General features: G+C 70.5%; 748 protein-coding genes, 2 tRNA genes and 8 pseudogenes (1 of these 758 running past the window's edge). 390 read left to right on the forward strand and 368 right to left on the reverse strand.

Annotated elements, in window-relative coordinates; genetic code table 11:
- Positions 1-211: 211 nt before the first annotated feature.
- Positions 212-3,022: a DNA gyrase subunit A gene (gyrA, locus tag ACX114_RS03370; protein WP_459294639.1), complete on the forward strand. Its 2,811-nt coding sequence runs from the start codon at positions 212-214 to the stop codon at positions 3,020-3,022.
- 66 nt (positions 3,023-3,088) lie between these two features.
- Here gyrA and ACX114_RS03375 read toward each other — a convergent pair whose 3' ends face one another.
- Positions 3,089-3,349: a hypothetical protein gene (locus tag ACX114_RS03375; RefSeq protein WP_459294641.1), complete on the reverse strand. Its 261-nt coding sequence runs from the start codon at positions 3,347-3,349 to the stop codon at positions 3,089-3,091.
- On the reverse strand, positions 3,346-3,711 hold the full coding sequence (locus tag ACX114_RS03380; protein ID WP_459294643.1) for a hypothetical protein: 366 nt from the start codon (positions 3,709-3,711) through the stop codon (positions 3,346-3,348). Before ACX114_RS03380 ends, ACX114_RS03375 begins: the two co-directional genes overlap by 4 nt.
- 125 nt (positions 3,712-3,836) lie before the next feature.
- Between ACX114_RS03380 and ACX114_RS03385 the strand changes: the two genes are divergently transcribed.
- The 3 genes from ACX114_RS03385 to ACX114_RS03395 all read left to right on the forward strand — a co-directional run bounded on the left by ACX114_RS03385 (position 3,837) and on the right by ACX114_RS03395 (position 5,708).
- A complete protein-coding gene (locus ACX114_RS03385; protein WP_459294645.1) occupies positions 3,837-4,178 on the forward strand; it encodes a hypothetical protein in 342 nt (113 codons plus the stop codon).
- A gap of 87 nt (positions 4,179-4,265) precedes the next feature.
- Entirely contained in the window at positions 4,266-5,321 is a 1,056-nt protein-coding gene (locus tag ACX114_RS03390) for an ABC transporter ATP-binding protein (protein ID WP_459294647.1), read from the forward strand.
- Positions 5,322-5,414: 93 nt separating this feature from the next.
- Positions 5,415-5,708, forward strand: coding sequence for a YkvA family protein (locus ACX114_RS03395; protein WP_459294649.1), 294 nt, complete (start codon positions 5,415-5,417; stop codon positions 5,706-5,708).
- Between the two features lie 3 nt (positions 5,709-5,711).
- Here ACX114_RS03395 and ACX114_RS03400 read toward each other — a convergent pair whose 3' ends face one another.
- The 4 genes from ACX114_RS03400 to ACX114_RS03415 form a co-directional block, all read right to left on the reverse strand.
- Complete coding sequence (locus ACX114_RS03400) at positions 5,712-6,350, reverse strand: phospholipid scramblase-related protein (RefSeq protein WP_459294651.1); 639 nt, start codon at positions 6,348-6,350, stop codon at positions 5,712-5,714.
- Positions 6,351-6,392: 42 nt separating this feature from the next.
- Positions 6,393-7,541 carry a hypothetical protein gene (locus ACX114_RS03405; protein ID WP_459294653.1) on the reverse strand — a complete coding sequence of 383 codons (1,149 nt, stop codon included), beginning with the start codon at positions 7,539-7,541 and terminating at the stop codon, positions 6,393-6,395.
- Positions 7,542-7,643: 102 nt separating this feature from the next.
- The gene (locus ACX114_RS03410) at positions 7,644-10,343 is read right to left on the reverse strand and encodes a VIT domain-containing protein (protein WP_459294655.1); all 2,700 of its coding nucleotides are present in this window, start codon (positions 10,341-10,343) and stop codon (positions 7,644-7,646) included.
- Entirely contained in the window at positions 10,340-10,828 is a 489-nt protein-coding gene (locus tag ACX114_RS03415; RefSeq protein ID WP_459294657.1) for a MerR family transcriptional regulator, read from the reverse strand. The genes ACX114_RS03410 and ACX114_RS03415 overlap by 4 nt, the downstream gene beginning before the upstream one ends.
- A gap of 115 nt (positions 10,829-10,943) precedes the next feature.
- Here ACX114_RS03415 and ACX114_RS03420 point away from each other — a divergent pair, with 115 nt between their 5' ends.
- On the forward strand, positions 10,944-11,435 hold the full coding sequence (locus tag ACX114_RS03420) for a DUF2721 domain-containing protein (RefSeq protein WP_459294659.1): 492 nt from the start codon (positions 10,944-10,946) through the stop codon (positions 11,433-11,435).
- Between the two features lie 97 nt (positions 11,436-11,532).
- Entirely contained in the window at positions 11,533-12,048 is a 516-nt protein-coding gene (locus ACX114_RS03425; protein WP_459294661.1) for a peptidylprolyl isomerase, read from the forward strand.
- 65 nt (positions 12,049-12,113) lie between these two features.
- Here the strand turns inward: ACX114_RS03425 and ACX114_RS03430 are convergent, their stop codons facing one another.
- Together ACX114_RS03430 and ACX114_RS03435 are read right to left on the reverse strand one after the other, a co-directional pair.
- Positions 12,114-12,935: a slipin family protein gene (locus tag ACX114_RS03430; RefSeq protein ID WP_459294663.1), complete on the reverse strand. Its 822-nt coding sequence runs from the start codon at positions 12,933-12,935 to the stop codon at positions 12,114-12,116.
- On the reverse strand, positions 12,932-14,266 hold the full coding sequence (locus ACX114_RS03435) for an NfeD family protein (RefSeq protein ID WP_459294665.1): 1,335 nt from the start codon (positions 14,264-14,266) through the stop codon (positions 12,932-12,934). The genes ACX114_RS03430 and ACX114_RS03435 overlap by 4 nt, the downstream gene beginning before the upstream one ends.
- A gap of 247 nt (positions 14,267-14,513) precedes the next feature.
- On the opposite strand from ACX114_RS03435, the gene ACX114_RS03440 reads away from it, so the two are divergent.
- Both ACX114_RS03440 and ACX114_RS03445 read left to right on the forward strand, forming a co-directional pair.
- Positions 14,514-14,735, forward strand: coding sequence for a hypothetical protein (locus ACX114_RS03440; RefSeq protein WP_459294667.1), 222 nt, complete (start codon positions 14,514-14,516; stop codon positions 14,733-14,735).
- 11 nt (positions 14,736-14,746) lie between these two features.
- On the forward strand, positions 14,747-16,345 hold the full coding sequence (locus ACX114_RS03445) for an amidohydrolase (protein WP_459294669.1): 1,599 nt from the start codon (positions 14,747-14,749) through the stop codon (positions 16,343-16,345).
- Positions 16,346-16,351: 6 nt separating this feature from the next.
- Here ACX114_RS03445 and nhaR read toward each other — a convergent pair whose 3' ends face one another.
- Complete coding sequence (gene nhaR / locus ACX114_RS03450) at positions 16,352-17,251, reverse strand: transcriptional activator NhaR (RefSeq protein WP_120551277.1); 900 nt, start codon at positions 17,249-17,251, stop codon at positions 16,352-16,354.
- Positions 17,252-17,375: 124 nt separating this feature from the next.
- Here nhaR and ACX114_RS03455 point away from each other — a divergent pair, with 124 nt between their 5' ends.
- Positions 17,376-18,176: a sigma-70 family RNA polymerase sigma factor gene (locus tag ACX114_RS03455; RefSeq protein WP_459294672.1), complete on the forward strand. Its 801-nt coding sequence runs from the start codon at positions 17,376-17,378 to the stop codon at positions 18,174-18,176.
- Between the two features lie 90 nt (positions 18,177-18,266).
- Positions 18,267-18,339: transfer RNA gene (locus ACX114_RS03460), tRNA-Phe, on the forward strand.
- 674 nt (positions 18,340-19,013) lie between these two features.
- Here the strand turns inward: ACX114_RS03460 and ACX114_RS03465 are convergent.
- Positions 19,014-19,157 (reverse strand): hypothetical protein, encoded by a 144-nt coding sequence (locus tag ACX114_RS03465; protein WP_459294674.1) that lies wholly within the window; start codon positions 19,155-19,157, stop codon positions 19,014-19,016.
- Between the two features lie 229 nt (positions 19,158-19,386).
- On the opposite strand from ACX114_RS03465, the gene ACX114_RS03470 reads away from it, so the two are divergent.
- The 5 genes from ACX114_RS03470 to ACX114_RS03490 all read left to right on the forward strand — a co-directional run bounded on the left by ACX114_RS03470 (position 19,387) and on the right by ACX114_RS03490 (position 25,708).
- Complete coding sequence (locus tag ACX114_RS03470; protein ID WP_459294676.1) at positions 19,387-20,346, forward strand: beta propeller repeat protein; 960 nt, start codon at positions 19,387-19,389, stop codon at positions 20,344-20,346.
- Between the two features lie 28 nt (positions 20,347-20,374).
- Positions 20,375-20,917, forward strand: coding sequence for a hypothetical protein (locus ACX114_RS03475; protein WP_459294678.1), 543 nt, complete (start codon positions 20,375-20,377; stop codon positions 20,915-20,917).
- A gap of 92 nt (positions 20,918-21,009) precedes the next feature.
- Entirely contained in the window at positions 21,010-22,416 is a 1,407-nt protein-coding gene (locus ACX114_RS03480) for a M16 family metallopeptidase (protein ID WP_459294680.1), read from the forward strand.
- Entirely contained in the window at positions 22,413-23,930 is a 1,518-nt protein-coding gene (locus tag ACX114_RS03485) for a M16 family metallopeptidase (RefSeq protein WP_459294682.1), read from the forward strand. The genes ACX114_RS03480 and ACX114_RS03485 overlap by 4 nt, the downstream gene beginning before the upstream one ends.
- Positions 23,931-24,091: 161 nt before the next feature.
- Positions 24,092-25,708, forward strand: coding sequence for a fibronectin type III domain-containing protein (locus tag ACX114_RS03490; RefSeq protein ID WP_459294684.1), 1,617 nt, complete (start codon positions 24,092-24,094; stop codon positions 25,706-25,708).
- 18 nt (positions 25,709-25,726) lie between these two features.
- On the opposite strand, the gene ACX114_RS03495 is transcribed toward ACX114_RS03490, so the two are convergent.
- Complete coding sequence (locus ACX114_RS03495; RefSeq protein WP_459294686.1) at positions 25,727-26,923, reverse strand: DUF1615 domain-containing protein; 1,197 nt, start codon at positions 26,921-26,923, stop codon at positions 25,727-25,729.
- Positions 26,924-27,181: 258 nt separating this feature from the next.
- Between ACX114_RS03495 and ACX114_RS03500 the strand changes: the two genes are divergently transcribed.
- The gene (locus ACX114_RS03500) at positions 27,182-29,398 is read left to right on the forward strand and encodes a M4 family metallopeptidase (RefSeq protein WP_459294688.1); all 2,217 of its coding nucleotides are present in this window, start codon (positions 27,182-27,184) and stop codon (positions 29,396-29,398) included.
- Positions 29,399-29,520: 122 nt separating this feature from the next.
- Here the strand turns inward: ACX114_RS03500 and ACX114_RS03505 are convergent, their stop codons facing one another.
- The 4 genes from ACX114_RS03505 to ACX114_RS03520 all read right to left on the reverse strand — a co-directional run bounded on the left by ACX114_RS03505 (position 29,521) and on the right by ACX114_RS03520 (position 33,265).
- On the reverse strand, positions 29,521-30,372 hold the full coding sequence (locus tag ACX114_RS03505) for a hypothetical protein (protein WP_459294690.1): 852 nt from the start codon (positions 30,370-30,372) through the stop codon (positions 29,521-29,523).
- Positions 30,373-30,466: 94 nt separating this feature from the next.
- Positions 30,467-31,276 carry a hypothetical protein gene (locus ACX114_RS03510; RefSeq protein ID WP_459294692.1) on the reverse strand — a complete coding sequence of 270 codons (810 nt, stop codon included), beginning with the start codon at positions 31,274-31,276 and terminating at the stop codon, positions 30,467-30,469.
- A 1-nt stretch (position 31,277) separates the two neighbouring features.
- Positions 31,278-33,089: an acyl-CoA dehydrogenase gene (locus ACX114_RS03515; protein WP_459294694.1), complete on the reverse strand. Its 1,812-nt coding sequence runs from the start codon at positions 33,087-33,089 to the stop codon at positions 31,278-31,280.
- An 11-nt stretch (positions 33,090-33,100) separates the two neighbouring features.
- Positions 33,101-33,265 carry a hypothetical protein gene (locus tag ACX114_RS03520; RefSeq protein WP_459294696.1) on the reverse strand — a complete coding sequence of 55 codons (165 nt, stop codon included), beginning with the start codon at positions 33,263-33,265 and terminating at the stop codon, positions 33,101-33,103.
- A 194-nt stretch (positions 33,266-33,459) separates the two neighbouring features.
- Here ACX114_RS03520 and ACX114_RS03525 point away from each other — a divergent pair, with 194 nt between their 5' ends.
- Genes ACX114_RS03525 through ACX114_RS03535 form a run of 3 tightly spaced genes read left to right on the forward strand, consistent with a single transcriptional unit; the run spans position 33,460 to position 34,970 of the window.
- The gene (locus tag ACX114_RS03525; protein ID WP_459294698.1) at positions 33,460-33,630 is read left to right on the forward strand and encodes a hypothetical protein; all 171 of its coding nucleotides are present in this window, start codon (positions 33,460-33,462) and stop codon (positions 33,628-33,630) included.
- 44 nt (positions 33,631-33,674) lie between these two features.
- Complete coding sequence (locus ACX114_RS03530) at positions 33,675-34,424, forward strand: hypothetical protein (protein ID WP_459294700.1); 750 nt, start codon at positions 33,675-33,677, stop codon at positions 34,422-34,424.
- Between the two features lie 45 nt (positions 34,425-34,469).
- Positions 34,470-34,970, forward strand: a complete 501-nt coding sequence (locus ACX114_RS03535) for a hypothetical protein (RefSeq protein WP_459294702.1) — start codon at positions 34,470-34,472, stop codon at positions 34,968-34,970.
- Here the strand turns inward: ACX114_RS03535 and ACX114_RS03540 are convergent.
- The gene (locus tag ACX114_RS03540; protein WP_459294704.1) at positions 34,927-35,718 is read right to left on the reverse strand and encodes an FRG domain-containing protein; all 792 of its coding nucleotides are present in this window, start codon (positions 35,716-35,718) and stop codon (positions 34,927-34,929) included. The two genes, ACX114_RS03535 and ACX114_RS03540, sit on opposite strands and share 44 nt — an antisense overlap.
- A gap of 109 nt (positions 35,719-35,827) precedes the next feature.
- Entirely contained in the window at positions 35,828-36,064 is a 237-nt protein-coding gene (locus tag ACX114_RS03545; RefSeq protein ID WP_014393541.1) for a hypothetical protein, read from the reverse strand.
- 275 nt (positions 36,065-36,339) lie between these two features.
- On the opposite strand from ACX114_RS03545, the gene traC reads away from it, so the two are divergent.
- On the forward strand, positions 36,340-38,154 hold the full coding sequence (gene traC / locus ACX114_RS03550) for an outer membrane exchange accessory lipoprotein TraC (protein ID WP_459294706.1): 1,815 nt from the start codon (positions 36,340-36,342) through the stop codon (positions 38,152-38,154).
- A gap of 76 nt (positions 38,155-38,230) precedes the next feature.
- On the opposite strand, the gene ACX114_RS03555 is transcribed toward traC, so the two are convergent.
- Positions 38,231-39,484, reverse strand: a complete 1,254-nt coding sequence (locus ACX114_RS03555; protein WP_459294708.1) for an MDR family MFS transporter — start codon at positions 39,482-39,484, stop codon at positions 38,231-38,233.
- Between the two features lie 240 nt (positions 39,485-39,724).
- Here ACX114_RS03555 and ACX114_RS03560 point away from each other — a divergent pair, with 240 nt between their 5' ends.
- Positions 39,725-40,630, forward strand: a complete 906-nt coding sequence (locus ACX114_RS03560) for an AEC family transporter (RefSeq protein WP_459294710.1) — start codon at positions 39,725-39,727, stop codon at positions 40,628-40,630.
- Positions 40,631-40,666: 36 nt separating this feature from the next.
- Here ACX114_RS03560 and ACX114_RS03565 read toward each other — a convergent pair whose 3' ends face one another.
- Complete coding sequence (locus ACX114_RS03565; RefSeq protein WP_120550221.1) at positions 40,667-40,876, reverse strand: hypothetical protein; 210 nt, start codon at positions 40,874-40,876, stop codon at positions 40,667-40,669.
- A gap of 272 nt (positions 40,877-41,148) precedes the next feature.
- Between ACX114_RS03565 and ACX114_RS03570 the strand changes: the two genes are divergently transcribed.
- Together ACX114_RS03570 and ACX114_RS03575 are read left to right on the forward strand one after the other, a co-directional pair.
- Positions 41,149-41,364, forward strand: coding sequence for a hypothetical protein (locus ACX114_RS03570; protein ID WP_459294713.1), 216 nt, complete (start codon positions 41,149-41,151; stop codon positions 41,362-41,364).
- Positions 41,357-41,647 carry a hypothetical protein gene (locus ACX114_RS03575; protein ID WP_120562321.1) on the forward strand — a complete coding sequence of 97 codons (291 nt, stop codon included), beginning with the start codon at positions 41,357-41,359 and terminating at the stop codon, positions 41,645-41,647. The genes ACX114_RS03570 and ACX114_RS03575 overlap by 8 nt, the downstream gene beginning before the upstream one ends.
- A gap of 73 nt (positions 41,648-41,720) precedes the next feature.
- On the opposite strand, the gene ACX114_RS03580 is transcribed toward ACX114_RS03575, so the two are convergent.
- Entirely contained in the window at positions 41,721-42,908 is a 1,188-nt protein-coding gene (locus ACX114_RS03580) for a hypothetical protein (RefSeq protein ID WP_459294715.1), read from the reverse strand.
- Positions 42,909-43,012: 104 nt separating this feature from the next.
- On the opposite strand from ACX114_RS03580, the gene ACX114_RS03585 reads away from it, so the two are divergent.
- From ACX114_RS03585 to ACX114_RS03600, 4 genes are all read left to right on the forward strand, one after another.
- Positions 43,013-46,129, forward strand: coding sequence for an MG2 domain-containing protein (locus ACX114_RS03585; RefSeq protein ID WP_459294717.1), 3,117 nt, complete (start codon positions 43,013-43,015; stop codon positions 46,127-46,129).
- Complete coding sequence (locus tag ACX114_RS03590; protein ID WP_459294719.1) at positions 46,126-48,489, forward strand: alpha-2-macroglobulin family protein; 2,364 nt, start codon at positions 46,126-46,128, stop codon at positions 48,487-48,489. The genes ACX114_RS03585 and ACX114_RS03590 overlap by 4 nt, the downstream gene beginning before the upstream one ends.
- A gap of 208 nt (positions 48,490-48,697) precedes the next feature.
- A complete protein-coding gene (locus tag ACX114_RS03595) occupies positions 48,698-49,735 on the forward strand; it encodes a trypsin-like peptidase domain-containing protein (protein WP_459294721.1) in 1,038 nt (345 codons plus the stop codon).
- Between the two features lie 198 nt (positions 49,736-49,933).
- A complete protein-coding gene (locus ACX114_RS03600; RefSeq protein WP_459294723.1) occupies positions 49,934-52,297 on the forward strand; it encodes a hypothetical protein in 2,364 nt (787 codons plus the stop codon).
- Positions 52,298-52,299: 2 nt separating this feature from the next.
- Here ACX114_RS03600 and ACX114_RS03605 read toward each other — a convergent pair whose 3' ends face one another.
- Genes ACX114_RS03605 through ACX114_RS03615 form a run of 3 tightly spaced genes read right to left on the reverse strand, consistent with a single transcriptional unit; the run spans position 52,300 to position 54,682 of the window.
- Positions 52,300-53,100 carry an SDR family oxidoreductase gene (locus tag ACX114_RS03605; RefSeq protein ID WP_459294725.1) on the reverse strand — a complete coding sequence of 267 codons (801 nt, stop codon included), beginning with the start codon at positions 53,098-53,100 and terminating at the stop codon, positions 52,300-52,302.
- 23 nt (positions 53,101-53,123) lie between these two features.
- Positions 53,124-53,921: a ZIP family metal transporter gene (locus ACX114_RS03610; protein WP_459294727.1), complete on the reverse strand. Its 798-nt coding sequence runs from the start codon at positions 53,919-53,921 to the stop codon at positions 53,124-53,126.
- On the reverse strand, positions 53,903-54,682 hold the full coding sequence (locus ACX114_RS03615) for an alpha/beta fold hydrolase (protein WP_459294729.1): 780 nt from the start codon (positions 54,680-54,682) through the stop codon (positions 53,903-53,905). The genes ACX114_RS03610 and ACX114_RS03615 overlap by 19 nt, the downstream gene beginning before the upstream one ends.
- Positions 54,683-54,770: 88 nt before the next feature.
- Between ACX114_RS03615 and ACX114_RS03620 the strand changes: the two genes are divergently transcribed.
- From ACX114_RS03620 to ACX114_RS03635, 4 genes are all read left to right on the forward strand, one after another.
- On the forward strand, positions 54,771-55,310 hold the full coding sequence (locus tag ACX114_RS03620) for a nuclear transport factor 2 family protein (RefSeq protein ID WP_459294731.1): 540 nt from the start codon (positions 54,771-54,773) through the stop codon (positions 55,308-55,310).
- 131 nt (positions 55,311-55,441) lie between these two features.
- Positions 55,442-55,843, forward strand: coding sequence for a hypothetical protein (locus ACX114_RS03625; protein WP_459294733.1), 402 nt, complete (start codon positions 55,442-55,444; stop codon positions 55,841-55,843).
- Positions 55,844-55,897: 54 nt separating this feature from the next.
- Positions 55,898-56,308 (forward strand): SET domain-containing protein, encoded by a 411-nt coding sequence (locus ACX114_RS03630; RefSeq protein WP_459294735.1) that lies wholly within the window; start codon positions 55,898-55,900, stop codon positions 56,306-56,308.
- A gap of 50 nt (positions 56,309-56,358) precedes the next feature.
- Entirely contained in the window at positions 56,359-56,604 is a 246-nt protein-coding gene (locus ACX114_RS03635) for a hypothetical protein (protein WP_459294737.1), read from the forward strand.
- 39 nt (positions 56,605-56,643) lie between these two features.
- Here the strand turns inward: ACX114_RS03635 and ACX114_RS03640 are convergent, their stop codons facing one another.
- Positions 56,644-57,744, reverse strand: a complete 1,101-nt coding sequence (locus ACX114_RS03640; RefSeq protein ID WP_459294739.1) for a hypothetical protein — start codon at positions 57,742-57,744, stop codon at positions 56,644-56,646.
- A gap of 66 nt (positions 57,745-57,810) precedes the next feature.
- On the reverse strand, positions 57,811-59,487 hold the full coding sequence (locus ACX114_RS03645) for an amidase (protein WP_459294741.1): 1,677 nt from the start codon (positions 59,485-59,487) through the stop codon (positions 57,811-57,813).
- A gap of 44 nt (positions 59,488-59,531) precedes the next feature.
- Between ACX114_RS03645 and ACX114_RS03650 the strand changes: the two genes are divergently transcribed.
- Entirely contained in the window at positions 59,532-59,951 is a 420-nt protein-coding gene (locus ACX114_RS03650; protein ID WP_459294743.1) for an immunity 70 family protein, read from the forward strand.
- A gap of 3 nt (positions 59,952-59,954) precedes the next feature.
- On the opposite strand, the gene ACX114_RS03655 is transcribed toward ACX114_RS03650, so the two are convergent.
- On the reverse strand, positions 59,955-61,565 hold the full coding sequence (locus tag ACX114_RS03655; RefSeq protein ID WP_459294745.1) for a hypothetical protein: 1,611 nt from the start codon (positions 61,563-61,565) through the stop codon (positions 59,955-59,957).
- An 18-nt stretch (positions 61,566-61,583) separates the two neighbouring features.
- Here ACX114_RS03655 and ACX114_RS03660 point away from each other — a divergent pair, with 18 nt between their 5' ends.
- Together ACX114_RS03660 and ACX114_RS03665 are read left to right on the forward strand one after the other, a co-directional pair.
- Positions 61,584-62,735, forward strand: a complete 1,152-nt coding sequence (locus ACX114_RS03660) for a BMP family lipoprotein (protein WP_459294747.1) — start codon at positions 61,584-61,586, stop codon at positions 62,733-62,735.
- 105 nt (positions 62,736-62,840) lie between these two features.
- A complete protein-coding gene (locus tag ACX114_RS03665; RefSeq protein WP_459294749.1) occupies positions 62,841-63,326 on the forward strand; it encodes a VOC family protein in 486 nt (161 codons plus the stop codon).
- Between the two features lie 12 nt (positions 63,327-63,338).
- Here ACX114_RS03665 and ACX114_RS03670 read toward each other — a convergent pair whose 3' ends face one another.
- The 3 genes from ACX114_RS03670 to ACX114_RS03680 all read right to left on the reverse strand — a co-directional run bounded on the left by ACX114_RS03670 (position 63,339) and on the right by ACX114_RS03680 (position 64,897).
- On the reverse strand, positions 63,339-63,872 hold the full coding sequence (locus ACX114_RS03670; protein WP_459294751.1) for a hypothetical protein: 534 nt from the start codon (positions 63,870-63,872) through the stop codon (positions 63,339-63,341).
- Between the two features lie 30 nt (positions 63,873-63,902).
- Complete coding sequence (locus ACX114_RS03675; RefSeq protein WP_459294753.1) at positions 63,903-64,283, reverse strand: hypothetical protein; 381 nt, start codon at positions 64,281-64,283, stop codon at positions 63,903-63,905.
- A 65-nt stretch (positions 64,284-64,348) separates the two neighbouring features.
- Complete coding sequence (locus ACX114_RS03680; RefSeq protein ID WP_459294755.1) at positions 64,349-64,897, reverse strand: YkgJ family cysteine cluster protein; 549 nt, start codon at positions 64,895-64,897, stop codon at positions 64,349-64,351.
- A gap of 49 nt (positions 64,898-64,946) precedes the next feature.
- Here ACX114_RS03680 and ACX114_RS03685 point away from each other — a divergent pair, with 49 nt between their 5' ends.
- Complete coding sequence (locus ACX114_RS03685) at positions 64,947-67,088, forward strand: apiosidase-like domain-containing protein (protein WP_459294757.1); 2,142 nt, start codon at positions 64,947-64,949, stop codon at positions 67,086-67,088.
- 52 nt (positions 67,089-67,140) lie between these two features.
- On the opposite strand, the gene ACX114_RS03690 is transcribed toward ACX114_RS03685, so the two are convergent.
- Entirely contained in the window at positions 67,141-67,872 is a 732-nt protein-coding gene (locus ACX114_RS03690; RefSeq protein WP_459294759.1) for an SDR family NAD(P)-dependent oxidoreductase, read from the reverse strand.
- 82 nt (positions 67,873-67,954) lie between these two features.
- Between ACX114_RS03690 and ACX114_RS03695 the strand changes: the two genes are divergently transcribed.
- Together ACX114_RS03695 and ACX114_RS03700 are read left to right on the forward strand one after the other, a co-directional pair.
- Positions 67,955-69,907 carry a hypothetical protein gene (locus ACX114_RS03695; protein ID WP_459294761.1) on the forward strand — a complete coding sequence of 651 codons (1,953 nt, stop codon included), beginning with the start codon at positions 67,955-67,957 and terminating at the stop codon, positions 69,905-69,907.
- 50 nt (positions 69,908-69,957) lie between these two features.
- A complete protein-coding gene (locus ACX114_RS03700) occupies positions 69,958-72,507 on the forward strand; it encodes a hypothetical protein (RefSeq protein ID WP_459294763.1) in 2,550 nt (849 codons plus the stop codon).
- A gap of 34 nt (positions 72,508-72,541) precedes the next feature.
- Here the strand turns inward: ACX114_RS03700 and ACX114_RS03705 are convergent, their stop codons facing one another.
- Complete coding sequence (locus ACX114_RS03705) at positions 72,542-73,306, reverse strand: glucose 1-dehydrogenase (RefSeq protein WP_120619438.1); 765 nt, start codon at positions 73,304-73,306, stop codon at positions 72,542-72,544.
- A gap of 33 nt (positions 73,307-73,339) precedes the next feature.
- A complete protein-coding gene (locus ACX114_RS03710; protein ID WP_459294765.1) occupies positions 73,340-74,326 on the reverse strand; it encodes a zinc-dependent alcohol dehydrogenase family protein in 987 nt (328 codons plus the stop codon).
- Between the two features lie 281 nt (positions 74,327-74,607).
- Between ACX114_RS03710 and ACX114_RS03715 the strand changes: the two genes are divergently transcribed.
- On the forward strand, positions 74,608-75,684 hold the full coding sequence (locus ACX114_RS03715) for a lysylphosphatidylglycerol synthase domain-containing protein (RefSeq protein WP_459294767.1): 1,077 nt from the start codon (positions 74,608-74,610) through the stop codon (positions 75,682-75,684).
- On the opposite strand, the gene gcvA is transcribed toward ACX114_RS03715, so the two are convergent.
- The gene (gene gcvA, locus ACX114_RS03720) at positions 75,681-76,616 is read right to left on the reverse strand and encodes a transcriptional regulator GcvA (protein ID WP_459294769.1); all 936 of its coding nucleotides are present in this window, start codon (positions 76,614-76,616) and stop codon (positions 75,681-75,683) included. The two genes, ACX114_RS03715 and gcvA, sit on opposite strands and share 4 nt — an antisense overlap.
- A gap of 210 nt (positions 76,617-76,826) precedes the next feature.
- On the opposite strand from gcvA, the gene ACX114_RS03725 reads away from it, so the two are divergent.
- Both ACX114_RS03725 and ACX114_RS03730 read left to right on the forward strand, forming a co-directional pair.
- A complete protein-coding gene (locus ACX114_RS03725; RefSeq protein ID WP_459294771.1) occupies positions 76,827-77,609 on the forward strand; it encodes an SDR family NAD(P)-dependent oxidoreductase in 783 nt (260 codons plus the stop codon).
- Positions 77,610-77,712: 103 nt separating this feature from the next.
- Entirely contained in the window at positions 77,713-78,636 is a 924-nt protein-coding gene (locus ACX114_RS03730; RefSeq protein WP_459294773.1) for a homocysteine S-methyltransferase family protein, read from the forward strand.
- A 372-nt stretch (positions 78,637-79,008) separates the two neighbouring features.
- Here the strand turns inward: ACX114_RS03730 and ACX114_RS03735 are convergent, their stop codons facing one another.
- Positions 79,009-81,174, reverse strand: coding sequence for a molybdopterin oxidoreductase family protein (locus ACX114_RS03735; RefSeq protein ID WP_459294775.1), 2,166 nt, complete (start codon positions 81,172-81,174; stop codon positions 79,009-79,011).
- 25 nt (positions 81,175-81,199) lie between these two features.
- On the opposite strand from ACX114_RS03735, the gene ACX114_RS03740 reads away from it, so the two are divergent.
- From ACX114_RS03740 to ACX114_RS03765, 6 genes are all read left to right on the forward strand, one after another.
- Positions 81,200-81,844 (forward strand): hypothetical protein, encoded by a 645-nt coding sequence (locus ACX114_RS03740; RefSeq protein ID WP_459294777.1) that lies wholly within the window; start codon positions 81,200-81,202, stop codon positions 81,842-81,844.
- Positions 81,845-81,852: 8 nt separating this feature from the next.
- Positions 81,853-82,569: a hypothetical protein gene (locus ACX114_RS03745; RefSeq protein ID WP_459294779.1), complete on the forward strand. Its 717-nt coding sequence runs from the start codon at positions 81,853-81,855 to the stop codon at positions 82,567-82,569.
- 268 nt (positions 82,570-82,837) lie between these two features.
- A complete protein-coding gene (locus ACX114_RS03750) occupies positions 82,838-83,329 on the forward strand; it encodes a chalcone isomerase family protein (RefSeq protein WP_459294781.1) in 492 nt (163 codons plus the stop codon).
- Between the two features lie 120 nt (positions 83,330-83,449).
- On the forward strand, positions 83,450-84,262 hold the full coding sequence (locus ACX114_RS03755) for an OmpA/MotB family protein (protein ID WP_459294783.1): 813 nt from the start codon (positions 83,450-83,452) through the stop codon (positions 84,260-84,262).
- Positions 84,263-84,292: 30 nt separating this feature from the next.
- Complete coding sequence (locus tag ACX114_RS03760; protein ID WP_459294785.1) at positions 84,293-86,911, forward strand: TonB-dependent receptor domain-containing protein; 2,619 nt, start codon at positions 84,293-84,295, stop codon at positions 86,909-86,911.
- A 4-nt stretch (positions 86,912-86,915) separates the two neighbouring features.
- On the forward strand, positions 86,916-87,809 hold the full coding sequence (locus ACX114_RS03765) for a hypothetical protein (protein WP_459294787.1): 894 nt from the start codon (positions 86,916-86,918) through the stop codon (positions 87,807-87,809).
- Positions 87,810-88,240: 431 nt separating this feature from the next.
- Here ACX114_RS03765 and ACX114_RS03770 read toward each other — a convergent pair whose 3' ends face one another.
- Genes ACX114_RS03770 through ACX114_RS03780 form a run of 3 tightly spaced genes read right to left on the reverse strand, consistent with a single transcriptional unit; the run spans position 88,241 to position 90,583 of the window.
- Positions 88,241-88,810: a hypothetical protein gene (locus ACX114_RS03770; protein ID WP_459294789.1), complete on the reverse strand. Its 570-nt coding sequence runs from the start codon at positions 88,808-88,810 to the stop codon at positions 88,241-88,243.
- Between the two features lie 18 nt (positions 88,811-88,828).
- Positions 88,829-89,323, reverse strand: coding sequence for a hypothetical protein (locus ACX114_RS03775; RefSeq protein ID WP_459294791.1), 495 nt, complete (start codon positions 89,321-89,323; stop codon positions 88,829-88,831).
- A 3-nt stretch (positions 89,324-89,326) separates the two neighbouring features.
- Positions 89,327-90,583 (reverse strand): Hsp70 family protein, encoded by a 1,257-nt coding sequence (locus tag ACX114_RS03780; protein WP_459294793.1) that lies wholly within the window; start codon positions 90,581-90,583, stop codon positions 89,327-89,329.
- Between the two features lie 159 nt (positions 90,584-90,742).
- On the opposite strand from ACX114_RS03780, the gene ACX114_RS03785 reads away from it, so the two are divergent.
- Positions 90,743-91,597, forward strand: coding sequence for a hypothetical protein (locus tag ACX114_RS03785; protein ID WP_459294795.1), 855 nt, complete (start codon positions 90,743-90,745; stop codon positions 91,595-91,597).
- Between the two features lie 100 nt (positions 91,598-91,697).
- On the opposite strand, the gene ACX114_RS03790 is transcribed toward ACX114_RS03785, so the two are convergent.
- The 3 genes from ACX114_RS03790 to ACX114_RS03800 all read right to left on the reverse strand — a co-directional run bounded on the left by ACX114_RS03790 (position 91,698) and on the right by ACX114_RS03800 (position 96,932).
- Positions 91,698-92,585 (reverse strand): RNA polymerase factor sigma-32, encoded by an 888-nt coding sequence (locus tag ACX114_RS03790; protein WP_459294797.1) that lies wholly within the window; start codon positions 92,583-92,585, stop codon positions 91,698-91,700.
- A gap of 325 nt (positions 92,586-92,910) precedes the next feature.
- On the reverse strand, positions 92,911-95,016 hold the full coding sequence (locus ACX114_RS03795) for a DUF4114 domain-containing protein (protein WP_459294799.1): 2,106 nt from the start codon (positions 95,014-95,016) through the stop codon (positions 92,911-92,913).
- Positions 95,017-95,105: 89 nt separating this feature from the next.
- Positions 95,106-96,932 carry a DUF4114 domain-containing protein gene (locus tag ACX114_RS03800; RefSeq protein ID WP_459294801.1) on the reverse strand — a complete coding sequence of 609 codons (1,827 nt, stop codon included), beginning with the start codon at positions 96,930-96,932 and terminating at the stop codon, positions 95,106-95,108.
- 89 nt (positions 96,933-97,021) lie between these two features.
- On the opposite strand from ACX114_RS03800, the gene ACX114_RS03805 reads away from it, so the two are divergent.
- Complete coding sequence (locus ACX114_RS03805) at positions 97,022-97,351, forward strand: hypothetical protein (protein WP_459294803.1); 330 nt, start codon at positions 97,022-97,024, stop codon at positions 97,349-97,351.
- A 3-nt stretch (positions 97,352-97,354) separates the two neighbouring features.
- On the opposite strand, the gene ACX114_RS03810 is transcribed toward ACX114_RS03805, so the two are convergent.
- The 10 genes from ACX114_RS03810 to ACX114_RS03855 form a co-directional block, all read right to left on the reverse strand.
- Positions 97,355-99,496: a DUF4114 domain-containing protein gene (locus ACX114_RS03810; protein ID WP_459294805.1), complete on the reverse strand. Its 2,142-nt coding sequence runs from the start codon at positions 99,494-99,496 to the stop codon at positions 97,355-97,357.
- 78 nt (positions 99,497-99,574) lie between these two features.
- Complete coding sequence (locus ACX114_RS03815) at positions 99,575-100,462, reverse strand: CHAD domain-containing protein (protein WP_459294807.1); 888 nt, start codon at positions 100,460-100,462, stop codon at positions 99,575-99,577.
- Positions 100,463-100,468: 6 nt separating this feature from the next.
- On the reverse strand, positions 100,469-101,008 hold the full coding sequence (locus ACX114_RS03820; protein ID WP_459294809.1) for an inorganic diphosphatase: 540 nt from the start codon (positions 101,006-101,008) through the stop codon (positions 100,469-100,471).
- Between the two features lie 92 nt (positions 101,009-101,100).
- A complete protein-coding gene (locus ACX114_RS03825) occupies positions 101,101-102,054 on the reverse strand; it encodes a B-box zinc finger protein (RefSeq protein ID WP_459294811.1) in 954 nt (317 codons plus the stop codon).
- A 49-nt stretch (positions 102,055-102,103) separates the two neighbouring features.
- Positions 102,104-102,604: a hypothetical protein gene (locus ACX114_RS03830; protein ID WP_459294813.1), complete on the reverse strand. Its 501-nt coding sequence runs from the start codon at positions 102,602-102,604 to the stop codon at positions 102,104-102,106.
- 84 nt (positions 102,605-102,688) lie between these two features.
- Complete coding sequence (locus ACX114_RS03835) at positions 102,689-104,155, reverse strand: protein adenylyltransferase SelO (protein ID WP_459294815.1); 1,467 nt, start codon at positions 104,153-104,155, stop codon at positions 102,689-102,691.
- Between the two features lie 18 nt (positions 104,156-104,173).
- Positions 104,174-104,791 carry a glutathione S-transferase family protein gene (locus ACX114_RS03840; RefSeq protein WP_459294817.1) on the reverse strand — a complete coding sequence of 206 codons (618 nt, stop codon included), beginning with the start codon at positions 104,789-104,791 and terminating at the stop codon, positions 104,174-104,176.
- On the reverse strand, positions 104,788-105,663 hold the full coding sequence (locus ACX114_RS03845) for an SDR family oxidoreductase (protein WP_459294819.1): 876 nt from the start codon (positions 105,661-105,663) through the stop codon (positions 104,788-104,790). Before ACX114_RS03845 ends, ACX114_RS03840 begins: the two co-directional genes overlap by 4 nt.
- 101 nt (positions 105,664-105,764) lie before the next feature.
- Complete coding sequence (gene dps, locus ACX114_RS03850) at positions 105,765-106,328, reverse strand: DNA starvation/stationary phase protection protein Dps (RefSeq protein ID WP_459294821.1); 564 nt, start codon at positions 106,326-106,328, stop codon at positions 105,765-105,767.
- 164 nt (positions 106,329-106,492) lie between these two features.
- Positions 106,493-107,863, reverse strand: a complete 1,371-nt coding sequence (locus ACX114_RS03855) for a flavin monoamine oxidase family protein (protein ID WP_459294823.1) — start codon at positions 107,861-107,863, stop codon at positions 106,493-106,495.
- 40 nt (positions 107,864-107,903) lie between these two features.
- Between ACX114_RS03855 and ACX114_RS03860 the strand changes: the two genes are divergently transcribed.
- Both ACX114_RS03860 and ACX114_RS03865 read left to right on the forward strand, forming a co-directional pair.
- Entirely contained in the window at positions 107,904-108,434 is a 531-nt protein-coding gene (locus tag ACX114_RS03860) for a DUF4442 domain-containing protein (protein ID WP_459294825.1), read from the forward strand.
- Between the two features lie 62 nt (positions 108,435-108,496).
- Positions 108,497-110,437, forward strand: coding sequence for a DUF4365 domain-containing protein (locus ACX114_RS03865; RefSeq protein WP_459294827.1), 1,941 nt, complete (start codon positions 108,497-108,499; stop codon positions 110,435-110,437).
- On the opposite strand, the gene ACX114_RS03870 is transcribed toward ACX114_RS03865, so the two are convergent.
- Positions 110,421-111,587 carry an esterase/lipase family protein gene (locus ACX114_RS03870; RefSeq protein ID WP_459294829.1) on the reverse strand — a complete coding sequence of 389 codons (1,167 nt, stop codon included), beginning with the start codon at positions 111,585-111,587 and terminating at the stop codon, positions 110,421-110,423. The genes ACX114_RS03865 and ACX114_RS03870 overlap by 17 nt on opposite strands.
- Positions 111,588-111,717: 130 nt before the next feature.
- Here ACX114_RS03870 and ACX114_RS03875 point away from each other — a divergent pair, with 130 nt between their 5' ends.
- Positions 111,718-113,796, forward strand: a complete 2,079-nt coding sequence (locus ACX114_RS03875) for a S46 family peptidase (protein ID WP_459294831.1) — start codon at positions 111,718-111,720, stop codon at positions 113,794-113,796.
- 53 nt (positions 113,797-113,849) lie between these two features.
- Here ACX114_RS03875 and ACX114_RS03880 read toward each other — a convergent pair whose 3' ends face one another.
- Complete coding sequence (locus tag ACX114_RS03880; protein ID WP_459294833.1) at positions 113,850-114,692, reverse strand: hypothetical protein; 843 nt, start codon at positions 114,690-114,692, stop codon at positions 113,850-113,852.
- Positions 114,693-114,997: 305 nt separating this feature from the next.
- Here ACX114_RS03880 and ACX114_RS03885 point away from each other — a divergent pair, with 305 nt between their 5' ends.
- Both ACX114_RS03885 and ACX114_RS03890 read left to right on the forward strand, forming a co-directional pair.
- Entirely contained in the window at positions 114,998-115,609 is a 612-nt protein-coding gene (locus tag ACX114_RS03885; RefSeq protein ID WP_459294835.1) for an adenylate/guanylate cyclase domain-containing protein, read from the forward strand.
- A gap of 38 nt (positions 115,610-115,647) precedes the next feature.
- Positions 115,648-116,298: a glutathione S-transferase family protein gene (locus ACX114_RS03890; RefSeq protein WP_459294837.1), complete on the forward strand. Its 651-nt coding sequence runs from the start codon at positions 115,648-115,650 to the stop codon at positions 116,296-116,298.
- 1 nt (position 116,299) lies between these two features.
- On the opposite strand, the gene ACX114_RS03895 is transcribed toward ACX114_RS03890, so the two are convergent.
- From ACX114_RS03895 to ACX114_RS03905, 3 genes are all read right to left on the reverse strand, one after another.
- On the reverse strand, positions 116,300-116,908 hold the full coding sequence (locus tag ACX114_RS03895) for an HAD family hydrolase (protein ID WP_459294839.1): 609 nt from the start codon (positions 116,906-116,908) through the stop codon (positions 116,300-116,302).
- 13 nt (positions 116,909-116,921) lie between these two features.
- Positions 116,922-118,814: a methyl-accepting chemotaxis protein gene (locus ACX114_RS03900; RefSeq protein WP_459294841.1), complete on the reverse strand. Its 1,893-nt coding sequence runs from the start codon at positions 118,812-118,814 to the stop codon at positions 116,922-116,924.
- A 77-nt stretch (positions 118,815-118,891) separates the two neighbouring features.
- Entirely contained in the window at positions 118,892-119,329 is a 438-nt protein-coding gene (locus ACX114_RS03905; protein ID WP_459294843.1) for a host attachment protein, read from the reverse strand.
- A gap of 420 nt (positions 119,330-119,749) precedes the next feature.
- On the opposite strand from ACX114_RS03905, the gene ACX114_RS03910 reads away from it, so the two are divergent.
- A complete protein-coding gene (locus tag ACX114_RS03910; RefSeq protein WP_459294845.1) occupies positions 119,750-121,282 on the forward strand; it encodes a serine/threonine-protein kinase in 1,533 nt (510 codons plus the stop codon).
- Positions 121,251-121,979 carry a tetratricopeptide repeat protein gene (locus tag ACX114_RS03915; protein WP_459294847.1) on the forward strand — a complete coding sequence of 243 codons (729 nt, stop codon included), beginning with the start codon at positions 121,251-121,253 and terminating at the stop codon, positions 121,977-121,979. Before ACX114_RS03910 ends, ACX114_RS03915 begins: the two co-directional genes overlap by 32 nt.
- Before the next feature lie 201 nt (positions 121,980-122,180).
- On the opposite strand, the gene ACX114_RS03920 is transcribed toward ACX114_RS03915, so the two are convergent.
- From ACX114_RS03920 to ACX114_RS03930, 3 genes are all read right to left on the reverse strand, one after another.
- On the reverse strand, positions 122,181-122,717 hold the full coding sequence (locus tag ACX114_RS03920) for an FHA domain-containing protein (RefSeq protein ID WP_459294849.1): 537 nt from the start codon (positions 122,715-122,717) through the stop codon (positions 122,181-122,183).
- Between the two features lie 89 nt (positions 122,718-122,806).
- Positions 122,807-123,661: an ATP-grasp domain-containing protein gene (locus ACX114_RS03925; protein WP_459294851.1), complete on the reverse strand. Its 855-nt coding sequence runs from the start codon at positions 123,659-123,661 to the stop codon at positions 122,807-122,809.
- 78 nt (positions 123,662-123,739) lie between these two features.
- Entirely contained in the window at positions 123,740-125,347 is a 1,608-nt protein-coding gene (locus tag ACX114_RS03930) for a serine/threonine-protein kinase (RefSeq protein ID WP_459294853.1), read from the reverse strand.
- A gap of 238 nt (positions 125,348-125,585) precedes the next feature.
- Here ACX114_RS03930 and ACX114_RS03935 point away from each other — a divergent pair, with 238 nt between their 5' ends.
- The gene (locus ACX114_RS03935) at positions 125,586-130,190 is read left to right on the forward strand and encodes an amidohydrolase family protein (protein WP_459294855.1); all 4,605 of its coding nucleotides are present in this window, start codon (positions 125,586-125,588) and stop codon (positions 130,188-130,190) included.
- Positions 130,191-130,326: 136 nt separating this feature from the next.
- Here the strand turns inward: ACX114_RS03935 and ACX114_RS03940 are convergent, their stop codons facing one another.
- The 6 genes from ACX114_RS03940 to ACX114_RS03965 all read right to left on the reverse strand — a co-directional run bounded on the left by ACX114_RS03940 (position 130,327) and on the right by ACX114_RS03965 (position 135,762).
- The gene (locus ACX114_RS03940) at positions 130,327-130,971 is read right to left on the reverse strand and encodes a TetR/AcrR family transcriptional regulator (RefSeq protein WP_459294857.1); all 645 of its coding nucleotides are present in this window, start codon (positions 130,969-130,971) and stop codon (positions 130,327-130,329) included.
- 19 nt (positions 130,972-130,990) lie between these two features.
- A complete protein-coding gene (locus ACX114_RS03945; RefSeq protein ID WP_459294859.1) occupies positions 130,991-132,247 on the reverse strand; it encodes a metallophosphoesterase in 1,257 nt (418 codons plus the stop codon).
- 111 nt (positions 132,248-132,358) lie between these two features.
- A complete protein-coding gene (locus tag ACX114_RS03950) occupies positions 132,359-132,967 on the reverse strand; it encodes a hypothetical protein (RefSeq protein ID WP_459294861.1) in 609 nt (202 codons plus the stop codon).
- A 257-nt stretch (positions 132,968-133,224) separates the two neighbouring features.
- Positions 133,225-134,277: an alpha/beta hydrolase-fold protein gene (locus tag ACX114_RS03955; protein ID WP_459294863.1), complete on the reverse strand. Its 1,053-nt coding sequence runs from the start codon at positions 134,275-134,277 to the stop codon at positions 133,225-133,227.
- The gene (locus tag ACX114_RS03960; RefSeq protein ID WP_459294865.1) at positions 134,270-135,202 is read right to left on the reverse strand and encodes a TIGR01777 family oxidoreductase; all 933 of its coding nucleotides are present in this window, start codon (positions 135,200-135,202) and stop codon (positions 134,270-134,272) included. Before ACX114_RS03960 ends, ACX114_RS03955 begins: the two co-directional genes overlap by 8 nt.
- Complete coding sequence (locus ACX114_RS03965; protein WP_459294867.1) at positions 135,199-135,762, reverse strand: TlpA family protein disulfide reductase; 564 nt, start codon at positions 135,760-135,762, stop codon at positions 135,199-135,201. The genes ACX114_RS03960 and ACX114_RS03965 overlap by 4 nt, the downstream gene beginning before the upstream one ends.
- Positions 135,763-135,884: 122 nt before the next feature.
- On the opposite strand from ACX114_RS03965, the pseudogene ACX114_RS03970 reads away from it, so the two are divergent.
- The 11 genes and pseudogenes from ACX114_RS03970 to ACX114_RS04020 all read left to right on the forward strand — a co-directional run bounded on the left by ACX114_RS03970 (position 135,885) and on the right by ACX114_RS04020 (position 146,362).
- A pseudogene (locus ACX114_RS03970) lies at positions 135,885-136,974 on the forward strand (polyprenyl synthetase family protein).
- Between the two features lie 10 nt (positions 136,975-136,984).
- Positions 136,985-138,526 carry a phytoene desaturase family protein gene (locus ACX114_RS03975; RefSeq protein ID WP_459294869.1) on the forward strand — a complete coding sequence of 514 codons (1,542 nt, stop codon included), beginning with the start codon at positions 136,985-136,987 and terminating at the stop codon, positions 138,524-138,526.
- The gene (locus ACX114_RS03980) at positions 138,523-139,557 is read left to right on the forward strand and encodes a phytoene/squalene synthase family protein (RefSeq protein ID WP_459294871.1); all 1,035 of its coding nucleotides are present in this window, start codon (positions 138,523-138,525) and stop codon (positions 139,555-139,557) included. The genes ACX114_RS03975 and ACX114_RS03980 overlap by 4 nt, the downstream gene beginning before the upstream one ends.
- Positions 139,554-141,005 (forward strand): phytoene desaturase family protein, encoded by a 1,452-nt coding sequence (locus ACX114_RS03985; protein WP_459294873.1) that lies wholly within the window; start codon positions 139,554-139,556, stop codon positions 141,003-141,005. The genes ACX114_RS03980 and ACX114_RS03985 overlap by 4 nt, the downstream gene beginning before the upstream one ends.
- On the forward strand, positions 141,002-141,961 hold the full coding sequence (locus tag ACX114_RS03990; protein WP_459294875.1) for a carotenoid 1,2-hydratase: 960 nt from the start codon (positions 141,002-141,004) through the stop codon (positions 141,959-141,961). The genes ACX114_RS03985 and ACX114_RS03990 overlap by 4 nt, the downstream gene beginning before the upstream one ends.
- A gap of 112 nt (positions 141,962-142,073) precedes the next feature.
- Entirely contained in the window at positions 142,074-143,192 is a 1,119-nt protein-coding gene (locus ACX114_RS03995; RefSeq protein WP_459294877.1) for a glycosyltransferase, read from the forward strand.
- Positions 143,189-143,572, forward strand: coding sequence for a lycopene cyclase domain-containing protein (locus ACX114_RS04000; RefSeq protein ID WP_459294879.1), 384 nt, complete (start codon positions 143,189-143,191; stop codon positions 143,570-143,572). The genes ACX114_RS03995 and ACX114_RS04000 overlap by 4 nt, the downstream gene beginning before the upstream one ends.
- Positions 143,569-143,916 carry a lycopene cyclase domain-containing protein gene (locus ACX114_RS04005; protein ID WP_459294881.1) on the forward strand — a complete coding sequence of 116 codons (348 nt, stop codon included), beginning with the start codon at positions 143,569-143,571 and terminating at the stop codon, positions 143,914-143,916. The genes ACX114_RS04000 and ACX114_RS04005 overlap by 4 nt, the downstream gene beginning before the upstream one ends.
- The gene (locus tag ACX114_RS04010; RefSeq protein ID WP_459294883.1) at positions 143,913-144,590 is read left to right on the forward strand and encodes a lysophospholipid acyltransferase family protein; all 678 of its coding nucleotides are present in this window, start codon (positions 143,913-143,915) and stop codon (positions 144,588-144,590) included. Before ACX114_RS04005 ends, ACX114_RS04010 begins: the two co-directional genes overlap by 4 nt.
- Positions 144,587-145,447, forward strand: a complete 861-nt coding sequence (locus ACX114_RS04015; RefSeq protein WP_459294885.1) for a MerR family transcriptional regulator — start codon at positions 144,587-144,589, stop codon at positions 145,445-145,447. The genes ACX114_RS04010 and ACX114_RS04015 overlap by 4 nt, the downstream gene beginning before the upstream one ends.
- Positions 145,448-145,459: 12 nt before the next feature.
- A complete protein-coding gene (locus ACX114_RS04020) occupies positions 145,460-146,362 on the forward strand; it encodes a MerR family transcriptional regulator (protein WP_459294887.1) in 903 nt (300 codons plus the stop codon).
- A 15-nt stretch (positions 146,363-146,377) separates the two neighbouring features.
- Here ACX114_RS04020 and ACX114_RS04025 read toward each other — a convergent pair whose 3' ends face one another.
- The 10 genes from ACX114_RS04025 to ACX114_RS04070 form a co-directional block, all read right to left on the reverse strand.
- Entirely contained in the window at positions 146,378-146,854 is a 477-nt protein-coding gene (locus tag ACX114_RS04025) for a hypothetical protein (RefSeq protein ID WP_459294889.1), read from the reverse strand.
- A gap of 290 nt (positions 146,855-147,144) precedes the next feature.
- Complete coding sequence (locus tag ACX114_RS04030; RefSeq protein ID WP_459294891.1) at positions 147,145-147,519, reverse strand: DUF2019 domain-containing protein; 375 nt, start codon at positions 147,517-147,519, stop codon at positions 147,145-147,147.
- The gene (sitA5, locus tag ACX114_RS04035; protein WP_459294893.1) at positions 147,516-148,838 is read right to left on the reverse strand and encodes a SitA5 family polymorphic toxin; all 1,323 of its coding nucleotides are present in this window, start codon (positions 148,836-148,838) and stop codon (positions 147,516-147,518) included. Before sitA5 ends, ACX114_RS04030 begins: the two co-directional genes overlap by 4 nt.
- Before the next feature lie 58 nt (positions 148,839-148,896).
- The gene (locus ACX114_RS04040; protein ID WP_459294895.1) at positions 148,897-150,372 is read right to left on the reverse strand and encodes a DUF2252 domain-containing protein; all 1,476 of its coding nucleotides are present in this window, start codon (positions 150,370-150,372) and stop codon (positions 148,897-148,899) included.
- Positions 150,373-150,495: 123 nt separating this feature from the next.
- Entirely contained in the window at positions 150,496-151,371 is an 876-nt protein-coding gene (locus ACX114_RS04045) for an alpha/beta fold hydrolase (RefSeq protein WP_459294897.1), read from the reverse strand.
- A gap of 69 nt (positions 151,372-151,440) precedes the next feature.
- Complete coding sequence (locus ACX114_RS04050) at positions 151,441-152,793, reverse strand: cytochrome P450 (RefSeq protein ID WP_459294899.1); 1,353 nt, start codon at positions 152,791-152,793, stop codon at positions 151,441-151,443.
- A 59-nt stretch (positions 152,794-152,852) separates the two neighbouring features.
- Positions 152,853-156,368 carry a hypothetical protein gene (locus tag ACX114_RS04055; RefSeq protein WP_459294901.1) on the reverse strand — a complete coding sequence of 1,172 codons (3,516 nt, stop codon included), beginning with the start codon at positions 156,366-156,368 and terminating at the stop codon, positions 152,853-152,855.
- Between the two features lie 40 nt (positions 156,369-156,408).
- Positions 156,409-158,268, reverse strand: coding sequence for a hypothetical protein (locus ACX114_RS04060; RefSeq protein WP_459294903.1), 1,860 nt, complete (start codon positions 158,266-158,268; stop codon positions 156,409-156,411).
- A 174-nt stretch (positions 158,269-158,442) separates the two neighbouring features.
- A complete protein-coding gene (locus tag ACX114_RS04065) occupies positions 158,443-158,949 on the reverse strand; it encodes a hypothetical protein (protein ID WP_459294905.1) in 507 nt (168 codons plus the stop codon).
- A gap of 35 nt (positions 158,950-158,984) precedes the next feature.
- Positions 158,985-159,383, reverse strand: a complete 399-nt coding sequence (locus ACX114_RS04070; protein ID WP_459294907.1) for a hypothetical protein — start codon at positions 159,381-159,383, stop codon at positions 158,985-158,987.
- A gap of 145 nt (positions 159,384-159,528) precedes the next feature.
- On the opposite strand from ACX114_RS04070, the gene ACX114_RS04075 reads away from it, so the two are divergent.
- Positions 159,529-161,442: a propionate--CoA ligase gene (locus tag ACX114_RS04075; RefSeq protein WP_459294909.1), complete on the forward strand. Its 1,914-nt coding sequence runs from the start codon at positions 159,529-159,531 to the stop codon at positions 161,440-161,442.
- A gap of 116 nt (positions 161,443-161,558) precedes the next feature.
- Positions 161,559-163,451 (forward strand): RCC1 domain-containing protein, encoded by a 1,893-nt coding sequence (locus tag ACX114_RS04080; protein WP_459294911.1) that lies wholly within the window; start codon positions 161,559-161,561, stop codon positions 163,449-163,451.
- Between the two features lie 62 nt (positions 163,452-163,513).
- On the opposite strand, the gene ACX114_RS04085 is transcribed toward ACX114_RS04080, so the two are convergent.
- On the reverse strand, positions 163,514-165,307 hold the full coding sequence (locus ACX114_RS04085; RefSeq protein WP_459294913.1) for a M4 family metallopeptidase: 1,794 nt from the start codon (positions 165,305-165,307) through the stop codon (positions 163,514-163,516).
- Positions 165,308-165,568: 261 nt separating this feature from the next.
- Here ACX114_RS04085 and ACX114_RS04090 point away from each other — a divergent pair, with 261 nt between their 5' ends.
- On the forward strand, positions 165,569-167,413 hold the full coding sequence (locus tag ACX114_RS04090) for an RCC1 domain-containing protein (RefSeq protein WP_459294915.1): 1,845 nt from the start codon (positions 165,569-165,571) through the stop codon (positions 167,411-167,413).
- Between the two features lie 11 nt (positions 167,414-167,424).
- Here the strand turns inward: ACX114_RS04090 and ACX114_RS04095 are convergent, their stop codons facing one another.
- On the reverse strand, positions 167,425-168,063 hold the full coding sequence (locus ACX114_RS04095; RefSeq protein ID WP_459294917.1) for a TetR/AcrR family transcriptional regulator: 639 nt from the start codon (positions 168,061-168,063) through the stop codon (positions 167,425-167,427).
- Positions 168,064-168,191: 128 nt separating this feature from the next.
- Between ACX114_RS04095 and trhA the strand changes: the two genes are divergently transcribed.
- Positions 168,192-168,848, forward strand: a complete 657-nt coding sequence (trhA, locus tag ACX114_RS04100) for a PAQR family membrane homeostasis protein TrhA (protein ID WP_459294919.1) — start codon at positions 168,192-168,194, stop codon at positions 168,846-168,848.
- Between the two features lie 145 nt (positions 168,849-168,993).
- On the opposite strand, the pseudogene ACX114_RS04105 reads toward trhA, so the two are convergent.
- Positions 168,994-169,260 (reverse strand): annotated as a pseudogene (locus tag ACX114_RS04105) (winged helix-turn-helix transcriptional regulator); the annotation flags it as partial.
- 86 nt (positions 169,261-169,346) lie between these two features.
- Between ACX114_RS04105 and ACX114_RS04110 the strand changes: the two are divergent.
- Genes ACX114_RS04110 through ACX114_RS04125 form a run of 4 tightly spaced genes read left to right on the forward strand, consistent with a single transcriptional unit; the run spans position 169,347 to position 173,097 of the window.
- On the forward strand, positions 169,347-170,366 hold the full coding sequence (locus ACX114_RS04110; RefSeq protein WP_459294921.1) for a zinc-binding alcohol dehydrogenase family protein: 1,020 nt from the start codon (positions 169,347-169,349) through the stop codon (positions 170,364-170,366).
- A gap of 54 nt (positions 170,367-170,420) precedes the next feature.
- On the forward strand, positions 170,421-171,533 hold the full coding sequence (locus tag ACX114_RS04115; RefSeq protein ID WP_459294923.1) for a sensor histidine kinase: 1,113 nt from the start codon (positions 170,421-170,423) through the stop codon (positions 171,531-171,533).
- Positions 171,526-172,308 carry a LytR/AlgR family response regulator transcription factor gene (locus tag ACX114_RS04120; protein ID WP_459294925.1) on the forward strand — a complete coding sequence of 261 codons (783 nt, stop codon included), beginning with the start codon at positions 171,526-171,528 and terminating at the stop codon, positions 172,306-172,308. The genes ACX114_RS04115 and ACX114_RS04120 overlap by 8 nt, the downstream gene beginning before the upstream one ends.
- A gap of 36 nt (positions 172,309-172,344) precedes the next feature.
- Positions 172,345-173,097: a hypothetical protein gene (locus ACX114_RS04125; protein ID WP_459294927.1), complete on the forward strand. Its 753-nt coding sequence runs from the start codon at positions 172,345-172,347 to the stop codon at positions 173,095-173,097.
- 11 nt (positions 173,098-173,108) lie between these two features.
- Here ACX114_RS04125 and ACX114_RS04130 read toward each other — a convergent pair whose 3' ends face one another.
- Positions 173,109-174,623 carry an MBL fold metallo-hydrolase gene (locus tag ACX114_RS04130; RefSeq protein WP_459294929.1) on the reverse strand — a complete coding sequence of 505 codons (1,515 nt, stop codon included), beginning with the start codon at positions 174,621-174,623 and terminating at the stop codon, positions 173,109-173,111.
- Positions 174,624-174,849: 226 nt separating this feature from the next.
- Between ACX114_RS04130 and poxB the strand changes: the two genes are divergently transcribed.
- The 4 genes from poxB (at position 174,850) to ACX114_RS04150 (ending at position 178,322) form a co-directional block, all read left to right on the forward strand.
- Positions 174,850-176,586 (forward strand): ubiquinone-dependent pyruvate dehydrogenase, encoded by a 1,737-nt coding sequence (gene poxB / locus ACX114_RS04135; RefSeq protein ID WP_459294931.1) that lies wholly within the window; start codon positions 174,850-174,852, stop codon positions 176,584-176,586.
- A 126-nt stretch (positions 176,587-176,712) separates the two neighbouring features.
- Positions 176,713-177,231 (forward strand): RNA polymerase sigma factor, encoded by a 519-nt coding sequence (locus tag ACX114_RS04140; protein WP_459294933.1) that lies wholly within the window; start codon positions 176,713-176,715, stop codon positions 177,229-177,231.
- Between the two features lie 30 nt (positions 177,232-177,261).
- A complete protein-coding gene (locus ACX114_RS04145; protein WP_459294936.1) occupies positions 177,262-177,777 on the forward strand; it encodes a DUF2306 domain-containing protein in 516 nt (171 codons plus the stop codon).
- Positions 177,778-177,860: 83 nt separating this feature from the next.
- Entirely contained in the window at positions 177,861-178,322 is a 462-nt protein-coding gene (locus ACX114_RS04150) for a DoxX family membrane protein (protein WP_459294938.1), read from the forward strand.
- Here ACX114_RS04150 and ACX114_RS04155 read toward each other — a convergent pair.
- From ACX114_RS04155 to ACX114_RS04165, 3 genes are all read right to left on the reverse strand, one after another.
- Positions 178,309-178,752 carry an NADAR family protein gene (locus ACX114_RS04155; RefSeq protein WP_459294940.1) on the reverse strand — a complete coding sequence of 148 codons (444 nt, stop codon included), beginning with the start codon at positions 178,750-178,752 and terminating at the stop codon, positions 178,309-178,311. The two genes, ACX114_RS04150 and ACX114_RS04155, sit on opposite strands and share 14 nt — an antisense overlap.
- Before the next feature lie 253 nt (positions 178,753-179,005).
- A complete protein-coding gene (locus tag ACX114_RS04160) occupies positions 179,006-180,484 on the reverse strand; it encodes a S28 family serine protease (protein WP_459294942.1) in 1,479 nt (492 codons plus the stop codon).
- An 86-nt stretch (positions 180,485-180,570) separates the two neighbouring features.
- Positions 180,571-181,185: a hypothetical protein gene (locus ACX114_RS04165; protein ID WP_459294944.1), complete on the reverse strand. Its 615-nt coding sequence runs from the start codon at positions 181,183-181,185 to the stop codon at positions 180,571-180,573.
- Positions 181,186-181,232: 47 nt separating this feature from the next.
- Between ACX114_RS04165 and ACX114_RS04170 the strand changes: the two genes are divergently transcribed.
- The gene (locus tag ACX114_RS04170; RefSeq protein ID WP_459294946.1) at positions 181,233-182,246 is read left to right on the forward strand and encodes a zinc-dependent alcohol dehydrogenase family protein; all 1,014 of its coding nucleotides are present in this window, start codon (positions 181,233-181,235) and stop codon (positions 182,244-182,246) included.
- Here ACX114_RS04170 and ACX114_RS04175 read toward each other — a convergent pair.
- Complete coding sequence (locus ACX114_RS04175) at positions 182,233-182,634, reverse strand: TonB family protein (protein WP_014393665.1); 402 nt, start codon at positions 182,632-182,634, stop codon at positions 182,233-182,235. The genes ACX114_RS04170 and ACX114_RS04175 overlap by 14 nt on opposite strands.
- Before the next feature lie 20 nt (positions 182,635-182,654).
- Positions 182,655-183,275, reverse strand: a complete 621-nt coding sequence (locus tag ACX114_RS04180; RefSeq protein WP_459294949.1) for a DUF2378 family protein — start codon at positions 183,273-183,275, stop codon at positions 182,655-182,657.
- Between the two features lie 175 nt (positions 183,276-183,450).
- Between ACX114_RS04180 and ACX114_RS04185 the strand changes: the two genes are divergently transcribed.
- Positions 183,451-185,058 carry a sigma 54-interacting transcriptional regulator gene (locus tag ACX114_RS04185; RefSeq protein ID WP_459294951.1) on the forward strand — a complete coding sequence of 536 codons (1,608 nt, stop codon included), beginning with the start codon at positions 183,451-183,453 and terminating at the stop codon, positions 185,056-185,058.
- Positions 185,059-185,135: 77 nt separating this feature from the next.
- Positions 185,136-185,630, forward strand: coding sequence for a hypothetical protein (locus tag ACX114_RS04190; RefSeq protein ID WP_459294953.1), 495 nt, complete (start codon positions 185,136-185,138; stop codon positions 185,628-185,630).
- A 17-nt stretch (positions 185,631-185,647) separates the two neighbouring features.
- On the opposite strand, the gene ACX114_RS04195 is transcribed toward ACX114_RS04190, so the two are convergent.
- Positions 185,648-186,280, reverse strand: a complete 633-nt coding sequence (locus ACX114_RS04195; protein ID WP_459294955.1) for a TetR/AcrR family transcriptional regulator — start codon at positions 186,278-186,280, stop codon at positions 185,648-185,650.
- A gap of 80 nt (positions 186,281-186,360) precedes the next feature.
- Here ACX114_RS04195 and ACX114_RS04200 point away from each other — a divergent pair, with 80 nt between their 5' ends.
- The gene (locus ACX114_RS04200; RefSeq protein ID WP_459294957.1) at positions 186,361-187,263 is read left to right on the forward strand and encodes an SDR family oxidoreductase; all 903 of its coding nucleotides are present in this window, start codon (positions 186,361-186,363) and stop codon (positions 187,261-187,263) included.
- Between the two features lie 61 nt (positions 187,264-187,324).
- A complete protein-coding gene (locus ACX114_RS04205; protein WP_459294959.1) occupies positions 187,325-187,858 on the forward strand; it encodes a GrpB family protein in 534 nt (177 codons plus the stop codon).
- Positions 187,859-187,914: 56 nt separating this feature from the next.
- Here ACX114_RS04205 and ACX114_RS04210 read toward each other — a convergent pair whose 3' ends face one another.
- On the reverse strand, positions 187,915-191,604 hold the full coding sequence (locus ACX114_RS04210; RefSeq protein WP_459294961.1) for a protein kinase domain-containing protein: 3,690 nt from the start codon (positions 191,602-191,604) through the stop codon (positions 187,915-187,917).
- A gap of 90 nt (positions 191,605-191,694) precedes the next feature.
- On the opposite strand from ACX114_RS04210, the gene ACX114_RS04215 reads away from it, so the two are divergent.
- Together ACX114_RS04215 and ACX114_RS04220 are read left to right on the forward strand one after the other, a co-directional pair.
- A complete protein-coding gene (locus tag ACX114_RS04215) occupies positions 191,695-192,501 on the forward strand; it encodes an alpha/beta hydrolase family protein (protein ID WP_043322605.1) in 807 nt (268 codons plus the stop codon).
- Positions 192,502-192,628: 127 nt separating this feature from the next.
- A complete protein-coding gene (locus tag ACX114_RS04220; protein ID WP_459294963.1) occupies positions 192,629-193,477 on the forward strand; it encodes a DUF1206 domain-containing protein in 849 nt (282 codons plus the stop codon).
- On the opposite strand, the gene ACX114_RS04225 is transcribed toward ACX114_RS04220, so the two are convergent.
- Positions 193,474-194,913, reverse strand: a complete 1,440-nt coding sequence (locus ACX114_RS04225; protein ID WP_459294965.1) for a glutamine synthetase family protein — start codon at positions 194,911-194,913, stop codon at positions 193,474-193,476. The two genes, ACX114_RS04220 and ACX114_RS04225, sit on opposite strands and share 4 nt — an antisense overlap.
- 241 nt (positions 194,914-195,154) lie before the next feature.
- Positions 195,155-196,414 carry a C39 family peptidase gene (locus tag ACX114_RS04230; protein ID WP_459294967.1) on the reverse strand — a complete coding sequence of 420 codons (1,260 nt, stop codon included), beginning with the start codon at positions 196,412-196,414 and terminating at the stop codon, positions 195,155-195,157.
- 142 nt (positions 196,415-196,556) lie between these two features.
- On the opposite strand from ACX114_RS04230, the gene ACX114_RS04235 reads away from it, so the two are divergent.
- Complete coding sequence (locus ACX114_RS04235) at positions 196,557-197,462, forward strand: helix-turn-helix domain-containing protein (protein ID WP_459294969.1); 906 nt, start codon at positions 196,557-196,559, stop codon at positions 197,460-197,462.
- Between the two features lie 14 nt (positions 197,463-197,476).
- Here the strand turns inward: ACX114_RS04235 and ACX114_RS04240 are convergent, their stop codons facing one another.
- From ACX114_RS04240 to ACX114_RS04260, 5 genes are all read right to left on the reverse strand, one after another.
- Complete coding sequence (locus tag ACX114_RS04240) at positions 197,477-198,160, reverse strand: hypothetical protein (RefSeq protein ID WP_459294971.1); 684 nt, start codon at positions 198,158-198,160, stop codon at positions 197,477-197,479.
- Positions 198,157-199,488, reverse strand: coding sequence for a ferritin-like domain-containing protein (locus tag ACX114_RS04245; RefSeq protein ID WP_459294973.1), 1,332 nt, complete (start codon positions 199,486-199,488; stop codon positions 198,157-198,159). Before ACX114_RS04245 ends, ACX114_RS04240 begins: the two co-directional genes overlap by 4 nt.
- Positions 199,489-199,565: 77 nt before the next feature.
- Complete coding sequence (locus ACX114_RS04250) at positions 199,566-200,306, reverse strand: hypothetical protein (RefSeq protein ID WP_459294975.1); 741 nt, start codon at positions 200,304-200,306, stop codon at positions 199,566-199,568.
- Positions 200,307-200,373: 67 nt separating this feature from the next.
- A complete protein-coding gene (locus tag ACX114_RS04255; RefSeq protein ID WP_459294976.1) occupies positions 200,374-201,084 on the reverse strand; it encodes a hypothetical protein in 711 nt (236 codons plus the stop codon).
- Between the two features lie 132 nt (positions 201,085-201,216).
- Entirely contained in the window at positions 201,217-202,017 is an 801-nt protein-coding gene (locus ACX114_RS04260) for a TetR/AcrR family transcriptional regulator C-terminal domain-containing protein (protein ID WP_459294977.1), read from the reverse strand.
- Between the two features lie 90 nt (positions 202,018-202,107).
- Between ACX114_RS04260 and ACX114_RS04265 the strand changes: the two genes are divergently transcribed.
- From ACX114_RS04265 to ACX114_RS04300, 8 genes are all read left to right on the forward strand, one after another.
- Entirely contained in the window at positions 202,108-202,509 is a 402-nt protein-coding gene (locus ACX114_RS04265; protein ID WP_459294978.1) for a VOC family protein, read from the forward strand.
- Between the two features lie 104 nt (positions 202,510-202,613).
- The gene (locus ACX114_RS04270; RefSeq protein WP_459294980.1) at positions 202,614-203,699 is read left to right on the forward strand and encodes an ATP-binding protein; all 1,086 of its coding nucleotides are present in this window, start codon (positions 202,614-202,616) and stop codon (positions 203,697-203,699) included.
- The gene (locus tag ACX114_RS04275; protein WP_459294982.1) at positions 203,699-206,011 is read left to right on the forward strand and encodes a DUF5682 family protein; all 2,313 of its coding nucleotides are present in this window, start codon (positions 203,699-203,701) and stop codon (positions 206,009-206,011) included. The genes ACX114_RS04270 and ACX114_RS04275 overlap by 1 nt, the downstream gene beginning before the upstream one ends.
- On the forward strand, positions 206,008-207,225 hold the full coding sequence (locus tag ACX114_RS04280; protein ID WP_459294984.1) for a VWA domain-containing protein: 1,218 nt from the start codon (positions 206,008-206,010) through the stop codon (positions 207,223-207,225). The genes ACX114_RS04275 and ACX114_RS04280 overlap by 4 nt, the downstream gene beginning before the upstream one ends.
- A complete protein-coding gene (locus ACX114_RS04285; protein ID WP_459294986.1) occupies positions 207,218-210,094 on the forward strand; it encodes a HEAT repeat domain-containing protein in 2,877 nt (958 codons plus the stop codon). The genes ACX114_RS04280 and ACX114_RS04285 overlap by 8 nt, the downstream gene beginning before the upstream one ends.
- Complete coding sequence (locus ACX114_RS04290; protein WP_459294988.1) at positions 210,091-210,825, forward strand: class I SAM-dependent methyltransferase; 735 nt, start codon at positions 210,091-210,093, stop codon at positions 210,823-210,825. Before ACX114_RS04285 ends, ACX114_RS04290 begins: the two co-directional genes overlap by 4 nt.
- A 98-nt stretch (positions 210,826-210,923) precedes the next feature.
- On the forward strand, positions 210,924-211,487 hold the full coding sequence (locus ACX114_RS04295; RefSeq protein WP_459294990.1) for a TetR/AcrR family transcriptional regulator: 564 nt from the start codon (positions 210,924-210,926) through the stop codon (positions 211,485-211,487).
- 150 nt (positions 211,488-211,637) lie between these two features.
- Positions 211,638-212,621, forward strand: coding sequence for a trypsin-like serine peptidase (locus ACX114_RS04300; RefSeq protein ID WP_459294992.1), 984 nt, complete (start codon positions 211,638-211,640; stop codon positions 212,619-212,621).
- A 52-nt stretch (positions 212,622-212,673) separates the two neighbouring features.
- Here the strand turns inward: ACX114_RS04300 and ACX114_RS04305 are convergent, their stop codons facing one another.
- Complete coding sequence (locus tag ACX114_RS04305; RefSeq protein ID WP_459294994.1) at positions 212,674-214,068, reverse strand: M20/M25/M40 family metallo-hydrolase; 1,395 nt, start codon at positions 214,066-214,068, stop codon at positions 212,674-212,676.
- A 96-nt stretch (positions 214,069-214,164) separates the two neighbouring features.
- On the opposite strand from ACX114_RS04305, the gene ACX114_RS04310 reads away from it, so the two are divergent.
- Genes ACX114_RS04310 through ACX114_RS04320 form a run of 3 tightly spaced genes read left to right on the forward strand, consistent with a single transcriptional unit; the run spans position 214,165 to position 217,341 of the window.
- Complete coding sequence (locus tag ACX114_RS04310; RefSeq protein ID WP_459294996.1) at positions 214,165-215,184, forward strand: dipeptide epimerase; 1,020 nt, start codon at positions 214,165-214,167, stop codon at positions 215,182-215,184.
- Positions 215,181-216,383, forward strand: coding sequence for a DUF819 family protein (locus ACX114_RS04315; RefSeq protein WP_459294998.1), 1,203 nt, complete (start codon positions 215,181-215,183; stop codon positions 216,381-216,383). Before ACX114_RS04310 ends, ACX114_RS04315 begins: the two co-directional genes overlap by 4 nt.
- Positions 216,384-216,396: 13 nt before the next feature.
- Positions 216,397-217,341, forward strand: coding sequence for a serine hydrolase (locus ACX114_RS04320; RefSeq protein WP_459295000.1), 945 nt, complete (start codon positions 216,397-216,399; stop codon positions 217,339-217,341).
- Here the strand turns inward: ACX114_RS04320 and ACX114_RS04325 are convergent.
- Positions 217,326-217,658, reverse strand: a complete 333-nt coding sequence (locus ACX114_RS04325; RefSeq protein ID WP_459295002.1) for a hypothetical protein — start codon at positions 217,656-217,658, stop codon at positions 217,326-217,328. The genes ACX114_RS04320 and ACX114_RS04325 overlap by 16 nt on opposite strands.
- Before the next feature lie 200 nt (positions 217,659-217,858).
- Between ACX114_RS04325 and ACX114_RS04330 the strand changes: the two genes are divergently transcribed.
- Complete coding sequence (locus ACX114_RS04330; RefSeq protein ID WP_459295004.1) at positions 217,859-218,935, forward strand: NAD(P)H-dependent flavin oxidoreductase; 1,077 nt, start codon at positions 217,859-217,861, stop codon at positions 218,933-218,935.
- Between the two features lies 1 nt (position 218,936).
- Here the strand turns inward: ACX114_RS04330 and opgC are convergent, their stop codons facing one another.
- A complete protein-coding gene (gene opgC / locus ACX114_RS04335; RefSeq protein WP_459295006.1) occupies positions 218,937-220,037 on the reverse strand; it encodes an OpgC domain-containing protein in 1,101 nt (366 codons plus the stop codon).
- Positions 220,038-220,122: 85 nt separating this feature from the next.
- Here opgC and ACX114_RS04340 point away from each other — a divergent pair, with 85 nt between their 5' ends.
- The 6 genes from ACX114_RS04340 (at position 220,123) to ACX114_RS04365 (ending at position 231,719) form a co-directional block, all read left to right on the forward strand.
- Positions 220,123-221,436, forward strand: a complete 1,314-nt coding sequence (locus ACX114_RS04340) for an AHH domain-containing protein (protein ID WP_459295008.1) — start codon at positions 220,123-220,125, stop codon at positions 221,434-221,436.
- Between the two features lie 17 nt (positions 221,437-221,453).
- Positions 221,454-222,038, forward strand: a complete 585-nt coding sequence (locus tag ACX114_RS04345) for an imm11 family protein (protein WP_459295010.1) — start codon at positions 221,454-221,456, stop codon at positions 222,036-222,038.
- 366 nt (positions 222,039-222,404) lie between these two features.
- A complete protein-coding gene (gene rnk, locus ACX114_RS04350) occupies positions 222,405-222,821 on the forward strand; it encodes a nucleoside diphosphate kinase regulator (protein WP_459295012.1) in 417 nt (138 codons plus the stop codon).
- A gap of 222 nt (positions 222,822-223,043) precedes the next feature.
- Positions 223,044-224,813: an OmpA family protein gene (locus tag ACX114_RS04355; protein ID WP_459295014.1), complete on the forward strand. Its 1,770-nt coding sequence runs from the start codon at positions 223,044-223,046 to the stop codon at positions 224,811-224,813.
- A 12-nt stretch (positions 224,814-224,825) separates the two neighbouring features.
- The gene (locus ACX114_RS04360; protein ID WP_459295016.1) at positions 224,826-228,062 is read left to right on the forward strand and encodes a DUF4215 domain-containing protein; all 3,237 of its coding nucleotides are present in this window, start codon (positions 224,826-224,828) and stop codon (positions 228,060-228,062) included.
- Positions 228,063-228,209: 147 nt separating this feature from the next.
- Positions 228,210-231,719, forward strand: coding sequence for a protein kinase domain-containing protein (locus ACX114_RS04365; RefSeq protein WP_459295018.1), 3,510 nt, complete (start codon positions 228,210-228,212; stop codon positions 231,717-231,719).
- 73 nt (positions 231,720-231,792) lie between these two features.
- Here the strand turns inward: ACX114_RS04365 and ACX114_RS04370 are convergent, their stop codons facing one another.
- The 3 genes from ACX114_RS04370 to ACX114_RS04380 form a co-directional block, all read right to left on the reverse strand.
- A complete protein-coding gene (locus ACX114_RS04370) occupies positions 231,793-232,167 on the reverse strand; it encodes a hypothetical protein (protein WP_459295020.1) in 375 nt (124 codons plus the stop codon).
- A gap of 129 nt (positions 232,168-232,296) precedes the next feature.
- On the reverse strand, positions 232,297-232,650 hold the full coding sequence (locus tag ACX114_RS04375) for a hypothetical protein (RefSeq protein WP_459295022.1): 354 nt from the start codon (positions 232,648-232,650) through the stop codon (positions 232,297-232,299).
- Positions 232,651-232,684: 34 nt separating this feature from the next.
- A complete protein-coding gene (locus tag ACX114_RS04380) occupies positions 232,685-234,328 on the reverse strand; it encodes a sigma 54-interacting transcriptional regulator (RefSeq protein ID WP_459295024.1) in 1,644 nt (547 codons plus the stop codon).
- A 192-nt stretch (positions 234,329-234,520) separates the two neighbouring features.
- Here ACX114_RS04380 and ACX114_RS04385 point away from each other — a divergent pair, with 192 nt between their 5' ends.
- On the forward strand, positions 234,521-235,234 hold the full coding sequence (locus ACX114_RS04385) for an HAD family hydrolase (protein WP_459295026.1): 714 nt from the start codon (positions 234,521-234,523) through the stop codon (positions 235,232-235,234).
- On the opposite strand, the gene ACX114_RS04390 is transcribed toward ACX114_RS04385, so the two are convergent.
- The 3 genes from ACX114_RS04390 to ACX114_RS04400 all read right to left on the reverse strand — a co-directional run bounded on the left by ACX114_RS04390 (position 235,206) and on the right by ACX114_RS04400 (position 239,630).
- Complete coding sequence (locus tag ACX114_RS04390; RefSeq protein WP_459295028.1) at positions 235,206-235,958, reverse strand: hypothetical protein; 753 nt, start codon at positions 235,956-235,958, stop codon at positions 235,206-235,208. The two genes, ACX114_RS04385 and ACX114_RS04390, sit on opposite strands and share 29 nt — an antisense overlap.
- A gap of 41 nt (positions 235,959-235,999) precedes the next feature.
- Complete coding sequence (locus ACX114_RS04395) at positions 236,000-239,200, reverse strand: TonB-dependent receptor (protein WP_459295030.1); 3,201 nt, start codon at positions 239,198-239,200, stop codon at positions 236,000-236,002.
- 112 nt (positions 239,201-239,312) lie between these two features.
- Positions 239,313-239,630 carry a hypothetical protein gene (locus ACX114_RS04400; protein ID WP_459295032.1) on the reverse strand — a complete coding sequence of 106 codons (318 nt, stop codon included), beginning with the start codon at positions 239,628-239,630 and terminating at the stop codon, positions 239,313-239,315.
- An 852-nt stretch (positions 239,631-240,482) separates the two neighbouring features.
- Here ACX114_RS04400 and ACX114_RS04405 point away from each other — a divergent pair.
- Complete coding sequence (locus ACX114_RS04405; RefSeq protein ID WP_459295034.1) at positions 240,483-240,971, forward strand: hypothetical protein; 489 nt, start codon at positions 240,483-240,485, stop codon at positions 240,969-240,971.
- Here the strand turns inward: ACX114_RS04405 and ACX114_RS04410 are convergent.
- The 7 genes from ACX114_RS04410 to ACX114_RS04440 are packed head-to-tail and all read right to left on the reverse strand — an operon-like array spanning position 240,968 to position 247,762.
- Positions 240,968-241,693: an SDR family oxidoreductase gene (locus ACX114_RS04410; RefSeq protein ID WP_459295036.1), complete on the reverse strand. Its 726-nt coding sequence runs from the start codon at positions 241,691-241,693 to the stop codon at positions 240,968-240,970. The two genes, ACX114_RS04405 and ACX114_RS04410, sit on opposite strands and share 4 nt — an antisense overlap.
- Positions 241,683-243,074 carry an FAD-dependent oxidoreductase gene (locus ACX114_RS04415; protein ID WP_459295038.1) on the reverse strand — a complete coding sequence of 464 codons (1,392 nt, stop codon included), beginning with the start codon at positions 243,072-243,074 and terminating at the stop codon, positions 241,683-241,685. Before ACX114_RS04415 ends, ACX114_RS04410 begins: the two co-directional genes overlap by 11 nt.
- Entirely contained in the window at positions 243,061-244,338 is a 1,278-nt protein-coding gene (gene kynU, locus ACX114_RS04420; RefSeq protein ID WP_459295040.1) for a kynureninase, read from the reverse strand. The genes ACX114_RS04415 and kynU overlap by 14 nt, the downstream gene beginning before the upstream one ends.
- Positions 244,335-245,351, reverse strand: coding sequence for an amidohydrolase family protein (locus ACX114_RS04425; RefSeq protein WP_459295042.1), 1,017 nt, complete (start codon positions 245,349-245,351; stop codon positions 244,335-244,337). Before ACX114_RS04425 ends, kynU begins: the two co-directional genes overlap by 4 nt.
- Complete coding sequence (gene nbaC, locus ACX114_RS04430) at positions 245,348-245,872, reverse strand: 3-hydroxyanthranilate 3,4-dioxygenase (protein WP_459295044.1); 525 nt, start codon at positions 245,870-245,872, stop codon at positions 245,348-245,350. The genes ACX114_RS04425 and nbaC overlap by 4 nt, the downstream gene beginning before the upstream one ends.
- A 1-nt stretch (position 245,873) precedes the next feature.
- A complete protein-coding gene (locus ACX114_RS04435; protein WP_014393721.1) occupies positions 245,874-246,302 on the reverse strand; it encodes a RidA family protein in 429 nt (142 codons plus the stop codon).
- A 17-nt stretch (positions 246,303-246,319) separates the two neighbouring features.
- Complete coding sequence (locus ACX114_RS04440; RefSeq protein ID WP_459295046.1) at positions 246,320-247,762, reverse strand: aldehyde dehydrogenase; 1,443 nt, start codon at positions 247,760-247,762, stop codon at positions 246,320-246,322.
- Positions 247,763-247,948: 186 nt separating this feature from the next.
- On the opposite strand from ACX114_RS04440, the gene ACX114_RS04445 reads away from it, so the two are divergent.
- Positions 247,949-248,737 carry a 2-keto-4-pentenoate hydratase gene (locus ACX114_RS04445; protein ID WP_459295048.1) on the forward strand — a complete coding sequence of 263 codons (789 nt, stop codon included), beginning with the start codon at positions 247,949-247,951 and terminating at the stop codon, positions 248,735-248,737.
- Positions 248,738-248,749: 12 nt separating this feature from the next.
- Here ACX114_RS04445 and ACX114_RS04450 read toward each other — a convergent pair whose 3' ends face one another.
- The 5 genes from ACX114_RS04450 to ACX114_RS04470 form a co-directional block, all read right to left on the reverse strand.
- On the reverse strand, positions 248,750-249,895 hold the full coding sequence (locus ACX114_RS04450; RefSeq protein ID WP_459295050.1) for a bestrophin family protein: 1,146 nt from the start codon (positions 249,893-249,895) through the stop codon (positions 248,750-248,752).
- Positions 249,896-250,028: 133 nt separating this feature from the next.
- Complete coding sequence (locus ACX114_RS04455) at positions 250,029-252,260, reverse strand: hypothetical protein (RefSeq protein WP_459295052.1); 2,232 nt, start codon at positions 252,258-252,260, stop codon at positions 250,029-250,031.
- 114 nt (positions 252,261-252,374) lie between these two features.
- On the reverse strand, positions 252,375-253,661 hold the full coding sequence (locus ACX114_RS04460) for a hypothetical protein (RefSeq protein WP_459295054.1): 1,287 nt from the start codon (positions 253,659-253,661) through the stop codon (positions 252,375-252,377).
- A 131-nt stretch (positions 253,662-253,792) separates the two neighbouring features.
- On the reverse strand, positions 253,793-255,286 hold the full coding sequence (locus tag ACX114_RS04465) for an FAD/NAD(P)-binding protein (protein WP_459295056.1): 1,494 nt from the start codon (positions 255,284-255,286) through the stop codon (positions 253,793-253,795).
- 127 nt (positions 255,287-255,413) lie between these two features.
- Positions 255,414-256,253, reverse strand: a complete 840-nt coding sequence (locus tag ACX114_RS04470; protein ID WP_459295058.1) for a sterol desaturase family protein — start codon at positions 256,251-256,253, stop codon at positions 255,414-255,416.
- 140 nt (positions 256,254-256,393) lie between these two features.
- Here ACX114_RS04470 and ACX114_RS04475 point away from each other — a divergent pair, with 140 nt between their 5' ends.
- Positions 256,394-257,104 carry a TetR/AcrR family transcriptional regulator gene (locus ACX114_RS04475; RefSeq protein ID WP_459295060.1) on the forward strand — a complete coding sequence of 237 codons (711 nt, stop codon included), beginning with the start codon at positions 256,394-256,396 and terminating at the stop codon, positions 257,102-257,104.
- Between the two features lie 7 nt (positions 257,105-257,111).
- Here the strand turns inward: ACX114_RS04475 and ACX114_RS04480 are convergent, their stop codons facing one another.
- From ACX114_RS04480 to ACX114_RS04490, 3 genes are all read right to left on the reverse strand, one after another.
- A complete protein-coding gene (locus ACX114_RS04480; RefSeq protein WP_459295062.1) occupies positions 257,112-258,095 on the reverse strand; it encodes a sensor histidine kinase in 984 nt (327 codons plus the stop codon).
- A 307-nt stretch (positions 258,096-258,402) separates the two neighbouring features.
- Positions 258,403-259,233, reverse strand: coding sequence for a hypothetical protein (locus tag ACX114_RS04485; RefSeq protein ID WP_459295064.1), 831 nt, complete (start codon positions 259,231-259,233; stop codon positions 258,403-258,405).
- A gap of 391 nt (positions 259,234-259,624) precedes the next feature.
- On the reverse strand, positions 259,625-261,013 hold the full coding sequence (locus tag ACX114_RS04490) for a serine/threonine-protein kinase (RefSeq protein ID WP_459295066.1): 1,389 nt from the start codon (positions 261,011-261,013) through the stop codon (positions 259,625-259,627).
- Positions 261,014-261,274: 261 nt separating this feature from the next.
- Between ACX114_RS04490 and ACX114_RS04495 the strand changes: the two genes are divergently transcribed.
- Both ACX114_RS04495 and ACX114_RS04500 read left to right on the forward strand, forming a co-directional pair.
- Entirely contained in the window at positions 261,275-263,539 is a 2,265-nt protein-coding gene (locus tag ACX114_RS04495) for a serine histidine kinase EspA (RefSeq protein ID WP_459300057.1), read from the forward strand.
- Positions 263,536-265,356 (forward strand): OPT/YSL family transporter, encoded by a 1,821-nt coding sequence (locus tag ACX114_RS04500; RefSeq protein WP_459295068.1) that lies wholly within the window; start codon positions 263,536-263,538, stop codon positions 265,354-265,356. The genes ACX114_RS04495 and ACX114_RS04500 overlap by 4 nt, the downstream gene beginning before the upstream one ends.
- Positions 265,357-265,438: 82 nt before the next feature.
- Here ACX114_RS04500 and ACX114_RS04505 read toward each other — a convergent pair whose 3' ends face one another.
- Complete coding sequence (locus ACX114_RS04505) at positions 265,439-269,356, reverse strand: serine/threonine-protein kinase (RefSeq protein ID WP_459295070.1); 3,918 nt, start codon at positions 269,354-269,356, stop codon at positions 265,439-265,441.
- A 364-nt stretch (positions 269,357-269,720) separates the two neighbouring features.
- Between ACX114_RS04505 and ACX114_RS04510 the strand changes: the two genes are divergently transcribed.
- Positions 269,721-271,307, forward strand: a complete 1,587-nt coding sequence (locus ACX114_RS04510) for a Tox-REase-5 domain-containing protein (RefSeq protein ID WP_459295072.1) — start codon at positions 269,721-269,723, stop codon at positions 271,305-271,307.
- Positions 271,308-271,319: 12 nt separating this feature from the next.
- Positions 271,320-272,072 carry an immunity 52 family protein gene (locus ACX114_RS04515; RefSeq protein ID WP_459295074.1) on the forward strand — a complete coding sequence of 251 codons (753 nt, stop codon included), beginning with the start codon at positions 271,320-271,322 and terminating at the stop codon, positions 272,070-272,072.
- 54 nt (positions 272,073-272,126) lie between these two features.
- Here ACX114_RS04515 and ACX114_RS04520 read toward each other — a convergent pair whose 3' ends face one another.
- On the reverse strand, positions 272,127-273,638 hold the full coding sequence (locus tag ACX114_RS04520) for a Do family serine endopeptidase (protein WP_459295076.1): 1,512 nt from the start codon (positions 273,636-273,638) through the stop codon (positions 272,127-272,129).
- A gap of 371 nt (positions 273,639-274,009) precedes the next feature.
- Here ACX114_RS04520 and ACX114_RS04525 point away from each other — a divergent pair, with 371 nt between their 5' ends.
- Together ACX114_RS04525 and ACX114_RS04530 are read left to right on the forward strand one after the other, a co-directional pair.
- Positions 274,010-274,519, forward strand: a complete 510-nt coding sequence (locus tag ACX114_RS04525; RefSeq protein WP_459295078.1) for a response regulator — start codon at positions 274,010-274,012, stop codon at positions 274,517-274,519.
- Between the two features lie 59 nt (positions 274,520-274,578).
- Positions 274,579-275,385, forward strand: coding sequence for a glutaminyl-peptide cyclotransferase (locus ACX114_RS04530; RefSeq protein ID WP_459295080.1), 807 nt, complete (start codon positions 274,579-274,581; stop codon positions 275,383-275,385).
- A 9-nt stretch (positions 275,386-275,394) separates the two neighbouring features.
- Here the strand turns inward: ACX114_RS04530 and ACX114_RS04535 are convergent, their stop codons facing one another.
- Complete coding sequence (locus ACX114_RS04535) at positions 275,395-275,907, reverse strand: metal-dependent hydrolase (RefSeq protein ID WP_459295082.1); 513 nt, start codon at positions 275,905-275,907, stop codon at positions 275,395-275,397.
- 86 nt (positions 275,908-275,993) lie between these two features.
- On the opposite strand from ACX114_RS04535, the gene ACX114_RS04540 reads away from it, so the two are divergent.
- Positions 275,994-284,594 (forward strand): amino acid adenylation domain-containing protein, encoded by an 8,601-nt coding sequence (locus tag ACX114_RS04540; RefSeq protein WP_459295084.1) that lies wholly within the window; start codon positions 275,994-275,996, stop codon positions 284,592-284,594.
- Entirely contained in the window at positions 284,575-285,024 is a 450-nt protein-coding gene (locus ACX114_RS04545; protein WP_459295086.1) for a nuclear transport factor 2 family protein, read from the forward strand. Before ACX114_RS04540 ends, ACX114_RS04545 begins: the two co-directional genes overlap by 20 nt.
- Here the strand turns inward: ACX114_RS04545 and ACX114_RS04550 are convergent, their stop codons facing one another.
- Positions 285,025-285,258 carry a hypothetical protein gene (locus ACX114_RS04550; RefSeq protein ID WP_014393744.1) on the reverse strand — a complete coding sequence of 78 codons (234 nt, stop codon included), beginning with the start codon at positions 285,256-285,258 and terminating at the stop codon, positions 285,025-285,027.
- Positions 285,259-285,299: 41 nt separating this feature from the next.
- Between ACX114_RS04550 and ACX114_RS04555 the strand changes: the two genes are divergently transcribed.
- The 4 genes from ACX114_RS04555 (at position 285,300) to ACX114_RS04570 (ending at position 289,883) form a co-directional block, all read left to right on the forward strand.
- A complete protein-coding gene (locus ACX114_RS04555) occupies positions 285,300-286,358 on the forward strand; it encodes a glycerophosphodiester phosphodiesterase family protein (protein ID WP_459295088.1) in 1,059 nt (352 codons plus the stop codon).
- Between the two features lie 129 nt (positions 286,359-286,487).
- Entirely contained in the window at positions 286,488-286,994 is a 507-nt protein-coding gene (locus ACX114_RS04560; protein ID WP_459300059.1) for a MarR family winged helix-turn-helix transcriptional regulator, read from the forward strand.
- A 48-nt stretch (positions 286,995-287,042) separates the two neighbouring features.
- A complete protein-coding gene (locus ACX114_RS04565) occupies positions 287,043-288,326 on the forward strand; it encodes an HlyD family secretion protein (RefSeq protein ID WP_459295090.1) in 1,284 nt (427 codons plus the stop codon).
- A 6-nt stretch (positions 288,327-288,332) separates the two neighbouring features.
- A complete protein-coding gene (locus ACX114_RS04570; RefSeq protein ID WP_459295092.1) occupies positions 288,333-289,883 on the forward strand; it encodes a DHA2 family efflux MFS transporter permease subunit in 1,551 nt (516 codons plus the stop codon).
- A gap of 87 nt (positions 289,884-289,970) precedes the next feature.
- Here ACX114_RS04570 and ACX114_RS04575 read toward each other — a convergent pair whose 3' ends face one another.
- Positions 289,971-291,506 carry a ricin-type beta-trefoil lectin domain protein gene (locus ACX114_RS04575; protein ID WP_459295094.1) on the reverse strand — a complete coding sequence of 512 codons (1,536 nt, stop codon included), beginning with the start codon at positions 291,504-291,506 and terminating at the stop codon, positions 289,971-289,973.
- 191 nt (positions 291,507-291,697) lie between these two features.
- Positions 291,698-292,765, reverse strand: coding sequence for a polysaccharide lyase (locus ACX114_RS04580; protein ID WP_459295096.1), 1,068 nt, complete (start codon positions 292,763-292,765; stop codon positions 291,698-291,700).
- Between the two features lie 514 nt (positions 292,766-293,279).
- Between ACX114_RS04580 and ACX114_RS04585 the strand changes: the two genes are divergently transcribed.
- On the forward strand, positions 293,280-296,039 hold the full coding sequence (locus ACX114_RS04585) for a CHAT domain-containing tetratricopeptide repeat protein (protein WP_459295098.1): 2,760 nt from the start codon (positions 293,280-293,282) through the stop codon (positions 296,037-296,039).
- Positions 296,040-296,044: 5 nt separating this feature from the next.
- Here ACX114_RS04585 and ACX114_RS04590 read toward each other — a convergent pair whose 3' ends face one another.
- Positions 296,045-297,052: a cupin-like domain-containing protein gene (locus ACX114_RS04590; RefSeq protein WP_459295100.1), complete on the reverse strand. Its 1,008-nt coding sequence runs from the start codon at positions 297,050-297,052 to the stop codon at positions 296,045-296,047.
- 146 nt (positions 297,053-297,198) lie between these two features.
- On the opposite strand from ACX114_RS04590, the gene ACX114_RS04595 reads away from it, so the two are divergent.
- The 4 genes from ACX114_RS04595 to ACX114_RS04610 all read left to right on the forward strand — a co-directional run bounded on the left by ACX114_RS04595 (position 297,199) and on the right by ACX114_RS04610 (position 300,621).
- Entirely contained in the window at positions 297,199-297,369 is a 171-nt protein-coding gene (locus ACX114_RS04595; protein ID WP_459295102.1) for a hypothetical protein, read from the forward strand.
- A 111-nt stretch (positions 297,370-297,480) separates the two neighbouring features.
- Positions 297,481-298,038, forward strand: coding sequence for an RNA polymerase sigma factor (locus ACX114_RS04600; protein WP_459295104.1), 558 nt, complete (start codon positions 297,481-297,483; stop codon positions 298,036-298,038).
- The gene (locus ACX114_RS04605) at positions 298,035-298,865 is read left to right on the forward strand and encodes a zf-HC2 domain-containing protein (RefSeq protein WP_459295106.1); all 831 of its coding nucleotides are present in this window, start codon (positions 298,035-298,037) and stop codon (positions 298,863-298,865) included. The genes ACX114_RS04600 and ACX114_RS04605 overlap by 4 nt, the downstream gene beginning before the upstream one ends.
- 127 nt (positions 298,866-298,992) lie before the next feature.
- On the forward strand, positions 298,993-300,621 hold the full coding sequence (locus ACX114_RS04610; protein WP_459295108.1) for an acyl-CoA synthetase: 1,629 nt from the start codon (positions 298,993-298,995) through the stop codon (positions 300,619-300,621).
- Between the two features lie 25 nt (positions 300,622-300,646).
- On the opposite strand, the gene gndA is transcribed toward ACX114_RS04610, so the two are convergent.
- The 3 genes from gndA to zwf are packed head-to-tail and all read right to left on the reverse strand — an operon-like array spanning position 300,647 to position 304,300.
- A complete protein-coding gene (gndA, locus tag ACX114_RS04615) occupies positions 300,647-302,074 on the reverse strand; it encodes an NADP-dependent phosphogluconate dehydrogenase (protein WP_459295110.1) in 1,428 nt (475 codons plus the stop codon).
- 22 nt (positions 302,075-302,096) lie between these two features.
- Positions 302,097-302,762 (reverse strand): 6-phosphogluconolactonase, encoded by a 666-nt coding sequence (gene pgl, locus ACX114_RS04620; protein ID WP_459295112.1) that lies wholly within the window; start codon positions 302,760-302,762, stop codon positions 302,097-302,099.
- Positions 302,759-304,300: a glucose-6-phosphate dehydrogenase gene (zwf, locus tag ACX114_RS04625; protein ID WP_459295114.1), complete on the reverse strand. Its 1,542-nt coding sequence runs from the start codon at positions 304,298-304,300 to the stop codon at positions 302,759-302,761. The genes pgl and zwf overlap by 4 nt, the downstream gene beginning before the upstream one ends.
- Positions 304,301-304,553: 253 nt before the next feature.
- Here zwf and ACX114_RS04630 point away from each other — a divergent pair, with 253 nt between their 5' ends.
- A complete protein-coding gene (locus ACX114_RS04630; RefSeq protein ID WP_459295116.1) occupies positions 304,554-305,276 on the forward strand; it encodes a lysophospholipid acyltransferase family protein in 723 nt (240 codons plus the stop codon).
- Between the two features lie 10 nt (positions 305,277-305,286).
- On the opposite strand, the gene ACX114_RS04635 is transcribed toward ACX114_RS04630, so the two are convergent.
- A complete protein-coding gene (locus ACX114_RS04635; RefSeq protein WP_459295118.1) occupies positions 305,287-305,970 on the reverse strand; it encodes a hypothetical protein in 684 nt (227 codons plus the stop codon).
- A gap of 461 nt (positions 305,971-306,431) precedes the next feature.
- Between ACX114_RS04635 and ACX114_RS04640 the strand changes: the two genes are divergently transcribed.
- Both ACX114_RS04640 and ACX114_RS04645 read left to right on the forward strand, forming a co-directional pair.
- Positions 306,432-307,676, forward strand: coding sequence for an exonuclease SbcCD subunit D C-terminal domain-containing protein (locus ACX114_RS04640; protein ID WP_459295120.1), 1,245 nt, complete (start codon positions 306,432-306,434; stop codon positions 307,674-307,676).
- The gene (locus tag ACX114_RS04645; protein WP_459295122.1) at positions 307,673-311,470 is read left to right on the forward strand and encodes an AAA family ATPase; all 3,798 of its coding nucleotides are present in this window, start codon (positions 307,673-307,675) and stop codon (positions 311,468-311,470) included. Before ACX114_RS04640 ends, ACX114_RS04645 begins: the two co-directional genes overlap by 4 nt.
- A gap of 1 nt (position 311,471) precedes the next feature.
- Here the strand turns inward: ACX114_RS04645 and ACX114_RS04650 are convergent, their stop codons facing one another.
- Together ACX114_RS04650 and ACX114_RS04655 are read right to left on the reverse strand one after the other, a co-directional pair.
- Positions 311,472-312,419 carry a serine/threonine-protein kinase gene (locus tag ACX114_RS04650; RefSeq protein ID WP_459295124.1) on the reverse strand — a complete coding sequence of 316 codons (948 nt, stop codon included), beginning with the start codon at positions 312,417-312,419 and terminating at the stop codon, positions 311,472-311,474.
- Entirely contained in the window at positions 312,416-313,201 is a 786-nt protein-coding gene (locus tag ACX114_RS04655; RefSeq protein WP_459295126.1) for a TIGR02266 family protein, read from the reverse strand. The genes ACX114_RS04650 and ACX114_RS04655 overlap by 4 nt, the downstream gene beginning before the upstream one ends.
- A gap of 261 nt (positions 313,202-313,462) precedes the next feature.
- On the opposite strand from ACX114_RS04655, the gene cglD reads away from it, so the two are divergent.
- Positions 313,463-316,876 carry an adventurous gliding motility lipoprotein CglD gene (cglD, locus tag ACX114_RS04660; RefSeq protein WP_459295128.1) on the forward strand — a complete coding sequence of 1,138 codons (3,414 nt, stop codon included), beginning with the start codon at positions 313,463-313,465 and terminating at the stop codon, positions 316,874-316,876.
- Positions 316,877-316,998: 122 nt separating this feature from the next.
- On the opposite strand, the gene ACX114_RS04665 is transcribed toward cglD, so the two are convergent.
- Positions 316,999-318,765, reverse strand: coding sequence for a M14 family zinc carboxypeptidase (locus ACX114_RS04665; protein WP_459295130.1), 1,767 nt, complete (start codon positions 318,763-318,765; stop codon positions 316,999-317,001).
- Positions 318,766-318,796: 31 nt separating this feature from the next.
- Entirely contained in the window at positions 318,797-319,732 is a 936-nt protein-coding gene (locus ACX114_RS04670; RefSeq protein WP_459295132.1) for an MBL fold metallo-hydrolase, read from the reverse strand.
- 143 nt (positions 319,733-319,875) lie between these two features.
- Between ACX114_RS04670 and ACX114_RS04675 the strand changes: the two genes are divergently transcribed.
- A complete protein-coding gene (locus ACX114_RS04675) occupies positions 319,876-321,189 on the forward strand; it encodes a two-component system sensor histidine kinase NtrB (RefSeq protein ID WP_459295134.1) in 1,314 nt (437 codons plus the stop codon).
- Positions 321,186-322,592, forward strand: coding sequence for a sigma-54-dependent transcriptional regulator (locus tag ACX114_RS04680; RefSeq protein WP_459295136.1), 1,407 nt, complete (start codon positions 321,186-321,188; stop codon positions 322,590-322,592). The genes ACX114_RS04675 and ACX114_RS04680 overlap by 4 nt, the downstream gene beginning before the upstream one ends.
- Before the next feature lie 6 nt (positions 322,593-322,598).
- On the opposite strand, the gene ACX114_RS04685 is transcribed toward ACX114_RS04680, so the two are convergent.
- Complete coding sequence (locus tag ACX114_RS04685) at positions 322,599-323,063, reverse strand: tetratricopeptide repeat protein (RefSeq protein ID WP_459295138.1); 465 nt, start codon at positions 323,061-323,063, stop codon at positions 322,599-322,601.
- Positions 323,064-323,183: 120 nt separating this feature from the next.
- On the opposite strand from ACX114_RS04685, the gene ACX114_RS04690 reads away from it, so the two are divergent.
- Positions 323,184-323,762: a hypothetical protein gene (locus ACX114_RS04690; RefSeq protein WP_459295140.1), complete on the forward strand. Its 579-nt coding sequence runs from the start codon at positions 323,184-323,186 to the stop codon at positions 323,760-323,762.
- Between the two features lie 15 nt (positions 323,763-323,777).
- Complete coding sequence (locus ACX114_RS04695) at positions 323,778-324,353, forward strand: RNA polymerase sigma factor (protein ID WP_459295142.1); 576 nt, start codon at positions 323,778-323,780, stop codon at positions 324,351-324,353.
- Positions 324,354-324,365: 12 nt separating this feature from the next.
- On the opposite strand, the gene ACX114_RS04700 is transcribed toward ACX114_RS04695, so the two are convergent.
- The gene (locus ACX114_RS04700) at positions 324,366-326,414 is read right to left on the reverse strand and encodes a DUF7151 family protein (protein WP_459295144.1); all 2,049 of its coding nucleotides are present in this window, start codon (positions 326,412-326,414) and stop codon (positions 324,366-324,368) included.
- Between the two features lie 294 nt (positions 326,415-326,708).
- Between ACX114_RS04700 and ACX114_RS04705 the strand changes: the two genes are divergently transcribed.
- Genes ACX114_RS04705 through ACX114_RS04715 form a run of 3 tightly spaced genes read left to right on the forward strand, consistent with a single transcriptional unit; the run spans position 326,709 to position 330,809 of the window.
- Positions 326,709-329,249: a heavy metal translocating P-type ATPase gene (locus tag ACX114_RS04705; protein ID WP_459295146.1), complete on the forward strand. Its 2,541-nt coding sequence runs from the start codon at positions 326,709-326,711 to the stop codon at positions 329,247-329,249.
- 13 nt (positions 329,250-329,262) lie between these two features.
- Entirely contained in the window at positions 329,263-329,676 is a 414-nt protein-coding gene (locus ACX114_RS04710) for a four-helix bundle copper-binding protein (protein WP_459295148.1), read from the forward strand.
- Between the two features lie 41 nt (positions 329,677-329,717).
- Positions 329,718-330,809, forward strand: a complete 1,092-nt coding sequence (locus ACX114_RS04715) for a Rieske 2Fe-2S domain-containing protein (protein ID WP_459295150.1) — start codon at positions 329,718-329,720, stop codon at positions 330,807-330,809.
- A 6-nt stretch (positions 330,810-330,815) separates the two neighbouring features.
- Here the strand turns inward: ACX114_RS04715 and ACX114_RS04720 are convergent, their stop codons facing one another.
- The gene (locus tag ACX114_RS04720; protein WP_459295152.1) at positions 330,816-331,787 is read right to left on the reverse strand and encodes a PLP-dependent cysteine synthase family protein; all 972 of its coding nucleotides are present in this window, start codon (positions 331,785-331,787) and stop codon (positions 330,816-330,818) included.
- Positions 331,788-331,961: 174 nt separating this feature from the next.
- Here ACX114_RS04720 and ACX114_RS04725 point away from each other — a divergent pair, with 174 nt between their 5' ends.
- Both ACX114_RS04725 and ACX114_RS04730 read left to right on the forward strand, forming a co-directional pair.
- A complete protein-coding gene (locus ACX114_RS04725) occupies positions 331,962-333,422 on the forward strand; it encodes a sensor histidine kinase (protein ID WP_459295154.1) in 1,461 nt (486 codons plus the stop codon).
- A gap of 83 nt (positions 333,423-333,505) precedes the next feature.
- The gene (locus tag ACX114_RS04730; RefSeq protein WP_459295156.1) at positions 333,506-334,114 is read left to right on the forward strand and encodes a DUF2378 family protein; all 609 of its coding nucleotides are present in this window, start codon (positions 333,506-333,508) and stop codon (positions 334,112-334,114) included.
- Here the strand turns inward: ACX114_RS04730 and ACX114_RS04735 are convergent.
- Complete coding sequence (locus ACX114_RS04735) at positions 334,105-335,040, reverse strand: pirin family protein (protein ID WP_459295157.1); 936 nt, start codon at positions 335,038-335,040, stop codon at positions 334,105-334,107. The two genes, ACX114_RS04730 and ACX114_RS04735, sit on opposite strands and share 10 nt — an antisense overlap.
- A gap of 120 nt (positions 335,041-335,160) precedes the next feature.
- Between ACX114_RS04735 and ACX114_RS04740 the strand changes: the two genes are divergently transcribed.
- Positions 335,161-336,207, forward strand: coding sequence for a beta-propeller fold lactonase family protein (locus ACX114_RS04740; RefSeq protein ID WP_459295159.1), 1,047 nt, complete (start codon positions 335,161-335,163; stop codon positions 336,205-336,207).
- Positions 336,208-336,210: 3 nt separating this feature from the next.
- Here ACX114_RS04740 and ACX114_RS04745 read toward each other — a convergent pair whose 3' ends face one another.
- The 3 genes from ACX114_RS04745 to ACX114_RS04755 all read right to left on the reverse strand — a co-directional run bounded on the left by ACX114_RS04745 (position 336,211) and on the right by ACX114_RS04755 (position 337,997).
- Entirely contained in the window at positions 336,211-336,492 is a 282-nt protein-coding gene (locus ACX114_RS04745) for a PAS domain-containing protein (protein ID WP_459300061.1), read from the reverse strand.
- Positions 336,493-336,513: 21 nt separating this feature from the next.
- Positions 336,514-337,407, reverse strand: a complete 894-nt coding sequence (locus ACX114_RS04750; RefSeq protein WP_459295161.1) for a PAS domain-containing protein — start codon at positions 337,405-337,407, stop codon at positions 336,514-336,516.
- A 101-nt stretch (positions 337,408-337,508) separates the two neighbouring features.
- Positions 337,509-337,997: a hypothetical protein gene (locus ACX114_RS04755; protein ID WP_459295163.1), complete on the reverse strand. Its 489-nt coding sequence runs from the start codon at positions 337,995-337,997 to the stop codon at positions 337,509-337,511.
- Between the two features lie 920 nt (positions 337,998-338,917).
- On the opposite strand from ACX114_RS04755, the gene ACX114_RS04760 reads away from it, so the two are divergent.
- A complete protein-coding gene (locus ACX114_RS04760; RefSeq protein ID WP_459295165.1) occupies positions 338,918-343,264 on the forward strand; it encodes a DEAD/DEAH box helicase in 4,347 nt (1,448 codons plus the stop codon).
- Between the two features lie 249 nt (positions 343,265-343,513).
- Here the strand turns inward: ACX114_RS04760 and ACX114_RS04765 are convergent, their stop codons facing one another.
- Entirely contained in the window at positions 343,514-343,642 is a 129-nt protein-coding gene (locus ACX114_RS04765) for a hypothetical protein (protein WP_459295167.1), read from the reverse strand.
- On the opposite strand from ACX114_RS04765, the gene ACX114_RS04770 reads away from it, so the two are divergent.
- The 6 genes from ACX114_RS04770 to ACX114_RS04795 all read left to right on the forward strand — a co-directional run bounded on the left by ACX114_RS04770 (position 343,641) and on the right by ACX114_RS04795 (position 353,066).
- A complete protein-coding gene (locus ACX114_RS04770; RefSeq protein ID WP_459295169.1) occupies positions 343,641-343,841 on the forward strand; it encodes a hypothetical protein in 201 nt (66 codons plus the stop codon). The genes ACX114_RS04765 and ACX114_RS04770 overlap by 2 nt on opposite strands.
- Before the next feature lie 41 nt (positions 343,842-343,882).
- Positions 343,883-344,233, forward strand: coding sequence for a hypothetical protein (locus ACX114_RS04775; protein WP_459295171.1), 351 nt, complete (start codon positions 343,883-343,885; stop codon positions 344,231-344,233).
- Positions 344,234-344,435: 202 nt separating this feature from the next.
- Positions 344,436-345,830, forward strand: coding sequence for an ammonium transporter (locus ACX114_RS04780; RefSeq protein ID WP_459295173.1), 1,395 nt, complete (start codon positions 344,436-344,438; stop codon positions 345,828-345,830).
- A gap of 207 nt (positions 345,831-346,037) precedes the next feature.
- On the forward strand, positions 346,038-348,245 hold the full coding sequence (locus ACX114_RS04785) for a hypothetical protein (RefSeq protein WP_459295175.1): 2,208 nt from the start codon (positions 346,038-346,040) through the stop codon (positions 348,243-348,245).
- A gap of 204 nt (positions 348,246-348,449) precedes the next feature.
- Positions 348,450-350,648: a hypothetical protein gene (locus ACX114_RS04790; RefSeq protein ID WP_459295177.1), complete on the forward strand. Its 2,199-nt coding sequence runs from the start codon at positions 348,450-348,452 to the stop codon at positions 350,646-350,648.
- Between the two features lie 213 nt (positions 350,649-350,861).
- Positions 350,862-353,066, forward strand: a complete 2,205-nt coding sequence (locus ACX114_RS04795; RefSeq protein WP_459295179.1) for a hypothetical protein — start codon at positions 350,862-350,864, stop codon at positions 353,064-353,066.
- Positions 353,067-353,074: 8 nt separating this feature from the next.
- Here the strand turns inward: ACX114_RS04795 and ACX114_RS04800 are convergent, their stop codons facing one another.
- Entirely contained in the window at positions 353,075-354,535 is a 1,461-nt protein-coding gene (locus tag ACX114_RS04800; RefSeq protein WP_459295181.1) for a glutamate synthase subunit beta, read from the reverse strand.
- Between the two features lie 2 nt (positions 354,536-354,537).
- Positions 354,538-359,109: a glutamate synthase large subunit gene (gene gltB, locus ACX114_RS04805; protein ID WP_459295183.1), complete on the reverse strand. Its 4,572-nt coding sequence runs from the start codon at positions 359,107-359,109 to the stop codon at positions 354,538-354,540.
- Positions 359,110-359,394: 285 nt separating this feature from the next.
- On the opposite strand from gltB, the gene ACX114_RS04810 reads away from it, so the two are divergent.
- The 4 genes from ACX114_RS04810 to ACX114_RS04825 are packed head-to-tail and all read left to right on the forward strand — an operon-like array spanning position 359,395 to position 363,881.
- The gene (locus ACX114_RS04810; protein ID WP_459295185.1) at positions 359,395-359,994 is read left to right on the forward strand and encodes a biliverdin-producing heme oxygenase; all 600 of its coding nucleotides are present in this window, start codon (positions 359,395-359,397) and stop codon (positions 359,992-359,994) included.
- Positions 359,975-362,245, forward strand: coding sequence for an ATP-binding protein (locus ACX114_RS04815; protein ID WP_459295186.1), 2,271 nt, complete (start codon positions 359,975-359,977; stop codon positions 362,243-362,245). The genes ACX114_RS04810 and ACX114_RS04815 overlap by 20 nt, the downstream gene beginning before the upstream one ends.
- Positions 362,242-362,679, forward strand: coding sequence for a response regulator (locus ACX114_RS04820; RefSeq protein ID WP_459295188.1), 438 nt, complete (start codon positions 362,242-362,244; stop codon positions 362,677-362,679). The genes ACX114_RS04815 and ACX114_RS04820 overlap by 4 nt, the downstream gene beginning before the upstream one ends.
- On the forward strand, positions 362,676-363,881 hold the full coding sequence (locus ACX114_RS04825) for a sensor histidine kinase (protein WP_459295190.1): 1,206 nt from the start codon (positions 362,676-362,678) through the stop codon (positions 363,879-363,881). The genes ACX114_RS04820 and ACX114_RS04825 overlap by 4 nt, the downstream gene beginning before the upstream one ends.
- Positions 363,882-363,890: 9 nt before the next feature.
- Here ACX114_RS04825 and ACX114_RS04830 read toward each other — a convergent pair whose 3' ends face one another.
- Complete coding sequence (locus ACX114_RS04830) at positions 363,891-364,460, reverse strand: DUF420 domain-containing protein (protein ID WP_120562082.1); 570 nt, start codon at positions 364,458-364,460, stop codon at positions 363,891-363,893.
- Between the two features lie 334 nt (positions 364,461-364,794).
- Between ACX114_RS04830 and ACX114_RS04835 the strand changes: the two genes are divergently transcribed.
- Genes ACX114_RS04835 through ACX114_RS04855 form a run of 5 tightly spaced genes read left to right on the forward strand, consistent with a single transcriptional unit; the run spans position 364,795 to position 374,033 of the window.
- Positions 364,795-366,618, forward strand: coding sequence for a DUF1585 domain-containing protein (locus tag ACX114_RS04835; RefSeq protein ID WP_459295193.1), 1,824 nt, complete (start codon positions 364,795-364,797; stop codon positions 366,616-366,618).
- Positions 366,618-367,289 carry a hypothetical protein gene (locus tag ACX114_RS04840; protein ID WP_459295195.1) on the forward strand — a complete coding sequence of 224 codons (672 nt, stop codon included), beginning with the start codon at positions 366,618-366,620 and terminating at the stop codon, positions 367,287-367,289. The genes ACX114_RS04835 and ACX114_RS04840 overlap by 1 nt, the downstream gene beginning before the upstream one ends.
- A 17-nt stretch (positions 367,290-367,306) precedes the next feature.
- A complete protein-coding gene (locus ACX114_RS04845) occupies positions 367,307-368,710 on the forward strand; it encodes a DUF1501 domain-containing protein (RefSeq protein WP_459295196.1) in 1,404 nt (467 codons plus the stop codon).
- Between the two features lie 21 nt (positions 368,711-368,731).
- Complete coding sequence (locus ACX114_RS04850; RefSeq protein ID WP_459295198.1) at positions 368,732-370,279, forward strand: hypothetical protein; 1,548 nt, start codon at positions 368,732-368,734, stop codon at positions 370,277-370,279.
- A 37-nt stretch (positions 370,280-370,316) separates the two neighbouring features.
- Positions 370,317-374,033, forward strand: coding sequence for a VCBS repeat-containing protein (locus ACX114_RS04855; protein ID WP_459295200.1), 3,717 nt, complete (start codon positions 370,317-370,319; stop codon positions 374,031-374,033).
- A gap of 1 nt (position 374,034) precedes the next feature.
- Here the strand turns inward: ACX114_RS04855 and ACX114_RS04860 are convergent, their stop codons facing one another.
- A complete protein-coding gene (locus ACX114_RS04860; RefSeq protein ID WP_459295201.1) occupies positions 374,035-374,988 on the reverse strand; it encodes a DMT family transporter in 954 nt (317 codons plus the stop codon).
- A gap of 72 nt (positions 374,989-375,060) precedes the next feature.
- On the reverse strand, positions 375,061-377,604 hold the full coding sequence (gene ligD, locus ACX114_RS04865) for a DNA ligase D (RefSeq protein WP_459295203.1): 2,544 nt from the start codon (positions 377,602-377,604) through the stop codon (positions 375,061-375,063).
- A gap of 251 nt (positions 377,605-377,855) precedes the next feature.
- Between ligD and ACX114_RS04870 the strand changes: the two genes are divergently transcribed.
- The 5 genes from ACX114_RS04870 (at position 377,856) to argE (ending at position 384,067) form a co-directional block, all read left to right on the forward strand.
- Positions 377,856-378,341, forward strand: coding sequence for a DUF2383 domain-containing protein (locus ACX114_RS04870; protein ID WP_459295205.1), 486 nt, complete (start codon positions 377,856-377,858; stop codon positions 378,339-378,341).
- Positions 378,342-378,385: 44 nt separating this feature from the next.
- The gene (hutF, locus tag ACX114_RS04875; RefSeq protein ID WP_459295207.1) at positions 378,386-379,768 is read left to right on the forward strand and encodes a formimidoylglutamate deiminase; all 1,383 of its coding nucleotides are present in this window, start codon (positions 378,386-378,388) and stop codon (positions 379,766-379,768) included.
- Positions 379,769-379,831: 63 nt separating this feature from the next.
- The gene (locus ACX114_RS04880) at positions 379,832-381,289 is read left to right on the forward strand and encodes a hypothetical protein (RefSeq protein ID WP_459295208.1); all 1,458 of its coding nucleotides are present in this window, start codon (positions 379,832-379,834) and stop codon (positions 381,287-381,289) included.
- A 139-nt stretch (positions 381,290-381,428) separates the two neighbouring features.
- Positions 381,429-382,841, forward strand: a complete 1,413-nt coding sequence (locus ACX114_RS04885) for a hypothetical protein (protein ID WP_459295210.1) — start codon at positions 381,429-381,431, stop codon at positions 382,839-382,841.
- 83 nt (positions 382,842-382,924) lie between these two features.
- A complete protein-coding gene (gene argE / locus ACX114_RS04890; protein ID WP_459295212.1) occupies positions 382,925-384,067 on the forward strand; it encodes an acetylornithine deacetylase in 1,143 nt (380 codons plus the stop codon).
- Between the two features lie 12 nt (positions 384,068-384,079).
- Here argE and ACX114_RS04895 read toward each other — a convergent pair whose 3' ends face one another.
- From ACX114_RS04895 to ACX114_RS04950, 12 genes and pseudogenes are all read right to left on the reverse strand, one after another.
- Positions 384,080-384,802 (reverse strand): DUF2652 domain-containing protein, encoded by a 723-nt coding sequence (locus ACX114_RS04895; RefSeq protein WP_459295214.1) that lies wholly within the window; start codon positions 384,800-384,802, stop codon positions 384,080-384,082.
- Between the two features lie 35 nt (positions 384,803-384,837).
- Positions 384,838-388,421, reverse strand: a pseudogene (gene mfd, locus ACX114_RS04900) (transcription-repair coupling factor).
- A gap of 168 nt (positions 388,422-388,589) precedes the next feature.
- The gene (locus ACX114_RS04905; RefSeq protein WP_459295216.1) at positions 388,590-389,285 is read right to left on the reverse strand and encodes a pilus assembly FimT family protein; all 696 of its coding nucleotides are present in this window, start codon (positions 389,283-389,285) and stop codon (positions 388,590-388,592) included.
- Entirely contained in the window at positions 389,282-390,511 is a 1,230-nt protein-coding gene (locus tag ACX114_RS04910) for a PilW family protein (RefSeq protein ID WP_459295218.1), read from the reverse strand. Before ACX114_RS04910 ends, ACX114_RS04905 begins: the two co-directional genes overlap by 4 nt.
- Entirely contained in the window at positions 390,508-391,011 is a 504-nt protein-coding gene (locus ACX114_RS04915; protein WP_459295220.1) for a type IV pilus modification PilV family protein, read from the reverse strand. The genes ACX114_RS04910 and ACX114_RS04915 overlap by 4 nt, the downstream gene beginning before the upstream one ends.
- The gene (locus tag ACX114_RS04920; RefSeq protein WP_459295222.1) at positions 391,008-395,396 is read right to left on the reverse strand and encodes a DUF4114 domain-containing protein; all 4,389 of its coding nucleotides are present in this window, start codon (positions 395,394-395,396) and stop codon (positions 391,008-391,010) included. The genes ACX114_RS04915 and ACX114_RS04920 overlap by 4 nt, the downstream gene beginning before the upstream one ends.
- Positions 395,396-395,842 carry a hypothetical protein gene (locus ACX114_RS04925; RefSeq protein ID WP_459295224.1) on the reverse strand — a complete coding sequence of 149 codons (447 nt, stop codon included), beginning with the start codon at positions 395,840-395,842 and terminating at the stop codon, positions 395,396-395,398. Before ACX114_RS04925 ends, ACX114_RS04920 begins: the two co-directional genes overlap by 1 nt.
- Before the next feature lie 23 nt (positions 395,843-395,865).
- On the reverse strand, positions 395,866-396,564 hold the full coding sequence (locus ACX114_RS04930; RefSeq protein ID WP_459295226.1) for a hypothetical protein: 699 nt from the start codon (positions 396,562-396,564) through the stop codon (positions 395,866-395,868).
- Between the two features lie 191 nt (positions 396,565-396,755).
- Positions 396,756-397,076, reverse strand: a complete 321-nt coding sequence (locus ACX114_RS04935; RefSeq protein ID WP_223762773.1) for a hypothetical protein — start codon at positions 397,074-397,076, stop codon at positions 396,756-396,758.
- A 56-nt stretch (positions 397,077-397,132) separates the two neighbouring features.
- Entirely contained in the window at positions 397,133-397,465 is a 333-nt protein-coding gene (locus ACX114_RS04940) for a c-type cytochrome (protein ID WP_459295228.1), read from the reverse strand.
- Between the two features lie 42 nt (positions 397,466-397,507).
- Entirely contained in the window at positions 397,508-399,205 is a 1,698-nt protein-coding gene (locus ACX114_RS04945; protein WP_459295230.1) for a hypothetical protein, read from the reverse strand.
- 7 nt (positions 399,206-399,212) lie between these two features.
- Positions 399,213-400,544 (reverse strand): methyltransferase domain-containing protein, encoded by a 1,332-nt coding sequence (locus ACX114_RS04950; protein ID WP_459295232.1) that lies wholly within the window; start codon positions 400,542-400,544, stop codon positions 399,213-399,215.
- Between the two features lie 220 nt (positions 400,545-400,764).
- Here ACX114_RS04950 and ACX114_RS04955 point away from each other — a divergent pair, with 220 nt between their 5' ends.
- From ACX114_RS04955 to ACX114_RS04975, 5 genes are all read left to right on the forward strand, one after another.
- Positions 400,765-402,957: a GumC family protein gene (locus ACX114_RS04955; protein ID WP_459295234.1), complete on the forward strand. Its 2,193-nt coding sequence runs from the start codon at positions 400,765-400,767 to the stop codon at positions 402,955-402,957.
- Between the two features lie 59 nt (positions 402,958-403,016).
- The gene (locus tag ACX114_RS04960) at positions 403,017-404,198 is read left to right on the forward strand and encodes a glycosyltransferase (RefSeq protein WP_459300063.1); all 1,182 of its coding nucleotides are present in this window, start codon (positions 403,017-403,019) and stop codon (positions 404,196-404,198) included.
- 447 nt (positions 404,199-404,645) lie between these two features.
- Positions 404,646-405,884, forward strand: a complete 1,239-nt coding sequence (locus ACX114_RS04965) for a glycosyltransferase family 4 protein (RefSeq protein ID WP_459295236.1) — start codon at positions 404,646-404,648, stop codon at positions 405,882-405,884.
- A complete protein-coding gene (locus ACX114_RS04970; protein ID WP_459295238.1) occupies positions 405,881-407,329 on the forward strand; it encodes an O-antigen ligase family protein in 1,449 nt (482 codons plus the stop codon). Before ACX114_RS04965 ends, ACX114_RS04970 begins: the two co-directional genes overlap by 4 nt.
- Before the next feature lie 19 nt (positions 407,330-407,348).
- Positions 407,349-408,434 carry a glycosyltransferase family 4 protein gene (locus tag ACX114_RS04975; protein WP_459300065.1) on the forward strand — a complete coding sequence of 362 codons (1,086 nt, stop codon included), beginning with the start codon at positions 407,349-407,351 and terminating at the stop codon, positions 408,432-408,434.
- A 4-nt stretch (positions 408,435-408,438) separates the two neighbouring features.
- Here the strand turns inward: ACX114_RS04975 and ACX114_RS04980 are convergent, their stop codons facing one another.
- From ACX114_RS04980 to ACX114_RS05000, 5 genes are read right to left on the reverse strand one after another with little or no spacing between them, the layout of a single operon-like run.
- Positions 408,439-409,590 (reverse strand): glycosyltransferase family 4 protein, encoded by a 1,152-nt coding sequence (locus ACX114_RS04980; RefSeq protein ID WP_459295240.1) that lies wholly within the window; start codon positions 409,588-409,590, stop codon positions 408,439-408,441.
- On the reverse strand, positions 409,587-410,822 hold the full coding sequence (locus tag ACX114_RS04985) for a glycosyltransferase family 4 protein (RefSeq protein ID WP_459295242.1): 1,236 nt from the start codon (positions 410,820-410,822) through the stop codon (positions 409,587-409,589). The genes ACX114_RS04980 and ACX114_RS04985 overlap by 4 nt, the downstream gene beginning before the upstream one ends.
- Positions 410,823-410,837: 15 nt before the next feature.
- The gene (locus ACX114_RS04990) at positions 410,838-411,962 is read right to left on the reverse strand and encodes a glycosyltransferase family 4 protein (protein WP_459300067.1); all 1,125 of its coding nucleotides are present in this window, start codon (positions 411,960-411,962) and stop codon (positions 410,838-410,840) included.
- Positions 411,963-411,985: 23 nt separating this feature from the next.
- A complete protein-coding gene (locus tag ACX114_RS04995; protein ID WP_459295244.1) occupies positions 411,986-413,122 on the reverse strand; it encodes a glycosyltransferase family protein in 1,137 nt (378 codons plus the stop codon).
- On the reverse strand, positions 413,119-414,639 hold the full coding sequence (locus ACX114_RS05000) for an oligosaccharide flippase family protein (protein ID WP_459295246.1): 1,521 nt from the start codon (positions 414,637-414,639) through the stop codon (positions 413,119-413,121). The genes ACX114_RS04995 and ACX114_RS05000 overlap by 4 nt, the downstream gene beginning before the upstream one ends.
- 224 nt (positions 414,640-414,863) lie before the next feature.
- On the opposite strand from ACX114_RS05000, the gene ACX114_RS05005 reads away from it, so the two are divergent.
- The 6 genes from ACX114_RS05005 (at position 414,864) to ACX114_RS05030 (ending at position 422,215) form a co-directional block, all read left to right on the forward strand.
- A complete protein-coding gene (locus tag ACX114_RS05005; RefSeq protein ID WP_459295248.1) occupies positions 414,864-415,898 on the forward strand; it encodes an ROK family protein in 1,035 nt (344 codons plus the stop codon).
- 137 nt (positions 415,899-416,035) lie between these two features.
- Entirely contained in the window at positions 416,036-417,523 is a 1,488-nt protein-coding gene (locus tag ACX114_RS05010) for an MraY family glycosyltransferase (protein ID WP_459295250.1), read from the forward strand.
- Between the two features lie 4 nt (positions 417,524-417,527).
- Positions 417,528-418,604, forward strand: coding sequence for a nucleotidyltransferase domain-containing protein (locus ACX114_RS05015; RefSeq protein ID WP_459295252.1), 1,077 nt, complete (start codon positions 417,528-417,530; stop codon positions 418,602-418,604).
- 39 nt (positions 418,605-418,643) lie between these two features.
- Entirely contained in the window at positions 418,644-419,615 is a 972-nt protein-coding gene (locus ACX114_RS05020; RefSeq protein WP_459295254.1) for a nucleotidyltransferase domain-containing protein, read from the forward strand.
- Between the two features lie 104 nt (positions 419,616-419,719).
- The gene (locus ACX114_RS05025; protein ID WP_459295256.1) at positions 419,720-421,021 is read left to right on the forward strand and encodes a UDP-glucose dehydrogenase family protein; all 1,302 of its coding nucleotides are present in this window, start codon (positions 419,720-419,722) and stop codon (positions 421,019-421,021) included.
- Positions 421,022-422,215 (forward strand): acyltransferase family protein, encoded by a 1,194-nt coding sequence (locus ACX114_RS05030; RefSeq protein WP_459295258.1) that lies wholly within the window; start codon positions 421,022-421,024, stop codon positions 422,213-422,215.
- Positions 422,216-422,418: 203 nt separating this feature from the next.
- Here the strand turns inward: ACX114_RS05030 and ACX114_RS05035 are convergent, their stop codons facing one another.
- The gene (locus ACX114_RS05035; protein ID WP_459295260.1) at positions 422,419-422,694 is read right to left on the reverse strand and encodes a hypothetical protein; all 276 of its coding nucleotides are present in this window, start codon (positions 422,692-422,694) and stop codon (positions 422,419-422,421) included.
- A gap of 178 nt (positions 422,695-422,872) precedes the next feature.
- Here ACX114_RS05035 and ACX114_RS05040 point away from each other — a divergent pair, with 178 nt between their 5' ends.
- Entirely contained in the window at positions 422,873-425,497 is a 2,625-nt protein-coding gene (locus ACX114_RS05040; RefSeq protein ID WP_459295262.1) for an O-antigen ligase family protein, read from the forward strand.
- A 5-nt stretch (positions 425,498-425,502) separates the two neighbouring features.
- Here the strand turns inward: ACX114_RS05040 and ACX114_RS05045 are convergent, their stop codons facing one another.
- Both ACX114_RS05045 and astB read right to left on the reverse strand, forming a co-directional pair.
- A complete protein-coding gene (locus tag ACX114_RS05045) occupies positions 425,503-426,033 on the reverse strand; it encodes an aminoacyl-tRNA deacylase (RefSeq protein WP_459295264.1) in 531 nt (176 codons plus the stop codon).
- Between the two features lie 133 nt (positions 426,034-426,166).
- On the reverse strand, positions 426,167-427,489 hold the full coding sequence (astB, locus tag ACX114_RS05050; protein ID WP_459295266.1) for an N-succinylarginine dihydrolase: 1,323 nt from the start codon (positions 427,487-427,489) through the stop codon (positions 426,167-426,169).
- Positions 427,490-427,507: 18 nt separating this feature from the next.
- Here astB and ACX114_RS05055 point away from each other — a divergent pair, with 18 nt between their 5' ends.
- The 15 genes and pseudogenes from ACX114_RS05055 (at position 427,508) to ACX114_RS05125 (ending at position 440,364) form a co-directional block, all read left to right on the forward strand.
- Positions 427,508-428,461 carry a lysophospholipid acyltransferase family protein gene (locus tag ACX114_RS05055; protein ID WP_459295268.1) on the forward strand — a complete coding sequence of 318 codons (954 nt, stop codon included), beginning with the start codon at positions 427,508-427,510 and terminating at the stop codon, positions 428,459-428,461.
- 13 nt (positions 428,462-428,474) lie between these two features.
- Positions 428,475-429,014, forward strand: coding sequence for an LPS export ABC transporter periplasmic protein LptC (gene lptC, locus ACX114_RS05060; protein WP_459295270.1), 540 nt, complete (start codon positions 428,475-428,477; stop codon positions 429,012-429,014).
- Entirely contained in the window at positions 429,011-429,661 is a 651-nt protein-coding gene (locus ACX114_RS05065; protein WP_459295272.1) for an LptA/OstA family protein, read from the forward strand. Before lptC ends, ACX114_RS05065 begins: the two co-directional genes overlap by 4 nt.
- A complete protein-coding gene (lptB, locus tag ACX114_RS05070; RefSeq protein ID WP_207052316.1) occupies positions 429,658-430,398 on the forward strand; it encodes an LPS export ABC transporter ATP-binding protein in 741 nt (246 codons plus the stop codon). Before ACX114_RS05065 ends, lptB begins: the two co-directional genes overlap by 4 nt.
- 253 nt (positions 430,399-430,651) lie before the next feature.
- Positions 430,652-432,171, forward strand: a pseudogene (rpoN, locus tag ACX114_RS05075) (RNA polymerase factor sigma-54).
- A gap of 58 nt (positions 432,172-432,229) precedes the next feature.
- The gene (locus tag ACX114_RS05080; RefSeq protein ID WP_459295275.1) at positions 432,230-432,868 is read left to right on the forward strand and encodes a GNAT family N-acetyltransferase; all 639 of its coding nucleotides are present in this window, start codon (positions 432,230-432,232) and stop codon (positions 432,866-432,868) included.
- Between the two features lie 16 nt (positions 432,869-432,884).
- Positions 432,885-433,673, forward strand: coding sequence for a hypothetical protein (locus ACX114_RS05085; RefSeq protein WP_459295277.1), 789 nt, complete (start codon positions 432,885-432,887; stop codon positions 433,671-433,673).
- 87 nt (positions 433,674-433,760) lie between these two features.
- Positions 433,761-434,642, forward strand: coding sequence for an SDR family oxidoreductase (locus tag ACX114_RS05090; RefSeq protein ID WP_459295279.1), 882 nt, complete (start codon positions 433,761-433,763; stop codon positions 434,640-434,642).
- Positions 434,643-434,868: 226 nt separating this feature from the next.
- A complete protein-coding gene (gene hpf, locus ACX114_RS05095; protein WP_459295281.1) occupies positions 434,869-435,498 on the forward strand; it encodes a ribosome hibernation-promoting factor, HPF/YfiA family in 630 nt (209 codons plus the stop codon).
- Positions 435,499-435,713: 215 nt separating this feature from the next.
- Positions 435,714-436,175 (forward strand): PTS sugar transporter subunit IIA, encoded by a 462-nt coding sequence (locus tag ACX114_RS05100; RefSeq protein ID WP_459295283.1) that lies wholly within the window; start codon positions 435,714-435,716, stop codon positions 436,173-436,175.
- A 23-nt stretch (positions 436,176-436,198) separates the two neighbouring features.
- Positions 436,199-437,044, forward strand: coding sequence for a hypothetical protein (locus tag ACX114_RS05105; RefSeq protein ID WP_459295285.1), 846 nt, complete (start codon positions 436,199-436,201; stop codon positions 437,042-437,044).
- A 228-nt stretch (positions 437,045-437,272) separates the two neighbouring features.
- Positions 437,273-438,388, forward strand: coding sequence for an alpha/beta hydrolase family protein (locus ACX114_RS05110; RefSeq protein WP_459295287.1), 1,116 nt, complete (start codon positions 437,273-437,275; stop codon positions 438,386-438,388).
- Positions 438,389-438,441: 53 nt separating this feature from the next.
- Entirely contained in the window at positions 438,442-438,876 is a 435-nt protein-coding gene (locus tag ACX114_RS05115; protein WP_459295289.1) for a MarR family winged helix-turn-helix transcriptional regulator, read from the forward strand.
- A complete protein-coding gene (locus ACX114_RS05120; RefSeq protein ID WP_459295291.1) occupies positions 438,876-439,211 on the forward strand; it encodes a hypothetical protein in 336 nt (111 codons plus the stop codon). The genes ACX114_RS05115 and ACX114_RS05120 overlap by 1 nt, the downstream gene beginning before the upstream one ends.
- A gap of 79 nt (positions 439,212-439,290) precedes the next feature.
- The gene (locus ACX114_RS05125) at positions 439,291-440,364 is read left to right on the forward strand and encodes an alpha/beta hydrolase family protein (RefSeq protein ID WP_459295293.1); all 1,074 of its coding nucleotides are present in this window, start codon (positions 439,291-439,293) and stop codon (positions 440,362-440,364) included.
- Positions 440,365-440,368: 4 nt separating this feature from the next.
- Here ACX114_RS05125 and dtd read toward each other — a convergent pair whose 3' ends face one another.
- The 4 genes from dtd to ACX114_RS05145 are packed head-to-tail and all read right to left on the reverse strand — an operon-like array spanning position 440,369 to position 444,224.
- Complete coding sequence (gene dtd / locus ACX114_RS05130) at positions 440,369-440,830, reverse strand: D-aminoacyl-tRNA deacylase (RefSeq protein ID WP_459295295.1); 462 nt, start codon at positions 440,828-440,830, stop codon at positions 440,369-440,371.
- A 54-nt stretch (positions 440,831-440,884) separates the two neighbouring features.
- Complete coding sequence (locus tag ACX114_RS05135; protein ID WP_459295297.1) at positions 440,885-441,718, reverse strand: ABC transporter permease; 834 nt, start codon at positions 441,716-441,718, stop codon at positions 440,885-440,887.
- A complete protein-coding gene (locus tag ACX114_RS05140) occupies positions 441,715-442,629 on the reverse strand; it encodes an ABC transporter permease (protein WP_459295299.1) in 915 nt (304 codons plus the stop codon). Before ACX114_RS05140 ends, ACX114_RS05135 begins: the two co-directional genes overlap by 4 nt.
- Positions 442,626-444,224 carry an ABC transporter substrate-binding protein gene (locus ACX114_RS05145; RefSeq protein WP_459295301.1) on the reverse strand — a complete coding sequence of 533 codons (1,599 nt, stop codon included), beginning with the start codon at positions 444,222-444,224 and terminating at the stop codon, positions 442,626-442,628. Before ACX114_RS05145 ends, ACX114_RS05140 begins: the two co-directional genes overlap by 4 nt.
- Before the next feature lie 135 nt (positions 444,225-444,359).
- Between ACX114_RS05145 and dacB the strand changes: the two genes are divergently transcribed.
- Together dacB and ACX114_RS05155 are read left to right on the forward strand one after the other, a co-directional pair.
- On the forward strand, positions 444,360-446,597 hold the full coding sequence (dacB, locus tag ACX114_RS05150) for a D-alanyl-D-alanine carboxypeptidase/D-alanyl-D-alanine endopeptidase (protein ID WP_459295303.1): 2,238 nt from the start codon (positions 444,360-444,362) through the stop codon (positions 446,595-446,597).
- Between the two features lie 261 nt (positions 446,598-446,858).
- Positions 446,859-447,365 (forward strand): single-stranded DNA-binding protein, encoded by a 507-nt coding sequence (locus ACX114_RS05155; RefSeq protein WP_206799547.1) that lies wholly within the window; start codon positions 446,859-446,861, stop codon positions 447,363-447,365.
- A 114-nt stretch (positions 447,366-447,479) separates the two neighbouring features.
- Here ACX114_RS05155 and ACX114_RS05160 read toward each other — a convergent pair whose 3' ends face one another.
- Positions 447,480-448,163, reverse strand: a complete 684-nt coding sequence (locus ACX114_RS05160) for a succinate dehydrogenase/fumarate reductase transmembrane subunit (RefSeq protein WP_459295306.1) — start codon at positions 448,161-448,163, stop codon at positions 447,480-447,482.
- Positions 448,164-448,435: 272 nt separating this feature from the next.
- On the opposite strand from ACX114_RS05160, the gene ACX114_RS05165 reads away from it, so the two are divergent.
- The 5 genes from ACX114_RS05165 (at position 448,436) to ACX114_RS05185 (ending at position 456,079) form a co-directional block, all read left to right on the forward strand.
- Positions 448,436-449,329, forward strand: a complete 894-nt coding sequence (locus ACX114_RS05165; RefSeq protein WP_459295308.1) for an Hsp33 family molecular chaperone HslO — start codon at positions 448,436-448,438, stop codon at positions 449,327-449,329.
- A 135-nt stretch (positions 449,330-449,464) separates the two neighbouring features.
- The gene (locus ACX114_RS05170) at positions 449,465-450,160 is read left to right on the forward strand and encodes a phosphoribosyltransferase (RefSeq protein WP_459295310.1); all 696 of its coding nucleotides are present in this window, start codon (positions 449,465-449,467) and stop codon (positions 450,158-450,160) included.
- A gap of 29 nt (positions 450,161-450,189) precedes the next feature.
- On the forward strand, positions 450,190-452,118 hold the full coding sequence (gene selB / locus ACX114_RS05175; RefSeq protein ID WP_459295312.1) for a selenocysteine-specific translation elongation factor: 1,929 nt from the start codon (positions 450,190-450,192) through the stop codon (positions 452,116-452,118).
- Positions 452,115-454,625 (forward strand): ATP-binding protein, encoded by a 2,511-nt coding sequence (locus tag ACX114_RS05180; RefSeq protein ID WP_459295314.1) that lies wholly within the window; start codon positions 452,115-452,117, stop codon positions 454,623-454,625. The genes selB and ACX114_RS05180 overlap by 4 nt, the downstream gene beginning before the upstream one ends.
- The gene (locus tag ACX114_RS05185) at positions 454,622-456,079 is read left to right on the forward strand and encodes a sigma-54-dependent transcriptional regulator (protein ID WP_459295317.1); all 1,458 of its coding nucleotides are present in this window, start codon (positions 454,622-454,624) and stop codon (positions 456,077-456,079) included. The genes ACX114_RS05180 and ACX114_RS05185 overlap by 4 nt, the downstream gene beginning before the upstream one ends.
- A 520-nt stretch (positions 456,080-456,599) precedes the next feature.
- Here ACX114_RS05185 and ACX114_RS05190 read toward each other — a convergent pair.
- The 7 genes from ACX114_RS05190 to ACX114_RS05220 are packed head-to-tail and all read right to left on the reverse strand — an operon-like array spanning position 456,600 to position 464,820.
- Positions 456,600-458,159 (reverse strand): NADH-quinone oxidoreductase subunit N, encoded by a 1,560-nt coding sequence (locus tag ACX114_RS05190; protein WP_459295319.1) that lies wholly within the window; start codon positions 458,157-458,159, stop codon positions 456,600-456,602.
- Between the two features lie 15 nt (positions 458,160-458,174).
- Entirely contained in the window at positions 458,175-459,866 is a 1,692-nt protein-coding gene (locus ACX114_RS05195; RefSeq protein ID WP_459295321.1) for a complex I subunit 4 family protein, read from the reverse strand.
- The gene (nuoL, locus tag ACX114_RS05200; RefSeq protein ID WP_459295323.1) at positions 459,863-462,091 is read right to left on the reverse strand and encodes an NADH-quinone oxidoreductase subunit L; all 2,229 of its coding nucleotides are present in this window, start codon (positions 462,089-462,091) and stop codon (positions 459,863-459,865) included. Before nuoL ends, ACX114_RS05195 begins: the two co-directional genes overlap by 4 nt.
- A 25-nt stretch (positions 462,092-462,116) precedes the next feature.
- The gene (gene nuoK, locus ACX114_RS05205; RefSeq protein ID WP_120527355.1) at positions 462,117-462,419 is read right to left on the reverse strand and encodes an NADH-quinone oxidoreductase subunit NuoK; all 303 of its coding nucleotides are present in this window, start codon (positions 462,417-462,419) and stop codon (positions 462,117-462,119) included.
- A gap of 25 nt (positions 462,420-462,444) precedes the next feature.
- Positions 462,445-462,951, reverse strand: coding sequence for an NADH-quinone oxidoreductase subunit J family protein (locus ACX114_RS05210; RefSeq protein WP_459295326.1), 507 nt, complete (start codon positions 462,949-462,951; stop codon positions 462,445-462,447).
- The gene (nuoF, locus tag ACX114_RS05215; protein ID WP_459295328.1) at positions 462,948-464,291 is read right to left on the reverse strand and encodes an NADH-quinone oxidoreductase subunit NuoF; all 1,344 of its coding nucleotides are present in this window, start codon (positions 464,289-464,291) and stop codon (positions 462,948-462,950) included. Before nuoF ends, ACX114_RS05210 begins: the two co-directional genes overlap by 4 nt.
- A 40-nt stretch (positions 464,292-464,331) precedes the next feature.
- A complete protein-coding gene (locus ACX114_RS05220; protein ID WP_120527358.1) occupies positions 464,332-464,820 on the reverse strand; it encodes an NADH-quinone oxidoreductase subunit NuoE family protein in 489 nt (162 codons plus the stop codon).
- Positions 464,821-464,925: 105 nt separating this feature from the next.
- On the opposite strand from ACX114_RS05220, the gene ACX114_RS05225 reads away from it, so the two are divergent.
- From ACX114_RS05225 to serB, 3 genes are all read left to right on the forward strand, one after another.
- Positions 464,926-465,678 (forward strand): TIGR02266 family protein, encoded by a 753-nt coding sequence (locus ACX114_RS05225; protein WP_427288783.1) that lies wholly within the window; start codon positions 464,926-464,928, stop codon positions 465,676-465,678.
- Positions 465,679-465,735: 57 nt separating this feature from the next.
- Entirely contained in the window at positions 465,736-467,412 is a 1,677-nt protein-coding gene (locus tag ACX114_RS05230) for a serine/threonine-protein kinase (protein WP_459295331.1), read from the forward strand.
- Between the two features lie 76 nt (positions 467,413-467,488).
- Complete coding sequence (serB, locus tag ACX114_RS05235; protein ID WP_459295333.1) at positions 467,489-468,679, forward strand: phosphoserine phosphatase SerB; 1,191 nt, start codon at positions 467,489-467,491, stop codon at positions 468,677-468,679.
- Positions 468,680-468,694: 15 nt separating this feature from the next.
- On the opposite strand, the gene ACX114_RS05240 is transcribed toward serB, so the two are convergent.
- Positions 468,695-469,555, reverse strand: coding sequence for a GspE/PulE/PilB domain-containing protein (locus tag ACX114_RS05240; RefSeq protein WP_459295335.1), 861 nt, complete (start codon positions 469,553-469,555; stop codon positions 468,695-468,697).
- A gap of 81 nt (positions 469,556-469,636) precedes the next feature.
- On the opposite strand from ACX114_RS05240, the gene ACX114_RS05245 reads away from it, so the two are divergent.
- Positions 469,637-469,831: a CPXCG motif-containing cysteine-rich protein gene (locus tag ACX114_RS05245; RefSeq protein ID WP_206799525.1), complete on the forward strand. Its 195-nt coding sequence runs from the start codon at positions 469,637-469,639 to the stop codon at positions 469,829-469,831.
- A gap of 225 nt (positions 469,832-470,056) precedes the next feature.
- Positions 470,057-470,497 (forward strand): Hsp20/alpha crystallin family protein, encoded by a 441-nt coding sequence (locus ACX114_RS05250; protein WP_206799523.1) that lies wholly within the window; start codon positions 470,057-470,059, stop codon positions 470,495-470,497.
- 123 nt (positions 470,498-470,620) lie between these two features.
- Here the strand turns inward: ACX114_RS05250 and ACX114_RS05255 are convergent, their stop codons facing one another.
- From ACX114_RS05255 to ACX114_RS05280, 6 genes are all read right to left on the reverse strand, one after another.
- Positions 470,621-471,250, reverse strand: coding sequence for a response regulator (locus tag ACX114_RS05255; protein WP_459295338.1), 630 nt, complete (start codon positions 471,248-471,250; stop codon positions 470,621-470,623).
- Between the two features lie 44 nt (positions 471,251-471,294).
- Complete coding sequence (locus tag ACX114_RS05260; RefSeq protein WP_459295340.1) at positions 471,295-471,870, reverse strand: KdsC family phosphatase; 576 nt, start codon at positions 471,868-471,870, stop codon at positions 471,295-471,297.
- A gap of 23 nt (positions 471,871-471,893) precedes the next feature.
- A complete protein-coding gene (gene kdsA / locus ACX114_RS05265; RefSeq protein WP_459295342.1) occupies positions 471,894-472,730 on the reverse strand; it encodes a 3-deoxy-8-phosphooctulonate synthase in 837 nt (278 codons plus the stop codon).
- Entirely contained in the window at positions 472,727-474,379 is a 1,653-nt protein-coding gene (locus tag ACX114_RS05270; RefSeq protein ID WP_459295344.1) for a CTP synthase, read from the reverse strand. Before ACX114_RS05270 ends, kdsA begins: the two co-directional genes overlap by 4 nt.
- An 87-nt stretch (positions 474,380-474,466) precedes the next feature.
- Positions 474,467-474,700: a hypothetical protein gene (locus ACX114_RS05275; RefSeq protein WP_014393887.1), complete on the reverse strand. Its 234-nt coding sequence runs from the start codon at positions 474,698-474,700 to the stop codon at positions 474,467-474,469.
- A gap of 329 nt (positions 474,701-475,029) precedes the next feature.
- The gene (locus ACX114_RS05280) at positions 475,030-476,799 is read right to left on the reverse strand and encodes an ABC transporter ATP-binding protein (protein WP_459295346.1); all 1,770 of its coding nucleotides are present in this window, start codon (positions 476,797-476,799) and stop codon (positions 475,030-475,032) included.
- A 117-nt stretch (positions 476,800-476,916) separates the two neighbouring features.
- On the opposite strand from ACX114_RS05280, the gene ACX114_RS05285 reads away from it, so the two are divergent.
- Positions 476,917-477,765: an aldo/keto reductase gene (locus ACX114_RS05285; protein ID WP_459295348.1), complete on the forward strand. Its 849-nt coding sequence runs from the start codon at positions 476,917-476,919 to the stop codon at positions 477,763-477,765.
- Here ACX114_RS05285 and kdsB read toward each other — a convergent pair.
- Positions 477,758-478,504 (reverse strand): 3-deoxy-manno-octulosonate cytidylyltransferase, encoded by a 747-nt coding sequence (gene kdsB, locus ACX114_RS05290; protein ID WP_459295350.1) that lies wholly within the window; start codon positions 478,502-478,504, stop codon positions 477,758-477,760. The genes ACX114_RS05285 and kdsB overlap by 8 nt on opposite strands.
- Before the next feature lie 105 nt (positions 478,505-478,609).
- Between kdsB and wecB the strand changes: the two genes are divergently transcribed.
- From wecB to ACX114_RS05305, 3 genes are all read left to right on the forward strand, one after another.
- Positions 478,610-479,731, forward strand: a complete 1,122-nt coding sequence (wecB, locus tag ACX114_RS05295) for a non-hydrolyzing UDP-N-acetylglucosamine 2-epimerase (RefSeq protein WP_459300069.1) — start codon at positions 478,610-478,612, stop codon at positions 479,729-479,731.
- 106 nt (positions 479,732-479,837) lie between these two features.
- Entirely contained in the window at positions 479,838-480,812 is a 975-nt protein-coding gene (locus tag ACX114_RS05300; protein WP_459295352.1) for an RluA family pseudouridine synthase, read from the forward strand.
- Positions 480,813-480,848: 36 nt separating this feature from the next.
- Positions 480,849-481,376, forward strand: a complete 528-nt coding sequence (locus ACX114_RS05305) for a dihydrofolate reductase family protein (protein ID WP_459295354.1) — start codon at positions 480,849-480,851, stop codon at positions 481,374-481,376.
- A gap of 2 nt (positions 481,377-481,378) precedes the next feature.
- Here the strand turns inward: ACX114_RS05305 and ACX114_RS05310 are convergent, their stop codons facing one another.
- The 7 genes from ACX114_RS05310 to purF all read right to left on the reverse strand — a co-directional run bounded on the left by ACX114_RS05310 (position 481,379) and on the right by purF (position 492,517).
- The gene (locus ACX114_RS05310) at positions 481,379-482,173 is read right to left on the reverse strand and encodes an alpha/beta fold hydrolase (protein WP_459295356.1); all 795 of its coding nucleotides are present in this window, start codon (positions 482,171-482,173) and stop codon (positions 481,379-481,381) included.
- A 19-nt stretch (positions 482,174-482,192) separates the two neighbouring features.
- Entirely contained in the window at positions 482,193-485,327 is a 3,135-nt protein-coding gene (locus ACX114_RS05315) for an efflux RND transporter permease subunit (RefSeq protein WP_459295358.1), read from the reverse strand.
- Positions 485,328-485,355: 28 nt separating this feature from the next.
- Positions 485,356-486,549 carry an efflux RND transporter periplasmic adaptor subunit gene (locus ACX114_RS05320; protein WP_459295360.1) on the reverse strand — a complete coding sequence of 398 codons (1,194 nt, stop codon included), beginning with the start codon at positions 486,547-486,549 and terminating at the stop codon, positions 485,356-485,358.
- 102 nt (positions 486,550-486,651) lie between these two features.
- Positions 486,652-487,977 carry a TolC family protein gene (locus tag ACX114_RS05325; RefSeq protein WP_459295362.1) on the reverse strand — a complete coding sequence of 442 codons (1,326 nt, stop codon included), beginning with the start codon at positions 487,975-487,977 and terminating at the stop codon, positions 486,652-486,654.
- Positions 487,978-488,134: 157 nt separating this feature from the next.
- The gene (locus tag ACX114_RS05330; RefSeq protein ID WP_459295364.1) at positions 488,135-489,502 is read right to left on the reverse strand and encodes a sigma-54-dependent transcriptional regulator; all 1,368 of its coding nucleotides are present in this window, start codon (positions 489,500-489,502) and stop codon (positions 488,135-488,137) included.
- Entirely contained in the window at positions 489,499-491,133 is a 1,635-nt protein-coding gene (locus tag ACX114_RS05335) for an ATP-binding protein (protein WP_459295366.1), read from the reverse strand. The genes ACX114_RS05330 and ACX114_RS05335 overlap by 4 nt, the downstream gene beginning before the upstream one ends.
- A gap of 1 nt (position 491,134) precedes the next feature.
- Positions 491,135-492,517 (reverse strand): amidophosphoribosyltransferase, encoded by a 1,383-nt coding sequence (gene purF, locus ACX114_RS05340; RefSeq protein WP_014393900.1) that lies wholly within the window; start codon positions 492,515-492,517, stop codon positions 491,135-491,137.
- Between the two features lie 167 nt (positions 492,518-492,684).
- On the opposite strand from purF, the gene ACX114_RS05345 reads away from it, so the two are divergent.
- On the forward strand, positions 492,685-494,001 hold the full coding sequence (locus tag ACX114_RS05345; RefSeq protein ID WP_459295369.1) for a neutral/alkaline non-lysosomal ceramidase N-terminal domain-containing protein: 1,317 nt from the start codon (positions 492,685-492,687) through the stop codon (positions 493,999-494,001).
- Between the two features lie 129 nt (positions 494,002-494,130).
- Positions 494,131-494,988, forward strand: a complete 858-nt coding sequence (gene ypfJ, locus ACX114_RS05350; RefSeq protein ID WP_459295371.1) for a KPN_02809 family neutral zinc metallopeptidase — start codon at positions 494,131-494,133, stop codon at positions 494,986-494,988.
- A gap of 9 nt (positions 494,989-494,997) precedes the next feature.
- Here the strand turns inward: ypfJ and ACX114_RS05355 are convergent, their stop codons facing one another.
- Complete coding sequence (locus ACX114_RS05355; RefSeq protein ID WP_459295373.1) at positions 494,998-495,426, reverse strand: hypothetical protein; 429 nt, start codon at positions 495,424-495,426, stop codon at positions 494,998-495,000.
- A gap of 352 nt (positions 495,427-495,778) precedes the next feature.
- Here ACX114_RS05355 and ACX114_RS05360 point away from each other — a divergent pair, with 352 nt between their 5' ends.
- Together ACX114_RS05360 and ACX114_RS05365 are read left to right on the forward strand one after the other, a co-directional pair.
- Positions 495,779-497,335: a parallel beta-helix domain-containing protein gene (locus ACX114_RS05360; protein WP_459295375.1), complete on the forward strand. Its 1,557-nt coding sequence runs from the start codon at positions 495,779-495,781 to the stop codon at positions 497,333-497,335.
- 39 nt (positions 497,336-497,374) lie between these two features.
- Positions 497,375-498,601: an SO2930 family diheme c-type cytochrome gene (locus ACX114_RS05365; protein WP_459295377.1), complete on the forward strand. Its 1,227-nt coding sequence runs from the start codon at positions 497,375-497,377 to the stop codon at positions 498,599-498,601.
- A 3-nt stretch (positions 498,602-498,604) separates the two neighbouring features.
- Here the strand turns inward: ACX114_RS05365 and ACX114_RS05370 are convergent, their stop codons facing one another.
- Positions 498,605-499,891, reverse strand: a complete 1,287-nt coding sequence (locus tag ACX114_RS05370; RefSeq protein WP_459295379.1) for a dicarboxylate/amino acid:cation symporter — start codon at positions 499,889-499,891, stop codon at positions 498,605-498,607.
- A gap of 161 nt (positions 499,892-500,052) precedes the next feature.
- Here ACX114_RS05370 and ACX114_RS05375 point away from each other — a divergent pair, with 161 nt between their 5' ends.
- A complete protein-coding gene (locus tag ACX114_RS05375) occupies positions 500,053-500,244 on the forward strand; it encodes a hypothetical protein (protein ID WP_459295381.1) in 192 nt (63 codons plus the stop codon).
- Positions 500,245-500,268: 24 nt separating this feature from the next.
- The gene (locus ACX114_RS05380; RefSeq protein WP_459295383.1) at positions 500,269-500,985 is read left to right on the forward strand and encodes a S8/S53 family peptidase; all 717 of its coding nucleotides are present in this window, start codon (positions 500,269-500,271) and stop codon (positions 500,983-500,985) included.
- A 21-nt stretch (positions 500,986-501,006) separates the two neighbouring features.
- Here ACX114_RS05380 and ACX114_RS05385 read toward each other — a convergent pair whose 3' ends face one another.
- Positions 501,007-503,121: a catalase gene (locus tag ACX114_RS05385; RefSeq protein WP_459295385.1), complete on the reverse strand. Its 2,115-nt coding sequence runs from the start codon at positions 503,119-503,121 to the stop codon at positions 501,007-501,009.
- 141 nt (positions 503,122-503,262) lie between these two features.
- Positions 503,263-504,285, reverse strand: a complete 1,023-nt coding sequence (locus ACX114_RS05390; RefSeq protein ID WP_459295387.1) for an NADP-dependent oxidoreductase — start codon at positions 504,283-504,285, stop codon at positions 503,263-503,265.
- A gap of 197 nt (positions 504,286-504,482) precedes the next feature.
- Between ACX114_RS05390 and ACX114_RS05395 the strand changes: the two genes are divergently transcribed.
- Together ACX114_RS05395 and ACX114_RS05400 are read left to right on the forward strand one after the other, a co-directional pair.
- Positions 504,483-505,043, forward strand: a complete 561-nt coding sequence (locus ACX114_RS05395; RefSeq protein WP_459295389.1) for a Uma2 family endonuclease — start codon at positions 504,483-504,485, stop codon at positions 505,041-505,043.
- 86 nt (positions 505,044-505,129) lie between these two features.
- Entirely contained in the window at positions 505,130-506,299 is a 1,170-nt protein-coding gene (locus ACX114_RS05400; protein WP_459295391.1) for a metallophosphoesterase, read from the forward strand.
- On the opposite strand, the gene ACX114_RS05405 is transcribed toward ACX114_RS05400, so the two are convergent.
- The 7 genes from ACX114_RS05405 to ACX114_RS05435 all read right to left on the reverse strand — a co-directional run bounded on the left by ACX114_RS05405 (position 506,277) and on the right by ACX114_RS05435 (position 513,898).
- A complete protein-coding gene (locus ACX114_RS05405) occupies positions 506,277-507,398 on the reverse strand; it encodes an alpha/beta fold hydrolase (protein ID WP_459295393.1) in 1,122 nt (373 codons plus the stop codon). The genes ACX114_RS05400 and ACX114_RS05405 overlap by 23 nt on opposite strands.
- A 114-nt stretch (positions 507,399-507,512) precedes the next feature.
- A complete protein-coding gene (locus ACX114_RS05410) occupies positions 507,513-508,364 on the reverse strand; it encodes a hypothetical protein (protein WP_459295395.1) in 852 nt (283 codons plus the stop codon).
- Between the two features lie 140 nt (positions 508,365-508,504).
- Positions 508,505-509,395 carry a hypothetical protein gene (locus tag ACX114_RS05415; protein WP_459295397.1) on the reverse strand — a complete coding sequence of 297 codons (891 nt, stop codon included), beginning with the start codon at positions 509,393-509,395 and terminating at the stop codon, positions 508,505-508,507.
- Entirely contained in the window at positions 509,392-509,661 is a 270-nt protein-coding gene (locus ACX114_RS05420) for a hypothetical protein (protein ID WP_233585930.1), read from the reverse strand. The genes ACX114_RS05415 and ACX114_RS05420 overlap by 4 nt, the downstream gene beginning before the upstream one ends.
- 132 nt (positions 509,662-509,793) lie before the next feature.
- Positions 509,794-510,150, reverse strand: coding sequence for a ribosome assembly RNA-binding protein YhbY (gene yhbY / locus ACX114_RS05425; RefSeq protein ID WP_120592116.1), 357 nt, complete (start codon positions 510,148-510,150; stop codon positions 509,794-509,796).
- 30 nt (positions 510,151-510,180) lie between these two features.
- Positions 510,181-512,979 (reverse strand): J domain-containing protein, encoded by a 2,799-nt coding sequence (locus ACX114_RS05430; RefSeq protein WP_459295400.1) that lies wholly within the window; start codon positions 512,977-512,979, stop codon positions 510,181-510,183.
- A gap of 106 nt (positions 512,980-513,085) precedes the next feature.
- The gene (locus ACX114_RS05435) at positions 513,086-513,898 is read right to left on the reverse strand and encodes a hypothetical protein (protein ID WP_459295402.1); all 813 of its coding nucleotides are present in this window, start codon (positions 513,896-513,898) and stop codon (positions 513,086-513,088) included.
- Positions 513,899-513,958: 60 nt separating this feature from the next.
- On the opposite strand from ACX114_RS05435, the gene ACX114_RS05440 reads away from it, so the two are divergent.
- Positions 513,959-514,744, forward strand: a complete 786-nt coding sequence (locus ACX114_RS05440; protein WP_459295404.1) for a TSUP family transporter — start codon at positions 513,959-513,961, stop codon at positions 514,742-514,744.
- A gap of 1 nt (position 514,745) precedes the next feature.
- On the opposite strand, the gene ACX114_RS05445 is transcribed toward ACX114_RS05440, so the two are convergent.
- The 5 genes from ACX114_RS05445 to ACX114_RS05465 all read right to left on the reverse strand — a co-directional run bounded on the left by ACX114_RS05445 (position 514,746) and on the right by ACX114_RS05465 (position 519,673).
- Positions 514,746-515,270 (reverse strand): YfbM family protein, encoded by a 525-nt coding sequence (locus ACX114_RS05445; RefSeq protein ID WP_459295406.1) that lies wholly within the window; start codon positions 515,268-515,270, stop codon positions 514,746-514,748.
- Positions 515,271-515,278: 8 nt separating this feature from the next.
- Positions 515,279-515,788, reverse strand: coding sequence for a biotin/lipoyl-containing protein (locus tag ACX114_RS05450; protein ID WP_014393922.1), 510 nt, complete (start codon positions 515,786-515,788; stop codon positions 515,279-515,281).
- 28 nt (positions 515,789-515,816) lie between these two features.
- The gene (locus ACX114_RS05455; RefSeq protein WP_459295408.1) at positions 515,817-517,334 is read right to left on the reverse strand and encodes an acetyl-CoA carboxylase biotin carboxylase subunit; all 1,518 of its coding nucleotides are present in this window, start codon (positions 517,332-517,334) and stop codon (positions 515,817-515,819) included.
- A gap of 40 nt (positions 517,335-517,374) precedes the next feature.
- Positions 517,375-517,989, reverse strand: a complete 615-nt coding sequence (locus tag ACX114_RS05460; RefSeq protein WP_459295410.1) for a hypothetical protein — start codon at positions 517,987-517,989, stop codon at positions 517,375-517,377.
- Positions 517,990-518,110: 121 nt separating this feature from the next.
- Complete coding sequence (locus tag ACX114_RS05465; protein WP_120623133.1) at positions 518,111-519,673, reverse strand: acyl-CoA carboxylase subunit beta; 1,563 nt, start codon at positions 519,671-519,673, stop codon at positions 518,111-518,113.
- A 175-nt stretch (positions 519,674-519,848) separates the two neighbouring features.
- On the opposite strand from ACX114_RS05465, the gene ACX114_RS05470 reads away from it, so the two are divergent.
- The 3 genes from ACX114_RS05470 (at position 519,849) to ACX114_RS05480 (ending at position 521,880) form a co-directional block, all read left to right on the forward strand.
- The gene (locus ACX114_RS05470; protein WP_459295413.1) at positions 519,849-521,000 is read left to right on the forward strand and encodes a site-2 protease family protein; all 1,152 of its coding nucleotides are present in this window, start codon (positions 519,849-519,851) and stop codon (positions 520,998-521,000) included.
- A 76-nt stretch (positions 521,001-521,076) separates the two neighbouring features.
- Entirely contained in the window at positions 521,077-521,301 is a 225-nt protein-coding gene (locus tag ACX114_RS05475) for a hypothetical protein (RefSeq protein ID WP_459295417.1), read from the forward strand.
- A gap of 63 nt (positions 521,302-521,364) precedes the next feature.
- Positions 521,365-521,880 carry a hypothetical protein gene (locus ACX114_RS05480; protein WP_459295419.1) on the forward strand — a complete coding sequence of 172 codons (516 nt, stop codon included), beginning with the start codon at positions 521,365-521,367 and terminating at the stop codon, positions 521,878-521,880.
- Here the strand turns inward: ACX114_RS05480 and ACX114_RS05485 are convergent.
- From ACX114_RS05485 to ACX114_RS05500, 4 genes are all read right to left on the reverse strand, one after another.
- On the reverse strand, positions 521,838-522,602 hold the full coding sequence (locus tag ACX114_RS05485) for a DUF5953 family protein (RefSeq protein ID WP_459295421.1): 765 nt from the start codon (positions 522,600-522,602) through the stop codon (positions 521,838-521,840). The two genes, ACX114_RS05480 and ACX114_RS05485, sit on opposite strands and share 43 nt — an antisense overlap.
- Complete coding sequence (locus tag ACX114_RS05490) at positions 522,583-523,530, reverse strand: DUF6310 domain-containing protein (protein WP_459295423.1); 948 nt, start codon at positions 523,528-523,530, stop codon at positions 522,583-522,585. The genes ACX114_RS05485 and ACX114_RS05490 overlap by 20 nt, the downstream gene beginning before the upstream one ends.
- A gap of 9 nt (positions 523,531-523,539) precedes the next feature.
- On the reverse strand, positions 523,540-524,919 hold the full coding sequence (locus ACX114_RS05495; RefSeq protein WP_459295425.1) for a hypothetical protein: 1,380 nt from the start codon (positions 524,917-524,919) through the stop codon (positions 523,540-523,542).
- 89 nt (positions 524,920-525,008) lie between these two features.
- Positions 525,009-525,401, reverse strand: a complete 393-nt coding sequence (locus ACX114_RS05500; protein WP_459295427.1) for a hypothetical protein — start codon at positions 525,399-525,401, stop codon at positions 525,009-525,011.
- A gap of 450 nt (positions 525,402-525,851) precedes the next feature.
- Here ACX114_RS05500 and ACX114_RS05505 point away from each other — a divergent pair, with 450 nt between their 5' ends.
- From ACX114_RS05505 to ACX114_RS05515, 3 genes and pseudogenes are all read left to right on the forward strand, one after another.
- Positions 525,852-526,847: a class I SAM-dependent methyltransferase gene (locus ACX114_RS05505; protein WP_459295429.1), complete on the forward strand. Its 996-nt coding sequence runs from the start codon at positions 525,852-525,854 to the stop codon at positions 526,845-526,847.
- A gap of 94 nt (positions 526,848-526,941) precedes the next feature.
- Positions 526,942-527,745, forward strand: a complete 804-nt coding sequence (locus tag ACX114_RS05510; protein WP_459295431.1) for a hypothetical protein — start codon at positions 526,942-526,944, stop codon at positions 527,743-527,745.
- 44 nt (positions 527,746-527,789) lie between these two features.
- Positions 527,790-529,171 (forward strand): annotated as a pseudogene (locus tag ACX114_RS05515) (WS/DGAT/MGAT family O-acyltransferase).
- A gap of 3 nt (positions 529,172-529,174) precedes the next feature.
- On the opposite strand, the gene ACX114_RS05520 reads toward ACX114_RS05515, so the two are convergent.
- From ACX114_RS05520 to ACX114_RS05550, 7 genes are all read right to left on the reverse strand, one after another.
- Positions 529,175-530,512 (reverse strand): FAD-binding oxidoreductase, encoded by a 1,338-nt coding sequence (locus tag ACX114_RS05520; RefSeq protein ID WP_459295433.1) that lies wholly within the window; start codon positions 530,510-530,512, stop codon positions 529,175-529,177.
- Between the two features lie 181 nt (positions 530,513-530,693).
- Entirely contained in the window at positions 530,694-532,085 is a 1,392-nt protein-coding gene (locus ACX114_RS05525) for a sigma-54-dependent transcriptional regulator (protein WP_459295435.1), read from the reverse strand.
- Positions 532,082-533,614, reverse strand: a complete 1,533-nt coding sequence (locus ACX114_RS05530) for a sensor histidine kinase (protein WP_459295437.1) — start codon at positions 533,612-533,614, stop codon at positions 532,082-532,084. The genes ACX114_RS05525 and ACX114_RS05530 overlap by 4 nt, the downstream gene beginning before the upstream one ends.
- A gap of 16 nt (positions 533,615-533,630) precedes the next feature.
- Positions 533,631-536,771, reverse strand: a complete 3,141-nt coding sequence (locus ACX114_RS05535; protein WP_459295439.1) for a HEAT repeat domain-containing protein — start codon at positions 536,769-536,771, stop codon at positions 533,631-533,633.
- Between the two features lie 50 nt (positions 536,772-536,821).
- Positions 536,822-538,003: an RDD family protein gene (locus ACX114_RS05540; protein ID WP_459295441.1), complete on the reverse strand. Its 1,182-nt coding sequence runs from the start codon at positions 538,001-538,003 to the stop codon at positions 536,822-536,824.
- A gap of 1,073 nt (positions 538,004-539,076) precedes the next feature.
- Complete coding sequence (locus ACX114_RS05545) at positions 539,077-539,343, reverse strand: GlsB/YeaQ/YmgE family stress response membrane protein (protein WP_120622877.1); 267 nt, start codon at positions 539,341-539,343, stop codon at positions 539,077-539,079.
- A 109-nt stretch (positions 539,344-539,452) separates the two neighbouring features.
- Positions 539,453-540,187 carry a 16S rRNA (uracil(1498)-N(3))-methyltransferase gene (locus ACX114_RS05550; protein ID WP_459295444.1) on the reverse strand — a complete coding sequence of 245 codons (735 nt, stop codon included), beginning with the start codon at positions 540,185-540,187 and terminating at the stop codon, positions 539,453-539,455.
- Between the two features lie 88 nt (positions 540,188-540,275).
- Here ACX114_RS05550 and ACX114_RS05555 point away from each other — a divergent pair, with 88 nt between their 5' ends.
- On the forward strand, positions 540,276-541,271 hold the full coding sequence (locus tag ACX114_RS05555) for an asparaginase (protein WP_459295446.1): 996 nt from the start codon (positions 540,276-540,278) through the stop codon (positions 541,269-541,271).
- A 233-nt stretch (positions 541,272-541,504) separates the two neighbouring features.
- On the opposite strand, the gene ACX114_RS05560 is transcribed toward ACX114_RS05555, so the two are convergent.
- Together ACX114_RS05560 and ACX114_RS05565 are read right to left on the reverse strand one after the other, a co-directional pair.
- On the reverse strand, positions 541,505-542,371 hold the full coding sequence (locus ACX114_RS05560) for a 50S ribosomal protein L11 methyltransferase (RefSeq protein WP_459295448.1): 867 nt from the start codon (positions 542,369-542,371) through the stop codon (positions 541,505-541,507).
- Between the two features lie 76 nt (positions 542,372-542,447).
- Complete coding sequence (locus tag ACX114_RS05565) at positions 542,448-545,051, reverse strand: M16 family metallopeptidase (RefSeq protein ID WP_459295450.1); 2,604 nt, start codon at positions 545,049-545,051, stop codon at positions 542,448-542,450.
- A gap of 196 nt (positions 545,052-545,247) precedes the next feature.
- Here ACX114_RS05565 and ACX114_RS05570 point away from each other — a divergent pair, with 196 nt between their 5' ends.
- From ACX114_RS05570 to ACX114_RS05585, 4 genes are read left to right on the forward strand one after another with little or no spacing between them, the layout of a single operon-like run.
- Positions 545,248-547,692 (forward strand): coiled-coil domain-containing protein, encoded by a 2,445-nt coding sequence (locus ACX114_RS05570; protein ID WP_459295452.1) that lies wholly within the window; start codon positions 545,248-545,250, stop codon positions 547,690-547,692.
- Positions 547,693-547,705: 13 nt separating this feature from the next.
- Positions 547,706-548,911 carry a radical SAM family heme chaperone HemW gene (hemW, locus tag ACX114_RS05575; protein WP_459295454.1) on the forward strand — a complete coding sequence of 402 codons (1,206 nt, stop codon included), beginning with the start codon at positions 547,706-547,708 and terminating at the stop codon, positions 548,909-548,911.
- Between the two features lie 29 nt (positions 548,912-548,940).
- A complete protein-coding gene (locus ACX114_RS05580) occupies positions 548,941-549,759 on the forward strand; it encodes a tetratricopeptide repeat protein (protein WP_459300071.1) in 819 nt (272 codons plus the stop codon).
- Between the two features lie 14 nt (positions 549,760-549,773).
- Positions 549,774-551,327 (forward strand): DUF4388 domain-containing protein, encoded by a 1,554-nt coding sequence (locus ACX114_RS05585; RefSeq protein WP_459295456.1) that lies wholly within the window; start codon positions 549,774-549,776, stop codon positions 551,325-551,327.
- 27 nt (positions 551,328-551,354) lie between these two features.
- Here the strand turns inward: ACX114_RS05585 and ACX114_RS05590 are convergent, their stop codons facing one another.
- A complete protein-coding gene (locus ACX114_RS05590; RefSeq protein ID WP_459295458.1) occupies positions 551,355-552,041 on the reverse strand; it encodes a hypothetical protein in 687 nt (228 codons plus the stop codon).
- 227 nt (positions 552,042-552,268) lie between these two features.
- Here ACX114_RS05590 and ACX114_RS05595 point away from each other — a divergent pair, with 227 nt between their 5' ends.
- The 6 genes from ACX114_RS05595 to ACX114_RS05620 are packed head-to-tail and all read left to right on the forward strand — an operon-like array spanning position 552,269 to position 556,990.
- Complete coding sequence (locus ACX114_RS05595; protein WP_206799433.1) at positions 552,269-553,039, forward strand: TadE/TadG family type IV pilus assembly protein; 771 nt, start codon at positions 552,269-552,271, stop codon at positions 553,037-553,039.
- Complete coding sequence (locus tag ACX114_RS05600) at positions 553,036-554,574, forward strand: hypothetical protein (RefSeq protein WP_459295460.1); 1,539 nt, start codon at positions 553,036-553,038, stop codon at positions 554,572-554,574. Before ACX114_RS05595 ends, ACX114_RS05600 begins: the two co-directional genes overlap by 4 nt.
- Entirely contained in the window at positions 554,571-555,647 is a 1,077-nt protein-coding gene (locus tag ACX114_RS05605; RefSeq protein ID WP_459295462.1) for a hypothetical protein, read from the forward strand. The genes ACX114_RS05600 and ACX114_RS05605 overlap by 4 nt, the downstream gene beginning before the upstream one ends.
- Positions 555,641-556,513 carry a hypothetical protein gene (locus ACX114_RS05610; protein ID WP_459295464.1) on the forward strand — a complete coding sequence of 291 codons (873 nt, stop codon included), beginning with the start codon at positions 555,641-555,643 and terminating at the stop codon, positions 556,511-556,513. The genes ACX114_RS05605 and ACX114_RS05610 overlap by 7 nt, the downstream gene beginning before the upstream one ends.
- A gap of 26 nt (positions 556,514-556,539) precedes the next feature.
- The gene (locus tag ACX114_RS05615; RefSeq protein ID WP_459295466.1) at positions 556,540-556,821 is read left to right on the forward strand and encodes a hypothetical protein; all 282 of its coding nucleotides are present in this window, start codon (positions 556,540-556,542) and stop codon (positions 556,819-556,821) included.
- Positions 556,805-556,990 (forward strand): hypothetical protein, encoded by a 186-nt coding sequence (locus ACX114_RS05620; RefSeq protein WP_459295468.1) that lies wholly within the window; start codon positions 556,805-556,807, stop codon positions 556,988-556,990. Before ACX114_RS05615 ends, ACX114_RS05620 begins: the two co-directional genes overlap by 17 nt.
- A gap of 32 nt (positions 556,991-557,022) precedes the next feature.
- Here ACX114_RS05620 and ACX114_RS05625 read toward each other — a convergent pair.
- Positions 557,023-558,221: pseudogene (locus tag ACX114_RS05625) on the reverse strand (ABC transporter substrate-binding protein).
- Positions 558,222-558,378: 157 nt separating this feature from the next.
- On the opposite strand from ACX114_RS05625, the gene ACX114_RS05630 reads away from it, so the two are divergent.
- From ACX114_RS05630 to sufT, 7 genes are read left to right on the forward strand one after another with little or no spacing between them, the layout of a single operon-like run.
- A complete protein-coding gene (locus tag ACX114_RS05630) occupies positions 558,379-558,876 on the forward strand; it encodes an SUF system Fe-S cluster assembly regulator (protein ID WP_459295470.1) in 498 nt (165 codons plus the stop codon).
- Complete coding sequence (gene sufB, locus ACX114_RS05635; RefSeq protein ID WP_459295472.1) at positions 558,873-560,312, forward strand: Fe-S cluster assembly protein SufB; 1,440 nt, start codon at positions 558,873-558,875, stop codon at positions 560,310-560,312. The genes ACX114_RS05630 and sufB overlap by 4 nt, the downstream gene beginning before the upstream one ends.
- Positions 560,312-561,094 (forward strand): Fe-S cluster assembly ATPase SufC, encoded by a 783-nt coding sequence (sufC, locus tag ACX114_RS05640; protein WP_459295474.1) that lies wholly within the window; start codon positions 560,312-560,314, stop codon positions 561,092-561,094. Before sufB ends, sufC begins: the two co-directional genes overlap by 1 nt.
- Entirely contained in the window at positions 561,091-562,404 is a 1,314-nt protein-coding gene (gene sufD, locus ACX114_RS05645) for a Fe-S cluster assembly protein SufD (RefSeq protein ID WP_459295476.1), read from the forward strand. The genes sufC and sufD overlap by 4 nt, the downstream gene beginning before the upstream one ends.
- Positions 562,401-563,630, forward strand: a complete 1,230-nt coding sequence (locus ACX114_RS05650) for a SufS family cysteine desulfurase (protein ID WP_459295478.1) — start codon at positions 562,401-562,403, stop codon at positions 563,628-563,630. The genes sufD and ACX114_RS05650 overlap by 4 nt, the downstream gene beginning before the upstream one ends.
- Positions 563,627-564,079: a Fe-S cluster assembly sulfur transfer protein SufU gene (gene sufU / locus ACX114_RS05655; RefSeq protein WP_459295481.1), complete on the forward strand. Its 453-nt coding sequence runs from the start codon at positions 563,627-563,629 to the stop codon at positions 564,077-564,079. The genes ACX114_RS05650 and sufU overlap by 4 nt, the downstream gene beginning before the upstream one ends.
- Positions 564,080-564,088: 9 nt before the next feature.
- On the forward strand, positions 564,089-564,640 hold the full coding sequence (gene sufT, locus ACX114_RS05660) for a putative Fe-S cluster assembly protein SufT (RefSeq protein WP_459295483.1): 552 nt from the start codon (positions 564,089-564,091) through the stop codon (positions 564,638-564,640).
- Positions 564,641-564,650: 10 nt separating this feature from the next.
- Here the strand turns inward: sufT and ACX114_RS05665 are convergent, their stop codons facing one another.
- Positions 564,651-565,316, reverse strand: coding sequence for a type 1 glutamine amidotransferase domain-containing protein (locus ACX114_RS05665; protein ID WP_014393965.1), 666 nt, complete (start codon positions 565,314-565,316; stop codon positions 564,651-564,653).
- Positions 565,317-565,537: 221 nt separating this feature from the next.
- On the opposite strand from ACX114_RS05665, the gene ACX114_RS05670 reads away from it, so the two are divergent.
- Positions 565,538-566,779 carry an isoaspartyl peptidase/L-asparaginase family protein gene (locus tag ACX114_RS05670; protein WP_459295485.1) on the forward strand — a complete coding sequence of 414 codons (1,242 nt, stop codon included), beginning with the start codon at positions 565,538-565,540 and terminating at the stop codon, positions 566,777-566,779.
- Between the two features lie 84 nt (positions 566,780-566,863).
- Complete coding sequence (locus ACX114_RS05675) at positions 566,864-567,676, forward strand: SDR family NAD(P)-dependent oxidoreductase (RefSeq protein ID WP_459295487.1); 813 nt, start codon at positions 566,864-566,866, stop codon at positions 567,674-567,676.
- A 25-nt stretch (positions 567,677-567,701) separates the two neighbouring features.
- Here the strand turns inward: ACX114_RS05675 and ACX114_RS05680 are convergent, their stop codons facing one another.
- The 5 genes from ACX114_RS05680 to ACX114_RS05700 form a co-directional block, all read right to left on the reverse strand.
- Positions 567,702-571,478 (reverse strand): tetratricopeptide repeat protein, encoded by a 3,777-nt coding sequence (locus ACX114_RS05680; RefSeq protein ID WP_459295489.1) that lies wholly within the window; start codon positions 571,476-571,478, stop codon positions 567,702-567,704.
- Between the two features lie 85 nt (positions 571,479-571,563).
- The gene (locus ACX114_RS05685) at positions 571,564-573,438 is read right to left on the reverse strand and encodes a serine/threonine-protein kinase (protein ID WP_459295491.1); all 1,875 of its coding nucleotides are present in this window, start codon (positions 573,436-573,438) and stop codon (positions 571,564-571,566) included.
- A gap of 141 nt (positions 573,439-573,579) precedes the next feature.
- Complete coding sequence (locus tag ACX114_RS05690; RefSeq protein WP_206799405.1) at positions 573,580-574,164, reverse strand: GAF domain-containing protein; 585 nt, start codon at positions 574,162-574,164, stop codon at positions 573,580-573,582.
- 243 nt (positions 574,165-574,407) lie between these two features.
- Entirely contained in the window at positions 574,408-574,677 is a 270-nt protein-coding gene (locus ACX114_RS05695; RefSeq protein WP_459295493.1) for a hypothetical protein, read from the reverse strand.
- 262 nt (positions 574,678-574,939) lie between these two features.
- Positions 574,940-575,200: a hypothetical protein gene (locus ACX114_RS05700; protein ID WP_459295495.1), complete on the reverse strand. Its 261-nt coding sequence runs from the start codon at positions 575,198-575,200 to the stop codon at positions 574,940-574,942.
- A 336-nt stretch (positions 575,201-575,536) separates the two neighbouring features.
- Here ACX114_RS05700 and ACX114_RS05705 point away from each other — a divergent pair, with 336 nt between their 5' ends.
- The 4 genes from ACX114_RS05705 (at position 575,537) to ACX114_RS05720 (ending at position 580,904) form a co-directional block, all read left to right on the forward strand.
- Positions 575,537-575,998, forward strand: a complete 462-nt coding sequence (locus ACX114_RS05705; protein WP_459295497.1) for a hypothetical protein — start codon at positions 575,537-575,539, stop codon at positions 575,996-575,998.
- Between the two features lie 73 nt (positions 575,999-576,071).
- The gene (locus ACX114_RS05710; RefSeq protein ID WP_459295499.1) at positions 576,072-577,499 is read left to right on the forward strand and encodes a sensor histidine kinase; all 1,428 of its coding nucleotides are present in this window, start codon (positions 576,072-576,074) and stop codon (positions 577,497-577,499) included.
- Entirely contained in the window at positions 577,496-578,857 is a 1,362-nt protein-coding gene (locus tag ACX114_RS05715; RefSeq protein ID WP_459295501.1) for a sigma-54-dependent transcriptional regulator, read from the forward strand. The genes ACX114_RS05710 and ACX114_RS05715 overlap by 4 nt, the downstream gene beginning before the upstream one ends.
- Positions 578,858-579,035: 178 nt before the next feature.
- Positions 579,036-580,904: a L,D-transpeptidase family protein gene (locus tag ACX114_RS05720; RefSeq protein WP_459295503.1), complete on the forward strand. Its 1,869-nt coding sequence runs from the start codon at positions 579,036-579,038 to the stop codon at positions 580,902-580,904.
- Here the strand turns inward: ACX114_RS05720 and ACX114_RS05725 are convergent.
- Genes ACX114_RS05725 through ACX114_RS05735 form a run of 3 tightly spaced genes read right to left on the reverse strand, consistent with a single transcriptional unit; the run spans position 580,901 to position 582,772 of the window.
- A complete protein-coding gene (locus ACX114_RS05725; RefSeq protein WP_206880987.1) occupies positions 580,901-581,317 on the reverse strand; it encodes a secondary thiamine-phosphate synthase enzyme YjbQ in 417 nt (138 codons plus the stop codon). The genes ACX114_RS05720 and ACX114_RS05725 overlap by 4 nt on opposite strands.
- Positions 581,318-581,339: 22 nt before the next feature.
- Positions 581,340-582,074, reverse strand: a complete 735-nt coding sequence (locus tag ACX114_RS05730; protein ID WP_459295506.1) for an alpha/beta hydrolase — start codon at positions 582,072-582,074, stop codon at positions 581,340-581,342.
- On the reverse strand, positions 582,071-582,772 hold the full coding sequence (locus tag ACX114_RS05735) for a peptidylprolyl isomerase (RefSeq protein WP_459295508.1): 702 nt from the start codon (positions 582,770-582,772) through the stop codon (positions 582,071-582,073). The genes ACX114_RS05730 and ACX114_RS05735 overlap by 4 nt, the downstream gene beginning before the upstream one ends.
- A 75-nt stretch (positions 582,773-582,847) precedes the next feature.
- Here ACX114_RS05735 and speD point away from each other — a divergent pair, with 75 nt between their 5' ends.
- Genes speD through ACX114_RS05770 form a run of 7 tightly spaced genes read left to right on the forward strand, consistent with a single transcriptional unit; the run spans position 582,848 to position 589,964 of the window.
- Positions 582,848-583,198: an adenosylmethionine decarboxylase gene (speD, locus tag ACX114_RS05740; RefSeq protein WP_120525197.1), complete on the forward strand. Its 351-nt coding sequence runs from the start codon at positions 582,848-582,850 to the stop codon at positions 583,196-583,198.
- On the forward strand, positions 583,195-585,111 hold the full coding sequence (locus ACX114_RS05745) for a DUF4178 domain-containing protein (protein WP_459295510.1): 1,917 nt from the start codon (positions 583,195-583,197) through the stop codon (positions 585,109-585,111). Before speD ends, ACX114_RS05745 begins: the two co-directional genes overlap by 4 nt.
- A 19-nt stretch (positions 585,112-585,130) precedes the next feature.
- Positions 585,131-585,292, forward strand: a complete 162-nt coding sequence (locus ACX114_RS05750) for a hypothetical protein (RefSeq protein ID WP_014393983.1) — start codon at positions 585,131-585,133, stop codon at positions 585,290-585,292.
- Entirely contained in the window at positions 585,292-585,519 is a 228-nt protein-coding gene (locus ACX114_RS05755) for a DUF350 domain-containing protein (RefSeq protein WP_014393984.1), read from the forward strand. The genes ACX114_RS05750 and ACX114_RS05755 overlap by 1 nt, the downstream gene beginning before the upstream one ends.
- A 13-nt stretch (positions 585,520-585,532) precedes the next feature.
- Positions 585,533-587,029, forward strand: a complete 1,497-nt coding sequence (locus ACX114_RS05760) for a polyamine aminopropyltransferase (protein ID WP_459295513.1) — start codon at positions 585,533-585,535, stop codon at positions 587,027-587,029.
- The gene (locus ACX114_RS05765) at positions 587,020-588,651 is read left to right on the forward strand and encodes an FAD-dependent oxidoreductase (protein ID WP_459295515.1); all 1,632 of its coding nucleotides are present in this window, start codon (positions 587,020-587,022) and stop codon (positions 588,649-588,651) included. The genes ACX114_RS05760 and ACX114_RS05765 overlap by 10 nt, the downstream gene beginning before the upstream one ends.
- Positions 588,652-588,677: 26 nt before the next feature.
- On the forward strand, positions 588,678-589,964 hold the full coding sequence (locus ACX114_RS05770) for a threonine aldolase family protein (protein ID WP_459295517.1): 1,287 nt from the start codon (positions 588,678-588,680) through the stop codon (positions 589,962-589,964).
- A 76-nt stretch (positions 589,965-590,040) separates the two neighbouring features.
- On the opposite strand, the gene ACX114_RS05775 is transcribed toward ACX114_RS05770, so the two are convergent.
- Complete coding sequence (locus ACX114_RS05775) at positions 590,041-590,472, reverse strand: cupin domain-containing protein (protein WP_459295519.1); 432 nt, start codon at positions 590,470-590,472, stop codon at positions 590,041-590,043.
- Between the two features lie 253 nt (positions 590,473-590,725).
- On the opposite strand from ACX114_RS05775, the gene ACX114_RS05780 reads away from it, so the two are divergent.
- Entirely contained in the window at positions 590,726-591,868 is a 1,143-nt protein-coding gene (locus ACX114_RS05780; RefSeq protein WP_459295521.1) for a hypothetical protein, read from the forward strand.
- 13 nt (positions 591,869-591,881) lie between these two features.
- Positions 591,882-594,053: a bifunctional alpha,alpha-trehalose-phosphate synthase (UDP-forming)/trehalose-phosphatase gene (locus ACX114_RS05785; RefSeq protein ID WP_459295523.1), complete on the forward strand. Its 2,172-nt coding sequence runs from the start codon at positions 591,882-591,884 to the stop codon at positions 594,051-594,053.
- A gap of 22 nt (positions 594,054-594,075) precedes the next feature.
- Here ACX114_RS05785 and ACX114_RS05790 read toward each other — a convergent pair whose 3' ends face one another.
- The 5 genes from ACX114_RS05790 to ACX114_RS05810 all read right to left on the reverse strand — a co-directional run bounded on the left by ACX114_RS05790 (position 594,076) and on the right by ACX114_RS05810 (position 604,793).
- Positions 594,076-596,367 carry a hypothetical protein gene (locus tag ACX114_RS05790; protein WP_459295525.1) on the reverse strand — a complete coding sequence of 764 codons (2,292 nt, stop codon included), beginning with the start codon at positions 596,365-596,367 and terminating at the stop codon, positions 594,076-594,078.
- Positions 596,368-596,452: 85 nt separating this feature from the next.
- Positions 596,453-600,115 (reverse strand): DUF3857 domain-containing protein, encoded by a 3,663-nt coding sequence (locus ACX114_RS05795; RefSeq protein WP_459295527.1) that lies wholly within the window; start codon positions 600,113-600,115, stop codon positions 596,453-596,455.
- A 261-nt stretch (positions 600,116-600,376) separates the two neighbouring features.
- Positions 600,377-602,416: a glycosyl hydrolase family 18 protein gene (locus tag ACX114_RS05800; protein WP_459295529.1), complete on the reverse strand. Its 2,040-nt coding sequence runs from the start codon at positions 602,414-602,416 to the stop codon at positions 600,377-600,379.
- A gap of 57 nt (positions 602,417-602,473) precedes the next feature.
- Positions 602,474-603,652: an N-acetylglucosamine-6-phosphate deacetylase gene (nagA, locus tag ACX114_RS05805; protein WP_459295531.1), complete on the reverse strand. Its 1,179-nt coding sequence runs from the start codon at positions 603,650-603,652 to the stop codon at positions 602,474-602,476.
- Positions 603,653-603,746: 94 nt separating this feature from the next.
- Complete coding sequence (locus ACX114_RS05810) at positions 603,747-604,793, reverse strand: SIS domain-containing protein (RefSeq protein WP_459295533.1); 1,047 nt, start codon at positions 604,791-604,793, stop codon at positions 603,747-603,749.
- Between the two features lie 225 nt (positions 604,794-605,018).
- On the opposite strand from ACX114_RS05810, the gene ACX114_RS05815 reads away from it, so the two are divergent.
- Positions 605,019-605,336: a DUF3817 domain-containing protein gene (locus ACX114_RS05815; protein WP_459295535.1), complete on the forward strand. Its 318-nt coding sequence runs from the start codon at positions 605,019-605,021 to the stop codon at positions 605,334-605,336.
- Position 605,337: 1 nt separating this feature from the next.
- Here the strand turns inward: ACX114_RS05815 and ACX114_RS05820 are convergent, their stop codons facing one another.
- On the reverse strand, positions 605,338-605,724 hold the full coding sequence (locus tag ACX114_RS05820) for a hypothetical protein (protein WP_459295537.1): 387 nt from the start codon (positions 605,722-605,724) through the stop codon (positions 605,338-605,340).
- Positions 605,725-605,939: 215 nt separating this feature from the next.
- Between ACX114_RS05820 and ACX114_RS05825 the strand changes: the two genes are divergently transcribed.
- Positions 605,940-606,749 carry a Uma2 family endonuclease gene (locus ACX114_RS05825; protein WP_459295539.1) on the forward strand — a complete coding sequence of 270 codons (810 nt, stop codon included), beginning with the start codon at positions 605,940-605,942 and terminating at the stop codon, positions 606,747-606,749.
- On the opposite strand, the gene ACX114_RS05830 is transcribed toward ACX114_RS05825, so the two are convergent.
- From ACX114_RS05830 to rsfS, 4 genes are all read right to left on the reverse strand, one after another.
- On the reverse strand, positions 606,736-607,437 hold the full coding sequence (locus ACX114_RS05830; protein ID WP_459295541.1) for a double zinc ribbon domain-containing protein: 702 nt from the start codon (positions 607,435-607,437) through the stop codon (positions 606,736-606,738). The genes ACX114_RS05825 and ACX114_RS05830 overlap by 14 nt on opposite strands.
- A gap of 57 nt (positions 607,438-607,494) precedes the next feature.
- Positions 607,495-608,640, reverse strand: a complete 1,146-nt coding sequence (locus ACX114_RS05835; RefSeq protein WP_459295543.1) for an RNA ligase RtcB family protein — start codon at positions 608,638-608,640, stop codon at positions 607,495-607,497.
- Positions 608,641-608,726: 86 nt separating this feature from the next.
- The gene (locus ACX114_RS05840) at positions 608,727-609,191 is read right to left on the reverse strand and encodes a 23S rRNA (pseudouridine(1915)-N(3))-methyltransferase RlmH (protein ID WP_014394001.1); all 465 of its coding nucleotides are present in this window, start codon (positions 609,189-609,191) and stop codon (positions 608,727-608,729) included.
- Positions 609,192-609,195: 4 nt separating this feature from the next.
- A complete protein-coding gene (gene rsfS / locus ACX114_RS05845; protein ID WP_459295546.1) occupies positions 609,196-609,741 on the reverse strand; it encodes a ribosome silencing factor in 546 nt (181 codons plus the stop codon).
- 61 nt (positions 609,742-609,802) lie between these two features.
- Between rsfS and ACX114_RS05850 the strand changes: the two genes are divergently transcribed.
- Entirely contained in the window at positions 609,803-610,117 is a 315-nt protein-coding gene (locus ACX114_RS05850) for a tetratricopeptide repeat protein (RefSeq protein WP_459295548.1), read from the forward strand.
- Between the two features lie 12 nt (positions 610,118-610,129).
- Here ACX114_RS05850 and ACX114_RS05855 read toward each other — a convergent pair whose 3' ends face one another.
- Entirely contained in the window at positions 610,130-611,185 is a 1,056-nt protein-coding gene (locus ACX114_RS05855; protein ID WP_459295550.1) for a hypothetical protein, read from the reverse strand.
- A gap of 135 nt (positions 611,186-611,320) precedes the next feature.
- Between ACX114_RS05855 and ACX114_RS05860 the strand changes: the two genes are divergently transcribed.
- A complete protein-coding gene (locus ACX114_RS05860; protein WP_459295552.1) occupies positions 611,321-611,863 on the forward strand; it encodes a hypothetical protein in 543 nt (180 codons plus the stop codon).
- Between the two features lie 15 nt (positions 611,864-611,878).
- On the opposite strand, the gene ACX114_RS05865 is transcribed toward ACX114_RS05860, so the two are convergent.
- Both ACX114_RS05865 and ACX114_RS05870 read right to left on the reverse strand, forming a co-directional pair.
- Entirely contained in the window at positions 611,879-612,925 is a 1,047-nt protein-coding gene (locus tag ACX114_RS05865; protein WP_459295554.1) for a TetR family transcriptional regulator, read from the reverse strand.
- A 187-nt stretch (positions 612,926-613,112) separates the two neighbouring features.
- A complete protein-coding gene (locus tag ACX114_RS05870) occupies positions 613,113-614,522 on the reverse strand; it encodes a sigma-54-dependent transcriptional regulator (RefSeq protein ID WP_459295556.1) in 1,410 nt (469 codons plus the stop codon).
- A gap of 153 nt (positions 614,523-614,675) precedes the next feature.
- On the opposite strand from ACX114_RS05870, the gene ACX114_RS05875 reads away from it, so the two are divergent.
- The 3 genes from ACX114_RS05875 to ACX114_RS05885 all read left to right on the forward strand — a co-directional run bounded on the left by ACX114_RS05875 (position 614,676) and on the right by ACX114_RS05885 (position 618,235).
- On the forward strand, positions 614,676-615,242 hold the full coding sequence (locus ACX114_RS05875) for an NUDIX hydrolase (protein ID WP_459295558.1): 567 nt from the start codon (positions 614,676-614,678) through the stop codon (positions 615,240-615,242).
- Between the two features lie 231 nt (positions 615,243-615,473).
- Positions 615,474-616,280 carry a TenA family transcriptional regulator gene (locus tag ACX114_RS05880; protein WP_459295560.1) on the forward strand — a complete coding sequence of 269 codons (807 nt, stop codon included), beginning with the start codon at positions 615,474-615,476 and terminating at the stop codon, positions 616,278-616,280.
- A gap of 101 nt (positions 616,281-616,381) precedes the next feature.
- Entirely contained in the window at positions 616,382-618,235 is a 1,854-nt protein-coding gene (locus ACX114_RS05885; protein WP_459295562.1) for a methyl-accepting chemotaxis protein, read from the forward strand.
- Here ACX114_RS05885 and ACX114_RS05890 read toward each other — a convergent pair.
- Positions 618,180-619,661, reverse strand: coding sequence for a sensor histidine kinase (locus ACX114_RS05890; RefSeq protein ID WP_459295564.1), 1,482 nt, complete (start codon positions 619,659-619,661; stop codon positions 618,180-618,182). The two genes, ACX114_RS05885 and ACX114_RS05890, sit on opposite strands and share 56 nt — an antisense overlap.
- Before the next feature lie 208 nt (positions 619,662-619,869).
- On the opposite strand from ACX114_RS05890, the gene ACX114_RS05895 reads away from it, so the two are divergent.
- On the forward strand, positions 619,870-621,588 hold the full coding sequence (locus tag ACX114_RS05895) for a hypothetical protein (protein WP_459295566.1): 1,719 nt from the start codon (positions 619,870-619,872) through the stop codon (positions 621,586-621,588).
- A 171-nt stretch (positions 621,589-621,759) separates the two neighbouring features.
- Positions 621,760-622,377, forward strand: coding sequence for a hypothetical protein (locus ACX114_RS05900; RefSeq protein ID WP_459295568.1), 618 nt, complete (start codon positions 621,760-621,762; stop codon positions 622,375-622,377).
- Positions 622,378-622,388: 11 nt separating this feature from the next.
- Here the strand turns inward: ACX114_RS05900 and radA are convergent, their stop codons facing one another.
- Entirely contained in the window at positions 622,389-623,750 is a 1,362-nt protein-coding gene (gene radA / locus ACX114_RS05905; protein ID WP_459295570.1) for a DNA repair protein RadA, read from the reverse strand.
- 186 nt (positions 623,751-623,936) lie between these two features.
- On the opposite strand from radA, the gene ACX114_RS05910 reads away from it, so the two are divergent.
- From ACX114_RS05910 to ACX114_RS05935, 6 genes are all read left to right on the forward strand, one after another.
- Positions 623,937-624,206, forward strand: coding sequence for a GlsB/YeaQ/YmgE family stress response membrane protein (locus ACX114_RS05910; RefSeq protein ID WP_120597359.1), 270 nt, complete (start codon positions 623,937-623,939; stop codon positions 624,204-624,206).
- A 190-nt stretch (positions 624,207-624,396) separates the two neighbouring features.
- On the forward strand, positions 624,397-625,422 hold the full coding sequence (bioB, locus tag ACX114_RS05915; RefSeq protein WP_014394016.1) for a biotin synthase BioB: 1,026 nt from the start codon (positions 624,397-624,399) through the stop codon (positions 625,420-625,422).
- Positions 625,419-626,588 (forward strand): 8-amino-7-oxononanoate synthase, encoded by a 1,170-nt coding sequence (gene bioF / locus ACX114_RS05920; protein ID WP_459295573.1) that lies wholly within the window; start codon positions 625,419-625,421, stop codon positions 626,586-626,588. The genes bioB and bioF overlap by 4 nt, the downstream gene beginning before the upstream one ends.
- A complete protein-coding gene (bioD, locus tag ACX114_RS05925) occupies positions 626,578-627,273 on the forward strand; it encodes a dethiobiotin synthase (RefSeq protein ID WP_459295575.1) in 696 nt (231 codons plus the stop codon). Before bioF ends, bioD begins: the two co-directional genes overlap by 11 nt.
- Positions 627,274-627,388: 115 nt before the next feature.
- Positions 627,389-627,667 carry a hypothetical protein gene (locus tag ACX114_RS05930; RefSeq protein ID WP_459295577.1) on the forward strand — a complete coding sequence of 93 codons (279 nt, stop codon included), beginning with the start codon at positions 627,389-627,391 and terminating at the stop codon, positions 627,665-627,667.
- Complete coding sequence (locus ACX114_RS05935) at positions 627,664-628,842, forward strand: pyridoxal phosphate-dependent aminotransferase (protein ID WP_459295579.1); 1,179 nt, start codon at positions 627,664-627,666, stop codon at positions 628,840-628,842. Before ACX114_RS05930 ends, ACX114_RS05935 begins: the two co-directional genes overlap by 4 nt.
- On the opposite strand, the gene ACX114_RS05940 is transcribed toward ACX114_RS05935, so the two are convergent.
- The 3 genes from ACX114_RS05940 to ACX114_RS05950 all read right to left on the reverse strand — a co-directional run bounded on the left by ACX114_RS05940 (position 628,820) and on the right by ACX114_RS05950 (position 633,020).
- Positions 628,820-630,259, reverse strand: coding sequence for an ABC transporter substrate-binding protein (locus ACX114_RS05940; protein ID WP_459295581.1), 1,440 nt, complete (start codon positions 630,257-630,259; stop codon positions 628,820-628,822). The genes ACX114_RS05935 and ACX114_RS05940 overlap by 23 nt on opposite strands.
- Entirely contained in the window at positions 630,259-631,089 is an 831-nt protein-coding gene (locus ACX114_RS05945) for a tetratricopeptide repeat protein (RefSeq protein ID WP_459295583.1), read from the reverse strand. The genes ACX114_RS05940 and ACX114_RS05945 overlap by 1 nt, the downstream gene beginning before the upstream one ends.
- A gap of 137 nt (positions 631,090-631,226) precedes the next feature.
- Complete coding sequence (locus ACX114_RS05950) at positions 631,227-633,020, reverse strand: phosphoenolpyruvate carboxykinase (GTP) (RefSeq protein WP_459295585.1); 1,794 nt, start codon at positions 633,018-633,020, stop codon at positions 631,227-631,229.
- Between the two features lie 266 nt (positions 633,021-633,286).
- On the opposite strand from ACX114_RS05950, the gene ACX114_RS05955 reads away from it, so the two are divergent.
- Positions 633,287-635,083: an SLC13 family permease gene (locus ACX114_RS05955; RefSeq protein ID WP_459295587.1), complete on the forward strand. Its 1,797-nt coding sequence runs from the start codon at positions 633,287-633,289 to the stop codon at positions 635,081-635,083.
- Between the two features lie 18 nt (positions 635,084-635,101).
- On the opposite strand, the gene ACX114_RS05960 is transcribed toward ACX114_RS05955, so the two are convergent.
- From ACX114_RS05960 to gluQRS, 7 genes are all read right to left on the reverse strand, one after another.
- The gene (locus ACX114_RS05960) at positions 635,102-635,728 is read right to left on the reverse strand and encodes a MiaE family protein (protein WP_223740549.1); all 627 of its coding nucleotides are present in this window, start codon (positions 635,726-635,728) and stop codon (positions 635,102-635,104) included.
- 140 nt (positions 635,729-635,868) lie between these two features.
- Entirely contained in the window at positions 635,869-636,531 is a 663-nt protein-coding gene (locus ACX114_RS05965) for a hypothetical protein (RefSeq protein ID WP_459295590.1), read from the reverse strand.
- An 86-nt stretch (positions 636,532-636,617) separates the two neighbouring features.
- A complete protein-coding gene (locus ACX114_RS05970; protein ID WP_459295592.1) occupies positions 636,618-637,067 on the reverse strand; it encodes a hypothetical protein in 450 nt (149 codons plus the stop codon).
- Between the two features lie 186 nt (positions 637,068-637,253).
- Positions 637,254-638,093 carry a DUF4081 domain-containing protein gene (locus tag ACX114_RS05975; RefSeq protein WP_459295594.1) on the reverse strand — a complete coding sequence of 280 codons (840 nt, stop codon included), beginning with the start codon at positions 638,091-638,093 and terminating at the stop codon, positions 637,254-637,256.
- A gap of 43 nt (positions 638,094-638,136) precedes the next feature.
- Positions 638,137-638,784: an AgmX/PglI C-terminal domain-containing protein gene (locus tag ACX114_RS05980; RefSeq protein WP_459295596.1), complete on the reverse strand. Its 648-nt coding sequence runs from the start codon at positions 638,782-638,784 to the stop codon at positions 638,137-638,139.
- Positions 638,785-638,856: 72 nt separating this feature from the next.
- Complete coding sequence (locus ACX114_RS05985; protein ID WP_459295597.1) at positions 638,857-639,804, reverse strand: hypothetical protein; 948 nt, start codon at positions 639,802-639,804, stop codon at positions 638,857-638,859.
- Between the two features lie 158 nt (positions 639,805-639,962).
- On the reverse strand, positions 639,963-640,901 hold the full coding sequence (gluQRS, locus tag ACX114_RS05990) for a tRNA glutamyl-Q(34) synthetase GluQRS (RefSeq protein ID WP_459295598.1): 939 nt from the start codon (positions 640,899-640,901) through the stop codon (positions 639,963-639,965).
- A 92-nt stretch (positions 640,902-640,993) separates the two neighbouring features.
- Between gluQRS and ACX114_RS05995 the strand changes: the two genes are divergently transcribed.
- Together ACX114_RS05995 and ACX114_RS06000 are read left to right on the forward strand one after the other, a co-directional pair.
- Positions 640,994-641,848, forward strand: coding sequence for a metallophosphoesterase family protein (locus ACX114_RS05995; RefSeq protein WP_459295599.1), 855 nt, complete (start codon positions 640,994-640,996; stop codon positions 641,846-641,848).
- Positions 641,849-641,881: 33 nt separating this feature from the next.
- Complete coding sequence (locus tag ACX114_RS06000) at positions 641,882-643,492, forward strand: adenylate/guanylate cyclase domain-containing protein (RefSeq protein ID WP_459295601.1); 1,611 nt, start codon at positions 641,882-641,884, stop codon at positions 643,490-643,492.
- Positions 643,493-643,496: 4 nt separating this feature from the next.
- Here ACX114_RS06000 and ACX114_RS06005 read toward each other — a convergent pair whose 3' ends face one another.
- A complete protein-coding gene (locus tag ACX114_RS06005) occupies positions 643,497-643,883 on the reverse strand; it encodes a hypothetical protein (RefSeq protein ID WP_459295603.1) in 387 nt (128 codons plus the stop codon).
- 204 nt (positions 643,884-644,087) lie between these two features.
- Entirely contained in the window at positions 644,088-645,164 is a 1,077-nt protein-coding gene (gene rlmN, locus ACX114_RS06010) for a 23S rRNA (adenine(2503)-C(2))-methyltransferase RlmN (RefSeq protein ID WP_459295605.1), read from the reverse strand.
- Between the two features lie 172 nt (positions 645,165-645,336).
- On the opposite strand from rlmN, the gene ACX114_RS06015 reads away from it, so the two are divergent.
- Entirely contained in the window at positions 645,337-646,824 is a 1,488-nt protein-coding gene (locus tag ACX114_RS06015) for a glutamate--cysteine ligase (protein WP_459295607.1), read from the forward strand.
- A gap of 104 nt (positions 646,825-646,928) precedes the next feature.
- Complete coding sequence (locus ACX114_RS06020) at positions 646,929-648,395, forward strand: hypothetical protein (protein WP_459295609.1); 1,467 nt, start codon at positions 646,929-646,931, stop codon at positions 648,393-648,395.
- Positions 648,396-648,489: 94 nt separating this feature from the next.
- On the opposite strand, the gene ACX114_RS06025 is transcribed toward ACX114_RS06020, so the two are convergent.
- The 3 genes from ACX114_RS06025 to hemG all read right to left on the reverse strand — a co-directional run bounded on the left by ACX114_RS06025 (position 648,490) and on the right by hemG (position 651,974).
- Entirely contained in the window at positions 648,490-649,263 is a 774-nt protein-coding gene (locus ACX114_RS06025) for a LytR/AlgR family response regulator transcription factor (RefSeq protein WP_459295612.1), read from the reverse strand.
- Positions 649,260-650,318: a sensor histidine kinase gene (locus ACX114_RS06030; protein ID WP_459295614.1), complete on the reverse strand. Its 1,059-nt coding sequence runs from the start codon at positions 650,316-650,318 to the stop codon at positions 649,260-649,262. Before ACX114_RS06030 ends, ACX114_RS06025 begins: the two co-directional genes overlap by 4 nt.
- Before the next feature lie 255 nt (positions 650,319-650,573).
- Positions 650,574-651,974, reverse strand: coding sequence for a protoporphyrinogen oxidase (gene hemG, locus ACX114_RS06035; protein WP_459295615.1), 1,401 nt, complete (start codon positions 651,972-651,974; stop codon positions 650,574-650,576).
- Positions 651,975-652,077: 103 nt separating this feature from the next.
- On the opposite strand from hemG, the gene ACX114_RS06040 reads away from it, so the two are divergent.
- Complete coding sequence (locus ACX114_RS06040; protein ID WP_459295616.1) at positions 652,078-652,767, forward strand: SDR family oxidoreductase; 690 nt, start codon at positions 652,078-652,080, stop codon at positions 652,765-652,767.
- Between the two features lie 149 nt (positions 652,768-652,916).
- Entirely contained in the window at positions 652,917-655,334 is a 2,418-nt protein-coding gene (locus ACX114_RS06045) for a CapA family protein (protein WP_459295618.1), read from the forward strand.
- Between the two features lie 4 nt (positions 655,335-655,338).
- Here ACX114_RS06045 and pdxH read toward each other — a convergent pair whose 3' ends face one another.
- A complete protein-coding gene (gene pdxH / locus ACX114_RS06050; RefSeq protein WP_459295619.1) occupies positions 655,339-655,938 on the reverse strand; it encodes a pyridoxamine 5'-phosphate oxidase in 600 nt (199 codons plus the stop codon).
- A 71-nt stretch (positions 655,939-656,009) separates the two neighbouring features.
- Between pdxH and glgA the strand changes: the two genes are divergently transcribed.
- Genes glgA through ACX114_RS06065 form a run of 3 tightly spaced genes read left to right on the forward strand, consistent with a single transcriptional unit; the run spans position 656,010 to position 658,888 of the window.
- Complete coding sequence (gene glgA, locus ACX114_RS06055; RefSeq protein WP_459295621.1) at positions 656,010-657,443, forward strand: glycogen synthase GlgA; 1,434 nt, start codon at positions 656,010-656,012, stop codon at positions 657,441-657,443.
- Positions 657,444-657,479: 36 nt separating this feature from the next.
- Positions 657,480-658,397 (forward strand): serine/threonine protein kinase, encoded by a 918-nt coding sequence (locus ACX114_RS06060; RefSeq protein WP_223740529.1) that lies wholly within the window; start codon positions 657,480-657,482, stop codon positions 658,395-658,397.
- Positions 658,397-658,888 (forward strand): hypothetical protein, encoded by a 492-nt coding sequence (locus tag ACX114_RS06065; RefSeq protein WP_459295624.1) that lies wholly within the window; start codon positions 658,397-658,399, stop codon positions 658,886-658,888. The genes ACX114_RS06060 and ACX114_RS06065 overlap by 1 nt, the downstream gene beginning before the upstream one ends.
- A 7-nt stretch (positions 658,889-658,895) precedes the next feature.
- On the opposite strand, the gene ACX114_RS06070 is transcribed toward ACX114_RS06065, so the two are convergent.
- Positions 658,896-660,299: a hemolysin family protein gene (locus ACX114_RS06070; RefSeq protein ID WP_459295626.1), complete on the reverse strand. Its 1,404-nt coding sequence runs from the start codon at positions 660,297-660,299 to the stop codon at positions 658,896-658,898.
- A 55-nt stretch (positions 660,300-660,354) separates the two neighbouring features.
- On the opposite strand from ACX114_RS06070, the gene ACX114_RS06075 reads away from it, so the two are divergent.
- The 5 genes from ACX114_RS06075 (at position 660,355) to ACX114_RS06095 (ending at position 663,457) form a co-directional block, all read left to right on the forward strand.
- Positions 660,355-661,164, forward strand: coding sequence for a hypothetical protein (locus tag ACX114_RS06075; RefSeq protein ID WP_459295628.1), 810 nt, complete (start codon positions 660,355-660,357; stop codon positions 661,162-661,164).
- Positions 661,165-661,225: 61 nt separating this feature from the next.
- Positions 661,226-662,230 (forward strand): hypothetical protein, encoded by a 1,005-nt coding sequence (locus ACX114_RS06080; RefSeq protein ID WP_459295630.1) that lies wholly within the window; start codon positions 661,226-661,228, stop codon positions 662,228-662,230.
- Positions 662,231-662,324: 94 nt separating this feature from the next.
- Complete coding sequence (locus tag ACX114_RS06085; protein ID WP_459295632.1) at positions 662,325-662,924, forward strand: hypothetical protein; 600 nt, start codon at positions 662,325-662,327, stop codon at positions 662,922-662,924.
- Positions 662,921-663,178, forward strand: a complete 258-nt coding sequence (locus ACX114_RS06090; RefSeq protein ID WP_459295634.1) for a hypothetical protein — start codon at positions 662,921-662,923, stop codon at positions 663,176-663,178. Before ACX114_RS06085 ends, ACX114_RS06090 begins: the two co-directional genes overlap by 4 nt.
- Before the next feature lie 18 nt (positions 663,179-663,196).
- The gene (locus ACX114_RS06095; protein WP_459295636.1) at positions 663,197-663,457 is read left to right on the forward strand and encodes a hypothetical protein; all 261 of its coding nucleotides are present in this window, start codon (positions 663,197-663,199) and stop codon (positions 663,455-663,457) included.
- A 3-nt stretch (positions 663,458-663,460) separates the two neighbouring features.
- On the opposite strand, the gene aat is transcribed toward ACX114_RS06095, so the two are convergent.
- Together aat and ACX114_RS06105 are read right to left on the reverse strand one after the other, a co-directional pair.
- Positions 663,461-664,147 (reverse strand): leucyl/phenylalanyl-tRNA--protein transferase, encoded by a 687-nt coding sequence (gene aat / locus ACX114_RS06100; RefSeq protein WP_459295638.1) that lies wholly within the window; start codon positions 664,145-664,147, stop codon positions 663,461-663,463.
- Positions 664,148-664,161: 14 nt separating this feature from the next.
- Positions 664,162-665,004, reverse strand: a complete 843-nt coding sequence (locus tag ACX114_RS06105; protein ID WP_459295640.1) for an LEA/WHy family protein — start codon at positions 665,002-665,004, stop codon at positions 664,162-664,164.
- 56 nt (positions 665,005-665,060) lie between these two features.
- Between ACX114_RS06105 and ACX114_RS06110 the strand changes: the two genes are divergently transcribed.
- Both ACX114_RS06110 and ACX114_RS06115 read left to right on the forward strand, forming a co-directional pair.
- Entirely contained in the window at positions 665,061-665,705 is a 645-nt protein-coding gene (locus tag ACX114_RS06110) for a hypothetical protein (protein WP_206799298.1), read from the forward strand.
- 9 nt (positions 665,706-665,714) lie between these two features.
- Positions 665,715-666,203, forward strand: a complete 489-nt coding sequence (locus tag ACX114_RS06115; RefSeq protein WP_459295642.1) for a hemerythrin domain-containing protein — start codon at positions 665,715-665,717, stop codon at positions 666,201-666,203.
- On the opposite strand, the gene ACX114_RS06120 is transcribed toward ACX114_RS06115, so the two are convergent.
- Positions 666,184-666,870, reverse strand: a complete 687-nt coding sequence (locus tag ACX114_RS06120; RefSeq protein WP_459295644.1) for a hemerythrin domain-containing protein — start codon at positions 666,868-666,870, stop codon at positions 666,184-666,186. The two genes, ACX114_RS06115 and ACX114_RS06120, sit on opposite strands and share 20 nt — an antisense overlap.
- A gap of 120 nt (positions 666,871-666,990) precedes the next feature.
- Here ACX114_RS06120 and ACX114_RS06125 point away from each other — a divergent pair, with 120 nt between their 5' ends.
- From ACX114_RS06125 to ACX114_RS06135, 3 genes are all read left to right on the forward strand, one after another.
- Positions 666,991-667,629, forward strand: a complete 639-nt coding sequence (locus ACX114_RS06125; protein ID WP_459295646.1) for a protein phosphatase 2C domain-containing protein — start codon at positions 666,991-666,993, stop codon at positions 667,627-667,629.
- A 354-nt stretch (positions 667,630-667,983) separates the two neighbouring features.
- Positions 667,984-669,621, forward strand: coding sequence for a hypothetical protein (locus tag ACX114_RS06130; RefSeq protein ID WP_459295648.1), 1,638 nt, complete (start codon positions 667,984-667,986; stop codon positions 669,619-669,621).
- Positions 669,622-669,742: 121 nt separating this feature from the next.
- Positions 669,743-670,576 carry a hypothetical protein gene (locus ACX114_RS06135; RefSeq protein WP_459295650.1) on the forward strand — a complete coding sequence of 278 codons (834 nt, stop codon included), beginning with the start codon at positions 669,743-669,745 and terminating at the stop codon, positions 670,574-670,576.
- Between the two features lie 8 nt (positions 670,577-670,584).
- On the opposite strand, the gene ACX114_RS06140 is transcribed toward ACX114_RS06135, so the two are convergent.
- Genes ACX114_RS06140 through ACX114_RS06180 form a run of 9 tightly spaced genes read right to left on the reverse strand, consistent with a single transcriptional unit; the run spans position 670,585 to position 683,052 of the window.
- The gene (locus tag ACX114_RS06140) at positions 670,585-671,307 is read right to left on the reverse strand and encodes a laminin G domain-containing protein (protein WP_459295652.1); all 723 of its coding nucleotides are present in this window, start codon (positions 671,305-671,307) and stop codon (positions 670,585-670,587) included.
- 15 nt (positions 671,308-671,322) lie between these two features.
- A complete protein-coding gene (locus tag ACX114_RS06145) occupies positions 671,323-673,224 on the reverse strand; it encodes a tetratricopeptide repeat protein (protein ID WP_459295654.1) in 1,902 nt (633 codons plus the stop codon).
- Complete coding sequence (locus tag ACX114_RS06150; protein ID WP_014394061.1) at positions 673,224-673,862, reverse strand: hypothetical protein; 639 nt, start codon at positions 673,860-673,862, stop codon at positions 673,224-673,226. The genes ACX114_RS06145 and ACX114_RS06150 overlap by 1 nt, the downstream gene beginning before the upstream one ends.
- On the reverse strand, positions 673,859-674,362 hold the full coding sequence (locus ACX114_RS06155) for a hypothetical protein (protein WP_459295656.1): 504 nt from the start codon (positions 674,360-674,362) through the stop codon (positions 673,859-673,861). The genes ACX114_RS06150 and ACX114_RS06155 overlap by 4 nt, the downstream gene beginning before the upstream one ends.
- On the reverse strand, positions 674,353-677,625 hold the full coding sequence (locus ACX114_RS06160) for a tetratricopeptide repeat protein (protein ID WP_459295658.1): 3,273 nt from the start codon (positions 677,623-677,625) through the stop codon (positions 674,353-674,355). The genes ACX114_RS06155 and ACX114_RS06160 overlap by 10 nt, the downstream gene beginning before the upstream one ends.
- A complete protein-coding gene (locus ACX114_RS06165; RefSeq protein WP_459295660.1) occupies positions 677,622-679,238 on the reverse strand; it encodes a hypothetical protein in 1,617 nt (538 codons plus the stop codon). The genes ACX114_RS06160 and ACX114_RS06165 overlap by 4 nt, the downstream gene beginning before the upstream one ends.
- Entirely contained in the window at positions 679,235-679,870 is a 636-nt protein-coding gene (locus ACX114_RS06170) for an outer membrane beta-barrel domain-containing protein (protein WP_459295662.1), read from the reverse strand. Before ACX114_RS06170 ends, ACX114_RS06165 begins: the two co-directional genes overlap by 4 nt.
- A 59-nt stretch (positions 679,871-679,929) precedes the next feature.
- Entirely contained in the window at positions 679,930-682,602 is a 2,673-nt protein-coding gene (locus ACX114_RS06175; protein WP_459295664.1) for an AgmX/PglI C-terminal domain-containing protein, read from the reverse strand.
- Positions 682,603-682,641: 39 nt separating this feature from the next.
- Entirely contained in the window at positions 682,642-683,052 is a 411-nt protein-coding gene (locus ACX114_RS06180; protein ID WP_459295666.1) for a hypothetical protein, read from the reverse strand.
- 230 nt (positions 683,053-683,282) lie between these two features.
- Here ACX114_RS06180 and ACX114_RS06185 point away from each other — a divergent pair, with 230 nt between their 5' ends.
- On the forward strand, positions 683,283-685,634 hold the full coding sequence (locus ACX114_RS06185) for an MtsA protein (protein ID WP_459295668.1): 2,352 nt from the start codon (positions 683,283-683,285) through the stop codon (positions 685,632-685,634).
- Positions 685,635-685,637: 3 nt separating this feature from the next.
- On the opposite strand, the gene ACX114_RS06190 is transcribed toward ACX114_RS06185, so the two are convergent.
- The 3 genes from ACX114_RS06190 to ACX114_RS06200 all read right to left on the reverse strand — a co-directional run bounded on the left by ACX114_RS06190 (position 685,638) and on the right by ACX114_RS06200 (position 687,530).
- Positions 685,638-686,597 carry a hypothetical protein gene (locus ACX114_RS06190; RefSeq protein WP_459295670.1) on the reverse strand — a complete coding sequence of 320 codons (960 nt, stop codon included), beginning with the start codon at positions 686,595-686,597 and terminating at the stop codon, positions 685,638-685,640.
- Positions 686,594-687,124 (reverse strand): hypothetical protein, encoded by a 531-nt coding sequence (locus ACX114_RS06195; protein ID WP_459295672.1) that lies wholly within the window; start codon positions 687,122-687,124, stop codon positions 686,594-686,596. The genes ACX114_RS06190 and ACX114_RS06195 overlap by 4 nt, the downstream gene beginning before the upstream one ends.
- Positions 687,125-687,224: 100 nt before the next feature.
- Positions 687,225-687,530 carry a hypothetical protein gene (locus ACX114_RS06200; RefSeq protein ID WP_459295674.1) on the reverse strand — a complete coding sequence of 102 codons (306 nt, stop codon included), beginning with the start codon at positions 687,528-687,530 and terminating at the stop codon, positions 687,225-687,227.
- A 248-nt stretch (positions 687,531-687,778) separates the two neighbouring features.
- On the opposite strand from ACX114_RS06200, the gene ACX114_RS06205 reads away from it, so the two are divergent.
- From ACX114_RS06205 to ACX114_RS06225, 5 genes are all read left to right on the forward strand, one after another.
- Positions 687,779-689,416 (forward strand): calcium-binding protein, encoded by a 1,638-nt coding sequence (locus tag ACX114_RS06205; protein WP_459295676.1) that lies wholly within the window; start codon positions 687,779-687,781, stop codon positions 689,414-689,416.
- Between the two features lie 171 nt (positions 689,417-689,587).
- On the forward strand, positions 689,588-690,910 hold the full coding sequence (mtsC, locus tag ACX114_RS06210; protein ID WP_459295678.1) for a cell-cell cohesion MYXO-CTERM protein MtsC: 1,323 nt from the start codon (positions 689,588-689,590) through the stop codon (positions 690,908-690,910).
- Between the two features lie 36 nt (positions 690,911-690,946).
- A complete protein-coding gene (gene mtsD, locus ACX114_RS06215) occupies positions 690,947-692,932 on the forward strand; it encodes a cell-cell cohesion protein MtsD (protein WP_459295680.1) in 1,986 nt (661 codons plus the stop codon).
- A complete protein-coding gene (locus tag ACX114_RS06220) occupies positions 692,929-694,719 on the forward strand; it encodes a vWA domain-containing protein (RefSeq protein ID WP_459295682.1) in 1,791 nt (596 codons plus the stop codon). The genes mtsD and ACX114_RS06220 overlap by 4 nt, the downstream gene beginning before the upstream one ends.
- Positions 694,720-694,736: 17 nt before the next feature.
- Positions 694,737-697,034: a hypothetical protein gene (locus ACX114_RS06225; RefSeq protein WP_459295684.1), complete on the forward strand. Its 2,298-nt coding sequence runs from the start codon at positions 694,737-694,739 to the stop codon at positions 697,032-697,034.
- A gap of 59 nt (positions 697,035-697,093) precedes the next feature.
- On the opposite strand, the gene ACX114_RS06230 is transcribed toward ACX114_RS06225, so the two are convergent.
- Positions 697,094-697,528, reverse strand: coding sequence for a hypothetical protein (locus tag ACX114_RS06230; RefSeq protein ID WP_459295686.1), 435 nt, complete (start codon positions 697,526-697,528; stop codon positions 697,094-697,096).
- An 88-nt stretch (positions 697,529-697,616) separates the two neighbouring features.
- Here ACX114_RS06230 and ACX114_RS06235 point away from each other — a divergent pair, with 88 nt between their 5' ends.
- The gene (locus ACX114_RS06235) at positions 697,617-698,057 is read left to right on the forward strand and encodes a hypothetical protein (RefSeq protein ID WP_459295688.1); all 441 of its coding nucleotides are present in this window, start codon (positions 697,617-697,619) and stop codon (positions 698,055-698,057) included.
- Between the two features lie 19 nt (positions 698,058-698,076).
- On the opposite strand, the gene ACX114_RS06240 is transcribed toward ACX114_RS06235, so the two are convergent.
- Both ACX114_RS06240 and ACX114_RS06245 read right to left on the reverse strand, forming a co-directional pair.
- Positions 698,077-699,729 (reverse strand): GMC family oxidoreductase, encoded by a 1,653-nt coding sequence (locus ACX114_RS06240; protein ID WP_459295690.1) that lies wholly within the window; start codon positions 699,727-699,729, stop codon positions 698,077-698,079.
- Positions 699,726-700,379: a gluconate 2-dehydrogenase subunit 3 family protein gene (locus tag ACX114_RS06245; RefSeq protein WP_459295692.1), complete on the reverse strand. Its 654-nt coding sequence runs from the start codon at positions 700,377-700,379 to the stop codon at positions 699,726-699,728. Before ACX114_RS06245 ends, ACX114_RS06240 begins: the two co-directional genes overlap by 4 nt.
- 74 nt (positions 700,380-700,453) lie before the next feature.
- Between ACX114_RS06245 and ACX114_RS06250 the strand changes: the two genes are divergently transcribed.
- Together ACX114_RS06250 and ACX114_RS06255 are read left to right on the forward strand one after the other, a co-directional pair.
- Positions 700,454-701,800, forward strand: coding sequence for a hypothetical protein (locus ACX114_RS06250; RefSeq protein ID WP_459295694.1), 1,347 nt, complete (start codon positions 700,454-700,456; stop codon positions 701,798-701,800).
- Positions 701,797-702,348 carry a hypothetical protein gene (locus ACX114_RS06255; RefSeq protein WP_459295696.1) on the forward strand — a complete coding sequence of 184 codons (552 nt, stop codon included), beginning with the start codon at positions 701,797-701,799 and terminating at the stop codon, positions 702,346-702,348. The genes ACX114_RS06250 and ACX114_RS06255 overlap by 4 nt, the downstream gene beginning before the upstream one ends.
- A gap of 50 nt (positions 702,349-702,398) precedes the next feature.
- On the opposite strand, the gene ACX114_RS06260 is transcribed toward ACX114_RS06255, so the two are convergent.
- From ACX114_RS06260 to ACX114_RS06295, 8 genes are all read right to left on the reverse strand, one after another.
- Positions 702,399-703,046 (reverse strand): DUF3332 domain-containing protein, encoded by a 648-nt coding sequence (locus ACX114_RS06260; protein ID WP_459295698.1) that lies wholly within the window; start codon positions 703,044-703,046, stop codon positions 702,399-702,401.
- 59 nt (positions 703,047-703,105) lie between these two features.
- Positions 703,106-704,470 carry a sigma 54-interacting transcriptional regulator gene (locus tag ACX114_RS06265; protein ID WP_459295700.1) on the reverse strand — a complete coding sequence of 455 codons (1,365 nt, stop codon included), beginning with the start codon at positions 704,468-704,470 and terminating at the stop codon, positions 703,106-703,108.
- 116 nt (positions 704,471-704,586) lie between these two features.
- Positions 704,587-705,552, reverse strand: a complete 966-nt coding sequence (locus ACX114_RS06270) for a WD40 repeat domain-containing protein (protein WP_459295702.1) — start codon at positions 705,550-705,552, stop codon at positions 704,587-704,589.
- 62 nt (positions 705,553-705,614) lie between these two features.
- On the reverse strand, positions 705,615-708,029 hold the full coding sequence (locus ACX114_RS06275) for a zinc ribbon domain-containing protein (RefSeq protein ID WP_459295704.1): 2,415 nt from the start codon (positions 708,027-708,029) through the stop codon (positions 705,615-705,617).
- Positions 708,030-708,070: 41 nt separating this feature from the next.
- A complete protein-coding gene (locus ACX114_RS06280) occupies positions 708,071-709,615 on the reverse strand; it encodes a hypothetical protein (protein WP_459295706.1) in 1,545 nt (514 codons plus the stop codon).
- An 86-nt stretch (positions 709,616-709,701) separates the two neighbouring features.
- Positions 709,702-710,664 carry a hypothetical protein gene (locus ACX114_RS06285; protein ID WP_459295708.1) on the reverse strand — a complete coding sequence of 321 codons (963 nt, stop codon included), beginning with the start codon at positions 710,662-710,664 and terminating at the stop codon, positions 709,702-709,704.
- 94 nt (positions 710,665-710,758) lie between these two features.
- Complete coding sequence (locus tag ACX114_RS06290; RefSeq protein WP_459295709.1) at positions 710,759-711,649, reverse strand: hypothetical protein; 891 nt, start codon at positions 711,647-711,649, stop codon at positions 710,759-710,761.
- 470 nt (positions 711,650-712,119) lie between these two features.
- Positions 712,120-713,826, reverse strand: a complete 1,707-nt coding sequence (locus tag ACX114_RS06295) for a hypothetical protein (RefSeq protein ID WP_459295711.1) — start codon at positions 713,824-713,826, stop codon at positions 712,120-712,122.
- Between the two features lie 217 nt (positions 713,827-714,043).
- On the opposite strand from ACX114_RS06295, the gene ACX114_RS06300 reads away from it, so the two are divergent.
- On the forward strand, positions 714,044-714,742 hold the full coding sequence (locus ACX114_RS06300; protein WP_459295713.1) for a class I SAM-dependent methyltransferase: 699 nt from the start codon (positions 714,044-714,046) through the stop codon (positions 714,740-714,742).
- A gap of 7 nt (positions 714,743-714,749) precedes the next feature.
- On the opposite strand, the gene ACX114_RS06305 is transcribed toward ACX114_RS06300, so the two are convergent.
- Both ACX114_RS06305 and ACX114_RS06310 read right to left on the reverse strand, forming a co-directional pair.
- Positions 714,750-715,463 carry a response regulator transcription factor gene (locus tag ACX114_RS06305; protein ID WP_459295715.1) on the reverse strand — a complete coding sequence of 238 codons (714 nt, stop codon included), beginning with the start codon at positions 715,461-715,463 and terminating at the stop codon, positions 714,750-714,752.
- Positions 715,460-716,992 (reverse strand): sensor histidine kinase, encoded by a 1,533-nt coding sequence (locus ACX114_RS06310; RefSeq protein WP_459295717.1) that lies wholly within the window; start codon positions 716,990-716,992, stop codon positions 715,460-715,462. Before ACX114_RS06310 ends, ACX114_RS06305 begins: the two co-directional genes overlap by 4 nt.
- Before the next feature lie 257 nt (positions 716,993-717,249).
- Here ACX114_RS06310 and ACX114_RS06315 point away from each other — a divergent pair, with 257 nt between their 5' ends.
- Complete coding sequence (locus ACX114_RS06315; RefSeq protein WP_459295719.1) at positions 717,250-719,286, forward strand: c-type cytochrome; 2,037 nt, start codon at positions 717,250-717,252, stop codon at positions 719,284-719,286.
- A 61-nt stretch (positions 719,287-719,347) separates the two neighbouring features.
- On the opposite strand, the gene ACX114_RS06320 is transcribed toward ACX114_RS06315, so the two are convergent.
- Positions 719,348-720,064 (reverse strand): hypothetical protein, encoded by a 717-nt coding sequence (locus tag ACX114_RS06320; RefSeq protein WP_459295721.1) that lies wholly within the window; start codon positions 720,062-720,064, stop codon positions 719,348-719,350.
- A 185-nt stretch (positions 720,065-720,249) separates the two neighbouring features.
- On the opposite strand from ACX114_RS06320, the gene ACX114_RS06325 reads away from it, so the two are divergent.
- Complete coding sequence (locus tag ACX114_RS06325; protein WP_459295723.1) at positions 720,250-721,221, forward strand: hypothetical protein; 972 nt, start codon at positions 720,250-720,252, stop codon at positions 721,219-721,221.
- 35 nt (positions 721,222-721,256) lie between these two features.
- Entirely contained in the window at positions 721,257-722,264 is a 1,008-nt protein-coding gene (locus ACX114_RS06330; RefSeq protein WP_459295725.1) for an NAD(P)H-dependent glycerol-3-phosphate dehydrogenase, read from the forward strand.
- A 27-nt stretch (positions 722,265-722,291) separates the two neighbouring features.
- On the opposite strand, the gene ACX114_RS06335 is transcribed toward ACX114_RS06330, so the two are convergent.
- Complete coding sequence (locus tag ACX114_RS06335; RefSeq protein ID WP_459295726.1) at positions 722,292-722,753, reverse strand: hypothetical protein; 462 nt, start codon at positions 722,751-722,753, stop codon at positions 722,292-722,294.
- A 50-nt stretch (positions 722,754-722,803) separates the two neighbouring features.
- Positions 722,804-724,459, reverse strand: a complete 1,656-nt coding sequence (hflX, locus tag ACX114_RS06340) for a GTPase HflX (RefSeq protein ID WP_459295728.1) — start codon at positions 724,457-724,459, stop codon at positions 722,804-722,806.
- A 167-nt stretch (positions 724,460-724,626) separates the two neighbouring features.
- On the opposite strand from hflX, the gene proB reads away from it, so the two are divergent.
- The gene (gene proB, locus ACX114_RS06345; RefSeq protein WP_459295730.1) at positions 724,627-725,751 is read left to right on the forward strand and encodes a glutamate 5-kinase; all 1,125 of its coding nucleotides are present in this window, start codon (positions 724,627-724,629) and stop codon (positions 725,749-725,751) included.
- 22 nt (positions 725,752-725,773) lie between these two features.
- Here the strand turns inward: proB and ACX114_RS06350 are convergent, their stop codons facing one another.
- Positions 725,774-726,247 carry a hypothetical protein gene (locus ACX114_RS06350; RefSeq protein ID WP_121779442.1) on the reverse strand — a complete coding sequence of 158 codons (474 nt, stop codon included), beginning with the start codon at positions 726,245-726,247 and terminating at the stop codon, positions 725,774-725,776.
- A 360-nt stretch (positions 726,248-726,607) separates the two neighbouring features.
- On the opposite strand from ACX114_RS06350, the gene ACX114_RS06355 reads away from it, so the two are divergent.
- The 6 genes from ACX114_RS06355 to acnA all read left to right on the forward strand — a co-directional run bounded on the left by ACX114_RS06355 (position 726,608) and on the right by acnA (position 734,401).
- On the forward strand, positions 726,608-727,633 hold the full coding sequence (locus ACX114_RS06355; protein ID WP_120576864.1) for a helix-turn-helix transcriptional regulator: 1,026 nt from the start codon (positions 726,608-726,610) through the stop codon (positions 727,631-727,633).
- Complete coding sequence (locus ACX114_RS06360) at positions 727,630-728,559, forward strand: helix-turn-helix transcriptional regulator (protein WP_223741262.1); 930 nt, start codon at positions 727,630-727,632, stop codon at positions 728,557-728,559. The genes ACX114_RS06355 and ACX114_RS06360 overlap by 4 nt, the downstream gene beginning before the upstream one ends.
- A 6-nt stretch (positions 728,560-728,565) precedes the next feature.
- Entirely contained in the window at positions 728,566-730,176 is a 1,611-nt protein-coding gene (locus tag ACX114_RS06365; RefSeq protein WP_459295734.1) for an FHA domain-containing protein, read from the forward strand.
- A gap of 204 nt (positions 730,177-730,380) precedes the next feature.
- On the forward strand, positions 730,381-730,995 hold the full coding sequence (locus ACX114_RS06370) for a phospholipase D-like domain-containing protein (protein WP_459295736.1): 615 nt from the start codon (positions 730,381-730,383) through the stop codon (positions 730,993-730,995).
- An 8-nt stretch (positions 730,996-731,003) separates the two neighbouring features.
- Positions 731,004-731,537, forward strand: coding sequence for a phospholipase D-like domain-containing protein (locus ACX114_RS06375; protein ID WP_459295738.1), 534 nt, complete (start codon positions 731,004-731,006; stop codon positions 731,535-731,537).
- Between the two features lie 128 nt (positions 731,538-731,665).
- A complete protein-coding gene (acnA, locus tag ACX114_RS06380; RefSeq protein WP_459295740.1) occupies positions 731,666-734,401 on the forward strand; it encodes an aconitate hydratase AcnA in 2,736 nt (911 codons plus the stop codon).
- A gap of 76 nt (positions 734,402-734,477) precedes the next feature.
- Here the strand turns inward: acnA and ACX114_RS06385 are convergent, their stop codons facing one another.
- The 8 genes from ACX114_RS06385 to ACX114_RS06420 all read right to left on the reverse strand — a co-directional run bounded on the left by ACX114_RS06385 (position 734,478) and on the right by ACX114_RS06420 (position 743,896).
- Positions 734,478-734,900 (reverse strand): HD domain-containing protein, encoded by a 423-nt coding sequence (locus tag ACX114_RS06385; RefSeq protein ID WP_120576859.1) that lies wholly within the window; start codon positions 734,898-734,900, stop codon positions 734,478-734,480.
- Between the two features lie 31 nt (positions 734,901-734,931).
- Positions 734,932-735,555, reverse strand: coding sequence for a hypothetical protein (locus tag ACX114_RS06390; protein ID WP_459295742.1), 624 nt, complete (start codon positions 735,553-735,555; stop codon positions 734,932-734,934).
- Between the two features lie 26 nt (positions 735,556-735,581).
- Positions 735,582-736,685: a PilW family protein gene (locus ACX114_RS06395; RefSeq protein WP_459295744.1), complete on the reverse strand. Its 1,104-nt coding sequence runs from the start codon at positions 736,683-736,685 to the stop codon at positions 735,582-735,584.
- Positions 736,682-737,281: a type IV pilus modification PilV family protein gene (locus tag ACX114_RS06400; RefSeq protein ID WP_459295746.1), complete on the reverse strand. Its 600-nt coding sequence runs from the start codon at positions 737,279-737,281 to the stop codon at positions 736,682-736,684. Before ACX114_RS06400 ends, ACX114_RS06395 begins: the two co-directional genes overlap by 4 nt.
- Positions 737,278-741,516 carry a pilus assembly protein gene (locus ACX114_RS06405; protein ID WP_459295748.1) on the reverse strand — a complete coding sequence of 1,413 codons (4,239 nt, stop codon included), beginning with the start codon at positions 741,514-741,516 and terminating at the stop codon, positions 737,278-737,280. The genes ACX114_RS06400 and ACX114_RS06405 overlap by 4 nt, the downstream gene beginning before the upstream one ends.
- Before the next feature lie 207 nt (positions 741,517-741,723).
- Positions 741,724-742,116 carry a peptide chain release factor-like protein gene (locus ACX114_RS06410; RefSeq protein WP_459295750.1) on the reverse strand — a complete coding sequence of 131 codons (393 nt, stop codon included), beginning with the start codon at positions 742,114-742,116 and terminating at the stop codon, positions 741,724-741,726.
- 85 nt (positions 742,117-742,201) lie between these two features.
- Positions 742,202-742,912, reverse strand: a complete 711-nt coding sequence (locus ACX114_RS06415; RefSeq protein ID WP_459295752.1) for a hypothetical protein — start codon at positions 742,910-742,912, stop codon at positions 742,202-742,204.
- 84 nt (positions 742,913-742,996) lie between these two features.
- Complete coding sequence (locus ACX114_RS06420; RefSeq protein WP_459295754.1) at positions 742,997-743,896, reverse strand: histone deacetylase family protein; 900 nt, start codon at positions 743,894-743,896, stop codon at positions 742,997-742,999.
- Between the two features lie 130 nt (positions 743,897-744,026).
- Here ACX114_RS06420 and ACX114_RS06425 point away from each other — a divergent pair, with 130 nt between their 5' ends.
- Positions 744,027-745,298 (forward strand): vWA domain-containing protein, encoded by a 1,272-nt coding sequence (locus tag ACX114_RS06425; protein WP_459295756.1) that lies wholly within the window; start codon positions 744,027-744,029, stop codon positions 745,296-745,298.
- A gap of 7 nt (positions 745,299-745,305) precedes the next feature.
- Here the strand turns inward: ACX114_RS06425 and ACX114_RS06430 are convergent, their stop codons facing one another.
- The 5 genes from ACX114_RS06430 to ACX114_RS06450 all read right to left on the reverse strand — a co-directional run bounded on the left by ACX114_RS06430 (position 745,306) and on the right by ACX114_RS06450 (position 749,603).
- A complete protein-coding gene (locus ACX114_RS06430; protein ID WP_459295758.1) occupies positions 745,306-746,970 on the reverse strand; it encodes a hypothetical protein in 1,665 nt (554 codons plus the stop codon).
- The gene (locus tag ACX114_RS06435; RefSeq protein WP_459295760.1) at positions 746,967-747,800 is read right to left on the reverse strand and encodes an ABC transporter ATP-binding protein; all 834 of its coding nucleotides are present in this window, start codon (positions 747,798-747,800) and stop codon (positions 746,967-746,969) included. Before ACX114_RS06435 ends, ACX114_RS06430 begins: the two co-directional genes overlap by 4 nt.
- A gap of 85 nt (positions 747,801-747,885) precedes the next feature.
- A complete protein-coding gene (locus ACX114_RS06440; protein WP_014394116.1) occupies positions 747,886-748,266 on the reverse strand; it encodes a response regulator in 381 nt (126 codons plus the stop codon).
- Between the two features lie 102 nt (positions 748,267-748,368).
- Complete coding sequence (locus ACX114_RS06445; RefSeq protein WP_459295763.1) at positions 748,369-749,361, reverse strand: amidohydrolase family protein; 993 nt, start codon at positions 749,359-749,361, stop codon at positions 748,369-748,371.
- Entirely contained in the window at positions 749,358-749,603 is a 246-nt protein-coding gene (locus tag ACX114_RS06450) for a hypothetical protein (RefSeq protein WP_014394118.1), read from the reverse strand. The genes ACX114_RS06445 and ACX114_RS06450 overlap by 4 nt, the downstream gene beginning before the upstream one ends.
- Positions 749,604-749,927: 324 nt before the next feature.
- Between ACX114_RS06450 and ACX114_RS06455 the strand changes: the two genes are divergently transcribed.
- The gene (locus tag ACX114_RS06455; RefSeq protein ID WP_120592242.1) at positions 749,928-750,203 is read left to right on the forward strand and encodes a hypothetical protein; all 276 of its coding nucleotides are present in this window, start codon (positions 749,928-749,930) and stop codon (positions 750,201-750,203) included.
- A 147-nt stretch (positions 750,204-750,350) separates the two neighbouring features.
- On the opposite strand, the gene ACX114_RS06460 is transcribed toward ACX114_RS06455, so the two are convergent.
- Positions 750,351-751,133, reverse strand: a complete 783-nt coding sequence (locus ACX114_RS06460; RefSeq protein WP_459295765.1) for a TatD family hydrolase — start codon at positions 751,131-751,133, stop codon at positions 750,351-750,353.
- Positions 751,134-751,154: 21 nt separating this feature from the next.
- Complete coding sequence (gene ggt, locus ACX114_RS06465) at positions 751,155-752,918, reverse strand: gamma-glutamyltransferase (protein WP_459295767.1); 1,764 nt, start codon at positions 752,916-752,918, stop codon at positions 751,155-751,157.
- Positions 752,919-753,306: 388 nt separating this feature from the next.
- Here ggt and glmU point away from each other — a divergent pair, with 388 nt between their 5' ends.
- Positions 753,307-754,707 (forward strand): bifunctional UDP-N-acetylglucosamine diphosphorylase/glucosamine-1-phosphate N-acetyltransferase GlmU, encoded by a 1,401-nt coding sequence (gene glmU / locus ACX114_RS06470; RefSeq protein ID WP_459295769.1) that lies wholly within the window; start codon positions 753,307-753,309, stop codon positions 754,705-754,707.
- A gap of 114 nt (positions 754,708-754,821) precedes the next feature.
- Positions 754,822-756,657: a glutamine--fructose-6-phosphate transaminase (isomerizing) gene (glmS, locus tag ACX114_RS06475; RefSeq protein ID WP_459295771.1), complete on the forward strand. Its 1,836-nt coding sequence runs from the start codon at positions 754,822-754,824 to the stop codon at positions 756,655-756,657.
- Positions 756,658-756,736: 79 nt separating this feature from the next.
- Here glmS and ACX114_RS06480 read toward each other — a convergent pair whose 3' ends face one another.
- From ACX114_RS06480 to ACX114_RS06495, 4 genes are read right to left on the reverse strand one after another with little or no spacing between them, the layout of a single operon-like run.
- Entirely contained in the window at positions 756,737-757,012 is a 276-nt protein-coding gene (locus ACX114_RS06480) for a hypothetical protein (RefSeq protein WP_459295773.1), read from the reverse strand.
- On the reverse strand, positions 757,009-757,503 hold the full coding sequence (locus ACX114_RS06485) for a DUF3106 domain-containing protein (protein WP_459295775.1): 495 nt from the start codon (positions 757,501-757,503) through the stop codon (positions 757,009-757,011). The genes ACX114_RS06480 and ACX114_RS06485 overlap by 4 nt, the downstream gene beginning before the upstream one ends.
- Positions 757,503-757,982: an anti-sigma factor family protein gene (locus ACX114_RS06490; RefSeq protein WP_459295777.1), complete on the reverse strand. Its 480-nt coding sequence runs from the start codon at positions 757,980-757,982 to the stop codon at positions 757,503-757,505. Before ACX114_RS06490 ends, ACX114_RS06485 begins: the two co-directional genes overlap by 1 nt.
- Complete coding sequence (locus ACX114_RS06495; RefSeq protein ID WP_459295779.1) at positions 757,979-758,581, reverse strand: RNA polymerase sigma factor; 603 nt, start codon at positions 758,579-758,581, stop codon at positions 757,979-757,981. The genes ACX114_RS06490 and ACX114_RS06495 overlap by 4 nt, the downstream gene beginning before the upstream one ends.
- A 91-nt stretch (positions 758,582-758,672) precedes the next feature.
- Between ACX114_RS06495 and ACX114_RS06500 the strand changes: the two genes are divergently transcribed.
- The 5 genes from ACX114_RS06500 to ACX114_RS06520 all read left to right on the forward strand — a co-directional run bounded on the left by ACX114_RS06500 (position 758,673) and on the right by ACX114_RS06520 (position 767,605).
- Positions 758,673-759,443 carry a hypothetical protein gene (locus ACX114_RS06500; RefSeq protein ID WP_459295781.1) on the forward strand — a complete coding sequence of 257 codons (771 nt, stop codon included), beginning with the start codon at positions 758,673-758,675 and terminating at the stop codon, positions 759,441-759,443.
- A gap of 112 nt (positions 759,444-759,555) precedes the next feature.
- The gene (recA, locus tag ACX114_RS06505; protein ID WP_459295783.1) at positions 759,556-760,641 is read left to right on the forward strand and encodes a recombinase RecA; all 1,086 of its coding nucleotides are present in this window, start codon (positions 759,556-759,558) and stop codon (positions 760,639-760,641) included.
- 171 nt (positions 760,642-760,812) lie between these two features.
- Positions 760,813-763,032: an alkaline phosphatase D family protein gene (locus ACX114_RS06510; RefSeq protein ID WP_459295785.1), complete on the forward strand. Its 2,220-nt coding sequence runs from the start codon at positions 760,813-760,815 to the stop codon at positions 763,030-763,032.
- Between the two features lie 158 nt (positions 763,033-763,190).
- Positions 763,191-765,248 carry a glycosyl hydrolase family 28-related protein gene (locus tag ACX114_RS06515; protein ID WP_459295787.1) on the forward strand — a complete coding sequence of 686 codons (2,058 nt, stop codon included), beginning with the start codon at positions 763,191-763,193 and terminating at the stop codon, positions 765,246-765,248.
- A 53-nt stretch (positions 765,249-765,301) separates the two neighbouring features.
- Positions 765,302-767,605, forward strand: coding sequence for a Tex family protein (locus ACX114_RS06520; RefSeq protein WP_459295789.1), 2,304 nt, complete (start codon positions 765,302-765,304; stop codon positions 767,603-767,605).
- A gap of 244 nt (positions 767,606-767,849) precedes the next feature.
- Here the strand turns inward: ACX114_RS06520 and ACX114_RS06525 are convergent, their stop codons facing one another.
- On the reverse strand, positions 767,850-768,962 hold the full coding sequence (locus tag ACX114_RS06525) for a hypothetical protein (RefSeq protein ID WP_459300073.1): 1,113 nt from the start codon (positions 768,960-768,962) through the stop codon (positions 767,850-767,852).
- A pseudogene (locus ACX114_RS06530) lies at positions 768,959-770,814 on the reverse strand (HSP90 family protein). Before ACX114_RS06530 ends, ACX114_RS06525 begins: the two are co-directional and overlap by 4 nt.
- A gap of 210 nt (positions 770,815-771,024) precedes the next feature.
- Between ACX114_RS06530 and ACX114_RS06535 the strand changes: the two are divergent.
- Both ACX114_RS06535 and ACX114_RS06540 read left to right on the forward strand, forming a co-directional pair.
- Positions 771,025-771,885: a metal-dependent hydrolase gene (locus ACX114_RS06535; protein WP_459300075.1), complete on the forward strand. Its 861-nt coding sequence runs from the start codon at positions 771,025-771,027 to the stop codon at positions 771,883-771,885.
- 197 nt (positions 771,886-772,082) lie between these two features.
- Positions 772,083-773,474, forward strand: coding sequence for a TerB family tellurite resistance protein (locus tag ACX114_RS06540; protein ID WP_459295791.1), 1,392 nt, complete (start codon positions 772,083-772,085; stop codon positions 773,472-773,474).
- A gap of 27 nt (positions 773,475-773,501) precedes the next feature.
- On the opposite strand, the gene ACX114_RS06545 is transcribed toward ACX114_RS06540, so the two are convergent.
- Positions 773,502-774,875 (reverse strand): spondin domain-containing protein, encoded by a 1,374-nt coding sequence (locus tag ACX114_RS06545; RefSeq protein WP_459295793.1) that lies wholly within the window; start codon positions 774,873-774,875, stop codon positions 773,502-773,504.
- 55 nt (positions 774,876-774,930) lie between these two features.
- Positions 774,931-776,514, reverse strand: coding sequence for an FAD-dependent oxidoreductase (locus ACX114_RS06550; RefSeq protein WP_459295795.1), 1,584 nt, complete (start codon positions 776,512-776,514; stop codon positions 774,931-774,933).
- 94 nt (positions 776,515-776,608) lie between these two features.
- On the opposite strand from ACX114_RS06550, the gene ACX114_RS06555 reads away from it, so the two are divergent.
- Positions 776,609-777,205, forward strand: a complete 597-nt coding sequence (locus ACX114_RS06555) for a TetR family transcriptional regulator (protein WP_459295797.1) — start codon at positions 776,609-776,611, stop codon at positions 777,203-777,205.
- A gap of 10 nt (positions 777,206-777,215) precedes the next feature.
- Here ACX114_RS06555 and ACX114_RS06560 read toward each other — a convergent pair whose 3' ends face one another.
- From ACX114_RS06560 to ACX114_RS06575, 4 genes are all read right to left on the reverse strand, one after another.
- Complete coding sequence (locus tag ACX114_RS06560) at positions 777,216-778,094, reverse strand: aldo/keto reductase (RefSeq protein ID WP_459295799.1); 879 nt, start codon at positions 778,092-778,094, stop codon at positions 777,216-777,218.
- Positions 778,095-778,151: 57 nt separating this feature from the next.
- Positions 778,152-778,931, reverse strand: a complete 780-nt coding sequence (locus ACX114_RS06565) for an SDR family NAD(P)-dependent oxidoreductase (RefSeq protein ID WP_459295801.1) — start codon at positions 778,929-778,931, stop codon at positions 778,152-778,154.
- A 193-nt stretch (positions 778,932-779,124) separates the two neighbouring features.
- A complete protein-coding gene (locus tag ACX114_RS06570; protein WP_459295803.1) occupies positions 779,125-780,939 on the reverse strand; it encodes an ABC transporter ATP-binding protein in 1,815 nt (604 codons plus the stop codon).
- Positions 780,936-782,717, reverse strand: coding sequence for an ABC transporter ATP-binding protein (locus ACX114_RS06575; RefSeq protein WP_459295805.1), 1,782 nt, complete (start codon positions 782,715-782,717; stop codon positions 780,936-780,938). The genes ACX114_RS06570 and ACX114_RS06575 overlap by 4 nt, the downstream gene beginning before the upstream one ends.
- A gap of 167 nt (positions 782,718-782,884) precedes the next feature.
- On the opposite strand from ACX114_RS06575, the gene ACX114_RS06580 reads away from it, so the two are divergent.
- Together ACX114_RS06580 and ACX114_RS06585 are read left to right on the forward strand one after the other, a co-directional pair.
- Positions 782,885-783,919 carry an aldo/keto reductase gene (locus tag ACX114_RS06580; RefSeq protein WP_459295807.1) on the forward strand — a complete coding sequence of 345 codons (1,035 nt, stop codon included), beginning with the start codon at positions 782,885-782,887 and terminating at the stop codon, positions 783,917-783,919.
- 96 nt (positions 783,920-784,015) lie between these two features.
- On the forward strand, positions 784,016-786,370 hold the full coding sequence (locus ACX114_RS06585; protein ID WP_459295809.1) for an arylsulfatase: 2,355 nt from the start codon (positions 784,016-784,018) through the stop codon (positions 786,368-786,370).
- Between the two features lie 60 nt (positions 786,371-786,430).
- Here the strand turns inward: ACX114_RS06585 and ACX114_RS06590 are convergent, their stop codons facing one another.
- Positions 786,431-788,230 carry a M4 family metallopeptidase gene (locus tag ACX114_RS06590; protein WP_459295811.1) on the reverse strand — a complete coding sequence of 600 codons (1,800 nt, stop codon included), beginning with the start codon at positions 788,228-788,230 and terminating at the stop codon, positions 786,431-786,433.
- A 347-nt stretch (positions 788,231-788,577) separates the two neighbouring features.
- On the opposite strand from ACX114_RS06590, the gene rpsD reads away from it, so the two are divergent.
- Together rpsD and ACX114_RS06600 are read left to right on the forward strand one after the other, a co-directional pair.
- Positions 788,578-789,210: a 30S ribosomal protein S4 gene (gene rpsD / locus ACX114_RS06595; RefSeq protein ID WP_459295813.1), complete on the forward strand. Its 633-nt coding sequence runs from the start codon at positions 788,578-788,580 to the stop codon at positions 789,208-789,210.
- A gap of 115 nt (positions 789,211-789,325) precedes the next feature.
- Positions 789,326-791,524 carry an FUSC family protein gene (locus tag ACX114_RS06600; RefSeq protein ID WP_459295815.1) on the forward strand — a complete coding sequence of 733 codons (2,199 nt, stop codon included), beginning with the start codon at positions 789,326-789,328 and terminating at the stop codon, positions 791,522-791,524.
- 76 nt (positions 791,525-791,600) lie between these two features.
- Here the strand turns inward: ACX114_RS06600 and ACX114_RS06605 are convergent, their stop codons facing one another.
- Positions 791,601-793,196 carry a HEAT repeat domain-containing protein gene (locus tag ACX114_RS06605; protein ID WP_459295817.1) on the reverse strand — a complete coding sequence of 532 codons (1,596 nt, stop codon included), beginning with the start codon at positions 793,194-793,196 and terminating at the stop codon, positions 791,601-791,603.
- A gap of 103 nt (positions 793,197-793,299) precedes the next feature.
- Between ACX114_RS06605 and ACX114_RS06610 the strand changes: the two genes are divergently transcribed.
- From ACX114_RS06610 to rsmB, 4 genes are read left to right on the forward strand one after another with little or no spacing between them, the layout of a single operon-like run.
- A complete protein-coding gene (locus ACX114_RS06610) occupies positions 793,300-793,890 on the forward strand; it encodes a signal protein (RefSeq protein WP_459295819.1) in 591 nt (196 codons plus the stop codon).
- Between the two features lie 34 nt (positions 793,891-793,924).
- On the forward strand, positions 793,925-794,863 hold the full coding sequence (fmt, locus tag ACX114_RS06615) for a methionyl-tRNA formyltransferase (RefSeq protein WP_459295821.1): 939 nt from the start codon (positions 793,925-793,927) through the stop codon (positions 794,861-794,863).
- A 48-nt stretch (positions 794,864-794,911) separates the two neighbouring features.
- A complete protein-coding gene (locus ACX114_RS06620) occupies positions 794,912-795,871 on the forward strand; it encodes a type II 3-dehydroquinate dehydratase (protein ID WP_459295823.1) in 960 nt (319 codons plus the stop codon).
- Positions 795,868-797,184, forward strand: a complete 1,317-nt coding sequence (rsmB, locus tag ACX114_RS06625; protein ID WP_459295825.1) for a 16S rRNA (cytosine(967)-C(5))-methyltransferase RsmB — start codon at positions 795,868-795,870, stop codon at positions 797,182-797,184. The genes ACX114_RS06620 and rsmB overlap by 4 nt, the downstream gene beginning before the upstream one ends.
- Positions 797,185-797,200: 16 nt before the next feature.
- On the opposite strand, the gene ACX114_RS06630 is transcribed toward rsmB, so the two are convergent.
- Entirely contained in the window at positions 797,201-798,100 is a 900-nt protein-coding gene (locus tag ACX114_RS06630; protein WP_014394155.1) for a LysR family transcriptional regulator, read from the reverse strand.
- A 129-nt stretch (positions 798,101-798,229) separates the two neighbouring features.
- The gene (locus ACX114_RS06635; RefSeq protein ID WP_459295827.1) at positions 798,230-798,526 is read right to left on the reverse strand and encodes a hypothetical protein; all 297 of its coding nucleotides are present in this window, start codon (positions 798,524-798,526) and stop codon (positions 798,230-798,232) included.
- Positions 798,527-798,599: 73 nt separating this feature from the next.
- Between ACX114_RS06635 and ACX114_RS06640 the strand changes: the two genes are divergently transcribed.
- Entirely contained in the window at positions 798,600-799,709 is a 1,110-nt protein-coding gene (locus ACX114_RS06640) for an MJ1255/VC2487 family glycosyltransferase (RefSeq protein ID WP_459295829.1), read from the forward strand.
- 12 nt (positions 799,710-799,721) lie between these two features.
- Here ACX114_RS06640 and ACX114_RS06645 read toward each other — a convergent pair whose 3' ends face one another.
- Both ACX114_RS06645 and ACX114_RS06650 read right to left on the reverse strand, forming a co-directional pair.
- Entirely contained in the window at positions 799,722-800,762 is a 1,041-nt protein-coding gene (locus tag ACX114_RS06645; RefSeq protein WP_459295831.1) for an SDR family NAD(P)-dependent oxidoreductase, read from the reverse strand.
- A 45-nt stretch (positions 800,763-800,807) separates the two neighbouring features.
- Entirely contained in the window at positions 800,808-801,317 is a 510-nt protein-coding gene (locus tag ACX114_RS06650) for a peroxiredoxin family protein (RefSeq protein WP_120566565.1), read from the reverse strand.
- Positions 801,318-801,478: 161 nt separating this feature from the next.
- On the opposite strand from ACX114_RS06650, the gene ACX114_RS06655 reads away from it, so the two are divergent.
- The 3 genes from ACX114_RS06655 (at position 801,479) to ACX114_RS06665 (ending at position 804,986) form a co-directional block, all read left to right on the forward strand.
- Positions 801,479-802,612 (forward strand): aminotransferase class I/II-fold pyridoxal phosphate-dependent enzyme, encoded by a 1,134-nt coding sequence (locus ACX114_RS06655; RefSeq protein ID WP_459295834.1) that lies wholly within the window; start codon positions 801,479-801,481, stop codon positions 802,610-802,612.
- A 160-nt stretch (positions 802,613-802,772) separates the two neighbouring features.
- On the forward strand, positions 802,773-803,657 hold the full coding sequence (locus ACX114_RS06660; protein WP_459295836.1) for a hypothetical protein: 885 nt from the start codon (positions 802,773-802,775) through the stop codon (positions 803,655-803,657).
- Between the two features lie 39 nt (positions 803,658-803,696).
- On the forward strand, positions 803,697-804,986 hold the full coding sequence (locus ACX114_RS06665) for a hypothetical protein (RefSeq protein ID WP_459295838.1): 1,290 nt from the start codon (positions 803,697-803,699) through the stop codon (positions 804,984-804,986).
- A 3-nt stretch (positions 804,987-804,989) separates the two neighbouring features.
- Here the strand turns inward: ACX114_RS06665 and ACX114_RS06670 are convergent, their stop codons facing one another.
- Positions 804,990-806,027, reverse strand: coding sequence for a hypothetical protein (locus tag ACX114_RS06670; protein ID WP_459295840.1), 1,038 nt, complete (start codon positions 806,025-806,027; stop codon positions 804,990-804,992).
- 407 nt (positions 806,028-806,434) lie between these two features.
- On the opposite strand from ACX114_RS06670, the gene ACX114_RS06675 reads away from it, so the two are divergent.
- Entirely contained in the window at positions 806,435-807,175 is a 741-nt protein-coding gene (locus tag ACX114_RS06675; RefSeq protein ID WP_459295842.1) for a PP2C family protein-serine/threonine phosphatase, read from the forward strand.
- Positions 807,176-807,372: 197 nt separating this feature from the next.
- Positions 807,373-809,196, forward strand: coding sequence for a methyl-accepting chemotaxis protein (locus ACX114_RS06680; protein WP_459295844.1), 1,824 nt, complete (start codon positions 807,373-807,375; stop codon positions 809,194-809,196).
- A 19-nt stretch (positions 809,197-809,215) separates the two neighbouring features.
- Here the strand turns inward: ACX114_RS06680 and ACX114_RS06685 are convergent, their stop codons facing one another.
- Complete coding sequence (locus ACX114_RS06685; protein ID WP_459295846.1) at positions 809,216-809,980, reverse strand: SDR family NAD(P)-dependent oxidoreductase; 765 nt, start codon at positions 809,978-809,980, stop codon at positions 809,216-809,218.
- 118 nt (positions 809,981-810,098) lie between these two features.
- Between ACX114_RS06685 and ACX114_RS06690 the strand changes: the two genes are divergently transcribed.
- The 3 genes from ACX114_RS06690 (at position 810,099) to ACX114_RS06700 (ending at position 813,438) form a co-directional block, all read left to right on the forward strand.
- Positions 810,099-811,103 (forward strand): DUF1028 domain-containing protein, encoded by a 1,005-nt coding sequence (locus ACX114_RS06690; RefSeq protein WP_459295848.1) that lies wholly within the window; start codon positions 810,099-810,101, stop codon positions 811,101-811,103.
- A 102-nt stretch (positions 811,104-811,205) separates the two neighbouring features.
- Complete coding sequence (locus tag ACX114_RS06695; RefSeq protein ID WP_459295850.1) at positions 811,206-812,207, forward strand: DUF1028 domain-containing protein; 1,002 nt, start codon at positions 811,206-811,208, stop codon at positions 812,205-812,207.
- A gap of 49 nt (positions 812,208-812,256) precedes the next feature.
- Positions 812,257-813,438 carry an acyl-CoA dehydrogenase family protein gene (locus tag ACX114_RS06700; protein WP_459295852.1) on the forward strand — a complete coding sequence of 394 codons (1,182 nt, stop codon included), beginning with the start codon at positions 812,257-812,259 and terminating at the stop codon, positions 813,436-813,438.
- Positions 813,439-813,517: 79 nt separating this feature from the next.
- Here ACX114_RS06700 and ACX114_RS06705 read toward each other — a convergent pair whose 3' ends face one another.
- Positions 813,518-814,402, reverse strand: a complete 885-nt coding sequence (locus tag ACX114_RS06705) for a DUF2058 family protein (RefSeq protein WP_459295854.1) — start codon at positions 814,400-814,402, stop codon at positions 813,518-813,520.
- Between the two features lie 106 nt (positions 814,403-814,508).
- On the opposite strand from ACX114_RS06705, the gene ACX114_RS06710 reads away from it, so the two are divergent.
- From ACX114_RS06710 to ACX114_RS06720, 3 genes are all read left to right on the forward strand, one after another.
- On the forward strand, positions 814,509-815,546 hold the full coding sequence (locus ACX114_RS06710) for a hypothetical protein (RefSeq protein WP_459295856.1): 1,038 nt from the start codon (positions 814,509-814,511) through the stop codon (positions 815,544-815,546).
- A gap of 213 nt (positions 815,547-815,759) precedes the next feature.
- A complete protein-coding gene (locus ACX114_RS06715) occupies positions 815,760-816,305 on the forward strand; it encodes a hypothetical protein (RefSeq protein WP_459295858.1) in 546 nt (181 codons plus the stop codon).
- A 154-nt stretch (positions 816,306-816,459) separates the two neighbouring features.
- Entirely contained in the window at positions 816,460-816,801 is a 342-nt protein-coding gene (locus ACX114_RS06720) for a hypothetical protein (protein ID WP_014394173.1), read from the forward strand.
- Between the two features lie 12 nt (positions 816,802-816,813).
- On the opposite strand, the gene ACX114_RS06725 is transcribed toward ACX114_RS06720, so the two are convergent.
- Complete coding sequence (locus tag ACX114_RS06725) at positions 816,814-818,340, reverse strand: peptidase M3 (protein WP_459295860.1); 1,527 nt, start codon at positions 818,338-818,340, stop codon at positions 816,814-816,816.
- A 133-nt stretch (positions 818,341-818,473) separates the two neighbouring features.
- Between ACX114_RS06725 and ACX114_RS06730 the strand changes: the two genes are divergently transcribed.
- Positions 818,474-819,412 (forward strand): RluA family pseudouridine synthase, encoded by a 939-nt coding sequence (locus ACX114_RS06730; RefSeq protein WP_459295862.1) that lies wholly within the window; start codon positions 818,474-818,476, stop codon positions 819,410-819,412.
- Between the two features lie 77 nt (positions 819,413-819,489).
- Positions 819,490-825,369 carry a hypothetical protein gene (locus tag ACX114_RS06735; RefSeq protein WP_459295864.1) on the forward strand — a complete coding sequence of 1,960 codons (5,880 nt, stop codon included), beginning with the start codon at positions 819,490-819,492 and terminating at the stop codon, positions 825,367-825,369.
- Between the two features lie 4 nt (positions 825,370-825,373).
- Here the strand turns inward: ACX114_RS06735 and ACX114_RS06740 are convergent, their stop codons facing one another.
- Positions 825,374-826,243 (reverse strand): PorV/PorQ family protein, encoded by an 870-nt coding sequence (locus tag ACX114_RS06740; RefSeq protein ID WP_459295866.1) that lies wholly within the window; start codon positions 826,241-826,243, stop codon positions 825,374-825,376.
- Between the two features lie 60 nt (positions 826,244-826,303).
- Between ACX114_RS06740 and galU the strand changes: the two genes are divergently transcribed.
- The 6 genes from galU (at position 826,304) to def (ending at position 837,836) form a co-directional block, all read left to right on the forward strand.
- Positions 826,304-827,206, forward strand: coding sequence for a UTP--glucose-1-phosphate uridylyltransferase GalU (gene galU, locus ACX114_RS06745; RefSeq protein ID WP_014394178.1), 903 nt, complete (start codon positions 826,304-826,306; stop codon positions 827,204-827,206).
- Positions 827,203-827,955 carry a hypothetical protein gene (locus ACX114_RS06750; RefSeq protein ID WP_459295868.1) on the forward strand — a complete coding sequence of 251 codons (753 nt, stop codon included), beginning with the start codon at positions 827,203-827,205 and terminating at the stop codon, positions 827,953-827,955. Before galU ends, ACX114_RS06750 begins: the two co-directional genes overlap by 4 nt.
- A 101-nt stretch (positions 827,956-828,056) precedes the next feature.
- Positions 828,057-828,665 (forward strand): glutathione S-transferase family protein, encoded by a 609-nt coding sequence (locus ACX114_RS06755; protein ID WP_459295870.1) that lies wholly within the window; start codon positions 828,057-828,059, stop codon positions 828,663-828,665.
- 180 nt (positions 828,666-828,845) lie between these two features.
- Complete coding sequence (priA, locus tag ACX114_RS06760; protein ID WP_459295872.1) at positions 828,846-831,239, forward strand: replication restart helicase PriA; 2,394 nt, start codon at positions 828,846-828,848, stop codon at positions 831,237-831,239.
- A 16-nt stretch (positions 831,240-831,255) separates the two neighbouring features.
- Complete coding sequence (locus tag ACX114_RS06765) at positions 831,256-837,255, forward strand: response regulator receiver protein (RefSeq protein ID WP_459295874.1); 6,000 nt, start codon at positions 831,256-831,258, stop codon at positions 837,253-837,255.
- 53 nt (positions 837,256-837,308) lie between these two features.
- Positions 837,309-837,836 (forward strand): peptide deformylase, encoded by a 528-nt coding sequence (gene def / locus ACX114_RS06770; RefSeq protein ID WP_459295876.1) that lies wholly within the window; start codon positions 837,309-837,311, stop codon positions 837,834-837,836.
- On the opposite strand, the gene nth is transcribed toward def, so the two are convergent.
- On the reverse strand, positions 837,833-838,543 hold the full coding sequence (gene nth, locus ACX114_RS06775; protein WP_459295878.1) for an endonuclease III: 711 nt from the start codon (positions 838,541-838,543) through the stop codon (positions 837,833-837,835). The genes def and nth overlap by 4 nt on opposite strands.
- A 35-nt stretch (positions 838,544-838,578) precedes the next feature.
- On the opposite strand from nth, the gene ltaE reads away from it, so the two are divergent.
- Entirely contained in the window at positions 838,579-839,604 is a 1,026-nt protein-coding gene (ltaE, locus tag ACX114_RS06780) for a low-specificity L-threonine aldolase (RefSeq protein WP_459295880.1), read from the forward strand.
- A gap of 227 nt (positions 839,605-839,831) precedes the next feature.
- Positions 839,832-840,854 carry a M23 family metallopeptidase gene (locus ACX114_RS06785; RefSeq protein ID WP_459295882.1) on the forward strand — a complete coding sequence of 341 codons (1,023 nt, stop codon included), beginning with the start codon at positions 839,832-839,834 and terminating at the stop codon, positions 840,852-840,854.
- Between the two features lie 31 nt (positions 840,855-840,885).
- Here ACX114_RS06785 and ACX114_RS06790 read toward each other — a convergent pair whose 3' ends face one another.
- Positions 840,886-841,155, reverse strand: coding sequence for an HU family DNA-binding protein (locus tag ACX114_RS06790; RefSeq protein ID WP_120550461.1), 270 nt, complete (start codon positions 841,153-841,155; stop codon positions 840,886-840,888).
- Positions 841,156-841,479: 324 nt separating this feature from the next.
- On the opposite strand from ACX114_RS06790, the gene ACX114_RS06795 reads away from it, so the two are divergent.
- Positions 841,480-842,937 (forward strand): right-handed parallel beta-helix repeat-containing protein, encoded by a 1,458-nt coding sequence (locus ACX114_RS06795; protein ID WP_459295885.1) that lies wholly within the window; start codon positions 841,480-841,482, stop codon positions 842,935-842,937.
- On the opposite strand, the gene ACX114_RS06800 is transcribed toward ACX114_RS06795, so the two are convergent.
- The gene (locus tag ACX114_RS06800; RefSeq protein WP_459295887.1) at positions 842,928-844,046 is read right to left on the reverse strand and encodes an alpha/beta fold hydrolase; all 1,119 of its coding nucleotides are present in this window, start codon (positions 844,044-844,046) and stop codon (positions 842,928-842,930) included. The genes ACX114_RS06795 and ACX114_RS06800 overlap by 10 nt on opposite strands.
- Before the next feature lie 116 nt (positions 844,047-844,162).
- Here ACX114_RS06800 and pssA point away from each other — a divergent pair, with 116 nt between their 5' ends.
- From pssA to ACX114_RS06820, 4 genes are read left to right on the forward strand one after another with little or no spacing between them, the layout of a single operon-like run.
- Positions 844,163-845,017 (forward strand): CDP-diacylglycerol--serine O-phosphatidyltransferase, encoded by an 855-nt coding sequence (gene pssA, locus ACX114_RS06805; RefSeq protein WP_014394190.1) that lies wholly within the window; start codon positions 844,163-844,165, stop codon positions 845,015-845,017.
- 57 nt (positions 845,018-845,074) lie between these two features.
- Positions 845,075-846,343 (forward strand): CinA family nicotinamide mononucleotide deamidase-related protein, encoded by a 1,269-nt coding sequence (locus ACX114_RS06810; RefSeq protein WP_459295889.1) that lies wholly within the window; start codon positions 845,075-845,077, stop codon positions 846,341-846,343.
- A complete protein-coding gene (locus ACX114_RS06815; RefSeq protein WP_459295891.1) occupies positions 846,340-847,839 on the forward strand; it encodes a hypothetical protein in 1,500 nt (499 codons plus the stop codon). Before ACX114_RS06810 ends, ACX114_RS06815 begins: the two co-directional genes overlap by 4 nt.
- A gap of 57 nt (positions 847,840-847,896) precedes the next feature.
- Complete coding sequence (locus ACX114_RS06820; protein WP_459295893.1) at positions 847,897-848,406, forward strand: DUF1285 domain-containing protein; 510 nt, start codon at positions 847,897-847,899, stop codon at positions 848,404-848,406.
- Here ACX114_RS06820 and recA (ACX114_RS06825) read toward each other — a convergent pair.
- Positions 848,403-849,428: a recombinase RecA gene (gene recA, locus ACX114_RS06825; protein WP_459295895.1), complete on the reverse strand. Its 1,026-nt coding sequence runs from the start codon at positions 849,426-849,428 to the stop codon at positions 848,403-848,405. The two genes, ACX114_RS06820 and recA (ACX114_RS06825), sit on opposite strands and share 4 nt — an antisense overlap.
- A 282-nt stretch (positions 849,429-849,710) precedes the next feature.
- On the opposite strand from recA (ACX114_RS06825), the gene ACX114_RS06830 reads away from it, so the two are divergent.
- Positions 849,711-851,090 carry an NAD(P)/FAD-dependent oxidoreductase gene (locus tag ACX114_RS06830; protein ID WP_459295897.1) on the forward strand — a complete coding sequence of 460 codons (1,380 nt, stop codon included), beginning with the start codon at positions 849,711-849,713 and terminating at the stop codon, positions 851,088-851,090.
- Here the strand turns inward: ACX114_RS06830 and ACX114_RS06835 are convergent.
- The 5 genes from ACX114_RS06835 to ACX114_RS06855 form a co-directional block, all read right to left on the reverse strand.
- On the reverse strand, positions 851,043-852,650 hold the full coding sequence (locus tag ACX114_RS06835) for a YifB family Mg chelatase-like AAA ATPase (RefSeq protein ID WP_459295899.1): 1,608 nt from the start codon (positions 852,648-852,650) through the stop codon (positions 851,043-851,045). The two genes, ACX114_RS06830 and ACX114_RS06835, sit on opposite strands and share 48 nt — an antisense overlap.
- Before the next feature lie 177 nt (positions 852,651-852,827).
- Complete coding sequence (locus tag ACX114_RS06840) at positions 852,828-853,343, reverse strand: ExbD/TolR family protein (RefSeq protein ID WP_223741176.1); 516 nt, start codon at positions 853,341-853,343, stop codon at positions 852,828-852,830.
- Complete coding sequence (locus ACX114_RS06845) at positions 853,343-853,753, reverse strand: ExbD/TolR family protein (protein WP_120523783.1); 411 nt, start codon at positions 853,751-853,753, stop codon at positions 853,343-853,345. The genes ACX114_RS06840 and ACX114_RS06845 overlap by 1 nt, the downstream gene beginning before the upstream one ends.
- 100 nt (positions 853,754-853,853) lie before the next feature.
- Complete coding sequence (locus ACX114_RS06850; protein ID WP_120604774.1) at positions 853,854-854,531, reverse strand: MotA/TolQ/ExbB proton channel family protein; 678 nt, start codon at positions 854,529-854,531, stop codon at positions 853,854-853,856.
- Positions 854,532-854,606: 75 nt separating this feature from the next.
- Positions 854,607-855,353 (reverse strand): energy transducer TonB, encoded by a 747-nt coding sequence (locus ACX114_RS06855; RefSeq protein ID WP_459295902.1) that lies wholly within the window; start codon positions 855,351-855,353, stop codon positions 854,607-854,609.
- A gap of 229 nt (positions 855,354-855,582) precedes the next feature.
- On the opposite strand from ACX114_RS06855, the gene ACX114_RS06860 reads away from it, so the two are divergent.
- The 4 genes from ACX114_RS06860 (at position 855,583) to ACX114_RS06875 (ending at position 862,281) form a co-directional block, all read left to right on the forward strand.
- The gene (locus ACX114_RS06860; RefSeq protein WP_459295904.1) at positions 855,583-858,780 is read left to right on the forward strand and encodes a TonB-dependent receptor; all 3,198 of its coding nucleotides are present in this window, start codon (positions 855,583-855,585) and stop codon (positions 858,778-858,780) included.
- Positions 858,781-858,810: 30 nt separating this feature from the next.
- On the forward strand, positions 858,811-859,584 hold the full coding sequence (locus ACX114_RS06865; protein WP_459295906.1) for a hypothetical protein: 774 nt from the start codon (positions 858,811-858,813) through the stop codon (positions 859,582-859,584).
- 115 nt (positions 859,585-859,699) lie between these two features.
- Entirely contained in the window at positions 859,700-861,244 is a 1,545-nt protein-coding gene (locus tag ACX114_RS06870) for a radical SAM protein (RefSeq protein WP_459295908.1), read from the forward strand.
- 98 nt (positions 861,245-861,342) lie between these two features.
- Positions 861,343-862,281, forward strand: a complete 939-nt coding sequence (locus ACX114_RS06875; RefSeq protein ID WP_459295910.1) for a hypothetical protein — start codon at positions 861,343-861,345, stop codon at positions 862,279-862,281.
- A gap of 1 nt (position 862,282) precedes the next feature.
- Here ACX114_RS06875 and ACX114_RS06880 read toward each other — a convergent pair whose 3' ends face one another.
- The gene (locus ACX114_RS06880; RefSeq protein ID WP_459295912.1) at positions 862,283-862,897 is read right to left on the reverse strand and encodes a hypothetical protein; all 615 of its coding nucleotides are present in this window, start codon (positions 862,895-862,897) and stop codon (positions 862,283-862,285) included.
- Positions 862,898-862,923: 26 nt separating this feature from the next.
- Entirely contained in the window at positions 862,924-863,478 is a 555-nt protein-coding gene (locus tag ACX114_RS06885) for a DUF4920 domain-containing protein (RefSeq protein ID WP_459295914.1), read from the reverse strand.
- A gap of 89 nt (positions 863,479-863,567) precedes the next feature.
- Between ACX114_RS06885 and ACX114_RS06890 the strand changes: the two genes are divergently transcribed.
- Positions 863,568-863,999, forward strand: a complete 432-nt coding sequence (locus tag ACX114_RS06890; RefSeq protein WP_206799117.1) for a DUF2752 domain-containing protein — start codon at positions 863,568-863,570, stop codon at positions 863,997-863,999.
- A 23-nt stretch (positions 864,000-864,022) separates the two neighbouring features.
- Entirely contained in the window at positions 864,023-864,601 is a 579-nt protein-coding gene (gene plsY, locus ACX114_RS06895) for a glycerol-3-phosphate 1-O-acyltransferase PlsY (RefSeq protein ID WP_459295916.1), read from the forward strand.
- Here plsY and ACX114_RS06900 read toward each other — a convergent pair.
- The 3 genes from ACX114_RS06900 to ACX114_RS06910 all read right to left on the reverse strand — a co-directional run bounded on the left by ACX114_RS06900 (position 864,527) and on the right by ACX114_RS06910 (position 869,230).
- The gene (locus ACX114_RS06900) at positions 864,527-865,756 is read right to left on the reverse strand and encodes a THUMP domain-containing class I SAM-dependent RNA methyltransferase (protein WP_459295918.1); all 1,230 of its coding nucleotides are present in this window, start codon (positions 865,754-865,756) and stop codon (positions 864,527-864,529) included. The genes plsY and ACX114_RS06900 overlap by 75 nt on opposite strands.
- Positions 865,757-865,798: 42 nt before the next feature.
- A complete protein-coding gene (locus ACX114_RS06905; RefSeq protein ID WP_459295920.1) occupies positions 865,799-866,083 on the reverse strand; it encodes an antibiotic biosynthesis monooxygenase family protein in 285 nt (94 codons plus the stop codon).
- Between the two features lie 66 nt (positions 866,084-866,149).
- Positions 866,150-869,230, reverse strand: coding sequence for an FtsK/SpoIIIE family DNA translocase (locus ACX114_RS06910; RefSeq protein ID WP_459295922.1), 3,081 nt, complete (start codon positions 869,228-869,230; stop codon positions 866,150-866,152).
- Between the two features lie 201 nt (positions 869,231-869,431).
- On the opposite strand from ACX114_RS06910, the gene ACX114_RS06915 reads away from it, so the two are divergent.
- From ACX114_RS06915 to ACX114_RS06935, 5 genes are read left to right on the forward strand one after another with little or no spacing between them, the layout of a single operon-like run.
- A complete protein-coding gene (locus ACX114_RS06915; RefSeq protein ID WP_459295924.1) occupies positions 869,432-869,779 on the forward strand; it encodes a TFIIB-type zinc ribbon-containing protein in 348 nt (115 codons plus the stop codon).
- A gap of 27 nt (positions 869,780-869,806) precedes the next feature.
- On the forward strand, positions 869,807-870,094 hold the full coding sequence (gene gatC / locus ACX114_RS06920; RefSeq protein ID WP_014394213.1) for an Asp-tRNA(Asn)/Glu-tRNA(Gln) amidotransferase subunit GatC: 288 nt from the start codon (positions 869,807-869,809) through the stop codon (positions 870,092-870,094).
- A 6-nt stretch (positions 870,095-870,100) separates the two neighbouring features.
- Positions 870,101-871,564 carry an Asp-tRNA(Asn)/Glu-tRNA(Gln) amidotransferase subunit GatA gene (gatA, locus tag ACX114_RS06925; protein WP_459295926.1) on the forward strand — a complete coding sequence of 488 codons (1,464 nt, stop codon included), beginning with the start codon at positions 870,101-870,103 and terminating at the stop codon, positions 871,562-871,564.
- 27 nt (positions 871,565-871,591) lie between these two features.
- Complete coding sequence (gene gatB, locus ACX114_RS06930; RefSeq protein WP_459295928.1) at positions 871,592-873,037, forward strand: Asp-tRNA(Asn)/Glu-tRNA(Gln) amidotransferase subunit GatB; 1,446 nt, start codon at positions 871,592-871,594, stop codon at positions 873,035-873,037.
- A gap of 7 nt (positions 873,038-873,044) precedes the next feature.
- The gene (locus ACX114_RS06935) at positions 873,045-873,386 is read left to right on the forward strand and encodes a hypothetical protein (protein WP_459295930.1); all 342 of its coding nucleotides are present in this window, start codon (positions 873,045-873,047) and stop codon (positions 873,384-873,386) included.
- Here ACX114_RS06935 and ACX114_RS06940 read toward each other — a convergent pair.
- Positions 873,370-874,407 (reverse strand): carbon-nitrogen hydrolase family protein, encoded by a 1,038-nt coding sequence (locus ACX114_RS06940; RefSeq protein ID WP_459295932.1) that lies wholly within the window; start codon positions 874,405-874,407, stop codon positions 873,370-873,372. The two genes, ACX114_RS06935 and ACX114_RS06940, sit on opposite strands and share 17 nt — an antisense overlap.
- 96 nt (positions 874,408-874,503) lie before the next feature.
- Between ACX114_RS06940 and ACX114_RS06945 the strand changes: the two genes are divergently transcribed.
- On the forward strand, positions 874,504-875,415 hold the full coding sequence (locus ACX114_RS06945; protein ID WP_459295934.1) for a hypothetical protein: 912 nt from the start codon (positions 874,504-874,506) through the stop codon (positions 875,413-875,415).
- 19 nt (positions 875,416-875,434) lie between these two features.
- Here the strand turns inward: ACX114_RS06945 and ACX114_RS06950 are convergent, their stop codons facing one another.
- Positions 875,435-876,397, reverse strand: a complete 963-nt coding sequence (locus ACX114_RS06950) for an isopenicillin N synthase family dioxygenase (protein ID WP_459295936.1) — start codon at positions 876,395-876,397, stop codon at positions 875,435-875,437.
- Positions 876,398-876,573: 176 nt separating this feature from the next.
- Here ACX114_RS06950 and ACX114_RS06955 point away from each other — a divergent pair, with 176 nt between their 5' ends.
- The gene (locus tag ACX114_RS06955) at positions 876,574-878,604 is read left to right on the forward strand and encodes a serine/threonine-protein kinase (protein WP_459295938.1); all 2,031 of its coding nucleotides are present in this window, start codon (positions 876,574-876,576) and stop codon (positions 878,602-878,604) included.
- Between the two features lie 30 nt (positions 878,605-878,634).
- Here the strand turns inward: ACX114_RS06955 and ACX114_RS06960 are convergent, their stop codons facing one another.
- On the reverse strand, positions 878,635-879,015 hold the full coding sequence (locus tag ACX114_RS06960; protein WP_459295940.1) for a hypothetical protein: 381 nt from the start codon (positions 879,013-879,015) through the stop codon (positions 878,635-878,637).
- A gap of 273 nt (positions 879,016-879,288) precedes the next feature.
- Here ACX114_RS06960 and rplU point away from each other — a divergent pair, with 273 nt between their 5' ends.
- The 6 genes and pseudogenes from rplU to ACX114_RS06990 all read left to right on the forward strand — a co-directional run bounded on the left by rplU (position 879,289) and on the right by ACX114_RS06990 (position 884,379).
- On the forward strand, positions 879,289-879,597 hold the full coding sequence (rplU, locus tag ACX114_RS06965; RefSeq protein WP_014394222.1) for a 50S ribosomal protein L21: 309 nt from the start codon (positions 879,289-879,291) through the stop codon (positions 879,595-879,597).
- Positions 879,598-879,643: 46 nt separating this feature from the next.
- Positions 879,644-879,919, forward strand: coding sequence for a 50S ribosomal protein L27 (gene rpmA, locus ACX114_RS06970; protein ID WP_014394223.1), 276 nt, complete (start codon positions 879,644-879,646; stop codon positions 879,917-879,919).
- 130 nt (positions 879,920-880,049) lie between these two features.
- Positions 880,050-881,363 (forward strand): annotated as a pseudogene (gene obgE, locus ACX114_RS06975) (GTPase ObgE); the annotation flags it as partial.
- 13 nt (positions 881,364-881,376) lie between these two features.
- Positions 881,377-882,060 (forward strand): TrmH family RNA methyltransferase, encoded by a 684-nt coding sequence (locus tag ACX114_RS06980; protein ID WP_120620842.1) that lies wholly within the window; start codon positions 881,377-881,379, stop codon positions 882,058-882,060.
- Between the two features lie 81 nt (positions 882,061-882,141).
- Complete coding sequence (locus ACX114_RS06985; protein WP_459295943.1) at positions 882,142-882,945, forward strand: LolA family protein; 804 nt, start codon at positions 882,142-882,144, stop codon at positions 882,943-882,945.
- 15 nt (positions 882,946-882,960) lie between these two features.
- Complete coding sequence (locus ACX114_RS06990) at positions 882,961-884,379, forward strand: hypothetical protein (RefSeq protein ID WP_459295945.1); 1,419 nt, start codon at positions 882,961-882,963, stop codon at positions 884,377-884,379.
- Positions 884,380-884,562: 183 nt separating this feature from the next.
- Here the strand turns inward: ACX114_RS06990 and rimO are convergent, their stop codons facing one another.
- The 4 genes from rimO to ACX114_RS07010 are packed head-to-tail and all read right to left on the reverse strand — an operon-like array spanning position 884,563 to position 889,296.
- Positions 884,563-885,963: a 30S ribosomal protein S12 methylthiotransferase RimO gene (rimO, locus tag ACX114_RS06995; RefSeq protein WP_459300077.1), complete on the reverse strand. Its 1,401-nt coding sequence runs from the start codon at positions 885,961-885,963 to the stop codon at positions 884,563-884,565.
- A gap of 33 nt (positions 885,964-885,996) precedes the next feature.
- Entirely contained in the window at positions 885,997-887,112 is a 1,116-nt protein-coding gene (locus ACX114_RS07000; RefSeq protein ID WP_459295947.1) for a hypothetical protein, read from the reverse strand.
- Positions 887,113-887,127: 15 nt separating this feature from the next.
- On the reverse strand, positions 887,128-887,625 hold the full coding sequence (locus ACX114_RS07005; RefSeq protein WP_459295949.1) for a YajQ family cyclic di-GMP-binding protein: 498 nt from the start codon (positions 887,623-887,625) through the stop codon (positions 887,128-887,130).
- A 30-nt stretch (positions 887,626-887,655) separates the two neighbouring features.
- On the reverse strand, positions 887,656-889,296 hold the full coding sequence (locus ACX114_RS07010; RefSeq protein WP_459295951.1) for a ribonuclease J: 1,641 nt from the start codon (positions 889,294-889,296) through the stop codon (positions 887,656-887,658).
- A 153-nt stretch (positions 889,297-889,449) separates the two neighbouring features.
- On the opposite strand from ACX114_RS07010, the gene ACX114_RS07015 reads away from it, so the two are divergent.
- The 3 genes from ACX114_RS07015 (at position 889,450) to ACX114_RS07025 (ending at position 892,456) form a co-directional block, all read left to right on the forward strand.
- On the forward strand, positions 889,450-889,851 hold the full coding sequence (locus ACX114_RS07015) for a BlaI/MecI/CopY family transcriptional regulator (protein ID WP_459295953.1): 402 nt from the start codon (positions 889,450-889,452) through the stop codon (positions 889,849-889,851).
- The gene (locus tag ACX114_RS07020) at positions 889,848-891,440 is read left to right on the forward strand and encodes a transglycosylase SLT domain-containing protein (protein ID WP_459295955.1); all 1,593 of its coding nucleotides are present in this window, start codon (positions 889,848-889,850) and stop codon (positions 891,438-891,440) included. Before ACX114_RS07015 ends, ACX114_RS07020 begins: the two co-directional genes overlap by 4 nt.
- Before the next feature lie 215 nt (positions 891,441-891,655).
- The gene (locus ACX114_RS07025) at positions 891,656-892,456 is read left to right on the forward strand and encodes a hypothetical protein (protein WP_459295957.1); all 801 of its coding nucleotides are present in this window, start codon (positions 891,656-891,658) and stop codon (positions 892,454-892,456) included.
- A gap of 4 nt (positions 892,457-892,460) precedes the next feature.
- On the opposite strand, the gene ACX114_RS07030 is transcribed toward ACX114_RS07025, so the two are convergent.
- The 4 genes from ACX114_RS07030 to ACX114_RS07045 all read right to left on the reverse strand — a co-directional run bounded on the left by ACX114_RS07030 (position 892,461) and on the right by ACX114_RS07045 (position 896,364).
- The gene (locus tag ACX114_RS07030) at positions 892,461-895,283 is read right to left on the reverse strand and encodes an AAA family ATPase (protein WP_459295959.1); all 2,823 of its coding nucleotides are present in this window, start codon (positions 895,281-895,283) and stop codon (positions 892,461-892,463) included.
- An 89-nt stretch (positions 895,284-895,372) separates the two neighbouring features.
- Positions 895,373-895,915, reverse strand: coding sequence for an HNH endonuclease (locus ACX114_RS07035; RefSeq protein ID WP_120524460.1), 543 nt, complete (start codon positions 895,913-895,915; stop codon positions 895,373-895,375).
- Positions 895,916-896,021: 106 nt separating this feature from the next.
- Positions 896,022-896,106, reverse strand: a tRNA-Tyr gene (locus tag ACX114_RS07040).
- Positions 896,107-896,205: 99 nt separating this feature from the next.
- Entirely contained in the window at positions 896,206-896,364 is a 159-nt protein-coding gene (locus ACX114_RS07045; protein WP_158620737.1) for a hypothetical protein, read from the reverse strand.
- A gap of 83 nt (positions 896,365-896,447) precedes the next feature.
- Between ACX114_RS07045 and ACX114_RS07050 the strand changes: the two genes are divergently transcribed.
- The gene (locus tag ACX114_RS07050; RefSeq protein WP_459295962.1) at positions 896,448-897,419 is read left to right on the forward strand and encodes a quinone oxidoreductase family protein; all 972 of its coding nucleotides are present in this window, start codon (positions 896,448-896,450) and stop codon (positions 897,417-897,419) included.
- Positions 897,420-897,425: 6 nt separating this feature from the next.
- Here ACX114_RS07050 and ACX114_RS07055 read toward each other — a convergent pair whose 3' ends face one another.
- Positions 897,426-897,956 carry an MFS transporter gene (locus ACX114_RS07055; protein WP_459295964.1) on the reverse strand — a complete coding sequence of 177 codons (531 nt, stop codon included), beginning with the start codon at positions 897,954-897,956 and terminating at the stop codon, positions 897,426-897,428.
- Positions 897,941-898,702, reverse strand: coding sequence for an MFS transporter (locus ACX114_RS07060; protein WP_459295966.1), 762 nt, complete (start codon positions 898,700-898,702; stop codon positions 897,941-897,943). The genes ACX114_RS07055 and ACX114_RS07060 overlap by 16 nt, the downstream gene beginning before the upstream one ends.
- Before the next feature lie 55 nt (positions 898,703-898,757).
- On the opposite strand from ACX114_RS07060, the gene ACX114_RS07065 reads away from it, so the two are divergent.
- Positions 898,758-899,258 (forward strand): MarR family winged helix-turn-helix transcriptional regulator, encoded by a 501-nt coding sequence (locus tag ACX114_RS07065; protein WP_459295968.1) that lies wholly within the window; start codon positions 898,758-898,760, stop codon positions 899,256-899,258.
- A 15-nt stretch (positions 899,259-899,273) separates the two neighbouring features.
- Here ACX114_RS07065 and ACX114_RS07070 read toward each other — a convergent pair whose 3' ends face one another.
- Together ACX114_RS07070 and ACX114_RS07075 are read right to left on the reverse strand one after the other, a co-directional pair.
- Positions 899,274-900,392 (reverse strand): alpha/beta fold hydrolase, encoded by a 1,119-nt coding sequence (locus ACX114_RS07070; RefSeq protein ID WP_459295970.1) that lies wholly within the window; start codon positions 900,390-900,392, stop codon positions 899,274-899,276.
- A 43-nt stretch (positions 900,393-900,435) separates the two neighbouring features.
- The gene (locus ACX114_RS07075; protein WP_459295972.1) at positions 900,436-902,409 is read right to left on the reverse strand and encodes an alpha/beta hydrolase family protein; all 1,974 of its coding nucleotides are present in this window, start codon (positions 902,407-902,409) and stop codon (positions 900,436-900,438) included.
- A 145-nt stretch (positions 902,410-902,554) separates the two neighbouring features.
- Here ACX114_RS07075 and ACX114_RS07080 point away from each other — a divergent pair, with 145 nt between their 5' ends.
- On the forward strand, positions 902,555-903,004 hold the full coding sequence (locus tag ACX114_RS07080) for a GFA family protein (protein ID WP_459295974.1): 450 nt from the start codon (positions 902,555-902,557) through the stop codon (positions 903,002-903,004).
- A 3-nt stretch (positions 903,005-903,007) separates the two neighbouring features.
- On the opposite strand, the gene ACX114_RS07085 is transcribed toward ACX114_RS07080, so the two are convergent.
- The gene (locus tag ACX114_RS07085; protein WP_459295976.1) at positions 903,008-904,663 is read right to left on the reverse strand and encodes an FAD-binding dehydrogenase; all 1,656 of its coding nucleotides are present in this window, start codon (positions 904,661-904,663) and stop codon (positions 903,008-903,010) included.
- A gap of 100 nt (positions 904,664-904,763) precedes the next feature.
- Here ACX114_RS07085 and ACX114_RS07090 point away from each other — a divergent pair, with 100 nt between their 5' ends.
- The 9 genes from ACX114_RS07090 to ACX114_RS07130 all read left to right on the forward strand — a co-directional run bounded on the left by ACX114_RS07090 (position 904,764) and on the right by ACX114_RS07130 (position 910,711).
- Positions 904,764-904,907 carry a hypothetical protein gene (locus ACX114_RS07090; RefSeq protein WP_459295978.1) on the forward strand — a complete coding sequence of 48 codons (144 nt, stop codon included), beginning with the start codon at positions 904,764-904,766 and terminating at the stop codon, positions 904,905-904,907.
- A 10-nt stretch (positions 904,908-904,917) separates the two neighbouring features.
- Positions 904,918-905,622, forward strand: coding sequence for a class I SAM-dependent methyltransferase (locus tag ACX114_RS07095; RefSeq protein ID WP_459295980.1), 705 nt, complete (start codon positions 904,918-904,920; stop codon positions 905,620-905,622).
- Positions 905,623-905,700: 78 nt separating this feature from the next.
- Positions 905,701-906,267: a DNA-3-methyladenine glycosylase I gene (locus ACX114_RS07100; RefSeq protein WP_459295982.1), complete on the forward strand. Its 567-nt coding sequence runs from the start codon at positions 905,701-905,703 to the stop codon at positions 906,265-906,267.
- 55 nt (positions 906,268-906,322) lie between these two features.
- The gene (locus tag ACX114_RS07105; protein WP_459295984.1) at positions 906,323-907,783 is read left to right on the forward strand and encodes an alpha/beta fold hydrolase; all 1,461 of its coding nucleotides are present in this window, start codon (positions 906,323-906,325) and stop codon (positions 907,781-907,783) included.
- 55 nt (positions 907,784-907,838) lie between these two features.
- Complete coding sequence (locus ACX114_RS07110) at positions 907,839-908,225, forward strand: VOC family protein (RefSeq protein ID WP_459295986.1); 387 nt, start codon at positions 907,839-907,841, stop codon at positions 908,223-908,225.
- Positions 908,226-908,251: 26 nt separating this feature from the next.
- Positions 908,252-909,334, forward strand: coding sequence for a HEAT repeat domain-containing protein (locus ACX114_RS07115; protein ID WP_459295988.1), 1,083 nt, complete (start codon positions 908,252-908,254; stop codon positions 909,332-909,334).
- Between the two features lie 108 nt (positions 909,335-909,442).
- On the forward strand, positions 909,443-910,105 hold the full coding sequence (locus ACX114_RS07120) for a hypothetical protein (RefSeq protein WP_459295990.1): 663 nt from the start codon (positions 909,443-909,445) through the stop codon (positions 910,103-910,105).
- Between the two features lie 4 nt (positions 910,106-910,109).
- Positions 910,110-910,346: a hypothetical protein gene (locus ACX114_RS07125; protein WP_459295992.1), complete on the forward strand. Its 237-nt coding sequence runs from the start codon at positions 910,110-910,112 to the stop codon at positions 910,344-910,346.
- Positions 910,343-910,711: a hypothetical protein gene (locus tag ACX114_RS07130; RefSeq protein WP_459295994.1), complete on the forward strand. Its 369-nt coding sequence runs from the start codon at positions 910,343-910,345 to the stop codon at positions 910,709-910,711. Before ACX114_RS07125 ends, ACX114_RS07130 begins: the two co-directional genes overlap by 4 nt.
- A gap of 58 nt (positions 910,712-910,769) precedes the next feature.
- Here ACX114_RS07130 and ACX114_RS07135 read toward each other — a convergent pair whose 3' ends face one another.
- Complete coding sequence (locus ACX114_RS07135; RefSeq protein WP_459300079.1) at positions 910,770-911,981, reverse strand: glycoside hydrolase family 19 protein; 1,212 nt, start codon at positions 911,979-911,981, stop codon at positions 910,770-910,772.
- 249 nt (positions 911,982-912,230) lie between these two features.
- Between ACX114_RS07135 and ACX114_RS07140 the strand changes: the two genes are divergently transcribed.
- Complete coding sequence (locus ACX114_RS07140) at positions 912,231-913,112, forward strand: hypothetical protein (RefSeq protein WP_459295996.1); 882 nt, start codon at positions 912,231-912,233, stop codon at positions 913,110-913,112.
- Between the two features lie 6 nt (positions 913,113-913,118).
- Here ACX114_RS07140 and ACX114_RS07145 read toward each other — a convergent pair whose 3' ends face one another.
- The 3 genes in view from ACX114_RS07145 to ACX114_RS07155 are tightly spaced (at most 42 nt apart) and all read right to left on the reverse strand, a layout consistent with a single transcriptional unit that may run on beyond the window.
- Positions 913,119-913,865, reverse strand: a complete 747-nt coding sequence (locus ACX114_RS07145) for a type 1 glutamine amidotransferase domain-containing protein (RefSeq protein WP_459295998.1) — start codon at positions 913,863-913,865, stop codon at positions 913,119-913,121.
- 42 nt (positions 913,866-913,907) lie between these two features.
- Positions 913,908-914,279: a carboxypeptidase-like regulatory domain-containing protein gene (locus ACX114_RS07150; RefSeq protein WP_459296000.1), complete on the reverse strand. Its 372-nt coding sequence runs from the start codon at positions 914,277-914,279 to the stop codon at positions 913,908-913,910.
- A 17-nt stretch (positions 914,280-914,296) separates the two neighbouring features.
- Positions 914,297-914,886, reverse strand: partial view of a response regulator transcription factor gene (locus ACX114_RS07155; protein ID WP_206799070.1) — the 3' portion only. Its footprint extends 115 nt past the window's final position; the window shows 590 of its 705 coding nt (coding positions 116-705); the start codon falls outside the window, past its right edge; it ends in the stop codon at positions 914,297-914,299.

Raw genomic sequence — 914,886 nt, forward strand, 5'->3', positions numbered from 1 at the left:
GGCCTCCGGTGGGGCTGAAAACGCACCGCCCGGATGTTCCATCCGGGTGCCCCGGAAAGGCCCTCTCCGACCCCTGGAACCGGGCGGGCGGGCAGCCGTGGCGAATCCCCCCTGTTTCCCTTATTGACTGAGGGAAATCCGGGGGTTACGAACACTCTCCCATCGGGCGGAGCCCCCCACGCGCGGGGCCCGTCCGCACCTTCCAGAGCCCATGGCTGACGACACCACCGACACGCCGGCAACGCCCCCCGCGCCCCCTCCGTCGAGCGGCGCCGGAGAGCTCATTCCCATCAACATCGAAGACGAGATGCGCCGCTCGTATCTCGACTACTCGATGTCCGTCATCATCGGCCGCGCGCTGCCAGACGTGCGCGACGGCCTGAAGCCCGTCCACCGTCGCGTCCTCTTCGCGATGAACGACCTGGGCAACCTCCACAACCGCGCCTACAAGAAGAGCGCGCGCGTGGTGGGTGACGTCATCGGTAAGTACCACCCGCACGGCGACTCCTCCGTCTACGACGCCATGGTGCGCCTGGCCCAGGAGTGGAGCCTTCGCTACCTGCTGGTGGACGGCCAGGGCAACTTCGGCTCGGTGGACGGCGACTCGCCGGCGGCCATGCGTTACACGGAAGTGCGCATGGAGCGGCTGGCGGAGGACCTCCTGTCGGACATCGACAAGGAGACCGTCGACTTCGGCCCCAACTACGACGACTCGCTGGAAGAGCCGCTCGTCCTGCCCGCCAAGTTCCCCAACCTCCTCGTCAACGGCAGCAGCGGCATCGCGGTGGGCATGACCACCAACATCCCGCCGCACAACATGACGGAGGTCATCAGCGGCACGCTGCACCTCATCGACAATCCGGGCTGCACCGTCCTGGACCTGATGGAGTTCATCGAGGGGCCGGACTTCCCCACCGCCGCCATCATCACCGGCCGCGAGGGCATCCGCCGCGCCTACGAGACGGGCCGCGGGTCCATGACCATCCGTGCGCGCACGGAGATCGAGACCTCCAAGAAGGGCGACCGTGAGGCCATCATCGTCACGGAGATCCCCTACCAGGTGAACAAGGCCCGGCTCATCGAGAAGATCGCCGAGCTGGTGCGTGAGAAGAAGCTGGAGGGCATCAGCGACATCCGTGACGAGAGCGACCGTCAGGGCATGCGCATCGTCATCGAGCTCAAGCGCGATGCCATCTCCCAGGTGGTGCTCAACAACCTCTTCTCCATGACGCAGATGGAGACGACGTTCGGCGCGGTGATGCTGGCCATCGACGGCGGGCAGCCGCGCACGCTCAACCTGAAGGAGCTGCTGGACCGCTTCATCGCCCACCGCCGCGACGTGGTGACGCGCCGCTCGCGCTACGAATTGCGCAAGGCGCTGGCGCGCATGCACATCGTGGAAGGCCTGCTCGTCGCGCAGGACCTCATCGACCTGGTGGTCAGCCTCATCCGCGCGTCGCGCGACCCGGATGAAGCGCGCTGGGGCCTGATGAACATCCTGTCGCCGGAGCTGTACACGCGCGAGCGCTTCCAGAACCTGGAGCGCATCGACTACGCGAAGGCCAAGGCGCAGATGGAGCTCTTGGTCAGCCGCGCGCGCAACGAGGAGCCGGCCTACGGCGGCCTGGAGCACAAGTACGAGGGCGCGGGCTTCAGCGAGGACCAGGCGCAGAACATCCTGGAGATGCGCCTGCAGCGCCTCACCGGCCTGCAGCGCGAGGAGCTCTTCAAGGAGCTCATCGGCCTGGTGCGCGACATCGCGCGCCTGCGCGACATCCTCGCCAACGAGCGCAGCCTGCTCTCCGTCATCAAGGCGGAGCTGATGGAGATCCGCGAGCGCTACGGCGACAAGCGCCGCACGGAGATCACCGGCGCGGTGGATGAAATCACCAGCGAGGACCTCATCGCCGAGGAGACGATGGTGGTCACGCTGTCGCACACGGGCTACGTGAAGCGCTCGCCCCTGTCGGAGTACCGCGCGCAGAAGCGCGGCGGGCGCGGCAAGACGGGCGCGGGGACGAAGGAGGACGACTTCGTCACCAAGGTGTTCGTGGCCAGCACGCACGCGTACCTCATGCCCATCACCACCAAGGGCAAGCTGTACTCGCTGAAGGTGCACCAGATTCCGCAGGGCAGCCGCACCTCGCGCGGCAAGGCCATCGTGAACCTGGTGCAGTTCGGGGAAGGGGAGCGGCTGGCGCAGGTGCTGGTGACGCGCGACTTCCCGGAGAACCGCTACGTCTTCTTCGTCACGAAGAAGGGCGTGGTGAAGCGCACGGACCTGAGCGCGTTCGAGAGCGTCCGCGCCAGCGGCATCATCGCGCTGGGCATCGACGAGGGCGACGAGCTGGTGGGCGTGATGATCACCGACGGCACCAAGGACATCCTCCTGTCCACGGCCACGGGCATGAGCATCCGCTTCAAGGAAGAGGATGTCCGCTCCATGGGCCGCCAGGCCTACGGCGTGAAGGGCATCACGCTGGAGGACGGCGACGAGGTGGTGGGCGCGGACCTGCTGGACAAGGAGCCGGAGGAGGGCCAGGCGCCCGCGGAGCAGAGCAGCGCCATCCTCACGGTGACGGAGAACGGCTACGGCAAGCGCACCGAGGGCGCCGAGTACCGGCAGCAGGGCCGCGGCGGCAAGGGCATCATCGACATCAAGACCACCGAGCGGAACGGCCGCGTGGTGGGCGTGGTGCAGGTGAAGGACAGCGACGAGGTGATGCTCGTCACCAACGGCGGCATGCTCATCCGCATGAAGGTGAAGGAGATCTCCGTCATCGGCCGCAACACGCAGGGCGTGCGCCTCATCGCGCTGGAGAACGGCGAGGAGAAGGTGATGGCCATCTCCAAGCTGCCCGAAGGCGAGGAGTCCGAGGAGGAGACGGAGGCCACCTCGCCGGTGGAAGGGGCCGCCGCCGAGGCCTCCTCGGAGGCCGCGCCGGTGGAGGCCGCTTCGCCGGAGGCTCCCGCGGATGACGCGGGCGCTGCCCCGGAAGGTGAGCCCGGCTCGGAAGGCTAGAGGCTTGAAGTAGCAGTCACGGGAGGGCCGGGCATGTGACCCGGCCCTCTTCGTTTTTGCGGGGGACTACTTCTGGGTGAGGTCCTTGGGCACGGCGAGGCCGGCGGTCTTCTCGTCGATCCAGAAGATGTTCATCACCCACCAGCGCTGACCGTCGTTGAAGAGCTGGATGCTGTTGACGCCCTTGGCGATGAGCGGCCCGTCCTGCGTGCCGCGCGCCTCATAGGTGCTCATGACCTGCACCAGTCCGCCGAAGGCGTGCGTCTGGCGGGCGATCTCCTTCTCGAAGAAGCCGTGGGTCGCGGTGCTCTGCTGGCCCCACGTCACGTAGTCCTCCGGCGTGATGGGGCGGCCGCCAGCGTGGTCGCGCCCGGCGGCTTCGCCAGCGGGATGAGCTGGGCGCCCGGATAGAAGAGGGAGCGGAAGCGCTGCCAGTCGCGAGGCGCGCCGGCCGGCCCGCTGATGACGTCGTAGAGGGCCTTGAGGATGGCGTCCTGGGACTTCACGTCCTCGGGCTTCGCCTTGGGCAGCTGCGCGAGCGCGGCCTGGGTGCGCTCCGCCGAAGCCTTCAGTGGGTTGGGCTTCTCCGGAGCGGCCGCGGCCTTGGGTTGCGGCGGAGGGGCAGCGGGGGCCTGGGCGAAGGACGCGGTTCCCAGCAGGACGGCACAAGCGACGAGCAGGCGCGACATGGGGACTCCCGGAAGAGGGGAAGGACGCGGCGGCAGCCTAGCCTCGCGGCGGGACGCGCCGCAGCCGCTTCGGGATAGGCTGTCAGGCAATGGCTTCAGGACCGGACGGAGCGGAGGTTCCCCGCGTGAGCAGGTGGCGGGAGTCGTGGCGGTCCCCGTCCTTCACCCGCGCGCTCGTGAGCCTGGGGCTCAGCGTCGCGGCCATGAACACCTGCCGGCTCTACACCGACCTGGAATGGAAGGTGATGAATCCCGTCCTCAACAAGCCTTCCCTGATGGCGGTGGAGATGCAGGCGCCATTGGAGGGCCTCATGTCGGGGCTGGAGCGGATGGAGCGCGTCTTCGTCTATCTGGCGTTGGGGTTCATGGTCTGGGCGTTCCGCTCCGGGACGCCACGCTGGCCCGCCTGGTGCGCGCTGGTTCCGGCCGTGTGCGCCTGGATCATGTCGTGGCACATCTACGCGTAGCTGTGTCCGCCGGGCGTCCGGCAGTCTCCAGCGATGGGGCCTCGGTGCTTGGCCCGGCCGGTGCCGCACCGTAGTGTGCCCGCCGTCATGGCCTTCCTCTCGCTCGATGCCCTCACCCTGAAGTTCCTCGGTGCCGCCGCCCCCGCGGTGCGGGACGTGTCGCTGGCGCTGGAGCCGGGCGACGCGGTGGCGCTGATGGGCACCTCCGGCTCCGGGAAGACGGCGCTGCTGCGGCTGGTCGCGGGCCTGGAGCAGCCGACGTCCGGCACCCTCACGCTCGAGGGCCGCGTGGTCGCCGGGCCGGACGTGTTCGTGCCCCCGGAGCAGCGCCCCCTGCGCCGCGTCCTCCACGACGCGGAGCTCGAATCCGGCCTCACCGTGCGCGACGTGGTGATGGGCGTGCAGCCCAGGGGTGAAGGCCTGGCGCACGCGCGCGGCCTGCTGGCGATGTTCCAGTTGGAAGACCTGGAAGCGCGCGCCTGCGGAACGCTCTCCCGGGGACAGCGGCAGCGCGTCTTGCTGGCCCGCGCGCTGGCCTCGGGGACGAAGCTGCTGGTGCTGGATGAGCCCTTCGCCGGCATGGACGCCGGCCTGCGCGCCAACATCCTCGGGGAGTGGCGCCGCGTGCTCAAGGCGCGAGGCACCGCCGTGCTCTTCGCCACGCACGACGTGGGAGACGCGCTGGCCTTCGCGGACAGGCTGGTGCTGCTGCGCGCGGGCACGGTGGAGCAGCAGGGCGCGCCCGAGTCCGTCTACGAAGCGCCGCGCAGCGCCTTCGCCGCGTACTTCCTGGGTGGCACCAACCTGCTGCCCGGTTCGGCCTTCGGCCGCGTCGCGCGCACGGCGCTGGGCAACCTGCCGCTGAGCACGGACGCGCGCGGCGAGGTGATGCTCTCCCTGCGCCCGGAGGCGCTGCGGCTCGTCCCCGACACGGACGGTGTCGCGGTGGGTGGCGCCCTGCGCGCGGAAATCCTGGAGCGCGCCTTCCGGGGCGCGCACGTGGACTTCACCGTGTCCTGCGCGGGCATGGCGCTGGTGGTGCGCGCCGCCTCCTCGGCTCCGTTTCGCGAGGGCGGCCGCGCCCGCCTGGAGGTCTCGGGCCGCGCGGACGTGCTGGAGGAGACATCCGGGCTCGCCCGCTAGTGCACCGGGCGTGCAAGCTCCCGGCACGAATGGTGCAATCACCCGCGTCCCCCATGCGTAGGGAGGGGTATGAACATCGCAGGCCTTCGAGGAATGGGAACCCGCTTCTTCAGCTACGTGCGCGACCCCCAGGTGGCGACGTGGCGCAAGCTGGCCGGGCTGCTGGCCGTCCTGTACTTCGTGTCGCCCGTGGACGCGATTCCGGACTTCATCCCCGTGGTGGGCTGGCTGGACGACCTGGGCGTGCTGTCCGCCGCCGCGTTCTTCATGGTGCGCGAGGTCCAGCGCTGGCGCCCCGGCACGCCCGCCGGTGTGCCTTCGTTCGACGGACTCCCGCGCGACGAGGAGGGCCGCACGCGCGAGCCCACGCTGCGCCGGCACTCCTAGCCGTCAGTCGTTGCCGCCGCGGCGGTCCTCGAAGTGCACGAAGTCGATGAGGAACGTCGCGGCCACCACCAACGTCCGCACGTGCGGGTCGTGCAGGCCGTTGAACCGGACGCCGAAGTTGTCGGCGTCCGTGAACATCTCCTTGCCGAACCCGCTCCACCTCTTCGCGATGGTCCCCACCTCGCGCCCCTGCTGCTCCACGTTGAACGTCCAGGGCCGGAAGAACGGCCCGCTCAAGTGGGCCAGCTCCTCGTCATGGGGCCCGAGCACGTCGTAGGCGCGGGTGAAGAAGCGGAAGCGCTGCTGGATGGCGCCCAGGTGCCGCCCCTCGCCGTCCTCCACCTCCATCCGGGACAGCCAGAAGCGCCACGGGCGGCGCAGCCGCAGGAGCGTCTCCCCGCGCTCGGACTTGAGCTCCATCGTGAAGGGCCGCTTCGCCTTGAGGAAGCCGCGCAGGATGAACAGGCCCAGCCCGCTGCCCACCTCGCCCGCGAAGAAGAGCGGGCGTCCGTCGTCGCCCACCACCTCGTAGCGGTTGCGGCCCTCGAAGCCGGTGAGGATTTCGCCCCACTCCTTCACCTGCCGCACGCGCAGCGTGTGCTCGTCACGCAAGAGGGACAGCGCCTGGGACTCGACGGGCATGGGCGGCTCCGGGACGGCCGAAGGAAGGAAAGCGGCCGCAGTCTAGAACTGTCCGAGCACCGCGAGCCCCATCCCCCCATGCCGCCCCATGGCCGCGGGGACGACGGAGACAGCCGGAGTGTTGTCTGGTGCATCGAAGTCCCGCGTGAGGAACGTCGCGGTCCCCAGGCCCGCCAGCACGCCCACGGCGGTGCCCACCAGCAGGGCGTCCCCGTGGTCGTCGTCCAGCACCAGGAACAGCGCGCTCAGCCCCATCAGGCCGCCCAGGATGCCGCCCGCGTCGATGAGCAGCACCCGGCCCCGGGAGATGTCCAGGTGGCGCGACACCAGCGCGAAGGTGAGCAGGCCCGCGCCCACCACGCCCTGCTCGATGATGAAGAAGTCCTGCGTCTCGCCGGTCTGCGTGGCCATCAGCAGCCCCGCCACCACGCCCGCCCACAGGCCACCGGAGTTCGTCAGCGACACCTGTCCGGCGGTGGGCCGCGCGAACTCCGCCACCAGGAGGCCCAGGCCCGTGAAGCCCAGCGCCCCCGCCATCACCGCCCCGGTGGAGCTGTCCCCATCCAGGTCGAACGAGCCGATGGCTGACAGGCCATACCCGAAGCCCCACACCGTGCCGGAGTTGATGGCCGCCGCCTGGCCCTGCGTCAGCCCGCTCCGGGTGGCGAGCAGCGAAATCGCCGCCCCCGCGCCGCCGCCCAGCAGCGACACCGCCACGTAGGCGCGCGTGTCCTGGCAGTTGGAGATGGCGCACAGCAGGATGCCCTGGGTGATGCCGTGCAGCGTCTGCACGACGGTCAGCGACGCCCGGGCGCTCTTGGACGGTCCCTCCTTCGAGGGCGACTCGGGCTCCGCCACCACCGGCCGCGCCAGCGTGTCCTGCGCCAGCCGCGCGCCCGGCTCCAGCCGCGTCCGCGCCAGCCGCGCCAGCTCCGGCGCGTACGGATGCCCGGGGCACACCAGCATCACGCGCTCCAACAACTCCAGCGCCTGGGCATCCTGTCCGCGCACCAGCGCGTCGAAGCCCGCCGCGTAGTCGGAGTCGGCGGCGCAGGCCTCCTCGCTCGCCACGAGCGGCGGCGCGGACACGGTGCCTGGAGACGTGACGGCGGGAGGTGCCGCGGCTTCCCGGGACGAAGGACCGGGCTGCGCGGCGACGAGGACGGCCAGGACGAAGGGCGCGAGGACCATGCGAGCGCCCACCCTAGTCGACCCTCGCGAAAAGACGGGAGGCCCGGGACCCCGGTCCTCCCGGAAAGGAGGCACGGGGCCCGGGTGACGCCACGCGGCGGCCTACCGCGTCGCCAGCGTCTCCATGTGCTGACGGAGCGCGGCCATGTCCCCCAGCCGCCCGTCCAGGCCCGGAAGCGGCTTCGCGGCCTGCTCGATGCGGCCCCGCGTGCGCGGTCCCGCCGCCACCAGCCACGCCACCCCCAGCGCCAGCTCCGCCACGTCCGGCGCCTGGCCCAGCTGCGAGGCCAGCGCGAGCAGCGCGTCCACGGCCTTCTTCACCTGCGCGCCGTGCAGCGGGTGGCTGCTGGTGATGCCCTCGCGCAGGAGCACCAGCAGCACCCGCGCGGTGGCGCGGGCCTGGCGCACCGGCTCCGGCCCTTCACCCGTACCGGCCCACAGCCCGTTCGCGAGCTGCCGGCCCAGGAGGCTGCCCACGTCCTCGGTGGCCATGGGCGCTTCCGCCACGGACAGCGGCTGGATTTCCTCCTGCTCGTAGAGCACCTCCGCCTTGCCCTGGACGACGCGCTCCAGCTCCGCGGCGGTCTCCTGGACGCGAGCGGCCTTGGACGGCATGGCCGCGGACATCAGCCGGTCGAAGAAGCCGCCCTTGTCCTTCTTCGCGGCCTCCTGCTCCCTGCGCTCCATGGGCGCGGCCCTGCCACCCATGGGCCCGGCGCCATCCGCGGACTCCGCCTGGAAGGAGGACCCGGTGGTGGGCTCCGGCCCCAGGTTGCGCGCGGGCGCGGACGCGGGCGCGGCCATGCTCGGAGGCGGCGGGGGCACCGCGCCGCCCCGCGAGCGGCCGAGCCCTCCCGGCGCCGCCGCGGGCGCGGGCATCGGCTTCGAGGCCTTGCGCTTCATCACGCGCGACCGCTCCGGCGCGAGCGCGCCCTCCGGCACGGCGTCGTCCATGTCCCGCGCGGCCTGGTTGAACATGCTCCAGCCCGCGGGCGCGTTCACCGGCACCACGCGCGTCTCCGGCGTGCCGGACGCGCGGCGGTCGCCCTGGCGCTCCTCCACGACCACGAAGGACGTGTACTGCGTGGCCAACTGGTGCTCGACGGCGAGCCGCACGATGCGCTCCTTCATCGCCTCCGCGCGCCGGCCCACCAGCCCTGCGTCCATCCAGCCCCGGATGCGCTCGGCGGCCCACAACTTCTCCACCACCGGCCGGTCCGACTGCGCGGGCAGGTCCAGCCGCACCGTGAGGGAGAAGGGCTCCCGGCCCGACTTCCCCTTCAGCGTCACGCTGCCCGTGCCCGCCTGCGCATAGCGCCCGAAGAGCGTCCACGGCGTGCCGTCCACCAGCGGCGGCAGCGTGGACGGGGCCAGCTCGCTGGCCTCCACGCCGTCGAAGCGCACCTCCAGGTCGGTGACGCGCGGCGCGAGCGCCCGCGAGAACTGCGCCACCACCTTCTCGTCGATGCGCTCCCCCGGGTGGATGAACTCCACCGCGCCATCCGTGCGCCGCGCCAGGTCGCGCAGGAGCGCGTCGCTCACGTTCGTGCCGATGCCGAACGAGAACACCCGCCCCGACCCGCGCGCCGCGAGCACCGCGTCGAGGATCTCGTTCTCGTTGCCCACCTGGCCGTCCGTCAGCAGCACCACCACGCCGTCCGGCGCGGCCTTCATCGCGGTGACCATGGGCTCCAGGAGCTCCGTGCCGCCGTAGGCCTTGAGCCCCGCGACCCACGCGTCCGCCTGCTCCAGCGTGCGCTGGGTGAACGGCACCGTCTGCGGAGAGAAGGATCGGAACGCGTTCTCGAACGCGATGACGTTGAACCGGTCGCCTTCACGCAGGTGGCGCAGGCACAGCCGGAGCGCGGCCTGGGCCTGGGGCAGGCTGTCGCCAGCCATGGAGCCGGACGTGTCCACCACGAACACCACCTCCTGCCGGGGCGGCGTCGTCGCCAGGTTCAGGAGGTCCGGCACCACCGTGAGCGCGAACGTGCCCGGGCCTTCCGCCTTCCGGTGCGTGACCACGGGCGTGAGCATCACGTCCGGGTTCGCGTTGCGCATCGTGAGGACCACGTCCCGGTCCAGCGCCACCTCGTTGCCCGCGAAGTTCTTGAGGTGCGAATCACGCTGCAGGCTCACCCGCGTGCGCGTGCCCTCCTTCACGACGGTGATGCGGTGGGACGGGCTCTCCACCACCACGTCACGGCCCACGTCGATGAGCAGGTCCATGCGCAGCCCGTAGTCCACGGAGCCCGTGGGCGGGGTGATGCGGTCCGCGTCCGGCACCCGCGTCGTGGGGGCCGCGCTGCCGTGGCCGGTGCGGTCGCCGTGCACCGCGCCGGGGATGTACCTGGGCGCCACCAGCGTGGGCAGCATCCAGCGCACGCTGCCCTCCTCCGCGGTGAGCGTCTGCAGGAACTCCACCTCCACCAGCGTCTCCTCGCCCGGCAGCAGGTTGCCCACCTGCGCGGTGAAGACGTTGGCGCGCTCCTGGTCCAGGAGCGCCGCGCCGTGGCCTTCGGTGATGGCGTCGTCATAGGCGCGGAAGGCCGCCTCGCGCTCCTTCACCACGCCGGCCACGCGGCGGCCCGCGCACGTCATGGAGAAGGCGCTGAGCGTCGCGTCGGAGGGCAGGGGGAAGGTGTAGAGGGCCTCCACCGGCTTCTTCTCGTCATTGCGGTAGCGCTGCGTCACGCGCACTCGCGCGTGCCCCCCGAGCAGCTCACCGGAGACTTCCACTCCCTGCAGGGGCACCTGGGCCCCCTCACGCGTGAACAGCCCACACTTCGCCTGCTCGTTCATGACGGCGTTCCTTCCTCGGACTCCTCGATGAGGGCGCGCACCCGCTCCGCCAGCGCCCGGACCTTCGCTTCGGCCTGCTCCGACACGTGCAACTCCAACCCCGGCGCCAGGAGCCAGCGCTGGTAACGCGCCACCTCCACCGTCGGGTCTTTTCCCGGCCGCTTCGGCGGCATCCGGGGGATGTCCTCCGGCACTGGCGGCGTCCCCGGGCTCACCGGCGTCTCCGCCAGCCGGCGCAGCTCCTCCGGCGACAGCCGCAAGAGCTCCGCCTGGATGGCATCCAGCGGCAGGAACCGGGCCTGGAGCACCCGGATGGCCTTGAGCCGCGTCCGGTGCTCCTCTCCGTAGACCGTGTCCGGCCCCTTGAAGGGCGGCGCGGGCAGGAGGCCCCGCTGGACGTAGTAGCGGACGGTGCGAGGCGAGACCCCCACCTCCTCCGCCAGCGCGGCCAGCTTCCACTCCGTCTGTGTCTTGGGCGTGCTCACGAACCTGACAGTAGGTTGTGACAGTTTGACTGTCAAGACATCGGTGGCGATTCGTCAGCGGTGGTGTCGGGATGCCAGGGGTGGCGGCCGGGCGGGCGGTGGGACAGAAGGGGGCATGAACGTCGGCGTGGACGGCCTGGACCCCTCCTCCATCCAGCTCATTGGCACGGCGGTGACGCCCGCGGTGATGGTGTCCGGGTGCGGCATCCTGGCCACCGGCCTGGACAACCAGATTTCGCGCATCACCGCGCGCATGCGCGACATGGTCCGGGAATGGCGCACGCTGCCGGAGGGCCATGCGCGCCGCTCACTCCTGCGCGAGGAGGTGGCCATCATGGACCGCCGCCACGCCATCCTCGCCCGGGCCATTGGCTTCACCTACGCGGCGCTCCTGTCCTTCGTGGTGACGTCGCTGCTGTATCTGCTGCGCCGCAGCGTCGCGGTGCCGGAGGGGCTGCCGGTGATGTCCTTCTCCCTGGGCGTGGGGCTGCTGGGCTCCACGGCGGTGCTGGCCCTGGCGTCGCTGCGCTTGAGCCGCCGCGCCATCACGCTGGAGGGCGCGGAGCTGTTCCGCGACGGGCAACCGGGCGGCCCACCGAAGGCCTGAATTTGTTCCGCAGCGCACGCGAAGGTGCTAGCGGGTGCCCCGCAGGACGCGCGGGTCTGGTACGTCCCGCCCAACCCTCACCGTGGAGCACGTGAACATGGCAAACGCCAAGGTCTTCTTCGACATGTCGATTGGTGGCCAGCCCGCCGGCCGCATCGTGATGGAGCTGTTCTCCGACGACGTTCCCAAGACCGCCGACAACTTCCGCGCCCTGTGCACGGGTGAGAAGGGCATCGGCAAGAGCGGCAAGCCGCTGCACTTCAAGGGCACGCCCTTCCACCGCGTCATCCCGAACTTCATGTGCCAGGGCGGCGACATCACGCTCGGCAATGGCTACGGCGGCGAGTCCATCTACGGTGAGAAGTTCGCGGACGAGAACTTCAAGCACCGGCACACGGGCCCGGGCGTCCTCTCCATGGCGAACGCCGGTCCCAACAGCAACGGCTCGCAGTTCTTCCTCACCACGGCGACCACCTCGTGGCTCGACGGCAAGCACGTCGTCTTTGGCAAGGTCGTCGAGGGCATGGACGTGGTGAAGAAGATCGAAGCCGTGGGCAGCCAGTCCGGCGCGACGAGCAAGCCCGTGAAGATCGAGGACAGCGGCCAGCTGTAATCCCGCCGCCGCGTCTCACCCGACAGGTCCATCCGTGCCGCGCGCACGGGTGGACCTTCGTCGTTTCAGGACAGGCCGTGGGACGCGTCCTCGTCCTCCTCCTCGCGGGCTTCCTCGGATGGACGGGGCCGCGCTGGCATGGCGCCGAACGCGCGCAATATCTCCAGGGGGATGGGCAGGATGGTGTGGTTGCCGCCGCCGGTGATCTCCACCAGCGTCTGGAGATAACGCAGCTGGAGCGTGGCGGGGTTGCGGCTGAGCACGTCCGCGGCCAGGGAGAGCTTCTCCGCGGCCTGGTGCTCGCCCTCCGCGGCGATGATCTTCGCGCGGCGCTCACGTTCCGCCTCCGCCTGCCGCGCGATGGCCCGCTGCATCTCCAGCGGCAGGTCGATGTGCTTCACCTCCACGTTGGAGACCTTCACGCCCCAAGGGTCGGTGCGCGCATCCAGCACCTGCTGCAACTCGTGGTTGATGCGCTCGCGCTGGGACAACAGGTCGTCCAGCTCCACCTGGCCCAGGATGGCGCGCAGCGTGGTCTGTGCAATCTGGCTGGTGGCGTAGAGGTAGTCCTCCACCTGGAGCACGGCCTTGTCCGCCTGGATGACGCGGAAGTAGACGACGGCGTTGACCTTCACGCTGACGTTGTCCTTGGTGATGACGTCCTGCGGGGGCACGTCGCGCGCCACGGTGCGCAGGTCGATGATGACCATCCGCTCGACGAAGGGGATGAGCCAGCGGAAGCCCGCGCGCTTGAGGCCCACGTAGCGGCCCAGCCGGAAGACGACACCGTTCTGGTACTCGGTGACGATGCGCACACCGGAGATGAAGAGGAGGAACAACAGGGCCAGGGGGAGGAGCCACCCCAGCGCTCCGACCAGCTCGTTCATGGCATCTGCTCCGCGACGGTGAGGGTGAGCCCCTCCACGGCACGCACCACGACCTGGGCGCCCTCGCGGATGGGGGTGAAGGAGACGGCGCGCCAGCGCTCGCCGTGGACGAACACCTCGCCGCCCGAGGGCGTGACGGGGGCCAGCGCCGTGCCGGCCTCGCCCACGAGCCCTGCGTCGCCGCCCCGCTGCGGCAGCTTGCGCGTCTGGGCGCTGCGGTACGCGACGAAGGCCGCGGTCCCCGCGAACACGAGCGCCGTGGGCAGCATCACGCCCCACGACAGGCGGAAGGACGGCTCCACGAACCAGCCGGGTTCGAAGCGGTCCACCAGGAACACGCCGCCCAATATCAACAGCCCCACGCCCGCCGCGCCCAGCAGGCCGCTGGTGACGAACAGCTCCGCGAGGATGAGCCCCACGCCCACGAGCATCAGCACCAGCGCGCCCGAGCGCACCGGCAGCGTCGCCGAAGCCATCAACGCCAGGACCAGCGCCACGCCGCCAATGAGCCCCGGCGCCACCGCGCCCGGATGGGACAGCTCCACCACCAGGCCCAGCGCCGCCACGAGGAACAGCAGGTAGATCAGCGACGGCTGCGCGAGCGCATGCACCACCCGCTGTGACAGCCCCGGCTCCAGGGACACCACGTGGGCGTCGCGGGTGGCGAGTGTCACGGTGTCACCGCCCGCCACCTCCACGCGGCGCCCATCGACGGCGGAGAGGAACGCGGCCTCGGTGGGCGCGACGAGCTCCACCACGCGAAGCTCCACGGCGCGGTCCGCGGGAACGCTGACGCTGTCGCGCACGGCGGACGCGGCCCACTCCGGATTGCGGCCCCGCTGCCGGGCGATGCCCTCCGCGAAGGCGACCGTGTCGTTCTCCACCTTGCGGGCGAGTTCCTCGCCACCCGCCTGCTCCACGTCTTCACCGCCGAGCCCCACGGGGTGCGCCGCGCCGATGTTCGTCCCCGGCGCCATGGCGCTCACGTTCGACGCGAGCGAGATGAACACGCCCGCGCTGCCCGCACGCGAACCGGAAGGCCCCACCCATACGAGCACGGGAACGCGCGAGCCCAGGAACGCGCGTACCACGGAGCGGGTGGCCTCCAACGAACCGCCCGGCGTGTCCAACCGCACGAGCAGCGCCGAGGCTCCTCCGTCCTCCGCGCGCTTCACGCAGTCCGCGAGGTACGCGCCCGAGCCGGCATCCACCACGCCCTCCAGTTCGCACCGCGCGACGAAGGATGACGAAGCGGGAGCCGCTGGCGCGGCGAAGCCCACGAAGAGGAACGCCAGGAGCCAGCCCCAGAGGACGTGACGGCGCCAGCTCATCCTGTCGACGTGGTCCCGCATGTCCGCCCCCGAATGCGCGCCGCTTGCGCACACGCACTCGGACAACGATGTGCATCGGACCTTCGGATGACCGGATTTTGAAGCCGGGGGCCCGGAGGGCAGGCGGGCAAGAAGTGTCCGGCGCCTCGCTTGTGCATCCAGTCCTGGACGTTGCAGGGGATGCGCGTTGCTGGAGGACGACGCACCTCCTTAGGGTCGGCCTCTCGATTTTCTCCCAGGAGGATTCATGCGCCGTGCCGTGCTGCTCATCGCTGCTCTGGGCCTGTCCGCTGTTGGAGCGGTGGCTTGCAAGACCACCCAGCCCCCGGGGACGGAGGACCAGCGGCCCATCCAGGGTCCGGACACGGCCCGCGAGCCCATCCAGAACGTGCCCAATGACCGGGGCGGCCCCGCGGGTCCCATCGAAGCGCCGGGCGTGGACGGTGGCTTCCCCGAGGGCGGCGGGTAGTCTTCCGCGCCATGACGGCGGAGACCACGGTCTACAGGGCGGAGCGCGTGTGGACGCTCGATGCGGAGCGTCCGCGCGCGGAAGCATTGGCGGTGCGCGACGGAAGGTTGCTCGCGGTGGGGACGCTCGCGGAAGCGCGCGCCGCCGCGGGTCCTGGCGCGCGTGAGGTGGACCTGGGCCGCGCCACGGTGGTGCCCGGCCTGGTGGACGCGCACGCGCACATCCATGGCCTGGGCAAGAGCCTGACCACGGTGCGCCTGGAGAAGGCGCCCTCGGTGGAGGAAGTCGTCCAGCGTCTGGCGAAGGCGCCCGCGTCGAGCTTCCAGGGGGACTGGTTGCTCGGCAAGGGGTGGGACCAGAACGAGTGGCCCGGCGCCGCGTTCCCTGGCCGCGAGGACCTGGATGCGCGCTTCCCCACGACGCCGGTGTTCCTCATGAGGGTGGATCATCACGCGGCCTGGGTGAACGGCGAGGCGCTGCGCCGCGCGGGCATCACACGCGACACGCCGGATCCGCCAGGAGGCCGCATCCTCAAGGACGCGAACGGCGAGCCCACCGGCGTCCTCGTGGACAACGCGATGGACGTGGTGGAGGCCGCCATTCCCGCGCCCACGCGCGAGCAGCTGGAGACCCGGTTGCGAGCCGCCCTGGAGCGGTGCGCTCAGGTCGGGCTCACGGGCGTGCACGACGCGGGCATGGACCTGCATGCCTTCCGCACGTTGCAGGCGTGGGACGCCGCGGGGACGTTGCCCCTGCGCGTGTATGCGATGGCGGCGGGGCAGGGCGAACAGCGGCACGCCTATCTGGAGCAGGGCCCGTGGCAGGGGCGTCACCTGTCCATGCGCTCGGTGAAGTTCCTGGCGGATGGAGCGCTGGGAAGCCGGGGCGCGGCGCTGCATGACGACTACAGCGACGAGCCCGGCCAGCGCGGCCTGCTGCTCCTCTCCCCCGAGGAACTCGAAGCGCGTGCCCAGGCCTTCATGGCGCGGGGCTTCCAGGTGTGCATCCACGCCATTGGAGATCGTGCCAATACATTGGTCGTGGACGTCCTCCTGCGAGGCGCGGAGCGGACGGGCACGCAGGCCCTGCGCCACCGCGTGGAGCACGCTCAGATTCTCCGGCTGGAAGACATCCGGAGGTTGGGCGCGGCGGGCCTGGTGGCCAGCGTGCAGCCCACGCACGCCACCAGCGACATGCCCTGGGCGGAGACGCGGCTGGGGCGCGAGCGTCTCAAGGGCGCCTACGCTTGGCGCACGTTGAAGGACGCGGGCGCGCACCTGGCGCTGGGCAGTGACTTCCCCATCGAGAACCCGGACGTGCTCGCGGGGCTCTACGCGGCGCGCACGCGGCAGGACGCGAAGGGCTGGCCGGAGGGCGGCTGGTATCCGGAGGAGCGCCTGAGCGCGGCGGAGGCGCTGGAGGGCTTCACGGTGGGGCCCGCGTGGGCGTCCTTCGAGGAAGCGCGGCGCGGAAGATTGAAGCCCGGCCTGGACGCGGACTTCGTCGCGCTGTCGGAAGACCCGCTGGAGGGGCCCGCGTCAGCGCTGGTGGACGCGCGCGTGCTGGCCACGGTGGTGGCTGGCGCGGAGGTGTTCCGCGCGGCGGAGTGATGCGGCTCACCCGCCGAAGATGTGCGAGCGCGCGGCTTCGGCGATGGCGACGACGGCGGGGTGGCGCAGGCGGCGCTCCACGGTGATGGCGTAGAAGCACTGCTCGATTTCGTCGGTGTGCCCGATGGCGGTGACGTTGAACTGCCGTTGCACCTCGGCGTCGATGATGGAGGGCATGGCGAAGATGCCGTGCCCCTTCTGTCCGAAGGCCTGGAGCAGCGCGCTGTCGTCGAAGTCACCGGCGATGAGGGGCCGGATGCCGAGCCGCTCGAACCACAAATCCAGCGAGCGGCGCACCGACGACTCCTCCGACGGCAGCAGCATGGGCGCGCCGTCGAGCGAGCGCGGGAAGTCCTTGCGCAGGTGCGCGAGCGGCTGGGCGGCGAAGAACGTCACGCCGCACTTGCCCAGGAGGTGGTTGAAGGACCGGACGCTGACGGGCTCGGAGCCGGGCGCGTCCGCGAGCACCACGTCCAGCTCATGCAGCGCCAGCTGTGCGAGCAATTGGGGCAGGGGGCTCTCGCGGCAGATGATGCGCAGCGAGGGACCGGCCTCCAGCGCGGGCTTGAGCAGCTGCTCGGCGACGAGCTTGGGGATGACGTCCAGCACGCCCACGTTGAGGCGCAGCTGCTGGCCGGTGGGCAGGCCGGAGACGACGTTCTTCAGCTCGTTGCCCAGGCGGAAGATCTCGTCCGCGTAGCGCATGACCGTGCGGCCCACGTCGGACAGGACGAGCTTGCGGCCCTTGCGCTCGAAGAGCTGGTGGCCCAGCGACTCCTCCAGCAGCTTGATCTGCGCGCTGATGGTGGGCTGGGCGAGGTGCAGCTCTTCACTCGCCTTGGCGATGCTGCCCGCCCGCGCAACCGTCCAGAAATACAGGAGATGGTGGTAGTTGAGCCACGCCATGACTTAGGAATAACCGAAGGTTTTCATCCAAACTAGCTCATTTTTTTAAGTGTCGCCGCCGCTTATCTCTACGTCCGTCACCGCGCGATGGGTGCGCGGGGGACTGATTGGGGAGGTACGCGTCATGGAAGCCATCTACGAGGAGCTCGAGTCCACGGTGGAGGGTGCGGAGACCGAGGTGGACTCGGCGGAAGTAGAGATGCGGGTGCGGGGGCACCTGGAGCTGGTCCGCCGGCTGGCCTGGAAGTACCGCTGGACGGGCCTGTCGCTGGAGGAGCTGATGGCGGAGGGCAACGTCGGCCTGGTGGAGGCGGCGCGCCGCTTCGAGGAGCGGGGAGTGCCCTTCGGCGCCTACGCGCAGCAGTGGATCCGCGCACGCATCCGGGCGTACGTGTCCCGCACCTGGAGTGTGGCGGGGGGCCGCGCGCCGTGGATCGTCTTCCAGCTCCGCCGCGAGCGTGCGCGGCTGGAGGCCCGCTGGGGCGAGGGGCACCCGGAGGTGACGAAGCGGCTGGCCGAGGCGCTGGGCAAGAAGGAGGAGGACGTGGTGCGGGGGACGGACGCGCTGGCGAAGGACGTGTCCCTGAACGCGCCCCTGGGCTTGGAGGGGGACGTGACGCGGCTGGACATGCTGGAGTCGGACGAGGACTCGGCGGAGGAGCAGGCGGACCGGGGGGCCTGGGCGGAGAAGCTGCGCCAGAGTGTGGCGGCGGCCTGGCCGGAGCTGGACGCGAGGGAGCGGGCGCTGGTGAAGGAGCGGATGCTGGTGGAGGACGGGGTGAGCGCGGAGTTCCTGGCGAAGCGCTTCGGGGTGACGGCGGTGCGCATCCGGCAGATCGAGCAGGGGCTGCGCCAGAAGCTGCGCCAGCGGCTGACGGCGGGGTGCACGGCCTGGGACGGCGAAGCGCCCCGGCTGGCGGCCTGAGTGTCGGGCGAGGAGGAGGCTTGGCGGAAAGAGGTTGACGTCGCGAGCCAGGAACCGTAAATCGGCGCTGCCGCTCGCGGTCCGCGGTACGCCCAAGTAGCTCAGTCGGTAGAGCAGGGGACTGAAAATCCCCGTGTCGGTGGTTCGATTCCGCCCTTGGGCACACCAGTAAGAAGAATCTGAAGGGCGTCGGACTCCGGTCCGGCGCCCTTTTTCTTTGTCTCGGGCCATGGGTTCCTCCGTGCGGGAACCATGATGCAACGGTGATCAACGCCCGCGCGCTCACGGACGAATACTGACTCCAGGCCTGCACTTCGGCCTGGAGGCGGAGATGCGCGCGAGTCATTGGGTCGCTTGGGCGGTGTGCGGCGCGTCGCTGGGCTGTGCCGCGCCCCGGAGCGTTGCCTCCTCGTCGGTGTCCGCGGACCTGACCGTTGAAGCCATCGATGCCCGGATCCATGTCGTCGCGCCTGGCCCCGGAGGGGAGTGGTGGGCAATTGGAGAGGGGCCCTACGCATTCTCCAATGCGCCCGGCATCGAAGCCTTCCGCAGCACGGATGAAGGCAGGTCCTGGCAGCGCGCCGTGGACCTCTCCCGGGCGCTGAACGCGGCACGAGGGGAGAAGTCCTCGAGCGCCATCCGCTTCCTCACCTGGTACACACCGGAGACAGGCATCGCGGCGGGCTCACTCGGGCCCTGGGTTCTCCGCACCACGGATGCCGGTAGGACGTGGCGGTCGGTCCCCCTGTGGGATGAGCAATGGATCTACACGCTGGAGCGCGCAGGCTTTCGGACCTGGATGTGTGGCTCCACGGGCCGGCTTTTGCGCAGCGATGATCAGGGCGCGAGCTGGCGGGAATCCACCGCCACACCCTTCAACAATGATGACCGATGCAGGGACATCTCCTTCATCAGTCCGGACCAGGGATGGGCCTTGGGCTCGAAGTCCACGCTCTGGGCCACGGAGGACGGCGGCGACACCTGGACGCCCCTGACGCCTCCCTTCCAACTGCTCCGACCTTCTGTCTTCTTCTGGGGACATTCATCGTCCCCGGATCTGCATGGAGTCCTGCGACTCACTCGAGACCTGGCCTGGGTCTCGGGCTCCAACGGGCTCTACAAGACGACGGACGGTGGCCGGACCTGGCAGGGACCCTTCTCCAGTCCGCCGGACGCCCTCCGTGTCTCCGTCACACAGGATGGACGACAGGTGTTGACCCTCACGACTCCGGAACTGCCGGTTGAGCAATGGACGCCTTCCTTCTCGAAGGCCCAGGCCTTCCCAAACGACACGGTGGCTGTCCTTTCACAATCGAGCACGCTCACCACCTACGTCTCGGGCCAGTCCGTTCGGGAAGGACCAATGCTCATGCGGGGGCAGGGAAGGCTGACGCGCCTGGATGGCTCCATTCAATTGGGTGACAGACATTGGCTGGGATGGTCCGGGGACCAGGTGATGGCCACCCATGACGCGGGCCAGAACTGGTTTCGTCAAAGCAATACTTCAGGTAGGTCAATTCACACGCTGGTGTTGCTTGAGAATGGAATCCTGCTCGCGGAGCTCGACGGCGGGCGGCTGCTTCGCTCGAAGGATGATGGGTGGACCTGGGCGCCGGCGGAGGGATGGGAGGCCCATGACTTCACCGTGGCCACCGGCCGGAATCCGGGAACAGAGCATCCGCTCGCGTGTCTGCTGTCGACCTCTGACGCCATGCTTCAGCTTGAGTTCGAAAGCCGTGGATGTTTCGGAGGCTCAGCGAGCACCCTGGAGCTGCGTGTCCGGACGGAGGGCGCGCACTTGAAGGGGAGCCGGGAGGAGTACCCGGAGCCCCTCCGCGTGGACCAGCGCCTGGGCCGGACCGAGGGTGAACAATTCCTGCGCAAGCTGGTGGACGCGGCGACGCGCGCCGAGCACGGCATGCGCTGTCAGTCGACCACGGCGGCCGAGGTGCGGCTGTCCTGGTCCTGTGGCTCCAGCCTGTTCAAGACCACCCATCGGGCAAAGCTCACGGGCAGCCTGTGTTCCCCGCCGCGGCAGCGCGCCGAGGGGGCCCCTGAGCCCTACGACCGCGTCGATGGCGTCTTCGATGCCGCCTGGGACGTGCTGGAAGAGGCGGTCTCCCGACCCAGGACCGACGCACCGGGTGCACATCCGGGCGTGACGCGGTAGATCGGTGTCCCGGAGGTTCATCAACGCAATGGACGCGAACGTGGTGGCGGAGCTGGAGAAGGCGGGCGTGAAGGTGGAGGACCCCATGCGCCTGTTCATCCCCGTGGAACGGGACGAACAGGGCCAGGTGAAGCCCGTGGGCGACGAGGTGCCCGTGCGCTTCGGCGACGTCACCGCCCACGTGCGCCTGCAGCCCATCTCCGCGCTGTGGACCGGCAACAAGCAGCCCCCGGACTTCACCCGGCCTCCCTTCCCTGAGTACGAGCCGTTCTTCTTCCTCATCGAGGCCACCGCCGCCGGCTTCTGCCGCGACACCCGCCACGCGGAGGTCGACCAGGAGTTCTCCCAGCTCTACCGGCACCTCGCGCGCCGGCCGGACGGCCACCACAAGAACCCGCTCTTCTCCTACCTGCGCGCCGCCGCCCGCCTGTACCTGTCCCTGCGCGACGTCAGCCAGGCGGAGTTCGAGGCCGTGGCGCAGCGCCTCCACCAGTCCGCCAAGCTGCACTCGGGCCACATCGGCAGCACGAACTACTTCCAGGCCGTGCTGCGGCAGGTGCTGGGCGCCTGACGCTCCTCGGGGACTCCCACGCGGCGTTTCTGGAATAGGGTGCGCTTTCGCCCGTTCCCGGGCGCCGCCGTGGTCCCTCCCCAGGAGCAAGGATGTTCCGTCCGCCGTTGTCGTGGTTCGCCTGTCTGGCCCTCCTGGGTGCGCCCCAGGCCGGGGCCCAGGCCGTCTCCGAGCCTGCCGCGAAGCCCGCCGCTGCCTCCACCCCCGTCGCGAAGCTGGGCTCGGGCATCCAGGTCCGCACGCTGAAGAACGGGCTCACCGTCATCGTCTGGCCGGACCACGACATCCCCAACGTGGCGCTCGCCAACTGGTTCCGCGTGGGCAGCCGCAATGAACGCCCCGGCATCACCGGCCTGTCCCACTTCTTCGAGCACATGATGTTCAACGGCGCGAAGAAGTACGGCCCCGGTGAGTTCGACCGCGTCATGGAGGCCAACGGCGGCGCCAACAACGCCTTCACCTCCGAGGACGTCACCGTCTACCTGGACTGGTTCCCGGCCTCCGCGCTGCCCCTCATCCTCGACCTGGAACAGGACCGGCTCCAGTCGCTCTCCTTCGACCCCAAGGTCATCGAGTCCGAGCGCGGCGTCGTCTACTCCGAGCGCCGCTCGGGCGTGGACAATGACAACAACGGCGCGCTCCAGGAGCAGTTGCAGGCCACCGCCTTCGTCGCGCACCCGTACCAGATTCCCGTCATCGGCTGGCCGTCCGACATCGAGTCGTGGCGCATGGAGGACCTCCAGCGCTACTTCAAGACGTACTACGCCCCCAACAACGCCACGCTCGTCCTCGCGGGCGATTTGGATCCGGCCCGCGTCTTCGAGCAGGTGGAGGCCACGCTGGGCACCATCCCCTCGCAGCCCGCGCCGGAGCCCGTGCGCACCAAGGAGCCCGAACAGCAGGGCGAGCGCCGCATCGTCGTGAAGAAGCTGGCGCAGTCCCCGCTGCTCCAGGTCGCCTACCACGGCCTCGCCGCCAACGACCCGGACATCGAGACACTGGAGCTGCTGGGGCTCATCCTCACGCATGGCGACTCGTCGCGCCTGCACCGCAAGCTGGTGGACGAGGCGCGCGTGGCCATCCGCGTCCGGAGCACCACCGCCGGGGGATTCGATCCGTCGCTCGTCTGGTTCTCCGTGGACCTGACGCCGGGCGGTGACCTGGCCAAGACCGAGGCGCTGCTCACCGCGGAGCTGGCCCGCGTGGTGAAGGACGGCGTCACCGACGCGGAGCTGCGCAAGGCGCGCAACGTGGCCCTGTCCACCTTCTGGCGCAAGCTGGAGACCAACAGCGGCCGCGCCCGCGAGCTGGGCAACGCCGCCACCTTCCGGGGAGACTGGAAGGCCCTGTTCGACGCGCCCTCGCGCTACGAAAAGGTCACCCGCGACGGCGTGAAGGCGCTGGCCGCCCGCATCTTCAACCCCGACCACCGCACCGTGGGCTGGCTCGTCCCCACCACGGCTCCCGCCGCCCCGGCCAACAAGGAGGCCGCGCGATGAACGCTCTCTTCCGTCCCCGCCCGCTGCGCTCCGCCCTCGCCGCATTGCTGTTCACCTCCGCGTGCGCGACCACGCCCGCGCCGGCTCCCACCGCCGCGCCCACGCCGCCTCCCCAGGCGCCGGAAGCCCCGGCCACGCCCGCGCCCGCCGTCCCGCTGTCCACGAAGGGCGTGACGCTGCCGGAGACGACCTCCGTTACGCTGAAGAACGGCGTGCGGTTGCTGCTCGTGGAGAAGCACGAGCTGCCGCTGGTGTCCTTCAGCGCGTGGCTCAAGGGCGGCGCCGTCACCGACCCCGCCGGCAAGGAGGGCCTGGCCGCGCTCACCGCCGAGCTGCTCCAGAAGGGCGCGGGCTCCCGCAACGCCCAGCAGTTCGCCGACGCCGTGGACGGCGTGGGCGGCGAGCTGGAGGTCGTGCCCGCGCGTGAGGCGCTCGTCCTCAACGGCAGCTTCCAGTCCCGCGACACCGCGCTGATGGTGGAGCTGCTGTCGGACATGCTCGTGCGCCCGCGCTTCGACGCGCAGGAGCTGGAGAAAGCCCGCGCGCTGCGCGTGTCCGAAATCGCCTCTGCCAAGGACGGCGATCCGCGCGCGCTCATCGGCGTGTACTTCAATGCCTTCCACTTCCCCTCGCACCCGTACGGCGGATCCGCGGTGGGCAGTGAGGCGTCGCTGCCGGGCATCAGCCGGAGCGACGTGCTCGGCTGGGCGAAGGCGAACCTGGGCGGGGACCGGCTCATCCTCTCCGTCGTGGGCGACTTCGACGCGAAGCAGCTCGCCGCGAAGCTGGAGGCCGCGCTGGGCGGATGGACCCCGGCGGCGCAGCCGCTCGCCGCGGTGCCCGCCACCGCGCCCACGAAGGGCCGCCACGTGCTGCTGGTGGACAAGCCCGACGCCACCCAGACCTACTTCGCCATTGGCAACACCGGCATCCGCCGCACCGACCCGGACCGCGTCGTGGCGGAGCTGGGCAACACCGTGCTGGGCGGCCGCTTCACCTCGCTGCTCAACACCGAGCTGCGCGTGAAGACCGGCCTCACCTACGGTGCGCGCTCCTCGCTGGCCCCGGCCCTCCAGCCCGGCACCGTCGTCCTCACGTCCTATACCCAGACGGATTCCACGGGCCGTGCCATCGACCTGGCTCTGGACGTGCTCGCGCGCTACCGCCAGGACGGCATGGACGACGCCATGCTCGCCTCCGCCAAGGCCTACGTGCTGGGGCAGTTCCCGCCGACGCTGGAGACCGGCGAGCAGCTGGCCATGAAGCTGTCGGAGCTGGCCTTCTATGGCCTGGACGCACAGGACGTGAACGGGTTCGCGGACGCCGTGTCCTCGGCCACCCGTGACAGCGTGCACACCGTGCTCCAGCGCGTCCTGCCCGCGAAGGAGGACCTGACGTTCGTCCTCATTGGCAAGGCGGAGGCCCTGCGCGACGTGGCCCGCAAGTACGGTCCCGTCACGGAGATGAAGATCTCCGACAAGCGCTTCGCCCCGCCGGCGGCGCCGGGCCGGTAATTGCCAGACGAAGGTGGGCGCAAGCCTCGAATTGCGCCCACCGGAATTACCCCTCGAAAAGTAACTATCCAGAAAGTCAGACCCTTCGGGTATAGAGGGCGGCGTCTGGTCAGGGCCGGGACCAGGCAATCATTTGCGATTGCTTGTCACGAAGGCCCATCATGTCCTTGCGACGTCTGTCGTTGTTGCTCGTCCCCACCTGCGCGGCCTGGCTGGGCTGCGGGGATGCCGCGCCTCCCTCCGAGGAGGTGAACCCTCCCGAAATCGCCATGGACCCCCGCGAGGGGACGGCGGTCATCGCCAACGAGGACATGCTGCCGGGCTGTGGTGAGCCCGACGCGGGGACCGGCCCGGTGGACGCGGGCACGTCCGTGCTGGTGACGGCGGACACGCGGTTCCACTCCGCCGCCGGGGTGACGGTCGTTCCCCAGAACCTGGCCGGCCGTGACCTGGAGATCCTCGTTCCCAACGGCGTCTCCTTCGACCGGTACACCGGCACGCCGGTGGCGGGGGGCATGCGCTTCGACAACGTTCCGGACGGTGAGTACTTCCTGCGCTCGAGCCGGCACTACTTCCTGACGCGCGAGCGCCGCTTCGACCTGGGCGTCAACCGCATTGGCCGGCCGGACGCCGTCTACGTGCCCGTCACCGAGTCCCCCATGTCGGCGGAGCTCTTCAACCTTGCGCCCTGGCAGGACTACACGTCCCTCTCCGAGCCGGGCAGCTCCGTGCAGCTCATCAGCGCGGACGTGGACCTCTACAGCACGACGTACCTGTGGGCTCAGGCCGGTGACACGTCCGTCATCGACCCGAACGCCTACGCGTACTTCAGCACCGGCTACGGGGCGCCCGTCCTGGATGCGTCGAAGGGCGACCGCATCTACGTGAACCAGTTCAACTCCGTGCAGGCCGGCACGCTGCCGAGCGGCGGGACCCTGGCGTACCAGTCCGTGGTGAACAGCGCGCACCTGCCGTCGTTCTCGTTCACGCCGGACGGCACCACCTCGCTGCCGATCGAGGCCACGTTGTCGCCCGTGCCGCAGACGCCCTTCTCCATGGAATGGCGCCTGAACGAGTTCGCCCGTTGGCGCTCGGACGCGAACCCCAGCGGCACCCTCAACTATCCCTCGCTGTCGCTGGTGCCCGCGCCGTTCGGCTATCAGTCCGGCTGGGTGGGCTACCAGGGCGAGCTCTTCAACATGTGGCTGCCGCGCGGCGAGACGGGCGTCGTCGCGAGCCGGCTCGCCTACGGCAATCCCTATCCGTCCAACTGGGGCGTGATTGGTTCCGTCGGCTATTCGTTCCGGTCCGCGACGCCCGTCGCCGTGGGGAGCCGGCTCCACTATCCCAGCGGCAACATCTACGTCACCGACCGGCTGGACCACCTCATCGCCGGCCCCATCCAGCCGCCCGTCTCGCCGCCGCGGGATCTGCGCATCGACGGCGTGGATGCCTATGTGTCGCGCGTCGTGGGCTCCAACCAGCCGGTCATCGACTGGCGGGCCCCGGTCATGGGCACGCCCCGGCACTACACCGTGTCCGTCATCCAGCTGATCGACACCTACGCGGCCAACCCGACGTTCCGCTTCTACGTGCCCGGTGACCGGACCCAGGTCCGCCTGCCGCCGGGCCTGCTGCTGCCCGGGACGACCTACTACTTGCGCGTGGCGGCGGACAGCTCGCCGAACTACGAGCCCTCGCGCGCCCCGTACGTCACCGCGGAGCTGCTGCCCACCTTCAGCGCGGACACGTTCAGCGCCGTCTTCACCACGCCGTAGTCCCGGCGAGGAGGCCCGCTACCGCGCAGGCTGGCGGTGGCGGGTCATGCACTGCTGGTAGCGGGCGTCCACTGACTTCGCGAACCACGCGGTGGAGCGCTCCCCGCTCAGCTTCACGCTCTTGAGCGTCACCTGCGGAAGCTGGGCGTAGGCGGGCGCCTGTCCCGTCCGGTTCGCGTACACGCGCTTCACCGCCAGGTACGTGTCCGTCTTCTCGAAGTCCGCTGACTTCTCCTCCTCCACGTCCCGGCGCACCCGGCGCTCGCTCAGGTCCGGCGCGTAGCGCTCACGGAAGAGCAGCAGCGCCTTGAGGCTCTGGCTGTCCTCGCCGCGCGGCTCACCGTCCTTGTCGTACAGTTGGAGGTCGCCGTCGGTCGCCAGGGCGATGCCGGTGAGCCGGCTGACCTGGGCCTGGAGCGCCGCGTTGCGCGAGCTGTAGACGCCGCTGTTGTAGTCCGCGAAGCGGTAGAGCGGTGCGTCGTACGCGGCCTCGAAGCCCAGGAGCCGGGCGGTGCCGTAGCGCACGCCGCCCGCGCGCGTGTAGAGCGACTCGCGCACCGCCACCGGATCCGCGTCCGGGCCCGCCTTCTCCACCGCGTAGCGCACGCTGACCTGCATGGAGCCCGCGGTGGTGACGGGGTTCTGCCCCGCGAACGAGGACGGACCGAACAGCGAGCTGGCCAGGTCCGCGGCCGCGTACGCCGCCGGATACTCCTCCTCGTAGTACGCCAGCATGTCCCGGAAGAGCCGGTCCAGGTCCCGCTCCGTGCGCAGCGTGTCCAGCCGCGCCCCGAAGGTGCGCTTCGCCCCCTTCGGCTTCGCCGCCAGGACGTCCTCCAGCAGCCGCCGCCCCACGGGGTCCAGCCGTCCCGCGGTGCTGTCCAGCTTCTGACGCACCATCTTGGGCAGCCCCGGCACCGCGGGGTCCGCCTGGAAGCCGGACTCCTGTTCGATGACGGCCAGCACCTGACACACCTCTGGTGCCGCGGCGGGAATCGACTCCGCGTCCAGCGCCGCCAGCACGTCGCCCGCCCAGCCCTCGCGCTCCGCCCCCTTCACCTTCGCGGGCAGCAGCCGCGCCACCTGCGCCACCGACAACGTGGGCGGTGCTGGCACCTGTGTCACCACCGGCGCCCGGGACGCGCAGGCCGTGAGCGCCAGCAGCACCCCCACGCACAGCCCTCCTGGCCACCGGCGTCCGGCGTTCCGCGTCATGTCAGCCCCCTGATTCATCCTTCCACCCGTCTCATGAAACATTTTTTGAGACATCCCGGAGGCAGGTCCGTTCCCTCCCGAGAGCCGGTGAAGAGCCGCAATCCTGTTGAAATTTTACAGAACGGCAATTCAGGTTCTTTGGGCTTGATCGGAGGGGCTGGCGAAAGTGGCTAAACGTACTTTCTCCAAAAAGAAGTTGCTCTGATGATTTCAAGTGTGTCACGTATCATCCCGCTGTTTCTTCATGGAGGTATCGCGTTGGCTCATCGACTGTTGAAGACGATTGGCGCGGCCTGGCTGGGCGTGGCTCTGACGGCGTGCGGTACGCAGGGTTCCTCGGGGGAAGAGGTTCAGGCGCCTGAGCAGGAGAGGTCGGGCGAGGACATCCAGAGTTCGCTGAACGCGCTCGGCGGCGCCCAGGTGGTGGGCGTGCACGCGGACGGCATCCCGGACAGCATCCAGGGCGAGCTGGGCCGCGTGGCGCGGACGCTGAACACGCTGGACGCGAGCCGCCAGGCGATCGCGGGCGTGGCCCCGGCGTTCCGGCTGAACCCGGACGACATGGTGCTGCGCAAGTCGAGCACCGACGAGCAGGGCAACCAGCACCTGCGCTTCACGCAGACGAAGAACGGCCTGGAGGTCATCGGCGGTGAGCTGGTGGTGCACGTGCGCCCGGACGGCACCGTGTTCCGCGCCAACGGCTCCGCGCGCGACGGCCTGAACGTGTCGGCGCTGCCGCGCATCGCGGCCTCGTCCGCGCGTGACGCCGCGCTGAGCGCGACGGTGGGCACGGGCCTGGAGGCCCAGGGTGCTCCCCGCCTGGTGTACGTGCGCACCGAGGAAGGCGCGCTGCGCCTGGCGTACGAAGTGACGGTGACGGGTGAGAACGACCTGATGCCGCTGCGCGACCGCGTCTACGTGAGCGCCCAGGACGGCTCCATCGTGCTGCGCGCGCCGCAGATCCACTCCGCGCTCAACCGCAAGGTGTACAGCGCGAACAACGGCACCAGCACCCCGGGCACGCTCAAGCGCAGCGAGGGCGGCGCGGCCACCGGTGACTCGCATGTCGACACCAACTACGACATGCTGGGCTACACCTACGACTGCTACAAGACGCTGTTCAACCGCGACTCGCTGAACAACGCGGGCGCGACGCTCATCAGCACGGTGCACTACAGCACCAACTACGTGAACGCCTACTGGGACGGCACCCAGATGGTGTACGGCGATGGCGACGGCGTGAACTCCATCGAGCTGGGCAAGGACGCGGACGTCACCGTCCACGAGCTGACCCACGCCGTGACGGAGTACGAGTCCAACCTCACGTACTCCGGCCAGTCCGGCGGCCTCAACGAGGCGATGTCCGACACGTTCGGCGCCGTCTGCGAGAGCCGCGTGAACGGCTGGAGCACGGCCGCGGCCATCTGGATGGTGGGCGAGGACGTGTGGACGCCGGGCACGGCGAACGACGCCTTGCGCTACATGGACGACCCGGCGAAGGACGGCGTGTCCAAGGACTGGGCGCCCAACGTGACGTCCGGCACGGACGTGCACTACAGCTCCGGCGTGCCGAACCTGGCGTTCGCGCTGCTCTCCAAGGGTGGCGTGCACCCGCGCGGCCGCAGCAGCATCAACGTGCCGGCCATCGGCGTCGAGAAGGCCGCCCGCATCTGGTACAAGGCCAACACCGACCTCTTCACGGCGAGCACCACGTTCGTCCAGGCGAAGACCTGGACCGTCCAGGCCGCCGCGGACCTGGGCTACGACGCCGCCACGCAGGCTGCCGTGACGGCCGCCTGGGAAGCGGTGGGCGTGGGCGTGACGGTGCCGCCCCCGACCTCCACCCCGCTGACCAACGGCACCGCGGTGACGGTGGCGGACAGCACGGGCAACAACAAGTACTACTCGCTGGTGGTCCCCTCGGGCGCCACGGCCCTGTCGTTCACCATCTCCGGTGGCACGGGTGACGCGGACCTGTACGTGAAGTTCGGCGCGGTGCCGGACTCGTCCACCTACGACTGCCGTCCGTACCAGTCCGGCAACGCGGAGACGTGCACCATCACCAACATCCAGGCGGGCACGTACTACGTGATGCTGAACGCCTACTCCACGTACTCGGGCGTGTCGCTGAAGGGCTCCTACACCACCGGCGGTGGCGGTGGCGGCAACGTGCTGCAGAACAACGTCCCGGTGACGGGCATCTCCGGCGCCTCCGGCTCCTTCACCAACGAGTGGATCACCGTGGACGTGCCGGCGAACAAGCGGGTCACGTTCTCCACCTCGGGTGGCACGGGTGACTCGGACATGTACGTGCGCTTCGGCTCCTCGCCGACGACCTCCACGTACGACTGCCGTCCGTACACCTCCGGCAACAACGAGTCGTGCAGCATCACCAAGACGACCCAGGGCAAGTACTACGTGAAGCTGCGTGGCTACAGCGCCTACTCGGGCGTGACGCTCAAGGCGGTCTGGTAGTCGCATCCGCATCCATCCCGGCTCCCTTCGCGTGAAGGGAGCCCGGGACGAAGACAGGCACCCGGGGAGCCCTCGAGGCTTCCCGGGTGTCGTCGTTTCAGGCGTTGGAAGCAGCGAGCGGGCTAGCGCCGCACCTGCACGTCGCGCGCGACGGTGCGGCCGCCCATGAGGACGAACTGGGCGCGCACCGGGGTGCCCTCCTGGATTTCCTTGAGGGGCACGCGCTGGCCCTGGCGCAGGCCGCGGCTGCGCTGGTCGAGCTGGAGCTCGTAGACGGTGCCTTCACCGTCGCGCACGTGCAGGGTGTTCCTGCCCACGCGCGTCACCCGGCCGCTCACCGTGCTGGACGCGATGATGACCTGCTCCAGCGGCCGGTTGGCGGAGGTGTCCGTCACCGCCGCCTGCGCCGCCTTGGCCGCGCCCTCGTACCAGGACTCGTCCTCGCTGGCCTGCACGGCCTGGGCGCCAATCATCACGCGGCCCTCGGCGGGCGCTTGCGTCACGGGCGTGCCGTCCGGGTTGGCCTGGGCCTGCCGCCGGGCGTTCGCGTTCGCCTGCTGGGCGTTCGGGTTCGCCGGGGCGGCCTGCGGAGGCCGCTGCTGCGCATTCGCTTGTTGGGCGTTCGGGTTCGCCTGGGTGTTCCGACGGACCGGAGCCTGCGCCGTGGTGCCCTGCGCGGGCTCGTTGACGCGGGGGCCTGGCAGCGGCCGGGCACCGGGCGGAGGCGGCGCCGTGTCTGGAGGCACCTGCGCGTTCGCCGTGGGCAGCGCGTCGCCGCTGGGGGCGCGGTTGCCGTCCACCGTGTCTTGCGCCAGCGCGGGCGTGGCCGGCACCATCAGTCCGCCGCTCGCGGAGTCTCGGGACTGCATCGTCGCCGGTGCCGTTGGCACCGCGTCCGCGGTGTCAGCCTCCTGACAGCCGGAAGCGAGCGAGCACAGCCCCACCATCCCCAACCACATCCAACGTCCACCCATCCGCCAACCCTCCCGCAGGCGAACCTGCGGACGACCCCCTGCCGTTGCAAGCGTCCAACGTGCGGCGGGGTGTTGGCTTCTGGATGGCGGAGGCCTAAGCGGGGAACGTGGCGGCCACGTCGCGCACGTGCTCGCGCACCAGCGCCCTGGCGGCGAGCAGCTCTGTCGCATCCGAGGGCGTGTAGCCCAGGCACAGCACCACGTCGTCCTCGGGGGCGGCGCGCGTGCCCAGCGCCGCGTAGTCGAGCGAGCGCGGGGTGGGTTCGCCTTCCGTGTCGTGGGTGAAGCGGCCGAACACGGTGGCCTGCCCGTCGCGGCCGGGCGCCGTCTCCTTGAGGGCGAAGAGGCGGCGCACGGCGGCGAGCGATTCGGGGCGCTCGCGCAGGAGCTCCGGGGACGCGGGACCTCCCAGCTCCCACTCGAGGAGCTTCAGGCAGCCGCGCACGAACTCCACGTCGGTGATGACGAGCCCGTAGAGGTACCAGTCCGCGCACGCGGCCTGGACCAGCCGGGCCTGGGCGTCGGTGAGCCAGCCGAAGGACGGACAGGTGAACGTCTCGCAGATGGTGGCACGGTAGACGCCGCAGTCGCGCAGGTCCGTGCCTCCCGTCACCAGTGGGTGGCCCAGGCAACCCACGCGCTGGTGCTCCGCGTCCAGGAAGCCCAGGAGGGGACACACCCGCACGATGGGGAAGAGCGCGGGGGCGTCCCGGTTCGCGGTGAGCTCGCGCGCGGCCTCGGCGTAGGCCTCGGGCGTGTGGGGCGTGCGGGAGAGCCGCTCCGTCTGCGTGGTGAGCCTGCGGGTCAGCGCCGCGCGCGAGTGGTCCCGGAAGTTGTAGAGGCCGCAGCAGGCGCCGCATGAAGCGCCCTTCCCGGGCTGGCACAGGTGGAAGGAGACGGACATGTCAGAACCAGTCCGGACGCATGCGCGCGTAGGAGTCCTCGCCCGTGCGGCACAGGTGGGCGAGCAGCGGCACGCGCGGCACCTCCACCGCGAACCAGTACTGCGCGGCGGCGAGCTTGCCCTCGTAGAAGGCGGTGTCCTCCGGTGAGGGCGCGCGGGCGAGGCCCTCCTTCGCGGCGGCGGCCTGCGCGAGCCAGCGCCATGCCACGGCCACCACGCTGAAGAGCTCCAGGAAGTCCGTGCTGTGGCGGAGCATCACGTCCACTTCGCCCGCCATGCCTCGCGCTCCCAATTCCAGCGTGAGGGACGCGGCCTGCTGGAGCGCGTCCTCCAAGGCATCGCTCCATGCGGACTCCACGCCCGCGGCGCGGGCGCGGGCGGTGGTGGCGCGCATCTCCTCGTCGAGCGCCTGGAGCGCGGCACCGCCCTCCGCCACCGCCTTGCGGCCGAGCAGGTCCAGGCCCTGGATGCCGGTGGTGCCCTCGTGGATGCTGTTGAGCTTCTGGTCGCGCAGCCACGCTTCCGGGAGGTACTCGCTGGAGTAGCCGTAGCCGCCGTGGATCTGGAGCGCGAGCGCGTTGGACTCGAAGCCCTTCTCCGCGGGGAACGTCTTGGCGATGGGCGTGAGCAGGTCCAGGAGCAGCTGCGCGCGCTTGCGCGTGGCTTCATCCGGGGCGTGGTGGGCCAGGTCCGCCTGCGTGGAGGTGGTGAGCAGGAGCGCGAGGCCGCCCTCGACGATGGCCTTCTGGCGCAGCAGCATGCGCCGCACGTCCGCGTGCTCGATGATGGGGGACTGGGCGCGCGTGGTGTCGCGGATGCCGGCGGGGCGGCCCTGGGGGCGCTCTCGCGCGTAGGCGAGCGACTCCTGGTAGGCGACGGCGGCGGTGGAGACGCCGTTGAGGCCCACCATGATGCGCGCCTCGTTCATCATCTGGAACATGCACGCGAGCCCGCGTCCGGGCTGGCCCACGAGCCAGCCGTGACAGTCATTGGCTTCGCCGAAGTTGAGGACGAGGCTGGGCAGGCCGCGCCAGCCAATCTTGTGGATGACGCCGGCCACCTGGACGTCGTTGGGGACGAAGGTGTCCCCCTGGGGCCGCTTCGCGGGCACGGCGAAGAGGGACACGCCGCGCGTGCCGCCCTCCGCGCCCTCCATGCGGGCGAGGGTGAGGTGCACGACGTTGTCGGTGAAGTCCTGGTCGCCGCCGCTGATGAAGATTTTCGAGCCCTGGAGCCGGTAGGAGCCGTCCGGCGCGGGGGTGGCGCGCGTCTTCACGTCCGCGAGGCTGCTGCCGGCCTGGGGCTCGGTGAGGGCCATGGTGCCGGTCCACTCGCCGCGGTACAGCCGGGCCATGAAGGTGTCGCGCAGGAAGGGCGTGCCGAAGACCTCCAGCAGGTGCGCGGCGCCAATCGTGAGGCCCAGGTAGCCATAGGCGCTGAGGTTGGCGGCCATGAGGTAGGCGCTGGCCACGGCGTGCACGGTGAGCGGGAGCTGCTGGCCGCCGACGTCGGGAGGGCGGGTGGCGGTGAGCAGGCCCAGGTCGACCATGCCGGCATAGAGCGAGCGCATGGCCGGGTGGACGCGCACGCGGCCGTCTTCGAAGACGGGCGGGGCGGCGTCCATGGGCCGGTAGGTGGGGGCGAGCACCTCGCGGGCGAAGCGGCGGGTGCTGTCCAGGAGGAGCGCGAAGGTGTCGCGCGAGTGCTCCTGGAAGGCGGGCAGCGCGCAGAGGGCGGCGGTGTCCAGCGCTTCGTAGAGCTGGAAGTCCACGTCGCGGTCCGACAGCAGGGGGTTGGGGCGGGGCACGCTCATGCCCTGGTTCCCTACCAGGACGCGATGGGGTCGTCGAAGTCGTCGTGCGGTGGGCGCTCACCTCCGGACGCGGGAGGCGCCGCGTCCGGGCGCGGGGCGGGCGGGGGCAGCGAGGGCTTGGGCTTCCAGGGAGGGGTTGGGGGGCTGGGGCGTTGGATGCCGGTGGTGTCTGGCATTGGCGCACCTCCATGTGGGGTGTCGCGGCTCTCTGGCAAAGGTGCGTCCCATGTCTGTCCATTGCCAGGCGGGGGGCCCCGGGGTCGCAGACACGGGTGGGGACGGACAGGGAGACAAGGTCCCGCAGGGCGTGTCGGCTCAGGCCTGCGGGAGGGGCGGGCGCGACGCATCGTTGGAGGTGGAGGTGGTTCAGATGCTCATCGTCGGCGCGCTGGTGGTCGGAATCCTGGTGATGATGCTGGTGATAGGTGGGGTCATCGTGGGGGGAGCGCTCGCGCACAAGAACGCGCGCGAGGACGACGCGCGGTGGGCAAGGGAGGACGCGGAGCGCGCGGCGTCACGTCGCGAACCCGTGCACGCGTGAAAGCGTGAGGTGCTTTCCTCGCGTGGATGCGAGGATGCCGCACCGTGCGATTCGCGCTGTTGTCATTGCTGGGGTTGCTGGTGGGATGCGCCGCCTCGGCGCCTGCTCCCACCCCGTTCGCGGATGCGAGGACCGGTCGCGGCCCCTGGGCGGAAGTGCCCGCGGTCGAGATGCCCGCGGGGGACAACTCCATCCCCATCGGCCTGATACGGGATGTGGCGGACGCCTTCCTCAAGCGTCCAGGTGCTCGAACGTGCGACCCCGCGACGCTGCGGCCCATCCAGGGGTTGTCCACGGAGTACTGCGCGACCGTCTATGTCGCAGGCGGGCGAGAGGCCTTGTCCTGGCGCGTGTCCGAGCCGGTTCGTGGAAGCCACAGTCGCTGCTCCGCGCCTCAGCAGGTCCAGGATGCGGATAACCCGGCCTCGCAGGTCTGGGTGGTCGGGTTCATCCACAATCATCCGTGTGGCAGCCCTCCCTCGTCGGTGGACCTCATGGCCTGGCCGACGGATGCGATTGATCCACTGACGGCCATGGCGGTGGTGCGCCTCGTCCCTGGCAATCCCGCGCCCGCCCTCTTCAAGAACCTGGCAATCGAGATGGCTTCCGCCCTGGTCGCGGAGCGCATGGACGGCTCCCGGGTCTACCTGCGCTATTTTCCCACGGGCGAGGTCGAACAATGGAGTGAACGGCGGCGAAGGTGGATCCTCCTGGGCACCTGCGCGCCGACACAGAGCCACCTGGGGGCGGTGCCCCGGTGCACGAATGGGTCGTTGCGGCTGCTGCGTGAATAGGGAGCATCGATGAGGGGCAGGGTTGTGGCGGCAGGATGCATCGCGGTGCTCGCGGGATGCGCCGCGAAGCCGAAGGCGTGGGCGACGCCCATCGAGTGGCCCGACGAGACGTCCGCCACGCTCGTGGGACAGCCCATGGAGGCCGGGGCCGCGGTGGCCGCCGCTGGCGCGATACGGGAGTTCATCCGCACGAACCCCGACCCCACGTTGTTCCAGGGCTGTTCCAGCCCGGAGCAGGGCCTGACGGTCGCCGTCTTCACCGGATCCACCCAGGGCCTCTACTTCGTCGCGGTACACCAGGACTTCAGACGGTGTGGAGGGCCACGCATCCGGGTTCTTGATGCCTGGGATGCCTATGCGGTCACTCCCCAGGGAGAGGTGCTCGCGAAGGCCCCTCCTCCGGCGGGAGACGCTTCCTTCGCGGTTCCTCCGCCTGAGCCGGATGCTCAGCCGCCTCCGCTGGAGGCCCCACCGCCCGCGCCGGAGCCTCAGGTTCCTGCTCCTACCGGGGACGCGGAGCGTAGTAGCGGCGCAGCCAGCGGCTGAGGCCGTCCAGGCCGGGGAAGAGGACCCGCTCGGTGATGTTCGCCTGGTCGAGCTTGTCCCGGATCTCCCACTTGAGCTTCGCCGGCACCACCAGCCGGCGCACGCCCTGGTGCTGGTGCCCCAGGAACTCGTTCAGGCTCAGCCCCGGCCCGTTCATCACCGAGAACAGCGCGAACTGGTTCACGATGCGCGCATCCAGCGACGGCGGCTCGAAGAACAACACGAACGGGTGCTCCCCCAGCCCGTCGAACGTCGTCAGGTCTCCCGCCACCGTGGCCAGCATCTCCGCGGTGAACACGTCCGCGCCCTCCAGCCGCAACTGCTCACGCAGCGGCCGGGGCAACTGCTGGTTCGTCTGGTGATAGTCCACGCACCAGACCGCGCCGTCCTGCTCCAGCAGGTCCATGCGCTCCGTCATGAAGTGCAGCGCCACGTAGGGACTGAACGTCCAATCCAACAGCCGCGTCGGCATCCCGTGATGCTGCGCCAGCGCCAGCCAGTCCCAGATGGACGTCAGCCGCTCCGTGCCTGGCACGCCTCGCGCGTACTTGCGGAAGGCCCGCAGCAGGTCCCGCTCCAACCGCACGAACGCCCCCTGGCGGTTCAGCGTCGCCGTCAAATCCAGCGTCGCGTCCGGAACGCCCCGGAACACGAAGCTCGTGCGGAACCGGCCCAGCGGCTCGTTCCATGAGCCCGCGAACAGCAGGTCCTGCAACTCCAACCAGGATGTGACGTGCCGCTCCTGCATCCGCTGTCCCCTCGCCGCCTGACAAGGTGGGCCCGGTCCTTCTGGAGCGCAGGGGCCGGGCGTCCAGGACGCCCGGTCGGTTCAATCACAGAGCCTGAAACAAAGGCGCCTACGGCTGCCCGAAGTTCGCGGGCTGCGTGAAGGCAAACGAACTGGCGCCTGGCGCCTTGTCCTGTTGGAACAGGGGGCACTTGGCGCAGGTGAAGCTCTCCCAGTCCTGACGGACCGCCACGTCGATGCAGCCGCCGTAGAAGCGGCAGTGGACGTTGCGGTGCTCCTCGATGGAGAAGGTATCGGCCCGCAGCGGGAGGTGGAACTTGGTGGGACGCGGCTGTGGACAAGGCATTGGGTTCTCTCTAGCCCCCCTCGTGGGTGCTGATTCCCTCTACTGACTGGTGCGTCGCGTCATTCCCGGCGGTCCATCACCCGGACACTGAACGCTTGCACCCCGTCTCATCGCTGCCAGCAGAAGACCGTGTGGGTGTGACACATTCAAAAGGCACAACAGCCTAATGACGTCGGGCGTCCCTGGCCCGTCCCCCCAGGATGTCTGCCTTCACGCGGAGCAACCGGCCGGGCGGGCCGTCGGAATCTTCACGCCCGGAGCGCTTTCCCGCGAGAATGCGGCGCGTGAGCTCCCCCGCCCGACCCCCCCGCGATTCCTCCCGCTGGCTGAGCGCCCTGGCCCTGTTGTCGCTCGTGCTGCTCAGCGGCTGTTCCGCCTTCTCCCGCGCGGTGCGCGAGGGCGACGGCGCCGTGAAGGAGCGCCACTGGGCGGAAGCGGAAGCCGCCTACCTGCGCGCCCTGGCCGCGGACCCGGAGGCCTCCGAAATCACCGTGAAGCTGCGCGCGGTGCGCAGGGAGTGGGGCGAGGAGGTGTACCAGGAGGCCGGCGCCGCCCATTCCTCCGGGGACCTGCCGTCCGCCACCAAGCTGCTGGTGCGCGTGCTGGAGCTGAACCCCGACCATGAAGGGGCTCGCGCGCTGCTCGCCCAGACGCTGGAGGCGCGCGTCCAGGTGGCCCTGGGGCTGCTCAAGGAGGAGAAGCTCCAGGACGCCCGCGCGGAGCTGGACGCGGTGCTGGCCGTGTCGCCGGACCACGTGAATGCCCGCAAGGGCGTGGACGCCGTGCAGGTGGCGTGGGCGAAGCGCTTCTTCGCCAGCGCGGAGACGCTGGAGAAGTCCGGCAAGCTGGGCAACGCGCTCGTGGCCTACGTGCGCGCGGACCAGGAGCGCGTGGGCGCCACCGCCGCCCGCGAGCGCGCGGAGTCCGTGCGGCAGCGGCTGCGCGACGAGGTGGCCTTCCTGGTGGTGGCCTCGCCCGTGGAGGACAACGCCCAGGCCCCCGACGTGGCCCAGCGGCTGAGCGCGGGCCGGCTGGCGTCGGCGCTGCCCACGAAGCTGCCCCTGAAGGTCGTGACGGAGGCGCCCCCGGGCCGCGTGGGCGTGAAGCTGGACCTGGCCCTGGAGCGCGTGCTGCCGCTCAAGGCGGTGGAGGATTCCCAGAAGAGCCAGCGCTACCTCGCGGGCAATCGCTCCGTGCCCAACCCCAAGCGCGGCGACTACGAGAAGAAGCTGCTGGAGGCGGAGCGCACCCTGGAGGGCGTGGAGCGCAAGCAGGCCGCCGTGCTGCGTGAGTACCTCAAGGCCCAGGTGGAGCTGGGCACGCTGCGCGACGCCGCCGAGCGCTGCCGCGAGCGGGAGAAGCGCGAGTGCCGCGCGGCCATCCAGGAGTGCGGCGAGGAGGCCCGCGACGCGAAGAGCCCGGGCAAGGTGCCCAGCGAGTGCGACCCGGAGCGGTGCTCCGGCCAGTGCACCCAGGATGAGGGCCTGATGTCGATGAAGGCCAAGGCGGCGCGCGTGCTGGAGGTGGCGGTGCAGGTGGCCCTGGACAAGGCGGAGACCCAGCGCTCCGAGGTGCAGCGCAACCGCGACTCCGTCTTCCGCGAGCCCATCACCGTGGAGGAGCCCATGTACTCGGACTTCGTCTACGACGTGCAGCTGCACCGGCTCACCGTGACGGCCACCGTGACGTCGGTGATGCGCGACCTCCTGACGCCCCAGCAGGTGCCCGCGCCCAACACGCAGGACTACGCGGTGCTGCACGAGGACCTGGCGCACAAGGGCTATGACCGCTACGGCGTGCTCGCGGACCCGGTGCAGCTGCGCAACGAGCTGGAGCTGCGCGTGGACGCGGGCGACAAGGCCGTGGCGGACGTGGCGAAGCACGTGAAGGAGCGCTTCGACCTGTACCGCGGCAAGCGCGTGGAGGACGCCCGCCGCGGCATGGTGCGCCCCGGCGCGGAGGACGTGGTGGAGACCGCCGTGCGCGCGCTGCTGCTCACCGCGGACGCGCCGCCGCAGGACATCCTCCAGCCCGTGGCCCGCGCGCGCGGCCTCACCCGGCCCGAGGCCCTGCTCGGCGTCGGGCAGTAGCCCATCGCCCGCGCCTCGCGGCGCGAAAGCGGTCGCGGCGAGGCAGGCCGCCTCTGGCGCGGGCGGCCCACCCCCCTCAGTCCAGGCTGGCGCTCATCTCCGGGCGCTCCAGCCGCAGCGTCTCCACCCGGCGCCTGCGCGCTCCCGCGATGGTCAGGTGCCACGCGGCGGCGGCCAGGCCCACGCAGAAGCAGCCCGCCCACAGCGCGGTGGCACCCACGTGGCCCAGCATCGCGCCTCCCAGCGCGGGGGCGACGCTGGACGCCAGGCCCCACATCATGTGGTACGCGCCCTGGTAGCTGCCGCGCAGCTCCGCCGGCGCCAGGTCCGCCACCACCGACGGCGCCACCGGCGAGTGGACGATTTCGCCCAAGGTCCACACCGCCACGGCGGCCATCGCGAGCGGCACGGTGGCCGGCAGCGCGTGCAGCCCGAAGCCCACGGCGGTGAGCACGCCCGCCACGGCCAGCGCGGTGGAGCGGCGCACCCGGCCCACGCCTCGCACGACGAAGGGCTGGAGCGCGACGATGAGCACGCCGTTGACGGACATCACCAGCCCGTACTGGGCGGGCGTCAGGCCCTGCTGGGTCAGCGTCAGCGGCAGGCTCATGAAGCTCTGGTGGAAGAGCAGGGCCAGCGCGAACACCGGCAGGCAGAAGGCCAGGTACACGCTGTCGCGGAAGGGCGTCAGCACCGCCCCCAGCGGGGTGTGGGACGCGTGCGCCGCCCGCGCCTCCGGGGGCCGCGTCTCCGGCACGAACGCCCAGACGCAGCAGCCGTAGAGGAACGTGGTCACCGCGTCCGCGATGAAGAGCAGCCGGTAGCCCAGCCCCGCGAGCAGGCCCGCCAGCGGCAGCGCGATGGCGAAGCCCAGGTTGATGACCCAGTAGAGCAACCCGTACGCGCGCGCCCGGTCCCGGGGCGCCACCAGGTCCGCCACCGCCGCGGACACCGCCGGCCGGTACAAGTCCCCCAGGATGCCCAAGAGGAACGCCGCCACCGCGATGCGTCCCGGCGTCTCCGAGTGGCCGATGAGCAGCATGGCCCCCGACCCCAGCCACAGGCCCCCCGCGAGCGTCAGCCGCCGGCCCACCCGGTCCGCGAGCATGCCCCCCAGGGGCGCCGCCAGCACCGCGCCCGCGCCGTTGAGCGCCACGATGAAGCCCGCCTGCTCCACGCTGAAGCCGCGCTCGCGCGTGAGGTACAGCGCCAGGAACGGCGCGACGAAGGACCCCAGCCGGTTCACGAAGGTGCCCACCCACAGGACCCAGTACGTCCGTGGCAGGCCACCCCCGCCCAGCGCTCTCAACACCGTGGCAACGGGATTCATGGCGTTTGCCCGACGGCCGTGGGGAGGTGGGACTGACCGCGGGCGCCCGCCAGCATGCGCCCACGCCCCACTCGTTTCCATGCGCCCTCTGGCCCGCGCGGGCGGTTGGAGCCGCAGGCATTCCAGCCGCCCGCGAAACGCGACTTCCCGGGCGCACCCTCATGGCGCTGGACATCGCTGGCGGGCTCCTCCAGGTTGCCGCGCCAATCCACACCCAGGAAGGCGGGACGCAAGGCGGGCATGGGGCAGGTCATCGGTCTTTTGGGGGTGTGCCTCGTCCTGGGCGTATTGGCGCGACGCAGCGGCCGGTTCCCGGAGGGGACGGCGCCCGCGTTCAACGTCTTCCTCCTCAACGTGTCGCTGCCGGCGCTGGTGCTGCGCGCCATGCACCGGCTGGAGTTCGCGCCCGGGCTGGTGGTGGCCGCCGCGGCGCCGTGGCTGCTCTTCGCCGGAGCGGTGCTCTTCATGCGCCTGCTCGGCCCCCGGCTGGGGCTGTCGCGTCAGTCGGTGGCGGCGCTCATCCTCACCGCGGGGCTGGGCAACACGGCCTTCGTGGGCCTGCCCATGGCCGCCGCGCTGTTGGGGCCCCAAGGCGTGCCGGTGGCGGTGGTGGCGGACCAACTGGGCTCGTTCCTGGTGCTGGCGACGCTCGCCACGCTGACGGCGGCGAGGGCCAGCGCCCGGTCGGAGCTGTCCGTGCGCACGCTCTTCCGCAAGGTGCTGGGGTTCGCCCCTTTCCAGGCGCTGGTGGTGGCGCTGCTCCTGCGCCCCTTCCCCTTCCCGGACTGGCTGGAGTCCGTGCTCCAGCGGCTGGGGGACCTGCTCACGCCGCTGGCGCTGTTCGTCGTGGGCTTCCAGCTGCGGCTGAAGGGGCTGTGGCCGCGCGCGCCGGCGCTCGCGCTGGGGCTGTCCTACAAGCTGGTGCTCGCGCCGCTGGCGGTGCTGGGGCTGCTGATGCTCATGCCCGGGCTGGCGCTGGTGGTGAGGCAGGCCACGGTGCTGCAAATCGCCATGGCGCCCATGGTGACGGCGGCCATCCTCGCGGCCGAGCACGACCTGGACCCGGACCTGGCGGTGCTGATGGTGGGCGTGGGCATTCCGCTGTCATTCGCCACCGCGCCGCTGCTCTTGTCCCTGGTGCACTGACGCCCGCCCGAGCAGCACGGGCGTCAGGGGTTCGTTTCAGGCGAGCGCCGTGGTCTCGAAGGAGAGCTCGACGCCGTTGGGCTTCACGCGCATCTGCGGGCGCGACAGCACATGGCAGTGCGGGCAATAGCCGTGGGCACCGGCTGGCGTGGCCCGGATGGAGACCGCGCCGCCACACATCATGCAGCCCTCGGGAAGATCGAAGTCCGCGAACCGCTCTCCGCTCTGGGTCTCGAAGTGGGTCATGCCATTGAGTTAACGCAGGATCTGCCCGACACAAGCAGACCGGCTCCCCTCCGCGAGGACCCGGTATGGCGCCTTGCCCCACCTTTCGGGCACAGAAGACGGCCCCTCAGGGCAGCCTGCAAAGGTTACCGGCCGAGCTCCGACTGCTCACCCGCCGACACCGCAACCTGTTGGGCGGCCTTGCGGACGCTGGCACGGGGATTTCATAGAGCTCCCTCGGACAGCAACGGGACGGGGGGCGCGGGATGGGTGCAGGGAACACAGTGAAGGTCATGTGCGACCGGAAGGGCTGGCGGGTGGAAGTGGCGCACGCGGGGGGCGTGCGGCGCTACCGGTACGGCAGCGAGTCGCAGGCGCGCTACTTCGCGGCGGTGTTCGAGCTGGGGCCCAGCGTGCTGCCTCCCAAGAACCATGCGCGAAGGCGGCAGGAGCCCCGCTTGGCTCTACCCAATGAGGTCTCTTTCGGAGAGGCTTGGCTGCATGAGTGATGCTCCCAAGCCCAAGCCCTTCATCCTCCCCAACCGGCAGCACGTCACCAAGGAGCCGGATCCGGGCGGCCGTTGGTCCGCGCAGTTCCCGGAAATGATTGGTTACTCCAGCCAGGGCGGCGGCAAGGTGCCGGCCGACTTCGGGTGGAACACCAACCCCAAGCAGTGGCAGGAAGAGCTGACGCCGCAGACGCTGGCGGAGCGCTTCGAGGAGCTGCGCATCCTGCCTCCGAAGAAGGACGCCCCCGCGCTGCCCGCGCCGGCCACGCCCGCGAAGCCCTGAGGCTCCAGGGGCGTCGTCCGCTTGTCCGCTTCCAGGGCCCGGAGGCACTCGGGCCCTGTCGAAGCGTGACTCGCTAGCTGAACGGCAGACTGGCCAGCCGCTCGCGGAAGCGGGCGAGCAGGTCGCGCGCGCCGGCCTCGTTGAGCCCCGCGGAGGCCTCCTGACGCCCCTTGCGCAGGAACGCGTCGAAGGGCGCCGAGCGTCCCGAGAGCGCGCCCGCCGCCGTCACCGCCTCCTCCAGGACGCGCGCCGCGCCCGGAGAGCCCAGCTCCAGGTGCATCTCCACCTGCTCCAGCCGGGTCCCGCTCGCGGCCCACACCGCGCGGTCGTGCACGGTGAGCCACGCGCGGGTCAGCTCCTCCATCGCCTCCTCCAGCAGCGCGAGGAAGGGCTCCACGAGCCCGGGCAGTACGTCCGGCCCCAGCTCGGGCCGCGTGCCCGCTTCGCGCAGCCGGCCTCGCGCCGCGACGATTTCGCGCTTGGTGGGCGTCTTCAGCGCGAGCGACGCGGGCAGGGACACGAACGCGGCCAGGCTCTCCTCGGCCTGTCTCGCGAGCGCGGGCCTCTGCGCGTCCGTGGCCTTCGCGGCGCGCTCCAGCCGGCCCTGCAGGGAGCGGCGCAGGTCGGCTGCGGCGCCGCGCAGGGCCACGCGCGCGCCCACCTGGTTCGCGTAGCCGGGCACCACGTCCTCGCGGCGCACGTCCGCGAAGGCCGCGGCGGTGAGGTACACGAGGTCGCCGATGCGGTTGCGGAAGTCCGCGCGCGACGCGGCCAGCTCCGACATCAGCGTCCAGCGGTCGCTCACCACCTCCGGCCGGCGCATCTGCACGCCCAGCTCCTGCAAGCGCCTGGACAGGCGCTCCGCGCTGGCGTGCAGCACGGCCTCCGCCTCCTGGGACAGGCGCTCGTCGGAGCTCGCGGGCGGCGGGGCCCAGCCGCCGTCGTTGGACGAGGCGGGGCGCGCGGGCGGCGGGAAGGCGTCGCGGATGGCGGCCACCAGCTTGTTGACGTCCGTCAGCGTCTCGCCGATGGCGGGCGCCATCGTCTCCCAGAGGGACAGGTCCGCGGCGTCGTCGGGTTCGGCGGTGGTGGGCTCGTACTTCACGATGCTCAGGTGCCCCAGCCGGTCGATGGCGATGGCGGCCGCCTGGTAGACCTTGCGCAGCCGCGTCGCGAAGTCGCGGTCCATCAAGGCTTCGAGCAGCGCATCCAGGCGGGGCGGCAGGGCATCCTGCGGGGGACGGTTCTTCGACACGGCCATGGCGCGCCACCCTAGCCCAGCCACCCCACGGATACGTCAACGGGGGGAGGTGGGGACCGGCTCCCCGCTTTCCGGCGTACAGTGGACAGACGGGGAGAAAACGCATGACAGGTGGCATCCAGCGCCGGCGATGGGTGGCCGGGGGGCTCGGGCTGTTGTTCGTGGGGGGAGGCCTGGCCTTCATGTCTTCCGGGCGGTGTCTGTCCGCCTGGATGTTCCAGGGCGTGGACGTGCGCGCGTGTCCGGATGGGGCGTTCCGCCAGACGGTGAGCCTGTCCGCCAGCGGGATCGCGCGCGGGGCCTCCAGCCGCGTGAGGGTCTCGGCGCAGGCGCACGGCATGGACGCGAAGGGCCACGAGCTGATGGCCTTCGTGGGCCGCGGCTCCGCGGCGCTGTTCCTGGTGGACGCGTCCGGCAAGGAGACGCCGCTGCCGCTGGACAAGGACGGCCGCTGGGAGCGTGAAGGTGGCGGTCCCATGTCCGCGCCGGTGACGCTGCCCGCGGTGCCGGATGGCGACTATCAACTGCGCGCGCGCGTCACCACGGCGCTGGGCACCGGCACGGTGGATGTGGCGCTGCCCCTGTACGCGCCCGCGCGGGTGCGCGTGCTGACGGACCGGCCCCTCTACGAGCCCGGGCACCGGGTGCGCTTCCGCGCGGTGGCGCTGCGCGCGAAGGACCTGTCGCCGCTCGACGGACGGCCGGGGACGTGGAAGGTGATGGACCCCTCCGGCGAGGTGGTGCTGGAGGAGCGCGCGCCCGCGGGCAACTGGGGCGTGGTGGCGGGGGACTTCCCGCTGGACCGGGGCGCGCCCACGGGCACGTGGACGGTGGCGTGGACGAGCGGTGGCGCCTCCGGTGACGCGGCCTTCACGGTGGAGCCCTTCACGCTGCCGCGCCTGCGGATGGAGGCGATGAGCCCCCGGCCCTTCTGGCGCGCCAATGACACGCCGGAGGTGACGGGGCAGGTGTCGTACGCGTCCGGCGCGCCGGTGGCGGACACGGACGTGACGCTGGCGTGGAGCCACGCGGGCGCATGGCCTCCTCCGACGGAGTGGCTCCAGGGCGGGCTGCCGACGAAGGCGCGCACGGATGCCGCCGGCCGCTTCCGCGTGACGCTGCCGCGCGTGCCCCAGGACCTGCGCGGCCAGGCCACGCTGAGCGCGAGCCTGGAGGCGAAGGACCCCACGGGCGAGCCGGTGCGCGGCGGCGTGTCGCTCCTCCTGTCCGAGGACGCGCTGGCCGTGACCTCCGTGACGGAGCTGGAGGACGGGCTGGTGGCGGGCTTCAGCAACCGCGTCTACCTGCGCGCCACCACCGCGTCGGGACAGGTGCTGCCGGGCGCGGAGGTGACGGTGACGCGCGCGTGGGACCCACGCGACCCGGGCGTGAGCGCGGTGGCGGACGAGGACGGCGTGGCCGCCTTCCAGTTGGATCCAGGCCCTGCGGTGAACGTGGTGGTGCCGCCGCTGCCGGTGCGCGTGCAGCCGCGTCCGCCGCCCGTGTCGCTCGTGTCGTCGCAGGACCTGCTGGGCGCGCAGGGAGGACAGGCGTCGCTGGAGGATCAGCTCGCGCTGGAGCGGCTGCTGCCCGCGCTGCACCCCTGCGCGCGCTTCGTCTCTCCGGCCCTTGGCGCGGCCATGGCGGAGTTCGTGGTGCGGGTGGGCGCGTCCGGACAAGTGCTGGACGTGGCCGGCGCGGAGGAGGGGCTGGAGGCGTGCATGGTGTCGGCGCTGCGCGCGAAGGGACTGCCGGCGCGCGCGGAGCGGATGCTCCAGCTGCGCTTCCAGGTCCAGGACCCGGGCCTGCCCTCCTTCCGCTGGAACACGCAGGCCGCCTTCGGGGACGAGCGGGGCGTGAGCGAGGGATTGACGGTCGCCGCGCTGGATGCGCGCTCGTGCCTGCCGCCCACGCTGGACCGCGCCGTCGCGGTGCCCGGCGTGCTGACGTGGCGGCGGTGGGCGGACAAGCCGGAGCTGGCGCTGTCCTGGGTGGCGGAGCCCACGAGCGAGGCCACGCCCCCTGCCGCCGCGGCGGCGCTGGCGTGCGTGAAGGAGCGCTTCGCGCGCATCCGCGTTCCGGCCTCGACGCAGGCGGAGCTGCTGGCGGGACGGCGGCGATCGGAGGCCATGGGCGTGGTGCGCTTCACCGCGCAGCCGAACTACGGCGGCAACGGCATGCCCCGTCCGCCCCAGGCCACCACGTTCCTGGGCTACGAGTTGAAGGTCCGCGCGAAGTGGGACGGCCAGGACATGGGGGAGACGAAGTTCGTGCTGCGCCCCGCGCGCCTGCCGCCGCTGCGCCTGCGCATGACGCCGGTGCTGGCGAAGGCGGGCGAGCCCGTGAAGGTGGAGCTCCTGCGCGGCCCCGGCTTCACGGGCGAGCTGCCCAAGACGCTGGAGCTGGTGGCGGGGCCGACGCGGCTCAAGGAGAAGCTGGACCCGGCCACGCGCTCCGCGCACTTCACGCTGCCCAAGGACTTCGAGGGCTGGGCGCAGGTGGAGGGCGTGGCGGCGACCGCGCGCGTGTACGTGGCGCCCCGCGCGGCGCTGACGGTGGAGGTGTCCCCGGACAAGCCCGCGTACGCGCCCGGGGAGCTGGCGCACCTCCAGGTCCACACGCGCGTGGACGGCAAGGACGGCGAGGCGGCGGTGGGCCTCTTCGGCGTGGACGAGACGCTGTCCCAACTGGCGCCGCTGCCGGGCGCCGACGCGCTGGACGGGCTGCGGCCCGCGCCCTCGGTGGCCACGCCGGCCTTCGGTGTGCTGGACGGCCAGGCGCTGGCCATGGGGCGCATCCGGGGCGCGAACGCGGCCGCGGCGGCGCTCCTGCGCGTGACAGCGGTGCCCACGCTGGAGGACGTGGAGACGCCCCTGTCGGTGAGCAGCACGAGCCCCTTCTCCCCCGACGCGGAGCTGACGGAGCCCTTCTACGCGGTGCTGACGGAGCTGCACGCGCGCACGCGCAAGTGGGAGGAGACCGCGCCCGAGGGTGAGACGTTGGACCCCGCGGGGCTCGCGCGGCTGTGGGCGGAGTCGCTGGCCGCGTGCGAGCAGCGCGGGCAGAAGGTGACGGATGCGTTCGGCCGCAAGCTGCGCCTGTCGCGGCTGCCGGAGGACCTGCTGGCCCTCACGGATCCGCGCGCGGTGGTGGTGAATGGAACGCGGTTGCCAGAGGACGTCGTGAACTGGGGCGCGTGGGTCGCCCGGGAGGCGCCATGAAGGAGCGCTCGTGGATGTCCGGGGCCGTGGGCCTCGGGGTGGGGTTCGTGCTGGGCGGGGTGATGATCGCGGTGGTGACGGGGGACCTGGTCCGCAAGACCATGGGCCAGTCCGCCGCCGCGCTCGCGGGCGACTCCATGGAGGTCGCCATGGCGCCAGGCTCCGACGGCTTGGAGCGCAAGGCGATGAAGAGCTTCGGGTCGGAGGAGTCCTACGACGACGAGGCCGTCGGCGCGCGGGGAGGCGGCGGGCCCGAACCCATGATGGCCGCCGCCGCGCCCGTGATGGAGATGGCGGCACCTCCAGAGCCGGAGATGGAGGAGGGGGGCGTCAGCAAGGACAAGGGAGGCACCGCCGCGCCCACCCGCGCGTGGTTCCCGGAGACGTTCCTCTTCGAGCCCCTGGTGGTGACGGACGCGAGCGGCGTGGCGACGGTGCCGGTGCGCGTGCCGGACCGGCTGACGCAGTGGCGGGTGCTGGCGCTCGCGCACTCCCGCTCTGGCGCGCAGGCGGGAGCGGTGACGTCCTTCGCGGGCACGCTGCCCACGTACGTGGATCCGGTGCTGCCGCCCTTCCTCCGCGCGGGCGACACGGTGCGCTTGCCGGTGCAGGTGGTGAACACCACCGACAAGGCCGTGGAGGCCGCGCTCAAGGTGGACGTGAAGGGCGCGCAGGTGGAGGCCGGCGCGCGCACGGTGCGGGTGCCCGCGCGCGGCAGCGTGGTGGAGTGGGTGACGGTGAAGGCCCAGGGCGCGGGGCCGGTGACGCTGCGCGCCTCGCTGGGGGACACGGACGCGGTGGTGCGCGACTTCGACGTGTGGGCCACCGGCCAGCCCGTGGTCCAGACGCGCGGCGGTTCGCTGGCGGCGCCGCGCACGCTGTCCCTGGTGGGCCCCGCGGACGCGCAGACCGGCAGCGAGCGGGTGCGCCTGCAGGTGTACCCGGGCGCGCTGGGCATGGTGCGCGCGGAGCTGGCGGCGGTGGAGCGCCGGCCGGTGGACGTGGCGGGGGACGCGTACGCGCTGCTGCTCGCGGGCCAGGCGCCGGCGCTCCTGAAGTCGCTGGGCGAGACGGCGGACCCCGCGGCGCTGAAGGCGCTGTCGCTGGTGGCGACGCAGCGGGTGCTGCGCGCGGCGCGGGCGCCGTCGGTGGAGGTGGCGACGCGGCTCGCGGAGGGCGCGCTGGCCCACCCGGACAACCCCGTGCTCGCGCGGCTGGGCGAGCGGCTGGTGGCGCAGGTGGCCCAGGCGCAGCGGCCGGACGGCACCTGCCAGGGCGGTGAGGGCTGGACGCTCCAGCGCCTGCTGGTGGCGACGGCGGACTGCGCCCGCACGGTGCGCGCGGCGCAGGGGACCCCGGAGGGCAAGCAGCGCGCGGCGGCCTTCACCGTGCGCGCGTCGGGCGTCTTCGAGCGCTACCTGCCGCAGGTGAAGGATGGCTATACGGCGGCGGTGCTGCTGGCGGAGGGCGCCGCGGAGGGCAGCGTGGCGGACGCGCTGCGCACCCGCGTGCGCGAGGCGCTGAAGTCCGGCGCGGACGGCACCGCGTGGCTGCCGGTGGAGCCGGACACGGTGCGCGCGGACGGGGAGGTGCCCTCGGAGGCGGAGGCCACGGCGATGGCGGTGCTCGCCCTCCAGGGCGATGCGAAGGCGCCGCTCGCGGACCTGGGCGCCTGGCTGCTCGCGCACTACACGCCGGGCCTGGGCTGGGGGGATGGGCAGGCCAACCGCGTGGGGCTGCGCGCGGCGCTGGCCCTCTTCAAGGATCCGTTGCCGGACCGGGTGCGCGTGACGGTGGCGCGCGACGGACAGGTCGTCACCGAGGGCACCTACGACACGAAGGCCTTGCGCGAGGTGCTGGCGCTGGAGGCCGCGGCGCCGGGCTCGGCGGGCACGCACGCGTGGACCGTGCGCGCGGAGCCCGCGGTGCCGGGGCTGGGCTTCTCCCTGGCGCTGTCCGCCGCGGTGCCGTGGAAGAGCGAGGTGAAGGGCGGCCTGCAACTGGCCGTGACGGGGCCGAAGGAGGCGCGCGTGGGACAACTGACGAACGTGCGCGTCCAGGTGGGTGCGCCGTCCTCGTTGCCGCTGCGCTTCCAGCAGGAGCTGCCCGCGGGCGTGCAGGTGGACCCCGCGAGCCTGGCCGCGCTCGTGGCGTCCGGACAGGTGATCTCCTGGGATGTGCAGGATGGGGCGTTGTCCCTGGACCTTTCTCCCAGGGAGCAGGGCGCGCCGGTGCAGGTGGAGTTCCGCGTGCTGCCCACGCTCGCCGGGACGTTGCAGGCGGGCGCGGCGCGACTGGGCGTGCCTGGCCGCCCGGACATCACCGCGTCGCTGCCGCCCACCACCTGGGCGGTGCGCTGACGTCCTCCGGCGCCGTGGGGTCATTCTCCACTCACGGCGCCGGTGCAGGTCCCTTCCGTCCGGCCTCCGGGGCGAGTGGAATGCGCGCCGGAAGCGCGGCAGGGGCCCGTCCCTCCGGGCGCCCCCCGCCCGGTGCAATCGCTGCCCGCGTGCGTACACTTCAGGGTGCACGGTGGAAATGCATCGCGCGTGGCAGCGAGGAAATCGGATGGAGCTTGAAGGCTCCGAACAGGAGGAACTGACCCACGCCCTCCTGGGCGCGTTCACCTCGGTGGAGGAGCTCCACCGGATGGTCGAGGTGAAATGCGGCCGCAGCCTGGTGCCCCCCGTCGAGCGGGAGGGGGCGGCGCGGGCCCGGGCGCTCGTGCGCACCGCGGAGGCGGAGGGGTGGACGGACGTGCTGGTGCGCGGCGCGCACGCGGCGGCGCCGGGCCATCCTCGCATCCGCCGCTTCCTGCAGAGCTACCTGTCCTCCGTGCAGCGCAGCGTGTCCGGCAGCGCCCTGATGCGCATCGTCCAGCAGTCCAGGCTGGCGCTGACGCCGCAGGTCTGGCGCGACCGGTTGACCACGCTGTCGCGGCGCGTGTGCCGCGTGGAGCTGGAGGGCGGCCGCGCGCTGGGCACGGGCTTCCTGGTGGCGCCGGACATCGTCCTGACGAACTCGCACGTCATCGAGCACCGGCTATTGGAGGCGCTGCGCGTGCGCTTCGACTTGAAGGTGCTGCCGGACCGAATCGCGGTGCATCCCGGCCGGGTGTTCGCGGTGACAGCGTGCCTGGCGCAGAGCCCGCACAGCCCGGCGGACCTGATGCACCCGCGCCCGCGCGAGGCCACGCGCGACGAGCTGGACTACGCCTTCCTGCAGATTCAGGACGCCCCCGGCGAGGACCGGCTGGGCGACCGGCCGCGCGGTTTCATCCCGCTGGCCCCGTCGTCGCCCACGGCGTTCGAGACGGGCGCGTTGGCGCTCGTGGTGCAGCACCCGAAGGGCCGGCCCATGCAGGTGGCGCTGGACACGTTCCAGACGGTCAACCGCTCCCAGACGCGAGTCACCTACTGCACCAACACGCACCCGGGCTCGTCCGGTTCGCCGTGCTTCACGCCGGACCTGGAGCTGGTCGCGCTGCACCACAGCGGAGACCCGCGCCCCGGCCACGAGTCCGCCGAGGACGACGAGGGCATCCCCCTGGACACCATCCGCTCGAGCCTGTCCGGGAGCGTGCTGCGCCGCCTGGGCTGGGAGTGATGCGGCCGGGCCGCGGTCTTCCAGAACCTGTCCGACAGTCGGACAGGTTCGTGCGCCGCACCGCCGACAGCGCGCTGGGAAGCGAGGTTGCTACACCCCTGTGACGGGTCTTCGGATCCGCGCGCGTGGACGCGCATGCGAGCGCGAGGGAGGGGACTGCTATCGTCCCCGCGCATGAGCCTTCCCGCTCGAAGCCCCATGGCCGCGAAGGTCCTGCTCTCCACGGCCGTGACACTGACGTGCGCCATGCTCTGCCTGGGGCCCATGCTCGCGGGCGCGGCGCCGCGCTTCGGCCTCGCGGGCCTGTCCTCCAACAACGAGGTGCGCCTGCGCACGTCCGCCGCCCACCTGGAGACGGTGCTGCGCGTGGACCTGCTGCCCACGTCCACGGACGTGTCTCCGGACGCACCGCGCGACGCGGGCGCGGAGGCCACGCGGGTGACGGTGCTGGTGGATCCGCTGCTCGCGGCGGACGGCACGCAGGTGCCGGTGACGGTGCGCGTGAGCCCGACGGAGGGCGCGGCGGAGGTGCCCATCACAGTGGAGCGGCCGGTAACAGTGACGCTGTCCGCGGACCTGCCCGCGCCCGGTGACTTCCACGGCCGTGTGGTGCTCCTGGGTGACGGCGTGCGGGAGGTCACCCCGCTCGTCGTGCAGCGCGCGGCGGTGGCGCCCACGGTGCAGTTCTATCCGGTGGCCCCCGCGCGCGGCTGGACGCTGGGGCCCTTCTCCGGCAAGGCCACGGTGCGGCTGTCCTTCCGGGAGACGGCGGGCGTGGGCGGCGCGGTGGGGCCCGCGGCGGTGGTGCAACTGGACCGCAGGGCGGGCGGCACGGGAGACGGCGCGGCGCCCGTGCAGGCGCAGGACGCGAAGTGGTTCTTCCGTGGACCGGATGGCCAGCCACAGGGCCCGGGGAAGGAAGGCGTCCTCCAGGTGCCCGCCTACGGCACCGGCCTCTTGAGCCTGGACGTGGACGACCTGCCGGAGTCCGGCGAGTACACCGGCACGGTGCGGCTGCTCGTGCCGGAGGGCGCGGCGGTGGAGCAGGCCTTCACCGTCTGGGTGAAGACGCCCGCGATGTTTGGCGCGTTCCTCATCTTCCTGGGCGTGGTGACGTCCGCGGCGGTGCGCTTCTACGTGCAGCGCGTGCGCCCGCGCGTGAACCTGCGCAGTCGCGCGGAGGCCGCGCGCCAGAAGCTCCAGTCCCTGGTGCCCGCCCGTCCGCTGGAGCGCGAGGCCACCGTGGCCGCGTCGCTGCGCCGCCAGGTGGACGCGCTCCTCGCGGACATCCAGCGGCCGTTGAGCGGGCTCGTCGTGCAGGACTCCGTGCTCGCCCTCTTCGAGGCGCGCCTCCAGTTGTTCTCCCTCTGGTCCGTGCTCCTGCGGCAGTTGGAGGGGCTCAAGGGCGTGGCGCTGCTGGACGCGGAGCGCAAGCTCAAGGCGGTGGAGACGCTGCTCCAGAATGATCAGGCCACGTCCGCGGACTTCAGCGAGCAGGTGCAGATGCTGCGCACGCTCGACCTGGAGGCGGTGGCCCGCGCGGTGCTGGAGGCGCGGCTGTCGGAGCTGGAGCAGCAGTCGCGGACGCTGTCCTCCCAGCGCGGGGATGATCCCGTGAGCCGCCGGCTCCAGGGCGAGCTGCCCCTGTACGTGCTGCGTGCGCGTCAGCAGTTGCCAGGGCCCGACCTGGAGGCGTCGCGCCGGCTGGTGGAGACCGCGCGCGAGGCGTTCCTCGAAATCCTCCTGACGGACCTGGAGGACGCCCTCACTTCGAAGGAGCTGCCCGGCGGCTTCACGCAGGAGGAGTGGGCGGCGCTGCGCCTGCGCGTGGGCGAACAACTGGCCCGTGCGCGGGCCCGCATGTCCGCCAGCGTGGACGAGGCCTACCTCTACTACCAGTCCGCGCACGCGCTGTACCTGCGCGAGCTGGTGGACAACCTGGAGGAGGCGCTGACGCAGCTCCAGGCCCAGTCCGGTGGCGGCCTGAACACCCTGACGGACTGGCGCACGGCGGTGGACGCGCGGCTGGCAACGGCACGCGAGCACCTGGACAAGGGCGAAGCGAACCTGGCCTCGGCGGAGTACCGCGCCGCCCGCGAGGACTTCGCGCGCCACGTCACGCTCCCGCCGCCGCCGGTGTCCATGGGCGGCCGGCTGGCCCTGGAGTCCGTTCCCTCCGCCGTGACGCTGGACCCCTTCTCACAGCCGGCCTTGGAGTCACCACCACCGCCGCAGCCATCGCCGCTGCCCGGCGGACCCGCCACCGGAAACCTCTCCCCGCTGCCGCCGTCGTCCACGAAGGCGAGCACCGACGTGCTGGTGAACCTGGATTGGATTCCCCTGCCTCGCTCGCGCGACCTGTGGAAGGTGGAGCTCGCGGTGCTGGGGATGATGTCCATCATCGCGGTGCTGCTGGGGCTCCAGGTGCTGGACGTCTTCGCGCCCACGTGGGGCGGCTCCGGCGCATGGATGACCGCGTTCCTCTGGGGCTTCGGCCTGCATCAGGTGGGCAACGCCACCTTCGACGGCCTGTGGGGCATGGTGTCGCGGCTGGAGAAGTAGCGTCAGGCCTTCCTGCCACGGATGGCGCGCGCGGCCAGCTTGTCCACCAGCGCGGGCGCCACCAGCTTGAGCACCTGTCCCACGCGGCCGGTGAGCGTCATCACCAGCTCCCGGTCGCGGCGCTCCATGGCGCGCAGGATGAGGGCCACGCAGGTGTCCACGTCCATGGTGGGGCCCGCCTCGTCGCGAGGGCTCTGCCCCAGCGGCCGGCCCTCAGGGCCCAGCGCGTGCGCGCGGATGTCCGTGGCCACGAAGCCCGGCGACACCACGAGCACGTCCGTGCCGGTGCCCAACAGTTCGATGCGCAGCGAATCGAAGAAGCCCTGCATGGCGTGCTTGCTGCCGGCGTAGCCGGTGCGCATGGGCACGCCCGTCTTGCCCGTGAGCGACGACACGGCGACGAGCAGTCCCTTGCGCGCCTTGATGTACGGCAGCGCGTGGAAGGTGCAGTGCACCGCGCCCAGGTAGTTGATGCGCATGAGGCGCTCGTAGAGGCCCAGGTCCTTCACGTCCTCGAAGCGCGAGTGCATGGTGATGCCCGCGTTGTTGACGAGCACGTCCACGCCGCCGAACGCCTCCACCGTGCGCTCCACCAGCAGCCGGCATGCCTCCGGGTCACCCACGTCGGTGGGCACCCCCAGCGCCTTGCCACCCGCGGCCTCGCACTTCGCCTTCACGCGCTCCAGCGCCTGGGCGTCCCGCGCCGCCAGCGCCACGTTCGCGCCCCGGCCGGCCAGGGCCACCGCCAGCGCCTCGCCGATGCCCGCGGACGCACCCGTGACAATCACGGTCTTTCCTTGCATGGGCTGCTTCTTCCCTGGGGTGTTCATCCATGACCTCCCGCGAACCGTTCCGCGAAGTGCAATCCGCCAATGAGTAGCAGGCCACAGAGGAAGCCCACCACGCGCTGGCGTGAGTCCGGGCCCCGGCGCAGCTCCGGCAGCAGGTCCACCGCGCCGATGTAGAGGAACGAGCCCCCGGCGATGGCCAGCACCGTGCCCTGGAGCGAAGGCAGATACCGCGTGCCCAGCAGCACGCCGGCCGCGCCCACCGCGGCGGTGAGCTGCACCGCGCCCAACGCAAGCAGCGACCGTGCGCGAGTCCACCCCGCGGCGCGCAGCAGCGCGTAGTCGCCCACCTCCTGCGGCAGCTCGTGGACGATGACGGCGAACGCGGTGGCGAAGCCCGCTTGCGGCGACACGAGGAACGCCGCCGCGACCGCCGCGCCGTCGCCCACGTTGTGCATCGCATCCGACGCGAGCAGCGCGCCCGGCAGCGTGGGCGTGCCCGGGTGCGCATGATGATGGCCGTGCGCGTGTCCGGCGGCGGCCTCCGCGTCATGGTGGTGATGGCCCAGGGCCCACTCCAGGAGCGCCAGCGCGACGAAGCTGGCGAAGGCCCACGTGAAGGCGGCATGGCCCCGGGCCTCCACCGCCTCCGGCAGCACCTCCAGGAACACCGCGCTCAAGAGCGTGCCGGCGGCGAAGGCCACCAGCGCGGGCAGCCGTCGTTGCAGCCAGCGCTCGGACAGCACACCGCCCGCGAGCCCGGCCAGGCCGTCCAGCCCCACCGCGACGAAGACGAGCAGGACGGTCTGTGTATCCATCAGGGGGCCATCAGCCACGCGAGCACTTCTTGGGGATTGTCCACGTGCACGAAGTGGCCGGCATCCGGGAGGAGGGCCACGGGGCAGCCAGCTTCCTCCAGGCGGCGGGCGCTCTCCTCGGACACGTAGCGGCTGCGACCGCCGCGGATGCAGCGCAGCGGCGGGTGCACGGGGCGCTCCACCGCGGGCCACAGGTCCTGGCCGTTGACGCGGCGGTGGAGCTGGAGGAGCGCGTCGCGGTCGAAGCGCCAGCGCACGCCGTCACCGTCGGGCGTGAGGTTCATGAGCAGCCAGTCCGACAGCGCCTCCGACAGGCCGTTGCCGATGAGGTTCGCGCGCAGGTCCTTGCGGCTGTCCGCGCGCGGCGGGGCCTTCAGGAGGATGTCCAGGACATAGCCGCTGTCCGACAGGTTCAGCGGCACGGGGCCGGGCGCGATGTCGAGCATCGCCACGCTGCGCACGCGCTCGGAGGACTCCAGGCTCGCGGCCAGGGACACGCGGCCTCCCAGCGAATGGCCCACCCAGTCCACGGCGCCCTTGAAGCCCTGCGCGTCGAGCGTGTCCACCACGTCGCGCGCGAGCGTGGTCAGGTCCGCTTCCGGATGCAGGGCCGGGGACGTGCCATGGCCGGTGAGGTCGGGCAGGAGGATGCGGCGGCGCGGGTCGGCCTTGGTCCACGCGACGGCCAGCGAGCGCAGGTTGCGGCCCGTCCCGAGGAAGCCGTGCAACATCACCGTGGGCACGTCCCCCGTGCCCACCTGAAAACTTTCGAGCACCACGCCACCACCGCCTTGTGTCGCATGCCTTGACCTGGGGGCACGCCTGCCGCTTCATACCGCGAACCCCCCTTTCGTCGAGGTGAACCCGATGGCATCCGTCTCCTGGTTGTTGCTGGCGCTCGGCGCCAACCCCGTCGCTGCTCCGGCCGCGGCCCAGGCTCCGGCCGACCCCAAGGTCGCGGTGGCCACGGTGCTGGACGACTGGCACCGCGCGGCGGCGGTGGCCAACGAGCCGCGCTACTTCTCCTTCTTCACGCCGGATGCGGTCTTCATGGGCACGGACGGTGAGGAGCGTTGGACGGTGGACCAGTTCCGCGCGTGGGCGAAGCCCTACTTCTCCAAGGGCAAGGCGTGGTCCTTCAAGTCGGTGTCCCGCAACGTCTTCTTCTCCAAGGACGGCCAGGTCGCCTGGTTCGACGAGGCGCTGGACACGCCCAACCTGGGCCCCGCGCGCGGCAGCGGCGTGCTCGTGAAGGACGCGACCGGCTGGAAGATCGCCCAGTACAACCTCTCCGTCCCCATCCCCAACGACCTGATGGGAGAGGTGACGAACCGCATCGCCACGTACTCCAAGGCCAAGGCAGCCACACCGCCCGCCCCGGCAGGCAAGCCCGCGCCGAAGCCCTGACGCATGCCTGCCTGCGTCATGGTCTGGCTTCATGACAGAACCATGACAAACGCATGGAGGAGCTGAGGCCTTCGGTGACTTCCTACGCTGTACGTTGGAGTCATTCGCCGTTGCACCGGAGGCCCCAACGCATGCGTGTCATCACCCCCGACCTTCTCGTCGCGGCCGTGACGGAACTCTCCCGGGGATCGAAGCTGGTCCGACTGAAGGACGTGCAGGCGTGGTGTGAGTGGAACGGCGTGGACGCGCAGGGCGACGGCCTGCGCAACCAGGCGCTCTGGGAGGCGGAGCGCGCCGAGGCCCAGGGCCAGCGCCGGCTGCTGAAGTTCAAGAGCGGCGAGTGCAAGCAGTCCCGGCTGGGCTGGGCGCTCATCGCCCACGGGACCAAGGCGCGCGAACTGGCCACGGACCTGCGCTGGTGTGAACAGTCGTGGAACGGCATGGACTGGGAGTGGGTGGGCGGAGTCGCCCCCGTTCCCGAGCGCCGTCCCAACCGGGTGCGGAACGAGGAGCAGGCGCCCGCCTCCCCGTGATTCCGGGTCGTGCTTAAGTTCGTGCAGGCACCCTCCCGCGCGGAGGGTTTCTCCATGAACAATCCCGAGCTCGATCGCCTCGTCTCCGAGAATCAGTTCCATCCCAACGTCGAATGGCGCCTCGTTCCTGGAAAGGGACGGGGCGTCTTCGCGCGCAGGTTCCTGCCCAAGGGCACGCTCGTGGAGTGGGCGCCCATCAGCCGCTTCCCCGCGAGCGACCTGAAGCCGGTGGACCACCGCGACTGTCAGGCGCACCACCACGTCTTCACCTGGGGCAGCGAGCCCGGCCGGGAGAAGGCCTACGCGTGGGGCATGCTGGCGCTCTACAACCACTCCCAGACGCCCAACGTGGAGCTCATCGACGGGCCGGTGCCGGACTCGGGCGCCGCCGTGGCATTGCGAGACATCCAGCCCGGCGAGGAGCTCTGTCTGGACTACGGCCTCACCTGGTTCGAGCCACGCTGAAGCGCGATATCCTGGCGAGGCGGTATCAACCTCCAAACCGGGAGTGGTGCATGCGAGCTGCGATTGTTGCCGGACTGTGGGCGGTGGGGCTGCTGATGGGCTGTGGTGGCCCCGGCACGGAGGAGGGCCTGGACATCCAATCGACGGAGCAGGCGTTGGATCCCGTCGAGGCGTGTCTGGAGGCCTGTAGCGTGAACCTGAGCCGGTGCCTGCAGAACGCCACGACGCAGGCGCAGATCGACCGGTGTGAGTTGATCGGCGCCAGCTGCCCGCGGAAGTGCTCCACGGGCGAGTAGGCGTGCTTCATGCCGGGGCGCCACCGCGCCCCGGCGGCTTCAGACGGCGTCCTGGATGTTGTTCAGGTACGTGTCGATGCCGTGCTTGCCGTCCACGGCGAAGACCTCGCCATTCCCCGGCGAGTCGAAGGTGTGGATGGTCGCGCCTTCCGGGTACTGGATGGAGGGGCCGCCGTTGAGGATGCCGATGCCCGGGAAGAGGCCGGACGCGATGCCGCTGACGATGTCCGTCACCGGGTTGAACGCGTGCGTGCCCAGCCACGTGGGCACGGGGTCCTGCTTGTTCACGTAGAAGGTGTAGTTCGGCCCGTCCGGGAACGTCTTGCCCGCGCCCGCGAAGGTGGAGACGTTGATGTTGCCGAGCAGCGCCTCGCGCTTGTCGCGATTGCCGTCGCCGAAGATGGGCAGGTTCCCCCAGAAGCCGCCCATGTCGTCCTTGATGCGGTTGTCCACCTCGCGCAGCGCGCTGGACACGACGGCGCCACCCTGGCTGTAGCCGGTGACGTTGACCTTCTTGCCGGCCTGCAGGTCCCTGTAGATGGCGTCCGCCAGCGTCTGGGCCGCCTTGTTGTCGCCCAGGCCCAGCCGGTCCAGGCCCGTCTGCGTCACATCCGCGGGCAGCCCCTCCGTGGCGTTGTAGATGGGCACCAAATTGGTGCCCGTCTCATTCGCCAGCTTCTGGGCCTCGCCCGTGGCGTTCCCGTCGCCCTGCGGCTGCGTGAGGATGCCGTTGACGTGGTACGTCGTCGGCGTCGGAGAGGCCATGGGCTTCTCCGGCTTGAACGGCGGCACCTCCGAGACGGAGAACTTGTCCGGCGGATAGGCGTAGCCATCCGAGCCCAGGTACATGCCGTCGTAGGTCTTCGGATCCGCGTTCGAGTCGATCTTCAGCGCGCCGCGAGCCACCTTCGTCGCTTCATCCAGCTGCACCGTGCCGGCCTGGACCGTGCCCGTGTTGGACTGGATGGGCGGCAGGTTCGCGTTGCCCGGGGTGGAGGACTGGGCCCGCTTCGCCTCGAAGACGTCCCTGGCCGCCAGCGGACGCGCGAGCGCGTTCTTCGCCACGGGGCCGGACTGTCCTTCCACGGCGCGCGGCGTCACCTGCCGGACTCCGCCTCTTCCCACTCCGTCGATGGACATGTCCCGGACCTTCCGTGCTCGCGGTTCGAGAAGGTTATCGGGAGATGAGAAGAAGAGTTGTCCCGATCAGGGCAGAACGTTGACGTGGATGCCCGGCGTGCGCTGCTCCGCCGCGCGCTCCACCACGCGGCCCAGGCGCAGCAGCAGGTGCTCTTCATAGGGGCGCCCCATGAGGTGCACGCCCACGGGCAGGCCGGCGCGGTCGAAGCCCGCGGGCACGGAGAGGGCAGGGCAGCCGGTGAGGTTCGCCATGCGGATGAAGCGCATCAGGGCGTCCACCACCGGCAGGTTCGACTCGCCGGCCGGGAGCGTCGCCTCGGGGATGGCGGGCGCGGTGCTCGCCGTCGTCGGCGTGACGATGACGTCCACGTCCGCCATGAGCGCCAGCAGCTCGCGGGTCAGCCGGTGCCGGTGCCGCAGCGCGTGGATGAGGTCCGTGGCCCGGAAGTGACGCCCCAGCGCCAGGTTGGTGCGCGAGTCGAGCCCGAACACCGACGCGCGGGCCTTCACCTGCGGCAGCATCGCCTCCGCCATCTCGCTCAGGATGATGCAGCTGTGCGTCCAGAGAATCGTGTTCAGGTCCGGCGCGGGCAGCTCCACCACCGTGGCGCCCGCGTCGGTGAGGGCGCGCACGGCCTCTCGGCAGCGGGACACCACGTCCGGATCCGCGTCTTCGAAATAGGGCGTGCAGATTCCCAGCCGGAGGCCCTTCAGCGCGCCGTCTTCAAGGCCAGACAGGTGATGCGGAGGCTGCTGCCGGGCGACGACGTCGTGTCCGTCCGGTCCAGCGACAATCGCATACGCCGCCGCGACGTCGTCGACGGTGAGGCCCAGGGGGCCCACGTGCGCCACGTTCCAGCACAGCGGCGGCACGCCCGTCTCCGGGATGCGGCCCCAGGTAGCCTTGAGGCCAACGACGCCGCACAGCGCGGCGGGGATGCGGATGGAGCCGCCGCCGTCCGCGCCAATGCTCACCGGGCACAGGCCCGCCGCCACCACGGCCCCGGAGCCGCTGGAGCTGCCGCCGGTGATGTGGCCCCGGTTCCACGGGTTGCGCGCGGCGCCGTGGTGCGGGTTCAACCCGATGGGGTTGATGCCAATCTCCTGCATGTTGGCCTTGCCCAGGATGACCGCGCCAGCGGCCTTCAACCGGGCGGCGACGGTGGAGTCGGCTTGGGCCGGCTCTTTGCGGAACGTGGTGCCCAGCGTCGTGGGGAAGCCCGCCAGGTCCAGCTCGTCCTTGATGACGACGGGCACGCCGTCGAACACGCTCAAGGGTGCGCCTGCGCGCAGCCGCGCCGCGGACGCCTCCGCCGCCCGCAGCACCTCCTCGGGCTTGCGAGCGATGAAGAGCCCCAGGCGGTCCGCGCCGCCATCCAACCGCTCAATCGCCTCGTGGACCTTGCGCGTCACCGCCACCGGATCCGTGCTCCCGTCCCGGTACGCGCGAGCGAACGCCGCGACCGTCTCCCGCTTCGGCGTCACGGGCGACGCGGCGACGGCGCGCGCGGCCTGTTCCACCGGTGTCTGTGATTCGGACGGCGGTGCACCGGGAGGCAGCGGGTACTGGACGGGCGGAGCATCGCCAGCGGACAGCTCACGCCACTGCTCGATGCCGCTGTCCCGCATCAGCTTCTCCACCAGTGCCGGGCCCACGCCGCCCCGCTCCAGCGTGTTGACCATGGCCTTGAGGGCCATGCCAGAGAGTCGGGGAGCCTTCACCGGAGCGCGTCGGTAGGTCATGGGAGCGCAGCCTAGCGTGAGGCCTGTGATAAAGGCCGGCGGCCATGGCCATCGCGCTGATGATCGACAGCGTCGCGACGGAGCTGGGACGGAGCGACTTCGTCCACGCCTTCTTCTCCACCCTCTCCGCGCGGCTGGAGCCGGAGGGCTGGGGCACGCGCTTCCCGACCCTCCTGAACACGCTCTACCAGGGCGAGCTCCCGAAGGCGCAGGCGGCCCGCGCGGTGGAGGAGCTGCGCACCGCGCGCTTGGAGCTCTCGCGCTTTCCGCCCGCGCAGGTGGTCTGGGACATCGAGGACCGCGAAGCCCGGCCGCCCTGGGGCGAGGACATCTCGCCCGATATCACCTCACTGGCGAACTACTTCGTCACCAGCACGGGGCGCGACCTGTTCGACGCGATGATCGAAGACCTGGAGTTCCTGCGCGACCAGGGCGAAGGCCCCGCGACGCTGACGCCCCTCTGAGCGTCAGCTGCGCGTGGGGGACGGAGGCACTTCCGTGTCGAAGATCTTGTCCGACCCCGGCTTGCCAAACACCATCGTCTGATGGGCTGGCGGGAAGACGGTGCCTGGGACGTGCATGCCGGACGCCTCCCAGTAGTGGCCGGAGGCATCCGTCGGCAGCACCAGCTTGTTGCCCAGCGCGCCGGAGGCCGCCTGGAGAACTTCGTAGCAGGTCCGGCAGGGCGTCTTCACGCCGCCGATGAATGCGGGGGACCCCTCGCTCAACAGTCCCCGCGCGTCCAGGTCCATGAGGATGGGATAGAACATCTGCTCCGCGTGGATGTCCTTCTTCGTGAAGGTCCCGCGGCCCTGCTCCGGCACCACCAGGTAGACGCGGCCCGGGTTCACCGCGGGCGCCGTCCAGTCCGTGTAGTCGTCGCCGTTCTTCGTGATGGTGAGGACCTCGTGGTTCGCGCAGTTCAGCGACGCCCGCAGCTGCGTGAAGATGTACTTCCATTGATATTGGAAGTACTCCGAGTAGGCCGCCTCGGTGTTGGAGACGAAGGCCGCCTTGTAGTCCGGCAGGCGATCCGTGTGGGTCTTCTTCAGGTTGCGCTTGGAGGAGTTGATGGACCCGGCGCCCGTCTTGCCAATCTTGATCTGTCCAATCAGCGCCTTGAGCGTCCCATGCGTGCCCAGGGAGTTCTCCAGCTCCAGCCCGTAGGAGTAGTTGTTGGAGGAGATGTAGAGCGAGCCGTGCGCCCACATGGCCTGGAGCTCGACGGGGTTCATCGAGTCCCCGCCGAAGTCGATGGTGTAGAGCAGCGTGCACAGCCGCCGCATGAAGGAGTTGGGGCCCAGCTCGCGGTAATCCCAGACGGCGTCGCGGCCGACGATCTTCGCGGCGTTCACCACCGTGGGGGCGGACTGGCTCAGGCGGGGATAGGGGGTGCCGTTGACCGTCTCCCGGTGGGTCAGCTGGGCATTGTACTGGGCGAGTGACACCACCCGGCCCGGGTGCGTGGTCGTCGTCTTCGGGTTCCGCGCGTTCTGCAGCACCCCGAACTTCGCGTCGTAGTCCTGCCGCCGCTTCTTCACCTTGCGGTAGGCCCGCTCGGTGTCGATGCGCGCCTTGGCGTCGTCATCCTCCACGGGCTTCACGCTGAAGGTGGGGGCCTCGTCCTGGAAGCCATCTTCCAGTCGCCGCCGCTTGAGGTTCAGCACGGTCGCTTCGGGAGCGATGTCGAGCGAGCCGCTGACGTCGTGCCGCGCCGGGTTGAGCAATCCGGCCTTCTTGCGCTTCTGGGCCTTGTTGGCGCCCGTCGTCAGCGGGACGAAGAAGATGGAGCGGTTGTGTCCGCACGTCGGACAGTCCGGCCGGTTCGCCTTCTCCTGCGAATAGGTGCTGGGCGCGGAGTACATCCACTGGCCCTTGCAGTCAGCGCAGCCGAAGAAGAAGGCCATCGTCTCCAGCCTGTCGACCTTGCTGGTTCCGCCGTCCTTCGTGCAGTGGTTGCACGTCGGCATGTCGCCCGGCAGCTCGCTCTCCAGGAAGATGCCGCTGGTGTTCAGGCACTTCTGACATTTGAAGTAGTAGAGCATCGTCCACCCTGGAGGGAGCGCCAGAAGACGCATGATACATTACGCGGCGTGATGAGCCCGCGCCGCCGAATCCTCTCCCTGGTCCTGTGCCTGCTGGCGACCGCTACTGGCTGCAAGAAGGAGGCGCCCGCCGCGCCCTCCAAGCCCACCATTGGCCTGGTGCTGGGGCTGGGAGGCCGGGGCGACCACGCCTTCAATGACTCCGCCCTGCGCGGACTGGAGCTGTGGGCCGGGGGCGTGAAGTACGAGAAGGCGGGCTACCAGGACGCCACCGCGTCCGAGCGGAAGGACTCCCTGGCGCCGGACGTCGCCGCGCGTGGGTGGGAGATGATCCCGCTGGGCATCACGCCGGTGGTCCTCCAGAGCCGCGTGGCGGAGGACTACGAGCCGAACCTCCAACTGCTCGCGGAGCAGCGCGTGTCGCTGGCCATGGGCGTGGGCTTCATGCTGGAGAACGCGGTGGAAACGGTGGCCCGGCGCAACCCGTCGCTGCCCTTCCTGCTGGTGGACAGCCCGCTGCTGGACGCGCAGGGCCGGGTCATCACGTTGCCCAACGTGCGCACGGTGGTGTTCCGCGAGGAGGAGGGCTGCTTCCTCGCGGGCGCGCTGGCCGGGCTCGTCACGAAGACGGGCCGGGTGGGCATGGTGGGCGGGATGAAGATTCCCCTGGTGCAGCGCTACGAGGCCGGCTTCCGCGCGGGCGTGGCGGCGACGAACCCGAACGCCACGGTGCTGGTGAACTACACCGGCAGCTTCACCGACTTCGCCCTGGGCAAGCAGGTGGGGCAGGACCTGCTGCTCAAGAACACGGACGTCATCTTCGCGGCGGCCGGCGTGGATGGCCTGGGCGCCATCCAGGCCGTGAAGGAGGCGCGTGAGGCCGGCAAGCCTGTGTCTGTGATTGGCGTGGACTCGGACCCGTCCCACCTGGCGCCGGAGGCGGTGCTGTCCGCCGTGGTGAAGCACGTGGACCTGGTGGTCTACGAGGCCATCCGCGAGCAGCGCCAGGGCCGCTTCCAGGGCGGGAATGTCTCGCTTGGGTTGAAGGAGGGCGGCATGGGGCTTTCGCCTGTGCGGCTGGACTTCCCGGGCAAGGCGGAGGCGCTGCGCACCGTGGAAACCCTCAAGGCCCGCATCATCTCCGGGGAGCTGAAGGTGCCCACGCAGCCAGAGGCCGTGCAGGCGGCTGGTGCCAATCCCTGAGCACGGGCGCCTGCTCGGACGACCGGAGGGAAGGGGGACGGTCCAGCCTTGTGCCGCTGCCCGGCGCGCACTCCGCGTCCACCCTAGGGCCAGGAGGAATCCCCCATGGCCGTTGCCCAGAAGATCGTCACCAACCTGTGGTGCAACAACAACGCGGAGGAGGCCGTCGCCCTCTACACGTCTGTCTTCAAGGACTCGAAGGTCCTGAACGTCACGCACTACACGGACGCGGGGCCGCAGCCGAAGGGCAGGGTGCTGACCATCGAGTTCCAGCTCGCGGGACAGCGCTTCGTCGCGCTCAACGGCGGACCCGGTTTTCCCTTCACGGACGCCATCTCGCTGAGCGTGGACGTGGAGACGCAAGAGGAGCTGGATGAGCTGTGGGACAAGCTCCTCGCGGGCGGTGGCAAGCCGGTGCAGTGCGGGTGGCTCAAGGACCGCTTCGGACTCTCCTGGCAGATCGTCCCCACCTATATGCAACAGGTGTTACTGGATCCGGACGAGGCGAAGCGGGACCGCGTCATGCGCGCGATGATGAAGATGGTGAAGCTGGACATCGCGGAGCTGAAGCGGGCGGCGGAGGCGCGGTAGCCGCCGCTTCCGTTAGAAGATCGGTCCGCGCGTCTCCACCTTCAGCTGGCCCTCGTTGATGGCCACGCTGAGCCGGCTCAGGAGGTCCATCTGCTGTTGTTGCGTGAGCTTCGGCACGGCCGCCGACAGCTCGCGTGCCTGTTCATCTCCCCAGCGGCGGGCGTCGATGGCCTGGTTCAGCACCTCGTTGCCGCGCGCCCAGGCCTCGGCGTTCCGCTCATCCGGCACAAGGGGCTTCGGCGGTGCCGGGTCCTCCCGAGGCGCGGCGTTGGAGGCCTGGGCCTGCAACGCGCGGGTCACGGCCTGCTCGATGCGAGCGTCGAGGTCCGCGGGCAACGCGGACGTCGGGACGGGCGCACCGGACAGCGCCACGGCGGGCCCGGGGCGCTGGGTGAGGAACTGGCCGAGGCGCGCTTCCATCCGCTCCAGCCGGGTCTCGAGCTCCCGGGTGCTGTCGGAGGCGTGCTGGCTCTGCACGAAGAGGGCAAGCCCCGCGCCGAAGAACATCAGGTTGAGCACGACGAGCGTGCGGCTGAGTGGAATCATGATGCGGGGTGCCCTCGACGCAGAACGGGTTCAGGGCTGCTTGGGGTCGTAGGCGGAACCGACGCCTGCCACGATGGTCGTGCACACCCCGGAGGCGTTGTAGGTGACCGTCAGGAACCCATCCGAGTTCAGCGAACGGATCGCTGCGATCTGGGCGGGGTCGGAGGTCGAGCAGCTCACGGTGACTCCGGCGGCATCCGTTGCCACGCAAACGCCGACACCGGACGAATAGGTAAGACAATACAGACTCTGCCGGTTGTCAGGGCTGTTGCGGACCGCCCCCATGGTCCCGTTGAAAGCGCGCCCCACGGGATCGACAGAGACCTGATTGCTTCCTTTGATGCCGGCGAAGCTGACGGCGGACAGGCCCATCGCGACACACAGACCCCACATCATTCCCGTCTTCTTCATTCGGACTCCCTCCGCGGGGTTGACGGCTTTTACTGGTTGATCCAGTTGGGCTTGGTTCTATGCCATCAGGTGGAAGGATCCAGTTTTCGTGGAGCGTCGCGCTTCGTCTCCGCGAACCATTCGAAGAGCGGGCGCGTGGGGCCGCCCAGCCGCGCCACCGCGTCCTCCAGCGCGTCCTGGTTGGCCCAGACGATGTCCGCGTCGCCGTGCTTGCCCACCAGGTCCAGGATGAAGTGGCAGAAGAGGCCGCCGTCGCGCGTGGCGGCGAAGCCATATGAGCGGCATGACAGCGGCCGGTGCGCGTAGACGCGGCATGCCCCCGTGTCCCGGTCCAGCAGGGGACACGTGTACGGGCGAGCCTCCTGACGGGCCATGGCGTCGACGCGGTCGCGGATCTCCTCCAGCGCTTCGGCGGGGAGTTGCTGGAGTCCTTCCTCCAGGTAGCTCCACTCCAGCCGCGTGATGGGGAGCGGCGCGGCCAGATGGCGGCAGCAATGATCACATCCCCTGCGGCAGGGCCACCAGTCATGGGAGCCGGAGATGTCCGCGGCGCGGGCCTCCACGCGTGCGTAGACGGCCTCCAACGCTCGGCGTGCTTCGTCTGGCGTACTCATCGGAGCCCCGTGTTATGGCGCGCACCCCCCTCTTTCAAGGAGCCTCATCGTGAGACGCGCCTTGTTGTCCTTGTCATGTCTGTCCCTGCTGTGGGCGTGCGGACCGGAGCCCGTGCAGCCCGCGACGGAAGCCCCCGTCACCGCGACCGCCCCCCTGACCCTGTCGAAGCTGCGTGTGAGCAGCAACGGCCGCTTCCTGGTGAAGGCGGATGGCACGCCGTTCTTCTGGATGGCGGACACGGCGTGGCAGCTCATCCCGTACCTCAACCGTGACCAGGCGGCGACGTACCTGCAGAACCGCGCGGACCTGGGCTTCACCGTCGTGCAGGCCGTGGTGCTGGGGCCGCTGACGGGCCTGTACTCCAACGCGCAGGGCGACACGCCCTTCCTCAACAACACCTTCACGACGCCCGCGGTGACGTCGGGCAGCGACCCGGCCAACGCCACCCAGTACGACTTCTGGGACCACGTCGACTACGTCATCGACCAGGCCGAAGCGCGCGGCCTCTACGTGGCGCTCCTGCCCCTGTGGGGCACGCTCGTGCAGGACGGCTACCTCACGCTGTCCAACGCGCAGGCCTACGGCCAGTTCCTGGGCAGCCGGTACGCGGGCCGCTCCATCATCTGGGTGCTCGGCGGTGACGTGAGCCCCGTGGGCTACGAGTCCGTCTGGCGCGCGCTGGCGAAGGGCATCGCCGTCGGCACGTCCGGTTCGGAGGACTACAGCCAGGTGCTGATGACCTTCCACCCGAAGGGCGGCACGAGGTCCTCCACCTGGTTCCACAACGAGGCGTGGCTGGACTTCAACATGCAGCAGAACGGCCACTGCACGAACACGGACGTCTACAACCGCATCGCCAGTGATTACGCCCTGTCGCCGGTGAAGCCGTCGTTGGACGGCGAGCCGCTCTACGAGCAGTTCCCCATCTGCTTCAACGCGGCCAACGGCTTCTCCAACGACTACGAGGTGCGCAAGTACGCGTACTGGAGCGTGTTCGCGGGCGCGTCAGGCCACACCTATGGGCACAACGCCGTGTGGCAGATGTACGCGCCGGGCCGCTCGCCGCAGTTCAACCCGCTGGCTTACTGGAACGACGCGCTCAACCACGCGGGCGCGACGCAGATGCGCTACCTGCGAAGGCTCATCGAGTCGCGCCCCATGCTGGAGCGCACGCCCGACCAGGCACTGCTCGCCTCCAGCGCGGGGACGGGCACCCAGCGCGTCCAAGCCACGCGCTCCTCCAACGGGTATTACGCCTTCGTCTACAGCGCGTCCGGCCTGGCCTTCACGGTGAACATGAGCCGCCTCTCCGGCGGGACGGTGCGCGCCACCTGGTACAACCCGCGCACGGGCGCGGCGACCGTCGTGGGCACCTACGCCAACACGGGCACGCGGCAGTTCACGCCGCCTGGCAGCGGCGCGGGGAATGACTGGGTGCTGGTGCTGGACGACACCACGCGCAACTACCCGCCGCCGGGCGGCACGACGACCCCGCCGCCGGTGAACGAGGCCTACGTCACGCAGTCCGCGTCGGCTTCACCCTCCACGGTGGCGCCGGGGCAGACGGTGAACCTGTCCGCGTCCATCCAGGCGGCGGGCGCGGCGTCGGGCCGCAACGTGAAGCTCAACGTGCGGGACGCGGCGGGCAACTACCTGGACGGGGTGCCGTTCTCGAACCAGTCCTTCGCTCAGAATGAGTTGAAGACCTACGCGATGACCTACGCGGTGCCGTCCAACCTGTCCAACGGGACGTATTGCCTGACGTCGGGCGTGGCGGATGCGAGCTGGGCGACCTGGCTCTACTGGGACAACTGCGCGGCGTCGTTCACGGTGTCCAACGCCCCCGCGCCGCAGGTGGGCTTCACGCAGGTGTCGGCGTCCACGTCGCCCACGACGGTGGCACGGGGCGCGACGGTGCGGCTCACCAGCACCTTCCAGGCGGCGGGGGCGGTAAGCGGCGTGAACGTGAAGCTGGACGTGCGCAACGCGGCGGGCACGACCACGGTCGCCAGCCATCCGTTGTCCAACCAGGCCTTCACGCAGGGCCAGACGCGCACGTTCCAGGTGGACTACGCCGTCCCCACGACGCTGACGCCGGGCAGCTACTGCCTGGCGACGGGCGTCTCCACCGGTGACTGGGCGAGCTGGTACGTGTGGACCAGCTGCGCCGCGACGTTCACGGTGCAGTAGCGGTGGTGCCCGGTGGACGCGCCTGAGGGAGGCGCGTCCACTCGGAGTCGGCTCAGGCCCCGGCGGTCCAGCCGCCGTCGATGTCGATGACCTGACCGGTGGCGTATGCGCACGTGGCCAGGAAGTACGCCGCGTCCGCCATGTCGCGCACGGTGCCCGGCTTCTTGAGGGGCACCTTGCTCACGAGCGCGTCCAGGAACGCGCCCACCTGCTCTGGCGGGACGCCCCAGTCGATGGCGGTGTCGCGCGTGAGGCCTGGGGACAGGACGTTGACGCGGATGCCCCTGGGCGCCAGCTCCACGGACAGCGAGCGGCCCATGGCGTTGACCGCGCCGCACAGGCCCGCGCCGCCCGAGTAGTTCACCAGGGCCGTGTGGCCCGCGATGCCAGAGCACAGGATGATGGCGCTGCCCGGGGCCATCTTCGGCACGGCGTAATGGCAGGCGGAAAGCTGGCCGAAGAAGCGGTCGTTGAAGAGGGCCCGCCACGACTGCGAGGGCACGCCCTCCACCGGACCGAACACGGCCCCGCCCGCGCACGTCACCAGCAGGTCCACGCGCGGCACGGAGTCGATGAGCCGCTTCACCTGCGCGTCATCGCCCACGTCGGTGACGACGCCCCGGGCGCCCCGGCCAATCCTCGCCGCCGCGTCCTCCAGGCGCTGCTGCCGGCGTCCGGCGATGACCACCTCCGCGCCCTCGCTGGCGAAGCGCTCCGCGATGGCGAAGCCAATGCCCGTGCTTCCGCCCGTGACGACCGCGATCTTCCCGTCCAATGCGCCCATGTGTGTGTCTCCCTGGAATGGCATACGCAGTGAGCAGGTCAAGCTGGCACTCCGCCCATTCGGGAAGGCAGACTTGAACCTGATGCCTTCACATCCTGAGTCCTTTCCATCCATCCATGCCCGTTCGCTCCTTCTCGCGGGCGTGCTGGGACTGGTCGCCACGTTCGCCGCATGCGCGGACCTCGCACCCGAGACGGATTTCGCGCGGCAGGGATTGCCGCTCACGAGCAACGACGAGGTGGTCCTCTACGCCCAGGACTTCACCCGGGTGGGGACCCACTGGTCGCTCGTGGATGACCCGGGCGCTGTCGCGGGCAAGGCGCTGTCGAACGCGGGCGGGGTGTTCAGCGCGGTGAGCGCCACACCGGCCAGCCATGCCCAGGCCACGTTCCAGGCGGACGCGGGGCGGACGTACTACGTGTGGATCCGGGGGCGCGCGGCGAGCCCGGGCAACTTCAACAGCGATGCGTTCTGGGTGCAGTTCGACCAGAGCCTCACGCCCGCGGGCGTGGCCACGGTGCGCATGGGCACCACCGGCGCCGCGGCCTACAACGGCTACGCCGGGCTGACGGGCTTCAACTGGCTGGGCGGGGACGCCACCAACGACAACGAGGACGTGGCGCCGCTCGCGGTGCGCTTCGCCGCGTCAGGCACGCAGACGCTGCGCATCCAGTCCCGGCAGGCGACGGTGTTCATCGACGAGGTGTGGCTGAGCACCACCCGCTCCACGCGGCCCTCGCCCCAGAACGCGGTCCGGCTGAAGGACCCGGTCGCCACGGACCTCCAGTGGAGCCGCTTCGCCTCGCGCACGAGCCCCCAGCCGCTCGCGGGGAGCACCCTGTCCGGGGATGCCTATGTCTTCGCGGCGGAGCGCCCGGCGGTGACGAAGGTGGACTTCTACCTGGACGGCACGCTCCACCAGACGGAGGCCACCGCGCCCTATGACTTCGAGGGCGGAACGGTCACGGCCGCGCGGCCCTTCGACACGGGGGCCGTCGCGACGGGGGCGCACACGGTCCAGGCCCGCTACACGTTCACGGACGGCGGGACGCTGGACACGGAGGCGTCCTTCACCGTGGTGCGGGCTCCGCCGGATGGTGGCACCACGCCGGTGCTCACCACGCAGGGCAACCAGTTCCGGCTGGACGGCGCTCCCTTCGACATGTGGGGCATCCGCGTCGCGAGCGCCTCGCAGACGCAGGTGAACACGGACCACCTCCTCGCGCAGCTGGATGACTACCTGGAGCACGGCGTGAACACGGTGACGGTGTTCTACGCGGGCTCCAGCGGCGGCAACTCCAATCCCTTCACGAACCAGGGGCTGACGGTGGACCCGGCGAACCACGCCCGCATGGTTCAAATCCTGGAGGCCACGGCCGCGCGGAACATGGTCGTCGTCGTGGGCCTCTTCTACCAGAACGCACCCTTCGGCCTGCAGAGCCAGACGGAGGTGGAGAACGCGGTGCGCACCGTCACCCGGCTGCTGCGCCCCTATCGCCACGTCATCATCAACATCGCCAACGAGCAGAACTCCAGCGGCTGGAGTGGCGAGGCGGCCGTGTATGACTTCCGCGTGCCCGCGAACATCATCCACCTGTGCGAGGTGGTGCATGACGAGGACCCGGAGCGGCTCGTGGGAGGCGGGGGCTACGACCACGACCGGAACGAGGCGATTGGCGTGTCCTCCGAGGTGGACGTGCTGCTGTTCGACACCAGCAGCTTCAGCGAGGACTCGAGGGCCCTGCACGACCGCTTCGTGGCCGCGGGCGTGACGAACAAGCCGCTGGTGAACGTGGAGATCTTCGGCGCCGTGACGGCGACAACGGTGCCCGGCGTCTACTCCTCCAGCCAGAAGAGCCCCCACCTCCTGGAGATCCAACGCACCCTGGACCGCCCGGGGCTGTCCGTCTTCTTCCACAGCAACTCGTGGTGCCAGGGGACGCCCAACCACTACGACCTGTTGGGACAGGGCACTTCGACGGACCCGGGCATCCACTGGTACTTCGACGCGGTGCAGGCCGCCCGAGGCCTCTGAGCGAAGCCGGGGCCGTGCGCGACACCCCCGGGCCGGGGTAGACACACGGGATGTCCGCCCTGCTCGACAGCGGCGTGCGCCAGGGCGCGGAGGTTCGCTGCCCCGGGTGCATCCGCTTCATCCCTGCTGATGCCGCGTGCCCGCACTGCCTCTGTGGTGCCATCCCGCCGGAGCGCTATGGCTCCGCGCGGGCGCTGGTGAAGTCCGGCGTGGACCGCTTCGCCCTGGCGGCCCGCACCGCCGCGCTGGAGCCCGCCCAGGTGGCGGTGCTGGAGGCGCGCTACGCACGGCAGTGGGGCGCGGTGCAGCGCCTCGCGGAGGATGCCCGTCGCATCGAGCCCCTCCTCATCCAGCGCGGCTTCACGCGGGAGCTGGAGGACTCGTGGGCGGTGATACTGCCCATCGAGGATTCGGCCCTGGAGGAGATGCTCGCGCCCTTCAGCCCCATGCCGGACTCGGTGGAGTGGCTGGCGGACAAGTCCCCGGATCCGACCCTGCGCCTGCTGGGCGCGCTCGCCTGTGTGCACCAGGGAAGCGGGTCGCGGGACGCCCGCTTCACCGTGAGCAACCAGGTGCTGCACGGCGAGGGCCGCGTGGCGGTGGAGGCCATGCTCGCGATGACGCGCTGGCGCAACGGTCTCAACCCGCGGCTCAGCTCCGAGGAGCGCGAGCGCATCCGGACGCTCGCCCTGGGCGTGCTCCATGCGCCGGAGCTGTCCGCGCGCGCCGCGGTCGCCTGGACGCGGGCGTCGCATGAGCCGACACCCGCGAACGTCACCGAGGCGCTGCACCGGGGCCTGTATGGCTCCGACCCGGAGGTCCGCTTCGAGTGCGCGCTGTGCCTTCGCGACGAGATGGAGGTCTCCCAGGCGATGGACTCCTCCGACGCGGACGTCGCCGCCTTCGCTCGGCGCGCCTTGAGCCAGTGGGGTTCGCGCCGGCTGCTCGCGCGCCTCCAGCGGGACGGCGACGCGGCCTTCGCCAAGGAGGTCCTCCACGAGCTTCCCACCCCTCCGCCCGAGGGCGCCCTGGAGGCGCTGCTCACCGTGTCGCTGCGCACGGTCGGGTCGCTCGCGGACGAGTTGCTCTCCTTCGCGAAGCGGCGCCCCTTCCGCGAGTGGGGGCAGGAGGACCAGCGGCGTTGGGCCCGCTGGGCGCGCTCGGTGCTGAGCGACCTGCCCGCGGAGACCGCGCTCGACTTCTTCAGCTGGGCCGCCACGCCTCCCCGCGACGACCCCGAGCCTCCCGAGGAGGAGGAGTCCGAGTCGATGTGGGCCTTCCTGGAGGAGACCGTGCATGCCATCGACCGGGGCGCGACGAAGGACCGCACCGCGTGCTTCGGTGAATCCGAGTTCGCGCGCTTCCTCCACCATTCGGGCGTGGACGAACAGCGGCGGCTGAACGACTGGGCCCGCGACACGTACAGCGGCGAGGCCCTGCTGGAAGCGTTGATCATGTATCCCTCCAGGACCCGGCACCTGGGCCTCGCTCCGGAGAGCCGGAGCACGGAGAAGCACCCCGACCCCGGTCACGCCGGGCGTCTGCTGATGGCCGTCTGGGAGGGGCCGGGCCAGTACCTGCTGGTGACGCCGCTGTCCCGCGTGGTGCGCTCGTGGCGCTCCCTCAATGGAAGCGAGCTGTTCGTCGAAGCCGTGTGGCGGCGCTTCCAGTCCCATCCCGCCGAGCGCGAGGCCCTGCTCACCGCCTTCGCGGCCTGGCGCGACCGCCTGTGGGAGTTCCAGTGCGAGGTGGAGCCGGACGCGCTCGTGCGCTTCCAGGGCTGGTGGCGCGTGGATCCAGAAGGGCTCTACCGCCAGACGGAGCAGCTGCTGGACCGCGTCCCGGAGGGTTCTCTGCCCAGGCGGCTGCGCGCCCTCTGGGACGCGGCGGAGGAGCTGGTGGGCACGCGCCCGCGCACGGCGTCCCTCTCCGTGTCGAAGGGCGCCATGGCGCTGCGCAACGGGCTGGAGTCCCGCGACGCCAGCACCCGCGACGTCCTGGACGCGGAGCTGGAGCACTTCGAGTCGTGGCTCCCCGCCTTCGAAGAGCGCGTGCGCGCCACGCCGTCCCCGCAGGAGGAGTCCAACATCCACCGCGACTTCCTGGACGACACGCACAACGCGCTGCGGATGATGCGCGAGCGCCGCGAGCGCAGGCGTGAGGACGCGGAGCGCGAGCGGCAGCGCGAAATCGACCGTCAGGTGGCCGAGTCCCGCCGCCGCGACCAGGAGCGCCAACGGGAGGCTCAGCGCCGCGAGGCCGAGGCGCTCCAGGCCCGGCAGGCCGTGGAGCGCGAACAGCAGGAGACGCTCGCCCGCGTGAAGGCGCAGCGCCTGCTGGTGACGCTCCAGCCCCGCGTGCCGCTGAAGGACGTAGACCGCGAGGTGCTCTTCCCGGAGTCCGCCTTCCCCACGCTCGTGGACTACGCGCGGATGATCAAGGCGATGCAGCAGGGCGGGGACGTGATGAAGCTCTTCGAGACCCTGGGGCTCACCCCCGCCACCTGGGCCGCGCAGGCCACCGCCTGGGGGCAGGCGATGGTGGGGCGCATGGACCTGGGCATGCGCTTCGGGGAGCTGCTGACGGCGCCCTGGGAGTGACGTCCCCGGGCGCCGGGAGTGGGGGCCTGCCGCGCTACTGCGCGGTGGCGCCGCCGTCGAGGACCATCTCCGCGCCGGTCATCAGCTTGGACTCGTCCGACGCCAGGTAGACGACGGCGTTGGCCACGTCGTCCGGCTCACCGAAGCGGCCCGCGGGGATGCCCTTGAGCATGCGCGCGCGCGTCTTCTCCGCCTGGCCACCGGCCTGGGCCAGCGCCTCCACCATGGCGGTCTCCACGTAGCCGGGGTGGATGGAATTGCAGCGGATGCCATAGCCCTTGTACGCGCAGTGCAGCGCGATGGACTTGGACAGCATGCGCACGGCGGCCTTGCTGGAGCAGTACGCGGGGAACTGCGGCACGCCCACGAGCCCCGCGATGGAGGAGATGTTGATGATGGAGCCCTTGGACCCGCACTCCTTCATCACGCGGATGCCGTGCTTGCAGCCCAGGAACACGCCGTCCAGGTTGACCGAGTGCACGAACCTCCACTCGTCCAGGGACATCTCCTCCACGTCCTTCACGATGCCCATGCCGGCGTTGTTCACGAGCACGTCCAGCCGTCCGAACTTCTCCACCGTGCGCGCCAGCGCGCTCACCCACTGGTCCTCGCGGGTGACGTCCAGCGGGAGGAACAGGCCGGCGTCACCCAGCTCCTCCGCCACCGCGCGGGCCTCGCCCTCGCGCCGGTCGGTGACCACCACCTTCGCGCCCTCGCGCGCGAGCATCCGGGCGGACGCGGCGCCCAGTCCCCCCGCGCCACCGGTCACCAGGGCCACCTTGCCTTCGACTCGCTTCATGGTCGTCGTTCCTTCATGTGAGCGGCGGGTGCTTCACGCCGCGGGGTTGGGGGTGAGGAGAATCTTTCCGTTGCGGCCCGGCTCCAGCGCGCGCTTCACCGCGTCCTGGATGCGCTCCAGCGGATAGGTGCCGTCCACGGGCGCCTGGAGCGTGCCCACGGCCATCAGCTCCGCCAGCCGCGCGAGCGTGGCGTTCTGCTCCTCGCGCGGGGCATCGCGCAGCCAGCGCGTCAGCCAGAAGCCGCGCAGGGTGACGTCCTTGAAGATGGTGGCCGCCGCGGACAGCCTGGGGCCCTTGCCGCTCATGGCGCCGTAGTTCACCACCGTGCCGCCGGTGGCAAGACAGTCGCCCACGCGGCGCGCGGACTCACCGCCCACCGCGTCGATGCCCAGCCGCACCTTCGCGCCGCCGGTGGCCGCGCGCACCTGCTGGGGCAGCTCATCCGTGTCCAGCAGCACCACGTCCGCGCCCTGGGCCTTGAGCGGGTCGGCCAGCTCCTGGCGGCGCACGACGTTGACGGTCTTCAGGCCCATCACCTGCGCCAGGGTGATGAGGTAGCGGCCCACCGCGGAGTTGGCGGCGTTCTGCACCACCCACTCACCGGGCTGGAGCGTCACGAACTGACGCAGCATCAGATACGCGGTGGGCGGGTTGATGAGCAGCATGCTCGCCTGGAGCAGGTCCAGGCCCGGCGGCACGGGCAACAGCTGCGCGGCGGGCGCGGTGAGGTGGGTGCGCCAGGTGCCCGCGCCCAGCGGGAGGAACACGAGGTCGCCCACGGCCACGGCGTCGGAGCCGGACACCTCCACCACGCGGCCCACGCCCTCGTTGCCGGGCGTGGCGGGCAGCTTGGGCAGCACGCCGTATTCGCCAGAGAGGGTGAGCAGGTCGGACGGGTTGATGGGCGTGGCGAGCACGGCCAGCCGCGCCTCGCCGGGCTTCAGCGGCGCGGGGGATTCCTCCACCACCTGGACGACGTCGGGGGGCGGCCCGAAGGCCGAGAAGCGCACTGCTTTCATGGCATTGCTCCCGCGCTGTGAAGGCGGCGCCACCCTAATCGCCTTCCGCCCTGCTGCCGAGCGTGCGCTGTGATCCCACGCGCGGTGTGCATCCGCTGGTGGATGGATCCGCTCCGCCTGCATTCCCGCCCCGAAGCCCCGGCGCTCTGTCCACCCCCGGACGCGAGCGGAAGGAGGCTACCGGCCGTCGACGATCGGGCCTCGCCATGACGGTGGGGGCTGCACAGGTTCTGAAATGGACCCCTCGGTGGGGCGGGTGGGGACGGGCGAGGAGGGCGAGTGTGAGCAACGTGCACCACGAAGGGGCCCTGGCCGGGCCGGGGGCCGCCGCAGGGGAGGGGCTTTGTGCCTCACCGTGCGTCTGGAGACGCAGGCTGCTGACGGTCCTCAAGCCGGTGTTCGCGATGGGCGGCCTGGGGATGTTGGGGGCCCTGGTGCACAAGGCAGGCGCGGGCGAGCTGAAGACCACGCTCCTGGAAGCGCTGCCGCTGCTCCCCTGGGTGGTGCTCATCGAACTGGGACGGCAGACGTGCGACGCCACGGCGACGCGGCTGTCCTATGGCGCGCGCGCGGGCCAGGTGCCCCTGTCGGTGTTGGTGCGAGCGCAGCTGATTGGCACCGCGGTGTCGAGCATGGCGCCCGCGGGCCGGGCGGCGGCGGAGGCCACGAAGGCCACGCTGCTGACGCCCTACACGGGAGGCGCGTCCGCGACGGCGGCGGCGGCCACGTCGCAGTCGGCGTCGCTGGGAGCCGGAGGGCTCATCTCCTTTCCGTGCGCGCTGGCGGCCTATCTGATGACGGGCTGGAGCGCGTTCACGGTGGCGATGCTCGTGCACGGCGTCGTGTTGCTGCTCGCGTCGCTGGGCGTGCGCGCGGGGCTGCGGGCGAAGCGGCTGGGCGCGTGGATGCGCAAGCGGTGCGGCAAGTGGGGCGAGCACGCGGAGGCGTTCCAGGCCTCGGTCCGCGCCGGAGGGCTGTGTCCGTGGCGGCCGATGATGGCCTTCCTGGGCAGCCGGGTGTTGCAGGTGATGCAGTACGCGGTGCTGGCGCACGCGGTGGGCATCGACGCGTCGGTGGTGCAGGCGCTGTTCACGCAGGGGCTCTACCTGGTGGCGCTGGCGATGGGCTCGCTGGTGCCGGGGCAGGTGGGCGTGACGGACGGGATGTTCTCACTGGCGGCGGGAGCGATGGGGACGACGGCCGCGAAGGCGATGTCCATCGCGCTGCTCGCGCACACGGTGCAGGCGGTGTTCGTGCTGGTGGGAGCGCTCACGCCGCTGGTGTGGCGAGCGAAGGCGAAGGTGACGGCCGCCGCGCCGGTGGTGCCGCCCGTGCTGCCCGCGCCGGTGTACCGCTAGGTCCTTTTCGTCTGCGCATGGCGCTCGGACGCCTCGCGAACGAGCCAGTCGCGAAACGCCACCAGCTTCGGGAGCGTGGCGCACTCGGGCCGGTAGACGACGTAGTAGGCGAGCACAGAGGGGAACTCGACCTCCGGGAACAGGCGCACCAGCCGTCCGGCCGCGAGATCGTCGTGCGCCATGATGCTGCGGGCCAGCGCGACGCCCTGCCCATCGATGGCCGCCTGCAACACCGTGGCGGAGTTGTTGATGCGCAGGCCTCGCTTCGTCTCGACGTCCTTCGCGCCCGCCTTCTCGAGCCAGGCATCCCACGTGGCGAATCCCAGGCGCGCATCCACGGACCGGTCATGGATGAGCCGGAGCCCGCGCAGCTCCGAAGGCCGACGCGGACGGCGGTTCTGCCGGAGGAGCGCCGGTGAGCAGACGGGATAGACCTCCTCGTCGAGGAGCTTCTCGGCGGCCAGCCCGGGCCAGCGCCCGGCTCCGTAGCGCACGCCGATATCCACTCCACGCGCGGCGAAGTCGAGCAGCTCGGTGGTCGCATCGAGCCGCACGTCCAGCTCCGGCCATGCGGCCTGGAACCGCTCGAGGCGTGGCAGGAGCCACTTGGCCGCGAAGGCGGGGCTGACCGTCACGGTGAGCACCCCGGCCGACGCGCCCTCCTTCAGCCGCGCGACGCCGACGCTCAGCCGTTCGAACCCCGCCCGGATGTCCGGCAGCGCCCGCTGGGCCGCTTCGGTGAGGACGAGCCGCTTCCGTCCGCTCGTGCTCCGGTGGAACAGCGGCGTGCCGAGCGCCTCCTCGAGGCTTCGCACGAGCTGCCCGACCGCCGCCGGAGTCACATGAAGCTCAGCGGCCGCGGCGGAGAAGCTCTCGTGTCTGGCGCTCGCCTCGAAGGCGCGCAAGGCATTGAGGTGTTCGGGTGCGCTCATGGGCGGTCAAGATTTCCTTTGTCAGAAGCCAAGAACATCTCGTTTGTGACGCCAGCGGCGCGGGAGCATGAATCCTCTCGTCGACGAGATAGCTCATCTTTCACGAGGACACCCATGGTCTACCTGCAAATCACGCTTCGGATTTCTCCTGACAACCGGCCCGCCGCCGCGCCGGACGTCCGCATCTATCAGACCGCCTGAGGTGCTCCGATGACTGCGCGATTCAACCAGCAGAAGCTCATCGTCGTGGGGGGGACCAGCGGCATGGGAAAGGCCGTGGCCCGGCTCGTCCTCGAGGAGGGCGGGCGAGCCGTTGTCATCGGGCATCGGGACGACAAGCTCCAGGCCGCCCTCACGGAGTTGTCCGCGTTCGGTCCCGTGGACGGCCTCCGCGCGGACATCACCTCGGGCGCCGAGCGACAGGCGCTGGTGGCCCGACTCCAGAGGGACCACGCTGACGCGACGCTGCTGGTCAACGCAGCGGGCGTCTTCCTGCCGAAGGCCTTCCTGGAGCACGAGGAACGCGATTACGACCTGTACCTCGACCTCAACAAGGCGGTCTTCTTCATCACGCAGGCCGTCGCGAAATCCATGGTCGCGCTGGGCAAGGGCGGCGCGATCGTCAACATCGGCTCGATGTGGGCCAGGCAGGCCGTCCAGGCGACTCCCTCCTCGGCCTATTCGATGGCCAAGGCAGGACTGCACTCGCTGACGCAGCACCTGGCGATGGAGTTGGCCAGCCATGCCATCCGCGTCAACGCGGTTTCGCCCGCGGTCGTCGAGACCCCCATCTACGAAGGCTTCATCCCGAAGGAGCAGGTGCACGGTACGCTCCAGGGGTTCAACGGATTCCATCCGCTGGGCCGAGTGGGTCGTGCGGAGGAGGTCGCGCGGACCATCGCCCATCTGTTGTCGAACGAGGCGTCCTGGGTCACCGGAGCCATCTGGGATGTCGATGGCGGCGTCATGGCGGGACGCAACAAGTCCAACTGAAGGAAGAAGAGGTTCGAAGGATGCTGAAGATGACGGGGACGCGCTGATGGGTGGCCTGGCGAACCACGCATCCTTTCTTCGAGCCTTGCATGAGGCCCCACGGGTGCTCACCGAGGGTTCAGTGGTCGAGCGCCTGCGCCGCCACCCCGCGGGGCTGCTGGACCCGCACGTGGCCAACGCGGGCCTCCTCTTCCATCCAGAGGGACGCGAGGCGCTCGCCGGCATCTACCGGGACTATCGTGACATCGGCCTGCGCCACGGCCTGCCCACGCTCCTGCTCACGCCCACCTGGCGCGCGAACGAGGAACGGCTCAAGCGAGCAGGTCTCGCCGGCCGCGACGTCTTCGGCGAGGCCGTGGGGCTGCTCGCGGGCCTGCGCGATGAGGTTGGCGGCCGTGGGGAGGGCGTCTTCATCGGAGGGCTCGTCGGGTGTCGCGGAGATGCCTACCGGCCCGAGGAAGCCCTCCCACGCGAGGAGGCCGCGGCCTTCCACACACCCCACGTGGAGGCGCTAGCACGCGCCGGAGTGGACTTCCTCGTGGCCCAGGCGCTGCCGGCCCTCACGGAGGCCGAGGGCCTCGCCCAGGCGATGGCGCGCACGGGAGCACCGTTCCTGCTGAGCTTCATCCTCCGTCCCACCGGGACACTGCTAGACGGAACCCCGCTGGCCGAAGCCGTGGAGCGCATCGACGCCCGGCCCGGCGCACGTCCGGCCGCGTACATGGTGAATTGCGTCCATCCCACGGTCTTCCGAGACGGCCTGTCGCGCCAACTGGCCGCCTCGCCCTCTCTAGGGGCACGAGTGGTGGGCCTGCAGGCCAATACCTCCCGTCTCTCGCCCGAGGAACTCGAAGGGCGAGCAGAGCTCGACAGCGAGACCCCGGATGCATTCGCGCGAGAGATGATCCGCGTCCATACGGAGCTAGGCACGCGCCTGCTAGGAGGGTGTTGTGGCACCGACGAGCGGCACATCGCCGCGCTCGCCAGAGCCCTGACGGAAAGAGCGCCAGGCGAGCGGCACGAGTGACGACAAGCTCGCCGTGATGCAAGCGAGGGTCCACCGCATCCATCAGACAAGTCCCAGGCCCTCGGGTCTGGATGCTGTCTCCATGAGAAGGTGAGAACTCCCGCAGGGCCGCCCGGCGGCGGCGACCTCCAAAAACCTGTCGGACAGTCGGACAGGTTCTTGGTGAATCGCAGCCGGGGCCCTTCCTCCAGCCAAGCAGCGAAAAGCTGTCGGACAGTCGGACAGGTTTTGGAGGACCGCAGTAGGGGGCTCAGCTCCATCCAGGGAGCGAAAAGCTGTCGGACAGTCGGACAGGTTTTGGAGGACCGGGGCCGGGAGCCTCTGGTTCAACCAGGTGTCGGACCGGCGGTGTACATCCCGGATGGTAGGGGCTCAGGCCGGTCGGACCTGGACCGGTGTTCCGCTGAAGGCGGCGTTGCCGCTGACGACGTCCAGCGCTTGATCATCCGTGAGGTCGTTGATGCTGGCGCCCGCGTGCGCGCTGGCGACCTGCTGGCGGATGCCGGGGCGCTGGTGACCGTAGCCGTGCGGCAGGCTGACGACGCCGGGCATCACATCGGCGGTGACCGCGACGGGCACGGTGACCTCTCCCACGCGTGAGCGGATGGTGGCGTTGGCGCCATCCGCGAGCCCGATGCGTGAGGCGTCGTCCGGATGGACCATGAGCGTGCAGCGGGGCCGGCCCTTCACGAGCCCCGGCACGTTGTGCATCCACGAGTTGTTGTCGCGCAGGTGCCGACGGCCGATGAGCAGCAACTCGCCATCGCGAGGTGCCGCGTCGTCCGGGAACGCGGCGCGCAGACGGGCCACGTCCGCGACCAGCAACTCCGGCGCCAGTTGGATGCGCTTGGTGCGGTTGCGGAGCCGGCCGGGCAGGCTGGGCTTCATCGGTCCCAGGTCGATTCCATGCGGCGCGGCGCGAAGCTTCGCGAGCGACAGGCCGTGCTTCTTGAGCGGATGGAAGCGCGAGCCGTAGGGCCCCATGCGAAGGCCCAGGTCGAGGATGCGCTCCGGTCCCATCCGCTTGAGGGCCTGGTACTGGAGCAGCGCGCGAACGCTCCGTCCCTTGCGCAGGGTCTCCAGCCGGTGCTGGAGCTCCAAGAGGATCTCCCAGTCCTGGCGTGACTCCGGACCGGCGGGGAACACCGGCGGCGAATACTTCGCCGTGTTGCGCACGGCGAGCACGTGGAAGACGAGGTCGTAGTGTCCTCGCTCCAGCAGGGACGCGGGCGGCAGGATGTAGTGCGCGTGGCGGGTGGTCTCGTTGAGATACGGATCCACGCTCACCATGAAGTCGAGCTGCCCCAGCGCGGTGTCCAGTTGCGTGCCGTTGGGCGTGGACAGCACGGGGTTGCCGGCCAGGGTGATGAGCGCGCGAATGCGGCCCTCGCCCGGGGTGAGGATCTCCTCCGCGAGCGCGGCGACAGGAAGCTCTCCGGAGGACTCCGGCAGGCCTCGGACCCGGCTCTTCCAGCGCCCATGGCTGCCAGGGCCGACGCCGAACGCGCGAGGCCCGCCAATGAGGTCGAAGGCAGGAAGGGTGAAGAGGGCGCCACCTTCACGATCCAGGTTGCCGGTGACGATGTTGAGGACATTGATGAGCCATTGGCAGAGTGAGCCGAACGGCTGCGTGGACACACCGACGCGCCCGTAGCAGACGGCCCCATCCGCGGCGAGGAAATCCCGGGCGATGCCGCGAAGCACGTCCGGTGCGATGCCCGTGTGAGGCGCCGTGCGCTCCGGAGGGAAGTCGCGGACGAGCGGCAGCACGGTGTCCAATCCATCCACGAACGCCGCGAGCCGACCCATGCGGTGGGCGTTCCCCTCCAGCACGACGTGTAGCAGGGAGAAGAGGGCGAGCGCATCGGTGCCGGGCCGGACGAAGACGTGCTGGTCGGCGATGACCGCCGTCTCCGTGCGACGGGGATCGATGACGACGACCTTGCCGCCTCGCTCCTGGATGGCACGCAGCCGGGCGCGCACGTCCGGCGTCGTCATCAGGCTGCCATTGGACGCGAGCGGATTCGCGCCCAGCATGAGCATGTAGCGCGTGCGGTCGATGTCCGGGATGGGCACCAGCAACTGGTGGCCGAACATGAGGTGGGCCGCGAGCTGATGGGGCAACTGGTCCACGGACGTCGCGGAGAACCGGTTGCGCGTGCGCAGCGCGCGAAGGAGCTGGGGGCCGAACATCATCGCGCCCAGGTTGTGCACGTTGGGGTTGCCCAGGTACGCGCCCACACTGTTCGGCCCGTGCTCCTTCTGGAGGGCATGGAGCCGCTGCGTGATGTCGCGGAACGCGTCCTCCCACGACACACGCTCCCACCCGGAAGCGGTGCGCTTCATGGGATGGCGGAGCCGGTCCGGGTCCTCGTGCAGGTCACGGAGCGCCACGGCCTTGGGACAGATGTGGCCCCGGCTGAACGGGTCCTCCGCGTCTCCCTTGATGGACGTGATGCGCCCGTCCGCCACTTCGATGCGCACGCCACACATGGCTTCACAGAGATTGCAGGTGCGGAAGTGGACGGAAGCGCTCATGAAAGGAGAGCCTACACTGTTCCCCATGACGGCTTTCCTGAACGTGTCGGTCCACGACGCCGAGGTCACGGGCGTGCGGATGGACCGGGAGAAGATGTTCCTGCAAGTGGAGCTGATCCTGCCCACCCGCGAGACCGTCTGGTTTGACTTCCACGGTGCGGAAGAGTGGTCCCTGGAGAGACTCGGGACGCAGAACGTGCTCTTCGACATCCGCGAATGGCGGGCCGACATGGCCGGAACCGCCGAGTGCTGCGCGGAGTGGGCGTTGGATGCCGCCTGGACGCAGAGGGTCCTCGCGGGTGAGCTCGCCCTGTACGAGTTCGAGCCGTCCGTGGGGATGGGGGGCTACGTCCTGTCCCGCGCCGTGACGATGGCGCGCACCTGGGAAGAGAGCTCCCTGCAAGGCGTCGCCATCGAGATCGACTTCCTCCTCCAATGCAAACCCGGTTGGAAGCGGACGAGGGAGGACGGCGGGAACCACGTCATCACCGGCCCCGCGGGTCCTGAGTTCCGCTCGGAGATCTGGCGCATTGCCCGGTCCATCTCGTACGGCGACTCCATGAGCCTGGAGAGACTGGACGAGGCGGGGCACGTCTACCGGCTGATGTCTCGCGCACGCGAAAACATCGCGTTTCAGGTGACGTTCCGGGCGGTGCATCCGGGCCCATGAGAGGTCACATGATTTCCCACTCCAATCGATTCATTCATCTGGAGCTCGAAGCTGTCTCGCCCTACGCCCTCATGGGGTCCATCCGTGTCATGGGCGACGAAGGGCGAATCCAGGACGAACAGACATACCTCAATGCCTGGCTGTGGGCCCTGGACTCAGGCCTGGAGCGGCTCCAGCGCAAGTCACCCGCGCGGGTGAAGCTGTTCTCTGAACCCGATGCCCTGAGCTTCGTTCACGACGCAGGCGCGATGGTGATCACGTACGAGGAGCAGGAGGCGCGGATATGGGACGTCGCTGCCTTCAGGCAGGCGCTCCGCGAATCGGCTCGGCATCTGAAGGCCCTGCGCGACGAGTCAGAGCGGACGAAAATCGCGAAGACGATCCACTCGGACATCTTCAGGTTGCTGGACGGCGTTCGTCAGCGCCCGTCCATGTATGTGCCTGGCGACGAGCCTCTGGGCCTGGTGCATCTGCAAAGCCTGGAGCAGATCCTCTGGGGCTACTCATGCGCATTGCGCCACCACGGGATGCTGGAGCCAGGGCTCGATTTCTCCGTGAAGTTCGGGGCGTACCTCTTCGAAACAAGAGGGTGGAGCACCTCCTGTGGTCCCGCCGCCGCGATCCACAAGGCAGCCGGCGGCGACCCGGAGGCGTGGGCGCTGTACTGGGAGCTCGTGGATGAGTTCCGAGAATCGCTGGCCCGCGCCAGCCTGCTTCCGGAGTAAGCTCACCTCCCGGGTTTCGTGACGTCCTGCGCCATCCGTCCTGTCCGCCCGACAACCGGGGAGTCACTTGAGCCCCCAACAGCCTTGCCTTGGGCCTCCGGTTGCCGTCCAATGGTGCACAAACCAATGATCGCCGCCGGTGGCGGTTTTCTAGAGCATGCACACCGTTGCGATCACCGACTTTGGGAAGAGGGTGAAGGGGAAGGCGATGATGGGGACGGCGTGGACAAAGGGGGCGCGAGGGGTCGCGCTGGGGATGCTCCTGCTGATGGGCGCTGTGGCCCATGCGGGACAGGCGGGCGGGGTCAACATGCCGGATTCCCTCCAGGTGGAGGGCAAGACGCTGGCGCTCACCCACATGGAGCTGAAGAAGAAGCTCTTCTTCAACGTGTACGTGTGGAGCCTCTACATGGAGGAGGAGCCCACCTGCTTCAAGGAGGCCGTGGCCTCCAACAGCCTGAAGCGCCTGCACTTCCGCTTCCTGCGCACCATCACCAAGGACCAGCTCGTGGGCAGCTTCCGCGAGGACCTGCGCCAGAACCCGGCCATGCGCCAGGACGCGCTCAGCCAGTCCCTGGAGAAGCTCCTGTCGTCCCTGCATGACGTGCGCAAGGGCGACGACCTCGTCCTCACCTACCTGCCCGGCTCCGGCCTCCACGTCTCCGGTGGCGCGTCCGGCGGCGTCCACATCCCCGGCAAGTCCTTCGCCGACGCCCTCTTCAGCTCCTGGCTGGACACCCACCCCATCTTCCCCAAGTAGCCGGCCGCTCGTCCGGCTGGGAAGTTTGGCCTCAAATTGGATGCGCGTTTCTCCTAGGCTGCGGGCCCGAGAGCGGTAATCTCGGACCCACCAACATCCTTGTCAGGAGGAATCGCACCTATGCGGACACGTCTGGTTCTCGCTGCCCTCGTTGCCCTCTCCACGGGCTGCGTCTCGCAGGGGAAGTTCAACGAGAAGGCCCTGGAGGCGGAAGGGCTGACGAAGAACCTCACGGATGAGAAGGCGGGCCGCGCGGCCGCCGAGGCGAAGGTGAAGGAGCTGGAGGAGAAGCAGGCCGCGCTGGAGCAGGAGAAGGCCGCGCTGCAGACGCGCCTGGACGCCTCCGAGAACCGCCTCACCACCGCCGCGGCCGAGCGCCGCGCCCTGGAGGACAAGAACGCGCAGCTGGCCGCGCTCAACGACGAGCTGGGGCGCAACGCCAAGAAGCTCGCGCAGGCGAAGGAGGAGCTGGAGAAGAAGAGCGCCGAGTACGAGAACCTGGCCCAGTCCCTCAAGCAGGAGATTTCCGACGGCAAGATCGAGCTGTCGGAGATGAAGGGCCGGATGACCGTGCAGCTCAAGGACAAGATCCTCTTCGCGTCCGGCTCCGCGCGCGTGGGCAAGGAAGGCCAGGACGCGCTGGCGAAGATCGCGGACGCGCTCAAGACGGTGAAGGGCCGCATCGTGCGCGTGGAAGGCCACACGGACGACGTGCCCACCGGCGGCGGACAGTTCCCCACCAACTGGGAGCTGAGCCTGGCTCGCGCGATGGCGGTGGTCCGTTCGCTTCAGGACTCTGGCGTGGACCCGACCATGCTGTCCGCGGCGGGCTATGGGCAGTACCAGCCGCTCGTGCCCAACGACACGCCGGAGCACAAGAGCCAGAACCGGCGCATCGAAATCGTTCTCGCTCCCAGCCTCGGGGGGCGCTAGGAGGGGGCGCGGGAGACCCGCGCACCCTTCATGAGAACGCTCCTCTGCGTCGTCTGTGTATTGCTTGCGACCGGAGCCGTGGCACAGGCTCCGGACGCAGGAACTCTCGCTGGCGACGCAGGCGCTCCCACGGGCGTGCTGACGAAGCCGCCCGCCCTCCTGCGTCAGGTGGAGGCGGCCTACCCGCCGGAGGCCGCCGCCCAGCAGCTCGAGGGCACGGTGGTGATGTTCATCGACATCTCGGAGACGGGCGCCGTCACGAATGTCGAAATCACCCAGCCCGCGGGCCACGGCTTCGACGAGGCCGCCACGGAAGCGGTGAAGCAGTTCCAGTTCGAGCCCGCGGAGGTGGACAACGTCCCCGCGCCGGTGCGCATCCAGTACGCCTACCAGTTCGTCTTCCGCGCGCCGGAGCCGCAGCCCGAGGCCTCGCCGGACGGCGGCGTGCAGGAGCCGCAGGGGCCGGTGAACTTCAGCGGACAGGCGTTGGAGCGCGGCACCCGCAAGCCCCTGGTGGGCGCGGAGGTGGTGCTCACGGAGCTGGATCGCTCCACCGTCACGGACGAAGAGGGGCGCTTCGCCTTCCGGGGCGTCCCCGTGGGCACGCACCCGGTCGTCGTCGTGCTGGGCAACTACGACCGCTTCAAGACGCAGGAGACGATTGAAGAGGGCAAGGAGACGCAGGCGAAGTACTACGTCCAGAAGCGCATCTTCAGCCAATACGAGACGGTGGTCCGCAGCGACCGCGAGCGCAAGGAGGTGACGCGCACGACCATCACGGTGGCGGAGGTGCAGCGCGTACCGGGCACGCAGGGCGACACGCTCAAGGTGGTGCAGAACCTGCCGGGCGTGGCGCGGCCCGCGTTCAACGGCGGCGCGCTGGTCATCCGCGGCACCAGCCCGCAGGAGTCCGGCGTCTTCCTGGACGGCCTGCGCATCCCCATCCTGTACCACTTCGGTGGCCTCACCTCCGTGTACAACTCGGACCTGCTGGAGGCGGTGGACTACCTGCCCGGCAACTTCTCCGCGTACTACGGCGACATCACCGGCGGCGTCATCAACGTGCGCAGCCGCGAGCCCCGCACGGACCGCTACCACGCCACGGTGGGCATCAGCCTCATTGAGTCCAACGCGGTGATTGAAGGCCCCATCACGGACACGCTGAGCTTCGCGATTGGCGGCCGGCGTTCGTACATCGACCTGGTGCTCAAGGCGGTGCCATTCGACGACGACAGCCTCCAGGTGGCGCCGCGCTACTACGACGCGCAGGCGAAGCTGGTGTGGAAGCCGAGCGGCCGCCACACCTTCACGCTGCAAGGCCTGACCTCGCGCGACCGCCTGGCGCTGCTGTTGGACCAGCCGGCGGACGGCGACCCCACCGTCAATGGCAGCCTGGATGTGACCACGGGCTTCAACCAGTTGCGCCTGCGGCACCAGTTCCGCGAGGGCAAGCTGACGCTCGATACACACGCGCTGGTGGGCAACACCATCCTGGACTTCCAGATTGGCGAGCGCGGGCTGCGCATCGCGTCCACGGACCTGTATCTGCGGCCCACGGTGGAGTACGCGTTCAACGACAACGTGACGGTCGCGGGCGGTCTGGACGTGGTGGCGAACCTGGCCAACGTGAGGGCCAGCATCCAGCAGCCGCCTCGCGAGGGCGAGCCGCCGTCGCCGCTGGTGACGGAGGACCTCATCAACATCGACGGGAAGTTCACCCAGTACTACCCGTCCGCCTGGGCGGAGGTCCGGTGGCGGCCCATCAAGGACCTGCTGGTGGTGCCGGGCCTGCGCACGGAGAGCTACGTCTTCACGGATCAGCAGGAGGTGAAGCGCTCGGTGAACCCCCGGCTCGCGGTGCGCTACTCGCTCACGGAGACGCTGACGCTGAAGGGCGGCGCGGGCGTCTATCACAGCCCGCCGGTGCAGGATGAGCCGTCACCGGGGTTCGGCAATCCGGACCTGGGGGCGAAGCGGTCGCTCCAGTACAGCGTGGGCGCGGAGTGGCAGGCGCGGCCGGAGTGGTTCGTGGGCAGTGAGGTCTTCTACAACGACCTGGATGACCTCATCGTCCGCTCGGACGCGCGCGTGGTGCGCAACGGCGAGTCCGTGCCGGAGAACCTGAAGAACGGCGGCGTGGGGCGCATCTATGGCTTCGAGTTGCTGGTGCGCCGGGCGCTGACGGACCGGCTGTTCGGCTGGATTTCGTACACGCTCTCCCGCAGCGAGCGCCGGGACGCGCCCGGGGCGCGCTGGCGCAAGTTCGACAACGACCAGACGCACGTGCTGACGGCCATCGCCAGCTACAAGCTGCCGAAGGGCTGGGAGGTGGGCGCGCGGTTCCGCTTCGCGTCCGGCAACCCGACGACGCCGGTGCTGGGCGCCAAACGCGACGACACGACGGACGTGTTCATTCCGTACTACGGGCTGGTCAATTCGCAGCGGCTGCCGTCGTTCAACCAGCTGGACATCCGCGTGGACAAGAACCTCATCTTCGACACGTGGAACCTGGACCTCTACCTGGACCTGACGAACGCGTACAACAACCAGTCGGTCGAGGGCGTGGCCTACAACTACAACTATTCCAAGCGCGAGTTCTTCAAGGGCCTGCCCATCCTGCCCGTGCTCGGCTTGAAGGGAGCCTTCTGACGCCATGCGCACTCCCGTCCTGCTGTCTGTGATTGCGTTGCTGGGCTCAAGCGCGTGCAGCGGCCCCGATTTCGATGCCCAGAGTGAGATTCGCAGCGTGCGCGTGCTCGGCATCAAGGCGGAGCCGCCGGAGCTGGCGTTGAATCCGAACGCCTCCACGCTGCCGCCGCCGGTGACGTTCAGCGCGCTGGCGGTGACGCCGGACGCGCGTCCGGTGACGGTGACGTACGCGCTGTGCCGGCCGGACGTGAACCCCTACGGGGACGTGGCGTGTCCGGAGGACAGCGGGGTGCCGTTGAACAACGGGGTGCTGTCGTTGAGTGACCCGGCGGTGCAGGCGCTGCTCATCGAAGCGTTCCAGGCGGCCACGGGCGGCACGGGGGGAGGGCAGGGGGGAACGTTCGACTTCAACGACCCGGCGGTGCAGCAGGTGCTCCAGACGGGGCTGCCGCTGTTCGTGGGGTACGAGGCGACGGACGGCAGCGGGACGCCGGAGGGCGTGGAGCGGGGCGTGCGGCGCATCACGCTGCGTTCGACGGACACGCCGAACCAGAACCCGGTGATACAGGACGTGTTGTGGAACGACGCGCCGCTGTCCGGGCCGCTGCCGCTGGACGCGGAGGTGACGTTCACGCCGGTGCTGGGCGAGGGCAGCGAGGAGTCCTACTCCACGGCGGACGGAACGCAGACGGAGCAGGTCTTCTACAGCTGGTTCGCGACGGGCGAGGGCGAGGTTGGGTCGTTCCGTTCGCTGGAGCCGGTGGACGGCAAGCCCGGAGACCCGACGACGACCTACACGACCGCCAAGACGCCCGAGCGCATCACGGTCTGGGTGGTGGCCCGGGACGGTCGCGGCGGCACGGACTGGACGACGCGCACGGTGGACGTGGGGCCCTGAGAGCCGTTGGGGCCATCGCAGGGGCGCTACTCGTGGCGGGTTGTTTGCGAGGACAGGGGGCCCGGCCCGCCGGCTGGGAGGGAGACCGGAGCATCGCGTTTCCGCCGTTCCATGCGCAGTCCGCGGTACAGGTGGGAGGCGATGCACAGGCGTATGTGCTGGATGGCAACCTGCTCAGGGCGGTCCAGGTCGCGATGGAGGACTTCTTCCCGAAGCAGTCCAAGGAGACGCCGTGCTGGGGAAGACCGGAGGCGTATCGCTACCGTGTCATCCGTCAGGGCGACATCTTCTTCATCCTGATCCACGAAGACCCGAGTGCTTGTGGCGACGCCTTCATTGGCGTGGACACAGGAACGCGTTACGCGGTCAGACTCGACGGCCGAATCCTGCGGCGCAGCGTGGGGGTGGAACTGAACGCACCAGGTCCCCGCTTACGGGACGATGGTGGGGGCGCTGTCGAAGAGTGCGTCGAACAAGGTGGTCTGGGGTGGACGTGTCCACTCCACGGCGACAGGGACGGGAAGGGCCGCGACTTCAGGCGGGAGCGCCGTGACGTGGAAGTGGGCCTCCAGTTCCCGGGCGATGATGCGCGCGGTGTCGCTCATGGCCGCGGGCAAGGGCGGCAGGTGCAGGTGGGCCTTTCCTCGCTTGCGTCCCTCGTAGTCGAACGTGAGTCCATACACCGTGTAGACCGGCGCCAGGATGCTCATACAGCCCACGAGTACCCAGGGCACGGGCTGCATGGGGATTCCCTTCGCGGGATAGACGGCGCAGCGCAAGGAGGCCTGGGAGGTCGTGCTTGCTTCCGCCAGGGTGAAGTCTGGCAGCCGCAGGCCCAGCTGGCGCCGGAAGTCGTCCCAACGCTCGTTCTGCTGTAGCACTTGCGCCCAGCGTTCCTGGCGGCGCTTGTGTTCAGGATGGGCGTCGTCCAGGGACTCCTCGTACGAAGCAGGCCAGTAATGGCGAGCGAGGGTCAGCAGTTCGTTCGTGCTGGGAGGCATGGCGCGAGGGCTCCAGCGTCAGAGAGTCATGTGACCGAAGAGCACCGGAGGCGCCCGTTCATCGCATTGCGCCCTGAACCGGGCTCCGGCAAGGGACGCCTCGAAGGTCGTTCGAAGCTGTGCCTTCATCAACTCACAAAGCATTCCGAGCGGTGAGTCGATGGTGGCGGAGCCGAAGATTGCCTGAGAGGCCTCATTGATACGGTCCGCCGCGATGCGCTGCGCCAGCGGCAGTGAGAGGGCGCCTTCATGGGTTCGCAGGGGCGTTTCAACGCCGAACCGGCACAGCACGGACTCGCTGGTGTTGGCGCGAGTAATCCGGATGTGGATGCAGGCGGCGCGCTGACCGCCTTCTTCCCCTGGCGTTGCTTCCCTCAGAGTCACGAAGCGGATCTGCCGGGGCGAAATCCGCCCCGTGACGAAGGTCCGGTCCGTGGGCCCGACACACGCTGCGCACAGGGACAGCACGGCCGCGACTGGATGCCACCGTCGCCGTGCTGCCTGTGCCGCCATGGTTCACCCCGTCAACCACGCGGACGCGCGGCCCAGGCCCTCCGCCACGGAGGTGAAGGCGTCCGCCGTGCGCACGCGCTCCGCTCCGAAGCGCTTCACGTACAGCTCCCGCACCGCCGGAATCTGCGACGAACCTCCCGTCAGGAAGACCGCGTCAATGTCCCTGGCCTCCGGATGCTTCGCCAACAGCCCTTCCGTGCACTGCGACAGTTCATCCAACAACGTGCGGCTCGCCGCCTCGAACTCCGCCCGTGTCATCGGCTCGTGCAGGTGGATGCGCGCGTCCTCGAAGTCGATGGTCGCCACGTCCTCGCTCGACAGCTTCACCTTCGCCGCTTCAATCGCCCGGAACAGCCGGTAGCCCAGGTTGTCCATCACCAGGTCGTAGAGCGCTTGAATCTCCGCCGGGTGGTCGCTCGTGTCGAGCATCACCTCCAGGAGCTCCTGCGTGGACTTCTCCCGGATGAAGGACATCTCGTGCCAGTTGAGCAGCTTCGCCAGCACGTGCTGCGGAATGGGCAGCCGCTTGTGGCTGAAGCCCTTCACCTTGTACGTGGATCCCGCCCCGAACCTGGGCAACAGCTTGTGCCGCATGATCTCCGCGTCGAACCGGTCACCGCCGATGCGCACACCCGTGGACCCCACCACGTCCGGCTTGCGGTCCAGGTTCCCCCGCCGCGACGGCCCCAGCCGCATCAACGTCAGGTCCGTCGTGCCGGCGCCGAAGTCCGCCACCAGCACCAGTTCGTCCTTCTCCAGCCGCGCCTCGTACGCGAGCGCCGCCGCGATGGGCTCAATCAGGAACTGCACGTGCTTGAAGCCGGCGATCTCCGCCGCCTTGCGCAGCCGCTTCTCCGCCAGTGCGTCCGCCTCCGGATCCGGCGTGAAGACCGCGGGCCGGCCCAGCACCACCGCGTCCGGCGCCTCGCCCAGGTGTGCCCCGGCCGCCTCGCGCACGCGGCGCAGCAGGATGGCCACCAGGTCCTCGATGGTGAACGTGCGCCCCTTCACCTGCGTGGCCCGGAAGGACGAGCTGTGCAGGAAGGACTTCACGGACTGGATGAACCGGCCGTTGTTGTCCTCCAGGTAGCGCTGGATGGCGTCCGCGCCCGTGAAGACCTCCCGCTCCTCCTCCGCGAAGAAGAGCACGGAGCGGAACAGCCGGGGCTCCGGGGTGTGGGGCTGCAGCGGCAACACGGTGCCGTCCGGCAGGGCCAGGGCGGTGTTGCTGGTTCCGAAGTCGAGTCCGCAGGCGCGCATGGGGGGGCGCCCCTTATCGCCATTCTTCCGGACGCGGTAGCCCCAAAGTGAGCCCCCGCCGTGGGGCGTGCGGCCGGGCGAGCGCCCGGCGTGGGATGGCTTGGCGCTCCACCCGCCACCGCCATCTTTGCCCTGTCATCCCTTTGACAGGAGAACCCCATGAAATCGCGCGCAGCATGGTTGGGTGCCGGAGCCATCGCACTGGTCGTGAGCACCACCGCCTGCCAGGACGGAGACCGCTCTCGCCAGACCTCCACGGACAACACGCCCGGACAGCAGGTGGAGCAGGCACAGGCCCAATCGGAGAAGGCCTTCGACGACGCGCGCGACGCGCAGAAGGAGGCCTCCAGCCAGCAGCGCGAGGCCGCCCGCGCCCAGGAGGACGTGCAGCAGAAGCAGCAGGAGCTCCAGGAGGCCCAGGCCAAGGCCCAGAAGGAGGCCCAGGAGGCCCAGTCCAGCCAGCAGCAGGCGCAGGCTCGCACCCAGCAGGCCCAGTCCGTGGCCCAGCAGGCCCAGGCCAGCGCACTGGCCGCCCAGCGCCAGGCGCAGCAGAACTTCGCCACGCAGCAGCAGCAGGCCTCCAATGAGAGCGCCGCCGCGAACCAGCGCATCGCGGACCAGAGCGCCCAGCAGCAGCAGGCCGCGAACCAGAACGCCGCCACGCAGCAGGCCGCCATCGCCCAGAACTCGCAGCCCACCACCGCGCAGGCCCCGCGGCAGGAGCAGCAGATCTCCGGCGACGTGCTCAGCGCGAGCGCCCAGGAGGTGCTGGTGAGCCAGAGCGGTGAGCCGCAGCTGCGCCTGAAGGTGGGCCCCAGCACGCAGGTGCAGGTGGACGGCCGGGCCGCGAGCGCCGCGGACATCCAGGAGGGCGCGCAGGTCCGCGCCTCCTACCGCACGGATGAGAGCAGCGGCGAGCCGCAGGCCCTGCGCATCGACGCGACGTCCCGCGCGCAGCCGGCCGCGCCCGCGCCGGTGGAGAGCGGCGAGTCCTCGCCCGGCGTGCCCCGGTAACCGCCGACTCCAGACATGCCACGGCCCCGTGCCTTCGCGCTTCCCAACGCGAGGGTCCGGGGCCGTGCCGTGTCGCAGCCTTTGAAGAACTCCCGCGCGCTTACGCGGCCAGCTCGGCCTGGTCCAGGCCGGCCTCGGCCATCAGGTTCGCCAGCTCCGCCTTCAGCTTGTCCTTGGCGCGGATCTCCAGCTGACGGGCGCGCTCGCGGGAGAAGCCGAAGTGCTCGCCCAGCTCGCTCAGGGTCATCTCCGAGTCGCTCATCACGCGCTGCTCGATGATGAAGCGCTCACGCGGATCCAGGCGCATCAGCGCGCGCTGCACCAGGTTGCGGGTGAGGCCCGCCTGCTGACGGTCGGCGACCTCGTCCGCGTGCGAGGCGGACTCGGACTCCACGAAGTCCAGGTGCGTGGCGTCGCCGTCCTCGCCCACCGGCGCGTCCAGGGACAGGTCCCGGCCGCCCATGCGCTGCTCCATCTCACGCACTTCCGCGGGCTTCACGTTCAGCTTCTTGGCGATCTCGTCCGCGTTGACGATGTGGCCCTCGCCGGCGCCCAGCTTCTCCAGCTCGCGGCGCGTACGGGCCAGGCTGAAGAACAGCCGGCGCTGCGCCTGCGTGGTGCCCAGCTTCACCAGGCTCCAGTTGCGGAGCACGTAGTTCTGGATGTACGCGCGGATCCACCACACCGCGTAGGAGATGAGGCGGATGCCCTTCTCAGGGTCGAACTTCTGCACCGCCTTCATCAGGCCGATGTTCGCCTCCTGGATGAGGTCGGACATCTTCAGGCCGTAGGAGCGGTACTCGTACGCCACCTTCACCACGAAGCGCAGGTTGCTCGTCACCAGGCGGTGGCCCGCGGACAGGTCGCCCGCGCGGAAGGCGCGCGACAGCGTCTGCTCCTCCTGCGGGTTCAGCAGCGGGTACTGGTTGATCTCCGAGAGGTACGTGGAGAGCGAGTCGGCGGAAGAGAAGGAGTTGGAAGCCTGCATGGGGGGTCTCTCTCGGGGAAGAGGGCGGTGTGTGTGACCGCCGTTTGCTGCGACGGGGAGACCTTTAGCAACGCACGGGCCAATGCCAGCCGACGGGCAACCTCAATGATTCCGGGGCGTTGCGCGAAACAGCTTCAATGCTTAGGGCGGAACCCGGCACTTTTTACAGCGCGGGGTTCCGACACTTCTTCCGGGTGCCCCGAAGGGAGGGTTGCCTGCCCTGCGACCCGGGCACAGGGCGGATCACATCCAGCAGGGATGTGGGCACGCCCCGGCCCCCACACCAGGGGACCGGGGCGGCGGATGTCCGGAAGTGACGGACGGCTCAGGGGGCCACGGGTGTGAGCTCGTAGCCCACGTTCACCTGGACCGCCGCGGGCAGGCAGGCAGGCGGGCTACCCGGGTGGGTGACCTTCCAGCAGAGCTGATTGCCAGGTGTGCCGGAGACATCCACGGTGACGCTGTCCGTCCCGCGTTGCAGCGGCAGCGGGTGCCAGGTGGGCGTGGGGTTGGAGGCGCAGTCGGTGGCCACCGCATACGAGGGGGCGGGCTCAAAGTCACAGCCTGTCGGCACGGTGTCCGTCTTCGTGAAGCGCACGCGGGACACGGCGCAGCTCGCGTCCGGAGCGTTCAGCACCTTCGAGCGCGCGGCGCTGGGCGCCTGACCCTGGAACAGGAAGACGGCGTCGTTGAAGTCGCGGTCGCCGCCGCCATTGAGGTCCTCGAAGCCCAGCAGCCACTGGCCCGGCAGGGTCATGGGCGCCGTCAGCAGCACGTGCGGCATGTTGCCGTTGCCCGACACGGGGACGGTGGCGCCTTCCATGGGGAGGACGAGCCCCCCGTCATACGGATCGGCGAGGCGCTGCAGCACTTCCGAGTCCATCCATCCGCACAGCTTCTGGCCGCTCGGCACCGCGGTGCAGGCCTTCGAGGAGGACTGGGGCGCGGCCGGGTTGCACTGGTCGGAGAAGGCGCAGCCGATGTTCCGCTGCGCCGCTGGCATCCAGCTTCCGACGGGGTCCTGGTCCAGGTTCCACTTCGCCTTGGAGAAGAAGACGGAGACGGGCGACCTCAGGTGCAGCGTGCACTGGCCGTTGGCCGCCTTGCGCAGGCAGGGGTAGACGGTGCCGAAGTCCAGGTCGTGGCTCGCGTCGAAGGCGGTGACGAGGAAGAAGACCATCTCCTTGCCCCCCTGGATGAGCCCCAGGTCCACCGTGCGGTCATGACGGGAGATGCCGGGGTCCGGGTTGTAGGGGCGGACGTTGCCCCGCGTGTCGTACCGGGACACGTCGTAGTCCGGGATGCCGTCGGGGCCGTAGGGGTCGCCGTCCGGCACCAGGCCCAGCGCGCGGTAGGTGGTCGTGTCCCAGTCATCGTCGGTGTTGAGGAAGACCAGCGAGCCCATGCCCATGAAGTTGTTCGCCGCGTGCTTGGGCTCCAGCAGGTTGGGGACGCGCGGGAAGAGGCCCTGGTCGGAGAACCAGGGGAGCGGAACCGAGGTGGCCGTGGGCGGAGGGGGCCCCACGATGTCCACCGCGTAGATATTGGAGCCGTACCCGGGGCGGGCGTCCGGGAGCTGCTGCCGGGTGAAGGCGGAGGCGCAGTTCGCGTTGAGCGCCAGCTCGGGCTGGCGGTAGGTGAAGCCTCCGGACGTGAAGGTGTTCATGCAACGGGGCGCCGTGCCGATGTACGGGCGCGCCTGGGAGCCGGAGAGGGGCGCCAGGTTGTAGAGGTCCTCGTGCAGGTCCGCGATGCCGTTGCCATTGGCATCCACCAGGTCGCCCTGGGCGTTGACGTAGCCGCGCGCGACGAGGTCGTCGTAGTACACGTAGCCGAACGCGTGCGCGGCCTCCGAGGATTTGGCGATGAAGGTGACGCTCAGCTGCTGGTCTCTCGGGAACACGATGCGCTCCGAGGACCTGGGAGCCTCGGGCGCTGTCAGCCACAGCTCCTGCCAGGACATGGCGGTGGCGTTCTCCAGCAACTCGAAGCCCGAGTCCACGAAGGGCGGCTGACGGTTCACCGCCAGGTCCTGGACGACGCTGAAGTCGAACGGCACCGAGATGGACTGGCCGTAGCTGTTGGTGGCCGTGGCGGCCACCGGCACGGCGTCCTCCGCCAGGCACTGCGGCGCGGTCCAGGTCTGGGTGCTCGAGGTCGCGGTGTCCACCGGCGTCCCCAGCGTGCCCGCGCTGGCGTCCCAGGAGAACGTCAGCGCAAAGCCCTGGGGGTCCGTGGCCTGGATGCCCAGCTCCGCGGTGCCACCGGGAGGCAGGATCCCTGGGGACTGCCAGACATCGGTGAGTCGCGGCGGCACATGGAAGGGCTTGTTCCTCCCGGAGGGCGTGGCGTGGGCCGCGCGCGGTGAGGGAATGACAAGCAGGAGCCCCCCGGCCACGAAGGCCAGGAGTCGAAGGAGATGAGGCTGCAAGGACAGACTCCTCGGGGTGGAGACGGCCCCGAGGGTCTATCAGATGCAGATGACAGACATCTCCAGCGGGGGACAATCCCTGACAGCCGTCAAGGCACGACAGGCCCGGATTCGTAGCCGATGTCCACGTTGTTGATGGTGGCCTGGCACGGACCGCTTCCGGCGGTCAGGTCCGCCTTCCAGCAGAGCTGATGGCCGCGCGTGCTGGACACGTCGAGCACGGCGTCCCGGTTCCAGTCGAACGTCACCGGATGCCAGGTGGGGTTGGGATTGGTGACGCACGTGCCGGCGAGGCACACGCGGCAGTCGGTGGCCACCGAGTAGTTGATGGCGACCGGAGAGGCGCAGGTGGGGTCCTGGGCGTCGTCCTTGTGGATGTACACCTGCTGGATGGCGCAGCTGGGGGCCTCGGGGCTCAGCACGGTGGAGCGCACGCGGCCGGGCGTGGGCGCCCAGTTGCGCAGCATGAAGACGACGTCGTTGAAGTCCCGGTCGCCTCCACCCGGGAGATCCTCGAAGGCCAGCAGCCACCGGTCGGACGCGGGGCCCACGTTGCCCAGCACGGCGTGGGGCATGACGAGGTTGCCCGGCGCGGCGACGGTGGTGGCGACCATGGGCAGGCTCGTGTTGCCGTAGGGCATCGTCGCCAGGCGCTCGTGGGTCCAGTCATCCAACCACCCGCACATCTTCTGGGTGGTGCCGGCCAGGGTGCAGGCGTACCGGGTCGAATTCGGGGTGCAGGCTTCGTTGTAATCACACCCCATGTTCCGGGACGCGACGGGGTTCTGGCCCATGAAGTCCTGGTCCAGGTTCCACTTCGCCTTGGAGAAGAACACGTGGAGGGGCGTCCTCAGGTGCAGCGTGCACTGGAGGTTGGCGTCCCTGCGTAGGCAGGGATAGACGGTGCCGTTGTCCGTGTTGTGGGACGACTCGAAGGCGGAGACGAGGAAGAAGACCACCTCCTGTCCGCCCGGGATGACGCCCAGGTCCACCGTGCGGTCGTAGGTCGTGATGCCGGGATCCGGGTTGGAGGCCCGCGGACGGCCGTGGCTGTCATAGGCGGAGACGTCGTAGTCGGGGACGCCGTCGTTCAGGTCCGCCGCGTCAGTGACGGTGCCCAGCCCCTGGAAGGTGGCCGTGTCGGAGTCGTCGTCCGTCAGCAGGAAGGCCAGGTGGCCGATGCCCATGTTGCTGTTGGACGCGTGCGCGGGCTCCAGCAGGTTGGGGATGCGCGTGAAGAGCCCGTTGTCCGAGTAGCCGGTGCCGGCCGTTGTCGTCACGGTGCTCCCCACGACGTCGATGGTGATGTTGTAGGCGGAGGAGGTGCGGCCGGGACGGGCATCCGTCATGTCCGTGTTGGTGATGAAGGCCGAGGCGCAGCTCGAGTTGAGCGCCAGGTCCGGCTGACGGTAGGTGAAGCCCCGGGATGAGAAGGTCCGGGTACAGCGCGGGCTCACGCCGATGTACGGCCGGGCCTGGGTACCGGAGGGCGGGGCCAGGTTGTAGATGTCCTCGTGCAGGTCCGCCACGCCGTTGCCATTGGCATCCACCAGGTCGCCCTGCGCGTTGACGTAGCCGCGGGCCCGCAGGTCGCTCATGTACAGGTAGCCCAGCGCGTGGCTCGCGGCGGCGCTCTCGTACACGAAGCTGATGGTGACGTTCTGGTCCGTCGGGAACACGATGGAGTCCACCGACGTGGGCGTCCAGAACGGGTTCACCGACCGCAGCGTCTTCTGCGGGGTGAGCGTCACCTGCGTCAGCTCGTCGAACCCCGCGGCGGTGAACGCGGGCTGCACGTCCGCGTACAGGTCCCCGGGGCCGCAGGTGTCGGCCGCGTGCGCGGGACGTGGCGAGGGAATGACAAACAACGCGCTCCCGGCCACCAGGGCCAGGAGACGGGAGGGATTCGGGTGCAAGGACAGACTCCTCGGGATGAAGATGGCTCCCAGGGTCTATCAGAAATAACCAGGAAGACGGTTATGTCGGGGTGTGTCAGGCTTCACCCATGAAGACCCCCCGTCTGCCCGTGCTCCTGGCGCTGTCCCTGGTGTTTCCCCTCGCGGCCTGTTCGACGGCGAGGGCCACGTCGCTCGCGCTGCCCATGGAGCGGGCCACGGAGTGCCGGCAGTTGTGCGAGCAGATCGACATGCGGATGAGCGCGGTGGTCATCATCATGAACTCCGCCGGCTGCGTCTGTGAGCCGAAGCCGGCGGAGGGGACGAACGCGGCGCGGACCGGGGCCGCCGCGGCGTCGGGCGGTGCCATCATCCGCGCCGCGGCGGACGCGGCACAGCAGGCGAGCATCAACAACAACGCCACGACGCACAACCCGTAGCCGTCAGGGCGTGACGGGCTCGGAGACGTAGCCCACGTCGACGAAGTGGATGGTAGGCAGGCACGTGGGGTCCGTCCCCTGCGTCAGGTCCGCCTTCCAGCAGAGCTGCTGGCCCGGCGTGCTGGAGACGTCCACGGTGTCCCCGCCCGAGCCCGGAGGCAGCAACAGGGTGTGCCAGGTGGGCGTGGGGTTGGGGACGCACGTGCCCGCGCCGCACACGTTGCAGTCCGTGGCCAGCGCATAGGTGATGTAGGCGGCCGCGCCGGTGCAGACCCCGGACAGGGTGTCGAACTTGTTGAAGGACACCTGGGAGAGCTTGCAGTTCGCGTCGTCCGGGCTGAGCACGCGTGAGCGCACGCGGCCCTCGGTCACGTTGCGCAGCAGGAAGACGACGTCGTTGAAGTCGCGGTCGGCGCCGCCGGGGAGGTCCTCGAAGCCCATCAGCCACTGGCCCGGGGCCGTGAGGGTGGGGTTCAGCATGAGGTGCGGCATGGTGCCCTGGCCCTGCGCTTGGACCTGGGCGGCGGTCCTGGGCAGGACGATGTTGCCGTAGGGCGGCATCCGCAGGCGGTCGAGGGTCTCCTGGTCCAGCCACCCGCACAGCCGCTGCGACGAGTTGTCCACGGTGCACGCATACGGGGAGGACTGGGGCGCGTCCGCGTCGCACTGCTCGTCATAGACGCAGCCGGGGTTGCGCTGCGCCACGGGCATCTGTCCCACGGGGTCCTGGTCCAGGTTCCACTTCGCCTTGGAGAAGAAGACGTTGATGGGGGACTTCAGGTGCAGGAGGCACTGGCCGTTGGCCGCCTTGCGCAGGCACGGGTAGACCGTCTTCTGGTCCAGGTCGTGGAGCGCCTGGTACTGGGTCACCAGGAAGAAGACGAGCTCCTTGCCCCCCGGAAGGGTGCCCAGGTCCACGGTGCGGTCGTTCGGGGTGATGCCCGGATCCGGATTGACGGGGCGCTGGATGCCGTGGGCGTCGTAGCGGGAGACATCATAGTCCGGGATGCCGTCCGCGAGGCTGCCGGTGTCCGTGACGACGCCCAACTGGTTGAAGGTCGTCCGGTCGGAGTCGTCGTCCGCCAGCAGGAACACCAGGTGCCCCAGGCCCAGCTGGTTGTTCATCGGATGGGCGGGCTCCAGCAGGTTGGGGATGCGCGGATACAGGCCCAGGTCCGACCAGGCGTTGGCGTTGGGCGTGGTGCTCTCCGTGGGAGTGGCGCCGACGACGTCCACTGGCAGGAGCGGGTGCGTGCCGGGCCGGGCATCCGGAAGGGACTGCCGGACGAAGGCGCCGGTGCAGGCGGCGTTGAGCGCCAGGTCGGGCATGCTGAGGCTGACGCCCTGCGAGATGAAGTTGCGGGCGGGCAGACAGCGGCGGTTCGTGCCGATGTACGGACGGGCCTGGGGGCCCGAGGTGGGGGCCAGGTTGTAGAGGTCCTCGTGCAGGTCCGCGATGCCGTTGCCATTGGCATCCACCAGCGTGTCATCCGACGAGTCCTCCGGCGTGTTCTGGGTGTTCACGTAGCCGCGCGCGACGAGGTCGTCGTAGTACACGTAGCCGAGCGAATGGCTGGCACCCGCGGACTCGTGGACGAAGGTGAGCGACAGGTGCTGCTCGCTGGGGAGCATGATGCGCTCGCTGGACAGATATCCCAGGTGGGTGAGCAGGCGCAGCCCACCCCCGGCCGTGACCTCCACGTTCGTGAGCTCGTCGAAGCCCGACATCGTGAAGTCCGGTTGGTGGTCGATGCCCAGCGACTGCGTGAAGTCGAAGTCGAACAGCGCCTGCGTGGACAGGCCGTACCCGTTGGTCACGGTGCCCATCACCTGGGGCGGGCCGTTCGCCAGACATTGGGGCGCGGTCCACTCCAGGGTGCTGGAGCCCGGGTCCGACACCGGCGTGCCGGACGTGCCCGTGGTGGCGCTCCAGGAGAAGGTGAGCGGACTGCCCTGTGGGTCCGTGGCCTGGAGCTGGAGCTGGGACAGGTCGCCCGGGTGGACGGCGGTCGTGGACTGCGTGGCGCTGGTGAGCTGCGGCGGCAGGTAGACCGTTCGCGTGCCGGCCGCCTGGGCCGGAAGGGCAATGACAGACAGCGCGCTCCCGGCCACCAGGGCCCGGAGCGGGAAGCGATTCAGGTGCAAGGACAAACCCCCTCGGGATGAAGACAGCCCCGAGGGTTTAGCAGAACCGCCTGACGGAATGACTTGTGCCGGAGTGCGTCAGGTCAATGCCTTGCGCAGCCGTTTGGGAATGGCCTCCGCGTGCCAGCGCTGCACCTCGCGGGCGATTTCGGCGGAGCGCTCCGCGCGCTCGTCGCGGGCCTGGGGCAGCAGCTTGCGCGCGGCCTTGCGCTGGCCGGGCGGGGCTTCGGCCGCGGCGCGCTCGAAGAGCTCCAGGCGCACGTCCGCGTCGTGCAATTCGCCCAGGCCGTCCTGGAGCGGCACCAGGACCTCCAGCAGGGCGCCCACGGTGCGGCGGAAGGCGGGCTGGAAGATCTCCAGCTCGTAGCGCAGCTTCTTCAGGTCCTTGCGCAGGGCGTGCGCGGAGGCGGCGTCCGGCGCGTCCGCGTAGCGCTCCAGGCGCTTCTCCACGCGGCGCAGGCGCTGGCGCAGGTGGCCGCGCACGCGCTTGCCGGAGAAGCGGCGGGTGTCCTGCAGCGTGTCCACCTTCTTCAGGAGGCGCGGCACGGTGCGGTCCGTCCAGCGCTCCAGCTCCGCGCGCAGCTTCTTCTCCTTGGCCTTCAGGCCGGACAGGTGGGACTGGCGCAGGCCGGCCAGCGCCTTGCTCGCGTCCTTCTTGCCCTTGGCGGCGGTGTCCAGCCACTTGTCCTGGACGTGCAAATCCCTCACGTCGCCCAGCGCGTCCTGGAGGCGCTTCACGTCCGCCTCCAGCCGGGTGAGCTTGCCGGTGGCCTGGAACACCTGGAGCGCGGCGCGCAGGCGGCGGGTGGCCACGCGCATGTCGTGCACGCCGTCCTCGTCCAGCTCCCCGTCCAACTGGGCTTCGGGGTGGCGCACGTCCGCGAGCCGGCCGGCGAGGATGCGGCGGGCGGCGTCGCCCAGCGCGGTGTCGGGGCCCAGGCCCCGGATGGGAGTGGGAGGGGGCATGGCGGGTCAGTCCTCCTTCGTGGCGTAGTGTTGGACCATGCGCTCCGCGGCGTCCGGGCCATCCCAGCCGAGGATGCGCGCGTCCTTGTCCGCGAAGTGCACCACCGCGAGGAAGAAGTGCTCCAGCTCCTCGCGCTCGCGCTGGGACAGGTCCTGGTAGGAGTTGAGGTCGTCCGAGCGGGTGGCGTTCACCGGGACGAGCAGCAGGCGGTCATTGCGCTCGCGCTCGCCGTTCTTCGCGTCCTTCTTCTTCTGATCCACCTGGAGCACGCCGAGCGGCCGGCAGGGCAGCACGACGCCGGGCCAGGTGGGCACGTCCCAGTACACCAGCGCGTCCAGCGGGTCTCCGTCCGGGCCCTTGGTGCTGGGGATGAAGCCCCAGTCGAACGGGTAGCGGAAGCCCCGTGTCAGCGGCCGGGACAGCGTGAAGGCCTGGAGCTTCGGGTCGTATTTCAACTTCACCGTCGAACCGCGGGGCGACTCGACGACGACGTGCAACGCATCCTGGACGCCGCGCAGGGGCAGGCGGGTGAAGTCGGTGGCCATGGACCCTCAGGCTGGGGTCGGCCCTCCGCCTCCGGCAAGTGCCCCCGTGCCAGGGATTTCACTCGCCAACCCTGGCGGGGGGCTGCCGAGCGTCAGGGCCGGGAGCCCAGGGCGTAGAGCGCGACGGACAGGACCGCGCCCAGCCCCGAGAGGACGAGGCCGGCCATGGCCTTCCGCTGGTCGGGCCGGGACCCGCCTTCGCGCCGGGCCTTCACCAGGTTCACCCCGTTGAGCACCAGCGCCACGGGCTGGAGGATGAAGCAGAAGGGGATGAGCGACACGAGCGCCAACTGGAGGCCCACGTTCGGCGCCGTGAAGAAGGAGTCCGGGGGCTTCTCGACGGAGCGGATCCGCAGCTCCCAGCAGCCCGGGCACATCGGCGGCGCCTCGCGGCGGACGCGGCGCTCACAGCGCGGGCACATGAACGCGCCACAACGGGTGCACACCTGGTTCGCGACGATGTCTTCGTGCCTCGCGCAGACGGCGCGATCCGGAGCGCCGTCCGCGTCCAGGCCCGCCTCCGCATTCCCTACCGGGGCGTGCAGCCCGGACAGGAAGTGGCCCGTGATGGCATGCGCGGCGGGTCCGTTGGGGATGACGATCGAGATGTTGTCCGGGTCGATGCGCCGCACCTGGGGCCCCCGGTTGCGCAGCAAGAACACCCAGATGAGCACGGGGAGGGCCACGCTCGACGCCATCGTGACCAGGCCCTGCCACTCCGGCGCGTCGGACGCCAGCAGGGAGAAGGACAAGATGAGCAGCGCGATGGCGGCCACCACCGAGACACCCATGACGACCTGTCCGCGCCTCCACCGGCTCCAGGCCTCTTCGGTGAAGGGCAGGGTGCCCTTCACCCGCTTCGTCATCGCGGCCGCGACGATGATGGCGATGAGCAGGTTGAGGAGGGCGAGGAAGCCAATCCAGCGCGGATACCAGGAGAACTGCACCGGCTTGAAGACCACGCCCTGCCGCTCACCCGTGACGATGCAGATGGGCGGCAGGTCGAACTCGTTCATCGCCCCGGAAGGGATGTCGATGGGATGCATCGCGGGGATTTGTAATCCACCGCGCGCGATGCCTTCCAGTCACCCGGTGCTAATGCAGGGGCCGGCCCAGGGGCAGCTCCGGCTGACGGCGCGCCACCAGCCTCCGCGTGGCGCGGGCCGCGGCCAGTCCGCCCAAGGTGTACCAGGCCACGGTGAGCAGCGACGTGGACGGGCGGGCCTGTGAGGGCTTGCGGCCCAGTCCCAGCTTGGGCGGCAGCACCACCGCGCCCAGGCCGGCGAGCAGGCCCAGCGTGGCGCCGCGCAGGTAGGGCCGCTTGGGACGTCCCAGCGCCACGAGCGAGAAGAACAGCCCATTGGACAGGATGTCGCCCACCAGGGTCTGGCGATGCAGCTGGCGCCCCTTCGCGGGCTCGCCGCCGAAGAAGCGGATGCCCCTCTCCAGGGAGCGCATGCCCAGCACGTCCATGCGCGGCGGGTGCTTCAACACGCGCCGGGCGCTCTCGTGGACCAGCGTGAGCGCGGCGGCGCCCACGAGGCCGGGACCCAGGGCACGGAACACGATGCGGGGCGGAGCGGCAGGTTCGATCATGCCTTCCAAGCTAGGCACCGCGCGCAGGGGATTCCCGCTCGCGTGCGCCTGCCCGCCTGCCCGGCAGGCCGTTGTGCCCGCGCGTCAGGAGCTGCAGCTCACCACCAGGTGCCGCCCCCACGTGGGCGGCGAGGCCGCGTAGGCCTCCTGGCCGGGGTGCTCGTCGAAGGGCGCGGACACCAGCGCGAGCACGCGGTCCACCTCCGCGAAGTCCCCCTCCTGTGCCCGGGCGATGGCCTGCTGCGCCACCCAGTTGCGCAGGACGTACTTCGGGTTGACGCGGTCCATGCGCGCGTGGCGCTCGGCGTCCACGCTGCCTTCCGACTCCAGGCGCGTCCGGTAGCGCTCGGCCCACCCGTCGAAGCCCTCCGGCGGCAGGAAGTGGTCGCGAAGCGCGTCGTTGCGAGCACCGGGGCTTGCGTCGAACCGGTTCAGCGCGCGGAAGAAGCGCGTGTAGTCCACGTGCGAGCCGGCCATCAGCGCGAACAGGTCCTCCAGCAGCGAGCGGTCCTCGTCGCGGGCCTCCAGCAGGCCCAGCTTCTCGCGCATGCGCGTGAGGAAGTGCCGGGCGAACGTGGGCTGGAAGAGGGTCAGCGTGGCGCGCGCCTCATCCTCGGAGATGAGCGTGAGCAGCGCCTCTCCCAGGCAGGCCAGGTTCCACAGCGCCACGCGCGGCTGCTGGTCGAACGCGTAGCGGCCCTGGTGGTCGGAGTGGTTGCAGACGAAGCCTGGGTCGAAGTCGTCCAGGAACCCATAGGGGCCGTAGTCCAGCGTGAGCCCCAGGATGGACATGTTGTCGGTGTTCATCACGCCGTGCGCGAAGCCCACCGCCTGCCAGCGCGCCACGAGCTCGGCGGTGCGCTCCATCACCTCCGCGAAGAAGCGCGCGTGGCGGCCCTCCTGGCCCGCGAGGTGCGGGAAGTGCGCGGCGATGACGTGGTCCGCGAGCGTGGCCACGTGGCCGGGCTGCTCGGTGTGGTGGAAGTACTCGAAGGTGCCGAAGCGCACGTGCGACGGGGCCAGGCGCACCAGCATGGCGCCGGTCTCCACGTCCTCGCGGTACACCGGCGTGCGGCTGCCCAGGATGCACAGGGCCCGCGTGGTGGGGATGCCCAGCGCGTGCAGGGCTTCCGAAGCCAGGTACTCACGCACGGTGGAGCGCAGCACCGCTCTGCCGTCACCGCCGCGCGAGAAGGGCGTGGGCCCGCCGCCCTTCAGGTGCAGGTCCCACCTGCCGCCATCCGGACCGCGCGCCTCGCCCAGCAGCAGCGCGCGGCCGTCTCCCAGGCGCGGCACGTACACGCCGAACTGGTGCCCCGCGTACACCATGGCCAGGGGCTCCATGCCGGGCAGCGGCGTGGCCCCGCCGAACACGCGCGCGAACTCCGGGCGCGCGGCCTCCTCCGCGTCCAATCCCAGCAGCCGCAGGGCCGCCGGGTTCACGCTCACCACGTGCGCGTCCGGGAAGGGCGCGGGGGCCACCCGGGCGGCGAACCCGGGGGGCAGGCGGGCGTAGGTGTTGTCGAAGACGAGCTGTTCGAGCGAGGCCATGGATGGAAACAACAGACGTCAGGGAACCTGCATGCCCCGCTGGACCGCGGGACGGCTGCCCACGCGGTGCAGGTACTGGATGATGTTGGGCAGGTTCATGAAGAGCTCCGGGAAGAAGTCCCGCGAGCCCTTCAGCCACGGGTACGTGGCGATGTCCGCGATGGAGTACGTGGTGGCCAGGTAGTCCCGCGACGACAGCTGCTGCTCCACCACGCCCAGGATGCGCTTCGCCTCCGTCTGGAAGCGGTCGATGGCGTAGGGAATCTTCGTGGAGTTGAAGCGCCCGAAGTGGTTGAGCTGGCCGAGGATGGGGCCGATGCCGCTCATCTGGAACATCAGCCACTGCGTCACCTCCGCCTTGCCGCGCGGGTCGGTGGGCATCAGCGCGCCCGTCTTCTCCGCCAGGTAGAGCAGGATGGCGCCGGACTCGAAGAGCGCGAACGGACGGCCCCCCGGCGCGTCGTGGTCCACGATGGCCGGAATCTTGTTGTTGGGATTGATGGCCAGGAACTCGGGCTTGAACTGGTCTCCCTTGGAGATGTCCACCGCGTGCGTCTTGTACGGGATGCCCAGCTCTTCCAGGGCGATGGAGATCTTGCGGCCGTTGGGGGTCTTGAACGTGTACAGGTCGATCATGCCTTCACTCCCGTGAGCTCTTCGCTCACCTGCCAGAGCCGCTCCGCGAGCGCGTCGTTCCGGGCGGCGGACGACGGCTTCGCCTTGCGGCATTTGATGAAGTATTCGCCGCTGACGCCCGCCACCTCCGGCGACGACGCCAGGTAGATGGAGGTCCGCGCGCCCTTTTCGGGGGAGAGCATGAAGGGCCCGGCCAGCTTGATGAGGTGCTTGAAGAGGCCCTCGCTGTTGTGCCCGAAGCCCGTGCGCACCGCGCCGGGGTGCAGCGCGTTCGCGGTCACCTGCGTGCCGGCCAGCCGCTTCGTCAGCCCGCGCGAGAAGAGGATGTTGCTGAGCTTGGCGTTGCCGTAGACGCGGATGCCGTCGTAGCGGCGCCTCTCCGTCTGCGGGTCGTCCAGGAAGTCCGAGTACGCCAGCCGGTGCCCTTCCGAGGACACGTTGATGATGCGCGCCGGTCCGCTCGCCACCAGCAGGTCGCGCAAGAGGTGCGTGAGGAGGAAGTGGGACAGGTGGTTCGTGGCGAACGTGGCCTCGTAGCCATCCACCGTCACCTGCCGGCGGTCGATGATGAGGCCCGCGTTGTTGAGGAGCACGTCCAGCCGCGAGTGCCGGGCGCGGAACGCCTTCGCCAGGTCGCGCACGGACTGGAGCGAGGACAGGTCCGCGAGCAGCGTCTCCACCTGGGCTCCGGGGGCGGCCTCGCGCACCGCGGCGACCGTGGCCGCCGTGCGGGCCTCATCCCTGCCGGAGAGCACCAGCGTGGCCCCCTTTCGCGCCAGCGCCTTCGCCGTCTCCTGACCAATGCCACCGGTGGCCCCGGTGATGAGGCACACCTTGCCGTCGAGACGGTCTTCGGGAAGCCCTGCCGCCATGGGACGCGTCCTCCTGGAATCCGGGGACGCGTTCTATACGCTCCCCGCCGTCCCCGCGCAGGAGAACCTGCCGGGGAGGCGGAAGGCGGGTGGCGTCAGCGTCAGGTGGTGGCCTGGCTGATGTCCTCGGCCTGACGGTCCCGGCGGTTGCCGCCCTTGGGGGGCAGGGTGACGCCCGCGCGCACGTCGCCGTTGAGGTGGCTCTCCAGGAACCAGAGGTCCTCCTCGGTCTCGCCCAGGGTCTGGGTGAGGAGGTCCGCGGTGACGGGGTCGTTCACCTCGTCGGACTTGGTGATGCCGTCGCGGAGGCTGGCGGCGTAGCGGCCCACGCGCTCCACCAGCGCGCGGATGTGGGACTCGCCGTCCACGGCCTGCAGGTCGTATTCGGGCAGCTGGCTGTTGTTGGTGGCCAGGCGGATGGTGCCCTGGGCGTAGCCGCCCAGCGCGCCCGCACGCTCGGCGTACGAGTCCGCGTGCTTGCGCGCGTGCTTGGCCACTTCGTCGAAGAGCAGGTGGCGGCTGTAGAAGTGCGTGCCCCGGATGTTCCAGTGGGCCTGCTTCACCTGCCAGTGCAGGTCGATGGCGTTGGCGAGCAGCGTGTTGAGCATGTCGATGAGCTCTTCGCGCGCGTCCTGGGGAAGGTTCACGTGGCTGGTCGTGTACATGGTCCTGATCCCTCGCTGGGTGGTTTGCGCGCGGCAGGCCGTCGGCATGACGTCTCGGCGCTTCCCACAGGGTGGGGATGGGACGGGTCCTTGGCCATGGCGCGGCGTGCGCCGCCTGGCCGCCCGGCTGGCTCGGAGGGCGGGCGGCCGGGCGTATTCGCTGATCAGCCCGCGTCGGGGGCGGTCAGCCGGGCGGCGACCTCCGTGGCGGCGCGCTCTCCGGACTCCACCGCGCCGTCCAGGTAGCCACAGCCCTCGATGGCCGTCTCGGTGCCCGCCCAGTGCACGCGGCCGAACGGGGCCCGCAGCGCGTCGCCCATGGCGGTGAGGGTGCCGGGGCGGGGCAGGCCCGTGTAGCAGCCGGCGCTGAACGCCTCCTGCTTCCAGTCCAGCGCGGCGATGGCCACGGGTGACAGGGCCTGGGGGCCGAAGAAGCGCGCGAAGTCCGCGAGCGCCGCGCGGTGGAGGTCCTCCGCGGGGCGGCCGGTCCACGCGCGGGCGGTGTCGCCCAGGAAGAAGCCCACGAGCGCGGGGTGGTGGCCCTGGGGGCCGCAGTCGTCGAAGCACAGGCGCACCGGGCCCACGTCGCTGACGGCCTCGCCGGACAGGCCCGCCTCGCGCCAGAAGGGCGTGGCGTAGGTGGCCACGACCTTGATGACGCTGCCCATGGGGATGTCCGCGTGCGCGCGGCGGCGGCCCGGCGGCAGGTCCGCGCCAAGGTCGATGCGCTCCGCGAGCGCGGGCGGAGTGGCCACCACCGCGTAGCGCGCGCGGAAGGTCCGGCCGTCCTCCGTGGTGGCGGTGACGCCGCGCGCGTCCTGGAGCACGGCCTTCACGGGCGCGGAGAGGACGACGCGGCCCGCGGGCAGCGCCTCCGCCAGCCTTTGTGAGAGCGATTGCGCCCCGCCCACGAAGCGCTCCGCCTGCGCGCCGCCCTCGATTTCGGTGAGTGGCATGAGGCCGCCGTTGGAGTGCACGTAGGAGAGGAAGTGCAGGAAGGACAGCTCGGAGGGCTCCGCCGCGAACACCGCGCGGGTGGCGATGTCCAGCGCGGCGCGGGCGCCCCAGGTGGGCACGTGGCGCTGCTTCCACTCCTCCACGGTGAGGGCGTCCCACTCGGCGGCCTTCGGCGCGGCGGCGGGCTGTTCGCGGGGGACGCGCTTCGCCAGCCCATCCAGCTTCCAGATGATGCGCTGCAAATCCAGCAGCGACAGGAGGGGCAGGGACGGGACCTTGCCCTGGTACGTGCGGCGCTCGCCGCGCACCTCCAGCACCTTGGTGCCCTGGTGGTGCTGGGCAAAGCGCTGGAGGCCCAGGCCATCCGCGAGCTTGAGCACGTGGCGCTGCCGGGGGCCCACCCACTGGCCGCCCAGGTCCACGAGCCCGCCGCCCAGTTCGCGTGTGAGGGTGCGGCCCCCCACGCGGTCGCGCGCCTCCAGCACGGCGACGGTGGCGCCGGTGCGAGCGATGTCCCGGGCCGCGGTGAGTCCCGCGACGCCCGCGCCGATGACGACCACGTCCGCGCTTTCACCCATGGTGCGGCGGACTCTATGCCGGAAGCGGCGGGTGGCTAGGATGCGCGCGGCACGTCAGAAGCGAAGGGTGGAGGACCGGATGTTCGCGTTGGAGATGGTGGAGAAGGTGCGGCAGGTGTCGCCGGGCGCGGCGAACGCGCTGACGACGTTGGCGGTGAAGAACATCGTCCCGCTGGCGAAGGCCATGGGCTACCGCGTGGACGAGGTCACGGACGCGCGCGTGAAGGCCACGGTGCCGCTGGACCGCAAGACGAAGAACCACGTGGGCAGCGTGTACCTGGGCGCCCAGGTGACGGTGATGGAACTGACGATGGGCGTGATGCTCTTCCGCCGCTTCCCGCCGAGCCAGTACAAGATGCTGGTCAACCGCATGGAGGTCGCCTTCCACGCGAAGGCGAAGACGGCGGTGAGCGCGGTGTGCGAGCCGGGCGAGGAACTGCTCCAGAAGCTCGCGTCGGAGCTGCGCGCGACGGGCGACAAGGCGGAGGCGTGGATTCCGGTGCGCCTGCTGGGCACGGACGGCCAGTGTGTCGCGGAGTCGCGGTTCCTGGCCGTCTTCAAGCGCGGGTAGCTAGCGAAGTGGTTGTGTTTGCGTGGAGTGCTTAAGGTCAAGCGCCGTGTCGGGGAGTGCTAATGCCAACTAGAAACAGGCAGCATGTAATTGAAGAGGAGTCTAGGCGAGCATTCGGAAATGCCACTCCAGCCGAGTGGGTGGTCAGGCCTCAGGAGAGCGACTACGGGATCGATTTGCAGGTGCAAATTTTCGAGAATAGCAAGGCGACAAATCTGTTTTTCTTTGTTCAATTGAAGGGTTCAGACTCACTCGATGTTGATGGCGAGGTTGCTGGTTATCGGTTTAAGACGGAGCGCCTGCGTCATTATTTGGAGCTGGCAATTCCGGTTATGCTAGTGGCGTATGATGCCAAGAGTCGGCGGCTGTATTATGATTGGGTTCATGCCATCTGGGCCGGTTTGGATGCCGAGGGGGTAGGCAAGTGGCACATGCAGGAAAGTGTTGCTGTGAAGTTGGCGCATTCGCTGGGGGTTGATTGTCAAAAGACGGTTTCGTCTGAAGTGAAGCAATTTTATCGCGAGCGTGTTGGGGAAATGGCTGTTGCAGGCCCCGTTACCGTACAGATCTCCGTGAGCGGAACAGTGACGGCCGAGGAGTCTCGGAAAGTCACTGCTGATTTAGTCTCATGGGCTGCGAGGAAAGATCGCAGCGGGAAAATTAGGTTTGTGGAGCGTGATGCGGAACTGGAGCTTGCTGTTGGGGTCGAAGAGCGCTGCTTGGTATGGAGACGCCTTCGGTCTTCTGGGAAAATTGATTTCGGCTCAATGCAGACAGGGGTCGCCGGGGCAAGTTTTGCTGCTTTTGTTCGGGTCTATTTTTGCTTAATGCTATCGGCCGCCGGACTTAAGGAGCTTGCGCTGGAATTGTTGCGCGACATTCTTCTTGAGGCGGATGAGGCGTTTTCTGATCTGTTGCTGGTGGTGTTTCAGCCGCAAGTATCTTTGTTGTTTTCTAAGGCGAAGCGCTCGCATGAAGGGGTCTACCTAGCGGAGCTTTTGCTTGGCAAAGGGCATGTCGATGCTGCCATCGCGCTCGCTGGCGCTGTGACCGCGAGCGGTACTGAGTATGTTCGACAGGAGTACAGGGTCTTGCTTAAGCAAGCCTTGGCGATGGTAGCTGATGAGGCGAAGAGAGCGTCGATTCTGTATAGTTTGGCAAATAGCTTGAGGTGCTCCGGTTTCGGCAAGGAGGCTTTTGCTAATTACCTAGCAGCAGCACAATTGGATCCAGGATACTACGAGCGCCAATATTGGTGGGCCGAAGTAGGAGGGAGTTTATTTGAAGCGGGTTGCTATAGGCTGTCTAGGGTCTATTATGAGATGGCGGCTGCCCTGGCGGAAGGTGGAAATGCTGAGGGCAGAAGAGTCACTGCTCTGTTGGCAGATGTTCTTCTGATGTTGGGGGATTATCCAAAAGCCCGAGACGTGTTTGGAATGGCTCTGAAGGATGAAGAACGTCCAGTTGCTGAGTTTGTGCTGAAGAGATGGATGGCTGGCTTCCTTGCTGCGCGATTTGGTCGTCAGTTCCGACGCAAGGAAACAGCATTGAGAATGGCGCGTGATGCGTATCTGCAGCCGACTGAACGTCAGGAGGCGCTGCTTGGTGAGGTGATGCTGATTGACGCGTTGTGCGGATTTGCGTGGTTCAACTATGCAGAGGCTCTCGTGCAGCGTGGTGGGGAGGATGGAGTTGGAGCCAGACTGGTTACGGCTATACTTACATTTGATTGGGACTGCGAAGCGTCGGCGCTTGCTGTCTTGATGCTGTATTTATCTGGGACTAAAGAAGCTTGGTTCTTGATGGCTGCGCTTCTTGACGAGGCAGTGAGAAGACAGGGGGGCGGTTTCTGGCTGGCTATCGAGCGGTCTGCCAGTTTCCCGGTAGGCAAGGAGAGCCAAGTTGGCGAGTTCTTGGAACACCTGCGCGAGGTCGCGAGGATGGGGACTCTGATATTTAAACAGCCATCGGATGATGGATTTACGTTTAGGTTGCTTGCGTAGACTGCTGTCTGCTGACGTTGGCGTCTTCCATCAGGAAGTCGCCAATGGTCTTCCACATCGCCTCGAACTGGGGGCGGCGGAAGCCGGAGCCGGAGATGAGCCAGTCCACGTGCGGGGGCTGGTGCGCCGGCTGGTCGAAGTGGCCAATGGCATCCAGGTGGTCCGCGCGCACCGCCGTCAGCACGCGGCCGTACACCTGCGAGCGCGTGGGCACGATGCCGTCGCACGCGGTGGGGCCGGGCATGGCGCCGTAGGCCTGCACCAGCGCCGCCGTCTGCGCGGGCGTGTGCAGGGGCAGCTGCGTGAGCGGCATCCGCTGCGTCTGGCCGTACACGAACGCGTAGATGGTGTGCGTGAGCTGCGCGTACGGATCCAGCCCCGCCGCCAGGCGCGTGCGCAGCGACGGCGGCCGGGCCTGCGTCACCACGGAGCCGTAGCGCACGCCGGGCCGGTCATGCGTGCCGCCGTTGAACAGGTCGATGCCCTCCGGCGTGAGCTGGGGGATGAGCGACGTGTCACGGCCCACGTCCCACAGGAACTTCGTCACCGCGTCGCGCCGCTCGCTGGAGAAGTCCCCCAAGAGCTGGTCGAAGAGCTGATCCAGCAGCGTGGCCTTCCACCCCAGCTGATCATCCGCCCGCGACATCAGGTGCCCGAAGCGGAACACCACGCTCAGGGGCAGCCGGCCGAAGCGCAGCACGTACATGGTGAACAGCGACAGCAGCTTCAGGAGCTGCTGACCGAAGAGGCCCAGGAAGAACGTGGCCAGCGGCGTGCCCGCGTGGGGCGTGGACAGCGTCACCACGGAGCGCACGCGGCGTGCGAAGGGCTCCAGCTCCAGCGCCTCCGACACCTGTGCGCCGGGAGAGACGAACAGGCGGGCGTCCAGGCCTCCGGTGGAGTGGCCCACCAGGTGGATGGGGCCGTCATCCCCGGAGGCCGTCTCGCTCACGGCCTTGAGCAGGTCCGCGGTGCGCTGGCGGATGGAGGCCGTGGGGTGCGAGACGATCGTCACCACCTCCGCGTCGACTCCCCGGCGGGCGAGGTCCTGCTTCAGGAACTCGTACGCGTGGCCGAAGTAGAGGAGCTCGCCCAGGTTGGTGAAGCCGAAGAATCCGGGGACGAGGTAGACGTGGTGCTTCACGGACATGGGTCGCCCAGCATACCCCACGCTCCCGGGATGGGCTTGGAATACCCGGCGTCCCACGGGGTTGACGCGCGCCCGGCCGCGTTGACAGAACCGGCCGTCCGTTTCCCCTACCCACGAAGGAAGACTCTCCGTGTACCGCACACTGCTCGCGCTTGGCCTGCTGTCGTCCCTCCCCGCCGTGGCGGAAGAGGGCATGTGGACCTACGACGCCTTCCCCGCCGCCCAGGTGAAGAAGGCCTACGGCTTCGAGCCGACCCAGGCGTGGCTGGACAAGGTGCGCCTGGGCTCCGTGCGGCTCGCGGGCGGCTGCTCCGCCAGCTTCGTGTCGCCGGACGGCCTGGTGATGACGAACCACCACTGCGTGCGCAGCTGCATCGAAGAGCTGACGACCGCGAAGGACGACCTGCTGGCGAAGGGCTTCCAGGCGAAGTCCGCGAAGGAGGAGCGCCGCTGTCCCAAGATTGAAGCCAACCAGCTGGTGGAGATGACGGACGTCACCGAGCGGATGAACACGGCGACGAAGGGGCTGACCGGCGCGGCCTTCAACACCGCGCTCAAGAAGGAGATGGCCGCGGTGGAGGGCGCGTGCACCACCGGCACGGACGTGCGGTGCGACGTGGTGACGCTCTACAACGGCGGCAAGTACCAGCTCTACAAGTACCGCCGCTTCCAGGACGTGCGGCTCGTCTTCGCGCCGGAGTTCTCCATGGCGGCGTTCGGCGGGGACGCGGACAACTTCAACTTCCCGCGCTACGGCTACGACGTGTCCTTCGTGCGCGTGTGGCAGAACGACGCGCCGGCCAAGAGCCCGGACTACCTGCCGTGGGCGAAGGAGGGCGCGAAGGAGGGAGACCTCGTCTTCGTCTCCGGCCACCCGGGCGGCACGGAGCGCAAGAGCACGGTGGCGGAGCTGGAGTTCCAGCGTGACGTGGCGCTGCCCCAGACGCTGCTCCAGCTGTCGGAGATGCGAGGCGCGCTGCGCGAGTTCACCAGCGCGTCGCCGGAGCGCTTCCGCGTGGCGCGCTCCAGCCTGCGCGGCGTGGAGAACGGGCTGAAGGCGCTGAAGGGCCGGCAGGAGACGCTGGCGGATCCGACGGTGCTCGCGCGCAAGCGGCAGGAGGAGGCGGAGCTCAGGAAGCGCATCGACGCGAACCCCCAGGCCAGGGCGCTGACGCAGGGCATGTGGGAGGAGACGGCGCAGGCGCTGGACGTGTGGCGCCGGATGATGAACGACTACCGGATGAAGGGCGCGGGGGACGCGTTCCGCTCCGACCTGTTCTCCTACGCGCAGGCGCTGGTGCGCGCGGCGGATGAGCTGCCCAAGGCCAACGCGGAGCGCCTGCGCGAGTACACGGATGGCCAGTTGCCCGCGCTCAAGCAGCGGCTCTTGCGCGAGGCGCCCATCCCGGCGGAGCTGGAGACGCTGACGCTGACGTTCGGCTTCAACAAGCTGCGCGAGACGCTGGGCGCGGATGATCCGTTCGTGCGGCTGGTGCTGGAGAAGGAGGCCCCGGCGGACCTGGCGAAGGCGCTGGTGAAGGGCTCCAGGCTGGGCGACGTGAAGGTGCGCCAGGCGCTGCTGGAGGGCGGCAAGGCGGCGGTGGACGCGTCGAAGGATCCGATGATCGTCCTGGCGCGCAAGGTGGACGCGGAGACGCGCGCGTCGCGCAAGCGCTACGAGGACACGGTGGAGGCGGTGCTCAAGCGCAACGGCGAGCGGCTGGCGAAGGCGTACCTGCTGGTGAACGGCACGGCGGGCGCTCCGGACGCGACGTTCACGCTGCGGCTCAACTACGGGCAGGTGAAGGGCTGGGATGACAACGGCAAGGCCGTGCCCGCGCTGACCACGTTCGGCGGCGCCTACGGGCGCGACACGGGCAAGGAGCCCTTCAAGCTGCCGGCGCCGTGGGTGAAGGCGAAGGGGAAGGTGCCGGACACGACGCCGCTGGACATGGCGACGACCAACGACATCATCGGCGGCAACTCCGGCTCGCCGGTGGTGAACCGGGACGGGCAGGTGGTGGGGCTCATCTTCGACGGCAACCTGCCGTCGTTGGGCGGGCGCTACCTCTATGTGCCGGAGACGAACCGCGCGGTGGCGGTGCACGGCGACGGCATCATGGCCGCGCTGGAGCACGTGTACGGCGCCACCCGCGTGGTCAACGAGCTGAAGGGCGCGCAGGCGGCGTCCGCGGCTCCGGCTCGCTGACGACGGCGACGCGGTCCCGGACCTGTCCGACGGTCGGACAGGTTCGGGAGGATTCAGCGGTCCATTGGCTTCCGGAGCCGGGCCTTCTCGGCACGCTCAAGAAGGCCTTCCGCTTCCAGTGCCGCGCGCACGGCGGGGATCGAGCCACGGTGTTCCTTGAAGCGCTGGAGGAACAACCGCACCCAGTGCGCCGGAGGTTCTTGATGTCCCCAGGTGCGGACGGCGTTGCCCCAGGGATGCCGCGTCAGGGTGTCCAGGAAGGGAAGCACGTCATGCAGGCCCATGAGCGGCCGGTGCGGCGGAAGTCCCTTCCTGGGCCAGGCCCCCTGGTTGCGCGGCGCGGATGCCTGGGTGTGGCGTTCGCGCAGGAAGCGGTTGAAGGTGCGGTGGCCTTCGGGCTCCTGGATGAGCGCGCGCAGCAGACGCGCCTGCTCTCCTCGATCCAGCAGCGCCCCCTTTCGCTGGGCCTGCCTGTGCAACCAGTAGCGGTTGCGCCACGCCTTCTCGATGGGGTCCTCGAACGCGGTCGCGTGCTTCGCGTGACCCAGCGCGTGCTCGCCGATGACGCCCCTGGGCAGCAGGCTGCGCACGTGGCTCAGGCGATCCTCCCGGCGCATCTCGCGCGTGCGAGCGGTGGCCCAGCGGATGAACGGCATCACCTTGTCGCCGTCGCGCCGCCAGCGCACCTCCATGCTGATCTCCTTGCGCTCCCACGGCGCGAAGGAGGGCAGGTCGTCCTCCACGTCCCCGGCCTTCATCCACACCGCCAGCTCCTGGCGGGCCTCCTGGCGGGCCGCGCGGTGGATGCGCTCAAGCGCCTCGCGTGCTTGCTTCCGGTGCTTCGACGGCAGCAGCGAGCGCGCCATCTGCCGGACCTTCTCGTCTGAGTGGATCATCGCCCGCGGGCCTCCGTGGCCGGCGCGGACGTGGCGCGCACCCATCACCTGACTCGCATCGGACGTCTCCCACCGCGACGCGTCGGGTGCAGGACAACCGCGGTCCAGAACCTCCCGGGTGCTTGGTGCGTCGCGTCAGGAAGTCGCTACCGTAGGGATGCGGACCTGGATCCGCCTCTGTCTTCGCACGGTTGCGTTCCCCGGAACGTCTTCCGTCCGGGCGCCTTCCCGGGGTGGTTGGGAGCTGGCGCCCGACGTGCGGTAGCATCTCGGGTGTCTCACGCCGGGGGGAGGGAGGATGCACGATGGTGGTGGAGGCCCCGGAGCCCCGGACGATGTCGGCCATCATGTTCACGGACATGGAGGCCCCCGCAGGTCAACGTTGGCGAGATGAGTCGCTACAACAAGCGCTGCATGAGGAGCACGGCCAACTGGTGCGCGGACTGCTCGCGCGTCACGGTGGCCGCGAGGTGAAGCGCCTGGAAGAGGGCGGCTTCCTCCTGGAGTTCGAATCAGGCCCGCCCGCGGTGGCCTTCGCGCTGGAGTGGCGCGCCGCCGTGGATGCCCGCAACCGCGCCGTCCCCACCGAGCGCCGGATGTCCGTCCGCGCGGGCGCGCACCTGGGCATGGTGGTGCACCGCGACGGCGACGTGTTCGGCGAGGGCGTCAACCTGGCGGCCCGCATCGAGTCCCTGGCGCGTCCGGGCACCGTCTACGTCAGCGAGACCGTGGCCGCGCAGCTGGAGGGACGGCTGAAGGCGCCCCCCGTGAAGCTGGGCCGCAACGAATTGAAGAACATCCGGCTGCCGGTGGCGGTGTTCCGCATCGACTCGCCGGCGGAGGGCCGCGGCGAGCGGGCGCTCCTGTCTCGCGTGCGTTCACTGCTGGGCCGTAAGCGCGAGCGCGCGGACGGTTGAGGCTTGTGGCCGGACGCGCGGCGGTATGGTGCCGCGCCATGTCCGAGCTCACCCTGGTCGTTGGTTCCAAGAACTACTCCTCGTGGTCGCTGCGCCCCTACCTGGCCCTGGCCCATACCGGCCAGCCGTTCCGGGAGGTGCTGGTGCCGCTGGACACGCCGGAGACGGCGGCACTCATCGCCATGCATTCACCCAGCGGCCGGGTGCCGGTGCTCAAGCACGGCGACACGGTGGTGTGGGATTCGCTGTCCATCTGCGAGTACCTGGCGGAGGCCTTCTCGGAAGCGAAGCTGTGGCCGGAGGACCGCGCGATGCGCGCGATGGCGCGCTCGGTGACGTCGGAGATGCACTCGGGCTTCACGGCCCTGCGCACGAACCTCCCCATGGACCTCACCGCGCGCAAGACGGTGCCGGGGGTGGACGCGCCGGGCGTGCACGCGGACGTCGCGCGCATCCAGGCACTGTGGGCGGGCTGCCGCGAGCGCTACGGCAAGGGCGGGCCCTTCCTCTTCGGCGCCTTCACCATCGCGGACGCGTTCTTCGCGCCCGTCATCACCCGCTTCGTCACCTACGGCGTCCCGTTCCGTCCGGAGAACGCCGCGTACCGCGACGCGGTGCTGGGCCTGCCCGCGATGATCAAGTGGACGGAGGACGCCCGGTCCGAGCCGCCGCTCGCGCGCTACCGCTAGCTCACAGCCCCAGCGACTTCAGCTGCGCGTCGAACGCGGGCGCGTCCGTGAAGACGAACCCGCGCAGTCCCAGCGCGCGGGCCGCGTCCACGAACTCCGGCAGGTCGTCGAAGAAGACGGCCTCGTCCGGCGCGCAGCCCGCCTTCTGGAGCGCGAGCTGGTAGATGGCCGGCTCCGGCTTCACGTGCCCCACCTCGCAGCTCATCACCAGCGCGTCGAAGCGCTGGAGCACGGGCAACAGCGGCTTCAAGTAGGCCACGTGCAGCGCGTTGGTGTTGGACACCAGCACCAACTTCACGCGGCCCAAGAGCCCCTCCACGCGCGGCAGCACCGCGTCGTGCACCTTGAAGTGGCTGCTCCAGATGGGCGCGAACTCCTCCATGGGCAGCTCGACACCCAGCGCGCCGCAGACGTCCTGGCGGATGCCCTCCGCGTCCAGCAGGCCCCGGTTCGCCGCCGTCCAGCCCGCGCCGGTGAGCCGCCTGGCGGCCTCTTGCGGCTCCAGCCCCGCCCGCGCCGCGAGCCTCGCGAAGAGCAGCGCGTTGTCGTGGAACACCAGCACGTTGCCCAGGTCCAGCAACACGGCCTTCACGGCGGGGACAGCGGACACGATGGCTCCTGTTTCAGATGCGGTAGGCGCGCGCGACGCCTTCCATCTGGCTGGCGACTTCCTGCAGCCGCTTCGCCGCGCCGGTGGTGGACTTCAGGCTGGTCTGCGTCTCCGTCATCATGGAGGACAAGTCCGTCACCGCGCTGAAGATCTGCGCGATGCCCGCGTTCTGCTGGTTCACCGCGCCGGCGATCTGCCGCGCCGCCGCGGCGTTGTCCTGGACGATGGTGGCCAGCTCCTTCAGGTGCTCGCCGCTGGTGCGCACCTGCTCCAGGCCCTCCGCGACGCTGGAGTGGCTCTGCTCCGTCATCTTCGCCGTGGAGATGATGGCGTGGCCCAGGTCCCCCAGGATGTCGCGCACCTTCTCCGTGGCCTGGATGGACTGGTCCGCCAGGTTGCGGATCTCACGCGCCACCACGCTGAAGCCCTTGCCGTGCTCACCGGAGCGCACGGCTTCGATGGCCGCGTTGAGCGCGAGCATGTTGGACTGGTCCGCCAGGTCCTTCACCGTCTGGGTGATGCCGCCAATCTGCTGCGTGCGCTCGTTGAGCTGCACGATGCGCATGGCCATCTCCCCGGACTGCTCGTGCAGCCCCTGGAAGCCGCCCAGGCTGTCGCGGATGGCGACCTCGCCCGCGCGGCCCACCTCCTCCGCGCGCGAAGCCACGCCCAGCACCGTCTCCGCCTTCTCCGCGGCCAGCAGCGACGTCTGCTTGATCTCCTGCGCCGTCACCTGCGTCTCCTGGAGCGCGGCGGCCTGGCGGGCCACGTTGCGCTCCTGGACCTCGGACGCGAGGTTCAGCTCCGCCACGGTCTCGCTGAGGACGTGCGTGCCCTCCTGGAGGCTGGTGGCCGTCTCGCGCAGGTTCTTCATCATCTGCGCGAAGGCCTGGGTGAGCTCGCCCACCTCGTCCCGCCCCGCCTTGACCTCCATCTCCTGCGTGAGGTCGCCCTCCTTCACCACGCGGCGGACCACCTCACCCAGCGCGCGCAGCGGCCGGGTGATGCCGCGCGCCAGCACCCACGAGCCCAGCCCCACCGCCGCCACGAAGAGGGCGGCCAGCCCCAGCACCAGCCGGCGCATCCCGTTGAGGGGCGCGTAGGCCTCCGCGGGGTCCACCTGGGCGACGAACCTCCACCCGTCCCCCACGTCGCGCACCTCCGAGCCGTTCACCGCGACCACCGCCACGCGGCCCGAGTCGTCGTGCTCGCCCTGGCGCGTGTCGAAGAGCGTCCGGCCGTCCGCGCCTTGAATCTCCAGCGAGAAGCTGGCGTGGCCGCGCAACTGGGCGCGGGCGAGCGCGGGCTTCACCAATTCTCCCACCTGGCCCCAGTCGAACGCGGCGAGCAGCACGCCCAGCCGCTGGCCGCGCTCGTCCATCACCGGCACCGCCAGCGGCAGCACGTGCACGCTGTAGATGGGGTCCTCCGCCTCCACGCCCTCGGCGGTGGTGGCGCCGGCCTGCGCCTTCTGGAACCACTGCGCCCTGCGCACCGCCTCCGCGCTCCCGGTGTACGCCTCGCGCAGCGCGGGCGTGCTGGCGGAGACCGCCGCGCCGTCGTCGCTGAAGAGCACGATGCCGTTGAGGGTGAGGTAGCGCCGCTGCAGGAGCGACAGCATGGCGTCGCTCGCGGTGGGGTCCTTCGTGCGCAGCGCCTGGCGCAGGACGGGGTCCTCCGCCCAGCTGTGGGCGCTCGACTCGCGCTCCGCCAGGGTGGACTCCAGCAGGTCCTTGAACCCCTCCGCCTCCATGCGCAGGGAGGTGTTGATCTGCGCCTCCGTCTGCTGGCGCATCAGCTTGTCCTGGAGGCCGGTCAGTGCCAGCAGCGGCACGCACGACACCAGGGTCATGTACAGCAGCAGCCGCCCACGCAGCGTCAGGGACGGCAGTTTGAAAGAAGGCATGGCACGCCGGCGCGAAGAGAAGGACCCGGATTCCTATACCAGAACCCGGGCCCTGAACCCCCTGGCCGACTGGCTGCCTACAGCACCGGCACCCGGTCAGGCAGGTCCCTCGCGGGCAGGTTGGAATAATCCGCGTCCAGGTCCAGCCGCACCCGCTGCTTCACGCGCGTGCTCAAGAGCCCCCGGAGCAGGCCCAGGAACCCCGGCGGGGCCGCGATGACCAATTGGTCGAACGCGTGTGTGTCCACGCCCTTGTCCAGGCGGGCGGACAGCTCCCGAGCGAAGCGCTGGTGCTCCAGCTGCCGCCGGCCGTCCGGCTCGTTCTCCGGCACCGGGCCGTGCAGCGTGCCCGCGTTGGGGTTGTCCGCCTGGTTGAACAGGTCGACGGGCTTGGCTCGGCTCTCGTCATGTTGGAACTGCTCGATGAGGTCCCACTTCTCCGCCTTCGCGTCCGTGGCGAAGAGCCGGGCGCGACTCGCGTTGGCCACCAGGATCCAGAGCCTCTTGTCCGCCATCTTCACGCCTCCTTGTCTCTTGAGGGATGCGGACCCCCACCGGCCCCGGCAAGCTTCCCCCACCGAGCCGACTCCCCGCCGTGCGGTGGCCAGGCGACCTGTCCGCCGCCCCCTTCGCGGGAGCGGGAAGACGAACGGGAACACTCCGCGTGCCCCCCGGTGCTGACGACCTCCGCCCACGTTGACCCGCCGCATCCAAGCGGCGACCATCGTGCGCCGGGGGAACTGGATGGGAGTGGGCTGTATGGAGAAGTATTTCAATGTCCGTGGACTCAAGGTGCGCGGTCGCCGCACATGCCACCTGTCCATCCGGTACACGGCGGGTGAATCGTCACGTGCCGAAAGTTTTTCCGTCTCTCGAGCAATAGATGTCCTCCCCTGGGTTGCAGGGTCGACCGGGCATGGAAACCTGATCCCCCCATGGGCACCGACGACCTCCTCGCTCACACAGTCCTGTCCGAATCGGGTGACGCCGTGACCGACGGTGGCGGAGCGCCGATCGTGATGCCGCCGGCCGGACAGGAGGCGCAGGAAGGCGCCGTGCTGGGCAACTACCAGCTGGAGAAGCTCCTGGGCGAAGGGTCCATGGGCCGCGTCTTCCAGGCGCGGCACGTGCGGCTGGGGCGCCAGGTGGCGCTCAAGGTGCTCAAGCCGGAGCACGCGCGGGACAGCTCGTTCGTGCAGCGCTTCTTCCAGGAGGCGCGCACCGTCAATCAGATCAACCACGAGCACATCGTGGAGGTCTTCGACTTCGTGGACGAGTCGCCCGACGGGCACGTCTACTGCGTGATGGAGCTCTTGCGCGGCCAGAGCCTGGCGGCGCTCCTGAAGGAGGAGGGGCTGACGCTGGAGCGCGTGCAGCGCATGGGCGTGCAGGTGTGCGCGGCGCTGGGCGCGGCCCACCAGGTGGGCGTGGTGCACCGGGACATCAAGCCGGACAACCTCTTCATCACCCAGCGCTCCGGACAGCAGGACTTCGTGAAGGTGTTGGACTTCGGCGTGGCGAAGCTCATCACCACGCAGACGGGCGTGAGCCTCACCGGCACGCTGGACGGGACCATCATCGGCACGCCGGCGTACATGGCGCCGGAGCAGGCTGCGGGCCTGCCGGTGGACGCGCGCGCGGACATCTACGCGGTGGGCAACATCCTCTACGAGATGCTCTCCGGCCACCCGCCGTTCCAGGCGCCGGCCTTCGGGCAGCTGGTGGTGCAGATCATCACCCAGCCGCCGCCGCCCTTGCCCTCGCACCTGCCTTCGGGTGAGCGGGTGCCGCCGGAGCTGGCGCAGTTGGTGATGCGCTGCCTGGCGAAGGAGCCGGAGGCGCGGCCCCAGCAGCTGGCGGAGGTCACCACGGCGCTGCTGCTGATGCCCACCGCGCCGGCCGCGGAGCCGCGCACGGACGCGCTGGTGGTGGAGGAGGCGGAGCGGCCCACCCTGCGCATGCGGGTGCCGGGGCTGCTGCGCTCCCGGCGGCTCCAGGTGTCCGTGGGGCTGGCGGCGCTCGCGCTGGTGTCCGGCATCACCACGTGGACGGGGCTGCACTCGATGCGCGCCTCGCATGCGGAGCAGGCTCCGGCGGCGGTGGCGTCCACCCCGGACGCGGCCGCGCGGGGGACGCCGGTCGCGGGCGCGGCGGATCCGGTGACGCTCACGGTGCACTCGTCGCCGCCGGGCGCGAAGGTGGTGCGCGTGGACACCGGCGAGGAGCTGGGCGTCACGCCGCTGACGAAGGCGCTGAGCCGGCAGTCCGTGCCGCCACAGTTGCGTGTGGAACTCGCGGGCTATGTTCCGCTGGAGCGGACGGTGGATTTGAAGCAGGGTGCCGCCGCCGCGGAATTGTCCGTGCCGCTCGTGAAGGCGAGCCCGGGGCCGCGTCGTGCCCCCGCGCGTGCGCCGGGCCGCAAGGGAGGAAGCCGGGATGCGGTCATTGATCCGTTCGCGTCGCAGTGAGCCCAGGGCCCTGAGCCTGGCGCTCGCGCTCGCGCTGGGGGCGCCGCTCCCGGCGGTGGCGGCGGAGGATGCGACGGCCACCGCCGCGGACGACCAGGCGCGGGAGAAGTTCTCCGAGGGCAACCTGGCGTACGACCTGGGCGAGTTCGACCGGGCGCTCAAGGCCTTCAGCGAGGCGTACCGCCTCAAGCCGCTGCCCGCGTTCCTCTTCAACATCGCGCAGTGCCACCGGCAGCTGAACAACCCGTCGCGCGCGTCCTTCTTCTACCGGCGCTACCTGTCGCTGTCGCAGGGGGAGCCGGCCAACGCGGACGTGGTGCGCGAGCTCATCGCGGAGATGGACACGAAGGCGCGCGTCCAGGAGGAGCAGCGCCGGGAGCGCGAGCGCTTCGCCCGGGATCGCGAGCTCCAGAAGGCGCGCGAGCAGGCCGCGCTGGCGGAGGCGAGGGCCAACGAGGCGAAGCTCGCCGCGAATCCGTCCGCCGCCGCGCCGGAGAAGAACGGGGCCTCCCAGGCGCTGGCCATGCAGGTGCCGGACGCGTCCGTGAAGACGGAGGCGGAAGCTTCCAAGCCGTGGACGCGCCGCTGGTACGTCTGGGCGGGCGCGGGCGCGGTGGCGCTGCTTGCGGGTGGCGCGGTGTGGGTCGCCACGGCGCCCAATCCCCGGGACACGACGCTCGGCACCGTAGGGCGCTAGGCGGCGGTCCGAAGCCGCCGGATCGGCCGGGCCTTCAGCGCCGCGGCGAGGCGGCACGGCCCCGCGTCGGCCTTGGTGCGACGAGGCGGCACGGTCTCAGCGCTGCGAGGCGGCACGGCCCCGCGTCGGCCTTGGTGCGACGAGGCGGCACGGCCTCGCGCACGCTTCAGCACTGTGCGGCGGTCCGGCCTCGCACCTTCCTCAGCGCGGCGGTGGCGTTGCGGCGGCCTGCGCCAGCACCTGCGCGGCGATGCGGCCGATGCGCGCGTGGAACGATGGGGCGTCGTGGAAGGTGAGGCGCACGTCGCCCACCTTCAGCTCGTCTCCCGTGCTCAGGAGGCGTGGTTGTTCCGCCTCCAGCGCTTCACCGTTCACCGTCACCGGCCGGGACTGCGCCAGCCGCTCCACCTTCCAGCCGCCGTCCGGCGTGGGGTGCAGGGCGAACTGCTCGCGCGACACCGTGGCGTCATTCACCACGAAGGTGTTGTGCGACGCGCGCCCCAGCTTCAGGGGGCCGCGGTCCGCCACCCCCATCAGCTCGAAGCACAGCGCGTCGCCCGCGGGCAGGCAGTCGCGCAGGTCCATCATGGGCAGCCGCGTGGCCGCCACGTTCTGCTCCTCGGGGACGTTCCACGCGCCCGCCTCCCACACCAGCCACGCGTGCGGGTACTTGGCGTTGAACTTCTCCTGGAGTGCCATGTGCTGCCGGATGAGCAGCGAGAGCAACAGGGCTCGCATGGCCCAGTCATAACCCCATCCGCCGCTTCCGCGTCGCCCGGATGGCCTTCCAGGTGTCCACGAGTGGGCGAATGGGCCGGCCCGAAAGACTACAACCGGGCAACGACGGCCTTCGCCATCCGCTCCGCCGCGCCCGCGTCCATGGGCAGGAAGAGGCATGGCTCCGTCACCTCCACCTCCTGAAGCCGGGTGCGCCCTTCGTTGTCCGTGGCCACGTCCACGCGCGCGTACAACAGCCGCGCGCCCCCGGACGCCTCCATCACCTCGTGCGCCAGCCGCGCTTCCGCCGCGTTGTCCGGCGTGAAGCCGTGCGGCTCCGCGAAGCCCCGGGGCGCGGTGGTCAGCGTGGGCGGGCGGCGCACCGCGTGGCTGAAGACGCCGTTGAAGAAGATGTACGAGCGCTCCCCCTCCGTCTCGAAGGCGCGCAGGTAGGGCTGCACCATCACGTCGCCCTCCTTCGCCAGCTCCGCCACCTTCGCGCTCGCGTCGTCCCACCCCTCGCGCCGGACGATGAAGACCTTGAGCCCGCCCGCCGCCACCGCGGGCTTGAGCACCACCGCGTCCCAGCCGCGCTCGCGCGCCGTCGCCGCCACGTCCAGCGTCCCACCGGGCGGCACCCAGACGGTGGGCGTCAGGGGCAGGCCTTTCGCCTCCAGCGTCTTCAGGTAGCCCTTGTGCGTGTTCCACCGGAGCACGTCCGCCGGGTTGAACAGCCGCGTGACGCTGCCCACGCGGTCCGCCCAGGCGACGAACTCCTCGCGGCGCAGGTGGCTGTCCCAGGCGTTGCGCACCACCGCCGCGCGGACGCGGCTCCAGTCCACGGAAGGGTCGTCCCAGATGACCGGCCGCGCGTCCAGGCCCAGCGCCTGCAACGCGGGCACCAGCGGCGCGTCCAGCGGGTTCATCTGCGGCAGTCCGGCGTAGGTGATGACGGCGATGTCCAAGGGGGCGGGCTCCAGGCGACGGGAAACGCGCCGCGTTCTAACGCGCTCCCGGGTCCCGCGCAGCCTTGGCCCCGCACGTCACGCCATGCGCGCCAGGGGCTGCTTCCCCACGGCCGCCGTCTCCACGGTCTGCTGCGTCAGCTGCTCCGCCAGCGTCTTCGCCTCGCGCGCCATCCGCCCCAGCTCCGCCTGGCCGTGGGGGAAGGGCGCCGCGGGGCCCTCCAGCGCCAGGAGCTGCTGGCGCAGCGCGGCACCATTCGGCGTGCGCTTCGCCGGGTCCTTCTGGAGCAGCTGCATGACGATGAGGTCCAGCGCCAGCGGCACCGCGGGGTTGAGCTGCGAGGGCGGGACGACCTCCTGGTCCACCGCCGCGCGCAGCAGCACCTCTTCCGAATGCCCGCTCAGCGCGCGCCGGCCGGTGAGGGCCTCGTGCAGCGTGAGCCCCAGGGCGAAGAGGTCCGCGCGTCCGTCGATGTCCTGGCCCATGGCCTGCTCCGGCGCCATGTAGCCCAGCTTGCCGCGCACGCTGCCGGCCACCGTGAGGTTCGCGCGCACCGCGTCCCGCGCGATGCCGAAGTCCGACAGCTTCACCTCGCCAATGCGCGACACCAGGATGTTGGGCGGGTTCAGGTCGCGGTGGACCAGCCGCAGGGGCACGCCGTCCGCGCTGGTGCGCCGGTGCAGGTAGTCCAGCGCGCTCGCCAGCTCCGCGGCCAGGAACGTCGCGGCGGACAGGGGCAGCGGCCGGCGGTTCTGAGGCTTGAGCAGCGCGCTCAGGGGCAGCCCGTCCACGTACTCCATGGCCAGGAAGTAGGTGCCGCCGTGGCGGCCCAGGTCGAACACCTGGACGATGTTGGGATGGTAGAGCGACGAGCACAGCTCCGCCTCGCGCCGGAACATGGTCACAAAGGCCGCGTCGTCCGCGTACGACGGCAGGATGCGCTTCAGGGCCACCTGCTTCTCGAAGCCGCCCTCCGGCGAGTACGTGGCCCGGTACACCTCGGCCATGCCGCCCGCGCCCACGCGCTCGTGCAGCACGTACTTGCCCATGACCTCCTGCTCACGCAGCGCCGCCAGAGCGCTCCGCGTGCGCTCCAGGAAGTGCCGCGCCAGCGTCGCCGTCAGCGCGCCCGTGGCCACGAAGAAGAACGCGCGCACGCAGATGAACAGCGGCCCCAGCGTGACGAGCGGCTCCTCCGGCAGCAGCGGCCGCACGAAGCCGAAGTAGAGCGCCAGGTACTCCGCCGCCACCAGCGCGCCTGCGGCCAGCCCCAGGCGCGGGTTGCTGCGCAGGCCCGCCAGCGTCACCAGCGTGCCCCAGATGACCAGCGTGGGCGCGGTGAGCGCGTACACGGGGCCCTTGAAGTGCAGGTCGAACGCCAGCACCACCGCCGGGATGCTCACTTCGATGAAGACGTTCAGCCACGGGATGGCCGGGTGGAATGCGCCAGAACGCAACACCCACCACATGCAGCCGTAGTAGCCCGACAGGACCGTGGACAGCCCCATCAGCGCGAGCGTCAGATCCCAGCCCATCGCGGGCCCCAGCGCCGCGGCCACCACCACGCAGATGGCGGACAGGATGCTCATGAAGCGCGCCACTGACAGCTCGCGGGCCTGCGCGTCGCGGCGCAGGTGCGCGTCCAGGAAGCGCGACACGGTGCTCGATGGATTCCGGGTAATCATGTCCCCCCCACTCTAGAACGTGGCAGGACGCGTCATCCGCCTGCTCCCCCACACGTTGGGTGCGCTCCTACCACACCCGACAGCACACGGGAGGCCTTTGGAGCCCCACGAAGTGGACTTCAGGGGTCAGGTATCGCTGAAATGTTGCACCCCCGCCCCGGGCGGCATGCGAGGTGCGGGGGGCTTTCCTCGTCGCACCTGTTCCTTCTTCAGGCACTGCCTTCGGGCAGGAGGCTTCATGCGCAGCTCCCCCCGTCTATTGCTGGCCGCCCTGGGCGCGGTCCTTCTATTGGGCAGTGCCTGTAGTTCCGACCCAGAGGTCAATGCGGTCTGCGGTGACGGAAAGAAGGAAGGCGCCGAGCAGTGCGATGACGGCAACACCAAGGGTGGCGACGGGTGCGAAGCGAACTGCACCCTCCCGGGCGCGAAGTGTGGCGACGGCGTCAAGGCACCCACGGAGGCGTGTGACGACGGCAACACCACCGGGGGTGACGGGTGCGAGGCGGACTGTACCGTCACCACCACCCAGACGGTCCAGTGTTGGGCCACGCCTCCCGCGCCGCTCGCGAACGGCGCGACCTGTGAGGTGACGAAGGCGGGCACGGCGGGCAAGCTCTTCACGGGCATCGTGCTCAAGGACGGCCAGACGCTGATGGGCGGCCAGGTGCTGGTGGACGCCCAGGGCGTCATCACCTGCTCCGAGTGTGACTGCTCCAAGGCGGCCGGCGCCGCGGAGGCCACGGTGGTGTCGTGCCCCACGGGCGTCATCTCCCCGGGCCTCATCAACCCGCACGACCACATCACCTACCCGGGCGCGCCCCAGCCCAGCACCAGCGTGGAGCGCTACGAGCACCGCCACGACTGGCGCACGGGCAACAACAAGCACACCCGGCAGAACAACCCGTCCAACTCCAAGGCGGACGCGGTGCGCTGGCAGGAGCTGCGCCAGGTGATGGCGGGCACCACCTCCATCGCGGGCGCGGGCGGACAGGCGGGGTTGCTGCGCAACCTGGACGTGTCCGCCACCGCGCAGCAGGAGGGCCTGTCGGAGCCGTACGCGGACTCGGACACCTTCCCGCTGGGTGACAGCAGCGGCACCACGCTGACGGACTCCTGCTCGTACTCCTCGTTCCCGTCGTCCTCGACCATCACCGGGCGCACGTCCGCGTACCTGCCGCACATCGCGGAGGGCATCGCGTCCACGGCGCAGAACGAGTTCCGCTGCCTGTCCGAGGGCGCCGGCAACGTGCTGTTCCCGCGCTCGGCCGTCATCCACGGCGTGGGCCTCACCGCGGCGGAGATTTCGCAGATGGTGGCGCACGGCACGGGCCTGGTCTGGTCCCCGCGCTCCAACATCTCGCTGTACGGCGACACGGCGATGGTGACGACCTACAAGCGGATGGGCGCCTCCATCTCCCTGGGCACGGACTGGATCCGCTCCGGCTCCATGAACATCCTGCGTGAGCTGCGCTGCGCGGATCACCTCAACACCACGCGCTACGCCAAGACCTTCACGGACGAGGACCTGTGGCGCATGGTGACGTCCAACGCCGCGGACGTGGTGGACTTCTATGAGCGCGTGGGCCGCATCGCCCCGGGCAAGGTGGCGGACCTGGCCATCTTCCGCGTGGGCGCGAACGCGGCCTCGCCGTTCCGCGCGGTCATCACCGCGGAGCCGGCGGACGTGGTGCTGACGATGCGCGGCGGCAAGCCGCTGTACGGCGACCAGGCGCTGGTGGACGGCCTCAAGGGCACGGACGCCTGCGACGCGCTGGACGTGTGCGGCAGCGCGAAGGCCGCGTGCGTGAAGTCGGAGATTGGCAAGACGCTGGCGGAGTTCCAGGGCTCCACGGACACCAAGGGCCTGTACCCGCTGTTCGCGTGCGGCACCCCGGAGAACGAGCCCACCTGCGAGCCTTCGCGCAGCGCGGTGAACACCAGCTTCCCGGTGGCCGCCGTCAACGGCTCCACCGTCTACACGGGCGTGGCGAGCGCGGCGGACGCGGACGCGGACGGCATCGAGGACCCCGTCGACAACTGCCCCACCATCTTCAACCCCGTGCGCCCCATGGACAACGGGCGGCAACTGGACACGGACGGCGACGGCGTGGGTGACGCGTGCGACCCGTGCCCCCTGGAGGCGGGCACCACCGCGTGCCAGGCCTTCCGCGGCGAGGACGACGACCACGACGGCGTGGCCACCTGGAAGGACAACTGCCCCTTCGTGGCCAACGCGGACCAGAAGGACACGGACGGCGACGGCAAGGGCGACATGTGCGACGGCTGCCCGAATGACGCGGCCGCGTGCTCGGTCACGGACCCGTCCGACTTCGACTACGACGGCATCACCAGCGCCACCGACAACTGCCCGCTCGTGGCCAACCCGGACCAGAAGGACTCCGACAACGACGGCGTGGGTGACGCGTGTGACCCGTGCCCGGTGGCCAACCCCGCTGGCGCCGCGTGCGCCACCTCCGTCTACGACGTGAAGGTGACGCCGCGCTTCGGCAACCAGTCGCTGGTGGGCACCAAGGTGGCGGTGGACGACGTGGTCGTGACCGCGGTGGATGCGAAGGCGGCCAATGGCTACTGGGTGCAGGTGGCGAACTACCCGGCGGGCAAGGGCGCGGAGAACTCCGGCCTCTTCATCTACAGCCCCAAGGCCGACGTCGCGGTGGGCGACAACCTCCGCGTGGAGGGCACGCTGAAGGACTACTTCGGCCTGCTGGAGGTGATTGACGGCAAGGTGACGAAGCACAGCGCGGCCCACCCGCTGCCGGCCCCGGTGGTGGTGCGCACGGAGGACATCCGCACCAACGGCCCGAAGGCGAAGGCCCTGGAGGGCGCGCTGGTGGAGGTTCACAACGTCTTCAACACCCGCCTGGAGAACACCAACCGCGAGTTCATCGTGGACGAGAACAAGGCCGGCAACCCGGCGTCCTCGGGCCTGATGGTGGACGACCAGGCCTTCACCTATGCCCCGCAGGTGCTGGGCACGGAGTACACCACGCTGCGCGGCGTGCTCACGTTCACCTTCAGCGACCACAAGCTGCTGCCCCGGAGCGCGGCGGACATGGTCATCCCGCTGCCGCCCCTGCCGGCGCTGACGGGCTTCACGTCCGGTGGCTTCGCGCGCGTGGGCGGCGCCCAGGCGATTCCGCAGCCGCTCACCGTGACGATGGCGAATGCCTACCCGGTGGACGTCACCGTGACCATCACCTCCAGCGACGCGACGGCCCTGTCCGCGGCGGGCGGGCAGGTGGTGATTCCGGCCGGACAGACGAGCGCCACGGTGGCGCTGGAGGCGAAGGCACAGGCGGCCTCGGTGACCCTCACCGCGACGCTGGGCACGTCCTCGCAGTCGGCCGCGCTGCGCGTGCTGGGTGCGACCGAGGCGGCCAACGCCACGGGCCTCACCCCGGCGACGGTGGGCGTGGCGCCGGGCGGCACGGCGCGCTTCACCGTGACGTTCGACCGGCCGGTGCCGGCGGGCAGCACGCTGGACGTGACCGTGGCCCCCTCGGGCTTCGGCACCTTCACGGCGCAGGCCGTGACGGCGGACGCGCTGACGGCCACCTTCGACCTGCTCGTGGACGAGGCCAGCACCGGCTCCGGCACGGTGACGCTGGGCTCGCTGAACGCCACGGTGAACGTCATCACGGACGTGCCGCGGCTCTCTTCGCTCACCCCGTCCACCGCCACGGTGAACGCGGGCGCGGCCCAGGTGTTCACGGTGACGCTGGAGTCCGCTCCGACGGAAGCCGTGCAGGTGCTGCTGGCGCTGACCTCGCCGGCCACGCCCTTCGGCGCGCTGTCCGCCACGTCGGTGACGGTGGGCGCGGGCGAGATGACGGCGACGGTGACGTTCACCGCCGCCGCGGAAGGTGAGGGGACGGGCGCGGTGTCCGCCTCGCTCAACGGCATCACGCGGTCGGCGGAGCTGACCGTGCTGCCTCCTCCCGCGAAGCTCGCCAGCGTCACGCCGGGCACGGCGACGGTGACGGTGGGCACCACGCAGACGTTCACCGTCACGCTGGACCGCAAGGCCCCCGCGGGCGGCGCGGCCGTGGACGTGGCGTTCACGCCCTCGGAGCTGGGCTCGCTGTCCGCCTCGACGGTGACGGTGCCGGAAGGCCAGACGACCGCCACGGTCGTCTTCACCGCCACGGAGACCACGGGTGACGGCCAGCTCACCGCGTCCTACCAGGGCGTGACGAAGCAGGCGGCCGTGACGGTGGCCGCGGTGCAGGGCCACGTCGTCATCAGTGAGATCGCCGGCCAGGGTGTCTCCGTGAACGCGGACGACTACATCGAGCTGTACAACCCGACGGACGCCGACGTGAACATCACCGGCTGGAAGCTGCTCTACCGCACGGCGAGCACCACCAGCACCACGACGAACTTCACGGTGCTGACCACGCTGCCCGCCGCGACCATCAAGGCCCACGGCTACTACCTGGTCGCCGCCACCAGCTACTCCACGACGACCGTCCCCGCGGACCACACGTGGGGCAACACGGACATCTCCGGCTCCACGGGCAACGTCCGCCTGGGCACGGCGGAGGTGACGCTGGACCCCACGTCCCTCACGGGCGTGGTGGACACCGTGGGCTTCGGCACCGGCCGCACGGTCGTGGAAGGCGCCGCGGCCCCCGCGCCCGCGGGCAAGGGCGGCAGCATCGAGCGCAAGGCCCGGGCGTCGTCCACCGCCGCCACCATGGGCGCGGGCGGCGAGGATGAGCTCGCGGGCAACGGCCAGGACTCGGACAACAACGCGGCGGACTTCGTGCCTCGCGTGGCGCGCGATCCGCAGAACGCGTCGAGCCCCATCGAGACGCCGTAGTCACTGCCTCCCGCCCCGCTCCCCTCGCACGGGGAGCGGGGATGGGCGCTCCCTGAAATGAAGAACGCCCGGTCCCCTCACCTGGGGGACCGGGCGTCTGTTCTTCCGGGCCGCCCGGCCCGGTGGGGTCAGCGCATCAGCCCAGGGGGCCGCGCACGTGGAGGCCGCCGGAGAGGATCTGATCCAACGACGCCATCAGCGGGTCGTAGTTCACCATGCCGCGGTACAGGTTGTGGTGGAGCAGGATGCCCAGGTAGCCGCCCATCATCGTGTGGGCCATGTGCATCGGGTCCACCTCCTGACGGAACTCGTTGCGCTTCTGGCCGAAGCGGATCATCCCCGCCAGCACCGCCACGTAGAGGGAGATCTTCTCGCGCAGCGCCTCCGCCACGCGGTCGTTGGACTCGGCGGACTCGGCGGACAGCATCCCGAAGAAGATGCCGTATTCGCGGTGGTAGCGCAGGAACTGGGACGTGCGGGACACCACGAACACCAGCTGCTCCCGGCCGGACAGGATGCGGCGCTCGGCGAGCAGCGGCGCGAACTCCATCAGGTAGCGCTGGTGCAATTCCTCGATGGCCGCCAGGAGCAGGTCTTCCTTGGTGGGGAAGTGCCAGTAGAGCGCGCCCGGAGTCATCCGGATGGCTTTCGCCAGGTCCGACATCGTCGTCGACAGGTAGCCCCGCCGAGCGAACAACGTGATGGCGGCCTCCAGGATTTCGACCCGCGTTCGCGCGGCCCGCTCCTGTTTGATTTCGCGCTTCGCAGGTTCCTTGCTCATTTCCGGGTAAATCTACACCTCACGCCAGGAGCGTCACCTTAACGATTTCAGACGGAGCGGCGACGCGCAGGGGCGGGCCCCAGAAGCCGGTGCCACGGCTGACATAGAGGTGTTTGTCGCCCTCCTGGAAGAGACCGGCGTCGTGTTTCCAAATTGCTGAGACGGCGAGGGTGAACGGGAAGAACTGGCCGCCGTGGGTGTGTCCGGACAGTTGCAAGCCCATGCCCGCCTTCGCGGCCACATCCCAATTGGATGGTTGGTGCGCGAGCAGCACCGCGGCGCGGTCTGGATTTCGTCCCTGGAGGGCGGCGTCCAGGTTGTAACCCTTGGGGCCGTTACGCATGGACCAGTCGTCCACGCCCACCAGGTCGAACGCGCCGCCCGCGTCTCCAATCGTCACGTGACGGTTTCGCAGCACGGTGACGCCCAGTCCGGTGAGCGCGTCCGCCCAGGTGCTGGCGTTCCAGTAGTACTCGTGGTTGCCGGTGATGAAGTGCGTGCCCGCGCGCGCCTGGAGGTTCTGGAGCGCGGCGACGGAGTGGCGCAGGTCGGCCACGGTGCCGTCCACCAGGTCGCCGGTGATGGCGACCAGGTCCGGCTTGAGCGCGTTGGCCCGCCGCACCAGCTCGTCCATGAAGCGCCGCTGGATGATGGGGCCCACGTGGATGTCGCTCATGTGGACGATGGTGAAGCCATCCAGGGCCTTGGGCAGGCCGGGCAGCCGCACCGCGACCTCGTTGACCACGGGCGGATGGAAGGCGCTCCACATGCCGTAGCCGGTGAGGCCGCCCGCCGCGAGCACCGCGCCGCCCGCGGTGGCCCGCGAGAGGAACAGCCGGCGCGCTTCGTCCACGGGGGGCACGGCGGGAGGAGGAGCCGGCACGGTGACGGCCAGGTCCGCCAGGGACGGCGGCGCGGCGGGGTCCGGCGCGGGCGTGGCGAGCGGCGCGGCGACGCCCCGGTGGCCGCGCGTGCGCGCCACGAGCCATCTCACCGCGCCCAGGAGCGCCAGGGAGAGCAGCAGGTAGACGGCGACGCCCATCCACGTCCACGCGAACACGGCGACGATGAACGCGGAGGGGATGATGCGCGTCACCACCCAGGACAGGAGCAGCGGCACGCACAGGGCCGTCAGCAGCACCTTGCCAGCGGTGCGCCAGGAGCGGCGCGTGGACGTGTCACGGAAGAGGCGCCGGTACAGGTAGATGTGGACGTAGACCGACGCGACGCTGACGAGGAGGACGAACAGGATGATGCGCAACGGGCTTTCCACCATGGGAGGCCCATCTTTACGTCCACGCGCCACGGCGCAACCGGCATGCGCGTGAAGAAGCGTGAAGCCTCAAGGGCGCTTCCGAGCCTGGGAGCCCCCTTGCCCGGCGCCTGGCTACTTCCGGCTGGTGCCCAGCGCGGCGCCGATCTGCTGCCACTCCTGGGCGTAGGTGCCGCGGGAGAAGGCGCGCAGGTCTTCGCCGGTCACCGTGCCCCGGGAGAGCGCCGTGTCGAGCGCCTTCACGATGGCGTTCTTGTGCGGCTGCTCCACGTACGGGTTGTCCTCGCGGAAGACCTCGCCGAAGAGCGTCTCCAGGCGGCCGTCCTGCTTCAGCCGCTCCACGATGCGGTTCTGCGACACGGGCGCGTCCGCGTGCGCGTGCAGCATGGCGGAGGCGATGCCGCTCTGAGCGTCCGCGTCCGGGAACTCCGCCAGGAGCCCCAGCTCCATGTCCGCCTGGGCGATGGACTCCGCGTCCGCCGGAGAGGGCGGGGCCTTCACGGCGGGCGCCTGCGCGGGCGTGGGGCGGGAGGAAGCAGGGGCGGGGCGCGCGGGCTCGAAGTCGCTGCGGCCCTGGAAGGAGCGCACGTTGGCGTTGGCGGGCGTCCGGCCCTGGGCGGCCCCCGGCTTGCTGTCGCGCGTGACGTCGCTCCGCTCGGACCGCTCGAGCTCCGAGCGCTTCGGGGGGAGGGACGGGCGATTGCCACCATCGACGCGAGACATGAGGGGACTCCAAGCGCGGGGGAAGGCCCTTCGCGAGACTCGCTCCGGGTTGCGCACCTACATCTGTTATCGGTCCGTCCTTCCCCCGGGTTGCGTAGCTCCCCAGTCCACAGGCCCCGCACGGCTGCCCGCCTGCCGCGTCAGAGCCCCCTCCCAATCCTGGATCATCCGGCCTTGGCCGCCTTCCTTCCGGGCCAACCCCTTGATTCCAGGGGGCTTTCATCCAAGACGGAAATCCGGCGTCTCGCCGCGATGCGTCACTCGGGGGTCGAGAAGATTTCTTCGAGCCCGGCCGGGAGGCTGGTCTGCCACGCGGGGTAATTATGGCCTCCGCTGTAGGGCCGGTACGTGGCGCGGTGCCCGGCCGCCTGGAGGATGGGCAGGAGACGCTGGTTGCCGTCCTGGAGTCCCTCGAAGCGGCCGCAGTCCATCCAGACGTGAAGGGGCGGTTGGCCGGTGCGCCGGGCCAGGTCGAAGACGACCATGTCTGTGCCTTCGATGGCGAAGGCGCCGGACTGGGACAGGACGCGGCCGAAGACGTGCGGCAGGCGCTGGGCCGCGTAGAGCGCCATCAGGCCGCCCAGCGACGAGCCCAGCACGGCGTGCGCGCCCGGCGTGCGCTGTTCATCCACCAGCGACAGGTGCTCGCGGGCCAGGGGCAGCACGCGCTGGTGCAGGAAGGCCACGGTGGCCTCGCTGCACGCGTACTCGGCGGTGCGGGCCGGGCCGCCGTTGGACACGAAGGCCATGGCCACCGGGCGCATGCGGTCCGCGGCGATGAGGTTGTCCACCATCACGGGCAGTTGGACGCGCTGGAGGTAGTCGTCGCCGTCCAGCACCACCATGAGCGGCACGGGGCCCTTCACGGGCGGCGCGTAGAGGGCCACTGCTCGCTTCGCGCCCACGGCCCACTCGTGCGTCGCCACCTGGTGGCGCGTCACGCGGCCCTTGGGCACGTTCCGGATGCGCTTGCCCAGCGGTGTCGCTTCGCCCTTGGGCATCCAGAAGCAGTGGTTGAAGTCGCCGAAGCCATTGTCGGAGCGGCGCGGGTTGAAGGCGTCGCGCGCGCGGCGGCCCTTCGCGTCCAGGAGCGCGTATTCGACGTAGGCGTCCTCGGGCAGCGCCAGCGAGCGCGCCCACAGCCCCTTGCCCACGCGCTCCAGCGGAAGGGGCGTGCCTCGCCAGTCCTGGAAGTCTCCCTGGAGGAAGACCTGCCGGGGGCCCTTCCACACGAAGGTGGCGGTGTCTCCGTCGATGAGCGGCGTGCCCTCCTTGCGCGCGCGGGCCTCCAGCGTCCGGGTGTCATCCATGCGTGGCGCTCACTGAATGGGGGGACAGCAGGTCTCGCAGCGCTCCGGTCAGGTCGGGGTAGCGGAACTGGAAGCCCGCCTCCAGCGCGCGCCGGGGCATCACCCGCTGGCCCTCCAGCGCCACGCGCGCCATCTCCCCGAAGCGCGCCTTGAGGACGATGCCCGGCACCGACAGCGCCGCGGGCCGCTCCAGCACCGCGCCCAGCGTGTGCGCGAAGGTCGCGTTGGTGACGGGCTCCGGCGACGTGGCGTTCACCGGGCCGGACAGCGTGGGGTGCTCCAGCGCGAAGCGCATCAGTTGGAAGAGGTCGTCTCTGTGCACCCAACTGACGTACTGCTGGCCGTTGCCCACCTTCGCGCCCGCGCCCATGCGGAACACCGGCAGCATCCGGTGCAGCACGCCGCCCGCCGGGTGCAGCACCACGCCGATGCGCAGGCGCACCGTGCGGATGCCCGCCTCTTCCGCGCGCAGGGCCTCCGCCTCCCAGCCCTGGCACACGTGGGCGAGGAAGTCGTCGCCGGGCGCGTCCTCCTCCGTCAGCGTCTGCCCCGCCCGGGCGCCGCCGTAGAAGCCCACCGCCGACGCGCAGACGAAGTGCCGCACGCTGCCCGCCTGCTTCATGGCCTCCACCAGCACGCGCGTGCCCTCCACGCGGCTCTGGTGGATGCGGTGCTTCGCCTCATGTGTCCAACGTTGGTCCACCGGCTCCCCGGCCAGGTGCACCACGCCCTCCGCCCCCGCCAGCGCGTCCGGCGACAGCGGGGTGCTCCCATCGAAGTAGGAGCCCGTCACACCGGGGGGCAGCCGGCCGAGCGCGTGTTCCACGTTCCGGCTGAGCACGTGCACCGTGTGGCCGGCCTCCAACAAACCTTGGACAAGGCCTGGACCGAGGAAGCCGGTGGCGCCCGTGCAGGTCACCCTCAAGGGTGGACCTCCTTTTCCCGCTCGGCGGTCAGGTCCTGGCCCACCAGCTGGCTCAGGGCCGTGAAGAAGCGGGCCTGCTCCTCCGGCTTCATGCGGCCGGAGTGGCGGTAGACAGGCGTGCCCTCCGCGTCCAGCAGCATCACCGTGGACGTCTTGGTGGGCAGCTTCAGGGGCTCCTGGCCCAGGGTGCCCTTCAGGTCCACCAGGATGGGCACGCCGGCCTTCTTCTCCTCGTCACGCACGTACGACAGGGCGATCTCCCGCGCGGGAAAGAAGTCGTATTTCTCCAGATTGGCCACGGCGACGACGAACGCACTTTGGAGAAGTCCGCGCTCGCGTCCCCGGGTGAACAGCTCCGCCTTCAGAGGGGCGTTGAGTGTCGTGGAGTCCTTGTCCTCGTAGAAGAGGATGACGGGTTTCCCACGCCAGCGCGCCAGTTGGACCCGCTCTCCACTGGAGGTGCTTAACGTCGCATCCACGGGCTCCGGATCCGGGGCGGCGCCGCTCGCGCCTCCCGCCGCCAGGGCCACCGTCAACGCGCCTGCGATCCACGCCTTCATTGGGAGTCTCCGTGTACAAGGTTTTTGCAAACCTTAGACATAGCCTTGACAATCTCTGGACGCAAACGCTACCTCTAGGTGAGAAGGCTGCCGCCGTGCTCCCGACTTCGGAGATCCGCTGTATGGCCACCGTGCTTTCCAACGTGCAGCAGACCTCCGCCGGAGCAGCACACCCTGAACACGCCTGGTTGCAGCTCGTGCAGGCACAGGTGGAGGCAGCGCTCGCCCAGTTGTTCGAGCTGCCAGACGAGCAGACCCTGGACGCACGTTGGACGCACGCGGCGGCGCAGGCGCGGGCCTATGCGCTGCGGCCGGCGAAGCGGCTGGAGGCCGGCGCTGGTGCTGGCGGGGCACGGGCTGGCGCATGGGAGCACCGCGGTGCCGCCGGGGCTGTGGCGCTTCGCCGCGGGGCTGGAGCTGCTGCACACGTTCCTGCTCATCCACGACGACGTGGCGGATCAGGCGGAGCTGCGGCGGGGCGGACCGGTGCTGCACCGGATGCTCGCCCCGGGCCGTCCGGGCGAGGACCTGGCGGTGGTGATGGGAGACCACCTCTTCGCGCGCTCCCTGGAGGCGATGCTGGAGTCGGGGCTGCCAGGAGCGTCCAGCGTGGCGCGCTACTACCTGGGCGTGTGCCGTCACACGGCCGCCGGGCAGTACCTGGACCTGGACCTGGCGCGCGTGCCGCTGGCGGAGATGTCGCTCTTCCAGACGCTGCGCGTGGCGCACCTCAAGACGGCGCGCTACGGCTTCTGCGCCCCGCTGGTGTGCGGCGCGATGCTGGGCGGCGCGGACGCGGGGCTCCTGGAGGGGCTGGAGCGTGTGGGGCGCTCGGTGGGGCTCGCGTATCAGCTGCGCGATGATCTCATCGGCCTGTTCGGCGACGCGGCCGTGGCGGGCAAGGCGTCCGACGGAGACTTCATGCAGGCCAAGCGCACCTTCCCGGTGGTGGCCGCGTACGTGCGCGCCACGCCCTCGGGCCGCGAGGAACTGGAGCGGCTGTGGGCGCTGCCGGTGGAGTGCAAGGACGACGCGGCGCTCGCCCGTGCGCGGGAGCTGGTGGAACACTTCGGCGGCCGTGCGGCGTGTGAGCGCGCGGTGGAGCGCGCGTCGCGTTCCGCGCGGCGGAGCCTGGCGTCGTTGCCCAACCCCCATGGCCTGAGGGACCTGCTGGATGCCCTCATCACCCGGCTGTCGCGTCGCGCTTCCTGAGGACACCGTCATGAGCGCACAGGGCAAACGGGTGGTGGTGGTGGGCGCGGGCGTGGGCGGACTGGCCGCGGCGGCGAGGCTCGCGCGGCAGGGCTTCGACGTCCAGGTCTTCGAGAAGACGCACGGCCCGGGAGGCCGGTGCAACCAGCTCCAGGTGGATGGGTTCACCTGGGACGTGGGCCCCACCATCGTGCTGATGCCGGAGGTGTTCGAGGAGACCTTCCGCGCGCTCGGCCGCCGCATCGAGGACTACCTCACGCTGGTGCGGTGCGACCCGAACTACCGGGTGCACTTCCGCGACGGCTCGGACATCACCTTCACGTCCGAGCTGTGCACCATGGGTCGCGAGCTGGAGCGCGTGGAGCCGGGCTGCTTCCAGCGCTACCTGGCCTTCATGGCGCAGGGCCGCGAGCAGTACCGCATCAGCCTGGACCACTTCGTGGGCCGCAACTTCAACGGCGTGAGCGACTACCTCTCCCCCGGGGTGCTCGCGAAGATCTTCAAGGCCCGCGCGCACCGCCGCATGTACGCGGACGTCAGCCGCTACTTCCAGGACGACCGGCTGCGCGCGGCGATGACGTTCCAGACCATGTACCTGGGCGTGTCTCCCTTCGAGTCGCCCGCGGTGTATGGCCTGTTGCCCTTCACGGAGCTGGGCGTGGGCATCTGGTTCCCGAAGGGCGGCCTGTATGCCATCCCGCTCGCGCTGGAGCGGCTGGCGCGCGAGGAGGGCGTGACGCTGCACTACGGCCAGGCGGTGGAGCGCATCCTCACCGAGGGCGGACGCACCACGGGCGTGCGGCTCGCGGGCGGCGAGGTGGTGTCCGCGGATGCCGTCCTGTGCAACGCGGACCTGCCGTACGCGTACGAGAAGCTGTTGGATCCGAAGGACGCGCCATTCAAGCGCGGGGAGAAGCTCCGCTTCACCTCCAGCGGCTACATGCTCTACCTGGGCATGAAGAAGAAGGTGCCGGGCCTCCTGCATCACAACGTGATGTTCGGCCGGGACTACGCGGGTTCTTTCGAAGACATCTTCCAGCGGCTCCGCGTGCCGGAGGACCCCAGCTTCTACATCAACGTGCCCACGCGCACGGACCCATCGCTGGCACCGGAGGGGAAAGATTCGCTCTACGTGCTGGTGCCCGTGCCGCATCAGAACCCGGGGATCGACTGGAAGGTGGAGGGCCCGAAGGTGCGCGCGAAGGTGTTCCAGCGCATGGCGGAGCTGGGCTACCCCGACCTGGAATCGGACATCGAGGTGGAGCGCGTCTTCACCCCGGATGACTGGGCGGGCACGTACAACCTGGCGCGCGGCAGCGCGTTCGGGCTGGCGCAGAACTTCTTCCAGATTGGCCCCTTCCGTCCGGCCAACGTGGATCCCCGCGTGAAGAACCTCTTCTTCGTGGGCGCCTCCACGCAGCCGGGCACGGGCCTGCCCACGGTGCTCATCTCCGCGCGGCTCGTCACGGAGCGGCTGATGGAGTGGGCCCGGAAGCAGGGCGTGGCGCTGTCTCCTCGCGCGGGCGTCGCGGCGGTGGAGGTGGCGGCATGAGCGCGACCGCCTCTCCAGCGCTCATCGCGCAAGGCTACCGGCGCGCGCGGGTCGTCACCCGCCATCACGCCAAGAGCTTCTTCTTCGCGTCGTATCTCCTCTTCGGACAGCGGCGGAAGGCGGCCTTCGCGCTGTATGCCTTCTGCCGGCGGCTGGATGACCTGGTGGACGCGGGCGAGAGCGCGCTGCCGGGCGAGGCGCCCATGGCCCTGGCGACGCGGCTGGCCCGGGCTCGCGAGCGCGTGGCGGAGGTGTACCTGCCGCTGCCGGAGTTGGCCTCGAAGGAGCTGGGGCCGCCGTCCGCGCGTCAGCCCTCCGCGGACGCGCCGTCGCCGTGGGACCCGAGCGAATTCGCGGCGCTGCGCCACACCATCCACCACTACCGGATCCCCGAGCAGCCCTTCCAGGACCTCATCTCCGGCATGGAGATGGACCTGACGAAGGTGCGCTACGACACGTGGGAGGAGCTGGACCTGTACTGCTACCGCGTCGCGGGCGTGGTCGGGTTGATGCTGACGCCGGTGCTGGGCTGCGAGGACGCTCGCGCGGTGGAGCCGGCGGCGGACCTGGGCCGTGCGATGCAGCTCACCAACATCCTGCGCGACGTGCGCGAGGACCTGGAGCGTGGCCGGGTGTACCTGCCCGCCGAGGAACTGCGCGCCTTCGGCATCACCGAGGACGACCTGCGCGCGGGCCGGGTGGACGCGAAGTGGCGCGACTTCATGCGCTTTCAAATCCAGCGCGCGCGGGCGTACTACGCGCGGGCGGCGGCGGGCGTGCGCTACCTCACCGGCTTCGGCAGCCAGCGCATGGTGCGGCTGATGGGCGCCATCTACGGCGACATCCTGCGCGACATCGAGGCGCGGGATTACGACGTGTTCAGCGGCCGGGCCCACACGACGACGGGGCGCAAGCTGGAGCTGACGGCGACCGTGTTCTTGAGGCCCCGGGCCGCGCTGCCGGAAGCGCCCCTGGCCCTGCCGTCCGCGCCGGTGCCGCTGTTGCCCACGGGCACGGGAGGCTCGCGATGAAGGCGTCGCGCGTGGCGGTGATTGGCGGCGGCATTGGTGGGCTGACGGCCGCGGGCCTCCTGGCGAAGGAGGGCCACTCGGTGACGCTGTTCGAGGGCGGCCCGTCCCTGGGTGGCAAGGCGCAGGCGGTGACGGTGGAGGGGCTCACGCTGGACACGGGCCCCACGCTGCTCACGTTGCCGGCGCTGGTGCGCGGCACCTTCGAGCAGCTGGGCGCGGTGGATCTGCTGCCGCCGTTCACGGAGCTGGAGCCGCAGTGCACCTACCACTTCACGGACGGGTGCGGCTTCACGGCGTACAAGGACCTGGAGCGCATGGCGGACAGCGCCGCGGAGCTGCGCCCCATTGAGCGCAAGGGCGTGCACTCCTTCTACGCGGAGGCCGCGGCCATCTGGCGCGCGGCGGGTGAGCCCTACCTGGAAGCCCCCTTCGAGGGCATGGCCGGCTTCATGGCGCGCGTGGCCCGCAGGGGCATCAGCGCGATGCTGGCGGGGATGAAGCTGGACACGCTGCACGCGCTGGCGGCGAAGCACTTCCAGACGCACCACCTGCGGCAGTACGTGGGTCGCTTCGCCACCTACGCGGGCGGGTCGCCGTATGCGTCCAGCGCGGCGTTCGCGCTCATCCCGCACATCGAGCATGCGTATGGCGTGCACCACGTGCGCGGCGGCATCGGCGCGCTGGTGGAGGCGCTGGGGCAGGCGGTGCGGCGGCTGGGCGTGACGGTGCACCTGGACACACGCGCCCGCTTCGAGCGCATCACCGAGGGCTACCGCGTGGAGCCGGTCGCGGAGGTGTTCGACAGCGTGGTGGTGAACGCGGATCCGCTGGCGTCGCTGCGCCGGGAGTCGGAGCCGCTGTCGCTGTCCGGCTTCGTGCTGCTGCTGGAGGTGGAGGGGCGCACGGCGGTGCCGCACCACGCGGTGATGTTCGGCGGGGACTACCGGAAGGAGTTCGATGAGCTCTTCGCGGGCCAGCTCGCCACGGACCCCACGGTGTATGTCTGCAACCCGTCCGCCACGGATTCGAGCATGGCGCCCCTGGGCCGCACGGGGCTGTTCGTGATGGTGAACGCGCCGGCCATGCCGCTGGAGGAGGGCAGGGCGGAGCAGGCCCGGCGCGATTGGGAGTCCAGCGCGGCGCGCGTGCGCGAGCAGATGTTCGAGAAGCTCGTGAAGCACTACCCGGCGTTGAAGGGGCGCGTGCGCGTGGTGGGGCAGCGCTCGCCGGTGGACCTGGCGGCGCGCGGGGCTCCGGGGGGTTCCATCTACGGCTTCCTGCCGCATGGCCGCTTCGGTCCGTTCCGCAGGCCGCGCATCCGGGGCGGCACGCCGGGGCTGTTCTTCGCGGGCGGTGGCACGCATCCGGGCGGCGGGGTTCCGCTGGTGATGCTGTCGGGCCGGTTCGCGGCCCAGATGGCATCCGCGCACCTGCGGGAGGTCGCATGAAGTCCGTCCTCGCGCAGAACCTCCTGTCCGGCGCGGCGGAGTCGTGCGCGCTGCCCGCGCTGCCGGACATGGCGGGGGCGTACCGCTGGTTCTACGCGGACGTGACCGCCGGGCCGTACAGCGCGGTGTGCATCTTCATGCTGGGGTCGTTGTTCTCCCCGCGTTACTCCGTCGCGGCGCGGCGGGGCGGACATCCGCTGGCGTACAGCGCGGTGAACTTCGCGCTCTACCACCAGGGTGTGCGCAAGTTGTGGGTGCTGAGCGAGTACCCGTGCGTGGACCTGCAGGGGCCGGGACGGCTGCGCATCGGCCGCTCCACGTTGACGCACGCGGTGGATGGCACGGTGCGCATGGACGTGGATGACGGGACGGCGCCGTGGGGCCGTCCGGTGCGCGCCAGCCTGACGTTGCGGCCGCTGACGGGGCGGGGCACGGAGGTGCAGCTCATGCCGGGCCTGCCGCATTACTGGCAGCCCCTGGCGCCCCGGGCGGAGGCCCGGCTGGAGGTGTCCACGCTGGGCGTGACGGCGGAGGGCCTGGGCTACCACGACACGAACCACGGCCAGGAGCTGCTGGGCGCGCGGCTGTCCGGCTGGCACTGGGCGCGCACGCACCACGCGAACCACACGGTGGTGGACTACCACCTGCCGGACGGCGTGGCCCCGGTGCGCATGGTGGCGGGGGCGAACGGCGTGGTGTGCGAGCGCGGCCCGAACCCCGAGGCGCGTCCCACGAACCTGACGGGCTGGGGGCTGCGCGTCCCCGCGCATCTGCACACGGGCAACGAGGTGGTGGGCGCGCCGCGCCTGCTGGAGTCGTCGCCCTTCTACGCGCGGCTGGAGTCGAGGCGCGACACGCTGGACACGATGGGAGAGGTGGCGGACTTCCGCCGCTTCCATTCCCCGTTCATCCGCTGGATGGCGCACTTCCGTACGCGCATGGGGAGGACGGCATGAGTGCGCTCCCGCTGGCGGCCATGGGATGGCATGAGCGCGCGCGGCCTCTGAGTCGCGCCATGAACGCGCGTGCGCAGGCGCTGCACTCACGCGAGCGCAAGGGGCGGACGCCATGAACGCGCTCGGTTTCTTCACGCTCGGGTGGACGGTGATGGCCGGTGGCTTCAGCGCGGTGGCGCTGGCGCGGCTGTATCGCCGTGCCTCCGTGACGGCCGGGGGCGCGCTGCCTTCCGTGCTGCTCCTGCGCCCCGTGGACGCGCCCACGCCGCTGGAGCTGGAGAACCTGGCGCAACGCATCGACTACGCGGGGCCGCTGGAGCAGGTGGTGCTGTCTCCGTACCGGCCGCGCCTGGCCGAGGGCGTGCGCTGGCTTCCGAGCGACCCCGTGTGCCCCAACCGCAAGGTGGGCCACCTGCTCTACGCGCTGGAGACGCTGAATGTTCGCGGGCGGGTGGTGCTCGCGGTGGACGCGGACGTCGCGGTGACGGGCGCGCTGGTGGAGGGGCTCGCCGCTCCGCTGGTGGCCGGCGCCGCCTTGAGCACCGCCGCTCCCACGCCGGTGGGCGCGGTGGACGCGGCGGGCCGCGCGATGGCGGGGCTGCTTCGCTACACGCATCACAGCTTCCGCGCGCTGCACGCGATGAGCGCGGGCGCTCAGGCTGTGTGCGGCAAGGCGCTCGGGCTGTCACCGCGCGCGGCGGAGGAGCTGGCCGGACTGTCGGACCACATTGGCGAGGACCTGGAGCTGGCGAAGCGGCTTCACGCGCAGGGGTTGGACGTGGCGCTGAGCCTCGCGCCCGCCTGGGTGCCTGTCGCCAACGGGACGTCCTGGCGCGTGCCGCTGGACCGCTTCACGCGCTGGATGCAGGTGCTCGCGAGCCACCGGCCGGGTCTGTATCCCACCGTGCCGCTGCTCTTCACGCCCACCGTGCCGCTGCTGCTGCTGGCCGCGTGGCTCCATGAGCCTGCCGTGTGGCTCGCGGTGGCGGTGCTCGTCGCCGTGCGCACGTTGCTGTCGCTGCGCCTCGCCGCGCTGAGCCGCGTGCCCTCGGAAGTGGACCAGGGGCACGCGCTGACGGACTGGATTCAGGGTGAGTTGCTGCTGCTCGCGGCCTTCGCGGCCTCGCTGACGCGGCAGGGAAGGGTGACCTGGCGCGGCCATACCTACGCGCTGGAAGCTGGGGGACGCATGGTGCGGGTGGCGTCGCAGTGGAGTGGAGGCCCGGGATGACCTACGCGCGCTTCCTGGGGCTCTTCGTCGTCCTGCCCATCCTGTTCCTGCTCGTGCGCTACCGCCGCACGCTGTCATGGCGCGGGCTGGCGCCCATGGGCCTGCTGCTCATCATCGTCTACGCGGCCACGTCGCCGTGGGACAACATGGCCGTGAAGTGGGGCCTGTGGGGCTTCGACCCGGAGCGCATCTGGGGCGTGAAGCTGGGCTACCTGCCGCTGGAGGAGTACCTCTTCTTCGGACTCCAGACGCTGCTCGTGGGCCTGTGGGCGCGCGACCGGCTGGAGCGCGTGCTGGCGAAGAAGCCACAGCCCGTGCCTCCAGCGCGGAAGTCCGTCCGCGCGGAGCGGGCCCTGGAGCCTTCCGAGGTGTCGCCATGATGGAGACGCGCTGGGCGTACCTCATCCACCTGCTGGCCTGGACGCTGCCGGTGATTGCCATTCAACTGGCGGCGCTCGTGATGCACTACAAGGCCCGCTCGGGGGAGGTGCTGCGCGCGGTACTGCCCCCTGCGTTCATCATCGGCGTGTACCTGTCCATCGCGGACCACCTGGCCATCTCCACCGGCATCTGGAACTTCGGAGAGGGACGCCACGTGGGCGTGTACATCGGCGCCGTGCCGCTGGAGGAGGTCCTCTTCTTCATCATCACGAGCGTGCTGGTGTCGCTGGGGCTCGCGCTGTTCACGGCGCTCGTGCGGCTCCGGGAGGCTCGGGCGTCTTGATTCGCGCGGCCAAGGGTGGGCCCTTCGGGTGGGCGGTGGACCGGTACATCGGGTGGAAGGTCCGCTCGACGTTCCGGGGCCTGTGGGTGCGCGGAGCGCTGCCCGCCGACGGCGTGGGCCGGCTCGTCTACCTGAACCACTCCAACTGGTGGGACGGCTTCGTGCTGCACCAGCTCTGCCAGGTGGCGGGCTGGGACGGCTACTGCCTCATGGACGAGGAGAACCTCCGCCGCTACCCCTTCCACACGAAGATGGGCGCCTTCAGCATCCGCAAGCAGGACGCGATGTCGTCCCTGTCCTCGCTGCGCTACGCGAAGGAGCTCTTGCGCAAGCCGAGCGCCGCCGTGTGTGTCTTTCCGGAAGGGGAGCACCGGCCCTTCGGCGTCCACCCGCTGAAGCTGGAGCGAGGCGTGGAGCTGCTCGCCCGCGCGGCGAAGGCGGAGTGCGTGCCCATCGCCATCCGCTACGCCTTCTTCGAGCACGAGCGGCCGGACGTGTTGCTGGAGGTGGGCGAGGTCCACGAAGCCGGGCCGCTCGCGCGCTTCCAGAGCGGGCTGGAGGCGGTGGTGCGGCGCGTGTCCGAGGCCACGAGCCTGGAGGGCTTCACCCAGAAGATGTCGGGGGCGAAAGGCGTGGCGGAGCGCTGGGACCGCGCGAGAGGCCTGGGGCCATGAGCCTGCGCATCCGCACCATCGCCCGGCTCACGGGCATCCGCGAGGCCACCCTGCGCGCCTGGGAGCGCCGCCATGGCTTCCCGCGTCCGGAGCGCAGCGAGAACAACTACCGCGTCTATTCACGCGACGAGGTGGAGGCCGTCCGCCGGGTGGCGAAGCTGATGGAGGAGGGCCTCTCGGTGAGCGAGGCCATCGCCCAGGTGCGCGACGAACCCCGGACGGCCGTCCCGCCGGAGGCGCGGCACCTGGAGCGCTTCTGGGCGGCGGTGATGGTGCTGGACTCGGAAGGCGCGGACGCGGCGCTGTCCGCGGCCCAGGTGGACCTGGACGCGACCACGTATTGCGACACGGTCCTCATCCCGCTGCTGCGCGAGATGGCCTCGCGCCTGGACGTGGCGCGCGAGCACATGGCGTCCGCGCTGGTGCGGCACCGGCTGCGCATGTTGCTGGCGGGGATGGAGCGCGTGGGCGACGGGCCCCGGGCGCTCCTGGCGTGTCCGGCGAGGGACCACCACGAGGGGGGGCTGCTCGCGCTGGGCGTGCACCTGAAGGCGCGGGGCTGGCGGGTGACGCTGCTGGGGGCGGACACACCCTCGGAGGCGTTGCAGGGGGCGTGCATGCAGGTGCGCCCGGACCTGGTGGCGCTGTCGTTCATCCGCCGCCGGGATGCGGACGACTTCATCGCGGTGTTGTCCGATGCGATGCACGCGTGCGCGCCCGCTCCAGTGGTGGTAGGCGGGCCCGGGGCGAGGGAGCACCTGAAGACGCTGTTCACCCTGGGCGCGCAGTACGCGGAGTCCGCGGAGGAGCTCATCGCTGTCTGGCAGCAGGCGCGAAACGCGCAGAACCGACCGTGAAGCACGCACACCATGGCTGAGCGCACCTATCGCATCCACATCGCCGCGGAGCTGTCGGGGGTCCGCGTGGAGCTCATCCGGGCCTGGGAGCGCCGCTACGGAGTGCTCGAGCCGGAGCGCACGCCCTCGGGCTACCGCGTCTATACCGACCGCGACGTGGCGCTGCTCAAGCGGCTCAAGGCGCTGACGGACGAAGGGGTGTCCATCAGCGAGGCGGCGAAGCTGGTGCCCCAGTTGCGCGCGGAGCTGGACCTGGCGCCGCCCCCGCCCGCCGAGGGCGTCGACGCGCGGACCGGGGCGCAGCCGGAGTCGTGGCGCGCGGCGGTGATGGCCGCGGCCGAGGCGTATGATCAGCCCCGCGTCGTCCGCGTCCTGGACGAGGTGCTGGCGGCGCTGCCGCCCCTGAAGGCCTTCGAGGACGTGCTGGTGCCGGTGCAGCGCGAGGTGGGCGAGCGCTGGCATGCGGGAACCCTCACGGTGGCGCAGGAGCACCTGGTGACGCAGGTGGTGCGTGAGCGGCTGGTGAGCCTGCTGCACGGAGCCCCCCGGGGAGGACGCAAGCACGCGGTGCTGGCGTGCTTCCCGGAGGAGGAGCACGAGATTGGCCTGTTGGGCGTGGCGCTGAGGCTGCGCCACGCGGGCATGCGGGTGACGCTGCTGGGGCAGCGCGTGCCGGCGGAAGGGCTGGCCGAGACCGTGGCCCGGGCAAAGCCAGACGTGGTGGGCCTGTCGGCGGTGACGAACCGGGGCGCCACGGTGTTCGAGGACGTCCTCACGCGCATCCAGGCCGCGCTGCCCAAGAGCCTGCCCCTCTGGGTGGGAGGCCCCGCCGCCCAGGCACACGCGGACGTCTGCGAACGCCTGGGCGTGAAGCTCTTCGCTCACGAGGACGACTGGACGCGGATGGCGGGCTGAGCGCCACCCCTGACGTCACTCCCGGCAGAGCGGGGGCAGTGAGCGGGCCAGACCCACCGCCGAGTCCACCTGCCCGAGCGCCGTGGTGAAGGCCTGCTGCGCGGCCCCGGGGTTGCCGGCCAGCAGCGAATTGGTGGCATCGCGCAGGCTGCTGATGCCGGAGGTGACCGTGGCGAGCGGCGCGCGGAGGTCCGTCATCAGCGCGGAGGGAGCCAGCAGCGCCAACGCCGCTTCGGCCTGGGTGACGGCCAGGAGCGCGGAGGTGTTCTGCTGGGTGGCCGCGAGGAGGGTGAAGAGGTTCATCGTCGACAGGGCATTCGCGGTGGTGGTCGCCGCGGCCTGCGCCGCGTTCACGGCCTGGGTGACGGCCGTGATGGCCACGGCCTCCGTGGAGTCGGTGTTCACGCACTGCTGGGACTGCGCGGAAGCCGGCGCGACGTAGAGGGCCACGGTCAGGACCGCGGCGGACAGCCAGTTCGTACGAATCGTCATGGGCGGTAGGGGTGGTGGGGGTTGGAGGAGGGTGAACCGGACAGCAAGGAATAGCTGGGTCCGCCCCTCCCCTCCGTCAATCCATGGCGGACTCCGGGGCGAGCCGCTGTGTTTCCAGGGACGCGGGCGCTGAACGCTCCTCCACGCTGTCAGGAAGCCACGCCTGTTTTCTCAAGGCGTGAGCACCCCAATGGCTATTCAGGGTCTAGCGCCCAGGTGCCCTCTGCCCAGCGTTTCAAGGTCTGCCCTGCCTTGAAAGGCACGAGTGCTTTCCACCCACTGGAACGGTTCTACTCCTCAAGGGGAAGGGTTCCGTTCTTCCACGCATCAAGGGTCATGCCTGCACTGAGCCCCATCAGGTTCGACGCGGGCGTCGACAAGGCCGAGAGCGCCGCCTCTGCCTCGCTGGGGGCGAACCGCAAGGCCGCTGTCGCCGCCCAATACCTCGTCCCCTCTTCGGGGTCGGAGAGCAGACCCAGTAAGGCCGCCTCAGCCTTCGCCCCGCGCGTTCGCAGTTCTCGCCGGACGGCGGCCGCGTGCTTGTACTCCTTGTTGGCTGCGCGAGTATTGAGCGCGTTCAACAGTTGACCGTGTTTCGCTGAAACCTCGCGAAAGCGCACGATCAATTCTTCCAGCGTCAGCGCTTTGATGTCCTTTGTTTTCATGGGATGGCCCCATACCGCCTCATGGTTTTCAGTCCGAATGCCCGCTGAGCTTCATAGGGTTGCCCCCGAAGCCACTCTCGAACGACTCGGCCCCCGGCGAGGTCTTGCACGGATGAGTAGAACGCACTGAGCAATTTGTGCTTCTGCTCATCAATGGCGATGACATTTTCGGTATTGTGGATGGCCTCCGGACCGAAGCGCTGCACGTTGCCGGGCGTCTGCTCGACGATGTGGTGCCACTGTTTGCCTTGTCCCGCCGGACCCATCGCGTTTTTGAAACCACTGAAGGACTTCCACGCCCTCAAGCGAGACTTCGCCGGGCCGTTCGATGACATGGCCACGGCGCCCGGCGCGAGGCCTACCGTGAATCCGTCCGCGGCCACTGCGACGGATTCGACGCTGCCCACGGCCGCATAGACCACGCCGGCTTCCGCTTCTGCGCGTACGGCGGCCTGGGTCGCCCCGGGCAGACCCGGAAGCTTCGCCCCTAACGTCGCCCCCGTGCTTCCAATGGCCGCGGTCGCCAGCATCACGAAGGCCCGCGCCGCCTGCCGGCCCATCACCTTGCCGAAGCGCTCTCCTGCTCCGCGCAGTTCATCGAACGTCAGCGCGGCATCCGACTCGGTCATCAGGAGCCGGAAGCCCTGGATGAGCGCCCAGAACGTGTCGATGCCCACGTAGCCGATGAGCGCTGCCGTCAGCACCGCCGCCACGCCCTTCGTCGCGGGCTCCGGCACGGTCCAGAGCAGCGCATACGTGGCCGCCGTCCAGAGCGCCGCCTGCATCAGGGCCTCGGGATTCGCCATGTCCTTCACGGCGTCCCACAGTTCGTCCAACACCGCCCCCTTCGCCAGCGCGAGCGCCAGGGCGAAGCGCGCATCTCCCGTGACGACCGCGCTCTCCTGCAGCAGTCCCAGACAGTCCCCCGTCCGGCCGGTTCGTCCGCACCAGCGCAAGTAGGCGCGGGTCAGCTCCACGTCGGGCCGCGTGAGCTCGGCGGACAGTTGCTCACCGGGCCCGAGCGGTGTGATGCGGCGGCGCTGCACATCAACCAGGTACGAACCGCTCCTGGGCTCCACCTCGAAGAGGCGCCGGGCCGCATCCTGGGCCCCCGGTGACAACCGGAGCCCCGGAGCCAGCCGCGCCACGGCCTCCTTCAGCGCCCCCGCATCCAGCGGGACCGGCCGGGCCGGTCCCGCCGCGCGAGGCACATGGACGACAGGCGCACCGCGCCCCGTGTCGAGCCGGACGGCCTTCGTCGCACTGCTACACCCGACCAGTGCCCAGAACAGGGACAGCACCAGCCATGGAAGCCGCATCCAGAGCTCCAATTGCGAGCCACCATCCCGGCTCAGGCAACATGGTAGCAGCGGCCATTCAGTGCGTCAGCGCCTCCAGGGCCTTCGCCTGCGCGTCGATGAAGTGCCCGTAGTCCGAGTCCACCTGATCCGAATAGGCGCAGGCGAACTCGGTGACGGCTTCGTCGAAGTGGTCCTTGGTGCCCAGGTATCCCGCGATGAGCGCGGCGTCTCCCGTCCGTGCGTGGGCACGGGCCAGCGTCGCACCGCAGGCGTCCGCGTAGTCCTGGAACACCGGCGCGTCCATCTTCTCCGCGTCCAGCGCACCCTTCATGTCGCGCAGCTGGCGCACGTAGAACGCGCCCATGCCATCCACCTCCGTCCAACCGAGGAACAGGTCGGAGAAGGCCTGCATGCGCCGCTGGCCCACCACCACGCGCTCGCCCGCGCTGTGGAACTCGCTGGGGCCCAGGTAGGGCTCCAGCACGGAGGCCTTGGCCTCCTTGAGCTGCAACACCAGCGGGTCCTCCCCGCCGTTGCCTTCACACAGCACGACGTAGGCCTGCAGCCCCACGCTGCCCACGCCCACGACCTTGAAGCCCCACTCCTTGCGCTGGTAGCGCAGGCACAAGTCCCTCACCGCGCCGTCCAGCGACTCCAGATAGCCCACCGTGAGCCGCTTGATGCGCCGCTCCAGCTCCGCGGACGTCACGTCCATCTTCACCGCGCTGAGCGGGAACAACAGCGGCGGCTGGTAGGCCAGGTGCCTCTGTCCGTTGCGCTCCACGGTGAGCTTCTCCACCGCGTGCGCGCTGGTGTGGCGCTTCGCCTTCTCCACCGCCTCCGCGGCGAGCTTCGCGGTGTCGTCGGAGTCGGAGTGCTTCAGCTCCTTCGCGTCCACGTGGAGCGACCAGACCTCCAAGAGGCTCCGGGTCGTCAGCTCGCGCATCGTCAGCCGGTAGGACTCCACGGCCTTGCGCGCGGCCTTCTTGCCGCAGCGGGCGCCCAGGCCGTTCTGCTTCGCGGCCACGACGAAGCTCGCGGCCAGGCGCTTCACGTCCCATTCGAAGGGGCCGGGCAGCGTCTCGTCGAAGTCGTTGAGGTCGAAGATGAGGTTGCGCTCGGGCGTGCCGAAGAGGCCGAAGTTGGCCAGGTGCGCGTCGCCGCAAATCTGACTGCGCAGGCCGCTGTGCGGCGTGTGGGCCAGGTCGCGCGCCATGACGAAGGGCGTGCCGCGCAGGAAGGCGAACGGGGACTCCGACATGCGCTCGTGGCGCACGGGCACCAGCCACGGCAGCCGCGTGGCGTCGGACTCCTTGAGCTGCGCGAGCGGGTCTCGCCCCCGGAAGGGCTTCCACGTGGCGTGGCTGCTCCGGGGACAGCGCTTGCGCAGGGCGCGGCCCGCGTCCATGCGCTCCTCCACGGAGCGGAAGTCCACGGCCTGCAGCCGTGAGGGCTTCAGCTTCCGGGGCGTGCGCCGCGTGCGCTGCTGTTTCTGGTTGGATACGAGGGGAACCTTCGCGGCTCCCAGCTCGGATGTACCGTCCGCATCCATGGGGTGTGTGACTCCTCACCTCCAAAGGTGGATACGTCCCCCCGGAACCGGAAGCGTCCAGGGCCGGAATGTCCCCGGCCCCCGGGGCCATGGACGGATGCAGTGTTCACCCGTGAGCGCGCCTCAGGCCGCGGCGGCCAGCAGGTCCCGGAGGATGTCCCGTGCGCGCGTCCACAGCAGTGAGCCGCCCTCGTCCGGCAGGAAGTGGCGGACCGCGCGGGGAAAGCGCCTGGCGAGCAGCACGCCTCCATCCGGCGAGTGCACCGGACTGGTGTCGCGTCCGCCGTACCAGAGCCGCACGGGCACGGTGATGGCTTCGGGCGGGACGGGCCACGGGCCCATGGCCAGGGTGAGGTCGCGCGCGTAGCCGCTGGCGCCTTGCGCGAAGCCCTCGCGCAGCGCCTGGCGATACGCGGACGCGAAGGCGGGCTCGCGGTAGCGGGCGCGGTCCTCCGGGCCGCTCATGCCGTCGACGAGCGCCCACATGCCGTCCGCGTCCGCGCGCGCCGCGAAGCCGGCCTCGAAGCCCGCGCGGTCCGCCTCGATGGCGGCGACCATGCCCGCGACCTCCGGAGGGAGCAGGGCCCGGGTGGCGGGGTGGGCGAGCTCGTCCTGGCCCGCCACGAGCGCCATCGCGGACACCCGCCCGGCGCCCGCCAGGGCCACCGCGAACGGAGCACCCTGGGAGAAGCCCACCACGGCGGGCCGCGACAGGCCCGTGGCCTCCAGCACCGCCGCGACGTCCGCCGTCCAGCGGGAGAAGTCCTTGAGCGGATCCGGCTGGGAGAGGCCCAGCCCCGCCCGGTCCACGCAGAGCAGCCGCACGCCCAGCTCGCGCACCGCCTCCGCGCCAAAGCCCAGCGAGCTGCTCGTCGCCGCGCCGGAGCAGAAGAGGACCGGCACGCCGTCGGGCGCGCCCCACTCGGTCCACCCCACGCGCCGTCCGTGCTCACGCTCCAGATGGTGACTGCGCTCCGGTGCCGTCAGGACAAGCGTCATGGGCGCAAGCCTGGGAAACGCAGGGCATGACGTCCAGCGGATTCCCGTGATGCGTAGGCGCCTCTGGCGCTAGACCGCCCGCGGTGTGAGCGGGATGCCATCCTTCGGGCGCAGGGTGATGGCGGGGAGGACCTCCGGCGCGGGTCCTGGCGCGGCTTCGAAATGGAAGCGCTGGAGCACCGTGGCCAGCACCAGGCGGATGACCATCAGCGCGGAGCCCGCGCCGATGCAGAGCCGGGGGCCTCCTCCGAAAGGACAGTAGGCGAAGCGGGGGATGCGGCGCTCCAGCCCGTCCGCCCAGCGCTCGGGACGGAAGGACTCCGGCTCCGGGAAGTGACTCGCGTTCCGGTGCAGCGCCCACTGGGACCACGCGACCACCGTTCCGGCGGGGACATGCACGCCGTCCATCCGGTCATCCTGCTCCGCCACCCGGCTCATGCCCCACGCGGGCGGATACAGACGCAGCGACTCCTTCACCACCTGCTCGCAGTACGGCAGCGACGGCAGGTCCGCCACCGTGGGCCCGCGGCCTCCCAGCACCGTGGCCAGCTCCCGCCGCAGCGTCGCCTGCGCTTCGGGATGGCGCGCCAGCAACCACAGACTGAGCGCCAGCGCGGCGGCGGTCGTCTCATGCCCGGCGATCATCAATGTCAGACATTCGTCGCGCAGCTGCGCGTCCGTCAGGTGCTCGCCGTCCTCGGCCTGGGCCTCCAGCATCAGGCCCAGCAGATCCTCTCCCGGGCCTCCCTGCCTCCTTCGGCGCTCCACCACGTCGTCCACGACGGCGTGCAGGGCGCTCAGGCCGGCCCTGAACCGCCGCTGACCCGGCGTGGGCACCCAGGCGGGCAGCGAGATGGGCGTGTCGAAGAGGTGCTGGGCGTGCAGCATCACCGCCTCCATCGCCCGTCCCAGCTCCCGCGCCTGCGCGGAGAGGTTCGCGCCGAAGAGCGTCTCCGCCACCACGTCCAACGTCAGCGCCATCATCTCCGGGTACGCGTCGAAGGGCGCGCCCTCCCGCCGTGACGCCATCCAGGTGTTCGCGGCCTTCACCGCCACGCTCCCGTGCGCGGTCAGCAGGTTCTTGTGGAAGGCCGGCTGCATCATCCGCCGCCGCCGCATCCAGAAGTCGCCGTGGCTGGTGAACAGGCCGTGGCCCACCACCGCCTCCAGCGCGCGCCTCTGGAAGGCGTCCTTCGGGTAGTTGCGGAAGTTCTTCACCAACACGTGCTCGATGGCCTCCGACGTGTTGAGCAGGTAGATGGCCGTCCCCACGAAGCGGGTCCGCACCACCGCGCCCCGGTCCGCGTAGCGCAGGAAGAAGCCCAGCGGATCCTTCCGGTACTCCAACCCCTGACCCACCCACGGCAGCCCCGCGGGAAGCGGAGGCGGAAGGACCGCGGAGTCGGAAGGGGCGGCGTGCATGCGGCGAGTGTACCCAACCCGTCCCCCGGCATGGAGCCAGGGGACGGGGGCGTCTGGCTTCACCAGAGCTGGAAGAGCTTCTTGTCCGTGCCGTCACCGAAGTTGTTGTAGATGACGGCGTCCGCCCAGCGGACGACGTCGAGCACGAGCGCTCCCCACTCCGCGGCCGCCGAGCCCGCGAGGATGAGCGCCTTGTCGGTCTCACCCGGGATGAGGCCCGCGACGCCCTCTCCCGTCATGCCGCCGAAGCCCAGGACATTGGCGCCGAACTTCTCCGTGTCCCAGAGCTTGGAGTGGTAGGGCACGGAGGCGGGGATCTCCCCATCCAGCTCCAGGATGTAGCTGACGACCGACAGCACCAGGCTCACGAGCCCCATGAACGTGAGCAGCGTGTTGTCCGTCATCTCCAGGGCCTTCGCCAGCCCACGGGCCTTCACGTCCGCGCCGCGCGTCCAGCTCGCCAGGCACACGAGCCCGGTGACCACGGCCTCCAGGGAATAGAGCGCCCAGACCATCCGGTCCAGCTGCTGCGAGGGCACGTCCTCGTCGAAGGGGAAGCTCCCCGCCACCCCCGTCCAGGTGGAGACGGTCTGCCCGGTGGAGAACCAGCGCTGCGCGACCTCGCTCTTCGTGAGCTGCCCTCCCGACAGGAAGAGCGTGTAGAAGAACGAGGAGACGATCGACAGCGCGCCGCCGAGGACCGAGTAGTTGTGGGCGGAGTCTCCAATCACGTTGTTCCCATCGTCGTCCTTCGACTCGGGCAGTGCCATGAGCGACGTCGTCCGCCAGGGCGTCATCACCCGCATGAAGCTGGACGTCTGCTGCTCGGGGACGGGGGCCCTGCCCGTGAGCAGCTTGAAGACAATCGTGACGGGGATGGCCGCCAGCAGGCTCATGGCGCCCAGCATCGTCAGGGACTCCTCACCCGTGAGCTTCTTGTACAGCCAGCTCAACACCGGGATGTTGAACGGGCGCAGGAGCACGTCATCCAGGATGGCCTGGCTCACGTCCGCGATGATCTCGCACAGGCCCACCAGCAGGTCCCTGGCGGCGGCGAGCAGCGTCTTCGCGGCCTCGCCCGCCAGCAACGTGACGATGGAGTGCAGGCTGACGGTGCCCTGTTGCACCATCGTCTGGAGCCCCTGCCACAGCTCCTTCACCGAGTCCGCGACGTCCGACAGGATGTTCCCCACCGTCTGGAGGAAGTCGGTGACGGCCTGGGCCACCGGCGCGTCGGAGTCCTCGGCCGTGCTGTCGCCGATGCCGCCGTGGGACACCTGGTAGGTGGAGAAGGTCGCGCCGGGGCTGGTGGTGAGGCAATCCGTGGCGGACTTCTGCTCCGGCGTCTGCTCGGCTTGCGTCTGCGTCACCACCTGCTGCGTCGTCACGTCCGGCATGCCCAGCGCCTGCTGGCAGACGCCGTCCCACTTCGCGATGAGCCCGTTGAAGTACTCCGTGATGGAGGACTCCATGCCCTTCATCTTGCCCGCGAGCGCCAGGACGACGTCCTTCGTCATCGCCTCCATCACGCGCTGGGTGGCCAGGATGTCGTCCCAGGCGAACAGGAAGCCCAGCAACGCGATGATGTCTTCAATCAGCACCGCCAGCTGCTGGAACAGCCAGCTGATGAGCTGGAGCGCCTCCTTGATCGTCCGGACGACGAACGTCACCACCTGCTCGCCAATCTTCACGAAGAACTGGAGCAGCGTCTTCGTGCCGCTGACGATGGGCTGGATGACGTACTCATAGACGGCGCCCGCGGCGCTCTTGAGCGCCTGGAGCACGTCGCCCGCCGCCGTCTCGATGGCGTTCGTCACGGTGCCCAGCACCTTGAAGGATGGCTGGGTCCTCGCCATCGCCGTGGGCGCCGGAGCGGGGGCCGTGTCCAGGGGCGCCGACGAGCCGTCCGCGGGCAGGCTGCCCATGTTGTCCATCAGTTGCTGGAGCGACGCCTGCACCTGCGCCACCAGGTCCGGGTCCGCGCCGGGGGGCACCACGGGCGTGCCGTCCGGCTTCTTCCACTGGGACAGGTCCTGGCCCTTGAGCTTCGCGGCCAGGTTCGCGCGCAGCTCCGCGCTGGGGTCCGCCGTCACGTCCTGGGCGAGGAACGGCGCGCTGAAGCGGAATACGGGCGTGCCCACGTCGGACACCTTGTTGATGAGCGTCACCGTGCCGGCGGCGTCCGTCTTCACCTGCACGCGCGTGCTGGAGTCCAGGTCCGTCCAGTAGCCGTTCACCATCACGCGGGACCACTCGGAGGCGTTCACCTGCACCGTCTGGCCCACCAGGGGCTTGCCCTGCGCGTCCGTGAAGCGCACCACCGTGGTGTAGCTGGGGAACTCCTGCCCGTTGGCCAGCGTGGGCAGCACCATGTCCGTGTTCTGCCAGGCGGTGGTGTCCGGGTCCTGCCACAGGTACGTGATGAGGCTGTTGTCCGAGGAGCTCACGAACAGCTCCCCCGTGGAGCGCTTCTGGTTGCGGCGCGGTGCCAGTTGGGCCACGTGCTCGCGCTGCTGGAGCGGCGCGGACCAGCCGGTGGTGGCGCCCACCGCGTTGTTCAGGGAGAACAGCCGCTGGCTGCCGTCCACCGCCCACACGCTGACGCGCTGGGAATCCTGCTGCGCCAGCACGGAGGTGACACCGGACAGCAGGTCCGAGGAGGCGATGGCCAGCGCGGTGCTCTTCGCGTTCTTCAATCCCGTGGAGGGGAACCACGACAGCCCGTCACCGCCCACGTACAGCGCGCTCAGGCCCTGGTTCTGCCGGTCCTCCAGCGCCCACAGGCAGCGCGCGCCCGACGGCGCCGTCACCGACAGCGTATGCGTGGTGCTGGTGGCCGGGTCCAGGAGGCTGGTGAAGGTAAGGCACCGCTTGCCGGTGTTGTCGTCGTACAGCGACCAGGTGCCCCGGTAGGCGATGCCGGTGATGGACGCGCGGGCCACCACCACGTCGTGCAGCGTCGCCATGTCCTTGGGCGGCGCCCAGTTCACCCACGCGCTGGCCGTGTTGCTCGTGGACGCGTCCACGAAGTAGCGGCCGGTGGTGCCGTTCGTGTTCTTCACCTCCGCCACCAGCAGCGGCGCCTCGCTGGCGCTGACGAAGTCGCCCAGCAAGAGCCGCTGCACGGGCAGGCCGGCGGGGGCTCCGTTGCGCTGGACCCACGCGGTGTTGAGCGTGCTCCACGGGCCGCCGTCCGGCGTGGGCGTGAGGGCGGGGGAGACGAAGACGCGGCTGCCGCCCGCGCCGTCATCCATCGCCACGGCGATGATGACCTGGCCCGAGGGGACCTGGACCACCGCGTAGCCCTGCACGTCGTGGTTTGAGTCCGGGCTGAGCTCGACCTGGCGCCAGCCGGTCGTCACGGTGGTGTCGCGCAACATCACCCACAGCGTCTTGCGCGTGGTGCCCGAGGCGGACGCGCCCACGCTGAACAGCAGCGGCGAGCCGCCGGTGTCCTCCGCGGAGGCCAGGGGATAGGCCGCGTCCACGGAGGTGGCGGCCAGGTAGTTGTACATCAGGCTGGAGGAAACGGTCGCCGAGCCCGTCGCCGAGCTCGTTTCGGTGGTCTGGGACATGGATGGGTTCCTGGGATGTCTTTGCGAGGGAGGGGCCGCTTCAGCTGGGGAAGGTCACGTCCACCTGGGCGGCGCCCTCGGTGTTGAAGATGAACTGGCTGTAGGAGCGAGCGACGCCCGTGGGCAGCACGACGCAGTCCTCGATGTCCAGCTGCGTGGAGGCGTTGTCGCGGAAGGTGTTGGCCAGGTCGTTGGCGAACTTCTGCGCCTGGTCCGTGATGGCGTCCTGCGGCGACGTGGAGGACCAGTTGAACAGCTTGTCCAACGCGTTGAAGACCCAGCCATCCAGCGTCTTGTCCACGGACGGCGCCGGCGCCTGGCCCAGCACGATGCTCACGGATGTCACCAGCTTGCCGCCGTCTCCGGCCGCGATGGTGATGGTGCCCGTCCACGGCTGCACGTAGGCGGCCTTGCCCAGGACGTCCTTCATGCCCAGGCCGATGAAGTCGAGCGGATACTGGCTGACCTCGATGTTCACCTGGAACTCCCCCGACAGGGACAGCGTGCAGCGGTCGGTCTGGGTGAGGTTGGGCTGGGTGGTGAAGACGATGGCCTCCGTGCCGAACACGTACTGGTCGAAGCCGTTGTTCACCTGGACGAACTCACCGCGCCCGTCGTTCTTGCTGGAGTTGTTGCGCGAGCCGGAGGACTGGTACGTCAGCGCTCCCAGCCGGGCGCTGCTGCCGGGGATGCCGGAGGCCTTGAGGATGGCGGGCAGCACGGTGGGCTTGAGGTAGCCCTCGCCCAGCGTGTCCTGGCTGAGGAACATCCGCGCCCGCGCCTCCGCCGGGGTGCCGTCCGGGTTGGTGGTGGCGGCCAGCGGCGCGGTGAAGCCAAAGCGCGAGCCCCAGCTGGGCTCCTTCCGGCCCCGGCTCATCATGCACACGTTGAGCGTGCTGAAGTTCCCGTTGGTGCTGTAGCGGGTCGTGCGCTCCTTCGCCAGCGTGGGGACGATGCTCGCGGGGCTGCCCGGCGCCTGCGTCGTGTACGCCACGTCCATGTGGCCCACGCCGGCCAGCGTGGCCTGGAGCGCGCTCTGCGCGGCCTGGCTGAGCGCCACGGGCTGGTTGCTCGCGTTCACCACCTGGAGCGACCGGAACAGCGACGGGTTGGCCAGGTCCAGGAAGAGGCGGTAGACGGAGTAGTTGAGCGACTGGAGCCCCTGGATGTGCTGCTTCGCCTCCGTCGTGGCGGCCAGCGTGTTGGGGTCCGTCACCTGCGCCTGCGACAGGTCCAGCGACACGATGACCGTCATCCCCGTCAGGTCCTGCGTCTTCGTCGCGCCGGACTCCACGTACTGGAGGGTTGCCTTCGTGAAGGCCAGGTGCACGTCCAGGTGGGTCGTCTGGTCGTCGGGCACCGACACGGTCGGGGCGCCCATCGTCGCCACGGTGAGCTGGGCTCCGCCGCTGGCGGCCTGCGTGAAGGAGGACGGGATGAGCTGGTAGTAGAGCAGCGCGTTCAGTTGCTTGTTGATGAGCCCCACGGACAGCGCCCACACCAGGTCCCACTCATGTGGAGCACGCGGCTTGAAGTCCACCCGGTAGGTGGTCGCGTGGTGGTCCCCGTCCGTGTCCGTCTGGGTGATGACCACCGGCGCCAGGCTGTCGTTCGTGGTGGCGGTATAGGACTCGTTGTGCTGCGCGCCGCTGGAGTAGTTCCAGTAGAAGGAGAGGGGGACCTGCTCGTTCCCCGTCTCCAGCTTGTACGTCACCGTGCCTTCAGGACCTGGGGAGAGGGAGTTGTTCTGCTCGACCTTGAAGGTCGTGCTGGAGCCCGCGGCGATGCTGCTGGCGGGCGCGCTGCCGCTGAGCGAGCCGTCCTTGTAGTCGGGCCCCCCGAGGTTATCGATGGGGCAGCCAGAGTTGTTCTGGATGGTGAGGGACGTCGAGATCGTCATGGCAGGACCTGGCGGGTGAGGGGGCGTACGCCGTGAAACACAACCTGTTTCACGGACACGCTCTCTCCAACTGCAAGGCCAGGACCAGACCGCAACCTCGCGTGATCACGTCCGCGATCCACGCACGCTCGCGAAGCTGCGTGCTGCGCGGACGCATCTGCGTCGCTCCGCGTCCTAACGCTCTTCGCCCAGTACCGGACGGAGCTGTCCGCTGTTGATGGCCACGGACAGGTTGCGCTCCATCGCCTCGGCCTCTTCGCGCGGGCCGGCGCCAAGGGCCTGGTGGAAGCGCCGCTGATCATCATCCGTCCAGCGGCCACGCAGGATGGCGTCGTCCAGGACCCGCTGTCCCTGGCGGGAGGCCTCCAGCTGTTCGGGCGTGGGGGCGGGACGCGCTGGCTCCACGGGCGGTGCGGGTGGGGCCGTCACGGACTCCCTCGCCGCGAGGATGGCGAGCTGTTCGCGGATCAGCCGCAGTTCCTCGCGGTTGTCCTGCGTCCGCATCACCCCGGAGGTGGGGGCGGGGCAGGACTGCGCAAGCCCGCGAAGCTGACGGGTCTGCGCGTCCAGCATCCGCTCCACGCGGGACTCCAAGGTGGCGAAGGTCAGCGCCACGCCCCCGGTGATGCCGAGCGCGATGCCCGGGACCTGTGACAACAGTGTCTGGAGGAAGGTCTTCATCGGGAGGCTCCGGGGGCGCGGCGCAAGCAGCGGGACTACGGCGCCTTCGGTTCCAGGTGCGAGCCCTTGAGCACGTCGAGCGACTGACAGACGCCGTTCGTGTCCCAGGTGAAATAGAGGAAGGACGCGTCGCCGGCGGACTGCGCGCTGCGCACGTGCGCGGGCAGGGTGGAGAAGCAGGTCGCGGTCACGTTCGCCGCGGACGTGGCGTAGCACCGCACGGACTCATTTCCCGCCGAGTCCGCGGACGTGCGGCAGTAGATGCGCTGGACGGTGTCGCCGCTGTTGCGCGCCGTGCCCTGCGCCCCTTCCGCGTAGCGGATGGAGGTGTTGACGACCACGTTGAAGTACGACTTCGACCCCGCGTACGCCACGGGGACGGCCAGCAGGGCCAGCGCGACGGACGTTCCCAACGCCTGCGTGAAACGCTTCATGGTGTGGACTCCCCATCAGTGGAAAGGCTGATGGGGTTACGCCCGCCGCGCTGATTATTCCCGGGCATCTTCCGGAGGGCGTCCTTCCCACCTCCGCGGACCCGCCCCTATCGTCAGGAGACATCCTCTTCTCGGGAGCGTCCGCATGGGCAGCTATCTGGACTTCTACCGCCGCTCCATCGAAGCGCCGGACGCGTTCTGGGAGGAGCAGGCCCGGCTCATCGACTGGGAGCGGCCGTTCGACGCCGTGCTGGACGCCTCCCGGCCGCCCTTCGCGCGCTGGTTCGTCGGCGGGCGCACCAACCTGTGCCACAACGCCGTGGACCGGCACCTGGCCACCCGAGCGGACCAGCCGGCGCTCGTCTTCGAGTCCACCGAGACGGACCAGCGCCGCCAGTACACCTATGCGCAGTTGCACGCGGAGGTGAACCGGACGGCGGCCATGCTGCGCTCGCTGGGCGTGAAGCGCGGGGACCGCGTCATCGTCTACATGCCCATGGTGCCGGAGGCCGTCTTCGTGCTGCTCGCCTGCACGCGGCTGGGGGCCATCCACTCGGTGGTGTTCGGCGGCTTCGCGGCGCACAGCCTGGCCATGCGCATCGACGACGCGAAGCCCGTCCTGCTGGTGACGGCGGACGCGGGCATGCGCGCGGGCCGCGTCGTCCCCTACAAGCCGCTGGTGGACGAGGCCCTCTCGCTCGCGAAGCACCCGCCCGCGCGCGTGCTGGTGCTGGACCGGGGGCTCGTTCCCAACAGTCCCGTCACGCCGGAGCGCGACGTGGACTTCGCCACGCTGGGCCGCGAGCACGAAGGGGCACAGGTCCCGGTGGAGTGGATGGAGTCCTCGGAGCCCAGCTACATCCTCTACACGTCCGGCACCACCGGGAAGCCCAAGGGCGTGCAGCGCGACACGGGCGGCTACGCGGTGGCGCTGGCCGCGTCCATGCGCCACATCTACACGGGCCAGCCCGGCGAGGTGATGTTCACCGCCTCCGACATCGGCTGGGTGGTGGGCCACTCGTACATCGTCTATGGCCCGCTGCTGAACGGCATGACGACGGTGCTCTACGAAGGCCTGCCCATCCGGCCGGATGCCGCCGTCTGGTGGCGGCTCATCGAGCAGTACCGGGTGAGCGTGATGTTCACGTCGCCCACGGCCATCCGCATCCTGAAGAAGCAGGACGCGGCGTTCCTGAAGCGCCACGACACGTCCAGCCTGAGCTACCTGTTCCTCGCGGGTGAGCCGCTGGACGCGCCCACGCACGCGTGGATTTCGGATGCGCTGCCGGCCACGCAGGTATTGGACAACTACTGGCAGACGGAGACGGGCTGGCCCATCCTCGGGCCCGTCCCCGGGGTGGAGCCGCGCAAGCGCAAGCTGGGCTCACCGGGCGCGGCCATCTACGGCTACCGCGTGAAGCTGGTGGACGGGCTGAGCGGCGAGGAGGTGACGGCGGCGGACCGGAAGGGCGTGCTGGTGATCCAACCGCCGCTGCCGCCGGGCTGTCTGTCCACGGTGTGGGGCGACGACGCGCGCTTCGTCTCCACGTACTTCTCCAGCTTCGACACGCCGCTCTACAACACCTTCGACTGGGCCACGCGCGACGCGGACGGGGACTACTTCCTCCTGGGCCGCACCGACGACGTCATCAACGTGGCGGGCCACCGCCTGGGCACGCGTGAGATTGAAGAGGCCATCAGCGGCCACCCGGCCATCGCGGAGGTGGCGGTGGTGGGCGTGAAGGATGAGTTGAAAGGCCAGGTGGTGATGGCCTTCGCCGTGCCCAAGGACCCCGCGCGCCTGCACCGCGAGGAGGACCGGGAGGCCCTCTCACGCGAGGTGATGGACACGGTGGGCCGGACGCTGGGCGCGGTGGCCCGCCCCGCGGCGGTCTACGTGGTGGCGAACCTGCCCAAGACGCGCTCCGGGAAGCTGCTCCGCCGCAGCATCCAGGCCGTGGCGGAGGACCGTGAGCCGGGCGACCTCACCACCATCGAGGATCCGGGCGCGCTGGAGGGCATCCAGGCCGCGCTCAAGGCGCGATTCCCGAAGGCTTGAAAGGTTTTCGCGCTTGAGACCTGGGGGCCTGTTCAATGGACAGGCTGCTTCAGTAAGACGCGCCCCTGGAACAGTTGCTTCCGGAACCCGTCCGGAAGCTTCACAGGGGGAAATGCATGTCATTGTCCGTCAGGGGACTCGCGGTCCTTTCGGTGCTCGCCTTCGTGGCGGCCGGCTGCAAGGAATCATCCGGCCCGGCCGTGGATGTCTTCACCTCGCTCCAGCTGGAGGCTCCGGATGAGGACGTGGCCTCCGTCCAGGTCACCGTCTCCGGCCCGGACATGGATGCGCGCACCGTCACGCTGACGAAGCAGGCGGGCCGCTGGTCGGGCGTCATCGACGCGGTGCCCGTTGGGGGCGGGCACACCTTCGCGGGCGCGGCCCTGGATGGCTCGGGGGCACGGCTCCATGAAGCCACGGTGTCGGACGTGGCGCTGACGGAGGAGGCCGGATCCGCCGCCGTCTACCTGCTGCTCCCGTCGTCCCAGACGTCCTCTGACGTGCCTGTCGTCACCTCGCTCGTGGCGTCCCCCGGGACCCTGACCGGGGGCAAGCCTGTTTCGCTGAAGGCCGCCGTTCGGGGCACCGGTGCCGGGAGCGCGCCCGTCGCCGCCTGGACGTCCGCCACCGGTGGCAGCTTCTCCGACGCCGGCTCGCTCCAGACGACCTGGACGGCCTCGCGGACGGAGAATCCGGCGCTGACCCTCACGCTGACGGAAGGGAAGGGCGCGTCCCACGCGCTCACCGTGAAGCTGCCCGTCCAGAACGTCAGGCCCTTGTCGGAAGCCCTCTTCAACGTGTCGCCGCGCGTGGCTTCCGCGCAGGCCACTCCGGAGGCGAGCGTGAAGGACGGGGCGGCGCTGTCGGTGACGTCCGTGGATCCGGAGGGTGAAGCGCTGACGTACGCCTGGAAGGCCAGCTGCGTGGGCGTGTTCGAGGACCCCGCCACGGCCACGACGCGCTTCCTGCCCACGGCGCAGCTCCCGGTGGTCAACTGCAAGCCCTGTGACCTCACCGTCACGGTCACCGACCCGCATGGCGGCCAGGCGCAGGAGACGGTGTCGACGTGCGTGAAGCCCGGCCCGGCCGCGCCAACGCGGCTGGCGGAGGACAACGGGCACTCCCTGGCCATCCGCCCGGACGGCACGGTCTGGGCCTGGGGCAACAACAGCCAGGGGCAGCTGGGGACGGGCTCCACCGCCACCTCGGAGCCCGTGCCCGCGCAGGTGCCGGGCCTCACGGACATCGTCGCGGTGGCCGCGGGCTCCGTGCACTCCTTCGCGCTGCGCTCGGATGGGACGCTCTTCGGCTGGGGCGGCAACGATTACGGCCAGCTCGCGGACGAGGACCGCACGCTCGTCCGCCGCACGCCCGCCGTGGTGGAGGGCCTGCCGCGCATCGCGGCCATCACCACCCGGAACATCTACTCGCTGGCGCTGGGCATGGACGGGACGGTCTGGGGCTGGGGCAATGGCAAGGCCCGGCCCGCGGAGGTGGCCCTGCCGCCCGGCATCTCCGCCATCTCCCTGGAGATCAACGACGGCCTGGCCCTGCACCAGATGGGGACGCTCTTCACCTGGCGCCTGGGCTTCAGCGGCGCTCCCACGGAGCCCACGCGCCTCGGCACGCTCTCCGACATCCTCACCATCTCCAGCGGCTACAACAGGAGCCTGGCCCTGGGCGCGGATGGCGCGGTCTATTCCTGGGGGCTGGACCCGGCGACGAACTCCCGGACCGAGCCTCAGCGGATGGCCTCGCTGCCGCGCGCCGCGGCCATTGGCAGTGGAGGCCTGGTCGAGGACGCCTCCGCGGTCCTGCTGGAGGATGGGAGCGTCATCTGGTGGAGCCGCCTGTTCCCGGACCTCGTTCGCGTGGCCTCCCTGCCCGCGATGAGCCGCCTGGGCCAGGGCGCGTGTCTTGCCCAGCGCGCGGACGGGGCCGTCTTCTCCTGGTGCAACTCGAACGGGGGCGCCGTCCAGGTCCTCTCGCGTCCCGCGGCGGAGCGGTAGGCGCGGTCTGATGACAAGCCCGGCGCGGCCCCCAGGGCCGTGGAGGCCGCGCCGGCGGACAACTACTGCCCGGAGCTCACCGTGAAGGTGGAGCCGGAGAAGGCGCTGTAGCCGCGGATGAGCACGTAGTACGTGCCGGACTGCGCGCCGTTGATGGTGCAGGTCTCGTCGTTGCTGGCGCCCGCGGAGCGGCAGTCGTAGGTGGTGGTCGTGGGCGCGCTGCCGAACTTCACGTAGAGGTCCGCGTCACCGGTGCCGCCCGCCAGCGCGAAGCGCATCGCGGTGGCGCCGGAGGGCTTCACGTAGCTCAGGTTGGTGTTGCTGTTGCGGGCGCCGGAGACGTTGGTCAGCGTGGTGAGGGTCGTCCACACCGGCGGCGCGGCCACGCCCACGGCGCTCCAGGCCTCGTTGACGGACGTGGCGGCGCTGGAGCCGTACAGGTCCTGAGCCGCCTGCGCGGTGGCGCCGCGCGCGTCGGCGAAGGTGCTGCCCGGCGTCAGGTAGACGGTGTTCGCGCGGTAGAAGATGGCCGCGCCCTTCATGATGCTGGCGTAGGCGTTGGCGTCGAGCGCGGGCACCACGTTGCTCGTCTTGCCGCGCGGGTGCGTGCCGCCGTTGACCATCAGGTGGAACGCCAGGTTCGCGATGCCGGAGTTCCAGTGCACGCCGCCGCTGTCCGACGTGCCGGTGTAGCGCGTGGGGTAGTAGTCGTAGTCCCCCGCGATGGCCGGGTCGTTCATGTAGCGAAGCGCGTCGCCCGCGGTGGCCGGCGTCCAGCACTCCTCGCCAATCTTCCAGGTGTTGGCGGTGACGGCGCCGTCGCGGTACGCCTCGATGGCGGCGCCGAAGACGTCGGACATGGCCTCGTTCAGCGCGCCGGACTCGTTGGCGTAGATGAGCTCCGAGGACGTGTCCGTGACGGCGTGGGTCAGCTCGTGGCCCACCACGTCCAGCACCGTGAGCGCGCTGGACTGCGAGCCGTCACCGTCGCCGTAGACCATCTGCGTCCCGTTCCAGAACGCGTTCACGTAGTTCTTGCTGTAGTGGACGCTGGAGGTGAGCGCGGTGCCCAGCCCGTCGTAGCTGTCCCGGCCGAACACGTTGGCGTAGAAGTCGTACGTGAAGCCCGCGTTGTCGTGGGCCTGGTCCAGCACCGCGTCGCCGGAGGCGCCCTGGCCCTCGCTGCGCACCAGCGTGCCGGGCAGCGTGGTGCGGTTCTTCGCCGTGTAGGTCTTCCGGTTGCGGGTGGTCTGGAGGTTGTCGAAAGCCCAGACGGAGTCACCGGTGCGCGCGTCGATGAAGACGTTCGGCATGGAGGGCAGGCCGTCCACGTCCGTCGTCTCCAACTGCACGCGCCACGTCAGGCGGGTGTCCTTGCTGTCGGCGAGGATCTGCAGGTCCGCGCGGGGCGCGCCCGTGACCACACTGCCCGTGGCCTCCTGGCTGGCCACTGCGCGCTCGATGGCCTCCTGGGCCCGGAGCCTGGGCGTGGTGTCCACCTTGAGGTCGCGCACGAGCTTGTCCGTCACGCCCGCGACCGCGCCGTTCGAGTCCAGGTGGACGATGGCCGCCGCGCCAAAGACAGGCACGCCCTGGAACGTCTGCGAGAGGCGCTCATGCGCCTGGCCGCGCCCGTCCACGTGGAAGCGCCGCGAGGTCAGCTCGCCTGCTCCCTTGAGGAAGCCGGGGCGCTGCGCCTGGAGCTGGCGAAGGCCGTCGCCGCGCACGGGCTTCGCGGCCAGCGCGCGGGTCTGCTGCGCATCCGTCTGGGGAGTGTTGTCAGCGGTGTCGGTGGGACCACAGGCGCTTCCCAGCAGCAGGAAGGACGCGAGCGAGGCGTAGTGACGGATGCGCATGGGGGACTCCGGTTCGCGCGAAGGGGCGCTTTCCAGGGGGTGTGCTTTCACCCAGAAAAGAAATTTCCTGGGCAATTCAGGAGACCCGGGTTCTCGCGAAGCGGCCACGGCCGTGACCTGGAGGACCTGTTCAATGCACGGGATGTCTGGGTAAGACACGCCCCGACGCGTGTCGCATCCGGGTCCCGTCCGGAGCTCTCACAGGGGGAATGCATGTCATTGTCAGTCAGGGGCCTTGCTGTTCTCGCGGTGCTCGCCTGCATGGCGACCGGCTGTAAGGACTCATCCGTCGCCGCCGTGGATGTCTTCACCTCGCTCCAGTTGGAGACGCCGGATGAGAACGTGGCCTCCGTTCAGGTCACCGTCTCCGGCCCGGACATGCCGGCGCGGACCGTCACGCTGAAGAAGGAGGCGGGCCGCTGGTCCGGCGTCCTGCGCGCGGTACCCGTGGGCGCCGGGCACACCTTCGTGGGCGCGGCGCTGGATGGCTCGGGCGCGCGGCTCCACGAGGCCACGGTGTCGGACGTGGCGCTGACGGAAGAGGCCGGATCCGCGGCCGTCTACCTGCTGCTCCCGTCCTCCCAGCCGGACTCGGACGTGCCCGTGGTGACCTCGCTCGTGGCGTCCCCGGGGGACCTGTCCGTGGGCCAGGCCGTGTCGCTGACCGCCACCGTGCGTGGCTCCGCGACCGGGGGCGCGCCCGTCGCCGCCTGGACGTCCTCCGTCGACGGCGACTTCTCCGACTCCGGCGCGCTCAAGACCACCTGGACGGGCTCGCGGGTCGCGGACGGGGCGTTGACCCTCACGCTGACGCAGGCGCGGGGGCCGTCGGGCGTGCTCACCGTGAAGCTGCCCGTCCACAACGCGAAGCCCCTGTCGGAGGTCCTCTTCAACGTGTGGCCGTCCGTGCGCTTCGCGCAAGCCGCCCCGCAGGTGAGCGTGGGTGAAGGGGCAGCGCTGGCGGTGACGTCCGTGGATCCCGAGGGCGAAACGCTGACGTATGCCTGGACAGCCGGCTGCGTTGGCGTGTTCGAGGACAGCTCGGCGGCCAGCACGCGCTTCACGCCCACGGCGCAACCTCCGGTGGCGGACTGCAAGCCCTGCGACCTCACCGTCACCGTCACGGACCCGCATGGTGGCCGGGCGCAGGAGAAGCTGTCGACGTGCGTGAAGCCCGGGCCCGCGCTGCCGCCGGTGCTCGCGGAGGGAACCACCCACTTCCTGGCCATCCGCGCGGGCGGCACCGTCTGGGCGTGGGGCGGCAACGCCCTGGGGCAGCTGGGGACGGGTTCCACCGCCAACCTGGAGCCCGTGCCCGCGCAGGTGCCGGGCCTCACGGACATCGTCTCCGTGGCCGCGGGCACCGGGCACTCGCTGGCGCTGCGCGCGGACGGCACGCTCTTCGGCTGGGGTGACAACTCCTACGGCCAACTGGCGGATGAAGACCTCGCGACGATTCGCCGCGCGCCCGTCGTGGTGGAGGGCCTTCCCCGCATCGCATCCATCGCCGCCGTGAACGTCCATTCCCTGGTGCTGGGGGTGGATGGCACGGTCTGGAGCTGGGGCAATGGCAGCGCCATCCCCTCGCGAGTGGACCTTCCGCCCGGCATCTCCGGGGTCTCCACGGAGCTGACGCACGGCGTGGCCCTGCACGAGACGGGGGCGGTCTTCACCTGGGCCAACGGCGTCAGCCAGGAGGCCACGGCCCCCACCCGCCTCGACTCCCTCTCCGGCATCGTCGCCATCTCTTCCGCGATGAGCTCGAGCCTGGCGCTGGGCGCGGACGGGACGGTCTACACCTGGGGACCTGGTGCCCAGCAGGGGTCCCGCACGGTGCCCCTGCGCGTTCCCGGGCTGTCACGTGTGGCGGCCATCGGCGGTGGGGGCGCGTTCAACAGCCAATCCACGGCCCTGCGGGAGGACGGGAGCCTCTACACCTGGTTCTTCTACTTCCCGGAACCCACGCGAGTGGCCTCCCTGCCCGCGATGAGCCGCCTGGGCCAGAGCAGCTGTTTCGCCCAGCGCGCGGACGGGGCCGTCTTCACCTGGTGCACTCCGGCCGGGGACGTCGTCCAGGTGTTCTCCGCCTCTCCGGCCGGGCGGTAGACGCGGGCCCTTCAGCTCCGGCGCTTGGGCTCGCGCTTCGCGCCGGGGGCCGCCGGGTCCTTGGGCAGGTGCCTCAAGCCCATCCACCCGAGCGCCGCGACATGGCGGGCCACGTTCTCCGTGGAGAAGGCCTTGCCCTCCGCGGCCCACCAGTGGCCCACCTGCGTCACCATGCCCACCAGCGCGTTGGCGTAGATGGGCGCCACCTTGGGCGGGTAGCCGGCGCGCTCGAACTCGCTGCGGAAGACGTCGCTCACGCGCTGGGCCAGGTCGTCGATGACGCGCGTCAGTCCGCGCCGCGCCGCCGCCGTGGGCGAGTCCCGCGTGAGCACCGCGAAGCCCGCCGGCTCCTCCTTCACGTAGGCCATGAACGCCAGCACCGCGTCCTCGAAGCGCTGCCGGGGCGTGCCCTGCGCGATGCTCGCGGACACGCGCGCCACCAGGTTCTCCAGCTCCTGGTCCACGATGGCCGCGTACAGCCCCTCTTTCGCGCCGAAGTGCTCGTAGACGATGGGCTTGGACACGCCCGCCTGCTGGGCAACCTCTTCAATCGAGGTCGCCTCGTAGCCCTTCGAGGCGAAGACCGCCCGGCCGATCTCCATCAACTGGACCCGGCGTTCCGCGCCCGTGAGCCGCTGTTTCTTCTTCAAGTTGACCTCGAACCTACCCATCAGTAACTTACCGAGCCGAAACCTACTGTATCGTAGGTGAAACCAGGGGTCGGCACCGTCATGAAATGCTTCGTTTCAAGGTGTGTCGAGTCCACTGTGGGGCGCGGATGAGCGGGGCGGTGCTGGGCATGGAGAAGCCGAAGCTTCGGGGTGTGCTGCACCAGTGGGCGGCGGCGTTCGCGGTGGGGGCGGGGGTGGTGCTGGTGGCGATGGCACCCACGCCGCGCACGGCGGTGGCGTCCGCGCTGTACGCGCTGAGCCTGGTGGGGCTGTTCACCATCAGCGCGACGTACCACCGGGTGAACTGGTCGCCGAAGGCCCGCGCGTGGATGCGCCGGGCGGACCACGCGGCCATCTTCCTGCTCATCGCGGGGACGTACACGCCGGTCATCCTGCTGGGGCTGCCGCCCGAGGTGGGCAACACGCTGATGGCGTGGCTCTACGCGGGGGCGCTCCTGGGCATCCTGCAATCGCTGTTCTGGGTGGGCGCGCCCAAGTGGGTGACGGCGGCGCTGGCCATCGGGGTGGGGTGGACGATGATGCCGTACTTCGGCGACGTCTTCCGCGCCGTGGGCTCGGGCGCGAGCCTGCTCATCATCGCCGGAGGGCTGGCGTACACGCTGGGCGCGCTCGCGTATGCCTTCAAGCGGCCCAACCCCCGGCCCGGCGTCTTCGGCTACCACGAGGTGTTCCACGCGATGACGCTGGTGGGCGCGGCGCTGCACTTCGCGGTGGTGCTGCGGCTGGTGCGCGCGGCGGGGTAGGGCGCCGCGCTTCTTTCAGCGCCCCGCGACGGCGAGCCGGCGCTTCGGGGGCCGCGGCGGGCTCTGGCGCCTGCTTCGGAGTCTTCCGGACCAGGTAGGTCTCCCCCCAGGACTTGAGCGCGGCGATCACGCCTCGCAGCGTCTGGCCCTGCGGCGTGAGGCTGTATTCGACGCGCGGCGGGACCTCCGCGTACACCTGCCGGTGCACGAGCCCGCTCTCCTCCAGCTCGCGCAGGTGCTGCGTGAGCATCCGCTGGGTGACGTCCGGGATGCGCTTGCGCAGCTCTCCGAAGCGCAGCGTGCCTTCGAGCAGGTGGTAGAGGATGAGCCCCTTCCACTTGCCGCCAATCACATCCAGCGTCGCGGACACCGGGCATCCCGCGGAGCAGTCATAGGTCTTGTGACGGGCCATGGTTCCCTTTTCGTGCGTATGGGCGGAAATCCTGCGTACTTGTCCGTTCCAACCTTCGGGACGATGTTGCACGCAAAGGAGCCCCCATGCGAGCCGTCGCCCTCACGAAGTACCTCCCCAGTGACCATCCCGAAGCCTTCGTCGACGTGGAGCTGCCGGACCCCACGCCCGGCCCCGGAGACCTGCTGGTGCGCGTGCGCGCCGTCTCCGTGAACCCGGTGGACGTGAAGGTCCGAGCGCCCAAGGACAAGGTGGAGTCCTCGCCGCGAGTGCTCGGCTGGGACGCGGCCGGCGTGGTGGAGGCGGTGGGCAAGGACGTGAAGCGCTTCCGCCCCGGTGACGAGGTGTTCTACGCGGGCTCCATCGCGAGGCCCGGCACGGACTCCGAGCTGCATGTCGTGGACGCGCGCATCGTCGGCCGCAAGCCGAAGGGGCTGACGTTCGCCCAGGCGGCCGCGATGCCGCTCACCTCCATCACCGCGTGGGAGTTGCTGTTCGAGCGCCTGGGCGTGCCTCAGCGGAAGACGGGCACTTCCAGGGACGCGCTGCTCGTGGTGGGCGGCGCGGGCGGCGTGGGCTCCATGGCCATTCAAATCGCCAGCAAGCTGACGGACCTCACGGTCATCGCCACGGCGTCGCGGCCGGAGACGGTGGAGTGGTGCAAGTCCCTGGGCGCGCACCACGTGGTGGACCACCGTCAGCCCCTGGCCGAGCAGGTGAAGGCGCTGGTGCCGGGCGGCGTGCGCTACGTGATGGCGCTCACCGCGACGGAGCAGCACTTCGCGCAGTTGGTGGAGCTGATGGCGCCCTTCGGGCAGTTGGGCATCATCGACGACCCGCAGACGCCGCTCGATGTGAACGCGATGAAGCGCAAGAGCTTGGCGCTCCACTGGGAGCTGATGTTCACGCGCGCGCTCTACGACGCGGATCCGCTCTCCCAGCAGCGGCTGCTCGACACGGTGGCGGACCTGGTGGAGGCGGGGACGCTGCGGACGACCATGACCCAGGACTTCGGTCCGCTCACGGCCGCGAACCTCCGGCGCGCGCACGCGGCGGTGGAGACGGGCCGCACGCTGGGCAAGATCGTGCTCAGCGGCTTCCCCTGAGCCTTCGCGGAGGCGGTGAAGTCCGCGACGCCCGCCGGTAGACTCCCGGGCATCGTGGAAGACACCTCCGGAAGCGCGTGGCGTGCCTGGGCGAAGCGGGCCGCCGCGTGGTCCGCGCCCGCGCTCTTCTCCGCGCTGGAGACGTACACGTTCAGCCGGGACATGGCCGGGGCGCCCGCGCTGTGGCGGGTGTTCGCGGCGCAGATGCCCGCCTGGTACGTGTGGCTGCCCCTCACGCCATGGCTCACCCGGCTCGCGGCGCGCGAGCCCCTGAGTCCCCCGAGGCCGCGCCCCGTCCTCGTGCATCTGGCGGCGTGTCTGGGCATGGGTGCCCTGTTCGCCGCCGTGTACGCGCTGACGACGGCGCAGTTCATGCCCGGGCGGGATGCCACCTGGACCGCGCGCTGGCTGCGGGCCTGGTGGGGCTGGCTGCCGATGATGGGCATGGCCTACGCGACGGTGCTGGCGGTGGCCTCCGCCACCCGGGCCTCGCAGCGGGCGAGGGACAGCGAGCGGCAGGCCGCGGCGCTCGCGGTGCAACTGGCCGAGTCCCGGCTGCTCGCGCTCCAGACGCAGTTGCAGCCGCACTTCCTCTTCAACACGCTCAACGCCATCGTGGTGCTGGTGCGCGAGAAGGAGACGGAGGAGGCCGCGCGCATGCTGGTGCTGCTGAGCGACCTGCTCCGGCAGTTGCTCCAGCAGGGGGCCACCCAGGAGGTGTCCCTGCGCGACGAGGTGGCCGTGCTGTCGCGCTACCTGGAGCTCCAGCAGCTGCGCTTCGCGGACCGGCTGCGGGTGGAGTGGGCGGTGGAGCCGGAAGCACTGGAGGCCCGAGTGCCCCACCTGGTGCTCCAGCCGCTCGCGGAGAACGCGCTCCGCCACGGCATCGGCGTGCGCTCCGCGTCCGGAGTCCTGCGCATCGGAGCGAGGCGGTGCGGAGACGCGCTGGAGCTGACCGTGCAAGACGATGGTCCGGGACTGCCCCGGGGCTTCGACCTGGAAGCGGCAAGCGGTATCGGCCTGTCGAACACGCGCGCGCGTCTGACGCAGCTCTACGGTGAAGCAGGACGGCTGGGAGTCACCAACGCGGAAGGGCAGGGCACCGTGGCCACGGTCCTCTTGCCGTGGCGCTCCATGCCGGGTGCCGCCAGGGTGGCGCATGGCTGAGTTGCGCGTGCTGCTGGTGGACGATGAGCCGCTGGCCCGGAAGGGATTGCGGCAGGCTCTTGCGCGCCATCCGGACGCGGTGGTGTGCGGCGAGTGCCGCGACGGCCGCGAAGCGGTGGAGGCCATCCGCGCCCAGCGCCCCCACCTGGTGCTGCTGGACGTGCAGATGCCGGAGCTGGATGGCTTTGGTGTGCTGCGCGAGGTGGGCGCGGAGCAGATGCCCGCCGTCATCTTCATCACCGCGTTCGACACCTTCGCCGTGAAGGCCTTCGACGTGCACGCGGTGGACTATCTGGTGAAGCCCTTCGACGACGCGCGCTTCGACGAGGCGCTGGCCCGGGCCCGTCAGAGGCTGCGCGCGGGCGAGGCCGCCGAGCTGGGCCGGCGGCTCGCGGACCTGCTGGCGGACGCGGGTCCGGCACCCAGGCCCGCCGAGCCTCCCGCGGACCGGCTGCTGGTGCGCGTGGGGCTGCGCTCCGTGCTCGTCCCCGTCGCGGACATCGAGTGGGTGGAGGCGGACGACTACTGCGTCACGCTGCACGCGGACGGGAAGGCCCATGTCCTGCGCGAGACCCTGGCGGCGCTGGAGGCGCGGCTGGACCCGGAGCGTTTCGTGCGCATCCACCGCTCCGCCATCGTCAACGTCGCGTGCATCCAGGAAGTGCACCGGCCCTCGCCCACGGAGCAGGTGGTGGTGCTGCGAAGCGGCATGCGCCTGCGAGTCAGCCGCAGCCGCCGCGAGCACCTGGAGCGGCGCCTGGGCCGGGCCCGCTGAAGCCTCCCAGCAGCCCAGGCTGGATAGGATGCTCCCATGCTCCTTTCCAGGAACGACTTCCTGCCGCGCGCGGAGGCCACGCTCGCCCGGCTGGACGGTGCCCTCCGGGATGCGCTCTCCCATCAGGGCCCGCCCCGAGTCACGACCCTGGAGAGGGCGTTCCCCAAGGACGCGCCCCTTTCGCCCGCCGCGCTCGCGAAGGCGCTGTGTCCCGGGCCTGTGTCGCATGTCGGCCTGGCCGCCGTGGTGATGCGCGAGCTCCTTGAGCCCGTGGACGCCGTACTGGATGCGTCGCTGTCCAAGGCCACGGTCGTGACGGGCAACGCGAAGGCTCCTGGTTCGCTGCTCGTCACCTGTCCCCTCCTCGTGCTGGGCGACCTGGAGGTCGATGGCGTCCTGGACGACTGCGGACCGGATTCAACCATCGTGGTCCTGGGCCGCTGTGTCGCACAGGGGCTGCGGACGTCGGGGAACCTCCTGGTCCTGGGCGACCTGTTGGTCCGGGACGTCATCCAGGGCGTCTACAACGATGAGAGCCTCATCGTGGCGGGCAACCTGGAGACGCGCTTCCTGGATGAGAATGATCACGAGGTCGCGTGCTACGGAGAGCTCCGCACGGAACATCGCTTCGAGAACGGGCGCTCCGGCGAGGAGGCCGCATCGCAGGCCTCCGCCTTCCTGGTGCCCGGCCTCTGCGACATCGAGCTCGGTGAAATCGACCACGACGAGCTCTTCGAACGCATCCGGCGGAACGAGCCGGTCTTCACCGAGACGAAGAAGCATCCTTGAGGTGAATGGCCTCAGGGCTCGCGGACCTTGTCCACGGCGGTGGTGAGCGCGCTCCAGTCCGTGGGCTTCAGGTGCATGCCGAACACCCGGGCCACCGGGAGCTTCTCGCGTGCGGCCACTTCGACTGTTTCGTCCACCTGCTGCACGTTGAAGAACGCGCCGTCTGGCTGGGGCTGCACCAGGTCGGATGTGTAGAGCAGCCGGTGTTCCGGCAGCCATGCGAACAGCATCCGCTCGCCCGTCTCCGTGCGCACCGGGACGAGCTCCAGCCGGTTCTTTCCGGTGCCGAGCACTCGCCGTCCGTCCACGACCTGGAGCTTCGCGGCGCGTGGCTTCCTGGCCAGCGCATCCGGCACGAGCGTGCGCGGCGCCGCCACCAGCCGCTCCACCAGCGCTCGGTTGAGATCCAGCACGTGCACCGGGATGCCCCGGGCCACGTACTCGCGCAGCCCTCCGATGTGCGGCCAGGCGTCGCTGGTGGACACCACGGCCTTCACCTTCAGGTTCGGGAAGCGCTTCGCGGCCTCGTCCACCACTCGCGCCGAATAGCCGGACGCGAGCGGGCCCTCCACCACCACCACGCCGTCGTCCTGCGCCACCAGGGCCACGTTCCAGGCTCCCGGCAGTTGCACCACTCCGGGTGCCACCTCCACGGGCGGCGCTTCCGGCCGGACCACGGGGGTTTCGTCCAGCTTCCTTGCCCGGCGGGCCTCGAAGCCCTGCTTCACGTCATCCGGCACGGCGAAGTCCGCATCCTGGAGCGGCGGATCCACCGTCACCGCCGTCACCGTGACGGAGTGGTGGGGCTCGCCGTTGCGCGCCCACTCCCAGTGACGCGGATAGCGCAGGCCTCCCGGCTCCAGCGTCCACGCCTGGAAGGACAGCACCGTGCGCACGTCGCCCCAGACACTCCAGAAGGGATCCTCCGGATGCGCGTCCACTGTCTCCACCGCGGTGGGCAGACCCGTGCGGGCGTTGAGGAAGAGGCGCACGCTCGCGCGGTCCTGGTGGAAGGTGACGACGTGGTGGGGCACCTCCTGTAGCAGCGTGTCCGCCTGGGCTCGCAGGTCCTTCGCGTCCAGGGCCGCGAGCAGCACGTGCTCGGGCGCGAACGCCAGCCGCTCCTGCATGTCTTGCAGTTGCGCGGCGCCCAGGGGCCTCCACTTCCCCTGGAAGTCCGCCGCCGCCACGCCGTCGGCGAGCAGCATCGTCACGCCCTTCCACTCATCCAGCACCATCCCGCGGCTCTCGGACTTCTGGCGCAGGCGGCCCCGGCGCAGGTCGCGCACCTCTTCGAACTGCTCGTACATGACGAGGAAGGGCGGCGTGGGGCGCTCGGACTGCTCCAGCAGGTTCCAGTGGCCCACGCCGCGAAGGCGCAGACCCGTGAGCGCGCGGAGCCGGGCCTCGCCGCCCATGGCCCCGGCGGCGGCGCGGACGTGGACGAGAGCGGGGGACTCGGCGGCGGAGGCGGGCAGGGTGAGCAGCAGCGCCGCGACAGTGGACAACAGCAGGGGGCTTCGCATGGCCCCACGATGTCGCGGCCGGAACCTGCCTCCAGGGGCCATGCCGCCAGTGACCCGAATGGCGCGGCGAACGGTGCTCGGGACGCGGCGAATGGCGACGGCCCGGCTGTCCCGTCCGCACCCGGCAGCCAGCCTTGCTTGGGGCCCGGCCGCACGGCCGGTCGCAGGCCAGCGGGACGGTGCACATCTTCGCCCGGGGTGAAGGGACCCAGGCGAGAGGTGGACCATGAAGAAGACGGTGGCGGACCAGTTCGTGGAGGTCCTCGCGCTCGCGGGGGTGAAGCGCATCTATGGCGTGGTGGGCGACAGCCTGAATGCCCTCACGGAATCGCTGCGCCGCCGGGGCGACATCGAATGGGTGCCCATGCGCAACGAGGAGGCCGCCGCCTTCGCCGCGGGCGCGGAGGCGCACCTCACCGGGCAGCTCGCCGTGTGCGCGGGGAGCTGCGGCCCCGGCAACCTGCACCTCATCAACGGCCTGTATGACTGCCACCGCAGCCGGGCGCCGGTGCTGGCCATCGCCGCGCAGATTCCCTCCGTGGAGCTGGGCACCGGCTATTTCCAGGAGACCCATCCGGAGTCGCTCTTCAAGGAGTGCAGCCACTACTGCGAGCTGGTCTCCGGCCCCAACCAGATGCAGCGCACGGCGGAGATCGCCGTCCGCAGCGCGGTGGGCAAGGGCGGCGTGGCCGTGGTGGTGCTCCCCGGCGACATCGCCATGCTGAAGGCGGAGGACGCTCGCGCTCCCACGCCGGAGTCGCTGCTTGCATCGCCGTCCCAGCTCATGCCGTCCTCCGCGCAGGTGGAGCAGATGGCCGCGCTGCTCAACCGCGGCGGGCGCGTGACGCTGCTGTGCGGCGCGGGCTGCGAGGGCGCGGGCGCGCAGGTGGTGGAGTTGGCGAAGCGGCTCCAGGCGCCCGTCGTCTCCGCGCTCCGGGGCAAGGAGTTCGTGGAGAAGGACAACCCCCACTTCGTGGGGCTCACGGGGCTCATCGGCTACGCGTCCGGGTACTGGGCGATGATCGACTGCGACGTGCTCCTGATGCTGGGCACGGACTTCCCCTACCGGCAGTTCTACCCGGACAGCGCCGACACGCGGATCATCCAGGTGGACGTGCGCGCGGAGAACATCGGCAAGCGCACGCGGGTGGACCTGGGGGTGGTGGGCAGCGTGTCCGCCACCGTCCAGGCGCTCCTGCCCCGCATCGAGGCGAAGCGCGACACGAAGCACCTGGAGCGCGCGCTCGCGCACTACCGCAAGACGCGCGAGGAGCTGGACTCCCTGGGGCAGGGCACGGTGGGGAGGAAGCCCATCCACCCGCCGCAGGTGGCTCGCGCGTTCGACCTCCAGGCGTCCGACGACGCCATCTTCACCTGCGACGTGGGCCTGCCCACGGTGTGGGCCGCGCGCTACGCGACCATGAAGGGCGGCCGGCGGCTGGTGGGCTCCTTCAACCACGGCTCCATGGCGAGCGCCCTCGCGCAGGCCATTGGCGCGCAGAAGGCCTTCCCGGACCGGCAGGTCATCGCCTTCTCCGGTGACGGCGGCTTCACGATGTTGATGGGGGACTTCATCGGCCTGGTGCAGTTGGGGCTGCCCATCAAGGTCGTGGTGTTCAACAACAGCTCCCTGGGCTTCGTGGCCATGGAGCAGCAGGTGGGCGGCATGCTCGACGTGGGCACGACGCTCCAGAACCCGAACTTCGCCGCGCTGGCCGAGGCCGTGGGCATCAAGGGCATTCGCGTGGAGGACCCGGGGCAGGTGGATGAAGCCGTCCAACTGGCGCTCGCGACGCCGGGCCCCGTGCTGGTGGACGCCGTGGTCAGCAAGGCGGAGCTGGTGATGCCTCCCCGCGTCACCGCGTCCATGGCCGCGGGCTTCACCCTGTTCGGCATCAAGGCCCTGCTCAACGGCCGCACCAACGAGGTGCTGGAGCTGGCGCGCACCAACCTCTGGCGCTGAAACCCCTGGCATTTCCAGCGGTTGGACGGGGCCCGGGAAAAATCAGCAGGGCCGCGAATCCATTCGGCCCGTGGCCGCCTCTTAGTTGGCGAATGGGGATTTTCCCCGTCGCACGAGGCAGGTCCCATGGGCTCGACATCGACTCCCGACGCGCTGTTGCTCGCGGCCCATGCCGGTGACCGCGGCGCGATGGTGCACCTGCTGGAGCTCCAGCAGCCGAACCTCCGGCGCTACGCGCAGAAGCGCTGCCTCATCAGCGACGTGGACGACGCGGTCCAGGAGGCCCTGCTGGTGATGTCCCGTCACCTGACCGCCGTGCGCAAGCTGAAGTCGTTCTCCGGGTGGATGTTCCGCATCGTCCAGCGCGAGTGCCGCCGTCTGGCCCGCACGGTGCTGAAGAACGACCCCTACGAAGAAGCGCTCGTGGACCGGTGGATGTCCGCGCACACGCCGGACTCGCTGCGGCTGGACATGGCGTCCGCGCTGGAGTCGCTGCCGCCGCAGTACCTGGAGGTCGTCGTGCTGCGCGACTTCGAGTCGCTCTCCATCCGCGAGATGGCCGAGCGCCTGTCGTTGGAGCCGGCGGCGGTGAAGAGCCGCCTGCACCGCGCCCGCGTGATGATTCGCGAATACCTGCTGGCCTGAAGCCCCATCCCTCTCATCTGGAGTCCTGTCATGGCGAACCCCCTGTCCACCCTGGGCATCATCCACACGCTCGTGAGCGTGCCTCCCCTCGTCTTCGGCGTCTGGGCCTTCGTGCGCGACGGGCGCATCGACCCGGGGACGCGCGTCGGCAAGGCGTACGTCGCCAGCATGGTGACGTCGGTGGTGACGTCGTTCGGCCTGTCCAGCACGGGCGGCTTCAACCCGGGCCACGCGCTGGGGCTCGTGGCGCTGCTGCTCATGGCGGTAGGCGCGGCGGCGCCGGGCCTGGGCGTGTTCGGCCGCGCCACGGAATACGTGCGGACCCTCACGTACTCGGCCAGCTTCATGGTGCTGCTGGTGCCGGGCATCAACGAGACGCTGACCCGGCTGCCCGCGGACAAGCCCCTGGCCGACAGCCCGCAGTCCCCGGTGGTGCAGGCGGCCCTGGCGGCGCTGCTGGGCCTGTTCCTCTGCGGCGCCACGTACCAGGTGCTGCGGCTGCGCGCCCGGACGTATGGCCATGTAGGCGGGCTGCCGAATCGCTGAAAAGCGCGGGGCGTGTCGATTCGTGGGGGCCTGATTCGACGTGAGGTAGAAGGCCCGCGATTTCCACCTGAACGGAGCACGCCATGGACGCCACCCTCTCCTCCACCACCCCCGGGGTGGACGCCTCCCCGAAGAAGAAGTCGTTCACCCGCTTCCTGCCGACGGCGGCCCGCGTGTTCATGGGGCTGGTGTTCTTCGTCTTCGGGCTGAACGGGTTCCTGGAGTTCATTCCCACGCCCAAGGACCTGAACCCGGCGGACCCGGCGGTGGCCTTTGGTGTCGCGATGAAGGCGACGGGCTTCCTGTTCGCGCTGGTGAAGGGCACGGAGACGGTGGTGGGCCTGTTGCTGCTGGCCAACCGCTTCGTCCCGCTGGCGCTGGCGCTCATCGCGCCGGTCATCGTGAACATCTTCCTGACGCACGCCTTCCTGGCGCCCGCGGGCCTGGGCATGGCGGTGATGCTCCTGGCGGCCGAAATCTTCCTGGCCTGGTCCTACCGGGCGGCGTACCGCCCGATGCTGGCCATGCGCGCTAAGCCTTCCTAGCCGCCTCGCGCAGCTCCATGAGGAGGCGGCCCAGCATGTTGCCGCCGCTGCCGTCTCCTCCGTCGCCCCAGTAGTCGTCGTTCTCCGTGTGCTCCACCAGCTTCGCGTCGCCCGTGGCCTGGAGCAGGCGCGCAAGGTCCGCATGCTGGGAGAACTTCGCCTGGAGCGCCTCGCGCATCACCGCCACCTTCACGGATTCCCAGTCGCGGCGAAGCTTGCGCTTGCGGTCCCGTCCCATGCGCGCCGCCAGCATCGGGGAGTTGGCCTTGCGGATCTCCTCCTGGTCCGAGGCGTTCTCGAACTTCTGCGCCTGGAAGAAGTGCTCCGTGGTGGGCCAGGTCTTGCCCCGGACCTTGATGGGGTAGGGCGCGAAGTTCGAGCACCACCCATAGTCGTCGGTCACGCTGTAGAAGTGGATGACATCGGCCATGGCTGGAGCTTGGCGCACCGCCCGTGCTCGCGCCAGCGGTCGGGCTACTTCAGGCTCTTGAGGTCGATGACGAAGCGGTACCTCACGTCACCCTTCTCCAGGCAGGTGCTGGTGGCGATGGCGGAGGTGGGCCTGGCGCTCATGTATGCCTTTGAGCCCACCTCTCGACTTCCCCAGCCGCGCCCAGGTGTCCCCCGCGTTCCGCGCCTTCCTCGACGTGGCCCGCGAGGTGACGGCCGAACGGCCCTGAAGGTCAGTCGCGCGGCGGGCCGCGGCGGCGGTCCACCACGCCCGTGGTGACGGGCAGCTCCGCGGACTCCTCGCTCTGGGCGCGCAGGCTCATGGACCTGGCGCTCTCCGCGGGCAGCCCCGCCCAGGTCCGCAGCCGCTCCAGCGCCACGGCCTGCTCCGCTGCCGGCAGGGCCGTGATGCGGGCGCCGTGGTTTCCGCCCGGCTGGAAGAACCGGTACGAGTCATTGCGCGCGCTCACGCTGAACGCACCCGTGGACCAGGGGTCGTTCTCTCCGTAGACGAGCAGGATGCGCTCGCCGAACGCCTTCACCCAGCCCTCCACGATGGGCATCACGAACGGGTTGAAGGGATACGGCCGCATGTCGAAGGGCACGAGCGCCCGCGGGTCGTAGCCCCGGGGATAATTCAGGACGCCGCTCAGGTGGGCCTCGTCGGACGCGTAGCTGCCCAACTGCGTGCCGGCCTGGAAGTCATAGGGCGCGTAGTAGTTCAGGTCCGCGTCGCTCATGTACGAGAGGCCGACCACCTCATCCATGAAGTCCACCAGTCCCTGCGCGGTGCCTCCCCGCGGAGGAATCGTGTCACACCGCGACGCGTTGCCGTACTGCCAGAAGGCGAAGGGGAGCTCGAGGGTGCTGAACTCCAGCGCCTTGTCCACGCCCAGGAAGTCGTAGGTGCTGCCGTAATACGCCGAGGCCGTCGCCTGGAAGAGCGGCTCCACCTCCGCGCGCCGCTCCAGCACTTCCCGCTGGAAGCCGCGGATGCTCTCGCGGCACTCGGGCGTGCCCAGCTTGCTCAGGAACTTCACGTAGCGCGGGTCCTGCGTGCCGTAGCTGTTGGGCGCCACGTAGGCCACCGTGGCGTCCACGTCGCGCGGGAAGAACGCCCGGTGGTAGAGCGACGTCATGCCGCCCTTGCTGCCGCCGGTGCTGATCCACTTGCCCGGGAAGAGCGGCTTGAAGGCCTGGACGATGCGGTGGTGGTCCGCCGCCGCCTGCTCGATGCTGAGCAGCCGCCAGTTCGCGGGCTGCGGGATGGAGGGCCCGAAGAAGCGGTGCTCCACCTGCAACTGGTTGCCCTGCACCAGGAAGGCGGGCTCCGTCTGGCCGGGGATCGTGCTGATGCCGTAGCCCGTGCTGGCCAGCACCATGGGCGCCTCCGCGTTGCGGAAGACCAGCGTCATCCGCTGCTGGAAGCGCGTGCCATTCGGGTGCAGGTGGTCCGCCGGCTGGTCATAGGACAGCACGAAGGTGCGCACGCCCGACGGGGTCGGTGGCCGCTCCAGCAGCACCGTGAGGCCGGGAATCGCCTGCAATTGCGCGAGGATGTCCGGCGCCGCGTCCTGTGTCAGGGATTGCGCCTGGACCTCCGGCGCGCTCGGGGCGATGGACTCCGGGGGAAGCTCGCTGCCGCCGCAGGCCTGGAGCCCCAGCGCCAGCGCACACGCCAGCACCGCGGGACGACCGAAGAAACGTGACATGGGTAAAGCCCTCCTTGGGTGAAAGACAGAACGAACATGCCGTTCATGTATTTCCGGAAGAAGGACTTCCCAGGTGCTTCCTGCAATTACTTGCGCAGCAACGGCTGGCCCTGGCGCAGGTGTCTGGCCAACGCGGCGTAGGAACCCTCCTGGTACCGGGCCCACGCGTCGGGGTGCAGCAACGGCTCCAGCGCTCCCGCGATGACCCGGGCGTGTCCCTGGAGGTGCGTGTCCGCGTGGACCTGGTCCACGGCGTCCGCGCGGTCGTCGGCCACCACCGCGCGAGCCGTCAGCGTGTCCGCGTAGGTGGAGTAATCGTTGAAGTAGGTCCAGGCCGCGCCGCGCAGGGTGAGGCCTGCCAGCGCGACCATCTCGCCGTGGAAGAGGAGGTTGTCCGCCTGGATGGAGCCGCCCGCGAAGAGCAGGGCGTAGTCGAACCCTTCGTGGAGGATGTTGCCCTCCACCACCAGGTCCCCCGCGACCAGCAGGCGGGACTGGTCCTCCAGGAGGAGGTGGCCCTTCACGTGGACGCGGCCCTCTTCGAGGACGAGGTCCGTTCCCTCCGTCAGCGTCAGGTCTCCGTCCACCTGCTTCGTCGCGGCGGAGACCGGGAGCCCGGCCTTGAGCTGGGCCCGCTTCGCGGCCGTCCCGCAGGGCTCGTGAAGCGAGGCGTGTTCCATCAACTTCTGGAGCAGTGACATGGTGGGACCCTGTTCGGTGGAGGGCCCTGGCTCTAAGGTCCCGGGCCATGAACGTCTACGAGATTCGCGGAGCCTTCGGTCTGGACAACCTGGTGCGCGCGGAGCGCCCGGACCCCGTGCCTGGACCCTTCCAGGTGCGCGTGCGGGTGAAGGCCACGAGCCTCAACTCGCGAGACCTGATGATGGTGGAGGGCCGCTACAACCCGCGCCAGAAGCTGCCGCTGGTGCCCAACTCGGACGGCGCGGGCGTGGTGGACGCGGTGGGCCCGGGCGTCACGCGCGTGAAGCCAGGCGACCGGGTGATGACGCTGTTCGCGCAGGGCTGGCAGGCCGGTGAGCCGACGAAGGCCATCACCGCCACCACGCTGGGCGGGCCGCTGGATGGCGCGCTCGCGGACACGATGCTCCTGCACGAGGACGGCGTGGTGCCCACGCCCGCGTACCTCACCGACGAGGAGGCCGCCACGCTGCCGTGCGCGGCGGTGACGGCGTGGAGCGCGCTCGTCACGCAGGGCGGGCTCAAGGCCGGGGACACGGTGCTGGTGCAGGGCACGGGCGGCGTGTCCATCTTCGCGCTACAGATTGCCCGGCTGTTCGGCGCGCACGTCATCGCCACGTCCAGCCGCGACGACAAGCTGGAGCGGGCCCTGAAGCTGGGCGCGCACGAGGGCATCAACTACGTCACCACGCCGGACTGGGAGAAGGCGGCGCGCACGCTCACCGGCGGCGTGGGCGTGGACCACGTGGTGGAGGTGGGCGGCTCGGGCACCTTCGAGAAGTCACTCAAGGCGCTGCGCGTGGGCGGCACCGTGTCCGTCATCGGCGTGCTGTCCGGCGGGGCGGGCACCGTGTCGCTCGTCCCCATCCTGATGCAGAACCTGCGCGTGCAGGGCGTGTTCGTGGGGCACCGTCAGTCCTTCGAGGCGCTGACGCGCGCGTTCACGCTCCATGACGTCCACCCGGTGGTGGACCGCGTGTTCCCCTTCGCGGAAGCGCGCGCCGCCTTCGAGCACATGAAGCAGGGCGCGCACTTCGGGAAGATTGTCATCAAGGTGAGCTGACCCACGCGAAGTGGAAGTGGGCCTCCACCGTGGCCGTGGCCGTGCTCTTGGGCAGGGGCGGGAAGGGCGCCGCCTTCTTCACCGCGGCGAGCGCGGCGGCGTCCCAGGCCTTGGCCCCGGACTCGGTGAGGATGGCGGTGGAGACCAGCTTGCCGTCCTTGTCGAGCACGGCCTGGACGATGGTCTTCTTGCCCAGGGCCGGCGTGCCCTTGGGGCCCGGCTGCTTCCAGGCCTTCGCCACGCGCTGGAAGGCCTGCTGCTGGTAGGTGGGGCTGTCCACCGAGCCCTGGAAGTAGGTCTGGAGCTGCGGACTGCCGCTCGCGGCCAGGGCCCCGGAAGCGAGGGCCAGCGCGAGCACCACCACGGCGGTTTTCGGGATGCGGAGCATGGGCCGAATATAGGGCCCGCTCAGCTCCTCGGCTGGGGGCCTCGGGGCGGCAGGGGCTTGGTTTCCGGGGGCTTGTTGCTGGCGCCCTTCTCCGGCAGCCAGGACAGGTCGTACACGGCCGCGTCGCCCGCGGCCCGCATCAGCACCACGGAGGCGCCGTGCGCGCCGCTCATCTCCAGGCCGGCGGAGAAGAGGCCCCGGTAGAAGCCGGCCACCACCACCGGGCGGCAGGTGAGCACGTAGCGCGTGGGGCCCGTCTGCTCCAGCCTCGCCTCCAGGTAGTTGGTGCCGGTGCGCAGGTTGCGCGTCATCCGCTCCAGCATCCGGTGCGGCCCCAACAGCCGGACGCCCGCGAGGAGCGCGCTGCCGATGAGCGTGGCCCCGTAGCCCTCCAGGAAGCGCCGGCCCACCACCTCCGCGCCGTCGTCCAGCGTGGCCGCCGGCGCGAGCACGGATGCCGCCAGCTTCAGCGACTCCACCCACACGTCCAGCGGATAGGCCACCGCCAGCTTTCCGCGAGGGTCGATGCCGACGTCGCGCAGCTGCCGCGCGCAGGGCTCGTCCAGGTGGTCACCCAGGGCGCGAATCAGCCCTTCGAAGCTCTGCTGGAAGACGAGGCGTTCGGGGGTGGTCGTCGGCATGTCCTCCCACGCTACCCGTGTGAGCGGGGCCGTCTCAACCCGCCAGGTTCCCAGGCCTCAAGAACATGACGCGGAGTGTTCGAAAACGCAGTGCGGCAGAGGCGTCGACGGGTCGGCCGACGCGGCTCGACGCGTCGCAACGGGGCGCGGGGTGGGTGCGATAGGGTCCCGGGTCATGCCGCACGACCCCCTCGCCGACATCTCCACGGCCGCGATGCAGGAGCGCGGAGCTTCGCGGGGGACGCCCCGCGCCGTGCCCGCGCTGACGGTGGTGTCCCATCCGGTCCCCCGGCGCGTGGGGGAGCGGCTGCTGTTGGACGCGGTGGTGGCGGGGCGGACGTTGGCCCTGTCGCGCAACGCGCCGGACTTCGCGAAGCCGGGCAGCTCGCTGGGGCTGCCGCTGGCGGATCCGTTCGTGAGCCGCAAGCCGCTGGAGCTCTCCGCCCTGCCGGCCGGAGGCGTGCGGCTGACGGTGCCGGAGGACGGCACGCACGTGGTCGCGGCGGGCGTCCCGCTCCAGGGCTCCAGGGACTTCGGGCCGGCGGAGTTGATGGACGGCGTGGCGCTGGAGCTGTCGGGCCGGGTGGTGCTGCTGCTGCACACGGTGGAGCTGGACGGAGGGGGCGCGGCGGACACGCAGGGCATGGTGGGCGAGAGCGCGGGCCTGCGGCGGCTGCGCGGGCACATCGCGCGGGTTGCGGACCTGGACGTGTCGGTGCTCATCCGGGGCGAGACGGGCACGGGCAAGGAGCTGGTGGCGCAGGCCATCCACGGGCTGTCACCGCGCAGGGAGGGGCGCTTCGTCAGCGTCAACCTGGGGGCCATCCCCAAGGAGCTGGCGGCGGCGGAGCTGTTCGGTTCGCGCAAGGGCGCGTACTCCGGGGCCACGCAGGACCGCGAGGGCTTCTTCCGCGCCGCGCACGGGGGCACGCTGTTCCTGGATGAAGTGGGCGAGGCGCCGCCGGAGGTGCAGGTGATGCTCCTGCGCGTGCTGGAGACAGGCGAGCTGTACCCCGTGGGCGCCAGCCAGCCGGTGCGGGTGGACGTGCGGCTCATCGCCGCGACGGACGCGCACCTGGAGGAGCAGATCCGCGACGGGCGCTTCAAGGCGCCGCTGCTGCACCGGCTGGCGGGTTACGACCTGCGCGTGCCCGCGCTGCGTGAGCGGCGCGAGGACGTGGGCCGGTTGTTCTTCCACTTCGCCCGCGAGGAGCTGGCGGCGCTGGGCGAGGCGGCGCGGCTGGACTCGGAGGATCCGCACGCGGAGCCGTGGCTGCCCGCGCCGCTGGCGTCGCGGCTGGTGCGCGCGGCGTGGCCGGGGAACATCCGGCAGCTTCGCAACCTCACGCGGCAGCTCGTCATCGGGAGCAGGGGACAGGCACGCTTGCAGCTGGATCCCCAGGTGGAGGAAGCGCTGGGGACGGCGTCCGGCTCGGCGGCACCTGCCGGGGTTCCCGCGGCGACGCCCGCCGCGGCTCCGGAGGTGCCCCGTCGCAAGCCTTCGCAGGTGACGGAGGCGGAGCTGCTGGCCGCGCTGCGGGCGAGCGCGTGGGACCTGAAGGCCACGGCGGACGCGCTGGGCATTCCGCGCCCGTCCGTCTACGACCTCATCGAGCGCAGCCCGAACCTGCGCACCGCCGGGGACCTGGGCGCGGAGGAAATCACCCGCTGCTTCGAGGCCTGCGGCGGCGACCTGGACGCGATGGCGCGCACGCTGGAGGTGTCGAAGCGCGCGCTGGGGCGGCGGTTGAAGGAGCTGGGGCTGACGGCGAAGACCCATTGAGCGGAGGGCCGCGCCGCGTGGCACGCTGGATGCTGAGCCGTCGCGTCGTCTGTTCCCATCCCCCTGGAGGGTTCCCCATGCGAAGCCGCGTCCTCTTCCCCCTGTGCCTCACCGGACTGCTGCTGGCCTGTGCCAGCGGTGGTACCCGTTCCACCCCCTCCGAAGCCGCGTCGTCCGACAGCGGGCCGGTGCTGCCCTGCACGGTGAACCCGACGCCCGACGGGGGCACCCCGGTGCTCATCACCGCCGACCCGGAAGGTAAGGTGCACTTCAGCACCACGACGGTGCAGGTGAAGGCCGGTCATACGGTGAGCTTCGTGTCCCAGGTGCAGCAGGACCGGTGCATCGGCGTGTCCATCGGTGAGCTCCTCGCGCACGACTCGCAGAACCCCCTCCTGGTGCCCGCGTGTCAGGTCGCTTACTGGAAGGCGCGCTCCAAGGATGAGCCGGGATCGACCACGCTGCTGTGGTCCTGCCCGACGACGGGCGACTGCTCCCGGTGCACGCAGCCCCAGGGCATCCGGGAGACCATCAACGGCACGCTGGAGGTCACCGGGCGCGGCGAGGACTGAAGCACGCGGTGGCCACGTCAGGGCTTGCGGGCCCTGGCTGGCCGGGCGGGCTGCCGTGGCGGCGCGGCCGGAGCCACGGCGGCGCCGGTGCTCGCGGTGACGGCCTTGAGCTCTTCGAGACCGAGCTGGATGTGCCGTGAGAGGTCCTGCGCCTTCGGGTCCTCGAGCCAGCGCTCGAACGCGACCTTGAAGACCGCCATTCCTGCCTCGGCGGCCAGGCTCGCGGCGGGCTCGGTGACGCCGCGCTTTCGAAGGGTGTCCGCGGCGGCCGAGGCAAGGGAGGCCAGCTTGATCAGCTCGCGCTCCCGAAGCTCCGCGTGCGCGGCGAGGAGTGCCTGGCGCGCCCGTGCATGGTCGCGACGGTCCTTGAAGAAGGGCGTCAGCGACTCGAGGGCGGCGGCGACCGCGTCGAGCGGCGCGGCCCCCGGAGGCGCCTCCGAGATGGTGGTGACGAGGCGCTCGTGGAGCGCGTCCGAGCCTCCGAACAGGACCTCCTTCTTGTCCGCGAAGTAGCGGAAGAAGGTCCGCTCCGTGAGCCCCGCGCGCGCGGCGATCTCCTCCACCGTCGTCCGGTCGTACCCGTGCTCCTGGAACAGGGTCATGGCGGCCTGTGCAAGCCGGTCTCGTGCGTTGGGTTCCCAGCGGCCCATGGGCACCAACATAACCTGATTGCAGTCACTGACATCACTTGTTAGTAGTGATGTCAGTAGCTGACATCAAGGAGCTTTCCATGCGCGTATTCGTCACGGGTGCATCGGGTTTCATTGGCTCGGCGGTCGTCCCTGAACTCCTGGGGGCGGGGCATCAGGTGGTGGGGCTTGCCCGCTCGGATGCTTCAGCCCGGGCCCTGGAGGCGGCGGGGGCGGAGGTGCATCGCGGCTCGCTGGACGACCCGGACAGCCTGCGCGCGGGCGCGGCGAAGGCGGACGGGGTCATCCACCTGGCGTTCATCCACGACTTCTCCCGCTTCGAGGACTCGGTGCGTGCCGACGCGCGAGCCATTGAGGCGATGGGCAAGGCGCTGGAGGGGTCCAGTCGGCCGCTCGTCATCGCGGCGGGGCTGCTGTTCCTGACGCCGGGACGCGTCGCCGTGGAGACCGACGCGGCGGCTCCAACGGGGCGTGGCGCGGCGGAGGCGACGATGCTCGCGTTGGCCGAGCGAGGCGTGCGCACGTCCATCGTGCGGCTTCCGCCGTCGGTTCATGGCAAGGGGGACCACGGCTTCGTGCCGCACCTCATCGCCTCCGCGCGGCGGACGGGCGTGGCGGCCTACGTCGGGGAGGGGGCGAATCGCTGGCCCGCCGTGCACCGTTCAGACGCGGCCCGGCTCTTCCGGCTCGCGCTGGAGCGTGCCCCCGCGGGTTCAAGGCTCCACGCCGTCGCCGACGAGGGCGTGCCCACCCGGGACATCGCGGCCATCATCGGCCGCCGGGTGGGGGTGCCGGTCGCTTCGAAGACGCCAGCGGAGGCCGGCGACTTCCTCGGCTTCCTGGGGGCACTCTTCGCGATCGATGCTCCTGCGTCGAGCGCCCGCACGCGCGAGCAGCTCGGCTGGCGGCCCGAAGGGCCCGGGCTCCTGGCGGACCTGGACGACGAGCACTACTTCGCACCGGACGCCGGTACGGTTCTGTAAGCGCGATGGGCGAAGGGCGGGTGCTTGTCTCGAACGTCGCCCTCGCACGATGCTCGGAGCCATGCCTCCACCGATCAAGGTCCGCCTCGTCCCGCATGATCCGCGCTGGGCCGACGCCGCCGTCGCGCACGGTCAGGCACTCAAGGGTGCGCTGGGAGCCATCGTGCGCGAGGTGCACCACATCGGCTCGACATCCATTCCGGGCATCTCCGCGAAGCCGATTCTCGACCTCATCCCCGTCGTCGTCTCCATGGCTGCGCTCGATGAACGGCGGAGCGAGCTCGAGGCGCTTGGCTATGAATGGTGGGGCGAGCTCGGCATGGCCGGGCGGCGCTACTGCACCCGGCAGGATCCAGTGACCGGAGAGCGCGTGGTGCAGCTCCACTGCTTCGTCGAGGGGTCGCCCGAAATCAGGCGTCACCTCGCGTTTCGCGATTACCTGCGAACGCATCCGGACGTCGCGCGCGCATACGACGATGAGAAAGCGCGGTGCCAGTGCCTCCACCCCGACAACTCCCACGCGTACAGCGACTGCAAGGCAGCCTGGATCAAGCGAGTCGAAGCCGAAGCACTGGCAGCCCTCGGCGCCCCTTGAACGAAGGCCGCGCAATCAAGGTCCGCGCGGAAGCCGAGCAAGGCCTCCTCGCGTTGTCATTCCGGTGGCAGCTTCGCGAGTGCGCGACGCAGGTCCTCGCGCAAGGTGCTCGCGTCCTTCCACCGAGGGCGCGCGGTGAGCACGGTCTCGGTCAGGGATAGTCCCTGCTGGAGGTGGGCTCGTGCGTCCTTGCCGGAGGCCGTCGCGCCCCATTGGCGAAGGAACGCGCTGTAGGCCAGGCGTGGCTCCAGGTTCTCGGGATCCAGCTCCAGTGCCTTCTGGAAGTCGCTCGCGGCGGCCTGGAAGGACGCGTCTGGCCGGGCTGCCTCGCGCGCTTGCAGTGCCTTCAATTCTCCCCGCCATCGCCACGCCTGCGCGAGGGACGGGTTGAGCTTCAGAGCACGCTCCAGCGCTTCCGAGGCCTGCGCGAGCGCTGGACGTGGGTCCTTCCCGTGCTTCAGTGCGTACGCGGCCATGGTGTGGTGCACCTGGCCCAGGTTGGTCCACGGCTCCGCGAGTCCGGGCAGCAACGTGGTGGCCTGTTGGAGTTCGGCCTGTGCCTCCTTCGCGCTCGCGGTGGGATCCTGGTCGCGAAGCAGGCGCCAGGTCGCGCGCCACATGCGCACCTCGCCCAGGTTGTTGTGCGCGAAGCCCACCTTGGGCGCCATGGCGATGGCTTGGATGAAAGCCTGCTCCGCCTGGTCCAGCAGGGGCTCTGGCGAATCTCCCCGGTCCCACGCCTCGCGGGCCTGGTCGAGCAGGATGGTCCCCACGCCGTTCTGGAGCGGCGGTAGCTTCGCGTTGATGGCGACGCCCTGACGGTAGGCCTCCAGCGCGCGGGCAAGCCCCGGCCCCGCGTCGCCGCCGTGGTCTCGCAGGCGCAAGGCGAGCGTGCGATGCACCTCCGCCAGGTAGAACCACGCGACGACGTGCCCCGGGTCGAGCGTGCTCGCGCGCTCCAGCGCCGTCCGGGCCTCCTCCAGGTCCGTGTCCTTCGAAGGCGCACGCGGATGGTTGGCGCGGTTCACATAGGCAGTGCCCATGTTGATCCACGCATCCGGCCGCTTCGCATCCAGCGCCAACGCCCGCCGGTAGGACGCGATGGCCTGCTGCCGGAAGGGCAACGAGTCCCCGCCGCGCCCGTCCTCCGAATCCGCCCACACCTTGAAGACCAGTCCCAGGTCCAGGTGGAAGTCGTAGTCGCGCGCGGACTCGGGGATGGACTCGAAGGCGGCGACGGCGGCCTTCAGTTGTTCGCGCGGATCCTCGTTCCGGTCCTGACGGTAGCGGGCCCACTGCCACCAGCTCATGGCCAGCGCGTGGCGCGCCTCCACCTTCCCGGGAGCAAGCCTCAACGCCTCCTTCGCCGCGTCGAGCGTGCGCGTGAGGAGCGGCTCCACGTCGCCACCGTTGCTGAGGCTCGCCTGGGCGAGGCGCCGGTGGAGCCGGGCCTCCAGCACCCAGGTGTCTGCTTCATCCGGAGCCGCCGTGCGCGCGCGTGACACGGCCTCCATGCCGCGCGTGTACGCGGGCTGCACGTCGCCCTTGCCGGACAGTTCCAGGATGAGGGCCTCCTGCTCCAGCTCCGCCCGCGCGCGGTGCACGGCGGACACACTGCGGCCGATGTCCGCCGCCGCGTCGTAAGCCCGCCGTCCGGCCTCCAGGTCGTCCCGGGCCGCGTCGCGTTCACTCGCCAGGGCATGGCGCACGGCGCGAGCGAGCAACACATCGCCTCGGAGCAGGGGCGCCTCGTGGAACCACGGCAGCCGCGTGCCCAGCGCGTCCAGCGACTTCAGCGCGTCCTCGAAGCGTTCCTGGTGGAATGCGCGGAGGGCCTCCGCGTATTCAGGCGCGGGCACCTCCGCGCCCCGGCCCTGCTCCAGGAAGGCCAGCGCCGGGTCACGGGAGTGCGTCCAGGCTTCGCGCCGCTTCGCCTCGCGACTGGCCGCGTCCGGGATGCGGTCCGCCTCCAACCGCTCACGCTGGTAGCGGTGGCCCAGCACCAGCGCGAGCGCATACGCCACGCGAGGCTCGCGGAAGTCCTTCGCCCAGGCGGCCTCCAGATGCGTGAGCGCGGCCTCCTCGTCCCCCAACGCGAGGAACCCGCGCCCCAGCGCGTAATGGCCCGGGCCTTCCGCGACGGGACCGGCGTCGCGCATGGACGCTTCGATGTCGCGCATGTGGGCGCGCATCGCCTCACGGTCCGGCCGCGTGTCGTGCAGGGGCGCCTGGCCGGAGTAGCGGGCCTGGGCCTCGATGCGTTCGACGCCTTCGGTGAAGCGCCGGGTCAGGGCCTCGCGGCGAGACACCTCCCGCCGGGCCATCACGCCCTGACCCACGGCGCCCATCACGGCGAGCCCGGTGATGCTCGCGACGACGACGGCGACCCGGTGGCGGGCCATCCACTTCCGCACCCGGTACGCGGGGCCGGTGCGCGCGAGGACCCGGTCTCCTTCAAGGAACCGCGTGAGGTCATCCGCCAGCGCCCGCGCGGATCCGTAGCGCCGTGAGCGGTCCTTCTCCAGGCACTTGAGGACGATGGCCTCCAGGTCCACCGGAATCGCCGCGTCCAGCTCACGCGGACGGCGAGGCTCCTGCGTGGCGATGCGTCCGAGCACCTCCAATCCATTGGCACCCGTGACAGGCGGTTGGCCGGTGAGCAGGTGGTACAGCGTGGCGCCCAGGCTGTAGATGTCCGCGCGCCGGTCCAGCCGGGTGACCTCGCCGCGCGCCTGTTCAGGCGCCATGTACTGGGGCGTACCCAGCACGGTGCCAGTGGCGGTGGCGCCATCGTCGCTGCTCCAGTCACGCGCCAGTCCGAAGTCCATCACGTAGGGGCGCAGGGCGCCGTCCTCGCCGCGCTCCACGAGGATGTTGGAGGGCTTGAGGTCACGGTGCACGAGCCCGGCCAGATGGGCCGCGTGCACGCCCAGCGTGGCGTCGCGAAGCACGAGCGCCTTCTGCTCCACGGACAGCGTACCGGCGAGCGTGTGCAGCGGCGCTCCCGCGATGTACTGCATGGCGATGTACGCGCGGCCCTGGACCTCACCGACCTCGTACACGCGGCAGACGCGCTCGTGGTCCACGCGGGCCTGGGCGCGGGCCTCGGAGATGAAGCGGCGGGACAGCTCCGGGTCCTCGTCGCGCACGAACTTCAGCGCCACGTCACGGTGCAGCCGCAGGTCCCGCGCCAGGAAGACGCGGCCCATGCCGCCCTGGCCCAGGAACCGGATGGGTCGGTAGAGCGTCCAGTGCGGCACCGGGAACACGGGCCCGTCCGTCACGGATGCGGGTGCGGCGCCTGGAGGCAACGTGTCGTCCGCGGTGCCCGGCGGAGGCGCCACGCGCTCGGGCGCGGCCGCATGGGCGAGGCCGTGCGGCTCACCGTCGCTTGGATGGAGTTCGTCGCGGAGCGGCGCATGCGGAGAGCCGTCTCGCGGGCGCACTTCGTCGCGGAGCGGCGCATGCGGAGAGCCGTCTCGCGGGCGCACTTCGTCTCGGAGCGGCGCATGTGGCGCGCCGTCTCGCGGGCGCTCTCCATTGCTCACGGGGAGCGGCGTCTCCGCCTCCATGCTCCGGCGCAGCAATATGAGCGAATCCGCATTGAGCCGCCCCCTCTCCACGAGGAGCTGCAACGGGGACACGCCACGCCGCGCCGCCTCCTCGCGCAGGGTGTCCACGTCCTCGCGGGAGAGCAGCCCCTCGGCCAGGGCCATGCGCAGCTCCGCTTCATTCGTCTCACGCACGCCCGGAAGCGTACCGGAGCCCCCATCCCCCACGCACGGCGGCGCGGCGCGACTTGCGATGCCCGGCCGCCCGTTCCCAAGATGCGCGGCATGAGCTCCATGTGGGTCCTGGAAACGCCGCAGCCGCCGCCGGACGCGCGCATCGCCTATGGCGAAGCCCCGCAGCAGTTCACCGAGCTGCGCAAGCCCAAGGGCAAGGGTCCGCACCCCGTGGTCCTCTTCGTCCATGGCGGCTTCTGGCGCGCGGAGTACGGCCTGGAGCACGCGGGCCACCTGTGCGCGGACCTGACGAAGCGCGGCTTCGCGACGTGGAGCCTGGAGTACCGGCGCGTGGGCCAGGACGGCGGCGGCTTCCCCGGCACCCTGGAGGACGTGGCCTCCGCGGCGGACCACCTGATGAGCGCGGCTCCGTCGCTGGGGCTGGACCTCTCCAACGTGGTGGCCATGGGCCACTCCGCGGGCGGCCACCTGGCCATGTGGCTCGCCGCGCGGCACCGCCTCCCTCCAAAGCACCCGCTGTACCGCGACGCCCCGCTGAAGCTGAAGGGCGTGGTGTCCCTGGCCGGCGTGCTGGACCTCGCGCAGGGCGCGGCGCTGGACCTGGGCAATGGCATCGTGAAGACCTTCATGGGCGGCACCCCGGAGCAGGTCCCGGAGCGCTACGCCGTGGCCTCACCCGCCGCGCTCCAGCCCCTGAAGCTGCCGCAGGTCCTCATCCACGGCACCGAGGACGACACCGTCCCCCTGAAGGTCAGCGAGGGCTTTCACGCCCGGGGCGTCCAGCAGAAGGACCCGGTGCACCTGGTGCCCCTGAAGGGCGCGGGCCACTTCGAGCTCATCGACCCGCGCTCCAAGGAGTGGCCGCGCGTGGTCCAGGCCGTGAAGAACCTGCGCTGAGCATCCAGGCAGCCGGGCCCCCTGTTCCCTGCCCGGATGGGGAACCGGGGGGAGCACCTTGCGCCCGTTCGCGTCGCCGGATGCGCACCCTGTCCTTCGGTCCGGGAGGACGGGAGGAGCACACCTCATGGCGACGATGGACGTGATGCGTGGGCCGGGCATGGAGCGGCTGTCGCGTGGCGCGAAGGAAGCCGCGAACCACCCGTGGGCGAAGAAGCTGGGACGCATGGGCTACGCGGCCAAGGGCTGCGTCTACGCCATCATCGGCGTGCTCGCGCTGAAGCTCGCGGCGGGCGAGGGCGGACGTGCCACGGACAGTCACGGCGCTGTCGCCACCGTGGCGCACGGGCCCTTTGGCATCGCGCTCCTGTCGCTCCTGGCCGTGGGCCTGGTCGGCTACGTCATCTGGCGCTTCGCGCAGGCGTTCGCGGACACGGAGGACAAGGGCTCGGACGCGAAGGGCATTGCCGCGCGCGCCATGTACTTCATCAGCGGCGTCATCTACGGCTCGCTGGCGCTGTTCGCCGTGAAGACCGTGGTGGGGTCGTCACAGGGCAAGGGCAAGGGCACCCAGGGCTGGACGGCGACGCTGATGGAGCAGCCCTTCGGCCGCGTCCTGGTGGTGCTGGTGGGGCTGGGCATCATCGGCTTCGCGGTGAAGCAGTTCCACACGGCCTGGAAGGCGAAGTTCCGGGAGAAGCTCACGCTCACCGGCCTGGCGGCGGCGCATCAGCACCGCGTGGAGCGGGTGTGCCAGTTCGGCATCGCCGCGCGAGGCGTGGTGTTCACCGTCATCGGCGGCTTCCTGGTGCTCGCGGGTGTGGACGCGAACCCGGGTGAGGCCAAGGGCCTGGGAGAGGCCCTGGCCGTCGTCGCCCGCCAACCCGCGGGCGACGTGCTCCTGGGGGTGGTGGCGGCGGGCCTGGTGGCCTACGCCGCCTACCTGTTCCTCCAGGCGCGCTACCGCCAGCTCTAGAAGAGGTTCCAGAGGTACTGGTTGGTCACCTCGTGGTGGAACTGGATCTCCGCGTCCTTCACGCGGGTCCCCAACTGCTTGGGGCAGCGGTCCGCGGAGGCCACCTTCAGCTCCGCGTACTTGCTCTGCACCTGCTCACCCAGCGTCTGCGCGACGAACTGGCTGCCCTTGAAGAAGCGCACCGCGTCGTAGATGTTGTCCGGCAGGAAGCGCGTGCGGCTGCGCTTGGTCTCCGCGTCCTCCTGCGGCTGCGGGCCCTCCAGGCCGGTCTTCAGCAGCGTGAAGAGCACCATGTACGGGTTCGCGTCCGGCGCCACCGAACGGCACTCGACGCGCGCGCTGCGCTCGTTGCCGAACGGGATGCGCACCATGGCGCCGCGGTTGTTCGCGGAGGCCTTGATCTGGTTGGGCGCCTCGTAGTGCGGATCCAGGCGGCGGTACGAGTTCACGCTGGAGTTGAGGACGAGGCAGATGTCGTTCGCATTGGTGAGGATGCGGTCGATGAACTCCCAGCCCATGGACGACAGGCCGTCCTGGCCGGCCTTGTCGTAGAAGAGGTTCTTGCCGCCCTTGGACAGCGACATGTTGATGTGCATGCCGTTGCCGTTCACGCCCGTGACGGGCTTGGGCAGGAAGCTGGCCGTCAGCCCCTGCTGCGCGGCCACCTGACGGCAGAGCAGCTTGTAGAGCTGGATCTGGTCGGCGGCGACCAGCGCCTCGCTGTAGGAGAAGTTCATCTCGAACTGCGAGGGCGCCACCTCCGGGTGGTCCTTCTCGTTCTCGAAGCCCATGGCGCGCTGCGCTTCCGCGGCCTTGTCGATGAAGGTGCGCAGCCCGTCGCCCGGCAGCGCGTGGTAGTAGCCGCCGATGGAGATGAACTCGAACTTGCCCTCTTCGTGGTAGTGGCGCTCGGCGTCACGGTTCTTGAAGAGGAAGCCTTCGATCTCCGGCGCCGCGTGGAACACGGTTCCGTCCTTCTGGAACAGCGCTTCCGTGGCGCGCTTGAGCTGGCCGCGCATGTCCGAGTGGTACGGCGTGCCGTCGCGCTCCAGCACCTCGCAGAACGCGAGCACCTTGCCGGGGCCGAAGATGTCCGACGGCAGCCAGTAGAACGCGCTCCAGTCCACGTTCAGGCGCAGGTCGCTCTCCGCCTGCGCGGAGAAGCCGCGGATGGAGGAGCCGTCGAAGGTGAGGTTGTCCGCGCTCTTGAGGAGGAACTTCTTGTCGTAGTCCAGCATGTGCAGCCGACCTTCCAGGTCGGTGAAGCACACGGTGACGGCCTTGATGCGCTTCTCGTCGGTCAGGTACTTGATCCGCTCCTCGCGGATCTTGTCCGGCGACTCGCGCTTGATGCGCTGGCGCTTCACCTTGAGGTTGAGTTCCTCCAGCTCGTCGTAGGGAATCTCCAGGAAATCCCGCAGCGGCTTCTGCTCCATGGTCCTGCCTCCAGGCGTGTCCCCGGTTCCGGAATACCGGCGGAGACATCAAAAGCACGGGCGCAGGTATTTACATTCCGCGACGCGAAATCAAGCCTAATTTCGGAGGACTGAAGGCTAAAGGTCGTGTTGGGGCGCGCACGGACGCTCGAACGTCAAGGGACGGGGTGTCTGACGCCCCGGCCAGTGGACACTGCGCGCCGCGCTGCGTTGACCGCGTGTCTGCATTCGGACGTCCCGGCTACGGGAGGGGCACGAGCCCCTGCTCGGGCAGGGCGGTGCCGGCGGGCCAGAGCACGTACGCGGCCCCCCGGGAGTGCTGCCAGGCACGCCACAGCTCGGCGCGGGGGTAGGTGGCGCTGGTGGTTTCGTTGGAGCCGAAAGCAGGATCGTTGACGACGACGTCGCCGGTGTCGGTGAAGCCCTTCACGACGATGAGGTGGCCGTCGGTGCGGCGGGCGGCGCCGCCGGGGAGCTCGCCGGGTTCATAGGCGATGCTGATGCTGACGGGGATGCCGGCGGCGATGAGGCGCTCCACGGGAGCGAACGAGTCGAAGCGGGCGACGAGTCCGTGCAGGGCGCCGTTGGACATGCTGGAGGCGTAGGCGGTGTTGAAGGCCCAGTTGCCGGTGCCCTTGTAGACCCAGTCATAGGTGTGGGCGGCGGCGGTGGGCACGGGGTGCTCCAGGTCCGTGCGGCCCAGCTTCCGGCTCCAGTAGCCGAGCAGCATGGTGGTGGACGTGGGGGAGCACCAGACCTCGCCGCCGTCGGGGTAGATCATCTGCGAGTAGCCCGGCACGTCGAGCACGGTGCCCCACCCGGTGCGGTCCGACGTGGCGTCCTCGGGCTTGAGGCGCGTGTCGGTGACGGCGGCGGCGAGCGCGCGGACGCGGGGGCTTACGTCCGCGCGTTCGGAGAAGAGGTGGACGGTGACGCGCAGGGCGTCCGCGCGGCGCTTGAGGTTGAGGGTGTCGGTGAGGACGTTGCCGTCGGCGTCGCCCTGGCCGTCCACGCTGTGGCGCGCGACGGTGGTGGTGTCGAAGGCCCAGACGCCCAGCTCGTAGTCCTTGGTCCAGGTGCCTTCGATGCGGGCGGAGACGGTGAGCTTCACCCAGGTGCCGGGAGGCGTCTGGGCGTCGAAGGAGGGCACCACGCTGTCGAAGCCGCCGGGGACGGACTGGACCTCGGAGGTGGCGGTACCGACGCGGAAGGTGCCGCCGTTGTAGAAGCTGCCGCCGTCGAGCCAGCCGCCCGCGGGGAACGGATCGGTGCCGTCCTTCGCGGTGGAGGGGTCCAGCTCCAGCGCGCCGTCGGCGGTGACGCGAGTGCCGTCACGGGAGAAGCGCGCGAGGTCGCCCGCCACGGAAGTCTTCTGCCACAGGCGCGCGGGCGAGCCTGCTTCCGGAGACGCGTCCGGAGAGGCCGACGGCGGCGAGGAGGCGCAGGCCCAGATGCAGGTGGCCAGCAGGACGGCGGAGAGGACGCGAGCGCGGGCGTTCACGCGCTCGATTGTCGCAAACGCCTGTGAGGTGCCTCAAGTCGGATTCCTGGAAAGTCCGGCCGGGCGGACAGATGCCGGTCCAGGAGCTGGAATGTCAGACGCGGTTGTTAGAGCGCCGTGCGCGACTCCGCGGGTCGCCGCGATGAACCACGCCCCTCTCTACACGGTTGAGTTCTACGAGGAGGCGAATGGCTCCTCGCCCGTCTTCAAATGGATGACAGAGGACCTCTCTCCAGCGCAGCGGCGCGTTGTGACCGCGGCGTTGGAGCAGCTTGTCGCGCCAATGGGCCCCGACATCGTGGGCACCGAGTTTGGCAAGAACCTGGGAGGCGGCGTCATTGAGCTGCGCCTGCGGCAAGACGCGGCGCAACTCCTGAAACGCGTTGGCAAACCGTCCGGGGAACCTCATCCAGAGGACATGGGCGAGGAGATTCTCCTTCGCATCTTCTTCCATCCGCATGGACTCAAACGGGCATTGGTGCTCCACGGCTACGACAAGGGGCGCAACCCGTCCAAGCGATACCAGCAGCAGCAGATTGCTATCGCGGAGGCTCGGTTGGTCCGGTTCAAACAGCGCGAGAAGCAGCGGAACAAGGGGGCAGGGAAGCCGAAGAGCGGGAAGTACCGTTTGCTCCTTATGGGTTATAGGAATATCCTTCTGGTTGGAGGACTCGTGCGCACCCTCAAGAACCTGACTGCTTTCGTGGAGAAGGAAGCCGCGGCGGAGGGACCTGCCGCTCAAGCGGAGCTTCAGGCCCAGCGCGACCGTTTCCGCATCGCCCGGGAGCTGGCCATGCTGCGGAAGGCGCAGGGCTTGACGCAGGCGCAGCTCTCCGTGAGGTCGGGCGTGCCCCAGAGCGAGATCAGCAAGCTTGAGTCAGGAAAGGCGAATGCCACGGAGCTGACGCTGTTCAGGGTGGCGCATGCGATGGGCCATGCGTTCCGGCTGGAGCCTGTCGGGCGCAGCCCCCGCCGCTCCGTCGCCATGAAGAAGGGCCGCATCATGCGGAAGGGGGCGCCCCGGTCACGCGAGCTCAAGCCCGCGTGACGGGCGGTGCTGGCTCAGGGGGGCGCGCCGGGCGGACCGCACGTCTCCTCGCCGCCCTGGAGCACGTGGCTTTCCATCTCGCGGACCTCTCCGGACGCGGACACGTGGAAGACGTGCTGCGTGATGGGGATGTCCCCGTCGCATTGGATGCCCTGGAAGCCGATGATGTCGTAGCTGCCGTCCGCGTTCGCCTTCACGCCCCCCTGGTCCACGTCGTAGCAGAGGAAGTCGTAACCCATCGCGTAGACCATCAGGACGGCCTCCTGCTCCGTGTCGATGGTCCCCAGCACCTCCCGGACAGAGGCCGACGTGGAATGGGTCCGCACCTGGTCCCCCTGCGTCGTGAGCAGGAAGCGGAAGGAGCAGGTGTCCGCGTAACAGGAGGAGTTGAAGCCCTCGGAAGGCCGTGCCGCATCCACGGCGGCCTGACACGCGGGGACGTCGGTGGCGGTCGCGCAGGCCTGCCCCCAGGAGGCGATGCTGCCGGAGGCCGGGCCCTCCGTAGGCGCCGGCTCGCGCGTGCTGCGGACCTGGACCGCATCCAGCCCCGCCGCGGGACGAAGGATGTCGAAGAGCGGATGGCGGCTCCACCAATACGCGCAGTCGACCTGCCTGTATCCGTCCGTGTCCGCCGAGGAAGCACAGCCGGCCAGCAGCAGCGTCATGCCCACCAGCGCTCGTGAGAAGTGGCTGCTCATGCCCAGAGGTCCTGTTCCAGCGTGTCCAGCAGTGCCAGGGCCGCCTCGGGCGTGGGCATGCCCGCCATCGTGATGACGCTCGCGTCGAGCGGCACCGCGACGTCCTCGCGCAAGGCCGCCACCGCGCGCTTCTGGGCCTCGCGCAGCGTTGCGCGCTCCTCCGCGGACAGGCGCGGCCGGGCCCACTGGTCGATGTCCCATGACAGGGCCGCGTGCCGCGTCTCGTCCTCCGCGATGCGGACCATGGCCTCTCTCACCTCCAGGTCGCGCGCGTGCAGTGCCTGATGGTGCGCGAGCAGCGCGCCGTACGTCTCGCGCACGCAGCCCTCCACCGCGTTCTCCAGGGCTACGTCCGCAAGGGAGCGCGGAGGCAACTCCTCCACCACCGGACGCTGGGGCGTGCCACCGAAGCGGTGCGCGAGCCGCTCCGTCACCCGGGCGTGCTGGACCTCCTCCATGGCGCTGCGGCGTGCAGCGTCCTGGAGGCCCACGTCCGCGCCGTGCAACGCCAGCTCATCCCGCAGCCGCAGGAACGCGTGCACCGACGCCGCCTCCAGGTGCGCCGCGTTCGCGAAGTAGCGGCCCAGCGCCTCCGGGCTCTCGCAGGCCTCCGCGACCTGGAGCCCCACCGGCCGCCGGCCGATGTTGCAGTTGGGGTCTCCCTTCTCCAGCACGCGCTTCTCCTGCTCCTGGAGCTCGCCGGAAGCGGAGACCCGCACCACGTGCTGCGTCAGCTCCGTGCCCGGCCCGCAGGCGTAGCCCTTAGTCCCGATGACGTTGAAGCTGCCATCCGCGTTCTTCTTCACCGCGCCGTACTTCAGCTCGGAGCAGCTCACGTTGTAGCCCGCGGCGAAGGTCTTGAGCACCGCCTCCTGTTCCGTGTCGATGGTCCCCAGCACCTGCTGGAGCTCCTCCAGCGTCGAGTGCGTCTTCACCTCGTCGCCCCGGGTCGTCACCAGGTAGGCCGCGGAACAGAAGTCCACGCAGACGTCGTGGAAGCCGGCGGGGACGTTCGCGTTCTCCAGCGCGGCCGTGCACGCGGGGACGTCGGTGGCCGTCGCGCAGGGCTCGCCGGCGGAGCTCACGTTGACATAGGAGGTGGGCGGCTGGCCGCCGTTGGAGTTGATGTAGCGCAGCTGCACGAAGTCCGGCTCCGGCGTCAGCGTCAGGTCACTGACGGCCAGGCCCTGAACCGAGCACGGGACCGCCGAGTAGTCCTTCAGGTCCACACTGCCCTCCGTGCCGTCACAGCCCGCCAGCACCAGCGGTGTGGCGAGCGAGGCGTGCAGGGCCCGCGAGAAGAGACGGCGCAGTCGATGGATGTTCAAGGGAGGCTCGTGGAAAGGAAGTGTGCTCGGAGCCCTGAGCAATGCGGATGCCAGTGCGGCGTCCCTGGGAAGCTCCCCTAGGGAACGCCGGGAGGGGCTCGGAAAATTGAGGGGGGCAGGACCTGGACGCCGCGCTCGCGGCCGGTAGGGCAGACCGGGTCTCCCTCCTCCAGGACGCGCGTCTCCAGCTTCTGGACCGTACCGGCCGCGGTCACCTTCAGCACGTACTGCGTCAGCTTCGTGCCCGGTCCGCAAGCGTAGCCATTCGTCCCGATGACATTGAAGCTCCCATCCGCGTTCTTCTTCACCGCTCCCTGCTCCTGGGTCCCGCAGACGAAGGAGTAGTTGGATGCGAAGGCCTGGAGCACCGCCTCCTGTTCCGTGTCGATGGTGCCCAGCAACCGCTGGAGCTCTGCCTGAGACGAATATGTCTTCACCTCGTCACCCCGGGTCGTCACCAGGAAGTGCTGGCGGCATTCGCGCGTGCAGTCGTAGTGGAAGCCGGTGGTGACGGTCGCGTCCTCCAGCGCGGCCTCACACGCGGGGACGTCCGTGGCCGTCGCGCAAGGCTGGCCGGAGGAACTCACGCTGACAAAAGGGATGTGCTCCGAGTCTCCACGGGTGTCGGGGTCGAAGGAGCGCAGTTGCACGAAGTCCGGTGCCGACGTCAGCTTCAGGTCGCTGACGGAGATGCCCTGCTCCGTGCAAGCGATCTCCGAGTAACCCGTCAGGTCCACGCTGCCCTCCAGTCCCCCACAGCCCGCCAGCATCAGGGGCAGGGCGAGCGGGAAGAGACGGCGCAGTCGATGGAGGTTCAAGAGAGGCTCCTGGGTAGGACGTGTGCCGGGGCCCTGAGCAATCTGGATGCCATGGCGACCTGGAGCCCTACTGGCCGGCAGGGCAGACCGTTGCTCCCTCCTCCAGGATGCGCGTCTCCAGCTCCTCGACCTCACCGGAGGCCGTCACCTTCAGCACGTGCTGCCGCAGCTCCGTGCCCGGCCCGCAGGCATACCCATTGGTCCCGATGACATGGAAGCTGCCATCCGCGTTCTTCTTCACCGCCCCCTGCTCCTTGTTCCCGCAGACGAAGGAGTATCGGGTCGCGAAGGCCTTGAGCACCGCCTCCTGTTCGGTGTCGATGGTGCCCAGCAACTGCTGGAACTCCTCTTTCGTCGAGTGTGTCTTCACCTCGTCACCCCGGGTCGTCACCAGGAAGTGGGACTTGGTGCAGCCGCCCTTGCCCATGCAGCTGAAGTGGAAGCCGCTGTTGGGGGTGGGTCTTGCGTTCTCCAACGCGGTCTCACACGCGGGGATGTCCGTGGCCGTCGCGCAAGGCTGGCCGGAGGAACTCACGCTGAGGGGAGCGGGGGGCGCCGCGTCGTCCTCGGTGTAGGAGTCGAAGAAGCTCAGTTGCACGAAGTCAGGCTCCGGCGTCAGCGTCAGGTCGCTGACGGAGATGCTCTGACCCGTGCACGCGATCTCCGAGTAGCCCTTCAGGTCCACGCTGCCCTCGGGTCCGCCACAGCCCGCCAGCACCAGGGGCAGGGCGAGCGAGGCCGCCCGCACGAAGAGACGACGCAGTCGATGGAGGTTCATGGACAACTCCCAGGCAAGGTGTGTGTCCGGGAGGCAGAGCAATGCGGATGCCAGGGCCGCTTCCCTGTGAAGGCCCCCATCCATGCTGCTTGGAAAGCTGAGAAGGACTTGGAAAGTTGAGGGGGGCGAGGCCTAGGCGCCGCGCTTCCGGGCCCGGCCACGAGGCGTGCGCGGCTGTTCGATGAGCACGGCCAGCCCGTCCAGGATGCGCTCCAGGCCAAAGGCATACGCATGGTCCGGGTCGTACGCGGCACCATGGGCCTTGCCCGCGGCGGAGCCCACGCGGGACGCGATGGGGTAGCGCTCCGGGTCGGACATGCGCGTGAGCAGCGGCTCGTTCGCCTTCCACCAGGCCTCGTCGCTCATCTGGGACTCGAGCCGCGCGGCGCGCTGATCCAGGGCCGCCCGGGCGGAGGACTCCACGAAGCCCAGCACGAACGTCAACGCCGCGTCCTGCGCCACGTCGTCCAGGCCCACGCCTTCGAGCGCCTGGAGCTCGTACTCGTACTTGGCCATCTGGCCCGGGCCCAGGGGCGGGCGCGTGGTGGACACTTCAGCGAGCCAGGGGTGCCCGGTGAACAGGGCCCGGTTGTCGTGGGCCACGGCCTCCAGCCGCGAGCGCCAGTCCCGGCCCTTCGGCTTGCGCCGGGCCATGCCCGCGTAGAGGGTGTCGAGCATCACGTCGATGAGCTCCGCCCGCCCGGGCACATAGGTGTAGAGCGCCATGGGCGCGATGCCGAGCTTCCCCGCGAGCGCCCGCATCGTCACCGCGTCCAGCCCCTCCGCGTCCGCCAGCGCCACCGCCGCTTCGACGACGGCGGTGACGGTGAGCGCCTGCTTCGGACCCCGCTTGCCCTGGGAGGGGAGGGAGTCCCGCCACAGCAGCTCCAGCGTCCGGGTGGGGTCTCCCATGCTGCTGCGATGCGATGCCATGCGCCGGATTCTTCCAACGCCGCGACCTTGACGTGCAACTACGTACGTCGTACGTAGATTGAGCCGTGCCACTCATGGGGAGGACCGTTCATGCGAGTCACCGCTTCCGCCGTGTCCCTGAATGTCGATGACGTGGAGGCCTCCGCCTCCTTCCTGAAGCGCCACTTCGGCTTCACGGAGGCGATGGCCGCGGACGGCTTCGTGTCCCTGGCCCGGCCCGACGTGGGCTTCAACGTCATCTACCTGCGCACGGGCCTGAAGACGCTCAAGCCGGAGTCCCTGAAGACGCGCCGGGCGGATGGGCTCATCGTCGCGTTCGTCGTGGACGACATCGACGCGGAGTACGCACGCATCCAGGCGGAGGGCGTGAAGGTCCTGACGCCCATCGAGACGGAGGAATGGGGCGAGCGCTACTTCCAGGTCGCTGACGCGAACGGCGTCATCATCCAGCTTGTCCAATGGATGCACCCGCCGGGCACCACGGCATCCTGAGCTCCAGGCATCCGGGCAGGTTGTCTGCCTCTGGCTCTGGCTCCGACTTGTGAGGCAGCCGAAGCGTTTGCCGGATGTCAGACCGAGTGGATAGCGTGCAGCTCATGCCGGACATCCGCCTGCCTGCCGAAGCGAAGTACAAGAACGAGCTGGACGCACTCGCCGCGCATGACGACAAGCCCCGCCCACCGGGTTGGGCGCTGTCGCCTCGCGCCGTGGAGACGTACATCCTGGGCAGCCCCAAGCCCGTGGGGGGCGTGGCCATCACGCCCAAGTACGTGGGCGACAAGGGGCTCATCCAGGTGTGCATCGCCACGCTCGCGTCGGACCGCGCGCTGATGCTCGTGGGCGAGCCGGGCACCGCGAAGAGCTGGCTGTCGGAGCACCTCTCCGCGGCCATCAGCGGCACGTCCGCGCTCGTCGTCCAGGGCACGGCGGGGACCAGCGAGGACCACATCAAGTACTCGTGGAACTACGCGCTGCTGCTCGCGCAGGGCCCCACGCCGGAGGCGCTGGTGCCGTCGCCCATCCTGCGCGCCATGCGCACGGGCAAGTTCGCCCGCTTCGAGGAGGTCACGCGCACGTCGCCGGAGATTCAAGACTCGCTCATCTCCATCCTGTCGGAGAAGCAGGTGTCGGTGCCGGAGCTGGGTGAGGTGACGAGCGCGCAGCGCGGCTTCAACCTCATCGCCACCGCGAACACGCGCGACCGCGGCGTCAACGAGATGAGCGCCGCGCTCAAGCGCCGCTTCAACTTCGTCACCGTGCCGGTGGTGGAGGACCTGGAGCAGGAGATTCAAATCGTCACCAAGCGCGAGGCGGAGCTGCGCACGGACTACCAGGTGGGCGTGCCGCCGCCGGAGGAGCTGTCGCGCGTGCTGCTGACGCTCTTCCACGAACTGCGCAAGGGCGTGACGAAGGACGGCAAGACGAAGGTGCGCACGCCGGGCGCGGTGCTGTCCACGGCGGAGGCCATCAGCGTGCTGTTCAACAGCTCCATCCTCGCGCAGCAGTTCGGCTCCGGGACGGTGACGTCTCAGGAGCTGGCGGCGTCGCTGGTGGGCGCGGTGGTCAAGGAGCAGGAGGACGACGTGAAGGCGCTGCGCGAGTACATGGAGACGGTGGCCAAGGGCCGCACGGGCCCGTGGAAGGAGCTGTACTCCGCGAGCAAGAAGCTCTTGAGGGGCTGATGGACCTGGCACTGCTCTCCCGGGTGCAGCACTTCCCGGTCCGTCACCACTCGCCGCGCACCACCGCGGTGCTCCTGAAGTGGCTGGAGCGCGTGAAGCCCTCCGTCGTCCTGGTGGAGGGCCCCTGCGACGCGACGGCGCTGGTGGACGTGCTGTGCGACGCGCAGACGCGGCCGCCCGTGGCCATCCTGGGCTACCGCACGGACGGCACGCCGTCCTCGTCGCTGTGGCCCTTCGCGGCGTACTCGCCGGAGTACCAGGCGCTGAAGTGGGCCCGGGCGAACGGCGCGCGGGCGGAGTTCATCGACATACCGGTGGGCGTCAGCCTCGCGGTGGACCGCCACGAGCCCGGCCTGGGCGTGGAGTCGGAGGCCACGGAGGAGGGCGCGGCCATCCCCGATGAGGCGATGCCGCTCACGGAGGCGTTCGCGCGCTCGCAGGGGTTCCGCTCCTTCGAGGAGTTCTGGGAGGCGTCCTTCGAGGCGCCGGACTGGAACCCGGAGCAGTTCCGGCCGGTGCTCACCGCCTGGGCGGACGTGGTCAACGCGGGGCCCCGGCCGGGCTACCACCGCCAGCGCGACGCCTTCATGGCGCGCAAGGTGCTGGAGGTGGTGGCGGGCGGCGTGGCGCCGGAGAAGGTGGCGGTGGTGGCGGGCGCGGCGCACACCGCGGCGTTCCTCGCGGGGGACGTGGATCCGAAGGAGGAGGCGAAGCTGCCCGAGGCCGGGCCGTGCGCGGTGACGGTGATTCCGTACAGCTTCCCGCGCCTGGCGGAGCAGCTGGGGTACGGCGCGGGCAACCGGGCGCCGCACTTCTACCAGAAGGCCCACGAGGCGGACTGCGACTTCCGGCGGGCCACGCTGGAGGTGCTGCTGGACTTCGCATCCCACCTGCGGATGCGCGGCTTCTCCGCGTCGCTGTCGGACGTGCTGGAGGCGTACCGGCTGGCGGTGACGCTGTCGGATCTGCGCGAGAAGAGCGCCCCGGGCCTGGACGAACTGCGCGAGGCCACCGTGGCCACGCTGTGCCGTGGCGACGCGACGCACGTGGACAGCTTCCTGTGGAAGAGCGTCATCGGCCACGAAGTGGGGCAGGTGGCGAGCCGCATCGGGCAGAACTCGCTCCAGGCGGAGTTCTGGCGCGAGGTGGGCGAGCGGCGGCTGCCGCGCACGGACAGCCCGGAGACGTTCACGCTGCGGCTCAACAACCCGGTGGAGGTGGGCTCCTCCGTGTTCCTCCACCGGCTGCGCGTGGCGGGCATCCCGTACGCGTCGCTGTCCGGGACGGGCTCGTCGCGCAAGCAGGGCGCGGAAGGCGAGGCCGGCGGCTACGCGGCGCTCACCCGCGTGCGCGAGGCCTGGCAGGCGCAGTGGACGCCGTCCACGGACGTGGCGCTGGTGGAGAAGATTGTGTTGGGCGACTCGCTGGAGGGCGTGACGACGCGCGTGCTCCAGGAGCGGCTGACGCAGGCGAAGACGACGGCGGAGGCGGCGGACGTGCTCCTGGAGTCCGTCATCACCGGCTGCTCGCAGACGGTGGCGCAGGCGCTCAAGGCCTGTGACGCGCACGCGGCCACGGACGCGGACCTGCCGTCGCTGGCGAGCGCGGCTCGGGCGCTGTCAGGGTTGATGGCCTATGGCACCTCTCGCGCGCACTCGGACGTGGGCGACGAGGCGGTGGCGGCCCTGGGGGAGAAGACCTTCGGCAGGGCGCTCCTGCGCGTGAAAGAGGCCAGCGCCTGCGCTCCGGAAGGAGTGCCCCCGGTGCTGGAGGCGCTGCGCACGCTGCATGAAGTGGCGCTGTCCCAGCCGCGCGCGGACAAGGAGGGCTGGCTGACGGAGGCTCGCGGGTTGATGGAGAGCCACGCGGTGCACCCGGCCACTTCGGGTCTGGCCACGGGCCTGTTGTACCTGGCGCGCGAGCTGCCGGAGGCGGAGGTGGCGCTGGAGGTGGGCCGGCGGCTGTCCGCGGCGGTGGAGCCTGTGGACGCGGCGGCGTACCTGGAGGGCTTCCTCCAGGTGAACGCGCTGGTGCTGGTGAAGAGCCGCGACGTGGTGAAGGCGCTGGATGACTTCCTCACCAGCGTGGAGCCGGAGCGCTTCCGGCAGACGCTGCCGGTGCTGCGCCGGGCGCTGGGCGCGCTGGGGGCCACGGAGCGCCGCTACCTGATGGAGAACGTGATGGGCGTGCGCCAGTTGAAGGACAAGGGCCGCGCGGTGAAGGCGGTGCTGGAGGAGAAGGACAAGGCGACGCTGAAGGACCTGAGCGCGGACCTGGGCAAGGCGCTCGACGACCTGGATGACCTGCTATGAGCGTGGACCCCAAGGACCTGGACCCGAAGGACCGCGACGCGCTGTTGCGCTGGCGGCTGGCGCTGGGCCCGGAGGCGGAGAAGACGGGGTCGTGCCCGTCCCTGAGCGCGCTGGGCGCCAGCGCGGACACGGTGGACCTCAAGGGCGACGACCTGGAGGGCCTGGATGACGCGCTCTCCTTCGTCTACGGCGAGCGCTCGGCGGGGCGCGGCGGCTCCAAGCCGTACCTGCCCAAGTGGCTGGGCGCGCTGCGCGACTTCTTCCAGGACGACGTCATCGCGCTGGTGCAGAAGGACGCCATCGAGAAGAAGGGGCTCACCCAGCTGCTCTTCGAGCCGGAGACGCTGCCCTTCCTGGACAAGAACCTGGAGCTGGTGACGACGCTGGTGAGCGCGCGGGGGCTCATCCCGGAGCAGGCCAAGGACACCGCGCGCGCCATCATCCGGGAGGTGGTGGAGGACCTGCGCAAGAAGCTGGAGTCCCCGCTGCGCACGGCGGTGCTGGGGGCGCTCCGGCGCGACAGGACGAGCCCCATCCCCATCGCGCGCAACATCGACTGGCGCCGCACCATCCGCTCCAACCTCAAGGGCTGGGACGCGGAGCGCAAGCGCCTCATCCCGGAGCGCTTCTACTTCTGGCCCAACCAGCGCCGTCACCACGAGTGGGACGTGACGCTGGTGGTGGACCAGTCCGGCTCCATGGCGGAGAGCGTGGTGTACAGCTCCGTGATGGCGGCCATCTTCGCGTCGCTGGACGTGCTGCGCACCAGCCTGGTGCTGTTCGACACGGAGATCGTCGACATGACGCCCGTGCTGGCGGACCCGGTGGAGGTGCTCTTCTCCGCGCAGCTGGGCGGCGGCACGGACATCAACCGGGCGGTGGCGTACGCGCAGGAGCACTACGTGCGCCGGCCGGAGAAGACGCTCTTCATCCTCATCACCGACCTGTACGAGGGCGGCAACGCCGAGGAGCTGGTGGCCCGCTTGCGGCAGTTGGTGGACTCACGCTCCAAGGTGCTGTGCCTGCTGGCGCTGTCGGACAGCGGGCGGCCTTCGTATGACCACGCGATGGCGGAGCAGCTCACGGCGCTGGGGATTCCGTGCTTCGGGTGCACGCCGCGCAAGCTGGTGGACGTGGTGGAGCGGGTGATGCGCAACCAGGACCTGGCGCCGCTGCTCGCGTCCAACGACAAGAAGGGGGAGCGTCATGGCTGAGGTGCGGCCCGTCATCGGGATGGGCGGAATGACGGAGATCATCAGCGACAAGGCGGAGCTGGCCAAGGGCGCGGAGCTGTTCGACGGCAAGCAGCTCAGCAACCTGTCGCGCTACGAGAACCGGCTCTTCGCGGACGCGTCGGGCTCCGGGGCGACGCCGTACAAGGTGTCGCTGGTGTTTGGCGAGGCGCGCTCGGACGTGAAGGGGCGGTGCTCGTGCATGGCGGCGCGCTCGCGCCCCTTCTGCAAGCACGCGGCGGCGCTGCTGGTGGCGTGGGCCCGGGCCCCGCAGGCCTTCGTGACGGCGGAGTCGGCCCCGGCCGCGCCCGCGGGCTCCGGCGGCGCGAAGAAGAGCGTGAAGAAGGGCAAGGCCGAGACCGGCGACCTGATGAAGGCGGGCGTGGCGCAGGTGTCCACGCTGGTGCGCGAGCTGGGCCTGTCGGGCGTGGCGTCGCTGGGCGCGGAGCGGCCGGAGCAGGTGCGCGCGCTGGGCGAGGCGCTCCGGGCCAATGGCCTGCGGCGGCTGTCCGCGCGGGCGGTGGAGCTGGCGGGCCTCTTGGACGCGGCGGCGGCCCGCACGGGCACCTTCGAGGCGCCGGTGTACACGGACCTGGTGGCGGACATGCTGCTCACCGCGCGCAAGGTGGAGAAGCACCTGGGCGGCGAGGCGCTGGAGCCCCGCCATGTCGAGGAGCTCATCGGCAAGACGTGGACGAAGAAGGACCGCGCGCCTGTCGAGGGGCTCAAGCTGGTGGAGTACGCGTTCTCCTCCAAGGTGACGCCGGACCGGTTCATGGTCCGCGAGAGCCGCTTCGTGGACCTGGGGTCGGGCGGGCACTACAGCGAGAAGCAGATCCTCCCCGCGAACCTCAAGACGGTGGCGCCGAAGAACAGCCACGCGGGCGCCGTGCTCCAGGGCGCGCACGGAGGGCAGTACCCGGGCTTCGCGCCGCACCGGCTGGATTTGGAGTCGTGGAAGGACGCGCCGTCGGTGGACCGGGCGGCGCTGGAGCGGCTGGTGGAGGTGGCGCTGCCGGACGTGAGCGCGGTGATGACGGCCTTCCAGGAGCACCGCAAGGACGTGTTCGCGCCGGACCTGCTGCCGGTGTCCGTGCGGGTGGAGACGCTGCTCGCCAGCGGGACCCGCTCGCAGTTCGTGGACGGCACGGGGCGCGGCCTCTTCCTGCCGGTGGACCCGTCGCTGGAGGAGCCGCTGTCCACCGCGCTGGAGGACGCGAAGCTCGTGGCGGTGCTGGGCGACGTGGGCCTGGAGGCGGCGCTCCCCACGCTGTTCCCCTCGGCCGTGGTGGTGCGGTCGCCGGAGGGGCTGGACCTGCGCACGCTGGGGCGCGCGGAGGACGCGCCCGTGTCGCCCCGGCGTCGCGCACGCGTGCGGGCGCCCGCGGTGCCGAACGCGCTGCCCCGCAGCGGCTGGGCGGACGCGGCGCGGGCGGCGGGTGCGTCGCGGGCGGCCATCGCGCTGGCGGAGGTGCGCGACGAGCTGGCGGACGCGTTCGCCAGTGGCCTGTCCGCGGTGAGCCCTCGCTCGGTGGAGCCACTGGTGTCCCGGCTGAAGGAGCTGGGGCTGGAGAAGCCGGGCGCGCTGCTGGAGGCGCTGGCGCAGCGGGCGGATCCGGCGGAGCGGCTGGACGACTTCATCAAGGTGTACCAGGTGCTGGGCATCGCGCTGGTGCGGCTGTCGGGCGCGGTGCAGGTGGACCTGTCCCAGCTGGAGTCCGTGCCCACGCACCCGAGCATCCGCGTGCAGAAGCCGGACGAGGTGCTGACCCCGGGCGAGGCCATGGTGCGCCGGGCGCGCGGGGAGCTGACGCGCTACGAGGCGGCGGCGCACGCGGCGCGCTACTACGCGAGCCTGGGCGCGGACGTCCTGGCGCGGGAGTTCTACCCGACGTGGAGCGACGGCGCGGCGAGCGCCTTCGTGGCGCGGACGGTGGCGGCGCTGGGCGAGAGCGCGCTGGGCGCGGTGCGGAGCGCGCTGGGCGAGCACCACAGCCGCATGGTGCGCCGCACCGCCATCCGCGTGCTGGGCGCGATGGGCGGAGTGCAGGCGCGGCGCGAATTGGATGCGGTGACGCGCAAGGGCCATGACATGGGCCTGCGCCTGTTCGCGAAGGAGACGCTGGAGGACGTGCAGGCCCGCGAGACGGGCGAGGCGGCGGTGTTGGAGCTCTCGAAGCGCCGCAAGGAGAAGGCGGTGCCGCTGATGCAGGCGGCGCTGTCCGAGACGACGAAGGACTCGCGCGGGGCGGCCGTGGCCATGCTGGCGGACCTGGGCACGGTGGCCATGCCCGTGCTGCGCCAGGTGCTGCACGGAGACCCGGCGCGCGAGGTGCGGCGCGAGGCGGCGGAGGCGCTGGCCCGGATGGGGGACGCGGAGGTCCTCGACCGGTTCATCCTCATGGTGCAGGGGCGCGGCCACGACGACGTGGAGGCCAAGCACGCCGTGTACGCGCTGGGCATGCTGGGCGACGTGCGTGGCGCGGAGGCCCTGCTGCTGGCGTTCGTGGACGGGTGGAAGCCCGGCGTCGTCGCGGAGGCCATGCGCTCGCTGGGGCTGGCCCTGCTCCAGCCCGCGCTGGACCTGGCCGAGCGGCGCCCGGAGGAACTGGAGCGCAAGGCGTTCCGGGGCGTCTTCGAGAACTTCCAGCCCACCGACCTGGCCCGGGCGCTGGAGGCCCGTCTCAAGGCGTCCCTCGAGCATCCGGACCTGCTGGCCCGCGCGGCCGTGTACCTGAAGGTCGCGGCCTCCAGTCCGGCGGTGGGCAAGCATATCGCCCAGCGCCTCATGGAGCTTCCCGCCGTGGCCAACGACAAGGCCCTGGCCAAGGCGGCGAAGAAGCTCCTGTGACGCCCCCACCGCGCCGCGACGACACGCTGGAGGAGTTCGAGCTGCCGTTCTTCCAGCGGCTGTCGCTCCAGGTGCAGGGCATCGTCATCGCGTTCGTCCTGCGCGCCACCGACCTGCTGCTGCTGCTGCCGCGCCCCTGGCTCCTGAAGCCGTATCTGGGGTTGTGGTGGCAGCGCATCCTGCGGACGCCCTACCGCTGGCGGCGCACCTTCGAGATGACCCGGGCGCTCCAGACCACGGGCCAGTCCTTCCGTGAGCTGATGTACGGCGAGACGCCGCTGGTGACGGCGCTGTGGTTCCTCAAGAGGGCGGGCGTGGGGCGCGACAGCCGGGTGGTGGACCTGGGCGCGGGGCGCGGACGCGTGCTGCTCGCCGCGCGCTGGTGGGGCGCCGGGGCGCATGGCGTGGAGCTCATCGCGGACCACGTGGCGCGCGTGGCGCCGTGGCTCCATCCCGCGGGCATCACGCTCACCGTGGGCGACATGACCCGCGAGCCCCTGGGAGACGCGACCCACATCTTCTGCAACTGGGTGGCGTTCAGCCCGGAGACCAAGGCCCGGCTCGTCACCCACCTGCGCACCTGCGCGCCCGGCACGCGCATCATCACGGTCACGCGTCCCATCCAGGCGGAAGGCTTCACGGGGCACGTCAGCCACTGGATGCTCTTCACCTGGGGTCTGGAGAAGGTGTGGATCCAGGAATACCTCCCGGGTCCCATCGCCTCACCCTGACACGGGAAGGTCGGATGAGACTCCGCGCCTCTTTGACGTTACTCGTGATTAACTGGGAAAGACGGGTGGCGGCGTTCCCGTTGTGAGAGGTGGTGGCGATGACCCAGTCGAGGAACAACGAGCCTGACGTGACCCGCGAGAAGCTTCTTCGGGCGGCCGCGGACCTCATCCTGGCGCAGGGGCTTCAGGCCGTGACGCTCGATGCCATCGCCGGGCGGGCAGGCGTCTCGAAGACGGACCTCCTGGAGCACTTCCAGAGCAAGGCCATCCTGCTGGATGCGCTGTTCGACGACGTGACCCAGCGCTTCGCCGGGGCCGTCGCCGCCGAGATGGCGAAGGACCCCGACGCCAACGGCAGGGGAACCCGCGCGTATCTCCGGGTGACGGTCGCCGCTCCCGCAGATGATGACGAGGCCCACGTCATGCGCTCGCTCATCGGGCTCATGCTCTTCGACCCGGAGGTCCGGGAGCTCTGGAGCTCCATCTGGGACGAGGCGAGGGAGGAGCAACTCAGCCTCCAGGAGCAAGAGTCGCCGGAGCTCACGCTCTGCCGCCTGGCGATTGACGGGTTGTGGATGGCGGACCTGCTCGAGCACCGCACGGTCTCGAGCCAGACGCGCGCCGCGGTCATCCGCCGGATTGAAGAGCTCACGCGCAAGTGACCTGGACCCCGGCGGGGCTCGGGGACTGAAGAAAGCATGGCTTCAAGAATACCGCCCGGACGCAATCACATAACCTTGACGTGTTGATGTCAGACGCCACTTCTAGTCTGCCTGCCTTCACTCGCAGTTGGATGGGAAAGGCAGGCCGTCATGCACCTCGGGTCGAAATGCCGTAACGCCTTCGCGGCGGCGGTGGTCGCGGTCATCGTGGGTGGAGGCACGGCGCAGGCCGCGCCGGAAGCGGGTGGGGCGGCGGACCCCACGGACAACGTGGGGTCGCGGACGTTCGCGGCGCAGTCGGACATCGCCGCGGTGCTCGCGTACTGGACGCCGGAGCGCATGGCGGCGGCGATTCCGGCGGATGGGCCGACGACGTCAGGATCCTCGCCCATCAGCCTGCGGCCGACGCCCGCGGACAAGGCGTGGGGACAGGTGGACGGCGCGGAGCCCCGGGGTGGCGTGCCCATGGGCGCGGCGGACATCCACTCCATGAGCGGCCGGGTCTTCTACACGAGCGACCAGGGCGTGAACTACTCCTGTTCCGGCAGCACGGTGAACAGCAATGGCAAGCGGGTGGTCTTCACCGCGGGCCACTGCGTGCACGGCGGCGGAGCGGGGCGCGGCTGGCACTACAACTGGGTCTTCGTGCCGGCGTACCACGCGGGCTCGCCGTACGGCGTGTGGTCGTCGTACCAGCTGTGGACGAAGACCGGATGGATCAACAACGGGGACCGCGCCTATGACGTCGCGGCGGCGGTGATGAACCCGCTCAACGGCTCGCGCATCGTGGACGTGGTGGGCGGCCAGGGCATCAAGTGGGGCATCGGGTACGGCCAGTACATCTACCAGTTCGGCTATCCGGCGGGCGCGCCCTACAACGGCTCGCAGCTGTACTACTGCGCGGGCGCCACCTGGAACGAGAGCGGCTTCCCCACCATCAGCTGCTCCATGACGGGCGGGGCCAGCGGCGGTCCGTGGCTGGAGAGCTACGGGCAGACGTTCTGGGCGTATCTGTACTCGGTCAACAGCTGGCAGTTCTGGAACCCGGATCCGACCCAGGTCTACAAGTGGCAGGGCCCGTACTTCAGCTACGACACGGCGGGCAGCCTGTATGACCTCGTGAAGGACATGTAGCGCGGAGGTCCAGGAGGGAGCGGCGGATGTCCGCTCCCTCCGGGCCGGTGCGTCAGCGCGTCAGGTGCTTGAGCGTGAGATAGACGAACTCCGCGCCGGGCTGGAGTGACGCCGCCGGGACGCGCTCGTTGGGGGCGTGCGCGGTGCGCGCGTCGTCCGGAGTGAGGGCGAAGAGGTCGATGCCGTAGGCGTGGATGCCCGCGCGGCGCAGCGTGGCGGACTCGGTGGTGCCGGTGGACATGCGAGGAATCACCGGCGCCTTCGGCCACACCTTCGCCGCGGCGGCCTTCACCGCGCGGAACATGGCGTTGTCCCCCACGGGGGACATGGGCGAGTCCGGCGGCGACACGTCCATCTCCACCTGGATGTCCTGGTCGTTCACGGCCGCGACGATGCGCTCGCGCACGGCCTTCGGGTCCGCGTCCGGCAGCAGGCGGCAGTTCACGGTGGCCTCGGCGGTGGCGGGGATGACGTTGGACTTCGTGCCCGCCTTGAACACCGTGGGCACGCAGGTGGTGCGCAGCACGGCGCCCAGCGCGGGGTCCAACCGGGCCACGGTGGTCACCGCGTCCTCGGGAGGCGCGTCCGGCGAGGCGGCGATGCGGCGCAGCGCTTCGCCCAGCTCGCCGGGGGCCGCCTGTGCGCGGCCCTGCACGTGGAGCCGGGCGGCGGGCGTCAGGTGCGCGGGGAAGGTGAGGGCGCCCACGCGCGCCACCGCCGCGGCCACCCGAACCAAGGGCCCCGCGTCCACGGGCGGCGCGGAGGAGTGGCCTCCGGAACCGGTGGCCTTGAGCGTCACGTTGCGGGACACGCGCTCCGCGGCCTGGAGCGCCACGAAGCGCACCTCCTTGCGGTCCGGTGACAGCTCCGTGAGGCCGCCCTCGTTGAGCGCGAACTCCGCCTCCTTCAGCTCCGGGCGGTGCTCCATCATCCAGTCCAGGCCCTGTCCGGAGCCCACCTCCTCATCCGCGCCCAGGTACAGCAGGATGTCGCGCGAGCGCGCGCCGCCCTCCTGCTTCAGCCGGCGCAGCGCGAGGATGCTCGCCGCCGCCATGCCCTTGTTGTCCTGCACGCCGCGTCCGTAGAGCAGGCCGTCCTTCTCCGTGAGCGTCCACGGGTCGGTGGCCCACTCGGTCTTCACGGCGGGCACCGTGTCCAGGTGCGCGAGCACGAGCACCGGCCGGCCCTTGCCGCTGCCCTTCAAGCGCACCAGCAGGTTGCCGCGACCGGGCGAGGGCTCGATGAGCTCCGATTCGATGCCGGCCTCGCGCAGCCACTTCGCCGCCACCCGGGCCGCCGCCGTCTCGTTGCCGGGCGGGTTGGAGGTGTCCGCGGCGACGAGCTCCGCGAGCAACGTCCGCAGTTCATCCTTGGGAGCGGGACGGGATGACGCGGCGTGGCTTGGACCCAGCGCGAACAAGGCGATGACGAGGGGCAGGAGACGCATGGTGGAGAGGCTCGCGCCTTCCGGCCCGGGAAGGCAACGGAAGCGGTGTTTGCGAGGAGTGCCGTGTTAAGGGAAGGGCCCTGGAGGGATTCCGCCATGGCCTCGCCGTTGAGCTTTCGCACCGTGGAACTGCCGCTGCGTCACGCCTGGACCATTGCCCGGGGCACGAGCACGGTGAAGCGCAACGTGTTCGTGGAGGTGCGCTCGGAAGGACACGTGGGCTACGGCGAGGCCGCGCCCAACGTGCGCTACGGCGAGTCATGGGAGACGGTGGAGGCGGCGCTCCACAAGTTGGCCCCGGTGCTGGAGGGCCGCGACCTGCGCCACTTCCGCGACGTGTCCGCGGCCGTGGACGCGGCGCTGCCGGACAACCCCGCGGCGAAGGCGGCGGTGGACCTGGCGCTGCATGACTGGGCGGGCAAGGTGATGGGCGTGCCGCTGTACCGGATGCTGGGCGTGGACCCCGCTCGGCAGCCGGTGACGTCCATGTCCATTGGCATCGACGTGCCGGAGACGCTGGCCGTGAAGGTGCGCGAGGCGGCGGACTTCCCGGTGCTGAAGGTGAAGCTGGGCGCGGACCGCGTGCAGGAGGTGTTCGGCACGGTGCGCTCGCTCACGGGGCAGACCATCCGCGTGGACGCGAACGAGGCGTGGAAGCCGGACGAGGCGCTGGCGCACATCCAGTGGCTGTCCACGCAAGGCGTGGAGTTGGTGGAGCAGCCGCTGCCCGCGGCGGATGTGGAGGGCGCGAAGTGGCTGCGCGCTCGCTCGCCGCTGCCGCTGGTGGCGGACGAGTCGCTGACGAAGGCGTCGGACGTGCCGAAGCTGGCGGAGGGCTTCCACGGCATCAACGTGAAGCTCCAGAAGAGCGGCGGCATCCGCGAGGCATTGCGCATCATCGAGACGGCGCGAGCGTGCGGCCTGAAGGTGATGCTGGGCTGCATGGTGGAGACGGGGCTGGGCATCGCGGCGGGCGCGCACCTGGCGCCGCTGGTGGACTGGGTGGACCTGGACGGCAACCTGCTGCTCGCGGAGGACCCGTACCGCGCGCATCCGGTGGTGCAGGGCCGCATCCAGCTGGGAGCAGGCGCGGGCCTGGGCGTGGAGCCCCGGTGACGCCACCGCTCATCCAGGACCCGATGGCGGTGCTCGCCGTGCTGCTCGCGGTGCTGGCGGGGTTGTATGCGTTGCAGCGCTACCCGGCGGTGGAGCGGTTCTTCAACGTCGTGCCGCTCTTGGTGTTCGCGTACTTCGTGCCGACGCTGCTGTCGAACACGGGCGTCATCCCCACGCAGTCGGAGCTGTACCGCTTCACGCGCGTGTACCTGCTGCCCGCGAGCCTGGTGCTGCTGGTGCTGTCGGTGGACCTGCCGGCCATCGCGAGGCTGGGACGCAACGCGGTGGGCGTGTTCCTGGCGGGCTCGGTGGGCATCATGGTGGGCGGGCCGCTCGCGTATCTGGCGTTGGGGTGGCTGGTGCCGGCGGAGCTGGGAGACCAGGCTTGGAAGGGATTGGCGGCGCTCAGCGGGTCATGGATTGGCGGCAGCGCGAACTTCGTGGCCATTGGCCAGAGCGTGGGCGCGCTGGACAGCACGTTGAGCATGTTGGTGGTGGTGGACGTGGGCGTGTCCAACGTGTGGACGGCGGTGCTGTTGTCCTTCGCCGGGCGGGAGAAGGCGATGGACGCGAGCATCGGCGCGGACCGGACCGCGCTGGACCGGGTGCGTGAGGAGTCCGCGCGCATCCAGGCGGCGACCGCCCGGCCGGCGAGCCTGTCTGATTTGCTCTCGATGCTGGCGGTGGCGTTCGGCGTGACGGTGGTGTGCACGGCGCTGGCGAAGCTGCTGCCGGACCTGGGCAACGTGGTGACGGGCTTCACGTGGGTGGTGCTGCTGGTGACGACGGTGGGCGTGGTGTTGTCGTTCACGCCGGTGCGCAGGCTGGAGGGCGCGGGGGCGAGCCGGATGGGCTCGCTGTTCCTGTACCTGCTGGTGGCGACGATTGGCGCGCAGGCGGAGTTCCGGCGGCTGTGGGACGCGCCCGCGCTGGTGGCGGTGGGGGCGCTGTGGATGTGCATCCACGCGGCGGTGACGATGGGCGCGCGGCGGTGGCTGAAGGCGCCGGTGTTCTTCGCGGCGGTGGGGTCGCAGGCGAACGTGGGCGGCACGGCCTCCGCGTCCGTGGTGGCGGCGGCCTTCCATCCCGCGCTCGCGCCGGTGGGCGTGCTGCTCGCGGTGCTGGGGTATGTGCTGGGGACGTACTGCGGACTGGTGACGGCGCTGATGCTGGAGCAGGTGCACCGGATGATTCACTGAAAGGGAGTCGCGGATGCGGACGGGGCTGCTCTGGGCAGGGCTGTTGGCGATGAGCGGTTGCGCGACGAAGCCGGAGGCGGTCGCGCCGCGTGAGTCCCTGAAGGCGGTGGTGGAGTCGCTGGCGGGCGAGGCCACGCGCCTGTCGCCTGGGACGGACCTGTCGCTCGCGGTGATGGACCTGCGCACGGGGGAGACGGCGAGCGTCTCCGGCCTGGAGCCGCACATCTCCGCCAGCTCCGCGAAGGTGTTCTGGGTGGCGGCGGCGTTGGGACAGCGGGACCTGGCGACGGTGGCGCCGCTCGCGGAGAAGGTGTTCCGCACGTCGGACAATGAAGCGTCCGGCGAGGTGATCGACCTGGTGGGCGGGCCGGATGCCATCAATGTCTATCTTCGCGGCCTGGGGCTGGAGCACACGGCGCTGACGAAGTGGAACTACGGCCGGGAGCGCTGGGCGACGAACTCTCCGCGCGTGATGGGGCGGGACAACTACTTCTGCGCGGACGACATGGTGTCGTTCCTGGCGCGGTTGGACCGGCGACAGTTGTTGGAGCCGGAGCCCACGGCGCGGCTGCTCAAGTGGATGGAGTTGACGCCTCGGGAGGGCTGCGGTGGGTGGTTGGGAACGCGCCTGCCCGCGAGCGCCCGCGCGTCGCTCCAGCACAAGGGCGGGTGGCTGCCGCCGGGCTGCTGTGGGGATGACGTGCGCTACAACGTGCTCAACGAGGTGGGGCTGGTGACGCTGCCGGACGGAGGACGGTACGCGGTGGCCATCCTGGCCTCGCGAGGACCGGACTGGCCGAAGCAGGCGTTCTTCGTGGAGCGCGCGTCGTGTGTCCTGTACCGGCACCTGGCGAAGGACGCGGCGCTGGACTGCGGTGACGCGCTGGCGGAGGCCGGTGGCCCCGCGCCGGTGGTGCTGGAGCCCGGAGCGCCCGCGCCGAACTACGACTGCGAATGAGGTTCACCTGGCTTGGATGAATCGTTCCGTTGGCGGCTCCGGAACAGGGCGATGCCACGCTCCATGCAGAGGCGGACCTCCTCCATGCTCATATAGCCAGCGGCGAACTCGCCTCCAGGCCAGTCCTCGTCGTGGATCCAACCGGAGATCTCCTCGGCATAGATCAAGAGAGGGTCTTGCCCCGGCTCAGCGATGGCCAGCCACCACGTCTCCCAGCGGGCACGGAAGTAGAAGGGGCGACCATCCACCTCGCCGAAACCCTCCACGGGCGTCGGACTGTAGAAGGTTCCGCTCCAGCCTTCCCCCTTGAGTTCCATGGCTCGAATCCTTCCATCAATGCGTGGACGATGGGGCTTGGGGGCTCCATCGTGGTCCAGTTCATCATGGTGAACGCCGAGAGGGTGTCACCAGACACATGGCGCGTGAAAGCAGGACTGATGCCTTTGGGGCGCATGGCGTCCCCGCGTGAACTCGGGCTGTTAATGCTGTCCGACGTCAGTCACGGGGAGGTGTAGCCATGATGGATTCGCAGGCGTGGCGCAGGTTCTCGGAGCGGCTCGGAGTGGCGCATTCGATCATCCAGGCTCCGATGGCAGGGGGCCTGACTCCGCCGGAGTTGGTCGCGGCGGTGTCCGAAGCCGGTGGCCTGGGCTCGCTGGGTGCCGCCTATGTTCAGCCGGAGGACATCGTCCAGCAGGCCCGCGCGGTGCGCTCGCTCACGTCGCGGCCCTACGCCATCAACCTCTTCGCGCCACTGCCCGCCGTGGCTCCCGCGGATCCGGGGTCCACGCTCGCCATTCTCGCGCGCTTCCATGAGGCGCTGGGGCTGCCTCCTCCCGTGATTCCGGCGGTGGCGATGCCGGACTTCGCGAAGCAGGTGGAGGCCGTGCTCGACGCGGCGCCCACGGTGTTCAGCTTCACCTTCGGCATCCCGCCCGCTCCGGTGCTGGAGGCGTTCCGGTCTCGCGGCATCCTCGTCGTGGGCACGGCGACGAACGTGCGCGAGGCCCAGGCGCTGGAGGCCGCGGGCGTGGATGCGATCGTCGCGCAGGGCTCGGAGGCGGGAGGTCACCGGGGCTCGTTCGGCGGTTCGTTCGATGCGGGCATGGTGGGCACGATGGCGCTCGTGCCGCAGATGGTGGACGCCGTGCGGGTGCCGGTCATCGCCAGTGGCGGCATCATGGACGGACGCGGCATCGCGGCGGCCCGAATGCTGGGCGCGGCGGCCGTGCAGCTGGGCACGGCATTCCTGCGGTGTCAGGAGTCCAGCGCGGCGGCGGCCCACAAGGCGCTGCTGCGCGAGGCCCGGGATGAGTCGTCACGCATCACCCGCGCCTTCTCCGGACGTCCGGCCCGCGCGATTCCCAACGAGCTGACGACCACGCTGGAGGAGGCCGGCGCCATCCTGCCCTTCCCGCAGCAGCACGGCGCCACGCGCACGCTGAGGGCCGCGTCGTCGAAGCAGAACGACACGCGCTTCATGGCCCTGTGGGCGGGGCAGGGCATTGGCCTCTCACGTGAGGACCCGGCGGCGGACCTGGTGCGCGCCCTGGTGGCGGAGACCGACGCCGCGCTGGCCGCCGTGCGCGGCTGACTCAGGACGTCGACGGCGGGCCCATGCTCCGGCCCGCGATGCGCTGGCGCAGTGCCACGAAGTACATGCTGCAGAACGTGGCCACGAGGACCGCGACTTCATCCCAGTAATCCAGCGGGTCCTCGTTCTCGTCCAGCAGCGACAGGCTGAGCAGGCACAGCACCACGTGCACGGCGAACACGGGCAGCGATGCCTGTCCCAGCGCCTCCAGCACCTTGGGGCGCAGCCACCGGAACAGGCGGGGCGCGAGCCAGCTCGCCAGCAGCGCCACGGCCAGGAAGTTCACGAGCCGCAGCGGCGCGAGCGACCACTTGTCGAACAGCACCCCCGCCGCGCCCAGGTCCACGTCCAGGTGGCGCACGACGAAGAACCCCACGCTGACGACGATGGCGCCCGTGAGGAGCCGGCGGGACACGGGCTCGCGCTGCTCTAGCGCGGTAGCTCGGGCCACGCCCATCCACACCCCGAGCACCCAGAGGAACTGCCATGCGAACAGGTCGAACGCGCCCGACAGGTCGATGCTCAACGGCGGCCACGGCAGCACGGGAATGGCGACGAGCAGGTCATACAGGGCGCGCTTGAGGCCCACCTGCGCCCAGACCCAGATGAGGGCGCTCAGCCCCAGCACCCGGGACCAGCCCTCCTTGCGCGCACCGAGCAGCACCGCGGGGGTGAGCAACAGCAGCACGACATAGAGCGGAAGGATGTCGAGCAGTGGGGGACAGTAGAGGAGGAACAGGCTGCTCCACAGGGCGGTGAACGGATCCTGATGGAAGAAGCCGAGCAGGTTGTGGATGGCGGGCCTGCGCGCGGCGACACCCAGCGCGGCGATGATGGTGAACGCGAAGAAGAGCAGGGCGACGTGGTAGCCGTACACCTTGAGGGCGCGGCTCCAGAGGCTCTTGAACATCGCGGCCGTGCCCGCCTTCTTCGCGTGCACCACGCCCACGAGGAACGCGGAGAGGAACACGAAGCCCTCGGCGGCGGACACGAAGCCGAAGGGCTGATTGCCAAGGACACTCAGCCGGGTAGGCAGGTGCGTCAGCGTCATCAGGACGAGCAGCACTCCGCGCAGGCTGTCGAACTCAGGGCGGCGTTTCATGGCGGGTAGACTCCCTTCACCCATGCCACAGCCCCACGTCCCGGGTAAACCGCACCGGCCTCGCGGATCCAGTGTCACTATCCGGATGACGCACATGGCCGTCATCGCGTGGATGCTGCTCGTGGGGACCGGCTGCGCGGCGTCCCGGAACGTGCGGCTCAGCACGGGCCAAGGACCCACCCGTGTCCACACGCCACAGCGGGACCTCCAGCCCGTGGCGCTGGACGAAGACGCCTTCGTGGCCACGGTCGCGAAGCTCGCGCGCACAGCGCCTGTTTCCTCGCACCCCATGGAGGCCGCCCGCTGGCTGCTGTCACGCCCCTACGCCCACGTGCGTGGGCACCTGGGGCTCGTCTCCGTGCAGGAGCCCGGGCGCGGAAACCTCCGGCTCAACGATGCTCCAGGGCCGGAGCTGGCGGCGGCGTATGGCCGGTGGTGCAAGCGCAAGGCGCTCGCGGGCGACTGTCTCCACCTGCTGGAGCGCGAACCCACGCTGGATGAGGATGGCAAGCGGACACTGGCCTTCTCCATCGCGTTGGACTCGGTGTGGGATGAGACGGAGGACGCGCTGCGCGGCATGACGGATCGCGAGGCCGTGCTCTCGATGATCGTCACAACCAGCGCCTTGTATCTGGGCCTGTGGCTGTTGCCGGAGCCGGTGTCCAAGGGCGTCGCGGCGACGATGACGGCGGTGCTCATCGCCTACCTGGGCGTGGACACGGTGTGGAGCCTCATCCAGGGATGGATGCGGCTCGCGGAGGCGGTGGCGGAGGCCACGACCTTCGAAGAACTCCGGGACGCGGGAGAGCAGTACGGCGAGGTGATGGGCCAGAACGCCGCGCGGGCCTTCGTGATGCTGGCCACGGCGGCGCTGGGCAGCACGGCGGAGACACTGGCCGCGAAGGTGCCCACGCTGCCCGGTTCGGCGCAGGCGTCACTCGTGGCCGCGGCGGAGGGCGGCTTCCACCTGGGCGCGGTCGCTCGGGTGGAGTCCGTCACCGTGTCCGCGACAGGTGACATCCTCCTCACCCTGGCGCCGGGCGCGGTGGCGACCGGTGGTCCCGTGGAGGTGAAAGGGCCGAAGCATCACATCGCGTCCGACAAGTTCAGTACTTCCACCGCGAATGGAGGCCCGTGGACACCGCGCTACGAGAAGATCTTCAGGCGTGCAGGGATGTCCTTGGACGACCCCGCGAATCAGGTCGACGTGCCGGGCCACCGAGGTCCGCATCCTCGCGAGTACCATGTGCGGGTCCATCGAGCGCTTGAACTGGCAACAGAGAACTGCGAGACCATCGCTCAGTGTCGGGAGTCGCTGACGGAAGTGCTCCGGAGTCTGGCGGATGAAATCCTCCAGAAAGGGAGCCCCCTCAACAAGCTGGTGACTCGCACGGAGTGAGTCCAGGAACTCGACCCATGTCTTCGCGATATTTCGACCTCAGCGACGACGTGTACCTGGAAGGACGTTGGGAGCTGGGGCATCCACAAGATGCGCAGGGACTCGAGCTCAAACTTCCCTGGCAGCTCTTTAGAAGGGGCAGGCCGAGTTCCTGGGCAGGCCGCGTGCGCATCCCCATCGATATCCCAGGAAGGGCTCTCGACTACTCCCATGCGTCAGGAAGCATCCCCGTGGTTACCTCGCGGGTGGCCGCCATCTTCGAGCGGCTGGCTCCGAACGACATCCAGCTCTTCCCCGTGGAAATCGAAGGCCAGCCCGACGACTTCTTCATCCTGAACGCCATCCGCCGCGTGAATTGCATCGACGACGAGGCTTCGGAGGAAGCGCGGTACTGGACGCCCAAGAATGGGATCGCGGAGAAGGTAGGGACCTATATCTCCGTCGGGGGCATGCGCATTGATGCCACCCGCCTCGGCAGCGCTCGGGTCTTCCGGCCGCTGCACTGGGAAGTGGTCCTCGTCATTCCGGAGGACATCAAGCTCGCGTTGGAATCCATTGGTGCCACGGGGGTGTGGTTCCAGGACGTGTCCCCGCTCCGCTGATTTCCGCGCCTGCGTGCGTCACGGCGGCTGTTCGCCAGGCCGCTTGTTTCCGGGGGCCTGGTTGCAATCAGGGCGCACCCGGCTACATTCAGCACTTCACCGCAGCCGCAACCCCCGGGTCCCTCGTCAGATGACGGTTTCGCTCACAGCCTGCCTGCAGCGTGCTCCGCGCCGGATTTCCGTGCGCCGGACGCTGCCCGCGCACGGCCGAGCCACCGCCTGGCTTGTCACCCACGCCGCCCGTCTCGCGTAGCTCACGACGGACGGCGTCCGCTCCACCCCCACTGAACCTTCGCGCCACGCACCCCCACCTTCCTGGGAGTGCGTGTCGTTCCCACCCCCCCCTTCCCACAGGAGGCAATCGCCATGACCCACGACCATTCCCTCATCGTCACCGACACCGACCTTCAGCGTCTGGAACGCGTCGTCGAGCAATACGGCAACGCCCGCAACGCGGAGATCGTGGAGCAGCTGGAGTCCGAGCTCGCCCGCGCCGTCGTCACGTCCTCCAGCGCCGTTCCCCGCGACGTCGTCACCATGAACAGCACCGTCGTCTATGAGGACGAAGAGGCCGGCGAGACGCGCGAAGTCACGCTCGTCTATCCCAAGGATGCCAACAGCGACGCCGGCCGCATCTCCATCCTCGCCCCCGTGGGCAGCGCCCTCCTGGGCCTGTCCGTGGGCCAGACCGTGGAGTGGCCCCTCCCCCAGGGCCGCACCCGCCGCCTGCGCATCGTCGCCGTGCCCTACCAGCCGGAGGCCGCCGGGCACTTCCACCTGTAGGCCCCGCGTCCTCCCATGACGCGTCAGCCCTGTGTCCGCGTCCGGCGCTGACGCGTCATGCCCGCCCCGGGAATGCCGGCCCCCCCGCCGCATCCCCGCGCGATTGTTCGACGTTCCTTTTCTGACACCTCCTGGCCCCAGGCATGCAATTACCCGCGCACCCCTCGCCTGGCGAAGGGACGCGGGCACCTCTCATGCCCGCGTGTGCATGTGGAGGAACGCTTGTTCGCACGAAGGCATCACCTGGGGCTCGGAGGGCTGGTCGTCCTCTGCGCCTTTAGCGCCCAGGCCCAGAGCAGCATCCCGGGCATCGAACTGGAGCGCCTGCAGCTCAACCCCGGCATGCGCGACAGCCTCGTGCTGTCCACCGGTGACCTGCTCCCGGCGGGCCAGTTCCGCATCGGGTTGACGGCGCACTACGAGAACCGGCCCCTCGTCCTGGTGGAGAACGACGAGCGGCAGGCCGACATCATCTCCCACCGCGTGACGACGCACATCAGCGCGGCATACTCGCTCACGAACTGGCTGGAGCTGGGCGCGCAGGTGCCCATCGTCGCCCAGTGGGGCCCGGAGACCGCGTCGAATGGCGTGTCCCGTCCCACCACCAGCGCGCTCGGCACGCCGTGGCTCCAGGCCCGCGTGGGCTTCCTGTCGGAGAACCAGGGCGGACCGCTGGATTTGGGCCTGCACCTGGGCGCGGCCCTGCCCCTGGGCAGCAAGGCCGCCCTCACCCGCGACGAGGGCTTCACCTTCTCCCCGCGCCTGGGCGCCGGCAAGCAGCTGGGCGGCACCTTCCGCGTGGGCGCGGACCTCGGCGCGCTCGTGCGCACGAAGACGTACGCGCTGACGCCGCAGACGCAGCCCTACCTCGATGAGATGGGCGTGGAGCTCAACGGCGGCGTGAACCTGTCCGCCGGCCTCTGGGGCCTGCGTGAAGAGGTCATCGTGCGCGGCACCATCCCCACCCAGGACTCGCCCAGCTCGCTGGAAGCGCTCCTGGGCCTGCGCGTCCCCACCGCCGACGGCACCGAGGTGTACGTCATGGGCGGCCCGGGCTTTGGCCAGACGCCGGGCACGCCGCGCTTCCGCGTGCTCGCCGGTGTGTCCTTCGGCACGCCGCCCGCGCCCAAGGGCCCCGTCTGTATCGCGGGCCAGCCCCACGTGGCCGCCGAGTGTCCCGACCTGGATGCCGACGGCGACGGCGTGAAGAACAGCGACGACCAGTGCCCCACGACGGCGGGCCTGGCGCAGCTCCAGGGCTGCCCGGACAAGGACGACGACCAGGACGGCATCCCCAACCTGGCGGACAAGTGCCCGACCCAGGCGGAGAACAAGAACGGCTTCCAGGACGAGGACGGCTGCCCGGACGACCCCGACTCCGACGGGGACGGCATCGTGGACTCCAAGGACCAGTGCCCGAAGGAGCCGGAGACGTTCAACCGCTACAAGGACAAGGATGGCTGCCCGGACGTGGAGCCCGACCGCGACGGTGACAGCATCGTGGACCGCCTGGACAACTGCCCCGACGAGCCCGGCACCGAGGCCAACGGCGGCTGCAAGGAGGCGCCTGTCGCGCGCATCGACTCCGGGAGCATCCGCATCATGGAGGCCGTGTTCTTCGAGAACAACAAGGCCGTCATCCAGAAGCGCAGCAACGCGGTGCTCGACAAGGTCGCGTCCATCCTCGTGTCCCACCCGGACATCGCGAAGGTGCGCGTGGAAGGCCACACCGACAACACCGGCAAGGCCGACTACAACCTGGACCTGTCCCAGCGGCGCGCCGAGGCGGTGGTGGACTACCTCGTGAGCAAGGGCGTGCAGCGCGAGCGGCTGGAGGCGAAGGGCTACGGGCCCACGCAGCCCATCGCGGACAACACGAAGGCGGACGGCCGCGCGAAGAACCGCCGCGTCGAGTTCAAGATCGTCGGAGAGGCCGAGGGCGTGCAGACGACGCCGGCCTCCTCCTCTTCCCCCGACACCCAGACGAAGTAAGGCAGACCGTTCATGTTCACGACCTTGATGCATTCCTTCGTCCGGGGAGACGCACCCCGCACGGCCCTGCGCGCGGGCTTCCACGCCCTGGCGCTGTGTTCGCTGTTCCTCCTCGCGGGCTGCGAGCCGTCCACGCCGCAGCCCGCGGCCTCCGAACCCGTGCTCACGAGCCAGTCCTCCGCGCTCGTGGGTGACGGCCGTCTCCAGCCCGGCGAGCAGTGTGACGACGGCAACACGGCGAGCGGGGACGGCTGTTCGTCCACCGGCACCGTGGAGGCGGGCTACCTGTGCAACGTGCCCGGCAGCGCGTGTTCGCTGGCCAGCCTGTGCGGCAACAACGTGGTGAACACCGGCGAGCTGTGCGACGACGGCGACACCACCAGCGGAAGCAACGGCTGTACGGCCACGTGCGATTTGTCGCTGTGTGGCAACGGCGTGTTCAACAACCAGGCGTATCCGTCCTACGCGCAGGAGGTCTGCGACGACGGCAACCGCTTCGAGGGCGACGGGTGCAGCCGCCAGTGCGAGGTGGAGCCCGGCTTCGCCTGCGCGGGCAGCCCCAGCCGTTGCGTGAGGGCGGGTGTGGCGGTGTTCAACACCGGCGTGGACGCGCAGAACCGCCGCCTGCCCACGGGCGCGGTGGATCCGCACTGGTTCTACTCCGGCACCACCACCGGCGCGTCCACCGGCATTCGCGACGCGAACGACTGGCCGCTGGAGATGCAGACCGCGCGCTTCATGGCCGCCCAGGGCGTGGAGACGTGCGTGTACCAGGACTTCCTCATCCCCTCGCCGACGAAGATCAGCCAGTTCCGCCTGCGCCTGGCCACCTTCAACGACAACGAGTTCGCCATCGCGAGGGTGAACGGCGTGGCCATCACGCCCGTCACCGTGAACAACCCCGCGGGCCAGCCCTGGCAGAAGAACATCTTCCGCGAGTTCGGCACCAACGCGGCCTGGCGCCCGGGCCTCAACCGCATCGAGCTGTGCAACGAGAACGACGACAACCCGCCGAACGCCTTCCGCTATCTCTTCGTGGACGCCTACGACGACCGCTGCGGTGACGGCGCCATCTCCCCCCGCGAGGAGTGCGACGACGGCAACACCACGGTGGGCGATGGCTGCAACGCCACCTGCGGCATCGAGCCCGGCTACGGCTGCGCCGGCGCGCCCAGCACCTGCGCGAAGACGTGCGGCAACGGCAACCTGAACCCCGGCGAGCAGTGCGACGACGGCAACACCGCCGCCAATGACGGCTGCAACGCCAGCTGCCGCGTGGAGAGCGGTTACGCCTGCCCCACGCCGGGCCAGGCCTGCGTGGCCTCCTGCGGCAACGGAGTCATCAACGCGGGAGAGCAGTGCGACGACGGCAACGTGTTCAGCTCCGACGGCTGCTCCGCGGCGTGCCGCATCGAGACGGGCTACTCCTGCAACGGCGCCCCGTCCGTCTGCGCCCCGCTGTGCGGCAACGGCGTGCTCAACGCCGGTGAGCTGTGCGACGACGGCAACACGAACCTGAACGACGGCTGCTCCAACGCCTGCACCCTGGAGCTGGGCTATGCCTGCGCCACGCCGGGCCAGCCCTGCGCGAAGACGTGCGGCAACGGCAACGTGGATTCTGGCGAGCAGTGCGATGACGGCAACCTGAACTCCGGCGACGGCTGCGCCACCGAGTGCCGCGTGGAGGACGGCTACGCCTGCTCCACGCCCTCCAACGGCCCCTCCGTGTGCACCCAGTCGTGCGGCAACGGCACAGTGGATCCGAACGAGACCTGCGACGACGCGGACCAGGCGTCCGGCGACGGCTGCTCCAATGGCTGCCGCGTGGAGCCGGGCTGGAGCTGCTCCGGTCAGCCCAGCGCCTGCGCCACCGTCTGCGGCGACGGCATCCGCGCGGGCGCCGAGTCGTGCGACGACGGCAATGCGGTGGCGGGCGACGGCTGCAACGCCGCCTGCGCCGTGGAGCCGGGCTACAGCTGTCCCGTCCCTGGCGCCGCGTGCCTCAACACCTGCGGCAACGGCGCGGTGGACGTGGGCGAGACGTGCGACGACGGCAATACGGTGGTGGGCGACGGGTGCAACGCCACCTGCGCCGTGGAGCCGGGCTACAGCTGCAACGGCGCGCCCAGCGTCTGCGGCACCACGTGCGGCGACGGCATCCGCGCGGGCGCCGAGGTGTGCGACGACGGCAACCTGGTGGGCGGCGACACCTGCTCGCCGCGCTGCCTGCTGGAGGTGGGCCAGACGTGCACCGCGTCCAACGTCTGCGAGGCGTACTGCGACCCGGTCTCCCAGAAGTGCGTGGCGGAGGAGCCCGCGCCCGCGACGCCGACCCCGGTCATCACCGGCCCCGCGGCGAACAGCACGGTGACCACCGGCACGCCTCCCATCACCGGCACCGGTGAGCCCGGCGCGACGGTGACGGTGCGTGAGGGCACCACCGTCATCTGCACCGCCACCGTCAACGCGAGCGGCAACTGGACCTGCACGCCCACGACGCCGCTCGTGGACGGCCCGCACTCCGTGACGGCCACGGCCGAGACGCCCACGAGCAGCCCCAGCTTCCCGTCCACCGCCGTCCCCTTCGTCGTGGACACGGAGGTCCCGGCCCCGGTCATCACCGGCCCGGCGGCGAACGCCACCGTGACCACCGGCACGCCCGCCATCACCGGCACCGGCGAGCCCGGCGCGACGGTGACGGTGCGTGAGGGCACCACCGTCATCTGCACCGCCACCGTGGACGCGGCCGGCAACTGGAGCTGCATCCCCACGACGCCGCTGACGGATGGCCCGCACACGGTGACGGCCACGGCCCAGACGCCCGCGGGCGTCACCAGCCCTCCGTCCACCGCGGTCCCCTTCGTGGTGGACGGCGTGGTGCCGGACAACCAGGCCCCGGACACCTCCATCGTGAAGGGCCCGGAGCCGACCACCTCCAGCCGCACGGCGGAGTTCGAGTACGCCTCCACGGAGGAGGGCTCCACGTTCGAGTGCAGCCTCGACGGTGGCGCCTGGGGCCCGTGCCGCGACAGCTACACGGTGGGCAACGGGGACCATGTCCTGCGCGTCCGCGCGGTGGATGGCAGCGGCAACACGGATGAGACCCCGTCGGAGTACACCTGGACGGTGGTGAGCACGCGCGCCTTCGCGGGCGGCGGGTGCAGCACCGCGCCGGATGCCTCCTGGCTGGCCCTGCTGGGCCTGATGGGAGTGCCGGGGCTGCGCCGCCGTCAGCGCCGCGCCGCATAGCCTCACGGAGCCCGCCGGAGGGGCCGGCCTTCCCCCTTCCCGGGAGCGCCCCCTCGCTCCCTCCCATGGCGCCCTTCCGGCGGCGCTCCCGTGTCCCCCGGCCTTCCCCGTATGCTCCCGTCCGTGCCCGGGGCAGGTCATCAAGAGATGTACGAGGAGGAGGTCCTTCTCGCGCTGGACGAGGGGCTGCTGTCCTCCGAGGAGGCGGCCGCCCTGCGCGAGGAGGCCCTCCGCCTGCAACGCCGGCCCCTGGAGCTGCTGAAGGAGCGGGGCCGGCTGTCGGAGGACACCCTGGACCTCTTGCGGCAGGACCTGGCTCGCGGCACGGACCGGGGGGAAGTCCCCATCCAGGAGGCCGCCACGCTGTCCACGGCGGTTCCGTCCTCGCTGGCCGTGGAGGGCGTGCCCTCCTTCCCGGTGCCCGGCTGGGACCGCTACGAGCCCGTGCGCTTCCTGGGGCAGGGCGGCATGGGGCAGGTGTTCCTGGCCTACGACCCGCTCCTGCGCCGCAACGTGGCCCTCAAGTTCGTGCGCGACGGGGACCCGGAGCTGGCCCGCCGCTTCCTGTCCGAGGCCCGCGCCCAGGCCCGCGTGCGCCACGAGCGCGTGTGCGAGGTCTACGAAGTGGGCGAGGTGCGCGGGCACGCCTTCATCGCCATGCGCTACGTGGAGGGCCCGTCGCTGGGGCAGCTCTCCAATTCGCTCACGCTGGAGCAGCGCGTCTGGGTGCTGTGCCAGGCCGCGGAGGGCGTGCACGCCGCGCACCGCGTGGGGCTGGTCCACCGCGACCTGAAGCCCGGCAACATCCTGGTGGAGCGCACGGAGGACGGAGGCTTCCTCCCCTTCGTGATGGACTTCGGCCTGGCGCGGGACTGGCGCGAGGACAGCACCACCCCGAACGCGGTGCTGGGCACGCCGCACTACATGCCGCCCGAGCAGGCCCGGGGCGAGGGCCACCGCCTGGACCGGCGCGCGGACGTCTACGCGCTGGGCGCGACATTGTATGCGCTGCTCACCGGGCAGCCTCCCTTCACCGGCGGGACGGAGAAGGAGGTGCTCGCGAAGCTCCAGGCGGAGCCGCCCCCGCGTCCGCGCATGCTGGAGCCGGACATCCCGGAGGACCTGGAGGCCGTCGTCCTCAAGTGCCTGGAGAAGGAGCGGCCGCTCCGCTACGACTCCGTGCGCTCCTTCACGGACGACCTGGAGCGCTTCCTCTCCGGCGAGCCGGTGCGGGCCCGCCATGGCGCGCGCTACTGGCTGGCCAAGAAGGTCCGCAAGCATCGCGCGGCGCTGGCGCTGGGGGGCACGGTGGTGGCGGTGGTGGCCGGCGCGCTCACGCAGGCACAGCTCGCGCGCGGCGAGGTGGCCGAACGCGAGCGGCTGGCCCGCGCCTTCACCGAGCGCGTGGAGCGCATCGAGTCCTCGGCGCGCTACTCCGCCCTGTCGCGCCTGCACGACACGCGCAAGGACCGCGAGGCATTGCGCGCGAGCATGGCCGCGCTGGAGCAGGAGATTGCCCGCGCGGGTGCGCAGGCGGTGGGCCCCGGGGAGTACGCGCTGGGCCGCGCCCTGTTCGCGCTGGACGACCTGGACGGCGCGCACGCGAAGCTGGAGTCCGCGTGGGCGCACGGCTACCGCGAGCCCCGCGTGGCGTGGGCGCTGGCGCAGACGCTGGGCCACCTGTACCGCGAGCAGCTGCTGCTGGACGTGGAGCGCCGTGCCCCCGCGCAGCGCGAGGCCCGGCTCAAGGAGCTGAACGGGCGCTACCGCGACCCTGCGCTCGCGTACCTGCGCCAGGCGGAAGGGCCGGATGTCCCCGCGCCGCCGTCGTTCGTGAAGGCCCTGTTCGCCTTCTATGAGGACCGGCCGGAGGACGCGCTGGCGTTGCTGGACGCGCCGGGCACGGAGTCGCCGTGGTTCTACGAGGCGCCGCTCTTGCGTGGCGACATCCTGCTCGCGCGCGCCACGCGGCGTTGGAGCGGCGGAGACCGGGCGGGTTCGCAGGCGGACCTGGCGCTGAGCCGCGAGGCTTACACGGCCGCCGTCGCCACGGCGGAGAGTCAGCCCGTGGTGCACTCGGTGCTGGGGCGGCTGGAGCTGGCCGCGCTGGTGATGGAGCTGTACGGCGAGGGCAACGTGCTGCCGCACTACGAGCGGGGCCTGGAGGCACTGTCGCACGCGCTCGCCGCGGCGCCGGACCATGCCCGCTCGCTGGTGCTGGTGGCGCGCTTCCACCGCCGGCTCGCGCAGCAGCGCATGAACCAGGGCGGCGAAGGTGTGACTCCGCTGCTGGAGAAGTCCCTGGCCGCGCTGCGCACCGCGGAAGGAGTGGCCACGCCGAGCGACCGAATCCCGCTGGAGCGGGCCCTCACGCATCGCCAGTGGGCGCGCCATCAGCAGCTGCACGGGGAGGACCCGCGCGGACAGCTGAAGCTCGCGATCGCCTCCTTCGAACAGCTGCGCCCGGAGGACCGCGACTTCGCGTTCCACGACAACCTGGGCCTGACCTGGCTGGGACAGGCGGACGCGGAGGCCGCGAACGGCGGAGAGCCGCTGCCGCTGTTGGACAAGGCCATCGCCGAGTACCAGACGGCGCTCCAGCTGAGCGAGCAGCAGCCGTTGTCGTGGATCAACCTGGGCGTCGCGTACCGCAAGCGGGCGGACGCTCCGAACGCGCCGGATGCGACAGGTGACCTGCGCCGCGCGAACAGCGCGCTGACGCGGGCCCTGTCCCTCAACCCGGACAACTTCGTTGCGTGCTTCAACGGCGCGGAGGTGGCGGAGCAGCTCGCGCGAGCCCGCTACCTGAAGGGCGAGGACATCAGCGTGGATCTGGAGCGCGCCCTGACGCTGTACCGGCAGGGGCTGGCGCTCAACGCGAAGCAGCCCGCGCTCCACAACGCGCTGGGCTCCGCGGTGTTCTGGCAGGCGGAGCTGCGCGCGGAGGAGGGCGGCGACACGAAGGCGCTGCTCGACGAGGCGAAGGCGTCCTTCGAGAAGGCCCGCGCCCTGGCGCCCACGCAGGGCTTCGCCTTCAACAACCTGGGCGAGTGGGAGGTCTTCCGCGCGGAGCTCCAGCTCGCGAAGGGCGAAGACCCGAGCGCCGCGCTGCGCGCCGCGGTGGAGGACTACGCCGAGGCGCTGAAGCGGCTGCCGGACGACGCGGACCTGCTGGCGAACCTGGGCAAGGCCTGGGTGCGCCACGCGGAGTGGACGCTGTCACAGGCGAGAGATCCGGCGGCGGACCTCACGAAGGCGGAGACGGCGCTGAGCCGGGCCCGCGAGCAGAACCCGCGCCTGGGCAATGCCTGGCGCTACCTGGCGGAGGCCTCCGGTCTGCGGGCGCGCTGGATGGCGCGGGGCCACGGCGCGGCGGACGGCGAGTTCACGCGCGCGGCGCAGGCCTTCGAGGAGGCGATGAAGCTCGACCCGAGGCTGGAGTACCGGCTCGCGGCGGCGCGGCTCCACGGCGCGTGGGCGCGGTGGCGCATCCAGGACGGGCAGGATGCGGCGGCCGGGCTGAAGCGTGGGCTGGAGCTGGCCGACGCGGTGGTGACGGCCCGTCCCCGGTGGAGCCAGGCGCGCGAGGTGAGGGCGGGACTGCTGACCCTCCGCACCCCGTCAGCGGAACCCGTCGCGGGCTCGCCCGTGCCCTGAGGCGCGGACCGCGAACACGCAGCCCCGGACACGTCAATGACACGGCACGGTCCGGGGCTGACGGGTCCGTCGGTCAGATGGTCTCCGGCGGGTCGTTGTTCACGTCGATGCCGCCGTTCTTCCGGTCCAGCTCGATGGGACCGAGCTTGTCCTCGCTCCGGCTGCTCGACCCATCGTCGATGACGGCGTTGAACTCGTAGACCCGCTTCGGCGCCGTCATGGAGACGGGGAGCGAGGAGACCGCCAGCGCGGGGCTCCCTCCAAGCTGGTACGGGTACGGGTGCGTGGGGGAGACGACGAGGCAGTTCCCGTCGGGGAACGTGATGGTGGCGGTGTAGGAGGAAGGGTAGCTGCCCATCGAGAACGCCACCGTGTCGCCGTGCTTCACTTCGCGGCCGGGGCTGTAGCTGATGGGATTCGTGGAGAGGTCGACTGTGATGGAGGCCATAGGTCCGCACAGCATTGCAGTCCCTGTACCAACATTCATGTCTTGAAAATGCGCGCGGATGTTTCACCGCCGCGCGCTCCCGGACGCGTCAATGACACGTCCCGGTCCGGGAGCTGACGTGTCCGGCGCCTACCGGCGCGGCTCCTTCGGCGGGTCGTTGTTCACGTCGATGCCGCCGTTCTTCCGGTCCCACTCGTGGCCCTTGCGAGCCAGGGACTCCTGCCCGCTGTTGAAGTCCACGTCGAAGGCATAGACCCCGCGCGCCGCCGTCATGGCAACGGTCAGGGGCGCGGTCGCCATCGTGGGGCCCCCGAGTGTGTACGGGCCGGACGTGGTGAGGCAGGTGCCGTTGGGGAACGTGATGGTGGCGGTGGCGCTGAGCGCGTTGCCCAGCGTGAAGACCACCGTGTCGCCGTGCTTCACATCGGGGCTGGGGTCGTAGGTAACAGGGGTCGTGGAAACGTCGATGGTGGTGGTGGGCATGGTGTCCGCCGCCATTGCAGTCCCCGTACCAGCTTCAGCTCGCGTCCAGTCCCAGCTCCCGCACGCGGCGATGGAGCGCGCGGCGGGAGACCTCCAGCTTCTGCACCATGCGGTCCAGGTCGCCCTCGCACTCATGGAAGCAGCGGGTGATCTCCTCCGGGCTCAGGTCGCGCGCGGTCCGCAGCAGCGAGCTCTTGTCGATGAGCACGTACACGGAGGAGCGCGGGATGCCCAGCCAGTCCGCCGTGGCCTTCAGGTCCCACGCACAGGCGCGCAGGGCCTCCAGCACCTCCTGCTCGCTCACCTCCGAGGGCTTGCGCCGCGCGGGTGCGCGCGTCTCCGCGGGCGCGGGCGTGTCCCCCGAGGCAGGGGAGGGCGCGTGCTCGCTCAGGGGGCGCCCGGGGATGGGCAGCGCGTCGGCGTCCAGCGACTGCTCCAGCCGCGCATCCACGCGCAGCCCCGGCAGGCCCCGGCTTCCAATCACGAGCTGCCGCGCGACGTTGCGAAGCTGGCGCACATTGCCGGGCCACGCGGAGCGCACCAGCCGCGCGGCGAGCGACGCGGGCAGCCACGGCTCCGCGCGTGCGTCGGAGGAGCTCAGCCGCCCCGCCTCGCCCGTGGACTCCAACTCCTGGCGCGCGAAGTGGAGGAACAGCGGCGCGATGTCCTCGCGGCGCTCGCGCAGCGGGGGCACGGTGATTTCAAAACCCGCCAGCCGGTGCAGCAGCGGGGCCTTGAAGTGGCCGTCGTGGATGCGCGCCTCCAGGTCTGCGTCCGTGGCGGTGACGAGCCGCACGTCCACGCGCACCGGCGTCTGCGCGCCCACGGGGTACACCTCATTTGTCTCCAGCACGCGCAGGAGCGCCGCCTGGACCTCTGGAGGCGCCTCCGCCACTTCATCCAGGAAGAGCGTGCCGCCGTGGGCGGCGCGGAAGAAGCCCTCCCGGTCGCGCGCGGCGCCGGTGAACGCACCCCGCACCACGCCGAACAGCTCCGCGGCGATGAGGTCCTTCGACAGGGCGCCCAGGTTGACGCTGACGAAGGGGCCCGCGCGGCGGGGGCTTCGCGCATGGAGCGCTCGCGCCACCAGCTCCTTGCCCGTGCCCGTCTCACCCCGCACCAGCACGGGGACCTGGAGGTCGGCCACGCGCAGCACGTCCTCGCGCACGCGGACGATGCCCTCGCTGTCGCCCACCATGCCCAGCGCCGCCAGCTCCGTCTGCGGACCCGCGCCGCGCACGGTGGCCTGGTGCAGCAGCAGCGCCACGCGCCCGGCGAGCACCAGCGGCACGCCCGCCACCAGCGCCTGCGCGGGGAACTCCCGCCCGCCGCGCACCGGCTCGCTGCCCACCCACACCGGCGTCCCGCCCTCCGGCACCCGCAGCCGCACGCTCCCGTCCGTCCCCGCCTCGAAGCGCACCGGCGTGCGGCTGAGGAACGGGTCCCCCAGGGGCAGCGCCAGCACCGAGCCCGGACGGCTGAAGTCCGGCGCGTTGCGCGACAGCGCCACCGCGCGCTCTCCGGACAGCAACCCGTCCAGCAGCAGCCGCTCCCCGATGCGCTGGGGCTGGGCATGGCCAATGAGCGTCAACGCCGGCATCACCTGGGCGGCCTGGGACGGCGTGCCCTGGGTGCGGACGGCGGTCGTGGAGAAATCCGTGGGGTTCTTGGGCGGCATGGACCTCCCCGGCAGCCTACAACGGGCTGGCTGCCCCGGGGCCTGGCAGGCGTCGTTCCCTCTGAAACCGTCCCCACGGCTGCTCGCACGGTGGGCATTGGCGGTAGGGGCTTCAAGCCACGCCCGCGTCCCATCCGATGAATAGGTTTGTGACGCGTCTCGTGTGGATTTTCGAGAGAGAGCGCGACCTCCATGACTCCTTCGACCTCGAACATCACCGTCTTCGACGCCGTCCTCTTCGACCTGGATGGCGTGGTCATCGACACGACCGAGCTGCACTACCGCGTGTGGGACGAGTTCGCCCGCGAGCGGGGCTACGTGCCCACGCGCGAGCAGCTGCTCGCCACCAACGGCCGGCGGGCCGGGGAGACGCTGCGCGCGTGGTTCGGCGCGGAGCTGGATGATGAACAGGTGGCCGCGCTCACCGACGACCGGGAGCGGGCCTTCCACCGGCTGCTCGACCACGAGCCGGTGTCCCCCGTCCCCGGCGTGGGCGCCTACCTGATGTCCCTCAAGCAGGCGGGCGTGCCCTGGGCCCTGGGCACGAGCGCCCTGGCCCGGAACGCGGAGCGGGCCCTGGAGCGCGTGGGGCTGGAGCACCTGTTCCCCGTGCGTGTGACGTCCACGGACGTGACGCGGGGCAAGCCGGATCCGGAGGTGTACCTGAAGGCCTCCGCCGCGCTGGGCGTCGCGCCGCACGCGTGCGTGGTGTTCGAGGACGCGGTGGCGGGGCTGAGGGCCGCGCGGGCCGCGGGCGCGGCGTGTGTCGCCGTCGCCACGTCGTTCCCGCGCGAGGTCCTGGTTCGCGAGCGGCCGGACTGGCTGGTGAGGGACTTCCGGGACCTGCCGCAGGCGCTGCGTCCCGGAAGCCACGGCTTCACGGGGCCGACGGCACCTCACCCGTGAGCACGCAGATGAGCGCGTCCGGGTCGCACTTCACGGGGAACAGCGGGTTGATGCCGGAGCCGCGCAGCCGTCCCGCGTCGTAGTCCGCGTACGGGTCGCACAGCGCGTCGTCCGGCAGCTTCGTGGTGCTGTTCTGGCACTTCACCACCGGCCAGATGCCCTTCACGGTGTACGCGGCGCTGCAGCCGTTCTCCTCGTAGACGAGGTCCGCGGTGAACTGCGTGCCCGGGATCTCCGGCGTGTTGTAGATGCGCAGGTTGCTCCACGCGTAGCCGAAGTCCTGCGCGGCCAGCGCGCCGCCGTCAGGCGCCGTGGACGCGGGCACCACCAGCCGCGTGGGCGTCAAGGCCGGCACCGAGCAGAAGTGGTCCGCCCCCGGCGTCGCGGAAGCGAACGGGCCCACCGCCGTGGCGGTCGCCTTCGAGTCCTCTGTCAGCCGGGACGCGAAGTCCTCCAGCAGCTTGCCCAGGCGCGCGCTGCGCACGCCCACGGTGTCGGGCGCGGCCGGGTCCTCGCTGAAGAACTTCTGCAACCCCAGCGGCTCCGGCTTGAGCCGCGCGCAGACCTGGTCCGGGTTCTGCCCGGGCTTGAGCTGATACGTCGCGGCGAACGAGCCGGTGGAGCCGTCCGACACGGCGCGAGCCACGACGCACTCGGGCTCCGGTTCGCTGCCGCACGCACCCACGGCGACGGCCGCCGCCGCGAGCCCTGCACTCACTGCCATCCAACGAAGCTTCATCGCGGGAGTCCTCATGGCGTCGATGCCTAGAAGCTGAGCTTCGCGCCCAGGCGGATGGAGCGCGGGGCCTGGTAGGCGGTGGGCCGCTTGAAGTTGGGGTTGATGTCCGCCTCGCCAATGGGCTGGTTCGTGGCGGTGGAAATGACCTTGCAGTTGGGGTTGCCGGCGGTGAGGCAGGCGGTGAGGTCGTCCGGCTTGCCGCCCTGCTCGATGGCGTACACGCGCGTGGTGGTGAAGGTCTGGTCCACGTCCGTGTACTGCTGGAAGTTGAAGAGGTTGAACACGTCCAGGGACACCGTGAGGACGTAGTCCTTCACCAGCCGCTGGTTGAAGCCCAGGTGCCCGTCCACGCCGTGCACCCAGGGCAGCCGGCCCGCGCTGCCGCGCGGCAGGATGAACGTCTCCGAGCCGCTGCGGCGCGGGTGCGCGCCCAGGTAGTTGAGCGGCGTGCCGGAGCGCGCCCGGTAGTTGCCGCCCACGTTGATGCTGGTGCGAGGCCCCAGCACCAGCTCCTTCGCGGCGAACACCTTGAACGAGTGCGTGCGGTCCCCGGGCAGCTGGCCCTCGCGGTTGACGGTGAGCGACACCAGGTCGAAGTCGCGCGTGAGGTTGGGGGACAGCTGGCCGGTGTCCGCGCGGAACAGGCCGGAGTAGTTCCCGCGCAGGTTCGCCCAGGTGTAGCTGGCCTGGGCCAGCCATCCGTTGGTGAAGGCGCGCTGGAAGTAGAGGTTGACCGCGTCGTACTCGCGCCGGGCCAGCGGGAAGTCCGTGGAGTAGCCCTTGCCCGGGTTGCCCAGGAAGAAGGTGCTGCCGTCGTCGCGGCTCATGTCCTCGATGACGTCGTTGAGGTAGCGCCGGGTGTACGTGGCGCCCAGGCGGCTCGCGGCGAAGAGCTCGTACTCGCCGCCCAGCACGAACTCGTCCGCGGACTGCGCGCGAATCTGGGGATCCACCGGCACGCGGTCGCCGCCCTGCGCGTCCCACAGCTGGTTGGGGCTCTCGCGGTTGCCAATGGGCTGGCGGTTGGCGTTCTGGGTGCAGTCCCCGAGCAGCGAGTCCTCACGGGAGGGCACGCACGGGGGCGAGTCGTAGGTGGCGGAGAGCAGCTGCTGCTGCGGGAAGGACAGGTCCGCCATGTCCAGGGGGACGTTCTCGAAGAAGCGCGCGTAGTTGGCGAAGAGCTTGGCGCGGCCGCTCTGCGTCGGGTCGTAGATGACGCCCAGGCGCGGGGACCACTGGTTGGGCAGGTGCAGGCCCACCTCGCCGTCCAGGCCGTAGATGGTCTGCACGTCGTAGCGCAGGCCCACGTTGACGGTGACCTTGTCCATGACGGACCAGCTGTCCTGGAGGAAGCCGCCCACGGTGGTGGACGTGGAGGTGCCTTCCTTGCTGGGCAGGAACACCGGCAGGTCGGGGGCCGCCAGATAGCCGTACTGGTTGAGGGTGAAGAAGCAGTCGCCGCCGGTGCACTCCTGCCAGGGCGTGCCGCCGGTGCGCGCGCGGTTGTTGTAGAAGCTCATCCGCTCGATGTCCGCGCCGGCCTTGAGGATGTGGTGGCCCAGGGCCTCCAGCAGGTACGTGCCCATCACCTTGCCCTGCACGCGGTCCAGGCGCTGGACGCTGATGGTGCCGGGGCCGCCGGTGGAGTAGGCCGTCACGGGGCAGCGCAGCCGCTGCTCCTCGGGCGTGGTGCCGCAGGCGCCCGCGGGGATCTGCTCGAACTCGTTGATGGTGTGGTAGCCGGGGTTGCGGGTGCGGCGCCAGGCGATGTTGGACTTCGCGGACAGGCCCTCGCCGGAGCCCAGGTCGGAGCCGTCCGACGGGAGGATGGAGTCCGCCTGGTGGTGCCAGCCGAGCGTCGCGTCCACGAGCAGCTTCTTGTCGAAGAAGGACGACGCCTGCTTCGCGACGATGTCCATGGCGCTGTTGCTGCGCCGGGTGGCGATGGATTCATACGCGCCCTGCACGAAGCCGGTGCACGACAGGCTGGTGCACACCTCCGGCTCGCCGTCGTCGCTGAAGGCGTACTTGCCGCTGCCGCCGGAGGAGCGCGGCGTGCCGAACACGGACACGGACAGGCTGTGGTCCGGGTTGAAGTTGTAGGTGAGCTTGCCCAGGTACTGCACGCTGCGCTCGTCGGCGAAGCGGCTGGAGTTGCTGCCCGCGATGGGGGTCACCTGGGAGAAGCCGGTGGTGGGGTCCTTGCGGCGCGCGCCCACGGCGGAGCAGCCATTCTCCGGGTCCACCTCCGCGCACAGCTCGTAGCTGTTGAGCTGGCGGTTCACCTCGATGCGATTGAAGGACGGCGCGACGCCCACGTAGAACCAGAGCTTGTCCTTGAGCAGGGGGCCGCCCAGGTCGAAGCCGAAGTCGCCCAGGTTGTACGCGCTGCCCTGCGCGGAGATGACGCTGCCCTCGCGCAGGACCTCCTTGCCGGACCGCTGGAACACGCCGGGCGCGTAGTTGGCGAACACGGAGCCGTGGAACTCGTTGGAGCCGGACTTGGTGACGACGTTGAGCACGCCGCCGGTGGAGCGGCCGTACTCCGGCATGTAGCCGCCGGTGATGATGTTGACCTCCTTCACGAACTCCACGGACAGGGGCGTGCCCAGGGTGCCCACGCCGGGGTCGTTCACGGACAGGCCGTCCACGACGTACTGGCTCTCCGGAGAGGAGCTGCCGCTGATGCTCACGCCGTAGCGGTCCTCGGTGGCGCCGGGGGCGAGCTCCGCCAGGCCCTCGAAGGAGCGGGACGCGGAGCCCTTGGTGCCGGGGCGGATGACGGCGATGTTGCGGATGAAGTCCTGGTCCACGGTGACGCCGGCGGCGCTGGAGCCCACGTCCAGGGTGGGAGGGGAGCCGACGACCTCGACGTCGGAGCTCAGGTTGTCCGGCGCCAGCTCCGCGTTGAAGCGGATGGTGCGGTCGATTCTCAGCAGGATGCCGTCGCGGGCATAGGGCTGGAAGCCCTGGGCCTCGAAGCGCAGCGTGTACGTGCCCGGCGGAAGCTGGGGGATGCGGTACAGGCCGCTCTTGTCGGTGAGGACGGTGCGCTCGCCCTGCAACTGGGACGAGGTGGCGGTGACCACGACATCCACCAGGGGCTTCTTGTCGAGCGCGTTGGTCAGGGTCCCGGTGATGACCGAGTTGCCCTGGGCCCAGGCCCCGGCTCCCCACAACACGACCATGAGCCACAGCCCACGGATGAAACGGATTCGTCTGGACACGTCTGCGCCCCTCCCGGCGAAGGCGGGGAACTTTGTCGCAAAACGTGAGAAATCCACCAGCCCAAATCAAAGAGACTTGGCCGTTAGAGCGGAAAAAGGCTGGCTCGCTGCGTCAGGGGATGTTCCAGGGCTCGGAGGTGAAGAGCGCGTGGAAGAGGGTGGTCTCCGGCGGCTTCATGAAGTTGACGTAGAGGGGGACGGGCGTCTGCGCGATGTCGAGGGGCAGCGCCGTCGCGCCGTACTCGGCCTCGATGTGCCGGGCGACCGTGTCCGCGATGCCTTGCAGCTCCAGCGGGACGGGGCCGAGGAAGACCTTCGACTCCATGAGGTGCTTCCCCAGGAAGACCCGGCGAACACAGTGCACGGTGTAGAGGGGGGCCAGGATGCTGAGGTACCCGGCGACCGTCCAGGTGATCTGCGGGCGCATCATGTCCTTCTCCTGATGCGGGTAGACCAGCACGCAAAAGCTGGGGTTCGCCAGTCCCGGCGCATAGTTCCAGGCATCGCAACTGGGCAGCGCTTCTCGAAGTGCTCTGACAAAGGCACTCCAGTGGGGCCTCTCAGCATTCTTTTCCTCCCAGAGGGCTTCGTAGCGAAGGTCCTCGGGACCGGGCTCCTGGCGGAAGAGATAGGCCATGTCGGCTCCCCAGTAGAGACGGGCAATCGCGAGCAATTCTTCGGCGGAAGGTGTCATGGCTTCCTGGGCTCGGACTTGAGACGGAGGGTTGCCGGATGGCATTGCTGTCTGACACGCGAGCCAATGATGGCTCTGTCAAGCGCGGTCCCGAAGGTGGTCCTGAACTCCTGACACGCAAGCCCGAGGGCCGTCACCGGCGTGGTCGCGCTGAACACGGTCTGGGCCGCCAGGTTCGCGCAGTCCGCCGAGATGCGCTGGGCCAGCTCCAACGGAATGTCGCCGAGACGTGTGGACTGCACAGGCAACCCGACACCCAGTGTGCATCTGAAGACCTCCCCCGTGTCACGCCGGAGCGGAACATGGACACAGGCTTCTCTCCATCCTCCGAGCCCTGGCTCTGTCTGTTCAACGACCGTGACGAACCGGAAGTGACGCGGCTGGAGGCTCCCCTCCACCATCGTGCCCGTACTCGTCGCACAGCCAGTGAGCAGACACCCCAGGCCCAGGCATATCGCCCGTCTCGTCGCGTCCATGTCCTTCCCCCCGGAAGGACAGCGACGTCACCTCGAAATCCTCTCAGCGCTCCATCGCCTCAAGGGGCGGGCTGTCCGCTGAGCCACGCGGAGTCGGCATATAACCGCCGTGATGACCTCGCGCCTCGCGCTCTTCGCGGCCCTGCTGCTCGGTTCCGTCCTCTTCGGTCTGGCGATGCTGGCGACGGGGCTCAGTGGTGGCGCCGCGCTCCCGGTGGCTCTGGTGCTGGGCCTGGGCCTGCTGGCCCTCGTCATCGTCACCTTGCGCCGGGCTCCACGCTGGCGGGAGGAGGGCGCCTTCTCACTCTCCGGGACGGCCTGGAAGTGGCTGTCCCTGGCGGGGGCGTTGCTCTCGGGGCTCGGCGCGGCGGCCGTCGTCCTCGATGAGCTCTCACTGCCTCGGTCGTCCGACGAATGGTCGTACCTGCTCATGCCGCTCGCGTTCGTGCTCAGCTTCCTCGGTGGATGGCTCGTGTCCGCGGCGCTGTTGGGCGCCTACGGACTGCTGCGAGCCATCTCTCCCAAAGCCGTGTGGGGCATCGTCGTGTCCGTGCCCGTCCTCACGTTCCTGGTCGTGCTGGCGGTGTTCGCCGCGTCCTAGAAGCCCTTCAGCGCTCCACCGTCGCACGCAATGGACTGGCCGCTGATATACGCGGCCGGCTCCGACGCCAGGAACGTCACCAGCGCCGCGAACTCCTCCGGCCTTCCCAGCCGCCGCGCGGGGATGTTCGGCGCCACCTTCTCGTCGGACAGGCCCAGGTCCTTCATCCGGTCCGTCGCGTGGTAGCCCGGCAGCGCCGCGTTCACCGTGATGCCATACGGCGCCACTTCATTGCTCAGGCTCTTCACCAACCCCAGCAACCCCGCGCGCAGGCCGTTGGACACCGTGAGGTTGTTCATCGCCTCGCGCGCCGCCGTGGACGTCACCAGCACGATGCGGCCCCATCCCTGCGCCTTCATGCCCGGCAGCGCTTCTTGAATCGCATCCACCGTGGCCAGCCACAGGCTCTGGAACCCTGCCTGCCATTGCTCCACCGTGATGGCCTCGAAGCCCCCGGACGGCGGGCCTCCTGCGTTCACCACCAGCACGTCCAGCCCGCCCAGCTTCTGCGTGACCTCGCGCACCAGCCCGCGCGCGGCCCCGGCTTGAGTCAAATCACACGGCACGGCGAGCGCCGCGCCCAGCTCCTTCGCCGCCTTCTGGAGCTTCTCCCCGCCGCGCGAGGACACCGCCACCGTCGCGCGCTCCTTCACCAGCGTGTCCGCGATGGCGCGCCCCAAGCCCGAGGACGCGCCCGTCACCAGCGCCCGCCTACCCTTCAAGCCGAAATCCATCCGCGTGCTCCTCCATGAAAGGGGTCAGCCGGCCGCGAATCAGCTTCGCCGCCCGGTCCAGGTCCACGTCGTCCGGCCGCTTCAGGTCCTTCGCCAGCTCCGACACGATGCCCCCCGCGATGGAGCCCACGCCGTACGCCAGCCGGTAGGGCACGCGGCTGAAGCTCACCAGCGTGTATCGGCTGACGAACTCGCCCGGGAACGCGTTGAGCAGCACCTTCTCCACGCCCTTCTCCAGCAGGAAGCGCGGATCCGCCGTGCTGTCGCGCATCTCGATGAAGTTCTCCACCGCCATGTCCGCGATGGCGTCCGCGTTCGTCTTGCGAAGCCGCTCGAACTCATCGAACGCCGCGGCCCAGTCCGCCTGCTTCGACAACAGCGCGTCCAGCACCACGCAGTCCTCGAAGCCGCAGTTCATCCCCTGGCCGTAGAACGGCACGATGGCGTGCGCCGCGTCTCCCAGGAGCAGCGTGCGCCCACCCGCGTGCCACGGCGCGCACTTCACCGTCACCATCTGCCCGGTGGGCCGGGAGAAGAACTCCTCCGTGAGCCCCGGAATCAGCGCCTTCGCATCCGGGAACTGCTCCTGGAAGAACGCCTCCAGCGCGGCGGGCGTCTGGAGCGACGCGAAGCTCACCGGCCCCTCCCAGGGCAGGAACAGGGTGCAGGTGAAGCTGCCGTCTTCATTCGGCAGCGCGATGAGCATGTACGTGCCGCGCGGCCAGATGTGCAGCGCGTGCTTCTCCATCTGGAAGCGCCCGCCTTCACCCGGCGGAATCGTCAGCTCCTTGTAGCCATGCCCCAGCGTCTGCGAGTCCGCCTGGGAGCCCGTCTGCGATTGCAGCGCCTGCCGCACCGCCGAGCCCGAGCCGTCCGTGCCGAACACCACCGCGTCGCGCAGCTCGCGCGTCTCGCCCGTGGCCTCATCCAGCACCGTGAGCATCCCCGCCGCCGGATCCGCCTGCGTCACCCGCTGACGGAAGCGGATGGACACGCGGCCCGTCCCTTCCGCCTGCGTCATCAGGAACTTGTTCAGCCAGCCGCGCGAAATGGAGTTGATGTGCTGCGAGTCGTCCTTCCCATACGGCTGGAAGGCCAGCTCGCCCTTCACCGGGTGGATGACCCGCCCGCGCATGGGGATGGCGTGCTTCAGCGCCTCCTCCTCCAGGCCCACCTGCCGCAAGGCATGCAGGCCGCGCGTGGAGATGGCCAGGTTGATGGAGCGCCCCGCGTCCAGCGTCTCGCGGCGCATGTCCGCCCGGCGCTCCAGCACCTCCACCGTGTGGCCCCTGCGGGCCAGGTACAGCGAGAGCAGCGAACCCACCAGGTCCGCTCCCACCACCGTCAGCTTCGACTCATTCGAGGGCATGGGCCTCCAGCGCCTTCACGAAGCGGAAGACGTCCAGGTACGTGTTGTAGAGGGGCGCGGGCGCGGCGCGGATGATGTCCGGCTCGCGGAAGTCGCAGATGATGCCGGCCGCGGACAGCCGCTGGAGCAGCCGCTTCGGCTCGCCCTTGAAGCGCAGGGACAGCTGCGCCCCGCGCTGCTTCAGGTCGCGCGGCGTGGTGATGGTGACGTACCCCGCGGGCAGCCGGTCCAGCAGGAACTCCAGGTAGCCCGTCAGGTGGTCGCTCTTCGCGCGCAGGGCGGCCATCGTCGCCCGGTCGAACAGCTCCAGCGAGGAGCGCAGCGCCGCCAGCTGGAAGATGGGCGGGTTGGACAGCTGCCACCCCTCCGCGCCCGGCAGCGGGTCGAAGGTGGGGCCCATCTCGAAGCGCGTGGCCTTGTTGTGCCCCCACCAGCCCTCGAAGCGCGGCAGCTCCGGCGAGTGCGCGTGCCGCTCGTGCACGAACACGCCGCCCAGGCTGCCCGGTCCGCCGTTGAGGTACTTGTATGAGCACCACACCGCGAAGTCCGGCCCGTCGTCGTGCAGCGACAGCTTCAGGTTGCCCGCCCCGTGCGCCAGGTCGAAGCCCACCTTGCAGCCCTGCGCGTGCGCCACGCGCGTAATCTCACGCAGGTCGAACGCCTGTCCGGTGAGGTAGTTCACGCTGCCCAGCATCACCAGCGCGAGCTCCTTCCCGTGCCGCTCGATGGCCGCCAGGATGTCCTCGGAGCGCAGCGTGTCCTCGCCCTCGCGGGGCATCAGCCGGACGATGGCCTCCTTCGGGTCGTAGCCGTGGAAGCGCGCCTGCGACGCCACCGCGTACTGGTCCGACGGGAAGGCGCCGCCTTCAATCAGGATCTTGAAGCGCTCGCGCGTGGGCCGGTAGAACGACACCATCATCAGGTGCAGGTTCACCGACAGGGTGTTCATCACCACGACTTCCTGCGGCTGCGCGCCCACCACCCTCGCCACCATGTCGGTGAGCTGCTCGTGGTAGGGCAGCCACGGGTGGCGGCCGTGCACGTGGCCCTCCACGCCCAGCCGCTCCCAGTCCTCCATCTCCATCTGCACGTACTTGCGCGCCTTGCGCGGCTGAAGCCCCAGCGAATTGCCCGCCAGGTAGATGGCCGGCGCGCCAGACGGAGCAGGGGGGAAGAGGAACTCGTCGCGCAGGGGCCTCAGCGGATCCGCCGCGTCCAGGCCGTAGGCGAACACATCGGTGTTCTCGTAGACAGGGGCCGTCATGGTGCGAAGTCCTCGTGCGAGCGCCCCAGCCACTCCAGGGCATTTCGGGACAGCAGCCGCTCGCGCACGGAAGGCGTCAGGTCCGTCAGCGACTCGATGAGCGTGCCGGGCCGCTCCTCGCCCAGCGGGAAGGGGTAGTCACTGCCCAGCGCCACCTTGTCCGCGCCGAACAGCTTCACGATGCCGCGCAACGTCTCCGCGTCGTGCACCAGCGAGTCCACCCAGAACTTCCCCAGGTAGTCGCGCGGCGCGACCTTGTTGTCCACCGCCACCAGATCCGGGCGGACTTCGAAGCCGTGCTGGATGCGACCCAGCGTGCCAGGGAACGCGCCGCCGCCGTGCGCGAACGCGAGCCTCAAGCGTGGCAGCCGCTCCATCACCCCGCCGAAGATGAGCGAGCAGATGGCCAGCGACACCTCCGCGGGCATGCCCACCAGCCACGGCAGCCAGTACTTCGTCATCTTCGCCTCACCCATCATGTCCCACGGGTGAACGAAGACGGCCGCGCCCAGGTCGCTCGCCGCCTGGAAGAAGGGGAAGAGCGCGGGGTCGGACAGGTTCAGGTCGTTGACGTGGCTGCCAATCTGCACGCCCGCGAACCCCAGGTCGCGCACGCAGCGCTCCAATTCCTTGACCGCCAGGTCGGTGGATTGGAGCGGCACCGTGCCCAGACCCACGAAGCGCCTGGGCGCCGTCGCCACCGCGCCGGCCAGGTGGTCGTTGAGGAAGCGCGCCACCTCCAGGCCGTCCTGGGGCTTGGCCCAATAGCTGAACAGCACCGGCACCGTGGACAGCACCTGCACCTGGACGCCGTGCGCGTCGCACTCCGTCACGCGCTGCTTCGGGTCCCAGCAGTTGCTTTCAATCTCGCGGAAGAACTTCCCGTCATCCCGCATCATCCGCGCGCGGCAAGGCGCGTGGTGGTCCAGCGTGATGAAGCCGCCGTAGCCGAAGCGCTCCGCGAAGCGGGGGAACTCCGGGGGCAGGAGGTGCGTGTGGATGTCGACCTTCACTTGGGCGCACCACCCCGCGTCACCTTCGTGCCGCACTTCTTGCAGGTGCAGTGGTCGGGGTTGCCGTAGAAGTGCTCGAACACCGGCGGCAGCTGCGTCACCAGGTTGGTGACGTGCAGCGACTCCTCGTAGAGCTTCTCGCCGCACTTCGGGCACAGCCACAGGAACGAATCCAGCTCCTGCGGCTGGCGGCGGCGCTCCAGCACCAGGCCGATGGTGTTCGGGGGCCGCTGCGGCGAGTGCGGCACCTTGGGCGGCAGGAGGAAGATCTCGCCCTCGCGGATGGGGATGTCCTGCACCTGCCCCTCGTCGATGACGCGCAGGGTGATGTCCCCCTCCAGCTGGTAGAAGAACTCCTCGCCCTCGTTGACGTGGAAGTCCGTGCGCGAGTTGGGCCCGCCCACCACCGTGACCATGAAGTCCCGGTCCGCCCACACCTGCTGGTTGCCCACGGGCGGCTTGAGCAGGGGGCGGTGCTCGTCGATCCACTTCTTGAAGTTGATGGGGGTCAGTCGGCCCATGTCACTCGTCTCCAATGGTGGCGATGCACTTGAGTTCAATCGCGATGGGCGTGGGCAGCGCGTTGATCTCCAGCGTGGTGCGGCACGGCGGGTTGTCCTTGAAGTACTCCGCCCACAGCCGGTTGTACGTGGGGAAGTCCCGCTTCATGTCCGTGAGGTACACCGTCACGTCCACCAGCCGCTCCCACGACGAGCCCGCGTCCTCCAGGATGTAGCGCACGTTGCGGAACACGGAGTGGCACTGCGTCTCGATGTCGTACGAGACGATGTTGCCCGCCGCGTCCAGCTCCACGCCCGGGATGGCCTTGCTGCCGCGCTCGCGCGGGCCCACGCCGGAGAGGAACAAGAGGTTTCCCACGCGGCGCGCGTGGGGGTAGAGCCCCACCGGCTCCGGGGCCTTCTTCGAATCGATCCGCTCGCCAGCGCTCACGTGTGGCTCTCCAGGGCTCAAAGCTTGATGCAGACGTTCTTGGGCTCGGTGAAGAAGCGCAGCGCGTCCCAGCCGCCCTCGCGGCCCACGCCGGACTCCTTCACCCCGCCAAACGGCGTGCGCAGGTCGCGCAGCATCCAGGTGTTCACCCAGACGATGCCGCTGTGCAGCCGGGACGCGAACCGGTGCGCGCGCGTCAGGTCCTTCGTCCACACGCTGCCGGCCAGGCCGTAGCGCGTGGAGTTGGCCCACGACAGCACCTCCTCCTCGTCGTCGAAGGGCATGATCGTGGCCACCGGACCGAAGATCTCTTCCTGGTTCGTGCGGCAGGTGGGCGTCAGGCCCTCCACCAGCGTGGGCTCGATGAACCAGCCGTTCGCGCAGCGGCCGGGCACGCTCGCGCGCTGGCCGCCGGTGAGGATGTGGCCGCCCTCCTGCTTCGCGAGCGCGATGTAGCCCATCACCTTCTCGAAGTGCTCGCGCGACACCAGCGCGCCCTGGTCGGTGCCGTCCACCAGCGGGTCACCGACCTTGAGGGCCTTGGTGCGCGCGACCAGCGCCTCCTTGAAGCGCGGATACAGCGAGCGCTGCACGAAGATGCGCGGGCCGCACAGGCAGATCTGCCCTTGATTCGCGAAGGACGAGCGCAGCGTGGTGGCCAGCGCCTCGTCGAAGTCGCAGTCCGCGAAGATGACGTTGGGGTTCTTGCCGCCCATCTCCAGGGACAGCTTCTTGAACGCGGGCGCGGCCACGCGGGCGATCTCCGCGCCCGTGCGCGTGCTGCCGGTGAAGGAGATGGCGCTGACGTCCGGGTGGCGCGTGAGCGGCCCGCCGACGTGGGGCCCCAGGCCGTGCACCAGGTTGAGCACGCCCGGCGGCAGCCCCGCGTCGCGGCACACCTGCGACAGGAGGAAGGCCGTCATCGGCGTCACCTCCGACGGCTTGGCCACCACGCAGTTACCGGCCGCCAGCGCGGGGGCGATCTTCCACGTGAGCAGGTACAGCGGCAGGTTCCACGGCGAGATGCAGCCCACCACGCCCAGCGGCGAGCGCAGCGTGTAGTTGAGCGCCACGCCGTCCATGGGGTGCGCTTCGCTGGAGAACTGCGTCGCCGCGTCCGCGAAGAACTCGAAGTTGAGCACGCTGCGCGGGATGTCCACCGTGCGGGCCACCGACAGCGGCTTGCCCGTGTCGATGGACTCCGCCCGCGCGAAGGCGTCCAGGCGTTCGTGGATGAGCCCCGCGATGCGGCGCAGGTAGCGCGAGCGCTCCATCGCCGGCAGGGCCGCCCACGCGGGGAAGGCCCGGCCCGCGGCCTCCACGGCGGACTGCACGTCCACCTCGCGCGAGTCCGGCACGTGCGCGTAGAGCTGGCCCGTCGCGGGCTCCGGCTTGTCCAGCCACTGGCCGCCCGCCGCGGGCACCAACTCGCCACCGATGTAGTTGAGGACCTTTTCCAAGGCAGCGCCCTCCTGAGGGGAGACGCGGCAATGTATGTCGCGGCCGTCCGCCGCCTCCAGGATTCCGAACAGTCGGCGTCGGATGGCGTTCGCTTGCGCGGCCGTCTGGCTCCCAGCAGCGCCAGGACCCGCTCCACGGGTGAATCCTTGGTGGAATTGCGGGCCGGGCATGGAAAAGATTCGCGCATGAGCTCGACTGTGGATGTAGCAGCCCTGGCTGGAATCCTGGACGCGGCGCGGCGCGAGCGGCGAGAGGTGCCGCCCCTGTCGCACGCGCACCCGACCCTGACCGTGCCGGACGGCTACGCGGTGCAGGCGGAGGGCATCCGGCTGCGCGAGGCCCAGGGTGAGCGGGTGGTGGGCCTGAAGATGGGCTTCACGTCGGAGGCGAAGCGCCAGCAGATGAACCTGGGCTCGCCCATCTTCGGCGTGCTCACGGACCGGATGCGCGTGCAGCCGGGCGGCGTGGTGCGCGTGGGCGCGGGCATCCACCCGCGCATCGAGCCTGAAATCGCCTTCCGCACGTCGAAGGAGCTCCAGGGCACCGTGACGCGCGACGAGGTGCTGGACGCGTGCGAGGCCGTCTTCGCGGCGATGGAGGTCCTGGACTCGCGCTTCGTGGGCTTCAAGTACTTCAGCCTGCCGGACGTGGTGGCGGACAACGCGTCGTCGTCGCTGTTCGTGCCGGGCACCCTGGAGCGCGCCCCGCGCGAGCTGGACCTGACGAAGCTCCAGATGCGCATGGAGGTGAACGGCAAGGTGGAGGGCGAGGCGCGCTCGGACGCCATCTCCGGCGACCCCGTGGTGTCCATCATCCAGCTGTGCGCGCTGCTCGCGGAGCGCGGACAGGTGCTGCCCAAAGGAAGCCTGGTGCTGTCTGGAGCGGCCACCGCCGCCTACCTGATGAAGCCCGGCGACCACGTGCGCCTCACCGTGGACGGGCTGGGCACGGTGGAAGTGACGGCCGCGCCCTAGTCTGGAGACTCCTCAGTACAGCAGGCCGTCCTTCGGCTGGACGGGCGGAGGCAGCGCGGATTCGCCCAGCATCTGCCGCAGGTTGATCTCGATGGTGCGGCACAGCGCCGTCATGGGCGTGTCGCTGACGGCGTCCTCGAAGGGGTTCTCCACGTCGCGGCCCACCGCGTCCAGGGCGATGAAGAGGAACGCGATGATGGCGGTGACCAGCGGCGTGAGCAAGCCCAGGTCCGCGACGACGCCCAGGGGCAGCATGGCGAGGTAGGCGCGCACCATGGCGTGCGGGAGGATGTCGTACTGGCGGGGCAGGGGCGTGTTCTTGATGCGCTCGCACGCGCCCAGGTAGTTGGTGAGCTCCGTGAGCGTCTCGTCCATCGACACGCGCATGTAGACCTTCTCCGGATGCTCGATGTCGCTGTAGATGCGGCGCATGCGCGTGCCCATCCACAGGAGGATGGCGGAGGGCACGTTCTGCTCCACGCGCAGCGCCTCCAGCACGGACGGGCGGAAGAACGGGGTGATCTCCGGAAAGGGATCCTGCCGCCGCAGGTGGCAGCGCAGCGCGTTCACGAACCCGATCTGCGCGTAGACCAGCTCGCGCGCGTCCTCGGTGATGCCCTCGAACATGCTGGGGATGCCCCGGGGTGTCTCCACGCCCGGGTGGAGGAACGTGGCCAGGTTCGCGCGGGGCGCGCTCGGACCGCGCAGGTCGCGCGCGTGGCCGAACTGGTCGCGCACCGCGCCGTCGCCCACCTTGGACCAGGCGGGCGACAGCGCGGGCCCCTCCGGCTGCACGGCCACCTGGACCAGGCGGGACGCGGCGGAGGGCGTCTCCGGGGTGCCGTCGCTGCGCTGGGCGCGGGGCGCCGGCAGGAACGTCAGCACCTGCCGGGCGAGCGTCCGCGACGCGTTCACCAGCCCGCCCCAGATGGTGCGCGCCTCCCACCAGCGCTCGTAGGCGGAGTTGTTGCGGAAGCCGAGCAGCACGCCCAGCGCCGCGGCCAGCAGCGTCACCGGCAGCGCCGGCACCGACAGCCACCTGGCGTCCAGCGCCTCGTAGCCCAGCGAGATGGCCAGCGCGAGGGCGATGTGGACGACGACGGGGCGCCCCGTGTAGCGGAGGATGATCCGCCAGGACAGCATCCGACCGACGATCATTCCGCGGAGCTCCTCTACGAAGCGTGTGCTGCGTGAGGAGCTGGATGTAGTGCTGCCCCCGAGACGCGGCAATGCGCCGCGTCACCATGCCCGGGGAGCGTGCGGAAGCGGACGAAAGGACGCGTGCGCCCCGTCAGGCCCGGGACTTGGTGAAGACGATGCTCGCGCCCGTCGCTGGCACCGTCACAGTGAAGGTGCGCTCCACGGTGGCCAGGCCGTTGCCGCCGCGCGACGCCAGCTCCAGGAAGAACGCGCCCGTGGTCCTCAGGTGGAAGGACTGCGCCCACGACTCGGACAGCGCCTTGAACGCGCCCTTGAAGACGGAGGGCGAGCGCTGCTCGTTGTTGCGCAGGTCCAAGAGGCCCGCGCGCAGGTCGTGCCACTTGGACACGGTGCCGGGGTTCTTCTGGATGACCTCCGCGAACGTCAGCATGCCGTTGCCCAGTTGCCCTTCGATGTACGCGAAGTGCCCGACGAGCGGATTCTTCTTCAGGGTCGCGGCGGCCATGTTCGCGGCCAGGGCGGCGGTCCAGTCATGCTCCAGGTACGCCTTCCACAGGGGCGCGTAGATGGACTCGCGCACGGCGGGCCGGTCGCGGCACGGCACGCCGTACCAGGGCAGCGCCCGGGCCAGCGCGCGAGCGAAGGCGGAGTGGGCGTCCGGGTCCGCTGCGTGGGTGATGACGTCGCGCAGCGTCCGGTTGTCCAGCTTCAGCTCCACCCGCGTTTCAATCTCCTTGCCGCCGGAGGCGTCACGGATCCGCTTGAGGACCTCCTCCTCCTCGGCGTCATCCAGCGCGCCCCAGACGATGGCCTCGTCCACCGCCTGGCGCAGGTCGTGGTCCGACAGCTTGCGGGCGTCATGGGCCAGCAGCAGGTACAGGCCCAGGTCGAAGTCCGCCACGGTGGGCGACTTGCGGAACTCCGCCATGTCCGCCTTGAAGTCCGCGGTCCAGTGCATGTACGGCGTGAGCAGCGTGCCCTTGTAGCTGCGCACTCCCAGGAACGAGACGCGCTGGGGCGACTCCTTCTCCAGGCTGTTGCGCTGCACCACCTGGGTGAGCTCGCGCGTGTCGCTGCCGCCCAGCGCCCACTTGCCCAGCTTCAGGGCGAAGCCCCAGGCCTTGGACTCCTTGTTGACCTCCTTCAGCAGGCACTGCTCCAGCGCCATGCCCTCGGACTGCATCTTCTGCATCGCGCCGTCCATCCGGCCGGACACCAGCAGCGGGTGCAGCGTGCGGGCCTGGGCGTCGGTGCACACGGTGGACAGGAGCGTGGTCTGCTCGCGCAGGCGCAGGTACTCGTAGCGGAAGCCCGCCTCGAACTTGGACTCGGCCAGGGCCTGGATGCGCGCGCGCACGTCCGTGCGGAGCTTCTCCCACTGCGTGCGCAGCGCCGTGGTGTTGGCCTCCAGCTCCCCGAAGCCCAGCCGGTCCAGGATGATGCGCAGGACCTTGGTCTCGTTGTCGGACAGCTTGTGCGCTTCCAGCTTCGTCATCAGGGCGTCGAACTCGGCCAGCGGCACCGACAGGAGCCCCTCGAGCACGTGCTCCACCTGGGACACGACGGCGGCCGGGTCGGTGAGGCTCGCCTCCACGTGCAGGCTGGCCGTCACGCCCGCCTCGCGCGCCACCACCTTCTTCACCTGCACGCGCACCTGGCCGGCCGCGAGGCGGGAGAAGATGACGGCGTAGTCGTCCACCACCTTCACCTTCGCGGACACGGTGGCGCCCGCCTTGGCCTCGAAGGCGACCATGGTGCTGGCGGACAGGAGCTTCGTCAGCGTCTGGAGGTTGGACGTGTAGACGTCCGTCCAGTCCAGCGTCGCGGTGACGGACAGCTCGCCGCGCGCCTGGAAGGCGATGGCGTCACCCACGCCCAGCTTGTCCAGCGACGACGTGAGCAGGGGCAGCCGCAGCTCCGGCGCGTCCTTCTTCAGCGCGTCGCGCGCCTTCGTGTCCTGCGTGTGGCGGTGGTAGTCCGCCAGCAGCACGCGCACGTCGCCGTTGGCCGCGAGCGCCACGTAGGGCAGCGGGAAGCCCACGTCCGCCTTCACGCGCGCCTCCACGCCGTACTTGAGCCACGCCTGGTCGCCGCCGTAGACGAGCGCCGGTGCCAGTTGCGTCGTCGCGTCGCCGGAGCCTTCCCCCACCACGCCCGCCGCGTCCACGTCCGCCGGGGCATCATAGCCTTCAATGAAGCCGCGCGCCGACACGTCGAACGCGAACGTCAGCGCGCCCAGCTTCTCTCCCGCGGGCAGCGCATAGCTGGCGGTCGGCAATTCCACGCGGATGTCCGAGCCCTTGAGCGGCGCATCCGGCAGCACCTTCGACACTTCGTCCAGCAGCGCGAGCTTCCACGACATGACGGCTCCCCTCCCGACGTCCACGGAAAGACCGCATCCTACATCGTCGGTCCGACGTGGGAGGCCGGACGTGAAGCGGGCGCGAACGACCCACCAGGGAGTCGCGCCACCGGCTCAGGGCACGTCGCGGACCTGCCGGAGCACAGGCGAGCCATCCGCCTTCACCACCAGCGGGTCGGGCATCAGCCCCGGGATGCACGAGCGGATGCTGACCTGGGCGTCATCCACGGGCTCCAGCACCAGCGACGTCGTGCGCGTGGGGAGCGCGCGCGGCCACTGGCCCTTCTCCGCGCGGGCCACGTCGACCTCCACCAGGGCGATGAGGGCCTCGGAGCGCAGCGCGCGCAGCTCCAGCGCCTCCAGGTCCTCGGGCGACAGGCGCACCGACGGGGCCTCCGCCTGGCGGAAGAACTCCTCGGCCTTCCGGGCCTCCAGGGCCGCCAGCGAGCGGCGGCGCTCCTCGGCCGGTTGATCCGCCACGGCCAGGAGGCGGTCCGCGTCCTCCACCCACTGGCGCCACTGGAGCCGGCGCGACAGGGCGGAGGGCAGCTCGGGCGCGTCGAACCACGTGGGCGGCAGCGCGGCGCGGCCTTCGTCGGTGAGCAGGTCGCGGAAGGCGTGGAGCTGCGCGGCGACGGCCTCCTCGTGCAGCGTCAGGGACACCGGCGGGAAGCCTTCATGCAGCCGGGTGAGCTGCGAGACGGCCTGGCGCTTTCGGCCCAGGGAGGCCGCGTCGATGGCGTCCGCGCAGGGCCGCCACGCGCGCGCATAGCCGGCCGCGGACAGCCGCTGTCCCACGAGCCCACCGCCCAGGGCCAGCTCCCGGTTGAGCGCGAGCGTGTCCAGGCACAGGTCCACCGCCACATCCGCTTCCCCCCGCGAGACGAGCCGCCGCGTCTGAAGCGCCGCGTCCTCCACCACGTGGCGAAGCGCGTGGATCAGCGCGTCCCGCCGCGACACCTCCGGAGCGGCCAGGGGACGCAGGTCCTCCGGAAGGCCACCGGACTCCGCGTGGGTGGCGGCGAGCGCCTGCCGCATCAGCGGCAAGCCCTGCTCCAGGGCTTCAAGGCGGGAGGCGGGAAGGTCCGTCACCGGAGCGTGTCCCTCCGTCACGGCCTCCAGGGTCGCGGCCTCCGCCTGGGAGGGAGCCGGCCTTGCGCGGGCCTGCTGGAGCAGCGCGGGCAGGAGCGGAGCCATCGCGTCCCCGAAGGTGCCGGGCCGCGTGTCGGTGATGTGCGCCGGACGCGGGTGCTCCGCGTGCGTCAGCGTGTTCACCTCACGCAACAGCCGTTCCTCCAGCGCGTCGGTGCGCAGGTGCCGGTGCGCCAGCGCCCCGAGGCTCACGAGGACGGACAGGGACACGCCTCCCATGAGGGCGGGGAGGGGGCGCTTCAAGGCCATCGGGGACGGACTCCAGGAGGGGGACCTGGAATCTCGCATGAAACGCCTGGACCCCAACAGCCTCCCCCGGAGGGCGCCGTTGTCTGGCGAGCAGGACGCCCACCTTCAGGTCATGGCGCCTGTCAGGTCCTCTACCGGGCAGGCGCGCCCAGCCGGCGCAGCAGGAGGTCCGCCAGGTCGCGGGCCTGCGAGCGGATTTCCGGCACGGCCGTGGTTTCCCACAGGTCCCCGCGCCGCGTCGGGCCCAGCGTGAAGAGGTGGGCGGAGGGCTGCCCACGTGCGTCCAGCACCGCGCCGTCGGGCGCCGTCGCCAGCCCCATGCCCAGCGAGTCCGCGTGGGCATGTCCCGCCTCCAGCAGGCCGCGCAGGACGGGCTGGTCGCGAGAGGCCGGGTTCGACTCAGGGCCGGTGCAGTTGATGACGTGCTGCACGCGCAGCACCTGGGGCTCGCGCTCACCCCGGGGACGCAGGCGGACCGCCACCGCGTCCGGCTCCAGCTCGAAGCCCAGCACGCGGCCCGAGTGGACCACCAGCCGTCCGTCGCGCCGCCACGCGTCCATCACGTCGTGGATCTCCGGCGCCATGCGGTGGCGGTGCACCTCCCAGTACGCCCGCAGGTGGCGCAGGAAGCGCCGCCGCTCCTGCTCCGACAGCCGCTGCCACAGCGGCGTCGTCACCGGCCGCAGCGAGTCCACCGCCGCGCGCCAGTCCGCGCCCGCCGCCGCCTGGGCCTCGACCTCCTGGCGCATCGTGCGCAGCACGTCGCGGACGCGCAGCGTGCTGAACGGCACCACGCCCTCCGCGGAAGGATCCGCGGCCTGCGTGGCGGTCTCCGCGTCGCGACAGCGGTCCATCTCCCGGCGCACCGAGCGCAGCAGCTCGCGGATGCGCAGGGGCTCCGCCGCCGCGGGCGTCTTCGCGCCGTGCGCGCGGTGCGGATGTGGCAGCAGGCCATGGCGCGACAGCGCGTGCACCGGGCCCTGATGGCCGCGCTCGCCCAGCGACAGCACCGTGTCCACCATGGTGAGCGCCGTGCCGATGAGCAGCACCGACTCACCGGAGCCGATGCCCTCCAGCGCCCCGGGCACCCATGGCGAGCGGTGGTAGCGCGCGCTCGCGTACACCCCGCCATCCGGCACGCGCAGGTCCGCGGGCATCGCGTTGCCCAGCGCCAGCACCGCGCACCTCGCCTCCAGGCTCCGGCCGCTCGCGAGCGTCACCTTCACGCCGTCCGCGGTGGCCACCACGGCGGTCACCTCATCGCGCGGCGTCTCCAACTGGACGCCCGGCGGAGCCTTCGCGGCGGTGTCCTTCAGCACGAACTCCAGATACTGGCCGTAGCGGCGGCGCTCGGCGAACGCGGACGGCGGCGTGTCCGGCGCCTCCAGGCGCAGCCAGCGCAGGAAGTGCTCCGGGTCGTCGACCCAGGCGCTCATGCGTCCGGCCGGCACATTGAGCAGGTGCCGCGCGCTGGTGGTGGAGTACGCGACCCCCCGCCCCAGGCGCTCCCCGCGTTCCACGAGCGCCACGCGCAGGGGCGAACGGGCGCCCCGCAAGAGACAGGCCGCGAGCAGCGTTCCGCTGGCGCCCGCGCCGATGATGACCACGTCCTGCCGGGAGTTCACCGCGCGATTCTAGGGCCGGCCCCCCCGGATGCCATCCCTCCCAGGCGTCGTCACCCGCGCGGATTGTCCGTCGGCCCACGGCCGCTGGCCCCCGGGCCTGCCCTGTGACGGCGGGGCCCGGCGGACCTCAGACCGCCTGGCGCGCCTCGGGCCGCGCGGGGAGGGAAGGGGCAGGGGGCGGGACCGCCAGCCGCTCCCCGATGCGGGTCAGCCCCTCGCCATCACGGGCGCGCGCATGCACCTGCGGATAGTCCGGGAACGCGGTGCCCAGCCACCGGTCCAGCACCACGGTGTACAGGCCGTAGTGCCCCTGGTAGCGCGCATGGTGGAGCGCGTGGAACGTGGGGGTGAAGAAGACGCGGCCCACCCAGGACGTCACGAAGCGCTTCGGCAGCCACTCCGTGTTGCCATGCCCGAACGCGTTGAGGACGTAGTTCGTCAGCATGTAGGCCAGGACGCCCACCTGCGTGCCCGGGAACAGGTGCATGGCCGCGAAGTGCAGGCCCAGCCCGCCGCCCATCAGCACCACCCGCTCCGCCACGGAGAACGACAGCGCGGTGAGCGGCTCCGTCACCTGCGCCACGTGGTGCTGCGCATGGAAGCGGTAGAAGCGCGGCAGGTGCAGCAGCCGGTGCGTCACGTAGAACCACACCTCGAAGCCCACGAACATCCACGCGTACGACCACAGCGCCGTGGACAGGCTGAACGGCGCCATCAGGGGCCCGGCGAAATACCGGAACGTCCCGATGAGCACCGCGTCCGTCAGCACCACGCCCGCCGCCGCCAGAGCCTCGCTGCGCAGCTGCCCCTTCGCCAGCTCCCGCCGGTACACCCGGAAGCGCGCCGCCAGCCGCGTGCGCCACACCAGCCACCCGCCCGCCACCGTCAGCAACTTGAGCGTTCCCGAGATGACCAGGACCAGCAGGAGCACCATCGGAAGCGTCGGATTGTCGGGCAGCAGCATCATGGACCTCGCGAAGGTCAGCACACCCCCGGGCCATGGATGCCCGGACACCCCATGGATAATGCCCGTCCCCGTCTATTGTCAAATCTGACAATAGTGCGAGCGCGTTGAACGGGGGGGCCCGGTGGCTAGGATGCGCCGCGATGGCCTCCAAGCGTCCCCCGGGCCGCGCTCCGGTCCGGCGCGCCCCTGCTCCCCGTCGTCCCGCGAAGCCCGCCGCGTCCCGGAAGCGGCGCACCCCGGAGGAGGCGCGCGAGGCCATCCTCCAGGCCGCCGAGCCGCTGCTCGTGGAGCAGGGGCCGGACCGGGTGGGGCTTCAGGCGGTGGCGAAGGCGGCCGGGGTGAGCCACGCGCTCGTCACGCACTACTTCGGCACCTATGAAGCCCTGGTGCGCGAGGTGCTCCTGCGACGCAACGAGCTGCTGGCCGCGTCGTTCCGGGAGCACCTGCTCTCGGTGGACACGCCGCCCGACGCGGGAGCGCTGCTCGAGCGCTTCTTCACCGTGGTCCAGCAGGGCCAGCACAGCCGGCTGATGGCGTGGGCGCTGCTCACCGGCCGCGCCGAGCACATGCCGTTCGTGCGCGCGCAGGGCCTGCGGCTCTTGGCGGACGCGCTGGAGTTCCAGGCGGGCCGCGTGGCGGAAGGGCAGGGCACGCCGCCGCCGTCCCGCGACACGGTGGACATGACGCTGCTCGTGGCGCTGTGCGCGTCGCAGTGGTTCCTGCTCGCGCGCGAGGTGCTGCTGCCCGTGATGGGCCGCCCGGCGGACGCGGCGTCGGACGCGCGCTTCCGCGAGGTGCTCGGCGGGATGCTCCAGCGGTCGCTCGGGGTGAAGCCGCCCGGCGCAAGCTAGGAGCCGATCAGGTCCAGTCGGCCTGCGAGCGCTGCGCCTGCACGAACGCGCCCGCCACCGGCAGGGTCACGCGGAAGATGCTGCCCCGGCCGGGCGCGCTCTCCATGGTCAGCGTGCCGCCCAGCGACGTGACGATGCCATGGCACACCGCGAGCCCCAGCCCCGTGCCCACGCCCAGCGGCTTGGTGGTGAAGAAGGGGTCGAAGATGCGCTCGCGGTGCTCGGGCGCGATGCCGCAGCCGGTGTCGCGCACCTCCACCAGCACGTGGCCGGGCTCGCCGGGACGCGCCACCACGCGCACCTCGTTGCCCTCCGCGTTGCCCGGCGGGATGGACTGCGCCGCGTTGAGCAGCAGGTTCAGGAACACCTGCCCCAGCCGCGAGCCGTTGCCCTGCACCGGCGGCACGCCTTCGCACTCCACCACCAGCCGCGCGCGGTGCCGCAGCTCGTGCATGGCCATCTTCGCCGCCGTGCGCACCACCGAGGCCAGCTCCGCGGGCCCGCTGCCCACGTCCTCCGCGCGCGACAGCGTCTGAAGGTCGCGCACGATGAGCCGGATGCGCTCCGCGCCGTCGCGCGTCTCCGCCAGCGCTTCCAATATCTCCTGCCGGTCCTGCTCCGACAGGCGCTCCTTCTGCTGCAGCTCCTGGTGGATGTACTCCAGGTTGCTCAGGATGAAGGCCAGCGGGTTGTTGATTTCATGGCCCACGCCCGCCGCGATGCGCCCCAGCGCGATGAGCCGATCCGCGAAGAGCAGCTGGGCCTGCGTCGCGTGCAACTGCTCCAGGCTGCTGGACAGCTTCGCGTTGGCGGCCTCCAGCGCCGCGGTGCGCTCGCGCACCGTCTCCTCCAGGAGCCGGTTGTCCGCGCAGGGCGTCTCCTCGGGACACCGGGTCCTGGAACCGGGGCCCAGGCGCTCGAAGGCCTGGCGGAGCGTGCCCCGCCGCCGCGTCATCGCCGCCAACCGCCCCACCTTCGCTCGTAACGTCATCGCGGCCCGCTCCACCCACGTCCATCCGCGGCCGTCACCGCTCCTCGTGGCGATGGTCCCTGCCCTCGGGCACGGCCTGTGGACGACCATCCAACACCGCCGTCCCGTGCCCGGCAAGGTGTGCGCGAGTACGTGATGCCGTCGAACGGACACCGCTCGGGTTTCACGTCCCGGCTGTCATTTTCCACTGGGGATTCGGGCGCGCGGGAGGAGCACACCGCACGCCCGGAGGCAGCTGGACACGCGGCCGGGGTGGGGCCGTCCATCTCCAGCGCGCTTCACCATCAGTTCAACAGATGCGTCCGCTTCAGGCGCCGCAGTCCGCGCGGCAGCTGTCCGCCGTGGTGCCGGAGCCCGCATGCTCGGTGAACTGGCAGATGCCGTCGCCGCAGCGGAACAGCTCCGTGGGCTTCACGCGCGTGGTGATGGCCGGGTACGTCTTCCCGTTGTACGTGCACTGCGTGTAGTAGGGCTGGCTCGGGTCACCCTTGGTGCAGAACTGCGAGCAGCTGCCAATGTTGGTGATGGGCGCGCAGGTGTCCGCCTTCAGCGTCAGGCCGCACGCGCGCGTGGAGCTCTCCGCCGTGCTGAAGTCGCGATCGCGCGCCGCGAACAGGCCCTCGCTGGTGAAGAGGTTGCCGAAGAAGCACCCCTCCTTCGCGCTGAACTGCGACAGCTCCTCGGCGGAGTAGGGGACCGCCGCGCCCTCCGCCGTGCGGCCCAGCACGGACAGCGCGATGTGCAGGCCGTACTTGTTCGCGTGCGCCGCCAGGCACGCGCTCACCGCCTGCTGCTCCGTCATCGTCGCGGGCTTGCCCGCCGCCCAGCCCGGGGCCAGGCCCAGGGAGCCCTGCCACGTGTACGTCGCCCCCGTGGTCGGGGACTGGAACGTGCGCGTCTGCCCTGCCGGCACCGCGCACTTCACAATGTACGCCATCAGCGTCGGCGCCGTGTCCGCGTTCTGGTTGAACCAGTCGTTGAAGCCGTTCGTGGACAGGCCGTTCGTGGACAGGCCATTGGTGGACAGCCCGTTCGTCGACAGTCCGTTCGTGGACAGCCCGTTGGTGGACAGCCCGTTGTCCACCTGTTGCGCCTGATCCGCCGTGGCCAGGTTCGCCCCGAGTTCGTCCTCCGGCATCGCGCCGCAACCCACGAGGGCGAGCAGGCCCCCGTCATCAACGCCGCCTTCAGGGGTTGGCGTGAGGCAACTCGGTTCCACCACTCGCTGCATCCACTTCCAGGCCGAAAAGCAGGGGTGAGGCGCATGTAGGGGCTCCCGCTCGAGGGAAGTCGGAGGTCCGACTTCCAGAATGTCAGGCAGTCCAGGCTTTCAGCTAGAAAGGTGCTGAAACTGTCAGACAGGGGAATCGTGACGGATTCAGGATCGGAAATAAATACGTCTTCGTCAAAAAATTATGGTGTGGGTCCAATTCTCACGGGGCCAGACGTGTGCCGGTGAAGGGCATTGGACGACACGACTCAAGTGGGGAACGGCGGGGGAGGAGGAGTGCTGGAACGGCGGGGACGGCTCACTGCTGAGGAGGACCTTCGAGGAACTGGGCTGCGGGGCCGGTGATGGCGAAGCCACCGGGGGCCCTTACGTTCCAGGTTGCCACATGCGTGACCGGACCGCCTACCACCTCGGCCTCCCCGGAATCGCCGCGCGTCTCCGCCTCACCATGGTGGAGACAGAGGTGGACGTGGGCGTGGACGGCTTCAGCCAGGCGCTGGGCCTCGGCGTGGAGATCGCGCAGGGCGTGAAGGGTTCGGGAAGGAGCGGCGCCGGAGGACAGCGGCCGCACTCCCAAAAGCGTGGTGCCCGTCTGGAGCGCCAGGAGGAAGCCCTCGGCGCGCAGGCCCTGCTCCAGCGTGTCCAGGACGTTCGCGAGCGCGGCGTACACGGTGTCGTCGTCCTGGTCCGCGTCCGGCAGCACCACCTCCGCGTGCACCGCGAGCACCGGGTGCGCCTGTCCTTCGACCTGACCGGGCTCCTCGGCGGCCTCGCGCAGGGCGGTGATGAAGGCGTTCACGCTGGGGTAGCGGCGCGTGGAGTCCTTGTCCATGCACCGGAGCACCACCGCGTCCATGGCGGGTGACACCGGCGCGCGCACGCTGGGGCGCGGTGGCGGGGCATCCAGGTGCATCCGCTCCAGCTCCAGCCGATCATCCGACTGGAACGGATAGCGGCCGGTGAGCAACTGGTAGAGCAGCACGCCCAGCGCGTACACGTCCGTGGGCGGTCCAATGCGCCCGCCCCGGAACTGCTCGGGCGCCATCGCGTGCGCGGTGCCCAGGCGCTGGCCCGCGGTGGTGAGCCCCTCCTGGCCGGGCTCCTGCTGGATGAGCTTCGCGATGCCGAAGTCCAACAGCTTCAGCCGGGGCTTCTCCCCCTCCTCCACCACGAGGATGTTGCTGGACTTGAGGTCGCGGTGAACGACGCCCGCGCGGTGCGCCGCCTCCAGCGCGCCGCAGATGGGCTCCAGGTACGCCAACGCGCGCGACGAGGACAGCCGCCCGCGCTCCTGCACCACCTGGCTCAGCGTGCGCCCGGAGAGCAGCTCCATCACGTAGTAGGGGCTGCCGTCCGGCATCAGCCCGAAGTCGTAGACGTCCACGATGTTCGGGTGGTGGATCTGATTGACGACGCGCGCCTCGCGCACGAAGCGCTGGAGCATCTCCCCCTGGTCCGCCAGGTGCGAGTGCAGCACCTTCACCGCCGCGTGCCGCCCCAGGATGCGGTGCTCCGCCTCGTAGACGCTGCCGTGGCCGCCGGCCGCCAGCATGGACTTGAGGACGTATTCACCCGCCAGGGTCCCCGGCCCGCGCTCGGAACGGCTGGGTGTGTCGTGCCCCTTTTCCGGGGCGTTCGCGTTCGCTCGCGCCTGGATGCGGAAGGTGCTCTCGGAATCCACCGCCATGAATACCCCGCACCCTACCATCCACGGGGTGGGTCGCGAGTGCCCGTGCCGGGTTGGCCGCCCAGCTTGCCTGCCTGGCCGTTCACCAGGAGTCACGGTCCCTGTCCTGAAGGTGGTGGGACGTTCATTGGAAGCCGTTGGGGTATGGTTGCGGTCCGGGCCACCGCTTTGGGCCCACATGGAGCGCGGCGTCATGCACGACAGGCGGCGTAGACACGGCCAGCCCGAGCGCAGGGGAACGCCAGGGGGCTGTCATACATGATGACGTTGGTGGACGAGCTCACGACCTGCGCGGGCCAGTCGGTAACGGCCCCATCCTCGACGGGGGCGTGCCTCATCCTCATCAGCACCACGACGCCGGCGGCCATTGGCAAGGCGTACCGGTTGGAGCCGGGCGAGCACGTCATCGGGCGTGGATCCGAAGCGGAGGTGCGCATCGATGATCACGGGGTGTCGCGCAAGCACGCGCGCATCCTGCGCAAGTCGGACGGTTCGTGCCTCGTCACGGACCTGGAGTCCACCAACGGCACGTTCCTCAACGGCCTGCCGGTGTCCACCGCGGAGCTGCAGGAGGGCGACCGGCTCCAGGTGGGCACGGTCACGGTGTTCCGCTTCTCCCGCCGCGAGGTGCTGGAGCAGCGCGAGGAGCAGCTGCGGCAGGCGCTGTCCGCCGCGCGCGTGGGCATCTGGGACTGGAACGCGAAGACGGGGCAGGTGACCTGGAGCGAGCACGTGGACCGGCTCCTGGGCCTGGCCGTGGGCAAGCTGTCCGGCCGCGCCATGGACCTGGAGGAGGTGGTGCACCCGGCGGATCTGCCCCGCTTGCGCGCGGGGCTGGCCACGGCGCTGCAGCAGCGCTCGCAGGTGGACGTGGAGTACCGCATCGAGCCCGCGGGCAGCGGCTACCGCTGGATTTCATGCAAGGGCGACGTGCTGCTGGACGCGGCGGGGCAGCCCGCGCGCGTGACGGGCACGGTGATGGACATCACCGCGCGCAAGCAGGCGGAGCAGGAGCTGCACCGCCAGGCGCTCATCTTCGAGAGCATCTCCGACGGCGTCGTCATCACGGACCTGGCGGGCGGGGTCATCGACTGGAACACCAGCGCGGAGCGCATGTTCGGCCGCAGCCGCAAGGAGGCCATGGGGCAGACGCTCTTCAGCGTGCTGCACCCCGGTGAGCCGGACCGGCTGACGGGCGCCGTCCTCACCGCGCTGGAGGTGCACGGGCGCTGGAGCGGGGAGTTGGAGTTCAAGCGCGCGGACGGCATGGCGTGCGTCTGCGAGTCCGTGGTGGTGCCGCTGCGCGACGCGGAAGGGCGCGTCATCGCGAACATCATGGTGCACCGCGACCTGAGCGAGCGCCGTCAGCTCCAGGCGCGCCTGGTGGTGGCGGACCGCCTGGCCAGCGTGGGCACGCTGGGCGCGGGCGTGGCGCACGAAATCAACAACCCGCTGGCGTACATGCTGGTGAACCTGCACCTCATCCGCGAGGGGCTGGACAAGCTGGAGGCGCAAGGCGCGCCGTCCGAGCCGGTGGCCTCCATCCAGCAACTGGTGCGTGAGACGACCGAAGGCGCGGAGCGCATCGCGACCATCGTGCGGGACCTGAAGGTCTTCGCGCGCGGCGAGCAGGAGTCGCGCCCCATGCCGGTGGACGTGCGCCGGTCGGTGGAGCTGGCGTGCAAGATGGCGGACAACGTCATCCGCCACCGCGCGCGGCTGGTGACGGAGTTCGAACCCGTCCCCGCGGTGGAGGCGAGCGAGGCGCGGCTGTGTCAGGTGTTCCTCAACCTGCTGCTCAACGCGGCGCAGGCGATTCCGGAGGACCCGTCCTCCGTCACCGAGCATGAGATCCGCGCCATCATCCGTCCGGGCGAGCCGGGCAAGGTGGTGGTGGAGGTGCGCGACACCGGCGTGGGCATGACGCCGGAGGTGCTGGGGCGCATCTTCGATCCGTTCTTCACCACCAAGGCGGTGGGCGTGGGCACGGGGCTGGGGCTGTCCATCTGCCACGGCATCGTGGAGTCCATGGGCGGCTCCATCCACGCGGAGAGCACGCCGGGGCAGGGCAGCACCTTCCGCGTGGTGCTGCGCTCGGCGGCGCACGAGCCGGACCTCTACCCGCGGCTCTCAGCGACGGCGCCGGCGGGGGCGCGGGCGCGCATCCTGGTGGTGGATGACGAGCCCAACGTGACGGTGGCGCTGCAGCGCTCGCTGGCCTCGGAGCACGAGGTGTCCACCGCGAACAGCGCGCAGGCGGCGCTGCGGCTGGTGAACGAGGGCGGCCGCTTCGACCTCATCCTCTGCGACGTGATGATGCCGGGGATGACGGGCATGGACCTGTACTTCGAGCTGGGGCGCTCGGCGCCGGAGCAGGCGGGGCGGATGGTGTTCATGACGGGTGGCGCCTTCACGCCGCGCACGACGTCGTTCCTGCGGGACGTGCCCAACCTCAAGCTGAGCAAGCCGCTGGACCTGGCGCAGTTGCGCGAGCTGGTCGGCCGCTCGGCGGAGGCGTCTCGATGAGCGCCTCCCCCGGTCACCCCGCCGCTCCTCCTCCCGAGGTCGCGGCGGGACCGGAGGCTCCCGTGCCCGTGGCGCCAGCCGGGGTGGAGCTCGCGGGCGCGGCGGCCTCCGAGGGCCGGGAGTGGACGGCCCGGTCGCTGGGGATGGGCTTGCTCATCGGCGCGCTGCTGGCCGTCACCAACCTCTACATGGGGATGAAGACGGGCTGGTGGGACTCGGGCTCCATCACCGCCACGGTGCTGGGGTTCAGCGGCCTGGCGGCCTATGGGCGCAGGCGGGGCGTGCCGTACACGCCGCTGGAGAACAACCTCACGCAGACGGCCGCGTCGGCGGTGGGCGCGATGCCCGCGTCCGCGGGGCTCCTGGGCGCGCTGCCGGCGCTGGCGCTGCTGGGCACGGTCCTGCCGGGGTGGGGCATCGCGGCCTGGGGCGTGGTGCTCGGCGTGATGGGCGTGCTGGTGGCGGGGCTCCTGCGGCGGCGCCTGCTGGAGCAGGAGGCCCTGCCGTTTCCCACGGGCATCGCCACGGCGGAGCTCATCTCCACGCTGCACGCGGCCGCGCCCTCGGAGGCGCGGGGCACGCCGGTGGGCAGGGGCCGGACGCTGGTGGGCGCCGGCCTGGTGTCGATGGTGCTCACGTGGATGCGTGATTCGCGCGGGTGGTTGCCAGGGATGGTGGCGCTGCCGGGCCGCGTGGGCGGCGTCGGGCTGGATGCGCTGACGTGGGGCGTGGGGATGAGCCCCATGCTGCTGGCGGTGGGGATGATGACGGGCCCGCAGCTGGCGCTGAGCATGCTGCTGGGCGCGGGGCTGGCGTGGGGCGTGCTCGCGCCGGGGCTGTTGGGCACGGGCGTGGTGGCGGGCGCGGGGTATGAGCCGCTGTCCGCGTGGCTGACGTGGCCTGGCGTGGGATTGATGGTGGGCGCGGCGATCGTGTCGCTGGCGGCGCAGGCGCGGGACTTCCTGGGCGCGGCGAAGGACCTGCGCTCGGTGGGCGCGAGCCGGGGTGGGCTGCCCCGGTGGAGCCTGGGCGTGGCGGCGGTGGCGTGCGTGCTGGCAGTGGTGCTGGGCGGGACGCTGTTCGGGCTGGGCGTGCCGTCGATGCTGCTGGCGCTCGCGTTGCTGGTGCCGCTGGGCGCGGTGTGCGCGCGAGGCGCGGGGCAGACGGACGTATCGCCCGTGAGCCAGATGGGGAACCTCACGCAGGTCGCCTTCGGCGCGGTGCGGCCCGGGGAGCTGTCGCCCAACGTGGCCGCGGGCTCGGTGGTGGCGGGCGCGTCGGCGCAGGTGGGCGTGAGCCTGTGGTCGTTGAAGGCGGGGCATCTGCTGGGGGCGTCCGCATCGAGGCAGCTCGCCGCGCAGCTGGTGGGCGTGGCGGTGGGTGCGCTGGTGGCGGTGCCGGCCTACCTGCTGCTGGTGGACGCGTACGGGTTGGGAACCGCGGTGTTGCCGGTGCCGGCGGCGGCGCAGTTCCGGGCAGTGGCGGAGGTCTCCGTGCGAGGCCTGGCGGGCCTGCCTCCGCATGCGGGTGAGGGCGCGCTGATGGGCTGCGCGGTGGGCGCGCTGCTGACGCTGGCCGCGAAGGGCCGTGCGGCGCGCTGGCTGCCGTCGCCGGTGGCGATGGGCATCGGCTTCCTCACGCCCGCGTACTTCGCGGTGACGCTGTGCCTGGGCGCGGGCCTGGCGGCGCTCGCGCGCAAGTGGTCGCCCAAGGCGACGGACGCGCACGTGCCCGCCCTGGGCTCCGGTGCGCTGGTGGGCGAGTCGCTGATGGGGCTCCTCATCGCGGCGACGGCGGCGCTCTCTCGGTCGGCGTAGCGCCCGTTACGCCGTGGGCGAGTCGCTGATGGGGCTCCTCATCGCGGCGACGGCGGCGCTCTCTCGCTCGGCGTAGCGCCCGCTACGCCGCGGGCGTGAGGTCCCGCACGCGCTCCAGCGAGCGGCGGATGCGGTCCTCCATCAGGTTCGGCACGTGCGCCGCGCGGGCCAGCGCTTCTCCGAGCGCGAGCATCGCCTCCGCGAAGTCGCCCCGGCGCCACGCCGCCAGGCCCATCATCTCCAGCACCTCCAGCGGCTCCTGCTCCACGGACGCCTGGGCGGAGCGCTCGCGCAGCGCGTGCCACTCCTCCGCCGTCGCGTCCCTGGCGGACAGCTCCACCATGGAGAAGAGCACCTCCTCCGAGGGGCTCAGCGTCACGCCGTGCCGGTTGTTCGCCATCGTCTGGCGCACCTGCTCCAGCAGGTCGCGCGCCCGGTCGGGCCGGCCCGTCCACGCCATGGCGCGTGCCTGGAGCAGCAGCGCCCACGGCCGGTGCGCCACCTCCGGATGCCGGCGCTCCAACACGATGGCCCGGGCGATGTGCGGCGCCGCCGCCTCCACGTCGCCCGCCTGGTAGTACAGCTCGCCCATGTTGTGCTCGGCGAAGTACTCCCAGCCCACCACGCCCAATTCGCGCCCCAACTGCATGAAGCGCTCCTGGTCCTTCAAGGCGTGCGTCAGGTCGCGCCGGGCCACCCACAGGTTGCGGCGGTTGTTGATGGCCGAGCCCAGGTGGAAGCGGTCGCCGCGCTCCGTGCACGCGCTGATGACCTCCTCCATCACGCGCTCGGCGCCGTCGATGTCACCCAGATTGGGGAGGATGACCGCCATCAGGAGCAGCGCCACCACCAGCGTCTCGTAGCCCGCGTCACCCAGGCCCCGCGCCCGCTCCGCGGCGGCCTCCAGCGGCATCAGCGCGTCCAGCCACTCGCCCTTGCGGAACTGCGCGCGGCCCAGCGCCAGGAGCAGCCGCGCCTGCACGTAGGGCGACGACACCGTCTCCGCCAGCTGCTGCGCCTCCTGGGCCCGCGCCTCGCTGCGCGCGTAGTCGTTCACCCAGTCGAGCGCCATCGCCTCGTCGAGCAGCAGCTCCACCTCCGCGCGCGAATCCCCCAGGCCCCGCGCCCGCTCGCGCGCGATGGCGAAGTCCGTGAGCGAATCCTCGTAGCGGCCGATGCGGTAGCGCATCAGGCCCCGGCCCCGCAGCGCCGTGAGGCCGCGCAGCTCGTCCTCGGGCTCGATCAACTCCAGGGCGCGCGTGTACATGGCCTCCGCGTCGAGGAACGCGTGACGGCCGCGCGCGGACTCCGCCAGGTCGATGGTGAGCGCCGCCGCCTCGTCGCGCAGGCCCGCCGCCGCCGCGTGCAGCGCGAGCCGGGCCAGCCGCTGGCGCTCCTGCGCGCCCGCCGGGCTCAGGTAGTGGCGGTACGCGGCGCGGTGGATGCGCGCCTTCTCCTCCGCGGGCAGGCCCGCGACCACGGCCTCGCGCACCAGCTCGTTGCGGAAGCTCAGCCCCTCCAGCCGGTGCTCCACCAGGAGCCCCGAATCCAGGAGCCGCCGCGTCGCGTGTCCCACATCCAGCGGGAACTGCGCCGCGGCCCCGTCGCGCTCCAGCTCGCGCACCACGCCGTCCGCCGCCGTGGCGGTGAAGGTCGCGCCCAGCAGCGCGCACAGCCGGGCATGCGCGGCGAGCGCCGGAGGCAGCGCGCCCAACTCGCGGTCCGCCAGCCACTCCACCAGCCGCAGCTCCGGCACGCGGTCCAGCTCGTCCGTGACGAGGTACCAGTTGCCGCCCGGCGAGCGCTGCCGCACCAGGCCCTGGCGCTTGAGGCCGCGCACCAGCTCCACCAGGAACAGGGGCACGCGCTGCGCGCGCTCGACGATGCGCTCCACCGCCTGCGCGGGCACGTTCTCCACCGGCTTGAGCAGCGCGCGGCACAGGGCCTGCGCGTCGCCCGGGGACAGGCCGGACAGGGGAAGGTCCTGCTGGCGCGCGGCGCGGGTGCCCCATGCCGGGCGGCTCTGCTCGAAGCCCGGGCGCACCAGCACGCAGACCCACAGGGGCACGCGCGTCTCCGCGAGCGCCGCGTACTCCAGCGCGTCCAGCGCGGTCTCCTCCGCGAAGTGCGCGTCGTCCACGATGAGGCACAGGGGCCGTTCGCGGGCGGTCGCCGCCAGCAGCTCACCCGTGGCGCGCATGGCCAGCGAGCGCAGCGCGCCCGGGGCCGCGGCCCAGCTGTGCAGCTCCGGCCCGCCCGGCGCGTGCCACCCGAGCGTCGCGGCCACGCCCGGCCACAGCTCCATGCCCAGCCGGGGGCCCAGCCGGTCGATGATGGCGGTGCGGCCGTCCTCCTGCGTGTCGGTGTCGTCGCGGTCGAAGCCGTGCAGCGCCACGCGCAACAGCGTGCGCAGCGTGCCTTCCGGATCGCCCTGCACGGGCTCGCGCGAGCGCATGGCGTAGACGCGCGCGTGCGGCAGCGCGGCCCGCAGGCGCAGGCCCAGCGTGGAGGACAGGTGGCTCTTGCCGTGGCCCCGGTCACCGCGCACGGTGACGATGGTGGGCGCCGCCTCCGACACCGCGGACCGGGCGCTCTCCAGCAGCTGCTCCAGCTCCACGTCGCGGCCCACGAGCATCGCGCTGCCCAGTTGCAGCACGGTGACGTCCGGCCGGGGCGCGGCACCCGAGGGCGCGGGGCGCATCAGCCCGGAGCGTCCCGACACCGGCAGGCACGGCACCTCCGGCACGGCCTCCGCGGCGGCGGGGGAGAGCAGGGGCCCGCGCAGCTCCGCGAGGTGGGGGTAGCGCTCCTCGCGCGCGAAGATGGCGCCCAGGTAGCGGGGAGCGCCGTCGCGGCGGCGCTGCACGGTGACGTTGGCCACGTCCACGAGCGACACCGGGGCGAGTCCGCGCTCGGCCAGTCCTTCGGCGGCCCGCAGCGCGCGGCGCACGGGGTTCTCTCCCACGTCGGGGTCGAAGACGCCCGCGAAGTGCTCTCCGTCCGCGAAGGCCATGTGGCCTCCGTACGCGGCCAGGGCCTTCTGCATCGCCACGGGGTTGGCGCGCGAGGCGGTGAACAGCACCGCCACCGAGCGGCGTGTCTGCGCGGGGCGGACCTCGGGCAGCAGGGTGAGGCGGGGCGCGGGCTGCACGGCGGACTGGCCCGCGTGCTCCAGCGCCGCGCGCAGGGCCTGGGCCACGGCGGCGGCGTCGCGGGGACGGCGCGCGGGCTCCTTGGCCAGGCAGCGCAGCACGACCTCCTCCACGGGCGGCGCCACCGGGGCGTACTCCGACGGAGGCGGTGGCCGCAGCGACAGGTGCGCCTGGAGCACCTCCGTGAGCGGGCCGAAGAAGGGCGGCCGGCCGGCGATGAGCTCGTAGAGGATGACGCCCAGCGCGTACACGTCCGTGCGCGCGTCCAGGACCGCGTGGCCGGAGCACTGCTCGGGCGCCATGTACTCGGCGGTGCCGGCGAAGGAGGACGTGTCGCCGGGAGTGCCGTCATCCGCGGGCGCGTCGGGGGCCGGACGCTGCACCAGGCCGAAGTCGAAGACGCGGGCGCGCTGGTGGGCGTCGTCCAGGAAGACGTGCTCGGGCTTGAGGTCGCAGTGCACCAGGCCGTGCGCGTGCACCACGGCCACCGCCTCCAGGAGCGCGTTGGCGCGAGGCCCGAACTCCTGCGGCGACATGGGCCCGGACACCTGGGCCAGCCAGTCCGCCAGCGTGGGCAGCGGCACGAACTCCATGGCGACGAAGCGCTGACCGCCGGGCAGCGTGCCCACGGCATGGAGCGCGGGCACGGTGGGCGGCCCGATGACGCGCAGGGCCTCCGCCTCGCGAGCCAGCTGCGCCTCCGCGAGCGCGATGCCGGGGCGCGCCAGCTTCAGCGCGATGCGCTCACCCTCGGTGCCGTCGGCGGAGCGCTTGTGCGCGGCCAGCAGCACGCCGAAGCCACCGCGCGCGATGACCTTCTCGCAGCGGTAGCCCGGGACGTCGGGCACGACGAGCGAGGCATCGGATGGCGGAACGATGGGAGGCGAGACGCCGGGCGGGCATGGCGCATGAGAGCCCTCCCAACGCCGCCCGCATGTGAGGCATCGCGGCACGAGCGTCACTCTACGCCAGCGCCGCCGTGATTTCCGAACCGCGTGGTTGGTCATTCAACGGACGCGTGAAGCATTCGTCAGAAGTCCTCCCAGGTCCGGGGGGCTTCCAGGCGTCATGCCCTGTGAACCACGCGACACAGGACATCCAGGGCGGCCAACGGCTCAGCGGGTCGACCGCGCACCGGCCGCGTCATTTCACACCGCAACGCGCAAGGATGTCAGGACTCCCTGCTAGCCCTGTTCAACAGGAGGAACAGGCATGAAAGGGATCCAGTCACCCAGGCGCGAGTGGCTGTGCCTGGTGCTCATCGTGGCGCTGGTGGGCTGCGCGGGAGGACGTGCCGGTTCGTTGCCGGTGGGGCTGCACGGCTACGCGCGCTACCACAGCGCCTCGCCGGCACCGCTGCATGGGGACGCTGCGTCCGCAGGCGCGGGCGGCACGGTGGGGAATGCGGCTCCGGTGCGCCTGCCTCCGGGAACGGTGCTCATCGGGAGCGCGGAGGAGCGGACACGGCAGGCGGTGGAGCTGGGCCTGCTGGAGGTGGACGCGTTCGAGAAGCTCCTGCTGCGTGCCGGGCTGGAGGACCCGCCGGTCCGCCGCGATCCCTTCACGCCCGGGGACGCTGCGGAGGTGCTGAACCGGCTGATGAAGCAGCCGGTGACGTTGGGCACGTATCCGCCCCGCATGACGGCGGGCTTCGTGCTGCGCGAGGTGCTGGAGGGCGGCGCGGTGTCGCGCGAGGAGTTGTCGCGCCGGGTGGAGCGGTTCGTCCGGGAGCAGGTGGCGGTGTTGAGGCCGGATGGATACCTGGCCTGGGCGCTCGATGGGCGCACGCAGCAGAAGGTGGGGGCCGTGCAGTGGAGGGACGGGACCTTCCACGCGGGCAACTTCGAACTGGGGCGCTTCTACAGCGGCAAGGGCGGCGTCTTCCGCCACGTCGGTGCTCAGCTGCGTGCGGCGGATTGGCGTCCGCTCGCGGAGGTGTACGACGACGCGGATGTCCTCGGCCGCTCCCTGGATGGCGCGGAGGACGCGTTCGTGGAGCTGTACCACGGCATGGGGCAGCTCTTGTCCCATCCCACGGACAGCCTCGCGAGCCTGCGCCACCTGCCGCAAGGAGTGGCGGCGCTCATCGCGTCCTCGCCCGCGTACTGGGAGCGCTTCCGGTACATGACGGAGGGCGAGCAGATCCGCGAAGCAGCGAGGCTGACCACGAACGTCGTCATGCTGTGGGGAACGGCCTCGGCGACGACGCGCACGTTCGCGCGAGCGGCGGCGGGAGCAGAGGCCACGGTGCCCGTGCTCGCGGTCTCCGCGGAGGGACTGCTCAGCATCGAGCGCGTCGCGGTGCCTGTGGGACGCGCGGCAACGGTGATGAGCGGAGGACCCGGGGCGGCCATCGTCCTCCAGAAAGCGAACACGAAACCGTCTCCGTCCGAGCCAGGACAGTGGGGGCCCGCCGAGGAGTCGATGTCCGCGCGGGCCCGGCGCTACCAGGAGCAGATCTCCGGGCACTCCGCGGACGAGGCCTACTGGGTCGGGGGAGTGGGGAGGAGCAGCGGCGGCGTGAAGTTCGACGGCTTCCGGGACGGAGTGCTACGGGAGGCCAAGGGACCCGGCTACGCGAACAAGTTCCTCGACAACCTGGAGCCAAAAGGCTGGTTCGAGGAAACGGGGGCCAGGCAGCTCCGGGATCAAGCGGAGCGGCAATGGAGAAAGACGCGGAACCTGGGAGTCCGCATTGAGTGGCATGTCGCGGAGAAGAAAGCGGCGGATGCCATCCGGAGTCTTCTCAAGGGTGATGGTATTGAGGGAATCGAAGTCGTTCACACTCCGGCACGCTGATCAGAGGGCCCCTTGACCACCGAGTCCAACCCCCAGGCCTATCCGGATAGCTTCTTTGTCGGTGCCTACTGGGGGGCACGTCGGGAGTCGCCAGAGGCGTGCGCGTGTCGTGCGGCGGTCTTCCTGGAACTCCTGGCCGCGTGCGATCCGCTCCTGGCCCACTGGTACAAGTCCGTCCGGTCCCGTAAGGGCACGCAGAAGCTGTCATTGATGCCGCCCGACGTGTCAGTGCTCACGGACTTGTTCCGGCGGGGCGTCAACCGTGAGGGCCGAGGGCCCGTCATCGAGGAACTGGGTCTCCGCGTCGGCTTCCTCAACGGAGGTGCCGCCTCCGATGACGCACGCGTGAGCATCAAATGCGGAGCCTTCGACGCCCCCAGTCCCAACAACTGCCTCTTGTCCCTCCCATTCTATGGACCGACCGCGGAACGGGTGTTGACCCCCTCCGTGCTGGAGGCCGTGATGCGCGTCATGGTGGCTGCCTGGGAGCCGGAGTGGATCGCGGCCATGTCCAGAGAACATCGGGATCTGGATGATCCGGACAACAGGACCAAGCCCTGGGTCGGCTGGCTGACGTACCTCTCCAAGCAGCAAGGCACCGTGCCCCCACTGCCCGCGCCCGTGCGCATCGAACCCGTGGAGGACAAGGGCACGCTCATCGTCCTGACCCCGGAGCGCTTCACCGTGGCCAACCCGGAACACGTGGCGCTGGCCCAGCGCGTGCGCGAGCTGCTCACCCGGGCCGGGCTCATCCAGACCCGCTGAAGGAAAAACAGCGCGCTCCACCCCGGCCGGCGGAGCGCGCCAACAACGACAGCCCTACCGCTGCGGCACTTCAATCGCGCGCAGGAGCGACCCGTCCTGTCCCAGCAACCGCGCGCGCAGCAGCAGCGCGGCTCCCGGCTCCGCGGATGTCAGCGCCTGCGCCGCATCCGCGACGCCGGACACCTTCTGGTCACCCACCTGCGTCAGCACCATCCCGGGCGCCAGGCCCGCGCGCTCCGCGGGGCTGCCGGACTCCACCGCCACCACCTGCGCGCCGCCGCTGCCGTCCTGCGCCTCCGACAGCCGCAGGCCCAGGCGCTTCGACAGGGGCGCGGGCGTCGAATCCCGGGGCGTCATCTCCTCCTCGCCCCGCTGCGTGGGCCGGGTGCCCAGCTTCACCGGCACCTCCATCGCCTTGCCCTCGCGCACCAGGCTCACCTTCACCTCGCTGCCCGGCTTGAGCAGCGCCACCGCGCGCGTCAGCGACCCCGCGGAGTCCACCGCGCGCTCGCCCACGTGCGTGATGATGTCCTCCTCTCGCAGGCCCGCCTTCGCACCGGGGCCGCCCGCGCTGACGCCGGCCACCACCGCGCCCTTCGCCGTCTCCACGCGCAGCGCGCGCGCCAGCTCCGGCGTGAGGTCCTGCACCGCCAGGCCCACCCAGCCCCGGCGCACCACGCCCGTCTCCTGGAGCTGCGGCAGCAGCGCCTGGATGAGGTTCGCCGGCACCGCGAAGCCGATGCCCGTCGCGCCGCCGATGATGGCCGTGTTCATGCCCACCACCTCGCCCTTCATGTTGAAGAGCGGGCCGCCGGAGTTGCCCGGGTTGATGGCCGCGTCCGTCTGCAGGAAGTCGTCATACGGACCCGCGTGGATGTCGCGCGCCCGGGCGGACAGGATGCCCGCGCTCACGCTCGACGCGAGCCCGAACGGGTTGCCAATGGCCATCACCGGGTCGCCCACGCGCAGGCCATCCGAGTCCCCCAGCTTCACGAACGGCAGGTTCCCGGACACGCCCTTCAACTGGATGAGCGCCACGTCCGTGAGCGCGTCGCGGCCCAGCACCTCCGCCTCGAACGAGCGCCCGTCCTCCAGCTTCACCCGGACGGTGTCCGCGCCCTCCACCACGTGGTTGTTCGTGAGCACCAGGCCGGACGGGTCGATGACGAAGCCCGACCCCACCCCCTGCTTCGCGGGCGCGCCGCCCTCTCCAAAGGGATTCTGTCCGCCCTGCATGCCGAAGCGCTCGGCGAGGCCGGGGGGCAGGCCCTGCATCCCGCCCATCGCGGGGCGCGCGCGGGCCTGCACCTCCACGTTCACCACCGCGCCCTTCACCGTGTCCACGAGCGGCGCCAGCGACATGAGCGCGCCGGGCGACCCGGGCGTGGGCGAATAGACCGCCGGCTCCACCTTCGCGCCCGAGGGCGTGGTGGCCGTCTTCAGCGACAGCGTGGGGCGGGCAGGAGGAGCCACGTCCGCGGCCGGCTTGCAGGCCCCCAGGGCGACCAGGGGCATCAGCGTGAGCGCGCGGGCAAGGTGGCGGCGGGACGGAAGCGTGCGGACCATCGTGCGTTCTCCTTGGGTGTGGCGGCCGGAGGAGGGCCCTCCGGACGGAAAGGAAGTGGGAAAGAAAGAGTCGAACCGGATGCGGTGGGCACCCTGGGAAGGAGGCAGCGGTCCCGTTCCACCAGCGACACCGGGAGCCACCGGTGGCCCAGCTGCCTGAAGGGAGCTCTTAGAGGAAGCCCCGCATCCGGTCCGACGCCGGGACTTCATTGCAGTCCGCGGGCCAACCCCTCCGGGACCCCCTTCAGAGGGGAACCAGGCCCCGGAAGGCCCCAGGACGCGGGGCAAAGTGCCCCAGCCGGGGCATTTCGCCCGGGGGCGGCGTGCCCCACGCCCCATCACCGTGGCTCCCGCCGGACATGGCACGGCGGATGCTCGTGGAACCAGAGGTCCCCCCATCCCTCCAGGAGTTCACGCCCATGGTGCACGAGCAGTCAGAAGGAGTCGCGCGCGGCGCGGCCTGGGAAGACCCTCAATCGGAGACCGCGAGGCCCCCGCGCATCCTGGTGGCGGATGATCAGACGGAGATGCGCACGCTCATCCGCAAGATGCTGGTGCGGCGCGGTTACGACGTGGTGGAGGCGTCGGACGGGCCGGACCTGGTGCGCGTCCTCATTGAAGGGCTGACGGCGGAGGAGTCGCGCGCGCCCGACCTCATCATCACGGACGTGCGCATGCCGGGCTTCACGGGCCTGGAGGTGCTCGCCCGGCTGCGGCGCGAGCAGTGGAACACGCCGGTCATCCTCATCACCGCCTTTGGCGACGTGCAGCTGCACCGCGAGGCCCTGCGCCTGGGGGCCGCCTGTGTGCTCAACAAGCCGTTCGACATGGATGAGCTGCGCGGCGCGGTGGAGGTGGCCCTCGCGGTGACACGCGAGTGACGCCGCTCCGGGTGATGGCGCGCTAAGGTGGCGCGGCAATGTCTGTCGCAAGGAAGCCCATGCGCCGCCTCCCCTGGTCCCTGCCGTTGTCGCTCCTGTGCCTGGCATGCGCGCCCACGCAGCGCCAGACGCCAGACGCGGGCATTGCGGAGACAAAGCCCCAGAGGCTGGTGGCGAGCATCGTCCGCGCCTATCCGCACGACCCCACGGCCTTCACGCAGGGGCTCCAGTTCCACCAGGGGCAGCTCTACGAGAGCACCGGTGAGAAGGGCGACCTGCGCCGCATCTCGCTGGAGCAGGCGGAGCCCCTGTGGAAGCAGTCCCTGCCGGGCGTGTTCCCGGAGGGGCTCGCGAGCGACGGGCAGCGGCTGTACCAGCTCACCTGGCAGGACGAGACGCTCTTCGTGTGGAACGGCACGCCGCCCGCGCAGGAGAAGCAGGTGGAGTACGACGGCGAGGGCTGGGGCCTGTGCTACTGGCGGGGCCAGTTGGTACGCAGCGACGGCACGTCCACGCTGCGCTTCCACGACCCGAAGGACTTCAGCGTGAAGTCCCAGGTGCAGGTGACGTTGGAGGGCACGCCGCAGGAGCTGCTCAACGAGCTGGAGTGCGCGGAGGACGGCGTCTACGCCAACGTCTGGCATTCCAACAACATCCTGAAGATTGATTACGCCACGGGCCGCGTGCTGGCGGTCATCGACGCGTCGCCGCTGGCGCGAGCGGTCCAGGGTCGCGTGCACAGCTACGAGGCGGTGCTCAACGGCATCGCGCTGGAGCCCGGCACCGGCCGCCTGTTCCTCACCGGCAAGTTGTGGCCCGACCTCTTCGAGGTGACGTTCGTGGGGCCCGCCACCACCGCGCCGTAGCCCTTCGCTTCAGGCGAAGCGCCGCCGCACGGTCCGGACCACCTCCGCGTCCCAGCGCGGTGACAGCAGTTCCAGCGCGGTCCGCCGGAAGGGCAGGGCGCACGCCAGACACGCCAGGGTCGCGGCCAGTCCAATGAGCGTGTTCTGCCAGGAGGCCAGGTTCCACTGCCCGGACCACGACCACGGCTCCAGGCTCTGCGGCCACAGGTAGTGGATGGGCCAGCCCGGTCCGCTGCCGGCGAGGTCGCACAGCAGATGACCGTGAAAGGCAGCCACCGACAGCAGGGCCACGGCTGCCCTCTGTCGCGCCAACGCCGTACACACCGCCATGGTGACGAGCGCTCCCACGTAGCCATGGAAAATCACGTGGTGATAACGCGAATAAAACTCTTCACCCGCCAGCAATGACAAACCATCCAAATCCGGCGCGAGCCCCGCGCAGGTGACCAGGACGCGGTCACGCCGTTCGCGCAGACCTTGCGCCAGGAGCCAGGACACCTCGGCGTGGACGATGGGATTCATGGGTGTGCACTAGCGTACGGCATGCCGGGTCCATGATGAAGGTTCCCGGGGCAGTGCGTTGAGAAGGTGGGGGGCAATGACTCATCATGAATTTCATCTCCGCGCACCCGCGGCTGGACATCGCCACGCTCTTTGAAGCGCACGCACGAAACACACCCGAGGCCGTGGCGCTGCGCTTCGACGGAGGTGTGCTCACCTATGACACGCTCAACCGGCGCGCGAACCGGCTGGCGCGGCGGCTCCAGGCGCTGGGGGTAGGGCCTGACCAGCCGGTGGGCGTCCTCGCCGACCGCACACCGGAAACAGTGGTGGGATTGTTGGGCATCCTGAAGGCAGGAGGCGCCTATCTCCCCCTGGACCCGGGTCATCCCCCGGAGCGGCTCGCCGCGATGGTGGAGGACTCCGGGATGCGGGTCCTCGTCGGCCGGCGTGAGGCGGTCCAGGGGCTGCGCTTCCAGGGGCACGTCGTCGAGCCTCCTGCTCCGGATGAACAGGAGGCCGTGAACGTGAAGGGCGGAGCGGGGCCGGACTCGCTGGCCTATGTGCTCTACACGTCCGGCTCCACGGGCAGGCCCAAGGGTGTGTGCATCCCGCACCGGGGCGTGGCGCGGCTGGTGCTGGATGAAGGCTTCATGGGCTTCCGGCGTGAGGACCGCGTCCTCCAGGCCGCGTCGTATGCCTTCGATGCCTCGACGCTGGAGGTCTGGGGCGCGCTGCTGAACGGCGCGACGCTGTGTCTGGTTTCACGGGAGACGCTGCTGTCGCCTCCGCTCCTCGCGGAAAAGCTCCAGCGGGATGCCATCTCCGCCGCGGTGCTGAGCACGTCGCTGTTCCATCAACTGGCCGCGGTCATCCCGGATGCATTCGGTGGGCTCCGTGTCCTGATGGTGGGCGGAGACGTGCTGGACCCCAAGTGGGTGGCGCGAGTCATGGCGAGCGGAAAGCCCCAGCGGCTGCTCAACAGCTATGGCCCCACGGAGTGCACCACCTCCGCGACGGCGTATGAGCTCCTCACGCCTCCGGAGCCGGGCGTGTCCATTCCCATTGGGAGACCGCTCGCGAGGCTTCGGTTGCATGTCCTGGATGACGCGGGGAAGCCGCTGCCCGTGGGCGAAGCGGGGGAGCTGTACCTGGGCGGAGAGGGGCTCGCGCGGGGCTACCTGAACCGGCCTGTCCTCACCGGCGAGCGGTTCCTGCCGGATCCGTTCAGCGACGTGCCCGGGGCGCGGATGTACCGGACGGGTGACCGGGCGCGGTGGCTCCAGGACGGCAACCTGGAGTTCCTGGGGCGCGTGGACCACCAGGTGAAGATCCGCGGCGCGCGGGTCGAACTGGCGGAGATCGAGAGCGTCCTGCGCACCCACCCTCGGGTCGGTGACGCCGTGGTCCGCGTGCACGAGGTCTCCCCGGGCGACAAGCGGCTCGTCGCGTACGTCTCACCGCGCGAGGTGGAGGACGCGGAGCTGCGCGCGTATCTGGGGGCGAAGCTGCCGGACTTCATGCTTCCGCATGCGGTGATGGTGCTGGACCACATGCCGCTCAACTCCAGCGGCAAGGTGGACCTCTCGCGGCTTCCCGCGCCGCGCTTTGGCTCAGGGGAGGGCGAGACACCGCGCACGCTGCTGGAGCAGGAGATCGCGCGCGTCTGGTCGGAGGTCCTGGGGACGCAGCAGGCCGGGACGCAGGACCGCTTCATGGAGTCCGGCGGGGACTCGCTGCTGGCCATCCGTTTCATTGAACGGCTGGAGCAGGCGGTGTCGGTCCGCCTGCCCGTGCGGACGCTCTTCGACAGTCCGAACATCGCGGAGCTGGCGCAGTGGGTGGATGCGGCGCGGGGAACGGGGCGAAGCCTCGACGTGCCACCCATCGTCCCGATGGACCGGACTCAGCCCCTGCCCCTGTCCGATTCCCAGCGGCAGCTGTGGCTCCTGGAGCAACTGGCGCCCCGGAGCGCCGTCTACAACGAGCCCTTCACGCTGTATCTGCCCGGTGACCTCCAGCCCGATGCGCTGGAGCGGGCGTTCCGTTCACTCATCGCCCGGCATGAGGTGCTGCGGACGACCTTCGGCGCCACGCCGGACGGTCCCTTCCAGCGCGTGCAGCCGGACATGCCGTTCCACCTGCGGCGCGTGGACCTGCACGCCGTGCCCGCGGGCCTGCGGAGCGCGAAGGCGTTGCAGTTGGCCACGCAGGAGGCGCGTGAGCCCTTCGACCTGGAGCACGGGCCGCTGCTGCGTGCGACGTGGATGCGCTTGAGCAAGGCGGAGAGCCGACTCGCCCTGGTGATGCACCACCTCATCGTGGATGGCTTCACGATGGCGGCGTTCCTCCAGGAGTTGCACCGGTTCTACCTGTCGGAGGCACCTTCACTGCCGCCACTGCCGCTCCAATACGGTGACGCCGCTGTCTGGCAGCAGGGGGCCCGCTACCAGGAAGCCATCGCACCGCACCTGGAATGGTGGAAGCAGACGCTCGCGGGGGCTCCACACCTGGAACTTCCCACGCAGCATCCCCGTCCCCAGGTCCCAAGCTTCCGAGGGGCCAAGCACGTCGTGCGAATCCCCAGGGACCTCCTGGAGTCCGTGAAGGCGCTGGGACGCGGAGAGGACGCCTCGCTCTTCATGACGATGCTGTCCGTGTTCGGCGCGTTGCTGCACCGCTACTCGGGGGCGGAGGACCTCATCGTCGGCGGCGCCTTCTCCGGGCGGAGCCGCGAGGAGTCGCAGGCCATCTCTGGCCACTTCGTGAACCTGCTGCCGCTGCGGCTGCGCTTCTCCGAGGGGCTGACCGTCCGGGGGCTGGTGGAGCAGGTGCGCCGTGTCTGCATGGAGGCGCTCGACCATCAGGACGCGCCGCTCGTGCGCATCGTGGAGGCGGTGAACCCGGCGCGCATCCCCGGCGCCAATCCGCTGATCCAGGTGTGCTGCACGCTGGAGCCGCTCATCGCGGTGCCAGAGTCGGACTGGCGGGTGGAGCCCCACGACGTCGACACGGGGACGTCGAAGCTCGACCTCTCCATCGAGCTGGATGAGCGGCCCGACGGCATGTCCGTGCGGTGGGAGTACGCGCTGGACGTCTTCGAGCCCTGGATGATCCACCAACTGGGCCAGCACTTCGTGACGCTGCTGCGCGAGGCCACGCACGACCCGGAGCAGCTGGTCTCGGCGTTGCCGCTGCTCTCGGAGGCGGAGCAGACACAGGTGCTCGCCTGGGCTCACGGTCCCGTGCGGGATGTGCCCCATGCGGACTGTCTGCACCACCCGTTCGAAGCGCAGGTGGAGCGCACGCCGGACGCGCCGGCGCTCGTCTTCCACGGGCGGACCCTGAGCTACCGGGCGCTGAACGCGGAGGCGAACCGGTTGGCCCATCACCTCATCTCCCAGGGCATCCGGCCTGGGGACTTCGTGGGCGTCTGTGTCCAGCGCTCCTTCGAGCTGATCATCGCCCTGCTGGCGACGCTGAAGTCGGGCGCGGCCTACGTGCCGCTGGACCCGGCCTATCCCAGGGCCCGGCTGGAGTTCACGGCGCGGGACGCGGGGCTGAGGCTCATCCTCGCGCAGGAGAAGACGCTCGCGCTCATGGACGGTGCGGGCGTCCCGGTGGTCGCGCTGGAGCAGGTGCGCGGCGGTCCGGAGGACACGCCACGGGTCCAGGTCACCGGGGATGACCTCGCGTATGTCATCTACACCTCCGGCTCGACGGGGCAGCCCAAGGGCGTGTGCATCGGGCACCGGAGCGCGGTGCACCTGACGGAGACCGTGGCCTGGGACTTCGGCTTCGCACCGGGCCAGCGCGTGGCGCAGTGCGCGCGGTATGGCTTCGACTTCTCCGTCGCGGAGATCTTCCCGACGCTCTCCTCCGGCGCCACGCTGTACCTCATGGCCCAGGAGGACGTGGCCGCCGGTGAGGAGCTGGCGGACTTCCTGGAGAAACAGCGCATCCATACCGCGATGTTCACGCCATCAGCGCTGGCCTCCATGGCGTGGAGAGAGCTCCCGGACCTGAAGACGCTAGCGATTGGAGGCGAGGAGCTCCCCGCGCGGCTCGTGGATGTGTGGGCTCCGGGCCGCCGGTTCATCCAGGTCTATGGCCCCACCGAAGCCACGGTCTTCACGACGGCCGCGGAGTGTGTAGCGGGAGAAGGGCCGTACTCCATCGGGACACCCCTCTCCGGCTACGAGGTCTACCTGCTGGATGAGACCCTGACGCCGGTCCCCGTCGGCGTGCGCGGCGCGCTCTACATTGGAGGCAAGGGGCTGGCGCACGGCTACCTGCACCGTCCCGAACTCGACGCGGAGCGGTTCATCCCGCATCCCTTCAGCGAGGAGCCGGGAGCGCGCCTCTACAAGAGCGGAGACATCGCCAGCCGTCGCCCGGACGGCGGCATCGACTTCCACGGGCGCTCCGACCGCCAGCTCAAGCTGCGCGGCTTCCGCATCGAACTGGGCGAGATCGAGTCCGCGCTGCGCAAGCACCCCGATGTTCGTGACGCCGTGGTTGAACCCCGGCTGCTCGCGGGAGAGCGGCACCTGGTGGGCTACGTCATCCCCCGGGATGCCGCTGTGACGCCCGCGCTCAAGGAGGCGCTGAGCGAAACACTTCCTCCGCACATGGTGCCCCGGGAGTGGGTGCTGCTGGATGCGTTCCCCATGGGGCCCACAGGGAAGCTCGACCGCAGCGCGCTGCCGTTGCCTTCCGTCAAAGCCCCGGCAGCGCCCGAAGCTCCGGTGTCCACGGAGCGCGAGAAGGCCCTGGAGCGCATCTGGTGCCGGATTCTCGGCGTGGAACGCGTCGGCAGGCAGGAGGGGTTCTTCGACGCGGGCGGGAACTCGCTGCTACTCACGCGGGTCCAGTCCGCGCTGGCCTCGGAGCTGGGCATCCGCGTGAGCATGGCCACGCTGTTCCAGTTCCCGACCCTCGAATCCCTCGCGCGGCACCTGGACGCGGATTCCACCGTGCGACCGGTGACGCCGGAGCCCGCGCGAAGCCCGGTGCGCTCCTCGGACCCCATCGCCATCATCGGCACGGCCGGCCGGTTCCCGGGGGCTCCCAGCGTCGAAGCGCTGTGGACGCTGCTGGTGGAGGGCCGTGAGGGCCTGTCCCGCTTCAGCCGGGAGGCGCTGCTCGCCGCGGGCGAGGACCCCCAGCTCCTGGAGGACCCCGCCTACGTCCGCGCCTCCGGCCTGCTGGAGGACGTGGAGTCCTTCGACGCCGCCTTCTTCGGCTACAGCCCCCTGGACGCGCGGCTGATGGATCCGCAGCTCCGCGTGTTCCTGGAGTGCGCCTGGGAGGCGCTCGAAGCGGCGGGCTACGACCCGAAGCGGCTGCCCGGCAAGGCGGGGCTGTTCGCGGGCTCGGGAGTGCCGCGCTACTGGTTGGACCAGGTGATGCCGCGCTTCCGTTCGCTGTCCGTGGCCTCGGAGGCGTACCGGTCCATCCTGGGCAATCCGTGGCAGTTCCTCGCCACGGCGACGGCGCATCAACTGGACCTGCGTGGGCCCGCGCTCACGGTGCAGACCGCCTGCTCCACGTCACTGGTGGCCGTGCACCTGGCCTGTCAGAGCCTGCGGGCGGGCGAGTCCGACGTGGCCCTCGCGGGAGGCATCTCCCTCTTCGCGTCCGGGCCTGCCGGCTACCTCCATGAGGCGGGCGGCATCACCTCTCCGGATGGACACTGCCGTCCCTTCGACGCGAAGGGGCAGGGGACGGTGCCCTCCAGTGGCGTGGGCATCGTGGTGCTCAAGCGCCTGGAGGATGCGCTGCGGGATGGGGACTCCATCCACGCCGTCATCCGGGGCTCGGCCATCAACAACGACGGAGGCGCCAAGGTCGGCTTCACCGCCCCGAGCGTGGAGGGCCAGCGCGACGTCATCACGCGGGCACACGCCGACGCAGGGGTGACCCCTCACGACATCACCTACGTCGAAGCCCACGGCACGGCGACGCCGCTGGGAGACCCGCTGGAGGTCCAGGCGCTGCGGCTCGCCTTCGGAGCGCGTGAGGCGTCGGAGCCCGAGGTGGTCCTGGGGGCGCTCAAGAGCAACGTGGGGCACCTGGACTCGGCGGCCGGGGTGGCGGGGTTGATCAAGACGACGCTGGCCCTGGAGCACCGCTTCCTCCCGGGCACCGTCCACTTCGAACAGCCCCATCCGGAGTCAGGTCTGGAGCGTTCCCCGTTCGTCGTGAGCCGCGAAGGGCGGCCGTGGTCCCTGCCCGAGGGCTTCCCACGCCTCGCGGGAGTCAGCGCGTTTGGCATTGGCGGAACGAACGCGCACGTCGTCCTCGAGGAGGCACGCCCCGAGCCCGCCGTCGCCGCGAGCCCGGCGGCGCAGGTGCTGGTGCTCTCCGCGCGGAGCGGGGAGGCCTTGAACGCGGCCTCACGGCGGCTCGCGGATCATCTGGAGCGGCACCCCGGGCAGTCCCTGGCGGACATCGCGTACACGTTGCAGGAAGGACGGACGGCGTTCGGCTACCGGCGCGCCATCGCGTGCGAGACACCCGAGGAGGCCATCGAGAAGCTCCGGCGGCAGGAGCCCGTGCAACCCACTTCGTCTCCGCTGCCTGAAGTGTGCTTCCTGTTCCCAGGGACGGGCACGCAGGAGGCGGGCATGGGCGCGGCGTGGTACCGGCGCGCTCCGGCATATCGCGAAGCCTTCGATGCATGCGCCGCGCTCTTCGGCCCGGAGATGGAGCGCGAGCTCCGCGCCGCGCTGCTCACCGATGAGCGAAGCGCACAGGCGGAGGAGTCGCTGCGAATGCCCTCGCTGGGCATGGCCGCCATCTTCACGACGGAGTACGCCCTGTCGAAGCTGTTGGGCGCGTGGGGGCTCCATCCGACGAGCCTCCTGGGTCACAGCCTGGGCGAATACGCCGCCGCGTGCCTCGCTGGCGTCCTGTCGCTGGAGCAGGCCGTGGCGCTGGTCTCGCTGCGTGGCCGTCTCTGCGACGCACTGCCACCCTCCGGCATGCTGGCCGTGCCGCTGTCGGAGGGCGTGCTCACGCAGGAGCTGCCCTCCGCGTTGTCACTGGCCGCGGTCAACGGACCCGGGCAGTGCGTGGTGTCCGGAGCGCTGGAGGCGTTGGAGGACTTCGCGGCGCGCCTGCGGGAGCGCGGCGTGAGGACGAAGCGGCTGCCGAACGCGAGCGGGTTCCACTCCGCGCTCGTGGAGCCCGCGATGCAGCCGCTCACGGACCTGGCCAGGTCGATGCGCCCCAAGTCCCCGGCGATTCCCCTCATCTCCAACGTCACGGGCACCTGGCTGACCGCGGACGATGCGCACGACCGCACGTACTGGGCCCGGCACCTGAGGCAGACGGTCCGGTTCTCCCAGGGGCTGGAGCTGCTGCTGGAGGACCGTGAGCGGCTGTTCGTGGAGGTGGGGCCGGGACGAATGCTCTCGACGCTGACGCTGCTGAACCCCCGGGTGGGGCGGGAGCGGCTCGTGCTGCACACGCTCGGGCCAGGGAGTGATGCACAGACCCTGCTCCATGCCGTGGGGCAGCTCTGGTCCGCGGGCCTCCCCGTGGACTGGGGCGCGGTGCGCGGAAGCGGCCCCCGCAGACGCGTCGTGCTGCCGACGTATCCCTTCGAGCGCAAGCGATACACCCTGGCGGAGAAGGCGCCACGACCGCCGAAGCCCGAGGTCACGACCGCGCCCCGGCCGCTCAGCCGTGAAGAGGTCCGCGTCTCCATGGAAGCCCTCTGGAAGGAGCTGCTCGGCGTGGACACGCTGACGCCGGACAGCCACTTCTTCGAGCTGGGCGGCACGTCGCTCCTGGTCGTGCAGCTCAACCGCGAGCTCAAGACGCGGCTGTCGGTGACCTTGTCGCTGCACGCGGTGCTGGAGCACCCGACGCTGGGCGAGTGGGTGCGCGCGGTCCAGGATGAGCTGGAGCGGACGGGCAGGCCGTTGCTCAAGGCGGCACCGCTGCGGATGGAGCTCCAGGCGGGACGGCGCGGACGGACGCCGCTCTTCCTGGTGCAGCCCATCGGGGGCACCGTCTACACGTACCTGCCGCTGGCGAAACGGCTGGGCGCGGACATCCCGGTCCATGCGTTCCGAGCCTCGGGGCTGGAGCCCGGCGAGGTGCTCTTCCGCGACGTACCGGCGATGGCGCGCACGTATGTGGATGAGCTGCTGGCCTTCCAACCCCAGGGCCCCTTCTGGCTGGGGGGCCACTCCTCGGGCGGCGTCATCGCGTACGAGATGGCGGCCGAGCTGCTGAAGCGGGGCCACTCCGTGGCGGGCGTCATCCAGATCGACACGGTGACGGTGGACGACTCGCGCCGGCTGAACGTCCGGAGCGTGGGAGACGTGCTCCGGCTCATCGACGCGTTCCAGGAGATCTCCCCGCGCGCGGCGGAAGGGCTGCGGACGGCGATGGAGCTCGACACGCGGCTGCGCGACGTGGTGCTCGCGACCAACGAAGCCATCGCCGCGTACACGCCGGGACATCACGCGGTGCCACTCGTGTACCTGCGGGCCACGGAGCGGGACTCGGTGCTGGACTCACGCGCGGCGGCCTGGTGGACGGCGCGGACGACCGCGTCGTTCCAGATTCACGACGTGCAGGGCAACCACTTCACCATCATGGAGGAGCCCCACGTGGTGGACCTGGCGCGGCTCATCCAGGAGCAGCTGACCTCGGGAAGGGAAGGGGAGCACGATGAGCGCGACGCGGGATGAATGGAAGACGGAGCTCTCCCTGCGCTTCACCGCGTTCGTGGACGCCTACGAGCGCGGGAGCCTGGAGGCCCTGTCCGGGCTGTTCTGGCACGACGACGACATCGTGGTCGTGGGCACGCACTCCAACCTCCACTTCATCGGCTGGGCGCAGGTGGAGCACTCCTTCCGCACCCAGTTCGGGAGTCTGCGCGACATCCGCGTGACGCTGCGCTCGGAGCCGCTCTGGCACGGCGGCGCGCCGCCCTCCACGATGGCCTGCCTCACGGTGCCCAGGATGGACATCGCCCTCGTCGCGAGCGGCGGGCCCGTCACCTTCGAGGGCATTCGCGTGGCCTGCGCCTTCGAACGCCGGGGCACGGAGTGGCGGATGGTCCAGATGCACTGGTCGCTTCCGCGCACGGAGGTGCTGGTGGACCACGAGGACCGCTGATCACCCCGGAGGCAGCGGCGAGCGTCGAGGCGTGCCCAGCAGCTCCAGCGTGCGCAGCGCCACGTCCGCCAGCGTGGACGAGCACGGCATGCAGCCTCCGCCGCAGCAGGGCGCCCAGTCGCCCTCCGGGTCCCGCAGCAGCGGATACACGCAGCTCCGCAGGGACTGCGGCAGTCCCGCGTCGTCGCAAGCCTCACGCAGCGCTGCCTGCACGGTGGCATCCTTCACGTCCATCGCTTCAACTTCCTAACCGACCTCCGGGAGGAAGGCAGCCCATGCGCACGGCATCGTTCATCCGCTCCATCCTCGCGATGCTCCTGTGCGCGTGCGCCGGCCGTACTCCAGGCCCGCCCACGGACGACCCCACGGTGCGCCTGATGGACACCTTGCGTGCGCACGCACGGACGCACGCTCCCGTGTGCTCTCCCAGCGCGGCGCTGCTCCAGCCTGGAGGTGGCATCGACCTGGAGCGCCTCCGGGCCGCCGGTCACCCGGTCATCGTCTGGACCGTGAATGACGTGCCCACGATGCAGGCCCTGCTCCGGCGCGGCGTGGACGGCATCATCAGCGACCGGCCGGACCTCCTGATGCAGGCGGTGCGCGACTTCGACGCCAACGGCGACGGCACCCCTGGAGACCTGTTGGACGCGGACGGCCTCATCGACCCCAAGCGCTTCGATGCGCAGGGCCACCGGGGCGCGCGGAACCTGCGGCCGGAGAACACGCTGCCCGCCTTCGAGGCCGCGCTCGACCACCGGATGACCACGCTGGAACTGGACACCGTCCTCACCGCCGACGGCGTCCCCGTGCTCTCCCACGACCCGGACCTGTCCCCCGCGAAGTGCCGCCACGCGGATGGAAGCCCGCTGCCCGCTCCCGTCCCCATTGCGACCCTCACCGTCGAAGAGCTCCAGGCCACCTTCGTCTGCGACCGGCTCCTCGAGGACCGCCCGGACCAGGCGAACGACCGGGCCCGCTCCGCGGAGGCCGTCGCGTTCGCCACGCGCGCCGGGCTCCCGGACCCCTACACCGTCCCCACCCTGCGCCAGGTGTTCGCCTTCGCGGCGGACCAGGCGGACGCCGCCCATGAAGCCCGCGACCTGCTCCGCGCCAGGAACGCCCGCCGCGTCCGCTTCAATGTGGAACTCAAACGGACATCGGAGAAGACAGACATCGCTCCAGCCCACGGCGACGCGGTGGCCCGGGCCATCCAGGACGCAGGGCTCGCACGAAGGGTCGACGTGCAGTCCTTCGACCTGCGCGCCGTGCGCTCCATGCAGGACCGTCACCCGGAGCTGCGCATCGTTCTCCTCCTGGAGAAGGCCGCCGAGTAGCCAGACGGTCCTTTCCCCGACCGCGAAATCAAGGGTTTAGTCAGGCGACGAAATCATCTTGCGCAAAATCGTTAGGGGCCTTACTAGACGCCCGTCTTGATCCCCTCCCGTCCCAAGAACGCCACGCCGATGAAGCTCGTGCCCCGGTACGAGCGGCTGAAGCAGTTGGCCCAGCGCTTCCCCACGTTGGACCCCAGCGCCATCGAGACGTGTCTGACGATGCTGCGTCTGTCCAATGAGCTGACCGAAGCCTACGAAGCGCACTTCGCACGGCATGGCGTGTCCCACGGACGCTTCGTCGTGCTGGTGCAGTTGTTCGCGGCGGAGGACGCGGGGGAGACCTTGCGTCCCGCGGACCTCGCGGAGCTGGCGAGCTGCAGCCGCGCGACCATCACCGGCCTGTTGGACACGCTGGAGAAGGACGGCTTCATCTCCCGCATGGATCACCCCGAGGACCGGCGCATGTACTCCGTGCACCTCACCTCGAAGGGCCGCGAGTTCATCCTGGGCATGATGCCCGACCACTACCGCCGCATCGCCGCGCTCATGGCTCCCTTGAGCCTGGACGAGCGGGACACCCTTCGCGCCCTGCTCGCCAAGGTGTCCTCCGGCATCCCCGCCCTGCGGGACCCCTGAGCAGCCCCTTCCCACACCCCTTCTTCAACGCCGTACCGAGCAACAACCATGACGACCCGTACCGCTCCTTCCCTGGAAGCCGCCCCCTCCACCGAAGCCCCCGCCATCGCGAAGCCCGCGAAGCGCTCCCGCGCGAAGCAGGTGCTGCCCATCCTCGTGGGCGTGGCGGTGCTGGGCGGTGGCGCGCGCTTCCTCCTCACCCACGGTCAGGAGTCCACCGACGACGCCCAGGTGGAGGGCCGCATCGCCAACGTGTCGCCGCGCGTGGCCGGGCAGGTGGCCCGCGTGCTGGTGAAGGACAACCAGACGGTGAAGGCCGGTGACGTGGTGGTGGAGCTGGACCACGCGGACCTGGACGCGCGCCTGGAGGTCGCTCGCGCGGACGTGATGAGCGCGGAGGCCCAGCTGTCCAACGCCCAGGCCCAGCTCACCCTCACGGAGGCCAACGCGGGCGCCAACCTGCGCCAGGCCCGCGCCGGCGTCACCCAGGCCTCCAGCGGCATCAGCTCCTCCAAGGCCGCGCTGGATCAGGCCCGCGCGGACGTGACCGCATCCGAGGCGCGCTTCAAGCTGGCGGAGACGGACCTGGGCCGCATCAAGCAGCTGCGCGAGCAGGGCGCGGTGGCCCAGGCGGACCTGGACGCCCGTCAGGCTTCGTATGACCAGGCCAAGGCCGCCCTGGACCAGTCCCGCGCGCGGCTGACCTCCACCGAGGCCGGCATCCAGAGCTCCTCCGGTGGCCTGGAGGCCGCGCAGGGCAAGCTCTCCGCCGCGGAGACGGCGCCCGTGCAGGTGCAGGCCGCGCAGGCCGCGCTGAAGCTGGCGGAGGCCCGCCTCAAGCAGACGCACGGCGCGCTGACGCTCGCGGAGCTGGCCGTGTCCTACGCGCAGGTGCGCGCCCCGGTGGACGGCGTGGTCAGCCGCCGCACCGTGGAGGTGGGGCAGATGGTGGGCCCGGAGCGCCCGCTGATGGCCATCGTTCCGCAGAATGACATCTGGGTCGTGGCCAACTTCAAGGAGGACCAGGTCGGTGAGATGCGCCCGGGCCAGCCGGTGGACGTGGAGGTGGACGCGTTCGGCAGCCACTCGTTCAAGGGCCACGTGGACAGCCTCGCGGGCGCCAGCGGCGCGCGCTTCGCCCTGCTGCCGCCGGACAACGCGTCCGGCAACTTCGTGAAGGTCGTGCAGCGCATCCCCGTGCTCATCCGCTTCGACGGCGACCGCAAGGACCTGCCCATCAAGCCGGGCATGAGCGTCTACGTCACCGTGGACACCAGCGCGAAGCCGGAGCCCCAGCAGTCGGCGGCGGCGGATACGCGGAAGGCGGAGTAACCCACCGTGGACGCTCGCCGCGACGTCATCACCGGCTCCAAGGCGGGCATCACCATCGCGGCCATGGCCGCGGCGCTGATGTCCGTGCTGGACATCTCCATCGTCAACGTGGCCCTGAGCGACATCCGCGCGAGCTTCGGCACGCCGTTGGATCAGATCGCCTGGGTGTCCACCGGCTACATGATGGCCAACGTGGTGGTCATCCCGATGACGGGCTGGCTCCAGCGCCGCTTTGGCTACCGGAAGTACTTCACCTTCTCCGTCATCCTCTTCACGGTGGCCAGCGTGCTGTGCGGCCTGTCGTGGAACCTGCCCTCGCTGGTGGCCTTCCGCATCCTCCAGGGCATGGGCGGCGGCGCCATCATCCCCACCTCCCAGGCCATCCTCTTCGCCCGCTACCCGCGCGAGGAGCACGGCATGGCGGGCGCCCTCTTCGGCCTGGGCGCCGTGACGGGCCCGCTCTTGGGGCCCACCGTGGGCGGCCTCCTCATTGAAGCGGCCAGCTGGCACTGGATCTTCCTCATCAACGTGCCGGTGGGCCTCTTCGCCGCGTACATGGCGTGGCGCTACATCGAGCAGCCCCACTTCGAGCCGTCCACGGAGAAGGTGGACCGCAACGGCATCGCGCTGCTCGCCGTGGGCATGGCCTGCCTCCAGTACGTGCTGGAGGAGGGCAACCGCGAGGACTGGTTCGACAGCCGGCTCATCACGCTGCTGGCGGTCATCGCGGGCATCGCGCTCATCACCTTCGTCGTCCACGAGTTGGAGACACCCAGTCCCGTGGTGGACCTGAGGGTGTTCGGCAACCGCAGCTACTCCGCGGCCACGGGGGTGAACTTCCTCGTGGGCACGGCGCTGTTCTCCGGCTCGTTCCTCTTCAGCCTCTTCTGCGGCTCCGTGATGCGCTACGAGGCGTTGGACATCGGGCTCATCTTCCTCAAGGGCAGCGCCATTCAAATCCTGCTGATGCCGCTCATCGGCAAGTTCGGCGGCAAGGTGGATGGCCGCTTCCTGATTGGCTTCGGCATCCTGGGCATGAGCCTGTCCCTGTGGACCAACGGCCACCTGGCCACGCGCGTGGATGAAATCACCCTCATCACGCCGGTGTTCATCCGCGCCTGCTCGCTGGGCTTCATCTTCGTGCCGCTGTCGGTGATGGCGCTCAGCAACCTGCGCCCGGAGCAGCGAGGCAACGCGGCGGGCCTCTTCAACCTCACCCGCGAGCTGGGCGGCTCCATCGGCACCGCGTGGATGAGCAGCGCGCTCAGCCGCTCCACCCAGGCCAACGTCACCGCCATCACCTCGCACGTGGACGTCTACGGGCAGGTGGCCCAGGAGCAGGTCGCCTCCATGACGGGCGCCATGGCCGCCAGGGGCGTGCTCAACCCCACGGGCGCGGCCTACGGCCTCTTGAGCCAGCGCATCAGCGCGCAGGCACTGGTGCGGGCCTTCAACGCGAACTTCCTCATCCTCGCCGCGCTGTTCGTCTGCGCCCTCGTCCTGGTGTTCATGCTCCAGAAGGCGGACCCGACCGTGAAGGTGGAAGGCGCGCACTAGCAGCACGCGGCCGCTGGAAAAGACAAAGCGCGGGTCCCCGTTGCATGGGGGCCCGCGCTTCTTCGTTTCAGGCGCTATGGGAGACGACTACCGGCGCCACTTCTGCGCGGCGGTGCCGTTGCACTCCCAGAGCTGCAGCGGGGTGCCGCTGGCGGAGTTGCCGCTGGTCACGTCCACGCACTTGTTGGCCTGGGGGTTCACCAGGTCACCGGCGCCGGAGAGGATGAACTGCTGCGCGGGGTTGCCGTTGCAGCTCACCAGCTGGATGGCCGTGCCGTTGGCGCTGGAGCCCCAGGCCACGTCCATGCACTTGCCGAACGCGCGCACCGTGCCGTCCGACATGAAGGTCCACTTCTGCGCGTTGGTGCCGTTGCAGTCCCAGAGCTGCAGGCGGGTGCCGTCGTTGGTGTTGGAGTTCGGCACGTCGATGCACTTGTTCGCCAGGCCGATGATGGGGCCACCGGAGCCGCTGCTGCCCGTGGTGGTGAGCGACAGGCCATAGGCGTTCAGGATGGGGATGAGCGGCTGGTAGACGGTGTTGCCGCCGGAGGTGCAGTTGCCGCCCGCGCCGGACGTCACGCCCTGCGCCTGGTTGCCGGACAGCCACGAGCCGCCGGAGTCACCGCCCTCCGCGCACGCGCTGGACGCCGTGAGGCCGTACACCGGGCCCGCGGAGTAGTTCACCGTGACGTTCTTCCCCGTGATGACGCCGCAGCGCCAGCCCGTGGTGGAGCCCGAGCGACACACGGACGCGTTGACGCCCGCCTCCTGCGAGCCCTGCACCAGCACGTTGCCGCCCGCGTAGTTGTTCACCCACGGCTGCGACCCCCACGAGCCGTTGGTGCGCACCCAGGCGTAGTCGTTGCCGGGCCAACTGGCCGCCACCACCGTGCCCTGCGCCACGCCGTTGAAGCCGCTGGTGCCCGTGCCCGCGCCGCCGCAGTGGCCCGCCGTCACGAAGCCGCCCGCCACCGGGAAGCCGATGGAGCAGCGCGCGCCGCCCGGGTAGTACGCGTCACCGCCGCGCAGGTCGTACACCGGCTGGAACTCCTCGCGCGACGGCACCGTGCGCACCGCGGGGTGCTTCACGCCCGCCTTCGCGACGAAGTCCGTGCCGCCCGTCAGCGCGGAGTCCTGCGCCAGCACCACCACGCTGTTCGTCATCACGTCCACGTACCAGGCATGCACGGCGCGGCCCGCCATCCGGCTGTCGCGGTCCAGCTGGACCTTCACCGCCTCCAGCTCCGCCTGCGTGTACTTCACCTTCTGGGGCACCGCCCCCGCGCGGCGCACCGCGTCCGCGTCCGCGTCCGTCGTCACGCCCACCACCAGCGCGCTGCCGTCCGCGTTCATCCACGCGCCGCCAAAGCGCTCGCCCAGCGCCGCGCGCAGGTTGCCCTCCACGCGCACCGCCGCCGCCTCCGACGCCAGCCGCCGCTTCGCACCGTCCGCCGTCAGGCCCAGGTCCCGCTGCATCGCGGAGAGCAGGTCGGGCGACACGTCGTGCGCCAGCGCCGCTTCCGCCTGCGAAGGCGCCGCCATCGCCATGGAGGGAATGACGCTCAGCGTGGCGCCAGCGAACAGCGCCGTCGCGGTGGAGAACAGCCCGGAGGTCCGCTTCATCGGGTCCTGCCTTTCGTGCTGCGGGGGAGCCCGAAGCGAAACCCGACTGAGCCGCGAAGGTCAAACAATTCAAGAATTACTTAAATTCTCCGACATTTTTGTGTGGCCGAAGAAAGTCCCAGGAAACAAGAAGGCCCGGTGCGTCATGAGACGCACCGGGCCTGGGGACTTGCTTCGGTGTCGAGCGGAAGTCAGCGCTTCGCGCGCGGGGCCAGCGCGCGGGCGGGGGCCCGGCGACGGCGCAGCGCGACAGCGCCCAGCATCAGCAGGGCACCGGCGAAGGGCAGGGTGCCGGACGCGCCGGACGCGCTGCAGCCCCCCGCCATGGCGTCGGACGAGTCCGGCAGGCCATTGGGGTTGTTGGACACGGGCGTGGGGGTGGGCGTCTGGCCGCCCACGCCAGGCAGCTGGGTGGTGGGCAGCTGCGGCGTGTTCGTCACCGGGGTCTCCGCCACCGGGGTCTCCGTCACCGGCGTGGGGTCTTCCTGCGGGATGGTCGTGTCATCCGGCACGGGCGTGGGCACGGGCGTCTCCTCCACCGGCGCGGGCGCGGGCGGCATCACGTCCTCGAGCGTCGTCGCCATGGTGAAGCCGTCGTGGAAGATGGTCCCTTCGGGCTTGATGGCGTTGTCGCGGTACAGGCCCATCTTCAGGTAGTTCAGCTCCTTGCCGAACTGGTTGGCGCCGTAGGTCTTCGGCAGCACGTGCTCGCCGTTGTGCCACAGCTCCACGAAGCCGACCTTCTTGTCGGAAGACCACTTCACGTGCAGCACGAAGTCGTGCCAGTTGCCCTTGTCGATAGAGGTCTGCCACAGCACGGGCGTGGTGTTGCCGCCCACGCGCAGGTTGATCTTGTCCCCGCGCACGAAGAACTCCAGCGGCGGCGAGCCACAGCAGCTCTCCTGGTGCCACTGGGTGATGACCTGCCACGAGTCATGCACCGGGTAGTTCGAGGGAAAGAGCGTGCTCCACTTGTAGTAGTACTCCTTCCCCTGCGTCTCGTGGGTCAGGTAGAGCAGCTCGTTGCGGTTACCGCTGGCGTTGATGGGATTGTCGCCCTGCTTCACCGTGGCCTTGAGGGCGTACCTGCCGTCACGCACCACGTCGGTCACGACCTGCAAGCGGCTGTTGGCAACGGCCTGTTGGCGCGTCCACTGGGACGTGTTGCCGGTCTCGAAGTCGCCCTTCCAGAGAACGCCAGCGAAAGACAGGGCCGGCATCAGGGAGGCCGCGGCAACGAGCTTAAGGAGTCGCTTCAAACAGGGGTCCTTTCGGTCCGGGTTGGGCCAAGGGGACACGCGGCGGGAAAAAAGCCTTCCCGCCCCATCCCGCCTGCCAACCCCCTGCCGCACACGCGCCCGCCGGGCCGCCTGGTGGGGCATGAGGGGGACGGGGCCCTGCCGCCCGTCACTTCCCCAGGCATGCCGAAGCGCGTGATTCCGGGTGGATGCGGGCGCTCAAACCATCCTTCGAGAGCAGCCGTGCAGCCGAGCCCCCGGGCGTCATCCCCCCAACAGCCTGACGGCCCGGCGCCCTGTCTCCCTCTCGCGCCGGACGTGGGAAGTGGGGCCTTTTTTCAAGATCGGCGGAGCAGCCCGTCTATTGGTGCGTGTGTCACCCAAAACATCCGATGCGCCTGTTCTCCCACCGCCTTGCTGCCCACCGCGTCATGGGACGCCTGAAGGCAGGGGACGGGGCCAGGTCGGCGTTCGTCGGAGGTTGGTGTAGAACGTCCCGGAAGGGCGGCAGGGGGGAGACGCCCGAGGGGACCGCATGGTGAAGCCGGCGAAGATGAGTCTCTGGGCGCTGGCACTGGCCATCCCCCTCCTGGCGGGCGGCGTCGCGGCCCTGAAGCCCCGGGCGCAGCAGGCGCAGTCCGTGCCTGACACCTTCTGGACGGATCGCCGGGCGGCGGCCCGCATCGAGTCCCGCCTTACGCACCCGGAAGCGGACCGCTACCGCTCGCGTGCACCCGCGGGCGGCTGCCCGGTGCCCGCCGAGCCCATGCCCCTGGGGCCGCTCGCCCGCATGGAGGCCCAGCAGGACTGGGGCGGCATCGCGGCGGCCTATGCCCTGGAGGGCGAGTGGAACCAGGCGGCCTCGTTCCTGGAGCGCCTGCCGGCCTCGCCCGAGCGCGACAGCGACCTGGCGGCGGTGGCGCTCGCTCGCGGCGACCATGAGCGCGCGCTGCGCCTGCTGGACGCGGCGCTCACCGCGAAGCCGAACCTGACCCAGGCCTTGTGGAACCGCGCGCTGGTGTTCCGGGAGATGGGGCTGACGCTGCGCGCGTCGCAGCTGTTCGAAGAGGTGGCGAAGCGCAACGAGCAGGGCTGGGGACGTGAAGCCCACGCCCAGGCGCTGTCCTTGCGCGAGGCCACGCTGGAGCGCCAGCGCCAGTGGACGGCCGCGCGCGAAGCGACCCTGGCGCTGGTGGAGGATCCGAAGGCGCCCCTGCCCATGGACGCGGCCCGGCAGCTTCCGGGCGCGGTGCGCGGCGTCTTCTATGAGGCCGTGCGCGCCGCGGCGTCGAAGGAGCGCGCGCTGGCGCTCATGCCCCTGGCGAAGGAGCTGGACCGGGTGCAGGGCGGCAGCGTGCTCACGGACTACGTACAGCGCGTGGCGAAGCGCGACTTCTCCCGCCGGGCGGAGCTGGCGCGTCAGTACGCGGAGACGCTGCGCGCGGGCCATTCCGTCCCGGAGGCGCTGCTGAACCGGGCGCGCGTGTCCGGCGACGAGGACATCTACCTGGGCGCGCTCCTGCGCAGCCGCAACGGCTCCCTGACCGGCCTGCAGGACATGGTCGCGCGCGTGGGCCGCATGGGCGACCCCTGGTTCACGTACATCGCGGAGCGGGACCAGGCGCGCCAGGAGGTCGCGGAAGGGTCGTGGTGGAAGGCCGAGCAGCGGCTCTTCAACGCGCTCCAGCGCTGCCGTGAGACGACGCTGTCGGTGCGCTGCCTGGACCTGGAGCGCCGGCTGACCATCTTCTACACGGACCAGCAGCGCCTCACGGAGGCGGAAGCCCACGCGCGCGTGCTGTGGGCGGGCGCCCGGCAGCTGCGCGAGTGGGAGACGGAGTTCAACGTCCTGGAGATCCTCAGCCACGTGGCGCGCTCCCGCAACGACCTGGGCAGCGCGCGCGCGTACCTGGAGGAGTGGGCCGCGCGAGGCACCACCCGCAGCTGCTCCTGGCCCCACGTGCAGCTGGCGCACCTGTACTACCTGGACCTGCGGCCGGACGCCGCGCGGCGCGAGCTGGAAGCGGCGGAGGCGTGCTCGGACAACCCCATGGAGCTGGTGTTCGGCGCGACGGTCGCGGAGCTGTCCCGCTTCGGCTCGGGGCCCCGCGACGCGGAGTGGCTGAAGACGGTCACCACGCGGGCCCTGGAGGGCGCCTCCGTCCCGGAGAGCGACCGCATCTACACGCACTATCTGGAGGGCCGCTTCCTCCTGGACCAGGACCGGGCCCGGGGCGAGGCGCTCTTGAAGAAGGCCATCGCGGACGCGGAGGCCCTGCCCCGCGGCGACGTGCTGGGGCGTGAGACCTGGGCGCTCAGCTATTCGTCGCTCGCGGCGGACGCGGGCCGCGCCGGGGAGTTCCCCAAGGTGGTGGCGCTGATGGCCGCGCAGCTGGGCACGCCCGTCCCTTCGCGGTGCGCGCTGGCGGCCAGCATCCACGCCGAGCGCACCACCCTGGTGGCGCTGGGGCCCAAGGGCGAGGTGAAGGGCTCCTATGACGGTTCGCGCCGGGAGTCCTTCGCCCGGGTGGATTCGTCCCGGCTGGTGCCGGATGCCCTGCGCCAGACGCTCGCCGGCTGCGAGCACGTGGACGTGTTCGCTTGGACGCCGCTCTTCGGCCGCACGGACCTGCTGCCGCCGGAGATGGCCTGGAGCTTCCGCCTGGGCCGCACCCAGGGGCCGCCTCCCGCGCCCACGTCCACCGCCGCGCGCCGCCTGGTGGTGGCGGGCGTGGAGGCACCGTCGCTCCTGCAACTGCCCCGGCTCCCCTCGTGGACGCCGGAGGCGGAGCCCGGCGTCGCGCCGCCGGACGTGCTGTCCGGCGCGGACGCCACGCCCTCGCGCGTGCTGGCGCGGATGGCGGACGCCACGGAGATTGAAATCCACGCGCACGGCATCACCGACCCCAGCATCTCCGGCGCGTCGCTGGTGGTGCTGTCACCGGAGGTGAACGGCCGCTACGCGCTCACGGCGGACGTGGTGCGCGAGCAGCGGCTCACCGGCGCGCCCACCGTGTTCCTGGCCGCGTGCAGCGCGGGCCGCACGTCGTCCCTCCAGAGCACGGAGCCCTTCAGCCTGCCCGCGGCCTTCATCGACTCCGGGGCCCGCGCGGTGCTGGCCTCCACGGTGGACATCCCGGACGCCGCGGGCCGCTTCTTCGACGGGGTCCGCCGGAGCATCCACGCCGGCAAGCCCGCGGCCGTCGCGCTGCGCGACGAGCGCCAGGCGTGGCTCGCGCGCGACTCCCGCGCCGTGTGGACGCGCTCCGTGTTGCTGGTGGAGCGGGCGGACTGAACGGGTCAGAAGGGAGCGTCCAGGTGCGTGTTGCCTCCCGGAACGAGGAAGTGGTGGAAGGTGACGCTGGCGCTCACGTCCAGCGCCTTCACCCAGTGCCACCATCCCACCGGCAGGAACACCATGTCTCCGGGCTCCAGCACCGCCTCCAGCACCGTGGCCTCGGCGAACAGCGGGTGCGCGGCCAGGTCCGGCTTCGCCGCGTCCACGTGGCTGAAGGTGCCCCGGTGCGGGTACACGCGGTGGCGCTCGAAGGATGGCACCAGCCGCACGTGCTTGCGGCCCATCACCTGGCCCAACAGGATGTTCATGTTGTCGTGGTGCAGCGGGGTGACGGTGCCCGCGGGCCCCAGGAGCAGCGTCAGTTGATCCGCCCGCAGCGACGGGTCGATGAGCCCCGCGGGGGCCCGCAGGTCCTCGCGCAGCGGCGCCAGCCCCTCGCGCCCCCAGTTCTCGTTGCGCGGCACCATGTAGAAGTCGTTCGTCTCTCCGGCCGTCTCCACGCGGGTGAGGAACTCGGAGAAGGGCATCCGCGCCCGGTGCCGGTCCTGCTCGGCCGCGTGCTCCGGGTTGGCGTCGCGTCCCACCATCACCTCCACCTCCACCGTCCCGAAGCGCTCGCGGAAGTACGGCAGCGACCAGCGCTTCATCGCGGGCCAGTCCGCCATCAGCCCGCGCAGCACCACCGGCCGGTGGCCCAGGAAGTAGCGGCGGAAGAACTCCTCCGGGGACACCCCCTCGCGCACCTCCAGCTCCCGGCCCCCGTCCCGCGCGCGCAGCTCGCTGTAGACGTCCATCAGCGACTCCAGCCACCCGAAGTGCCGGGCCACCTGGAGCGCCGCCTTGAAGTACGGGTGCTGCCCCACCGCCGCGATCTCCTCCCGCGCCAGCGCCGGGTCCACCCCCGCCTGCACCAGCGTCTGTTGTACGTCCTCCGCCGACACTCCCAATGCCAGGTTCTCCGCCAGCCACTGCCGCCACGCGGGGTGCAGCGCGGACTTGTCCTCGTTCATTCGGAACTCCTTGAAATCCTTGAGGGAGTGCCCCTGGGGGGCCCTCCTGCCGGTGAGGCGAGGCGTGCTATGGACCACGCCCAACAGTCTTTTTCTACCCATCCCCGGTTTTCGCCGGACTTCCGCCGTACCAGGAGAAGCGACCCATGATCCCCGGAGACGTGTCCTCCACCGCCACTGCCTTCGAGCCGGACCGCAGCGCCCCGCACGTGAAGAATTCGTACGTCAATTGCTCGGAGCGGGGCCCCAAGCGGCGCCGTCCCCTGCCGCCGCCGTCGGTTCCCCCCCTGCTGGCGGGGCCGGAAGGGGCCCGCTGAAGCCCCTGCCGGGCAGGCTTGTCTGCCCTTCCGGGCATTTTTCTCTCAAGAAACGAACCGCTCGGCGTCTTTAGTCAGGAAAGCCCACCAGTCACTTCGGGGCCTTGTGTCATGGCCAACCTCTTCAACCGGGAAAAGCGCCACTTCGAGGCGTTCATCCAGCGACACCGGCCCAGCCTGCTGGCGGTGGCGCGGCGGTTGTGCGCTCGCGGCGTCCTGGACCCGGAAGACCTGGTCCAGGAGGCCTTCGAGCGGGCGTTGCCGGAGTTTGGCCACCTGAAGGACCGGACGGAGGCGGCGTGCGCGGCGTGGCTGTGCACGACCATGACCAACCGGTTCCTGGACCACTGCCGCCGGCAGCGCACGGAGAGCCGGGGGCTGCCGCACCTGGCGCTGGTGCAGGACCTGCCGGTGACGGGGGATGGGGACAGGGAGAACTGGGAGCTGGTGGGCAACGACGCGTTCCAGGCGGCCATCGAGCAGCTCAAGCCGCACCTGAGGGACGCGTACCGGCTTCACGCGGAAGGCCGCCGCTATCAGGCCATCGCAGAACATTTCAACGTTCCCGTGGGAACCGTGGGCAGCTGGCTGACGCTGGCGCGCCGGGACCTGAGGGAACTGCTCCTCCCGAGCGTCGCGGTGGCCCGGGAGCGGGGGGTCCAGTCATGAACGCGCATTGCACCCGGTTGCACCTCTTCATGGACGGCGAACTGTCCGAGTCCGACGCCGAAGGCTTCCGGAACCACCTGCCGCGCTGTGCCGCCTGCGAGGGCGGCCTCCGGGATCTGCTCCAGTTGGAGCTGCTGGCGGCGCGCGCCCTGGGCACGGGCGCGACGGAAGCGCCGGCCGCGAAGCCGGAGGGCAACGTGGTGTCGCTGGGCGCGTGGGTGCGCAAGAACGCGCGCGTCGTGGCGCCGCTGGCCATGGCCGCCAGCCTCTGCGCCGTCTTCGTGCCGCGCATGATGCCCGCCCAGGACGTGCCGGCGGTCGTCTTCCTGGAGAACCAGACCACCCGCGAGCTGGAGGCCCGCCTGTCTGATCCGCGCGCGGACCAGTGGCGCCGCTACAGCCCCATGCGCGGTGGCGCGGACGGCGTGGAGGCCGGAAAGGGCACGCTGCCGCTGCGTCCGCTGGCGGAGATGGAGGAGCGCAAGGACTTCCGCGGCATCGTCGCGGCCTACGTGCTGCACGGCCAGTGGCAGCAGGCGCAGGCGGTGCTGGCGCGCGAGCCCGCGTCGCTGGCGCGCGACAGCGACCTGGCGGTGGTGGCGCTGCAGGACGGCCGCTACCAGGACGCGCTGGCGCTGCTGGACCCGGTGGTGCGCGCGGATCCGCGCAACCCGCAGGCGCTGTGGAACCGCGGCCTCGCGCTGCGCGCCCTGCACCAGGAGGCCCGCGCCGCGCGTGACTTCGACCAGGTCGCCGCGCTGGGCGAGCCGGGCTGGAGCGACGAGGCGCGCAAGCTGGCGGAAGAGCTGCGGGCCGCCGCCCGCTGAAGCACGCTGGACTTCCCCCGCGCGTCACGAGCGTCCACCACCGGGCGCTCCGCGCGGGGGCCGTGACTCGTTCCTCGGGATGACGTGACAGGCTGCTGGGGTTGTCGGAACACTCCAGGAGCCGTCCATGCCCGAGTCTTCATCCGCCGACTACACGTCCACCCGCCGTGACTTCCGGTGGGAGCGGCCGGCGCACTTCAACTTCGCCACGGACGTCATCGACCGGCACGCGGCCGAGCGGCCCCAGGCCCCCGCGCTCCAGTGGTCCGACGAGTCCGGACGCTCCCAGCGCTTCAGCTTCCAGGACCTGAAGGAGCGCTCGCTGCACGCGGCGCGCTTCCTCACCGGGCTGGGCCTGAAGCGCGGCGACCGGGTCTTCATCCTGATGCCGCGCGTGCCGGAGTGGTGGTTCCTGGTGCTGGGCTGCATCCGCGCGGGCATCGTCTTCATGCCCGGCACGCCCATGCTCACCGCCAAGGACATCCGCTACCGGCTGGAGGCCGCTGGCGCGAAGGCCGTCCTCACCGACGCAAGCTGCCTGGATCGCTTCGAGGGCGTGCCAGGCCAGACCCCCGGCGTGACGACGTGGGTGTCCACTGGCGACGCGCCTGCTCCGTGGACGCGCTACACGCCGGAGGCGCTGGCGGAATCCCAGGCGACGGCGTTCCCGCCCACGCGCTCGGATGATCCGCTGCTCATCTACTTCACGTCCGGCACCACCGGCATGCCGAAGATGGTGCTGCACACCCAGTCCAGCTACGGCCAGGGGCACCTCATCACCGGCCGCTACTGGCTGGACCTGAAGCCGGAGGACCGGCACCTCACGCTCAGCGACACCGGCTGGGCGAAGTGCGCGTGGGGCAAGCTCTTCGGCCCGTGGAGCGTGGGCGCGTGCAACGTCGTCCACGACTTCCGCGGCCGGTTCGACCCCGTGGCCTTCCTGAAGGTGCTGGAGCGGGAGAAGGTCACCACCTTCTGCGCGCCGCCCACCGCGTGGCGCGCGCTGGTGCTCCAGGATTTGAAGGCGGTGGACCTGTCCGCGATGCGCCACTCGCTGAGCGCGGGCGAGCCGCTCAACCCGGAGGTCATCCAGACGTGGAAGGAGGCCACCGGGCTGCACATCCGCGAGGGCTACGGCCAGACGGAGACGGTGGTCATCGTGGGCATCTTCCCCGGCATGGAGCCGCGCGTGGGCTCCATGGGCAAGCCGTCCCCGGGCTTCAACGTGGCCGTCATCGACGAGCACGGCAATGAAGTCGCGGACGGGCAGGAGGGCGACATCGCCGTGCGCGTGAAGCCGGAGCGGCCGGTGGGCCTGTTCGCGGGCTACCTCAACGACGACGCGGCCAACGCCGCCAGCAGCCGGGGGGACTGGTACGTCACCGGTGACCGCGCGGTGCGCGACGCGGACGGCTACCTGTGGTTCGTGGGGCGCTCGGACGACGTCATCAAGACGTCCGGCTACCGCGTGGGCCCCTTCGAGGTGGAGTCCGCGCTGATTGAGCACCCGGCGGTGGCCGAGTCCGCCGTCATCGGCGTGCCGGACGACAAGCTGGGCCACCGCATCAAGGCGTACGTGCTGCTCACGCCGGGGCACACGCCGTCACCCGAGCTCGCGCAGGAGCTGCAGGACTTCGTGAAGAAGACCACGGCGCCCTACAAGTACCCGCGTGAGATTGAGTTCGTCACGGAGCTGCCCAAGACGGTGAGCGGGAAGATCCGCCGCGCCGAGCTGCGCGCCACCCAGAAGAAGTAGGCGGCGCGCAGGGGCAGGGGACGGACTACTTCAGCCAGTCCGAGTGCACGAAGCCGGCGTCGGGCTTGTCCCGGCGCTGGTACGTGTGCGCGCCGAACGCGTCGCGCTGGGCCTGGGTGAGGTTCTGCGGCAGCTCCGGGCTGCGGTAGCTGTCCAGGTACGCCAGGCTGCTGCTGAACACCGGCACGGGGATGCCCGCCTTCGTCGCGACGCCCACGAACCTGCGCCACGCCGGGGCCATCTTGTCCAGCACGGGCGCGAAGGCCTCCGACACCATGAGATTCGGCAGCGTGGGCTGCTGCTGGAAGGACTCGCGCAGCGGGGTGAGCAGCTTCGCGCGGATGATGCAGCCGCCCCGCCAGATGCGCGCCATCTCCGCCAGCGACACGCCCCACTTGTACTCGTCCGACGCCGCCTGGATGAGCCGCATGCCCTGCGCGTACGTCACCACGCGCGCCGCGTAGAGCGCGTCATGCGCCCACTGGGCCAATTCCTTCTTCTCGTCCGAGGACAGGGAGATGTCGGGGCCGTGGAGCTTCTTGCCCGCGGCCACGCGCTCGTCCTTGCGCGAGGACAGGTTGCGCGCGTCCAGCGCGGACGCGATGGAGGGCACCGGCACGCCCAGATCCAACGCCACCTGCACCGTCCACTTGCCCGTGCCCTTCTGGCCGGCCTTGTCCAGCACCAGGTCCACCAGCGGCTTGCCCGTCTCCGGGTCGCGCTTGCGCAGCACCTTGATGGTGGTCTCCAGGAGGAACGACTCGGCGATGCCCTCGTTCCACTTGGAGAACAGGTCGGCGAGCTGCGCGGTGTCCAGGCCCAGGCCGCGGCGGAGCACGTCGTACGTCTCCGCGAGCAGCTGCATGTCCGCGTACTCGATGCCGTTGTGCACCATCTTCACGAAGTGGCCCGCGCCCTCCGGGCCCACGTGGGTGACGCACAGGCCTTCTTCACTGCGCGCGGCGATGGCCTCCAGCACGGGCTGCACCAGCGCGTACGCGTCCTTGGGGCCGCCGGGCATGATGGACGGGCCGTTGCGCGCGCCCTCCTCGCCGCCGGACACGCCGATGCCCAGGAAGTGGAAGCCCTTCTCCTTGCACAGGGCCTCACGGCGGCGCGTGTCCAGGTACCAGGAGTTGCCCGCGTCCATGATGACGTCGCCGGGCGACAAGAGCGGGAACAGCCGGCCCATCATCTCGTCCACGGGGGCGCCGGCGGTGATCATCAGGAGGATGCGGCGCGGGCGCTCCAGGCCGGCGACGAACTTCTCCAGCTCCGGGAAGCCCTGCAGCGCCTGCTTGGGGTTCTCCTGCTGGACCTTCTGGATGCTCTCCGGGTGGCGGTCCCACACGGCGACGCGGAAGCCGTGGTCCGCGATGTTGAGGGCGAGGCTCGCGCCCATCACGCCCATGCCCGCCACGCCGAACTGCGCCGGCTTCGTCTGTTCGCTCATTGTTCCCTCCAGAGGATCCGCCTCACCCGTGGGCGGAGGGGTCCAACATCCACTGCGTGTTCGTCACGTGCGACGCGGGCAGGGACATATCGCCCGCGAGGATGCGCCGCATGGCGTCCCGCTTGCCCTCGCCGGCCACCAGCCCCAGCACCGCCCCCGCGCCCTGAAGCACGGGGAAGGTCAGCGTCATCCGCCACGGCGGCGGCTTGGCGCTCTGCTCCACCGCCAGCACCCGCCGCGTGCGCTCCTGGAGCGCCGGGTGGCCGGGCATGAGGCTCGCGGTGTGGCCGTCCTCGCCCACGCCGATGAGCACCACGTCCAGCTTCGCGGGCAGCGTCTTCTCGTAGTCGCGCGCGGCGGCGTCGCGGTCGGTGCGCTCGCCCTGCATGCGGAACACCTGCGCGTCCGGCAGCTTCAGCGGCTCAATGAGCGACTGCTTCACCAGCAGGTAGTTGCTGTCCTGGTGGTCGGGCGGCACGAAGCGCTCGTCCACGAAGTACACGTCCACGCGCTCCCAGGGGAGCTTGTGGTCCGCGAGCAGCCGGTACGCGGGCTTGGGCGTGTTGCCGCCCGACAGGGCCAGGCTCACGCGGACCTTCGTCGCGAGCGCCCTCTCCAGCTCGCGGGCCATCCAGTCCGCGGCCTCGCGGGCCAGCCGGTCGGAGGGGACGATGAGGGGCTGGCTCATAGCGTGGACCACCGCCGGCCGTTCTTCGCGGGCAGCGCGTCCGCGGCGTCAGGGCCCTTGCTGCCCTTGGCGTAGGTGTGGACCGTGCCGCCTTCGTCCGTCTCCAGCGCCTTCAGGATGGGCGTGATGTAGCCCCACGCCTGCTCCACGCTGTCCTGGCGCGCGAAGAGGGTGGCGTTGCCGCGCATGCAGTCCAGCAGCAGCCGCTCGTACGCCTCCGGCACGGGCTTCTTGAAGCTCTCCGCGTAGTCCATGTCCATGGTGACGCCGCCGATGTTGACGTCCTCGCCGGGGATCTTGGACTCGAAGGACAGCGCGATGCCTTCGTGCGGCTGGATGCGCAGCGTGAGCACGTTGGGCTGCAACCGCTGGCAACTGGCGCCGCTGCCGCTGAACAGGCCCAGGGGCACCGTCTTGAAGTGGATGGACACCTCCGTCAGGCGCTTCTTCAGGTTCTTGCCCGCGCGCAGGTAGAAGGGCACGCCCTGCCAGCGCCACGAGTCGATGTTCATCTTCATCGCCACGTAGGTCGGCGTGCGGGAGCCCTTCTTCACGCCCTTCTCGTCCTGGTATCCCTCGTACTGGCCCACCACCACGTGCTGGGGCACCTCGCCGCCTTCCACGGGGCGCAGCGCGCGGAAGACCTTGTTCTTCTCATCGCGGATGTCCTCCGCGCCGAAGGACACCGGGGGCTCCATGGCGCACAGGGCCAGCACCTGGAGCAGGTGGTTCTGCACCATGTCCCGGATGACGCCCGTCTCGTCGTAGAAGCCGCCGCGGCCCTCCACGCCAATGGCCTCCGCCGCGGTGATCTCCACGTGGTCGATGTGCTGGCGGTTCCAGAGCGGCTCGAAGATGGCGTTGGCGAAGCGGAACACCAGGATGTTCTGCACCGTCTCCTTGCCCAGGTAGTGGTCGATGCGGAAGATCTGCTTCTCGTCCAGCGCCGAGCCCAGCGTCTTGTTGAGGGCCTTCGCGCTCTCCAGGTCGTGGCCGAAGGGCTTCTCGATGATGAGCCGGTGCCAGGGCTTCTGACCGGGCTGCTCCTCGCGCTTGAGCAGGCCCGCGTCCGACAGGCTCTTGATGATCTGCGGGAACGTGGAGGCCGGCGTGGCCATGTAATAGAGTTGGTTGCCGTCCGTCTTGCGGCGCTTCGCGAGGTCCTGGAGCTTCTGGCCCAGGCGCTTGAAGGCCTCCGGATCGTCGTAGCCGCCGGAGGCGGTCTCGATGCTCTCCGTGAAGCGCTTCACCGCGGCTTCATCCAGGGGCTGCGTACGGGCGAACTTCTTCAGGCCCTCCTTCACGTGCTCGCGGAAGGGGCCGTCCTCCAGCTTGGAGCGGCTGTAGGCGACGATGGCGAAGTTCTCGGGGAGCAGGCCGGCGCGGGCGAGCTCGAAGAGGGCGGGGAATAGTTTGCGTTCGGCCAGGTCGCCCGTGGCACCGAAGAGGACCAGGGTGCAGGGGTCCGGGCGCCCCGCGCTGAACACCGGTTCGCCCTCACGGGGATGGGTTTCGATGTGCACTCCCTGCGCGTCCATGCGGTTCTCCCTCCGGGTTCGCCGGGCACCTTAAGGCGCTAATCTGGCGGCCCTGCAAGCGCATTGCAGGAGAATGATGCGGGCCTGACGTCTTGCCTGCCCCGGCGCTCGGGTGCTCCGCCGGTTTGCCCCGGGCTCCGTCGCAGGGCGCGCGGGCAACCGGGCCGGGCGTGGGTGGGCCGCCTGGAACGTGGTACTCCTGGCGGACCGGACGCCTCCGGCGTCGTGCTGAACGGAAGGCGCCTCCTCTCGCATGCGCTACGTCGTCTCGCTGTGGTTCTTCGCGCTGTTCCTCGTCACCGCGCCCCTCCTCTTCACGTTGGGCGCGGTGTTGTTCGTGGTGGCGTATCCGTTGGATCCGAACCGCCAGTGGCTGCACGTGCTGGTGTGCCGGTGGTGCTACGGGCTGTGGCTGCACGCGTCCCCCGGCTGGCGCGTGCGGGTGGAGGGACGGGAGCTGTTGCCCAAGGGGCCGTGCGTCTACGTCGTCAATCACCAGTCGTTCGCGGACATCCTGGCGGTGATGGGGCTGTTCACGCCGTACAAGTTCGTGGCGAAGGCGTCGCTGTTCCGCACGCCGCTGGTGGGCTGGATGATGACGCTCCTGGGCTACGTGCCCATCGTGCGCGGCAGCTCCACGTCCATGGAGCAGCTCCTGGGCCCTTGCCGCCGGTGGCTCCGCAAGGGCATCCCGGTGCTCATCTTCCCGGAGGGCACCTATTCGACCGGGGAGCTCTTGCCCTTCAAGCGCGGCGCGTTCCAGTTGGCGCTGGAGGAGCACGTGCCGGTGGTGCCGGTGCTGGTGCGCGGCACGCGGGAGCTGGTGGATGGGGACGGGCCGTGGATGAGCGCCCGCGCCACCGTCACGGTGCGGGTGATGCCGGCGCTGCCGCCGGAGACGTTCGGGCCGGATTCGGCGGCCCTGGCCACCCGCGTGCGCGAGCAGTACGTGGAGGCGCTCGCGCGGGTGGGCTGAAGCGCCGCCCTCAGGCGTGCTCGGAGCCGGGCAGCTCTTCGTCCCGCAGTGACGCCTCCGCGTGCGGCGTGGCCTCCACGGCGTTCGTCGCGGGCAGCGCGGGCGCGGCCTCGGTGACGGCGCGGGCCAGGTCGTGGGGGGCGCGGATCAACGCCTCCAGCGCGGCGGTGCTCGCGGGGACGCCGCGCTGCTCCACCTGGAGCCAGCCGCCCTTGATGCTCACGCGGCGGTGGCCCTTCAGGCCCAGCAGGCGCTGCCGAACACCCGGCTCCAGGATGACGGGGCGCGCTTCGGGGGCCAGCCCCTCCACCTGGAAGGCCGCGTCCAGCTCCGCGTCGCCAATCGTCTCCTCGCGCGGGGTGGCGGCGCCGGGAAGCTTGTCCTCGGGGCGCTCGTGCTCCAGCAGCAGGTCCGCGGGCAGCGCGCCCTCCAGGTCCAGCCGCAGCACCGTCACGGTGTGGCGCTTCTTGCCGCCCGCGCCGCGCTTGCCCGTGGCCAGCAGCAGGGGCCGTCCCTGATAGCGCCCCTGCACCTCCATCCGCCGCTCCGCGATGGTGAGGCCGTGCGCCTTCGCGAACGCCTCCCACGCGGCGCGCTGGCGGCGCTTGAGTTCGAACAGCGTGGCGAGGACCAGGGCGCCCACGACGAGCAGGGACGCGAGGATGCCGAGCGGGGAGAAGACACCGGAAAGCATGGCGGCGCATTGTGCACTGGCCTCGCGGCGCGTGAACCATCAATCCGATCGCGAATGCACCTCCGCGCGCCGGGCAGGCTTGCTGCATGAGGTGCGTGGACCTGCGGAAGGAACGCCGCGCGAGCGCAAACGTGTGGAATCTCACGGGGCTCGCGCTTCTTCGCGCGGACCCTGCGCATGCGTCGGTGAAGTGCACGCATGGCGCAGGGCTCCCATGCCACGGGTGTGCCCTCGCGGGTGGGCCCTGGCCGCGTGGCGAGGCTCCGTGGCGCGTGGGGTGGGGAGGATGGGACGCGTCGGGCAGGCCACGGATGCAAGCGCGCGGAATGACGCCCTTTTTCGACAATGTCAGAGGGGGCGGGTAAGGGAGCGAGGGCTCGCCGCTTGGAGTCGGGGATGGGACCGGGGGAGGCTGCCCGGCCCGCACCCGCCACCGGGCCACGAGGGAGGGTGAACGCCGGATGCGCCTGCTGCACACGTCGGACTGGCACCTGGGCCACACGCTGTATGACGTCTCACGGGAAGTGGAGCACGCCGCGTTCCTGACGTGGCTGTTGGACACGCTGGAGTCCCAGGAGGTGGATGCGCTCCTGGTGGCCGGGGACATCTTCGACACGGCCAACCCCAGCGCGGAAGCGCAGGCGGCCTGGTACCACTTCATCGCGCGTGCCCGGCGCACGCTGCCGAAGCTGGACGTGGTGGTGGTGGGCGGCAACCACGACTCCGCCGCGCGCCTGGACGCGCCGGATCCGCTGTTCCACGCCCTGGGCGTGCGCGTGGTGGGCGGCCTGCCGCGCCACCGGGGCGGACTGGAGATGGAGCGGCTGGTGGTGCCGGTGCATGACGCGCGCGGCAAGGTGGGCGCGTGGGTGGCGGCGGTGCCGTACCTGCGGCCCTCGGACCTGCCGTCCGTGCCGGACAGTGAAGGGGACCGGCTGGTGGAGGGCGTGCGCTCCGTCTACGCGGAGGTGCTGGAGGCGGCGCGCAGGCGGCGGCGGTCCGGGCAGGCGCTGGTGGCCATGGGCCATTGCTACATGACGGGCTCGGAGTTGTCGGAGCTGAGCGAGCGGAAGATTCTCGGCGGCAACCAGCATGCGCTGCCGGTGGACCTGTTCCCGGAGGACGTCGCGTACGCGGCGCTGGGGCATCTGCACAAGGCGCAGCGCGTGGGTGGCCGCGAGGGCGTGCGCTACAGCGGCTCTCCGCTGCCGCTGTCGCTGTCGGAGGCGCACTACCGGCACCAGGTGCTGGTGCTGGACGTGGAGGACGGAGCGCTGACGCAGGTGCGTCCGCTGTCGGTGCCTCGCACCACGGACATGATGCGGGTGCCCGCGCGGGCCGCGGCGCCGCTGTCGGAGGTGCTGGAGCTGCTGGCGGCGCTGCCCGCGTACGAAGCGGGGGCGCCGGAGTCGATGCGGCCGTACCTGGAGGTCTGCGTGTCGCTGCCCCGGCCGGAGCCGGCGCTGCGCCACAAGGTGGAGAAGGCGCTGGAGGGACGGGCGGCGCGGCTGGTGAAGCTGACGCCGTTCTACACGGGCACGGGCGGGGCGCTGGCGGACGTGCGGCCGGGGTTGTCGCTGCGGGAGCGCACGCCGGAGGACGTGTTCCTCGCCCGCTATGCGCGGGACTTCAAGGAGGCGCCCTCGCCGGGGTTGCTGGAGTCGTTCCACGCGCTGCTCACGCAGGTGCAGGAGGACGCGTCGTGAAGATTCTGGCGATTCGCGGCAGCAACCTCACGAGCTTCGCGGGAGACTTCGCGCTGGAGCTGGATCGGGCGCCGCTGGACCGGCTGGGGTTGTTCGCCATCTCCGGCGCGACGGGGGCGGGGAAGAGCACGCTGCTGGATGCGCTGTGCCTGGCGCTGTTCGACCGCACGCCCCGCCTGGGTGGGCCCAGCAAGGTGCTGGTGGGCCGAGCGGACGAGGACGAGGAGGCGCGGCTGTCCGCGTACGACGTGCGCGGCATGCTGCGGCGCGGGGCGGGCAAGGGCCACGCGGAGGTGGACTTCCTGGGCAAGGACGGGCGGCGGTACCGGGCCCGGTGGAACGTGTGGCGTGCGCGCGAGCGCGCGGAGGGGCGCTTCCGGCCGCAGGAGCTGAGCCTGACGGACGTGGCCTCGGGACAGGTGTTCGGCCGCACCAAGGGCGAGGTGCTCCACGCGATTCAAGAGCGGCTGGGGCTGTCGTTCGATCAGTTCCGGCGCTCGGCGCTGCTGGCGCAGGGGGAGTTCGCGGCGTTCCTGCGCGCGGACGCGAACGAGCGCGCGGAGCTGCTGGAGCGGATGACGGGCACGGAGGTGTACAGCCGCCTGTCCATCGCGGCGCACGAGAAGAACGCGAAGGAGCAGGAGGAGCTGAAGCGGTTGTCGCAGGGGCTCGCGGCCATCGCGCTGATGTCGGACGCGGATCGCGAGGGCGTGCGCGTCCAGTTGGGCGAGGAGGAGGCGGCGCGGATCCGCGAGGAGACGCGGTCGCGCGAGGCGGAGGCGGCCCGGTCCTGGTACGCGCAGCGCGCGGAGTTCGTGGGGCAGGAGCAGCAGGCCGAGAACGCGGTGGCCCGGGCGGAGTCGGAGCGGGAGGCGGCGGCGCCTCGCGAGGCCTTGCTGGAGTCGGTGCGCGCGGCGGAGGGGTTCCGCGCGGTGGTGTCCGCGGTGGAGGCCGCGGAGCAGGGCTGCGTGAGGGCGGAGGCCGAGCAGTTGGAGCGGGCCTCGCAGGCGGAGGCGGCGCTCGCGGCGGCGGCGGCGCAGCGGCAGGTGCGGATGCAGGCGGAGGCCGCGCGGGCGGCGGCGCTGGAGGCGGAGGCGTCGGTGCGTCCGGCGCTGGAGGAGGCCGCGACGCTGGACACGCGCCGCGCGGAGGCGGAGCGCGAGGCCCGTGAGGCCGCGGAGCTGGCGAAGCAGGCGAAGGCCGCGGAGGCGTCGGCTCGGGATGCGCTGGCGCTGGTGCAGGCGGCGGAAGCGAAGGCCCAGGTGCTGGTGGACGCGGCCGAGGCGTGGCGCGCGTCGCACGCGAGCTGGGAGTCCCTGGCCACGGAGTGGCCCCGCTGGCAGCGCGAGCTGGAGCGCTTCGCGGTGGCGCTGAAGGATGAGCAGGCGGCGGGCGCGGACGCGGACCGTCTGGGGAAGGACGCGGACCGTCTGGGCAACGAGGCCCAGGCGCGCCGTGAGGAGCACCAGGGCGCGGTCGAGTCGGAAGCGCAGGCGCAGGCCCTGGCGACGCACGCGGAGGCCGCGCTGGGCGAGGATGGCGGCGCGGCGAGGCGGGCGCTCCGGGAGGCGCTGCTGGCGCGCCAGGAGGTCCTGGGGGCGCTGACGCTCGCGGGTGAAGGCGCTCGGGCGGAGGGCACGGCGGAAGGTGACGCGGCGGCGGAGGTGAAGGCGCACCGCGAGGTCTCCCAGCGCGCGGCGGAGGAGGCGAAGGACGCGGCGGCGCGACGGGCAACGCAGGAGGCGATGCTCCACGAGGCGCGCCGTGCGCAGTCACGCGCGGAGGCAACGCAGGGCCTGGCCTCGCACCGGGCCGCGCTGCACGAAGGTGAGCCGTGTCCGCTGTGTGGCGCGCTCGAACATCCGTATGCCCGGGAGGCTTCCGCGCTGGAGGGGTTGGTCGCGGAGACCGCGGCCCGGGTGCTGGAGCTGGAGTCCGCGCGGGATGCCGCGGCGAAGCAGGAGAGCGCGGCGAGCGTGCGGCAGGCGACCGCGGACACGGCCGCGACCCAGGCCGAAGCCCGGCGCGACACGGCGGCCCGCAAGCGCACGGCGCACCGTGAAGCCTGGCGCGCGGCGCGCGAACGGTGGACCCGCGCGGCCCCCGCCGCACCGGATGCCAGTGCATCGCCTCCCGAGGACGCGGAGGCCACCACGGCTCAGACGTGGATCCGCGCCGCTCAGGAGGACGTGCGCGCGCGGCTCGCGACCCTTCGTGATGAAGAGGCTTCCGCGGAAGCTCGCGCCAGTGCTGCTCGTGAAGCCCGGGCCCTGCTGGAGACCCGGCGCACCCGGCGCGAAGGCGCGGCCGATGCCCTTCGCAAGGCCGAGGACGCCTGGACCCGCGCGGCCCAGTCCCACCGGGATGCGCTGCTTCGCCGGGACACCGCCCGCGATGCCCGCGAGCGCGCCCTCGCCGAAGTGTCCCCTCCGTTCGCCAACGAGACCGCCCCCTGGAAGGACAAGCTCGCGGAGGATCCCGTGCGCTTCCAGGGCCAGTGCCTGGCGCGCGTGACGAAGTGGCGCGAGAAGCTCGCGGAGCTGGAGGCCTCTCGCAAGCGCCTGGAGGAGCAGCAGGGCCTGCGTGCCCGTGAAGAGGTCCGCCTCCAGTCCCGGCTCGAGGACGCACAGACCGCCGTCCACCGCGCGGGCCTCAAGGACACGGCCTTCCAGGACGCGTCCAGGGCCCGCGCCCGGCTGCTCCAGGGCCGCCCCACGCAGGAGGTGCGCGCGGAGGTCCAGGCGCGCATCGACGCCGCCCAGGCCACCTACGAGCGCGCCCGCGAGGACTCCGAGTCCCTCCAGCAGGCGGAGAAGGTGGCCACCGCCCGCGCCGAGGACGCCGTGCGCCTGCGCACCGAGGCCGCCCTCGCCCTCGACCGCGCCCAGGCCGTCCTCACGGAACGCCTCGCCGGCCACGGCACCACCCTGGAGCAACTCAAGGCCCTGCTGTCTCGCGGCGCCGCCTGGTGCGACTCGGAGGCCCGCGCGCTCAACGCCCTGCGCGAGTCCGTGGCCCAGGCCCGCGCCGTCCTCGTGGAGCGTCGCGAGCGCCGCGTCCGCCATGAGGCCTCCGGGCTTCCTTCGCTCGCGGAAGCGGACGTCGCGGAGCTCTGTGAACGCCTGCGCACCGACGTGGAGGTGCGCCGCAGTGCGGAGGGCCTGCTGCGCGCGAAGCTGATCCACGACGACGACGCCCGCGCCCGCCATGGCGCGGAGGCCCGGGCCCTGGAGCAGCGCCGCGCCGACGCGGAGGTCTGGAAGACGCTGGGCGACCTCATCGGTTCGCACGACGGAAAGAAGTTCAAGGTCTTCGCCCAGAGCCTCACCCTGGACGCGCTGCTGCTGCACGCCAACGCGCACCTGCGCGAGCTGGCCCGCCGCTACCGCCTGGAGCGCGTGCCCGGCCACGACCTGGACCTCCAGGTGGTGGACGGCGACATGGGCGACGAGGTCCGCAGCGTGGCCAGCCTCTCCGGCGGCGAGAGTTTCCTCGTGTCGCTCGCGCTCGCGCTGGGCCTGGCCTCGCTGTCGTCGGAGACGACGCAGGTGGAGACCCTCTTCATCGACGAGGGCTTCGGCACGCTCGACCCGGAGACGCTGGAGGTCGCGCTCGCCACGCTCGACGCGCTCCAGGCCACCGGCCGCCAGGTGGGCATCATCTCCCACGTGAGCGGGCTCGCCGAGCGCATCGGCGTGCAGGTGCGCGTGGTGAAGCAGGGCGGCGGCCGCAGCAAGCTCGTCGTGGAAGGCGATGCGGGGAGGATCGTCCCCTCGGATCAGCAGGTGGCGTAGCTCAGCCCGTCACCGGCTCCGCGCCCATCAGGCCGCGCACCACCGCGGCCACGGCCAGCGGCGTCGCCACGCGGTCGTCGCTCAGCGCCGCCAGCGCCCGCGCGAACTGCTCCGCGGAGGAGAAGCGCTGCGACGGGTGCGGCGCGAGCGCCCGGTCCAACACCAGCGCCAGCGGATCCGACACCTCCGGCGCCACCATGCGCACGGGCGTCAGCCGCATGCCCCGGATGGAGGCCTCCACCTCCTCGGCCGTCCCTTCTTCGTAGGGCGACTCCAGGGACAGCAGCTCGTACAGCAGCACCGCCGCCGCCCACAGGTCCACCGCCACGGAGACCTCACCGGCCAGGAGCTCCGGCGAGCGGTAGTTCTGCTTGCCCACCCGCCGCAGGTCCACCTCCATCCCCGCGCGCGAGCGGGCCACGCCGAAGTCCGCCAGCTTCACCTCTCCGCCACGCGACAGGAGCACGTTGTGCGGAGACACATCGCAGTGCACCACCGCCAGCGGCAGGCCCTTGGAGTTGGTGGCCTTGTGCGCGTACGCCAGCGCCTCCAGCACGTGGCGCACCATCATCACGGAGATGTCGATGGGCAGCTCGATGCGCCGGCGCCGGCACTGCGCCAGCACGCGCCCCAGGTCCGTGCCGTCCACCAGCTCCAGCGCCAGGTAGGGCCCGTCCGCCAGCTCGCCGTACTCCCGGAAGCCCACGATGTGTGGATGATCCAGGCACCGCGCCAGCTCCCCCTCGTGCAGGAGCTGCTCGCGCGCCTCCGCGTCCCGCAGGCGCTCCGGCCGCACGCGCTTGAGGGCCACCTCCTCGCCCGCATGCGGGCCTTGAAGCATCCGCGCGCGGAACACCTCCGCGTTGCCGCCGCGCCCCAGCCGCGAAAGCAACTGGAAGCGGCCCAGGTCGCGCGGCCACTCGGGTGTCTTGCCTTCCTCCAACGTCACGCCTTCTCTCCGGCGAGGCTCGCCAGGTATCCGTCCAGCGTCGCCGCGAAGGTGGCGTCGTCGCTCAGGAAGGCCAGCCCCACGCCCCCGGTGTACTGCTCGTCCACCACATGCACCACCAGCGCCTCGCCCTGCAACCGCTGGCCGTTAGGCAGCTTCACGTCCACGGTGACGACGCTGTCCTGCGGCGGGCGGTGCGCCGTGCGCACGAACAGTCCCCCGTTGCTGATGTTCAGCGCGTGCTCGCGCACGAAGTCCAGCTCCGTGCGGAACTCCATCTCCAGCTTCACCGCGAAACGCCGGGCCCGGCGCTGGGGCTCCTCACCCGCGGGGGGCTGCGCGGGCGGATCCGACGGCGATGATCCCTCGGAGGAGCCCGTCCGCGGCGCGCCTGCGTCTCCCGTGGGAGCGGCCAGCGGCGCGGGCGGTGCTTCGGATGGCGGCGTCCTCGGCGCGGACGGGGCGGGCAGGGGACCTCGCGCGGCCAGCGCCTCCAGGTGCTGCCGCAACTCCTGCGCGGCCTGCGTGCGCTCATTGCCGTTGAAGGGCGTGCCGCCCGCCAGCGTGCGCGAGCGCAGCGCGTCCCGCTCCGCCTTGGGCAGCCGCCACAGCTCCACGAACGTGCCGCCGCTCTTGCGAACCTCTTCGCCCAGCCGCTCCACCGCCGCGCGCGGATAGCCGGGCACCTCCACCTTCACCTCCAGCGCGCCGGCCTCGTCGCGAAACGCCACCACGAGCTGCATCGACTGCGCGGACGGCAGAAGCCCGCCCAGGCCCTCCACGACAGCCGCCGCCTTCTCAGGCGAAGCCGCTTCCCCCCAGACCGCCGCAAGACCGAACACAGGCACGGGGCGGACGATAACCGAGCCCTCCTGGCCTCCGTAAAGACAGTGCAGTCGGAAACAGGCGGCAGCGGTGAACGCCGAGTTTACGAATCGTGATTCCACCTCCGTCCCAGGGCGTACCTACATCGGCATTGGGCGCGCATCCCTTTATGCTGCGGGTGTTCTCCGTAACCCCCCTTCCCGGAGTGCTGACCCGTTATGCGCAATTGGATCCGACTCTTCTCCGGCACGCTGCTCGCCGCCACGCTCATGGCGGGCTGCGGCGGCTCTGACCCGGACCCAGGCCCAGGCCCCGGCCCAGGCCCCACCAACGACGGAGGCCCGGGAGACGACGCCGGCGTCGACGCGGGCTTTGATGCCGGCTACGTCGAGGACGCGGGCGTCATCATCGACCCAGACCCCGACCCGGGTGAAGTCCCCGTCAACCCGTATGATCCGAACAACGCGACGAAGGACTCGGACTGCGACGGCCTGACGGACCAGGAGGAGTTCTCCACGGTCTACGCCGGCGGCCTGAAGACGAAAGCGGGCCTGCGCGACACGGACGGCGACGGCATCCGCGACGGCGTGGAGGTTGGCCGTACGTCCAGTGTCAGCACGGACCCGAGCTGCAACTTCCGCGCGGACCAGGACCCCACCACGCGCACCTCGCCGGTGAAGGCGGACACGGACGACGACGGCATCCCGGACGGCCTGGAGGACGCCAACCGCAACGGCAAGCGCGACCTCACGGAGACGGACCCCAACACGGCGGACTCCGACGGTGACGGCATCCCGGACGGCGTGGAGGACGCGAACAAGAACGGCTCGGTGAGCCCCGGTGAGACGGATCCCCGCCTGCGCGACACGGACGGCGACGGCCTGCCGGACGGCCTGGAGAAGTCGACGGGCACGGATCCGCTCAAGCCGGACTCGGACGGCGACACCTGCTCGGACGGCGCCGAGGACGTGAACAAGAACGGCAAGGTGGACCCGGGCGAGACGGATCCGCGCAAGGCGGACTGCGCCGCGTCCATCCCCGACGCGGACTTCGACGGCATCCCGGACTCCGTCGAGAACGCCACCGGCACCAACCCGAACAGCGCCGACACGGACGGCGACGGCGTGGCGGACGGCGTGGAGGACACGAACAAGAACGGCCGCGTGGACTCCGGTGAGACCGACCCGCGCCTGACCGACACCGACTGCGACGGGCTCCAGGACGGCGCCGGCCGCAACGGCTTCCTCGGTGAGGACCCCAACTCCAACGGCCAGGTGGACCCCGGCGAGACGGATCCCACCAACCCGGACACGGACGGCGACGGCCTGCTGGACGGCGTGGAGCGTGGCGTGGCCACGGGCGCGGCCCCGCGCAACAACTGCGGCTACGTGGGTGACGCGGATCCGGCGACGAAGACGGACGCCACCAAGGCGGACACCGACGGCGACGGCATCCCGGACGGCGCGGAGGACTCCAACCAGAACGGCAAGGTGGACCCCGGCGAGCTCAACCCGCTGGACCCCAAGGACGGCGCGGCCACCACGCCCGCGGGCAAGGCGTGCACCGTGCAGAACCTGCGCACGGTGACCTTCAAGGAGGACAGCGGCGCGGACATCCGGCTCGCGCTGCCCAACACCTTCAAGGACGCCAACCTCCTCAGCCTGAAGGCCAACGGCCAGACCGTGGGCGTGATGGGCTATGACGACACGAAGCAGGTGACGTTCATCGCGTACAAGCGCGGTCAGGTGGGCACCTCCACCACGCCCTCCACCGATGAGTCGGCCATCCGCGCCGGCACGGCGCTCCTGTCGCCGGCGGACGTGGAGTTCACGCAGACGTTCACCACCTGGGACGGCTTCCCCGCGGCGGTCTCCCGCTACGCGCTGGCCGGCACGACGGAGCTGAAGGCGTTCACCAACTCGCTGGCGCGCCAGCTGGTGCCCAACAGCACGGAGACGCTCGGCGGCACGGCGGGCATCAACGGCCCGTTCAAGATCCAGGCGCAGTACGTGCACCGCTCCAACCAGAGCGTCGTGGTGGTGCTCGCCATCACGCCGGCGGCCCGCTACAACGAGGCGGGCAGCCTCTTCACGACGGCGGACACGGCGGGCGGCTCCGCGCTGGCGCAGTTCGGTGACGCGGACGCGGTGCAGTGCGAGGTCTTCACCGGCAACACGGCCGTGGTGGACTTCCTCTTCGTGGTGGACGACTCCGGCTCCATGGCGTCGTCGCAGACGTCGCTGGCGAACGCGGGCACGGCGGTGGCCAACAAGCTGGGCAACGCGACGCTGGACTGGCGCGTGTCCATGGTGACCACCAGCTACACGGTGGGCAGCAGCGCCAACCGCAACGTCATCCGCCCCTTCACCACCAACATCAACCAGTTCAAGGCGTGGCTGACCCAGAACGCGGTGTGCAACAACAGCGTGTGCGCGGTGAAGGGTGGCACCACCCAGAACCCGACGTACACGCCGCTGCCCAACACCACCTGCACGGCCAACACCAACTGCTGGGTGGGCCTGGCCGGTGACGGCAGCGAGCGTTCGCTGGAGGCGGCGCGCAAGGCCATCAACGACATGGCCGCGTCCACGGGCGGCGCGGAGACGAAGCTGCGTCCGGGCGCCAAGGTGGTGGTGGTCATCCTCACGGACGTGAAGGACCAGTCCACGGACACGGTGGCCAACTACATCTCGTACTTCCTCAACACCGGCACCACGTCCGGCACCACGAGCAACCCCACGGGCCAGTCCATCCAGGTGCACGGCATCATCTGCCCGCCGGACGGCGGCCAGTGCTACTCGGGTGAGGACAACACGAACCCGCGCCACCTGGACGTCATCCAGGCCACGGGCGGCGTGTCCGGCAGCATCCGGGACAACACCTCCATCACCAACACCATCAACGCCATCGTGGACAGCGTCATCGCGTCGGTGGGTTACCGCACGCTCAAGCCGCCGATTGGCGCGTCGCTGAAGGTCGCGGTGGAGGCGGTGGTGGATCCGGCCGTCTGCCCCAGCATCGGGGACCTGCCGCGCAGCCGCACCAACGGCTTCGACGTGGACGGCATCAACCGCACCGTGTCCTTCTACGGCGCCTGCCGTCCGAAGGAGTCCGGCAAGACGCAGGCGGCGCTGTCGTACCGCTACTGGATCGACCGCACCGTCAAGCCGGACGGCAACCCGCCGCCCTGCGCGTCCGACACGCAGTACTACGACCCGAACGACCCGGACTTCTGCAAGGGCAAGCTCGCCTGCAACCGCACCACGGACAAGTGCGAGTGCCCGGCGGACTGCGGTGGCACGGCCCCCGCCGGCCAGGTGTGCAACACCGACCGCGCGGTCTGTGACTTCACCTGCGCGCCGGACTGCGGCGGCACGTGCGGCACCTTCGAGACGTGCAACACGGGCACCTGCTCGTGCAGCTGCGTGCAGTCCGCGTCCTGCGCGGCGGGCTACAAGTTCGACAACAACGCCTGCGGCTGCGTCTGCGACACGGCGGCCCTCAACTGCGGCAACAGCTCCGCCGCCAACGCGGAACTGTGCGCCTGCGTCTGCAAGCCGGACTGCGGCGGCTGCGCGCCGGGCTTCACCTGCAACGTCAGCGCGTGCGTCTGCGAGAAGCCCATCGGCTAGGCCGTGAATGAAAACGCGCTCCCGGTGCCTCATGGACCGGGAGCGCGGCGCTCAAATCCGAAGCCCCCGCTCCGCGACACCCCTTCAAGGGGGAAGCGGGCCGGGGGCTTCTTCTTTCCCCGCTACTTCACCGCGGCCAGATTCGGAGGCGCGCTGGCGGCGCGGTAGACGGGGTAGAGGCCCAGGCGCTCATCCCAGGTCGGGTGGCGCTCGGCGAAGAAGCGCAGCCGGGCGCGCGGGTCCTTGGCGAACGTGGGGTCCTTCAGGCGCTCCTGGAACGCGGCCTTCACGCCCGCGTCCTTCGCCAGGAGCTCGCGGGCCCAGGGCTCCAGCACGTAGTCCTCGATGTATTCCTTCTGCTCGAAGTGGGCGTTGAAGAAGCCCCACGCCAGCAGCGAGTCCGGCCCCGCGGGCTCGAAGAGGTGCGCCACCAGCTCCACGTTCTTCTGCGCCACCGGCACGTAGAGCGTCCCCACGGGCAGGTCCTGCGTGTCCGGCTTCCACTCGCCCTTCGCGGTGAGGCCCTGGTGGCTTTCGTTGGAGCGCACCTGGAGCTGGAAGTCCTTCGAGTGGAACGACTCCACCTTCGCCGCGGGCACCGCGCGGGTGAGGCGCTGGAACGCGATGCCGTGCGCGGCCAGCTTCGGCGCGATCCACGCGGCGTGCGCGGCGGACACCAGGTAGCCGCCCTCGGGCAGCTTCGCGGTGACGGCGGGCTCCACGTCCGGCAGGTACGGCACCTTCCACGTCTGGGGCTGCGTGTCGTCGTAGCGGATGTATGGCTGGCCGGAGACGTCCGACGGCAGGCGCTCGTAGGCGTAGCCCTTGAACGCGATCGCCTCGCGCTTGGACGTGTTCTTCCAGCCGAGCACCACCTCACGCACCTGTCCGGCCACGGCCTTCTGGTCCTCCGCCTTCACGGCGGCCAGCAGCGCGGCGCCGTCGCGGGACACGAGCTTCAGGAGGCCTTCCAGCACGTCGCGGGTGGCCTTCACGCGCTGGGCGTAGTTCTTCCAGGAGTGCGTCTCCACGAGCACGCCGAAGCGGTGGTGGACGGACCAGAAGGCCTGGCTGAAGCGCGGCGGGGGGACGCCGTAGGCGAAGCCGCTGGTGGGGTCGTCGTCCACGATGAAGGACGGGTAGAAGCGCAGCGGCTGGTGCCCTTCCTTGGTGAGGCCGGTGAAGAGCTCGTCCACCAGCTTCGTGCCCAGCTCCCGCATCGCGGGCGGGCCGGACTTCTGGGGCTCCAGGCTCACGGACACGTCGGGTTCGAACTTCGCGCCGTCCGTGACGTGCAGGTCCACGTAGACGAGCGGGTCCCACGCGTTGAGGTACTTGAGCAGCAGCACCATCTCCGGTGCGTCCGCCTTCACGTAGTCGCGGTTGAGGTTGAGGTTCTGGGCGGTGACGCGGAAGCCCATCTCCTCCGGGCCCACCTGGTTGGGGCGGTGGTTGGGGTTGAAGCGCTCATGGCCATCCACGTTGAAGACGGGGACGAAGACGGCGGTGACGCCCTTGAGCAGGTCCGGCACGGAGGCCCGGTTCTGGAGCGCGTCGCGCAGGAGCCAGTAGCCGGCGTCCTTGCCGTCGATTTCACCCGCGTGGATGCCGCCCTGGAAGAAGACGACGGGCCGCCCCTTCTTGCGCGCGGCGTCCGCGGTGAGCGTGCCGTCCTGGCTGACGACGAGCGCCACCATGGGCCGGCCCTCCGGCGTGGTGCCCAGCGTGTCGCAGCGGGCCTTGCCGGGGAACGCCTTGGGGAAGGCGCGGCAGAGGCTCTCTGCTTCCGCGTAGCGGCCGGTGCGCTTCCAGCCGCTCTGCTCGGAGAGGGTGGTGAGTGGGGGAGGGGCCTGCGTGAGGACCAGGGCGGCGAGGGTGGGCAGGAGCATGCCCGCTTGAGACCACAAGCCCCGCCAGCGCTCAACCGTGCCGCACGGTGTGTGTGCCGCCCACGGGCAGGACGTGCACGCGGTCGCGCGGCCAGCCCCGGCGCAGCCACTCGGCATCCAGGCGGACGGGCGGCTCGTCCAAGGGCTCGTCCGTGAGCTTGAACGTGCCCCAGTGCATGGCGAAGAAGGCCATCGCGCCCAGGTCCTCGAAGGCCTGCACCGCCTCCTCCGGGTTCATGTGCTGCAGCCGCATGAACCACGCGGGGTCGTAGGCGCCAATGGGCAGGAGCGCCGCGTCCAGCTTGGGGAAGCGCGCACCAATCTCCTTGAAGCCCTGGAAGTAGGCGGTGTCGCCGGAGTGGTAGACGCGCGCGCTGGAGCCCTCCACCACGAAGCCGCCCCAGAGCATCTGGTTGGCGTCGTTGAGGCCGCGGCGGCTCCAGTGCTGGGACGGCACGTAGTGCACGCGCACGGGCCCCACCTGCGTGGACTCCCACCAGTCCAGCTCGTGGAAGGGCAGCCCCTGGCCCTGGAACACCGGCGCGTGGCCCAGGCCGGTGACGATGCGGGCGCCCACCTGCTTGAGCGTGGGCAGGTCCAGGTGGTCGTAGTGGTTGTGGGTCACCAGGCTCGCGTCGATGCGCGGCAGCTTCTCCACGGGCACGCCGGGCGGCACGTTGCGGCGGATGATGACGTTGATGGCGTCGCGCAGCACCGGGTCGATGAGCAGCGACACGCCATCCAACTGCACCAGCCAGCTCGCGTGGCCCAGCCATGTCAGGCGGGCGCCCTCGCCCGGGGCGGGCGGGGTGGCGAGCACCGCCAGGTCCGGCTCCACGTGCGGCACGACCGCGCGCGCGGGCGCGCTGCGGCGCTTGCCCGCGAGCTTGTCCGTGACGGCCCACTTGAAGACGCGGGTGAAGGCCTGCGGTCCGCTGCCATCCAGGTTCTTGAAGCGCATCGCCATGAGTGGCTCCCGGCAACGGGTGTCTCCCAAAGGATGGGCCCTCGCCGCCTCGGGCGAGTCATGCTCGGCCGGAGGGGAGGGGCGCAAGGGGAATGCGGCTTGGGACCGCCTGGGAGGACAGGCGCCGTATAAGAGGGCTTCCCATGGGACCTGTCTCCGGCACCACGACCCGCAGGGTGTTGCTCGCGTTCGGCGCGCTGGTGGCGCTGTTCGCGGCGGCGTCGGGCTATGCGCTCGGCCGGCTGGCGGACATCCATGAGGGCACGCGCGCGCTGCGCGAGGTGGGCGGCCGCGCGCGGGAGGCGCGGGAGTTGGCCACGGCGGTGAGGGACCAGTACGCGCACCTGGCGCACACCATCATCCTGGGCAACGACAGCCACCGGCGCTTCCACACGGAGGCCCGCGCCCGCGTGGAGGAATTGACGCGGCGGCTCGCGGAGCAGGCGCGCGACGCGGACGAGCGCGCGGCGGTGGCGGACATCCAGGCGTCGGGCGACGCGCTGGACAAGCTCTACCGGGACACCTTGCTGCCCGCGGTGATGGCGAAGGACGCGGCCGCGGTGGAGGCGGCGCATGGGCGCGCGCTGGAGTGGGTGTCGCGCATCCAGGCGCGGGTGGACGCGCTGACGGCGGACTCGGACGCGTCCATGGACGCCTTCGAGGCGCAGGTGGGCGCGGTGGAGCGCGACAGCTTCCGCTGGGCGCTGCTGCTCCTGGGCGGGGCCACGCTGTTCGCGGCCGGGGTGGGCGTGTACATCGGCAACGCGGTGGCGCGGCTCGTCCAGCACGAGAAGCTGGCGGGCATTGGCCGGCTGGCGGCGGGCGTGGCGCATGAAATCAACAACCCGCTGGGCGTCATCCTCGGCTACGTGCGGCTGTTGCAGCGGCGGGCGGAGGGCCCGCTCGCGGAGGACCTGCGCGTGGTGGAGGAGGAGGCGGTGCGCTGCCAGGACATCGTGGAGGGGCTGCTGGACCTGGCGCGTCCGGGCCGCGGGCCCCGGGAGCCGGTGGCGCTGCGCGACGCGTGCGAGGAGGTCGTCTTGCGCCTGCGTGAGGCCACGCGCCTGGGCACCGTGACGGTGGACGTGCACGGCGAGGGCACCGCGTGGGCGCAGGCGCCCCGGCTGCGGCAGGTGCTGCTCAACCTGGTGAAGAACGCGGCGGAGGCCGCGGGCGAGGGAGGACGGGTGGAGGTTCGCATCGCGGTGGACGCGGACGGGAGCGCTCGCGTGGCGGTATCGGACTCGGGGCCCGGGGTGACGCCCGAGGCGCGGGCCCGGCTGTTCGAGCCCTTCTTCACCACGAAGCCCTCCGGCACGGGGCTGGGGCTCGCGGTGAGCCAGGCCATCGCGGAGGCGCACGGCGGCCGCATCGACGTGGACAGCGGGGCCCTGGGTGGCGCGCGCTTCACGCTGTCGCTGCCCGCGCCGTCACGTGAACAGGAGGCGGCGGCATGAGCGGCGCGAAGCCCTCGGTCCTGGTCGTGGACGACAAGGAGAACATGCTCAAGCTGTTCGCGCGCATCCTCGGGGACGCGTACGCGGTGACGACCGCTCCCGACGGCGTGCAGGCGCTGGCCCTGCTCTCCGCGCGCACGTTCGACGTGGTGGTCACGGACATCCAGATGCCGGGCGCGGACGGCTTCACGGTGCTGCGCGAGGTGAAGCGGCGCGCGCCGGAGACGGAGGTCATCCTCGTCACCGCCTACGCGAGCATCCCCAAGGCCGTGGAGGCCATCAAGGAAGGCGCGTACGACTATCTGTCCAAGCCCTTCGACCCGGACGAGGTGGCCCTGGTGGTCGCCCGCGCCCTGGAGCGCCAGCGCCAGCGTCGCGACGCACAGGGACTCGCTGACCGCGTGGCGCGCATGCCGGACTTCCACGGCCTGCGCGGCACCAGCCCCGCGCTCCAGAAGACGCACGCGCTGCTCGCGCAGGTGGCGGCGCGCGACCTCACCGTGGTGCTCACCGGCGAGACGGGCACCGGCAAGGAGCTGGCTGCCCGCGCGCTGCACCGCGAGAGCCCGCGCCGCGACAAGCCCTTCGTCGCGGTGAACTGCGGCGCGCTGCCGGCGGAGCTGGTGGAGAGCGAGCTCTTCGGCCACGCGAAGGGCGCCTTCACCGGCGCGACCGGCGCGAAGGCTGGCCTCTTCGAGGAGGCCCACGGCGGCACGCTCTTCCTGGATGAGGTGGGCGACCTGCCGCTGCCCGTGCAGGTGAAGCTCAACCGCGCGCTCCAGGAGAAGGAGATCCGCCGCGTGGGCACCACCACGCCGGTGACGGTGGACGTGCGCGTGGTGGCGGCGACGCACCGGGACCTGGCGCAGGAGGTGGCCCGGGGGCGCTTCCGCGAGGACCTCTACTACCGGCTGGAGGGCGTGACGGTGCGGATGCCCGCCCTGCGCGAGCGGCGCGAGGACATCCCGCTGCTCGCCATGCACTTCCTCGCGGGCGCGAACCGGCCGGAGCTGGAAGGCTTCACGCCCCAGGCACTCCAGGCGCTCACCGCCGCGCCGTGGCCCGGCAACGTGCGGCAACTGCAGAACGCGGTGGCGCGCGCGGCGGCGGTGGCGGCGGGCCCCCGCATCACGCCGGAGGACCTGCCGCCCGAGCTCACCGCGGCCCGTGCCTCCGCGGCCCCGGGGCCGCTGCCAGCGGAGGCACTGGCGAAGCAGCCCTACCGCGAGGCGGTGGACCGCGTGCGCGACGCCGTGTCGCGCGACTACCTCACCGCGCTGATGCAGGAGTTCTCCGGCAACGTCACCCACGCGGCCGAGCGCGCGGGCATGGAGCGCGAGAGCCTGCACCGCCTGCTCAAGCGCTACGGCGTCCGCACGGAGGACTTCAAGCGCGGCGACTGAAGGCCCCTAGCGGGGCTGGTGCTCCGCGAGGACCTTGTCCAGCGCCTCCGCCTGCGCGCGGACGTCCGCGTCGGTGTCCTTCGCGGCCTTGGCGACGTGCGTGCGGGCCTTGGCGGCCTCCGTCTTCGCCAGGGCCATGGCCATACACAGGTTCGCCTTGGGATGGTCGGGAGCCGCGTCCAGCGCGGGCTTGAGGACGGCCGCGGCCTGGGCATCCTCCTGCTTCTCCAGGTGGTACATGGCCAGGGCACAGGCCGGCTCCACCGCCGAGGGCTGCTGCTTCAGCGCCTCCTGCAGGAGCTCCGTGGCGAAGCCGCGCTGGTTGTGCCCGTCCATGGCGAAGGCCATGGCGGTGAGCTCCTCCACGCTGGCGTCCCCCTGCTTCTTCGCCTGCTCCACCAGACGCTGCGCGTTCTCGAAGTTGCCGGCGCGCAGTTCCTTGATTCCTTCGGAATACGGGTAGCTCTTCACAGTGTCTCCCAGTGCACCACGCGGTGCGTTGCACGCATTCTGCGCGACTTTGGTCGGGGGGCCGCAACTTTGGGACGGCGGTTTCCGAAAAATCGAGAAGACTTCTCCCCCAGGCCCCCCATGATCATCCGCAACTCGCCCGTCCGCCAGCCGCAGACCTCCGGTACGGAATCCACCGCCGCGCGTCCCGCCGCCCCCGCCGCGCGCAACGTGGTGAAGGACTCCTTCTCCTCCGGTACCACCGCCGCCCAGCGCACGGGCGCCATCGGCAAGGCGCCCCCGGGCGACCACGGCCAGCTGATGAGCGAGTACCTCACCGGCAAGCGCCCGCCCCCGGCGGACTTCGAGCAGGTGATGGGCTACAAGCCCTACGCCATCCAGACGCCGCACGGCCAGCGCATGCAGGATCCGCTCGGCTACGCCTCCGTCCCCGGCAAGATTGGCCCGGACAAGGAGTTCGACCCGGCGGCCAAGACGCACGACTACGGCTACGACCTGCTGCGTTACTACGACCGCAAGGGCACGCCGCTGAAGCCCGAGGCCCGCAAGGCCGCGGACGCGCAGTTCCGCCAGGACATGTTCGACTACGCCAACGACCAGAAGGGCACGATGGCGAAGTTCAAGTACCGTGCGTGGGCGCAGATCTACGCCACCGCGGTGGAGCTGAACTCGCGCGTGCAGGGCTACGGCCCTCCGTAGTCATCCAGGAGCCGCATGGAAGCTGAAGGGCCAGACGCAGGACTGCCCCCGGACCGCGAGGACGTGGTGGCGGCCCTCCTGGCCCATCAGCGCCGCTTCCTCGCCTTCGTGGAGCGGCGGGTGGGCAGCCGGGCCGTCGCGGAGGACCTCTTCCAGACGGCCTTCGCCCGCACCCTGGAGAAGGGCGGGGCGCTGAAGGACGGCGAGAGCGCGGTGGCGTGGTTCTACCGCCTCTTGCGCAACGCGCTCGTGGACCACCACCGCCGGCAGGCCGCGGAAGGACGCGCGCTGGAGGTGGAGGCGCGCGACGCGGACTCCGCCACCGAGGACCCGGAGCTGAAGGGCGCCGTGTGCGCGTGCCTCGGGGACCTGCTGCCCACGCTCAAGCCGGAGTACGCCCAGCTCGTGCGCCAGGTGGACCTGGAGGGGCGGGCGGTGCCGGACGTGGCGCGCGAGGTGGGCATCACCCCCAACAACGCGGGCGTGCGGCTGCACCGTGCGCGGCTCGCGCTCAAGCGTTCGCTGGAGCGCGGCTGCGGCGCGTGCGCGGCGCACGGCTGCCTGGACTGTTCCTGCAAGCCGCGCCGCTGAAGGCGGCCTCGCTCACGGGCAGGCCGCCGCGTCGTCGTTCCTCTCGATGATCAACCCCCACGGCTGGCCCTGGAACACGCTCGCCGCGAGCGCGGTGGCCCGGCACGTGGGCAGCCTCGCGTTGTCCAGGACGCCGAAGCTCTCCGCCACGCGCACCAGGTCCGTCAGGCCGAAGTCCGTGAGCGCCGCGTTGCCCTGGAGGTTGAGGTAGTCCACCTCGCGCAGGCGCGCCAGGTCGCCCAGGTTCGTCATCGCCGGGTTCCCCAGCACGTCCAGGGTGGTCAGCCGGGTCAGCCGCTGGAAGCCCTCCAGGGACGTCAGCGCCGTGTTGCCCACCAGGGCCACCGTCGTCACGCCGCGCAGGACCGGCAGGTGGTGCACGCGCTGGAGCTTCTCGTTGTACTTCACGGAGAAGGTGTCGGTGACCTGGAGCAGCAGGGGCATGTCCCCCACGCTCAAGAGCTCCTTGTTGCCCTGGATGTGGATGCGGCCCGCGTAGGCGAGCTTCTCCAGCCCCGCCGTGTCCGTCAGCCGCGGGTTGCCGGTGATGAACAGCGCACCCACGGAGGTGAGCTGGGCCAGCGGATCCAGCGTCTCCAGCATCGGGTTGTCCTGCAGCTCCAGGGAGCCCCCCACCTCCGTCAGGTGATTCAGGCCGGAGGGGGCGCCCAGGGCGGCGTTGCCCGAAAGGCGCACGTTCCCGTGGACCCGGGTCAGGTTGAAGAAGGGCGACCGGTCCAGCCGGAGGTGGTCCTCGATGATGAGCGACCCGTGGAGCTCGGTGACGTAGGGAAGCAGGCCCGGCTCCACCAGCGCGTTGTTCGCGCGCAGGGAGATGCTGTCGCCGGGCTGCACCGCCGCCAGCCCCGCCAGCGTGGGGAGCATGGGGTTGTCCTCCACCAGGAGGCTGCGCTCGACCCGCAGCATGGTGTCCGGCGCCGTGCCCAGCGTGAGCGCGTCCAGCCGGGCGTTGGAGATCACCGCCGCGGTGCCGCCCACGAAGCGCAGGGCGGGCATGGACAGCCGGCGCAGGCTGGCGTTGCCCCGCACGGTGAGGCTGCCCTCGATGATCGCCAGCGAAGGGAGGGACGCGTCGGTGAGCGTGGGCGCGGAGATGACCAGCTCGCCCCGCAGGTGGGTGACGCCCTCGAGCGCGACCAGGTCCATGGGGCCCGTCACCGCGAAGTCCCCGTCGTGCACGCGCGTGGCCTGGCACACGTACACGGCCGCCGAGGCGCCGTTGCGGTCCGGCTCGCCGTCGTGGTCCAGGTCCTGGAACGCTTCCACGCGCGTGCCACCGCGTGCGCAGTTCGGTCCCGCGGGCTCGGCCTGATGGCGGAGCTTCAGGTCGGTCAGTTCCAGGCCACAGAAATAGTGGGTGGCTTCGACCTCGGACATCGCGAGCGCCTTGTCGCCGTCCAGGTCCGGGCCCGCCTCCAGGGCCGTGCCGCCGCTGTCGTCGCCGTCGCACGGCGCGGTGAAGGCGGCCAGCGAGCGCAGGCGCAACGCGACGGGGGCTGGCTCGTCGCAGGCGTACACCTCCCGGGCGATCTCCTCGTCCTCCAGCAGCCCGTTGCCATTGGCGTCATGGCCGGCGTGCGACACCTGTCCGCCCAGGGGGCAGCGCGCGCCCGGGCTCACCGGCCGCGTGCGCAGCAGCACGTTGGTCACGGACGTGGCGCAGACGTATTCGGTGTGGGTGATCTCCACGTCCTCGAGCTGCCCGTTGAAGTCGCGGTCCAGGCCGGACAGCACCACCTGTCCCCCCAGCGCGCAGTTCGCGCCGTGGGGCTCGGCCTGGGTGCGGGTGCGGACCTTGGGGATGGGGTCGTCGCAGACGTAGTCGGTGGCGGTGACCTCCTCGTCGTCCAACGTCCCGTCGCGGTTGCGGTCCAGGCCGGACTCCACCGCGTCCCCGCCGAACTCGCAGTTCACGCCGGAAGGCTCCGGGCGCACCCGCGTCTTCGCGTCGCGCTGGGTGATGTCCGACAGGTCGATGGCGTCACAGCCGCCGGCGAGGAGGGCCAGCATCGCCCCCCAGGTCACCCACACGCGTCGCATTCGATGCCTTCTCTGGTCGGACCCCGACCTTGCTTCCCTGGCCATACGGAGCGAGCGGATTTTCCTGGCCGTTTCACGTCGGATCCACCCCGGACGGACGCGCAAGCCCCTGGAACTCCAGGCCGCCGGCGCCGCGTCCTACCGGAAAAGACCCCGCCGGGACAAACCCCCTGGCCCGCCTGGTGCCCTGCCTCCCAGTGGGGGGAGCGCGGACGGCGCGGCTCCGGGAGGCGGATGACACATGTGTAAGAGCGCGCCGGGTGCCGCGTTGGCCCGGGGAAAGGAGGCTTCTCCATGACGCATCACCATCCGCATTCCCCTGTGTCGCCTTCACCCCGGCCGCCCCCCGTGGGCGCGGAAGGGCCCGCCATCGACCCCGTGTGCGGCATGGAGGTGGACCCGCGCGCGCCCCGGGGTGGGAGCTGGGAGCACGAGGGCCACACCTGGTTCTTCTGCAACCCGAAGTGCCGCCAGCGCTTCCAGGAGGACCCCGCGCGGTACCTCCGGCCCCAGACGCCGCCACCGCCCGCCGCGCCCGGCGCCGTGTACGTGTGCCCCATGGATCCGGAGGTACGGCAGGACGCGCCAGGGCCGTGCCCGAAGTGCGGCATGGCGCTGGAGCCCGAGGCGCCGCCCGTCCTCCAGACGCGCGTCGAATACACCTGCCCCATGCACCCGGAGGTGGTGAGCGACGGGCCCGGCACCTGCCCCAAGTGCGGCATGGCGCTGGAGCCGCGCACGGTGACGGTGGAGGAGCCGCCGGATCCGGAGCTGCGTTCGATGACGCGCAGGTTCTGGGTGGGGCTGGTGCTGAGCGCGCCGCTGATGCTGCTGGGCATGTCGGACATGCTGCCGGTGCCGCATGGGCTGTCGGCCTCGGCGCTCATCTGGGCGCAGCTCGCGCTGGCGACGCCGGTGGTGCTGTGGGTGGGGGCGCCGTTCTTCCAGCGGGGCTGGGCGTCGGTGAAGAACCGGCACCTGAACATGTTCACGCTCATCGCGCTGGGCGCGGGCGCGGCGTACGCCTTCAGCGTGGGCGTCACGCTGTTCCCGCACCTGCTGCCGGAAGGCGCGCGCACGGGGCACGGCGGCACCGTGCCCGTGTACTACGAAGCCGCGGCCATCATCCTCACGCTGGTGGCGCTGGGGCAGGTGCTGGAGCTGCGCGCCCGCCACGCGACGTCCGGTGCGCTGCGGGCCCTGCTGTCATTGGCCCCCGCCACCGCGAGGCGCATCTCGGACGAGGGCCACGAGGAGGACGTGCCGCTGTCCCAGGTGCACACCGGGTGGCGCCTGCGCGTGCGCCCCGGTGAGAAGGTGCCAGTGGACGGCGAGGTGCTGGAGGGCGCGAGCGCGGTGGATGAGTCGCTCGTCACCGGAGAGCCCGTGCCGGTGGAGAAGGGGCCGGGCGCGAAGGTGACGGGCGGAACGGTGAACGGCACGGGCACGCTCGTGATGCGCGCGGAGCGCGTGGGACAGGACACGCTCCTGTCGCGCATCGTCCAGCGCGTGGCCGAAGCGCAGCGCACGCGCGCGCCCATCCAGCGGCTGGCGGACCGGGTGGCCGGCATCTTCGTGCCCGCAGTCATCGCGGTGGCGGTGGTGACGGCGGTGGTCTGGGGCGTGTGGGGACCGGAGCCGAGGCTCGCGCACGCGCTGGTGAATGCCGTCGCGGTGCTCATCATCGCCTGCCCGTGCGCGCTGGGCCTGGCCACGCCCATGTCCGTGATGGTGGGGACGGGGCAGGGCGCACGCATGGGCGTGCTCATCCGTGACGCGGCGGCGCTGGAGCGGATGGCCGCGGTGGACACGCTGGTGGTGGACAAGACGGGCACGCTGACCGAGGGCAAGCCGCGACTGGTGACGGTGGAGCCCGCGCCGGGCGTGGACGCCTCCGCGCTGCTGCGTCAGGCCGCGAGCCTGGAGCGAGGCAGCGAGCACCCGCTGGCCGCCGCCGTGGTCGCGGGCGCGAAGGAGCGAGGCGTGTCCCCCGGGGGCGTGGAGGACTTCCAGTCCGTGACGGGGCAGGGCGTCCGGGGCCGCGTGGATGGACGCGAGGTCGCGCTGGGCAACGCGGCGCTGATGCGGAGCCTGGGCGTGGAGGTGGAGGCGCTGACGGAGCGCGCGGAGGCGCTGCGCCAGGAGGGCCAGACGGTGGTGCTGGTGTCGGTGGACGGCCGGGCGGCGGGGCTCCTGGGCGTGGAGGATCCGCTGAAGCCGTCCACGCCGGAGGCCCTGGCGAGGCTGCGCGAGGAAGGCCTGCGCGTGGTGATGCTCACCGGAGACAGCCCGACGACAGCGCACGCGGTGGCGCGCAGGTTGGGCATCACGGAGGTCATCGCGGGCGTGCAGCCGGACGCGAAGGGCGACGCGGTGAAGGCCTTGCAGGCCCAGGGGCGCGTGGTGGCGATGGCGGGCGACGGCGTGAACGACGCACCGGCGCTGGCACGGGCGGACGTGGGCATCGCCATGGGGACGGGCACGGACATCGCGATGGAGAGCGCGGGCGTGACGCTGGTGAAGGGCGACCTGCGAGGCATCGCGCGGGCGCGCGGGTTGAGCCAGGCCGTGCTGCGCAACATCCGGCAGAACCTCTTCTTCGCCTTCGTCTACAACCTGCTGGGAGTGCCGCTGGCGGCGGGCGTGCTGTACCCCGTCCTCGGGTTGCTGCTGAGCCCGCTGTTCGCGAGCGCGGCGATGAGCCTCTCGTCGGTGTCCGTCATCGGCAACGCCCTGCGGCTGCGGCGGCTGAAGCTCCAGGCCGGAAGCAGCCGTCCAACCGGCCGAGCGAAGCGGGATGGTGGCGTCCTCGCGCGTGCCCACCGTGAGGCCTGAAAGGAACCCCACCATGGCCAACGCCGAAGTGAAGCGAAGCGACGATGCGATGCGGGAGTGCATCGACAACTGCACGGCCTGTCACCGCGTCTGCCTGGAGACCCTGGCGGAGTGTCTGAAGTGGGAAGGCAGGCGCGCCGAGCCGGGGCACCTCCGGCTGCTGATGGACTGCGCGGACATCTGCGAGACGAGCGCGCGCTTCATGCTGCGCGGCTCGGACCTGCACTCGCGCACCTGCTTCGCCTGCGCGGAGGTGTGCGCCGCCTGCGCGACCGCCTGCGAGGAGACAGGCAGCGAGGGGCCGATGAAGGCCTGCGCGGAGGCGTGCCGCCGCTGTGAGGAGTCCTGCCGCGGGATGAGCGGCGGGGTGATGCCCCAGCCCCTCAACCCGGAGGCCGCTCAACGCTTCGCCGACCTGCCCGCCTGAAGGGGGCGTGCACGGAGGCCCGGGCCCATTAGACTGGGCGCATGAACGCCCGCGAGGAGGGGCGCACCCCAGGTGCGTCCCCCAGTCACATCTCCGTCGTCCGGCTTCCGCACTCCTGGTTCATCCTCTGCACGTCCAGTGAGCTGGGGAGCAAGCCGCTCGCCCGCACGCTGCAGGGCACGCCCCTGGTGCTCTTCCGGGGCGAGGGCGGCAAGCCCGGGGCCCTGATGGACCGCTGCCCGCACCGCAACGTCCCCCTGTCGCTGGGGCGCGTGACGAACGGACAGTTGGAGTGCGGCTACCACGGGTGGCGCTTCGACACCGGAGGCCAGTGCCGGCTCATCCCCGGCCTGGTGGGCGAGCCCGAGGCCCGCTCCCGCTGCGCCGCGTCCTACGCGACGCGCGAGCAGGACGGCTTCGTCTGGGTCTACTCCACGCCCGGCGTGGAGCCCACGTCGGAGCCCTTCCGCTTCCCGCTGCTGGACGCGGCGGACTACACCACCGTGCGCCGGGTGCTGCGCGCGCCCGGGTCGCTGCACGCGGTGCTGGAGAACACGCTGGACGTGCCGCACACGGCCTTCCTCCACGGCGGCCTGTTCCGCACCGCGGAGAAGAAGAACGAAATCGACGTGGTGGTGCGCAGGAGCGCGGACCGCGTGGAGGCGGAGTACCTGGGCGAGCCCGCGCCCAAGGGGCTCGTGGGGCGGCTGCTCGCGCCGGGCGGCGGGGTGGTGCAGCACTTCGACCGCTTCCTGATGCCGTCCATCGCGCAGGTGGAGTACCGCATCGGGGAGAAGAGCCACATCGTGGTCAACTCCGCCATGACGCCGGTGAGTGACTGGGACACGCTCGTGTACGCGGTGGTGACGGTGAAGCTGCCCGTGCCGCGCTGGCTGCTCAAGGCCGCGGTGCCCTTCGTGCTGCCCGTGGGCCTGCACATCTTCGGGCAGGACGCGCGCATCCTGGAGCGGCAGACGGACTCCATCCGCCGCTTCGGCACGGAGGCCTACGCCTCCACCGAAATCGACGTCCTGGGGCCCAGCATCCTGCGCCTGATGCGCGCCCAGGAGCGCGAGCGCACCGCGCCGCCTCCGGACACGGTGCACGAGACGCGCGTGCGCATGCGCACGTAGCGGCCTTCAGACCGCCTTCGGTGTGGGGGCGGCCGCGGGCCGGGGCTGCACGAGCTCCGTGGAGAAGTAGCGCTCCATGCGGTCCGGGAACACCGTCACCACCTGGGCCTGCGGGCCCAGCCGCTTCGCCGCCTCCACCGCTGCCGCGTAGTTGAGGCCGGAGGACGGGCCCACCGGGAAGCCCCGGCGGATGAGCGCCCGCGCGGTGCGCATGGCCAGGTCATCCGACACGTCCAGCTCCACGCGGCCCGGCATGTCCGCCTCGCGGTACAGCCGCGACAATCCGTCCACCACGCCCGGCACGCGCGCGCTGAAGCTGCAACACTCGATGTCGCAGCCCAGCCCGGCGATGGGCCTCGCCACGAAGGGCGTCACCGGACAGCCCGCCTCCGCGAACGCCTGGTAGAGCCCCACGATGGTGCCGCCCGTGCCCACGCCGCTCACCACGCCGTGCACCAGCCCGCCCGGCACCTGCGCCAGGATCTCCTGCCCCGTCCACACGCGGTGGGCCTCCGCGTTGTCCGGGTTCTCGAACTGGCGGGGCGCGAAGCCGCCGCGCTCCTTCGCCAGCGCCTCCGCCCGCGCGATGGCGCCTCGGATGCCCTCCGAGCGCGGTACCAGCTCCACCTCGCCGCCGTAGGCGCGGATGGCGATGAGCCGCTCCTCCGTCACGCCCTCCGGCATCACCGCCGTGAAGCGGCAGCCCATCTGCGCGCTCGCCAGCGCCATGGCGATGCTGGTGGAGCCGCTGGACGCCTCCACCACGTCGCCGCCGGGGGAGAGCTCCCCCAGCCGCCACGCCTTCTCCAGCATGTACCGGGCGATGCGGTCCTTGGTGGACCCACTGGGGTTGAGGAACTCCAGTTTGCACCAGATGGTCGGACCTTCCGGGTCCAGCCGCACGGGCACGAGCGGCGTGGGCCCCACGGCCTGGAGGAAGCGGCCATCAGCGGGAAGCGGGCGGCAGGGAGGGCGCATGGGTCATCCCTATCGCGAAACGCGCTGGCAGGGGAGCCACCCTGTCGTCCAGCGAGCGGTGACGGCCGCCCGTTCCCCTGGCTGTTCCGACAGAGAAGACATTTTCCCACGTGCGACACTTGGCGCGCCCGGTGGTAGCCATTACGAAGAAGGGCCTCGGTTCCATCCGCCTGCATGCCTTCCGCACCCATCATCCTCAACGTCAACGACGACCTGGCCAGCCGCTACGTCACGTCGCGAGTGCTGTCCCTGTCGGGCTTCCAGGTGCTGGAGGCGGGCACCGGCGGCGAGACGCTGGCGCTCGCGGACGAGCATACGGACCTGGTCATCCTGGATGTCCGCCTGCCGGACATGAGCGGCCTGGAGGTGTGCCGGCGCCTGAAGGCCTCTCCGCGCACGCGCAACGCGCTGGTGCTGCACCTGTCCGCGCAGGCAGTGGGGCCGGCGGACCGGGCGCAGGGCCTGGAGCACGGCGCGGATGCGTACCTGGTGGCGCCGGTGGATCCGGAGGAGCTGGTGGCCCAGGTGCACGCGCTCCTGCGCCTGCGCCGCGCCGAGCGCGAGGTGCGCGTCCTCTCCGACCAGGTGCAGCAGCAGCGCCGCCTGCTGGAGCTGGCCATGTCCTCGGCGGCGGACCCCATCGCGCTCTATGACGGCGACGGGACGCTCATCTTCGCCAACCAGGCGGTGGCCGCGTCGCGCGGCTCGCACCACGTGCACGTGCCGGGCAGGAACATGGACGCGCTGCGCGCGATGGACCCCCAACTGGAGTCCTTCGCGCAGTCGCTGGACGCGGCGCGGCGCACGGGCCAGGTGCAGCGCGGCCGCGTCACCCTGTCCTCGGACCAGGGCCCGCGGCACTTCGAGTACACGATGTCCCCGGCCACCGGGCCCACGGGCGCGGTGGAGGCCGTCATCGCCACCGGGCAGGACGTCACGGAGGCGCGCAACGCGGAGGACTTCCGCGAGCAGTTCATTGGCATCCTGGGCCACGACCTGCGCAACCCGCTCAACGCGCTGTCCATGTCCGCGCAGCAGCTCCAGCGCCAGGGCGAGCTGTCCGACCGCCAGCGCGTCTTCACCGAGCGCATCCTCACCAGCGCCGAGCGCATGGAGCGGATGATCCGCCAGTTGCTGGACTTCGCCAGGGCTCGGCTGGGCGCGGGGCTGCCGGTGGTGCGCTCGCGCTGCGACCTGTTCGACGTGGTGCGCGGCGCGGTGGAGGAAGCGCGCGCCAGCCACCCCCAGCGCGAGGTGATGCTGGACGTGCAGGGGGACGGGCGCGGCGCATGGGACGCGGACCGGCTGGAGCAGGTGGTGGGTAACCTGGTGTCCAACGCGCTCAAGTTCAGCCCGCAGGACTCCCCCGTGCGCGTGAGCGCGGAGGGGCTGAATGGGGAGGCCGTGCTGCGGGTGCACAACCTGGGCGCGCCCATTCCGGCGGACCAGCTGCCGCACCTCTTCGCCGCGTGGCGCCGCGCTGGCCGCAGCGACCGGGAGCGCGGCGCGACCGGAGGGCTGGGCCTGGGGCTCTACATCACCGGTCAGATCGTCCGCTCCCACGGCGGCACCGTGCAGGTGGTCTCCACCGAGGCGCAGGGGACGACCTTCACGGTGCGTCTGCCGCGAGGCTGAAAAACCTACGGGTTTGACGACTCGTGGACGGATGCATTGCGTCCACCCTTCCGGATGCGCAGGGGCGACTCCACCCTGGGGGCATGGTCCCATCCGAAAAGCAAATCTTCGCCCAGAGCGTGGAAGCCCTCTTCGTGCGTGCGTTGGGGCCATACCTGACGCGTGACGGGCGCCAGAAGCTGAAGGCCGCGGGCCTGAACCTCTCGGAGCCCCTGCGCCCCCACTACTCGCTGGACCAGTGGCGCGTCTTCCTGGACGTGGCCGCGCGGGACGTCTTCCCCGGCCAGCCGCTGGAAACCGCCTACCTGGAGCTGGGCGCCCGCTACCTGAAGGGCTTCCAGCAGACGTCCGTGGGGCGGGCGAGCATGCAGCTCGTCACTCACCTGGGCCCGCGGAAGACGCTGGAGCGCGTGCCGTACAACCTGCGCGCGGGCAACAACTTCAATGAGGTCCGGGTGGAGGAGCTGACCCAGCAGGACGCCACCCTGTGGGTGAAGGACGTGCTGGCGGACAACCCCTTCTTCGCCTGCGGCTTCCTGGCGGAGACGCTGCGCGCGTCGGGCGCGGGCTCCCCGGAGGTGAAGCCCATCGCCTTCGACGGGACGGCGGCGACGTACCGGCTGACGTGGTCGCAGGCGAAGTCGCAGCGGCCCGCGGGCACCCTGGCGCCGGTGCGCCGGCTCTACGGGTAGCGCACGGGCGCGGGCGGATCATCCGGCGGCAGGGGGATGAACTCCGTCTCGGTGGGCACGGGCGCGAAGCGGCCCTCCTTCCAGTCCGCCTTGGCGGCCTCCAGGCGGTCCTTGGAGGACGACACGAAGTTCCAGAAGAGGTAGCGCGGGCCGTCCATGGGCTCGCCGCCCAGGAGCATCATCCGCGCGGAGGACTCCGCGTTGAGGATGATCTCACTGCCCGGCTTGAACACGAGCAGCTCGCCGGGCTGGAAGCGCGTGCCCTCCACCTCCACGGTGCCCTCGACGAGGTAGAGGCCGCGCTCCTCGTATTCGGTGGAGAGCTTCAGGCGGGAGCCCGCCTCCATCTTCGCGTCCGCGTAGAAGAGGTCGGAGTGGGCGCGCACGGGGGACTTGCCGCCGTGCACCTGGCCCGCGATGACGGTCAGGTGGATGCCCTCGCCGTCGATGACGGGGAGCGTGTCGGCGGGGTGGTGGACGAAGGCGGGGGCGACCTCTTCATGCTTCTTGGGGAGGGCGATCCAGGCCTGGATGCCGAAGAGGCGGCCACCGGCGGCGCGCGTGTCCGGGGCGGTGCGCTCCGAGTGGGCGATGCCCTGGCCGGCGGTCATCCAGTTCACGGCGCCGGGGCGGATGGGCTGCACGAAGCCCAGCGAGTCACGGTGGAGGATTTCACCTTGGAAGAGATAGGTGACGGTGGACAGGCCGATGTGCGGATGGGGACGCACGTCCAGGCCGCGGCCCGGGTCGAAGTCCGCGGGGCCCATCTGGTCCAGGAAGATGAAGGGGCCGACCATGCGGCGGCGCGCGGAGGGCAGGGCGCGCCGGACGTGGAAGCCATCGCCCAGGTCGCGCACGCGCGGGACGATGAGCGTCTCCAGGGAGGGCGGGGGCTCACGGCCCTGCAGGTCTTCTTCCCAGCTCATGGTGCAGCTCCTTTTCAAGGCGCTCAGTGTGCCTCGGTTCCGGCGGGAGCGCGCGGCTCACTTTCCGCGGAATGAGGGGCGCCGTTGGGTGCTTGTACGGGCCAGAATGGGAGCCGTGACATGCGACCCACCCTGAAGGCCTGGCGTGTGTTTCCCACCGTGCTGGGAGCACTGCTACTCGCCGTGTCCGCGAGCGCCGCGGAGCCCACGCCGAAGCGGGCGTTGCTGATCGTCTCGAAGACCACCCACACCCTGGCCATCGTGGACCCTGCGAGCCTGAAGGTCCTGGGGCGCGTACCGGTGGGCGAGGATCCGCACGAGGTGGTCGCGTCCCCGGACGGGAGGACGGCCTACGTGTCGAACACGGGGTTCGGCCGTCTTCACGAACTGAACGTCATCGACCTGGTGGGGCAGAAGGCGCTGCCGAACGTGGACACGGCGCCGCTGATGGGGCCGCACGGGCTTGCGTACGTGGGCGGCAAGGTGTGGTTCACGGCGCAGGGGTCGAAGGCGGTGGGGCGGTATGATCCGGCGGCGGTGCGCATCGACTGGAGCATGGGCACGGGCCAGAACCGCACCCACATGCTGCACGTCGCGCCGGACGAGAAGACGCTCTACACGACGAACGTGGACTCCGGGACGGTGAGCATCCTGGAGAACGTGCTCGTCCAGCCGACGGTGCCGCCCACGGGAGTGCTGCCGCCCACGGCGAAGGCGCAGATGGATTGGGTCCAGACGCTGGTGCCGGTGGCGGAGCTCTCCGAGGGCTTCGACGTCTCACCGGACGGCAAGGAGCTGTGGTCCGCGAGTCCGACGGGAGCGCTGTCGGTCGTGGACCTGACGGCGAAGAAGGTGAAGGCCACGGTCGACGCGAAGCTCCCGGGCGCGCACCGGCTGGAGTTCACCCCGGATGGCAAGCGGGTGCTGGCCGTGAGCGTGCGCACCGGTGAGCTGGCGGTCTTCGACACCGCCACGCGCAAGGAGGTGAAGCGGATGAGGATTGGGAGAGGCGCGGCGATGTTGATGGACGCGGAAGGCAACCGCGCGTTCGTGTCGTGCACCCCGGACAACGACGTCGCCGTCATCGACCTCAAGACGCTGGAGGTGACCGGCCACATCGACGTCGGAGGGCGGCCAGACGGCCTGGCCTTCGCGGTCCGGCGCTGAGCTTCAAGCGGCCACGTTGGACGGTGGTGCGAGGGTCCGCCGGGTCATGTCCACCAGCACGCCGATGATCCGCTGCTCCCGCGCGTCGTTGGCGTGAGCCTCACCCCATAGCGTCAGCCGCCGCACCTCGCCTCGCGCGCCCAGCACGCGGAAGTCGAGCGCCAGCTTCTCCGGAGTCCGCGTGCAGGAGGCCAACCGGAGGGCCACGCTCATCCGGTCCTCCGGGTGCAGCCGTGACAGCAACGCCGCCAGCGGCTCCTCGGCGGGCAGGGTGGAGTGGCCCAGGAGCTCCGCCGCGCCGGGGCCTCAGCGCAGGCGCCCCTCTGGCATCCGCAGGTCGAACAGCGTCACGGACGCGGCGCGGAGGGCCTGCTGGAGCCACGCCTCGTTCTGGTGCAGGGCCTCCTCCATCCGCTTGCGCTCGGTGATGTCGCGGCTGATGCCGAAGAGGCCGAACACCCGGCCCTGCTCGTCCCGCAGCACGCCCTTGGTGGACTGCCACACGCGGCCCGGCTGGCCGGACTGCGCCTCCTCGTAGGTGAGCGTCCTGCGGAAGGCCATGACCTCCCGGTCATGGGCCACGCTGGCGCGGGCCTCGGCGGGCCACAGCTCCGCGTCGGTGCGGCCCACCACCTCCTCCACCGTGCGGCCCATGAGCTGCGCGCCCGCGGCGTTGATGCGCGTGTACTGGCCCTCCAGGTTCTTCGTGTAGATGGCGTCGGGAGAGCCCTGCATCACCGCCTGGAACAAGGCGCTCGCGTGCTGGGGGGACTCGTGTTCGTGACCCGTGTTCGCCGCCACGCGCGGCTCTCCAGGCTGTTCGGCCAACCAGACATACAGCCGTCCCTCCCGGGCGCGCGCGGCCCGGACGCGCAGCGCGCGCATCCCGGATCCCGTGTCCCAGTGGATCCACTGTTCCGAGCGCAGCCCCGTGGCGAGCGTCATCCCCCACGCCGCGCGCAGGCCGCTCCAGGACCGCCGTGTGGCGAGGAACGGCGCATCCTCCAGGCCGTCCCCCAGCAACGCCTGCGCGGCGGGGTTGGCGTATTCGCAGAGGAAGTCATCGGGCGCTTCCGGCCCACCGCCTTCCGGCCTCAGGACGAGGAATCCATCGGGGTTGAGCGCTTCAGTCGCGAAGTTCGACGCCGAGGAGGAGGACATGCCGGGGGCCTGGAGCAGCGCTGGAGATGGGCGGTACATCAGGGATCATCTGGAGACATGTTGCGCGCAGGCGGTGCGGCTGGCGCCGTCCCCCGGGTCGCACGCGCTGTCGCCCACGAGACGCATCGTCCGGCGTTGGCTCAGAGGTATTGGTATTGGAGGAGCTCCCGCACGCGGGCGTCTGACTGGAGCCAGGGCGCGGGGATCTCCTCCATGTGGGTGATGCGGCTTCGGGATTGCCGCTCTTCCCAGACCAGTTGCAGCGTCTTCCATTGTCCTTCGACCAGGAAGTCGTACTCCCAGGTCTCGGTCCAGAGGGTATCTCCGTCGACCTTTTGTGATTGCTTGAAGACGCAGTCCGGATTGCCCATCTGCAGGAGGACGTCCTGGGCCCGCATGTTCTGCTTCAGTGCACGGGCCCGCTCACGCCGGTCCGGAACGGACTCGGGCACGGATCCGCGGACGCCGAGGAACCGGTAGGGCGCGAGCCCTCGAGGCTCCGCCCCGAGCAGCCGCATCGAGTGCTGGACGATGGGGCGAAAGCGCTGAGCCTCCAAGGTCGCCCCCGGAAAAGCAGTGCTCGACGTGCCGAACCCGAACAGGTCCACCGACTCCCATTGCTGGAGCATGGGCAAGCACGCCTGGATCCGGTGCACACCGACCAGATGGATGGCGGCGATTGCGCGGCGGCCTTTGGCAGCAGGCGGTGCTGTGTCGCACCGGAGGCCGTGAAGAACGCCCGGACCTCGTCCAGGTGCTCCGTCAGCTCTGACAGCAGGGCGGAGGCCTCCTGCTTCTCGGTGGCATCCATGGCGTGAACAGGTGCCTCCTGCTCCGGGATGAGTGCCGCATGGGGCAGGTCGAGCACCAGCCGCTGCCCCCAGCGCGTCCGCCAGACGAAGAAGTCCGTGCCCTCGTCGTGGAAGAAGTAGGGCCATGAAGCGCCGGACCAGAAGAGTCCCGCGGTCGTCCAGGTGAGGAGCTGTGGCCGCCAGATGAGGCCAGCTCCTTTGGCCTCCGTGGTCGGCCCCAGGATCCGCACTCGGAGCACCTCCTGGCCAGAAGGTGAGATGGCAATCACCTCCGGATCGAACCCGTGGGTCCGAAGCACGGACCAGCCCCCATCCGAGACCATCACTTCGGCTGGCGAGTTCTCCCGGCGCGTCTGTTGCCGCTCCCAGACGACGCGTGGCTCGACGCTGCCTGGAACGTGTTCGAGCAAGCGGTACTGGAACGAGTCCTGAAAGGCGGGACGCCCGAAGGGCAACTTCCTGGCGGACGGAGGCCGTCCCTCCTGGGGAGAAGCCGTCGCGTTGTCGGGCGAAAGGGCCGTGAGCACGAACCGCCCGCCAGGCGATGTCTCGCGGAGGTCATCGTAGAAGAGGGTGGTCACGGAGCGATGCTACCGCGCCGCGTTTCAGCTCCGGGACCCGGCAGGTGAGCACTCAGGGCCTCCGACATCCGCCGACCCGGGCGGTCGGAGAGGGCACCCGGCGTCCGTTGACGCCGCGCTGTACCTGTGTTCAGGCTGGCCCTCTGGGAGCCCGCCATGTCCCCTCAAATCGCCCTCGCCTTCTCGTCGGAGTCCGCGGCCCATCCGGCGCTCGCCGCCTTCCATCCGGTGGTGCGGCGCTGGTTCGCTTCACGCCTGGGCGAACCCACCCGGCCGCAGATTGAAGGCTGGCCGCTCATCCACGGCGGCCATGACGTGCTCATCGCCGCGCCCACGGGCAGCGGCAAGACGCTCACCGCGTTCCTCGCCGCGCTGGACTCGCTGTTCCGTCTGGCGCTCGATGGCACGCTGCCCGACCACACGCGCGTCCTCTACGTGTCGCCCCTGAAGGCCCTGGGCAACGACGTGCAGAAGAACCTCCTCCAGCCGCTGGAGGAGCTGATGACCCTGGCGCGCGAGGAGGGCTACGAGCCCCAGCACCTGCGCGTGCAGGTGCGCACCGGCGACACGCCCGCGGGCGAGCGCGCCCAGATGGTGCGCCGCCCACCGCACATCCTCATCACCACGCCCGAGTCCCTCTACCTCTACCTCACCGCCGAGCGCGCCCGCGCCACCCTGCGCCACGTGCGCACGGTCATCGTGGACGAGATCCACGCGCTCGCCCGCGACAAGCGCGGCAGCCACTTCGCGCTGTCCATGGAGCGCCTCAAGGCCCTCACCGACGTGCGCCCCCAGTTGCTGGGCCTGTCCGCCACGCAGAAGCCGCTGGACGCCATCGCCGGCTTCCTCACCGGCGCGTCCCTCACCGAGTGCAAGCGCGTGGAGGTCGGCCACCAGCGCCCGTGGGACCTCAAGGTCGAGATCCCGGACGCGGAGCTGTCCTCCATCGCGAGCCACGAGATGTGGGGACAGGTCTACGACCGGCTCATCCAGCTCTCCAGCGAGCACCGCACCACGCTCATCTTCGTCAACACGCGCAAGATGTCCGAGCGCGTGGCGCACGACCTGGGCGAACGCCTGGGCCAGCAGTGGGTGGCCGCGCACCACGGCAGCATGTCCCGCGAGATGCGCCTGTCCGCCGAGGAGCGCCTCAAGGCCGGCCAGCTGCGCGTGATGGTCGCCACCGCGTCGCTGGAGCTGGGCATCGACGTGGGCAACGTGGACCTGGTCGTGCAACTGGGCACCACCAAGGCCATCTCCGTGCTGCTCCAGCGCGTGGGCCGCGCGGGCCACCACAAGGCGGGCATCTCCAAGGGCATCCTCTTCGCGATGACGCGCGACGAGTTGGTGGAGTGCGTCGCGCTCCTCAACGCCGTGCGCGAGGGAGACCTGGACGCGGTCCGCATCCCCAAGAAGCCGCTGGACGTGCTGGCGCAACAGATTGTCGCCGCGTGCGCGTGCGAGGAGTGGGACGAGCGCGCCCTCTTCAGCATCTTCCAGCGCGCGTACCCGTACCAGGACCTCACCTGGGAGGAGTACCAGCAGGTGCTGGAGATGCTGTCGGAAGGCGTCTCCGAGCGCCGGGACCGGGGCAGCATCCACCTGCACCGCGACCGGGTGAACCAGCGGCTCAAGGGGCGCCGGGGCGTGCGCATCACCGCGCTCACCAACGGCGGCGCCATCCCGGACACGTTCAACTTCAGCGTCACCGCGCAGCCGGAAGGCAAGGTGGTGGGCACGCTGGACGAGGACTTCGCGGTGGAGTCCTCGCCGGGGGACATCTTCCTCCTGGGCAGCACCGCGTGGCGCATCCAGCGCGTCGTGGGCAGCACGGTGATGGTGGAGGACGCGAGGGGCGCGCCGCCCAACGTGCCCTTCTGGCGCGGCGAGGCGCCGGGCCGCACGGACGAGCTGAGCCTCCAGGTGGGCCGGCTGCGCGAGGAGCTGCTGCGCCACGATGATCCGGCGGGCTTCCTGGAGAAGCTCCTGCGCGTGCCGCCGCCCGCGGTGGACGCGCTCCTGGGCTACCTGCGGCTGGGCAAGAAGATGCTGGGCGACGTGGTGCCCAGCCACACGCAGATTGTCGCCGAGCGCTTCTTCGACGAAGCGGGCGGCATGCAGCTCATCATCCACGCGCCCTTCGGCAGCCGCATCAACCGCGCGTGGGGCATGGCGCTGCGCAAGCGCTTCTGCCGCTCGTTCGATTTCGAGCTCCAGGCGGCGGCCACGGAGGACGGCATCCTCCTGAGCCTGGGGGAGCAGCACTCGTTCCCGCTGGCGGACATCTTCGACTTCCTGCACCCGGACAACGTGGAGGAGGTGCTGGTGCAGGCCATCCTCCAGGCGCCCATCTTCGGCACGCGCTTCCGGTGGGTGGCGTCGCGGGCGCTGACGCTGCACCGGATGATGGGCGGCAAGCGCGTGGCGCCGAACCTCCAGCGCGCGCGCAGCGAGGACCTGCTGGCGGCGGTGTTCCCCGCGCAGGTGGGCTGCCAGGACAACCACGGCGGCGGGGACGTGGAGCTGCCGGACCATCCGCTGGTGAAGCAGACGATGGACGACTGTCTGCGCGAGGCGATGGACATCGACGGGCTGCGCGAGGTGCTCCGGCGCATGAAGGACGGGCGCATCCAACTGGTCGCGCGAGACGTCCCGGAGCCGAGCGTCTTCGCGCACGCGCTCATCAACAGCCAGCCCTACACCTTCCTGGACGACGCGCCGGCCGAGGAGCGCCGCGTGCGCAACGTGGCCCTGCGCCGCGCGATGCCCGCGGAGGACGCGGCGGCGTTCGGAGCGCTGGACGCGAACGCCATCCGGCAGGTGGTGGAGGACGCCGCGCAGCCGATGCGCGACGAGGACGAGCTGCACGACGCGCTGTTGCAGTTGGTGCTGGTGCGAGCGTCGGAGGTGCCGCGAGGCCTGGAGGCAGGCCTGTTCAAGCAGGGGCGCGTGGCCTGGCTGGAGCGGCAGGGCGGGCGGTTCCTGGTGTCGGCGGAGCGGGGCAACGCGGTGCGCGCGCTCTTCCCGGACGCCGTGACGCAGCCGGTGCTGCCGGTGCTGGAGTACGACCGGCCGGTGGAGCGCGACGCGGCGGTGCTCCAGGTGGTGCGCGGGCGGATGGAGCTGGTGGGGCCCACCACGGTGACGGAGCTGGCGCGGCTGACGCTGTTGGACCCGGACGACATCAACCTGGCGCTGCACAACCTGGAGAGCCAGGGCAGCGTGCTGCGAGGCCAGTTCCGCGCGCAGGAAGATGTGCCGGTGCCGCGGGACGCGGACGCAAGCCCGGTGCTGGAGTGGTGCGACCGGCGCCTGCTCCAGCGCATCCACCGGCTGACGGTGGGGCGGCTGCGCCGCGAGATTGAACCGCTCAGCCCCCAGGACTTCATGCGCTTCCTCTTCCGGTGGCACCACCTGGAGGACGTGGACGCGCTGCGGGGCAGCACGGGATTGCTCAAGGCGGTGCGGCTGCTGCAGGGGTACGAGGCGCCAGCGTCCGCGTGGGAGCGCTTCCTGTTGCCCGCGCGCATGCGGGGCTACACGCCGGACCTGATGGAGCGCGCGTGCTACGCGGGCGAGGTGGCGTGGGGGCGCGTGACGCTGAAGGACCCGCCGAAGCCCGCGGGCCCGCGCCGGGGCGCGCCGGTGTTGGAGGCGCCGGAGCCGGTGGTGGCGAAGCGGTCCTCACCGACGCGCAACGCGCCGTTGACGTTCACGGTGCGCGAGGACCTGGAGTGGATGCTCGCGGCGGCGCGTCCGCACGCGGTGCTGGCGGACGGGGGCGTGTGGACGCCGCCGGACCTGAGCGCGGCGGCGAAGGACGTGGTGGGCGTGCTGGAGCGTCGCGGTGCGTGCTTCTTCCAGGACCTGGTGACGCGAGCGAGGCGGCTGCCGGCGGAGGTGGAGGACGCGCTGTGGGAGCTGGTGGCGAAGGGGCTGGTGACGGCGGACGCGGTGCAGAACCTGCGCATCCTGCAGAGCCCGGCGCACCGCAAGCGGCAGAAGCTGCTCAACCGGGGCGGCCCGGGCCGCTGGAGCCTCCTGGCGCCGTCGGAGCCGAAGTCGCAGGAAGAGGTGACGGAGTCGCTGGCGAAGCTGTTCCTCCAGCGCTACGGCATCGTCTGGCGAGACCTGGTGATGCGCGAGTCATTGGCGCCCACGTGGCGCGAGCTGCTGTTCGTCTACCGGCGCATGGAGGCGCGAGGCGAGCTGCGAGGCGGCCGTTTCGTCTCGGGCTTCGTGGGTGAGCAGTTCGCGCTGCCAGAAGCGGTGGACATGGCGCGAGCAGTGCGGCGCGCGGCTCCGTCCGGCGTGCGCATCCAGCTGTCCGGAGTGGATCCGCTGAACCTCACGGGCGTGGTGACACCGGGCCCGCGCGTGGCCGCGCTGCCAAACAACGTCGTCACCTACGTGGACGGCATTCCGCAGGGCGTGGACGCAGTGGAGGACGCGCCGGAGACCGAGGACGCGGAAGTCGATGGAGCGCTCGCGCAGGTGAACTGACCTGCGCAGGACAGAGTGCCGTCGCGGCTTGAAGATGGTTGGGACGCAAGGGTGGAGTGACGCCCATGAGCCCTGGCATTCGACCTGGACCCTGGCCGCGAGTCGGGGGCTTCTCATTGCGATGGTGCTGGTCGTTTCCGCCTGCGGACATGCTCAGCGTCCCGCGCGGAAGATCTACGTCGTCTCGGAGGATACGCGCGCCGTGGGCACAGCGGAGGGGCCCGGCACAGGCGGCTCCGGGGCGGAGGCCTACTGCAACGAGTTGCAGAAGCAGTGCTTCCAGAAGTGCTGGAGGCGGAAACCTCCCGTCACCAGCATCCCGAAGAATTCGGCAATGCACCATGAGTACTGCACGAAGGCATGCCGAGAGGCGTTCATGAAGTGCGTCGAGGAACAGGAGGCTCTGGAGCGGCAGGATGCCAAGCGGGAGCTGCATTTTCCCAACATGGACGCAGCGCTGAAATGGTTGAGGGAGCACAAGTCCGAAGTGGCTTTGGGAGCCATCGTCATTGTCGCGGGCGTCGCATTCACGCTCGCTGTGGCACCCGCGGGTCTACTTGTACTGAGCCCTATCTGAGTGAAAGGGGAACGCCGTGAGCAAGGCCTCCAGAAGTCGATGTGGAAGGCATCCTTGAGATCCTCGATGCCGCGAGCCAACGCCACACTCGGGGCACTCGAGAGTGGAACGCATTTGAAACGGCGGCGTTCTGCCTGCTTTACGTGCAGCATCTCGGGAAGCTGAAGGAGTTTGCGGAGTACCACCGGGAGCGCCTCGACCCCGACTTCAAGATCAAGGTTGAACGCGACTTCGCGACACGGGTCGAAGCTGAGTCTTGGCTCAACAGCGGAAGTGCCGAAGATGGCATGCAGATCCGCATCGACGGCAAGGGCTTCCTCGTGGTCCGGCTCCCAGGACGGCTTACCCTGATGAACAACCCGCTGCCTGAAGAACTTGGCACCGACGACTGACGCGGTGTCCGGATGACGCATTCGGTCATGGTCGGAAATGCCGCCGAGCTTCCGCTCGGATGATTGCTCCTGAAATGTTGTGCGATGGGCTTCTCCATCATGATTTTGGCCTTAATCGACAAGGTTTTAAGCTCCAGTGGATTGAAAATAGGCCATCAAAGGCCTACACTGCGTTGCGTCAGCTCTCTGGAGAGGTGCGGCGATGCAGAAGTGGATGGCGATGGTCCTGTTGGTGGCGGTGGGGGTGGCGGGACTGCTGGTGACCCCGGCGGCGCAGGTGAAGCAGGGCGGTCCCATCAACCCGGCGGACACCGCGTGGCTGCTCACCGCCACGGCGCTGGTGCTGCTGATGACGCCCGGCCTGTCGTTCTTCTACGGCGGCATGGTGCGGCTGAAGAACGTGGTCTCCACCCTGATGCAGAGCTTCATCGCCATGGCCGTCATCAGCGTGCTGTGGGTCGTGGTGGGCTTCAGCCTCTGCTTCGGCGACAGCTTCCACGGCCTCATCGGGGACCCGCGCACCTTCTTCATGTTCAGCGGCGTGGGCGGTGAGACGCACCCGGACCTGGCGCCCACCGTGCCGCTGCTCCTCTTCGCGCTCTTCCAGCTCAAGTTCGCCATCATCACCCCGGCGCTCATCACCGGCGCGTTCGCGGAGCGCGTGCGCTTCAAGGCGTACCTGCTCTTCATGGTGCTCTTCAGCGTCTTCATCTACGCGCCGCTCGCCCACTGGACGTGGCACCCGGAGGGCTTCCTGCGCCAGTGGGGCGTGCTCGACTTCGCCGGTGGCACCGTGGTGCACATGTCCGCGGGCCTCGCCGCGCTCGCGGGTGCCATCGTCCTGGGCCGCCGCCAGGTGCACCTGACGCACGCCACGCATGCTCCCGCCAATGTGCCCTTCGTGATGCTCGGCACGGGCATGCTGTGGTTCGGCTGGTTCGGCTTCAACGCCGGCTCCGCGCTGTCCGCGTCGTCGCTGGCCACGCTCGCCTTCGCCACCACCAACACCGCCTCCGCCGCCGCGATGCTCGGGTGGATCGCCTTCGACTGGCTGCGCGGCCGCAAGCCCAGCGCCATGGGCGCCTGCGTGGGCGCGGTGGTGGGCCTGGTCGCCGTCACCCCCGCCGCCGGCTTCATCACCGTGGGGCAGAGCATCCTGGTGGGCCTGGTCGCCAGCTTCGTCAGCAACGCCGCCGTCCACTTCAAGAGCCGCACCGCGCTGGATGACACGCTCGACGTGTTCCCCTGCCACGGCCTGGGCGGCATCGTGGGCATGGTGCTCACCGGCGTGCTCGCCAAGGACGTGGGCCTGCTCTACGGCACCACGCGCACCTTCCTCATGCACCTGCTGGCGCTGGTCGTCGTCTCCGTCTTCTCCTTCGTGGGTTCGTACATCTTGTACAAGATCGTCGACCGCATCGTCCCGCTGCGCGTCACCCGCGAGCAGGAGGAGGAGGGCCTCGACCTGAGCCAGCACGGTGAGACCGTGGGCGAGGTCCCCACCGCGGCGCTCGCCGTCCCCACGCCGCCCGCGCCCGTTGCGAGCGCGCCCACCACTCCGGAGCACGCCGCTTCGTCGGAGCCCGTGCCCGCGTAGCCCAAGCGTGCGGACCCCACGAGGCGGGGATCCTGTCGGGAAGGGAATGCGTGAAGCCTCCGCTGATCATTCGCGCGGGCAGCGCCCTGTCCGGGGTCTGACGTCGACCTGCCATGCGGTAGGCGTCCCGTCATGCATGGGCGCCCTCGGCGTTGAGACAAGGACCGTCATCGAATGACGGGGCTGTCGCTTCGCGTGGGGGAGCGCATGTCGCGAAAATGCAATGAATTGAGAATCGCCGTCCTGGGAGTCGTCGTGCTCGCGGTGTGGGGTTGCTCGAATGAGCCCGCATCCTCGGAGCCCCCGCCGCAGGTGCGGGAAGCTCCAGCGGGTGTGCAGGCCGGTCCAGGAGGCACCACGAGCCTGGAGGAGTTGCCCTTCGTGGAGGGCAGCTCCGTCGCGAAGATCTTCGCCCAGAAGCTGAGCAGGCCCACGTCCCTGGGAGAGACGACCGCGGTGCACGTGAAGCTGCCGCCGCCCGCCAATCGGGGGCTCGCGGGCAGCCTGGTGCGCGTGGTCGGTGAGCCGTCCGCGCCCACCGTCCTCTTCCGCTCCGACACCCTGGTCCGGCTGGGGGTGATTCCGGAGAGCCCCGGTCCGGACTTCTTCACGCTCTTCGCGCGGCTCCCGGACTCGGAGGTGGAGCGCCGGGCGGAGCGCGAGCGACGGCTGGCCTCGGGCGAGTTCGGGATGCCCACCTGGGAGACCGTCCTGTTCAACGGCCGCCACCCGGCTGCCCGTTACGAGGGGCTCCCCATGGACGCCAACGCCTTCGCGCAGGGCGCGCTCGTGCCCCAGACGAGCTGCCCCCAGGTGCCGGCCTCCACCGAGGCCTGGTGGGAGCGGACGCAGCTGATCCGCGACCCGGCCGTGGTGCTCGACCCGGCGCGCACGTGGGACCCCTGCACCGGCGCGGGGACGAAGGGCGGCGTGTGGACCTTCGCGCACCTCATGCGGGAGATGGCCCAGGGGTCGGGCATGGGCCCGGAGGACTTCGTGCTGAACTGGTTGTCGCTCTGGCTCAATGACTTCCAGGCCAACGGCGACACGGTGCCCGCGCGCCGCAAGATGTATGACGAAGTGATTGCCCCCTGGGCCGCCGCCAGCGGCGCGTCTTCGTCCCTCGAGTTCAACGCCTCCACGAATCGCTGGGAGGTGGTGCTGCGCCAGCCGCTGGACCTGGACATCGCGCCCTTCCGGTTGCTGGCCATCGTCAACCGCATCGACCTGGCGGGCAGCGCGGAATACGGAGGCCGGTCATCCCATCCGGGGGAGCTGCGGTTCATCTTCGGGCTGACGCGCCCCTCACCCTGGGGCGGTGGAACGGAGGCGACGTGCAACCTCAAACCCTTCACCACCATCTTCGAATACGGCGTGCCGGGCGAGGGGTGCCGGGCCATCACCGGCTGGGCGCGGCAGTGGGTGGGGTTGGGGATGTACCCCACCTTCGACGCGGCCTACCGGTCGCGCTTGCAGCAGATGACGGAGAGCGTGGTCCGGCATGGTCGGGTGCCCGGGAAGGGCAACCGGAACGCGCTCAACCAGATCCGCACCAACGAGGTGGCCCTGGCGTTCCCATGGGAGCTGCGGGAGTTCCACCTGGCGGACGAGCACCCTGGCACCGACAGGGACACCCCTTCCAATGGGCCGTTGCGCGTCCACACGCTGGCGCTGACCCCGGATGACGCGACCCACGACTTCCGCACGGACCCCGACGTGGACTTCTTCGTGCGCACGCACGTCAAGAACGGCGTCGAGCAGCCGGTCGTCGTCCCCACCCACTGCACCGCCCGCTTCACGGTGCCTCCCTCCGTCAATGGGAAGCCCTTCCTGGGGGCCAACGCGCTGGTGGCGCCGCCCACCCACTGGGATGCCGTCTCCGCGGTCTCCACCAACGCCACGGAGGTCTGCGCGCGGAAGGAGTTCTCCGGCAACACCTGCAATGGCTGTCACTTCAAGGACACGGGCACCAACGACTTCACGGGCGTGGACAACCTCGCCTTCACGCACGTCAGTCCCACGTCGGGCCTCCCGGCCCGGGAGTCCAAGTTCATGACGGGTGGGGGCAACGGCTTCATGTTCGTCGTGCCGGATGCCCAGTTCGGAGCGCAGGTGACGTCGTGGTCGTTCGCGGACCTGCTGCGCCGGCATCAGCGGCTCCAGGAGCTGGCCCATTGCTCCACCTGCGGATGGTTCATCGACCTGGACGCGGGTTACCTGAGGCGGATGGAGGCGATCGCCGGGAGCGTGCCCCTGGACCTGCCCCCCGGTGCACCCGGGCCGACGTTCACGGTGGGTCCCATCCGCGACGTCGGCGTGGTGCAGCAGCTCCTGGAGCTGCGCCCCGGACTCAGGCACCGGTCGCGGGAGCTGCCGCTCGACTTCCTCGAACCGCCCGCGGCCCGCGTCCATTGACGGGCCCGTGATGCGTTGGACCTCCAAGCGTGTGGACCCCGTGAGGCCGTGAGCCTGTCGGGAAGGAAATGGGCGGAGCCCGTGCTGTTCACTCGCGCGGGCAACCCTGTCAGGGGTGTGACGTCCGTCCATGCACTTCACTCCAGCGGCGTTGAGTCAATGCCAGCCATTCCAAGCGAAGGCTGGCTTTGCCGGGGGGGATGCATGTTGTGGAAGTGCGAGGAATTGAGAATCGCCGTGGTCGGAGCCGTGCTGGTGGTCGGCGGTTGCGCGAAGGAACCGGCGCAGGATGCGGCCCTGGAGCCTTCAAAGCAGGCCGCCGCGGAGGAGTCGCGAGGGAGCAGCACGGGCCTGGGGGAGCTGCCCCTCGTGCCGGGCCTGTCCGTCGCCAGCACCTTCGCCCAGAAGCTGGCGCGGCCCACGCCCCTGGGGGAGACGACGGCGGTGCACGTGAAGCTGCCGCCCCCGGCCAACCGGCTGCTCTCGGACAGCCTGGTGCGCGTGGTGGGTGACCCGGCGCGGCCCACGGTCCTGTTCCACGCCGACACCCTGGCCCGGATGGGCGCGATTCCCTCGAGCCCCGGTCCGGACTTCTTCACGTTCTTCGCGCAGCTCCCGGACTCGGAGCTGGAGCGGCGCCAGGAGAACGAGCGCCGCCTGGCCTCGGGTGAGCTGGGGGTGACCACCCGGGAGAGCATCCTGTTCAACGGACGCCACCCGGTCGCCCGCTACGAGGGGCTCCCCCTGGATGCGGCGGCCTTCGGGTGGGGCGGGCAGGTGCCGGTCACGATCTGCCCCCTGCTGCCGGTCTCCACCCAGCCCCAATGGGAGCGGACGCTGATGATCCGCGACCCGGCCGTGGTGCTCGACCCGGCGCGCACGTGGGACCCCTGCACCGGCGCGGGGACGAAGGGGGGCGTGTGGACCTTCGCGCACCTCATGCGGGAGATGGCCCAGGGCTCCGGCGCGCGGCCGGAGGCCTTCGTGCTGAACTGGCTGTCGCTCTGGCTCAATGACTTCCAGGCCAACGGCGACACGGTGCCCGCGCGCCGCAAGATGTATGACGAAGTGATTGCCCCCTGGGCCGCCGCCAGCGGCGCGACCTCGTCCCTGGAGCTCAACGCCTCCACGAACCGCTGGGAGGTGGTGCTGAGCAAGCCGCTGGACCTGGACATCGCGCCCTTCCGGCTGCTGTCCATCGTCAACCGCATCGACCTGGCCCGCAGCTGGGACTACGCCGACCGGCAGACCGACCCGGGCGAGCTGCGCTTCCTCTTCGGGCTGACACGCCCCTCGCCCTGGGGAGGCGGCACGGAGGCGACGTGCAACCTCAAGCCCTTCACCGTCATCTTCGAGTACGGCGTGCCCGGCGAGGGATGCGCGCCGGTGGTCGCCTGGGCCCGGCAGTGGGCGCTCCTGGGGACGTATTCCTCCTTCAACGCGGCCTACAAGGCGCAGCTCACCCAGATGACCCAGAGCGTGGTCCTGCGGGGAAAGGGTCAGGGGAAGGGCAACGGGAACGCCCTCAACCAGCTCCGCACCAATGAGGCCGCCCTGGCGTTCCCGTGGGAGCTGCGGGAGTTCCGGCTGGTGGATGAGCACCCCGTTACCGGCAAGGACAAACCCTCCAACGGCTTCCTGCGCGTCCACACGATGGCGCTGACCCCGGATGACGCGACCCATGATTACAAGACGGATCCGGACATCGACTCCTTCGTGCGCACGCAGGTCAAGAACGGCGTCGAGCAGCCGGTGACCGTCCCGACCCGGTGCACCGCGCAGTTCACGGTGCCCCCAAACCTCAATGGCAGACCGTTCCGTGGCGCCAACGCGCTGGTGGCGTCGCCCACCCACTGGGAGGGCTTCAGCGTGGTGCCCACGGATGCCACGGAGGTCTGTGCGCGGAAGGAGTTCTCCGTCAACACGTGCAATGGCTGTCACTTCAAGGACACGGGCACGAACGACTTCTCAGGCGTGGACAACGTGGCCTTCACGCACGTCAGTCCCACGTCAGGCATCCCGGCGCGGCTGTCCAGGTTCCTCACGGGCGGAGGCCCGGGCTTCATGTACGTCGTGCCAGACGCCCAGTTCGGGGCCGGCGTGGCGTCGTGGTCGTTCGCGGACCTGCTGCGCCGGCATCAGCGGCTCCAGGAGCTGGCCAACTGCACCACCTGCGGCTGGGTCAGGGGCCTGGACATGGGCTACCTGGCGCGGATGGAGGCGCTCGCCGGAAGCGTGCCCCTGGACGTGCCGCCCGGCTCGCCCGAGCCGGCGCTCACGGTGGGCCCCATCCGTGACGTCGGCGTGGTGAAGCAACTGCTGGAGCTGCGTCAGGACTTCACGACGCAGTCGCGGGAGGTGCCGCTGGACTTCCTCCAGCCGCCCGAGGCCCGCGTCCACTGACGGCAATGACTGCCAGACGGGGCCCGCGGGGATGAGGGCCCTGTCTGGATTCAGACGGGTCCAGGATGGAATAACAATCAGATGGCCCTCTTTCCTGTGTGACGTCTGACTTTGACTCGGTGTGTGAGTGCGATGTCCTCTTCGCGGACATGGGCTCGTACCCAAGGTGCGCTCCGGCCATCCGGGAAGGATGGCCTCACGCCGGGGTGGGGCATGTTCGAGAAGCGCGCGGGATGGAAGGGCCGGTCGGTCTGGCTATTGGGAGCCATGCTGGCGGTCAGTGGTTGTTCCAAGGCGACAGAGGCGCCGGAAGGAAGCACCGCCCAGACGAAGGCGAAGGCGGAGCAGGGCTCCAGCCTCGGTGAGCTGCCCGTGGTGGAGGCCGCTTCCGTGGCGCGGGTCTTCGCCCAGAAGCTGGAGCAGCCCACCGCCTTGGAGGAGACGGCGGCGGTGCACGTGAAGCTGGCGGCGCCGGCCAACGCGCAGTTGTCCGAGAGCCTGGTGCGCGTCGTGGGAAGCCCGAGCGACCCGGTGGTGCTGTTCCGGTCCGATGCCCTGGTCGAGCTGGGCATCCTCCCGCAGAGCCCCGGCCCGGAGTTCTTCACCCTGTTCTCCCAGGTGACGGACGAAGCCCTGGACCAACGGACGCGGAGCGAGGAGGAGGTGCTCTCAGGCGGGTTCGGTGAGGTCACCCGGGAGACCATCCTCTTCAACGGACGCCACCCCGCCGCCCGCTTCGAGGGGCTGGAGTTCCAGGCGCAGGCCTTCCGGAACGGAGGGATGACGCTCATGGACAGCTGTCCGGCCAGGCCCGCCAGCAACCCGGCGGCCTGGGACAAGACGCTGCTCATCCGGAGTCCGCAGGTGGTGCAGGACCCCGCGCGCACCTGGGACCCCTGCACCAACCAGGGCACGCGGGGCGGCGTGTGGACCTTCGGGCACCTCATGCGGCAGATGGCCCTGGGCTCGGGCTCGACGGCGGAGGACTTCGTCCTCAAGTGGCTGTCCACCTGGCTCAATGACCAGACCATCAACAGCGACGTCGTGGCCCAGCGGCGGCAGGAGATGTTCAACCAGGTCATCCAGCCCTGGGCCAACGCCAGTGGGGAGGCCGCCACGCTCGTGCTGGTCGGGGGGCAGTGGAAGGTGTCCAGCACCGGCCCGCTGAACCTGGACATCGCGCCCTTCCGGCTGCTGTCCATCGTCAACCGCATCGACCTGGCGGGCAACACGGGCGGCTACGGCGGCACGTCCACTGCGGGCGAGCTGCGCTTCGTCTTCGGCGTGACCCAGCCCCAGTTCTGGGGCGTGCCCGGCGGCTCCCAGACGACGTGCGGCCTCAAGCGCTTCACCACCATCGTGGAGTACGGCGTGCCCCGGACCGGCTGCCAGCAGGTCATCGACTATGCCCGGCAGTGGGCGGACCTGGGCACCCACTCGAGCTTCGACGCGGCCTACCTGTCCAAGCTGGAGGCCATCACCGAGAGCGTCGTCCTGGCCGGCAAGGCGCCCGCCAAGGGCAACGGGAGCGCCCTCAACCAGCTGCGCACGAATGAGATCGCCCTGGCACCCGGCGGGCAGTGGGAGCTGCGGGAGTTCCAACTGGCGGACGAGGACCCCAACGCCGGCACCACCACGGCGAGCAACGGCCTGCTGCGCCCGCACACCGTGGCGCTGACGCCCAACGACGCGACCCACGACAGCCAGATCGACCCGGACGTGAACACCCACGTGCTGGGGCCCGTCAAGGCGGGCATCAACGTCACACCGACCTTCAACATCCCGGCCAACTGCGTGTCGTCCTTCACCGTGCCCCACAAGGTGAATGGCAATCCCTTCCTCGGTGGCAACGCGCTGGTGGCGCCGCCCACGCACTGGGAGGCCTTCGGCGTGAACCCCGGAGTTGCCCCGGAGGTCTGCGCGCGCAAGGAGTTCTCCGGCAACACCTGCAACGGCTGCCACTTCGGGGACACGGCCCTGAACGGCACCAATGGCAACAACGCCTTCACGCACATCGACCCGCTGTCGGGCATCCCGGCGACGCCGTCCAAGTTCCTCACGGGCGGAGGCGCGGGCTTGAGCTTCCCGGTGCTGGATCAGCAGTTCCCGGGGGTGGTGGCGTGGTCGTTCGCGGACCTGCACCGCCGGCACCAGCGGCTCTATGACATCGCCACGTGCAGCACGTGCGGCCTGGTCGCCGCCTTCGACCGGTCCTTCTTGTTCGAAATGGAGAGGACGGCGGGCGCGGTGCCCTTCGACCCCATCGCGGGCAGCGCGGAGGAGCCTCCGTTCAAGGTGGACCCCATCCGCGACCTGGAGACGGTGAAGCAGTTGTTCGAGTCGCGCGCCAACTTCGCCAAGGAGCCGCGCGACCTACCGCTCAACCTCCTGCGCCCGCCAGAGACCTTCGTCCACTGACGAAGGCCTCAGAACGCGCAGTCCTGGCCGCGCGTGGGTAGCACGGAGGCGGTGCCGGACAGCCAGGTGTCCAGCGAGCGCGCCGCCTCCCGTCCGTCCGCGAGCGCCCAGACGATGAGGCTCGCGCCCCGGCTGGCGTCGCCCGCGCAGTACACGCCCGCCGCGGTGGTGGCGAACTTCGCGTCCACCCGCACCGTGCCTCGCGGCGACAGCGCCACGCCCAGCTCCTCCGCCAGCCGGTCCGTGTTCGGGCCGGTGAAGCCCATGGCGAGCACGAGCAGGTCCACCTCGAACACCTGCTCGGAGCCCGGCACCTCCACCAGCTTCACGGCGCCGTTCGGCTCGCGCTGCACCTCCACGCGCACCGCGTGCAGGCGCTTGAGCTGACCGTCCTCGCCCTCCAGCCGCTTCGTCATCAGCGCGAAGGCGCGCTCGCCGCCCTCCTCCTGGCTGGTCGACGTGCGGAACACCAGCGGCCAGCGCGGCCACGGGTTCTCCTTCGCGCGCACCTGCGGCGGCGCGGGGAGCAGTTCCACCTGCATCACGCTCGCCGCGCCCTGGCGCAGCGCCGTGCCCAGGCAGTCCGAGCCCGTGTCGCCGCCGCCCAGGATGATGACCCGCTTGCCCTGCGCCTCCAGGCGCGTGTCCGGCGGCGCGCCCGCCGTCACCACGCGGTTCTGGTGCTCCAGGTAGTCCATGGCTTGCAACACGCCGGACAGCTCGCGGCCCGGCACGTCCAGTTCGCGGGCCTTGCGCGCGCCCAGGGCCAGCACCACGCCGTCATACTGTTCGCGCAGCGCGCGCCAGCCCGGGGACACCGCCACGTCCTCGCCCATGCGAAAGACGATGCCCTCCGCCTCCATCAGCGCGAGCCGGCGGTCCAGCACCGCCTTCTCCAGCTTGAAGTCCGGGATGCCGTAGCGCAGCAGGCCTCCGGCGCGGCTGTCCTTCTCGTACACCGTCACGCTGTGCCCTGCGGAATTGAGCTGCGCGGCCGCCGCCAGGCCCGCGGGGCCGGAGCCCACCACGGCCACGCGCTTGCCCGTGCGCCTCGCCGGAGGCCTCGCCTTCACCCAGCCCTCCGCGAAGGCGCGCTCCGAAATCTCCTTCTCCATCTGCTCGATGGTGACCGCGTCCCGGTCGATGGCCAGCACGCAGGCGGCCTCGCACGGCGCGGGGCACAGCCGTCCGGTGAACTCCGGGAAGGTGTTGGTGCGGCTGAGCACCTGGTACGCCTCCTTCCACTGGCCCCGGTACACCGCGTCGTTGAAGTCCGGGATGAGGTTCCCCAGGGGACACCCCTGGTGACAGAAGGGGATGCCGCAGTCCATGCAGCGCCCCGCCTGACGCTTCGCCTCGTCCGGCGCCAGCGGCAGGTGCAGCTCGCGCCAGTCCTCCAGCCGCTCCACCTTGTCCCGCTTGGGGGCGTGGACGCGCTGCCACTCCATGAAACCCGTGGGCTTGCCCATGGTCAGGCCCCCCCGCCAACGACGTGGAGCTGCTGAATACCCGCGGCCGGTGGTGGCCTGCGCGCCGCCCTGCGCGCCTGGAGCACGCGCTTGTAGTCGGACGGCATCACCTTCATGAACTGCGGCACCATCAGCTCCCAGTTGTCCAAGACCCGCCGCGCGAGCGCGCTGCCGGTGTGGTGCAGGTGGCGTTCAATCATCCCGTGCACGAGCCAGATTTCCGACTCGTCCACCAGTGACTCCAGCTCCACCATCTCCAGGTTGCAGCGCTCGCGGAAGGAGCGCTCGCGGTCCAGCACGTACGCGGTGCCGCCGCTCATGCCGGCCGCGAAGTTGCGGCCCGTCTGTCCCAGCACCACCACCACGCCGCCCGTCATGTACTCGCAGCCGTGGTCGCCCACGCCCTCCACCACCGCCTGCGCGCCGCTGTTGCGCACCGCGAAGCGCTCACCGGCCAGGCCCCGCAGGTACACCTCGCCGGCCGTGGCGCCGTAGAGCACCGTGTTGCCGACGAGCACGTTCTCCTCGGGCGTGAAGCGGCTGCCCTCCGGCGGGTAGACGATGATGCGTCCACCGGACAGCCCCTTGCCCAGGTAGTCGTTGGTATCGCCCTCCAGCTCCAGCGTCACGCCGGACGCGAGGAACGCGCCGAAGCTCTGGCCCGCGGAGCCCTTCAGCTTCACCCGCAGCTTCCCGTCCGGCAGCCCCTGCGCGCCGTGGCGGCGGGCAATCTCGCCGGACAGCATGGCGCCCACCGCGCGGTGCGTGTTCGCCACCGGCAGCGACAGCAGCAGCGGAGGCCCGCCCGCGAGCACGGACTGCGCCTTCGTCAGCAGCTCGTGGTCCAGGTGGTCCGACACGTCCTTGCGGTGCGGCGTCTGGCAGTGGCGCGGCTCGGTGGCCGGCGCGGACGGCGCGGTGAGCAGCGCGGACAGGTCCACCTTGCGCGCCTTCCAGTGGTCCACCGCCGCGCGCTGGCGCAACAGGTCCACCCGGCCCACCAACTCATCCAGCTTGCGAGCGCCCAGCTTCGCCATGTGCCGGCGCAGGTCCTCCGCCAGCAGCAGGAAGAAGCTGACCACGTTCTCCGGCGTGCCCTGGTAGCGCTCGCGCAAGTGGGGGTCCTGCGTGGCGATGCCCGCCGAGCAGGTGTTGAGGTGGCACTTGCGCAGCATGATGCAGCCCACGGACACGAGGCTCGCGGTGGCCAGGCCGAACTCCTCCGCGCCCAGCAGCGCCGCTACCAGCACGTCGCGCGCGGTGCGCAGCCCGCCGTCCACCTGCACGCGGATGCGCGAGCGCAGGCCATTGTGCACCAGCACCTGCTGCGTCTCCGCCAGCCCCAGCTCCCACGGCAGGCCCGCGTGCTGGAGGCTGGAGAGGGGCGAGGCGCCCGTGCCGCCCTCGTAGCCCGCCACCACCACGCAGCCCGCACCCGCCTTGGCCACGCCCGCGGCGATGGTGCCCACGCCCACCTCGCTCACCAGCTTCACGCTCACGCGCGCCTTCGCGTTGACGGACTGGAGGTCGTAGATGAGCTGCGCCAGGTCCTCGATGGAGTAGATGTCGTGGTGCGGCGGCGGCGAAATCAGCGTCACGCCCGGCGTGCTCCAGCGCACGCGGGCAATCCGCTCATCGACCTTGTGGCCCGGGAGCTGGCCGCCCTCGCCGGGCTTGGCGCCCTGGGCCATCTTGATTTGGAGCTCGTCCGCGTTGACCAGGTACTCGGCGGTGACGCCGAAGCGGGCGCTGGCCACCTGCTTGATGGCGCTGCGGCGCGAGTCGCCGTTGGGGTCCGGGGTGTAGCGGCGGGACTCCTCGCCGCCCTCGCCGCTGTTGGACCGGCCGCCCAACCGGTTCATCGCGATGGCCAGCGTCTCGTGCGCCTCCGCGCTGATGGAGCCGAAGGACATGGCGCCGGTGACGAACCGCCGCGCCAGCTCCAGCGCGGGCTCCACCTCCTCCAGCGGCACTGGCGTGCAGCCGTCCGTCACCACGTCCAGCAGGCCGCGCAGGTTGCTGTGCTCGCGCGTCTCGTCGTCCGCCAGCTTCGAGTACTCCTGGAATTGCGCCGCGTCGTTCGCGCGCACCGCCGCCTGGAGCTTCGCCACGGTGGCCGGGTTCCACTTGTGCCGCTCGCCCTGCCGGCGCCAGCGGAACTGCCCGCCCACCGGCAACAGGTTCTCCTCGCCGTCCGCGCCAGCGCCAAAGCCGCGCGCGTGCCGCTCCGCCACCTCGCGGCCCAGCTCCGGCAGGCCCACGCCCTCCACGCGCGACGACGTGCCGGTGAAGTGCTTCTCGATGAGGCTTCTCTGGAGGCCCACCGCCTCGAAGAGCTGCGAGCCGCGGTAGGACTGGAGCGTGGAGATGCCCATCTTGGACATCACCTTGAGCAGGCCCTCCTCCAGGCCGTGGAGGTACTGCGCCTGCGCCTTGTCCGCGTCCGCCTTGAGCTCTCCGGCGTCCGCCAGCGCGCGCAAGCTGTCCAGCGCCAGGTACGGGTTCACCGCGGACACGCCGTAGGCAAACAGGCACGCGAAGTGGTGCACCTCGCGCGCCTCCGCCGTCTCCAGCACGATGCCCGTGTACATGCGAGTGCCGTCGCGCACCAGGCGCTGGTGCACCGCGGACACGGCCAAAAGCGCGGGGATGGCCGCGTGCGCCGCGTCCACGCCCCGGTCGCTCAGCACCAGGATGCTCGCGCCCGCGTCGACGGCGTCCACCGCCGCCGTGCACAGCCGCTCCACCGCGACCTCCAGCGCCGTGGCCGCGCCGCCCGCGTGCGGGTACAGCAGGCTCAAGGGGCGCGGCTCGAAGAGGCCCGTGTCGCCGCGCAGGTTCGCCAGGCGCGCCAGTTGCCCGTTGGTGAGGATGGGGCCGGGCAAGGACAGCCGGTGGCACTGCTCCGGCGTCTCCTCGAAGGTGTTGCCCTCCGGGCCCAGCGCGGTGGCCAGCGTCATCACCAGCGCCTCGCGCAGCGGGTCGATGGGCGGGTTGGTCACCTGCGCGAAGAGCTGGTGGAAGTAGTTGAAGAGGGTGGGGGCCTGGTCGCTCAGCACGGCGAGCGGCGTGTCCGTGCCCATGGAGCCCGTGGGCTCCTTGCCCGTCTCCGCCATGGGCACCAGCGTGGTGCGCACGTCCTCGTCCGTGTAGCCGAACGCGCGTTGCAGCCGCCACAGCGTCTCGCCCTTCAGGCGCTCGGGGGCGGGGACCGAGGGCAGGTCCTCGAAGGTGAAGACGTTGCGCTGGAGCCAGCGGCGGTAGGGCCAGCGCGAGGTGATGTCATGCTTCACCTCCTCGTCCTCCAGGATGCGCCCTTCGGTGGTGTCCACCAGCAGCATGCGGCCCGGCGTCAGCCGGCCCTTGCGGCGCACCTGCGACGGAGGCACGTCGATGACGCCCGTCTCCGACGCCAGGATGATGCGGTCGTCCTCCGTCACCAGGTAGCGCGCGGGGCGCAGGCCGTTGCGGTCCAGCGTCGCGCCAATGAGCTGCCCGTCCGTGAACGCGATGGCGGCGGGGCCGTCCCACGGCTCCAGCAGGGACGCGGAGTACTCGTAGAAGGCGCGGCGCTCGTCGCCCATCTCCTTGTGGCCCTCCCACGCCTCCGGGATCATCATCATCATCGCGTGGGGCAGGGTGCGGCCGCCCAGGTAGAGCAGCTCCACCATGTTGTCGAACTGCGCGGAGTCGCTCTTGCCCGGGACGATGATGGGCCACAGCGGCTCCAGGCTCCCGCCCAGCTTCGCCGTCTGGAGCAGCCCGCGCCGCGCCGTCATCCAGTTGCGGTTGCCGCGCAGGGTGTTGATTTCACCGTTGTGCGCGATGAAGCGGAACGGCTGCGCCAGCTCCCACGTGGGGAAGGTGTTGGTGGAGAAGCGCGAGTGCACCAGCGCCAGCGCGCTGACGAACTCCGGGTGCCGCAGGTCCGCGTAGAAGCGCGGCAGCTGCCGGGGCAGCAAGAGGCCCTTGTAGATGAGCGTCTCCGACGAACAACTGGCCACGTGGAAGCGCCCCAGCGGATCCACGCCGCGCGCCAGCACGCGGTTCTCCACCAGCTTGCGGATGCGGTAGAGCTTGCGCTCGAAGGCGCTGGGCACGACGCGCCGGCGCGCGATGAAGAGCTGCCGGATGACCGGCGCGGCCTCCCGCGCGAGCGGTCCCAGCTCCTCCGGCGCCACCGGCACGTCGCGCCAGCCGAGCAGCCGCTGCCCCTCCTCCTCCACCACGTCCTCGAACAGCGCCTCGCACGCGCGGCGCGCCTCCGGCTCCCGAGGCAGGAACACCTGTGCCACGCCGTACTGGCGGCGCGGCGGCAGCTCGAAGCCCAGCCGCGGCGCTTCGTGGTTGAAGAAGCGGTGCGGCAGCTGCACCAGGATGCCGGCGCCGTCGCCCGTCTCCGGGTCCCGTCCCGCCGCGGCGCGGTGGCTCAGCCGGTTGAGCAGCTCCAGCGCGTCCTCCACGATGCCCCGCGAACGCTGTCCCCGGATGTGGGCCACGAACCCCACGCCGCAGGCGTCGTGCTCGGTCTCCGGCTCATACAGCCCGTAGCGCGGAGGGAGGGTGAACGGCATCGTCGGGACCCCTTTCCCGCATGACGCGGGAAGCCAAGCTGTGGAGCAATCAGGCTAACGCGGCGTGTCGCAGCCCGTAAAGACAGGGTGGTCCAGGGGGTCGAGTCACCGCGTGGAGTGGTGCCGGGGAAACAGGCACTCCGTGAAAGCTCACGCCGCGTGCGTCCGCCGCCGGATGCATGGCCAGGCGGACGACAGTCGCCTGCGATGAACGGCCAACATTCAGCGCAATTGGTTCTTTCCACCTGACGCGCCGCTCCCGATCCTCCGGGCACCTTGGAACTGATGCAGCGGCTGAAGACGGAGACGCGCCCCCACCATGAGCGCACGGAGGGCGTGGTGCGTCTGATGGACGCGCACCTGACGCCCGAGGGCTACCAGCGCCAGATGGAGGCCTTCTACGGGCTCTACCTGCCCCTGGAAGCGCGGCTTGCCGGACCCCTGTCGGCCCTGGAGCCGGCGCTGGATTGGGGGGCGCGTTGGAAGACGCCGCTGCTGGAGGCGGACCTGCGCGCCATGGGGCACGACACGGCCTCGCTCGCGCGGCTGCCGCGTGCCTCCTCGCTGCCGGCGCTGCCGGGGCTGGCGGAGGCGCTGGGCTGCGCGTACGTGCTGGAGGGCTCCACGCTGGGGGGCCAGCTCATCCTGCGCCACCTGACGCGCCACTTCGGTCCGGACGCGCGCGTGGGGAACTTCGCCTTCTTCCAGGCCTACGGCGACCAGGTGGGTCCCATGTGGCGCGCGTTCGGTGGCGCGCTCACCCGGGCGTCCGAACGGGCGGCCTCCGAGACCTTCGACGCGGCCGTGGTGCAGGGCGCCCGCGACACCTTCGACACCTTCGCCGCCTGGTTGATGAAAGAGCACGATGTCTCCGTCCGTCTCTGATGCCGACCTCAGCGTCTGTGACCGCGAGCCCATCCACCTGCTGGGCGGCATCCAGCCCCGGGGGGTGCTCGTCGCCTTCCACCCGGACACGGAGGCCGTCGCGGTCGTGAGCGCGAACGTCCAGGCGCTGCTCGGCGCCGGGCCGGACGCGCTCCTGGGCAAGCCCCTCTCCGGCGTGCTGCCGCACGGGCTGCTCGCGCGCGTGGAGGCGGGCACGGGGCCGGGGCCCATCACCGTGGAGGTGTCCGGTCAGCGCTGCTCCGCGCTCCTGCACGACAGCGACGGCCTGCGCGTGCTGGAGCTGGAGCCGCTGGCGGACGAGGACGTGGGCGCGGAGGAGACCGCGCTGGGCGCGGTGCAGCGGCTGGTGTCGCCGCTGGCGCGCGCGAAGGGGACGGTCGCGCTGCTTCAAGAAGCCGCGGACGCGGTGCGGGAGCTCATTGGCTACGACCGGGTGATGGTCTACCGCTTCCACGCGGACTTCCACGGCGAGGTCGTGGCGGAGAGCGTGAGCGAGGGCGTGGACTCCTTCCTGGGCCTGCACTACCCCGCGAGCGACATCCCCGCGCAGGCGCGCGCCCTCTACACGCGCAACCCCGTGCGCCTCATCGCGGACGTGGACGCGAAGGCCGTGGGCCTGGTGCCGCCGCTGCTGCCGGACACCCAGCGCCCGTTGGACCTGTCCGGCTCCGCGCTCCGCAGCGTGTCGGAAATCCATTTGGAGTACCTGCGCAACATGGGCGTGGGCGCGTCCTTCAGCGTGTCGCTCTTGAAGGACGGACAGCTCTGGGGGCTCATGGCCTGCCACCACCTTTCGCCCCGCACGGTGTCCGCCGCGCGGCGGCAGGCGTGCGAGGTGCTGGCGCGGCTGCTGTCGCTCCAACTCGCCGCGGAGGAGCGGAGCCTGGAGTCCGCCGCCCAGGCGCGCCGCGCGGCGCTGCTCAACGCGCTGGTCCTTCCGAACCTGGGCGAGCGCACCCCCGCGAAGGCGCTGGAGGCGCAGGCCCCGCTCTTGATGGAGCTGACGGGGGCCCACGGCGTGGCGCTGGTGCTGGGCGCAAGCGCGGGCCCGGAGGCGTCGCCCCTGCTGCTCGGCACCACGCCCTCCGCCGAGGAGGTGCGCGCCCTGGTGTCGTGGCTTTCGGAGCGTGAGCTGCCGGGAGAGGCCTTCCACGTGGACCGGCTGGGGGGCGTGTACCCGCCGCTGGCCTCGCGCGTGGACGTGGCCGCGGGCCTGCTGGCGGTGCGCCTGGATCCTTCCGTGCCGCACTTCGCGCTGTGGTTCCGCCCGGAGGTGGCGCGCACCGTGAGGTGGGCCGGCAACCCGAACAAGCCCGTGCGTCCGGAGCCGGGCCATGCGCGGCTGCGGCCCCGCGCGTCCTTCGACGTGTGGCGCGAGGAGATGAAGGGCGCCTCCCTCCCGTGGTCCACGCAGGACCTGGAGGCGGCGCTCGCGCTCAAGGGCGCGCTGGTGGGCGTGGTGCTGCGGCACGCGGAGGAGCTGGCCCGGCTGTCGCGGGAGCTGGCCCGCTCCAACGCGGAGCTGGACGCGTTTGGCGGCACCGTGGCGCACGACCTCAAGGAGCCCCTGCGCGGCATCCTCCAGTACAGCTCCTTCCTCCAGGAGGACTTCGGCCCCACCCTGGGCGAGGACGGGCGCCAGCAACTGGAGGCCCTGGCGTGGCTGGCGAAGCGCACGTACGGCCTCATCGACGACCTCTTCGAGTACAGCCGCCTGGGACGCCTGGAGCTGTCCTGGGCGGAGACGGACCAGCAGGCCCTGGTGGAGGACGTGCTCAGGACGTTGAGCGCGCGGCTGGAGGAGGGGAGGGTGGAGGTCCGCCTGCCCCGCCGCCTGCCCACGGTGGCGTGTGACGCCGTCCACATCCGTCAGGTGTGGGCCAACCTCATCAGCAACGCGGCCAAGTACCAGACGGCCGAGCCCCGCTGGGTGGAGGTGGGCTTCGTGGGGCCCGGGGAATCACGTCCGGCGGCGGCGCGTCAAATGGAAGCACCCTACATTTTCTACGTGAGAGACCCCGGCATCGGCATCGCGCCCCAGTTCCATGAGGCCATCTTCGAACTGTTCCGCCGCCTTCATCCGGCGCAGGCCTATGGTGGCGGCTCGGGGGCGGGTCTGGCCATCGCGCGGCGGCTGGTGTCGCTGCACGGCGGCTCGCTCTGGCTGGACTCCGCGCCGGGGCAGGGCTCGACCTTCTTCTTCACGCTGGGCGAGGAACCGCGGACATGAACCCGTTGCTGCTGGTGGAGGACAGTGATCCGGACGCGGAGGCGCTGATGCGCATCGCGAAGCGGCTGCCCCTGCCCGTGCCCGTGGTGCGTGTGCACGACGGTGAGAATGCCCTGGACTACCTCTACCGGCGTGGCGCCCACGCGGACGCGGAGCGCCCGACGCTCATCCTGCTGGACATGCACATGCCCGGCATCAGCGGGCGCGACGTGCTGGCCACGCTGAAGGCGGACCCGGACCTGCGCTCCATCCCCGTCATCATCTTCTCCTCCTCGGTGGAGAAGGGCGACGTGCAGGGCGCCTACGCGGACGGAGCAAACAGCTACCTCTTCAAGCCGGAGATTGGCCCTCAGTTGCAGGCCACCGCGGAGGCGCTCCATGCCTTCTGGTTCAAGGCCGCGCGTCTGCCCGAGCCCCAGGAGCCGGAGGCATGAGCCTGCGCGTGCTGCTGGTGGACGACGGCATGGCGGACCGCCTCGCGGTCAGCCGCGCGCTGGCGAAGGACCCGGACATGCAGTGGGAAGTGGTGCCCATGTCCAACGCGGAGGACGCGCTGGCGTATCTGTCCGGCAACCGGGTGGACGCGATGCTGCTCGACTACCACCTGCCCGGCATGAACGGCGTCACCCTGCTGCAGAAGGTCACGGAGCTGGGCCTGCCCCGCGTGCCCGCCGTGGTGGTGCTCACCGGCAGCGGCAACGAGCGCGTGGCGGTGGACGCCATGAAGGCCGGCGCCCAGGACTACCTGGTGAAGGAGGCCTTCAGCCCGGAGCGCCTGCGCCGCAGCCTGCGCAGCGCGGTGGACACGGTGCTGATGACGCGCGAGCTGGAGGAGCGCCGCCTGCGCGCCGAGCGCGCCGAGGCCGCAGCCCGCGAGGCCCTGGCCGTGCGCGACGAGCTCTTCTCGCTGGCGACGCATGACTTGAAGGGCCCGCTGCAGATCATGACGCTCAACGCCCAGGTGCTGCGCCGGCAGATTCCCGCCGCCGCGATGACGCCCTCCCTGGAGACGCGCCTGGGCCACATCGTGCGCGCGGCGCACCGCATGGGCGAGCTCATCGACCACTTCCTGGAGGTGACGCGCGGCCAGGAGCGCCCCCTCAAGCGCGAGCCCATGGACCTGCTGGCCATGGTGCGCGGCAAGGTGCGCGAGCTGGAGGCCAACGCGTCACGCCACCACTTCGTCCTGGAGGTCCCGGACGGGCGCGACTTCACCGGCGAGTGGGACGCGCACGCCCTGGAGCGCGTGCTGGAGAACCTGATGGGCAACGCGGTGAAGTACAGCGCCGCGGGCTCCACCGTCACCGTGCACCTGATGGTGGAGGAAGGAGAGTCGCAGCAGTTCGTGCTGCTCTCCGTGACGGACCAGGGCATCGGCATCCCGGCGGCGGACCTGCCCTTCGTCTTCGAGCGCTTCCACCGCGGGCGCAACGTGTCCGGGGACGTGTCCGGCAGCGGCGTGGGCCTGGCCAGCGCGCGCCGCATGGTGGAGCTGCACGGGGGCACGCTCGCCGTGCGCAGCGTGGAGGGGCAGGGCTCCACCTTCACCGCGCGCCTGCCCCGGGGCATCGCGCTCTCCGCCGGGCCCGCGCAGTCCACGCCGGTTCGTGGCGGCCCCGAGCACACCGCGCCGTAGCGCGGTGCTTCAGGACACCGCGGGCACGCCGCCGCGCAGCATGAAGAACACCACCACGCCCGTCACCGACACGTAGAGCCAGATGGGCGCCAGCCACCGCGTCACCTTGCGGTGCCGGGCGAACTGCTGCCGCCAGGAGAAGTAGAAGGCCACCAGCGCCATGGGCAGCACCGGCATGGACAGGAGCACGTGGCTGGCCAGCAGCGTCAGGTACAGCCCGCGGAAGTCGCCCACGTAGCGCGTGTCCCCGTGCACGAAGTGGTAGGCGAGGTAGCCCACCAGGAACAGCGCGGACGCGGCGAACGCGCTCACCATCAGGTTCTGGTGCACCTTCCGCGCGCCGCGCTTGATGGCCACCCAGCCGCCCAGCAGCAGCGCCGCCGCCGTCGCGTTGAGCCCCGCGTTCACCGCCGGCATGAAGCGCAGGTCCACGCCCATCCCCGCGCCTCCGCGCCGGATGAGCAGCAGCCACGCCAGCAGCGCCAGCGCGCCGGCGGACACCACGCCGATCGCGATGAAGAAGGAGCGGTCGTTGGTGGACGAGGACGACGGGGTGAGCCCGGAAGCGGCGTTGGACATGTCCCCCTTGTGGACCGCGTCCGGACGGCTTGCAACAGGGAGCCCCAGCGGAATTCCGCTGACGTCTACATGTCGGTTGAATGGAATCGGTTAGGCCAACTGGATCTCAAACCGGAAATTCCTTCATACTTCGGTTCACTGCGTCACCCCCGACCCCCCCTCTCGGAGGTTCCCCGTGTTCAGCGTGCGTTGCCTTGCCCCCCTGGCGAGCGCCGCCCTCCTGCTCGCCCTGCCCGCAGCCGCTGAGGAAGCGGTGTGCGCGCCTGTGGCAAAAGTTCCCTTGGAGCGGCACTTACGTCAGCTTTCTCTCGATTTGCTGGGACGTCCTCCGACCATGGAGGAGTACAAGGCGTTCCAGGCGAAGGGCTCCGTCACCGCGGAGGACGTCCGCGCGATGATGAAGGACGAGTCCTTCTACGCGCGGATGCGCAACTACCACCGCGCGCTCTTGCGCTCGAACATCAGCGGCAGCGTGCAGGGCAACGGCGACTACCGCGTGTCCGGCACGCCGCTGAGCTTCGCGGGCAACAACTCCAACAACCTGCGCGGTGGCCAGAGCCAGCGCTGTGACGGAGAGATTGCCCAGGACAGCTGCAAGGCGAACCCGCAGGACCCGCACCAGAGCGACTCCACGGCCCCCGCCTGCCGCGACGCGCAGGGCATCCCGCTGCCGGTCAGCTACGACTACGACACGAACTTCTACCAGTGCCGCCAGTTGGACGTGAACTCCACGGAGCCGGAGCTGAAGTTCGCGGACTGCAACGCGCTGAAGGCCAACGCGACGTACGGCAAGTACGTGAACTTCTGTGACAACCGCTACCTGGCGTCCGCGGGCAAGTCCGTGGGCTACCTCTGCCTGCCGGACCCGAACAAGAACACCACCAACGTGCTGGTGGCGGAGCCGTCCTCGGGCGTCATCACCGCCTGGGTGAACCCGGATCAGAGCGCGAACCTGAAGCGGCTGGACCGCTGCGGGTTCGACATCAAGAAGGACGCCACTGGCAATCCGCTCGCGGCCGGCAAGTGGAGGGCGCAGACGGGATGCGTGCAGCGCGAGGGCTATGTCACCACCACGGTGCAGCCCTACTGGTCCACCACCACGGAGACCGTGAAGGTGTGCGCCGTGGAGGCGCAGGACCGCGCGTTGAACCCGTACACGGGCGAGTCCTGTGAGACGGCGCGCTTCAACAGCGACCGTAGCTGTGGCTGCGGCGACAAGATGCGCCGCTGCGAAATCACCGACGTGCACACCGCGCGCGTCGCCGCCTTCAACGAGGAGCCGCTCTACATCACGGACTCCGTGGTGCGGAACGACGAGCCCTACTTCAACATCCTCACCACCCGCCGCTCCTTCGTGAACGGCACGCTGTCGGAGTTCTACAAGCAGCGCCAGGGCGCGGGCGTCTTCAGCATCAAGTCCCCCGTGGACGCGGCCACGCTGCCCGCCGTGACGTACGCGAACGCCACCCAGTGGAGCGAGTACGTCCGCGACAGCACCCACTCCGGCGTGCTCACCACGCCCGCGTTCCTCTACCGCTTCCCCACGCAGCGCGCCCGCGTCAACGAGTTCTACGAGGCGTTCCTCTGCAAGCACTTCGCCCCGGCCGCGGACGCGAACCTGCCGCCCCCGGACGACGCCTGCAACCGTGAGAACAACCTGGCCAAGCGCTGCGGCTGCAACTACTGCCACGCCACCATCGAGCCCACGGGCGCGCACTGGGGCCGCTACGCGGAGCGCTCCGCGCTGTTCCTGTCCCCGGACCAGTTCCCCCGTCTGGACGTGAAGTGCCGCGACTGCGCGCTCGCCGGCAACACCAACTGCGACAACGAGTGCAGCCAGTACGTGATGCAGGCCTTCGACGGCGACGGCGCCAACTCGCTGGGCCTCTTGAAGACCTACCTCTACCGCAGCGCGGACGAGGAGAAGAACATCGAGGGCGGTCCGCAGGCGCTGGTGAAGCGCATGATGGAGACGGGCGACCTGGAGCGCTGCACCGTCAAGCGCGTCTGGAACGAGTTCCTGGGCCGCGCCATGACGGCCGAGGAGCAGCGGATGTACCTGCAGACGCTGTCGCAGGACTTCGCCAAGAACAACCACAGCCTCAAGGGCCTCATCGAGCAGGTGGTGATGTCCGACGCGTACCGGAGGATCGACTGATGCGCCGCCTTCTGCTGACCGCGCTGCTCGCGCTCGCCACGGGCTGCACCCAGGGCTCCGTGGACGTCCCCGCCAAGCCCGTCCCGCTGGACGCCCAGCTGGACCCGGTGCCCAACCCGCACGGGAACACGGACCAGATCGACCCGCTGCCGGACCCGGAGGCCCAGGGTGGCAGCGTGGGCCGCGCGCCCCGCCGCCTCACCGTCGCGCAGCTCAAGGAGTCCATCCGCATCGCCGTGGGCATGGAGTGGGATGAGCTGGAGTCCCGCGCCCAGTCGCTGGGCCGCGCCGACTACGCGCTCATCACCTCCGAGAACACGGAGCCCAACCTCGTCTTCGCCCGCTTCCTGGACGATGGCGCGCGCAAGGTCTGCATCGCCCAGGCGCAGAAGGACATCGCGCAGACGGACGTTTCCTTGCGCACCCTGGGCCGCACCCTGCCCACGCCCATGAGCGACCTGACCAAGCTCACGGACGCGCAGGTGAATGAGACGCTCGTGTACCTCTCCACCCGGTTCTGGGGCGCGCCCCTCGCCGGTGAGGAGCTCACGCGCTACGCGACGTTCTTCCGCAAGGCCGCCGCCCGGGCCGAAACCCTCAAGAAGCGCGACCAGGCGCTGGCGGTGGTCTGCATCGCCATGCTGACGGACTCGCGCTTCATCACCTACTGACCTTGACGGTGCCTGCGATGAAGAAGACACGCCAAGACGACCTCAGCAGCCCCGAGCGCCGCACCTTCCTCAAGGCCGGAGCCGGCTTCATGGGCTCCCTCCTGTTGGGAGGCATCCCCTTCAAGGCCGTGGCCCAGGCGACGAACCTGGCCGCGCCCGACCGCTGCTTCGTGTTCGTGTATTTCAGCGGCGGGTGGGACCAGCTGCTCGCGTTCGACCCGCGTGACCCGGCGGTGTTCACCGCCGACAAGGTCAGCGAGACGCGCATCATGCCGGGCTACAGCCTGCTCACCGACTCGCGCTTCCAGCAGACGCCCATCGTCCCCAAGACGCGCGCGGGCGCGGATGCCCCGACGATGAGCTTCGGGCCCGCGGTGGGCGCGCTGGCGGACCACTACGACCTGATGACGGTGGTGCGCGGCATCAACATGAGCACGCTCACCCACGAGGTGGGCTACCGCTACTTCCTCACCGGGAAGATGCCCATTGGCAGCGCGGCGCGCGGCTCCTCCACCGCCACGGAGATCGTGGGCCAGATGAAGCCCACGGTGCCCATCCCGTCCATCGCCCAGGGCGTGGAGTCCTACAACGACCGCTACGGCGGCTACGCCAACGCGCTGCGCGTCAGCGGCCTGGCGGACCTGGTGCTCACGCTGGATCCGCCTGTCGCCGCGCGCCAGCTGGACAGCGAAATCGAGAAGAGCCTCATCGACCTCAACGGCCAGCCCATCACCTGCGAGGAGCAGGCGCTCACCGCGCGGGGCGTGGGCACGGCCTATGAGAGCAGCCGCGGTCAGATGCAGACCGTGATGGAGAACAAGCTGTCGGACTCGTTCCGCTTCCAGCTGGCGGCCAACCAGGCGGTGCGCGACTTCTACGGGCTCAACGGCCAGTCCTACCCGTACAACAGCGCCGCGGGCCGCGCCGCCATGGTGGCCACCGCCCTGAAGAAGGGCATCAGCCAGTGCGTGTCCATCAACCTGGCGGGTGGTCTGGACACCCACTTCGGCACGCAGCAGACGCACGCGACCAACCAGCGGACCGGATTCGACGCGCTGAACCTGTTGGTGAATGATCTCCGCCAGACGGCGCACCCCGGCGGCGGCAACTTCATGGACCACACCACCATCCTGGTGTTCAGCGAGTTCGCTCGCACGCCCACCATCAACGCCACGGGCGGCCGCGACCACCACCTGTCCAACAGCTGCCTGATGATGGGCGCGGGCATCAAGCACAACCTGGTGGTGGGCCGCAGCGGTGACATCGGCATGTCGCCGGGCCTGGTGGACCTGCGCACGGGCGCCAATGATCCGAACGGCTCCAACATCTTCCCCGAGCACATCATCGCGACGGTGCTGGCCTCGGCGAAGCTGGACTACAGCATCACCCGGGTGGACCCGCTGCGGTTCATCCTTGCCTGAACCTTGATGAGCACTCCCCTCATGCGTCCCCGTCCGCGCCACGGTTCCCCCGCCGTGGCGCGCTTCCTCCCCACCTCGCTCCTGCTGATGTCCGCGGTGCTGTCCGCCGCGTGCGGCGAGGACGCACCGCCGGGCAGCGACCCGGCGAAGCCCGCGGTCTTCACGGCCACCCAGGTCACCACGGCGCAGTCCCTGGCCGCGGTGCCCGGCTTCGCGGACCAGTCCGGCGGCGGCATCTTCGCCACCGCGACCGGTGAGGCCGTGCGCCTGCGCCTGGACGGCACCAAGGCCGCGCTCGCCGCGCATCCGCAGAACACGGCGGCAATGGGCGCCGTGCGCGCCACCTTCCGCCTGGGGCCGCACAGCGCCCTGGTGGAGACGGACCGCGGCCTGTTCCTCGCGGACCAGGGCTGGCTCATCGAGCCCTTGTGGCAGGAGGTGCTGGGCACCGGCATCGTCGCCACCGCGCAGACCGCGGACGGCGCCGCGTGGATTGCCCACCCCAACGGCCTGTTCCAGATTCAGGGCGGCGTGCTCGCGTCGCTGAAGCTGTCCGGGCAGCCGCTCACCGGCATCACCACCATGACGGCCGCGCCCGCGGAGGACGGCCTCGCGGGGCTGTGGTTCGCGCGCGAGGGCAAGCTGAACGTGGTGGTGGCGTCCGCGCCGGGCGTCTACCAGGTGCGCGGCACGGACGCGCCGCTTTCGGGCGGTGAGACGGTGCGCGCGCTCGCGGGGCTGGGCGCGGGCACGGGCGCGGCGGGTGAGGTCTGGGTGCTCACCAGCACGCGCCTCCTGCGCCGGAACACGGACGGCTGGAGCACGGTGTCGCTGCCGGCCCTGCCCGAGCAGCTCATGAGCGCGGGGCGCTACCTCTGGGCCCGCGCCGGGGACCGGCTCTTCACCTACGACGCGGACGCGAAGCTCTGGGGCTCCGCGGAGGGGCTGCCGTCCGGCTCGGTGACGCTGCTGGCCGCGGACGAGAGCGGCTGCGCGTGGGTGCGCGTGGGCGAGCAGTCCCTGGCCATCAGCCAGACGCCGGCGCCGCGCGTGACGGGCATGCACCAGGGCATGCTGGTGGTGGAGGACGGCCTGGTGGTCCAGGCCCGCCTGCCGCCGGGCACGCCGCCCAAGAGCGTCCACTTCCAACTGGAGGGCCAGGAGGTCCAGGCCTCCGGACCCGCGTTCAGCATGGGCGGCCTGGAGGCGGACGGCGAGACGCTCAAGGCGTTCTCCTTCTCCACGCTGACGCCAGGCGGCCACACGCTGAGCGTCGTGTCCCGCTTCGAGGACGGCTCGGAGGCGCGCCGGCAGCTGCCCTTCACCTACCAGCCGCTCACCACCGTCCCCAGCTGGGCGCGGGACATCCGCCCCGTGCACGAGGCCCGCTGCGCCAAGTGCCACACCACCAGCCCTGGCCGGCCGCTGAACACCTACGAGTTGTGGAAGTCCAACGCCCAGCTCATCAACGCGGCGGTGCGCGACCTGCGCATGCCCGCGGACGGGCCGTTGGATCAGCAGGGCATCGCCCTCATCCAGCGTTGGGTGTCTTCCGGCGCGCTGCCCTGAAGTCCCTGCTTCAAGACTGCTTCTCCGAGGCACCCCCATGAAACGTCTCCTCCGCGCGACCCCCCTGTGCGCGCTGCTGACCCTGGCCTGTGACGGCGAGCTCAAGCCCGCCGAGCAGCTTCCCTACGTGGGCCCCTGCGAGGGCCTGGCCCCGCTGACCCTGTCGGCGGAGCCCACGACGGTGCGCTCCGGCAGCGTGGCCACGCTGACGGCCGGCGGCGGCAGCGGCCACTACACCTACCGCGCGGAGGCGGGCGGCTCCTCCGGCGACATGCGCGGCAACCGCTTCGTCGCGGGCGCCACGCCCGGCGAGGACACGCTGACGGTGGTGGACGAGCAGTGCGGCGGCGCCACCAGCGTGAAGGTGAAGGTCATCGCCGGCTTCGGCGTCGCGCCCGCGCGCGCGATGCTGCGGCCGGGCACGTCCTTTCAAATCCGCATCGAGGGGCTGGTGGGCACGGCGGCCTTCACGCTCTCCACCAACGGCTCCGGCGCCACGCTCACCGACACGGGCCTCTACACGGCGGGGCAGGTGGAGGCGCAGGACGTCATCACGGTGCGCGACACGAAGTCCGGCGACACGGTGGCGCTCCAGTACACCGTGAGCAAGGCCGCGAAGCTGGTGGGCGACCCGCTGTACCTGGGCGTGCCGTCCGGCTCTTCCGCGCCGCTGGGCACGGCGGGCGGCTCGGACACCGTGACGTGGACGAAGAAGTCCGGTCCCGGCTCCGTGGTGAATGGCCGCGTCGTGGTGGAGGCAGGCGCGACGGGCACCATCGTGGTGGAGGCGAAGGACACCTTCACCGGCGACGTGGCCCCGGTGTCGGTGCGCGTGCTGGATGAGCTGACGCGGCCCCTGCTGGCGCACGGCAAGCTGTCGGACGTGGCCACGCTGGTGACCGCGGACTTCGACGGGGACGGCATCCAGGACCTGGCCGTGGGCCAGCGCGAGAGCGAGCTGGCGCGCCCCACGGGCGGCGCGGTGTTCATCTACAAGGGCAGCGCGTCCGGCCTGCCCTCGAAGCCCACCTGGGTGCTGACGGGTGAGACCGAGGGCGCGCTCTTCGGCGACATGATGGCCGCGGGGGACCTGGACGGCGACGGCATCGCGGACCTGGCGGTGTCCTCGCCGGCCGCGGACGTCACCATCGGTGACTCGGGCGCGGTGTACCTCTACACGTTCAAGCCGGGGCAGGCGCCCGCGCTGCTGAGGCCCGCGCTCACCGGCCTGGGCCGCGGCGGGTTCGGCACGGGCCTGGCCATCGCGGACGCGGATGGCGACGGGGACATGGACCTGTTCGTGGGCTCGCCCGGCGCGGACCTGTCCACCCTCTCCGGCATCAGCCGGCGCGGCGTCATCGACATCTTCATCCTCACCAAGGGACAGGCCGTTCCGGACCTGCCGGTGGTGCGCCTGGGCGGCCAGGACCTGAAGGCGAACGGCGACTTCGAGCTGAAGAGCACCACGGAGCTGGGCCGCGCGCTCGTGGTGGCGGACCTCAATGACGACGGCCGCCCGGACCTGGCGGCGCTGCACCGGCTGACGCGGTTCAACGCGGACGGCACCACCAACGGGCAGCAGATGGCCGTGGCGGTGTACTTCGCGCGTGACACGGCGCCGCGCTACCGCTCCGCGGCGGACCAGTACGTGCTGGTGTCCAACACCGCCGTGGAGACGATGGCCAACGAGGGCACCTTCCGCCTGGGCGCCATCCCCGGCGAGGGCAACCGGCCTCCGTTCCTCGTGGTGATGGCGGACAAGGCGGACGCGCCGGACCTGCGCACGTCGGGCGGCGTGGCGGCGGCGCAGGACGCGGGCGGCGCGTACCTGTTCGACCTGCGCGGCGCGACGCTGGCGGCGGACCCGGCGACGGCGAAGCCCTCGACGGTGCCGCTGGCGAGCGCGTACGCGCGCTTCTACGGCGACACGCGCAGCATGACCGCGACCCGGAGCTGGGCGGTGATGGACGTGGACGGCACGCCGGGGCCGGAGCTGCTCCTGGGCGCGCCGTACGCGTCGGTGACGGCGGGCACGGCCACGCTGGGCAACGCGGGCAAGGTGCTGGTGTATCCGCTCACCGGCCTGTCGAAGGACACGGTGATGAACAAACCGCTCGCGGCGCTGGGCGGCGCGGCGAAGGCGGAGGTGCTGGGCGCGGGCCTCGCGGCGTGGAACCTGCCGTCCGGCCCGGTGCTGGCGGGCTTCTCCGGCCGCGCGACCACTGCCGCGGGCGCCTTCACCGGCCGCGTGGATGTCTTCTCCAAGGCCGGCGCGAGCATCGCGGAGTGGTCGCGCCGCGAAATGGACGTCACGGCGAAGGCCAGCGTGGAGCGCTTCGGTGAGACCGTGGCGGTCGCGCGCCTCAACACCAAGGTGGTGGCCCTGGTGGGCTCGCCGGGCTTCTCCGGTCCGGGTCCCAACAACGACGGCGCGGACATGACCGTGGGCCGCGCGTACACCTTCGACACCGCGGAGCCGGGCAAGGCCATCGTGTCGGGGGAGGGCGCCAGCTCTCCGTGGTACGGCGGCCGCAACGTGGGCGTGGACGTGGCGTTCACGGACTTCAACGGCGACGGCCGGCCGGACATGGTGGCCGGCGCCACGGGGCTCGTCATCCCGGCCACGAACTCCGCCGCGACGGAGCGCGACCCCTACGTGCAGAACGCCTGCATGACCACGGCCACGCAGTCGCTGGGCGGACTTCTGGTGTCGCTGGGCCAGGCGGACGGCACCTTCAAGCCGGCCTACCGCGTGTTCGCGCCGTCCGTGGTCACCGACTGTGACGATGCCGCGGCTGCCCGGTGCAAGCGCACCAGCATTGGCCGGGGCGTGGTGGGCGGCTTCGACTTCAACGGCGATGGCAGGCAGGACCTGGCCGTGCTGCGCGACCGTGGCTTCGAGCTGTTCCTGGGCCGCGCGCCCGAGGACGCGTCGCTCGCGAAGATGACGCTTGCCTGCGATCCCCTCTACTCCTCCTTCTTCTCCGCCACGACCGCCGGGCAGCAGACGTCCGCGCCCGCCGCGCTGGGCGACCTGAACGGGGACAAGTGCGATGAGGTGGCGTGGCGCTACAACGACAACACCCGCTCCGGCATCGTCATCCTCTACGGATACGACCCGGGTGGCACCCGGTGCGGTGGCCGCACGAAGGCGTCCATGGTGCGCATCGCGGGAGACCCGGAGAAGGGCATCACGCTGATGAACCTGGGCGTGGCCACCACGCGCGCGGGGAAGTTCCTGGGGGACGCGCGCGACTTCATCGCGGTGACGGCCAACAACTACCTGTTCGAGGGCGTGAACCAGCCCACGGTGCTGCTCTACGACATCGCCGCCATCAACGCGAAGCGCCCGGCCGAAGGTGAGACCGTGGTGGGCGCCACCAACGACGGGCTGACCCCCATCCCCGTGACGTACCGCGCCCGCGCGGTGAGCTTCGGCACGTCGCTGTCAGGCGGCCGGGACCTCAACGGTGACGGCGTACCGGACCTGTGGGTGGGCGCGCCCAACGCGTCGGTGGCCGCGGATGGCGACGGCGCGGCGTTCCTCTTCGCCGGCGGCGCGAAGTCCACGGGCGCGCTGTCGCCCTTCCTGCTGGTGGTGGGGGACGGCGCGGAGCGCTCCTACCTGGGCCAGTCCATCGCCGTCGTCCCGGGCTCCGGAGGCTCGCCGCCGTCGGTCGTCATCGGCGCGCCGCGCAGCTACCGCACCGGCACGCAGAACGGCACGGCGTACTCGCTGCCCCTGCCGTTCTGATTCACCCCGTGGGCGGGGCTTCCGGAGGCGCCTTCGCCTCCGGGGCCTCGTCGCGGTTGGCGAGCGCCGCCGCCGTGAGGATGAGCGCGCCGCCCGCGAGCAGCGACGGCGTGAGCGGCTCGCCCAGGAGCGCCACGCCCAGCGTCACCGCCACCAGCGTGTCCAACAGCGCCATGGCGCCCAGCGCCGCCAGCGAGATGCGCGGCAGGAGCCAGTACAGGCACTGGTAGGTGAGCACCGTCCCGCCCAGCGCCAGGTACAGGAGCGCGCCAATCGCCTTCGGCGTCCAGTGCGCCGGCTGGTTCCACTCCAGCATCGCGGACGCGGAGAGCAGCAGCACCGCGCTGCTCAACGTCTGCACCAGCGTCAGCAGGTGCGGCGGCACGTGCGTCATGTGCCGGCGCACCAGCACGTTGGCCACCGCCACCACCGACGCCGCGAACAGCGTCATCGCGCAGCCCAGCACCACCTGTCCGGAGAAGCTGAGCGACACCAGCTCCTGGTGCTGGAGCGCCACCACGCCCGTCAGGCCCAGCGCCGCGGCGAAGAGCTTGCGGCCGGTGAGCGGCTGATCCGGAAACACCACGCGGCCCACCAGCAGCAGCCACACGGGGAAGGTGGAGAAGAGGAGCGCGGACCAGCTGGAGGGAATCCACTGCTGCGCCACGAAGAGCAGCCCGAAGGGCACCGCCAACTGGAGCACGCCCAGCCCCGCGATGCGCCACCCGGTGCCTCCCCCCAGCGCCGTCCCTCGCGAGCGCGCGAAGGGCAGCAGCGCCACCCCGGCCACGAGCATGCGCGTGCCCACGAAGCGCAGGGGCGGCAGGTCCTCCAGCCCCACCTTCACGGCGGCCCACGTGGAGCCCCAGAGGATGAAGCAGGTGGCGTAGGCGAGGGACACCTTCCACCGCGGCGCGGGCTGCGCGGCCGGGGTCACGACGGTCACGGACGACATGGCGGCGCCGCACTAGCACGCGCCGCCCCTTCGGGAAACATCCGTTCAGGGCGCGGCGCGTCAGCCGCCTGCTCACTCGTCCGGCAGCACCTGCTTCAGCCGGAGCACGGGCGCGAACAAATCACCCACGGCGTCCAGACGCTTCTTCAGCGTCTTCAGGCGGAAGCGGTGCGGGTCCAGGCGGCCATTCACCTCGCTCCAATCGAGCGGCGCGGAGAAGGGCGCGCCCTCCACGGCGCGCAGGGAGTAGGGCGCCACCACCGTCTTGCCGCGCGCGTTCTGTCCCGCGTCGATGTAGAGCCGCCCGCCTCGCTCGCGGATGGAGCGCTCCGTGGTGGCGATGTCGCCCAGCTCCTCCTCCAGCTCGCGTGCCCGCGCGTCCGCGAACGCCTGGGTGCGCGCGTAGGTGTGGCCCGGCGCCAGGGGCACCAGCACGTGCAGGCCGCGCTTGCCGGACGTCTTGGGGAAGGCCTTGAGCCCCAGCTCGTCCAGGCGCGCGTGCAGCAGGGTGGCCACCTTCACCACGTCCTTCCAGCCGCCCTCGCCAGGGTCCAGGTCGAACACCACGAAGTCCGGCTGCGCCAGCCGGGGCGCGTGGGACAGCCACATGTGCAGCGTGAGCGCGGACTGGTTGGCGAGCCACAGGAGCGCGGACGTGCTCTTCACGTTCACGTGGCGCAGCGTCTTGTCCTCGTGGCGCACTCGCAGCGTGGGCATCCACGTGGGGATGCCGGACAGCTCGTGCCGGAAGAAGCCCGGGGCCTGGATGCCCGCGGGCCACTGCTGGTGGGCCAGGGGCCGGTCCGCGAGCACGGGCAACAGCAGCGGCGCCACCTGCTCGTAGTACGCGAACACGTCCGCCTTCGTGAGGCCGGCCTCGGGGAACAGCACGCGGTCGCCGTGCGTGAGGGCCACCTCCGGCGCGCGTGACTTCTTCACCGCGGGCGCCTTCGCGGTGCGGGCGGCGGCCTGCACCGGCGCGCGCCGTGAGCCCCGGCTCGCGGCGCCCTCGATGGGGGCGGGGTGTTCGCGCACGACCTCCTGCGGCACCTTGTCGCTGCGCAGGCCCTGGAACACGGGGTGGCGCAGGCGGCCGTCCTTCGTCCACTCGGTGAAGTTCACCTGGGCCACGTACTTCGGCTTCACCCAGACGGTGTCCGTGTTCGTGGGCGCGTCCACGGCTGCGGGCTTCTTCACGCGCGTGGCGTCCAGCAACCAGCGCAGCTCTCGGCGGTCCTTCGTCGTGTAGCCCGTGCCCACCTTGCCCACGTCGTGGAAGCCGTTCTTGCCGCGCACGCCCACGCGCAGCGCGCCAATCTGCGATTTCGCCTTCTCGTTCTTGATGGGCAGGTAGCCCAGGATGACGACCTCCTGGCCCGCCACCACCTTCAGCTTCAGCCAGTCCCCGGAGCGCGTGCCCGTGTAGGGCGAGTCCTTGCGCTTGGCGATGAGCCCCTCCCACCCCTTGCGCCGCGCCTCCAGCAGGCCGCGCGACAGCGGCAGGTCCACCTTCTCGGAGAGCTGCAAGGGCGGACGCGCCCCGTCCATCAGCTTCTCCAGCCGCGCGCGGCGCTCCGTATAGGGAAGCTCGCGCAGGTCCTCACCGTCCAGCCACAAGAGGTCGAACACCATGAAGCGCTGCTCCGCGCCCTCTTCCGTGTTCTGCAAGACCTGGAAGCGCGAGCGGCCCTTCGCGTCGAGCGCGACAATCTCCCCATCCACGACGACGTCCTTCGCGGGCAGCTCCCGCAGCGCGGCGGTGAGCCGGGCGAAGCGGCCCGACAGGTCGTTGCCCCGGCGGCTCTGGAAGGCGAGCTTCCCGTGCGTGAGCGCGCACACGGCGCGGAAGCCGTCGTACTTCACCTCGTAGGCGTGCGTCTCGTCGTGCACCTCGTCGGACACGGCCAGCCGCGCCAGCATGGGCGGCCACACGCGCTCCAGCAGCTTCTCCGGCGTCGAGGGTGGACGGGCCGGCTTCCTCGCGGCCTTGCGCACGGGGGCCACGGGCTTCTTGTCGCGCAGCACGCCGGGCTTGCGGGGCCCTCGCGTCTTCACCTGGCCGCTCTTCACGGACTCGGGGCGCTCCACGGTGACGTCGTAGCCGGCCTTGGCGTATTCGTCCTTCGCCTTGAAGAAGAGCCACTGCGCCTTGCCGCCGCGCGGCCGCGTGCGGATGAGGTGCCAGCGCCCCTTGAGCTTCGCGCCGTGCAGCACGACCTCCAGGTGCCCGCGCTTCAGCTGCGCCTCGGCATCACCGGGAGGCGCGACCTCGAAGGTGCCGGACTCCCAGAGCAGCGAGTCACCGCCGCCGTACTGGTCATCCGGGATGTGGCCCTCGAAGTCCGCGTAGGAGCGCGGGTGGTCCTCCGTCTGGACCGCGAGCCGCTTCACGGAAGGGTCATGGCTGGGGCCCTTGGGAATGGCCCAGCTCACCAGGACGCCGCCAATCTCCAGGCGCAGGTCGTAGTGCAGCCGCGTGGCGTCGTGCTTGTGGATGACGAAGACGGGCGCGCTGGACTTCGGGGCCTTCGCGTCCGGCGACGGTTCGGGCGTGAGGTGGAAATCGCGCTTCGTCCGGTAGCGGCGCAGCCGCCTCTGGGTGTCGGAGGTCTTCACCCTCCAACGCTCTGCACAGGAAGGCGGGCGCGCAATTCCTCACATCGCCTGGAGGGCAATCAGGAGGGCAGGCGCTCCGCGCGGACCCAGGATCTGATTTTCGGCCACATCTCCCGAGTGAAATGCAGGCCGCCTGCCTGCCCTGGGTGCGGTGGAGGGATGGCACCGGGAAGGGCGGTTGGAACCGGGAAGAGGCGTCCCCACATTGTTCGGGCCCAAGCACTCGCCGTACCCGGTTGAAGGAGGCACCCATGGCCGACAAGTCCGAAGTGGCTCGCCTGCACAGCCTGGCGCAGCTCGATGCCGACGCGGTGGGCGCGTACGACGTGGCCATCTCCCGCATCGGGCCCGCGCTGGTGCGCGAGCGCCTCAACAGCTTCCGCGCGGACCACCTGCGCCACGTGCAGGACCTCAACGCGCTCATCCAGCACTTCGGCGGCGAACCGGTGGCGCTGCGCCCGGACCTGAAGGGCTCCGCGATGAAGGGCCTGACGGCCATGACGGGGCTGATGGGAACGGAGGCCACGCTGTGGGCCATGCTGGGCAACGAGGAGCTCTTCGACCGGGCCTATGAGCTGGCGCTCCAGTTCGAGTGGTCCCCGGAGGTGAAGGCCCTCATCCATCAGCATCGCGAGGACGAACGGCGCCACGGCACGTGGATCCGCGACGCGGTGCGCACCCGGCCCTGGGCGGAGCGCCGCCTGCCCTTCATGGACACGGCCGAAATGGGCGCCTGAAGCCGCTACCGCGCGCCGGAGCGAACTGGCATACGCTGCCGCGCGTGAGCGACATCACTGTCTACCAACCCGACTTCCTCTTCACGGAGGGGCGTTTCCACGAAGGCCGTGCGCTGGCGGTGAGCGCGAAGGGCCGGGTCCTCGACGCGGTGCCCGAAGGGGCGCGCGTGGAGCGGCTCGCGGGGCGGGCGCTGCTTCCGGGGCTCGTCAACGGCCACTCGCACGCGTTCCAGCGGCTCATCCGCGGACGCACCGAATACGTGGCGTCCGCCGGCGGGCAGGACGACTTCTGGTCCTGGCGCGAGGCGATGTACCGCGCCGCGGAGGCGCTCACGCCGGAGGAGATCCACGTCGCCTCCCGGCAGGTGTTCCTGGAGATGGTGCTCGCGGGCATCACCACGGTGGGCGAGTTCCACTACCTGCACCACCAGCCGGACGGGACGCCCTATGCGGACCGCAACGCGCTGGCGCACGCGGTCATCCGCGCGGCCACGGACGTGGGGCTGCGCATCTGCCTGCTGCGCGTGGGCTACGCGCGCGCGGGCTTCAACGTGCCCGCGAACCCGCGCCAGCGCCGCTTCATCGACGCGGACGTGGACACGTTCCTGTCCACCACGGAGGCGCTGGCCCACGCGACGCGCGGTGACGCGCGGGTGAACGTGGGGTTCGCGCCGCACAGCGTGCGCGCGGTGTCCAAGGACTGGCTGACGCAGGTGGCCCGCGCCGCGCCCGCCGGCATGCCCATCCACATGCACGTGGCGGAGCAGCCGAAGGAGATCGAGGCGTGCCTCGCGGAGCACGGCCGCCGTCCGGTGGAGCTGGTGTCGGACGTGGGCCTGCTGGGGCCGCGCTTCACGGCGGTGCACGGCGTGCACCTGACGGAGGGCGAGGTGGCGCTGCTGGGCCGCGCGGAGGCCACGGTGTGCGCGTGCCCGTCCACGGAGCGCAACCTGGGCGACGGCATCGTGCCGGCGGACGCGCTGGTGAATGCCGGGGCGCGCGTGAGCTTCGGCTCGGACAGCCAGACGGTGGTGGACCTGCTGGACGAGGCGCGGCAGTTGGAGCAGCACCTGCGACTGGTGCGGCTGCGCCGCGCGGTGCTGGACCCGGGGACGGGGACCCTGGACGGACTGGCGGCGCGGCTCTTCGACATGGCCACGGTGCAGGGCGCGCGGAGCCTGGGAATGGGCACCGGCACGCTGTCGCCGGGGGCGCCCGCGGACTTCTTCACGGTGGACGTGAACCACCCGTCGCTGGTGGGCGCGAGCTCCGCGTCGCTCCTGCCGGGCATCGTCTTCGGCGCGGCGCAAGGCGCGGTGCGCGAGGTGGCGGTGGCGGGCCGGCTGGTGGTCCGGGACGGCCGGCATCCGCTGACGGAGGAAAGCGGCAGGGCGTTCCAGCAGCTCGCCCGGCGCCTCTACCCGTAGGGGCGAAGACCGGTTCCGATATGGGGGGCGCCGTCGGCGCGTTGGTGGGGCAGGAGGATGCGGATGCGTTCAGGAATCGGGTTGGCGCTGGTGGTGCTGGTGGGACTGGCCGTGGGGGGCTGCGCAGGGCGGCAGGACCTGGAGACGCCGGACTACGAGGCCATCTACGACATGCCGCTGGAGGAGATGTGGCCGTCGGTCCGGGAGTACTTCACGGACGCGAACCTGCCGTACCGCGAGGACCGGGGCAGCCTGGTGCTGGAGACCGAGTGGAAGCAGGAGTTCGGTGGCTCCAAGATCGCCGGCTACTGGCACCGCTACATGGTCATCGGCAAGCGGGAGACGCCGACGAAGAGCAAGCTGTGGATCATCCGCATCACCAAGTCGGTGAACAAGGCGTTGGCCCTGCCCGGCAGGCAGCTGGATTGGGGCGCCGGCCGCAGCCTCGGCAGCGTTCCCGGTGACCGTGGAACGGGGGCTCCGGGCGATGCATCCTCGAGCGTCGCGTACGGTGTCTCCGTGGAGGACGACGCGGACCGGTTCGCCTTCCCGGTGGGAGAGAACGCCTTCTACGTGGACTCGGGGCAGGGCACGCGAGACCTGACCATGGAGTGGCGGGTGTTCCGGGGCATCATGCCCAAGCTCGCGAAGAAGCAGGCGGTGAGCGCGCAGCAGCAGGTGGCGAAGGCCCCCGGCGCGAAGGAGGCTCCGGCGTTCACCGAGTGCGGCCAGTCCATCCTCGGCCTGAAGAAGCTGGCGCAGGCGGGCGGAGTGATGCTGCTGGGCGAGCTGCACGGCACGCAGGAGGTCCCGCGCTTCATCGCGCAGTCGGTGTGCCAGCTCGTCACGGCGGGAATGCCGGTGACAGTGGGGCTGGAGCTGCCGGTGGAGAACGAGGAGCGCATCACGACCTTCCTCCAGAGCCAGGGCGGTGAGGTGGACTGGCTCAAGCTGATGGAGGCCCCTTTCTGGCGCAGCCCGTACCCGGATGGCCGTGGCAGCGAGGCCGTGGCGAACATGCTGGAGCAGCTGCGGCAGTTGCGAGCACAGGGACTGGATGTGGCGGTGTTCGTCTATGACCACCCGAAGCTCTCCGGCCAGCAGCGCGAGGATGCGCTCACGAAGACGGTGCTGGCACAGGTGAAGGCGACACCTCGGCGCTTCCACCTGGTGGTGAGCGGCAACGTCCATCCGCGCACGGCGAAGGGGTTGCCCTGGGACAAGCAGTACAAGCCCATGGGCTACCTGCTGAAGGACCAGCTCGAGGACGTCACGGCACTCGACATGGCCTACAACAGCGGCACGGCGTGGATCTGCGCGGCGGATGCGCAGGGACGCAAGCTGGACTGCGGTGTGAAGGAAGCGAAGGGCAAGGACAACGGCGACCGCTTCTTCGTGCACCGGTGGAACTCGGCGAACAAGGACGGCTACCACGGCGTCTTCTACGTGGGCCACGTGACGGCGTCCGAGCCCGCCATCAACAAGGGCCTGGGGAACCCGGACGCGGCGCCCGCGCCGTAACCCGCACCCGAGGGCGCAACACAGGGGCCGTGCGAGTCACCAGAGCCGGTGGCCCGCGCGGCCTCTGGCTTTTCACGGGACCCGATATGCCCACCGCCCCCCGACGTTGTTCAGTGCATCGAAGAGGGAGGCACTGCGGATGCGCTCGATGGTGAAAGTGGGATGGCTGGCGTTGCTCCTGGCGGTGGGCTGCGCCGGACGGCAGGACCTGGAGACGCCGGACTACGAAGCCATCTACGACGTGCCGCTGGAGGAGATGTGGCCGTCGGTCCGGGAGTACTTCACGGAAGCGAACCTGCCCTACCGGGAGGACCGGGGCAGCCTGGTGCTGGAGACCGAGTGGAAGCAGGAGTTCGGCGGCTCGAAGATCGCCGGCTACTGGCACCGCTACATGGTCATCGGCAAGCGGGAGACGCCGACCAAGAGCAAGCTGTGGATCACCCGCATCACCAAGTCGGTGAACAAGGCGCTGTCGCAGCCCGGCAAGGAGCTGGACTGGGGCATGTCCCGGGCCGTTGCCGGGGGCGATGATCCGGATGTCCTGAGCGTGGAAGACGCCGAGGACCGGCTGGCCTTCCCGGTGGGGGAGAACGCCTTCTACATGGAGTCGGGGCAGGGCACGCGCGACCTGACCATGGAGTGGCGGGTCTTCCGGGGCATCATGCCCAAGCTGGCCAAGGCGCAGTCGGCGAAGACGGAGCAGCCGGTGGCGAAGGCCACGTCGACGTTCACCGAGTGCGGTCAGTCCATCCTCGGCCTGAAGAAGCTGGCGAAGGCGGGTGGGGTGATGCTGCTGGGGGAACTGCACGGCACGCAGCAGGTGCCGCGCTTCATCGCGCAGTCGGTGTGCCAGCTCGTCACGGCGGGCGTGCCGGTGACGGTGGGCCTGGAGCTGCCGGTGGAGAACGAGGAGCGCGTCACCGCGTTCCTCCAGAGCCAGGGCGGCGACGTGGACTGGCTCAAGCTGATGGAGGCGCCCTTCTGGCGCAGCCCGTATCCGGACGGCCGTGGCAGCGAGGCCGTGGCGAACATGCTGGAGCAGTTGCGCCATCTGCGAGCGCAGGGCCTGGACGTGGCGGTCTTCGTCTACGACCACCCGAAGCTCTCCGGCCAGCAGCGCGAGGACGCGCTGACGAAGACGGTGCTGGCGCAGGTGAAGTCGAAGCCGGAGCGCTTCCACCTGGTGGTGAGCGGCAACATCCATCCGCGCACGGCGAAGGGCCTGCCCTGGGACAAGCAGTACAAGCCCATGGGCCACCTGCTGAAGGCGGAGCTCGAGGACGTCACGGCACTCGACATGGCCTACAACAGCGGCACGGCGTGGATCTGCGCGGCGAACAAGCAGAGCAGCAAGCTGGACTGCGGCGTGAAGGAAGCGAAGGGGAAGGACAACGGCGACCGCTTCTTCATGCACACCTGGAGCTCTGCCAACAAGGACGGCTACCACGGCGTCTTCTACGTGGGCCCCGTGACGGCCTCCGAGCCCGCCGTCCTCAAGGGCCTGGGGAACCCGGACGCGCCGCCCTCGCCGTCGCCCGCGTCGGGTCTGTAACCCGCGAGGCCTCCAGGGATACGGGCCCACTGGCGTCGCGGCGCGGGCGGTGGCATGGAGGTGGCCTGACTGGAGGCCATCCCATGAGCGACACGCTGCCCGCGCTGCGGGCCACCCTGGCGGAACTGGTGGCGCTGGACACCACGTCCTCGCGCCCCAACGCGCCCCTCATCGACTACGCCCAGGCGCGCCTGGAGGCCGCGGGCTTCACCGCCGAGCGCCAGCACTACACCGACGACGCGGGCGTGGCGAAGGTGAACCTCATCGCGCGCAAGGGCGACGCCGACCGCGCCGCGCTGGCCCTGGTGGGCCACTCCGACTGCGTGCCCTATGACGCCGCCTGGACGGACGCGCTGCGCCTCACGGAGCGCGACGGCAAGCTGTACGGCCGTGGCGCCTGTGACACCAAGGGCTTCATCGCGTGCGCGCTGCACACCGCCACGCGCAAGGACCTGCCGAAGCTGGACGCGCCCCTGCTCGTCATCCTCACCGCGGATGAAGAGGTCGGCCTCGTGGGCGCGAAGAAGCTGGTGTCCGCCGGCCTGGGCCGCGCGAGGCACGCCATCGTCGGTGAGCCCACGCGCCTCATCCCCGTGCGCGCCAACAAGGGCTACTGCCTGGCGGAGGTGGAGGTGCTGGGCAAGGAGGGGCACAGCGCGTACCCGGAGCTGGGTGCGTCCGCCATCTTCCGCGCCGGCCGCTTCCTCCACCGGCTGGAGACGCTGGCGAACACCGTCCTGCGCGAGGACCGCGACGAGGGCTTCCAGCCGCCCTTCACCACCGTGAACGTGGGCCTCATCCAGGGCGGCAAGGCGAAGAACGTCCTGCCCGGCTCCTGCCGCTTCACCGTGGAGTGGCGCCCCATCCCCGGCCAGGCCGCCGAGCGCGTCCCGGAGATGATGGAGCACATCCGCCAGGAGCTCACCCGCGACGAGCCCGCCTACGAGGCGCGCATCAAGGTCCTGCGCATGGACCGGGGCGTCCACACGCGCGGCGACGCGGACGTGGTGCGCTTCCTGGAGCAGGTCAGCGGCAACGCGTCCGAAACGGTGTCCTTCGGCACGGAGGCCCCGCAGCTCACGGAGCTGGGCGCGGAGGCCGTGGTGTTCGGCCCCGGCGACATCCGCGTCGCACACCAGACGGGCGAGTTCGTCCCCATGGAGGACCTGGTGCGCTGCGAGGCCGCGCTCACGCAGGCCGTCGCGCGCTTCTGCACGGGCGGCTAGCCGCGCGGCGCCTCAGGGCTTCGGCGCGTCGACGACCTCGACGTTGCGGAAGCCCTGACACGCCTCCTTGAAGCCGAGCACGTACTTCAGCGACCGCAGCTCCAGCATCAGCTTGCACCACAGCTTGCGCAGCAGGTTGGGGCGCGGCGCGGGCACGCTCGTCACCAGCGAGCCCAGGTCGATGTAGTGGGTCGCCGTGCGGCCCATGCCCTCGAAGTCGTGCTCCAGCCCCTGGCTGAGCTGACGCAGCTCCGGCTCCAGTCGCTGGTGCACCGCGTCCGTCATCAGGACGTACTCGGAGATGGGCACGTCGTTCTTCAGCATCCGGTGCAGGAGGATGACGTCCACCCCCGCCAGCTCCGTGAGGTGCTTCACCTTCTGGAAGGCGACCTCCCCCGCGTGGGCCACGAACTTGAGCGTCAGGTTGCCCACCTGCGTGCACCCGTCGCACTTGCACATGCGGTCGATGACCAGCTCTTCCCGGCGCTCCAGGAAGGCCCGGCGGATGGCCGCCACCTGCTTCGCGATGGGCGAGGTGTCCTCGCCCACGGCGTAGAAGAAGGCCGCGTCGCCCTCGAGCTTCGCCAGCTTGAACCGCCCGGACGCGTCGATGACGGCTTCCAGCAGCTGGGCCACCGTGTCCTGCGCGTGCGCGAGACCGAAGCGGTGCTGCCGCATGAAGCGGGTGTAGCCGCCGATATCCGCGATGAGCAACAGCGCCTTCTCGATCGCCATTCGGCGGCCAGCCTAGCCCAGTCCCCGCACAATCGTCAGTGCCGGGGCAGCGCGCAGGTGCCCACGTCGCGCAGCAGCTTGTGCGCCTCCGCCAGCAGGGCGTGTCCCTTCACCTCCGGAGGCACGCGGGCGATGAGCTTCATGTCCGGCGTCAGCCGGTAGAAGCCCTTGGAGCGCTGCACCAGCCCCGCCACCTTCGCGCCATCCAGCAGCGCGTCGCCACCCAGCGCCAGCGACAGCCGGGCCGGGCCGCCTCCAGCGCGCGCAGCCGCAGCTCGCGCATGTCGATCTTGAGGAGTGTCACCTCGGAGAGGGCGTCCACCTCGTCGGGCGCCTCGCCGTAGCGGTCCACCAGCTCCGCGCGCAGGTCCGTCACCTCGTCCGGGTGGCTGGCCTGGCTGAAGCGCTTGTAGAACACCAGCCGCTGGTGCACGTCCGCCACGTAGTCGTCGGGGATGAGCGCCGGCATGGGCAGGTTGATGTCCGGCTCCACATGCACCTTGGGCGGCTGGCCCTGCAGCTCCGCCACCGCCTCCTCCATCAGCTGCGCGTACAGGTCGAAGCCAATCTCCGCGATGGCGCCGGACTGCTTCTCGCCCAGCAGGTTGCCCGCGCCGCGGATCTCCAGGTCGTGGCTGGCGATGGAGAAGCCCGCGCCCAGCTCCGTGAAGTTCTGGAGCACCTCCAGGCGCCGCTGCGCGTCCTTCGTCACCGGACGGCGCGTGGGCACCAGCAGGTACGCGTACGCGCGCTCCTTGCTGCGGCCCACGCGTCCGCGCAGCTGGTAGAGCTGCGCCAGGCCGAACTGGTCCGCGCGGTTGACGATCATCGTGTTGGCGCTGGAGATGTCGATGCCACTCTCGATGATGCTGGTGCACAGCAGCACCTGGAACTTGTGCTCCGTGAACTGGAGCATCACCTTCTCCAGCTGCCCCTCGCCCATCTGGCCGTGCGCCACGCCAATGGAGACGTTGGGCAGGAGCTTCTTCAGCTCCTGCTCCATGGACGGCAGGGACTCCACGCGGTTGTGCACGAAGAAGACCTGGCCACCGCGAGCGATTTCGCGCTCCACGGCCTCCTTGATGACGGCCTCGTCGTACTTCATCACGAAGGTGCGGATGGCCCGGCGGTCCTGCGGCGGCGTGGCGATGATGCTCATGTCGCGCACGCCGGACATGCTCATGTGCAGCGTGCGGGGGATGGGCGTCGCCGTCAGCGTCAGCACGTCCACCTGCGTGCGCAGCCGCTTGAGCGCCTCCTTCTGCTTCACGCCGAAGCGCTGCTCCTCGTCCACCACCAGGAGCCCCAGGTCCTTGAAGGCCACCTCACCGGCCAGCAGCTTGTGCGTGCCGATGACGATGTCGACCTTGCCCTCCTTGGCGCGGCGGAGGATGTCGCGGATCTCCGGCGGCTTGCGGATGCCGGAAATCACCTCCACCGTGACGGGGTAGTCCTTGAAGCGCTTCTTGAAGGAGTGGAAGTGCTGCTGTGCCAGCACCGTGGTGGGCACCAGCACCGCCACCTGCTTGCGGTCCAGCGTGGCCTTGAAGGCGGCGCGCATGGCCACCTCCGTCTTGCCGTAGCCCACGTCGCCGCAGACGAGCCGGTCCATGGGCTGCGCCTTCTGCATGTCCGACAGCACGTCCTCGATGGCCTTCGCCTGGTCCGGCGTCTCGTCGAACTCGAAGTCCGCCTCGAACTGGGCGAAGTAGCGGTCCGGCGGCGCGAACGCATAGCCCGGGTGCGCCTTGCGCGCGGCGGCCATCTGCAACAGCTCCGCCGCCATCTTGAGCAGCTGCTCCTTGACGCGCTTCTTCGTCTTCTCCCAGCTCGTCGTGCCCAGCTTGTCCAGCTGGACCTTCTCCGGGTCGCCGCCGGTGAACTTCTGGATGAGCCGCATGCGGCCCACCGGCAGGTAGATCTTGTCCCGCCCCGCGTACTCCAGGACGAGGAAGTCCCCCGGCACGCCCTGCACCTCCATCTTCGTCAGGCCCGCGTAGCGCCCGATGCCGAAGTCGGTGTGGACGATGAGGTCGCCTTCCTTCAGGTCCTTGAAGCCCGCGGCGAACGCGTCCAGCTTCTTGCTGCGCTTGACGCGGCGGCGGGAGCGGACGCCGAAAATCTCTTCATCCGCGAGCACCGCCAGCCGGCCCTCGGGGTCGATGAAGCCGTGGCTCACCTCGCCGGTGAACAGGTGCGCCCACACCGCCGGCTCGTAGAGCTTCGCCGGGTCCTGCAACGCCTCCGTGTGCACCTTCACCATCACGGAGCGGTCCAACAGCAGCCGCTTCAGCCGGTCCGCCTGGCTCAAGGTGCCGCACGCCACCGCGCATGCCACGCCGGTGTCGCGCCAGCGTTGCAGCCGCTCCACCAGCGGGGTGAGCGCGCCCTCCTCGCCGTGGTGCGCGAGGATGGCTTCGCGCAGGTCCTGCGTCGTGCCGAAGGTGAAGGCCACGGGCGCTTCGGACTGCGTCAGCGACAGGCCTCCGCCCTCCACCACGCGCAGGGCCTTGAGGCCCGCGGCCACGTCCTCGCGCGTGAGGAAGTGGTGCTCCGGTGGATAGGTGAGGTCCTGGCGCGCGTCCGCCTCCGCCACGCCCTTCGCCAGCTCCGCCTGGAGCTCCTCCAGCACGCGGTCCAGGCCCACCGGGTCGTCCAGGTAGACGACGGGCTCCTTCGCCCACGCGCCCAGGTAGTCGAACACCGAGGCCAGCCCACCCTCGAAGAAGCCGGGCAAGAGGCCCTCCAGCCCGAAGCCAGGGAGCCCTTCGCGGAGCGCGTCCAGCCGCTCGCGCAGCTTGATGGTGGGCAGGTTGATGCGGTCCGCCACCGCGCGGGCGGCGGCCTCGGCGCGCGGGCGGGTGTCGTCGGTGAGCAGCAGCTCGCGCGCGGGCACCAGGTCCACCGTCTTGAGCGCGTCCACGGTGCGCTGCGACTCCGGGTCGAAGACGCGGATGGACTCGATGGTGTCCCCGAAGAACTCCAGGCGCACCGGCCGCTCGTACAGCGGGCTGAAGACGTCCAAGAGGCCGCCGCGCACGCTGAAGGTGCCCTTGTCCTCCACCAGCGGGCTGTTCTGGTAGCCCATCAGCGCCAGCTTCCGCGCCAGCGAGTCGCGGTCGAAGTCCTGGCCCACCTCCACGCGCTGGGCCAGCCCCTCCATCACGCCCAGCGGCAGCACGCGGCGGTGCAGCGCGCGCACGGACAGCACCAGCGCGGGGAAGGGCGTGCCACGCGCCAGGTGGAACAGCGCGCCCAGGCGCTCCGTGATGGGGCCCGCCTCCGGCGACAGCTCGTCGTACGGGAGCACCTCGTCCGCGGGCAGCCGCAGCACGCGGGGCTCCAGCAGGCTGCCGGTGCCGCCCAGGAAGAAGGCCAGGTCGTGCGCGAGCGCGTCCGCCGCTTCTTCGTCCACGGCCACGCACACCAGGGGCGCGCGCAGCTCGCGGTGCAGGCGGGCGAGCAGGTGGCCGCGCGCCGCGCCCTTCACACCCTGCGTCCGCGCGCGGTGCCCCACGCGCAGGGAGGCGAGGAGCCGGGCGAAGGCATCACCGGAGGGAGGGGGAGCACCGCCGGGCCAGGACGTGCCGTCGGACTTCGGAGGAAGAGAGGTATCCATTCGGGGGCCCGTGTGGGGCCCTCGGCTAATTAGGGTGCGCCCTCTCCCAAATCAACGCTGGATGCGGACACCTGTCGTGTCCATGGAAGCAGCGGGACGGCCGCCGGGCGGGGAGGCTCACGCGCGCCCGGGACACGGAAGGGTCCCCGGGCGCGCGGCCGGTTCCGCTCAGGGCGCGGTGCAGGCCGAAATCAGCCGCAGGTCCTTCTTGGTGGCGTCCCCGGTGGTGGCGGCCAGGGAGTCGCAGTCCATCACGCTGGAGAGGCCCGTCAGCGGCTCCACCATCAGCACGCTCTTGGCGCGGTTGGACGTGAACTGGAAGCGGATTTCGTGGTCCTTCGGCGCGGCGGCGGCGACGACGGCGGACTGGCCCAGCTGCCCCTGCAGGCAGTTCATCTTGTTGAACGCCGGCCGGCCGGAGCCCGGCAGGAAGCACAGGTTGTTCATGGACGCCGCGTTCATGGTGGCCGGGATGATGATGTCCGGCCCCGTGCTGCTGCAGCAGTCGGGCGCGTCGCGGCAGGTCTTGGCCAGGCAGGCCGTGCTGGGACACTTGTCCAGGGTCCACTCGTCCGGAGTGGCCAGGTCATCGCCGCACTTCAGCTGCTCCCAGCGGGCCACGGTGTACCGCTGACCATCCGGCTGCTCGACGTCGTTCTCCACCACGAAGCGCACGGGCTGGTTGGTGCTGATGGCCAGCTGCCGCGCGCGCAGCGCGGACGACCACAGCTCCCGCGTGGCGGTGTTCTCACGCTGCCCGCTGATGCGGCCCTGCATGCCGGCCACGGCGAGCGCCATGACCACGCCCACCACCGCCACGGCCGTCATGATCTCCAGCAGCGTCATGCCCCGAATGTGCTTCATTTGCTGGCTTCCTCCGTCTTCAGACGGACCAATCCCACCGAGGCGAAGTTGCGCGGCTCCACCGTGAAGGTGAAGCGCCGGCGCTTGTAGCCGTCCTGCACGTAGCCCTCTTCGTCGACGCCCGAGAGCACCGCGTCCTGGTTGGCGCGCCGGGTGCGCACGACCAGCGAGATCTCCAGCAAGCGGACCCGCTGACGCAGCTCCCGGATCAGCTCCTCGTCCGTGGCCGGCAGGGCCACGTCCGTGGTGCCATCCAGCGCCTTGCCCGGCCAGCAGGCCTTCGTGGCGTACTGGGCCTTCGTGCACTTGGAGATGGGCGGATGCTTCGTCCCCGGGTTGTAGCTGTTGTCACCGGGGTACCAGTCCAGCGTGGGCTTCCCCGCGGACGGGACCTTCGTCGGGTCGAAGTCCATCACGCCTTCGCGCACGGTCAACTGCTCCACGTCGCGGCTCAGCACGGCCCAGGTGGCCATTCCGGGCGCCTGGTACTCCAGCGTGGGGATGTTGCTCGCCCAGTTCACCCGGTAGGCCGCGCCCTCCAGTCGCAGGGCCAGCCAGTTCTCCGGCTCCGTGGTCGCCGCGCCAAACGCCCACGAACTGGCCTGCTGGCAGTAGGAACTCGTGAAGGGGTCCTTGATGGTGAGCCTGTCAGTCCCGTTGTTCACGCTGACAAGGGTCGCCGGACAGGCCCACTTGTTGCCACCGCTGACGAACACCACGGGCACTTCCCCGCCCGAGACGATGTCCGTGGAGGGGGCCGACGCCGTGCAGTAGGTGGTGTTGGTGTCGCGAAGCGAGCTGCCCCCACCACACCCTTTCAGGGTGAGCATGTTCCGCGTGTTGCCCCAGTAGACCTGGATGACGTCCGACTCCAGCTCCGGGGTGGGGGCCTTCACGAAGGCCGGATCCGCGGCCAGCGGGGTGTCCAGTCCCGTCGTCAGGTCCGGCTTGCTCCAGACCATGATGGGCGAGCTCAGGTTCGTGTCGGAGAAGGAGATGGGCGCGTTGCCCATGCCCGCTCCCGCGCGACTCAGGTCCCCGGTGAGGTGCTCCTTCACCGCCCGGCCGGTGATCTGCGCGACCATGGTCTGTTCCTCGAAGAGGGCACGCTTCTGCATCTGCGTGCCCACCACGAGTCCAGTGGCCAGGACGATGACCCCCAGCGAGCTGGCGATCATCACCTCGAGGAGCGTGAAGCCCCGGTCATTCACGAAGGTCTGTTTCATGGTGCCAACCGGGTCTGGAGGACCACGGCCTGTCTGCCCTCGCGAATGCCCTGCTCCGTCCAGCTCACTGTCACCCGCACGTTCAAGAGGGTGCCCTTCGAGACGCCCGCCAGGACGCGGCTGATGGACGGCTCACCCCACTTGGTTCCCTCCGCGGTGCCGACCTTCGCGGAGTTGTCCACGTCGACGTCCACGTCATAGGCGCGGGCCACCACCCCGGCCGGGGCCGTGGTCCGCAGGTCGCCTTCCGCCGTCTGGTACACGGTGTAGGTGTAGTTATCCAGGTTGGAGCAGTCATTGGTGCCCTCGCACCCTCGCGCGAGGATGCTCTCCAGCTCCCGCTCCGCGATGACCTGCGCCTGGTTGGCCGTCAGGGTCTGGCGGTTGGAGCGGGCGGTCTGGCTCACCACGGTCATCGCGGCCGCCACGCCCAGCAGCATGACGGCCATGGTGGCCATGACTTCCAGCAGGGTGACACCCCGTGCCGCGCGCGACTTCATTGCGGCAGCCTTCCGTCCGGCAGGGACTCCCACAGCATGATCTGCGAACGGGGGATGCTGCTCATGCCTGACTTGTTGTTCCACTTCTTGCTTCCCCTGACCTTCATCTGGCCTGTCGCGGTGAGCACGAAGAAGTGCTCGTCGTGGACCACGGGCGGCGAGATGGAGTGCCCGTCCAGCACGGACCGCTTGAGGGTGCCCGTGAGCTGGTCGGCGGTGTAGGCGCTGCCATTGCGCGTGTCGCTCAGGTTGCAGATGTCCGCCGCCGCGCCCACCGCGGTCGCCGCGTAGACGCTGTCCGCGCTGATGGTCACGCCGCCCCAGAGCTTCTCGCCCTTCTCCATCTTCTGCACCCACATCGGGTCGAGCGTCTTGCATCCGTCCTTGTTCTTGGGATCCGGGTCCTCGAAGCCGAGCAGGAAGTACTGGAACTGGGGGTTCTTCGGATCCGCTTCGGTGGGACCGTCCGTGTACTGGTCCGGGTTGTCACCCGTGCCGAAGAAGAAGCGCACCGCGGAACCCTTCTCCGTCGTGATGAGCTTCACCGCCATGTTGGAGAAGAGCTGCTGGTACTTCAGGTCCTTGTCGGGGATCTGCCCCTTCAGCGCCAGCGAGGTATTGGCCACCATGCACTTCTCCACCTTGCTGCCGCGCTTCTTGCTCTTCGTCACGTTCTGGAGGTTGACGCGCCAGATGGTCCCGTTCGTCGTGGGCACGTACATCACGTCGTAGGTACCGTCCCGGTCCAGGTCCAGCATCGCCGTCTCCGCCGCGATGCCCACGCCCTCGTCGAACGTGATGACGCCCGCGTACTTGCCCTCGCCGGTCCCATCGTAGTCGAGCGGCTTGCCCGTCTTCATGTCCAGCAGGAACACCGCGCCTGCCCGCTTGTTCGCCGGCTCGTAGTCGGTGCCTACCACCGCCACCCAGCGCCGGTCCTTCTCCGCGGCTCCGCCCCAGGCGATGCGGGCCACCGAAGGCGCGTGGCGCGAGCCGGTGTTGTCGGGCGGCACGACGCTGGTGTCCTTGGCGAACTCCGCCGCGACGGTCGAGTCCGCGAGGCTGAACTCCCACATGGGCAGCGGATACTGCGCCGGGAGGTCCGGCCGGGTGATGTCGAGCGCGAAGACCGTCGGGTTGCTCTTGCCGGACGCGGAGACGAGCACCGTCTTCGCCCCCGTGTTGCGCGACGCCGTCGTGGAGGGCTTCCACTCGAACTTGATGGTGGCGTCGGTCCAGCTCGTCTTGTTGCCCAGGTCCACGTTGGCGATGGTGGGCGAGGCATCCACCTGCGGCTTGGGCAGGGTGGCCGAGCCGCGGAAGCGCACGTACTGGTTGCGGTACTGGCTGAGCATCATGTTCGGCATGTAGGTGAAGAGCTCTTCACCGGAGCCATACTCGCGAGGCGCGGGGCTGGCCACCGTGCCGCAGGTCTTGGGCACGAAGTAGCCGCGCTGCTGGTCGAACCCGATGCAGCCGTCGCGCAGGGCGTTGCGGAACTCACCCGTGTCGAAGGCATGGAGGGCGCCCGTCATCGTGCCCACGTAGGCCACGGTGTCGCGCGTCTCCAGCGGCTTCATGAAGTTATCGGTGTAGAGCGTCCGCTCGGCCGGCTTCGCGTTCTGGTACCAGTTGTCCTGGTACGGCGGCACCGCCACCGCCACGGTGGACAGGTTGATGCCACCCATGGCCCACGGCCGGCGCTGATTGTTGGTGCCGGTGGCCTGGCGGTTCTCGTACCCGTACAGCCAGTCCACCAGGAAGTCGTTGTCGTTGACGGTGCCCGCTGGGGGCTTTTCGGCTGCCGGCAGCTTCTCGACGATGCTGGTCGTCAGGCAGCTGCCGTCGTGGTTCAGGTCGTACCTGTAGCGACCGTCGATTTCGCTGAAGTCATTGCAGAGGTTGTCGGGGAACAGGGGGCTGTTCGCGGTGTCCTTGTCCCCGGCCATGTTCTTGACCTGCGCGCGGTTGCCCGAACTGTCCGTCGTGTAGAGCTTGCGGTCCTTGAGCTCGCCGCTGGTGAGCGCCAGCGCCATGACGCGGCCGGCCTCCCACCGCTCCTTCGCGGCCGTCTTCGAGGGGTCTTCCGGGTTGTAGAGCGACTGCAGGTAGAGCCGGCCGCGGATGCCGTAGTCCTTGGTGGCGTCATAGGCGCGGATGCCCGGCCCGGGCAGGCTGCCCTTGGTGGCGCTCCAGCCCGTGCCCCAGTTCTGGCCCGGCGTCTCGTTCACACCCCAGATGGCCACGTTGCCCAGCGTGCTGGGGCTGGAGCGCGCGTAGGCGCCCGAACGCACCGCTTGGTAGCCGATGTCCACGTCGTCGATGATGGGAACGCACCGGTCGTTGGGGCTGCTGATGTCCACCTTCCAGCACAGCTGGGAACCGGTGACGCCCATGGCCAGCAGGTCCAGCTCCACCTCCTGCGTGGGCGGGGTGGTGGTGGGGAAGACGACGGGGATCCACGACGGGTTGGGGTTGGGCTGGTACTCGCCCTTGTCGTCCAGCACGCGGCAGTCCACGGCGATGGAGTAGTTGATGGTGGGCAGCACACCGCTGGCCGTGCAGGCGTTGGATCCCACCGGATCCTCGGTCCAGCAGGGCGCCTTCGAGCAACCCGCGCGGATGCCGCTGGGCGGAGGCCCCGGATTCGCGTAGGGCGCGACGTCGTCCTGACGGCGGAAGCGCACCTTGGTGATGGTGAAGTCTGGACCGAGCGAGCTGGTCATCACGTCCGAGGACACGGTGTTGGACTTGGCGCCGCCGCCGTTCTCCTTGTTGATCAGGAACACGATGTCGTTGAAGTCGCGGTCACCACCGCCGCTGAGGTCCTCGAAGCCGAGGATCCACCGGAAGGGGTCCTTCTTGGGGGCGCCCACGATGACGTGGGGCATGAAGTTCATCCGGTCCAGCGCTGCGTTGGTGACCGTCCCGTCCGCCTTCGTGCCCGGGCGGATGATCTCCACGCGCTCCTTGGGCATGCTCAGCAGGCTGTAGGCGGCCGTGTTCAGCCGGTTGAGGGTGGCGTTGTCCAGCCAGCCGCAAGCCTTGCCCGGGGTGCCGTCGTCGAAGCCGCAGCCGTTGCTCGAGGTCTTGCAGGACTCGCTGTAACCGCAGCCGATGTTGCGCTCGGCCACCACGGTGTTCGTGGTCTTGTTCTTGGCGTTGTAGACGTCCTTGAAGTTCTGGTCGAGGTTCCAGGTGGCCTTGGAGAAGAACACGTGGACGGACGTCTTCAGGTGCAGCAGGCACTTGCCGTCCTCCTTCGCGACGCCCGTGTAGGGCTTGCGCTTGAGGCACGGCGCCACCGTTCCGTTATCCAGGTTGTGGCGGGTGTCGTAGAACACGACGGCGAAGAAGATGACCTCCTTGCCACCCGGGATCATCCCCAGGTCGACCGTGCGGTCGAAGACGCTGATGCCCTCGTCCGGGTTGCTGGGGCGCTTCAGGCCGGAGTAGTCGTACGCCGACACGTCGTAGTCCGGGACACCCCCGAGAGGGCCGATGTCGTCGGAGGTGTCCGCGATAGGGCTCAGCTTGCGGAAGACGGTCTTGTCGCTGTCGTCATCCACGAGCTGGAACACCATGCGGCCCATGCCCAGGTTGCCGTTCGCGGGGGACCTGGGTTCCAGCAGGTTCGGGATGTGGCTGAAGAGGCCCTGGTCGGACGCGTCGTCGACGCTCAGGTCCTTGGGGTCGTCGATGTTGGGTTCCTTCTTGCCGTCAACCCAATGATCGCCAAGCTCCATCTGCTTGCCGACCCAGTCCACCGTGATGTTGTCGTTCCGGGGATTGAAGTCCTTGGTGACGGGGCGGGCGTCCGACGTGTCGTTGTGGGTGTAGAAGTCCTCGGCGCAGTTCTTGTCCATCGCCAGCTCGGGGTGGTTGTACGTGAACCCCCCGGAGGTGAAGGTCTTGTTGCAGCGCCGCGAAATGCCGATGTACGGGTGGTCCAGCTTGGTGTCGGAGTCCGGCGTGAGGTTGTACAGCGCCTCGTGCAGGTCGAGGATGCCGTTGCCGTTCAGGTCGACGAGCTCGCCCTGGGCGTTCGCGTATTTGCGAGCCTTCACCTCATCCATGTACATGTAGCCGAGCGCGTGGGACGCGCCCGCGGACTCGTACACGTAGCTGATGGTGACGCGCTGGTCGAAGGGGAACGTGATGTTCTCCACGTCCAGCTTCTTGAGGTTGGTCTCCAGCTGGAGCCGGCCGTCCTCACGCAGCTTGATGGTGTTGTTGTCGATGCTGAGCCCATCCGGGCCGATCTGGAAGGCGCCCTGCTTGTCGTTGCCCAGGTCGTCCTGGCACAACTGGGGCGGCGAGGCCGCGAGCACGGGCGTGGACACCGCTACCAGCAATGCCGTGAGGCCCTGAAAGAGCGTACGCATCACTTCTTCCCCTGGTTGTTCGACTGGGTCTTCGCCTTCTCTTCGGCCTTGCGCTGCAGCGTGCGTTCCTTTTCGCGCTGCTCCACCTGATCACCCAGCAGCTGCCGGCGCGGTGGAGGCGTGGGAACGGTCACGGTGGCCAGGAAGCCCATCAAGGCGTCCAGGTCCTCGGGCGCGAGCAGACGCGTGTCACAGGCCGTCCTCGGGTTGACGCGGTGGGGCGCCTTCACCCAGGTGCGCAGCTGGTCCAGGTCCATCTTCTGGCGCACCTGGGACATGGCGGGGCCCAGCGGATCGCGGTTCCCATAGATGCTGGCCTTCGGCCGCTCCGTGGGTTGCTGGGCCAGGTGGCAGCGCGAACAAGCCTGGTTGAAGACCAGCTCGCCCTGGTCCTGGGCGCTGGCCAGCACCGGGAGCAGAGGCAACAGGAAGAAGAAGCGTTTCATGGGGAACTCGTGGGGCGACGGGTTCAGAGGGTGGTGGTTTCTTCGTCCGTGGGTTCGTTCTGGTCCGTGGGATTGTCGTAGGTCATGTCCGGACCGCAGCCCTTGCTGATGCAGCCGGGCGTGAAGACGGACTGACCATCGGTGTTGGCGACCAGGGCCTGCACCACGGCGCGCGTCGGGCGGCCATGGGGGGTGGTCACCTCGCCCACGGCGATGACCCACAGCTGCTTGTTGTAGTCGGTGCCGAAGCTGGCGGAGTCGTCGTCGTCGTCATCCCGGACGAAGACGCGGTAGCGCACGTTGCGCTGCTCCGGGTAGTCGGTGATGTCGGCGCGGATCTCCGAGCCGTCCAGCGTGTCCGTGGTGATGAGGTAGTCGTTCCAGCCGTCCGCGCCGGTGCCCGGGAGCAGCTCGTACCAGGGGTAGGCATCGGAACCCATGCCGGGCAGCGTGACGCGAGACGTCCCGAGGGTCGTCCCCAGCGCCATGGGGCCCGTGCTGGTGCTCAGCAGCAGCCGCACCGCTTCGCGGCCCTCCGCGAGGCCCGCCTCGGCGGCGAAGAACGCCTGCTTCTGGCGGCGGGTATCCGCCTGGGTGTCGGCCTCGCGACCCACCACGTTGAGGCTGAGCATCACCGCCATCGTCACGACCGCGACCACGCCCAGCGCGAGCAGGAGCGTGAAGCCACGGGACTGACGGCGGGGAGTTGGGCGACGCGACATCGGGGGCTCCTTCGCGCACCCCTGGGGGGAGGTGCGGCTTGGGAGCCTCTGAACAGCAAGCTTCGTGCCGGGAATTCCGGCACTCAACCCGCCGGAATAAGGGATGTCCGTGAGGTGGGGGGGTGCCGTGTGACGTCAGGCGGCTGCGCAAACTTTGCGAGCCCCCTCATTCTTGCGAGGCTGCCCGGGTGTCAGCGCTGGCCGCCGCGCACGGCGGCGCGCAGGCGGAGCATGTCGTCCAGGACGCCGGGGTCCACCAGCTCCAGGGCGGCCTTCTGGGAGAGGGCGCGGGTCTGCCGGCGGTACTCCTCCTCATCCTCCTCGCCGCCGCCCTTGCCGCCGTCGCTGCCGCCCTTGCCACCGCCCTTGCCGTCGCCGCCCTTGGGCATCAGCGCCACCGGCTGGGAGATGCCCGGCTCCAGGCGGGGGAAGGCATTGGCGTCGGCGCGCACCGACGTGAAGAGGCTGACCATGGACAGGCAGAACACGATGGCGACGGTGAGGGTCTTCATGGCGGCTCCAATTCTCCCAATCCCCACGACGCCCGGGCGCGAAGGCTTATTCACGATCACTCCTCCTTCGCCTTGAAGGTGCGGATGTATCGCACCAGGGCATCCATCTGCTCCGGGGTGAGCCGGTCCTTGTAGGCCTTCATCTTGGGGTTGTGGGACGAGCCGTTGGCGATGACCTGGCGCAGTTCAGCGTCCGACTCCGCCTTCTGCCAAGCGGCCCGGCTCATGTCGGGGATGGACTCCTTCTGGCCCATGCGCGTCTGGGCGCGGCCGTCCGGTCCGTGGCAGTTCTTGCAGCTCTTGTCCCAGAGGGCGGCGGCGTCCTCGGCGTGGGAGAGGGCGGGAGCGCACAGCAGGAGGGTGGACAGCGGGAACCACCGCGAGGTCATGCACGGTCTCCGAAGGAGGGGGACGCCAGTATAGCCACGCGCTCAGGAGCCGGCGCGGGGCCAGAAGGGCGCGGTGGGGCGGCCGGGGGGCTGGAGCCAGACGGACTCCAGGAAGCGCACCGCGTTCTGATCCGCTTGGTCGTTCCGGGTGAACACCGCCTGCGTGCTCGCGAGCACCGCCAGCGTCGCGAGCCCCGCCACCCAGGCGGCTGGCGCGGTCGCGCGTCCGGCCTCGTCGCGGACCAGCGCCCCGAAGACGGCCGCCGCCACGGTGACGAGCGCCGCGAACAGCACCGCGCCCGCCAGGGACGTGGGCAGGCCCAGCCAGGCGAGCAGGTTGGGCGGGTGGTAGCCGTCCAGGAACAGCGGCCGGGCCAGCGCGAGCACGGGGGTGGAGACGTCGTCGGGGATGTAGTTGACGAAGGTGGCCAGGCCCGTGATGAGCACGGACGCCGCGCACAGCATGGCCGCGATGCCGGACAGCACCGGCCGGCCCGCGCCGCGCAGCCGCTCCAGCACCAGGCCCGCGGGCAGCAGCAGGAAGGGCACCAGCCCCGTGAGGTGGCGGGGCCCCGTGGTCCAGCCCCACGAGTCGTAGGTGAACGACGAGGTGAAGTACGTGTAGCCGGCGAGCGTGGCCGCGGACATCCAGAAGAGGGCGCGCCCTTCCGGGGACGTCCTGCCCAGGCGCTTGAGCAGCGCGAGCCCGGGCAGCGCGAGCAGGAGGAACGGCGACAGGGTGAAGAGGCCCCGCAGCGGGGAGAAGAACGACAGCGTGAAGGCGCGCGGATCCGGCGTGCGGATGCCCAGGAAGCCGCCCAGGTGCCACGGCTGGTAGGCCGCGTCGTTGAGGTGCTTGTAGCCCGTCTCCAGCGGGTGCCCGAAGGTGGCCTGGTGGTAGAGCCCCAGCGCCACGATGAAGGGCAGCGCGCCCACTACGGCGAGCCCCGTGGCCCGGCCCAGCTTCTTCAGCCGCGCGGCCCACGGCTCGTGCGTGCCTGGCACGGTGAGGACGGCGTAGAGGATGAGCCCCAGCACTCCGAGCGCTCCGGTGTACTCAGCGGCGACGGTGGCGCCCGCGCACGCGCCGGCCACGGCGTAGCCGCGCTCGCGCCACTCGCCGCGCGACAGCTTCCAGAGCGCGTAGAAGCCCGCGAAGAGCAGCACCGCCGTCGTCTGGTGGCTCATGAAGAGCAGCGAGTAGCTGAACGCGAGCGAGCCCAGCGCGTACGTCACCGTGACGCCATCCGCGACGATGGGCGACAGGAACGCGGAGAGGAAGCGGCGCACCAGCCACAAGAGCCCCAGCGTGGGCAGCACCGTGAGGAAGAGGCGGCTGAAGAAGACGAGCGGCACCTCCGGCACGGCGTAGCGGTGGCCGCCGCCCAGGAGTCTCAGGCCCGCGTACACGGGCACCGCGGCGAAGGACAGCAGCGGCGCCTTGGACGGGTAGTACCGCCCGTCCATCACGGACAGGTCGCCCACCGGGCCGTAGTCGCGCAGGGCGCGGTTGATCTCCAGCGTCCCGTCCTCCACCAGGGCGCGCGTCTGCCACAGGCGGCACAGCTCGTTGGGCGAGCGCAGGCCCGGGTGGTACGGGAAGAGCAGCACGTAGAGCGCCGCGACCGTGGCCCACACCGCCCTGGGCAGCCCCGCGGCGCGGGGCGCGGGCGCCACGGTGGGGGGCGCCGGGGCCGCGTCGGGGGGCCGCGGGGAGGTGGAGTGGGCTTCGGCGCTCACGCGGGCATCAGACGGCGCGGGCGACGGCGAACAGGCTCATGCCCACGGGCAGCCGCACCTGTTGTTCGGCCTGGGCGATCAGGGGGGCCAGCGCGTCGTAGAGCTTGAGCTGGAGCTTGGGCACCGCGCGGCGTCGCAGGATGCGGCTGTTGACGAACCAGCCCGGCATGCCGACGAAGTTCATCCACTCCAGCGTGTCCACGCGGAAGCCGTTCTCCTGGAGCACCGCGCGCAGGGACTCCGGCGTGTAGCGGCGGTAGTGGCCCACGGCCTCGTCGATGGCGCCGAACAGCTGCGGCAGCGCCGGCACGAGGATGAGCACGCGGCCGTCCGGCTGGAGGATTTGACGGAAGCGGCGCACCGCGGACGCGTCGTCCGGGATGTGCTCCAGCACGTTGGACAGCACGATGGTGTCCAGGTTCTCCGCCTTCAGCGACTCCCAGTCCGCGAGCGCCACGTCGGACAGGTAGGGGCGCACGTGGGGCTTGCCGCGGAAGAGGTTCTTCAGGCGGTCCACGTAGAAGCGCTCCACCTCCAGCGCGACCAGGTGCTCCGCGCCGGCCTCCAGCTCGCGGGTGATGGTGCCGATGCCGGCGCCAATCTCCAGCACGCGCCGGCCCATGTGCTCGCGGAAGCGGCGGCCCAGCCACTGGTTGTAGTGGGTGGCGCCGTCCATGCGCTCCAGGGTGGAGTAGCCCTCGTGCTGGTTGTCCGCGTCGTCGCGCACGGTGGCGTAGCGCACCAGCGTGCGCAGGCGGGCCAGGTGCGCGGAGGCCGGGCGGCGCGGCACGGCCTGCAGCGGCGGCAGGGACACCTCCGTGAGGCGGAAGAGCTGCGCGGCCAGCTTCACCACCAGCTCCGCGTCCACCGCGTCGTCGTCGCTGGTGAGCTGGATGGAGCGCAGCGCCTCCGTGCGGAAGGCGCGCAGGCCGGTGAGCGGATCCGTCAGCGCCACGTCGGTGACGAAGCGGGTGATGCCGCCCAGCGCGCGCTCGGCCACCATCTCCGGCGACATGCCGGGGCGCCGGCCGAAGACGCCGTCCGCGGTGTCGTCCCGCAGGGGCTGCACCAGGGCATCGTAGGTGTCGGGCGAGTAGGCGGCGTCCGGATCCTGGAGCACCGTGTGGGCGCCGGTGACGTGGGGGAGCGCGGCGCGGATGGCCGCCCCCTTGCCACCCTGGGCGGCGAGGACGTGGACGTTGGGACCGGGCGTGACGTCCACCGGCCCTTCACCCGCGAGCACGACCTGGGCCTGGCCGGACAGCGCGTGGGCGAAGCGGGCGGCGGCGGCGGCGGTGGCGGGGTTGAAGGGCAGGACGACCGAAAGCGCAGGAACCATTGCGCCGCTCACTACCACAGGACCCTCCAGGGTGCGCGTTCGCGGACCGGCGCGGATGGATGAGGGGCATCCAGGCGGCGTTCCGTCGGATGGACAACCCGCCCGGCCCGTTGCACGCTCCGGGCGTTATTCCCCCAGCGCGATGTGGGTGCAGGTCGGGTCCGGACGAATCCGGGCCGGTGGAGACCGCCCGCGGTAGCCACTTCCGGAGAGACGCGACGTGGAAGGAACGGTGTTGGACCCGGCCGGTGGAGCGCCCGGCGCGACGTCCGCGAGCGTGATGCACCGGCTGCGAGGCGTGTGGCGCCGGCGGTGGGTGATGCTCGGGGTGGCGTTGGCGGTCACCGCGCTCACGGCGGCCTGGACGCTCCGGCAGCCGCGCATCTACGCGGCCAGCACCTCGCTCATCATCGACGTCACCGCGCCGCGCATCCTCGACGGCGAGGTGAAGGAGGTGATGGGGGAGGAGCGCAGCAACTACTGGTTCAACAAGGAGTACTACGCCACGCAGAGCGAGATCATCACCTCGCGCGCGGTGGCCAGCCGCGTGGTGGACCGGCTGGGGCTGTCGAAGGACGCGTCCTTCCTGGGCCTGCCCGCGAACCAGGATCCGGAGGAGCGCGCGAAGGCGCTGGAGGACGCGGACGCGGTGGGGCTCTTGCGCTCGCGCATCCAGGTGGTGCCCAGCAAGGACTCGCGGGTGATGAACATCGGCGTGGAGGACGTGGACCCCGCGCGCGCGGCGCTGCTCTCCAACGAGGTGGCCGCCGCGTACATGGCGGAGAACCTGGCGCTGAAGCTGCGCACCACGGAGGAGGCGCGCACGTGGCTGGAGGGGCGCCTGGATGAATTGGGCCGCCAGTCCAAGGCCGGCGAGATGGCCGTCTACGACCTGAAGAAGGACGCGGACATGCTGTCCACGTCGCTGGAGTCGCGGCTGTCCATCGTCAGCGAGCGGATCAACTCCTACAACCTGAAGCTCACCGAGGTGCGCACGCGCATCGCGGCGCAGCAGGCGCGCGTGGACGCCATCCACCGGCTGCGCAGGGACGCGGGCAACGACGAGACGTGGGCGGAGGCCGTGCCCGGCGCGAAGGATGGGCCCATCCAGGATTTGAAGTCGCGCTACGGCGAGCAGAAGGCCGCGTGCGCGGAGCTGACCGAGCGCTACCTGCCGGAGCACCCGAAGCTGCTGGAGTGCAACCGCAAGCTGGAGGTCGTGCGCGCGGACCTGCTCAAGAGCCTGACCAACGTGGTGCGCTCGGCGGAGACGCAGCTGGCGGAGGCGCAGGGCGAGGAGAAGAACCTCAACAAGCTCCTGGACGAGACCAAGGCCGAGGCCTTCCAGGTGAACAAGAAGGCCATCGAGTACGGGCGGCTGCAGCGCGAGTCGGACAACAACCAGCGGCTCTATGAGCTGGTGCTCAAGCGGCTGAAGGACATCGAGCTGTCGGGCCTCTTGCGCACGAGCAACGTGCGCGTGCTGGACCCCGCGCGGCCGGAGCTGTTGCCGGTGCGGCCGCACACGCGGCGCAACCTGCTGGTGGGCTGGGTGATGGGGCTCTTGCTGGGGCTGGGCGTGGCGCTGTTCCTGGAGATGCTGGAGAACACCGTCGGGTCGCAGGCGGACGTGGAGGACGTGCTGGGCCTGGCGTTCCTGGGCGTGGTGCCGCGCATGGAGGCCACGAAGGCGCCGGGCGACCGCGACCTGTACGTGCACCGCGCGCCGCGCTCGGCGGTGGCGGAGTGCTGCCGCGCGGTGCGCACGAACCTCCTGTTCATGTCGCCGGATCATCCCTGCAAGACGCTGGTGGTGACGTCCAGCGGCCCGCAGGAGGGCAAGTCCACCACGTGCATCAACCTGGGCGTGGCCATGGCCCAGAGCGGCAACCGCGTGCTGCTGCTGGACACGGACATGCGCCGCCCCCGGCTGCACCGCGCGTTCGGCGTGCCCAATGACCTGGGCATCAGCTCGCTGGTGGTGGGCGAGGGCTCGCTGGACAAGGCGGTGAAGAGCACGGAGGTGCCCAACCTCTTCGTGCTGCCGTGTGGCCCGCTGCCGCCGAACCCCGCGGAGCTGCTGCACACGCGTGCCTTCAAGGAGCTCCTGCGCACGGCGGGGGAGAAGTTCGACCGCATCATCCTGGACAGCCCGCCGCTCAACGCCGTGGTGGACGCGGCGGTGCTGGCCACGCAGGCGGACGGCGTGGTGATGGTGCTCAAGGCGGGCCGGACGGACCGGAGCGCCGCGAAGCGCGCGCTGCGCTCGCTGGCGGACGTGCAGGCGAGGATGTTCGGCGCCATCCTCAACGACGTGGACCTGCGGCAGCCGCGCTACGGCGACACGTACCTGGGCTACCAGGGCTACGGCCCGACGCAGGACGAGCCCAAGGGCGGGGTGGCTCCGTCGTGAAGGGCGCGGGCCTGCGGGTGCTGCACCTGGGGAAGTTCTACCCTCCGGCCTCCGGCGGCATGGAGGCGCACCTGTGCACGCTGGCGCGAGCGCAGGCGTCGCTGGGCGCGCAGGTGGAGGTGCTGTGCGCGAACCACTCCGTGGATGGCACCGGGACGAGCCACGAGTTCCACGGGCGCAGCCCCACGCGTGAGGAGTGGGATGGGCCGGTGCGGGTGACCCGCTTGGGGCGGCTCGCGTCGGTGGCGCGCATGGACGTGATGCCGTCGCTGCCGTTCATGCTCAGGCGGGCGCTGGCGCGGGGCGTGGATGTGGTGCACCTGCACGTGCCCAACCCGAGCATGGTGCTGGCGCTGGACGCGGTGCCGCGACTGCCCGCGGTGGTGGTGACGCACCAGAGCGACATCATCCGGCAGAAGGTCGCGGGTGCGCTGTTCCGTCCCTTCGAGTGGATGCTGTACTCGCGCGCGGCGCGGCTGCTGGCCACGAGTGACGCGTATGTGCGCGGCTCCTCGCTGCTGTCGACGTTCAAGTCGAAGGTGCGGGTGCTGCCGCTGGGCATCGAGCTGGAGTCGTACCTGCGGCCTCCTTCCGCGGAGGCGCTCGAGGCCCAGGCGCGGTGGACGGCGGAGGCGGCGGGTGGGCCGCTGTGGCTGATGGTGGGGCGGCTCGTCTACTACAAGGGGTTGTTCACGGCGCTGGAGGCGCTGGCGCACGCGCCGGGGCGGCTGGTCATCGTGGGCGAGGGGCCGCTGGCGGAGGAGGGCCGCGCGCGGGCGAAGGCGCTGGGCATCGAAGACCGGGTGACGTGGGCGGGGTACCTGTCGCCGGAGGCGTTGACGGGCGCGTACCGGGCCGCGACGGCCCTGTGGTTCCCGAGCAACGCGCGCAGCGAGGCGTATGGCCTGTCGCAGGTGGAGGCGCTGGCGAGTGGACTGCCCGTGCTCAACACCGCCGTGCCGGACTCGGGCGTGGCGTGGGTGAGCCTGCACGAGCGCACCGGCCTCACGGTGCCCGTGGGAGATGCGCGGGCGCTGGCGGCGGCGGCGCGCCGGTTGGTGGACGAGCCGGGCCTGCGGGAGCGTCTGTCGCGCGGGGCGCGAGAGCGTGCACGGGCGGAGTTCGCCCATGACGTGATGGCGTCGCGCAGCCTGGACCTGTACGCGGAGGCGCTCGGACGGCAGCCGGTGACGGAGGAGCAGAGCACTGCTTCCGTCCAGCACGTCGCGGGCGGGCGCTGAAGGTCCGCGCATGCACGGGTCGCGCGCATCTCATCGTGACGGTCTCGCGGAGAGCGGAGGCACCTCTTCGCGCGTGCCGCGCTCGTCCAGTAGTGACGCCGAAGTTGGCGGCGCGGCGTCTCGCGCACCGCATCCGTCGAGTGGCGCGCTGGTCGATGACGCGGATGCTGGCGTGCATGCCTGGCGCAAACCGCATGTGCCTGGGCGCGACCTTCGGAGTGCCACCGTGGCTGTCGGCACGGCCTCTCGCGAGCCGCATGCGTCGGGGGCGCCCCCGTCGATGACACGGATGCCGGCATTGGCGACCTCAATGGCGACACCGAGGCTGACGTCATGACCTCTCGCGAGTCGCATGGCCCAGGTGGCGCGCCGGTCGATGACGCGGGTGCTGGTATCTCTGCCCCGCGCGAACCGCATGCATCGAGGAGCGACCTCGAGAGTGACACCATGGCTGTCGGCACGGCCTCGCGCGAGCCGCCTCCGTCGAGTGGCGCGCTGGTCGATGACACAGATGCTGGCATGGGTGTTTCGCGCAAGTGGGCTGCATCGGTGGGTGCATCGCTTCGCGTGTTGCATGTCTCCAGCGGCAACCTCTACGGCGGCGTCGAGACGTTGTTGCGCACGTTGGCGCTCGCGAGCGCGGACCGGGCGGGCGGCGCGGTACATGCTTTCGCGCTCTGCTTCGAGGGACGTATCGCCGAAGAGCTTCGCGCGGCGGGCGCACCGCTGACGCTGCTGGGGCCGGCGAAGGTGAGCCGGCCGTGGCGGGTCTGGGAGGCCCGTCGTGCATTGGCGGCGCTGCTTCAGCGGGAGGCGTTCGACGCGGTGGTGTGTCACGCGGCGTGGCCTCAAGCCCTCTTCGGGCCGGTGGTTCGCGCGGCCGGTGTCCCGTTGATCTTCTTCCAGCATGACGCACTGTCGGGTTCGCACTGGGTGGAGCGGTGGGCCCGCGTTACGTCGCCGGAACTGGCGCTGTGCAACAGCCGCTACACCGCGAGCACGCTTCCGAGCGTGTACCCGCGCACACCCTGGAGCGTGCTCCATCCCCCCGTCCGCGACGGTGGCCCGGGCCTCACGGCTTCCGAACGCACTTCGCTCCGGGGCGAGCTGGGCGCGGACTCGACGGATGTCGTCATCGTCCATGCCAGCCGCATGCAGGAGTGGAAGGGGCAGCGGCTGCTGCTCGAAGCGCTGGGCCGGCTGCGCCAGGTGACCCGCTGGAAGGCGTGGTTCGCTGGTGGTGCGCAGCGCCCGGAAGAGATTGCCTACGAAGAGGGCTTGAAGGCCCAGGCCCTGGCTCTGGGCCTTGGGGACCGCGTGCGGTTCCTGGGACAGCGCTCGGATGTTCCCCGTCTGCTTCGCGCGGCGGAGGTGCACTGTCAGCCCAACACCGGACCGGAGCCGTTTGGTCTGGCGTTCGTGGAGGCGCTCTACGCCGGGCTTCCCGTGGTCACCACCGCGCTGGGCGGACCGCTGGAGATCGTCGATGCGTCTTGCGGCGTGCTCGTGCCTCCCAAGCCGGAGGCCCTGGCCCAGGCGCTGCGTGGGCTCATCGAGGATGAAGCGGCTCGTCGGAAGCTGGGAAGCGGTGGCCCTTCTCGCGCGCGGGCGCTGAGTGCGCCCACGGAGTTCCTGGAGGGACTGGAAGACGCGGTGCGCTCCGTGGCCCGGGGGCCCGCTGCATGAGTGGCGCGAGTCCTCGTCCCCAGCTCCGGGGCCCCGGTGTGCTGCATCAGCGGTACGTGCGCCGCGCGCCGGAACCCGTGACACCGCAGGCCGTGCTGGCTCCGGCTCCAGCGTCTCCGGGGCTGCTCGGTTCAGGCGGCGTGGTGGTGGCGTTCATCGCGATGCTGTTCGTCTGCCAGCTCGCGTTGCTGGTGGAGGCGCTGGCGCCCGCGCGCGTGGTGTTCCGCATCCTGTCGTTCGGCACGAGCCTGGCGCTGCTGGTGCTGGTGAAGGGCCCTCGCCTCAAGCACCCGGCGATGCCCTTCCTGCTCGCGTCGGCGGGGCTCACCGCGCTGAACTTCTTCCACCCCGGCACCAACACCCCGCTGGCGGCGGCCGCGCAACTGGGCATCCAGATCTCCGTGTTCGCGCCCCTCTTCTGGGCGAGCCGCCTGCGCATCGACGCGAAGATGTTCGGACGCGTCGTCCTGCTGCTCTTCCTGTTCAACATGGCGAGCGCCTCGCTGGGCATCCTGCAGGTGACCTTCCCCGGCCGCTTCCAGCCCAACCTGTCCGCCATGGTCGAAAGCCAGGGCGAAGGCTACGTGCGCAGCCTCCAGTTCGAGACCGCGAGCGGCGCGCGCGTGTTCCGCCCCATGGGGCTGACGGACGTCCCGGGCGGAGCCGCCACCGGCGCCTTCTATTCAGTGCTGCTGGGTGGCGCGTTCCTGCTCAGCCGCCAGGGCCTGTCCCGGAAGGTGCTGGGCGCGGCGGGCATCGGCATCGGGCTCATCTGCCTCTACCTGGGGCAGGTGCGCGTCGCGGCGGTGACGCTGATCGTCTGCATGGCGGCCATGGGCCTGGTGCTCACCGTGAGCGGCCGGTGGGTGCGCCTCGTGACGTTGGCGGCGGTCGTGGGTGGCTTCGCTGTGGTGGCCTTCGGTTGGGCCGTCGCGGTCGGCGGCGACGCGGTGCTCTCTCGCTGGAGCACGCTCACGGCCGCCGACCCGTCGCAGGTGTATCACTCCAACCGGGGCCGCTTCCTCGACGAGACCTTCGACCAGGTGCTCCCGGAGTTCCCCCTGGGCGCGGGCCTCGGCCGCTACGGCATGGCCAACGCCTACTTCGGCGACAACCTCGACCGCGAGAGTCCTCCGCTGTGGGCCGAAATCCAGTGGACGGCGTGGGCGTACGACGGAGGATGGCTGGGGCTTCTCTGCTACCCGCTCGCGCTGCTGGCGACGCTGTGGTGGGGCTTCCAGGTGGCGCGGCGCCGCGATGACTCGGCGGGCGAGTTCTGGCTCTGGGGCAGCCTCCTCTTCGCGTATGACCTGGGTGCGATCGCGCAGACCTTCAGCTACCAGTTCTTCATGAGCCAGATGGGCATGGAGTTCTGGCTGCTCAACGCGGCCTTCTTCAGTGCGTACTGGAACCGGAATGCGGCCCTACACCCTCATCGCCGGTGACTTCGTCTCCACCGGCGGCATGGACCGCGCGAACCTCGCGCTGGCGGACTGGCTCGCGCGCCAGGGTGGCCCCGTGCGGCTGGTGGCACACCGGGTGGAGGATTCGCTCCTGCGCTACCCCAACGTGCACTTCGTCCGCGTGCCCAAGCCCGCGAACGCGTACCTGCTGGGCGAGCCGTTGCTCGACGCCGTGGGACGCTTCTGGGCCGCGCGCACGCTGGCGCAGGGCGGGCAGGTGGTGGCCAACGGCGGCAACTGTGAAGTGGCCGCCGCCAACTGGGTCCACTACGTCCACGCCGTGCACGCGCCCGAGCCCGCCGGCGGTCCGCTGCGCAGGCTGAAGGGCCACGTGAGTCGCCGGATGCACCTGCGCAGCGAGCAACGTGCGTTGCGCCGGGCGCGGATCATCCTGGCGAACTCGGAGCGCACGCGGCAGGACCTGCTGGCCGCCACGGGCGTGGAGGCATCCCGCGTCCACGTCGTGTACCTGGGCGGTGATCCGGCGCGCTTCCCGCCCACGACGCCCGTGCTTCGCCGTGAGGCGCACGCGTCCCTGGGGTGGCCTCAAGAGCGGCGGGTAGCGCTGTTCGTGGGCGCGCTGGGAGACCGGCGCAAGGGCTTCGACACGCTCTTCCATGCGTGGGCCCGGCTGTGCGCGCGACGCGAGTGGGACGTGGACCTGTGCGTGGTGGGAGCGGGCGCGCAGCGCGAATCCTGGGAGCGCGCGGCGCGTGAGCAGGGGCTGGGCGAGCGGATCCGCTTCCTGGGCTTCCGCGACGACGTGCCCCGCCTGATGGCCGCCGCCGACCTGCTGGTGTCCCCCACGCGCTACGAGTCCTATGGCCTGGGCGTGCATGAGGCGCTGTGCGTGGGCATCCCCGCGCTGGTGAGCCGCTCGGCGGGCGTGGCGGAGCGCTTCCCGTCCTCGCTCCACGGGCTGCTGCTGGACGACCCGGAGGACTCGGGTGAGCTGGTGCGGCGCCTGGAGGAGTGGCGGGCCCGGGGCGGGGACTGGATGCCCGCAGTGGCCACGCTGTCGTCGGAGCTGCGGGCCTGGACGTGGGACGCGATGGCCGAGGCGGTGGTGGCCCGGCTGGAGGCGTGAGGCCTCAGGCTCGGCGCTCGAGCACCTGCTCGAAGAAGTCGAGGTGCGCCTTGGCGACGACCGGCCAGGCGAAGCGGGACACGGCTCGCTCGCGGCCTCGCGCTGACAGCTCCTGACGCTGCGCGGGGCTCTCCAGCAGCTCCTCGAGCGCGGCGATCCAGGCACCGCCGTACGCCTCGGGCAGGATGCGCCCGGCATCGCCCACGGTGTGCGGAATCTCCCCGGAGTCGCTGGCGAACACGGGCACGCCACACGCGAAGGCCTCCGCGAGCATGCGGCCGAACTGCTCCTTCCACGCGGGCGTCGTCTGGCTGGGCGCGCAGAGCACGTCCATGGCGTTGAGCGCGCGAGGCACCTCCGCGTGCTTCACGCCGGTGACGATGCGCACGCGGTCTCCATGGCGCTGCGCCCACGCGCGCAGGTCCACCTCCAGGGGGCCTCCGCCGACGAAGAGGGCACGCCAGGGCGTGCGCATCGTGTTGAGCGCATCCATGAGGAGGCGCAGGCCCTTCTCCGGCACGAAGCGGCCCAGGTAGCCCACCACGGGAGGCCCTTCGGACGTCCAGCCCAGGCGCTCGCGGAAGGCGCGGCCCGCCTCCGGATCCGGACGGAAGTGCTCCACGTCCACGCCCACGGGGATGAAGCGCGACGGGCGCTGCTCATAGCCGGGCCGGGCGAGGAGGTTGTCGTGCACCGTCTGGCCCCAGGCGATCCACCCCGCGGCCCGGCGTACGACGAAGCGCTCGGCCTGCGCGAAGGGCGGGGGATAGCGCTTGGCCAGGTTCTGGAACGTGCAGAAGACGAGCGGCACGTGGGCGGGCGTCATCAGCGCCACCTCCAGGCCGGAGAGCACGTAGGGCTCCTCCCACAGGTGCACCAGGTCCGCGCCCCGCGACAGGTGCGCGTGCACCTCCGGCCCGTAGACGAAGCCGTGCAGCGAGCGGCTGAAGTACGCGGGCACGCCCTCCAGGTTCACGGCCTCGTGAGGGTCACGCTGGAGCACCAGCGGGCCCAGGTCTCCGTGGAAGGACTTCGGCGCCACCGCGGTGACGTCCCAGCGGCCGGCGCCCACGCGGGCCATCTCGTTGGCCAGCCGCCGGTTGAGGGTGACGACGTAGGAGTGCGAGACGGTGACGAGCTTCCGGGGACGCATCATGAGTGCCCTCGCGTGGGGACGAGGCTCCGGTACACGGCGAGGATGTCCCGGGCGTAGCGCTCACGGGAGAAGCGGCGCACGGCGGTGTCGCGGGCCGCGCGGGCCAGGGTGTCTCGCAAGGCTTCATCCTCCAGCAGCCGACGCAGGGCCGCCGCGAGCGTGTTCGCGTCGCCGGGCTCAATGGCCAGCACGTCCTCGCCATCCCGCAGCGCTTCGGCCGCGCCGCTCGACTTCGAGATGACGGCGGCCCGGCCGCAGGCGAGCGCCTCCGCGATGGTGAGGCCGAAGGGTTCGCGGCGGGTGCTCGCGTGCACGAAGACGTCCAGGGCCCGGTAGACGCGCTCGGGCTCGGGCTGGAAGGGCACGAAGCCCACGCGGCCCGTGAGGCCGTGACGCTCCACCTGTCCGCGCAGCTCCGCGTCGGTGAACTGCGAGCCGGCTGTGCGGTAGAGCGGCGCGCCCACGAGGTAGAAGCGCACGGGAAGGGCCGGTGCCTGACGCGTCAGCAGGGCCGCAGCCTCCAGGAAGACGTCGTGTCCCTTCCAGCGCGCGTACGTGGCCACGAGCCCCACGCGCAGCGTGCCCGGAAGCGCGGGAGGCAGTCCGGCCAGCGCATCCAGGTGCGCGCCGTCACCAGCTGCCGGAGAGAACCGCTCCACGTCCACGCCGTTGGGCACGACATGCACGGGCACCTTCCCGAGCACCGTGCGCGCGTCGTCTCCGACGGCCTGTGAGTTCGCGATGGCGGCCGAGGCCAGCGGATGCAGGCCGGAGAGCGCGCGACGCACGAGGGGCCGTTCGCCGAGGAAGTCGTGCACGTGCCACACGCGCGGAACCGGCAGCCCGGTGGTGGCCGCGCTCAGCAGGTGGGTCTTGATGCCATTGGAGTGCAGCAGGTCCGGCGCCGCGTCACGCACGGCGCGCCGCAGGTCGAGGCCGTAGCGGGTCAGCAGCAGGGGCGTGGGGGCAATCTCACCCGCGAAGCGAAGGAGCCCCGCGCGGCCCTGTTCCCGCAGGCCGCTGTCCCCGAGCGCGGACAGGCGGTCGGGCAGGGCGAGCACTCGGGCTTCCACGCCGAGCCCTCGGGCCGTCTCCACGAGAGGACCGTCCGTACCGGCGATGAGGTGCAGCGACAGCCCAGGGGCCTGCGTGCGCAGGCACGCGAGGAGATCCACGAGTGCGCGCTCGGCACCGCCCAGGATTCCCACGGGATTGAGGAACAGGATCCGCACGCGGACGCGACCGAATCAGACCCGCCCGGGGCGGTCAAGGCGATGCAGATACGCATCCAGCACGGTGCGCGCGTGGGCGCTCCAGGTGAAGCGCTCGGCCCGTGCACGCCGCGTCTCCGGTGATGGCGCGGGCATACGGCCCGTGAGCAGGGCATCCACCGTCTGCGCCCATGCGGCCACGTCGCCCACCGGGCAGTACGTGCAGGCGTCGGCGCCCACTTCGCGCAGCACCGGCAGGTCGCTGGCCACCACGGGGACACCACACGCCAGCGCTTCGATGACGGGCAGGCCGAAGCCCTCCGCGTCGCTGGGCACCAGCACCGCGCGGGCGCGCCGGTACAGTCCCGCGAGCGTGGCCCGCTCCTGCCGGGGCGGTTGCAGCAGCGCGTCCTTCAATCCGAGCCGCGCCACCTGTGCCTGTTGGGCCGCATCCAGTTCGCCGCCCTGCTGCACCAGCGTGAGGTCCGGATGCCGGGCGCGCAGCGCCGCGAAGGTGTCGAAGAGCACGTCCAGCCGCTTGCGGCGGATGGCACTGCCCACGTGCAGCAGGTACGGCCGACCCTTCAGCGGCGCGAGCACGGCCTCGCTGGTGTCTCCGGGCACGGGTTCGAGCCGGTACTCCGGTGACACTCCATAGGGCGCCCACACCAATCGCTCCGGCGGCACCACGCCGTGCGCGAGCAGTTCGTCACGGACCTGCTGCGTGCTGTGAAAGACGATGGCCGCGCGCTCCAGTCCCTTGAGCGTGGCTCGCGCCATCAGCCGGAACCACGTGGGGCGCGGTTCGCGGTGGGGCTCCAGGACGGAGCGGAACGCATCCAGGTCATGGCAGAAGACGCCGGTGCGTTCCGCGGGCAGCGCGTGCACGAGCTGCGCGTAGGTGTGGTCCACGACGTGAAATGCATCGGGGCCAACGCGCTCACGCAGCAGTCGCGCGGGATAGAGGCCGAAGCGGGTGAGCAGCCGGTCCGCGTTGAAGGCGGCCTTGCGGCTTCCCACGTGGGGCAGGGCGCGCACGGCGTGCGGAATGGATGGCCGCACGCGGGTGACGTCGACCTCGGAGGGAAACGCCGCCAGTCCGTCCACGAGCGCCTCGCCCACCAGGTCCATGCTGGGCCAGCCCTCCTCGCGCGGATCCATCAGGACCTTCAACTTCAAGGTGCTCACGCGGTGACTCCGCGCCGCAGCAGGTGCGCCACCGTGTGCTCCAGCGCGAAGTGCTCACGGTACACGCGTGCCGCGCGCTCACCCAGGGACTGGCGCTCATCGCCGTGCTCCAACAAGTGCTCCGTGAGCGCCAGCAGTGCGGCGGACGATGCGTCCTCCGCGAGCGCCACGGGCCGCAGCTCGCGCCACAGGGGTTCGCTCAGGTGCCCGGTGTTGGTGACGATGGGCAGCCCCAGCCCCAATCCGCCCATCGCGCTGCTTCGCCGGGCGCTGACGCCGTCAGGGTAGGGCTGCACCATCAACTCCGCCGCGCGCAGGTGCGCGGCCACGGCCTCCGGTGCCAGTCCGTCCCTCGCATGAAGTCTGCGGGCCAGCGCGGGATGCTTCCGTCCCAGCGACTCGCTCCAGGCCTGGCTGCCCCGGCCCAGCAGCAGCGCCTGCCGCCGCTCATCCCGCTGCAACAACGGCACGAGCACGGCCTCCAGCGGGCCCGCGATGGCCCCGCCATACGTCCCGAAGTGCGCCACCGTGGGGCCACCCCCCAGCGCATCCCGCACCGCGCGCACAGCTTCCTCCGGCACGTCCAGGGGCAGGGGGCTGGGAATGGGACACCACCGGGCCTGGGACCGCAGGGGCTCCGGCAGGTGCTCCGCCCAGGTGGGGATGGACACGTAGGCGCGCTCCACTCCCAGCGCCAGCGTGCGCAGCATCACCCGCGTGACTCCCGCGAGCAGTTGATGCTTCCACGGCGCGCCCGGACTCCACGGGTACACCGCTTCATGGAGGAACAGCTCGCGTTCGTCCCGCCGCCTCGCCGCGAACCAGGCGCAGAGCGGCACGTTCATCGCCTTCATGCCGAACGCGTGCGGCACGTACAGGAGCAGCAGCCTTCGGGGCCCGGGCGTCGCATCCAGCTCACGCGTCAGGCGCACCAGCCCCGGCGGTGTGAAGAGGCCGGGCCACCGGTGCACGGTCACGCCCTGATCATCCGTGACGCCGTCGGCCCCAGGCGTCCAGACATGCACCGTCTCCCCCGCCTTCAACAGCGCTTGGGCGATGCTCCGGGTGTGGTCGGAGACGCCGCCAGGAGCCGGCGGATACTCCCCCGTCAACAGATGCCACGTTCGGCTCACGGAGGCGCCCGCCTCGCGCGCAGGTGCTGGACCAGGGCGCGCAGCTCTCCCAGCAACGACAGTCCGCGCCGCGTGGCTTCACGCCCGAGCACCAGCGCGGTCAAGAGCCCCGCCGCCACCAGCGCCTGAACGAGCAGCCCGTCCTGTCCCATCGCGAGCCGCGAACAGCCCACCGCGAGCGCGAGCAGCGCGCCCACCGTGAGGAACGGCTCCATGACCTCGAACTCGAGCCGCGACAGGTGCGGGTTGCGGCGGGACACCAGCCGCGCCGTGAACCACAGCTCCGTCAGCGTCACGGCCGTCGCGCTCACCCCGACGCCCACGATGCCCCAGTGCATCACCGCCAGCACTCCCAGGCCGAAGCGCAAGAGGCTCCCGGTGATGGCCACGTACATCCGCTCCCGCGCGTGACCGCTGGCGTTCTGCTGCGAGGCCAGCAGGCCCTGCACCGCCAGCATCGACGCCTCGATGGTGAACCATTGCACGAGCGTGGACGCGGGGCTCCAGCGCTCACCGAAGACCACCGGGATGAAGGGCGGCAGCGCGATGACGCCGAACGGGATGGCCAGGCACAGGACCGCGCTCACGCGCCGGATGGACGTGCGCAGGTAGTCCGCCAGCGCGACCGTGTCCTCCTGCATGCGGCTGTACGCCGGATAGGCGACGCGCGTGAGGACGCTGCTCACCGCCAGCGGCACGGAGGCCAGCGCGGTTGCCCAGTTCACCAGGCCCACCCCGTCCTTGCCCTCCATGCGCCCCACCACCAGCGGAATCCAACCCTGGAGCGCCGCGGGGATGATGCCCGTGAGCTGGAACCAGATGCCGAAGGACAGGAGCCGCTTCACGATGTCCCAGCGGAACGTGCCCTGGGGCCGCCAGCGCGCCGCCCACCAGAACAGCACCATGCCCACCGCGCCCCGCACCAGTCCGCCGCCGATGAGCGACCACGCCCCGAAGTGCAGCGACGCCAGCAGGATGCTGCCCGCCGTCTGCGCCACGCTCTCGATGAGCTCGATGCGCGCGAGCGTCGGGAAGCGCAGCTGCCGCTCCAGCATCATGATGGGGATGACGCGCAGCGAGTGGAAGAACAGGCCAATCGCCATCGTGCCCACCATGGCCGCGCCCGAAGGCCCCAGCTCGTAGGTGTTCGACAGCCACGGCGCGAGCAGCGCGATGGTGCCCACGATGAAGACGGTGAACGCCTGGTGGCTCCAGAAGGCGGAGGTGATCTCGTCCTGCGTGGGTTCGTGCTGCTGGCGCACCAGGGATGCGCTGAGCCCCAGGTCCCCCAGGAACGCGCCCATCGCGGAGGTGAAGGCGACGATGGCGAACACGCCATAGTCCCCGGGGAACAGCAGATGCGATAGGGTGAGCGAGCTCACCACGCGCAAGCCCAGCGAGCCGACCGTCCGCAGGAGCAGGGCGATGATGGAGCGCTGCGCGCGGACCTTCACGTCCGACATGCCCAGGGGCGGAGCGTCGGCGGCGTCCGGCGCGGAAGGGGAACGGCTGCTCATGGGGAAACGGGGCGCTCCACGAAAGGAACTCCGGCGGAGCCTATATGCGCCCCCGCCTCCGGCGAACAGGGGCACGAGGAGGCAGGGCGTTCCCGCGTCCCGGAAGGAGGGCCCGCATGCAGCCCCGTGGGGCGGGCGGGCGGACACGGGAGTGCCCGGCACGGCGGCCCCGACCGCGTCCGCGCTGCGCAGATTGTCCCGCGAGCGAACCACGGGGGCATCACATGGCCGACGCGTCAGCGAAGAACGGGCACCGCGCGGGGAACGGGAACGGGGCGCGCAACGACAAGGCCCGCATCTGGGGGGGCATCGACCTGGGCGGCACGAAGATCGAGGCCGTCATCGTGGACGCGCGCGGCGACGTGCTGGGCCGGGCCCGCCATCCGACACCCGCGACGGGCGGCCCGGGCGAGGTGGTGAAGGAGCTCTACGGAACGCTGGGCGAGGCCGCGCAGTCCGTGGGCATCAAGCCCGCGAGGCTCGCGGGCGTGGGCGTGGGCGTGCCGGGCTCGGTGGACGCGAACAAGGGCACGCTCTCGCACACGGCCAACGTGGCGGGCGGCTGGGACGCGCCGTATCCGCTGGCGTCGGACCTGGGCGACCTGGTGGGCGGCAGCAAGGTGATGCTGGGCAACGACGTCCAGGTGGCGGTCGCGGCCGAGTACAAGCTGGGCGCGGGCCGCGGCCACCGCTCCGTGCTGGGCGTGTGGTGGGGCACGGGCGTGGGCGGGGGCTTGGTGCTCAACGGCGTGCCGTGGCGCGGGCAGGGGTCCGCCGGTGAGATTGGCCACATGGTGGTGAAGCCCAACGGCGCGCGCTGCGGCTGCGGCCGGCGCGGCTGCCTGGAGGCCTACGCGGGGCGCGCGTGCATGGAGCGCAAGGCGCGCTCGGCGGCGAAGAAGGGGGAGAAGACCCTCCTCTTCGACATCATGCGGGACAAGAAGCGCACGCGCCTGTCCAGCAGCGTCTGGGCGAGCGCGCTGAAGCAGAAGGATCCGCTGGCGACACGGCTCATCGAGCGGGCCATCGACATGATGGGCGTGGCCATCGCCTCCGTCATCAACCTGCTGGACGTGGAGGCCGTCGTCATCGGAGGCGGGCTGGGGTCCCGGCTGGGCCCCGTGTACATGGGCCACCTCCAGGACGCCATGCAGCCGCACCTGTTCATCACGGAGCGCAAGCCCGCGATGCGCATCGCCGAGTTGGGGGACCTGTCCGGCGCCATTGGCGCGGCGCTGCTCGCGGGCCCCCAGATGTGATGCGGGGAGGACTCACCTGGCCCGACATCGCCGCCCGTCCCAGCAAGGAGGCAGGCGGATCGTGACGCAACCGCGACGTCAGGACGTTGACGCGCTGCTTCGGTGGCCGTCACGATGCGGGTGGACGCTCCTCTCGCATGGTCACCTTCTTCGTCGCCTTCCTCGTATCGCTGCTCGTGGCGCTGGTGCTCACGTGGCGCGTGCGTGAGCGTGCGCTGGCGTGGGGCTGGCTGGACCAGGCGAACTCCAGCCGCAAGGTGCACGTGCGGGCCGTCCCCCGGCTGGGTGGCATTGGCATCGTGGGGGGCTTCTTCGCGCCCCTGTGCGCGCTGTTCCTCGTGGACTCGGGCGTGGGGGACCAGTTCGTCTCGCAGACGTCGCTCATCGTGGGCCTCTTCGTGGGCGGCGCCATCATCGCGGGGCTGGGCTTCTACGACGACCTCAAGGGCGCGGGCGCGAAGCTGAAGTTCTCCGTGCAGTTCGCGGTGGCGCTGGGCCTGTACGCGCTGGGCTTCCGCATCGAAGTGCTGGCCAACCCCTTTGGCGCGGAGCTGACGCTGGGGCTCCTGAGCCTGCCGCTGACGGTGGTGTGGGTGGTGGGCGTCATCAACGCGCTCAACCTCATCGACGGGTTGGACGGGCTGGCGGGCGGCGTGGCGTTCTTCGGCGTGGGCACCCACTTCCTGCTCGCGCTGATGCGCGGGGACGTGCTGCTGTGCCTGCTGATGGTGTCGCTCGCGGGCGCCATCCTCGGGTTCCTCGTCTTCAACTTCAACCCGGCCTCCATCTTCATGGGGGACACGGGCAGCATGTTCCTGGGCTTCGTGCTCGCGGCGGTGTCCATCAAGACGTCGTCGAAGAGCGGCACCGCGGTGGCGCTGCTCGTGCCGGTGATGGCGCTGGGCCTGCCCATCATGGACACGCTGCTGGCCATGGTGCGCCGCTCGCTCTTGGGCAGACCCATGTTCAGCGCGGACAAGGAGCACATCCACCACCGGCTGATGAGCCGCCTGCTCCTGTCCCACCGCACCACCGTGCTGGTGCTCTATGCGCTGTGCACGCTGTTCATGGTCACCGCGCTGGCGCTCAACTTCGCCAACAGCCTGCAGAGCGCGCTGCTGCTCTGTGGCGTCGGCGTGGTCATCATGGTGCTGATGCGCAAGCTGGGCTACCTGGACGTGCGCCGCATGGAGGCGGTCCAGCAGACGCGCCATCGCAACCTGGAGCTGCGCTCACTGGTTCGCTCCGTCACCGCCGCGGTGCGCGCGGCCGGTTCGTTCCAGGAGGTGTGGAACGCCGTCCGTCCGCTGTCCCAGGGGCTGAGCCTGTCCGCGCTGGAGCTGCGCCTGCGCCGTCCGCATGAGGACGTGAACGCGGGCGTCGTCTTCGAGTCCCAGCACCCGGACGCCGGTTCCGCGGCGGCGCTGGAGGTGCGCCTGGACGTGAAGGAGGAGGAGGACCTGCTCGGCGCGCTGCGCCTGGTCTGGCGCGACGGCCGGTCCGCCATCGACCGGGACGAGGAGCTGGCGCTGGAGGTGGTCGCGGACGCGGTGGCTGAACGCGTGGGGCAGCTCGTGGCGCTGGAGGCCGCGGAGCCCCAGCGCATCATCGCGCTCCGGCGGTGAGCCCATGACCGCCTCTCCGGCCCTGCTGACCCTGCTCCAGGCCTGGCCGGACGCGCCGGATGCTCCCGCGCCCGTGGACGCGGACGCCTGCGACGCGCTGGTGAAGGCCGCCGTGCGCCACGGGCTCGCGGGCTTCGTCGAGCACGCGCTCGCGAAGGCGGACTGGACGCTGACCCCGGACGCCGCCGCGCTGCTCACCCGCGAGGCCCGCACGAGCGCGGCGCGGGGCATGCGCGTGCGCTCGCTCCTGTCGCGCAGCCTGATGGCGCTGGCGGCGCTGGGCGTGACGCCGGTGCTGCTCAAGGGCTACGGGCTGGCGCGCAGGCTCTACCCGGAGCCGCTCCAGCGCGCGACGAACGACGTGGACCTGCTGGTGCCGCGCGCGCGGGTGCTGTGCGCCGTGCACGCGCTGGAGGGGATGGGGCTCACCACCCAGGCCGGCGACGTGGACCGGGACGACGCGCACCACGTGGAGCTCACCGGCCCGGATGGGATGGTGGAGCTGCACTACCGCGCGCTCGCGGGCTACGGCCTGTCGCTGGAGGGCGACGCGATGGTGGCGCGGGCAGTGGACGCGACGCTGGACGGCCACCCCGTGCGCTACCTGTGCCCGGAGGACGAGGCCGTGTACCTGTCCCTGCACGCGAGCAACCACCTGCTGCAGCGGCTGGCCTGGCTGTTCGACCTGAAGCTGCTGGCGCGGGCACACCCCCGGCTCGACTGGGACCGGGTGGTGACACGCGCGCGGCGCACGGGGCTGCCCCACCTGGTCTGGTACGCATGGGACGCCGCATACCGGCTGCTGGACGCGCCCGTGCCCCCCTGGGTGCTCAAGGCGCTCTCACCGCCCCGGTGGCAGCGGGCGCTGGCGACGCGGCTGTTCTCCGGGCCCCGGCTGGTGGGCGCGGAGCTGGCGGGGAACAAGCCCGCGTGGATCGCCGCGAAGCTGGCCCTGGCGCCCCGGGCCCGGCCCATGGTGCGGTACGCCCTGCGGCGGCTGCGCGTCGCCCGGCCCCCTCCCGGGACGGGAGCGGAACCAGGGGCGCCACGGCCTGTTCGCTCGCCCGCTGGAAGACGGTGATTGCGGCGGGCGGGCCCGGCCCATTAAAGGTGCCGCACCATGGCGCCCAGCCTCCTCGACACCTTCCGGGTCCTGTCCTCCTTCGAGCCCCCGCGCGGAAAGCTCCGGGGCGCACCATGGGAGGCGTACGTCGACTGGGCCATCGCGCAGGGACTGGCGCCGCTGGCGGCGTACAACCTGGAGTACCGGATGGGCGGCGGCGATGCGCCGGAGTGGGCCCGCGACCGGATGATGTCCATCTACACCGGCTCCGTGAACGACAACGTCATGAAGCTGGTCCACTTCAAGCGCATCGTGGATCAGCTGGAGGGCCGCAAGATTCTGCTCCTGGGCGGCGCGGCCTTCGCGGAGGCGCTCTACCCGCACGTGGGCTTCCGGCCCGTGCTGGACATCCAGGTGCTGGTGCGCCGCATGGACGTGGACGGCTTCGCCGGCTACCTGTCCAACCACGAGTTCGTCCCGGAGCCGGACACGACGAACAGCGGAGCGGCTCGCGTCGTGTCCGACGGCCGCACCCCCATCCACATCTACGCGGACGTGCTGGGCGCGAACCGACGTGAGCAGTTGGCCGGCATCTTCGAGCGCGCCCGACCCATGAAGGTCTACGGACAGTCCGTCTTCCGCCCGGAGCTGGAGGACGCGCTGCTCCTCACCGCGCTGGACCAGGCCCACCACGGGTATGACGTGCCATGGCTGTCCTTCGTGGACCTGCGCGAGCTCATCACCGGCGCCACCTGGATGGGCGGTGTGTACTCGCGCCCACTGGATGTGCCGGCGCTGCTCGCACGCGCGGAGGCGTTCGGCCTGGAGCGCGCCCTCTACACGTCGCTGGCCATCGTGGCGCGGCTGTTCCCGGAAGCGGAGGCGCAGGCGACCGCCGCGTTCCCGCCGCTGCGCCGCGCGACCCGTGAACTTCTGGACCGCGGCGTGGTGGGTCCGGTGAGCACCCCCGGACGTTCGTCCGCCCTGCGGGGTGTGGATCGACTGCGACGCCTCCTCACGGGGCGATAAGGCTGTCTGGTCGCTCGGCGTCCTTCGTGCCTGGGCTTTCTTTCAGTGCTCCGGTCGGCGTATGAGTTCATGACGCCACCTGTCGAAACCAGGACACTCAAAGAATGCGCATTGCCATTATCGGATCGGGTTACGTCGGACTCGTCGCGGGCACCTGCTTCGCGGACTCGGGCAACGACGTCGCGTGCGTGGACATCGATGAGCGGAAGATCCGCATGCTCCAGGATGGACAGGTTCCCATCTATGAGCCGGGTCTGGAGGAGCTCATCAAGAAGAACGTGAAGGAGAAGCGCCTCACGTTCACCACGAACCTGGCCGAAGGCGTGCAGAACGCCCAGGCCGTGTTCATCGCTGTAGGCACCCCTGAAGGGGAGAGCGGCGAGGCGGATCTCCAGTACGTGCTCGCGGCGGCGCAGGCGGTGGGCCGCGCGATGAAGCAGTACACGGTGGTGGTGGACAAGAGCACCGTGCCGGTGGGCACCGCGGACAAGGTCCGTGAGGCCATCGCCAAGGTGACGGACGTGGAGTTCGACGTCGTCTCCAACCCGGAGTTCCTGAAGGAAGGCGCCGCGCTGGACGACTTCTTCAAGCCGGACCGCGTCGTCATTGGCGCGGACACGGAGCGCGCCCGGAACATCATGGGAGAGCTGTACGCGCCGTTCGTGCGCACGGAGAACCCCATCCTGTTCATGGACACGCGCTCCGCGGAGCTGACGAAGTACGCGGCCAACGCGATGCTCGCGACGCGCATCTCGTTCATGAACGACATCTCCGCGCTCTGCGAGAAGGTGGGCGCGGACGTGGACTTCGTGCGCAAGGGCCTGGGCGCGGACAAGCGCATCGGCTACCCGTTCCTCTTCCCGGGCGTGGGCTACGGCGGCTCCTGCTTCCCCAAGGACGTGAAGGCGCTCGTCACCACGGCGCGTGAGTACGGCCTGGAGCTGGACCTGCTGCGCGCGGTGGAGCGCACCAACGAGCGCCAGAAGAAGCTGCTCGTGAGCAAGGCCGTGAAGCACTACGGGTCGCTGGAGGGCAAGAAGTTCGGCGTCTGGGGCCTGGCGTTCAAGCCGAAGACGGACGACATGCGCGAGGCGCCGTCCATCGAGGTCATCGAGGGCCTCATCGGCAAGGGCGCGACGGTGATCGCGCACGACCCGGTGGCCGCGCACGCGGCGAAGCGCGTCTTCGGCGACCGCATCCGCTACGCGGAGCTGCCGTACGACGCGCTGGAGGGTGTGGACGGCCTGTTCGTGGTGACGGAGTGGAACGAGTTCCGCCACCCGGACTTCGCGCGCATGAAGTCGCTGATGAAGACGCCGGTGGTGTTCGACGGCCGCAACATCTTCCAGCCCGCGCGCATGCGTGAGCAGGGCTTCACCTACTTCGGCATCGGTCGTAACAAGTAGATGAAGCCGCAGTCCGGAGGCTCGCTGGATGCACTGACAGGGCTGCGCTTCCTGGCGGCCCTGCACGTCGTGTTGTTCCACTTCGGCACCCCCTGCATCCAGGGCGTGGCGCCGGAGTGGATGGTGCAGGTGGTGGCCTCCGGCTATGCGTCCGTGGGGGTCTTCTTCCTCCTGTCCGGCTTCGTGCTCGCGTACAACTACGTGGACACGGCCGGCGGGATGCAGACCCCGCCCCGGGCCTTCTGGAGCGCGCGGGTGGCGCGCGTCTACCCGGTGTTCCTCCTGATGTTCCTCTTGTCGGCGGTGCCCACGGCGCAGGGCTCGCTGGCGGCGAACACCGTGCCGGTGGCGGCGGCGAAGCTGACCACGGCGGGGCTCACCACGCTGCTGCTGCTCCAGTCGTGGGTGCCGAAGCTGGCGCTGTACTGGAACCCTCCGTCCTGGTCCGTGTCGGTGGAGGCGTTCTTCTACGCGCTGTTCCCGGCGCTGGCCGGGCGGCTGGAGCGCTTCCGGGGGGCGCGCATGGTGGCGGCCCTGGTGGGCGTGTGGCTGTTGGGGCTGCTGCCGCCGGTGCTCTACCTGGTGCTGCGGCCGGACGGGCCGGGCCCGCTGAACGCGGCGTCCGGCGGCATGTGGCTGGCGGTGGTGAAGTTGAACCCGCTGGCGCGCCTGCCGGAGTTCTTGTTGGGCGTGCTGCTGGGGCTCGTCTTCGTGCGGGAGCGGGCGGCTGCGAATGCGACGACCCGGCGCTCCGGCGCGGTGATGGCGCTGGCAGGCGCGGCGCTGCTGGTCGCGGGCTTCTCGCAGGGCGCGTGGATTCCGTACCCGCTGATGCACAACGCGCTGCTGGCGCCCGCGTCAGCGCTGCTGGTGTACGGCCTGGCGCGCGGCGGCGGCCCGCTGGGGCAGGTGCTGGCGAAGCCGTGGCTGGTGCACCTGGGCGGGGCCAGCTACGCGCTGTACCTGCTGCAGTACCCCGTCAGCGAGCTGGTGCACTGGCTGGAGCGCTTCGTGGGCCTGTTGTCACCCACGGGCTTCCTGGCGGTGCTGCTGGTGTTGCTGGTGCCCGCGTCGGTGGCGGTGCACCGGTGGGTGGAGACGCCGTGGCGCACGCGGGTGCGGCGAGGGCTTCAGCCGTGGGTGGATGGTGCGTCCACGCGGCCGGCTCCGGCTCCCGTGGTGCCGGGCACCTGAGCGTTGAGGCAGCGCGCCGTCAGCGGGTGAGGCCCTGGGCTCTTCGGGGCCGCGACAGCGCGACTTCAGCGGGCGAGGTTCGGCGGTTAGCGCCTTGGGCCCTTGGGGGCCTTGAAGGCCGAGCCTTGCGGCAGCGCGTATTCAGCGGGCGAGGCCTTGGGCCCTTCGGAGCCCTGAAGGCCGAGCCTCGCGACAGCGCGACTTCAGCGGGCGAGGCCGCAGGCCTTCTTGCCCTCTTCGGTCTCGATGGCGCGGCAGTCGCAGCCGTCGAGCTTCGCCTCACAGACCATCTCGTCGTCGGCGGTGGGCTCCACGCGGCCTTCTTCGTCAGCGGCGCGCTGCTGGCAGGCCTGCTTCTCCACCGAGTTCAGGGCGCACTCGCAGAGCTTCTCGGACAACTCGCGGCATGCGCTCTTGCACGCGGTGAGTCCGGAGAGGGAGGCGCAGAGGACGGCGGCGGTGAGCAGGAAGCGACGCATGGGGTCGGGGGAAGATGCCAGATGGTTCCCCGGATGCAAGCGGTGTCCCGGGCGGGGCGTTCATTCGATGGCCCCGGAAGACCGCGCCCGGGGAGGAGGCGTCCAGGCGTCACGCCCGCTGGCCGAGGGGACAAGCCCCGGAGGTCCGCGAGGAGCGTGACATACTCCCGCGCCGCGCATGGCTCCTGGCTCCCACCGCGTCTCCCGGTACACCGTCTACGCGGAAGCAGTGCTCGCGGCGTTGGTGGTGCTGGGCCCGGTGGCGCTCGGCGGCGCCGCGCATTGGGTGTCCTGGCCGCTGTGCGTGCTGTCCGGGGCCGCGGCGGTGCTGGCCTTCGTGGGGGCCCGCAGGCAGGGAGAGACCCCGCGCGTGCCGCTCCTCGCCGCGCCGCTGGTGGGCGCCGTGGTGCTGTGCGCGTTGCAACTCGTGCCACTGCCACCCAGGCTGCTCGCGTTCGTGAGTCCGGAGGCCCAGGCGCTGCGCGAGGACGTGCTCGTTCCGCTGGGGCTCACGGGCTGGCGGCCGGTGTCGCTGGAGCCTTCCGCCACGTGGCGTGAGCTGGCGAAGCACGGGGCCTATCTCCTCACGTTCGTCGCGGCTGTGCAGGTGTGCCGCGCTCGCGCGTCGCGGCAGCGGCTGCTCGCGGTCCTTTCGTTCACGGGCGCGGCGGTGGCGACGGTGGGGTTGGGACACGCGCTGTTCGGCGTGGAGGCGCTGTTCGGGCTGCGGGCCTACGTGCATGCGCGGCCGCCGCTGGTGACGCCGTTCGGAAATCCCAACCACCTCGCGGGCTTCCTGGGGCTGTGCGCGACGGTGGCGGTGGGGCTCGCGCTTTCGAAGCAGCCGCGTTCGCGCGCGTGGCCCTTCGCGATGGCGGCGCTCGTTTCCGGCGCGGGCGTGCTGCTGTCGCTGTCTCGCGCGGGCATCGTGTTCTTCATCTTCGGGCAGGTGCTGCTCGCCGCGTGGCTGGTGAAGCAGCGTCGCGAGGCGCGCACTCCCGCCAGGCCCGCGTGGGGACGGGGCGCGGCGGTGCTGCTGGGACTGCTGGCGACGCTGTCCGTGGGCGCGTACCTGGCGGCGGATCAGCTGTGGGCGGAGGCGCGCACCGTGGACGGCGTGGAGTCCCTGCGCCGCGGCAAGATGGAGCCCTGGCCGATGATGGCCCGCGCGGCCCGCGCCTTCCCGGTGCTGGGCATGGGGCGCGGCGCGTTCGAAGCCGCCTTCCCTCGCTACCAGACCGAACCCAACCCCAACACCTTCACGCACCCGGAGAACGCGGTGTTGCAGGTGGCGGCGGAGTGGGGCGTGCCGGGACTGCTGCTGCTCGGGCTGGCCCTCTGGGCCTTCGTGAAGCGCGTGCGGCGCGAGGACCACGGGCCCGTGGAGCTGGCGGCGCTGTCCGGCGTGGCGGCGCTGGCGCTGCACAACCTCTTCGACTTCAGCCTGGAGCTGCCCGCGTGCGCGGTGGCGGTCGCGGTGGTGCTGGGCGCGGTGGCCCGGCCCCGTGAGGCCGAGCGCATGGCCGCTCGCCGCACGAAGTGGGGCACGCTGCCCGCCAGGCCCGCGCTGGCGTTGGCGGCGGGGCTCACGGCCGTGATGCTCGTCGCGCTCGTGCCCGGACAGCGGAGGATGGTGGACGCGGAGGCGCTGCTGGCGGAGCGCGTGGCGGCGCGGGTACCCGTCGCGGAGGTGCGAGCGCTGGGGCTCCAGCTCATCGACACGCACCCGGCGGACTACCTGCTGTACCGGCTGATGGCGATGGCCTCCGTGTCGAACGGCGCCGAGGGCGCGAAGGACGCGCTGACCTTCGTCAATCACACGCTGTACCTGCATCCCCTGGATGCGCCCGCGCACCGCGTGGCCGCACGGGCCCTGCTGCACCTGGGCCGGCGTGAGCAGGCCTTCCTGGAGTACCGGCTCGCGCACGAGGCCGGCGATACGCGCGTGCTGATCAGCGAGGCGATGCCCCGGGCCCGCACGGTCGATGAACTGAAGACCCTCACGTCCGAAGCGCCCGGACAGGTGGTGGAGCTGGCGGAGGCGCTGCTCGCCGGTCCCTCGCGTCGCGCGCTGGGGCTCGAGTGGCTCGCCTGGGCACGTGAACACTTCGAGGGCCGGCCCGAAGCCACCGCGCTGTGGAGGCAGGAGGCGCGCGGACGGCTGGCCCAGCGAGAGCTCCCCGAGGCGGAGGCGGCCTGCGCGGAGGTGGAGCGGCGCGCCCCGGATGCACTGGCCACGCACCTGCTGCGCGCGGACGTGTGGCGTGCACAGGGAAGGCAAGCGGAGGCACTCCAGTCGCTGGAGGCGCTCGTGAAGCGCTTTCCCCACGACGTGGAACTGGCCTTCACGCTGGCCACGCGGCAGCAGGAGGCCGGGCTCACGCGCAGGTCGCGGGACACACTGGCCGCCATGGCGCCGTACCTGACCGACCTGCGGCAGCGCGCGCGCATGCTGTCGCTGGAGGCGGACAGCTTCGAGAAGGAAGGCCTGCTGGCCCGTGCACTGGAGCAGCGCCGCTCGGTCGTGGGGCTGCTGCCCGGTCCGGAGAGCCACTTCGCGGTGGCCCGGTTGCAGGAGCTGCTGTCGCGCTACGACGCGGCGGCGCGCTCGGTGCACGAGGGCCTGCGGCTCATGCCGCTCAACGATGCACGGCGCGCGGAGGGTGAGGCCTGGGCGGCGCGGCTGGAAGAACGCGAGCGTGCGCTGCAGGACGCACACAAGGGGGCGCTGCTGGAGGACGCGAAGGGGCAGGAACTGGAAGCGCCGGGTTCACCGGCGGTCAGCGACGCTCCCCCACCCTGAGGACCTCAGGCCGACGCGCCCGAGTCCTCCGCGGACGCTCTGTACGAAGAGGCCTTCTCCTCCTCTTCACGGAGCGGCTGGATGAAGGTGGCGACCAACGGCCACTCCAGGCGCGCGAAGTCCTGGAAGCGCATCTCCAGGGCTTCCTCGTGCGAACCCGCGCGGAACAGCAACCGCTCGTTGGCGCTCAGGGACTCATCCATCGCGACGGGCAGGCCGTACAGCTCTCCAAAGGGAGGCTCGGCGCCCGTCTCGCAGTCAGGGAAGTGGTCTTTGAACTCGGACTCGGCGGCGAGCCGCGTGGTGCGGACGCCCAGCGTGTGGCGGACCTGCCTCAGGTCCACGGTCGCCATCGCGGGAACGACGACGATCCACGGCTGCCGGTCGGCCAGCACGATGACGGACTTGGCCACGCGCCAGGCAGGCACGTTGAGGGCGTCCACGAGCTCCATCGCGGTCACGGCCCGGGCGTGGGCATATCGCTCGAAGGGGACGCGATGGCGCCGCAGATAGCTTTGAATGGCACTCGGAATCATGGGGGACATCACCTCCTTCGCCTACAAGGTGTGTCCGGACGACGCGGGCGGCCATTCGCCACCCGAACGGGGCGGTCATGACGGCCTGCCCTCGTCGGGTGCGCCGGAGGGCAGGCGGGCAGGCCTGCTCACGTCACTGCTGGAAGTCGTAGACGCTGCCCAGCTTCAGCAGCCGCGTCAGCTCGTCGAGCGCGGTCATCGTCTCGCGCGCGAGCTGCGGATCGCGCACGTCCTCCGGCTTGAGCACGTCGCGGTAGTGCTTGCGCACCCAGCCCGCGAGCGACTCATGCAGGGCCGGCGAATAGAAGACGTCCGCGGTGATGGCGGCGCGCTCCGCGTCCGTGAGCGAGATGCGCTGACGCAGGCACGCCGGGCCGCCGCCGTTGTTCATGGACTGCCGGACGTCCAGGTAGTGCACCGCCTTCACCGGGTTGTCCCCGGCGACGACGCGCTCCAGGAAGGCGCGGGCGGTGGGCGTCTCGCGGCTCTCCGTGGGCGCGATGATGGCCATGGTGCCGTCCGGCAGCGACAGCACCTGCGAGTTGAACGGGTAGGCGCGCACCGCGTCCTTCACCGGCAGCTCGGCGTCCGTCGCGACCTCGAAGCGGAACGCGTCACCCAGCTTCTCGCGCAGCGTCTGGAGGAGCTTCGGGTGCTCCACGAAGGCCAGCGCGTGCAGCATGAGGAAGCGCTCGTTGCCCACCGCGAGCACGTCCGTGTGAAACGCGCCCGCGTCGATGCCATCCGGATGCTGCTGGGGAAGCACCACCTGCTCCGGCGCCAGCTGGTGCAGCCGCGCCAGGGCCTGGCTGGACTCCAGCGTCTGGCGCGCGGGGAAGCGCTGCGGCCCCTTCACGTCCTGCCACGCGCTGCGGCCCCAGGCGAGCACGTGCACGGCCTTGTGCCCCGGCGTGAAGAGGCGCGTGTGGTTGGCCGCGCCCTCGTCCGCGAAGTGCGAGCCGCCCGGCAGCGGCGCGTGCACCTGGAAGTGCTTCGCGTCCGCGAAGATGGCGCGCAGCACCGCGTGCGTGGTGTCCGCCTCGATGGCGCGGTGGAACATCTGCGTGAGGTTCGCGGGCGTCAGGTGCACCCGGCCATCCGCGGTGTCCGTTGAAGGCGCCACGGTGGCCGCGTTCGCCGTCCACATGGCGGAGGCGCTGGAGTTGAGGCGCAGGAGGTGCTCCGCGTCGCGCGCGGCGCGGGTGATGACCTCCTCGTCGGAGCCCGTGAAGCCCAGGGCCCGCAGGGTGCGCAGGGAGGGGCGCGGCTGGGGCGGCAGCACCGCCTGGCCCACGCCCAGCTCCGACACGAAGCGCATCTTCTCCAGCCCCTGGAGCGCCGCCTCCCGGGGGTGGCTGGGCTGGCCGCCGTGGTGCTGTGACGCCAGGTTGCCCGGCGAGAGGCCGGCGTAATTGTGGGTCGGGCCAATGAGGCCGTCGAAGTTGTATTCGCGCATGGGATATGGAGACGCGTCGTGGAGCGTCCCCCTTTAACAAAGCGCCTCAAGCGTTACCTGCGCTACCTGCTCATCGCCGGGATGTTGCGCCTGCTCCAGTTCCTGCCGCTGGACACGGCCCGCACCCTGGGCATGACCCTGGGCGGCTGGGCCTACGCGCTCGCGGGCGGGGAGCGCAGGAAGGCGCTCAAGTCGCTGGCCCGCGCCTTCCCGGAGAGGACCGGGGCGGAGCGTGACGCGCTCGCCCGTGACGCCTTCCGTCACCTGGCCGCCGCCGCCCTGGAGGTCGCCTCCGCGAGGGCGCTGGATGCCGGGCTGGAGTCCCTGGTGTCCTGGCCGGACGCGGACCGCCAGGTGCTGGAGGCCGCGCTGGCGAAGGGGAAGGGCGTCGTCTTCGTGTCCGGCCACGTGGGCAACTGGGAGCTGCTCGCCCGGCGTGTGGCGAAGGCGGGCTACCCCAGCCAGAGCATCGCGAAGGAGACCAGCGACCCGCGCCTCACCGCGCTGGTGGAGGACTTCCGGGCGAAGGGCGGGGTGCGCAGCATCTGGCGCGGCCAGGAGGGCGCGGCCCGGGCCATGCTCCGGGCGCTCCGGAGCGGCGAAATCCTGGGCATCCTCATCGACCAGGACACCAAGGTGCAGTCCGTCTTCGTGCCCTTCTTCGGGGAGCTGGCGGCCACCCCGCGCGCCGCGGCGGACCTGGCGCTGCGCACCGGCGCGGCGGTGGTGGTGGGCTTCTGTCAGCGCGACGGCCAGGGCTACCGGCTCACCATGGAAGAGGTGCCGCACCCGGACGCGACGGAGCGTGAAGCGGCCGTGCAGGCGCTCACCGCCGCGCTGTCGCAGCGCATCGAGGCGGCCATCCGCCGCGCCCCCGAACAGTGGGTGTGGATGCATCAGCGCTGGAAGACGCGTCCTCCCGAGGACGTTCCCCCGGCCCTCGCCGACGCACCGTCCGCCCCGGCGCGGTGATAAGGAGGGCCTCGTGCCGCGCCTGCTTGCCCTGAGCTTCCTGGGACTCCTCGCCACCGGCTGTTCGCCGCGCCGCCCGGCCCCGGGCGCGAACGAGCCGCGCCCGGACGTGGTGCTGGAGGGCGCGCACCTGCGCTCCTACGAGGGCGACACGCTCCAGGTCTCCGGCACCGCCTCGCGGGTCAACTACCGGCGCGCGGGCGGTGAAGTGCAGGCCACCGAGGTCGTCGTGCGCCTGCCTCCCGCCAAGGGCTCGCCCGCCTCCCAGCAGGAAGGCACCATCATCACCGCGCCGAATATGGACGGCAGCCTCGCGTCCAAGAGGTGGGTGGGGTCGGGCGGGGTCGTGGTGCAGACGGCGGAGGGCCTGGTGGCCAACACCCCCCGGCTGACCTACGACTCGGACGCGCGGCGGGCCCATGGCGACGAGGGCGTGACGATGAGGGGCCCGGACTACCAGATGCGCGCGGACCGCTTCACGCTGTCCGCCGCGGACCAGACGTTCACCTTCGAGGGCACGGTCCAAGCCGTGCTGGGTGGAGCGACGGAGTGATTGAGTTCCTCGTGATGGCGCTGTTCCTGGCCCAGCCCGCGTCCTCCCAGGCCGCCGCGCCCGCCGCTCCTGGCGCCCCGCTCATCGCGCAGGCCACGCCGGCCGCCAGGCCTGGTGCAGCCCCCGCCGCGAAGCCCGCGGCTCCCGACGCGGGCACCCCGGCCGCCCCGCCGCCCGCGCCGGGCGCGTCGCTGGCGCCCACGGGCCTGCGCAACCCGGTGGACCTGTCCGCGGACCACGTCACCGGCGACCGCAACCAGGCGGTGCTCACCGGCAACGTGGTGGTGAAGCACCAGACCATGGACATCCGCTGCGACAAGATGACCGGCTACTACAACGCCACCCGCCAGGTGACGCGCGTGGTGTGCGCCGGCAACGTGCGCGCCGTGGACGGCGACCGGCAGGCCCGGGGCGAGCGCGCCGACTACGACGTGCCCTCGGGCGTGCTGGTGGTGACGGGCTCCCCGGAGGCCCGCCAGGGCAACACCTACCTCACCGGCACCAAGGTGCGCCTCATCCTGGGCAACGAGCGCCTGGAGGTGGAGAACGCCCGCATCCTCGTGGACTCCCCGTCCACCACCGCCGTCCCCGGCACCCGCAAGAAGGTCCCCGCGCCCAAGCCCCCGGCCCCGGGCCCGACGCCATGAGCGGCGAGAAGCTCTTCGCCGAAGGGCTCAAGAAGTCCTTCCGCAAACGCCAGGTGGTGCGCGACGTGTCCTTCAACGTCGCCCCCGGTGAGGTCGTGGGCCTGCTGGGCCCCAACGGCGCCGGCAAGACGACGAGCTTCAACATGGTGGTGGGCCTGGTGACGCCGGACGCCGGCCGGGTGCGCGTGGGCGACGAGGACCTCACCCACCTGCCCATGCACCGCCGGGCGCGCCGCGGCGTGGGCTACCTGCCGCAGGAGGCCTCCGTCTTCCGCAAGCTCACGGTGCGCGAGAACTTCCTCGCCGTGCTGGAGCTCCAGAAGGGGCTCACCGCCCAGGACCGCAAGCAGCGCGCGGACACCCTCCTGGAGGAGTTCGGCCTCTCCCACGTCGCCGAGTCCTGGGGCGAGACCCTCTCCGGCGGCGAGCGGCGGCGCGCCGAAATCGCCCGCAGCCTCATCCCTGCCCCCCGCTTCATCCTCTTCGACGAGCCCTTCGCCGGCGTGGACCCCATCAACGTGGGCGACCTCCAGCGGCAGATCCACCTGCTGCGCGAGCGGGGCCTGGGCATCCTCATCACCGACCACAACGTCCAGGACACCCTGGGCATCTGTGACCGTGCGTACATCATCGCACAGGGGCAAATCCTCGAAGAGGGCACCCCCGCGCAGATCGCCGGCTCGGCGCGCGCGAGGGCCGTCTACCTGGGAGACCGGTTCCGTCTCCAGGCTCCGTGAAAAGCCGCGCTCCCCGTATGTCTCCAGATGCTCGGGGTGAAGTTGGCCCCACTTTTGCGTCGACGTTTGAACATCAGCCGGGCAGGCGGGGGTTGCGGCAACCTGTCGGATTTCCTGCGGTTTTTTAGACACTGCAAATCAGAAACCATGCGCTGGGCCACTGGACGTGGCCGGGGGTCCTTGTTAGGTTGGCACGGTCCTTGATTGGAACTTCCAATCAAGTGGCACGCATGCCTTCCGGAGACGCCCCCACATGGCGATGGAACTCAAACAGAGCCTGAAGCTCGCGCAGCAGCTGGTGATGACGCCCCAGCTGCAGCAGGCCATCAAGCTCCTCCAGCTCTCGCGAATGGAGCTCCTGGACCAGGTCCGCGAGGAGATGGAGCAGAACCCCCTCTTGGAGCAGCCCGAGGAGGGCATGCCCGGCGAGGTGAGCGAGAAGGAGCCTGGCGAGGCTCGCTCGAAGCGGACAACACGGAAATCGCGCGCGACGTGGATCTGCCGTCGGCGACGCCGGAGAACGCCCAGGAGTTCAAGGCGGACGGCGAGGGACCCCCGGAGATTGACTGGGAGTCCTACCTCAACAGCTACCAGTTCAACGAGCCCACCACCGCCTCCAACAAGGGCAACGTGGCCACGGACGACCTGCCGTCGTTCGAAGCCAACATGGTGAAGAAGGAGGACCTGGTCGACCACCTCCAGGAGCAGCTGGGCACGCTGCGGCTCAACGAGGCCGAGCGCCGCGTGGGCGTGCTCATCCTGGGGAACCTGGACGACGACGGCTACCTCAAGCTGCCGGAGGTGGAGGGCGATCCGCTCATCCGCCTGGCCAACGAGGCGGACGTGCCCATGCACGTGGCCGAGCGCACCCTGCGCCGCATCCAGAACCTGGAGCCCCGGGGCTGCGGCGCGCGCGACCTCCAGGAGTGCCTGCTCATCCAGTTGCAGGCGATGAAGGACCCGAACGCGGCGCTGCTGGGCCTCATCATCAAGCGCCACATGAAGTACCTGGAGAGCAAGAACCTGCCGGCCATCGCCAAGGACCTCAAGGTCACCCTGGAAGAGGTGGTCGCGGCGGCGAAGCTGCTCCCGAAGCTGGACCCGCGGCCGGGCCGCAACTTCAGCGGGGATGACGCGCAGTACATCACCCCCGACGTCTTCGTCTACAAGCTGGGGGACGACGACTACACCGTGGTCCTCAACGACGACGGCCTGTCCAAGCTGCGCATCTCCGGCATGTACCGGAACGCGCTCAAGACGGGCGCGGTGAGCCCCGGGCAGACGAAGGAGTTCATCCAGGACAAGCTGCGCAGCGCGATGTGGCTCATCCGCTCCATCCACCAGCGCCAGCGGACCATCTACAAGGTCACCGAGAGCATCGTGAAGTTCCAGCGGGACTTCCTGGACAAGGGCATCGCGCACCTGAAGCCGCTCATCCTGCGCGACGTGGCGGAGGACATCGGCATGCACGAGTCCACCGTCAGCCGCGTCACCACCAGCAAGTACGTGCACACGCCGCAGGGCATCTTCGAGCTGAAGTACTTCTTCAACTCGTCCATCGCGCGCGTGTCCGGCGAGGACACGGCCAGCGAGGCCGTGAAGCACCACATCAAGCAGCTGGTGTCGCAGGAAGACCCGCGCAACCCGTACTCGGACCAGAAGATCGTCGAGCTGCTGCGCTCGCAGGGCACCGAGATCGCCCGCCGCACGGTGGCCAAGTACCGCGAGGTGCTGGGCATCCTCCCCAGCAGCAAGCGCAAGAAGTACTTCTAGAGCCGTCCGCCATCACCGGCCCTGCACAGCAGGGCCGGTTTGGGGCATGAAGCGGTCCATGGACCCCGTGCTCCCCAGTGATGTCGGTGTTCCCCGCCGTGACCCCACGCCGCTCTCCGTCCCGTTCGTCATCCTGGAGGGGGCGGCCGTGCGGCTGGTGGCCCTGTCCCAGACGCACGTGGACGCGCTCACGGCGCTCTGCGAGCCCGAAATCTTCGCCCACTTCTCGACCGTGCTGCGCACGCGGGACGATGTGCAGAACTACGTCATCCATGCGCTGAAGGGGGCTGTCAGCGGCACCGAGCAGCCCTTCGCCATCATCGAGCGGGCGAGCGGCGCCGTGGTGGGCACCACCCGCTACCTGGACATCTCCCACTCCAACCGGACGTTGGAGATCGGCTCCACCTGGCTGGGCCGCCGGGCGTGGCGCTCGCGGGTGAACACCGAGTGCAAGTACCTGCTCCTCAAGCACGCCTTCGAGACGCTGGGCGTGATGCGCGTGCAGCTCAAGACGGACAGCCGCAACGCGCGCTCCAGGGCGGCCATCGAGCGCCTGGGTGCTTCCTTCGAGGGCATCCTGCGCAACCACATGCTGGTGCGCGGCGGCGTGGTGCGGGACAGCGCGTACTACGGGTTCATCGACACGGAGTGGCCCGGCGTGAAGGCACGGCTCGAAGGACTGCTGGCGCGGGGGTGATAGGGTGCCGGCCGCCATGACCTTCATTGCTCCGAGCCCGCGCCGAACCCTGTCCCGCTTCACCGTCCTGGGGGCGCTCGTGGCGCTCACCGGTTGCGGCGGCGGCGAGACGAAGGTGATGACGCTGGCGGAGCTGTCGGACCGCTCGCTCATCTTCGCGCTGGCGGACGTGGATGACGCGGAGACGCCGGACGCGCAGGGCGCGCACCGCTTCACGGCCAGCTACACGGTGGCGCCGGACGGCCCGTGCTCGCGCTTCGCCGACGACGTGACGGCCACCTTCAACGGCCAGCCCATGACGCTGGTGCCGGGCGGCGCGTCGGACGTGGGCGGGCGCGCGGAGGCGTGTGAGAACAGCCGCGTCTACTTCAACTTCGACCCGGCCGCCTGGGGCCGCGAGCCGGTGGAGGACATCGTCGTGCAGTTGCAGGACGCCTCCAGCACCGTGCGCCTGGTGGTGAAGAACGCCAAGGCCAAGCGCAAGTTCACGTTCCAGGGGGAAGGCACCCCGGACAAGCTGCGCGTGGGGCAGTCCTACGACTTCCTCTGGGAGCCGTCCACGGAGGTGCCCGGTCCGGTGGAGGCGCTGCTCTTGCGCGAAGGGGGCCGCGCGCCCGGCGTGCTCCCCGTCACGCAGGATGGCACCAAGGCCACCGTCACCATCGCCGAGGGCACCCCGCAGGCGAACCACATCCTGACGCTGGGCGCGGACCTGGAGGGCGTGGTGAGCGAGTGCACGGGCGTGGCGTCGTGCTCGGGCGCCATCTACCACTCGCAGGACTTCGTGCTCTCCGTGGTGCCCTGAGCCAGGCGGGCAGGCGGCCCGCGCGTGATTGCCGCTCCATGCCAGCGCCTCCACCGTGTGGAAACGCCTTTCCCACGGAGTGATGACATGGCCCGCAATCCCGACCCCCGCGACGCCGGCCCCAAGCCGCCCTTCCCGGAGCAGACGCAGCCCTCTCCCGGCCACGAGGGCCGCATGGAGCCGGAGCCTGACTACGGCGAGCAGTCGTACAAGGGCTTTGGCCGGCTGCAGGACCGCGTCGCGCTGGTGACGGGCGGGGACAGCGGCATTGGCCGCGCGGTGTGCCTGGCCTTCGCGCGCGAGGGCGCGGACGTGGCGTTCGCGTACCTCAACGAGGGTGACGACGCCAACCACACCCGCCGCGTCATTGAAGGCTCCGGACGGCAGGCGCTGGCGCTCGCGGGCGACATGGCGCTGGAGGCCACCTGCAAGCGCATCGTCGAGGACACGGTGAAGAAGTTCGGCCGCATCGACGTGCTCGTGAACAACGCGGCCTACCAGGGCAAGGCGGTGGAGAAGTTCGAGGAGCTGGAAGCGGAGCGCGTGGAGCGCGCCTTCAAGGTCAACATCCTCGCGATGTTCCACCTGGTGAAGTACGCGCTGCCGCACATGAAGCCGGGCGCGACCATCATCAACACCGCGTCCATCCAGGCGTACCAGCCCACGCCCTCCATCCTCGACTACGCGACCACGAAGGGCGCCATCGTCACCTTCACCAAGGGCCTGTCACAGGAGCTCATCGGCCGCGGCATCCGCGTCAACGCCGTGGCGCCGGGCCCCGTGTGGACGCCGCTGATTCCCCAGTCCTACGACGGGGAGAAGGTGAAGGAGTTCGGCAAGAGCTCGCCCACGGGCAGGCCCGCGCAGCCCGCGGAGCTGGCGCCCAGCTACGTGTTCCTCGCGTGTGACGAGTCGCGCTTCGTCAACGGCGACATCCTGGGTGTCACCGGAGGCATGTTGCTGGCCTGAGTGCCACGCACGCGGTGTGGGGGAGGGCTGACCGGAAAATGAGGCCTGGGTCGGAATCCCCCCGCCGTGCCATGCAGCGGACATCAGACGTGTCCTATTGCGGTCGCTTTCGCGAGCGCGAGCCGTGAACGGGAAGTTCCAACCTGGGGGGCCGGGTTGCTTTCGGCGTGGGCTCCGTTTCTGATCTGTGACGGAGCTTACCTCTCTCCCTAGGAGGCGGCCACGCATGCAGCTCAACATCACCTTCCGTCAGTTCGGATCGTCGGATTCCCTGAAGGAGTACGCCCGTGAAAAGGTCGATCGGGTGAACCGACTGCTGGACCGGGCGGGTGAAGCCCACGTGGTGCTGTCGTTGGAGCGGCACCTGCACCACGCGGACATCACCATCCACTCCGGCGCCTGGGTCCTCCGGGGGCGTGAGAAGAGCGATGACATGTACGCGTCCATCGACCTGGCGATGGACAAGATCGAACGGCAGCTGCGCCGCTACCGCGACAAGCTCAAGTCGCACCACGGCAAGGAGAAGGTCCACCACCGCCAGGACCTGGTGAAGGTCCGCCACGACGTCTTCGAGGTCCACGAGCCGGAGGAGACCGCCGAGGCTTCCGCGCCCGCCGCCCAGGCGCCGGTGGCCGAGTCGGGCGTCGCCCGCCTGGTGCGCACCACGCACCTGGCCATCCAGTCGTTGTCCGTGGACGACGCGGTGATGCAGATGAACTTGATGAACAACGACTTCTACGTGTTCCAGAACCAGCAGTCCCAGGCGCTGTCCATCGTCTACCGCCGCAAGGAGGGTGGGTTCGGCCTCATCGAGCCGCACCTGCCCGAGGCGCCGGTGGCCGCCACCGGCACCTGACGGGCAACCGTCCGTGCTTGGGGACCGGGTCCGGGGCCATCCCCCGGCCCGGGGCCCGGGACCCAGGCAGGGGTGTGTGGGGGAGCGGCCCGGGCTGACGCGCAGTGAGCGAAGCGCCTGTCACCGCCCAGGCGACCCTTGCGCGAATCCAGTGTGAGGAGTAATTGCCGGCCGAGGAATCATTGCCGGCCCGGAGCGCCAGTGCGGGAGCGCCATTGAGAATCGCCGATTTCCTCAGCCCCCAGGCGGTCGTCGCGGACATGCAGGCCCGCACGAAACCGGAGGTGCTGCGCGAGCTGAGTGCCACGTTGGCCCGGGCGCATCCGAATCTGCGCGAGGACCGGCTGGTGGCGGTGCTCCAGGAACGCGAGAAGCTGGGCAGCACGGGCATTGGCGAAGGCGTGGCCATCCCCCACGGCAAGCTGGCGGGCATGGACAGCCTCCAGGCGGCCTTCTGCGTGTCGCGCACGGGGGTGGACTTCGAATCCATCGACGGCAAGCCCACGCACCTGTTCTTCGCGCTGGTGGCGCCGGAGAACAGCGCGGGGGTGCACCTGAAGGCGCTGGCGCGCATCTCGCGCCTCTTCAAGAACCCGCGCTTCCGGGCGGCCATCCTGGAGGCGCCCTCGGCCGCGGACATCCACGCCCTCATCGTCCAGGAAGACGCGCGGCCCTGAGGGCCTGACAGGAGACGCCCCGCATGGACGTCGTCCTGCGTCCCATCAACGACCGCTTCTTCCATGAGCTGGTGCTGCCGTTCTTCACGCGCGCCATGGGGGATGCCTCCGGCGCGCTGGAGGCCCTGTCCAACCACCTGGGGGACCCGCAGGCGTTCACGCTCTGCCAGCGGCTGGCCTCGTCGGCGTTGCCGGGGGGCGTGGGGTCGGTGGACTCGGACGGGTGGATGGACCTGGTGGACCGGCTGGTGTTCCAGCCCTGGCGCGAGGCGCCCGGCGGCTGGGAGGTGGGCGGCTCCCCCGGCGGCTACGCGGACGAGTGGGACGAGGCGCTGAACCTGGCGCTGATGGTGGAGGACCCGGCCTATCCCTACTGGGACGCCAGGGCGGCGCGCGTGGTGCGGGACAACTTCCGCCGGCGTCCCCCGGGCGAGCAGGGGCTGGCGTCGCTCCTGGCCGGGCAGTGGGACCCCTTCCCGGAGTTTCCGCCGGACCGCGTCTTCGTCACGCAGGGCCGCGGGGAGTACGCGGTCCGTGAGCGGTTCGCCTTCGCGGACTGGGCGTGGCGGCCGGCGAAGACGGTGTTGCACTGGCAGGTGAACCTGCCGCGCAAGCTGGAGCGGCTGTTGTCGCGGGAGCAGGAGCGACTGAAGCTGCCGGTGCTGCCGGAGCGCGAGGAGGTGCTGGGCTACTGGACGGGCCGGTTGCCTCAGCCGCCGCCCCTGTCCGTGCTGTTCTCCGGCCTGGGCCCGAACGCGGCCACGTGGATCCGCGAGCTGGGCGCGCTCACGCTGCACCTGCGCACCGCCGCGCAGACGAAGCAGGGGCTGGCCGCGCTGGTGACGCGCGGGACCACCGTGCGGCTGTGAGCCGCGCGAATTCCTCCGCGATGGAGCGCCGTTCCGCGCCGTAGAGGGGCATCCGCCGCTCGTGGCCGTCGTTGTTCCTGCGCAATGGATCCTCCCTCCGCGCCGTAGGGACGCAAGGCGCTCGTGCCCGGCGCATCCACGGTGGTGCGAGGATGTCCGCTGTGGTTCATGCGTCGTTCGCGACCGAAATCCACTTGAGGCCCACCGAGGGCCCGGAGCCATCCACCCATGCCCCTCTCCTCGCGCTGTCCCTCCCGCGCGGTGCTCCCGTGCATGTCCGGCGCGCTGCTGATGTCCGCGGCCCTGCTGACGGGCGGCTGTGCTTCCTCGCGCGGTGCGGAGCAGGCTTCTGCATCCGCCACTGCGTCCCCCTACGGCGCGGACGCGGCCCATGCGGTGGGGCTCTCATCGCTGACGGTGGAGGACGCCGCGCGACACCGCTCGTTGAAGGCGGTGGTCTGGTATCCGGCGGCTCCCGGTACGCCGATGGAGACGCAGCCGGCTTCGCCCATCTTCGCCCCCTTCCTCGGTGCGAAGGACGCGCCGGTGTCGGACGCGCACGAGCGCTGGCCGGTGGTGCTGCTGTCACATGGCAGCGGGGGCGCGGCCATCAACATGTCCTGGCTGGGCGCGCACCTGGCGGCGCACGGCTTCCTCGTCGTGTCGGTGAACCACCCGGGCAACACCCACGGGGACGACAGCCCGGAGGGCTATGCGCGCGGCTATGAGCGGCCCCGGGACTTCTCGGTCTTGCTCGACCACCTGCTGAAGGATTCGAAGTGGGGCCCGCGCATGGACCCGGAGCGAATTGGCGCGGCGGGGCACTCCATGGGCGGCTACACGGCGCTGGCGCTGGTGGGTGCGCGCATGAACCTGCAGTGGATCGCCGAGGGCTGCACCGCGCCGGAGACCCGCGACCACGTGGGCTGCGAGGGCCTGCGCGACGTGGACTACAGCCGTATCGACATGGCCGTCGCGCGTGCGTCGTACCAGGACCCGCGCGTGAAGGCCGCGTTCGCGATGGCGCCGGGCATGGCGGGCTCCTACGAGGCGCGGGACCTGGCGGACGTCCAGAAGCCGGTGGAGCTGGTGCTCGCGAAGGGTGACGAGCTGATGCCGCACGAGCTCATGGGCATGAAGCTGGCGGGTCAACTGCCCGCGGCGAAGACGGTGGTGCTCGACGACGCGGGGCACTTCAGCTTCCTGCCCGAGTGCATGCCATTGGGCTTCGAGGTCGCGCCCCCGCTGTGCCGGGACGCGGTCGCCGGGACGCGCGCGGCCACGCATGCGCGCACGAAGGCGGAGGCGGTGGAGTTCTTCCGTCGCACGCTGGACGTCCGCTGAGCAGGCGTCCCGCCATGCCTTGAACATATCGTCCCGCACGATATGTTCGTGTCATGGGACAGAAAGCCTCCGCTGGACTGGCTCCGCTCGCGGCGGAGCTGTCGGCGACGTACGCGGCCATCTACCGGCACTGCCATCCCCGCTACACGGTGGCGCTGGGGCACCAGTCGGTCCGGGCGCTCCAGTTGGCCGGGGAGGGAGGCGTCACCGTCCAGGCCATCGCGAACCACCTGGGCTGCGCGCCCAACACGGCGTCGGAGGTCGTGCGCCGCCTCGTGGAGAAGGACCTGGTCAGCAAGGTCCGCCGTCCGGAGGACGAGCGCGTGGTCGAGGTCCGCCTCACCGCCGAGGGCAGCCGGGTGCTGGAGGAGCAGACCGGCCTGGACGCGGAGAAGCTGGCGCAAAGGCTGGCGCGATTGCCGGCGGCCCGGCGCGAGGCCATCCGCGAGGGGCTGAACCTGCTGCTCGACTGCGTGGAGGGGGAGTGATGTTCACCTTCTTCAAGGTCGTGGTCTCCGCGCTGGCGATTGGGGGCATCAACGTCGTCGCGCGGCGCAATCCGCAACTGGGAGGCTGGCTGGCCGCGCTGCCCCTGGTCAGCTTCCTGTCCGTCATCTGGCTGGCCGTGGACGGGGTTCCGAAGGCGGACATCGCGGTCTTCGTGGGCCGGGTGCTGCTCGGCCTGATTCCGACCGCCGCGTTGCTGGGCATCCTCGCGCTGGCCCTGTGGCGCGGCCTGTCCGTCCCGGTGGCCATGGCCTGCGCGCTCGGCGCGGGCGTTGCCTTCAGCCTGACGGCCAGGAGCCTGGGGCTGCTGGGCTGAGGCGGACGGCGCCTTCCGGGATTCCCTGTTCCGACGTTCCCGGCCATGCTCCGGGGCCATGTTCCGTTTGCTCTCTTCGATGGGTCCCGTCCTCCTCGTCTCCGCGCTGCTGACGGGCGGCTGTTCTTCCTCGAAGAAAGCGGAGGCTCCGCGCACGGACCACGCATCGCTCTACGGCCCGGACGCGGCCTACGCGGTGGGCGTCACGCAGTCGCTGACGTACGAGGACGCGGTCCGCCGCCGCACGCTGAAGCCGTGGGTCTGGTACCCGGTGGCCCCCGGCACGCCGATGGACAACCGCGCGCCGTCGGACGTGTTCAAGCCCTTCTATGGCGCGAAGGACGCACCGCTGTCAGACGCGCGGGAGCGCTGGCCGGTGGTGCTGCTGTCCCACGGCAGTGGGGGCTCGGTGATGGACCTGGCCTGGTTCGGTTCGAACCTGGCGGCGCACGGCTTCGTCGTGGTGGGGCTGAACCATCCGGGCAACACGTTCGGAGACACGAGCCCGGAGGGCTTCGCGCGCGCCTACGAACGCCCGCGGGACTTCACGGTCATCCTGGACCACCTGCTGAAGGACCCGAAGTGGGGCCCGCGCGTCGACCCGGAGCGCATCGGTGCATCGGGGCACTCCATGGGCGGCTACACGGCGCTGGCGCTGGTGGGGCTGAACCTGAACCTGGAGTGGATCGAGAAGCGCTGCAAGACGCCAGGAACCCAGGAGGAGATTGGTTGCGAGGGCCTGCGCGACGTGGACTACAGCCGCATCGACATGAAGCACGCGCGAGCGTCATACCTGGATCCGCGCGTGAAGGCCGCGTTCGCGATGGCGCCGGGCATGGCGGCCTCCTTCGAGGCGCGCGACACCGCTGACATCCAGAAGCCCGTGGAGCTGGTGCTCGCGAAGGGCGACGAGCTGATGCCGCACGAAGGGCACGGCATGCACCTGGCGGGGCTGCTGCCGGCCGCGACCACGACGACGGTGGTCCTGGACGACGCGGGGCACTTCAGCTTCCTGCCCGAGTGCTACCCGAAGGGCTTCGACGTCATCGCCATGCTGTGCGGCGACCCGGTGAAGGGGACGCGCCCGGCCTCGCACGCGCGCACGAACGCGGAGGGCGTGGCCTTCTTCCGCCGCACGCTGGACGTGCCCTGAGGCTTCAGGCCGGAGGCGCGGCCTTCGGAGGGCTCTCCAGGAGGATGGTGACGGGCCCGTCGTTGACGAGCGCGACCTTCATGTCCGCGGCGAAGATGCCGGTGCCCACGGTGAGGCCGCGCTGGCGCAGCGCTTCGCAGGCCCGCTCGTAGAGGGCCTTGGCGGCGACGGGCTCCATCGCTTCGATGAAGCTGGGCCGGCGGCCCTTGCGCGCGTCGCCGTAGAGCGTGAACTGGCTCACGACGATGAGCTGCTTGGAGGTGTCCTCCAGCGACAGGTTCATCTTCTCGTTGGCGTCCTCGAAGATGCGCAGCGTGGCCAGCTTCTCCACCATCCACGTCATGTCCGCGTCGGTGTCGCCCTTGCCCACGCCCAGGAGCACGAGCAGGCCCGGGCCCATCTCGCTCACACGCTGTCCGTCCACCGTCACCGATGCTTCCAGGACCCGCTGCACCACGGCCTTCATGGATTGACTCCCTTTCGTTCCTGCTTCCTGCCAGGGACGCCCGGGGCCTTCAAGTCAGCGTCCTTCGTGACGTGGATCCATCGCGTCGCGAAGCGCATCGCCCAGCAGGTTGAAGCCCAGGACCGTGACCGCCAGCGCGATGCCGGGGAAGAGGGCCACGTGCGGCGCCACCAGCAGGTACTGCGTCCCCTGGTCCACCAGCGCCCCCCAGGACGGCGTGCCCGGGGGGACGCCCAGCCCCAGGAAGCTCAGGGACGCCTCCGCGACGATGGCGCCCGGCAGCGCGAACGTCGCCAGTACGAGCAATGGCCCTGCCGCGTTGGGCAGGATGTGCCGCACGAGGATGCGGCCCGGACCGCTGCCCAGCGCCCGAGCCGCCTGCACGTAGTCACGCTCGCGAAGGGTGAGCACCTGTCCCCGCGTCAGCCGCGCGTAGCCCGTCCACCCGGTGAAGGACAGGGCGAACACCACGTTGGTGAGGCTGGGACCCAGGACGGCGGTGATGAACAGCGCCAGCAGGATGCCGGGGAACGCGAGCAGCACGTCCACCAGCCGCATCAGCGCCTCGTCCACGAGCCCGCCCGCGTAGCCCGCGATGCCGCCCAGCGTGATGCCCACCGCGGCGGACAGCACCACGGCGAAGAAGGACACCTCCAGCGACACGCGCGCGCCGTACAGCACGTGCGTGAGCACATCGATGCCGTTCTCCCCCGTGCCCAGCGGATGCCCGGGCGTCGGGGGCGACAGCTCGCGCGTGAGGTCGATGGCGTCCGGCGCGTGAGGGCTGAGCCACGGCGCGAACAGCGCGGTGAGCACCCAGACGCACGCCACGGCGAGCCCGAACCTTGCGCCCCACGAGTGCAGACGGAAGCGGTGCGCCGTACTCATGAGCGCCTCCGCACGCGCGGGTCCACCCACGCATATGTCAGGTCGGTGAGCGTGTTGACCACGACGTAGCAGAACGTGAAGAGGAGCACCGTGGCGCGCACGGTGTTGTAGTCGCGCTTCTCGATGGCGGTGAGCAGCAGCGTGCCCATGCCCGGCCACGCGAACACCTTTTCCGTCACGATGGCACCGCCCAGCAGCGCGCCGAACTCCAGGCCCAACACCGTCACCAGCGGCAGCAGCGCGTTGCGGAACGCGTGCTTCCACAGCACCACGCGGGGAGACAGGCCCTTGGCCCGGGCCACCGTGACGTAGTCCTCGCGCAGGGCCTCCAGCATTGTCGCGCGCGTCATCCGGGCGAGGAACGCGGCCAGCGCGGTGCCCAGCGTGAACGCGGGCAGCACCAGGTGCCGCCACGACTCCGCGCCCGACACGGGCAGCCAGTCCAGCTTCAGCGCGAAGAGGATGATGAGCACCGGGCCCAACCAGAAGCGGGGCAGGGCGACCCCCGCCACGGACACGCCCATCGCCGCCGCGTCCACGGGCGTCCCTCGCCGCGCCGCCGCCATCACGCCCAGGGGCAGCGCCAGCACCAGGGACACGGCCATGGCCGACACCGTGAGCAGCAGCGTGTACGGCAGCGCCGCGCCCAGGGCCGGCAGCACCTTGCGCTGGAACGGAGGCAGCGACGTGCGCAGCTCCCCGGTGGCCAGGTCGCGCGCGAACGTCCAGAGCTGCGCGTACCACGGCAGGTCCAACCCCACGGCCTGCCGCAGCGCCGCACGGTCCACCTGCGTCGCCTGCTCCCCCAGCATCACGTCCACCGGGTCCCCAGGCACGAGGTGCAGGAACAGCGACACCAGCAGCAGCGCCCCCACCATCGCGATGGCCGCGGACACCAGTCTCCGGGTCATGGCGTCACCTCCCGCGCCTTCGCCAGCGGCAGCAGCAGGCCGTGCGCGCTGGGCTCGAAGTCCGCGAGCCGCGAGGACACCACCGCGACGCTGGCCTCATGCCACAGCGGGATGACGGGCATGTCCGCGTCCAGCTCCCGCTGCGCCTCCGCGTACAGCGCCTTCCGCTCCTCGCGAGTCACCTGCGTCGCCGCGTCCAGCACGCGGTCCAGCTTCGGGTCCTTCAGCGCTCCGCGATTGAACCCGCCCCAGTGGTTCTCAGGCCCGGGGATGTTCGCGGAATGGAACGCGCCCCGCAGCAGGTCCGGCTCCATCACGGCGGCCCACTTCAACGTGAACAGCTCGAAGCGCCCCCGGCGCACGTCCTCGAAGAAGGTCCCGAACTCCAACCCCCGCACCTCCACCGCGATGCCGCCCTTCGCCAGTTGCTCCTTGAGCACCAGCGCCACCGCGCGCCGGAAGCGGTCCGTGCTCGTCTTGAAGGTGAAGGACAGGCGCGGCTGCCCCCCGGGCCCGTCCGGATCCGGATACCCCGCCGCGTCCAGCAGCCGGGCCGCCTTCTCCGGCGCGTAGCCGCAGCCCGGTGTCTCCGTGAAGGCCCAGTGCTCACGAGGCAGCATGCTGGACGCGGGCTCCGCCAGCCCGTGCAGCTTGTGCTCCACCAGCGGGCGCACGTCGATGAGGTGACACAGCGCCTGGCGCACGCGCACGTCCGCGAGCGGCCCTTCGCGCAGGTTGATTCCCAGGTACGTGAAGCCCGTGCCCGGCTTCGTCACCACGCGCAGGTGGGGCGACTCGCGCAGCGCGGGCAGCACCGCCGGGGACACGTTGTTCACCACCAGGTCCGCACGGCCCTTGAGCAGCTCCAGCACCCGCGTCGTCTCGTCCCGCACCACCCGGAACGTCAGCCTCGACACGGCGGGCCTGCCTCCATGCCAGCCCTCGAAGGGGACCAGCGTCAGGTGCTCTTCATCCGGCCACGACTCGAACCGGAACGGCCCCGCGCCCACCGGGTGCGTTCCCTGCGCCTCGATGCCTCCAGGCCCCACTCGCTCCGAGGGCAGGATGGCCGCGGACAGCTCCGCGAGCAGCGGCGCATAGGGCCGCTTCAGGTGGAAGCGCACCGTGCGGGCGTCCACCACCTCCACGCGCTCCACCGGCTCGTACCGCTCGCGCTTGGGGCTGCCCAGCTTCGGATTCATCAGGGCATCGAAGGTGGCCTTCACGTCCTCGGAGGTGAGGGCGCTCCCATCATGGAAGGTCAGCCCCGGACGCAGGACGAACTCCACCACCGTGGGCGAGACCTCGCGGAAGGACTCCGCCAACTGGGGCACGGGCCGGCTCGAGTCATCGAAGGTGAGCAGCCCCGGGCTGACGAGCTGTGCCAGCCGCTGTCCATGGGCCGTGAGGGCGAAGCGATCATCCAGGCTGTCCGGTGGGGTCTCCAACAACACCGTGATGCCCGCCGGAGGCGCCGGGTCGCGGCAGCCGGCGTCAAGCACCAGCGCCAGCGCGATGAAGAACACCCGGGCGGCGCGGGAGGGCAGGGGAGGCATGGCGTCTGTCACGAGGTGGATGTCAGGCGGGACGTCCATGCTGCGACAGCCTTCTTCCTGTTTCCAGGAAGCAGGCAGGCGGGCAGGGTAAACGGCGGACGTGGATCCACCCCCCACCCTTGCCGCCCCTTTCGTCCCTTCTTCATAATGGAACGCGACTTCCCCGGAGCGTGCGTGCAGGTTTTTCGAACCAGACCCTTCTGGGCAGCGACCGCCATTGCCTTGTGGCTTCCTTCCGCCACCCTGGCCGCGTCGCCGTCCGCCGAGAAAAAGGCTGAACGCGAGGCGCTGAAGAACGCGCTCGTGCAGGTCATGCAACGCACCGCGCTCAAGAGCAGCCGGGTCGGCGTCCACATGCAGAGCCTGGATGACGGCACCGTGGTGTTCAGCCACAACGCGGACGAGCTGCTCAACCCCGCCTCCAACGTGAAGCTGGTCTCGTCCTCCGCGGCGCTCGTCGCCCTGGGGCCGGAGTTCCGCTACGAGACGGAGTTCCTCGTCGAGCAGGAGCTGCCCGCCGACGGCAAGGTCAAGACGCTCTACGTGCGCGGCAAGGGTGACCCCACCATCACCACCGAGCGCCTCTACGGCATGACCTCCGAGCTGCTCCACGCGGGCCTCAAGGAGGTGCAGGACATCGTCGTGGACGATTCCTGGTTCGACCCCGAGCGCACCCCGCCCGGCTACGACCAGGAGGACTCCGACCGCGCGTACATGGCGCCGACCGGCGCGGTGAGCCTCAACTGGAACGCGGTCGCCGTCTACGTGCGCTCCGCTCCGGGCGGCAAGGCCGCGGTGGACATGGAGCCGCCCAGCGACTTCTTCGTCGTGGACAGCTCCGTCACCAGCGGCCCCGGCCGCGCCCGGCGCCTGTCCGTGAAGTCCGACGGCTTTGGCGACAAGCAGAAGATCGTCGTGAAGGGCCAGGTCCCCGACGAGCGCGGCGCCGTCAGCGTCTGGAAGAAGATCGACAACCCGCCCATGTACTTCGGCTACACGCTGAAGCAGCTGCTCACCTCGCGCGGCGTGAAGGTGAAGGGCAAGGTGAAGCAGGGCCTGGCGCCCTCGCGCGCGAAGGTCGTGTACGTGGCCCAGTCGGACACGTTCGACATCGTCCTCAAGCGCCTCAACAAGCTGTCCAGCAACTTCGTCGCGGAGACGCTCCTCAAGACGATGGGCGCGGAGCTGCGCGGGCAGCCGGGCTCGTTCGCCAAGGGCATCGACGTGGTGGAGGAGTTCCTGGACCGCGACGTGGGCATCCCGCGCGGCACCTACGTGATGAAGAACGGCAGCGGTCTCAACGACGCCAACCGCTTCTCCACCGCGCAGGTGGACCGGCTCCTGCGCCACATGTACGAGCGCTTCCCGCTGGCCCCGGAGTACCTGTCCTCGCTGGGCATCGCCGGCAAGGACGGCACGCTCAAGTACCGCTTCGACGGCACGGACGCCGTGGGCCGGCTGCGCGCCAAGACGGGCACCCTGGAGGGCGTCTCCGCGCTCAGCGGCTACGTGCAGTCCGCGGGCGGAGAGAAGTTCTCCTTCTCCATCATGGTCAATGACTACGCGGGCCGCGCCGGCCCCGTCGTCGCGGGCATGGACGCGCTGGGGGCCGCGGTCGCCGCCACCGGCTCCACGCTGGGTCCGGACACCGCGCTGGCCTCCCTCAACGAGGCCCAGAAGCCCCAGGGCGGTCTGCCGGACATCGCCAACCGCGTGAAGACCTACCTGGAGCTGGGCAAGCAGCGCGATCAACGCAACATCGGCTTCCTGCGCACCGCGTGGCGCAGCGAGCGCGACCCCGCCGTGCGCGCCGTGCTGGCGGAGAGCCTCTACCAGTCCAACCCGCACGACTACCTGGGCACCCGCACGCTGCTGGACAGCTACTCCGCCACGGACGAGGTCTACGGCCGCCTGCGCCAGGTGGCCCACGCCCTGTCCGTGGGCGTGCCCGGCGTGAGCAGCATGGTGGAGCTGGCCTCCGGCGGAAACACGGAGGCCCTGGCCCGCGTGATGGAGCTGTGCCGCGCGGCCGGCACCGCCCGCGACCTCGAAGCGCAGGACGAGCTGGCGGACGGCCTGGGCGAGGTGGTCCGCACGGCCCCCGATGAACTGGTGGTGGCCCTGCGCGCCGCCAGCACCGTGGAGCGCGACTCGACCGTGCCGCTCCTGGCCCAGGGGCTGGTGAAGGGCGGGGACACCAACCACCCGTTCTGGAAGTCCCTGCGCAAGCTGGGCTCCGGCGGGACGGACCCGCAGCTCGTCGCCTTCGCCAAGGGGCTGGACTCCACCCTCACCACCAAGACGGCCGAGGCCCGGACCTCCCAGCGCGCCCAGCCCGTCCAGGTGGTCGCGCCCGCGTCCGCCACGCCCAACGTGGTCCCTGCCTCCGGCATCCTCCGCCCGGGCGGGTAGGCTGCTTCCTCCGCGCCGCTCCGCCCGGACCGCGGACGTCCGGGCGGCCCTTCCTTCCGGTTCCTTCCAGCCCGCGCCAACGCCCCGGAATCCTTGAGGCTTCCTGTCCGGGGAGCAGGCGGACGTGCGTCCCCGGCACCCCTGGCCGTTTAGTGGCCCGGGGAATGTCAGTGGTGGATGCTATGGGCTGAAGGACCTGTCGGGGCGTGTGGCCCCGCGGGTTGTGCCGGGCCCTTGGTGGGCCTGGTTTCGGGAGGAAACATGGCTGGAGGCGTGAACAAGGTCATTCTCATCGGCAACCTCGGGGCGGACCCCGAAGTGCGCTTCACCCCGGGCGGTCAGGCCGTGGCGAACTTCCGCATCGCGACGAGCGAGAGCTGGAACGACAAGAACGGCCAGAAGCAGGAGCGCACCGAGTGGCACCGCATCGTCGTCTGGGGAAAGCTCGCGGAGCTGTGCGGCGAGTACCTCAAGAAGGGACGGCAGTGCTTCGTCGAAGGCCGTCTGCAGACGCGCGAGTGGATGGATAAGGAGAACAAGAAGAACTACACCACCGAGGTCGTCGCCACCTCCGTCACCTTCCTCGGCGGCCGTGACGCCGGTGAGGGCTACAGTGGCGGCAATGGCGGTGGGCGCCGGCAGCAGCAGGGCGGCAACGGCGGCTACGGGCAGGGGCGTGACGACTACGGCCAGCCTCCGCCTCCCATGGATGACGGTGGCGGCATGGGCGGCAACCACGGCGGCGCGGACGACGACATCCCGTTCTAACGCCCTGGGGCCATCCCCCTGAAAAGCGAACCGGCCGCTCCTGGATGTCAGGGGCGGCCGGTCGTGTTTTCAGCGCCGGAGCGCGAGGCTCCGGCTTCCTGCCGCCCGAAGGCTTCAGCCGACGTCCAGGTCCGCCGGGCCGTACGCCGCGCCCGCCGTGTAGAGCGCGTAGATGGCGCCCCAGGACATGGCCAGCAGGACGAGGAAGATGAGGATGGAGAAGGGCTCGAAGCGGCGCATGGAGCGGTCGCTCGCGAAGATGCCCCAGCCCATGCAGAAGGTCTGGATGCCGTTGGCCACGTGGTACGCGGTGCCCAGCGTGCCCAGCAGGTAAACCATCAGCGTGGGGCCGTGGTAGTGCATCTCCCGGGCGATGTCGGAGAAGGGCTCCGCGTGGCCCTCCACCAGGCGCGGGTGCAGGAAGGCCAGCCAGATGTGGGCGCCCAGGAACGCGAGCACGCCCAGGCCCGCCACGCGCTGCACGATGTACTTGAGGTTGCCGTAGTTGTTGTACGCGAGGTTGTTCGGCTTGAAGCTGAACATGCGCACCACGCCCCACGCGGCGTGGATGAGCAGGGGCAGCATGACGATGATGAACGTGAACGCCTGGGCGAACGGGTTCGCGTACTCCGTCACCGACTTTTCCCAGGCCGTCGCGCCGTAGAAGGCGGACAGGTTGTCCCACAGATGGTTGATGACCCAGAAGGTCAGGGGCACCACGGCGAGGAACGACCCCAGCCGCGACTTCAAGAGGGGATTCCGGTCGGTGAGGGCTTCGGCGGTGGCTTGGGTGCTCATCGAGTCTCCAGCGGGGCGCGCGGATGGGTGGGGTGAGGACCCCCGCGAGCCCAAGTCAGGGCCTGGGTGATACGGCCTTCCAGCGGTTTATAGCCGTTCCGTCACGCGGGCTGGATTTCTTCCGCACCCGCCCGTGCCAGCCGGGGAACACCGACTCATAAGCCCTGGCGATGCCAGCCCCCCGCCCTGACTGCTGGCCGCCAGGCGGGCGTCCCGCCCCAGCCCCTCTTCCGTTGGCGGGCGCGAACGGGTGGGGCACGCTAACCAGCCCTATGCCTGATGAGCTTGTCAGTGGATTGTTGAAGGCGTCGGACCTGCGCCTGGTGCTGGCCACCACCGGGGACCTGTCCCGCCAGGCCCGCGCCACGCACCAGAGCATGCCGGCCTCCGCCGCGCTCCTGTCCCAGGGCCTCACCGCCGCCGCCCTCATGGGGTCGCTGCGCAAGGGCACGGACTCCCGGATCAACCTGCAACTGGAGTGCGACGGCCCCCTGCGCGGCCTCTTCGTGGACGGCGACGCGAACGGCGTGGTGCGCGGCTACGTGAAGAACACCCTGGTGGAGTACACCGGCTCGGAGGGGCGCTATCACTGGCGCCCGGTGCTGGGGAACCAGGGCTTCCTGTCCGTGCTGCGCGACCAGGGCGGCGGCGAGTACTACCGCTCGTCCGTGGAGCTGGAGCACTTCGACCTGGTGGCGGACCTGGAGCGCTACTTCCACCAGTCGGATCAGGTGCCCTCGCACCTGATGGTGGCGCAGCTGCCCGGGCTGGTGGACGGCCAGGAGGATCCGCTCGCCACCGTGGTGGACCTGCTCGTGCAGCCCCTGCCCAACGGGGACCGGGACGCCTTCAAGGCGCTGGGGACCCGGCTCAGGGCGCAGTTCCAGACGGCCGTGCAGGCGCACGCACAGGACGGGGCGGCGACACTCCTGCGCTCATTGGTGCCGGAGGCGGACCTGGAAATCATGTCCCGCTATCCCCTGCGCTTCACCTGTTCGTGCAGCCGGGACCGCGTGAAGCTCGCGCTGCTTGCCATGGGCCGCGAGGAGCTGAAGGACCTGCTGGAGAAGGAAGGCCAGGCGGAGGCCACCTGCCAGTTCTGCACGACGCGCTATGTCATCCCCGGCGCGGAGATCCAGCAGATGCTCACCGAGGGCAGCGCCTGACGTGAAGACAGACATCCGCTTTTCGCGGCGGATGATTCAGCGCTTCACACCGTCCGGGGAGGCAGGCGCGGCGGTTGTGGCGGGGGCCCGGTGCTCGGGATATGACAGGGCCGCACCTCACCCGGAGCTTTCGCCGTGGCCATCAAGCGGGCAGCGCCGCCGAAGTCCCAGGACCAGCGCAACCCTTCCCCGAAGTCTTCCGTGCCCTCCGCCGCCCAGAAGGACGGGGCGGAGAAGCTCGTCTCCATTCCCAATGACATGGTGCTGGCGCCCCAGGTGGAGGCCCCGCGCCAACCCACCGGCCGCGACCAATCCCGGCACAAGTCCACCGGCGTGGTGGAGCTGTCGTGGGCGGAGTTCGACCGGAAGGTGCAGCAGTTGGCGCGCACCATCCGCCAGGCGTGGGAGCCGCAGGCGGTGGTCGGCGTGGCCCACGGCGGCGTGTACGTGGGCGGGGCGCTCGCGGGCGCGCTCGGCTGCAAGTTCTACCCCGTGCGCATCAGCCGCCGCAGCCGCGACAAGGCCGAGCGCACCCCGGAGCGGGGCCAGCCGCAGGTGAGCGAGGAGATGTCCCCGGAGCTCAAGGGCTGCCGCGTGCTCATCGTGGACGACATCGCCTCCAGCGGGGACACGCTGGGGCTGGCCACGGCGCTCGCGAAGAAGGTGGGCGCGAAGGAGATCCGCACCGCGTGCCTCATCGCGCGGCCGGAGGGCTTCACGCCGGACCACGTGGGGCTGTCCACGGACTCGCTCTTCGTGTTCCCGTGGGACTACCAGCCGGTGATGGGCGACGCGCACCCCGACGACGACCCGGACAAGGCCGGGGCCTAGGGGCCAGCGTAAAGGGCGTTGACGCGGCGATGATCATCGGGACGGCGGGGCACATCGACCACGGCAAGACGTCCCTCGTGAAGGCGCTGACGGGCACCGACACCGACCGGCTCCCGGAGGAGAAGCGGCGGGGCATCACCCTGGAGCTGGGCTTCGCGCACCTGCCGCTGCCGGACGGGCAGGTGGCGGGCGTGGTGGACGTGCCCGGCCATGAGCGCTTCGTGAAGGCCATGGCCGCGGGCGCGGGCGGCGTGGACCTGGCCGTGCTGGTGGTCGCGGCGGACGAGGGCGTCATGCCCCAGACGCGCGAGCACCTGGACATCTGCCGGCTGCTCGGCGTGAAGGCGGGCGTCGTCGCGCTCACCAAGGCGGACCTGCTGGAGGGCCTGGGCGAGGACTGGCGCGCGCTGGTGGAGGCGGACCTCGCCGCGCTCACCGCCGGCACCTTCCTGGAGGCCGCGCCCGTGGTGCCGGTGTCCGCGCGCACGGGGCAGGGCCTGGAGGATTTGAAGGCGGCGCTCGCCCACGCGGGCGCCTCACTGCCCCGGCGCCCCTCGGAGGGGCCCGTGTTCCTCCCGGTGGACCGGGCCTTCACCATCAAGGGCTTCGGCACGGTGGTGACGGGCACGCTGTTGTCCGGCGCGCTGGCGGTGGACGACGCGGTGGCGCTGATTCCTTCCGTGGCCGGCGCGCGTCCGGGCCCCTTTCGCGTCCGCGGCGTGCAGGTGCACGGCCAGCCGGTGGCGCGCGTGGAGGCGGGGCAGCGCGCGGCGGTGAACGTGGCGGACGTGCAGACGGAGGACGTGCACCGGGGCATGGTGCTCACGCGCGCGGGCGAGCTGCCGGAGACGTCCATGCTGGACGTGGAGCTGACGCTGCTGCCCGCCGCGGAGGCCCCGCTGCCCAGGCGGCGCAAGCTGCTCCTGCACCTGGGCACCGCGCAGGTGGAGGCCACGGTGGCGCTCCTGGACCTGGACTCGCTTTCGCCGGGAGAGACGGGGCTCGCGCAGCTGCGGCTGGAGTCTCCGGTGGGCGCGCTCGTGGGCCAGCGCTTCATCCTGCGCGGCTCGCGCGCGCTGCCGGGCCGGGGCGCCACGGTGGCCGGAGGGCGCGTGCTCTCCATCACGCCGCCGCGCCGGCGCAAGGGGGCGTCCTCGGTGGTGCGGCCGCTCCTGGAGGCGGACGCGGCCGGGCAGGTGGCGTGGCTGCTGCGGCAGGCGGGCTACGCGGGGCTCACGCAGACGGAGCTGTTCGGCCGCTCGGGGCTCTCGCCCAAGGTGCTCGCGCGCACGCTGGAGCTCGCGGGCGCGAAGGGGCAGGTGCTGCTGGTGGACCGCGACCGGCGGCTCTACGTGGCGCAGGACGTGTTCGAGGGCCTGCGCCAGCGTTCGCTCGCGCTGCTCGCCGCATTCCACGAACGCGAGCCCATGCGCGAGGGCCTGTCCCGCGAGGAGCTCCGTCAGCGGCTCTCCGCCCAACTGGACGTGCGCCTGTTCCAGCGCGTGGTGCAGGCGCTGGTGGACTCCGGCGGCGTGGAGGCGGAGAAGGACCTGGTGCGCCTCAAGGGCCGGGGCCGTACGCTCACGCTGGGCGACGAGGCCGCGCGCACGCGCCTGTCCGCGGAGCTGTCCGCGGCGGGGCTCGCGCCGCCCACCGTCACGGAGCTGTCGCAGAAGCTGGGGCTTCCGCCCGCGAAGCTGCAGGAGCTGTTGAAGGTGCTGGTGGCCTCGGGCACCGGCGTGCGGGTGAGCGAGGAGCTGTGCTTCGACGCGGGCGCGCTGGAGGACCTGCGCGGACGGCTGGTGACGTACCTGAAGGAGCAGAAGGAGATTTCCACGCAGGGCTTCAAGGAGCTGGTGGGCCAGAGCCGCAAGTTCACCATCCCCCTGTCGGAGTACTTCGACCGGGAGAAGGTGACGCTGAGGGTGGGGGACAAACGGGTGCTGCGTCGCGGATGAGTTCCAAGGCCTACAACGAGCAGGAGGTACGCGCCCTGGTGGAGCCCTTCACCCAGCCCATGCTGGTGCTGGAGGGGGAGGGGCGCGTCTGGGTGGCCAACGCCGCCTACGCGCGGCTGCTGGGCCTGCCCATCGAACAGGTGGAGGGCCGCTCCATCCTGGACTTCATCCAGCCGGAGGACCGCAGCCGGATGGGGGCTCGCTTCCAGCGGCTGGCCAGCGGCGCGCCGCTGGACGGACGTCCGCACCTCTACAAGGTGCTCAGCGTCCACGGCGGGTCGGGCGAGGTCTTCGCGCAGGCCAGCCCCCTGCGGCTGGAGGGTGGAGGCTTCGCGCTGCTGCTCAGCTGCATGGTGACGGCGGAGCGCCCCCGGGAGCTGGCGGTGGCGGAGCGGCTGGTGGACACGTCCGCGGGGCTGGTGTCCGCGCGCTCGGAGGAGGGCGTGCGGCGCGTGGCTCTGGCGGACCTGGAGGCCGCGGGCTTCCGGGCGCGCATCCTGCGCTGGGACGGCACGCGGTGGTTGGCGCGCGACGGCGTGTCCCTGCCGGCGGACACGCACCTGGCGCTGGAGGCGCTGTCGGACGGGCGGCCGGTGTTCGGCGGCGCGGACCAGGCGCAGCCCACGCACGCGTACCTGCCGGTGGGCGGGCCGCGGTCGGAGGTGCTCTGGGTCGCGGGCCCGTGGGTGGCGCCGCGGCACGGCTCGGTGCTGACGCTGTTCGCGAAGGTGGTGGGTGCGGCGCTCGCGGACGCCCACCTCCAGGCGGACGGCGCGCGCAGCCGCTGGGAGGTGGAGTCGGTGGCGGAGATGGCGCGCTTCGTGGCGCAGCCCGTGCCCCCGCCGCCGGAGACGTTCCTAGCGCGCGTGGCGGAGCTGCTCCAGGCGCGCGCGGTGGCGCTGCACGTCGTCCCCGGACCGGGGCAGGCCCCCCGCCTCTCCGCCCATGTGGGGCTGGAGGAGGGGAGTGACGCGGACGCCGTGCGCGCCACCGGCGTGCTGCTGGCCGCGACGCTGCGGGAGGACGGGGGCGTGCTGTCCTCGGAGGCGCAGGGGCGCGCGCTGGAGACGCTGTCCCAGGGCCGCCTGGGCAGCGGCACGGCGGCGCGGCTCACCCGCGGCGGTGAGAGCGTGGGCGTGGTGCAGGCGCTGCGCGCGAAGGAGCGCCCCTTCGACGAACGCGACGCGCGGCTGTTGTCCACGCTCGCGGAGCTGCTGGTGACGCTCCTGGAGCAGCGCCGCCTGCGCGCCGAGTCCGCGCGCCAGCTCACGGAGACGCGCCTGCTGCTGGACCTGGCGCGCACCACGTCCGGCGTGCTGGAGACCGCGAGCATCCTGGACGTCGCGTCCGACTTCCTGGTGCACCTCCTGGACGTGTCCAACTGCTTCATCCTGCTCTATGACGAACAGGCCAAGGTGCTGCGCGGCGCGGCGGCGTCCGCGACCCACCGCGACCTGTTCCGCACGGTGGTGGTGCCGCTCGACAGCGACGACCTGGCCGCGCGCGTGGCGCTGGAGCGCAGGCCCATCGCGGTGGAGGACCTGACGTCCGCGAGCGCCTCCGTGAGCGCGGTGCTCATCGACCGGCTGGGGGAGAAGGCGCTCTTGGGCCTGCCGCTCACCTCGCGCGAGGAGCTCATCGGCGTGGTGCTGGTGGACGACGTGCGCGGCCCGCGCCCCTTCGGCCCGGAGCTGATCGACCTGGCGGAGGCGACGTGCGGCCAGCTGGCGCTGTCCATCGCCAACGCGCGCCTCTACGAGTCGCTGTGGGCCAGCTACGCGGAGCTGGCCGCCACCCGCGCGGAGATGGTGAAGCGCGAGCGCTTCGCCGCGCTGGGCGAGCTGTCCGCCATCGTCGCCCACGAGGTGAGAAACCCCCTGGGCGTCATCTTCAACGCGGTGGCCACGCTCCGGCGCATCATGAACCCCGGGGGGGACACGGCCATGCTGCTGGACATCGTCGCGGAGGAGAGCGACCGCCTCAACCGCATGGTGGCGGACCTGCTGGACTTCACCCGCCCGCGCAACCCGGTGCTCCAGCCGGAGGACCTCCTGCGCGTGCTCCAGGACGCCTTTGACGCCGCGCGGGCGCAGGCCCCCACGGAGCGCCCGGTGTACATCTCCATCGAGGTGGAGCCCGGCCTGGCCGCGGTGCCCATGGACCGGCGGCAGATCCGCCAGGCCCTGTTCAACGTGGCCGTCAACGCCATCCAGTCCATGCCCCAGGGCGGAGAGGTCCGCGTGCGCGCGCGCCGGGACACGCATGGGGGCCGCGAGCAGCTGCGCATCGACGTGTTGGACCAGGGGCCGGGCATCCCGGCGGAGCTGCTCCACCGCGTCTTCGAACCCTTCTTCACCACCAAGGCCCAGGGCACCGGCCTGGGGCTGGCGGTGGTGAAGCGCATCCTGGAGGAGCACCGCGGCGAGATCGCCGTGGAGAGCGCCGCCGGACGCGGAACCACCTTCACCTTCTGGCTGCCGCTCACGCAGCCCCAGTCCCTCTCATGACCGACGCGACCACCCCGGTTCCCCGAGGACGCATCCTCGTGGTGGACGACCAGCGCAACATGCGCGCCACCACCGCCCTGCTCCTGCGCGCGGAGGGCTACACCGTCAAAGAAGCCGCCACCGGCGAGGAGGCCCTGGGCATGCTCGCGCAGGAGCGCGTGGACCTGCTCCTCACGGACCTGAAGATGGAGCCCATGGACGGGCTCACGCTGCTCAAGCGCGCGCTGGAGGTGGCCCCGCGCCTCCAGGTCATCATGATGACGGCCTTCGGCTCCATCGACAGCGCGGTGGAGGCCATGCGCCTGGGGGCGTACGACTACGTCACCAAGCCCTTCAAGGAGGGCGAGCTGCGCTACCGCGTGGAGCGGGCCCTGGAGCGCGCCCGGCTCCAGGCGGCGGTGGACAACCTCACCTCGGAGTTCAACGAGCGCCACGGCCTGTCCGCGCTGGTGGGCCGCAGCCAGGCCATGCGCGACCTCACCACGCGCCTGTTGCGCGTGGCCCAGAGCGACGCCACCGTCCTCATCCAGGGCGAGAGCGGCACGGGCAAGGAGCTGGTGGCCCGCGCCCTCCACGCGCACAGCCGCCGCAGCCGGCAGGCCTTCGTGCCCGTCAACTGCGCGGCCATCAGCGAGACGCTGCTGGAGAGCGAGCTCTTCGGCCACGCCAAGGGCGCCTTCACCGGCGCGGTGAAGGCGCGCCGCGGCCTCTTCGAGGAGGCGGACAACGGCACGCTCTTCATCGACGAGGTGACGGAGACGAGCCCCACCTTCCAGTCCAAGCTCCTGCGCACGCTCCAGGACGGCGAGGTGCGCCGCGTGGGTGAGTCCACCGCGCTGCGCGTGGACGTGCGGATCGCCGCGGCCACCAACCGCGACATCGAGCTGGAGGTGAAGGAGAAGCGCTTCCGCCAGGACCTCTACTACCGCCTCAACGTGGTGCTGCTGCGCGTGCCCCCGCTGCGCGAGCGCCTGGAGGACGTGCCCGCGCTGGCGGAGCACTTCCTGGCGCGCGCCAACGCCCGCAGCCCCCGGCCCCGGCGCCTGTCCGCCTCCGCCGTGGAGCACCTGATGACGTACAACTTCCCCGGCAACGTGCGCGAGCTGGAGAACCTGGTGGAGCAGGCCGCCGCGCTCGCCGAAGGCGACGAGCTGCTCCCCGAGGACTTCCCGCTGCGCCCCCAGGGCCGCGTGCTCCCCCCGGACGCCGCGCCTTCGCCGGAAGCCACGGGCCTGCCTCCCACCGACGTCGCGCGGCCTGGCGGCGCGGAGGCCACGGGCCCCACGCTGGCGGAGGTGGTGGAGGACGCGGAGCGCCGGGCCATCGTCCAGGCCCTGGAGCGCCATGGCGTGGACCTGGCCCGCGTGGCGGATGAGCTGGGCGTCTCCTCCACCACGCTGTGGCGGAAGATGAAGCGGCTCAACCTCAGGCCCCCCGCCGGCGCCCGCGAATAGCCTCCCAGCGAACTCGCACCTGCCTCCGGGTATGAGTGCAGATCCGAAATCGCCCCCGTTCAGGGATGAAAAAACCAACCTCCTGAATTCGTTGATTGTTTTCATCCCTGAAACGCGATTTCAGGGCTGCAATGGGGCGGGATTGTTGCCCGGTCGTCCAAGTGCCTGAGAACTCTAGATTTTCGTCTCGCACGGGCCCTGGCATGGCACCTGCTAAAGGGTTAGCTCGGGACGCATCGAAGCGAGGCTGAAAGTGGTTCCCCCCCACCCTTTCAGCACTTCCGGTGCGTTACCTTGAGAAGACCCGCGGCCCGACACCCTCACGGGTGCCGGGCCGCCTTCTTTTCCGCTCCCCGCATCGTCGCAGCGTTGCAACCGCCCGCATGACGCGGCGCGGATCCATTTCACTTCTGCAATGCAGGGCGGCCATGACGCCGTGTGCCACGCCCCGCAACGACAACGCCCGCCAGGGCCAGGGGCCGAGGCGGGCGTCGAGTGCCGCGAGCTGCCGGCGAGAAGGCTACTGGCCGAACAGCGTGCCGGCCTGGGCGAGCCAGTCGGTGACGTGGCCGGGGAGGATGCCCAGCAGCACCACGGCGACGGTGGCGATGACGAGCGCGGCCTCCGTGCCCCAGTTGCGCTCCAGCGGCTGCGCGCCCTCGGGGACGGGGTGCATGAACATGTAGACCACGACGCGCAGGTAGTAATACGCGCCCGCCGCGCTGCTGAGCACCGCCACCACGGTGAGGCCCACCAGGCCCACGTCGATGGCGGCCTGGAAGATGAGCAGCTTGCTCATGAAGCCCACGGTGGGGGGGATGCCGCCCAGCGACAGCATGAAGGCCGCCATGGCGAACGCCCAACCCGGACGGCGCTGCGCGAGGCCCGCGAAGCGCTCCAGGTCCCAGGCGGTTCCCTTCTCTTCATCCTCACGGCGCTCCAGCGCGGAGACCATGGCGAAGGCGCCCGCCGCGCTGAAGGTGTACGCCAGCAGGTAGTAGAGGATGCCGCGCAGCGCGTCCGAGCGCGCCACGTCCAGCGGCGTGCCACCGGACAGGGACGACGCGGACAGCAGGCGGAAGCTCTCGCCCGGCGCCGCGACGAACAGCGCCGCCACGCCCAGGAGCAGGTAGCCCGCGTGCGCGATGGAGGAGTACGCCAGCATGCGCTTCACGTTGCGCTGCGGAATCGCCATCAGGTTGCCGGCGATCATCGTGAGCAGCGCCAGCGTGGCGAAGAGCATCAGCGGCAGCTTGGGGTCCATGCCCTTGCCCACCGTGACGAACACGCGCACCAGCGACGCGAACGCCGCCGCCTTCACGCCCGCGCTCATGAGCGCCGTCACCGGGGTGGGGGCGCCCTCGTACACGTCCGGCGTCCACATGTGGAACGGCACCGCCGCCACCTTGAACGCGAAGCCCGCGGCGATGAGCACCGCGCCCACGTAGACGAGCGCCGGGGTCGTGGACAGCGCCTGCTGCAGCGGCCCCGCGATGTCGTTGAGCTTCGTGGTGCCCGTGGCGCCGTACAGCAGCGCCGTGCCGTACAGCAGGATGGCGGAGGAGAAGGCGCCCAGGATGAAGTACTTGAAGCCCGCCTCGCTGGGGCGCGTGCCGCGGCGCAGGTAGGCCGTCAGCGCGTACGTCGCGATGGAGAGCACCTCGATGTTGACGAAGATGGTGATGAACTCCGACGACATCGCCAGCAGGCTCATGCCCGCGGAGGCGAAGAGCATCAGCGCGTAGAACTCACCGCGCTCCGCGCCACGCTTGCGCAGGAAGCCCACCGCGCTCAGCGCCGCCAGCCCCAGGCCCACGCTCACCACCAGGGTGAGGAAGCTGGAGAAGGGGTCCAACACGCCGAAGCCGAGGAACACCTCCTGCGGCGGCTCGAACATCAGGCCCACGGCGACGGCGCCGCTGGCCACCGCCGCCACGACGGTGAGCACCGCCTGGTAGCCGCGGGACGCCGTCGCGGAGAGGAACACCTCCGACAACAGCAGGACGGAGGCCGCCACCACCATGATGATGGCGGGCAGCATGGGGAGGAAATCCGCCAGGGTGAGATTTGGCAGGTTCATGGAGTCTTTCGGGGCCTACTCGCGAACGGCGAGCGGCGCGGCGGGAACGGAGGGGCGGGCCGCGGCGGCGGTGGAGGGCAGCGACATCACCTCCACGCGCAGCTGGTCGTCCTTCGCCTGGGTGGCGCCCGGAGCGCCCACGCTGGCGCGCGCCACGTAGCGGTCCGTGGACGGAGCGATGCGGTCCAGGAAGGGCTGGGGCATCAGGCCCATCACCGCCACCAGCACGATGAAGGGGGCCGTGGTGAGCATCTCGCGCAGGTTCATGTCGCGCAGGTGCTGGTTCTCCCGGTGCGTGATGCTGCCGAAGAACACCTTCTGCACCATCCACAGCATGTACGCCGCGCCCAGGATGACGCCCAGCGTGGCGAACGCGCCGAAGCCCAGGGGCAGGCTGCTCTTGAACGTGCCCATCAGCACCAGGAACTCGCCGATGAAGCCGTTGGTGCCCGGCACCGCCACCGACGAGAAGGTGATGATGACGAACGCCGCGGTGAACACCGGCATCACCTTGGCGATGCCGCCGTAGTCCGACATCAGGCGCGTGTGGCGGCGCTCGTAGAGGAAGCCGAACAGGAGGAACAGCGCGCCCGTGGAGATGCCGTGGTTGAGCATCTGGTACGCGCTGCCCGTGGCGCCCTCACCGGTGACGGCGAGCAGGCCCAGCATGCAGTAGCCCAGGTGGCTGACGGACGAGTACGCGATGAGCTTCTTGATGTCCCGCTGCGCCAGGCACATCAGCGCGCCGTACACGATGCCAATCACCGCCAGCACCGCGAGGAACGGACGGGCCGCGTGGGCCGCCACCGGGAAGAGCGGGATCGCGAAGCGCCAGAAGCCGTAGGTGCCCATCTTCAGCATCACGCCGGCCAGGATCATGGAGCCCGCCACCGGCGCCTGGACGTGCGCGTCCGGCAACCAGGTGTGCACCGGCCACATGGGGACCTTGATGGCGAACGCCAGCGCGAACGCGGCGAACATCCACGGCCCGTAGGTGTGCAGCGTGGCGGCCAGACCCGACAGGCCCGCGCAAGCGCCCTCCGGACCGTTGCTGCACGCGGCCAGTTGCTGATTGGCGGCGAGCAGGTTGTTGTAGAGCGTGCCGTAGTCGAACGAGCGCACACCCGGGCCACCGCTGATGAAGTACACGGCCACGATGGCCACCAGCATCAGCAGCGAGCCGACCAGCGTGTAGAGGAAGAACTTCACCGCCGCCATGCGGCGATCCTCGGCGCCCCACACACCCACCATCAGGTACATGGGGATGAGCATGGCCTCGAAGAAGATGTAGAAGAGCAGGACGTCCATCGACGCCAGCGCGCCCAGCATCGTCGTCTGGAGCACCAGCAGCGCCAGGTGGAACTCCTTGATGCGGTGCTGGATGTACGTGGTGGAGGCGAGCACCACCAGCGGGCCCAGGAACACCGTCAGGAGCAGCAGGCTCACGGCCAGGCCGTCCACGCCCAGGTGGTAGCTCATCCCGAACTGCTGGAACCACGGGACGCGGTACTCCATCTGGAACTCGGCGCCGGACGGGTCGAAGCGGAAGTACGCCCAGACGCCGAACACCAGGTCCAGCAGCATGCCCACGAAGGTGATGGTGCGGACCTGCCCATGCTCACTGGCCGGCAGCGCGAGCACCAGCGCCGCGAAGACGAGCGGCAGGTAGATGACGACGTTCAACAGGTGGGTGTCGAAGAAGCTCATGAAAGCACCTGCACGAGGGCGTAGACCGCGCCGCCCAGGATGGCGAGCGCCATGATGGCGGCGTAGGCCTGCGCGTCACCCGTCTGGAGCCGGCGCAGCCCGAGGCCCACCTTCTCCGTGACGTACGCGGTGCCGCGCACCAGCACCGTGTCGATGACGAGCGCGTCCACCACGCGGAAGAGGATGAAGGCCACGAACTTCACCGGCCGGATGATGATGAACTCGTAGAGCTCATCCACGTAGAACTTGTTGAGCGCCGTGCGGCGGACCGCGCGGGCGAAGGCCGGCACCGGCTGGCCCACGCGCGAGGGGAAGAACTTCAGGTAGGCGAACGCCGCGGCGCCGCCGCCCAGGAGCGCCCACATCCACGCGAAGGCGTAGTCCCCGACGCCGGGCACGCTGGTGTCCAGCTTCACGGTCTCCGCCACGCGGGCCACCGTCTCCGCCGGGCGCAGCACGGGGGACAGGAAGTTCTCGAACACCGGCTGCATCCCGCCGCCCGCGCGGGGCATCAGGGGCAGGGCGTAGACGAACGTGATGAAGGCCAGGAACGCCAGGATGACCAGCGGCAGGGTCATGTGCCACGCGCTCTCATGGGCGTGCGCCAGCTTCGCCTCCGGGGACCGCTTGCCCGTGAAGGTCAGCAGGTAGACGCGCGACATGTAGAACGCCGTGGAGGCGGTGATGAGCAGGCCCAGCACGTAGACGAAGCCGGAGACCCACTCCAGGCCGTGCAGGTGGTTGTGGTGCACGCCGTGGAAGATGGCGTCCTTGGAGAAGAAGCCGGACATGATGGGGAAGATGCCCGTGATGGCCAGCGTGGAGATGAGGAACGTGGCGTGCGTCCACTTCATCTCCTTCCACAGGCCGCCCAGCTTCTTGATGTCCGTCTCGTCCCCGTTGCCGTGCATCACGCTGCCGGCGCCCAGGAAGAGGCAGGCCTTGAAGAACGCGTGCGTCATCAGGTGCATCGCGGCGGCCCAGAAGACGCCCATGCCCACGCCCATGAACATGATGCCCAGCTGGGACACCGTGGAGTAGGCGAGCACCTTCTTGATGTCGTCCTGAGCGAACGCGATGAGCGCCGCCAGGAGCGACGTGAGCGCGCCCACGATGGCGATGGTCGCCATGGCGGTGGGGGACAGCACGAGCAGCGCGCTCATGCGGCAGAACAGGTACACGCCCGCGGTCACCATCGTGGCGGCGTGGATGAGCGCGGAGACCGGCGTCGGGCCGGCCATCGCGTCCGGCAGCCAGACGTAGAGCGGCAGCTGCGCGCTCTTGCCCGCGGCGCCCAGGAGGAAGAGCAGCATGATGGACGTCATCACGCCGCCGAAGGTGTAGCCGGACAGCGGCCCGGACTCGATGGGCGTGGCCAGGGACACCGCGCCGCCCGTGCCTTCCGGCAGGGCCAGGGCCAGCTTCTCCAGGCCCTTGAAGGTGACGGGGCCCTTCTGGGAGATGCCCTGCTCGTAGCGGGCGCGCGACGTGGACGCCGCGTTGTAGTCCCGCGCGTCCGCCTGGCGGTTGAAGGCGCCCACCGTGAGGATGAGCAGGAACGTGGCGATGAGGAACGCGAAGTCACCGATGCGGTTGGTGACGAACGCCTTGCGGCCCGCCCACGCCTTCGCGCTGTCCGTGTACCAGAAGCCGATGAGCAGGTAGCTGGCCATGCCGACGCCCTCCCAGCCCACGAAGAGCAGGACCAGGTTGTCGGCCATCACCAGCGTGAGCATCGCGGCGACGAAGAGGTTCAGGTACGCGAAGAAGCGCCAGTACCCATCGTCGTGCTCCATGTAGCTGGTGGAGTACAGGTGGATGAGGAAGCCGACGCCCGTGATGATGAGCAGCAGGATGCCCGACAGGTGGTCCACCAGCAGGCCGAAGTTCACCCGGAAGTCACCGGCGGCGAACCACGTCCCGTAGTCGTGCGCGATGGCGTAGCGGATGGTGTCCCGCTCGATGCCGAACGGGTTGGCCATGCTCACCACGCGCCCGCCGGCCGCGTCGCTGGTGGCCCAGAAGGCCAGCAGGCTCAGCACGAAGGCGCCGGCGATGGCGGAGCACGCCACCAGGTGCACGTTGGCCCGGCCCAGCCACTTGCCGAACACGCCGCACACGAACGCGCCCAGAAGCGGCAGCAGGATGATCAACCCCAGCGACGGGCTGAGCACGTCGGGGGGGATGGGTGCGGTTCTGAAGAACTCGACGAGGGATCCGTCCATGGGTGTGCTCAGGGGTGACGGGGCGTTAGTGCTTCATCGTCCGGATGTCGTCGACGTTCACGGACCCGCGGCTGCGGAAGACCGCGATGACGATGGCCAGACCGATGGCCGCTTCCGCGGCCGCCACGGCGATGACGAAGAAGGCGGACACGTGACCGGTACCCTCGCCGTGCATGCGCGCGAAGGCCAGGAACGTGAGGTTGACCGCGTTGAGCATCAGCTCCACGCACATGAAGACGACCAGCGCGTTGGTGCGCACCAGCACGCCGAACATGCCCATGCAGAAGAGGGCCGCGGCCAGCAGGAGGTAATAGGTGATGGGGACCATTGGGTTGTCCGGAAGGTCGCGAGGGTCAGATGCGGGACTTGGCCACCACCACCGCGCCCACCATGGCCACCAGCAGGAGCAGGCTGACCGCTTCGAAGGGCAGCAGCCAGGTGGTGAAGATGGTCTCGCCGATGGCCGCCATGGTGCCGAACGCCGCCTGGCCCTTCGCGTCCAGCTGCGCGGGCTGCGCGTTCATCCGGCCCAGCGTCACGGCCAGCACGGCCAGCAGGCCCAGCGCGGAGGCGCCGCCCAACAGCCGCGTCGCCGTGGGCTTGCCGCGGTGGGGGGCGTCACCCAGGTTGAGCAGCATGATGACGAACAGGAAGAGCACCATGATGGCGCCCGCGTACACGAGCACCTGCACGGCGGCGACCGTGTGCGCCCAGAGCAGCACGTAGATGCCGGCCAGGAAGAAGAACGTCGACACCAGGGCCATGGCGGAGTTGATGGGGCTCCGCGCGGTGATGACCAGCCCCGCCGACAGCAGCGTCATGACGGCGAAGACGCCGAAGAGGACCAATTCGATGTTCAAGACCAGTCTCCGAAGGAACCCCAGGGGTGGTCACCGAACGGGCAGCGGTGCTCCCGTACGTGAGCCTCGAACTCGTCCCGGAACCGCATGAGGAAGGAGTGCGTGGGCAGCGCCGCCGCGTCACCCAGCGCGCAGATGGTGTTGCCCAGGCCGATGGGGGGGTAGGGCGCGATGGAGGAGGCGACGTTCGACAGCATGTCGATGTCGCTCATCTCCGCGCGGCCTTCCTCGATCTTGCGCAAGAGGCGCGTCTGCCACGGCGTGCCCTCGCGGCACGGGGTGCACTGGCCGCAGGACTCTTCCGCGTAGAAGCGGGCCACGCGCCAGAGGCTGCGCACCATGCAGGTGGCGTCGTCCATCACGATGACGCCGCCGGAGCCGGCCATCGTCTGCTTCATCTTCAGCGCCTCGAACTCCAGCGCCACGTCCAGCTCGTCCGCGCCCAGCACCGGCGCCGAGGAGCCGCCCGGGATGACCGCCTTGACCTTGCGGCCCTTGGGCATGCCCTGGCCGTACTTGTCGTCGTGGATCAGCTCCAGGATGGTGGTGTGCATCCCCACCTCGTAGACGCCGGGGCGGTTCACGGAGCCGGACAGGCAGACCAGGTGCGTGCCGCCCGACTTGTCCGTGCCCAGCTTCGCGTACCAGTCCGCGCCCTTGGCGAGGATGGGGGGCACGCTGGCGAGCGTCTCCACGTTGTTCACCACCGTGGGGCAGCCGAAGAGGCCCACCACCGCGGGGAAGGGGGGCTTCAGGCGGGGCCAGCCCTTCTTGCCCTCCAGGGACTCCAGGAGCGCCGTCTCCTCGCCGCAGATGTACGCGCCCGCGCCGCGGACCAGGAAGCAGTCGAGCGCGAAGCCCTCCTTGCCCATCAGCGACTTGCCGAAGATGCCGGCCTTGTAGGCCTCGTCGATGGCCGCCTGGGTGCGCTCCGCCTGGAACTTGAACTCGCCGCGCAGGTACACGTAGCAGGTGTGCACGCCCAGCGCGTACGACGCGATGGCGATGCCCTCCAGCATCATGTGCGGGTCGTTCTCAAGGATATAGCGGTCCTTGAAGGTGCCCGGCTCGGACTCGTCGCCGTTGACGGCCAGGTACTTGGGCTTGGGGCTGTCCTTGGGGACGAAGCTCCACTTCATGCCCGTGGGGAAGCCCGCGCCGCCGCGGCCGCGCAGGTTGGACTTCTTCACCTCGTCGATGATGGCGGCGGGCTCCATGGAGAGCGCGCGCTTGAGGCCGTCATAGCCACCGCGCGAGCGGTAGCTGTCGAGGGTCCAGGACTGGGGCTTGCCCCAGGCCGCCGAGATGACGGGTTCGACCGCCTTTGCCGTAGAGGCCATGGATGAACGTCCTAGGAAATCGAGGGGGAGGAGGAGCGACTCACGACAGCCGGGCCAGGATGGCGTCCAGCTTCGCCTGGGTCAGGCGCTCGTGGTGATCCTCGTTGATCTGCAGGCAGGGCGCCGTCCCGCAGGACGCCAGGCACTCCGTCTCGCGCAGGGTGAACTTGTCGTTCGTCTCCCCGGCGGTGAGGCCCAGCTTCTGCTCCAGGTACGCGAGCATCTTCTCCGCGCCCCAGAGGGAGCAGGAGAGGTTCGTGCAGACGTCGATGACGTACTTGCCCGGCTTCTTGAGGTGGTACATCACGTAGAAGCTGGCGACCTCGTAGGCGCGCTCCGGCGTGACCTCCAGATTCTTCGCGACCAGCCGCAGACCTTCAGGAGGCAACCACCCCTTGAGGTCCTGCAGCAGGCGCAGCGCGGGAAGCATGCCGGCGCTTTTGCGATCAGAGGGGTAGTGCGAGAGGATTTCCGCGATCCCCGCGTCGAACTTCTTCTGCTCTTCAGGAGTGAACAGGGGCTCCGCCATGGCGGGCCGGTACGTATTGCTCCAATGGCTTCGTTGTCAACATAAACCCTCGGCGGTAGACTGGGCCGCCCTCAGCAAATTACCGAGCGATTTCAACCCCTTGTTATGAGCCTGGACCCTGCGGACCAGCGGCAGCACCCTCGTATCCCCACCATCCTCCGGGTGGACTACGCCCATGGCCGGCCGCTGCGGGACGTGACGGAAAACCTCTCCGCCGGAGGGTTCTTCGTCCAGACCGAGCAGCTGTTCGCGGTGGGGGACGAGCTGCGGCTTGCTCTTTCTTTCCCGGGACTGCTGGATCCGGTAGAAGTCGCCGGGACGGTGGCGTGGGTGCGCATCGCCGCGCCGGATCAGCCGGGCGGCGTGGGCATCCGTGTGGAGAGCGAGCAGGACCGGCGGCGACTGGGTGACATCTTGAGTGCGGCGGGACCCAACGACAACGCGGTGACCCCTTCGGAGCAGGACGGGTACCGTGTGCTCATCGTCGAGGACAACCCGCACATCATCGAGATGTACAGCTACGTGCTGAAGAAGCTCGCGAGCAACGATCTGCACGGGAAGGTCCCGCTGGAGGTCCACTTCGCCCCGGACGGCCACCACGCCCTGCTGCGGCTGCGCGAGGACCGCTTCAGCCTGGTGATGCTGGACCTCTACATGCCGGTGATGGACGGCTTCGCCCTGGTGGAGCGCATCCGGGAGGAGGAGGAGCTCAAGGGCATCCCGGTCATCGCGATCTCCGCGGGTGGCAAGGAGGCCCAGGAGCGGGCGATGCAGCTGGGGGTGGACATCTACCTGCGCAAGCCCGTTCGGTTCGTGGAAGTGCTGGAGACGGTGAAGCAGCTCCTGCGCATCCGGTAGCTTCGACGCGGCAGACATTGAAGCGCCGGGCGGGTGCCGCGTAGAGTCCGCGCACCCATGACGAAGCCCGCCATCCATCGTGACACCGTCAGTGGCGAGGCGCTGCTCATCCTGCAGAATCTGCGGGAGAACGGCCGCCTGGGACGCTCGAACAAGCTGGCCGACGTGAAGGCCGCCCTCGAGCCGTCCGTCTCGCTGGAGTTCGACAGCTACTTCTTCTTCCTGCGCAAGTTCCACTACATCGCCATGGACCGCGAGGCCCAGCTGAAGCTCACCGAACAGGGTGAGCGGGTGGTGGAGGGGGACCTGCAGGACCGGTTCGCGTCGGAGGTCGACGACTTCTTCGCGGATCAGCTCCTGCCCGCGGAGGACGCCACGCACATCGGCCGTCCGCTGGACGAGGACGAACCGATGAGCGTCCCGCCGCCGCCGCCAGAGCTGCTCCTGGACGAGGCGGAGGTGGATCCGTCCTCCTCGGCCGGGGCCTCCGGCCAGTCCCAGGTGGGGCCGCCGCCGGTGCCGCCGTCGCGCACGCACCGCGTGGCCATGCCGGCGCTGGATCTGGGGCAGGTCGCGACCCAGATGCAGTCCGCCGCGCCGCCGCCCATCGCGACGCCGCAGCCCCAGCCGGCGTTCCGCCAGGAGGGCCCGGCGGAAGGACGCCGGGAGACCTTCATCGGACTGCCGCCCGCGCCCGCGCCCCAGCCCGCCGCGTCCCAGCCCGTCGTGGTGACCGCGCCGGTTCCCAGCGCGTCCCAACCGCTCATCATCACCCCTCCGCTCGCCGCCGCGCCCGCTCCGATGCCCCCTCCCGCCACGCCCTCCGCTCCCGCAGCCCCGGTTCCCCACGCCGCCGCCGCCGCGGCCGCCGCGAAGGGCTCCAGCGACCTGGACCTGCGCTACCAGAAGTTCGACCCCATTGGCACGGGGCCGCTGGGGACGGTCTTCAAGGGCCGCTACAACGCGCTGGGGCTGGACATCTGCATCAAGGAGCTGAAGGACATCTTCGGCTACTTCTCCTTCCTGCAGCGCGGTGAGGTCCTCAAGCGCCTGAAGAAGGAGCTGTGCGCGCAGGCGCAGGTGCGCCACCCGGGCGTGGTGCAGATCATCGACCAGAACGTGGACTCGGCGCGGCCCTACTTCGTGGTGGAGCTGATGCGCGGCAGCCTGAAGGAGCGGCTGGAGGCGTCCGGCGGCAAGGGCATCGACGTGCAGCACGCGCTGCGCACCTTCCTGCAGCTGGCGTACGGCCTGAAGGCCGCGCACGCGGCGGGGCTCACCCACCACAACATCAAGCCGGAGAACGTCCTCTTCGACGCGTACGGCAACGCGAAGCTCGCGGACTTCGGCATGAGCCGCGTGGTGGAAGTGGACGCGACGAAGGGCATGCCCCAGGTGTTCGTGGGCACGGGCGGCATGGTCTACATGGCGCCGGAGCTGATGAACAAGGGCGTCCAGGAGGCGGGTCCCGCCGCGGACGTGTACGCCCTGGGCATCCTGCTCTACGAGATGTTCACCGGTCAGATTCCGGGCCGCCGCTCGCCGCTGCCGTCGGAGGTGAACCCGGAGGCGCCCAGCGGGTTGGATCAGCTCTTCGACAAGGCCACGCAGGACCGGCGCGAGCAGCGCTATCCGGACGTGGACGCGATGCTGGCGGACTTCTACAAGGCCTTCCCGGAGCGCGAGTACCTGGACCGCGGCGCGCTCATCCTGTCGTCGGATCCGCAGGAGTAGTTGTAGACCGGGCAGGCGGGCCTCCTCGCGAGGCTCGCCCGTCCCAGTGGAAGACCTGTCAGACTGCGGCGCGCCCATGTCCACGCGCCCCTCTGACAGCGTCCTCCTCACCGTCACCGGAAGGGACGGCCCCGACACCACCGCCCGCCTCACCGGCCTGCTCGCGAAAGCGGGCGCGGAGCTGCTCGACGTGGAGCAGGTGGTGGTGCAGGGCCTGCTCACCCTGGCCCTCTGGGTGCGCCTGCCCGGCGGCGAGTCCCTCCAGGAGCTCCCCGAGCTGGCCCGCGAGCTGGGCGTCACGGTGGACGTGCGCGCGGTGCCTCCGGCCATCACGTCTCCAGAGCCGGAGCCGCTGCGCTACGTCGTCACCGCGGTGGGCAAGGCGCTGGGCGTGCACGACGTGCATGCGCTGACGCGGCAGCTGGTGGCGGGCAACGCGCGCGTGGAGCGCATCACCCGGCTGAGCGAGACGCCGCTCGCGTCGGTGGAGCTGCACGTCACGCTGCCGCCGGACGCGGACACGGCGGCGCTCAAGCGCGCGCTGCTGGCGCTGTCCATGGCGAGCCCCACGTTCGACGTGGCCCTCCAGCGCGAGAGCCTCTACCGGCGCGGCAAGCGGATGGTGGTGATGGACATGGACTCCACGCTCATCCGCATCGAGGTCATCGACGAGCTGGCGCGCGCGTACGGCGTCCACGCGAAGGTGGCCGCCATCACCGAGCGCGCGATGCACGGGGAGATGGACTACGACGAGTCCCTGCGCCAGCGCGTGGCGCTGCTCGCCGGGCTGGACGCGCGCGTGCTGCAGGACCTGGCCGCGAACCTGCCGCTCACCGAGGGCGCGGAGACGCTCATCCGCGTGCTGCGGCGCCTGGGCTACCGCACCGCGGTCATCAGCGGCGGCTTCTCCGTGGCGGCCGAGGCGCTGCGGAATCGGCTGGGCATCGACTTCGCGTACTCCAACGCGCTGGAGGTCCAGGACGGGAAGCTCACCGGCCGCACCGTGGGCACCATCGTCAACGCGCGCCGCAAGGCGGAGCTTTTGGAGACCCTGGCGAAGCAGGAGGGCATCCTGCTGGAGCAGGTCATCGCCGTGGGGGACGGGGCCAATGACCTGCTGATGCTGGAGAAGGCGGGGCTGGGCATCGCCTTCCGCGCCAAGCCGAAGCTGCGCGAGGCCGCAGACACGTCCATCTCCGCCGGCGGGCTGGACACCATCCTCACGCTGCTGGGGCTCACCGCGCGCGAGCTGCGCGAGGTGGGCTGACAACGACAGACAGGCTCAGACGCGCATGCGCGTGGCCAGCTCGCGCTGCTGCACGGTGCCCTTCTCGAAGACGAGTTCCAGCAGGGCGCGGAGGATTTTCGAGCTCTTCTCCTGGTTCTGCTGCACCGTCTGCAGGCGGGCCAGGTCCTCCTCCGTCCACTCGTTGGTGGGCGTGCCGCCCGCGAGGATTTCATCCAGGATGTCCGAGGCGCTGGAGCCCGCGCTCGCGGCGGGAGCGGGGGCTGCGCGCGCGGCGGGAGCGGGGGCGGCGGGGGGCGGCGGCGCGGCGTTCGGGTCGACGATGTCGCTGATGCGCTTCACGACCGTCTTGCCGCTCATGTCCACGACCTTGAACTCCTCCTCCTCCGGGAGCTCGTCCTGCGACTGCTGCTTGGCGGAGTCAGGCTTGAAGCGCTTCTTCTCCACCGGCTCCTGGCCGCGGTAGTGGCGCAGGATGGCGTGCTCGATTTCACGGTCGCCCGCCACCATGGGGACCACGCGGGCGCGGCTGCGCGCCGCGACCTGGTCCAACGTGGCCAGGTCCGTGGGGTCGGACATCGCCAGCACCAGCGTCTTCCCGTTGTCCTTGAGCTGCACGGGGAAGACGCCCTTCTGCTCGGCGAGCCCCACGTCCACGCGCGCGAGCGCCGCCGCGTCCTTCGTCAGGTTGCCCAGCTGCACGCGCGGCATTCCCAGGCCCTGGCAGATGGCCTGGGTGATGGTCTCCTCGGAGGCCAGGCCCAGGTCCGCGACGACGCGCGACACGCGTCCGCCCCACTGGTCCAGCGAGGCCAGCGCGCTGCGTAGCTGCAACTCGTCGATGACGCGCGCCTTGACGAGGATGTCCGCGATGCGATTCCGGGAAGGGGGAGCCATGGGGTGGGGATTCTAGCGTCTGATGGCGCGGACGCTCAGTCCACGTCACCGAACACGCTCTGAAGGCAAGGAGGCTGGACCATGCAGCCATTCGCGGACGCCGCCACCCAGATGTGCCCGTACTGCGGTGAAGAGGTCGAAGTCGACGTGGACTCGCTGGGCGCCTCCTCCGAGTCCTACGTGGAGGACTGCCCCGTCTGCTGCCGCCCCTGGCAGGTGCGCGTCACCCGCGATGACGACGGCGCCGCCGTCACCCTGGGCCGCGACGACGACTGAGCGCGCCCTCCCGGAAGGAGGGCAGGCGGGCAGGCACGAAGGCCTTTGGCGGGGGCTCCAGGACGTGCGGGGGCGTTGCTTGACACGTCCCGAAGCATGGTTCTCTTGAGTCTTGTGAGGCGCTGCCGGGCACCCCCGAGGAACGGGGCCCCGGACGCCGATTCAACAACGACTGTGAACCCGCACGACGTGCGTCCCAAGGGACGTCACGAACAGGAGAAGACCATGCTGACCGCTCGCTATCCCTTCAACAACGCCGCCGTCACCCACCCGCTGCTGCGCGACTTCGACTTCCTCTTCCGCGAGCTGGGCGTCCGCAACGACGCCGAGCGCACCGTCACGCCCGCGGCGGACATCCTGGAGGCCGAGTCCGGCATCACGCTGCGCGTGGACCTGCCGGGCCATGACGCCAAGGCCATCCAGGTGAAGGTGGAAGACGGCGTGCTGACCGTGCGCTCCGAGCGCAAGGCCGAGACCGTGCCGGAGGGCAGCACCCTGCGGCGCCAGGAGCGCGCCTCGGGCGTGTACGCGCGCCAGTTCCGCCTGCCGGAGACGGTGGACGCGACCCGCGTGGAGGCCCGCTACGACAATGGCGTGCTCACCCTCACCCTGCCGCGCCGCGAGGAGACCAAGCCCCGCGTCGTCGAGGTGAAGGTCCAGGGTTGATGCACGTGCATCAACACCCCATCAGGGAGGCCGCTGCCCTCGCTGACACGAGGCGCGGCGACTCCCGCAAGCATCCGTACGACCCGAGGGCTTCCGCGGTGGCCGGCGGAAGCCCCCGCCCTGTTACTTGCGAGCAGCGCTGGTGTTGAGCGCCAGCGGCACCCGGAACAGCTCCATCACCTGCGTGACGTCCAGCGGCTTGGCCAGGCACGCCACCGCGCCGGCCTGCTTGGACTGCTCCACGACGTCGGGCGAGTGATTGCTCGTCATGGTGATGAGGCGCACGCCCTCCATCTGCTTGCGCGCGCGGATGCGCTTGCAGACCTCGATGCCGTCGATGTCCGGCATGTTGAGGTCGATGATCATCCCGTGCGGCTTCTGCTCGGAGACGAGCAGCAGGGCCTCCACGCCGCTCGTGGTGGTCTGGAGCTCCACCTGGTTCGCGTGCGGCTTGAACGCGCGCTTGATGGCGTCCAGCACCGGGCGCTCGTCGTCCACGACCAGCAGGCGCACCGTGCTGCTGCCCAGCTCCTCGGGCACGGGCATCTGGTGGGTGACCAGGAAGGTGCGCAGGTCCGTCGAACGCACCCGGCGGTGGCCGCCCGGAGTCCGGAAGGCCATCAGGATGCCGCGGTCAATCCACTTGCTCACCGTCGACGGGTCCACCTGAAGCAACCGACTGATGTCGTGCGTCGTGTAGAGCTGGTCCGTCATCGCCGTACTCCCCTCGGACTGCATCGTTCCACTAGCCATGGAAATAAACACCTACCTTGAATGCGGGGTTTGATCAACCCACCCTACGACGTGCTGCGTTTATCTGTGCTTCTCATCAGACCCACGGCGTCTTCCCAACGGCCACTGGCACGGAGGCACAGCTCCACAAGCTCACGGGCGGCTCCGTGACCGCCCACGTTCGTCGTAACGAAGTCTGCTTCCTGGCGCACCTCTGGAACGGCATCCGCCGGACAGGCGGAAAGCCCCGCGAGTGACATGGGGTCCAGGTCGTTCAGGTCGTCTCCCATATACGCGCACTGATTCGCGGGTATCTGGAGTTGGTCGAGCAATTCAAGGAAGGCGGGACCCTTCTCCTTGCGGCCCTGGAAGATGGCGGCGAAGCCCAATTCTCGGCCTCGCGCTTCGACGATGCGGGACGAGCGCGCGGTGAGGATGGCGGCGGGCAGGCCCACCAGCCGGGCCATGACGAGCGCATGGCCGTCCTTCACGTTGAAGCGCTTCATCACCTCGCCGTTGTCGCCGTAGTACAGCGCGCCGTCGGTGAGGACGCCATCCACGTCGAACACGAGCAGACGCACGCGCGACGCACGGGACGTCAGCTCTTCCTTGCCCGGTTTGGAAGGCGCTTCCGTCGACATGGCCTCCTCACCTTTCGCATGCATCAACTGGCTTCGTGACCCAGCGCGCGGCGGATGCTGAGCACATCTCGTACCACGTCCTCGAACATCTGTGGATTGAGCGAGCACGGACCGTCACACAGGGCACGGTCGGGGTCTTCGTGGACTTCTGTGAATAAAGCGTCAATCCCGGCGGCAGCGGCGCTGCGGGCGAGCAGTGAGACGAACCTCCGCTCGCCGCCTGTCTTTCCGTCGCTGGAGGAGGGGAGCTGGACCGCGTGGGTCGCGTCCATGCAGACCACGAGGCCGGCCTCGCGCATCTGGGCGAAGCCGCGCATGTCCACGACGAGGTTGTTGTAGCCGAAGGACGAGCCGCGCTCGGTGACGAGCACGTTGGGGTTGCCCGCCTCCACGGCCTTTCGCGCCGAGTGGACAATGTCCTTGGGGGCGACGAACTGTCCCTTCTTCAAGTTCACCCCCTTGCCCGAGCGGGCCACCGCCTCCACGAGGTCTGTCTGCCGGCAGAGGAACGCCGGTATCTGGATGATATCCACGACTTCAGCGGCAGGCCCGACGTGGCTGGTTTCATGGACGTCCGTGAGAACGGGCACTCCCACCTCCCGCCGGACACGGTCCAGGATTCTCAGACCTTCCTTCAAACCCGGACCGCGGAAGGACTTGCCGCTGGTCCGGTTGGCTTTGTCATAGGAACATTTGAAGGCATACGGGACGCCCAGCCGCTGGGTGATGCCCTTGAGCAGGTGGGCGTGTCGCAGGGCCATCTCCTCGGACTCGATGCTGTCCGGGCCGGCGATGACGAAGAGGCGCTGGCCGGGGCCGACCTTGTGGCCGCACAGCTCGATGGAGGGGGTGTTGCTCATGAGCGCACCGGGGCGGCCGCGGGGACCTGGCTGCGGGTGGCGTCGCGCTGGGCGAGCGCCGCGCCGATGAAGCCGGAGAACAGGGGGTGGGGGGCGAAGGGCTTGCTCTTGAACTCGGGATGGAACTGGCAGCCCACGAAGTACGGGTGGTCCGCGAGCTCAATCATCTCCACCAGGTTCAGCTCCGGGTTGTGGCCGGAGATGACGAGCCCGGCCTCCTGGAGGCGGCCGCGGTAGGCGTTGTTGACCTCGTAGCGGTGGCGGTGGCGCTCCTGGATGGACTCCTGGCCGTAGAGCTTGTGCGCGACGCTGCCGGGCTTGAGCGCGCAGGCGTAGCTGCCCAGGCGCATGGTGCCGCCCTTGTCCTGCACCTTCACCTGGCTCTCCATGAGCGTCACCACGGGGTGCGCGGTGTGCTCGTCGAACTCCAGGCTGTTGGCGCCCTTGAGGCCCAGCACGGTGCGGCTGAACTCCACCACGGCCATCTGGAGGCCCAGGCAGATGCCGAAGAAGGGCAGCTTGTTCTCACGCGCGTAGCGGACCGCGGCGATCTTGCCTTCCGTGCCGCGCACGCCGAAGCCGCCGGGCACGAGCACCGCGTCCACGCCCGCGAGCGTCTTCTCCGGCCCCTGCGCCTCCACGTCCTGGCTGTCCACGAAGCGCAGCTTCACGCGCACGTCGTTGGCGATGCCGCCGTGGAGCAGGGACTCGTTGAGGCTCTTGTAGCTCTCCGTGAGGTTCACGTACTTGCCCACGATGGCGACGGTCACCTCACCGCGCGCGGGCTCGTAGATCTTCCGGACGATGGTCTCCCACTTCTCCAGGTGGGGCGCGCGGCTCCAGATGTTGAGCACCTCCGCGAGCCGCTCATCCAGGCCCTGGCGGTGCAGCTCCAGGGGCAGCTCGTAGATGCTGCGCACGTCCGGGGACGTGAACACGTTGCCGTTGTCCACGTTGCAGAACATGGCGATCTTGTCCTTCAGCTCGCGCGAGATCTCCCGGTCGGTGCGGCACAGGAGGAAGTCCGGCTGGATGCCGATCTCGCGCAGCTTCATCACCGAGTGCTGCGTGGGCTTGGTCTTCACCTCACCCGCGGCGCCGATGTACGGCAGCAGCGTCAGGTGGATGTAGACGGCGTTCTGGCTGCCCACGTCGTAGCGCATCTGGCGGATGGCCTCGAGGAAGGGCAGGGACTCGATGTCGCCCACCGTGCCGCCGACCTCCACGATGACGACGTCCACGTCCTGGGCGGCCTGGCGGATGCTGGCCTTGATCTCATCCGTGACGTGCGGAATCACCTGGACGGTCTTGCCCAGGTACTCGCCACGGCGTTCCTTGGTGATGACCGCGTTGTAGATGCGGCCGGAGGTGAAGTTGTTGAGGCGGCTCATCCGGGCGTGGGTGAACCGCTCGTAGTGGCCCAGGTCCATGTCGGTCTCGCCACCGTCCTCGGTGACGAAGACCTCGCCGTGCTGGAAGGGGCTCATCGTGCCCGGATCCACGTTGATGTAGGGATCCAGCTTGATGAGGGTGATGTCCAGCCCGCGGTTCTCGAGGAGGGCGCCAATGGATGCGGAGGCCAGTCCCTTCCCCAGCGAGCTGACCACGCCGCCCGTCACGAAGATGAACTTGGTTTTCTTGGAGCGCATGTCCCTTCCTGCCAAGAGGGCCAGGGGGCGTCAAATATTCTCTGACGCACGGACGGCCGGCTGGCCTCAACCCGCGAGGTCAGCCCTTCACTGCGCGTCCCAACCCCCCGGACGGGCCACGGCGAACTGCTGGGCGGTGGGTTGGCCGACGCGGAAGTGGCGCAGGTCGCACCCCCGGCAACTCCAGCCTTCCCAGCCTTTCTTCACGACCTGGTGCAGGCAGGCGTCGTAGTTGGGACAAAAAAGATTGCGCTGGTCATCGACCGTCTCCTCGTCACGGAGGGCGGAGGGCAGCGGGATGGGACACGGCGTGATGGACACGGAAGTTCTCCGGCAGGCGACCCCGACGGTCGTGGATGGCACTTCCCCCCGGCGGCCACGAACCGGTGGGTGGACAGGACATTCCCGGTAGGGAGGGGGGACGAAAAAAGTCGCCCCCGCCGGCAAAGGCGGGGGCGACTCGTTACCGCAGGCGTCACTTCCGCCGGGGACAACCCGCGTTAGCAGGCCACCGCGACGGAGGTGGACGCCTTGATCTTGCTGTCGTTCAAGGCATCACCTCCTTTCTTGCGGCAGCAGAGATAATGCGCGCCCCCATTTCTCGCCATGAAGAGCGGGAGGTGGGAGGAACCCGTCCGGGGAACGAGCGTTCAGGCTGCGACGACCTGGCGCTCCACGAGGCGGCGGTACAAGCCGTCTTGCGTCATGAGGGTGGAGTGGGTGCCGCTCTGCACCACGCGGCCGTGCTCCATCACCAGCACGCGCTGGGCATTGGCCACGGTGGACAGGCGGTGGGCGATGATGAGCGTGGTGCGGCCCTGCATCAGCCGGTCCAGCGCGTCCTTCACCAGGTGCTCGCTCTCCGAATCCAGGGCGGACGTGGCTTCATCCAGGATGAGGATGCGCGGGTCCTTGAGCACGGCCCGCGCGATGGCCACGCGCTGCTTCTGGCCGCCGGAGAGCTGCACGCCGCGCTCGCCCACCTCCGTGCGGTAGCCGTCCGGGAAGCGCTGGATGAAGTCGTGCGCGTTCGCGGCGCGGGCGGCCGCCTCCACCTCCGCGTCGGTGGCGTCCGGGCGGCCGTAGCGGATGTTGTCCGCGATGGAGCAGGAGAAGAGCAGGGGCTCCTGGGCGACCATGCCCACGTGGCGCCGCAGCCAACTGGGGTCCAGCGACTTCAGGGGGCGGCCGTCCAGGCGCAGCTCGCCCTGGAGCGGATCATAGAAACGGGACAGGAGGGCGGCGAGGGTGGACTTGCCGGCGCCGGAGGAGCCCACCACGGCGACGACCTCGCCCGCGTGGACGGTGAGGTCGATGCCCTGGAGCACCGGCACGTCCGGGCGCGTGGGGTAGGCGAAGTGCACGCCGCGCAGCTCCACGAGCCCCTCGACGGTGGTGGGGCGCTCGCCCTCGTTGGCGGGGATGGCGGGCGCGCGGTCCATCAATTCGAAGACGCGCTCGGCGGCGCCGGAGGCGCGCATGAAGTCCGCCCAGAGGTCCGCCAGGGAGCCCAGGGAGACGGCCACGAGCATCGTGTAGATGAGGAACGAGGTGAGGGCGCCCACGGACAGCTCGCCGTCCACCACCAGCCGGCCGCCGTACCAGAACACCACCACCGCGGCGATGTAGCCCGCGCTGGAGGCGCCTCCCATGAAGGCGGCGGACTGGCGCGCGCGGTTGCGGGCGACCTCGTAGGAGTTCTTCACGGCGTTGCCGTAGCGCGCCACCTCCGACGCCTCCGCGGCGAAGGAGCGCACGGTGCGCATGCCGGACAGGCTCTCCTCGGCGACCTCGCTGGCCTTGGCGAGCGCGTCCTGCACGTTGCGCGACAGCCCGCGCACGCGCCGGCCGTAGACCATGCCGCCCACGGCGACGACGGGCACGATGGCGAGCATGAGGAAGGTGAGCGAGGGCGAGGTGTAGAAGAGCAGCACGATGCCGCCCAGGGCCTGCACGGCGTTGCGCAGCCCCTGGGAGATGTTCGCGCTCACGGTGTTCTGAAGCACCGTGGTGTCGGAGGCGAGCCGGCTGGTGAGCTCTCCGGTGCGGCGCGTGTCGAAGAAGGCCACCTCCTGGTCCATGAGGCGCCGGAAGAAGTCATGGCGCAGGCGCATGACCACGCGCTCGCCGGCGTTGGTGAAGAGGTAGAAGCGCAGGGCGGTGGCCACGCCCTGGACCAGGAAGACGGCCAGCATGACGAGCGCGGCCTTGTCGATGAGGCCGCGGTTCTTCGCGTTGAGGGCCTCGTCGATGAGGATGCGGACGCCCTGGGGGTAGACCAGGCTGGCGCCGCTGCTGATGAACAGGAAGACGGTGGCGACGAGCAGGGTGCCCAGTTCAGGGCGGGCGAGCGCCAGCAGGCGGCGCACGGTGACCCCGGAGGAGCGGTGGGGTGTCGAAGCGGTAACGGAGGGAGGCACCGCTGGAGCCTACCGGACTGTCGGGGGACGTGCAGCCCGGACGGCGTCCGCAGGGCCGGGATGCAGGCGGGTGGCCTGGGTGGTATTCCATGACACGTTCCACGCGAGGAGGGGCCAATGGAGAAGCGCGTCTTTGGCAACACCGGGGTGGCGGTGCCCGTCATCGGACAGGGCACCTGGCAGATGGAGGACGACGACGCGGAAGCAGCCGTCCGAGCCCTGCGCGCCGGCCTGGACCTGGGGCTCACACACCTGGACACCGCGGAGCTCTACGGGCAGGGACGGGTGGAGGAGACACTGGTGGCGAAGGCCATCGAGGGCCGGCGCGAGGAGGTGTACCTCGTCTCCAAGGTGATGCCGTCCAACGCGACGCGCAGGGGCACGGTGGCCGCCTGCGAGCGCAGCCTGAAGCGGCTGCGCACGGACCACCTGGACTGCTACCTCTTGCACTGGCCCGGTTCGCACCCGCTGGAGGGCACGGTGGAGGCCTTCGAGGAGCTGATGGCGGCCGGGAAGATCCGCTCCTGGGGTGTGAGCAACTTCGGGGTGGAGGACCTGGAGGAGGTGCTGGCCCTGGCGGGCAGGGGGCGCATCGCGTGCAACCAGGTGCTGTACCACCTGGAGGAGCGCGCCATCGAGCACGCGGTCATCCCGTGGTGCGAGGCGCAGGGCGTGGCGGTGGTGGCCTACAGCCCCTTCGGCAACGGCCAGTTCCCGTCACCCACCAGCGCGGGCGGCAAGGTGCTGGCGTCCATCGCGAAGGCGCATGGCGTGACGCCCTTCCAGGTGGCGCTCCAGTTCCTGGTGCGCCGGCCGTCGGTGTTCGCCATCCCCAAGGCGAGCAACGCGGCGCACGTGCGGGACAACGCGAGCGCGGCGTCGCTGAAGCTCACGAAGGAGGAGCTCCAGCGCATCGACGAGGCCTTCCCGAAGGGCGACGAGCCGGACGCGCTGCCGGTCATTTGACGGCGGCGCGCTCGCGCATCACGGCCTCCACGCGGGCCACGTCCTCCGGCACGTCCACGGCGACGGTGCGCCAGTTCACGCTGGCGCAGCGGATGCGCAGGCCGTTCTCCAGGGCGCGCAGCTGTTCCAGCTTCTCCGTCTCCTCCAGCGGGGTGGGGCTGAAGGCGGCGAGCTGGAGCAGCGTGTCGCGCCGGTAGCCATAGAGGCCCAGGTGGGCCCAGCGGCGCACGGGTGTGCCGGGGTCGCGGGCGTGCGGCACCGCGGCGCGGCTGAAGTAGAGCGCGTCGCCGTTGAGGGCGAGCACGGCCTTCACCACGTTGGGGTTGTCCGTCTCCTCCGGGTCCAGGGGGCGCACCAGCGTGCCCATGTTCACGGCTTCGTCCTGGAAGAGGTCCGCGAGCACCTTGAGGGCGCCCGGGTCCACGAGCGGTTCATCCCCCTGCACGTTCACCCACACCCCCACGTCCGGACGGGCGCGGGCGACCTCCGCGATGCGGTCCGTGCCGGTGGGGCAGGCGGGGCTGGTCATCACCGCCTTGCCGCCGAAGCCCTCCACGACGTCGCGGATCCGCGTGTCGTCGGTGGCCACCCACACCTCGTCGAAGGCGCTGGCTTCCTGACAGCGGCGCCAGACGTGTTCGATCATCGGACGGCCGGCGATGAGGGCGAGCGGCTTGCCAGGGAAGCGGGTGCTGGCATGGCGGGCGGGGATGACGGCCACGGTGCGGGAGGCGGGCATGGGGCGGCATCTATCAGATTCAGGACGTCTCGCCGCGCCTGGGGAGGGGCTAGCCGGTTCCCACCACTGGCCAGAAATGGCGCCATGCCTAGCTTCCGGGGCGACATGAAGAAGGTCATCCACATCGTTGGCGCGCGTCCCAATTTCATGAAGGTGGCACCCATTCACCGGGCCATCTCCGCGCGTACGTCCCTGCGGCAGCTCGTCATCCACACCGGCCAGCACTACGACGCGAAGATGAGTGACGTCTTCTTCGCGGACCTGGGCTTGCCTCCGCCCGAAATCCACCTGGGCATCGGCTCCGGCAGCCATGCCGAGCAGACGGCGAAGATGATGGTGGAGATGGAGAAGGTCTTCCTGGCGGAGAAGCCGGACCTGGTCTCCGTGGTAGGCGACGTGAACAGCACCATCGCCGCGGCGCTCGTCACGTCCAAGCTGGCGATTCCGCTGTCCCACGTGGAAGCGGGCCTGCGCAGCTTCGAGCGGCACCAGCCGGAGGAGATCAACCGCGTCGTCACCGACCGGCTCTCCGACCTGCTGCTCACGCCGTCGCGCGACGCGGACGCGAACCTTCTGAAGGAGGGCATCGACCCGAAGCACATCCACCTGGTGGGCAACGTGATGATCGACTCGCTCCTGTCGTCCAAGGAGAAGGCCGACCAGTTGCCCACGCTGAAGAACCTGGGCCTGACGCCCAAGGGCTACGTGGTGGCGACGCTGCACCGTCCGTCCAACGTGGACAACCCGAAGCTGCTGGCGGGCCTCCTGGGCGTGCTGATGGACGTGGCGAAGGAGCTGCCCGTCGTGTTCCCGGTGCACCCGCGCACGCGCAAGATGATCGCCGAGCAGGGCCTGGGCCCCAAGCTGGAGCAGACGCCGGGGCTCAAGCTGGTGGACCCCATGGGCTACCTGGAGTTCCTGTCCGTCACGTCGCAGGCGAAGCTGGTGATGACGGACTCGGGGGGGCTCCAGGAGGAGACCACCGCGCTGAACGTGCCGTGCCTCACCATGCGCGAGCAGACCGAGCGCCCTATCACCGTGGAGGTCGGCTCCAACGAGGTGGTGGGCACCGACCCCGCGCGCATCCGCGAGGCCGCGAACCGCGTGCTGGCTGGCGACTTCAAGAAGGGCCGCGTGCCGGAGCTGTGGGACGGCCGCACGGGCGAGCGCATCGCGGACCTCTACGCGCGCTTCCTGGGCGTGGAGACCAAGCGCGCCTTCGGGTGAGCTGCCGCGGTTCGTGGAGCAATCAGGCCGCCGGGTGCTCGCGTCTTCGTGCGCGGGGGCCGGGCGGCCTTCGTATTTCAAAGCGTGGTAGAGCGTCGGGCTCGCCATGCGTGAAGACTCCGAGAGCGCTCCGGCCGTGCCCGACGGCTACGTGGACATCCCGTTCGTCGTGGAGCCGAACTACGCGGGATGGCGGCTGGACCGGTACCTCTGCGAGAAGATCCGCCGCATGGACCTGGAGCGCGTGCGCGGCATCATCCTGCGCGGCGTCCTGTGCGACGAGTACCGGCTCAAGCCTTCCACGCCCGTGTACCCGGGGCTCACCTTCCGCATCCGTCGCCCCGCGAGCCAGGAGCCCGTGACGCCCACGGAGCTGCCCGTCGTCTTCTCCGATGACTGGCTGCTGGTGTTGGACAAGCCGGCGGGGCTGCCCATCCACCCCACCGCGCGCTACCACAAGGGCACGCTGGTGACGCTCCTGCGCGAGCGCTTTGGTGAGCGCTTCGCGGAGCCCGCGCACCGGCTGGATCGCGAGACGAGCGGGCTGGTGGTGTGTGGCCGCACCACCGAGTCCTGCCGCGTGCTGGGCGGGCTGTTCCTGTCGCGCGATGTGCACAAGGAGTACCTGGCGCTGTGCGAGGGTCAGCCCACCGAGGACACCTTCGTCGTGGACGCGCCCATCGCGGAAGGGACAGACCTGATCCGCATCGCCGTGCGCATCGACCCTGTGGTGGGCAAGCCCAGCCGCACGCGCTTCCAGGTGCTCCAGCGCTTCACGCATGGCGGCGAGCCGTTCGCGCTGCTGCGCTGCTTTCCGGAGACGGGGCGGCAGCATCAGATCCGCGTCCACCTGCGCGAGGCGGGATTTCCTCTCGTGGGCGACAAGATGTACGGGCCGGATCCGGGGTACTTCGACCGGTTCAGCAAGCACTCGCTGGAGCCGGAGGCGTGGGCCCGGCTGCGGTTGCCGCGCCATGCGCTCCACGCGGAGCGCATCACGTTCCCGCATCCGGGCACCGGGGAGACCGTCACCTTCGCGTCACCGCTTCCCGATGACTTGAAGGACTTCATCGCCGGGTGAGTGACGATGGCCTTGGGCCGACGGTACGCTCATGGAATGCGACCTCTTCGGTATTCCATCAACATCACGTTGGACGGGTGCTGTGATCATCGTGCGGGTTTCGCGGACGAAGGGCTGCATCGTCACGCGGCCGAGACCCTCGCGCGTGCCGATGCCCTCCTCTTTGGCCGGGTCACCTACGAGATGATGGAGGCCGCGTTCCGGCAGCCGACGGGGACGGACTCCTTCGCCCGGACCATCGACGCGGCGAAGAAGTACGTCGTGTCGAGCACCCTGGACCGGGTCGACTGGAACGCGGAGCTCGTGCGCGGGGACCTGGGGCAGGCGGTTCAACAGCTCAAGAATCAGCCGGGGAAGGGCCTGTACGTGGGCGGCGTGAAGCTCCCGCTGGCATTGGCGGAACTCGGATTGATCGACGAGTACGAGTTCGTGGTGCATCCCCGGATCGCGGGCCACGGGCCGACGTTGTTCGCGGGGCTCTCGAAGTACGTCGACCTGAAGCTCGTGGGCCGGCAGGAGCTCGCCTCGGGGGCGGTGGCCCTGCGGTACGAGCCGCGAAGGTAGCTTCAGGCCAGCTCCCGCAGGAACGACGCGACCCTCTCCGCCAGGCGCTCGGGTTGGTCATACGGGAGGCCGTGGCCGGCTTCCTGGATCTCTTCGATGCGCACGCGTGGGTTGAGGCTTCGCAGCTCCGTTGCCATCTCGAACGTGACGACGGGGCCGCGGTCTCCGATGACGAGGAGGATGGGGACGTCAATCGCGCTCACCACGTCGCGATAGTCGGGGTTGGGCGGCGTGAGGACGTCGAAGGGTTCCAGGTGGGTCTTCAGTCTCGCCTCGGCGAGAAGCTCGAGGAGCTCGGGCGAGCGATGCGGCTGCCGGGCAATGGCCTGTGCAACGAGTTCGGATTTGCTCAAGCCAAGGAGCTGGCGGTGTTGTCCGGCGACGTCGCTGGCGTGCACCTCGCGTTGACGCTCGGGGCTCAAGAACGTCGGGTCGACGAGGACGAGGCCGCGGAGGTCCGTCCCGCGACTCGCCACCACGGCGGCGGTCATGCCGCCCATGGAGTGCCCCATCAGCACCGGACGCGAGAGCTTCAGGTCTTGGATGAGGCCCACGACGTCGCTTGCGTGGTCGTCGTACCGGTAGCCGTGGGGCGGCGTGCTCGAATCGCCATGCCCTCGGGCGTCGGGCATGACGACGTCGAATTCACCTTCGAGCACGCGCGCCACGGGCGTCCAGCAGGCGCCGCTTCCAATCAAGCCATGGAGCAGGATGACCGGAGGCTTGTCACCTCCGGTCCGGAGGTAGTGGAGGTTGATGCCGTTGGTTTCGCTGACTCCACTCATCCAGGTCGTCATGGGGCTCCGTGAACTTCGGTCAGCCTGCCTTGCGGAGGTTCTTCGCTCCGGGCACCACGCGCAACAGCTGCGCGGGCATCCGGTCCACGACCTGCTCCGTGAAGCGGGCGAAGATGCGGAAGAGCACCGGCAGGAGCACCAGCGTCAGCGCGCACGCGGAGAGGGTGCCGGACACGATGACGATGGCCAGGGGCTTCTGCATCTCCGAGCCGATGCCGTTACTCAAGCACGCCGGCACCAGGCCCAGGGCCGCCAGCGCGGCGGTCATCAGCACCGGACGCAGGCGTTCGCGGCTGCCGTGGAGGATGGCGTCGTCCAGTGACTCTCCGGCTTCCCTCCGCTCCGCGATGGCGCTCATCACCAGCACTCCGTTGAGCGCCGCCTGTCCGATGAGCGCGATGAAGCCCACCGCCGCCGCCACGCTCAGCGGCATGTCCGCCCAGTACAGGCCGAACACACCTCCCATCAGCGCGAAGGGCACGTTGAGCAGCGTCACCACCGCGCGGCCGAAGGAGTTGAACGCCTTGAAGAGCAAGAGCAGCGTGAGCACCAGCGCCACCGGCAGGACGGTGAGGAGCCGGTCCATCGCGCGCTCCTTGCTCTCGAACTCGCCGCCCCATTCGACGCTCATCCCCGCGGGAGGCGGGGCCTCCTTCTGGAGCAGCGCCTGCGCGTCCTTCACGAAGGAGCCCAGGTCCCGGCCTCGCACGTTCATGCGCACGCCGATGTAGCGCCGGCCGTTCTCGCGGTTGATGGAGGCGCGGCCGAAGCCGGTCTTCACCTTGGCCAGTTCGTTCAGCGGCACCAGCACGCCGCCCTCCACGGGCACCCGCAGGTGGGAGATCTTCTCCACGTCGTCGCGGCTGGACATGGGCAGGCGCATCACCACGTCGAAGCGGCGCTCGCCCTCCCAGAACTCGCTGAGCGGCCGGCCGCCCACGGCCGTCTGGAAGACGTGCTGGAAGTCTCCCAGCGACATGCCGTGGCGGGCCAGTGCCACGCGGTCCGGGGTCACCTGGATGCTGGGCACCTCACCGCTCTTCACGATGCCCAGGTCCGCGACGCCGTCCACCCTGGACAGCGTGCGCTTCACCTTCTGCGAATACTCCTGGAGCACCTGGAGGTCGTCACCGAAGAGCTTCACCGCGAGCTGGCCCTGCTGGCCGCTGATGCTCTCGTTCACGTTGTCGCCGATGGGCTGGCTGAAGCTCACCTCCATGCCCGGCACCTCCGACACGGCGCGCTGGAGGACCTCCAGCACGTCGTCCAGCTTCGGCGTGCTCTTGGGCCACTCGGCGGGTGGCTTGAGCTTCACGAAGAACTCCAGGTTGTTGGTGAGCTTCGCGTCGGTGCCGTCCTCCGGGCGGCCCAACTGGCTGAGCACTCCGTCCACCTGCGGTGCCTGGCGCAGCAGGCCTTCGATTCGCGGCACCAGCTTGCGGCCCTCCGACAGGGAGATGTTCGAGGGCATCGTGAAGGTCAGATAGAGGCTGCCTTCGTTGAGCGCCGGGAGGAACTCGCTGCCCATGCGCGGGACGAGCGCTCCCGCGAAGAGCAGGCCCGCCGTACACACCGCGACCACGGTGGCCGGGTGCTTGAGGCTCCAGGTCAGCACGGGTCCGTAGGCCTTGTCCGCGGCTCGCAGCACCGGTGATTCCTTGTGCTTCACCGGCTTGCGGTAGACGAACGAGGCCAGCACGGGGATGAGCGTGACGGAGAAGACGAGCGCGCCCAGGAGCGCCGCCACCACCGTGTTCGCCATGGGCGCGAAGATGCGGCCCTCCACCCGCTGCAACATGAAGATGGGCAGGTACGCCGCGATGATGATGAGCAGCGAGAACACCGTGGGGCGCACCACCGCCTTCGTCGCGCGCTGGATGCGTTCGAGCGGGGTTTCGCCCTCGTACTGGTGGCCGGACATGCGCGCCAGGATGCTCTCGATGATGACCACGCCTCCGTCCACGATGACGCCGAAGTCCACCGCGCCCATGGACAGGAGGTTGGCCGACATGCCGCGCATCTTCAGGTAGATGAACGACGCCAGCAGCGAGAGGGGAATCAGGACGCCCACGACGATGGCGGCCCGCAGGTCCAACAGGAAGATGAAGAGGACCAGCGTGACGAGCAGCGCGCCCTCCAGCAGGTTGTGGCCCACCGTGCGCAACGTCGTGTTCACCAGGTCCGTGCGGTCGTAGAACGGATCGATGTGCGCGTCTTCCGCCTGGAGGCGGCCGTTCACCGCGGCCACCGCGTCGCGCACGCGGGAGAGCACCACGGAGGGGTTCTCTCCGCGGCGCATCAGCACGATGCCCTGCACCACGTCACCGTCGCCGTCGCGGCTGACCACGCCCTGGCGGGGGGACCAGCCCTCGTTCACGTCCGCCACGTCCTTGAGGAACACGGGCGTGCCTTCGTGCGTGGCCACCCGCACGTCGCGGATGTCTTCCAGCGAGTGGAAGAGGCCCTCGCTGCGGATGACGAACTGTTCGGAGCCCCGCTCCAGCACTCCGCCGCTGGCGTTCTCCGAGCCGTCCTTCAGCGCGTCCTCCACGTCGTCCAGCGTGAGGCCGAACGCGGCGAGCCTCGCGGGGTCGGGCTGGATGTGGATCTCCTTGAGGAGGCCTCCGTAGCTGACGACGTCCGCGACGCCGTCCACTCGCAAGAGGCCCGGCCGCACCACCCAGTCCTGGAGGGTGCGCAGCTTCATGGGGTCGCCCTTCGCGCCCTTCAGCGTGTAGCGGTAGATCTCTCCGATGGGCGTGGCCAGCGGGCCCAGGGAGGGCGTGAGGCCTTCGGGCAGCTCCGCGTCACGCAGGCGCTCCAGCACCTGGGCCCGGGCGAAGAGCACGTCGGTGTTGTCGTTGAAGCTCAGCGTCACGAAGGACAGGCCGAACATGGAGAGGTTGCGCAGGCGCGTCAGGCCCGGGATGCCATTGAGGGCGCGCTCCAGCGGGAGGCCAATCTGACGCTCCACCTCTTCGGACGGCTGGCCCGGATAGAGGGTGATGACGTTGACCTGGGTGTCCGTGGGGTCCGGGAAGGCCTCCACGGTGAGGTCGCTGAAGCAGAACCAGCCCCAGATGGCGGTGAGCAGCGTGAGGAACACCACCGCCGCGCGGTTCTTCAGACTGAAGTCGACGAGCTTTTCGAACATGGGTGTCTTTCGTTCCGTCGAGGGGGCTTCAGTCCGCCAGTTCGATCTGGTTCTCCAGGAGCAGCGCGCCCCGGGCGACGAACCGGTCTCCGGAGGCGAGGCCCCCGCGCAGCTCCACCTCGCCGTCGCGGCGGCGGCCCGGCGTCACGGCGACGCGCTCCAGGCGGTTGGAGTCACGGGCGACGAAGACCACCGAGCGTGCTCCGTCCGTCACCACCGCGCTGTCGGGAACTCGCACGCGCTTGACGCCTTCGGGCGCGGTGGGCGTCACCTCCACGAAGGCATTGGGGCGGAAGCGGCGGTCGTTGTTGGGGACGCGCACGCGCACCTCCACGGTGCGACGTAGCGGATCCACCACTTCGGAGACGCGGTCCACCTTGCCTGCGCGGACGATGCCGTCTCGCGTGGTGACGGTGACGTCCTGGCCGGGGGACATGTCCAGCGCGTCCGCTTCCTGGAGGTCCGCGACGACCATGACCTGATCCAGGTCGGAGAGGCGCACGAGCGGCCTGTCGCGGTCGGGCGTCACCTCCTGGCTGGCCACCACGTCCAGGTCCACCACCGTGCCGGAGCGTGGGGCTGTCACCCAGAAGAGGTTCTCGCCTCGGGAGGACACGCGGAGGCTGCCTTGCTTCGCCTTGGCGGCTTCCAGGGAGAGCTCGGCCTGACGCAGCTCTGTCCGCGCTGCCAGGAGTTCTTTCTCCGGGGCGGCTCGCAGGGCGACCAGCTCCTTGAGGCGGTCCGCGTTGCGGCGCTTCTCCGCGAGCTCGGCTTCCGCTCCGCGCTGTTCACGCACGAGCTCCGCGAAGGCTCCGGAGCGCACGCTGAAGAGGTCGTCGCCCTGCTTCACGCGGTCGCCGGGGCGCACGCGGACCTCCTCCACACGGCCCGAGAGCGGGGCTCCCACGGAGGCGGTGCGCGCTTCGTCGAACTGCACTCGCGCGGGGGAGGGGAGTGGCGTGAGGGCGCTGCCCTCGGTGGCCACGGCGAGCTGCACGTAGTGCCACTGCGGTGCGTCGTCTGGCAGGTGCACCGTCTCACCCTTCACGGTGGGCCCGCGGATGGCCGTCTCGCTCTCCGCGATGGAGGCGGTGGGGGACAGCACGTAGAGCAGCACGCCGGTGCCCAGCAGGCCCGCTCCGGCGAAGGCCACCCAGACCGGGGCGCGGCGAGAAGAGGTGTGGGTGGACGCAGGGGCGGCGGAGGTGTCGGGGGTGTTCATGGACTGGGGGCTTTCGGGAGGGGGATGGACCGTCAGTGGCAGTCAGGGCGTTTGCGTGAGCCGAGGAATGGCGCGCGTGTCGGAGGACAGGGCCTGTCGTCATCAGGAGCGCGGATTGGTCAGCGTGTCCGGTGCTCGCGGGCCGGCGGCGCTGGCCCGGGCGATGGCGATGGTGAGTTGGTAGGCGGTCTGGTCCAGCTCGGCCGCGTGCAGCACCAGCTCGCCGTAGGTCCGGCGCGCGAGGAGCAGGTCCTGCAACGCCGCGCCTCCGGCCTTCACCGCCGCGTCCAGACGCTGCACCACGCCTTCAGCCAGCGGCAGCGTCTGGGTGTAGAGCTTCTGACGGCGCTCCTGCACGGCTCGCAGTTGCTGGTTCAGCAGGTCCGTCTCTCGCGAGGCCTGGGCCGTGAGCAGCTCTCGCGCGGCCTTCGCGGATTGGGCGCTCGCGCTGGCGGCGTGCGCGTCCGCCTGACCGTGGTCGAAGAGGGGGAGCGGAATCGACAGGCCCACGAAGAGGGAGTTCTTCTGGTTGCCGGAGATCATGAACTGGTCCCGCGTGTAGCCAGCTCGCACCGTCGGATCCGGAATCCAGCGGCGCTTCGCCAGCGTCAGCGAGGACCTCGCGGAGTCCTCCTGCGCGCTCAGGGCCCGCAGGTCCGGCCTTGCTTCGATGGCGGCGGGAGCGGGCGCCTGGTCGAGCCTCTTCTGGAGGAAGGACATCGCCCGCTCGTGACTTCCGAATGGTTCACAGGGGATGCCCGCGAGCCGGGCGCAGGCGAGCAGCGCGTCCGTGAGCTTCACGCGCTCCTCTCCCAGCGACGTCTCCAGCGACTGCGCCTCCAACGTGGAGCGGTCCACGTCCAGACCCGCGGCGTCGCCGTGCTGCTGCCTGGCGCGTTGCAGGTCCGTGAGCTTCCGCGCGTCATCGGTGAGCTTCGTCAGCTCCGCGATGCGCACCTCCGTGGAGGCCACCTCCGCCGCCCGCTCCAGCACGTCGTACGTGCGGGCCCTCAGCGCGGCGTGCACGTCCAGCGTGGTGGCGGACAGCGCCGCCTTCGCCGCGTCCTGACGCGGGCCCCGCTTGCCCAGCTCCACCAGCTCCGACATGCCCACGACGTAGTTGGGCACGTCGTCCAGGCGGCGCAGTCCCGGCGGGTTCGTGGCGCCAATGGGGATGGTGTTCATCGACACGTCCAGCTCCGGGTTGGGCAGCAGGTGCGTGCGCTGGTGATCCGCTCGCGACGCCGCGAGGCGGGCGCGGTCGTCCGCGAAGTCCGCGGAGTGCTCCCAGAGGAGCTCCGCCAGACCGTCGTCGTCCGGCAGGGTGGAGAGCAGCAGCGTGGCGGAGGAGGTGGGGTGCTGCTCGGCACCGGCGGTGAGACCGAGCAGGGTGCCCAGGGCGATGAGAGCGGGGAGGGAACGGCGCAAGCGGCAGGCTCCGGTGAGAATCCGGAGGAGCCCCATCGCAAGCCGTGTGCCCGGCCTGGCCTCAGCAAATCCGCGCGGATGCGGCGCCGCGCGACTTCAAAATCCTTTCAGCGCCCGCGACTTCAAAATCCTTTCATCGCGGGCACTGCAAATCGCTTCAGGTGTCGCCCAGGCGCTTGAGGAAGGTCGGATAGGACAGCCCGAGCGCCTTCGCCGCCTCCATGCGCCGTCCACCCAGCCGCTCCAGGACCCAGCGCACGTACGCCTGCTCCAGGTCCTCGATGGGCACGGGCTCCGTCACGCTGAAGGCCCCCGGCGCCACAGCGGCCGGTGCCTCCACCTTCACCGCGCTGCTCACGGAGGGCGTGCCGCCCAGCACCTCCAGCTCCAGCTCCGGTCCGGGCTCCAGCACCAGCGCCCGCTCCAGGATGTTGCGCAGCTCGCGCACGTTGCCCGGGAACGCATAGGCCCCAAGCCTCGCGCGGGCCTTCGCTCCCAGGCTGACGTCGCGCCGGCCCAGCTCGCGGCCCAGGTCCGCGAGCATCCCTTCCGCCAGCGGGAGGACGTCCTCGCGTCGCTTACGCAGCGGGGGGATGTCGATGCGGAACACGCCCAGGCGGAACCAGAGGTCCTCGCGGAAGTTGCCGCCCGACATCTGCTTGGGCAGGTCCCGGTTGGTGGCGGCCACGATGCGCGCGGTGCTCGTCTGCTCCGTGGTGCCGCCCAGCCGGCGGAAGCGCCCCGAGTCCAGGAACGTGAGCAGCTTCGCCTGGAGCGGCAGCGGCAGCTCGCCCACTTCGTCCAGGAAGAGCACGCCGCCATGGGCCACCTCCACCAGCCCGCGCCTCGCGGTGCGCGCATCCGTGAAGGCGCCCTTCTCGTGGCCGAACAGCTCGCTCTCCACCGTCTGCTCGGGCAGCGCCGCGCAGTTGATGTGCACGAAGGGCGCGCCCCCGTCCTTCGACGCGAGCGCGTGCAGGTGCCGCGCGAGCTGTTCCTTGCCCACGCCTGTCTCGCCCAGGAGCAGCACCGGGCTCCGCGGCGACGCGGCGATGCGCTCCAGCATCGCGAACACCCGCTGCATGGCGGCGGACGTGGGCGGTACCAGCCTGCGGCGGCCGGACAGCTCCGCCTCCGCCGTCTCCAGGCGGTCCCTCAAGCGGCTCGCGTCCACGGCCCGGCGCGCGCGCAGCACCAGGTCCGCCAGCTCCACGGGCTTGGCCAGGTAGTCCACCGCGCCCGCTCGCACCGCGTCCACCGCGCTGGCGATGTCCCCGTGCGCCGTCACCATCACCACCGCCACGCCGGGCGCGTGCGCCTTCAGCTCCGGCAGGAACGCGAGCCCGTCTCCATCCGGCAGCCGGCGGTCCAGCACCAACAGCACGGGCGTGGCCTTCGCCAGCGACGCGCGGGCTTCGTGCAGCGAATGCGCCACCGTGAGGCTGAAGCCCTCGCGCTGGAGCGCCACCGCCGCGATGGAGGAGAAGGCGCGGTCGTCGTCCACGAGGAGGGCGGGGAGGCTCATGACCGGGGCACTCGGGGAAGGTGGAGGAGGAAGCGGCTGCCGTCTGGGAGGCGCTCGAAGGTGAGCTGCCCGCCCTGATGCTCCAGCGCCTGGCGCGTCATGGCCAGCCCCAGGCCGATGCCCTTGGGCTTGGAGGTGTGGAAGGGCTCGAAGAGGTGGCCCTCCACGTCCGGCGGCGGCCCGCCCCCGTTGTCCTCCACCGTCACCACTGCGGCGTCCGCGTCCAGGCGGGCGCGCACGCGCACCTGGGGCTCGGCCACCCTGCCCAGGTCCTTGGCCGCCACGGTGGCCTCCATCGCGTTGCGCACCAGGTTGTCCAGCGCGGTGGTGAGGAGCAGCGGGTCGCAGGACAGGAGCGCCGCGTCCTGGGGCACGTCCACGTCCACGCGCACCTCGCCCGCCTCCGGCAGTGAGCGCAGGCCCTCCACCACGTCGCGCACGAGCCTGGACAGGTCCACGTCCACGCGGCGCACGACGGGCGGCTTGCCGAAGTGGAGCAGCGACGTGGCCAGGTGCGCCAGCCGGTCAATCTGCCCGTGCAGCGTGCGCACCACGAGCCCGCCTTCGCCTTCAGGAGAGACGAGGCCGGTGGCGGCCTTGAGGCCGTTGAGGGAGTTCTTCACCTCGTGCGCGATGAGGCTGGCGGCGCTGCCCAGCGCGGCCATCTTCTCCTGTTGGGCTGAGCGCGTTTCCACCTCGCGGAACAGGCCGTAGACGCGGCGCCAGTGGACGGTGAAGAGCACCAGCGTGCCCACCTGGAGCAGCGCCAGCACCAGCAACTGCACGAGGAAGCGGTCGCGCAGCCCGGACAGGAGCGCGGTCTCGTCCGCGGCGAGCACCAGGTGCAGCCCCGTGCCGGGCACGGGCGTGGCGGTGAGGAAGGTCTCCGGCATCGCGTCCATCGACGGAGGGCGGACGCCCTCGCGGATGAAGTCGCGCAGCTCTCCAGACGCGCGCGACACGTTGGCCCACGAGGGCGGCGCGCTCGGCAGGAAGAGGTCTCCGGAGGCGTTGAGGACGAGCAGCTCCAGGTCGTTGCTCAGGGGCCGTCCGCCGGGCAGCGCCGTGCCCGTGTCCAGCAGGCCCGCGAGCACCGCGGTCGTCTGTCCCTCGCGCACCACCGGCACCGCGACGACGAAGAGGGACGCGCCCGGCGCGATGGCGTCCACGACGGACGTCTGGCGCGCGAGCACCTGCTGGAACCAGGGACGCGTGGCGAAGCCGCCCCCGGCCTGTGCCTCGTCGAGCGGCGGGTCGCTCCAGCGCAGCTTGCCCTGCGCGTCCAGCACCATCACGCCCGCGTGGAAGAGGCCGGCGCGGGGCGTGGTGAGGTCCTGGAGGTCCTCGGTGGGCAGCTCGCGCTTCACGTCCGGGCCCACGCCCTCGGACACGCGCAACAGCTCCGTCTGGAGCAGCTTCAGGTGCAGGCCCAGCGCCTCCGCGTAGACGCGGGCCTCGCGCGTCATGCGGGACTGGAACTCCGCACGGGCTCCGGCGACGTCACCGCGGTAGGAGAGCAGCGGCCCCGCGACGGCGACCGCTCCCAACAACACCAGGCCCGCGACGACGGAGCGGACGAACTGCCGCTCCGCCTGGGCGAGCCCGGGCCGGCCCGAAGGCGCGGCTGGCATCTCAGGCGCTGAGCTTGGTGGCACCCGCGCTCTGGGACAGCTTGTCGGTGAGGTACTGCCCGGAGAAGCACGCGGTGCAGTAGGTGCTCCGCTTCGGGTCCTCCACCGCCGTGCCCAGGCCCTCCAGCGACAGGTAGCCCAGGGAGTCCGCCGTCACGTACTTGGCGATCTCCTCCGTGGTGTGGCTGGCCGCGATGAGCTCCGTGCGGCTGGGCGTGTCGATGCCGTAGTAGCAGGGCCACTGCGTGGGCGGCGACGAGATGCGCAGGTGCACCTCCACGGCGCCCGCGGCCTTGAGCATCTTCACGATCTTCCGGCTGGTGGTGCCGCGCACGATGGAGTCGTCCACCACCACCACGCGCTTGCCCTTGAGCACCTGGCGCACGGCGGACAGCTTCAGCTTCACGCCGAAGTGGCGGATGGACTGCTGCGGCTCGATGAAGGTGCGGCCCACGTAGTGGCTGCGGATGAGGCCCACGTCGTAGGGGATGCCGCTCGCCTGCGAGAAGCCGATGGCCGCGGGCACGCCGGAGTCCGGCACCGCGATGACCAGGTCCGCCTCCGCGGGCTGCTCGCGCGCCAGCTGCATGCCCAGGCGCTTGCGCACCTCGTACACGCTGCTGCCGAAGAGCACCGAGTCCGGCTTGGCGAAGTAGACGTGCTCGAAGATGCAGCGGCCCAGCCGGGGCGCGGGCTTGAAGGGCATGCTGGAGCGCAGCACGCCGTTCTCGATGACGACCAGCTCGCCCGGCTCCAGCTCGCGCACGATTTCCGCTTCGATGAGGTCCAGCGCCGTCGTCTCGCTGGCGAGCACGTACGCGCCTTCCTTCATCTTGCCCAGCACCAGCGGCCGGAAGCCGTTGGGGTCGCGCACCGCGATGAGCTTGTCCTCGGTGAGGAGCAGGATGCTGTACGCGCCCTCCACCCGGCGCAGCGCCTCCACGAGGCGCGCCTCGAAGGTGGGCTGCTTGGAGCGGGCGAGGAGGTGCATCACCACCTCCGTGTCCGCGTCCGACTGGAACAGCGCGCCCTCCGCCTCCAGCTCCGCCTTGAGCTCCACCGCGTTCACGAGGTTGCCGTTGTGCGCGATGGAGAACTGGCCGCCCGCGTAGTTCACGAACAGGGGCTGGGCATTCTTGATGCCGCTGCCGCCCGCCGTGCTGTAGCGCACGTGGCCGATGGCCGCCTTGCCGGGGAGCCCTTCAATCACCGGCGCGGTGAAGATGTCGGCGACCAGGCCCATCTGCCGGTGCGCGCGCAGGGTGTTCCCGTCGGACGCGACGATGCCGGCGGACTCCTGTCCGCGGTGCTGCAGGGCGTGCAACCCCAGGTACGTCAGGTTGGACGCCTCTCCGTGACCCACGATTCCGAAGATGCCGCACATGGCGCGCTGCCTTACCCCTTTCGACCGCGAAGCGGAACAGGAACGCACGCCTTGAAGGTGGGTATTCCACCATCAGCCGACGTCGGCCCTTGTAGGCCAGGCAAGGCACCGTTGCCCGAAAGGTAGGAGCCGCCAGGAAGCGCCGAGGGGGTACGCTGCCCCCCGGCATGTCCTCTTCCCGGCGCTCCTTCCTCCGCCCCTTGCTGCCCTTCGCCTTGCTAACGGCCGGGGCCGCCTACGCGCTCGCCTCCTGGAACTGGTGCGGGAGGTGGGAGGAGCGCACGCCCGTGGTGCTGTCACAGGTGCGTGGCGAAGGCCCCCTGCGAGCGGGCGCGGCGAAGGTGGCCCTCTCCCCACCCTATCCGGTGGTGGTGGCGGGCTACGTCCCACCCCGGCCCGAGGCGAGCCAGGCCGAGCTCCCCCTCCATGCGAGGGCCCTGGTGCTGGAGGCCGGCGGCGCGCGCGTGGGCGTGGTGTCGCTGGAGCTGCTGCTGGTGACGCCGGAAATCACGGCGAAGGTGCGCGAGCGCGCCGCGAAGGCGGGGGTGAAGGAGGTGCTGGTGGTGGCCACGCACACGCACTCCTCGTTTGGCGGCTACGACGCACGCTGGGCGGCCCAGCTCTCCGGCACGGGGCGCTACCGGGAGGCGTCCGTGAACGCGGTGGTGGAGGGCGCGAGCGAGGCGCTGGAGAAGGCCGCGGCCTCCATGAAGGACGTGACATTGGAGGTGGGCGGCGCCGCGGACGCGGGGCTCGTCTATTCCCGCTCCGGTGGGCAGGCCCCGGACGGCCAGCTCACGCGGGCGGTGCTGCGCGGGGCGGAGGGCAGCGTGGCGGAGGTGCTGGTGTTCGCCGGACACGCCACGCTCATTCCCCGGCAGCGGGCGTTCGTGGACCCGGACTACCCGGGCCGGCTGAGCGCGCTGCGCGAGGAGGCGGGCAGCGGCGTCACGCTGTTCGTGCAGGGCAGCGAAGGCAACGCGTCCGTGGCCTTCACCGAGGGCCAGGGGCCCGAGCGCGCCCTGGGCTTCGCGCGCAAGCTGTCGGCGCTGGCGGATGGGGCGACCCCGGCGTCCGTGACGGCGCCGGTGCGGCTGGCGTTCGCGCGCGTCCAGACGGCGCTGCCCCGGCCGGACTCGTCGCGGCTGGTGCCCGCCTTCACCCGCGCGGCGGGGGACAACTTCCTGTGCGGTTCGTCACCGCGGGAGGCGGAGGTGGACGCGCTGGCGCTGGGGCCCCTGGAGCTCCTGTCCATCCCGGGCGAGCCCACCGTGGACGCGGGGAGGGCGCTGGCGGACCTCACCGGAGCGACGCACGTGCTGGGGCTCGCCAACGGCTACGTGGGCTACCTGGACACGCCGGCGAAGGTCAGCGCGGGGCAGGGGGAGTCCCGGCGCCAGTACTTCGGCCCCGTCCTGCTGGAGCGCCTGGGCACCGCCGCGCGCGTGGCGTCCGACGCGGTGGGCTTCTCTCCCAGCAAGTAGGGGCTCGTCCGCCTGCCTGCCCCACGGGTCTCCTTCCATCCGGTCGCACCGGGGCCGCACCGTCGCTGAAGGAGGGCCCGCTGCCTACCTTGGTCCTCGGATCGTCTTCGCGAAACAAAGGGGCACGGGATGAGGTGGGAAGGCGGACGTCGCAGCTCGAACATCGAGGACCGGCGGGGTGGTGGCTTCGGACGCCCGCTCGCGGTGGGCGGTGGCGCCGCGTCGCTGGTGGTGGCGCTGCTGGTGATGCTGCTGGGCGGCGACCCGTCCGACGTGCAGATCGGCACGCGCACCTCGCCGTATTCGCAGCCCGGCACGGGCGGCTCCGGGAATGTGGACCCGAGGCAGGAGGAGCTGAAGGACTTCGCCTCTGTCGTGCTCGCGGACACGGAGGACACCTGGCCCGGCCTGCTGGAGCCCCAGGGCGTGCGCTACGTGCAGCCGCGCCTGGTGCTCTTCTCGGACGCGGTGCAGTCCGCGTGCGGCATGCAGGAGAGCGCGGTGGGGCCCTTCTATTGTCCGGGCGACCAGAAGGTGTACCTGGACCTGAGCTTCTTCGACGAGCTGGAGAGCCGCTTCGGCGCGCCGGGTGACTTCGGCCGCGCGTACGTCATCGCGCACGAGGTGGGGCACCACGTGCAGAACCTGCTGGGCGTCTCCCGCAAGGTGCAGTCCCTGCGCAACCGCACGAGCGAGGAGCAGGCCAACCAGCTCTCCGTGCTGACGGAGCTCCAGGCGGACTGCTTCGCCGGCATCTGGGCCCACCACGCGCAGAAGGAGCGCAACATCCTGGAGCAGGGCGACGTGGAGGAGGGCCTGGGGGCCGCCAGCGCCGTGGGCGACGACACCCTCCAGAAGCGCGCCCGGGGCTACGTCGTCCCGGAGTCCTTCACCCATGGCTCCGCCGCGCAGCGCATGACCTGGTTCAAGCGCGGCCTGGAGCAGGGGACGCTGGAGGCGTGCGACACCTTCAACGCCCGGCGGTAGCCCACGCGTTCAGCGGCGGCGCAGCGGCTGCTGCTGCGTCCCCATGAGCGGCTGCTGGAGCTGGTACGTCCCGTTCAGCGGCTGCTGGAGCTGGTAGCTGCCGATGAGCGGCTGCTGGAGCTGGTAGCTGCCAATGAGGGGCTGCTGGATCTGGTAGCTGCCGATGAGCGGCTGCTCGAGCTGATACGAGCCGGCCATCGGCTGTTCGAGCTGATACGAGCCGGCGAGGGGCTGCTGGAGCTGATACGCCCCCGCGGGCGGCTGATAATAGTAATTGTCCCAGAAGGTGTTGGCGCCGGGGTCGCTTGTCAGTGATTGCCGGTCATCCAGGTTCTGCGAGTCATTGCCCTCCGGGGCGGTCATCGCTTCGTCCTGCTGCGCCAGGGCCGGACCTGACGCGAGCGCCACCAACAGGGTCACCAGGGGTCCAGTGCGCATGGGCGTCCTCGTTCTTTCCGTCGCGGGAGAGGGGAACCGCGCCGCGACCTCCTTCTCAAGATGACCGCGTGGGTCGGCCGTGGGGAGCACGGCGCCCGCGCCCACAAGCCTGTCCGGGGGCCTGTCATGGGGCCGTGCGTCATTCGCATTCCGAACACATTGCGAACGATAGGCTTACCGCGTACGCGTGCTTTTTTGAGCGTGACTAAAGGGGCACTGCGTCAAAACACAAACGTGAAACTTGTGCTTGTCGTCAGTGTGTCTTTGCTCCGAGCATGCCGCCTTCCCGCTGCTTCGCGGGCCGCGGGCGCTTCCCCGTGGCCCATGCGGAGCGGCCTCGCGGAGGAACGACATGCCCCGTTTGCAGTGGACCCGCGCTACGCGCGCGACCGTTCTGGCCCTGGTGGGGGCCCTCTCGCTGACCGCCTGCTCGGATGACGATGACAACACGCCGGATTCGGGCGTGAAAGTGGACGCGGGTACGAACACGGACGCGGGCAGCGACGCGGGCACGAACACGGACGCGGGCAGCGACGCGGGGAGCGTGGACACGGGCATCCCCTGGGACGGCGGCAGCGCGGGCACCTTCTCCTGCGAGGGCAAGACCCAGACGACGCTGAACTTCGCGCCGGGCCAGGAGGAGGCGCTCCAGGACCAGGTGAACACGCTGGCCGAGTGCACCACCATCAACCTGGCGGCGGGCACGTACACCTTCGACAACGCCATCACCATCCGCCAGAACGGCATCACGCTGGTGGGCGCGGGCAAGGGCGCCAAGGGCGAGGGCACGGGCGGCGCGAGCAGCACGGTGCTGGTGTTCAGCAACGCCGCGGCGAACTCCAACGGCCTGGACGTGGTGGGCAACCGCTTCACGGTGAGCAACCTGGCGGTGTGGAACGCGAAGAAGGACGCCATCCGCGTGGAGTCCTCCACCGACGTCGTCATGCGCAGCGTGCGCACGGAGTGGGCGGAGGCCGACAAGGAGAGCAACGGCAAGTACGGCCTGTACCCGGTGAAGTCCAAGTACGTCCTCATCGAGGACTGCGAGGCGTACAACGCCGCGGACGCGGGCATCTACGTGGGCCAGACGGAGTACGCCGTCGTGCGCAACAGCGTGGCGAAGCAGAACGTGGCGGGCATCGAGATTGAGAACACGAAGTACGCCTACGTGCTGGGCAATACGGCCCAGGACAACACCACGGGCCTGGTGGTGTTCGACCTGCCGGGCAACCCCATCAAGGGCACCGACATCCGGGTGAAGAACAACACCATCACCGGCAACAACCGGAACAACTTCGCCTCCGTCGCGAACAGCAGCAGCACGGTGTCGCAGGTGCCGGCGGGCACGGGCACGTTCATGCTGGCGTCGCGCCGCGTGGAGCTGACGGGCAACACCTGGGGCGACAACAACACGGTGGACGTGGCGGTGCTCAGCGGTCTCACCATCGAGGATGACGTCGCGCTGTGGGAGGCGGGCGGCTTCAACTTCGCGAGCTCGGACATCTACATCCACGACAACACCTTCCAGGGTGGCAGCGGCGACAACGTGGACAACGGAAACCTGAGCCCGCAGCTGCGGCCCCTGGGCGCGGCTCTGGCGGCGCTCTACACCTATGGTGAGCAGCAGGGCGCGAAGGGCGTGGAGCACCTGGTGTGGGACGGCGTGGACCCCTACGGCCATGCCCGCACGGAGCTGAACCCCATCAACATCTGCTTCGCCAACAACACGCTGCCCTCGGGCACCGTCAACGCCATCGCGGACCTGGACCTGGTGGCGGCGGGCGCCCTCGCGGCCCAGGGCAACTTCGCGGGCGGGTGGGCCCTCACGCGGCACTACCCGGCCAACAAGGCGGAGTTCAACTGCCCGGGCTTCAGCCCCGCGCTGACGATTGGCGACTTCATCCAGTAATCGCGGTCAGGGAGCGTGACACCCATGTGGACGTCGTTCGTGAGCCCTCGTCTCTCCGTGGTGCTGCTGGCGTTGTCGCTGGCGGCCTGCGGTTCCTCCGACCCGGAAAACCCCGGGCCCACACCCGACTCGGGGACCTCCGTGCCGGATGCCGGAACGGGGGATGCGGGGGTTCCGGACGCGGGTGAACCGGACGCGGACCTGGACGCCGGAACGCTCGATTCGGGCGTTCCGGACGCGGGGCCCGAGGACGCCGGGGCTCCGCTGGCCATCCCCAACGCGCTGTCGGGCTTCGGGCTGTTCACCGGAAGCCCGGCGGACGGGGGGCTGGTGCCCGTTGAAGGCAACGTGCCCTACACCCTGTCCACGCCGCTGTTCTCCGACTACGCGGTCAAGTCACGCACCCTCTACATCCCCCCCGGCAAGACAGCGCACTACGCACCCGTGGACGCGCTGGACCTGCCGGTGGGGACGCTCATCACGAAGACGTTCGCCTTCCCGGCGGACATGCGGCAGCCGGACCAGGACGTGCGGGTCATCGAGACGCGCGTCCTGGTGCGCCAGCCCTCCGGCTGGGAGGCATGGCCGTATGTCTGGAACGCGGAGCAGACGGAGGCCACGCTGGCCACCGGCGGCCGCTCCCGCGACGTGACGTTCATCGACCTGGAGGGGGAGACCCGGTCGTTCCGGTACTCGGTGCCCTCCAAGAACCAGTGCCAGCAGTGCCACCACCTGGTGGACGGCACGGGGGCGCAGGTAATGCACCCCATTGGCGTGAAGGCGCGCTACCTGCACCGCACGAACACCTACGGCGGCGTGGAGCGCGACCAGCTGGAGTACCTGGCGTCGCTGGGCAAGCTGGACGGACTGCCCGCGCAGGCGGAGCTGCCGAAGGCGCCGGACGCGTTCGATCCGCAGGCGGCGAACCTGGACACGCGGGCGCGCACGTATCTGGACATCAACTGCGCGCATTGCCACAACCCGAAGGGCACGGCGGGCATCACCAGCCAGTTGTTCCTCAACTTCGACAACACGAGCGTGTTCAACCTGGGCGAGTGCAAGCGTCCGGGCTCCGCGGGCGCGGGCGTGGGCGGCGAGTTCGACATCGTCCCCGGCAAGCACGACGAGTCCATCCTCTGGTACCGGCTGCACACGGAGGAGTCCGGCAAGATGATGCCGCAGATCGGCCGCACGATTCACCACGCGGAGGGCGCGAAGCTCATCGCGGATTGGATCGACGCGATGCCGGTGAAGAGCTGCAAGTAACGCTCAGGCGGCCGGCGACGGGGGCTGGGGTTCCTCCTCCAGCCCCACGTTGCTGGACGCGCGGTTGTAGATGGACAGGTCCAGGAGGCCCTCTTCACGGGCCACCAGGACGGGCACCAGCATCTGGCCGGTGACGTTGGTGAGGGTGCGCATCATGTCCAGCACCCGGTCGATGGCCAGCAGGTAGCCCAGCCCCTCCAGGGGCAGCCCCGCGGCGCTGAGGACGACGGTGGTCATCACCACCGCCGTGCCGGGCACGCCCGCGGTGCCGAAGCTGCCCAATACGGACGCCAGCAGGATGATGAAGAGCTGGGGCGCGGACAGCGTCAGGCCGAAGTACTGCGCGATGAAGAGCGACGTCATGGCCGGGTAGATGGCGCCGCAGCCGTCCATCTTGATGCTGGCGCCCAGGGGCACCGCGAACGCCGCGTAGTCCCGGTCGACGCCCAGGTTGTGGGTGACGCTGCGCAGGGCCACCGGCATGGACGCGAAGCTGGAGGAGCTGACGAACGCCACCTGCATGCCCGGCGCGGCGCCCCGGAAGAAGCGCAGCGGGTTGAGCCCGTGCGCCGCGAGCAGCCCGCCGTACACGAAGACGACGTGCACCGCGCACGCGAGGTACAGCGTGAGGACGAAGGTGCCCAGGGGCAGGAGCCGCTCGAAGCCGTAGGTGCCCACCAGCGCGGCGATGAGGCCGAAGGTGCCCAGCGGCGTCAGCTCCAGCACGAAGCGGGTGACCTGAATCATGGCCTCGCTGGCCTCGCCCACGAGCTGCCGCAGACGCGCGGTGCGCTCCCCCAGCTTCACCAGCGCGAAGCCCAGCAGGCCCGCGAAGAAGATGACCTGGAGCATCTTGCCCTCCGCCAGCGCGGCGAAGGGGTTGGTGGGCACCACGTCCAGGAGCACCTGCACGGGGCCGGGGACCTGCCGGGGCTTGAAGTCGCTGGCCGCCTGGAGCGTGCCCACGCCCACGCCCGGCTTCGTGAGGGCGGCGGTGCCCAGGCCCACGCCCACGGCCAGCGCGGCGGTGACGGCGAACCAGAGGAAGGTGCGTCCGCCCAGCGCCGCCACGCTCTTCTGGCCGCGCAGCGCGGACACCGCGTGGATGACGGCGAAGAACACCAGCGGGATGGCGATCATCCGGATCAGCTGGACGTAGAGTGTGCCCAGCGGCTGGAGCCACATGCCGGCCTTGTCGCCCAGCGCCCACCCCGCGAGCGCGCCCAGCACGAAGGCGCCCAGCACGCGCTGCCAGAAGGGAATGCGGAACCAGCGGGCCCAGAGCTTCATCGCGAGACACCTCTCACTGCGTGGACCGGCAGACCCTAACCCCCTCGCGGGTCCGGCGCCGCGTTCCCCTCCGAGGAACGCCCCACATCATTGCGACCCGCTCCCCGGCCCCCTAGGCTCCTGCCTGCTTTTCCCCCCAATCCCATGTCAGGAGTGCTCCCTTGAAATTCACGAGCAAGGACGTGTCGAAGCTGCTGGAGGAAGTGAGCGGGTCCGAGAACCTCATCGGCCACGCCTGCGCCACGTCGTACCTCAACGGCCAGCACTACACCTGGAGCGGTACCCAGTGGGTGGGCACCTACTTCCCGGTGCTCAAGTATCCGGTGGGCGAGGACTCCAGCAGCTCCTGCTAGCCGGTGTTTCAAGGCCCTGCCCCCGTGAAGGTCGCCATCGTGGACAGCGGTGTGTCGGTGGGCTTCCTTCGAGGGGCGGGGCTGTCGCTTGCCGGTGCGGCGAGCTTCACGGTGGACCGGGAGGCGCGGCGCCTGGAGTCCCGAGTCCACTCGCGTGAGGAGCTGGCGGCCTGGCGCGGCGGCGACGCCGTGTTGGAGGACCTGGAGGATGCGCACGGCCACGGCACCGCGGTGCTGAGCATCCTGATGGAGCAGGGCCGCCGTCCCGGTGTCGACGTGGAGTGGTACGTCGCGCGCGTGCTGGATGGCCGGATGCGCGGTGATTCGCTGTGCCTGCTGGAAGCGCTGGAGTGGCTGACGCAGGACGTGCGGCCGGACCTCATCAACCTGAGCCTGGGGACCGTGGGCCGCGCCTTCGAGGCGCCCCTCACCGCGCTGCTGGACCGCGCGGTGGAGCAGGGCAGCCTGGTGCTCTGCGCCGCGGGCCCCGTGTCGGGCCTGCCGTCCGGGCTGCCGTCGGTGGTGACGGTGGCGGACAAGGCCATGGCCCACGCACTGCGGAAGGGCGACATCGTGGACCACGTCGAGGCCGCGGCCACGGTGCGGCTGTATGTGGACGGCGCCTGGAGCGAGCGCCCCCTCACGAGCAGCTATGCCTGTGCCCTCGCCGCGGCGCGGGTGCTGCGCGAGGGCTGCCCCGCCGGGTGGCGGCGCGTCACCGCGTCACAGCGGACGCGGTGACGGCTCCTTCCGAGTGGAGCCTCAGGCCGGGACGCGGTCGTTGTCCTTGCGGTCCCAGTGCCGGTGCTTCGCGAGCTCCTTCGCGAACGCGGTGGCCAGCGCCGCTCCGGTCCCGGCCTTGGAGCCCGCGACGACGCCGGGCGCGGCCGGGTCGATTTCACAGGCCTTGAGCAGGTCCTCGGCGTCCTTGGACGCGCCCACCGTCTTGCAGTGCAGGTAGGCCTCCTGGACGAAGTGGCGCGACTCGCCGTCCTTCTTCAGCGTGGCCACGCTCGCGGCGCCGCCGGGGATGAAGACGCCGTCGTACTCCACGGAGGCCGTGGTCATGGCGCTCTTGTCCACCGGCACGTCCTTGCCGTTGGAGGCCTTCACCGTGCCCAGGCGCTTGGCGATGACCTTCAACTGCGCGCCCCCGGCCTCCAGTTCCTTGCGCAGGGCCATCAGCTCGTCCGCGTCCACGCCGTCCGCGACGAGCACGCCAATCTTCCGCGTCTTGATGGACGGCGGCATGGCCATCTTCATCGCCTCCATGCTCAGGGCCTTGGACGCGGGGGGGCCCTTGGGCGTGACGGGCGTGGCCTTGGGCGCGGGCAGGCCCAGCCCCTCCGCCACGGCGGACACCAGCAGGGCGTCGATCTTCGCGAAGTGCTCCAGCACGCGCTCCTGGATGGCCTTCGTCTCCACCTTCCCCAGCTCGAAGCGGCACGCGTCGATGAGGTGCTGCTGCTCCGGTTCGGACAGGCTGCGGAAGAAGAGGGCGGCCTGGCTGTAGTGGTCGTTGAAGGAGGCCGCGCGCTCGCGCACCTTCTTGCCGCTCACCTGCTCCGGGTGGTGCACGTAGCCGCCCTGCTGCTGGGACGCGAGGAACGGGCAGCCGCCGCCCAGCGAGTTGGGGAAGTAGTTGGCGCGGCCCACGTTGCTCGTGTGCCGGCCGAAGCCGTCCTGCTGGTGGTTGTGGACCGGCGCCACCGGGCGGTTGATGGGGATCTCCGCGAAGTTCGGCCCGCCCAGGCGCGTCAGCTGCGTGTCCAGGTACGAGAAGAGCCGCGCCTGCATCAGCGGATCATCCGTGAAGTCGATGCCCGGCACGATGTTGGAGACGCAGAAGGCGACCTGCTCCGTCTCCGCGAAGAAGTTGGTCGGGTTGCGGTTGAGCGTGAGCTTGCCCACCGGCTGCACCGGGACGACCTCCTCCGGGATGAGCTTCGTCGCGTCCAGCAGGTCCACGCCCAGCGCCTGCGCGTCCTTCTCCTCCAGGATTTGAACGCCCAGCTCGTACTCGGGGAAGTCCCCCTGCTCGATGGCCTCGAAGAGGTCGCGGCGGTGGAAGTCCGGGTCCTTGCCGCCGAGCTTCTGCGCCTCGTCCCAGACGAGCGAGTGCGTGCCCAGCAGCGGCTTCCAGTGGAACTTCACGAAGCGCGAGGTGTTCTTCTCATCCACGAAGCGGAAGGTGTGGACGCCGAAGCCCTGCATCATCCGGAAGCTGCGCGGGATGGCGCGGTCGGACATGATCCACATGATCATGTGCATCGTCTCCGGGACGAGCGACACGAAGTCCCAGAACGAGTCATGCGCCGTCTGCGCCTGGGGAATCTCGTGGTGGGGTTCCGGCTTGGCGGCGTGGATGATGTCGGGGAACTTGATGCCGTCCTGGATGAAGAAGACGGGGATGTTGTTGCCCACCAGGTCGAAGTTGCCCTCCTCCGTGTAGAACTTCACCGCGAAGCCGCGCACGTCGCGCGCGGTGTCCGCGGAGCCGCGCGAGCCCGCGACGGTGGAGAAGCGCACGAACACGGGCGTCTTCTTGGACGGGTCCTGGAGGAACTTCGCGCGGGTGTACTTCGCCTGCGATTCGTAGACCTGGAAGTAGCCATGGGCGCCCGCGCCGCGCGCGTGGACGACGCGCTCGGGGATGCGCTCATGGTCGAAGCGGGTCATCTTCTCGCGGAAGTGGAAATCCTCCAGGAGCGTGGGGCCGCGGGCGCCAATCTTGAGCGAGTCGTCGGTGTGCTCGACGCGGATGCCCTGGTCCGTGGTGAGGAAGTTGCCCGTGGGCTCCGAACGGTCCCGCGCGAGCTGCTGGTCCTTGCTCTTCTCGTCGACGTGAACCGCGTCCGGATGCTTCTGTGAGGTCACCGCGCTGCCTCCTTCAAGGGGGCGTGCAGGGTGCCGGACGCGGCGGAGGCCGCACGTCTTGTGTCCCGCGTCTGGGAGGTGCAGGACGCAAGACGGCGGCTGTGTCCGGTGGCGTTCGTTCGGGACGTTGGCCAGCGAGCGTCAGGCGTCCTTCGTCAGGCGCACCAGCATCTTGCCGGTGTTGTCCCCGCGCAGCAGGCCGATGAAGGCGTCGGGGGCCTGGTCCAGGCCGTCCACGATGGTGGAGATGTCCTTCACCTTGCCCTCGCGCAGCCACTGGCCCATGTCGCGCAGGAAGGCGGGCCGGCGGTCCGCGTGGTCCATGATGATGTAGCCCTGGAGCGTGAGGCGCTTGCCCACGGCGAGCCCCAGGTTGCGCGGGCCGGGAGAGGGGGCGGTGGCGTTGTACACGGAGATGGAGCCGCACAGGACGATGCGGCCGTGGTTGTTCATCAGGCCGATGGCGGCCTCCAGGTGGTCGCCGCCCACGTTGTCGAAGTAGACGTCGATGCCGTCGGGGCAGGCCCTGGCCAGGGACTCGGCGATGGGCGCGGTCTTGTAGTTGAGGGCGGCGTCGAACTTCAGGTCGTCGCGGAGGTGCTTCACCTTCGCCTCCGAGCCGGCGCTGCCCACCACGCGGCAGCCCTGGATGCGGGCAATCTGTCCCACGACGCCGCCCACGGCGCCCGCGGCGGCGGACACGAAGACGGTGTCGCCGGCCTTCGGCTTGCCAATGTCGAGCAGGCCCACGTACGCGGTCATGCCCGGCATGCCGAGCACCCCGAGGTACGCGGAGAGCGGGCCCACGGACGGGTCGGCCTTCTGGTAGTGCTTCGCGGGCGCGACGGCGTATTCGCGCCAGCCGCCGGTGCCGGCGACGACGAAGTCGCCTTCCTTGAAGTCAGGCGAGCGCGAGCGGATCACCTGTCCCACGCTGCCGCCGTCCATGACCTCGCCCAGCTTGAAGGGCGGGACGTAGGACTTCGCGTCGTTCATGCGGCCGCGCATGTACGGATCCACGGACATGAAGTGGTTGCGCACGAGGACCTGGCCTTCGGCGGGTTCCGGGACGGTGACGGTGGCGAACTCGAAGTTGTCCGGAGTGGGCTCACCGTGAGGGCGGGACTTCAGGCGGATTTCACGTCCCTGGAGCGGCGTGGCCATGAGGGGGCCTTTCGTGAAGGTGGAGGGAAGCGCGGGCCTCTTAACCGCCGCGTGGAGGCGCGGCAGGGAATTGGACGGGGAATCCGTGGAAGATGTGTAGGGTAGGACGCTGGACGTGTGCCCTGTCATGTCGGACAGGCGTGCTACCCACAGCCGTCATGGATAGAGTGATGGGCGGCGAGGACTGGGGAGACGTGATGGGAAAGAAGCCTGCGACCTATGCGGACCTGGAGGCGCTTCCCGAGCATGTCGTGGGGGAGATCGTCGCGGGGGAGCTGTATGCAAGCCCACGGCCGACGATGCGGCATGCATCCGTGGCCATTCGACTCAGCAGCGAGCTTGTAGGGGCTTTCCAGCGGGGACGCGGTGGCCCTGGTGGATGGTTGTTCCTGAGCGAGCAGGAGCTGCACTTCCATCAAGATGTGCTGGTTCCGGACATCGCGGGCTGGAGGGTGGAACGGATGCCTGATGTTCCCGAAACAGCCGCGACGTCTCTCGCGCCGGACTGGGTCTGTGAGGTGCTGTCCCCGTCCACCCAGAAGCTGGACCGCGAGACGAAGCTGCCGGTGTACGCGCGCGAGGGCGTGCGGCACGTCTGGCTGATGGATCCGCGAGCGCGGACGCTTGAGGTGTTCGGGCTGCGAGACGGAAGGTACGAGGCTCTGCTCACGCACACCGGGGATGCTCCCGCGCGCGCGGAGCCATTCGACGCGGTGGAGCTGGACCTCGCGTTCATCTGGGGCCGCACGGCGAGCTGACGCAGTCGTTCGCTTCCTGGCGTGGGGCGGCCGGGCGAGCACGGATTCTGGTGCGCTCGGGCGGAAGGCGCGGGAGGCTTGGGCTCATGCCGCTGTCTCCGTTCTCGCTCCTCATCGCGCTGGGTGCCGTGCTCGGGCACCTGTATCTGTTCCGGCGGCTCGTTTGGAACCTCACGTCTCGCCGTGGAATCCGGCTCGTTGCCGCGCTGGTGCTGGGCTTCATGACGCTGGTGCTGATTGCGCGGCGGTATCTGCAGCGCACGCTTCCGGAGGCTCCTGGCGACGTCGTGGAGCTGGTGTCCTATTCGTGGATGGGCGTGGCGCTGTGTCTGGTGCTCGCGCTCGCGGGCGTCGACCTGGGACGCGCCGTGCTCGCCTTGGGACGCCGGCTTCGGCCTGCTCCTGTCGCTCCCTCCGTGGATGTCGAACGGCGGCGCTTCCTTTCGCAGGCGACCGCGGGTGGGGCGCTCGCTCTGGGTGGAGGGCTGGCGGGGTATGGGAGCTGGCGCGCGTTCACGGCTCCGGAGGTCACGGAGGTGGTGGTTCGCATTCCGAAGCTGCCCCGCTCGCTGGACGGCTTCAGCATCGTGCAGCTCACCGACCTGCACGTGGGCCCGTTCATCCAGCGGCGCTTCATGGATGAGCTCGTGCGGCGAGCGAACGCTCTCAAGCCGGACCTCGTCGCCATCACCGGGGACCTGGTGGATGGCACCGTGCCCCGGCTGGGCGGCTTCGTCGCGGCGCTCGGCAACCTCCAGGTCCGCTACGGGAGCTTCTTCGTCACCGGCAACCATGACTATTCGTCCGGCGCGCAGGAGTGGGTGGCCCACCTGGACTCGCTAGGCATTCCTTCGCTGCGCAACCGGCACGTGCGCATTGGCGACGCGGGCGGCGCGTTCGACCTGATCGGCGTGGACGACTGGCACGGCGGCCGGCGCCTGGGACAGAAGGGCTATGACCTGGACGTGGCGCTCGCGGGCCGTGACCCCGAGCGCGCCTCGGTGCTGCTCGCGCACCAGCCCGCCAACTTCAAGGTGGCCGCGGAGCGCGGCGTGGACCTCCAGATTTCCGGCCACACCCACGGCGGCCAGCTCTTCCCGATGACGGCGCTCATCGGGCTGAGCTGGGAGCACTCCGCCGGTCACTACCGGCACGGCGATTCACACATCTACGTCAGCCGGGGCTGCGGCTTCTGGGGGCCCCCCATGCGGCTGGGCAGCCCCCCGGAGCTGGTCAAGCTGGTGCTGACTTCATGAGGAACGCGTCCAGCGCGGCGTTCACCGCGTCTGGATGGTCCAGTTGAATCCAGTGGCCGGCGCCCTCCACCACCTGGTGCGCCACGCCCTCCCCCAGCCGGTGGACGCTGTGCGGCGTGTCGTTGTCCGGCGCGACGAGCGAGAACTTCGGCCCCGGGTAGCGCGCGAGCGCCGCCGTCAGGTCGAAGCGCAGGCTGGAGCGCTGCACGGCCGTCACGGCGGACAAGGGCGTCGCGTCCAGGTCCGCCAGCAGCCGCTCGCGCACGTCCGCGCGCGCCCCCGCCATCTGCGCCCAGTCCTGCCGCACCGCCTGCGCCACGTCCGGCGCATCCAGCGAGGCGATGTACGCGGCCACCTGCTCCTCGGGGTACTGGCGTGAATCCGTCATTGGATCCACCAGGAACAGGCCCGCCACCTGCCGGGGATTCTCTCCCGCGTACGCCAGCGTCACGCCTCCGCTGATGCTGTGCCCCACCAGCACGAAGCGGCGCAGCCCCAGCGCTCGCACCACGGCGGCGATGTCCCCGGCGAGCGACTCCAGCGTGTAGTCCTCCGGCTCCGGCACGGTGGAGCCTCCGTGGCCTCGCAATTCCAGCGCGATGCCCCGGCGGCCCTGACGGGCCAGGTGCTCCAACTGCGCCTGCCAGTGGGACGCGTTGCCCGCGAGCCCGTGCACGAAGACGACGGGCAGCGCCTTCCCGTCACCGCCACCGGTGTCCACCAGCCGCAGGTCGCCCGCGGGCCCCGCCACCCGGAAGTCGTCGAAGCGGATCCGCTGGGGCTCGAAGGCCTGGCCTTCCGCGAAGGGGACTTCGTAGTGCGTGACGTGCAGGTCCCGGTCGATGAGGTAGCGGTCGTCCTCCGGGAAGAAGATGGCGCGCTCCGGCGAGTCCCCCGCGAAGCGCTTCACCGCGTCCATGGACTCCCACAACGTGACGAGGAGGAACTCCGCGCGCCCGTCCGCCACCTTGCGCAGGCAGTACGCGGCCAGGTTGCCCGGCGTGCGCCGGTAGTGCGTGAGGCCCGTCTGGTGGAGATATGCGAGGTAGGCGTCGGCGTCCTCCGCCTTCGTCACCCCGCGCCAGGTGCGTGCGAGCATTCCAGGTTCCTCGTGCCCAAAAAGGGATGGAGCCGCGCATGTACCGCGCCCGGTGGGAGGACGGCCACCTCGCGGTGGCCCGGGCGTGGGCGGGACGACACCTGGCTTGGGGACTCAGCGAGGCGCGGGCGTCGCGGTGCTCGTGGCGCCGAACGCGGGCGGTGAGGCGTTCAGCGGCCCTACCGCGTAGGTTCCGTCGTAGCCGTCCGGGTCCTCCGCGTTCTTCTGGAGCGTGATGCCCGGGGCCCGCGCTTCGCCCCGGCTTCGCAGGGCCTGCTGACCACAGGTGTCCGCCGTCATGCCCCGGCAGATCCACGCGGAGCCTCCGGCGTTCACCAGGTCGAGTGACACCAGACCGGGCTCTGCTTCGAGCAACCGGTGCGTCATGAACTGGAGCTTCTCGTCCCAGGGCGCGCCCACGTCGCGGCGCGCGTGCAGGTTGCCCACGAGCACGATGAAGATGTCGCCACGCGCTTCGCTCCGCGCCTGACGAAGCTGGGCCGCCATCGTGTCATCGCGATCCTTGCCCCCCGCGTCGAAGGCCACCACCCGCAGCGGCAGCCCCGCGCGCCTCAACTCCTTCGCGCGCTCCAGCAGCTTCCGCATGGCTTCGCTGCTGCGGCCGTCCTGCACCTCGCGGCGCCAGAACGCGCTGTCGGGAGGGCCCTCGGACTCGCCCGCGACGAACGCGTCCAGGCGGGCCTGCTCCTCCACCGGGAGCTCCAACGCCAGCCGCACCGGCTGTCCCGCCGCCGCCGCGTGACACGCCAGCCGTGCCGCGAAGTCCGGAGCCTCCTGCGTGCCGTGGATCTCTCCCAGCACGACGAAGGCCGCGGGCTTGAGCACCGCCTCCATGCCGGGAATCACCGGGCCGCAGTCCGCCTTGGCCGACGGTGCTTCTCGCGCCGTCCGGCAGCCGGTCAGAAGGCAGGTGGCCAACAGCAGGGACAGGGGGGAAGGGCGCATGGGCGTGGAGCCTCCTGAGCGAAGAAGGGGAAACCCCAGTCTCCTCCAGCCCCGCGTCCCTGGAAACACGACGGCCCGCCCCGGGAGACGGAGCGGGCCGAAGGCGACCTCGTGCGTCGGGTCGACGCGGGCGGGCCGTGTCAGGCGGTGGGGATGACGACGCCCGGGCTCGACTGGCGCTGGGCCGACATGAGCGCCGAGCGCTGCAACCACCCGGCGAGCCCCAGCATCGCGAGCCCCGAGGTGCGCAGCGTGCGCAAGAGCTCCACCGCCTCCGCGGGATTGCCGGGCAGGAGCGGCGCCAGCCACTCGCGCGCGTCGTAGAAGAGCCACACCGCGCCGGACACGCCCATGGCCCACCACACCCACGCGAGCCGTCCACCGCGCAGCATGTACGCGACGCGGAGGATGGGCGCGACGAGCAGGATGGTCGTCATGTCCGCCAGCGTGGACGCCAGCGCGATGACCGCCGTGCACGTGGCCGCGAAGCCCTGGCCCAGGTGGCCCACCGCCGCGACGAGCGCCGGCCCGCCCACCGCCAGCGAGGCCACCGCCGCCACCGCCCACAGGAGCGACGCGCGGGAGCTGGGCGGCGGCTGGAGACCGGACTGCTTGTAGGTGCGCGCCAGCAGCACCAGCGCGAACGTCGTGCACACGTTCGCCAGCACCACCACGCCCATGCGCACGGGCAACAGCGGCGACTGCGTGAACGGCACGTCCGGCACCGCGTGCATCCAGTAGCTGCGCAGGGCCGTGCTGACGAGCGACAGCACCGCGCCCGCCGTCAAGAGCCCCCACACCCGGCGCAGGTAGTCCCCCGAGCCGAACGACAGCGCCGCCGCCGCAGTGCCCGCCACCGCGAGCAGGCCCACCGTCCAGCCCGCCACGTCACCCACGAGCGCCAGCCGCTGCGCGTCCTGGAACGACGTGGCCACCGCGGCCAGGTGCACCAACTGGAGCCCCACGACGGCGCCCAGCCACGGCGCCATCCGCTTGAAGGCGCGACCCGAGGAAGAACGGGGGGCGTTCATCGCAGCTTCTCCATGGCCTTCGAAAGCTCCGTGAGGGTGTTCGTCGTGCGCGCCGCGCCGATGAAGACGTTGAGCATGGGCTTGAGGCCCTCCAGCACCAGCGGCACGTCCTGCAGGCTCACCTGTTCCGGTGGACGCTTCAGGACCCGCAACGCGGCGGTGTGGATGGCCATCTTCGCGGTGAAGTCACCCAGCAGCGGCTCCAGGTGATGCATCAGCACGTCGTGCCAGCCAGGCATGGAAGGGGAGGACGGGGAAGTCTGCACGTCACCTCCGCGGGGGGAAGACCCCCAGCGTAGGGACATTTCGAACCCGGCACGAGGGCTCGCCTGCTTCCGGACCCGCAGAAAGTGCGGGGGTTGGCCTGAATTCCCCGCGACCTCTGGAAAACGGTGCGACTAACGGCGGCGCGGCTTCTTCTCTTCGTCCTGCTTGGGGGCTGGACGGGGCTCATGCGGGCCCTTGAGGATGTCCTCGAAGCGGGACTTCTGCTTGCGGCGCTTGAAGAAGAGGGCGGTGCGGCCCAGCAGCTGCGCGAGCTCCGAGCCGGTGGCCTCGGCGATGCTGTCGGCGCCTTCGTGGCGGCCTTCCGGGCCTTCGTTGATCTTGACCTTGATGAGCTCGTGGTCGTTCAGCGCCTGCTCGACGGCGGCGATGACGCCCTCGGTGACGCCGGACGAGCCGACGATGACCACCGGCTCCAGGTGGTGGCCGAGGGCCCGCAGGTGGCGGCGTTCTTTCCCGGTGAGGGGCATGGGGGGTGTCTCCTTGAAAAGGCGCGCACCCTACTTCTTTTGCGACGCCATGCGGACCTCTCGCATCGCATCGATGTGGTCCGGTTGCAGCTCGACCGTCCGCTTGAAGTGCTTGAGGGCTCCGGCGGCGTCTCCGCAGAGCTTGGCGATGACGCCCAGGAAGTAGTGAGCGGGGGCGCACCGCTCGTTGCGCTTGATGGCGGCCTGGATTTCGCGGAAGGCCTCTGGCTGGGCGGCCTTCTTGTCCGGGGCGGCGAGGAAGCGCGCGTAGCCCCGCCAGGCGAAGAACTCGGGTTCCTCGGCGTTGAGGGCGATGGCGTCGTTGAGCATCTTCACGGCTTCCGGGTACTTGCGCGCCTTCACCAGGATGCAGGCCTTCTGGAAGAGCTCCTCCGCCTGGAGGATGGCCTGGACGTCCACGCCGTCGCCGCCGCCGCTCTTGAGCTCCTCGATGTAGGCCGCGCGGCTCTTGTCGTCGGAGAGGGCCCGGTAGGCGTCACCGATGTACGCGAACACCTCCGCCTTGAGCTTCTCCAGCTCCGGCGGGGCGCCCGGGGGCAGGGTGTCCGGGTGGTAGAGCTTGGCCAGGCGGAAGTAGGCGATCTTCACCGCGCTGCCTTCGGTCTGCTCGGTGAGGCCCAGCCGCTGGAAGTGGTTCTGGCCCTTCATGGTCACGGCGAGCTGGCGCAGCGCGGGCAGTTCGTCCGAACCGGGCGCGGGACCCGAAGCGGCCGGGGCCACCGGAGCTGCGACGACGGGCGGAGCGGGCCGGGCGGCACCGGGGCCCGCCACGGGAGCGGCACCGGCGGGAGCACCCGGGGGACGTGCACCCGGGCCCGCGGCGGGGGCGGCTCCAGCGGGGGCACCCGGAGGACGGGGCGCGGCACCCGGGCCCGCAGTGGGCGCGGCACCGGCGGGACGAGGCGCGCCGGGACCCGCGACAGGGGCACCGGGGCCGGCGGCTCCTGGGCCCGTGACGGGCGCGCCGGGCCTGGCGCCAGGGCCCGCGGCAGGCGCACCCGGACCGGCGGCGACCGCGGATCCAGCGGCTCCAGGACCTGCGATGGGCGCTCCGGGCCTGGCACCAGGGCCCGCGGCAGGCGCACCCGGACCGGCGGCGACCGCGGATCCAGCGGCTCCAGGTCCCGCGATGGGCGCTCCGGGCCTGGCTCCAGGGCCCGCGGCAGGCGCACCCGGACCGGCGGCGACCGCACCGGGCGCGGCACCCGGGCCGGCGGCGGGCGCACCGGGTCTGGCTGCGGCGCTCGCGGCGGTGGACGCACCGGGCCCGGCCATCGGCGTGGCTCCAGGGCCTGCGACCGGCGCACCGGGCGCGGCACCCGGGCCGGCGGCGGGCGCACCGGCTCCGGCGACTCCAGGGCCCGCGACGGGCGCACCGGGCCTGGCTCCGGCGCTCGCGGCGACGGGAGCACCGGGTCTGGCTCCGACGCTCGCGGCGGCGGGCGCACCGGGCGCGGCACCCGGGCCGGTGGTTCCAGGCCCCACGGTGGTCCCAGCGCCCACGGTGGGCACGGCGCCGGAGGGACGGGTCGGGTTTCCGGGACCGGGGCCCGGCGGCGGTGGCGCCGTCTGCGCTCGCGATACCGCCGCGAAGGAGACGCCGTTCAGCTCCTTCAGCAGGAACGCCACGCGCATCAGGTGATCCGCGTCCTGCGGCACGTCCTGGAGCAGCTGCCCCAGCGAGCGCACCCCGTCGATGAAGGAGAGTGCACGGACCTCGTGCGGCGTCAGGCGCAGCTCGCTGGAGGCCACCCGGCCGCCGGACTTCATGATGGGCATGGGCAGCACGAAGGCCAGCCGCCGCTTGAGGTCCGCCGTCGGCATGCGCCGCACCTGGTCGCTCAGCAGCGCCCAGCGGTTGCCCAGCGGCATCGCCTTCTGCGCGGGCAGGTCCCTCCCCTCGAAGGTGAACGTCCCGGACTCCGCCCGCAGCGCCTTGCCCAGGATGCCCAGCGCCCGCTGCGACAGCTGCGTGAACGCCGTCGCCGGCTGGAGCAACCCCAACCCGAACAGCGCCGCGAGCAGGTCGCCTCCGAAGCGATCCTTGGACCCTTCGGCCTGCTGGAGCTGCTCCGCCGTCAGGAGCCTCGCGCCCATCAGCGACACGCCCAGCGCGTCCTCCGCGTGCGACGAGTCCACGTACTCCGGACTGCCCTTGCGGAAGTGGATCAGCAGCGTGCGGTCCGAGAGCCCCAGCGTCAGCAGGCCCGTCTGCTCGCCCGCGGCGATGCGCCCGTACAACTGAAGGGGCGAGCACTGCTGGAGCTGCCCCTGCGGCGGCACCGTGTTGGTCCCGTCATCCGCCAGAGGCTGCGGTGCCTGAGGAGGAGCCGCCGCGGCCGGAGGGCCCGGAGGCCGCGCGGCCGCGACAGGACGTCCCGCCGCGTCCACGGGCGGACGCGCCGCTCCGGGACCGGGACCCCGCATGGCGCCAGGGCCCGCCATGGGCGGCCGGGTGCCAGGACCCGCGACGGGTGCCGCGCCAGGGCCCGCCATGGGCACGGCGGCCGGACCCGCGACGGGCGCGGCGGCCGGGCCGGGCGGCGGCGGCGGCGCGATGACGGCGGCGGGCGTGGATTGCAGCAGCGACGCGGGCGCGCCGTCTCCCCACAGCTCCCGGGGGAACGCATCCCGCACCTCCGGGAAGCGCCACGGGAAGGCGAACTGCAGACCATCGCTGGAGACCTGGAGCTTGCCCTGGATGGAGCCGCTGTCGATGAGCAGCTCGATGGTCGCGCCCGTCAGGGGCCCCCAGGTGGTGCCCCGATCGTTCCGCACCCAGTACTGCCGGACCTCGCCCTCCGCCATGTGCCGTCCTGCTCCCACTCCCTGGACCGCCGGGAAGACGGAATTTTATCGCCGCCCGTGCCCGCGTCCAAGCAGACGACCGCACTCGGGCCACCGGGCGGGCGTTTCAGGGCGTGGCGCCCTCCATCGCCGCCAGCCCCACGCTGGCCAGACACGCCGCGTCCGCCTGCTGCTCGGCGGGCGGGTCGAAGCAGTACACCTCGCTGTCGAAGACCTTGCAGATGCCCGCCGGGGTCCCCGCGCACGCCACCTTCCCGTACGCCGTGGTGCAGTTGTACCCGCACACCGGGCCCACCTCGCTCAGCTTGCACTGGGGCGCTGGCAGGCCCTTGCCCCACGCGCAGAGCGCCGCGGGCGACGGGTCGAAGCAGGTGACGTGGCCGTTCTGCGCCTTGCACACGCCCAGGGGCGTCTTCGCGCAGCGCACCCCCTCGGAGGCGTTCACGCAGTTGAAGCCGCACGCCACCTGCAGGCCGTTGCTGACGCACTGCGCGCGAGGCATCTGCCGGCCGAACACCGCGAACACCGCGGCGGGCGGGTCGAAGCACGTCACGTTGCCGCTCTGGCTGCGGCACACGCCCGCGGGCGTCTTCGCGCACCGCACCTTGCCGAAGTCCGTGACGCACCCGTACCCGCAGCCCACCACCCCGTCGATGGTCTTGCACTCCGAGTCCGGCAGCGCGGCGCCGTAGGCCTTCACCACGTAGGCCGGCGGGTCGAAACAGGAGGCCTGTCCGTCGATGACGGTACAGCGGCCCTGGAGCGTCTGGGCGCACCGCACGCGCTGTCCATCCGACTTGCACGCGTAGCCACAGGACACGTGCCCGTCGATGGAGCGGCAGGTGGCGGTGGTCGCGTCAGGCGGCGAGGGCGGCGCGGCGAGCGTCAGCGCCAGCACGGTCATCAGGGTCGCGAGCATGACCCCATTGACCCCCAAGCTTCGACCTGGCGCAAGTAAGGGTGATAAGCGGGCGCCATCGTGGACCTGGACGTCAGCGCAGTGAAGCTGGTGCTGTTGTGTGTCGCCGCGTTGAGCGCGGGTTTCGTGGACGCCATCGCGGGAGGCGGCGGGCTCATCAGCCTGCCCGCGCTGCTGACGGCCGGCCTGCCCGCGCACGTGGCGCTGGGCACCAACAAGGGCCAGTCCGTGTTCGGCTCGGGCGCGGCGCTGGTGCGCTTCGCGAGAGCGGGGCTGGTGGATGGGAAGCTGGCCCGCGCGACGTTCCCCTTCGGCCTGATGGGCGCGTTCGGCGGCGCGGCGCTGGTGATGCTGCTCAAGCCGGAGGTGCTCAAGCCGCTGGTGCTGGTGCTGCTCATCGCGGTGGCGGTGTTCCTCGCCTTCCGCCGCGCGCCGCCGAAGAGGGACGGCGTGGAGCCCTCGCCCCGGCCGCGCGCGCAGGCCATCGGCGCGCTCATCGCGCTCTGCATCGGCACCTATGACGGCTTCTTCGGGCCGGGCACGGGCACCTTCCTCATCGTGGCGTTCTCGTCACTGCTGGGCCACGGCCTGGCGCGCGCGTCCGCGGACGCGAAGGTGGTGAACTTCGCCTCCAACCTGGCGTCGGTGACGCTGTTCACGCTGCGGGGCGTGGTGCTGTGGAAGGTGGCGCTGCCCATGGCCGCCGCGCAGTTCACCGGCGCGTGGCTGGGCGCGCACGTGGCGGTGAAGGGCGGCGACAAGGTGGTGCGCGTCGTGGTGCTCGGCGTGGTGGCCGCGCTGGTGCTGAAGCTGGGGCACGACGTGTGGCAGGGCTGGGCGGCCTGATTCAGCCGATGTGCACGAGCAGGCACAGGCCGCGCTTCGCCACGGCGGCGGTGAACTTCTGGAGCTCCACGAAGTAGGAGAGCAGCTCCTCCAGCGGATCCACGTCCTCCTCCAGCTCCTCCTCCTCGTCCCAGGTGCCGGGGTAGATGTCCTCGGCCTGGAGCTTCGCGGGGTCGAAGCGCTTGCGCAGGTCCTCCACGGAGACCTTCTTCAGCGCCTCCGCCAGCGCCTTCACGGACGGAGCGTCGAACACGCGCGCGGTGCCTTCATCCGACGGGATGTCGCCCACGTCCTCGCCGCCGCGCACGAGGAAGTCCAGGGGCGGCTTGCCCTCCCAGGCCGTGCCGGTGAGCAGGTACTGGAGGCCGTGCCACGCCTCGCCGATGTCCAGCTCCAGGAACGCCGCGCCCTTCGCGTCGCCGAAGTCCTCCTCGTCCTCCAGGAAGGGCTCCAGCGCCTCGGGCGTCTTGTGCAGGGCCTGGCGCTGCGGCTCGGTGGTGCTGCGCAGCGTGCAGAGCATCTCCATGGGGCGGGCTACTCCACGACGACGAGCTTGGCGTTGTTCTCCACGGCGGTGCCTTCCTTGGCGAACACCTCCGTGACCTTGCCGGCCTTGGGGCTCTTGAGCTCGTTCTCCATCTTCATGGCCTCCACGACCACGAGCCCCTGGCCCTCCTTCACTTCCTCACCGACCTTGACCAGCACCTTCACCACCTTGCCGGGCATGGGCGCGAGGATGACCTGCCGGCCCTCCACGGAGAAGCTGCCCGCGGCGGCGCGCATGCGCAGCTTGCGCTCGTCCGCGACGTCGGTGCGGTTCACCTGCCCGCGCACCAGCGTGCCGATCTCGTCGCCGTTCTCCTCGAACTCGACGTTGTACGACTGGCCGTCCACCAGGAGCGACAGCGTGCCCTGGTCCACGGACAGCGCGTCCACCTGGAACGTCTTGCCGTTCACCGTGAGCCGGTAGCGGTCCTGGCCCAGCGACTCCAGGTCCACCGGCACCGCTTCCTTCTGTCCCTGCTGCTTCGTGAAGTAACGCATGGAGGAAAGGTCCTTGGCGGGAGGTGGGTCAGCGGCGGCGGCTCTTCAACGCCAGGCGCCACGGGCTGATGCGGCCAGAGGTGTCACCACCACCACTGCGCGAGGGCAGCGTCTTCGCGCGCTTCTGGTCGCGCTGGAAGGCGTGCAGGGTGCTCGCGAGCAGCGCCACCTCGCTGAGCTGGGAGTCCTCCTGGCCCAGCAGCTCCGTGTGCTGGCGGGTGAGGAAGCTGGTGTCGTAGTCCCCGCCCACGAACTCCGGGTGGGACAGGATGCCGTGCAGGTAGCGGATGTTGGTGGTGATGCCCTTCACCACGTACTCGGACAGCGCGCGCTTGGCCCGCGCGATGGCCTCCTCACGCGTGGCGCCCCACACGGACAGCTTGGAGATCATGGGGTCGTAGTAGTTGGGCACCGTGAAGCCCGCGAACACGCCCGAGTCGTCGCGCACGTTCGGGCCGCTCGGCACGCGCAGCGCCTGGATCTTCCCGGGGCTGGGCATGAAGTTGCGCGCCGGGTCCTCCGCGTACACGCGCACTTCGATGGCGTGGCCGCGCGGCGTGGGGGCCTCGAAGAGGGGGAGCTTCTCGCCCTCGGCGGCCTTGATCTGCATGGCCACCAGGTCCAGGCCGGTGACCCACTCGGTGACCGGGTGCTCCACCTGGAGGCGGGTGTTCATCTCCAGGAAGTAGAAGTTGCGGTGCACGTCCACCAGGAACTCCACCGTCCCGGCGCCCACGTAGTTGACGGCCTTGGCCGCCTTCACCGCGACCTCGCCCATCTTCGCGCGCAGCTCCGGCGTGAGGATGGGGCTGGGCGTCTCCTCCACCACCTTCTGGTGGCGGCGCTGCGCGGAGCACTCGCGCTCGTTCAGGTGGATGGTGTTGCCGTACTGGTCGGCGAAGACCTGGATCTCGACGTGGTGCGGCTTCTCCAGGTACTTCTCGATGTAGACCGCGTCATTGCCGAAGGCGTTGAGCGCCTCGCTCTTGGCGGAGCGCCACGCGGAGTCGAAGTCGGCCAGGCCCTCCACGCGGCGCATGCCCTTGCCACCACCGCCGCCGGCGGCCTTGAGCATGATGGGGAAGCCGATGCCCTGGGCGTACTCGCGCGCCTCTTCAATGGTGCCGATGGGCTCGGTGGTGCCGGGGACGACGGGCACGCCCGCCTTGATCATGTTGGCGCGGGCGCGGGTCTTCTCGCCCATGGCGTCCATGGCGGCGGCCGGCGGACCGATGAAGGTGATGCCGGCCTTCTCGCAGGCGCGCACGAAGGACGCGTTCTCGGAGAGGAAGCCGTAGCCGGGGTGGATGGCGTCCGCGCCGGACTGCTTCGCGACCTCCAGGATGCGCTCCTGGACAAGGTAGCTCTCGCGCGAGGGCGGGGGGCCGACGAAATAGGCCTGGTCGGCGGTGCGCACGTGCAGCGCGGAACGGTCTGCTTCGGAGTACACCGCCACCGTGGCGATGCCGAGGTCCTTGCAGGTGCGCATCACCCGGATGGCGATCTCGCCGCGGTTGGCGACGAGCACTTTGCGGATCTTGGGCATGGGCGCCCGTCTAGCATGGGGCGCCCGGGATTGCCCGCCTCTACTTGCGCAGGTTCAGGTACTGGTCCATCAACTGTTTGGCCTGGGCGAGCTTCGCCTCCACGAAGCGGTCGTCCTCGTCCGGCTCCGGGGGAGGGGCGGGGTGCGAGGGGGCCTCCACGGCCTTGCCGTCCGGCCCGAAGTCCACCGCGGCCGCCAGCAGGTTGCGCGCGGCATTCCCGCTGAAGAGGCGGGCCAGGGCCGTCGTCTCCACGTCCAGCCAGCGCGCGGCCTGGCGCAGGACGTCCAGGTACTCGCCCTCCATGGCGCGGGGGGGGCGGCTGGGGGCGGCCATGCAGACGCGCGCGTAGCTGTGCTCCCGGTCCACGTACATGCCCATGGAGCGGTCGCGGAAGTCGCGGGAGAGCGCCTGCGTCATGGCGTCCACGTGCTCCTCGGGGGAGGAGACCTTGCCGGACGTCTTGCCGGAGACGAGGGGAATCTCCGCCACGTGCCAGCCGGTGTCGGCTAGCGACTCTGGACGGGGCTCCACCCACTTCACCTCGGGACAGGGGAGGTCCAGCCCCTCACACACGCCCTTGAGCGTCTGACGCAGGGCGGTGAGGTTACCTTCGACGTCAGAGAGGAAGAGAACGAGTCGGCGCTGCTGGGACACGGGGGTGGCTCCTTGAGTGGCCCCGTGAAAGCCCCGGCGTTACCTGAGAATTTCCGGAAGTCTCCACGCCCGCCTGCCCCCCAGGCGACGGGGGCGTGCGGGCGCGCTTCCGGGACTCCTTCTACAGCGGGATGTTGCCGTGCTTGCGCGGCGGGTTCTCCTGCCGCTTGTCCTTGAGCATCTCCAGCGCGCGGATGACCTTGGCGCGGGTCTCCTCGGGACGGATGACCTCGTCGATGTAGCCCAGCTCCGCCGCCTTGAACGGGTTGGCGAACTTCTCGCGGTAGTCGTCCGTGAGCTTCTTGCGCTCCGCGTTGGCGTCCTGGGCCTTCAGGATTTCATTGCGGAAGATGATGTTCACCGCGCCTTCGGGCCCCATCACGGCGATTTCGGCGGTGGGGTAGGCGTAGTTGATGTCCGCGCGGATGTGCTTGGACGCCATGACGTCATACGCGCCGCCGTAGGCCTTGCGCGTGATGAGCGTGATCTTGGGGACGGTGGCTTCCGCGTACGCGTAGAGCAGCTTGGCGCCGTGGGTGATGATGCCGCCCCACTCCTGGTCGGTGCCGGGGAGGAAGCCGGGCACGTCCACCAGGGTGAGCAGGGGGATGTTGAAGCAGTCGCAGAAGCGCACGAAGCGCGCGGCCTTCACGCTGGCGTCGATGTCCAGGCAGCCGGCGAGCACCGCGGGCTGGTTGGCGACGATGCCCACGCTCTTGCCGTTCATGCGCGCGAAGCCGACGACGATGTTCTTCGCGAAGTGCTCCTGCACCTCGAAGAAGTGCTTCGAGTCGACGATGGCGCGGATGATCTCCTTGATGTCGTAGGGCTTGTTCGGGTTCGCCGGGACGATGGACTTGAGCGACTCCTCGGCGCGGAACGGGTCGTCCTCGCACGGCTGGGACGGCGGGTCCTCCTGGTTGTTGGAGGGCAGGAACGAGAGCAGCTCGCGCGTCATGGCGATGGCGGCCTGCTCGTTCTCCGCGGCGAAGTGGGCCACGCCGGACTTCTGGTTGTGCGTGAGCGCGCCGCCCAGGGCCTCCTTGGAGACCTCCTCGTGCGTCACCGTCTTGATGACGTCCGGGCCGGTGATGAACATGTACGACGTGTCCTTCACCATCATGATGAAGTCCGTGATGGCGGGCGAGTACACCGCGCCGCCCGCGCACGGCCCCAGGATGAGCGAAATCTGGGGGACGACGCCGGACGCCAGCGTGTTGCGCAGGAAGATGTCCGCGTAGCCGGCCAGGCTCTCCACGCCCTCCTGGATGCGCGCGCCGCCGGAGTCGTTGAGCCCGATGACGGGCGCGCCCACGCGGGTGGCCAGGTCCATGATCTTGCAGATCTTCTGGGCGTAGGCGCCGGACAGCGAGCCGCCGAAGACGGTGAAGTCCTGGGCGAAGACGAAGACCTGGCGGCCTTCCACGGTGCCGTAGCCGGTGACGACGCCGTCACCGAGGATCTTCTTGTCGCCCATGCCGAAGTCGTGGCTGCGGTGGGTGACGAACTTGTCCAGCTCACTGAAGGAGCCGGGGTCGAGCAGCAGGTCGATGCGCTCGCGTGCCGTGAGCTTGCCGGCCTCGTGCTGCTTGGCGATGCGGTCGGCGCCGCCGCCCTGCTCGGCCTGCTGCTCCATCTGCTGGAGCCGTGCGCGCAAGGGATCGTTCTCGGGGGTCGTGGCCATGGGGGGCCGCTTAACACGATTGGACGTCGCTGGCAGCGCTTCCCTTGCTCCTGGAGGGGTGGGCGGACGGCCGGGCCCGGGGTGCACGGGGCGGGGACGGGACGGAAGTTCAGGATTTCCGACACCGCGTCTTCCCGGGCTCCGGGGCTGGGGAGGCGGGCAGGGGAGGTTGGCGATGCGTGAGAGGCCGGGGGCACTGCGGGTGGGGTCATTCCGGGGGGTGCCCATCCGGGTGCACTTCTCCCTGCTGATAGCGCTGCCGCTCCTGGCGCTGGCGTTCGGCGGGACGCTCGAGCGGGCGGCGGAGGCGGCGGACGTGCCGCCGGGGGCGCTGGGCGGGCACCCGTGGGCGTGGGGGCTGGCGGTGGCGGTGGGGCTGTTCGTGTCAGTGCTGCTGCATGAGATGGCGCACACCCTCTATGCGCTGCGGCATGGCGGCGAGGTGCACGGCATCACGCTGATGATTGTCGGAGGCGTGTCGGAGCTGGCGGAGGTGCCCAAGCGTCCCCGGGACGAGGCGCTGATGGCGCTGGTGGGGCCGCTGACGAGCCTGGGGCTGGCGGCGTTCCTGGGGGCGCTGACGTGGGTGATGCACGGCCTGGGGATGTTCCAGGTGCAGTTCGCGCTCTTCACGCTGGCGATGCTCAACGCGGTGCTGGGGGGCTTCAACCTGTTGCCGGCGTTCCCCATGGATGGGGGGCGCATCGTGCGCGCGGCGCTGACGCCCCGGCTGGGGCTGGTGCGGGCGACGCGGGTGGCGGCGGGGCTGGGGCGGCTGTTCGCGGTGCTGTTCGGCGTGTGGGGGCTGGTGACGCTGAACCCGTTCACGCTGGTGGTGGCGTTCTTCGTGCTGATGGGGGCGGAGGGGGAGTCGCGGCAGGTGCGGATGAAGGCGCTGCTGGAGCGCGTGAAGGTGGAGGCGCTGATGACGCCCCGGATGGTGGGCGTGGACCTGGACCTGTCGATGCAGGACGCGCACTGGGCGCTGCGGCACGCGCACGTGAGCATGCTGCCGGTGACGAGCGCGGGGCGGCCGGTGGGGCGGGTGACGTGGGCGGCGGCGCAGGCGGTGCCGGAGGCGCAGCGCGGAGGCTACGTGGTGCGCGACGCGATGGAGGACGGAGTGGTCGCGGACCTGCGCGAGGACGGGTGGACGGCGCTCCGGAGGATGGCGGAGGCGCGCGTGCCCATGGCCGCCGTGGTGGATGAGGATGGGCTGCTCGCGGGGACGCTGGATTGGAATGACATCCAGCGGGGGCTGGCGCGGGCGGAGGAGGCGGAGCGGAACGGGTCCCGGACGGGGTGGCCGCGAGAGCGGACGGCGTAGGGCTCGAGGCGGGACGGGGACATTGCAGGAAGGTCGGAGAATGAAGACCTTGCCCTCCAGGCATCGGAGGCAGCGCATGGCCCAGAAGAAGAACAGCCTCGTGGCGAACATCAACCGGCGCAAGAAGGCGGGGACGTCCCGGCCGAAGAGCCGCTCCAAGGTGTCCAGCAAGTCCTACAAGAACATGGAGCGCGGCTGGGGCAAGACGGCGCGCAAGAAGACCGCGACGAAGAAGACCGCGACGAAGAAGACCGCGCGCAAGAGCCCGGCCCGGAAGCGTGCGAGCCGCAAGTCCCGTTAGCGCTCTGGGTGAATAGGTCCTTCACTGGCGCGTCAGCACGGAGGTCTCCCACAAGGAACTCCGATGAAGAGCCTGCTGGTTGGAATGATGTTGGCGTCGACGCTGGGTGCCGGTCCCTCGAAGACGGTGGATCTGGTGGGCACGGTGCACAGCGAGGACATCGGCAACCAGAGCTCCAGCCGGGCCACGTGGCTGCCCACGCAGCCCAAGCGCATCGAGCAGTTCGAGTTCCACCTGAAGCGCCCCATGAAGGCCGTGCAGCTGGAGTACCAGTGCCACCTCCAGGACCTGGGTGACTCGGGGTGGCTGCCCGAGGGCACGCCGTGCGGGACGCAGGGCGAGTCACGGCGCCTGGAGGCCTTCGGCATCCGGCTGCGCGGCGAGGGGGCGCACCTGTACACCGTGCGCTACTGGTGCAAGGTGGAGGGCATGGCGCGCCCCATGGACCGCTCACGGACGGCGCGATGTGCGGCACCACGGGCGAGGGCCGCAAGCTGTTGGGCATGCAGGTGGAGCTGGTGCGCAAGTAGTCGCGCTCAGGTATTTGCTCGTCCGCCGATGGCCGGGAAGCGCTCATAGGTTCGCAGGAGCGTTTCGAGATGGGTGGGGTTGTCGAGAACGAGCGGTTCGTCGGTGAGGCGGACAATCCATCCACCCGTCGCGGTGCGCCGAGCTCGGGACAGCAGCTCCGCGTCGCGTGCCGGGTCCGGGAACCCAATGCGGCGCGCTGTAGCGGCCGACCAGTAGTTGAGCCAGCCCAGGCGATGGGGACATTCCGGCGAAGAGATTTCCCGTGCGAGGTTGAGCGCTGGCAGCCCGCGAGGCGGAGGCTTCGGATTCGCTGCCTGGTTCTTGGTCTGACGCGCGATCTCCACGCCCGCGGGAAAAGGAGTCGCGTGCCCCCAGAACGCGCGCGCGCCTTCCGCGATACCTTCCAGCAGGGCTCCTGCCGCCGCGAGGTTGCCCGCGGTCATTGGCATCTCCGCGTGGACGTCGAGCAACGGTTGGCCTCCAGGCCCGGAGTCCGCTGAGATCTCCAGTCCATAGACGGTGACAAGTTCACTCTCGTCAGGTCCATTGCAGACGAGAGGGAACCCGGGGCCATCCGGCCTGCCGCCGAGGACCCATTCGTCCCTTTGGGGCAGGGGGTAGGGACTCCCTTCGGAAGAGATCGCCCAGTCCAGGCGCAAGCCGGGGATGGCGCGCTCCATGCCGTGGACGACGGCAAGAGGGCGGCTGTCATTGCCTACGAGCGCGGGCGCGTAGGTCATCATGACCAGGTCATTCCTCTGCTTCGTCATCCTTGCACCACTCCATGAGGATGATGGTTCCCTCAAAGTCGGGATCCGCGATCTCCAATGCCTCTTGATGCGCGGCACTGCGAACGCCGACCCGGAAGTCGAATCCACACGCACGAGCGAGGTCGCGTTCGTGCCGCAATTCCATCAACTGCTTCTCCGGCACCGTCCTTCGCAGGAAGGTCGAGTACGTGTCGAAATTGTCGGTCTTCACCTCCCAGAGCGTGCGTAACGCGGACTGGAGTCCGTCGTAGGCCTTGCCGTTGACCAGGGCGTTGGCGCCGCGGAAGGTGTTGCCCGGGATTCTGTCCGCGCACTTGTTGTGAAGGGGATTGCCGCCCTTGGGCGGCACCCGCTTGGGAGTGCACTCCGGTCGGCGCTCTCGTGATTCCGTGGAGTTGGGAGGCTTTGGTGGAGGAAACCAGTCCTGCCCGGAGGACCGCCCTGCGGCTTCAGGGCGATGCTCCGCCACGGACTGTCGCGTGATGGGCTGCGTCCGGGGCGCCTCTTCATCCGGATAGGCATGCCGCAGTTCGTATGCCTCCAGCTCTTCCGCGATGGAGACCGCCACCACCACGACACCGATGACGACCACCGCTCCCACGACGAGCTCCGGCTGGGTCAGAAGGCAGACGCCCACCATCGTTTGCAGTGCCGCCGCGTCCGCCGATGCCACGGGACAGCGATGCTCGGAGTCCTTGAAACGGATCCTCCTGGCGTCGAGCGCCTGAAAGCACCGTTCGACCAGCACCTCCCATGGCTGGGAGGCTTCCTGGACAACGCATTTCCCTTCGTCCCTCCAGGGCAACATTGCTGCTCGCTGGAGGTTCTTGAGCCGTGACTCCCGCGCCGTTGGCTCCTTCACCCGTGCCGTCGCCGTGGCACAGGCAGAGAGGAGCATCAGAATCGCGGTGACGGTGATGAGGCGCATGTCTCTACTTTAGGGTTTCTCCGGCAGCGACCAGTTCATCTGGAACCGGTGCGCTCCGTTGGGCGCGCTGTCCAGCCAGCCGGTGATGCTGTCGCTCTTCGCGAGCAGGGGGCCCAGCTCCGTGCTCGCGCCGAAGAACGCGGCCAGGCGCTCGTCGCCCATCACGTCCATCAGCGACACCTGGGACAGGCCCCGCGCCAGCTTCTTTGGATCCAGCGTGAACTCCACCGCGCGCTTCAGCGGCCCGCCCTTCTCCGGCAGCGCCGCGAGCATCGTCTGCGTCACCGTGGAGTCGTTGCCGAACACCAACTGCTTGCCCTTGAGCCGCACGTAGACGTTGCCGCCCTTGGCCTCCAGCGCGTAGCCGTCCTCCAGCGCCTTGGCTCCCGGGAGCTTCGCCAGCGGGGCCAGCGCCGCCTTCACCGCCGCCGCGTCCGTCACCTCCGCCGCCAACGCCTGCTTCGCCGCGAAGAAGCGCACCTCCGGCTTGCGCAGCGAGCCGCGCACCGCCACCGAGTCCACGCCGAACAACACCTGACCCGTCAGCTGCTTCGCCAGCGCGTCCGTCACCGTCTTCACGTCCGCCGCCGGGCACGCGGGACACACCGTCCGCACCGCGTCCGCCACGGACTCCACCGCCTGCGCCACGCCTGTCGGCGCCACCTGCGCCCTGGCGAAGAGCAGGCCCGCGGGGGACATGGCGCCGTAGGGGCTGGTGCCCTTCGTCTGGAAGGGCGGCAGCGGCAGCTTCGTCGCCGTGCCCTCCACCTTCAGCCCCGCCGCCGTGCCGTCCAGCGCCACCACTCCGTCCTTCGTGGACACGAACAGCACGCCCGGCACCGCGGCCATCCTCGCGTCCGCGGCCGGCGCCTTCTGCGCCACCAGCTTCGCGGCCTCCTTGCGGAGCGCGTCGTCCGAATCCGTGCTCAGGAAGGCGCAGGCCTCCTGGCCCTTGATGACGTAGCCGCCAAAACCGCCCGTGGCGCTGGGGGCTCGCAGCGTCGTCACGCCCTTCACCGTGCCCGCCTTCACGTCGCCGTTGCGCGCGAGCACGTTCGCCGTGGCTTCCTGGAACACCTTCGCGTCCTTCACCCGCGTGCACGCGATGCGGCCGTCCTGCCGCATGGACACCGTCAGCGGCCCCGTCACGTCGATGCCCTGCGCCTCCATCACCTCCGGCTTCCCCAGGTCGAGCTGGAGGATGGGGTGCAGCTCGCCGCGCCAGGCCTCCGGGTTCAGCATCTGCGAGTACGCCCCGGCCCGCGTCAGGAACGCGTTCAACCCCTGGAGCTGATCCAACTGCGGAGCGTGGAGGACCGTCACCGTGGATGCGGCGACGCGAGGCGCGGGTGCGGCCGCCAGCGTGGCGGCGAGTGCGAGGGCGAGCATGCCCCCACCTGAAAGCGACCCACCGCCCCTGTCAAGGCACTCCCACCGGGGACGCCCACCACCAACGTCCGCGCGGTGCCCCGCCTGCCCTACGCCGGCAGCCGCCCCGTGTTGGCCCAGTCAATCATCCGCTCCGCCAGCTCCTCCGCGTTGCGGCGCAGGTAGGCCAACTGCAACACCTCGTCGTCCGTGCGCGCCAGCGCCAGGCGCACCCGCAGGCTGTCCACGAACCGCAGCACCTGCCCGATGCTCAGCGACGCCCGGTCCTCCAGCGCCCCCGCGAACCCCGCCACCTCCGCCTCCGCCGCGCAGCCCTCCGCCAGCAGCGCCGCGACGAGCACGGACCTCGCCACCCGGTGCTCGTGCGCCCTCGCGTCCTGCAACTGGAGCCGCCACGGCTGCGCCTCCCAGCGCGCCGCGCCTTCGACGTTCCCCGCCAGTTCCCGCCCGCCCTGCGTCCGCGATTCCATCGCTCGCATCATCCGTGCCCCCTCTTCCTTCAAGACCTGGGTCCATCCACGGGCGTGACCGGCAGCCTTCCTCCCGTCCGCGAGCAGGGCTCGTGAATGAGCGGCTTTCCGGAAAAGACGCATTCCACCTGCTTTCTTGCCCGCCCGGAGGGATGCTTGGACTGTCATTCGCGGACGCTCCGTGCAGGGGGAAAGCCTCTCGCCGGCGCCGTCTCCAAGTCGCCGGCGAGAGGTCACCGGGGGACCGGTGTCTTCCTGCTTTGAGGGATTGTCGCGAGGCGGTGCGAGTGGATTGCGCCCACGGTGCGGGGATGGATGTTCACGTGGGGACAGTGAGCAGCCCTTGGGACGGATTGGGGGAAAGCCGGGATTTACCGCATCCTCTGGAGTCCGGTTTCGGGGGACGGGGGCATCGGCCGCGTCTTTGTCGGGACCGTCACGGCCTTCCGGGGGGAAGCCACCATGTCGAATCTGCTCGACCTGCCGCGTCAGGCATTGATGGACCTGCGCTCGCGTCTCAGACACCTGCCGCTCGTGTCCCAGCTGCACCGCCGGCACGCGCCCAACAGCCTGGCGCTGTCCAGTCCGGCGCCGCAGGACTCGATGCTGGCGGATCCGCAACGCGTGGAGATGTGGCGCCGCGCGGTGGAGCGCTACGTGCGCCCCAACCAGGTGGTGGTGGATGTGAAGGCCGGCACCGGCCTGCGCACCTTCCTCGCCGCGCACCAGAACCCACGCAAGCTGTACGCGGTGGATGACTCGCGTCTGTTGGACACCACGCAGTGGGTGGCCCGCCGCAACGGCCTGGACCGCATCGACTTCGTGCGCGAGCCCACCTGGCACTTCCAGCCGCAGGAGAAGGCGGACGTGCTGCTGCATGAGCTCTTGGGAGATGCGCTGCTCGACGCGGGGCTCGTGCCCCGGATGCTGGATTTGCGCACGCGCCTGCTCAAGCCCGGCGGCCGCATCCTCCCCAACCGCTTCGAGGTCTACGTGGAGCCCGTGCAGCTTCGCGAGGAGGCGTGCGTCCCGTTCATCTGGACGCAGCACCTGCCCCACGTGGACTTCCGCTGCCTCCAGTCGCTGCGTGAGGCGATGAGCCCGTCGTACTTCACGCGGCTGGTGCGCTCGTACGAGGTGGACCACCTGCTGTGCGAGCCGGAGCCCGCGTTCGGGTTCGACCTGGAGACGATGCGCGCGGAGGGGCTGCCCTCGCGCGTGCGCATCCAGCGGCCGGTGGAGGAGGACGGGCGGGTGGACGGCTTCTGCCTCTTCTACAAGGTCGCCTTCGACGCGGAGCTGGCCTTCGACGTGTCTCCGATGCGCGAGCGCAACACCACGGCGATGACGCTCCTGCGCGTGGAGCCTCGCGAGTTCAGCCGCTACGACACGCTGGACTTCGAGCTGGAGCTGCCCAATCCGTCCGACCCACGCACCTGGCGGTGGCAGTTCACCTGACGGCAGTGCTGGAGGCCGGAGTGATGCCCGGTGGACAGCCATGCTGTCGCCGGGTGTCGCCGGAGGTGGGCGCACTGCCTAGCTTGCAGTCCGCATGCGACCGTTCCGACTCCTCGTCCTGCTTCTCGTTTCCGCCGCCGCGCTGCCCGCGGCGGCCCAGGCTCCGCGCACCGTGGCGGGCGTGTGTGGCCGCACCAACTGGGTCTGCGTGTCGGAGTGCATCGACGCGGAGTGCGTCGACAAGTGCATGCGCGAGGGGTGCGAGGACGCGCTCAAGCGGCTGAAGGCCTGCACCAGCAAGGCGGCCTGCGCGCCGGATGACTCGGCGTGCGCGGCGAAGTCTTGCGGGCTCACCTGCGAGAAGTCCTTCGAGCCCGCGCCCAAGAGCCCGGAGAAGCTGGTGACGGACCCGTGCGAGGGCGACAAGGCCCCCAAGGGCACGGCGGTTCCGGAAGAGCTGGTGGGCACGTGGGTGCTGTCCGCGGCGAGCATCCCGGACACGGAGCAGGGGCGGGAGGAGCGCATCGACGTGCAGCCCCGGTCCGACTACGCGCGGGCGTTGCAGATCACTCCGAGCGGGTGCTTCGTGATGCGCACGAAGCTGGATGACGCGACGCTCGGGCGCGGCAGCACGCTGGATGTTCGCGCGTGGGGCCGGCTGGAGGTGAAGGACAAGAAGCACCTGGCGCTGCGCACGCAGGACGGTCAGGCGGTGGGTCCGGTGTGCGGCAAGGAGCGCGTGGTTCCCCTGACGAAGGGCAAGTTCAAGGGCGGGGAGTTCACGTACGTCATTGAAGAGAAGGACTCGCTCGTCCTCACGGTGCCGGGCGCCACGCGGCAGACGTTCCAGTTCGAACGGGAGAAGCAGGAAGCGCCGGAGCCGCAACCCAAGCCTTGAGGAGGACCTTGCCCCCACCGGGGCGCACGGGTGAGAAGGACGCCATGGCGGGTCGCGAGCGGATGGCGAGCATGGACGCGGCGTGGCTCCAGATGGAGGAGCCCGCGAACCTGATGATGATCACAGCGGTGCTGTGGTTCGACGGCGCCGTGGACCTGGAGCGCCTGCGCGCGGTGGTGCGCGAGCGGCTGGTGGAGCGCTACCCGCGCTTCCGGCAGCGCGTGGTGCCCGGACCGCTGGGCGCGCCGCACTGGGAGGACGCGCCGGACTTCGAGCTGGAAGAACACCTGTCCACGCTGCGCGTGCCGGAGTCAGCGGGACGCGCGGGGCTGGAGGCGCTCGTCGGGGACTGGCTGGGCGTGCCGTTGGACCGCTCCCGTCCGCTGTGGCACTTCCACCTGGTGCGAGGCGCGCCGGGTGGGGACGTGCTGCTCGCGCGGCTGCACCACTGCATCGCGGATGGCATCGCGCTCGCGCGGGTGTTGCTGTCCCTCACGGATCCGGTGGACACGGGCGCCGCTCCGGAAACCTGGGATGAAAGCCCGGAAGCGGTGACGCCCTCCGAAGTGGAACGGCCAGCTCAAGCTCCGGGGTGGATGCGCTTCGCCCGGGGGGCCCGCTCCGCGCTTCGCAAGGGCGCGGAGATGGTGCGCGAGCCCATCCTCGCGGGGGACCTCGTTCGCGAGGGCGCGAAGGGGGCGGCGGCATTGGGCAAGCTGCTGGTGCTGCCTCCCGACCCCCGCTCTCCGCTGCGTGGGCCCTTGAGCCCCCGGAAGGTCGCCGCGTGGTCGGAGCCCATTGAGTTGGAGCGGGTGAAGGCCGTGGGGCGGCCCTGGGCGGCACGGTGAACGACGTGCTGCTCACGGCGGTGACGGGCGCGCTGCGGCGCTATCTGAGCTCCCGGGAGGCGCCGCTGGAGGACGTGCACGCGCTGGTGCCGGTGAACCTGCGGCCCATGGACGTGCCGGTGCCTCGCGAGCTGGGCAACCGCTTCGGCGTGGTGTTCCTGCGGCTTCCCGTGCACCTGGCGGAGCCGCACCGCCGCCTGCGCGCGGTGGCGAAGCGGATGGAGCACCTCAAGCGCTCGCCGGAGGCCGTGGTGACGTCCGGTGTGCTGGAGCTTCTGGGGCGCACGCCCGCGGCGCTGGAGCGCGCCGTCGTGGACGTGATGGGCACCAAGGCGTCGCTCGTCGCCACCAACGTGCCCGGGCCGCGCCAGCCGGTGTCGCTCGCGGGCAGCCGGATGAAGGGGCTCACGTTCTGGGTCCCCCAGGCCGGACACGTGGGCCTGGGGGTCAGCCTCTTCAGCTACTCGGGACAGGTGACCGTGGGCGTGGCCTCGGATGCGTCACGCGTGTCCGACCCGGGGGCCCTCGTCGCCGCGTTCCAGGAGGAACTGGACGCGCTGGCGACGCTGGCCCCCTGAGCGCTACTTCGCGAAGAGCTTGTGCGGGTCGTACTTGCCGCGCACTTCCTTGAGCTTCGCGCGGATGGCTTCCGGCCACGCGCTGTCGAAGTGCGCCGCGTCGCGCACCTTGCCCATGAAGTTGATGGTCATGTCCGGGGACAGCCACGGCTTCAGCTCCGCGCGCAGGCCCTCGGTGGCGCCGGGGAGCACCGTCTCGAAGAGCGGCGGGTGCATGCCCACCAGGCCGACGATGAAGTTGCCGCCACGGCCGCCCACCGCGGAGCCGCCCGCCACGTCCTTCTGGCTGGCGCCGCCCAGGTGCCGCAGCTCCAGCATGAAGTACGGCGTCTGCACGCCGGTGCCCACGTGGCGCAGCAGCGTGGTCACCAGGTCCTGGTCCACGTGGGTCAGCATCATGCCGTTCGTCCACACGGGGCTGGGCTTGTCCGGATCATTGTGGATGCGGGCGATCTGCGTCACGGGCAGCTCGCCCAGCATGTCCAGGTAGAGGGGCGCCAGCGCGCGCAGCGGCGCCGCCAGCTTCGCGCCCTCTTCCGTGGAGCCCGGGAAGGCGAAGCGCAGGTTGATGACCGTGCGGCCACGCAGCGGGGGCGGGATGAAGTCGAACGGCGGGAAGCGCATCACGGCGACGCTGGTGGACACGCGCGCGTCCGCCTCCGACGTCCACTTCGCCCAGCCGCGCAGCACGGCCTCGATGTGCTGCTCCTCGAAGAAGAGGCTGCCCGCGTAGAGCGAGCGCATCTCCACCAGCTTGAGCTTCACCTCCGTCACGATGCCGAAGCCGCCCTTGCCGCCGCGCAGGCCCCAGAACAGGTCCGGGTGCTTCTCCGCGCTCGCCTCCACCGTCTCTCCGTCACAGGTGACCAGCGTGTAGCCCACGACGTAGTCGGAGCTGATGCCGTGGCTGCGCACCAGCGGCCCGATGCCGCCGCCCAGCAGGTAGCCCACCACGCCCACGTTCGTGGACGAGCCTGCGATGGGCGTCAGGCCGTGCTTCGCCGCCTCCTCGATGACCGGCTCCCAGCGCGCGCCCGCGCCGATGGTGGCGATGCGCGTCGCGGGGTCGATGCTCACGTGGTTCAGCGCCTTCGTGGAGATGAGCACGCCGGAGGTGATGGACGCGTACGTCCCGTGCCCCGTGGCCTGCACCGACACGGGCAGCTGGTTCTCCCGGGCGAAGCGGATGGTCTCCGCCACGTCCTGCGTGGACTTCACCGCCACCACGTACTGCGGAGAGTGCGTCACCAGCACGTTGAAGCCGGCGGTCTCCGGGGCATAGCCCGCGTCGTTGGGGGTGTAGACGGGACCGCTCACGCGGCCGGCGAGGGACTGGGTCATGGGGCGTTGCTCCTTCGTGTCAGCCAGCCCTTTCGGACTGGGAGGGGGACTCGGGTGCGCTGCGGTGCCGCGTCCAGGGAGTACGAGCGCGAAGCAGCATAAACCTGGAAGTCAGGTCCGTACACGGAAGCGCCGTGTGAAAACACGGCCCGGGTTCCAGCGGGCCGGTCTCCCGGTACCCCTACAGCAGGCCGTGCTCCTCCAGCTTGTTGTAGAGCGTGCGCCGGCTCACCCCGAGCAGCCGCGCCGCCAGCGTGCGGTTGTCCCCGGAGCGCTTCAGCGCGTCCACCAGCGCCTGCTTCTCCACGTCCTTGCGCCGTGACTCCAGCGTGACGGAGTCGGACGGCGACGGAGGCAGCGGCGCGGCGACGGGCGGCGGCGCGAGTCCCGGCTGGCGGGAGAGCTCGCGCGCCACGTCCTCGCCGGTGAGCGCGGGCCCGTCGGAGAGCACCACCAGCCGCTCCAGAAAGTTCTGCAACTGGCGCACGTTGCCGGGCCACGGCTGGGCCTGGAGCGCGCGCAGGCCGTCTTCGCTCAGGGTGAACGGCGGGCGGCCGTTGGTCTTCGCGTGCACGTCCAGGAAGTGGCGGGCGAGGGCGGCGATGTCCTCCGGCCTCTCGCGCAGCGTGGGCAGCCAGAGGGGCACCACGTTGAGCCGGTAGAAGAGGTCCTCGCGGAAGGTGCCCCGGCGCACGCCGTCCTCCAGCGACTGGTGCGTGGCCGCGACGAAGCGCACGTCGACCTTCACGGTCTGGGTTCCGCCCAGCCGTTCGAACTCGCGCTCCTGGAGCACGCGCAGGAGCTTCACCTGCACGGCGGGGGACACGTCGCCAATCTCGTCGAGGAACAGCGTGCCGCCGTGCGCCAGCTCCACGCGTCCGGGCTTGCGCGTGGCCGCGCCGGTGAAGGCGCCCTTCTCGTAGCCGAACAGCTCGCTCTCCAGGAGCGTGTCCGGGAGCGCCGCGCAGTGCAGCTTCACGAACGGCCCCGCACGCCGGGGGCTGTTCTCATGCAGGGCCCGCGCGGCCAGCTCCTTGCCCGTGCCGGACTCGCCGCGCAGCAGCACCGTGGCGGTGCCCTGGGCGGCCTTCACCAGCAGGGTCTTCACCTCCTTCATCGCGCGGCTCTGGCCCATGAGCAGGCTGTCCAGTCCGTCCGGCGCCTTGCCGGTGCCTCGCGTGGGCTCCGGATCCTGGCTCGCGTGGAGCAGGGCCTTCTTCAGCGAGAAGAGGAGCTCCTCGCGGTCGAAGGGCTTGAGCACGAAGTCCGCCGCGCCCGCCTTCATCGCCTCCACCGCGAGCGGCACCGTGCCGTGCGCGGTCATCAGCAGCACGGGCACGTCCGGCCAGCCGCGCCCCACCTCCGCGAGCAGCTCCATGCCGCTCATGCCCGGCATGCGCACGTCGCTCAGCACCACGTCGATGGGGCGGCGCGCGAGCAGGGCCAGGGCGTCCTTCGCGCTGGACGCCGGATGCGGGGTGAGGCCCGCCTGGGTGAGCAGCGCGCCCAGCACCTTGAGCAGCGCGGGATCATCGTCGACCACCAGGACGTGGCCCTTCAGTGCGTCACTCACGCGGCTTCTCCCTCGGATGCCGGGGGCTGGGAAACGGGGGCCGCCGGCAGGCGCAGGCGGAGGATGGTGCCATGGCCCTCGCCGCTCGTCAGGGATGCCGTGCCTCCGTGGGCTTCCGCCACTCGCCGCACGAAGGCCAGGCCCAGCCCGCTGCCTGTCGCCTTGGTGGTGAAGAAGTCGTCGAAGGCCCGCTCGCGCGTGCGCGCGTCCATACCGCTGCCGGTGTCCTGTACCTCCACCACGACCGCGCCGCCGTCCTGCTGGGTGCGCACGGTGAGAGTGCCGCCCTCGGGCATGGCCTCGAAGGCGTTGCGGACCAGGTTCTCCAGCGCGTTGGCGAGCAGGTCTTCGTCTCCCGCGCACTCGGGCAGGTCGGGGGCGAGCTCCTTCTTGAGCTCCACCGCTCCTGGTGTCGCGAAGGCCTGGAGCGACAGCACGCCCTCCACCAGCCGGTTCAGGTCCAGTGGCCGGCGCAGGGGTTCGACTCGCGCGAGGCGCTGGTACGTGCCCGCCACCCGGTCCAGGCGCTCCACCTGCTCCAGCAGCAGGTCCAGGAAGTCCCCGTGCGCGTCCCAGGAGTGGCCTCGCGCGTGCTCCTCTTTCAGGTACTGCGCGGCGCCCTTGAGCGCGGCGATGGGGTTCTTCAGGTCGTGCGCCATCTGCGCGGAGAAGCGGCCCAGCGTGGCCAGTTGCTCCAGGCGCTCGCGCTGGGTGACGAAGGCGGTGACGCCCCGCCGCGCCGCCGCGAGCAGCGCGAAGGTGATGGCGGTGGTGCCCACGACCAGCGCTCCGGATTCGGCGGCGAAGGCGCGGAAGAGCGCGAGGTAGGCGAACACTCCCACCAGCGCGAGCACGACGGCGTGCATCGCCGCGTTGGTGGCGCGTGCGTCCTTGCCGAAGAGCTGGAAGCGCAGGGACGCGGTGGCCATCACGGGCAGACCCAGCAGCGTGCCCACGTTGCCCAGCTTCGGCACGGGCAGGGCCATGTCCGCCGCCAGGTCGGTGAGCAGCAGCGCGACGAGCAGCGTGAGCCCCAGCAGCATCAAGCCTGCTCGCGCCCGTTCATCTTGCGAGCCCGCGTGGCGCAGGTGGCGCGTGAGCAGCACGAAGCCGGTGGTGAGGATGGGGATGACGCCCACGGAGACCGCGAGCCCGAAGGCGAAGGTGTTGATGCGCTCTTCCAGCGCGGGCACGCCCATGGCGATGAGCATCGTCAGCGCGAGCGCGCCCATCACCGCGTAGGTGCCGTACAGGACCCGGGCGGAGCGGCGGCGGCGGCCCACGAACGCGAGGATGAAGTGCACCGCGCACGGCAGCGTCATCAGCGCCGCGGCGAAGCCCATCAACCGCCAGCCGGTGTCCCCCGAACGCGCCAGCCCGAAGGCGGAGAAGTTCCAGGTGGACAGGGCAATGGACAGCAGCGACAGCGGCAGCGCGAGGGGGCTTCGTCCCACGCGGGCGAGTGCGATGCCGGCGAGCGCGAGCTGCCCCGCGCACGCCAGCAGGCTGAGCCACATGGCGCCCGTCATCGCGCGCCTCCGTGGCTCAGAGCATGCCCAGCCGGCGGGCGTTGGCGGGGTCGACCGCCGCGGACTCCCAGCGCCGCACCGCGGCCTCTCGCTCCGCGTCGGGCGCGTCCGCGTAGTAGCCCAGCGTGTCGTGCAGGGCGCGGCTCAGCTCCTCGATGGCGGCGAGCCGAATGTCCAGCTCGCGGTGGCGCAGCGCGGCCACCAGCCAGTCCGCGCGACGGCGGCTGCGGTTCTCCGCCCACCACGCCGACCACTGGCGCGGCTGGAGCCCCAGCGTGGCGCGGGTGACTTCGCGCAGTGCTTCCGCCGCGGCCTGCGCGCACATGGCGTCGTCGCTGCCGGTGAGGTTGATGAGGCCTTCGATGGCGTCGCGGTCGTGCAGCGTGCCCAGCGCACGGGCCGCCAGCGAGCGGCGCAGCGCGTCCCGGCTGGCCATCTCCTGGCGCAGGTCGCGCAGGGACGCGTCCAGGCGCGGCAGATGCTTGAGCGCGGCGGCGGCGACTCGCGCGGCGCTGGAGATGTCCGGCTCCATGTCGAACAGGCCGCGCAGCACGCCGTCCACCAGCTCCGCGTAGGGCAGGTTGCCCGCGGTGAGCAGCGCCAGGTAGCGCGTGTCCGCGTCGTTCGAGTCGAGCAGCGGCGCCAGCGCGACGGCTGCGGGACGGCCCAGGCGCGACAGGGCCGCCGGGATGGGGCCCAGCTCGTCCGCTTCCGGCAGCTCCACGACGGGCAGCCGGCTCCAGGCCGTGGGGCCGGGGAAGTGCTGCGCGAGGACCCGGGCACTGGCTTCCGGCGAGCGCGCCAGCTCCGCGATGGCGCTGGAGCGCTGGGACGCGTCCGGGCCGGTGAGCCGGCGCAGGAGCGGCGTGAAGTCCGGCGGCGGGAGCTCCTCCGGCGACAGCACGCGCGGGGGCAGGGCGGCGGCGCGGCCCAGGTTCGCCACGCCTCCCCGGCCGAAGACGGGGTTCCATCCGAGCCCCGCGACCACGGCGGGCGCGGGAGCGGGCTGGACCGGGGCCGGGAAGCCGGGCACGTCCACGTCGATGCTGATGTCCTCTTCCGGCGCGCGCAGCTCGGAGACGCGCTGCTTGCGGAAGAGGATGAGCTCCTGGAAGGCGGCCGGCAGGTCCTGGCAGAACAGGATGTAGTCGCTGAGCCGGCGCTGGCTCATCGGCTTCTGGCCGCAGTCGCCGTAGAGGATGGCCACGAGGCGGCCCTTCACCTCCACCGGATACAGGAAAACGGTGCGCGGAGCCTGGCGGCCGAAGAGCTCCAGGTAGTGCCGCGTGAGCGCGTCCGGCGGCAGCGGGCCCGCGTAGCTGCCGCGCGTGACGGCGACGGTGCGGAAGACGCTGCTCGCGTCCAGGGGGATGGAGACCTGCGCGAGGGCGTTCGCGTCCCAGCCCTCGCCGCGCGAGTCCCAGCCACCGGCGGCGCCGCGCACGACGGCGAAGGCGGCCACGTAGTCGAACGTACGGCGGCCGAAGCGCAGCGCCACGTCCAAGAGGCGGTCCAGGTCCCGCGTCGATTCCCGCAGCGCGGAGCGGACCTGGGGCAGCGTCCACTCCGGCACGGCGGCATCCGGCGCGCTGGAGGCACCCGGGACGGAGGCGGGCTCCGGCACGCGAGGACGGGTCGGGCCCTGTGTGGACGCGGGGTTGCTGAAGATGATGAACGACGGCTCGCCCCGGGGCGGCGCCGGGGGAACGGGCGGCTGGGTCGGCGTGGCCGCCTGGGCCGCGCGGGCCTGCTGCTCGGGCGCGGGAGGCCACACCGCGGGGCGGGCTCCCGGGGGCTGGGCGGGGGCGCTGGTGCGATTCGCGGACGGAGGCGCGGTGGGGGAGGTGCCCTGCGCGCTCTGGACGGTGGTGCCCGGTCGAGCGGGGCCCTGTGCCGGCTGCGCGGCCGGAGGGGTGCCGCCCTGCACGGTGGTGCCCGGTCGAGCCCCCTGGCCCGTGGTCGCGGGTCCTTGGGTGCCCGCGCCCTGCGCGGTGGTGCCGGGTCCGCCGAAGCCCTGCGTCGGGGAGATGCCCTGCGCGGTGCCCGGCCCTCCGAAGCCCTGCGTCGCGGGACCCTGAGCGGTGGTGCCCGGCCCTCCGAAGCCCTGCGTCGCGGGTCCCTGCTGCACGGTGGTGGCGGGACGGCCCGCGTTCTGCGGCGGCGTGGCGAACGCACCGGGCGCGGCGGGTCGACCGCCCTGGGCGGAGCCCTGCGTCGCGGGCGCGGACGTGGCGGCCGGACCCACGGGCAACAGCACGGGCACGGGCTGCGGCGGCGGGAGAGGACGCTCTCCCGGCGGGTACAGCGTCGGCGGCGCGGCGTTCCCCGTCGCACCCCGGTTCGGGGCCTGCGCGGGCGGCGTGGCGCGCGCGGGCGTGCCCGGCATGTTCAGCCGCAGGGGCTCGCGCGTGTACGCGGGGGGCGGAATGTCCGTGGGCGTCGGCGGCGGAGTGGGGCGCTGGACCGCGCGGGCCGTCGTCACCGGGCCCGCGGAGGTGTTCAGGCGCAGCGGCTCGCGCACGTACGCGGGGGGCGGGATGTCCGCGGGCTCGGGCTCACGCGCGGCGGCGGGACGGGCCTGGGCGGGCACGGGCTCCTGGGCCACGTTGCGCGCCAGCTGCTCCACCATGTCCACCGTCATCGACTCGTCGTCGGGCGGCGGAGGCGGGGGCGGCGTGAGCGCTCCGGCCTGCTGGGCCACGGCCTCGGCCAGTTGCACGAAGCGGGGCGGCAGCGGCTGGCGGTAGATGATGGCGATCCACTCGCGCACCCGCAGCTCGATGGCGACCCACAGCTCCAGGGGCTTGCCCAGGAGGAAGCCGACTTCGTCCAGCTCCTTCTTGGGCACCGGATAGGCGCACGCCACGTGCAGCGTGTTCCCGTCCAGGGACAGGGGGACAACGCTCAGGCGCTCGGCGATTTTCGGGGGGATGAAGCTGGCGACCTCGAGGTTGGGCTCGAAGTCCACCAGGTTCACGGGCCGGAAGCCGGAGACCTCGCCCAGCATCGCGAGGACATCCGCTTCGGGGATGCCGCGCTCCAGGAGCGCGGTGTCCAGATGGCCACCCTGGGCCTGATGCTGACGCAACAACTCCCCGGCCTGCTCCTGGGACAGGAGGGCGCGCGAGACGAGGTGCTGGGCAAGACGCGAAGGCATGAAGGCCGCGGCATCTTACGGCCGCGGCCGCAAGGCACAATGAGCCGGTTTCAGCTCGGTTGGACGACGAAGGTGGACGTCAGCTTGTCATGGAGCGTCTGTCCGCGGCGGTCGAACAGCGCCATCCAGAAGCCGCCCAGGAAGAGAACAAAGGAAAGCCCGGCGAGCAGCGCCCGGAAGATGGCCCGGCCCGGGGTGGGCGCCATGCCATGGGTGTCCACCAACCGCAGGCCCAGAAGCAACCGTCCCAGGGTGCGTCCATTCCACAGGAAGGCGGCGACCGCGCAGTACACGGTGGCGAGCACCACCACCAGGACCACGCCCGGCAGCAGCACGGTGTGCAGCGCGCGCAGCCAGGCGACGAACGCGTCCAGCCCGGTCAGCCCCGGCTGCGGTCCCTTCACGCCCGCGATGGACGAGGCCAGGGTGATGTAGGCAGCCGCCACGGCGCTGATGGCCGCGGTGTCGACGGTGAAGGACAGCAGCCGGCGCCACAGCGAGGCGGGGCGCGCGTGGACCTCGCCAGCGGCCGGGACCGCCGAGGGCGCCGGGGCCTTCGACTTCGCGGGGGCTGCGGCGGGGGCAGGGGCAGGGGCGGGCGAGGCTTCCATGCGGGACACTCCCGGAGCGGGCGCGGAGGACGCCGCGAAGGCCGGCGTCTCCAGCGGGGGCAGGATGGCCGGGTCCTCCATGACGGGAAGGCCCGGAGCGGCGTCCCGGCGAGACGGACCGGATGCCTGCGCGGGAGCATCCATCAAGGGAAGGCCGGAAGACGCCGGCGATGCATCCCAGTGCTCGGCGGCGGACGGTCCGGAGGCGGGGTGGGGAAGACCGGACGCCTGGGACTGTGCGCCACCCATCCGAGGCAGGCCAGAGGCCTGGGCCCGAGGGGCTGAATCCATGTGCGGCAGGCCGGAGGCCTGGGGCTGGGCGTTGCCCCGAGGCTGGCCCGAGGCGGCCTGGGCCTGCGCGTCCATGCGAGGCAGTCCGGCGTTGCCACGAGGCTGACCCGAGGCGGCCTGGGGGCGCGGAATGTGCGGCTCCGTGCCGTAGGCCGGCGTGGGCGCGGAGCCCGGGCGGGGCTCCATCGGAGGCTGCGCGGCGCGAGGCACGGCGACGCCAGGATTCTGGAAGCCCGCCTCCGACAGGGCCGCGGTGGGCGCGGCGCGCGGAGGCACGGCGGCCACCGGCGCTACGCCCGGAGGCGGCGCGGCGGGTCGCGGAGGCAGCACGGCGCCAGCGGGTGCGTTCCCAGCGGGAGGCGTGGCGCGAGGCGGCATGGGAGCCGCCGCCCGAGGCGCCTGCTGCGCGGGAGCCCGGACCGCCTGTCCTTCCACATGCTGCGCGGGAGCCCGGACCGCCTGACCTTCCACGTGCTGCGCGGGAGCCCGGACTGCCTGGCCCTCCGCGTGCTGCGTGGGAGCGCGCTCGGCCTGCGCAGGGCGTGCCGCCGGAGCCGCCGCGCGAATTGTCGCATCGGCTTGCGACGCATCCGCATGGGGCGCGGCAGGACGCGAGGTCGGAGCCGCTGCACGAATCGTGGCATCCGCCTGGGCTGCATCCGCCTGGGGCGCAGGACGCGCCGGAGCCGCCTGGGGCGAAGCAGGACGCGCTGCCGGTGCCGCGGCGCGGATCGTCGCATCCGCGTGAGGCGCATCGGCCTGGGGCGCAGCAGGACGCGCGGTCGGAGCCGCGGCGCGAATCGTCGCATCCGCGGGGCGAGCCACAGGACCCGGCGTAGGCGCGCGAGCGGTGGGCCCATCCGTCGGAGGCATGGCGGCGCGGGGCGCGGCGGCCGGAGCCTGCGCGGGCGGCCGGGGCGCGGCGGGGGCCATTCCCGGACGGACCGTCGGCGTCATTCCCGGCGGGGTGACAGGACCGCGAGGCGGCTCCATCGCGAAGGCCGGCGTGCCGCGCAGCGTCTCCGGCTCCATCGGTTCGCTGTTCAACGTGATGGGGTCTTCGCCGCCAGCGTCCTGGGCCACACGGTCGCCGGACCTGCGGCGATCAATGTGGATGTCGCGGTCGAGCAGGCTCGGGACGGGGGCCACCGCGGGTGGGCGCGCGGCATTGGCGGCGCAAGCGGGGCAATCTCCGACCGGCGGCAGCGAGGCGCCGCACTTCAGGCACTTGGACAACGGATCCTCCCGGTGACGCGGACAACCGTCGCCATGAAAGGCCGCATTCAGGCCTGTAGCAAGAAAAGGACAAGCCCCCGCCGGTCCCTCGGCCGAGGAACCGTCAGGGGCTCGTTCGCGCCATCACCACCATCCCTCGGGGGACGGTGCGTGTGGGGCGCCTCACGCTAGGCGTGGACGCGGCGCCGTCCCGCTGCTCCCACCAGGAGAAGCACGACGATGGATCCCACGACCGACATGATGATGCCCGAGGCGTGCAGGTCGAACAGCCGGCCATCGCGCTGGAAGAGCGAACCGATGAGGCCACCCACCAGCGAACCGACCATGCCCAACAGGGTCGTGGCCACCAACCCCATGCTCTGCTTGCCCGGCAGGATGGCCCGAGCGATGAGGCCCGCGATGAGGCCGATGATGATGAATGCGATGATCCCCATGAGAGTCTCTCCCGTTTGAGGGACCCGCGAGGTCCCGAATGGCAGAAACGTAGGAATCACCACACGGATCCGTGACCCGGGATGCAGGGAGGGGCTGTCCGCCCGCCTGCTAACCGAGCGACCCGTCCAGGTGCTGCATCACCGCGAGCGCCGCGAGCGCCGCCGTCTCCGTGCGCAGGATGCGCGAGCCCAGCGTCACCGGCCGCGCGCCCAGCCCACGCAGCCCGTCCACCTCCTCGCGAGCGAGCCCGCCCTCCGGGCCAATCACCAGCGCCACCGGCGTCCCCGCGGCCACGCTCCGGAACGCTTCCCCCAGCGGCACCGCGGACTCCTCTTCATCCAGCACCAGCAGCAGCGTGCCCGGCGTCAGCGCGCGCGCCGCGTCCAGGAGCGGCCGGGGCGGATGCACCACCGGCACATCGTCGCGCCGGCACTGGCGCGCGGCCTCCTCCACAATCTTCGCCCACCGCTGGGTGCGCTCCTCGGCGCGCTTCGGCTCCAGCTTCACCACGCTGCGCGCCGTGGCCACCGGATGGAACGCGGTGGCCCCCAGCTCCGTGCCCTTCTGCAGCACCAGCTCCAGCTTGTCCCCCTTGGGCAGCCCTTGGAGCACGCTCATCTCGCGCGCGGGCGGCGTCACCCGCACGGCCCCCAGCACCAGCTTCACGGACTCCGCGTCCAGCCCGGTGACGCGCGCCTCGAAGGCGCGGCCCTTGCCGTCGAACACCTCCAGCGCGTCGCCGTCCTCCAGCCGCAGCACGTGGACGAGGTAATGGCGGCGCTCGCCCGTGAGCGTCACGTCGGCGGGGGCGGGGTCGGGCAGGGGGACGAAGAGGCGGACCACGGCGGCTTCCTTGCGGAGAGGGCGACCGGAGGATTCAGCAGGTCCCGCCCGGACACCAGCCCTCCATGCTATGGCGCGCGAAACGCCCATGGCCACCCTCGTCATCGAGTCCACCCGCTCCGGCTTCGTCGAATCCCTCCACACCGTGTCCGTCGCGGTGGTGAGCGCGGAGGGCACCCGCGTCGCGTACGCGGGCGACCCGGAGCGCGTCACCTTCTGGCGCTCGGCGGCGAAGCCCTTCCAGTCCCTGCCCATGGTCCAGGACGGCGCGGCGGACCGCTACGGCTTCGGCCCGCGCGAGCTGGCGCTCTCCTGCGCGTCCCACTCCAGCGAGCCCGTGCACCGCGCGCTCGCCATGCGGATGCTGAGCGCTTCGGGCTGCGAGGAGCGCCACCTCGCGTGCGGCCCGCACCCGCCGCTGTCGCCCGCGGTCGCGGAGGAGGCGCTCAAGGCGGGCGTGGTGCTCACGCCCCGCTGGAACAACTGCTCCGGCAAGCACGCGGGGATGCTCGCGCTGGCGAGGCACCACGGCTGGGACGTCCACGGCTACGCCAGCGACGGCCACCCGGTGCAGGAGCGCATCCAGGACGAAATCGCGAAGTGGACGGGGCTGCCGCGCGACGCGCTGGTGAAGGCCGTGGATGGCTGCCTCGCCGTCTGCTTCGGCCTGCCGCTCAGCGCCATGGCCACCGCGTGGGCCCGCTTCGGCGTGTCGGAAGCGCCCGCGGCCCAGCGCCTGCGGGAGGCCATGCTCGCGCACCCGGAGCTGGTCGCGGGAAGGGGCCGTGCGTGCACGGACCTGATGACCGCCTTCGGGGGCGAGGCCGTGGTGAAGATTGGCGCGGAGGGCGTCTACTGCGCCGCGCTACCCAAGGCCCGCCTGGGCGTGGCCATCAAGGTCGAGGATGGCGACGCCCGCTGCGCCGCGCCCGCGCTCCTCGCCGTCCTGCGCCTCGTCTCAGAACAGCAGGGGATGGTCCTGCCCATGACGGGGCTGGAGCACCACGCGGAGCCGCGCATCCTCAACACCCGGAACGAAGCCGTGGGCTCCCTGCGCGCGGCCGGGACGCTCGCGTTCACCTGAGGCCCGCTGTAGCGCGGAAGGTCACACGCGCCGGGCACCCTGTAACCCGCCCCGCTACAGCCGCGCTCGCATCCCTTGGAACTCCGAGGACTCAGCGGCGGGCACGCGGACTGCAATGTCCACCCGGCACACGGCGGGACTCGCGAGGTCCTGACGCCAAGGGGGAAAGCCTCGCGAGTCCAGATGGGGTCGGGATGGCGAACCATGCTTCGCCGCCCGACCCCCTCTCATTTCTAGCGCTTCAAGTCGATGCGCACCCACTCGCCCTGCTGCGCGCCCTCCAGCACGGTGCACCCCAGCTTGCGGTACGCGGCCTCCACGTCCGCGCGCTGGTGCGCGAGCACGCCGGCCAGCACCAGCCGGTCCTTCGCCTTGGGCACGATGAGGGGCGCCAGCTCGATCAGCGTGTTGGCCAGGATGTTCGCGAGCACCAGGTCGAAGGTGCCGGGGACTTCCGTCAGCTCGCGCCCGGAGATGTCCAGGTCGGGCGTCTGGTTGTCCGTGCAGTTCTCCTTCGCCAGCTCCACGGAGGTGGGGTCGTTGTCGGTGCCCACCACGTGGCCCGCGCCCAGCTTCTTCGCGGCGATGGCGAGCACGCCCGTGCCGGTGCCCACGTCCAGGACGCTCGCGCCCGGGTGCGTGGACATGAAGTCATCCACCGCGGCCAGGCACAGTGAGGTGGTGGGGTGGTCCCCCGTGCCGAAGGCCATCTTCGGCTCGATGACGAGCTTCACCTTGTCCGCGGGCGCGTTCGCCACGTCCCAGGGCGGGCCCACCCACAGGCGGCCCACCTGCACGGACTTGATGAGCGACTTCCACTCGTTGCTCCAGTCCTGCTGGGGCTGCTCGTCCAGGGACAGGCGCGCGGTGGGGTGGCTCTCCGCCACGGCGTCGCGGGCGCCTTCCGCGCTCTCGCGGTCCTCGAAGTAGGCGACGACAATGGACTCGCCCTTCGCGGGGGCGCGCACGCCCGGCATGGTGGGCGTCTCCGCGTCGCGGACCTCCAGGCCCAGGGCGCCGGCCTCATGGAGGAGGTCCTGGAGGATTTCGGAGGACTCCTCCGCGATATCCACGGTGAGTGACAGGTAGGTCTGGGACATGGCGCCCCTTCTACCGCACCCGGTGCGGCGTGGAAGCGCCGTCGTCGTGACGCTTCCACGCTCGCGAGGGAGTGACCTACGGACCGACGATGGACACGGCCATGCGGTCGAAGTCGATGACCCGGCGGGCCACCTCCTGCACGTCCGCCGCCGTCACCTTCGCCACGCGCTCGGAGTAGTGCAGGAAGTTGTCCAGCCCGATGCCGTAGCAGGTGTCCAGCGCCAGCAGCGTCGCGCGGGCGCTGTTGCGCTGCAGGTCGATTTCATACGCCCCGATGATGTGCTGCTTGGCGCGCTCCAGCTCCGCGGCCGGAATCGGCTCGTCGCGGATGCGCTGCAACTCGCGGCGCATGCCCTCCACCGCCGCCTCCACCTTCTCCGGGCTCGTGCCCATGTAGACGGCGAAGTAGCCGGGGTCCAACCCATCCATGGAGAAGCTGCTCACGCTGTAGGCCATGGAGCGCTTGTCGCGCAGCTCGATGAAGAGCCGCCCGCCCTGGCCCGACAGCACCGTGGACAGCACGTCCAGCACCACGCGCCACGGGTCGGTCATCCGCGCCGCCTGGAAGCCCATCACCAGGTGCGTCTGCGCACGCGCGAGCACCTTCTTCTCCGTGCGAGGCGCGGACGGAGGCGCTTCCGGCCGCACCTGCTTCGGGGCCACCGCGCCGCCGCGCGACTTGCCGAAGTACTCGTTCGCCAGCGCCCGCACCTGATCGACGTCCACGTCGCCCACCACGCTGAGCGTCATCTGCGACGGGTCCATGTGCGCGCGGTGGTAGGCGCGCAGCTGCTCGGGCCCCAGCGCCTCCACGGACGCCTTCTCGCCCAGCATCGACAGCCGGTACGGGTGCTCCTGGTAGAGCGTGCGCGAGAACAGCTCGAACGCCAGGCTCGACGGCTTGTCCTCGCGGGTGAGGATGTCCTGGAGCAGCAGCGCGCGCTCCCGCGCGACCTCCTCCTCGCGGAAGGCGGGGTTCACCAGCACGTCCGCGAACAGCCGGAAGCCGGGCTCGAAGTAGCGCGACAGGAAGTCCGCCTTCAGGCTCACGGAGTTGCGGCCGCCCTGACCGGTGACGTTGCCCGCGTACAGGTCCCCCAACTGGCTGATGTCATCCGCGCTGAGCGTGGTGGTGCCCTTGGTGAGGGTGCGGCTGAGCAGCGTGGTGATGCCGTTGTTCTCGGGCGTCTCGTAGCGCGAGCCGCCGATGAAGGCCGCGCGCATGGAGAACAGCGGCACGTGCGGTTCCACGCGGATGATGAGCGTGGCGCCGGAGGGCAGCTTCTCCTGCACGACCTCCGAACGCGCGGACGCCACGGCGCTGCGGGCCGGACGCGGCGGGATCTCCGGGGGAGGCTGCTTCGCGGAGCGCTCCGGAGGCGTGAGGCCGGGGCTCTTCGCCGCTTCATCCAGCGCGGCGTGCACGTGGGCCTCCGTCAGCTCCGCGGCGGGCGGCACCAGCGCGGTGACGACGGCGTGCTCCAGCCGCAGGTACTTCTGGGCCACGCGGCGCAGGTCCTCCGGCTTCAGGTTGCGGATGTCCTCCAGGTAGCGCGCCTCCGACTCCAGGCCGCCGGGGGACGTCTGGTACGAGCCCAGGTTCCGCGCGGTGCCCTGCACCGTCTCCTTGCGGTAGACGGACTCCGCCTCCACCACCGCCTGCACCGCGCGCAGCTCGTCCAGGGGCACGGGAGTGGTGCGCAGCGCCTCCAGCACGCGCGCCGTCTGCGTGAGCGCCTTCTGCGACTGCGCGGGCGGCAGCGTCAGCGACACGGAGAAGATGCCCGGGTCCTTGGGCGTGTACGCGGACGCGTGCACGTCGTTGACCAGGTGCTGGCGGCGCTTCACCTCGCGCACCAGCCACGACGAGTTGCCCTGGCCGGCGATCATCGCCAGCACGTCCAGCGCGGGCACGTCCGGGTGCTCCAATTCCGGGATGGCGAAGGCCAGGTGCAGGTAGGCCTCCTTCACGTCCTCCGTCTGGATGAGCACGCGGCGGCCCGTGGGGGCTGCGTCGCGCGGGCGCTCCACCGGGCCCGCGTAGGGCCGGCCCCAGTCACCGCCGAAGATTTCGTCCACCCACTGGCGCAGCTCCGCCTCGTTCAGGTCGCCCGCGACGGACAGCACCAGGTTCTTGGGCGTGTAGTGCCGGTGGTAGAACTCCAGCACCTTCTCGCGGGTGAAGCTGCGCACGCTCTCCTCGGTGCCGATGACGGGCAGCCGGTACGGGTGGGTCTGGAACGCGGCGGTGAAGAGCCCCCGGGACGCGCGGCGCGACGGCGAGTCGTAGCTGCGCTTGATCTCCTCGCAGACCACCTCGATTTCGCGCGCCAGCTCGTCCTTGTCGAACGCGGAGCGGCGGACGGCATCCCCCAGGATGTCCAGGCCCGTGCGGGCGAACTGGCTGGCGATGACGATGTGGTAGACGGTCTGGTCGAAGGACGTCCAGGCGTTGATTTCGCCGCCGTGCGCCTCGATGTCCCGGGCAATCTCACCGGGCCCCCGGCGCTCCGTGCCCTTGAAGAGCATGTGCTCGTGCAGGTGGGCGAGCCCGGCCTGGTCCGGCCTTTCGTCCGCGCTGCCGGCCTTGACCCAGACCTGGAAGGCCGCGACCTTGGCGGCGTGCTGCTCCTCGAAGACGACGGTGAGCCCGTTGGGCAGGGTGTAGCGGATGGCCATAGGAGTGGTCCGAAGCTGTCATCCCCTCCCGAGGAGAGGCAAGGCGAGGTGTGATGTTTGCTCCATTGGCTAACGTCCCGCCCCCTCCACGTCGAGCGGACCGTGCCGTCCGCCTCCCACCAGGCAGGCGAAGCGGCGCGGTTTCCATCGCGTAACTGGTGGAAACCCCCCGTGGTCGGTAACCTGGGACGCGCACATGCCGTCTCCCCCGGACGAGGCGGATCCGCTCGCGGACCTGAAGGAACTGCTGGATGAAGGCGACGCCCCCGTGGCGGCGCCCGCTCCGGCCCCCACCAGGCCGCTCTCGGTTCCCAAGCCTCCCCCCTCCGCGCCTCCTCCCCTGCCGCCCCGGCGGCCCGCCACGGGCCTGCCCGCATCCCCGGCCGCCGCGCCGGCCGCCCGGGTACCGACGACCCCCGCGCCCATTGGCGGTGGAGGGTTGCCCACGACCACGCCTCCGTCCCCGGCGGCCGCGGCGCGCAGCCCCGGCAAGGGGGACCCCTTCGCGGAGCCCGCCGAGCCCCGGCTGCCCATGGGCGGCTCGCCGGAGGACAAGCTGGAGTTCTTCCGGGGCATCCTGAAGCAGAAGACGGAGACCCTGGCCCGGGCGCGCGCGCTGTACGCCGAGCGCGAGGGCGAGGTGACGCAGCTCAAGGCCGCGCTGGAGAAGGCGCGCAAGGAGGGCGGCGGCGGTACCGCGGCGCCGTCCGCGCAGGACGAGCAGCGGCTAAAGCTGGCCCAGGCGAAGATCGCCTCGCTGGAGGCGGAGCTCGCCGCGTCGGAGGCGGACCGCAAGGACCTCACGCGCGCGCTGGCGGAGGTGGAGTCGGAGGTCCCCCGGCTGACGGAGGAGCTCCACGCCGAGCGCGAGTCGCGCGGGGCGATGGCGGAGGAGCTGGTCGGCGCGAAGGAGGCGCTGGGGCTCGCGCAGGACCGCGTGGCGGAGCTGGCCTCCGGCAAGTCCGAGGCGCAGGGCGCGCTGGAGGCGGTCCAGGAGCAGTACCAGTCCACCCTCGCGGACGTGGAGCGGCTGACCGCCGAGCGCGACGCGCAGGCCCTGGCCATCAGCCAGCTGGAGACGGCGCTCGCGGAGGCGAAGGGCGCCATGGGCGCCCTGGAGAGCGAGAGCGACTGGTCGCGCAGCTCGCTGGAGGAGGCGCACGCCCACGCGAAGGGGATGGAGGGCGAGCGGGACGCCGCGCGCCGGCAGCTCGCGGTGGTGGAGGACGGGCTCAAGACGCTCCAGACGCAGGTGACGGAGCTGGAGCGCGCGCTCGCGCTGAAGGACGCGGACGCGGTGGGCCTGCGCGCCGCGCTCACCGCGCGCACGGCCGAGGCCGCGGAGCTCCCCTCGCTCCGCAGTGCCCTGGAAGGCCGCGCCGCGGAGGCCTCCCGGGTCCAGGCGCGCGTGCGCGAGCTGGAGGCGGAGGTCGCCCAGGCGCGTGAAGCCGCTCGCGCCGAAGTGGAGGCCGCGGAGGTCCGCGCGCGCATGGCCGAGTCGGAGCTGGCCTCGCTGCGCGAAGTCCTGGAGGCCGCGGAGGTCGAGCAGGTCTCGCTGCGCGACCGGATGGAGTCGGACGCGGCGGCGCTCGGCGAGGCGGTGCACGAGGCCGAGGGCCGGGTGCACGAGGCGGAAGCCAAGGCCGCCGCGCTGGAGGCCCAACTGGCGGAGCTCACCGCCCGGATCGCGGCCACGCAGGCCGAGCGCGAAGCGCACCAGGAGCAGCTCGCCGCCGTGGAGCGCAAGCTCGCCACCACGCAGGCGGAGCGCGTGGGCTTCTCCGCGCGCGCGTCCATGCTGGAGACGGCCGCGGGCCAGCGCGAGGCGGAGGTGCAGCGCCAGCAGGCCCTGGTCGCCAAGGCCCAGGAGGAGCTGGCCCTGGAGCGCGCCCGCCGCGAGGCGGTGGAAGCCGAGATCGCGGACGCCCGGGTGCAGGCCGCCGAGGCCGAGGGCCGCGCCGAGGCGCTGAGCGCCGGACATGACGGCCAGCGCGAGGAGCTGGCCTCCCTCAACGAGCAACTGGAGGCGGCCCGCGCGGAAGCGGACAAGGTGGACCGGCTCCAGCAGCGCGTGAAGATGGTGGAGGGCGCGCTGGAGGCCTCCGAGTCCAAGCGGCGCGTCGCCGAAGCACAGGCGGCCCGCGTGAAGGACCTGGAAGCGAAGCTCGCGTCGGAGCAGGGCGCCAAGTCACTGCTGGAGGCGAAGCTCGCGCAGTCCGACGTCACGCTCCTGGAGGAGCAGGGCGTGAAGGCGGCGCTGGAGTCGCAACTGGAAGAAGCTCGCGCCGCGCTCGAAGCGGAGCAGGCGGAGAAGGCCGCGCTGGAGGCGAGGCTCGGTGAATCCAACGCGCAGGCCGGGGCCGCTGACGCCCAGCAGGCGCTGGAGGCGAAGCTCGCCCAGGTCAGCGCGTCGCTCAAGGCGGAGCAGGCCACCCGTCAGGCGCTCGAATTGAAGCTCGCGGCGGCACCCACCGGTGGCGCGGCCGTGCCCGCGGATTGGGCGGCGGAGCGCGAACAGCTCAAGGCGGACGTGGCCTCCATGAAGCGCAAGCTGATGGCGGCCGAGGCAGCGCTCGAATCGGCTGCCAGCACCAAGGCGAAGGTGGCGCGGCTGGAAGCGCAATTGAAGGCCCTGAAGTAGAGGTTGGACCTCCATGTCCTTCGCCGCGCCCACGGACCCATTGACGGGCATGCAGGCAGCCCGCTTCGGGCTGTACCTGCACTTCCCGTACTGCCTGGCCAAGTGCCCCTACTGCGACTTCGCGGTGGCGGTGGCGCGCCAGGTGCCGGAGGAGCGCTACGCGAACGCGGTGCTGGCGGAGCTGGACGCGCGCCTGTCCGCCGACCCGTCGCTGCGCACGAAGCCGCTGGAGTCCCTCTTCCTGGGCGGCGGCACGCCGTCCCTGTGGCACCCCCGCTACGTGGCGCGTGTCCTGGAGGGCATCGCCGCGCGCATGTCGCTCGCCCCCGGCCTGGAAATCTCCCTGGAGGGCAACCCGGAGCGCGCGGACGCGGAGCGCTTCGCCGGCTACCGCGCCGCGGGCATCAACCGGCTGTCCCTGGGCGTGCAGTCCTTCCAGCCGGAGACGCTGAAGGCGCTGGGCCGCGCGCATGACGCCGCCATGGTGGAGGGCGCGGTGGCCGCGGCGCGCCAGGCGGACTTCCCCGTGGTGGCGCTGGACTTCATCTACGGCGTGCACGGCCAGACGGTGGCGCAGGTGGAGGCGGACGCCCGCCGCGCGGTGGCGCTTTCGCCGGAGCACCTGTCCACCTACGCGCTGACGGTGGAGCGCGAGGTGCTGGCGGAGTCCACGCCGCTGTCCAAACAACTGGACCGAGGCGAGCTCTCCCTGCCAGAGGACGACGAGGTGGTGGCCATGGCCCGCACGGTGCGCGACGTGTACGGCGCGCACGGGCTCACCCGCTACGAGGTCTCCAACCACGCGCGCGAAGGCTTCAGCTCCCGGCACAACGCGCTCTACTGGACCGGCGGCGAGTACCTGGCGCTGGGCGTGGGCGCCACCGGCATGCTGCTGTCCCCCACGGCCCACCGCTACGTGAACCTCCGCGGCCCGGAGGCGTACCTGCGCACGGTGGAGGAGGGAAGGCTGCCGGAGGCGAGCCGCGAGGAACTGGGCCCCGAGGAGCTCTTCGCCGAGCGGCTGAGCATGGGCCTGCGCCTGGTGTCGGGGGTGGACTGGGAGGCCGTCTGTGAGCGATACGGCCAGCCCGTGGAGCCCCGGCGCGCGGAGGTGGAGCGGCTGGTGGCCCACGGCTTCGCCACGCGTCACGGCCGCAGGCTGGCCCTGACGGAGCGGGGGGCGGACGTGCACAGCGCCGTCTGCGCGCGGCTGCTGTAGCGGGTTCCAGGAAGGACGATTCGACCGTGCTGACCAAGTGGTTCTTGTGGATGGGCCTCACCATGCTGACGGGCAGCCCGCTGCTGTCCCTGGGGCTCCTGGCCGTGCTGCTGTTCGCGGCGGACCGGTTCACGTTGCAGGTGCTGCCCAGCCCCATGCGCGTCTTCAAGCGCTGGCAGCGCGCGGGGGAGCTCGCGGGCACCATCCTCACCAACACCCACGACCGCCGCGCCCGCGCGGAGCTGGCCGACATCCGCCTGGGCCAGAAGCGCTACCAGGAGGCGGTGGACCTCCTGCGCCCCAACCTGGACGCGGGCGACGACGACGTGGACACCCTCTACCTCCTGGGCGTGGCCTACCTGGGCGCGGGCGATTCTCCCCGGGGCGAACTGCTGCTCACCGAGGCCGAGCGCCTGGACGCCGACTACCGCCAGGGCGCCATCGACCTGGAGCGCGGCCGCTTCCGCCTCCAGCGCGGCGACTTCCCGGGCGCCCGCGAGGCCCTGGAGCGCTTCCTCCAGGTGCGTCAGGGCTCCGTGGAGGGGCGCGTGCTCCTGTCGCGCGTGCTGGACAAGCAGGGCCTGGACGTGGAGGCCAAGGAGGCCCGTGACGCGGCCTGGCGCGAGTACTCCGTCGCCCCGCGCTTCCAGAAGCGCCGCGACCGCTGGTGGGCCTGGCGCGCCCGTCCGTCCCGCCCGCTGACGTACGCCGCCGTGGCCCTGGTGCTGATGGGCGTGGGGGCATACCTGACCCGCTACCTGCCCACGCACGACACGTACGCCCCCTACGGCCGCTACGAGGACGCGCCCTACGCCGCGGACGACATGGGCGGCGACGACGCGGAGTAGTAGGCTTTCCGCGCATGTTCCCCCCGCCGTCCCAGGTGTTGCGCCAGCGTGAGGGACTGCTGGCGGACACGCCCTTCCCGCTGCTCCTGCACGCGCTGATGGTGGAGGAGCGCACCTGCACGCTGGAGCTCAAGGTGCGCCAGCGCGAGAAGCGCATCACCTTCGAGGACGGCGCGCCGGTGGCGTGCCACTCCAACCTCCTGCACGAGACGCTGGGCAAGTACCTGGTGGAGAAGGGCCGCCTGTCGGAGGCGGACTACCAGAAGTCCCTGGCGGAGAGCGTGTCCTCGGGCATGCAGCTGGGCGGGCTGCTCGTGCAGAAGGGGCTCATCAGCCCCTTCGACCTCTACAAGCAGCTCCAGGCGAACCTGGCGCACAAGCTGCTGGACTGCTTCCGCTGGACGGAGGCGAAGTACCGCCTCATCGCGGACGTGGAGAACCCGGACGCCACCGTGCGCGCCAACACCGCGCAGCTCATCCTCACCGGCGTCTCCACGCAGCTGCCCTTCGACACCGTCGCCACGCACTTCACCTTCACGGACGACCGCCGCTTCGGCCAGATGCCCGGCGTGGAGTCCGCCCCCAAGCTGTCCTCCAAGGACGCGCGCCTGTTCCAGGCCCTGCGCCAGCGGCCCACCTTCAACGAGCTCTTGGAGCGCACCGGCTTCGACATGGACTCCGTGCTGCGCCGGCTCTACGCGCTGTGCCTGCTGGGCGTGGCGGGCTTCGTGGAGGACGTGGACGCGAAGGCCGAGGACCTGGCCCGCAAGGCCCCCGCCACCCCCGTCCTCGCTCCAGAGCCCGTCCCCACGCCCGTGCCCGTGCCGGCCCAGCAGGCCCCGTCCGGCACGCCCTTCGCGGATGAGGACGAGGCCGCGCGCAACGCGCTCGTGGGCGCGTTCCTCAACCACCGCAGCCTGGATCCGTTCGCGCTGCTGGACGTGCCGGAGGACGTGCAGCCGGTGGCGCTGCGCAAGGCGTTCCTCGCCGCCGCGGACCGCTTCTCCCCGCTGCGCTTCCAGACCGCGGAGCTGAAGGAGAAGGCGGAAGGGATGCTCGCCGCGTACGCGCGCGCCTACGGCTCACTGTCGGAGCCGGAGCAGAACGCGCTGTGGAAGAAGCGCCGGCAGGCGCACCGGGAGAAGGCGCGCAGCAACACTGGCCGCCCCTCCACCGCGGAGCAGTTCCGCATCCGCACGGACCTGCTGGACGCCACCACCCAGTTCGACGAGGCCAAACGGCGCCTGGAGGCGCGCAACTTCGCGGGCGCCTTCGAGTACTTCGAATACGCCTGCGACATCGACCCCCGGCCGCTGTACCAGGCCCACCGCGCCTGGGCGCGCTACCTGATGAAGCCGGAGGCGCACGGCCGGCTGGTGCTCCAGGAGCTCCAGGAGCTGGTGCGCCAGGAGCCCGGCCTGGAGGAGGGTTGGGCCTTCCTGGGCGACGTGGCCCGGGGCGAGGGCCAGTGGGCGCTCGCGGAGGAGTCCCTGCGCAAGGCCTTCAAGCTGAACCCCCAGCAGCGCCGCTACGTGACGCTCATCCAGGAGATCGCCCGGCGGCGCTGAAGGCCCGCCGGACGAAGGGGCGCGGGGCTACAGGCCCTGCAGGGTGGCGCGGTCGGCGGAGGACAGCCCCTCGCCCTGGGACACGCGGTGGACCACGCTCTGGACGCGAGCGGCGTCTTCCTTCGAGAGCTGCTTGCCCGCCAGCAGCGAGAACACCTCCTGGAAGTCCTTGTGGTCGGCGACGGGGCCCAGCTCGTACCGGTCGTCACTGCCCGTCGTGGAGCGGTTCTGGTTCGCGCAGTACGCGAACATGGGGGCGAAGTAGCGCTCGCCCGGCGGCACCACGATGCTGATCGTCTGCACGATGATGCCGTTCTGCACGTCGTCGCTGGTCGCCACGAAGATGAGCCCCGGCGGCAGCGTCACGGTGATGGGCGCGTTCGTGGTGTTGTTGAAGATGAGGCACACCGTCACCTCCTCGCCGGTGCCGTTGGCCTCGTCCGCGAACTTGTCGTCGCAGTCCACCGGGTTCTCCGGCGAGTAGGCGATGATGGGGTTCTCCAGCGTCAGCCCCGGGGGCAGCGTGAAGGGCTGCCCCGCCGGCGCCGCCTTGGAGAAGCCCAGGCCGGGCCCCAGCGACTTGCTGGTGTTCGTCCCGCCGTCGGAGGTGGTGCCTCCGTCCGTCTTGCCGTCGCCATCGCCGTCGTCACTGCAGGCCGCAAGCAACGCCACCGCCAACACCACGCCCATTCGCTTCGCCACGTGCCAGTTCATGGATTCGTCTCCCTGCGCTCTGCGCGAATGCCCGTGCCAACCATGGCATACGCACAGCGTCAAGCACCCCGGACCCCGGCCAGCCCGATAATGTCCGCAAGCCCGGTGGCCGGGCCTGCATTCCCGGCCACTTGGCCGATTCCCGCCGAACCTACGGGCGGTATGGTAGCGGCACAATGGGTCGGGAAGACTCCCACCCTGGGGTATTTTCAGTACAGGGGCGAAGCATGAAGCGCGGCAACGAATCAGGCCAGGCGGCGGTGGAGACGGCCATCGTCTTGCCCCTGTTCGTGTTCATGCTGCTGGGCATCCTGCAGCTGGGGTTGATGCACCAGGCCCGGCTCCTCACGAAGTACGCGGCCTACAAGGCCGTGCGCGCCGGCTCCCTGCACAACGCGGACATCCCCACCATGGAGAAGGCCGCCCTGGCGGTGCTCCTGCCCATGGTGAGCACGGCCGCCAGCGGGGGCGCGGAGATCATCAAGCCCATCACCAGCGCCGGTGACTTCAAGTCCAAGTTCGAGTCCGGGGACATCTCCAAGAACAAGATGAACGACGCCTCCGGCCTGAAGTTCGCGGAGGTCACCATCTGCGGCCCCCTCAAGGGGAACATGGGCTCCGGCTCCCACGGCAACAAGGAGATGGACTTCGATGATCCGAAGGTCGCCTCCGGAGACGGCGGCTGGGCGGACAGCCTGCGCACCAAGCTGAGCGTGCAGGTGACGTTCAACTACCGCCTGCCCATCCCGTTCGCGGACGTCGTCATCTACAACATCGCGCGCGGTCGGGACCTGCCGTACGTCTTGCGCCTGGGCAAGGACTCGGACCGCGACGAGTTCATCGTCAAGAAGATGTCCAAGTACGACTCCGCGGCGGACAACAAGCTCTACATCCTGCCCATCCGCGCCACCTACATCATGCGGATGCACTCCAACATCTACCTCACCCAGAAGGAACTTCCGGAGGAGAACGAATGCATCTTCCCGTTCGAACCGTGAGGTCCGCCTCCCGGCCCAAGCGCCGCCACCGGGGCCAGGCCCTGGTGCTCGCGTGTCTGTCATTCCTGCTGCTCGCGCTGATGACGACGCTGAGCTTCAACCTCAGCCACGCCCTGCGGGAGAAGATGAGCCTGCAGCAGCACAGCGACGCGCTCGCCTACTCCATGGGCGTCGTGGAGGCGCGCGCGCTCAACTACTACGCGGCCAGCAACCGGGCCATCGCGTCCACCTACGTGGGCATGACGTCCGCGCACGGCTACATGGCCGCCGCCAGCGCCACCGGCGACATGATGCGCGCCGGGCAGATGAGCTTCTTCCTCGTCGCGGCCCTGGAGGTGGCGCAGTGCCCGCCCTACAACATCCAGCACTGCATCGACGCGATTGAAGCGCTGATGATCGCCATGGACTACAGCTCCAAGGCCAGCGACTACGACTCCAAGGTCAAGGACGTGGAGGAGAAGTTCAACAAGGTCATCCAGGATTTGAACAAGATGGCCAACCGCATCCACGAGTCGCAGAAGTCCGCCCACAGCGCCGCGCGCAACGCCGTGCGCGGCGGACAGTCCGCGGACCTGTCGAAGCTGACCGAGTGGAACGTCCCCGGCGCCAACTCGCTCGACTCGTCCGTGGGCGGGCTCAACGCGGAGGAGTTCGACTGCGCGGTGGATGGCATGAACTGCTCGCGCGCCAACTCCAGCAACAAGGCCCGCGCCCAGGTGATGACGGAGATCTCCAACGCCTCGCGCCCCGGCTGGGCCGCCAACCGCAGCCTGCCCGTCATCATGAACGGGCTGCCCACCTACTTCAAAAGCGACTTCATCAAGGACCTGCTCAAGGACATCCCCCAGGAAGGCACCCACGTCATCATGGGGCACCAGGGCACGGCCAAGGTCGCGCAGACCAAGAGCAACATCCACGGCCCCGGCCAGGTCACCGGCAACGAGGGCAAGGTCGTGGTCGCGGACGAGCACGGCACCCTGATGTCGCAGTGGCGCCACGGCTTCGGCGTGGGCACGTACAAGGCCGTGGTGGAGAGCAGCGAGAACGGCGGCAGCCACGAGCCCTCCGGCGCCCACAGCGGCCAGCACGACGAGTTCAAGGGCATCAACACCAAGGACCTGATGTCCTGCTCGAACAGCGGCAACTGCTTCATGAAGTTCCGCGCGGACGACAACCCCGACACGGACTGGGGCCAGCCGCACGTCTACAGCTACGTCACCAAGCAGTTCTTCGTGGGTGACCCGAAGAAGGCGCCCTGGGAGCTCAACGACAGCGGCTCCTTCACGCTCACGCACGGCGCCCAGGGCGACGGCAAGCTGCAGCTCGCGCCCGGCGAGGGCGCGGCGCTCTCCAAGGCGCTCGTCTACTACCACCGCCTGGGCCCCAACGGCTGGAAGGAGGCCCCGGGCCTCTTCAACCCCTACTGGCGCGTGAAGCTGCACCCGTTCACCGCCCAGGAGGCCGCGAAGGTGCTCAACCGCGCCGGCAACGGCGACGCGGCGGACCTCGCTGGCGCCAAGGACCTGGCCCTATGAGCGCCGTGCACCCGAAGGGCCGCCGCGTCCGGGGCGCCGCCTCCGTGGAGATGGCGCTGTCGATGATCGTCCTCATCCCCATCTTCATGTACGCGCTCTTCCTGGATGACCTCCTGCGCTACTCGCTGGACGCCCAGGAGGCCGCGGTGACGACCATCTGGGACTTCACCACGCAGGACTACACCAAGGGGCTCAAGCAGAGCGGCGGTGGCGGCACCGGCCCCCAGGGTGGCAGCTCCAACGTGCAGCACAACGCCCGCCTCACCTACTGCGACCACGAGTCCGGCATCGACCGGCCGGATGTCATGTCCGGCAGCAACTACGCGGACTGCGAGGACCTGGACCACCACCTGGCGGTCGTGGCCCACGTGTGCTGGATGAACGACAAGGCCAAGCAGGTGACGTGCGAGGCGCCGGACACCGGCGCGGCGTCGCTGGGCGGCCTGGCCGACAGCTACCAGGGCCAGTTCACCAACGGCGGCTACATCGAGTGCTCCGCCCGCGCGGTGGTGGAGAACTACCTGCTGCCCGAGCAGTTCCTTCCGGAGTTCAGCAAGAACCAGGCGCTGACCAAGAAGAACTGGAAGGGCGAGGGGGACATCCACACGAACGCACAGCAGGGCACGGAAGGTTCCGGCGGCAATGCGTACTTCCTCAAGGAACAGCGCATGAGCATCATCACCGACACCTGGGCCCTGACGGAGGACGCGGACATCTCCCCGTCGGACTCCAGCGGTGAGTTCTACGAGCGCGTGGACTTCGTGTACTCGAACGTCACCGGCGCCTCGACGATGAAGCAGAGCATGATGGACTTCCGCGATGCCCTGACGAACGACCTGCTGGACGGCACCATGCTGTACATGTTCGAGGACTCGCCCAACAACCCGTACGTCTCCATCCACCCGCACCTGGCCAACATGCAGACCCCGGCCAACACCGTGGACCAGGAGGGCAGCACCCGCTACTTCAACCAGGAGTGGCGTGACTGGGACAACGACAAGAACCAGAACACCTACAAGCACGGGCAGCGCGGCGAGTGGTACATGGGGTGCAAGGATCCGGAGTCGTGCTGAAGCAGCTCACCGCGCATCCCGCCTTCCGCACCGCGGCGGTGCTGGTGTCGGTGGCGGTGGCGGGCATCGTCATGGGCATGGGCCTGGAGGAGGCGCGCTACGGGGGCGCCCCCACGGAGCTGGAGCGCGCGGAGGCCGCGGCGGACGAGCTGGACCAGGAGGCGGCGGCGGCGCGCAATGGCCCCACGCGCACCAAGCGGGATGAAGCCATCCTGGCGCGCACGCTGTCTTACTTCCCGCCCTATCCCCGGGGCGGCCGTCCGGAGGCGCTGGCCGCGGACTACCTGGGCCCGGACACGCCCATCGCGGTGGCGTGGTTCTCCACGCAGGACTCGTCGGACCAGGTGCTGCAGCACTACCGCCAGGTCATCCTGGACGAAGGCCTGCCCGTCGTGGGCGTGCGCTTCAACGACAACGCCGGCTACGTGGGCTACTGGGTCCCGAAGGATGACGAGGTGCGGCTGATGTCCACGCTGCACCAGGGGGACGAAACGATTGTCTTCGTCTCCTCGGCGCGCATGCGCAACTACCTGGAGCGCGCCGGCCGGGTGCCCGCGGGCGTCCCGGTGCCCCGGGGCCTGCAGGACGTGGCGTCCCTGTCCCTGCGGATGGAGGGCGCCACCAGCATCACCGTGTCGGGCCGGGTGCCGGACACCACGCTCTCCGAAGCGGAGCAGGCCTACCGCGTTCAGCTGCGCGACCAGGGCTGGAGCGTGACGGGGGGGGCCTCCCAGGAAGGCTTCCAGGAGACCCAGCTGAGCCTGACGCGCACGGGGCTGCGCGGGCAGGCCACCTTGAAGCAACCTTCCGCGCAGCGGTCGGTGGACTTCCACCTGTCCCTGATGCGGGCCCAGGCCGCGCCGTGAACCCGGCGCAAAGAGAGTGACGAGCGATGAAGCGTTTCAAGAACCCGGTCCTGGCCCTGTCCCTGAGCGTGGGCGCGCTGCTGTGGGCCCCGCAGGCCTTCGCCGGCGCCAGCTGCGAGCGCCGCTGCGCGGACGACAAGGCGAAGTTCGAGAAGGTCTGCAAGGAGAAGGCGAAGAACGCCGTCCCCTACTGCGTGAAGGTCGCCGGCCAGGCGCGCGACAAGTGCATGAACCAGTGCCGCAACGGCAAGAAGGGCGGCGGTGGAGACACGACGATGGAGGCGCCCGCGGATGAGCACGCGCACTGACCTGAAGAAGGCCCTCCAGCGCGGCCAGGCCATGTCGGAGTACGGCGTCATCACGGCGGCGTTCTTCGGCTTTACGGTGATGAGCTGGCCGTTCCTCGTCCAACTGCTGCGCGCGCTCAACACCTACTTCCAGTCCATCTACTACATCATCCAGTCGCCCATCCCCTGACGTCCCGGGGACGGGCGGCCGGAAGCGCGGCCCTACGGCTTCACGGTGGTGACGAACACCGCCTTGCCGCCCTCCACCTTCATCACCACGGCCTGCTTCACCGCGTCGCGGTTGGCGTCCAGGTTGATGGTGCCCGCCACGCCCGGGAAGTCCTTCGTGGCAGCGATGGCGTCACGCAGCGCGGGGCCTGACGTGTCCGGCGCGCGCTTCATCGCATCCACCAGCAGGCGCGCGGCGTCGTACGCCAGCACCGCCACGCTGTCCGGCACCGCGCCGTACGCGGCCTTGTACTTCTTCAGGAAGTTCTGCACGACGGGGTCCGGGTTGTCCGGCGAGTAGTGGTTGGAGAAGTAGCTGCCCTCCAGCGCGGAGCCGCCCAGCTCGTACAGCTTGTCGGAGTCCCAGCCGTCACCGCCCAAGAGCGGCACGCGCAGGCCCACCTCGCGCGCCTGCCTCGCGATGATGCCCACGTCCGTGTAGTAGCCCGGGACGAACACCGCCTCCGGCTTCATGTTCTTGATGGACGTCAGCTGCGCGCGGAAGTCCGTGTCGCCCTTGGAGTAGCTCTCGTTGCCGACGATGGTGCCGCCGAACTCCTTGAACTTCTGGTTGAAGACGTCCGCCAGGCCCACGGAGAAGGCGCTCTTGTTGTCCGTGAGCACCGCCACCTTCGACAGCTTCAGGTTCTCCCGCGCGAACTTCGCCATCACCAGGCCCTGGAACGGGTCGATGAAGCAGACGCGGAAGATGTAGTCGCCCTTCTTCGTCACCTCCGGGCTGGTGGAGGTGGGGGTGATCATGGGCACCTTCGCCGCCTGCGCCTTGTCCGCCATGGCCATGGACACGGACGACGCGGCCTCGCCGAGCAGCGCCACCACCTTGTCCTGCGCGATGAGCCGCGTGGCGGCCTGGGCGCCTTCCTCCGGCCGGCCCTGGCTGTCGTAGACGCGCACCACCAGCTTCTGGCCGCGCACGCCGCCCTCGGCGTTGGCCTCCTGCAGCGCCAGGTCGATGCCGTTGCGCGCGGAGATGCCGAAGGTGGCCTCGGAGCCGGTGAGGCTGCCCACCTCGCCAATGAGGATGCTGCCCGCTGGCGGGGACCCGGAGGCGCGGTGGTGGCGCTGCCCTCTTGCGTGGCGGGCGCGGGCGCGGGGGCCGGGGCGGACTTCTTCTCACAACCCACCAGGGCCAGGGCCAGCGCGGTGAGCAGGAGGGGGAGGGGACGGCGCATCGGTAGGGCTCCTCGAGGGGGAGACGGACTCAAAAAGCGGACGGCCCCACCCTAGCCCGTTGTGGCCCGATTTGAATGTGGACTGGGGCGGTCCACATTACATAAGAGGCCGTCGCGGGCATTGGGCCCGCGGACAGCCCTGAGGAGACACCCACTCATGCTCCGGATGAGCAAGATGACCGACTACGGCATCGTGCTGATGGCCGAGCTGGCACGCGCGGACGGGGAAACCCGCACCACGCGAGAGCTGGCGGCGCGCACGCGTGTCTCGCTTCCATCCGCGAGCAAGGTCCTGAAGGGCCTGCTGCAGGCGGGGCTGGTGGTGTCGCACCGGGGCGCGAGCGGCGGCTACGGCCTGGCGCGTCCGGCGGAGGCCATCTCGCTGGCGGAGCTGGTGTCCGCGCTGGAGGGGCCGGTGTCCCTCACGGAGTGTGGCCAGCACCAGGGCAAGCCCGCCGGCCCCTGTGAGCTGGAGTCCGTCTGTCAGGTGCGGGGCCACTGGCGCCTGATCAACCAAGCCATCCAGGAAGCGCTGGGGAAGCTGACGCTCGCGGACCTGCGCGCGCCCGCGCCCCGCATGCCGGAGCGGCTGGTGGGCCTGGGCCTGCCGACGTCCGTCAGCGTTCCTCCCGCCGTCAATGGAGTCCGCTCATGAGCAGCACCGAAACCATCCAGGAGCTCACCCGCAAGGGCTACCAGGCGGGGTTCGTCACCCAGGTGGAGGCGGACACGCTGCCGCCCGGCCTGGACGAGGACGTCATCCGCGTCCTGTCCGCGAAGAAGAACGAGCCGGCCTTCATGCTGGAGTGGCGCCTGAAGGCGTACCGCCACTGGCTCACGCTGAAGGAGCCGTCGTGGCAGGCGGTGAAGTACAACCCCATCGACTACCAGGCCATCCGCTACTACTCGGCGCCGAAGCAGAAGCCGAAGAAGGACAGCCTGTCGGAGGTCGACCCCGAAATCCTCCGCACCTACGAGAAGCTGGGCATCCCGCTGGAGGAGCAGAAGCGCCTCCAGAACGTCGCGGTGGATGCCGTCTTCGACTCCGTGTCGGTGGCCACCACGTTCCGGGAGAAGCTCTACAAGGCAGGCGTCATCTTCTGCTCGTTCTCCGAGGCGGTGCGTGAGCACCCGGAGCTGGTGGAGCGCTACCTGGGCACGGTGGTGCCCTTCTCCGACAACTTCTTCGCGGCGCTCAACTCCGCGGTCTTCAGCGACGGCTCCTTCTGCTACGTGCCCAAGGGCGTGAAGTGCCCCATGGAGCTGTCCACGTACTTCCGCATCAACGCGGCGGACACGGGCCAGTTCGAGCGCACGCTGCTCATCGCGGATGAAGGCGCCTCCGTGAGCTACCTGGAGGGCTGCACCGCGCCCATGCGCGACACCAACCAGTTGCACGCGGCGGTGGTGGAGCTGGTGGCGCTGGACGGCGCGTCCATCAAGTACAGCACGGTGCAGAACTGGTACCCGGGCGACGCGGAAGGCAGGGGCGGCATCTACAACTTCGTCACCAAGCGCGGCATCGCGCACCAGCGCGCCAAGATTTCGTGGACGCAGGTGGAGACGGGCTCGGCGATCACCTGGAAGTACCCCAGCGTCATCCTCAAGGGGGATGACTCGGTGGGCGAGTTCTACTCGGTGGCGCTCACCAACCACCGGCAGCAGGCGGACACGGGCACGAAGATGGTGCACATCGGGAAGAACACCCGCTCCACCATCGTGTCCAAGGGCATCTCCGCCGGCCGGGGACAGAACACGTACCGGGGCCAGGTGAAGATGCTCAAGAGCGCGGCGAACGCACGCAACTACACGCAGTGCGATTCGCTCCTGCTGGGCGACGAGTGCGGCGCCCACACGCTGCCGTACATCGAGGTGAAGAACGCGACCGCGCAGGTGGAGCATGAAGCGTCCACGTCGAAGATTGGCGAGGACCAGCTCTTCTACTGCCGGCAGCGCGGCATCTCGCAGGAGGACGCGGTGTCGATGATCGTGAACGGCTTCTGCCGGCAGGTCTTCAAGGAGCTGCCCATGGAGTTCGCCGTGGAGGCGCAGAAGCTCTTGGGCGTGAGTCTGGAAGGGAGCGTGGGGTGATGGCGTCGTTGTTGAGCATCCAGGACCTGCATGCCCGCGTGGGCGGCAAGGACATCCTGAAGGGCATCAACCTGGAAGTCGGTGCCGGTGAAGTGCACGCCATCATGGGGCCCAACGGCTCCGGCAAGAGCACGCTCGCGGGCGTGCTGGCGGGGCGTGAGACGTACGAGGTGACGAAGGGCACCGTGCGCTTCGACGGGAAGGACCTGCTGGGCACGCCTCCGGAGGAGCGCGCCAAGGCGGGCGTGTTCCTGGGGTTCCAATACCCGGTGGAGATTCCCGGCGTGGGCAACCTGCACTTCCTGCGCACGGCGCTCAACGCGCAGCGCCGCGCCAAGGGCGAGGAGGAGCTGGACGCGATGGACTTCCTCTCCCTGGCCAAGGAGAAGGCGAAGCTCGTGCAACTGGACGCGGCGTTCATGAACCGCTCCGTGAACGAGGGCTTCTCCGGCGGAGAGAAGAAGCGCAACGAGATCTTCCAGATGGCGGTGCTCCAGCCCCGGCTGGCGCTGCTGGATGAGACGGACTCGGGCCTGGACATCGATGCGCTGCGCATCGTGGCGGGCGGGGTGAACGCGCTGCGCGCGAAGGACCGCGCCATGGTGGTGATCACCCACTACCAGCGGCTCCTGGACTACATCGTGCCGGACCACGTGCACGTGATGGCCGCGGGCCGCATCGTGCGCTCGGGTGGGCGCGAGCTGGCGCTGGAGCTGGAGGAGAAGGGCTACGGCTGGATTGGCGCGGAGGGGGCCGGCAAGGCGAAGGAGGCCCGGCCATGAGCGCGTCCCACTACGTGGAGGTGGCCCGGGCCTTCCATGCGCGCACAGAGGCCCCCGCGTGGCTCCAGGCGCTGCGTGAGGAGGGCCTGAGCCAGTTCCAGGCGCGCGGCCTGCCCACGTCCAAGGACGAGGAGTGGAAGTACACGCCCGTCTCCACGCTGTCGTCGCATCCGTTCCAGCCCGTGCGGGAGGTGCTCATGGGCGAGGACGTGGCCCAGGCGGTGGCGCGGCTGGCGCTGCCCGGCGGCCCCCGGCTCGTATTCGTGGACGGGCGCTTCGTGCCGGCGCTGTCGGTGCTCGCGGGCCTGCCGCGCGGCGTGGTGCTCAAGCCGCTGTCGCAGGCGCTGCGGGAGGACGGGGCGCTGCTCCAGGAGACGCTGGGCCAGTTCTCCCGGCCGTCGGCGCATGCCTTCACGTCGCTCAACGCGGCGCTGCTGGAAGAGGGCGCGCTGCTCACGCTCGCGCCTCGGGCCCTGAGCGAGGTTCCGGTGCAGTTGCTGTTCCTCGCGCGCGGCGGCGACGGGCCGGTGCTGGCCAGCCCGCGCATCGTCGTGGTGGCGGGCGAGGGCAGCGAGGCCACGCTGGTGGAGACGTACGCGGGGCTGGGCTCGGGCGCGACGTTCACCAACGCGGTGACGGAGGTGTCGCTGGGGGACAACGCCAGCCTGCGCCACTTCAAGCTCCAGGCGGAGGGTGACACCGCGCTGCACCTGGGCGGGCTGTACTCGCGGCAGGGGCGCGACAGCCGCTTCCAGTCCCACGCGTTCTCCTTTGGCGGGCTGCTTTCGCGCAACGAAGTGCACGCGGCCTTCGCGGGTGAGGGCGGCGAGTGCGTGCTCAACGGCCTGTTCGTGGGCCGTGGCACGCAGCACCTGGACAACCGCACGGACCTGGACCACGCGGTACCGCACTGCTCCAGCCGCGAGCTCTACAAGGGAGTGCTGGACGACCGCGCGCGCGGCACCTTCCACGGGAAGATCCGCGTGCGCGAGGACGCGCAGAAGACGGACGCGAGCCAGCAGAGCCGCAACCTGCTGCTCTCCGAGGGCGCGCAGGTGGACGCCCGGCCGCAGCTGGAGATCTTCGCGGACGACGTGAAGTGCGCCCACGGCACGGCGGTGGGCCGGTTGGATGACAACGCGCTGTTCTACCTGCGCTCGCGCGGCATCCCCAAGGTGGATGCGGAGCGGATGCTGACGCAGGCGTTCGCGAGTGAGCTGGTGCGCGCGGTGCCGGAAGGTCCGGTGCGCGCGCGGGTGGAGGCGTTGCTCGCGGAGAAGCTGCCGGGTTCGGCGGAGGTGATGGGATGAGCGGCCTTGGATTCGACCTCGCGCGGGTGCGCGCGGATTTCCCCATCCTCCGGCAGGAGGTGCGGGGCCGGCCGCTGGTGTACCTGGACAGCGCCGCCACGGGGCAGAAGCCGCAGGCGGTGCTGGACGCCATCACGCGCTACTACACGCACGACAACGCCAACGTGCACCGCGGCGTGCACATCCTCTCCGAGCGCGCCACGCAGGCCTTCGAGGACGCGCGCGAGACGGTGCGCCGCTTCATCCACGCCAGGGACGTGCGCGAGGTCATCTTCGTGCGCGGCACCACGGAGGCCATCAACCTGGTGGCCGCCACCTACGGCCGCAAGCACGTGGACCCGGGGGACGAGGTGCTCATCTCCGCCATGGAGCACCACTCCAACATCGTGCCCTGGCAGATGGTGTGCGACGCGGCGGGCGCGAAGCTGCGCGTCATCCCCGTGGACGAGCGCGGCGAGCTGCGCATGGACACCGTGGACGCGCTGCTCACGGAGAAGACGCGCCTGTTGGCGATGACCCACGTGTCCAACGCGCTGGGCTCCGTGAACCCCATCAAGGAATTGGTGGCCAAGGCGCACGCGAAGAACATCCCGGTGCTGGTGGACGGGGCGCAGTCGGTGACGCACTTCCCGGTGGACGTGCAGGACCTGGGCTGTGACTTCTACGCCTTCAGCGGGCACAAGCTCTTCGGGCCCACGGGCATCGGGGTGCTGTACGGCAAGCTGGCCATGCTGGAGTCGCTGCCGCCGTACCAGGGCGGCGGGGACATGATCCTCTCCGTGACGATGGAGAAGACCGTCTACAACCGCGTGCCGCACCGCTTCGAGGCGGGCACGCCGGACATGGCGGGCGCGGTGGGGCTGGCGGCGGCCATCCGGTACCTGGAGGCCGTGGGCATGCAGAACGTGTCCCAGCACGACCAGTGGCTGCTCGCGTACGCGACGGACGCGCTCCAGTCCGTGCCCGGGCTGAAGCTGGTGGGCACGGCGCCGCAGAAGACAGGCGTGCTGTCCTTCACGCTGGAGGACGTCCACCCGCACGACGTGGGCACCATCCTGGACCAGGAGGGCATCTGCATCCGCACCGGGCACCACTGCGCCCAGCCGCTGATGCAGCGCTTCGGAGTGGCGGCCACGGCGCGAGCGTCGCTGGCGCTCTACAACACGCGTGAGGACGTGGACGCGCTGGTGAAGGGCCTGCACAAGGTGAAGGAGGTGTTCGCGTGAGCTCGGACCTCAAGGACCTCTACCAGGAGGTCGTGCTGGAGCACTCCAAGCGCCCGCGCAACTTCCGGGTGGTGGAGGGCGCCACCTGCGCGGCGGAGGGCCACAACCCGCTGTGCGGCGACCAGCTCTCCGTGACGCTCAAGCTGGAGGACGGCGTCATCCGCGACATCGGCTTCCAGGGCCAGGGCTGCGCCATCTCCAAGGCGTCCGCGTCGCTGATGACGGGCGCGGTGAAGGACAAGACGCGGGAAGAGGCACAGGCGCTCTTCGAGCGCGTGCACACGCTGGTGACCGAAGGGCCGGACAAGGTGGATCCGGAGTCGCTGGGCAAGCTCGCGGTGCTGTCGGGCGTGAGCGAGTTCCCGGCCCGGGTGAAGTGCGCGAGCCTGGCGTGGCACACGCTGAACGCGGCGCTGGATGGCCGCTCCACGTCGGTGTCGACGGAGTAGGGAGGGGTCATGCGAGGCGCGATGACGGTCATCGAGCGCGACGTGGACGCGATGCTCATCCCCAGTGGGGACAAGGTGTTGCTGCCGGCGGGCTCGGAGTTGACGGTGGTGCAGACGCTGGGCGGCAACGTCACGGTGCAGGACCCGTACGGCCAGCTGTTCCGCATCGACGAGAAGAACGCGGAGGTCCTGGGCGAGGAGTACGCCGCCAAGGCGAAGCCGGCGGACGAGAGTGTCACGCCCGGCGAGTTTCACGAGGAGCAGGTCTGGGAGCAGCTCCGCACGGTCTACGACCCGGAGATCCCGGTGAACATCGTGGAGCTGGGGCTGGTCTACGCGTGCAAGGCCACGCCGCTGGACGAGGGCGGCCAGCGCGTGGACATCGAGATGACGCTCACGGCGCCCGGCTGCGGCATGGGCCAGGTGCTGGTGGAGGACGTGCGCTCCAAGGTGTCCGCGCTGCCCGGCGTGAAGGAGGCGAACGTGGAGCTCGTCTGGGAGCCGCAGTGGGACCAGAGCCGCATGACGGACGTCGCGCGGCTCCAGTTGGGCTGGATGTGAGCGCTCGTCGCTAGACCAGGGCCTTGCGGCCCCTTGCGACCAGGCCCAGCGTGGCCGCGGCGGCGAGCCCGCCCGCGAGCCATCGGGGCCAGCGCGGCGCGGCTTCCGCCGTGGAGCGGCGGGCGATGGCGGGCGACATGCGCTCCGCGAAGAGCTCCACCATGGCGTGCTCGAAGGCGAGCAGGTCGTGGGGCCCGCGGCTGGACACCCAGTTGCCGTCGCGCACCACGGGCTCGTCCGTCCAGTGCGCGCCCGCGTTCTCCATGTCGTTGCGGATGCCCGGCCAGGACGTCAGATGGCGGCCCTCCAAGAGCCCCGCCGACGCGAGCAGCCACGGCCCGTGGCAGATGACCGCGATGGGCTGGTCCAGGAGGTCCGCGTCCTTCACGAAGTCCAGCGCCAGGGCGCTCTGCCGGAGGAAGTCCGGGTTCATGAAGCCGCCGGGCAGGAGCAGCGCGTCGAAGTCCGCGGCCTTCACGTCGCGCAGCGTCGCGTCCACGCGCACCTTGCGGCCGGGCACCAGCAGGTTCATGCCCCGGATGCGGCCCTTGTGGAGGGAGACAATGGTGACGTGCGCGCCCTCGCGCTCCAGGCGCTTCACCGGCCGCGTCAGCTCCACCTGCTCGAAGCCATCCGCCGCCAGCACGGCCACCTTCATCCCCTTCAGCTTCTTCATTGCCCCGTCCTCCCGATGTCCTGATGTCTGGGCATGCCCTACAACCCGAACCTGCACGGTGCACATGCCCTTCCGGGAGGGGAAGCGGAGGGCAGGCGGGCGGGCAGGCGCTCGGGGTGGTGCCTTCTTGCTGTCTGGTGCGGCGCGGCACGCGGCGGCGCTGGACGCCCCTGGGGAACGGCTCTACGACATGCGTTCCCTTCTGTCTGGAGGCGCACGGCATGTCCCCCTCGTTCCCTTCCCGGATGCACCGCGGCCTGCTCGCCAGCACCGCGCTGCTCCTGGCCCCGCTGGGCTGCGCCACGTCATCGCAGGCGGGCGCCGCGCGTGACGAGGCGGCCCTGCGCACGGACGCGCCCCCGCGCGTGAAGCCGAAGTGGGGGCTGGTCATCCACGGCGGCGCGGGCGTGATTTCACGCGAGAACCTGACCCCGGAGCGCGAGGCCGCGATGCGCGCCGCGCTCACCGAGGCGCTCCAGGCGGGGCACGCGGTGCTGGCGAAGGGCGGCCGCAGCATGGACGCGGTGACGGCGGCCATCCGCGTGATGGAGGACTCGCCGTACTTCAACGCCGGCAAGGGCGCGGTGTTCAACCACGACGGCGTGAACGAACTGGACGCGGCGGTGATGGACGGCAAGACGCGCATGGCCGGCGCGGTGGCCGGTGTCCATCACATCCAGAACCCCATCGACCTGGCGCGCCTGGTGATGGAGAAGTCCCCGCACGTGATGATGGTGGGCGACGGGGCGGAGGCCTTCGCGAAGTCGCAGGGCATGCCCCTGGTGGACGCGAAGTACTTCTACACGGAGGAGCGCTGGCAGGGACTCCAGCGCGCGCTGGAGCAGGAGAAGGCGAAGGGGGCACCGCCCACGGAACAGGGCCAGCCGTCCACGCAGGGCCAGTCGCCCGCGGCGCCCACGCAGCCGCCCGCACAGGGCACGACGCCCGCGCCGCCGCAGCCCCAGGCGCCGCGGCCCGCAGCGCCCGCGCAGCCGCAGCCCGGCTCATCGCTGACGCCGGGCGTGGACCCCATCACGGGGGACCACAAGTTCGGCACGGTGGGCGCGGTGGCGTTGGACATGGACGGCAACCTCGCGGCGGGCACGTCCACGGGCGGCATGACCAACAAGCGCTTCGGCCGGGTGGGGGACGCGCCCATCATCGGCGCGGGCACCTACGCGGATGAGCGCTGCGCCGTGTCCGCCACGGGCCACGGTGAGTTCTTCATCCGCTACACGGTGGCGCGCGACATCTGCGCCCGCGTCGAGTACCAGGACCTGCCGCTCCCGGAGGCCGCCAACTACGTCATCCACGACGTGCTGGTGAAGGCCGGCGGCGAGGGCGGCGTCATCGCCATGGACCGCCAGGGCCACGTGGCCATGCCCTTCAACTCCAGCGGCATGTACCGCGGCTACATCGGCGAGGACGGCACGCCCACCGTCGCCATCTTCCAGCAGCCCTAGGCAGGCGGCCGAGCCCCGCTTGTCCGGCCGCGCGCGCCGCCAAACCTTTCCCTCCACGACTTCCCACACCCCGGAGAGAGAGCCATGGCCTCGCGCGCGTCCACGCCCACCCGTCCCCTCGCCGTCGTCACCGGCGCCTCCAGCGGCATCGGCTACGAGCTGGCGAAGCAGTTCGCGAAGAACGGCTTCGACCTCATCGTCGCCGCGGAGGACAAGGGCATCGTGGAGGTGGTGGCCGCCTTCGAGAGCCTGGGCGCCTGGGTGAAGAGCGTGCAGGTGGACCTGGCGAAAGCGGAGGGCGTCCAGCGGCTCTACGCGGACATCCAGCAGGTGGGCCGCCCGGTGGACGCCATCGCCATCAACGCGGGCGTGGGCGTGGGCGGTGACTTCGTCCGGCAGACGGACCTCCAGGCGGAGCTGAACCTCATCAACCTGAACGTCACCTCGTCGGTGCACCTGGCGAAGCTCGTGCTCAAGGACATGGTGGCGCGCAACGTGGGCCGCGTCCTCTTCACCTCGTCCATCGCGGCCACCATGCCGGGCCCCTTCGAGGCCGTGTACTCCGCGTCCAAGGCCTTCCTGCTCAACTTCTCCGAGGCCCTGCGCAACGAGCTGAAGGACACCGCCATCACCGTGACGGCCCTGATGCCGGGCCCCACGGAGACGAACTTCTTCCACCGCGCGGGCCTGGACGACACGCGCGTGGGCGCTTCGAAGAAGGACAGCGCGGAGGAGGTGGCGCGCGAGGGCTACGAGGCCCTGATGGCCGGCAAGGACAAGGTCGTCGCCGGCTCGCTCACCAACAAGCTGATGGCCGCGGCCAACAAGGCGCTGCCGCAGACGGTCAGCGCGGAGATGCACCGCAAGATGTCCGAGCCCGGCTCCGCGCACCACTGACGGGTGCGCGGAGCGCGCTCCAGGACTACTGCTTCACGAGGAACAACTCGCGCACCTGGAGCAGGTCCACGTCACCGGCGAAGCCCGAGAACTTCTCGTACTCCGCCGGCATGACGCGGGCGCGGGGCATGTTGAACGACTCCGAGATGCTCAGCGTCCGCCCGTCCTGCTTCTCCGACCGGGTGAAGTGGCCGAACTGACTGTCCACCTTCAGGCCCGCCTGCGGGTCGCTGAGCTTCCAGCCCTGGGGCAGGGTGAGCGCCACGTTCGTGCGGCTGGCCTCCGTGTCGTCGATGTAGAGCGGCGTGGTGCGCGTGGACAGCTGCACGTAGCGCCGGCCCAGCAGCGCGGGGAAGGTGAGGGGGCCCAGCGCCATGCGGCTGTCGCCCTCCATGCGCCCGAAGCGCGGCACGGTGAACGCGTAGCGCAGCACGAAGGGCGCGCCCACCACCTCCTGGCGCTCCAGCTTCACGGACGACAGCTCCGCGCCGCCGAAGTAGCGCGCCACCGCGCCTTGCAGCGCCTGGTTGCGGCTCTCCGCGGAGAGCTGCTCGAAGGCCTCCGCGATTTGAGCGGCCTCGAAGCCGGAGTAGACCTCCTCGCCCTGGCCCTTGAGGCTGCCGTCCGCGCCCAGCTCCAGCGTGAGCTTCACGTCCTTGCCCGCGCGCGGCTTGAGCGGCGGCGTCTTCACCTTCTGCAGCGGCTTGCCGGGCTCCGGCAGCAGGTACGCCTCGCGCTCGCCCATGGCGGTCTCCGGCAGCTCGCCGAAGGGGCCGTAGCGCACGGACGTGTCAATCCACACCGGCTGCTCCCCCGGCACCTCCACGCGCAGCGCCGCGTAGGGCAGCAGCGCGTCCGCCGGGAAGAGGTACGGCGCGGGGTCGGTGTTGAAGGTGCGGATGGCGGCGACGCGCGACGGGATGCCCAGCGCCTCCAGGCCCGCCTTCATCACGGTGAGCCGGCTGCCTCGGTCCTGCGCCACGGTGGAGGCCGCGGACTGCGCCAGGCTCGCGTCGCGGCCGGAGAAGCGCTTCATCACCGCCGCGTGCAGCGCCTTCACCGCCTCCAGGCCCTTCTTGCCCTCCGTGGCCTGGCGCGCGAACGCCTCCACTTCCGAGGTGCGGATCCACCGGTCCTGGAAGGCGTCGCCGTACACGCGCGCCAGCCCGTCGTTGCCCGTCTCGCCCGCGCCCACCATCACGAAGGGCAGGTACTCGTTGCCAGAGGGCGGCGCGTCCGGCTCCGGGATGAACGGCGGCACGCGGCGCGCGTCGTAGTGGAACACCTCCACGTCGCCCTTCACCTCCGGCGGCGGCGCCTTCATGCCGTGCGCGTCCACCTTCATGCCGCTGCCCTTGGGCGCGATGACGGTGTACGTGCTCCACGCGTTCGGCTGGTTGGCGATTTGAAAGTAGAACGCGGACGCGGTGAAGCCCGGCTGCGCGGGGCCGCGGTCGCTTTCGGGCAAGAGGTACTCCACCTCCACGGAGTCACCGACCTGCACGCCGGGCAGGCTCATGGTGTCCTTGCCCTCGATGTTCTCCGGCTCCAGCACGCGGCCGTCGGCCTTGAGCGTGCGCAGCGCCAGCACCTGGGCGCCGCGGGGGATGTTCACCTCCGCGATCTCCTGCACGCCGGACTGCTCCAGCGCCTTCTGGATGGTGTGGATGCGGTTGACGAGCGAGCCGTCCGGGTAGACCTGCACCGCCGCCGCGTCCAGCACGAACGCCGCCGCGCTGCCGCCCGTCACGGGCGCCGCCTCGTAGGCCTTCAGCGCCTCCTTGCCGTCGATGGCGTAGGCGGCCAGCAGCTCCTTGCCCGTCTTCGCGCGCTCCACCGCGCGGCGCAGCGCCAGGTCCGTGCCATCCAGCTTCAGCGCCTGCTCGCGCAGCTTCAGCGCCTCCGCGCCCTGGCCCGCGTACTCGCGCACGTCCGCCAGCCGCTTGAGGATCTCCGCGTTGCGCGGCCACACGGCGGCCTGCGCCTGGAGCACCTTCGCCGCGTCGTCGTAGCGGCGCTGGCTCACGTAGACGCTGGAGAGCGCCGCCGCGGTGGTGAGGTTGTCCGGATCCTGCGACAGCAGCTGCGTGTAGCCCTTCGCCGCGCCGTCCAGGTCGCCGCGCGTGCGCAGGTGGTCGACCCGCCGCGCGTCCGCGCCGGGGCAGCCCTCCTGGGCCTTCACCAACTCGTCGGTGCGGGCCACGGCGTCGCGCCGGCGCGCCAGCGAGTACTGCAACCCCAGCGCCTCGCACAGGCCCGGCTGGGCCTCCAGCGCGGAGGCGAGGGCCACCTCCGCCTGCGCGTCCACGTCCAGCGCCAGCGCGGCGCGGGCCATGAGGATGTGCACCGGGAAGCCCGCGGGCTTCACCGCGTCGCGCGCCGTCTTCAGCGTGTCCAGCGCGGTGGTCGGCTGGCCGTCATCCAGGAAGAGGTCCGCGCGCAGGAGCAGCGCGGCCACATTGGCCGGGTCCTTCGCCAGCGCCGCCTCCAGGTCTCGCGTGGCCCGGCCTCGCGCCACCTTGGACGGGATGCCCCGGTCCTGCGCGGCCTGCTCCGCGCGCAGGGTGAGCAGCGCGGGCGTCGTCGCCTCCAGCTTCGCCATCAGCCGGTGCGTGCCGTCCAGGTCGCGCGCCAGGCCGTCGCGCACCGCGAGGAAGGTGCTCAGCGTCTCGCCGGCCTCGCCCTGGAGCGCCTGGGCCACGTCCTCCGCGCCCGGGTACATGTCCGGGGCCTCCACCTCGCCCGGGGCGCTCGCGTTCCAACGCGGCGCGGGCCCGGTGGCGGCGGTGAGGCGCACGCCGGAGGGGCTGCCGTCCGCCTTCACCAGCGCGAGGGAGAGGCCGCCCTGCGTGTTGTCGCGGGACATCTTCACCACGAAGCGGTGCTTGCCGGCGGGCAGCTCCAGCGCGCGCACGCTCACCGTGGACGCGGTGCGCGCCCAGTCGCGGCGCTCCAGCACCGGGGCGCCGTCCATCATCACGCGGTGCGACGTCTGGCTCACCGTGCGCAGCACGTACACGCCGCCTTCCGCCACCTCCGCGTCGATGCCCAGCGCGTACATGTCCCCGTGGCCGGGCTCGCCGCCCAGGTCCAGCCGGCCGTCCGGCGAGCGCAGCGTGCGCACCGCCAGCGGGCCGTACGCGCCCGTGAAGGGGCCCGCGAAGGAGCCGTCCTTCTCCGGCGCGATGGGCTCGTCGATGGCCAGCACGTGGAAGGGGGAGAAGGGGCCCACCAGCGTGGCCTCGCCCGCGCCGCCCAGGTCCTTGAGCGTCTGGGCCTGGGTGGCCGTGTCCGCGCGCAGGCTCGCCACGGACAGGCGCGCGGCGCGCAGCAGGTAGGCCGTCTCACCCCGGGCGCCCGCGGCGAGTCCCGCGTCCACGCCCTTGAGGATGGTGTCGTCCTCCGCGCGCGAGGTGCCCACGCGGTCCAGCACGTAGCGCGCGGCGATGACGGCCACCGGGTGGCGGGGCGCGCGCTTCACCAGCTCCAGCGACGCGGCGAGCGCGCGGTCGGACTGGCCGTTGCGCCGGGCCAGCAGCGCCTGGCCCTGCAGGGCGTATGGGTCGCCCGGGTCCTTCTTCACGGCGGCGTCGAAGCGCTCCTGCGCGAGCTTCGCGTCGCCCGCGACGAGGTACGCGTGAAAGCCCGCGAACGCGAGCGTGCGCGCCTCCGCGTCACCCTGGCCGGCCCGCTCGGCGGCGGTTTCGAGCACGTGGGGCGCGACGACGGAGGAGGGCCGGGGGCAGCCGGTGAGGCCGGCGACGAGGGCGAGCGCGGTCAGGCCGCTGCGGAAGGTGCGCATAGGGGAGCCGAGGGATAATGCAATCCCCCCGGAGAGGCCATATTCCCCTTGAGGCACATGTCCGGGACCGGCCCGGCTCTGTCCCCTAGCGGCGCTTCGGGGCGGGCTTGGCGGGGGCCTTGGCGGCCGGGCGCTTGGGCGCGGGCGGCGGCGGGGCGGGCTTCTTGGCCACCACCGCCTTCGCCGGCACCGTGTTGGCGGCCACCGTGCGGGGCGGCTGCTGCGGGACGACGACCACCGGCGTGGCCGGGGATTCCGTCACGGGGGCGGGCTTGTCCACCGTGTAGGTGAGCCCCTCGACGGTGCACGTGCCCTCGATGCAGCCGATGGCAGGAAAAGGGGGCTCGCCGAACTGGGCCTGCCAGTCCGGGCCCAGGTTCAGTGGCTCCGCGATGGGGCGCTGGTCCTTCCCCTGGCCGGCGAAGGCCTGCATCACGCCGTCCTCGGTGACGAACAGCTCCAGCCGCACCTCGTTCTCCGTGGGAGCGAGGCCCAGCATGGCGCCGCCGCGCTCGCCCAGGGACCACTCCAGGGTCAGCGGTGCGCCCGCGCCATGGTGCACGAGCGTGACGTAGCGGCCGTCCCGGCCCATCAGCCCCAGCGAGGCCACCGGCTCCGGCGGCGGGCCGTCCCAGAGCTCCTTGAGGCGGCGCTTCCAGGTGGCCGGCGGCGCTTCGGCGCGCACGCGCGCGGTCAGCCGGGCCACGCCGCCCACCATCCCCAGCACGTCCACGCGCGCGCGGCCCACGCGCGACGCCTCGTCGTCATCCACGGGAGGGAAGACGAGGGCCTTGTTCTCGAAGTTCAGCGGCCGGCCGGCCACCAGGACCTGCGGCAGGTCCGGGCCGTCGCCGACGGTCACGCGGCGCTTGTCCGGGGTGACTTCCTCGACACGGCCCGGGCTGTTGCGGGGCGCGTCCGACAGCTCCTTGGCCATGATGGCCTTGCCGGGGAGCGGCGGCTGGACGCGCACCTGCCCGCTGCGGTTGTACGCCACGCCCAGCACGCCCACCGCGGCCAGCACCGTCACCCCGGCGGCCGTCTGTGCCGTCACCTTCGCCGCGCGGCGCATGGCCGCCTTCGCCCGCTGCCAGCGCGTCAGCCGCAGCGGCGGCATGGACAGCAGGCTTCCGGGGACTAGCGGCTCCAGGTCCGCGATGAGCGCGGTCACGGACGGATAGCGCTCGTCCGGATCCGGCTTGAGGCACCGCATCACGATGGCGTCCACGCGCGCGTCCAGGCCCGGGCGCTTGCGCGACGGCGGATCGAAGGTGCCCAGCGGCACCTCGCCGGTGAAGGTCTCGTAGAGGATGACGCCCAGGGAGAAGATGTCCGCCCGCGCGTCCGCGCTCTTCGCGTCCACGCGCTGCTCGGGCGCCATGTACGAGATGGTGCCCATGGACACGTGCGTGGACGTGAGCGCGAAGCGCGACGCCGCGGACGCGTCATCCAGGAAGGACGCCAGCCCGAAGTCGGACACCTTCGCGATGCCGCCGGCCTGCTGATCCAGCAGGATGTTCTCCGGCTTCAGGTCGCGGTGGATGACGCCCCGGCCGTGCGCGTACTCGATGGCCCGGCAGATTTCGAGCATCCGGCGCAGGAGTGCCGGCGTGTCCATGGACGGGTTGCGCATGAGCTCGCGCAGGGACGGCCCGTCCACGAACTCCATCACCAGGTAGTAGGTGTTGTCCGTCTTCCCCTTGTCGACGATGGCGACGACGTGGGGGTGGCTCAGCGTCGCCAGCGCCGCGGCTTCCTTCTGGAAGCGCGCGATGAACGACGGATCCTTGGCCAGGTCCGGATTCAGCAGCTTCACCGCGACCGTACGGCCGAGCGACAGCTGGGTGGCCTTGTGGACCTCTCCCATGCCGCCAGCGCCGACGAGCTTCTCCAGGCGGTAGCCGCTGACGAGATCAGGAGGCCGGGAACGACTGATGGCGGTGGGCTCGAACGAGGACATGGGCGGGGAACAGGGCGGCGAGGGTAGCAGAAACGGGGCGCCGCGTTACCGCTCCCCTGCTGCCCCTCCAGCCCCCTCCCGCCCGCCGGGGGGGCGGGCGGCCATGACCCGGTCGGCTCCGGTACCGGCGCCGGTGTCGGCTCAGGTGTCCCCGGCGACGGGGCGCAGCACGCTGGTGAGGTTGGTGCGCACCTGCGACAGCGAGGAGCGCATGTTCGCGTGCCGCACCGACGCGCCAATGGCCCGCGCCAGCGACTTGAGCAGCGAAATCTCCTCCGGGCGCCACAGGCGGGCCTGGTGGCAGTCCTCGAACGCCACGAACCCCCACCACTGCTTGGCCGGGACGATGGGGCACAGCAGCACGGACTGCACGCCCTGGCGCTCCAGCAGCTCGCGCATCATCGGCGGCGCTTCCTTGGTGGTGCAGGAGACCACCATCTGCGCCTCCAGCATGTCCGTCCACGCCATCGCGTAGTCGCGCATGGGCAGCGCGCGCAGCACCGGGTGCGCCAGCGGGGACACCACCCCCGGCTCCGCCCAGGCGTAGCGCAGGTCCGTCATGAACCGGCCCGCCAGGTTCGTGGTCCGGTTCTCGAAGAGGCACGCGCGGTCCACCTTCAGCGGCCGGGCCACCATGCCCAGTGCATCCGAACCGGTGGCCGGGCACAGGCCCTTGTCCAGGAGCAACCGCGACGCTTCGGACACCTTCGTGAACGCTTCCACCATGACCGTCTCGCTTGAAGGGGGGGAGGGGGGCACCCCTTCCTGTCGTGGATGAGCTGTCATCCACACATGTCCTGTTATGCGCGATTCCTCTGTTCCTGTCAAATGGTGGTTTTACTGAAAACCCAAGAAGAGGAGAGGTGCGGTGGGTCCGGGGACTGGAAACGCGAACAGGGGCGCCCTCTTGAAGAGAGCGCCCCTGCCCGGGCACCACGTACGGTGCATCCCTTGGAGGAGTGGAGCGGACTACTGCGCGGACTTCTCGGAGGCGGGGGCCTTCACGGGCTTCTTGCCGCTGGTGCCCTGCATCATCGTCTCCGTGCGGCCGGAGGGCGCGGCCTCCGTCGCCGCCTCGGTCTTGCCCTCGGTCTTCGCCGGCGCGTGGGGATCGGCCTGCACGTCGGTGGACGCGGGGGCCTTCGTCTCCGCGGCGGGCGCCTTGGCGGGGGCGGGCTTCGTCGGAGCGGCGATGGCGGCGGTGGCGGACAGCAGGGCGGCGACGATGAGGGTCTTCATGATGATGAACTCGGATTCGTGACTGACTGCCCTCGCTGGAGTGCGCCGGGCGTCGTCATCGCGGCTCTAGATGGAGACAGTGATTTGTTTATTCACGCTCCGTCACGTGGTGCCGCTCTCGCGGCAAGCCGCTGGAGTGGCAACGATTCCGCTCTCACGCGTAAACGACAACAGGGGCGCCCTCGTGAGGAGAGCGCCCCTGCTGGGGACCACGTCCTGTTCCGTCCCTTGGAGGCGGACAGGGCGCGAGTGAAGCGAGGGATCAGCCCTCGGTCTTCGTCTCGGTGGTGGTCTTCTTCTCGGTCTTGGTCTTCGTGCCCTTCTTGCCGGCCTTGCCCTCGGTCTTGGTCTCGGTCTTGGTCTCGGCCTTCATCTCACCCTGCGCCGCGGGGGCGGGAGCGGCCGCCTCGGTCTTCGCCTCGGCGGCGGGAGCCGGCTGCGCGGCGGGGGCGGCGGCGGGAGCCGGGGTGTTGGCGAACGCGGTGGTGGCGGCGAAGAGGGCGGCGACGATGACGGTCTTCATGGATGGCTCCGGGGACGACACGCCGACGCGGGATTGCATCGGTTGATGCCATGACCCTTGAGCACTCGCCGTGCCAGCACCGGTTTCAAGCAACTTCGCGGGGTTCTCCGGGTGGGAGCGGATCCGCCATGGGGAGAATCTCCTCAGTTGCGATTGAAACAATGGGTGCAAGCTCCCCAGGCAGGCGCACGTTGCTTTGACGGCAACGGCGCTCTTCTGCAAGCTGCACCGCAACCTTCCGTTCCGAGCACAGCGCGCCGGGACATGAAGGGGAGCAAGAAGCCCGGACGTCCTCGTCGTGCATGTCGCGCGGTCAGGGGTCGGGAGAGATGGCGTATGCGGCACCTGCTGGTGGCATGGAGTGTGGCGTGGCTGGGAGTGGGATGCGCCGCGACCATTCCCCCCGAGCGCCTCCAGGCCCAGGTGACGGAGACGGAGCGCTGGCAGCGCGAGTACCAGGCCGAGCGCGAGCGCACCGAGGCGCTGGCGGCGAAGCTGGCGGCGCTGGAGTCCGCGCTGGAGGAGCTGGCGCAGGAGCGCGCGGAGGCGGAGCAGGCGCGCGCGGAGGCGGAGCAGGCGCGCACGACCGCCACGGAGGAGCTGGCGCGGCTGGAGGCGGAGCGCCACACGCTGGAGGAGCACAACGCGCAGCTGTTGGCGCGGCAGCGCGAGCTGGCGGCGCTGCACGAGGAGCTGTCGGACGTCTGGTATGAGTCCGCGCTGGAGCGCGCACGGCGGCGCACCCAGCCGCCCCTGCCGGGCGCCACCTCCACCGAGGCGGCCGGGCCGGTGCCGTGAGTTTCGCGTGGGCGTCCGTGACGGGACGCCCGCGGGTTCTTCATCTGTCGATTCAAGGAGCGTCCCCGTGGCGATGAACTCGCGGACCCCCATCCGTGGATACCGCGCGGGTTTCTTCTTCGTGGTGATGCTCTTGTCGGGCGTCATCGGCTTCATGCTCTTGACGGAGGTGCGCACCGGGCGTCAGGTGGACGCGCTGGTGCTGGAGGCCCTGGAGCGCGCGAGCCTCATCGGCCGCATCCGCGTGGACGTGATGTCGCTGGAGTCCGCCATCGAGGCCCACGTGCGCTCCAGCGGCGACGCCGAGCGCAAGGAAGCCGACGCGGTGATGGAGGACATCCTGGGCAGCATCCGCCAGTCCTCGGAGGCGTACATGCGCCACCTGCCGCCCGGCGAGAAGGAGATCTGGCTGCGCTTCAACGGCGCGTGCCAGGGGCTGGCGGATCAGGTGCGCGCGGCGGCGGTGTTCTCACGGCAGCGCGACGCGGAGCGCGCCCGGCGCCACCTGGTGGAGAGCATCCGCCCCCTGGCGGCGGAGGTGGACCAGCTGGCGGGACAGTTGGCCACGGAGAACGCGTCCGACGCGCGCGTGCTGGTGGGGCGGCTGGGCACGCTCCGGGTGCGCAACACGGCCCTGGGCGCGGCCACCACGCTCCTGGCCATCCTGCTGTCCATGCTGGTGGGCTGGCACATCATCTCCCTGCTCAAGCGCCAGGACGCCACCATCCAGGGGCAGCTGGAGGAGCTGGGGCGGCACAACCAGGAGCTGGATGCGTTCACCCGGCGCGTGGCGCACGACCTGATGGGCCCGCTGTCCCCGCTCAAGGGTTACCTGACGCTCATCCGGCGCTCCGGCGCGGTGAAGGACCCGGGCGCGCTGGAGATGATTTCGCAGTGCGAGTCCAGCGCGGTGCGCATGGGCGAGCTCATTGAAGCGCTGCTGCGCTTCTGCCGCGCGGGCACCCGGGGCGACGGGACGATGGGGGAGCTGGACACGGCGGTGAGCACGCTCCTGCTGGAGGTGAGCCAGACGGCGACGGCGCTGGGCGTGTCGCTGGAGCGCGAGCTGGAGCCGGGCGTGCTGGTGGATTGTCCGGCGCAGCTGCTCCAGGTGGTGGCGCGCAACCTCTTGTCCAACGCGGTGAAGTACACGGCGGGGCGGCCGGATCCGCGCGTGAAGGTGCGGGTGGCGACGGAGGGCGCGGACGCGGTGGTGGAGGTGACGGACAACGGGCTGGGGATGAGCGCGGCGACGCAGGCGTCGCTCTTCCAGCCGTTCTTCCGGGCCGCGGAGGTGCGGGGCATTCCCGGGCACGGCCTGGGGCTGGCGACCACCCGGCGCGTGGTGGAGGCGCACGGCGGCACGCTCACGGTGCATTCAGAAGAGGGCAAGGGCACGCGGATCCGCGTGCGGTTCGCACGTGTGGCGCGCACTCCGGCGCCGCTTGTGGTGGAGTCCGGGGCGCAGCGCGACGCCCCCTCCATCCGCAAGGCCTCATGAGCTCAGCCCGAATCCTCGTCGTCGATGATGATCCGCATGCGCGCGACCTGCTCCAGCGCCTCCTGGGCGTGCTGGGCCCGGTGACGCAGGCGCCGGACCCCAGGGGCGCGGCGGAGCGGATGGGTGAGCAGTCCTTCGACCTGGTGCTCACGGACATGGCCATGCCCGACCCGGGCGACGGCCTGAAGGTGCTCCAGCTGGTGAAGCAGAACCTGCCGGACACGCCGGTGATTGTCGTGACGGCGTTCGGCAACATCGAGGGCGCGCTGGACAGCATCCAGCAGGGCGCCTTCGACTACCTGTCCAAGCCGTTCGACGTGGACGCCATCATGCGGGTGGCGAAGCGCGCGCTGGAGCAGAAGCGGCTGGTGGAGGAGAACCGCACGCTGCGCAAGCAGGTGGAGCGCACGTCGCTGGTGGGCCGCAGCCAGGCGCTGCTGGAGGTCTACAAGCAGGTGGCCCGCGCGGCGACCAGCAACGTGCCGGTGCTGATTACGGGTGAGACAGGCACGGGCAAGGAGATGGTGGCGCGGGCGCTGCACAAGCGCTCGGCGCGCACGTCCGGGCCGTTCATCCCGGTGGACTGCGGCGCCATCACCGAGTCGCTGATGGAGAGCGAGCTGTTCGGCCACGCGAAGGGCAGCTTCACGGGGGCGTCGGGCGCCCGGCGCGGCCTGTTCGAGGAGGCCAACGGCGGCACGCTGTTCCTGGACGAGATTGGCGACGTGGGGATGAAGGTCCAGTCGCAGCTCCTGCGCGTGCTCCAGGAGGGGGAGATCCGCCGCGTGGGCGAGAGCGTCCCGGTGAAGGTGGACGTGCGGGTGCTGGCGGCGACGAACAAGGACTTGAAGGCGCGGGTGGCGGAGGGGCTGTTCCGCGAGGACCTGCTGTACCGGCTGGACGTGGTGCACCTGCACCTGCCGCCGTTGCGTGAGCGGCGCGAGGACATCCCGGCGCTGGTGGAGCACTTCGCGTCGCTGCACGCGCGGGGCGGGGTGCGGCCGGTGGTGACGGCGGACGCGATGGCGCGGCTCACGGTGTACGACTGGCCGGGCAACGTGCGGCAGTTGGAGAACGTGATGGCGCGGGCGCTCGCGCTGAACGTGACGGGCGTGCTGGGGCCGCCGGACTTCCCGGAGCCCATCGGTGACGCGCCCAAGCGGCTGACGGGGCTCGCGGGGGACCTGCCGCCCCTCGCGGAGCTGTCCAGGCGTTACGCGGCGCACGTGCTCCAGCACGTGGGCGGCAACAAGAGCGAAGCCGCGCGCCTGTTGGGCGTGGACCGCAAGACGCTCTACAAGCTCCTGGAGGCGCAGGAGACGCCCGAAGGAATTCCGCCCACGGAGGGGCGGAGCTGATCCGCGGAGGCGTCTTTCCGCCGTTCGTGGCAATCGCCGTTCAGGGCGCAAGGCCTGCCCACCCACGCGCTTCCGCGCGCAGGAGATCGCACCTGGGCCGACGTTGAGGATGTCAGCGGGGACCCGTAGCGTTGCGGTCTGTATGCGCCGTCGCTGGCTCCCCCTCGGACTCCCCCTGTTGTTCTTCGCGTGCGCTCCGGTGGAGCCCCCCGTTCCCGCCGTTCCGGTGGACGCGGGCACCGTGGCGGCGCAGGCCCCCGCGCCCGGGGTGGAGGCCGTGCCGGCCGTGACGGCGCAGGCCCCCGCGCCCGAGGCCCACGTCGCGCCGGCCGTGACGGCGCAGGCCTCCGCGCTTGATGGAGCGGCCGCGCCAGAGGAGTCCGCGCAGGCGCTGCATTCCGCATGGCAGGCCACCGCGCCCGAGCCGTCTGACGGTGGCGTTACTCATGCCGCCGCTCCCGCCCTGCTGGGCGTCATGGAGGATCCGGAGGACGCGGGCAGTGCGCTCTCGGTGTCGCTGGCGCAATCCATCTCCGTCGGCGCGAACACCGAAGCCCTACCGGGCGAAGAGGAGCCCCAGGTCATCACCGAGTCCGAGGTCCCCGTGCTGGAACTGGGGCCGGACGGTGAGCCGTTGATTGACGCGGACGACGAGGTCACCGCGACAGCTCCAGATGCTCTCGAGCAGGACCTGGACGGCGGGAGCACTGTCGCCAACGCAGGGACCGATACCCCGGAGCCCACGACCATCACGGGTGCTGACGGTGACGAGGAAGCGGTCGCGGAAGCACCGCTCACGGACGTCGACGCGGGCATGGAGCCCTACGCCATCCCATACGCACCGGACGCGGGCTCGCTGCGTGTGCGTCGCTCCATCGCGGTGCGCTCCGAGCCCCGGCAGGACTCGCCCTCGCTGGGCACCGTGGCCCAGGACATGCGCGTGAAGTGGCAGGGCGCGATGCGTGGCCCGGACTGCGACTGGGTGCAACTGCAACCGCGTGGCTGGGTCTGCGAGCGCTACCTGGAACAGAATTTCCGTGAGCCCCGCGTCCGCCCGCTGCCCCGAGTAGAGGAGGGTGCGCTCACCCCCGGCGTCTACGCGCGCGTCGTGGGCCACCGCGTGCGCGCCTATCCGAGCCTCGCGCTCGCCCGCCGCAGGAAGCAGGGCGTGCTGCTCAAGGGCTCCGTCACCGTGAAGCTCCTGGGCCAGGTGAAGGTCGGCCGGCGCACCTTCTGGCGCACCTCCGACGGCCAGTACTTCGAAGCGCGCGTGCTGCGCGAACACCGCCCCTCCGACTTCAGCGGCCTGGACGCGGAGGCGCTCGCGTCCCTGCCCATGCCCTTCGGCTGGGCCCAATCCCGCACCGCTCCCCGCACCGACGTGGTGGTGCGCAAGGCCCCGGACGCGAAAGCGGAGCGAGAGACGACCCTTCCGCCGCGCACGCTCGTCTCCGTGCGTGAGCTGTCCCCCGACGGCCAGTGGGTCCGCATCGCGGAAGACCACTGGGTGGCGCGCGACGACCTGCACGTCGCGTGGTCTCTGGCCTCACCGTCCATCGTGGAGCCCGGCGCGCGCTGGCTGGACGTGGACCTGGAGGCCCAGACACTCATCGCCTACGAGGGCGACCGCCCCGTCTACGCCACGCTCATCTCCTCCGGCAAACCCGGCACCGACACGCCGGAAGGCCTCTTCCGCATCTGGGTGAAGTTCGCGGAAGCGGACATGACGGGCAGCATGGGCAAGGCCAGCTACCGCGTGGCCACCGTGCCGTGGACCATGTTCTTCGAGGGCGACTTCGCGCTGCACACCGCCTACTGGCACGACCGCTTCGGCGAGCCCGTGAGCCACGGCTGCATCAACCTGGCCCCCAAGGACGCGCGGGCCCTTTACGGGTGGACGACGCCGGAAGTGCCCACCGGCTGGTCCATGGTCCACGCGATGCCGGACGACCCCGGCACCTGGGTGCGCATCCGGGGCCAGGCCCACGAGGCGCCGAAGAAGCGCCGCAAGGGCGCCCCCGTCGTCGCCACCGTCCGCGACCTCTAGCCGCCCAGCACGGACACCGTGACGCGGCGGCGGTGCGGTGACGTGCGGTGCTCCCAGACGTAGACGCCCTGCCATGTGCCCAGGTCCGCCTCGCCGTCCTTCACCGGGATGCTCAGGGACAGCTGCGTCAGCACCGTGCGCACGTGCGCCGGCATGTCGTCCGGCCCCTCCGCGTCGTGCTGGAACAGCGGGTCCCCGTCCTTCACCAGCCGGGAGAAGAACGCCTCCAGGTCGCGCTGGACGACGGGGTCCGCGTTCTCACCAATGATCAGCGACGCGCTGGTGTGGTGCAGGAACACCGTGCACAGGCCCTCGCGGATGCCCGTGCCCTTCACTGCCCGCTGCACCTCACCGGTGATGTCCACCAGGCCCCGGCCCCGCGTGGACACCGTCAGCTCCTTCGCCTGATACACCCCAGACCTCCGTCCCGCGGCTTCAGCGCCCGTCCAGCCGCTTCACGAGGAATGCCGCCAGTTGCTCCAGCTCCTCCGTGATGATGGTGTGCCCACCGTCGAACGGCAGGAACTCCACCGGCAGCCCCGCGCCCGTCAGCAGGTCGCGCAGGCGCTCGCCCTCCTGGAAGGGCAACACCGGATCCTGCCGGCCATGTCCCTGGAACACCGGCAGGGACGGACGGCCTTGGACCTTGGGCTCCCATTCCTTCCCGGCGACCATGGCCCCGGACAACAGACACAGGCCGGCGGGGCACTCCTCCAGCCGCAGCGCCACGTCCGTGGACATCATCGCGCCCTGGCTGAAGCCACCCAGCACCACGCGGCTCAGGGGCACCTGGAGCGCCGCCACCACGCTCATCAGCGCCCGGCGCGCGGCGGGCATCCCCGGCGGCACGGTCTGGGAGTACTGCGACCAGTCCCGTCCCTGGCCCATCAGGATGGCCATGGGGATTTCAAACCACGCGCGGCCTCCGGGCATGCCCAGCGCGTCCAGCGACAGCAGGGCCTCCGGAAAGACGAACCGCACGCCCTGCGCCAGGCGGGGCGCGGCCATCATCAGCTCCGGCGCCAGCGCCACCAGGTCCGTGCCCGGCGCGCCGAAGCCGTGGCTCAACAGCACCACCAGCTCCGGCACCGCGCCCTCGGGGAGCGCGTCCACCACGTGGCAGTTCAGCTCTCCCAGCTTCGTGCGCACGTGGCGCGGGCGGAGGCTCACGGCTGCGTGTCGCTGATGGTGATGTGCTTGATGCTCACGTCCGTGAACGGCCGGTCCGCCCGGTTGCGCTCCACGCCGGCGATCTTCTGCACCACGTCGTAGCCCTTCACCGTCTCACCGAAGATGGTGTGCTTGCCCTTGAGGAACTGCGGCTTGGACGTGGTGATGAAGAACTGGCTGCCGTTGGTGCCCGGACCCGCGTTGGCCATGGCCAGCAGGCCCTCCTTGTCGAAGTCCCGGTTGCTCTGGAACTCGTCCCCGAAGCGGTAGCCCGGGTCGCCCCGGCCGGTGCCCGTGGGGTCGCCGCCCTGGATCATGAAGTCCGGGATGACGCGGTGGAAGAGGACGCCGTCGTAGAGCGGCTTGCCCTCCTCGCGCTCCCCCGTCTTGGGGTTGATCCACGGCTGCTCGCCGGTGGCCAGGCCCACGAAGTTCGCCACCGTCTTGGGCGCGTCCTTGGAGAAGAGCTTGATCACGATGGTGCCCTCGCTCGTCTCCATCGTGGCCCAGAGGTCCTGGCCCTCCAGGGCCTTCTTCTGGAAGCCCTTCGCGGAGGCCGCGTCTGTCTGCAGGCTCACCGTGCGGGTGGCCGGCGCGGAGTTGGAGGGGGCCTTCGCCGCGGGCGGCTGCTCCTTGTCCTTGGAGCACGCGGTCAGGGCGAGGCAGAGGAGTCCAGCAGTCAGGAATCGGGTGCGCATGGGGCGCGCATCCTAGCGGCTTTCGACCCGGCTCCAGCGTGTTAAAGAGGGTCTCCACTCCCGGAGGTTTCCCCTGTGACAACCGGACAGGAATGGCTGGTTGACGCGAGCGGCTGCGCGCCGGAGCGGCTCAAGGACGCGGCCGCGCTGGCGGCGCTCTTCGAGGAGCTGGTCGTCTTGATGGACCTGAAGGTCGTGGGCCAGCCGCAGTGGCACGTCTTCCCGGAGCCCGGCGGCGTCACCGGCCTGGCGCTCCTGGCCGAAAGCCACCTGGCCATCCACACCTTCCCGGAGCATGGCTTCGCGGCGCTCAACGTCTACTGCTGCCGCACCCGCGCGCGTCCGGACTTCGACGCGCTGGCGGCGAAGCACCTGGGCGCCACGTCGTGCCGTGTGCGCGAGCTGTCGAGAGGGGTGGAGGCGTGACGCAGGGGGCGTGTCCGTCGTGTGGCGCGAGCGTGGAGTTCTCCGCCGGGTCGGCGCAGGTCGTGGTGTGCGGCCACTGCCAGACGATGGTGGCCCGCGTGGGCGCGGAGCTGGAGGACCACGGCAAGGTGTCCCGCATCGTGGAGACGGACTCTCCGCTGCGCCTGGGGCTGGAGGGCCGCGTCAACGGCACCGCGTATCAAATCGTCGGGCACCTCCAGAAGGACCACGGCGCCGGCCCCTGGGACGAGTGGTACGTGGAGATGTCCGACGGGCGCACCGGCTGGCTCAGCGAGTCCGAGGGCGCCTTCCACTTGCTCTCCGACGCGGGCGTGGAGGAGGGCATCGAGCTGGAGCACCTGCACCCCGGCGACCGCCTGCGCCTGCGCAACCGCCCGCTGGTGGTGGAGGAGCGCGGCCACGGGCGCGTCGTCGCCGCGGAGGGGCAGCTCCCCAGCGACGTGGACCCGACCGCGGACAGCTACTACGTGGACGCCACCGGCCCGCGCGGCCTGTTCGTCACGCTGGACTTCGGCACGCGCGACCGCGACCCGGAGGTCTTCCTGGGGCAGCGGCTGGAGCTCAAGCAGTTGGGCATCCCCGCGGGCGAAATGCGCCCCCGCGTGCGCAAGGCCCAGCTCCAGCAGGCGCGCTGCACCAACTGCAACGGCCCGCTGGAATTGCGCGCGCCGGACCAGACGCTGCGCGTGGCGTGCCCGTACTGCGGCGCGCTGATGAGCGTGGCGCAGGGCAAGCTGGCCTTCCTCAAGCTGCTCCAGAAGCCGGAGCTGCCGGCGGCCCTCCAACTGGGCCAGAAGGGCACGCTCGACGGCACGGAGTGGCTCTGCATCGGCTACCAGGAGCGCTCGTGCGTGGTGGAGGGCACGCGCTACCCGTGGATGGAGTACCTGCTCTACAACGCGGCGCGCGGCTTCACCTGGCTGATGGAGTCCAACGGCCACTGGGTGTTCCTGACGCCCATGGCCGCCGGTGACGTCAGCGTCGTGCCGCAGGTGTCCGCCTTCTACGAGCGCCGCCGCTACAAGGCCTTCCAGTCCGTCACCGCCGTCACCGACGCGGTGGTGGGCGAGTTCTACTGGAAGGTCTTCCAGGGCGAGAAGGCGCGTGCCACGGAGTACGTCGCGCCGCCGTACTCGGTGAACGAGGACGCCACCGACAACGAGGTCACCTACACGCATGGCGAGTACCTCTCCCCGGAGACGGTGCGCGCCGCGTTCAAGCTGAAGGAGCCGCTGCCCAGGCCCCGGGGCATCGCGCCCAGCCAGCCCAACCTGCGCCGCGAGTCGATGATGCGCACGCTGCGCTGGTCCGCGGTGTGGCTGCTGGGCCTGTTCGTCCTGGCAGGCGTGCTCCATGCGCGCGCGCTCAACGCGCGGGTGCTGGACCTGCAGGTGACGCTGCCCCGGACCGCGACCTCCGGCTCCCCGGACGCCATGCACTTCAGCGAGCCCTTCGAGCTCGTGCGTGACGGCAACGTGCGGGCGGAGATCCACATGTCGCAGTCGCTCAACAACGCCTGGGTGGGCGTGCAGGGCGACCTGGTGAACCAGGACACGCAGGACGTGGTGAGCTTCTACGAAGAGGTGAGCTACTACCACGGGCGCGACAGCGATGGCTCCTGGAGCGAGGGCAGCCAGAACGGCAGCGTGTTCCTGTCATCCCTGCCCAAGGGCAAGTACGTGCTGCGGACGACCACGTCGTTCGACCCGAACCTGAAGCTCACGGGGCCCCAGTTGGGGCCGGTGCTCAGCTACCAGGTGGTGCTCACGCACGACACGCCCAACGAGAGCTGGTTCGTCATCGCGCTGGTGCTGCTGCTGGTGATTCCGGCGCTGTCGTTCTTCTTCGCCAACGGCTTCGAGACCGAGCGCTGGAAGGAAAGCAACCTGTGAGCGGGCAGGGAGGTGGACGATGAAGTACCTGGGCGGACTGGTGCTCGTGGCGTACGCGTGGGCCACCTATACGGGGTGGGCCCCATTCAGTGACGAGGAGCGCGGGCGGGTGACCGGCGACGTGAAGCGCGGTCCCGGCGGCGTGCTGCTGTGGACCGGTGGATTCATGGGAGGCAAGTGATGCTGTTGCTCGGAGTGGTGGTCACCCTGCAGGGAGTGCTGGCGAGCGTCATCTATTCGCTCATCGGCCTGGTGGTGTTCGTGGCCGGCTTCTACGTCATCCGCCTCATCCTGCCGTACGACGTGCACAAGGAGATCGAGGTCGACCAGAACACCGCGCTGGGCATCGTCATCGGCTCGTTCATCCTGGGCCTGGCCATCATCATCGCGGCGGCCATCAGCGGCTGAAACACGTGACGCTTTGAACAAGACGCTGCTCTTCCTCACCGTCCTCGTCATCGCGACGTGCGGGCTCATCTACGAGCTCATCGTCGGGACGCTCGCCAGCTACCTGCTGGGGGACAGCATCACCCAGTTCTCCACCGTCATTGGCGGCTACCTCTTCGCCATGGGCATTGGCAGCTACCTGTCGCGCTTCGTGGAGCGCGGGGTGGCCCAGCGCTTCGTGGAGATAGAGCTGGCCGTGGCCCTGGTCGGCGGCCTGTGCGCGCCGATGCTGTTCCTCACCTTCACGCTCACCAGCGTGTTCCCCGTGGTGCTGTATGGCAGCGTGCTCGTCATCGGCACGCTGGTGGGGCTGGAGATTCCCCTCCTGCTGCGCATCCTGCAGGACCAGCTCAAGTTCAAGGACCTGGTCAGCCAAGTGCTGACGTTCGACTACCTGGGCGCGCTCGCGGCCAGCGTGGCCTTCCCGCTGTTGCTGGTGCCGAAGCTGGGGCTGGTGCGCACGTCGCTGCTCTTCGGCCTGCTCAACGCGGGCGTGGGGTTGTGGAGCACGTGGTTGCTCGCGCCCGTCCTGGCCAACCCCGTGCGCCTGCGCGTCAAGGCGGTGGCGCTGTGCGCGGGGCTGCTGGTGTGCTTCGCGCTGGGGGACCGGCTCACCACGTTCTACGAGGACCAGCTCTACGCGGACGACGTCGTCCACGCCACGAGCTCCCCCTACCAGCGCATCATCGTCACGCGCGGCAAGCGGGGCTTCTCGCTGTTCCTCAATGGCAACCTCCAGTTCGCCAGCATCGACGAGTACCGCTACCACGAGTCCCTGGTGCACCCGGCCATGGTGCGCGCGCGGAAGGTGGAGCACGTGCTCATCCTGGGCGGCGGGGACGGGCTCGCGGCGCGCGAGGTGCTGAAGTATCCGGAGGTGAAGTCCGTCACGCTGGTGGACCTGGACCCGGCCATCACCGGGCTCGCCATGAACTACCCGGAGCTGGCGGCGCTCAACCACCACGCCCTGACGCACCCGAAGATGCGCGTCATCAACACGGACGCCATGCAGTTCCTGACGGAGGGCGCCAACGCCTGGGACGTCGTCATCGTGGACTTCCCGGACCCCAACAACTTCGCGCTGGGGAAGCTGTACACGACGGGCTTCTACAAGATTCTGAAGAAGCGCCTGGCGCCGGGCGGCGTGGCGGTCATCCAGAGCACCAGCCCCCTGTTCGCGCGGCGCTCGTTCTGGTGCGTGGAGACCACGCTGAAGGCGGCGGGCTTCTGGACGCAGCCGTATCACGCGCTGGTGCCGTCCTTCGGTGAGTGGGGCTACGTGCTGGTGGCGCAGGAGCCGGCCGGCCGCCACCGCGCGCTGCCGGAGGGGCTGGTGTTCCTGGACGAGGACACGCTGGAGGGGCTCACGCGCTTCTCCCCGGACATGTCCCCGCTGCCGGCGGAGGTGAACCGGCTGAACAACCAAGTGCTGGTGCACTACTACGAAGAGGAGTGGCGCCGGTGGAACTGACGCGGCGCGAGCTGGTGGCCGCGTTCCTGGGCGCCTCCGTGGCGAGCGCCTGTACGCGGCAGGCCGCTCGCGCGCCGGTGCCGGGCGCCATCGTGGACCGGGCGGTGGACACCGGCCACAAGTTGCGCACAGGGCCGCTGCCGCGCGCTCGGGACTTCGAGCCGGTGGGCGTGTTGATTGTCGGCGCGGGCGCGGCCGGGCTGTCCGCCGCGTGGCGCCTGTCCGCCGCGGGCGTGAAGGACGTGCGCGTGGTGGAGCTGGAGACGGAGGCCGGGGGCACGTCCCGTTCCGGCCGCAACGCCGTGTCCGCGTTCCCGTGGGGCGCGCACTACCTGCCATCCCCCCTGGAGGACAAAGGGCCGGTGATGCGGCTCCTGCGAGAGATGGACGCCGTCACCGGCGTGGACGCGGAAGGCCACCCGTCGTTCGCGGAGGAGCTGCTCATCCAGGAGCCCGACGAGCGCGTCTTCTACCGGGGCCACTGGTACGAAGGGCTGTACCTGCGCGCGGGCGCGAGCCCCGAGGACCTGGCGGAGCTGGAGCGCTTCGACACGAAGATGAACGCCTTCGCCGCCGCGCGCGACGCGAAGGGGCGCAAGGCGTTCGCGGTGCCGGGGGCGCTCTCCAGCGACGACGCGGAGTGGACCGCGCTGGACGCGGTGAGCATGGCGCGGTGGATGGAGGCGGAGGGCTTCCGCTCGCCCCGGCTGAAGTGGTTCGTGGACTACGCGTGCCGCGATGACTACGGCGCGACCTCCGAGCATGTCTCCGCCTGGGCGGGCATCTGGTACTTCGCCGCGCGGCAGAACGGGAAGGGGGAGCGCAGCGACGGCTTCCTCTCCTGGCCCGAGGGCAACGGCCGGCTGGTGAAGCAACTGGCGTCCTCGCTGGGGCCGCGTCAGTTGGAGACGCAGGTGCTGGTGCACACGGTGGAGCCGGGTGAGGACGGCTGCCGCGTGCACGCGCTGGATGCGCGCACCGGGGCGCCCCGGGCCTTCCATGCCCGGCAGGTGGTGCTGGCGTGCCCGCGCTTCGTCGCCGCGCACGTGGTGGCGCCCTGGCGTGAGGCGCGCCCCGCGTGGATGGACGCCTTCGTCTACAGCCCGTGGGTGGTGGCCAACCTGACGGTGTCCGCGCCTCCAGCGTCGCGGGGCTTCCCGCTGGCCTGGGACAACGTCCTCTATGAAAGCCGGAGCCTGGGCTACGTGGTGGCCACGCACCAGTCGCTGCGCCAGGACGCGCGCGGACCCACGGTGCTCACCTGGTACCTGCCCATGGCCGGCGCGGACGTGAAGGCGGAGCGCAATCAGGCCCTCTCCGCGACGTACGGGGACTGGGAGGCGCTGGTGATGGCGGACCTGTTGCCTGCGCACCCCGGGGTGGGCGCGCTCGCGCAGCGGCTGGAGGTGCAGCGCTGGGGCCACGCCATGGTGCGGCCCCAGCCCGGCTTCATCTGGGGCGAGGCTCGCCGCGCCGCGCAACAGAGCCTGGGGCGGCACCTGCACTTCGCGCACACGGACCTGGGCGGCATGGCCCTCTTCGAGGAGGCCAACTGGTTCGGCGTGCAGGCCGCGGAGCGGGCCCTGGCGGGAATGGGGCTCAAGAGCGCCAGTTGGTTGTAGCCACCGGAAGCGGGAGGGAAGGGCACATGAAGGACAGTCGCTTCAGCCGGGCGGAGTTCCTCGGACTCACCAGCCTGCTCGCGGGCTCCACGCTGTTTCCGACCCGGGGCGAGGCGGCTCCGGACGGGGGCACGCCGTCCCTGCGCACCACCAAGTCGCCGGGACTTCAAGGTGTCCCCGCGGCGAACGCGAACGCCGCGGCGCCCAAGCCGGGCGCACCGGCGCCTTCCGCGGCCGAATATGAGCAGCTGCGCAAGGGCTGCACCGCGTCGCTGCCGGTGACCTCCACGTCCGACGATGGCGCGGAGTACGTGCGCATTGGCGAGTGGATGCAGCGCCAGAAGCTGACCAGTGACTTCTACGGCAACGGCGACTTCGTGCAGGCCTTCGAGAAGAAGCTCGCGGACCTGCTGGGCTTCGAGGACGCGTGCTTCATGCCCACGGGCACCATGGCGCAGCTCATCGCGCTGCGCATCTACGCGGACTCAAGCAACGTGCGCACGGTGGGCGTGCACCCGTCGTCACACCACGTGCTGCATGAGGACGACGCCTACTCCGTGCTGCACCAACTGCGCACGGTGAACCTGGGGCCGTGGACGCGGCCGCTGCTGGCGGAGGACGTGACGAGGTCCCCCGACACACTGGGGAGCGTCAGCGTGGAGCTGCCGGTGCGCTGGCTGGGCGGGCAGCTCCAGACGTGGGAGCAGCTCCAGGAGCTCAAGCGCACCTGCCGCGACAAGAAGGTGAAGCTGCACATGGACGGCGCGCGGCTGTGGGAGAGCCAGCCCTTCTACGGCCGCTCCTACGCGGACATCTGCAAGGGCTTCGACTCCGTCTACGTGTCCTTCTACAAGATGGTGGGCGGTATCGGCGGCGCGATGCTGGTGGGCAGCCGCGACTTCATCAAGGAGTCGCGCGTGTGGCGCCACCGGCACGGCGGCAACCTGTTCCACCTGGCCCCGCTGGTGGCCTCCGCCGCCATGCGCTTCGACGCGGCGCTGACCGCCATCCCCGGCTACGTGAAGCGGGCGAAGGCCCTCACCACGCTCATCGCGGCGGACCCGCGCGTCACCGTGCTGCCGCAGCCCGTGCAGACGAACATGTTCCACGTGTTCCTGCGCGGCTCACCCCAGGCGTACAACCGCCAGCGCGACCGCATCGCGCGCGAGGACCGCGTCTGGGTGGCGGGAGGCTTCGGGCAGACGCGCGTGCCCGGCGTCGTGTCCACGGAGCTTCAGGTGAGCGAGGGGCTCCAGAACATCAGCGACGCGGACGCGGCCAGGGCCTTCCTGCGTCTGCTGGAGGCGGCCTGACGTCTGGCCGCCAACCCTGACGTCGGGTGTCAAAGTCAGACACCCGACGTATGAAACACAGCACCGCGGTCGTGCGTCAGGCGGCCTTCTTGACGCTGTACTGCGGCTCCTGCTCCTGAGCCTTCAGGAAGAACTCCGAGTCGAGCAGCATCACGATGCGGCCCTTGTCGTCGTGGAACGCGATGGGGCCGTGCGCGGTGAAGTGCACGAGCGACTCCTCCAGCGCGGTGGTGGCGGGGTGCTCGGCGCCCAGCGGCTCGAACTCGTAGTCACCCGCGCGGGTGATGCCCAGGCGGTCCTGCGTCGAGCCGGAGAGGATGAAGATCTCCGCCGGGTCCAGGTGCTTGTGCGGCGCGAAGACAGCGCCCTTCTCCATCTTCAGGATGGCGCTCCACACGCCCGTCTCCGCGCTCACGCGCAGCAGGCGGTAGGACGTTCCAGGGCCGAGCGGCTTCCACTCGAGGTCGGCGGTGTGAACCAGTCCATTCATCATCGACATTCCGGACATGAAAGCCTCCGCGGTCAGCCCTGCGTCTGTGTGTCTTCAGTCATGATAACGCCCGGAAAGGAAAACCTTGCAAGTTAGTCTCACGTGTCGGGTTGTTGTCTTTGAGCCACCCCTTTGTCTCAGGAAGATTTCACGGCGGCTGTCCGCCACCGCCGTTGTCAGCCGCATTTTCTGATCAGGCAGAAAGAGTCCGGTGCTGGCGGACCCATGTGGAAACCCGCATGGAGGTCCAACTGGTAGTCTCCCGGTCCCGATGCCCCGTCTCCTCTCGCCCGCGCAGGCCTGGCTGTTCGGCCGTGGCGTGGACCTCACCGTGTTCACCGGCAGCGCGCTCGTGTCCGTGGCCTTCGTGCTGGCCGCGCCGTGGCTGGGGGCGGTGGGGGACACGCCCGCGTGGGCGTGGCTCCTGTTCGTGGTGGGCGTGGACGTGGCGCACGTCTGGTCCACGCTGTTCCGCACGTACCTGGACGGCGAGGAGGTGTCGCGCCGCCCGGGCCTCTACGTGGGCGCGCCGCTCGCCGCGTATACGGCGGGCGTCTTCGCGTACATGGCGTCTCCCGGCGCGTTCTGGAGTCTGTTCGCGTACGTGGCGCTGTTTCATTTCATCCGCCAGCAGTACGGCTGGGTGGCGCTCTACGACCGCAAGGCGCGCGCGTCCGCCTTCGAGCGGCGCCTGGACGCCGCGGCCGTCTACGCCGCCACGCTGGGCCCCGTCGTGTGGTGGCACGCGAACCTGCCCCGCGCCTTCTGGTGGTTCGTGGAGAACGACTTCCTCTCCGGCCTCCCGCGGTGGATGGGCACCGCGGCGCTGGGCGCGCACGCGGCGGTGCTCACGCTGTGGGCGGGCTTCCAGCTCTCGCGCATCGCGCGGGGCGAGGGCGTACAGGCCGGCAAGGTGCTGCTGGTGGTGGCCACGTGGGTGGCGTGGTTCGGCGGCATCGTGCTCGCGCGGGACGACTTCGCGTTCACGGTGATGAACGTGGTGCTGCACGGCGTGCCGTACTTCGCGCTCTTGTTCCGCTATGCACGCGGGCGCCACGCGGAAGGGGGCTTCGGCGACATGGGCGTGCTCCTGCGCGCGGGGCTGCCGGGCTTCCTGCTGTTCCTCGCGGGACTGGCGCTCGTGGAGGAGGGGTTGTGGGACGTGCTGGTGTGGCACGACCGCCCGGTGTTGTTCGGCGACAGTGGACCTGTCCTGGAGACGGATGTGCTGGCGCTCGTGGTGCCGCTGCTTGCGCTGCCGCAGGCCACGCACTACGTGCTGGACGCCTTCATCTGGAAGGCGGGGCGGGAGCCCGCGTTGCTGGTCCGGCTCGGCTGGGCACGGGCGGGCCAGGGGCCCTCAAACGTCAGCCAGGCGCACAAGGTGGTAGCCATTCCCGGAGGGGGTGAATAGAGCTAGTGGGTCTATGGCTCGACTCCTGCTCGTTTCGAACCGTCTTCCCGTCACCGTCAAGGCGGAGAAGGATTCCGTCTCCGTGGTGCGCAGCGCCGGGGGGCTCGCCACCGGGCTCAGCCGCCCGCACGAGCGCTCCGGAGGCCTGTGGATCGGCTGGCCCGGGGATGTCTCCCGGCTGACGGACGCCCAGCGCGCGCAGGTGGAGAAGCAGCTGGCGGACCTGCGCTGCGTGCCGCTGTACCTGTCCGCCAGCGAGGTCAGCCGCTTCTACGAGGGCTACTCCAACCGGGTGCTCTGGCCGCTGTGTCACTACATGCTGGACCGCGTCCCCCGGCAGGACCGGGACTGGGACGCCTACCGCAAGGCGAACGAGCGCTTCGCCGACCTGGCCGCGAAGCACTACCAGCCGGGCGACACCATCTGGGTGCATGACTACCAGCTCATGCTGGTGCCCGGGATGCTGCGCCAGCGCCTGCCGCACGCGCGCATCGGCTACTTCCACCACATCCCGTTCCCGTCGTCCGAAATCTTCAGCACGCTGCCCCGGCGCGGAGAGCTGCTCAGGGGCCTCTTGGGCGCGGACCTCATCGGCTTCCACGCGGTGAGCTACGTGCGGCACTTCTCCGGCACGCTGCTGCGGCACCTGGGGCTGGACACGGACATCGACCGCGTCCTCTTCCAGGGGCGCGAGGTGCGCGTGGGCGCCTTCCCCATGGGCATCGACGCCACCGCCTTCGAGACGCTGGCGAACGAGCCCGCGGTGATGGACGAGGTGAAGACGCTGAAGGAGCGCGCCCACGGCGAGCGGCTGCTCGTGGGCATCGACCGGCTGGACTACACCAAGGGCATTCCCCGGCGCCTGCTCGCGGTGCAGCGCGTGCTGGAGCGGGAGCCGTCCCTGCGCGGGCGCCTGCGCTTCATCCAGGTGGCGGTGCCCAGCCGCACGCAGGTGCAGGCCTACGCTGAATACCGCGAGACGGTGGACGAGCTGGTGGGCCGCATCAACGGCCTCTACGGCACCGTGCACAGCACGCCCGTGCACTACCTCTACCGCTCGCTCAACGAGAAGCAGCTGGTGAGCCTCTACCGCGGCGCGGACGTGATGCTGGTGACGCCCGTGCGCGACGGCATGAACCTGGTGGCCAAGGAGTTCTGCGCGGCCCGCCCGGACGAGGACGGCGTGCTGGTGCTCAGCGAGTTCGCGGGCGCGGCGGCGGAGATGCGCGACGCGCTGCTGGTGAACCCCTACGACGTGGAGGGCATGGCGGACGCCATCGAACAGGCGCTGGAGATGCCCGGGCCCGAGCGAAAGGAGCGCATGCGCTGCCTGCGCGCGGGCGTGAAGACGCGGGACGTGCACTGGTGGGTGGCCAGCTTCCTGGACCGGCTCCAGGGGCTGCCGTCAGTGGCGGAGAAGCCGCCGCTGCCGGACGGCATGCTCGCCGTGGACAAGCTGAAGGGGCCGGGCCGCAAGGTGCTGCTCCTGGACTACGACGGCACGCTCGTGGGCTTCGCTCCCACGCCGGAGATGGCCGCGCCGGATGAAGAGTTGATGACGCTGCTGCGGGAGCTGAGCGCCCGGCCGGACCTGTCCGTGCACATCGTGAGCGGCCGCCCGCGCGAGACGTTGGACGCGTGGTTCGGCGAGCTGCCCGTGGGGCTGCACGCGGAGCACGGCCTGTGGTCGCGCATGCGGCGGGGCCAGCCGTGGCAGGCGCTGCCGGGCGTGTCCTTCGAGTGGAAGCCGAAGGTGAAGCCCGTGCTGGACGCGTTCGCGGCGCGGGTGACGGGCTCGTTCGTGGAGGAGAAGACGGCGTCGCTCGCGTGGCACTACCGCAAGGTGGACGCGGAGTTCGGCGCGCTCCAGGCGCGCGAGCTGCGCCTGCTGCTCTTCGAGAAGTTCTCCGAGGAGCCCATGAACATCCTGCCCGGAGACCGGGTGGTGGAGGTGCGGCCCAAGGGCGTCAACAAGGGCCGCGTGGTGCCGGAGGTGCTGAAGGACGAGGCGCCGGACGTGCGCGTGGTGGCCCTGGGCGACGACGTCACCGACGAGGACCTCTTCGCGGCGGTGCCCCCGGGTGGCATCACCGTGCACGCGGGCAACAAGCACACGCGCGCGGCGTACCGCCTGGAGGGGCCGCCGGAGGTGCGGCGGTTCCTGAAGGCGCTGCTCGGGAAGTAGCCGCCGGGGCGCGGCGTGGGCGTCAGAGATTGAAGCCCACGTTGCCCACGGAGATGCTGGGTCCGAAGATGAAGGACCACTTGCTGGAGGGCACCACGGTGTCGGTGGTGGGGTCTCCGTTGGTGCGCCGGGTGATGTCGCCCCGGAACTCGCGGGCAATCCACGCCTGCGCGCCCACAGCCGCGCCCGGACCGATGGGCACCCGCAGGCCCAGGCCCAGCACGGCCGCGAGCGTGGGCGGGAACTGGATGTCCCCGGACTGCGGCACCAGGCCCAGGCCCATCAGGCCCATCTCGATGCCCAGCAGGCGCTCCTGGCCCTCGTTGTTGAGCAGCGCCAGGCGCGACAGCACGCCGAAGTTGATGGCCAGCTGTCCCGTGGGCTGCGTCGCGCGGTAGAGGCCCGCGGGGATGGTGGCCATGGTGTAGAGGCGGAACATGCCGCCGCGCACGATGGCGGTCCACTGCGCGGACGGCAGGCCCGTACGGTCCACCGTGGAGAGGGCGTAGCGGGACTCGTCCGCGACGTGCGCCACCTGCACGAGGATGCGGTCGTACTGGCCCAGGTTGCCCTGCACGGGGATGACGCGCATCTCACCCTTGGGCCGCAGGAACAGGCGCTGATCCACGCTGCTCTCGCCCCGGACGGAGTTGTCGGACTTCGTCACGGTGATGCGCAGGGTGATCTCCTGGTTGCCCTCCTCCGGCGTGAGGCGCTCGCGGTGGACGACGACGCGGCAGGTGTTGCGCATGGCGTACTCCAGCCGGTGCGGACGGCTGGGGGAGAGCCTCTCGTCGTTGCCCTCCTTGTCCGCGCAGATGAGCTCCACCAGGTTCTCCACGTTGGTGGGCACGCTGGCCTCACGCACCGCGCGCTGCACGCGCTCGTCGGTGAGGAACAGGTCGGACGTGGCCAGCTCCGCCGGCAGCGTGGGCAGCCGGTAGCCGAAGCGCAGCGACACGAAGCCGCCGGAGGTCGCCTCGCCCTGGATGAGCGTGGCGGACTCGCGCACCGCCACGGTGTAGGCCCCGCCCAGCGGGCGCAGCACGAAGCGGCCCAGGCCGCCGTTGGACGCCACCGTCACCTCCGCGGGGCGGTTGGTGGGCACGAAGTCGATGGCGCCGTGGCCGGGCAGCTCCAGGGTCGCGCGGGGGACGGGCGCGGCCTGCGTGTCCGCCGTCTCGGACGCCACCACCGTGCCGTCCACGCGCGACGTGATGGCGGTGACGACGACCTGGGGCTCGTTGGTTCCGCTGGTGCGCAGGAGCACGTACGTGCCGTCCTGTGCCTTCACCACGCGCTCCACCCGCACGCGCGCGCCGTTCACCGTCCACAGCAGGCCGCGCGGGTCGTGCGCGCAGGACGCGTCCAGGCGCATCACCAGCCCGGAGTTCTCCGCGTCGCGCAGCACCGTGCCCTCCACCGCGGAGATGGGGCACGCGAGCACGGGCAGTGTCTCCGAGAAGGAGGTCTCCAGCGCGTCCCCCTTCGCGAAGAACACGCGCGGCACCAGCCGCAGGCGCAGGCTCACCGTGGGGTTCAGTCCCGGCACGTTGCGGATGGACACGGCGCCCTCGGTCACCTCGCAGCGCGCGGTGCCGCAGTCCACGGACGCGATGGCCTCCGAGTGCGTCACCGCCGCGTAGCCGGGGCCCTTGGACAGGTCCACGCCGGAGGACTGCACCAGGGGCCGCGTGAGCACGGTGCGGCCGGGGCGCAGGCGGAAGTACTCGTCGTCCAGGAAGCGCCCGTTGGCGTCGTACGTGGCCACGTCCGCGCCCCTGCGGCCGTAGGCGGGGATCCACGACAGCACCGCGTCCGTGGGCAGGCCGGGCGTCAGCGGGACGGCGCACTCGTTGGGGGCGTTGGGCTCCAGGCAGAAGTCCTGGCCGTCCAGCGAGGCCGTCTTCGGATCCACGCCCCGGGGCGTCCCGGACCAGGCGATGGCCACGTTCTTCAGGCCGGTGCCTTTGAGCTCCAGCCGTCCGTCGTCCGGGTAGAACGTGGTGGAGGCGCTGTCGATGCGCGGGAAGGGGCCGGTGGCCACCACCACCACGGTTTCCGTGGTCGTGGCGCAGGAGGCCTCGTCCGCGGCGACCTTCAGCTCCAGCGTGCGGTTGGAGTCATCCGCGCGCGTGGGGGGCTTGAGCGTGCGGCCCTCCAGCACCCAGCCGCCGCGCACGGGGCCGCACAGCACGCCCTTGGGGATGACCTCCACCGCCCGCGCGCCTTCGGGAAGCTGGACGACAGGGGAGGCGGTGGCGGCCGTCGCCACCAGCAGGCAGCCAAGGACGAGCGCGCGTACAGGGTGCATGCCTCTGCTTAAGCACGGAGGGCCGCGTCCGGGTCAAGCCCTCCGTGCTGATGCGACACCAGGCAGGCGTCGCGAGTGTCCGCGATTACCGCGAAGCCGTCTTCTGCCCCGGCCCCTGCAGCAGGATGCGGCGGCCGAAGGCGCGGTCCACCCGGCCCAGGAACTCGCGGAACTGGGGGTATTCGTCCGCCTTGATGCGGGCGACGGAGAGGGCCACTTCACCGTCCGCGACGAGCGCGCCGTTCTCCACGCGGTAGCTGAGCTTCACGCGGCCGAACTTCGTGGTCTCCTCCACCGCCTGTGGCATGTCCGCCACGGTGTAGCCGCCGGGCAGCGTGTAGCGCAGCTTGAAGGTGTTCACCCAGGGGCTCTGCATCACCAGGTCGAAGCGGCGCTCGGCGAGCGACGCGTAGGCCTGCTGGTAGGTGCGCCCCGTGCCGAAGGGCAGGAAGCGCAGGCTGCCGCCGGGCAGCACCTCCGCGTAGCGCGGGATGCCCATGTTGAAGTCCAGCGTCACGTCGTCATCCAGGCGGGTGGTGTCGCTGAGCTTCACCTCGCGCACGGTGAGGCCGGGGAAGCTCTGCGCCCAGGCGCGCTCGAAGGTGGACTTGCGCGTGGACTCCGGGCGGTAGGCGCGGCGGTAGTCCGGCGCGGACTGGCCGGACACGCTGCTCTGGCCCTTCACGTCCGCGCCGCCGTCCGGCCGCAGCGCCACGTCCATGGCCAGCGTCGTCTTGTTGTCCTCCGCCTTCGCCTCCGGCGTGGTGAGGAAGTTGCTCGTCCCGTTGGGGTCCACCACCAGCACGTTGGCCACGCGGTCCGCGGAAGGCAGCTCCTTGGCGCCGTGGAACTCCGCCGTGCCGTCCAGGTACAGGTCGAACTTCGGCACGTACGCGATGGCGTGGTTGAAGGCCGCCAGCGACGCGGGCTCCGCGTCCAGCGCGCCCAGGTTGCGCATGCGCAGGAGCACCAGCCGGCTGTCCACGCCCGCCACCTTCAGCATGGAGTGGATGAGGCTCGCCTTGTCCTTGCAGTCGCCGAAGCGGCGCGCGAGCACGCGGTCCACGCGGTACGGCTTGAAGCCGTGGATGCCGAACTCCAGCGCCACGTAGCGGGTGTTGGTGACGACGAAGGAGTAGATGGCGCGCACCACGGCCAGCTGGTCCTTGCGGTCCACGCCGGTGAGCACCTGGTCCACGGTGGTCTTCAGCTCCGCGTTGGGCTGGAGCTGGTCACGCACCAGGCCCCACCAGTAGTGGCCCACCTGGTCCCACGTCTTGTACGTGGAGATGTGCAGGTTCTGGGCGACCTCCGCCCAGCCCGGCATGCCCGGCTCCGGCACCACCTTGGAGACGTGCTTCGCGCCGAAGCGGTACACGGTGCGGCCGGACTCGGGCGACTCCTGCTGCTGGTCCACGCCGGCCAGGCGGCTCTTGTTCCAGTACAGCGGCCGCTCCTTGGGCATGTCCACGACGTACTGGAAGCGCACCTTCGGGTAGGTGCCCTGCACGCTCTCCACGTCGCCCCAGTAGTCGGACAAGAGGTTGTCCTGCGCGGTGTCGTCCAGGCGGTAGGTGAGCTCCAGCGTGTCACCGGCGGAGAGCGACGGGAACGACAGGATGCGCGCGCGGGCGTCGTAGTACATGCCCGTCCACGGCTCGTTGATGTTGCGGTCCGCGTCGCCGTAGCTGTCCACCACGGAGCCGTCCGGCTTCGTCACGCGGGCGCGCAGCACGCGCACCTCCTGGCGGTCCGGCGAGTACGTCACCGGAATGCTGCGGAACGCATCCACGCCGCGCTGGTTGTACACGCGCACCACCATCTGCTGCATGCGGCTGGACAGGCCGCTCTTCTGCACGCGCACGTAGGTGTTGTCGACGAGGTAGAGGGCGTCCTCGTTCATGTAGCCCTCGGCCTCCTTGGACAGGGGCTTCGCGTCCACCAGGTACTGGGTGCCCGCGCTCTCGGACTCACCCTTGAGCGTGCGCAGGGCCTCCTTGAGGCCGGGGTTCTGCGGGCGCAGCTGCAGCGACTTCTCGAAGGCGGCCAGGGCGGGCTCGCGCTGACCGGCGGCGAGCAGCGCGCGGCCCTCGCGCTCGTAGACCTCCGGCTCGTCCGGGGAGAGCGCCTTGGCCTCCGTGAAGAGGGCGGTGGCCTCCTCCACGGCGCCGTTGGCGGCCTTGAGCTCCGCCAGCCGCACGCGGCTGCCGTTGTCGAAGGGGTTCAGGTCGGTGAGCTTCGCGTACTCGCGCTCGGCGGCGTCCACCTTGCCCGCGTCCGCGAGCATGGAGGCCAGCTGGCGGCGGGTGTTGGCGTCGTCGTAGCGCAGCGCCAGCACCACGCGCATGCGGTCCATGGCCTCCTGCGCGCGGCCCAGCTGACGGGACGCCGCGGCGGCCACGCGCACCACGCGGGGCACGCGCGGCTGCTGGCGGAAGGCCTCTTCAATCAGCGCGTGCGCCCGGGCGCGCTCGCCCAGGGCCTCCGCCGCGCGGGCGAGCAGGAGGCGCGCGCCCGGCACGTTGCGGCCGTCCTCCACCTCCATGAGGGGGGCGAGCAGCGGCTGCACGCGCTCCGGGTGACCGCGGTCCAGCTCATGGTCCGCCAGCGCCAGGCGCGCGGGGGCGTAGGTGGGGTCCGCCTTCACGGCGGCCTCCAGGAAGCGGCGGCGCTCGTTGAGGTCGTCCGTCTGGGTGTTGGCGGCCAGGACCTGGAGGCGCGCGTCGCTGGGGGCGGTCTCCGCCGCGAGCGCGGCCTCGGCGCTGGCGGTGTGCTCGCGCTCGTCATACGCGCGGAAGAAGGACAGCACCTGGGCGTAGTCGCCGCGAAGCTGGGCGTCGTCCGGGTTCTTCTCCACCAGCGCGCGCAGCGAGGAGGTCAGCGTGGGCAGGGGCTGCGGCGCGGGCGCGGGCATGCGCTCCAGGGCGGGGGCCTTGGCGGGCAGCGAGGCGCGGGCGGACGCGGACTCCGAGCGCAGGTAGAAGCCCAGCGGGCCGGACTCCTGGCACACCTTCACCAGCACGCGGTTGAGGCCCTTCTTGAGCTTCACCGACACGCGCGTCTGGTCCGGGCGCGGCAGGTTGTAGCGGTCCTCCTTGGACGCGAGCTGCCCGTTCACCCACAGGCGGTAGCCGCCGGAGGTTCCCAAGGCCAGCGGCACGCGCGTGTCCTGCGGCACCTCCAGCCAGGTGAGCGCGTACGCCACGGACTCCTTGTTGGGGCGCACCGCGGTGGCCAGGTCCACGTAGCCATCCGCGGACGTGACGGACAGCTTGCGCCAGGTGGCCTCGTGGCCCTTGGCGCCGGGGTAGCGCGCGGTGAGGTCCAGGTTGGCGGCCTCCGGACCGAAGTCCGTGTCGCAGCCGGCCTTGCCCTCGTTCTCGAAGCCGCCCACGACGTAGTAGTCGTTGACGAAGCCCAGCCACTGGCGGACCTCGTTGGCGCGCACCATCCGGCCGCGCGAGCGCTCCGCGTCCATGAGCAAGATCTGCGCGGTGGTACGCGTGTTCGCGTCAGAAGTACGGCGCGAGGCAATCTGCTGGTAGGTGCTCACCAGCGGGGTGAGGTCCTCCACGTCATCCACCAGCGCGTGCATGCGCAGGAGCGCGGCGCCGCCGCGTGGCGAGTTGGCGGCCTTGACGGCCTCGGCCGCGTACTCGCGGGCCCGGTCGTCCGCGTTCGGCTTCGCGAGCCCCAGCACGGGGCAGGTGAGCACGACAAGTGCGGCCAGCGATGTGAAACGCGACATCCGTTCTCCTCGAAGTTCGACGGCGCCCGGGGGCAGGCAGGGGGCGATGACGCCAGTGAACAGGCGGACCCGTCACGGACTTCCCCTGCATGAGGCCCCGGACGGCGGGCAGGCAACCCATCCGCGCCCCACTCTATGCCGGACCGGTGTGGGGCGGGGTGGGCCCGTGAAGGCCAGGGCACGAAAACACACAGGGCCGGCGCGGGCGCTGGATGCCCGTGCCGGCCCCGGTGTGTGCGCGTTCCCCCCGAGGGGGAGGCGTCAGTGGAGCTTGTTGTAGAGCGCGTTGACGAGGCTGCCGTCATCGCCGCTCAGTTCCCAGAACATCGCGCCGCCCAGGCCCTTGGACAGGATGTAGTCCGACTTGGCGTTCATGCTCTGCACGTCGTCGTAGGCCACCCACACCTTCGTGGTCGGGCTGTAGACGTAGGCCTGCTTGCTCTCCGGGTGGAAGAACTTCGTGTAGCCGGAGCCCGCGCGCTCGTAGTTGGCCTTGAGGTCCTTGTAGTCGAACACGCCGGTGAGGCCGGACTGGCCGTCATCCCAGGTGCCCTTGGTGGGGACGCCGGACTGGAACAGGCCGTTGTTCACGTTGGGCACGTTGCCCCAGCCGCGGCCGTAGAAGGGCACGCCGACGACGATCTTGGAGGCGGGCACGCCCAGCTGGAGCATCCTGGCGATGGAGCCGTCCGTGTAGAAGCCGTCGTTGGCGCCCGGGTCGCCCGTCACGCGGTCCAGCGCGGAGTGGAAGTTGACCGTGCTCTCGAAGGCGCCGTGGTAGTCGTAGGACATCACGTTGATCCAATCGAGGATGCCGGCCAGCTTCACGGTCTCCTGCTTGTTGGAAAGCAGGTCCGGCGACGCGCCTGACGCGATGGTGAGCAGGTAGGACTGGCCCGTCTGCGCCGTCACGGCGGCCAGCTGGGTGCGGAACTCCTGCATGAGCAGGGTGTAGTTCACCTTGTCCGCGGGGCTGCTGATGTTGTCCGGCAGGCCGCCGCCGGTGGGGTACTCCCAGTCCACGTCGATGCCGTCGAACACGCCCACGCCGTTGGCCGGGGTGACGCCGGGGAACTGGCCCTTCACGTACAGGTCCACGCAGGACTTCACGAACGCGGTGCGCGACGCGGCGGTGGCGGCGACCTGCGAGAAGTACTTGGACCAGGACCAGCCGCCAATGGAGATGAGCAGCTTGAGGTTCGGGTTGGTCTTCTTCAGCTCCTTGAACGCGCGGAAGTTGCCGCGCAGCGCGCCCGGGTCCCACTCGCCGGGGTAGCCGAAGCCCTTGTCGATGTCCGCGAACGGATCCCCGAGGATGCACTTGCCGTCCGGGGAGATGTTGGAGAAGGCGTAGTTGATGTGCGTGAGCTTCGACGCCGGGACGTTGGAGACCTGGTAGTTGCGGCCGTAGATGCCCCACGCGGTGAAGTAGCCGACGATCTTCTTTCCGCCCGGAGGAGGCGGCGTGGTGGGCAGCTCCACCACGACGCTCACGGTCTTGGTGCCCACGTTGCCCGCGGCGTCGTACGCCTTCACGGTGTACGTGTACGTGCCGTTCTGCGCGGACGTGGAGATGGCGCGAGTGAACGACGACGCGGTGGCCACGAGCGTGCCGTTCTCCAGGATCTCAATCTTCGTCACGCCGGTGTCGTCGGTGGCGCTGGCGGAGACGGTGAAGGAGCCGGCGGCGGTGATGCGGGACGCGCTGGAGCTGGCGGTGACGACGGGGGCGGTGACGTCGCCGGTGGAGGGAATGGCGACGGTGACGGTGACGGTCTTCGAGCCCACGTTGCCCGCGGCGTCATAGGCCTTCACGGTGTACGTGTACGTGCCGTTCTGCCCGGAGCCGGAGAAGCTGCGCGTATAGGAGGACGCGGTGGCGACCAGCGTGCCGTTCTCCAGGATCTCGATCTTCGTCACGCCCGTGTCGTCGGTGGCGCTGGCGGAGACGGTGATGGAGCCCGCGGTGGTGACGCTCGTCTTGCTGCTCGACGCGGTGACGACGGGCGCGGTGGTGTCGCCGCCGCCCGTCACGGGGCCCAGGTCCAGCCACAGCGCGGCCACGGCCGTCGGCGTCCAGTCCGCCTGGGACGTGTGGGCCTGACGGCATTGATAGACGCGGCCTTCATAGGTGACGCGCGTGCCCACGGAGTAGGCGACGCCCACGGCCCACGCGGCATCCAGCGGCGCCTTCATCACGCTGCCAGGACCTTCGGCCTCGGGAGCGAAGGACTCCTGACCACAGCCAGCGACGGTCAGCGCGGACGCCACCAGGCCCACAATCCACTTGCTACGACGCATTCGTGTTCTCCTCGCCTGCGGTACACGCGGAAGGAGTCACGCACCCATTTTTCCGGGTTAATGGCTGGCGTTGGATTGTGTCTGTCCACCCACCCATGTGGTGTGGACGGAAAGGTCCGGCTTCAACAGCACGAGGTCCGCGCGATGCCCCGGCGCGATGCGGCCCCGGTGGCCATGCAGTCCCATGAAGGTGGCGGGATGGAGCGAGGCCATGCGCAGCGACTCCTCCAGGGGGACACCGAGCGAGTGGACGCAGTGGCGCACCGCAGCCGTGAGGTCGATGTCCGCGCCCGCGAGCGTGCCGTCCTCCGTCTCCAGTCGGCCGTGGCGGCGCAGGATGGTGCGTCCCTGGAGGGTGAAGGACGTGACGGGCGTGCCGACAGGCGGCATGGCGTCCGTGACGAGGAACACCTTGCCCGGCGGTTTGACCTTGAGGAGCAGGCGCAGGTTGTCCGCGTGCACGTGCACGCCGTCCGCGATGACGCCACACCACGCGTCGTCATGGGTGAGCGCGGCGACGACGGGCCCGGGCTGGCGGTTCATCACCGGAGGCATGGCGTTGAACAGGTGGGTGAAGCCGCGCACGCCTGCGTTCAGGGCCTGGGTTGTGCGCTCGCTGGTGGCGGCGGTGTGGCCCGCGCTGAGCACGACGCCAGCGTTGGCGAAGCGGCGCAGGGTGGCATCGTCCACACACTCGGGAGCGAGCGTCATCAGCACGCGGCCGCCGTGCGCGGCGAAGCGGCGGGGCAGGGCGGTGAGGTAGTCGAGGTCGCGAGGGTCGGGCGTGCGGATGAAGGACGGCACGTGAACGCCAGCGCGCTCGCGGCTGATGAAGGGGCCTTCCAGGTGGATGCCGAGCACGCCGCTGTCGGGGCGTGCGGTGGCGATGAGCGCGGCCTCGCAGGCTTCGCGCATGCGGGCGGCGTCGTCGGTGATGAAGGTGGGGAGCAGACCCGTGGTGCCGCACGCGCGCATGGCGGAGGCGATGGCGAGCGCGGCCTCCTCGGTGGGCGTGTCGTTGAAGAGCACGCCACCCGCGCCGTTGACCTGCACGTCCACGAAGCCCGGGGCCAGGAGTGTGTCCCCGGGCAGCGTGTGCACGGTGGCGCCAGTGGGGAGTCCGGCCTGGGGCACCACGGCGCGGACGGTGCCGTCCTCGACGACGACGGCGTGACCTTCGAGGACCTGGTCCCCGGTGAAGATGCGTGAGCCCTGGAGGACGGTGGTCGTGGGCATCACCGGGTCTCCGTGCGTTCGCGGAGGGCGATGGCGTGACGTTCGAGGCGCGAGGCGCGGGTGAAGATGCGCGCGCCCTGGAGACCGGTGATCATCACACGGTCTCCGTGACCTTGCGCAGGTGCGCGGGCGCATCCGGATCCAGGCCCCGTGCTGTCGCGAGCTGGTGCACCGCGAAGTAGAAGCTCTGCACCTGGCAGAGCGGAGCGATGGCCGCGGGAACGTCCGGCAGCGTGGGCAGGGTTTGCGCGCCGGGGACGGGCAGGGCGGTGTGGACGCTCGCGCCCAGCTCGACCATGCGCTGGACGACATCACGCGTGCCTTGCGCGGCGTTGTCCTCCTGCCCCAGCGCGAGCACGGGGAAGCCCGGCCGCACCAGCCCGAGCGGACCATGGAGGACCTCCGCGGTGCTGAAGGCTTCCGCGTGCAGACGGCAGGTCTCCTTGAGCTTGAGGGCCATCTCCAGCGCGGCGCCCAGGCCGCTGCCCCGGCCGACGACATAGAGGCTGCTGGCGTCCTTGAGCGTCGCGAGCGCCGGCCACCAGTCGAGCTTCCCGGCGGCCTCCAGCGCGTCCGGGAACCGCCGGGCGGCGTCATGCAGCTCCGCGGAGTCCGACCAGTGCGCGACGAGCTGGAGGAAGGCGAGCCCGGAGAGCAGATAGGACTTGGTGGCGGCCACGCTGTGCTCGGGGCCGGCGGACAGCGGGATGCGCACGTCGCACAGCGCGGTGAGCGGAGAGGTTTCGTCGTTGATGAAGCCCAGCACGACGGCGCCTCCCGCGCGGGCGGCCTCGGTCATGCGCAGCAGGTCGGGGCTCCGGCCGGACTGGGACACGGCGATGAAGAGCGCGTCGCGCAGGTCCAGGGAGCGCGTGTTGTAGACGGACGCGACGCTGGGGCCCAGCGAGGCGACCGCGCGGCCCAGCGTGGTTTCGATGAGGTACTTGCCGTAGACGGCCGCATGGTCGGAGCTGCCCCGCGCGCAGGTGACGACGAAGCGAGGAGGCGTGCGGCGCAGGCGGGCGCCCAGGTAGGCGAAGGTGTCGCGGCAGCGTTCGAGCTGGCGGCGGGCGGCGGCCGGAGCTTCAGCGGCCTCTCGCGCGAGGGCGGGGAGGGAGGGATTCTTCGGGGTGGGGTCCACGCGCAGGGGGATAACAGCCTCCGGGGCGGAAGGGGGGAGGAAGGCAGCGGGCGTGAGGCGTCCGACATCCGGTCCGTGGCTCCGAGGTCACGACGTCAGGTTGGAGCTGGAGCGGGCAGGCATTCCTGCCGGTATCACCGGGGCTCACCGCGCTGACGACGGAAGGCGATACTGCTCCGGCCGCGCGCCTTGACGGTGCGAGAGGGGCGGAGGAGAGAGGACGTCATGCTGAAGACCGCCCTGGGCCGTTTCCGCCTCGTCGCCTTCTGGGAAGGCCTGTCCTTCCTGGTGCTGCTGCTCATCGCCATGCCGCTGAAGTACGTGCTGCACATGCCGCTGGGCGTGCGCGTGGTGGGCATGGCGCACGGCCTGCTGTTCGTGGCGTACCTCTACACGCTGATGATGGCGGCCATCGAATACCGCTGGGGTGTGAAGCGGCTCGCGGTGGCCGTCCTGGCCTCGCTCGTGCCGGGCGGGACGTTCTGGCTGGACGCGCAGTTGCGCGGTGAGGCGCTCGCGCTGGAGACGGCGAAGACGCGCTGATTCACCATCTGCTGGCCATGATCGGCAGCACGACCATCAGCATTCCCCAGAGGAACGGAGGGGTGTTGAGCACGATGCCGATGATGGCGGGCACGACGACCCGGGCGCTGAGGCGGGCGTGTTCCCGGATGAGCGCCACGACGCCGCAGGCCAGGCCCAGGGTGAAGCCGACCAGGAAGATGATCAGCCACAGCGCGTGCATGTCCGTCCTGCGCGCCAGGTAGATGCCCGCGGCGGTGAGGAAGGCGATCAACCAGCTGCACTGAGCCAGGTATTCGCCCAGGCTGGAGCGGTTGCTGGGGCGGATGGCGCCCGTCGCCAGCAGGTGCTTCCGGCACGGCCGGCAATGCGCGGGCTCGATCTCCGGCGCAACGCATGCCCGGCACATGAAGGCACCACAGCGAGAGCACTCCTCCGTCGCAACCCTGGAATGCGGGCCACATCGTGGCTGTGCGTTCGGCTCGTTGCCAGGAATGGAGGCCGGTGTGGATGTCATTCGCGCGAAGCATAGACGGCGGTCCCAGAATTCCTTGGCGCGTTGCTTGCTCAAGCCCTGCACGGGGGCGATTGACCCGAGGGCCTACCCGACACAGGCTGAGGGTCATGGGACGTCATACCGACAAGGTTGGAGATGCCTTCCCCCGGGCGCCTTCTCAGGAAGAATGGGATCGGATGGGGCAGGAGGAGCGGGACCGGGTGGTGGCAACACTGCCCGGTGAGGTGACGTACGAAGAGATGGCGATGCCCGAAGGGGACGACCATCAGGAGCCCAAGTTGCTCGCACGCGAGGCGCTCCGGGGCTACTTCAAGCGCCGTGGACGCAAGGCTTACGTCGGCTCGGAATTGCCTGTGTATTACCCGGCGGAGCGACGGTTCGCGCCGGACCTGTTGGTCGTGCTGGATGTGGAGAACCACCGACGGAAGAAGTGGCTCGTCAGCCACGAGGGGCACGGGCTCGACTGGGTGATGGAGATCCACGCCGGGGGTGACCGGAAGAAGGATGCCGAGTTCAACGTGAGCCGGTATGCCCGTCTGGGAATCCCCGAGTATTTCATCTTCGATGGGGGAAGGCTCACGCTGGAGGGCTACCGGCTGGCGACGCCGGATGCGCGCGTCTACACGCGCATGGAATCCCGGAATGGTCGCTTCCTCTCGGAAGTGCTGGGACTCGAACTCCAGGTCGAAGGCGAGGACGTGCGTTTCTGGACGGGCAATGCGCCGTTGCTGGTCTCCGATGAGTTCATTGAACGCCTGGAAGACCAGACGATGATCCTGCAGCGCCGTGCCCAGGAAGAATCCCGGCGCGCGGACGAAGAATCCAGACGCGCGGATGAGGAATCCAGACGCGCGAATGAGGCCGAACGCCGTGCCAGGGAACTCGAAGCCGAGCTCGCCCGGCTCAGGCGAGGGTGAACGCCCTCGCCAAGGTCAGCACCTCCACTCGCGTGGCCCCCGCGTGTCTCAGGGCGACAGCGGCGGCCCGCGCGGTGGACCCGGTGGTGAACACGTCGTCCAGGAGCAACACCTCCTGCCCCTGCACCGCTCGCGACGCCACGAACGCTCCGGCCACGTTGCCCACGCGCTCCGCTTCACTCAGCCCCACCTGCCTCCGAGTCTCCCGCGTGCGCTCCAGCCACCCCACCGGCGCCGTCCGCCCCGTGGCCTTCGCCAGCTCCCCCGCGAGCAGGTGCGCCTGGTCGTACTGCCGCTTCCGGAAGCGCCGTAGGTGCAGCGGCAGCGCCACCACGCATTCCGGCGCGGTCCTCAGGAACCGCCGCGCCTCGTCCGCGAGCAGCGTCCCCAGTGGCGCCGCGAGGTCCGGGTGGTCCTCATACTTGAACCGGTGGATGGCCCTCGCCACCGGCCCCTCGTGCGCGAAGGGCGCCCATGCCCGGCTGAACGGCGGTGGCACCGTCCGGCAACGGGGACAGGTGTTCCCCGGGAACGCACCCGGCTCCGCGCACGTCCGGCAACACACCGGCGGCAGCCGCTCCAACGCCGTGTCACATGTCTCGCAGAACACCGCGCCCACGCCCGGCAGCACCTTCGCGCAGGCCAGACACATGGGCGGATAAACCAGGTCCAACAGGGCCTTCCACATCACCGGGCCTCACAGGGGCAGTGCATCCTCGCGCCCCTCGTGCGAGCCCCGTGCCGCTCACTCCGCCGTGCGGCCTCGCGTCTTGTACGTGAGCACCGGCGCCAGCGTCGCCACCACCCGCACCAGGCCCGCCTCCACCAGGTCCGTCACCACGCGGTCGATGGCCTTGTACGCCGGAGGCGCCTCCTCGAAGAGCAGGTCCCGGTCCTCGCACACCACGTGGCTCTTGAAGGACGTGCGCGTCAGCGACTCCGCCGTGAAGCGCTCCTTCAGCCGCTCCCGCGCCGCCGAGCGCGTCCACTTGCGTCCCGCGCCGTGCGCCAGGCTGTACGCGCTCTGCTCGCCCGTGCCCACCGGCAACACCAGATAGCTCAGCGCTCCGCGGCTGCCGGGAATCACCACCGGCCCTTCATCCCACGGCGCCGCGCCCTTGCGGTGCAACCACCCCACGCGTCCACCCGCATGCCGCGCGGTGACACTGTTGTGGCACACGTCCAACACCCGCCGCCCCGTCGCCCCAATCCCATCCAACGTCCGCTGCGCCACCAGCGCCCGGTTCGCCTTCGCCCACAACACCGCGCCGTCATGCCGCGTGAGGTATGCGCGCGCCTCCTCCGAATCCGCCGCCAGTCCGCCCGCAGCGTGCCGGTCCACGTGCGTGCGCAGGATGGCCTCCCCCAGCCCGCGCGACCCCGAGTGCACGAGCAACAGCAGCCGCTCCTCCCGCAGGCCCAGCGCCTCGAAGACGCGCGCGTCGTGCACCTCCTCCACCCGCTGCACCTCCGCGAAGTGGTTGCCGCCGCCCACCGTGCCCAGCGCCGACTCGAAGCCCGCGCCGCTCGCGCCGTGCTCCGCGAGCACCGCCTCCGTGTCCCCCACCCACGGCCCTTCCAGGTCCAGCTTCGCCGCCCACCGCTCCGCCTTCGCCTTGCGCGTCAGCAGGTCCACGTCCCACAAGCCCATGCCACAGCCGATGTCGCTGCCCACGAGATAGGGATAGAGGAAGCCCTCGGACTCGAAGGCCGCGCCCACCGGAGCGCCCTTGCCGGGATGCAGGTCCGGCAGGCCCACCGCGAGCCTCATCCCGGGCAGGCGCGACACGGCCTCCAACTGGCGGACGGCCTCGCCCTCCACCCAGGACTGGGGCGAGGCGATGATGCGCACGGTGGCGGCCGTGGAGGTTTCAGAAGAAGGCGTGTTCATGATGGCCGCTTCGACGCGGTCCCTTCACGCGCCCTGACGCCCGGGCCTCCAGGTCCCCAGCGCCTGGGGGCAGGCTGCCCGGCCGCCTACTTGTGGTAGGGCTCGCCCTTCAGGATGGTGAACGCGCGGTAGAGCTGCTCGATGAGCACCACCCGCGCCAGCCGGTGGGGCAGCGTCATCCGCGACAGCGACATCACCTGATGCGCCGCGCCACGCACCGAGTCGTCCAGGCCCTCGTCCCCGCCGATGACGAAGAGCAGGTCCTTCGAGCCCGTCTGCGCCTTGGCGACGTAGCGGGCAAGCTCCACGGAATCCAGCAGCGTGCCGCGCTCGTCCAGCGCGACGATCCAGTCCTGCGGCTTGCGCTTGCCCAGGATGGCGGCGGCCTCCGCGGACTTCGCCTCGCCGGGCTTGAGCTTGCGGCCCGACGCTTCATTCAGCTCCAGCAGCTCGAAGCGCGTGTAGTGCTCGAGCCGCCGCGCGTACTCCTGCACGGCGGGCTCGAACAACCCGGAGCGGTCCTTGCCGATGGAGAGGAGGCGGACCTTCACGGGACTAGGACAGCTTCTCCCGGGGCGCGTCCGCCCACAGCCCGTCCAGGTCGTAGAAGGCGCGCACCTCGCCGTTGAACAGGTGGGCCACGACGTCGTCGTAGTCCAGGAGCACCCACTGGCCCGTCTCCAGGCCTTCCGTGCTGATGGGGCGCAGGGGCTGCGCCTCCTGCTTGAGCTGCACCTGGACGTTCTCCGCCATGGCGCTCACCTGGCGGTCGCTCTCGCCGGAGGCGATGACGATGTAGTCCGCGTAGGACGTCATCCCGCGCATGTCGAGGATGACGACGTCCGTGGCCTTCTTGTCCAGCAGCAGGTTGCCGATGCGGCGCGCCAGCTCGCGCGCCTTCGCGTTCTCAGCCGGCTTGGGAGGCGCGGGCGGAGCGGCGACCTTCGGGGCCTTCTTGCGCGCGGCGGCGGTCTTCTTGCGCGGCGGCGGACGCACGCCCGGCTTCGCCTTCTTGGCGGCCGTCTTCTTGCGGGCCGGAGCCCGGGTCGCGCTCTTCGCCTTCGCCTTCTTGGATGCAGGGGTCTTCTTCTTCGTGGCCATGTGGCGGATACCCTAGCGCACCCTTGGCAAGCTTCCAGCGCTCCTCTAATGGGTTCCGTCCATGAGCGACGCCCGCCTGGAGCAGTTCAAGAAGATGACGGCCCAGTTCCCCGACGCCCCCATGGCCTGGTTCTCCCTGGGGAAGCTTCACCTGGAGCGCAAGGAGTACGACAGCGCCATCCAGAGTCTGGAGACCGCCGTCCGCCTGGACCCGAAGTACGCCGCGGCCCTCGTCTCCCTCGGGGATGCCTACGCGGGGGCCGGCCAGACGGACAAGGCGAAGCAGGTGCTCACCACCGCCCGGGACCACGCGCTCGCCCAGCAGCACCCCAGCCTGGCCGAGGAGATCGACGAGCGCATCGCCGACCTGGACTGACGGATTTCGCTCCTAGTCCTGGTCCCGCCAGGTGAAGCCCACGCCGAACACCTGGCGCGTGTAGCGCAAGTCATTGCGCGGCAGGCGCGTGCTCCAGATGCCCCAGGACAGCTCCAGGTCCACGCGGGTGGAGACAGGGCGGGCCAGCTTGAGGGACAGCGAGTTCTGCCCCTCGTCCTCCTCCACCAGGATGATCTCCGGCGACAGGAAGATGCCGTCCGGATAGCGCGCCAGGCCCAGCGTCCCCTGCGCCAGGAGCGTCACCCGCCACGGCAGCCGCACCCCGGCGCTGCCGACGAGCCGGTGTCTCATGGCTGTCTCACCGAAGCTGTTGGAGCTGACCTCCTGGAAGGCATAGGTGAGCGACAGCTTCACCGGCCCCCGGTACGTGTAGCCCGCCCCCGCCACCAGCGCGCCGTCCTGCCGCCGCACGGGGGCCGCGCTGACGCCCGGGAAGGGCCGGGCGAAGGGGCCGTAGCGGCGCGAACCCCATTCGCCAAACACGCTCAGTGTGTGACGCGGGCTCAGCCGGTAGCGGCCCAGGACGCCCACCTCCGGGCCGCCGAAGTCGGCCGTGTGGTCCGGGCGGTACACGAAGCGGCGGGCGCCCAGGCGAACGCGCAGGGCCAGGCGCACGTCCGGGGCGTACTCGGCGAAGAGGCTGGCGCCCAGATCCGAGTACGCGCGGCTGCCGCCCCTCCGGTCCTTGGCGTGGCCTTCCGCGCCCACGCCCCACTCGGAGCCCAGGGCGAGCGAGCCCTCCAGCGCGCCCGCCTGCACCAGGGTGTCCTCGTTGTCGTAGGACAGGTACTTGCGCGCGCCCAGCTCGTACCGGCCCACCACCTGGGACCGCTCGCCGGTGCCCCGGCCTTCCGCCACGCCCAGCACGCTCAGGGCCAGGTCCGGGTCGGGGGCGGGCGTGACGCCGTCGGTGAAGTCGCGCGGGGCGTTGCTGTCCACCAGCACCCGGCCGGTGCCCCGGAGCGAGCCCTGCCACTCGGCCGCGCGCGCACCTCCGCCCCAAAGGATGCAGAGGGCCAGGAGGAGCGGGAGAAGGCGGCGGTCCAAGACGCGCGCACCATACTCCGGCCCGCTGGCATCCCCACGCTCGCAAGTGCCCTGTGCGGCCACGTCGTCCCGGGGACACCCGGGGTGTGCCCGCGGTCGGTGACGCCGCACCCGGCCGCCCGGTACATTGCGGCCATGTCTTACGCGTCCTTCCTCGCGGCGGTGGCCGGCCTGGGGCTCGTCGCCTGTTCCCCGGCGTCCTTCACCACGGAGGTCCAGGGCGAGGCGACGGTGCCCGCGAACCCCGCCGGCACCTCCACGCTCCTCAACGCCTTTCCCTCCATCAGCAGCTTCTCCGCGCTCGACTTCAACGAGAACCAGGACTTCAAGAACCGCGACGTCACCAAGGACGAGGTGACGCGCGTGCAGGTGAAGTCGATGACGCTCAAGGTCCTGAGCCCGAACGACCAGGACTTCGGCTTCCTGGACTCGCTGGAGGCCGTGGCCCGCGCGGGCAACTCCGAGTCGCGCTTCGCCGCGCGCGACGGCATCGCGGGTCTGGGCCTGGGCCCGCCCAACCCCACGGTGGGGTTGAACGCGGACGGCAGCGTGGACCTGCGGCCCTACGTGGCCGCGCCCAGCATGTCCATCATCCTGCGCGGCACGGGGCGCCTGCCGGAGCGCGAGGTGCGCGTGCAGGCCACGGTGGTGCTGGAGGTGGAGGGCGGGCTGCTGTAGCGGCTACCCGCGGCTTCAGGGCGCCAGCGTCTTCGCGCGGCGCTCCAGCGCGCCCGCGCGCCCGTCCAGCTCGCGCGCCAGGGACTCCAGCCGCGTGGCCTCCTGCTCCAGCGAGGACAGGTCCTCCGGGCCGCCCGCGGCCAGCGCCTGGGCGCGCACCGGGTCCACCTGGGGACGGCGGTCGCTGGCGGTGGCGCCGGAGGACGACTGGTCCATGATGGGAGTGCCTCCGACCCCTGGACCCTGGGTCGGGTCGCCCGCGTAGTCCGGCGACTCCACCATCGAGTCGGTCGGAATCACCTCCGGCTGCCGGCCGCCCCGCTGGGTGGGGGCCACCTGCAGGCCCCGGTCGCCCGCCGTGCGCATGCGCAGGCGGCGGTCCTGGTCGTCGAACATGGACTCCTCGCCCAGGAAGTCGTTCATGCGGCGGTCCAGGTCGCGCTCCTCGCGCACCTCCGTGATGCGCGCCTTCAGGGCCTGGAGCCGCTGGCGCACCTTGTCCTGGGTGTCGCGCAGCGCGTCCGCCTGCGCGAGCAGGTCCTCGGGATCATCCCCGCGCGCCGCGCCATCCAGCGCCGGCACCTGGGAGGCGGGCAGCGCCGCGCGCACGGCCTCGCGTTCGCCGCGCACGGACCGCATCTGCTCCAGCAGCGCCGCGCGCTGCGTCCGGTCCGTCGTCGCGTCCCACGCCGCGCGCAGCCGCGTCAGCTCCTGGGACAGCGCGCCGTGCAGCGCCAGGTGCGCGCGCTCCACCTCGCCGTCCGCGCCGGACACCGACTGCGCCAGCCCCGTCAGCTCTCCGCTCAGCTCCTGCGAGCGGCGCAGCGCGGACTCCAGCTCGCCGCCCGCCGTGAGCTTCCCCTGGCGCTGGGCCTTGAGCGCCTCGATGCGCGCGGCCAGGCCGTTGAGCTCGTCGCGAAGCCCCTGCTGCCGGGTGCGCAGGGTGCGTGCCTCCGTGCGCGCCGCCTGGGCCTTCGCGCGCGCCTGCTCCAGGCCGGACGTCGCCCCGGCGGGAGCGGCCACGAACAGGCACAGGAGGAGGGGGAGGGCACGCAACATCATCGGGGGGATACCGTCAGCAAGGCGGATGCCAGTCCTTCCCTCCTACCCCGTTCCCAGGCCCGACGGAAAGCGCCCTGGTTCCGGGCACCTGCACGGGCAGGGTGGGTCGGGGTGGGTGGGCCGGACGGTGGAAAGTCATGGGGCCGGGGCGCGGATGACGGATTTCCGAGGCCCCAGGGCAGAGCGCCTACGGGGTCTCCTCGGGGCGCTCGCCGCGCGGCAGGAAGCCGTACTTCTCCAGCTTGTAGTACAGCGCGGAAGTCTTGATGCCCAGCAGGCGGGCGGTCTCCGTCTTCACGCCGCCGGCCTTCTCGTAGGCGCGGGCGATGAGCTGGCGCTCCAGGTCCTCCAGGATTTCCGGCAGGGGGCGGTCGCCCTGGGGCACGGGCAGCCCCGCGTCCATGCGCGGCGTCTGGCCGGCCAGGTGCGAGGGCAGATCCTGCGGCGTGAGCGAGTCGCCCTCGGCGAAGACGAGCGCCTGCTCCATCACGTTCTCCAGCTCGCGCACGTTGCCGGGCCACGCGTGGCGGGTGAGCGCGTGCAGCGTCGCGTCGTCGATGCCGGTGACGCGCCGGTTGACCCGGGGCGCGTGCTTGGCGACGAAGTGGCGGGCGAGCGCGGGCAGGTCCTCGGGGCGCTCGCGCAGGGGCGGCAGGGTGAGCGGGACGATGTGCAGCCGGTAGTAGAGGTCCTCGCGGAAGCGGCCCGCCTTCACCTCCGCCTGGAGGTCGCGGTGCGTGGCGCTCACCACGCGCACGTCCACCTTGAGCGTCTCCTCTCCGCCCACGCGCTGCAGCTCCTTCTCCTGGAGCACGCGCAACAGCTTCGTCTGCACGGAGGCGGGAATCTCTCCAATCTCGTCCAGGAAGAGGGTGCCGCCGTCGGCCAGCTCGAAGCGCCCCAGCTTGCGCTTCACCGCGCCGGTGAAGGCGCCGCGCTCGTGGCCGAACAGCTCGCTCTCCAGGAGCGTCTCCGCCAGGGCCGCGCAGTGCACGACGACGAAGGGGCCGTCCTTGCGCGGGGATCGCTGGTGGATCATCCGCGCGACCAGCTCCTTGCCGGTGCCGCTCTCGCCGCGCACCAGCACGGTGGCGTCGCTCGCGGCCACCTTGCGCACCTGGGCGAGCAGCCGCTGCATGGGCTCGCTGTCGCCCACGAGGTCGCGGTGGGTGAGGGCGGCGTCGGCGTCATGCGCGTCCGTGCGGGCGGTGAGGCGCTCCACCTGGCGGCGCGTGGCGGACAGCTCCAGGCCCTTGTCCACCTTGGCGCGCAGCACCTCCGGCGGGAAGGGCTTGGTGATGAAGTCGTAGGCGCCCTCCTGCATGGCCTGCACGGCGGTCTCGATGGTGCCGAACGCCGTCACCACCATGACGACGGCGCCAGGGTCCGCCTGCTTGAGCGCGCGCGTCACGGCGATGCCGTCCATGCCGTCCATCTTCAGGTCCGTGACGACCAGGTCGAAGGGGCCCTTCTTGTACGCGGCGAGTCCGTCCGCCCCGCTCTTCACCGCGGACACGGTGTGGCCGGAGCGGGTGAGGGTGACGGTCATGCCCTCGCGGAGGGTGTCGTGGTCGTCGATGACGAGGATGCGGGCCATGCGCCTGCTCGGGAAGGAAGGGTGGGATGCCACCGGTGGGTGGGCGGCGGAATGCACACGCCAGGCCACCCTACACCGGACCCGGCGGGGTGCAGGTGGGCCTTGCCGTGAAAGGGCTGGCGTCCCGGGCCGGGTGGGTGTCTATCCCGGCGCATGGCCTCCGTCCCTGATTCCCTCGTCGAACTGCTCGCGCGTCACGTCCCCACGGACGACAAGGAGCGCGAGGACCTTTCGCGCATGCGCCACTTCGCCACGTCGCTGAAGGAGCCCTTCTCCCGCTCGCAGGTGGAGGCGCACTTCACCGGCAGCGCGGTGGTGGTGGACGCGGCGGGCGGACGGGTGGCGATGCTGCACCACGCGAAGCTCAAGCGCTGGTTGCAGCCCGGCGGCCACGCGGAAGCGGGAGACGGCGGCGACATGGAGGCCACCGCGCTGCGCGAGGCCCGTGAGGAGACGGGCTGCCGCGTGCACCTGCATCCCACCGCGCCGCGCCCGCTGGACGTGGACGTGCACGTCATCCCCGCGCGCAAGGACGAGCCCGAGCACTGTCACCTGGATGTCCGCTACCTGGTGGTGGCGGAAGACCCGGAGGCACTTGCGCATGATCCAGCGGAGTCCTTCGGCATCCAGTGGCTGGATTGGGACGAAGCGCTGGACCGCGCGGATGAAGCCCCGCTGCGCCGCATGCTGCTCAAGGCGCGCTCGCTTGCCTGCCCATGACGTCAATGACTCTCCATTCTTGAGTGTCTATTTGGAGAATGACCAAGGGCCGGATTCCTGATTCACGCGCGGGGGGTTCGCGGGGTTTGGGACACAAGATGGCTTGAGACTGGCTTCATTTTTCGAGGGGGGCTGGATGAAACACAGACATGCCGGCAACCTGAGGACACGCTGGGTGGAGGGGGGCGGCCATGACGGCTTGTCGACCACCTGGGAGCAGGAGCAGGTTTCATGTCGTCTCCGGACGCCGTGTCGCATGGCACCGCCTTGGAAGAAGTCCCTGTTTCATCCTTGAGAAATGAGAGTGCTTCGCGGCGCTATCAGCCCGCCGCCTTGACGCTCACGCCGCATCCGCTCTGGATGGAGACGATGCTGCGCACGCTCAAGCCCGCGTGGGACGCGGCGTGCATGCCCACGCTGTTCCAGGAGACAGCGGAGGGGCGGCATCCGCCCCTCGGCGCCTGGCAGCGGTTCCTGGTGCACTGCTTCCCCATCGTCGAGAACTTCCCCAAGTACATGGGGCTGTCGCTGGCGAAGACGACCTACGGGGTGCGCCCGGGCGACGCGAGCATCCGCCGCTGGCTCCTGCAGAACCTGGGCGTGGAGGCCCGTCACGCCGAGTGGTGGATCGACTGGATGCAGGCGGTGGGCGTGGACGCCCCCGGGGCCTTCGCGTCGTCGTGGAGGCCCGAGGTCCAGGCGCTCCACCAGCACCTGCTGGCCACCTGCCTCGGCGGGTCGCTGGCGGAGGGCGTCGCCGCTTCCAACTGGGCCATCGAGGGCGTGACAGGCGTCTGGACACGCGCCGTGGTGGAGCCCTTCACCGCGTATGCCCGGGACGGTGTGCGCATGGACGCGACCGCGCTGCGCTGGCTCCGGGCGCACGCCCGCTATGACGACGCGCACCCGGACGAGGCGCTGGAGATCATCAAGCTGTCCACGGACGTGACGACGGGAGAGCCGGCGCGCGTGGAGGCCGCGGCGCGCCGGTCCCTGATGTTGCTGGCGCGCGTGTTCGAGTCCTGCCGCGAGGCATGAGCCCCAGGCGGGCTGAAACAGCCGTTTCATCGGTGGCGATGTCGCGGTCGTGATGCGTGCCGGTCCGGCTTTTCCATGGGACCGGAGGGGGGCGTACACACATGAATGAAACAGAAGACATCCGGAAGCTGGCCTGGCGTGGGATGTGGTTGTTTCTTCGGTGGGTCCTGCCCCCTTCCATCGTCTGTGCCTACCTCATCGCGATGGCGATGGGGTTGTCGAGCCAGGAGGGGCTGCGCGTCACGGCCACGGTGCTGCCATTCATCGTGCTGGTGTTCGGGCTGCTGCATCCCTACGTGACGCTGCGGTGGCTGGCGCGCCAGGCCCTGCGGCACCGCGCCGGGGAGGGCCCGGGGGACCGGCTGCGGCGAGTGCTGGAGCTGCCCTGGCGCTCCATGGTCTTCACCACCTGCGCGGCGTGGACGCTGGGCGGCTTCTTCTTCAGCCTTCCGGTGTGCCTGTGGTTCGGCAAGGACTGGTTCCGCCTGGGGCTGGGCACGCTCATCGCGTTCTGCTTCGGCGTGGTGGTGGCGTTCCCCATCGCGCTGGGGTTGGAGCGGCTGGTGCTGCCGTGGGCGCTGCGCGAGCAGGACGCGCATCCGGAGGTGGCCCCCACGGGCTCGGGCCCTTTCTGGCCGCGGCAGTCGTGGTTCCTGCCGTTCACGTTCCTGTCCACCATCTTCGCCACGGTGGTGCTGAGCGCGTGCGTGGTGGTGGTGAAGCTCCTGAACGTGCGCAACCTGCTGAAGGAGGTCCTGCTGGCGGATGGCGCGACACTGGCCGCGGCCCGGTTGGATGACGTGGGCAGCTCGCTGTTCGCGGACCTGGGCTTCGCGCTGCCGTGGGTGGGCGTGCTGGTGTTCATCCTGCCGGCCTTCACCACGTGGATGCTGGCGAGGCGGCAGGCGACGAGCGCGGGCGCGGTGCATGGCGCCATCTCCGGCCTGGCGTCCGGGCGGATCCGTTCGCCGCGCTGGGTGTCCACGGACGAGATGGGGGACCTGGCGTCGGGGATGAACAGTGCGCTGTTCCGGCTGCGGAGTTTTCCCCGGCTGCTCCAGACCTCCGCGCAGCGGCTGGGCCAGGCCGGCACCGAGCTGCGTGTGTCGAACGAGGATCAGCGGCAGGGGCTCACCCGGCAGGCGGCGGCGCTGCACGAGGCGCAGGTGACGTCGGAAGAGCTGCGGCGGGCATCGCGCATCGCCTCGGACTCCGCGGAGGAGGTCCTGCGCGTGGCCCGGCGCGCGGAGACGCTGGGACAGCAGGGCGAGGCCGCGGTGGTCTCGAGCCTGGAAGGGCTGGCGGTCATCCGGAGCGCGGTGGCTGGCGTCCAGCAGCGGCTGTCCCGCCTGGAGGAGAGCACGGTCCAGATTGGAGAAATCACCGGCGCGGTGAAGGACCTGGCGGACCAGTCCCACCTGCTCGCCGTCAACGCGGCCATCGAGGCGGCGCGCTCGGGCGAGGCGGGGCGGGGCTTCGCGGTGGTGGCGAAGGAGATGCGAGGGCTGGCGGACCAGTCCGTCCAGGCCACCCGGCGAATCCACAAAATCCTGGTGGAGATCAGCCAGGGCATCCGCGACGCGGCCTCCATGAGCGAGCAGGGCGGCCGCCAGGTGGCCGCCGGATTGGACCAGATGCGCGCCTCCGGCGAGTCCCTGCGCGCGCTGTCACACAGCTCGCAGGAGAGCTCCGAGGCGGCGCGGAAGATCGCCAACGCGGTGACGCGGCAGAACGCCGCCTTCGCGCAGATCGCCACCGCCATCGCGGACCTGTCGCAGTTGATGGACGGCACCCTGCACCGGCTGTCCTCCACGCAGGAGGCCACGCGGACGCTACAGGTCGTCTCCGGAGAGGTGGGGCAGATGGCGCTGCAGTTCGATGTCCAGGAAGCGGAGTCCGTCAGCGTGCCGGTGCCGCCCCAGCTTCGGGAGCAGGACAGGGCAGCGACAGGGTGAAGACGGTCTCGCCGGGCGTGGAGCGCAGGGAGAGCTCACCGCCGTGGGCCCGGACGATCTTCCGCGCGAGCGGCAGGCCCAGCCCGGTGCCCTGCTCACGGGTGGTGAAGAAGGGCTCGAAGATGCGCTCACGCTCGGCTTCGGGCACGCCCGGCCCGGCGTCCTGGACGTCGATGGCATAGCGCCCGTCGCGCACCTCGCCGCGGATCCGCACATGGCTCCCGGCGGGCGCGGCCTGCACGGCGTTCTTCACCAGGTTCACGAGCGCGGCGGTCAGCAGGCTGCCATCCGCCTCCAGGTGCGCGGGCGAGGCGGCCACGTCCAGGGCCACGCCCTTGTCGTGCGCCTCCGCGGAGAGCAGCTCGCACGCGTTGGAGACCAGGTCGGGCGCCTCCATGGGCGCGCGCGCCAGCGGCTGTTCGCGGGCGAAGGCGAGGAAGTCCTCGACGATGCGCTGGAGGTAGGCGACCTCGCGCTGGATGCGGTCCACGTGGCTGTTCGCGTCCGCGTGGGCGCCCGCGCGCAGGTCCTCCTGTAGAAGGCCGGAGAAGAGCGCGATGCCGCCCAGCGGGTTGCGCACCTCATGGGCCACGCCCGCGAGCATGAGCTTGAGCTGCCGGTCCCGGCTCTCCAGCGCGCCGCGCATGACCTCCAGCTCGCGCGCGAGCACGCCGATTTCGCGGGTGGGCTCCGGCGGCACGGGCGTGGCCAGGTCCCCCCGGCCGATTCGCAGCGCGGAGTCCATCAGCCGCCGCAGCGGACCGGCCAGTCCCCGGGCGGTGATGACGGCGATGATGGCGAGCACGGCGAGCGCCACGGCGCTGGCCATGACGAAGGTGCGCCACAGCCGCCGCAGCGGTCCGAAGAAGGCCGCGCTGCCCTCCACGCCGATGGCGCCCACCACCTGGCCGTCCTGGACTACGGGGGCGTAGCCCGTCTTGTAGAGCAGCCCGTCGGAGCCGGTGAAGAGCACCTGGCTGGCGGCGCGCTTGCCGGCGAGCACGCGCGTCAATTCCAGCCGGTCGCGCGCGAGGTCCGGCAGCTCGGTGCCCACGGGCAGGTTGCCGCCCGCGTCCGCGCGCACGCGGCCCCGCGCGTCCACGGCGTAGACCCGGCGCACGCCGCTCGCGGTGCGCACGCCGTCCAGCAGCCGCACGAGGGCGCGCCAGGTGCGGGTGCCGGACACATCGTCGCCGGGCTCGATGGTGAGCATGCGCTCGCCGCTGACCTGGCTGGCGGTGGCGGCGGCGAGCGCGGACAGGCTCGCGCCCAGCTCGTCCTCCAGGCTCGCGCGGGCCAGCGCGTACACGGACGCGCCCGCGAGCGACAGGAAGAGCAGGGTGGGCAGGAGGAACGCCAGCAAGAGCCGCGCGGACAGCGAGCCCAGCGCGTCCCGCAGACGGGAGGAATGAGGGCGATGCGTCATCCGGGCGGTGCTCCTCGCACCCCCGCATCAAACGGCATGCCTCCGTCCCTGGCCAGTCCTCGTTCCGCGCGCATGCCATGGAACCGGACGTTGGAACCCGTTGTCCGTGCTCCGTGAGAGGGCGTCCGCGGCCCCATGCGCGTCAGGAAGGGGCTCGCCCGAAACGTCAGACACGACTGATAGATGTGAGTGATTGAGGGGGCGAGTCATGCTGACAGGATGGCTGGGACGATTCAGCGCGGGGCTGGTGCTGGTCCTGTCGCTCACGGCCTGCGGGACGCCGGGCTCCCGGACCCTGCCGGTGGGGATGCACGGCTACGGGCGCTATCGCAGCGCTTCACCGGCGTCGTTCACGCGCGACCCCGCCTGGGGGGGCGCGGGTTCGAACGGCACCGTGGGTGGAGAGGAATTGGGCCGCTACCTCGCGTTCATCCGCGAGAAGCGAGCCGCCTTGAAGCAGCCCGCCGTGATGGAGACGGAGCGTCAGGTGGGCCATGCCGCGCTCAACGACCTGATGCTCTGGGCGTCCGCGCGGACGGAGGAGGAGCTCGCGAAGGACGAGCCGCTGGAGGTGTACCTGCGGCTGAAGGCGAAGCACGCCGAGGCCCTGCTCGAGGACGGCAAGCGGTCCGCGCGGGCGGAGGCGAAGCTGGAGGAGTTCCACCGCTGGGCGGATGCGCGCCGTCAGGTCCTGGCGGACGCGCACTTCCGCCGGCTCGGGAGTGATGGGCTGCTCACCGAGAGCGCGCTCTACGAGGAGACGCAGCTGGCGTTGGTGGATGCGGTGCTGGACTGGGCGTTCACGCACACGCAAGACCCGGACTTCCCGCGCAAGAACCCCAGCGAGGTGGCGCTCTACCTGCTGGCGCGCGACAGCCTCCTGGCCTCCGCGGTGGAGGCGGGCCGCTTCGCGCCTCCGGTCTGGGACGCGGCCCTCGCGCCCCCGGGCATTCCGCCGGAAGAGGTGGTGCTGGAGATTGCCCTGGGCCTGCTGCCCGTCACCGGTGAGGTGGCGGACGTGGGCGGCGTGGTGCTGGGGAAGAGCCTCCTGGGATACCCGCTGACGGACGGCGAGCGGCTGCTGTGCGCGGTGAGCGTGGCGCTGCCGGTGGTGTCGGGGCGCTTGCTGGCGGAAGGCTCGCAGGGGGCGGAGCGTGTCGCGCTGCTCACGGGCCGGAGTCTGCGCGAGGTGCAGGTGTTGCAGCGGGTGGTGCAGCACCTGTCGCCGCAAGAGGCACAGGAGCTTCGCCAGATGCTGCGCGCGGCGGGGCGCGGTGAGTCCGTGTCCGTGGAGGACGTGGAGAAGCTGCGGGCCCTGGCGATGCGGTTGGAAGCGCCGCTCGCGGAGGCGGGGCGTGTGCTGGCGCGGGGCAAGCGCGTGGCGCTGGTGGGTTCACGGGCGACGGCGGAGGGAGCGCGGCTGGTGCCGGGCAGCGCGGAGCACCTGGCGCAGGCGTGGGTGGACTACCAGTTCCGTCACCCGGGCAGGTATCCGCGTTTCAGCTACGCCGTGGATCCGGAGTGGGAGCGGCTCTACCAGACGGTCATCCAGAACAAGGGAGCGGGCACTGCGTTCGAACAGTCCGTGCTCCAGAACCGGAAGCTGGCGAAGAACACGGACCTCCTGTTGCCCCCTCCGGGGAGCAAGGCCCAGGGCTTCGTCCCGGATGCGGTGACGGGACACAAGGGAGACCTGGTCTGGGGGAGCCCCTACGACTTCGTGGAGGTGAAGGGCCGTAAGGAGATGGCGCTCACGGGCAACCTCAAGGCCATGATTGAGTACGTGGAGTCATATGGCGGTTCCATCGAGCTCTGGATCCGCTCCGCCAGGCACTCAGATGGTGCGACGAGGCTCACCGATCCGTTGATGCGGCGGTTGCGGTCGCTGGAACAGGACGGCAAGGCCCGCATCCAGTCTTTCCCGTGAGGACAGGTCATGGCCCGGCGGTCCCTCAACACCGAATTCCACCTGCCCCCGGGTCCTCCCGGGGAGCAAGTCGTTCGCGAACTCTTTCAGCGGATCTTCGGGGAGTACCGCTGGTTCCAGCCGAAGCGGTTCGGGCGTGCCTTGATGAATGAACGGGTCGAGCCTGGACCCGTGGATGTCGAGCCCTTCATCACCTACTACGGGGAGTTCAAGAGCATCACCATCGCAGCGGCAACGGACCGCGACTTCCTCATGCTCTCTCCCAGCAGGGAGACGAAGCATTCCTTCATCGGCAAGCTGAGCTGGACGACTTCCGTCGCGGAAGCCAGGACCGCGCGCTGGCGCGAAGCGCATCTGCGCCAGGTCGTCGAAGTCATGCGCCTGCTGGGCTCGCCGCTCGCCCAGTCCGGACTCGATGTCGACTTCGAGCGGAAGAACTGGCGGTGGGTTCCGAACGAAGACGGCTTCGGCTCCAGGCATGAGTTCAACCTGCGCGACTACAGCGAAGGGCTGGAAGGCCTCTACTGGCGCAACATCTTCGGCGCCCCCTTCGTGGACCTCTTCGGCGCGCGCCTGGACGCCGTCCCCGCGTCCCAGCGCCAGTCACTCGACGGGGGGCTCGTCCTCGTCCAGCCCTATGAGCTCCCCACCCAGGCCATGACCCCGGAGGGTGACGCCACGGAAGGCCAGCTCATCACCACCCTGGGCCGCGACGCCTTCTTCGACCTGGCCACGCTCACGAAGCCCACGCGCGTACCGGACGTGTCCTGGATGCTGCACAAGCACTGACGCACCCGGCGTCAGTCGAACATCGCCGCCAGCGCTTCGCTCAGGGTCTCCACGCCCACCACCTGGAGCTTCGTCTCCTCCACGCGCCGCGCGCTGCCCGCCGGCAGCACCACCCGCTGGAAGCCCATCTTCGCGGCCTCCGCGAGCCTCGGCTCCACCTGGCCCACCGCGCGCACCTCGCCCGCGAGCCCCACTTCTCCCAGCACCAGCGTCTTCGCGTCCAACGGCCGGTTCTGCAGGCTGCTCACCAGCGCCGCGCACACCGCCAGGTCGCACGCCGGTTCGCTCAACTGCATGCCGCCCGCCACGTTGACGAACAGGTCGCAGCCCACCAGCGGAATCTCCTCCTTCTTCTCCAGCACCGCCGCCAGCAGCGCCACGCGGTTGCCGTCCACGCCAATCGCCGTGCGCCTCGCCGTGCCGTAGCCCGTGGGTGCCACCAGCGCCTGCACCTCCACCAGCAGCGGCCTCGTGCCGTTGAGCGTGCTGGTCACCACGCTGCCGGACTTGCCCTGCGGACGCTCGGAGAGGAACAGCGCGGACGGATCCGCCACCTCCACCAGCCCCGCGCCCTTCATCTCGAAGACGCCAATCTCGTTGGTGCTGCCGAAGCGGTTCTTGTGCGCGCGCAACAGCCGGAACGGGTGGCCGCGCTCGCCCTCGAAGTAGAGGACCGTGTCCACCATGTGCTCCAGCACCCGGGGACCCGCGATGGAGCCTTCCTTCGTGACGTGGCCCACCAGGAACGTGGGCACCCCGCTGCGCTTGGCGAACGCCATCAGCCGGCCCGCCACCTCGCGCACCTGGGTGATGCTGCCCGGCGCGTTGCCCAATTCCGGCAGGTACATGGTCTGGATGGAGTCCACCACCAGCGCCTGCGGCTTCAGCGCCTCCGCCGCCTGGAGCACCCGGTCCGCGTCCGTCTCCGCGAACAGGTGGATGGCCTCACTCTCCACCCGCAGGCGCTCCGCGCGCATCTTCGTCTGCCGCAGGCTCTCTTCACCCGACACGTAGAGCACCGGCCCGTGCCGCGACAGCTTGTCCAGCGCCGCCAGCAGCAGCGTGGACTTGCCAATGCCCGGGTCGCCGCCCAGGAGCACCAGCGAGCCGCCCACCACGCCGCCGCCCAGGACGCGGTCGAACTCCGTGATGCCCGTGCGCCGGCGGACCTCCGACTCACCCGTCACGTCCTGCAGCTTCACCGGCCGCGAGGAGCCCCCGGACGCGCCCCACGCCGGGCGCTTGTCGTCCACCTTCGCTTCGGTCTCCTCCAGGAGCGAGCTCCAGGCCCCGCAGTCCGGACACTTCCCGAGCCACTTCGCCGTCTGGTAGCCGCAGGCCTGACAGGTGTAGTGCGTCTTCGCCTTCGCCATGGGTTGGAGTGTCTACCCCAGACCCCTGACGTTTCGTCGCCCCATGCGCATGCGCGCGCCATGCCAGGAGAGCAGGCAAGCATCATGTCGTGGATCAGGTAGCGAGTTGCCCTACAGGGAGGGTGCACCCAGTTTCTGGTCCACGGGCGACGCGAAACAGCGCGCCCCCCACACAGGGAGAGTGCCATGGGGATTATCGCGTTTCTGGTGATTGGTCTGGTCGCGGGTCTGATCGCCCGTGCCATCATGCCGGGCAACCAGTCGATGGGGCTCATCGCCACCACGCTGCTGGGCATCGCCGGTTCGTTCGTGGGCGGCTTCGTCGGTTCTCTGTTCTCCAGTGACGGTCGCGTGTTCGACCTCCATCCCACGGGCCTGCTGTTCTCCGTCCTGGGTGCACTGGTGGTGCTGTTCCTCGTGGGGCTCGCCGGCCGCGGCCGTCGCGTCCACGTCTAGTCAGGCAGGGCTCCTCGACCGATGAGGCGGGAGACAGCCAGGGACGTCCGTGTCACGCACGGACGTCCCTTCTGTTTTGCGGGCTTCCCAGAGGGGAAGGGGGACTCGTCAACCCCCTCTTCCAAGAGCGTTGACAATGGCCTTCGGGCCACGCACCGTCGGCCTCCTGACGCCTCCCCAAGGAGCCCGCATGTCCGACACCGCCGAGTCCTTCCACGGCCACGCCCACCACGCCGCTCCCGCCCCGGAAGGGGTGACGGTGCGGCACGACTGGTCGCTCGCGGAGGTGAAGGCGCTGTACCAGTTGCCGCTGCTGGACCTGGTGCACAAGGCGCAGACGGTGCACCGGCAGGTGTTCGTGGAGAACAAGGTGCAGCTCTGTTCGCTGCTCTCCATCAAGACGGGCGGGTGTCCGGAGGACTGCGCGTACTGCCCGCAGGCGGCGCGCTACAAGACGGGCGTGAAGGCGGAGAAGCTGATGGCGGTGCCGGACGTGCTGGCCGCCGCGTCGCAGGCCCGTCAGGCCGGGGCCACCCGCTTCTGCATGGGCGCCGCGTGGCGCGAGGTGAAGGACGGTCCGCAGTTCGACAGCGTGCTGGAGATGGTGAAGGGCGTGCGGGCCCTGGGCATGGAGGCGTGCGCCACGCTGGGCATGCTCACCGACAGCCAGGCGAAGCGCCTGCGCGAGGCGGGCCTGTCCGCGTACAACCACAACCTGGACACGTCTCCGGAGCACTACGGCGACATCATCTCCACCCGCACCTATGACGACCGGCTGAAGACGCTCAACCGGGTGCGCGACGCGGGCATCTCCGTGTGCTGCGGCGGCATCATCGGCATGGGCGAGTCCGTGGACGACCGCTGCAACCTCTTGCGCACGCTGGCCAACCAGGAGGTGCACCCGGAGTCGGTGCCCATCAACGCGCTCGTGCCCGTGGAGGGCACGCCGCTGGCCGAGCAGCACCGCGTGGAGACGGTGGACATGGTGCGCACCATCGCCACCGCGCGCCTGCTCATGCCCCAGGCCATGGTGCGCCTGTCCGCGGGCCGCATGCAGATGAATGAGGAGGCGCAGCTCCTGTGCATGATGGCGGGCGCCAACTCGCTCTTCTTCGGGGAGAAGCTGCTCACCACCGGCAACCCCGAGTACACCCAGGACATGGCGCTCCTGGAGAAGGCGGGCATCCGCCCCCTGGAGCCCCGGCAGGACCGGTGAGGCCCACGACGCAGTGGGCGCGAGAGGACCTGGAGGCCCTGTCCGCGAAGGGCCTCCGCCGCGCGCTGGAGCCGCTCGACTCTCCCCAGGGCGCGGAGGTGCGCGTGGGGGACGAGCGGCTGGTCAACTTCTCCTCCAATGACTACCTGGGGCTCGCGGCGTCTCCCGCCGTGCGCGCCGCCGCCGCGTCCGCGCTGGAGCGCTACGGCGTGGGCACCGGCGCCAGCCGCCTGGTGGTGGGGGACATGGTGCCGCACCAGCGGCTGGAGGCGCGGCTCGCCCGCTTCGAGCGCGCGGAGGCCGTGCGCCTCTTCAACTCCGGCTACGCGGCCAACACCGGCATCCTGCCCGCGCTGGTGGGCCCCGGCGACGCGGTGTTCTCCGACGCCCTCAACCACGCCTCGCTGGTGGACGGCTGCCGGCTGTCGCGCGCGCGCGTCGTCGTCTATCCGCACTCGGACGTGGCCGCGCTCACCCGTGCGCTCGCGGAGACGCCCGCGCGGCGCAAGCTGGTCGTCACGGACAGCGTGTTCTCCATGGACGGGGACGTGGCCCCGCTGCGCGAGCTGGTGGCCGCGTGCGAGGCCCACGGCGCCGCGCTGATGGTGGACGAGGCGCACGCCACCGGCGTCCTGGGCGCGCGCGGCGCGGGCCTGTGCGAGGCGCTGGGCGTGGAGGACCGCGTGGACCTGCGCATGGGCACGCTGAGCAAGGCGCTGGGCGGGCTGGGCGCGTACGTGGCCACGTCGCGCGCGGTGGCGGACCTGCTGGTCAGCCGCGCCCGGCCCTTCGTCTACTCCACCGCGCTGCCCGCCGCGCTCTGCGCCGCGGCGGAGTGCGCGGTGGACCTGGTGGAGCACGACCCCGCTCCGCGCGAGCGGCTGTGGGGGCACATCCACCGTTTCACCGAGGGTCTGCGCGCGCTGGGACTGCCCGCCGAACCCCGGAGCGCCATCTTCCCGGTCATCCTGGGCGAGCCCGCGCGCGCGTTGGACGCGGCGAAGCGCCTTCGCGAGGCGGGCCTCCTGGTGAAGGCCATCCGCCCGCCCACCGTGCCAGAGGGCACGAGCCGGCTTCGCTTCTGTCTCTCCGCGGCCCATACGACGGGCCACATCGACCTGGCGCTGGAGGCCCTGCGCCGGGTGGGAGTCTCCCGTGGCACTTGAGGCACTCCAGTTCTTCGTCACCGGCACGGACACCGGCGTGGGCAAGACGCAGGTGTCGTGCGCATTGCTGTCGCTCCTGAAGGACGCGGGCCACGCGCCCCAGGGCTTCAAGCCCTACGAGAGCGGCTGCGCGTCCCTCAAGGCCCCGTCGGACGCGCTGGCCATGCGCGAGGCCGCGGGCAGCACGCTGCCGGTGGACGCCCTCTGCCCGCACCGCTTCAAGGCGCCGCTGGCCCCGGGCATCGCGGCGTCGCGGCTGGGCACGGAGCCGGACTTCCGCGTGACGCTCGCGGCGTGGAAGCAACTGAAGGGCGGCTCCGTGGTGGTGGAGGGGGCAGGGGGGCTGTTCGTCCCGGTGGATTCGAAGCGCGACGTGGTGGACCTCATCCAGGCCTTCCGCCTGCCCGTGGTGCTGGTGGCGCGCGCGGGGCTGGGCACGCTCAACCACGTGGCGCTGTCGCTGGAGGCGCTGGCCGCGCGCAAGGTGTCCGTGCGGGCAGTGGTGCTGTCGCGCGGGGTGCCCGGACGTGACCTGGCGGAGCGGGACAACCGGCGCTACCTGGAGGCCCGCCACGGTGTGGAGGTGCTGGGCCCCGTGCCGTATGTGGAGGACGCAAGAAAGCGCCGGATGGCGTTCCGGCGAGCGCTGGCGCCGCTGGTGCCCGAACGCGCGCGGGCCCGATAAATCGGCCTCCGCCGCGTTCGGCGGAAAGGCGCGTGCTACAGGTCGCGCAAGTTTTCGCGTGGTGGTGGCCGTGATCTGGACGTGCTGTTTTTTCCGCGCGAGAAAGCCGGCACGAATGGCGGACATCATCGACATCACGCTCCTCGCGGACGTCCGGCGCTTCTTCCAGAAGCTCATCGAACAGCGCGGGCTGTCCTACTTCCTCCAGAAAGACGGTCCGCGGCTCTTCCAGATTGAGCCGACGAAGGTCGAGCTGGTTCTTCGCACCGCGATCCGCACCCGGAACCCGGAACTGCCCGCGCCTCATGAGAAGGCCGTCGAGCACTGCCGCCTGGAGCTGCGCCGCGAGCTGATCCGCCGCGTGGCCAGCGCCATGCTCCAGACGGGGCTGTGAGCCGCTTCTCGCTCCGCACCGCCTTCCCGCGCACGCCCAACCCGCTGTCCCAGGCTCTCGCCATGCGCCACGCATGCGGGCTGCCCGTGCTGGACCTGGCGGAGACCAACCCCACCCGCGTGGGCCTGCCGCCCCCGAGCGTGAAGCTCGGGGCCCACCGCGGGACCTTCGACTACGCCCCGGAGCCCTTCGGCCTGCCGTCCGCGCGCGAGGCCGTGGCCGCGCACCTGTCCCAACGGGGCGCGCCCGTGGACGCCACGCACGTCGTGCTCAGCGCCAGCACCAGCGAGGCCTATGGCTGGCTCCTGAAGCTGCTGTGCGACCCGGGGGACAACGTCCTCGTCCCCGCGCCCGGCTACCCGCTGGTGGAGGTCCTGGCGCGTCTGGAGGGCGTGCACGCGCGCCCCTATCGCCTGCCCGCCGTGCACGGCTTCGGACTGGACGCGGCCCGGGTGGAGGCCGCCATCGACGCGCGCACCCGCGCGGTGGTGGTGGTGAACCCCGGCAACCCCACCGGCCACTTCCTCCATGAAGGGGAGCTGCACGCGCTCGCGGACGTGTGCGCGCGCCACGGTCTGGCGTTGATCAGCGACGAGGTGTTCTCCGACTTCGCGTGGGATGAGGAAGCGGGACGCGTGACGTCCGTGGCGGGGCGTCCGCTGCCGTGCCTGACGTTCTCGCTCTCCGGCCTGTCCAAGGTGGCGGGCCTGCCCGGCCTCAAGCTGGCGTGGCTGCACGTGGGCGGCCCCGCGCACGCGCGCGACGAGGCCCTGGCCCGGCTGGAGGACGTGGCGGACGCGGTGCTGTCGGTAGCCACGCCCGTGCAGCTCGCGCTGCCGGCGCTCCTCGCGCACGCGCCGCGCTTCCAGAAGGCGCTGCTGGAGCGGGTGGGGCACAACCGGGAGCGGTTGCTTCGAGCGCGTCCGGCGGACGCCGCGTGGGACGTGGTGCCCTCGCACGGCGGCTGGAGCGCGGTGCTGCGCATCCCCCATCACCCCGGCGAGGAGGCCACCTGCCTGCGGCTCCTGGAGGAGGGGGTGCGCGTGCAGCCGGGCTACTTCTACGACTTCGGCGGCGGTGCGTACCTCGTGCTGTCGCTGCTGCCGAAGCCCGAGGTCTTCACCGCCGCCCTGGAGGTGCTGGTGCGCGTGCTCAGTCCGTCGGCGGATCGATGAGCTGCACGGTCTTGAAGGTGGTGCCCGTCACCTTGAACAGCTCGTAGGGGGAGGGTGCCTCGCCCGTCTCGTTGTTGAAGTTCAGCTCGCCGCTGGCGCCCCGGACGTCGATGACGGTGCCCGCGCGCAGCGCCTCGCGCGCCGCGGTGAACTGCGTGGAGCCCAGGGGGTAGCTGGTCGCCGTCTGGCCGGAAGCGGGCGTCAGCTTCGTGAGCCCCTCCGCGATGCGCGGGCCGGTCACCGGCTGCGGGTTGTTGGAGTCATTGCCCACCGCGTACGCCGAGCCCAGCGCCACCAGGTACATGGCGTCGTACGCGTGCGCGGTGAAGGAGTACTGCCCGGGGTCCGTGCTGTAGGCCGTGATGAAGCGGTCCGCGAAGAGCTTGTACGTGGCGTCGTTGGGACGCGCGGACGCGGGGGCCGTGCCGTACGTGCCCGACAGCTCCGTCTCGACCTCCTTGCGGGACGTCAGCAGCGTGCGGTCCTTGCTGGCGTCGGTGAGGAACCAGCGGTTGCCGTGGGCCGTGCCCACGCTCTTCTCCATGGCCTCCAGCAGCAGGCGCGAGTTGTCCTCGGGGAAGCCCGCCAGCACCGTCATGTCCGGGTCGAAGGACACCAGCCGGGTCACCGCGCCGCTCACGGCCTCGTTGCGGTTGTACTGCGCGCCCGCGACGTTGTCCTTGTTGGGGATGCGGTTCTGGATGGCGTCGAAGAGGCCGGTTCCGTACGAGTCACTGACGTACGCCACGCCCACCTTGGTCGGAGGGGTGAACGTCACGCCCGGGTCGTTGATGGGCGTGACGCCCTGGAGCACGTTCGCGATGACGCGGCCCTGGAGCACGTCCGAGGGCGTGGTACGCCACACCAGGCCCACGCTGCCGCCGTTCTTGTCCGACAGCGTGGTGAACGCGGAGCTCGTGGCCGTGTGGCTCATCAAGAGCACGTTCTTGGGCGTGGTGACCTCATGGATGGCGAGCGTCTGCGCGCTGCCGGCGCTGAAGAGCGCCACCGCGCCCTTGTCGTTCACCATCCAGCTGGCCTGCGTCACCGCCCGGTTGCTGTCCGCGCCGGTGTCGCAGACGTACATGACGAACTGACGGCCACCCACGCCCTGCGCCTGGTTCACTTCATCCAGCGCCAGCTTCAGGCCGTTGAAGCGCTGCTGCTCAATCTCCGCGTTGCCGCTCGCGTTGGTGAGCGGCAGCGCCGCGCCCAGCACGATGGGGTTCGCCGCGGACGTGGCGCCCACCACCTGGTTGCACCCGGCGGGCTGCGGCAGGCAGAAGCCGGAGGTGCAGACGCTGTTGCTGCCGCAGTCACTGCTCGTCGTGCATTCGGACAGGCCGCCCGCCGTGGTGAAGCTGCACCCGGACGACAGCATCGCCATGCCCAACGTCATCATTCCCAGCGCGCGCATCAGAAACGACCCTCCATGCCGACCCCGGCGCCGCGCGGCGCGAGCGTCACGCGGACCTCGCCCTGCGCGGGAGGGCCCTCTTTGGGATACAGGATGATGGCGGTGATGGCTCCCGCGAGCCCCACGCCGAAACCGATGTCCGCGAGCAGCGCCTTGCTCTTGGTGCTGTCCGACAGCCGCTGCTTGTCCGCGAGCGTGCTGGCGCTGTCGAACTGGTCGCGCTGGTCGCGCGCCTGCAATCCGAAGAGCACGCCCGCGCCCACGCCCAGCACCGCCACGCCGCCCGTGGCGAACGCCGCGATGCGCTGGTTGCGGTAGGACTTGATGGCGCGGTTCAGCTCCGCCTGCCGCTGGCGCTCGCTCTCCTCCTCCGCGCGCCGGGCCGCGGCCTGCTCGGCCTCCGCCTGCTGCCGCGCGGCGTCCGCCTCCGCCTCCAGGCGCTTCCTGTCCGCGTCCGCCGCCGCCTGCGCCTGGTCCTCGCGGTCCAGTTGCACGCGAAGCCGGTCGATGGCGCGGTTGCTGTTCTTCAGCAGGGCGGGGTCGGTGTCCTCGCTGGAGGACGTGACGTACTGCCGGTAGAAGCTCATCGCCTCGCGGGGCTCGCCCGCGTACTCCAGCGCCACGGCGATGTTGTAGACGAGCCGCGGGTGCGGCTGCGCCTCGTTGGCCTGCTTCAGCGCCTCCGCCGCCTCGCGGTACTTGCCGGCGTCGTAGAGGCGTTTGCCCTCCTTCAACAGCGCCTGCACGTTGACCTTGGAGCCACCCCGCTGCGCCAGGGCGGACCCCGGAGCCAGCGCCAGCGCCAGCGACAACACGAAAACCAGTCTCATGGGGCGGGGAGCCTAGCGCCGAACATTCCGGCCGTCGAAGCACTGACCCCCTGAAAAACGCCGGGGCCACCCCCGCCCCTGTCGAGACAGGGGAGGAAGCGGCCCCGGATGGGCCTTCAGCGGGCGTCAGACGGCGATCAGCCGTCCAGGCGCGCGATGAGCAGCTTGCGCTGGAGCATCAGGGCCTCGGGGGCCTTGGTGCCCAGCTGCTCGAAGAAGACCTCCTGGCTCTTGAGCTCGGACTTCCACTCGTCCTCCTTGATGGAGGTGGCCTCCTGGATGGCCTCCTCGGGCAGGTCCAGGCCCTTCAGGTTGAGGCCCTGGTCCTGGCGCGGCACCCAGCCCAGCAGCGTCTCCTGCGTGGGGACGCGGCCCTGCACGCGGTTCACGATCCACTCGAGGACGCGCATGTTCTCGCCGAAGCCCGGCCAGATGAACTTGCCGTTCTTGTCCTGGCGGAACCAGTTGACCTGGAAGATCTTCGGCAGCTGCGGGATGGACTTCTGCATGTCCAGCCAGTGCTGGAGGTAGTCACCCATGTGGTAGCCGCAGAAGGGCAGCATGGCCATGGGGTCGCGGCGCACGACGCCCACCTTGCCGGTGGCCGCCGCCGTCGTCTCGGAGCCCATGGTGGCGCCCAGGAACACGCCGTGGGTCCAGTTGAAGGCCTGGAGCACCAGCGGGACCGTGTTGGAGCGGCGGCCGCCGAAGATGATGGCGCTGATGGGAACGCCCTGGGGGTCGTTCGCCTTGCCGGACAGCACCGGGTTGTTGCTCATGGGCGCGGTGAAGCGGCTGTTCGGGTGCGCCGCCTTCTCCGTGCTGCCCTTCTTCCAGGGCTTGCCCTGCCAGTCGATGAGCTCCTCGGGGACCTCGCCGTCCTTGCCCTCCCACCAGACGTCGCCGTCGGGCGTGAGCGCCACGTTCGTGAAGAGCGTGTCCTTGGAGATGGTCTCCATGGCGTTGGGGTTGGTCTTGTAGTTGGTGCCCGGCACCACGCCGAAGTAGCCGGCCTCCGGGTTGATGGCGTACAGGCGGCCATCCGGACCCGGGCGCATCCATGCGATGTCGTCGCCCACGGTCTCGATCTTCCAGCCCGCGTACTCCTTGGGCGGAATCATCATGGCGAAGTTCGTCTTGCCGCACGCGGACGGGAAGGCCGCGGCGATGTACGTGGTCTCACCCTTGGGGCTGGTGACGCCCAGGATGAGCATGTGCTCGGCGAGCCAGCCCTCCTCGCGGCCCAGGTAGCTGCCGATGCGCAGCGCGAGGCATTTCTTCCCGAGCAGCACGTTGCCGCCATAGCCGGAGCCGAAGCTCCAGATGGTGTTGTCCTGGGGGAAGTGGCAGATGTAGCGGCGGTCCGGGTTCACGTCACCCGTGGAGTGCAGGCCGCGGTTGAAGTCGTCGCTGTCGCCCAGCATGTCCAGCGCGGCCTTCCCCATGCGGGTCATGATCCGCATGTTGAGGACCACGTAGTCGCTGTCCGTCAGCTCCACGCCAATCTTCGTGGAGGCGCCGCCCAGCGGGCCCATGGCGTAGGGCACCACGTACATGGTGCGGCCCTTCATGCAGCCTTCGAACAACTGGGAAAGCTTCGTGTACGCGGCCTCCGGCTCCATCCAGTTGTTGGTGGGGCCCGCGTCCGTCTTGTTGGGCGTGCAGATGAACGTGAGGTGCTCGACGCGCGCCACGTCGTTGGGGTTGGAGCGGTGCAGGTAGCAGCCCGGGCGCTTCTGGGGGTTCAGCGGGATGAGCGTCCCGTCCTTGACCGCCTGCTCGGTGAGGCGCTGCTTCTCCGCCTCGGAGCCGTCGCACCAGACGATGCGGTCCGGCTGGGTCATCGCGGCCATCTTGGCCACCCACGCCAGCAGCGTGGGGTTCTTCGTGGGCGCCTGCTCGGTGGCGGCGGCCGCTTGCGTCGAAGCCATGGAGGTCTCCTCGGGGTGTTTCATTGCGTGGGGTCTTCCCGCGTGCCCGCTTCGTGCGAGGGGGCGAAACCCTACAGCGGAAGGAACACCAAACCTTCTGGACCGGGGGCCCAAAATCAACTGACGTCCGGCAGTCAACCGGACTTTCGACCGCTTTGGCCTAATTCCACTTATCAGCGCCCGGTCGCCCATCAGAAAACGGCGCGGTGCGGCACACGCTGGCAGCGCAGCGCGCCGTGCTCAGGTTGAGGGTGCGAACGCCCTCCATGTCCATCGCCCTCGTCCTGGCCGTCATTGTCGTCGCGTTGGTCCTGTTTTCCGTGGATTCGATCCCCATCGAGTTCACCTCGCTGGTGGTGGTGTGCCTGCTGGCGCTCACCGGGGTGCTGACGCCGGCGCAGGCGTTCGAGGGTTTCAGCAACGACACGGTCATCTTCATCTTCACGCTGCTTGCCATGACGCAAGGGCTGGCCGCCACGGGCGTGGTGCAGATGGTGGGGCAGCGGATGGCGTTCTTCGCCCGCTTCGGCCACCAGGCGTTCGTGCTGGCGATGATGGGCGTGGTGGCGGTGTTCTCCTCGTTCATCTCCAACACGGTGACGACGGCGGCCTTCCTGCCGGTGGCCATTGGCGCGGCGGCGCGGGCGAAGGTGCCGCGCAGCAAGGTGCTGCTGCCGCTGGCGTACGCGTCCATGCTGGGCGGCACGGTGCTGCTCTTCGGCACGTCCACGAACCTGGTGGTGTCCGCGGCGCTGAAGCGGCAGGGGATGGCGCCCATAGGCGTGACGGAGCTGGCGCCGGTGGGGCTGCCGGTGGTGCTGATTGGCATCGCGGTGGTGGTGCTGCTGGGGCGGTGGCTGTTGCCCTCGCGCGAGGGCAAGCCGGGCACGGAGGGCTTCGCGCTGCGCGACTACCTCACGGAGGCGGTGGTGCCCGGGGACTCGCGCTACGTGGGCAAGCCCCTGGCGGAGCTCACGGAAGGGTTGGGCCTGCGCGTGATTGGCGTGGTGCGTGACGGCGAGACGCTCAACGCGAAGCCGTCCTACGTGCTGACGGGCCAGGAGCGGCTGCTGGTGGAGGGCCGGCGCGAGGACATCCTGCGCGTGAAGGACCTGCAGGGGCTCGCGCTGCGGCCGGACGTGCGGCTGTCGGACGCGGAGCTGGAGGGGCCGGAGTCGATGCTCGCGGAGGTGGGCGTGCCGCCCGGCAGCACGCTGGTGGGGCGCAGCCTGCGGGAGACGCTGTTCGTGGAGCGCTTCGGGCTGGTGGCGCTGGGGCTGCACCGCCGGCCCGGCATCCAGCGGCTCACGAAGCTGCAGTTGTTGGGGCGCGCCCGGGAGGAGCACTCGCTGTCCACGCTGCCCCTGTCCGTGGGGGACGTGCTGCTCTTGCGCGGCCCGCGTCAGAAGGTGGCGGAGCTGGCCCCGGGCCACACGCTGATGGTGCTGGAGGGCCACGAGTACGAGCCGCCGCGCTACGCGAAGGCGCTGCTCGCGGTGGTCATCTTCCTGGGCTCGCTGGCGGCGGGCTCCCTGGGCTGGGTGCCGCTGTCGCTGGCGGGGCTCACCGGCATGCTGCTGATGATCGCCACCGGCTGCGTGGACGCGCGCACCGCGTTCCGCGTGGACTGGCGGGTGGTGCTGCTCATCGGGGCCATGATGGCGCTGGGGCTGGCCATGGAGGTGAGCGGCGCGGGGAAGTTCATTGGCGACCATGTGGCCCGGCTGGGCGCGTACGGCGGGCCCCGCGCGGTGCTGGCGCTGTTGATGGTGCTGACCATCGTGCTGTCCGCGCCCATGAGCAACCAGGCCGCGGCGCTGGTGGTGCTGCCGGTGGCGCTCAACGCGGCGACGCAGCTGGGCGTGGACGTGCGCCCCTTCGCCATGGGCATCACGCTGGCGGCCAGCTGTTCGTTCATCACGCCGCTGGAGCCCAGTTGCGTGCTCGTCTACGGGCCCGGGCACTACCGCTTCACCGACTTCTTCCGGCTGGGCACGCCGCTGACCGCGGTGCTGGTGGTGTTCCTGGTCTTCGCCGTGCCCGTGGTGTGGCCCTTCCACTGAGGGCGCGTGAGCGACTCTTCAGTGGATGGCGGCGCGCAGCCCCACGTCCGCGAGCACCCGCGACTCCTGCGCGAGCAGGTACTGAAGGCGCGCGTCCACGGCGGCCTCGTCCCCGTTGGACGCGGTGACGGCCAGGCGGTGGAAGAGGGACTGGTGGCCATCTTCCGACTGGGCCAGCTCGCCGTAGAAGCGGGCGAGCGCCGGGTCGGTGAGCCCCTCCGCGAGCAGGGACAGCCGCTCGCACGAGCGCGCTTCGATGATGGCGGCGACGAGCAGGCGGTCCACGCGCCGCTCCGGGGCGGGCGTGCGCACGTGCTTCTGCAGCCCTTGCGCGTACGGGTCCCCGGCGTCCTTGGTGAGCGTGAGGCCGCGCGCGGCCATCAGGTCCAGCACGCGCGCCAGGTGGGCGCTCTCCTCGCGGGCCAGGCGCGCCATCTGCGAGGGCAGGCCCGGCAGGTCCGGGTAGGCCTGGAGCATGGACAGCGCGTTGGCGGCGGCCTTCTTCTCGCAGTGGGCGTGGTCCACCAGCACGGCGTCGAAGTTCGCGAGCGCCAGCGGCAGCCAGCCGGGGTCGGTGGGCGCGTGGAGGATGACGGGGCCCGCTCCGGAGAGGGGACGGCGGGAGGGCGTGGGGCGGCTGCTCATTTCGGCGCGGACTGTAGGGCATCCGCCGGGCGACATGCGCGGATGTCGTGAGGTGCTCGCGAGCCCGCTTCCTCCCGGGACATGCCGGCCGCCCGTCGCGGTGAGGGGCCGCTCACCGCGACGGGGGCCGGTGTCCACTGCTACAGCGGCGGGTTCGTGCCTTCCTTCGCTGCGATGAGCGTGACGACGTAGTCGGGGCCCTGCTGGACCTCGCTCGCGACGAAGGTGGAGCCCGGCCACGTGCGCAGCCCGTTCCTCAGGAAGGTTCCGTGGTCGGCCGCGGCCCGGTGCACCAACTCCACGCGGCAGAGCGTGGCGCGGCACTCCAGCGATTTCACGCGGGAGGTGCCGGGCAGGTGCGCGCGGAACGCGTCATCCAGCGTCTTCGACGCGCCGGCGCTCCAGTCTCCGTCCACCGGCTCCGCGGCAAACGCGTCGAACACGCGGGTGCGCGACTGCTCGAACGAGGCCGGGGGCGGGCGGAGGGGCGGAGGCGGGGGCACGTCGCCACCGGAGTCCTCCGCCGCGGTGGCCTCGCCGGAAGGGGCCGCTTCCGGGGGACCGGGCCGCGCGGAGGGGGCCAGGGGCGCGGCGTTGGCGGCCCACATGCGCATCGCGGTCTCAGCGGCGGCGCGGCGGCCGGCGAGGTTCGCGTCGGCGCTCGCGTGGGCGCGGCGCACCTGGGCCCGCAGTTCCTCCAGCGCTTCGTCGGAGGCGCGCTGGTGGCCGGCGAGCGTGAGCCCCACGCCCGCGATGGCGGCGGTGTTGACGATGGCGAGGACGGTCTGGAGCCTGGAGGTCATCGGGGCGCTCGCGGGGCATTCGGGGTGAGGAAGAAGGACCGCGCGAAGGGGAGGAAGATGAAGCCTTCGCGCGGCCCCGTGCTTCATCAGTCGATGGTGAAGCCGCCGAGGGCACCGCCCGACTGCACGCCGCAGCGGATGACGATGGCGTAGTCCTCCCAGACGTAGCGGTCACCCGTGTTGATGGTCTGCCACTGCATGGGGCCGGCCAGCGTGTACGTGATGGCGCCCAGGTGCGCGCCGTTACCCACGCCGTTGACCGTGGTCGACTCGCACCAGCTGTTGTTGCCGTAGATCTGCACCGTCGTCGGGTGGTAGCCGACCGTCCACATGGGCACCGTGGCGATCGCCTCACGCAGCGTCGAACAGTTGTTGACCAGCGAGGAGTAGCTGCCCACGTTGAAGCACGACACGTCGGACGCATAGGCGGCCTTGAACGCGGCGCCCGGGTGGTACTGCCACGCGGCCGCGGTCCCGGCGCTCAACGCCACCACGCCGAACGCGCACACCTTCGCCAACGTCTGGAAACCCTTCATCGGACTGCTCCCTGGGGATGCGGCGGTGATTGGGGCCGCCGGGCTCGCGAACGCGCGCCACTCCGCCTGGGAGCAAGCGCCATGCCCTCAGCCGGGATGGCGTGCTTTCTGATGCTTACGTGTCTTTATGACAATCCGTGTTGTTCCCGGAGCAACAGGCGGGTGTTGCCTGCGTTGCCCCGGGGACTACTCCACGAGCACGAGTCGCTGGGTGCGGCCGGCGTGGTAGCCCACCTTGCGCGCGATGCGGGCGGTGCTCTCGTCGCGCTCGTCCACGCGCATGGCCAGCCGGGGCAGCGAGGACAACAGGTGCCGGGAAATCTGTCCCAGGCACAGCGTGGCGTGACCCTGGCGACGGCGGGACGGGGGCGTGTACATGCCCTCCAGCTCCGCGCCGAACTGCGAGCGGCAGCCGATGTCCACCTTGAACACGAGCTCGCCGCCCTCCTCCAGCACGTAGGTGCGGCGCTGGCGCACGCGCTGGAGGACACGGGCCTCGTAGTGCGTGGGGTCCTCCGCCAGCGGATCCCGTTCGAGGATCTCTCGCACGTAGCCCTGGGCCAGGGGCAGCAGGCGGGGCACGTCCTCCTCGCGGGCCAGGCGCAGGGTGGGGTTGGTGAAGGGGCCCAGGTCGTCCGCGGAGACGCTGAACAGCTTCTGGGTGCGGGACAGGCGCGGCTTGCCTTCACAGAGGCTGCGCACCAGCGCGTCCACGGAGGCCTTGTCTCCCACGGTGGCGCGCAGCTTGAGGCTGGCGGCGAGCGCGTCCGCGATGACGCCGGTGGCGCTGGCGTCGCTGGCGCTGGGCACCACCAGCCCGCCCTCGCCGCCCACGAAGACGGCCGCGGTGAGGACGCCGCTGTCGAAGCGGCCGTGGAAGGAGAAGGCCGCCTGGCGCTCCGGCGCCGCGATGCCGAACTCCTCCAGCAACCCCAGGAGGTAGAGGTTGTGGACGGGATCCTTCGCCAGGAGCGCGCGCAGGGCGTCCGTGTGGGAAGGCGCGAGCTGTTCGACGGTGACGGGCATGCGCGGGGGACGAAGGGGCCTGAACCTTACGCGCAACCCGACCTCACGGGCCAGCGTCCCCAGGCACGGTGAAACGGAATGGGTGGAGCACGGTCGCGGACCCTCCCAGGTGGGGTGCCGGGAAGCGCGCGTCCAGGAGCGAATCCAGCACGCACGCCTGCACCATGGGGTCCGGGATGGTGCTGGAGACGAGCTCGCCCCGGTTCATCTTCCCCTCGGAGCCCTCGCCCTCCACGGTGAAGCGCAGCTTCACTTCTTGTGTGCCCCGGTTGCGTTGTGCGGCGTCCTGGAAACATTGCTGCACGAGCGGAGTCACGGACCGGATGGCCAGGCGCAGGTCCTCCGCGTCGATGCGGCCGGAGGAGGCCTCCACCACCGGCTCCACCACCTCCACGCGGCGCGGGTCGGGGGCGTCGAAGTCCTCGCGCGGAGGAAGCGCGCGGGGCGGCTCGCGCACCGGAGCCTCGGGGCGGGGGAGCGGCGCCGGGGGGGCGACGGGCCGGGCGGGCTCGGGCGCCGGTGCGCTCGCGCGCGGCGGAAGGGCCGGCGGCGGCGCGGCGGGTCCAGGCAGCTCCGGCGCGTCCGTGAAGCGCGTCACCCACGCGGCTCCCAGCGTGAACAGCAGGAACAGCCCCAGGCTCAGGCCGGGGATGAGGAGCCAGCGGACGAGGGTGCGGTTCGAGGACGCCATGGGCCGGGTGCCCGCGTGTCATACCCGCCTCACGCGAGGGCGTGAAGCGGGGATGCACGCGAGCGCCCGAGGCTACGGATACACCTCTCGGCGCGGGCCCGGCGGGGTCGTCGTCGGGGGCACCACCACCGCTCCTTCCGCGCGGATGCGCTGCTTGCGGCTGACGCCCAGCGTGGCGCCGAGCACCGCCGCGACGAGCCCCAGCAGGAGCCCCGCGAAGATGCCCCAGAAGACGCGGCCGGAGCGGTCCGCCACCGTCAGCGCGCCCTGCTGCACCTGCTGGCCCACCTGGCCAGCCTTGGCCTTGGCCTGGTCCACCTGCTGCTCCACACGGTCGGCCACGCCTTCCGCGTCCTGGCGCGACAGGTTGGTGTTCTGCGCGATGTTGCTCACCAGCAGCTCGCGGTCCATGCGGCCCTGCCGCACGCCCTCGGTGACGATGTCCTTGGTCGCGGCCTCCAACTGGTTCGCGGTGATGGTGGGCTTGCCCTCCTGCCGCAGGCGCTGGTTCACCGGCCCGAGCGCGTCGTTGGCGTCCAGGCCGAACGCCTTGGCCGCGTCACCGCCGCCCGTCACGGCGCCCACCGCTGCGCTACCGCCCGCGCCCACCGCCGCCTTGCCCACGTTGAACACCGCGCCCAGCACATTCGACAGCAGCATGCCCACCAGGAAGACGCCCAGGAGCGTCGTCAGGCCCCAGAGCACCGCGCCGTGCATGGCGCCTCCTGCCTTGTCCACGATGCCCGCGCTGCGCGCGGCCACCAGGCCGCCCACGAAGAGCGCGACCAACGGGACGAGCACGCTCCAGATGCCGGTGAAGATGCCCGCGGACTTCGCGCTCGACGCATCGGCGGGGTTCACCGACGACAGGCCCAGCGCCAGCCCCAGCGTGTAGAGCAATATCCAGACGCCCAGCGCGACGAAGGTGCCACCGAAGATGGCCCCCCAGCTCAGCTTGTACGCACTGCCCGGCACTGCTGGGATGATGCCGGCGCGTTCGCTCTCGACAATGGCTGCCATTGGACTTCACCCTCGCTTCCCGTGAATCGCCGAAGCCGCGCTCGGGGCACGGACAGGTCGGACGTGTCTGGGGTGAAGGTGTGCACCGGGGAAGCCACGTCGTTGCACTGCCTCACGGTCGCTCCGTCCCGAAGGGTGGGGCGGAAGGCCGGGTGGCCTCAGCGCAGGCCGAGCGCGTCGAGGAGCAGTGCCTCGCGCGCCACCACCGGTTCGCGAGGAAGCGCGTCCGTGCGGTAGCGCGCGACGAGCGCGGGCAGCGTCACCGGGCTGCCGTCGCCCAGGCCGCTCCATGCGGCGAGCAGGCCCAGGACATGCTCGGGAGGCCGGCCGCGTGCCCGCAGCTCCGCGAGCGCGAACGCCCCGTCGCGCTTCGCCAGCCGCTTGCCGTCCTCGCCCATCACCAGCGGCACGTGGAGGAACGCGGGCGCGCCCAGGCCCAGCGCGGCGTAGAGCTGGAGCTGCCGGGGCGTGGAGGGCAACAGGTCGTCCCCGCGCAGCACGTGCGTGATGCCGCTGGCCGCGTCGTCCACCACCACCGCCAACTGGTAGCTGGCCACGCCGTCGTTGCGGCGCACCACGAAGTCGCCCACCAGCGCCTGCACGTCCTGGGCATACGGGCCCATGAGCTCGTCCACGAAGCGCACCTCGCCTTCGCGCGCGCGGAAGCGGTACGCGGGGGCGCGCGTGCGGGCCCGTTCTGACACCTGCTCGGCGGTGAGGCGCGCGCAGGTGCCCGGGTAGCGCGGGCCTTCGTCGGACAGGCCGTGGGGCGCGCTCGCGGCGCGGGCGATCTCCGCGCGCGTGCAGAAGCACGGATAGATGAGCCCCTCGCGCGCGAGCTTCTCCTGGGCCTCGCGGTAGATGCCGTCGCGCTCGCTCTGGATGAGCGGTGTTTCGTCCCAGTCCAGGCCCAGCCAGCGCAGGTCCTCGTAGAGGTCCTGGAGGAACTGGGGGCGGCACCTGGCGCGGTCCAGGTCCTCGATGCGCAGCAGGAACGCGCCGCCCGCGGCCCGGGCCTGGAGCCAGCCCAGGAGCGCGCTTCTCACGTTGCCCAGGTGCATGCGGCCGGTGGGGCTGGGGGCGAAGCGTCCTCGCATCGTGGCGGCAACCATAACTTCCCCGCCCGTCCCGCGCGCTGGGAGAGAATGCCCCGCTGCTTCCTTCCGTTCCTTCGGGTGTGAATCCCTCCATGCGCTTCCTGCACTGCTCCGACGTCCACATCACCGAGGACTACTTCGCCCTGCCGCTGCACAAGCTGGGCTGGCGCCGCTGGGTGGCGCTCGTGGAGCTGACGGCGGGAGGCCGGGCGAAGGCCTACCGGAACGCGCAGGCCACGCTGTCCACCATCGCCCGCGAGGCGGGCACGCACGGCGTGGACCACTTCATCCTCTCCGGCGACCTCACCGCCTACGCGCTGGAGGGCGAGTTCCGCGCCGCCCGCGCCGCGCTCGCGCCCCTGGCCCCCACGCCCGCGCGCTGCACCGTCATCCCCGGCAACCACGACGTCTTCACCCCCGGCGCCGCGCGGGACGAGCGCTTCGCCCGGCACTTCGGGGACCTGCTCCACAGTGACCTGCCGGAGTACCGCCGCGAGGGCGCGTTCCCCTTCGTGCGGCTGGTGGGGGAGGGCGCCGCGGTGGTGGGCCTGTGCTCCGCGCGCCCGCTGCCCACGCCGGGCCTGTCCTACGGCACCGTGGGGCCCGCGCAGCTCGAAGGCCTGGCGGCCCTGCTGAAGGACGCCCGGCTGGACGGCCGCGCCATCCTGGTGGTCGTGCACCACGCGCCCCGGAGCTCCGCGAACCACGCGGACGGCTGGCACCATGGACTGCATGACGCGGACGCGCTCTTGAAGCTGCTGCCGGGCCCGCGCTTCGCGGTGCTCCACGGCCACATCCACCAGCGCTACCACCACCCGGCCACCCAGGACCGGCCCCACCTGTTCGGCGCGGGCTCCTCCACCCAGGCGGGGAAGGAGGGCTACTGGCTCATCGAGGTCCAGGACGGCGTCGTCGTGGGCGGGACGAAGCACGTGCCCGCGTTGTGACAGTTCCCCCGGGCGGCGGTACAAGGGGCGCACATGACCCCGGCGACCCCGTCCCCACCCGCTGAGTTGTCCCTGGAGGAGTACCGCTTCCTGCGCCAACTGGGACGCGTCACGGACGACCTCCTGGAGGAGAGCCTGCGGGAGCGCGAGACGCTCACCCAGTGCTTCCGGCGCTGCTTCCCCACGCTGCTCACGCACCTGGGCGCGCGCGCCATCGCCGTCACCACGCGCGATGAGGAGCTGGTGGAGCAGACCTGGAGCGAGGGCGACTGGGGCGGCATCTTCGCCGGAAGTCTTCTCGCCGGGCCCGTGGGCCTGAGCGTCCACGACACGGGCACGCTGCTCACCCAGACGCTGGACGTGGCGGGTTCACCGGTGGGCACGCTGGGTGTGCTCTTCGCGGGGCCGCCCGGCGACGCGAGCACCACCGCGAAGCGCGCGCGGGCGCTGGACGTGGTGGCGGAGGAGCTGGACACGGTGCTGATGCTGGTCCACACCGCGTCGGAGAAGCACCAGCTCATCCTCCAGTGCAACGAGCACCTGGCCAACCCCGTCTTCGAGGCGGGCATGGACCACGCGGTGCGCACGCTGTCGCAGCGGGTGCGGCTGCCGGGCTTCCTCCTGCTCTACCGCGACGCCGTGCAGCCGCACGTGCTGCACTACCGCACGTACCGGCACGGGCAGCTGGAGTACGAGAGCGGAGACCAGCCCGGCTCGCAGTTGGAGACGCTGCTGCACCAGCACGGCACGCGGCTGCTGCACGGGGACGCGGGCGTGCTCAAGCGCCTGTTCGACGGGCGCACCACGGAGGCGGTGCTCATCTCCGCGGCCACGCGCAGCGAGCCCCTGGGCAAGATCGTCGTCTGGAGCAACGAGGGCTTCTCCGCGTACGCGATGGACCTCATCCGCGTGCTGGCCTCCACGCTGAGCCAGCGCCTGCTGGACTACAACCGCGAGCGCATCCACCTGTCGCAGTTCTTCCCCACGGTGGCCATCGACGCGCTGTTGGAGGACCCGGACTACGCGCGGCACCTGCGCGCGCAGGAGCAGGAGGTGGGCATCCTGTTCGCGGACATCAACGGCTTCACCCGCATCTGCGAGCAGGGCTTCGACAGTCCGCGCAGCATCGGCCGCTTCGTGGACGAGTGGAGCGCGCGCGCCGTGGACTGCATCTGGGCGCGCGGCGGCGTCTTCGACAAGATGGTGGGCGACTGCGTCATCGGCCTCTTCGGTCCGCCCTTCTTCCAGACGGACCGCGTGCGCCGCGCGGAGGCCGCCGTGCGCGCGGCGCAGGACATCCAGGCCTTCACCGCGGAGCTGAGCGAGCGCGAGGAGGTGGCGGCGCTGTGCCGGCGGGTGAAGCTGCCGGGGCTGGGCGTGGCGGTGGGCGTGAACCTGGCCACCGCGAACTGCGGCCTCTTCGGGCCCAACCGCAACTATACGGCCTTCTCCAGCGGCATGAACCAGGCCGCGCGCCTGCAGTCGCTGGCGGGCTTTCGCGAGACGCTGGTGATGGAGAGCGTGCACGAAGCGCTGAAGCAGTCGCAGGAGCCCTTCGTGCGCAAGCTCCAGTTTGGCCCCCTCACGGAAACGCCGGTGAAGAACGTGGCGCAGCCGCTGCGGCACTACCGGCTGGCGCCGTAATCCGTTACGCCAGCAGGTGCGTGCCCGCGTAGCGCCGCGAGAAGTGGATCCACCGGCGCTCGTCCACCTCCACCTGCCACTCGCTGTTGGGCGTCAGCGGCAGGCGCTGCTTGAGGAAGCTCTCCAGGTGGTCCGCCGCCTTGAGCGGCGTGAGCCCCGGCGCGCGGAAGGCGATGTGGAGCGTCACGTCCAGTGACGGCGCCACGTCCACCGACGCACAGATGCGCAGCGGTCCCACGCGTCGCTGGTACTGGGTGTCCTGCGCCGGCCACGTGGAGGAGCCCTCGGGCTGCGGAGGCGCCTGCTCGAGCCAGTTGTCGGGGATCAGGATGAAGTCGAGCAGGTTGCTGCTCGCCTCTTCCACCGTGCCGTGCTCCTGGATGGAAAGCATTGCCCACCTCCGCCAGAGAAGCCGTTGGGGTTGCGTGGAAGCCGTCTTGAAGAATGTGCCCACGAGCCCATGCCATGCAAGGGCCCATGAACATCCGCTTCCCGCCCACACCTCGTTACGCACGTGCGGGCGGGGCGCACGCTAGCGCTTCAGGGTGACACGACAGGTCGGGTGGTGTTCCGAGCGACCCTGTACGTCCGTTGCTCAGGAAGCGACGGGAAGGGAGCGGCGGGGCTTGCGCTCCACGGCGGCCTTGAGCTGGCCGCAGCCCGCGTCGATGTCGATGCCGCGACGTTGGCGCACCGTGCTGGGCACGCCGTACGACGTGAGCACGTCCTGGAACGCCCGCACCGCGTCCGGGACGCTGGGGCCGCCGTCGTAGCCCACCGTGGGGTTGAGCGGGATGACGTTCACGTGCGCGTCCATCCCGTGCAGCAGTTGCCCCAGGTGGTGCGCGTGCTCCGCGGTGTCGTTGCGGCCGGAGATGAGCGTCCACTCGAAGAAGATGCGGCGCTTGCGCTTCGCCACGTAGTAGCGGCACGCGTCCATCAGCTCGTTGAGCGGCCAGCGGCGGCCCGCGGGCACCAGCGCGGCGCGCTCGGCATCCGTCGCGCCGTGGAGGCTGACCGCGAGCTGCACCGGGCGCGCCTCGTCCGCGAGTCGGAGGATGCCGGGCACCACGCCCACGGTGGACAGCGTGATGAAGCGCGGCGCCAGGGCCAGGCCCTTGGGGTCCACGAGGATGTCCACCGCGGCCATGGTGTGCTCGTAGTTGTGCAGGGGCTCGCCCATGCCCATGAGCACGATGTTGCGCAAGCTCTCCCCCTGCGCGCGCAGGATGCGCGTGACGTGGAGCACCTGGCCCACGATCTCGCCCGGCGTCAGGTGGCGCGACAGCCCCATCTGGCCCGTGGCGCAGAAGACGCAGCCCATGGCGCACCCGGCCTGCGTGCTCACGCACACGGTGGCGCGGCCCTTGAAGCGCATCAGCACCGTTTCAATGGTCTGCGCGTCGTGCAGGCGCAGGAGCAGCTTGTGGGTGAGCCCGTCGCTGCTGAAGCTCTCATGGTGCGTGGCGAGCGTGCCCAGGTGCGCTCGCTCCTGGAGCGCGGCCTGGAGGTCCGGGCGCAGCCCCGTCACGTCACCCAGCGCGGTGACGCCATCGCGGTACAGGCCCGTCCACACGCGCTCGCGGTACTGGGGACTGAAGCCCCAGCCGGCGAGCCGCGCGTCCAGCGCGGGGCGGGGCAGGTCGTGGAGGTTGACGGTGGCGTCCGGCATGACGGGACCTGGGATAACACACCCGGCGCGGGCGCACCCGGGTCCGCCGGCCTGGGGGGCAGCCAGCGGAGCGCGCGTGTGGGAGGTGGGTGGGGCTCCCGGGGCGTTGCGGCGTCCAGCGGCTGACACCCCGCGTGCCAGTGCGCCGCGTCGTGCCAATCGTGGAGGGCCTATGGGACTGGCCATCCAGCAGGAGGAGTTCACGCCGGAGGAGCACACGCGGTTCGTGGCGCGGCTCGCGGAGAGCCTGGAGGCGCTGCGGCAGGTGCTCCAACGTCCCGGCTTTGGCGTGGGGCCCGTGACGATGGGCGCGGAGCTGGAGGTGGCGCTGGTGGACGGCGCGGGCTCTCCGCTGCCGGTGAACCAGCAGGTACTGGCGAAGTCGAAGGACGACCGGCTGACGCTGGAGCTCAACCGCTTCAACATGGAGATGAACCTGCGCCCCTCGCTGCTCGCGGGCCGGCCGTTCACCGGGCTCCAGGCCCAGTTGGACGACGTGCTGTCGGAGCTGAGGCGCGCGGCGGCCACGGAGGGCGCGCGCGTGGCGGCGGTGGGCATCCTGCCCACGCTGCGGCAGGCGGACCTGGGGAAGAACGCGCTCACGCCGCAGCCGCGCTACCGGGCGCTGGCCTCGGCCATCCGCAAGCGGCGCGACGGGCCCTTCCAGGTGGCCATCGCGGGCGACGACACGCTCAACCTCACCTGGGAGGACGTGACGCTGGAGGGGGCGAACACGTCGCTCCAGTTCCACCTGCGCGTGGCCCCGGAGGACTTCGCGCGCGTGTACAACGCCGCGCAGCTGGCCACCGGGCCGGTGCTGGCCGCGTGCGGCAACTCGCCGGTGTTCCTGGGCAAGCGGCTGTGGGAGGAGACGCGCGTGGCGCTCTTCCAGCAGGCCACCGACGACCGCAGCGACAGCGACGAGGCCGCGCACCTGCACCCGCGCGTGACGTTCGGGCACGGCTGGGTGCGCGAGGACCTGCACGAGCTGTTCGCGGAGGCCGTGGCGCTCTACCCGGCGCTCCTGCCGGTGATGGGGCAGGAGTCCCCGCTGGAGGTGGTGGCCGCCGGAGGGCTGCCGAAGCTGGAGGAGCTGCGGCTGCACCAGGGCACGGTCTGGTCGTGGAACCGGGCCATCTATGATCCGCACGGCGAGGGCCACGTGCGCATCGAGTTCCGAGCGCTGCCGTCCGGCCCCACGCCGGTGGACATGGTGGCCAACGGCGCGTTCCTGCTGGGACTGACACTGGGGCTCGCGGAGCGGGTGGACGCGCTGCTGCCGGCGCTGCCCTTCTGGCAGGCGCGGCGCAACTTCAAGCAGGCGGCGCACCACGGCCTGGGCGCGACGCTGCTGTGGCCGGCGGAGACCGCGCCCAGCCCCCGGGTGCTGCCGGCGGTGGAGCTGGTGAAGCAGCTGTTGCCCGTGGCGAGGCGCGGGCTGCTGGGGGCCGGGGTGGACGCGGCGGAGGCGGACGGCCTCCTGGACATCATCGCCCGGCGCGTGGCGCTCCAGCGGACCGGAGCGCGCTGGCAGCGGGCGGTGTTGGAGCGGCTGGAGGCCCACATGCCCCGGCAGGACGCGCTGGCGGCGATGCTGGAGCGCTACCTGGAACTGTCGGAGGAGGGGCTGCCGGTGCACACCTGGCCGGTGGAGCGCTGACGGGTGGGGGCCTTGTCGGGACGGGGCGGTCGCGGTGAATAATCCGGCCATCCTGAAGGTCAGCCGGCGGGGCCTCGTGCCTCGTGCTGAAGGGTGCCGTTCCCGTGATTGCCTCGCTCCTTGCTTCGTTCCGCTCCGGCGCCCGCCGGAGGTCCTTCCTCGTGCCGGCGCTCCTGTGCGCGGGCGTCCTGTCCGCGTGCTCGACCACCCGGGGCAAAGCCAACGACCTGGCGGAGAAGGGCCGCTTCGTCGAGGCGGCCGAGGTCTACGTGAAGCTCGTCCAGGACGAGCCCAACAACCCGGAGTATCGCGCGTCGCTGGACGACCTGCGCTGGCGCGGCCTGTCGCAGCTGCTCACCCAGGCGCGTCAGGCGCGGGTGGAGGGGCGGGAAGAGGACGCGGAGGTGAACCTGGAGCAGTTCCTTGGCTACAAGGTGAAGTGGAACTCCAAGCTGGATGGCGGCATGGAGAGCTCGCTCCTGGAGGAGATGGCGGGCACGCACCGGCACCTTCGCCAGCTCATCATCGAACCGGCGAAGCGGGGCCACGCGCTGACGGCGGAGTCGCACCTGGAGCGCAAGCGCTCACTGCTGGCCCACCCGGAGATGGCGCCCATCCGCCGCGACGTGGAGGAGGCGGTGGCGCAGGGCGGCGCGGCGACGTGCGCGAACCTGAAGCAGTCGCTGTCCGGCGGCGCGCAGCACTGGGCGGAGCTGGTGAATCGCTACTGCGGGCACTACCAGCAGCCCGCGCCCCGCGCCGGGATGTTCCCGGAGGCGCTGGGCGTGCCCACGTGGCAGGTGTCCGTGGATGGCATCAGCAATGACGTCGTGCAGTACCTGATGACGCGGCTGTCGGGCGCGTTCGAGGCCTCGCCCTGGTACTCGGAGGCGTCCCAGCGCCACGCGCCGATGACCATCGCGGGGAGCATGAGCGAGCGGCGCATGAGCGAGCCGGTGACGCTGACGGCGCCGTGGACGGAGCGCGTGCCGTACACGGACCACGAGGACCGCACTGCGACGGCGGAGGTGCCGTACACGGTGGAGGAGTCCTACGAGGACAAGGGCGTGATGAAGAAGCGCCTGGTCCAGCAGAAGAAGACGGTCGAGTACAAGACGACGGTGGAGGTGACGAAGTACCGCGACGTGTCGCGCTCGTTCGACTACCACGCGCAGCGGCGGGGCGTGGAGTACCACTTCGCGGTGGTGGCCCAGGGCATCCTCCAGGAGCGGCACGCGCCGCTGGCGGTGAAGGCGGAGAACTCCATCGAGGCCTCCGGCTACGAGCACAACATCACCTTCGAGCCCGGCGGCGTGCGGCCGCAGAAGTTCGAGCGGCCCGACAAGGAGAACTGGCTCGACGCGCAGCTGCGCGGCTACGAGCAGACCTTCTTCGCCTCGCTCATGTCGCGCTGGCAGGACTCGTTCTGCAACGCGCCCGCCTTCGCCGTGGAAGAGGCGGCCCGCTGCGCGCGAGGCGGACAGGAGCTGCCCGGCCCCGCGAAGCAGGCCCTGACGGACGCGCTGGGCGACGACGCGGCGCAGGTGCACCGGCTGTTCGTCTGGAACTGAGGCGCACGGCGCCGGGAGCCGGGCACATCGCGGTGCCCGCTCCGACGTTGCTGGCACCAGTCGGCGACGGATGGCGCGGACTGGCGGCTTTACTTCAGCCTTCGTCCTCCGCGCCCTTGCGCAGGCCCAGCATGCGGCGCAGCTCGCGCGCGGACTGACGGCTCACCTCCACCGAGTGGCCCCGCGCCGTGCGCGCCAGGTAGCCGCCCGTCTCCAGTGGCTCCAGCCGCGTCACGTGGGCCAGGTTGAGCAGCGCGCGGCGGTGCACCCGGTGGAAGTGCTCCGGGGGCAGCTTGTCCGCCAGCTCGTTGAGCGTGAAGTCGGTGAGGTAGTCGCCCTGCGCGGTGAACACCGTCACCAGCTCGTCCTCCAGCGACGCGTGGGAGATGGCGTCCGGTGACACCAGCACCAGCCCCTGCCGCGTCGGGATGGGCAGCCGCGTCAGTGCCGGCTTCTCCGCCGCCGCCGTTGGCGCCGTCGCGCCAGGTGCCTTCACCCGCGCCGGCAGCCGTGCCCGCGCGCGCTCCAGCGCCTTCTGCAACCGCGCCGCCTCCACGGGCTTGAGGACGTAGTCCACCGCGCCGTGCTCGAAGGCGTTCACCGCGTGCTCCGCGTGGGCGGTGCAGAAGATGACGTGGGGCCCGCCTTCCGGCAGCAGCGCCATCGCGTCCAGCCCGCTCAGGCCCGGCATGTGGATGTCCAGCAGCACCACGTCCACGCCGCCCGCGCGCACCGCCGCGAGCACCGAATCCCCATCCACCGCCTCGCCGCAGACGCTCACGTCCGGCAGCGCGGCCAGCAGGCGGGACAGGCGCTTCCTGGCCAGCAGTTCATCGTCGGCGATGAGGACGCGCAGGGGCTCTCTCACGTGAGGACTCCGGGTTGGGGGCCCTGGCGGGGCAGGGTGACGGTGACACGGGTGCGCCCGTCGGCGCTCTCCAGGGACAGCAGCGCATGGCCTCCGTAGGCCAGCGCCAGCCGCCGCTCCACGGTGGGCAGGCCCACGCTGCCCTCGCGTGGGCCCTTGGACGCGCCCGGGTTGTCGATGGTGACCACCACCGCCCCCTCGCGCGCGGCCACCTCCACGCTCAGGGGGCCCCGGTGGCCGGCCGCCGGTCCGTGCTTCACCGCGTTCTCCGCCAGGGGCAGCAGCAACAGCGGCGGCACGGGCACGTCCGCAAGCCCGTCCGCCACGTCCATGCGCAGTTGGAACAGGTCCGGATCGCGCAAGAGGTGCAGGTCGAAGAGCGTGCGCATCAGCTCCAGCTCCTGCGACAGCGGCCAGGTGACGCTGCGCACGCCCGCGAGCACCGAGCGGAGCATCGTGGACAGCCGCAGCACCGCGGCCTCCGCGACGGCGCCGTCCTCGCGGCACCACTCCGCGATGGCGTTCAACGTGTTGAAGAGGAAGTGCGGATCCAGGTGGCTGCGCAGCGCCAGCAACTGCGCCTGCTCCGCCTCCCAGGCGAAGCGCGTGGCGCGGGCGCGCTCACGGGCCAGCGTCTCCTCGAAGCCGATGTCCCGCCCCAACCCCCAGCCCGCGACGAGGAACAGGCCGCCGCAGATGGCCAGGTTGTACGGCTCAGACAGGAACATGTCCTGCATCAGCGTGACGCGCGGCAGGGCGTAGCCCACCGACAGCACCACGCCGCTGCCCACCGCCGCGTAGAGCAGCAGGCGGATGCCGCCGTGGCTCAGGTCCAGCCCTTCCGGGAACAACACCCGGTACGACACGGGCGCCACCGCGACGCACAGCAGGCACAGCAAGAGGCCAATCCAGAATGCGCGAGGGTCCACGCTCCAGCGCACCTGGGCCACCAGCAGCGGAATGGACACCAGGACGATGGGGGCCAGCCGCCACGGCGCGACGAGCGCGCGCAGCGTGGCGCGAACGATGGAGCCTTCCGACGACGTCTCCGGCATGCGGAAGCGGAAGGCTACACCGTCCCGCGTCCTAGCGCTGGGGGACGGTCGCGGGGACGAGCTCCAGGACGAACGTCCCGGCGAGGACCGCGGGGAAGAAGAGGACGGCGAGCATGGACAGGAGCGGCGATCGCAGTGAGAACATGGGGGGCTTCTCCAGTGTCCATGAAACATGCCCACGGACTCTGGCATCGACCCAGGGCCCTTCCAGGGAGGGTTGCCCCCGGCCGTCGCTGTCCCAGGGTGAGCGGTCGCTCAGGCGCTCCGGGCGGCACCCGCCGCTGTCCCCCCCAGCGCCTCCGCCAGCCGCGCCGCTTCCTTGAGGCAGTCGTTGACGCCCACGCCCCGGTACGCGTTGCCGGTGAGGTGCAGGCCAGGCCAGCGCTTCAGCCGCTCCTCCATCGCCGCCAGTCGCTCCAGGTGGCCCACGGTGTACTGCGGAATGCCGCGCGGCCAGCGGAACACCTCCGTCAGCTCCGGCGTCGCGGTGAGCCCCGCCATCGTCTTCAGCTCCTCGCGCGCCAGCGCCACCAGCGCGTCCTCGTCGCGCGAGACGACCTCCGGCCGGCGAGCGCCGCCCATCAGGCACGTCAGCAGCACGCGCCCGCCCTCCACGCGGAAGGGGAACGTGGTGGAGACATGGATGGTGCCCAGCATCGCCGTGCCCTCCACCGCCGGAATCAGGAACCCGAACCCGTCCGGCTTCGGCACCGTCCCCGGCGCGAAGCCCAGGTGCACCACGGCGATGGGCGCGTACGGGATGGCGTCCGCCTTCTGCGCCAGCTCCGCGTCCAGCGGACGCACGAGAGACGCCGCCACGTGCGCGGGCACCGCCAGCACCACGTCCGACGCGCGCAGCTCCGCCGGCTGGCCCCGGTGCTGGTAGCGCACCTTCCAGCCGTCCGCCGCGCGCTCCAGCCCCTCCACCTTCGCGTCCGTGCGCACGCGGTCGCCCAGCGCCTTCGCCAGCGCGTCCACCAGCACGCCCAGGCCGCCGTCGAACGTGCTCATCTGCCCGGTGAGCCGGGGGCCTGGCTCCACCGCGCCCGCGCCCTTCGCCTGTCGCGCCGCGCGCTGCGCACGGATGGCGCCCAGGATGAGGCTGCGGTGCTCCCGCTCGAACTTCACCAACTGCGGGAAGGTGGCCTCCGCGCTGAGTTGCTCCGGGTCGCCCGCGTAGGTGCCCGTCTGCATCGCGTCCAGCAGCACCGCCGTCGCCTCACGTCCCAGGTGGCGCCGCCCCAGTTGCGCCAGGGACTCGTCCGCACCCGTGGGGTTGCGCCCGCTGAACAGCTCCCCCACCACCCGCAGGCGGGACGCAAGGGGGAGGATGTCGGATTTCAGGAAGGCCGGGGGCGATGTGGGCAGGGCTCTCAGGGCACCACGGGTGAATACGTAACGGTTTTTCGCCGCCGCATCCGCCGGACGAATCCGGGATGACACTCCCAGCGCTTCCGCCAGTTCACGCGTCGTGGGTTCCCGGTCCAGGAAGCTGTTGGGCCCCGCCTCCAACAGGTAGCCCCCGCGGGTGTGGGTCTGCACGTTTCCACCCACGCGTGACGTCGACTCCAGCACCACGGCATCAGTACCGCGAGCCCGCAATTGATAGGCCAGCGCCAGTCCGGTGATGCCTCCCCCAATGACCGCGACCGTCATGTCGTCCTACTCCCGAGCTTGTCGTGAGGTGAGCAACCCCGGGCGCCTTAGTGCGAAGGCAAGAGCTTTGCCAAGGAGAGCCACCCGGCGCGTTAATAAAGGCATGCGCTATGTCATCACGGGAGCAAGCCGTGGCATCGGTTTCGAATTCGTGCAGCAACTGCTGCGGCGGGGAGAAACCGTGGATGCGGGTGTGCGTGCTCCGGAGCTGGCGCGCAGGCTGGAGCCGCTGCTCTTGGAGGCGGGCAGCCGCCTGAGGATCCACCCGTTGGACGTCACCCGCGCGGACAGCGTGCACGCGTTCGCGGAGCGCGTCTGCCGCGAGCCGGTGGACGTGCTCATCAACAACGCGGGCGTGTCCGGCCAGTGGGTGGGGCTGCATGAGCTGGACTACGAGGACCTGGCGCGCACCATCGAGGTGAACGCGCTCGGGCCGCTGCGCATCACCTCCGCGCTCCTGCCCGCGCTGCGGCACGGCGCGGGGCGCAAGGTGGCGCACGTCACGTCGCGCATGGGGTCGCTCTCCAGCAACACGGAGGGCGGCGCGTACGCCTACCGCATGTCCAAGGCCGCGCTGAACATGGGCGTGCGCTCCATGTCCAACGACCTGCGCCGCGAAGGCCTGGCGTGCGTGCTGCTGCATCCGGGTTGGGTGCAGACGGACATGGGCGGGCAGGACGCGCCGCTGCCGGCGGAGGAGTCGGTGCGCGGGATGCTGCGGGTCATCGACAGCGTCTCGCTGGAGCACTCCGGCCGGTTCTTCGACTACGAAGGCGCGGAAGTGCCCTGGTAGTGGACCCAGGTGACAGGGGCGTTGTTCTTCGCTGAACACGCCCCGGCCCCCAGGGGCAGGCAAGCAGCCCCCGGGTCCGAGGCCGTCGCTGGCGCCTGCCTGCCGTCGTCCCCATCTCGTCGCGAGGTGGTCCGCGGTGGAGGGGTGGGATGGCGTGGCGGCGATGGTCCGTGGCGTGGGTGGCGGCGTGTCTGGTGGCGTGCGGTCCTGGCGCGTCCACGCCGAAGCAGGGGCAGGAGGCCGTGACGCCGGGCGATGAGCCCGTGACGCCGGTGACGCCTCCGGACGACCCACCCGGCAAGGAAGAGCCTCCGCCTCCCCAGCCACCGCCGGACGAGGAGCCGCCTCCCGACGAGACAGCGGAGGAGCCGCCCCCACCAGAAGAGGATCCGGTGCTGACGGCCTGCGCGCCGGAGCCCGCGGCGGACGCCACCGTGCCCGAAGCCGAGCGGACCGCGCGCCATGACTACGCCTGCACCGGCATCGCGCTGGAGGGCTCGCTGGTCTCCACGGCGGGCACGCCGGTCGCGGACGTCGTGGTGAAGGTGGGGGACGTGCAGGCGCGCACGAACGCGGCCGGCCACTTCCGCTTCCCCGCGCTGCCCCGGCACAACCGGCTGCTCACGGTGGAGGCGGAGGGCTTCCGCCCGGCGGTGGTGGCGGTGGAGCTGCGCCGGGGACTCACGGAGAAGCGCGTGACGCTGCCGCCAGTGCGCCTGTCTCCGAAGGACGGCGTGCGGATGCTCTTCGCGGGCGACGTGTCGCTGGGCCGGCGCTTCCTCGACCCGGACGACACCACGCCGCGCAACCAGATGCCTCCGGACGACCCGGCGGCGCTCATCCGTGTGTCGGATCCGCTGCCGGGCACGAAGGCCGTCTTCACCCACGTGCGGCCCTACTTCCAGGCGGCGGACTTCCGCGCCGTGAACCTGGAGACGCCGGTGACGGACCATCCGGTGACGCCCCACGACGAGAAGGCCTACGCGTTCTTCACGCTGCCCGGCTCGTTGCCCGCGCTGCCGTGGCTGGGCGTGGACTACGTGAGCCTGGGCAACAACCACGTCTACGACTACCTGGCGCCGGGGCTCGCGGACACGCTCACGCACGTGGCCTCGACGGGCATGGCCTTCAGTGGCGCGGGCCAGAACGAGGACGCGGCGTTCCTGCCGGCGCGCATGTCGCTTCCGGGTGGGAACTACAGCCTGGTGTCCATGTGCTCCATCACCGGCAGCGCGCATGAGCAGCAGTACGTCGCGGGCCCCAACCAGGGCGGCGCGGCGGACGCGCGCAACCTGACGCGAGCGTCCGCGCTGCTGGCCGCGGAGAAGGCGCAGGGGCGCGTGCCGGTGGCGGTGCTGCACACCGGCGTCGAGTACAGCATCCGTCCCTCCACCCCGACGGCGCAGCGGATGCGCGACCTGGTGGACGCGGGCGCGGGGCTCGTCATCGCGCACCACCCGCACATCCCGCAGGGCTTCGCGCGCCATGAAGGCGTGTTGATGGCGCAGTCGCTGGGGAACTTCGCCTTCGACCAGGACCGCATGGAGACGATGGTGGGCCTGATGGCGGAGGTGGAGGCCACGGGCACGCGCGTGGACCGGGCCCGCGCGGTGCCCGTGTACATCGAGGACTACCGCCCCCGTCCCGTCGCGGGCGACCTGGCGGACAGCTTCCTGCGCAACCTGGCGGAGCTGTCCCGCGAGGGCGGCGTGGAGCTGGTGCCGCAGCCCTCCTGGGGCGAATTGCTCGCGGAGGACCAGCACGCGACGGTGAGCGAGCGCACCGTGGACGTGCCGGTGACGGTGGACGCGAACGGCCGCGCCACGGTGGACCTGCGGCCCCTTCGCCTTGAAGGGGAGTCCGTGGCGGTGGCGAAGCTCACGGGCGCGGACGTGACGGGCGTGAAGCTCAAGGCCGGCCGTGACGTGCTCCTGCACGGCGACTTCGAGGACCACGACGTGGACGACGACGCCAACGAGGCGACGCGCTGGAGCGTGGGCCCGAACGCCGGCTACGTGTGCCAGGACGGGCCGCACCGGGGCGCGGCGGCGCTCTGCCAGCGGCGCGCGGCCAGCGACTCACGGAGCGCGGCGGTGAAGCTGGTGAACCGCTTCCGTCCGCCGGGCTTCGCGGAAGGGCCGCCCAACCGCGACCTCACGGCGGTAGCGTGGCTGAAGGGGCAGGGCGGCGGCGCCTTCTCCGCGAAGGTGCAGTACCTGCCCGTGGAGTCCTACACGCTCTTCGGCGAGCAGACGCTGCTGCGCCACGAAGGCGGCACCTACGACTGGACGCTGGTGGCGGAGGACCTGCGCTTCCCCGCGGATCCGCCGAGGCCGGACCTGTGGAACGCGCCGTGGGCGCTGGACCTGACGCTCAGCACCGCGCCTCCGAAGTCCGGCCAGGGCGTGACGGCGGTGGACGACCTGGCGCTGGTGGCCTGGGAGAAGCAGGCCACGGGAGGCACGCTGACGCTCCAGACGCCGCACGCGCGGGACTTCGTGCGGGTGGAGGCCCCGGCGGGCACGTACACGCTGCGCGTCACCTTCCGCGAGCACCGCGTGCCCTGAAAGCTCAGGGGTAGAGCAGCTGCGTCTTCCAGCCCGCGCCATCGCGCAGGTACACGTTGCGCTCGTGCAACCGGCTGGGGCGGGCGTGCCAGAACTCGATGCGGTCCGGCACCACGCGGAAGCCGCTCCAGTGCGGCGGGCGCTCCACCGCGCGGCCCTGGAAGCGCGCCTCCACCTCCGCCACGCGCTGGTCCAGGAGGTCTCGCGAGGGCAGCTCCTCGCTCTGGAGGCTGGCCCACGCGCCAATCTGGCTGCCGCGCGCGCGGCTCTGGAAGTACGCGTCCGCCTCCGCGTCCGACACCTGCTCCACCCGGCCCTCGATGCGGACCTGCTGCTCAAGGGGCTGCCAGAAGAAGCACAGCGCCGCGTACGGGTGCGCACGCAGCTGCTGCCCCTTGCGGCTGTGGTAGTTGGTGAAGAAGACGAAGCCCCGCGCATCGAAGTCCTTGAGCAGCACCACGCGTGAGCTGGGGCGGCCCTGGTCGTCCACGGACGCCACCACCATGGCGTTGGGGTCCACGGGGATGGCGGCCTTCGCCTGGGCGAAGAGGTCGGCGAAGCGCTGGATGGGGTCGGGCGGGATATTCGTCACGCGGCGCACCATAGGAAACACGGCCCCGGCGCGCACGTTCGCGGTTGACTCCCTGTCGGGACTCGCACGCAATGGCGGGCCTCATGAAGATCCTCTTCATCGCCTCGGAGGTCACCCCCTTCTCGAAGACGGGGGGACTGGGCGACGTGGCCGGGGCCCTGCCCACGGCGCTCGCCGGGCTGGGGCACGACGTGAAGATCGTCACGCCCCGCTACCAGGACGTGCGCAACACCGGACAGTTGCTGCCCACCGGCCAGTCCCTGGTGCTGCGCTTCCCCTTCGGTGAGACCGGCGGCCCCATCCTGTCCGCGCGCCTCTCCGAACGCCTGGAGGTCCTCTTCCTGGAGAACGAGGCCTTCTACGGCGGACGCAAGGGGCTCTACGGCGATGGGGGCGGTGAGTTCGCGGACAACCCCCGCCGCTTCGCCTACCTGTGCGTGGGCGCGCTCCAGGCCGCGCAGCGCCTGCGCTTCTTCCCGGACATCATCCACCTGCACGACTGGCAGACGGGGCTCGTTCCGGTGGCGCTGCGCCGGGGCTTCCAGGGCACGCCGCTCGCCCGCGCGAAGTGCGTCTTCACCATCCACAACCTGGCCTACCAGGGGCAGTTCCCCAAGCGGACCATGGAGGACCTGGGGCTGCCGTGGGACCTCTTCACCCCGGAGGGCGTGGAGTTCTACGACCACGTCAACTTCCTCAAGGCCGGGCTCGTCTACTCCGAAGCGCTCACCACCGTGTCGCCCACCTACGCGCGGGAGATTCAAACGCCGGAGCAGGGCTACGGGCTGGATGGCCTCCTGCGCCGCCGCTCGCATGCGCTCACCGGCATCATCAACGGCATCGACGCGCACGAGTGGAACCCCCAGACGGACTCCTACCTGCCCGCGCGCTACGGCCAGGACGACATGACGGGCAAGGCCGTCTGCAAGCGCGCCCTCCTGGAGCACTTCGGCCTGCCCACGCAAGGCAACGCCCCGGTGTTCGGCATCGTCAGCCGGCTGGCGTGGCAGAAGGGCGTGGACCTGCTCCTGGAGACGCTGCCTGCGGCGCTCCAGGCGGACCTGCGGTTCGTGGCGGTGGGCAACGGCGACCCGACCCTGGAGGAAGGGTTGAGGGCGCTCCAGGCCCGCTTCCCGAAGCAGGTGGGCGTGCACATCGGGTTCGACCCGGCGTTGTCACACCTGGTGGAGGCCGGGTCTGATTTCTTCCTCATGCCCAGCCGCTACGAGCCGTGTGGGCTGAACCAGATGTATTCACTGCGCTACGGCACGGTGCCCATCGTCCGGGCCACGGGCGGGCTGGTGGACACGGTGGAGGGGGGCCTGGACGGCAACGGCATCCTCTTCGAGGCCTTCCACCGCTCGGCGCTCCTGGCCGCCATCCGCCGGGCGCTCTCCCTGTACGCGGACCCCGCACGGCTGGGGGACTTCCAGGTGCGGGGCATGGGGAAGGACTTCTCCTGGACCGCGTCCGCCCGGAAGTACGAGGCCCTCTTCCACTCCCTGGTGGAGGAATAGTGGGGCCTCTCCCGGATCCGCGTTAAACTTGCCGCCGTGGCGGAAGCTCCGGACCTGGGTGGCTATGAAGTGGTCGGCCGGCTGGCGGTCGGTGGCATGGCCGAGGTGTATCAGGCGCGTGCCCGTGAGACGACCCAGCGCTCCCCGGGTGAGCCCGAGGAAGTGGTCATCAAGCGGCTGCACCCGTCCTTCCGCAACGACCCCGCGTATGTGAAGGCCTTCGTCGACGAGGCGAAGCTCACGGTGCGCCTGCGCAACGCGCACATCGTGCGGACGTTCCGGCTGTTCCGCGCCGGGCCGGACTACCTCATGGTGCAGGAGCTCGTGAGTGGCCGGACGCTGGGCTACATGCAGGAGCTGCTCATCAAGGCCGGCGCCGCGATGCCGCCGGAGTCCGCCTGCTACATCGCGTGGTGCATCCTCAAGGCGCTGGACTACATCCACCGCGCCAAGGTGGGGGAGAACGGCGCCACCATCGTCCACCGCGACGTGAACCCCGCCAACGTGCTCCTGGGCGTCCAGGGCGACGTGAAGCTCACCGACTTCGGCGTGGCGGAGGTCGAGGGGATGATCCGCGGCGACTCCGGCGCGCTGCGCGGCACGCTGCCGTACATGAGCCCGGAGCAGGTGCTGGGGCAGGCGGTGGACGCCCGCACGGACCTGTACGCGGTGGGCGTCATCCTCTGGGAGCTGTGGGCCGGCCGCCGCCTCTTCACCGGCGACAACGAGGCGCAGCTGATGCACCAGGTGCGCGACGCTCGCGTGCCGCTGCTCTCCACGCTGTCCCCGGACCTGCCGGACTACGCGGCGCGGGTGGCGCGCAAGGCGCTGTTCGCGGACCGGGCCCGCCGCTTCCAGACCGCGGCGGAGTTCATCAAGGCGCTGGAGGTCCTGGCGCGCCGCGCGGGCTGGCCCCTGACGGTGGAGGCGCTGCAGCCTCTGCTGGGCGGCTGATGCGCTCGCGCCGGGTGGTGCTCGGGCTGGACCTGGCCGGCATCCTTTGCATGTCCGGCTGCCTGGGCGTGGTGCCCTTCCGCCCGCGCGCCTACGACGAGGCGGTGCGGGTGGAGGCGGTGGACGTGGCCTTCACGCGCGACGGCTCAGGGGCGCTCACGCTGAAGCTCCAGGTGGGCAACCCGTCCTCGGACGCGGCCACGCTCACGCGCGTGGACTTCGACCTGCGCGTGGACGGCCGGCGCGTGGCCACGGGCGAGCAGGTGATGGGCGTGCCCCTGGACGGCAAGGGCCAGGTCCCCCTGGAGGTCTACTTCCCGCTGGCGGTGGCGCGCGGCGGTGGCCGTCCGGAGACAGGGTCGCACTTGGTGCGGGTGGAGGGCGGCGTGGTGCTGCGCTTCGGAGGCTCCGAGCGGCGCGCGCCCTTCCGCGACGCGCGCTCGCTGGACCTCGCGTGGGTGCCGGGCGGGGAGTCCAGCCCGGCGCAGTGAAGCGCCTTCAGCTCTTGGCGTCTGGCGCCGTGCCGGAGTCGGGAGGCTGCCGCGGCGGGCCCCCGGGGCCGTCGTCCTTGGAGGGCGCCGGGACACCGTCGCGGGGCTGTCCGTCCGGGATGCCGGGCGCGGCGCTCTTGAGGCGGGACATCCGCACGCGGTCGATGCGGGCGCCCTCCTTGGTGGCCACGACGAACTGCCAGCCGTTGTAGGTGAAGCGCTCGCCCACGTCCGGCAGGTGGCCCGCGAGCGAGGACAGGTAGCCGCCCAGCGTGTCGAAGTCGCCCTCCGGCAGCGGGAAGCCGAAGAGCTTGGTGAACTGATCCACCTCCATGGCGGCGTCCACCAGCGAGGTGCCGTCGGCCATCTTCTCGACGAGCTTCTCCTCCACCTCGAACTCGTCGCCGATGTCGCCCACGATTTCGCGGAGGATGTCCTCCAGCGTGACGACGCCCATGAAGCCGCCGTACTCGTCGACGACCATGGCCATGTGGATCTTCCGCTTCTGCATGTCGCGCAGCAGGTCGCCCACGGGCTTCATCCACGGCACGAAGTGGGCGGGGCGGATGACGTCCTGCAGGACGATGAGCTCCGGGTGCTGGAGCAGCGGGATGAGGTCGCGCGCGTGCAGCACGCCGACGATGTGGTCCACGTCGTCCTTGTAGACCGGGATGCGCGAGTGGTTCTCCTCCGCCAGGATGCGCAGCACTTCATCCGGCGGCGTGGTGACGTCCACGGAGATGACGTCCGTGCGGTTGACCATCACGTCGCGGCAGCGCTTGTCGGACAGCTCGAAGATGGAGCGGATGAGCTGCGGGGCGCTCTTGTCCACCTCGTTGCGCGCGGCCTGGGCGGCGAGCAGCTTCTCCAGCTCCTCCAGGGGCGGGGGCGGCGGCTCGAAGCGCAGGGTGCGGCCCATGGTGCGGGCACCCAGGTTGAGCAGGCCCAGCATCAGGCGCATGGGCGGGTAGAGCACTGTCACCAGCAGGGACACCAGGCCCGACAGGCGCAGGGCCCAGCGCTCCGGGTTGCCGTTGGCCAGGCCGCGCAGCGTCACCTCCATGAGGCTGGCCAGCACACCCACGAAGAGGGCGCCCGCGCACACCGTGGCGATGGGCACCCAGGTGGCCTCGGCGTAGCGGCTGAAGTCCAGGAGGCGCGGCGGGACGAAGGCGCCGATGGCGGCGGCGAGGAAGCCGGACAGCACCATGCCCAGGCGCAGGGCGGTGGCGGCGGGTTCGCGGTCCGTCTTGTGGCGGAGCACCCGGCGCGCGGCGACACTCTTGCTCTCCTCCGCGAGCTCCTGGGCGCGCAGGTCGGACGTCCCATAGAGCGCGGACTCCGCGGCGGCGACCAGGGACCTCATGAAGCAGAGGGCCAGGCAGGCGACCCAGAGGGTCCAGGTAGGCATAGGGGGAGGTTCTTATCCCGTGCTAGAGGGGCATACCACCCTGGCGGGAGGCACCATGCGGGGACGTCGGATGTACGTCATTGGCGGACTGCTGGGCGCGCTGGCGGCGCCCCCGGCGGCCCTGGCCTGGCCGGTGGACCAGGCCCTGACGCTGGAGCCCGGCAAGGAGACCTTCCAGAAGCTCACCGCCGTGGACTGGGCGGAGTCCGACGCGCCCAACGTCGTGACGGCGGAGGCGCTGGCCGGGAGCGGCGAGCTGCTCCTGACGCCCCATGCCGCCGGCATCGCGCGGGTGCTGCTCTACGCCGAGGGCCGCTTCGCGGTGTGGCGGGTGATGGTGGGGCCCATCGAGCTGCAGAACACCACGGCCCAGCTCGCGGCGGCGAAGAAGGCCTGCCCGGACCTGAAGGCCACGGAAGGCGTGGAGCGCAACCTCACGGCGACGGTGAAGGACAACGCGTGCCGGCTGGCGCTGCGCACGTTCCTCAAGACGCACGCGTACCTGGCGAAGGAGCTGGAGCTGACGTTCGCGGTGGAGCAGCTCCAGGCGCAGCTGGAGGACTTCGAGGCGGGCATGCCGCCGGGGCTGACGGTGCGCTACAGCGGCGCGGGGCTGGTGTTGTCCGGGAAGACGGACCGCGAGGGCCACCGCAAGGCGCTGTGGGCGCTGTTCGACCGCGCCGTGGGCCGCGTGCCGCTGGAGGACCGCACGGAGGTGGAGGCGCCGCCGAAGGAGCAGGACGCCGCGAAGCAGGAGGCGCTCGACGCGACGGTGTCGGACGTGCCGCGGGACGCCGGGGTGCCGCCCGCGCCGCCTCCGCCGGTGAAGCGCAAGCCGGCTCCGGCTCCGAAGAAGCCCCGCTGAAGCCTGAGGCGCGCCGGAGGGCAGCCGCTTGCGGTAGAACCGTGGGTGGAGGTCCGACGGAATGATGAACGGAGTGAAGCGCGCGGGGTTCGCGCTGGTGCTGGCGCTGACGGTGGGGCCTGGGGCCGCGTGGGCGCAGGTGGATGAGGACGACGGCTCGGCGGTGGTGGTGGACCTGCCGGAGATGGACCGGGGCTGCCCGGTGAAGCCGGAGTTCCTGCCGATGACGCCCATGGGGCAGGTGGGCATCGACCGGCTGGGCTGGCTGGTGCACCAGGCCATCATCCCGGCCTCGAAGGACAAGTTCTTCCAGGCGGGGGCGCGCAGCCGCTCCGGGGTGAAGCCGGTGCCCATGGAGCAGGCGAAGAAGCTGGGCGCGCTGGACACGACCAAGGCGCCCATCTGGGTCTTCGGCAAGGAGAAGGCGAAGGCCTGCAAGGGCACGCCCATCGCGTACTGGGCGGTGCGGATGGGGACGGACGAGGACCGCCAGACGTACCTGATGGCGGAGCTGGCGACGGAGTGTGAGGTGCTGCCGCCCGGCCGGCTCGCGGGGACGCCCATCGCGCTGCGGCAGAAGGACGAGCCCACGGGGTGCGTGCTGCGCCGGCCCAACCGGAGCCTGATTGGCAAGGAATCGGACGGCATCCCGCCGGACTACGCGGAGCACATCCCGCCGCAGGACTGCGCGGCGCCGGAGTGCGCGCGGTTGTGGGAGTACTTCGGCGTGACGGGCGACGAGGGCGAGGGCGCGTTCGACCTGACGGTGTCCTATCTGCACAAGAACGGCAGCAACCCGTGCAACTGGGCGACGGACGACCTGTCCATGTTGTTCGTGCGGGGGCGGGAGAGCACGGCGCTGACGCCGCTCAAGCCAGGAGGTCAGTTGTTCGGAGGCCTCTGGGACTTCAGCGGCCCGCGCTTCATCCTGAGCCGGGAGATGGGCGTGCTCTACGCGTACGACTACCAGAAGCTGAAGGCCGCGCCGAAGGCCGTGCGCTACGGGAGCCCCACGGAAGAGGACCTCATCCACGCGAAGCGCACGCTGTCGCCGTGCAAGAAGTAGCCGCGCTCAAGCCGTGAAGCCAAAGCCCCTGGACGCTGGTGTCAGCATCCAGGGGCTTTTCGCGTGAAGCGGTCCAAGAAGGGAGAGATCCGCCATGCGCCTCTATCGCCCGGTCGGGCTTCAAGAGTTGCTGTTGATCTACCGGTCGGGGATGCGGCGTTTTCCGCCGCGCCTGCCGGAGCAGCCCATCTTCTACCCGGTGCTCAACGAGCCGTATGCCCGGCAGATCAGCCGGGACTGGAATGCCACAAGCCCCGAAGGCGCTGGCTACGTCACGGCGTTCGACGTGGAGGACTCCCACGCGGCGTCATTCGAGGTCCAGCAGGTCGGTGCCCGGATGCACCAGGAACTCTGGGTCCCGGCCGAAGCCCTGGATGCGTTCAACCATCACATCCAGGGACGGATCCGCGTGACCGCCGCGGACTTCGGTCCCCACTTCGTTGGCCATGTTCCGACTGCGTTCTCTCTGCGCGGGCAGAATGCGCGGACCCAACTGGAGACCCTGATTGGGATCCACGGGTACAACGGGATGGACTTCCACGGAGAGGTGACCGCGAACCACGAGGCCGTGTTCGCGCACTTCCCCTACTGGGAGCAGATCGCCACCGGGAATGGGCTCCAGGTGCTGGAAGCCATTCGCAAGGTGTGGAGCGGGGCTTTCCCGGAGACACCGCCGGGGTGCCAGCCATCATGAAGCGATACTTCCAGCACGCCGCCGAATCAGACCTGGGCGAGGGAATGGCCTACCTGGAGATCATCGACGGATGGCCGAGCCGTCAGGTCGAGGTCTATGGCGAGGTGTGGCGATGGGGCGACGCCGAGCATCCTGAATGGCTGGCGGATCAGCCCTTTTCGGAGTTGGCGTTGGAGGACGAGCACGCCATGCCGCCAGAAGCGTTTGAACATCTCTGGCGGGAAGCGTTGCGCCGCAGCCCGGCCACAGAGTGAGAGACTGGAGGCTTGGTAATGAATTGGTCCGTCTACGCTGATTTGTCGCGCTCACTGACCGAGGCGGAGCGAGGGTCTGTCGCTCAGGCGCTCGACGAACTCGTGCCCGGTAGTGGTTGTGTCGGCCCGCAGAAGGGCGACGTCGACGAAGTGTACTTTCGCGTGGACGCTGCCTCTTCCGCGGAAGCGAGCGTGACCGCCGCGAGGCTGCTGGATGTCATCCTTGAGAAGGCGGGTGTCCAGGTTCGATACGAGATCCAGTTGCAGCCCGGCCACTGACACCTACTCCGTCCACGGCCCTCGCCGCGTGGGCTCCGTCAACGCCTGACCAAGCGCCGCCAGGAAGCGCTTTCGCGGCCAGGACTCCGCGCCGAAGCGCTCCAGGTGCTCTGTCTCCACCTGGCAGTCGATGAGCTGGAAGCCCCAGCCCTTGAAGCGCTCCACCGCCGTGGCGAACGCCACCTTCGACGCGTCCGGCGCCAGCGCGAACATGCTCTCTCCGAAGTACGCCGCGCCCAGTGACACGCCGTACAGCCCGCCCACCAGCACCTCGCCGTCCCACGCCTCCACCGAGTGCGCCAGCCCCAGCTCGTGCAACCGGATGTACGCCTGCTTCATCGCGTCCGTAATCCAGGTGCCGTCCTGCCCCGGCCGGTGCACGCGCGAGCACGCGTCGATGACCTTCGCGAACACGGTGTCGTAGCGCACCGTGTACGTGCCCCGGTTCATCACCTTGCGCAGCGAACGCCCTACGTGAATCTTGTCCGGCTCCAGCACGAAGCGCGGGTCGGGCGAGTGCCACAGGATGGGCTGCCCCTCGCTGTACCAGGGGAAGATGCCCTGCGAGTACGCGGCCACCAGCCGCTCCGGGCGCAGGTCGCCGCCCACCGCGAGCAGGCCGCTCTTGTCCGCCTTGGAGGGCGGGGGGAACAGCTCTGGCTCGTCGTCACTCAGCAGGTAGATGGGCACGCGTGCGCCCCAGTCTAGCGGGACACGTTGAGCTTCACGTCACCCTTCAGGAAGTAGGGGACCTGCAACATGGGGCCCTTCAGCTCGCCCTTCACGCTGTAGGGCAGCACGCCCTTCCCGATGAGCGCCTTGACGCCCGGCCCCCAGGACTGGGCCGTCACCGCCACCTCCACCGGGTACACGCCCGTGGCGGACGCATCCACCGAGTCCGCCTGCGCCGTCGTGCCCTCCTCCAGGGGCTTGTCCGCCACGGCGACCTGGTAGGTCAGCGAGTCCAGCCGCAGCGGGAACGGGTTCGGGTTGCGCACGCCCAGCCGCAGGTTGATCTGCACCTCCTCCGGCGAATAGCGCGCGGCGTCCAGGCTCTCCACGATGACCTCCGGCAGCCGGGGCACGCGCACGGCGCGGCTGGCGGCGAAGGGCAGGGTCTCCTCGCTGCCCCCGGAGCGCACCACCAGCGTGCCGCGCAGCGCGATGAGCACCGTGCCGCCCTGGGCGCTCAGGCGGGCCAGGTCCTCCGGGCTCTTCACGTAGGAGGACTTCTCCTCGATGGAGAAGTCCGCGGGGGTCCCCGGCGCGAACGGCACCCCCAGCTTCGCGGAGCCCGTCTTCACCACCTGCCCGTCGGCGACGAGCTCGTAGTCGGCCCGCTCCACGACGCCGTTGGCGGTGCCGGTGATTTGTCCGGTGTAACGCACGGAGGCGTCGGTGAGCCCCTGGGAGACGACGGCGGTCTCCTGGGCCGTCAGGGCAGGGGGCCCGCCGGAGCGGACGGGGGCGGAGGCACACCCGGAGTTGAGGGCGAACAGCGCGGACACCAGGGCCATCAGGCAGGTCGAGCGATTCACAAAGGACATTCTGGGGAGGCCAGGGGCTGGTCCCAAGGGGATTTCCGCTAGACTGTCCACCAACCGTGGCTCCCCGACGTCCCAACTTCAACCGGACCCTGCGCTCCCTCATCCGGGACATCGCCGCGCGCATGCCCGAGTTCAGCCACGTGAAGGTGGGACGCATCCTGGTGGTGGCCGGCGAGGCCCGCCGGGCGTCGCGAGGCACGGTGAAGCCCCTGTGCTTCAAGGGGGGCAAGAGCATCGACAAGGCGGGGCGGCGCAAGCCGGTGGTTCGCATCCGGGGCCGCCGCATCCTGTACTGCATCACGCTGCGCCCGCTCTTCTTCCGGGGCTCCACCGCGAAGTCGCGGCTGGAGACGCTGATGCACGAGCTCTTCCACATCTCGCTGCGCTTCGACGGCACGCTGCACGCGGGCCGCCGCCACGCGAAGCTGGGCGCGGAGTTCGGGCGCCGCCTGCGTCCGCTGGTGCGCCGCTACCTGAAGCTGTGCCCGGAGGCGCTGCTCACGGACCTGGCGCACTCGGGCGAGGTGCGGGTGCTCCAGTGGCTGGAGCGTCCGGGGCCGGCCTACCACCCGCGCGCGTCGCACCGCCGCGTGCGCAAGGTCTACACGGAGGAGCAGCTCTACTCCGGAGTGACCCGTATGGTGACGCCGCGTCCGCGCGTGGCCCGCGAGGCCCACGTGCGCGACGACAAGGTGCACTGAAGGGCGCTGATGGCCGCGCCCACCGACTTCGTCAGCCTGGGAGCGCTCCACCGCGACCTGGAGGAGCTGTTCCTCCTGCACCAGGAAGCGTTGATGGGCATGGACCTGCCCGTCGCGCGCGAACGGTTGGCGCTCTATCGAGATGAGCTGACGCGGCACCTGGAGGCGGAGGAGGCGCTGCTCCTGCCGGAACTGCCGCGCGCGGGACGCATCCGAGGCGCCGCGCCAGAGCTCTTCACCGGCGAGCACCAGCGCATGCGGGAGCTGCTGGCGAAGTGTCAGGAGGCCGTGGACGCGCTGGACGCGAGCGCGCCGGACTATCGCCGAGCCGTGCTCCGTGTGTTCGACATGGAGAGCACGTTCAAGCACCTGGAGCACCACCACTCGCTGCGCGAGGAGACGTACCTGTTCCCCGCGTTGGATGGAGTGCTGGGTGAGGAGGAACGGCGGGCCCTGCTGACCGCGTTCCTAGCGCGCACTAGTTCTCCGAAGGTGTGAACCGGGCGAGGTCGTGGAGGCCAAGCGCGCGCTCCAACTGAGCCACCTCCTTGAGCGCGTTCTCGAAACCGTTGTTCCCCAGCACCCGGTGTTCCTGCGCTTCGAAGCGCTCGCCGAGCTCCGTGAATTGCTTCTCGTCGAAGAGGTCGCGGAAGGCGGGGAACAGGTCCGTGTCCTCACGCGCGGCGTGCGGCCGGTACATGCGGATGAACCAGGTGAGCTGCCGCGCGGCCGTGGCCCTGGGCTGGGGTTGCGTGAGGGCGTCGCGGCCCGAGGTCGCGGCGAGGATGGACGCGGTGAGCTTGCGCCCGGCGGCGTGTTGCTCGAGCAGCACCTGGACGAGCTCCTTCTGCTGGCCCGCCTTCACCAGCCGGGGGGACACCTCCGTCTCCTCTGTCTTCTCGTGGTAGTCCTCGCCAAAGCGGCGCATGAGCCGGGTGGCCTGCGCGAGCACCTCCACGGGCGCCTTCTCTTCACGAAGGTCGAGGCGGCGAGCGATCTCCTCGTACATCAGGAGCGTGCGGCGGATGATGCCGTGCTCGCGCATCAGGTCCTCGGTGGCGTTCACCTCCGCGGGCTTGGACTTGGGCGCCGCGTTCGCGGTGCTTCCAACGCCGAGCACGACGACCGTGGACAAGAACCGGCGACGGCTGGACGCCTCATTCATGGACATGCCCCCTGTATGAGCCGCCGTCCCGCTGGCCGAACCTGTCCGACAGTCGAACAGGTCTGTGCGCGGCGCGACTGCTAGTCGACGGCATGCGAAGCTCGTCCCTGAGCGCGACACATGAGCGATTTCGTGACGGCGTGGCATGTGGAGTCGGCGGGCAGGACGGGGGCGGACCGCGTGCGGGTTCTGACGCGAGGGGACGCGACGGTGCTCGTGGTGGCGGATGGGGCGGGGAACTCACGGCGTGGCGCAGAGGCCGCGGAGGCCGTCCTGCATGGCGTCCAGGACGCCGTGGAGGCCGGGGCCGATGTGGAGCGCGAAGAGACCTGGCGCGATGTGCTGGTGCGGTGCGACGCGGAGCTGGTGGCCTCGGGACAGGGAGGAGAAACCACCGCCGTGGTCGCCTGTGTCACCCCGCGGCGCGTGGTGGGGGCCAGCGTGGGGGATTCGGAGTTGTGGCTGTTCCAGGGCGGCGAAGCGATCGAGCTGACGGAGCAGCAACACCGCAAGCCCCTGCTCGGCAGCGGGCGGGCTCGGCCCGTCACCTTCGAGCGCGTGTGGCGAGGCGGCGTTCTCCTCGGCGCGTCAGACGGATTGTTCAAGTACGTCGACCTCCGTCGCATCCAGGAGCATGTGGTCCGCGCCGATGCGAACGCCGCGGTGCTCGCGCTGGCCGCGCTGCCTCGACTCGCGAGCGGCGCGCTCCCGGATGACGTGGGGCTCGTCCTGTGCCGCCCGAGCGCTCCACGCCCCTGACTCCGTCCTGGCTCACGGGTGCCGGTTGCGCGTGACTCCTGCTGCTCGCGCCGCCTGCATCCGTCAGGCAGGACCTGGCACTCCTGAACTCCATTCGGGGCACCTCCCGCCGGACGCGGTCATCCAAAACCTGTAGGACAGTCGGACAAGTTTGTACGGTGCGCTGCCGACGGGGCGTCCCCGTGAGGTTCTCGGCTTCTCATCCGTGAGATGCGGACCCGCGTCCGCGGCCCGGGGCCGGGAAGCGCAGGGTAGGGCGGGCGGGCAGGGGGGCCGTCGTCCCCCTGGCTCTGCCTGACGTCGAGGCGTGCATGGTGTTCTCGCGCCCGCTGGCTCGAACGAGGTTTCCTCCTGGTGGGACGCGGGGTCTGGGTGTGGTGCTGGGCGCTCATGGCGCTGGCGCTCGCGGGTTGCGACCCGGGGGCGGAGCTGAAGCCCTGTGCCGTGGACTGCGAGGGCGCGGCCTGCGCGGCCTGTGTCACGTCCCTGCCCGAGGAGACCGTCCGGCCCGCGCTCGCGTGTGATCAGCTCCCCGCGCCGTCACGGTGCCTGGGCCCTCGGGTGCTGGAGCGCTGCGTGGATGGCGCCGTGCACCGGGAGGACTGCGCGGAGGACACGACCTGCGTCGAATCGCCGGAGGTCGCCTGTGTCTCGGGCTCGGCGTGTGTCGACGGCGTCTCGCGGTGCACGGAGTCCAAGGCCTTGCAGGTGTGCACGAACGGCCGGTGGGTCGCGCGGGCCTGTGACGTTGCCTGCGAGGCCGCGCCTGGACGGGGCTTCTGCGGCAGGCCCGGGCCCACGTTGAGCGGCACGGTGCGCTACGCGCGCCGCTTCCCGGATGCGGAGTTCCGCGCATGGACGCCGGACGTGGAGCCGGTGCCGGCTCGCGGGTTCCTCATCGTGTCGTTCCAGGGCTCGAAGGTGCTCGACTCGCAGGTGACGGATGACGCCGGCCGCTTCACGCTGAAGGTGTCGTCGTCCCCGGGAGATGACGACCGCGTCGTCGTGTACGCGGCCGGCCGGGGGCGGGACGGCGCGGTGGCCTACGCGGTGGCGGACCCCGGGCTGCCGGGCGCGCAGTCGGTGAAGGCGGCGCCGGGGGACGCGGCCCGCATCTGGAGTTGGTCGCGCACGACGCGCGAGCTGTCGGAGCAACCCGTGTTCACCCTCGCCGAGTCCGAGGGCTCCGGCGCGGCGGCGGTGTTCGACGTGCTGGGCACGGCCTGGCGCCGGATGCGCGAGCGCTACGGCGGACGCGACGGCCTGCCCATCGTGGCGTGGCTGGGCTTCGGGACGACCTGGTCCTGCGGGGCGTGCTTCGCGCCGTGGCCGGTGACGGCGGTGGGCCGGAGCTGGGACGCGCAGGTGTGGCTGCCGGGGGACTCGGATGCGGCGTGGTGGTCGGACGCGATGGTGATGCACGAGCTGGGGCACTGGGTGATGGCCAGCCGGGGCACCAGCCCGGAAGAGGGTGGGCCGCACTACGTGGGCGTGCCCACCTTCCCGGGACAGGCTTGGAGCGAGGGCTGGGCCACCTGGTTCAGCACGGACGCGCGCCGCAGTCCCCGCTACTTCGACCGGCAGGGCGGGACGCTGTTCTGGGTGGACCTGTCCGCGCGAGCCTCCTCGGTGAGTCCCTGGACGCGGCCCCGCGCGGAAGACGGCCTGCTCCAGCCCTTGGACGAGAACGAGGTGGCCGCCATCCTCTACCGCACGGCCACAGGCACACCGTCGAGCCAGCCCCTCTACGACGCGCTCGCCGCGCCCGCGATGAACCGGTCGCCCTGGGCGCGCGGCTACACGCGGCACACCTGGACGCGGGATGAGAAGGGCGCGCTCACGGACGTGGTGGACACGGGCAGGCCCTCACCGTGTCTCGCGGACTTCCTGGACGCGCTGATGTGCCAGGGCTTCCCGAGCACCCGGGTGGACGCGGCCACCGAACCCGCGACTTCCTTTCCGTATCCCAGCCACGAGCCCCTGTGCCCATGACGCCGCCACGACGCCGAAGCCACGCGCCCGTGATGGCGTCGGAGGCCCGAGCCCATGACGAGCCTTTGAGTCGCATGTCACAGGCGCTTGCCGTGGCCTCGAGCTTCGGAGCCCCGTACCCATGAAGCTTCCTCGTTCGATGCCGCGAAGCAGGCGGTCCACCGCGATGAACCTCCTGCGCCCCCTGATGCGCAAACGCGTGGCGGGGGCCGTGCTGGCGCTGGCGCTCGTCGGAGCGCTTTCGGCCGGCATGGCTTCTGGCGTGGACCGCGTGCGGCGCAAGAAGCCGCCCAGGCCTTCCGAATCACCTCCTCAGGCGGCGCAGGAGAAGCCCGTCCACGCGTCCTCGCCGACGCTCCTCGCATCCGCGCGGTCGGTGGCGCTGCCAGCGCACGGAATGCCTTCATGGGACCTGCCGTCGCGCGAAGCGCAGCGCTCGCGGCCTGTTGTCCCGACGAAGACCCATGTCACGGACGTGACGACAACGGTGCTCACGCGAAGCCCGGAGGATGGCGTCACGGCCACGGACAGCCCCGCGCCAGCGGCCACGGTGCTCCCCGCCACGGCGCGCATCCCCGCGCCGCTGCACGTCTCCTGGCGGGTGGTGGACGCCAGCGCGGACACGGTGCGGCTCGTTGCACGGCTGGACCGGAGCCCGGGCTTCACCGCGCCCGTGGAGGTCTCCCTTCGCGTGCCGCCGCGAACGATTCTCCGGGAAGGCCCCACGTCGCCCATCGTGCTGGACGGAGACACGCGGGAAGTCCCCTGGACCCTGGACCTGCCCGAGGGCTCCCGCCCCGATGACGACCTCGTGCTGCTGGCGAGCGCCGGAGGCGAGTCCTTCGGCGTCCACGCGGAGGCGCGCTACCACTTCGGCCGGACGCTCACGGAGTCACCGCGTCCCACGCCCACGGGGCCTCCGCTGCCAGAGGCCCTCATGCGCTCCCGCGAATAGCCCCGGACTCAGTCCAGGTTGAAGTACACGTCGTCGATGGCGCCGTGGAACTGGTCGTTGTTGTTCCCGGCGCTCTTCGCCCCGATGGCGACGGGCTGTCCCACCGGGTTGATGTCGTAGGTGCTGGCGAGCAGCGCGCTGCCCCGGGCGACGTTGTCGACGAGGATGGTCAGCGTGGTGCTGGTGCGCTGGCACGTCACCTTGTGCCAGGCGCCGTCCGCGATGCCCACGGACGCCTTGACGATGACGGCGTCCGCGCCGCCGGTGGTGCGCACCACGCAGCTCGGCTTGCCCGTCACCGCGTCGTCCAACTGGAGCTTCCACTGCGCCGTGCTGTAGAGCCCCTTCTGCACCAGGTTGGACCCGTGGTCCGCGCTCAGCTCCGCGAGCGTCACGCGGACGCGCGCGCCAAAGGAGAACAGCGCCGTGCCCGGGTTGAGCGACACCGAGTCCGCCGCGCTGATGAACGCCTTCGCGCACGCCGTCCCAACACAGACGGCGGGGAAGCGCACGCCCTGGCCCTCATAGCCCGGCGTCTCCACCGTGACGGCGCCGCCGTTGCTCGACTGCACCGTGCCGGTGTGGCCCTTGCCGCTGTCGTCCACCACGGTGGTCACCGGGTCGGACACCGACTCGAACCTGTAACGCAGCTTCTGGCTCACCGCGCCGGCCGTCACCGGCCCCAGCAGCAACACCGTGGCCAGCCCCACGCGCATCGGATGGTTTCGCATGGCTCCCCGCGATGACTACGGCACGTCCACGGCCAGCTTCTGCAGCGCGGTCTTCGCGTCCGCATGGTCCGGCTGCAACTGCACCGCGGCCTCGTACTCCTTCTTGGCCTCGGCCTTGCGGTTGGTGGCCTCCAGCAACTGCGCGAGCGCGAAGTGCGGCTCGCCCGCGCCCGCGTCCACCTGCGCTGAGCCCCGGAACGCCTTCTCCGCCTCCGGCAACTTGCCCTGCCGGTACAGCGTGTGCCCCAGGTACAGCAGGCCCAGCGAGTTGCGCGGCTCCACCGCCAGCACGTCGCTCAGCACCTGGAGCGCCTTGGCTTCGTCACCGCCGCGCAGGTACAGGAAGCCCAGCTCCGCGCGGGCCTCCAACTGCGCGGGGTCCTTCGCCACCACCGCCTCCAGCTCCGGCACCGCCAGGTCCGGCCGGCCGCGCCGCGAGTGCAGGATGCCCAGCCGCGCGAGCGCCGCCGTGTCCGCCTCTTCGCCCGCCGCGGGCGTGAGCAGCTTCTCCGCCGCCACGTAGTCGCCCATGGAGAGCAGCAGGTCCGCCAGGCCCAGCTTCGCCGCGCGGTGCTTCGGATCCTCCTGGAGCACGGCCTCGTAGAGGGGCCGCGCCTGGGCGCCCACGTGCTTCTTCGCGTACGCCTCCGCCAGCATCAGCCGGTTCTCCGCCGTGGGCTGGAGCTTCACGCAGGCCGAGTACTGCGCGATGGCGCCGTCCAGGTCGCCCTTGGCCTTGAGCGCGTCGCCGTAGCCCGCGCGCACGCCGGGCTCGTCCGGGAAGGTCTCCACCGCCGTCTTCAGCGTGGCCAACGCCTCGTCCACCTTGCCCAGCTCCAGGTACGCGCGCGCCAGGCCCTGGTAGGCCTCCGTCGTCTTCTTGCCGTCGTCGGCGCTCTTCTCGATGGCCTTCTGGAACGCGGACACCGCCTGCGTCTTCTTGCCCTGCGCCAGGTACAGCTGGCCCAGCTGCGTGTACGGGCCGCTCGCGCGGCGGGGCTCCAGGAGCAGCGCCTTCTCGAAGGCCTTCGTCGCCCGGGCGTTCTCCCCCAACTGGAAGCACGCGAGCCCCAGGTTGAAGTGCGCCTCCGCGTACTTCGGATCCAACGTGATGGCCTTCTGGAACGCCTCGGCCGCCTTGCGCGCGTTGCCCTGGCCGTCCAGCACCACGCCCAGGTTGTTCTGCGCGCGCGCGTGCTTCGGATCCGCCTTGAGCGCCGCCTGGTACTCCGCGAACGCGCCCGTGACGTCGTTCTCCCGCATCAGCACGACGCCCAGGTTGTAGTGCGCCTCCGCGTCGGAGTCCTTCTGGCGGATGGCCTCGCGCAGCGTCTCCTTCGCCTCCGCGCCCAGCCCCTTCTCCGCCAGCGCCTTGCCCAGGTTCACCCGAGCCACCTGGAGCGCGCCGTCCAGCTTCAGCGCCTCGCGGTACGCCTCGATGGCGTCGTCCGTGCGGTTCGCGCGCTGGAGCACCTCGCCCAGGTTGAAGCGCAGCTCCGCGTCCTTGGGCGACAGCTCCGTGGCCACGGAGTACTGCGTGATGGCCTCGTCCGTGTCGTCCTGGATGCGCGCCAGCAGGCCGCGCTCCGAGCGCAGCGTGGCCTCTTCCGGGAAGGCCGCGAGCGCCGCGTCCAGCACCGCCTTGGCCTTGGGCACATCCCCGGAAAGCCGCAGCGCTCGCGCGAGCGCGACCTTCGCGGGGACGCCATCCGGCGTGAGCCCGACGAGCTTCGTCAGCGGAGCCACCGCGCGGCGCGGCTGGTTCTGCGACAGGAAGGCCGTGCCCAGCTTGTAGAGCGCGTCCGGGTCGTCCGGGAGCTTGTCCGCGCGCGCAGCGGGCTTCTCCGGCGGAGGTGCCTCCGGCGCGGGAGCCTGGGCCGTCAGCAATTGAAGGAGAAGGACTCCGGCTTTCGTCATCACAGGTTCTCCACGTACGGGCTGGCGCGCGCGTCGAAGGTCTTCTTGGCCAGGGCGGCCTTCTTCGCCTCCCACGCCTCCTTCGCCGCCTGCGCTTCCTTCGTGTCCCCCCCGAGGTTCGCGCGCTCTTCCTTCACGGCGGCCTCGCACTCGGACACCTGCTCCTCGAAATCCTTCGGCTCCAGGCGCTCACTGCCCTGCACCTTCGCCTTGCGCGCCGCCGTCAGCCGCGCCAGCTCGAAGCGGGCGAACGCGCAGCGCAGCGACAACTGCTCCACCTCGCGCAGCCCCACGTTGAGGCGCTGGTGCGCGCGCAGGTACTCCACGCGGGCCTCCGACTCCGCGATGGCCAGCTGCGCCACCTCGCGGGAGGACGCGTCCTGCGCGCGGTCCTCCTCGTCCTCGGCGGCCTCCTGGCGGGACTTCGCGCGGCGGATGTTGTCGCGCGCGCGGTTGATCTCGTTGTCCGCCTCGTCCACCCGGTCGATGGCCAGCGCCAGGTCGTTCTCCGCCTCCAGCAGCTCGATGCGCGTCTCGTACGGCAGCTTCTTCACCAGCGCGTCCGGCACGCGCATGCCGTAGCTCGGGCCGCAGGCGGCGGTCAGGAGGGACAGGCTGAGGAGCAGGTGGCGCTTCATGGAGCAGTGGCCTCGAAACGGCTGAAGATGGTCCGGCCGGAGTAGACGTCGGTGCCGTTGGTGAACGTGACGTTGAACTCGCCCGACACCCGGTCCCCGGTGTTTTTCGGAAGGGACTTCACGAAGAGGTTGCCGCGCACGAGCGGCGGGAAGGGACGCACCGGCTCATCCAGCACGCTGCGGTCCACGCTGCCCCGCTGCGAGCCGTCCTCCAGCGCCTCCGCCAGGTCGATGTCCAGCGAGCCCGCGTACTCGTTGTCCGGCAGCATGTCCGCCACCCGCGCGCTCACCTTCAACACCACGTCCTGCCCGCTGCCCTGCGTGTTGACGAAGCTCACCGCCAGCGTCCCTTCCGCCAGGGCCGCCTCCGTGCGCTGGTAGCGCAGGTCGATGAGCTCCGTCACGCTGCCCTCCAGCTTGCCGCCCTCCTCGCCACACGCGGTGGCGACGAGCGCGAACAGCACCGGAGCGATGCGGCGGAAGGGCGCGCTCACTTGCATGCCTTCCACCCCGCGTCCACGTCCGGGCCATTGAGCGTGCCCATGTCCTTGAGCACGGCCAGCTCGCGGCGCGCGCCGTCCGTGTCGCCGAAGCGGCAGCGCAGCGCGGCCAGGTTGAGGCGGGCCTTGTCGTAGGTGGGGTCCGCCTCCAGCGCCTTGGCGTACGCCGCGCGGGCCCCCATCGCGTCACCCAGGTTGAGCATGGCCCAGCCCAGCGCCGCGTGCGCGGACGCGCGCGTGTCCTGCAACTCCGTCACGCGCCCGAAGGTCAGCTGCGCCATGCCGTACTGGTGCGCGTCCAGGTAGCCCATGCCCAGGGCCTCCAGCGCCTCCGCGGTGAGTACCTTCTCCGCCTTCTTGCGCAGGTCCTCCAGCGCCGCGGGCTGCGTGGGCGCGGCCGGCTGCGGCACCGGCAGCGCGGCCACGTCCGTGCGGTTGCGGCAACCCACCACCGCCGCGTTGAAGACCTCCAGCGACTCCGCGCGGGACAGACAGGCCTTGAAGGCTTCGTCCGAGCGGACCTTGAGCGGCCCCACCTGCTGCTTCACCGCGTCCTGGAACTGCTTCGTCTCCGCGGCGGACAGGCCGCCGGGCACCGGCGTCTGGTCCACCACGTCCGCGATGTGGCCGTACGCCAGGGCGATCTTCCACAGCGACGCCACCGCCCACTCCGGATACCCGAGCGACGCGGCCTGCGTGTACACGCCCTCCATGGCCTGGAGCGCGGCGACCTTCTCCTCCACCTTGTCCGCCGGCAGGTCCTTGTAGCCGCGGTAGAGGATCTCACCCAGGTACCAGAGCCCCTTGGCCGCCTCCTCCGTCTGACCGTTGGGGCCCTGCACCGCGGCGGTGAGGGTGGAGATGAGCGCGTCCGGCGGAGCGGTGGGCGCGGTGGTGGCCTGCACCTCCGCGAGCACCGCCGCGGCGGCCACGTTGTTCTTGTCCAGCTTGATCGCGGTCTCCGCCGCCGTCTTCGCGCGCGCGTAGTCCTTCTGCTTCAGGCGCGTCTCCGCGAGCAGCGCCAGCACCTCGCCCTTGCGCGCGCCCGCGGCCTCCGACGCCGTCTCCAGGTTGCGGGACGCTTCCTTGTACTCACCCAGCGCGATGCGCAGGCGGGCGCCGGCCATCCAGCCGTCCACCGAGGCCAGGTCGCCCGTCAGCTTCTGGCCCACCTGCTCGAACCAGCCGGCCGCCTCGTTGAAGGCCGCCGCCTCCGCCGCGTGCCGGCCCAGCGTCAGCAGCACGTCCGACAGGTACTGGCTCTTGGGGTAGGACTGCGCCAGCTTCGCGCCCAGCTCGCGCTCGCGCTGCAGGTCGCGCTTCTCGCGCGCGGCGGTGAACGCGCCGTAGAGCGCCTTCTCGCCGATGTCGCTGTTCTTGTTCTCGTCCGCGACCTTCATCAGGCCTTCGATGACGTCGCCCGTCTCCTGCGCGCTCTGCAGGGCCAGCTCGTCCAGGGCCTCGGCCTTGCTCTGCGTGAGGATCTTCTGGACCTCGCCGCGGAAGTTGGACGGCAGCGAGGACGCGAGGAACTTGCGGCCCGTCTCGTCCAGCTTCTTGAAGTCGTTCACCTGCCTGAGGCTGTCCAGGGCCAGGTTGCCCGCCACCGGCGCGTCCTTGTACTGCGGGTGCGCCAGCGCGAACGCGGTGAACAGCTCCGCCGCCTTCGGGTACTCGCCGTCCTCGTAATAGGCGCGCGCGATGTTGAACTTCACGTCCAGCACATGCGGGCTCTGCGGGTAGCGCGACACGTAGTTCGCGCCCAAGAGCTTCAGCGCCTGCCGCGCGTCGGCCACCTCGAAGGCGTTGCGCTTCTGGGCCTCCTCCGGCTTGAGCGTGGAGAAGTGGGCCAGGAGCGCGCCGTACATGGCGGTGTCCACGGCCTTGTTGTCCTTGGCCTTGTCCTCGTAGCGGGCCAGCTCCTCGAACTGGCGCGCGGCCTCCGGGAACTCCTTGGCGGCGAAGAGCGCGTCCGCGCGGTTCTTCATGATGGGCCGCACGTACTGCTCCGGGCGGAACAGCCCCAGGTACTCGCGGTAGGCGTCCGCGGCCTTCATGTACAGCTCGCGCGAGTCCGCCTTCTGCGCGGCCAGGTGCACCTGCGTGGACAGGTCGCGCGCCATCTCCTCCGTCTCCGCGAGCTGCTTCTTGCGGTCGGACTCCGCCATCTCCGGGTCCGTCTTGCTCTGCACCGCGGCGCGCACCAGGAAGCGGATGTCCTCCGGCTCCGGCATCACCTTGCCCTTGGCGGCCTTGAGCGAGTCGTACAGCTTCTGGCCGCGCTCCAGGTCCATCTCCGGGTCGGGCTGCACTTCCATCAGCTTGCGCAGCGTGGGGATGGCCCACTCGTACTGCTGCTTGATGAAGTAGCGGTTGCCCAGCTTGTCCAGCGCGAGCGCGTACGTGGCGCGGCTGTCGCTGAGCTTCTCGAAGTAGTTGAGCGCGCCCTTGGGGGGCTTGGCCTCCGTGTAGCTGTAGACCAGGTCCAGCAGCGCCTCGCGCTTGACGTTGAGCGCCTTCTTCACGTCCACGCCGGGCAGGGGCGCGCTGGCGGCCGCCGCCTCGAAGAACGTGACGGCCTCCGCGTGCTTGGCCTGGTTCACGCGGATCCAACCCATCTTGTAGCGGGCCAGGTCGTGCACCGGCGACGGCGGCAGCTCCAGGATGGCCTGGTAGTGCTTCTCCGCTTCGACCAGGTCCGCCTTGTCGAAGAAGTGGTCACCCAGGATCTGCTCGGCTTCCAGGCGCAGCGGGCTGTTGGGGTACTTGCGCGTCAGGTCCCCCAGCGTCTTGAGCATCTCGTCGAACTGGCCCAGCTCGCGCTGCTCGTGCGCCAGGTAGAACGTCACCTGGTCCCCGTCCTTGAAGTCCGGGTACTCGCGCAAGAGGCGGTAGTACATCTGCACCGCCTTCTGCTTCATCAGGCGCGTCTCCGGGGAGACGATGGCGCCCGTGGCGCCCTCCGGGCGGGTCTCCGCCTGGAGGTAGTACACGTAGCGGCTCTTCTCCACGTAGAGCTCCGCCAGCCGGAACTGCAGGTCCGGCAGGTACGGCGCGTTGCGGCTCTTGGAGATGAGCTTCTCGGTCTCGCCGATGGCGCGGTCCACCTTGAAGATGTCGCGCTTGAGCTTGGCGACGAGCTCCTCGCGCTCCTTCGCCTTGGACACGATGGGGTTGGTGTTGGGCCCGATACGGCCGCCAGGGCCGGGAGCCGCGGCCGCGAGCAGCGCGGCGGTGATGAGGCCGGTGAACGGGCCGGTCATGGGGTTTCCTCGATGCAACGGCTCTCGATGCGGACCCGGTAGGACTTGAGCTCGTCGTTCCAGTATTCGTTGTCGAACTTGAAGGCGACCTGCGCGGGCGACAGCAGCTCTTCCTCCTGCGCCGCCACCACCTGCGCGCCCTTCTTCACGCGCTCGTACAGCTTGAGGCCGACCTCGTACTCCATGAGGCGCACCTGCTCCGCGGCGCGCAGCAGCGTGTCCGCCTCCTGGCGCACGGCGTCCTGCAGCCGCGCGTCGTACACGCGCACGGCCTCCGCGTGGGACAGGTCATAGACGCGCGTCAGGTGCCCGAAGAGCCGGTCGCCGAAGCTGCCGGCGTAGCGGCCCAGGCGCTCGCCCTCCAGGTCCAGCAGGGCCACGAACTTCGCGGCGCGCTGGGTGCCGCCGTGCGCGTTGGCGGCGCGGCGCAGGCGCACGTCCTGGCTCAGGTCCTCGCGGTTGTGCACGGACTCCAGCGAGTCCGCGTACCGGCGCGTCAGCTCCTTCGCCGCGCGCTTGGCGGGCAGGTAGTGGCACAGGTCGCGGAAGATGAGCGCGCGCAGCAGGTACTTGTCCGGCATGAACTCATCGCGGAAGGACGGCGCGTCCAGCGTGGTGAGGATGCCCAGCGCCGCGCGCAGGTCGCCCAGCTTGTAGCGGGTCCACGCCTCCTCCAGGTAGAGGCTGGCGCGGCCGGGGTCCAGCTCCGGCAGCTTCACCTTGCTGTACGCGTCCAGCGCGCCGGTGAAGTCCTTCTTCTCGTAGCGCAGGCGGGCCACCGCGAGCGCCGCTTCATTGCGCGCCTCGCGGGTGAGCTTCTCGTCCTGGGACAGGCCGAGGAAGTCCTTCACCATCTCCTCCGGCGGATCCTTCACCTGCTTGAGGCGGGTGACGAGCAGCGCGAACTTCGCGCGGCTCGCTTCGGCGCTCGTCTCCGGCAGCTTGGAGAAGTGCGTGTTCGCCCAGCGCTCGTTGCCCACGCGCAGGTCCACCAGGCCCTGCTGGTAGTGCGCGTAGGCGCCCGTCTCGTCCGGGAGGAAGCCCAGGTCGAGCGCGCCGAAGACCTGCTCGTCGATCATCACCTCGTCGTGCGGCCGGTCCGTCAGCCCCTTCAGCGCGTCCAGCGCGCGCGGCAGCACGTTGGGGTTGGAGCGCTCACGCGCGATGCGCGCCAGGTACGTCGCGCCCGCGTGCGTGAGGCCCAGGTCGATGAGGCTCCGCGCGAGGAAGTACTGGCCCCACGCGTAGTTGTCGTCCGTGCGGGGCGTGGCCTGGAGCCACGCGTACAGCGGGCCCGCGGCGTCGCGCGGCTTGCCGTCGAAGTAGGCCTTGAGCGCGTTGTCGAAGGTCTCCGGCGGCACCTTCTGCGGCGGGGGCGGAGGCGCCTCCGCGACGGCGGCCTTGGCGGGAGCGGGCGTGCCGGCGGCGGTGCCCGCGTCCGTGGGGCCGGGGGTGCCCGCGTCCGTGGGGGTGCCAGCGGCCTTCGCCGTGGCGGCGGCCGGTGGAGGTGGCATGGGCAGCGTGCCCGCGTCCGGTGCCGCATGGGCGACCGCCGGGGACACGAGGAGCGCGGCGCTGGCGAGCGCGGCGACGATGAGCGGGCGTGACGTCATTCCGTGGCGCCGAAGTTGAAGGCCGTCCCAATCTGCACGGTGGGCACGTTGATGATGCGCGACGCGCCCGCGAAGACGGTGTTGTTGGTCACGTCCAGCCGGAAGGACACGTTCTGGCTGGAGAACACGCGCACGCCCAGGCCCAGGTTGACGGCGGGGCGGAAGCCGTCGCTGCGGTCCACCTTCACCACCGTGCCGCCGGCGAGCAGGAAGACCTCGAAGTGGATGACGTTGGCGTTGAGGAAGGACGTCTTGCCGTACAGCGGGCTCCACATGAGGTCGCTTCCCACCATCCACTGCACCTGGTCCTCGAAGGCGGTGGCGGTGGGGGCCGCGTCGAAGTCGCGCTCCAGCTGGCTGCGCAGGCTGGTCTGCACGTTGTAGCTGTACGTGCCGCGGCCCACCTGCCACGCGACGCTGTCGCTGAAGTGGTACGTGTAGCCGACGGTGCCGATGAGCCCCTTGTAGAAGGCGTCCGCGGGCAGCACGCCCACGCCCAGGGAGAGCTCGTGGTGCATGCGGTAGAGCCGGTCTTGCACCGCGGAGACGGTGCCGGGGTTCTCGAGTTCCTCGGCCTGGGCGCGCGCGAGGCCGGGCACCAGGCACAGGAGGGAGAGCAGGAGGAATCGCACGGGGACTTTTTCCTGTCAGGAGGAGGGGAACGACGTGGGGTGGGGGGAGCGCCCCCGCGTCAGTAGCCGACCGAGTTGAAGAGGAACGGGTACGTGATGATGACCTGGCCGCCCTTGGGAGCCGGGAACTGCCAGCCCTTCAGGCTGCTGAGGATGCACGCCTCGACGGAGGCGTTGCGGAGGGTGGAGGACTTCGTCTTGGCGGAGGCGACGCGGCCGTTGAGCCCGATGGCCCACTCCAGCACCACCTTGCCGGCGAGGCCGGGGTCCTTGAGCAGCGCGCGCTCGTAGCAGCCGTGGACTTCATTCAGGTGGCTGTTGATGACCTTGGCCACGGCCTCGCGGTCCACGGTGCCCTGCGTGGAGGAGATGCTGCGCGCGGTGGCGCGCGTGACGGTGCCGCCCACCGCGCCCTTGCCCACGCCGCCCGCGCCCAGCGCGCCGATGCCGCCGCCGCCCTTGCCGCGCAACAGCTCCGCGCCCAGGGTGGCGCCGCCGCCCTTGCCGCCGCCGCCCAGGCCGAAGGTGCCCAGGCCCGCGTTGGCGATGGGCGCCTTGCCGATGAGGCCCGCGAGTTTGTAGTTCGTCTGCTTGGCGTTCTTGCTGCCCGGGCCGCTGCCCAGCTTGTCCACGGCGGCCAGCAGGTCGTTGGCGGCGGGGCCCGCGGCGGACAGCTTCGCGAGCGCCTTGAGGGCCTTGCTCTCCGGCGCGGCGGCCACGGCCTTGGGGACCTGCACTTCCTTCACGGGCTTGGGAGGCGCCTTCTCCGCGACGACGGGCTTGTCCTTCGCGGGCTCCTTCTTCTTGAGCGTCTCCAGCTTCTTCTTGGCCTCTTCCTTCTTCTTGGGCTCGGGGGCGATGAGGCGCAGCGCGACGGGCGGGAGGTTCTTCTGGGTGAAGTCCGCGGTCGCGGGGCCTTGAGGCCGGGTGGCGATGAACCAGCCCAGGCCGCCGCCGAAGATGGCGAGGAAGAAGAGGGTGAGCCAGGGCAGGCCCTTGAGCGGGTTGACGAAGACGCGCTCGGGGGCGGGGGCCGCGTAGGCGACGAGCGACATCTTGCCCTGGGTGAGGCGGGCGGCGGCGCCGTCGCGCAGGGTGACGAAGCGGCGGCTGCCGTCGGACTCGAGCGCGGCGGTGGCGACGGGGCCGAAGCGGCCGTCTCCGTTCGCCTTCTCCACGTCGGTGCCGGGGGGCACGAAGAGGCGGTAGTTGCCGTTGACGGACTCGGCGAGGGTGAAGTCGTCACCTTCCGGGAGGGAGAAGCCCCACAGCGGCATGGGGGCCAGCTCGTCCACGGCGGCCTTCACGGGCTTCTTCGCGTCCGGGGTGAAGCGGCGCGCGTCGCGGCGCACGGCGCCCCAGTAGAGCTCCAGGTAGAGCTGGGCCGGGCCCTTCTTGCCCGGGCCGATCTTCGGCGCGTGCGTGGGGCGGCTGGCCGGGGCCCCGTCGAGGACGAGGGGGCCTGAGGTGGGGGCGGCGACGTCCGTGTCCACGTCCGCGAGCAGGTCGTCCACGGCGAGGAGGCTGGGCATGGCCTCCGAGGGAGGACGGCGCCGCGTGGAGGGAACGGTGCCCGCGGGAACGGCGGGAGCGGGAGCCTGCTTCGAGGCCGCGGGCTGAGCGTGGGCACCGTTCGGGCGTGCTGCGTGCGCGGCCTGCGGTGCGTGGCCCGCGTGCGCGGCCTGGGGCTGCCCCGTGTGCGCGCCGTGGTGCGCGTGCGCGTTCTGCTGAGCGAAGGCCGCCTGTTGAGCCTGGGCCGCCTGATGCTGTGCATGCGCCGCGTGTTGCGCCTGCTGCTGCGCGAGCGCGGCCTGCTGAGCCTGCTGTTGGGCGAGTGCGGCCTGCTGAGCCTGCTGTTGGGCGTAGGCGGCCTGCTGCGCCTGCTGCTGCGCGAGCGCGGCTTGTTGCTGCGCGTGTGCGGCCTGCTGGGCTTGCGCGGCTCGCTGGGCCTGCTGCTGCGCGAGTGCGGCCTGCTGAGCCTGCTGTTGTGCGTAGGCGGCCTGCTGCGCCTGCTGCTGCGCCAGCGCGGCCTGCTGAGCCTGCTGAGCCTGCTGTTGTGCGTAGCCGGCCTGCTGGGCCTGCTGCTGCGCTAGCGCGGCCTGCTGAGCCTGCTGTTGTGCGTAGGCGGCCTGTTGCGCTTGCTGCTGCGCCAGCGCTGCCTGCTGAGCCTGTTGCTGCGCGTAGGCGGCCTGCTGCGCCTGCTGCTGCGCCAGTGCGGCCTGCTGAGCCTGCTGCTGCGCGTAGGCGGCCTGCTGCGCCTGCTGCGCGTGCGCGGCCTGCGGGGGCGCGAAGCCATTCGCGGGCCCGAAGCCGTGCGCGGCCCCATTGCCACCGTGCGGGGGCGCGGCGGGCGGAGCCCCCGCACCTCCGAGGAGCGCGGCGACCTCGGGCGGCGGCTGCGGCTTGGTCTCGACGGGACGCTGGTTGAGGATCCGCGTCTTCAGGACGAACGGACCGCACAGCACCTCGTCCACGGAGCGGATCTCACAGGCCGTGACCTGGTGCCCGTTGACGAAGACGCCGCTGGTGCCGCCGCCCGCGTCCTGGATCGCGGTGCGGCCGTTCTGGAAGTACAGCAACGCATGGCGCGGCGACACGGACGCGTCGTCCAGGCGCAGATCCGACGACGCATCGGAGCCGAGCGCGTAGGTGCCGGGGACGAAGACCTCCGTCCCCACCAGGAGGCCGTCGCGGAGGATGACGACTTGCAGGACGCTGGGCTGGCCGCTCAACGGTGACGCTCCCTTCGAGGGGTGATGGGCGGTACGGCCCTACTGATCGTAGACGGTGGCGAGCGTCTCCGAGCGGAAGCTGTCCCGCTCGCGAAGCATCGACCGCGTCTTCAATTCCTTGCGGTCATACAGATACACGGCGCCGGACTTGTTCGTCTGGCCCTGGATGAGCCGGTCGTCGAAGTCGATGCGCGACGGGCCGCGCTGCGGCGGCGCGGACGTCGCGGCGGCCGAGGCATCCCCCGTCACCGGATCCGTGACGGCCGTGCTCGACTTCGTCTCGATGCGCGGCGGCGCCTTGCTCGAGCCCTTCTTGGCCTTGGGTGCCTTCGCGGCCTTCGTCCTGGAGGCGCGTGCACGCCCCTGGGCCAAGGCATCGTTCGCGGGGGAGAGGGGACCGAAGCCGAGCACGCTGGCGACGGCACAGAAGAGGAGGAAACGTCGCATCATCAACAGGTTAAGCGATGCGAGCCCCGACCTGTCAACGCACACTCCAGCCCCATGGCATGGCCTGTGGCGATCAGGTGTGGGGGGCAGTCCACCTCACCTGGGGCGGACTCTCCACGACTCGTCCTTCTTCGTGCCGGTACGCTGGAAACGTCCCGTGGGATTCCCTCCGAGCAGTGCCTCCCCAGCATGCGAGCAGACGTGGCACGAAGTCATCGTGACACGGTGGGCGGATGGAGGATGCTCGCGCGCGGGAGGCATGCCCTCGCGTGATAGGTGTCACTCGCCATCGGGGATGGATCGCGGCAGTGCTCGGAGCCCTGGTGCTTTTGGGCCTCGGGCTCCTGGTGTTGAAGCCCCCCAGCAGCCCCGCGCCAACGCCAGCGCCGTCCGCCGCTCCCGCCGAGCCGCGCCCCATCCTTCAGGCGGTGGGCCCGAAGCTGACCAGCAACCAGACCTCGCAGCCCATCTCCCTCTACGGAGAGAACCTGGTGCCGGGCCTGCGGCTGGTGCTCGGCGCGCCCCTGTCGCGCGAGGTGCCGCTCACGGTGGTGGACTCGCGCCATGGCTACGCGAGGCTCCCGCCCGACCTCAAGCTCCCGGAGGGCACCTTCCAGACGGACGTGCAGCTGTCGCTCGCCGCGACCGGTCCCCGGCCCACGGGCACCGCGCGGCTCACCCTGGTCAACGACGCGGCCTTCCCGGACCTGATGGCGATGGCGCTGTCCCCGGACGGGCGCACGCTCTTCGTCGCATCGCCGCCCACGGACACCGTGTTCGCGCTGGACGTGGCGTCCGGGCGCGTGGAGCCGATGGCGGTGGGAGACGGCCCGTCCGCGCTCGCGACCTGGAAGGACGCCCGCGGCCATCCGTGGCTGGGCGTGGCCCACCAGAACGGCGCGGAGCTCTGGCTGTACGCGCTGGACGCGCCGGAGCGGAAGGCCCGGGTCGTCCCCGCGCCCTCGGGAGCGTGGGGCTTGGAGGTGGACGGGGCGAAGGGCGTGGCCTTCGTCGCCGAGCACCTGCGCGACACGGTGCACGCGCTCGCGCTGGAGGATGGCCGTGAGCTGTGGCGCGCGGCCGTGGATCCGAACCCGCGCGCGATGGCGCGGTGGAACGGGCTGCTCGCGGTGGGCAGCCTCCAGACGGGGCAGGTGGTGCTGCTGCGCCAGGATGACGGCCGGGAGCTGGCGCCGGTGGTGCCGAAGCCCGGCGTCCCCATCATCGGAGGCACCACGGAGGCCTTCTCCGCGCAGGTGATGGGCGGCAAGGCGCCGCGCGCCCTGGTCGCGAGCGACCGGCTGAAGCGCCTCTTCATGTCGAGCCTGGGGCCGAACGTGGGCCCCAACGCCCAGCGCATGGAGGTGAGCGCGAACAGCGGCGTCGCGGTGCTGGACCTGGACCGGCAGGAGGTGGTGCGGCACCGGGGCTTCGGTGCGGGCGTGACGGAGGGGCTGGCGCTGGATGACCGCGCGGGGCTGCTCTACGCGGCGGACGTGGGCCTGGGCCAGGTGCGGGTGCTGGACGCGAAGGCGCTGGTGAAGAGCGACGCGGCCGCGCGCGAGGCGCTGCTCCAGACGCTGCCCGTGCCCGCGCCGGAGGGCACGCCGTGGATCCGTCCCGTGGAGGACCTGGGCACGAAGGGCAGGGCGGGATTGGAGCTGCACTCCGGGCCGCGCTCGCTGGCGCTGTCCCCGGACGGGCGCACGCTCTACGTGCTCAACCGCTTCACGGGCACGGTGGCGGTGGTGGACGTGAGCCATGCGCGCGCGGGCAAGGCGAGCGTGACGCGGCAGTGGCCCGTGGTGGACGTGCGCTCGCGCGAGCAGCGCCGGCTGGGCCAGGTGCTCTACTTCACCGACGTGGGGCGCACGGGCATGAGCTGCGACGCGTGCCACATCGAAGGGCACACCGGCGGCGTCTTCTTCGAGAAGACGCGCCCCATGCGCATCTACCGGTCCACGACGGCCCTGGGCAGCCGGGACACGCCGCCCTACTTCACGCCCGCGAGCACGCGCAGCATCGCGGAGACGGTGGAGACGGTGGGCGGGCGCAACCGCTACCACAACCCGGATCCGACGCCGTCGGAGGTGGAGGCGCTGACGCTCTACACCTCGCTCCTGCCCACCGCGCCCAATCCCTACCGGGGCGAGGACGGCGCGCCGCTGGAGACCGTCACGCTGCCGGACGGAAGGACCGGCCATCCGGTGAAGGGCCTGGCGCTCTTCGAAGGGAAGGCCCGGTGCCAGGCCTGCCACCCCGCGCCCCTCTACACCCTGGACCAGGACCCCGCGACGCGGGGCCAGTACCAGGACGTCGGCACGCCCATCGCGCTGCCGCTGCGGCTGGAGCAGCAGCACCTGGTGACGGGCGCGGCGCCGCCCTCGCTGGTGGGCACCTGGGACGTGTGGCCCCTCTTGACGAGCGCCACGGCGGGCTACGCGGTGCAGGAGGACCGGCTCGTGGTGGGCTCGCGCTTCCCGCTGCGCACGCTGCTGGAGACCCCGGGCCTGAACCACGGCGCCGCGCAGGAGCTCAGCGCCGGGGAGCGGGACGACCTGCTCGCGTACCTGCTCACGCTGTGAGGGCTAGCGCGCGGGGTTGGAGTGGAAGGGGAGCAGCACCGCGGCGCGGACCCGGGTGGCCAGCGCTTCGGAGAGCAGCGGCCATCCGAACGCCGCGAAGGTGAGCACCGCCATCATCCCGCTGAACATCCACAGCCCCATCGTCACCGCGATGCCCAGGTGCAGGCCCATCGTCAGCGCCACCCAGAGCCCCCGCGTGCGCCGGGGCCAGACGCAGAACACGTAGCCCACCTCCACCACCAGCGTGCCCCACGTGGCCAGCTTCACCAGCCACGGCACCACCGCGAGCCACGCGAAGTCGAACTGGCCGTACTGGGGCTGCATCAGCACCTCCCAGAGCGCCGTCCCGTCCCGCCACACCGTCCCCAGCATCTTCTCCAGGCCCGTGGTCAGGTAGATGATGCACAGGTGCACCTGCAACACACGCAGCGACAGCGTCGCCAGCGCGGACGGCGCGCCGGAGAGCCTCTTCGCCCGCACGTCCAGGGAGTACGCCGTGCCCACCGGCATCACCGCGCAATAGAACAGGCTGATGTGCGCGAAGGTCTCCACGCCGTAGGAGAAGAAGCTGATGCTGTTGAGCAGCACCGTGTGGAGGATCCACGCCGCCACCGCCGACAGCCGCGTGTGCAGGCCCAGCAGCAGCCCCAGCAGCGCCACCACGTAGACGAACGTCAGGCCCTGGATGCTGGCCGCCTGCGAGAAGCCCAGTGGCTCCAGCGCGGCCACCACCATGCCCACCCGGGGCACGGACGGGGACGCCATCGCCTCGGAGACGCTCCAGGGCACCCAGCCCCGGTCGCCCAGGAGCTCCGGCAGGCTCTCCGACAGGCTCCACGCCTGGATGAGCAGCAGCGCCGCCACGCCGATGCGCAGGACGCCCAGCGGCTGCGGAGAAGAGGGCTCGCTGACGAACGCCGTCAGCCTGTCGCCCACGGCGGACTTCCAGTTCCGGGCGCTCATGGCGTCACCTCCCCGGTGGACACGGCCGCGGGAGCGCGCCGCTGGAACTCCGCGCGGTAGGCCTCCGTCCAGAGCGGCCGAGACCCTCGCAGGTGCTCCGCCATGCCAGGCAGTTGCAGCGACTCCACGCGCACCGTGACGGCTCTCGCGTCCGGGTGCCGGCCGAACATCGCCGCGGCCCACGCGCGGGCCAGCGCGTCCCGGCTGTCCTCCAGGCTGAAGCGCAGGTTCATGGAATGGATGCGCACGCTCACGGCGCCGTTGTCCGACCGGAAGTCGTCGTGCAGCTGTTCGCCGGACGCACCTTCCACGTCGAAGGAGACACGCACCGCCGGGCTCACCCCGGGGGCGAAGAAGCTGAAGCCACTGCTCGAGCCCGTCCAATGCCCATAGGCCTGGGCCCAGGTCCTCGTGGTGTCCGTCAGCGGGAGCAGGGGCACGTGCAGCGCGCCTCGGGCCACCATCACCAGGTGCAGCACGGCGAGGCCGGTCAACAACCCGTGCCGGGGAGTCAACGTGTGTCGCATGGGGGCTCCAGACCGAGCGCCGGAGGGGGCACCTCCGGCGTCGGGTCCGTCTTGAATGGACCGCTACATCACTTCAGGGGGTTGTGACGTCCGCGGGCGTTCAGTTGCAGTTGCCCGAGATGCTGCCGCCGCCGACGATCAGGCCCAGCAGGTTGCCCGTGGTGTTGCCGATGATGTTGCCGCCACCGAGGATGTTGCTGAGGATGCCGCAGTTGCCGTTGCCGCTGCCGCCGGAGCCACCGGCCAGGGGGCCCGTCTTCGACACCAGCACGACCTCCTCCATGGACACCGCCATGCGCGGATCGTGGCTCTTCACCTCACGGTTGTGAGCCATCGCGCCCGTCGCACCCAGCGCCAGCACGAACATCGCCACGGTCCCGCCCAGCTTCATGGTCGTCTTCTTCATGGTCCTGCTCCTTGGGGATTGAACTGCATGGGCAATGTCTTTCCCCTCCCCGAAATCGGAACCATCCCGGTAAGACCAGGATTCTGTTGAGGGTTGATTCCAGGCGGGATGTGGACATTCCAGCCTGGTTGGCGGCGTCCTTTTCTCCGTCGGCGCGAAGAGGCGGGTGCGGTGTTCGGGCCTTCACGTGGATCCGGCCCGCGGGTCGCTTGCGTTGGAAGGGGGGGCTGAGGTCTACAATCCAACGAATGCGTTCCTCCCCCCGGGTCGCCTGGCTCCTGCTTTCCACGTTGTGGCTGTCGTGCACCGACGCGGGGCTCTATTCGATTGATGACCGCGCGGGCGGCACACGGGACCGCGCCAACTTCGAAGGCGACCTCTGCGTCCCCGAGGCCACCGGCGACGCGTTCCCGGTGAAGGTCATCTTCGCGCTCCAGGGCGGCACCGGCGTGGAGCCGGAGGTGGTGGGCTCCGCGGTGGACGGGCTCACCACGCTCACCTCGCGCTATACCGGCCCCCAGATGCGCTTCGGGCTCGTGGCCTTCCACTCGGTGGCCACCGGCCTCCAGGGCAGCTTCACGGACGCCGCCAGCTTCCAGGCCGTCCTGCCCCGCTACGCCAGCTACCAGCAGGATGGCCCCATCAGCATCCGCTCCGCGCTGCGGCTGTCCAAGAGCCTGATGTCCGGCGAGATGCAGGCCTCCTGCAAGGGAGAGGTCGCGCGCTCGCGCTACGTGGTCGCGCCCGTCATCCGCAGCTCCGACGTGAGCTGTGACAACCCGGCCTTCAACATCGGCATCGACAGCCGCTGCACCGCGCTGTCCCAGGCCGCTGGCTGCAACGCGTCCCCGGAAGCCCAGGCCGCGTGCAACGCCTCGTGCAGCCAGTGCGAGCTGACCGCGGTGGTGGGCGAGCTCAAGGGCCTGGTGGAGCAACTGGGCGCGGGCGACGTCAGCGTCCAGCCCATCTATGTCCGCGATGCCTCGCCGGACGCGGTCACGCGGTTGCAGGTGGCAGCCATCGCCAACGCGGGCGGCAGCGCGCCCGTGGAGACGGACTTCGTGGGCCTGCCCAATGCGCTCACGCGGCTGGACTACGGCGCGCTCGACAACGCGCTCAAGTTGAAGCGCTTCCTCGCCTTCAACCGCAACGTGCAGGTGCGCAACGGCCAGATGCTCACCGACAGCGACGGCGACGGCGTGGCGGACGACGACGAGCGCGCCCTGGGCCTGGACCCCGCCGTGCCCGACACCGACCAGGACGGGCTCATGGACGGCGTGGAGCTGCGCATGGGCCTGGACCCGCTCGCCGTGGACATCATCAACGGCTGCAGCGTGGTGCAGGACACCGACGGCGACCGGCTCAACGACTGCGAGGAGCGCGTGCTCGGCAGCGACCCCTGCGTGGGCGACACCGACGGTGACGGCCTGCCGGACCTGGTGGAGGCCCTGTCACAGACGAACCCGCTCGTCGCCGAGGACCTGCTCGACACCGACCGCGACGGCCTCACCAACGTGGCGGAGGTGGAGGCCCACGGCGACCCGCTCAGCGCCGACCTCGACTTCCACCGGGAGCGCGGCTACGGCTACTCCATCGTCCCGCTGCCCCCCACGGCCACCAGCAACCGCGCCTGCTACCGCACCCGCGTGGAGAACGTCTCCCTGGTCCCCACCCTGGAGCGCCCCCACCCGCTGATTCCCGGCGAGGTGATTTCCGCCGGCACCAACGAGGTCTACCTCTACCTCCAGGTGGGCCGGGACAATGATCCGCGCGGCGCCGGCGTGGGTTCACTCTTCATCCAGGAAATCCAATACGACCCCGACACGGGCCGCACCCCCGCGGGCATGGTTCCCCTCGTCTCCGACGACTTCATCGTGAGCAACTGAGAAGGCCCCCCGGCGTGGGGTGTCCCCCACAGTCTGAATGGGGTGTCCCCCCCACACCCTTCCTGTAGCAGGCTCTTTCGAACGCGCAACCCCTTGAAGTTCCTCACCCTGAAACTCCTACAGACGCGGGATCGCCTCTTGCTAGGGGCAGGGGTTGTGAAAGGAGTCACCATGACTATCGGTCGCATTGCCCCCATGTTGGCGCTCGGAGCCTTCCTGGTGCTGAGCCCCCGCACCGTGCAGGCCCAGGAGCAGAACCCGGACAACCCGGAGTGCCTCGGAGATGAGTGCGGCAGGCCCAAGGAGGAGGGCGGCGGCTGCGGTTGCGGCTGCGGCTGTTCCGTCTGGGTGGCGTACACGGACGACGGCAAGACGCTGTCGTACACGGACGACGCGGACGGCGACGGCAAGGCGGACGACAAGGACAACTGCCCGTTCACGTCCAACCGCGACCAGACGGACGGCGACGGCGACCTCGCTGGCGACGCCTGCGACAACTGCGCGGCCGTCTCCAACGCCACGCAGCTGGACACCGACGGTGACGGCATTGGCGACGCGTGCGACCCGGACGACGACAACGACGGCAAGCCGGACGGCGAGGACAACTGCCCCTCCATCCCCAACGCCACCCAGGCGGACAACGACGGGGACAGCATTGGCGACGTCTGCGACGACGACGATGACAACGACGGGCGCAAGGACGGCGAGGACAACTGCCCGCTCATCGCCAACGAGAACCAGCAACTGCCGGCGGACGTGAGCGCGTGCCGCGTGGACGCGGACGGCGACAACGTCTCCGACAACCTGGACAACTGCCCCGGCCTGTCCAACCCGGACCAGAAGGACACCAACGCCAACGGCATCGGTGACGCGTGCGACCCGGACATCGACGGTGACTCCGTGCTCAACACCGCGGACAACTGCCCGGCGGTGGCCAACCGCGACCAGGCGGATGACGACGGTGACGGCCTGGGCGACGCGTGCGACACGCGCTACTGCGTGGTGCTCAACAAGGACAACCCGAACGACTGCCTCGACCCGAAGTCGCCCTTCAGCGTGGGCACCGGCGGCAGCATCAGCGTGGAGAAGACGGGCATGGCCGTGCGCCCGCCCCTGTTCGCCAACCGCAACGGCGCGGCCATCGAGTACACGTGGACGGTGGTGAAGCGTCCCTCCGGCTCCACCGCGGTGGTGGAGAACCCCAAGGGCGCCGTCACCTACAGCCGCCACTGGGAGTACCAGTACGTGGACGGCAGCGTGCCCAACTTCAACCCGGACAAGGAAGGCGAGTACGAGCTGCAGGTGTCCACGCGCCTGGCCTTCGCGGACCGCGTGTTCCCCGACCAGCGCGCCTCCGTGTCCAGCCTCTTCGTGAAGGTGGGCAAGCAGGACTCCGACGGCGGCGGCTGCACCTCGCTGCCCGCGGGCGGTAGCGCCGCGGCCCTGGGCGCCGGCGTGCTCGGCCTGCTGCTGCGCCGCCGCAAGAAGGCGTAAAGAAAGATGTCCCCCATGCCAGGAGGTCCGCATCGCATGCGCCGTCAGTTCGTCGTTCCGCTTCTTGCGACCGGCCTCCTGGTCCTGGGTGTGCTGTCCTGTTCAGACACGCTCCTGGAGCCGCGCGCCCAGGAGCAGTCCCAGCTGGATGACCGGCTGACGCTCACCGGCCGGGTGTGCACGCGCCCGGCGAACCCCACCGGCTTCCCGGTGAAGGTGGTGCTCGTCGTGGACGAGTCCGGCAGCATGTGCGTGTCGGATCCGCCGGGCTCGCAGGAGGGCAGCGGCTTCTGCGAGCGCGCGGAGGTGCAGGCCATCATCCCGCCGGGCGTGACGGAGCCCGCGCGCGTGCGCGCCCTGAAGAACGTGGTGAATGGCTTCCGGCGCATCAACGACGCGCGCCAGGGCAACATCAGCATCGCCATCGCCCCGTTCGAAACGAACGTGAAGAACACCTGGCCGCCGGCCTCCACGGGGGACCGCTTCGCGCCGCCGGGCAACATCAACAGCTACATCGAAGGCCTGCAGTCGCAGCTGGGCAAGGGCACGGACTACCAGGGCGCGCTCAGCTACGCGTACAGCCTCATCGCCAGCGACATTGAGGCGGTGTCCCAGTCCACGCCGGAGCTCCTGCCGCGCACGCGCTACGTCGTCGTGTTCCTCACGGACGGCACGCCGTACCCGCGCTGCTCCGCCAACGACGACCTGTCCGTCTACGCGGGGCCGGACACGCCGGACCTCACCTGGCGCGACTCCATCACCAGCTTCTGCAACGCCACCAGCACCACCGACGCCATCACCGGCTTCGAGGTGGGCACGGACCGCAACCAGAACTACCAGCTCTTCAGCTACGTGCGCCGGTTGATGGAGCTGAAGACGCAGTACAACGTGGGCGACGTGCGCATGCACACGGTGCTGCTCTTCAACGAGGAGGCCGTGCGCGCCTGCGGCCCCATCTGCCAGGACATCTACGGCACCTACCCGGGCGTCCCGGAGGCGCAGTACCCGGCCGCGGCGAAGAAGATCGCCTCGTACCTGCTCAAGCGCTTCGCGGAGATGGGCAACGGCGTGTACCAGGAGTTCAGCGACACGGCCGAAATCAGCGAGCTGGGCCTGGGCGCGCTGGACTACTCCTCCTTCGCTTCGCCCAACGTGATGAAGACGCTGATGGTGGAGCCCCTGAGCTCCGCGCCGGGGGATGAGGGCCGCGTGCTGGACAGCGACGGCGACGGCGTCCCGGACTCGCTGGACAACAGCTTCACGCTCAAGACGAACCCCTTCACCATCGACAGTGATGGGGACTGCCTGAGCGACGGCTTCGAGTACCGGCGCCAGGACCAGGGCTTCAAGGCGGGCAACGACCTGGACGCGCGCGGCTGCAACCCGCAGTCCCCGCTGACGCCCGGCTGCACCTGCCGGGACACGGACGGTGACGGGCTGTCGCAGTTCGCCGAGGACTACCTCAAGACGCGCCAGGGCATCGTGGACAGCGACGGCGATGGCGCGCCGGACGGGCTGGAGGCGAAGTACGGCCTCAACCCGCTCCAGTCGAGCGTGGCGGGCCTGGACACGGACGGCGACGGCATCCCGGATGACGAGGAGCTGAAGGCCGGCAGCGACCCCACGCGGCGCGACCGGCCCTTCCACGACAAGTATGGCATCCAGTACGAGGTGACGAAGGTCCCGGGCGGCAACGACACGGACGGCGTCTGCTACGACTTCACCGTGTCCAACCTGCAACTGGTGACGCCGCCGGACCGCTCTGGCGTGAAGCAGGGCTACAACCTGTTCAAGGTGTGGTTCGCGGAGGCGCCGGAGAGCGGCGTGGCCACGGACTACGGCGTCTGGCGCACGGCGTGCGCGTGGGCGCAGTACGCGCCGCCCAGCGTGCGCGTACCGCTGGCGCCGGACCTGACCATGACGGACGGTGACTTCCGCCGGCCGGATCAACTGGTGGACCCCTGGAGAGCCCAGGGCAATTGCGTCGGCGTGTCGCCGTCGCAGGGAGGCGCGTCGCCGTGAGCCGCGCGGGACGTTGGTTGGCGCTCACCCTGGTGGGGTTCGCCGTGGTGGTGGCCTGTACGGATTCGTACCTCTACGACCCGCGCCGCGACACGGACGTGCCCGCGGACCGGGCCGTGGCGCTGGACGGGCGCTTCTGCACGCTGGGCGCCAATGAGGTCATCCGGCCCATCAAGATCATCGTCGCCATGGACGCCAGCCAGTCCATGCGCGTGAGCGACCCGGACGGCACGCGCGCCACGGCGCTGGTGGACCTCATCGACAACCTCCCGCAGGACGACGAGGTCTCCATCGCGGTGATGCTCTTCGCGGGCAGCACCACGGCGTTCCTCACGCAGGACCCCGGGCCGCCGGCGGAGGACGGCTTCGTGCAGGTGTCGCGGCTGGACGCCACCGCGAAGGCCATCCTCACGGAGAAGCTGCTCACCTTCCGCAACACGGACACGTCGCCGAACCGGGACTCGACGGACTTCGTCAAGCCGCTGTCGGACATCTACTCGCTCATCAACACGGACATCGCGCGGGCGCGGCAGCAGCCCAGCGGGAGCGACGCGCTGGCGCAGGCGCGCTACTCGGTCATCTTCCTGTCGGACGGCAAGCCCACCAACAACCAGGACGACGAGCTCATCCGCGGTGACGCGGTGGTGCGCATCCGCCAGTTGCGCGACCTGGTGGAGGACGTGCGCTTCAACACCGTGCACGTCTTCAACCCCACGCAGCCGGTGCCCTCCGTGTGCGACCTGGTGGCGGAGGACGGCGGCTTCGGCGACGGCGGCTGCCCGCTGCTCATCATCAACCAGAACGCGGACCGCCTGGAGAAGATGGCCACGCTGGGCGGTGGCAACTTCCGCGACTTCCGCAACAACGAGCCCATCAACTTCCTCAACTTCCAGTTCGGCCAGGTGCGCCGCGCCTTCATCGTGAAGGACTTCGTGGCCTCCAACTTCTCCGCGCCCCCGGGCAGCCCGCTGGATGAGGCGGACACGGACGGGGACGGCCTCACCGACGCGCGCGAGTACGAGTTGGGGACCAACCCCAACCTGCGCGACACGGACGGCGACGGCTTCAGCGACGGCGTGGAGGTGTACTTCCGCGACCGCGGCGTGCAGTTCGACCCCACCCAGGAAGTGCAGCCGGACGGCGGCGGCCTGGACAAGGGCTGCCCGCCCGCGCTGCGCGGCGTGGACACCGACTGCGACGGCCTCCTGGACTGCGACGAGCAGTTCATCGGCACCAACGCCACGCTCCAGGACAGCGACGGCGACGGCGTGCCGGACGGCATGGAGTGGCGGGGCGGCACGCAGGGCTCCAGCAACGACATGGACGAGGACCCGGACACGGACGGGCTCACCAACCGCAGCGAGGCGCGCATGCACATGCGCCCCCTTCAGGTGGACACGTCCAACCTGGCCTCGGACGCGTACCGCTACAGCATGGAGGCGGACGGTCCGGTGGATGACCAGGGCCGCCAGTGCTACCGCTTCCGCGTGGACAACGTGCTGCTCGCGCCCACCATCGCGATGATCGCCGACGGCGGCGTGGATGGCGGCGTGGACGCCGGCACCGTGCAGCGCGGCGCGGGCTACAACGACATCTACCTCTCCGTGTCCATGCTGCCCGCGGACGACCCCACCGCGCGCACGCTGGTGCGCACCTTCCGCGTGGACTCCGTGCGCTACCCGGTGGGCGGCATCAAGTCGCCTCCGGATGGCCTCATCCGCGTGAACCCCGAGGACTTCGTGGACGGCTGCCCCGGCGTCGCCCCGACCCTCTCGCCCGTCCCCTGATTCCTTTCGAGCCCCCCATGCGCCTTCGCACCCGACTGCTCCCGCTCGCGCTGCTGTTCCTGGCCGCCTGTTCCTCCGAAGGGGACGACACGCCGGACGCCGGCACGGGCGTGGTGGAGGACCTCTGCAACAGCCGCGAGGAGGCCCTGTCCAACGCGGACTGTGAACTGAAGCCCGGCGTGCCGCTGGAGCGCTTCCTGGCGCTCACGGGCGAGGTGAAGGCCGGTGACGAGGACTGGTACAGCGTCCGCATCCCCGCCACCGCCAACGCGCGCACGCTGGTGCACGTCACCGGCACGTACCTGGCGTCCAGCACGCCGGTGAACCTGTCCGTCACGGTGCAGGAGAAGGACAAGAGCACCGCGCTGGTGGCGAAGTCGGACCAGCACGGCTCGGGCGCCCCGAAGCCGGTGGACATCATCCTGCCGTACGGCACGCCGGACACGCAGCTCATCATCGTGGTGCGTGACGCGCCCACGAACCCCGCGCGCCCCAACTACGACGCGCGCAACCCCTACCGGCTCACGGTGGAGTTGCTGGAGAACCCGGACGCCAACGAGCCCAACGACGTCACGCCCACGCCCATCGCGCTGACGGCGCAGGGGGCCATGCAGGTGGGCAAGTCGCAGGGCTACCTGGCCACGGACAACGACGTGGACCGCTTCAGCTTCCCGCTGACGGCGGGGAAGATCGCCTACGTGCGCGTCACCGCGCCGGACCAGGGCTTCGCGCCCAACTTCCGCCTGTCCTATGAGCTCTTGCGCCCCAACGGCACCGACAAGGAGTCGGAGGGCAACGTGCTGCCCAAGGTGCACCCGGGCGTGCTGGCCACCGCGCGCAAGGTGAAGCTCGCGGGCACCTGGACCCTGGTGGTGAAGGGCTACCGGGGCAACAACGAGCCCGTGCCCGCGGGCGACCTGCGCCAGCCGTACGAGGTGGAGGTGCGCGTGGTGGACGAGGAGGACCCGCGCGACCAGTCCGGGGACAACGACGCCTACGCGCGCGCGTCCGCGAACAACCTGGGGGCGCCGGGCGCGTCCACGACCTTCGACGGCCGGCTGGGCTACGTGACCGACCGCGACTGGTTCGCGGTGAAGCTGTCCAGCCTGACGAAGCCCAGCGTGCTGCGCTACCGGCTGACGGAGCGGCCCACCACCCCGCGCTTCGACCCGCTGCCCCTGCCGCTGGGCCAGCTGGCGGACCGGCAGGTGCTGGTGTTCACCACCGTCAGCACCACCATCACCGCGGAGCAGCGCGCCACCTGCACCAACAGCCCGGCGGTGTGCCCGCGCGACACGCGCGAGCACCCCGACGCGCCGGGGCTGGTGCAGACCTACTGCAACAACGCGGAGGCCGTGCTGTGCATCCAGTCCGTGCGTGAGGAGTCCGACCCGGCGCGCTTCCCCAACCTGAGCAACTTCCAGGGCCGGCTGCCGGTGCCCGCGCACGGCGGGGAGCTGACGTACCACTTCGTGGTGCAGGACGACGGCAACAACTGGGCGGATGACCGCGACTACCGGCTGGAGGTGTCCTGGGAGGCGGAGGACACGGAAGAGGAGAACGCCTACAGCGGCGGCGTGGAGCAGCCGCGCTCCAAGACGCTCGGCGGCGTGGGCACGGGCAACCTGCCGGTGGGCAACGCCACCTTCGAGGTGAAGGGCCAGCTGACGTACGGCCACGGCCGGCTGCGCAACAACGACCGCGCCACGGGCCTGGGCGTGCGCGGCCCCACGGACTACGACGCGGTGCCCTCCGACACGGACACCTTCGAGTACCAGCTCCCCACACTGAGCGCGCCCGAGGACGCGGCGTGGCTGGTGCAGTGGGACGTGGACAACCTGCCGGATGGCGGCACGCCGCACGGGCTGGCGCTGGATTTGACCTTCTGCGACGGCACCGCCACGGACGGAGGTACCACCGGATGCATGCCGGTAACGACCACCAGCACGGGCGGCGCGCTGACGCTGGCCTACAACCCCACGGCGATGCGCGCGTGGCACACCTCCGCGAGCGCGCCGCTCAGCAGCTACCAGGCGCTGTACCAGCTGGAGAAGACGGCCACCACGACGCGCGTCACGGTGGCGCCCTACACGTGCTCCTGCCTGGAGCGGCGCTTCATCCAGGGCGGCACGCTCAAGGTGGCGGTGAGCGCCACCGAGCGCACGGACTACACGCCCGTGGGCTACACGCTGCGCACCGGCTACGGCGACTACCCGCGCAGCTACAACGCGGCGGATGGAGGCTCGCCCACGGCGTGCCCGGCGCCCACGCAGGACGGCGGCACGTGGGTGGGCGGTTGCCAGTTCACCCGCTAGCAGGCCCGGGCGGGCGGCGGGGCTTCACGCCTCCGCCGCCTGTGGGGGCACCGCCGGGACTACGGCGCGATGCCCTTGCCCTTGAGCGCCAGCTCGCGCGTCTCGCCGTTGGCGGCGTTGGACTTGAGGGTGAGGGTGCCGGTGAACTCCTTCGCGGCGTTGGGCTTGAAGGCCACCTCGATGAAGGCGCGGTCGTAGGTCTCCAGCTTCAGGGGGCCGTTCTCCGGCCAGTTCTCCGGCCGCTTCATGGTGAAGACGCTGGGGCCGGAGATGGAGGCCTCGTTGAGCTCCAACGTCTGGAGCCCGCGGTTCTCGATGTAGAGCGTGTTGAAGGTCGTCGCCCCCACGTAGGTCCCAGCGGAGAACTCCGTGTCGAAGCTCAGCTCCGTCCGGTCGATGAGCAGCTGCGGCGTGTTCGGCAGGTCCTCGGTCTCGTCTCCGCAGCCCGTCAGGGCGATGATGGTGAGAGGCAGCCACAGGTTGCGCACGCGCATGGACATCCACTCCTCGGTGAGGTTTGAAAGAATGTCTGGTGTTGTAACACGGAATGTCTCGCGACTGGCGGGCGCTGTGATGGGATTGATGCTCGCCGCATGCGGCGGCTCGCGGGATGACTTCATCGGCGCGCGCGTGCTGGATGTCTGCAAGGCGTCCTGGCCCGTGTGCAGTGAGTACGCGGGCTGCATCCTCGGGCCGGAGAGCTACTCCGAAGGCCGCTTCCCCGGCCGCGGGCAGGTGCTGGTGCGCGTGCCGGAGGCCTCCACCATCAAGGTGAGCTTCTATCTGGAGGAGGTGACGGCGGCGGGCGAGGAGACCGCCATCACCGTGCACGAGGAGGGCTGCCGCGCACGGCAGCGCAAGGCGTCCACGGGCCGCGCGGCGTTGGACCAGATGGAGAAGTTCGGCGTCTTCACCCAGCAGGCGGACGTCACCGGCGTGGGTGACCACCTGGTGGAGTTCGACTCCGACATGCAGGCGCGCTACGTGGTGAAGGTGGACGTGACGCCGCTGCGCCTCCAGTAGCGCGAAGCGGCGTGACGCCTCAGCCCTTGAGCGTGCGCACCAGGTGGTCCGCCACGCGGAAGCTGTTGGCGGCGATGGTGAGCGTGGAGGGCACGCTGCCTCCGGTGGGCATGAAGCTGCCGTCCACGACGTAGAGGTTCGGCACTTCGTGCGCGCGGCAGTGCTTGTCCAGCACGGAGGCGGCCGGGTCGTCGCCGAAGCGGCAGGTGCCGTGCTGGAGGATGGTCGTCTCGCCCTGCGTGCCCACGCGCTCCACGCTGTCCGGATCCAGGCGCATCAGCACCTCCTCGCCGCGCTCCACGAGGAAGCGCGTGGCGGCGAAGTCCGCCGGGTGCCGGTCCAGGGTGATGGCGGCCACGGGGATGCCGTACTTGTCCTTCACCTCGGGCTCCACGGTGACGGAGGTGCCGGGCGTGGGGAGGAACTCCGCGTAGACCTCGAACTCGAGGATGCGCGAGTCGCGGTACGCGCGCATGCGGTCCTTCAACTCCTTGCCGAAGACGCCGGACTTGCCGGTGCCCGCCAGGCCCACCGCCGCGTAGATGGGGTTGGGGTGCGCCCACATGAAGCCCAGCGTGCCGCCCTTGCGGAAGCCGTGGCGCGCGTCCGGCATCACGTAGAAGTCCTGGAGGCTGCGGTTGACGAAGGGCGCCGGGTCCGTGAGCCAGGGCCGCGCGGCCTTCTGCTTCGAGACCCGGAAATGCGCCCGCGAGCCGCCGAACGAGCTGAAGAGGAGGTTCCTGCCCACGAGCCCGCTGCCGTTGGCGAGCCCCTTGGGGAAGCGGCTGGAGGTGGAGTTGAGCAGCAGGCGTGCGCTCTCCACGGCGGTGGCGGAGGCGATGATGATCTTCGCGGGCTGCTCCTGCGCGACGCCGTCCTTGTCCAGGTACACCACGCTCTTCGCGCGGCCCTGCTTGTCCACTTCGATGGAGCGCGCCATGCAGCCCGGGCGCACCTCCACGTTGCCGGTGGCGATGGCGTTGGGGATGAGGCTCGCGAGCGTGCTGCTCTTGGCGCCCGTCTCGCAGCCGTAGCTGCCGCACAGCGCGCAGTACGCGCACGGCGAGCGGCCCTTGTAGGCCTTGCTGATGATGCCGCGCGCGGTGGGCAGCGCGTGCCAGCCCATGGCCGCGCACACCTTGTCGATTTCGGACGCCACCGGGTGCACGTCCAGGGGCGGCAGCGGGTAGGGGCCGCTGCGGGGCTCCGCGAAGGGGTGGGGGACGGCCAGGCCGGACACGCCCAGCTCCGCCTCCGCCTTGTCGTAGAAGGGGGCCAGCTCCTCGTAGGAGATGGGCCAGTCCGCCACGGTGGTGCCGGGCACGGCGCCCAGCGTGGAGCGCAGGCGGAAGTCCACCGGCTTGAGGCGGTAGAAGAAGCCGCTCATGTGCACGGTGCCGCCGCCCACGCAGTTGGCGGTCCACGCGGCGTTGCTGCGCTCGTAGCGGGCCTTGGGCCCCTGGCGCACCAGGTGCGGCTCCTCCCACGGCAGCGGCATGAAGAAGTTGCGGCGGCTGTTGAGGATCTCGTCGTGGACGAAGTCCTTGGGCTGGTAGTGGCGGCCCTTCTCCAGCACCACGACCTTGAAGCCCGCTCTGCCCAGCTCCAGCGCGAGCGGCGCTCCGCCCGCGCCACTGCCCACGATGCACACGTCCACGGAAGGCAGGCTCACGGGTGGTGGCCTCCGCACTCGCGCAGGCACTTGGGCCCGTCGTAGCCCTCCGGGGGCGCCATGGCGAGCGTGCCCACGGTGTCGAAGCCCATCAGGCGCCAGCCCACGCGGCCCTTGTTGCCGCCGTAGGACGGGTCGCCCAGGAAGCCCTCCAGGCTGAGCGTCATCAACAGCTCGAAGAAGTGGGCCTCGCCGCTGCCGGCCGGGCTGTCCTTGAAGATGGCGAGCAGCTCGTCCTGCTGGGCGGGCGTGGCCTGCGCGAAGCTCTTCTGGAACATGCGCTGCGCGCGGCGCTCCAGCGCGGCCAGGCCCTGGAGGAAGTCGCGGTGCATGGACTCCAGCCCCTGCGTCTCCAGGATGCGGTCGATGTAGAGCGCCACGTCCGCGTCCTGGGCGCCCGGGTCCTCGTCGCGGGGGAGGAGCCGCTCCACGGCCGCGGCGACGACGGCGTACTCGAAGGCGGAGAAGGTGCGCAGGACCTGGCCGGCGGAGGTGGTGCCGGTGGGCTCCGGGGCCTTCTTCTCTTCCGCCTCCTTCGAACGTTTACACGCAACGCCCCCCAGCAGCACCACGCCGCCGCCGAAGAAGGTGAGCCGCTGGATGAAGGTGCGCCGGGACAGCTTCGGGGGGAGCGAACGCGCGCGAGCCATGGCATGCGAGACTAGCCCAGGTGCCCTAGGATGGCGCGCTCAACCAGGGCGACTGAACCTAGGAGAAGAACCGCATGAAACGGCACGCGTGGCTACTGGGAGCGGCGCTCGCGCTGGGATGTGGCGGCGGCAAGCCGGCCAACCCGGACGCGGGCCCGAAGCCGCAGGACGATGGCGGAACGACGGACACGCCCTTCGTGCGGCTGACGGTGGACACGGAGCCGACTGAGTTGCACCGCATCTCCTCCATCGCCATGGCGGTGGGACCGGACGACCGCATCGGCATCGCGTACTTCGTGAAGGTGCCCGGCAAGGAGCTGGACTTCGAGCTGCGCTACCGCGAGGTGAAGGACGGTCAGGTGCAGGCGAACCCGGAGACCATCCGGACCGTGCAGCGCGTGTATGGCGTCTCGCTGGCCTTCGCCGCGAACGGCCAGCCTGCGGTAAGCTACCTGGGCGGCGTCAACGACGGCACCTCTCCGGAGTCCATCTTCTGGTTCCAGAGCGACCTGGCGGTGGCCTACCGCAACGCGAACGGGACATGGACGGAGCAGGTGGCCGTGCGTCTCAGTAACGAGGCGCCGACCTCTATTGGCGTCAGCAACATGGGCCACGTCGTGGGGCTCGATCCCGCGCTGGTGTTCAACGGGAACGAGGCGCTCGTAGCCTACCGGGACGTGCACAACGGGCAGTTCCCGCAGCAGGACTGGAACGCCAGCGACGCGGAGCTGGCCTTCGGGGGCCCCACGTCGTGGCAGCACCAGATGGTGGCCGCGGGCGGCGACGGCGCGGATGAGAAGCCCGCATACGGTGGGCACCTGGACATGGTGCTCGCGGACGGTCAGCCGGCACTGGTGTTCGACCAGGCCCTCAACGCCGCGGATGCCCCGGGACAGAACGTGTACTTTCAGCGCCGGGGGACGGACGGAAAGACCTGGACGCCGCCGAGGAAGATCCAGTCGGTGGGCAATACGATGCTGGGGGCGTCGCTGGCATATGACCCGGCAGTGGGATTCGGCATCGCAGTGGTGGACCGTTCGGACAACAAGCTCACGTACATCTCGTGCGATGGCAAGACGGGCACGCAGTGTGCGTCGGTCGGGGACTGGACGCTGCCGGACCCCGTCTACCAGACGGGCTCTGGCGGCTGGTACCCGTCGCTCGCGTTCGACCCGAAGTCGCACGACCCGTCCATCGCGTTCCACATCTGCTCGCTGGAGCCCGGGCGCAACGAGGGAGGCTGCTCGCCATCGGACGACGCGCTCGTCATCGCCACGCGCGTGGAGGACCAGTGGCGCGAGGTGACGGTGGATACGGCGGGCGGCTGGTCGCCCAAGTTGGCGTTCCTGTCCACGGGCCAGCGCGTGGTGCTCTATCGCGTGCCGACGACGAGCGTCCTGACGCTGGCGGTGGAGCGGTGAGCCTCGCGGGACGCGCCGTGGCGGCGCTGGGGCTCGCGGCCGTGCTGAGCGGCGCGGGCGCCATCGCGTGCCGCGGAGACAACGAGCTGTCCGGCAGCGTGTCGGAGCTGTTCCCCGTCACCGACGTGTCGCGGGTGGAGATCCGCCGCAACCCGGAGGCGCTCCAGGTGAGCTACTTCCGCAACAACGGCCTGGACGTGGACCTGGTCGCGCGGCTCACCGTGGACACGGAAGGCGTGGACCTGAAGCCGGGCACGAAGGTGCAGCTCGGCGGCACCACGCCCTCCGGCCGCGAGCGCGCGTCGGTGGTGCACGTGGCCGCCGGTGAACCGGCGCGCGTCTTCACCCAGGTGGAGCGCGGCGACCTGGTGCTGGATGAAGGCGGCAACGTGGGAGAGGCCACGCGCGGAGACTTCTCCCTGTCGTTCAAGAAGGGTGACGGCTACGGCGCGGGGCGCAGCATGGAGGGGACGTTCAACTCCCTGGCGCTCGACGCGGGCTTCGGCCCGGACCTGGGCGACGTGGTGGTCGACGAGCCCTCGCCCTGAATCACTCCGGGGCTTCCGGTGACGTCACACCGGAAGCCCCGCGTTTCAGCTCACGGCGTGCAGGCGTCGAGCGTGGCCATGCCCTGGGCGAGCTGGCCCTGGTGCGTGGCGAACTGCGCGAGCGCGGGCGCGCCGCCGTCCAGGAAGAGCTGGCGCGCGGCGTCCACCGCGTCCCGGGCGTGCACCGTCACGGTGGAGCCGGTGGCGTCCGTCACCTTCACCGCGCCGTCCGTCTGGCCCTGGGCGCGGATGAGCAGGGCGCCTGCCTCGTCGCGCGCGACCATGCCGTCCTCCAGCGGCTCGAAGTAGCGCACCACGGGCTCCTGGCCCTCGCGCTGGAGCTCCAGGCGCATGACGCCGGACTCCACGTCGCGGGACATCTTCAGCGTGTCGGTGGGGCTGAGCTTCACGATGCGCGTGTTGGAGTCCTCGCCCTCCACGCTGCTCACCGGGTTGCTGCCGGTCCAGAACTCGATGCTGTTGACGACGAGCGCGTCCACCAGCGTGCCGATCTCATAGACGGGCACCACGACGAACACGAGGAACACCAGCCACTGGACGAACTTGTTGCCGGAGATGCCCTTGTTGAACTGCCAGATCTTCGTCGTGAGCTTGAACGAGCCGAAGCAGCCCGTCGCATGCATCATCAGGACACCCGCGCACAGCACACCGAACCAGCGGGACGGACGCAACTTCATGAAGCCCTCCTGGGGGATGGGGGACCGCGTGAAAGCGGCCGCACCATGCCACGAAGGGCTCAGTCCGGCTCGCTCTGAACGAACCCGTACTTGTGCAGGAGCGAATAGAGGTGCTTGCGGTCCAGCTCCGCCTCGCGGGCGGCGCGGGCGATGTTGCCCCGGGCGCGGCCCAGGAGGCGCGTGAGGTACTCGCGCTCGAAGGCGCGGACGAGCTCGTCCTTGCACACCTTGAACGGCCCGGTGAACTCCACCGGCAGGAAGTCCCCGGCGGGGGCGGGCACGTCGCGGGTGAACTCGCGCAGGAGGTTCTCTCCGGCGAGCCCCGGGATGTCCACCATGTGCCGGGCGCGCTCCAGGGCGTTGCGCAGCTCGCGCACGTTGCCCGGCCAGGTGTGTCCCAGGAACTGCTCTTGAATCTTCTCCGGCAGCCGGGGCCAGAGGCCCTCGCCCGCGAAGGCCTCCACGAGCAGCGGGATGTCCTCCTTGCGGTCGCGCAGGGGCGGCAGGCTGACGGTGAAGACAGACAGGCGGAAGTAGAGGTCCTCGCGGAAGCGGCCGGCCTGCGTCTCCGCCCACAGGTCCTTCTTGCTGGCCACGACGATGCGCGCGTCGAAGGAGATGGGCGACGAGGAGCCCAGGCGGCGGAACTCGCGGTCCTCGATGGCGCGCAGGAGCTTGGGCTGGAGGTCCAGGGCGAGGTCGTCGATCTCGTCCAGGAAGAGGGTGCCGCCGTGGGCGCGCTCCAGGCACCCGATGCGCTGGCCCACCGCGCCGGTGAAGGCGCCCTTCTCGTGGCCGAAGAGCTCGGACTCGATGAGTGAGTCGGACACGCTCGCGCAGTCGAAGACGACCAGGGGCCCGGCCGCGCGGGGGCTCAACTTGTGGATGGCCTTGGCGCCCGCGCCCTTGCCGGAGCCCGTCTCGCCCACGAGCAGCACGGTGGAGTCCGTGGGGGCGATGCGCTGGAGCAGCGCGAAGATCTGCCGCATGGGCAGGCTGCGGCCCACGAGGTCGCCCAGCCGGTCCTCGGCGGTGGGCTCCACCTGCACGGGCGCCATCTGCGGGCTGAAGCGCAGGCGCACGTCACCCACTTCCAGCAGGGCGCCGGGGCGCAGGTAGGCCTCGCGCACCTGGGCACCGTCCAGGAAGGTGCCGTTGGTGGAGCCCAGGTCCTGCACGAGGAAGCGGTCGCCCTGGCGGCGCACGACCAGGTGGTTGCGGCTCACCGTGGGGTGGTCGATGACGACGTCGTTGTCGGTGGACTTGCCGACGCGCAGGTCCTCCGTGGCGAGCGGGTACACGGTGCCCGCGCGTTCGGTGTCCAGCAGCACCAGGTGGAAGCGCTGCGCGGACAGCCGCTCTCCCTGCGCCCGCGCGGCGACGACGGTGTGCGTGGGGATGGGGGCAGGAGGAACGGAAGGCATGAGCGGGCGGGGATTCTAGACGGCTTCGGGCCCGCGCGGGCTGTCTGTCGGCGCTCGCCGTGCCCGGCTGGTGGGGAACCGGGCACGGTGCGGCATGTCAACATGGGGCGCGGGAGTTACCGGTTGACTGCCCAGATTCCTACCTGGCCCGACCCCTCCGCCCAGGCGACCGACCGTCCATCCTGCGTGAATACCGCTGGGCTGACGTGCATGTCACTGGTGTCCGAGTACGCGTAGAGCTTGGCTCCATCCGCGACATCCATGATGCGAAACGCCCCATTGTCTGTTGCGACGGCCAGGAGCAATCCGTCGGGGCTGAAGTCAAGGCGATGGGCCCCTGGGGCGGGGCCCTCCAAGGTGCGGACGACTGTTGCACGTTCAGCGTCAATCAGGAGGATCCTGTCAACGGACGTACCGGCAGCGAGGAGTCGCGTTGATGGAGCGAAGCTCACGTCCCAGATGTAGAAGACGTCTGCTGGAATGATTGCAATCCGGTTTCCAGTCCTCGTGTTCCAGAGCATGACGCTCGCCTGGACGGAACCATCGGATTGTTGAACCGACGCACCTGCGGCAGCGATAGCCCCATCCTCCGAGAGCGCACAGCAATGAAGTTGTGCGGATGCTGGCTCCAGTTCTTGTTGTGGCTGCCAACGGGCAACATCCCAAAGTATGAGTTGACCCGATGCATCCGCGAGGAGCAGGGTGTTGCCATCGGATCCCAGCGCCATGGCCGCGACGGTTAGGCCCGACTGCGCACCCCTCAACACGGCGCCATCGCTTGCGGACCACTCTTGAAGGTCGCCATCCACCGTGACGGAGAGAACTACGTCCCTGCTTGGCAGTATGACGGCTGCCAACCCATTGGGGAGGGAGCAGGAAATCCGTGCGACAGATGTCGAATCCTGAAGGGCCCACCAGCGCAACCGCTCAGCCCCGCCGTGCTCCACGGAAACCAAGAGGTTGGACCCCTTGTCACAGAACAGGGTCTGTCCACGATATGTGGGCCCCGGCCTTGGCTCGCCGAGCTGGCGTATTTGTTCCAGATGCTTCGCGTTGCTGGGCGTCAAAGTGGAAAGGCTCATGGGTAGGTTTCCAGAAAGCCGGAGGCAGGCATTGATATCCGCCAGCCTCCGGCCGTTGGGGACTACGGAGCGATCTCAATATGCGTGGCAAAGCTCCAGGGCGCAGTCAATGCTTCCTTTTCCGCAGGCATCTTCGTCCGGACTGTTTCGATGGGAATGCCAGTCTTCGCGCTGAACCATTGCGCCATCTGTTCCTGGATCTGACTGGGGCCCGCCGGAGCGAGTTGCCCCATGTCAGTGACCTTCACGGCAGTATCATCGTTGCCATAAAGGCCCGGGCGCTTGCTGATTTCTTTCTTGATCTGGGGATAGGGGTTTTTATCGGTCCCTACCAGATCAATCCGGACGAAAGATTGGTCCGGGTGCACCCAGATCTCCTGTCCTCGTTCAAAGACGGGGGTGTCCAACCAACCGACGATTTCGCCCTTCTCATTTCGGATGGGTGAGCCAAAGCCTGCCGATTTGAGGTGTGCTTGGATGTCTGCAAGGGACTTCTTGTAGAGCGAAGGCATGTTCTGAACCGCAAGGCCCTTGGTCTGGGCAAGGGTGACCCATTGGGGAGCAACTCTCATCATCGACAGTTCGGATGCTTCCTTGAGCCCGGGGCCCTTGACGTGTGAGGCCAGCGTCTTGACGGCTGAGTCCTTCATCGTCCTGTCGAGCAACGTGAGGATTTGCTGTCCGGTGAGCCCCTCCATGTGTTCCAGGGCGTCCTCGGTCAGTCGCGCCACCAGGGCCTGACGCTGCTCCTTGGTGATGTCGGAGAGGCTGTCAACGAACTTTCCAATCTTGGACATCGCGATGACGCCCACTCCAATGCCCACCGCCTGGCCGGCCACCCGCCAGAAGTGGCCGCTGCCGATGACGAGCCCCAGGCCGGAAGCCATCCGGTCACTGACGGAAAGGTCCGCACCCCAGGGGTTGCACAGTTCCTTCCCTGTCACGACTTCACACAGGTCGACGAAATCCCCCGCGGGACTGAGGGCAAGTCCGACAGTGGCGGCGAGCTTCGTCGCCACGATGGCGCCATCCAGCAGGCGGTCCAGCGTGGAGGGAATCGTCGGGTCCTGCTGCGCGACACCGTCACCCAGGGAGCGGTAGCCCCCAGAAAGCGCATCCAGGCTGTCCAGCACCATTCCCTGCTGTGGATTGGCCAGGCCCTGCCACATGTTGAGGTTGCTCTTGAGGGTGTAGGCCCGGCTGGAGGTATTGCCCTGCTGTTCCAGCATTGCCACGAAGGCCTTGGTGCTCTCGCGAACGGGAGTGTCGCGGAACCAGTCCCCCTCGCTCATGTAGATGTTGACGACCGACAGCACGGACTGCCGCGCGTCGAGGAATGCACCCCATTCCTCCGTGGACACCCCGATGCGGGAGTTCAGGCCTGTCTCGAAGACCTCCTGATTGAACCGCCAGAGACGGACCACGGAATGGAATCCCTGCCGATCCGCGACGATGCCTTCGCTGAGCGTCTTGTTGAGCTCGGTAAGGATTTGCTCCGCGAATACACGGTAGGGATCGTTGTCCGGATCGAACGGATCCTCCGTGCCCATGTCCGGAATCTCGACTTCGGCGACATCGTCGTTACCCAGATCGGGCGAGTAGGTGTCCGGGTCTTCCAGGTTGACTCCTCCTGACGGTGGGAGGAGCAACTCGTAGTTGTCGAGGAGGTTCAGGTCGGTTCGGAGGTCAGCGACGATCCGGGCGATCTCCGCCCTCAGTTCGTCGATGCTGGTCTTCAAGTCCTTGAGGAGCTGAACCAGCCGGTCCCGAACCGTCGTAGGAACGGAATCGTACTTGTTGAGAAGGCCTCTCAGCTCGGCGTCCGTAATGGAGTCGAGTGGACGGCTCATCAAGTTCTTGATCTCGGTCTGAAGCGCCTGGAGCTGTTCGGCTTGATAGTTGTTTCCATCAATCGACCCGGCCAGGTTGCCAAGCTTGCTGAGTTCCCTCTGCAGGGCGTCTTCGAGGTCCGCGAGCGACTTGGCGAGGGTCGGGTTGATTTCTCGCAGGTCCAACGCGACGTCGGCGACACCGTTGAAGACTGTCCCATCTCGTGGGACGTTGAACAACAGCCGGTCCGGCAGTCCCTGCGAGGTCAGGTGGACAAGGTTGTCCGACAGGGTGCAGAAGTCCCCTCCAACCGCTGTGAAAACATCGAAGGAGAATACATTGCTCCCCCAGCGCAGCAGGCTGCCTCCAAACGGTGCCCTGAAGCGATTCTCCTCGTCCTTGTTGGGACGGACGACGAAAGCACCAGGGACCGTATAGGTTCTGATTGGAAGTCCGTTGACATGGAAGATGAGGGGATCGCCTTCGATAGCCAACTTCGCGGGCAGGCAGCTTCCCACGCTCTTGAGGGAGCGGATCTGGTAGTCAATGATGTATTGACGTGAGAGGGTCTGGGCCAAGGCCTGACCCGACGTGGCGATGAGCAACGCGGAGATGACCGCGCTGCAAAGACCAAAGAGACGTTTCATGGAGGATTTCTTTAGAAATGGAAGTGGCGGTCGCACTACCGCTAGAGGGATTCAGACGAAACCACGGCCACATCGTGAGCCAATGTGGCTGCGCGCAATCTGTTGGCCGCGAGGTGCTGCTCGATTTCCGTGAGCATCGTCTCGTTGACCGCAGCCCTTCTCATGGCGGCGATGTTGAGACGTATCATGTTCGGAATCGTCGAGTTCACGTAGGTGCGCGATTTCGAATACTGCAGGCTCAGAGCATTGCATCCCGTGCCCATCCAGGGGGTCGAAACAATGTTCGCGCAAGAAGGCTGGAGTTGCAGGATGCCTTCGTGCTCCTGGAGCTTGCTGGCCAGGAAGTAGAGCCCCAGTTTCACGCTGCGGCGCGGAAGCTTGCCGACCTCGCTGACCCGCGCATTCATTTGGGAGAGGAATTGGGAGGAAGCGGTCAGGGTGGCTGCGGACGTCATGGCGTCGCGCGTGGCCTGATTCGCAGCCTGTGCCACCAGATTGACCCTGCGCTGATCGATGCCGGTCAACAGCTTCTTCACGATGCCGACCAGTCGCGCGTGTCGCGCATCCGCGTAGGCTTCGATACGCTCCAGGCGCCGGATGGAAGCGGTGGTCATATGGGGGCGTTTGAGGTTGTTCTCCTGCATGAATGAAATGTGCGGCTGCAGTTTTTCCAGGACCGTTGCATCCTCGTTGGCCAGTTGATGCGCCAGTCGTGATGCGTGCATCTGCATCTGCTGCGGCGCCGCGCTCTCCGCCCTGCTGAGCTGAGCCAACTCCACCTGGATGGTAGGGAGCGTGAGCAGGGTAGCTGTCGAGGCTCTCTCCGAGAGGGACTGGAGTTGGGCCAGGATGATGGGCTCCTGGGCTTTGTAGGCAATGAAGTCCCGGACGATGGCAGAGAATGCGGATTGCAGTTCATTCACTCGCAGCTGGTGCGCGTTGATGATGTCCTGGACCTTGTCGACTCCTTCTCGAGAGCCCGCCACCTGGACCTGGACGACCTTGCCCTCTGCGGCGCCCTTGTCTTTGAGAATGTCCGCGAGGCTGGTATCGAGTATCTGCTGGTTGCTCGCGCGTACCTCATCCGGCTTCTTGAGGTCACGGAACCAAATGTCATGAGCGACTTCCTTGATCTGCCGGAGGCTCAGTTCATAGGAAAGCGTCGTGACGTCTGGAGAGTTCGCCGTCCGGTAGAACGCCATGATGCGTTCGGACTGCTCATAGAAGGCATTGAAGTTCTCCGCGGAAGTGCTCTCCACCCAGAGAACGGGGGGCCATTGCATGCATGACTCCCACGAAGTGGGTGTCAGGATGGTGCACTTGTTCTTGATCTGCTCGATGAGGATCTTGTTGTAGAGGGACTCCACGTTCGTCGTGTACTGACAGACGATGGAGTTGGCTCCCTGCTCATGCCGCTTGCCGCAGAGGCGTACGGAGCCCAGAGGCTGCTTCTCTGTCTGAGTCGGATGGCTCTGGTGCGAGCTATGAGAGGAGGCTTCAGCAGGTTGCGAGGACCCACATGCCGCAAGCAGTCCCGAGGCAAGGAGCGCGGTCGTGAGCCATGGAGTGATTTTCTGAGACGTCATGGCAAAAGAGATCCTGAACAGCGAAAGCGCGAGCTCTCGCTGTTGGAAAGGGGATGGGCTTTGATTCAGATTGGACGAAGAGAGGGCTACGGCGTCAGCCAGGACGCGAGCTGGGCACGTGCCAGGTTCAGCTTGGCTTCAGCGGCAGCGACGGCGGCGGCCGCGAGGGTGTACTCCGACTGATACTGCGCCTGTGCCCCTGCAGCCGAGCGGGCGGCCAGCTTGTCGATGATGGGCTTTGCTTCGTCGCCCAGGAAATCACGCAGCGTTTTGGGTGTCCCGTCGGGATTGGTATAGTCGCTGGCGTCTCCCAACGTTCCCAAGGCGAAGTAGAAAGTGGCGAGTGTATCCTTCTCCTCGGCCGTCAAAGTGTCATCGCAGCCCATGCTCGTCTTGAAGATGATGGGACCCGCCGACTGGGCCTGCTGACGCAGATCATTCATGGTCTCCGAAGTCAGGGCTGTCAGGAACAGGGTGGACAGCTCTTTCATGAAGTCGAAGGCCGCGCTGTACTCGACGAGGTAGGACAGATTGTCCCGAGCCGCCTTCTTGGTATTCAAGTCCGCCTGGAGCTGCGCGAGGATGGCGTTGGCCTGTTCCGAGGTGTCGACGTCCACCTCATTCCAGTGGATGTCCAGCGAAAGGCGGCAGTCCGGGCTGAACGATGCCAGCGGCGTCCATCCAGAGGAGTCCTTCAATTCGATGCTGGTGAGGGTCTGTTGATCCGGAGCGCGCACCGCGAACTGGGCGGCCGAAATAAAGGTGTATTTCTGCGGAGCCCCGCTTGCTGGTGTCAGGGTGACCTCCAGTGGGTACTGGGTGGCGCAGTTTCCAGTCATCTGGCGGGTGAAGACGGTTCTCAGGGGGACGCCAGTCGAAAATTCATCTCCTGTGAGCAGTTGCGTCGGGATGGTGCAGCGGGTGAGGCGCCCACCCGCCAACGTACAGCGGCTGGGCGATAGGAGGTCCACGGTAGAGGAAGAGGCTTGCGCCGAGCCAGTCCAGATTGCACACACGACGAGCGGTCCGAACAATGCCGAACGGTACATACGGAGTCCTTTGGATTGAGTCCGAAGGGCGCGCAGGGCTTCGCCTGGCCCCTTCGGGGGCTGTGAACAGGAGATTGGACAGACGAAGCCGCGCTTAAAGGCACTCGCCCGGGCGGCTCATGTCCGGGATGCAATCAGGCAGAATGAGGCGTGCCTCCACGAGATCGACGATGAGACGGTAGTTCTCGTACCACTGGCGCTCATCGGATCGGATAATGGGAGGCATCAGGCCTGCGCGGACCTGGAGGCGGACCTCGGTGAAGGGAGCAACGGTCGCCTGCGCTTCGTAGAGGACGTACGGTCCGATGTAGCCCCAATCATCCTTTGCTGTGATCTCCTGAATGGCCAGATCGCTCCAGAGTCCATTGCCCAGGTTCTGCTGAAGGACGAGGAGGGCGGACATGGGCTTTGCTGGGAGCCCTCCTGGCGTGTAGGGCCTGGAACTCACAACAGTCATTTTCGCCTGCACACGCACCGTTTTGGCTGTCTGGTGAATGAACAGGGCAGGGATCTGAACGAAGACGTGACCCGGGGTGAATGCGGTCAACGGTTTGGTGAAGAGTTGGGTCCCCAACTGCGCGGTATCGGTGGGGCAATGGATTTCAGGACCTCCCCAGCCGGAAACCATCCTCCCATCATCCCAACGCCACTTCTGACTGGAGCAGCCCGTGTAGCCGTCAATCCTGCAGGGCTCACTCGGTGAATAGTCGAACCAGGACGTCGAGGGTGGGTTTGCTCCGGGGGATTGGCATGCCAGTGCGTTGGTCTTGTTCCAACTGGTAGGTGCGTCCGTCGGGTTCTGCTCCGTGCAAACACTGGCGATAGGACGATCAGCCCAGTTGCACATGTCGAGCGAGACCTCCTTGACGTACTGGGCATTCAATCCGGTCTGAGTGCCCTGGACATCGCCCAGAAGGCGCATGTCTTCCGATGCTTGCGGTAGCAGTCCTGCCAGCGCTGATGAGCTTGAGAGCAGGATGGACAACAGGATGATTCTTTGAAGAAAAGGCATACGGGCTGGCGTCATGGCTTGGATGGACCGGAGCCCGGCGGACACACGTATGCCTTGCCGAAACCGGTTGAAGGTGTGGGTGGTTTGCTACGGGTCCGTAGGCACCGGGGATAGCGCCTACACCGTGTCGCCTCTCTGACCTGCAGGGGAATGCAAGGTCAGGGCGTACGTTTGGACGTACTTCAGGGGAAACAGTAGAACGACAGGTCACTGACTATCAAGGGGTTTCTTGCGATTCTAGCGCTTTACCCTCGATTCTCAGGTGTGGATGGAAATGTCTGGTGGCGAGGATTTTTCCGTCCGCTAAGGCTGTGTTTGGACGCACTGCGCTTGTGGGCAGGCGCCTGGGGAGTGAAGTCGTTTCCGGCCGGTGGAAAACGACACGGCCGCCCTCCCCAAGACGGGAAGGGCGGCCGTGAGAGGCATTGTCGCCGGATGCCGCGTCAGTCGCCTTCGTAGATACCGATGAGGCCCGGGGTGACGACGCCGGTCTTCTCGTTCTTGACGCCTTCGAAGGCGACGAGCACGCGGCGCTTTCCGGCGGAGCGGTCGAACTGGATGTCGGACACGCTGCTGAAGGAGGTGACCGTGTGACCGAAGACGTCACCGCTGTACTTCACCGTGCTGCCGCCATTCAGTCGCGTGATGCCGCCCCACCAGTTGGCGCCCACCCAGAGGCTGCCATCCCACGGGTCCGTCGCGATGGAGGAGGTCGGCGCCATCGCGGGGGTGCTGCCCTTGGCGGGCGTGTAGTTGACCAGGTCCTGCATCACCTTGGTCTCCACGGTCCCGTTGGCGCTCAGGCGAGCGAGGCCGTAGTAGAAGGAGCTGACCCACACACCGTCATTGGACGCCGGAGCCATGCCGGAGACGTTGTCGTCCACGCGCTGTGCGGCGGTGGGGTAGTTCGGCACGGCGTCAGGCCAGATGTCGAAGCGGTTCCAGTCGTAGCCCGAGTCCTCCGTCTCGCTCTGGGCCTGCCAGTAGTTGTCCCCGTTGGTGCCGTAGCGGAAGCGCGTGGAGCGGATCTGCCCGCCGAAGAAGACGTCGTGGTTCTCCGTGATGGAGATGCCGTAGTAGCGGTCCGACAGCAGCTCGCCCGCGGAGCCCGAGATGGCGGGGTGCACGTGCTCGTAGAGGCCCGCGCACTCGAACTCCCACTTGAAGCCTTCCGTGTTCCAGGGGCGCGAGTCCCAGCAATAGGACGGGACGATGCCGTTGAACTTCGCGTCGCCCATGGCGAAGCCGTGGTTGCCGCCGAACCAGACGACCTCCTTCGCCGGGTCGTAGGCGATTCGATAGATGGTGCAGACCTTCTCGCGCCCACGCAGCTCGGCCTTTACCTTCTTGGGGCCGGTGTGGATGTCGTAGTGCACGACGTCGATGGTACCGTCCGCCTTGAGCGTCACCTTGTCCGCGTCACCGCTCTTGTAGACGCTGGCGTCCGGCTCCCGGTGGTCGTTCTCCGCCTGGTCCCACTCGTCCTCGCAGGTGGGCATGCCCGGCTGGGGCGGCTTGCCGGCGTAGCCGACGAACACCGTGCCGTCCGGACCCCCGGCCACGGAGATGACCTTGAGGTACGGCATGCCCGGCGGCGGACCGCCCACGCCGTCGCGCATGCGGCCGTAGGGGCGCAGGCCGTCGGACATCGTGAAGCGTTGGATGGTGTTGGAGCCCTTCTTGATGAGGAATAGGCCCTCCTCACCGCCCGCGACCCAGACGTTGCCGCCCTGGTCGGCGGTGATGCCGTACACGTAGCGCGGCGCTCCCTGCTCCTGGTTGTAGAACGTCCAGCCCGGAGCCGAGGGGCGGGGATAGGTCTGAACCTTCTCCGGAACCCCCGCGTCGGTCCCTGCGTCGGTACCGGTCCCCGCATCCGTGCCGGTGCCCGCGTCCGTACCCGTACCGGCATCCGTGCCCGCATCCGTCCCGGTGCCCGCGTCGGGAACCTGGGTCCCCGCGTCCGTCCCGGTGCCCGCGTCCACGTCGCCCGTGCCCGCGTCCGGCAGCCGCGGGTCCTCGTCCACGGGCGTCACCGGCACCACCGGGTCGCCCACCTGGCGCGTGTCGCCGTCGTCGCCGCCGCAGCCCGTCCACCCCAGCGCTCCCGCCAACAGGAGCGCTCCCGTCCACCGCCACCCGTGCTTCATATGCCGCCCACCTCACACTGGGCCGGGGGAGGGTCCCCCGGCACGAAGCCATTGTTCGCGGCCATCAAGGCAAGGAGGGTGCCAGCCCCCGGAGGCCGGTCACCGTCGGGACACGGGCAGTGTGCGTCGCTTGAGCGACAGCGGGTGGGCAACCCTTTACCCATTGTGTGAACGCCGGAGTCCCGGAGCAGCCCGCAACCGTGCTAGGGCCTGGGCAATGGCTGGGAACGACGCACGCGGCCGCACCCCGTTGTCCCTCGTGGGACAGGAGCCGGACCTCGTCTTCTACACACGGCAGGCTTCCGAGCACGGCGGGCCCGTGCTCGTGCTGGGCGCCGCCAACGGCCGGGTGCCGTGGGCGCTCGCGGGCCACGGCTTCTCCACCGTCGGCGTGGACCCCTCCGAGGCGATGATCCGCTCCGCCGAGGAGCGCCGCGCCTCCGAATCACAGGACGTCTCCGAGCGCACGCGCCTCATCGCCGCGGACCCCCGCGCGCTGCGGCTGCCGGAGCAGTTCCCCCTGGTGCTCGCCCCGCAGCACGCGCTGGGCCTGATGTCCGGCAAGGACGACCTGGAAGCGTTCCTCGCCACCGTGCGCCACCACCTGGCCCCCGGCGGCACCTTCATCTACGACGTGCTCAACGCCCCGCGCGAACCCGTGCTGCCTCGCGATGACGACGAGCCCGGCTCCGCCGTGGAGCCCCGCCGCCCCCTCTTCGCCCTGCACCTGCGCGAGCGGCGTCCGGCGGGCGGCCAGAGCCCCATCCGCCGCCTCAAGCTGAAGCACTTCCTGCCGGAGGAGCTGGAGAGCGCCCTCCTCGCCAGCGGCCTCACGCTGCGCGAGCGCTACGGCCGCTTCGACGGCAAGCCCTTCGACCTGGAGGACCTGCGCCAGATTGGCGTCGCCGGGGCTTGAGCCCGCTTCAACGCTCGAAGCGGTAGCCCAGGCCGCGCACGGTGAGGAAGTGGCGGGGCGCTTCGGGGTCCGCCTCGAACTTCAGCCGCAGCTGGCGCATGAAGTTGTCCACCGTGCGCGCGCTGCCCTCGTAGTGGTAGCCCCACGCGCCGGACAGGAGCTCCTCGCGCGTGAAGGTGCGGCCCGGGTGGGCGAGGAAGTGCGCCAGCAGCTTGAACTCCTGCGCCGTCAGCTCCACCGGCTGCCCGTCGCGCGCCACCGTGCGCTGGGACAGGTCCACCTTCACGTCCCCGAACGTCACCGGCGGCGGCGTGGTGCCCGTGGCCCCGAAGCGGCGGCGCAGCACCGCCTTGATGCGCGCGAGCAGCTCCTGGAGGCCGAAGGGCTTCACCACGTAGTCGTCCGCGCCCAGGTTGAGACCCAGGATCTTGTCCGACTCCTGGCCCCGCGCGGACAGCACCACCACGGGCGTGTCCCGGCCGCGCTGGCGCAGCTCGCGGATGACCTCGTAGCCGTTCATCTCCGGCAGCATCAGGTCCAGCACCAGCAGGTCCGGCGCCTCGTCCAGCGCCTTGGCCAGGCCCGTGCGTCCGTCCTGGGCCTGGAGCACCTCGTAGCCTTCGAAGCGCAGGTTCATGGATACGCCGGTGAGGATGGACAGGTCGTCCTCCACCACCAGGATGCGCTGGGGCTTCTCGTCGTGCGGGACGGAGGTGCTCATGCGCGGCCCACCGGCAGCTGGATGGTGAAGCAGCTGCCCTGGCCGGGCTCGCTCTTCACGGTGATGCGGCCGCCGTGCGCGTCCACGATGCGCTTGCTGATGGCGAGCCCCAGGCCGCTGCCCTCCGTCTTGCGCGTGAGCAGGTTGTCCACCCGGTAGAAGCGCTCGAAGATGCGCTTGCGGTCCTTCCTGGCGATTCCCACTCCGTTGTCCTCCACAGACAGGTTCACGTGTCCGCCGTCTCTCTGTGCCCGGAGGGCGATTCTGCGGTGGGTGGGCCCACTGTACTTGTAGGCATTCTGCAACAGGTTGAGCAGCGCGCCCGCCACCGCGACCCGGTCCACCTCCACAGGTGGCAGCCCTTCCTCCACCTTCACGGTGAACTCCATGCCGTCGCCGTGACGCTGCGTGCGGAAGGCCGCCACCGCCGCGTCCACCACGTTCGCCACCGGCAGTGACTCGCGCTGGTACACCTTGCGGCCGCTCTCGATGCGCGCCCAGTCCAGCACCCGCTCGATGAGGTCCGACAGGCGCTCGGTCTCCTTCGTGAGCAGGTCCAGCACCTCCTGCTGCTGCGCCGGGTCCTTCAGCCGGCCCAGGGCCAGCGTCTCGATGAACATCCGGATGGAGGTGAGCGGCGTGCGCAGCTCATGGCTCACCAGCGACACGAAGTCCGTCTTCATCCGCGACAGGCGCGCCTCGCGGTAGAGCACGCGCGCGGTGTAGCCCACGCCGAAGGTGAGCGTCAGGTAGAACAGGCCCAGCAGCACGCCGTACACGGCGCGGTTGCGCGTGGACGCGCTCGCGATGGGGTCCTCGCCCGTGGGCAGCACCACCAGGCGGAAGTCCTGCAACGGCGCGGACAGCACGCGCTCCGCGAGCACCGGTGGCCCCAGCGCGTTCTGCCGCGCCTGCGCCACCTCCGACATCAGCCGGTTGACGAGCCCGCCCTCGCCGGATGTGTCGCGCGGCACGGGAAGCAGCGTGAAGCGCACCGGCTCCGACGTGGCCCGCCCCTGCGCCTTCTCCGACAGGAGCGCGTCCAGCGCCACGCCCGACAGCCGCACGCCGCGCACGGTGGCGCCCTGGCGCTCGGCGGCCACCATCACCGCGCGGCCTCCCGTGGCGAGCGAGAAGACGGTGGGCACCGTGGGCAGCGAGGCGGCCTCCGGCACCAGCGCCGCCAGGGCCTCCGCCAGCTGCGGGTCCTTCGTGCGGACAAGCCCGTTCTCCACGTGGAAGGTGCCGTCAGGGTCGGACAGCTCCTGGTCATCCGGAAGCAGGAAGGCCAGCCGCTCGGAGTCCACGCGCTCCAACCGTCCGCTGCCGAGCGCGCGGGGCACCTCCGCGGACAGGTCCGCCAGCGTCCCCCGCCACGCGGCCTCCAGGCGTTTCTCCACCGCGGCGCGCTCGTTGATGATGGCCACGACGCCGAAGCCGGACAGGCCGGCCGAGGGCAGCACGACCAGCAGGATGAGCAGCGCGAACGTGCGCCGGAAGCTGAGGATGACGGGCGCGGGACGAGTCACGGCCCCCTGTGTCTACACGCGACGGCGGCCGGGTGCTCGCGGCTTTTGGAGGGAGGGGGGAGTCTTCCCGACATTGTCCGGAGGCATACGGCGGGTGGAGAAGCCGTCGACTTCGGGTGGGCGGCTGAGCGAGCATGCGGCCCTCGGGAAGGCGTGTGTGCAGGGCCGGCACGCTTCCGGACAGGCCGTGGGGCATGCGCGCAGGGTGGGGCCGGAAGAGCGCGCGAAAGCCTTCGCGGGAGGGGATGGCATTTCCGATGCGACGGCAGGGATGGGCCGCGCTGTGCGCGGTGACGACGCTGGTGCTGTCGGGTTGCAAGGAGCGCGAGGTCGCGAACACCTGGAGCAATGCCTCCGGGTCCGTGGCGCTCAGCCGGGACGACTCGCTGCTCTACGTGGTGGACGCGGACAACGGCATCCTCGCCGTGGTGGACACCGCCCGCCGGGAGAAGGTGTCCGAGGTGCGGGTGGGCCCGCGCCCGGAGCGCGTGACGGTGGGCCCGGATGACACCGTGTACGTGACGAACCGCGGCGGCAGGAGCGTGTCCGTCATCCGCAAGGGTGACGCCGTGGAGGCCGCGCGCGTCCCGGTGGGCGTGGAGCCCACGGGCATGGCGATGTCTCCGGATGGCCGCACGCTCTACGTGGTGAACAGCGCCATGCGTGAGTCCGCCGCGCGAGGCAGCCTCACCGCCATCGACACGGACACGCTCACGGCGCGCTGGGAGCTGCCGCTGGGCGAGGAGCCGCGCGGCATCGCGCTGCTGGAGGACGGCCGCAAGGCAGCGGTGTCCCTGTTCCGTCAGGGCGACGTGATGACGGTGGACCTGTCGGACGCGAACCAGCCCCAGGTGATGCGCGCCGGCACGGACCTGCTCACGAAGGCCAACCGCCCGTCGTCCTCCCCGTCCGGAGGAGGGGGCTCCGGGTTCGATGAGCCGCTGCCCGTGGAGACGGGCCCGCGCTCCTTCCGGTCGCGCGGCATGGTGGACCTGTTGAGCGCTCCAGACGGCCGGCGCCTCTTCGCGCCGGTGCTGTGGTCGCGCGAAGACCCCCTGGGCGGTCCCGTGGACGGCCGCGGACCCGATACGGGGGACTCCATGTACGGCGGCGGGACGCCCTGCGGCGCGGCGGCCGGTGGCGGCGTGGTGGCCGCGGGCCTCATCACCTTCGACGCGGAGGACGAAGCGCCCCGGCCGGTGGTGGACGACCTGGACCAGTGCAGGCCGCCGCCGGAGGAGAAGCCGGACTACCCCACGTCGCTCATCGCGAGCCCGATGTTCGATGCGCCCCTGCAGGGGCCCTCGGCGGCGGTGGTGGACCCTACGGGCGCGTGGCTGTTCCTGGTGAACCAGGACACGAACAACGTGGCCATCCTGCCCTCGTGGCGCCGCTCCGGTTCGGACCTGCTGAGCGAGTCGAGCCCGGTGCGGCAGTTGGTGGCGGTGGGCGCGGGCCCCAACGGCATCGCGCTCACGCGGGACGGGCGCAAGGCGTACGTCTACAACGCGTTCGACCACACGGTCAGCACGCTGGGTTCCAGCGGCAACGCGTTCGGGGACATCCGCGAGGAGGGCGAGCGCCTGGTCATCGCGGGCGACACGCTGACGCCGCTGGCGGCGGAGGGCCGGCGGTTGTTCTTCAGCGCGCTGGACCGGCGGATGACCAGCCCGTCCGTGGCGGTGTCCTGCGCGTCGTGCCACCTGGAGGGCCGCGAGGACGGCCACGTGTGGGGCTTCCCGGACGGGCCGCGCCAGACGCCCAGCCTGGCGGGGCGCATGACCACGGCGACAGCGCCCTTCCACTGGAGCGGCGAGTTCTCCGCGCTGGGGGATTTCATGAGCGCCACGGTGAAGGACCGCATGGGCGGCCAGGAACTGGACGCGGACACGGTGGCGAAGCTGGGGGCGTTCATCGACGCCATCCCCGCGACGGACAACGCGTTCCGGGGCGAGCCGCTGACGGCGGCGCAGGCGCGCGGAGCCGCCCTCTTCACGCAGGCGAAGTGCGACACGTGTCACACGGGCGCGGCGCTCACGGACAACCGCAACGTGGACGTGGGCACGTTCGTGCTCTCGGGGGTGCTGCAGGACGCGGCGGCGGTCATCAAGGTGGGGCTCAACACGCCGTCGCTCCTGGGCGTGGGGCGCACCGCGCCGTACCTGCATGACGGCAGCGCGCCCACGCTCAAGGCCCGCCTGATGAACGGCCGCGAGACGAACCAGCACGGCATGACCGCGGGGCTGTCCGACGCGGACATGGACGACCTGGTGGCGTACCTGGAGACGCTGTAGCCCGTTGGTGAAGGCCTCCGGGAGGGAAACCTCCTGGAGGCCGCGAGCAGCGCCGCGAGCGTCAGGGCGTCCTGGGCGCGGGCTGTTTCGGAGCCGGCGCCACGGGGCGCGCTCCCTGCGGCGCGGAGAGCAGGTCCGGCGAGCCCGAGCGCGGCGCGGTGAGGCTGTCCAGCGGCTCCAGCGGCTCATCCAGGAGGAGGCTGTCCCCCGCGTCCGCCGGAAGCGCCGTGCCCGCGTCCGCCGTGGCATCCACCACGCCGTGATTCGACGTCACCGCGAGCCGGGCCACGTCCATCGCACGGTCGGGGTCATCCCCCAGCCAGGTCACGACCACGACGCACGGCGTGTCGTCATCCCACGCCACCACCTGCGTCATGCCCTGCACGGGGTTGCGGCGCGCGGCGGCCTTGCCCAGCGCCGGAATCTCCTCGCCGCCCGCGTTCAGCGTGGGCGCGAGCAACGCGCGCACGTCCGCGCCCGCGTAGCTCGGCTGGCAGTCATACGTCACCGACACGGACACGTCCGCCAGCGCCGCCGAGCGCAGCGAGCACACGGGCCCGCACGTGGGACACGCGCGCTCCTCCTTCATCGTGAAGCCGTTCAACGTGAGGTCGCGCAGGTCCGCCGGCAGCAGCTCCTCGCACGAGGGCACCGTCAGCGGGGACGGACGCCCCGGCAGCCCGAGGGCCCCCGCGTCCGACGCCTCCGTGCCCGCACCGGGCCTGCTGCACGCGCCCAGGGCGAGCGCCATCAGCAGTGCACCCCGTCCGAACCTCATCCCGTTGGCTCTCCTCACTGACGCCATGCGCGCGGGCGCGGATGGTAGACCGTGCCCGGCCCCCGTCATCAGCATTGTGGCGCGGCTGCCACTTTCCGGACGCGACCGGATGGCGGGGGAGAGGTCGGGCAGGCCGGCCTCGTTCATGGCCGGAGCGTGGGCTAGGCTGCCTGCCTTCTTCCACCATGCGCCTCCCCGGTCTCCTCAGCCTGTCGCTCCTGGCCCTGGCGCCGGCCCTCTCCGCGCGGGCCCAGACCTCCAGCCCGCCTCCCCGGAGCGCGGTCCCCGACGAGTCCTGGAGCGAACCCGGCAAGCCCGCTCCCGAAGCCGCGCCCGCGAGTCCCCAGGCCGCTCCGAAAGAGGAAGAGCCCACCCGCGTCCAGCCGCCGCCCGAGGCCGAGGGCTGGGAGTCCTTCCCCGGCGCCTCCGACCCCGTCCCCGCGCCGCCACCTCCGCCGCCGCCCCGGGCCCCGCCTCCGCTGCCCACCGAAGCGCCACCCGCGCCCCGCCGCGTCAAGGCGCCTCGTCCGCCGCCTCCGCCCCAGGCCCCCAACCGCTACGGGCTCTACGGCGGCCGGTCGCTGGGCTCCGGACACGCGGGCGTGGGCATGGAGCTGGGCTTTCCCTTCGTGTCCGCGCGCGGCGTGTACGGCGTGCTGGAGCACCTGGACCTGGGATTGGGCGTGGACACCGTCTACGGCCTGATGACCGAACTGCGCGCCAGCGCCCGCCTCACCCTGCTGGACAGCGACAACGTCAGCCTCGCCTTCGTGGTGGACGGTGGACACGCATTCTTCCTGCGTGCCCCGGACACCGAGGACAAGGGCGCGCGCTACCTGAGCGGCCGGCGCGACTGGAACGTGGCCCCGGGGCTGGTGACGTCCTTCCAGGGCGACAGCCCTCGCGGGTGGCGGCCGTACCTGGGCGTCCGCGTCCTGATGGCCTTCGACATGGATCCCATCCAGGAGGATCCGCTGTCCGGTATCCCGCCCGCGTGGAAGCTGGATGCGTCCGTCCTCGTCCGGCTGGGCGCGGAGTTTCCCGTCGGAGAGAAGACGTCCTACGCTGTCTCGCTCGGTGGCGACTTCCGCAGCCGCTCCACGGACGCGGAGTTCATGCCCACGCTGTCCGTGGGCGTGGTGTCCACGCTGTTCTGAAATCCCCCTCCCACCTCTCGACCCGAGGTCATCTCATGCGCGGCAGTGTCATCGGTGCAGGTTCGTTCGGAACGGCGCTCGCCAACGTGCTCGCGGTGAATTGCGACGAAGTCCGCCTGTGGGGCCGTGAGCCCTCCGCCGTGGAGGCCATCAACACCCGCCACGAGAACGCCACCTACCTGAAGGGCATCCCCCTCTCCGAGCGCGTGCGCGCGACCACGGACCTGGAGGAGGCGCTGTCCGGCTCGGAGATGGTGGTGCTCGCCACGCCCAGCCACGCCACGCGGGAGGTGCTCGCGCGCGCCAGGTCCTTCCTGCCCAAGAGCGTGCCGCTCGTCACGGTGTCCAAGGGCATCGAGAACGGCACGCTGCTCACCATGACGGAGCTGCTGGAGGACTGCCTGCCGGAGGAGTTCCACCCGTACGTCGCGGTGCTCTCCGGCCCCAGCTTCGCCAAGGAGCTGGCGCGCCGCATGCCCACGGTGGTGACCATCGCGTCGCACTGGGACAAGGTGGCCCAGCGCTGTCAGAAGGCGCTGCAGACGGACACCTTCCGCTCGTACACGTCCACGGACGTGGTGGGCGTGCAGTACGGCGGCGCGCTGAAGAACGTCATCGCCATCGCCGCGGGCATGGCGGACGGCCTGGGCATGGGCCACAACGCGCGGGCGGCCATCATCACGCGCGGCCTGGCGGAGATCACCCGGCTCGCGGTGAGGAAGGGCGCCAACCCGCTGACGCTCTCCGGCCTGTCCGGCATGGGCGACCTGGTGCTCACCTGCACGGGTGAGCTCAGCCGCAACCGCCACGTGGGCATGGAGCTGGGCAAGGGCCGCAAGCTGCCGGACATCCTCGCGGAGATGAAGGAGGTCGCCGAGGGCGTCAAGACGGCCAAGAGCGCGCGCGACCTCTCCCTCAAGACGGGCGTGGAGCTGCCCATCTGCGAGCAGGTCTACCTCATCGCCTACGAGGGCAAGAACGCCAAGACGGCGGTGGTGGACCTGATGACGCGCCAGCCGAAGTCGGAGCTGTCCGGCGTCTGAGGACGCCGGAGAACCTCAGGGGCCGTCCTAGTAGCGGCGCGGCTTGGCTTCCGGACCCGCGCCGCGCACGCGCCACACGGTGAGCCGCTCGGAGTTGGTGTGGCTCAGCACGAGCCCCTCCGTCTGCATCTCCTCCAGCAGGCGGTTCGTCTTGAGCCGGTCCAGCCCGATGGTGCGGCCCAGCATGTCGCCGGGCATGCCACTGATGTTGCTGCGCAGCTCGTTGATGATGGCGCGCTTGAACTCGTTCTTCTGCAGGCCGTCCAGGTCCTGCGACCGCCACGAGGACAGGATGCCCCAGCCGATGAGCAGCAGCGTCACCACGGCGAGCACCGGGTAGACGATGTGGCTGTTCTTCTCGAGCAGCTCGATGTAGCCGGTGGTGATGGACGAGACCGGCCGGTCGTAGTCCGGCCCGGAGTCCTGTCCGGGCAGGCCTTCGATTTGGGCCGTCAACAGGGGGATGAGCAGTTTCAGCGCGGGAGCCAAGGCCCCCCGACTCTACGGGGAGGGCCCCCGCGCCGACAACCCGCCCACCGTCAGACGACGCCGATGGACTCGGACGCACCCTCGGCGAACAGGGTGGTGTCCGCCTTGGCCAGGAGCGTCGCCAGGCCTTCGCGCTTCACCGCGCTGATGGCCACGCCGCCCTTGGAGCGCAGGAGCGACTCCACCTCGTCCGCGGACAACTGGTCCGCCTTGTTCCACACCATGAGGCGCGGCTTCTCCATCAGGCCCAGCGAGGCGAGGATCTTCTCCACCGCCTCCACCTGGTCGTCGCGCGCGGGGTCGCTCGCGTCCACCACGTGCAACAGGAGGCTTGCGTCGTACAGCTCCTCCAGCGTGGCGCGGAAGGCCGCCACCAGGTCCTTGGGCAGGTCCCGGATGAAGCCCACCGTGTCGGTGATGATGACCTCGCGCTCCTGCGGGAAGCGCAGGCGCCGGCTCGTGGGGTCCAGCGTGGCGAACAGCTTGTCCTCCGCCAGCACCTCCGCGTTGGTGATGGCGTTGAGCAGCGTGGACTTGCCCGCGTTGGTGTAGCCCACGATGGAGATGACCGGCACCTCGCGCCGGTTGCGCTGCGCCCGGCGGACGCTGCGCTCGCGGCTGATGACGTCGATGCGGCGCTCCAGGTTGGTGATGCGCTCGCGCACGCGGCGGCGGTCGATCTCGAGCTTCGTCTCACCGGGACCGCGGCCGCCCACGCCACCGCCCATGAGGCGGCTGAGCGAGTCATCCCCCTGCACCAGCCGGGGCAGCCGGTACTTCAGCTGCGCCAGCTCCACCTGCAGCTTGCCCTCGGCCGTCTGCGCGCGCTGCGCGAAGATGTCCAGGATGAGCTGCGTGCGGTCCAATATCTTCAGGCTCGTCGCATCGCCGATGTGACGGCCCTGCGACGGGGTGAGGTCCTTGTCGAAGATGAGCAGGTCCACCATGGACTGCATGGAGCGCAGGTTCAGGTCCTCCAGCTTGCCCCGGCCAATGAGGTAGCGCGGATCCGCCTCGCGCTTCATCTGGAGCACGCTGTCCACCACCTCCACGCCCGCGGTGCGCGCCAGCTCCTTCAGCTCCGCCAGGGACGACTCCGCCCGGGCGCGGTTGCCGTCCAGGCACACCGCCACCAGGATGGCGCGCTCCTTCCCGGACACCGTGCGCGCGGCGGCCTTGCGGTTGAACTCCTCCTCCAGCGCGTCCAGCGTGGCCAGCAGGTCCGGCTGTTCTCCGTGCACGTTGGGCAGGGTGGACACGTGCCAGAACTCACCCGCGCCGTTCTCCGGCACCAGGTAGGCCCAGTGAAGCACGCCGGGCAGGCCTTCGTGGCCCACGCCCACGGCCGCCACGCAGTCCAGGCGCAGGAGCGCGAGGTCCGTGAGGTCGTCCTTCGTCAGGGGTTCGCTCTTCAGGTGCGTGTGCACCAGCCGCAGGCCACGCAGACGAATCTGCCCGGCGCGCGCACGGCCGATGTCCGGCAGCTCCAGCTTGTGCGCGTTGCCGACGACGACGTGCTCGATGTCGCCCTTGCGGTTGATGAGGACGCCCACCTGACGGTTGAGCTCGTGCGAGAGCTCGGTGAGGTGGCGGGCAAGCTCCGCGGACACGATTTCGCGCGGATCCACGCGGCGGCGGAACGTGTTGCGCAGCCGCTGCTGCTCGCTCGTCTTCAGGCCCAGGGTGTTGCCGTAGATTTCCTTCAAACCGTTTCTCCTGGCGCGGACATCGAACGACCCGCGCCGCATTCAAGGCATTGGATGGACAGGAGCCGTCCGCGTTTCATGACAAAGCCCTCCCGCCGGTGTGCCGCGAAGCCTGGTGAACAACCAGCCACGCGCGTCCTTTCCCGTTCCAGCCTACGCTGCCTTCCGTGACTGATTCCGCACGCAACGCCTTGCGCGGGGCCCGCCGCGTGGTGGTGAAGATCGGGACCAACGCGCTGACGAGCGCCACGGGCCGCTTCAACCGTGCCCACTTCGACGCGCTGGGGCAGGACCTGCTGTGGGCCGCCGGGGGCCGGGAGCTGGTGGTGGTGTCCAGCGGCGCCATTGCCCTGGGCATGGAGCGGCTGGGGCTTCCCGCACGCCCCCGGGATATTCCCGGCAAGCAGGCGTGCGCGGCGGTGGGGCAGAGCCGCCTGATGCAGGCATACGAGGAGGCCTTCGGCCACGCGGCCCGGACGGTGGCCCAGGTGCTGCTCACCCACGAGGACGTGCAGGAGCGACGGCGCTACCTCAACGTGAAGCACACGCTGGAGCGGCTGCTGGCGGCGGGCGTGGTGCCCGTCATCAACGAGAACGACACCGTGTCCGTGGACGAGCTGAAGTTCGGCGACAACGACACGCTGGCGAGCCTGGTGGCCGGCGTGGTGGAGGCGGACGCGCTGGTCCTCCTGTCGGACGTGGAGGGGCTCTACACCGCCGACCCGCGCAAGGACGCCGAGGCGCGCCTGATGCCCTCCGTGCCGCGCGTCACGGCGGACGTGCTGGCCCTGGCCGGTGACGCCACCAGCGCGGTGGGCACGGGCGGGATGGCGTCCAAGGTTCGCGCCGCCGCGCGCGCCGCGGAGCTGGGCATCCCCTGCGTCATCACCTCCGGCGCGGTGCCCGGCCGCCTGCGCGGCGTGCTGGAGGGAGACGCCGTGGGCACGCTCTTCGAGCCCGCGGGGCGCCGCAGCGCGCGCACCGCGTGGATCGCCCACGCCCTGCGGCCCCGGGGCCGGCTGGTGGTGGACGCGGGCGCGAGGGAGGCCATCGTCACCGGCAAGCGCAGCCTGCTGCCCAGCGGCGTGACGGGCGTGGAGGGGGACTTCGGCCGGGGAGACCCGGTGGATCTGACGGACGCGGCAGGGGCGGTGTTCGCCCGGGGCCTGTCCACCTACGACGCCAACGAGCTCAGGCGCATCGCCGGGCGGCGCAGCGCGGACATCGAGGCGGTGCTGGGCTATCGCTACCTGGACGAGGCGGTGCACCGCGACGATCTGGCGGTGCTGTAGCCGCGGTCCGCGCAAAGGCCGCCTAGATGGAGCAGGAGACGGACTTCACCGTGCCGGTCGCCGGCTCCGTCAGCCGCATCAGCGCGCGGAACTCCGGGGAGTCCACCTTCATCAGGAGCAGCGACACCTCCAGCTCGCCCGGCACCCGGCCGAGCTGGAGCTTGCGCTCCTGGCCGTGCAGCAGGGCGAGCTGCGAGTGGCCTTCCCCCTCCGGCAGGGACAGGTCCACCTGGAGCTGGAACGAGTCGCCCTCGCCCTTGGGCGTGAGCACCAGCCGGTAGTCCGGCACCGTCGCGCCCGGACGGCGGCGCTCGGCGCGAAGGGTACGGCCCGCTTCACCCAGCAGCTTGGGCTGGGCGATCAGCCGGCCGTCGCGCCGGACCTCCAGCGCGAAGTAGAGCGGTTCGGAGCGGGCGTGCGCCGGGGTGGAGACGAAGGCCAACAGCACCAGCGCCAGCCCGGGAAGCCACTTCTTCAGCAGGGAGGTGCGGTCCATGGTCGAGCCCTCGTCAAAGCTTCGGTCCGCCGCGTCGGCCCCACGGCAGCCAGCAAAGCCTCCAGGAGGCCCGCTGTCGCTTCTCACCCAAATCGACAATGTCCAAGGAATAACCCAGACGCGCGCCGAGTGCGAGCCCCACGCCCGGGGTTGTCTGCTGGCTTGCGGACGAAACGAGGGGTACATGGCGGTACCTGCTTGCCTGTTCAGGTTGGGGCGGCTATCCCCCCTTGGACGGAGCTGGTCCCCCTCCACTGTTCCTTTTCTGTTCGTTTCCATCCCTGCCCCCTTCTCCCACCCCGGAAGTCCCCGGTCTCTTGATCTCCCGGGTCCTGTCCGCCATGGTCACCGATCACCTGAATGGACCGCACGGAACGCATCCTTGATCTCGTGGCACTGCTGCTCGACGCGCGGGAACCCATCTCGTGGGCCGAGCTGCGTGAGCACTTCCCCGCGGACTACGGCGGCTCGGACGACGCCGCCGAACGCAAGTTCGAGCGCGACAAGGCGGAGCTCGTCGAGCTGGGCTTCCCGCTGAGCTACGTGCAGGGCGACGACGAGCGGCGCGACGGCTACCTCGTCGACCGCAACGTCTACTACCTGCCGGAGGCGGACCTCACGAAGGAGGAGCTCGCCGTGCTCTACGCCGCCGGCTCCGCCGCGCTGGCGTCCGGCGCGTTCCCGGGCCGCGACGACCTGGCGCACGCGCTGCGCAAAATCGGCTTCTTCGCCGGCGAATCCCTGCCCACCCCGCGCGTGCGCATGGAGCTGGGCACCGGCCAGCAGGGCCAGGAGAAGGAGGTCTCCGCCCGCCTGGAGCAGCTCTGGGACGCGTGCTCCGCGCACAAGTGGGTGCAGCTCACCTACGGCAGCCCCCGCAAGGACGGCGTCACGGAGCGGCGCGTGGACCCATACGGCCTGGCGCTGCGGCGCGGCGTGTGGACGCTGGTGGGCTACTGCCACCTGCGCCAGGGCCTGCGCACCTTCCATGTCCACCGCATCCGCGAGCTGAAGGTGAACACCGCCCGGCCGCGCACGCCGGACTTCGAGGTGCCGGCGGACTTCTCGCTGGACGCCCACGTGGCGTACTTCCCCTGGCAGTACCGCTTCCATGAACCGCTGGAGGTGACGCTCCAGCTCACCGGGCCGCAGGCCTCGCGCGCGGGGTCGCTGTTCCCGGGCGCGGCGCTGGAGCCCGTGTCGGAGGGCGTGGTGCGGGCCCGCTTCCCGGTGACGTTCCTGGACGGGCTGACGCGCTTCGTCCTGTCGCTGGGGCAGGACTGCCGCGTGGAGGGGCCTCCGGAGGCGCGCGAGCGCCTGGAGCGGATGGCGGCGAACATCCTGGCGAAGCACGCGCCGGTGGAAGGTCAGCGGGTGAGCGCATGAGCAACGTCCATGAGCGGCTGCGCCGCCTGCTGTTCCTCGTCCCCTACGTCTCCAAGCACCCCGGCGTCACCGTGGAGGCCCTGGCCAAGGCCCTCAACATCAGCCGCGAGGACCTGCTGGAGGAGCTGGACCTGCTCACCTGCGTGGGCCGGCCGCCCTTCAACCCGGACGACTACATCGACATCTACGTGGACAACGACCGCGTCTACGTGGACCTGGATCAGCGCCTCTTCGCGCCGCCCCGGCTGACCGCGGGCGAGGCCGCGGCCCTGGCCGCCGCGGCGGAGCTCTTGCGCCCCGCCACCGGCGACGCGCTCCAGAGCGCCCTCACCAAGCTGGAGGGCATCATCCCGCCCGCCGCCCGCGAGCGCTTCCGGGACATGTACCGGAAGATCGACGCCTCCGCGGACGCGCCCCCGGCGCTGGGACCCCTCACCCGGGCCATCCTGGAGCGGCTGGAGGTGACGTTCGGCTACGCCAGCCCCGGCCGCCCCACGGAGCCGCGCCGGGTGCGCCCCTACGAGCTGCTCAGCCACCGGGGCCAGTGGTACCTCCAGGGCTTCTGCCACACCCGCCAGGACGCGCGCCTGTTCCGGTTGGACCGCATGGAGGACCTGGCCGTGACCACCACCGCCTTCCAGCCTCCTCCGGACGCCCGCGCGGACGTGCCCAACCCGGCCCGCGGCGCCAGCGAGGCCTCCGTCCGGGTTCGCTTCACCCCGACGGCCGCACCCTACGTGAAGGAGCGCTTCGGCCAGGATGCCCGCCCGCTCGCCGACGGAGGGGTGGAGGTGCGGGTGGCCGGAGACAGTGAGCGCTGGCTCACGCAGTGGGTGCTATCCTTCGGGGGAGAGGCGGAAGTGCTGGAGCCGGCGAGCGCGCGCGCCGCCGTTGCCCGAGCCGTACATGCCTCGATAGGCTCCTAGGACGACATGGCCTTCCAACTGACGATCTCCGAGGGAAAAGACGCCGGCAAGGAGTTCGTCTTCGACCAGGACTCCGTACTCATCGGGCGCACCTCCGAGTGCGACGTGGTGCTGTACGACCCCGGCATCTCCCGCCGCCACTGCCGCATCTTCAAGGACGGTGACGGCTACGCCGTGGAGGACCAGAAGAGCGCCAACGGCACGGTCGTCAACGGCGCGGCCGTGCAGAAGCAGACGCTGGCGGACGGCGACACGCTCACGCTGGGCCCGGTGACGTTCCTCTTCGCGATCGCCGCGGAGGACGCGCCCACCGGCGAGGACGAGAAGCCCGCGGAGGACGGCGCCAACAGCACGCGCATCGTCTCCATCGACTCCGTGCGCAAGTCGCGCAACAAGAAGGGCGCCGCGCTCGTGCCGGAAGGCGCGGACGAGGAGGACCTGCAGGGCATCCGTGCGGAGTCCACGCGCATGAACATGCGCGCCATCCGCCGGCCCACCTCTTCCGCCCAGCGCGCGGTGCCGCAGGATCCGCCCCCGGAAGAGGACGCTCCGGCGGCCATCGAAAAGCCCGCTCCCGCGGCCCCGCCCGCGCGCCGCACCGGCTCCCAGTCCTCCCGCGCGGTGGCCCGCACGCCCCGCGCCGGTGGCGCCAGCGGCGGCGGCGGTGGCCTGTCCGCGGCCGAGCGCGCCCGCATCCGCCGTGAGACGCCGGGTCTGATGGCCAACCTGCGCCTGTTCTGGGCGGAGGCGAACTCCAAGGTCCGCGCGGGCGTGATGGCCGGCGGCGGCGTGGTGGTGCTGGGCCTCTTCGCCCTCATGTACTGGCTGGTGCTGGGCGGCGAGGACACGGTGCAGAAGGGCGAGGAGCCCGTGCGCCTGTCCAACCAGCCCATCAACGACTCGTTCGGCCTGGGTGACGGCGTCACCTGGAACCGGCCGGACATGAAGGTCTTCGAGTGGGAGTTCGTCGCCGCGACGCGCGCGGTGGTCATCCTCCACTACCAGGCCCAGGGCATCTCCAAGGACGAGGTGGTGGTGAGCGTCAACGGCGTGGACGTGGGCAAGGTGCCCCCGGACACGCTGGCCAGCCAGGAGCGCTCGCTGGAGCTGATGATCCCGCCCCAGCAACTGCGCAAGGGCGAGCCCAACCGCATCATCTTCGACAACACCCGCAACCCGCCGGGCGAGGACACCTGGCGCGTGTGGAACGTCTGGGTGGAGCGCGCGCTCTTGCCCGAGCAGCTGTCCACGCAGCAGCTCATCGAGAACGCCAAGGATCTCTTCAAGAAGGGCGAAAAGAACTTCCAGACGCCGGACATCGGCGCGCGCAACCGCTACGAGGCCTGGAAGTCCTTCCGCGAGGCGTGGCTGATGCTGGAGGTCCACCCGGACCCGAAGCCGGACCTGTACGACGATGCCCAGGAGTCCATGAAGCGCGCCCAGCAGGAGCTGGACCGCACCTGCTCCAAGCTGCTGTTGGAGGTGGAGGGCTACTACAACCAGGGCCACTACAAGCAGGCCGCCTCCACGCTGGACCACATGCGCGAGTACTTCCCCGAGTACGACCAGCCGTGCGCCACGCGCGCGGAGAACAAGCGCGCCGAGTACGGGCTGTAGCCAGCAGTCGTTGGCCAACGGACGGTGCAACCCCGCCGAGGAGGCGGGCAGGGCCCGTCCGGGTTGCCGGTCCCTCCCCCCGTTCCCACCCTGAATGGGGTGATGCGTGAGCTGGCGGGGGAGGACGGGCGGTCAGAAGGGTTGGTTCCAGCGGCGCGCTCGCCGGGACCGGTGCCCGAGCACGGTCCGGTGTGGAGCGCCGGGGTGTCCCGGCGCCTGCTCGCCCGGTACTACCTGCCGCAGCACCACACCACCCTCCAGGGCAATGCGTGCCGGCTCCTGCGTGACGGCGTGGAGGCCTATCCAGAGATGCTGGAGGCCATCCGCCGCGCTCGCCGCTCCATCCGCCTGGAGACGTACATGTTCGTCACCGACGCGGTGGGCGAGCTCTTCGGCCAGGCGCTGGCGGAGGCCGCCGAGCGCGGCGTGCACGTGAAGGTCCTCTACGACGCGGTGGGGTCCTGGACCAGCCGCAAGAGCTTCTTCGAAGGCCTGCGCGCGCGGGGCGTGGACGTGCGGGCCTTCAAGCCCTTAAGCCTCCAGCGCGGGCTGCGCCACCTGCTGCGCCGGGACCACCGGAAGATCCTGGTGGTGGACGGCACGGTGGCCTTCACGGGCGGGGTGAACATCGCGGCGCACTGGGCCCCGGAGGGGCAGGGCGTGGCCTGGCGCGACGACGTGCTGCGCATTGAAGGCCCCGCGGTGCATGAGCTGGAGCGCAGGTTCCTGGCCACGTGGCGGATGATGTTCCGCGACCGGCTGAGCCGGCTGCGCCGGCGGATCCGCGGCGGGTCCAGGCGCTGGAGGCCCGGCCCCTGAAGGGCGACGTGGGACTGGCGGTGCTGTCCAGCCGCCGCAGCATCCACCGCGCGTACCTGCACGCCATCCAGCGCGCTCGGGCCAGCGTGCTCATCGCCGCGGGCTACTTCGTGCCGGACCGGCGCATGGTGGCCGCGCTCAAGGACGCGGCGAAGCGGGGCGTGGAGGTGAGCCTGCTGCTCAACGGGGGCAAGAGCGACCACCCGTTCCTCGAGCACGCGACGCGCGCCTTCTACGAGCCGCTGATGGACGCCGGCATCCGCATCTTCGAGTGGCGCCGGGGCGTGCTGCACGCCAAGACAGCCGTGGTGGACGGGGTATGGGGCACCATCGGGTCGTTCAACCTGGAGCGGCTGTCCCTGGCCTTCAACCACGAGGTGAACGCCGTCTTCGCGGACCCCCGGCTGGGTCGTGACCTGGAGGACTCGTTCCGTCTGGATTGCGGCAACTGCCGTGAAGTGGACCTGGCCGCCTTCCGCCGCCGTCCCCTCTGGCAGAAGGCCGTGGAGCGGGTGCTGTACTTCTTCCGCAAGGTGCTCTGAGCGGGTCCGTAAGCCCGGGGGCCAAGGCAACCGTCCACCGCCTTCAACGCGGTGCAGGAACCCTTTGCATGCCGGGGGGGACGCGCCTAGAAGTTGCGTCATTCCGGCACGGAAGGACGGCAACGCACATGACGGACAGTTTCGGCACCAAGGCCCAGCTCAAGGTGGGCTCGGCGACCTACGACTATTTCAGCCTGGCCACGCTGGCGAAGGCCCACCCGGCGGTCAACCGCCTCCCGTTCTCGCTGAAGGTCCTGCTGGAGAACCTGCTGCGCAACGAGGACGGCCGCGTCGTCAAGCGCGAGCACATCGAGAAGATGCTCGCCTGGGACCCCAAGGCGGCCCCGGAGACGGAGATCTCCTTCCACCCCGCGCGCGTGCTGCTCCAGGACTTCACCGGCGTGCCCGCCGTCGTGGACATGGCGGCCATGCGCGAGGCGCTCGCCTCCATGGGCGGCGACCCGGCGAAGATCAACCCGCGCAACCCGGCGGACCTGGTCATCGACCACTCGGTGCAGATTGATTCGTTCGCCACCACCGCGGCCTTCAAGGAGAACGCGGAGCTGGAGTTCGAGCGCAACCGCGAGCGCTACGCCTTCCTGCGCTGGGGCCAGAGCGCGTTCAAGGGCTTTGGCGTGGTGCCGCCGGACATCGGCATCTGCCACCAGGTGAACCTGGAGTTCCTGGCGCAGGTGACCTTCCGCCAGGGCAGCACCGTGTACCCGGACACGCTGGTGGGCACGGACAGCCACACCACGATGATCAACGGCCTGGGCGTGGTGGGCTGGGGCGTGGGTGGCATCGAGGCGGAGGCGGCGCTGCTGGGCCAGCCCATCACGATGCTCATTCCCCAGGTGGTGGGCTTCAAGCTCACCGGCAAGCTGCCCGCGGGCGCCACGGCCACGGACCTGGTGCTCACCGTCACGCAGATGCTTCGCAAGAAGGGCGTGGTGGGCAAGTTCGTGGAGTTCTACGGCGAGGGCCTGAAGGGGCTGTCGCTGCCGGACCGCGCCACCATCGCCAACATGGCCCCGGAGTACGGCGCCACCATCGGCTTCTTCCCGGTGGACGAGGAGAGCTGCAACTACCTGCGCTTCACCGGCCGCCCGGATGACGTCGTGGCGCTGACGGAGGCGTACGCCAAGGCGCAGGGCCTGTGGCTGGAGGCCGGCGCGCAGGACCCCCTCTTCAGCGACACGCTGGAGCTGGACCTGGCCGCCGTGGTGCCCAGCCTCGCGGACCCCAAGCGCCCGCAGGACCGCGTGCCCCTGAAGGACATGAAGGCCGGGTACGAGAAGTCCCTGGTGGAGATGCTCGCCGCGGGCAAGAGCAAGGGCGAGGACGACGAGGGCCCCAAGGGTGGCGCGAAGGCTCCGGCCGCCGCGGTGCCCCCGGAGCGGCTGGCGCAGGCCGTCACCGTGAAGGCGGGCAAGCAGAGCTACACCGTGGGCCACGGCGCGGTGGTCATCGCGTCCATCACCTCCTGCACCAACACGTCCAACCCGGCCGTGCTGGTGGCCGCGGGCATCCTGGCGAAGAAGGCCGTGGAGAAGGGCCTCAAGCCGCAGCCCTGGGTGAAGACGTCCCTGGCCCCGGGCAGCCGCGTGGTGACCGAGTACCTGCGCGACGCGGGCCTGCTGCCCTACCTGGAGGCCGTGGGCTTCCACGTCGTGGGCTACGGCTGCACCACCTGCATCGGCAACTCCGGCCCGCTGCCGGAGCCCGTGTCCAACGCGGTGGTGGAGGGCGACCTGGTGGTGGCGGCGGTGCTGTCCGGCAACCGCAACTTCGAGGGCCGCATCAACCCGCACGTGCGCATGAACTACCTGGCGAGCCCCCCGCTCGTGGTGGCGTACGCGCTGGCCGGTGAGGTGGGCCGCGACCTGGACAACGAGCCGCTGGGCACGGACCCCAACGGCCGCCCGGTGTTCCTCAAGGACATCTGGCCGTCCAACGACGAAATCAAGGAGACCATCCGCACGGCCGTGAAGCCGGAGCAGTTCCGCAGCCAGTACGCGAACGCCATGGAGGGCGACACGCTCTGGCAGCAGCTCCAGGTGAGCAAGGGCTCCACGTTCAAGTGGGATGAGAAGTCCACCTACGTGCGCAAGCCGCCCTTCTTCGAGAACCTCCCGAAGGAGCCCAAGGCCGTCCAGGACATCAAGGGCGCGCGCGTGCTGGCGCTCCTGGGTGACTCCGTCACGACGGACCACATCTCCCCGGCGGGCAACATCGCCAAGACGAGCCCCGCGGCGAAGTACCTCATGGCGGAGGGCGTGGAGCCCAAGGACTTCAACTCCTACGGCGCGCGCCGCGGCAACCACGAGGTGATGGTGCGCGGCACCTTCGCCAACATCCGCCTGAAGAACCTGCTGGTCCCCGGCGTGGAGGGCGGCGTCACGGTGCACATCCCCACGCGGGAGCGGATGAGCATCTACGACGCGTCCATGAAGTACCAGGCGGACGGCACGCCCCTGGTGGTGCTGGCGGGCGCCGAGTACGGCACCGGCTCCAGCCGCGACTGGGCGGCCAAGGGCACGCAGCTCCTGGGCGTGAAGGCCGTCATCGCCAAGAGCTTCGAGCGCATCCACCGCTCCAACCTCGTGGGCATGGGCGTGCTGCCCCTGCAGTTCGAGGCGGGCCAGGACGCGCAGTCGCTGGGCCTCACCGGCCACGAGACGTTCGAGATCACCGGCATCGCGGACGGCCTGGCGCCGCAGAAGAAGCTCACCGTGAAGGCCACCGGTGAGAACGGCACCAAGGAGTTCACCGCGCTGTGCCGCATCGACACGCCGAACGAGCTCGACTACTACCGCAACGGCGGCATCCTCCAGTTCGTGCTCCGCCAGCTCGCCAAGGCGTAAAGGCGCGTCACGCTGGATTCGCGGCCCGGCCGCCCTCGCATCACGGGAGGGTCGCCGGGCCGTCGTCTTTTTCCGGCTACTCCGCGCGCAGGCGCGTCCAGGCGGCCACGTAGCGCGACAGGCGCTCGGCGTCCTTGGGCGTCACATCCTTCAGCCGGCGCACGTCCATGTTGTCCTCCAGGTCCGCCAGCTTCACGCGGCGGGCCAGGGGGTGGGGACGCAGCCGTTCGATGAAGGCCTCGTAGCTTTCGCCCTCGCGCTTCGTCAGGCAGTCCAGGGCGGACAGCACGTCCTCCGGGTAGCCCATGCCGCGCAGGCGCTCCAGCGTGTACGGCGTGTCCTCCACCACGTCGTGGAGGATGGCCACGGTGCGCTCCGCGTCGGAGGCGAGGCGCAGCATCACCCGCATGGGGTGGAGGATGTAGGGCTGTCCTGCCTTGTCGCGCTGACCCTGGTGCGCGGCCACCGCCAGGGCGATGGCGTCTTCGAGCGTGGGCATGGGCTGAAGCTTCTCACGCCCGGCGGACGGCTCAACGGTTGAGGTTGCCGGAGCCCGTGCCGCCCGCCGTCTGCGCCGTGTAGGCGTGGCCGCCGCCGTTGTACTGGAGGATGCCCTCCACCGCGAGCGCGCTGGGGTCCTGCGTGTTGTCGCTCCGGCGCGGAATCAGCGTGTCGCTGATGCAGATGGCGCCCACGACCACCTGCTGATCATTGTCGCGGTTCCACTCCGGGGAGAGCGGCTTGAACTCGTCCTCGTTGTCCCGGATGTAGAGGTACACGTCGTCCCTGCCGTCGCCGTCCAGGTCCGCGAACAGCGCGGGGTTGACCGTCTTGATGGCCGCGCGGCCGTCGGCGGTGCGCGGGTTGGCGGGCGCGGTGTTGGTGGGCGAGGCGATGGGGTCGTAGGTGCCCGGCGCGCTCAGGAAGGTGTTCCACTGGGCGTAGTTGCGGCCGAAGTAGCCGCGCGCCAGTTGCAGGCCGCTCTCCGCGCAGCCCTGCCGCTGGCCCGTGCGGCTGAAGGTCACGGCGCGCGAGCGCTCGCTGCTGGCGTAGGCCATCACGCCCGCCACCAGGCCCAGGAGCACGGTGACGAGCAGCACGACGAGCAGCAGCGTGGAGCCGCGGGTGGAACGGGACGAAGCGCGTGGGGACATGGGGGAGGGCCTCACGGAGGACGGGCTCACAGGCTGGCGGCGGCCATGTTGGGCAATTCCGCCCGGCGGGAGAAGAGGCTGCGGAAGTAACCGTCCGCGGGGGCCGTGGCCGGGGTGTGGTTCTCCACGGCGATGGGCAGGTCCTCGGACAGGGCGGACTTGTTCTGCGTGTCGCGCCGGGGCGAGCGGCCGGTGGCCACCACGCTGATGCGCACCGAGCGCAGGCCCGGCGTGTACTCGGGCGCGAGGCCGTTCTGGAACTCGTAGCGGGTGGGGTCGCCGGAGTTGGTGGCGTCGATGCCGAACGTCACCTGGAAGTCCTCCACGAAGTCCTGCACCACCACCGGGTCGCCCATGTCCACGAAGGGGCGCCCCGACACGTCGCTGGCGGGGATGCCCTCCGCGCGCATCAGCGCCTTGCGGCCGTTGGTCGCGTTCGTCCCGATGAAGAAGTGCAAGAGCCGCACGGGGTACACCAGGTCGCCCTTCTGGAAGCCGCCCTTGTGGGGCGCGTTGGAGAAGCCCGGCACGCTGGTCTCCAGGAAGTTCACCGTGGCCGTGGGCGGGCTGCTCGTCACCGACGTCTGGGTGAGCAGCGCGGCGCTCTTCATGTTGCTGGCCACCAGCATGGGGTTGGAGGGCGCGGTGCCCGGGAACGTGCCCGCGCAGTTGACCTCCAGGGCGCCCGTGCCCGGCTTCACCACCGTCATCGCCGCGCCCGGCGCGCAGTCGCGGCCCAGGTAGTTGCGGTCCGGCACCACCAGCCACAGGTCGTCGCTGCCATTCGTGCCCGGCGTGTTGCCCGCCGTGGTGGCGGCGAGCACGCCCGTGCCCGCGCCGTCACCGCCGAAGACGGGGTTGATGCGCAGGGGCGTTCCCCCGGACACCACCCAGAGGCCCTCGGACATGCCCGCGCCGGCCTGGCGCACCGCGGACAGCAGCGTCTCTCCCGCGAGCCGCGCGTGGTCGTGGCTGTCCGCCACGTGCTCCGTGTTGTGCACCACGCGCCCGCCCGCCAGCAGCAGCGCGGTGGCCGCCGCCAGGACGATGGCGGCGAGCGTCGCGGCCACCATCGTCTCCAGCAGCGTCATGCCGCGTGCCTTCGCCTGGAGCTTCGACCGCATCCTCATAGGACGAAGACCTCGCTGTGCACGATGGCGCGGTCCAGGCTGTCGCCCTTGCGGTACGCGCGCGTCCAGAAGGTGAAGGGCAGCGCCCCGGCGGGCACCAGCGCCTGGGCCGCGGACGGCAGGTCCTTGGGCAGCCCCTGCGTCACCAGGATTTCGCGGCAGTAGACGTCGCGGGGCAGCACCGAGTCCGGGGTGGCGGCGGTGCAGGGCGTGCCGGAGGGCACGTCCAGCGCGGGCTCCACCTGGCCCGTGGGGCGCACGCGGAAGTAGGCGCCCGTGCCGATGTCGCCCGCCTGCGGCGTGCTGGGGTCCAGCACCCAGGGCGACGCGGCCAGGGCCACGTCCGGCGGGAAGAGGGCGGGCCGGGGGACGGCCTGGTTGGCCAGCTCCATCTTGGACGCGAGCCACAGCCGCTGCACGCGCGCCTCCAGCAGCATGCGCCGGCCCTGGAGCACCTGGCCGTCCTTCACGTCGCGGGTGGCGGCCACCATGCCCATCACGGCGCCCACGGCGGCCAGCGCCAGGACGCACGTGGCGATGAGCACCTCCAAGAGGCCGCTGCCGCGCCGGGCGGCGGAAGAGGGAAGGGCTCTCATTCGAGGAACCTCTGGCTCCAGTTGAGGAGCTGGTAGAGCACGCCGTTGTTGCCGTTCACGGAGTCCTTCGCGTTGGGGCTGGAGGCGCCGGTGTTGGTCGGGTTGTCGATGCGCGTGACGCGCAGGGCGCTCACCTCCGCGCCCACCACGTAGTCCGTGGACGCGCCCCCGTTGTCGCGATGGTAGACGGCCACGCCGCCGTAGTTGGCCAGCGTCGCGCCGCTCATGGGCTGGATGCTCGCCTGCGTGGTCGCCGTGTTGCCCAGGTCGATGCTGTACGTGTGGCCGCCGACGGACGCGCTCAGCAGCATGGGGTCGTTCACCGACTCCTCCGCGGTGCTGAAGTACGCGGTGCGCCCGGCGATGGTGATGTTGCCGTAGACGTGCTCGGGCCCGGAGAAGATGAGCGGGAAGGGCTCGGGCTCCTGGAGGACGCCGTAGCTGGTCGCCTCCGAGTGGGCCTGGTTCGCGCTGAGGGTCGAGCCGTCCAGCCGCTTGCCCTCCATGCCCAGCGGCAGCCGCAGGTCCGCGTCCAGGAGCAGCGCGTGGAAGCGGCCGGCCACCGTGTCCGGCACCCAGTCCATGCCGGCGGTGCCCACCAGGGCCACCATCTTGCCCTTGTACTGGCTGAAGGCGGAGGTGTCCGACGCGTCGAGCGGAATGCGCGCCAGGCCCACGTTGGTGCTGATGGGCTGGCTGGTGACGGGCAGCCCGCCGATGTTCATCGCCGTGTACTTGCAGGGCGCGGACTCCGAGCACACGGGACCCATGCGCGCCACGTTGAGGTTCATGCCGGTGGAAGCGTCCAGCTCCCAGAGGCGGCCCTCCATGTCGCCCACGTAGAGGCGCGCGGCGCCGCTCGAGTCCTGCGACACGGTGGGCGCGGCGGGCGCGCTGTTGTCCACGCTGCTGGTATAGGCCTGCTGCCACTGCCACAGCTTCTGGCCGGTGGCCACGTCGATGGCGAACACCTGCACGCCCTTGGCGGGAGAGCCCGGCGAGCCCGGCGCCGGCAGCGCGCCGGAGCTGCTGGAGGCGACGAAGACGGCGTACACGGGCTCCATGCCCAGCCGGCCCACGCCCACGGACAGCCCGCGCGAGCCGCCCAGGCCGCTGTAGTCATAGAGGCCGCTCGGCAGACGGCCGGGGTCCGAGCGCGGCGGCAGCAGGAAGATGCTGGAGTCCTCGTCCCAGGTGTACGTCCAGTCCGTGCCGCCCTGGGGCTTGTCCGCCAGCGACACCGCGGAGTTGGGCGCGCTTGAGGTGGCGTAGTGGCTGCCCACCAGGTGCCACAGCAGCACGGGCTTGAGCGGGTTGGTGACGTCCATCGCGAACAGGTCGCGCCCCGTCTGGCCCACGTTGGCGACGAGCACGGTGTGCCATTCGCGGCGGCCGGTGCCCACGAAGTCCGCGAACACGTCGAAGACGGCGGGCGCGCTGTTCACCCGCGCGGTGTTGTTGCGCAGGCCCGCCAACTGCGTGGCCGGCAGGAAGCTCCACAGCTCCGTGCCCGGCGGGGGCGTGGTGCCGGAGCGGAAGCGCTGGGCGAAGTCCGTCTTGAACTTCCCGGTGGCGTCCGGGTTGGGGAAGTTCAGGCTCTGCGCGGGGCCGTCATAGCGCGCGCCGCCGGAGACGTAGAAGGCGTGCACCTGGCCATCCAGGCCCGCGGCGTAGGCCACCGTGGGACGGGGGGCGGTGCGGTCCGGGATGAGGGGGCTGGCCGTCACCACCACGGGGGACGAGTGGATGAAGCCGCCCAGGTGTGCCTTGTTGTCCGCGTCCTCGTTGTTGCACTGGGTGATGGAGGGCTCGAGGATGGGCGTCTCGCCCGCGCCGTCGTTGCCGGACACCGTGGCGTAGCAGTAGCCGCGCACCCGCTGGAGCATCATCGCCACCGCGTTGAAGTCCACGGTCAGCTGAGCCTTGTTGATGAGCTCGTTGGTGATGCCGAAGTCCGCCCCGCCCAGCTGCGGCGAGTACTGCGTCGCCTGCTGCAGGTCGCAGACGCCGTCCGGGCCCTTCACGAAGTCGTAGCGGAAGCTGCCGTCGCGCGTGGTGGCGCGGCCGAGCTTCAGCTCGTCCACGCAGCCGGGGTTGGGGACGGAGCCGTAGTTGCTGTTGATGCGCGTGCCGGAGACCTCCTCCGGCTTCCAGCCCACCTGCATCACCCCGTGCGGCGCGGTGCGGCCGGCGGGCAGCGTCGGGTTCACCGTCACCTCGCCGCCGAAGTAGGTGAAGAGGTTGCGCTCGCCGGGCGCGGGCATGCGCGCGTCCGCGTTCCACAGCGTGCCGTCCGACAGGGAGTTCTCCCCGGTGGACAGCGCGTCCCCGCCAATGAGCGAGTGCGCGCGCAGCGTGCCCGGGTAGTAGGGGAACACCCAGTGCGAGCCCTGCGCGGGCGTGTACGTGTCCGCGCCGGGCGGGTAGCCCGTCACGGCGTTGTAGGACGTCTTGAACAGGAGGGCGCGCGAGCCGTTGGTGTCGCTGCCGTTGGTGTCGTCCAGCGCGACGGGCGCGGACACGGTGCGCTCGCTCTGGAGGGGTTCGCTGCCCAGGTTGAGCAGCGTGTTGAGCACGATGCGCGTGCCCGCGACGCTGCCCTTGAAGTCGTGGCCCGCCAGATAGACGATGGTCGCCTTCTGCGGATCATTGTCCTTCTGGTTGAAGGAGAAGAAGTCGTGGCCGCGGTGGTTGTCCACCGCCACGTGCGCGGCGTTGTCGTACTGGTTGCCCGCGGCGTAGTTCACCCAGCTCACCGCCAGCCGCCGCACGCCGTTCTTGAACGTCGTCCGGTAGTTCTCCGTCTCGCCCGCCACGTTGTTGAAGCGGAAGTCGCCCATCTGGGAGAAGGGGTCGCCCGGGTTCGGGTAGATGATGCAGGCGGGCCGGGGCACGGACTCGGTGAGGTAGTCGGGGTCCGTGCAGTTGCGGCCGCTCCACGTGTCGCCGTCCTCCAGCTTGTTCTTCTCGAAGTTGACGTCGCCCTGGAAGCGCGTGGAAGGCACCAGCCCGCCGCCCACCTTGTTGGTGTGCTCGTAGGACCAGATGCTGGTGCACTCGGCGAACAGGCCGTTGCCGCGCTGGTTGGTGAAGTAGGCGATGTTGTTGAGGACGTTCTCCGCCTGGTTGCCGGCGCCGTCGCCGTTGCTCCGGTACTCGGTGCGGGTGCTGTCTCCAATCTGCCAGTGCGGCGCCCAGAACACGCGGTAGCGCGGGCGCCCGGTGGCGGGGTCCACGGCGTTGAGCAGGCCGTTGGGGAACGCCGCGGTGGAGATGAGGTCCGCGTTGGCGTGGAGCGCGTCGTAGATGAGGCCGGGCTGGCCGCCGTTGAGGGTGCAGCCGCTGGTGGAGCCCTGCGGGCAGCCGCCCGCGCCGGCGAAGTCCAGGCCCGCGTTGCGCAGGTAGTCGTCCAGCATTCCGCCCTTCACGTAGGACTTGTCCCCGGGGTTGTTGTCGTGCCGGTCCAGCAGGGCGATCTTCGGGGGCACGCGGTTCAGCCGCCGGCCAATGGGCGCGTTGAACTCGATGGTGGCCTGGTGCAGGCGCACGTAGTGGCAGCCGCTGCCGTTGGTGAACGTGTTGCAGTTGCACGGGGTGCGGAACTTGTTCGGCGCGTCCGGCCCGGCGGAGGAGTTCAGGAAGTCGAGCGCGTTCTTCGCGTCCTTCGCGTCGATGATGAACGCGCCGCCCATGTACTGGACGTCCCGGAAGCCGCTGGCGGTGTTGAGCGTCGTGGCCGTGAAGTTCGGCCGCGCCTGGTTCGTGTTGGTGGTGAAGTTGTCGATGTTCCCTTCGGGGAACAGGCCGCTCGCGGGCAGCGCCTGCAGCGGCGGCACCGGCACGACGGGCGCCGCGTCCGCGCGGGAGATGTGGAAGTCGCAGCCGTCATTCCAGCTGGGGTCGTTCCACTGGCCGTTGCGCGGCGGGGGCGGCTGGTGCTTGTTGGTGGGCACGCAGCGGTTGGGAGAGCGCTTCGTGTCGTCAATGGCCAGGTACACCGTCACCGGGTGGTTGGCGTTGAAGCCGCCCGCCTCGTTGGACTGCAACAGGCGCCACACCAGGCCGTAGGCCGACAGGCTTCCACAGCCCTGCTGGAAGGTGGCCTGCTCCGGGATGATGAGCGAGCCCTGGCTGAAGGTGACGATGTCCGTCGCGGATGCCGGCAGCGCCGTCAGCAGCGCCAGGCCCAGCAGGATTCGCCGCGCCGCGGAAATTCTGGAGGAGGTGGGGGCCAAGGGTTCACCGGGGGTTGGGGACCGACTGACCCCCTCGGGGTCGGGGGCAACCCTTGGCTTGTGCACACCGTGTGCCCCGGCGTGGGAGGCTCCTGTCCGGGGGGAGTCATGGAAAGAAACCGTGTGGCTGTGGCCAGGCGACGTCAGCGGCTACGCAAAGCTTGCGAGGTCCGCATGTCATGCATAGCGACAGGGCTGCCTGGCCGCCTAATCCGCGAGCCTGCCGCCCCGGCCGGCCTTCTTCTCCGAGGTGCGCTTCTTGTCCTCCAGGCGCCGGCGCTTGGAACCCAGGGTGGGGCGGGTGGCCTTGCGGACCTTGGGGACGAAGGTGAGGGCCTGCAGGCCGGCGCGCAGGCGGCGCACGGCGGCGTCCTTGTTCTGGGACTGGCTGCGGCGCTCGGTGGCGGTGACGGACAATTCCGTGGCCGGGTGGGTGAGGCGCACGCCGCTGGCGGTGGTGTTGCGGTGCTGGCCGCCGGGCCCGGAGGCGATGAAGAACTCCACGTCGCAGACCTTCAGCAGGGCCTCGTCATCCAGGGCGAGGGCCTCCCGGGCGGCCTGGCGTCGAGCGGGTGCGATGGGTGTGGTCGGCGGCGTCATGGCGGTCCTCAAGTTAGCGCCGCGGAGACGCCGCCGGTACCCCGCGCCTGACACCCGGGCGGCGCGGGGCTTCCTTGGGGCCTGCTCAGATGAAGTTCAGGTTGAACGTGAAGCCCGTCTTGGCGGTGCGCCCGGTCTCGTCGGTGGCCACGAACTTCACCGCGTAGGGCAGGACGTTGAGGGAGCGGTCCGTGGTGACGCGCACCTGCGCGGTCGTCTCGCCGGGGGCCAGGGTGACGGGGTCGGAGCCGAGCCGCGTCGTGCCGGGCGTCTCCAGCGAGAGGGTGAGCGCGCCGGTGAAGCCCTCCGCGCGCGTCACCGTCACCGTCGTCTGGCCGGACTGGCCGGGCGTCACGTTCACCTGGCGGGGCTCCACGGAGATGGAGAAGGCCTCGTTGGGCTCGGGGGGCTCCAGGATGACCAGGGAGATGTTGCCCCGGGCGGTGACGTTGTTGGCCGGGTCCTCCGCGATGAGTTGCAGCGCGTTCACGCCGTAGCTCGTGACGCTGGGGGCCACCGTGATGGTGGCGGTGGTGCTGGCGATGGTCTCCCCTTCCGGGAGGGTGAACGCCGGGCCGAAGGTGACGCCCTCGGGGGTGATCGACGCGCTCACGCGCACCTCGCCCAGGTTGTCCGCGATGCGCTGGATGGCGATGTCATAGGGGACGGAGTCGCCGGGCGCGGCGGTGACGGTGTCCTCGCCTCCCCAATCCAGGTGGTAGTAGGGCGTGTTGCCGCCACAACCCAGGGCCAGCGCACTGATGAGGACGGCGAGACGGGGGAGGGAACGCGGCATGGGAGGGCTCCAGGGGTGGCGAAGCGGGGGTGAGCATGAGGCCGGGGCGCGAGGGCCCGCAAGCGGCTCCGGGGAAGGCGGGCGTCAGCGGAACAACGAACAGGCGGCCAGATAAGTCCCGACGTGGGCCTCCAGCGATGGCGCCAGCGGCCGCGCGTAGCCGCCGCCCAGCGTGAGCACCACGGGGAGTCCGCGCTCCTTCGCCGCGCGCATGACGCGCAGGTCTCGCTCGCGCAGCCCCGCGTGGGTGAGTGACAGCCGGCCCAGGGTGTCCTCCTCCAGCGGATCCACGCCGGCCTGGAAGAAGAGCAGGTCGGCGTGGGCGGACTCCAGGACGTGGGGCAGGTTCGCGTCGAGCACGGCCAGGTACTCCGCGTCCTCCACGCCATCCTCCAGCCCCAGGTCCAGGTGCGAGGCGTGCTTGCGGAAGGGGAAGTTGTGCTCGCCGTGCATGGAGAAGGTGAAGACGGACGGGTCGCCCGCGAAGACGGCCGCGGTGCCGTTGCCCTGGTGCACGTCCAGGTCCACCACCACCGCGCGGCGGATGGCCCCTTCGGCCTGGAGCACGCGGATGGCCACGGCGATGTCGTTGAAGACACAGAAGCCCTCCCCATGGTCCGGGAAGGCGTGGTGCGTGCCGCCAGCCAGGTTCGCGCCGAAGCCGTCCTCCAACGCGGCGCGGGCTGCGGCCAGGGTCCCGCCCACGGACGCGCGCGCGTTGTCCACGAGCCGCAGGGACCAGGGGAAGCCCAGCCGGCGCACCTCCGCGTCGGTGAGGGTGCCTCCGAAGAAGGCGTCCAGGTAGCGCGGGGTGTGGACGCGAGCCAGTTCGGCGCGCTCGGCGCGGGGGGCCTCGTGGAAGGCGGCGGGAGGGAGGATGCCGCGCTCGAGCAGGATTTCGCGCAGCACGCGGTACTTCTCCATGGGGAAGCGGTGCCCGTCGGGCAGGGGGACCAGGTACCTGTCGATGTGGAAGACGCGCACGGCCCCCGGGCGTAACGCCCGTTTTCGAGGGGTGCAACCGGGGGCGTAGAACTTCCCGCGGGCCTGTCCGTTACAGGAGCAGGCGGCGCGGATGTGCCCGCCTCGCAAGCCCGTCACCCGGAGCCCACCCATGAACCTGAAGCCCCTCTCGCGGGCCGTCCTGACGGCCGCGCTCGCCACCGGTCTGTCCGCCACCTCCGCCTGGGCCGTCACGCCCGTCCGCACGCCGTCCTCCACGGTGAAGCCCCCCGCGACGGAGAAGCCCTTCGTGAAGGGGGCGCCCACCAGGCCCGCGGACACGCAGGCTCAGGCCCAGGGCCAGGACCCTCAGGCCCAGCCGCAGGGCCAGCGGCCTGAAATCGAGGTGGCGTTCGTGCTGGATACGACGGGGTCGATGGGCGGCCTGCTGGAGGGCGCCAAGCAGAAGATCTTCTCCATCGTGTCGCGCATCGCGAAGGGCAAGCCCACGCCGCACCTGAAGGTGGCGCTCGTGGCGTACCGCGACCAGGGGGACGCGTACGTGACGAAGCGCTTCGACCTGAGCGACGACATGGACTCCATGTTCGCGGAGCTGCGCAAGCTGGACGCGAACGGGGGCGGGGACTTCCCCGAGCACGTGGGGCGCGGCCTGGGCGAAGCGGTGTCGCTGCTCAAGTGGAGCCAGGACCGCGAGGTGATGAAGGTCATCTTCCTGGTGGGTGACGCGCCCCCCGCCCAGCGCGAGGCCGCCTGGGACTTCAAGCTGTGGTCCAAGCGCGCGAAGGAGCGCCACATCGTGGTGAACACGGTGCGCTGCGGCGCGGACCCCACGACCGAGGAGTCCTGGCGCTACGTGGCGAAGCTGACGGACGGCACCTTCGACTCCATCGACGCGGCGGGCGGCATGGTGGCGGTGGCCACGCCCTATGACGCGGAGCTGTCGCGGGTGAACGCGGAGCTGGCGTCGAAGACGCTGTACGGCGGCCGCGCGGAGGCGCGGGCCATGAATGTCGCCCGCGCGGAGGCGACCAAGGGCATGGCCGCGGAGGCCGTCGCGGACCGCATCAGCTTCATGAAGGAGAGCCGGGGCGCGGGGAAGAGCGCCGCCAGCGCCGGGGCGGTGAGCAGCGCGCCCGCGGCCGTCGCGGGCGGCGTGGACCTGCTGGAGAAGCCGGCCGCGCTCGCCACCCTCAAGGACGACGAGCTGCCCCAGGAGCTCAAGGGGCTCAAGAAGGAGGAGCAGGCCGCGAAGGTGAAGCAGCTGTCCGCCGAGCGCAAGGTGCTGGAGGAGAAGGTCGCGAAGCTGGCCTCCGAGCGCGACCAGTGGCTCACGAAGAACGCCCCCACCAAGGAGGACGCCTTCGACGCCAACGTGATGAAGAGCGTGAAGAAGCAGGCCGCGAGCTTCGGCGTCACGTACTGAGGCGCGGCTACTCTCGGGTCACCGCCCGGAGGACGATCTCCCGGCGTTGATCCAACAGCCGCATCGCCCAGGGCCGCGTCAGCAGGTACACGCCAAAGTGGAGCACGGCGAACCCGAGGATGAAGGCCACGGACTGCCAGCCCGGTCCGTCCTTCCCCGCGGCCCGCAGGGCATGGCCAAACGGCATGCAGCCCACGCTGGCCGCGAGGATGCCCAGCATGGACGCGGTGAGGGGGATGCGGTCGCGGCGCTTCAAGGTCGCGTGGAACTTCACCGGGAAGTACAGCGACAGGAAGTTGCCCGCGGCCAGCAGCATGGGCACCACCGCCGCCACCGCGGCCATGGCGCACAGGAAGTCCACGAGCGAGCCCGCGCCGAAGTACACCCGGTAGAAGGCGCCCACCAGCACCGCCATCCCCAGCGCCGCCACGCCCTGCACCCGGTTCTTCGCGCGCAGCACGTCCGCCAGGTTCATGGGCGCCGCCAGGAACACCGCGAAGCCGTGCCCGTCGTACGCGAAGGTGTTCTGCGAGAACGTGGACGCGATGACCACCGCGCCGTAGATGCTCAGGCCGCCCATCACCCACGCGTCCGCGCTGCCGCCCAGCAGGTACACGAAGAGGTCCCGGCCGGAGAGCAGCTTCAGCAGGATGGCCAGGATGAAGGGCACCGCCGCCAGCAGCCGCGCGCGCGGGTTGTTCCACAGGTCCAGCACCTCGCGGCGCAGGAGCGTGTCGAAGCGCGAGCCCGTGGTGGCGAAGGGATCGCTGTCCTTCCCATCCCCCCGGTCGCCGCCGGAGCGGCCTCCCGCCTGCCGGTGGAAGCGCATCAGGAGCGCGTACGCCACGACCATGCCCATGGCGGTGAAGAACAGGAGCCCGAAGGCCTCCAGCATGGCGATGCCCACGCGTCCGTGCGCCAGCTGTCCCAGCCCGTCGCCGAAGAAGCCCGGGGGCACCTGGCTGAGCGCCACCGCCGCGTTGATGATGAGGCTCATGTCCAGCGCGCCCACGCCCGTCTCGCCCATGCTGGTGAGCCACGACGTGTCGATGGGCGGGATGAACGACGCGGCCACGAGGAACGCCACCATGCCGCCGCCCATGATTCGCGCGCTGTGCTTCGCCCTCAGCACGTTGATGACCGTGTAGAGGCCCACCCGGCTCCACGCCGCGCAGAAGAGCGCGAACAGCACGTAGAGCACCGCCGCCAGCCACGGCGACGCCAGCCGGTGCCGCGACGCATAGCCCACCGCCGCGCCGGTGAGCGGCGCGTAGAACACCAGCGCGCGCGGCTCGAAGAGGCTCGCCACCGTGGAGCCCATCAGCAGGCGGAACGGCGAGATGGGGAACGCGGCGTAGCGCGACAGCTCCGAGTGGTCATCCACGCCCGCGGACAACAGCGGCCAGGTCACCCAGGTGGCGGCGGTGACGAAGCACAGCAGGTTGAGGATGAAGTACGGCCACACGTTGCTGTGCACGATGAGCGGCATCCGCATCAGCTTGAAGAAGCTCAGGCCCAGCAGCACGCCCGGCGCGCTGGAGCCCACGAACGCGGCCACCGCGAGCAGGCGGCTCCTGCCCGGGCCCTGGTTCAAGCCCAGGTGCAGGCGCAGGCCCCAGAGCAGCAAGAGGTGCTGGAAGAAGCCGGGGACCTTCGGACGCGGGGCGCTCACGCGGACTCCCGGCGCAGCGGCACCACGTTCGGCGCGGGCTCACCGTAGAACGACAGCTTCGCGTTGCGTGCGGCGGGCACGGCGATCAGCTTCTCGAACACCGCCTCCAGCGTGGACACGCCGTGGCGCTGGCGAAGCTGCTCCACCGGGCCCTGATCCAACATGCGCCCGCCCCGGATGACGCCCGCGTGCGTGGCCAGCCGCTCGGCGATCTCCAGCACGTGCGTGGTGAGCAGCAGCGTCACGCCCCGGCGGGACAGCTCGCGAAGCAGCTCGCGGATGACGCCCGCGGCGAGCACGTCGATGCCCTCGAAGGGCTCATCCAGCAGCACCAGCTCCGGCGCGTGGATGAGCGCCGCGGCGATGGCGAGCCTGCGGCGCATGCCCTTGGAGTACTCCGCCACCAGCGCGCCCGCCTTGTACGTGAGCTCCGTCAGCTCCAGCAGCTCCACCGCGCGCGACGCGGCTTCCGCGCCATCCAGCCCGTACATGCGCGCGCAGAAGGTGAGGTACTGGCGGCCGGTGAGGCGCTCGAAGAGGCTCAGCTCCTCCGGCACCACGCCCACGCGCTGCTTCACCTCCAGGGGCTTCGCCACGGCGTCCACGCCGAGCATGCGGATGGTGCCCTGGTCAGGCCCGTACACGCCGGTGAGCAACGCGATGGAGGTGGACTTGCCGGCGCCGTTGGGGCCGAGGAACGCGTAGAAGGCGCCCCGGGGAATCTGAAGCTCCAGGCCGTCCAGCGCGGTGAAGGTACCGAAGCGCTTGACGAGGCCGCGAGCGTCGATGGCCAGTTCGGACCCGGCCGGTTCTGAAGAGGGGGGCGTCATGAAGGACGCCATCACACCATGCACCCAGGGGCTGCCCACAATCCTCGGGTTGACGGATGGTGCGGCCTGCCGGGCGCTTCCCGACTCAGTGCACCATGGCCACCTCCGGCGGCCCGACGATCTGCTGCACGGTGGTGCGCACCTTGTCCAGGTCCACCGGCTTGGAGATGTAGCCAGCGGCGCCCACCAGCTCCGCCTCCCACTCGAAGCCGTAGCCGGAGATGATGATGATGGGCAGGTTGCGCGCCCGGGGCATCTTCTTGAGCGCGTCCAGCAGACCCCAGCCGCTCATGACGGGCATGCGCAGGTCCAGGAGCACGGCGCCCGGGATGTCGTCCTCCAACAGATCCAGCGCCTCGCGGCCGTTCTTGGCCTCGATGGTGGCATAGCCCATCTCCTGGAGGGCATCGCAGATGAGCGTGCGGTGACTCGCGTCGTCGTCGACGACCAGGATGAAGTTCGACATGGGCTTGAGCCTCTGGAGTGGCGGCGTCTGCTTGGGGACCGCGATTCTATGGGGACGAAGATGGGAATGCCCCTTCCATTGCGGAAGGGCCTGCGTTTCTTTTCAACATTCCCCATAGAGCTTCAGCGTATTGCCTCCCAGCACCCCCGCGAGCGCGGCCTCGTCCAGCCCCAGTCCGGCCAGCGCCCGCAGCTCCCGGTCCCACGCATAGGGGATGTTGGGGAAGTCCGTCCCATAGAGGATGCGCTCGGGCCGGACCTCCAGCGCCTTCCTGGGCAGGGGCACGGGGAAGTAGCCGCCCACCGCCATGGTCGTGTCCAGCCAGAGCGTGTCGTGGCGCTCCAGCAGGCGCGCGTACGCGTCGAACTCGTCCGCTCCCAGGTGCGGCACGCACAGCTTGAGCGTGGGATGATCCTTCAGCACGCGCTCCACCCGCTCCGCGGCGCAGAGCTGGTACGGATCCACCGGGTACCGGGCGCTGGAAGGCTCCCGCCCCGAGTGCATCACGAGCGGCTTGCCCGCCCGGGCGCACGCTTCATAGAGCTCGTGCAGCGGGGGCGCGTCCGGGGCGAAGGCCTGGACGTGACAGTGCAGCTTCACGCCCTTCAGCCCCAGGGCGAACGCCTCCTCCAGGATGGCGACGGCGTCGGGCTCGCCCGGGAACACGGTGCCGAGGCCGATGACGCGGGGCTCGGCCTTCGCCACCTCCGCCACGAAGGCGTTGAGCGCGCGCGCCATGCCCGGCTTGTGGGCGTAGTGCAGGGCGACCACGCGCTCGACGCCCCGGGACAGGAGGAACGACAGCACGCTGGGGGTGTGCAGCTTGTAGCGGATGGGCCAGCCGTAGCGGTCGAACCAGCGCCACACGGCTTCGAAGACGCGATCGGGGAACAGGTGCACGTGCGCGTCCACGACGGGCGGCAGGCCGGGGTCCACGCGGGGCCCTTCCTCGTCCGCCAGCGCGGGCATGGGCATCTGGATGCCCTGCTCCCGCCAGGTCGCGGCCGGCGAGGAGGCCAGGCACGGCACCGGCGCGTCGGCGTCCTCGTGCTCGGGGTGGGCGTGTGCTCCAGGAGGCTCCCGGTGCGCCGTCATCCGCCCGTGCCCGGTCCCGAGGGCTTCTTCGCGTCGTCCTCGTCCAGATCCAGGCGCCGCAGGTAGCTGTTGTGCGCGTAGCCCTGGCGCTCCAGCCGCTGCGCCTCGATGGCGTCCGCGACCTTCGAACACACCTGGCCGAGCATGCGCAGGGACTCGGCGATCAGCCGCTCCGCGTGATCCTGCGCGTTGGCGGACGGAATGATGGGACGGTCGCGACGGAACGGCAGGGGCAACTTCATCCGCTGGAATCTAAGGGATGCCCCACCGAGGTGCCACGCGTCAGTCCCGCCCCGTCCCCCGGCCGCCCCTCCCGAGCTGGCGGGTTCACGGAGTGTTGACAGCGCGACGCGGCATGGGACCTTCGTCCGAGTTAACCGCGTTGACAGTGTTCCACTTTACATTTTGCGCCGGTCCCGCCCCCGGGACACCCCTGGGCATGCCCTTGAGTGTTGGCAACTGCCTGGAATTCCGAAGGGTTTACGAATTTTCAAACGGGGGGATGACAGCGCGGGCATTCGCCTCTACATTGCGTCCGTCGGATTTCACTCAAGAGGGTGCTGCGCATGGCTTACGACGGCGAGCTTGTGAAGATGCAGAACGGTCGCTGGGCGCGGTTCCAGCGGTGCCAGGTGTACCGGCCGGGCGTGACGGACGCCGGCGAGACCATGCTCCTGATCGCGGTGGAGCTGGAGGAGCGCTATCAGCAGCTGCTCGACGAGGCGGCGGACTCCCTCGCGGAGTACCGCTCCCAGGGCGTTCCCGTGCAGGTGCGGCTGGCGCCGGACGCGCAGGGGCTCACCCTGCACCCGGAGGCCCAGGCCTCCGTCTCGTTGAACTAGGCCCCCTTCCAGGGGCACAGGTTGTAAAGCCACGGGCTCCGCGCTTCACGGCGTGGGGCCCGTCGCATTTACAGCGCTGACAGGGGCGGGCGTTCGTCCACTTTTCAACGCGCCGCGCGCCACCCGCACGGCGCGTGGATGCCGCGCTCAGTCGTGGATCTGGAAGAAGCGGGCGGCGTTGTCCCGGGTGACCCGCCGGACGATGCGCTCGGACAGCTTCGCCTTGCCCAGGAGGTTCGCCGTGCGCGCGAGCCCCAGGATGTCCCCCGCGCCGTCGCCCGCGTCCGAGTCCAGCACCAGGCGCTCGCTGCCCAGCCGCCGCACCAGGGCCACCGCCCGGTCCGCCTGGAGGGCCTCCGGGTGCAGGGTGAGGCCGGCCCAGTGGCCCACCTCCAGAATGGTCCGCACGGTGCGCGCGTTGGCGTGGTCCACCAGCGCTCGCGAGGGCGCGAGGCCCGACTGGCGCAGGAGCGTGAGGATGCGCCGCGTGTGGCGCTCCTTGTCCTTGAGCGGCGTGTGCACCACCACGCGCAGCTTGAGCTGGCGGGCCAGGGCCAGCTGCTCCAGGAAGGCCTCTTCCTCCTCCTCGCCGCCCACGTGCAGGCCCGTCTCTCCCAGGGCCACCACCCGGCCGCCCTCGAAGTAGTCCGGCAGGTGGCTCAGGACCTCCGACAGGCCCCGGCGCGGGATGCAGCGCGGGTGCACGCCCAGGGCGGCCCAGGCGCGGATGCCCAGCCGCTCCAGGCGCGGCAGCTGCTTCTCCACCAGCTGGTCGAAGTGCTGGCGCAGCCCCTTGGCCGTGGGCTCCGGGAAGTGGTGCGCGACCACCAGGGCCCGCTCCACGCCGAAGAAGCGCATGGACTCCAGGTCCTGGTCCGTCAGGGCCTCCGGGTGGAGGTGCGCATCGAAGAGCGGGAGCGGCTCGGCCACGGGCAGGGGTTCTCCTTCGTTTCAGTCCTGGCCCGTCGCGGCGCCCTCGTTGCGCGGGTCACTGGAGGAATAGCGCAGGTTGGTGCCCGGGTCGCTGTAGACGGCCTCCGCGTCGCCCCATGCGTCCACCCGGCGAATCTTGTGGCCCTTCGCCTCCAGCGTGGACAGCGTCGCCGGCTCCAGGCCCCACTTGTCCACCCACAGCTCGTCCGGGAGGTACTGGTGGTGCAGCCGGCCCGTGCCCACCGCGCGCGCCACGTCCATGCCGTGGTCCACCACGTTGCTGATGGCCTGGATGACGGTGGTGGGAATGGTGGACCCGCCGGGGCTGCCCACCGCCAGCATCACGCGCTTCGGGTCCTCCTTGGAGAACACCAGCGTGGGCGACATGGAGGACAGGGGCACCTTGCCGGGCTGGATGGCGTTGGGCTCACCGGTGACGAGCCCGTACGCGTTGGGCACGCCCGGCTGCGCGGCGAAGTCGTCCATCTCGTCGTTGAGGAGCACTCCGGTGCCCTTCGCCACGAGGCACGAGCCGAAGCTGTAGTTGACCGTGGTCGTCATGGCCACCGCGTTGCCGTCCTTGTCGATGACGGAGATGTGCGTGGTGTTCTTCTTCTCCGGCTCCGGCGTGAGGGGCTGCGCGTCCTTGCTCAGCGTGGAGGCCGGGCCGCCCTTCAGCGGCGCCAGCAGCGACGCGCTGGAGGTGGCCTTCTTCGGGTCGATGCCGCCCGCCAGGTCCGCGATGTGGCCGGGCGACGTCAGCCGCTCCAGCGGCACCTGCACGAAGGCCGGGTCACCCAGGTACTTCGCGCGGTCCACGTACGCGCGCCGCACGGCCTCCACGTAGAGGTGCAGCGACTCCGGGTCGCGGTACGGCACGCCCTGCGGCCGCAGTTGCTGGAGCATGCCCAGCACCTGCACCACCGCCAGCCCGCCCGCGCTGGGCGGCGGCATGGTGAGGATGCGGTGCCCGCGGTAGGTGGTCTCCAGCGGCGTGGCCGGGCGCGTGCGGTAGTTCGTCAGGTCCTCCTGCGTGAGCAGCCCGCCCGCGTCCTGCACCGTCTTCACCATCGCCTGCGCCACCGGGCCCGCGTAGAAGGCCTTCGCGCCGCCCTTGGCGATCCGCTCCAGCGTGCGCGCCAGGTCCGGCTGTTTGATCAGATGCCCCACCGGCGGCACGTCCGGCGTGCCCTGCGCGTTGGGCACCAGGAAGATGCGCGCGGCCTCCGCGTCCCGGCTCAGGCACTGCACGCGGCCCTTCGCCATCTGCTGGTACTTGGGCGTCACCCAGAAGCCCTGCTTCGCCAGCCGGATGGCCGGGGCAAGCACCACCGCGGGCTTGAGCTTGCCGTGCTTGGACAGCAGCTCCAGGTAGCCCGCCACCGCGCCCGGCACCGCCACGCTCAGGGCGCCGTCCGTGGACAGCCCCGGCACCAGCGCGCCGTCCTTCAGATACATGTCGCGGGAGGCGCCCTTCGGAGCCACCTCCCGGAAGTCCAGCACCTGGGGGCCGCCCGACTTCGCGTCGTGCACCAGCGCGAACCCGCCGCCGCCCACGCCGGAGTGGTAGGGACCCACCACCGCCGCCGCGAACGCCGCCGCCACCGCCGCGTCCACCGCGTTGCCGCCCTTGTCCAACATCTGGAGCGCGGCCTCGCTCGCGGGCGGGTACGCCGTGGCCACCGCACCTCCCCGGTAGGGACGTGCCGCACCCGCCTGAGTCGCCACCAGCAACACCGCGAGTCCCAGCGCGCGGAACGACTTCCGTCCCACGGCTCCCATGTGTGCTTTCCCCACCTGGACGCCTTTCCTTGTGATTTCCAGCCGTTCCCTAATGCACCACTCGCCGCGCCCGGACCAGGGTTTCAACAAGACAACATTTTTTTCCTTGGATTGTGAGCGGAAGCGGGGCACTCTCCGGTCATGCGCAGCAACTGGCGGTGCTCATGAGTCTTCCGAACCCCGTGGAAAACCCGGCGTCGGTTCCGACTCCGGCCCCCACCACGGCACGGCTGACGACGTTCCTGAAGCCGCGCTTCGGTATCACGGTCCAATGCAACACGTTGTGTGTAGCAGTCAGCGCACGGCCCTCCCCGGACGCCCCGCGATCAGTTTTGCCGTCCGGGCGCGGTTGACGAGTTGATCGGCGGTCCCTAATTCTCCGCCGCATATGACAGCTCTGGCGGCGGTTGTGCTGTGCGCGGGCAAGGGCACGCGGATGAAGTCGGAGAAGGCCAAGGTCCTTCACCCCATCCTCGGCCGTCCCCTCTGCGCCTATCCCTTGAAGCGGGCCCTGGAACTGGGCGCCACGCACGTGGTTCCGGTGGTGGGCCACCAGGCTTCGGAGGTGGAGAAGTCCATCCGCGCCCACTTCCCGGACGCGCCCCTGCGCTTCGCGCTCCAGAAGGAGCAGAAGGGCACCGCGGACGCGGTGAAGGCCGCGGAAGACGCGCTGAAGGGCCACGACGGCCGCGTGCTCATCCTCTACGGAGACGTGCCGCTGCTTCGGAAGGAGACGCTCCAGGCGCTGCTCGCCGCGCACGACGCCGCAGGTGGAGTGCTGGCGCTGGTGTCCACCACGCTGGAGGATCCCACCGGCTACGGCCGCGTCATCCGCGAGGGCGGCAAGGTCGCGCGCATCGTGGAGCACAAGGACTGCACCCCGGAGCAGCGCGCGGTGAAGGAGTGCAACGCGGGCATCTACTCCGTGGACGCGGCCTTCCTCTGGAAGGCGCTGGCCGAAATCAAACCCGTCAACGCGCAGGGCGAGTACTACCTCACCGACCTGGTGGAGATGGCCGCGAAGCAGGGCCCCGTGGGCGCGGTGGACGCGGACGCCACGGAGACCGCGGGCGTGAACGACAAGGTGGAGCTGGCGGCGCGCGCCCGCGTCCTCCAGCAGCGCATCAACGAAGCCCACATGCGCGCGGGCGTGTCCATCCAGGACCCCGCCACCGCGTACATCGAAGAGGGCATCACCATTGGCACCGATACGGAAGTAGGCCCCAGCGTCTCGCTGATGGCCGGCACCGTCATCGGCAAGGGCGTCATCATCGGCCAGGGCAGCGTGCTCACGGCCTCCCACGTGGCGGATGGCACCCACATCAAGCCCTACTCCGTGTTGGAGGAGGCGCGTGTGGGCGAGCGCTGCATCATCGGCCCGTTCTCCCGGCTGCGTCCCGCCACGGAGTTGGCAGAGGAAGTGCATCTGGGGAACTTCGTGGAGACGAAGAAGGCCCGCATCGGCAAGGGCAGCAAGGCCAACCACCTGACTTACCTGGGCGACGCGAACATCGGCGCGGGCTGCAACATCGGCGCGGGCACCATCACCTGTAACTATGACGGGGTGAACAAGCACCTGACTGAACTGGGCGATGGCGTGTTCATCGGCTCGGACAGCCAGCTGGTGGCGCCGGTGAAGGTGGGGGACGGCGGGTATGTCGGCGCGGGCACCACGGTGACGAAAAATGTGCCTCCTGGGAGCCTCGCTGTGTCCCGTGCGCCACAGGTCGTGAAGGAGGGGTGGGTGGCGGCCAAGAAGGCACGGCAGGTGAAGGTGAAGGCTGGTTAGCAAGAGTGCTCGCCTGCTGGTCGGTCGGCGGGGCGGGGTTGGGCGTGTTGGGCGTGAACGGGTTTCCCGTGGTTTGCTCCGGCGCCGCGGGACGAGAAAGAGGCAGGGAAGAACATGTGCGGGATTGTTGGCTACGTCGGTGACAAGGAATCTGCTCCCATCCTGGTGTCGGGTCTGAAGAAGCTCGAGTACCGGGGCTACGACTCCGCGGGCGTCGCGGTGGTGGGCGGCAACCAACTGAACGTGGTGCGTGCCACGGGCAAGCTGCGCAACCTGGAGAACCGCGTGGTGCAGGACCTGCCCAAGGGAACCACGGGCATCGGCCACACGCGCTGGGCCACGCACGGCCGTCCCTCCGACGAGAACGCCCACCCGCACACGTACAAGAACGTCGCGGTGGTGCACAACGGCATCATCGAGAACCACCTGGCGCTCAAGGCGGAGCTGCGCGCGCGCGGCCACGTCTTCTCGTCGGAGACGGACTCGGAGGTGTTCGCGCACCTCATCTCCGCGGAGGTGGAGCGCGGCGTGGACCTGCCGGACGCGGTGCGCACGGCCATCAAGCAGGTGAAGGGCACCTACGGCCTGGTGGTGGTGTGCTCCAACGACCCGGGCCGCATCGTGTGCACGAAGGACGCGTCGCCCATGGTGCTGGGCCTGGGCCAGGGCCAGAACTTCATCGCCAGCGACGTGCCCGCGCTGCTCGAGCACACGCGTGACTTCGTCTACATGGAGGAGGGCGACCTGGCGGTCGTCACCGCGGCGAAGGTCGACATCTTCAACCGTGAGGGCAAGCTGGTGAACCGCCCCACGCGCCGCATCGACTGGACGCCGATGATGGCGGAGAAGGGCGGCTACAAGCACTTCATGCACAAGGAGATCCACGAGCAGCCCCGCGCCATCGCGGACACGCTGCGCGGCCGGATGCTCCTCACCGAAGGCGACGTCCACTTCGAGACCTGGAACCTCACGCAGGAGCAGGTCCAGTCCTTCACCAAGGTCACCATCCTGGCCTGCGGCACGTCCTGGCACTCGGGCGTGGCCGGCAAGCACATGATCGAGTCGCTGGCGCGGCTGCCGGTGGAGGTGGAGCTCGCCAGCGAGTTCCGCTACCGCGACCCCATCGTGGAGAAGAGCCACCTGGTCATCGCCATCAGCCAGTCCGGCGAGACGGCGGACACGCTCGCGGCCTTCAAGGAGGCCAAGCGGCTGGGCGCGCACACCATGGCCATCTGCAACGTCATCGGCAGCGCGATGACGCGTGAGGCGAACCTGCACGTCCTCACCAACGCGGGCCCGGAGATCGGCGTCGCGTCCACCAAGGCGTTCACCACGCAGCTCGTGACGCTGTACCTGCTGGCGGTGAAGCTGGGCCGCATGCGCGGCACGCTGTCCGTGGAGGGGGCGCAGGAGCACCTGACGCACCTGACCCAGGTGCCGAAGATGATTGAAGACGTCCTCAAGTGCGAGCCGCAGGTGAAGCGCGTGGCGCGTGAGTTCATGAACGCGCAGGACTTCCTCTTCCTCGGCCGTGGCCCCATGCACCCGGTGGCGCTGGAGGGCGCGCTCAAGCTGAAGGAGATTTCCTACATCCACGCGGAGGGCTACGCGGGCGGTGAGATGAAGCACGGCCCCATCGCGCTCATCGACGAGAAGATGCCCGTCGTGGTCATCGCGCCGAAGCAGCCGCACATCGCCTACGAGAAGATCATCGGCAACATCGAGGAGGTCCGCGCGCGCGGCGGCAAGGTCATCGCCATCCTCGACGAGGACGACAACCAGGCGGACACCCTGGCCGACCACGTCATCCGCATCCCCGCCGCCTGCGCGCTGCTCGCGCCGGTGGTGGCCACCATCCCGCTCCAGCTGCTCGCGTACCACGTGGCGGAGATGCGCGGGAACGACGTGGACCAGCCGCGCAACCTGGCCAAGAGCGTGACCGTCGAGTAGCGCTTCACGGCTTCAACGCCTGAGTGCGCAAGAGCCCGGACTCCCTCCACAGGGGGCCCGGGCTTCTTCGTTTCCGGCGCTACTTCTCGTCCGCCAGCTCCAGGAGCACCTCCAGGTCCGCGGCGGCGTCCAGCGACTCCAGCAGCTCCAGGTTCTCCACCACCTCGCGATCCTCGTCGGTGAGCGGGGGCTGGGGGCGGCGGGTGTCGGTGGGCGGGGGAGGGGCCTCCGGGTGCACGGCCTTCGCGGGCGCGGGGACCTCCTCGTGCGGCGGGGGCGGCGGGGACTGCTGGGCGGACGCGGGCACGCCCGCCGCGAGCGCGAACAGCAGCAGCCAACAGGGCGCGGGCCTCACGGCTTGCGCCGCCTTTCGCGCAGCCGCTCGCGTGCCTCCTGTCGCTGCTCCTGGGACATCCGCCGCCAGCGGCGCATGTTCTCCAGCATCTGCTCGCGGCGCTCCGGGTGTTCCTTGAGATAGGCGCGCATCCGGCCACGCAGCTCCGCGCGGCGCTCCGGGGTGAGGCCTCGCAGCTCGCGCACCTGCTCACGCACCGCCTGCCGCTCCTGGGGCGACAGCTTCTGGAAGTCGCGCAGGTTGGTCCTCAGCCGGTCGCGCTCCTCCGGGGGCAGCTGCCGCCAGCGCTGGAGGTTCGCGCGCACGCGGGCCTGCTCGTCCGGGGACATGGCCTTGAACTCGCGCAGCTTCGCGCGCAGGGCCTCCTTCTGCTCCGGCGAGAGCTTCTCGAAGCGCTCCGCGGCGCCAGGCGCGGGGGCGTTGGCGGCGCGCGCGGGCATGCCGATGAACAGCGCCACCGCCAGCACGCCGGCGGTCATCCTTCCCAGCATCACGGCACCCCCAGTTCGTGGAGGTTCTCGACGACCTCCAGGTCTTCGGAGCTGTCCAGCCCCAGCACTTCGTAGTCCTCGACCAGCTCCAGGTTCGCCGCCACCTCCAGCGCGCCCGGGTCCCACTCCTCCAGCGCGGGCGCCTCCACGCGCGTGCGTCCGGCCACGAGCAGCGTCAGCACCACCGCGGCGGCCACGCCCGCGGAGGGCACGAGCACGCCGGGCCTCAAGAGGCGCGCGAACCGCTCGCGCCAGGTGGGCGGCAGCGCGTCCACCCGCGCCAGCAATTCGCGCCGGGCGGACGGGGAGGGCGTGAAGGCGGGCAGCTCCGCCATCCGCGCCACCGTGAGGCGCAGGAGCCTTTCCGTCGCCTGGCACTCCGCGCAGGTGCCCAGGTGGGCCTCCACGCGCGCGCGGTGCGGAGGCGGCAGCTCCCCGTCCACCCAGGCCGTCAGGTCTTCTTCGTAGGAACAGCTCATGCCCGACTCCTCGCGGGCACGGTGCCCGCCTGCAACGCTTCAATCCTGCGCGCCACCGCCAGGGTGGCCCGGTGGATGAGGCTCTTCACGGCGGCCTCGCTCGCCTCCAGCGCCTCGGCGATGTCCCGGTACGCCATGCCCTCGAAGCGGCACATGGTGAACGCGGCCCGTTCGCGGTCGCTCAGGTCCTTCAGGGCCAGCCCCACGGCCTCTTCCAGCTCCCGGCCGCTCAGCGCCTGGTCGGGCCTGTCTCCGTCGGGCCCTGGCATCCGCATCGCCCCCACGTCTTCCTCCGCCGGGGCCTCCGCCGTGAGGCGCGCCACGCGGTACTCGCCGCGCCGCATCTCGTTGAGGCAATGGTTCGTCGCCACCCGGAAGAGGAACGTCTTGAACTTCGCCGTGGGCTTGTAGGAGCGCGCGTGGCGGTAGAGCTTCACGAAGATGTCCTGCGTGAGCTCCTCCGCCCGCGCGGCGTCCCCCACGAAGCGGAACGCGAAGCGCGCCACGCTCGCGTGGTGCCGGTCGAAGAGCCAGGCGAAGGCCTGCTTGTCGCCCGCCGCCACCTTCAGCATCGCCTGCGTGTCCGGGTCCCAATCCATCCGTGAGGTCCCAAACCCCGTTGCCCGCTGGAAGTTGCGGGCCACCCCCACTTTGAACCCCACGGGGCGCCCCGGTTACAGTTTCGCCACCGTGTCCGATGCTTTCCGCCCACGTTCGCGCACACCGGCTCCCCACCCGGGAGGAGAGGCGGAGCCCGTCTCGGACCTGGCGGCCTGGGAGCCTGCGTCGGAGCCGCTGGCGCAGGGCGGCACGCCCACCCCGCCCACGGACTCGCCGCTGCCCATGTACCTGCTGGCGCAGCAGGCCCGGCGCGCCCAAGGGGAAGAACAGAAGCGCCTGGCCTGGAACCTCAACCAGCTCCTGGAGGAGATGGGGGCGCAGGGCGGGGGCCGGGCGGAGGCGGACGCCTTCCACCGGCTGTTGGAGGGGGGCAACCTGGACGGGCTGGTGGACTCGGACGGGCGCTCCTGCCGGGCCACGGCGGTGGAGTCCCTGCTGTCCCTGGGCTTCCCCTACGCGCTGGAGGTGCGCCCGGAGGACCTGGAGCACCTCACGAACGCCCCCGCCCCGGGCACGCGGCTGACGCCCCCCAGGGGAGGGCCCTTCCCGGCCCTGGCGGTGGGGCTGGGGGCGCTGGCGTTGCAGGTGGTGATGGGACTCACAGGCGTCGTCGTGCCCGGCGGGCTGCTCATCCTGCAGGGGCTCCTGACCCTGCTGTCCCTGACCCTGCTGACGGTTGCCTCCGTGAACTCTCCCCTGTATCGCGGAGCCCTGGCGCTGCTGACGGTGGTGTCCGGGGTCGGGTTGGGGATGGTGCTGGTGCCAGAGGTTCCGGCGGGTTGGGCGGCCGGATTGGGCGGGCTGGTGGCCGCCTTCCTGGCTGCCCTGCGCAAGAGCTGACCGCCAGGACCCAAAACGGATGTCAGAGGGGTGGACTAGGGTCTACCCATCGCGTACTAAAAGCGCGTTCAGGTGGACCGGGGTGGTCCACTCTTCCAAGGAGCGACGAGAAATGGCCGTGAATCAGGAGAAGGAAAAGGCGATCGAGCTGGCGCTGGCGGCGGTGGAGCGTCAGTTCGGCAAGGGGTCCATCATGCGGCTCGGCAACGACGAGCCCATGATGAAGGACGTCCAGGCCATTTCGACGGGTTCGATTTCACTCGATATCGCGTTGGGCGTGGGCGGCGTGCCGCGCGGACGCATCATCGAAATCTTCGGGCCGGAGTCCTCCGGTAAGACGACGCTGTGTCTCCACATCGTCGCGGAAGCGCAGAAGCGCGGCGGCGTGTGCGGCTACATCGACGCGGAGCACGCCATGGACGTGGGCTACGCGCGCAAGCTGGGCGTGCGCACCGACGACCTGCTCCTGTCCCAGCCGGACACCGGTGAGCAGGGCCTCGAAATCGCGGAGATGCTCGTGCGCTCCGGCGCCATCGACGTGCTGGTGGTGGACTCGGTGGCCGCGCTCGTGCCGAAGGCGGAACTCGAGGGCGAGATGGGCGACGCGCACATGGGCGTGCAGGTCCGCCTCATGAGCCAGGCGCTGCGCAAGCTCACGGGCACCATCTCCAAGAGCCAGACGTGCGTCATCTTCATCAACCAGATCCGCATGAAGATTGGCGTGATGTTCGGCAACCCGGAGACCACCACGGGCGGCAACGCGCTGAAGTTCTACGCGTCGCAGCGCATGGACATCCGCCGCGTGGGCGCCATCAAGAACGGCGAGAACGTGGTGGGCAGCCGCACCCGCGTGAAGGTCGTGAAGAACAAGGTCGCGCCTCCCTTCAAGGAGGTGGAGTTCGACATCATGTACGGCGCGGGCATCTCGCGTGAGGGCGACCTCATCGACCTGGCCTCCAACGAGAACATCATCGAGAAGAGCGGCAGCTGGTTCTCCTTCAAGGGAGAGCGCATCGGCCAGGGCCGGGAGAACGCGAAGGAGTACCTGCGCGAGCACCCGGAGACCTACAAGGAGGTCGAGGGCCTGGTGCTGGAGAAGTACGGCATCGGCAAGACGGCCGGTGCGGCGGCCCCCGCGGCGGAAGCAAGCGAGCCGGCGGAAGGCGAGAAGCGCCCGCGCGTGAAGGCCGTGAAGTAGCCGCAGGGCATTTCGAGGAATGGCCCGCCGCGCACCTCCGGGGGGAGCGGCGCGGCGGGTGAAGCAGAGAGAGAAGGGGCCGGTCTCCAGCGATGGGGCCGGCCCCTTTTTCTTCACCGTGAGAGGGATTGGGCGCGTGACGCGCACGGTCATCACCGGCCTGTCGCCGGGATGTTTCGTGTGGAGGGAGGAGCGCCTCTAGACTTCGCGACCCGGGAGCCCCTTCACCCCTGCTCCCCGCTGGAGTCCACCGCCTTGTTCAACCCCTTCAAACGCCGCACGTTCCTGCAAGCCGTGGTTGCTGTCGCGGCGACGACGACCTTTGGATGCTCCGACGACGACTCGACGGAGACTTCGGATGGCTCGCCCTACTTCCCGCAGTCGCTGGCGTCGGGGGATCCGCGTCCGGACAGCGTGGTGTTGTGGGTGCGCGTGGAGGACAAGGACCGCGCCGGGTCGGACCTGCCCTTGCGGCTGGAGGTCTCCCCGACGGAGGACTTCAAGACGCTGGTGCTGGACAAGAAGGACCTGTCCGCGCTGGCGGCGCATGACCACGCGGTGAAGGTGAAGGTCACCGGGCTGTCCGCGCGCACGACGTACTACTACCGCTTCTCCTACGAGAAGGACGGCCAGAAGCACACCACGCGCACCGGGCGCACGCGCACCGCGCCCGCGGCGGGGGATGACGTGCCGGTGAAGTTCGTCTTCGCCAGCTGCCAGGACTTCATTGGCCGCTACTACAACGCCTGGCAGCGGCTCTTGCAGCTGGACGCGGACCTGGACTTCGTCGTCTTCCTGGGCGACTACGTCTACGAGACGACGGGCGACACGTCCTTCCAGTCCGGCGAAGGCGGCCGGGCCGTGCGCTTCAGCGCGCCGGACGAGGCGCTGCCCCAGGGCACGGGCCTCACCGCGTTCCTGGCGGCGAACTCGCTGTCCAACTACCGCGACCTCTACAAGACGACCCGCACGGACCGGCAGCTGCAGGGCGTCCACGAGCGCTACCCGTTCATCATCGTCTGGGACGACCACGAGTTCTCCGACGACTGCTGGCAGGACGTGGCCACGTACGAGGACGGCAAGCGGGACGAGACGCAGCTGGACCGCAAGCTCAACGCGGAGCAGGCCTTCCTGGAGTACATCCCGCTGGACACGGCGCAGTCGCCCGAGGGCGCCATCGACGTGGGCAGCGAGCCGCGCTTCCCCAACTCGCGCATCTACCGTGACTTCGAGTACGGCAAGCACCTGAAGCTGCTGGTGACGGACTACCGCAGCTACCGGCCGGACCACCTCATCCCGGAGGACGCGTATCCGGGCGGCGTGGTGCTGGACGAGACGCTCTTGGGCGCGGCGCTCCAGGGCCAGCCGGACCCGGTGAAGGCCACGTTCCAGACGGACACGTTCGCGTACGTGAACATCGACGACGCGGCGTACGCGGCCCAGAAGCAGGTGCTCCAGGGCGTGTACCTGAGCCAGGCGAAGGCCGCGGGCCTGACGGACGCGGAGGCCGCGCAGAAGATGGCGAAGTGGGTGGCAGGGCCCGTGGCGCTCTACTACGTGAACCAGGTGCTGGCGGCGGTGAACAAGGGGCTGGTGATTGCCCCCGCGGGCAAGCCCCGGGGCCTGGCGTACGCGCACATGGGCAAGGCGGCGCTCTTCAACATCCAGGGCTCGCGCTACGTGGTGGTGAAGGACACGTTCGACCTGTTCGCGGCGGTGAAGTTCCAGCTGTCCCAGGGCAAGAGCGAGGACGTGTTCGGCCCGGACCAGCAGGCGTGGTTCAACCAGACCCTCGCCACGGCGCAGAACACCTGGAAGATGGTGGTGAGCTCCACGTCGCTGTCGGCGCTCATCTGGGACTTCCGGCAGCAGGCGGACATCACGGACCCGACGCTGCGCCAGCGCTTCTACTTCAGCGTGGACCAGTGGGACGGCTTCCCCACGAAGAAGAAGGTGATGCTCAACGCGCTCAAGGCGGACGTGACGAACACGCTGTTCATCTCCGGGGACATCCACGCGTCGTTCGCGTCGGTGGAGGAGGGCGTGCCCACGCTGACGGCGCCAGCCATCACCTCCGGCTCCATCAAGAGCCTGGCCAGCCTGGCGCTGATTGGCGCGGGCTACGCCACGGGCGCGCCGGTGTACCAGCACGCCGTCGTGGAGATGGAGAAGACGCTCCAGGCGTCCAACCCGGGTCTGCGCTTCGCGGACGCGGACTCGCACGGCTTCGTGCTGGTGGAGGTGAAGGCGGATGAGACGCTCGCCACCTTCCACCTCATCCCCGCCAGCGAGGTGGCCAAGGACTACTCCAAGCGCGCGGACAGCGAGCTGGAGGCGAAGTTCACCGCGAAGACCTTCCGCGTGAAGAACAGCGACATCCAGCCGGCCTGAGCCGGACGGTCATGAAGTGAAGAAGAAGGGCCGCGTGGGGCACTCCCCGCGCGGCCCTTTTTCATGGCTTGGCGACTTTGCGATTTTTCAGCTTTGTGCTGTTTTCCTGGAACAAGGCTTCCATTGAGGGAGTCCGGGACACCGGGAAGGAGCACACCGTGGGCGCGCGCAAGGGATGGCAGGGACTGCTGGGAGCAGGGCTGATCATGGCCGTGGGAGTGGCGGAGGCGGCGCCGTGGCGGAGCGTGCTGTATCCGTCGACGTGGACGCCGGGGTACTCGCAGCCGGGCACCCCGTCGCGGTTCCTGCATGACTTCTCCTACGCGGGCTACCGGATGCGGCAGGCGGAGCCGCCGGTGCGCATGGACCGGGTGCTGGACGTGACGCAGGCGCCGTACTTCGCGGACAACACGGGGGCGTCGGACGTGACGGCGGTGTTGCAGCAGGCGCTCGACGACGCGGGGGCGGTGGCGGGGGGCGGGGTGGTGTACCTGCCTCGGGGCACGTACCGGGTGGCGCCGCCCGCGGGCAAGCCGTACGCGCTGCTCATCCGGTACAGCAACGTGGTGCTGCGCGGGCAGGGCGCGACGTCCACGTTCCTCTACAACTCCGCCACGGACATGCGCAGCAAGCGCGTGGTGCAGGTGAGCCCGCGCGACACGACGGTGTCCTGGACGTCGGCTTCGACGGCGTCGGTGGCGCTGACGCAGGACGCGCCCAACCAGGCGACGCGCATCCAGGTGGCGAGCGTGTCCGGCTACACGGTGGGCACGTGGGTGGTGGTGCGGGCGGACCTGACGGCGACGCGCAGCGCGGAGCTGAACATGGGCACGACGTGGACGTCGCTGCCCGGACCGTCCTTCTACCGGCAGGTGGTGGCGGTGGACTCAGCGACGCGGATGCTGACGTTGGACATCCCGTTGCGACAGGGGCTGCTGATGCGCGACAACGCGCGGGTGTACCGCGTGCCCGCGCACCTGTCGGAGGTGGGCGTGGAGCACCTGGCCATCGGCATGCGGGAGAACCCCACTCCGGGCATGGCCGAGGAGGACTACACGGTGCAGGGCCGGGGCGCGTACGAGGTGCACGAGTCCACGGCGCTCCTGATGAACCACGTGGTGGACGGCTGGGTGCGCGGCGTCAGTTCCTACCGGCCGCCGTCCAACACGCAGGACGTGCACGTGACGTCCAACGGCATCGACCTGAACTACGCGCGCAACATCACGGTGGAGGGGTGTGAAATCGACAAGCCCCAGTACAAGGGCGGTGGCGGAAACGGGTACCTGTATTCCATCCGGGGCAGCGACAGCCTGGTGAAGGACAGCGTGGCGTACGGCGGGCGGCACAACTTCGACTTCCGCTCCATGCACACCACCGGCAACGTGCTGTTCAACAACCGCGTGTCCAACGGCGAGAAGGTGTCTGACTTCCACATGCACCTGAGCGCGGCGAACCTGGTGGACAACACCACGCTGTACCAGGAGCGCTTCGAGGCGGCGGACCGCTCGCCCTATGGCACCACGAGCCACGGCGTCACCACGACGGAGAGCGTGTTCTGGAACACCAACGGGGCGAAGGCGCCGTCGTACGGGGGCTCGAGCGTGGTGCGCTCGCAGCAGTACGGGCAGGGGTATGTGATTGGGATGCGCGGCAGCGCGACGGGCGTGGACGTGTCGGTGACGACGAAGACGGCGCCGGCGGATTTCTCGGAGGTGACGCAGTCGGGGAACGAGCTGGTGCCGCAGTCGCTCTACGTGGACCAGACGCAGAAGCGGTTGGGGCGCGCGGTGGAGCACGACGCGAGGGCGCTGGTGTACCAGGCGGAGAACCTGAAGCCGACGAGCACCCCGGATCCGTCGTCCACCGGCGTGGAGGCGGGGCCGGAGCTGGGCGGGGTGCGCTACCACAACACGAGCGCGGTGGGCGCGAAGGTGACGTACACGCTCTATCCGCGCACGGTGGGCACGTTCGCGGTGCGGGTGCGCACCAAGCGCAACAGCGGGCGGGGGCAGTACCGGCTGGACGTGAACGGGGTGGCGGTGGGCGGGACGCGGGACGAGTACTCCGCCACCACGCAGTTCGCGGAGGTGGAGCTGGGGACGGTGACGTTCACGGACCTGGAGCCCCAGGCGTTCACGTTCACGACGGTGGGCAAGAACGCGGCGAGCACGGGCTACAACGTGGCGTTGGACGTCATCCGTCTGGTGCGGCAGTAGGCGAGCGGCGCGTCTCTGGGAGGCGCGAGCGGACCGGGGTATAGACGGGCGCCATGCACGTCTATGCCGCCGCGTTGGCCCAGGAGCTGGGCATCAAGCCGGAGCAGGTGGACCGGACCCTCGCACTGCACGAAGAGGGAGGCACGGTCCCCTTCATCGCGCGCTACCGCAAGGAGGCCACGGGGGGCCTGGATGAGGTTCAAATCCAGTCCATCCTGGACAAGGCCACGGAGCGCGCGGAGCTGGACGGGCGGCGCGACACCATCCTGCGCAGCATCGAGGAGCAGGGGAAGCTGACGCCGGAGCTGAAGAAGGCGCTCCAGTCGGCGCGCACGCGCGCGGAGCTGGAGGACCTGTACCTGCCGTACAAGCCCAAGCGCCGCACGCGCGCGGCCATCGCCCGGGAGAAGGGGCTGGAGCCGCTGGCGGACCTGGTGTGGAAGCAGGAGGGCCAGCGCGGGGAGAACCTGGACGCGCGGGTGAAGCCCTATGTGAACGCGGACAAGGGCGTGGCGGACGTGGCCCAGGCGCTGGCGGGCGCGCGGGACATCTGCGCGGAGCGGGTGGCGGAGGACGCGAAGCTGCGCCGCGAGGCCCGCGACCTCTGCACGCGGCGGGGCACGCTGCGCTCGGACGTGGTGCCCGCGAAGAAGGGCGAGACGACCAAGTTCGAGAACTACTACGGCCACGAGGAGCCGCTGTCCCAGGCCCCGTCCCACCGCGTGCTGGCGCTGTTGCGTGGCGAGGAGGAGGGCGTGCTGAAGGTGAAGCTGGGCCTGCCGGATGACGAGGTGAAGGGGCTCTTCACCGGACGCGTGGTGACCCGGCCGCAGTCGCTGTTCGCGGGCGAGTTGCGCGCGGCGGTGGAGGACAGTTGGGACCGGCTGATGGGGCCATCGCTGGAGTCGGAGCTGCGCGCGGAGCTGAAGGAGCGTGCGGACAAGGGCGCCATCGGCGTGTTCGGAGAGAACCTGCGGCATCTGTTGCTGGCGGCGCCCGCGGGGGCCCGGGCGGTGCTGGCGTTGGACCCGGGGCTGCGCACGGGCATCAAGCTGGTGATGCTGGACGCGACGGGGACGGTGGTGGAGACGACGACGCTCTATTCGGAGCGGAGCGCGGACGAGCGGGCGCGCGCGGCGAAGCTGCTGGAGGCGGTGGTGCGCAAGCACAAGCCGGAGCTCATCGCGGTGGGCAACGGCACCGGCAGCCGCGAGGCGGAGGTCTTCACGCGCGACACGCTGAAGGCGATGGGCGTGCAGGTGCCCGTGGTGTCGGTGAGCGAGCAGGGGGCGTCCATCTACTCCGCGTCGGAGGTGGCGCGGGAGGAGTTCCCGGAGCTGGACGTGTCGCTGCGCGGGGCGGTGTCGATTGGCCGGCGCTTGCAGGATCCGCTGGCGGAGCTGGTGAAGATCGACCCGAAGAGCATCGGGGTGGGGCAGTACCAGCACGACGTGGACCAGGGCCTCTTGAAGAAGAAGCTGGGTGAGGTCGTGGACTCCTGCGTGAACGCGGTGGGCGTGGACGTGAACACGGCGTCACCGCAGCTCCTGGAGCACGTGTCCGGAGTGGGGCCGTCGCTGGCGAAGAAGCTGGTGGCGCACCGGGCGGCGAAGGGGCGCTTCACGACGCGGCGGGAGCTGCTCAAGGTGAGCGGCCTGGGGCCGAAGACGTTCGAGCAGGCGGCGGGCTTCCTGCGGGTGCGAGGGCCGGAGCCGCTGGATTCGAGCGCGGTGCACCCGGAGCGCTACACGGTCGTGGAGCGGATGGCGAAGGACCTGGGCGTGGACGTGGCGTCGCTGGTGGGAAACGCGGCGCTGGTGCGCCAGATTGAAGCGAAGCGCTACCTGGGGCCGGAGCTGGGCGAGCTGACGCTGAAGGACATCCTGGCGGAGCTGGAGAAGCCGAGCCGCGACCCGCGAGGAGACTTCACGGCGCACGCGACGCGGGACGACCTGCGCACGCTGGAGGACGTGAAGGAGGGGATGGTGCTGCAGGGCGTGGTGACGAACGTGACGGCGTTCGGAGCGTTCGTGGACGTGGGAGTGCATCAGGACGGCCTGGTGCACGTGTCGCAGCTGGCGGCGCGCTTCATCAAGGACCCGTCGGAGGTGGCCAAGGTGGGCGACCGGCTGACGGTGAAGGTCCTGTCAGTGGACCTCGCGCGCAAGCGTCTGGCGCTGTCGGTGCGGGCAGTGCTGGAAGGCGGGGCGCCGCAGCCGTCCGGAAGGCCGGCACAGGCGAAGCCCGCGAGCGCACCGGCGCAGCAGCAGCGGCCCGCCCAGAAGCCCGCGACACAGGCTCCGCCGCAGAAGAAGCCGGAGCCGTTCAACAATCCGTTCTCGAAGCTGAAGCGCTAAACGCTTGTCAAATTGGATTCGCGACCTGGCCGGGGTTCTTCAAGGGCTTTTGGAAAGGCCAGGGGCCCCGGTCTTGGATATCGAGTGGTTGATTGCCCGCCGCGCGGACACCCTGCAATACCAAGGGCCACTGCACGACGCGTCTGTCCAGCAACTCGCCAGGGATGTTCGAGCTTTTGAAGCCGAGTTCCCTGGCTTGCTTCCTCGGGGGCTGCTGGATGGGGCTGGCAGCTAGCTGAGACGCTCAGTCCAGCGGGAACAGCCGCGCTTCCTTCGCCAGCACCTCATTGCGCGCCAGCAGTCCCGTGAACCGCTTCGTCCCGTTCCGCGCGTCGAACCGCGCCGCGATGTCGCGTGCCTGTGACTCCAGCCAGTCCTTCAGCGCCCGCGTCCCGTAGCCTCCGTCCACCGCGTGCAGCGGGAATGCTCGTGGCAAACGCAGGCTCACTTCGTCGCGGCCGTCCGCCACCACCTGGCCCACCAGGAACGACGCCGCCGTGTAGAAGCTGAACCGGTCCCGGTAGCTGGAGTGCTCCAACGCCCAGCCCAGGTGCTTCTCCAGCAGCGTGAGCCCTCGCGACAGGTTGCCGGTCAGCGCCAGGAACTCCAGGTGCTCTCCCACCGTGGCGAGGAACTCGCGGTTCTTCGCCACCATCGCGTAGCCGCGCACATGGCAGTCCCGCGCTTCCTTCATCCGCTCCAGCTTGAAGAACGGATACAGCAGCGTGCCCAACGTCAGGTGCGGGATCTCCGCGCAGGACTGTCTTCCATCCAGGATGGGCTTCGCCTTCTGGATGGCCTGCTCCCACTCACCCTTGTCCACGTGGTGGTCCAGTTCGTCATCCAGCTCGCAGACGCGGCAGTCCGTCAGGTGGTCCCTGGGCGTGACGAGCCACGCCTCCCACAGGCGCTCCGCGTCCTCCGTGTCGCCCATGTCGCGCGCCATCTGGTAGCGCAGCTTCAGCGCCGCCCGCTTGCCCGCGTCCAGCTTCGCGAAGCTCTGGTCCACGTCATCCAGCGCGTCGGAAATCTGCTTGCGGCTGATGTGCGGGAACTCGTCCAGCCGGCCCACCACCCACTTCTGCTTCCAGAGCATGTCCTCCGGGTCGAACCGCTGCGGATCCTTCTTCTGCTGCCCCCGGCACCACGCGAACGCCACCAGCGCCTTGTCCGGATACCCCCCGAACGTCGCCGCGTCGATGAGCGCGTCCCGCAGCTCGTACCCCAGCGGCACGTCGCCGTGCGCGTCCGTCAGCCGCACCGCCTCCTCCAGCGCGCGCACCTTCGCGTCACCTTCCGGCAGCTCCTCCGCCTGCCCGCGCAGGGCCTCCACCTGCTGGCGCCAGTCCGCCATCAGTGCATCCCCCGCGAGCCCGGACCCGACGAACCGCCCCCTCCGCCACCACTGTCATCCAGCCGCGCGGAGATGAGCCCCAGCAGTCCGTGGTTCAAGAGCGCCATCTCCTGCGCGTTCAGCGGGTGCTGACCCAACAGCAATGCCTGCACGTAGAGCATCTCCACCGACAGCTTCAGCAACTCCCGCCCCTCCACCGCCGCCAGCCGGCGCACCACCGGGTTGTGCAGGTTGAGGCAGAGCAGCGCGCGGTCCTGTCCACCCGTGCCCGCCATCACTCCGTCCAGCACGCCCGCGTACAGGTCGTCCGACTCCTCCCGCGCCCGTTCCGCGTCCCGCTTGAACGCGCCCTCCGCGTCCGAGCTGTAGAGCGTGGGCACCTCCGCAGGGAAGAACTTCTTCACCTCCACCCCGCAGCGGAACGGCGCGAGCACCCGCTCGGCCAGACGCAGCAGCGGGTAGACGGCCTCGCGCTCGTCCAGCGTCAGCTCCTCGAAGCTCTGCGGCAGGTCCGCGGACGAGAACGGCGCCACCTGCGCCTCCGGCACCACGTGCGGCAGCTTCTCCAAGAGCGCCGTGTCGTGCGTGTACGCCGCGTTCAAGACGCACAGCCCCTGCGCCGCCGCCACCCGCGCCACCTGCCGGAACCCATCCAGCGTCGGCGTGTAGCGCACCACCGGCCAGGACCGCCGGTAGTCCGCCAACGTCATCACCCCGAGCGATGTTTCAAAAGGCAGCCAATGGATGACCAGCCGGTAGAAGTCGTCATCGTCCAGCGCCAGCCCCTTCACCGACAGCCCATGCAGCGCAATCAGCCGCTGTAGCGCCCGAGGGTCGTCGTTCGCCAGGTCCACCAGGTACTTGCGCAGGGACTGGCCCAGCGCCTCGCGCGCCTTCGCCAGCACCGTGTCCTCGTAGAAGGACTCGCGGCTCGCGGTGGGGCGCAGGCCGTTCGCGTTCACCACGCACTTCACGAAGAACGCCCACTCCGGCAGCAGGTTCTCCGCGCTCTCTGACAGGAGCATCTGCTTCAGGTACACGCGGTGCTTCTGCTTCGCGTTGAAGTGCGGCGACGCCGGCAACACATACGCCACGCCGTCCACGTCCCCCGCCTCCGAGCGCAGCGGAATCACATCCAGGAAGTCCGTGCCGAACACCTCGCGCCCGTACGCGAGCAGCGCCTGCCGCCGGTCTCCCGGCGTCTCGTAGAAGCGGCGCCAGGGCGACCGTCCGGGTTGAGCGTCTCCGTCTGTCCATCCACCGTGAGCCGCACGGGGAAGGGCAGCAGGCCGCCGTAGTGCTTCGCCAGCTGGCGCACCCGCTCCGGCGTGAACCACTCCACCATGTCCGGCCGGGCCACCAGGTAGACGTGCGTGCCGGGGGCGTCCAGCGGGTGCTCGGAGACGCGCACGTCGTACGTGCCGTCGTGCCGGCCCCGCCACTCCAGCGTCCGCCCGTCGCCCTTCGCCGAGCGCGTCACCACCAGCAGCTCGTCGCACACCATGAAGCACGACAGGAGGCCGATGCCGAACTGGCCGATGAAGTCGTTGCGGCGGGCCTCCAACTGCTCGCGCTTGGAGGACTCTCCGATGGTGGCCAGGAAGCGGTGGATCTCCTCCTCCGTCAGCCCCACGCCTTCATCCATGAAGAGCAGGGTGGGCGGCCCGCCGTCCTGCTTCTCCCGCAGCTCCAGCCCCACGGCGCCGGTGGCTTGGGGCTCCAACTGCTGGCGGGCGCGGATGGCGTCCGTGGCGTTCTGGAGCAGCTCCCGCACGTAGACCCCGGGGGAGCTGTACAGGTGGTGGGACAGGAGGTCGATGACCCCACGGAGGCTGACTTGGAATCGATGGTCCACGCGGCCGTCGAGCGTAGCGCGCTGCATCCTCCCCGGGGCCACAATCCCCCGCCGTGGGTGGATGAAGGCATGTGTCCTTCCCAAGGCAACCGGACACGCCAGCCCCCTTCCGCCTCCCTGGCGGGGTGGTATGTCGCGCCCCGGCCGTGCGGCGCCTCCCGGCGGCACGGCGACATGTCGTCTCTTTCCTTCCTCCTGGAGCGGACAACGATGGGCAACAAGCTGAAGGCAGTGGTGGTGAGCGCGGTGCTGGGCGTCGCGGGCGCGGCCTTCGCGCAGGGCACGCCGACGACGCCGGCGGCTCCCAAGGCCGACGCCAAGGCGCCGGGCAAGGCCGCGGCGGGCAAGGCGGCGGCCACGGCGGGCAAGACGGAGGTGACGTGGTGGGGCCACGCCGCCTTCGTAGTGAAGACGCCGGGCGGCGCGACCATCGCCATCGACCCGTGGTTCACCAACCCCAAGGCGCCGCAGGGCGCCACCTGGCCGGAGGCGGTGGACGCCATCCTCGTGTCCCACGGCCACTTCGACCATGTGGGTGAGACGAAGGCCCTGGCCCAGAAGACGAGCGCCAAGGTGTACGGCTCCTTCGAACTGGTGAACCTCCTGGGCCTGCCGGAGGCGCAGGCCGTGGGCGCCAACGCGGGCGGGACGTTCACCGTGAAGGACGCCACCATCCACCTGGTGGAGGCGGTCCACTCGAGCAGCTACCAGGCGGACCCGAAGGCCGCGTCGCAGTACGCCGGCGCGCCGCTGGGCTTCGTCATCGAGATCGCCAACGGCCCCACGCTGTACCACGCGGGCGACACCGGGGCCTTCCAGTCCATGGGCCTCATCGCCGAGCAGTTCAAGCCCACCGTGGCCCTGCTCCCCATTGGCGGCCACTTCACCATGGACCCCGCGCAGGCCTCCGTCGCCGCGAAGCTGCTGAAGGTGAAGACCGTGGTGCCCATGCACTACGGCACCTTCCCCGCCCTGGCCGGCACCCCGGACGCGCTCACCACCGAGCTGAAGAAGACCCGGGCCACCACCAAGGTGCTCGCCCTGGAGCCGGGCAAGGCCACCGCGCTGTAGGCCTTCCGGGTTCACTTCGCGCGCCCGTCCGCCCTGGGTGGACGGGCGCGCTGTTTTTTCCACCAGCCATCAGCATCCGTTGCCGGACGCCCGCGTGAGCCTGGGGTCGAGTGGCATCCGGGATGCGGCTGGGTTATTCCCGGCCTCAGCGCGCCCGAGGGGGAAGCTCCGGCCGCGCGCTTTCGAGGGGTGTACCGGTGTCGGTGCTGGTTTTTGGAAGGGGGACCTGGCTGGCCGCGCTCCTGACGGACGTGGTCGCCGCGCATGCGCGCGCCCCCGCGCCCGTCCCGACCCCTCCGCTTTCGGAGTCCGCCTCCGGGCGGGCCCGGGGCCGCGCCTTCCTGCGCCGCACGCTGCGCGCCTCCGGTCTCGTCTACGGCACGCCCGTGCCGCTGCCCTCGCCGGTGGATGGCGGTGAGCCCTTCGACGTTCCCGCTCGCGCCGTGGAGGACGAGCTGTTCCATGCCGTGGTGCGCACGCTGGCGCGCATGGCGCTGGACCTGGCGCGGGTGATGGACGCGCCGGAAGGCCCCCGGGTGGAGCAGCTCCTGGTGCTCTTCGCGGTGCTGGCGGGCGAGCTGGACCTGGCCATGGCGCTGGACGCGCGGCTCGCGGCCGGGCTGCCGGTGCCCCGGCGGATGGTGGGCCGGGTGGAGGACGCGCTCGACAAGCGGGCGCCGTCGCTGGCCGGGGACCCGGTGTACGGGCTGGTGCTGCACAACGGCGCTCAGTACGCGGACGCGCAGCTGTTCTGCCGGCAGGCCATCGACTTGTTCTCGAGCGGGCGGCTGTCGCGCGCGACGGCGGAGCGGCGGCGGGACTTCGCGGCGCGGCAGAAGGCGCTGCTCGTGGATGTGCTCACGGCGCTCGCGTGCGTGGACCGCGAACCCAGCGCGCCCGCGCGCCGCGCCATCCTCCGGCAGGTGGAGGGGCTGAAGCTGCCGCACGCGCTGGAGGGCGAGGTGAAGGCCGCGGTGCGCCAGTCCTTCGAGCGCAAGCGCGACGTGCGCGAGGTGGTGCGCCGCGTGCGCAGCGTGGACATGCGCCACCTGCTGCTGGAGCAGGCGCTGCTGGCGGCGCTGGTGGATGGCCGGCGCACGCGGCGGGAGCGGGCCTTCATCGACACACTGGCGGGCGCGCTGCACGTGCCCCACGCGGAGCTGCGCCGTCTGGAATTGGAGATGGCGGAGTTCTACGCGCGGCACCGCTCGCTGGTGGATGTCTTCACCGTGTCGGACGCGGCGGGCGCCATGGGCGAGGAGCTCATGGGTGGCATGCAGGAGACGCTGGAGAAGAACTTCCACCGGCTCATGCAGGAGGCGCGCGAGACGGGCGACCTGGCGGTGCTGCTCACCAAGGCGGCGCGGCGCCAGAAGCTCACCGCCGACGAGCGCCAGCGCATGCGCGCGCAGCTCATCGACGTGGCGAAGGCCATCCCCGCGCTGGCCATCTTCGCCGCGCCGGGAGGCATCCTGCTCCTGGCGGCGCTGGCGAAGGTGCTGCCCTTCAGCCTGCTGCCCAGCGCCTTCCAGGACGGCCCCGCGGTGGACTCCGACGACGAGGACACCCTGGAGCGCGAGGCCGTCTGAAGTCCCCGGGTGAAGCGCGGCGCGCGACTACTCCGCCGTGAGGGTGACGCGCAGGTGCTGGGTCAGGGGCGTGCCGTAGCGCGACGGGGGCACCCGGCGCACGGTCTTGTCGGTGTCCACGGTCCACTCGGAGGCGCCCTGGTGCGGGTCCACGGCGGGCTCCTCGTCCAGCTCCGTGCCCGCGTCCCACAGGTACACCCTGGACGTGATGTCGCCCGTCACGGGGGCGTTGGCCTTGTCGAAGAGCGCGATGCCCTGCTCGTCGGGGCCGAAGAACCAGTCGTTGGACTGGCCGAACATGGTCGCGAACGTCAGCCGGTCGCCGGGGCTGGCGTTGACGGTGAACTCGTAGGCACGGCCCGGCAGGAGGGGACCGGGCGCGGACGCGTCCACGGGCGTGTTGAAGGTGCCCGACCTGCTCACGCCCGCGGGCGGCGTCGAGGCGAGGGCGTTGGTCAGCCGCGAGGCATCGCCCGTTTCCGCGAGCGCCTCCAGTCCCTGGCCCCGGTCCTGCGTGCCCTCGGTGAACAGCGGCGAGGCGGCGTTGTGCACGGCGAAGACGCCCGGTGACAGGGGCGTGGCCACGCCGTTCAGCGGCTTGAGCCAGGTGTCCAGCGCGGTGGCGTCGCCGCCCTCCGCGAGCGCCTCCAGTCCGTTGCCCCGGTCCGGCTGGCCTTCCGTGAAGAGGGGCTCATTGCCCGCGGACACCACCCAGACTCCCGGGGAGATGCGCACGGGCTTGATGCCCTCGGAGGTGCTCAGGGTGTTGCGGTCGTCGGAGACGTTCTCGATGCGCACGGTGAAGCGGTTCGTGGCCGCTTCATGGGCCAGTTGCACGCGGATCATCGACGTGAGCGGGGGCAGGTTGAAGGGCAGGCCGCTGCTGAGGACGGGCTGCGTGCCCACGCGCCGGACCTTGTCGGAGTTGAAGTCCCGGATGCCCGGGCCATCCGTGGAGGTGGCCTGCTTCGGACCGGTGTGCGCGCCCACGCCAGGCTCCTCGTTCACCTCCGTGCCCGCGTCCCAGAGGACGATTTGCGAGGTGATGTTGCCGGTCACCGGCTGCCCGAGGGCGGTGTAGAGGGGAATACCCTGGGGCTCCGTGCCGAAGAACCAGTCATTGGATGCCCCGAACATGGCGGCGAAGGAGAGCCGGTGGTTCACGCCCGCGGTGAAGCTGAACTCGTAGGTGTCGCCCGGGGCCAGCGGGCCCGGTGAGGTGCCGCTCACCTTCGTGTCGAACCGGCCGGACTTGAGGTTCTGGAAGGGCGCCACGTTCTCGATGCGCACGCGGAAGCGCCGGGAGGACGGGTCGGTGTCGTCGCCGGAGCCGCAGGCGGACAGGGTGAGCAGGCCCAGCGCGGCTCGGGCGGCGCCAACACGGAAGGAGCGGATGGACATGGCGGGAGTCTCCCTGGGCCTCGCCTGAATGCGAAGCCCGGTGGTGTCGCTCCCTTTACGCAGGGCTGCTCGCGGCGGTTACGTACGGCACGGCCCGGGCGGAAGGGCGGGGCAGGAGCGGCGTCAGGAATCGCTCCAGCGCGGCGAGGTCGCCAGGTCGGGAGGCGTGTCCCACGTAGCCATCCGGGCGCACCAGGATGAGCGCGTCCCCTCCCGGGGCCACGTCGTAGGCGCGGTGTGCGTGGCCATCCACGTCGCCCAGGGACCCGGGGAGGGGGGCCGCGCTCTTCCCGAGGACGCGGACGACGCGCACGGCATCCCCGGCCCACGCGGCGGCATCCGCGTGCGCGTTCCCAAAGGCGAGCAGCGTCCAGTGGGGGCCGCGAAACCTGTCCGACAGTCGGACAGGTTTTCCGTGCGCGTCCACGCAGGGCGCGTCCGGGGCGCGGTCTCCGGCCTGCACGTGGGCCTTGTCGCCGGGGACCTCCGGAGCGAGCGGACCGCCGCGATAGCTCAAGCCCAGCTGCAGCAGCTCCTCGCCGCGGTTCAGGGCCTTCATGCGCCCCTGCCGCATGCCATCGAACAGCTTCGAGGACAGCCCGAGCACCCGGGCCGCGACGGGCAACCGCTCCGCCTCATAGGTGTCGAGCAGGGCCGGGTCCGCGCCCTGGAGCACGTGGCCCAGCTTCCAGCCGAGGTTGTACGCATCCTGCACGCCGGTGTTGAGCCCCTGGCCTCCGGTGGGCGGGTGCACGTGCGCGGCGTCGCCCGCGATGAAGACGCGGCCCACGCGATAGCGGTCCGCCATGCGCACGTTGGGGCGGTACAGGGACAGCCAGCTCGCGTCATGCAGGCGCAGGTTTCGGCCCGGGCGAGCGGCCTCCTGGATGCGCTGATTGAGAGCCGCCTCGGTGAGCTCCGGCACGACGCCACCGGGCTTCACCTGGAGGGCGAGCTGGAAGCGGCCCGCGCCGGGAAGCGGGCACAGCGCCACCACGCCGCCCTTCGCGAAGGGCCATATGTGCCAGTGCGTGTGCTCCAGGCCGTCCACGCTCACGTCGCCCACGACCATGCGCTCCTCTTCGTGGGTGACGCCATGGAAGGTCAGGCCCAGGTCCTTGCGCACGCGGCTGTGTCCGCCGTCCGCGCCCACCAGGTACCGCGCGCGGACGGTCTCCTCCACGCCGTCACGGGTGAGGGTGGCGGTGACGCCGGTGTCGTCCTGGGTGAAGCCGGTGAGCGCGGTGCCGAACTCAACTGAGACACCCAGCGACGTCAGCCGGTCGCGCAGGATGCCCTCGGTGCGGGCCTGGGGCACGAGCCAGGGATTGGGGTGGGGCACGTCCGGCGTCGCCGCGCGGCGTTTCATCATGGTCCACCGACCCACGACGAAGCGCCGCCAGTGGAGGCGGAGGCTGGGGTAGGGAGTACCGGCGGCAAGCACGGCATCGAGCACGCCCAGGTCATCCAGCATCTCCAGCGTGCGAGGCGAAAGCCCCTTGCCGCGAGAACCGACGAAGGGGCGCGGGGCCGCGTCCACGATGCGCACGCGGATGCCCCGGCGAGCCAGGTCACAAGCGAGCGTCAGGCCCGTGGGCCCCGCGCCGACGACGAGCACCGGAAGGATGTCATGGGACATGGAAGGCCTCCTGTCGCGAACCAGCGGCGACGGAGACAAGAATGTAAGGGAGTGCTTATGTTGTCAGCTTGCGTTCCCGTCCCAGGAGTCCGGCATGCCTCGCGCGAAGCTTTCCCCTCGGAAGACGCCCACGCAGGAGCGCTCACGCGCGACAGTGGATGCGTTGGTGCAGGCGACTGCTGACATTCTGGTGCGCGACGGCTACGCGAAGCTGACGACGAACCGCATCGCGGAGCGGGCGGGCGTCAACGTGGCGTCGCTGTACCAGTTCTTCCCCGGCAAGGAGGCGCTGATGGCGGAGGTGTTACGCCGTCACGTGAAGAAGGAGCGCGCCGCCACGAGGGAGGTGCTGGCGACGCGGAAGTTCAACACGCTGGAGGACCTCATCCGGACGCTGGTGGCGCTGGGCTTCGCGGCGCACGCGGTGAATCCGAAGCTGCACCACGCGCTGACGGAACAGATGCCCGCGCGTCCGGCCAGGAAGTGGGACAAGGACGACGCGCCCATGCTGGAGGCCATGAGCCGGTTCAAGACGGACGTGCCGGATCCGGAGCTGGCCCTGTGGCTCATCGACACGGTGGCCCACGCGGTCATCCACCGGGCCGTGGTGGAGCGCCCCGAGTCCCTGTCCCAGGGGCTGCTCCAGGAGGAGCTGGTGACACTCCTCCTGCGCTACCTGAAGCGGAGGTGAGCGCCGGGCTTCAGCGCCCCGACGCCTGCGCGTCCACGGCGGCCAGCTCGTCCTTGGTGAGCTTCACCTCCGCGCCCGCGACGTTCTCCTCCAGGTGCTTCACCGAGGACGTGCCCGGGATGGGCAGCATCACCGGCGAGCGGGCCAGCAGCCAGGAGAGGGCGATCTGCGCGGGCGTCGCGTTGTGCTTCTTCGCCACGGAGTCGAGCGTGCTCCCCGGCTTCGCCAGACCGCCCGTCGCCAGCGGGAACCACGGGATGAAGCCCAGGTTCTCCTTCTCGCAGTAGTCCAGCACCTTCTCGTGCACGCGGTCGGTCAGGTTGTACCGGTTCTGCACCGACACGATGTCCACCACCTTGCGCGCCCGCTGAATCTCCTCCACCGACACCTCCGACAGGCCGATGTGGCGGATCTTCCCTTCCTTCTGCAGCGCCTTCAGCTCACCCAACGACTCCTCCACCGGGACCTTCGGGTCGATGCGGTGCAACTGGTACAGGTCGATGCGCTCCAGCTTCAGCCGGCGCAGCGACAGCTCCAGCTCCTGGCGCAGGTACTTCGGCGCACCCACCGGATGCCACTCGTTGGGCCCCGTGCGCACCAGGCCCGCCTTCGTCGCCACCACCACGCCCTTGGCGTAGGGGTGCAGGGCCTCCGCGATGATCTCCTCGCTGAAGTAGGGGCCGTAGGAGTCCGCCGTGTCGATGAAGTCCACGCCCAGCTCCAGCGCGCGGCGCAACACGCGCACCGCCTCCGCCCGGTCCTTGGGCGGGCCCCAGATGCCAGGGCCCGTGAGCTGCATGGAGCCGTAGCCCAGACGGTGGACGGGCAGGTCTCCGCCCAGCTTGAAGGTGCCGCTCTTCTCCGCGGGTCGCGTCGAGGTTCCGCTCATGAGTGCTTCCTCCGTGCAGATGAACGCCCAGATAGATGCATGTGCAGCAAATGCGTTTCACGCCTTCCGGTACCGTCCGGCCAGGGCGTGGGTCGCCCCTCGCAAGAGTCCGGCCTCCGCCTTCTCCAAAGCCGTGAGGGCCTCCGCGGCCTCCAGCCCCGGGACGCAGACCGTCTCACCGCGCTCCAGCGCGACGAGCGACGCGGTGACGACGTCCTCCGGCGACATGGTGCCGGGATAGCCGCCGTTGAACTCCGTGAAGGTCATGCCCGGGCAGACGACCTGCGCCACCACGGGCGTGCCGCGCAGCTCTCCCGCGAGCGTGCGGGTGAAGTGGACGAGGAACGCCTTCGCGCCCGCGTAGGTGGCCCGGTGGGGGAGGGGACCTGGCGGCATCGCGCCGGAGAAGGCGAGCAGGGAGGCGACGTTGATGATGGCGCCCTTGCCCCGCGCCAGCATGCCGGGCAGCGCCGCGCGCGTGGCCAGCATCGGCGCCATCATGTGCAGGTTCGCCAGGCCCTCCAGCGCCGCGGGGTCCACCTGCGCGAAGGGGCCATAGCCGCCCACGCCCGCGTTGTTGATGACCAGGGTGATGTCCTCGCCCGCCGCGCGGCTTGCCACCCGCTGGAGGTCCGCGTGCACCGTGAGGTCCGCCCGCAGCACCTCCGCGCGGATGCCATGCGCCGCCGTCAGCTCCGCCGCCAGCGCCTTCAGCCGCTCCTCCCGCCGGGCCACGAGGACCAGGTCATACCCGAGCGCCGCCAGCCGCCGCGCGTACACCGCGCCAATTCCCGCGGACGTGCCCGTCACCAACGCTGTCCCTCGACTGCCTGCCATGCCTGCTCCCGGAAAGGGGGTGAAGAGGACGCGTCCGGCTCCGATGCAATGAATGCTGGAGATGGGGACTGCCACCGCGAAGCGCAGGCCGCCGGGGCCGCACCCTCGGCCGCTGGGTAACGAGAGGCGGCCGGCCGTGCAAGCAAGAGACGACTTTGGCGGGAATCAAGGCGCGGAAAGCCAACCCGCGCGCTCAGCCCAGCGCCTTGGCCGCCGGCTCCGGCGTGTCGCGGAACTGCTGGTGATACAGCTCCGCGTAGAGCCCGCCCTTCTCGAGCAGCTCCGCGTGGTTGCCGCGCTCCACCACGATGCCGCGCTCCAGCACGAGGATGAGGTCCGCGTGGCGGATGGTGTTGAGCCGGTGCGCGATGACGATGCTCGTGCGGCCGGACAGGAGCTGCCCCAGCGCCAGTTGGATGAGCCCTTCCGTGCGCGTGTCGATGTTCGCCGTCGCCTCGTCCAGGATGAGCACCTTCGGATTGGCGATGACCGCGCGCGCGAACGCGAGCAGCTGCCGCTGCCCCTGGCTGATCATCGCGCCGCCCTCGCCCAGCACCGTGTCGTAGCCCTGCGGCAGTCGGGTGATGAAGTCGTGCGCGTGCACCGCTTTCGCCGCCGCCTCCACGTCCTCGCGGGTGGCGTCCGGCTTCCCGTAGGCGATGTTGTCCGCCACCTTGCCGCTGAAGAGGAAGGGCTCCTGAAGCACCATGGCCATCTGACGGCGCAGGCTGCCGCGCGTCACCTGGCGCACGTCGTGCCCGTCCACGCGCACCGTGCCCCCGGTGACGTCGTAGAAGCGCGGCACCAGGCTGGCCACCGTCGTCTTGCCCGCGCCCGTGCGCCCCACCAGCGCCAGCGTCTGGCCGGGCTCCAGGTGGAAGGACACGTCGCGCAGCACCGGCCGCGCCGCGTCGTACCCGAAGGACACGTTGTCGAAGACCACCTGTCCCTGGAGCGGCCCCAGCTCCACCACCCCGGGCGCGTCCGGCGGCTCCGGCGTCTCATCGAGGATGGCGAAGATGCGCTCCGCCCCCGCCAGCGCGGACTGCATCAGCGCTGCCACGGACGCGGCCAACTGCACCGGCCGGAAGAACTGCTGCACGTAGATGAGGAACGCCGCCACGCCGCCCACCGTGAGCCGCCCGCTCAGCGTCAGCACGCCGCCGTAGCCAATCACCAGCGCCATGGACAGCGTGGAGAGCAGGTCGATGGCCGGCGAGAACGCGGACGTGATGCCCACCGCCGCCACGTTCGCGTCCCGGTTGGCCGCGTTGCGGTCGCGGAAGCGCTCGATGTTCTTCTCCGTGCGGTTGAAGGCCTGGGCCTGCCGCACGCCCCCAATCTCCTCCTGGAGGTTCGCCGTCACGTCGCCCACCGTCTGCCGCGTCTTGCGGTAGGCATTGCGCGCCCGCGACGCGAAGAACCACGTGGTGAGCACGACGGCGGGGAGGATGGAGAAGCACGCCAGCGCCAGCCGCGCGTTGAGCGCGAACATCGCGATGATGACGCCCACCAGCCCCAGCACCGACCCCAGGAGCTGCGTCAGCCCCTGCGTGAAGAGCTGGTTGAGCGTGTCCACGTCGCTCAGCAGGCGGCTCATCAGGTCGCCCAGGGGCCGGCGGTCGAACCACGCCAGCGGCAGCCGCTGGAGCCGCTCGAAGAGGCGCTGGCGCAGGTCCGCCAGCACGCGCTGCCCCGTGTGGCCCACCCGCCGCGTCTGCGCCTGCTGAGACAGCGCGCCCACCCCGTAGACGGCGAGCAGCACCGCCAGCGTCCGCGCGAGCCCCCAGCCGTCCCCCGCGCCGATGTCGCGGTCGATGGCCCGGCTCACCAGGTACGGCCCCAGGGCCTGGCACGCCGCGCCCACCAGGATGAAGACCAGCGCGGAGGTGAGCGCGCGCGCGTGCGGACGCAGCTCGCCCAGGAGCCGGCGCAGGACCCTGCCGCGCTGGTTCGCGTGGTCCGCCTCCAGCTCCACCATCGACTCCAGGCTCCCCGGCCGCCTCATGCCGCTCCCTCCTGACGCGGGGGCAGCAGCTGCGACCCGAGGATGTCGTTGTACAGCTCGCTGGTGGCCTTCAGCTCCTCGTGGCGCCCCTTCGCGGCGATGCGCCCCTCGTCCAGCACGAGGATGAGGTCCGCGTCCCGCACGGTGCTGATGCGCTGGGCGATGACGATGGCCGTCCTGCGCTTGTCCCGCATCAGCATGTCCAGCGCGCCCTGGATGGCGGTCTCCGTGCGCGCGTCCACCGCGGACGTGCTGTCGTCCAGGATGAGCAGGCGCGGATCCGTGAGCAGCGCCCGCGCGATGGCCAGGCGCTGCCGCTGCCCGCCGGAGAGCCCCACGCCGCGCTCGCCCACCACCGTGTCGTAGCCCTGGGGCAGCTCGCGGATGAACTCCGCCGCCTGGGCCGCCTCCGCCGCGGCCTCCACCTGGGCCTGCGTCGCCTCCGGGCGTCCGTAGGCGATGTTCTCCCGCACCGTGCCGGAGAACAGCAGCGCGTCCTGCAGCACCACGCCAATCTGCGAGCGCAGGCTCGCGAGCGTCACGTCCCGCACGTCGTGCCCGTCCAGCAGCACCGCGCCCCCGGTGACGTCGTAGAAGCGCGGCAGCAGGTTGATGAGCGTGCTCTTGCCGGAGCCGGTGGTGCCCAGCACCGCCACCAGCTGCCCGGGCTCCAGGGTCACGCTCACGCCCCGCAGGATTTCACGCTCGCCGCCCGCGTAGCGGAAGCGCACGTCGCGCAGCTCGATGTGGCCCTGCAGCGGCGGCAGCGGCGCCGCGCCCGAGCGGTCCGACACCTCCACCTCCGTGTCGAGCAGCTCGAAGAGGCGCGCCGCGGACGCGCTCGCCCGGGACATGCTGGCCGCGATGAAGCCCAGCGTCATCAGGGGCATCAGCAGGAAGGCCAGGTAGCTGTTGAAGGCCACCAGCTCCCCCAGCGTCAGCCGCTGGTGGAAGATGCGCCAGCCGCCCACGCCCACCACCACCAGCGTGCCCAGGTTGGCGAAGAAGGTGATGAAGGGGAAGTTGCTGGACAGCGCGTCCACCACCCGCAGGTTCGTCTCCTTCAGCTCCGCGTTCGTCTTCCCGTAGCGCGCCAGCTCGCGTGCCTCGGCGGAGAACGCGCGCACCACGCGCAGCCCGCGCAGGTCCTCCTGGAGCGTGGTGTTGAGCGAGCCCAGCAGCGCCTGGAGCTGGCCGTACATGGGCCGCATCCGCCGGATGAACGCGCGCATCACCAGGAGGATGGGCGCCACCGTCGCGAGCGCCGCCACCGCCAGCACCGGGTCCAGGTACACCAGCAGGCCCGCGCAGCCGAGCAGCATCGCCGCCGCCGCGGCGAACTGCACGATGCCGCCGCCCACGAAGCTGCGCACCGCCTCCACGTCGCTCGTCAGCCGCGTGAGCAATTGCCCCGTCTGCGCCTGGTCGTAGTAGCTGAAGGACAGCCGCTGGATCCGCGCGAAGAGCGCGTCCCGCAGGTCGAACGCCACGCCCTGCGACGCGCGCTCCGCCAGGTAGCCCTGCAGGAAGTTGAACAGGCCACGCCCCAGCGCGATGGCGACCAGGCCGCCCACCGCCAGCCACACGGGCCGCACCTCCCCGCGCGCGAGCCCCTGGTCGATGGCGATGCGGATCATCTGCGGCGCGCCCAGGTTCGCCACGGAGACGAGCAGCAGCGACACGAGCGCGCCCATCGCCTCCAGGCGGTAGCGGCGCAGATAGCCCAGCGCCCGCAGGATGGGGGGGCGGCCGGATGCGGGTGTCGCGGATGTGCTCACGTGGAACCTGGACCCCTGCCTCCCCGCCCGGGAAGGCGCGCGCATGATGGGCGGCCCCCCGCGCCGCATCAAGCACTTCGCGCAACCCAGGCAAAGACGGTTGCGCGCCGCGCCACGGCCCGTTACGTGGGCCGCCTTTCCTCCTGCTTCGTCACGAGGTGAACGTCATGGAATACCGGCAGCTGGGTGGTTCTGGTTTCAAGGTCCCCGTCCTCAGTCTGGGCACGGGCACGTTCGGTGGGGCGGGTGACTTCTTCAAGGGCTTCGGCTCCAGCGACGTGAAGGAGGCCACGCGGCTCGTGGACATCGCGCTGGACGCGGGCGTGAACATGTTCGACTCCGCGGACGGCTACTCCGCGGGGCTCGCGGAGGAGATTTTGGGCAAGGCGCTGGAGGGCCGGCGCGACAAGGCCATCATCTCCACCAAGGCCACCTTCCGCGCGGGCCCGGGGCCCAACGACGTGGGCTCCTCGCGCTTCCACCTCACGCGCGCCGTGGAGGCCTCGCTGCGCCGGCTGAAGACGGACTACATCGACCTGTTCCAGCTCCACGCCTTCGACGCGGTGACGCCCGTGGAGGAGGTCCTCAACACGCTGGACGGCTTCGTGCGCGCCGGGAAGATCCGCTACCTCGGCTGCTCCAACTTCTCCGGTTGGCACCTGATGAAGTCGCTGGCCGTGTCGGAGCGCTACAACCTGGCGCGCTACGTGGCCCACCAGGCCTACTACTCGCTCGTGGGCCGCGACTACGAGTGGGAGCTGATGCCGCTCGCGCAGGACCAGAAGGTGGGCGCGGTGGTGTGGAGCCCGCTGGGCTGGGGCCGGCTCACCGGCAAGCTGCGCCGGGGCGCGCCGAAGCCGGAGACAAGCCGCCTCAACAACCCCGCCACCGCGGCCGGCGGCCCGCAGGTGCCGGAGGAGTACCTCTTCAAGGTCGTGGACGCGCTCGACGCCGTGGCCCAGGAGACGGGCAAGACGGTGCCGCAGGTGGCGCTCAACTGGCTGCTCCAGCGGCCCACCGTGTCCAACGTCATCATCGGCGCGCGCACGGAGGAGCAGTTGCGCCAGAACCTGGGCGCCATCGGGTGGAACCTCACGCCCGCGCAGGTGGCCACGCTGGATGCCGCCAGCGCCACGCCCTGGCCGTACCCGTACTTCCACCAGCGCCAGTTCCACGAGCGCAACCCGTTCCCCGTGACGTGAGCGGGGTGTGAAGCAGGAGGCGGCCAGGGCCCGGGTCCGGCCGCCTCCGTCCCGGGGGCAGATTCGCTGTCTTGGGGGGCGATGCACCTCACGCCCATGTCCCTCAAAGAATACAAGCCCGGCAGTCCCTTCCCCGGCGTCATCGGCCGCACGTGGGAGCAGTCGTCTCCCGCATGGCCTTCCCCCCTGCGCTCCAAGCCCGGCGCGCCCAACGTCCTGTTCATCATCCTGGATGACACGGGCTTCGGGCACCTGGGCTGCTACGGCTCGCCCATCCGCACGCCGAACCTGGACCGGCTGGCGAAGGGCGGGCTGCTCTACAACAACATGCACACCACCGCGCTGTGCTCGCCCACGCGCTCGTGCATCCTCACCGGCCGCAACCATCACTCCAACGGGATGGGCACCATCACCGAGACGTCGCTGGGCTACCCCGGCTACAACGGCACCATCCCCTTCGAGAACGGCTTCCTCTCCGAGATGCTGATGGAGGCCGGCTACAACACGTATGCCATTGGCAAGTGGCACCTGACCCCCGCGGAGCAGACGAGCGCCGCCGGGCCGTACTCGCGTTGGCCGCTGGGCCGCGGCTTCGAGCGCTTCTACGGCTTCCTGGGCGGGGACACGCACCAGTACTACCCGGACCTCATCCACGACAACCACGCCATCCGTCCGCCCGGCACGCCGGAGGAGGGCTACCACCTCACGCCGGACCTGGTGGACCGCGCCATCGACTGCATCGCGGACACCAAGCAGGTCGCGCCCGACAAGCCCTTCTTCCTCTACTTCGCCACGGGCGCCATGCACGCGCCCCACCACGTCCCCCGCGAGTGGGCGGACGCCTACGCGGGCCAGTTCGACGACGGCTGGGACGCCTACCGCCAGAAGGTGTTCCAGCGGCAGATGGAGCTGGGCGTGCTTCCCCCGGGCACGCGGCTGTCCCGGCACGACCCGGACGTGCAGGACTGGGACTCGCTGCCCCCGGAGGAGAAGCGGCTCTACGCGCGGATGATGGAGGTCTTCGCGGGCTTCCTGGAGCACACGGACCATCACATCGGCCGGCTCTTGAAGTTCCTGGAGGACACCGGCGAGCTGGACAACACGCTCATCATGGTGCTGTCCGACAACGGGGCCAGCGCGGAGGGCGGGCCGCATGGCTCCGTGAACGAGCTGAAGTTCTTCAACAACGCGCCGGAGTCGCTGGCGCAGAACCTGGCGGCCATGGAGGAGCTGGGCGGCCCGAAGCACTTCAATCACTACCCGTGGGGCTGGACCTGGGCGGGGGACACGCCGTTCCGCCGCTGGAAGCGGGAGACGTACCGCGGCGGCACCACCGACCCGTTCCTCGTCCACTGGCCCCGGGGCATCCAGGCGAAGGGCGAGGTGCGCACGCAGTACGCGCACGCCATCGACATGGTGCCCACGGTGCTGGACTGCCTGGGGCTGGAGCCGCTGGCGGAGATCCGCGGCGTCACCCAGTCACCCATCGAGGGCGTCAGCTTCAAGCACACGTTCAACGACGGGAACGCGAAGAGCCGCCACCGCACGCAGTACTTCGAGATGTTCAGCTCGCGCGCCATCTACCATGACGGCTGGCGCGCGGTGTGCCCGTTCCCCGGCCCGTCCTTCACGGAGGCCGGAGAGGGCTTCGGTGAGTCGCAGCTCGACGAGGACCGGCTGCGCGAATTGGATACGCGCGGCTGGGAGCTGTACCACGTGGCGGAAGACTGCTCCGAGACGAGGAACGTGGCGGAGGAGAACCGGGGCAAGCTCATCGAGATGATCGCCCTCTGGTACGCCGAAGCCGGGCGCTACCAGGTGCTGCCGCTCGCGTCGCCCACCCGCGCCGTGTTCGCCCTGGAGCGCCCGCAGCTCACGAAGGACCGCACGCGCTACGTGTACCGACCGCACACGTCACCCGCGCCGGAGAACGCGGCGGTGCACGTGCTCAACCGGCCCCACACCATCACCGCGGACGCGGAGGTGACGCGGGACACGGAGGGCGTGCTGCTCAGCCACGGCGGCCTCACCGGCGGCTACACGTTCTTCATCCAGGACCACAAGCTGCACTACGCCTACAACTACCTGGGCGAGCAGGAGTTCCACATCGAGTCGGCGGTGGACGTGCCGGAGGGGCGCTCGGAATTGAGGTTCGAGTTCGAGCCCACCGGCAAGGCGGACCTCAGGGTGGGGCGGGGCACTCCCGGACGCGGCCGGCTCTACATCAACGGGGACCTGGTGGCGCAGAGCACCATCGACGCGACCATGCCGCTGGCCATCAGCCTGGGAGAGGGGCTCACCTGCGGCCGGGACGAGAACTCGTCCGTCAGCCAGCGCTACGCCGCGCCCTTCGAGTTCACCGGCACGCTCCACGAGGTGACGGTGGACGTCTCCGGCGAGCACGTCCGGGACACGAAGGCCGAACAGAAGGCGGCCCTGGCGAAGCAGTGAAATGAAGAAGGCCCGGACGGGAGCGCGAGGGCTCCCGTCCGGGCCTGAAGCTTCAGGGGATTACTTGGTCACGCCGACGGCGGTCCAGGCCTCGGCGACCTTCTTCGCCTCGGTGGAGTCCTTGCCGTACAGGTCCGTGGCGGCCTTGATGGTGGCGGCGCGGGCCTCGGAGAAGTTCGTCTGCGGCGTCATGTACGTGGTGAGCGCGCGGCCGAAGATCTTCAGGCTCTTGTCCATGCCGACGCCGTCCTTCACCTCGATGCCGGACGTCTTGTTCTTGCCGCCCTCGGTGAGAAGGAAGAAGGCGTTGTTGGCGATGCCGCTGGAGCCGTGGACCTCCGTCATCTTCGGGTAGTTCTTGTAGTTGTCGATGGAGTAGCCATCCGCCGTCGGGTCGTTCATGTAGCGGAGGGCGTCCGTGTTGTCGCCGTTCTTGGGCGTCCACGCGTCCTCGCCCACCGCCCAGTCGAACTTCACCGCGCCGTTCTTCTGGCTGGCGTACCACTCCACGCCCGTGCCGATGATGTCGCTGAAGGACTCGTTGAGGCCACCGGACTCGCCCTCGTACTCCAGGCCGGCGGTGCGCTCCGTGAGGCCGTGCGCGATCTCGTGGCCGGCGATGTCCAGCGTGGTGAGCGGGCCGGAGTCCACGCCGTCGCCGTCGCCGTACTGCATCTTCTCGCCGTCCCAGAACGCGTTCACCAGGTTGTTGTCGGTGTGCACGTAGTTGATGAGCTTCTCACCCTTGCCGTCGATGGAGTCGCGGCCCAGGACGTCCTTCATGAAGTCGTACGTCATGGCCGCGCCGTAGTGCGCGTCCACGCCCGCCTGGGCGCGCGTCGGGTCGCCCTTCTCACCCCAGACGTCGTTCTTGTCGGTGATGGCCGTGGAGCCGGACGCCTCCGGGCGGTTCTTCGCGTCGTAGGTCACGATGCCCTTGCCGCGCGTCTTGTCCTCCAGCGAGTACGTGCCGTCCTTGTTCTTCGTGGTCTGGAGGTCCACCTTGCCGCTGTACATCGTCTGGTCGTCCGCCACGCGGGCCGCGCCGCTGCCCGTCGTCGGGGCCGGCGTCGCCGGGGTGGAGGGCGTCTGCGTGGACGTGCCCGGCTTCGTGGGGGTGGCCTTGGCGCCCTCGCGGCTCCAGTGGCTGATGGTGTTGTACTGCTTGATGGACGCGCCGGTGTTCGCGTCGATGAAGTAGTTCATCGAGCGCGGCTCCTTGCCGTTGGCCGCGGACGTGTCGGTGAGCGTCACGTGGTAGGCGGCGTGGTACTGGCCGTCCTTGCCCTTGACGATGACCTTCTCGGACGTGGGGGCGCGCGTCGTGTCGCCGTTGAAGTCCTTCTTCGCCACGGCCAGCGCGTCCTTCGCCGTCAGCTTCGTGGGCGCCTTGCCGATGCCCGCGGGGATGTCGGACACGTTGCCCGTCAGGCTGTCGAACTGACCCTTCGCGTCCAGGTGGCCGATGATCTGCTCACCGGCGACCTTCACGCCCTCGTGCATGCGGTCCATGCGCACGTGCGTCATGCCCAGCTGGTCGCGCTCCACGGTGCGCGGCGAGAACGACGTGCCGCCCGTGACGCCGGACAGCTGCGGGTTCTTCTGGTTCACGTACGCCACCGTCTGCTGGATGGCCTGCTGCGCCTGGGGGCTGGTGAGGTCCACCGGGCCCGGCGTCAGCTTCTGGCCCACGCCGTTCAGCGCCACCGTGGCCTTCGCCTTGGAGGGCGCGCCCGCGCTGAAGCTGGACTGCGAGCTCATGCCCACCGGGCCCTGGGGCTTCACGGTGTTCACGGGCTTCGTGTCGGTGCGGTTCTGGGTGGCGACGACGGGCTTCGAGAGGTCGGTGCGCAGGGCCATGGGGGGTGCTTTCGGGGGGCAGGTGCAGCGGACAAATTGATTCTCGTGTCAGCCGTCCCTTTGTTGCGTGTGGGTGGCTGCTTACACGGTCATGAGTGGGTTCAACCTCATGAATTCACAGGTGAAGTTTTCGTCCTACATCCGCTCCGGAAACACATTCCGACCGGTAGGTAGGTAGGCGCGCCAGGTTGTATTTCCGTTCATTTTCACCCTGGTTGTGCACGCCCGTCCACCCACACCCCGTGTCTGGAAGCTTGACCGGCCGCTCGCTTTGCGGGTATTGAAATTGATAGTGATTATCAACTTCAACTTGGCTCGACCCAACAGGAAGGCCGGAGGAACGCACCGTGGCACGTGAACTGGGACCCCGAGGGAAGATGTGTCGGCGGTTGGGCATCCCCCTGTCGCGCATCAGCGCGAAGGACCCGGACAAGGATCCGGTGCTGCGCCGGCCGTATCCGCCGGGCCAGCACGGGGCGACGGCGCGCGTGTCGGTGAGCGACTTCGCGCAGCGGCTGCGGGAGAAGCAGAAGCTGAAGCTGTACTACGGCCTGCTGGAGAAGCAGTGCCGCAGCGCCTTCCTGGAGGCGCGCAAGGCCCCGGGCAACACGGGCAAGGTGTTGATGCAGTTGCTGGAGAGCCGGCTGGACGCGCTGGTGCTGCGCGCGGGGCTGGCCACGAGCATCCGGCAGGCGCGCCAGTTCGTGCGCCACGGCTACTTCCAGGTGAACGGCAAGCGCGCGGACATCCCGAGCATCCGGCTCAAGCCGGGCAACGAGGTGCGCTTCTTCCCCGCGCACCAGAAGCTCGCGGTGGTGCAGGACGCCTTCGGGCGGATGAAGTCCCGCCAGGTGCCCGCGTACGTGCAGGTCCTGGGCGAAGGGGAGGGCATGCGCTTCGTGCGGCTGCCCGAGCGCGAGGAGATCCCCGTGGACGTGAACGAGCCGTTCATCGTCGAGTACTACGCGCAGCGCAGCTGACCGCCTGGCCGCCTTTTGCCCGCCCGCCGTGCATGCGGGCGGGCAGGGGCGGAATCCGGCGCTCGCGCACCCCATCTTCCTTCTTCGGAAACGTTCACCCGGGGAAGGAGCGGGGATGCGCGGGGACGGAGGCGAGACGGTGGCGGAAGGCTGGGTAGCGCCACGGGGGCGTGCGGCCCGGGGACACCTGCCCCGCCATGTCGCGGGCCTCTTCCGCTTCCAACCGGGCCGGCCCGCGGTGGCCGCGGGGTTGCGCACGGGGCTGGCGCTGGGCGTGCCGCTGCTGGTCTCCGTCATCCTGTCGCGGCCGGCGGCGTCATGGGCGGGCATGGCCGGGCTCTTCGTCGCGCTGGTGGACAAGGGCGGGCCGTACCGCACGCGTGCCCGGGCCATGGGGGCGATGACGGTGCTGGGCGCGGTGGTGGGGCTCGTCATCGCGCTGCCGAGCCCCTTCTGGGTGGACGTGGCGCTGACGCTCTTCTGGGTGACGGCGTGCGGCTTCGCGCGCAGCTTCGGGGACACGCCGGGCATCGTCGGCATGCTGCTGGCGAACCTGTTCGTGGTGTCGCTGGCGCTGCCGCAGCGGGGGCCGGAGGCGGCGCTGATGCAGGCGGCGTACTTCGTCGCGGGCGGCCTGTGGTCCATGTTCCTGGCGCTGGTGCTGTGGCCGCTCAGGCCGTACCGCCCGGCGCGGCTGGCCATCGCGGCCTGCTACGAGGAGCTGGCGGACGTCGCGGACGCGGTCGCGGGCTGGCCCATGGAGGGGCCCTCGCGGGTGGGGACGTGGGAGGCGGTGCAGCGGGCCGCGCGCATGCGGCGGACGCTGGAGACAGCGCGAGCGACGTTGGGGGCCACGCGTCAGGGACGGCAGGAGGAGAGCGGCCGGGGCGAGCACCTGCTGGTGCTGCTGGAGGACGCGGACGCGCTGTCGCTCCTGCTCACGGCGATGTCGGAGGCGCTGGACGAGGCGCCGCGGCAGGGCGCGTGCCGCACGGCCCGCATCGAGGCGCAGCACGCGCTGGGTGCGTTGGCGGTGGACCTGCGGGGCGTGGTGGGTTCGCTGGAGCGGGGCACGGTGCCGGCGCCCACGTCGTGGGACGCGGAGCGGGTGACGCGGGTGCTCCATGCGGACGGAGGGATGCCGGAGCCGGCGCGCTCGCAGTACTCGCACGTGGCGGGGTTGTTGGGGCGGCTGCGGGAGTACAGCGGGGTGGCGCTGGACGTGGCGTCCCGGCTGGAGAGCGGCGAGCCGCTGCCGGAGCGGGACACGAAGCCGCTGGGGGTGGAGCCGGGGCGCGGGCGTTCAGGGTGGAAGGTGCTGCGCGACCACCTGACGCCGGAGTCGGTGGTCTTCCGGCACGCGCTGCGGCTGGGGCTCACCGCGACGGTGGCGACGGCGCTGGCGGAGGGGCTGGGGCTCAATCACTGGTACTGGGTGACCATCACGGTGATTGTCGTGTTGCAGCCTTACTCGGGGCTCACCACGGAGAAGGGGCTTCAGCGTGTGGCGGGCACGTTCGTGGGCAGCGTGATGGCCATGGGGCTGGTGCACGTGCTGCCCGCGAAGGGGATGATGCTCGCGGCCATCGTGCTGCTGGTCTGCGTGTCGGTGAGCGTGCGGCCGCTGAACTTCACGGTGTACCAGGTGCTGCTGGCGCCAGCGCTGGTGTTGCTCGCGGAGATCCAGACGGGGGACTGGGGGCTCGCGGGGGTGCGCATCCTCAACACGCTGATGGGAGGCGCGCTGGCGCTGGTGGGCATCCGGCTGCTCTGGCCAAGCCCCGAGCACGCGCGCTTCGCCGAGGAGGTGGCCCGCGTGCTGAAGGCGGACCAGCACTACCTTCGCGAGGTGGCGCGCACGCCGGTGGCCACGGAGCCAGCGCTGCGAGAGGCCCGCCGCAAGGTCGGCGTGGCGCTGTTGTCCGCGGAGGCGTCGTTCCAGCGCCTGCTGAGTGAGTGGAAGGGCCCGGCGAAGGAGCTGGAGCCGGGGATGGCGTTGATTACCTACGCGCGCCGCTTCACCGCGGCCGTGACAGCGCTGGCGGCGAGCCGCACCTGGCATCAAGACTCGGACCTGGGGCCGGTGGTTCGCTACGCATCGGACGCACTGGAGGAGCTGTCCGCGGCGCTGGAGGCGCGCCGCGTGCCGTCAGCGCTCAAGCGCGAGGCACCGGGCCTGGAGGGAACGGACGCGCTGGCGCGCACGCAACTGTCGCGGCTGGTGCGTCAGTTGGGCGTGCTCCACCACGCGGTGGAGCGAATGCCGCCCGCGCTGCGCGCCTCGGAGGATGGGGCTACGCCAGTCCCCGCGTGACCCGTGGCATGCAGTGGATGCTGTCCGCGCGGGGGCACATGCGTGTGCCCTCCGCGCCGCACTTCCTTGATTCGCGCTACGCCCGCTCCAGCTTGACCATCAGCCGGCGCAGGTCTTCGTTCACGCGCACGAAGTTGGAGTTGCCCTTCTCGTCCTCCAACTGCTTCTTCAGTGCGGGCAGGGACGCCTCACGCAGCTTCTTCGCAGCTCCGGGCGCGTCCGTCAGCCAGTCCACCGCCTGGATGACCGTGGCGCGCGCCTCGGTGTCGCGCTCGGTGAGCCGGCTCGCCAGCGTCGGGCCCTGGTCCGCCGCTCCGGAGCGCCCCAGCTCCAGCGCCGCGCGCTGCAACAGCACCGCGTCCGCCTTGGGCAGCCGCTGCGACCAGCAGCCCGCGTTGCCACTGCACGCCTGCGCCGCTTCGAGCACGGCGCCATATCCCTGGACCTGATCCGCGCGCTTCTTGCCCAGCGCCGCGGCGTCCTGGCACCCGTCCTCGCCCGTCTCCTGGCAGTCCGCCGCCGTGCGCGCGGGCTCCGCCGCCGCCAGCTTCGCGAGCACCGGCTGCTCCCGCGCATCCCCCAGCAGCGCGATGCCCTTCATGGCGATCTCCCGCGAATACCAGTCCCCGGTGCCCGCTGCCTTCTCCAGCGCGGGGAGCGCGTCCCGGCTGCCCAGCAGCGCCAGCGCCCGCACGTACGCGTCACGCACCGTCGGATCCGGCTCGCCTACCAGCCCCGCCAGCGGCTTCACCGCTTCCTGCGCACGCATCCGCCCGAGCGCGTCCGCCGCCTGCATCCGCACCAGCGCTTGAATCTGCGGATCCGAATGCGTGAACGTCAGCTGCTTCAACAGCGTGGGCACCGCGCGCTTCTCCCGCAGGTCACCCAACACCTGCGCGGCCTTCATCGGGTAGCTGGCGGGGTTCACCCCCTGCGCCTTCGCCCACGTGAGCAGCTCCGCGTCCTTGCCCTCCAGCACCGGCAGGAGCGCGTCCGCCGCGGGCGCGCCCAGTTGGAACAGCGCGAAGCTGCTCTCCACGTAGAAGGACACGCCCCGGCGCTCCTTCGTCAGCGTGCGCATCAGCGCCGGCACCGCGCGCGGATCCCCAATCTGCCCCAGCGCCTCGATGGCCTTCTTGTTGAGGAACGGCTCCGCGGCCTCGTCCGTCGCCAGCTGGATGAGCGGCTCCACCGCCGGCTTCGCCTTCAGCGCGCCCAGCACCTGGATGGCCTCGATGCGCGTGTAGTTGTCCTTGCTGCGGAGCAGGGGCACCAGCGACGGCACCGCTCGCTCATCCCCAATCCGCCCCAGCGCGCCCACCACCGCCTTGTTCACCTGCTGCGCCGGCACGTCCGACGCCCCGGGGTCCAGCGCCGCCGTCAACGGCTCCAGCGACGTCGGGTGGTGCAAGTCCCCCAGCGTCCGGGCCACCGCGGCCTTCACCTCCGGCCGGCGCTCCGAGGACAGCCGAGCGTGCAGGAAGGGCAGGAACTGTTCGTTCACGTTGCCCGACGTGCGCAGTGACTCAATCACTCGCACCTTGTCGTCGGGGCGCTTGGCCCCCTCCAGACTGGACTGCCAGTACTCCGGCGTCTTCGGGTCCTCCTTCTTGCAACCCCCCAGGGCAAGGCAGGAAACGGCCAGGGACAGGGCGACGAATGAGCGGGACATGGAGCTCCTTTGCGTCCGAACGTCTGGGCTTTCGTCGGGTGTAGACCTGTCCTGACGAAGGACGCAAACCTCCCCCACCTCCTGGGGTACGCTGGTCAACGACATGGCCCCTGCCGAAGACAGTCGTAACGCGTCGCGTCCGACCATCATGCGTCGGACGTACCTGCTCGACCGAGAATTCCAGCTCAAATACATCCTGCTGCTCACCGGCATGGGCGCCGGGAGCATGTTGCTCTTCGGCGTGCTCGCCCATCAGGTGCACCGCATGTCCGCCGAAGGGGGCCTGTCCGGCGAGGAGACGCTCTGGTGGCTCACCGGCGTCGCCACCGTGGGCCTGGGCGTCGCGCTCGGGTTGTTCGGGCTGCTCTTCACGCACCGTGTGGCGGGCCCCGTCCACGTGATGAGCCTCTACGTCGCGGCGCTCGCCGCGGGCCGCTATCCGCGCCTGCGCCCCCTGCGCCGCAAGGACGAGCTGCGCGCCTTCTTCGCGCGCTTCAGCGAGGCGGTGGACCGCATCCGTCAGCGCGAGGCGGACGAAGCGCTGGCGCTGGAGAAGGCGCTGGACGCGCTCAAGGACGTGGCCACCACGCCCGAAGCGCGCGAGGCCCTGTCCACGCTGGAGGCGCTGCGCGCGCGCAAGCGCCAGGCGGTGGACACCTCCGCGCCGCCCGCGACCTTCAAGTCCGTGGCCTGACTCCATCCCTTCTTCCACACGAGATTTCCCTCACATGAGCAGCCGACCCCGCATCGTCTTCATGGGTACGCCCGAGTTCGCCGTGGCCTCGCTGGAGGCCTGCTTCGACGTGGGCGACGTCGTGGCCGTCGTCACCCAGCCGGACAAGCCCAAGGGCCGGGGCAACGCCGTCACCGCGCCGCCCGTGAAGGAGCGCGCGCTGGAGAAGGGCATCCCCGTGCTCCAGCCGCAGAAGCTGCGCACGCCGCCGTTCTCCGAGGAGCTGCGCCAGTACGCCCCCGACGTCTGCGTGGTGACGGCCTACGGGAAGATCCTGCCCAAGGACCTGCTGGCCCTGCCCGCGAAGGGTTGCGTGAACGTGCACGCGTCACTGCTGCCGCGCTTCCGGGGCGCCGCGCCCATCCAGTGGGCGATCGAGCATGGCGACAGCGAGACGGGCGTGTCGCTGATGGTGATGGATGAAGGCCTGGACACCGGCCCCGTGCTGGCGATGAAGCGCCTGCCCATCGCGCCGGACGAGACGAGCGCCACGCTGCACGCGAAGCTGTCCGCGCTGGGCGGCGACATCCTGCGCGAGTCCCTGCCGCGCTACCTGAACGGTGAGCTGACGCCCCAGCCCCAGCCCTCCGAGGGCATGGTGCTGGCGCCCATCATCGACAAGGAGAACGGCAAGCTGGACTTCACGAAGCGCGCGGTGGAGCTGGACCGCCGCCTGCGCGCCTTCACGCCATGGCCCGGCGCGTACACGCTGCTGGGGGGCAAGGTCTTCAAGGTGCACCGGATGCGGGCCGCGGAAGGAAAGGGCGCGCCCGGCACGGTGTTGTCCGCGGGGCCAGACGGCATCGAGGTCGCTTGCGGCGAGGGCTCGGTCGTCCTCCTGGAGGTCCAGCCAGAGGGCAAGCGGGTGATGCGCGCGGCGGACTTCCTCTCCGGAAACAGATTGCAGCCGGGCAGTCAGCCGTTCACGTCTTAGCGCGCCATCGAGCGCCATGTGGAATCCTAGCGCGATGGAGTCTCACGGATGGGCATGAAGCTGTTGGTGTTGCACGGGCCGAACCTCAACCTCCTGGGCGAGCGCGAGGACGTCGCGGGGGGCCGTTTGACGGACCTCGACGCGGCCCTGCGCGCGAAGGCGAAGGAGCTGGGACTGACGCTGACCATCGTCCAGTCCAACCACGAGGGCGTCCTCATCGACACGATCCACGCCGAGCGCAAGAACGTGGAGGGCATCCTCATCAACCCCGCGGGGTACTTCACGTCCTACGCGCTGAAGGAGGCGCTGGAGGCGGTGGGGCTGCCCGCCATCGAGGTCCTGCTCAAGCCGCCCGCGCGCGAGTCCGTGGTGGCCGAGGCGTGCGCCATGCAGGTGCTGGGGCTGCACGGCTTCGACCCGTACATCCAGGCCCTGGAGACCTTCGCGAGCGGCATCTTCCACCCCACCATCCCCGGGCCGGTGAAGTCCCTGGGCCGCCGCAAGAAGGCCGCCGAGCCCGAGGACGACGGCTCCCGTCCGAAGCCCAAGCTGGTGGGCCGCGTGCACCCGCTCAAGAAGGACGACACGCCGGAGCCCACGCCGCTGGCCGCGCCCGCGCGCTCGCTGCGGCGCACGGCGGAGGCCGGAGGCCCGCTGAAGACGCTGGGCCGCAAGTCCGTGCCCACGGTCGTGAAGACGGACGGCAAGCCGGGCAAGACGCTGGGCCGCGCGGCGAAGGGCGGAGCCACGCCCGCGTCGGACCTGCTCACCCGGGCGCTCGTGCGCCAGAAGATCGCGGACCGGCTGGCCGGACGGCTCAGTGAAGCGGAGCTGGCCACCTGGGCCCGCGCGAAGTATCAGCAGGTCCAGCGTGGTGAACCGGCGGAGAGCGGCCACCGCGAGCTCTTGGAGGACAGCCTCCAGAGCCTCACTTTGTCCCATCTGCCCGCGACGCGGATGTCGGACGAGCAACTGGTGGACCTGATGACCCGGCTGGAAGAAGGATGAACGCCCGTATCCTCGCCATCAACATCCTCGCGCGCGTGCGCGCCACGGATGCCTACCTCAACGTGGTGCTGGACACGGTCCTGTCGGAGACGCCGCCGAAGGACCCTCGCGACGCGGCGCTCGTCACCGAGCTGACCTACGGCGCCACCCGCCGGCAGCTCGCGCTGGACTACGCCATCACCCGCTTCGCGGACCGCAAGCTGGACGCGCTGGAGGACAAGGTCCTGGCCGCCCTGCGCGTGGGCGCCTACCAGCTCTTCCACACCCGCGTGCCCGCGCGCGCCGCCGTGGCGGAGACGGTCCAGGCCCTCAAGGACGTGGGGCTCGCGCGCGCCGCGGGCTTCACCAACGCCATCCTGCGCAAGCTGTCCGAGCTGCCCTCGCCGCCCTTGCCCTCCCAGAAGGACCCGGTGGAGTACCTGTCCGTGCGCGAGAGCCACCCGCGCTGGCTGGTGGAGCGGTGGATCCGCCAGTTCGGCCGCGAGCGCGCGGAGGCGATGCTCGTCGCCAACAACACGCCGCCCCCCGTCGTCATCCGCGCCAACAGCGCCAAGGTGACGCGCGACGCGCTGCTCGCGCAGCTGAAGGAAGTGGGCGTGGAGGCGCGCGCCACGGAGGCCTCGCCCGTGGGCATCGTCCTGCCGCCCGTGGGCCGCGTGGAGGACGTGTACGGCTACTCGGAAGGGCTGTGGCAGGTGCAGGACGAGGCCGCGCAGTTGGTGGGCGTCTATGGCGCCATCCCGGAGACCGCGCGCGTGCTGGACGCGTGCGCGGCGCCGGGCGGCAAGGCCTGCCATCAGGCGGAGACGCACGACGTCGTCGCGGTGGACCTGCACGCGAACAAGCTGCGGAAGATCGAAGCCGAGGCCCACCGCCTGGGGCTGTCCGGCCGCCTGAAGGCCTACGCGCACGACGCGTCCGAGCCGTTCCCCGAGAGCTGGGGCGAGTTCCACGCGCTGGTGGTGGACGCGCCGTGCTCCGGGCTGGGCACGCTGCGCCGGCACCCGGAACTGCGCTACCGCCGCAAGGAGGAGGACGTGGCCCGGCTGGCGACGCTCCAGCGGCGCATCCTGGAGAACTGCCAGGAGGCGGTGCCCGCGGGTGGCCTGCTCGTCTACGCCGTCTGCACGCCGGAGCCGCAGGAGGGGCAGGACCAGGTGGACATGTTCCTGCGCAGCCACCCGGAGTGGACGGCCGAGCCGCCCGTGCTGCCCGGCCTCAAGCTGCCGCTCGCGCAGGCCTGGCTGCGCACGCTGCCCGGGCCGGAGGGCTACGACGGCTTCTTCGCGGCCCGGCTGCGAAAGCTCTACTGAAGCGCCGCCGGGGCCTTCAGTCGTCCTGCGGAATCAGGGCGGCCTGCTTGAAGGCCTCCAGCACCGCGGCGGACGCGCGGTCCAGGTACTTGCCCTTGCGGATGAGCAGGCCAATGGGGCGCGACACGGGCCCTTCGGCGAAGGGCTTCGCCACCAGCGAGCTGTTCTTGATCTCGGCGTGGGCCGTGGCCATCGGGAGGATGGCCACGCCCAGGCCCATCTCCACCGCGCGCTTGATGGTCTCCACGTTGTCCATCTCCATCACCGGATTGATGTCGATGTTCTTCTCGCGGAACAGGCGGTCCAACGCCTTGCGCGTGGGGGCTTCCCGGTCGAAGGCGATGAAGGGCACGCCGGACAGCGCGGTGAGGCTCACCTTCGCCTTGCTGGCGAACGAGTGGTTGGGCGCGCAGACCACCGCCAGCTTGTCGTCGCGGAACGGCAGGATGTCCACGCCCGCGCGCGGCTGCGGATAGGCCACGATGCCAATCTCCGCCGCGCCCAGAATCACGTCGTCGTAGACCTGATCATTGCGCCGGTAGTTCAGGCGCATGTTGACCTTGGGGTGCGTCTTCAGGAGCTGCTTCTGCACCACGTTCAGCTCGTGCAGACCCACCGAGTAGATGGTGGACACGGTGGTCGCGCCCTGGACCTCCGTGGCCTGCTCGCGGATCTCCTGCTCCACCTCCGCGAAGCGCGCCAGGATCTCCTTGCAGCCCCGGAACAGGCGCTCGCCCGCCGGCGTGGGCGTCACCTGCCGCGCGCTGCGCGAGAGCAGCTTCTGCTCGTAGCGGTTCTCCAGCGCGCGAATCTGCTGGCTCACCGCCGACTGGGTCACGTGATTGAGCTGCGCCGCGCGCGAGAACGAACCCGTCTCGACCACGTCACAGAACATCTTCAACGATTCGAGCTGCATGGGCCGTCTCCTACCCTCAAACCTAATGGCCGGGCCAGTGGTAATTAGTTGACCTACCCCGCCCGCGAAAATGACCTACAGGCACAATCTGCTCGGCTGCTTGCGCGGCGCGGCGAAATCCTTGGGCTCTCAAACGCTGGGGTCATGGCCGTCCTCGGGCGGGCGCGGGCGGGTGAGGGCGAAGAGGGCGGCGCTCAGGGCGATGAGCGCTCCGCCGGAGACGGTCTGGATGCGGCCCAGGTCGCGGTCCGTCTCCTGGAGGAGCTGGCACTCCTGGGGGGACAGCTTGGCGCAGTCCTCGGGGGCGAAGAGGGCCCGCACGCCCAGCCCGAGCAACCCCAGGCCGCCCAGCATGAGGCCGGCGATGCCCCCGAACGCCGCGGCGCGCAGGACGGAGGCACCCCGGGGCGAGGGCAGGGAGGTCATGGACCGGGAGGCGTAGCACCGTCCCGGGCCGGAAGGGACAGGGGAGGGTGTCCCGGGCGTATGCTTCCGGACCATGCGAATCCTGTATGGGGTCGTCGGCGAAGGGATGGGCCACGCCACGCGCTCGCGCGTGCTGCTGGAAGCGCTGACGAAGGAACACGAGGTCCACATCGTGGTGTCCGGGCGGGCGCAGCACTACCTGGCCCAGCGCTTCCAGAACGTGCACGGCATCTGGGGGCTCACCATCGCCTACGAAGGCAACTCGGTGAAGAAGTGGCAGACGGTGCTGCAGAACCTGCAGGGCGCCGTCGCGGGCTGGCCGCAGAACGTGCGCCAGTACTTCGACCTGGTGGAGGGCTTCAAGCCGGACGTGGTGGTGAGCGACTTCGAGACGTTCAGCTACCTGTTCGCGAAGCGCCACATGTTGCCCGTCATCAGCGTGGACAACATGCAGATCATCAACCGCTGCACGCACGACCCGGCGCTGCTCGCGGGCCATGAAGAGAGCTTCGAGGCCTCGCGCGCCATCGTGAAGGCGAAGCTGCCCGGGGCCTTCCACTACCTCACCACGACGTTCTTCTACCCGCCCGTGCGCAAGCGCCGCACCACGCTGGCGCCGTCCATCCTCCGGCCTGAAATCCTGGCGGCGAAGTCGGAGCCCGGTGAGCACCTGCTCGTGTACCAGACGGCGACGACGAACACGCAGTTGCCTGAAATCCTCAAGCAGTCCGGCGTGCCGTGCCGCGTGTATGGCCTGCGCCGCGACCTGAAGGAGGACGTGGTGGACGGCAACCTCACCTACCGTCCCTTCAGCGAGGCGGGCTTCATCGACGATTTGCGCACCGCGCGCGCGGTGGTGGCGGGCGGCGGCTACACGCTGATGAGCGAAGCCGTCTACCTGCACAAGCCGCTGCTCAGCATCCCCGTGGGAGGCCAGTTCGAGCAGGTGCTCAATGCCCTCTATCTGGAGAAGCTGGGGTACGGGATGTATGTGAAGGAATTGAGCCTGGACGCGCTGAGGACGTTCCTCTCACGCGTGCCCGCCTGCGCGGAGTCCCTCAAGGGCTACGAGCAGGACGGGAACGTGAAGATGCTCACCGCGCTGAACGACCAGTTGGCGCAGGCGTATGAGCACCGAGGCCACTGGCGCATGGAGATGGCGGAGATGGACGGCAAGGCCTGAGCAGCCTCGCGGTCAGTGCAGGGACACCTCGTTCTCGTTGTTGCGCTCCGCCGCGCGGCGGCTCATCTCCGTGAGCCAGGAGCGGGTCAGGGGTGTCTCGCTCTCGCTGCCCTTGTGGCGCTCCGGGGTGCCGTCCTGGGGCAGCAGCCGGTTGACGGCGTCCAGCACGCGCGCGGTGAGGTTGGGCGCCAGGGCCCGGCCCACCGCGCCCAGCTTCGCGGGCATGCCCACCAGCGCCTCCGCGTCACCCCGGCGGCACGCTTCGATGATCTTGCGCGCCACGCGCTCGGCGCTCATGGACACGCCCATCATCGAGTTGCTCACGTGGAACCACGCGTACTCCTTCTCATTGTCGCCCTTGAAGTTCGCGTTGCGCGGGCTGCCGGTGCGGATGAGGGACGGGCACGCCGTCGTCACGCGGATGCCGTCCTGGGCCAATTCCGTGCGCAGCCCGTCCGACAGGCCCACCAGCGCGAACTTGCTCGTGGAGTACGGCACCAGGTGCGGGATGCTCAGCTTGCCGCCCATGGAGGACACGTTGACGATGCGGCCCTCGCCCTTCGCCTTCATGTCCGGCGTCACCGCGAGCGTCGTGTACAGCGGCCCCCACAGGTGGACGTCCACCGCCTCCTCGAAGTCCTCCAGCGTCATGGACTCCAGCGGGCCCACCATGATGACGCCCGCGTTGTTGATGAGCACGTCCACCGCGCCCCACTGCTCGTGGACGGCGCCCACCATCGCGTCCACCTGCACCTGGTCGCGCACGTCGCAGCGCAGGGTGAGCACCTCGCCGCCCAGGCGCTCCAGGTCCGCGTGGGCGCGCTTGAGCGACTCGACGTCGCGTCCGCAGATGGCCACGCGCGCCCCCTCCTTCAGGAGCATGCGCGCCATCACCAGCCCCAGCCCCCGGGAGCCTCCGGTGATGACCACCGTCTTGCCCTGGAAGCTGTAGCGCGGCCTCAGCGCGCGCCTCAGCCCCACGACGGCCCCCACCCCGGCGGCCAGTGCGCCCAGGGAGAAGCCCTTTCGCTCGGTGTGTCGTCGGTCAGCCATGGTGCGACTCTCCAGGGGAGGGAAGGGTGGGGAGACGGAGGCGCTTCAGGGATTGGAGGCCGCGACCTGGTCTTCCTGTTCGCGGGACACCTCGCCGTGGAGCGCGGGGGGCTCCTGGCCGGGCAGGTCCTTGAGCAGCGCGCGCACGCGGCGCAGCGCGTCCTTGCCGCCGATGCGGTTCTTCAGCCGGCCATCCGTGCCGAAGAGGAGGAAGGCGGGGTGCTTGTCCACGCCATAGGCCTTGGCCATGGAGCCGTCATCCATGGCGATGGGGTAGCGCAGGCCGTGCTCGCGCGCGAAGCCCTCCACCTTGTTGGTGTCACGCAGCTCCGTCTCGTTGTGGGTGACATCCACGCCAATGACCTTCAGGCCCTTGGGCCCGTAGTCCACCACCCACTGGTTCACGGCTTCGAACTGCTTCGCGCAGTCCTCGCAGTCCATGGTCCAGAAGTGGAGGAGGACGGGCAGTCCATCGAGCTCCGAGACGTGGACGGGGGCATTCACCCACCCGCCATCCGGGTCCAGGAGCGTGAGGGGGATTTTCGTCGAGGCCATGCGGGCTCCCTATGGGAAGTGGAAAGCGCTTCAACGGGACGTGACTCAAGCTATGCATGCGCCACCGGTTGCTCCCGGCTGCGCGCCCGTCCGCTCGCCTGTCCGGCAAGGGTTGTTGGCCCGCTCCGCCCTCCGGTGGGCAGGCGGGCATGGAGACCGTGATGCGCATCCCCGACTTCGAACTGGAACGGTATTTCGCGCGCTGGGAGTTCGCCGCGCCCTACCTCCTGTGCTCCTCGGACATCGAGGGCTGGCGCATGGCGGACCTGCTGGCGCTCGCGTCGCCGGAGGACCGCGCCCGCTGGGACGGGCTGACGCTCGGCTACACGGAGACAGCCGGCCTGCCCGCGCTGCGCGAGGCCATCGCCGGCATGTACCCGGGCCTCATCTCCGAGGACGTCCTCACCTTCGCGGGCGCGCAGGAGGGGATGTTCGTCGCGATGAACGTCCTGCTGGGGCCCGGCACGCACGCCGTCGTCACCTGGCCGGGCTACCAGTCGCTCTACGAAGTGGCGCGCTCCGTGGGCGCGGACGTGACGCTCTTGCCGCTGCGCGAGGAGGATGGCTGGGCCCTGGACCTGGACGCCCTCACCGCGGCGCTGCGTCCGGATACGCGCGTGGTCGTGGTGAACTTCCCGCACAACCCCACGGGCTCGCTGCCGGACCGCGCGACGTTCCAGAAGCTGTGCGCGCTGTGCGAGGCGCGCGGCATCCACCTCTTCTCCGACGAGGTGTACCGCCTGCTGGAGTACGACCTGGACGACACGCTGCCGCCCGCCGCGTCGTGTTTCACGAAGGGCGTGAGCCTGGGCGTGATGTCCAAGGCCTTCGGGCTCGCGGGCCTGCGCGTGGGCTGGCTCGCCACCCGGGACGCGGAGTTGCTCGCGCGCTGCCGCGCCTTCAAGGACTACACCTCGCTCTGCAACAGCGCCCCCAGCGAGCAGCTGTCCCTCATCGCGCTGCGCGCCCGCGAACGCGTGCTGGAGCGCAGCCGCGGCCTGCTCACCGCGAACCTCGCGCGGCTGGATGACTTCTTCGCGCGCCACGCGGACACCTTCCACTGGGTGCGCCCGCGCGCCGGCAGCGTCGCCTTCCCCCGTCTGCTGCGAAACATCCCGGTGGCTCGTTTCACCGAGTCATTGATTACCCGTGAGGGCGTATTGCTGTTGCCGGGCAACGTGTATGGCTTTCCGGGCAATCACTTCCGGTTGGGGTTGGGGCGCGCCAACCTGCCGGAAGCACTGGAGCGGCTGGAACGCTTCGTACGAGAGGGCGGACTGGACGCGCTGGAGTGACACCGGGAGCCGGCGCGCTGCGTCAGGGTTTTCACTGACAGCTGGACTTTCGGCTTATCGCCTTCATCTGAAACAACCCCTAGAGTGGTTGTCCCCTCGCCCGGCCTGGGGCCGTGCGGAAGCCCTCTCATCCCCCCGAGAGGCCAGGAGACACACTCCGATGAAGATGCTGATTGGCGCGGCCGTGACCGCCGCGACGCTGTTGGTGAGCACCGAAGCCGCCGCGACGAACTACACGCTGTGGATCCACGGCCGCAACGGCGGCACGACGAAGCCGGGCAACTACGCCGACTTCAGCTACTGGGGGCCGTCCACCACCGCGGCGGGCGTGAACAAGAAGGCCGTCAACTGGAACGGCACGCAGCGCATCGGCTCGGAGAACTACCGCATCCGCAACGCGCTGGACTGCTTCTGCACGGGCAACAACTCCTGCTACATCGCCGTGCACAGCGCCGGTGACCTGCAGATCGGCTACGCGCTGTCGCTGTACGGCACCAGCACGCGGCCGGTGACGGACGCCTCGCCCAACGCCAACGGTGAATGCGCCAAGGTGGGCACCTCCACGCGGGCGGGCTGGAACATCAAGTGGGTGGCCGTGGCGTCCGGCGCGGGCGGCGGCAGCGAGCTGGCGGACCACGGCGACTGGGCGATGAGCGAGCCCCTGGTGAGCGACCTGGTCACCACCACGGCGCGCTCCATGTACAACCACAACGCCACGGCCAACGTGGAGTTCCTCATGTTCGCCGGCTCCAAGGGGACGCTGTACTCCGGCATCCTCCCGGGCCAGGACGACGAGGCCGTGTCCTACCACTCCACGGGCGGCGTCTCCGGCAGCAGCGGCGGCTCCTACTGCAACCCGGGCGACTGGTTCTGCGGCGGCACGCTCAACCTGCTCAAGAACGCGTGCAGCGACGGCCGGGCGAAGTGGAGCTTCCACTCCGTGTACCTCCGCGACGATGGTGAGTCCTACAACCACTACGCCAACGGCAACTGGGGCGGCATCGTCAGCAAGGTGCGCGAGTACATGGTCCAGTACGCGTACTAGATTGAAGGCTTCCCCCGCCCCCTCCGGCGAAGCCCGCTCATGAAACGCGACGACGGCTCCATCCCCTCCGCCTCCCGGCTGCGCCACGGCCGGTGGTTGCTTGCCCTCGTGCCCCTGGTGCTCGTGGGCGGCGCGTTCTTCTGGTGGCAGGGAAGTGATGGGGCCGAAGCGCCGGAGGGCGCACCGGAGCCCGCCTCCGCCCCGGTGCCCGACCCCCGTGAGGTGGCGCGGGCACCGGCGGAGCGCTCCGGCGCGGGCATGGCGGCCGAGCCCGCCGCGCCGTCGCTGCTCAGCCCGGAGGCCCGCGAGCGCGAGGCCCGCCGCGAGCTGTGGCAGAAGCGGCTGGAGCGCGCGAAGCGCTCGTTGGAATCCTACGTGGCGGCCACGCGCTATCCGCCCGAGTCGCGGCCCAGTCGCGAGCATCCGGACCAATTGGAGCTGGCGGAGCCGGAGCGCACCCGGCCGCTGAGCCCCAAGGCCGCGGAGGACGGCACCTCCGACGTGCAGCTGCGGCTCAAGCAAGACAAGGTGTTCGTCGTCGGTGACGAAGCGGTGCTCTTCACCGTGGCGTGCGAGGACTCACGCCGCGCGCCGCGCCCCTGCGAGGTGGTGTCCGCGATGGCGCACGAGGCGGACCACCTGGCGGACGCGGGCGGCGTGCCGGGCGTGCCGGTGACGTTCGTGGACTCGGGCCAGGGCGGCGACGCGGTGGCGGGCGACGGGATGCTCACCGGCCGCTTCCAGCCGTCGAAGCAGGGCTTCGCGATGTTCTCCGGCACGCTGCGCGTGGCCCTCCGCGTGCGCTCGGGGTCGTTGGAGGACTCGGCGTTCTTCGACGTGCTCTACACGCCCGCGCCGCCGGCCACGTTCACCGGCAGGGTGCGCGAGGTGATGGAGGGCGGGTCGCTGGACCTGTACCTGCCCGTCCAGGTCCGCAAGGCGGGGCGGTACGTGGTGTCCGGCCGGCTGGACGACGAGGGCGGCGTGCCGTTCGCGGTGCTGTCCTTCAACGAGGAGCTGCAGGAGGGCGCGCAGGAGGTGAAGCTCAACGTCTTCGGCAAGGTCGTCCGGGATGACAAGCCCACGTTCCCGCTCATCCTGCGCGACGTGGAGGGCTTCCTGCTCAAGGAGATGGGCGACCCGGACCGCGAGCTGATGGTGACGCTGCGCGGGCCCGTGCACACCACGCGCGTGTACTCGCTCGACCAGTTCTCGGATGCGGAGTGGAGGAGCCCGGAGCGGGACCTCTACACCCGCGAGCTGGAGAAGGACGTCGTGGAGGCGCAGAAGCAGCTCGACGCCGCGCTCAAGGACACGCCCGAGCCCTGAGGCTCAGGATTCGAGCGGAGGCGGCGGAGGGGGCTGGGCCGCGTCGACCTCCACGAGGTCGGCGTCCTGCACGTCCTCGATGATGTCCGGGGACGAGACATCGGCCTCGGAGGCCACCACCACGCTGGGCTCCGGCTCGGAGACAGCCGCCTCGCGCCGCGCGGGCGGGAGCGCCGTGCCCGTCGAGAGGGCCTCCGCGTAGGCCGCGGCGTAGGCGGCCTCTGCCTGGACGGCCTCCATCGTGAAGTCGTCCGCGTCCGCGAGGAAGTCATTCGACGACGGGGCGCTTCGCGGCGCCTCCAGCGACAGCGCCTCCGGCCCGCTGTCCTCCAGCGTGGCCAGGAACCCGTCCGGGTCCTCCGCCGCGCCGGCCGCGTCCAGGCCGTCCGCGACGCCAGACGCATCCGACACATCCGACGCATCCGGCGCCGCGTCTTCCATGTCCAGGTCGTTGCTCAGCGCGGCCAGCTCCTCGTCGCTCAGGCTGGACAGGTCGCCGGACTCCAGGAGGAAGAGCAGGTCCTCCGCCTCCTGCGCGGAGACGGTGCTCGGCATGGTGTCCAGGTTCTGCAGCTCCCACGCGGCCGCGTCGGGCGACAGGATGTCGGAGGGGTCCAGCGACGGATCCGCCGGCGGGGCCTCCGCGCGGCGCTCCGCCTGCTGGAAGTGGCGCGCCTGCATGAGCGGCGTGGACGACTGCGGCAGGCCCAGCCGCTGCGCGTACGCGGGGCCGGCGGCCTCGAAGGTGCTCTCCCCCGCGAAGGTGCGCAGGTGGGGGTTCTCCAGCAGCGCGGCGCGGGACTCCGGGGCGTCCTCCGAGGAGGCCCCGTCCGACGTCAGCCCCAGGTCCGCGAGCAGCGCTCCGGCCAGGTCGCCTTCGGCGTCCGCCTTGAAGTCGCTCTCGTCGGAGAAGCCCCGCCGCACCGGCTCCACCGGCGTCATGGGCTCCTGCTTCACCGGGGCGGTGACCTCCAGCTCGTTGGAGATGGACCAGGCCCGGGACGTCGAGATGCCAGAACCCACGCGGCGGATGGATGTCATGGTTCTCCTCGGGTGATGGCCCGCAGGTCGGGCGGCTCATGCATTGTCCGCTGGGGCCGGCAGGAGTTGCTAGGGGGCTGTGAGCGATCCCCATTGGCCCCGATGCCCGGTATCCTACCGGCGCCCATGAGTCCCACCCTGGCCGCATACGTGGACGCCGGTCCCGCGTCCTCCCACGAAGTCCGCCCTGGCCCCGGGGGTGTCATGCCCGTTGAAAAGTCGCGGCGGGACGGGGTGGAGAAGACCGCAACGTCGGTCCTCGGACAGGGGAGTGCGGGTGCGCGGAGGGAACGCGCACCCGGGCGTTCTCCAGAGGCGAGAACCCCATGGGGGATGCCCGGGCATGAAGCGACCGGGCCGTTGGCCTCTCGTTTGCTGTCCGGGAGCCCAGCCAGGAGGCAGTGGTGATGAGATTCGAGTGCGCGGGGCAGACCCACATCGGCCGGCGTCCGCACAATGAAGATGCGTACTGCGTGCTGCCCGAGCGCGGGCTGTTCGTGGTGGCGGACGGGCTGGGGGGGCAGGAGGGCGGGGAGGTCGCCAGCCAGTGCGTGGTGGACACCTTCGCGGGGTTCAGCGACCGGCTGGACCGCGATCGCGACGGCACCTGGCCGGACGCGGTGGACCCGGCGCGAAGCCGCGAGGAGAACTACCTGGCCGCGTGCACCGCGCTCGCCCAGCGCACGTTGCGCGTGCGCCGCGTGGGCAAGCTCAAGGAGATGGCCTCCACGGTGGTGGCGCTCGCGGTGGGAGAGCGCTTCGCGGCGGTGGCCCACGTGGGCGACAGCCGCCTGTACCGCCTGCGCGAGGGCCAGCTGGAGCCGCTCACGCGCGACCACTCGCTCATCGAGGAGCTGCGCGCCGCGGGGCGCGAGCCGCCCGGCAACCCGGCCAACCTGCGCCACCTCATCACCCGCGCCCTGGGCACGGAGAACGCGGAGCCCACCGTGCAGCGTCTGGAGACGCAGCCCGGGGACGTCTTCCTCCTGTGCTCGGACGGGTTGTATGAGCCCCTGGGCCCGGAAGTGATGAAGGAGCAGCTGCGCGCGCCCACCGCCCAGGCCGCGTGCGACGCGCTCGTCACCGCCGCGTACGAGGCCGGTGGCCGCGACAACATCACCGCCGTCGTCCTGCGCGTGGCGGCCTGAGCGTCTACCCACCGCGTCACTGCGAGTGCGTGGGGGATGAACCCCAGAGGTCGGCCCTGACCGCCGACCCTCCGCGATGGGTCCGCGTGGACGGTGGGGGAGTCACCCTGCACAGGGACTTCAATCCTTCGCATCTTCCAGGTTAATCTGGTGCCTCCCCCTCGCGTCTCCCTCCCCCCTCCGAGCACCCGTTGCGTATGACGCTCAGCCTTGCCGCGCGCCTGACCGCGGCCCTCACCGCCGTTGTCATCACCCTCACGCTGCTGACCGTGACGCTCATGGGGCTCTCGCTGCGCTCGCGCGTGGAGTCCGAGATGGCCTCCGCGCTGACGCGGGATGAGACCCGCTGGCAGGCGTTGAAGGACCAGGAGCTGCGGGTGCTGGCGGAGCTGGGGCGCGTGGCGGCGGCCAACCCCGCGTTCACGGCGGCCTTCGCGGAGGATCATTCAGAGACGGACGCCCTCTTGAACGAGCAGCGCACGGTGCTGGGCGTGGACCTGATGGCGCTGGTGGGCGTGGACGGGACGGTGCTCGCCTCCTCCGGTGAGCGGACGCTGCCGGGCATCGACAAGGTGGTGCGCCAGAAGGGGCAGGTGCTGCTGCCGGCCACGGGCGTGCCCCTGTTCGCGGTGGCGCAGCCGCTCCAGTCCAACGGCGTGCCGGTGGGCTACCTGGTGGTGGGCTCGGAGCTGGGCGCGGAGGAGCTGCGGCGGCTGGGCGAGGGGAGCGAGGACCTGGAGGCGCTGCTGCACGCGGGGCCCCGGCTGGTGGCCAGGTCGGTGCACGCGGTCCAGGCGAAGACGCTGCTGGCCGCGGCGAGCGCGGGCGGGGCGAACGGCGCCGAGGTGGACGTGGGCGGCGTGACGCTGCACGTGTCCCGGGTGGAGGTGGGCGAGGGCCTGGAGCTGGTGCTGGCGCGCGGCGCCCAGGCGGAGTGGGCGCGGATGCGCGCCACGCTGATGCAGGTGCTGGGGCTGGGGCTGCTCGTGGCGCTGGTGGCGGGCGGGGGCGTGTTCCTGCTGGTGCGCCGGATGATGGCGCCCCTGGGCGCGCTGACGGCGGCGGCGGCGCGGGTGGTGGCGGAAGGGGACTTCAGCGGCACGTTGGACATCCACACCCGGGATGAGATTGGCCAGCTGGCCACGTCCTTCGGGGACATGATGGCGCGGCTGCGCGCGGTGCTGATGGCGCTGAAGAACTCCGCGCAGGAGCTGGAGGCGACGGCGCTGGAGCTGGCGAACTCCGCGTCGGACCAGAACCTGGCGGTGACGCGGCAGGCGGCGGCGCTGCACCAGACGCAGATCGCCGCGCGGCAGCTCCAGGAGAGCTCGCGGGCGGCGGCGCAGCGGGCCACGGGCGTGCTGCGCGAGGCGGAGAAGGCGGGCGCGGTGGGGCAGGCGGGCGAGTCCGCGGTGGCGGGCAGCGTGGGTGGGCTCACGCACATCCGTTCGCAGGTGGAGCGCATCTCCAACACGGTGTCGGAGCTGCGGCAGAGCACGCGGCAGGTGGGCGACATCACCGGCACGGTGAAGGACCTGGCGGACCAGTCCAACGTGCTGGCGTTGAACGCGGCCATCGAGGCGGCGCGCAGCGGCGAGGCGGGCCGGGCGTTCGCGGTGGTGGCCCGGCAGATGCGCTCGCTGGCGGACCAGTCCGCGACGGCGACGGCGCGCGTGCAGACCATCCTGGCGGACATCGGCCGCGCCATCTCCGAGGCGGTGCAGACGAGCGAGGGCGGCACGCGCGAGGTGGAGGGCGGCCTGGAGCAGGCGCGCGCTGCGGGAGAGAGCCTGCGCGCGCTGGCCGAGGTCATCCAGAACAACAGCGTGTCCGTGAAGAGCATCGCGGACATGGTGAGCCAGCAGGACGCGGGCATCGCGGAGTTGTTCGCCGCGCTGAGCGACCTGACGCGGCTGGCGGACGAGACGGTGGAGCGCGTGGCCACCAGCGCCGTGGCCGCCGCGCGCCTCACCACCGCGTCCCACGAGGTCAGCAACATCGTGGGGCAGTACCGCCTGTGACGGCGTAGGGCCGTCCGCGCTACGCCGCCTCGCCGCCGTCGATGGCGTAGGCCGCGCCCGTGATGGGCGCCGCCGCCTCCGACGCGAGGAAGAGGCACATCGCGGCCACCTCCTCCGGCTGGATGATGCGGCCCATGGCGCTCATCGCGGCCAGGGCCTCGCGGGCCTGCTCCTCGCTGCGGCCCGTCGTCTTGGTGATGGAGGCCGTCGCGCCCGCGAACATGTCCGTCTCCACCCAGCCCGGGTTCACGATGTTCACGGTGACGTTCTTGCGCGCGTACTCCACCGACAGCGCGCGCGTCAGCCCCAGCAGCGCGTGCTTGGACGCGCAGTACGCGGACGTGTACTTCGCCCCGCGCGTCGCGGTGATGGAGCCGATGTTGATGACCCGGCCGCCGCCCGCGGACGCCATCGCCGGCATCAGCTCGCGGCACAGCAGGAAGGGCGCCGTCACGTTCACGGCCATCACCTTCGCCAGGTCCGCCGTGGACGTCTTCGTCAGCGGCGCGGACACGGTGATGCCCGCGTTGTTCACCAGCACACGAGGCGTCCCCGCCGCCAGCACGGTCTTGCACGCCGCGAGCAGCGCGGACTCGTCCGCCACGTCCACCGTGAGCGCGCGGATCCGCTCGCCACCCTCCTTGCGCAGCGCCTCCAGCGACTCCGCCGAGCGCGCCAGCGCCCAGACGTCATAGCCCTCGCGCGCGAACGCCAGGGACACCGCGCGGCCGATGCCCCGGCTGGCGCCCGTCACCACCACGGACTTCGTCGTCTCGTTTGCCATGGCCGGACAGCATAGGACCGCGCGCGCGAATTCGGACTGCGCGTGCATGGCGAAATGCATCATTCGCGATGCCGGGGGCTCTTCAAGACAACACCTCCCGAACCGGAGTCCCCTGAAAATGAAGTCGCTCAAGCACGGCCTGCTGGCCGCCTCCTGCCTGATGTTCGCGTCCACGTCCGCCCTCGCCGCGGCCCCCACGGGCAAGGCCAACCCGCGCCTCATGGGCACGCGCGCCATCGTCGCGTGCGACGCGGTGGAGAAGTCCTGCGGCGTGGCCAGCATCTCCTTCCCCGCGGGCATCAGCGGCCTGGTGCCCTACGGCCGCCCGGACGTGGCCATCGCCACCATGTTCTACCCCTCGGTGGATGACGCCGAGGCGGTGCTCGCGCGCGTCGACGCGGGCAACACGGCCCAGCAGGCGGTGGACTACGTCTTCTCCGTGGATCCGTACGCGGACTACCGCCAGCTCGCCGTGGTGAAGCTCAACCCCAACGGCACCATCACCGTGGGCCAGCAGACCGGCGCGCAGAACGCCCCGCAGCGCTGCGCCGTGAAGGGCGCCAACTTCGTGGTGCAGGCCAACAACCAGACGACCGCCACCATCTGCGACGCCATGGCGTCGGCCTTCCAGCGGACCACGGGCAGCCTGCCGCAGCGGCTGCTCACGTCGCTCAAGGCGGGGGCCCGGGTGGGCCACGACAACAACGGTGAGCGCTCCGGCGTCATCCGCGTCTGGACCTCGGAGAACGAGTCGACCTTCTACACGAAGGTGCTCGCGGACGCCGTCGTGCACAGCAGCCGGACCGCGCTGAAGGACCTGGAGGTGGAGATGAACCGCTACCAGGCGACCATCGCCGCGCCGTATGCGTCGGACCTCATCCTGCTCGACGCGGAGACGGCGAAGGTCGTGAAGGGCACGCTGTCCGTGGCCGGGTACTACACCGGTGTCATCGACGGGACCTGGAACGACGCCGCCGAAGCGGCGCTGGATGCCTTCAACTGGAACACGCTCTTCTTCCTCAAGCCGACCGTGGTGGTGAACGGCCAGCGGAAGATCGACGGCGCGCTGGTCAACTACCTGCGCAACGTGGATCCGAAGGCGCTCATCCCCGGCGGGGAGTGAAGCACCGCTGTCTCCGTCCTCTCGCTGAACATGGGCGCGGGCCGCAGTGCCCGCGCCTGTGTGAGGCCCAGTCTCCACTCACTGCATCGAGGTCCATTGCCCATGAAGACCTTCCCTCGTGGCCTGCTGGCCGCCTCCTGTTTGATGTTCGCGTCCACGTCCGCCCTGGCCGCGGCGCCCACCGGCATCAACCCGCGCGTCCTCGGCACTCGCGCCATCGTCGCGTGCGACGCGGTGGAGAAGTCCTGCGGCGTGGCCAGCATCTCCTTCCCCGCGGGCATCAGCGGCCTGGTGCCCTATGGCCGTCCGGACGTGGCGGTGGCCTCCATGTTCTACCCCTCGGTGGATGACGCCGAGGCGATCATCGCCCGCACCGACGCGGGCGACACGGCCCAGGCCGCCGTCGACTACGTGTTCACCGTGGACCCTTACGCGGACTACCGCCAGCTCGCCGCGGTGAAGCTCAATGCCGACGGCACCATCACCGTGGGCCAGCAGACCGGCGCGGAGAGCGCCTCGCAGCGCTGCGTCGTGAAGGGCGCGACCTTCGTGGTGCAGGCCAACAACCAGACGACCGCCACCATCTGCGACGCCATGGCGCTGGGCTTCCAGAAGGCCACGGGCAGCCTGCCGCAGCGGCTGCTCGCGTCGCTCAAGGCGGGGGCCCGGGTGGGCGGCGACAACAACGGCGAGCGCTCCGGCGTCATCCGCGTCTGGAGCTCGGAGAACGAGGCGGTCTTCTACACGAAGGTGCTCGCGGACGCCGTCGTGCACAGCAGCAAGAACGCGCTGCGGGAGCTGGACGTGGAGATGAACCGCTACCAGGCGGGCGTCGCGGCGCCGTACGCGTCGGACCTCATCCCGCTGGACAAGGAGACGACGAAGGTCGTGAAGCGCGTGCTGCACAAGCTCGGGTACTACCGCGGCCGCATGGACGCGACCTGGAACGACGCCGCGGAAGCAGCGCTGTATGACTTCAACTGGAACAACAGCTTCTTCCTCAAGCCGACCGTGGTGGTGGACGGCCAGCGGAAGATCGACGGTCCGCTGGTCAACTTCCTGCGCGACGCGGACCTGGAAGCGCTCGCGCCCGCGAAGCACTGAGGCACCGGTGGTTTGACGGCTCCCGCGTGGCGACGCCAAGCTCGCCGCCATGCCCCGCGCCGACATCACCGACCTGTTCCGCATCGACGACCTGCTGTCCGCCGAGGAGAAGGCCGCCCGCGACGCGGTGGCCCGCTTCGTGGACTCGGAGGTGCTGCCCATCATCGGCAAGCACTTCCGCGACGGCACCTTCCCCGCGCACCTCATCCCGGGCCTGGCGGAGCTGGGCGTGCTGGGCGCGAACCTCCAGGGCTACGGCTGCGCGGGGATGAACACCGTCAGCTACGGCCTGGTGTTGCAGGAGCTGGAGCGCGGTGACTCCGGCCTGCGCAGCTTCGCGTCCGTGCAGGGCTCGCTGTGCATGTTCCCCATCCACGCCTACGGCAGCGAGGAGCAGAAGACGCGCTTCCTGCCGGGCATGGCGAAGGGGCAGCTCATCGGCTGCTTCGGCCTCACCGAGCCCGACTTCGGCTCCAACCCCGGCGGCATGCGCGCCCGCGCCCGGAAGGACGGGGACACCTGGGTGCTCAACGGCACCAAGGCGTGGATTACGAACGGCAGCATCGCGGACGTCGCGGTGGTGTGGGCGAAGACGGACGACGGCGGCCCGGAGTCCGTGCGCGGCTTCCTGGTGGAGAAGGGGATGCCCGGCTTCAGCGCGCGGGAGATTCCCGGCAAGTTCTCCCTGCGCGCGTCACGCACCAGCGAGCTGTCCTTCCAGGACGTGCGCGTGCCGGACCGCAACGTGCTGCCCGGCGTCGTGGACCTGCGCGGTCCGCTGTCGTGCCTCAACAACGCGCGAGCCGGCATCGCGTTCGCGGTGACGGGCGCGGCCATCGCGTGCTTCGAGGGCGCGCGCGAATACGCGCTGTCCCGCACGCAGTTCGACGGCAAGTCCATCGCCGGCTACCAGCTCACGCAGGAGAAGCTGGCGGACATGCTCCAGGAGATCGTCAAGGCGCAGCTGTTGAGCCTGCGGCTCGCGCGCCTCAAGGACGAGGGCAAGAGCAACCCCGTGATGGTGAGCCTGGCCAAGCGCAACAACGTGAAGAGCGCGCTCGACATCGCCCGCGTGGCCCGCAGCATCTACGGCGCCAACGGCATCACGGACGACTATCCGCCCGTGCGCCACATGCTGAACCTGGAGTCTGTCTTCACCTACGAGGGCACCCACGAGGTGCACACGCTGGTGCTGGGCAAGGCCATCACCGGCATCGACGCGTTCGGCTGAGGCGAGCGCGGACGTCCGGTGGAAGCCGCGCCTCCCCTCGCTCCCGGATGGGAGGGAGGGGAGGGCACGGGAAGAGACATCAGGACTGGGTGCCGCCTTCGCTGTTCGGCTCGCCAGGGGACTCGGACGCGGTGGCCTCGGAGGACGCCTCGCCCTCCTCGGAGCCTTCCGCGGCGGCCTCGGGCTCGTCGGGCGTCTCCACCGCGGTGCCGGAGGCCTCCGCCGCCTGCTGCGCCTTGAGCTCCTCGTCGTTCATGAAGCCGACGGGGTTCTCCTTGCGGTTGAAGAAGCGCACGGCCTTCTGCGACAGCGCGAACATCTGCTCGGCCACGGCGGCGGGCACCAGCGAGTGCTCGATCTGCGCGGGCTCCGGACGCTCCACCACGCCCAGCTCGCCGTCCTCCAACTGCTTGGCCTGCGCGGGGCTCAGCTCCATGCGGCGCAGCTTTCCCTTGCGCGTCATGAAGTAGAACGCCGTCTCACCCGGCTCCTGGGGCACCTGGGCGCCGAGCACCAGCTCGCGCAGGGCGCGGTCCAGCTCCACCTGCTTCTTGGACTCGGCGCGCTGGTAGGCCTTGGAGCCCGGCATGGGCGGCAGCTTGGGGATGGGCTTCTCCGCGGGAGCGCCGCCCGGACGCGCGTTGGCGCCGAACCCGCCCTGGGGGCCGCCCCGGAAGCCTCCACCCTGGCGCGGCGGACCGCCCGCACCCTGGCGAGGGGGACCTCCGGCGCCACGCGGCGGACCGCCACCGCCCTCGCGGCGCGGCGGCCCTCCACGGTCATCGCGGCGCGGCGGGCCTCCGGCTGTCCGATTCTCATCACGTCCGCGAGGGGCCGGGGCGCGTGGAGCGCTCCCCCGGTGGTCCTCCTGGCGCCGTGGCGCCGAGGGCGTGGAGTCGGACTTCTTGGCCTGCTCCTCGGAGACGAGGCCCGCTTTCAACAACTTGTCTCGCAGGTTCTGCATGGGTTGGGCGTTCTATCCCTTGCACGGCCGCACGCAAGCCACCGCTTGCCGCTCATGTCCCCCCCACGTAACTTGCCGCCCCCGCCGTCATGGTCGTGGAGGTTCCGTGAGAAGTCTGACGAAGTCCGCCGCCCTCGCCCTGGTCCTGGCAGCCACCGGCTGCTCCGACCCCGTCGACAAGGCGGCCAAGGCCCGCATCTTCTCGCCGGAGGACCCGCCGAAGGTGGTGGCCTCGGCGAAGGAGAAGCTGCCGCCGGAGGACGTCGCGGACAACCCCCAGGTGTCCCGCCGCATCCTGGGCATGGACGCCGCGGAGGTGACCGAGCGGCTGGGCCCGCACTTCTTCCAGTCCACCCTCAGCTACGAGTGGGCCGGCCCCAACGGGAACAACCCCGTGAAGCTCACGGAGACGCGCTCCTTCCGCGCGGTCCCCGGGGGCGTCAACGGCGACTTCCACGGCATCCTGGAGAACTCCCGGGACCAGGGCCTGGAGGTGATGCGCGTGAAGGGGCAGGTGTTCGCGCGCAACCGCTACGGCCCGTACCGCCAGCGCCTGCGCGACCGCGGCATGGCCGAGCGCACCCGCACGGAGCTGACGGGCGCCATCCGCGACTTCGACAGCCTCTTCCAGGGCCGCATCAAGCTCACCCCCGCGGGCACCGTCACCCACGAGGGGCGCACCGCGTGGAAGTACAACGTGTCCCTGGGCGAACCCCAGCAGGCCGCCGCGACCAAGAACCTGCCCGCCGCCTTCACGCCCAAGAACGCGGACGAGACGACGAAGCGCCGCGCCAACTTCTTCGCGCACCGGCTGCCGCGCTCGCTGGAGGGCGAGGTGCTGGTGGACGCGGCCACGTCCGTCGTCCTCAAGGCCCGGCTGGACGGCCGCCTCGGCGTGCCCCAGGAGAAGACCCCGGAGGCCGCGGAGCTGCGCATGACGCTGGAGTCCAGCCTGACGGAGATTGGCAAGGACCCCGCGCTGCAGCCGCCCCAGGACTTCCTGCCAGACGCGGACAAGCCCCAGGGCATCGCGGACGCGCTGGACCACTTCGGCATCCCGCGCAAGAAGGCCGGGGACTCGACCGCCACCCCGGGCGCCACGCCCGGCGCCCCCGACCCGGAAGACGAGGGCGAGGGGAACTGACGCACCCCGCCGCGCGCCGCCGAGCCTCCCTGGCCGTTGGAAGCCCCACGGTTTCACGGCCAGAGGTTCCCTGAGGCTCGGAGGCGCGCGCGGCCTTCGGGGGCTGTGACGGCCGTGTCCTGCACGGGCCGCCGCCTCCGCCCGGGCCTCCCCGCAAGTGCCTGACGCGGCTGGGGAACCCCCCTGGCCCTGGCCTTGCTCTCACGGGAGGCCATGTTCCGCTCCGCCCTCCCCCTGGCGTGTGCCGGGCTCGCACTCCTGGCGACCCCGGCCCCCGCCGAACCCGTCCGCAACCTGGGCATCACCGTCGCGCCGCTGGGGGCCTACGTGCTCCAGGGCGAAGCGGAGGCGGCGCGCACGGTGGGCTACAGCGCGGGCCTGGGCTGGGCGTACCGCAAGCCGGGGGCGGTGTTGGAGGTGGGTGGCCACCTGGCGTCCAGCCGGCACCTGACGGAGGTGACGCCCATCTCCGTGCGCGTGGTGCCCCTGGGGGACACCCGGGTGCGGCCCTTCCTGGGCGTGGGGGCCAGCATGCTGGTGCCCCACTCCCGGCCCCAGTCGGTGGCCCCGGACACGCTGGGCAGCCGCGTGCTCCAGCTGGGCTTCGAGTTTTGCGGCGGCGTGGGGCTGGAGCTGGGGGAGGACCTCTTCCTCTCCGCCGAGGCGCGCTACCAGAATTTCTCCGCCAGGGGCTCCCCATTCTCCGGGGAGCGACAGAGCTTGCGCTCCACGTTCCTGGGCTTGGGGATGCACCTGTAGCTGTAGCGGGTGGGGCGGGTCGCTACAGACTGGCAGCGGCCTGTTGGAAGAAATTTTGACGGCCCTCTTGCGTCCTCTACAATCCTCGTCGGTTGCGGCCCAGACGCATCTGACATGCTCGGGTGTTCAGGCGTGCACAACGAAGGGAGCGGAGATGGAGCGCAAGGTCGGAAGTAGCACGTTGACCGCCAAAGAGGTCAAGGCGGCGTTGGAGAAGTCCACCACGCTGACGGCCACGGAGGAGAAGGCCCTGCGCATGCGTCATGGCGCGGGCGCTCCCAGCAAGAGCGCGCCGCTGCCCCGCGCCGCCGGTGCGAACGCGGAGCTGGCGGACGAGCTGCTCGTCATCGAGATGCAGCTGATGAAGGCCATGCGCGCGCGCACCGGCCAGACGCGCACCGCGGCCAACGCCTCCAAGGCGCCGGCCCGCGAGGTCGCTCCTGCCAACGCGGCGAAGGACAAGATCGTCCGCGCGCTGCGCGCCAAGAAGAAGTAGGGGCCGTACTCCCTACTGGTTGAGGATGGCCACGAGGCGCGCTCCCGCCTCGGGCAGCGCCAGCGGCGTGCCCGAGACCTCCGTGGCCAGTCCCTCCGCGTCGGCGGCGCCGCCCCGCGCGAAGAGCCCCTTGAGCCAGGTGAAGGCGGCGGGGTTGCGCCAGAAGTCCTCGTTGAACCGCTCCAGCAGGTGCGCGGTGAGCCGGGTCTCCAGGGCCCAGGCCCGCAGGTAGCGGGTGACGTAGAGCTGTGAATCCACGTCATGCAGGAAGAAGCCCGGGTGCGGCTGCGCGAAGAGGGCGCGGCGCTGGCCGTCGGCGTATTCGTCTGCGCGGTCGGCGGAGGCGCCCTTCGTGGTGAGGGACAGCTCGTAGGACAGCTTCGCGCAGTGGCGGCGCAGCACGGCCAGGGCCTGGAACGCGGCCAGGCGGATGGCGTCCTTCGTCGTGCCGGACGGCAGGCCCAGGTAGCGCTTGAGCCAGGGCGGAGACAGCAGGAGCCGCTCGAAGGTGGCGGCGAACGCTTCCGTGACGGAGGCGTCGCCCAGGCGGCGCAGCTCCATGGGGGCGTCCGCGTCCACGTGGGCCAGGTGCCACGCGTGGCCCATTTCGTGGAGCAGGTCGCCCAGCGCGTCCATGCCGCTTCGGGGCTGGATGACCAGACGGATTTCGTGGGGCACGCGCACGGCGGCGACGAAGGGGCGTGACGCCTTGCCGGGGCGGGCCTCGTCGTCCAACCGGATGCGGCCGCCGGCCTCCGGGTGGAGGCCCCAGTCGGACAGCCAGCGCATCACGGCGGGGACGGTGTCCTCGCGGCGGAAGTGCGCGTCCATCCACGGGGCGCGCAGGGCGTGCTGCACGTCATGGCGCCGCGCCTCGCCGCCGGGCAGCGGACGCAGGGTGGGCTCCAGCTTGCGCAGGACGTAGGCCAGCACGTCGCGGTAGGCGTCCTCGGTGCGCTTGAGGGTCTCCTCGGCGGCCTCGGCCAGCTTGCCCGCGTCGATGCCGGTCACGTCCTGGCGCAGCGAGGGGTAGTCCGGGAAGCCCAGCACCTCCGCGGCCTGGAGGGAGGCGTCGCGTCGGTCTCCGTACGGGCCCCGGTGGTCCCAGAGGAAGTTACCGGCGCCGCGCTCCAGCAGGGCGCGGCGGGAGCGGCTGGGCTCGCGGGGAATCTGGGACAGGGCCTGGGCCAGCGACAGCGTCGTGTCGTCCGCGGGGATGTGGGAGCGGGCCTCCAGCGCGACGACGGCGTCCGCCGCGGGCAGGGCCAGCGACTCCTCCACCTGGGTGGCGATGAGCTCGCGCACCAGGGTGATGCGGCGGAGGGTGACGGGGTCGGGGTCGTCCTTGCCCTTCGCGCGGGCGAGCGCCTCGTTGGCGGCGGCGAAGGTCTCCGGCGAGGACAGCTCCGGGAAGGACGCGTACAGGCGGGCGACGGGGAGGTCCGGGGAGAGTCCGGCGCCGTAGCGGTACTGGAGGGTGGCCAGCTCGGCGAGGAAGTCATCCAGCCGCGACCGGACGGAGAGCAGGGGGCGGTCCATGGCGGCGCGGAAGGTAACAGGAAGCCCGCGTCAGGGCAGGGAGCACGCGCATAGAGTGTCGCGCCATGTCCTTTGCTTCCGTTGCCTGTCCGCATGCCCCCCTGGAGTCCCTGCTGGAAAGGGGCGGCGCGCGATGAAGCGCCGGACGTTCCGGGCGGAGGGGGCGCACGTGGGGCGCGCCCTGGTGGACGCGGTGGCGGCGGAGCTGGCGCTGCCGGTGGCGGATGTGCGGCGGCTGGTGGACGTGGGCGCCGTGTACGTGGCGGGGCGTCGCGCGCGGGATGGGGCGGTGAAGCTCCTGGCCGCGCAGGTGGTGACGGTGGTGCTGGAGGAAGCGGGGCAGAGCCCGCTGGAGACGGCGAAGCCCGCGGCGCCCCTGCGCGTGCTGTTCGAGGACGCGGACGTCATCGCGGTGGACAAGCCCGCGGGCCTGAACGCGCAGCCCACGGAAGGCCGCGTGGGCGGGAGCCTGGTGGACCTGGTGAGCGAGCACCTGGGCCGGCAGGCGGGGCTGGTGCACCGGCTGGACCGGGAGACGTCCGGGGTGACGGTGTTCGGCAAGACGGCCGCCGCCACCTCCGCGCTGGCCGAGGCCTTCCGGGAGGGGACCGCGCGCAAGCGCTACCTCGCGGCGACGGGGCCGGGGCTTGAGGCGGGCGGCACGGTGGACCTGCCCCTGTCGAAGGACCCGTCTCGGCCAGGGCGCTGGCGGGCGACCCGCGCGGCCAATGGCGTGCCCGCGTGGACGGACTACCGGACGCTGTTCGCGGGAGAGGCGTTCAGTCTGGTGGAGCTGCTGCCCCGGACGGGACGCACGCACCAGCTCCGGGCGCACCTGACGGCGCTGGAGCACCCCATCCTGGGGGACGCTCGCTACGGCGGCGCGGGGAGCGCGGGGGGCCTGATGGCGCCGCGCTGCCTGCTGCATGCGCACGCGCTGGAGCTGGGGCATCCGCGCACGGGCCGGCCGCTGCGGCTGGAGGCGCCGGTGCCGGAGGACCTGCGGGCCTTCTTCGAGTCGGCGGGCCTGCGCGTTCCGGAGGGGCCCATCGTGGCCGTGGACGCGCCCTGAGAACCTGGAAAACCAGGGCCCTGGGCCGACGGACAGGATGCCCCCGTCGCGCGCATCGTGTGTAGACTGGGGGCTTCATGGGTGGCGGGAGACACGGCAAGGGCCCACGGACGCCGGAGCCCTCCCTGCGCGGACCGGAGCTGGGCTCGCGAGGAGAGGACGTGCGAGGCGCGGTGGCCCGGATCTGCCGCGACGCTGCTCGGCTGCTCCAGGAGGGGCAGGCGGCGCGGGCGTACTCCGGCCTGGTGTCCGCCAGCCGCTCCCTGCCGATGACGCCCCGGCTCGCGGCGGTGCTGGTCCGGTGCGCGCTGAAGGCGGGCACGGAGCGCGCGGTCATCACCCTGCTGGACGCGGCGATGGTGACGGAGCGGGGCGAGGTCCGCCGCGAGGTCCGCCGTCAGCTGGCGCGGGTGTTGCGGCGCACGGGGCAGGAAGCGCGCGCCGCGGCGGTGCTCAACGGGTTGTTGATGGACTCGCCGGACGACGCCCGGGCCCGCTTCGTGCTCGACGTGCTGCGCGAGCGGGTGGCGAAGGCGAAGCCGGCCCCGCAACTCCCGGCGGAGGACGAGGAGTCCCGGACGAAGACCGTGGAGGTGTCCGCGCTGGCGCTGTCGGATCCGGAGCTGGGCAACACGGTGGTGGAGATGCCGGTGGTGGCGGTGCCGGCTCCGCAGGCGTGGGCTCCCCGGGCGGCCACGGTGCAGGTCCCGCTGGGCGAGTGGGCGGAACCGGCACGGCTGGCGTCGCGAGGACCGGAGTTCCCCTGGGACGACGAGGGGCCGGGCAAGGCCCGGGTGGTGACGCCGCCGCAGGTCGCGAAGACCGTTGCACCGAGCGAGACGGACTCCGGCGTCGGGCCCGTCGAGTCACCCAAGCTCGATGAGGTTGTCGCGAAGGCACCGGACACGGTGCACCCTGAAGTCGCTGCGCAAGCGCCGGGAGATAGGGCCCCCGAGGGCTCCGGTGCATCGTCGTCCGTGGACGAGGCGCCTCGGGTTGAGAGCGCTGTTGGCGAGGCCAACGTTTCGTCATCCGGGAACACCACGGATGCGCCTGCGCCCGTTGTCGCGCCGTCGAGCACCTCGCCGTCCGCGACGGTGCCTGAACACGTCATCACGGCGTTGAGTGCGCTGATGTTGTCGGGCGCGGCAAAGGCGCCTGAGCACGCCGGTGGAACCTCGCCAGCGAGTGCGACGCGGACGCCTGCTGCCGCGCCACCTGCTCCGCCGTTGTTCGAGTCGACGCAGGTCTTTGGCAAGAAGCTCGAGGAAGCGCTGCCCGCCGATGACGCACAGGCCGTCGACGAGAAGCCCGCACCCTCGAAGGCCTCCGGTCCTGAAGAATCGCGTTCGCCTGTCGCGGTGCTGGTGCCGGGAGCTCCTTCCAAGGCCTTCGACGAAGACGAATCGACGTCGGAGATCCTCCCTCCGCCTCCATCCGAATCCGCTGCTGGAGCGCAAGCCAAGGCCTCCAGCGAGGACGCATCGGCCTCCAAGGCGTCCCCTCTTCAGTCGGATGCGGACGAAGCGACGTCGGAAGTGAACCCTCCGCGTCCGTCCAGCGCGGTGCTGGTGCCGGGAGCGCCAGCGATGGCGTTCGACGACGAGGAGTCGACCTCGGAGATCATCCCGCCTGAGCGTGTCGAAGCGGAGAAGGGCGCCTCTACGTCAACGCAGTCCCGTGACGGGAAGCCATCCGCTCCGCGACGGGCCTCCGTGCTGGTCCCCTCCACCGCGAAGCCCGCGTTCGACGAGGAGGAAGCGACTTCGGAAGTCGTCTTCCCGCAGGCGGACTCCGCCGCGAAGGCCGCCGCTCCCCCCGCTTCGGATGCACCGGCCTCGGCACGCACCGTGGACGAGGGCTCGGAGCGGGCACAGTCCCAGCGCCAGGAGGCCCAGCTCATCGCGCGCAGTGCGTGGCGCGAGCTGGCCCAGCTGTACCTCAAGCGCGCGGACCGCGCGAAGGACGCCCCCGAGCGCGCCGAAGCCCTCACGCGGCTCGCGGAGGTGATGGAGAACGAGCTCCAGGACTCCGCGGGCGCCGCGCGCATGTACCGGGAGATCGTCGAGCTGACCGGTGAGCGCACGGCGTTGCGTGAACAGGTCCGGCTGTTGTCGCAGCGGGAGGACGCCTCGCTCGTGCGCCGGGCGCTCGATGACGCGATCTCCCGGGCGAGGACCTCGCGGGCCCGCGCCGTGGCGCTGCTGACGCGAGGCGAGCGGCAGCTGAACATGGGCAACCCCGCGAAGGCGCGCGAGGACTTCGAGTCCGCGGATGCGCTGGTGCCCGGAATGCTGCCGGTGCTCGCGGGGCTGGTGCGCAGCGTCTCCGACGATGAGCGCTTCGCCCAGGTCGAGCGTCTGCGCGCCGCCTGTGCCGCCGCGCCGCGCCGCGCGCCGGATCGCCTGGAGGCGCTGCGGGTGCTCGCGCAGACCGCGGAGGAGTCCCTGGGCGACCTGCGCATCGCGCAGTGGGCCTGGGCGGAGGTGCTCGCGGAGAGCCCGGACAATGATCAACCCCGGGAGCATCTGCTGGCGCTCGCGCGCCGCCTGGGCGACCTGCCCGCGCTGAGTGCGTTGCTGCACGCGCAGCTCGCGCGGGAGCCTCGGGGGCCGGCCGCGCGCAAGGCGCACCTGGAGCGCGTCGCCACACTGGAGGCGATGGGCGACGCGGGTGCGGCCCTGGCGGAGCTGCGCCAGGCCGTGCGCTTCGAACCGGGGCACAAGGAAGCCTGGCTGCTGCTCGCGGACCGTTGCACCGAGCGCGAGCAGTTTGGCGAGGCCGCCTGGGCGCTGGAGAACGCGGCCACCGCGACGGAGGACGACGAGGAGCGCCAGCACACGTGGGAGCGGCTCGCGCTCTTCTGCCGCGAGGTGCTGCACAACACCGAGAAGGCCCGCCTCTACGCGCGCCGCGCCGAGAGCCTGCGCAAGTCCCGCGAGCAGCGCGCCCGTCCGCCGTCGCAGGAGCCCGCGCGTCCGGCGCCAGCGCAGGCCGTAGGCGTGCCGCCGCCGTCGGTGCTCGTCGCGCCGCCGGTCGCCACGGGCCGGGTGCCCGCGGCGAAGCGCAAGGACCTGTCCGACGAGGTGACGTCCAACACGGACGTCCCCTCGCTGCTCCAGGCGGAGGAGGCCTCGTCCGCCAACGCACAGGAGAAGCGCTCGCCAGGGGCCAGCGCGACTCCGCGCAAGGGACGCGGCAACGCGGCAGGCGAGGAACTCGACGCGGCTCCTGGCAACAAGAAGCGAGGACGCGCAGGGGCGCGGAGTGACACGGCTGAGCGCGCGTCGCGGAAGGACGCAGAGCGAGGCGCGGAAGCGTCGCAGCCTGGAAAGGCCCCCTCCGGACGGCACGCGTCGGTAGGAGACACCGCCCAAGGAACGGAGGCGCAGCGCCGCCCCGCATCCGGGAAGGCTCCGGTGGGGAGCCCTGCCTCCCTCGCGGATACTGTGCCGGGCGCGGAGGTCGACCTCCCGGCCAAGGCCCCTTCGGGGCGTCACGCACCGGTGGACACCGCATTGTCCGCCACGGAAGCACCTCGGCAACCCAAGGCTCCCTCGGGACGCCATGCGTCGGTAGGAACCGCACCGTTCCCCACGGAAGCCACGCGCCATCCGAAGTCACCCTCCGGAAGCCACGCGCCGGTTGGCACCGCATCGCCGGGTACGGACGCCGCACGCCAGCCGAAGACTCCGTCTGGTCGCGACGCTGCCGCAGGAACAGCTGCATCCGGCGCGGATGCCACCCGCCAGCCGAAGACCCCATCCGGCCGTTACGCCTCTGTCAGTGCTACGGCCGCGAGCACGGACGCCGCAAGCCAGCCGAAGGCCCCGTCCGGCCGCGACGGTGCCGCATTTGGCGCGGATGCCACCCGCCAGCCGAAGACCGCGTCCAGCCGTCACGCCCCTGTCGGCGCCACGGCATCCAGCACGGGCGACGCCAAGCAGCCGAAGACACCCTCCGGAAGCCACTCACCAGTCGGTGCCGCATTTGGCGCGGACGCCGCAAGCCAGCCGAAGGCTCCGTCCGGCCGTCACGCATCCGTCGGCGCCACCGCATCCAGCACGGACGCCGCAAGCCAGCAGAAGGCCGCGTCCAGCCGTAACGCCCCCGTCGGCGCGACGGCCGCGAGCACGGACGCTCTTCGCCAGCCGAAGGCTCCGTCCGGCCGTCACGGTGCGGTCTCGAGCACGTCGCCGGAAGCGGAGCCTCCCCGTCGCGCCGCGAAGGCGCCAGCGGAGAGCCCTGTCTCCCTCGCGGAGTCCGCCCCCGCGCCCAGCGGCATGGCCCGGGCCGCGAAGCCGTCTCGCGGCGGCTCGGGCCAGGAGCCCGGCCCCACGCCGGACGACGCAGCCTCCGCGCTCGACCGCAAGCAGCGCGCCGCCACGCCTCCGCGCGAAAGGACCACGGCCTTCGGAGCCGCGCTCCCTCCAGACGCGGAGCCCGAAGCCCCAGCGTCGCGCAAGGCCGCCACCGCCTCCGACGACAACGCCCGTTCCTCCAAGAACGCGGGCACGCAGATCCGCGAAGCCCCATCCCGCGTGGAACGCGCCCCACGCGCTGGACACGCGCCCCGGCTCCCACTGTCCGCCAGTGGCGTGGAACCTCCCGCCGCGCCCCGTGCCCCACTGTCCGCCAGCGGCGTGGAACCCCCAGCCCCCGCGCCTCGCGCCATGGCCGGAGCCTCGCGCCCCGTCGCGCCTCCCTCGAAGGGCCGCGGCGCTCCCGAAGCCCCGCCCGACATCCCGCTCCTCAGCCAGATTCCCTCCGAGGACGAAGACGAGGACGCGCAGGAGCTCGGCGCCGGGCCCGTGGAAGCCACGAGCGTCATCGCGTGGGAAGCACCTCCTGGCCGCATGGACCCCGTGCGCCGCATCCACCGCGCCGGCCGCCCCGAAGGCACCGTCTCCGGCCCGGCCCCCACGCGTCCTCCCCAGGCCAGTGGCCGCCCCACCGTGGGCTCCACCGAGACCCGTGAGACCCCCGCCGCCGTCCCGGACGCCGAGCCCCCCGCGGACTCCACCTCCGCGGAGCCGCTCGTCTTCAAGCTCGTGCGCGAGCGCCCGCTCGACCCGAAGCCCTACCGCGGCCTCGTGGACCACTTCGACCAGCGCGGTGACGCCACCCGCGCCGCGCTCATGCGCGAGCTCGCGGACGCCCTGGAGGGCCGCGACGTCTCCGCGCCCCGCGTGCAGCGCGCGCCCCTCACCAACCAGGAGCGCGCTGGTCTGCGCCACCCGGGCCTGCGCACCCCGTCCGGAGAGCTGCTCGCGTGCGTGGGCATCGCGCTGTGCCGGCTGTTCCCGTCGCCCGCGCGCATCGCCAGCACCACGGAGCCCCTGCGCGCCTCCTCCGGCCCGGGCGCCGCCGCCGTGCTCGACGCGCTCAACGCCGCCGCGCGCCTCCTGGGCGTGCCCCTGCCGGAACTCGTCGCGGGCGACGACGACAGCGCCAACATCACCCCGCTGCACACCACCGCCCCGCGCCTCGTCGTGGGCCGGCTCCTCGTGCAGCAGCCTCCCACCAACGCCGAGCTGCGCTTCCACGCCGGCCGCGCGCTGTTCTCGCTGTCACCGGACCTGCTCGCCCTGCGCGCCCTGCGCAAGGACCACCTGCTGCGCGCGCTCGCGCTGTTGTCCTCCGTCCTCAAGAACCCCAAGGACGCCGGTGACGACGCCCGCGTGGTGCGCGAGTCCCTGTCCCCCAGGGCCCTGGAGCGCGCCGCCCTCCTGATGGAGCCCGGCACCCGCGACTTCGACGCGAGCCTGCTCGTCGCCGCCGCGCGCGACTCCGCCAACCGCGCGGGGCTCGTCGCCTGCGGAGGCCCCGGGCCCGCGCTCACCGTGCTGCGCGCCCGCCGCCCGCACGATTCAGAGCTGGAGGAACTGGTCCGCTTCGCCGCCTCCGAGCGCTACCTCGCCCTGAGAGACGCCGCCGAAGCCAGCCGGGGCCGCTGACGCCTCAGTTCACCAAGAGCCGCAGCGTGAGCGACAACACGCGCCCGTTCAGCCCGCCCAGGTCGTGCTCGTACGCCAGGTCCACGCCGCCGCCCCCGGGCGACATGAAGCCCGCGCCCACCGTCACGCGCGAAATCTTCTGGAAGCCGTCGTACGTGTAGCCCGCGCGCAGCGGAATCGTCTGGTCGAGGATGTACTCCGCGCCCGTGTTGTACGTGAGCACCGTCGAGTCGCGCGTCTCGAAGTCCGCGCGCATGTCGAACGCCACCACCACCGCCTGCCCCACGTAGGCCGTGTGCGCGGAGAAGTAGCGCGTCAGCTCCACGTTCTCCGTGTCGATGAGGTTGTGCCCCGACACGCCCAGTGACAGCTGCTCGCTCAGCCGCACCAGGATGCCCGCGTCCATCGTGATGGAGTTGGCGAAGCGCGACTGGCCATTCAGCCGCAGGTAGTGCCCCGACAGGCCGATGAGCAGCGACTGCCCCAGGGGCAGCGCCGCGCCCAGCGTGCTCAGGTTCGCGGACGTGCGCCCCCCGCCGCGCCCCAGCGACAGCCAGTGGTAGTCCACGCCCAGCGCCAGCCGGCCGCTGCTGGAGTCCGCCAGGGTGATGCCCAGGAAGCCCTCCTTGTTGCGAGGGTCGTACGCGCCCGTGCCCTCGATGCGGTAGGCCGGGTACAGCGCCATCGCCGCCGGATTGCCCAGGAGTGCGTCCGCACCCAGGCCCGTGGCCCGGTAGGCGCTGCCCATGCCCAGGGACCGTGCATTCGCGACGTTGCGAAGCTCGTCGGCCCGTTCGGTCGTGGCGGCCCGGGCGGCGAAGGGAACCACGGACAGCGTCAAGCAGAGAGCGGCGGCGATGGCACGGAGCGGCATGGCTGGGGGGAATCTATCCGGCTTGCTGGGGTTCTGGGCCACCAATAGATTCCCCGCCCCATGTCCTCCACCGACACGAAGGCAGCGAAGCTCATCCGCAAGTGCGTCATTCCCGCCGCCGGCCTGGGCACCCGTTTCCTCCCGGCCACCAAGGCCGTGCCGAAGGAGATGCTGCCCATCGTCGACACGCCCACCCTCCAGTACATCGTCGAGGAGGCGGTGAAGGCCGGCATGGAGGACGTCGTCGTCATCAACGGCCGCGGCAAGGGCTCCATCGAGGACCACTTCGACATCGCGTTCGAGCTGGAGACCACGATGCGTGCGCGCGGCAAGACGGCGGACGCGGACCGGATGCGCGCCATCGCGAACCTGGTGCGCATCATCAGCGTGCGCCAGAAGGAGCCGCTGGGCCTGGGCCACGCGGTGCTGTGCGCCAAGAGCGTCATCGGCGACGAGCCCTTCGGCGTCCTCCTGGGCGACGACATGATCGACTCGGAGGATCCGGGCATCGGCCAGCTCGCGCGCATCTACCAGCAGCACCAGAAGGCCGTCATCGCGCTGATGGAGGTCCCCGAGAGCGAGACGCACATGTACGGCATCGCCGCCGGCAAGGACCTGGGCAACGGCGTCATCCAAATCGACCACGTGGTGGAGAAGCCCAAGAAGGGCACCGCCCCGTCGAACCTGGCGGTGATTGGCCGCTACGTGCTGCCCCCGTCCATCTTCCCCATCCTGGAGAAGCAGACCACGGGCGTGGGCGGCGAAATCCAGCTCACGGACGGCCTGGCCACGCTCCAGAAGACCGAAGGTCTGCTGGGCTACAAGTTCCAGGGCCAGCGCTACGACGCCGGTGACAAGGTGGGTTACCTCAAGGCGAACATCGCCTATGCGCTCAAGCGCCCCGACCTGCGCGGAGGACTCCTGGAGTACCTGCGCGAGGTCGTGAAGACGGAGAAGCCGTGAAGCGTCTCATCGCCGTATCCGCAGTCCTCGCCTCCCTCACCGCCGGCGCCTACGTGCTGCCCGGCGGCTCCATCCTGCGGCGCATGGCCACCACGCGGGAGGAGAAGCGCCTGTCGTCCTTCCGCGTGGAGGGCTCCGTCATCTTCTCCGCCACGGGAGTGGGGGAAGCCGGCGCCGCCCTCAACGTCCCCACGGACCGCCCGGAGCTCCAGGGGGACGGCGTGCTGTCCGTGAAGATTCCGGGCCGCTGCCGCTTCGACGCGAGCTCGCCGGACAGCAGCCTCAAGTCCTCCACCGTGCAGGTCTCCGGCAAGAAGCGCGTGGAGGGCAAGGAGCTGCCGTCCATCTCCGTGCTGGTGGCCCAGGTGTGCGCCATCCTCGCGCAGGACGCGGGCAGCGTGCAGGACACCAAGCTCGCCCAGGAGGCCTACCTCCAGGGGCTGGGCATCAACACGAAGGTGACGTCGCTCGCGCGCTTCGGCGGTGAGGTCGCCTACGTGCTGGGAGACCCCGCGGAGGGCAAGCCCCAGTTCTGGGTCTACAAGGACGCCTTCCGGCCCGCGCGCGTGCGCTACTCGGACGCGTCCGGGGCGACCTGGGACGTGCGCTTCCTGGACTACGCCTCGCCGGCCACCGGCGACTGGATGCCCCGCACCGTGGAGGTGTGGAAGGCGGGCCAGCGCGTGGTGCGCTTCACCGCCCTCAAGGCGGACAACCGCTCGGTCGTGCCGGACACGCTCTTCAAGTAGCGGCCCGCTTCGAATCGCTTGCGATGGGCGGGACTGACGGTGAAAGTCCCGCCCGTTCCAAGACCGGGATTTCCCCGGGTCCTGGCGCGGAGGCGATTCGCATGAAGCTCTATGGCAACCCGATGAGCACGTGTACCCGCAAGGTCCTCACCGTCCTGGCGGAGAAGGGCCGCGAGGTCGAGTTCGTCAACATCGACCTGATGAAGCACGAGCAGAAGACGCCCGCGCACATCGCCCGCCAGCCCTTTGGCGTGGTGCCCGCGCTGGAACTGGACGACGGCTTCATCATCTACGAGTCGCGCGCCATCGCCCGCTTCCTGGACCGCACCCTGCCGGGCCCGTCGCTGACGCCCGCGGACCCCAAGGCCTACGCGCTGATGGAGCAGTTCATCGGCGTGGAGCAGTCCTACTTCTCCGGCCAGGCGATGAAGATCGTCATGGAGCGCTTCCGGGGCACCAACAACGAGGAGAACATCGCCAAGGGCCGCGAGGGCATGAAGCGTCCGCTGGAGGTCCTCGACGCGGCGCTGGCGAACCGGCCGTTCCTGGCGGGCAATGACTTCACGCTCGCGGAGGTCTGTTTCGCGCCGTACATGGAGTACCTCTTCGCCATGGGGGAGAAGGACACCGTGGCCCCGTACAAGAACGTGATGGCGTGGTGGGACCGCGTGTCCAACCGCCCGTCCGTGAAGAAGGCCCACGGCCGCTAGCCCGCCCGCACGTCCCTCTTTCGCTCAAGGCCACCCGGGCCTCTTCCGCCCCCTGTCCTCCAGGGCCGGAAGGGGCCCTTCGTGTTTCCAGACGCAAGGGGAATGTCAGACGCCCGGGGCACAGTGGATCCCGGGTGCAGGACGGGCGGGCCGGGGACGTAGAGCGGCAAGAGGTCGGTCATGGAGCAGGAGCACTTCGCGCTGGGTGGTTTTCCTCAGGCACAGGGAGCGACCCCCGCTCGCGGTTCCATTCCGTTGCGGACACGGCGTACGGAAGTGGGAAGGGAAGTGTCGCAGCGGGATCCCGCCGGTACAGTGCGCCCCGTCGTGAGCGCCACCCCTGCCCAACTTGCCTCTGTCGCCGTGGGCCGTCCCGTGCGCGGGGAGTTCACCTACCTGGTGCCGGAGGCGCTCGCCGGCAACCTCGCCCCGGGCCAGCGCGTGCTCGTGCCCTTCGGCCGGGGCATGGCACTGGGCTTCTACCTGGGGCCCGCGAACGCGCCGGTGGAAGGCGGCGTGCGGCTCAAGCCCATCCAGCGCGTGCTGGAGGACTCGCCGTCCCTGCCCAAGGACCTCATCGCGCTCCTGCGCTTCACCGCGGAGCACTACCGCTATCCGCTGGGCGAGGTGATCCGCGGCGCGCTGCCGCCGGGCCTCTCCACCGCGGTGGATGAGAAGGAAGCGAAGCCGGACATCCAGTTCTTCGTGGAGGCGCTGGTCGCGGAGGTGCCTCCGGCGCTGGCCCGCGCACCGGCGCAGGCCGCGGTGCTCCAGTACCTCCTGGCGGTGGGCGGAAGAGCGCCGCTGGAGGAGGTGACGCACGCCATCCCCGGCGCGCGCGAGACGCTGAAGAAGCTGGCCACGCGCAAGTTCGTGAAATGGGTGGAGGTGACGCTCCAGCCTGGCGTGCGCGAGGGCCTGGTGCAGAACCGCCCGGACCGCCTCACCCCGGAGCAGGCCCTGGCGGTGAAGGAGCTCCAGGGCGCCGTCGACGCGGGCGGCTTCCAGCCGTACCTCCTGCACGGCGTCACCGGCAGCGGCAAGACGGAGGTGTACCTGCGCGCGGTGGAGCACACGCTCGCGCGCGGCCTGGGCAGCCTGGTGCTGGTGCCGGAAATCGCGCTCACGCCGCAGCTGGTGGGGCGCTTCCGCAGCCGCTTCGGCGGCGACGTGGCGGTGCTGCACTCGGGGCTCAAGGACCGCGAGCGGCTGTTCCACTGGCAGGCGCTGCGCAAGGGCACGGTGAAGATCGCCGTCGGCGTGCGCTCGGCGGTGTTCGCGCCGGTGGAGCACCTGGGGCTCATCGTCGTGGACGAGGAGCACGACCCGTCCTTCAAGCAGGACGAGAAGTTGCGCTACCAGGCGCGCGACCTGGCGGTGGTGCGCGGCAAGCAGGCCAGCGCGGTGGTGGTGCTGGGCTCCGCGACGCCTTCGCTGGAGACGCTCCAGAATACGCGCTCCGGCCGCTACAAGCTCATCGAGCTGAAGAACCGCGTGGATGACCGGCCCATGCCCACCATCAACCTGGTGGACCTGCGCGTGGAGCGTCCGCGAGAGGGCCAGGTGACGGAAGAGGCGCCCATCCTGAGCCCGCAGATGCTCCAGGCCATGGAGGAGACGGTCGCCAAGGGGCAGCAGGTCATCCTCTTCCTCAACCGCCGAGGCCACAGCACCATCCTCTTGTGCGAGGTGTGTGGCCTGTCGCTCAAGTGCCACGACTGCGACGTGTGCATGACGCACCACCGCTCGCAGAACCGGGTGGTCTGCCACTACTGCGGCGTGGCCTTCCCGGTGCCGAACGCCTGCCGCGAGTGCACCGGCCCCCTGCTCAAGCTCGGCATCGGCACGGAGCGTGTGGAGGCGGAGGTCCTGGAGCGGATGCCACACGCACGCGTGGCGCGACTGGACCGGGACTCCGCGACGAGCGCGGAGAAGCTCACGGAGCTGCTGGCGTCCTTCGCGCGGCGTGAAATCGACGTGCTGGTGGGCACCCAGATGGTGGCCAAGGGGCACGACTTCCCGGGCGTGACGCTGGTGTGCGTGGTGATGGCGGACACGTCCCTGGCGATTCCTGATTTCCGAGCCGCTGAGCGGACCTTCCACCTGCTGACCCAGGTGGCGGGGCGCGCGGGGCGCGGGAAGGACCCGGGCCGGGTGCTGGTGCAGACCTACAACCCGGACGCGGAGCCGGTGAAGCGGGTGCTGGCGCACGACTTCGACGGGTTCTCCAAGCAGGAGCTGGAGTGGCGCAAGGCGCTGGCCTATCCGCCCTTCGCGCGCATGGCGGCCGTCCGGCTGGAGGGCGAGCACCCGGAGCAGACGGCGGGGGTGGCGCGCTTCCTGGGGAACTTGGTGGGACGACACATGCCGCCAGCGTCGGCGGGGGTGCGCCTGCTGGGCCCGGCCCTGGCGCCGATTGCTCGAATCCGGGGCAAGACGCGCTGGCAGTTGCTCCTGAAGGCGCCGACACATGCGGCGCTCGCCCCACTGCTCGCCCGGTTGGAGGCGGCGTTGGCGGATGTGCCGAATGGAGTGAAGGTCGTCATCGACGTGGATCCCGGGGCCATGCTGTAGACTCCCGGGCTCCCCCATGGGCGCCTCGGTCCTCCTCGTACACGACGACATCGCCACCATCGCCGCCGTCCGGCGACTGCTGTCCCGCGAAGGGCACGAGGTCATCCTCGCGACCTCCGCCGCGGACGCGCTCATCGCTTTCGGGCATCACCTGCCGGAGCTCATCGTGCTCGCGCCGGGCGTGGAGAGCGGCCGCGGGCGCGTGGTGTTGGAGGAACTGGTGCAGCACCCGGAGGGCCACAAGGCCCGGGTGCTGCTGCTGAGTGAGGCCATCGAGGGCTTCAGCGCGCCGGTGGCGCCGCTGCCCCTGGACGGCCCGAGCTTCGTGACGCTGGTGGACACGTTGATCCGCGCGCCGGCGGAGGCGGATGGCTGGCGCGTGGTGGAGAACCGGACGCTGGGGGACCCGGCGAAGGGGAGCGCCCCGGCGGACGAGGACTGGCATGTGACGGCGCCGCGCTCGGTGGGCGGGGACCCCGCGCTGGCGAACGCGCTGTTCGGGGACCTGGCGCCGCTGAACCAGACGGACTGGGAAGTGGCGGCGATGACGCGCGAGGAGCGCAGCGCGCACGCCGTGCACCAGCAGCGCGAGCGCAGCTTGAACGCCGCGCTGGAGCAGTCGCACCTGGAAGTGGAGACGGAGGCGATCGCCTCCATCGACTCCGCGCTGTCGGTGGGCACGAAGTCGCAGTGGGCCGGAGCGGCGGAGGAGGGTGACTCCGGCGAGGCGTGGGGCGAGGAGGATCCGGACGCGAACGTCGGCAACGAGTGGGACGCGGAGCCGCCGAACGCGGAAGGTGCGGACGAGGGCCGTCCACCGGAAGCGCGCACCACGTTGCGCTTCCCGTTCCCGAACGCCGAGGGCGAGGAGGATGCGCCCGCCGAGGGGCGGCTCGCGTTCCGTGAGGAGCCGCTCACCCCTCCGGGGCTGAAGCCGGTGAAGGCCGCGCCGAAGCTGGGGGACGAGGGGTTCTTCGACGTCGATTCGGACGAGGACGGCGGCGCGGCGAAGGCGGCGGAACCGGAGGGTTCGGAGCCGCTGGCGTGGAAGGAACTGGAGCCGGATCCGGAGCTGCGTGCGTCTCCGGGCGGCGTGGATGATTCCGACGAGACGGACTTCGGTTCGGTCGCGGACGACGTGGCGGCGGAGGAGCGGGCCGCGGCTGCGGCGGCGAGTGCACCTGAGGAGGACGCGCCCTCGGAGCCGACCGCGGAGGAGCTGGCGGCGGCGGGCCTGTCGAACTGGGACGTGCTGGAGGCGGACCTCAAGGCCTCCGCCGAGGCGCGCGAGCGGGACGAGGACTCCTCCTCGGACGACGCGAAGCCGGTGGGTTCGGACTGGTTCGACTCAGAGACCGTCGAGGAGGCGAAGGAGGAGGGTTCCAAGCCCCTCCAGTGGTCGGAGCCCGCGAGCCCGGCCAAGGCCGCGTCGCGTCCGGACGAGGCCACGGAGTCGCGCGAGGGTGGAACGGCGGACAGCGCCGCGCCGCGAGTGAATCCCGAGAGGCCGCTGCGTGTCGCGGCCCGTGTCCCGCTGCGCTCGTCGGGAAAGAGCAACGCGGGCGTCGTGGCGACCGTGGGCGTCGCGTCCGCGACCCCGGGCGATGCGACAGGCGCGGGTAGCAGCGCCGTGAATGCGTCCGGTGCTGGTGTCGCGGCAGGAGCAGGCGGCACGTCCACGCGACCGGCCAACGAGTCCGGAGTGGGTGACCCGGCGGGAGCCGGTAACACCGCCGCGCATCCGGGCGACAAGGCCGGAGCAGGAGATGCGGCGGGAGCCGGTGGCCGCGCTGAGGGCGTGAGCGGCTCGTCCGGAGCTGGGGCGGCGAGGGCCAGTGGCACCGCCGCGCATCCGGGTGACAAGGCCGAAGCAGGAGATGCTGCGTCGCCAGCCGGAACCTCCGCGAATCCGCGTGACGGTGCCTCGTCGCGCGCGGACGCCCGGCTGGAAGTCCAGGCCCAGTCGTCACCCCTGCAGGTGCCAGGTGGCCTGCAGCGGGCGAACAAGACGCGCGTCCAGGAGCAGGAAGCCCCCGCGCCAGCGCGCACGGACGCGGCCGAGCCGTCATCGGATCTCGCCGCGGAGCTGGAATCGTTGCGCGAGGAGCTTGCGCTGGCCCACGCCGCCATCGAGGAGGCCGAGGCCCGAGCCGCCGACGCGGAAGCCCTGGCCGAATCGGAGCAGTCGCTCCGCGTCGAGCTGGAAGAGCGCATCGCGAGCGAGGAGCGAGCACGCGAAGACGCGCGGCTCGAAGCGGACGCGGAGGTCGAGGCCCGGAGCGCAGTGGAGGTGCGGGCCGAAGCGGAGGTTCACGCCCGCGCCCGCGCCGAGTCCCTGTTGAAGCAGGCCTCGGCGGCCAAGGAGGCCTCGGAAGTCCGGGCCGTGTCCGCGACGGAGGCCCTCGCGGAGGTCGAGGCGCGGCTCGCCTCCGAGGCTGGAAGCCGTGTGGAGGCTGAAGCCCGCGCGGAGGCCGAGGCGCGCGACCGCCGTGAAGCCGAAGCCCTCGCGGAGATGGCCCGGCTCGAGATGGTCGAGCTCGAGAAGCGCCTCGCCACGGAGGTCCAGGCGCGCGAGGAGGCTGAGCTCCGGGCCCGCCAGGAAGCGCAGACGCGCGAGGAGGCAGAAGCCCGCGCCGAGCTGGAGCAGGCCGCGCGCACGGACGTGGAAGCGCGGCTCGAAGCCGAGATCGAGGCAAGACTCGCGGCCGAAGCCCGCGCGGAAGCGCGTCAGCGAGCACAAACCGAGTCCGACCAGGCAGAGAGCGCAGACGCCACGCTCCGTGCGGACCTGGAGTCTCGGCGCGCCGAGGCGGAAGCCAGGGCCGAAGCCGAGGCGAAGGCACGCACCGCCGCCGAAGCGAAGGTGAAGCACTCCGCGCAGGCGCTGTCCCTGGTGGAGGTGAGAGCCCACCAGCTGGCCCAGTCGCTGGCCGAGTCCGAAGCGAAGTCGAAGCAGTCCGCGCAGGCGCTGGCCCAGGCGGAGACACGGGTGCAGCAGGCCACGCAGGCGCTGGCGCAATCCGAAGCGAAGGCGAAGCAGTCCGCGCAGGCCCTGGCGCAGGTGGAAGCCAGGGCGCAGCAACTGGCGCAGGTGCTGCTCCAGGGCGAGGCCAAGGCAAAACAGTCCGCCCAGGCCGTGAGCCAGGCCGAGGAGGCCCGAGCCGCCGCGGAAGCCACCGCCGAACGAAACGCCGAAGCCCTGGCGCAGGCGGAGGCCCGGGCCACGAAGGCCGAGGAAGCCCTGGCCGAAGCCCAGGCCCGAGCGGAAGAAGCCGAAGCGGCGAGGCAGCAGAACGAGACGCACTTCGCGGAGACGCTGAGCCAGGCCAACGCCCGGATGGAGCAGCTCAAGCAGGCCCGCCAGCGAGCCGAAGCCAAGGCCGCGCAGCCCGCCGAAGCCCTGCTCCAGGCGGAAGCCCGGGTGGAGCAACTGACGCAGGCCCTGAATCAGGCTCAGGCCCGCGAAGAACAGCTCAGCGCCGAAGCGAAGAAGACCGCCGAACAGCTGAAGCAGGCCCTGGCCGAAGCCAAGGCCCGCGAAGAACAGCTCAAGCAGGCGCGGACCGAAGCCGAGGCTCGCGCGGAGCAACTCCAGCAGCTCCAGGCCAACTCGGGGACCCGCGAAGGCCAGTTCACGCAGGTCCAGGCCGAAGCCCAGGCCCGCATCGAACAGCTCACGCAGTCGCTCACCGAAGCGGAAGCGCGAGCAGAGCAGCTCACGCAGGAGCGCACGGAAGCCGAAGCCCGCATCGAAAAGCTCACGCAGGAGCGCACGGAAGCGGAAGCGCGCGCGGACCAGCTTGAGCAGGGACGCACCGAAGCCGAGTCTCGCATTGAGCAGCTCACGCAGGCGCGAGCCGAAGCAGAGGCGCGCGCGGATCAGCACGCGCATGCGCGCACCGAAGCCCAGGCGCGCATCGAGCAGCTCACGCAGGAGCGCACGGAAGCGGAAGCCCGCGCGGAACAGTTGGCGCAAGCACGCGCCGAAGCCCAGGCGCGCATCGAGCAGCTCACGCAAACACACGCCGAAGCCCTGGCGCGCATCGAGGAACTCACTCAGGCGCGCACGGAATCCGAATTGCGTGCGGAGCAGTCCACGCGCGCGGGCACCGAGGCCCAGGCGCGCATCGAGCAGCTCACGCAGGCGCTCACGGATGCTCAGGCGCGCATCGAGGAACTCACTCAGGCGCGCACGGAATCCGAATCGCGTGCGGAGCAGTCCACGCGCGCGAGCACCGAGGCCCAGGCCCGCATCGACCAGCTCACGCAAGCACACGCCGAAGCCGAGTCGCGCGCGGAGCAGTCCATCCGCGCGAGCGCCGAGGCCCAGGCCCGCATCGAGCAGCTCACGCAGGAACTGACCCAGGCCCAGGCCCGGACGGATCAACTCGCGCAGGCCCAGTCCCGCGCCGAGCAGTCCACGCACGACGCGGACGAACTCGCCCGGACCCGCCTGGCCCAGGCCGAACAGGCCCGCGCCGAAGCGGAAGCCACCGCCGAACAGCAGCTCCAGGCCCGCACCGCCGCGGAAACCCGCGCCCTCCAGGCCGAGCAGAAGGCCGCCGAAGCCACCGCCAAGGCCACGTCCGAAGGACGCCTGCGCACCGTGCTGGAAGTCCGCCTCGACTCCGAGGCCCGCGCCCGCCAGGACCTCGAAGCCCGCCTCGAAACCGAGTCCCAGGCCCGCACCGCCGCGGAGTCGCGCCTCGCCGCCGAGACCCAGGCGCGCACCGAAGCCGAAGCCCGCGCCCGCTCCGAATCCACGGACCTCACGCAGGCCCGAGACACCCTGCAAGCCCAGCTCGATCAGCTCCGCGAGGAGCTCACCCGCGAGCGCGAGACCCGCACCCGGCTCGAAGCCGAAGCCGTCGAACAGCGCCTCCAGGCCGAACGCGAGCGTGCGGAGCTCGAAGCCCGCGCGCAGCGGGACGCGGAGGAAGCCGCGGCCCAGGCCCGCGCCACCATCATCCCGCTCGAATCGCCCGGCCGTCCGGAGATGGCGGTGTCCCGCAGCGGCAGCCTCACGCAGGAGGGCCTCGCGCGCCTCATCCTGCGGCTCTGCGACGCGCGCATGGAGGTGCGCCTGGAGCTCAAGGTGATGAACGCCTTGCGCGTCCTCTGGCTGCGCGATGGAACCCTCGTCGGCGCCGCGTCCTCCGCGCAGGGCGAGTCACTCGTCGACCGGGCCCGCGCGGACGGCCTCATCGACGCGCGCCAGGAAGCCGAGCTGCGGCTCGTGCGCAGCGCCACCACCGGTACATTGCTGGAAGCCCTGCGCGGACGCGGCTACGTGCGCGAAGCCGAATCCGTCCCGCTGGTCCAGCGCTACACCGAACAGGTCTTCCTGGACGCGCTCGCGGAGCCCTCCACGCTCTACCGCCTGGTGCCGGAGCCAGCGCCCCACGAGGTCGCGCTCGCCGCCGCCACGCGCCCGCCGCTGCACCTGCTCGCGGAAGGACTTCGCAACACGCTCACCGCCGAATCGCTCCTGGACGCGGCGGGCTCCCTGCGCGCCCAGGTCTCCCGAGGCGACGCGCACATGCCCCCCGCGGACTTCGGCCTCTCCGCCCGCGAGCTCCAGCTCCTCCAGGCCGTGGACGGCGAACGCACGCTGGAGTCACTGCTCCTGGGCGCGGGCCTGCCGCAGGACGGCGCGCTCAAGACGCTCGCGGTGGCGCGGACGCTGGGCCTCATCGCGCTGCATCCGCCTTCGGAAGACGCCCAGGGCGACCTGCCGCCGGAGCTGGACGTGCACCGCCTGGAGGCCAAGTTCGAGGAGATCCAGGACGCGGACTACTTCACCGTCCTGGGGCTCGCACGCTCGGCCGGCAGTGAGGAGGTCAAGCGGGCCTACGCACTGCTCGCCGCCGAGTTCCACCCGCTGCGCTTCGCCGGCCATCCGGACCCCGCGCTCCAGCACCGGGCGCAGCAGATCCGCGCGGTGTTGACGGAGGCCGCCCGGGCGTTGGGAGACGACCGCCTGCGGGGCGAGTACGCCCGTAATCTGCTCGACTGATGCCCGGTGGAACGGTTGCCCGTCGCGGTCCGGAGGGGTTAAGAGTCCCCTCCATGGTTCGCGAGATTCTCATCTGGCCCGACCCCATCCTGAAGCAGAAGGCCAAGCCGGTGGCGAAGGTGGACGACAAGGTCCGCGCGCTCATCAAGGACATGTTCGAGACCATGTACGCCGCCGAGGGCGTCGGTCTCGCCGCGCCGCAGGTGGGCATCCTCCAGCGCATCATCGTCCTGGACACCCGGCCGCAGCAGCCGGACTCCAAGCCCCTGGCGATGATCAACCCGGAGTTCGTCGCGCTCGAAGGGGAGACGACCTACACGGAGGGCTGCCTCTCCATCCCCGGTGAAGCCGAGGACGTGGACCGCGCCGCCGTCGCCACCGTGCGCTACCTGGATGAAGAGGGCCAGGAGCAGACGCTGCGCTGTGACGGCCTGCTGGCCATCGCCGTGCAGCACGAGACGGACCACCTGGACGGCACCGTCTTCGTGGACCACGTCTCCACGCTCAAGCGCGAGTTCATCCGCAAGCGCATGAAGAAGCTCAAGGCCTCGCGCGAGCAGGGCGCTCCGGCGTCCGCTTAAACCTTCGCGGTGGCGCGCACGCCCTTCTTCGGGCACTTCGCTGCCACCACGCAGGCGCCGCAATCGGGCGAGCGCGCGAAGCATGTTCGCCGCCCGTGCCACACCAGCAGCTGATGCCCCAGCGTCCACCGCTCGCGAGGCAGCAGCGCCTGCAGGTCCTTCTCCACCTTGTCCGGGTCTTCGTGGGGGGTGAAGCCCAGCCGGTACGCCAGCCGCTTCACGTGCGTGTCCACGGGGAAGGCCGCGTCGCCGCCCAGGTGGATGCACACCACGCCCGCCGTCTTCAGCCCCACGCCTGGCAGCTCCGCCAGGGTGTCGCGCACCAGCGGCACCTGCCCGCCATGCTCCGCCACGAGCGCGCGCGCCGTGGCGACGATGTTCTTCGCCTTCGCGCGGTACAGCCCGCAGGTGCGGATGAAGGGCTCCACGTCCGTGGGCTCGACGCTCGCGTAGGCCCGGGCATCCGGGAAGCGGGCGAACAGGGCAGGGGTCACCAGGTTGACGCGCTTGTCGGTGCACTGCGCGGACAGGATGACGGCGACCAGCAGCTCCAGCGGCGTGCGGTAGTCCAGCTCGATGCGGGCGTCCGGCATGGCTGCTTCCAGACCGTCCAGGACCGCCACCGCGCGCTGCCGCTTCTCACCCACTGTCTCTCGCCGGGCCACGCGGGCGTTGTATGTCACGGGGCGGCCCCGCCCAAGCGCCATGGCGGGGCATCCCTTTTCACGCAGCGAGGAGAACCATGAAGCCCATCGACTTCCGCTCCGACACCGTGACGAAGCCCACGCCCGCCATGCGCAGGCTCATGGCCGACGCGGAGGTCGGCGACGACGTCTACGGCGAGGACCCCACGGTGCGCCGCCTGGAGGAGCGCGTGGCCGAGCGGCTCGGGCTGGAGGCCGCCGTCTTCGTTCCCTCCGGCACGCAGGCGAACCAGATCGCCATCGGCGCGTACTGCCGTCCCGGCGACGAGGTCCTCACGGAGGAGGGCAGCCACATCCTCCAGTACGAAGGCGGCGCGGTGCCGGCGCTGTGGGGCGTGCAGCCGGGGACCCTGCCGGGCGAGCGCGGCCTCTTGAAGCCGGAGACCGTCGCGGCGGCGGTGCGCGAGGACAACATCCACAACCCGCGCACGCGCCTCCTGTCGCTGGAGAACACGCACAACCGCGGCGGCGGCACGGTGTGGCCGGTGGAGCGCTTCAAGGCGGTGGTGGAGGCGGGGCGCAAGGCCGCGCTCGCGGTGCACCTGGACGGCGCGCGGCTGTTCAACGCGGAGGTGGCGGCGGGCAAGCCCGCGTCCGCGTGGGCGTCGCTGACGGACTCGACGTCGGTGTGCTTCTCGAAGGGGCTGGGCGCGCCGGTGGGCTCGGCGCTCGCGGGCAAGAAGGACGTCATCCGCGAGGCGCGACGGCTGCGCAAGCGGCTGGGCGGCGGCATGCGGCAGGCGGGCATCCTCGCGGCGGCGGCGCTGCACGCGCTGGAGCACCACGTGGAGCGCCTGGCCGAGGACCACGCCAACGCGCGCCGACTGGCCGAAGGCCTGGCCCAGGTGCCGGGCGTGAAGGTGGACCTGTCCCGGGTGGAGACGAACATGGTGTTCGCGGACCTGGTGCGTCCGGCGGCGGAGGCCTCCGCGCTGCTCTTGAAGCAGGGCGTGCTCGCCAACCCCACCGGCCCGCACTCCATCCGCCTCGTGTGCCACCTGGACGTGTCCACCGCGGACATCGACGACGCCCTGGCCCGCATCCGTCAGGCCTTCGCCGGCTGACCCGGGCCACCCCCGGCGCGGTCCCCCAAAAACCTGTCCGACAGTCGGACAGGTTCGCGCGGATCGCCGCCAGGGCGAGCCGCTGTCATCGGAACGACGGTCCTCCGGGACCCGGGGACGAGCCCCCGTCACGCGCCCGGGTGCGGACCGCTCGCACCTGTGCGCCAGGGGATGATCCACGGCCCGGAACAGGTGGACGGCCCGGCGCGTGGTAATCTCGCCCCGCCGTGCGCCGACCCGCCGTCCTTGCCCTGCTGGCCCTCTCCGCCTGCGCGACGCCGCGGCCGGGGAAGATGAGCTTTGAGGAGCTATACGCGACCTCGGGCGACAGCGGCTTCGCCAACAGCAGCACGCCCTTTCTCCCCCGCGAACCGGAGCGTGCCCGCGGGCCCCTGGCTCCGGAGCGCTCCCCGGAGCTGGAGTCCGCGCTCACCGCGTTCACGCAGCAGGCCCAGGCCTACCGCCAGAAGGTCCAGCGCGGCAGCGCCATGCCCGCCGAGCAGGTGCGCAACTGGGAGGCGATGAACGCGGCCCTGGACGCCTTCCTGGCCCGGCCCGTGGAGCACACCGACACCCGCGACCTGACGCGCGCCCGGGGCGTGATGGAGGCGGAGCTGGAGCAGGACGCGCGCCTGTACGGTGACATGCCGGGCTCGCTCGCGGAGGCCGTGGTGGTGCGCGTGGGCCGCCTCATCGTGCGCGCGTCCACGCTGCGCCGCTGGGAGCAGCCACCGGAGCCCTCCGGTCCGCCGCGCCTCGCGTGGCCCGTGGAGCCGGTCACCATCACCAGCCTCTACGGCGACCGCTGGCACCCCATCACCGGACAACTGCGCCGCCACTCGGGCGTGGACCTGGCGGCGCGCCGGGGACAGCCCGTGGGCGTCGCGGACCGGGGCGTCGTCCTGCGCGCCGGCTGGAACGGCGACCACGGCAAGATGGTGGAGGTCCAGCACGACGGCCAGTGGGTGACGCGCTACAGCCACCTGTCCGAGGTCCTGGTGACGACCGGCGAGGTGCTGGCGAGAGGCGACGTGGTGGGGCTCGCGGGGGACACGGGCCTCGCGACCGGCGTCCACGTCCACTTCGAGCTCTGGCACGACGGCAGTTCACTGGATCCGCTGGAGGCGCTCGTCGCCCCCGAGGCGGCCCCGGACGCCTCCGACGAGGAGCGTCCCGTGGCCCGCATGCCGGCGGAGTCCCCCGTCCTCACGTCCCAGGGGCGCCACCCGGCCGCGGGTTCGCGCCCCTGAGGGGAACGGGCCTTCAGAAACGGCCCTGCGACTACAGCGAGTTCTTCAGCTCCTTGGCCGGACGGAAACCGACCGTCTTCGACGCCTTGAGCTTCATCATCTCGTTGGTCTGCGGGTTGCGGATCTTCCGCGCCTTGCGCGAGCGCAGCGACCACGTGCCGAACCCGGGGTAGCTGAAGCGCGTGTCCTTCTTCACCGCCTTGCCGATGTTGGTGAAGACGCTGTCGAGGATCTGGGCAGCCTGCTTCTTCGTGAGCCTCGACTGCGCAGCCACCACCTCCACGAGCTCTGCCTTGGTCATGACACCCCTCCTCTGTGCGTTGTCTGGCGTTGAACGAGCGGATGGCGGAGGTAACAAATCGAGGTTTCGACTGTCAATGCGCCACCTGCTCCCAGGCCGGAAATTCGGCCTCCGGATGAAAACTGGCCTCTGAAAATACACCCTGTAGAGAGACGGGAGGATCGCATCTTTTGATACATCCTCACACTCCTGCTTTCCACATCAGGGGAAGTGATCGTCTGATGATCGATTCCGCATGAAAGGCATTGGAAAATCGATCACTTAGCAGTCGCCGCTGATCCAGCTCCAGCAGGGTGCCATCAGGGGGCTAGAGTGCCTGCCCGCGTGTCCACCCGACTGCTCCCATGGCTCCTCGTCCTGTTGTGCGCCTGCTCGCGGCCCGCCCCACGGCCCCAGACGACGGCCGAGCTCTGGGTGGATGGGGCGGCCCCGGGCGGTGACGGCACCCGGGAGCGGCCCCTGCGATCGCTGACCGAGGCCCTGGCCCGTCCCGGCCCGAAGCGCGTGCACCTGGCCGCCGGCCGCTACGAAGGCCCCTTCCGGCTGCCAGTGGGCATGCAGCTCATAGGGGAGGGCCACTCCACGATCCTGATCGCGGTGGACCCCGGAACCACCGTGGTGGAGGCCCCAGGAGACACCGCCCTGGAGTCCCTGGTGATCGAGGGAGGGGGCTGGGGCCTGGACGCCCGGGGCCCCATGCGGGTCCACACCGTAACCTTCCGGAACCAGGCCCGGGGCGCCATCCGGCTGGGCGCGGGTCCGCTGGAGGGCAGGGGGCTGCGCTTCGAGGCAGGAGCGGCCAGCCGGGCTCCGCCTGCGGTGGGCGTGCTCGTGGAGGCCGGAACCGCGGAGGCCTCCGCGCCCTCCCTGATCCTCCGGGACAGTGCGTTCGTGGGGGCTTACGACCGCGCGGTCCGGGCCCGGAGTGGGGCCACGGTGCGCCTGGAGGGGGTGGACTTCCAGGGCCCCCGGATGGCGCTGAGCCAGGAGGGTGGCGTGGCGAACGTCGAACGGGCACGGGCCACCGGTGGTACGGGTACGGCGTTCTCCATGGTGGAGGGCGCGCTGACGCTGGTGGACGTCCGGGTCCAGGGGCACGAGTACGGCGTGACGGCCAACCAGGTCCGGCTGTCGGTGCGGGGCTTCACCTCCGAGCAAGCCACGCGCGCCGGGATGGGGCTCACCGCGACGACCGGCCTGCTGGAGGACGTGACCGTGAAGGACGCGGGCACCTACGGGGCGCTTCAGCTCACCGCCTCGGACCTGGAGGTGCGGCGCTTCCGCCTGGAGGGCTCACGGGAATACGGCGTGGTGGCGCTGCAGGGCCGCGTGCGCCTGCGGGATGGCGTCATCCAGGGCGTGAGCACGGCGGATGGCATCACGGGAGACGGACTCCACCTGCGCCAGGTGGAAGCGGACGTCGACACCGTGACCGTCGAAGGAGCGAAGGGGACCTGCGTGCTGGCGACGCAGCGGGCCCGTGCGACGCTTCGCAACGCGCGGCTCTCGGGCTGCGGGCTCGCCGCGTTGGCCGTGGATTCGAAGGCCACCCTGGAGTCCCGGAACGTCGACGTGCGCGACACGCCGGGCTCCATCCTGGTGGCCATCGAAGAGGGCCAGTTGCAGGTGGAGGACCTCACCGCGAAGGACGCGCGCGGCGAGCTGGTCTCCACCGACTGCGAGGGCCAGACGCGCGTCCGCCTCCGCCACGTCGACGCGAGCACCACACGAGGCCTGCGCTCCCCCTGCGTCCAGCTCGACGCCCGCTCGCCTCAGCCCTGAGCGGGAGCGGACGTGGGCGGCAGCGGCGTGGCGCGCTGTTCGAGCCACTCGCGAATGACGGGGTAGACCTCCATGGGCGCGCCGGTGCCGAAGATGAGGTCGCCGTGGCCGTAGTCCATCTTGTCCCCACGGTCCCGGCCAAAGACATGCAGTGTGCGATCCGGTGATGTGAGCAGCGCGTACTGCGCCTCCACGTTGGCGGCGGTGGCCAGACGGTCCGCGCTGCCGCCCATCACGAGCACGGGCAACTGGAGCTTCGCGATGCCCGCGCGCCAGTCCGTCTTGCGGTCGTAGGACCGGAACGCGTCGTGGGAGATCCAATCCTGGAACTGGAGCAGCACCTTGCGGCTCATCGCCGCCATCATGTTGACGGACAACTGCCGCAGGACACGCGGCGGAACATGGCGGGGGTTCACGACGATGTCCGACAAGGGCAGCGCGAGGTAGCCCAGGAAGGGCGCCATGCTGGCGCTCACCCACGCCTGCCGGATGCTCCCGGGCCACGCCGCGCGCACGCCCAGCGAGATGAGCGTCCGCAGGAACGGCTCCGACTTGAGATACACCGGCGCGCCCAGCTCGAGCAGGCCCGCCAGCTTCCCGCCATCGGGCCCCTGCGCCACGCCGTACCCCACCAGGCCCCCCAGCGAGTGGCCCAGCCAGAAGGCCTGCTTCGCGCCGGTCTCCTTCAGCGCCAGCTCCAGCAGGGCCGGGCCGTCGTGGTTGATGTGGTCGTCCACGGTGAAGTCCGTGGGCCGCCGGCCCCTGGGCGGACGTTGCGAGTGCCCGGTGCCGCGCCACTCCACGCTGAAGCAATCGAAGCCGGCTTCGGTGAGGTAGTGGGCCACGGAGTAGGGCGGCTCGAAGTCGAAGGTGAAGCGGTTGGCCGCCAGCCCGTGGCACAGCAGGACGGGCTCCGCGAAGCGGCGCACCGGGGCCCGCCGGGCGTGCACGGTCAGTTCCCACCCATCCGCGCACTTCACGCGCAGCATCTCGGGGAGAGGGCCCCTGAGGCGGTACCAGCGCCTCACGAGCAGGACCCACCCCACGTTCACCAGCAGCAGGACGGCCGCCAAGGCCAATCCCCACAGGGCCCACTGCCCGTACGGCATTTCTCCTCCCATAGGACCGGGGACTGACTCCGGCGCGAATAAAACCCTGCTAAGGTCCGTTCCCTCGCCGTTTCTGCCACATGGGCAGCCGACCACCTGGGGAAGTCGAGGGAACGATGAAGCTGCGGAAACTGATGTTCGTGCTCCCGAACCTCTTCACCGTCACTTCCATCTTCTGTGGCTTCTACGCCATCACCCTGTGTTCGGGTGAGGCTGAACCGGTGCAGCTGTACCAGGCGGCCCTGGCCATCCTCTTCGCCATGTTCTTCGACGGGTTCGACGGACGGGTGGCCCGCCTGACGAAGACGCAGAGCGACTTCGGCATGCAACTCGACAGCCTCGCGGACGTCATGTCCTTTGGCGCGGCGCCGGCGCTGCTCGTCTACAAGTGGGCGTTGGCCCCCATGGGCTTCTGGGGCCTGTTCATCTCCTTCGCGTTCATGGCCTGCGGCGCCATGCGGCTGGCGCGCTTCAACGTGCTCGCCATGCGCAACCCGCACGGCGGTGGCGGCGGCTTCTTCGTGGGGCTCCCCATCCCGCTGGCGGCCGGCGTGCTCGTCTCCCTCATCATCTCCCACCACGTGGCCTCGCAGGGCGAGGCGCTCGGTGACGGCGCGCGCGTGCCGGTGGCGGTGGCGGTGGGCGCCCTGTCGCTGCTGATGGTGTCCACGGTGCGCTACCGCACCTTCAAGGACGCGCGTCCCAGCCGCAAGACGGCGCTCGTCTTCATGGCCATGGCGCTCACGGGCGCGTTCATCGCCCAGCAGTTCCACCCGGCCTGGGTGCTGGTGACGTACTTCGCCGCGTACCTGGTCATGGGGCTGGTGGAGTCCGCGGTCTCCGTGCGCAGCCGGCTGGCGTCGCGCAAGGTCGGTGCCGTCGCGGCGGTGGCCGTGGCCGCCGGTCTCGACGAGGACGACGACGAGGACTCCGAGCCCAACGCCACGGACGACGGTCCCGCGTTCCTCTGAGCAGCCGAGCGCGGGAGCCGGGACGCGGACCGTGCCGGCCGCTAGGATGCCCGGCCCATGCGCGTCGAGCTGCTGTGCACCGGTGACGAGCTCGTCACCGGCCTCATCACGGACACCAACAGCACCTATCTGGAAGCCCGCCTCTTCGACCTGGGGGTGAAGGTCGCACGAGTGACGCTGGTGGGCGACGTGCGTCCGGACATCACGGGCGCGCTGCTGGAGGCCTCGGCGCGCGCGGACGTGGTCATCGTCTCGGGAGGCCTGGGCCCCACGTCGGACGACTTCACGCTGGAGTGCGCCGCCGCCGCAGCGGGCGTGTCCATGGAAGAGGACGCGCGGGTGCTCGGCTGGCTGAAGGAGCGCTACGCCGCGCGGGGCATGGCCCTGAATCCAGGCGCCCTGCGCATGGCGCGCATCCCCGCGGGCACCGAGCCGGTGCGCAACCCCCAGGGCTCGGCGCCGCTGGTCATCCAGCGGTTGGGCCGGGCCCACCTGTTCTTCCTCCCCGGTGTCCCGCGCGAATACCGCGCCCTGGTGGACGGAGAGGTGCTGCCGCGCGTGAGGATCTGGCTCGCCGCCGAGTCCGGTCGCACGTTCCGGGCCTTCCGCCTGCTGCGAACCGTGCGCCTGCCCGAGTCCGTGCTGAACGAGCGGGTGATGCCCCTGGCCCCCAGCCACCCCAGGGTGGTGTTCGGCTTCCGGACGCACGCGCCGGAGAACCACCTGAAGCTGATGGCGGAGGCGCCCACGCAGGCGGAGGCCGACGCCGCGCTCGCGGCCGCGGAGACCGCATGCCGGCTGGCGCTGGGCACGCACGTCTACGGCGCGGATGGCAGCGAGTACGCCCCCGTCCTCCTCGAGCTGCTGGCGCGCGGCGGTCACACGCTGGCGGTGGCGGAGAGCTGCACGGGCGGCCTCGTCGCGCAGGAGCTCACGGCCGTCCCGGGCTCCAGCCGGGTCTTCATCGGAGGGGCGGTCGCCTACTCGGAGAAGATGAAGTCCGCCTGGGTGGGCGTGCCCCCGGACATCCTCGAGAAGCACAGCGCCGTGTCGTCCCAGACGGCGCTCGCCATGGCGGAGGGAGTCCGCGCCGCCTGCGGTGCCACGTTCGGCCTGTCCGTCACGGGCTACGCGGGCCCCGGTGGCGGAACGCCCGAGGACCCCGTGGGCACCGTGTACTGCGGTCTGTCCGGTCCCGGAATGGAGCCCCGCTGCGAGCGGATCTCGCTCGCGGGTGACCGGGACCGGGTCCGTCTGTTCGCCGCGTCCCACGTGCTGGAAATGTTGAGGTTGCACCTGCTCGCCGCCGCCCCCGTGTCGCCATGAGCCGCTCCAAATCAAAGCGTCCCCGTCCTTCCGCCCTGGAAGCGCCGTCCACGGTGCCCCCGGCCCCCGCCACCGCGGGCGAACCCGTCCCGGCCACGCCCGAATCTTCCGCGCTGCTCGCCAGCCCCACGGCGGCCACGGAGCCCACCAGCCCTCCCGCATCGCCGTCCGGAGCAGGAGCGCATCCGGTGCGAAGCGCGGTGCGACTGTGGCTGTCCGCCTACCGGGTGGAGGTGGTGCTGTTCCTCGTCGCGTTCGCGGTGCTGTCCAGCTTCAGCTCGCAGCGCTTCCTGCGGCAGAGCGCCGCGCCGCACTTCATCTACCAGGCGCAGTCCTGGCTGGAGGGACGGCTCGACGTGGATCCGCAGGTCCTGCCCAACCTGGAGGACTGGGCCTGCGTGCGGCTGGTGGACGGCCAGAAGGTGAGGTGTGAGGGACGCCCGCTGCGCGATGACCGCTGGTTCGTCAGCTTCCCGTCCTTCCCCGCGGTCGCGATGCTCCCCTTCGTCGCGCTGCACGGCTACCAGTTCAACGACACGTCCTTCGGTGTCTTCGTGGGCGCGCTCGCGGTGGCGCTGTTCTATTCGCTGCTGCGCTTCCTCGCGCAGGAAGGGGAGACGGAGCGCAACCGCGACGACAATGTGGTGATGTCGCTGGTGCTCGCCTTCGGCACGCTGTTCTTCTACTGCGCCATCCGGGGCGAGGTCTGGTTTGGCGCGCAGGTGATGGGCGTGGCGCTCACGTGTCTGTACGTGCGCAACGCCGTCAAGGCGCGGCGTCCCGTGCTCGCGGGGCTCTTCTTCTCCATGGCCGTGCTCACCCGCACGCCGCTGGTGTTCGCGGGCCTCTTCTTCGTCCTGGAGGCGCTCTGCCCCGGTCCGGACCGGCTGGCCCAACTGAAGGCCCTGCCCACCACGTGGAAGCCCGCCCTCCGCAAGCTCGTCCTCTTCGGCGCGGGGGCCGCGCCCCTCGCGGTGCTCGCGGCTGCGTACAACGTCTACCGCTTCGGAAAGCCCGGCGAGTTCGGCCACTCGTACCTCTTCAACAACCGGGTGAACGTCGACATCGACCGCTTCGGGCTCTTCAACCTCGAGTACCTGTCGCGCAACCTCCAGGCCGCGTTCCTCAAGCTGCCCCAGGTGTCGCTGTCGCCGCTGAAGCTGTCGTACGACCCGCATGGGCTGACGCTGCTGCTCACGCTGCCCCTGCTGGTGTTCCTGCTGGTCCCCCGCACGCGTCCCCGTCTGCACTGGCCCCTGTGGCTGACCGTGGCGGTGTGCGCGTTGCCGGGGCTCTTCTACCAGAACACCGGTTACATGCAGTTCGGCTTCCGGTTCAGCCTGGACTACACGCCCTACTTGTTGCTGCTCTTCGCCATTGGCGGATGGTCGCTGCGCAACCGTGCGGTGATTGCCGTGCTGGCGCTTGGCGTGCTGGTGAACTTCTGGGGCGCCGTGGCCTTCCGTGGCTACACGGAGTACGTGCGGAACTGGTAGGCCTCCAGAGTCCGGCGGCTTGAATCCGCCGGGCTTCCTCCGCACATGAAGGGCGACATGCAACCTCCCACTGGTCAGCCCCCTCCAGGCAAGCGTTGGCACACCCGTGAGGACAGCGGCATCCGTCTGGATGCGGCGTTGCGCTGGTGGCACGACGACGAGCCCATCGAGCACCCGAAGATCATCGAGCTCTTCAATGCCTCGCTGGTCCTGGATGACGACGGGCGCTACCAGCTCCGCATCGCCCCGGACTGGTGCTACGTCCAGGTGGAGGACGCGGCCTACGAGGTCCGCACCGTGGACATCACCCCGGACGAGCGGGTGTCCCTGCGGCTGAGCGACCGGACGGCCGAAGCCCTGGACCTGGGGTCGCTCCAGCTCACGCCGGACGGAGTCCTCACCTGCCACGTGAAGCAGGGCAGGGCGAAGGCCCGCTTCTCTCGTGATGCGCAGTACCAGTTCGGCGAGCTGCTGGAAGAGAGCCCCGAAGGGCACCTGGTGCTGCGCGCGGGCCAGCGCCACTGGGAGGTCCCCCTCTCGCTGGATGCACTCCAGGCCGCGACCTAGGCCGCCGCGGCATCCGCGGACGGCACGGATGGCGCGGCGGCGCCCACCAGGTCGCGAGCGAGGGCCTCCAGGACGTCCGGGTGCTCGCGCAGCCATTCGCACGCACGCTCGCGGCCCTGGCCGATGCGCTCACCCCGCAGGCTGAAGTGGCTGCCCGACTTCTCCACCACGCCCGCGGTCACGGCCAGGTCCAGCACCTCGGCGGCGCGGTGGATGCCCGTGCCGTAGAGCACGTCGAACTCCGCCTCCTGGAACGGGGGCGCCAGCTTGTTCTTCACCACCTTCACGCGGGCCCGTGAGCCCACCACCGCGTCGCCCTCCTTGAGGTTGCCCGTGCGGCGGATCTCCATCCGCACCGACGCGTAGAACTTCAGCGCGTTGCCACCTGTCGTCGTCTCCGGGTTGCCGAACATCACGCCAATCTTCATGCGGACCTGGTTGATGAAGATGATGCACGTGCCGGAGCGGCTCACCGCGCCCGTGAGCTTCCGCAGCGCCTGGCTCATCAGCCGCGCCTGGACGCCCATGTGCGCGTCACCCATCTCTCCTTCGATTTCCGCGCGGGGAACCAGCGCCGCCACCGAATCCACCACGATGAGGTCCACGGCGCCCGAGCGCACGAGCTGCTCGGTGATTTCGAGCGCCTGCTCTCCGGTGTCCGGCTGCGCCACGAGCAGTTCCTCCGTCCGCACCCCCAGCTTGCGCGCATAGGACAGGTCCAGCGCATGCTCCGCGTCGATGAAGGCCGCGACGCCTCCCACAGCCTGCACCTGCGCGATGGCATGCAGGGTGAGCGTCGTCTTGCCAGAGGACTCGTTGCCGAACAGCTCCACCACGCGGCCGCGCGGATAGCCCCCCACGCCCAGCGCCCGGTCCAACCCCACCGAGCCCGTGGGAATGACCGCCACCTTCTGCTCCGGTGCGTCCGCGCCGAGCGTCATCACCGCGCCCCGGCCGAACTGCTTCTCGATGGACGCCACCGCCGCCGCCACTGCCTTCAACTTCTCCGTCAGCCTGCTCATCTCGTCTGCCTCCCTCGCCGCCCTGCGGGCTGGATGCCTCGGCGGTGGGCAGAGCAACGCTCATGCCGCGCAGGCTCCCAGGCGGTAGGGCCTGCAAGGGCGTCCAGGTTCGCTGAAGCCGTCCGGATTGGCGGAGCGGCGTGGCTGTCTCCCGAGCGCTGAGAAGGCGTAAAGGTAAGGGCGTCTCCGCATAAGCAGACACAAGGGGAGGTGACAGTCCGGCTTGATGGGATGGAAGGCTTTGCGTTGAAACCCTGGCGCGTCGCCGTGACATCTCTCCACGTGAATACGACCCGTGAGAACCTTCCCCATGTGGTCATCCTGGGAGGCGGCTTCGGCGGCCTCTACGCGGCCCGGTACCTGCGAAAGGCAGGGGTTCGCGTCACGATGGTGGACCGTCACAACCACCACCTCTTCCAGCCCCTGCTGTACCAGGTGGCCACGGCGACACTGAGTCCCAGCGACATCGCCGCGCCACTGCGGGCGATGCTCGGGCGCAATCACGTCCAGGTGCTGCTCGCGGAGGTCACGGGCGTGGACACCGCGCGCAAGCGAGTCCTCCTGGCGGACGGCGAGCTCGCGTACGACTTCCTCATCGTCGCCACCGGGGCGACGCACTCGTACTTCGGCAATGACGCCTGGTCGCGACACTCGATGGGATTGAAGACCGTCGAGGACGCGCTGGAGATCCGCCGCCGCGTGCTGCTTGCCTTCGAGCAGGCCGAGCGCGAGCCAGACCCCGAGCGCCGCCGCGCGCTGCTCACCTTCGCCATCATTGGCGCGGGGCCCACGGGCGTGGAGCTGGCAGGGGCGCTGGCGGAGATCAGCCGCAATTCATTGTCGGGTGATTTCCAGAACATCGACCCACGGGACGCGCGCGTCATCCTCATCGAGGGGATGGACCGCGTGCTCCCCACCTATCCCGAGAATCTCTCGGCGGAGGCCCGCCAGGTGCTGGTGGGGCTCGGCGTCGAGGTCCGTACGGGCACGCGGGTCACGAACATCGACGCCGCGGGCGTGGACATGGGCCCCGAACATCTGGCGGCCCGCACGGTGCTCTGGGCCGCGGGAGTGGAGGCCTCGCCCGTGGCCCGCTCGCTCGGCGTGACGTTGGACAGGGCAGGGCGCGTCCCGGTGACGCCCGAGCTCACCGTGCCCGGGCATCCCGACATCTTCGTCGTGGGGGACCTGGCGCTCGTGAAGCAGGAGGACGGAAGCGCGGTCCCGGGAGTCGCGCCCGCGGCGATGCAGGAGGGCAAGCACGCGGTGCTCAACCTCCGCCGCCAGCTCGCGGGTGAGCCCATGCAGCCCTTCCGCTACTGGGACCGGGGAACGTACGCGGTCATTGGCAGAGGCCATGCCGTGGGCGTCGCCTTCCGCCGCGTGAAGCAGTCCGGCTTCGTCGCGTGGTTGGCCTGGCTCTTCATCCACATCACCTTCCTCATCGGCTTCCGGAGCAAGCTGGCCGTGCTGCTCAACTGGGCATACGCGTACCTGACCTTCGGCAGGTCCGCGCGCATCATCACCGGCCCTGCTCCCCAACTGGAGGAGCGGGTCGTGCATCCCCTGCCCGAGAGTGGAAGGTCAGCCCTGGTCGAGGGGCGTCCCGAGCCTTCAACCCAGCTCGGAAGCCTGGTGCCTGACCAGCGTGGGGCGGGATGAGGCATTCACCGCGCCCCGGGTATTGGTGTGAAGCCAGCCCCGGCGGTCGAGCATCCGGCAGTCGACTGCGAGCCGCATGTCCACATCCTCGATACGTCCGTGTCCTTCCAGGTCCGCGCGTGTCAGCGCGAGCTTGAGGATGCGGTCATGCGCCCGAGCGGACAGGCCAAAATGAGTGACCGCGTCCTTCAACGCCTTCTCCGCGGGCGGTGACAGCACGCAGTAGCGGCGCAGCAGATGCGAAGGCATCTGGGCATTGCAGTGCACTCCTGGCGTGTCGTGGAAGCGGGCTCGCTGCCGTTCGCGCGCGGCCTCCACCCGCTGCCGGTAGTAGTGGCTGGGCAGCTCCTGGCTCTTCTCTGCGAGGTGGTGGTACTCCACCGGCCGTGTCTGCACGGTGATGTCGATGCGGTCCAGCAGCGGCCCGCTGATGCGCGAGTGGTAGCCGAAGATGCGGTGCTCGAGGCACGTGCACGTGTGTCCGGGGACGTTGAAGTAGCCGCAAGGGCAGGGATTCATCGCCGCCACCAGCATGACCCGGCAGGGATAGGTGATGTGCTGGGTCGCTCTCGCCAGGTGGATGGCGCCTTCCTCCAAAGGCTGACGCAGCACCTCCAGCACGTTCTTTCGGAACTCCGGCAGCTCATCGAGGAACAGCACGCCATGGTGGGCCAGGGACAGCTCCCCTGGCCGGGCCATGGGGCCACCGCCTACGAGCCCCGCATCGGACAGCGTGTGATGGGGCGCGCGAAACGGGCGCTCGCGGATCAGCGCCTGCTCGTCTCCCAAGAGCCCCTGGATGGAGTAGACCTTCGTGACCTCCAGCGCCTCCTCGAAGGACATCTCGGGAAGGATGCCAGGCAGCCGTCGCGCCAGCATCGTCTTGCCCGAGCCTGGAGGTCCGGCCATCAGGATGTTGTGGCCGCCGGCCGCCGCGAGCTCCAACGCCAGCTTCAATTCCGGCTGTCCCCGGACGTCGGCCATGTCCGCGGCCACCGTGCGAGGAGCGCTCAACGAGGTCCCCGTGCGCGTCAGCGGCGTCAGCGGGACCTTGCCGGTGAGGTGCCCCACGGCCTCTTTCAGGTGGGCCACGGACAGCACCTGGAGGCCCTCCACCAACGCCGCCTCCGCCGCGTTGGCCGCCGGCACCATGACCCCCTGGAAGCCGCCATTCCGGGCCGCCACGGCCAGCGGAAGCACCCCCTTGATGGCCTTGATGGAGCCATCCAGCGACAGCTCTCCGCCAAAGAGGTAGCGCTCCAGCGGCTCCTCCTCCATCAACCGCGCCGCCGCCAGGACCCCCAGCGCGATGGGCAGCTCGAAGGCCGCTCCCTCCTTGCGGATCTCCGCGGGCGCCAGGTTGACCGTGATCCGCTTCTGCGGAAGGTCGAAGCCCGCGTTCTTCAGCGCGGAGACCACCCGGACCTTCGACTCCCGGGCCGCTCCCTCCGGCAGCCCCACGACGTTGAAGTAGGGAAGCCCGAGCGCCATGTCGACCTCGCACTCCACCACCACCGCGTCGATGCCCATCAACGCCCCCGACCGCACCCTCGCCAGCATCGTCTCCCCCTTCCAACCCGTACGGGAGGAGGGCAGAGCAATGCCCGTACCGGCGCGCTGTCCTCCCAGGCGGTCCGCCGCGCCCATCCCACGCGGCAGACGACGGGTCCGGAAAAGAAGAAGCCCGCTGGCGTCGGAACGCCAGCGGGCTTCGGATTCAATCGATGACGGCGTGGATCAGGGCGTCGGCGGAGCAGGGGGCGCGGGCGGCGCGCCGTCCGGCGTGGCCTGCGTGCCCTGGATGACCGCGTTCTGGGGAAGCTCGGTGGCCATGCCCAGGATCTTCGCTCCCGCGGCACGGGCGCCATCCAGCGCCACCACGAGCTTGCCGTAGTTCGCCGCGTCATCCGCCATGAAGAAGACGACCTTCTCGTCCGGCTTCTTGGCGTTCAGCATCCGCTTGAGGCGGGCGATGTAGTCCGAAGCGGGGATCTGCTCCGTGTTGATGGAGTAGGCGCCGCTCTTGTCCACCTGCACGACGATCTGCTGATCATCGGGCTCCGGCGGCGGCTGGTTCTCCTCCACCTCCGTCTCCGGGACGCGGACGAGGATGTCCTTCTCCAGGAGGGGCGTCACCACCATGAAGATGATGAGGAGCACCAGCACCACGTCCACCAGGGGCGTGACGTTGATCTCCGAGTTCGGCGCGGACGCGGGCTTGACCCACTGACGCTGCTTGTGTCCTCGGGACATTACTTCTTCTCCTCCACACCCAGGGCGATCTGCTTCGCCTTCGCCTTGCGGGCCGTGTCCAGCACCTTGCGCACGTCGCCCACGTTCAGGGCGTTGTCGCCCTTCAGGAGGATCTTCTTGCCTGGATCCTTCACCAGCTCCGCGGCGATCTTCTCCTGGAGCCCCTTCTCGTCGACCTCATCGTTCTCCACGAACATCTTCTTGTCCGGGGTGATGGAGAGGATCAACGGGTCGGCTTCCTTGCCTTCTTTTTCAATCTCCGTGGCCTTGGGCAGCTCCACGGACTTGCCGCGCTGGAGCATGGGCGTCACGACCATGAAGATGATGAGGAGCACCAGCACCACGTCCACCAGCGGCGTGACGTTGATCTCGCTCTTGATGCCCCCTTTGGGGCCTGCTGACATTCCCATGCGTGCACCTGTATCCGGGAAGGAACGCCCACCCCGGGGCAGCGCGGCTTCTCAGCCGGACCGCCCTCGTGGGTGGGGACGTCCCAGGGTGGGGCTACGACTAGGCCGCGTGCGACGAACCGCCGCCGACGTGCCGGGCCACCACGTCCAGGAACTCGTTGGAGGACTCGGAGATGTCCACGGAGCGGGCATCCACCCAGCCCTGCAGGAAGTTGTAGGCCATAACGGCGGGGATCGCCACGAGCAGACCGAACGCCGTGGTGATGAGCGCCTCGGAGATACCGGCGGAGATCGTCGCCAGACCGCCGGAGCCCGCCGCCGCCATGAGCTGGAAGGCGTTCACGATACCCATCGTGGTGCCCAGCAGACCGACGAACGGCGCCGTCGAACCGACCGTGGCCAGCAGGCCCAGGCCGCGCTTGAGGCTCTGCACCTCGCGCTGCGCCTGGCGCTCCAGCGCGCGGGCCACCGACTCCACCGCCAGGTCCTTGTTCCCGGGGGTGATGCGGTACGCCGTCAGACCGGAGTTGATCACGCGGCCCAGGTGGCCCACGTCCTTGCCCAGGTTGGTGTTCGCCGCGGTCGTCAGGTCGCCCTTCGCGAGGATCGCGCCCATCTTGGCGGCGAAGTTGCGGCTGTCCGAGCGGGTCTTGCGGAAGACGATAATCCGCTCCGCCATGACGACCAGCGACGCCACCGACATGATGGCGAGGGTGAAGATGATCATGCGGGCGAAGAGGCCCGTGTGGTGCCAGATATCAAGCAGGGTAAATTGCATGGCTGTGGAGCGCTCCTCCTCACGAGCGCGAGGTGATGTTCGGCGGACTGCTCAAGCGGGGCTGCCTGCCCTGGATCAGCGCGGCAGCTTCAGGTTGAAGTTGAACGTGTACTGCACTTCGACCGGCCTGCCCTGGAACGTGACCGGCTTGTAGCGTGAGGCGGTGAGCACGTCCATCACGGCCTGCTCCATGTGAGGGAGCGGCTTGATCGTGCGGCAGCGCTCGACCTTTCCCTCGGTTGTGATCACGCACTTCACGATCATCAGGCCCTGCACGCGCGCCTCGAGCGCCTCACGCGTATAGGACACTTCCGGACCCGCGATCTTCTCGGGGCGCGTCATGCCCTGGCCGAACGCGAGCACGTCCGTGCCCGTTCCGCCCAGCTGACCGCCCACCACGCCACCGATCACGCCGCCCACCACGCCACCCACCACACCGCCCGCGACGCCACCTTCCACGCCACCCTCGACCTCGGACTCGCTCGCCTCCTCTTCCTCGGGCTCGGGAGCGGTCTCCGTCTCTGGCGGCTTCTGCTGCGGGATCTCCTTCGGCTGCACGATCACGTCCTTGGGCTTCTTGGGCGTGACCTTCTTCTCCGTCTTCGGCTTCGACGCCGGAGGAGGCGGAGGCGGAGGCGGCGGCGGAGGCGCCATCGTGGCCTTCAGCGTAACCTCGACCTCCTTCTCCTCCACGGGAGGTGGGCGCGTGGAGAGATAGGCCACAAGACCCAGCAGGCCAACGTGGAGCAGCGTGGAAACGCCAGCACCCACGCCGAAGCGCGACCTGGGTCCTTGCCCGCGGTCAAGGACTGAATCGAACATGCACGTAACTCCTCTTCACCAGTGGACTACCCGTCCCCGCCATGCCCGGATTGAAGGGCGGCCACCATACAGAAAAGGGTTCCGGGTTCAAGCAACCGTGTATGAAGCCGCTGCGTGATCGCGCAATGCCGCACTGGTCACCAAAAAGCAACGGTCTATTGACAACTGCTTGACCTCGGATATTTTCCCGAGTCATTTTCGGTTGCAGCCCACCTTGGAGGGGTTTGGTATGCAAGTGAAACAAGTACTTCGGGAAACCGGAGTCGTCCTTGCTGCGGGTCTGTTGTACGGATCCGCGGCTTTCGCGCAGTCCAGCGTCATCATCGGCACTGTCATCAATACTGAGGACAAGAAGCCGGCAGCTGATGTCGTTGTGACCGCCACCTCGCCCAACCTGCAGGGCGAGCAGACCGTGGTTACCGACGCACAGGGTAACTACCGTATTCCCCAGCTCCCGCCGGGCACGTATACGTTGCGGTTCGAGAAGGAGTCGTTCAAGCCTTTCGCCCGCCCTGAAATCCAGCTGCTGCTCAACCGCACCATCCGCGTGAACGTGGAGCTGCTCCCTGAGAGCTTCTCGTCGACGGAGACCATCGTTGGCGCCCCGCCGACGATCGACGTCGGTTCCACGAACCAGGGCGTCAACGTCGATCAGGAGTTCATCAAGCGCATCGCGGTGGCCCGTCCGGTCGGCAAGGGCGGCGCGACGCGCTCGTTCGAGTCCCTGGCCGAGCTCGCCCCTGGCGCGCAGTCGGATCAGTACGGCGTGTCCATCAACGGCACGACCTCGCCTGAGAACGGCTACGTGGTGGACGGTCTGTCCACGAACGACCCGGCCTTCGGCGTGAACGCCAGCCCGCTGAGCATCGAGTTCGTGCAGGACGTGAACATCATCACCGGCGGTTACATGCCGGAGTTCGGTCGCTCCACGGGCGGTGTGATCAACGCGGTGACCCGGTCCGGTTCCAACGAGTTCCACGGCTCCGTGTTCGCCAACTGGACGCCGGGCGCCCTGGAAGGCAACCGCAAGCTGGTCATCGAGGACGGCACCACGATCACCGGCCTGAACGCCCTGAGCAACCTGGGCGACTTCGGCGCCACCCTCGGCGGTCCCATCCTCAAGGACAAGCTCTGGTTCTTCGCCGGCTTCGCGCCGTCGTTCCAGCGCTACGAGCACACCCGCGCCCTCAACGCCTTCACGCTGGATGACAACGGCGCGGTGGCGAAGGACGCGAACGGCTTCAGCGTGGTCCAGGAGATCCCGGGTTCCCAGCGGTCGTACTTCGCTGACTCCCGCACGATCCAGTTCATGGGCAAGCTGACGTACCTCATCAACCAGGACCACAACGTGTCGTTCGCCCTGAACGGCACCCCGACCGTGTCGGGTGGTCTGGGCAAGCTGCGGATCGACCCCCGTTCGGGCGGTCTGCCGGCGGCGCAGAACTCGCGTCCTGAGGACATCGGCCAGACCGAGACCCGCGCCAACACCACGGCGCTCGCCCTCAAGTACGCGGGCGCGTTCATGGACAAGAAGGTCCTGGTCGACGCCAACCTCGGTTGGTTCCACCAGACCGCCGGCACGCCTCCGGCGGACGGCAGCGCCATCGGCTCGACGGACGGCCTGGCCGGCTACTCGCTGGCCCAGTACACCCGTCGCCGCCCGATCACCACGTTCGAGAACGTCCCGAACGCCGCGGAGTACTGCGGCACGACCACGGCGGAGCAGGCCGTGCGTTGCCCGGTGACGAACTACTACGTGGGCGGCCCCGGCTTCATGTCCGAGGCGACGCTGGACCGCTACCAGATCAACGCCAAGGCCACCTACCTGCTGAACGCCCTGGGCACGCACGTGTTCAAGGCGGGCGTGGACACGGAGTTCCTGACCTTCGATCAGAAGAAGGCCTACTCCGGTAGCGTGTTCCTGCAGGAGGCCGGCGCGGCCAGCGACGTCCAGCTCAACGGCGTGACCCGCCGCATCTGGTCGGACAACCGCCGCTACGGCTACCAGACGGCCCCGGACACCCCGGTGTTCGAGACCCTGCAGGCGTCCTCCACGAGCGGCACCACCATCGGTGGCTTCCTCCAGGACAGCTGGTCCATCGCCAACCGCGTCACCCTGAACCTGGGCGTGCGCTACGACGTGCAGAACATGTACGGCGGCAATGACCAGCTGGCGCTGAAGCTGGCCAACCAGTGGTCGCCCCGCATCGGCGCCGTGGTGGATCCGTTCGCCAACGGCCGCGCGAAGCTGTTCGTGAACTTCGCTCGCTACTACGAGCAGGTTCCGCTCAACATGATGGACCGCGCCTTCCCGGGTGAGCGCCGCTTCAGCGCGCGTCGCTACCTGACGGAGCCGGGGTCGGATGTTCCGGGCTGCGATCCGTCCACGCTGGAAGGCCAGCGCGGCAACTGCTCGGATCGCCAGTACATCGTGCCTCGCGCCGAGGCCACGCTGAACTCCAACCAGTACTTCAGCGGCGGTCTGGTGCAGAGCGAGCCGGTCGATCCGGACATCGAGCCCCAGTCCTCCGACGAAATCGTGGTCGGCGGCGAGTACGAGCTCCTGGCGAACACCCGCATGGGCGCGACGTACACGCACCGCGACATGAACAAGGTCATCGAGGACATGAGCCGCGATGACGGCAACACGTACTTCCTCGGTAACCCTGGCAGCGGCTTCGCCAAGGAGTTCCCGACGCCGGTGCGTGACTACGACGCGGTCACCGTCTACCTGAACCGCACGTTCACGGACGGCTGGCTGGCGCAGGCGAGCTACACGTGGTCCCGCCTGTACGGCAACTACCCCGGTCTGTTCCGTCCGGAGAACAACCAGCTCGACCCGAACATCCTCGCGGACTTCGACCTGGTGGCCCTCCTGAACAACCGCTCGGGTCTGCTGCCCTTCGACCGCACGCACGCCATCAAGGTGTTCGGCGCCAAGGAGTTCAACATCTCCAACGCGCTGTCGGCGAGCATCGGTCTGTCCTACCGCGGCAACTCCGGTACGCCCATCAGCTACCTCGGCGCCTACCCGGGCTACGGCCAGGATGAGACGTTCATCCTGCCGCGCGGCAGCGGCGGTCGCACCCCCTGGATCAACAGCGTTGACTCCAACGTGGGCGTGAACTACCGCGTCAGCAAGGACAGCGTGGTGTCCTTCACCCTGGACGTGTTCAACCTCTTCAACTTCCAGGGCGTCGACAGCGTCGACGAGTCCTACACCTTCGAGCAGGTGCTCCCGGTGTACGACGCGAAGACCCAGACGCCGGGCTCCGTGGCCGACCTGCCCACGGCTGACAGCGCGGGCAACGTCCCGGCGGCGGCGGGTGGCAAGCTGGCCTACGAAGACGTGAACCAGAACTACAAGAACCCGGACCGTTACCAGGCCCCGCGGCAGATCCGCTTCGGTGTCCGGTACACGTTCTAATCACCCGACCACGTGAGGAAGATCAGCAACATGCGCAAGAGCATTCTTTCGACGCTGGTTATGCTGGGCGCCGCGGGCAGCCTGACCGCCTGCGACGTCGAGCAGCCGAACCCCGGGTGCATTGTCCAGGACGCGAGCTTCGCGAACTGGTGGGCGAAGTACGATGTGGTGTCCCCGCCGACCGGTACCAAGACGGGCGGCGGCACCTGCGGCGCCACGGAGGCGCTGGAGGTGGGTGACAACCTGGGCGTGTGGAAGTTCGCGGACCCGAAGACGGGGAGCAACATCCTCGTCGTGCGGCCCCAGTACGTGGCCCGTCTGGGTGCTGCGGACGCGAACAACACGTTCGACAGCCTTCAGGTCACCGGTGACCTGAGCTCTGACACCACGGACGACTTCTGCCTGGCGCCTTCGTTCAACACCGCCACCGTGAACCCCACGACGGCCGGTGTGACGTCGTCGGTGTCCTACTCGCTGGCGAACGTGAAGGTGTACTCGTCGCCCAGCTCTCCGGGCACCCAGATGACGGGTGAGGTCACGTTCACGCGCGATGGCTGCACCTCCACGTACATCATGCGTGCGGTGTGGCCGGCGACCCCCTGCGATCCCCGCGCTGACCAGACGGATCCGGACCAGGGCTTCGCCAACTGCGGCGCGGGCTCGGGCATCAACCCGGACTTCGCGGTGCAGTGCGAGGCGGTTCCGGAGCGCTTCTGGCTCGAGTACTTCGGCAGCCCCGATGACGACCCCGACTACATCGAGGGTCGTTGCATCCCGGCGAACGCCATCCCGTCGTTCAAGTAGTCGGCACTGACCGACCCTGAAGGCCAACGCGGCCCCGGCAGCCCCTCCCCCACGCGGGAGTGGCGGTCCGGGGCCGCGCTGTTGTTAGGTGTCTGGAATCCACGTCGGGAGGACCATGGAGGGCCGTTACGAACTCATCGAGCACGTCTGCTCACTGCTCGCGGACGAAGCCGGGACGCTCCGCAAGGAGGCGCCCTACCGGGTCGCGCTCTGCTACCCGAGCCCCTACCACGTGGGCATGAGCTCGCTGGGTTACCAGGCCATCTACCGGGAGGTGCATGCCCACGCCGGCGCGACCGCCGAGCGTGTCTTCCTTCCCGATGATGTCGAGACATACAAGAGAACACGGACGCCATTGTTTACCTGGGAATCCCAGGCACCCGTGTCTAGCTTTGAAATGCTTGCCTTTTCAGTTGCCTATGAATTGGAGCTTTCAGGCTTGTTCACGATGTTGGAGTTGTCTGGTTTACCGGTTCTTTCATCGGAACGGGATGCCAGACATCCGCTGGTGGTGGCGGGCGGTCCGCTGACGTTCTCCAACCCGGATCCGCTGGAGCCCTTCGTGGACGTGCTCGTCCAGGGGGAGGCGGAGGATCTGATCCACGTGCTGCTGGAGGCCGCCGCTTCCATGGAGCGCGAGGCGCTGCTGGATCACCTGGCGAAGGTCCCCGGCTTCCGGGTGCCCGGACGGGGTGGGGCGCGCTACCACGTGGCGAAGGCGACGGACGCCCGCCTGCCGGCGCGCACGCAGATCATCACGCCGCACACGGAGCTCCGGTCGATGTTCCTCATCGAGCCGGAGCGGGGCTGCTCCCGGGGTTGCCACTACTGCGTCATGCGCCGCACCACGAATGGCGGCATGCGCACGGTGCCCCCGGAGCGCATCCTGTCCCTCATCCCGGAGCACGCGAAGCGCGTGGGGCTGGTGGGCGCGGCGGTGACGGACCACCCGCGCATCGTGGAGCTGTTGCGCACCATCGTGGACTCGGGGCGAGAGGTGGGCGTGTCCTCGCTGCGGGCGGACCGGCTCACGCAGGAACTGGTCAATCAGCTGCGGCGGGGCGGGGCGACGAACCTCACGGTGGCCGCGGACGGGGCGTCCCAGAAGATGCGGGACCTGGTGGACCGCAAGCACTCCGAGGAGCAGATCGTCCGCGCGGCCCAGTTCGCGCGCACGGCGGGCATGAAGCAGCTCAAGGTCTACAACGTGGTGGGCCTGCCCCATGAGGAGGACGCGGACATCGACGAGCTGATCCGCTTCACCACGGAGCTGTCGCGCATCCTGCCGGTGGCGCTGGGGGTCGCGCCCTTCGTGGCCAAGCGGAACACACCGCTGGACGGGGCGCCCTTCGCGGGCCTGCGCGAGGTGGAGAACAAGCTGGAGCGCCTGCGCAAGGGGCTGCGGGGGCGGGCGGAGGTGCGGCCCACGTCCGCGCGCTGGGCCTGGGTGGAATACATGCTGGCCCAGTGCGGGCCGGAGGCGGGGCTCGCGGCCATGGACGCCTGGCGCGCGGGGGGCAGCTTCGCCGCGTGGAAGCGGGCCTTCCAGGAGCGCGGGTGCGAGCCGTACATGGCCCGCCGGGTGGAGGATGGGCGGCGCCAGCCCACGGTGTGGCCCATCGTGCCGGGCCGCCCGCCGCCCCAGCCGTCCGCCGCCTGACGGGGCCCGCAAAGGCCGTATTCGCCGGGCTCCGCTTTCGCTAGAAGACGGCCAGCGGGGCCGATGGCCGGCACTCGCATGGCCTCGGAGAGCATCTGGTGAGCACGCAGCGCGTGGAAAAGTCGTGGCAGAAGACGGGCCTCAAGGACTACTCGACTGAGGCCCTGCTGGGCACGCTGGGGCACTACGGCATCCCGGTGGGTGAAGAGGACTACCGCAAGCTGGCGGAGTCCGCCTATCCGCTCGGCATCGCCCAGCAGTGGGCGGCGAAGTGGAAGGGCACCGGCCCCTTCAAGGACTACGTCGTGGCCGCGGCCGTGGAGCTGTGGCGCCGGTGGCTGCCGGACCGCGTGTCCCCGCAGGAGTTCACCACGGCCCTGGCGACGCTGATGCAGGTGCTCGTGCACAAGCTCAACGGCGCGAAGGAGGCCCCGGTGGCCTCCGGTTTCGAGCACGTGAAGTCGCTGCGCTCGAAGCTGGCGGTGGATGACAAGGGCGCGCTGCCCCAGCCGTTCCTCCAGGAGGCGCTGGCGCCCTTCTCGGAGAAGGACGCGGAGCTGTTCGACAGCCTGGCGGAGTCGCTGGCCGCGCAGGGCCACCTGGACGACGCCACGGCGTTCGCCGAGGTGGAGGAGTTCCTGCTGCCCGACCGGCGCGGCATTTCCCAGGCGGTGGTGCGCGCCGCGAAGGGCGAGCGCGAGCCCGCCATCCAGGACCTCAAGAACCTCATCCACGACACGGCGCGCGCGCCCATCTCCCGCCTGCTGGCGGTGGACGGCCTCATCCACCTGCAGGCGTGGATCGACGCGAACGTCGAGGGCCGCGGCCTGCTGGCGGAGGCGGAGAAGGCCAACGACATCCACCTGGCGCTGGACCTGGTGCCCCGCCTGGAGCACGTCTTCAAGCAGCAGAACGACCGGGCCGCGCTCCTGGAGCTGATGGGCACGCAGGAGCGGCTGGAGGCCCTGCACGACAAGATGCACCCGGGCCACCGCGCGCACCGTCACCAGCACGCGCAGCCGCAGCGCCGCCGCTAGTTCAGGTCCCCGTGCGCCGGGGGCTCCGGGCTTCCGGGGCCTCGGGCGCTTGGGGTTCGCTGGCCGCGGTGGGCGTCGTGCCTTCCGCGTCCGGCGTGCCGGGCTTCGCGCCAGGCTGCTCTGGCGCCGCGCGCTTGAGCTTCACGACGGTGACGCCGGGCACGCCTTCCGACACGTCCCGCACGGGGACGACGGCGCCCACGGTGGTGTAGCGGATGGCGCCCGTCTGGGTGAAGGCGTGCTTGAGGGCGTACTCCTTCGCGCGCGGGAGAAACCACTCGCGCACCCGGGGCAGGGGCAGGGCGTGCAGCTCCCCCTGCGTGAGGAACACGTACAGCATCAGGTCCGCGCCGCTGTAGAGGAAGCAGCCCGGCGTGTCCTTCTCCAGGTTGGAGATGAGCTCGAAGAAGTAGCGGCGGCGGGTGGCCTGCCGGTCGCCCTTCACTTCAATGCCGCGCACCTCTCCGGAGGGCAGCTCCCAGAGCAGGTCCACGCCCCGGTGCTGGAAGCGCGGATCCAGCTGCACGTCGTGCACGCGGGAGCCGGGCTCCGTCTCCAGGAGCCACGTGCGGGCGTGCTGCACGGCCCGGTCGGCCGCGCCCTGCACGCCCCTCATGCTGAAACTGCGGCCTCCCATCGCGGCTAGCGGCGCAGCTCGACGCCGGAGGCCACGAGCTGCACCTCGCGGGGCTTGCCGTCGGTGCCGCGCGGGACGATGGCGCCCTCGGCCTCGTAGTGCTTCGCGTGGGCGTCGCTCAGCTCCGCGACCTTCACCACGCCCTCCACGCGCGCCTGCGAGCCCGCGGAGTCCAGCGGGACGAAGAAGCCGTAGTCCTTGAACGTCACGCGCACGCCGGGGCTCTTGGCGTCCTGGGCCAGTTCCATCCAGCAGCCCTTCTTCTCACACGCCTTGCGCACCTGGCCCTCCACGCGCACGACCTTGCCGTCGTGGGCCTGGGGCTTCGCGAGCAGCTCCGACAGCTTCACCGTCTTCTCGCCCTTGAGGGGCTCGCCGCGGGTGAGCGTCCAGCCGGTGTCGGCGGCCTTGGCGGCCTCGGGCGTCTTCGCGTCGGCGGGGTGGTGGCAGTCGCTCGACGCGGCCTCGGCCTTGGCGGCCGGCTTGGGCGTCTTGTCCGCCGCGAGGGCCACGAGGGGAGCGGCGACCAGCATCACGAGGGCGGTGCGGAGCATGTGCATGCCCGTTCGCTTAGCCCAGGTTTCCGGGGCCCGGCAAGGCACCCCTTCCATCCACGCGACCTATCCCGCACACTCGGCGCGAGGTGCGCATGAAGGTCACCATCCCCGCTCCCAACCGCCGGTTGGGCAATTTCGAATGGTTCGGGCTCGTCGGACTCGGGGGGCTGCTCGTGGGGCGCTACGTCCCCGTGGCCCGCATCATCCCGTTCTGGGGCTGTGTGCTGCGCGAGCACACGGGCTGGCCCTGCCTGGGCTGTGGGCTCACCCGCGTGGCGGACCGCGTCGCGCACTTCAACATCCCGGGGGCGTGGGAGGCCAATCCCCTGGGCACCGTGTGCGCGCTCCTGTTCGCGCTGGCCGCGGTGGCGACGGTGCTGCACTTCCTCTTCGCGCTGCCCATCCCGGAGGTGGAGCTGGAGGAGCGCGAGTGGCGGTGGGTTCGCATCGCGATCCCGCTGGTGTTGCTGGTCAATTACGCCTACGTCGTGGTGCACACCCGTTTCCCGCACCTGCTGTCCTGAAGGGCGGGACCCTGTCCTCCTCCGTGCTCTCCGCCTTCCTCCTGCTGGGCTACCTCTGCGGCTCCGTCCCCTTCGGCGTGCTGCTGACGCGGTGGTTTCGCGGGGTGGACGTGCGCGCCAGCGGCAGCGGCAACATCGGCGCCACCAACGTCACGCGCGTCGCCGGCAAGAAGCTCGGCGCGGTGGTGCTGCTCTTGGACGCGCTCAAGGCCGTGCTGCCCGTGGGGCTGGCCGTGCACTATCTGCCCGGGGATGCGAAGGCGCACGCGCTGGTGGGCCTGGCCGCGGTGCTGGGGCACGTGTACCCGGTGTGGCTCAAGCTCCAGGGCGGCAAGGGCGTGGCCACCGCGCTGGGCGTGCTGGTGGTGCTGGTGCCCAAGGCGGCGCTCGCGGGGGCCATCATCTACGGGCTGGTGGTGGCCCGCTGGCGCGTGAGCTCCGTGGGCTCGCTGTCCGCGGCGGTGGTCGCCATCGCCACTGCGTTCCTCACCGCGCCCGCCCGCGAGTACGTGCTGCTCACCGCGGGGTTATTCGTCCTGATGCTCTGGACGCACCGGAGCAACCTCCAGCGACTCGCCCGGCGCTCCGAGAACCGGCTTTGAGCCGGGGGGCAGCGGCGGGGCGCGGTAGCCCAGCAGGGTGCAGGGGATGGGGCCGTTCCACACGTCGCGCCGGGCCATGGGGCGCGCGTGGAAGGCGCTCTCGAAGGCGGGGTTGCCGGACAGCACCCAGACGCGCCAGCCCGGCAGCGCGCGCAGGCTGTCGCCCAGCTTGAAGTAGAAGGTCTTCATGCCCTTCTGGCCGCCGGAGCCGAGCCGGTCGCCGTAGGGCGGGTTGGTGAGGACGAGCCCGCCGCCTTCCGGCAGGGGCGGGAGCTTCGTCGCGTCGCCCTCCGCGAGCGTGATCTCCTCGCCCAGCCGCGCCGCCTTCACGTTGCGGTCCGCGGCCTCCAGGGCCTCGTCGCTCTTGTCGAAGCCGAGGATGGGGACCTCCACCTTGCGCTCGTTGCGCCGTGCGTCCGCGCGCAGGTCCGCGAGCAGCTCCTTCGCGCGCGCGCCCAGGTGCGGCCAGCGCTCCACCGCGAAGCTGCGGTTGATGCCCGGGGCCCGCTTGCGCGCGATGAGGCCGCCCTCGATGACGATGGTGCCCGAGCCGCACATGGGGTCCACCAGCGCCTCCGTGCCGGTGTAGCCCGCCGCGCGCAGGAGGGCCGCGGCCAGGTTCTCCTTCAGGGGCGCGGGGGTGGGGCGCACGCGGTAGCCGCGCCGGTGCAGCGGTTCGCCGCACAGGTCCAGGGAGAGGGACAGCTTCTCCTTCACCAGGTGCGCCACCACGGACACGTCCGGGTTGCGCGTGTCCACGTCCGGCCGCGAGCCCAGCTTGTCGCGCAGGCGGTCCACGATGGCGTCCTTCACCTTCAGCGCCACGAAGCCGGAGTGCGCGTGCTCGGTGTCCTTGAGGTTCGCGTCCACCGCGAACGTCACGTTCGTGGTGAGGTGCTCCTCCCACGGCACGCTGGCCACCGCGTCGTAGAGCCCCTGGGCACCCTTCGCGTCGAACTCGCCCAGCGGGTAGAGCACGCGCATGCCGATGCGGGACCAGAGGCAGACGTTGAGGGCCTCGTCGAGCGCGGCCATGAAGCGCACGCCGCCTCGGTCCTGGCGGATGCGCCTGGCGCCGAGCTCCTTCAGCTCCTCGGCGAGCAGGTCCTCGGTGCCGCGCGCGGCGGTGGCGAATAGGGCAAGACGTTCAGCCATGGTGCACCGCCCTTAGACGACCCGGGGGCGATTGGGAACTGCTCAGGTGGCCACGACCTCGTACATCGTGAAGGTGGCGTCCTCCTGGGAGGCGCTGGCCCCCTTCGCCTTCTGGAAGTCCTCCGACTGGAAGTAGGCCTTCAGGGCGTCCCGGTCCTTCCAGCGCGTGACGAGCAGGATTTCAGGCGAGCGCTCGAACGAGCGCAGCACCTCCAGGCCCAGGAAGCCCGGGTAGCCGTCCACGCGCCGCGAGCGCTCCTGGAGCCGGTGGACCCAGCCGTCGGCCTCTTCGGGGGATGCGCGGAAGCGGGAGATGGCGACAATCATGACCGAGGGGAAAACCCCCGGGGGACGGGCATCCGTTCCCCGGGGCCTTGAAACGATGCCCGCGGGCTACATCGCCCCGGCGCCGGGCATCTCGCCCAGGCCGCGCAGCAGCACCTCGCGGGGCTTGGCGCCGTCCGCGGGGCCCACCACGCCGTCGCGCTCCATGCGTTCAATCATGCGCGCCGCGCGGTTGTAGCCGATGCGCATCTTGCGCTGGAGCATGGAGATGGAGACGGAGCGCATCTCGCTGACCGCCGCGAGCGCCTGGTCGTAGAGCTCGTCGGACAGCTCGTCCTCCTCGCCACCGCCGCCTTCGCCCTCCTCGTCGCGCGGCTTGAGGATGGACTCGTCGAAGACGGGCTTGCCCTGGGCCTTGAGGTGGTCCACCGCCTTCTTGATTTCGTGCTCGGAGACGTAGGCGCCGTGCACGCGCTGCAGGTGCGCGCTCGTGGGCGGCATGATGAGCATGTCGCCCATGCCCAAGAGGGCCTCCGCGCCCACCGTGCCCAGGATCGTCATCGAGTCCGGCTTGGAGCGCAGCATGAAGCTGATGCGCGTGGGGAAGTTGGCCTTGATGATGCCCGTGACGACGTCCGTGGACGGACGCTGGGTCGCGACCATCAGGTGGATGCCGGCCGCGCGCGCCATCTGCGCCAGGCGCGCCACGTAGGTCTCCACCTCGCGGCTGGCGACCATCATCAGGTCCGCGAGTTCGTCGATGATGACCACGATGTAGGGCAGCTTCTTGAGCTCCTTCTTCTCCGTGGAGGCGGCCTCGGCCGGCGTGGACTCCTCGCCGTCCTCCTCGAACTCCGCGTCCTCCTCGCCGTCGGCCTCCAGGGTGGGGGCAGGCTCGGAGACGATGGACTCACGCAGGTCCTCGTCGTCCTCGCGCGGCATGGCCACGCCCAGCCCGTCGCTGGCGGAAGTGGAGGCCACGGCCTCGGCGCTGCCCTCCACGACGAGCACCTTCTTGGGCTTCTTCTTCTTCGCGACGGGCGCGGCGGCGGCGGGCTTCTCCTCGGAGGCCTGCGTCTCCACCAGCTTGTTGAAGCCGGCGATGTTGCGCACGCCCGCCTCGGACAGCATCTGGTAGCGGCGCTCCATCTCCTCCACCGCCCAGCGCAGCGCGAGCGCGGCCTTCTTCGGGTCGGTGACGACGGGGAGCAGCAGGTGCGGGATGCCCTCGTAGACGGAGAGCTCCAGCATCTTCGGGTCCACCATGATGAAGCGGACCTCCTCGGGCGTGGCCTTGAGGAGGATGCTCATGATCATCGAGTTCACCGCCACGGACTTGCCGGAGCCGGTGGTACCCGCGATGAGCAGGTGGGGGGCCTTCACCAGGTCGAAGACGTACGGCATGCCTTCGATGTCCTTGCCCACGCACATGGTGAGCTTGCTGCCGCTCTTCTGGAACGTGTCCTGCTCCGCGATCTCCTTGAGGAACACCGTCTCGCGGTCGCGGTTGGGGACCTCGATGCCGACCACGCCCTTGCCGGGGATGGGGGCCACGATGCGCACGCGCATGGCCTCCATCGCCATGGCCAGGTCGTCCTGGAGCGCGGCGATCTTGCTGACCTTGATGCCGGGCCCGGGCAGGAACTCGTACATGGTGACGACGGGGCCGGGGCGGATCTCCACGACCTCGCCCACGATGCCGAAGTCCGCCAGCTTCGCGCGCAGCTTCTCCGCCGTGACGAGGAACGCGTCCTTGTCCAGCGCGGAGCGCTCCTTCTTGTCCGCCTCCAGCACGTCCAGCGGCGGCAGGGAGAAGCTCTTGCGGTCACCCACGAACTCGAACTGGTCCTGCGGCCGCTTCACGGCGGTGGGCTTGGGCGGCGCCTTGGGCTCCACGATGAGCGGCATGCGCGCCAGCGCGGAGGGCGGCGCGGGGATGAGGGCATTGGCCGGCGCGGCGGCGGCCGGCTTCTCCGCGACCACGGGCTTCGCGGCGGGCTCGGCGGCCGGGGGCGTGAGCGACGCGGCGGGCACGGGCGGCGTGGACGGAGCGGAGGGCGGGGTGACGATCTGCGGCGTCTTGCGCGCGCGGCGGGGCGGCTCGCCCGCGTCCGCGTTGGCGGGCAGCTGCGGCTGGGGCGCGAGGAAGGACGCGGCCCAGGCGGGGTCCGCGCCCGGGGAACGGCGCTCGGCGCGCTCGGGCGGCAGCGAGGGCTGCTCGTCGGAGGCGTCGTCGTTCTCGTCCTCGGCCGGCTCCTCGCGGGCGAGCTTCTTCTCCAGCTTCTCGCGCTCCTTCTGCTCCTTGAGCGCCTTCTTCGCGTTGGCGGCCAGCTCCTTCTCGTTCTGCTTGGCCAGGCGCACGGCTTCTTCCGCCAGGGCCTCCGCCTCGGCGGCCTCGGCCTCCTCGGCCAGGCGCTCGGCCTCGGACAGCTCCTCCTCCTCGGCCTCCAGCTCCGCGAGGAACGCGGCCTCCTCTTCCTTCTCCTGCGCGAGCCGCTCCTGGCGGGCCGCGTAGTTGACCTTCTGCTGCTCCCAGAAGACGTGCGCGTTCTCGGAGATGCGGCGGCCCAGGACGGTGAGGCCGGCCCACACCAGCGAGCACAGCTTGAAGAACGTGTACTGGGTGCCCACGATGAGCGCCGCCGCGCTGATGGCGGTGACGAGGATGATGGTGCCGACGGTGGAGAACATCCCCTCCATCAGGCCGCCCAGGCTCGCGCCCAGCGCGCCGCCGGGCGGGTGGGCCCAGCCCTTGTCCTTGGCGAACATGAGCTGCGCGAGCACGGACACGCTGCAGGTGAGCAGCGCCAGGGAGATGATCTGCGGCATGCGGCGCCGGTCGCGGTTGCCCACGAAGAGCACCACCGCGGTGTAGATGCCACCCGCGGGGATGAGGTAGGCGCACACGCCCAGCGCGCCGCGCAGGGTCTCCGCGATGAGGTGGCCCATGGGGCCCACCGCGTTGTGGAAGCCGGGCCCCACCCGGTCATGCGCGTCGAACGTGGCGACCGCCAGCAAGGCCAGCAACGAGGCAGCCAGGATGAAGACGCCCACGAGCGCCCGCTTGGCGGGACTGGCCGCGCCCGGCGCCTTCATCTTCTTGTTGTTGAGCGCCTTGCGGCGCGTCGCGATCTCCTGCCGGGAGAGCACCGCCTTCTCGCCCCGGCCACCCTTCTTTGCCGCTGTCATGGACCCCTGTTCCCTCTGCCCGATTCCAGCCGCGTAGCGAGCTGTAGCAATCCGCCCGGCGAGAATAGGGAGGGAGGGGGCGGGGTCAATTTTCCGGCAGGCGTCCAAGGGGACCCGAGGAGGCGGAAGCAGGGCCTACATTTCGGGCGCGTCCCCGTGGCGAGAGGGTATGGTGCCTGCCGCCAAGGAGAACCCAAGAACATGTCCGACCTGAGCCCCGACAAGCCCTCCCACAACGAAGACGACTACTTCGCGCGCGAGGAGATTGAAGCCAAGCGCAAGCTCGCCCTCCAGCAGGCCCAGGAGATGGCCGTCCAGCAGCGCGAGTCGCTCAAGCAGCTGCACCACATGAAGTGCCCCAAGTGCGGCATGGACCTGCAGACGCTGAAGCAGGGCAACGTGGAGCTGGACAGCTGCTTCAACTGCCACGGCGTCTGGCTGGACGCGGGTGAGCTGGAGCAACTCGTCAAGCAGCACGGCCACGAGGGGAGCCACCGGGTGATGGGCTCCATCCTCAACCTGTTCAAGCGCACGCCGCCGACCCCGTAGCACCGCGACACTGGAGGAGGCTTCCCCATGGCCCTCACGCTCGAGCAGGTCCGGCACGTGGCCACCCTGGCGCGGCTGTCGCTGACGCCGCAGGAGGAGGAGCGCTACGCCACCCAGCTGTCCGCGGTCCTGGACGCGGTGGCGGAGCTGGAAGCGCTCGACGTGAGCCAGGTGGAGCCCACCTCCCACGCGACGCTCGCGTCCTCGCTGTTGCGCGAGGACGTGCTGCGTCCGTCACTGCCCCCGGAAGCAGGGCTCGCCAACGCGCCGGCGAAGGTGGGCAGTGCCTTCGCGGTCCCGAAGATCCTGGAGTAGCCCGCCATGTCGTCGCTGACCGACCTGTCGATGCTGGAGCTGGCGGCGAAGCTGGCTTCGCGCGAGGTGTCCTCCGTGGAGGCCACGCGCGCGAGCCTCCAGCGCATCGCCCAGGTGGACCCGAAGGTGCGCGCCTTCCTGCGCGTGGACGAGGCCGGGGCGCTGAAGGCCGCCGAGGCCAGTGACGCGCGCCGCAAGGCGGGCAGCCCGTTGAGCGCGCTCGACGGCGTGCCCGTGGGCCTCAAGGACATCTTCCTCACGCAAGGGGTGGAGACCACCTGCGCCTCGCGCGTCCTGGAGGGCTTCGTCCCGCCCTACGACGCCACCGTGGTGCGCCTGCTGAAGGAGGCGGGCCTGCCGCTGTTGGGCAAGCTGAACATGGACGAGTTCGCCATGGGCTCGTCCAACGAATCGAGCGCGTACTTTCCCACCCACAACCCGTGGGACCTGACGCGCACGCCGGGCGGCTCGTCCGGTGGCTCCGCGGCGGCGGTGGCGGCGCGCGAGGTGTTCGGCGCGCTGGGCACCGACACGGGCGGCTCCATCCGCCAGCCCGCGGCGCTCACCAACACCGTGGGGCTCAAGCCCACGTATGGGCGGGTGTCGCGCTACGGCGTCATCGCCTTCGCCTCGTCGTTGGATCAGCCGGGCCCCATGGCTCGCACGGTGGGGGACACCGCGGCGCTCTTCCAGCTCATCGCGCGGCATGATCCGCTCGACTCCACCTCCGCGGACGTGGAGACGCCGGACTGCCTCACGGGGCTGGAGGACGGCGTGCGCGGCCTCAAGCTGGGCGTGCCTCGCGAGTACTTCGCGGAAGGGATGGACCCGGAGGTGGCGGGCACGCTGCGCGCGTCGCTGGAGGAGCTGGAGAAGCTGGGCGCGACGCTGGTGGACGTGTCGCTGCCGCACACGAAGTACGCGCTGGCGACGTACTACCTGCTGGCCTCTTCGGAGGCGTCCAGCAACCTGGCCCGCTACGACGGCATCCGCTACGGGCAGCGGGCGAAGGACGCGCGCGGGCTCAAGGAGCTGTACACGCAGACGCGGGGGCAGGGCTTCGGCGCGGAGGTGAAGCGCCGCATCATGCTGGGCACCTACGCGCTGTCCGCCGGCTACTACGACGCGTACTACCTGCGCGCGCAGAAGGTCCGCACGCTCATCCGCGAGGACTTCACGAAGGTGTTCCAGCAGGTGGACGCCATCGTGTCGCCCACGTCGCCGGTGCCGGCGTTCAAGCTGGGCGCGAAGGTGGACGACCCGCTGTCCATGTACCTGATGGACGTCTACACGCTGCCGTGCAACCTGGCGGGCCTGCCCGGCCTGTCCGTGCCGTGCGGCTTCACTCAAGGCGGGCTGCCCATCGGCATGCAGCTCTTGGGGCGCCCCTTCGACGAGGCCCGCCTGCTCCGCATCGCCCGCGCGTTCGAGCGCGAGCACGACTTCTTCCGCCGCGCCGCCCCCGTCTAGCGGGCGCGACACAAGGGTGACACCGCCATGCCCCTGAGCGACTTCCAGACGGTCATCGGCCTCGAGGTCCACGCGCAGCTGCTCACGCAGTCGAAAATCTTCTGCGGCTGCTCCACCGCGTTCGGCGCCGAGCCCAACCACCACACCTGCCCGGTGTGCCTGGGCATGCCCGGCGTGCTGCCGGTGCTCAACCAGCGCGTGGTGGAGTACGCGGTGCGCACGGGCCTGGCGCTCGGGTGTACGGTGAAGCCCACGAGCGTGTGGAGCCGGAAGAACTACTTCTATCCGGACCTGCCCAAGGGCTATCAAATCACCCAGTATGATCAGCCCATCTGCGAGTGGGGCGAGCTGGTCATCGACACGCCCTCCGGTGAGAAGACGGTGCGCGTGCGGCGCATCCACCTGGAGGAGGACGCGGGCAAGAGCGTGCACGACGCGTCCGCGTCCGCGGGACAGAGCCTGGTGGACCTGAACCGCGCGGGCGTGCCGCTGATGGAGATCGTCAGCGAGCCGGACCTTCGCGACGCCGACGAGGCGGTGGAGTACCTCAAGGCGCTGCGCGACGTGCTGGTGTACCTGGGCGTCAACGACGGCAACCTGGAGGAGGGCAGCTTCCGCTGCGACGCCAACGTGTCGGTGATGCCCAAGGGCTCCACCACGTACGGGCAGCGGTGTGAGTTGAAGAACCTCAACTCGTTCCGCTTCCTCAAGCAGGCCATCGAGTACGAGGCCGCGCGGCAGGTGGACGTCATCGAGTCCGGCGGCAAGGTGGACCAGGAGACGCGCCTCTGGGACGTGAACAAGGGCATTACCCGGTCCATGCGCTCCAAGGAGGACGCGCACGACTACCGGTACTTCCCGGAGCCGGACCTGCCGCCGCTGCTCGTGTCGGACGCGCTGCGCGACTCGCAGCGGCAGTCGCTGCCAGAGCTGCCGCGCGCCAAGCGCACGCGCTTCATGGGCGAGTACGGCCTGCCGGCCTACGACGCGCGCATCCTCACCGCCGAGCGCCCGCTGGCGGACTTCTTCGAGGCCTGCGCGAAGCACGTCTCCGACGCGAAGAAGCTCTCCAACTGGTTCCTGGGTGAGCTGAGCCGCCTGCTGAAGGAGGAGGGCACGCCCATCTCCGCGCTGCGCTTCACGCCGGCGCAGCTGGGCGAGCTGCTCGCCACGGTGGAGAAGGGCACGGTGTCCGCGAACGCGGCGAAGGACGTGCTCGGGGAGATGTTCCGCACGGGCCGCGCGCCCGCGGACATCATCGCGGAGAAGGGGCTCGCGCAGGTCAGCGACGTGGGCGCCGTGGAGGCGGTGGTGGACGACATCCTCGCGAAGAACGCGGGCGAGGTGGAGAAGTACAAAGCCGGCAAGAAGAGCGTGTACGGCTTCTTCGTGGGTCAGGTGATGAAGGCCATGAAGGGCAAGGGCAACCCCGGCCTCGTCAACGAGCTGCTCAAGAAGAAGCTGGGCGAGTAGGGCGCTCGTGGCCCGGCTCCTGACGGTGGAGGGCGTCTCGTACCGCTGGAGCCTTCGGGGGCGGCGGGACGCACCGGAGGGAACGGGCTGGAGGCTGCTCACGGTCGTGTGGGCCGAGGCCACCCGGCAGGCGCTGCACGTCCATGTCCGCCACGATGATCCGTGGCTCCACGTCGACGACGGTGACATGACCGGACTCGTGACTCGCGACGTGGGCCCCGGCCTGGTGGGGCGGGTCATCGAGATGGCGCGGGACCTGGGATGGAATCCGGAAGAGCGCGGCCCCACGCTCAAGTTCGTCCTGGAGGATGACGCGCGGCTCGTGCCGCTGGCTAGCGAGACACCGTGACGTGGAGCACGTCCTCGCCGCGCGGATCCGCGGACTGGGCGAGCACGTGTACGTCGTCCGGCCCCCGGCGCTCCAGGATGAGCGAGGGCGCCTCGAAGGTGTTGTCGAAGAAGCCACCGGTGAGCTGCGGGTTCACCGCGTAGCGCACGCGCTTGAGGGTGCGCAGCTGCGTGAAGAGGCCTTCGTTGAACCACTGCTCGCGGCGCAGCTGTGTCTCGCCGGGCGCGTTGAAGGCCCAGGGTGCGTCCCAGCTCCAGGCGTTGGCGGAGGGCTGCGCGAGCACCTCCACGCCCAGCGCGTCCAGGTACTGCGCGCAGGGCACGAAGTAGGGTTCGCCGGACGTGTGCGGTTCGCGGAAGCCGTCGTAGCAGACGAGCGTCCCCAGCTTCCCGAACGGCGTGTCCAGCACGGGCAGGTCCTCCGGCCGGCCCGGGCTCAGGTGCAGCACGTCCTCCTGCGTGGGCACCAGGTTCACCTTGCGCGTGACGGCCACGCAGCGTCCATCCGGTGATAACGTGTAGCTGGTGTTGAAGGTGCGCGCGCCCGCGGGCTCGTACTCGGGGGTGTCCGGGCCCAGGCGGTTCGTGGGCAGGAGCGCGCTGCCGGCCACCACCCACAGGCCGAAGTCGCGCGCGATGCCGGAGAAGGTCTCGTACATGGCGCGGTGCACGCGAGGCGCCACCGTGGCGTAGAGGCATTCCTCCAGCGTCGGTGGATGGAAGGCGCTCCACGTGCGGAACATGCCCAGCCACTCCGCGAGCGCCACGCGCGTCATCGCACCGTTCGTCGTCTTGCGGCGGCGCACGCGCGGCAGGTGCCCCATCAGCCCCAGCGCCGCGCCCACCATCTCCGGCCAGACAGCGAGCGCGGGGTTCAACGGCCGGCCCGAAGCGTCCCGGGGGCGCAGCGCGTCCACGCGGGCCGCGAGCGCCCGGTGGTGCGCGGCGAACGTCTCCTGCGAGGCATAGTCGTCGAGCGTGACGCGCGGCTGGATGGCGAACAGGTCGAGGGAGGTGGCCACGGTGTCGCGAGGATGGCACCGGCCTCCGGGCCACGCGAGCCTCCCGGCGACGGACCGTCAGCTTCCGATAGTGCCGCCGTCGAGGCCGTGATGCGCATGAAGGGGACACTCCAGGCCGAGGTGCACGCGTTCATCGACGCGGCGGAGACGCTCGCGGGACGGGAGGTCAAGGCCCGGGGCGTGGCGCCCGACAACACCGTATGGTGGCTCGCGTCCGAGGCGGGCGAGGGCGACGAGGTCCTCCACTTCGCGGACGCCTGGGACTTCTGGGAGCGGTTCACGCTGCCTCGCGGTGCACTGGACTTCCACTACGTCCAGCCGCTCCCCGACGGGGAGGTGCTGCTCGCGAACGCGCGTTGCCGCTTCCTTTCCGAGAGGCAGCATGAGCGCAACGCCCACGTCTACTCGCCGGACGGCACGTTGCTGCGGGAGCTCACCCTGGGAGACGGCATCGCGGACGTGCAGACGACATCCGACGGACAGGTCTGGGTCAGCTACTTCGACGAGGGCGTCTTCGGCAACCGGTGCTGGGGCGGTGGGGGGGCCTATCGTCCCATTGGCGAGGATGGCCTGGTGCGCTTCGATGCGCTGGGGCAGCGGCAGGAGAGTGGTGTGCGGATGGCGCTCGGCCTGGGGCAGCGCATCGTGGACTGCTACGCGCTCAACGTCGCGTCGGAGCAGGAGACCTGGTTCTACAGCTACTCGGACTTCCCGCTCGTGCGCATGCGGCCCGGGCAGCCCTCCACGGTGTGGCAGTCACCGGTGCGGGGCGCGCACGCCATCACCGTCAGCGACACGCACGTCCTGTTCGGGGGCGGCTACGACGACGCCTGCGAGCTCCAGCTCTTCACGCTGTACGACCGGGGCCAGCAGCGCCTGGGGCCCGGGGCCCGCGTCGTCCTCACGGACGAGACGGGCCGTGCGTGGCGGCCCTCGTGGCTCAAGGGCCGGGGGCCCTGGCTCCACGGCGCGGAAGGGACTCGCCATTTCCGCGTGCACATGGAGTAGCTGCTCGCCCTCGAGGGGGCTACTTGAGGAAGCCCAGCTCGCGCAGGCGCTGCTTGAGGAACGCGTCCGCGGTGATGGGCGGGTGGCGCGCGGGGTTGTCCGGCGTCTCCGTCTGCGGCAGCGGCTTCAGGATGCAGTCGGAGAACGGGTGCACGAAGAAGGGCATCGAGTAGCGCACGGTGTCCTGCTCCGTGCTGGGCGGGTTCACCACCCGGTGCGTCGTGGACGGGATGACGCCGTTCATCACCCGGCTGAGCATGTCGCCGGAGTCCACGACAATCTGGCCACGCAGCGTGTCCACCGGGATCCACTCGCCGTCGCGCGTGAGCAGCTCCAGGCCGCCGGCCGTGCCCTCGCACAGGAGCGTGATGAAGTTGATGTCCTCGTGCTCCGCGGCGCGCACCGCGCCCGGGATGAAGCGGTCCTTCAGCGGCGGGTAGTGGATGAGCCGCAGCACGGAGTTGCCGTCCACCGTCATGTCGCTGAACGTGTTGCGCGCGATGCCCAGGTAGTCCGCCAGCGCCTGGAGCATCACCGTCGCCGCGTCGTCCAGCTCGCGGTAGAGCGTCAGCGTGTTGTCGCGGAAGGTGGGCACCTCCTCCGGCCAGACGTTGGCGCCGTAGTCGTCGCGGTACGGGTGGCCCACGGGCAGCTCGCGGCCCACGTGCCAGAACTCCTTCAGGTCCCCCACCTTGCGGTTCTTCGCGTGCTCCTGGCCAAACGCCATGAAGCCCCGCTGCCCCGGACGCTCCGGCACCGCGTAGCGCGTCTTGGTGGACTCCGGCAGCTGGAAGAAGCGCTCCACGTCCGCGTAGGTGCGGCGGATGAGCGCGTCCTCGACGCCGTGGCCCTCCACGGTCACGAAGCCGAACTCCTTGAGCGCGTCGCCAAACACCTGGACGAAGCGGGCCCGCTCCTCGGGAGTGCCGGAGCGGTAGTGGGACAGGTTCACGGTGGGGATGCGTCGGGCCGAGCGGGACATGCGCGCATCCTACCCGCGTGACACCTTCCTGACACGCCGCAGTCCGCCGCCCAACCGTCACCCCGGCCCAGGGGCGGGGTGCCCTCCTCACTTTGCGACACCCACCCTTGGCGGCAGTGGATGCCGGGCTTCCGGGATGTGCAGATTGGGCAGGGAATTGGCCAGGGGGGCGCGGTATGGCCGAAGTCGCGAGGAACGAGCGCACGTGCACTGCGTGCGGGCGGGGACATGGCGAGGGGACGTCGTGCGACACGCTCGTCCGGGAGGCCGGGGACGGCGCGGGCAAGGCCGTGGAGCCGCCGGCCGCCGTGGACGAGGTGGACCCGCTGGTGGGGACCCAGATGGGCAGCTTCCGGCTGGTGCGCCGGGTGGGCCGGGGTGGCATGGGGTCCGTCTACCTGGCCGAGCACGTGTCCATTGGCAGCCGCGTGGCGGTGAAGGTGCTCCACGAACACCTGACGCGCTACCCGGAGCTGGTGCAGCGCTTCCACGCCGAGGCCCGGGCGGTGAACCTCATCGGGCACGAGAACATCGTCAGCATCTTCGACCTCAACGCCACCGCGCCCCGGCCGTACCTCATCATGGAGTTCCTGGAGGGGGCGCCCCTGTCGGCGTGGGTGGGGACGCCCATGTCCGCCGGGGCGGTGGTGCCCATGCTGATGCAGGTGTGTGACGCGCTGCACGCGGCGCACGCGCGGGGCATCGTCCACCGCGACCTGAAGCCGGACAACATCTTCCTGGTGAAGCGCGGGCGGGGGATGCCGTTCGTGAAGGTGCTCGACTTCGGCATCGCGAAGCTGGTGGACGCGAGCATGCCGGAGACGGTGGCGGGCATCATCGTGGGCACGCCGGAGTACATGGCCCCGGAGCAGTCCCTGAGCCGGCGCCTGGATGGCCGCGCGGACCTCTACGCGGTGGGCGTCATCGCCTACCAGCTGCTCACCGGGCGGCTGCCCTTCCCCGACGAGGGGCTCACCGCCCAGCTCGTGGCGCACCAGACGCGCACGCCTCCGGCCCCGCGCTCCATCTGCCCTTCGGTGCCGCCCGCGCTGGAGGCGGTGGTACTGCGCGCGCTGGCGAAGACGCCGGAGGAGCGCTTTCCCCACGCGCTCGCCCTGCGGGCCGCGTTGGAGCAGGCCCTCGCCACGCGGCCTCCGTCGCCGCGCGCGGCCGTGGGCGGTCCCCGTCCCGTGCAGGGTGGGGCCTCTCTGGGGACTCCCGTCACGGGGCCCCGGCGCACCCCTCCGATGGCCCCGCCGGGCGCGTCCGGGGGAAAGACGCTCCCGTTGCCCGTGCAGGTGGTGCTCCAGCCGGGCGCGCAGCCTCGTGCCTTCACGGGGTCGGACCTGTCGCGCGGCGGGGTGTTCCTGCACGCGACGGGGGAGCTGCCCCCGCTGTTCGCCCAGGTCCAGGTGGTGCTGCCGCTGTCCACCGGGCCGCTGTCCGTCACGTGCGAGGTGGTGCGCCACGTCTCCCCCGAGCAGGCCCAGGCCTGGAGCATGCGCCCGGGCTTCGGCGTGCAGTTCGTCGCGCCGTCCGCCGCGCTGAAGGCCCGCGTGGAGCAACACCTGGCGGGCGCCACCGCCTCTCCGCCCCCCGCGCCCCGGGAACTCCCGGACGACGCCGAGGCCGAGCGCGTCCTGGCGATGTGGCGCGGACAGTTGTCGGGGGAGGGCACGCACTACGCGGTGCTGGGGCTTTCACCGGACGTGGAGCTGGAGTCCGCCAGGGAGCGGGCGCGCGAGCTGTGGGGCGCCCTGTCCGCGCTGCGGCAGCGGCCCCTGTCGCGCGGGCAGCGCTCGCGCCTGGAGTCCATGCTGATCCGCGTGAGGGACGCGGGCGACACCCTGGGCATGCCGCTGCGCCGGGCCCGCTACGACGCCCGGCTGGGCAATGCCCGGGGCGTGGCGCGCTGCCTGGAGGCGGGCCTCACCGCGATCCAGGCGGAGGCCCTCCGCCGCGAGTACCTGGCCGAGCAGCCCCGGGCGGTGGGCACCGCGCGGGTGCACTTCCTCACCGGCAACGCGCTGGAGCGCGACGGCCAGCTCCAGCGGGCGCTGGAGTCCTACGAGCGGGGCCTGGAGCTGGACCCCCTGGAGTGGGAGTACCACCAGCGCCGCCGGGTGGTGGACCGGGCGCTGGGCGCGCGCCTGTCGGGGGCCCGAAATGAAAGAGCCCGATTCCCTGGAGAGGGAACCGGGCCCTGAGTCCACGGCGAAGGGCCGCGGAAGGTGCGACTACTCGCCGCCGCCGATGGAGGCCGCGCAGGCCGCGCTCACGGAGCCGCCCTTGGCGGAGCAGGACAGGATGTCCGACAGGATGCGCTGCTGCTCGGTGGTGGACTTGTCGGAGCAGCTCTTCACGTCCTCGATGCAGTCGAGGGTCGCGTCCAGCTTGTCCTTGTCGTCGTCGGAGCAGTCCTCGAGGGCCTCCTTACAGGCGTCGCGCTCGGCGTCCGTGATCTCGTCATCGGTGCCGCTGGTGTCGAAGCCACACTCCTCGAACTTGTCGGACAGGTCCTTGGCCAGGTCCTCGTTGCGATCGCAGTAGTCGCCGCCGCCGCAAGCGGTGAGCGTGAGCGAAGCCATGGCCGCCAGACCGAACAGGATCTTCTTCATGATGGTTCTCCCCCTCAGGGATGAGGTACAGGTGGAAAGCAAGCGGCGCGCATCCTAGCGAGCGCTCCGTTGCGGTCCAGTCGACTTTATTCCGGGAATTCTATTCAAAAGCAAATAGGGAGCTGGGGGGCGGGTTGATCCGCCAACTGCCTTGACTCCCCCCCGGGATTCTCGTAAGTCCCGCCGTCTTTTAGCGCGCCGGCCGGTCTTCCGTCCGAAATGCGCGTTGGATTCCATGGGTTGAACCAACCCGAAGCTGACAGGGGTTCGACGATGTACGCAGTCATTCGCACGGGCGGAAAGCAGTACCGCGTCGCCGAGGGCGACGTTGTCCGGATCGAGAAGATCGCCGGTGATATCGGTGCCGAGGTCTCGTTCACCGAGGTCCTCCTGCTGGGCGGCTCCGAGAGCCCGAAGGTGGGCCAGCCGACGGTGGCGGGCGCGAAGGTCGTGGGCAAGGTGCTGGCGCAGGACAAGCACCGCCGCGTCCTGCACTTCCGGAAGGAGAAGGAAGGCTGGACCCGTCGCCGTGGCCACCGCCAGCCGTACACCGAGGTGAAGGTCACCTCGATCTCCGGCTAGTCGTCTTTCCGGGCATTCCCCACACGAACTTCAAGGAGCAGGTGTCATGGCCCATAAAAAAGGTCAGGGTTCTTCGCGCAACGGGCGTGATTCCAACCCGCAGTACCGTGGCGTGAAGGTGTACGGCGGTGAGACCATCACGGCGGGCAGCATCCTCGTCCGTCAGGTCGGCACGGTCATCCACCCGGGCACGAACGTGAAGCTCGGTCGCGACTTCACCCTCTTCTCGACGGTGGACGGCGTGGTGAAGTACGAGCGCCTCGGCCGCGACAAGAAGAAGGTGTCCGTGTACCCGGCCGCCGCCGAGCAGGCGAGCGCCTAGTCAGTGGCTCCGGGGCAACCCGGGGCTTCGGCTTACCGAGCGGGTCGTTCCCGGTCCTTTCCGTTCCCGTTGGGAACGGGCGGATGCGTGGACGGCCCGCTTTGTGTTTTTCCAGGAGGGCAGTCGCCCCATGAAGTTCGTCGACGAAGTACGCATCTACGTGAAGGCGGGAGACGGCGGGAACGGCGCCGTGGCCTTCCGGCGTGAGAAGTTCATCGAGCGCGGCGGCCCCAACGGCGGGGACGGCGGCAATGGCGGCTCCGTGGTGTTCGTGGCGAACCCGCAGCTGACCACGCTCCTGGACTACCGCTACCAGCAGCACCACCGGGCCAAGAGCGGCGAGCACGGCATGGGCAGCGACTGCAACGGCCATGGCGCCGAGGACCTGGTCCTCCAGGTGCCGGTGGGCACGCTGATCCGCAACGAGCAGACGGGTGAGCTGCTGGTGGACCTGAGCGACCCGGGCCAGCGGTTCGTGGCGGCCAAGGGCGGCCGGGGTGGCCTTGGCAACATGAACTTCGCCACCTCCACGCGCCAGACGCCGCGCTTCGCGCAGGACGGCGGAAAGGGTGAGGAGATCACCCTGCGGCTGGAGCTGAAGCTGCTGGCGGACGTGGGCCTGCTGGGCTTCCCCAACGCGGGCAAGAGCACGTTCATCTCGCGGGTGAGCCGGGCGCGGCCGAAGGTGGCGGACTACCCGTTCACCACGCTGGTGCCGAACCTGGGCATGGTCCAGTACAAGGACAACCTGTCCTTCGTCATGGCGGACATCCCCGGCATCATCGAGGGCGCCAGCGAGGGCGTGGGCCTGGGCCACCAGTTCCTGCGCCACGTGGAGCGCTGCAAGGTGCTGGTGCACCTCATCGACATGGGCGCCGAGGGCGAGGGCCGCAAGCCGCTGGACGACTTCAACATCCTCAACACAGAGTTGAAGAAGTACAGCGCGGAGCTGGCCAGCAAGCCGCAGGTGGTGGCCGCCAACAAGCAGGACCTGACCGAGGGCCGCGACCGCCTGGGGCCGTTCACGGAGGCGCTGCGCCGCCGGGGCATCCGCGTGTACCCGGTGTCCTGCGCCACGGGCGAGGGCATGCAGCCCCTGATGGACGCGGTGGCGGAGGTGCTCTTCACCGGCCGCACCGACAAGATCCACGTCGAGATGCCGACGAAGAGGGTCGCCTCCAAGGCTCCGGCGAAGAAGGCCCCGGCGAAGAAGGCGGGTGCCAGGGCCGCCGTGAAGAAGGCTCCGGCGAAGAAGGCCGCGAAGCAGGCGGCGCGCAAGGGGCCGGCCAAGAAGGCTCCGGCCAAGAAGGCTCCCGCGAGGAAGGCCGCCGCGAAGAAGACCTCGCGCAAGCCGGTGGCGAAGAAGGCCGCCCGCAAGGCGCCGGTGAAGAAGGCCCCGGCGAAGAAGGCCGCCCGCAAGGCTCCGGCGAAGAAGTCCGGCGGGAGGCGCTGAGCCGATGGCTGGTGGAGGCCCCCGCTACGAGAAGTTCGAGCGCGACGTCGTCGAGCCGGAGCAGTTCCTGCTCGACGTGCGGAAGGAGAAGATCGACCGCGTCGTCAGCCAGCGCACGCGCAACTTCGTGGTGGTGCTCGACCGGCTGGAGGACAACTTCAACATGGCCGCGGTGCTGCGCACCTGCGAGTCCATGGGCGTGCAGGAGGTGCACGTCGTCATCAACCCGGAAGCGCCCTTCATCCCCAACTCGCGGGTGGCCCAGGGCTGCGACAAGTGGTTGGACGTGCACCTCTACAAGACGTTCGCGGAGTGCCGCGAGCACCTGAAGGGGCGGGGCTTCAGCCTCTACGCGTCGGCGCTGCGCGAGGGGGCCACCAACCTCTACAGCCTGCGCTTCGACACGAAGTTCGCCATGGTGTTCGGCAACGAGCGCTACGGCGTGAGCGACGACGTGCTCACCGGCGTGGACGGCACCTTCTGGGTGCCCATGAAGGGCTTCAGCCAGAGCCTGAACATCTCCGCCGCCGCGTCCGCCAGCATCACCCGGGCGGTCGCCTGGCGGGATGAGCACCTGGCGGGGGGCTCCGGGGACCTGACCCCCACGGAGGCCCAGGAGCTGCGGGAGCGCTTCTACCTGCTGGGTGTGAAGCAGCGGAAGCGTCTGGTCAAAGCCACACAGCGGTGAATGCCGGCCCCCCGGGGGCCGTCCGGATGCGGTAGATGGACCCTGCGGGCGCCTCGGGTGCCCGCTCCGGAGGCGCACGCCATGTTGCTGGAATCCCTGCTCTTCACGCTCCTCACGCAGGCCCCCACCACCGCGCCCGCGCCGAAGCCCGCGGCCGCCGCCAGGTCCCCCGCCGCCGCGCCGCAGCCCGCGGCTCCCAAGGATGCCGGCACGGCCGCCATGCCCCCTTCCGCGAAGCAGGGTGACGCGAGCGTGGCCGCCGGCGCCCCGAAGCCCGCTGCGAAGCCGATGGCGCCCGAGGTGAAGACGCTCGTGGACCGGATGCAGGCCTTCTACGAGAAGACGGGCGACTTCAAGGCGGGCTTCAAGCAGGACTACAAGTACAAGGCCTTCCGCCGCACGCAGACGTCCACGGGCACGGTGACCTACAAGAAGCCGGGCCTGATGCGCTGGGAGTACGAGAACCCGTCCAAGCGGACGTTCGTGCTCGCGGGCAACAAGGTCTACATGCACGACCCGGAGGCGCAGACGCTGTCGGTGGCGGCCATGGACACCAGCCAGCTGTCCGCGTCGGTGACGTTCCTCTTCGGCCAGGGGAAGCTGGCGGACGAGTTCGCCATCACCAAGGGCGACTGCAAGGACTGCAAGGGCACGCTGCTGGTGCTGGATCCGCTGAAGAACGAGCCGCGCTTCCGTCAGGTGCGCCTGGAGGTGGACCCCTCGACGGCGCAGGTGCTCAAGAGCACGGTGGTGGATCCGGACGGCAGTGAGAACACCATCGCCTTCCTGGACCTGAAGACGAACGTGGGCATCTCCGCGGACAGCTTCAAGCTGAACCCGCCCGAGGGCACCCGCGTGGACGACTTCACCAAGAAGGCGCAGTAGGACGGCCCGCCCTCCATGCGCGGCGTGCTGCTGGCGGGGTGCGTGCTGCTGGGCGCGGGGTGTCACTCCGCCGCGCCCGCGGGCCCTTCACGTCCCACGAGCCTGGCGGGGCAGACGCTGCCCCTCCTGTCGTCGCCCTCGCTGCGGCTGACGGTGGCGGGGCGGCTGGGGAACCGGGCCGTGCCGGTGGTGCTGGACGTCACGCGGCCGCTGTCGCTCGTGTCCTCCAACTGCTTCGACGGCGCGCCGCCCGTGGCCGCGGGGACCGCGCGCGTGCCGGAGTCCTCCGGAGGCCATCGCTCCTGGCCGGAGGTGCCGGCCCCGCCGGTGACGGTGGGCCCGGTATCGCCGCCCCTGCGCACGCTGCTGCTCTCCGGTGAGACGGGCTGCTCGGTGACGCTGGGGCAGGACGTGCTGTTCCCCTATGCCCTCACGGTGGATCCGCTGCGCCGCGAGGTGACCTTCACCGCGTCACGCCCCCGGGAGGCCTACGACGCGGAGCTGCGCGGGACGGACGCCGTGCGCGAGTCGCACGTGGTGGAGCTGAGCCGCGAGCCGCTGGGCGACTGGCCGCTCCTGGCCGTGCAGGTGACGCAGGGCGGGGCGAGCATCACCGGCCCCTTCGTGCTGGGCACGCGTGAGCCGTTCTCCCGCCTGGCGGTGGACCCCGCTCTGGGGCTGGGGCTTCAGCCGCTGGAGACGGCCGCGGGCCTGCCGCCGCGCACCTTCGTGGTGGACGCGGTGGAGGTGGCCGACGGCCTGGGCGTGAAGCCGCTGGTGATGGAGGCCGCGGGGCGCTGGCCGTCGCAGAGCAGCCTGGGCCGGCTGGGGCCGGACGTGTGGGGCCGCTTCACCGCCACCGTGGACGCGCAGGGCGGGGCGCTGGTGCTGCGCAGGCCCCACGTGCGCACGCCCGAAGGCGGAGGCCGGCAGCAGTGCGCGGGCGAAGGTGGCGCGTTCAGCGAGGAGGCCTGCTACGGCATCTTCGTGCGCGCGGAGCCCGACGGCGCGGTGGCCCTCTCCGGAGAGGTGTTCCGGGACGTGCCTGAGGGCGTGCGCCTCTACGTGGAGCCCAAGGGCGTGGACGGTCAACGCCTGGAGACCGGTTGCCAGGTGGGCCTGAGCTTCCCGACCACCACGCGCGGAGCCAACACGCAGCACCGGCTGCCGTGGGCCTCGCTGGCGAAGACCCTGCCCGCGTGTCACGCGGCGCTCCAGGGCGCGAAGAGCTACGCCGTGTCACTGGTGGAGGAGGGGCGTCAGCCGGAGTGCCCCACCACGTGCGCCTTCGTCACGGAGTCCGCGTCGCGGCGCACCGTCTGCGAGTGCCAGCCCACGCCGCTGGGCGAGGGCGTGGCGGTGCCGACGAAGGGCTCGGGCCCGCAGCCGCCGCCCGTCGAGGAGCGCGAGCTGGAGCCCGAGGATCCGAGGTAGGGCCCCACGAACGGCTCGGGCCCGCGAGCGCGAACCGTCGAGGCACACGCGCCAGGCCCGATGCGTCGACCTGTCGCGCTGGCCGGTCTCCGGCGCATCGGCCTCCACGAACGGCTCGGGCCCGCGACCGCCTCCGGGTGGGGAGGACGGGGCGGCCCGGGGCACGGACTTCGCGGTGACGGACTACTCCGGCCGCGGCTCCGGCGGACGCACCAGCGCCTTCAGCGGCACGGGCGCGGGATGGGCCTCGCGCGGGGTGTGCTCGCGCTGCTTCGGATCCGGGCGCTCCACCACGCGGGCGATGAGGTCGTAGTCGTGCGCCTCCGTCACCTCCACGGTGACGAACTCGCCCGGGTACGCCAGGCCGTCGTTGATGTAGACCTGCCCGTCGATCTCCGGCGCCTGGCCCTCGTGGCGGCCCACCAGCAGGTGCTCGGACTCCTCGCTGGGGCCCTCCACCAGCACGGTGAGCTTCTGGCCCACGAGCTTCTTGTTCTGCTCGCGGTTGATGCGCTTCTGGATGGCCATCACCTCGCGCCAGCGGCGCTCGATGGTCTTCGCCGGGACCTTGTCCGGCAGGTCGAACGCGGCGGTGTTCTCCTCGTCCGAGTACTGGAACACGCCCAGGCGCTGGAAGCGCTGCTCCTTCACGAACTCCTTCAGGAGCTCGAAGTCCTCCTCCGTCTCACCCGGCAGGCCGACGATGAGCGAGGTGCGCATCACCAGGTTCGGCACGCGCTCGCGCAGCTTGCCCAGCAGCTTCTTGAGGAACTCCGAGTTGCGGCCGCGCTTCATGGACAGGAGCAGCTTGTCGCTGGCGTGCTGCACCGGCATGTCCAGGTACTTGGCGATCTTCGGCTCGGTCGCGATGACGTCGATGAGCTCGTCCGGGAACACGCGCGGGTAGGCGTAGTGCAGGCGGATCCACTTCACGTCCACCTTCACCAGCTCCTTGAGCAGCTCGTGGAGCTTCGGCTTGCCGGGCAGGTCATGCCCGTACGCCGTCAGGTCCTGCGCGACGAGGTTCAGCTCCTGCACGCCGCTGTCCGCCAGGTTCCGCGCCTCCGCCACGATGTCCTGCACCGTGCGCGAGCGCTGGCCACCGCGCAGCGTGGGGATGATGCAGAACGCGCAGGCGTTGTCACAGCCCTCGGAAATCTTGAGGTACGCCGTGTACTTCGGCATCGAGTTGATGCGCGGCGTCTCCGCGTTGTGGATGTAGTCCGGATCCGGAATCACCTGGCGCGGCGTGGCCTCGGCCGCCAGCAGGTCACCAATCTGGGCGTACGCGCTGGTGCCCAGGAAGTGGTCCACCTCCGGCATCTCCTGCGACAGCTCCTGGCCGTAGCGCTGGGACAGGCAGCCGGTGACGACGAGCGTCTTGCACGAGCCCGACTTCTTCAGCTCCGCCATCTCCAGGATGGAGTCCACCGACTCCTGCTTCGCAGGGCCGATGAAGGCGCACGTGTTGACCACGATGACCTCGGCCTCCGAGGCCTCCTGCACGAGCGAATAGCCACGCGTGCGCAGCGTGCCCAGCATCACCTCGGAGTCCACCCGGTTCTTCGGGCAGCCGAGGGTCATCATGTACAGGCTCTTGGTCTCTTCCACGCGCGTCTACCGCTTTCCCAGTTGCGTCCGCTCGAAGTGGTCCGCACTCCAAACGAAGTTGATGATGGCGCCGTTCGAGTAACCGATGTTCAGCGCCCCGTCTTCTTCCAGCTCCACCGAGGTGGCGCGACCCAGCGCACAGGTGGCGGCCGGCCAGTCGAGCACCCGCTGGGCTGTCTTCCCCGACACCACATAGAGCCCCATGCGGAGCTCGTCGTCAGAGTCGCATTGACCCTCGACGGCATAGGGATTCTTCCCAGTGAGGACACTAACGACCGGCCGTCCGTCCGGCAGGCTCAACGTCTCCGGCAGGTTCACGCCCATCTGCTTCGCGTCCACCGCGTTGGGGGCCACCAGCTCACGCAGCGAGCCGGGCGTGAGGGGGGCGTCGCCCTGGGCCCAGTCCGGGTAGCTGAACAGGCTCCAGCCCAGCCAGCCGGTGGGGGCCGCCTCCAGGGCGGTGACACTGGCGGGGGGCTTCAGCTTGAGGTTCTTGCGCGCCTCGTCCGGCAGGCGCAGCGCCTCTCCCTCCGGCATCGTGCCGCCCTTGCAGTTGGACACCGGCACCACCTTGGCGCCCACCTGGTCCTGGTCCTCGTAGGTGACGCAGAGGTCCATGACGAGCGGATCCACCGCGGGGAAGCGGGGCAGGGCGCGCACGGGAATCATCGCCACCACGGACAGGGTGTCGCCCTGGCGGTGCACGGCGGCGTTCACCAGGCCCTGCGCGAACTTGGGCGTGCCGCTGTCCGACCCGGAGGTGCGCTGGCCGTCGAAGGCGAAGCGATAGGTGTAGCCCGTGGCGGTGGGCCCCGAGTCCGGGAAATAGAGCGTGAGGGTGATGACGTCACCCGCGAGCAGCTGGTTGTCCGTGGCCTCCACGCCCACGAAGAGCGTGTCCTTGCGCCAGCCTACCCGGGCGGAGAAGTTCGCGGTGGCCCCCTCGGTGGACAGCGGCTTGAGGACCAGCGGCGAGCCGAAGTCCTTGAGCCCCTTCTCCGGCCGGGGCGCCTTCTTGAGCACGGGCACCGGCTTGCTGGGCCGGGGCGCCGCGTCCTGCGCGAAGGCGCCGGTGGCGAGGAGCAGACAGAGGGGCAGGGGGGCCAGACGGGCGGCGTGCATGGCGAAGGGGCGCCTCTAGTCGCGGAAGTTGGTGAACTGCATGTCCAGCTTGAGCTTGTCCTGCTCCTTGCGGAACAGCGCGATGGCCTCCTGCAGGTCGTCGCGATTCTTGCCCGTGACGCGGAGCTGATCAGCCTGGATGGAGCCCTGCACCTTCAGCTTGGACTCCTTGAGCAGCTTGATCAGCTCCTTGGACTTCTCCACCGGGATGCCCTGCTGGAGCTTGATGGGCTGCTTCACGTTGCTCATGCCCGTCTTCTCGATGTCGCCGAACTCCAGCACCCGCAGGCTGATGCCGCGCTTGGCCAGCTTGTTGAGCAGGACCTCCTTGGCGGCCTGGAGCTTCTCCTCGCTGTTGGTCTTCACCGTGAGCGCGGAGGAGTCCGGGGCGACTTCGATTTCGGCCTTCACGCCCTGGAAGTCATAGCGGGTGCTGAGCTCCTTGCGGGTCTGATTGACCGCGTTGTCGAGCTCTGCCAGATCGATTTTGGAGACGACGTCGAAGGAGGGCATGGGGGGGACCTTTTCGCGCCCTTACCATACCTACACCCGGACGACCAAGGGCACCACCAGGGTGCGCCGGGAAGTGTGCTGCTTGAAGGCCCGCTTCACCGCCTTCGTGAGCTCCTCCCGCACCAGGGCGTCGTCCCCTCGGAGCAGGGGGTTGAGCTCCTCGAAGAAGGCCCGCGCGTCCTGGGCCACCCGGGAGAGCACGCCCTGCTCGTCCGGGCCGAGGCCCTGGCCGGACAGCTGGGGCCCCGCCACCAGCGCCTGGGTGTCGCGCCGGAGCACCACCGCCGCGGCCACCACCCCCGTCTCCGCCAGCCGGTTGCGCTCCACCAGCGTCTCCGGCGTCACCACCCCGTCCCCGGAGCGCTCCATCATGAGGCGCCCTGAAGGCACGCTGCCAGTGAAGCGGCCCCGCCCCTCCTCGAACGTCACCACGTCCCCGTCGTGGGCCAGCAGCAGGCCCTCCGCCGCCATGCCGGCCTCGCGCGCGGTGGTCAGGTGTCGGTGCAGGTGCCGGACTTCCCCATGCACGGGGATGAAGTTCCGGGGGCGGATCAACTCCAGGACGCGGCGCTGCTGGGGGCGGCTGGCGTGTCCGGAGACGTGCACGCCGGGCTCCACCTGCGCGTAGACGATGCGGGCGCCGCGCCAGTGGAGCTGGTCGAGCAGCGCGCCCACGGAGCGTTCGTTGCCGGGGATGGGCCGGGCGCTGACGATGACGGTGTCGCCGGGCTCCAGGCGCACGGGCCCGTCGCCATTCGCCAGCTGGGTGAGGCCCGCGCGCGGTTCGCCCTGCGCGCCGGTGGTGATCACGGCCACGCGGTGGGGCGCGAGCTTGGGCACGTTGTCCAGGTGCACGAAGAGCGAGTCGGGCACGTCCAGGTAGCCCATCTCCCGCGCCAGCTCCACGTTGCGCACCATGCTGCGGCCCTGGAGCGCGACGAGCCGGCCGGTGCGCTCGCACAGGTCCAGCAGGTGCCGGATGCGGTGGAGGTTGGAGGAGAACTGGGCCACGACGATGCGGCCCTTCGTCTCGTGGAAGAGGCGCTCGAAGGTGGTCTGCACCACGCGCTCGCTGCCGGTCTCATCCACGTGCTCGGAGTTGGTGGAGTCCGACAGCAGGCACAGCACGCCTTCGTCGCCCGCCTCGCCCCAGCGCTCCAGGTCCGTCTTGAGGCCGTCGATGGGGTCGGGGTCCAGCTTGAAGTCGCCGGTGTGGATGACGGTGCCTTCGGGCGAGCGCACGATGTAGCCCACCGCGTCCGGCACGGTGTGCGTCACGCGCGTGGCCTCCACGCTGAAGACGCTGCCCACAGGGAAGGGCGTGCGCGGCTCGATTTCGCGCAGGTCCGCCTTCACGCCCAGCTCCTCCAGGCGCTGACGCGCGAGCGCGAGCGTGAAGCGCGTGCCGTAGATGGGGACGGGCACGTCGCCCAGCAGGTAGGGGAGCGCGCCGATGTGGTCCTCGTGCCCGTGCGTGAGGAGCACGCCCTTCAACTGGGCCGCGTTGCGCTGCAGGTGCGTGAAGTCCGGGACGATGATGTCCACGCCGGGCATTCCCGACGAGGGGAACATCAGGCCGGCGTCGATGAGCAGCATCTCCCCACGACAGGCGAGCACCATGGCGTTGAGGCCGATTTCGCCAAGGCCGCCCAGAGGGATGACGTGGAGCATGTGCCCGGAAGTGTAAGGGCCCGGCCCCTCCCGTGCGTGGGAATCCGCACACCCTGCCACCGCGAGCCATCGCCCGCCTGCTTGACGGATTCGAACTAAAGGCTTAGTTGTATTGGAACTAAGGATTTAGTTCGAATCCGGGAGGCCCTGCCCGTGACGAAGCCGCCGTCATCCGCCGAGGAGTCCAAGCCGCTCACGCCCGTGGAGCTGGAGCTGATGCAGCTCGTGTGGAAGCTGGGGGAGGTGAGCGTGGCGGACGTGCTCGCGGCGCTGCCGCCGGAGCGCAAGCTGGCCTACACGTCGGTGTCCACGGTGCTGCGCATCCTGGAGCAGAAGGGCGTGGTGCAGAGCCGCAAGGAGGGGCGGGGGCACCTGTACTCGGCGCGGCTGTCTCGCGAGGCCTACGAGGCCCAGAGCGTGCGCCACCTGGTGGCGACGGTGTTCGACGGGACGCCTTCGTCGCTGGTGGCGCGGCTGGTGGAGGCGGTGCCGCTGTCTCCGGAGGAGGTGGAGCAGATCCGCAAGCTGCTGGGCCGCAAGGGAGGCCGGGGATGAGCGCCTGGGTCCGGGACGTGCTGGCCGCGTACCTCACGGCGGCGGTGCTGGTGGCGGTGGGCTTCGGGCTCTTGCGCGCGGCGCTGGCGTTGGGGATGGAGCGGCGGCTGGATGCGCGGCAGGCGCTGCGCGTGGGGCGGGTGACGCTGGGGCTGGCGGTGCTCCTGCCATTCGTGGCGCTCGCGGCGCGGGAGTGGATGCCGTCGGCGCCGCTCTTCAAGTTCGAGCGCTCCCTGGCGGGCCTGGCCGCGCCGTTGGCGTCCGTCGAAGCGCGGCCCGTGCTCGGGGCCATGCCGGAGACGCGGTCCTCGGGCGTGGACCTGCCGTGGGCGATGGTCGGCGTGGGGGTGGTGGTAGTGGGGGCGTTGGCGTTCCTGGCTTGGGAGCTGCGGCGGTATGCGCGCTTGCGGAGGAGGCTGGAGACGCTGCCCGTGCTTCGCCGCGTGGGCCGGGTTCGCGTGGTGCTGGGGGGCGCGGCGGACGGCGCGTTCTCCGTGTGGTTTCCCGGTGGCGGCGCGTGGGCGGTGGTCCCCTCGGAAGTGTTGGAGGACTCGGAGGCGCTCCGGCTCACGGTGCGGCACGAGCTGCAACACCACCGGCAGCGGGACACGGTGTTCGCCTATGCGCGGCTGGGGTTCGACAGCGCCTTCTTCTGGAATCCGTTCGCGCGGGCGTTCTCGCGGTGGTTGGCGGAGCGTCAGGAGTTCGCCTGTGACGAGGCGCTCGTCACCGTGAAGCACGTGTCCGCGGATGCATATGCGCGGTGCCTGATGCAGGCGTCGCTGCGTGTCCCGGTCGCCCTCTCTCTTCCCGCCGGTGTCACCGGCATGTCCCACCCCACTGTCAGGAGGATCCACATGCTGTTCCAGCCTCGTCCCCGTAGCTCCGTGCGTACCCTGGGTCTGTCGTTGTCGCTGGCGTTGGTGCTCGCGCCGCTGGCGTTGTGGGCGCAGGGCACGGTGCGGGGGCGCGCGGTGTCCCTGACAGAGGCCCGTGCGCTGGCGGAGGCGGGGCAGAAGGCGGGGGACCTGCCGGTGGTGGTGGATGCCGCCGTGGTCGAACAGCTCAACAAGTTCGTCACCACGCAGAAGGGCCGCGACTTCATGCGCAAGGCGCTGGCGAACCTCAAGGAGCACCGCGAGGCGATGACGGGCACGCTGCGTTCGCGCTCCCTGCCGGAGGGGCTGCTCGCGGTGGCGATGGTGGAGTCGGCGGTGAGCAACCTGCCGGAGACGTCCAGCGAGCCGTCGATGGCGCCGGGGCAGAGGGGCGCGGGCGTGTGGATGTTCATCCCGGAGACGGCGCGTCGCTACGGCCTGAAGGTGGAGGCGGGGCGCGACGAGCGGCTGGACGTGGCACGGGAGACGGAGGCCGCCGCGGCCCTCTTCCAGGCGCTGCATGCGCGCTACGGTGACTGGCGGCTCGCGCTCGCGGCCTACAACCAGGGTGAGGGGACGGTGGACCGCGTCCTCGCGGAGAGTGGCGTGCGCGACGTGAGCGAGTTGGTGCGCACCGGCAAGCTCAATGGCTACACCGCCACCGTGCAGGCCGGAGTGCTGCTGCTTCGCAACCCGCACCTGCTCGACTGAGCATTGGATCGCGGTGCCTGTGCGCATCGCGCGGGCGCCGCGCCGTGCTGCTGGAGCCGTTTCTCCGCGCGGTGACGACCCGTGGGCATCGTCCGGGGCTGGACGCCGCGTCTGTCTGGCCTGCGGGGAATGTCCCTGCCACACCGGGGTTCGGATGCGCGCCATCCTGCTTTCGCGCGAGGATGGCGGCGCTCTGTGCCAGGGGTGGAAACGCCATGAAGATCGTCGCGCTCGTTCGTCCCGCGGGTGAGGTTCCGGAAGCCGCCCAGGTGCTCGCCGCCGCGGCGGGCATGGCTCCGGCGGAGGCCCGCATGCGGCTGGCTCCCGAGCCTCCCGCACTGATTGCACGCCTGGCTCCCGATGCGGCGGATGCCCTGGTGAAGACCCTCCGGGACGCGGGGCTCGCGGCGCTCGCCATCGACGAGTCGGAGGTCGCGGAGCGCGTCACGGCACGCACCGTCACGTTCGGCGCGGCACAGGCGACGTTCACGCCTCGCGCGGGCGCGCCGCTCACCATGGCCTGGGAGGACGTGACGGTCATCCTCCGGGGCGCTTCGTCCCTGCGCACGCAGAGCGAGCACACGGAGAAGACGACGAAGGTGGCGCTGGGCACGGCCCTTGTCACGGGCGGCCTGAAGCTGACGAAGACGGCGGAGAAGAGCGTGCGCGGCTCGCAGGAGGAGACGTCGCAGGCCGTCTTCGTCTTCGACCGGGACGGCCGGGGCGCCGTACTTCCGGAGGTGGGCTTCGACTTCTCGTGCCTGGGCCCCGCCATGCAGCCATCGCGCACCGCGAACATGGTGACCCTGGCGCGCCTGGTGCGTGAGCGCGCCCCGTCCGCGTTCTACGACGAGCGGCTCTTGCGGCTGGGGCGCCGGCCCCTGCCGTTCGTGCTGGGCGGAGCCGTGCAGGTGGTCAGCGGCGCCACGTCCCACTCCCGCATCAACACCGCGCAGGGCCTGGACGTGCTCGCGGAGGCCATGCGCCTGGGCGTGGCCCGGGGCGACCTGCCCTGACCGCTCAGGACATCGGCGTGGAGCCCTCCGGGGGCGGACGGGAGATCCACGCGGCGATGAACACGTCCAATTCGCCGCGCATCACGTCCTTCACCCGAGGCGTCCCCGCGCCCGTGCGCGGATCCTCCACGCGCGCTCCACGGCCCAGGAAGTAGCGGCGGGCCTCGTCGGTGCTGGCGCCCTGTCCGGCGACGACTCGCGCGGCGATGCCCTTGAGCTCGTCCATCTCTCCAGCGCCAATGAGCGTGAGCACGCGGCCCGTGGCCTCGTCCTTCGCGGTGACTTCGTTGCGCACGCGCTGGAGGTACTCGCCCTCGCGGCTCTTCACCGGCCGGCCCTCCAGCACCAGCAGCTCCCGCTCCACCTCCTCCAGCGGTCCACCCCGGTGCACGCGCACGTACGCGCGCTGGCGCTTCTCGTCCTCCAGGCGGCGGTGCAGCCCCGCTTCGCCCGCGAGGAAGCCATACGCGCCCGGCCCGGCGATGCGCACCACCACGCGCGCGGGTGCGTCCGCCTCCGCGACGGCGGTGGCCTCGTAGCCCCGGCGCTGCGCCCAGCCCAGGTACATGGTGGCCAGCTCCTGCACCCACACGTCTTGCTGCTCCGACGCGTCGCTGGCGCAGATGTCCACCAGCGCCTCGTTGTCCAGAGTCGTGGCCCCAGCGGCCCGCAGCGCCTCCGCCATCTGGACCTCGCGCGCGACCTCCTCCACCTGCTTCGCGGCGGAGCCCAGCTGCACCTCGTTCTTCGCCTCGCGCACCAGCCGGCGCCCGAACTGGCACGCGGCCTCCAGGCGGTCCAGCTCTCCCAGCTGCGCCTCCACCGTGCGGAAGGCCCGGAGGACGTCCGCCGCGCGCAGCGAGTCGTCCCAGAGGTTGGGCGCCTGCGTCTCCGCGAGCAGCGCGGCCCGGCGCGCCTCCAGCTCCGAGCGCCCCGTGGACTCCGCGAGCGCGCGCGCACGGCCCACCAGCCGGTCCATTTCAATCAGCAGCGACTTGCGGTCCAGCCGGCGCTTCACCGCCGCGGCCTTGGGCGTGGGCAACAGCAGCTGCGCCGTCACCTCGCGGGGCGGTGGCACGGGCTCCGCGACCGCGACCACGCGGCCTCCGGGACGGGCCTCCACGCGCACGGGCGTGCCCGGCGGCAGCGGCCTGCGCGCGATCTCCACCGCGAGCGCCGCGGTGAGCGTCTTCTCGATTTCACGCTGCAGGTAGCGCGCGCCGAACTGCGGCGAATAGCCGCGCTCCACCAGCCGGTCCACGACCTCGGGTGTCACCTCCACGTCCAGGGCGCGGGCGCGGATGCCCTCGCGCTCCAGCACGCGGCCCACCTCGCGCTGGGCAATCTTGCGGATGTCCACGCGCGACAGCGGACGGAAGTGGCAGATGGCGTCGAAGCGGTTGAGGAACTCCGGACGGAAGGCCTCCGCGATGCGGCGGTCCACCTCCGACACCTGCTCCTCGGCGCGCTTGTGCGCGGCGAAGCCCAGGCCCGCCTCGCGGTACACCTCCGAGCCCACGTTGGACGTGGCCACGATGAGCGTGTTGTTGCACGACACCGCCTCGCCCGCGCCGTTGACGAAGGTGCCCTCGTCGAAGAGCTGGAGGAAGCGGTCGTGCACGCTGCGCGCGGCCTTCTCGAACTCGTCCAGCAGCAGCACGGTGAACACCTTGCCGTCGAGCAGCGCGGACAGCTCTCCGCGCCGCGTCTCCAGCGCGGGCGCCCACGACGCGCCGAAGGGGACGCTCTCGTCGCCGTCGTTGGGGTAGTCCGCCATGTTCAGGCGCACCAGCCTGTCAGCGGAGCCGAAGAGGTACTCCGCCAGGAGCTTCGCCAGCTGCGTCTTGCCAACGCCCGTGGGCCCGGCGAAGAGGAACACGCCCAGCGGGCGGCGCGGGTCGTTGAGCCCCGCCTTGAGCAGCGCCACCGAGCGCAGCACCGCGGCCACCGCGTCCGTCTGTCCGAGCAGCCGCTCCCCGAAGAAGCGCTCCGTCTCCTCCAGGTCCAGCGGCATCGCGTCGTCCACGACGAAGCGGGGCAGGCGCGTGGCGGCGCAGAAGCGGGTGAGCACGTCCTCCGGCCCCACGTGGTCGCGCGCCACGCCCGCGGCCTCCGCCGCCGTCTCCTTGAGCAGCTCGATGGCCTTGCGCGGCATGTGCTGCGCCAGCAGGAACTTCGCGGACAGCCGCAGCGCCAGGTCGCACGCGGCCGGGTCGATGGGCAGCCGCAGCTCGCGCTCCAGCTCCTCCGCCACGCGGCCGACGATCCAGCGCGCCTTCTCCAGCGGCGGCTCGTTCAGGGGCAGCAGGTGGAGCCGCTCGGCCAGGGCCTCGTCGGCGCGCAGCAGTTCCTGCACGCGCTTGGGCTCGGTCTCGAAGATGAAGCGCAGGCCGCCGGTGCGCAGCGCGCGCACGGCCACCGGCGCCAGGGGGCCGCCCAGGGCCACCGGCAGGTCGCGGATGTAGACGATGGGGCAGGGGTGGCGGCCCAGGTGGGTGAGCAGCTCCTCGAAGGACTCCGCGGCCTGGCGCTGGGTGCTGCGCGCCAGGATGTTCGCGACGGACACCTCCACCAGCCGCGCCTGGGCCAGGTCGCCGTCCACGCGTCCTTCCGCGATGCGGCGGGCCACCTCCTGCACGAGCGCGCTCTTGCCCACGCCGGGCTCGCCCGCCAGCAGCGGGTGCTTGCCTCCGCGCGCCAGCAGCCCCAGCACCTCCGTCACGGAGGAGTCCACGCCGTGGGCGGCCGGCAGCTTTCCCTCGCGCGCCATCGCGGTGAGGTCGCGGTCGATGAGCCGCTCCTGGTCTTCGTTCTTCCTCGTCGCCATGGTGTGGTCCGGAACGCCCCCTCGACGTGCGGCACTCTAACCGTTGCGGCGCGGAAGCGAAGTCCCGGCCCACTCCGTGGGTTGGGACCTTACGCTTCCAGCTCCGTGTGCCAGTAGGCCACGTCCCTCAGGAACTTGCGCCAGGACAGGGGCAGGCCCTTCTCCACGAGGAACGAGACCACCAGTGCGTCCGGCAGCCGCTTCGGCTTCGCGGGCACGGTGCGCAGCGTCATCCGCGCCTGGGCCGGGGTGCGGTTGCCCTTCTTCTGGTTGCAGGGCACGCAGGCGATGACGATGTTCTCCCAGCTCGTGCGGCCGCCCTGCGCGCGCGGCAGCACGTGGTCGTACGTGGCCTCCGGACGGGTCACCTTGCGGCCGCAGTACTGGCAGCGGCACTGGTCGCGCTGGTAGACGTTCTCGCGGCTGAAGCGCACGCCGCGCGGGCCCTTCCACAGGGCGCGCACGAAGCGGATGACGGACGGCATGCGCAGCTCCACCGTCACCGAGCGGATGACGCGGTCCTCGTACTCCTCGACGACCTCCACCTTGCCCTGGACGAGCAGCATGACGGCGCGTTGCCACGGGATGCGTGCGACAGGTTCATAGGACTGGCTCAGCACCAGCGTTTCCATGACGGCGGGCCTTTCGGGCGGGACAGGCCGCCAGGGAGTCGAACCCTGCTCGTCCGGATTTGGAGTTCGGACTGCACCCGGTGCGCGGCCTTCGTGGGTGGGGGAGTGGGGACGCTGGGAGTCGAACCCAGCGGGCTTCTGAGGGCTCCGGCTCTACAGGCCAGCGCGTCTCCGTAACGCTCTACGTCCCCGGAAGGTGAGCGGGAGCCCGGACGTGAAGAAGGCCGGGTCCCCTTGTCGGGAGCCCGGCCTCCAGGGCCATGCCGCGTCAGGGACGGAGCAGGGCGCCTTCAGGAGCCGGGCGAGGCGAGGCGATAGGACGCGAAGTCCCGCCAGCGGCACGTGGAAGGAGCGGTCGCCGGGCTGGGACGCGAGGCCGCGTCGATGCCGTGACCGGAAGGATTCAGGTGCTTGAGGTTCATCGGGGCCTGCTTCGTCGCCTGGCGCATCGGGACCGCTCCTTTCGCTCCCAGCGACGGACGCGGAAATTCAGTCCTGACAGGCGGGCAGGCTGGACGTTAGGACTCCGCGCATGAAAGCCATCCGCTACCACCAGGTGGGAGGGCCGGAGGTCCTCCGTTGGGAGGACGCGCCGGAGCCCGTGCCCGGGCCGGGCCAGGTCCTCGTGCGAGTCCATGCCGCGGGCGTGAACTTCGCGGACACCGAGCGCCGCCGCGGGCTGTACGACGCCCAGGCGCCCCTGCCGCGCATCCTGGGCAGCGAGGCCGCGGGCGTGGTGCGAGCGGTGGGGCCCGGTGTGGACCCCTCCTGGATGGGCCGCCGCGTGGTCGCCCTGACGAAGCAGGCCTACGCGGAGGCGGCGCTCGCGCCGGTGGGTGAGCTGCTGGTGCTACCGCCGGAGGTGTCCTTCGAAGAGGCCGCGGCGCTGCTCGTGCAGGGGCTGACGGCGTACCACGTGGTGCACACCGTGGGGCGCGTGGAGGCGGGGCAGACGGTGCTCATCCACGCGGCGGCCGGAGGCGTGGGGCTGCTCGCGGTGCAGCTGGCGAAGGCGGCGGGCGCGCGGGTCATCGGCACGGTGTCGGGCGAGGCGAAGGCGAAGCTCGCGCGGGACGTGGGCGCGGACGCCATCATCCGCTACGACCAGGAGGACGTCGCCGCGAGCGTGCGCGAGCTGACGCAGGGGCGCGGCGTGGAGCGCGTGCTGGACTCCGTGGGCGCGAGCACCTGGCAGGCCAGCCTGGACGCGCTGGCGCCCTTCGGCCACCTGGTGAGCTACGGCAACGCCAGCGGCCATCCGCCGCACGTGGAGGTGGAGTCGCTCTACGCGAAATCCCTCACCGTGAGCGCCTACTGGCTGCACACGCCCACGCCCCCGGAGGTGCAGCGCAAGGCGCGCGAGGCGCTGCTGGCGGAGGTCGTGGCGAAGCGCCTGCGCATCGTGGTGGGCCTGACGCTGCCGCTGTCCCGCGCGGAAGAGGCCCACCGCCAGTTGGAGGGACGGAACACGGTGGGCAAGGTCGTGCTGCTGGGCGCGGACTGAAGTCCTTCATTGCGCCGCGGGCGCGCCCACCACCGGCGGTGACGAGGCGGTGCCGCGCCCGATGCGCAGCACCACCAGTGCGGCGGCCAGGCAGATGACGCCCGCGACGACCCAGGCGGGCGTGTATGTCTCCAGCGACGTGCGGATGACGCCCGCGCCCAGTGCTCCCAGGCCCGCGCCCACCTGGTGCGCGGCCACCACCCAGCCGAAGGCGATGGGCCCGTCCTCCGCGCCCACCGTCTGCGTCGTCAGGCGCACCGTCGGTGGCACCGTGGCGATCCAATCCAGGCCATAGAACACCGCGAACAGCGGCAGGCCGAAGAGGGACATCTCGAAGGCGCTCGGCAGGTAGAGCAGCGCCAGCCCCCGCAGGCCGTAGTACCAGAACAACAGCCAGCGGTTGTCGAAGCGGTCCGACATCCAGCCGCTCGCCGTCGTGCCCACCAAGTCGAAGATGCCCATCAGCGCGAGCAGTCCTGCCGCCCGCACCTCCGGGATGCCGTGGTCCATGCACGCCGGAATCAGGTGCGTGCCCACCAGCCCGTTCGTCGTCGCGCCGCAGATGAAGAAGCTTCCCGCGAGCAGCCAGAAGTCCCGCTTGCGCGAGGCCGCCCCAGCGCCCCCAGCGCGTTGGCCAGGGGATTCACGCTGGAGGGCTTCACCTCCTCGTCCTCCGGCGCGGCACCGTAGGGCTTCAGCCCCACGTCCGACGGCCGGTCGCGCACGAGCCAGGCGACGAGCGGAATCACGCACGCCACCACGCCCGCCACGGTGAAGGACACGACGCGCCAGCCGTGGTGCTCCACCAGCATCGCGAGCAGCGGCAGGAACACGAGTTGCCCCGTGGCCGTGCTCGCGGTCAGCACGCCCATCACCAGGCCGCGCCGCGCGACGAACCAGCGCTGCACCACCGTGGCGCCCAGCACCATCGCCGTCGTCCCCGTGCCCAGCCCCACCAGCACGCCCCAGAAGAGGAGCAGTTGCCACGGCGCGCGGATGAAGTTCGTCAGCGCGACTCCCATCGCGATGATGCAGAGGGACACGAGCGTCGTGCGCCGGATGCCGAACTTCTGCATCAGCGCCGCGGCGAACGGCCCCACCAGCCCGTAGAGCACCAGGTTCACCGATACGGCCGAGGAGACGAGGGCCCGGCTCCAGCCGAACTCCCGCTCCAGGGGGACGATGAAGACGCTGGGTGTCGCCCGCACGCCCGCGGCGCACAGGAGCACCACGAAGATGGCCGCGGCCATCACCCACGCATAATGAAACCGGTGTGCCCTCATGACGGTGTCTCCTTCAAGCGGGCACGCCCGGGCCCACGTATACTTCCCGGCAGCGATGTCCCAAGACGATCTCCAGCGCACCCTCTGCAACTGCCTGGCGCTGCGGCAGGCCAGCCGCCATGTCACGCAGTTCTATGATCAGGTGCTCGCGCCCAGCGGCATCCGGACGACGCAGTACTCCATCCTCCACCGCGTCCAGACCCAGGGCCCGCTGACCGTGAACGCGCTGGCGGATCAGCTCGTCATGGACCCGTCCACGCTCACCCACAACCTGAAGCCTCTCTTGAAGGACGGCTTCGTGGTGCTGGAGGTGGGCCGCACCGACCGGCGCCAGCGCGCCATCGCCATCACCCCGGAAGGGCAGGGCGTCTACCGCAAGGCCCGGCCCCTCTGGCTGCGCGCCCAGGCGGACTTCGAGCGCGCCGTGGGCGACACCCAGGCCTCCGCGCTGCGCGACCTGCTGGCCGCTGTCTCCCGGACGGGACTGGGTGAACCCGAAGCAGAGGCCGAAGTCTCTCGGGCTCCCAAGGGCAAGGCTCGCCGCAGCGGACGCTGAGCGCATCCCCACGGCTCACCCCTCCTCGAGGAACTTCAGGAACGCGGCGACCTGATCCGCCCACAGCTCCGGGTGTGCCTGGGTGAAGTGGCCGAAGGAGGTCTCGCTGCCTTCCTGCACCACGAAGCGGCCTCGCTTCACCCTCGGCATCAGCGTCTCCAGCGTGCGCAGGGAGACGGGGTTGAACTCGTCGTCGGAGAAGTTGAGCGCGAACACGCGGACCTGGATGTCCCCGAGCGCGCCCTCCGGGTCGTAGTCCCGCGACGACTCCAGCGAGTACAGGATGTCATTGGCATCCATGCCCGCCGCCTGCGCCCGCGCCGTCGCGATGAAGGCATCCGCCGCCTGCGCATCCGGGAGCGCGGCCTGGAGGTGCGGTACCCCGTCCAGCATCATCCGGAAGACCGGGAACGCCTCCAGCCAGCCCCGGGGCGGCGCGGTGTAGAGGCCGTCCTTCCATTCCGGGTCGTCGCGGATCTGCCCCGACACGAAGCGCCGCCACAGCAGGTTGCGTCCCGCGATGCGCGTGGGCAGCGACACGATGGGCATCACGCCCTCCACCGCGTCCGGGTACAGCTCGCTCCACTGCCACGCGTTCATGCCGCCCATGGACAGGCCCACGATGGCGTGCAGGCGCGGGATGCCCAGCGTCTGGGTGACGAGCTGGTGCTGGAGCTCCACCATGTCCCGGTAGCCGTAGGCCGGGAACTTCGTGCGCAGGCCGTCGCTCGGCTTGCTGGAGCGGCCGTGGCCCACGCTGTCCGGGAAGATGAGGAAGTACCTCGTCGCGTCCAGCGGACGGCCCGGCGCGAACAGCGCGTCCTGGAAGGGCTTGCTTCGCAGCACCTCGCCGCTCGCGCTCGTCCAGTGCAGCAGCAGCACCGCGTTCGTCACCGCGCCGGAGGCGTCCCGGCGCGGCGTGCCCAGCGTCGCGTAGTGGATGCGCACCTCCGGCAGCACCGTCCCATCCTGGAAGCGGTGGCCGGTGAAGACCGCGTCCGCTTCCTGGGCCACCAGCGCGACAGGTGCCTTCACTGGGACCGGGGCGGCCTGGGGACGCGCGGTGGCGCACCCCAGGGACAGCCCCCACAGCACGGACAGCAGGACGCAACGCCGGCGGACGGAAATCGTCATGCCGGGAGAAATACCTGCATGTGCAGGTACTGTAAAGCGCCCCTCAGGGCTTGGGGGCCGTGGCGGTAGCGGACCTCAGGTAGCGGTCGAGGAACGCCAGGACGCGCCGGTCCACCTCCGCCTCGTTCTTCTTCTTCTTGAAGCCGTGGCCCTCGTCGGGGAGCAGCAGGTACTCCACGGGCACGCCGTGCTTCTTCACCGCCGCCACGATGTCGTCCGACTCCGCCTGGATGACGCGAGGGTCGTTGGCGCCCTGCACGACGAGCAGCGGCTTCTTGATGCGCTCCGTGTGGAAGAGGGGGGAGATCTCCTTGAGCATCGCCTCCTGCTTCTCTGGGTCGCCAATCTCCTGGATCATGGCCTGACGGAAGGCGCCCCACTCGGGCGGCATGCTCTTGAGCGTGCGCAGCCAGTTGGACACGCCGAAGACGTCCACGCCCACGTCGAAGGCGTCCGGGTGGAAGGCGAGCGCCGCCAGCACCATGTAGCCACCGTAGCTGGCGCCGAGGATGCCCACGCGCGAGCCATCCACGTACGGCAGGCTCGCCAGGTACTTGCGCGCCTCCACGCAGTCGCGCAGCGGATCCTTGCCGTGCTTCTGGTCGTCCGCCATCCGGAACGACTTGCCGTAGCCGCCGCTGCCCCGGTTGTTGATGCCCAGCACCACGTAGCCGTGGTTCACCAGGTACTGGATGAAGTTGTTGTAGCCCCGGGTCGTCTCTCCGCCCGGGCCGCCGTGCACGTAGACGATGGCGGGCGCCTTGTGCTCCGCCGTGGCCTGGTGCGGCTTGAAGAGCAGGTTGGGGATCTCCATCCCGTCGAAGGACTTGAAGCGCACCACCTGCGCGTCCACCAGGTCCTCCGGGTCCAGCTCGCGGCTCATCGTGTCCGTCACGCGCGTGGTCTTCTTCGTGGCCAGGTCCTGGACGTAGAGGTTGATGGAGGTGCGGTCCGTCTCCAGGAGAACGGCCAGCTGCTTCTCGTCACGGGAGAAGACGGCATCGGAGATCATCCCGGCGGGGAACTCCGTCAGCGGAACCTGGGTCTGGGCCTTCACGTCGTGCAGCCGCACCTCGATGCCGGCGTCCACGTTGATGACGGAGACGCGGAACGCCCCCGTGCGCGAGAAGGAGGTGCCGATGATGTCCCAGTCCGCCTTCTCCACGTCCTCCCACTTGCCGGCCTCCTTCGCCGGGCGCACCACGCGTTCGAACTCCGAGCCGTCGTCCGTGATGAGGTACAGCTCCCCGGTGACGGGGTGGATGTCCCCCACCCGGTAGCTGGCCGTGCCCGTGTGGGGCGTGAGGTTCTTCAGCGTCTTCGTCGCGATGTCGTAGCGCCACACGTTGCCGTCCGACGTGGTGACCGCCTCCTCCAGGGCCACCCAGGTCTCGTCCGGGGCCACGGCGGCGACGCCGAACCCCTTGTCGTTCTGGGCCAGCAGCGTGCGCGCGTACGTCTTCGCGTCATGGCGGTACACGTCCATGGCGCCCGGGTCGCGCTCGTTGGTGGTGATGTAGAACGCGCTGTCGTCGTGGCTGAAGCCCAGGAAGTGGGCCACGCCCTTCTTCATGGGCGTGAGGTCCTTCTCCTTGCCGTCCGGGGTGCGCACGTAGATGTGCGTCTGCTCATCGCCGCCCTTGTCGCGCTCGAAGAGGAAGCGGCTGTCACGCGGGAAGGCCCCCACCACGCGGATGCTGTCCGTCTTCGAGCGCGTCAGCGCGGTGGGCTTGCCCCCGCCCACCGGCACGCTGTGGACGTTGAAGATGCCGGATGCGTTCGACGAGAAGAGCAACTGCTTTCCGTCGGAGCTGAAGACCGGGGTCATCACGTCCGTGGACCCCATGAACTGCTCCACCGAGTACTGCTTCGACGGCCGGGCCGCCGGCGCGCCCACGGCCGCCTTCGCCGCCGGAGCGGGCTTCGTAGCGGCAGGGGGGGCGGGTGGTGCGGCTCCCAGGAGCGGCAGGAGCAACGTCGGGGCAAGGATGCGGGACAGGGACTTCCACACGGGCATGGGGGCTCCGGGAACGGTGGACGGGGGCACTCTGGGCCAGGCCCCGCCGGGTTCAACAGGAGCTGGCGACAAACCTGACATAAGGCTGTCACGGACCGGGGCGACATTGATTGCGTTCCCACAACGCGGCACCGGAGATTCCGCCATGACCCAGAACGACCTGTCGAAGACCCTTCCCCTGCGCGGCCTGCACACCTACGCGGGCGGCTGCCTGTGTGGCGCCGTGCGTTACGAGGCCACCGTGGACCTGGCGGGAGTGAGCCGCTGCAACTGCACCATCTGCATGAAGTACGGCTACGGCGGCGGCGCGGGGATGAAGCCGGACGCCTTCCGGCTCCTGAAGGGCCAGGACGCCATCAAGAAGTACGGGCGCGACGGCAGCCCCAACACCCGCAGCTTCTGCTCGAACTGCGGCGTCGTGTGCTTCGGCGACGGAGACGTCCCGGAGCTGGGCGGGAAGTTCGTCTCCATCTACGTCAACACGCTGGATGACGTGGACCCGTCGCTGCTCACCTTCGGGTACTGGGACGGCCGGCACGACAACTGGGCGGCCGGGATGCGGGCCACGCCGTGGCCCTTCCAGGCCGCCGCCTGATGCCTACACACTCCCCGCCGCGGCCCGGCCCGCGGCGCGGCCGGAGAAGATGCAGCCGCCCAGGAACGTGCCTTCCAGGGCGCGGTAGCCGTGGACGCCACCGCCTCCGAAGCCGGCCACCTCGCCTGCCGCATAGAGTCCTGGGATGGTCTGCCCCTTGGAGTTGAAGACGCGGCCCTGGAGGTCGGTCTCGAAGCCGCCCAGCGTCTTGCGCGTGAGGATGTTCAGCTTCACGCCGATGAGCGGCCCCGCCTTGGGGTCCAGGATGCGGTGCGGCTTCGCGGTGCGCACCAGCCTGTCACCCCGGTAGTTGCGCGCCTGGCGGATGGCCGCGAGCTGCAGGTCCTTGCTGAAGGGGTTGTCCATCTGCAGGTCGCGGGCCTTCACCTCGCGCTCCACCGTGGCGAAGTCCAGGAGCGGTTCTTCCGTCTTCGCGTTCATCCCGGCGACCAGGTCGCGCAGGTTGTTGGAGATGACGAAGTCCTCGCCCTTCTCCTTGAAGGCCTCCACCGGGCCCATGGCCTTCTTGCCCACGGCGCGGTTGAGCACGCCCAGCCAGTCCTTGCCGGTGAGGTCCGGGTTCTGCTCCGAGCCGGAGAGCGCGAACTCCTTCTTGATGATCCACTGGTTGAGGATGAACCAGGTGTGCTCGTGGCCCGTCTTCGCGATGTGCTCCAGCGTGCCCAGCGTGTCGAAGCCGGGGAACAGCGGCGGCGGCAGGCGCTTGCCGGTGGCGTCCAGCCACAGCGAGCTGGGGCCCGGCAGGATGCGGATGCCGTGACGGGGCCAGATGGGGTTCCAGTTCCGCAGGCCCTCCGTGTAGTGCCACATGCGGTCGCGGTTGATGAGCCGTCCGCCCGCGGCCTCCGTGATGGCGATCATCCGGCCGTCCACGTGGTCGGGCACGCCTTGAATCATGAACTTCGGCGCGGGGCCCATGCGCTGGGGCCACGCCTTGCGCACCAGCTCGTGGTTGCCGCCGATGCCGCCGGACGTGACGATGACCGCGCTCGCGCGCAGCTCGAAGTCACCCACCGTCACGCGCGAGCTGCTGGCGCCGCGCGGGACGTCCGTGGGCTCCAGCAACATGCCGCGCACGCCCACCACGGCGCCGTTCTGCGTGAGCAGCTCGTCCACGCGGTGGCGGAAGTGGAAGGTGAGGGTGCCCTTGGCTTCGGCCGCCTTGGCGCGGCGCACGAAGGGCTCCAGCACGCCGGGGCCGGTGCCCCAGGTGACGTGGAAGCGGGGGACGGAGTTGCCGTGGCCCACGGCGCCGTAGCCGCCTCGCTCCGCCCAGCCCACCACGGGGAACCAGCTCATGCCCTGCTGGACCAGCCAGGGGCGCATCTCGCCCGCGGCGAAGTCGACGAAGGCCTCCGCCCACTTGCGCGGCCAGTGGTCCTCCTCGCGGTCGAAGGCCGCGGTGCCCATCCAGTCCTCCAGCGCGAGCGCGTGGGAGTCCTTGATGCCCATGCGCCGCTGCTCGGGCGAGTCCACGAGGAACAGGCCGCCGAACGACCAGAACGCCTGGCCGCCCAGGTTCTGCGGTCCCTCCTGGTCCACCACGGCGACGCGCTTGCCCGCATCCGCGAGCTCGGTCGCGGCGACGAGTCCCGCGAGCCCTCCGCCCACGACAATGACATCCACTTCCTGTCCCATGCGTGCCTCCCGGTAGCACCTGGCGCGCGGATGATAGCGGTTCGCCCGGATTGCGCGTGGCCCTTCACATGCGCGACTCACAAGGGGAGGTGAATCAGCCATGTCACGCAAGACAATGGATTGCCGGGAGGCCCCCGGCGAGTCCAACTGCTCGCTGACCATCACCGGCGCAGTGAAGCGTCCTCCGAAGCGCCCGGGGGCGGGCCCGGAGGCGGACCGGGCGCCACGGCGCTCCGGAGGGTAGAGTTCCGCGCATGGACTCAGGAGTGAAGGGCAACACGGGACCGCTGGGCCACGACGCCGCCGCCTACGCGCAGCGTCAGGACGGCCTGTCCCCGGAGCCGCTGCGGGACGCGGCCTGGAGCGTGGCGGGGCAGCGGGCCTTCGGCGTGGTGCTCGACGTGGGCTCGGGCAGTGGCGGGTGGATCCGCCGGCTGCAGCGGAACCCGGCCGTCGAGCGCATTCTCAGCACGGACATCCACGACGCGGGCGCCAGCCGCCTGCCGGGCGTGGAGTTCCAGCTGCGGGACGTGTCCCGGGACGCGCTGCCGTGGGGCGACGCCTCGGTGGACTGGGTGTTCGCCATTGAAGTGCTGGAGCACCTGGCCAACCCGCGCCACTTCGTGAAGGAGGCCTTCCGCGTGCTCAAGCCCGGAGGCCACCTCTTCTTCACCACGCCCAACAACGACAGCCTGACGGCGCGGCTGTCCTTCCTCGTCCGGGGCTACTTCCCCGCGTTCTGCGAGCAGGACTACCGCGACTCCGGACACATCACGCCCATCACGGAGCTGGACGCGCGCCGCATGGCCGTGGAGGCGGGCTTCCAGTCCATCGACTTCGACTACCCGCTGCCCGGGCGCATTCCGCGCAGCAGCGTGTACTGGCAGCGGTTCCTGCCGGGGCTGCGCGGCCGGTGGTGGAGCGACGGGCTGTTCGCGCTGCTCACCCGGCCGCGCTGAAAAAGGCCCACGCGGGGACTGGCCGCCTGTTCAGGCTCCGTGCTAGCCCTGCGGCGGGCCATGAGCCGGAGGGCGCGGATGCAACAGCGTTGCGTGTGGGTGGGGGCGGATCCGCTGTACCAGACCTACCACGACGAGGAGTGGGGCGTGCCGGTGCGCGACAGCCGCGCGCTCTGGGAGATGTTGATGCTGGAGGGCTTCCAGGCAGGGCTCGCGTGGATCGTCATCCTGCGCAAGCGCGAGGCCTTCCGGAAGGCGTTCAAGGGCTTCGACCCGAAGGTGGTGGCGCGCTTCACGCAGAAGGACGTCACGCGCCTGATGGCGGACGAGGGCATCGTCCGGGCGCGCGCGAAGATTGAAGCGACCATCGGCAACGCGCGCGCCTACTTGAAGATGCAGGAGGCGGGCGAGGACTTCTCCTCGTTCGTCTGGGGAATGGCGGGAGGCAAGCCCCTCCGCAATGTGTGGAAGGGCCGGGGCGACGTGCCGGCGAAGACGGAGCTGTCGGAGGCGTACTCCAAGGCCTTCAAGCAGCGCGGCTTCAAGTTCGTGGGGCCGGTCATCGTCTACGCGTGGATGCAGGCCACGGGCATCGTGGATGACCACACGGTGGACTGCTTCCGGCACGGCGTGCGGCACCGCTGAGCGCGGGCGGTGGGGCGGTGGACCCGGGCCGCCGGGTGCTGGTTTAACGGAGCGCATGCGCTTGCCCCTCTTCGTCGCGGTGCTGTTGCTCGCATGGAGGGCCGGAGCTGAACCGGCTCCCGTGGTCCCCCGCTTCGAACCAGGCGCCTGCGCCGTGGAGGTCGCCGCCACGGAGCGCATCGACTGCGGCCTGCTGGTGGTGCCGGAGAACCGGCACAAGGCGGACAGCCGCCCCATCCGCCTTCCCGTGACCATCTTCCGCAGCCGTGCCGCGAAGCCCCTGGCGGATCCGGTGCTGTTCATGCCCGGGGGGCCGGGCCTCAGCGCCGTCGAGCGCATCACCTCCGGCAAGAACAACACGCTGCTGGACGAGCGCGACTACATCGTCCTGGAGCAGCGCGGCGCGAAGTTCGCGCAGCCCTCGCTCCAGTGCCCGGAGATCACGAAGCTCAAGGGCGAGGAGTCCGCGGGCCGGCTGCGCGGTCCGGCGGCGGCCACCGCGCTGGCGCAGGCGGCGGGGCGCTGCCGGGCAACGCTGACCGCGTCGGGCGTGGACCTGGATGGCTACACCAGCGAGGCCACGGCGGATGACATCGAGGACCTGCGCAAGGTGCTCGGCGTGGCGCGGTGGAACCTCTACGGCGTGTCGTACAGCACGCGGCTGATGTTGACCGTGCTGCGGCGGCACCCCGCGGGCGTCCGGAGCGTCGTGCTGGATTCGGTGCTGCCGCCGGAGGTGAACTTCGACGAGGTCTCCGCGACGAACGTGCTGCGCGTTCTGAACCAGGTGTTCGACGGGTGCGCGGTGGACCGCGCGTGCGGCGCCCGGTATCCCGACCTGCGCGCCCGCTTCGCGAAGCTGGTGGCCGACGCGGATCGCCACCCCCTGAAGCTGGCCATGCGGGCGGCCGGCGGGCCGGCGGAGATCCGGGGTGCGCAGGTGGTGGAGGCCATCTACTCCGCGATGCACGAACCCATGCGGATTCCCCTCATCCCGAAGCTCATCATGGACGCCTCCGAGGGGCGCTTCGAGACCCTCCGAGGGCTGATCAGCGACAACCAGGGGCCTTCGGCCATGGCCTGGGGCCTGCGCTACTCCGTGTGGTGCGCGGAGGAGCTGCCGTTCGAGGACGCGGGTCGAATCGCCGCGCAGCTCGCGCCCGCCATGGGGCTGGGCGGACTCAATGAGGGAACGGCTTCGCCGCAGGAGTGCCGCGCATGGAACGTCAGCGCCGCGCCCGCCGTGGAGAACACGCCGGTGAAGAGCGACGTGCCGGCGCTCGTCTTCGCGGGAGAGTTCGACCCGGACACGCCTCCGGAGTGGGGCCACCGGCTGCTCGATTCGATGCCCAACGCGTACCCCGTCGACATGCGGGGCCGCAGCCACGCGGCCTCCTTCAACACGTGTGGCGCGAGCATCGTGAAGGCCTTCCTCCAGGACCCCTCGCATCCGCCCCCCGTCGACTGCGCGCTCAAGCGGCGCGGCGCGGACTTTTCCCTGAGCGTGCGGCCCTAGCCCCGGCATGCTTCACGCAGTGGACGGAACCGACGAAACACCCAGGAGGTACGGAATGAAGATCAGCGTGACGAGCGTGATGGTGGATGATCAGTCCAAGGCCCTGAAGTTCTACACGGAGGTCCTGGGCTTCGTGCTGAAGGTGGACGTCCCCATGGGCCCCAAGGACCGGTGGCTGACCGTCGTCGCGCCGGACTCGCCGGAGGGCACGCAGCTGCTGCTGGAGCCCATGGGCTTCGCGCCCGCGCGCGTGTTCCAGAAGGCGCTGTACGACGCGGGCATCCCGCTGACGTCGTTCGGCGTCGACGACTGTGCGGCGGAATATGAACGCATGGTGAAACTCGGCGTGGTGTTCCGAAGCAAGCCCACGGTCATGGGCCCCGTCACCGTCGCTGTCTTCGAGGACACCTGCGGCAACCTCATCCAGATGGCACAGGTCTGAGCCCCGGGCTGCGCTAGCGTGGCGCCATGTCTTCGGAGCGCAGCAAGGGCCGTGTCCGCACGGTGGAGGAATGGTTGGGGCGACTCTCCTCGCGCGATGTGGGGACCCGCGAGGAGGCGCAGTCCGCGTTGGAGGAGCTGCTGGTGTCCGGGGAGCCGGAGTCGCGCGAGCGGACCGCGCGGGCGCTCCTGGAGGAACTGGGGCGGCCCGGGACGGCGGTCGCGGAGCCCCTGCTGTTCCTGCTGCAGCGCGGCTGGTGGCCTCCGCAGGCGGGCCTCACCGGGCTCGCCGTCCAGAGCGTGCTGGCGGTGCTGACGCGGATGGAGGCGGACGCTCCGGCACTGGAGAACGCCGCGAGCGTGCTCGCCGGGGTGTGCCGGGTGGATCCCTTCCAGCTCGCCGCGCTGGACGGGCTGTTCCAGCATCCGAGGGCCTCCGTGCGCGGTGCCATGGCGCGCGTCGTGGGCCGGCTGGGGACCGCCGCGGCGTCGGAGCTGCGCCAGTTGCTGGCGCTCCTGGAGGACGAGGAGCCCGTGGCCCTCTCCGCGCTGGAGTCCCTGGCCGCGCTCGCCCCGCTGGCGCCGGACCTCACCGCGCCCCGGCTGCTGGAGCAGGTGGCCAGGTCGGACGGCGCGCGCCTCTACCTGGCCCTGGTGTCTCTGCGGGGCCTGTTGGAGGAGCTGAACGGAGAGGCGCGGCCCGCGCCCGCGCTGCCGGACCTGGAGTCCGCGGTGCTGAGCGCACTGCGCGCGCCAGAAGCGCCCATCCGCCAGGAGGCCGCGGCGCTGCTGGGGTTGAGGGGCCCGCTGTCGCCCGAAGCCATCGCGGCCCTGCGCGAGCACCTCCGCGACGAGAGCCCGCACGTCGCGGCCCGCTCCGCCGTGGCGCTGGTGCGCTCCGGCGCTCCGGCGGCGGAGGCCCTCTTCCTGCTGAAGGGTCAGCTGGGCCCGGCCGCGTCTCGCGAGCTCCAGGAGGCCGCGGTGGCCGCGCTGGAGGAGGCGGACCCCGCCCGGTTGGGCCGGGCCCGGGGGATGCTGGAGACGGTGGCTCGCGACGCGGCGGGGCTGACGCGCGAGGCCCTCTTCGAGCTGCTGGGACAGCTTCCCTGACGGAGGACCCGCCGCGTCCCCCTTCCACCCCCTGTCTTGACGGGGCCGCACTGCGCGGCCCAGGATTGGGAGTGCAGCACCGTGGGAATTTTCCCATGAGGGGGAAACATGGCTGGATTCTTCGACGAAGAGGACGAGTCTCCGAAGTCCAACACCGCGCGGGTGGAAGAGGTGGCGCGGCTCCGTCCGCGCGTGCCCATCCCGCCCCAGGAGGAGTTTCCGCATCCGGACCGGAAGCCTGGCGGCGGGTTCTTCTCCGACGCCCCCGAGCCGCTCCGGCGTCCCGGAAGCCAGCCGGAGCCGCAGGTGCCAGCCGTCATGCCGGATGACGAGGGGGGATTCTTCGGGGGAGGCCGCTCCCAGACGGAGGACCCCTTCAGCATGCCCTCCTCGGGGGATGCGCCGGAGGAGGACCCGGTCATGGCCGGCATCGAGGCCGTGGGGGACGGCCGCTCCGCGAGCCAGCAGCAGCGGGACAAGACCTACGATGTCATTGGCAAGGTCGCGGGGGCCGCGGGCCTGGTCTCTGGCGTGGCGGACGTCCTGTATCCGGGCAGTGGTCAGGCCATTCGGGGCGTGGGGAAGGCCCTGGGGGGGGCCGCCGCGGTGGGCCGGGGACTGGGGAACGTCATCGATGACGCCTATGACCGGATCGATTCGAACCGCCATGAGCAGACGCAGGGGGACATCGCGCGGATGAAGAACCAGGCGGCGCGGGACAAGATCAACAAGAACACCCCTCGTGGCCACAGCAAGATCACCGAGGACTGACTCCATGCCCCTGCGCGCACACCCCGAGCAGAAGGAGTCGAAGACCCTCCTCTGCATCAACTGCCCGAACACCCTGCTCACCGTTCCCGTCAGCCGCTACACGCTGCAGCCGGACGACAGCTTCGCGAACCCGCAGAGCCTGTCGCTGTTCGCCGCCGTCTGTGACACGTGTGGATACACGGAGCTCTACAAGGAAGGCCCGCTTTTCCAGGGCGGCAGATCCGATGAGGGGGAGTCATGAAGACGAAGGTCCTGCTGGCCCCGAAGGAAGACATCCAGCTGCAATCCCTGGTGTCCACGCGCAGGGCGGATGACACGTTCTTCGGCACCTACCTGGCGACGATGACCAACAAGCGCGTCTTCGCCGAGGACGCCGACGGCACGCTGCTCTTCACCTTCAACCTGAAGGACATCGCCCGCGCGGAGGTGCGCGAGAGCTTCTGGAAGGGAGACGGAGTGCGGCTCCTCCTCCAGGATGGCAACGACTTCGTCTTCAAGCTGATGAAGGACGCCATCTACGAGGACGCGGGCGCCGCGCGGCGGTGGGTCAACACCATCAACCAGGTGTTGCTCGTCTGGCGCAACACCCCGGCGCCCGCCCGCTAGGGGCGTGTCTGACGGATGCAGGTGGCGCTCGTTGGAAGAGCGCCACCCGCGTTGGGGCCTAGCACCCCAGGTTGGTGCCGGGGCTCACGCCGAGCAGGGAGCAGAACTGCAGGTACTTGTCGATGCGGCTCTGCACCTGGCCGGGGTTGCGGCCGTAGCACTCCACCGACCCGTTGATGGTGCGGATGGTCTCACCGAAGCCGGCGCCATTGACGATGGCGTTGTGCGCCGTCATGGAGCCCGCGCCATTCTGCGTGGTCCAGAACCAGAAGCCGGTGCGCCACGCGGCGTTCGCGTCCTGGGCCAGCAGGTCCGGGTTCGCCTGGAGCGGCAGGCCCAGTGCGTTGCCCGCGGCGCAGTAGTTGCCGTTCCACGACAGCTGCATGGGGCCGCGTCCGAAGTACCGCTTGCCCGGAGCGCAGCTGCACCCCGGGGGACCCCACGACGTGTCGCAGTAGTCGCCCTTGTTGATCTCCTCGATGTAAACGAGCCCGCCCGTCTCGTGCGACACGTTGGCCAGGAAGGCGGCCACCTCGCGCTTGCGCGTGTCGGTGTCACCCGTGGTCGCCACGCTCGGGAAGCTGTTCGCCGCGGCGATGAGCGCGTCGTACGTGTAGAAGCCGTTGCGGCTGGGGAACATGGTGTTGAACATGTCGCGGGTGAGGATGCCCCCGAAGCCCGAGCCGCCGCTCCCACCGCCGGAGACCTTGTCGAACGTCCAGCGCTGGTTGTCCCGGTCCGCGTAGAACGGGTACTGGACGATGAGCGTGCCGTTGTCGAAGGAGCCCCACGACAGGTCCATGGCCATGCCGGTGTGGCGCACGTGGAAGCTGAACTGCGTGCCGCCCCGGTTGATGAACTGGAACTGCTGGTTCGCTCCATCGACGTAGGTCCACTGGTGGAGGACGGCGTTCTCCGCGGTGCTGACCCCCTGGATGTCCAGGGCCTTGCCGCTGTTGACGTTGATGATCTTCCAGAAGCCGCCGGACGTGGGCGAGATGTGGAACTTCTGCGCGTTGGTGCCGTTGCAGTCCCACTGCTGCACCTTCGCGCCGTCCGCCGTGCTGGAAGACGCCACGTCGATGCACTTGTTCGTCCGCACCGAGCGGATGACGTAGTCGCCCTCCGTGATGGTCGACACCACGGCGGCGCTCTCCACCTGGCCCACGGCTTCTGGCGCGGTGTCTCCGGTCTCCGGCCCCGAACAGCCCGCCAGCGCGCCCACGACTCCCAGCAACGACAGACCGCGGATCATTCCCTTGTGGCTCATGATGTCTCCCATGGGTACCGCCAGCAGGTGGAGGAACTCCTGGGAGGTGGATTCGTACATCCCAGGCGGACTTTGTTGCTTTGGACAACAAAGTCTCCCGGCTTCATGCCATTGGGCTTGGTATCCCGTCAATCCGGGGAATCCGAAAGGGCGTCAGGTGAACAGGGATTGAGCGCTCTGCGGGCGCGCGGGGACGGTCCTGGTTAGACTGCCGCGCCAGTTCGTCCCCTCATCCCCCGGAGGCCCCTCATGCCCAAGTCGATTGGTGGCTCCAGCTTCAAGGCGCCGTCGCTCCCGAAGTCGCCGCCCGCCACGTCCACGCCCAAGACGCCGAACACCGTCTCCACGCCTTCCACGAGCACCGCGAGCACGAGCAAGAAGCGCCCGCTGGACGCTTCGGACGCGGCGTCCTCGTCGGAGCCGAACAAGCTGGCGAAGACGGACATCAAGGACAACACGACGGAGGCCCGGTTGAAGCGGGCGAAGATTCGCGAGGAGCGCCGTCAGTCGTCCGCGGACGCGGTGGGCTCGTCGGATGGCCGCAGCGGCTTCGTGGGCACCGCGCAGGGCTTCCAGAAGATGAACCCGAAGGTCGACGGCAAGCAGCGCGTGGAGACGCCCTTCGGCCCGGTGAACGCGAGCAAGTTCCCCACGTCCGACCCGGCCTTCAAGATCACCAGTCAGGCGAAGAAGGACTACGGCAACGAGAAGGTGGGCGACCGGTACTCGCACCTGGTGGATGCGCTGAAGGCCGGAGGCAAGAGCGACAAGGAGATCGCCACCGACCTGCTCAACGCCCTGGATGGCAAGGCGCCCCAGCACCTCACGGACAACAAGTCGAAGAACGCCGCCGCCAAGCTCACGGCCATCATGAACGTGTCCGAGCCCATGCGCGTGGGCGGTTCGGGCAAGGCGGGCCGCGCGACGCTGCGCGCGGTGCAGGACGGGACGCTCACCCTGGATCAGGCCTTCAAGGGGGACAGCCCCGCCTTCCCCATGGCGAAGAACCCGGACTACATGCGCCGCGCGGTGAACTACAACGACCAGAACTTCCGCAAGGAGATCACCAAGCCGGAGCAGTTCGACAAGCTGGGCGGCTACATGTCCGACAGCAGCGGCGACGAGTCCTGAGCCGCCTTACAGCCTCTTCAGGAAGCGCTCCGTGAAGAGGTACGCGTCCCCCGGCCACCGCGCGGACACGTAGCGCCCGTCTTCCACGACGAAGGCGGGCGCGTGGTCCGTCGCGGTGCCGCGCCTGGACAGGACGCGGGGGCCGCGCTCGAAGTGGCTCGGGTCCGCGAGCGCGGCGACGACCTCCTCCTCCACGTAGGCGGGGTAGGTCCGGTAGTAGCGCCCCAGCTTCCACGCCGTCAGCAGGTACGCGGAGCGCTCCATGTACTTGGGCAGGCACGTGGTGCGCGTGCCATGGAGCACGCTCTTGCCCGTAGCGGGGTCCTTGGTGCGCGCCAGCACCAGCACGCCGTGGCAGATGGCCGCCACGGGCCGCTGGAGCGCCCAGAACGCCGCCACCTTCGCCTGGAGTGCTCCGCTGCCCAGGTACTGCCGCATGCCCGGCGCGTGGCCTCCGGGCAAGAGGAGCGCGTCGAAGTCCGACGGCGTCACCGCGTCCCAGGTCAGCGGCTTCTGGAAGGCCTGCGTGAGGGTGAGGTCGCCATAGAAGCGCCGGGGTTCTGGTTCCGCGCCCAGCTTCCCGAAGAGCACGCCGGTGAGCAGCAGCGGATCCGCCGCGGGCATGTGGCCCTTCTCCGTGGCGAAGACGACTTCATGGCCCGCGTCGGTGAGCATGCGCCAGGGCACGGCCACCTCGGTGACGTCGAAGTCATGGTCGGGCAGCGGGACGAGGACGCGGCGGGCGGAGGCCATGCGAGGAGTGTTTCCCGGTGTCTGGAGACTGACAAGCGGGCTTCAGCGGCCGATGAACTCAACGGTGGCCTGGTCCGGATCCGGAACCAGTTCGACATGCGCCCTGAGAGAGCGTCCCTCCCGGAGCTGGAGGTCCTCGCGCTGGTACATGCGATAAGCCATGAACTCGACGCGCAGCGTGTATCGCCCTGGCGGCAGGTGCCGGACGCGGAAGTTCCCCTGGGCGTCCGTGACCGTGACCTCCTCGCTCTTCTGGAGGGAGGGCGAGGTCAAGCTGATGACCACGTCCCCCATGGGCTTCCGGGTGACGGCGTCGATGACGGTTCCGAAGATGGCGCTGTCGGACTGTGCGCTCGTGGGGGCGGAGGCCAGCAACAACACGAGCCATGGCAGGACGTGGACCAGGAACCTCACCGGTGACCCCTCTCAAGTCAGGAACCGCGCTCGACCTCCATACGGTAGCCCACTCCGCGCACGGTCTGGATGGAGAAGCGGGAGGCGCTGGTCCACTTGAGCTTGCGCTTCAGGCTGGAGACGAAGTTGTCCACGGTGTGCGGATCCACCACCACGTCCGTGCCCCAGACCGCGTCCAGGATTTCGTCGCGCTTGAGCGCCCGCTCCCGCTCCTTCAGGAAGAAGGCCAGCAGGTCGAACTCCTTGCGCGTCAGCTCCACCTCCGCGCCCTCGGGCGAATCCACGCGCCGCCGGTCCAGGTCCACGCTGTAGCCCGCGAAGCGCAGGACCTTCGCGGGGGCCACGCCGCCGCGCCGCAAATGAGCCCCCACTCGCGCGAGCAGCTCGCGCAGCCGGTAGGGCTTGCCCAGGTAGTCCTGCGCGCCGGACTCGAAGCCGCGCACCACGTCCTCCTCCAGCGTGCGCGCGGTGAGCATCAGCACCGGCACGCCCACGCCCTCCTCGCGCAGCGAGCGGCAGAGCGCGTAGCCGTCTCCGTCCGGCAGCATCACGTCCAGCAGGATGAGCTGGAAGTCGCGGCGGGAGAGCTGCTCGCGCGCCTCCTTCA

It is taken from the genome of Corallococcus sp. M7 (assembly GCF_054512695.1).

Bases quoted from the DNA above. Each gene is read 5' to 3' on its own strand.
- gyrA (WP_459294639.1), top strand. From the start codon at position 212: ATGGCTGACGACACCACCGACACGCCGGCAACGCCCCCCGCGCCCCCT.
- ACX114_RS03380 (WP_459294643.1), bottom strand. From the start codon at position 3,711: ATGTCGCGCCTGCTCGTCGCTTGTGCCGTCCTGCTGGGAACCGCGTCC.
- ACX114_RS03390 (WP_459294647.1), top strand. From the start codon at position 4,266: ATGGCCTTCCTCTCGCTCGATGCCCTCACCCTGAAGTTCCTCGGTGCC.
- ACX114_RS03395 (WP_459294649.1), top strand. From the start codon at position 5,415: ATGGGAACCCGCTTCTTCAGCTACGTGCGCGACCCCCAGGTGGCGACG.
- ACX114_RS03400 (WP_459294651.1), bottom strand. From the start codon at position 6,350: ATGCCCGTCGAGTCCCAGGCGCTGTCCCTCTTGCGTGACGAGCACACG.
- ACX114_RS03405 (WP_459294653.1), bottom strand. From the start codon at position 7,541: ATGGTCCTCGCGCCCTTCGTCCTGGCCGTCCTCGTCGCCGCGCAGCCC.
- ACX114_RS03410 (WP_459294655.1), bottom strand. From the start codon at position 10,343: ATGAACGAGCAGGCGAAGTGTGGGCTGTTCACGCGTGAGGGGGCCCAG.
- ACX114_RS03420 (WP_459294659.1), top strand. From the start codon at position 10,944: ATGAACGTCGGCGTGGACGGCCTGGACCCCTCCTCCATCCAGCTCATT.
- ACX114_RS03425 (WP_459294661.1), top strand. From the start codon at position 11,533: ATGGCAAACGCCAAGGTCTTCTTCGACATGTCGATTGGTGGCCAGCCC.
- ACX114_RS03430 (WP_459294663.1), bottom strand. From the start codon at position 12,935: ATGAACGAGCTGGTCGGAGCGCTGGGGTGGCTCCTCCCCCTGGCCCTG.
- ACX114_RS03435 (WP_459294665.1), bottom strand. From the start codon at position 14,266: ATGAGCTGGCGCCGTCACGTCCTCTGGGGCTGGCTCCTGGCGTTCCTC.
- ACX114_RS03440 (WP_459294667.1), top strand. From the start codon at position 14,514: ATGCGCCGTGCCGTGCTGCTCATCGCTGCTCTGGGCCTGTCCGCTGTT.
- ACX114_RS03445 (WP_459294669.1), top strand. From the start codon at position 14,747: ATGACGGCGGAGACCACGGTCTACAGGGCGGAGCGCGTGTGGACGCTC.
- nhaR (WP_120551277.1), bottom strand. From the start codon at position 17,251: ATGGCGTGGCTCAACTACCACCATCTCCTGTATTTCTGGACGGTTGCG.
- ACX114_RS03455 (WP_459294672.1), top strand. From the start codon at position 17,376: ATGGAAGCCATCTACGAGGAGCTCGAGTCCACGGTGGAGGGTGCGGAG.
- ACX114_RS03475 (WP_459294678.1), top strand. From the start codon at position 20,375: ATGGACGCGAACGTGGTGGCGGAGCTGGAGAAGGCGGGCGTGAAGGTG.
- ACX114_RS03480 (WP_459294680.1), top strand. From the start codon at position 21,010: ATGTTCCGTCCGCCGTTGTCGTGGTTCGCCTGTCTGGCCCTCCTGGGT.
- ACX114_RS03485 (WP_459294682.1), top strand. From the start codon at position 22,413: ATGAACGCTCTCTTCCGTCCCCGCCCGCTGCGCTCCGCCCTCGCCGCA.
- ACX114_RS03490 (WP_459294684.1), top strand. From the start codon at position 24,092: ATGTCCTTGCGACGTCTGTCGTTGTTGCTCGTCCCCACCTGCGCGGCC.
- ACX114_RS03495 (WP_459294686.1), bottom strand. From the start codon at position 26,923: ATGACGCGGAACGCCGGACGCCGGTGGCCAGGAGGGCTGTGCGTGGGG.
- ACX114_RS03505 (WP_459294690.1), bottom strand. From the start codon at position 30,372: ATGGGTGGACGTTGGATGTGGTTGGGGATGGTGGGGCTGTGCTCGCTC.
- ACX114_RS03510 (WP_459294692.1), bottom strand. From the start codon at position 31,276: ATGTCCGTCTCCTTCCACCTGTGCCAGCCCGGGAAGGGCGCTTCATGC.
- ACX114_RS03515 (WP_459294694.1), bottom strand. From the start codon at position 33,089: ATGAGCGTGCCCCGCCCCAACCCCCTGCTGTCGGACCGCGACGTGGAC.
- ACX114_RS03520 (WP_459294696.1), bottom strand. From the start codon at position 33,265: ATGCCAGACACCACCGGCATCCAACGCCCCAGCCCCCCAACCCCTCCC.
- ACX114_RS03525 (WP_459294698.1), top strand. From the start codon at position 33,460: ATGCTCATCGTCGGCGCGCTGGTGGTCGGAATCCTGGTGATGATGCTG.
- ACX114_RS03540 (WP_459294704.1), bottom strand. From the start codon at position 35,718: ATGCAGGAGCGGCACGTCACATCCTGGTTGGAGTTGCAGGACCTGCTG.
- ACX114_RS03545 (WP_014393541.1), bottom strand. From the start codon at position 36,064: ATGCCTTGTCCACAGCCGCGTCCCACCAAGTTCCACCTCCCGCTGCGG.
- traC (WP_459294706.1), top strand. From the start codon at position 36,340: ATGCGGCGCGTGAGCTCCCCCGCCCGACCCCCCCGCGATTCCTCCCGC.
- ACX114_RS03555 (WP_459294708.1), bottom strand. From the start codon at position 39,484: ATGAATCCCGTTGCCACGGTGTTGAGAGCGCTGGGCGGGGGTGGCCTG.
- ACX114_RS03560 (WP_459294710.1), top strand. From the start codon at position 39,725: ATGGGGCAGGTCATCGGTCTTTTGGGGGTGTGCCTCGTCCTGGGCGTA.
- ACX114_RS03565 (WP_120550221.1), bottom strand. From the start codon at position 40,876: ATGACCCACTTCGAGACCCAGAGCGGAGAGCGGTTCGCGGACTTCGAT.
- ACX114_RS03570 (WP_459294713.1), top strand. From the start codon at position 41,149: ATGTGCGACCGGAAGGGCTGGCGGGTGGAAGTGGCGCACGCGGGGGGC.
- ACX114_RS03575 (WP_120562321.1), top strand. From the start codon at position 41,357: ATGAGTGATGCTCCCAAGCCCAAGCCCTTCATCCTCCCCAACCGGCAG.
- ACX114_RS03580 (WP_459294715.1), bottom strand. From the start codon at position 42,908: ATGGCCGTGTCGAAGAACCGTCCCCCGCAGGATGCCCTGCCGCCCCGC.
- ACX114_RS03585 (WP_459294717.1), top strand. From the start codon at position 43,013: ATGACAGGTGGCATCCAGCGCCGGCGATGGGTGGCCGGGGGGCTCGGG.
- ACX114_RS03590 (WP_459294719.1), top strand. From the start codon at position 46,126: ATGAAGGAGCGCTCGTGGATGTCCGGGGCCGTGGGCCTCGGGGTGGGG.
- ACX114_RS03595 (WP_459294721.1), top strand. From the start codon at position 48,698: ATGGAGCTTGAAGGCTCCGAACAGGAGGAACTGACCCACGCCCTCCTG.
- ACX114_RS03600 (WP_459294723.1), top strand. From the start codon at position 49,934: ATGGCCGCGAAGGTCCTGCTCTCCACGGCCGTGACACTGACGTGCGCC.
- ACX114_RS03605 (WP_459294725.1), bottom strand. From the start codon at position 53,100: ATGCAAGGAAAGACCGTGATTGTCACGGGTGCGTCCGCGGGCATCGGC.
- ACX114_RS03620 (WP_459294731.1), top strand. From the start codon at position 54,771: ATGGCATCCGTCTCCTGGTTGTTGCTGGCGCTCGGCGCCAACCCCGTC.
- ACX114_RS03625 (WP_459294733.1), top strand. From the start codon at position 55,442: ATGCGTGTCATCACCCCCGACCTTCTCGTCGCGGCCGTGACGGAACTC.
- ACX114_RS03630 (WP_459294735.1), top strand. From the start codon at position 55,898: ATGAACAATCCCGAGCTCGATCGCCTCGTCTCCGAGAATCAGTTCCAT.
- ACX114_RS03635 (WP_459294737.1), top strand. From the start codon at position 56,359: ATGCGAGCTGCGATTGTTGCCGGACTGTGGGCGGTGGGGCTGCTGATG.
- ACX114_RS03640 (WP_459294739.1), bottom strand. From the start codon at position 57,744: ATGTCCATCGACGGAGTGGGAAGAGGCGGAGTCCGGCAGGTGACGCCG.
- ACX114_RS03645 (WP_459294741.1), bottom strand. From the start codon at position 59,487: ATGACCTACCGACGCGCTCCGGTGAAGGCTCCCCGACTCTCTGGCATG.
- ACX114_RS03650 (WP_459294743.1), top strand. From the start codon at position 59,532: ATGGCCATCGCGCTGATGATCGACAGCGTCGCGACGGAGCTGGGACGG.
- ACX114_RS03655 (WP_459294745.1), bottom strand. From the start codon at position 61,565: ATGCGTCTTCTGGCGCTCCCTCCAGGGTGGACGATGCTCTACTACTTC.
- ACX114_RS03660 (WP_459294747.1), top strand. From the start codon at position 61,584: ATGAGCCCGCGCCGCCGAATCCTCTCCCTGGTCCTGTGCCTGCTGGCG.
- ACX114_RS03665 (WP_459294749.1), top strand. From the start codon at position 62,841: ATGGCCGTTGCCCAGAAGATCGTCACCAACCTGTGGTGCAACAACAAC.
- ACX114_RS03670 (WP_459294751.1), bottom strand. From the start codon at position 63,872: ATGATTCCACTCAGCCGCACGCTCGTCGTGCTCAACCTGATGTTCTTC.
- ACX114_RS03675 (WP_459294753.1), bottom strand. From the start codon at position 64,283: ATGAAGAAGACGGGAATGATGTGGGGTCTGTGTGTCGCGATGGGCCTG.
- ACX114_RS03680 (WP_459294755.1), bottom strand. From the start codon at position 64,897: ATGAGTACGCCAGACGAAGCACGCCGAGCGTTGGAGGCCGTCTACGCA.
- ACX114_RS03690 (WP_459294759.1), bottom strand. From the start codon at position 67,872: ATGGGCGCATTGGACGGGAAGATCGCGGTCGTCACGGGCGGAAGCACG.
- ACX114_RS03695 (WP_459294761.1), top strand. From the start codon at position 67,955: ATGCCTTCACATCCTGAGTCCTTTCCATCCATCCATGCCCGTTCGCTC.
- ACX114_RS03700 (WP_459294763.1), top strand. From the start codon at position 69,958: ATGTCCGCCCTGCTCGACAGCGGCGTGCGCCAGGGCGCGGAGGTTCGC.
- ACX114_RS03705 (WP_120619438.1), bottom strand. From the start codon at position 73,306: ATGAAGCGAGTCGAAGGCAAGGTGGCCCTGGTGACCGGTGGCGCGGGG.
- ACX114_RS03710 (WP_459294765.1), bottom strand. From the start codon at position 74,326: ATGAAAGCAGTGCGCTTCTCGGCCTTCGGGCCGCCCCCCGACGTCGTC.
- gcvA (WP_459294769.1), bottom strand. From the start codon at position 76,616: ATGAGCGCACCCGAACACCTCAATGCCTTGCGCGCCTTCGAGGCGAGC.
- ACX114_RS03725 (WP_459294771.1), top strand. From the start codon at position 76,827: ATGACTGCGCGATTCAACCAGCAGAAGCTCATCGTCGTGGGGGGGACC.
- ACX114_RS03735 (WP_459294775.1), bottom strand. From the start codon at position 81,174: ATGAGCGCTTCCGTCCACTTCCGCACCTGCAATCTCTGTGAAGCCATG.
- ACX114_RS03740 (WP_459294777.1), top strand. From the start codon at position 81,200: ATGACGGCTTTCCTGAACGTGTCGGTCCACGACGCCGAGGTCACGGGC.
- ACX114_RS03745 (WP_459294779.1), top strand. From the start codon at position 81,853: ATGATTTCCCACTCCAATCGATTCATTCATCTGGAGCTCGAAGCTGTC.
- ACX114_RS03750 (WP_459294781.1), top strand. From the start codon at position 82,838: ATGGGCGCTGTGGCCCATGCGGGACAGGCGGGCGGGGTCAACATGCCG.
- ACX114_RS03755 (WP_459294783.1), top strand. From the start codon at position 83,450: ATGCGGACACGTCTGGTTCTCGCTGCCCTCGTTGCCCTCTCCACGGGC.
- ACX114_RS03760 (WP_459294785.1), top strand. From the start codon at position 84,293: ATGAGAACGCTCCTCTGCGTCGTCTGTGTATTGCTTGCGACCGGAGCC.
- ACX114_RS03765 (WP_459294787.1), top strand. From the start codon at position 86,916: ATGCGCACTCCCGTCCTGCTGTCTGTGATTGCGTTGCTGGGCTCAAGC.
- ACX114_RS03770 (WP_459294789.1), bottom strand. From the start codon at position 88,810: ATGCCTCCCAGCACGAACGAACTGCTGACCCTCGCTCGCCATTACTGG.
- ACX114_RS03775 (WP_459294791.1), bottom strand. From the start codon at position 89,323: ATGGCGGCACAGGCAGCACGGCGACGGTGGCATCCAGTCGCGGCCGTG.
- ACX114_RS03780 (WP_459294793.1), bottom strand. From the start codon at position 90,583: ATGCGCGCCTGCGGACTCGACTTCGGAACCAGCAACACCGCCCTGGCC.
- ACX114_RS03785 (WP_459294795.1), top strand. From the start codon at position 90,743: ATGAAATCGCGCGCAGCATGGTTGGGTGCCGGAGCCATCGCACTGGTC.
- ACX114_RS03790 (WP_459294797.1), bottom strand. From the start codon at position 92,585: ATGCAGGCTTCCAACTCCTTCTCTTCCGCCGACTCGCTCTCCACGTAC.
- ACX114_RS03805 (WP_459294803.1), top strand. From the start codon at position 97,022: ATGAAGACCCCCCGTCTGCCCGTGCTCCTGGCGCTGTCCCTGGTGTTT.
- ACX114_RS03815 (WP_459294807.1), bottom strand. From the start codon at position 100,462: ATGCCCCCTCCCACTCCCATCCGGGGCCTGGGCCCCGACACCGCGCTG.
- ACX114_RS03820 (WP_459294809.1), bottom strand. From the start codon at position 101,008: ATGGCCACCGACTTCACCCGCCTGCCCCTGCGCGGCGTCCAGGATGCG.
- ACX114_RS03825 (WP_459294811.1), bottom strand. From the start codon at position 102,054: ATGCATCCCATCGACATCCCTTCCGGGGCGATGAACGAGTTCGACCTG.
- ACX114_RS03830 (WP_459294813.1), bottom strand. From the start codon at position 102,604: ATGATCGAACCTGCCGCTCCGCCCCGCATCGTGTTCCGTGCCCTGGGT.
- ACX114_RS03835 (WP_459294815.1), bottom strand. From the start codon at position 104,155: ATGGCCTCGCTCGAACAGCTCGTCTTCGACAACACCTACGCCCGCCTG.
- ACX114_RS03840 (WP_459294817.1), bottom strand. From the start codon at position 104,791: ATGATCGACCTGTACACGTTCAAGACCCCCAACGGCCGCAAGATCTCC.
- ACX114_RS03845 (WP_459294819.1), bottom strand. From the start codon at position 105,663: ATGGCGGCAGGGCTTCCCGAAGACCGTCTCGACGGCAAGGTGTGCCTC.
- dps (WP_459294821.1), bottom strand. From the start codon at position 106,328: ATGTACACGACCAGCCACGTGAACCTTCCCCAGGACGCGCGCGAAGAG.
- ACX114_RS03855 (WP_459294823.1), bottom strand. From the start codon at position 107,863: ATGGGTGAAAGCGCGGACGTGGTCGTCATCGGCGCGGGCGTCGCGGGA.
- ACX114_RS03860 (WP_459294825.1), top strand. From the start codon at position 107,904: ATGCGCGCGGCACGTCAGAAGCGAAGGGTGGAGGACCGGATGTTCGCG.
- ACX114_RS03865 (WP_459294827.1), top strand. From the start codon at position 108,497: ATGCCAACTAGAAACAGGCAGCATGTAATTGAAGAGGAGTCTAGGCGA.
- ACX114_RS03870 (WP_459294829.1), bottom strand. From the start codon at position 111,587: ATGTCCGTGAAGCACCACGTCTACCTCGTCCCCGGATTCTTCGGCTTC.
- ACX114_RS03880 (WP_459294833.1), bottom strand. From the start codon at position 114,692: ATGATCCACTCAGACGAGAAGGTCCGGCAGATGGCGCGCTCGCTGCTG.
- ACX114_RS03885 (WP_459294835.1), top strand. From the start codon at position 114,998: ATGGTGGTGGAGGCCCCGGAGCCCCGGACGATGTCGGCCATCATGTTC.
- ACX114_RS03890 (WP_459294837.1), top strand. From the start codon at position 115,648: ATGTCCGAGCTCACCCTGGTCGTTGGTTCCAAGAACTACTCCTCGTGG.
- ACX114_RS03900 (WP_459294841.1), bottom strand. From the start codon at position 118,814: ATGCCTTCTTTCAAACTGCCGTCCCTGACGCTGCGTGGGCGGCTGCTG.
- ACX114_RS03905 (WP_459294843.1), bottom strand. From the start codon at position 119,329: ATGGCGGACAAGAGGCTCTGGATCCTGGTGGCCAACGCGAGTCGCGCC.
- ACX114_RS03910 (WP_459294845.1), top strand. From the start codon at position 119,750: ATGGGCACCGACGACCTCCTCGCTCACACAGTCCTGTCCGAATCGGGT.
- ACX114_RS03915 (WP_459294847.1), top strand. From the start codon at position 121,251: ATGCGGTCATTGATCCGTTCGCGTCGCAGTGAGCCCAGGGCCCTGAGC.
- ACX114_RS03920 (WP_459294849.1), bottom strand. From the start codon at position 122,717: ATGCGAGCCCTGTTGCTCTCGCTGCTCATCCGGCAGCACATGGCACTC.
- ACX114_RS03930 (WP_459294853.1), bottom strand. From the start codon at position 125,347: ATGATTACCCGGAATCCATCGAGCACCGTGTCGCGCTTCCTGGACGCG.
- ACX114_RS03935 (WP_459294855.1), top strand. From the start codon at position 125,586: ATGCGCAGCTCCCCCCGTCTATTGCTGGCCGCCCTGGGCGCGGTCCTT.
- ACX114_RS03940 (WP_459294857.1), bottom strand. From the start codon at position 130,971: ATGAGCAAGGAACCTGCGAAGCGCGAAATCAAACAGGAGCGGGCCGCG.
- ACX114_RS03945 (WP_459294859.1), bottom strand. From the start codon at position 132,247: ATGGTGGAAAGCCCGTTGCGCATCATCCTGTTCGTCCTCCTCGTCAGC.
- ACX114_RS03950 (WP_459294861.1), bottom strand. From the start codon at position 132,967: ATGTCTCGCGTCGATGGTGGCAATCGCCCGTCCCTCCCCCCGAAGCGC.
- ACX114_RS03955 (WP_459294863.1), bottom strand. From the start codon at position 134,277: ATGGATGACACCCGGACGCTGGAGGCCCGCGCGCGCAAGGAGGGCACG.
- ACX114_RS03965 (WP_459294867.1), bottom strand. From the start codon at position 135,762: ATGAAGGCGTGGATCGCAGGCGCGTTGACGGTGGCCCTGGCGGCGGGA.
- ACX114_RS03975 (WP_459294869.1), top strand. From the start codon at position 136,985: ATGAGCGCACAGGGCAAACGGGTGGTGGTGGTGGGCGCGGGCGTGGGC.
- ACX114_RS03980 (WP_459294871.1), top strand. From the start codon at position 138,523: ATGAGCGCGACCGCCTCTCCAGCGCTCATCGCGCAAGGCTACCGGCGC.
- ACX114_RS03985 (WP_459294873.1), top strand. From the start codon at position 139,554: ATGAAGGCGTCGCGCGTGGCGGTGATTGGCGGCGGCATTGGTGGGCTG.
- ACX114_RS03990 (WP_459294875.1), top strand. From the start codon at position 141,002: ATGAAGTCCGTCCTCGCGCAGAACCTCCTGTCCGGCGCGGCGGAGTCG.
- ACX114_RS03995 (WP_459294877.1), top strand. From the start codon at position 142,074: ATGAACGCGCTCGGTTTCTTCACGCTCGGGTGGACGGTGATGGCCGGT.
- ACX114_RS04000 (WP_459294879.1), top strand. From the start codon at position 143,189: ATGACCTACGCGCGCTTCCTGGGGCTCTTCGTCGTCCTGCCCATCCTG.
- ACX114_RS04005 (WP_459294881.1), top strand. From the start codon at position 143,569: ATGATGGAGACGCGCTGGGCGTACCTCATCCACCTGCTGGCCTGGACG.
- ACX114_RS04015 (WP_459294885.1), top strand. From the start codon at position 144,587: ATGAGCCTGCGCATCCGCACCATCGCCCGGCTCACGGGCATCCGCGAG.
- ACX114_RS04020 (WP_459294887.1), top strand. From the start codon at position 145,460: ATGGCTGAGCGCACCTATCGCATCCACATCGCCGCGGAGCTGTCGGGG.
- ACX114_RS04025 (WP_459294889.1), bottom strand. From the start codon at position 146,854: ATGACGATTCGTACGAACTGGCTGTCCGCCGCGGTCCTGACCGTGGCC.
- ACX114_RS04030 (WP_459294891.1), bottom strand. From the start codon at position 147,519: ATGAAAACAAAGGACATCAAAGCGCTGACGCTGGAAGAATTGATCGTG.
- sitA5 (WP_459294893.1), bottom strand. From the start codon at position 148,838: ATGCGGCTTCCATGGCTGGTGCTGTCCCTGTTCTGGGCACTGGTCGGG.
- ACX114_RS04040 (WP_459294895.1), bottom strand. From the start codon at position 150,372: ATGGATGCGGACGGTACATCCGAGCTGGGAGCCGCGAAGGTTCCCCTC.
- ACX114_RS04045 (WP_459294897.1), bottom strand. From the start codon at position 151,371: ATGACGCTTGTCCTGACGGCACCGGAGCGCAGTCACCATCTGGAGCGT.
- ACX114_RS04050 (WP_459294899.1), bottom strand. From the start codon at position 152,793: ATGCACGCCGCCCCTTCCGACTCCGCGGTCCTTCCGCCTCCGCTTCCC.
- ACX114_RS04055 (WP_459294901.1), bottom strand. From the start codon at position 156,368: ATGTCCCAGACCACCGAAACGAGCTCGGCGACGGGCTCGGCGACCGTT.
- ACX114_RS04060 (WP_459294903.1), bottom strand. From the start codon at position 158,268: ATGACGATCTCGACGTCCCTCACCATCCAGAACAACTCTGGCTGCCCC.
- ACX114_RS04065 (WP_459294905.1), bottom strand. From the start codon at position 158,949: ATGAAGACCTTCCTCCAGACACTGTTGTCACAGGTCCCGGGCATCGCG.
- ACX114_RS04070 (WP_459294907.1), bottom strand. From the start codon at position 159,383: ATGAAGCGTTTCACGCAGGCGTTGGGAACGTCCGTCGCGCTGGCCCTG.
- ACX114_RS04075 (WP_459294909.1), top strand. From the start codon at position 159,529: ATGGGCAGCTATCTGGACTTCTACCGCCGCTCCATCGAAGCGCCGGAC.
- ACX114_RS04080 (WP_459294911.1), top strand. From the start codon at position 161,559: ATGTCATTGTCCGTCAGGGGACTCGCGGTCCTTTCGGTGCTCGCCTTC.
- ACX114_RS04085 (WP_459294913.1), bottom strand. From the start codon at position 165,307: ATGCGCATCCGTCACTACGCCTCGCTCGCGTCCTTCCTGCTGCTGGGA.
- ACX114_RS04090 (WP_459294915.1), top strand. From the start codon at position 165,569: ATGGCGACCGGCTGTAAGGACTCATCCGTCGCCGCCGTGGATGTCTTC.
- trhA (WP_459294919.1), top strand. From the start codon at position 168,192: ATGAGCGGGGCGGTGCTGGGCATGGAGAAGCCGAAGCTTCGGGGTGTG.
- ACX114_RS04110 (WP_459294921.1), top strand. From the start codon at position 169,347: ATGCGAGCCGTCGCCCTCACGAAGTACCTCCCCAGTGACCATCCCGAA.
- ACX114_RS04120 (WP_459294925.1), top strand. From the start codon at position 171,526: ATGGCTGAGTTGCGCGTGCTGCTGGTGGACGATGAGCCGCTGGCCCGG.
- ACX114_RS04125 (WP_459294927.1), top strand. From the start codon at position 172,345: ATGCTCCTTTCCAGGAACGACTTCCTGCCGCGCGCGGAGGCCACGCTC.
- ACX114_RS04130 (WP_459294929.1), bottom strand. From the start codon at position 174,623: ATGCGAAGCCCCCTGCTGTTGTCCACTGTCGCGGCGCTGCTGCTCACC.
- poxB (WP_459294931.1), top strand. From the start codon at position 174,850: ATGAAGAAGACGGTGGCGGACCAGTTCGTGGAGGTCCTCGCGCTCGCG.
- ACX114_RS04140 (WP_459294933.1), top strand. From the start codon at position 176,713: ATGGGCTCGACATCGACTCCCGACGCGCTGTTGCTCGCGGCCCATGCC.
- ACX114_RS04145 (WP_459294936.1), top strand. From the start codon at position 177,262: ATGGCGAACCCCCTGTCCACCCTGGGCATCATCCACACGCTCGTGAGC.
- ACX114_RS04150 (WP_459294938.1), top strand. From the start codon at position 177,861: ATGGACGCCACCCTCTCCTCCACCACCCCCGGGGTGGACGCCTCCCCG.
- ACX114_RS04155 (WP_459294940.1), bottom strand. From the start codon at position 178,752: ATGGCCGATGTCATCCACTTCTACAGCGTGACCGACGACTATGGGTGG.
- ACX114_RS04160 (WP_459294942.1), bottom strand. From the start codon at position 180,484: ATGTCACGTTTCTTCGGTCGTCCCGCGGTGCTGGCGTGTGCGCTGGCG.
- ACX114_RS04165 (WP_459294944.1), bottom strand. From the start codon at position 181,185: ATGTCACTGCTCCAGAAGTTGATGGAACACGCCTCGCTTCACGAGCCC.
- ACX114_RS04170 (WP_459294946.1), top strand. From the start codon at position 181,233: ATGAACGTCTACGAGATTCGCGGAGCCTTCGGTCTGGACAACCTGGTG.
- ACX114_RS04175 (WP_014393665.1), bottom strand. From the start codon at position 182,634: ATGCTCCGCATCCCGAAAACCGCCGTGGTGGTGCTCGCGCTGGCCCTC.
- ACX114_RS04180 (WP_459294949.1), bottom strand. From the start codon at position 183,275: ATGCCGACGACCACCCCCGAACGCCTCGTCTTCCAGCAGAGCTTCGAA.
- ACX114_RS04185 (WP_459294951.1), top strand. From the start codon at position 183,451: ATGCCGCACGACCCCCTCGCCGACATCTCCACGGCCGCGATGCAGGAG.
- ACX114_RS04190 (WP_459294953.1), top strand. From the start codon at position 185,136: ATGCGAAGCCGCGTCCTCTTCCCCCTGTGCCTCACCGGACTGCTGCTG.
- ACX114_RS04195 (WP_459294955.1), bottom strand. From the start codon at position 186,280: ATGGGCCGCTGGGAACCCAACGCACGAGACCGGCTTGCACAGGCCGCC.
- ACX114_RS04200 (WP_459294957.1), top strand. From the start codon at position 186,361: ATGCGCGTATTCGTCACGGGTGCATCGGGTTTCATTGGCTCGGCGGTC.
- ACX114_RS04205 (WP_459294959.1), top strand. From the start codon at position 187,325: ATGCCTCCACCGATCAAGGTCCGCCTCGTCCCGCATGATCCGCGCTGG.
- ACX114_RS04215 (WP_043322605.1), top strand. From the start codon at position 191,695: ATGAGCTCCATGTGGGTCCTGGAAACGCCGCAGCCGCCGCCGGACGCG.
- ACX114_RS04220 (WP_459294963.1), top strand. From the start codon at position 192,629: ATGGCGACGATGGACGTGATGCGTGGGCCGGGCATGGAGCGGCTGTCG.
- ACX114_RS04225 (WP_459294965.1), bottom strand. From the start codon at position 194,913: ATGGAGCAGAAGCCGCTGCGGGATTTCCTGGAGATTCCCTACGACGAG.
- ACX114_RS04235 (WP_459294969.1), top strand. From the start codon at position 196,557: ATGAACCACGCCCCTCTCTACACGGTTGAGTTCTACGAGGAGGCGAAT.
- ACX114_RS04240 (WP_459294971.1), bottom strand. From the start codon at position 198,160: ATGAGCAGCCACTTCTCACGAGCGCTGGTGGGCATGACGCTGCTGCTG.
- ACX114_RS04255 (WP_459294976.1), bottom strand. From the start codon at position 201,084: ATGAACCTCCATCGACTGCGTCGTCTCTTCGTGCGGGCGGCCTCGCTC.
- ACX114_RS04260 (WP_459294977.1), bottom strand. From the start codon at position 202,017: ATGGCATCGCATCGCAGCAGCATGGGAGACCCCACCCGGACGCTGGAG.
- ACX114_RS04265 (WP_459294978.1), top strand. From the start codon at position 202,108: ATGCGAGTCACCGCTTCCGCCGTGTCCCTGAATGTCGATGACGTGGAG.
- ACX114_RS04270 (WP_459294980.1), top strand. From the start codon at position 202,614: ATGCCGGACATCCGCCTGCCTGCCGAAGCGAAGTACAAGAACGAGCTG.
- ACX114_RS04275 (WP_459294982.1), top strand. From the start codon at position 203,699: ATGGACCTGGCACTGCTCTCCCGGGTGCAGCACTTCCCGGTCCGTCAC.
- ACX114_RS04280 (WP_459294984.1), top strand. From the start codon at position 206,008: ATGAGCGTGGACCCCAAGGACCTGGACCCGAAGGACCGCGACGCGCTG.
- ACX114_RS04285 (WP_459294986.1), top strand. From the start codon at position 207,218: ATGGCTGAGGTGCGGCCCGTCATCGGGATGGGCGGAATGACGGAGATC.
- ACX114_RS04295 (WP_459294990.1), top strand. From the start codon at position 210,924: ATGACCCAGTCGAGGAACAACGAGCCTGACGTGACCCGCGAGAAGCTT.
- ACX114_RS04300 (WP_459294992.1), top strand. From the start codon at position 211,638: ATGCACCTCGGGTCGAAATGCCGTAACGCCTTCGCGGCGGCGGTGGTC.
- ACX114_RS04305 (WP_459294994.1), bottom strand. From the start codon at position 214,068: ATGCGTCTCCTGCCCCTCGTCATCGCCTTGTTCGCGCTGGGTCCAAGC.
- ACX114_RS04310 (WP_459294996.1), top strand. From the start codon at position 214,165: ATGGCCTCGCCGTTGAGCTTTCGCACCGTGGAACTGCCGCTGCGTCAC.
- ACX114_RS04320 (WP_459295000.1), top strand. From the start codon at position 216,397: ATGCGGACGGGGCTGCTCTGGGCAGGGCTGTTGGCGATGAGCGGTTGC.
- ACX114_RS04325 (WP_459295002.1), bottom strand. From the start codon at position 217,658: ATGGAACTCAAGGGGGAAGGCTGGAGCGGAACCTTCTACAGTCCGACG.
- ACX114_RS04330 (WP_459295004.1), top strand. From the start codon at position 217,859: ATGATGGATTCGCAGGCGTGGCGCAGGTTCTCGGAGCGGCTCGGAGTG.
- opgC (WP_459295006.1), bottom strand. From the start codon at position 220,037: ATGAAACGCCGCCCTGAGTTCGACAGCCTGCGCGGAGTGCTGCTCGTC.
- ACX114_RS04340 (WP_459295008.1), top strand. From the start codon at position 220,123: ATGACGCACATGGCCGTCATCGCGTGGATGCTGCTCGTGGGGACCGGC.
- ACX114_RS04345 (WP_459295010.1), top strand. From the start codon at position 221,454: ATGTCTTCGCGATATTTCGACCTCAGCGACGACGTGTACCTGGAAGGA.
- rnk (WP_459295012.1), top strand. From the start codon at position 222,405: ATGACCCACGACCATTCCCTCATCGTCACCGACACCGACCTTCAGCGT.
- ACX114_RS04360 (WP_459295016.1), top strand. From the start codon at position 224,826: ATGTTCACGACCTTGATGCATTCCTTCGTCCGGGGAGACGCACCCCGC.
- ACX114_RS04365 (WP_459295018.1), top strand. From the start codon at position 228,210: ATGTACGAGGAGGAGGTCCTTCTCGCGCTGGACGAGGGGCTGCTGTCC.
- ACX114_RS04370 (WP_459295020.1), bottom strand. From the start codon at position 232,167: ATGGCCTCCATCACAGTCGACCTCTCCACGAATCCCATCAGCTACAGC.
- ACX114_RS04375 (WP_459295022.1), bottom strand. From the start codon at position 232,650: ATGCCCACCACCACCATCGACGTTTCCACGACCCCTGTTACCTACGAC.
- ACX114_RS04380 (WP_459295024.1), bottom strand. From the start codon at position 234,328: ATGCCGCCCAAGAACCCCACGGATTTCTCCACGACCGCCGTCCGCACC.
- ACX114_RS04385 (WP_459295026.1), top strand. From the start codon at position 234,521: ATGACTCCTTCGACCTCGAACATCACCGTCTTCGACGCCGTCCTCTTC.
- ACX114_RS04390 (WP_459295028.1), bottom strand. From the start codon at position 235,958: ATGGCAGTGAGTGCAGGGCTCGCGGCGGCGGCCGTCGCCGTGGGTGCG.
- ACX114_RS04400 (WP_459295032.1), bottom strand. From the start codon at position 239,630: ATGATGCGCCCGCAGATCACCTGGACGGTCGCCGGGTACCTCAGCATC.
- ACX114_RS04405 (WP_459295034.1), top strand. From the start codon at position 240,483: ATGACCTCGCGCCTCGCGCTCTTCGCGGCCCTGCTGCTCGGTTCCGTC.
- ACX114_RS04415 (WP_459295038.1), bottom strand. From the start codon at position 243,074: ATGCCCTCGAATGAGTCGAAGCTGACGGTGGTGGGAGCGGACCTGGTG.
- kynU (WP_459295040.1), bottom strand. From the start codon at position 244,338: ATGACGGCCCCTGTCTACGAGAACACCGATGTGTTCGCCTACGGCCTG.
- nbaC (WP_459295044.1), bottom strand. From the start codon at position 245,872: ATGGGCCGACTGACCCCCATCAACTTCAAGAAGTGGATCGACGAGCAC.
- ACX114_RS04445 (WP_459295048.1), top strand. From the start codon at position 247,949: ATGAGCTCGACTGTGGATGTAGCAGCCCTGGCTGGAATCCTGGACGCG.
- ACX114_RS04450 (WP_459295050.1), bottom strand. From the start codon at position 249,895: ATGATCGTCGGTCGGATGCTGTCCTGGCGGATCATCCTCCGCTACACG.
- ACX114_RS04455 (WP_459295052.1), bottom strand. From the start codon at position 252,260: ATGTCGTGGAAGCTCGCGCTGCTGGACGAAGTGTCGAAGGTGCTGCCG.
- ACX114_RS04460 (WP_459295054.1), bottom strand. From the start codon at position 253,661: ATGGCCTTGAAGCGCCCCCTCCCCGCCCTCATGGGAGGCGTGTCCCTG.
- ACX114_RS04470 (WP_459295058.1), bottom strand. From the start codon at position 256,253: ATGATGCTGCTGCCCGACAATCCGACGCTTCCGATGGTGCTCCTGCTG.
- ACX114_RS04475 (WP_459295060.1), top strand. From the start codon at position 256,394: ATGGCCTCCAAGCGTCCCCCGGGCCGCGCTCCGGTCCGGCGCGCCCCT.
- ACX114_RS04480 (WP_459295062.1), bottom strand. From the start codon at position 258,095: ATGACGTTACGAGCGAAGGTGGGGCGGTTGGCGGCGATGACGCGGCGG.
- ACX114_RS04485 (WP_459295064.1), bottom strand. From the start codon at position 259,233: ATGCCGGAGGACGAACTCGGGGCGAACCTGGCCACGGCGGATCAGGCG.
- ACX114_RS04490 (WP_459295066.1), bottom strand. From the start codon at position 261,013: ATGGCGGTGGATTCCGAGAGCACCTTCCGCATCCAGGCGCGAGCGAAC.
- ACX114_RS04495 (WP_459300057.1), top strand. From the start codon at position 261,275: ATGACGTTGGTGGACGAGCTCACGACCTGCGCGGGCCAGTCGGTAACG.
- ACX114_RS04500 (WP_459295068.1), top strand. From the start codon at position 263,536: ATGAGCGCCTCCCCCGGTCACCCCGCCGCTCCTCCTCCCGAGGTCGCG.
- ACX114_RS04510 (WP_459295072.1), top strand. From the start codon at position 269,721: ATGAAAGGGATCCAGTCACCCAGGCGCGAGTGGCTGTGCCTGGTGCTC.
- ACX114_RS04520 (WP_459295076.1), bottom strand. From the start codon at position 273,638: ATGGTCCGCACGCTTCCGTCCCGCCGCCACCTTGCCCGCGCGCTCACG.
- ACX114_RS04525 (WP_459295078.1), top strand. From the start codon at position 274,010: ATGCTCGTGGAACCAGAGGTCCCCCCATCCCTCCAGGAGTTCACGCCC.
- ACX114_RS04530 (WP_459295080.1), top strand. From the start codon at position 274,579: ATGCGCCGCCTCCCCTGGTCCCTGCCGTTGTCGCTCCTGTGCCTGGCA.
- ACX114_RS04535 (WP_459295082.1), bottom strand. From the start codon at position 275,907: ATGAATCCCATCGTCCACGCCGAGGTGTCCTGGCTCCTGGCGCAAGGT.
- ACX114_RS04540 (WP_459295084.1), top strand. From the start codon at position 275,994: ATGAATTTCATCTCCGCGCACCCGCGGCTGGACATCGCCACGCTCTTT.
- ACX114_RS04545 (WP_459295086.1), top strand. From the start codon at position 284,575: ATGAGCGCGACGCGGGATGAATGGAAGACGGAGCTCTCCCTGCGCTTC.
- ACX114_RS04550 (WP_014393744.1), bottom strand. From the start codon at position 285,258: ATGGACGTGAAGGATGCCACCGTGCAGGCAGCGCTGCGTGAGGCTTGC.
- ACX114_RS04555 (WP_459295088.1), top strand. From the start codon at position 285,300: ATGCGCACGGCATCGTTCATCCGCTCCATCCTCGCGATGCTCCTGTGC.
- ACX114_RS04560 (WP_459300059.1), top strand. From the start codon at position 286,488: ATGAAGCTCGTGCCCCGGTACGAGCGGCTGAAGCAGTTGGCCCAGCGC.
- ACX114_RS04565 (WP_459295090.1), top strand. From the start codon at position 287,043: ATGACGACCCGTACCGCTCCTTCCCTGGAAGCCGCCCCCTCCACCGAA.
- ACX114_RS04575 (WP_459295094.1), bottom strand. From the start codon at position 291,506: ATGAAGCGGACCTCCGGGCTGTTCTCCACCGCGACGGCGCTGTTCGCT.
- ACX114_RS04585 (WP_459295098.1), top strand. From the start codon at position 293,280: ATGGTGAAGCCGGCGAAGATGAGTCTCTGGGCGCTGGCACTGGCCATC.
- ACX114_RS04590 (WP_459295100.1), bottom strand. From the start codon at position 297,052: ATGAACGAGGACAAGTCCGCGCTGCACCCCGCGTGGCGGCAGTGGCTG.
- ACX114_RS04595 (WP_459295102.1), top strand. From the start codon at position 297,199: ATGATCCCCGGAGACGTGTCCTCCACCGCCACTGCCTTCGAGCCGGAC.
- ACX114_RS04600 (WP_459295104.1), top strand. From the start codon at position 297,481: ATGGCCAACCTCTTCAACCGGGAAAAGCGCCACTTCGAGGCGTTCATC.
- ACX114_RS04605 (WP_459295106.1), top strand. From the start codon at position 298,035: ATGAACGCGCATTGCACCCGGTTGCACCTCTTCATGGACGGCGAACTG.
- ACX114_RS04610 (WP_459295108.1), top strand. From the start codon at position 298,993: ATGCCCGAGTCTTCATCCGCCGACTACACGTCCACCCGCCGTGACTTC.
- gndA (WP_459295110.1), bottom strand. From the start codon at position 302,074: ATGAGCGAACAGACGAAGCCGGCGCAGTTCGGCGTGGCGGGCATGGGC.
- pgl (WP_459295112.1), bottom strand. From the start codon at position 302,762: ATGAGCCAGCCCCTCATCGTCCCCTCCGACCGGCTGGCCCGCGAGGCC.
- zwf (WP_459295114.1), bottom strand. From the start codon at position 304,300: ATGGACGCGCAGGGAGTGCACATCGAAACCCATCCCCGTGAGGGCGAA.
- ACX114_RS04630 (WP_459295116.1), top strand. From the start codon at position 304,554: ATGCGCTACGTCGTCTCGCTGTGGTTCTTCGCGCTGTTCCTCGTCACC.
- ACX114_RS04635 (WP_459295118.1), bottom strand. From the start codon at position 305,970: ATGCTTTCCGGTGTCTTCTCCCCGCTCGGCATCCTCGCGTCCCTGCTC.
- ACX114_RS04640 (WP_459295120.1), top strand. From the start codon at position 306,432: ATGCGCCTGCTGCACACGTCGGACTGGCACCTGGGCCACACGCTGTAT.
- cglD (WP_459295128.1), top strand. From the start codon at position 313,463: ATGCGCAATTGGATCCGACTCTTCTCCGGCACGCTGCTCGCCGCCACG.
- ACX114_RS04665 (WP_459295130.1), bottom strand. From the start codon at position 318,765: ATGCTCCTGCCCACCCTCGCCGCCCTGGTCCTCACGCAGGCCCCTCCC.
- ACX114_RS04670 (WP_459295132.1), bottom strand. From the start codon at position 319,732: ATGGCGATGCGCTTCAAGAACCTGGATGGCAGCGGACCGCAGGCCTTC.
- ACX114_RS04675 (WP_459295134.1), top strand. From the start codon at position 319,876: ATGGGACCTGTCTCCGGCACCACGACCCGCAGGGTGTTGCTCGCGTTC.
- ACX114_RS04680 (WP_459295136.1), top strand. From the start codon at position 321,186: ATGAGCGGCGCGAAGCCCTCGGTCCTGGTCGTGGACGACAAGGAGAAC.
- ACX114_RS04690 (WP_459295140.1), top strand. From the start codon at position 323,184: ATGATCATCCGCAACTCGCCCGTCCGCCAGCCGCAGACCTCCGGTACG.
- ACX114_RS04695 (WP_459295142.1), top strand. From the start codon at position 323,778: ATGGAAGCTGAAGGGCCAGACGCAGGACTGCCCCCGGACCGCGAGGAC.
- ACX114_RS04700 (WP_459295144.1), bottom strand. From the start codon at position 326,414: ATGCGACGCGTGTGGGTGACCTGGGGGGCGATGCTGGCCCTCCTCGCC.
- ACX114_RS04705 (WP_459295146.1), top strand. From the start codon at position 326,709: ATGACGCATCACCATCCGCATTCCCCTGTGTCGCCTTCACCCCGGCCG.
- ACX114_RS04710 (WP_459295148.1), top strand. From the start codon at position 329,263: ATGGCCAACGCCGAAGTGAAGCGAAGCGACGATGCGATGCGGGAGTGC.
- ACX114_RS04715 (WP_459295150.1), top strand. From the start codon at position 329,718: ATGAACGCCCGCGAGGAGGGGCGCACCCCAGGTGCGTCCCCCAGTCAC.
- ACX114_RS04720 (WP_459295152.1), bottom strand. From the start codon at position 331,787: ATGCGCCCTCCCTGCCGCCCGCTTCCCGCTGATGGCCGCTTCCTCCAG.
- ACX114_RS04725 (WP_459295154.1), top strand. From the start codon at position 331,962: ATGCCTTCCGCACCCATCATCCTCAACGTCAACGACGACCTGGCCAGC.
- ACX114_RS04730 (WP_459295156.1), top strand. From the start codon at position 333,506: ATGGTCCCATCCGAAAAGCAAATCTTCGCCCAGAGCGTGGAAGCCCTC.
- ACX114_RS04735 (WP_459295157.1), bottom strand. From the start codon at position 335,040: ATGAGCTGGGAAGAAGACCTGCAGGGCCGTGAGCCCCCGCCCTCCCTG.
- ACX114_RS04740 (WP_459295159.1), top strand. From the start codon at position 335,161: ATGCGACCCACCCTGAAGGCCTGGCGTGTGTTTCCCACCGTGCTGGGA.
- ACX114_RS04750 (WP_459295161.1), bottom strand. From the start codon at position 337,407: ATGTACCGCCCATCTCCAGCGCTGCTCCAGGCCCCCGGCATGTCCTCC.
- ACX114_RS04755 (WP_459295163.1), bottom strand. From the start codon at position 337,997: ATGCTCCAGCAATGGGAGTCGGTGGACCTGTTCGGGTTCGGCACGTCG.
- ACX114_RS04760 (WP_459295165.1), top strand. From the start codon at position 338,918: ATGTCCCCTCAAATCGCCCTCGCCTTCTCGTCGGAGTCCGCGGCCCAT.
- ACX114_RS04770 (WP_459295169.1), top strand. From the start codon at position 343,641: ATGAAGTGCGTCGAGGAACAGGAGGCTCTGGAGCGGCAGGATGCCAAG.
- ACX114_RS04765 (WP_459295167.1), bottom strand. From the start codon at position 343,642: ATGAACGCCTCTCGGCATGCCTTCGTGCAGTACTCATGGTGCATTGCC.
- ACX114_RS04780 (WP_459295173.1), top strand. From the start codon at position 344,436: ATGCAGAAGTGGATGGCGATGGTCCTGTTGGTGGCGGTGGGGGTGGCG.
- ACX114_RS04785 (WP_459295175.1), top strand. From the start codon at position 346,038: ATGTCGCGAAAATGCAATGAATTGAGAATCGCCGTCCTGGGAGTCGTC.
- ACX114_RS04790 (WP_459295177.1), top strand. From the start codon at position 348,450: ATGTTGTGGAAGTGCGAGGAATTGAGAATCGCCGTGGTCGGAGCCGTG.
- ACX114_RS04795 (WP_459295179.1), top strand. From the start codon at position 350,862: ATGTTCGAGAAGCGCGCGGGATGGAAGGGCCGGTCGGTCTGGCTATTG.
- ACX114_RS04800 (WP_459295181.1), bottom strand. From the start codon at position 354,535: ATGGGCAAGCCCACGGGTTTCATGGAGTGGCAGCGCGTCCACGCCCCC.
- gltB (WP_459295183.1), bottom strand. From the start codon at position 359,109: ATGCCGTTCACCCTCCCTCCGCGCTACGGGCTGTATGAGCCGGAGACC.
- ACX114_RS04810 (WP_459295185.1), top strand. From the start codon at position 359,395: ATGCAGCGGCTGAAGACGGAGACGCGCCCCCACCATGAGCGCACGGAG.
- ACX114_RS04815 (WP_459295186.1), top strand. From the start codon at position 359,975: ATGTCTCCGTCCGTCTCTGATGCCGACCTCAGCGTCTGTGACCGCGAG.
- ACX114_RS04820 (WP_459295188.1), top strand. From the start codon at position 362,242: ATGAACCCGTTGCTGCTGGTGGAGGACAGTGATCCGGACGCGGAGGCG.
- ACX114_RS04825 (WP_459295190.1), top strand. From the start codon at position 362,676: ATGAGCCTGCGCGTGCTGCTGGTGGACGACGGCATGGCGGACCGCCTC.
- ACX114_RS04830 (WP_120562082.1), bottom strand. From the start codon at position 364,460: ATGTCCAACGCCGCTTCCGGGCTCACCCCGTCGTCCTCGTCCACCAAC.
- ACX114_RS04835 (WP_459295193.1), top strand. From the start codon at position 364,795: ATGGAGGAGTACAAGGCGTTCCAGGCGAAGGGCTCCGTCACCGCGGAG.
- ACX114_RS04840 (WP_459295195.1), top strand. From the start codon at position 366,618: ATGCGCCGCCTTCTGCTGACCGCGCTGCTCGCGCTCGCCACGGGCTGC.
- ACX114_RS04845 (WP_459295196.1), top strand. From the start codon at position 367,307: ATGAAGAAGACACGCCAAGACGACCTCAGCAGCCCCGAGCGCCGCACC.
- ACX114_RS04850 (WP_459295198.1), top strand. From the start codon at position 368,732: ATGCGTCCCCGTCCGCGCCACGGTTCCCCCGCCGTGGCGCGCTTCCTC.
- ACX114_RS04855 (WP_459295200.1), top strand. From the start codon at position 370,317: ATGAAACGTCTCCTCCGCGCGACCCCCCTGTGCGCGCTGCTGACCCTG.
- ACX114_RS04860 (WP_459295201.1), bottom strand. From the start codon at position 374,988: ATGTCGTCCGTGACCGTCGTGACCCCGGCCGCGCAGCCCGCGCCGCGG.
- ACX114_RS04870 (WP_459295205.1), top strand. From the start codon at position 377,856: ATGGCCGACAAGTCCGAAGTGGCTCGCCTGCACAGCCTGGCGCAGCTC.
- ACX114_RS04880 (WP_459295208.1), top strand. From the start codon at position 379,832: ATGCGTTCAGGAATCGGGTTGGCGCTGGTGGTGCTGGTGGGACTGGCC.
- ACX114_RS04885 (WP_459295210.1), top strand. From the start codon at position 381,429: ATGCGCTCGATGGTGAAAGTGGGATGGCTGGCGTTGCTCCTGGCGGTG.
- argE (WP_459295212.1), top strand. From the start codon at position 382,925: ATGAGCGACACGCTGCCCGCGCTGCGGGCCACCCTGGCGGAACTGGTG.
- ACX114_RS04895 (WP_459295214.1), bottom strand. From the start codon at position 384,802: ATGGCGATCGAGAAGGCGCTGTTGCTCATCGCGGATATCGGCGGCTAC.
- ACX114_RS04905 (WP_459295216.1), bottom strand. From the start codon at position 389,285: ATGAAGCACATTCGGGGCATGACGCTGCTGGAGATCATGACGGCCGTG.
- ACX114_RS04910 (WP_459295218.1), bottom strand. From the start codon at position 390,511: ATGAAACAGACCTTCGTGAATGACCGGGGCTTCACGCTCCTCGAGGTG.
- ACX114_RS04915 (WP_459295220.1), bottom strand. From the start codon at position 391,011: ATGAAGTCGCGCGCGGCACGGGGTGTCACCCTGCTGGAAGTCATGGCC.
- ACX114_RS04920 (WP_459295222.1), bottom strand. From the start codon at position 395,396: ATGCGTACGCTCTTTCAGGGCCTCACGGCATTGCTGGTAGCGGTGTCC.
- ACX114_RS04925 (WP_459295224.1), bottom strand. From the start codon at position 395,842: ATGAAACGCTTCTTCTTCCTGTTGCCTCTGCTCCCGGTGCTGGCCAGC.
- ACX114_RS04930 (WP_459295226.1), bottom strand. From the start codon at position 396,564: ATGTCGCGTCGCCCAACTCCCCGCCGTCAGTCCCGTGGCTTCACGCTC.
- ACX114_RS04935 (WP_223762773.1), bottom strand. From the start codon at position 397,076: ATGAAGACCCTCACCGTCGCCATCGTGTTCTGCCTGTCCATGGTCAGC.
- ACX114_RS04940 (WP_459295228.1), bottom strand. From the start codon at position 397,465: ATGACCTCGCGGTGGTTCCCGCTGTCCACCCTCCTGCTGTGCGCTCCC.
- ACX114_RS04950 (WP_459295232.1), bottom strand. From the start codon at position 400,544: ATGGTTCCTGCGCTTTCGGTCGTCCTGCCCTTCAACCCCGCCACCGCC.
- ACX114_RS04960 (WP_459300063.1), top strand. From the start codon at position 403,017: ATGGAGGCGCACCTGTGCACGCTGGCGCGAGCGCAGGCGTCGCTGGGC.
- ACX114_RS04965 (WP_459295236.1), top strand. From the start codon at position 404,646: ATGGCTGTCGGCACGGCCTCGCGCGAGCCGCCTCCGTCGAGTGGCGCG.
- ACX114_RS04970 (WP_459295238.1), top strand. From the start codon at position 405,881: ATGAGTGGCGCGAGTCCTCGTCCCCAGCTCCGGGGCCCCGGTGTGCTG.
- ACX114_RS04975 (WP_459300065.1), top strand. From the start codon at position 407,349: ATGGACCGCGCGAACCTCGCGCTGGCGGACTGGCTCGCGCGCCAGGGT.
- ACX114_RS04980 (WP_459295240.1), bottom strand. From the start codon at position 409,590: ATGATGCGTCCCCGGAAGCTCGTCACCGTCTCGCACTCCTACGTCGTC.
- ACX114_RS04990 (WP_459300067.1), bottom strand. From the start codon at position 411,962: ATGGATCCGCGCGAGGAGGGCTGGCCCAGCATGGACCTGGTGGGCGAG.
- ACX114_RS05000 (WP_459295246.1), bottom strand. From the start codon at position 414,639: ATGAGCAGCCGTTCCCCTTCCGCGCCGGACGCCGCCGACGCTCCGCCC.
- ACX114_RS05005 (WP_459295248.1), top strand. From the start codon at position 414,864: ATGGCCGACGCGTCAGCGAAGAACGGGCACCGCGCGGGGAACGGGAAC.
- ACX114_RS05010 (WP_459295250.1), top strand. From the start codon at position 416,036: ATGGTCACCTTCTTCGTCGCCTTCCTCGTATCGCTGCTCGTGGCGCTG.
- ACX114_RS05015 (WP_459295252.1), top strand. From the start codon at position 417,528: ATGACCGCCTCTCCGGCCCTGCTGACCCTGCTCCAGGCCTGGCCGGAC.
- ACX114_RS05020 (WP_459295254.1), top strand. From the start codon at position 418,644: ATGGCGCCCAGCCTCCTCGACACCTTCCGGGTCCTGTCCTCCTTCGAG.
- ACX114_RS05025 (WP_459295256.1), top strand. From the start codon at position 419,720: ATGCGCATTGCCATTATCGGATCGGGTTACGTCGGACTCGTCGCGGGC.
- ACX114_RS05030 (WP_459295258.1), top strand. From the start codon at position 421,022: ATGAAGCCGCAGTCCGGAGGCTCGCTGGATGCACTGACAGGGCTGCGC.
- ACX114_RS05035 (WP_459295260.1), bottom strand. From the start codon at position 422,694: ATGCGTCGCTTCCTGCTCACCGCCGCCGTCCTCTGCGCCTCCCTCTCC.
- ACX114_RS05040 (WP_459295262.1), top strand. From the start codon at position 422,873: ATGGCTCCTGGCTCCCACCGCGTCTCCCGGTACACCGTCTACGCGGAA.
- ACX114_RS05045 (WP_459295264.1), bottom strand. From the start codon at position 426,033: ATGATTCCGAGTGCCATTCAAAGCTATCTGCGGCGCCATCGCGTCCCC.
- astB (WP_459295266.1), bottom strand. From the start codon at position 427,489: ATGCGCGAATACAACTTCGACGGCCTCATTGGCCCGACCCACAATTAC.
- lptB (WP_207052316.1), top strand. From the start codon at position 429,658: ATGAGCGGCGAGAAGCTCTTCGCCGAAGGGCTCAAGAAGTCCTTCCGC.
- ACX114_RS05080 (WP_459295275.1), top strand. From the start codon at position 432,230: ATGGACCCCGTGCTCCCCAGTGATGTCGGTGTTCCCCGCCGTGACCCC.
- ACX114_RS05085 (WP_459295277.1), top strand. From the start codon at position 432,885: ATGACCTTCATTGCTCCGAGCCCGCGCCGAACCCTGTCCCGCTTCACC.
- ACX114_RS05090 (WP_459295279.1), top strand. From the start codon at position 433,761: ATGGCCCGCAATCCCGACCCCCGCGACGCCGGCCCCAAGCCGCCCTTC.
- hpf (WP_459295281.1), top strand. From the start codon at position 434,869: ATGCAGCTCAACATCACCTTCCGTCAGTTCGGATCGTCGGATTCCCTG.
- ACX114_RS05105 (WP_459295285.1), top strand. From the start codon at position 436,199: ATGGACGTCGTCCTGCGTCCCATCAACGACCGCTTCTTCCATGAGCTG.
- ACX114_RS05110 (WP_459295287.1), top strand. From the start codon at position 437,273: ATGCCCCTCTCCTCGCGCTGTCCCTCCCGCGCGGTGCTCCCGTGCATG.
- ACX114_RS05115 (WP_459295289.1), top strand. From the start codon at position 438,442: ATGGGACAGAAAGCCTCCGCTGGACTGGCTCCGCTCGCGGCGGAGCTG.
- ACX114_RS05120 (WP_459295291.1), top strand. From the start codon at position 438,876: ATGTTCACCTTCTTCAAGGTCGTGGTCTCCGCGCTGGCGATTGGGGGC.
- ACX114_RS05125 (WP_459295293.1), top strand. From the start codon at position 439,291: ATGGGTCCCGTCCTCCTCGTCTCCGCGCTGCTGACGGGCGGCTGTTCT.
- dtd (WP_459295295.1), bottom strand. From the start codon at position 440,830: ATGAAGGCCGTGGTGCAGCGGGTCCTGGAAGCATCGGTGACGGTGGAC.
- ACX114_RS05135 (WP_459295297.1), bottom strand. From the start codon at position 441,718: ATGAGTACGGCGCACCGCTTCCGTCTGCACTCGTGGGGCGCAAGGTTC.
- ACX114_RS05140 (WP_459295299.1), bottom strand. From the start codon at position 442,629: ATGACCCGGAGACTGGTGTCCGCGGCCATCGCGATGGTGGGGGCGCTG.
- ACX114_RS05145 (WP_459295301.1), bottom strand. From the start codon at position 444,224: ATGGACGTCCCGCCTGACATCCACCTCGTGACAGACGCCATGCCTCCC.
- ACX114_RS05155 (WP_206799547.1), top strand. From the start codon at position 446,859: ATGGCTGGAGGCGTGAACAAGGTCATTCTCATCGGCAACCTCGGGGCG.
- ACX114_RS05160 (WP_459295306.1), bottom strand. From the start codon at position 448,163: ATGAGCACCCAAGCCACCGCCGAAGCCCTCACCGACCGGAATCCCCTC.
- ACX114_RS05165 (WP_459295308.1), top strand. From the start codon at position 448,436: ATGCCTGATGAGCTTGTCAGTGGATTGTTGAAGGCGTCGGACCTGCGC.
- selB (WP_459295312.1), top strand. From the start codon at position 450,190: ATGATCATCGGGACGGCGGGGCACATCGACCACGGCAAGACGTCCCTC.
- ACX114_RS05180 (WP_459295314.1), top strand. From the start codon at position 452,115: ATGAGTTCCAAGGCCTACAACGAGCAGGAGGTACGCGCCCTGGTGGAG.
- ACX114_RS05185 (WP_459295317.1), top strand. From the start codon at position 454,622: ATGACCGACGCGACCACCCCGGTTCCCCGAGGACGCATCCTCGTGGTG.
- ACX114_RS05190 (WP_459295319.1), bottom strand. From the start codon at position 458,159: ATGAACCTGCCAAATCTCACCCTGGCGGATTTCCTCCCCATGCTGCCC.
- ACX114_RS05195 (WP_459295321.1), bottom strand. From the start codon at position 459,866: ATGAGCTTCTTCGACACCCACCTGTTGAACGTCGTCATCTACCTGCCG.
- nuoL (WP_459295323.1), bottom strand. From the start codon at position 462,091: ATGGACGGATCCCTCGTCGAGTTCTTCAGAACCGCACCCATCCCCCCC.
- nuoK (WP_120527355.1), bottom strand. From the start codon at position 462,419: ATGGTCCCCATCACCTATTACCTCCTGCTGGCCGCGGCCCTCTTCTGC.
- nuoF (WP_459295328.1), bottom strand. From the start codon at position 464,291: ATGGCCTCTACGGCAAAGGCGGTCGAACCCGTCATCTCGGCGGCCTGG.
- ACX114_RS05220 (WP_120527358.1), bottom strand. From the start codon at position 464,820: ATGGCGGAGCCCCTGTTCACTCCTGAAGAGCAGAAGAAGTTCGACGCG.
- ACX114_RS05225 (WP_427288783.1), top strand. From the start codon at position 464,926: ATGAGCCTGGACCCTGCGGACCAGCGGCAGCACCCTCGTATCCCCACC.
- ACX114_RS05230 (WP_459295331.1), top strand. From the start codon at position 465,736: ATGACGAAGCCCGCCATCCATCGTGACACCGTCAGTGGCGAGGCGCTG.
- serB (WP_459295333.1), top strand. From the start codon at position 467,489: ATGTCCACGCGCCCCTCTGACAGCGTCCTCCTCACCGTCACCGGAAGG.
- ACX114_RS05240 (WP_459295335.1), bottom strand. From the start codon at position 469,555: ATGGCTCCCCCTTCCCGGAATCGCATCGCGGACATCCTCGTCAAGGCG.
- ACX114_RS05245 (WP_206799525.1), top strand. From the start codon at position 469,637: ATGCAGCCATTCGCGGACGCCGCCACCCAGATGTGCCCGTACTGCGGT.
- ACX114_RS05250 (WP_206799523.1), top strand. From the start codon at position 470,057: ATGCTGACCGCTCGCTATCCCTTCAACAACGCCGCCGTCACCCACCCG.
- ACX114_RS05255 (WP_459295338.1), bottom strand. From the start codon at position 471,250: ATGGCTAGTGGAACGATGCAGTCCGAGGGGAGTACGGCGATGACGGAC.
- ACX114_RS05260 (WP_459295340.1), bottom strand. From the start codon at position 471,870: ATGTCGACGGAAGCGCCTTCCAAACCGGGCAAGGAAGAGCTGACGTCC.
- kdsA (WP_459295342.1), bottom strand. From the start codon at position 472,730: ATGAGCAACACCCCCTCCATCGAGCTGTGCGGCCACAAGGTCGGCCCC.
- ACX114_RS05270 (WP_459295344.1), bottom strand. From the start codon at position 474,379: ATGCGCTCCAAGAAAACCAAGTTCATCTTCGTGACGGGCGGCGTGGTC.
- ACX114_RS05285 (WP_459295348.1), top strand. From the start codon at position 476,917: ATGGAGAAGCGCGTCTTTGGCAACACCGGGGTGGCGGTGCCCGTCATC.
- kdsB (WP_459295350.1), bottom strand. From the start codon at position 478,504: ATGCCCGCCTCCCGCACCGTGGCCGTCATCCCCGCCCGCCATGCCAGC.
- wecB (WP_459300069.1), top strand. From the start codon at position 478,610: ATGAAGAAGGTCATCCACATCGTTGGCGCGCGTCCCAATTTCATGAAG.
- ACX114_RS05300 (WP_459295352.1), top strand. From the start codon at position 479,838: ATGCGTGAAGACTCCGAGAGCGCTCCGGCCGTGCCCGACGGCTACGTG.
- ACX114_RS05305 (WP_459295354.1), top strand. From the start codon at position 480,849: ATGCGACCTCTTCGGTATTCCATCAACATCACGTTGGACGGGTGCTGT.
- ACX114_RS05310 (WP_459295356.1), bottom strand. From the start codon at position 482,173: ATGACGACCTGGATGAGTGGAGTCAGCGAAACCAACGGCATCAACCTC.
- ACX114_RS05315 (WP_459295358.1), bottom strand. From the start codon at position 485,327: ATGTTCGAAAAGCTCGTCGACTTCAGTCTGAAGAACCGCGCGGCGGTG.
- ACX114_RS05320 (WP_459295360.1), bottom strand. From the start codon at position 486,549: ATGAACACCCCCGACACCTCCGCCGCCCCTGCGTCCACCCACACCTCT.
- ACX114_RS05330 (WP_459295364.1), bottom strand. From the start codon at position 489,502: ATGAGCCTCCCCGCCCTCCTCGTGGACGACGACCGCGCCTTCTCCTCC.
- ACX114_RS05335 (WP_459295366.1), bottom strand. From the start codon at position 491,133: ATGCCAGCCGCGCCTTCGGGCCGGCCCGGGCTCGCCCAGGCGGAGCGG.
- purF (WP_014393900.1), bottom strand. From the start codon at position 492,517: ATGTGCGGCATCTTCGGAATCGTGGGTCACGGAGAGGCGTCCAACCTG.
- ACX114_RS05345 (WP_459295369.1), top strand. From the start codon at position 492,685: ATGTCCTCTTCCCGGCGCTCCTTCCTCCGCCCCTTGCTGCCCTTCGCC.
- ypfJ (WP_459295371.1), top strand. From the start codon at position 494,131: ATGAGGTGGGAAGGCGGACGTCGCAGCTCGAACATCGAGGACCGGCGG.
- ACX114_RS05355 (WP_459295373.1), bottom strand. From the start codon at position 495,426: ATGCGCACTGGACCCCTGGTGACCCTGTTGGTGGCGCTCGCGTCAGGT.
- ACX114_RS05360 (WP_459295375.1), top strand. From the start codon at position 495,779: ATGCCCCGTTTGCAGTGGACCCGCGCTACGCGCGCGACCGTTCTGGCC.
- ACX114_RS05370 (WP_459295379.1), bottom strand. From the start codon at position 499,891: ATGAAGCTCTGGGCCCGCTGGTTCCGCATTCCCTTCTGGCAGCGCGTG.
- ACX114_RS05390 (WP_459295387.1), bottom strand. From the start codon at position 504,285: ATGGCCACGCCGCTCCAGGGACGTGAAATCCGCCTGAAGTCCCGCCCT.
- ACX114_RS05395 (WP_459295389.1), top strand. From the start codon at position 504,483: ATGGGAAAGAAGCCTGCGACCTATGCGGACCTGGAGGCGCTTCCCGAG.
- ACX114_RS05400 (WP_459295391.1), top strand. From the start codon at position 505,130: ATGCCGCTGTCTCCGTTCTCGCTCCTCATCGCGCTGGGTGCCGTGCTC.
- ACX114_RS05405 (WP_459295393.1), bottom strand. From the start codon at position 507,398: ATGCTCGCACGCACCTGGCGCGGGGTGACGAAGGCGGAGGACGCCGAC.
- ACX114_RS05410 (WP_459295395.1), bottom strand. From the start codon at position 508,364: ATGCGCCCTTCCCCCCTGTCCCTGCTGTTGGCCACCTGCCTTCTGACC.
- ACX114_RS05415 (WP_459295397.1), bottom strand. From the start codon at position 509,395: ATGAACGCCCCCCGTTCTTCCTCGGGTCGCGCCTTCAAGCGGATGGCG.
- yhbY (WP_120592116.1), bottom strand. From the start codon at position 510,150: ATGCCCCTCACCGGGAAAGAACGCCGCCACCTGCGGGCCCTCGGCCAC.
- ACX114_RS05430 (WP_459295400.1), bottom strand. From the start codon at position 512,979: ATGGCGGAGGGCGAGGTCCGGCAGTACTGGGTGCGGAACGATCGGGGC.
- ACX114_RS05435 (WP_459295402.1), bottom strand. From the start codon at position 513,898: ATGCTCGCGACCCTGATGACCGTGCTGGCGCTGACGCTCGCCGCGCCG.
- ACX114_RS05445 (WP_459295406.1), bottom strand. From the start codon at position 515,270: ATGGAGATGCTCTGCACGCTGCGCAGCACCACCGAGCCGCAGCGCCAG.
- ACX114_RS05450 (WP_014393922.1), bottom strand. From the start codon at position 515,788: ATGCGTTACTTCACGAAGCAGCAGGGACAGAAGGAAGCGGTGCCGGTG.
- ACX114_RS05455 (WP_459295408.1), bottom strand. From the start codon at position 517,334: ATGCCCAAGATCCGCAAAGTGCTCGTCGCCAACCGCGGCGAGATCGCC.
- ACX114_RS05465 (WP_120623133.1), bottom strand. From the start codon at position 519,673: ATGGCCACGACCCCCGAGAACGATCCCTTGCGCGCACGGCTCCAGCAG.
- ACX114_RS05470 (WP_459295413.1), top strand. From the start codon at position 519,849: ATGCGTGAGAGGCCGGGGGCACTGCGGGTGGGGTCATTCCGGGGGGTG.
- ACX114_RS05475 (WP_459295417.1), top strand. From the start codon at position 521,077: ATGGCCCAGAAGAAGAACAGCCTCGTGGCGAACATCAACCGGCGCAAG.
- ACX114_RS05480 (WP_459295419.1), top strand. From the start codon at position 521,365: ATGAAGAGCCTGCTGGTTGGAATGATGTTGGCGTCGACGCTGGGTGCC.
- ACX114_RS05485 (WP_459295421.1), bottom strand. From the start codon at position 522,602: ATGACGAAGCAGAGGAATGACCTGGTCATGATGACCTACGCGCCCGCG.
- ACX114_RS05490 (WP_459295423.1), bottom strand. From the start codon at position 523,530: ATGCGCCTCATCACCGTCACCGCGATTCTGATGCTCCTCTCTGCCTGT.
- ACX114_RS05495 (WP_459295425.1), bottom strand. From the start codon at position 524,919: ATGCTCGCCCTCGCACTCGCCGCCACGCTGGCGGCCGCACCCGCGCCT.
- ACX114_RS05500 (WP_459295427.1), bottom strand. From the start codon at position 525,401: ATGATGCGAGCGATGGAATCGCGGACGCAGGGCGGGCGGGAACTGGCG.
- ACX114_RS05505 (WP_459295429.1), top strand. From the start codon at position 525,852: ATGTCGAATCTGCTCGACCTGCCGCGTCAGGCATTGATGGACCTGCGC.
- ACX114_RS05510 (WP_459295431.1), top strand. From the start codon at position 526,942: ATGCGACCGTTCCGACTCCTCGTCCTGCTTCTCGTTTCCGCCGCCGCG.
- ACX114_RS05520 (WP_459295433.1), bottom strand. From the start codon at position 530,512: ATGACCCAGTCCCTCGCCGGCCGCGTGAGCGGTCCCGTCTACACCCCC.
- ACX114_RS05530 (WP_459295437.1), bottom strand. From the start codon at position 533,614: ATGACGGGCGCCATGTGGCTCAGCCTGCTGGCGTGCGCGGGGCAGCTC.
- ACX114_RS05535 (WP_459295439.1), bottom strand. From the start codon at position 536,771: ATGCCTTCGCGTCTTGCCCAGCACCTCGTCTCGCGCGCCCTCCTGTCC.
- ACX114_RS05545 (WP_120622877.1), bottom strand. From the start codon at position 539,343: ATGGGGATCATCGCATTCATCATCATCGGCCTCATCGCGGGCCTCATC.
- ACX114_RS05555 (WP_459295446.1), top strand. From the start codon at position 540,276: ATGGCCACCCTCGTCATCGAGTCCACCCGCTCCGGCTTCGTCGAATCC.
- ACX114_RS05560 (WP_459295448.1), bottom strand. From the start codon at position 542,371: ATGTCCCAGACCTACCTGTCACTCACCGTGGATATCGCGGAGGAGTCC.
- ACX114_RS05565 (WP_459295450.1), bottom strand. From the start codon at position 545,051: ATGGCCATCCGCTACACCCTGCCCAACGGGCTCACCGTCGTCTTCGAG.
- ACX114_RS05570 (WP_459295452.1), top strand. From the start codon at position 545,248: ATGCCGTCTCCCCCGGACGAGGCGGATCCGCTCGCGGACCTGAAGGAA.
- hemW (WP_459295454.1), top strand. From the start codon at position 547,706: ATGTCCTTCGCCGCGCCCACGGACCCATTGACGGGCATGCAGGCAGCC.
- ACX114_RS05585 (WP_459295456.1), top strand. From the start codon at position 549,774: ATGTTCCCCCCGCCGTCCCAGGTGTTGCGCCAGCGTGAGGGACTGCTG.
- ACX114_RS05590 (WP_459295458.1), bottom strand. From the start codon at position 552,041: ATGAACTGGCACGTGGCGAAGCGAATGGGCGTGGTGTTGGCGGTGGCG.
- ACX114_RS05595 (WP_206799433.1), top strand. From the start codon at position 552,269: ATGAAGCGCGGCAACGAATCAGGCCAGGCGGCGGTGGAGACGGCCATC.
- ACX114_RS05605 (WP_459295462.1), top strand. From the start codon at position 554,571: ATGAGCGCCGTGCACCCGAAGGGCCGCCGCGTCCGGGGCGCCGCCTCC.
- ACX114_RS05615 (WP_459295466.1), top strand. From the start codon at position 556,540: ATGAAGCGTTTCAAGAACCCGGTCCTGGCCCTGTCCCTGAGCGTGGGC.
- ACX114_RS05620 (WP_459295468.1), top strand. From the start codon at position 556,805: ATGAGCACGCGCACTGACCTGAAGAAGGCCCTCCAGCGCGGCCAGGCC.
- ACX114_RS05630 (WP_459295470.1), top strand. From the start codon at position 558,379: ATGCTCCGGATGAGCAAGATGACCGACTACGGCATCGTGCTGATGGCC.
- sufB (WP_459295472.1), top strand. From the start codon at position 558,873: ATGAGCAGCACCGAAACCATCCAGGAGCTCACCCGCAAGGGCTACCAG.
- sufC (WP_459295474.1), top strand. From the start codon at position 560,312: ATGGCGTCGTTGTTGAGCATCCAGGACCTGCATGCCCGCGTGGGCGGC.
- sufD (WP_459295476.1), top strand. From the start codon at position 561,091: ATGAGCGCGTCCCACTACGTGGAGGTGGCCCGGGCCTTCCATGCGCGC.
- ACX114_RS05650 (WP_459295478.1), top strand. From the start codon at position 562,401: ATGAGCGGCCTTGGATTCGACCTCGCGCGGGTGCGCGCGGATTTCCCC.
- sufT (WP_459295483.1), top strand. From the start codon at position 564,089: ATGCGAGGCGCGATGACGGTCATCGAGCGCGACGTGGACGCGATGCTC.
- ACX114_RS05665 (WP_014393965.1), bottom strand. From the start codon at position 565,316: ATGAAGAAGCTGAAGGGGATGAAGGTGGCCGTGCTGGCGGCGGATGGC.
- ACX114_RS05670 (WP_459295485.1), top strand. From the start codon at position 565,538: ATGTCCCCCTCGTTCCCTTCCCGGATGCACCGCGGCCTGCTCGCCAGC.
- ACX114_RS05675 (WP_459295487.1), top strand. From the start codon at position 566,864: ATGGCCTCGCGCGCGTCCACGCCCACCCGTCCCCTCGCCGTCGTCACC.
- ACX114_RS05680 (WP_459295489.1), bottom strand. From the start codon at position 571,478: ATGCGCACCTTCCGCAGCGGCCTGACCGCGCTCGCCCTCGTCGCCGGC.
- ACX114_RS05685 (WP_459295491.1), bottom strand. From the start codon at position 573,438: ATGTCCTCGTTCGAGCCCACCGCCATCAGTCGTTCCCGGCCTCCTGAT.
- ACX114_RS05690 (WP_206799405.1), bottom strand. From the start codon at position 574,164: ATGGTGGAAGCGTTCACGAAGGTGTCCGAAGCGTCGCGGTTGCTCCTG.
- ACX114_RS05695 (WP_459295493.1), bottom strand. From the start codon at position 574,677: ATGAAGACCCTCATCGTCGCCGCCCTGCTGTCCGCCACCGCCGCCATC.
- ACX114_RS05700 (WP_459295495.1), bottom strand. From the start codon at position 575,200: ATGAAGACCGTCATCGTCGCCGCCCTCTTCGCCGCCACCACCGCGTTC.
- ACX114_RS05705 (WP_459295497.1), top strand. From the start codon at position 575,537: ATGCGGCACCTGCTGGTGGCATGGAGTGTGGCGTGGCTGGGAGTGGGA.
- ACX114_RS05710 (WP_459295499.1), top strand. From the start codon at position 576,072: ATGAACTCGCGGACCCCCATCCGTGGATACCGCGCGGGTTTCTTCTTC.
- ACX114_RS05715 (WP_459295501.1), top strand. From the start codon at position 577,496: ATGAGCTCAGCCCGAATCCTCGTCGTCGATGATGATCCGCATGCGCGC.
- ACX114_RS05735 (WP_459295508.1), bottom strand. From the start codon at position 582,772: ATGCGCACCCGATTCCTGACTGCTGGACTCCTCTGCCTCGCCCTGACC.
- ACX114_RS05750 (WP_014393983.1), top strand. From the start codon at position 585,131: ATGAAGTACCTGGGCGGACTGGTGCTCGTGGCGTACGCGTGGGCCACC.
- ACX114_RS05755 (WP_014393984.1), top strand. From the start codon at position 585,292: ATGCTGTTGCTCGGAGTGGTGGTCACCCTGCAGGGAGTGCTGGCGAGC.
- ACX114_RS05770 (WP_459295517.1), top strand. From the start codon at position 588,678: ATGAAGGACAGTCGCTTCAGCCGGGCGGAGTTCCTCGGACTCACCAGC.
- ACX114_RS05775 (WP_459295519.1), bottom strand. From the start codon at position 590,472: ATGTCCGGAATGTCGATGATGAATGGACTGGTTCACACCGCCGACCTC.
- ACX114_RS05780 (WP_459295521.1), top strand. From the start codon at position 590,726: ATGCCCCGTCTCCTCTCGCCCGCGCAGGCCTGGCTGTTCGGCCGTGGC.
- ACX114_RS05785 (WP_459295523.1), top strand. From the start codon at position 591,882: ATGGCTCGACTCCTGCTCGTTTCGAACCGTCTTCCCGTCACCGTCAAG.
- ACX114_RS05790 (WP_459295525.1), bottom strand. From the start codon at position 596,367: ATGCACCCTGTACGCGCGCTCGTCCTTGGCTGCCTGCTGGTGGCGACG.
- ACX114_RS05795 (WP_459295527.1), bottom strand. From the start codon at position 600,115: ATGTCGCGTTTCACATCGCTGGCCGCACTTGTCGTGCTCACCTGCCCC.
- ACX114_RS05800 (WP_459295529.1), bottom strand. From the start codon at position 602,416: ATGCGTCGTAGCAAGTGGATTGTGGGCCTGGTGGCGTCCGCGCTGACC.
- nagA (WP_459295531.1), bottom strand. From the start codon at position 603,652: ATGCCCACGACCACCGTCCTCCAGGGCTCACGCATCTTCACCGGGGAC.
- ACX114_RS05815 (WP_459295535.1), top strand. From the start codon at position 605,019: ATGCTGAAGACCGCCCTGGGCCGTTTCCGCCTCGTCGCCTTCTGGGAA.
- ACX114_RS05820 (WP_459295537.1), bottom strand. From the start codon at position 605,724: ATGTGCCGGGCATGCGTTGCGCCGGAGATCGAGCCCGCGCATTGCCGG.
- ACX114_RS05825 (WP_459295539.1), top strand. From the start codon at position 605,940: ATGGGACGTCATACCGACAAGGTTGGAGATGCCTTCCCCCGGGCGCCT.
- ACX114_RS05830 (WP_459295541.1), bottom strand. From the start codon at position 607,437: ATGTGGAAGGCCCTGTTGGACCTGGTTTATCCGCCCATGTGTCTGGCC.
- ACX114_RS05835 (WP_459295543.1), bottom strand. From the start codon at position 608,640: ATGAACACGCCTTCTTCTGAAACCTCCACGGCCGCCACCGTGCGCATC.
- rsfS (WP_459295546.1), bottom strand. From the start codon at position 609,741: ATGGCCACGAAGAAGAAGACCCCTGCATCCAAGAAGGCGAAGGCGAAG.
- ACX114_RS05850 (WP_459295548.1), top strand. From the start codon at position 609,803: ATGAGCGACGCCCGCCTGGAGCAGTTCAAGAAGATGACGGCCCAGTTC.
- ACX114_RS05860 (WP_459295552.1), top strand. From the start codon at position 611,321: ATGTCTTACGCGTCCTTCCTCGCGGCGGTGGCCGGCCTGGGGCTCGTC.
- ACX114_RS05865 (WP_459295554.1), bottom strand. From the start codon at position 612,925: ATGATGTTGCGTGCCCTCCCCCTCCTCCTGTGCCTGTTCGTGGCCGCT.
- ACX114_RS05870 (WP_459295556.1), bottom strand. From the start codon at position 614,522: ATGGCCCGCATCCTCGTCATCGACGACCACGACACCCTCCGCGAGGGC.
- ACX114_RS05875 (WP_459295558.1), top strand. From the start codon at position 614,676: ATGGCCTCCGTCCCTGATTCCCTCGTCGAACTGCTCGCGCGTCACGTC.
- ACX114_RS05880 (WP_459295560.1), top strand. From the start codon at position 615,474: ATGTCGTCTCCGGACGCCGTGTCGCATGGCACCGCCTTGGAAGAAGTC.
- ACX114_RS05885 (WP_459295562.1), top strand. From the start codon at position 616,382: ATGAATGAAACAGAAGACATCCGGAAGCTGGCCTGGCGTGGGATGTGG.
- ACX114_RS05890 (WP_459295564.1), bottom strand. From the start codon at position 619,661: ATGACGCATCGCCCTCATTCCTCCCGTCTGCGGGACGCGCTGGGCTCG.
- ACX114_RS05895 (WP_459295566.1), top strand. From the start codon at position 619,870: ATGCTGACAGGATGGCTGGGACGATTCAGCGCGGGGCTGGTGCTGGTC.
- radA (WP_459295570.1), bottom strand. From the start codon at position 623,750: ATGGCGAAGGCGAAGACGCACTACACCTGTCAGGCCTGCGGCTACCAG.
- ACX114_RS05910 (WP_120597359.1), top strand. From the start codon at position 623,937: ATGGGGATTATCGCGTTTCTGGTGATTGGTCTGGTCGCGGGTCTGATC.
- bioB (WP_014394016.1), top strand. From the start codon at position 624,397: ATGTCCGACACCGCCGAGTCCTTCCACGGCCACGCCCACCACGCCGCT.
- ACX114_RS05930 (WP_459295577.1), top strand. From the start codon at position 627,389: ATGGCGGACATCATCGACATCACGCTCCTCGCGGACGTCCGGCGCTTC.
- ACX114_RS05940 (WP_459295581.1), bottom strand. From the start codon at position 630,259: ATGCGCGCGCTGGGAATGATGACGTTGGGCATGGCGATGCTGTCGTCC.
- ACX114_RS05945 (WP_459295583.1), bottom strand. From the start codon at position 631,089: ATGAGACTGGTTTTCGTGTTGTCGCTGGCGCTGGCGCTGGCTCCGGGG.
- ACX114_RS05950 (WP_459295585.1), bottom strand. From the start codon at position 633,020: ATGGCTTCGACGCAAGCGGCCGCCGCCACCGAGCAGGCGCCCACGAAG.
- ACX114_RS05955 (WP_459295587.1), top strand. From the start codon at position 633,287: ATGTCCATCGCCCTCGTCCTGGCCGTCATTGTCGTCGCGTTGGTCCTG.
- ACX114_RS05960 (WP_223740549.1), bottom strand. From the start codon at position 635,728: ATGAGCAGCCGCCCCACGCCCTCCCGCCGTCCCCTCTCCGGAGCGGGC.
- ACX114_RS05965 (WP_459295590.1), bottom strand. From the start codon at position 636,531: ATGACCTCCAGGCTCCAGACCGTCCTCGCCATCGTCAACACCGCCGCC.
- ACX114_RS05970 (WP_459295592.1), bottom strand. From the start codon at position 637,067: ATGAAGGGTTTCCAGACGTTGGCGAAGGTGTGCGCGTTCGGCGTGGTG.
- ACX114_RS05975 (WP_459295594.1), bottom strand. From the start codon at position 638,093: ATGCCCGTCACCGTCGAACAGCTCGCGCCTTCCCACACGGACGCCCTG.
- ACX114_RS05980 (WP_459295596.1), bottom strand. From the start codon at position 638,784: ATGGCGTCCTCGAACCGCACCCTCGTCCGCTGGCTCCTCATCCCCGGC.
- ACX114_RS05985 (WP_459295597.1), bottom strand. From the start codon at position 639,804: ATGGCAGCCATTGTCGAGAGCGAACGCGCCGGCATCATCCCAGCAGTG.
- gluQRS (WP_459295598.1), bottom strand. From the start codon at position 640,901: ATGCGAGGACGCTTCGCCCCCAGCCCCACCGGCCGCATGCACCTGGGC.
- ACX114_RS05995 (WP_459295599.1), top strand. From the start codon at position 640,994: ATGCGCTTCCTGCACTGCTCCGACGTCCACATCACCGAGGACTACTTC.
- ACX114_RS06000 (WP_459295601.1), top strand. From the start codon at position 641,882: ATGACCCCGGCGACCCCGTCCCCACCCGCTGAGTTGTCCCTGGAGGAG.
- ACX114_RS06005 (WP_459295603.1), bottom strand. From the start codon at position 643,883: ATGCTTTCCATCCAGGAGCACGGCACGGTGGAAGAGGCGAGCAGCAAC.
- rlmN (WP_459295605.1), bottom strand. From the start codon at position 645,164: ATGCCGGACGCCACCGTCAACCTCCACGACCTGCCCCGCCCCGCGCTG.
- ACX114_RS06015 (WP_459295607.1), top strand. From the start codon at position 645,337: ATGGGACTGGCCATCCAGCAGGAGGAGTTCACGCCGGAGGAGCACACG.
- ACX114_RS06030 (WP_459295614.1), bottom strand. From the start codon at position 650,318: ATGCCGGAGACGTCGTCGGAAGGCTCCATCGTTCGCGCCACGCTGCGC.
- hemG (WP_459295615.1), bottom strand. From the start codon at position 651,974: ATGACGGTCGCGGTCATTGGGGGAGGCATCACCGGACTGGCGCTGGCC.
- ACX114_RS06040 (WP_459295616.1), top strand. From the start codon at position 652,078: ATGCGCTATGTCATCACGGGAGCAAGCCGTGGCATCGGTTTCGAATTC.
- ACX114_RS06045 (WP_459295618.1), top strand. From the start codon at position 652,917: ATGGCGTGGCGGCGATGGTCCGTGGCGTGGGTGGCGGCGTGTCTGGTG.
- pdxH (WP_459295619.1), bottom strand. From the start codon at position 655,938: ATGGTGCGCCGCGTGACGAATATCCCGCCCGACCCCATCCAGCGCTTC.
- glgA (WP_459295621.1), top strand. From the start codon at position 656,010: ATGAAGATCCTCTTCATCGCCTCGGAGGTCACCCCCTTCTCGAAGACG.
- ACX114_RS06065 (WP_459295624.1), top strand. From the start codon at position 658,397: ATGCGCTCGCGCCGGGTGGTGCTCGGGCTGGACCTGGCCGGCATCCTT.
- ACX114_RS06070 (WP_459295626.1), bottom strand. From the start codon at position 660,299: ATGCCTACCTGGACCCTCTGGGTCGCCTGCCTGGCCCTCTGCTTCATG.
- ACX114_RS06075 (WP_459295628.1), top strand. From the start codon at position 660,355: ATGCGGGGACGTCGGATGTACGTCATTGGCGGACTGCTGGGCGCGCTG.
- ACX114_RS06080 (WP_459295630.1), top strand. From the start codon at position 661,226: ATGATGAACGGAGTGAAGCGCGCGGGGTTCGCGCTGGTGCTGGCGCTG.
- ACX114_RS06085 (WP_459295632.1), top strand. From the start codon at position 662,325: ATGCGCCTCTATCGCCCGGTCGGGCTTCAAGAGTTGCTGTTGATCTAC.
- ACX114_RS06090 (WP_459295634.1), top strand. From the start codon at position 662,921: ATGAAGCGATACTTCCAGCACGCCGCCGAATCAGACCTGGGCGAGGGA.
- ACX114_RS06095 (WP_459295636.1), top strand. From the start codon at position 663,197: ATGAATTGGTCCGTCTACGCTGATTTGTCGCGCTCACTGACCGAGGCG.
- ACX114_RS06105 (WP_459295640.1), bottom strand. From the start codon at position 665,004: ATGTCCTTTGTGAATCGCTCGACCTGCCTGATGGCCCTGGTGTCCGCG.
- ACX114_RS06115 (WP_459295642.1), top strand. From the start codon at position 665,715: ATGGCCGCGCCCACCGACTTCGTCAGCCTGGGAGCGCTCCACCGCGAC.
- ACX114_RS06120 (WP_459295644.1), bottom strand. From the start codon at position 666,870: ATGAATGAGGCGTCCAGCCGTCGCCGGTTCTTGTCCACGGTCGTCGTG.
- ACX114_RS06125 (WP_459295646.1), top strand. From the start codon at position 666,991: ATGAGCGATTTCGTGACGGCGTGGCATGTGGAGTCGGCGGGCAGGACG.
- ACX114_RS06135 (WP_459295650.1), top strand. From the start codon at position 669,743: ATGAAGCTTCCTCGTTCGATGCCGCGAAGCAGGCGGTCCACCGCGATG.
- ACX114_RS06140 (WP_459295652.1), bottom strand. From the start codon at position 671,307: ATGCGAAACCATCCGATGCGCGTGGGGCTGGCCACGGTGTTGCTGCTG.
- ACX114_RS06145 (WP_459295654.1), bottom strand. From the start codon at position 673,224: ATGACGAAAGCCGGAGTCCTTCTCCTTCAATTGCTGACGGCCCAGGCT.
- ACX114_RS06150 (WP_014394061.1), bottom strand. From the start codon at position 673,862: ATGAAGCGCCACCTGCTCCTCAGCCTGTCCCTCCTGACCGCCGCCTGC.
- ACX114_RS06155 (WP_459295656.1), bottom strand. From the start codon at position 674,362: ATGCAAGTGAGCGCGCCCTTCCGCCGCATCGCTCCGGTGCTGTTCGCG.
- ACX114_RS06160 (WP_459295658.1), bottom strand. From the start codon at position 677,625: ATGACCGGCCCGTTCACCGGCCTCATCACCGCCGCGCTGCTCGCGGCC.
- ACX114_RS06165 (WP_459295660.1), bottom strand. From the start codon at position 679,238: ATGACGTCACGCCCGCTCATCGTCGCCGCGCTCGCCAGCGCCGCGCTC.
- ACX114_RS06180 (WP_459295666.1), bottom strand. From the start codon at position 683,052: ATGATGCGACGTTTCCTCCTCTTCTGTGCCGTCGCCAGCGTGCTCGGC.
- ACX114_RS06185 (WP_459295668.1), top strand. From the start codon at position 683,283: ATGGAGGATGCTCGCGCGCGGGAGGCATGCCCTCGCGTGATAGGTGTC.
- ACX114_RS06190 (WP_459295670.1), bottom strand. From the start codon at position 686,597: ATGAGCGCCCGGAACTGGAAGTCCGCCGTGGGCGACAGGCTGACGGCG.
- ACX114_RS06195 (WP_459295672.1), bottom strand. From the start codon at position 687,124: ATGCGACACACGTTGACTCCCCGGCACGGGTTGTTGACCGGCCTCGCC.
- ACX114_RS06200 (WP_459295674.1), bottom strand. From the start codon at position 687,530: ATGAAGAAGACGACCATGAAGCTGGGCGGGACCGTGGCGATGTTCGTG.
- ACX114_RS06205 (WP_459295676.1), top strand. From the start codon at position 687,779: ATGCGTTCCTCCCCCCGGGTCGCCTGGCTCCTGCTTTCCACGTTGTGG.
- mtsC (WP_459295678.1), top strand. From the start codon at position 689,588: ATGACTATCGGTCGCATTGCCCCCATGTTGGCGCTCGGAGCCTTCCTG.
- mtsD (WP_459295680.1), top strand. From the start codon at position 690,947: ATGCGCCGTCAGTTCGTCGTTCCGCTTCTTGCGACCGGCCTCCTGGTC.
- ACX114_RS06225 (WP_459295684.1), top strand. From the start codon at position 694,737: ATGCGCCTTCGCACCCGACTGCTCCCGCTCGCGCTGCTGTTCCTGGCC.
- ACX114_RS06230 (WP_459295686.1), bottom strand. From the start codon at position 697,528: ATGCGCGTGCGCAACCTGTGGCTGCCTCTCACCATCATCGCCCTGACG.
- ACX114_RS06235 (WP_459295688.1), top strand. From the start codon at position 697,617: ATGCTCGCCGCATGCGGCGGCTCGCGGGATGACTTCATCGGCGCGCGC.
- ACX114_RS06245 (WP_459295692.1), bottom strand. From the start codon at position 700,379: ATGGCTCGCGCGCGTTCGCTCCCCCCGAAGCTGTCCCGGCGCACCTTC.
- ACX114_RS06250 (WP_459295694.1), top strand. From the start codon at position 700,454: ATGAAACGGCACGCGTGGCTACTGGGAGCGGCGCTCGCGCTGGGATGT.
- ACX114_RS06260 (WP_459295698.1), bottom strand. From the start codon at position 703,046: ATGAAGTTGCGTCCGTCCCGCTGGTTCGGTGTGCTGTGCGCGGGTGTC.
- ACX114_RS06265 (WP_459295700.1), bottom strand. From the start codon at position 704,470: ATGCCTTCCGTTCCTCCTGCCCCCATCCCCACGCACACCGTCGTCGCC.
- ACX114_RS06270 (WP_459295702.1), bottom strand. From the start codon at position 705,552: ATGAGCCTTTCCACTTTGACGCCCAGCAACGCGAAGCATCTGGAACAA.
- ACX114_RS06275 (WP_459295704.1), bottom strand. From the start codon at position 708,029: ATGAAACGTCTCTTTGGTCTTTGCAGCGCGGTCATCTCCGCGTTGCTC.
- ACX114_RS06280 (WP_459295706.1), bottom strand. From the start codon at position 709,615: ATGACGTCTCAGAAAATCACTCCATGGCTCACGACCGCGCTCCTTGCC.
- ACX114_RS06285 (WP_459295708.1), bottom strand. From the start codon at position 710,664: ATGTACCGTTCGGCATTGTTCGGACCGCTCGTCGTGTGTGCAATCTGG.
- ACX114_RS06295 (WP_459295711.1), bottom strand. From the start codon at position 713,826: ATGAAGCACGGGTGGCGGTGGACGGGAGCGCTCCTGTTGGCGGGAGCG.
- ACX114_RS06300 (WP_459295713.1), top strand. From the start codon at position 714,044: ATGGCTGGGAACGACGCACGCGGCCGCACCCCGTTGTCCCTCGTGGGA.
- ACX114_RS06305 (WP_459295715.1), bottom strand. From the start codon at position 715,463: ATGAGCACCTCCGTCCCGCACGACGAGAAGCCCCAGCGCATCCTGGTG.
- ACX114_RS06315 (WP_459295719.1), top strand. From the start codon at position 717,250: ATGCGACGGCAGGGATGGGCCGCGCTGTGCGCGGTGACGACGCTGGTG.
- ACX114_RS06320 (WP_459295721.1), bottom strand. From the start codon at position 720,064: ATGAGGTTCGGACGGGGTGCACTGCTGATGGCGCTCGCCCTGGGCGCG.
- ACX114_RS06325 (WP_459295723.1), top strand. From the start codon at position 720,250: ATGCGCCTCCCCGGTCTCCTCAGCCTGTCGCTCCTGGCCCTGGCGCCG.
- ACX114_RS06330 (WP_459295725.1), top strand. From the start codon at position 721,257: ATGCGCGGCAGTGTCATCGGTGCAGGTTCGTTCGGAACGGCGCTCGCC.
- ACX114_RS06350 (WP_121779442.1), bottom strand. From the start codon at position 726,247: ATGGACCGCACCTCCCTGCTGAAGAAGTGGCTTCCCGGGCTGGCGCTG.
- ACX114_RS06355 (WP_120576864.1), top strand. From the start codon at position 726,608: ATGGACCGCACGGAACGCATCCTTGATCTCGTGGCACTGCTGCTCGAC.
- ACX114_RS06360 (WP_223741262.1), top strand. From the start codon at position 727,630: ATGAGCAACGTCCATGAGCGGCTGCGCCGCCTGCTGTTCCTCGTCCCC.
- ACX114_RS06365 (WP_459295734.1), top strand. From the start codon at position 728,566: ATGGCCTTCCAACTGACGATCTCCGAGGGAAAAGACGCCGGCAAGGAG.
- acnA (WP_459295740.1), top strand. From the start codon at position 731,666: ATGACGGACAGTTTCGGCACCAAGGCCCAGCTCAAGGTGGGCTCGGCG.
- ACX114_RS06385 (WP_120576859.1), bottom strand. From the start codon at position 734,900: ATGCCCACGCTCGAAGACGCCATCGCCCTGGCGGTGGCCGCGCACCAG.
- ACX114_RS06390 (WP_459295742.1), bottom strand. From the start codon at position 735,555: ATGTCCCCACGCGCTTCGTCCCGTTCCACCCGCGGCTCCACGCTGCTG.
- ACX114_RS06395 (WP_459295744.1), bottom strand. From the start codon at position 736,685: ATGAGGATGCGGTCGAAGCTCCAGGCGAAGGCACGCGGCATGACGCTG.
- ACX114_RS06400 (WP_459295746.1), bottom strand. From the start codon at position 737,281: ATGAGAGCCCTTCCCTCTTCCGCCGCCCGGCGCGGCAGCGGCCTCTTG.
- ACX114_RS06410 (WP_459295750.1), bottom strand. From the start codon at position 742,116: ATGACGCCGCCGACCACACCCATCGCACCCGCTCGACGCCAGGCCGCC.
- ACX114_RS06415 (WP_459295752.1), bottom strand. From the start codon at position 742,912: ATGCCGCGTTCCCTCCCCCGTCTCGCCGTCCTCATCAGTGCGCTGGCC.
- ACX114_RS06425 (WP_459295756.1), top strand. From the start codon at position 744,027: ATGAACCTGAAGCCCCTCTCGCGGGCCGTCCTGACGGCCGCGCTCGCC.
- ACX114_RS06435 (WP_459295760.1), bottom strand. From the start codon at position 747,800: ATGACGCCCCCCTCTTCAGAACCGGCCGGGTCCGAACTGGCCATCGAC.
- ACX114_RS06440 (WP_014394116.1), bottom strand. From the start codon at position 748,266: ATGTCGAACTTCATCCTGGTCGTCGACGACGACGCGAGTCACCGCACG.
- ACX114_RS06445 (WP_459295763.1), bottom strand. From the start codon at position 749,361: ATGACGGCGCACCGGGAGCCTCCTGGAGCACACGCCCACCCCGAGCAC.
- ACX114_RS06450 (WP_014394118.1), bottom strand. From the start codon at position 749,603: ATGAAGTTGCCCCTGCCGTTCCGTCGCGACCGTCCCATCATTCCGTCC.
- ACX114_RS06455 (WP_120592242.1), top strand. From the start codon at position 749,928: ATGGCTTACGACGGCGAGCTTGTGAAGATGCAGAACGGTCGCTGGGCG.
- ggt (WP_459295767.1), bottom strand. From the start codon at position 752,918: ATGGGAGCCGTGGGACGGAAGTCGTTCCGCGCGCTGGGACTCGCGGTG.
- glmU (WP_459295769.1), top strand. From the start codon at position 753,307: ATGACAGCTCTGGCGGCGGTTGTGCTGTGCGCGGGCAAGGGCACGCGG.
- glmS (WP_459295771.1), top strand. From the start codon at position 754,822: ATGTGCGGGATTGTTGGCTACGTCGGTGACAAGGAATCTGCTCCCATC.
- ACX114_RS06485 (WP_459295775.1), bottom strand. From the start codon at position 757,503: ATGCTGGGAAGGATGACCGCCGGCGTGCTGGCGGTGGCGCTGTTCATC.
- ACX114_RS06490 (WP_459295777.1), bottom strand. From the start codon at position 757,982: ATGAGCTGTTCCTACGAAGAAGACCTGACGGCCTGGGTGGACGGGGAG.
- ACX114_RS06495 (WP_459295779.1), bottom strand. From the start codon at position 758,581: ATGGATTGGGACCCGGACACGCAGGCGATGCTGAAGGTGGCGGCGGGC.
- recA (WP_459295783.1), top strand. From the start codon at position 759,556: ATGGCCGTGAATCAGGAGAAGGAAAAGGCGATCGAGCTGGCGCTGGCG.
- ACX114_RS06510 (WP_459295785.1), top strand. From the start codon at position 760,813: ATGTTTCGTGTGGAGGGAGGAGCGCCTCTAGACTTCGCGACCCGGGAG.
- ACX114_RS06520 (WP_459295789.1), top strand. From the start codon at position 765,302: ATGCACGTCTATGCCGCCGCGTTGGCCCAGGAGCTGGGCATCAAGCCG.
- ACX114_RS06535 (WP_459300075.1), top strand. From the start codon at position 771,025: ATGGGCAACAAGCTGAAGGCAGTGGTGGTGAGCGCGGTGCTGGGCGTC.
- ACX114_RS06545 (WP_459295793.1), bottom strand. From the start codon at position 774,875: ATGTCCATCCGCTCCTTCCGTGTTGGCGCCGCCCGAGCCGCGCTGGGC.
- ACX114_RS06550 (WP_459295795.1), bottom strand. From the start codon at position 776,514: ATGTCCCATGACATCCTTCCGGTGCTCGTCGTCGGCGCGGGGCCCACG.
- ACX114_RS06555 (WP_459295797.1), top strand. From the start codon at position 776,609: ATGCCTCGCGCGAAGCTTTCCCCTCGGAAGACGCCCACGCAGGAGCGC.
- ACX114_RS06560 (WP_459295799.1), bottom strand. From the start codon at position 778,094: ATGAGCGGAACCTCGACGCGACCCGCGGAGAAGAGCGGCACCTTCAAG.
- ACX114_RS06565 (WP_459295801.1), bottom strand. From the start codon at position 778,931: ATGGCAGGCAGTCGAGGGACAGCGTTGGTGACGGGCACGTCCGCGGGA.
- ACX114_RS06570 (WP_459295803.1), bottom strand. From the start codon at position 780,939: ATGAGGCGGCCGGGGAGCCTGGAGTCGATGGTGGAGCTGGAGGCGGAC.
- ACX114_RS06580 (WP_459295807.1), top strand. From the start codon at position 782,885: ATGGAATACCGGCAGCTGGGTGGTTCTGGTTTCAAGGTCCCCGTCCTC.
- ACX114_RS06585 (WP_459295809.1), top strand. From the start codon at position 784,016: ATGTCCCTCAAAGAATACAAGCCCGGCAGTCCCTTCCCCGGCGTCATC.
- ACX114_RS06590 (WP_459295811.1), bottom strand. From the start codon at position 788,230: ATGGCCCTGCGCACCGACCTCTCGAAGCCCGTCGTCGCCACCCAGAAC.
- ACX114_RS06600 (WP_459295815.1), top strand. From the start codon at position 789,326: ATGCGCGGGGACGGAGGCGAGACGGTGGCGGAAGGCTGGGTAGCGCCA.
- ACX114_RS06605 (WP_459295817.1), bottom strand. From the start codon at position 793,196: ATGTCCCGCTCATTCGTCGCCCTGTCCCTGGCCGTTTCCTGCCTTGCC.
- ACX114_RS06610 (WP_459295819.1), top strand. From the start codon at position 793,300: ATGGCCCCTGCCGAAGACAGTCGTAACGCGTCGCGTCCGACCATCATG.
- fmt (WP_459295821.1), top strand. From the start codon at position 793,925: ATGAGCAGCCGACCCCGCATCGTCTTCATGGGTACGCCCGAGTTCGCC.
- ACX114_RS06620 (WP_459295823.1), top strand. From the start codon at position 794,912: ATGGGCATGAAGCTGTTGGTGTTGCACGGGCCGAACCTCAACCTCCTG.
- rsmB (WP_459295825.1), top strand. From the start codon at position 795,868: ATGAACGCCCGTATCCTCGCCATCAACATCCTCGCGCGCGTGCGCGCC.
- ACX114_RS06630 (WP_014394155.1), bottom strand. From the start codon at position 798,100: ATGCAGCTCGAATCGTTGAAGATGTTCTGTGACGTGGTCGAGACGGGT.
- ACX114_RS06635 (WP_459295827.1), bottom strand. From the start codon at position 798,526: ATGACCTCCCTGCCCTCGCCCCGGGGTGCCTCCGTCCTGCGCGCCGCG.
- ACX114_RS06640 (WP_459295829.1), top strand. From the start codon at position 798,600: ATGCGAATCCTGTATGGGGTCGTCGGCGAAGGGATGGGCCACGCCACG.
- ACX114_RS06645 (WP_459295831.1), bottom strand. From the start codon at position 800,762: ATGGCTGACCGACGACACACCGAGCGAAAGGGCTTCTCCCTGGGCGCA.
- ACX114_RS06650 (WP_120566565.1), bottom strand. From the start codon at position 801,317: ATGGCCTCGACGAAAATCCCCCTCACGCTCCTGGACCCGGATGGCGGG.
- ACX114_RS06655 (WP_459295834.1), top strand. From the start codon at position 801,479: ATGCGCATCCCCGACTTCGAACTGGAACGGTATTTCGCGCGCTGGGAG.
- ACX114_RS06660 (WP_459295836.1), top strand. From the start codon at position 802,773: ATGAAGATGCTGATTGGCGCGGCCGTGACCGCCGCGACGCTGTTGGTG.
- ACX114_RS06665 (WP_459295838.1), top strand. From the start codon at position 803,697: ATGAAACGCGACGACGGCTCCATCCCCTCCGCCTCCCGGCTGCGCCAC.
- ACX114_RS06670 (WP_459295840.1), bottom strand. From the start codon at position 806,027: ATGACATCCATCCGCCGCGTGGGTTCTGGCATCTCGACGTCCCGGGCC.
- ACX114_RS06675 (WP_459295842.1), top strand. From the start codon at position 806,435: ATGAGATTCGAGTGCGCGGGGCAGACCCACATCGGCCGGCGTCCGCAC.
- ACX114_RS06680 (WP_459295844.1), top strand. From the start codon at position 807,373: ATGACGCTCAGCCTTGCCGCGCGCCTGACCGCGGCCCTCACCGCCGTT.
- ACX114_RS06685 (WP_459295846.1), bottom strand. From the start codon at position 809,980: ATGGCAAACGAGACGACGAAGTCCGTGGTGGTGACGGGCGCCAGCCGG.
- ACX114_RS06690 (WP_459295848.1), top strand. From the start codon at position 810,099: ATGAAGTCGCTCAAGCACGGCCTGCTGGCCGCCTCCTGCCTGATGTTC.
- ACX114_RS06695 (WP_459295850.1), top strand. From the start codon at position 811,206: ATGAAGACCTTCCCTCGTGGCCTGCTGGCCGCCTCCTGTTTGATGTTC.
- ACX114_RS06700 (WP_459295852.1), top strand. From the start codon at position 812,257: ATGCCCCGCGCCGACATCACCGACCTGTTCCGCATCGACGACCTGCTG.
- ACX114_RS06705 (WP_459295854.1), bottom strand. From the start codon at position 814,402: ATGCAGAACCTGCGAGACAAGTTGTTGAAAGCGGGCCTCGTCTCCGAG.
- ACX114_RS06715 (WP_459295858.1), top strand. From the start codon at position 815,760: ATGTTCCGCTCCGCCCTCCCCCTGGCGTGTGCCGGGCTCGCACTCCTG.
- ACX114_RS06720 (WP_014394173.1), top strand. From the start codon at position 816,460: ATGGAGCGCAAGGTCGGAAGTAGCACGTTGACCGCCAAAGAGGTCAAG.
- ACX114_RS06725 (WP_459295860.1), bottom strand. From the start codon at position 818,340: ATGGACCGCCCCCTGCTCTCCGTCCGGTCGCGGCTGGATGACTTCCTC.
- ACX114_RS06730 (WP_459295862.1), top strand. From the start codon at position 818,474: ATGAAGCGCCGGACGTTCCGGGCGGAGGGGGCGCACGTGGGGCGCGCC.
- ACX114_RS06735 (WP_459295864.1), top strand. From the start codon at position 819,490: ATGGGTGGCGGGAGACACGGCAAGGGCCCACGGACGCCGGAGCCCTCC.
- ACX114_RS06740 (WP_459295866.1), bottom strand. From the start codon at position 826,243: ATGCCGCTCCGTGCCATCGCCGCCGCTCTCTGCTTGACGCTGTCCGTG.
- galU (WP_014394178.1), top strand. From the start codon at position 826,304: ATGTCCTCCACCGACACGAAGGCAGCGAAGCTCATCCGCAAGTGCGTC.
- ACX114_RS06755 (WP_459295870.1), top strand. From the start codon at position 828,057: ATGAAGCTCTATGGCAACCCGATGAGCACGTGTACCCGCAAGGTCCTC.
- priA (WP_459295872.1), top strand. From the start codon at position 828,846: ATGGAGCAGGAGCACTTCGCGCTGGGTGGTTTTCCTCAGGCACAGGGA.
- ACX114_RS06765 (WP_459295874.1), top strand. From the start codon at position 831,256: ATGGGCGCCTCGGTCCTCCTCGTACACGACGACATCGCCACCATCGCC.
- def (WP_459295876.1), top strand. From the start codon at position 837,309: ATGGTTCGCGAGATTCTCATCTGGCCCGACCCCATCCTGAAGCAGAAG.
- nth (WP_459295878.1), bottom strand. From the start codon at position 838,543: ATGGCGCTTGGGCGGGGCCGCCCCGTGACATACAACGCCCGCGTGGCC.
- ltaE (WP_459295880.1), top strand. From the start codon at position 838,579: ATGAAGCCCATCGACTTCCGCTCCGACACCGTGACGAAGCCCACGCCC.
- ACX114_RS06790 (WP_120550461.1), bottom strand. From the start codon at position 841,155: ATGACCAAGGCAGAGCTCGTGGAGGTGGTGGCTGCGCAGTCGAGGCTC.
- ACX114_RS06800 (WP_459295887.1), bottom strand. From the start codon at position 844,046: ATGCCGTACGGGCAGTGGGCCCTGTGGGGATTGGCCTTGGCGGCCGTC.
- pssA (WP_014394190.1), top strand. From the start codon at position 844,163: ATGAAGCTGCGGAAACTGATGTTCGTGCTCCCGAACCTCTTCACCGTC.
- ACX114_RS06810 (WP_459295889.1), top strand. From the start codon at position 845,075: ATGCGCGTCGAGCTGCTGTGCACCGGTGACGAGCTCGTCACCGGCCTC.
- ACX114_RS06815 (WP_459295891.1), top strand. From the start codon at position 846,340: ATGAGCCGCTCCAAATCAAAGCGTCCCCGTCCTTCCGCCCTGGAAGCG.
- ACX114_RS06820 (WP_459295893.1), top strand. From the start codon at position 847,897: ATGCAACCTCCCACTGGTCAGCCCCCTCCAGGCAAGCGTTGGCACACC.
- recA (WP_459295895.1), bottom strand. From the start codon at position 849,428: ATGAGCAGGCTGACGGAGAAGTTGAAGGCAGTGGCGGCGGCGGTGGCG.
- ACX114_RS06835 (WP_459295899.1), bottom strand. From the start codon at position 852,650: ATGCTGGCGAGGGTGCGGTCGGGGGCGTTGATGGGCATCGACGCGGTG.
- ACX114_RS06840 (WP_223741176.1), bottom strand. From the start codon at position 853,343: ATGTCCCGAGGACACAAGCAGCGTCAGTGGGTCAAGCCCGCGTCCGCG.
- ACX114_RS06845 (WP_120523783.1), bottom strand. From the start codon at position 853,753: ATGGGAATGTCAGCAGGCCCCAAAGGGGGCATCAAGAGCGAGATCAAC.
- ACX114_RS06850 (WP_120604774.1), bottom strand. From the start codon at position 854,531: ATGCAATTTACCCTGCTTGATATCTGGCACCACACGGGCCTCTTCGCC.
- ACX114_RS06855 (WP_459295902.1), bottom strand. From the start codon at position 855,353: ATGTTCGATTCAGTCCTTGACCGCGGGCAAGGACCCAGGTCGCGCTTC.
- ACX114_RS06860 (WP_459295904.1), top strand. From the start codon at position 855,583: ATGCAAGTGAAACAAGTACTTCGGGAAACCGGAGTCGTCCTTGCTGCG.
- ACX114_RS06865 (WP_459295906.1), top strand. From the start codon at position 858,811: ATGCGCAAGAGCATTCTTTCGACGCTGGTTATGCTGGGCGCCGCGGGC.
- ACX114_RS06870 (WP_459295908.1), top strand. From the start codon at position 859,700: ATGGAGGGCCGTTACGAACTCATCGAGCACGTCTGCTCACTGCTCGCG.
- ACX114_RS06880 (WP_459295912.1), bottom strand. From the start codon at position 862,897: ATGAGGGGCGTGCAGGGCGCGGCCGACCGGGCCGTGCAGCACGCCCGC.
- ACX114_RS06885 (WP_459295914.1), bottom strand. From the start codon at position 863,478: ATGCACATGCTCCGCACCGCCCTCGTGATGCTGGTCGCCGCTCCCCTC.
- ACX114_RS06890 (WP_206799117.1), top strand. From the start codon at position 863,568: ATGAAGGTCACCATCCCCGCTCCCAACCGCCGGTTGGGCAATTTCGAA.
- ACX114_RS06900 (WP_459295918.1), bottom strand. From the start codon at position 865,756: ATGGCTGAACGTCTTGCCCTATTCGCCACCGCCGCGCGCGGCACCGAG.
- ACX114_RS06905 (WP_459295920.1), bottom strand. From the start codon at position 866,083: ATGATTGTCGCCATCTCCCGCTTCCGCGCATCCCCCGAAGAGGCCGAC.
- ACX114_RS06910 (WP_459295922.1), bottom strand. From the start codon at position 869,230: ATGACAGCGGCAAAGAAGGGTGGCCGGGGCGAGAAGGCGGTGCTCTCC.
- ACX114_RS06915 (WP_459295924.1), top strand. From the start codon at position 869,432: ATGTCCGACCTGAGCCCCGACAAGCCCTCCCACAACGAAGACGACTAC.
- gatC (WP_014394213.1), top strand. From the start codon at position 869,807: ATGGCCCTCACGCTCGAGCAGGTCCGGCACGTGGCCACCCTGGCGCGG.
- gatA (WP_459295926.1), top strand. From the start codon at position 870,101: ATGTCGTCGCTGACCGACCTGTCGATGCTGGAGCTGGCGGCGAAGCTG.
- gatB (WP_459295928.1), top strand. From the start codon at position 871,592: ATGCCCCTGAGCGACTTCCAGACGGTCATCGGCCTCGAGGTCCACGCG.
- ACX114_RS06945 (WP_459295934.1), top strand. From the start codon at position 874,504: ATGAAGGGGACACTCCAGGCCGAGGTGCACGCGTTCATCGACGCGGCG.
- ACX114_RS06950 (WP_459295936.1), bottom strand. From the start codon at position 876,397: ATGTCCCGCTCGGCCCGACGCATCCCCACCGTGAACCTGTCCCACTAC.
- ACX114_RS06955 (WP_459295938.1), top strand. From the start codon at position 876,574: ATGGCCGAAGTCGCGAGGAACGAGCGCACGTGCACTGCGTGCGGGCGG.
- ACX114_RS06960 (WP_459295940.1), bottom strand. From the start codon at position 879,015: ATGAAGAAGATCCTGTTCGGTCTGGCGGCCATGGCTTCGCTCACGCTC.
- rplU (WP_014394222.1), top strand. From the start codon at position 879,289: ATGTACGCAGTCATTCGCACGGGCGGAAAGCAGTACCGCGTCGCCGAG.
- rpmA (WP_014394223.1), top strand. From the start codon at position 879,644: ATGGCCCATAAAAAAGGTCAGGGTTCTTCGCGCAACGGGCGTGATTCC.
- ACX114_RS06980 (WP_120620842.1), top strand. From the start codon at position 881,377: ATGGCTGGTGGAGGCCCCCGCTACGAGAAGTTCGAGCGCGACGTCGTC.
- ACX114_RS06985 (WP_459295943.1), top strand. From the start codon at position 882,142: ATGTTGCTGGAATCCCTGCTCTTCACGCTCCTCACGCAGGCCCCCACC.
- ACX114_RS06990 (WP_459295945.1), top strand. From the start codon at position 882,961: ATGCGCGGCGTGCTGCTGGCGGGGTGCGTGCTGCTGGGCGCGGGGTGT.
- rimO (WP_459300077.1), bottom strand. From the start codon at position 885,963: ATGACCCTCGGCTGCCCGAAGAACCGGGTGGACTCCGAGGTGATGCTG.
- ACX114_RS07000 (WP_459295947.1), bottom strand. From the start codon at position 887,112: ATGCACGCCGCCCGTCTGGCCCCCCTGCCCCTCTGTCTGCTCCTCGCC.
- ACX114_RS07005 (WP_459295949.1), bottom strand. From the start codon at position 887,625: ATGCCCTCCTTCGACGTCGTCTCCAAAATCGATCTGGCAGAGCTCGAC.
- ACX114_RS07010 (WP_459295951.1), bottom strand. From the start codon at position 889,296: ATGCTCCACGTCATCCCTCTGGGCGGCCTTGGCGAAATCGGCCTCAAC.
- ACX114_RS07020 (WP_459295955.1), top strand. From the start codon at position 889,848: ATGAGCGCCTGGGTCCGGGACGTGCTGGCCGCGTACCTCACGGCGGCG.
- ACX114_RS07025 (WP_459295957.1), top strand. From the start codon at position 891,656: ATGAAGATCGTCGCGCTCGTTCGTCCCGCGGGTGAGGTTCCGGAAGCC.
- ACX114_RS07030 (WP_459295959.1), bottom strand. From the start codon at position 895,283: ATGGCGACGAGGAAGAACGAAGACCAGGAGCGGCTCATCGACCGCGAC.
- ACX114_RS07035 (WP_120524460.1), bottom strand. From the start codon at position 895,915: ATGGAAACGCTGGTGCTGAGCCAGTCCTATGAACCTGTCGCACGCATC.
- ACX114_RS07045 (WP_158620737.1), bottom strand. From the start codon at position 896,364: ATGCGCCAGGCGACGAAGCAGGCCCCGATGAACCTCAAGCACCTGAAT.
- ACX114_RS07050 (WP_459295962.1), top strand. From the start codon at position 896,448: ATGAAAGCCATCCGCTACCACCAGGTGGGAGGGCCGGAGGTCCTCCGT.
- ACX114_RS07060 (WP_459295966.1), bottom strand. From the start codon at position 898,702: ATGAGGGCACACCGGTTTCATTATGCGTGGGTGATGGCCGCGGCCATC.
- ACX114_RS07065 (WP_459295968.1), top strand. From the start codon at position 898,758: ATGTCCCAAGACGATCTCCAGCGCACCCTCTGCAACTGCCTGGCGCTG.
- ACX114_RS07070 (WP_459295970.1), bottom strand. From the start codon at position 900,392: ATGACGATTTCCGTCCGCCGGCGTTGCGTCCTGCTGTCCGTGCTGTGG.
- ACX114_RS07075 (WP_459295972.1), bottom strand. From the start codon at position 902,409: ATGCCCGTGTGGAAGTCCCTGTCCCGCATCCTTGCCCCGACGTTGCTC.
- ACX114_RS07080 (WP_459295974.1), top strand. From the start codon at position 902,555: ATGACCCAGAACGACCTGTCGAAGACCCTTCCCCTGCGCGGCCTGCAC.
- ACX114_RS07085 (WP_459295976.1), bottom strand. From the start codon at position 904,663: ATGGGACAGGAAGTGGATGTCATTGTCGTGGGCGGAGGGCTCGCGGGA.
- ACX114_RS07090 (WP_459295978.1), top strand. From the start codon at position 904,764: ATGTCACGCAAGACAATGGATTGCCGGGAGGCCCCCGGCGAGTCCAAC.
- ACX114_RS07095 (WP_459295980.1), top strand. From the start codon at position 904,918: ATGGACTCAGGAGTGAAGGGCAACACGGGACCGCTGGGCCACGACGCC.
- ACX114_RS07100 (WP_459295982.1), top strand. From the start codon at position 905,701: ATGCAACAGCGTTGCGTGTGGGTGGGGGCGGATCCGCTGTACCAGACC.
- ACX114_RS07105 (WP_459295984.1), top strand. From the start codon at position 906,323: ATGCGCTTGCCCCTCTTCGTCGCGGTGCTGTTGCTCGCATGGAGGGCC.
- ACX114_RS07110 (WP_459295986.1), top strand. From the start codon at position 907,839: ATGAAGATCAGCGTGACGAGCGTGATGGTGGATGATCAGTCCAAGGCC.
- ACX114_RS07115 (WP_459295988.1), top strand. From the start codon at position 908,252: ATGTCTTCGGAGCGCAGCAAGGGCCGTGTCCGCACGGTGGAGGAATGG.
- ACX114_RS07120 (WP_459295990.1), top strand. From the start codon at position 909,443: ATGGCTGGATTCTTCGACGAAGAGGACGAGTCTCCGAAGTCCAACACC.
- ACX114_RS07125 (WP_459295992.1), top strand. From the start codon at position 910,110: ATGCCCCTGCGCGCACACCCCGAGCAGAAGGAGTCGAAGACCCTCCTC.
- ACX114_RS07130 (WP_459295994.1), top strand. From the start codon at position 910,343: ATGAAGACGAAGGTCCTGCTGGCCCCGAAGGAAGACATCCAGCTGCAA.
- ACX114_RS07135 (WP_459300079.1), bottom strand. From the start codon at position 911,981: ATGAGCCACAAGGGAATGATCCGCGGTCTGTCGTTGCTGGGAGTCGTG.
- ACX114_RS07140 (WP_459295996.1), top strand. From the start codon at position 912,231: ATGCCCAAGTCGATTGGTGGCTCCAGCTTCAAGGCGCCGTCGCTCCCG.
- ACX114_RS07145 (WP_459295998.1), bottom strand. From the start codon at position 913,865: ATGGCCTCCGCCCGCCGCGTCCTCGTCCCGCTGCCCGACCATGACTTC.